Below are 899407 nucleotides of genomic sequence, written 5' to 3' on the forward strand. Positions count from 1 at the left end.
CTTTGTTCATGGCGCTCCTTTCTCCGGGCGGGGCTGCGCCGTCCGGCAAAACAATCAATCGCTCTTACGGTTTACAATGTCTTTCGCCGCCTGCTTAGTGGCCCCGGCGTTTTCCTCCCGGAAGTTCTTCCCGGCAAAGAGGATCGGGGCGCACCGTTCCAGGATACGGTCATAGATACGGGCGTGGGCCAGGTCGGGCGGGTTCTTGAGTTCGGCCAGCTTCAGGTTGGTGGTGATGATCATGGGCCTGCGGCTGCGGTAGCGGCTGTCAATGACGAAAAACATCTGCTCCATCGCATACTCGGTGCTGCGCTCCACACCCAAATCGTCAATGATGAGCAGGTCGTACTCGTCAAAGCTGGCGATAAAGTCGGCCCTGTCATCGGAGAACATCCCCGTCAGGCGGTTCAGGATGGTGGGAAAGTTTGTCATCAGCACCGGCACATCCCGGTCAAGCAGGGCGTTGGCGATACAACCGGCGAAAAAGGACTTGCCGGTTCCCACATCCCCAAACAGCAGCAGGCCAGTGTTGTTTCGGTATGCCTCCTTCCAGTTCTCTACATAGGCGCGGGCCTTGTCCATCAGAGGATTTTGGCCGTTGTCGTTGGCAAAGGTGTAGTCGTACAGATAGCGGTCTTGCAGGCCCTGGGCTTTCCGGCGCTTGATACGCTCCATGCGGCGCTGCCGTTCCTCGGCGGCCTTGCGCTGTTCCTCGGCCTCCCGCTGGCACTGGCAGATACAGCGGGGCATGAAGTAGCCTGGTTTTCCAAAGCATGGCACAACGGTCTGCCTCTGGCCGCCGCACTTCTTGCAGTGAATGAGGCCGTCTGCCGGGTCTATGTACTCGTCCCCGGCCAGCTCCACACCGGCGGCTGCCTTGTCGATCAGCGCCCGGATTTCTGCGGTAATCTCCATCATACGGTTTCATCCTCCTTTACGCTGTAATCCCGGTTGCGGGTGGGCGGGGCTGCTTTCTTCGCGTCCTCACCGGCCCAGCGCCGGATGGTGGCGGCATGGCTCTGATACCGCTTGCCGGTAGAAGCCATATACTCGGACAGCTTTTCGATGTACTGGCCCCATACGGTGGGAAAGCTGGCCTGCAAGTCTGCCAGTTCCTCGTCCGTCAGGAAAACATTCTGGTAACGGCCATAGGCGCGGGCGGGGCGTCCCTTCTCTATCTCTCTCTTTATCTCTATCTCTTTCTCTAACTCTATCTCTATCTCTGGTGGACGAATGTCGGACAAATGTCCGCCGTTTGTCCGAGGCGCGGAAAGAGCCTTGTTTTGAAGCCTCGCTGCCCGCTTTCGCTCGGCCTCGGTGGAGGACTGGCCGATCAGCAGTTCGATATTGCTCATGTAGAAGGTGCCGCTGTCCAGCACTTCCACAAGGCCCAGCTTCAGGAAGATTTGCAAGGCCCTCTCCACAGTGCCAATCTGCTGGCGGGTGATGGTGGCGATCATCTGCGCCGTGTAGGGGATATTCTCGTCAAGCTGGAGCCGCCCGCCGTGTTTCAGGGATTTCAGATACAGCTTGAGCAGGATGTTGGAGTACAGAACACCGTCCTGCATACTTTCCAGCAGCACGATGGAGTCATCGTCAAAATAGTTCTCTTTGAGTTTCAGGTAGTAATATTTTCGATTGTCTGACATGGGTTCCTCCTTGGGGTTCGTTTTGGGCTTCTGTACGCATTTAGAGGGCCGTTTTGGGGGTCAGAGGATAAATGTATCAGGCCCCTGCCGACACCCTCGAAAAAGTCCTTGATTTACAAGGGGTTTTCGGCCCCTAAAGCGTGACACTTAGCCCTCTGTTTGCGCTTGCGCTGGGCGGCCTTGATACGCTTCATGCGTCCGGCACATTCCGGGCAGTATTTGGCCCGGTTGGAGCCGGGGGTGAACAGCGCACCACAGACAGCGCACCGTTTGGCGTCCAGGCGGTGGAACAGGGCTGTTTCCAGCTCTCTGTCCAGCGGCAGCACCGCCGCCCGGAACCACCGGCACAGCAGGGAGTAGGAAATGGACTGGACACAGACACATTCCTCCCCATCGTCCAGCGCGATACAGTTGCCGCCGTCATAGTTGCAGCACTCATGTACCAGCCGCCGCGCTCTGCGGTACTGGCGGTAGTCCATGACGGGGATGGGTTCAGGCTTGCTTTTCTTCATGCTGGCACTTCCTGCACCCGCCGCAGTTACCGCATCCCTGGCAGGCATGGGCCTCCGGCTCCGGGCCGGTGGGCGCGTCTGCCGGTTCCGGCTGCAAGAGGGCAAGGGGCAGGCGGATATTCAGGTGGACAGTGACGGGTAAAATAATCTGCTTCATAAGGCAATCTCCTTCCATGAGTGAATGTTGACAATTCTGTGCAAAGGTGTGTCGTGAAACGCGACGCACCGCAAGGGGTCGGCAAAACACCGTACCCTTTACCGCTCCGGCCCCCGGTCGCGGGGCTTGTCCCGTTCCTGGCGGGCCAGTTGGTCGGCGGCCTTGCGGAGCCGTTCCACGGCTTTCAGTTCCTCCCGCATGGCCTTCATGTCGATGCTGTCCACCTGCTTCTGGGCGGTCAGCAGGTCGATCTCGCGCCGCCATTCCTTCGGGGAAAGTTCCTCGCCGCTGGCTTTCAGTTCCTTCAGATACCGGTCTGCCGCGTCATAGAGGATCAGCTCCCGGCTGTGGCGCTGCTCGAACAGCTCCCGCTTTTCCGGCTTCATCCTGGCAAGCTGTTTATGAATGGCCTTGTACTCGTTGTACTGCGCCCACATCTCCCCGCGCTCGGTGAGGACAGCGATCCGGCGCTCGGCCTTGACGATCTCTCGCCGCAGGTCATAGTAGCGGGTGTTCATACCGGCAATTTTTTCATGGAGCTGCTGCATGGATTGGATGCCGTTGGCGTTCAGAAAATTGAACAGGGCGGCGCTCTCCTGCAATGCCCGGATTTTTCCGGTACGGGTGTCAGGCCGCTTGAGCTGCTGCTGGGCCTCCCACAAGTCCATCATGCTGGGCTGCTGACCCTCCGGCTTTTCGGCCTCGGCCTTCGACCAGTTGTAAAGGCGGGTAATGCGGGCCTTGATTTCTTTCAGCAGCTTATTGTCAGCGGCGATCTGCCGGTTGACTTCTCCCTTGTCGGTGCGGATGCCGCGCTTCTCCATCTGGCTGGCTGCTGGCCCCAGGTGGACAGAGGGGATTTTATCAATGCCCCGGCGCTTGTAGCTGCGGTGGTCTACCAGGGCAGGCTGACCGGCGGCCTCCAATGCCCGGTTGGTATAAGCCGCCCATGCCGCCCGCCAAATCTCCACATTCCCTTTGTCGTTCCAGTCGGTGGTGTCCTCCCGGTGGTTTTTCCAGCCGCCTTTCCCATCCGGGATACGCTGGCCGTTCTCGTCCAGGTCGTATGCCTTGCGGCACTTTGCGCCCCATGCGCCATTTTCTTTCAGGGGCCGGACGGTCAGCATGATATGAACATGGGGGTTGCCGGTTCCCTTGTCATGGATGGCAAAGTCGGCGCACATCCCCTTGTCCACAAAGTTGTCCTTCACATAGGCCCGTACAAGGGCAAGCTGCTGTTCTCTGGTAAGCTCGCGGGGGAGGGCCGCTTCAATCTCGCGGGCAAGCTGGCTGTCCCTGGCTTTCTCGATCTGCTCCACACTGTTCCAGAGGGTGGAGCGGTCTGCAAACTCCGGCGGGGCGTGGGCGGGCAGCATGATTTCCGCATGGACAACGCCGCCCTTCCGGGTGTAATCATGGGTCAGGCCGTCCCATTCATTTGTCAGTTTGGCTCCGCTTCGGTAGGCAGCTGCGGCAACAGCGGAACGGCCCTCGCTGCGCTTGATGATACTGACGGGGATATGGCAAAAATCTATGGGTGGCACCTCCTTTCGGCGGGGATATTTCAGGCTCCGTGGAGCCGAACAGACGCGAAGCGGGTGTTTGGCTGCGCGGGGCGCACAAGGGGTTTGGGGAGTGTAGCTCCCCATCGCGGACGAAGTACGCAACAGCCCCCGGCAGGGCGCACGACACCGGCAACGGTGTATAAGTGCGCCCTTGTAAACAAGGGACTTACGGCTTGTCCCCGGATTTCGGCAGTTTTGCGGCCAGTTCCGCCGCCCCCGGAAGATGGGACAGGGCAATCAGGAACGCCTTGACCTCTGCGCCGGGAAGGTCGGGGGCCAGAGGGAAAATGCCCTCCAAAATAGCCCCGCGTTCAATCAGGCGGCGGGTGCGGGCCTTGCGTTCCTCGTTGCGCTGCTTGTTCTCCAAAATCTTCTGGCGGTTCTCAAGCTGCCGGATCTCCTTCAGGACTTCTTCGCGCTCGTCTTTTTTCTGTTTCGCTTGGGCGGTGCTGTCTTTGTGCATATCGCTTTCTCCTTTGGCGGCTTCATCCAGCCGCGCTTGATATAATATTTCTGTAACTTGATAATGGCGTTGCGAACCGTGACAATGGCAGCCGATGTGGTAAAGCCTTCGGCCTCGGCAATCTCCTTAAACTGCTTGCCCTCCCAAAACCGGGCATGAAGGCAGCTTGCCTGCCGGGGCGTCAATGTGGCAAGGGCCTCCCGGAGCCGTTCCATCATCAGGGCGCGGGCGGCCTCCTGTTCCCGTTCCGTTTCCTTCTCCACCAGAATATCCTCCGGGGAAACGGCCTGCTCCGGGAAATGGTGTTCCATGCCGGGGGATGCGTCCAGAGAATAACAGTGATAATGCTGCTTGGCGTCATTGGCGTCCTCTGCGCGGCTTTCCTCCACAATGGCGTCTGCAACCTCGTCCGGCAGTTCTATGAAGGTGTCCGTTTCGTAGAGGGGATAATAATACTTTTTCAGGTTGATGGTTTTCATAGGCCTCTTGTCCATTTCCGGCGTATGAAGTACCGGCGCAGCCGCCGGAGCGCCGCATGGATGGACTTCCCCGCCTGGGATGGAGTGATACCCTCCATCGCGGCAATGTCCTTTACTTTCATCCCCAGCATATACCGGGCATGGACGCGGCGGGCCTGCGCTGGTGGCAAAGAGGAAAGGGCCTCATAGAGCCGCCGGAGCAGTTCGGCATATTCGGCTTGTGCCTCCTTTTCCATCAGGCAATCCTCCGGCGATGGCTGCGCCCAGCCGATGGCGGCCTTCTCGATCCCGTCGTCACAGTCAAGGGAGTAAAACGCCTTGTAGCGGTACATCTTACGCTCCCTGGCGGCCTCGGCCCGCTTGTCCAGCAGGAACGCCTCGGCGATTTCATCCGACACCTCCACAAAGGTGTCCTCGGTACAGAACGGGTAATATTGCTTGAGGTTGATCGTCTGCATAGGCCCGCCCTCACTCTGACGGAAAAAGGCCGTCATAGCAACGGCGCATATTCCGCAGGCCCCGCCGGATGGCAACGCTGACCTTGCTGCTGTGTACGCCCTCCATCCGGGCAATTTCCGGCTGGTTGATACCGACGATGTAGTAGGCCCGGACGCGGCGGGCCTGTGTGGGGGTGGCATGGGCCAGGGCCTCCGGCAAGGCGGCCAGCAGACGCAGATGGGCGGCCCGTTCCTCGCGCTCCAAAAAGATTTCCTCCGGCGATCTGCCGTGTTCCAGCGCATAGTTCTCCGCCCAGCTATATGCGTCCAGGGAGTACCAGGCGCGGTGGTAGACCTTCCGGCGCTCATAGTTGTTCATCTCGCGCTGGGCCTGCCGCATGGCCTCCCAGACCTCGTCGCTGACCTCTACAAACTCGTCGTGCTGGTAGTGGGGATAAATCCACCGCAGATTGATTGTTTTCATAGGCTTACCTCCTGAAAATGGGAGAGGCGGGCAGCTTGTCCGCTGTCCGCCTCCCCTGGGATAAGGGAAACAATCCCTTTCACTTGGTAGCCCGAAAACAGGTCATTCGTTAAGCCTGTTTTCAAAGAATTTTATAAATTTTTTTCTGACTGCCTCCACACTCTGATACACGGCCACTTTGGAGCAGCCGCACACCGTCCCGATCTCCGCAAGGGTCAGCCCGTCCAGGGCATAGAGCAGGAACCGGCGGCGCTGGGCCTCGGTGCAGGTGTCCAGGACGGCCGTCAGCTCGCCCAGCGTTTCCTTGCGGCACAGGTAATCCTCCGGCGTTTCGCCGTAGATACCCACGCCCTCGGTGGCAACTATGTATTCGTCAAACTCCCGGCCATCCCAGTGCCGCCGCTGCTCATGGGACAGGTTTTCGGCTTTGTGGTCGGCCCGGTCAAGAAATTCATAGACTTCCAGCGTGACCTCTACGGCCACAGCTTGTCCGTTGTAATGGATGGTGACTTCCATCTGCCTTTCCTCCGTTCAGATTTTTTGCGGGAAAATCTGAACGGGGCGGCGGGGAGCGGCACCGGGGACAGGATTCGGGCCATGCTGACCCGATGTTCAAGCCCCATAAATATGAAAAAACGCCCGGACAGCATGAAGCTATTCGAGCGCAAAAACTCCAATATTCACTTACAGAATGACAATTTTCGCACCGGCTGCCAGACGGGGCCTGTTCGGTGGTTGGGCTTTTTTTGACGGTAGCGCAAATATCGTCTGAATTTGTCGGCAGTCAGTGTGCTTCATGGCGGCTCCCTCCTAAAGCCGCCGTGTTGGCGTATGGGCGTCACTCCTTTATTGAGGGCATAAAAGAAGGGGCTGTCGGTTAATACCGATTTTTAGCCCCTGATATGCGGGAAAGAGACACTTCCACAAAATTCAGGCTTTTTCAGGTCTGAATTCACTGTGAGGGTGTCTCTTCCTTTTTTCACTGCCCTGTTTTTGGGCGCAAAAACCCCTTGTTTGGACTTTTTGAAGCGCTCCATCAGCTAAGCTGCTTTCTGCCCCTTTTTCCCTTCATATTTTTCGATTTCATGTTGTAAAAACCGGTGGTATTTCATGATATTCCTGCCCATCGCATACAGCATGAATTCTTTATATACTTTCTCCTCTGACCGGTAGTTAAAACGACGGAAGTTTTCATTTTCCTTGATATCTCCAAAGTGGCCCTCCGTCTGGATCGAACGGGTCTGACGTTTCAGGATCCCTTCCTCGCTCTGGATATTCGCATGGGACTCTTCCTTCAGTTCTTCCCACCGTTCGTTGACCTTCACGATTTTATTCCGATCAGGATTCTTTTCCGCATTGTATTTATATAGACATTTGGATTTATGCTCACAGCCGCTGCAGTCTTCACAGCCATATACCTCTATCGTCTGCGTATAGCCGTCCTGCTCTTTGCTTTCTGTCCGGATATGGTGCAGTTCCCTTCCATCATGGCAGATATAATAATGCTCATCTTCAAAGACGGCGTATGTCATGTTGTAATACTTCCCAATGTCTTCTTTGTATGCCCGTGTCTTCCTCTTCTCATGGTCCTGCAGCTTGATATAGCTCCGGATCCCGTTCTCTTTCAGATACACCAGGTTCTTTTCGCAGCAGTATCCGCTGTCGGCAGTTACTGCCTCCAGTGTGTCTCCAAACGCTTTCCTGTGCTTTTCCAGGACGGGGACCAGCGTATTGTAGTCTGTCCGGTCATTGCTGACATATCCGTGGACAATAAAGTAATTCTCTACCGCGATCTGGACGTTATATGCCGGTTTTAACTGCCCATTCAGCATATGGTCTTCTTTCATCCGCATAAACGTTGCTTCCAGATCCGTCTTCGAATAGCTGTTCCGGTCTTTCCCCATGATCTCAAAGCATTTCTTATACTCCATCAGGCGCCTGCCGCATTCTTCCAGTTCCTCGTAGAGTTTCTGGATTTCCGGCTTATGCTTCCCTTTTCCGAAAACGAATCCGATCCCTTCCCCTTCTGCGATCCGCACCAGGTTCTTCTGCAGCTTCAGGATCTCAAGAGGGGAACAGGAATCAATCTCAAGGATCGTGTTATTGGAGATCTTCTTATGCTTTGTCAGTTTCCGCTTCCTGTTTTCTTCGATAACTTTCCGGACTTTGTCCATCCCCTCGATCACGAACATATGGGCATCCCCAAGATCGTATTTGGGGCCATAGCCGTTCTCAAGCAGGAAGGCATTGTACTTTGCATAAAGGGCATCGATGGTGTCCAGCAGGCCGGCAAGGTGATAGTTGATGCTGCCCCGCCAGACAAAGGTGTACCGGTTTGCGTTCGCTTCGATTTTGGTCCCATCAATGTAAAGTTCTTTCAGCGTAATAAGGCCTTCCTTCTCCAGGCGGCGCATGAACTGGTAATTCAGATCGTCCAGGACTTCCTCCGTCAGCTTTTTTCCTTTAAAATCGTAAAAAGCATCCCTCTGGGGCTTCTGCCCTTTGGTCAGCCAGATAAAAGCAAGGTCTCTCCGGCATAAATCTACAATACGGTCAACAGCCCTGACCCCGCGCATGTTTGCGTAGGTAACAACAGCATACAGCATGATTGGATTATACCCGGTTCTTCCCTTATCCGAATAGCAGGCCAGCAGGCCTGAAAAATCTAATTCCTCCATCACTTTTTTCAGGGTATAGACTGGATCGTCGTCGGGTAGCCTCAATTCGAAGAAACTGAAGTTAATTTTCTGTTGCCCAATTTCAAAAAAGTCATTATAATAATCTTTGGTTAGCATAGTTCCATTATAACATGGAACGGGGAGAAAGATGGCTGTCGTTAGTCATCTTTTTCTCTTTTTTGAGGATAAATTTCAGGGGCAGGCGTGACTCGCATGAGTCACACCTGCCCCTGTTTGGAACTATCTATTTCCCGACAGCCCCCTGGTCGTATGGGCGTGTCAAAGGGCTGCTGAACGACGGCTTTTTTTCTTTTGCCGTCGCCCGACAGATGGAATTAATATAGTTCTGGTACTTTCTTCTTGAAAATAAATAAAGCCATTCCAAACGTAATGATTGCAATCAAAAGGATTTGTAGCAAGGACTCCTGATATGTTGTATTTTTACTGATAATGAGTTGCCGGAACACAATGACAATCAATGAAGTTACGATTGTGGTGGGAACAGATTTTCGGATCATGCCAATGATAAATGGCCAGAGCGATAGTACCGTGCATACAACTACCGCAGTTATTGCCATTGGTATCCATGTCTGAAGCATGGAAATTTGGAATGTTCCCTCCAGCATATCAAAAAATCTGTCCACAAGCACGATATAACCGCTGCAACAAATATATCCAATCGCCATTGAAATTGCCGTATAAACCATAATGATAATCAATTTGCTGGCAATCAATTTCATGCGGTTCAAAGGATAAGAAAACATAATCGTGATTGTCCGCTGACTATATTCTCCAATTACCAGACGTGCAGTTAAAACCGACGAGTACACAAGGAAAATAAAGGACATCAGCAAGCCAATAACAAGATATGTACTTTCAAACGTGTCTTTGGTTTGCTCCGGGTCTGTCATACTATCCCACAAAGATACAGTAATGAACAGTATGCTGAAAAGGATTGCGGCAAACGTAAAAATTATATTTCGAGCAGTCCCAAATTTTTTCAATTCCAGTTTAATAAGGTGTGCCATTTTATTTTCCCTCCTCTGTGAGCTGAAAGAAATAATCTTCCAGAGTGTCCTGTTTACGCCCTAAGCTCTCTAAACCAACACCACTTTCAATGAGGGCTTTTGACAAAACTTTGCCAGAAATGTTCGAGTCATAAATCCGGATGAACTCTTTATCCAATATGCTAAAGTTTGTAATGCCCATCTGTTCCAATAAAGTTGCTGCATGGGCTACATCATCAACTTGTAGACTGATATACTCCGTTTGATGCTTATGGATTTCCTCAATGGGCAGTTCTGCCAGTAGGTTGCCATGTTGAATAATTCCAATCGTATCAGCAATTAGATCAACTTCGGATAGGATATGACTGGAAATAAAAATGGTCGTTCCATCTTCCTGATTAAGCCGCTGGAACAGGTTCCGCATTTCGCGGATACCTTCGGGGTCTAATGCGTTAATCGGTTCATCTAAAATTAGAAATTCTGGCTTTGCAAGGATAGCTCTTGCGATTGCTAACCGCTGTTTCATACCTAATGAATAATGGCGGATTTGCTTTCCCTCTACATTTTGCAGATCAACCATTTGCAGAACTTCATCAATGCGCTCTTTATTGGGAAATCCCATATAGTCGCAATGAAGCTCTAAGTTTTGCCGGGCCGTCATTTTCTCGTAAAAGTACGGATTTTCGATAATGGAACCCACCCGTTTGAAAACTTCATAACTTTGATCGGTGACTTTCTCTCCAAAAAGCTGAACTTCTCCGGCTTCTGGCTGGATAAGGTTCAGGATCATTTTCATTACCGTACTTTTACCGGCACCGTTCGGCCCGACAAAGCCATAAATAGCCCCTTTGGGAACATGGATATTCACATCGTTTACAACGACATTTCCTTTATAGGACTTTCGCAGCCCTACGGTTTCCATGATATAATCCATTTTGTATTCCTCCTGTACGGCTCCCATTATACAAAACAGACTTCTCTTTTCTCTGCCTGAAATCTAACTTTTTTCTAACTTTTCAAAATGACCGAGAAAACCGTTTGCTCATTCTGTATGCTGTGAACCTGCAATTCTGCTCCTATCTGCATAGAAAGTTTCTTTGCAATCGCCAATCCCAGACCATTTCCTGATGATTTCGGGGCAGTCGTATAGTTTCTTGTGAATATCTGCTTTTGCTGTTGTGGCGACATTCCTTTCCCGTGATCCTCTATTTCAATGACACTTTTTCCTTTTTCTGCTGTAAGACGCAGGGCAATATACTTTCCATCACCCCCATGCCGGATTGCATTGTCTATTAGGTTTTTCAAAATACGCTGCAAGGCGTCCCGGTCTGTGTCTGCATAAATCGGCGTGGCTGGTATCTGTATATCCACCTCAAATTGCTGCTTTTCAAGCAGATCATAATATTCCAAAATGGTGTCTTGGCATAATCTTGAAACATTCTCCTTTTGCAGTTTCAGAGGAAGATCGCCGGAAGCAATTTTGGACATTGTAAAATAGTCGTTTATCGTTGTTATCAAATCATCTGCTTTACGGTCAATTTTGGTAGCCATGGTATGAATGACCTCCGGCACAGATACATCATCCACTTTAGCAGCTAACATTTCACTGTTTCCTTTCAGCACAGTCAGAGGGGTACGAATATCATGTGAGATATTGGTAAGAACCTGTGCCATCGCCTTTTGTGCCTGTTCATATTCTGACTTCTTTTCGTAGAAATTTTGAAGCAATGTGTTAATCGCAGCCCCTAATTTTTTCATGCAGGCATGATCGGTAGGGAGAAGAACAAAGCCATTTTCAGAAGTAATAGAAAGCGTTTCCAGTCGGTTACTGATATAGTTGATTTCTTTTTGCAATTTCCTATACTGTATTCTCTGCCAAATGCAGATGAGCAGCAAAGCGGCTGAAAGCGCAGCAAACAGAACCCACATTTATTTATCCTCCATCTTGTAACCTATTCCCCATAAGGTCTTAATATAGGTTGTCGTATCTTCTTCACCGTTTTTCAGTTTCAGGCGCAGTCGATTGATATGGGTATTTAATACGTTTTCATTACCGAAATATGGCTCTTTCCAAATAAGTTCATACAAGCGTTCTTTCGAGAAAGCCCGTCCCGGATGGGTTGCCAGCAGATACAAAATTTCAAATTCAATGGGCGTTAAATCTATCAGAGTTCCTTGGCGGCTAACAGTATGACTGATTGGGTCAATCTCTAAATCCTTAATCTTTACGCCTGCATCGTTTGGCATGGCTTGATAGGTTCTGGCACGCCGAATATTGGCTTTAATCCTTGCAGTAAGCTCAATCAGAGAAAATGGCTTTACAACATAATCATCGGCCCCCAAATTCAGCCCTAACGATTTATCGGTATCATTGTCCTTTGCGGTGATAATGATGATCGGGATCGTGCTGACCTGCCGAATAGTCTTAATAATCTCCATACCACTCATATCTGGCAGCATAAGGTCTATGAGTGCAAGAGAGTATTCATCATAATTCTTGATAGTATGAATAGCTGTTTTACCATCACTAAAAGAAAGCACTTGAAATTCTCCTGACAAATAGTCTTTCACCATGCTTCTGATTTCTTCGTCATCTTCAATCAATATAATCCTATTTTCCATTGCGATTGCTCCTTGCTTTTTTTGTCCTGCCATCAATGGGCTTTTCTGCGTTCTTAGGAATGAGCCAGACAGTCCCCATTTTCACAGCGCCGGGAATGCGGCCCGAAGAACAGTAATAATTTATCCAACGAGGGGTCACGCCCCATTTTTCGCCAGCTTCTTTTAATGTCATATAGTCCATATTGCACCTCCAACCTTAACATTATAATTCGTTTTCTCGAATAGTACAAGGCAGGAAATGTGTCGAAATGATTATAAAATTAGGCAGAGACCAAAGCCTCTGCCTAAAAACTAATTGTAAATCAGTTCGTCTTGAATAATTTCCTCCACCTGCGCTTTCAGCGTGTTCATCAGCCCCACCCAGCGCATGGGGTCACGGGCTTTCAATTCCTCGGTGACGCCTGCCGCCGCCATCATGCGGGGCAGCATGGCGTCCATTCGTTCATGCGCTGCCCGGTCAATCTCCAACAGGTGCGGGTACAGCTTTTCGCTCAAAATCAAGCTGCTGTAAAGGCCAGGCCGGTGTTCCTTCAGATAGCGTTGCCGCATACGGCCATACTTGCCGATGGGGGCCTCCGGCTGCTCGGAAAGTTTCAGGTCGGGGATGTAGTAATCCCCGTAGCGGGTGTAAGTCAATTCGTTCATGTTCGTCCTCCTTTGCACTGTGATGATTAAACTGCGGCGCTGGCCGATATGGTGGCCTTGCGCGGCTCCTGCCTGGGTAACTGGCTGACGGGGATAAAAACGCCCTTTTCCATGTCCTCGGCCCGGATCGCGGCCTTTGCTGACTCCACCTGGGCCTTGCGCTTGGCGTTGTAGCGTTCTTCCCATTCCTTCTGTTTGCCATTGGCCTTGCGGCGCAAGTAGTTCTGGTGAAGCCTGTCCTTGCGTACCTCCTTCTTCCGCAGTTCTTCCTGTTCCTCCGGGGTCAGGGGAACCGGCTGCAAGGCGGGCGGGATATACCGGCCCACAAAGTTGAAGTAGATTTCAACCTCCTGCGTGGTGTCCTGGCTGCCTTTCCGGGCGCGTTCATGGACAAGGATTTTCTCTACAAACTCGTTGAGCATGGTGTTTGTCAGCGTGTCGAAGTTCTCGTACTTATCAATCAGGGCAATAAACTTCTCCGCAGATTTCCGGCTCTGCTCATAGCCGGTAACGGCCTTTTCCAGTTCCGTGATTTCCGCATGGAGAGTGTCCTGCTCTTTGGCATACTGTGCGTCCAGGGCTTCATACCGGGCATCCGGCAGCTTTCCCAGGGCGTTGTCCTCATAGATTTTGCAAATCAGCTTTTCCAGTTCCCCGGCCCGCTTTTGGGCGGCGGCCAGCCGTTTCCGCTTTTTGGATATGTCGGCGGTCTGCTGGGCGGCCTGCGTTTCCTGAACAGTGCGGATAAACTCGGCCCGGTCATTCTTGGAATACTCCGCGATGGCCCGGAGCATATCGGTTATCAGGGTCAGGACGGCCTCGGCCCGGATGCGGTGCTGTGTGCCGCAGAGCGTCCCGCATGGGACTTTGGTGTACTGGCTGCAAGTAAACTGCGGGTCGCGTTTTCCGTTGTAGGTTCGGTGAACATACATCTTGCCGCCGCAGTCGGCGCAGTACATCAGGCCGGTCAGGGGATGGGCCTCGCCCCAGCCGTCCGGGTAGCGCCGGACATTCGCCCGGATGCGCTGCACATTGTCAAAGGTTTCCTGGTCGATGATGGCCTCATGGGTGTTCTCGAAAATCGTCCACTCGCTTTCGTCAACATAGTGGCTTTTCTTGTCCTTAAAGTGCTTGCGTGTCTTGAAATTGATGGTGTGGCCCAGGTATTCCCGCTTTTTCAGGATGTTCACGATGGTGGACGATCCCCAGCCGTAGGGGTCTTTGACCGGCTTTGACCTGTTTACGCCCTCGTGAAAGCGAGCCAGATGGACAGCGGGGATTTCAACCTTTGCCTCGGACAGCAGCTTGGAGATTTGATAGGGGCCATAGCCCTCCATCGTCAGGGAAAAGATACGGCGTACCACTTCGGCGGCTTCTTCGTCCACAAGCCAGTGTTCCCGCTTTTCGTCCCACAGATAGCCGTAAATAACGGTGCCGGTCAGGTGCTTGCCGCTCATGCCCTTGGACTTGAACACGGAGCGGATTTTCCGGCTGGTATCGCGGGCGTAAAACTCGTTCATGATGTTGCGGAAGGGCGTAAAATCATCATCACCTTTCAGACTGTCCACACCGTCGTTGATGGCGATCAGCCGGACACCGCGCTGCCGCAAAATCTCCATGACCTGACCGACTTTCAGATAGTCACGCCCCAGGCGGCTCATATCTTTTACGACGATGGCCTCCACCCGTCCGGCCTCGACTTCCTCCATCATCGCCAGAAAGCCGGGGCGGTCAAAACGGGTTCCCGATACGCCGTCATCGGTGAAGTGGGTGGGGTTCGGCAGACCATTCCGGCGGGCATAGTCCTCTAACATCTTTTTCTGATTGGAGATGGAATTGCTCTCGCCCTGTAACTCATCATCACGGCTCAAACGCTCATACAGAGGGGTGATTTTCTCGTTTCTCATGGCTGTACCTCCTGAAATGAAAATGCTCTAAGTGACTGCTTCACTAACCATGACAAAAACCATGATTAAGAAGTCACTTAGAGCATACATCTCCCGCCGCCAATTTATATTTTCGGTACTGCTTCACCGCGAAATGGTCGGGGTCGCGTTCTTCCAAGTCGGCAAACAGCAAATCGACGGGGCTTTGATATTCCTCGTCGTCCTCGCGGGCTTCGCTGGCGTTGATAAGTTCCAACAGGGTAATAAAGTTCATTTCCTCGGCGGGGGCTTCGTACCAGATGTAGCCCACCAACGCGCAATACAAAAGCCGTTCTGCCTTTACCCAAAAATCCTCCGCGCTTTTTTCTCCCTCACCTTTGGTATTCGCTATCAACGTATTTACCAGCTTCAAAATATCTTTCTCGCTGCGGATATACACAAAGGGGTTGTAGTGCATAGATTTTTTGAAGTTAATCGTATTCAGTACCTTAATGCGGTAGCCCGCCCGTTGCAGCAGCTTCCCGCACTCAATCAAAACCGTACCTTTCGGGTCGGTTAAGACGTAAGAGGAATGAAGCTGCATTAGATTAGGTTTGACAAAAAATCTTGTTTTTCCGCTGCCGCTGCCGCCGATCACGACGACGTTCTTATTTCTCGCGTACTTCGGCTGCTTCGGGCGGCTGTTCATGGTAAGCCGTTCCGTCTGCGTCAAAATGATGTTGTTTTGGAAATCCGGGTCTATGTAGGGCTTTATATCTTCGGCGTTTCCCCATGAAGCGTTTTGTCAAGTGCTATTTTGAGTTATTGACGCACAATCAAAGTGAAAGCGCGAAAGTGCAAAGCGCAAGGGGTCTGCACTTTGCGTTTTCAGCTTGCGGGTTCGGGCGGCTGCTTCTTCTTGATGAAGTTGTACCATTGACCGCCGACGCGCCTTGCATCCAAAACACCGCCCATGTTGCGCTTGGCGTTCTGCACCGTCCTTTCAGATATTCCGGCTTCGGCTGCGGCCTTTACAATTTCCTCGCTGGCAAGCTCTTTCCCGTCTGCAAGCAGGTCAAGTATCAGCCGTTCCGCCTGTTCGGTCTTGGTGGCCGTGTTGCCGCCCGCGCCGGATAGCAGCTCGTCGGCGGTAATGTCATACTCGCCTATCCACGAAAAGCCCGTTTCCGGGTCAAGGCAAAAGGCAACGGGCTTGCCCTCCGGCGCAAGGGAAGATTTGTCATGGACGATAACGCGCACATTTGGCTCCCGCTTCACGCGCCCAATCAGCAGGACGCTCCTTGCTGCGGCGCGGAAGTCAATAGAACCTAAGCCCCGGTATGCGCTCTGTCCTCCGGCGGCTTTATTCAAGTGTCCGATAAGGATAACGGCGCACCCGGTACGCTCGGCAACATCGGCAAGGCGGCGGAACATGGGGCGCACCTCGTTTGCCCTGTTCATGTCGGTCTTTTCGCCCATGTACGCCTGTATGGGGTCAAGGATAATCAGCCGCGCCCCGGTCTGCCGGATAGCTCTCTCTATGCGCTCGTCGGAAAGGGAAAGCCCCTGCTTGCTCTCATCAATGACAAGAACACGGTCAAGGTCTGCTTCGGCTTCCATAAGGCGGGGCTTGATGGTGTCGCCCAAACCGTCCTCGGCGGTCTGGTAAATCACATTGAATGGCTCATGCGCTGCCATGTGGGGGAACGGCTTGCGGTTGGTACAAGCGGCGGCAAGGCGTAGGGCAAAGGTGGTCTTGCCCTCGCCGGGGTTGCCTTGCACAATGGTTACTTTCCCAAACGGGATATACGGCTCCCATAGCCATTCAACGGTCTGCGTGTCAACCTCGCTCATGCGGATAATCTCGACGGTTTCTTCCTGCGGCGGCTCTTTCAAGCCGTAAACAGCTTCCCGGATATACTTCCCGTCTGTGATTTCTGCCCGGTGCTGCAATACCTCGTTCCAATCCTTGAAAAGAGGGATAAGCCGGTGGACGGTATAGCCCTCCGGCATGAGCTTTACAAGGCGGCTGCAAGCGTCGTTCCCGGCTTCATCGCTGTCAAGGCAGAGGTAAACGGTCTTGATGTTCGGACGGTCAGAGAGAAAGCGGAGCAGGGCTTTTTCTCCCACGCCGCCCAATGACAGGTAGCTTTGCTTCTGCCATTCCTTTTTGAACAGGCAGAGGAAAGAGATCAGGTCAATGGGTGCTTCAAAGACAAACAATCTTTCGCCCTCGCCCCGGTAACAGAAGTTAAAGGCTTTGTCGCTGCCTTTCACATCAAGCCGGAAGTTTCCCGCCGTTCCTTTGCTGTGGGCGTAGCGCGGTATTCCGTCCTCGTCCCGCCCCACAAATACGGCGTTGTGGTGGGCTGCGTCCTCGTAAATATCGCCGCGGGCAAAGAAAAAGCCCGTCACATCTTCATCAATGCGGCGGGCTGTTGTGAGGTAGTTCCTCGCTGTTCGGTTGTCGCTGTTTGGGGGTGGTAGCCGGAAGTCGGATAGGGACGCGGGGCAAGGTCTGTCCGGCGGCGGTGCGGCTCCCTTTTCTCCTGTGAGAAGTTCTACGGCTTCGGTGAAGCTCTTGCCGAAAAACTCCATAACAAAATCAACGGGGCCGCCGCCCTTGCTCTGGCTGTGCCTGTACCACTTGTTTCCCCGGACGGTCAAGCTGTCGTGCCGTTTCCAGCGGTATTCATTCCCGGCGCGGGTAAGCTGCTCGCCCTGTGATTGCAGGAAAGAAACAAGGTCGGCTTGGTTCGCCCGGTCTATCTGTTCTTGGGTGTAATACAAAAAGCTCAACTCCTTTCATCGTTCTAAGTCGTGCCGCTTGGCGCGGGTCTGCTCCGGCTGGTCGGCTTTCAGCGCAATGTCAACACACTTGCGGATATTGTGCAGCTCGGCAACCTCGGCGCGGGTTTCTTTCAGCTTGGTATATTCCGCTGTTCTCTGCCCGCTGAGAGTGGCGTACTCTTTTTCCCATTCAGAGATAGGCAAGGTCTTTGTCCCTTTCGGCAGATTTGCATGGAGATAGCGGCTCGCTGCGTTCCATAGCGTAAGCTCGGCGCGGTGGGCTTCCTCGTACTTGTCGCGCTTGCTCGTCCAGCCATTTTTCAGCTTTTTCAGCTCGTCGTGAATGGGCTTGTACTCGGTGTAGTTCTTCCCGTATTCAATCAGCTTTTGCAATTCTTTCATGCGCTTCTCGGCGGTTTTCATGCCCTCCCGGATAGCGTCGGCTTGGTCGCTGACAGAGGAAAGGGCAGCGTCCAGCTCGTCAAGGGTGGAAATGCCATGCTCGGAAAGATAGTTGACCGCCTTTGCAACGGTTTTCAGTTCGTCGGCGGTGTGCTGCCTTTGCCAACTCTGCGAATACTTCCGGCTCTTTTCTCTCTGAACGCTTAAATACTTCATCAGCAGATTTGCAAGGCCGGGGGATTGCGGGGGCTGCTCCGGGGCGGTTTCCCGCGCCTTGAACAGTTCGCCAATCCATTCTTTGAGCTTTCCAATCTGCGCCCGGATTTCCCGGATAAGGCGGTTTGCTTTTTGGATATTCCGGTTCAGCTCGCCTTTCTCGGTGGCTATGCCTTTCTTCTCCATTTGACAGGCCGCCACGCCCATGTGGACGGTGGGCAGCTCGTCAATGCCGCGCTCGGCGTTGCTGCGGTGGTCGATGCGCTCCGGGCTTCCGGCGCGTTCAAGGTAGGCGTTTGAAATATCCGCCCATGCCTTGCGCCATAAAAGCGCGTTGCCCTTGTCGTTCCAGCCGGTCAGGTCAACTTTGCGGGCCTTGTATTTGCCGCTTGGCAAGCGAATACGCTCGCCGTTTTCATCAAGGTCATATTCCTTTTTGGACTTCGCCGCCCATGCGCCGCGCTCGTCAAGGGGGCGCATGGGATGGATACCTGCCTCAGGAGGAGCAGTTCGGCAATACCCGCAGGCTGTTGGAGCAGCTGAAAGGCAGCGGCGCGGAGATTCTGATCTGTACCAAATCCGACTTGGTGGTGCGGGACATCGACTTGCTGAAAGAGATGGGAAAAGTCACTGTTTCCTGGTCGATTAACACGCTGGATGAGGGTTTCAAAAATGACATGGACAATGCCGTCAGCATCCAGCGGCGGTTGGACGCCATGAAGCAGGTCTATGATGCAGGCATCCGCACCGTGTGCTTTATCGCTCCGGTTTTTCCCGGTATCACGGATTTCGAGGCCATCTTCCACCGGGTAAAAGACCAGTGCGACCTGGTGTGGCTGGAAAATCTGAATTTGCGGGGCGGCTTCAAAAAAGACATCCTGGCCTATATTCAGGAGAAATACCCTGACCTCATGCCGCTGTACAACGCCATCTATACCAGAGGAGACAGGGGCTATTTCCGGGAGTTGGAGGAGCGGGCAGAGCGCCTTGCGAGAGAATATGATTGTCCCTTTGTGGACAACGAACTCCCCTACGGCCGGGCAGAGCCGGGGCATCCGGTCATCGTGGATTACTTTTATCACGAGGAAGTGCGCGGCTCGGAGAACACCGGCCTCAGGAATCGGTGAACCCCCTTGGCGCAAAGTGAACCCCCTGACGCCCAAAGGGGGTTCATTTGTATCACAATTAGGGTCATTTGCCATACGAGTTATAAACAAACCCTATTTCTTCAAAAATGGCTTTGCCATTACGGTTTGGTTATAACAGACAGAGAAAGTCAGCACGTTTTGTGCTGGCTTTTTTCTTTGAAAAATCCAAAAAAACCAAAAATACCATCTGTCCCCAAATTAAAAACGATAGCAGACAAAGGGTGGAAAAATGGGCTTGTCAGGGACAGACAGTATAAAAATAAAGAGTTTTACCTTGTCACAATATTTTTTGGATTTTGGATGCACAAACCGTGGATTTTTTGGCTTTTTGGCTTTTGTGCGGATAAAGCAATCAGCGTGGTAGGTGGAAGTGTCAGTAAGCAACAGCGAAAAGTTGAATTTGACGGAGAGTGTTATGAAGATAAATGATATTGAAACATCAAGACTTTTATTAAGAGGATTCACGAAAGAAGATGCTTTGTGGGCATATAGTATCTGGAACAATCCGGAGATGGGACAATATTTGCCAGATGAAGCAAAAGAAGAAATAGATGATGAATATTTGAAAATGTTAGAATGCTTAGGCGAGGATGAGGAATGTTGTTATCTGATTCCTGTTTTTAAGAATTCATTAGAGCGGGTAGGGACATGTAGTTTCATGATAAGTGATGACAAGAAAGTATACGATATTGCTTATTGCGTACATAAGAATTTTTGGTGTCAAGGATATGCAACTGAAATTGCTCAGGGAATGATAGATTATGCTCGTAGTCAAGGAGCTGAGAAAGTAACGATTTATGTGAATCAGGAAAATACCGCTTCCAATCGTGTTGCCCAGAAATGTGGCGGAAAAATTGTCAGCGAGCGCACATATAAGAAAAAGGGAACAGATATAATCATGAAAGATTATAAATATGAAATTGTATTGTAACGTAGGTGTGTTAGAATGAACAGGAACACTGGATGGCCAGTCTGACATTCTTTCCATATCGTGCTTAATCTACAATAAGAGGATTGTTTTTTGTGGGGAAAACCTATATGCGTGATTGAATTGCGCAGATAAAATATTGCCGTTGGAAAACAAATAGCAGTTATTCATAGTGACCACCCTTTGCGCAAAGTGCCCTCTCCTGACGCCCAAAGGGGGCACTTGTATCACAATCAGGGGCATTTTCCAAAGAAAAAGAGTGTCAGAACGTTGATTCTGACGCTCTTTTTGCAATACCATGCTTTTTGCCGTGGTATCACCATGAAAAAGACGTGAATATGGAGTTGGCAAGTGTGCAGAAGCCCCAAAACAGCATTCAGGTAGAGAAAGTACACTTGACGAATGTCCGAAATCGTACTAATATAAATGTGCGATTTCGGACATTTTTTCTGGAGGTATACGGTTTATGGAATATATACCCAACGAAAGCATGAAGCGATACAACCATCTGCTGGGGGAATTGCAGGCGGTTTATCATGATATTTCAAACAAACTTGGAATGTCTGACAGTGCAAGCCTGGTTTTGTATACCATCTGCAATGCGGGAGGGAAATGCCCCATCCACACAATTTGCAAGGAAAGCGGGTTAAGCAAGCAGACAGTAAATTCGGCACTGAGAAAGCTGGAGCAGCAGCAGATTGTTTATCTGGAGGCGGCGGATAAGCGGGCAAAAACGGTATGCCTGACAGAAGAGGGAAAAGCCTACTCGCAGAAAACGGCTGTGCGTATAATCGAGATAGAAAACGATATTATGCACTCGTGGGATAAGAATGATGTTGAGCTATACCTGGGGCTGACGGAAAAATTTCTTCTTGATTTGAAGGCCAAAGCAGATGCGCTCTGAGGACTAAAACAGAAGGATTATTGCTGATTATGGAAACAAATATTCGACTTTCGGATCATTTTACCTATAAACGTCTTTTTCGATTTACATTGCCTTCCATTGTGATGTTGGTGTTTACATCCATTTATGGGGTGGTAGACGGCTTTTTTGTATCTAATTTTGTTGGCAAGACTGCATTTGCTGCGGTAAACTTCATCATGCCCTTTCTTGTGATGCTGGGATGCATTGGCTTTATGTTCGGGACGGGCGGAGGTGCCCTGATTGCCAAGACAATGGGAGAGGGAAACACACAAAGGGCCAACCGGATTTTTTCCATGCTGATCTGGGTATCCTGTGCCTGCGGTCTGGTGTTTGCGCTACTGGGACAAATCTTGCTGCGTCCGGTGGCGCTATTGCTGGGGGCAGAGGGGACAATGCTTTCGGAATGCATTGTGTACGGCAGAATCATTCTGCTTGCCATCCCGGCATATGTCCTTCAATATGAGTTCCAGTGCCTGTTTGTGACGGCGGAAAAGCCCAAGCTGGGACTTTATGTTACGGTTGCTGCTGGGCTTACAAATGTGGCGCTGGACGCATTGTTTGTGGCGGGATTTTCCTGGGGCGTTGTAGGAGCGGCTGCGGCTACTGCACTGAGTCAGTGTGTCGGTGGCGTGCTTCCCTTAATCTACTTTGCCAGGCCGAACACAAGCAAGCTTCGTCTGCAAAGGGCAGGCTTTGAGCAAAGAACGATGCTCAAAATCTGCGCCAACGGGTCATCGGAGCTCATGTCCAATATTTCCATGTCTCTTGTGGGAATGCTCTACAACATTCAGCTTCTGAGATACGCGGGGGAAAACGGAATTGCCGCATACGGGGTACTGATGTATGTCAATATGATCTTTCAGGCGGCGTTTTTGGGATATGCTGTGGGGAGTGCACCCATCATCAGTTACCACTATGGAGCGCGCAATGAAAGGGAACTGCACAGTCTGCTGGTACGCAGTATGGTGATCGTCTCAGGCTTTGCCGTGGCAATGTTTGCCGCAGCCGAGCTTTTTGCAAAACAGCTTGCCACTCTCTTTGTGGGGTATGATGCTGCGTTAATGGCTATGACCCTGCGGGCCTTCATCATTTATTCCTTTTCCTTTTTGTTTTCCGGCTTTGCCATTTTCGGGTCCTCCTTTTTTACTGCCCTCAACGATGGCCTGACATCGGCGCTGATCTCTTTTCTGCGGACGCTGGTTCTGCAGGTGGCAGCGGTGCTGCTCCTTCCGCTGATCTGGAAGGTGGACGGCATATGGCTTTCCATTGTAGTTGCAGAGATAATGGCGGTAGCGGTCACGGCAGTGTTTCTGGCAATCAAACGCCGGCAGTATCGCTATTGAAAAAACTTGCCACATCGGTTGGCATGAAAAGGGGGCTGGAAAGAGAAACATAAAAAACGCCCGAACCATTCAAGGTTCGGGCGTTTTGGTTGGGCCGGCCGGATTTGAACCGACGGATGGAGGAGTCAAAGTCCTCTGCCTTACCGCTTGGCGACGGCCCATTGTAAAAAGACCGCGCAGCATTTTTTGAAAATACTGTACGGTCTTTGGTGGGGTGCCTAGAGGGATTCGAACCCTCGATCTCCAGAGCCACAATCTGGCGCGTTAGGCCATCTACGCTATAGGCACCACATGAAATGGTGCGCCCGAAGGGACTCGAACCCCCGGCCCACTGCTTAGAAGGCAGTTGCTCTATCCAGCTGAGCTACGGGCGCGCATGGTTGTTCTTGCCTGGGGCGTGCTGCGTTAGTGATAATACCATATGAACCAGGTAAAAGTCAATACCAAAACACAAAAAAATTGAAAAAAATGATTTTTCTTTTCCAAATCGCAGAACATTTCCGGAAAGAAGCCGTACTGGGGGATGGCGACGATAGGATATCCCGGTTTATTTATCGACAGTTGCATGGCGCAGCCTGCGCCGGAGGAAAAACAGCTTGATGCGCCCATACCCGTTGGCTTTGTCAGAGGTGAGCTCCTCAGTGTACACATACCGTTTGCGCGCACTGTCAAACTGAAGGGCCTGGCCGTTTTCCTGCACGTCAGTCAGCCGACGGGGAATTGCCTTCTGGTCAGTCTCGAATTCGGGTTCCCGAATCCACAGGATATTTCCGTCCGAATCAAAGCCGCGGGCCCATACGCTGAAGACCAGACAGGCAGCTTCTCCATAGCAATATCGTTCAAATCGGATGCGACCATCAATATAAAACAAAAGGCAATCGCGAAAGTGCGTCTCAAGTTCCTTTTCATAGCGGCGGCCGCAGGCGGCTCCCGCCAAAGTTGATGGTTGGACGGCAATTGGCATATCGGCATTCCTCCGAAAAAGAAATCTGCAGGCGATCGCTGAGATTGAGGGATGAGTCCATTATACAGGTTGACAGTCCAAAAGAAAAGATGAAGTGGGAATGGAGATTATTGATGACTGTTCCCATTGTTTGCGGCGGAAACAGGGATTTGAATCTCTGTCAAAAATTCTTCCGGCCGCGAAGTATCCCGGTTGTCGATCTTGTAGATTTCAAAAGGGTTTCCGCGGAGGAAATAGCCGTTTTCGCGGAGATAAGCCAGTGCCTCATGCAGGCGCTGGCCGTTTTGTTCATAGGGGCCCCGATACGCGTAGGTGAGATAATCTCCTGATGGTAAAACAAAATCGCAATCGGTGTCGGCATTGTCCAGAACGAAAAAGACCGATTGATAGACATTGGAGATTCCCCGGGCCCAATCCGGCATGGAAAAACAGGCCCCGATGGTCTGTGTACCGAAGGAACGGAGCTGGTCCTCGTATTTCCGGTGCAGCTTTTTAATGACAAAGTCCATCTCCTCATCCCGGGTGATGTGTTCATTCAGCTGTACACACCGACGCTCCGGCAGGGAGCAAATAACAAATCTGCCGGAAGGGATCAGCCGGTCACGCTCCAGCTCCTGTCTGCGCTTTTGCAATATCGATTTCTGTTCCGTCAGATGGCGGAGCTTTTCTTCCACAACGGCTTCTTCACAGCGCAGCAGTTCATCGGTGGTGTCCAGTGTCTGGTCATCCAGGTATTGCTTGATCTGCATCATGGAAAAGTTCAGCCCCAGCAGGTCGCGGATGATGCTGAGCCGGTAAATATCCGTCAGGCTGTACAGACGATAGTTGTTGGCGTCGCGGCGGGGATGCAGCGCTCCAATCTTTTCGTAATAGCGCAGAGAATCGCTGCCAATACCGTATAATTTTGAAATTTCTCCAATTTTATAGCGGTCCCGCATACCGTTGCTCCCTTCCCGGATATACATTCCAACCATCTCTTGACCTTGGTATTATACCAAGGTTTATGATAATAGGAAAGAGAGGAGCTTGATATTGTGGCAAAACATGATTTTTGCAGCACTTTATATGCTGCATGGCACCGGTTATGGGCAGGAATAACTCTGGGCAAACTGTTCTGGATTTTTTTGGGGGCGGCAATTACCTCGTTTGGGCTGTACAATATCCATCGGCAGGTGGACATCACTGAAGGCGGCGTGCTGGGAATGATGCTGTTTGTCAATCACTGGTTCGGCATTCCGTCCTCACAGGCTACGCCGATTCTGGACATTGCCTGCTATGCACTGGCGTTTCGATATCTGGGTGCCCGGTTTATCAAAATCTCGGTAATTTCAACTTTGAGTGTGTCGGGGTGTTTCTGGTTGTGGGAACAACGTCCGCCAATGCTGCCGGATCTCTCGGAAATGCCCCTGGCGGCAGCGCTTTTGGGCGGCTGTTTTGTGGGGATCGGCGTGGGGCTCATCGTCCGACAGGGCGGTTCCAGCGGCGGTGACGATGCGCTGGCCCTGGCGATCTCCAAGGTTTCGGGGTGGCGGCTCTCAAAATCATACCTTGTCACCGACCTTACAGTTCTGGCACTTTCTCTAAGCTATATTCCGCTACGGCAGATCGTTTTTTCAGTGGTGACGGTTACGGTTTCATCCTGGCTGATTGATCTTGTCCAGAAAATATCCTTCGAGAAAAAGGAGCAGGCGACAGAATCCGAAAACTGAGCTTGTGTTCACTGACTGCGACACGCTGTTTCCATTCCGGTCAGACAGCTATGCATTTCCTTACGAAACTTTTTATTCGCTCCGGCAGGCAAAGAATCCGTTGCCGTTATCACATGCGGCATAAAATACACTGCCGGGATCGCCGTAGCCGCCTTGGGCCAGCTGCTTGACCAGCCAGGTTTCATCCCGGCCGATGCGGCTCAGGTTTTCCCGCATGATCTCTCCGTCCAGAATCAGGTCGGTCCAGAGGGAAACCTCCGGACGATGAAGGTCAATGTCGCCGACAGTGACCGGTGTGTTCTTTGCCCTGGGCAGAAAACTGATATGGCCGTTTGTCTCCAGAACCGCGCTCTGGACCTCATTGAGATCGAAATATCCGGCGATCCGGCTTTGAGCCAGAAATTCATTGATATCAATGGAAGCGCGTTTCAGTTCATGTTTATAGATGACGCCGTTTTCCATCAGCACAATAGACTGACCGGAAACCAGCAGCCGGGCTTTGATGCCCTTGCAGGCCGCATAGTGCACAAGCCAAGCAATAAGGCCGTATACAATAATGCCGGTCATGGGTTTGTACCATTCCTCAATGTTGGTGGCCATTTCTGCGGCAATGGAACCGATGGTGATGCTGTTGACATAGTCAAACATGCTCATCTGGGCAATCTGCCGTTTGCCGCCCAGCCGTGTGACAATAAACAACACGATCAAGGACAGCACGCTCATCAGAATTACCTGAAAAATTTCTGCGGCAACTTTCATGGGAAATACCTCCGGCAATTTCTGCAAAAAATCAAAATTTTGATATCGTTATTGTGTCTTGTTTGTAACATCTTATCCAGACCGCTTGCCAATTGAAAAGAAAGAAGATAAAATGTAATGTGTATTTTTATAACCGGGTAAAAAGACGGCTTTTTTGCTTTGTCTGCGGCAAGTCTGTCGCGCCGGGGAATAGAAAAATCGCGCAGAGCACGGCGCGGGAAAGAAGGCGTGCGTGAAGCGGATCTTTATCATCAATCCGGTGGCCGGACCAAGAAATCCGGCTGAGATGCTGCGCCCCAAAATCGCTTCGGCGGCCGAGACTTACCGGGAGTCGGTAGAAATCCTGGAGACCACCCACAAAGGGCATGCCCGGGAGATCACCGAACAGTATGCGGCCTCCGGCGAACCTGTCGCTGTGTATGCCTGCGGTGGGGACGGTACCTTCAACGAGGTCGTGCAGGCCGCGGTGGGAAAGCCATGGGTAATGGCCGGCTGTGTCCCGTGCGGCAGCGGCAACGATTTTGTACGCAACTTCGGCGGACGGGATGCCTTTTTGGACATCAAGTCGCAGCTGGATGCGCAGCCCTGTCCGGTTGATACCATCCGTACCGAGTACGGCTACAGTGTTGCCATCTGCGCCGCCGGGCTGGACGCCAAAGTGGCCTACGGAATTCCCAAGTTCAAGCGCTTGCCGGGCTGCGGCGGAAGTATGGCTTACAAGCTGTCGATTGTTGAGGTCTTTTTTGGACCTTTGACAAGTCGCCTGCGAATTGTGCTGGATGGCCGGGAGCAGGTAGGGGAATACCTGATGATGGCCATCTGCAACGGCAGGGTGTATGGCGGAGGCTACTCCGCGGCGCCCTATGCCATGATGGACGACGGCCTTCTGGATGTGGTTCTGGTACGGCCCATTCCTCGGCTGAAAATTCCGGGCTTCCTTACCAGGTATAGAGAGGGGCTCCATCTGAACCGTGACGGTGAGATCGCGCCGGAATTTCAGCCATACATGAGCTTTTGCCGTGTCAGGCGTGTGGAGCTGGAAAGTCTGGGCAGGCACCTGCTGATTGTGACTCTCGACGGAGAGTGTGCTCCCCGCAAGGTTCTGCATGCAGAAGTGTGCCCCAAAAATCTTACCATTCTGCTGCCGAAAGGATTGGCCCCGGACAAAATGGCTGTCAAAAAACCTTAAACTTGAGGCTGAACCAAAAAATAATTATCATCTATCATCGCGCAGGATCGGGCGCTTTCCAGCTGCCCGACCGACGGAGGAAAACAATGTCCGAACAGAAAGTCAAAGTCAAAATCGCCCGCAACGTCTCGCACCTGCCGGCAATCGCACTGCGGGGCCTGGTGGTTTTCCCGAACAACGTTGTACATTTTGAGGTGGGCCGCCCCAAATCCATTGCGGCCATCGAAGCCGCCATGCACGGCAACAGCAGTGTGTTCCTGGTGGCGCAGCGTGAGACCGATACCGAAGAGCCGACGATTAAGGATCTCTATTCCTACGGTGTTGTGGCTGAGATCAAGCAGGTACTGCGGGTCTCGGACGACCTGGTGAAGGTCCTTGTGGAAGGCAAGAGCCGTGCCCGCCTGCTGGAACTGGATGGCTCCGGCAAGTATTTGCAGGTCATGGTGCGCAATGCCCCTGTGCGCGGCATCAATACCGACAAGCGTACTCAACTTGAGGCTCTTGTCCGCAGCCTCAAGGAATGCTTTGAGGAGTACCTCTCTTACAGCCCGCAGATTTCGAAGGATGTGGTCTACAACATCCTCTCCTCCGACAGCCCGCTGTATCTGAGTGAGTACATGCCTGCCAACCTGCTGTTCAAGTATCAGGACAAGCAGACCATTCTCAATGAGTCCACCCTTCTGGGACGGCTGGAAAAGCTGCTGGTGCTTCTGCACCGCGAGTGCGATATCCTGTCCATTGAGAAGGATATCGACGACCGCGTCAACGTCCAGATGGACAAGGGCCAGCGGGAGTATTACCTGCGGGAACAGATGCACGCCATCAGCGAGGAGCTGGGTGACAGTGAGGATACCCGTGCCGAGGCGGACACCTACCGCCAGAAGATTCAGGCCCTCAAGCTGGAGCCTGAGAGTGAGGAAAAGCTGCTCAAGGAATGTGATCGCCTTGCCCGGATGCAGGGCAATGCCGCCGAGACCAGCGTGATCCGCAGCTATCTGGATACCTGCCTGGCACTGCCCTGGCATGTCACCACCACCGATGATCTGGATCAGGAACATGCCCGCAAGGTTCTGGACAAAGAGCACTATGGCCTGGAAAAGGTCAAGGAGCGCATCTTGGAATTACTTGCCGTCCGCAAGCTCAACACTGAAGTCAAGGGCCAGATCATCTGCCTGGTAGGCCCTCCGGGTGTGGGTAAGACCTCCATCGCCCACTCCATTGCCGAGTGCATGGGCCGCAAATTTGCCCGCATGAGCCTGGGTGGTGTACATGATGAGGCCGAGATCCGCGGCCATCGCCGCACGTACATCGGTGCTATGCCCGGCCGCATCATCGGCGCGGTGACCACGGCCAAGTCCTCCAATCCGCTGATCCTTCTGGATGAGATCGACAAGCTGGCGGCAGACTATAAAGGAGATCCCTCCAGCGCTCTGCTGGAGGTCCTGGACCCGGAACAGAACAAGACCTTCAAGGACAATTATCTGGACATTCCCTTTGACCTGAGCGAGGTACTGTTCATCACCACCGCAAACAACGCCGAGACCATTCCGGCACCGCTGCTGGACCGTATGGACGTGATCGAGCTTTCCAGCTACACCCGTACCGAAAAGTTCAACATCGCCAAAAAGCACCTTCTGCCCAAGCAGCTCAAGAACAACGGTCTGGCCGGTCGCGTTACCCTGACCAACGGCGCTCTCTATGAGATCCTCGACGGCTATACCCGTGAGGCGGGCGTCCGAAATCTGGAACGCATCATCACCGATGTGCTGCGCAAATGCGCCAAAAAAATCGCGGCGGGGGAGGCGGACAAGATCAGTGTCTCTGCCACCATGGTCAAGACTCTGCTTGGCCCCGAGAAGGTCAAGCCGTCCTTTATTTCCCGGACCAATGCGGTGGGCATTGCCAACGGCCTGGCCTGGACCAGCGTCGGCGGTGAGATGCTCCCCGTTGAGGTGGCCGTTATTCCCGAAGGCAGCGGAAAGATCGAGCTGACCGGCAGCCTGGGCGATGTGATGAAAGAAAGTGCCCGCCTGGCGGTTACCTATGCCCGTGTCCATGCAGCGGAGTACAATATCTCACAGGACCGCATCAAGAACTCGGATATCCATATCCATGCACCGGAAGGAGCCGTCCCCAAGGACGGGCCGTCCGCCGGCGTTACGCTGACCACGGCGCTGATCTCGGCACTGTCCGGGGTGCCGGTCCGCTGTGACATTGCCATGACGGGGGAAATCACCCTGCACGGCAACGTGCTGCCCATCGGAGGTCTGAAGGAAAAGAGTATGGCGGCATTCAGCGAGGGCATCAAGACCATCCTGATCCCCAAGGAAAATGTGGCCGATCTCCATGATGTGGACGCTGAGGTCAAAAAGGCGGTGCATTTTGTGCCGGTATCCGACCTGTCCGAGGTGCTGGGCGAGGCGCTGCTCCAGCCGTCCCGCGGCAGCCAGCATGAGCCGCATCCGGTGCCGCCGGCCACACAGCTGATCGCGGCAGATCCTTCCGCCTCCAACAAAGGCTCCGCCACGGTGATGTGATCGCCGCAGGCGGCAGAGATAGAGGAAGAATATGAATTATAATTTGAGCGAGTTTCAGGCATCCTACGGCCTTTCCAGCCAGCTGCCCGAGAGCGACCGTCCGGAGTTCGTCTTTTCCGGACGGTCCAATGTGGGCAAGTCCAGCCTGATCAACAAGTTGTGCAATCGCAAGAATCTGGCTCGGGTCAGTGCAACGCCGGGCAAGACGGCCACCATCAATTTCTACCGGGTGGACAATGTGTATTTTGTCGACCTGCCGGGATACGGCTATGCCAAGGTTTCCAATGCGGAACGCCAGCGCTGGGACGATCTGATCAACAGTTACTTTGAGGCAGAACGTCACCTGACGATTCTGGTGCAGCTGCTGGACAGCCGTCATGCTCCCAGTGCCGACGACCGGCAGATGCTGGAATATCTGCGCTATCACCGCATTCCCTTTGTGGCGGCCCTGACCAAGGGCGACAAGCTGAAAAAGAGCCAGCAGGCGGCAGCTCTGGCAGAGTTTGAGTCGCTTCTGGCGGAGTACGACTGCCGCAAGGTTTTTCTGACCAGTGCAGAGAACGGGCAAGGCGTGGAGGAACTTCGCAGCTACTTTGCATCCTGCCTGTTGGAATCGGAGGCCTGAAGCCATGTCTGCATACGGAGAATTTGCCTATTTTTATGATGAATTCAACGGGGAAGCGGACTATCAGGCGCTGTTTGAATATGTTCATGGCCGGCTTTGTGCCAACGGCGTGCAGGACGGCATTCTGGCCGACCTGGGCTGCGGCACCGGCGACCTGACGCTGATGCTCAGCCAGGCCGGTTATGATATGATCGGCGTGGACGGTTCGCCGGAGATGCTGAGCGTTCTGCGGGAAAAAGCGGATGAGCTGGGAATCAACAACAGACTGTTGCTGCTGTGCCAGGACATCACCGAGATGGAGCTGTACGGCACCATCCGCGGGGCGGTATCTACTTTTGATACCTTTAACCATATCGGCCCGGCCGAGCGGTTTGAGAAAGCAGTCAGACAGACTGCTTTTTTCATGGAAAAGGACGGCGTCTTTATTTTTGATCTGAATACCCCGTACAAGCATGAACAGGTGCTGGGGGACAGGGAGTACACCATTGATGCGCCCGACGCACGCTGTGAGTGGTATAATCACTACGATCCGGCGGCAGGATGTGTGGACATTCGTCTGGCCATTACCGACCTGCCTTCGGGCGAGGTGGTGCATGAGGAATTCCGGGAATACACCTATCCGCTGGATTATGTTACACAGGTGCTGGACCGCTACGGCTTTACGCTGCAAACGGTGGTGGACGGCGAAACCTTTGAAAAGCTTCGTCCCGACAGCCAGCGCTGGATCTTTACCGCGGTCAAACGCTATACCCAGGAGGAAAACAATGACAATGGAACAGAAGCCGCAGGAGGGAGAAAACCTGATTCGCGGCATTTCGAAAAACGGCGGAGTGGTCTTTTACGGCGTTGACTCCACCGAGATCGTCCGCGAGATGGAACGGATGCACAAGACCAGTGCGGTCACTACGGCGGCTCTGGGCCGCCTGCTGACGGCAGCATCCATGATGGGCATGATGCTCAAGAGCCGCAGCGATTCCATCACCCTGCAGATCAAGGGCGGCGGTCCTGCCGGACGGTTGCTGGCAGTCTCGGACGGCAGCGGCAACGTCAAGGGCTATGTGCAGAACCCCGTGGTGGAGATTCCGCCCCGGGAGGACGGCCACCTGAATGTGGGCGCCGCTGTGGGCCGTGACGGCACCCTGGACGTTATTCGAGACCTTGGCCTGCGGGACCCCTATATCGGCCAGGTGCCGCTGGTCTCCGGTGAGATCGCCGAGGATATTACCTCCTACTTTGCCATCAGCGAGCAGGTGCCCACCGTGTGCGCTCTGGGCGTGCTGGTCAACAAGGATCTTTCGGTACAGTGCGCAGGAGGCTTTATTGTTCAGCTGCTTCCCGGCGCCACCGAGGAGGAAATCACGGCACTGGAGGCGAACATCAAGGCCATGCCGCCTGTCACCACCATGCTGTCGGAAGGAAAGAGCATTCAGGACATGCTGGACATGGCACTACAAGGCTTCAATCCCGAAATTCTCGACCGCGAGCATGTGGCATACGTTTGTGACTGCAGCGAGGAACGGGTCAAGAGGATGATCTACAGCCTGGGAAAGCCGGAAGTGGAAAAGCTCCGGGATGAGGACCCCGTCGCCGAAGTGCACTGCCAGTTCTGTGACAAATGCTACCACATTGATCTCGGCAAACTGCTGGAAGAGTGGCCCGCCCCGCAGCAGGAGGAAACGCAGCCTGAGACCAAACAGGACTGACGCGGAAGCAGCCGGAATCACACAGAGGACAAATAAAGGGGAAGGAGGACACTCCCATGCAGCTGCAACCTTATGAATTTCAGGAAGACTATTTTGTCTATCGCTACGATGGAGATTTCCTCGGCAATATCCAGCCGGGCAGTATTCTGCGCTATGCACAGCAGATTGCAACGACCCAGTGCGCAGCTTTGGGCATTGATGATTCGGTTTATGCAAGAACGCACACGGCCTATCTTCTGGCGCGGCAGGCCTTTCACGTCTATCGGATGCCGCGGGTCGACGAGCATCTGACCCTGGTGACCTGCCCCGAAGCGGTGCACCATGCGGTCAACAAGCGCCTGACCAGTATCTATGACCGTCAGGGCGAGGAATGCGTTTTCGTGGACAGCCGCTGGGTTTTGGTTGATACCAACAAGAGGACTATTTTGCGCAATCATCCGCCGGAGCTCAGTGGTCCCTGGGCTGAGAAACTGCCCCGTGCGCTGCCCATGCGCATTAAAAAGATTGCGGATGCTCCGGAAGTGGGAGCTTACAGGGCAGACTACTCGCTGTGCGATATGAATGGACATCTCAACAATACCCGCTATGCTGACATTATCTTTGACTCGCTGCCTCTTGACGTGGTAAAGACACAGACAGTGGAGGATTTTCTGATTTACTATCACAAAGAAATTCCTCTGGGGCAGAGCTTCCGGGTCTGCCGGGCACAGATGGAAGAAAATAAATGGTTCTTCAGCGGCTGGCACGAGGATACCTGCTGCTTTGAGGCAAATGTCACCATGAAGCCCATTCGGGAGGAACAACACTGAAAAAGCTGAGAAAGTTACAACTTTTTTACAAAACCCTATTGACATATGATGTCAAAAAGGTTACAATTTAGTTGCAAGTTAATTACAACCACTTTTTCATGTGTTCTTCTCCTCCTTTCAGAAACCCCCGCCTTTCCCTCAGGCGGGGGTTTCGTCGTATATGGCTGAAAGAATAAAAAGGCATAAAAAAACTTGGAGTAGGGGAGCGTGTTTTACAATTCTTTTCGTGGCATCGCGTTTTGTGCGCGCATGCAGTGTACGGCAAGGAAATCGGATTATGTAGCAGTGGCAGATAAGTATTACTATTTCTTTCGTGGGGACGGCAATTTTCACAACTTTGGGGGCAAACAGCAAAAAAGATTCTACGCACAGAATTTTGTTTTTTGTACACGAATATGGTACAATTTCCTCTAAGCAATAGATTTTATCCATGGCGAGCCGCCTGCCGAGACGGTCGACTTCAGAATGAAAAGGAGAAGAATATATGGCTTACTATTTTTCTGAACCTTCCCGCACGTTTGGCGAATATCTTCTGGTTCCCGGCTATTCCTCTTCGGAATGCGTTCCTGACCGCGTCAGCCTCAAGACGCCTCTGGTGAAATACCGCAAGGGCCAGGAAGAGTGCCCCCTTTCCATGAACATTCCGATGGTTTCGGCCATTATGCAGTCGGTCTCCGGCGAAAAGCTGGCCATTGCGTTGGCCAAGCAGGGCGGTATTTCCTTTATTTACGGCTCTCAGAGCATTCAGTCCGAAGCTGACATGGTCCGCCGTGTCAAGGCATACAAGAAAGGCTTTGTCACCAGCGACTCCAACCTGCCGCCGGAGGCTACTCTGGGCGATGTGCTGGATCTGAAGGTGCGCACCGGGCATTCTACGGTTGCCATTACCGACGACGGCACTGCACACGGCAAGCTGCTGGGCCTGGTTGCTTCCCGTGACTACCGCCTTTCCCGCATGAGCCCCGACCTCAAGGTCACCGAGTTCATGACCCCGCTGGAAAAGCTGGTTACCGCCCCTGCCACTACCAGCCTGCATGACTGCAACGACATCATCTGGGACAACAAGATTAATACGCTGCCCCTTCTGGATGAGCAGGGCCATCTGCAGTATATGGTTTTCCGCAAGGACTACGACAGCCACAAGGAAAACGTGAACGAACTGCTGGACGCCAACAAGAGCTATGTGGTCGGCGCCGGCATCAATACCCGCGATTACGCTGAGCGTGTTCCTGCGCTGGTTGAGGCCGGTGTGGATGTTTTGTGCATCGACTCCTCGGAGGGCTTCTCTGAGTGGCAGTCCCGCACGCTGTCCTGGATTCGTGAGCATTACGGCGATAAGGTGAAGGTCGGCGCAGGCAACGTTGTGGATCGGGAAGGGTTCCTCTTCCTGGCAAAGGCCGGCGCAGACTTCGTCAAGATCGGCATCGGCGGCGGTTCCATCTGCATCACACGTGAGACCAAGGGCATCGGCCGCGGCCAGGCGACTGCCGTCATCGAGGTTGCCAAGGCTCGCGATGAGTACTATGAGCAGACTGGTATTTATATTCCGATCTGCTCTGACGGCGGCATTGTCCATGACTATCACATTACACTGGCATTGGCCATGGGAGCCGATTTCGTCATGCTGGGCCGTTACTTTGCCCGCTTTGATGAGAGCCCCACGAATAAGCTGCGTGTGGGCGGCAACTACGTCAAGGAGTACTGGGGCGAAGGGTCCAACCGTGCCCGCAACTGGCAGCGCTACGATTTGGGCGGCGCACAGAAGCTGAGCTTTGAGGAAGGCGTCGATAGCTATGTGCCCTATGCCGGACCTCTGGCAGACGGTGTACAGACCACGCTGTATAAGGTTCGCAGCACTATGTGCAACTGCGGTGCTCTCTCCATTGAGGAATTGCAGCAGAAGGCACGCCTGACCGTTGTCTCCTCCACGAGCATTGTGGAGGGCGGCAGCCACGATGTCATCCTGAAGAATTCTCCCAATAACTGATCAATCAAACAGAGAGCCCGTCTCATCCTGACGATGAGACGGGCTCTTTTCTGTACACGTTTGGAAAAAGCTGAAATCCAATGGATCAATCAGCCTTTGTTTTTTTCATACAGCAGCGCAAGACCATGGAATAAAAGATCCGCATCATAGTGAATCTTGCGTTTGCAGCATGGCATAATGTAGGGGGCAAGACCGCCGGTCGCCACGACGGTCAGCGGCTGACCAAGATCCTGCTCCACACGGTCGGCAAGACCATCCAGCATGGCAGCGGTGCCGAACATGGCACCGTTATTCAGGCAGGCTACGGTGTTTTTCCCGATAAGCTGCCCCGGAGTTTCCGGTGCGATAGGGGGCAGCTGTGCGGTTCCGGCACTGATCGCCCGCAGACTGGTCTGAACACCCGGGACAATGAAACCACCCAGAAAGACACCGCCTGTGCCGATGACGTTATAGGTGGTGGCTGTCCCAAGATCTACCGTCATGCAGGGCAGGGGATAGTGCGCGGCAGCTGCTGCAGCATCGGCAAGGCGGTCCTGGCCAACCTGTTGCGGTTCATCCACATCCATGGTGAGCCCGGTGTCTAGCGCCACACTGACCAGCATGGCGCTGTGTCCCGTCAGACGCTGGCAGGCCTCGGCAAGGGGATGCGTCAGGCCGGGAACGACACTGCAGACGATCACGCCTTCCGCCTGAGATGCATCGACATTCAGGCGGCGGAGCAGAAACTTCAACTCAGCCGTGTATTCATCGGCGGTACAGCGGGGACGGGTGACCATACGGGCGGTAAAACGAACCGTGTCCTGCTCCAGAATGCCGATGCAAATATTTGTGTTGCCGATATCCACGGCCAGCAGCATAAAAAACGCCTCTCTTTTGATACGAGATGTAAATGACTTCCGCGCAGCGGTACAGTATGCTTTCAAAATTTGGAGAATACACGATTCTCATATTATAACAGTTTGCCCGGTGCTTTGCAAAGCACCGGGCAAATGTGCGGGATGAAACGAAATCAGCCACCCATAAAGAAATCCAGAATATCCCAGCCCTCGCCGCCAGTCTGGCGGTAGAGCTCGGTGTAACCGCAGTTGCAGCAGCTTACCGTAATGAATTTTTTATTCTGGACATCAAACAGCTTGGCAAAGTTGCCGCCGGTGGCCTGCAGGCGGTCTGCTTCATACTCTGTGCAGCCGCATTTGGGACAGATATATTGTCTCTTTTCCATGGAATGTTCCTCCGATGCATAAGGAGCAAAATACGAGTCAGGCAAGGTTAAGCTTTTTTGTGAGATAATACCTGGTAAGTACCCACAGGATAGCACATGCAGCGGCAAAAAACAAGGTCATGCAGCAGGCAACCACGCTTATTGCCTGATAAGGTGAGAGGCTGGAGAAAAAGGACGACACAGTTACACCGGCAGGTGTATTCAGAGCAATGAGAGCAAGCGCGATCATTGCGAAGAACAGTACAATCTGCAAAACAAAGGTAATGACAAAATAGCAGAGGATTGTGGCGATCAGGCGATTCTGCGGCCACTGACCTCCCAGGGCAATACAGAAATAGAAAAACAAAATGGAACAGCAGAGCATTGCCAAAAGCGCAAGGCAATGACAGAATAAGGCGACCCCGGAGTTGGGGGCAATGACAACGAGATTTTCTTCACCGAAGGGGAAGGCCATCATGCGCAGAAATACGCATCCCAGCAGAAAGGCGCCGATCATCCAGCTTGTGGCGCAAATGAGTTTGGAGGCAATCAGCTGATTTGCTGTGACCGGCAGGCTGAACATCAGATAGCCGCGCGTCCCGAGCAGACCGTAAAAACGCTGAATGCCCGTGACAAAACCGGCAATTACAACGGCAAGAAAACCCAGCACACAGGCGATCAGCAACAGTGCCAAAATCAGGGAATAGGAGTCGCCCAAGGCAAAAGCAGGGAAGAAATCCCCCATACGTAAAAACAGGGCATTGACCATAATCACAAACAAAACGCCCAGATACAACGGGAGCAGGAACCTTGCGGTTGCCCGGTATTCATATTTCAAAAGTTTGCTCAGCATCGAAATACCTCCTTGAAATATTCGTCCACACTCATGCCCTTTTCTTCCCGCAGATGATCCACACTGTCGTGCAGCAGGAGCCTTCCGTTTTGCAGCACGGCAACTTCATCCAGCACTTTTTCAATGTCGCTGATTAAATGGGTGGAAAACAAGACGGCAGCATCTTCATTATAATTGCGAAGGATGGTAGCCAGAATGTACTCCCGCGCCGCAGGGTCCACACCGCCCAAAGGTTCGTCCAGAAGGTAAAGCTTTGCAGCCCGGCTCATTGCCAGGCAAAGCTGAACTTTTTCCTGTGTGCCTTTGCTCATGGCGCCGATGCGCTGAGATGGGGAGAGCTTCAAATCTTTGAGCATAGTGTGGGCTTTTACCTCGTCAAAATCCTCGAAGAAATCGGCATACATGGATACGGCGTCTGCGGCGCTCAATTCAGAGGGCAGAGCCATGCGGTCAGGCAGATAGGACACAATAGCCTTGGTGGCAGGACCAGGTGTATGACCGTCGATGGAAACGGACCCGGACGTTGGCGTCAGAAGCCCTGCACTGATTTTTATCAGAGTGGTCTTGCCGCTGCCGTTGGGACCCAGGAGGCCGACCAGCCTGCCTGGCATCAGTGTCAGGTCCAGATTGTCCAGGGCCTGGATCTGTCGGTATTGTTTGCTCAATTGATGGGCTTCATAGATTGGATTCATCAGGATTCCTCCTTTGTGGAATGTTCGGGCGGAAATTCAGTCTTTTGCAGCAGGGCAAGGGTTTCCTCACGGGTATAGCCGAGTTGTCGCATCTGGGCCAGAAAATCCGACACACAGACATCCGCGCGCCGGGCACGCAATGCCTGCAAGGTATGTTCGTCGGCACTGACAACCCGGCCGGCTGTACGTCTGGCCTGCAGCAGGCCGCGAGCTTCCAACTCCTGCAAGGCGCGCTGCATGGTGTTGGGATTCACGCCTGCTTCGGCGGCAAGTTCCCGAACCGCGGGGATACGGCTGCCGAGGGGATATTCTCCCGTTACAATCGCCAGCTCAAGCTGTTCGATAAGCTGCACATAAACTGGGCGGCCGGCTGTGATGTTCCAGTTCAAATCGGAACCTCCTTTGAAAGATTTTGTATTATTGTATTAACCATCTAATACAATAATACACAGCTTTGGCGATATGTCAATACTATATGGCGGAAATTTACATCCGGCCTGTGATGCAACATAAAAATACGCGGAACAAGGTTGTTTATTGAAAGGGATGAAAATGCAGAATATTTTTGAACAAAAAACGGCATGCCCGGATCAACAGGCATGCCGTTTTCATTGCTGAAAAGAAGAGATCAGAATTCTGTACTGTGTTCGTTTTGCCGGATGTCATCCCGCTCCAGTTCTGCCAGGAGTGCATCGTGGTTGGCGTCCAGGAGCAGTGTCCGACTGTATTTTTCAAAGCGCTCGCACTCATTTTCCGCAAGGAAGGGAGCGGAATCGGGGCCGAGAGCCAGCTCGTTCACAAAGACGACCATTTCCTGCTGGTCGGCAAAGGTCCGCTCCATAAAGTCGAAGGCAAATTCCAAAGCATCCGAGGCGGCGGAGACAGCTTCCTCCCGCTTACGGACCTGGTGATTAAAGCCTTTTCGCACAGCGTCGAAAGCCTCATCGGGATCGAAGTCCTGGTCGATGGCCTGAGCCCAATCCTGCAGCAGAGATGCGGCCCGGCGATGAATCCCCAGTTCATAGGCCGTCATACGGCCGGCAGCTTTTTCCCGGTCAAGCCGCGACTGGGTGTCGGCACACTGGCGGGACAGGATGGCGGCAGGGGAGTCCTCGGGCTGGAGCGGCTGTGTCATGGAGCGCTTGAAGGTGCGCAGCTGCTGATAGCAGGCATCGGTGACAGCGTCGGATTCCCTCGCTGCGGAGAAGCGCACATTAAGTCCGGCCAGCAGCAGGCTGACCAGCGACAGCCGCTCATCAAAAGCGGCATCCAGTGCACGGGCCACAACCTTGTCGGACGGGCGGCCCTGCAGGATGTCCTCAATCCCGTAGTCGCTGCGGTATTTTTTATAAAGGGCCCAGTAGGCGGCAAAGTCTCGCATAACGTCGGGGTGGCGGAGATATTCTCCGATGACCGTTTCATCCACCGGCATGCCCAGGGCATCGCAGGTCACCAACATGGCGGAAAGATCCTCCCAACCGCGGGCAGTTACGAACTGGACACCGTCCACATCCTGTTCCACCTTGTAGAAGTGCTGGGGACGAAGTTCCAGATAGGCCAGAATTGCAGGGTGAAGGCGCTGAGCGCGGGCGTACTCCTGCCAGACGGCAAGATTGGGCTCCACATCGATGCGGCGCACACGGTCAAGGGTGACAAGGTCAAACTCCCGAACGGATTTGTTGTATTCGGGCGGGTTGCCGGCTGCCACGATGATCCAGCCTTCGGGCACCGCCTGGTTGCCGAAGGTTTTGTACTGCAAAAACTGCAGCATGGTGGGGGCCAGGGTCTCGGACACACAGTTGATCTCGTCGATGAAGAGAATGCCCTGACGCAGGCCGGTCTGTTCCATCTTGGCATAGACGCTGGCGATGATCTCGCTCATGGTATACTCGGTTACACTGCGGGTTTTGCCGTCGATGTCCTTCTGGCGGATAAAGGGCAGACCGACAGCACTCTGCCGGGTATGATGCGTAATGGTATAGGCAACCAATGCAACGCCGCAGGCTTGAGCAGCCTGTTCCACAATCTGCGTTTTGCCCACACCCGGAGGGCCCATCAGCAGCAGGGGCCGCTGACGCATGGCCGGAATCCGGTAGTTGCCGCCGTCGTCCTTGGCCAGATACGCCCGGACGGTGGTTTCAATCTCCTGTTTGGCTCGTTTGATATCCATGTGCGATCAACCTTCCTGAGAATGTTTGCGGGGATGGTTACAGCTGCGGCAGATCGTCGGGATCTTCCGTCAGCTCAAAATCGGGGAGCTTGGGAGCCTTGGGCTTGATGAATTCGTCGGGTTCCAGCGTCAGGCGCATGGCCCATGGCGGAACATCAGGGGCGGGCTCACCGGTATCCAGAAACAGAAATGCTACATCGTAAGGAGGACGCCGGGAAGGATAGATCCCCTTGCCGTCGGTAAAGTAAAGCACGCCCTGCAGATCACGAAGGGTGCCCTGTGCACGCAGTTCCTCAATGCGGACAAAGGCCGGGCGAAAATCGGTGCCTCCGCCGCCTTTCAGAACGAACTGGTTGGCATATCGGTCAAGGGCATTCAAATCGGAGAGGAGCGTCTCGCTGCGGACGGCATCGTCGCATTGCAGAACCAAAATCCGGCACCGGACAAAAAAGGTTTCGGTGGTTTTAAGGATGGAAAAAGTTTCCTTCAAAAAGGCCTTGACCAGATCGCCGGAGGTGGATTCGCTGGTATCCAGGACGATGACCAGATCTCGGACTCGTTTGCTTTCTCGCGTTTCCAGCGGCTCAATCAGCGGCATGTTGCCGTAGGTTCGCAAGCCATAGCTGTAATAGCCCAGATCAAATTCATCCAGATCAAGATGAGGTTCCTCACGCCAGACAGCGAATCGGCGCAGAAAGTCCCGGTAAAGTTTGCGCCCCCGTCCGGCCTGGACCTGGGCGGCCAGGGCTGTGGCGGCTTCGGCGTCGGAGGCGCGGGTGCCCCCTTGCTGCATGGAGAGCTGTGTCTCACGGCCGAGCTGTTCCCAGCGCTTGCCCTGCATCTGTGCGGAAGGGGCGTCGGGATCTTTGGGCCAGAGCCCATGATCGTCACAGTAAAATTCCTGCTGGAGGCGGGAAAGTTTCTCGGCGTCCCGGGTGCAGAGGTCTCTGTAGACAGGACCGGCACTCAAAATACGGCAGCGTGCGGAGAGATCGGTATAGGTCTTTTGCCGCAGCCAGCCAATCGGCCGTCTGAGGGTGTCCGCACCGAGATGGTCCAGAATGTTCTCCACACAGATGTCGCAGGCAATCCCCCAGAGAACGGGGTCACGACTGCCGCGCAGCCAGAGGTGACGAAAGATACAGTGCAGCACGCTGTGCAGATAGGCACGAGGCAGATACCTCCGGTTGCTGCGATAGATCCGCAGCAGCCAGTCCGGCGCATAGTAGAGGCCGGCACCGTCGGTGGCAAAGCTGCGCAGCGAGGACTTCTGAACGGGAAACAGAGCACAGAGGGCAGCGTTCATATAGGGCAGGGCGAGGTATAGGTCTCCGCGCACGGCGGAAAAGACTTTACGGGACATGGTCTGTTCCCATTCTGCCTGGGTCTGAACATGCTTGTCGGGCAAAACACTCGCCTCCTTTCCCGCTGAAATAAATAATGGATCAAAGATCATCGAAACTGTACTGTTTGGGTTTGGATTTTGCCTTGCCACTGCTTAAAAACAGCGCGGCTCCAGCGCCGAACCCACACTGTCCGCAGGCTTCCGCGGCTGCTGCGCGGGAAGCATCGTCGAGAATGCCCAGGCCACAGACAAACTGCAGACTTTCCAAATCGCGTGTGCTGATAAACGGCGTCAAAGCGGTCAGTGCATGGCAACGGAGATACTCCAGATACGTACGATGCGCCTCATCCGAAAGGGCATAGGGATAACGGATGCGCTCCAGGGCAATCCGGCAAAGCTTTTCGGATGTTTCCCCCACGCATGCCTGTGCAAAGGACCGGTCATACTCCGCTGTATTGAGGCAGGCACCGTCAAAGCACTGGCGATAGCGGTAGCCCTCTCCCTCAATGCTGTGATTGAAAATATGGGCGGGAGTATTTTCGTCAAGATATTCGAAATATTCCGGATAGAAGAGCCTGGCCTGTACGTGGCCGTCAGAGGCAAACTCGGCGGTGATGTCGGCGGAAATGCTGCCGATCAGTTTCTTCAGACCGGAAGGCTCCGACGGACTGCAGTGCAGAGCAAGGCAGGTCAGGCTGCGGCAGTTTGTAAACAGATCGCTGCCGATGGTCTCACAGCCAGGCCCCAGTTCCAAACGCCGCAGACTGCGGCAGTTATAAAATGCGGCGCTGTCCAGTACCCTTACGCTGTCGGGAAGGGTAACTTCCTCCAAAAAATTGCCGCAGATGCAGTGCATGACATTGACGGTCATTACGTCCGGAAGAGATAACAAGCCTGTTTGCGGATGCTTTTCGGCAAAGCAATAAGGTCCGATCTCAGTTAAGGGAAGCCCTCCGATTTCGGCGGGCAGAACAGGGCAGGGGGTATCGCCGTAGACCTTCAGCAGCCGTGCGCCGCTGCTGCACGGCTGCCATTCATAGCCGAGAGAAAAATTCATCATGGCCCCCCTTTACAATACTGCCATTATAGCATAAAATAGCCGCTAGGCAAGAGATCCGATGCGCTTTGACAGTGCGTCGGAGAGGGAAAAGGAGGAAGCATTTTATGCGGCGGGCGTATCGCCAGGGAGATATTCTGACGGGGAATATTCCCACACAGTTGATTCTGTTTTTTCTGCCTGTCTGGTTCGGCACCTTTTTTCAGCAGCTGTACAATACGGCGGACACTCTGATTGTGGGCAACTGCGTCGGTACCCGGGCACTGGCTGCTGTGGGTGCAACGGGAGCGCTGACCCAGCTGCTCATCGGCATCTTCACCGGATTGTGCAGCGGCGCAAGTGTTGTCGTGGCGCAGAGTTTTGGTGCAAAAGATACCCGGAAAATCTCGCTGCAGGTGCATACCTCCATCGCTCTGGCCATCGCGGGCGGGGCGCTGCTGATGGTGCTTGGCCTGGCCGGGTCCAGGATGGCCTTGTCCTGGATGCGTACGCCGGCAGATGTACTGGACGATGCGGTGCTGTATCTGCGCATTTATTTCCTGGGAATGATTCCGCAGATGCTCTACAATATGGGAACCAGTATTCTTCGTGCTGTGGGAGATTCCAAGCGGCCGTTGTATTTTTTGATTATCGCCTCACTGGTCAATATCGTGTTTGACCTGATCTTTGTGGCGGGATTTCATTGGGGAGTGGCTGGTGCGGCCGCTGCCACGGTACTGAGCCAGATTGCCAGTGCAGTTCTGACGCTTCGCTGCCTGACAGGGGCGCCGGAAATGCCCTGGCACCTTGACTGGAAACGTCTTGGCATGGACACCGCAGCGCTGGCGGATATCTGCCGGATCGGTCTGCCTACCGCGGCACAGAGTGCCCTGTACAGTGTCAGCAACATTATGATTCAGAGCAGCATCAACGGTTTCGGGACTACGGCGGTCGCCGCCTGGGGCGTATACGGAAAAATCGACTTTCTGTTCTGGATGACAGTCAACTCGCTGGGTATTTCGGTCACCACTTTTGCAGGGCAGAATTTTGGAGCCGGTCTGTATGACCGAGTCAAAAAAGGAACTTCCATCTGTCTGGCCATCACAGCGGGCATTACGGTTTGCCTGAGTGTGGCGCTGTACCTTGCCGCGGAACCTCTGTTCGGCGTGTTTTCTCAGGACGATGCTGTGATGCGCCAGGGCGTGGAGATGCTGCATGTGCTGGCTCCTATGTATATTACCTATATCTGCATCGAGATCCTGTCCGGCACGCTGCGCGGCTGCGGCGATGTGACGGTGCCGACCGTCATCACCTGTTTCCTGGTATGCGGTCTGCGGCTGGTCTGGCTGCTTGCCGTGGTGCCGCTTCATCCGGCGGTATGGATGGTGGAGTGCAGCTATCCCATTTCCTGGATTCCGGCATCCCTGTGCTTTATCGGCTATTATCTGGCCGGAGGCTGGCTGAAACGCCGCATTGCAGCCCAACGGGCAGAGAAGCTGCCCGCCTGAATCAGAATAAAACAGAATAAAAAGGGTCCCGCCCCAACAAACCGGCCTTGTGGCTGTTGGGGCGGGACATTTTTGTTTATTTGAATGCAAATTACAGTTTGAAACTGTCTTTCAGCGTGACAATGCGGTTGTAGACGCCGGGCAGATGGCTGTCGGGAGTGAAGTAGCCGGTACGGACGAACTGGAAGCGTTCACCCGGCTTGGCGTCCTTCAGGCATTCCTCCAGCTTGGCGTGGGGAACGGAAACAACGCTCTCGGGATTGAGATAGTCTTTGAAGTCGGCACCCTCCGGGAGAACCACCATGTTCTGCTCGGTGAACAGCTTGTCGTACAGGCGGATTTCCGCATCGATGCAGTGTTCACAGCTGAGCCAGTGGATGGTGCCGCGCACCTTGCGGCCGTCGGCGGGATTGCCGTTGCGGGTTTCCAGATCAGCATCGGCGTGGACGGCGACAATATTGCCCTCGGCGTCTTTGTCTACGCCGGTGCAGCGAACCAGATACGCGCCCATCAGGCGGACTTCGCTGCCAATGGTAAGGCGCTTGAACTTCGGCGGCGGGACCTCAAAAAAGTCGCTGCGGTCGATCCAAAGCTCACGGGTGAAGGCAGCTGCGCGGGTGGAAGCGTCGTTGGCGTCACGATTGGGGTTGTTGGGCAGATCAAAGTACTCGCACTGATCCGTGGGATAGTTGTCAATGATCAGCTTGATGGGATCGAGCACGGCGATGCGGCGCTGGGCACCCAGTTCCAGCTCGGCACGCAGTACTGCTTCCAGCTGGCGCATATCCACCAGGCTGTCTGCCTTGGAAATGCCTGCCTGCTGCACAAAGGTGAAGATGCTGCTGGGCGTATAGCCGCGGCGGCGCAGACCGGACAGGGTGGGCATACGGGGATCATCCCAGCCGTCCACAATGCCTTTCTCCACGAGCTCGCGCAGATAACGCTTGCTCATGACCGTGTTGGTGACATTGAGGCGGGCAAATTCTCTCTGCTTGGGAAATTCTCCGCCCACAGTGTTGCGGATGACCCACTCATACAGGGGGCGGTGATTCTCGAACTCCAGGCTGCACAGGGAATGGGTGATCCCCTCAATGGCGTCCTGAATGGGATGGGCAAAGTCATACAGGGGATAGATGCACCACTTGTCTCCCTGCCGATGGTGATGCACATGCTTGATGCGGTAGATGGCCGGATCGCGCATGTTCATGTTGGGGCTGGCCAGGTCGATCTTGGCACGCAGCGTTTTCTCGCCGTCGGCAAATTCACCGGCACGCATGCGGCGGAACAGATCCAGATTTTCTTCCGGCGTGCGGTCGCGGTAGGGGCTGGGGCGGCTGGGCTTGCCGGCGTCGTTGCCACGGTATTCCTGCATCTGTTCCCGCGGCAGGTCATCCACGTATGCCTTGCCTTCCAGAATCAGCTTCTCGGCATACTCATAGCACTTCTCAAAGTAGTCACTGCCGTAGAAAATGCCGCCATTGGGCTCGGCACCCAGCCATTTCAGGTCGGCCAGAATGCTTTGGACATACTCGTCATCCTCGCGGGCGGGGTTGGTATCATCGTAGCGAAGATTGAACTTGCCGCCGTACACCTTGGCAATCATATAGTTGATGAAAATAGCCTTGGCGGAACCAATGTGCAAGTAGCCGTTGGGTTCCGGCGGGAACCGGGTATGAATTTCTTTGACCTTGCCCTCGGCAAGATCTGCGTCGATAATCTCAGTCAGAAAATTGGAAAATTTTTCGTCAGCCATAATTCCACTCCACAATCCATTTTATAAAAGGAATAATCTATTTTACACTAGACAGAAGCTTTCTGCAAGTTTGGTCGATTCTGTCACTTTCAAATACGCCGCAAAGAATTTTATTGCTGTCGGAAGGTGAGGGAAGTGTCATCCATATGGTCGACGATGGCGAGACTGGCAAGCTTGTAGCCTGCAGCACGCAGCTCGGCGCCGCCGGGCTGGAAGCCCTTTTCAATGCAGATGCCGATGCCCCCGACCGTCACGCCGGCCTGATTGCAGACATCCAGCAATCCCCGCATGGCCTTGCCGTTGGCAAGAAAGTCGTCCACGATCAGGACCTTGTCCCTGGGGGAGAGAAATTTTTTGGCGAGAGTGATGTTATAGTCCTTGCCGTATGTATAAGAATGCACAACAGAGGTGTAGACCTCGCCGTCAATATTTTTGCTCTTGGCCTTTTTGGCAAAGACTACAGGGACGCCGAAATGCCGCGCCGTCATGCAGGCGATGGCGATGCCGGAAGCCTCGATCGTCAAAATCTTAGTGATCCCATCCTGACCAAAGATACGATAGAATTCCTGGCCGATCTGGTCCAGAAGCTCAACGTCAAGCTGATGGTTCAAAAAACAATCGACTTTCAATACATTTCCGGGCCGTACCTGACCCTCGCGCAGGATGCGCTCTTCCAGCAGTTTCATACTAACCCCTTTCGGCCTGTCCTGCAGGCCTGATATCCGTCTGGCCGCACACAGCGGCGATAAGATTTAACCTTTATTATGCCAAAAATCCCCAGGGTTTGCAATCCCTATTTTGCACACGGTGTTGGACAGATTGTTGGATTGACAATGTTTTGTAACTAATATTTATGTAAAATGCCTACAAAAATGAATAATTCGTAAACAAACTATGGCGATTTGATGCATTGAAGAAGGGGGAACACGGCGGTATAATAAAGAGCATATTACAGTGTATTTGTGCATTTTCTATTTTGCATCGTCAAAAAAGAGGGTACACTGTAAAAACACAGGAGGGATATAACATGAAAAAGTTTGTCAGTGGTATGCTGGCAGCCGTTATGGCTTTGAGCCTCGCTGCCTGCTCCGGCAATACGGACACTTCTTCCGCTGCACAGGATTCTCAGGCTGCCACTTCTGAGGGCAGCGCATCTCAGGCCACCATCAAGATTGGCGGCATCGGCCCCACCACCGGCGGCAATGCCCAGTACGGCAATGCCGTCAAGAACGGTGAGAAACTGGCCGTGGATGAAATCAATGCCGCTGCCGGTTATACCGTGTTTGAACTGCAGTTTGAGGATGATGAGAGCGATCCCGAGACCGCGCTCAACGCGTACAATGCTCTGAAGGACTGGGGCATGCAGGTTCTGGTCGGCCCTGTCACCAGCGATCCCAGCCTGAACGTTGCTTCCAAGTGCGTCGATGATAATATGTTCATGCTGACGCCTTCCGCCTCTGCTGAGGACGTGGCGCTGACCGGTTCCAACATCTTCCAGATGTGCTTTACCGACCCCAACCAGGGCGTTGTTTCTGCCAACTATATCAAGGATAACAACCTGGGCAGCAACATTGGCATTATCTACGACTCTTCCGATCCGTACTCCACCGGCATTTATACCGCATTTATGGCCGAGGCTCAGCAGCTGGGTCTTAACATTGTTGTCAGCGATGCATCTTTCCAGGCAGACAACAAGAGCGACCTGTCTGTTCAGGTTCAGAACTGCCAGGATGCCGGCGCTGATCTGGTTTTCCTGCCCATCTACTACAATGAGGCCAGCCAGGTCCTGATTGCTGCCGACCGTATCGGTTATGATCCGGTTTTCTTCGGCTGTGACGGCATGGACGGCATTCTGGGCGTGGAAGGCTTTGATACCAGCCTGGCTGACGGTCTGATGATGCTGTGCCCGTTCTCCGCTTTCGGCGAGGATGAGACCACCACGACCTTTGTCAACGCTTACAAGGCTGCTTACAACGATGAGACTCCCAACCAGTTCGCTGCAGATGCATATGACTGTGTTTACGCGATCTACCAGGCTCTGCAGGATGGCGCCATCTCCGCGGATATGTCCTCCAGCGAGATGTGTGATGCTCTGACCAGCGCTTTCACCACCATGTCCTTTGACGGCACCACCGGTGTCGGCCAGACCTGGGATGAGAACGGCATGATCTCCAAAGAGCCGAAGGTCTACACCATTGAGTCCGGCGCTTACGTACTGGCTGACTGATGCTGCCTGACTTGTAATTCTGCTTGCCAAAGGGGGCTGACCGAACGCTGTTTCGGCAGCCTCCTTTTGTTTTTTGCGCAGCAAACAGTGCTTTTTCGTGAAAATGAGACATATCCCATGGGATAAACCGTCAGATTATCCGCAACTGCATTGTTTCGACGCGTTTTTTGTGTTACCATAAAACTGTTCGTTTTGCACCTTTGAATCATCATAGGGGCGAAGTTGGGAAAAGAAAATTGTGAGGTGTGTTTCGCAATGCAGTTTTTGTCTTACCTGATCAGCGGGATCAGCCTGGGCAGCGTCTATGCATTGATCGCCCTGGGCTATACAATGGTCTATGGCATTGCCAAAATGCTGAACTTTGCACACGGCGATATCATCATGATCGGCAGCTATGTCATCTTTTTTGCTTTCGGGTCTTTTGGCTGGAATCCCATTGTGGCTGTTTTGTTCTCGATGGTGGTATGTACCATTCTGGGCGTTGTGATCGAGCGCATTGCTTATCGTCCGCTGCGTGAGGCACCGTCGCTGGCGGTCCTGATTACGGCCATCGGCGTCAGCTATCTGCTGCAGCAGGTGGCACAGCTGCTCTGGACATCCAATGCAAAGAGCTTTACCTCGGTTGTCGGTTTTCAGAAAGTCACTTTGTTTGACGGTCAGCTGACCATCTCCGGCGAGACGATCGTAACGATTCTGGTGTGTGTCGTCATCATGGTTGCGCTGACGCTGTTCGTCAACCATACGGTGCCCGGCCATGCCATGCTGGCGGTCAGTGAAGACCGCGGCGCGGCACAGCTGATGGGCGTGAATGTCAATGCCACCATCTCGCTGACCTTTGCCATCGGTTCTGCGCTGGCTGCGGTGGCAGGCGCTCTGCTTTGCTCGTCCTATCCGTCGCTGTCTCCTACCACCGGTGCAATGCCCGGCATCAAGGCGTTTGTTGCTGCGGTTTTCGGCGGCATCGGTTCCATTCCCGGCGCGCTTATCGGCGGCATTTTGCTGGGGATCATTGAGAACCTGAGCAAGGCGTACATCTCCACGCAGCTTTCCGATGCCATTGTCTTTGCGGTTCTGATTGTTGTCCTGCTGGTCAAGCCCACGGGTCTGCTCGGCAAGAAAGTCAACGTGAAAGTGTGAGGTGATTACCAGTGCCGCTGACAAGATTGAAAAATGTGAAAAAGACGACCAAAAGCAATATCATCACCTTCGGTATCGTCATCCTGTTTTACCTGGTCGTTCAGATTCTGTCCGGGGCAGGGCTGACCAGCAGCTCCTTTGAGGGTCAGCTGGTTCCTATCTGCGCGTATGTTGTTCTGGCTGTCTCTCTGAACCTTACGGTTGGCTTTCTGGGAGAGCTGAGCCTGGGACATGCAGGCTTTATGAGCGCCGGTGCTTTCTCCGGCGTGCTGGTGTGGACGCTTCTCGGCCAGTCGCTGCCCACCTGGCTGGCTGTCCTTCTGGCCTTTGTGGTGGGCGGCTGTGTAGCCGGCCTGTTTGGCTTTGTAATCGGTATTCCGGTACTGCGTCTTTCGGGTGACTATCTGGCCATTGTTACCCTTGCATTTGGCGAGATCATTAAAAACGTCATCAATGCCTGCTATTTGGGCTATGACTCCAATGGTGTACATTTCTCTCTGAAAGACGCCGCCTCCATGGGGCTGGAGCCGGACGGCACCACATTGATCAACGGCGCCATGGGCATCACCCGCATCAAGACGGTCTCGAACTTTACCATCGGTATTGTCCTGGTGATTCTGGCACTGTTTGTTATCATCAACCTGATCAATTCCCGTGCCGGTCGTGCCATCACGGCCATTCGAGACAACGAGATCGCAGCGCAGAGCGTGGGCATCAACCTGACCAAATACAAGCTGATGGCATTTGTCACCTCCGCTGTGTTTGCCGGCCTGGCAGGTGTTCTGTACGGGCTGAACTACTCCTCTCTGGTAGCTCGCCGCTTTGATTACAACACCTCCATCCAGATCCTTGTCTTCGTGGTTCTGGGTGGCATGGGCAATATCCGCGGCTCCATCATTGCCGCTGCACTGCTGACGGTCCTGCCGGAAATGCTGCGCGGCCTTGACGACTACCGTATGCTGATTTACGCCATCGCCCTGATCGTTATGATGATTTTCAACCAGAGCCCGCAGATGATTGCCTGGAGAAAGCGTATTGCCGAACGCTTTAAGGGCGCACGCAAGTCTGACGGCAAAAAGAAGGAGGTGGCCTGAATGGCTTTGTTGGAAGTAAGCAACCTGGGCATCGCCTTCGGAGGCCTTCAGGCGGTGTCTCAGCTGGATCTCTCCATTGAAAAGGGCCATCTGTACGGCTTGATCGGTCCCAATGGTGCAGGCAAGACCACTGTGTTCAATATGCTGACCGGCGTCTATCGCCCTACTGAGGGCAACATTGTGCTTGACGGCAAAGACATTACCGGCAAAAGTCCTGAAGCCATCAATAAAGCGGGCGTTGCCCGTACTTTCCAGAATATCCGTCTTTTTAATGAGATGAGCGTTCTGGATAACGTCAAGGTGGCTTTGCACAATCAGGTCCGCTACAGCATGCTGACCGGCATCCTTCGGTTGCCTTCCTTTAAGGAGAAGGAGCATGAGATGAACCGCCGGGCGCACAAGCTGCTTCAGATTTTTGATCTGGATGGTCAGGCCAACCTGAAGGCATCTCAGTTGCCTTACGGCAAACAGCGCAAACTGGAGATTGCCCGCGCACTGGCTACCAATCCGAAGCTGCTTCTGCTGGATGAACCGGCGGCCGGCATGAACCCCAACGAGACCGAGGAGCTGATGCAGACCGTGCGCAGTGTCCGGGATCAGTTCGGCATTGCCATTCTGCTGATCGAGCACGACATGAACTTTGTCATGGGTATCTGTGAGGAGATCACCGTACTGGATTACGGCCGCGTGATTGCCCGCGGCGACGGCAAAGCGATCCGCAACAACCCCAAGGTCATTGCGGCATATTTGGGAGGTGACTAACGATGGGTGAGATGCTTTCGGTCAAAAACATCAATGTGTTTTACGGCTCGATCCATGCCATTCGGGATGTCTCCTTCCATGTGGATGACGGTGAGATCGTCACACTGATCGGAGCCAACGGCGCCGGTAAGACCACCACCATGCATGCTATTTCGGGCCTGCTCAAGCTGCAAAGCGGTGAGATCACTTATTGCGGTGAGATCATCAGCAAAATGGAAGCTCACAAGATCATTCGACTGGGACTTTCTCAGGTGCCGGAAGGCCGCCGTGTGTTCAGCGGTCTGACCGTGCAGCAGAATCTGATGCTGGGGGCTTATACCCGCCGGGACGGCAAGGAGGCCATTCAAAACGACTTTGACATGGTCTATGAGTTGCTGCCTCGACTGAAGGAGCGCCGCAGCCAGCCGGCAGGAACGCTGTCCGGCGGCGAACAGCAGATGCTGGCCATTGGCCGGGCGATGATGTGCAAGCCCAAGATGCTGCTGCTTGACGAGCCTTCCATGGGCCTGTCTCCGCTGCTGGTCAAGGAGATCTTCAAGATCATCCGTGATGTCAACCGCAACGGTGTGACGGTCCTTCTGGTGGAGCAGAACGCCAAGATGGCTCTTGAGATCGCCAACCGTGCCTACGTTCTGGAAACAGGCACCATCAAGATGGAAGGCGATGCTCATGAGCTGGCCAACAACATCGAGGTGCGCAAGGCATATCTGGGCTGCTGAAAAAAGCCTATGACACAAAATAAAAAAGAGAGGGTTGCTGGGGAAGCGAACCCTCTCTTTTTGCTGTTATGGTTGTTTGTGCCGGAGCTTCACAGCACCGCATCGGGCGGCGCATCGTCCAGAGCAGGCTGTGTCAGCAGATTGAGCAGCTGGGAATATACCAGGCTGCCCTTGGAAATAAATCGATTTTTCACCATTTCGGCAGTCAGGCGGTCGGGCATGGAGAGCTGAATCTGAAAACTGTCGCGGCCCATATCCTCAATGGTACAGATGACCCGATATTCGTCGCCGTCACGCTGGATGCGGGCCTTATTTTGCGCAGCTTTATGCACCCAGCTCTGGATGCGGATCACAGCACGGACAGCGCTTTCGCGGACACTGCGGGGCAGATCATAGGCCAGAGTACTTGCAACGACGGCGCCTTTCTCTGTTATCACATACCCCTTCTCCGTAGATTCGATCAGTTGCTGATCTTCCAGCTCATCCAGGGCATTGACGAACTCAAAGTAATTGACCAGCTGTTCTTGCAAGAGTGCGCCCTGCATGGCGTCCCGCGTGAGCGGAGCGGCGGTTTTGACAAGGTAGCACAGCAGAATCCGGATCTCGGTATCGCTTGTAAGGCCGCCGGGCTTTACACCGGCGGTAAAGGCTTCCGCCATTGCCATCACTTCCCGCAAATAGTTTCTATGCATCTATTATACAAAACTGCGCGGAAAGTTACAAGCTCAAAAGACTGTCTCAATCTGTTTTCGACTTTGGGGCGTCGAATAGGTCCAATGTTTGAGCCTGCCTTTTGTCACGAAGTAGTGCGGCTCAAACCGCAGGGACTGCCCCAGATTCTTGTTGACGATCACCAGTTTGATCTTCATTTTGTCCGGCAGAATGCTTTTGATGTAAACGCTGACCGACTGCCCCGGCTGAAGAGTGGAGTCCGGTTCGGCAAGCCCGGCCAGGTTGGGGGCAATCTCCACAAAAACGCCGTAGTCCTCCACGCTGCGGACGATTCCCACGACAGTCTCTCCTGCGGCAAAGCAGGCGGCATTTTCACTCCAGGTCCCCAGCAGCTCGCGCAGGGTCAAAACGATGCGCCCCTGCGCATCCCTTGTCTTGATGGCGCATAAAAGCTGCTGACCGACCGATACCCGGTCTGCCGGGGAAGAAATCCGTGACACTGAGAGGCAGTCAATGGGAAGCAGTGCTGAAATACCGCATCCCACATCACAGAAGGCACCAAAGTTTTCGATGTGCGTTACGGTGCAGGGAATGACGCTGCCGGCTTCCAGAGTATCCAGGTACTGAGTGCGGCAGGCCCGCTGGGCAGCTGCTCGAGACAGCAGATAGACGCTGGAGCCTTCCTCCTGGCGAAGATCGGTAATCACAAAACAGGTGGGCCGTCCCACACGGGTCAGAACGGCGATGTCTTTAATAGTCTCACCGCGGGAGGTATCCAGACATTCCTCATACGGCATATAGGCTTTGTGACCGCACAGCTCAAAACGCAGGCGGCGATTGGTGTCGTAGGCAAGAGCGGTGCTCTGCAGCACTTCTCCGGTGGCAATGCAATGCTCCAGTTCATCGCGGCGCAGATGGTTGGCGTTTCGGCAGAGGCCTTCGGCGCGGTATTCCAACATTTCACATTTCCTCTTTTCTTATGGTTTTCGCAGTAGCGGTGTTTTACTCTATGCGGAGATGGCGGGGGATATTTGCAAAAACGGCTGGGTGGTATATAATATTGCTGTGCCGTTATGCGGCAGGAAAGGCGGGATCGTCATGGATGTACAGGTCGGTGATGTGATCCAGACCAAAAAGCAGCACCCCTGCGGTGCAAACCGGTTCGACGTGCTGCGTGTGGGAATGGATTTCAAGATCCGCTGCCAGGGGTGCGGTCGGGAGATTATGCTGCCCCGCGTCAAGATTGAGAAGAATATCAAGAAGGTGCTGCGGGGTCAGGAGTGATCGTTCGCCCGTGGCGGAAGGATTGCTATGTTTGAGGAACTGCACGAGATCGAGCGCCATTACGAGGAACTTGCGCATCGGATGTCCCGGCCGGATGCTGCGCAGGACCCTTCGGCATACGGTAAAATGTCCCGGGAGTACAAGGAACTCGAACCATTGATCGAGACCTACCATCGGTACCGGGACCTCTGCCGGGAACTGGATGAGATGCAGCAGCTCTTGCAGGGCAACAGCCTTGACGCTGAGTTCAAAGCTATGTTACAGCAGGAAGTATGCGAAAACGCGCGAAATAAAAGCGAGCTGGAAGGAAAGATTCGACTTCTTCTGCTGCCAAAGGACCAGGATGATGACAAGAGCGTCATTCTGGAAATCCGTGCGGGTGCCGGAGGCGAGGAGGCGGCATTGTTTGCCCACAGTCTCTGGCGGATGTATCAGATGTATGCTTCCAAATGCGGCTGGCACTGCGAAATTGTAAGCCTCAACGAGACCGAGCTGGGGGGCGTCAAGGAACTGATCCTTCTGGTAGAGGGAAACGGTGTTTACAGCAAGCTCAAGTTTGAGAGCGGGGTTCATCGTGTCCAGCGTGTGCCGGAGACAGAGACCCAGGGCCGCATCCATACCTCCACCGTCACGGTGGCCGTTATGCCGGAAGCGGAGGAGGTGGAGCTCTCCATCGATCCCAAGGATTTGAGAATCGATACTTTCCGGGCTTCCGGTGCCGGCGGCCAGCACATCAACAAGACATCCAGTGCAATCCGGGTAACCCACATTCCCACCGGCATGGTGGTGGAGTGCCAGGACCAGCGCAGTCAGCGTGAAAACCGGGAGCAGGCTCTCAAGGTGCTGCGCAGCCGCCTTTTGCAGAAAAAGCAGGCGGAGTATGATGCCGATTACAACGCCCGGCGCCAGAGCCAGGTTGGCACCGGTGACCGCAGCGAGCGTATCCGCACCTACAATTTTCCCCAGGGGCGCCTGACCGATCATCGCATCGGGCTGACTGTTTACAAGCTGGAAGAGGTGCTCAACGGAGCGCTGGACCTGGTTGTGGAACCGCTGACGCTGGCCGATCAGGAAGAAAAGCTCCGGGCGCGGGATGCTCAGGAGTAAACGATAAGGGATTCAGGGAAAGAAGCTGAAAGATATGGAAACGAAAGTCATGCCGGTCAATGAGGAAAGCTTGGCCTACGCGGCGGAGCTCCTGCAAAACGGCCAGCTGGTCGCGCTGCCGACCGAAACGGTATATGGAATTGCGGCAGACGCCCGAAATGGCGAGGCCGTCAAAAAGATTTTTGAAGCCAAGGGCCGCCCCCAGGACAATCCGCTGATTGTTCACATCTGCGGGATGGAAATGCTCAAGGGCATTGTCTCGGAGGTGCCGGAGCGTGCCAAAAAGCTTGCCAAGGCCTACTGGCCGGGGCCGCTTACTATGGTGCTGCCCCGCGGCCCCGAAGTCTCGGAAGTGACCTGCGCCGGACTGGATACGGTCGGCGTCCGGATGCCTTCCCACCCTGTGGTGCAGGCGGTCATCCGCCGATCGGGTGTGGCATTTGCCGCGCCGTCGGCCAATCTTTCGGGGAAACCCAGCCCTACCAGCGCCGCCGATACCTTTGCCGATATGGACGGCCGTCTGCCGCTGATCCTTGACGGAGGAGAATGTACCTATGGCGTAGAATCCACTGTCGTTTCTCTGACCGGAGAGCAGCCGGTTTTGCTGCGCCCCGGCTATGTGACCAAGGAGCAGCTGGAAGCCGCACTCGGAGAGCCGGTTCTGGTATCTCATGCCATTCTGGAAAAGCTGGCCGACGGGGAGGTCGCCCGTTCACCGGGAATGAAGTACAAGCACTATGCCCCGAAGGCAGAGATCACCATTCTGGAAGGCAGCTTTGATGCCTTTTGCAAGTATGTTGCCGACCATGCAGGGGAGGGCGTCTGGGGGCTTTGCTTCGACGGCGAGGCAGACCGGCTGCCGGTTCCTTGCATTGAGTATGGCTCCGAAAACAAACCCGCCGAACAGGCACACAAGCTCTTTTCGGCATTGCGGGATCTGGACCGCCACGGCGCTGTGACAGTCTATGCCCGCTGCCCCCGCCGGGACGGCGTGTCCATGGCGGTGTACAACCGGCTGATCCGTGCGGCGGCATTCCGGGTGGTGCAGATATGAAAATTGTGGGCTTGACCGGGCGTTCCGGCTGTGGGAAATCCAGTGTTTCCGCTTTTTTTCGGGCGCAGGGATGCGCCTGTATCGATGCCGATCAGGTTTCCCGGGAGGTGCTGCAGCCGGGATCTCCCTGCCTGCCGCGCTTGCAAAATGCATTTGGTTTTGATATTGTAGATAAGAATGGGGTACTGGACCGCCGTCTGCTGGCAAACCGCGCTTTTGCTACACCGGAAGGAACCCGGCAACTGACAGATATCACGCATCCTGAAATTCTGTCACGCATCCGGGCAGCGGCCAGACAGGCCGAAACGGATGGCTGTGCGCTGTTTTTTGTGGACGGCGCGGTGATTCTGGGAACCCCGTTTGAAAAAGAGTGTGACAGACTTGTTGTCGTGACGGCTCCTTATGATCGGAGCGTTGCACGGATCTGTGCGCGCGATGGGATTTCTGCGGAGATGGCACGCCGCCGTCTGGATGCGCAGACGCCGGAGGCAACTCTTTGTGCCGCTGCGGATTACCTGATCTGCAACGACGGCAGTCTGGCCAACCTTGAATTGCAGTGCAGGAGCGTATTGGACTCTCTGCGGAAGGAGGCACATGAGACGAACACAACAGACGATCCGAAAGGAAACTAAGCTAAAAGAAAAACAGGATCGCTGGCGGACATGGTGGCTGCGGATCGCGGCCGTATTGCTGTGTCTGATCGCGATTGGAAGTATATTTGTAATCTCCTCCCACGAAAAAATTGAGCAGTGGGAATATCCCCGCAAATATTCCGACCTTGTGGAGTATTATGCGGGCAAGTATGACCTGGACGAGCGGATGCTCTACTCCATCATCCGCACCGAGAGCAATTTCGATCCCCAGGCCCAGTCCAATGTGGACGCCAGGGGGCTGATGCAGATCACGGAAATTACCTTTGACTGGATCAAATCCAAAATTGCCCCTTCGGAGGAGCTTACCTTCGACGATCTCTATGATCCGGAAACAAACATTCGCTTTGGTACCTACTATTTCAGCTACTGCCTGCAACGGTACGGCAATGATCTGGCAACGGCGGCGGCCGCTTATCACAGCGGCTGGGGAACAGTGGACAGTCTGCTGTCAGACAGCCAGTACTCTCAGGACGGCGTTACACTGGACAGTTTCCCGTATACCCAGATGCAGCGGTATGTCTACAAGGTGACCAGCGCGTATGAGCGTTACTGCGAGATTTACGCAGACTGATGTTGCTATTGAGGCCGGACGCCAGAGCGCCGGGCTTTCAAATAAGAAAGGAATGGATAGATAATATGGATAAGGAAACACTGAAAAGCCTTCTTTACAAGAACGAGACGGTGGCCGACCTGGCACCGGATATGCTGGCTCAGGCAAATGCCTTCTGTGAGGGCTACAAAGTTTTTCTGGACAAGGGCAAGACGGAGCGTGAAGTCTGCGCCTACAGCGAGGAACTGCTGAAGCAGGCGGGGTACCGCGTTTTTGTCCCGGGCGAGGCACTGAATCCGGGGGACAAAGTTTACTACATCAATCGCAAGAAGTGCGTTCTGGCGGCGACCATCGGCCAGAAGAACCTGGCGGAAGGATTCCATCTCAACATTGCACACATCGATTCGCCGCGCCTCGATCTGCGCCCGGTGCCCCTGTACGAGGGCAATGACTTTGCCTACTTCCGTACCCACTATTACGGCGGCGTGCGCAAGTATCAGTGGCCCACCATCCCTCTGGCGCTGCACGGCGTGATCTGCCGTGCCGATGGCTCCACGGTCGATGTTTGCATCGGTGAGAAGGATGATGATCCGGTTTTCTGCATTACCGACCTGCTGCCGCATCTGGCCGCCAAACAGAACGAGAAGAACCTGAGCGAAGGCATTACCGGTGAAAACCTCAATGTGCTCATTGCCTCCACTCCGGTCGAGGACAAGGAACTGGAGAGCCGCGTCAAGCTCAACGTGCTGCGCATGCTCAACGAGACTTACGGCATCACAGAGAAGGACTTTACCCGTGCTGAGATCGAGGTCGTTCCTGCCTTCAAGGCCCGCGATATCGGCCTGGACCGCGCCATGATCGGCAGCTACGGTCACGATGACCGTGTGGATGCCTATCCCGCCCTTATGGCTGAGATCGAGACCAAGAACCCTGTCTACACCAGCGTCTGCGTCCTTACCGATAAAGAGGAGACCGGTTCCGACGGTGTTACCGGCCTCAACAGCATGTACACCTTCCACTTCCTGCAGCAGCTGTGCGCAGCGCAGAATGTGGATTACATCACGGCGTTCCAGGCTTCCAAGTGCCTGTCTGCCGACGTGACCGCAGCATACGACCCGAGCTTCTCGGATGCCTTCGAGCCCAACAACGCCACCTATGCAGGCCGCGGCATTGCCGTCTACAAGTACACCGGCGCCCGCGGCAAGTCCTCCACCAATGATGCCCCGGCAGAGACGGTCAGCTATCTGACCCGCCTGCTGGACCGCAACAACATCGTCTGGCAGATCGGCGAGATGGGCAAGATCGACCTGGGCGGCGGCGGAACTGTTGCCAAGTATGTCGCCAACCAGGATATCGATACCATTGATATCGGCGTGCCTGTGCTCTCGATGCACTCTCCCTATGAGGTCGTCTCCAAGAGCGACGTTTACATGGCCTACCTGACCTTCAAGACATTCTGCGAGGATTGCGAATAATCAAAAACACAAGAGGAGGGCGTTTATGCCGTATCGTCTGATCAAACAGCAGGGCAGTGCCCGACGCGGTGAATTCCAGACCGTGCACGGCACGGTGCAGACCCCGGCGTTCATGAACGTTGCAACTGCCGCGGCCATCAAGGGCGGACTGTCTGCGTTCGATCTCAAGGATATCCGCGCACAGGTCATGCTCTGTAACACCTACCACCTGCATCTCCGACCGGGCGATCAGCTGGTTGCGGATATGGGCGGCCTGCACAAGTTCACCCGCTGGGACGGCCCCATCCTGACCGACAGCGGTGGATTTCAGGTGTTCAGCCTGGCAAAGCTGCGCAACATCACCGAGGAAGGCGTGACGTTCCATTCCCATCTGGACGGCCACAAAATCTTTATGGGACCGGAACAGAGCATGCAGATCCAGGCAAATCTGGGGTCGACCATCGCCATGGCCTTTGACGAGTGCGTGGAAAACCCCGCTGAGCACAGCTATGCCAAGGACAGCTGTGCCCGTACGGCCCGCTGGCTGCTGCGCTGCAAGACGGAGCTTGCCCGCCTCAAACATGAAGGTCGTGCCGTCAACCCGGATCAGCTGCTTTTCGGCATCAACCAGGGCTGCACCTATGCAGACCTGCGGGTGGAACATATGAAGCAGATTGCCGAGTATGATCTGGACGGCTATGCCATCGGAGGCTTGGCCGTTGGAGAACCGGCTGAGGTGATGTACGATATCATCAGCGCGGTGGAGCCGTATGCGCCCAAGGATAAAATCCGCTATCTTATGGGAGTGGGTACGCCCGGCAACATTATTGAGGGAGTCTACCGCGGCGTCGACCTCTTTGACTGTGTTATGCCCAGCCGCAATGCCCGCCACGGACATCTGTTCACCTGGGACGGCATCATCAATATCAAGAACCTCAAATACGAGCGGGATGAACGCCCCATCGACCCCAACTGCGACTGCCCGGTCTGCCGCAATTTCTCCCGCGCCTACATCCGCCATCTGCAGAAAGCGGATGAGATGCTGGGGATGCGCCTTGCAGTCATGCATAACCTGTACTTCTACAATCACCTGATGGAGTGTATCCGCCAGGCGCTGGATGAGGGACGGTATCAGGAGTTCCATGACACCTATGTCAAACGCCTGGATACCCGGATCTGATTCGGGCAAAAACAGAGGCTGCCGTGCATTTTGCAGGAAAAGATATACAAAAAATGCCCGCGAAGGCTTGCGTAATGCGCTGTATTTTTGTATAATAGAACAAATCGGTTGAATTAAGGAGCTTGTTTTATGTATCAGTTTTTGGAAACCACGTCCACGGGCAGCATGCTGTCGCTTGTCCTGCCGATGCTTGTTCTGGTCGTTTTTATGTACCTGATCATCTACCTGCCGCAGAAGAAGCAGGATAAGAAAGATGCGGCGATGCGTAACTCGATCGAGATCGGCGACGAAGTCACTACCATTGGCGGTATTGTCGGCCGGGTCTCTGCCATCAAGGAAGATACCTTTGTTCTGGAGACCGGCAGTGACCGGGTCAAGATTCGCTTCCGCCGTTCTGCCATTGCCTCGGTAGAAAAGCTGGATATGGGTACTTCCAAGGACAGCAAAGATAGCGCAAAGAAATAAGCGGAACATCTTCGCATACCAACACGCCCCCTTGCATAGTGTTTTACTGTGCAAGGGGGCGTGTTTTATGAATCACAAATTGAAATGGAAACAGCCAACAGGCAAAGCCACTCGACATTCCATATCCGATCAGCAGAAAATTATGATGATCCTGCTCAAGGCCTTTCTGGGAAGCATAGCAGTGATGCTGTTGCTGTTTATGGCAGGGGCATTGGCGTTTGCAAAACTGCCATTGCCGGGAAATCTGGTGCGTCCGGCAGCCTGTGTGATTTCCGGCGCAGGAACAGCAGTTTCCGGTTTGCTGCTGGCCCGTGGATTTGGCCGCCAGAGGCTGCTGTGCGGACTTGGCGGCGGCGTGTTCTATTCGCTGTGCATTGCCGGTGCCAGTGCGCTAAAGGGAAACTTTGCGTTGGAACAGAGGGGTATCGCCCTGATCTGTATGCTTCTGCTGGCGGGCATGCTGGGCGGGGCTTTGACAGCTGTCAGGCCGGCAGGCCGGAGGGTTCGCTGATGCGTGCCGCAAAAACAATGCCGATATGGCAACCAAAAAAGCAAACGGACCGGCAACCGGTTCGTTTGCCCAAAATTTTGGCTTCTGAAAGAGGCTTGGAATGGAGTGTAGGCCTGGGCGGCCTGTTTTTGATCGGATATATTGGCGGAATTCTGCTTTGCCGGGAGCAAGCGCCGGACTTCGGCTCGGTACTTGCTCAATATTACATGGACAAGCAGAATTATCTGTCGTTGGCGGCGGGATTTGGGGCAGAGTTTTCGGCGCTGTTTCTGCAGGCAGGGATTATTTTGCTTTGCGGATCCAACGCCCTTGGCGGCGGTTTGCTGGCAGTGTTTTTTGCGGCAAAGGGGACTTTGCTGGGAATCTGTGCGGCATCGGTGTTTCTGAATTGGGAGGCCCGCGGACTGATCGTATACTGGCTGCTGACCTCTTTGCCCAACACAGCGGCGCTCATCTTGCTGCTTTGGCTTGCCAGGGATGCTGCAAATCTTTCCGGGAGTCTGTTTTATGCCATGTTCAATGGGGCCGGGACACGCGGCGCCCCGGAACGAAGGCTCAGAGCACTGCTTCTTCGGTATCTGCTGACACTTGCCATCGGTGCAGTCTGTATGGCTTTGAGCGCGGCTGCGTCCGGACTGTTCGCCAGTGTTTTACTTTAATGCAGAAGCCTCCGTCTCGGCGTGGGAATCGGAAGGCTCAGGCTCTTCGCCGTCATCCTTTGCTGCTTGTGGCACAGCAGGCTCCGGAGTGTATTCCACCTTGGAGAGCGGGGAAGACTCGACAGCCTGTTTCAGCTGTGCCTGGTTGATGTGCGTATAAATCTGTGTGGTAGAGACATTCTCGTGCCCAAGGATTTCCTTCAAGGCCAGCATATCGACCTGACCGTATTGATACATCAGCGTGGCGGCCGTGTGACGCAGTTTGTGCGGCGAATATCCCATTCCACTGAGTCCGGCGCTTTGCAGGCAGCGAGCAACAATCTGTTCCACTCGGCGAGCGGTCAGCCGTTTGCCGGTACGCTTGGAAACAAAAAGGGCTTTCTTGTCCACCAGATTGGGCAGGGAAGCCCTCTCTTTTTTGTAGTGGTCCAAAGCCTGCAGGCAGGCGGAATTCAGATAGACCAGCCGTTCCTTGCTGCCCTTGCCGATGATACGGATCGTTTCGTCACGAAAATCTCCCAGATCAATGGCAACGAGCTCTGCCAGACGCATGCCACAGTTTAAAAACAACGTTAATATGCAATAGTCACGGCTGTAAAAATCACTTTGTACATTTTTTAACAATTCGATGCTTTCGTCCAGCGTCAGATATTTGGGCAACGCTTTTTTCGGCGTACCAAGGCTGATGTTTGCTGTGGGATCGTCGTGCAAGCGATTGGCCTGTGTGCACATATAACCGAAAAAGCCGCGCAGAGCCGAGAGCTTGCGGGCACGTGCTTTGGCGCCGTTAGACTGCGCACGAGCAAATTCAAGAAAGTTAAAGATATCGCGTTTGCGTACAGAGGCAATTTGCTGGGTACTGATGGAACGCAGATCAATTTGGGATGGTTCAGTATCCTCGGAAGCAAGATTCCACTGGACGGCCATGAAACGGAAGAAACTGCGCAAATCCAGATAGTAACCGTTTACGGTGCGTGGTGAACGCTGTTTGACAAAGTCCAGATAATGGAGATAATCTATCACGTCATCTGGGATGTCCAAATATGGAGCATGTCGTTCCGGATGGACGGTATCTATATAGGTGCTCATAAAAAACTCCTAAGGGTAAAAGTTGAAGACTGCATCTGATGGAAATATGAAAAATGGCCTTTTTACCAAGGACCAAGCAGTTCTGGGGCCGATATATCAGCTAAAAGCCCTCAAAGAGGCATTTTCACTCCCCTGTATTTCGCTAAATTTACATTTAGCGAAATAGCATGCATTGCTTTTCCGGGCAGGTTGGACGTATTCAGATCTTCCCTCTGCGGTTGGAATCGGTTGCTTCCATGGAGGAACTTCACGAGTTGCAGCTGTGACAAGCTTTGTGAATTGCATGGATGACTCAAGTCTTGTGTGTCACAAATTATTTGACCGGGCAGATCATGTTGGATAGCGTGTTATCTGCATCCACGCATAGCGGCAGTATCTTCAAAAATATTCTTGGTGCCATAAAAACCGCTGCGAAAAAGCATATCTCCGGAATTGAAAACAAGGAATTTTCGTCTCGTTTGGGAACATTTGGCAGTGGGGTGCTCTTCTCCCCTTCAATCTGTATTCCGGAGAGTTACCGCCCCGAAAAGGTCGATATAAGTGGGATTTGTATGAATTATATCCGCTTTTTCAGCACCCGTCAATGGAACATCCACTGCAGATTGACTGGATGGGTTCAGACGCAATCAGTTTTTCCCATAAAATGTAAATCAATAAAAAGAACGCTTTCCCAGGATTCTCCTGGGAAAGCGTCTTTTTTGCAAACATCAAATAATATACTCAGCGATTGATAGAGCTTGCCATTCGGTGATAGGTGTGCCGCTCACCACGGATGGCGATGGAATAAGCGAGAATGTTCTGCGGCAGCGCCATACCGGGAACGCCGGTATCCCCAATATGGTGCACATCAGCTCCAGCCATTTTACACATCAGTGCGATGCGGCGGATGGTATCTGCGTCGGCCCCTTCCTGCGAAGTGCCGATGGCCGTCATGGCAAGAGCGCCCACCCTGTGAATCTGAGAGATCAAGTCATGGGCCATTTCTTGTGTGATGCCTGGGACAGTCCCCGGAGCAGGCAGCAAAATCATGTCGGCACCTGCCGCCACAAAATCGGAAATATCCTGTTCCGTCAGGATGGTGTCACCGCCTTCTCCGCGTACGCCGGATGCATGCATCTTGCCCGCTGTTAGAATCAGACGGTCCCCGGCAGCGCGGGAAATCTCCTGCAAGGACTGGATGATGGCGTCGTTTTTGACACCGTTGCCGGGATTTCCGGTGAGAACGACCATGTCAACCCCCATCTCTGCGGCAAGAAGGGCGTTCTCCGCTGTGGCGAGACGACCGGGCGTCATCTCCCACAAGCTACCGGAATTGGCAGCCTGGGCAGCGGCTAGATCGGCCGGTTCCAGATTGATGGCAATTACCCGCCCTGTCAGCCGTTTGAGTTCTCGAACCGTCTCTTTGGCAGGCACCTCCGGCAGAGCCTGGATCACCGGATTCTGCACATCAAACATATTCAGAAGCAGGATGTCTGCTCCCAGAGAAGCGGCATACTCCGCATTGGTGATATCGCCCAGCAGAGGCTGTGTGATGCCGATGGTTTCGCACGCGAGGACTCGGCCCTCGCATCCGGCAATGGAATCCAGCAGCTGGGCTTTATCAAAACGACGGATCTCGCTCGCGGTACAATCCAGAAGACGTTTGGACATGGATCAATCCTCCTCGTCCTGCTCATAGATACGGCCGCGCGCACGAGAATAAAAGGGCTCACTGCCGCGGATTCCCTGCTGGCCCAGCGGCGATGCAGCGATGGTCAGGTTCATGTCCATTTTGGCCTGCTGCAGATACGGGCGGGCAGCCTGAATGACCTTGGTAAACAGATCGTTGTCTTTGGGGGCATCCAGAACCATCAGATAGCTCTTCTGCGTGTCATTGACAATCATCATTTGCAGATAAGCCTCATTGACCTGCGTGTTGGCTTCCAGAACATCACAGACAGGAGCCATAAGTTCCTCCGGGTAGACTGAGAGCTCAACAATGACAACTTTGTCGCCGGGGTTGATGCGCTTCTGGGCAGCTCGCTCCTTGGCGGCTTTGGCAAAAGCATCTTTCTGCTGCTTGAGGGATGCGACCACTTCCCTCTCGAAGCGAAGGTTATCTCCAAAGGGGTTGATCACAAAGCCGGACACCTGGGGATTCTTGTCGATCAAGGCAGCGTACTCGTCAAAATGCAGCATCATAGTTTGCTGTGCGGGATTTTTGCGCCACTTGTGCAGCTCATCCCAGTCGGTGAATGCCATGAAATACTGCTTTTTATCGGTAGTACCCAGCAATGCAAAGGAAACCTTGGTGTTGGGGGGAACCGGAACCTTGCCGTTTTTATCCATTTTTGGAGGGGGGCCTGCAAAGCCTACCTGCACCGGCACCAGGAAGGTGGAACGCATCATCATGTTGATCATGAGATTGCGAGTTTCAGGGGTATTGTTGGCTTTCATATCGGCCATTGCCTTTTTCATCGCCGGGTTGGTCAAAGGCTTTTTCGAATCATTCATCGTCCTGCTCCTTTTATGTGTTCTGTTTCTGTATTGTGATTCGTCCGTTTTCTGGCAAATGCTCAGTCCTTCAGCTTGATGCTGTTGATTGCCTCACGCAGATAGGAGACGCCAATCAGGCGCATGCCTTCAAACTGGGTGGGATCGATGGTTTTGAGGTTGTGTTTTGGCACAATTGCGGTATCAAAGCCAATGCGGCAGGCTTCCCGCAGGCGTGTTTCCAGATGAGAAACGCTGCGGATCTCTCCGCCCAGACCGACTTCCCCAATGGCAATCGTTTTTTCTCCGATGGGAAGATCCAGCAGGCTGGATGCCATGGCCAGACAAACCGGCAGATCGCAGGCTGTTTCGTCCAGGCGCAGGCCGCCGATAATATTGACATAAACGTCCTGATTGCCGAAAAAGTAGCCGGCACGTTTTTCCAGCACAGCAAGCAGCAGATACATGCGGTTGTAATCAAACCCGCTGGCGGTACGCCGTGGTGTCGGAAAGGAAGTTTTGGTGACCAGCGACTGAACCTCACTGAGAATGGGTCGGGTGCCTTCCATGGCACAGGCCACACAGGTACCGCTGATTCCCACCGGACGTCCTTCCAGCATGACCTGGGAGGGATTCTCAATTTGAGCCAGCCCCCGGCCGGTCATGTCGAACATGCCGATCTCGTTGGTGGAACCGTAACGGTTTTTCACAGCGCGCAGTACGCGGTACGGCAGTGTCTTGTCACCCTCAAAATAGAGAACGGTATCCACAATGTGCTCCATCACCTTGGGACCTGCGATGGCGCCGTCCTTGTTGACATGCCCTACAATGAACATGGGAATATCGTTAGACTTGGCAACGTTTAGGAACCGGGCCGTACTCTCCTTGACCTGAGATACCGTTCCGGCGGAGGAAGCAATGTCGGTACAGCGCATGGTCTGTACCGAGTCGATCACTACAAGTCCCGGTTTCAGCTGCTCGATCAGTCCGCAGATTTCATCCACATCACTTTCGGCAACCAGGGAAATGTTATCCTGAGCCACGTCCAGACGGACGGCACGCAGCTTGATCTGCCGAACCGATTCCTCTCCGGTGACATACAAGACGCTGTGCGTTTTGGAAACTTCCCCGCACAACTGAAGAAGGATCGTTGACTTGCCGATGCCGGGTTCGCCGCCGATCAGCGTCATGCTGCCCAGCACGATGCCGCCGCCCAGCACACGGTCCAGTTCACGAATGCCTGTTACAATGCGGCTTTTTTCCTCTGTTGTGCTGACGCTTTTCAGGTTCAGGGCGGTGAGGGTCGTCTGGCCGGTCACCCGGGCCGGAGCCGAGGCACGGGAAGAGGAGCTCTTGGCCGGTTCGGCGACCACGTCCTCGTTCATGGTGTTCCACGCCCCGCAGGAGGGACAGCGCCCCAGCCAGCGAGGGCTGGTCTCACCGCACTGACTGCAGACATATATGGTTTTCAGTTTTTCTTTTGCCATGCAGGCATCCTCGCTTTTGTGAAGTATCTTCTTTATTATAGCCCAAAGGCCACGGTTCAGCAAGGGAGCAGGCACGCAAAACGCGGCGGCAGGATCACTTCCCTGCCGCCGCGTTTCCGATTTCAGAACGTCATCGCCGATTCGCCCTGTTACAGCATGACCTTATGGTAAACTTTTTTGCCCTTCTTGATAACTACGCCGCTCTTGAGCTGTTCGGCAGTGAGCGCAAAGGAAGGATCTGCAACCTTCTCACCGTCCACCAGAACGCCGCCCTGCTGGACCAGCTGACGGGCCTCACGGTTGGAGGAGCACAGCTTGGCTGCGACCATCACGGACAGCAGTCCGGCCTTGCCGTCGCGGAGGAGGCTTTCATCCAGCTTGGTGGAGGGCATGTTTGCCTCATCGGCAGCACCGCTGAACAGACCGCGGGCGGTTGCCTGCGCCTTTTTGGCTTCCTCGGTGCCGTGAACCATCTGGGTCAGCTCAAAGGCCAGGATCTCCTTGGCTTTGTTGAGCTGCTCGCCCTGCCAGTGATCCATCTCATCGATCTGCTCCAGCGGCAGGAAGGTCAGCATGCGGATGCACTTGAGGACATCCGCATCCCCCACATTGCGCCAGTACTGGTAGAACTCGAAGGGGCTGGTCTTGTTGGGATCAAGCCAGACAGCATTGCCGGCGGTCTTGCCCATCTTCTTGCCCTGGGAGTCGGTCAGCAGCGTGATGGTCATGGCAAAGGCATCCTTGCCCAGCTTGCGGCGGATGAGTTCGGTGCCGCCCAGCATGTTGGACCACTGGTCATCGCCGCCAAACTGCATATTGCAGCCGTAATGCTGGAACATGTAGTAGAAGTCGTAGCTCTGCATGATCATGTAGTTGAATTCCAGGAAGGACAGGCCCTTTTCCATGCGCTGCTTGTAGCATTCGGCGCGGAGCATGTTGTTGACGCTGAAGCATGCGCCGACCTCACGGAGCAGTTCCACGTAGTTCAGGTTGAGCAGCCAGTCGGCATTGTTGAGCATCATGGCCTTGCCGTCGCCGAACTCAATGAAGCGCTCCATCTGACGCTTGAAGCACTCGGCATTGTGGTTGATGTCCTCCTTGGTCAGCATCTTGCGCATATCGGTACGGCCGGAAGGGTCGCCGATCATGGTGGTGCCGCCGCCGATCAGTGCAATGGGTTTGTTGCCGGCCATCTGCAGGCGCTTCATCAGAGTCAGGGCCATGAAATGACCCGCTGTCAGGCTGTCTGCTGTGCAGTCAAAGCCGATGTAGAAAGTGGCCTTGCCGTTGTTGATGACATCGCGGATTTCTTCCTCGTCGGTCACCTGAGCAATCAGGCCGCGGGCTTTCAGTTCTTCATAGATCTGCATGGGATTTCCTCCTTGAATGTTTGCGGCAAGGGACAAAAAAACGCCCCTGCCAAACGTGAAATTTGGCAGAGGGCGATGATTACGCGGTACCACCTCTGTTCGTCCATCCCCTCACGGTGACGGACCTTCACGGGTACAGGCGGCAGATGCGACCGGACCGATACCCAAACGCTGTAACGTGCGCACACGGCACAGCCTACTGATCCCCGGTCTCGGGGACGTTCAGCCTGCTGCTCAGAGGGGTATTCACCGTCCGTCCTGCCGGTCCCTTGCACCAACCGGGGCCTCTCTCTCGCACGACAATGACAGTTACTGTTCCTCATCAATGCATTTGAACAAAGTTAACACTATCATATCTGTGGCCAAAAGTCAAGAACTGACCTTTACCGGGACTTCTCAATCATCTCACGGGCATTGGCCAGGCTCAGATCGGTGACCTTGTCGCCCGAGATCATGGCAGCCAAAGCCCGAATACGACCGTCCATATCCAGAGTATGGATCTGGGTATAGGTGCGGCCCTCCCGGACCTCCTTGCGGATCAGCAGCTGATTGTCCGCAAAGGCGGCTACCTGGGGCGTATGGGTGATGCACAGGACCTGGTGTCCTGCCGCCGTCTGCTTGAGCAGCTGTCCGATCCGTCCGGCCGCCAGGCCGGATACGCCGGTATCGATCTCATCGTAGATCACGGTGGGGATGGCATCCTTGTCTGCCAGCGCGCTCTTGAAAGCCAGCATAATGCGGGAAAGCTCGCCGCCGGAAGCTACTTTGGAGAGCGGCTTGGGATCTTCACCGGGATTGGTGGAAATGAGGAATTCGATAGTATCCTGCCCGGCAGAGGCCAACGGCCCTCGTTGATGGCGCAGCGTGAACCGGATGCCCGGCATATTCAAAAAAGCCAGTGCCGAAAGCATCTGTCGGTTCATGGCATCAAAGGCTTTGAGACGAGACTGGGTCAGCCGATCAGCCGCCTCTCTGGCCTGATGGTAAAGATTCTGCTTGAGCTGGTTGAGCTTTTCCAGACGCTCTGTAGAGGACTGGATAGTCTCCAGCTCAGCCGCCGCGGCATCCCGCCGCGCCAGAAGATCACAAACTTCACCGCCGTACTTTTTCTTGAGCCGATAAATCAGGTCAAGGCGCTCCTCGATCTGATTGAGTTCACCGCCGTCAAAGGTATAGCCGTCCAGACGGTCGGCAAGATCGGTGGTCAGCTCCCGTGCCGTGTAGTAGAGGTCGTTCAGTCGTTCGGAAAGGGAGGAAAGGCTTTCGTCCAGGCGGGCGGCTTCCGAAAGATTGGTGGATGCGTCCCCCAGCAGATCCGCAGCCCCCAGGACATCGGTATCCTCCTGACCGTCCAGTGCAGCGTAAGTGGCTGTGATGCGGTCGAGAATGCTCTGCGCATGAACGATCACATTTTTGCGTTCCGTCAGCTGGGATTCCTCGTCCGCCGACAGGTTGGCAGCGGTGAGTTCCTCCACCTCCTCGGTCAGCACAGCGATGCGGCGCTGTTTGTCGGCCTCGCTGGCCATGAGGGCATCGGCTTCCCGCTTGACCCGGACCACTTCCCGGTAAAGTTTGTGATAGGCTTCCCGCAGAGATCCATTCTGCGCGTACTGATCCAGCAGCGAAAGATGGGCGGCCGGATTGGTCAGACTTTGACTGTCATGTTGACCGTGAATGGCAATCAGCCCCGCACAGATATCCCGCACTACGGTAGCGGTAGCGGGCATGCCGTTGACACGGCAGCTTCCTTTGCCTTCCGCGTTGATTTCACGGTAGAGCAGAAGATCGTCCTGTGCCTCATAACCGCAGCGTTCCATCTGGGCACGGACATTGGCGGGAATATTTTCAAAAGTTGCCCAGATACAGGCTTTCTGGGTTCCGCTGCGAACCAGCTCCCGGGAAGCCCGATTGCCAAGAATGGCGTTGATGGAGTCGATCAGGATGGATTTGCCCGCGCCGGTTTCGCCGGTCAGCACATTAAAGCCGGGGGCAAAATGCACCTCAGCTTTTTCGATCACCGCCACATTTTCAATTTTGAGATCCGTCAGCATGGCCGGGCATCTCCCCTCTTTTTGCTTGCAGCAGTTCAGTGCCGGGGCGTAAACCGGCGCAGTTCCTCACAAATCATTCTGGCAGATTCTTCCGTGCGCATCAGAATGAAGAACGTGTCGTCGCCGGAAAGTGTGCCGACCACATTGTCCCATGCCCGGGCATCAAATACTTCGCAGGCGGCGTTGGCCATACCGGAAAAGCACTTGACCAGTACCATGTGGCCCGCGTAGTCGACTTTGAGCACCGATTCCCGGAAGATGGTTTCAAACCGGCTGGGAGAATGACTGACCTTGCCGGACTCAGACGCGGACATATAGCGATACCCGCCGCTGCCGGTTGCGGTCTTGACCAGGCGCAGCTCGCGGATATCTCGGGAGACCGTGGCTTGGGTTACATCAAATCCCTCATCCCGCAGATAGGAGAGAAGTTCCTCCTGCCGGTCAATGGGATGCTTTTCAATCAGGTCCAGTATGGCCTGGTGCCTTGCGCGTTTCATGGATCGTATCATCTCCTCATCAGCTTGGTCTCAATGGCCCGGAACTGTTCAGCCCGGTCGAACGTTGCCAACTGCAGCGGTGTTTCAGCTACAAATATATCGACCTTGTCTCCCGGCTCCAGTTCACAGGACACACGGCTGTCGGCGGAGGCAAGTACATTGTCACGGTTGGATGCCTCTGTCACCACCGTCAGGCGGCGCGAGGCAGAAAATACCAGCGGGATCTGCCGGGGACTGTGCGGGCAGATGGCATTGAGGACGAACACGGATGCAGAGGCATCCAGAATGGGACCGCCGGCAGACAGCGAATATGCGGTTGAACCGGTGGGGGTAGCGGCGATGATGCCGTCGCTGCGATACCGGCAGACAAACACACCGTCGCAGTAGACGGTATAGTCCATGGGGTGCATACGGGATTTGCCGAACAGCACCACATCGTTGAGTGCGGCGGAAGTCCACTCTCCGCCGTTTTTCTCAACCTTGAGAAGGGAGCGGGGTTCCAGATGGTAGTCACCAACCGCCAGACGCTTGAGTTTGGACGGCATTTCGTCCATTTCGCAGGTAGCGAGAAATCCCATGCGGCCCAAGTTGATGCCCAAAAGCGGCTTGCCGGCTTCCAGGCACTGAGCGGCAGCACGTAGCAGCGTGCCGTCCCCGCCGATGGTGATGACCTGATCCGCCTGTGCCAGGGCCTGGTCCAGAGGGAGACACTGCGCCTCTTGGCAGACTGCATCCGGGCCCAGGCCGTCGGGCAGCAGTACCCGGACGCCATAGCCCGCAAGCAATGCCGCCGCGCGGCGTGTGACCGACAGATCGGTGTCTTTGAGCGGATTGGGATACAAAAGAACCGTCATGTAACAAATCTCTTTCCGGCCTGTGCGGCCATGTGCTGCGGCTGGGTCATCCCAGATGATGGGAAGAAACGCCGTCCAGCGCCTGATGGGCAGCCTTTACCACCTGGTCTATGGCGTCCTCCGCGAGAGAAGGTGTGCCGTTGTGGCGCACGAACAACAAAAACTCAATGTTGCCTTCGGGGCCTTTGATGGGCGAGTAATCCAGCCCTTCCGCGGCAAAATGATTCTGTGCCGCGTAGTCTATGGCCGCACGGAGAACCTCGCGGTGGGTTTCCGGCTCCCGGACGACCCCCTTCTTGCCGACTTTTTCCCGTCCAGCCTCAAATTGGGGCTTGACCAGGCAGACGCCGCAGGCATCGGGCGAACAGACGGCATCCGCTACCGGGAAGATGTGCTTGAGGGAAATGAAGGACACATCCACACTAAAAAATTCGATGGCATCCTCCAGCATGTCGGGGGTCACGTTGCGGATATTGGTGCGCTCCATATTGATGACACGGGCATCGGTGCGCAGGCTCCAGGCAAGCTGCCCGTAGCCCACATCCACGGCGTAGACCTTGACGGCGCCGTTTTGGAGCATGCAGTCGGTGAAACCACCGGTGGATGCGCCGATGTCCATGCAGATTTTTCCGTCGGGACTGAGCGGAAACACCTTCATGGCCTTTTCCAGCTTGAGCCCGCCGCGGCTGACATAACCGATGTCATGCCCGCGCACCTCCACCTGAGCGCCTTCGGGGACGGGCTCCCCTGCCTTGTCGGCCTTTTGACCGTTGATGAAGACGATCCCGGACATGATCAGAGCTTTCGCCCGCTCACGGCTCTGGGTAAAGCCTTCCTGGCAGAGATATTGGTCCAAACGTACTTTCATGCCTTGTTCTCGCTTTCTGCGCCGAGTGCACTCTGGGCAAGCGACGCGGCATCCAGATTTTGATCTTTGCGGAGCTGCGGTACATTGGCGTGCAACAAATGGCGGTTGTTGACCGCGTGCAGCACGAACCGGCCGGTCCAGCCCGCCTGCTGCAAGGCAAAGCAGAGCTGCTGGCCAATGCCGCCGTCCTTGACGCACTCCTCGGCAAAGATGACGGTATCGTACTTTTTCAGGGCATCACACAGGCCCTCCGGCAGCGGATAGATTCGCACCAGCTTGCAGCAGTCGGCAGCAATGCCCTTTTGCAGCAGCAGGTCCCCGGCGGCCAGAATTTCCTCCGTCTCAGCACCATAGCTGACAAAGACGATCTTTGCACCCTCCCGCTGTTCGATCAAATCAAAGAGATTGCCGGTGCAGCCCAGAGCCGCCATGGAGGGCTTTTCCTCACCGCGGGGATAGCGGATGGCTCGGGGGCCCTGGCCTTTCCGAACGAGATAGCTGAGCCAGTGGTCCAACTCGGCATAGTTGGCGGGCGAATAGGTCTCGATCTGCATCTGGCTGAAGAAGGCAGGGTCATAAATTCCCTGATGGGTCTCGCCGTCCCCCGGAACCAGCCCGGCTCTGTCAACGGCAAACAGAACATTGAGCCGCATGAGGCAGACATCATGGATCATCTGATCGTAGGCCCGCTGGAAGAAGGTGGAGTAGATGGCAACCACCGGCAGGAGGCCCTGACTGGCAAGGCCGGCAGCAAAAGTCACGGCGTGCTGTTCCGCCATGCCCACATCAAAGAAGCGGTCGGGATGGTCGTGCTTGAAAAACTGCAGACCAGTGCCGTACTTCATGGCTGCGGTGATGGCACACAGCTTGGTGCACTCGTTGCCCAGCGTGGACAGTTTGGCGCCGAAATAGCTGGAAAAACTGTCTTTGGGAGAGACTTCCGGGTTGGTCAGGTGGTTGAGGTCGAAGGCGGAAACACTGTGGAACTCGCCGGGATTTTCCTCGGCGGGTTTCAGGCCTTTGCCCTTCTGGGTAACAATGTGGATGAACAGCGGCGCGGCCTGCTCCTGGAGATTGGTCAGCATCTGACTGAGCTGGATAACATCGTGTCCATCCACCGGTCCTACATACTGGAACCCCATTTCCTCAAACATGGTGGAGTGATAGATCCCGCGGCGGATGATCTGCTTGCCGCCCTGCAGCACGCGCACCACGCCGCTGCCCAGCACGGGAATGCTTTCCAGAGCATTTTCCATCTGGGCCTTGGCATGAAAATATTTGGGATCAGTGCGCAGACGGGTCAGATAGTTGGCGATCTCTCCGACATTTTTGGAGATGGACATCTTGTTGTCATTCAGGATGACAATCAAGTTGTTGAGCATGCCTACGTTGTTCATACCCTCGTAGACCATGCCGCCGGTGAAAGCACCGTCTCCAATGACGGCAACTACTTTGCCGGGCTCTTTCTTGAGCTTTTTAGCACGGGCAATGCCGATGGCTACTGAAAGCGACGTGCTTCCGTGACCGGCAATAAACACGTCGCAGTCACTTTCGGCCGGGCAGGGAAAGCCGGAAATGCCGTCCTTCTGGCGCAGATGTGCAAAACCAGCCCGGCGGCCGGTGAGCAGTTTGTGGGTATAGCACTGATGGCCGACATCAAAAACAATTTTGTCCCGCGGCAGAACCAGTGCTTTGTGCAAAGCAACGGTCAATTCAACCACACCGAGATTGGAGGACAAATGGCCTCCGGTTGCGGAGACGCTCTCGATCAGAAAACTGCGGATCTCCTCACAGAGAACAGGCAGTTCTTCCGGCATGAGCTTTTTCACATCTCCCGGCCGATTGATACGGCTTAGCAATGGATACCTCATGTGGTACACCTCTTCGTTTCACGATCCTTGCCTTGAAATCAAGGCAGAGAAACAGTACAGCAGGCAGTTTACGGCATGGGGACGATAAAGCCAATCACAATCCCCAGAATGGCACCTGCCAGCACCTGAATGGGCGTATGACCGACCATTTCCTTAAGGCGCTTGTCGGCAAGCCACGGGAAATTCTGGGCCCCCTCGTCCATCCATTCGTTGAGCATCTGATTGAGGACCTTGGCCTGTTCCCCCGTTTCCCGGCGGACTCCCATAGCATCATACATCACTATAATGGAGACTACCACGGCAACGGCAAACAGAGACGAGTCGGGACCGCAGTAACGCCCCGTGGCCACCAGCATGGCACATACGGTGGCGGAATGGGAACTGGGCATGCCGCCCGCCCCCCAGACCCGCTCAGGAACAAACCGGCCGATAATGATCAGATTCAGAATGACCTTGATCAGCTGCGCGGAAATCGAACCAAGCAGCGCAGTGACCAGAACAAAATTCCATTGAAGCGGCATTAGAAGCCAATGCATTCACATACCCCATTCCGCAGTTTTACTTGTTGCGCACCAGAAGGCTTTCGGCCATCCTGCGCAGAAAATCTGCCCTTTCCCCCAAGGGCTCCAGTGCGGCCAGCGCGGCATCGTTATGCTGCTGTGCCATAGCCTGTGCGCCGTCCAATTCGTACAGCGTGACAAAAGTCGTCTTTTCGTTTTCTGCGTCGCTGCCCACCGGCTTGCCCAGTGCTTCGGTGCTGGAGGTGACATCCAGAATATCATCAACGATCTGGAAGACAAGACCAATCTCCCGGGCGTAGGTTTCCAGCGGTTGGCGCAGCATTGATGGGGCCTCCGCAGCCTCACAGCCGAGCTGTACCCCCGCCAGAATCAGCGCACCAGTTTTGTGGCGGTGCAGCGAAAGCAGCTGCTCGGCGTCGGCACGGTGATGTTCAAAGTGTTTGTCCAACTCCTGGCCGTACAGCATGCCGCGGGCACCTGCCCCACAGGCCAGGGCAGCCGCAGCGCGGACACGGCTGTCGGCACTGAGCGGTGCGTTGGCAATCACCTCGAAGGCTGCCGTCACCAGTGCGTCCGCGGCAAGCAGTGCGGTGGACTCGCTGTACTGGCGATGGCAGCTGGGGCGGCCGCGCCGGAAATCATCGTTATCCATGCAGGGCAGATCATCGTGGATCAAAGAATAGCAGTGCAGCATCTCCAGTGCTGCGGCGTAATCCGCGGCGGCATCCACGTCTCCCCCTGCCAGTTCACAGGAGGACAGAACCAGTACAGCCCGTACCCGTTTGCCGCCGCCCAGCAGGCTGTACCGCGCGGCGCGGGAAATCTCCGCCTGCTCCGGAAGATAGCGGTCACACAGGGTGAGCAACCGTTCCTCTGTCAGACGAACATAGGAACGGTACTTGTCAAGGTAAGCATCATTGTCCATCGTCTGCCTCCCCCACCCCGGCGGATGCGCCGCTCAGACGGGTGTCGATTTCTTCAATCTTCAGCTTTGCAGAGTCAAGGGCTTTGTTGCAGTATTGGATCAGGTCTGCAGCCTCTGCATATAACTTGACCGACTCGGCCAGCGGAGTATCCGGCTCCTGCATTCTGGCCAGGATCCCCTGCAGGCGTTCGAGACCTTCCTCAAAGCTTTTGGGTGCTTTCTTCATATGGGTCCTCTCTATCAGAACGAACGGAGGTTACGGTACAATCGGCCTGTGCCCCGTCGCCTTTCAAAGTGATGTTCTGCCCGGGACGCAGTGCCCCGACCGGTCGGCAACCCCCAGTCTCATCCAAAACCATTGCATATCCCCGGGACAATACGGCATATGGGTTCAGGGATGCGGCCATCCCCGCCGACGCGCCCAAAGCGGCTTGCTTTCGGGACAGTGCGTCGTTTGCCGTGCGAGTGATCCGAGCGGAAATCTCGGCAGTTTGCTGTTGTTTTGCGGCAATTGCACTCCGTTGAATTCGCATGGCCTGCTCCGGCCGTGCGGTACTGAACCTATTATAGCACATCTGCCACGCAGACTGTATACTATTTTGAATATTCTGTCCAAAACTGTATATTTCACTGCGGATACGGTTCTGATCCGGCACACACAGTTCCGCAGCAGCGGAAGGTGTGGGCGCACGCAGGTCGGCCACATAATCGAGGATGGTGTAGTCGATTTCATGACCAACCGCAGAAACCACCGGCTTGGGGCATGCATACACGGCGCGGGCGATCCGTTCGCTGTTGAAGACCCACAGGTCTTCCTTGCTGCCGCCGCCGCGGGTGATGAGGATCAGTTCCACATCCCTGCGGGATTCCAGTGCATGGATACCGTCAAGGATGCTGTCTTCCGCCTCCAGCCCCTGCACACTGACGGGGGCGAGCAGCAGACGAGTCAGCGGCCAGCGGCGGCCCATGACCTGGCAAACATCCTTGAGGGCAGCACCGGTTTTTGAGGTGACGATTCCGATACAGCGAGGCATGACCGGCAGAGGACGCTTGTGCTCTGCCGCAAAAAGCCCTTCTGCCTCCAGCTTTTTCTTCAGAGCGTCAAAGGCCATTTGCGCGGCACCGGCACCAAAAGGCCGCATATAGTCCGCATAGACCTGGAAAGCGCCATCCCGCTCATACAGGGTTGCATTGCCGTAAGCCAGCACCAGCATGCCGTTTTGAGGCTCAAAATTGAGCAGCCGGGCTTTGTCCCGGAACATCACAGCCTTGACAGAACTGTCCGCATCCTTGAGGGTGAAATACAGATGACCGCTCTTGTAATGACGGGTAAAGTTGGAGATCTCGCCGCAGACAATCAGATTGTTGAGCGGCTCACACTGAGCAAGAACCCGGCGGGCCAGACGATTGAGTGTGGTTACATCGATGTAGTCGGCCATGCGGATACCCCCTTGGCAGCCAGGATGGAAATGCCGATAGCGTTGTCGCTGGCAAATTTCCCGGGAACAAAGCGGACGTTCTGCATGCGGGTCAGAATATAGTCCCGCACGATTTCACTGCTCATGACACCACCCGCAAAGACAACGGTGAGTCCGGGATACTGTTCCCGGGCGGCATTTGCCATGCGGCGCAGCGTTTCGGCGACACAGAGCAGGCAGTATTTGCAGACATACTCGGGTGACCGCCCTTCCTCCAGCAGTTTGACACACTGATTTTCAAGGCCGGAAAAGCTGCAGGTCGTGCCTTTCACGCTGACCTTGGGACGAATGTCCTCACTGCAGCAGGCCGCCAGACGACTGACATCAGCCCCAGCCGGAAAGGCATAGCCCAGCCGGACGCCCAGCCGGTCCACTGCCTGACCGGCGTACAAATCGCCGCTGGTGCCAAGGCATTGCACCGGATTCGCTCCTTCGCAGAAAAGAAGGTCGGTGGTTCCGCCGGAAATATGAAAGACAAGCACCTGACGGTCAAACAATTCACTGCCGGAAGCGGCAAACAATGCGGCGGCAATGTGCCCCTCCTGATGGGTCAGCTGCACCAGCGGAATGCCCTGGGCCAGTGAAAAAGCCGCAGCGGCATTGACACCGGCCAAAAAGCAGGGCATGTAGGATTTCTCCACCGGGCGGGGCCGGGCGGATACCCCCACAGCGCCGATGGCGGTAAGGTCGGTCCGGTGAGAAAGTTCCTCCAGCATTTGCGGCAATGCCGCGGTGTGGTGAAACACCGCATCGCTCTGGCGCAGACCAAGCTGGCCGGGGCGCACAGGCAAAAATTTCTTGGCATCGCAAACAACCTCTCCGGCATCCGTGTCAAACACGGCCAGAGAGGTTGCGTAATTGCTGGTATCAATCCCGAGCGTCAGCATGTTGCAGAGTCGGAAGCGGTGGGATCCCCTGCTTCCGGCTGTTCACGGGCTACAGTGCCAAGCAGTCCGTTGACAAACTGATAGTCGTTTTCGGCACCGTATTTTTTTACGAGCTCAACTGCCTCATTGATGGCAACGGCAGGCTTTTTCTCACTTCCGTAGAGCATTTCGGCCAGCGCCAGGCGCATGGCGGTCAGGCTGACGCGCGGCAGGCGGCTGAGTGCCCAGCCTTTCAGATGGGCGGTAATCAGCGCATCGATTTCTTCGGCATGCTGATTCATAGCCTGCAAAAGCTGCACGGCAAACGCATCCTGCACGACTTCCTGCATCTCACCGCAATCGCGGATGGCTTCCTGCGGCTGTTCCGGCTGAAACGTTGCCGAAAACGCAGCAAGAAAAGCGCTTTCCCGCGCTTCGCGGCGGGTAACTGCATTTCCTTCCATAATTCCTCTTCTTTAACTTTATTCTTCGACCGGCCCAGCAGACTCGGCAAGACCGGCAGCCACAACATTGACGCGGGATACAGTGATGCCCGTCATGTTCTGGATGGTCTGCTTGACATTCTCCTGTACCTTTTCGCAGACACGCATGACCTTGCTGCCGTAGACCGGGATCACATGGATGGTGACAACGGCAACGCCGTCCTTCATCTCCACGTCAACGTCCTTCTGCAGATTGGTCTTGCTCAAAAGACCGCGCACGCTTTGATTGCTGCCGCTGGAAACCTCGGCCACATCGTCGACTTCAAGCGCGGCAAGGCGCGCGATCTTGGCAACGACTTCCAGGGAAATTTGCAGGCTGCCGCCCGCGGTATTGCGTACATCCATTCGAGTTGCCTCCTAGCCGCAGGATGTTCGCGGCGATCAGGCGCCGCGCCCTGCACATATTGGTTGCCGTATTGCGGTATCAAAGTATAAATTAGTGTACCACAAATTACACGGCTTTGCAACCGAATCCGGGCGGCTGTGTGCGGCATCACGCGGACATTACTTGACTTCCACCACGGTAATGTCCTGGGCTTTGATCTCGGAGCATTTGGACAGGATCACATCGCGGATCTTGGTCACTTCGGCTGCGGTCAGGGCATCGTTTTCGGTCATGACCGTCACACTGGCAGAGGTTCCGTCCAGCATGACGACACAGTCCACAAAGCCCTTGGCTTTGATCAGTGTTTCCAGCTCGCTCTCCGTTTCAATGTTGGAGATCTGCTCTTTCAGGGTATCGGTCATCTTCTGTTTCTCCTCGTCGGAGAGAGACGAATTCTTGAGAGTTTTCTCTATGGTGTCCAGCGCTTCATCGCGGCTTTTCTCCCGGGTAAGGCGTGCCGCTTCAAAAAATTCATTCCCGGTGTCTTCGTTGACGCTGACCAGCTGTGCCTCCCCGTAATTTTTGTCGCCGGCTTCCTGGCTGGTCTGCTGCTCCTCTGTGGTGAGCGGATCGTAAACGGCTACCGTATCCCCCGCCTCTCCCTGGACCGCCTGCGCTTCAGGCTCGCTCTCAACTTCAGCCGACACGGAAACGGCATCTTCTTCCGGAAGATCGGTGGACACGGTCTGCGGCGTCTGTTTGGAGAAAGACCAGTTCAGATAGACAGCGGCTCCCAGCGCCGCAGTAAGTGCCAGCATGGTGATACCTCGCCCCGCCTGTTTGACTTTCATAGCAGTTTCCTCCTTGTCAGTAAGTTCAATGGCTTCAGGCGCGGCAGGTCAGCCCTGCTGTGCCATGCGTTCGACTGTGATACGGTTGGCCCCGATCCCCGTCAGGACCTGCACGATCTGGGTGACTTTCGCCTGGACATCGGGACTGTCCGCGCCGCTGCACAAAACAGCAACGCCCTGCACTTCCGGCGTCCGGGTCGTCTCCACCAGCGCGGGATCGGAGGCTTCATCGTCGAGAAGCAGATGCTCCTCCCGGACACTGCCGTCCGAACGGGTTTCGCTGTCGGTGGCGTAGACGGTGTAGGCTGAACTTGACAGCGTGACCATTACACAAGTCTCCCCGGCCCCGTCGACCTGTCGGATCAGTGCCTCCAAACGCTGCTCTAGGTTCTCCTCATAATCCGAAACAGAAAACGAGGAGGGTTCCGACGGTTGGGCGGCAGTTTCATCCGGCGGCGCGGAGGGCAGCCATTCCGAGAGTGCAATTAGGGCCATCCCTGCAATGCCGGCGATGACCGCCCAGTTGACCAGACGTTTGTCTCCCACCATCCGTTCCCGCAGGGCCTGTAAAGAGGGAATCTTCACGGAGTATCACCTCCCGATGTAATCTCATACGGAAGCGTGCCGCTGTTTTCCTGCAGAATCTCTTCCGCCAGACTGCGGTCGGCTTCATCCTGCAGACAGACCCGGCAGGTGTTTCCCTCCATGGTGAGTTCCGCATCGATGCCTTGTTCATTGAGAAGGGATTGCAGTGCCTGAACGGAGGCTCCCTGCGCCAGCTCATCGACATAGGCATCATACTCGGCGGGGTCCGAATATTCCGGGAGATCGGCAAGATCCAGATGCGGCAGGCTCCACTGATCCCAGCCGCGCATCTGCAGTGCCGACGTTATAATATACAGCACGAGTACGGTATTTATGACCGGTTTGTAGGAATTATCCGGCCAGAAAATCTGAATGATGCCGCCCGCGGCACACAGAATGCAGATGCCAAGGGCAAGGCTTTTCAACGATTGCATATGTCATCCCCCATTTCCCAGCAGCAAAAGCAGGAGTGTCGACAAAAAAACCATGAAAAAATAAAGTGTCAGAACCGAGCCGCACAGTCGGGCACCATCGGCGAACAGGCGGCAGATCTGTCCGCATTGCCGCTGTCCGCTGGCTGAGGCCAGAATACCGGATACGGAAAAAGCCAGAAAGTACAGCGTACAGTGCAGCAACACCGGCAGAAAAGCAGCGGCCATGACGAGGACGGCAGCCAGGGCAAGGGACCCTTTGAGCAGGCGTACCGTTGCAACAGTGCTTTCCAAGGCAGCGGCAGCAGCATCTCCCACCACCGGCAGTGCGCCGGACAACACACTTTTCCCGATGCGCAGCGCCGCCGAGTCACTGTTGCCGGCTAGAATGCCCTGCAGCCCCAGCACAAAGGAAAACAGCGTTCCGCATCCCTTCAGCAGCCAGGAAAGGCAGCGGGAAAACAGTCTGGCAGCATCCTCTACCCCGGGATTGCCCCACAAGGCAGCGGATACCGAAAAGCAGAAGTAAATCTGCATGACCGGCATCAGCACCCGGTCGATGGCCATGGAAAGAAAGGCAGACATGGAAAAAAACATTCCGCTGTACACCGCCGCTCCGGTCGTCTGTCCGCACAGAGTGAGCACGGCGGAATAGACAGGAATAAAGCCGACCAGATAGGTCTGGCTTTCTGCCGCCGTGCTGGAGACCCTGCCGATAAGATCCATCATGGCGGACAGGCCAAGTGCGCCGAACCCGAGCACAGAGACGGCATCGATGCACCTTTTCCAGCTGCCGCCCTCCGCAGCCAGGCCGACGGCACAGGCGACGGCAAGATACAGCAGTGCTTGGGCCGCAAAACGAAGCGGCTTGGTCAGCTCATCTGAGAGAAGGTCGGCGGCTTTTTCCAAAAGTGTACCGAAATCCCAGTCAAGATCCTGGCTGTCCTGATCCAGTCCGCTCTGTTCCAGAATTTCCTGTGCCGAATCAGGCGGCTCAGCTGCATGGGCCGGAAGGGCAAATACAAACAGAAGTACCATCACTGCAAAAAGCCCGAGAAGGAATCCAGCAAACTTTCCAGCATGGGGACCGCCTGCAGCAAAGCCAGAAGCCGTCCGCACAGATCTACCGCAGATGCCGCGGCGGGCAATCCTGCTTCCCGGCAAAGGTCTGATGCAAATTGTCCGATCAGCGCAATCCCCAACACCTGAAGCAGGCAGGAAGCGCTGCCGGTGATCCCGTAGTCGGACAGCGTATGTATCCAGTCGAGAAAGGGCGCCAGACGGTCTGCGGCGACCACAAGAAGGCAGACGGCACCGCAGGCGGAGGCAAGAAATGCATAGGCGGGCTGCTCTTTTTTCAGAATCAGTGTGATCACACAGGTCACGACCGCCAGCGCGGCAGCTTTGAGTATCAACATAGCAAACCATCGCAGTATCTTATAAATCAAACAATGCTTTGATGAGGACGAACAGATCGCTGATCTGCCCCACCAGCATGGTCAACACAACAATCAGCCCTGCCAGGGTAGTCATCATGGCCTGATCTTCCCGCCCGGAACGGATCAGCAGCTGGTTGAGTACGGCCACGATGATTCCTGTAGCGGCGATCTTAAATACCAGGTCAATGTCCATAAACAGCCGCTCCTTTTTTTGGGTTATATCAGCGCAATGGCGGCCAGTGCTCCGATGCAGCCGCCGAGCCTTGGGTACAGCCGCATGGCGCTGCGTTCTTTCTCCTGTAGCGATTGCTCCCGGGGACGACAGAGCCGGACCATGCCTTCCAGTGTCTGGCAGGCGGATTCTCTGCCGCAGGATTCCAGTGACAGGAGACGTTCTGCCAGCTCCTCCCGCATGGCCGGCTCAAATACATCCGGAACCGAAATCTCGGTGAATCGGATACATCTTTCCAGGCTGAGGCGGGCAAATTCAGGATAGGCAGCGGCTGCCGTCAGAACTTCTTCGGCCGGACAGCCTCGATAGCGGATAGAATCGGAGGTGTACTCCAACAACCGCAGGAATGCGTGGGCGGTCCGCCATTTGTTCTGTTCCCGCAAGGCAAGGGCAAAACCGCCTGCCGCGCCGCAGACAATCAGAAGAACACCGCCCGCCAGCCACAGGGCGGCCATTACAGCGCCACCACCCGCTCCACCACGCCGGGGTGGGAGCGGCCATCGAGAAGAACCGCGGTGTCAAAGGCTCCGGTACGCAAAAGCCGGGCCAGCTGAGGCTTTTTCTCCAGATTTTCAGCCTGGTCACAATGGACGGACGCCAAAAAGACAACGCCGGAAGCCACTCCGGCCTCCAGGGCGGCGGCATCATCTGCTGTACCCAGTTCATCACAGACAATGGCCTGAGGATTCATGCAGCGCAGGGCCATGCAGATGGCGTCGGATTTGCGGTATTGGGTATAGACATCGCAGGGAATGCTGCGGTCCTGGGGCAGTCCGGCGGAACCGCCCCACAGCAATTCTCCCCGCTCGTCCACCACTGAGAACACCCTGTCACTCCGGCTCAGATACTGAATCATGCTGCGCAAAAAGGTGGTTTTGCCGCTCCCCGGCACACCGGCAACCAGAATCCCGCCGGATAGTGCCGACAGCGGTCTGAGAACCTCGGCGGGAAGTTCGCAGGTGATCCAGCGCGCCACCCGCAGGTTGAGGGATGTAACGGCAGAAAAGCCGGAGGCTCCCCGGGTTCCCGCCACCCCGATGCGGTTGCCGCCGGGAATGGTAAAGAACCCCTGAGCCAGTTCCTCCTCATAGGCATAGGCAGAGTGGCGGCACAGGGCAAGAAAACAGGCCTGGATGGACTCCGGCGGTACTCGCTGGCAGTGTCCGGCGCGGGGAAGATATTTGATGCAGGGAGAAAGTCGGCCCTTCATGGTGAACATGACGGGCTGACCTACCCGCAGCCGGATCTCCTGCACGAAGGGAGCGATCTGGGTGTTCAGGCCGGAGAGTTCTGTCCGGAAGGGCTCCGGCAGCTTTTTGACCAAAGCATAATACTCGTCCATTGGTTTCACCTCGCATTCGGGTTTACACCAACACTGTATGTCCACCTGCCATGAGATAGAACTGCCTGTCCCCTGTCAAAACAAAAAAGCCCCTGCCATGCAGCAAGTGCACGGCAGAGGACAGATTGATTCATATAGATCAAAAACGGGCGTACAGGAAGGTTCCTTCCGACAAAAAACGGCCCATAAGCAAAAAGGCAAAGATGACGCATTCGTAGATGCACCAGCGTACCGGAAGCGGACTTTCCAGAATTCTTTTCCGGATCTGCCAGCCTCGCTCGTGCAGCACATCCACAAGGACGAGCAGCGCCATACCTGCCAGCAGAAGCAGAAGATCCAGCCTGCTGGAAAGCCCGAGCTCCCAATACCGGGAGAAAACGGTGAATTCTACACGTGCTCCCATACAGGCGAAATAGTTCAGGGCCGCCCCCAGGCTCTCCGCACGGAAGAAAACATATCCGATACAGATCAAAATAAAAACGAACACCACGCGGAAGGCATGATGGGCACGGCTTTTGGCAGAAACTTTCAGGCGCTTCCAGGTCTTTTTGCGCCAGCGCCGGGTCAGGCCGCTGACAACCTGGTAGGCGCCATTCAACAGGCCCCATACTACGTAAGTCCACGCAGCTCCGTGCCAGAATCCGCTGACCAGAAAGGTGACCAGCAGGCTGGCGTTGACCGGAGGCTTTGTGAAGAAACGGCCGATCACCGGCAGCCGCCGGAACCAGCCGTTCCAGGCCAGAGGCTCAAAAATGTACTCCCGCAGCCAGGACGACAGCGAAATATGCCACCGATCCCAGAATTCGCCGATGGTCGCCGCAAAATAGGGCTGGCGGAAGTTTTCCGGAAGTTTGAGGCCCAGGGTCTCTCCAGCGCCCAGAACAATGTCGGTGTAGCCGGAAAAATCCGCATACAGCTGAAAGGCAAACACTACCACGCCAAAGATAAGCTGAGACAGATCCATATCCTGTGGATTGGAGAACGCCGCATTGACCACGGTGGCCATCCGCTCGGCAATGGCGTATTTTTTAAAGTATCCCCAGACGCAGCGCATGATGCCGGACTGAAGATTGCGCATTTCAAAAGCCGGTGTTGTGTCGAGCTGCGGCATCAGATTGCGATAGTGATTGAAAGGACCCTGCGTGATGGAAAGAAAGAAGGACGCATAACACAGAAGCCGGGCAAAGCGCGTCTCAGGCTGGATCTCGCCCCGGCGCACATCCAGAAGGTATCCCGTCAGTTGCAAGCTGTAATAAGCAAGGCCCAACGGCTGCAGAAGGCTGCCGCTCCAAAGCCGAAGTCCCAGCAGGTCGTTGAGGGTCCCGGCCATCATGGCATAATATTTCAATAACAGCAGCGGTCCCAGGGCGGCGGCAAGACCAATCCCAAACCAGGTGCGGGCGCCACCCCTGTCATCCGGCATGGCCCGGCGGGCACAGAACCAGACCACAAGGGTTGAGGCAAACAGCACAAAAAAGCCGGGAATATCCAGCGACAGATAAAAGATGATCCCCGCCGCCAGCATGACATACCAGCGTTTGGCCGCAGGCAGGCGGTACCAGATCACCAGCAGCACTGCCATAAAGACCAGAAAGCCGGGTGCATTGACAGAAAACATAGAACTCCCCTATTCTATCGCGTCCGCTTACAGCCCATAGGTGCCGTCGGGAGCAGATGCAAGCTTTTCTTCCAGCGTCGGGAAAAAGAGTTCCTCCACCGGGACACCCTTTTCTCTTGCCTTGACCACATCGCAGAAAACCGGCGTGAACCGTTCCGCTCCCTCACCGTTGAGATGGTGGGCATCGGCAAAGGCGTCACTGTCCATGTTCAGGGCCCCTGTGTCCCGGTAAAGGGTAAAGTCCCAGAATTCCAGACCGTGGGCAGCGGCATAATCGCTTACCGCCGAAAGGTATGCCTGATAGTTTTCGGTATTGGCACAGAAAGCGTTGGGGACCGGGGCGGTCACCAGTACCAGCCGGATCTCCTCTTCTGCACAGAACTCGGTGATGCGCTCAAGATACTCCAGGCCAAATTCCGACAGAGGTGCATCCGGGTCTACATCCAGAATCGCTTCATACCCGTAAGGGGTAACACCGTAGGTGTAGACAAAGCCATTGCCGCGGTATTCCTCCTCGTTGGGATAAGTCACATATTTGTAATTGCCCACCTCATAACCATCGGTCAGCTTGGCAACCCACAGCTCAGGGATTTCATCCGGGCTGGCAATGGTATGGCGCGCCGGGAAAATCAGGTCGGCAAAGGCGGCAGGCCCGCCCATCTCCCAGAGGTAAAGATACCGGTTTGCCGACAACAGGGGCATATAGTCGGCCAGCAGATAGCAGGCAAGCGGCACGTCGCTGGAAGCCTGCTGGTTGTAGCCGGTATAAAACATTTCGAGATATACGGTGTCGAGATCATTGCGGGCCGCCGCTTCCTGCAGAAGATAGTAGGAGCCGTCGGGAAGCTGCTGAGAAGTGCCCGCGTTGAAGCTGTGGGTATCCAGCTTTTCATCCACTACGGCGGGATCAAAGCTGCGGTAGCAGTGGGATGCCCCTAAAAACAGCGTATCGATTTCCCCGCTCTGGGCATACAGCTCGTCCAGCATGACCCGGGAGTAGGAATGCACATCGTCCACCAGCAAAAAGTTGAGTGCCAGACACAAAAGAACCGTAAGGCCTGTAAAGGCGAACGCCTTTCCAAGGCGGACACCCCGGCGGGCAGGCTGTGCGTTTGACTTCATGGGGCAATCTCCCTTCGGGTGAAATCAGCGTTCGATCTCCATTTGCGGGTGCTTTTCCGCATAGGATGCGGTGTCCAGCTCCCAGGTGGTATTGCCGGCATCGTCGGCAGCTGTCTGAGTAAAGCCCATGCGGGCATAGAAATCTTTGACCATGGCATTTTTGGCGGTGGGATAATAGTAGCCGATGACTTTGGCAACCCCGCGGGCTGCGGCATCCTTGACCAGGCAGTCCATCATGGCGTCTTCCATCCCCCGCTTGAGGACCCGACAGCTCATCAGCCACAGACGAAGATGAAGGGCATCTTCCTGCTGCTCGCCGGCCACCACGGTGACAACACCATTGTCACCGAATTTATCCACCAGCTTGCCGTACAGGCAGAGCCATGCGGGATTCTCCGCCATGGCCCGGATGTCATCCTCCGAGCAGCGCAGCGTCGTGAGATTGAACTGGTTGGACTTGTTGGTCAGCTGAGCAATGCGCTGGATATAAATGTTCTCAAAGCCGCGGATGGTCGCTTTCATTTCCAGGCTGCGCAGATAATCCGTGTAATCGGTAAAGGCAGCCTCCGCCTTGCGGCGCTGGGCATTGGCGTGGTACAGCTCCGTCTTTTTAAGATCCTCTCCCGAAAGCGTGGTGACCTCAAAATAACCGCCGTGGTCCAGCATCTTGATATAGTTTTCAGCGCCATCCAGAGGCGGCACCGCAACGCCGGGGATCTGTGCGGCGACGATGGCGCGCTCGGCCGGATTGTCGTCGGCAAAGACGAAGCTGTCCACCCCCAGCGACAACTCCTGAGCAATGCGGTTGAGGTTGACATCCTTGTTGTCCCAGTTGGCCTGGATGGAGACGAAATCATCAGGACGCAGCACGCCGTCCGGATGATTCAGGCCGGCAAGGGCGTTGGTCTCGTCGTTTTTGGAATCCACGGCCAGAATCACGCCGATGGAACGCAGTGCCTTGCAGTAGCTCTGGAACTCGGCATAGACCTGACCTTCGGGAACTTCGGGGCCAATGGCAATGCCGTCCACGCCGTCGTCGCCAACAACACCGCCCCAAAGGGTGTTGTCCAGATCCAGCACAAGAGCCTTTTTGTTCTTGCCGTAGATGGACTTGATGATGTTGGCAATGCTGTTGGCCAGAGAAGGAATGGCATCCAAGCACATGGCATACTTGTACATATGCCAGTAGAAGGCATCTCCCCAGGCGGTCAGACCATAGTCGGCGGAGAGGTAGTCGATATCGTTGATATAGAAATCCTGATGCTCCGCAGCATACTGATAGAACTTCTGGTTCAGGCGAGAGATGAAGTTGCTGCGGCCGCAGGGATCGTAAATGTCCCGATTGCCCATAAGGCGGTAGTTGGGGCGGTCAAAGTTGTTTTGAATGACCGGGCAGTGAAACTTTTCGGCAATGGTATGCCACATGGTGGTGAAATGAGAGAATTCTGCCTCCAGCATCTCGTCAATTTCCTGGGGCTTGCTCCGGGTCGTCGGGAACTGGGTAATGTTACGCCAGGTTGTATGGATATAGATAATGTCGGGAGCAAAGCTGTCCAGCTCCGGGGAGCCGAACATGGCGTCCTGCCAGTACTGGCCGTATTCCGATTGATAAAAGTCAGCCTCAATGCCGTATTGCAGCAAAAAAAGCCCCAACTGGTCGGCCACCTCATTGGTGGTGGACCCGCCGAGGATTGCTATTTTCTTTTTGAGCGGGTGCGGATTTTGCGCCATCAGCTCGCGGCGGATGCGGCGCTTTTTGCGCAAAAGCTGTTCGGTGTCCAGCGGATACTGAAAACAATCCATTGCAGGCTCCTCTCGCCCGCTGTGCGGGCAGTTTGGTAAAAAACAGGCGGCGGGCAGGCGCAAACGCCGTGCCTGCCGTCAGGTGATGGTATTTACATTTCGGAAAGAGCTTCTTCCAAAGCCTTGGCAATCTGATCGGGACAGGAAGTGGGCTTACGGCCGCAGGTAGTGCCGGACATGCGCTGGATTGCATCCTCAGCCTTCATACCGACCAGCAGCTGAGAGATACCTTTCAGGTTGCCGTTGCAACCGCCCAGAACTTCCACCCGGGCAATGGTATGATCGTCGTTGAGCTCAACCAGCGTGCGAACAGAGCAGGTGCCCTGATTGTTGCGAATATGTACCATAACAGCAAATCTCCTTTTGATTTCACATCTGAAGTATATTATATAAAATAGAAAATCAGCGGGTTTTCCGCTTTCTTGCAAGAGCTTCAATGCGCAGAATCTGCTCATTGGCGGTGGTGCAGGTGCCCACCGGTCGCGGGGTGTTGGCGTTCATTCCGTGGTAATCGGTGCCGCCGGTTACGATCAGGTTGTACTTTGCAGCCAGTTGTGTGAGTTCTGCCTTGTCCTCGGCGGTATTGCGGGGATGCTCGATCTCAACGCCGTCCAGTCTTCCCTGGGCAATCAGTTCACGGGCCAGCTCCATGCTGTGATAGACGCTGGGATGGGCAAGAATGACCACACCCCGGCAGGCGTGGATCAGGTCGAGAACGGTATCCACAGGCTCATAGCGCGGAGTATGCAGAACCTTGCCGCGCACCGGGCGAAGGCCGAACAGAGAACGGTATACATCATTGTACATACCATCGGAAAGCCCATACTGCCAGAGCACCCGCATGATATGAGCTTTGTATAAGGTACCGCTGTCTTTGGCAAAGTCCAGCGCCTCCTGCGTGGAAAACTGGGGATAGATCTCCTCCAGCTCCCGGCAGCTCTGCAGCATGGCCTCCTTGCGGCGCTGCGCCATCATGTTAGAAAAGTCCTCAAGGGCCGCGCAGTCGTCCGGCCAATAGCACAACAGGTGTACCCGGTGGGCGCGTTCATAATCGTAAGCCGTCAGCTCTGTTGCCGGAATCAAATGAACGCCGTTCTGCACGGGATGGGCATAGGCATACCGCACACTCTGGATGGAATCGTGGTCGGAGATGGACAGATGACTCAGTCCGGCGCACTGTGCCAAAAACGGCAGTTTGGCTGCGGGTGTAGAACCATCGGAAAATGTGGTATGGGTGTGAAGATCGCCAGCCAAAACACAAATCCCCTTTCACGATTGGCAGGAGTGAGCAAAACTCATCAAATTATTATACACCTTTTCCCGTTGTTTGAAAAGACTGTCTCACAGTTTGCCGGCATAATCCCGGGCGCGCTGACAAAACTGGCGTGCCGCGGGCGAAAGCCCATTTTTGTCCAGGCAGGCCAAACCGATGGTACGGCTGGCGGAAGGCTCCAGCCGCAGAATATCGAACTCCCCTGCCTGACGCCCATACTGCTTCAAAATCAGTTCCGGCATGATGGCAACGCCCTGGCCACAGGCAACCATAGCAATGGTAGATTCGTCATCATTGACATAGCAGCGAGTCTTGACCCGAAGATCCTGTTTCTTGAGATAACTCTGGATGTCGGCGTCTGTATCCGGACGCTGACTGACAAAAATCTGTCCACGGAGCTCCTCCGCCGCCACAATGCCCTGTCGATGCGTAACAAAGCCGGCAGGCGCAATGCAGACAAGAGGATCTGTATACAGAGGTTCGAAATCCAGGTCCAACGCACTGGAGTTGGACATCAGGCCAATCTCTGCGGTTCCGCTTTTGAGCCAGGCGGCAATGTCCGCGTAGCTGCCCTGGTAAAGCTGAACTTCAATTCCGGGATACTGTGCCTCATAGGAAGGCAGCAGGTGAGGAATCCAAGTCACGCAGGCGCTGTTGAAGACTGCCAGGCGCAGTACACCTTTGTCCATCCCGTTGATTCTGGCGATGGACTGGTCCAGCGTTTCGCTGCTTGCAAGCAAGCGCTGTATGTCAGGCAGCAGGTTCTCGGCAGCGGCGGTCATGGTGACCCCGGCCTTGGTGCGGGTAAACAGCGGAAAACCGCATTCCGCCTCCATGGTGGCCACGGCATGGCTGATGGCCGATGGCGTCAGGTGAAGCTGTTCCGCTGTCCGGGCAAAACTGCCCTCGTGGGCAACGGTGAAGAAGATCTGACAGGCCAGTAATGTCATAGAAAAGGCTCCTCCACGGCTTTCTACACAAAGATGAGAGAATTTCATTCTGCATGTGAAAATAATGAATTTTACTTATCCATGTTACTGTACTATGATAATAAAAGAAAGTCAAGGCGGAAACGCCGTGATATTCGATCTCTTCCCTCTAAGATGCCCGACGGTCCGCACAGCCGTCGGGCGTTTTCTTTTACCACATTCATTATTTATCCGGATCACAATCCAAAATGGAAGGGCGGTTTTTCCAGCGTTCCGGCTGTGTGTGATACATCTCTGACAGCCAGGCGATGGCTTGATCGAGGCCACCCTGATTGCCATCAAACTCCTGCGTGGTCTTTTTTTCGTCTGCGGTGTGCTCAATGCTCCAGGGCTCCGGCCATACCGTTACCGTCAAATATTCAATTTTTTTCTTTCCGCTTTCGTCGGAAGGATCGGCACGTTTGGCAGGGACGATCAGGTAGCGCATGCCTCCCTCCGAGCCGGAGTAGGGATTGCCGCAGTGAAAATAGTGATATAAAGGAAAACCGGTAAGCATAAAGATGTCCTCTCTTGGTAATGGGTCCGGATGTTTTTCACATGTATCGGGCAGCACAATTTCTGGTCTGTCGTGCCGGACAATACTCTGATTTTATTATAATTGTTTGCCCTGCATTTGCAATATGTGGAAGATTTCCTCTACAGAGTTTCATCAAAAAGAACTTCCTGACCTGCCTTTATATCAGAGCGAGGTTCGTATATCATATGAAAGGCTGCACTTACAGGATAATTGAATCAGTTCCTGCGCTTTTATTCTGTCAAACCGGCATCCCCGCGCGCAGATTCGTTTCTCCTTTTATGGTCTGCTGCCGCTCTTCCAGCTGCATATTTTGCCGGGCATCTGCTTCTCCAGCGCGGCTGAATTAGGTTTTACTATTCATGGATCATTTTTCCTGTCCAAACACTTCCCCAATGTTGTTGACTTTTTGCCGCATCAGTGATACTTTTTTACGAGAACCTCTACTGGCTCCTGCAGGTGTAAGCGTGTACTTTGCACCGTCCTGTATAGCAGTAGGGGTTCTAATTGTTGTTGGCTGAATTCCCCTATTGTCTTAGACTTGACGTAATTACTGTAGCTGTTTCCGCGCTAATCCAAGTCAAGGAACCGGCGTCCCATTTAGCCATATCGAGGAGTTCTTCGGCAATTTATGTATGCGGGAAATGGCATCCAAACTCACCCAAAACAGCACCTTGCATCACTATTTTTGCACAGTCCTGCACACTTTTACACAAGCAAAAAGCGCCCAACTACGTAAGTTGGGCGCTTTTTGCTGTTATACCGTATATTGGTATTTGGAGCGGGTTACGAGTCTCGAACTCGCCACCTACTGCTTGGGAAGCAGTCACTCTACCGGATGAGCTAAACCCGCATCGGTGAGTATTATTGTAACCCAACCGGCAGGCATTGTCAATCGGTACGACAAAAAATATCCAAATTCAACTGTTCAGGTCATTGCGCAAACGCTCGATTTCCTCATTGGCTTCGGCAAGAAGTTCGGCACAGTTGTCGGGCACACTGCCGGTTCCATCTCCTGCACTGCTGGGCTGCAGGCGATTGCGGTCATCAATCAGTGCCGTCCAGTATTCTCCGCCATTATAGCGAAAAACGACCCAGTCGTAACCGGCATATTTGTTGGAACTCAGCTTGACGACCTCATAGTTTCCCAAGGGTAGATATCCCACGATATCATTCACGTTGGCTGTATAGAAGTATTCGGTGCGGCTGCCAAACACGTTGAGGGTATACCCTTTCACATCCACCATGTTCGGTCCAGTTACACCGTAGTTGTTGAAGCCTCCCGACTGAATGGTCGGCAAGAAATCGGTATAGCTGTAGTCAAGATCCACCGCTCCGGACACACCGTCGCAGGTTCCTGAGCCGCTGTACTGCCACATGGTATAGGGGCCGGTATAGCCAAGTTTGGAGCGATAATCCGCCACCCAAAGCGGATACTGTGCAAGCTCGCTGGCATTGAGATACGAATTGATGAAGTTGGTATAGGAATACCAGCCGGCATACCATTTGCGCTGATAAAGAATATCCATGGCATACCGGACCAGCCCTGTCAGCTGGGTTTTGCTCAGCGATGTCAGGCTGTTGGCTTCCACATCGACAAAGATCGGATATTCCAGCTGCAATCCTTCCAGTGCATCCAGAAAAAGCGTCAGCTCTTTGGCGACCTCTGCTTGCGTTTTGGCATAGGTATAATAATAGGCACCGACCCTCAGCCCCGCCGTGTGCGCGCCGTTGACATTCTGCAAAAAGTAAGGGTCCACATACAGACCGTTGCTGTTGGACGATCCCAGTCTTACAATTGCAAACTGCTTTCCGGCGGCGGCCACACGAGACCAGTTGACACTGCCCTGATAGCGGGATACATCGATCCCGGATTGGAAAACCGCCATAGAAAAATCCCCCTTCCCTGTCTGCATTGTATGCAGCGACAAGAGGGATTGCCAATTCTAATTTTGTCGGATTGCGCGGCGCAGATCATATCTCCGGCAGGCACGGAGAATCTCCTCAGATAACCAGGCCGCCATTCTGGCCGATCACCTGGCCGGTAATGTATCCGGCATCAGGCGATGCCAAAAATACCAAGGTCCGCGCAATTTCCTTGGCACTGCCCAGGCGGCCGACGGGAGTTTCTTCCGCCAGAGCATCACGGTCCGCCTGAGAAAAACCTGCCATCATATCCGTATCGATGACCCCGGGAGCAATGCAGTTGACGGTAATGCCGGACGGGGCCTCCTCTTTGGCCAGCCCCTTGCACAGACCGATGACTCCGGCCTTGGCGGCAGAATAATGAACCTCACAGCTGGCGCCCGTCTGACCCCACATACTGGAAACCAGCAGAATGCGGCCATACTTGCGGTGTATCATACCAGGCAGTACCGCCCGACAGGTATAAAACGCCCCGTCCAGGTCCACCCCCATGACACGCCGCCAATCCTCGTCGGTCAGGTCAGTGAACAGTTTCTGCTGTGCGATGCCCGCATTGCAGACTAGCACATCGATGCCTCCCAGCGTTTCTTCGGCCTCCCGAACGGCAGCCGTAATCTCTGCAGAGTCGGACACATCGGCGCGAAGCGCAAGAAAGCGACCGTTTGGCGCACAGGACGCAGCCATACGCAGGACTTTTTCAGCCGCTTCTCTACTGGAATGCCATACAAATGCGACATCGTCACCGTTCTGCGCAAAAGCTTTTACCGCCGCCGCACCGATGCCCCGGCTGCCGCCGGTAATCAGTACTTTTTGGGACATCCGTCACACCTCTTTTCTCACTCGATAAGAATGCTTGCCCGCTTTGCGTTTTTCCCGCAGGCTCGCAAAAAAATCCTGCAAAAGCGCCTGTGCTTCTTCCTCCAGCAGACCATGCTCCACCGCGGGATGATGGTTGAACGGCAATGCAAAGAGATCGGTCAGAGAGCCGCAGCAACCGGCCTTCGGGTCGCCGGCACCGTAGACTACGCGGCGCAGACGACTGTTGATAATGGCCCCACTGCACATCGGGCAGGGCTCCAGCGTGACAAACAGCTCACATTGCCAAAGCCGCCATCCACCAAGAACGCGGCAGGCAGCATCGATGGCGAGCAGCTCGGCGTGGTAAGTTGCGTTCTTGCCGGTCTCACGCAGATTGTGGGCGCGGGCAATAATCTCGCCGTCCTTGGCAATCACTGCCCCCACGGGAACCTCCCCCAGCTTTGCCGCAATTTTGGCCTCATCCAAAGCGGCCTGCATCAATTCCAGATCTGTCATAATACTCCTTTATCCGGTTACCATTGAGAAATATACGCTTGCCCCGGCCAGAAAGAGAGCTGCCAATGTATAGGCCGGGCTGGAAAAAACCGAAGTGGCATCCACTCCGGGATGCATACCCGCTCCAAAAGAAAAGCCCTGTTGGGTGACCGCACGCCAGAGCAGCCAGGCAGCAGCCAGAGGGAAAAAGAGCAGCACAAACAGCTCAGTTCCCATTGCAATATTATTAGGAGCATACATCTGCAGGTAGATATCGGCAAAAGCAATGCAGTTGTTGATCAGATGAAGCAGCATGCCGGGAAGAACGCTCCCGGTTCTTTCCGTCAGCCAGCCGAGAAAAAGACCGCACAAAAAGGCTGTGATTCCCTGAGCCAGATTCAGATGCAGCAGCGCAAATAAAAGAGCCGGTGCAAACACTGCCACCGGACTGCCGCAGGGACGCATCAATCCCTGCAAGGCACCGCGGAAGAAAAGTTCCTCCCCTACTGCCGGCAGCACGCAGAGCGTCAGAAAAGACAATACCAGTTCCCCGCCGGAAGACGGCAAAACCGTAGTCCCACTCTGCATATGGAAAAGTCGGCCCAACAGGCCACCGATCAGGTTGCCGAAATTGGCAATCCCCAAAAACAAGACGATACAAAATAATGGAGACCATTGCGGAGGGCTGGTCAAGCGCAGATCATCCAGCTCCAACCGGGTGGTGTGCAACAACCAGAGAATGGGCAGTATGATTGATAGAATTCCAATCATCAGCAGAATAAAGTCAACCGTTATTGCCGAAAAGCCAATCGGTTCGTCCAGAGAAGCTCCTTCCACAAATATGCCAAGGATGAAAGAAACGCCTCCCTGCAAAAGCTGTTTGCACAGCAAATAAAGCACTGCGGCAAAGGCACACCAAGAGGCTGCACCTTTGACGCCGCGAGTTTTCGCAATCCGTTGCAAAATACTTCCCTCTTTTTCTCTTATCTGCTTCCGAGATCAAAAAACGGTTTCCAGAGGCAAAGATACAAATATATATGAGTCACGACATAAGCCGGAGATACTCTTTTAATATAGTTTAACATACCCCCACGTCAAGTCAACTATCAATGGGAAAAATGCTGTGCTGTATGGTATTGAGGAAACTTATGTTACGGATATTATGAAATATCCGTTGGAAGGCTCATATCCACAAAACGAAAAAGAAGTTGCTCTTAGTGCAGACGCAAAGGAAGTCTTTAACGTCCAGATAGGCGACAATATTACCTTGAATACACCTGCGGGAGATTTTAATTATACTATATCAGGGTTTTATGAAGATGACGAGGATTTTAACGATATTATTGACGGAACCTGTATGTATATGTGCAGAGCCACGTTTGATGAAGTACGAAGCCTAAATGGGTTAGAATCCATGTCTCGATTTTATGTTCGGTTTAAGAATGAGAATGGTTTGAAAAAAACGATTGCCGATGTGAAAGAGCAGTATTCCCTTACATCTGAAAATGTCGTTGAGAATACAGCCGTTTTGAGCCTGTTGGGAGCAAGTACAAATGAAAATGTAAATGCGCTTTATCCTTTAGCGGCAGCTTGTTTTGTTATCATTCTAATCGCAGGAATTTTTATGATTTCAAGCTGTATGAACAGCAATGTGGCGCAACGGACAGAATTTTTTGGAATGATGCGCTGTATTGGTGCAAGCAAACAGCAGATTGTACGTTTTGTTAGGCTTGAGGCGTTGAATTGGTGTAAAACCGCAATTCCTATTGGCTGGGTAAGACCGTATGGAAAGGAGGTGAAAGTCCTGGGTAGCAGTGTAACCTACTGTGGCTTGATGATTACCCGAATCCCTGGGGTGTCGTGGACAAATAAGGGATAAAAACAGGCACTTATTGAAGGAGGTTCTGCTTTGAAAGGTGGAACCTCCTTCTTACATAGGAATTATCATGTAAGACATAGGAGGATAAAGAAATGAACGAAGATTGGGTATTCAAACGCGGGGATCTTTATTATGCGAATTTGAACCCCTATTTTGGCTCGGAGCAAGGTGCACACGCCCGGTTCTGGTGCTTCAGAACAATATGGGCAACTTTTTTTGTCCCACCTTGATTGTTGCGCCGCTCACCAGCAAATGGATCAAGAAAAAGGAACTCCCGGTTCACTATACTCTGGAAAGCGTTCAAGAGCTGGGCCAGAAATCGGTTGTCCTGTTAGAACAAATCAAAACGATTGATAAGCGGCGCATTTTATCCTACATTGGGAAAGTATCCCGAGAGGAAATGCGCGCCGTTGATGAAGCTCTGCAAGTCAGCCTGGACATCCATATCCCGGAAGAAATGGAGGCACCATGAGCTGGCTTTTCTTTCTATAAGGAGGCATACCATGTTTGAAGAAAAAATCGCGGCATTGAACCGCGCAAATGAGCAAAGTGCTGTTTGTTATGAAAAACGCACTCAACTTTGACAAGCTGATCGCCACCATCCGGAGCCGGGAGATCTCGGCTTCTATTATTTTGCAGTCACAAAGTCAGTTAAAGACCATCTACAAGGACGCCGCAGACACCATTGTGGGCAACTGCGACAGCACCTTGTTTTTGGGAGGCAAGGAGAAATCCACCCTGAAAGAAATCTCGGAGCTGCTGGGCAAGGAGACCATCGACAGCTTCAATCAATCCGAGAACCGGGGCAGCCAGGTCTCCCACGGCCTCAACTATCAGAAATTGGGAAAGGAGCTGATGACACAAGACGAATTGGCAGTAATGGACGGAGGCAAATGTATTTTCATGCTGCGGGGCGTGCGCCCGTTCCTTTCGGACAAGTACGACCTGACCAGGCATCCCGATTACAAATATACTGCCGACGCCGACAAGAAGTACCTCTTTGATATGGAACGGTACATGAAACGCAGACCGGCCATCGTAAAGCCGGATGAGCCTTTCGAGATGTACGAATTGACAGCCGCAGACCTTCAATAACGATTCTACAACGAAAGGAAATATGAATTATGGATTTTTTCACTAACGCTATCGACGTTTTGCAGACTCTGGTCATCGCCCTGGGTGGTGGCCTGTGCGTGTGGGGCGGCATCAACCTTCTGGAAGGTTACGGCCAGGACAACCCCGCATCCAATGCTCATGTGCCATAAAGTAACACACAAAAATTTGATAGACAACCACCTGCTATTCCGCACAAAAGAGCCGCTTATGACCGTGTGAATGTTTACGGGACAACGGTTCTTTTTACTGCACAGGCAAATGATTGACAAGCAAGGAAATTTAATATATAATTTACGTTATATAACAAATATAATAAATCGGAGGTAAATATAGTGCCACCAAAAGCTAAGGTCACAAAGGATATGATTATTGATGCCGCATTTGAGGTTGCTCGTGAATCGGGTGTGGAAAATATCAACGCTAGGACAGTTGCAAAAAAGCTGAACTGTTCCACGCAGCCAGTTATGTATCATTTTGAAACGATTGAAGAATTGAAAAAAGCTACTTATGCCAAAGCAGATAGATTTCATACGGAATATTTGATGAACATAAAAGAGCCGCAAGAAGGAATTATGCTTGGAATCGGATTAAATTATATCCGTTTTGCGATTGAAGAACCTAAACTGTTCCGCTTACTTTTCCAGTCGGGCTTTGCCACCGAGAACAGTCTACTTGAAATGATCGACTCAGAGGAACTTATTCCCATCCTTTCTGTTATGCAGGAAGCAATGGAAATGAGCATAGAACAGACAAAAAAAGTATTTCTAACGATTGCCTTATTTGCTCACGGATATGCAAGTATTATTGCTAACAACTCATTAGAGTATGACGAAGAACTTATTGCTTCTCATTTGGAGCAAACATATAAAGGCGCAGTTTTAGCCGCACAGGAGGACATATAATGAAAAAGCTATACGAGAAAAACGAGTTAACATTTGCTCTTGTCTGGATTGGAGTTTACTGCGTTTTGCAATCCTTAGCCAATCCACTCAATGAAATAATAGGGATTGAAAACGCTGTAAGTGCTGTTTTTTGTGTTGTACAGGCTATAGTTTTGTTTTCCTTTATGCAGAAAAACAGGTTACTTGACAAGTATGGGCTTTGTAAATCATCTGTATCAGCTCGCCAGTTCCTCTACTACGTTCCGTTGATTATTTTGGCTACAAGTAATCTTTGGAATGGGATTATGGTAAATTACTCTTGGTTGGAAATGGTCTGTCATATCATTTTAATGCTATGCGTTGGATTTATAGAAGAAGTGATTTTTCGAGGTTTCCTCTTTAAGGCGATTGCTAAGGACAATGTGAAAACAGCGATTATCATTTCGAGCGTTACATTTGGTGTTGGACATTTGGTGAATTTAGTAAACGGCAGCGGTATGGAACTTGTAGCAAATCTGTTTCAAATTGTGGGAGCGATTGCTTTTGGTTTCCTGTTTGTAATTTTGTTTTACCGTGGTAGAAGCCTGCTTCCCTGTATCGTTACTCATTCCATGATAAATATACTTAGTGCTTTTGCAAATCAAGCAAGCCTAAACGTTGAGAAGCGTATGATTTCCACCTTGATTGAATTTGCCATTATCCTTGTCTATGCCCTCATTCTTATAAAAACTCTGCCGAAAAACCGGGTGTCATAGAAGCAAGCAGATAGCTGATAACCAATAAAATAGCGAAGCCAGCCGAGCCAGTCAACGGTCAAGATGAACGGGCATACGCCCGCCGTTGACAGCCCCGTCTGTCTTTGCTGGTGAGCAGACAAGGGGCGACAGCAAGGAGTGCTGCCGCCCCTCTTTATCATCACAGAAAGGGGGATTTTCCATGACGGAAACGGAATATCAAATGGCTGTTCAGAGAACCCATGACGCATATTGTAAAACTGTTATACGCCATGCTGCTATCACCGCCATCCGGCGCTTGCAAAGGAAATGGGAACGGGAAATCTCCCTTGAATACTTGATGTACGAGAAGCACTTTCCCATAACAGACTGGCGTGATTTTGTGACTGCGGAACTGGACGAAGAACGGCTCTTGACTGCCTGCGGCTTATCGGTCATGCTGGACAATGAAGAGCTGGCCAATGCCCTTTCCCATTTGTCACAGGAGGAACGTGAGAAAATCTTCTTGTATTACTTTCTGCGTCAGACCCAAACGCAGATCGGCCAGCATTATGGTGTGTCTGATAGTGCCATTGGGCGGCATCTGCATCGTGCCTTGCGGCAGCTCCATGAGGAAATGCAGGTGTATCCCCGTGAGTAGACTTCTCCCCTATGAAACCATTGTGAAAGCCCATGAGGGCGACCCGGACGCAGTAAACGCCGTGTTGCAGCACTACGCCGGATATATCCGCTACCTTTCCAAAGTAAATGGACGGGTCAACGCTGATGTGGAGGATTATGTGATCCAAACGCTGATTGACAGCCTGTTCAAGTTCCGTCTGGAACTCCCGGACAATCCTAAAACTGAATAACCCGCCGCCCAACGGCAGCACATGAAGCAGTAAGTCTTGAAAAAGATTTGCTGCTTTTTTTGCGCCCATTTTTGGCAGAACAGGCAGGGCGGTGGTGTTTAGAGTGAACAGGAAAATTTTTCTGCCTGCCCGGTTGCCATTTTCGGGTTTTCTGTATTACAGAGAGTGGAAAGGGCTTTCTCCGGCGTCGGGCAGGAAGTTCCGTATCTGTCGTCATTTTAGCGAAAACGGGCAGGAATGTCCTTTGCCGGATTATTAGTAGCAGAAAAAGAGAAACGAATTGCCAAAAGGGGCTCCCGATGAACGAGTAGTAGGCAAAGGAAAATTTACAAAAAGCATTTATACAAATCGTGAAAAAGTGGCGGACGGAAGTGAGGGGAAGTTTGCAGTCACGGAGAGCAAGTATCGACCAGTGTACCAAATTTCGCTTTTCGCTCATTTGTCCCCCGGTCAGATACTTGTTGGGGCTGCCACCCCAAACCCGCCTTTTGCGGCCCCAGCCGCTAAAAAAAATTGCTCCAATACTTGTGTTTTAGATAAAAATTGTCCGTTGCAGTTTGAAAGGAGTTGAGCCACCATGACACGCAAGACCTACAACACCCCCAAGCGGAAATGTGTTGTCAAAACCCGGCTTACCGAGGACGAGCGCAGAGCCTTTGAGGACAAATGTGCCACCCTCTCCATGAGCCAGTCGGAGTATATCCGGCAAGCCGTTTTTTACAGCCGGATTTCTCCTGTTATCCGGGTGACCGCCCACAGCGAGGAAATGCTCACCGCCGTATCTTCCCTTGTGGCGCAGTACGGGAAAATCGGCAGCAACCTAAACCAGATCGCCCGGTATCTCAACGAATACGCCACGCCTTACAATGCCCTGTCCGGCGAAGTGAGAGCTGCCGTTTCCGACCTTGCCGCCCTCAAATTCGAGGTGCTGAAAGTGATAGGTGAAGCCAAAGCCTTCCATCCGGGAGCGGCTGGAGGACGCGAAACGGGAGTGCGGTGAGCGCAAGCCCACGGACAAGGCTCATCAGAAGAAGCCACCGGAGCATGACTTATGAGCCGAAGCAAGAAATGGTGTCTGGAATGGGCGTTCTTCCTGGGCGAGAACGGCAGGCGTCAGTATAACAAGCTCTGCAAAGGCTGTGTCCATCCCTGCAAGCAGAGCTTCCGGGCGGTGGTGGTGTCCTGTCCGCATTATCTTTCCCTCCGTTCCAAAAAGTGCGGGAATTAGGGTTGGGAATGGGCGGATTTTTCGCCTGTGGCGGATTTTCCAGGAGCCGCCCTTATGATTTCCTATATGAACCTGCCCCCTCCGATATGAGGGGGCAAAAAGGTATTTTTGAACACTTCTCCATAACAGAGCGGGAGCGCCGCCTTCGGTCAATACCGAGGGTGACGCTCCCGCTTCTTTTTTATTTTTTCAAGATATCGTCTATTTCTTCATCTGATATTGGTTCCCATTCAAGCATCCCCGGCAATTTGGGTTGTGGAGCAGTAAAGTTGTGTGAAAGCTGTATAGGATTTGGATATCGCTCTGTATTTTCATAGCTAACAGCATACTGATCCACAATTCCAGCAAGTGGAGTAAACGAATACTTTTGTTCATCATTGGCATCAATAATACTCTGATACATCAGCCCTGATGATAATAGTCCCTGGACATAGGTACTGTATGTGATATCTACTTCATTGATATGTTCGCTTAAAAAAGACAAATCTTCTTCCAGCGTGTGTATAATTGCATGGCAAATTCGGAAATATGTTGGCCTGTCAATAAAATCCACAAGCAAGCATCGAGTGGCATTGATTAAATATCGGATTTTTTGCTGTGTTTCCGCTCTATCAATACTTTCCACCAAACGAAGAGCGTTGTCTTGTTTCTCACCGTCTGAAGTAAGAGTGGCACGCAATTTGGCACAATCATTTTCATTTAGATATACGCCATTCAGAAAAGCTTCCATCTTCGTCCAAAATAATTGTTCACGGATGAAAAACGGTGATTTAACAATCGCGAGCATTATTTTCCCGACAGAAATCGGATCACCTAATACAGCACCGATTGTATCCTCCAACATATTAGTTGAAGCATCCTGTATCTCGCCTCGTGAAATAAGACCTTGTATTTTTTCAGTAAATTTCATCTGTCAACCTCCAATTATCTTGACTATCATAACATACTTTTCTTTTGGTGACATCCTAAAAGTTCAAAAGGATAGGAAGGATATTCGCCGTAGTAGGCGCTGTGGGAATGTGCGTAAACGGTCAAAGGGGCGGAGCTGTGGGAAACGATGTTTGCGGGCTGTGGGAAAGCTGGCAGCTTTTCCATCGGGCCGTGAATATCTGTTTTCCATCGGCGGAGCGGCCGTTTTCCACATTTCCCATAGCGGAAAATAGCATGATAGCATACTTGTATATTGCTTTTCCGCAAGAAAGGATTTATAATGAATTATGGTTAGTCAATGCTAACTATAATTCCGACTCCTGGAGGAAGTTATGGGAATATTAAAGGCTTTTTTCAACAATACCCGCAAGCCGAAAGGATTGCTGGGCAGTTGCATGGTGGGCAGCATGAATCGTGCCCATGCTGCCCTCGCGGATTGGGGCATTAGCTATTTGCCTGAAACAGGTCCCACCGAGATTGCGGATTTGGGCTGCGGTGGTGGGCGGAATATCCGAGCCCTTTTGCGAAAATACCCTGCCGCGACTGTCGCCGCCTTGGACTATTCAGAAGTATCCGTGGAAAAGGCCAGGAGTGTGAACCGCAAGGGGCTGCAAGCCGGCCGCTGTCGTATCATACAGGGAGAGGTGTCTTGCCTTCCCTTCGAGGATAGCGCATTTGATTTGGTGACCGCATTTGAAACGGTATATTTCTGGCCTGGTCCTACGGAGAGCTTCCGGGAGGTGTACCGAACTCTGCGGCCGGGCGGCATCTTTCTGATCGTTAATGAGTCGGACGGAGAAGATCCCCACGCCAGCAAGTGGTTTTCTGTCATTGATGGGATGAGGATCTTCGATGGAGACCAACTTGCCCGTTTTCTCACCGAGGCAGGTTTTTCTGAGGTCATCCTAAATCGGAATGCGAAAAAGCATTGGCTCTGCGTGCTGGCGATGCGGGAAAACAGCAGCCTTTTAGAAAATGAAGAACTGGGTGGTATCTCATAAAAAGCGGCAAATGGTACGGCTGAGTACAGCATTTGACTTACGATTCAACCATTGGAATGTTTCTGATGAAGTGTACCGTATATGCCGGACCCAGCGAAACGGATTATAAGCAGAATGGAGGAACAAAAGATGTGGAAATACACAATCCAAGTAAACGGCATGATGTGCGGTATGTGCGAGAGCCATGTGAACGATGCGGTGCGGAAAGCCTTTCCGGTGAAGAAGGTCACCTCATCTCGGAGTAAAAAAGAGACTGTGGTAATCACGGAAGCTGAACTGGATCAAGAGGCTCTACGGGCGGCTATTTCCGCCACTGGCTATGATGTGGGGGAGATTTGGAAAGAGTCTTGGCAGAAGAAAGGGCTATTTGGCCGATAAGCGCCAGGACACAGATCAAGGAAAAGGAGGCAAACAGATGCTGGCAGAATTTTTGTCAGAACAGGGGGAATGGGCACAAGTGATGCCTGGCGCGCGAGCCTGCCTGTTTTCCCTGTGCGAGAGGGCACTCCCTCTGCCCCTTCGGCTGGAGCCTCTGCACTTCGAGGTATTGTTCTGCCTGGCCGGGATGTTGACCCTGACCCGGCGGGATGGTTCGGCTCTGAGGTTAGGTACCCGGCAGGTGCTTCTCCTCACCGACATCTCTGATCTGACTGATGCCAGAGTGGAGACCGGCTTAAAGGGTGTGCTGGTGGCGGTGGACGCCCGGGGCGCCCGGGAGAGTCTAAAAGCCATTTGTGACCTGCTGGGCGGTTTGACCTTGAACACGGATCAAGTGCGGCGTTGGATGGTCAGCCGGGGCGGCTGCGCCGTGGAGGGTCCCTCTCACTGGAGCCAGGCGGCCTTTGCTGACCTGGATCGTTTGCCCCAGAGCGAGCGGGTGCGCTGGTGCGTGTGGAAGTCGGTAGAACTGCTGTATCTGCTCTCTGCCCCGGAGGAACCAGCGGCGGAAATGGCCCCGGTGCTGGATCAGGAGATGATCCGGACCCTGGCAGAAACCCGCCGATATATGGAGGAGCATCTGGACGAACCCCTCTCCATATCAGCTTTGAGCCGCCGCGCCTGCCTCTCTGCAACTACATTCAAGGAGGGGTTCCGCCGCCTGTACGGGTTGCCGGTCCACACCTGGCTGCAGCAGCGGCGGATGGAGCGCGCGGCGGAGCTGCTGCGGGACTCCTCCCTCAGCGTGCTGGGGGTAGCCCAGTCCGTGGGATACAGCAGTGCCAGCCAGTTCTCCGCCGCCTTCCGGCGGCAGTATGGCATGTCGCCAACTGTGTATCGAAAAATGTCTGAACCGGCATAACATCGTCTGATTCGGTGATACACGGGGCATCCCATCTGCTATAATATCTCAATACACGGCGGAACGAGCTTGTTTCCGAACAGGAGGAGATCTCAATGAAACAACATCGCTTCTGGGCCTGGGGCGCTGTGATCTGCATGATCATGGTGATGATCACGGGCTACAAACACAAATAATCACATAGCAGAAAGGAAAGATTCCCATGATGAAACACTATGTCAGACTGGCCTGCTTTGTAGGCGGCGCCCTGTTTGGCTCTGCCGGCTTAAAACTGCTTACCAGCAAAGATGCCAAGAAGGCTTATACTCACATCACTGCCGCAGGTCTGCGGATGAAGGAGAGCGTAATGGAGACCGTTACCTCTGTTCAGGAGAACGCCGCCGACATTCTGGCCGCTGCCAAGGACATCAACGAGGCCCGGGACGCCAAGGAAGCCGAGGCTCAGGTGGAAGGTCAGGAAGCCTAAAAACTGCGGAAGGGAGCCGGAAAACGGCTCCTTTTTTCATGAAAGGAGACTCGCATGAGAGCAACCATCGTACATGAGAGCCGGGGCCGGATGCGTCTGCGGCTCCGGCAAAAAAGCATGACGATCCGCCAGGCGGATCTGCTGGAAACCTGGCTGAAGGGACAGCCCTGGACCCGGGAGGCCGTGGTCCATGAGCGCACCTGCTGCGTCATCGTGACCTATACGGGAGACCGGGAAACCGTCCTCTCTGCCCTCGGCGCGTTCACCTGGGCCGGGGCGGAGTCGTCTGTCACTCTGCCCGGCCACAGCACCCGGACTCTGAACCGAGAGTTCCAAGAGAAGCTGGTAGGCAAGGTGGCGGTGAAAGCAGCCGCTGCCCTGTTTTTGCCCGCCCCGCTGCGGATCGCCCGGATTGTTTGGCACATGATCCCCTTTCTGCACAGAGGCCTGCGCTGTCTGGGACATCGTCAGATCAAGGTGGAGATGCTGGATGCGTTGTCCATCGGGATCTCCGTCTGCCGCAGGGACTTCGGTACTGCCGGCACTGTCATGTTTTTGTTGGAGATCGGTGAACTGCTGGAGGATTGGACACGGAAGAAATCTGTGGCCGACCTGGCAGAGAGCCTGTCTCTCCATGTGGATCGGGTGTGGCTGAAAACCGAGGCTGGTGAAGTGCTCACCCCTATCGGCCAGATCAGACCCGGCGACCGGGTCGTGGTTCGAGCCGGAAGCGTCATCCCCCTGGACAGCGTGGTGGCGGAGGGGGAGATCACCGTCAACCAGGCATCCCTCACCGGCGAGTCCGTCCCCGTGGCCAAGCGGCCCGGCGGCGCGGTTTATGCCGGCACTGTGGTGGAGGAGGGCGAGTCCGTGCTGGAGGTAAAGCAGGCCTCCGGCCAGAGCCGCTATGACCAGATCGTGGAGATGATCCAGCGTTCCGAGCAGATGAAGTCCGCCGCCGAAGCCAAAGCGTCCAACTTGGCAGACAAACTGGTACCCTATACCTTTGTCGGCAGCCTGGTGAGCCTTGCGCTCACCAGGAACTTGACCCGGGCCTTGTCGGTGCTCATGGTAGACTTCTCCTGTGCCCTGAAACTGGCCATGCCCCTGGCGGTGCTCTCTGCCATGCGTGAGGCGGGGCGGGAGCACATCACGGTCAAGGGAGGCAAGTTCCTGGAGGCTGTGGCCAGCGCGGATACCATTGTCTTTGATAAGACCGGTACCCTCACCCATGCCTGCCCCAGGGTGGCCCGCGTCATCCCCTTCAACGGGAAGGACGAGGCGGAGATGCTGCGCCTTGCCGCCTGTTTGGAGGAACATTTTCCTCATTCCATGGCCAACGCCGTGGTGGAGGAGGCCAAGCGCCGGGACTTGCGCCACGAGGAGCGCCACGCCAAGGTGGAGTACCTGGTAGCCCACGGCATCGCCAGTTCAGTGGATGGGGAGCAGGTGCGCATCGGCAGCGCCCACTTCATCTTTGAGGATGAGAAGTGCGTAGTTCCTGCTGAGGAGCGGGCCAAGTTCGACGCGCTGCCCCCTGAGTTCTCCCAACTCTATCTTGCCATCGACGGGGTGCTCTCTGCTGTGATCTGCATCTCCGATCCTCTGCGAGAGGAGGCACGGGCGGTTCTCTCTGCCCTAAGAAATCTGGGCGTAAAAAAACTGGTGATGCTGACCGGGGACAGCCCCCGTACCGCCGCTTCCATTGCGGAGCAACTGGGGGTAGATGACTTCCGGGCCGGAGTTCTCCCGGCGGATAAGGCAGAGTATGTGGCCGCTATGCGGCGGGAGGGGCACACCGTACTGATGGTGGGGGATGGCATCAACGACTCTCCGGCCCTCTCTGAGGCGGACGCCGGCATCGCCATCAGTGACGGGGCGGCCATTGCCAGGGAGATCGCCGACATCACCATTGCTGCCGACAGCCTGTGGGAGCTGGTGCGCCTGCGGCAGCTGGCCATGGGCCTGATGCGCCGCATCCGGAACAACTACCGCTTTGTCATCGGGTTCAACGGGACGCTGATCGGTCTCGGCGTGGCAGGCATCCTGCCTCCGAACACCTCCGCCATGCTCCACAACCTGTCAACCCTTGGCGTAAGCCTCCACAGCATGACCGCCCTTCCCCTGCCGAAGCAGAATACAGTATCCTGACAGAGCCCGGCGCGTATGCGCCGGGCTTTTTTCGTATTCCACTTGACAAACTACTGCTCCAGTCGTATTATAACAGTGTTATATAACGCTGTTATAAGGAGGGCTCCCTATGGAAGAAAAGTCTAACGGCACGCTGGAAAAAATCCATGAGGCGGCCATGGCCGAATTTCTGGACAAGGGCTTTCAAGGGGCTTCTCTGCGGCAGATCGTGAAAAATGCCGGGGTAACCACTGGTGCGTTCTACGGCTATTTCTCCAGCAAGGAGGCGCTCTTTGCCTCCATCGTGGAGCCGCACGCGGCTGCTTTGATGGGGCGGTTCATGGAGGCGCAGACTTCCTTTTCCGAACTGCCTGAGCAGGAACAGCCGGAGCACATGGGGCTGGAGTCCAGCCAGTGCGTGAATTGGATGGTGGACTATATCTGCGACCACCGGGAGCCGGTGAAGCTGCTGCTGTGCAAGGCCGAGGGCACCAGCTACGAGCACTTTGTCCACAACATGGTAGAGGTGGAGGTGGAGTACACGCTCCGTTACATGGATGTTCTCCGCCGCCTGGGCCGGGAGGTCCCGGAACTGAGCCAGTCTCTTTGCCACATCATCGCCAGCGGAATGTTCAACGGTCTTTTTGAGATCGTCGTACATGATATGCCGAAAGAGCAGGCCCTGCGGGATGTAGAACAGTTCCGCACTTTCTACACGGGTGGATGGCTGAAATTGATGGGGGGATGACCCCTATCTTTTTTGAATATTAGTTAGTTATTGCTAACTTACAGAAGGAGGTTTTTTCATGAAGCAGAAGAAAAAGAGTGATGTTGCGGTCCTGCTGGACTACGCAGGCAGTCACAAGGGGCTGACCTTCCTGGGGCTGGCCCTGTCGGCGGTGTCCATGCTGTTGAGCATGGCACCCTACATTTGTATCTGGCTGGTGGCCCGGGATCTGATTGCCGTAGCGCCGGACTGGACCCGGGCGCAGGACATCGCACAATACGGCTGGCTGGCGTTTGCCTTTGCGGTGGCCGGCATCGTCCTGTACTTTGCAGGATTGATGTGTACCCATCTGGCGGCCTTCCGCACAGCGGCCAACATCCGCAAGCGAGGCGTTGCCCATGTGATGAAAGCCCCGCTGGGCTTCTTCGACTCCAATGCCTCCGGCCTCATCCGGGGACGGCTGGATGCGGCGGCGGCCGATACGGAGACCTTGCTTGCCCACAATCTGGCGGACATCGTAGGCACCATCACCCTGTTCGTGTCCATGCTGGTGCTGATGTTCGTCTTTGACTGGCGGATGGGCGCGGCCTGCCTGCTGGCGGCGGTGATTTCCATGATCGCCATGTTCTCCATGATGGGCGGCAAAAACGCCAAACTGATGGCAGAGTATCAGGCGGCCCAGGATCGCATGACCAAGGCAGGCACCGAGTATGTCCGGGGCATTCCGGTGGTTAAGATTTTCCAGCAGACCGTTTATTCCTTCAAGGCTTTTCAGGAGGCCATTGAGGATTACAGTTCCAAAGCGGAGCACTATCAGGGTGATGTGTGCCGTGTGCCCCAGTCCATCAATCTGACCTTTACCGAGGGCGCGTTTGTGTTCTTGGTGCCTGCGGCTCTTTTCCTGGCTCCCGGAGCTCTGGCCGGCGGTGACTTTGCGGGATTTATTGCAAACTTCGCCTTTTACGCAGTGTTCTCCGCCATCATTTCCACCGCGCTTGCCAAGATCATGTTTGCCGCATCCGGTATGATGCTGGCCAGTACTGCGCTGAGGCGCATTGACCAGGTCATGTGCGCTCCTGAACTGAAAGTGCCTGAACACCCCCAATCCCCCGGAAGCAGCCGTGTAGAATTTGAAGATGTGAGCTTTACTTACGACGGGGCCCAGACCTCCGCCCTCTCCCATGTGTCCTTCACAGCGGAGCCGGGACAGACCGTAGCCCTGGTAGGACCCTCCGGCGGCGGCAAGACAACCGCTGCCAGCCTGATCCCTCGCTTCTGGGACGCCACCTCTGGCGTAGTGAAGGTGGGCGGCGTGGATGTGCGGCAGATCGATCCCCATGTGCTCATGGATCAAATCGCCTTTGTGTTCCAGAACAGCCGCCTGTTCAAAGCCTCCATTTTGGAGAATGTCCGGGCTGCCCGTCCCAACGCCACCCGGGAGCAGGTGCTCTCGGCGTTGAAGGCCGCCCAGTGTGAGGACATTCTGGAGAAACTGCCCCAGGGCATGGACACCCTGATCGGCTCCGAAGGGACTTATCTTTCCGGCGGCGAGCAGCAGCGCATCGCCCTGGCCCGGGCCATCCTGAAGGATGCGCCCATCGTGGTTCTCGATGAAGCCACCGCCTTTGCTGACCCTGAGAACGAGGCGTTAATCCAAAAGGCGTTTACCGAGTTGACCCGTGGCCGCACCGTTATCATGATTGCCCACCGTCTGTCTACTGTGGTCGGTGCGGACAAGATTCTGGTGTTGGAGGAGGGACGCATCGTGGAGCAAGGCTCCCATCAGGAACTGACTGCCGCCGGCGGCCTCTATGCCCGGATGTGGGCGGATTACAACAAGGCGGTCCAGTGGAAGATCACCAGCGAACAGTGAGAGAGGGGTGAAGAATATGTTCAGCAAAAACTTTCAGAGGAAATACGCCCTCACCGACCAGGGCGTAAAAAATGTCAAAAAGGGAGCCTTCTGGACGGTCATCGTCAACCTTGTCGTCATGGGCGGCATGAGCATCCTGTATCTGCTGATGTACGGCCTGATGGGAACCTTTACAGACGACCAGCCGCTGCCCAACGCAGCCCTCCTGCTCGGGCTGGTGGTTGTATTCCTGATCCTTTCCTTTGTGACTCATCTTCAGCAGTACTACGCCACCTATGGACTGGTCTATAACGAGGTGAGATCCACCCGTCTCAGTCTGGCGGAGCGGCTGCGCAAACTGCCTTTGGGCTACTTCGGCAAGCGGGATCTGGCGGATCTGACCGAGACCATTATGGGCGATGTGAACCGCATGGAACATGTCTGGTCCCATGTGCTGGGCTATCTGTACGGAGCCTATATCTCCACGGCGATTATCGCGGTGTGCCTGCTGGTGTATGACTGGCGGCTGGCCATCGCCTGCCTGTGGGGTGTGCCGGTGGCCTTCGGCCTGCTGTTCGGCACCCGGAGGATTTCCGCCCGGACCTCTGAGCGGACGAAAAAAGCTGCGATCCGCGTCTCCGACGGCATTCAGGAAGCTCTGGAAAATGTCCGGGAGATCCGCGCCACCAATCAGGAGGAGCGCTATCTGGCCGGGCTCAATCAGAAGATCGATGACCATGAGAAGGTCACCATCCAGGGCGAGCTGGGGACCGGCATCTTCGTCAATGCGGCCAGCGTCATCATGCGTATGGGGGTAGCTACCACCATTCTGGTGGGAGCCAGCCTGATTCTTTCCGGGCAAATCGACTTCATGCTGCTGTTTTTGTTCCTGCTGGTTATTACCCGCGTGTATGCGCCTTTTGACCAGAGCCTGGCTCTCATCGCTGAGATGTTTGTGTCCCAAGTATCCGCCGACCGCATGAACGAGATCTACGACACCCCCACGGCTGAGGGTGCAGAGGTGTTTCAGCCCAAGGGCCATGATATTGAGTTCGACCATGTGGGGTTTGCCTATGACAAGAAAAAAGTGCTGGACGGCGTGAGCTTTACCGCCCGGGAGGGTGAAGTGACTGCCCTGGTGGGGCCTTCCGGGTCCGGTAAGAGTACCTGCGCCCGACTGGCCGCCCGGCTGTGGGAGGTAACAGAGGGAAGCATCAAGGTAGGCGGCGTGGACATCTCCACGGTGGACCCGGAGGCATTGCTGACCGATTACTCTATGGTATTCCAGGATGTGGTGCTCTTTGACGACACGGTGATGGAGAACATCCGTCTGGGCAAGCGAGGCGCCACCGACGAGGAGGTGCGGGCCGCGGCTGAGGCCGCCAACTGCGGGGAGTTCATCTGCCGCCTGCCCCAGGGATATAATACTCCCATCGGGGAAAACGGCGCAAAACTCTCCGGCGGAGAGCGGCAGCGCATCTCCATCGCCCGGGCTCTTTTGAAGAACGCCCCCATCGTCCTGCTGGACGAGGCTACTGCCAGTCTGGATGTGGAAAATGAGACAAAGGTGCAGGGTGCGCTCTCCCGTCTGCTGGCAGGCAAGACGGTGCTGGTCATTGCTCACCGGATGCGCACCGTGGCAGGAGCAGACCACATCGTTGTGCTGGAAAACGGCCATGTGGCCGAGCAGGGTACGCCTGCGGAACTGATGGAACGCGGAGGCCTCTACCGCCGTATGGTGGAACTCCAGAGTGAGAGTGCCCGTTGGCAACTGGGCTAATTATTTCGTTTATTCAAGTTCATTCGATTTTTCCTTCGGGAGTACAACATCCTCTGACCGTTCCAGTAAGATACGGACGTTTTGGTTGAGGGTGTCGTACTCCCGTTCTTTCTGTTGAGCCTTCCTGTATTCCGATTGCAGGGCGGTCCTTCTGACGGTGAGTTCATCTATTCGGCCCGGAGCCGCTGGGCGGCGGGTAGGGGTACGGCGCCCAGCCGTTTCAGTTCCCTTGCCGCTGCCTCGAACAGGATGATCTCACTCTCATGCCTCCGGAGAAATTTCTCCTTGTCTCTGGACTGCCGGTATTGGTCATACATGGGGCGAAGCTGACGATAGGTGGCGGCGTGCTTCATGGTGAGGGTCAGCCGCTCCATTTCCTTTTCGGCGGTCCGGAGATCCGCCTTTACCCTGGCGGTGGCGGCTGCTGCCCCATCGCACCGCTCGGACAATTCCTCTAAACTTCCAATGCCATGCTCTGTCAGGAAGTTCAGCGTTTCCGCTGCCCGCTTCAGGTTCTCGATGGTTGCCCATACCATGGCGGTATTTCGCATTGAGAAAACCCGTGATTACACGGTGATGTCCAACCACCACCTGCGCAACGCACGACTGTCTCTGAAATCCAAAGGGCTGCTCTCCATGATGCTGTCCTTGCCGGAGGACTGGAACTACACCACCAGGGGCCTGGCCAAAATCTGCAAGGAGGGCACGGACAGCAATTGCGCGGCGCACCCATCAGCATGGGCCGGGGTGAGATTCCCGTGGAGCTGCGGCCAGCAGCCGTCCGTTTTTTGCCTCTTTTATTTTCAGATAAATCTTCTGCTTTTCTGTTTACGGATAGTTCGTAAACTTTCCATTAGCAGCAGACAAACCCGAAACGGCGCGGTACAATGAGGGTGGAAGTTATGAATGAACACCCCTTTGCGTGCCGTTTCTGACTGGAAAGGAGGCTGCTGTGTCAGAGATTCAGAACGGTACGGAGAAAAGGCCTTTGGAGTGCCGCACCTATACGGTCAACGAGGTTGCCCGTATATTAGGCGTCAGCCGGACACAGGCATACCGCCTTGTGCAGGAGGGCCTTTTCAAAAGCGTACGAATTGGTAACGCCATACGAATTCCCAAACGGTCGTTTGATAAGTGGCTGGAGCCGCTTGATCTGTGACATCAGAAAGGAAGGTTCGTTATGGCATCCATTATCAAAAGAAAGAAAAACTATTCTATTGTTTATACCTATGTGGACGAGAACGGCGAGACCAAGCAGAAGTGGGAAACCCGTACCTCTTACCAAGAAGCATTGAAGCGCAAGGCGGAGATTGAGAGCCAGAAAAGCTCCAACTCCTTCCTTCCGCCCACCAATCAGAATATTGCGGAGTTCCTGTCCGACTTCGTCTCCCTCTACGGCGAAAAGCGGTGGGGCGTGTCCATGTATGACAGCCAAAACTCGCTGATTGCCAACTACATCAACCCCATCATCGGGGACATGAAGGTGCAGGACATCACCACGCGGGTGGTGGACAAGTACATCCAGACTTTGCAGAAAACCCCTGCGGTGAATACCAGGACGCACCACGCCAAAACGGAGTTCGTGACCAACGCTACCATCGAGAAGATCATCAAACTTCTCCGCTGTGCCTTCAAGCAGGCGGTTCGGTGGGAACTGGTTGCCAAGAATCCCTTTGACAATGTGGTGCTGCCCAAAGTGGAATACAAGAAGCGGGACATTTGGACCGCCGATATGATCCGCACCGCGCTGGATCAGTGTACGGACAGCAAACTCTATGTGGCAATGAACCTGGCCTTTGCCTGTTCGCTGCGTATGGGTGAGATTCTGGGGCTGACCTGGAGCAATGTCCACATCTCCGATGAAGAAATCGCTGATGACAACGCTTATGTCTACATCGATAAGGAGCTGGCGCGGGCCTCCAAGCGGGCCATTGAGATGCTGGGGCAAAAGGACATCTACCATGTGTTCACGCCGCTGTTTCCCAACACCAGCACCAGGATCATCTTGAAAAAGCCCAAGACCGATTCCAGTATCCGCAAGGTGTGGCTGCCCAAGACTCTGGCTTACATCCTGCGGGAATGGAAATCTGCGCAAGACGAGCTGCGGGCGCTGCTCCGTGACGAGTATCAGGACTACGATTTGGTGGTGGCGCTGGCCAATGGCCGCCCCTGTGAGGACCGTATCATTCTGAAGTCGTTTGAGAAGCTGCGGGAGAAAGCGGGGCTTCCCAAAGTGGTCTTTCACTCCCTGCGACATTCCAGTACCACCTATAAGCTGAAGCTCAACCACGGCGATCTGAAGGCCACCCAGGGTGATACGGGCCACGCTCAGATCGACATGATCACCAGCGTGTATGCGCACATTCTGGACGAGGACCGCAAGATCAACGCCCAGAAGTTTGAGAGCGCCTTCTATGCCAATCCTGACCTGCGTTCGGTTCGGCCCCCGGAGGAACCGAAGGAACCGGCGCCCGCCACATTGGATTTGGAGGCCCTGGTAGAACAGCTTCGCAAGTCGCCGGAACTGGCCAACACACTGGCTGCATTGCTGGCGTCGGCCCCATCCGAAAAATAGGGCGGGAAAATCGTATTAGCAAATCGGCGTTTTTTATTAGCAAGGCCGGAAAAATAGTTCGAAGCCAATTAGCAGGCATACAGCGGAAAATGTATAAAATCGTTCCGGCGGAGCGGCAAAAACGCTCCAATGAAATGATAACAAAAAACCGCTGTAAACCATCAAAAAACGGCTTACAGCGGTTATATTTGGCACCCCCGGCTGGGTTCGAACCAGTGGCCTGTCGCTTAGGAGGCGACCGCTCTATCCAACTGAGCTACGGGGGCTTATACAGAAAATATTCAATTTTGCAGGGCTCCAGGATTCGAACGATTCGATTTTTAGGAGGCGGTCGCTCTATCCAACTGAGCTACAGAGACAGATAGTTTTATTTAGTTTTTGACCATCACCTTTTTCTTCGAGGTGATTGTTGTGTAACTATACAAATGCAAATCCGCGGCACATATCGCGCCGCGGATTTTATTATACCTGTTTATCAATGCAAAATCAAGATGTCCCCTGTTTTACAGGATCAGCATCGCATCGCCAAAGCTGAAGAAGCGGTAGCGCTCCTTGACTGCCACATCATAGACATGCATGGTTTTTTTATAGCCATAGAACGCGGCAATCAGCATAATTAACGTGCTTTCCGGCAGATGGAAGTTGGTAATCAGGCCGTCGATGGCATGCAGCTCGACACCGGGATACAGGAAGATATCAGTATTGCCGCTACAGGCTCGGATCTCTCCGTAGCGCGCCCATACGGCCTCCAGGGTCCGGCAGCTTGTGGTGCCCACTGCGATCACGCGGTGGCCGGACTCTTTGGTCTTGTGGATCGCCTCCGCCGCTTCATTGTCGATGCAGTACCATTCACTGTGCATCTCATGGTCTTCAATCTCGTCCTCACTCACGGGGCGGAAGGTTCCCAATCCCACATGCAATGTGATCTCTGCGATGCCCACACCCATGGCCCGGATTTTCTCCATCAGTTCCGGCGTAAAGTGCAGCCCGGCCGTAGGAGCTGCGGCGCTGCCCAGTTCCTTGGCATAGACCGTCTGATACTGGCTCTGATCCTCCAGCTGCTTGGTTATATAAGGAGGCAGCGGCATCTTGCCGAATTCATCCAGCTTTTCGTAAAGCGTTTCGGTATCATAGGAGAACGTGACGTGTTTGTTGCCGTCGGGAAGTGTCTCATCCACCACAGCGGTAAGGCTGCCGTCGCCAAAGGTCAGGCGAGTGCCTGCCTGCATCCGCTTGCCGGGACGGGCCAGGCACTCCCAGGTATCGCCGTGGACCTGACGAAGCAAAAGGACCTCGCAGACCGCTCCGGTGGGGACTTTGACACCCATCAAACGTGCCGGCAGAACCTTGGAATTATTCACAACCAGCAAGTCCCCGGGCTGCAGGTAGTTGGGCAGATCATGGAACACAGCATGCTCGATGGAGTCATCCTTACGGTTCAAAACCATCAGCCGGGCAGAATCCCGTGGATCGGCGGGTTCCTGCGCAATCAGCTCTTTGGGGAGGTCGTACCAAAAATCTTTCTTCAGCATACTATTTATCCTTCTTTAACGTTGACAAGCGCCCGGCGCAATGCTATGATGTACCCAAGCACAGAGGCGCGGTTTTCATTAGTATCCGTAGGGTCTGTAAAGTCTGCCAGGGCGGTTGCCCACGGAGAAAGGGGCAACCGCCGAAGGCGATGCACGGCACGCATCGTTCCTGGGTCCGCAGCCGAAAAGGCGCGGGACTGTCATACCGCCTGGGCGGTATGTTGCGCTGTGTGACATGCAATATGGATTATATTGCATTATGTGCCGGTTTTCAAGCCGGTTTTTTTGTTGTTCGGAGCTTTTTTGCGCCGTCCTCAATCAAACCGCACCGCAATGCAGGGGTTCTTCCCTCCTGAACAGTCACAACAAGAGGAGTTCCTGCATAGAAGGATACTACATGGGGAGCCGGCATGGCCGGCGCAGGAAAGGACGGTTTTACAAATGGAGAAAAAGTACAAAGTTGGTATCGTGGGCGCGACCGGCATGGTCGGTCAGCGTTTTGTGACTCTTCTGGCAGAGCACCCCTGGTTTGAAATTACGGCACTGGCGGCTTCTGCCCGCTCTGCCGGCAAACCGTATTCGGAAGCGGTGGGCGGCCGCTGGCTGATGCAGACCCCCATGCCGGAAAAGGTCAAGGACATGGTGGTTTTGGATGCCTCTCACGTGGAGGAAGTCGCTTCCAAAGTCGACTTTGTCTTCTGCGCGGTCAACATGAAGAAGGACGAGATCAAGGCGCTGGAAGAGGCTTACGCCAAGGCAGAATGCCCCGTTGTGTCCAACAACAGCGCCCATCGCTTCACTCCGGACGTTCCCATGGTCGTGCCCGAGATCAACGCCGACCACATCGAGATCATCCCCGCTCAGCGCCGCCGTCTGGGCACCAAGCGCGGCTTCATTGCCGTCAAGTCTAACTGCAGCCTGCAGAGCTATGTTCCTGCTCTGCATCCCCTGCGCAAGTACGGCATCACCAAGTGCCTGGTCTGCACCTATCAGGCCATCTCCGGCGCCGGCAAGACCTTTGAGACCTTCCCCGACATTCTGGACAATGTAATCCCCTACATCGGCGGCGAGGAAGAAAAGAGCGAGTGCGAACCTCTCAAGCTGTGGGGCCACATTGAAGGCGATGTCATCGTCAATGCCACTACCCCGTCCTTCACGGCACAGTGCCTGCGTGTGCCCGTCTCTGACGGCCACATGGGCGCCGTCTTTGTGAGCTTTGAGCATACCCCCACCAAAGAGGAAATCCTCAAGGATTGGCGCGAGTTCCACGGCCCCGCTCAGGACCTGGAGCTGCCCAGCGCTCCCAAACAGTTCCTGCACTACTTTGAGCAGGACGACCGTCCGCAGCCCAAGCTCGACCGCATGCTGGAAAACGGCATGGCTGTGAGCATCGGCCGTCTGCGGGAAGACACTCAGTATGACTACAAGTTCGTCTGCCTGTCCCACAATACGCTGCGCGGCGCTGCCGGCGGCGGTGTCCTTCTGGCTGAGCTTCTGGCCAAGAAGGGTTATTTCGACTGATCTTTCTGCCGGGGCAATTCCCTGCCTCCGGCGGTATCTGGAACAGCATCGCTAAGGAGGTATTCCAGTCATGAAAAAGCCCGTTTTTACCGGTGCCGGCGTGGCAATCATCACCCCCATGCTGCCGGACGGCAGTGTGAACTATGAGGAGCTTGGCCGTATTCTCGACGACCAGATTGCCCGCCATACCGATGCGATCATCATCTGCGGCACCACCGGCGAATCCGCAACCCTGACCCATGAGGAGCACATCGAGTGCATTCGCTATACGGTGCGCAAAGTGGCCGGACGCATTCCGGTGGTGGCCGGAACCGGCTCCAACGACACCGCTTTCGCCATCAACCTTTCCAAGCAGGCGGAAGAGGCTGGTGCCGATGCCCTGCTGCTGGTCACGCCGTACTACAACAAGACGACGCAGGCCGGTCTGATTGCCCATTACACTGCCATTGCCAATGCGGTGTCCCTGCCCTGCATCCTGTACAATGTGCCTTCCCGCACCGGCATGAACATGACGCCTGCTACACTGGCCGAGCTTGCCAAGCTGCCCAACATCAATGCAGTCAAGGAAGCCAGCAGCGACATCGTACAGATTGCCGAGATTGCCGAGCTGTGCGGCGACAACCTGAACATCTACTCCGGCAACGACAACCAGATCGTGCCCATCCTGTCTTTGGGCGGCAAGGGCGTCATCAGCGTTCTGTCCAACGTAGCCCCGGAGATGGCTCACGATATCTGCGCTTTGTGGTTTGACGGCAAGCATGACGAGAGCCTGGCGCTGCAGCTGCAGGTCATGGGTCTGGTCCGCGCGCTGTTCAAGGAGTCCAACCCCATCCCCGTAAAATGGGCAATGAACCGTCTGGGCTGGAAAGCGGGCGGCGTTCGCCTGCCGCTGATCGAGGCATCCCCTGCCGTTCAGCAGATGCTCGAGACCGAGATGAAACGCAACGGCTTGCTTTGAGTAAGGAACAGGCCCGCAGGTGTCCCCGCAATGCGGCGCCGCCTCGGGCCTGTTTTGTTGTTTTTCTGCCATGAAGTCTATTTCTGAAAGGATTTGTGTCATATGACCGATTTGATTATCCAGGGTATCTGCGGCCGCATGGGCCGCGCTCTCATTGAAAAGGCGGGCCAGCGGGACGACTGCCGGATTGTGGCAGGCGTCGATCAGGCGGCCGGCGAGATCAACGGCATTCCCGTGGTGGGCACTCTTGATGGGTTGAGCGCTCGCGGTGTGCTGATCGACTTTTCCTCTCCCAAGGGCGCAGTCAGCGCGGCCAAATATTGTGCAGAGCACGGCATGCCCTGTGTGATCTGCTCCACCGGCCTTACCAAGGAGGACGAAGCGGCCCTCGAGGAGGCTTCGGCGCGGGTTCCGGTGTTCCGCAGCGCCAACATGTCGGTGGGCGTCAACGTGCTCATTGAGCTTGCCCGCCGCGCCACCCGCCTGTTTGACGGCGAGTTCGACATCGAGATTGTGGAGAAGCATCACCACAACAAACTGGACGCGCCCAGCGGCACTGCCCTGATGATTGCCGACGCCATCAACGAGGAGGCCGGCAACGCCTACGAATATGTCTACGACCGCCACGACGTCCGCCAGAAGCGCGGCAAGCAGGAGCTGGGCATCAGCTCGGTGCGCGGCGGCGGCATTGTGGGCGAACACGAGGTTCTGTTTTGCGGTCCCGAGGAGGTTGTCACTATCTCCCATTCGGCACAGAGCCGGGGTGTTTTTGCCGACGGCGCCATCCAGGCAGCTCTCTTTGTTGACGGCGCACAGCCCGGCTACTACACCATGACCGATATGCTGCGAGGCAAAATGCAATGCATCTGAGAAAAAACGAGGTTGCGGCCTGTGCCTGCATTGCCGCCGGTGTGATGCTGGCATTGGTGGTTGGCAGCGGCTGTGTACCGACGACCCTCTCCCCTGTTGCTGTGTCCACTCCCGCCGCAACGGCGACTCCCACGGCTACGCCGCAGCCGACGCCCACTCCGGAACCCACGCCGCTTGTGGAGACCGTTCGCTTTTCCGCATCAGGCGACGATCTGATTCACGAGGGGCTGTACAACCAGGCCCGGGCCAGATCAGAGGACGGAGGATATGACTTCACCTACGCCTACGAGAATCTTCGGGAGTTCTACCAGCAGTTCGACGTGAACTGGCTCAATCAGGAGACCCTTGTCAACGATGCGTATGACCCTTCCGGGTATCCCTGCTTCTCCACCCCCGGGGATATCACCAATGCGTTGTATGACATCGGGTTCCGGGTGTTCAGCCTGTCCAACAACCACAGCTACGATAAGGGTGCCGGCGGCATTGCCGCATCCATGGAACATTGGGCCACTCTCCCCGACGATGTAGTGACGGCAGGCTTCTATGATCTTGATACCTATGACAACCTGTCCTATCAGACGGTCAATGGCATCACCATCGGCTATCTTTCCTACACCGAGCATACCAACGGTCTGAATACGCCGGATGGCACCCAGTACGGTGTGGTGTATCTGAGCCAGACCGATGTGATCGAGCAGCAGATTGCCGAAATGCGCCCCAACTGTGATGTGCTGGTGGTCAGCTGCCACTGGGGCGTTGAGGGCAGCCACAATGTTACCGATTCCCAGCGCAGCATGGCACAGTGGCTGGCCGATCAGGGCGTTGACCTCATCATCGGCACCCATCCCCACGTGACCCAGACCGCCGAATGGCTTACATCAGAGAACGGGCACGAAGCTTTCGTGGTCTATTCCCTGGGCAATTTCATCAGCGCTCAGTCGGAGCCGGACAACATGATCGGCACCCTGCTGGACATCACCTTTGAGAAAACCACGCAGCCGGACGGAACTTCTGCCGTCGAGTTGCTGGACCCCCAGCTGCATCCGGTCATCACCCAGTATGAAAACGGCTATTCCGATATTCGGGTGTATCTGTTTGAGGACTACACCGATGAACTGGGCGCGGCACACGGCAATTTCACCCTTTCCCGTGAATACATCCAGTCTGTCCTGAACGAATCCGTCGGCGAGGAATATCTGGCCTGACGCATCTCTATGAAAAAAGGAGGAATCCCCTATGTATGGAGTCAGCAAAATCACCAGTGAGCAGAACATTATGCTCACCACCTTCCCTGCTGCGCATTACAGCGCGCAGAGCCTGGCCGAGCACCTGGACGTTTTTGCCCGCGCCGGCATTGTGGTGGACATGATCTGCCAGAGCGCCCCCAAGGGCGATTCCGTGGATTTCAGCTTTACCACCAGCTATAAAAACTTTGCCGCTGTAATGAAGGCGCTGCCCGAGGCTGCCAAGGTCCATCCGCCTCTGATCTCGGGCGGATACTCCAAGATCAATCTCTACGGTGAGGATATGGTCACCTGCTGCGGCGTTGCCTCCCGGGCTCTCACGGCACTGGCCGGGGCCAATGTGGAGATTGCCCTGATCACCACCAGCGACCTGGACATTTCCCTGCTGATCCGCCAGCAGGATGAAGACGCCGCCCTGGCGGCTCTCAACGCGGCGTTTGAGCTGTAAAAAGCGATTTCCGCCTGACAAACGGATAAAAAGCGCAAGAGGAGCGACTCCGCAAAAGCGAAGCCGCTCCTCTCCTCTTTATGGGGATTGATTCTTCTTTTAATCCTGCTTTGTGCAGGCCGCGCATGCCGCACAGGCCTTCTCGGGATGTTCCTCTGCCCAAAGGCGGTCCGCAGTGGGAGTCCACTGATCTGCGTAAGGCTTGCAGCGGCGATAGACATCGTCGGTGGATTCAGGCCTCTGCAGATCGGTACTGTGGGCACCGCTGCGCTTGACCATTTCGCCGAGAAGCTCGGGATTTTCCAGCATGGGGCAGGGCCGCAGGTGGTTCTTGTTAAAGGGCTGCCCCTTGTGGTACTCTTTGAACAGGGGCTGCTGCAGGCATTCCAGCAGGCTCTTGTCATGAATGTTGGCGTTGGAGTAATGAATAAACACACAGGGCTCCACGTCGCCGTTGGGGTTGATGTGGGCATACTGACGGCCGCCGGCAATGCAACCGTCAATGTACTCGCCATCGTTCTGGAAATCAATGCAGAAGATTTCCTTGCCGCCGGTCAGGCCGCGGATTTCACGGACGCGATGAAGCATGTATTCACGCTGGTCCTTGTCCAGCATCAGGTTGACATTGGCACCGTCGCCGATGGGCATATAATGGAAGTACCAGTTGAAGCGGACACCATGTGCAATCAGCATATCAATGAACTCGTCGCTGGTCACGGCCTTATAGTTGGCAGAGGTATAGCAGATGGAGGTGCCGAAAAGCAGGCCGTTTTCCTTCATCAGGTCCATGGCGTGCAGGACCTTGCGGTAGATTCCCTCGCCGCGGCGGTCATCGTTGGATTCCTCGCTGCCCTCGATGCTCAGGAAGAAGGCCATGTTGCCCACCTTGCGGACTTCCTCACAGAATTCCTGATCGATGAGGGTTCCGTTGGTAAACAGATGGAACACCGATTCCTGGTGCTTGGCTGCCAGCTTGAGAATGTCGCTTTTGCGGCACATGGGCTCGCCGCCGGTCAGCATATACCAGTGGATGCCCAGTTCCTCGCCTTCGGTGACCAGGCGGTCCATCTCCTCATAGCTGAGGTTGAGGCGATTGCCGTACTCAGCCGCCCAGCAGCCCTTGCAATGCAGGTTGCAGGCCGAAGTCGGATCAAACAGCAGAATCCAGGGCATATTGCACTGATACTTTTCGCGCAGCTCACAGACCTGGTTGTAACCCAACAGCATGCCTTCATAGACAAGGTTGAGGGCGTTCATCTTTAAAATATGGGGATCGATCTCGTTGATGGCCCGGTATGCAAACTGCATCCACTTGCCGTTGGGGTCGGAGACGAGCTTGCGGGCTGCATCAAAGGCTTCGTCAGGAAAACGATTTTTCAAAAGCGGCTGCGCAAGGTCAATCAGTTTGCAGGCGTTCTCAGACATTTTCTCGGTGCCTTTGCCGCGTACGGCATGGATGGTAGCATCGATGGCTGCGCTGAACGCTGCTCGCTGAGCGGAATGTACAATCGGATTGACTGACATATTGTATTACCTCACAATTCATATAGGACCGGTACCGCAAGGGCACCAAACAATGTCATCATTATAGTTTTCTGCCCCCTTGATTACCATGTGCAAAATCCGACTTTTGTGCAAAATACGGGGCTTTATCCTCAAAATTCCAAGAAAAGCCACAGCATTTTGGGGAATTCTTCTGCCAGAATTCTTTCAAAACAATCATTTTTTGCCATTATGTGGGTATTAAATAAAGACATCTTATGCTATAATAATTCCATGAATTTTGTAGGAATTCACATTCCTGCATTTCAACGGCAAACATCGGGCGGGATGTTCCCCTGTCCATATACATAAACCGCAGCGTGCGGAGGAGTATCGTCCCATGGGAGGAGCAAACAATACAAAAAACCTTCTGGCGGAAAGTCTGCAGGATCTGATGCGGACGCATCCCCTGGAAAAGATTTCGGTCAACGATATCGTGGAACACGCGGGTGTCGGCCGCAATACATTCTATTACCACTTTGCCGACAAATATGATCTGGTCAACTGGTGTTTTCAAAAAGGAATCATGCAGTTTCTGACGGAAAGTCCCTCCCTTGGCAACTGGCAGAGCATTTTAGAGCAGCTGGAACAGTATTTTCGAGAGCATCAGGTCTTTTATACCAATGCCCTGAGTTATACCGGCCAGAACAATCTGCGGGATTACATCCAGCAATTTCTAAGCGGTGTTCTTGTCCAGCGCCTGAGAGAGGCACAGGCTATGCAGGGACAAAAGGAAGAGCTGAGCGAAAGTGAGCTTCGCTTTGCGGGGAACTTTCTCTCCGGTGCACTCATGGGCATTCTGCTGCCCTGGGTACAGAGCGGTATGAAAGGCCATATCGCCAACTGCTACAACTGTCTGCGCAGCCTTTGCTCCGGGCGGATGACGCAAATCTTTTTTGCTGTCCCTACAGAGGAATTGCCCGCCTTTAATGCTCCGGAAGAAGATTGCACCAGCCGGTGAGAGATCTGCATCAAACAAAAATCAGCCCGAACCATCCGCGAATTTCGCGGTGGATTCGGGCTGATTTCATTATACAAAGATCCAATCAGTGATACATGGGCATATCCGGGGAAATGATCGGCCGGACTCGGGTAGATACCTGCATGGGCATATGGCTGCTGATCACAGCCAGATCACTTTCCAGATCAATGAGGAACAGCTGGCCATCGGCCTTCAGGCGATCGTTCCAGATGCGTCTGCGCAGATCCTCTGAGGCGTCCTCAGGCATTCCCGCCTTGCGGGAAAAAATACAGGCCGGTGTATAGCGCGCCAGCTCCTCCAGCCACGCAGACTGGAATGCCTCTTCCAATTGGGAAGCATCCAGATGCAAAAACGCTGCTTGAAGTGTGTGATGTTCCGAGAGAAAAGTGAACGCCTCCCGGGCGGCAGGAGTCAAAGACGGGCTTTTCAGATAAACAGAGGGCATGACATTGGGGAGTTTCCCCAGTTCTGCTGCCCCGGATTTGGTCAGATATTCCGGCTCAATGACAAGGTGAAAGACACTTTGCGGATGGCGGGTGATCAGTTCAGTCAGTGCTGTGCTGAGCGGCCCCTTAAGGTAAAGACACCAAAAATAACTTCCGCTTGACTCCGCTTTTTCAATTTCCGTCGCAAGTTCAGGGTCGTCGCTGGTGGAGAAGGTCAGCCATGCGGCGGGAAGCCCCTGTCGTGCTGCCTCGGCCAGCTTTTCGGAACCATACAGCATGCAGCCGAATCCAAAATTCACGCCCAGCGTGCAGAGAGTGTTTTCCGAAACAGTGCGGATCAAACGCTGCGTCATGATGTAATACGGGGGATCCGGCTGTTCCAGAACGGTCTGGGCATAATCAAAAAAGGTCCTGGCAAGCGGGTCCTTTGCCAGAAAAGCGCACATGTCCACATAGTTGCGCAGCTGGCGAAGGCCATCACGACGTACGTCATCAATGGCGCGGCGCCCCAGTGTCATTGCAAAAATGCGCGTACTGTTATAGTCCAGGCCCATAGAAAACGCCTTCTTTCCTGTTTATTTCAGTTCCACAACCGTAACGCCGGTTTCACCCTCGCCATACCGACCAAGACGGAAACTCTTGACGTTTTTGTGTGTGCGCAGATGCTTTTGAATCGCTGCGCGCAGGGCTCCTGTGCCCTTTCCGTGAATGATGTAGACGGTCTGCTGTCCCCGCAATACAGCGCTGTCAATGAACTTGTCAGTCTCGGCCAGTGCTTCCTCCACGGTATACCCCAGAAGATTGAGTTCCATACTGGCCTTGCGGTCATGATCCAGATGCAGACGGGTCTGGCCCCGGGGCGGCTGGCGCTTGGGGGCTTTCTGCATCTTGTCAGGGGCACGCAGCCCGCTGAGCGGGACTTTGGTCTTCAAAATGCCTGCGCGGACCTCCACAAGCCCGTCGCGGTCGGGGCGGGCCGTGACGGTAGCCAGCTGATTGAGCTCCGCAATGACAACCTCCTGCCCTACCGAAACTTCCTTCAGCGGGACGTAGTTTTTCTCGGTATTTTGCCTGCTCTCGGTGCGGGAGAGAATCTTTTCCGTATCCTTGCGGGCGATTTCCCGAGCGCGCACGGCACGCTGAGAGGCACTGATCTTTTCTTCCTTCTGCAGTTTGCGCAGTTCATCGGTCAGGGTATAGGCTTCGTTCTGCACATTCTGAATGAGGTCATGGGCCTTCCGGCGGGCCTCGGCAAGTTCCTGCTCGCCCTTCCGGATCAGCTCATCCCGCTGCTTTTCGGCACTGGCCAGAGCGTTCTCCGCCTCGCTGCGTGCCTGTTCCGCGTCATCCTGTGCGGCCTTGAGCTGAAGTTTCAGATCATCCAGCTGGGCCAGAACACTGTCCAGGCGCTTGTCGTCGTTGGACATGTGAGCTCTTGCCGCATCGATGATTTCCTCCGGAATGCCCAGTTTGGCACTGATGAGAAACGCATTGGACTTGCCCGGTACGCCCACGCTCAGCTTGTAGGTGGGCATCAGGCTTTCCACGTCGAACTCGCAGCTGGCATTCACCACCCCGGGAGTCTCCAGCGCATAGACCTTGAGCTCGGCATAGTGAGTGGTCGCCATAAGCAGGGCTCCCTGCCGCCGCAGTCGTTCCAGAATGCTGACGGCAAGTGCCGCGCCCTCGGCAGGATCGGTGCCGGCGCCCAGCTCATCCAGAAGCACCAGAGTCCCCTGCCCTGCCAGTTCCAGAATGCCGGTAATGCGCTTCATGTGGCCGGAAAAGGTGGAAAGGCTCTGTTCAATACTCTGTTCGTCGCCGATATCCACCAGGTATTCCTCAAAGCAGCAGACCTTGCTGCTCTCGTGGGCCGGAATCAGAAAGCCATGCTGTGCCATGGCGTTGAGCAGCCCCGCTGTCTTGAGGGAGACTGTCTTGCCGCCGGTGTTGGGGCCGGTGATGACCAGGGTATCATACTCGTACCCCAGGGCGATGTCCACGGGGACGACCTTTTTCTTGTCGATAAGGGGGTGCCGGGCACGCTTGAGAGAAAAGCTGTGGTTGTCGCTCACCTCGGGCATAAAGGCATTTTGCTCCACGGCCAACCGGGACTTTGCCAGCAGCAGGTCGATCTGAAGCATAGCCTCGTAGCTGTGAGAGAACTGCGGCTCCATCTGGGCAACCTGGGAGGAAAACGCCGACAGGATGCGAGTGATTTCCTCCTGCTCCTGGGCGCGCAGCTGCATGATTTTGGCGTTTGCCTCCACCACTGCCGTGGGCTCCACGAAAATGGTTGCTCCGGTGGAGGATACATCATGGATGATGCCTCCGATCTCACCGCGGTATTCGGCGCGGACCGGGACCACGTAACGACCGTTTCTCAGCGAGACAACGGCATCCTGCAAAAATTTGTTGGTGGTGGAGTTTTTGATGATGTTGTCCAGCTTGGTTCGGATGGAATCCTCCGTAGCACGGATCTTGCGGCGCAGGTCCCGCAAGGTGGCGCTGGCGGTATCCGCCATTTCCTCCGGCGAGAGAATGGACTCGGTGATCTGGCGTTCCAGCACCGGTTCCGGGCTCAGGGCATAAAACAGGTCGTCCACCGGCAGCATGTCATGGTCGGACATGCCGTACCATTGGGAAAGACCCGCAAAATTGCGCAGGGTGGCTGCCACTTCCAGCAGTTCCCCCATGGAGAGAATTCCACCCTTGACCGCATGTGCGGCGATCCGGCGAACATCCGAAACAGCCCCGAACCGGGGGCTGCCGTTTTTGATTAAAAGTGAGTTGATCGCGTTGGTCTGAGAAAGTGCCCAGCGCTCCTCTTCGGGAGTGGGATAGGGCTCGATGGCCGCCATCATCTCTTTTGTCTCGCGGCAGGCGCAAAGCTGCACAGCGCGGGCGATGACCTTATCCAGTTCCAGTGTAACGCGGTAAGCTGTTTCCATGTAGTTTACTCCGATATGACTGATTTTAAGAAGTCCAGGCTTTTCAGTCCCTGGCCCAGATGGGCAAGCAGGTATTTCTCCCCCGCCCCGCCCAACAGGCGCAGGCTTGCGGGAGCCAGGGTAAAGCCAAACAATTTTTTATCTTCGGCAAGACAAATATGCCGCAGCGCATACAGCGCTCCGGTGTCCAGATTGGGCGTACGGCGGATCTTTTCTGCACAGTCGCTGCACAGAAGGGTACCCTCCTCGGGATCGAGATAAAACCCTCCGCCCTCGTATTTTCCGCAGGATGCACAGGCCAGGATCTGCGGCATATAGCCGGAGAGAGACATGGCCCGCATCTCGTAGATCACCTTGATCTGGCGCAGCGGGCGCTTGTTCTCACTGATCATATACAGGCAGTTGAGGAGCAATCGAAGGTGTTCTTCCGACTCCGGCGGTGCCGGGGACAATGCCACCGCAATCTCCGCCAGATACATGGCAAGCGCCATGCCTTCCACGCTTTGGGAAAGGCCGTGAAATACCTTTTTCACCTGTGCGCTGTCGATGAAATGGCTGGAACGCCCCTGTGTGATGACAAACTCCGAATAGCAGAACAATCCGCATGCGCTGAACAGCTTGTTTTTCAGCCGCAGACTGCCCCGTGCCGAGGCCGACACCACACCCAGGTCAGGGGTCAGGATCGTCAGAATCTGATCTGCCTCCCCCACCTTGACTTGCCGTAGCACAAGCCCCGTCGTCGCCGTCTGCTGCATAGCTGTCCTTCCCGGATAACGCATCCCCCACTTGCTGATGCGTCTTGTAATCCAAGTAATAATAAATGTTGCCCGTCTCGGCAAACCGTTTCCAGGGATCGTCCGCTCCGCCCATGAAATGCATATCCGGCCCCTCTTTCCATAGTGATTGTACCGTCCATTGTACGGCGTCCGCCACGGAAATGTTGTCCAACCGGGTCACAGGAAAGTTTTGCCTTATTTGGAATATTTTTATAATTTAAGGCTTGGCGAATCCAAGGTTGTCGAGTTGGCGCTCATTATCACGCCAGTCCTCCCGAATTTTTACCCAGCATTGAAGATTGACTTTGGTACCGAGAAGCTCCTCACAATCGGCACGGGCCGCCGAAGCAATCTTTTTGAGCATCTGCCCGCCCTTGCCGATGATCATGCCCTTGTGGCTCTTGCGCTCGCAGTAGATCTCCACCGAAATGTCGATCAGATCCTTGTCGGGCCGTTCCTTGAAGGATTCCACCGTCACGGCAATGCCATGGGGGATCTCATCCCGCAGAAACAGCAGGGCTTTTTCCCGGACGAGCTCGGCCACCAGTTCCTTCTCGGGAAGGTCGGTGTAGGCGTCGTCGTCAAAGTAGTGGGGACCGGGGCTGCCGTACGGTTTGAGGATTGCAAAAATGTCGTCGCAGCCGGTGCCGTCTCTGGCAGAAAGGGCCAGCACCCGGTCAAACACGCCGAACTCCTCAATTTTCTTTTTGCGCGCTTCCAAAGCGGCAAAATCGGACAGCAGGTCCACCTTGTTGACCACCGCAATGGCAGGGCCCGCCTTGCGCAGCGCCTCCACCATGGTAAGTTCAGATTCGGTAAAGTCTCCCGCAGGCTCAAAAAGCATCAGCGTGACATCCACGTCGGCCAAACTGGCAGACGCCGTCTGAGTCATGCGGGCATCCAGCTTATTCCGGGGCTTGTGAATACCGGGCGTGTCCATCAGAACATACTGCACCGGGCCTTTTGTCACAATGCCCATGATGCGGTTGCGGGTCGTCTGGGGTTTCTGGGTCACAATGGCAACCTTCTCCCCCACCAGACGGTTGGTCAGGCTGGACTTGCCCACATTGGGACGGCCCACCAGCGCCACAAATACGCTGCTGGTCATTTCAGGTTCATTCTTCTTTGTCTTTGTCTGCATCAGGCAAACCTTTCTTTTGAGAACATCCGCCAAAGCGGAAAATAAACAGATATGCGATCACGAAAGAAATCAATACGGCAACAACAGCCCAGGGAGTGGCGGTCACTGCGGCCCAGATTCTGGCCAGGCGTCCCGGCTGCAGGAAGAGAAACCCTGCCACACACAAAGCCCCCACCGCCGCCATGAGCACGCCGCCCGCCGCCATATCCTTGGCCGCGCCGGCGCTCCACCAGTGGGAGGTATCGGGCTTGTCCACCGCACGCTCCACCGCCGAGTTCATGAGCTCGGCCTGGATGACCAGAAACACACACAGCGAAATCAGCGCAAATTCAACGGCCTCCAGCCCTGCAATGGCCGCCGCCGCATAAATGTAAACGGCGGCACACAGGTGAAACCGGAAATTGCGCTCCTCCCGGATGGCTGCCCAGATTCCGTTCCAGGCATAGATAAAGCCGCGTCCAAAACGCTTGAGATCAGACTTCATCGCTCGTGTAAGACACGGTGCGCGGCAGACCCAGCTGCACCAGAACGGCTTCTTCCTTCTCCCGCATACGGACGGCCTCCAGGCCGCTGGCCTCATGGTCATAGCCCAGCAGATGCAGCATGGAGTGCACTGTCAGATAGGCGACCTCACGCTGCAGCGAATGGCCGTACAGCTCCGCCTGCTCCATGGCGCGCTCCATGGAGATCACAATATCACCCAGAATCTTGCAGCCGTTGTCCTCATCAATGTCGTAGACGCCGTTTTCTCCCATAGGAAAGCTAAGTACATCGGTGGGCATATTCTTGTTGCGGTACTGGGCGTTGAGCTCCGCAATGCGGGCATTGTCCACAAAGGTCACGCTGATTTCAGCGGAGCCCTCAAACTTTTCAAATTCCAGAACCGCGTTGCAGCTGCGGCGAATCAGAATGCGGAGTCCGGACGGGATCTTGACCGTGTTCTGCGAGTTGGTGATCAGCACTTTATTGGACATAAGGCAAAGTTCCTCCTTCGGTTCGGATTCATTTCTTGTTATCTTTCGGGGGCTGTTTCTGCGCAGCCCGTTCATACGCTTTTACGATCTGCTGCACCAGGCGGTGGCGGACAACGTCCTTGTCCGTCAGATGCACCTGAGCAATCCCTTCCACATCGCGCAGTACCTGCAGCGCATCCACCAGACCGCTGCGGGCCTTGTCCGGCAGGTCGATCTGGGTCACGTCGCCGGTGACGACCACCTTGCTGCCCACACCCATACGGGTCAGGAACATCTTCATCTGCTCGGGGCTGGTATTCTGAGCTTCATCCAGAATAATAAAGGCATCATCCAGCGTGCGGCCGCGCATATAGGCCAGCGGAGCCACCTCGATCATCTGCTTTTCTACCAGTTTCTGGAAGGTCTCGGCCCCCAACAGGTCAAACAGACCGTCGTACAGAGGACGCAGGTAGGGGTCCACCTTTGTCTGCAGGTCACCCGGCAGAAAGCCGAGCTTTTCACCGGCTTCCACGGCAGGACGAGTCAGAATGATTCGGCTGACATCCTTGCTTTTGAACGCCTTGACTGCCATGGCCACCGCCAGATAGGTCTTGCCCGTACCGGCAGGTCCCACGCCGAAGGTGATGGCATGGGAGCGGATGGCAGCCAGATATTCCTTCTGGCCCAATGTTTTGGGGTGAATGGGCCGCCCCTTGGCGGTGACCGCTACAAAATCATCGGTCAGTTCCCTCAGGCGCTTTTCCTCCCCGCCCCGCGCCAGGCTGATGCAATAACGGACCGTCTGTTCTTCCAGCGGTGTATGGTTCTGCAGCAGCGTTGCCATGCCGTCCACCGCATGGATCGCGGCGGCAACATCTTCGGGCTCGCCGGTGAATTTCAGCGTCGAACCGCGGCAGACCGCAGTGACATGAAAAGCATTTTCCAGCATGCGGATGTTTTGATCGCAGCTTCCAAAAATGGCAGCAGCCAGCTCAATGCTGTCCAAATCGACCCCTTTTTCCAACAGACCTATTCCTCCTAGCATAGTACTCTTATCAGAATTATAGCACAACTTTTACCAAAAGAAACTGTGAATGATGCACAAAATTTTTGCGTTTCATGTGTTCAATAGTAAAAACAGGCAGTCAAGCCTGCGGCGGGTCCAGAGGTTGGGCTGCTCCGGCCTCCGCAATATCCGCGCAGAAGACAAAACTGGCCCGACATGTCACACCGTTTGGTTCTGCGGTATAATCAAAACTTTGCTGCTCGATCCGGGCATCCGGGTATTGGGCCAATAACTGCTGCATACACGCCCGCTTTGCCATTGCCTGTGCCGCTTCCTGGGAATACTGAAGCACCTCATCTGACTGTTCCCGGGACTCCCGGGTACAGATGCATCCCGGCAGAGCAATCCGCCCCAAAGCAAGGGGCGTCCAACTTTCCTGCACGGCAGCGTGAGCAAAAACACCTTCTGTATCTTCCCCAAGAGGGAATTCCATCCCAAGGAGATACAAAACACGGCTGTCCGCTGTCCGGCCTGTCAGGAGAGTGGCCGTCTGTTCATATGCCTGCTGCGCCGTGTACTCGGCCCGTACCCGTCCAAGGACACTGCCTGAAGCTGACTGCAAAACCGAATTTCCGTCACGGTCAAACCGCTCGGCTGCCGCAAGAAGCTGCCCCTTTGCCACCAATTGTCCTGGCACAACCTGAGTAAAGCCGCTCTCCACTTCAATCAGGACAATCTCGGCATCCGCAGATGCATAAAGCGCCGTCTGCTCTTCCGGCTGCCGGATCTGTTGTTGCTGCATCGGGGTAGACTCGACAAAAAGGCAGCCGCCGCTGAAGTGAAGGCTTGCCCAGCCAAAAAGTTCCGGCTGGGCCTCCAGTGCCCGCCCTGTTTGGACCAGCAATTCCTGTGTGATGCGCGTTCCCTCCCGGATGCCCTGTGCATTGAGAAACGCCCGGACTGTCTCTGCCTGTTCGCCGTCCAGAGTCCCAAAGTCAATGGTCCATACAAAGCCCGACAGAATATGCACCATCAAAAAAAAGAGAATTGCCCCTAGAACCAGACCCGGACGCTGCCAGAGTTTGGCGACCAGTCCGCCGGGCCCTTCTGTTTGAAGCATCGAAAGCCTCAGCCCATATTTTTCCGCAAGACCGGCCACCCGTCTCCAATCCCTGCCCGGCAGGATTGCCGTGTAGCCATCATCGGAGCTTTGGATCTTGCTGAGACGTATCCCGGAGGAGGCAGCCGCCGAAAGCAGCCGCTGTGCCTGCTCCCCTGTAACCGAGATGCAAACCCGATCCAGAGAACGAAACTCACGCCGAGCCATCCTGTCCCTCCCATTTGCGAGCAAAATCAATGCGCTGGATTTTACCGGCCACGCTCAGTCTGCGGCCGGAAAGAGATTCTATCCGCAGCTGTGCACCATAAAATGTAATAAGGAAATGTCCCATATCCAGACACAGTTTTTCCGGCGAGAAATCCAAGACCCTGCGGCATCCGTCGGTCAAAATGCAGCCGGCGCGAATCTGCAGTTCCGGCAGACGGTAAAATCCTTCCGACGGCTGTTCAAACAGGCTCTTGACCGGCATCCCCACCGTTTTTTTGTGTGATACGGACCGCGGACGGTAGCGTTTCATCGGACGGTCCTCCTTCCTGCCGTAGCGGCATTCATGATTTGACACATTCCAAATATAGTACTTTGGAGGCGAGGATATGATACCGACTCATTTTTCCCGGCGGCTGGTCCTGCCCGCAGCCGTCACGTACGGCGTGTTTTTGCTTTGCGTGCCCAAAGCCGCCGCAGCGGGTTTTGCCAAAGGCCTTGCACTGTGCGCCGAAAGTGTTCTGCCTGCGCTGTTTCCTTTTTTTGTGGTCAGCAGTCTGATTGTCCATGCCCCGGGAAATCATCTGCTGGCGAAACCTTTGGTGCCTCTCACCCGCATCTGCGGGTTAAAGACAAAAGAAGCTCCTCTGATCCTGCTGCTTTCCTGGGTGGGAGGATATGCGGTCTGTGCACGCCTGATCGGGGAAGCCTTGGAGCAAAAGGCGATTTCCCGGCAGGAAGCCAGGTTGCTTCTGGTGCTGGGATGCTGTTCCAGTCCCGGATTTGTGATTGGCTGTATTGGAGGACTGATGTTGGGGAATCTTCAGCTGGGGGTTCTTCTTTACTTTCTACAGATTTCCGCTAATCTGCTTTCGGCCTCCGTTTTGTGGCCCCGACTCCGTCCGGTCCCCGGCGCTGCACTCTCCCCCCTTCCTGCTGACCTCCGGCCGCTTTCCCTGCCCGTGGCGATTTCGCAGGCGATGGACAGCAGCCTCACCGTCTGCGGGTGTGTTCTGTTTTTTCGTGTGGCTGCTTCGGCGCTGGCTGCTGTATTTCCTCTCACGGGGCTCCCCTTTGCAGGCGTCTGTGCGCTGTTGGAAATCACCTCCGGCTGCCATGCTTTTGCACAGCTGGGCGGAGCAGCTTCCCTTTACGGCATCTGCATCTGTCTGAGCTGCCTCGGCGCCTCCGTCCTTACACAGATTCGGCAACTTGCGGGGCAAAAGCTTTCCCTTGGGCTATTCACTGTGTCACGGCTCTGCAATGCCTTGTTCCTGTGCGGAGAAATCCGCCTTTGTACGGCATTTTTACCCGGTACGGCTCCGGCTTTCACCTCACTTTCCGAGCGAGTGATTATTTCCAGCCGTTTGCCATGGGACAGTGCCTTCCTGCAGTTCTGCCTGCTGTGTGCCGTGCTTTACAAACTTTGCGGAAAAAATTATAATGTAAGATATCTGGTCGGATTGAACAAGGGAAAGGACGCGAAAAATGTTCAAGAAAAAACTGTACGGAACTAAAATTTCGCCTGCCTGCTCATACTGTATATATGGTACGCCGGCATCCGACCGGAAGATGATTTTCTGCAGGCAACGCGGCGTGGTTTCTCCCTATTATTCCTGCCGAAAATTCAAGTACGATCCCCTGATGCGTGTCCCGCGGCGCCAGGAACTGCCCCAGTTGGATCCCAGTGATTTCACTTTGGATTAACACGCCATTGATCAAAGGACGAAAAACATGGAAAAACGCAAGCATCCTCTGTTTCCCTCGCCTCAGAACAAACGCCTGGTTGCTGCAGTTGCATTGCTGCTGCGGATTTCAGTCGTACTGGTCATGGTGGCACAGATTTTTAATCGCAACTTTGAAAACGTCTTTCTTTGTGTACTGACGCTGTGTCTGTTCACGGTTCCCACCATCCTGGAGCGCCGGCTGAGCATTGAACTGCCGGACACCCTGGAAATTATCGTTCTGCTTTTTATCTATGCCGCAGAGATTCTGGGGGAAATTCAGGCCTTCTATGTCCACATTCCCAACTGGGATACCATGCTGCATACGATGAACGGTTTTCTTTGCGCAGCCATTGGATTTTCTCTTCTGGATATCCTAAACCGCAACGAAAATGTGAAATTCTCACTGTCTCCGCTTTATCTGGCCATTGTGGCATTTTGTTTTTCCATGACCGTGGGTGTGGTGTGGGAATTTTTTGAAGGTGCAATGGATACTTTTTTCAATCTGGATATGCAGAAGGATACCATTGTAAACAGTATCGGCACCATCCTTTTGGATCCCTCCGGAGGGAATCATCCGGTTATCATCCGGGATATCACTGATGTGATTGTAGTGCAGGCAGACGGTACCCGGACAGCGTTGGGCCTTGGCGGATATCTGGATATTGGTCTGCTTGATACCATGGAGGACCTCTTCGTCAATTTCATCGGGGCATTTGTCTTTTCCGTGATCGGCTATTTCTATGTGCGCAGCCGCGGACAGGGGCGGTTTGCCCGCCGTTTTATTCCGGTGATTCGCGGCGGAGAGGACACCGCTCCTTCCCTCCAAGATTCTGCAAAGGAAAATCCATCCAATCAGGAATTATGATCCGCTTTTGGGATTTTTTTGCTTTTTCCCTTGACTTCTTTTGAAAATCCGGTATACTATATCTTGTCGCGTTTGCCGTTTTGGCGGCAGCGTTCGGCAATGCTAGAATAGCTCAGTTGGTAGAGCAGCTGATTCGTAATCAGCAGGTCGCGTGTTCGAGTCACGTTTCTAGCTCCACAAAAGCCGCGGTATCACGTCACATTTGACGGATGCAGCGGTTTTCTTTTTGCTTGATTTTTGAGTTATGACTACTTTTTGACTATAAATAAGGCGGGCCTCCCCTAGCCAAGGGAGGCCTGCCTTTTGTCTGTCTCGAGACCATTCTTTCGCAATCGTTTTCCCTGAACCCGGTATCTGCAATCATTTTCCCCGCTTGAGTGCCTGGTACTCTGCCGGGGTCTGGCCAAAGCTCTTCTTAAATGCCGTGGAGAAATAGCTCAGACTGGAGTACCCCACTTCTTCGGCGATCTCATATACTTTTTTGTCCGAGTGCTCCAACAGATCCACCGCCTGGTCCATTCGCAGGCTGTTCAAAAAAGCGCTGAAATTCATCCCTGTTTCCCTGGCAAAAAGGCGGCTGAAATACTCAGGATTAAAGCTGACAGCCTGGGCCACCATTCCGAGAGTGATTTTCTCCCGAAAATGCTTCTGCAGGTAGGCAATGGCATCCCGGATCGGAGGCGAATACGCCTCCGCCTGGGGCACGCTGCGGCAAAACGGGTCAAATATTTCTTCGACTGCTGCCTCCAGCTCCAGCATCGTTGATGCCCCCTGAACCGTCTGCTCAATCTGCTCCACGCGGCTGTCCAGTTCTTCCGGTTGTTCGGTGGCAAAGTGCAGCAGGATCGTACAAAAGGAAGCACAAAGCTTTTTTACCCCATCCAGGTCTGTGGGCCGTTCTTCCCGGATACGTTGCATCACATCTTCCTTGATGGCAATCGCCCCGCGATAGTTGCGTGCAAACATTTCCTTGCTGAAATTCATACGGGATGTCTCTGCATGACGCACTGCCTTGCGTCCTACTGCGTCATGAAGAAACACCCAGCGTTCGGGTTCATAAAAATGCAGGCGGCAGCGAGCCTGAGCTTCCCGCAGCGCGTTCGGCAGAGCAGTCAGACCTGGTTTTGCCTCACTGAGGCCAAGCACACACCCTGTTCCCGCCGCTTCCTGCCGGTAAAACGCGGCAAGCTCGTCCAAAGCACCGGCATGGCGCAAATTGCCCACAAACAGCAGATGTTCATATCCCAGGGAGACGAACCGGGTATTGATCAGCATACGTCCCCCCTCCAGCAGTCGACGCACTTCCTGCAGTCCCTGTCCGTTTCGGCTCCACAGATCGCCTGCTGCAAGCGGTGCATCCTCCAGCGCGATACCCTGTCTGCGCAATTCCTGCCTGGTTGGAGGTTCAGCAGTCCGTTCAATGGCCAGTTGACGGATCAGCAGCTTGGCCCCCTGCTCTATCCCCACAGTACTGTCCTCGTTATGGCGGATGGTACGGGCAGCCTTGCACAGCAGTTCCCGCATGCTTTCCAGGGTAATCTCGGTTTTCAGAATATACTCTGCCGTTCCATTCTGCAAAGCCGTCCGGGCATAGGAAAAATTGTCATGGCTGGTCAGTATGATTACATGAGCCGGACGGATGGCCTGAATCTGTGCGACCATATCCAGTCCGGACATTCCCGGCATTTCAATGTCGGTAATTACAATGTCCGGCAGCTCCCGGCGGTACAGCTCCACCCCCTGGGCTCCGGTAGCCGCAGATCCTGCCAGCACAAAACCTTCCAGCTGGCCGATACAATATTCCAGCCAGCGGCGAATAGGGCTGTCGTCATCAACTACAAGTACTTTCAGCATAGTTTCTCCTCGATTGCAGGCAGCTGTGTTCCCGCCGGAATACGCAAAACAACGCGGGTCCCTCTTCCGGGATGACTTTCAATCTGAAGTCCCCAGGCAGGTCCGTAATGCAGCCGTATCCGGTCATTGACGTTCTTGATGCCCAAATGAGGGCGGTCCGTGACATCAGGCGTTTCCATGACCTGGCGCACTTTTTCAGCCGTCATACCTACCCCGTTATCCTCCACCTCGATGCAGACGGAATCCTCTTGGCGTCTTGCGATTACGGTAATCATGCCGTTGCCGCTCTGCATATCGATGCCGTGCTGAATGGCGTTTTCCACCAGCGGCTGGACAAGCAGTTTGGGCAACAGGCAGTTTGCCGCCGCATCGTCATATTCAATCAGGCTGTCAAAGGCATGTTCATACCGGTACTGCTGCAGGGTCATGTACTGGCGCAGGCTTTCCATCTGCTCTGCCACTGTGACCATTTCCTCCTGCGTGGACAGGATCCCCCTCAGGATCTGAATAAACAGGGTCAGCATGGAGGCTGCATCTTCATTGCGATGCATATCCACCATGCATTTAATGGAAAACAGCGTATTATAGATAAAATGCGGATTGATCTGGGCCTGCAGCCAGTTGAGCTCAATCCGGCGTTTCTGCTGTTCATTTTCATGAATGCTGGTGATCAGACCTCGGATGCACTCCATCATGTCCGACATGCCCCGGGACAGTTCATTGAGCTCCGTATAACTGTGGATGGCAAAAGTCTGGTTCAAATTGCCATGCTCCACATCATGCAGGTCATCCCGCAGTTTCTGGATAGGCGCGGCAATCCTCCGGGAGAAATGCCAGGCCAGCAGGATTCCGCCCGCCAGCGTAAGCATCGCCAACAAAATGACCACTCGCCGGATATTGCGCAGGGGCAGCAATACCTGATCCAGCGGCGCCTCCTCAAAAACAGTAAACCCGCTCTCCGAATCATAATAGCGGGTGAACAGCACCGGTTCTCCTTCAGCCCGGGTAATCATGTAATCTTCGCCGCCAAACAGCTGTTCCAGATTGCTCATATTGAAATAGCTGAATCCGATCAGTCCGCCCCGGCTGCTGGAAATGATCTGTCCCATATCATTGGTGACATAGATGTTGCTGCCGTCCCGGATCACATCGGCATACATCTGGTACAGCTGGCGCTCGTCGGCGTTGATCATGAGAAAGCCGACGATATTGCCCTCCTCATCCAGAATGGACCGTGCCGCCGAAAAGGACGCCGTCCCCAGGCTGCGGTCCCGGTAGCTGCCAACATCCACAATCTCGCCGCCGGCTTCCACAACCCGGCTGTTCCAGACCTTGAGTCGGGGGTCCATATAATCGTAGCCCTCCGGAACCGGTCGGGAGCAGTATCCGATGCCGGACACAGAAACATATACCACATAAAAATCCAGCTCCGGCTGCAGAAAAGACGCCTCCATCTGCCGGGTAGTGGTATCCATCAGGGTAAAAAATTCCTCCTGATTGTCGTCATTAAGCTCTTCCGCATAACGGCGGAATGTAGGGTTGCTCTCAAACAGATTGGAAAGCGTGTACAGACTGATTTTGAACTGTCGGCTGCGCTCTGCGATCTGACGTAGCACGTCAGTACGGGAGCCGGCCAGTTCCCGGATAAAGCTGTCCTGATAGATAGAGTAGGCTCCCAGAGACAAAATGGCAATAATGATGATATTGACGCATAATAACATAGACATCATTCTGATTCGGATACTGTTCCACCAGCGCCGAATCGCTTGTTTGTGCTCCATGGCAGCCTTCTCTCCCTTCTTCTAAGCTTTGCGAACTCATTATACCGAATTGTCCGTTCGGACTTCAACTGTACAGCACGCCCAAAAGCCCGCCGGCAAAATGCCGGCGAGCAATCGATATGGCTTCTTAATATTTGCCGATGCGCAGCGGCAGGGTGTCCTCGGTCTCAATGACCCGGTCCAGCAGACGGCGCAGCAGACTCTGCTTGATCTCGGCATAGTCGGGATCATCCCAGAGGTTTTTGAACTCGTTGGGATCGCGGTCGCGGTCATACAATTCGCCGAAGGTCTCGCCCGCGTAATAGGTGAGCTTGTAGTGGCGTCCGGTGATGGTCTTGACGTTGAGACCCCAGTCGTAGCAGGTGAACTCGGTCAGGGCGTACTCACGGCCCGCGCCGCCGTCACCCCGCAGGATGGGCGCCATGGACATGCCCTGTACGCCGTGGGGTGCACGAACGCCGGCAAAGTCCAGCAAAGTGGGCATCAGGTCCACATGCTCGGTGATCTGCTTGTATCGGGAGCCTTTGGGGATCACACCGGGCCAGGACAGGATCATGGGCGCCTTGATAAGGCAGTCGTAGTGGAACGGCCCCTTGAAGAGCAGCCCGTGGTCACCCAGCAGTTCGCCGTGGTCATTGGTGAAGAGGATCAGGGTATCGTTCTCGATGCCCTTGTCCCGCAGCGCCTGCAGAATACGGCCGACGTTTTCGTCGATCAGGCTGATCATACCGTAGTAGGCAGCCTTGACCTCGCCCCATTCGTGATCGGTCAGGCGGCGGTAGTCGTATTTCTCGTTGCTGCAGCCCTGTCCCACACGGTGCCGGCGGAAGTGCGGGGGCTTGTCATCCAGCTCACCGTCCTGACGAACGGGCAGCGCCAGCTTGTCGGGGTCGTACATGGTGGAGTAAGGCGCCGGCGGGTCGAAGGGATGGTGCGGGTCCACAAAGCTGCACAGCGCAAAGAAAGGCTGATCCGGGGTGGACTCATTGATCAGGTCAATCATCCGGTCGGCGATCCAGGCCGACTGATGATACTTTGGATTGATGTCGCTGGGATAGACCTGGGGCGGGCCGCTCAGGTCCTTGTCGGCGGCGCTGGCACGGTCCTCCTTGGCTTTGCGCTCACCCTGCATCTTGACAATCTCGTAGTCTTTCTCGCTCTTTTCTTTGAGCCAGGTCAGGTACTCGCCGGTCTTGCAGTCACAGGTGGTGTGCACAATGTCAAAGCCGTAGTTATCCTCGGGCCAGTCGTCCTCCTCGTTCTCCTTGGGGACGAACTGCGTGGTAAAGTGCATCTTGCCGATGGCAGCCGTCAGGTAACCGTTGTCTCGCAGAACCTCCGGCAGGCAGATTTCGGAATCCCGCAGGGGGATGCCGTTGTCACGGGTGCCGTGATTTTTGGGGTAGCGGCCGGTGAGGATGGAGCACCGCGACGGAGAGCAGACAGGGTTCTGCACAAAATGGTTGTCGAAGGTGGAACCATTGAGGGCAATGCTGTCGATGTTGGGGGTATGGATCTGATTGTTGCCGTAGCAGCCCAGGGCGTCAAAGCGCAGCTGATCGGCCATCATCAGGATGATATTGGGTCTTTTGTTCATATTGCTTACCACCACTTGATCAGATCGGTGACCTTGTCGCGCAGCTGGTTGAAGGCGACATCGGTCACATCACGGGGACGGGGCAGGTTGTTGACGATTTCCTGCTTGATGCCGGTGGGTTTGTTGGTCAGCACCAGGATACGCTCGCTGAGGTAGACCGCTTCCTCAATGTTATGGGTGATGAAGATAACGGTGGTTCCGGTGTGCTGCCACAGACGCAGCAGGTCGTCCTCCAGCTTGTAGCGCAGGGAGTTGTCCAGCTGGCCGTAAGGCTCGTCCATCAGGAGCAGTTCGGGCTGGACGGCAAAGGCGCGGGCAATGCTGACACGCTGCAGCATACTGGCCGACAGCTGGTTGGGATAGTAGTTGCGGTATTCGGTCAGGCCAACCATTTCCAGCATCTCATCCACCCGGGCCTTGATCTCGGCGGCGGGGCGCTTTTTGATCTTGAGGCCGTAGGCGACGTTCTCCTCCACGGTCTGCCAGGGGAAAGCGGAGTACTCCTGGAAGATGTAGGCGACGTTGTGCTTTTGCAGATCGACGGGCTCATTGTTGATGAGGATCTCGCCGCTGGTCAGCTGGTAGACGCCCAACTTGGTCAGGCAGTTGAGGAAGGTAGTCTTGCCGCAGCCGGTAGGGCCGACAACGCACAGGAACTCCCCTTTCTTCACCTCGAAGGAGATGTCGTTCAGCACCAGCAGGTCGCCGAACTTTTTGGTCATATGGGAAACTTTGACCTTGACTTCGTTGCTGCTCATGGGCTGCCTCCTTACAGGGTGTCGTCGCAGATTTCTTCGATCTTGCGGCGGATTTCGAGGAACGCGGGGTCGCTGTACTGGCGCGGACGGGGCAGATCGACCTTGATCTCCTCCTTGATATGGGTAGGAGTGTTGGTCAGGATGATGATGCGGTCGGCCAGGTAAACGGCTTCCTCACTGTTGTTGGTAACAAAGACGACGGTGCGCTTTTCCTTCTGCCAGATCTTTTCCAGCTCCGCCTCCATCATGTAGCGGGTCTGGGCATCCAGGTGGCCGAAGGGCTCGTCCATCAGCATGACCTTGGGGTCGTTGGCGTAGGCGCGGGCAATGCCGACACGCTGACGCATACCACCGGAAAGCTGGTTGGGGAAGCTCTTTTCAAAGCCTTCCAGGCCGACGAGCTTGATGAAATACTCGGCGCGCTCACGGCGGGTCTTTTTATCGATGCCGCGGCTCTTGGGACCGAATTCCACGTTGCCCATGACGGTGCAGAACGGGAACAATGCGGTGGTCTGGTAAACAACGCCGCGGTCAGGACCGGGAGCGGTGACCTTTTTGCCGTCCACGACGACCTCGCCGGAGGTGGGCAGCTGCAGACCCGCGATCAGGTTGATCATCGTGGTTTTGCCGCACTGGCCGGGTCCAAACAGGACCACAAACTCATTTTCCGCCACGTCCAGGCTGACATCGCGTACGACTTCGTTGGTCTTGTGCTCACTGATATAGGTTTTGCACACGTTCCGCATGGAAATGATGGGATCGTGCTTCAGTTCTCCATGATGTTCCACGAGCAGAGCCTCCTCTCAATGGTGCGCATCAGCGTAGCCAGCAGCATGCCGACCAGGCCGATGACGATCATGCCGACCATAACCAGGGTGATGTTCAGCGTGTCACTGCCGCGCTGGATCATCCAGCCGCAGCCTTCCTGAGCGCCGACCATCTCGGCGGCCAGAACCGCCATCCAGCTGGTGGACAGGGCCACCTGCATGCCGGCAAAGATCTGCGGCGTACAGGAGGGCAGGATCACCCGGAAGAAGATGTCCCGCTCGCTGGTGCCCAGCATACGGGCGCAGCCGATCAGTTCGGGGTCTACGTTCTGAGCGCCGGTATAGGCGTTGAGGGTAACGTTGGTGAATGCGCCGATGCCGCACAGGATGTACTTGGAAGTTTCGCCGATGCCGAAAAACAGGATGACCAGCGAGATCCAGGCAATGGGGGGAATGGGGCGCAGCAGCTCAAAAATGGGCTTGAAGATGGCTTCCGCCCAGCGGGAGGTGCCCATGGCGATGCCCAGCACGATGCCGATGATGGTAGCGACCGAGAAGCCGACCAGAACACGGCGAAGGCTGACCAGCAGGTGGCCGACGATGACCTTGCTGCCGATAGGAGTATAGAAGGAGCTGACCAGCAGCTGCAGGACCTCGATGGGGCCGGGGGTGGTTTCCTTGACCGGGGTGAAGGTGGTCAAAAAGCCCCACAGCAGGAAGAAGAAAGCGATGGCCGCCACCGCATAAACGGTTTTTTCCAGATCAATTTTGCGTTTCATCCTCTACGGCCTCCCTTGACGAATTTCTTTTCCAGAGCATCCAGGCCTACCGTAAAGATGGTGCCGATGACGCCGATGGTGAGCATGGCGACAACGATCAGATCGGCACGGGCCAGCGTACGGTTGAGCTGGATCATGTAGCCCAGGCCGCGGTTGGACGCCAGCATTTCAGCGGCGCACAGGGTCATCCACGCGGTGCCCAGGGAAATGCGCAGGCCGGTGAAGATCAGAGGCAGCGCGGTGGGGATAGCAACGGTGAAGAGCATTTCGCGGCGGGAAGCACCGAAGGTCTGAGAGACCCACAGGTGAACCGGCTTGGTCTGCTTGATGCCGGCATAAGCATTGATGACGCAGGGAACGAATGCCGAGACAAAGATGATGGCGGCCTTGGCACCCAGGCCGATGCCGAACCACAAAATCATCAGCGGAATCCATGCGATGGTGGGGACAGGGCGAATCAGGTCAAACAGCGGGGTGACGAACATATCCACTTTGCGGAACCACGCCATAGCAATGCCCAGAGGGATGCCGATGACGGCGCCCAGCAGATAACCGGTCAGGGCGACCTGCAGGCTGGCCAGGATGTGACCGCCCAGGGTGGCGCCGTCCGGCGCGGTCTGGGTCAGTTTTTCAAAAAAGGCTTCCACGACCTGCACCGGGCTGGGCAGAACGTAGTCCGGCTTGAGGTGCAGCACCGCAGTGCACAGATACCAGACGCCGAAGAAAACGCAAAGAGAAATGACCGAGACAATGCCGAACTTGATTTTTTCTTTACGCTTTTGGATTGCGTACTCGTTCAAGGCGGATCTCTCCTTTCAAGTGGAGAGGGCGGCCCTCCGCCGGAATCCGGGTAAAGGGCTGCCCTCTGGTTGGGACGAGAACGATCAGAAGCCCAGAGCTTCTTTCACAATGCTGTCGTCAACATGCTTGGCGATTTCGGGGAAGCGGCTCTCTTCCAGCAGCTGCTGGGAAACCCAGAACTCGCCGGTGATCTCGACGGACTCGCCGATGGTGATGGTCTTGGCCTCTTCGCTGGTCACGAAGGGACGGGTCTCAATCTCGGTAGCGCAGGCTTCCAGAGTGGTCTCGCTGCCGTTAGCGGTGTACCAGTCGAGCAGCATCTGAGCGGCCATGTCCTGATCCGCCTGCAGCGCATCACAAGCCTGGAAGAAGGCCTTGACGTACTTGACGAGCACGTCGCGGCGCTCAGTGTAAGCCTTGTTGGAAACAATGATGGAATCGTACTGGGGAACGTTCAGGCTGCTCAGGCTGGAGGTGACCACATAGCCTTCACTCTCAGCGGTGAAGGAGGTGGGCGGGTTCAGAGCGGCAACATCACAGTTGCCGGTCTTGAGTGCCTGGTAAGCGGCCGGGAAGTCCATACTGACGATCTGAACGTCGTCGGGGGTCAGGCCCAGAACTTCCAGCCATTTGTTGATGTTCAGGTGAGAGATGGTGCCGGTGCTGGTGGCGATAACCGCGCCCTTGACCGTCTCGGGGCTGCCCAGAACGTCAGGATAGGAGGGGTTGGTACCGGTGGCCTGAGCGATGGGAGAATCGGGACTGACCAGGGTGTACAGTCCGCCCTCGGAATGGCCGATATCAGCGATGCAGTAAGCACCGTAGATGGCCAGAGAGTTGACGGCGGCGGCACTCAGGGTGCCGACTTCCCACTGATCCGCGGCCAGGGCCTCGTTCATGGCGCCGCCGTTGGAGAAGTAGACCGTCTCGATCTTGAAGCCGTTGGCTTCGTCCAGCTTGTTCTGGACCATGTACTCAATGGGCAGAGAGTTCAAGAACGGCATGACCGCAACTTTCAGAGTGGGCAGATCCCCGGTATCCGTACTTTCCGTGGCAGTGTTGCCGGTTTCGCTTGTACCGCCTGCTGCCGAGCTGCTGTTGTCATTGCCTCCGCAGGCTGCCAGAGAAAGGGCCATGGCACCTGCCAGGAAAAAAGCAATAAGTTTTTTCAGTTTCATGTTCTTCTTCGTCTCCTTTTATCTGTGATTTGTGCGGAGTTTCGTCGCTTCCGCTTTTGTTGTATTCATCCTAACATGATTCAACGGAAGGGTAAATTCTCGGAACCGACTTGTCTTTTTGTTTTTTTGACACAGTTTTTTGCAATCAGTTCAAAATTCACAATGATAAAGCGGATTTGTTGTTCAATCTGTCAAATCTGTATTTTCAGTATGATAAATTACACAATTTTCTTACAGTCCGTTCAAAGGTGATGTGAAACTTTGGCATACTCTCCATCTTCAAAGGCATTTTGCACTATAATCTTATTTATCTTGTTTTCCTGTTTTCGACCGTTTTCTCATTGCGCCTTTCATTTTCGCAAGTTATAATAGGAATGCTTGGCAATTAATTCCCACAAATTACCAAGTTAAAAAATTATAAAAGTGTAAAGGAGGATTTCCATCATGCAAAGATGGAAACGTACATTGGCAAGTGTGATGGCAGCAATGCTTGTTCTGCAATGCTCGCCGCTTAACGCACTTGCCGACGAAGCGGAACCGGCTGCATCGTCCACCGTACAGACGGAAAACTCTGCCCCGATCCCGTCTGAACCGGTCGAGGATGAAGCCTATACCACCGAAGCCACTTCATCCGAAGCCACTGTCGTACCCGAAGAAGCGGAAGAAAATGATACAGCTGTACCGGAGGCAGATTTCGTTCCGAATGAGACTGCGGATGACGGCACCACTCGGGAGCCCACCGTGCAGGACGAATCGACAAACAACACAGTCATGCAGGAACATGCCGCACTTTCTGAGCAGAGCGATGCATCCGTCCGCTCTCGGGAGGTACAGCTGCAAAGCGGCACCGCCATTATCCCTGCCGGCGCAGATGAAACAGCCGTAAAGCAGATTCTGTTTGATGCTCTTGTAGTCAATAAGGATGGCATCGATCCGCAGAGTCTGGAGTGGGAATACTACTGCACTGGCAAAAATGGCCTGCTCACAAATGATGCCTGGGGTTCTGTAAACGGCTTTACCAGTGAGAAAAAGGTCGTTTTTGTTACCACCACGTTTACACACCCGGCTCTTGCCGACAATGGCAACGCCAGCTATCAGATCCGGCTCAAGGACAGCACGGCAGAGGTCACGCTGACCAAAGCCGAAAAACAGACTTCCTCCATCACTCTGAACAAGGATGTTTCGGTTTCCCTGCCCTATAGAGAGGATATCAGCATTGATTATGATGCCCTGCGTCAGGACCTCTTTACTGCATTGGTTGCCTCTTCCACTCCCGAGTTGACCGCGGATGAGGTGACCATCGAATACTATGCCACGGCAAGCTCCGGTTCTGTGGGAGATCTTGGCAAAGCCTGGGTTCCACTGGAAGGCCGTAACGGCTCCGGACTGAACTATCCTGCCCTGCCCGCCGGCAATCAGAAAATCCGGATCACCTGGCCCGGCAACCAGCAGTACTCTCCCGTGGCGATTGAAACTGAGGTTTACGTGACGGACCGTCCTTCCCCTGAAATACAGCAGAACGATTCTCCGGCCGTCAAGCTGGCCCTTACCGAGGAGATGCAGCTGGATACAGAAAAGCTGTATACCGATGTTTTCCATGCCGTCATTGCTTCCTCCACTCCGGAGCTGACTGTGGATGACGTGACCATTACCTACTATGCTCAGGCCGAAACCGGCTCCCTGGGCAGCCTTGGACATGCCTGGGTACCCCTGGAGGGCGGCATCAGTTCCGGGTTGAGCTATCCTTCCCTGCCCGCCGGTACCCAGAAAGTCCGAATCTACTGGCCCGGCAATCAGGAATATGCCCCCATCACGGTAGAGACAAATGTGGAAGTGGCTGACCGGGAACAGCTTCAGTTCACTTTGAAAGACGGTTCCTATGAAGTCGGCATGATTTTTAACGATGAGCAGGGGTATGACTATACGGCCACCGCTGCCGCCATCTATGATGCCGTTGTTGCCTCCACTTCTCCGTTGGAGCTGTCCGCCGACGATGTCACGGTGGAATACAATGTGGACAAAACCGGCATCACGGACAGTTTTAAGCCCCTGAACCAGAGCGATGCCACCGGACTTGTGAAATTCGGTACCGGCACCTGGGAAATCCGTATTTCCTGGAACGGCAATCGCGAATATCGCGGCAACTCGGTAACGGTGGACGTGACCACCACCGACAACCGTCTTGCCAGCAATGTGGTTCTCAAGAGCGGCGCCTCCTTCACCTACAACATGGACCCGGCTGTGATGAAGCAGTCGATCCTGGACAACGTAATTGACTGGGACAGCTCTACCCTCCCCTCCCGCGATACTCTGACCACGGACAACTTTGTGATTGAATACAAGGCCAAACTTACCGATATCGAAAGCGGTGTTGACCTTGGTCTGGGTGACCTTGGCAATCTGATTGACAGCGATATGCTGACCCAGTGGGTGCCCGTTGAAGGCAAAACCTACGAAATTGGCGGCACCGTTCTGGGTGCCTTCCCCGCAATGGGCGCTGGAGAGGCACAGTCCATCCGCATCAGCTATAAGGGCAATGCCGAGTATCGTCCCAGCGAAAACACGGAAGGCAGTGTGACGGTAAACAAGGCAAAGGTAACCGTCTCTGTCCATTCCACCAATATTTACGCTGACGAAAGCCTGCCCGCCGACTTTGTCACCCTGAATCCGGCAGACAAGTTTGACGTGTACACCATTTACGCCGGTACCACCAGCAATGTGACTACCGCCCTTTATCTGGACCTGCCGGATCGGTATACCAATTCTGTTTTCCTGAAAGTTCTGGACCCTGTGATTGAAGAAATCTATGGCAAGAGCTTTACACAAATGCTGAACGACGGCATGACTCTGGGTGAACTGCGTGAGCTGTTCAGCACGCAGGAGATACTGGACCTGCTGGACAAGCTGAATATTGATACCGGCACCTTCGGCCAGATCCTGACTGTGATCAACAACCTGCCCTCCATCACAGACAGTCTGAGAATTTCCTTCGGCACCCCCAACCGTGCCGGTCTGTACACGGTAGGCGTTGTGACCGACAGCCAGAATTATGAGACCGGCGTCGGAATCGGGTTCTTGCTGGTCAAGATGCGTCTGAGCGGTACTAAGCTGACCTGGAATCAGGAGATCTCCGGTAAGCTCACCGTTGAGCAGGCCAAGAACTTCGACTTCGGAGCAACTCTCAGTTATAACGGAGATGTGACCATCAGTCAAAGCGGCGTACATTATCTGTACTCCGGCTTTACCAGCAAATGGCGAATTTATTCCAGCACCACTACCCCGCCTACTGAGCCGGGCAGCTATGTCGTGACCGTGTGCATTCTGGGCGGCAACCATTTTGCTCTTCCCATTACCCGTACTTTCACAATCACCAAATAACCTTACTTTATCAGAAAAAAGCAGAGGCGTGAACCGGATTGGTTCACGCCTCTGTTCTTTTTCAGGTCAAAACGCTTTACAATTTTCCATTTACTCCATGGAACCGCAGCAGCCTCAGCAGCTCATTTCCGCAATTTCATACAGCAGCTTTTCGGAATCCTCCCAGCCCAGGCAGGGGTCGGTGATCGACTTGCCGTAGGTATGCTCCGAAATATCCTGGCGGCCCGGCTCAATGTAGCTCTCAATCATGACGCCCTTGACCAGATTGCGGATATCCGGTGAGAGCTCACGATTGTGCATAACTTCCTTGACGATACGGATCTGTTCCTTGTACTGCTTGTCCGAGTTGGAATGGTTGGAGTCAATGATGACGGCAGGATTTTTCAGCCCCATCTTATTGTACATTTCCAGCAGGCACTGGACATCCTCGTAATGATAGTTGGGCTGGCTGACACCGCGCTTATTGACACCGCCGCGCAGAATGGCGTGGGCCAGCGGATTGCCGGAGGTCTCAACCTCGCATCCCGCATAGGCAAAGTGCTGCGGATGCTGCGCCGCATAAATGGAGTTGAGCATAACCGAGAAGTCGCCGCTGGTAGGGTTCTTCATACCGGTGGGCACATCAAAACCGCTGGCCGTCTGGCGGTGATGCTGATCCTCTACCGAACGGGCACCGATGGCAACGTAGGAAAGCAGATCCTCCACATAGCCCCAGTTTTCCGGATAGAGCATCTCGTCCGCAGCGGGCAGCCCAAACTCCTCAATGGAGCGCATCTGCAGATGACGGATGGCAATAAGGCCGGCGACCAGATCCGGGCGTTCCTCCGGATTGGGCTGGAAGGCGATACCTTTATAGCCGTCGCCGTTGGTACGAGGTTTGTAGGTGTAAATGCGCGGCACGATCACCAGGCGGTCCTTGACCTTTTCCTGCACACGAGCCAGACGGCCGACGTAATCACAGACAGCTTCCTCATTGTCCGCCGAGCAAGGGCCGATGACAACCAGAAACTTGTCCGATTTGCCGGTAATGACATCGCGTACTTCCTGATCCTTCGCCTGTTTGATTGCCTTGGCGCGCTCCGACAAAGGATAACGCTCGCGGATCTCAGCAGGGGTCGGCAGTTTTTTCAAGTATGAAAAGCTCATTTGTAATCAACCTTTCCAATCGTCTTTTGGGCATACATGTCCCCCACTCCCTCGCGGCACACAGCTCCCGCCAGTATCGGGACATCTGACCGCAAAACGCATAATCATGCAAATACAGACGACATATTGTATAAATCCCATATAAATAATATATCGCACAAGGCACAATGTCAACTCAGCCGCACAAATCATCTCATCCCTGGGGAAAGCTGTTTTCCAGCATCCACACGCACACCGCAGAATGGTACAGCAAGAGGACGGCGGGCAGTTCCGCCGTCCTCTTTTCGGCTTGATTATAACAGGAATCGTTTTTCTCTTCCGCAGCAACCCTCACGGTTTGACGCGGAACTCTTCCTCACAGTAAATGCAGCGATAGCGGCCGCTGGGGGTGAGCTCAAAAATGTGGTCGCAGCCTTCCTCAATGGCAGTGATGCAGCGGGGATTGGTGCACTTGATCACATTGACCAGCCGTTTGGGCAGGTCGGGACGGATCTTTTTGGAGATATGTCCGTTTTCAATGCAGGTGATGCTGATCTGGGGGTCCAGATAGCCCAGCACATCAAAATTGATCTTGCTGATATCCCCTTCAATCTTGATGATGTCCTTCTTTCCGCTCTTCTGGCTGCGCACATTCTGCAGCAGAGCCACGCTGGCGTCCGGCAGTTTTTCCAGCTCCATCAGGTGATACAGCGCCATACCGGTGCCGGCGGTGATATGGTCGATGACCACACCGTTTTGAATCTCGTCTACTTTCAGCATTCGAACGCAACCTCCCCAGTGATCGGGTCCTTCAGGCCCAGCAAAGTCATGATCAGCGCCATACGGACATACACACCGTTCTGAACCTGCTCAAAATATGCCGCGCGCGGATCATTGTCCACATCCAGGGTGATCTCGTTAACGCGGGGCAACGGATGCAGGACCGCCATATCCTTCTGAGCAAGGGCCAGCTTGGACTCGGTCAGGATATAGCTGTTTTTCAGGCGAACGTAATCTTCCTCATTGAAGAAACGCTCTTTTTGGACGCGGGTCATATAGAGGATGTCCAGATCGGGCAAGGCGTCTTCCAGGCTGCGGACTTCCACATAGGGAATGTTTTTGGGTTCGAGGAACTCATGAATGATGTAGTCGGGAACCCGCAGTTCCTCCGGCGAGATCAAGATAAACTTCATTCCCTCACAGCGGGCCAGGCTCTTGATCAGCGAATGCACCGTGCGGCCGAACTTCAGGTCGCCGCAGAAGCCGATGGTCAGGTGGTCCAGACGGCCCTTGCGGCGGCGGATGGTCAGCATGTCCAGCAGCGTCTGGGTGGGATGGCTGTGGCCGCCGTCGCCCGCGTTGATGACCGGAATGCGGGAGTAGCGGGAAGCTCGCAGCGGAGCGCCTTCCTTGGGATGACGCATGGCGGCAATGTCAGCGTAGCAGCTGATCACCCGGATGGTATCGGCTACCGTCTCACCCTTGGTGGCGCTGGAAACCCCGGCATCAGGGAATCCCAGGACCTTGCCGCCCAGATTGAGCATTGCCGCTTCAAAAGAGAGGCGGGTTCGGGTGGAGGGCTCATAAAACAGCGTCGCCAGCTTTTTCCGCGCGGCCACGTCCTGGTAGGCGGCAGGATTCTGGCAGATTCTGTCGGCCAGATCCATCAGGCGAAGCGATTCCTCCATCGTGATATCCAACGGATCGATCAAATGTCTCATTTTTGGCTGCTTCCCTTCGTTTTATGTTTTACATCATTTTGCGCACCATCGCAAAGTCGAAGAAGTTGGTATAGTAAGTATAGCATCGCAGGATCGGCTGGCACAGGCGAGAGTAGCAGGTCTCATCCAACATGAGCAGCGCCTGGCCTTCCCGCAGGCGGAGAAGCCGCCGAACGGCCGCGCCGCCCTCCACGGCATGAATATGTGCCACTGTGCTGGTGGCCTGCTGGCCGGTCAGCTCATACAGCAGTTCAAACACCGGACGGGAAAACTCCGCCTTGTCCAATTTGCGTCCGCCGAACAGTGCCAGAGGGATGATGTCGTTGGAATACAAGACCGGCGTATCGTTGGCCAGTACCCGGCGGCAGATCCGCACAACAACATCACCCGGAGCAATATTCAGGCTTCTGGCCAGGCGTTCATCGGCTTCCTCCCGGGTGACCTCCAGATTGTCCGAGCGTGGCTGCTTACCCTTGGCATAGATCATGCTGTAAAATTCCAGCTTGTGATCCATCCGGCTCTGCAGCATGACCACATCCCGGTTGACAACCGTACCGATGCCCCGTACCCGTTCGATAAAGCCTTCCCGCTCCAGCTCGCTCAGGGCGTCCCGCACCACAGTGCGGCTGACCCCCAGGGCGGCAGCCAGCTCGGTTTCCGGCGGCAGGCGGTCGTGCCCTGCATACAGTCCGCTGCGCATCTCCTGCGCAAGACGCTCCACTACCCGGGCGGAAATCAGTTCCCCGCCCAGTCGGGTGCTGCCGTTTGTATCGGTCTGTTTCTTCATTCCCGTGCAGCTCCTTTCACAGTGGATTCGATCTATTATATCACACTCTGTTTATTTTTCCACCTTTTGGGACAAACGGTTTTCCCTGGCATAGCGGCAGACATCCGCCAGGCAGCATTTTTCACAGTAGGGCGTTGTCCGTGCAGTGCAGACTTCCCGTCCATGATAGACCAGCCGATGGCAGAAATCACTGCCCTCTTCCGGCGGAATGATCTTCCACAATGCCATTTCCACTCGCCGGGGGTCCTTGATGCCGTCCACCAGTCCAATCCGGTTGCTCAGCCGGATACAGTGGGTATCGGTGACAATGGCGGGCTTGCCGAAGACATCCCCCATAATCAGATTGGCGCTCTTTCTGCCTACCCCCGGCAGCTTGAGAAGTTCCTCAAAAGTCTGGGGAATGCCGCAGTCATACTCATCCCGCAGCATCCGCATACAGGCAGAAATGTCTCTTGCCTTACTGCGGCCCAGACCGCAAGGACGAACGATCTCTTCGATTTCCTCCGGGGTTGCGGCCGCCAGCGCAGCGACCGACGGATACTTGGCAAACAGATCCTGCACCACCACATTGACCCGTGCGTCGGTGCACTGCGCGGCAAGGCGCACTTCCACCAGAAGCTGCCACGCATGGTCATAGTCCAGCGTACACTCCGCCAGCGGATATTGTTCCTTTAACCGCTCAATACAGATCAATGCCAGTTCTTTTTTTGTCATTCCTGCTTTCCCCATTCCTCTCTGCCCCAGCATCCCCGACAGGGGCTTTGGTGCAAGGCTTCTTGGTTGATTCTACCACGCCGCTGCGCTATAATGCAAGTAAAGAGCGGCGGAACTTCCCGCCGCATTTACTGGAGGTGGCCAAGATCGAACCGTTAGCACAGCGTCTGAGACCCCGCAACCTGGATGAGGTCTGCGGACAGCAGCATCTTCTGGGCAAAGACAAGGTGTTCCGCCGCACCATCGACAGCGGACATATCCCCAATATGATTTTTTACGGGCCTTCCGGCGTGGGCAAGACAACGGTGGCCGGCATCATTGCCCAAAACAGCGGCATGCATCTGCACAAGCTCAACGGTACCACCGCCTCCACCAACGACATCAAGGCGGTTTTGTCCGACATCGGCACGCTGGCAGGCGCCGGGGGTATTCTTCTGTATCTGGATGAGATCCAGTATTTCAACAAGCGTCAGCAGCAAAGCCTGCTGGAGTGCATCGAACAGGGCACCGTGACGCTGATCGCCTCCACTACCGAAAATCCATACTTTTATATATATAATGCGCTGCTCTCCCGCTGCACCGTCTTTGAATTCAAGCAGCTGACCCGGACCGATATTGAGCAGGGGCTGCACAATGCGGCACAGCGTATTTCCGAAGAGCAGGGTCATCCCCTGGAAATCGAACCGGAGGCTTTGCGATATCTGGCACAGAGCGCAGGCGGCGACATGCGCAAGGCTCTGGGCAATATGGAATTTGCCGTGACCGCCGCCCCCGCCGATGCAGACGGCCGCCGGACTGTCACGCTGGATATGGTACAGCAGGTTGCCAAACACACGGCCATGCGCTACGACAAGCTGGGAGACGATCACTATGACATTGTCTCCGCCTACCAGAAATCCATGCGCGGGTCCGATCCCGACGCCGCCCTGCACTATCTGGCCCGTTTGCTGGAAGCCGGCGATCTGGTTTCCGCCTGCCGACGGCTGATGGTCTGTGCCTGCGAGGATGTGGGCCTTGCCTATCCGCAGATCATCCCCATCGTCAAGGCCGCTGTGGACGCCGCCAACATGCTTGGGCTCCCGGAGGCACGCATCCCGCTGGCAGATGCCGTCGTCCTAGTGGCTACCAGCCCCAAGTCCAACTCTGCCTATAACGGAATCAATCAGGCCATGGCAGACATCAAAGCCGGGCGCAGCGGCCCCATTCCCCGCCAGCTGCAGAACAAACACTTCGACGGGGAGGATGCCCTGGTCAAAGGTCAAAACTATAAATATGCCCACGACTTTCCCCATCACTGGGTCGATCAGCAATATCTGCCCGACGTGCTCAAAAACGTACAGTATTATAGCTTTGGTGACAATAAAACCGAACAGGCTGCTGCCGCTTATTGGGCCAAAGTCAAGGGAAAGTTGTAAAAAATGTAAATTTTCCTGAATTTGTAATTTTATTCCTATTTATCAGCTAGGCATACCCGGGTCGGAACCTCTCCGAAAGGAGAAATTCCGGCCCGGGTTTTGTCTGCCCCGTCGGCCCCATTTTGTCAAGAGAATGACAAGCAGCCAGCCTGTAAAAGTGATACTTATGCCTTTCTACTGCGTTTTGTCACAGGAAAACATTGCATTTCCCGCTTTCGCAGTGTAAATTTCTATATTTCTCTATTTGCTATTATCAGAGAAGCATATTTCGAAATACAAAATTGACGAATTCAACTAAAATACATATCTTTATACACTTTATGCAATTTTTGCGGCTCAAGCCGAAAAAATTAGCAACGTATTATCGTACTATCGAATTTGTTTGCAATGCATTTTCACAATATTATCACATATAAAATTGTTGACAAATGCATGCACGATCATTACAATGCAATTAGAATTATTAGTCTATATTAACAATTTGTGGTTTAGAGGCCAAATTTCCAGGCACAGGCAGGGAAAATGGAATATAAAGGTATCCAGAAAATAACAGACAGAAGGAGACTTTCCATGCGCTATTCACATCAGAGAGAATTGATTTTGAAAGAGGTGCTTTCCCGCACCGACCATCCCACTGCAGAACAGATCTGTACTTCCCTGCGGGCCGTTTGCCCGCGTCTCAGCCTTGGCACCGTCTACCGTGATCTGAACACCCTGGTCGCTATCGGTAAGGTGCGCCGGGTGTCCATCCCGGGAGAGGCTGATCGTTTTGATGGGGAGCTGGGCAGTCACCAGCATATGTTCTGCCGCAACTGCCGCAGAGTCATCAGTCTGCCTATCGCTCCGGAACAGCTGGAATCTCTTGTTATGAGCTGTCCCGGCATCAAAGTGGAGAATTATTCTCTCACAGTATTTGGCCTGTGCGAGGAATGCGCAAAGCAGGAGGTCTGACTTTTCCCTGCTGCTGAAATCACCTTTTACAGAGCTGCCCTTTCTCTTTTGCAGAAAGGGCGGCTCTTTTAATTGTTCAAGGCAAACAAGGTCGAAACCTGTGCTCTCTCTCCGGTTCCTTGCCATACCTCTTTCCTCCGGCACATATACTGTTGCAGCGGGGAGGTGTTTTTTTGCTGCGTTTATTGCTGCGTGCAGGAGGAATTGTTTTACTGTGCGGATTTTGTCTGGTTTTGCCGCCGCTCCTCTTGTCCAATCTTTCTTCTGGCCAAAGTTCAGGTGAATCTGTGGCCTCCTCATGGGAAGAGACACCTCCGCCCGACAACTCTTTGTCAAATTCTTATACCATGACGGAGCTGGCCAGTCCCCTTCCCTATCGAGCGGTATGGATTTCTTACCTTGAATGGCAGCATACCGACTTTTCCTTTTCCCAGGCCTTTGAGGAAGATATCTCACAAATGCTGGAACAGTGCGCCGATGCCGGGCTAACCGTTGTAATTGCACAGGTACGCCCCTTTGGCGACGCACTCTATCTCAGCGAGCTGTTCCCCTACAGTCATCTCTGTACCGGTACCCAGGGACAGGATCCCGGCTTCGATCCCCTGGCCATTCTGGTGGAACAGGCACATCTTCACGGTCTTGAGCTGGAAGCGTGGGTCAATCCATACCGGTTGCAAAATTCAGGAATCCCGGCTTCTCTTTCCGATACCAGTCTTGCCGTCAGTCACCCCGACTGGGTCAAACAGGTCGACGGCGGACTCTGGCTGGACCCTTCCCGTGAAGAGGTACAAGCTTATATTGCCGAGGGTGTGCGCGAACTATGCGACAACTATGCGATTGACGGCATTCATTTCGATGACTACTTTTACCCCACCACGGACGCTTCTTTTGATTCGGCAGAGTATGAAAGCTATTGTGCAGGCGGAGGCCTGCTGTCCCTGGACGACTGGCGGCGGGAAAACGTCAGCTCTCTGGTGGCACGCTGCTATGAGGTTGCCCATGATTGCGGTGTGCGGTTCGGTATTTCTCCACAGGGCAACCTGCAAAACAATCTCACCGCACAGTACAGCGATGTCACACGGTGGCTCAGTGAACCCGGCTTTGCAGACTATCTTATGCCGCAAATCTACTGGGGACTGGACTGGCAGTCGGGAAACGATACCGCGTCGGCATTTGACTGCTGCCTGGCCGAATGGCTGGCCTTGCCCCGCGCCGAAGGTGTTGCACTGTATGCAGGGCTGGGGGCATACCGGATCGGCGACGGCGACGGTTCCGCATCATCCATGGAAGAATGGAATTCCGGCCATGCCTTAACGGAGCAAGTCAACTGTCTGTTGCAGGAGGGCATTCCGGGATTTGCCCTCTACCGGTATGATTCTCTGTTTGAAAACAACGACTGGCCTTCTCTTGCAAAGCAGGAAGTCGATACACTCAAGGACTTGATACAGGATTTTGCCGAGTAATGGCAGGCGCCCTTTGATCAAAAATTGCATTCCTGTCAAAGCTGTGATAGACTCGAAGATGCAAATATGATTTGATTGGAGGGTTCCGACGATATGGTGATCCGTTGGAATGTAACGATTCCTCAGCTGACTGGAGATCAGCCCCGCACAGCTTATGTGTATCTGCCCACCTGCTACGAGTCCGACCCGCAGCGGCGGTTTCCGGTCCTGTATATGTTTGACGGTCACAATGTCTTTTTTGACAGTGATGCCACCTACGGCAAATGTTGGGGTATGAAGGAATATCTGGACTATACCGATACTCCCCTGATTGTTGCGGCCGTCGAATGCAACCACGGCGCAAACAATGAGCGGCTGTCCGAGTATTCCCCTTATGATTTCCGCAATCCCCGGTTCGGGAAAGTCAAGGCTGCCGGGCGCGAGACGATGGAATGGTTTATTCACAGCTTCAAGCCGGAGGTTGACAGCCGCTACCGTACACTCCCTGACCGGCGCCATACTTTTATCGCGGGCAGCTCCATGGGCGGCCTCATGAGCCTGTATGCCGTCACGGAATACAACCGGGTCTTTTCCCGTGCGGCAGCACTCTCGCCTTCTCTCTGGGTTTCTCCTTCCGGCCTGGCAAAAACCATCGCCGACGCCGACATCACTGCCGGAAGCGTGGTTTATATGGACTACGGTGCCAGAGAGTTGTCCCACCATGAGGCAATGCGCGCTGAATTCAGCAAAGTGGCGGATCAGCTGCTGCAGCGCAGGGTCCTGCTCAACACCCGCATCGTCCCCGCCGGTGAACATTGTGAGGCAAGCTGGGAAAAGCAGCTGCCGTTCTGCATTCCTGCCTTAATGTACGGACTTTGATTATTAAATGACAAAGGGATACTATCCTTGCAATTCGTGCGCTGAATGTCCATTTTATATGCAAAAAGTGCCTGTTTTCGAACAATCGCTTTGCAAAGATAAATATGCGATGTTATAATGAGAATGTAATCTACGGCGCCACATTGTCGGCTGCGCCGCAATCTGATCGGAGGTACATATATGGACATTTTTGAAACATTCGAAACCCGTTTGAAGCAGAATCCTCGCACGATCGTTTTTACCGAGGGTACGGATCCCCGCATCCTCAGTGCCGCCAGCCGGCTGCTTGCCAATGGCACGCTGAATGTTATCCTGCTGTCCGCTCCCGCTGACGTGGAGAAGGCTGCCGCCGAGACCGGTTTCGATGTCAGCAAGGCTACTGTGATCGACCCGCTCTCCTATTCTGAGATGGATGAAATGGTCGCACAGATGGTTGCCCTGCGCAAGGGCAAGATGACCGAAGAACAGTGCCGTGAAGCTTTGACCCACAGCAACTACTTCGGCACCATGCTTGTCAAGATGGGCAAGGCCGACTGCCTGCTGGGCGGCGCCACCTATTCTACCGCCGATACTGTCCGTCCCGCTCTGCAGCTGATCAAATGCAAGCCGGGCATCAAGTCCGTCAGCTCCTGCTTTATCCTGATGCGCGGCGACGAGTGCCTGGCCATGGGCGACTGTGCCATCAACATTGATCCTTCCGAGGATGAAATCGTTGAATCCACCCTTGAAACTGCACATACTGCCGAGATTTTCGGCATTGATCCCCGCGTTGCTCTGCTGAGCTACTCCACCTTTGGTTCCGGCAAGGGCGAGACCGTTGACAAGATGCGCAACGCCACCGCCCGTGTGAAGGAGCTTGCTCCTGACCTGAAGGTCGACGGCGAGCTGCAGTTTGACGCCGCCGTCGCTCCTGAGGTCGGCCAGCTCAAGGCTCCCGGCAGCAAGGTTGCCGGTTACGCCAATACCTTCATCTTCCCCAACATCAACGCCGGCAACATCGGCTACAAAATTGCACAGCGTCTGGGCGGTTATGAGGCTTACGGCCCCATCCTGCAGGGCCTGAACGCCCCCATCAATGACCTGTCCCGCGGCTGCAACGCCGAGGAGGTCTACAAGATGGCGCTGATCACTGCTGCGCTGATCTAAGTTTCGACAATAAAAATTGCGCACCGGCTTCCCTGTTACAGGAGGCCGGCGCTTCTTTTGTATGCCTGCAAAGCGAATAAATATCCCCCGGCAAAGCCGGGGGTTTTTCACAGACGGGCGAAGCCCTGGAATACTAGCGCACGCGTCACGTCGCGTTGGTACGGTCTGCCAGCCGCGAGAGTTTGTTACTTGCCACCCGTAAACGGGTTCATTAGAAGTTTCCCATTGTCAGTTGTTCTCCCGCCTGGTCCTCTTCAAGCTGGCGTCGGATATATTCTTCGATTTTCTTTGCATTTTTACCCGCTGTATCTACGTAATATCCTCTGCACCAAAACTCTCTGTTCCGATACTTGTATTTCAACTCAGGGTATTTTTCGTAAATCATCAGGCTACTTTTCCCTTTCAAGTATCCCATGAAACTCGACACCGCGTACTTCGGAGGAATCTCTACCAGCATATGAATATGATCCGGACATACTTCCGCTTCGATGATATTCACCTTTTTCCAGTTGCACAGCGTTCTTAGAATTTCTCCTATCTCCCGCCGTTTCTGTCCGCAAAATACTTTTCTACGGTATTTCGGTGCAAACACAATATGATATTTGCAATTCCAGCTTGTATGCGATAAACTATTTACGTCGTTCATTTTGAATGACCTCCCTTTGCTTAGTTGTGCAGTTGGCAGACCGCACTTCTATTTTAGCAAAGGGAGTTTTTTTGTCTGCATAATCGGCACAAGCCTTCTTTTGAACCACTCGCCTAGCGAGTGGTTTTCGGTATACAAAAAACCGGGGCACACCTTTTAGAGGGAGTGCCCCGGCGGCTGTGTTTTATGCCTTTATGCGATTAGCCCTGGTAATCAACGGTGACGTTGGTAACAGTGGGGGTAACGTTGACATCGGAGCTGTCGTCAATGACCAGAGTGCCGTCGACGATCTCAGCATACATGGTGTCGTACTGTTCCTGAGTGAAGGTGGTGAACTTGGAGGTCTCCATCGGCAGGCCGACGCAATCCTCAGCGGCGCCCAGCTTCGCCTCAACGCCGGAGTAGGTGGCGCTCCAGGTCCAGTCATTGCTCATGCAATCGGTCAGCGCAACGTTGACAGAGTTGGCCAGAGCCTTCATGGCGGAAGTGATAACGAAATCGCCCAGGTTGGACTGGTCAACGTCAACACCGATCATCTTGCCATTGTTGGCCTCTGCAGCAGCAGCGCAGGAGTTGCCCACCTGACCGCCGCAGGCAAAGATGACCTGAGTGCCCTCGGTGTACCAGCTGTCCATCTTGGTCTTGATCTCATCGCTGGCACTGAAGGTGCCGGAGTACCAGTACTTGATGTTGACATTGCTGATGCCCATCTCAGAAGCAGCCTCGTTGGCGCCCTGAACAAAGCCGTAGCCGTAACGGATAACGGCGGGAACGGCAATGCCGCCCAGGAAGCCCAGCTCGGTGTAGCCGTCGGTGACAGCTGCGTAGCCGGCCAGATAGCCTGCCTGCTCTTCCTTGTAGGTGACCAGAGCAGTGTTGCTGGTGACATACTGGGACAGATCATAGTCGTCCATGTTGAAGTCCGCTGCGCTGGTGTCAACGCCGCCGGCACCCAGCATATCGGACACGGCAACGTCCAGCGCCAGGAAGGAAACGTCAGGATACTTGGTCTGAGCCTCGTACAGGGTGTTGGCAAACAGATAACCTGCCATAACGACAGCCTTGGCGCCATCGTTGACGGCATTGTCGACCTGCTCCAGACGGGCAGCATCGGAGTCCTCGGTGGGACGGTAGTAGTTTGCCTTCAGGCTGTTGGCATCGCAGAAGTCCTGCACGCCCTGCCAGGTGTACTGGTTGAAGGACTGGTCGTCGATGTTGCCCACGTCGGTGATGAATGCCACATCGGTCTTGGCATCGGAATCGGAGGTGGCAGCCGCCTCGCTGGTGGAACCAGTGGAAGTGGTAGCTCCGGAGTTCGAAGCAGAGGAATCATTGCCGCAGGCAACCAGCGAAACCGCCATGCTTGCTGCCATGATCAAAGCAAGAATCTTTTTCATGACTTATGTTCTCCTTTGTTTTCGGGTAATCAGAGACAAAATATCCCTGCCATACAACTAGAAGTATACTGTTTTTTTCACGTTTTTGCAATGAAAACGGCCATTACAAAAGCATAACAAACTTTTGACACATATTTAATATTTTCTTAGTTCTGATAATCGCAGGCAACATTGGCCGTCTGGGGCAGGTTGGAGGGGTCAGGATCGGAATAGCGCTCTACTTTGATCGATCCGGAAACGAGCCCTGCATAAATCTGCTCGTACTCTTCCTGGGAGAAATCAATGAAATTCCACTGCGCAGTTGTCAGTCCCAGCGCGCCGGAAGACACGCCTACCCGTTCGGTCTGTCCGGCCTGATCGGAGTTCCAACCCGCACCGTCGGCATAAAAGCTGTACAGCTGATTCTGTACCACAGTGGAGTAGCGCTTGACCGCAGACCCCACCACCTGGCTGCCCAGTCCACTCTGGTTCCAATCTGCTGCAATTACATGACCGCCGCTTTCCTGGGCCGCGTCCACGCAGCTCTGCGCCAATGTACCGCCGCAGGCAAAAATCAGCTGGGTGCCATCGGAATACCATCCGCTCATCCGGGCGGCAATTTCTTCCGAGGCATCATACTGTCCGCTGTACCAGATTTTCAGATAGACTTCCACACCGTTCTGCTCGGCTGCAGCCTGTGCTCCCTGCAGAAAACCGGTGCCGTACCGGACAATGCCCGGCAGCATATCGGCTCCCAGAAAGCCCAGACTGGTATATCCGTCCGAAACCGCCGCGTATCCGGCCAGATACCCCGCCTGTTCCTCACTGAACAGAACACAGTGGGTATTGGACGCCGTGCTGTAACTGGCATAATCTTCACTGTGCGGCTCGCCGTCCATAAGCAGATAACTGATGGTCGGGTAGTTGTTCTGCAGTTCATACAGAGGGATTTCCATATCCTGCCCTGCACAGATAATCAGTTCCGCGCCGCTCTCAGCCGCCTTGCGCAGGGCATCTTCATTGGCTTCAGTGCCTTCCCCGTCGGCGGCAAACAGCTGCGCTGTATAATTGAAGCTGGTGCAGAACTGCTGCACGCCCTGCCAAAGCATGGCGTTCATACCGGTATCGGTTCCGTCGGAATCCACAGCCAGCGCAATGATGGCCCCGCTGCCGTCCAGCGTTGTCTCAGCATTTTCCTCCGGCTTCAGGACATAGGTCGAATCGTCCTGAAGCGCCAGAGAAGTTCCTGTATCGGTATCCTGTGTGCCGCAGGAGCAAAGCGTAACCGCCATTGCTCCACACAGCACAAGGGACATGAGTTTCCTGATCAAAGCGTATATCTCCTTCGATGCAAAAGCCAATCTGACAAGATGCCGCATAGCCAGGCTTTCGCCCGGCAGCAGCCATGACCTTTCTAGTATGCCGTATCCGATGTCTGTTGTCAACCGGGCGCTCAGGCCCGCATCTGCCTCTGTGCAGAAAATCCTGTGCGGCAGACAGCCAGAACAAACTCAGGGCTCAATATTTTGGGGGCCGAATCCCAAGGGGAGCAGATCTCCCAGCGTACAGACCTGATAGTCCTCCTCGCTCTTTGCCAGAATCACCCGCAGGGCATTTCCGCCGAACTCAAACAGAGCCTGCCTGCAGACGCCGCAGGGGCTGGTGGGCAAGGTATTCTTTTGATGCTCCAGACTTCCCACAATGGCAATGGCAACAAATTCCCGCTCTCCCCCGCTCACTGCCTGAGCCAGCGCCGCGCGCTCGGCGCAGATGGTCGGCGAGAAGGAAGCATTTTCAATATTGCAGCCCAAATAGACCTTTCCGCTTTTTCCCAAAAGCGCAGCGCCGACTTTGAAGTGTGAATAGGGCGTATAAGCGTTTTCCCGCACAGCAAAGGCCGCACTGATCAGTGCTTTGTCATCCATCAGAGCTGCACCCCCAGAGCGACCTTCATCATGGCGGTGAAGCTGGTCTGGCGCTGCTCCGGGGTGGTGATTTCCGGCGAGACAAAGCTGTCCGAGATGGTCAGCAGGCAGGCTGCCCGCTTGCCCAGGACTCTGGCATTGTGGAAGAGGGCAAAGCTCTCCATCTCAACAGCCACACAGCCCTTTTCATCCCGCAGGCGTTCCCAGTAAAGGGGCTTTTCGCCGGACGGCTCCCGGTAAAAGACATCGCTGGAATGAATGACGCCTTCGATCAGAGGGATATTCTGCGCCGCGGCGCTGGCGCGCAGAGCTTCGTTCAGCTCCGGATCAGGCAGCTGAATGTCGGCGCCATCCCCCGACTGGGTCAGCGCATAGCTGCTCTCGGAGTAGGCGCCGGTTGCCAGAACCACGTCAAAAAGGCGTGCCTTGTCGGTGTAGGAACCCGCTGAGCCGATGCGGATGATGTTCTCCACGCCGTACTGGGTATACAGCTCATAGGAATAGATGCCAATAGACGGCATGCCCATACCGCTGCCCATTACGCTGACGGGCCGCCCCTCATAAGTTCCGGTAAAGCCCAGCATACCTCGTACGTCGGTAACCAGACGCGGATTTTCCAGAAAAGTATCGGCAATAAATTTTGCTCGCAGCGGATCGCCGGGCATCAGCACGGTTGCCGCAAAATCTCCCTTTTGTGCGCGGTTATGGGGGGTAGACATAGCACATCTCTCCTTTTCAGTTACTGCCGCCGCACGCGGCCGATTCATATAAAATCAGTATACCACATTTTGCCGCTTTGTGGTAAACTGATACAAAGATTCCTTGAGTTCTTCACCATTTCATATCCAGGAAAGGATGCCCGCCATGAATCTGCCCACTCAATGCCGCCTATGCCCCCGCCAATGCGGTGCAAACCGCGCCGCGGGAGAAATGGGACAATGCAGCGCAGGCGACAAACTTCTTGTCGCACGTGCCGCACTCCATCACTGGGAGGAGCCCTGCCTGAGCGGCCCTCCCGAGGCGGAGACGGGCAGCGGTACGGTGTTTTTTACCGGGTGTCCTCTCAAATGCTGCTACTGCCAGAACTACTCCATCAGTCAGGAAGGCCTTGGCAAAGAGATCGATACCGACCGGCTGACCGCCATCTTTCTGGAGCTGCAGGAAAAAGGAGCCCGTAATCTCAATCTGGTAACGGCTACCCAGTGGCTTCCCTGGGTCCTGCCCGCTCTGCGTACTGCCAGACAGCAGGGCTTGCAGATTCCCGTGGTCTACAACACCGGCGGCTATGAGCGTGCTGGGACGGTCCGCGCCCTGGATGGAGCGGTGGATATCTGGCTGGCCGACTATAAATATGCGGATGCCGGACTGGCGGAGGAACTGTCCCATGCTTCGGATTACCGGGATATCTGCGAAAACGCCATCCGCCAAATGCTGCTCCAGACCGGTGCGCCCCAGTACGACAGCGAAGGATATCTGAAGCGTGGCGTTATCATCCGTCATCTGGTCCTGCCCGGCCACGCCGAGGATTCCCTGAACGTTGTTTTCCGGATGAAAGCCCTGCAGGAGGAGACCGGCGTTCCCTTTCTGACCAGCCTGATGTGTCAGTTCACGCCATTCTACCACGCTGCAGACCATGGACTGGGCCGCCGTGTGACCAGCTACGAATACCGCAAGGTGGTGGATGCCGCCGTGGCTGCCGGTCTGACCGACGGTTATATGCAGCAGAAGAGCAGCGCCCGGGAAGAATATACCCCGCCCTTCGATTTTGAAGGAGTGTGAAGCCGCCGGCTTGATTTCCCCTGATATATCCTATAGAATAATAGTTTAAGCCCTTGAATGAAAACGAATCCCGGCCTCTTTAATAAAAGGCCTGATTGGAGGTAAGCCATGTCCCTCGGGACCAAACGGCGCAGAACCTGTTTCCGCCTGATTGCCGGATTGGTGTTTGCCCTGATGTTTCTGTACAACTGTCTGACGCCCTATATCGCCGATGACTTTACCTTTGCCTATGCCTTTGACACGGGGCTGCGCCTGGAAAGCCTGCCGCAGCTGATTCAAAGCCTGGCCTTCCACTACATGGAATGGACCGGTCGTGTCGTGGTCAAGTTCTTTGCCCAAGGCTTTACCATGTTTCCGAAGATCGTCTTCAACGTCTTCAATGCCGCCGCCTATCTTGGTTTGGGCCTCGTCATCTATCGCCTGGCCAGAGGACGCCGCAGCGACCGGTATGATGTAGCGGCTTTCCTGCTGATCCAAGTTGCCCTGTGGGAGATCAGTCCGGCGTTCGGCCAGACCAATCTCTGGATGTGCGGTGCCTGCAACTATCTGTGGGCATCCCTGGGCTGTCTTGCCTTTTTGCTGCCCTGGCGATATTACCTGCAAAAGCCTTTTTCTTCCGGCAAGGGAATGGTCATCGGCATGGCGGCAGCCGGACTGTTTGCCGGATGGCTCAGCGAAAACACCAGTGCCGGCATGCTGGTATGCCTGGTCCTGTGCATCGCCTTCCTGATTTGGCTGAAGCAGAAGGTTCCTGCCTGGATGATTTCGGGGTTTGTCGGAGCACTTGCAGGATTTGTGATCCTCATTGCCGCGCCCGGCAACTACAACCGCGCCGATGACTTTCCGGATACCACTCCCTTTTTGACCAAGTACGCGGTCCGTTTTCTCGACTGTGTCAATATGCTGTGGGACAATGCCCTTCCCCTGCTGATGGTATTTGCCGCGCTCTACGTCCTGCTGTGGATGCAGAAGGCTTCCCCCGCCGAACTGGCCTGGCCTGCCATTTTGCTTCTGGGCGGGCTGGGTGCCAACTTCGCCATGATTCTCAGCCCCTTCTACTATGATCGCTCTTCCCATGGGGTGTTCAGTCTCCTGACGGCTGCCTGTGCCGCCTGCCTGGTTCAGTTTGAGGGCCAGCGGATGCGCAAACTGTTTGCCGCCGGCGCTGCCTGCGTGACGGTGGTCTGCCTGTTTGACGTGGTGGGCGCTTCCTATGACATTGCCAGCTACTGGATGATGTATCACACCCGGGAATCCCTGATCGTGGCGGAGGCTGCCCAAAACGATGGAGCCGCCATCGTCACCTACGGCATTGAGCCTTACACCAGATGGTGCGGCGCTTATGACCTGCCCGATATCCGGGAAAACGGCGAGGATTCCATTGCTCTGGCCCGGGCCAAATGGTACGGCGTTGCCGAGCTGACTGCCGATGAGGTTCGCACCTATCCCTTCCCCGGTCATACCAACGAAGCCTACGAGGCCGGTTATGAGGAAAGCATCGCAGCCTCCACCCAGGCAGACTCCAACTGACGATTCATTCAAACGTTCAAACACGCCCCCGGAGATGCCCGCCAGTTCATCTCCGGGGGTATGTTTTTATCATATGGGTGTCTAAGACCGCCCTTTTTTCATCTCAGGGCAGACAGGAGTCACATCCCCCAATTCTCAAATAAATTCAAAAAAATACCCGGTGCAGAAATGCACCGGGTATTTTTTCAGATTCAGTTCTTAGCGCTTGCATCCAATCATCAAGATGCAAACGCCGTATTATTCATTCACGAATCAGACGGGATGGCTCTTGTTCTCGTAGTCGGCATGAAGAGCATCCACACCCTGAATGCGGGCGTTGCGCTTTTCAAAGAACTTGGGCGCGACCTGCGGGAACATGGCATAAGTCAGAACGTCCTCTTCCTGGATGGCATACTTGGCAGCTTCCGCCTTCAGCTTGTCCATTTCGGGCTCCAGCGTATCGGCAAAGCGGCAGGTAATGGGCTTTTCGCCCTTGAGGATCATAGCCTGGAACTCCGGCTTGATAGGCGCGGGAGTCTTGCCGTAATCGCCATGGATCAGGCCCTTGAACTCTTTGGTGACCATCTTGTAGCGCTCGCCCAGGATGACATTGAAGACTGCCTGTGTACCAACGATCTGGCTGGTCGGGGTGACCAGCGGCGGATAACCGGCATTTTCGCGGACACGAGGAATCTCCTTGAGCACCTCATCCAGCTTGTCTTCCTTGCCGGCATCCTTGAGCTGCTTGAGCATGTTGGAGAACATGCCGCCCGGGACCTGATACAGCAGCGTGTTGGCATCGACACCCAGGCTCTTGGGGCTGATCTGGCCGTTGGCAATGTACTTCTCGCGCAGCTTGGCGAAGTAAGCACGGACAACATTCAGCTGGCCGAGATCCAGACCGGTATCGTAATCGGTGCCCTGCAGAGCAGCAACCAGGCTCTCGGTGGGCATGTGGGAAGTACCCAGTGCCAGCGGGCTCATGGCAGTGTCGATGATATCGGCACCGGCTTCAATGCCCTTCAGAATGGACATGGAAGCAAGACCGGCAGTATAGTGGCTGTGAATATCGATGGGGATCTTGACGGTCTCCTTCAGCTTCTTGACCAGGTCGTAGCAGGTGTAGGGCTTGAGCAGGCCGGCCATATCCTTGATGCAGATGGAGTTTGCGCCCATCTCTTCCAGGGTCTTGGCATACTCGGCAAAGTACTCGTTGTTATGGACCGGGCTCAGGGTATAGCTGATGCAGGCCTGAACATGCGCACCTTCCTTGTTGGCCGCCTTGATAGCAGTCTGCAGGTTGCGGGGATCGTTCAGAGCATCGAAAATACGGATGACATCAATGCCGTTGGCCACCGACTTCTGGACAAAGTACTCGACGGCGTCATCGGCATAGGGACGGTAGCCCAGCATGTTCTGGCCGCGGAACAGCATCTGCAGCTTCTGGTGGGGCAGTTCCTTGCGCAGAATGCGCAGACGCTCCCACGGGTCCTCGTCCAGGAAGCGGATGCAGGAGTCAAACGTTGCACCGCCCCAGCACTCCACAGAGAAGTACGGGATCTTGTCCATCTCGGGCAGGATGGGACGCATCTCATCCATGGTCATACGGGTCGCCAGCAAAGACTGGTGTGCGTCACGAAGCACAACTTCGGTAATCTTTATCGGTTTCTTAGCCAATCTCGTTCACCTCGTTTTGAACCGCTTAGCGGTCACATCTCACATGTTGCTGTCTCAGTTCATCGTGACCAGCAGGTCGCCGGAGCTGACGGTGTCACCCTTGCGGGCGTTGACGGTGGCAATGGTGCCGTCCTGGGGAGCAGAGATCTCATTTTCCATCTTCATGGCTTCCAGAATCATCAGAACGGAACCAGCCTTGACGGAATCACCCGGCTTGACGCGGACATCCAGAATGTTGCCCGGCATGGGAGCAGAAACGGAGACGGCACCGGCAGCGCCCTGAGGAGCAGCGGGTGCGGGTGCAACAGCAGGCGCAGCGGCGGGAGCCGGAGCAGCAGGTGCGGCAGGAGCAGCGGGAGCAACCGGAGCGCCGGTGTTCTCTTCAACAGTGACCTGGTAGGCAACGCCGTTTACGGTAACGGTAAGATTTTTCATAGGGGTAATCCTCCTTCAAAGTTCAGAACTCTCCGATATCAAAGCGCAATGTTGCCGTGCTTCTTGGACAGGCGAACCGCGCGTTTCGTTGCCAGCATATCCAGCGCCTGTGCAACCTCATTGCGGACATTGGCTGCGGCAGTCTCGGTATCTGCGGCACCGGCTGCAGCGGCAGCCTTGGCAGAGCAGACCTCGCTGCGGTAGGCAGCGGCCTTGTCCTGGGTCGTCTTGGTGATGTTGTCAGAAGCGTAGATCTCGTCCTTGTACAGAACGCTGACAGCAGCCTCGGGAGCCAGCGGGGCGACGGTGCAGCCGTCCACCGCAATGCGCCAGTCGGCGGGAGCGGCAAAGACCGTGTACACAGGGCCCACCGCCTCACCGGCGAGAACCGCAACCTTGACCGTGGTGGCCTCGGCATAGACGCCGGCCATACGGGCAGCCTGACGGATACCGCCGGCCTGATCGTCGGACTCACTCTTGACGAAGCCATCGGTATTGACGACGGTCACCACAGGGATGCTGTAAGCATCGCACATCCGCACAAAGCGTGCAGCCTTGGCGGTGCAGCGGTGATCCAGCCCTGCCTTGGCGGTAGCAATGATGCCGGCAGACATGCCGTTGATGGTACCCAGCGCGGTATACACATTGGCGCCGTAACCGGCGTACAGCTCAACCAGGCTGCCTTCGTCGGCAATGGACTCTGCCGCCTGCTTCGGGTCATATTTGGCAAGATTGAGGGCAGCCTTGGGAGCCGTGAAGTCGAACACAGCGGGGCCGGCCAGGTTGTTGCCCGGCAGCATGCCCACCAGTGCAGCGGCCTGCTTGGCAGCGTCCTCCGCGTTTTTGGCGTGAACCGCCTCGACACCGGCACGGGCAGCAAAGGCCTCGCTGCCTGCATCGGCAACCTTGTCATCGCTGTTGAAGGGAGCGGTCAGGAACAGCTCTGCATCCTCGGAAACAATGCAGATATCCGCCGCCGCGGCATGAATCGCAGAAGTGCCGGCGCAGGTGCCCGTCACCACCGCGATCTGAGGGACAACACCCGAAATCCGGGAGATCTCAGCCATCAGCTTGGCGTTGGCCGTCAGCAGATCCAGCCCTCCGTCCAGCTTTGCACCGGTGGAGTCGTAGATCGTAACAACCGGATTGCCGGTCTCCGCTGCCATTTCCAGCACGCGGATGGTTTTATTGATGTCATTCACACCAATCGGGCCGCCGTCCTGGCAAACCACATATGCGGTCTGTCCGTTGGCGCAGCCGTAAGCAGCGCTCACAGCACCTTCCTGGAACAGCGGCGTATAAACGCCGTCGTCAAAAAAATGTGCAAGGATCTGTTCCTTGCCCGCCTTTTTTGCTGCCATATATGAACCTCCCTGTTGTGATATCGCAAGATGGTTGCGTTATGCCATATGTATAGATTATACTACGTAAATTTCTGTCAAACAAGTGTTTTTGCTACAAAATTGTGCACGGTGTACAGGTTTTTTTGGCCTGCGTGTCACCAATCGGCCTGCAAAACGGCACTTATTTGCGAGGAAACGGTCCCTTCCGGCCGGATTCTTCCTTCGGCGCGGCGGCTTTCCCCTGTTTTGCCGCAGCACGCAATGCCGAAACTTCGGACTTTTTCAGCTCACGGTACTGGCCGGGCTGCAGCATCCCCAGCTTGACGGGGCCTTCCGCGCTGCGCTTGAGGCGGACCACTTCCAGTCCCACCGCCTCACACATACGGCGGATCTGGCGGTTGCGGCCCTCGTGCAGCGTAATCTCCAAAACCGTACGACCCGGCTCATCGGTCACCACATGGATCACTGCGGGGGCTGTGCGCACGCCGTCGTCCAGCACAACGCCGGAGGACATCTCGACGATCTGCTGCTCGGTGGCGCGGGGACGGACGGTGACACGGTAGAGCTTGCCCACCCCGCCCGACGGATGGGTCAGCAGATTGGCAAAGGCGCCGTCATCGGTGAGAAGCAGCAAACCCTCGCTGTCCTTGTCCAGGCGTCCCACCGGATAGACGCGGCGGGGCACATCGGTGAGCAGATCCATGACCGTCTTGCGGCCGCGCTCATCGGAAGCGGTGGTGATATAGCCCCGGGGCTTGTGAAGCATCAGATAAATGTACTGACGCTTGCGCACGATGCGCAGGCTCTTTCCATCCACCGACACCTTGTCAAAATCAGGGTCCATCTTGTCGCCAAGGCCTACCGGATGACCGTTCACCTTGACCCGGCCTTCGGCAATGAGCTGTTCCGCAGCGCGGCGGGAGCAATAGCCCTGGTCGGAAAGGACCTTCTGGATACGTTGTTCTGCCATGTTGTTCCTCCTGATATGGAAAACGGACGCCGTCCGGCCTGCAAGCCGGGCCGCGCCCGTTTGTTCCGTGTATTGCGCGGCAAGTTATTCCTCTGCCGTCCCGGTTGTTTCTTCCTTCTTGTCGGTATCGTCCTTCCTGACGAGAGCCGCCAGCTTGTCCACCAGCTCCGGCAGTGCGTTGATGGCATTGTCGATGGGCGAGACATGCTCCGCCAGCTGCACCGTACGCACCGTGCCGTCCTTGACGACCAGGAAAGCGATGGGCGTAATAGACACGCCCGCGCCGGAACCGCCGCCAAACATTTCCTTGGTGGATTTTGCGCCGACATCGGAGCCGCCGGAAGCAAAGCCCAGCGTGACCTTGGAAACCGGAATAATGGTGGTGCTGCCGTCCAGTGTGATCGGCGATCCGATAATGGTATTGGCGTCCGCCATCTCACGAATTTTCTCCACGGTAGCTCCCATCAGGCCCTGAACAGGATGTTCTGCCATATAAGTTTCCTCCTTCAAAAAACGGTTGCGGCATTATGCTGCAGTGCCACAGATCATTTTGTATCCGCTGTCTTATGCGCGGTTTTCTTTTTCTTTGACGGTGCTCCTTGACGTTTGGTGCTGCGCCATACCGTCAGGATTACCGATGCCACTATTATATACATTCTTGCCGTGATTTGGCAAGAGAAACAGCGTTCCTTGCGGCGTTCCCCGGTAAAATCCGGTTCCAGACGCAGTTCTTCCGCCTGAACGTCCACCAGATCCTCCAGAACAACCCACGCAGTATTGCAGGCACCTGCCAGTGCACCGTACGCAATGGCAGTGGCTGCGGCATCCTCCCCGGTAACCGTCCAGACAATTTTGACCTTTCGGACCTTGAGATGTTCCAGCAGCATCTTGCCGGGGCCCTTGGCCCAGCGGGTCAGCCGGCGGACATATTTCATGGGATCGCCCATCAGGCTCTCATACAGCCGGTCCACCTCATCGGGCTGCGGTTCCTTGGGGGAAGGCTTTGCCGCTTCCGCGGTGTCCGGGACAGAAGCCCGGGGCTCCTCCTGTTCTTTTTTTTCCGGCTCTGGAGACTCCGGCTTCGGCTTTTCTGTCTTACCCGTCTGCTTTTTCTCTGTTTCCCGTTTGGCGCGGGGGGGATAGAACCGCCGGCGCAAAGGGCCCACGGAAAGCCAGATTTCCGCCTTTTGTTCCTTCCAGAAGGCCTCGATCCCCGCCGGAAGCAGAAGAAAAATTGCAAGCAGCAAAAGCACCGCCAAAATCAGGATGCCCAGAATCTGCAGTACCAAAACCACCACGTTCATGGATTCATCTCCAACTGTTCGGCTGCGGGAAGCTCGGGCTGCGGTTCATCGGGCTCCTCCGGCTCGGGGGTCTGTTCCTCATGGAGAGGCGGCAGGTCGGCCAGACTGCCCAGCCCGAACACCCGCAGGAAGGTATCGGTCACCCGGAAGCTGACCGGTTTGCCCGGCAGGTCCAGACGGCCGGCCTCCTCGATCAGACCCTTGTCCAGCAGCTTTGCCACTGTTGAAGAGGAATCCACCCCGCGAACCTGCTCAATAAAGCTGCGGGATACAGGCTGGTTGTAGGCAATGACTGCCAGAACCTCCAGCGCTGCGGGAGAAAGAGGCGCGTTGCGGCGGGTATCCAGAATACGCTTGACGATCTCCCCATAATAGGGACGGGTCGCCATCTGCCACCGGTCCTCGAAGTTGAGAAGCACCATACCGCTGCTGCGCTCATCATATTGTTTCTGCAGTTTTTCCAGAAGCATCTGGGTCTGGATGGGTTCGGCGTGGAGCGCATCCGCCAGTCGATCCAGCTCAACCGGTTCGCCGTGCGCAAAAAGCATGGCCTCCAATGCGCCGAGGCGCTGCTTTTCATTCATCTTGCTCGTTCCCCTTTCGCTTTCTGCGGTGTGTGCGGTCGACGTGAAGGTCCCCCTCCCCATCCACCTGGACACGCCCTGCACGGATCAGTTCCAGCAGCGCCAGAAAAGTCGCCACATTGGTGCTGCGGGTCTCGGTCCGGTCAAACAGCTGCCCCATCCGGGACAGGGTCCCGTGCACCAGCCCCCGCAGCATATGAATGACACGGCTGGACACCGAGACAAACGGCGCGGTTACCAGCGGTTCAAACCGTTCCTGTGTGGGCTTGCGCTTGCGCAGGCTGCGTCCCATCAGATTGTACCAGGCCTGTACCAGCCGTTCCGGGTCATGCCGGCGGGTGTATTCCGCCGCACCCACCAACGGCTGAGGCTGGCGCACCGCCGTAAACACATCCCGGGCGCGGCTGCCCAGCTGAGCCGCCACCGCCTTGCAGGTACTGTACTCGATCAAACGCCCCGTAAGTTCGGCCTTCATGCGCTCGGCCTCCGGACTGCGGGGCAGAAGCAGTGCGCTTTTCATCTGAACCAGTTTGGCCGCCATATCAATGAACTCGCTGGCCACATCCATCCGGTCCGCCTGCAGCGTGTTGATGACTGCCGTGTACTGATCGATCAGCTGCATGATGTTGATATCATACAGGTTCATCTTGTTTTTGCTCACCAGATACAGCAAAAGATCCAGCGGGCCTTCAAAGTCTTCCAGTTTGAAGGTCAATGCCTCCATGTAATGCTCCCCTATTCCTCCAGTATGGTCCTGCCCGTTTTTACTCAGGCAACAAATGCCGTCGCCAGGTCCAGCACCTGCCAGACTGCATTGCCGACGATGGACAGCGGGTAATTCAGTACACCGAATACGGCGGCGATCAAAACGACAATCATGATCTGGCGTTCGTACTGCATCGCTTTGAAATAGTACTTCTGCGGCAGGAACAGAAGAGCAATACGGCTGCCGTCAAACGGCGGAACCGGCAGCAGATTGAACACCGCCAGGCTGACGTTCATGGATATCATATAATAAAGTAGACGATACAGCAGCGTGGGAAGGCCCAAACCAAACCAGACGGCCAGCAGTTTGTAGACGATCATGGACAGATAGGCCAGCAACAGGTTGGAGATGGGGCCTGCCGCCGCCGAAATCGCCATACCGACCTTGGGGTTCTTGAAGCGGTCGGGGCGGATCCCCACCGGACGCGCCCAGCCAACACCGGCAAAAATCATGCAGATGCCGCCCATCAAATCAAAGTGGCGGCGGGGGTCCAGGGAAAGCCGCCCTGCGTTTTTGGCGGTGGGGTCCCCCAGTTTCCAGCTGACCAGGGCATGCGCCGCCTCATGAAAAGGTATGGCGATCAGCATGACCACCGCACGCAGCAGATACGAAACCAGAACTTCCGGTCCCAACAGGCCACCCATATGTCTACCTCCGGACTCCATAGAATCAATATATTATACCGTACTTTGCCTCTGCACACAAGTCAAAGCCCCTATCTGACGGGTTCATCTCCTTTCCGGCACAGCATTTTGGCTCTTTCCGGAATGGGCGCACAAAATTTTGACAAACTTTTTGGCAAAACACAAAAAAAGCACTTGCAATTTTCTTTCAGGTTTGCTATGATAGTACAGCTACTTAAAGGAGGTGCAAGCAGAATGGCCAAATGTGCATGCTGTGGCAAGGGTGTCACGTTCGGTATCAAGGTATCCCACTCCCATCGTCGGAGCAATCGTACCTGGAATCCCAATGTCAAGCGCGTAAAAGCTATCGTGGATGGTTCCCCGAAGTATATCTACGCCTGCACCCGCTGCCTGCGTTCGGGTAAGGTTACTCGCGCTGTCTGATCTGGATGGAAGAAATGCCGGTCACCATGGTGGCCGGCTTTTTCTGTACGCATCCGCCTGCGGTCCTGACTGCAAGATCAGACCGCCTTTCCTTTTTTCTCTGAGTTCACAAAGAAAGGAGGCCGTCCCTGTGTTGCCTCAGGACCCGATCATCTTGTTGAGCTACGTCAACACCAAACTGCGCGATCGCGACCATTCCCTCGAGAATTTCTGCTCGACGGAAGACGTGGATCAGGCGGAATTGTGCAGCCGCCTGGCCAAAGTCGGTTATACCTACGACAGCAATCGCGCTCAATTTGTATAACCTTCTCTGAGCCCCGCCTCCTTGCAGTGCAGGGCTCGGAGCTTAGAAAAAGTGAGGGACAGGATCATGAACTTTATTTTTGTATCGCCGCATTTTCCCAAGAGTTACTGGAATTTCTGTGACCGGCTGCGCCGCAACGGTGTCAATGTGCTGGGCATCGGCGATGCGCCGTACGATGAGATTCCCGAGCCGCTCAAGGCAAGCCTGACCGAATATTACCGGGTGGACAATCTGAGCGACTACGATGCCATGGTGCGCGCCGTGGGCTACTTTACCTTCCAATACGGGAAGATCGACTGGCTGGAGAGCAACAACGAGTACTGGCTGGAGATGGACGCTCAGCTGCGCACCGACTTTAACATCACCACGGGCGCCCAGAATGATTTTATCTCCCGCATCAAATACAAAAGCCGCATGAAGGACAGCTACCGCGAGGCCGGCGTCCCTGTGGCCCGCCACCATATGGTGTCCACGCTGGAGGCTGCCAAGGCGTTTATCGGCGAGGTGGGCTATCCTGTCATCGTCAAGCCGGACAACGGCTGCGGTGCCGAGGCCACCTACAAGCTGAAGAATCATGAGGAGCTGGAGGCTTTTTATGCCCAGCTGCCCCCGGTGCAGTACATCATGGAGGAATTCATCGACGGCACCATTGTAAGCTTTGACGGTGTGGCCGACAGCCACTGTGTGCCGCTGTTCTACACCAGCAACTACTTCCCCACCCCCATCATGGATATCGTCAACACCAACGGCGATCTGGCCTACTGGGTCCGGCGGGAAGTACCCGAAGCCCTCAAGGACATCGGTTTCCGCACCATCAAGGCATTCGGCGCCAAGAGCCGCTTCTTCCACTGCGAGTTCTTCCAGCTCAATGCGGACAAGCCGGGTCTGGGCAAAAAGGGCGACTACGTTGCCTTGGAAGTCAACATGCGCCCCGCCGGCGGCTACACCCCCGATATGATCAACTTTGCCAATTCGGTGGATTGCTATCAGGTATGGGCAGATATGGTCTGCTACGACAAGGTCATCCACGCGGACATGAACGGACCCAAATTCTTCTGTGTCTATGCCGGCCGCCGCGACGGCGTATTTTACAAGCACTCCCATGCTGAGATCCTGGCCCGCTACGGCGCCGTCATGAAGATGTGTGATCGGATGCCCGACGCCCTCGCCCTGGACATGGGCAACCAGATGTATGTGGTCAATGTGGCCACCGAGGCAGATCGCGACGCATTTATCCGTTACGTGCAGGAACGCGCCTGATCCTTTGCCCATTCTCTTTCATCGTATAAAAACCGCCCGGAAGGCTGAAAGCTCCAGCCTTCCGGGCGGTTTTTGTCTTTCTGTCAGGATTCGTTTTCCTGGATATACACCGACTGTTTGCCGTAATACTCAGTCAGGCCCCAGGTATCCGGTCCCGGTTCCACATCACTGAAAAAGAGCAGATAGGGGCGTTCATCCTCCGTCAAGGGGCGAATCACCGCATCCGTGACACCGGGATCCGAAAGGATGGCTTCCCGCTCATCCAGTGCAGCGGCATAGGCCTGGGGCGTGCCGTTGGCCAGTTCCCATGCGGCTTCCAGACTGGTGGCAAAGCGATTGTCCAGTCCCTCCTTGACGGTACGGCCGCCGATGCATGCGATACAGAGCACCAGCGCGCCGCCCACGGCCAGCCCCTTGCGCAGGTCAAGCCCCGCAAAAGGCAGTCTGGCGGCAGGTTTCTTTACACGGGACAGCCAGCCCAGGAAATACGCCCAGCTGACCAGCACACCGATGAGAAAGGTCATCCACACCACATTGATGAGGCGCCCCGGGCCGATGCCTCCCATAGTGTAGGAGGGCAGCCAGATCATGCCCCAGACCAGGACGAACGTGGCTGCGGCAGGCACCCACGGGCAGCGGAATGCCGAGGCCGGGATCTCACGGCTTTGCACCAGACGCCACAGCACCGGTGTAAGCAGGAGCAGCAGCGCGACAAGCGGCAGATCCAGCCAGCGGATCACCGACAGTACCGACAGGATCAGGCTTTTGACGACGGCTTCCGGCAGGGAGGCCGAAGAGAACCCCGACATCCGCACCTGGGTGCCCGGTGAGGTCATATTGAAATACAGTCCGCCCAGGCATACAACAAGTGGTGCCACCGGCCAGGCAGATTTTTTCCGCGCAAACAGCACCACTGCCAGGGCAAGCAGCATCAGCGCCAGAAGGATCACTACATGATGCCCGCCGCCGATGACCGCGCAGAGCAGGCAGCACAATACCGTGCACATCAGCTTGGAACGCCGTTTGCCGCCTGTGTAGGTGCGAAACAGAAGCGCCGCCACCAGCATGGTCAGTACAAAGAACGGGATGTAATTCATGGCACCGTTGTACCAGTACAGTCCCTCCACCTGATTGGGCATTCCCTGCACCACAGCAAAGGTAAAGGTCAGTGCCGCAAAGAAAACCGGTGCCTTTCCGTTCGGCCACAGACGGCCAAACACCGCTGCGCTCAAGCCCAGAGCACCCGCAAACAACAAACCGACGATCAGAAAGGTGGTAACGGCATACCATTGTCCGCCAAATATAGCCGGCTGCAGTGCCAGCAGAAAGGCAGACACATAGAGCCCCTGCCAGTTATTGTAAAAATAGAGGTCCGTCTCCGCCGCAGACTGGAGCAATTTTCCCCAGTCCACTCCCCACTGCTGCACCACCGCGTGAGTCTGCGCTGCATAGACATAGTCATCCGCCGACGGCCGGTTGAACAGCGCCGCCACAAACACAGGGATCAGCAGGACAAGCATTCCGATGCAGAGTGCCCGCCTGATCCGCCGCAGGGAGGTTTCGTCTTCAAACAGATTCATTGGGTCACTCCCCCGGCCGGTTTACGCCTGGCCCAAGATATTTTCCAGGAAATAGGGCCACTGACGGCGCCACCACGGCCAGTCATGGGTGACATCTGTGCCCCAGATGTCCACCCAGGGATGGATGTCCTTGCTTTCCAGAATTTTCTGCAGTTCCAGGGTGGAGGTAAGCAGCTTGTCCTCCCAGGCGCCCTGACCGCAGCACATGATGAACTTGTCCGCCCTGGCGTACAGTTCTTTGTATGGATGGTCGGCCGGGAAATTGCGCATATAGTCGCAGGGGCTGTTGCGATAGATCAGATCATCCATATAATTGCCGAAGAACTCGCTGGCGTTATAGATACCGCTGAGGGCGATGGTGCCGTTGAAAATATCGGGACGGCGCAGGTAGAAGTTGACCGCATGGCCGCCGCCTACACTGGCTCCCCCCAGCAGAATGCGGCCTGTGTGGTCCTCGCCCTGTTCCCGGTTGATCTCCAGAATGCGAGGAACCAGTTCCTCACAGATATAATTGTACCACCGCTCCTGCATCTCAATGCGGGGACGCTCGGGGCCGACGGCATCCCAGCTCTCGTGGTCAATGCTGTCTGCGCAGAAAATCTGGAGTTTGCCCGCATCGATCCACGGTGCCGCAATGTCGCACATGCCGAAGTCTTCCCAGTCAAAAAAGCGGCCGCCCTGGCAGGGAAAAATCAGGATGGGACGCCCTGCATGACCAAATACCTTGAATTCCATGTCCCGGTTCAGATACCGGCTGTATTCCTTGTAATAGCGGATCTGCATCCTTACAACAGCTCCTTAAATGTAAATAATATTTTTTCTGCCCGCAGGCAGGCTGACACCTTTATTTATAAAAGAACTTCTTGTTCAGGCTCAAAAGTCCCACCATGGCGTGCATGGGGCCCGACTCCGAAGTCTTGAACACCCAGTAGTACAACACCGCCAAAACTTCCCGCAGATAACAGGGCAGCACGCTGAGGAAGGAAATGCCTGCCGGAAGGGCATGCACCTCGGCAAAGCCGGCACGCCTGGCATACTGGCCCGCCCGGTAGCAGTGGAAGGCGTTGGTCACGTAGACGATGGCGCCGTCCGCATCCATTCCGTGATCCAGAAGAATCTGGCGGGCAAAAAGGAAGTTTTCCTCGGTGGAAGTGGATTTTGTCTCCTGCAAAACCCGGTCGGGGTCCAGGCCCTTGGCAATCAGGTAATCCCGCATGGCCTGGCCTTCCGGCACCGTTTCGTCCCGTCCCTGGCCTCCTGTGGTGATCACGATAGCATCGGGATGTTCACAGGCGTACTCATAGGCCTTGTCCAGCCGGTAGCGCAGAAGCAGACTGGGCCGATCCCCCCGCAGGCCCGCCCCTAGTACAATGACGGCCTGTTCGGTGCCGGTGGCGGTATTGGTGTATCCGCTGACCGAGACAAACACAAGCAGCGCACCATAAATGATTACGCCGATGAGCAGGATCACGCCCACAACCCGGCCCGGCCCCGTGGAAAACCAGCGATTGACCGGACGGTACCAGATGGAGTAGCCTCCCACTGCCACCGTCAGCAGCCAGACCAGCAGATTGCCCATGTTGAAGTTGCTCATGAACACAAGGCCGATGGAATAGGCCGCCAGCAGAACAGCCAAAATCCGTATGATCGTCAAAAACACTCGATTCCTCACCATATTCATCTTACTTTGTCAGTTCATGCATCACGCTGCAGCCGTCCAGGCAGACAGGAACGCCCAGATACTCACACACCGTATTGGCAATGGTACCAAAGCAATACCGCGTTCCCAGGTCCACCCCGCCGCGGAGCGACTGGCCGTAAATCAGGTAAGGCACATACTCACGGGTATGATCGGTGGTTTTGGTATAGGAAGGATCGCAGCCGTGGTCCGCCGTCACCATGAGTACATCGTCGGGGCGCATCTTTTCCATAAACCCGGGCAGCCAGGCATCGAACTCAGCCAGCGCGGCGGCGTACCCCTGCACATCCCGGCGATGGCCGTACAGCATATCAAAATCCACCAGGTTGACAAAGGCCAGGCCCTCAAAGTCACGGTCAGCCAGCTCCAGGGTGACCCGCATTCCTTCGGTATTGCCGGAGGTGCGGATGGTCTCCCCTATGCCCTTGCCTGCAAAAATGTCATGAATCTTGCCCACGCCGATGGTGGCAAGCCCTGCCTTCTGCAGCAGGTCCAGCATGGTGTCCTTCGGCGGCAGCAATGAGTAGTCGTGGCGGCGGGCAGTACGTGTAAAGTTTTCCGCCTTGTCACCCACAAAAGGACGGGCAATGACCCGACCAACACCGTACTTTCCCTTGAGCAGTGCACGGGCCTGCTCACAGATCTGATAGAGTTTTTCCACGGGAACCAGTGCCTCATTGGCGGCAATCTGGAACACGCTGTCCGCCGAGGTATACACGATCAGCGCTCCGGTGCGCAGGTGTTCCTCGCCGTAATCCCGGATGACCTCGGTGCCGGAATAAGGCTTGTTGCACAGCACCCCGTACCCGGTGATGCGGGTGAACTCATCCAGCAGTTCCTGGGGGAAGCCATTGGGAAAGGTCGGCAGCGGCTCGGCACTGACCATGCCCGCAATCTCCCAGTGTCCGATGGTGGTATCCTTGCCGGCGCTTGCTTCCCGCAGGCGGGCAAAGCTGCCCATGGGATGCTCACAGGGGGTGCCGCAGGTGACGCCGTCAATATTGAAAAGGCCCAGTTTGGCGAGATTCTCGCCCCGGAAAGCGGGATGGCCTGCCACAGCAGCCAGCGTGTTGGTGCCGGCATCGCCGAACTGTTCCGCATCCGGCTCCGCCCCAATGCCGAAGCTGTCCAGAACGATCAGAAATACGCGTTTTGCCACAGTTTTATCTCCTTTGTTCGTTGGTAAATCCACCGACCGGCGGAAAAGATCTTTTTCAAAGTAAATACACTTGCTTTTTCTGTGTCATATTATACCTGAAAGACAGCAAAAAGTAAAACCGGAGGATAAAATCACTGCATATAGCATAATTTCCCATGCCGGGCAACAAATTTTCACTCCAAACAGGCCTTGTCGGCAGCGATTTGTGCTTGTGAAAATCTCACAAATGTAATATAATGACTTTGTATAAGATTAAAAATCATTTCATATTTTTTTCAATCAGGAGGTTTCCATGCGCAACACGAAGATTGTGTGTACTCTTGGTCCTTCGACCGATAAGGACGACGTTCTCCGTCAGCTGATCGAGAACGGTATGAATGTAGCCCGTTTCAATTTTTCTCACGGCGATTATGACGAGCATCGCCGCCGTTATGAGGCTCTGCGTGCTCTTTCCGCCGAATTGGACCGCCCTGTCGCAGCCATGCTGGATACCAAGGGCCCCGAGATCCGTCTCGGAACTTTTAAGAACGGCTCTGAAACTCTGGTTGCCGGCCAGAAATTCACTCTGACTTCCCGCGACATTGAGGGCACCAACGAGATTTCCTCCATCACCTACAAGGATCTGCCCCGCGACGTTCAGCCCGGCGGCCGCATCATGCTGGACGACGGCCTGATTTCTCTGCGCATTGAAAATGTTACCGATACCGAGATTCATTGCGTCGTGGAGAATGACGGCGTCATTAAGACCAAGAAGGGCGTCAATGTTCCCGGCGTGCACCTTTCCATGCCTTATATGAGCACCCGCGACCGCTCGGACATTCTGTTTGGCGTGGAGATGGGCTTTGATCTGATTTCTGCCAGCTTTACCCGCTGTGCACAGGACATTCAGGAGATTCGTCATCTTGTCAGCGAGAACGGCGGCAACATCCGCATCATCGCCAAAATCGAAAACCAGGAAGGCGTGGACAATATCGACGAGATCCTGAGTGTTGCCGACGGCATCATGGTTGCCCGCGGCGACATGGGCGTTGAGATCGACTTTGCCGAGATCCCCGCCATTCAGAAACATCTGATCGACCGCACCATGTCCGCCGGCAAGCTGGTCATCACTGCCACTCAGATGCTGGACTCCATGATTGTCAACCCCCGTCCCACCCGGGCCGAGATCACCGACGTGGCCAACGCCATCTACGACGGTTCTTCCGCCGTCATGCTCAGCGGCGAAACCGCTGCCGGCAAGTACCCGGTGGAGGCTCTCAAGGCCATGTCCAAGATTGCGGACACCGCTGAGAGCGATTCCAATTATAACATGCTGGTCCACCATGCCCTGACCAAGGACAGCCGCCTGAGCATCAGCGCCGCAGTCGCCCATGCCGCCTGCACCACCGCCGCCGATATTCACGCCAGCGCCATCATCACCGTCTCCAAGAGCGGTGAGACTGCCCGTCTGCTGAGCCGCTGCCGTCCCACAACCCCCATTATCGCCTGCGTCATGGACGAGTGCGTCCGCCGTCAGCTCAATGCTTACTGGGGCATCACTCCGCTCATTATGCCTTACGCGCATTCCACCGACGAGATGATCAGCATGTCCGTTGAGGCTGCCGAGAAGGCCGGCCTCATTCATCCCGGTGAAATGGTCGTTGTGACCGCCGGTGTGCCCGTGGGCGTTTCCGGCACCACCAACATGATCAAAGTTCATCTGGTAGGCAACAGCCTCCTTTCCGGTGTGGGCATCGGCAAGCTGAACGCCAAAGGCAATGTCTGCATCTGCCGCACTGCTACCGAGGCCGCCAAGAAGTTCAAAGCCGGCGACATTCTGGTCGCCCCCTACACCAACAATGATTTCCTGCCTTATATGCGCAGCGCTGCGGGCATCATCGTTGAGGAGGCCGGCACCAACAGCCATGCCGCTATTGTCGGACTGACCCTGAACAAAGCCGTCATTGTCGGCGCCTCCCATGCCATGCGTATCCTGCCCGACGGCGCCGGCATTCTGATGGACTGCGAGCACGGCGTTGTCCAGTCCACTGTGGAGTGATGATCCCCATGAAACGAATTGCCAGTTTTTGTGTGGACCATACCACACTGATGCCCGGGCTGTATCTTTCCCGTCAGGATGGCGATGTCCTGACCTGGGATGTCCGCATGAAGCAGCCCAATCGCGGGCAGTATCTCTCCCCCGCCGCGGCGCATACGCTGGAGCATCTGTTTGCCACTTATGCCCGCAACAGCAAGTGGTCGGAACATGTGGTTTATGTGGGACCCATGGGATGTCTGACCGGTTTTTACCTGCTGACCAGCGGACTGGATAAGATGCAGGTACTGGAGCTGGTGCGGGAATCCTTCGCCTGGATGGCCGCTTATGACGGCCCCATTCCCGGCGCTTCTGAAAAGGAGTGCGGCAATTACCTGATGATGGACCCCATCGCCGCCCGCCGGGAGGCCGGTGAAATGCTGCAAGTCCTGAATGCTCTGGGAACTGAGCATCCGTTTACCGGAGAATACTGATTCTCCTCTGTTCTGATTCTAATTGAAAAGAGAGCCGACCGATAAAACAACGGTCGGCTCTCTTTTTTGTTGTCTTTTCCAGTCCAAGGATACGGGATCATTCCTCTATATCGATGGCTGCCGCCGCGGCCTTTGCCAAAAGCCGAGCGAACTCCGTCTGTTCCTCCTCTGTCATCTGCTGGGTCATGCGGAGAAAGCAGCGGTCGATCTCCTCCCTGATGTACGGATAGACTTTCCAGGATTTTTCGGTGGGACGGATGTCATAGGTTCGCTTGTCCTTTGCATTGGTGGTCCGGACAACAAAGCCTCCGACTTCCAGTTTCGTAACCGTCTTGGCGATCACACTTTTGTCCAGTGACAGTCGCTTGGTGATTTCGTCCTGTGTCAGTGTCTTATAGTCACATACGATCAGAATCACCACCGCCTGTGCAGCTGTGAGACCATGCCGGGCACAGTCATTGTTCAGCCAGATGTGAGATTTCCGGTACAGGATGGAAATGGATTTGAACGGGCTTTCGGAGCTGTTCATCATAGGGCATCTCTCCTTTAATAAAACCAGTATACTTTATTTTGGTGGCAAATGCAACTTGATATTGACGCAAGCCCGGCACCGTGCTATTCTATATATGGTGGCAGTTGCCACTATATTTTTTTGACTGTTTCTTAAAGGAGTATCAAATTCATGGAAAACAAAGAAAAAATATGGAACAGAAGGTTTATTCTTCTGTTTATTACAAACCTTCTGGTTCTGGCTGCCTTCTATGCCTCCATTCCGATCATTCCGATCTATTGTCAGGAAATCGGGATTACCGGTTCCAAAGTGGGCATTGTGCTGACGGCCATGTCGGTGGCAACCATTCTGTTCCGCCCGGTGGCCGGTTATCTGCTGGACAACTTCAACCGCTACCGGGTATACCTGCTGTTTCTGGCTCTGTTCTGCCTGTCCTTTCCGGCATTCATCGCCTTTCCCATCTTTGGCGCCCTGATTATCGTCCGACTGTATATGGGTGCCGTTTACTCGGTATGCGGCTCTGCAACCATGACGCTTGCCGGTGATGTCCTGCCTCCCAAAAAGATCACTGCAGGCATCAGCCGGTTTGCCTTCACCGTCTCCATTGGTATGGCAGTGGGCCCCTATGTAGGGCTTCAGGTTCAGAACTACATGAGCAGCGAGGCTTCTTTTCTTACCATCTTCGGCATCACCGTCGTGGCGCTGATCTGCGTTTCCTGCTGCCGCATCCGGTATCCAAAGATTGAGCGGAAGAAGTTCTCCATCCGCGACTCGATCTACGGCCCTGCACTTACCTTTATGTTCAATATGATGTTTCTGATGATCCCCTACGGCGCCGTGATCGCCTATTCCTTCATCTTCGCTCAGGAAAAAGGCCTTACCGCATATCTGCCGTACTTCTATATCACTCTGGTCGTGGGTATGCTGCTTTCCAAACTCTCGACTCAGAAACTGATCGACGCCGGAAAGCATCGGGTTCTGGTCTACGTCAGCCTTGCCATTCTGATCCTTACCATGGCCAGCTACCTGTTCATGTCCACCGGCATTCACCTGCTGCTGGCCGGATTTTTCTTCGGCCTTGGCTACGGCATCCTGCAGCCGCTCTTTCAGTCTTTCGTCACCGGCAGCACCCCCGCGCCCAAGCGCGGCGTTGCCAACGCCACCTACATGCTCTCCTATGACATGGGAATCGGTATCGGTTCCCTGCTGATGGGCTGCCTGCAGGAAACCATTGGCCTGCCCGTCGGCTTTGCCCTGACGGCCATTGCTTATTTGATCGGCGGCATTGTCTATCTCGTTTATGTGGATGGATATTACCGCATGGCCATCACCTTATCTCGTTTGTACCCAGAAATCGGACGGTCCATTTTATGCGCTATAATTTCTAAGCTTTTATGCTTAGTATCTTTATAATACTATACATATTAGCTTAGTTCAAGCCTTTTCAGAAAAATATTCTTAAATAAATTTGTTTAGATTCTCTTGACTTTCCTAAGCAAATATGCTATGTTCACTATAAAGATCATCATAGATTGGAGTTGGACGTATGGCCATCGGTGAGAGAATCCACTTTTTCCGTCTGCTGCGAGGAATGACACAGAAATATCTGGGTATGGCCGTGGGCTTCCCGGAGAAATCCGCCGATGTGCGCCTGGCTCAGTATGAGACAGGATCAAGAACACCTAAGGCTGACCTGACTGCTGCCCTGGCACAGGTACTTGATGTATCTCCTCACGCTCTCTCCGTCCCGGATATAGACTCCTATGTTGGGCTCATGCACACCCTGTTTGCCCTGGAGGACAACTATGGGCTGAAAGTCACGGAGCAGGATGGTGTACTCTCCTTGCAGGTGGATTTCCGCAAGAATAAGGATGCCGCCAGACTGCATGAAATGCTTTGGGCCTGGCGGGAGCAGGCCTCCAAGCTGGAGGCCGGAGAGATCTCTCAGGAGGACTACGACCGTTGGCGTTATCACTACCCGGAGTACGACAGCAGCCAGATCCGCGCCAAGGTTCCGCCGGAGGGCCTGCTCTGACCCTCTCACTTGTAGGCCACGGGAGAGCCTGTTTGTTGCGCAAAATCAGTAAATTCAGATACATGAGAGCAAAATAAAAAAGGTCTAACTGATCAGCAAAAATCAGTTAGACCTTTTCTCTTAGAATAAAAATTCTGCGTATTCGCAAGCCACCCAAATCACCAGAATAACTCTGAATTTGACGGGTGCTATCAATCTGCTATCAAAGGGGGAATCTGAAATCCGAAAACCCAGTGTTTATGCGGGTTTGCGGGCTCTCATATCCACTTTTTACTTATTCGAACTCAATCGTAGCCGGGGGCTTGGTGGTGTAATCGAACATGACACGGTTGACGTTCTTGACTTCGTTGACAATGCGGTTTGCTGCGGTGGTAAGGGTCTCGGTGGGCAGCAGTGTAACTTCCGCGGTCATGAAGTCGGTGGTAGTCACTGCGCGCAGTGCGATGGCATAATCGTAGGTGCGCTCGTCGCCCATAACGCCGACGCTCTGCATGTTGGTCAGTGCCGCAAAATACTGGCTGGGCCGCTGGCTCATGGGGAGCTTGTCCACCTCTTCCCGCCAGATGGCATCGGCATCCTGCACGATGGCCACCTTTTCCGGCGTGACTTCCCCGATGATTCGGATAGCAAGACCGGGTCCCGGGAAGGGCTGTCGAGACACCAGGTATTCGGGCAGGCCCAGCTCACGGCCGGCCTGGCGAACCTCGTCCTTGAACAGATCGCGCAGCGGTTCGACCAGCGCCTTAAAGTCCACCTTATCCGGCAAGCCGCCCACATTATGGTGGCTCTTGATCACCGCGGATTCACCGCCCAGGCCACTCTCCACCACGTCCGGGTAGATGGTGCCCTGTGCCAAGAAGTCCACTGCACCGATCTTTTTGGCCTCTTCCTCAAAGACACGGATGAACTCCTCGCCAATGATCTTCCGCTTGCTCTCGGGAGCAGTCTGGCCGGCCAGCTTCTGATAGAAGCGGTCCCGCGCATCCACACAGATGAAGTTGATGTCGAAGGCTCCGCCCTCGCCGAAAACCTCACAAACCTGTTCCCGCTCATTCTTGCGCAGCAGGCCGTGGTCCACAAAGACACAGGTCAGCTGACGGCCCACCGCTTTGGCCAGCAGAGCTGCGCAGACGCTGGAGTCCACGCCGCCGGACAGAGCACACAGCACACGGCCGTCACCAATTTTCTTGCGGAGTTCCTCCACCGTGGCTGCCACAAAGGAATCCATCTTCCAGGTACCGGAGCAGCCGCATACCTTATATACAAAGTTATGCAGCATCTGGACACCGTTCTCGGTGTGCATGACCTCCGGGTGGAACTGCACGCAGTACAGGCCGCGGGCAGTATCCTGAGCCGCAGCAACCGGGCAGTTGGGCGTGCTGGCCGTAATCTCAAAGCCGGGCGCCGCCTGCTCAATATAGTCGTTATGGCTCATCCAGCAGACATTCTTCTCCGGCAGTCCGCTGAACAGCGGCGAGGTGGTATTCAGGTCCACCGCCGTCTTGCCGTATTCCCGCTCCGGTGCGCGGCAAACCTTGCCGCCCAGCATATGCATCATCAGCTGGCTGCCGTAGCAGATGCCGAGAATGGGCACACCCCAAGTATAAATTTCGGGATCGATCGTTGCCGCATCAGGCAAATATACACTGTTGGGACCACCAGTAAAAATGATGCCCTTGGGATTCTTGGCGCGGATCTTCTCCAGCGGCGTGCGATAGGAATAGATTTCACAGTAGACGTTGCACTCACGGACACGGCGGGCAATCAGCTGATTGTACTGGCCACCGAAATCAAGAACAATGACGGTTTCCTGCTGCATGAGCCTCTCCTCTCTCGTTCTAAACATTATATTTCGACCTATTATATCACCAATACCACAAAATTGGTAGGGCATCCCGAGAAAAATCTAAAACGCCGTCCCGGCAGAAAATGCCAGGGACGGCGTTTTGAGTTTTACAGATCCGGCGTTACGGGAATCGCACCGTAATTGCGGATACTCAGCACATAGCAACTGCCCTCGCCAAAGACGGCATCAATGGCCGCTTTGTATGTATCCAGGAGATCCAGCGGCACAAACGCCTGGATCGTCCCGGCAAAGCCGCCGCCCTGCAGGCGCCAGGCGCCGCGATCCCCTAGAACACGCTGACTGATGGCCAGGGCCAGAGGCACTCCCTGCTCCTGCGGTGCCTTCAGGCTGTATGCATTCTGGTTGAATTCAAAGCTGGAATGGCCTCCCTCCAGAATCAGCTTGAGGAAGCGGTCAAACTGATTCTGCTTGACTGCATCGCACAGCTGGGCGGCACGGCGGCAGTCATTGAAGAAATGGATGGCACGGATAACGGCACGGTCGCCGGTCGCCTTGCGGACATCGGGAATTGCCTTGAAGAATTCCTCCTCGTCCACCTCGCGCAGGACCTTTTTGCCGAAATATGCGGCGACGGATTCCATCTCACGGCGGATGGCTGCATAGTCATCGGTCAGGTCGGCATGGCTGCCCTTGGTGTCACTGATACACAGTGCATACCCCTGAGCCGCAAGGTCAAAGTCCACCTTATTGACGATGGGATTGGTGGGGTCCTTGAAATCAATGGTGATGGCGCTGCCCACGGCGCAGGCGGTCTGGTCCATCAGGCCGGAGGGTTTGCCGAAGAAAACATTCTCCGCATACTGGCCGATCTTGGCGATCTCCACCTGGTTGAACTTGTCCATATCCCCATTGTTGTACTCGCCGCGGAAGATGGCTCCCATGCAGACCTCGAAAGCCGCAGAGCTGGAGAGGCCCGAACCGCGCAGAACGTTGCTGGCAGTATAAGCATCAAAGCCGCCCACCTTGCCGCCGGCCTGGACAATGCCTGCCGCCACACCGCGAATCAGCGCCGCGGAATGCTCTTTCTCATCCGGCTGAGGCGTAAGTACCGACAAATCCACATGGTCCATCTTGTCAAAGCCATGAGATTTCAGCCGGACAAGAGTGCCTTCTGTCGGGGAAACCACCGACACCACGTCCAGGTTGACTGCACCGGCCATGACCACACCGTTGTTATGATCGGTATGGTTGCCGCCGATCTCGGTACGGCCGGGAGCCGAGTAAATCCGAACTATGCGGCCGGTACCATAATAATGTTCAAAGCGTTCAATCGCATGAATATAACGTTCCCGCTGGGCGGCCACAACAGCGGAATCCTTTGCATACAATTTTTCAAAAGCAGCGTCATACTGACCGGCTGCGATGCTCTGTTTCAATTCAGTACTTGTCGCCATGGATACACTCACCTTTCTTGACTGGTGTCCATCTTATGGAAGATGAACAAAAAAATCATCGTATTTTCAGCAAATCCAACCAGACATCCCAGATTTGCCATTTCTTATCTCAAGTATAACAAATTTTTTCGTGAAGTAAACATCTTTTTACGACGCCTTTATGGACTTTTGATGAATAGGCTGATATAATAGAGAGAAATCGGGAAGCAACCCTTATATCAGTAGACCTTTTTTCCGGGAGTAGATCACGATGACCAGCTTAGCAAAGCAATCTTACAAACAAAGTTATACCGACAATGTTGAACTGTCCATTTTCAACTGCGGTCATGAATACTGCGAGCCTGGACACACCTGGGGGCCTGGCGTCCGGGATCACTACCTGATTCATCTGGTCGTTGCTGGCAAGGGCGTGTACCAGGTCAACGGTGCCTCCTTCGCGCTGGAAGAGGGTGACCTGTTTCTGGCAAAGCCCAACCAGCTCATCACCTATGCAGCTGACGAGACCGATCCCTGGGAATACTACTGGGTCGGTTTCAACGGAGCCTGCGCCAACAAGCTGGTTCAGCAGGCTCCCTTCTCCGACACACGTCCGGTGCATCACTGCAAGAACCCCCAGAAAGTGCGTGAGGCGCTGTACAACATCTACCTGGCCCGTGGCCCGGAACCTCAGTGTGAAGCTCTGATGACCGGATACCTTTATATCTTTATGGCTCACCTGATGGAGGAAGCCCGGGGCATGATGCCCAGCGTCGGCAGTTCCAGCAGCCAGTATGTGCTTTCGGCCATCAAGTATATTCAGTTCAACTACTCCCATGATATCTCGGTGGACGACATTGCCAAGGCGGTAGGCGTCAGCCGCAGCCATCTCTACCGGGTTTTCATGTCCAATGTCGGTCAGAGCCCCATCGACTATCTCACCGATTACCGCATCAGCGAGGCCTGTTACCTGCTCAAGAACTCCAATCTCTCCATTGCGGAAATCGCGGTGTCGGTAGGGTTCTTCGATCAGTTCTACTTCTCCCGTGTATTCAAAAAAGTAAAGGGCGTTCCCCCGAGCCGGTATCTTTCCGCGCTGGAGAAAAATCCTCAGCTTTAATTGTTCCGCTGCCTCGGCAGTGTTCTGCGGGTCCGTCGGCTCTGTCCGGGGTCGAAGGCGGACCCGCTGTTATTTTGCAAATGATTTCAGGAGGAATTCATGCCGCTGCAAAAGAATCAGATCATCCCCCTCACCATCGAATCGCTGTCCAGTGACGGCAACGGTGTGGGACATTTTGAGGGCCAGGCTGTCTTTGTGCCCGGCACCGCTCCCGGCGATGTGCTGCGCGTCCGCATCGTCAAGCCGCTGAGCCGGTATGCCTTCGGCAAGGTGGAAGAACTGCTCACGGCAGGAGAAGGCCGCATCTCCCCCGATTGCCTTGCCTACGGCCCCTGCGGCGGCTGCAGTCTGCGCCACCTTTCCTATCAGGCGGAATGTGAGGCCAAAACCGCCTTTGTACGGGAGGCCTTTGCCAGAATCGGCGGTCTCTCTCTCCCGGTGCTGCCGGTGGTTCCCGCTCCCGATCCCACACGCTACCGCAACAAGGTCCAGCTTCCCGTGGGGCGCGATGCCGACGGCCATATCGTGACCGGTTTTTATGCCGGGAGAAGTCATCGAATCGTCCCCTGTTCCGACTGTCTTCTCCAGCCGGAATGGATGAACCGTCTGGCTGCCCGGGCCTGCACTCTGATGGAACAGTATTCCATTGAACCGTACGACGAAGTTTCCGCCACCGGTCTGGTCCGGCATCTTTATATGCGCCAGGGCTGGCACAGCGGTCAGCGGCTTCTCTGCCTGGTACTGAACGGCAGCCATCTGCCCCATGAAGAGGACTTCTGCCGCACATTACAGCAGGAGTTTTTCCTGACCACCGTGCTGATCAATCGGAATACCGAGCGCACCAATGTCATTCTCGGCAGACGCACCCGTACGGTCCTCGGTCCCGGCGTAATCGAGGATACCCTGGCCGGTGTCCCCCTCCGGATGGGTGTGCATGAGTTTTATCAGGTGAACACCCCCGCCGCGGAGGCCCTGTATGCCAAAGCCCGGGAGCTGGCAGGTCTGCACCCCGACGACTTGCTGTTTGATCTGTACTGCGGAATGGGAACCATCGGCCTTTCCATGCTGCCGGACTGCGGCAGTCTGGTTGGCGTGGAGGTAGTCGCTCCTGCCGTGGAAGAGGCCCGGCAGACAGCCCGGCGGCTGGGACTTCCGGAGGACAAGGCTTCCTTCTTCTGCATGGATGCAGGAGAAGCCGCTGCCCGCTTTGCTTCGGAAGGCCGCCGTCCTGATGTGATCGTCGTGGACCCGCCCCGCAAGGGATGCGACGGTGCCACGCTGGAAGCCATTTCCCAAATGTCTCCGCGCACAATCGTGATGGTCAGCTGCAACCCGGCCACTGCCGCCCGGGATGTAAAAACGCTCACCGAAAATGGATATACCGTGGAAACGATCCAGCCTTTTGACCTCTTCCCGAGAACAAAACACGTGGAAACGGTTGTCTTGCTTTCCAAGGGAGAAATCGACTCCAAAAAGGTTCGCGTGGAGTTCTCTTTGGAGGACATGGATATGTCCGGGTTCCAGCAGGGCGCGACTTATGAGCAGATTAAAGCGTATGTGCTGGAACATACCGGCCTGAAGGTATCTTCCTTGTATATCTCTCAGGTAAAGCGGAAGTGCGGATTGGATGTTGGTCAAAACTATAATCTGTCGAAGAAGGAAGATGCCAAAGTGCCGCAGTGTCCACCGGAAAAGGAAGCTGCAATTATGGAGGCACTAAAGCATTTTCAAATGCTTGAATAGGGACTTTTCTTAATTAAAGACCAACTGCTATGCTAGCGGTTGGTCTTTAATTCAAGCCGGTATTACTAGTGGAATGGTATGGCTTTAGGAATGCTTGTGATTGGTTCTCTTTGTTGACGGTTGCCCTTATCTAAGGTACAATTACGTTGGATTATAATAAGTTGAAATGAGGTATTAAACTATGGCTAAGGCCACTAAAAAGGATAAAGAGGTAACTTTGGAAACAGTTCTGTGGAACTGCCGCGTGGCCTTGCGTGGTGTTGGTAGCACGGAGAAAAACAGGGATGCCGTGATTGGGCTGGCATTTTTGAAATTTGCTGGAGATAAATTTGAAAAGCGCCGCGCGGAACTTTTAGCGCAGTATGGCGACATTCCCGTGTTCCTAGAGAAGCCTTCTTTCTATAACGCGGTAAATGTATTCTATCTGAAAGAAACAGCGCGTTGGTCCTACATTGTCAAGAATGCAGGAGCAAATGATATTGCTGTGATTTTGGATCAGGCAATGGCTGATATTGAGGAAGCCAATCCTTCGCTGAAAGGCGCATTACTGCAAAACTTCTATGCAACTTTGGGAGCGCCTAAAGAAAAAATCAAAACATTGATTGATGAAGTCAATAAAATCTCGGAATCTCGATTTCACGAAGAAGATCTTATCGGTCGCGTTTATGAGTATTTTTTGCAGATTTATGCTGCCAGTGGCACCAAGGAAGATGGCGAATTCTATACGCCCGCTTGTGTGGTAAAGCTGATCGCAGAAATGATTGAGCCATTTAGCGGAACAGTCTATGATCCTTGCTGTGGTTCCGGCGGAATGTTTGTGCAATCGCATAAATTTGTCGAACGCCATCAGGGGAATCGGGCCAATATTTCTGTTGTTGGTCAAGAGAGTGTACCGGATACTTGGCGTCTTTGCAAGATGAATTTAGCGATTCGAGGGATTTCACATGATTTAGGCGAAAAGAACGCTTCTACGTTTACCGACGATCAGCATAAAGATCGAAAATTTGATTATATTATGGCAAATCCACCGTTCAATCTCAAAGGTTGGCGAGGAGAAGACGAGTTGTTGGACGATCCTCGGTGGAATGGCTATGTAGTTCCTCGTACTTCCAATGCAAACTACGCTTGGATTCTTCATATTATTTCTAAATTGGATGTTAATCATGGTATTGCAGGCTTCTTGCTGGCTAATGGAGCATTAAATGATCCCGATGAATATGAGAATCGGAAACGCCTTTTGATGAATGATAAAATAGAAGCAATTATTGTCCTGCCGCGCGATATGTTTTATACCACCGATATTTCTGTGACTCTCTGGATTGTTAATATGAATAAAACGGCCCGAACCGTGAATGGACACCAATTACGAGATCGCAGCGGTGAAGTTTTGTTTATGGATCTACGCTGTTGGGATAGTAATGTTGAAGAGATTATCATCGATAAAGGGAAAAAGAAGAAAAAGATTGTCTTGACTGATGAGCAAATTGCTGAAGCAAAACGAATTTATAACAACTGGCAATCAACCGACACATCTTTATATCAGGATGTGCCGGAGCTATGCAAGGCTGTTAAGATATTGAAAAAGGATAAAGTAGATCCGAATGACTTTTCTATTGAAGAAAAGGATTGGGCTCTTGCTCCCAGCAAATATATCAAATTTATCGATCATGATTTGGACATTGACTATGAAAAAGAAATGGCTCGGATTCAGGATGAAATGCGTTTGCTGATGGCTTCAGAAGAACTCTCGCAGTCTATGTTGAAAGATGCTTTTAAGGGGATCGGCTATGAAATTGACTAAATATAGACTGGGAAATTTTGTCGAACTGTATAATGAGAGATGCGGGAATGCTAATCTAACTGCTTGGGATATATCCGGCATTAATAGTGATAAAGAATTTTTTGAACCTGCACGGCAAGTAGGCTCGGATACAAGTAATTATAAGGTTGTTCCTCCTAACTATTTTGCCTGTAATTTAATGCACGTTGGGAGAGATCGGGTTCTCCCAATCGCTTTGAACCATACGAGTCAAAACAAGATTGTCAGCCCGGCATATACAATTTTTAAAATTACAGACGATGCTCCGGTAGTTAGAGAATATTTTTTTATTATGTTAAAATCCTCAGAGAAGGATAGATTTTTTTGGCTTCATACAGACTCATCGGTACGAGATGGTATGTCATGGAATGATTTTTGCGACATGGACATAGAGTTACCCTCACGCTCTGTCCAACAAAAATATGTCGCTATCTATAATGCCATGCTGGAAAATCAGCGTTGCTATGGAAGTGCACTGGAGGATTTAAAATTAATCTGTGATGCTTACATCGAAGAACTAAGTAAAGATTACCAAAGTGTCACTATCGGACAATTTATTTTTCAGAGAGATCTGAGAAATGACGGTTCTTTAGGAGTATCCTCTGTTCGAGGAATTGCGACAAGTAAAGAATTTATTAATACAAAAGCAGATATGGAAGGAGTAGGACTTAATAATTATAAAGTTGTTGCTCCAGGTCAATTTGCATATGTTCCAGATACGTCAAGACGAGGAGACAAAATATCGTTAGCGTTGAACACTTCAGAAAATACTTATCTGGTTTCCTCAATCTCGATTGTTTTTGACACACAAAAAGACGTACTTTTGCCTGAATATTTGATGCTTTTCTTTGGACGAAGTGAATTTGACCGTTATGCTCGCTTTCACTCATGGGGAAGTGCCAGGGAAACCTTTGATTGGTTCGAAATGTGTGATGTTCAGATTCCCATTCCAGATATCAAAATTCAGCAGTATATTGTTAATATTTATACTGCCTATCTATTGCGCAAGGAAATTAACGAACAGCTTAAAGCGCAAGTCAAGAATGTATGCCCAATCCTAATTAAAGGTTCATTGGAGGAGGCAGAGAATGGATAAAATATCTGAAATCACAAGACGAGATATTGTAGATATTATTAAAAACGGTTTTTCAGTAGAACTAGATGAAGAGGAATATGATAGCAGTTCCGGAGAATATATTACCGAACGTACAGTGATAATGCCATATTCTGGACGGCTTGATACACTCGGATTTTTATCTAGGCTTTACGATTTGAAAGAATTGCCATCCCATGATAGTCGGTGCAGAACTGCATATGATGATATCAGTTGTCACCTCAGATGGGGGGATTATGAAGAAGAGTGTTGGTTTTTTGAGGACGAGCGCTTCAACTTACGTCCCGGCGATGGTGATGGGACATTACTACGGTTCATGTGTGAAATGCTTCATCCTGCAGTAAGAAACGAGAAAGATCCATGGAAACAGTATCTCCAAAAATTTAATAGTTTACTTCGAGTTGACGGCTATGAGTTATATCCCACACAGCACATATCAGGTCGTGATGTATATGGAGCACGAGAATATGTTGAGCCAGATAGGCCTTTGCTGCCAGAAAATTTGTTTTCAGAAAGATACAAAGACTTGATTGATTATGGACATGGTCAGCCGGTTGATCATATTAGCAATCATGTTGATTATAAGGCTAAAAAGCATATTTGCAGCGTCATGACAGATTTTGCAGAACCAATATTGTATCGCCCCAATCGATATGACAACTGGACAGAAAAAACAGATGCGCTAAATGTTGCAGTCAACCGCTTAAATGAGTTCATGGATATTCCTGTAATTGATTTGCGCGGAGCTATGTTCTCTCCTTGTCCTGTATCGGAATTATTAGCAAATTATTTTACACCGTTTATTTTTGATGTAGTCGAATTTCAATATGATGAACTATCTACGGGAGAAAAAGGGCCATTTCAAGAAGCCATTAACGCTGTTTTTCAGAAAGATAATCTTTCCTTTCGCTTAACAGATCGTGGCCTTGTTGAGCAGTTGGCCAAACACGAAGTCTTATCGCCGGAAATTATAATACTGAGTGAACAGATTAAGGAACCTGGCCTGAAAGAACTATTTGACCTCGCCGTAGAAAATCATATGCAACCCAATTTACAAGCACATAAAGAAGCAGTTGAAAAGCTGTGGGATGTGCTAGAGCGCTTAAAGACATACTATACAGATTTAGATAAAAAGAAGTCGACAGAAAAGATTGTTCAGAGTATGTCTAATGGGCAAGATGCTTATGAGTCACTGTTCAACGCTGAGTTCAAAGCTCTTACAGACATCGGCAATCATTTTCGAATTAGGCACCATGAAACTAATCGAGTAGATATTACCGATATTCGTTATTACGATTACTTTTTTAATCGTTGCCTATCTTTAATTGCTCTGGCAATCCAATATCTGTAGTGAGGGAGGTCATCGCGTGGACTATGAATTTGTAAAAGGACAATTTACGGAAGCACAGCTGGAGGCGGCTATCATTGAGATATTCCAGCAGCAAGGATATATCTATGTCCACGGAGAGAAAATCCACCGGCAGTATGAAGAAATTCTGCTGGAAGATGACCTGCGTTCCTTCTTACAGGAAAAGTATGCCCATGAAGGCTTGAGCGAAACCGAGACACAGAAGATCATTAATCAGTTGGCTCTCGTCCCAGCGTCTCCGCTTTATGAGGGAAACCGTGCTGCTTTTTGGCTAGTTAATGAAGGCTTTGATCTGCAGCGAGACGATTTGAGCAAGGTGGCACTTCATATTGATTACATTGATTTCGACCACCCGGAGAATAACATTTTCAAAGTGGTGAATCAGTACTCCGTCCAGGGCGAGCGTCTGCGCAGACCGGACTTGCTCGTGTTTATCAACGGTATCCCGGTTGCCATTTTTGAGTTTAAGTCAGCAATCAATGAGGATGCGAATATCCATGACGCTTGGGAACAGATTACTATTCGCTATACCCGAGATATTCCAAAACTGATGAAGTATTGCTTCTTATCAGTCATCAGCGATGGAGCCAACACAAAAATGGGCAGTATCTTTACGCCCTATCCATACTATTATGCCTGGAATAAAGCCAATGACCAAGATAAAGTTTCAAACGGTGTAAGCTCGTTATTTACCATGATTGAAGGGGCTTTTGCAAAAGAGCGTATTCTTCGTGTGTTGCGTGATTTTGTGTTTTATCCAGATGATAGCAAGAAAAGCGAGGCTATTGTTTGTCGTTATCCCCAGTTTTTCGGAGCCAATAAAATGCTTGAAAATATTAAGCAGCATCTTCGACCAGAAGGAGATGGCAAGGGTGGCACGTATTTTGGTGCAACGGGATGCGGCAAAACTTATACTATGCTATTTCTGTCGCGGATGATTGCCCTACGCGATCCTGATGCCTTTAACAATCCGACGATTGTAATAATCGTTGACCGTGAAGATTTGGATACGCAGACAGCGGAACTATTTGCAACAGCAAAAAAGTACCTCCACGAAGATGATGTGAGGAGTATTGAATCTCGTGCAGACCTTGCTGAGACATTGAAGGATAGACCTAGCGGTGGAGTCTATATAACCTCTATTCAAAAGTTTTGTGAGAAGATTGGCCTTTTGTCTGCTCGGAGCAACATCATCTGTATCTCCGATGAAGCTCACCGTACTCAAACTGGTGTTGGTTCGAAGCTGAAAAAGACAGAGAAGGGCGTATTTACTACGTATGGTTTTGCAAAATATTTGCGAGATAGCTTTCCAAATGCTACATATTGTGGCTTTACAGGAACACCAATTGATGAGACAATAGCCGTTTTTGGCGATGTGGTAGACAGCTATACCATGAAAGAATCCAGTGACGATGGCATTACAGTTCGCATTGCATATGAGCCGCGTTTGGCGCGTGTTATTCTTTCAGAGGAACAGGCCAAAGAAATACAGAAATATTACGAAAGTTGTGCTGAACAAGGTTCTACGACCGAGCAAATTGAAGCAAGCCAAAAAGCTATGGCACGAATGCGGGCTATTCTAGGCCACCCGGATCGCCTAAAAAAATTGGCTGAGGATATTGTCCTGCACTATGAAGCTCTTTGTGCTGAGAAGCCATACGTTGTACAAAAAGCAATGATTGTCTGTGCCGATCGAGGTGTAGCATTTCGTCTTCTAAAAGATATCCTTGCAATTCGTCCTGCCTGGGGAGAAAAACGTCGTGCAGAGAACGAAAATGATCTGACAAAAGAACAACTAGATAAGTTGTCTCCCCTCCCGAAAATTAACCTTGTTGCGACACAAGGGGCTAATGACGAAAAGGAGTTGTATGAGGCTTGCGGAACAAAAGAATACCGCAAGATGCTGGACAAACAGTTCAAAAACGATAACTCCAATTTCAAAATTGCAGTTGTTGTTGATATGTGGATTACTGGTTTCGATGTGCCATCTTTGGCTGTTATGTACATTGACAAACCATTACAAAAGCACACCCTTATCCAAACAATTTCTCGCGTAAACCGTGTTTTTGATGGCAAAGACAAAGGCTTGGTTGTAGATTATATTGGTATCAAGAATGACATGATGGAAGCCATAAAAAAATATGGTGGTCCACAAGAAAGTCCAGTGGATGAACTTGATATTACAATTGGCATTTTTCGCAATCACTTGAAAATGATTGATGACTTACTGCTTGGATTTAATGCAAGTAAATTTTTTACTGGGGAACCCCTAGAAAGGCTGAATTGTTTAAACAGTGCGGCAGAGTACGTTCAAAGTCGGAAAGACACCGAAACGCGCTTTATGGGATTGTCTCGAAGGTTGAAAAGTGCTTACAATATCTGCTTCCCCTCTGGTGAGCTGACAGATGAAGAAACGGCAAAAGCTCAGTTTTATCTCGCTATCCGATCTATCATTTACAAGCAAACCAAAGGGAATGCCCCTGACGCCGAAGCGATGAACCAAGTTGTAGAAAATATGGTTCGCGAGGCTATTGCCTGTACTGGAATTGAAAATGTTGTAGATGAACACAAGTCGGTTGACCTGTTCAGCGATGAATTTATTGAACAACTGAATACGGTAAAACTTCCGATCACAAAATTCAATGCACTCTTGAAATTGCTCCGTAAAGCTATTAGCGCTTATGGGCGCACTAACAAAGTGAAAGCTATGGAGTTTGATGAGCGTCTCCGCAAAGTAGTTGATGATTATAACAGCAGAGATAAGTTGGTATTTACCAACGAGGTGGTTTCTGATTTTGTAAATGATCTGTCCGACCAACTGCTACAAATTTTAAGGGATCTGCAAGAAGATCAGTCCTCTTTTCAAAAGATGGGAATTAGTTTTGAAGAGAAGGCTTTTTATGACATTCTTGTCAAGGTGCGAGATGACCACGGTTTTCCGTATGCCGATGAAAAATGTGTGGTATTGGCTAAGAAAATCAAGGAACTTGTTGATGATAAAGCTCAATTTGCTGATTGGTCTACCAGAGATGATATTAAAAATCAACTCAATATGGAATTGACCGTCTTGCTATATCAGAACGGATATCCCCCTGAGTGGGACGAAGAGGTTTTTGAAAAAGTAATGGAGCAAGCTGAGAATTTCAAGAAATATGCTGATTGATACAGTGTTTTTTCAACTACATTTTTCGAAATATCTGATAGGCTGATGTAACCTATTGTCAAAGGGAATTGCTTGCTTTTTAGTCTAGGTCATTCAATAGGGGCGAGCAGCATCCCTGTTGGCAAGGGGATTTCAAAGGGGAACAGCGTTTCCCTTTGTCTGGGGTGTTCAGAGGGGATGCATTCCCCTTTGACTGGAAGAATCCAAAGAAACCAGCAGTTTCGTGGCACACGACTTTCCCTTGGAAAGTCTAGTGTGTTATACCTTTGCTTCCGGCTGACGCTGGAAAGGGTCTGGCTTTGCCATCAGCTGTGCGCGCAGATAGCAGTTGACAGACACTTTTTGGCGACAGTAGGACAGGCGGATTTTGTACGGATACAGACGGAATCAGGATTTGCACAGCGGGCAAAATCTGCCTGGCCGAAAAAGGAAGCAAAGGGATATTCCCCGTCCCGCCGCAGCGACAGTTCCCACTTTAGTCCTCATCCCCCTTGAACTTTTCACGGTTCTTGTAGACATTATACTGGTTTTTGCACCGTGGGCTGCAGAAGGTCGCATTGGACCGGCCGCCCAGAAACACCTTCTGACAATGCTTGCACAGGCGCAGGGGCTGGTCATCGTCCACCAGCATAAAGTTGAACATCATCTGGATGCCCAGCAGCAGGGAGTGAAAATCCCAGTAAGATCGCACACTTGTCCAGTTTGAAACTGATCGCACTGTTGCCCGCAGGATTTTCCTGCGGGCAGTTTTTGTTTTTCGCAAGAAGTTACGAATACAATTTAATTTATAGCGATATTTTATTGACTTTATACTCTAATGAAGGTATGCTTATTTTAGAGGGCTACAATAGTGAATCGGGAAAGTGAGATCTATGCGGATTAGTTATAAAAAGCTATGGATACGATTAATTGAAAAAGAAATCTCACCAGCAAAGCTTCGAAAAGATCTGAATATTGCCACAGGAACCATGACGAAACTGCGGAAAAATGAAGAAGTGGCACTTTCTGTATTGTTGCGTATCTGTGAATATCTCGACTGCAATATTGGCGATATTTGCGATGCCATAAAAAGCAATCACGACTGGTAAGCACGGACATTAAGGTCATTTGTACGGTTAGAGGAATATCACTATGACAGAAATTAGAAACGAGAACTGTCCCGGAAAGTCAAACAAAGCCAAAAAATTTAGCTATTGTCCGTTTTGCGGAACGAAATTGGATAAGGGCGCACGATTTTGTAAGCACTGCGGCGAAGAAATTCTGTCATATCAGGAAAGCGGGCGCAAAAACTCATATAATGAAAATCCGTTTGAGCGCCGAACTGTTTATGAAGGCTACATACATAAATGTCCTAATTGCGGGCAGATACTAAACTCCTTCGAACTGAACTGCCCAGCTTGTGGTTACGAATTGCGCAGCGTTAAGGCCTCCAGTGCAGTGAAAGAATTTGCTTTAAAATTAGAGGCAATTGAATCCGGCCGGGAATATGAAAAGCCACTCGGCTTTTTTGCTGCGGCGGAAGCACAGCAGAGAGTGTCAAAAACTGATGAGCAAAAAATCAGCTTGATCAAGAGTTTTTCTGTTCCCAACTCAAAAGAGGATATGCTTGAATTCATGATTCTTGCCGCCTCTAATATGAATATGAGCGCATACGATTCTTTTTCTTCCGGCTCTCTCTCCAAGGGAGAAAAGGAAATCAATGCCGCCTGGTTTGCAAAAGTGCAACAAGTTTACGAAAAAGCCAAAAGAAGCCATTCTGCAGACAGTACATTTACTGAGATCCAAACGCTTTATGACAAGTGTAAAGAGAAAATCAAGCTTGCCAAGAAAAAGGGCGTAGTTAAATGGTTATTGGCTCTCGGATGGATGCCAATATTATTAATTGTTCTCATTATTTTTGTAGGTATTTTTTCTCCGAAATGGGAAGCAGAAGAACTTGAGCGATTAAATAGCATCGTGCTCGATGTTCAGCAAGCATTAGATAATGGAGAATACTCGTATGCCTTAAAGATTGCAGAATCTATAGACTATCAGCGCAATGATGCCGAAATGGAACGGCAATGGGATCTTAAGCGTGAATACTGGATAGAAAAAGTATTGGAAGAAGCAGCCGCAAACGGAGAAAAGCTAGAATATACACCTACTCCAGGCATTGAAAAGTCAACCAACTCGTCCACAGACAGTGAAAATAATAGCAAGGGATTTAACGAAAGCGTTCAGTCTGGGTTAGAAGCGGTACAAAATAGCATCAACGAGTTCAATAAGGCATTGGATGGCAGCCCCAAAGAATAGGAGGGATCCCTTTATGGGCTTGTTCAATAGAAATAACCACAAACTCGGTTTCATGGACGTAATCCGCTGTGATGAACCATCATATCTGATTTGGAAATGGCATCCAGCTGGATCTCAGCTCGGAAGGAATAGCCGAGAGAATGCGATCCGCTGGGGTTCTTCCCTGAGAGTCAAAGAGGGCGAGGTGGCAGTGTTCGTTTATCCGCAGTGCGACGGAACAATGCAGGAATGTATTGAAGGGCCTTGCGATATCCTGATTGATACAGAAAATTTCCCTATTCTTGCAAATATGCTGGGATTAGCATATGGCGGTGGGACACCATTTCAAGCAGAAATCTACTTCATAAACCTCGCCCGTATCATTCAAGTGAAATTTGGCGTCCCATTTTTTGATATATATGATCCAAGATTTGTAGATTTCGGTGTACCTGTTGCCGTCAGAGGTACCATTAGTTTTCAAATTAAGGACTACCGTGAATTCATCAAGCTCAACCGTCTGAATGCATTTGACTTGAATGATTTTCAGAAACAAATTCGGGATGTGGTATGCCGCTATGTAAAAGACACCGTTGCCAACGCTCCCGCCGCCAACAACATACCTGTCATCCAGATTGAGACTAAAACAGCACAGATCAATGATGCTGTAGAGTATGACATCAGCGAACGACTGAAAGACTCCTTCGGAGTTCTGGTATCTGGCGTTGATATTGGCGCCATTGAGATTGACAAAACCAGTGAAGGCTATCGTAAGTTAATGGCCGTTACTAGAGATGCTGCTGCGATTCGCGTTGAGGCTGAGACACAGGATTATGTGGAACGTCTGCGTATCCAGCGTGAAGAAGGCCAGTATGCCATGCACAAGCAGGCGCAGACGGCAAATATCGGCGCATTTCAAGTGGAAAAGCAGGCGGAAGTCGGCGTTTCTGGCGCGCAGGCTCTAGGCCAGATGGGGACAACTGGTGCAGGCGATATAAATCTAAGCAGCAGTGGAGAAGGTTTCAACATGGCCGCCGTGATGGCCAGCATGGCTGTCGGTGGTGCCGTTGGACAGAATATCGCCGGAACGATGAATAATATGATAGGCGGAATCAATCAGCAGGCAACACCAGGTACTGTACCGCCTCCCATTCCTGTTGCGGCATATCATGTGGCAGTCAACGGGCAAGCCACTGGGCCGTTCGATATGACTTCACTTGCGCAGATGTCTGCAAACGGGCAGCTGACCGGGGATAGTCTGGTATGGAAAAATGGTATGGCACAGTGGGAAAAAGCAAAAGCGGTAGATGATCTGAAAGGGTTGTTCAGCCCGATGCCGCCGATTCCCAAAGAATGAAGGGTTACAGAGAAATGATTAAATGTTCGAAGTGCGGAGCAGAGCTGTCCGATGACGCAAAATTTTGCTCATACTGCGGTAACAAAATTGAAGTAGCACCCCCCTCACCTATCAAGGCGGATGAAGAAGATATTATCCCAGATGTTCCACAGCAAGAATCCGGCAACGGAGCTGCGCAAAAATCGGATATCCTTAAATATTGGGCAGATAAAATTAAAGGCAAAGCATCGGAAAAATGGCATAAGTTGAGTACATACGGCAAAATTGCTACAATTGCGATCATTGCTTTTGCCTTGTTATGCCTCATAGCATTCTTGTTTGGCAAGACTGCCGCCGCTGTTATTGCAATTTTGCAAATCGTTTTGACCGTGGTTGCGATACTTATAAAGAGGCAGATCATCAAAATACCTCAGAACTGGCTTCATCTTGTCGCACTTATTCTTGCAGTGGTTCTCTTAGTGCCGTATGTAAGCCTGTTTGGTGCGGATTATGGAGATGCAGAGAAGTTCGCGTGGTCTGACATTTTGCTTGCCGATGTTATCCCCAAGCCGAAATCTCATTTGGGAGAGATTTTAGCAAACTCTGATGAATGCCTGTCTTTGGATGTATATAAAACCAGCACAAGAGACTATAAAAAATATGTTGATGCCTGTGCGGAAAAGGGATTTACGGTTGAATCGGAGCAGTCTGAGTCGTCCTACTATGCCTATAATGCTGATGGGTATAAACTGTCTCTATATTATGATGAAAATGACAGCGAAATGAATATCAATGTGGATTCTGCTAAGAAATATGGAACACTTGTGTGGCCCGACAGCACAATCACACGCTTGCTTCCCGTCCCTAAATCGACAACGGGAGAAATCACGCAGGATGATGAAAAAGGTTTTGCTGCCTATGTAAGCGACACCCCAATGGAAGAATTTGATGCTTATGTGGTTGCGTGTGCCGACAAGGGATTTACTGTGGATGCCACTAAATCCGAGAAATCGTATTCAGCAAAAAATAGCGATGGATACCAGCTTTCTGTTTCGTATCAGGGAAATAGCGTTATTTCCATTTCTGTAAATGCACCAGAATATACGGTGTCTTTAGAAATCGAATGCGTGGAGAACCTGATCTTTAGTAAATATGATGTTGATGTATATATTGATGATTCTTTGCAAGGGACTATTAACCATGGAACTACCGAAACCTATGACTTAAAGCTGACCAAAGGCGTTTACAAGATTAAATTTGTAAGTGCGGATGACAACGAAGTCATGGGCTCGGTAGATATAGATATACATCAGAATGAGCTGCTCAAGTATAAAATTTCCTGTATGAGTACACAAATTGACGTTGAAACCATAAAGGGAACGATTGCAGAACATGGCGATGACGAGGCACCAATGCCTCAAGCAGCTTCCGACTTCAAGTACAAAAATTACGTCGACGTCCAACAAGAACTTACGGATGCAGGATTCACCAATGTGTCCTTTAACATTCTTTATGACATCGTACTGGGTTGGACAGAAGAGGGCGAGGTAGATAATGTATCGGTTGATGGTCGCTCTGACTTTGAAAAAAATGAAATTTTCAAAAAAGATGTTCCGATTGTAATCACCTATCATATGAAGGCAGAAGATGATCCTTCTAAACCTGTAGAGAGCGAACCCGCGGACACTTCAAGCGAAACCTCGACCGCATCCGTGCCAGAAGAATCAACTCCTGCACCTGAACCGGCACAGAATCTCACTGCTGAGAACTGTCCTGACTTGGCAGCTCTTTTGAAATTAAGTGACCCTGCTGATCCGTCCGTCGCCTCTTTTGCCAGCCAGTATTTTGGACAAACAATTGAATTTGACGGATGCATAACCTTCCTTTCGACTCATGAAAACTATACAACTCGCTTCGATGTCTTAATTGGAGCTGGAGATTACGACGCCAATCATCAAGTAGGACCTTATTTCCATCTGACAAATGTGAACTTTAACGACATGAATGTGACTGGTGGTGATAGCGTATATACCGGCCTAAATGTTCACGTTGTAGCAGAAGTTGGAAACTATGACTCGGATTCCGAGCTATTCGAACTCGACATTATCAGTATGCAAATTAGAGACTGACTTCACAAGCTATCCTGAGATAAATCGTATGAAGAATCCCACAGATATCGCTCGGAACGATATCTGTGGGATTCTTACATTTGGGGCATCTTTAAAATATACAAGGATTTTAATCCCGCCTAGCGAAGGGTATCCTAAATGGAGTGCTTTTGGCCCTAAACTTCCAATAGAGACGACAACACCATCGTTAGCCCTCATCCCCCTTGGACTTTTCACGGTTCTTGTAGACATTGTACTGGTTCTTACACCGTGGGCTGCAGAAGGCTGCATTGGACCGGCTGCCCAGGAACACCTTCTGGCAGTGCTTGCACAGGCGCAGGGGCTGGTCATCGTCCACCAGCATAAAGCTGAACATCATCTGGATGCCCAGCAGCAGGGAGTGAAAATCCCAGTAAATGGTGGGCTTGTCCAGCAGCTCAATGTGGTAGCTGGGGGCGATCCCGCCGAAAGCAGCCATAGCCTTGCGGTACAGCCCACGGGTGTCCTCATCAATGGAGTTATAATCATTGTAGTACAGGATGGATGTAGTCAGGGTGAAAGCCCAGTCCTTGAATTGCTGGGCAACCCAATCGTAGCGTTCCGCATACTCTCGCTGGAAGCTCATGTTCTTTGCCATCGGCTCATCCATGAAGGTCATGGTCAGGGCAACCATTGTCCGGTCACCGGACACCTTCCATGTGGATTCAATGTTTTTCTTCACCAGGTCCAGCCGGTCAAAGGGATAAAACAAGGACAGGTATTGGTCTGTCGCCAAGGATTCTTCCTTGACGAAATGGTTTTTCGGCAGATACACTGCCTCATAGTCCATAAAGGACGGTGTGGTGGGCAGGGCGGTCATCAGCCCCAGCAGTCCATACCGGGTGACAAACTCCATCACTGCTTTTTCCACTTCAGCCTCCGGTTTGCGCCCCATCATTAGCATCCCCACATTCAGCGCATCCAGAACAATACCCGGGGCCTCTTTCAGCGGATTATAGACATCTGGCTTTGCGTTTTTGCCGGGGGTGATGTACCGTTTGCCATCTTCCGCTGTTTTCAGCTCGTAATGATCGTACCGCACCCAGTGGGAACGGGACTGCTCAAATATATTATTCATCATATATGCCCTCTCCCCTACAGCGTCCCTGTGTCATCAGGGGCGTTTTTTCCTTTTTCTGCGCTTGCTCTTGTTTTCTCGCCGGATCACAGCGTCCTTGCCCTGTTTCCCTACAATTTTCGAGTATTCCTCTAAAAACTGACGTTCCCGCAAGGTCAGTCTATGTACCGGTTTTCGGCACAGGTGGTCATACATCTGACGCTGCAATTTCTTATGAATAGTCTTTCGCAGCTTGCGGATATTGCGGTCAGACTGCCCACGAACAGCGGCAAGCTGGGTAGTGCTGTACAGCCGCAAAGAAAGAAAATACAGGACTTCCTTGTGCTCCTCGCTCAGTTCTTCCACCATGCGGGAAACAAAGGCATCGGCGGTCAGGTTGTGCATCTCATAGGGGCAGTCAAACAGAATGTCCAGAAAGTTTCCGACCATCAGCTGCCGGTATGCGGGGGTGTTCATCCAGCGGGGAATGAGTTTCGGCTCAGGCACTGCCTGATATTCCAGCGGCACATCTCCACGGAGATTCTCGTGGTCCCGCTCCCTGCGCTCCCGGTTCCGATCCAGCTTGTCCCATTCCCCTACGACAACCTGGAAGTCCTTCTCGGTGCGTGCTGCTTCCTCCAACCGCCGCACAGCTTCCGCTCGAATCTCCCATTTCAGCCGCTTTTCGCTGACCGGGGCGGCTTCTTCTTCCTCGGTTTCCAGTTCGGCATCATAATCGACGGGATGCTCGTCCTGCTCCAGCTCGCTTCCCAGCTCTGCCAGACGTTCTTCCGCAAGCGCCTGTTCCAGCGTTTCTTCCACCGATCCAGCGCCTATTTTATCGTCCCATACGGTGAAGCCACCCTCGGTATCCAGAAGCTCATCATCAGACAGATACGCCATGACCCCACCTCTTTTTAAAAAATATTTTGCGGTTTTTCAAAAATGGTTCCGTTTTACACCCTGGATTTCTCCTATTAGTGAAAAGGTAATCTAAAACCAGATTACTTTCTTCGGAACTATATCAACATTATACAACGACTGCGCCGGAAGCGCAAGAAAGAGAGGCTCTATGGTAAAGAACGGCACCCAGGATTTTCTTTCGGAAGGGAGTGAGCAGTAATGACATGGTTTGAGCTGATAAAACAAGTTGTCCGTGTTCCAGAAGCAGCGGCCTATTATGGGCTGCAAGTCAACCGAAACGGCATGGCCTGTTGTCCCTTCCACGATGACCGGCATCCCAGCATGAAGCTGAACGAGAGGTACTTTTACTGTTTTGGCTGTGGAGCTACTGGCGACGTGATCGACCTTGTGGCGAAGTTGTTTGGTCTGAGCAGCTACGAGGCGGCTAAAAAGCTGGCTCATGACTTCGGGATTGACCCGGACAAGCCACCAGCGGCAATCGCCCTGCCCAAACCGGAACGCCCCCTGCTGAGAGCATACCGTCAGGATGAGGTGCACTGCCTGCGGGTATTGTGCGATTATCTGCATCTTCTGGAAAGCTGGAAGGTGCAGTACACACCCAAGACACCGGAAGATGTTCTGGATGACCGGTTTGTGGAAGCCTGCCAGATGCTGGACTATGTGGAGTATCTGGCAGATTTGCTCATTGCCGCCGAGCTGGAACAGCGGGTAAAAATCGTAGAAATGCTGAACAAAGATGGCCTGATCGCCGGTTTGGAAGAACGATTGGAGAGATTGAAAAAGGAGGAAGTTACCCATGAAGAAAAACAAGCAGCCTGACGGGATGCCCGTCTGGTTCGATGGAAAAAACATCAACGAAGCCCTGTTTTGTGAGGAGTTCTTGCAGACACACAAGATCATCTTCACAAACGGGGCTTTTTTCACACCCGAAGGCCGTGTGACCGATGAACTGCCCCTGCGGGGAGAGATTTTTGATGAGCTGAAATGCTGTGCGGTCAGCAACATTCCCCGCAAAATCAGCAACATTGTGGAACTGATGAAACTGGCGGCGCTGGAGGAGGATTTTCCTCCGGAACCGGACCTGATTCATCTTTCCAACGGGACACTCTTTCTGGACGGGACCTTTGTGGCGGGAAAACCTGAAATCGTCCGCAACCGCTTCCCTATGGCCTATAACCCCAACGCCCCGAAACCTGTCCTCTGGCTGAAATTTCTGGATGGCCTGCTCTACTCGGAGGACATCCCCACCTTGCAGGAATATATCGGCTACTGCCTGATTCCCAGCAATAAGGGACAGCGGATGATGGTGATTAAAGGCAACGGCGGCGAGGGCAAGAGCCAGATTGGTGCCGTGCTGGGGCATTTGTTCGGTGTGAATATGAAGGATGGCAGCATTGGGAAAATATCGGAGAACCGATTTGCTCGTGCGGATTTGGAGCATATCCTCCTGTGCGTGGATGACGATATGCGAATGGAAGCCTTGCGACAGACCAACTATGTAAAGTCCATCGTGACCGCCCAGGGCAAGATGGATTTGGAGCGCAAGGGCAAGCAGAGCTATCAGGGATGGATGTGCGCCCGGCTGCTGGCCTTCTCCAACGGAGATTTGCAGGCGCTGTTTGACCGGAGCGACGGATTTTACCGCCGCCAGCTGGTGTTAACCACAAAAGAAAAGCCTGCTGGACGTGTGGATGATCCTGACCTTGCGGAGAAGATGAAAGCCGAGGTGGAGGGCATTCTGCTGTGGGCTTTTGAGGGATTGCAGCGGCTGACCGCCAACAATTTCAAGTTTACCGAGAGCCAGCGCACAAAAGACAATCGGGAGGCCGTCAAACGAGATAACAACAATATCTTTGATTTTCTGGATTCAGACGGGTATATTCGCCGGAAAGCCGATATGTCTGCCAGCTCCAAAGAGCTGTATGAGGCATACCAGATTTACTGCACCGAGAATAATCTGCCCGCCCTGAAACCGCGCAGCTTCAGCGAAGCCCTGATTGCCTGTCAGAGCCGTTACAATCTGGAATACTGCAACAATGTGACCAATGCTGCCGGACGGCGAGTGCGTGGCTTTCTGGGAATCGAGGTACTGGTGAGAACCAATATGTCGGTGTTTTCCGGTGATTCGATGCGTACGTACGTACCGGAAGATGTGCCGGAGGAATGGCGGCGCTGAGCCTTGTACGTACGCTTTGGTTAACCGTGTTCTTGCTTTTATAACAATCTAAGCAGTTGAAAAAGGAGAGAAAACGATGAGCAGACCTCAATATGCCATTCTCCGCTTTGCCAAGTACAAGGGGCCGGAGATCGGGAACATTGAAGCCCACAACGAACGCACCAAAGAGAAATACGCCAGTAATCCAGATGTGGACATCAGCAGGAGCAAGAACAATTTTCATCTGATCGAACCAAAAGGAAAATATCGTGCGGAAGCGGAGCGGCAGATCAAAGAAGTCGGTTGCCGTACCCGGTCAGATAGTGTTCGGGTAGTGGAAGCCCTGGTAACTGCCACACCGGAGTTCTTTCAGGGAAAGAAAAAATCTGCGATCAGAGCCTATTTTCAAGAGGCGCTGACCTTTCTCCAGCAAAACCAAGACCCCAAAACAATCATATCAGCTGTGGTGCATATGGACGAGAAAACGCCCCATATGCACCTTTCTTTTGTCCCTCTGACTGCGGATGGCAGGCTCAGCGCCAAGGAGATCGTGGGAAATAAGAAAAAGCTGACCCAGTGGCAGGACAAGTTCTGGGAACATATGGTGCGGAAATATCCCGACCTGGAGCGTGGGGAAAGTGCCAGCCAAACCGGACGTGACCACATTCCACCCAGAGTGTTCAAAGAGATGACCCGATTGACCAAGCAAAAAGCCAAGCTGGAGGAACTGTTGGCCGGCATTGGAGTCTTTAACGCAAAAAGCAGAGCTGCCGAGATTGCAGCTTTTATGGATCAGTATATCCCGGCTGTGGAGCGGATGTACAACCTCATGAAGAAATATCAGGTGGCATTTACGGAAACCACCGGGGAGAACAAAAAGCTGAAACAGGAGAATGCTCAGCTGGAGCAATCTCTGGAAAAAGCGACCCAGGAAAGCACTTTGAAGCAGCTGGCCGATGCCAAGCTGCAGCGGGACTATGCAGACGCCGTTGCTGTGTTGGATAGCATTCCTAAAGAAGTTTTGGATGCGTATACCCGTGGTGGTCACGGGAGAAAGGAGCGGCCTATTGAGCAAAATCTATGATGATCCGAAATATAATGCGGCGTTTGACCGCTGCATTGATGTAATGACAAAGTTGATGCTGAAATATGGGAAACAGGTTTTGGAACAGCACCAGACGGCTACTCCTGTTTCTTTGCAGAAACAGCCAGATACGAAGCAAATCAGTTCTTTTGCTGACGCTGCTTAAAAGCTATAATTTACACGTTGCGTAATTATTGGGCCGATGCTATAATAATTACACAACGTGTGTTTTTTTGTTTATGGAGATGATGCGATGGACTGCAAAACCAAAATAAAAGAACTGCGGGAAATGACAGGTATGAACCGTAAGGACTTTTGCAATTTTTTTAATATCCCCTATCGGACAGTAACAGAATGGGAACTGGATAACCGCCATGCGCCAGAATATGTCCTGCGTCTTTTGGAGTATTACATCCGCAATGAGGGATTGATAAAATCACCGACTGAACAGAAACACGCCGGAGAAAGGAGTTCCAGCCATGAAAAGACGAACTAAGTGCTATATCTACACGAGAGTTTCCACTTCCATGCAGGTGGATGGATACAGTCTGGACGCCCAGAAGGACAAGCTGCGGAAGTATGCCGAGTATGAAGATATGACCATTGTTGGGGAGTATTCTGATGAAGGCTTTTCCGGCAAGAACATTCAGGGACGACTGGAGTTCCAGCGGATGTTGAGTGATATCCAAGCGGGCAAGGACGATATTTCGTTTGTGCTGGTATACAAACTATCCCGCTTTGGCCGAAATGCAGCGGATGTGCTCAACTCCTTACAGCTGATGCAGGATTTTGGCGTCAACCTGATTTGTGTGGAGGATGGTATTGATTCCTCCAAAGATTCCGGCAAGCTGATGATTTCTGTCCTCTCTGCTGTGGCGGAAATTGAACGTGAAAACATTCGGACGCAGACAATGGCGGGCCGTGAACAGAAAGCCCGGGAGGGAAAGTGGAACGGCGGATTTGCCCCTTATGGCTACAAATTAGTGGATGGTAAACTGGAAATTGCCGAAGATGAGGTAGAAGTGGTAAGGCTCATTTACGACAGATATATCCATACCAACGATGGTATCAACGGTGTGGCAAAATATTTGAATGATCATGGATACAAAAAGAAAATCCGTCAGAACGGTACTATTCCAGGCTTTTCTTCTGCCTTTGTGAAGGATATACTGGACAATCCCGTTTATATGGGAAAGATTGCCTACGGTAGACGCAGAACAGAAAAGAAGCTTGGAACAAGAAATGAGATGCACGTGGTCGAACAGGATGAGTTCCCAATCTACGAAGGTCAGCATGAGGCAATCATTTCGGAAGAAGATTGGCACTTGGCACAGGAGAAACGAAAGGTCAATGCTTTTAGGCGAGAAAAAGTAACTGACCCGGAACACGCGCATATCTTGTCCGGTATCCTGAAATGCCCCTGTTGCGGCAAAAGCCTTTATGGGAACATTGCAAAGGCGCACAGCAAAGACAAGAAAACCCGCTATTACTATTACTGCAAAAACACGTTGGGAGCAACTGGTCACAAATGCACCTTCCGCGTGAACATTGAACAGAAAGAAATGAACCGCATGGTTGCGGCAATCATTTCGGCAATGGTCAATGACCCGCATTTTTCCAAAGCTATCAAGGAGAAAATAGGTTCATCTGTGGATACTGGGGATTTGGAAAAACAGCTTACCACGCTCCAGGCACAGCTCCGACAGACTCTGGGCATCAAATCAAGGCTGGAGCGTCAGATGGACACGCTGGATATCAACGATCCTTATTTCGACAGAAAAATTTTGGATTTACAGCGGCGATATGACGAACAGTATGGTAGAATAGAAGAAATCGAGACACAGATAGATGAAGTAAAAAGCCAGATTCAGAGTATCCGTCAGGAGAAAATCTCCGGCGAAAATATTTACCAACTTCTGCTGGCCTTCGATGAAGTATACGGTGCTGCCACGGAAATTGAGCAAAAAGAGTTTATGAGAGCGTTCATTGAACGAATTGACCTGTATCCAGAAAAGCAGAAAGACGGAAACTGGATTAGGAACATGGTGTTCAATTTCCCGGTTCCTGTGAATGGGCAGGAAGTGAAAGAGTTACCCTTGGAATCTGGGACAACGCTCGAGACGATATGCCTGTTGTCCAAACGTCACGCAAACTAACATAAACCCAAGCGAAGATTACTGCAAAGCCGCTGTAATACGGTTGGGATTTTCTTCCTTACAGCGACGGATATTCATTTGAATTGAATCGATATTTCACAACAGGCGGGTCAGTTCCACCGGAATTGCCCGTATGCCGTTATAGGAGGTTCAAGGATGATTGCTCTTGTGGAGCCCTGTGAAAGATACCTGAACTCATACATGGAGGCCGGTGACGAGTACAGACGCAACGGCGTTCAGACCTATGCCTTTGATGATGCACGGGCGTATGACATTTTTGAAAAATACGACAACTACAGAAATGAGCGCAATTTGCCTCCGGATCGTGTGGGATCTCACTTTTACTGGCTGGTGAACGAGGACAGGGACTACTTTATCGGAGAAATCAGTGTACGCCACAAACTGACCGACGCCCTGAAGCGGTATGGCGGACATATCGGCTACGGCATCCGTTTTTCAGAATGGAACAAGGGCTACGGCACCCTGATGCTTGGACTGGCGCTGGAAAAAGCCAAAAGCCTTGGTATCTCCACCGTTTTAATCACCTGCGACGACGACAATCCAGGCTCTGCGAAAGTAATGGAAAACAATGGTCTTGTGTTGCAGGACAAGATTGCCAACTGTGTGGACGGGCGCACAATAACCACCCGAAGATACACCAAAGCTTTATGAGCTCGAGTATTCCCGGATTATGTTTTTCCTGCTCCATGCTTTGTCACACCGGTCCGAAGGCTGCATCCCGGATAAAGGCCCGCCTGCGGAAATGAATACCGCACCCGTCACATTTATGGCCATATGAGGAGGGATTTCCATGGCGCTCCAAAATGATTTGTACCGCTTCGTCTCTGCCCAGCAAACCAGCTACCGGCAGGCTCTGGCAGAAATTCAAAACGGCCGGAAAGTTACCCACTGGATGTGGTTTATCTTTCCTCAGCTGCAGGGATTGGGGCACAGTGCCACATCACAGTATTATGCCATTCGTAGTCTGGATGAGGCCAGAGCCTATCTTCAGGACCCATATCTCGGCGGCAATCTGCTGGAGATTTCCCGTGCCCTTCTCGCGCTGGATACCAATGATCCCGTGCAGGTGTTCGGACGCCCCGATGACCGCAAACTCTGCTCTTCCATGACACTGTTTGCCTGTGCCTCACCGGAATGCACTGTTTTCAGCCAGGTGCTGCAAAAATATTTCGGCGGCAGAAAAGATCGCCGCACGCTTCGAATGCTGGGCATTGGGGATGATGCATAATCGCCCCTCTGTTTGCCTCTTCCACAAGCCTTGGGGCAGACTTGAGAGCCGTTGTTTGATCGTTTGACGCCTGTTCATTTTGCCCAATTCGATTTACTTTATTTGAGCAGCTTGCCGAAAAAACATATACAGCCGAGAAACCGATTGACTTCCCTGTTTGCGCGTGCTATCATGGCAACAGTGAATTTTAGTTGGATTGTTACCGGTAATGCGGGCTAGACCAACTCCGTCGGGACCTTCTGGAAACAGGGATGGTATTTGATGGGGCTGGTTATTTTTTTGCCCTGGCGGTTTGAGGAGGCTTACAGGATGCGGATCAAAAAGGTCATCAACAACAACATCCTGTGCGTTGTCGATGACAAGGGCGCCGAGCTGATTGTGACAGGCCGCGGCCTGGGCTTCGGGCGTAAGATCGGCCAGCGGGTCGACGCATCCGACGTGGAAAAAGTCTACCGCATGGAGGATAAAACCGAACAGCGCCGGCTTCGGGAACTGGTGGAACAGATTCCTCTGGAACATCTGGCGCTGACCGAAGACCTGATTGCCGAGATCAAGTCCACGATTCACCAACCACTCAACGAGTCTCTTCTCATTACCCTGGCTGATCACATCAGCTTTGCCATCCAGCGCAAGGCTCAGGGCATCGAGTTCAAGAACCCCCTGGCCGGAAGCATCCTCTGCTACTACCCTGCCGAATATCAGTTGGGACAGCGATGCCTCTCCCTGATCCGGGAGCGCTGCGGTGTGGACCTTAATCCCGATGAGGCCGCCTTTATCGCCCTGCATATCGTCAATGCCGAGCTCAACACCACCATGAGCGAAATGTACGACATCACCCGCCTGATTGAGGGCGTGATCGAGGTGGTTGAGTATTTTTACCGGGATCTGGGCGTTTTTGACCGGGAGTCTCTCGCCTTCAACCGGTTTGTAGTGCACCTGAGATATTTTGCCCAGCGCCTTTTCCAGGACAAGCTCATGACCGACAGCCCCGATGAAAGCGATGCCGCCTTCCGCGCACTGATCGCGCGCAACTGCAAACAGCATTACAAATGCGCCCAGTGTGTTGCGGAATATGTCAAGAACACCTGGCACAAGACCCTCTCGCAGGAAGAACTGATTTATCTGACCATCCACCTCAAACGGGTCAGCGGAGATCTCCGCGAGGTCCCCTCCTGATTCGTCATCGCAGTCACAATTGAATATTTCCAGGATAGTGACTTCATCCTTGTTATGTAGGCTAGACCTGTACATACCTTGTCTCATACCTTGAGGCAGGTCTGTATAGGTCTATTTTTATATAAAGTCCCTGTTTTTCCACCATTGCATGATCCACAAGGAGGAATCGGAATGAAAGACAAAATTTTCGGCGTTTTACAGCGAGTCGGGCGCTCCTTTATGCTGCCCATCGCACTGCTGCCGGTGGCAGGCCTGCTGCTCGGCATCGGCAGTTCCTTTACCAATGAGACGATGCTGGCTGCCTACGGATTGTCCGGCGTCATCCATCAGGGCACCCTCATCTACACCATCCTCGACATCATGAATCAGTGCGGCAGCGCGATCTTCAACAACCTCGCCCTGCTGTTCGCCATGGGCGTTGCCATCGGCATGGCCAAGAAGGAGAAGGAAGTGGCCGCCCTTTCCGGTGCCATCGCCTACCTGGTCATGAACACCGCCATCAGCGCCATGATCAATGCTGCCGGCGGCGTTGAGGCCATGGCCCCCAATACCACCACCTCCATGCTGGGCATCACCACCCTGCAGATGGGCGTCTTCGGCGGCATTATCGTCGGTCTTGGTGTTGCTGCGCTGCACAACCGCTTTTACAAGACCCAGCTGCCCCAGGTACTCTCCTTCTTCGGCGGAACCCGCTTTGTTCCCATTGTATGTACCGCGGTCTATCTGGTCGTCGGCATCGCCATGTTCTACGTATGGCCGGTGGTGCAGACCGGCATCGGCATGCTGGGCAATCTGGTCATCAGCTCGGGCTATATCGGCACCTGGATCTACGGCCTGATCGAGCGCGCTTTGATTCCCTTCGGCCTGCACCACGTATTCTACATGCCCTTCTGGCAGACTGCCGTCGGTGGTACCGCCATCGTCGACGGTGTGACCGTTCAGGGTGCGCAGAATATCTTCTTTGCCGAGCTTGCTTCCAAGAGCACCACTGTTTTCTCGGTTGAGGCCACCCGGTTCATGGCAGGCAAGTTTCCCCTCATGATTTTCGGTCTGCCCGGTGCTGCCTTGGCCATGTACCGCACCGCCCGTCCCGAAAAGCGCAAGGTCGTTGCCGGTCTGCTGCTCTCCGCCGCGCTGACCTCCATGCTTACCGGTATCACTGAGCCGCTGGAATTCACCTTCCTCTTCGTAGCGCCCGCCATGTACGCCGTTCACTGCGTCTATGCCGGTCTGTCCTATATGCTGATGCACATCTTTAACGTAGGTGTGGGCATGACCTTCTCCGGCGGCCTCATCGACCTGACCCTCTTCGGCATCCTGCAGGGCAACGAGAAAACCCACTGGATCTGGGTCGTCATCGTCGGTGTCTTCTATTTTGTTCTGTACTATTTCACCTTCTATTTCATGATCACCCGCATGAACCTCAAGACGCCCGGCCGTGAGGACGACGGCGAGGAAACCAAACTGTATACCCGCGCCGACTTCAAGGAGAAGACCGGCGTCGGCCCCGATACCGCAAACGGCGCCAAGAGCAGCGACGCCACCTCCGAGATGATCCTGCGGGGTCTGGGCGGCAAGGCCAACCTTTCCGATGTGGACTGCTGCGCCACCCGTCTGCGCGTGACTGTTGTGGACCCCGGCAAGGTCAATGACGCCATCCTGCGTCAGACCGGCGCTTCCGGCGTTGTGCACAAGGGCGACGGCATTCAGGTCATCTACGGGCCTCAGGTTGCCGTCATCAAATCCAACCTGGTGGACTTTATGGAAACTCCTGCCGCCGATGCCGTCACCATCGACGACGGCAAGCCTGCCGCCAGCCAGTCTGCCCCCACTGCCTCCCCCGCTCCCGCAAAATCCAAGATGACTCCCGAGACTCTGGCCGCTCACATGACCGGCACCGTCGTGCCCATGTCCGAGGTCAAGGACGAGGCTTTTGCTTCCTGCGCCCTGGGTGAGGGCGCCGCCATCGAGCCCTCCGAGGGTAAGCTCTACGCCCCCGCCGACGCCGTCGTGGATAATCTCTTCGATACCCACCACGCCATCGGCCTTGTGACCTCTACCGGCGCCGAGATCCTGCTGCACATCGGCATTGACACCGTCAAATTGGGCGGCAAGCACTTCACACCCCACGTCAAGACCGGCGACAAGGTGAAAAAGGGCGATCTGCTCATCAGCTTTGATCTGGACGCCATCCATGCCGAAGGTTACCTCTGCACTACCCCGCTCATCGTCTGCAACACCGACGATTATGCCGCGGTCAAAACGCTGGCCTCCGGCAGCGTGAAGGCCGGTCAGGACTTTGTAAGCGTGGAGTAATTCTTCCCGCAGACAGAAATTTCTGTGCCTATCCTTGCATCCGTTAAGGCAGTTTTTCGCCCCCGGGCCCGGCATCCGCCGCCTGCCCGGGGGCGTTTTTGCGTCCGGGTGACGGTATTGACAAGGGGCGGGATTTTCTGCTATACATGGATAAGCCGCTGTTTGTTCTTATCAGGGACTGCTGCGGCCAATCCATGGGAGGAAATCTGCGATGAGTGAAATTCTGATTGTTGACGACGAAGCCGCCATAGCGGATCTGGTGGAAGTCTGTCTGAAAAATGAAGGCTACCAGGTGCACAAGTTTTACAACGCCACCGACGCCCTGGCCTGTCTGGAACGCTGCGAGCCAGACCTGGCCATTCTGGATGTCATGCTGCCCGATATGGACGGTTTTGCCCTGTGCCAGAAAATCCGCCAGAGCCACCTTTTCCCCATCATCATGCTGACCGCCCGGGTGGAGGACATGGACAAAATCATGGGCCTGACCCTGGGCGCGGACGATTACATCACCAAGCCCTTCAATCCGCTGGAGCTCATCGCCCGTGTCAAGACACAGCTGCGCCGCTATACCCGCTACAACAAGAGCGAGACCGCTGCCCGGGAACCGGAAGAATACGATTTCCGCGGGCTGCAAATCTGCAAAAGCAATCACAAATGCCTTCTGTTCGGGGAGGAGCTCTCCCTGACTCCGCTGGAATTTTCCATTCTGTGGTATCTGTGCGAGCGCCGCGGCAGTGTAGTCTCCAGCGAGGAACTGTTTGAGGCTGTCTGGGGCGAGAAATATATGGACAGCAACAACACCGTCATGTCCCACATTGCACGGCTGCGGGAAAAGATGCATGAACCCAGCCGCAAGCCTAAATTCATCAAGACTGTCTGGGGGGTGGGCTACACCATTGAGTAAGAAAAGCAAACGGGCCAAGCCGCGCTGGACCCAGTACGGCCGCAGCGCCTTTTCCACGGTATGGCTGTATCTTCTCTCGCTGGCCGGCGCAGCGGCAGCCATTTTTCTTATCTTTCTGATCGGGCTCAACCTCTATCATACGCTGGTCAACATCTACTATTATTCCCAAAACGTCTTTCTTGTCCGGATCACCCTGCCTCTCTATTACTTTATGGCAGGGGTCCGGGATGCCGCCCTGCTGGTTGTGATCCTTCTTTGCGGAAGTGCCTGGTTTTTTGTGACATACTGGTTTTTCCGTTACCCGCAAAAGCAGCTGAACACCGTAGTGAATGCCGCCGCTCATTTGCTGGATGAGGATTCCTCCTATCTGCAGCTCCCGCCTGAGCTGAACATAGCCGAGGCTCAGCTGCGACTGGCCCGCCAGCAGGCGCAGCGCAGCGCTCAGATTGCCCGGGAGGCCGAGCAGCGCAAAAATGATCTGATCGTCTATCTGGCCCATGACCTGAAAACGCCCCTGACCAGCGTGATCGGATATCTGACCCTGCTGAGAGACGAGCCCCAAATCTCCACCGAGCTGAGAGCCCGCTACACCAACATCGCCTTGGACAAGGCCGAACGGCTGGAAGATCTCATCAACGAATTCTTTGACATCACCCGCTTCAACTTGTCCCACATTGAGCTGGAACCCCGCATCACCGATCTGACCCGCATGCTGGAACAGGTGGTCAGCGAGTTTGGCCCCATGCTTGCCGAAAAGCATCTTTCCTGCCGGACCGATCTGCCTGCGCGGATGGAGTATGCCTGTGACCCCGACAAAATGGCCCGGGTATTTGACAATCTGCTGCGCAACGCCTGTCATTACAGTTATCCCGATACAGAGGTCACGATTCAGGCCGAGGTTTTGCCGTCGGAGATTGTGCTGACCTTTGAAAACCACGGCCGCACCATTCCGCCGGAAAAGCTGGACCGTCTGTTTGAACAGTTCTTCCGTCTGGATGAGTCTCGGGCCAGCCGGACCGGCGGCGCAGGCCTTGGTCTGGCCATTGCCAAAGAGATCGTGGAGCTGCACAGGGGTACCATCACCGCGGAAAGTGCCGACGAACGAATCCGGTTTATTGTCCGGCTGCCCCTGGCGGCACCCGCTTCGGGCAAATCCCTCTCTTCCAATGCCGCCGCAAGAAAATCGTAAGATTTTATAAGGAAAATCACAAACTCTTTATCAAAAAGTCTTGAAACCTCAAATGCTCCGCCCTGCTACCATATTAGGCAGCGGGCGGAGCATTTTTCTTGTCATCCGTCCGCCGGGACAGTTCCCATGCCCCTTTTGTGCTCCAGATTCCGGAACACAAGGACGGCGGCATCTCTGTCCGCACATTTGGTCGGGAGGTTTTTGTGATGACTTGCAAAAGAATACTTGTTCTGTTTGGAGGCTGCTCCAGCGAGCATGAGGTTTCTCTGGTGTCGGCGTCGGCAGTAATTGCCAATCTGGATGCATCCCGGTATGAAGCAATCCCGGTGGGCATCACCAAGGAGGGACGCTGGCTGCGGTACACCGGCCCTGTGGAGGCAATCTCAACAGGAGAATGGTGCAAAAACACCGCCTGGTGTACCCCCTGTGCCGTGGCCCTCGACCGTGGGGCAAATCTTCTGATGCTCTGCGGCGGCCTGCCCCGCTCGGAACATTACGATGCCGTTTTCCCGGTTCTGCACGGCAGAAATGGGGAGGACGGAACCGTACAGGGACTCTTTGAGCTTGCCGGTGCCCCGCTGATCGGCTGCGGCACTCTGTCCAGCGCCCTCTGCATGGACAAGGACCGGGCACACCGGCTGGCTGCTCTGGCCGGCGTGGAGGTTCCCAAAAGCTTTGCCTTTGGCCGGGATGCCGCCTTTGACGAGATTCTGAAGCGCGCCGGAGAACTGGGGTGGCCCCTTTTCGTCAAGCCGGTTCGGGCAGGTTCCTCCTTCGGCGTCAGCCGGGTGAAGGAGCCTCTGGCTCTGCCCGACGCCGTACGGGAAGCTTTCCAGTATGACAGCGAAATCCTGCTGGAGGAAGCAGTGCCCGGCTTTGAGGTGGGATGTGCAGTGCTGGGCAGCCAGACCCTTATCACCGGCGCCGTAGATGAGATTGAACTGTCCCAGGGCTTCTTTGATTATACCGAGAAGTACACGCTCAAGACCTCCGCCATCCACTGTCCCGCCCGTATCCCGGAAGAAACCGCTGGGCACATCCAGGAGGCTGCCCGCAAAATCTATCGCGCTCTAGGCTGCCGTGATTTTGCCAGGGTAGATATGTTCTTGACGCCGGAAGGCCGAATTGTCTTCAATGAGGTGAACACCATTCCCGGTTTCACCTCCCACAGCCGCTATCCCAGCATGATGAAGGCGGCAGGCATCGGCTTTTCCGAACTGCTGACCCGCATGATTGAACTGGAGGTGCCCCAGCAATGAAAGTGCTGACCTGTTCAGAGCTTGAGACATCCCGCAGGGATTTGATGCTTGTCAACCGCAGCCATCCCCTGCCGGACAGCACCGTTCCTGAGCTGGCTGCGCCCGATCCCGCGTATCCCGAAATTCTGATGGAGCGCCGCGCTTCCCTGCTGCTTTCTGCCTGTATCCGGGCCGCGGGCGGAGAGGGACAGATCATTCCTGTTTCCGGCTGGCGCAGCCATGCAGAGCAGCAGGCTATCTGGGACGACACCATGAAAAAGGAAGGCCCCTCATTCACCCGCAGCTATGTGGCTTACCCCGGATGCAGCGAACACGAGACAGGGCTTGCCATTGACCTGGCCCTGGCTGCTCCCGAGATCGACTTCATCCGCCCCAACTTTCCTTACGACGGTGTTTGCGGGAGCTTTCGCCGCCTTGCCCCCCGCTACGGTTTTGTAGAGCGCTACCGGGCCGACAAGCAGGCCGTAACCGGCATTGCCGCCGAACCCTGGCACTTCCGCTATGTAGGCGTACCCCACGCCCTGCTCATGGAACATTACGGTGTCTGCCTGGAAGAGTACCTCGACCTGCTGTGCCGTCAGGAACTGACCTGCACACTGGAAAACGGCCGGAAGGTGTATGTCTCCCGCACCGATGACCACACCGCCGGGCAAAACACCTCCGACGGCTGTGTCCGGCAGGCCTTCTGCGACAATGCGGGCGGCTTTATCCTGACCCGGTGGGAGGGCATCGTATGATGCGGCGGCAGTCCCCTGCCCTGGACGGCTTCCGGCTGATGGCTGCGGTACTGGTGGTCGCCATCCATACCTCGCCGCTGGCCGGCCTTTCCGTCGGGCTGGATTTCTGGCTGACCCGGGTAGCTGCCCGGGTGGCAGTCCCCTTTTTTCTCATGATCAGCGGATATTTTCTTGCACGGAATCAATGGAAGGGTACCGGAAAATTCATCAAAAAGACCCTGCTTCTGTATGGTGCGGCCATCGTGCTGTATCTGCCTTTGAATCTGTACGCGGGAGGCTTTTCATTCTCCCAATGGCTGCGGGCTGTGTTGTGGGAAGGAACGCTCTATCACCTGTGGTATTTTCCTGCCCTGATCTGGGGAGTCATGTTGACCCGGCTGCTCCTTCGCCTGGAAGAGCGCCCCGCCCTGGCCGCCGCCGTGGTACTCTACCTGATTGGGCTGGGCGGGGACAGCTACTACGGAATCGTCTCACGTCTGCCGGTATTCCGGCACTTCTATGACTGGATCTTTGCCATAACGGAGTACACCCGCAACGGGGTATTCCTGGTTCCGCTGTTTTTGCTCCTGGGTGCGCGGAGCATCCGGCTGCGGGCAAAAGTTTCTGCTGCCGGTTTTTGCCTTGTCCTGTCCGGCATGAGTCTGGAGGCATTTTTTCTACGCAGCATGGATGTCCAGCGCCATGACAGCATGTACCTGCTGCTGCCCCTGTGCATGATTTTTCTGTTTTCGCTGCTCCTTGGCTGCAACCATGGGCGAATCCATGCTGCGCGGGACCTGTCCCTGCTGATCTACCTTCTGCATCCGGCCTGCATCGTCATGGTCCGTGCACTGGCCAGGCTGACGCACACCTGGTCTGTTTTTGTGGAAAGCAGTCTGCCGCACTTTCTCGCCGTATTGTCCTTGACTGTGGCGCTCTCCCTGATCCTGTACCGGCTGCGTCCGCTGCCTTCCCCCGCCCGGTCCCGTGCCTGGCGGGAGATCGACCTTGACGCCCTGCGCAGCAACGCCCGGCTTCTCACCCAGGCTGCCGGCCCCGGCTGTGAGCTGATGGCTGTTGTCAAGGCGGATGCCTATGGACACGGTGCAAAAGAGGTGGCCCGCACATTGCAGCGGGACGGCATTCGCGCCTTCGCCGTCGCATGCCCGGCAGAGGGAATTGCTCTGCGGCGAGCAGGGATTCGGGGCTGTATCCTCATCCTTGGCTGGACCCCGCCGGAGCAGGCACCGCTGCTCGCCCGGTGGCGTCTGACCCAGACCGTGGCCGATATCGAACACGGCCGTGCCCTTGCAAATGCCGGATACCATGTGCATGTGCATCTGGCTGTTGATACCGGCATGCATCGGCTGGGGATTCCCGCCGACGACATTGCTGCCATTGCCGAAATGTATCGCCTGCCCGGCATCCGGGTGGACGGCATCTTTTCTCACCTGTGCGTTTCCGACAGTCTGCTGGCGGACAACGTGGAATATACCAATCGGCAGGCCGGTGCATTCAGCCATGCCGTGCAGCAGCTGACCGACATGGGAATCCATCCCGGAAAGACTCATCTGATGGCCAGCTACGGCATTCTCAATCGCTCCTGCGAGGGGACCGATTACGCCCGGGCGGGGATCGTTCTGTACGGTATATACAGCGATGATTCCCCTGTCTGCCGGAATCTGGATCTGCGGCCGGTGTTATCCCTGCGCGCCCGCATCGCATCCGTCCGCAGCCTTGCCCCGGGAGATACTGCCGGTTACGGACGTGCCTTTACCGCCAGTCGCCCCACCCGGCTCGCAGCGGTGACCATCGGATACGCCGACGGCCTGCCCCGATGTCTGGCGGAACGGGGAGGCAGAGTCCTCATCCGCGGTATCCCCTGCCCCATGGTGGGGCGCATGTGCATGGACCAGCTGCTGGTGGATGTGACCGACGTGGCCGATACGGCCCCGGGGGATATGGTAACGCTGATCGGGCGGGACAGTATGGCAGAGATTCGTGCCGAGACAGTGGCGGAACAGTGCGGGACCATCACAAACGAACTGCTCTCCCGGCTGGGGCACCGTCTCCCTGTCGTAGCTGCCGGGCAAAATCGCAGCCTTCCCCATATGCTCAAAGCGGTCTTGTCTGAATATCTGTGACCTGCCCAATAGGCCTCCTTCCCGTACACAAAAAAGCCGACACAAAGGATTTCACTCCCTTGTGTCGGCTTTTTCTGTGAAGCTTGATGCTCAGCGGAATTCTATGCCATCCTCCGCATAGATGCGGGTGCGGAGAATATGACACTGCCAGGCAGGCAGACCGTACTGTTCCTGCAGATGCCCCACCAGCAGCGCCGGGTTCAGGTTAAGGGCATCCCCCGCGGGCAGACGGATAGAAAAGGAGGCCTGCTCCCCATTTACCTTGTACGGCACACTGGGGATATACTGCTTGAGATCCAGCTGCTTTTTGCCGCTCTTGGTCTTTTTCTCCACCAGGACGCTCTCCCGGGCATTGTAGGCATCCAGGGCCTGTGCGGCGCTGGCAGGCAGCGTGATGGTGTAATCGGCGGCCTGAATGCGGCCCATCTTCATAACGGCAGGGCCGATGCTGACCAGACGCAGTCCTTCCGGCAAGGCCGGGCGCAGCGCCTCGGCCCAGGCTTCATAATCGGGAGTTTCCTCCTCAGTCTTGACCTCGCAGCTTTCGCAGAGGCTCTCCTGCCCCAGTGCCAGCGGGCAGGAAAATGCCAGATAGATATGCGGGTTAAAGCCCTTGGTATACCATACCGGCAGCCCGCTGCGCTTGAGAGCGCGGTGCATGACCCGCTGCAAATCCAGCAGCGAAATGTATGCGGCCTCGCCGCGTTTTTCAAACCAGATCCTTACTGTATTCAAAGCAGGGCCCTCCCAACAGCTTGTTGGCGCCGCATCCGTTGCACTGACGGTTGCACGGCTGAGTGGTCTCGGCGCGCAGGGCTTTTTCATACTCCCGCGCCAGGAACGCCTGGCTGACGCCCACATCCAGATGCGCCCAGGGTGTCACCTCGTCCAGGGCGATCTCACGGTAATTGTAGAAATCCGGATCAACGCCGCAGGTCTTGAATGCTGCCAGCCAGCGGTCATAGTCGAAGTATTCTTCCCAGGTGTCAAAGAAGGCCCCGTTTTCAAAGGCAGTCTCAATGACGCGGCCCAGGCGGCGGTCTCCCTTGGCAAAGACGCCCTCCAGCACACTGGTGGCGCTGTCATGGTAGTTGACCTTGATCTTGCGGGAGTGGACGCAGCTGAGCAGATACTTCTGCTTTTCCCGCAGCGTCTCCCGGCGATCCTGGGCGCAGAACTGGAAGGGAGTGTCCGGTTTGGGCACAAAACAGGCCACGCTGATGGTCACCTGCACGCCCTTTCCCTTGGCATGGTCCAGGCTGTAATACAGGTCCACCACCTTCTGGGCAGTGTCGGCAATGCCCTTGATGTCCTCCAGCGTCTCGGTGGGCAGGCCCATCATGAAGTAGAGCTTGACCGAGGTATAGCCCTCCTGGAAGGCAATGGTGCAGGTGCGCTCGATCTGCTCCCAGGTGACATTTTTGTTGATAACATCCCGCAGCCGCTGGGTACCGGCCTCAGCAGCAAAGGTCAGGCCGCTCTTGCGGACCTTGGTGGTCTTTTCCACCAGGCTCTGGGAGAAGTTGTCCACCCGCAGAGAGGGCAGCGACAGACTGACATGGTCGGCCTCGGCCCAGGCATTGAGCCGGTCCAGGACTTCCTCCAGTTTGGAGTGGTCGGAGGTAGAAAGGCTGGTCAGGCTGAGTTCATCGTAGCCGGTGTTGCGGCAGAGCGCCCGGGCGGAATCGCTGATGAGCTTGGGGGACCGCTCCCGGAAGGGACGGTAGATCTGCCCTGCCTGACAGAAACGGCAGCCGCGGACACAGCCGCGCAGCACCTCCACACAGGCGCGGTCCTGCACAGCGCCGATCATGGGAACGATGAAGTTCTCCGGCGGGACAAAGCTGTCCAGGTCCTTGACGATGGCTTTAATGATCTTCTCAGGAGCATGGGGATTGTTGGGGTGCACCGACGCAATGCGGCCGTCCGGCAGGTAGGTCACGTCGTAGAAGGACGGGATATAGACACCGGGGATGCCGGCCAGTTTTTCCAGCAGCTGCTGTTTGGTCAGGCCCTGCTTTTTGCCCTCTTCCACCGCGGCGCAGATATCCTGCAGCATCTGCTCGCCCTCACCCAGCTGCATGACATCAAAGAAGTCTGCCATGGGCTCGGCGTTGCAGACACAGGGGCCGCCTGCAATGATGAGGGGCCAGCTTTCGTCCCGGTCCTCCGCCCGCAGCGGGATGCCGGAAAGGCGCAGCATGGCCAGGATATTGGTATAGCAGAGCTCATATTCCAGCGTGAAACCCACAATGTCAAACTGGGACAGCGGAGTCTTGCTCTCCAGCGTATACAGCGGGATATCGTGGGCTTCCATCTGGGCTTTCATGTCGGTCCAGGGCATGAAGGCACGCTCGCACCACCAGTTTTCATGGCGGTTCAACAGCTCATACAGGATCTTCTCGCCCAGAAAAGACATGCCGATCTCATAGATATCCGGAAAGCAGAAGGCAAACCGGACATCCATCTTATCAGCATCCTTGTTGACCGAGTTGTACTCGCCGCCTGTATAGCGGGCAGGCTTCTGGACTTCCATCAGGACCTGTTTGAGCGCCTGCTGCACCTGGGCGGCAGGAATGGTCCGGGTATCCTCGCGGTTTGTGGGCATGGGGTGTCCTCCTGTTGTGATCAGGCCCGGTCAGGGCACAAAGGTAAAATCGATACGGCCAAGCTGAATATTGGCTGCCGCCGAGCGCACCTGCATGGGATCGCCCAGCATCCAGTGACGGCCGGTAAGCGGATCGTAAATGCGCACGCCCTCGGTGACGACAGGTTCGCCCTTGCACAGTTCCGCCGAGGGAACAAAGCCCTCAACACTGTTGTCCAGCGCCACAAAGACGCCGCGCTGGGTAATGCCGGAAACCGTACCGGTATATGTTTCGCCCAGATGGGCGGACATATATTCGGCCTTGTAGCAGTCCTCCACGTCGCGCTCGATGCGCTGGGCATCCACTTCCTTGCGGCTGGACTGCTCGCAGGCACGGGCTGCAAAGTCCTGATACTGGACAGTCAGCTGCTGGGCGCTCTCTCCCAGCAGCATATCGGTGAGAATGCGGTGAATGGCCAGGTCGGGGTACCGGCGGATGGGACTGGTGAAATGGGCGTAATCCTCCAGCACCAGACCGAAGTGGCCCTTGGGCTCGGGGGAATACTTGGCCTTTTGCATGCTGCGCAGGATGCCGGTGTGCACCGGGATCTGGATGGGCTCGCCCCGGGTCTTGTCCAGCAGGGCAGCCAGTTCCAGCTGAGTGGGGACCTCCCCCTTGAAGCGGACATCCAGGGCGCAGGCCTTGAGCATGGTCATGAGCTTTTCCAGACGCTCGGCGTCGGGGGCCTCATGAATCCGGTAGAGGAAGGGCACCTTGTGGGTGCGGCCGGCGTTGGCGGCACACTGGTTGGCCAGCAGCATAAATTCCTCGATCATGCACTCGGAGACGCCGCGCTCCCGCTTGACCACGTCGATGCATCGGCCCTTCTCATCCAGAACCAGCTTGGCCTCGGTGGATTCGATGTCCATGCCCCCCCGGGCCTTGCGCAGGGCCAGGCGCTTCTCGTACAGTTCCCGCATGACCGGCAGCTGGGCCGAGACAGCGACATACTTTTCCCGGATGGCCTCGTCCGCGGTGTCGTCCAGCAGGGCGTTGATCTCCTTGTAAACGCCCTTGACGCGGCTGCGGATGACCGTCTTGACAAAGCGGTACTGGCGGATATTGCCGTTTTCATCCAGCTGCATCAGGCAGGAGAAGGCCAGGCGGGTCTCGTCCTCGTTCAGGCTGCAGATGCCGTTGGAGAGCTGCTTGGGCAGCATGGGGATAACCTTGTCGGCGTAGTAGATGCTGGTGGCGCGCTCAAAGGCTTCCTTATCCAGAGCCGAATCCGGCTTGACATAGTGGCTGACATCCGCAATATGGACGCCCAGCTCATAGCCGCCGTCGTTGAGCTTCATCAGGCTGATGGCGTCGTCGATGTCCTTGGTCTCCGCCGAGTCGATGGTGAAGATGGGGATTCCCCGCAGGTCCATGCGGTGCTGGATCTCGGCCTGGGTGACCCGGGCGCGGCCAATGACCCTGGCCTCTTCCAGAACTTCCTCGGGGAATTCCTGACGGACCTCACGGCCGTAGAGAATGGCCTTGGCGCACTCCCCCGCCACCTCGGAGGAACCGAAGCGCTGCATGATGGAGACGCGATGATCGGCATGGCGGTCGCCGCGCAGGGAGAGCAGCGCACCGGCCTTGTCGCCGGGGCGGACGCCCATGTCCTCCCCCTTGCGGATGATGATGTTGACGCCGCTGCAGCCGTCCGGCTCCAGGGCCAGGCGGCCGTCATCGGTGCGGACGACGGTGCCCGCAATGGTGTTGTGGGGCTCGGTCACCTCGACGACCTCACCCTCCGAGCTGCCCTCCACGCGGGGATGGTCGAACAGCCGCACCATGATCTTATCCTTGGGCATGGCGCCGTGCAGAGCGCGGCCGGGGATGAAGATATCCCCTTCTCCATCGTCCCGGGAGGCAAAACCGAAGCGGGCCGCCAGCTTGACCAGCGTGCAGGGAATGGCCGCGGGGAGATTCTCGTTCTCCACTGTGGCCAGACCCGGGGCATACTGACCGTTTTTCATGGTCAGCTCACCCGATGCCACCATCGAGGAGACGGTGTAGCGCAGACGGTTGCCGTCCACTTTAAGCTCCGCCTGAAGCTCGCGCAGATAATGGGGCTTGCGTCTGACGGCTTTCAGGATATTCTGTTTCAGGGTTGTCATATACTTTTACTCCTCCATAACGTCGTCCTGCCGTCCGGCAGGACCCTTCCGGCGGGGATATTCCCTATCCCCAAATTCATCTTTCCCACAAAAAAACTTGCGTACACACAGAAACGGCCCGCTGCATCAGCGGACCGTCCCTCAACGAATCAACCGGCTCAACCAAGGCGCGCACTGAGCACGCAGACAACGAGCGTCGCGACAAAGAAGATCGCGCCGCAGACCTTGGTGGCCTTTGCCAGCTTGGCGTCGATGCCGCGCTCACGGCCGGCTGCCATAAAGCTGTTGTCGCCCATGATGGCGGCGGACAGGCCCTGGCCCTTGCTTTCCTGCGCAAGAGTAAAGACAATGATGAAAAGCGAAACGGCAACCAGAATAACGCCGAAAACGATCTCGTAAACGCTCATTGAAAAGTTCTCCTTCACATTCTAATGCAAATAGTAGTGTAGCATACAATTTTGCGGATTGCAAGCCGGAAGTGCCGCACAAGGCAGTTTTTTTGCCGATTTTCCCTATAAAGTCTCAAAACTTTACAGGCTCAGCTGTTCTGCCGTGTCCTCCTGCCGCAAAAGAGCGCCCGCAGCGGGCAGGCTGCGTACCCGGAAGCGATGGGGATTGGTCAGCTCCAGCCCCTCCGCCGGCTGCACTTTGGCAATGCGCTGGTTCTTTTTCAAGGTGACCACGTTAACGCCCGCCGTGTCGCGGGTGGTCTTGGCCGGGATGAGAGCGCTGCCCGCCAGCAGCAGACGGTTGCCGGTGGTGTAGATGGCCAGCTCGGCCTCCTCCTTCATCTGGAACATACAGGCAAGTTCCTCCTTGTCGCTGTAGGCCTTGAGCAGCTTTTTGCGGTTCTGCTTGGTCTCGTAGCTGGCCAGGGGAACCTTGGCACACTTGCCGTTCTGGAAGAAGAAGAGCATATACCCGGCATAGTCGGTGGTGACCGCCATGTAGACGGGCACCTCCCCTTCCTCCATGCCCAGGCGGGACGCCACATAGTCGCCCAGTACGCTGGCTTTGCCATCCCCGAAGTCTGCTGCCCGGGACTTGTAGACCTGGTGGTGGTTGGTGAAGAAGAGCAGTTCCACCGCATTGGACGCCTCGATGGTGGCCACGATCTCGTCGCCGTCCTTGAGCTTCTGCTCGCCGGACATGCGCAGGCTCTGGGGCGTGATCTTCTTGAAATAGCCGTCCCGGGTGTAGAACAGGGTGACGGGATAGTCGGGGATCTCCTCCGCCTCGTCGCCGTCGTCGGCATCCGGCACCTCGTAGAGGATCTCACTCTTGCGGGGCTGGCCGTACTTCCTGGCCACGTCGGCCAGCTCAGCCATGATGATCTTGTTGATGCGGGCCGGGCGCTTGAGCACATCCTCCAGGTCGGCGATGTCCTTTTCCAGCTCGGAGATCTCCTCGGTGCGCTTGAGGATGTACTCCCGGTTGAGGTGGCGCAGCTTGATCTCCGCCACATACTCGGCCTGGACCTCGTCAATGCCGAAACCAATCATCAGGTTGGGGACGACCTCGGCCTCCTCCGCCGTCTCGCGGACGATGCGGATGGCCTTGTCGATGTCCAGCAGGATGGCCGCCAGACCTTTGAGCAGGTGCAGGCGTTTCTGCTTGCCCTTGAGGTCGTAGTAGGTGCGGCGGCGGACACACTCGGCGCGGAAGGCGATCCACTCCAGCAGAATGCCCCGCACGCCCAGTACCCGAGGCTGGCCGCCAATCAGCAGGTTGAAGTTGCAGGCAAAGCTGTCCTCCAAAGGCGTTGCCTTGAACAGCCGGGCCATGAGCTTGTCGGGATCCTGGCCCCGCTTGAGGTCGATGGTCAGCTTGAGGCCGTTGAGGTCGGTCTCATCGCGCATGTCGCTGATTTCCTTGATGCGCCCCGCCTTGACCAGCTCGGTGATCTTGTCCATGATGGCTTCCACGGTGGTGGTGGGCGGGATCTGGGTCACATCAATGCAGTTGTTTTCCTTGTCGTAGCTCCACTTGGCCCGGACACGGATGCTGCCGCGGCCATTCTCATAGACGTTCTGCATCTCGGCAGCGTTGTAGAGGATGGCGCCGCCGCCCACAAAGTCGGGGGCGGGCATGAGGGTGGAGAGGTCGGCCTGCTCGTCCTTCATCAGGGCGATGGTGGCATTGCACAGCTCCGCCAGGTTGAAGGAGCAGATGTTGCTGGCCATGCCGACGGCGATGCCCAGAGTGTTGTTGGCGAGAATCGTCGGGAAGGTCACCGGCAGCAGGGTGGGCTCGGTGGTGGAGCCGTCGTAGTTGGGCACAAAATCCACCGTTTCCTTGTCGATGTCCCGGAAAAGCTCCTCGCACACCGGGTCCAGCTTGGCCTCGGTGTAACGGGAGGCCGCGTAAGCCATGTCCCGGCTGTAGGCCTTGCCGAAGTTGCCCTTGGAATCCACATAGGGCACCAGCAGGCTCTCGTTGCCGCGGCCCATGCGGACCATGGTATCGTAGATGGCCTGATCGCCGTGGGGGTTGAGGTGCATGGTGCTGCCCACAATATTGGCGGACTTGGTGCGGGCACCTTTCAGAAGGCCCATGGTGTACATGGTGTACAGCAGTTTGCGGTGGGCGGGCTTGAAGCCGTCGATCTCCGGCAGAGCGCGGGAGACGATGACGCTCATCGCGTAAGGCATATAGTTGGTTTCCAGCGTATCGGTAATGGCACTTTCCAGCACCGTGCCGGCGGAGAGAATCTCCACATTGTCGCCCAGCTGCGGCCGGGCGGGAACGATCTTCTTTTCCTTTTTTCTTGCCATATTCCCGCCTCCTTTCAGCTCAGATCCAGGTCGTCGAGGTACTCGGCGCCATGCTCGGCAATGTGCTCCTTGCGGCCCTGCAGGTTATCCCCCAGCAGAAGGTCGAACACCTGGGCCGTCTTCTCGGCGTCGGTGGGCATGACCTTGATGAGGCGGCGGCTTTCGGGATTCATGGTGGTCAGCCACATCATCTCGGGGTCGTTCTCGCCCAGACCTTTGGAGCGCTGAATCGTATACTTTGCGTCGCCGATGCGCTTGAGGATGTTGGCCTTCTCCGGCTCAGTGTAGGCAAAGTAGGTCTTTGTTTTGGTATTGATCTCATACAGCGGGCTCTCCGCAATATAGACGTAGCCTTCATTGATGAGGGTGGGCGTCAGGCGGTAGAGCATGGTCAGGATCAGGGTGCGGATCTGGTAGCCGTCCACGTCGGCATCGGTACAGATAACGATCTTGTTGAAGCGCAGATTCTCCAGCCGGAAAGCCGCCAGATCCTTGTTGTGGGACCCGCCCAGCTCGACGCCGCAGCCCATGACCCGGATCAGGTCGGTGATGATGTCCGACTTGAAGATGCGGCTGTAATCCGCCTTGAGGCAGTTGAGGATCTTGCCGCGCACCGGCATGATAGCCTGGAACTCCGAGTCCCGGCTGGTCTTGACGGCGCCCATGGCGGAATCACCCTCCACGATGTAGAGTTCCCGGCGGGTAACGTCCTTGGTGCGGCAGTCCACAAATTTCTGCACCCGGTTGGCCAGGTCCATCTGGGCGGTGATGTTCTTCTTGATGCTGATACGGGCCTTCTCGGCATGTTCCCGGCTCTGCTTGTTGATGAGCACCTGCTTGCAGGCCTTTTCCGCCTCGTCGGGGTGCTCGATGAAGTAGACCTCCAGCTGATGCTTGAGGAAGTCGGTCATTGCCTGGGCCACAAACTTGTTGGTGATGGCTTTCTTGGTCTGGTTCTCGTAGCTGGTGCGGGTGGAGAAGCTGGACGACACCAGCACCAGGCAGTCCTGCACATCGGCAAAGGTGATGGCGCTCTCACTTTTTTTGTAGAGGCCCTTGTTTTTCAGCCAGGCATTGATCTGGTTGACAAAGGCCAGCCGCACGGCGCGGTCAGGGCTGCCGCCGTGCTCCAGCCAGCTGGAGTTGTGGTAATATTCCAGCGTCTGCACTGTGTTGGAGAAGCAGAATGCCACGTTCATCTGCACCTCATACTCAGGCTGGTCGGCGCGGTCCCGGCCGGCGGCAGACCCCTGGCAGAAGTGCACCGGCGTCAGGGAGTTTTCCCCCGCCAGCTCATTGGTGTAATCAACGATGCCGTTCTCGTAGTAATATTCGCTTTTTTCGCTCTTGCCGCTGGAACGGTCGTCAAAGACCAGAGTGATGCCCGCATTGACCACAGCCTGACGCTTGAGCATATCCCGGAAGGTCTCCGGCGCCACCGCAATGTCGGTGAATACCTGGGTATCCGGCTTCCACCGAATGACCGAACCGGTACGGCGTCCGGAATAGGGCTCCTTTTTGAGACCGCCCACGTTCTCGCCCTGCTTGAAGTCCAGATGATAGTGGCAGCCGTCCCGGTAAATATCGGCGGTCATCCACTCGCTGGCGTACTGGGTGGCACACAGGCCTAGTCCGTTGAGGCCCAGGCTGAAGTCATAGGTGCCGCTGCCCTCGCCGTACTTACCGCCGGCATACAGTTCGCAGAACACCAGGTCCCAGTTCCAGCGCTGCTCCGCTTTGTTGTAATCCACCGGAATGCCGCGGCCGAAGTCCTCGACCTCCACCGAGTGATCTGCAAACAGAGTGACGTTGATCTTGTTGCCGTAGCCGTCCCTTGCCTCGTCGATCGAGTTGGAGACGATCTCAAAAATCGAGTGGGCACATCCCTCCACACCGTCAGAGCCGAAAATAACGGCCGGGCGCTTGCGTACCCGGTCGGCGCCTTTCAGGCTCTTGATGCTTTCGTTGCCGTACTCCTGCTTTTTTGCCATGAAAAGGTTACCCCTCCATCCAACAGCTGTTCCATCTCTATTCTTTACCGGCAGGCCTCTGCCTGCACGGGATCGTATCTTTTGCCGATTGAAAAATCGGATATATCTAATTATTAAAACAAAATTTCCCGGGATTGTCAATTTTACCGTGTGTCAAAAAATGACCATTCCAAGGCAAAGCAAAGCCCGCGCCGCCGGAGTTCTCCGGTCGTGCGGGCTTTGTTCAGAAGGTATAAATCTTATTCCTCCGGCTCAGCGTCTGAGCTGTCGCCATTGTCGGAATCACTGACGGTATCCTGCGAAGAGCCGTCCGAATCTTCGGAAGAGGACTCGTCACTGGTATCTTCCCCATCCTGATCGGAACCGACCGACTCATCGGTGGAATCGTCGGCGGAGGTATCCGTGGATTCATCGGAAGGTTCGGACTCCGGCTGGGAATCGCTGGACGCATCGCTGCCGGGTACCGTGGAGGCAAGGTTGCTTTCCACCAGCGCCTGAGGGTCGCTGGTCACCGTCTGGCTTTCGCTGGCCACCGAGCTGGACGAAGCAGCGACCTGCATGTCGCTCTCCTGCAGGGCGGACAGATACCACTGACGGTTTTCGCCGCGGCTGAAGACATAATCCATATACTTGGTGGGCTCGGTGGGAGTGGTCAGGGTCAGGCTGGTGGTGCTGGCCAACGTGGGAATATAGCCTACCGTGACGTACATCTTGCCGCTCTGGGTGGAGATGCTTTCCACTTCCGGCGTGTACAGACCCACAGAACCGGTGACCGGAACCAGGTACCCCTGCTTTTCCTCGCTGTAGACATAGTTCATCTCAGAGGTCTGGAAGGAGCCCTCCTCGATCTGATAGTCGGGACCCAGCAGGTTGGTCAGGTAGGCATCCACCTCCAGCTGAGGCAGGATCATACAGCCGGTCTCCTCGTCGCGCTCATACTGATCCAGGCTTCCGCCGTCCTTCTGGATCTGATAGACGCAGCCCCAGATGGCTGCCTGCTTGAAGATGGACTGATCCACTGTATTGACATCGTCAAAGGGCACTGTATCAAACATGACCAGGCCGTACAGCAGATCGGCGTAGCTTTCCCGGCGGTCGGAGTCGTCCAGCGCCGCGGTGACAGCGCGGATGGCCCAGCCGATAACGGTAAACAGGCCGATCACAATCAGCAGCACCGCCACTAGACCGAGGGCCTGACGGGCCAGACGGCGATTGTTGCGGAGCTGTTCTTCTCTTGAAATTGCCATTCTTTACTCCTTGGGTGAGGGAAAATCTCTGTGCGGCCGCCATACTTTCCCGCAAATATGGGGCGGGAGGCCTGCAATGTCCTTACAGTATAGCACAGCCCTGCCGTCATTGCAAAGGGCGGAACCGTTTTGGCACAATCTGCCCGCACCCGAAAACCGGGCACGGGCAGAGCGCTGGACAATCAGCGATTTTTATACATCTGTTCGTAGTATTTCTGGTAGTCGCCGCTGGTGACATGCGCCATCCAGTCGGGGTTGGCCAGGTACCAGTCGATGGTCAGGACAATTCCCTTTTCAAACGGAGTCTCGGGATACCAGCCCAGGTCGTTCTTGATCTTGGTGGGGTCGATGCCGTAGCGGCGGTCGTGACCCAGACGGTCGGCCACATGGGTAATGAGTTCCTCGCTGATGGCATCGTCGCCCAGGCGGTCGTGCAGCTGGGCAATGACCGTCTTGACAATGAAGATGTTGGGACGCTCGTTGTGGCCGCCGACGTTGTAAACCTCGCCCACCTTGCCGTCCGAAGCCACCATGTCGATGGCCTTGCAGTGGTCCATGACGTACAGCCAGTCACGGACCTGCATGCCGTCGCCGTAGACAGGCAGCGTCTTGTGCTGCTTGGCGTTGTTGATGAGCAGCGGAATCAGCTTCTCGGGGAACTGGTAGGGGCCGTAGTTGTTGGAGCAGCGGGTGATGTTGACCGGCATGCCGTAGGTGTCGTGGAATGCCATGACGAAGAGGTCGGCACTGGCCTTGGAGCTGGAGTAGGGGCTGTGGGGGCTGAGGGGCGTGGTCTCGGTGAAGTAGCCCTCGGCGCCCAGAGCACCGTAGACCTCATCAGTGGAAACCTGCAGATACTTTTTGCCGGGCTTCCAGGTCTTGCTGTCGGCATCGTACCAGACATCCTTGCAGCACTGCAGCAGATTGACGGTGCCCAGAACGTTGCTCTCCACAAAGATCTCGGGGTTCTTGATGCTGCGGTCCACGTGGCTTTCCGCCGCAAAGTTGATGAGGTAATCCGGGTCATACTTGGCGATCAGGTCGGTGACCAGCGCCTTGTCGCAAATATCGCCCTGAACAAAGATGTGACGAGGGTCGTTTTCCACGTCCTTGAGGTTTTCCAGGTTACCCGCATAGGTCAGCTTGTCCAGGTTGACCAGGCGGATGTCCTCATGCTTTTTCAGCATATAATGGACGAAGTTGGAGCCGATAAAACCGGCGCAGCCGGTGACAAGATACGTTTTCATCTTTCAGTTACCATCCCAATTTGTAAAAAAGTCCTGAATCGCGACCTTCCAGTCGCGCATCGAATCGCCCACGGTGCAGCGCAGCATGCGGTTATCCAGCGCGCTCCAGGCCGGGCGGTTGGCCGATTCCGGATGCTGTGCGGCATACTCAGCGCTGGAGATCGGTTTGACGGTGCAGTGTTCCCCCGACAGGCGGATGATCTCGGAGGCAAAGTCGTACCAGCTGCAGACGCCGTTGCAGGTGCAGTGGTAGATGCCGTAGTCGTGGCTGACCGCCAGTTTGAGCAGATGATAGGCCAGGTCCACCGCATTGGTGGGGTTGCCCAGCTGATCGTTGACCACAGTGATCTCATCGTGGGTCCTGGCAAGGTTGACCATCGTCTTGACAAAATTCTTGCCCGCCGTGCCGTACAGCCATGCCGTGCGCACAATGAAATGACGGCGGCAGAACTTCTGGACGTACTGCTCGCCCAGCAGTTTGGTCTGACCGTAGGCGGAAACCGGCGCCGGAAGCGCGCACTCGTCCAGGGGGATTCCGCCGTTGGGTGCGCCGCTGAAAACGTAATCGGTGGAAATATGAATCAGCCGGGCGCCGACCTTTTCACAGGCCATGGCCAGATTGCGGGGGCCGAGGGCATTGACCTTGAACGCCGCATCCCGGTTGGTCTCGCAGCCGTTGACGTTGGTGAACGCCGCACAGTTGATGACCGTGTCGGGCTGGTGACGGCGGATATACGCCGTGGTAGCCTCCCGGTCTGTAATGTCCAGGTCCTCCAGATCCACCGCAACAACCGGTGCATTCTTCAGCCGCTCAGGCAGCGGGCCCAGCACGCAGCTGCCCTCACGCAGCTGCTTCTGGAGTTCGGTTCCCAACTGACCGCGGCAGCCGGTAATCAGAATTTTCATAGATCAGCCTCCGCAAAAATCGGACCGCCCCGCGGTCCTGTTGTTTAGTACATGAGTTTGTTGTCCGCCACATTGCGCAGATGGGCGCCGTAGGGAGATTTGCCGTAACGCTCGGCGCTTTCCAGCAGCTTTTCCCGGGTGATCCAGCCATATTTGTAGGCAATCTCCTCCGGGGCAGAGATCTTGATGCCCTGTCGCTGCTCGATCATACGGACAAAGTCGGCAGCCTCCACCAGGCTGTCCATGGTGCCGGTGTCCAGCCAGGCATACCCGCGCCCCAGAAGCTGAACGTCCAGAAGTCCCTCTTCCAGATACATCTCGTTGAGGGTGGTGATTTCCAGCTCGCCGCGGGCGCTGGGCTTGACCTGCTTGGCCATGCGCACCACGTCGCGGTTATAGAAATACAGCCCCGTCACTGCATAATTGCTCTTGGGCTGGGCAGGCTTTTCTTCAATGGAGGTTGCACGGCCGTTCTCATCAAAGGCCACCACGCCGAAACGCTCCGGGTCATTGACAAAGTAGCCGAACACCGTGGCGCGGCCGCTCTCAGCATTGGCGGCGGCCGCTCTCAGCCTCTTGCCGAAGCCTGCACCATAGAAGATATTATCGCCCAGAATCATAGCACAGCAGTCATCCCCGATGAATTCCTCACCCAGCAGGAACGCCTGAGCCAGACCATCCGGAGAAGGCTGGACCTTGTATTGCAGCCGTACGCCGTACTGACTGCCGTCGCCCAGCAACGCCTCAAACCGAGGGGTATCGGTGGGGGTCGAGATGATCAGGATATCCTGGATTCCCGCCAGCATCAGGGTGGAAAGCGGATAGTAGATCATGGGTTTGTCGTAAACCGGCAGAAGCTGTTTGGAAGTGACCATCGTCAGCGGGTACAGCCGGGTTCCGGCGCCGCCTGCAAGAATGATGCCTTTCATACTGTTACTCCTTCGCCGCGGTCGGCGGCCGCGTTTCAGGCCGTCCGCCAGCGTTTATTTAGTCTATTATACTGCCTGTACGCCTTTTGTACAAGCCCTGCCAAATGTCAAATTTGCATCAGAACTCCCATTCGCCACCCGAGTATGGCACAGATTTTACCGGAAAACCTTGGAGCACCCTCCTGCTGTATTGACGAAAAAACTTTGCCGTGTTAAAATGTACGAAATAGATTGGTGTATTGTAGTTATCCGGGCCTATCCGGTTTGTCAGATTGGTTTATAGAATCGTGTGGCTTTGTGAGGCCGCACCATATTGGATTGTGCTGTTTTATCTGTTTTGATTGATAAAAAGGAGGGTTCTTCCCTTGAAACGTACTGTCGGTATTCTGCTTGCCGCTCTTTTCCTTGTTCTGCTCGCGGCCTGCGGCATTCCCTCTTCCACCGATGCGGCCGCCTCCTCTCCTGCGCCCTCTCCCACTGTGGCGGCCACTTCCCGCGATGTTCACAACGAACCAGTCAAAGTGGATGAGACCTACGCCATGGCAGACGTTGTCTCCCCTACTGCCACGCCGGCTGCCTCCTCCCCCACACCTGCCACCGGTGATGCTCCTGTTGTCTATATGGCAGGCGCCATCGGCTTGATTCTGTTCTGCTCGGCAGGACTGTTGATGCTCAAGCGCATCTGATTTCAGATGGAACAGCCTCTTTCCGGTTTTCGGCAGGAGGCTTTTTTCTTTCTCTGTCCAGGCAATTTTATCCCTATGAGGTTGTATTCATGCCAAGAAAAGGCCGTTATTTTCATCTGAGCGGAAGCTCCGCCTATTATCCTTTCGGCGCGCGCACCTCCCTGCGGAAAAAGCAGCGGCTGCGTGTGGTCCTGCTGCGTCTGCTGGGGCTTGCCCTTGTAATTCCCGTGGCCTTTTTGCTGGTGCGGCATTTTTTCTTCAACGGCGGACAGCCCAAGGCTCCTGATGACAGCACTTCCGGTAATGTACACTCCGGCCCGGTGGAGGTCACTGTTCAGCCCGCCACCGTCGATGCTCCCCACACCACACCGGAAGAGGCCTCCGTCTCCCGGGAAAGCATCCTGCCCAAATTCCAGGACCTCTACCGGCAGAACAGCGACCTGGTGGGCTGGCTGACCATGGCTGCCATTGGAGTGGATTACCCGGTTATGCAGACCCCCGGCGACAACGAATACTATCTGCGCAGAGGCTTTGACAAGCTGTATTCCCTTTCCGGCAGCCTGTTTCTTGATGAGAACTGCAGCCTGCAGGACCCTGCCACCGCCAACTGGCTGATCTACGGTCACAACATGGCGGACGGCAGCATGTTCGGCAAGCTGGACGAGTACGAGGACGAGGCGTTTTACAAGGCCCATCCCACCTTCACCTTCGACTCCCTGTATGAGGAGATGGAATGGCAGATCATTGCCGTGCTCCGCACACAGGTCGGCGCCGACGACCTGCCCTACTACACCTTCTTTGACGCCAGGGACGAGAGGGACTGGCAGGCAAGGTATGAGGCCGTCATGGAGCTTGCCCTCTACGACACCGGCGTTTCCGCCTCCTACGGCGACCAGCTTCTGACCCTGTCCACCTGCGGAACAACCAGTTCCACCACCGACAAACGCCTGGCTGTTATCGCGAAACGCATCGACTGACCGGTTCTGCCGTCACGCAGCATCTCCTTCTGATTCTATCATGCAAAAAACGCTCCCCCGCCGTCAAAATGGCGAGGGAGCGTTTTTTCAGGTCACAGCAAAGGGCGGCGGGCCTTCCGGCTCGCCGCCCCTGTTTTGTTTTGAATTACTTGTTCTGGGCAGCGCGCTTCTTGGCGATGGCTGCCAGAGCATCCTTGCGGGACAGGTTGATGCGGCCCTGCTGGTCGATATCGGTGACCATGACGAAGACGGGATCGCCCACGGCGACCACATCCTCCACCCGCTCCACGCGGTGATCGTCCAGCTTGGAGATATGGACCAGGCCTTCCTTGCCGGGAGCAATCTCGACGAAGGCGCCGAAGTTCATCAGGCGGGTCACACGGCCCTTGTAGATGGCACCGATCTCGGGGTCTTCCACAATGGTCTTGATGGTGGAGATGGCACGCTTGGCATCGTCGGCGTCGATGGCGGAGATGAAGACGTGACCGTCCTCCTCCACGTCGATCTTGCAGTTGCAGGTGGCGCACAGGTCCTGAATGACCTTGCCACCCTTGCCGATGACATCCTTGATCTTGTCCACGGGGATCTGCATGCTGAACATCTTGGGCGCGTACTTGGAGAGCTCAGCGCGAGGCTCGGCGATGCAGGGCTTGATGATCTCGTCCAGGATGAAGAGACGGCCCTTGCGGCACTTTTCCAGAGCCTCCTCCACGATCTCGTAGGTCAGGCCGTCAATCTTGATGTCCATCTGGATGGCGGTGATGCCGCGGCGGGTACCGCCCACCTTGAAGTCCATATCGCCGTGGAAGTCCTCAACGCCCTGAATGTCCAGCATGGTCATCCAGCGGTCGCCCTCGGTGATGAGGCCGCAGGAAATGCCGGCAACAGGAGCCTTGATGGGAACGCCCGCGTCCATCAGAGCCAGGGTGGAGCCGCAAATAGAAGCCTGAGAGGTGGAGCCGTTGGAGGACAGAACCTCGGAGACGCAGCGAATGGTGTAGGGGAAGTCCGCCATGGAGGGCAGCACGGGAATCAGAGCACGCTCTGCCAGTGCGCCGTGGCCGATCTCGCGGCGGCCGGGGCTGCGGGGTGCGCGGGCCTCGCCGGTGGAGTACGGCGGCATATTGTAGTGATGGATATAGCGCTTGAGGGGGGTGTCAGACAAATCGTCCATGGTCTGGGCGTCCTTGGTGGAGCCCAGGGTGCAGATGGTCAGCACCTGAGTCTGGCCGCGGGTAAACATGCCGGAGCCATGGACCCGGGGCAGAATGCCGACCTCGGCAGCCAGCGGGCGGATCTCATTGATGCCGCGGCCATCCACGCGCTTGCCCTCATCCAGCAGCCAGCGGCGGACCACCTGCTTCTGCATCTTGTAGCTGACATAATCCAGGGTGGCGGCATCCAGCTCGGGATGCTCTGCGGCGATCTCGTCCATGATGGGCAGCAGGGCTGCGTCGCGGACGTTCTTGTCGTCGGTATCCATGGCAGCCTTGAACTGATCCAGGTGACGGGCTTTCACATCCGCCAGCAGGTCGTGGTCCAGGTCCATGGAGGGGAAGTCGGCCTTGGGCTTGCCGATCTCGGCGACGATGGAGTTGATGAAGGCCAGCATCTTCTTGATTTCGGCATGGCCGGCCTTGATGGCGGCCATCATGGTGTCCTCGTCCACCTCGTTGGCGCCAGCCTCGATCATGACGATCTTTTCCTCGGAAGCAGCCAGGGTCAGAGCCAGATCGCTCTTCTGACGCTGCTCATAGGTGGGGTTGAGAACGATCTCGCCGTCCACCAGGCCCACCTGAATGCCGCCGATGGGGCCGCGCCAGGGAATGTCCGACATGGCAATGGCCAGGGACGCGCCGTTCATGCCGGCAATCTCGGGAGAGTTGTCGGGGTCCATGCTCATGACGGTCATGGTGACGCAGACATCATTGCGCATGTCCTTGGGGAACAGCGGGCGGATGGGGCGGTCCACCACGCGGGAGTTCAGGATCGCATGTTCACCAGGGCGGCCTTCCCGGCGCATAAAGCTGCCGGGAATGCGGCCTGCGGCGTAGAGCTTTTCCTCAAATTCCACGCTGAGGGGGAAGAAGTCGATGCCGTCACGGGGCTTTTCACTCATGGTGACGTTGCACAGCACACAGGTCTCGCCGTAGCGGATCATGGCGCTGCCGTTGGACAGTCCGCACATCTTGCCGGTCTCGACAATGAAGGGACGGCCCGCAAACGTGGTTTCATACTTGCGGTAGTTGGGGAAGGTTTCCTTGCGGGATGCAAATTCCAATGCCATTCGTATTTCCTCCTTGATTTTTGGGATTTTGCGGCACGGCGGTCCCGTCCGCGGGGATATGAACAAGGGTGCATCCCGGTTTTGAGCAATAAATCCAGCGTCCGGCAGCTGCCGTCGGGCGTTCGATTTACTGCACAAAACCACGTTGGATGTACCCGGGTTTCCTGCTGGAAATATAAAAAGAGGGCAGGGCGCAACCTTGTGCGTCCTGCCCACCGTTTTGCAAGATTACTTGCGCAGACCCAGCTCAGCGATCAGGGCGCGGTAACGATTGATGTCCTTCTTCTGCAGATAGGCCAGCAGGTTACGGCGGCGGCCGACCATCTTGAACAGTCCGCGACGGCTGTGGTTATCGTTCTTGTTGGTCTTGAGATGCTCAGTCAGATGGTTGATGCGAGCAGTCAGCAGTGCGACCTGAACCTCGGGAGAACCGGTGTCGCCCTCGTGGATCGCGGCCTTTTCGATAATCGTCTTCTTGTCTTGCATGATGAAACCCTCTCTTTTAATCATATTTGCCAACGGCGCAGCAGCGGGCAGCAAGGTTCCCTTTCGCGGCGGAGGGACCGCCGCAGGGCATACACCCAAAGCCGGGCCGCGGTAACGCTTTGATTATATCATAAGGCTTTTCTTTTTACAAGGAAAATTTACGCTGTTTTTACTCTTTTGGCCGGTTTGGGTTTTCGCGGGACGCTCCCCTTTCAAGCGGCGTTTTCTCCGCCGTGCCCGGCCCGGGAAAGTATCCGTCTCAGCAGCTCGCTCCCCTGGGCCAGCCCTGCCGCTGCCACGGGAAGCAGGCAGAGAAAATACGGGAAGCAATAGCGGCTGTGATTTTCCCACACGATCTGGAACAGAAAGCTGCCCAGAAAGCAAACTGCCATTCCCTGGGCCCAGACCGTTCCCTTTCTTCGCACAGCCATGGCAAGAGTCCCGGCACAGGCCGCCCCGTAGACCAGCGCCAGCACGCCACGCAGGAAGCGTTCCGCCGGCACCATCAGGCTCCCCCCGCAGAACAGAGCGGCAAAGCCCCGGGGTGCGGCATCCACATCCGGGTGGTAGGAGCCGGTCAGAGAATCGAACCAGGGGTCCAGCCATTCGGTCTGGATCTTCTCATGCAAAAAGCCAAAATTGGCGTGGGGCGTTTCCTTCCAGCTGGCCAGGTAGTCCCGCAGGTCCTCCATGGCGGCGGCATGGGTGTCCTGTGCATCGGCGCCGTTTTCCCAGAACAGCAGCTTGGTATAGCTGTTGTAGCCCCCGGGGCCCGAATTGGTGTTCTCGGCAGTCAGACCCATCACCCCCCAGGCGGACTTGGGGATGCCCTCCCCCAGCTGAATGCCGGTACGCCAGGTAAAGAGCACTCCCGCCCAGGAGGCGGCATTCAGGCAGACAAACAGAAGCACCGCCGCCGGAAGCAGCCGGGTCAGCAGTCCCCGTTTGCCGCCGCCCAGCAGTCCCTCCGCCGTCAGCAGGCAGAAGGCGGCCGCCGCAAAGAGCATGGCGCCATTATAGCAGACGACGGCAACCGGCAGCAGAAGGGTCAGCAGCCACCAGCGCTCCCCGCCGCCACGGCAGAGGCGCAGTACGCCGTACATGCCCCAGATACCCATAGCCGCCGCAGCCAGTGTGCCGTAGAGAAAGCCGGACATAAAGGGCAGCGGGAGAAACGCCAGGCAGAGCACGGCACAGATGGCCTTTGCCCCCTTCTCCGGCCAAATCTGACCGGTGACGGCGCACAGCCCCCAGACGCAGGCTCCTGCGCACAGAGCATTGAAGATGCCGAAGGCCGGATAAGGGTCGGGGCCAAACAGCCGGGCCAGCGGCTCCAGAAACAACGCCATGCCGCTCTGGTAAGGAAACATGATGAGGTAATCGAAGTCGATGCCCTCGGTGGTGCCGTTGGCAAGAGCCACCGCCATATCCCAGACTTTTTGCTGGTCATCCACCGGCCGGCCATGGACCGAAAGGCTCCATACGCATCCCAGGACCACCACTGCCGCCGAGGCAATCACAGTCAGCAGGGCTTCTCCCCTTTTGCCCCGGGCCGCAAACCGCCCCAGAACCGCTGCCACGCCTCCCAGTACCAGTGCCGTCACCAGGATCTGCACGGTGTCCACCGGCACCACAGTCATGGTCTCCTGAAAGGCCTCATGGTCGAAGGCTGCGCTGTGGCGCAGCGCCATAAAGCACAGCAGGGCCAGCGGCACCGCCGCCAGTACGGCAACGCACCAGCCGACGGGCCCATACCATCGGCCCGGCAAACCGGTCCGCTCTGTTTTCAGTTGTGACTGCATGGCGGTCCTCCTTTTGACGATCAGACGCAGGAAATGCAAAAAGTCCCGGCCTTTTCAGCCGGGATATGGTCATGCCCGGTGCTGCGAGAAATAGGCGCAGCTCTTTTCCGCTGCATCACAAATCAGATTGTGCAGCTCTTCCAGCGAGCGGAACTTGCGCACAGGGCAGAGATATTGGTGGAACTCCAGCCGGGGGCGGGTTCCGTAAACGTTACCGGAAAAGCCCGGCACATAGGTTTCGCAGGTAATGGGGGCATCTACTCCGTCCACGGTGGGACGGCGGCCCAGTCCCGTCGCCGAGGGATACCACTGCCCGCCAATGCAGATACGGGTGAGATACACGCCGCAGCAGGGCTGCAGCGCCCCCTGGGGATAGTTCTGGTTGATGGTGGGGGTGCCCAGCCGGGATGCCCCAATGCCCTTGCCATGGGTCACCGGCCAGTCAATGGCGTAGGGCTGGCCCAGCATGGCGTTGACCTCGTCCAGCTCCCCCGCCTCCAGCGCGGCGCGGATGCGGGTGGAGGAGACTGTCTCCCCTTTGTATTTTGCCATTTCCACCACGCACACACGGATGCCGAGGGGGGTGCACAGGGTGTGGAGGAGCTTCACATCACCGGCAGCCTTTGCGCCGAAGGTAAAGTTATCGCCGCAGAAAACCGCCCTGGCCGAGAAACACTCTACCAGCACCCGGCGGACGAAATCCTCCGGCGACAGAGCGCAGAAATCGGCAAAGGGGGCCTCCTGATACTCCCGGACGCCCAGAGCAGCAATGCGACGGCGCTTTTCCTCCACCGAGAAAATGCGTCCGCCTTTCAAAGCATTGCCCGGCGGCAGCAGAAAGGTGAAGGCAGCGGGTGTCAGACCATTTGCCGCGGCGTAATCCACCGCAGACTGCAGGACCGTCCGGTGCCCCAGATGCACACCGTCAAAAAAGCCCAGTGCCACGGCGCTTCCCTGCGGGGCATCCACCGGCGCAAGCGTTTCCAAAATGTGCATTGGCGATTCACTCTCTTTCACAGAATAATTTTTCTACGTTCAGCACCCCGCCTGTAATACAGGCCAGGCCCAGGAAAGTCTCGTCCTCCCCGTACACGCGGTAACGGCCGTCCGGGGCGGGATAGTGGCTGGTGGGGCAACCGTTGAACAGATGCAGGCGAACCTTTTTCGCTACCTTGAGAGCGGGCAGCGGTGCAAACACTGTGTCGGTGCCCAGAATCCACTCGTCGGGCACACCGCCGTTCTGGGCGGCCTCCAGCAGCTGCTCCATGGTATGGGCACCGGAGAGGTCAAACACCCCCGCCGCCGTGCGGCGCAGCCCAGACAGGGTGGCCGGTACCCCCAGCGCTCCGCCCAGATCCTCCGCCAGGGTGCGGATATAGGTACCCTTGGAACAGGCAACACGGATGCGATACTCGTTCTCCCCTGCCGTTCCCAGATAGTCGATGGAATAGACTGTGATCTCACGGGGGATTCGCTCCACCGTTTTGCCGGCCCGGGCCGCCTTGTACAGCGGCTGGCCGTTGATCTTGACCGCCGAATACATGGGCGGGAGCTGCTGCTGGGTGCCCACAAACCGGGGCAGCATGTCGGTGAACGCCTGTTCCCCTACCGTGACGGGTGCGTTCTCCAGCACGGTGCCGGTAATGTCCCCCGTGTCGGTGCGGATGCCCAGACGGACGGTCGCCTCATAGGTTTTGTCGTGATTGAGCTGGCGGTCCGCGGCAGCGGTCGCCCGCCCCACAAACACGGCCAGCACACCGGTGGCCATGGGGTCCAGCGTGCCCGAGTGCCCCAGCTTGCGGGTTCCCAGAACGCCGCGCAGTTTGGCCAGAACATCGAAGCTTGTCCAGCCCTGAGGCTTGTCCACAAGCAGGATACCGTTTTTCATTGCGTTTTGTCCTTACAGAAAAAAGACCGAGCAGGCCGCCTTACAGCCATGCAGGCCGTCGCCCGTTCGGTCTATATGATGTTGTACGGATTGCGCTCCTGTCCGAAGCGCAGGGAGCCTTTATTCCAACTCGCGTTCCTCATCGCAGCGGGCCAGTTCCTTCTGCACTTCCTGCAGAATGGCACGCTTGGCATTGTCCAGATTGCCCGAGATCTCGCACCCGGCGGCACGGTTGTGTCCGCCGCCGCCCAGGCGCCGCGCAATGGCGCAGGCATCCACATCCCGGGAGGTGCGCACGCTGATCTTGAAGCTGCCGTCCGGCTGCTGGCGCAGGGTCAGGCCGACCTCCACCCCTTCAATGGAGCGGGGCAGACTGGTCAGGTCCTCCAGCTCGGCGTTGGCAACGCCCGTCTGGACGATCTGGTCCCTGGTCAGGCAGATCATGGCACAGCGGTCATCAAAATAGTATTCCAGGCTTTCCAGTGCCTCCCGCTCCGCTTCAATGCGGGAATGGGAACGGCACTCAAACAAGATCTCGTTGAGACGGCCTGCCTCGGCGCCCGCTTCCATCAGGCGGGCAGCCGCCAGATGAGTCTTGGCCGTGGCACTGGTAAACCGGAAGCAGCCGGTATCGGTGGCCACGCCGGTGTACAGGCAGTTGGCAATGGCAGGGGTCAGCGGCACGCCGAGATTGTCAGGGATGAGATCGGTCAGGATCTCACAGACGGCGGCAGCCTGGGGCTCCACCAGCGTCGCATAGGCGTAGCCGCTGTTGGACCCGTGATGATCAATGCACAGATTGGCGCGCTTGACATATTCCTGGACATTGTTGTTCTCTCCGAACAGCTGGATGCTGGCAACATCCACCGCCACCACAAAGGAAGGCTCAAAGCTGCCGTCGTACCAGTTGATGTCCAGATATTCATACATCTTGGGAATCGGATCGCTGCAAAGCACCGCAGCATTCTTGCCCAGCGCACGCAGGGCAAGGCAAAGCCCCAGCGCACTGCCGATGGTATCTCCATCCGGGTTCTTATGGCTCAGGATGAGGATATCGTCTGCGGCACGCAGCCTTGCGGCAGCGGTTTGACGATCCAGTGATTCGGTCATAATGCTCCTCTTTTCTTTTTGCCTGGCGTTCATCCGGGGACGCGATCCATCCCCTTCCCCACCGCTTACGGACAGTGTGAGGAATTATTCTTCGGATGCTGCGTCCGTGTCCGAGGTTTCCTGAATCGGACGCTTGTCGTCAAGCTGCTTCAGCAGTTCGTTGATATGGGCCGCATACGCCGCGCCGTCGTCTGCCACAAAGACAAACCTGGGAGCCTTGCGGATGTGCATCCGGCGGCTCACCTCGGTGCGGACGTGGCCGGACGCCCGGTTCAGTGCCTTGAGGACCGGCTCCAGGCCGCCCTCGTGCCCCATTACACTGATATGCACCTTTGCCACGTCCAAATCCGGCGTAACATCCAGGCGGGTCACTGTGAGCAGGCCGCCCGTGATGCGCGGGTCCTTCATGTGACTGATGATGTCGATCAGTTCGCGTTTCATATCCTGGGCCATGCGGCCCTGATTTTTGGTGGGCATCCTTATCGCCTCCTTATCCCCCGCCCGGTGCCGGGTTCTGTCCGGCTGCCCCGCGGGGTCCTGTATTCATTGCAGTTTTCGCGAAATCAGTCGCGGTACTCCTCCATCTTGAAGCACTCGAAGACATCGCCCTCCTTGATGTCGGAGAACTTGTTCAGCGTGATGCCGCACTCAAAGCCTTCGGCCACTTCTTTGGCGTCGTCCTTGAAGCGCTTGAGGGATGCGATGGAGTCTTCGGTAATGACGATGCCATCACGCACAACGCGGATCTGGGCATCGCGGGTCACCTTGCCGGAAGTCACACGGCAGCCGGCAACCATGCCGACGGAAGAAATCTTGTACACCTGACGAACCTGTGCCTCGCCCAGGGCGACCTCGCGGATCTTGGGTGCCAGCATGCCCTTAAGGGCGTCGGACACATCGTTGATGGCATCATAGATGACGCGGTACATGCGCATTTCCACCTTGGCCTGCTCGGCTTCCGCCTTGGCGACCGCATCGGGACGGACGTTGAATCCGATGATGATGGCGTTGGATGCGTCAGCCAGAGAGACATCCGACTTGCTGATGGCACCGACACCCGCATGGATCACGCGGACGCGGACCTCGGCGTTGGAGAGCTTCTCCAGACTCTGCTTAACAGCCTCGGCGGAGCCCTGAACATCGGCCTTGACGACGATGGGCAGTTCCTTCATGTCGTTCTGCGCCATCTGATCGAACAGGTTATCCAGAGTGACCTTGGTGTAAGCGGCAAACTGGCGTTCCTTGGCTTCGGCGGTACGGCGGTCGGCCAGCTCACGGGCCAGACGCTCGTCGGCAACCGCCTCAAAGATATCACCGGCGGTGGGCACTTCGGTCAGACCGGTGATCTCAACAGGCATGGAGGGAGTGGCCTCAGTGATATCCTGACCCTTGTCGTTGCGCATGGTGCGGACGCGGCCCACGGCGGAACCTGCAATCAGGCAGTCGCCGCGATGCAGGGTGCCGTTCTGGACCAGCAGGGTCGCCACGGTGCCCTGCCCCTTGTCCAGCCGGGCTTCCACCACGGCGCCCTTGGCGCGGCGGTTGGGGTTGGCCTTGAGCTCCATGACCTCGGCTTCGAGAACGATGCGCTCCAGCAGGTCGCTGATGCCCATGCCCGTCATGGCGGACACAGGGATGCAGGCCACATCGCCGCCCCAGTCTTCAGGCACGATCTCGTACTTGGTCAGCTGCTCCTTGACGCGCTCAGGATTGGCGGTGGGCTTATCCATCTTGTTGATGGCAACGATCATCTTGACGCCGGCAGCCTTGGCATGGTTGATGGACTCGATGGTCTGAGGCATGATGCCGTCATCGGCAGCGACGACCAGGACCGCAATGTCGGTCATGTTGGCGCCGCGGGCACGCATGGCGGTGAAGGCCTCGTGGCCGGGGGTATCCAGGAAGGTGATGACGCTGTCGCCGGACTTGACCTGGTAGGCGCCGATGGCCTGGGTGATGCCGCCGGCCTCGCCTGCGGTGACGTTGGTCTTGCGGATGGCGTCCAGAATGGAGGTCTTGCCGTGGTCGACGTGGCCCATGACCACGACGACGGGCGGACGCTCCACCAGATCGGCGGCGTTGTCCTCCTCCTGATCGAAGAGGCGTTCCTCGATGGAGACATGAACCTCACGCTCCACCTTGGCGTGGAATTCCTCGGCCACCAGGGCGGCGGAATCGAAATCCACCACGTCGGAAGCAGAGTGCATCTCGCCCATCTGCATGAACTTGGCAACGACCTTGGCCACGTTCTGCTTCAGGCGGGTTGCCAGCTCGCCCACCGTGATCTCGTCGGGAATGGAGATCTTGAGCTGGGCGTTGCGGGCCTTCTCCAGCTGGATGCGCTGCAGGCGCTCTGCCTCAGTCTCCCGGCGGTGCTGGTACTGATTGCGGCCGCGGTTCTTGTTGTTGAATTTCTGCTTGTTGCCCATGGTCTGGTTCTTGCGCTTGGCGGGCATATTCCGGCTGTCGGCCAGATCATCGTAGCGGGCGCTGAACTTGTCAACGTTCACATCCACAGTGCGGGTATCCACCTGGACGCGGGCACGCTGGACCTCTACCTTCTCGGTGGTGACAGGGCGCTGCACACCGGTATCGGCGGCCAGAGCCTGCATGGTGACACGCTTTTCCTTGCGCTTCTCGGCAGGCTTCTCCGGCTGACGGCGATGTTCATTCTGTTTGGGCTGGGGCTGGGCCTTGGCCTGCTCCTTGGCAGCAGGCTGCTCCGCGGGTTTGGAGGCAACCTGCTGGGCAGGCTTCTCCTCTGCCTTGGGAGCGGGCTGTTCAGCCGGCTTGGCAGGTGCCTTGTCGGCAGCGGGTTTGGCTGCGGCGGGCTTGGACTGCTTGGGCTGAGCGGGCTTGGGCTCCTCGGTCTTTTCGTGCTGGGAGGCAAAATATGCATCCAGGCTGGACTCCGCATTGTCACGGGTCAGCTTTTCCAGCAGGCGGTTGAGCTCCTGCTCGTCAACGGTACCGCCGGTCTTTTTGGTCTCGCCGGTGATCTCAGCCACCATATCGATGACCTTCTTGGTAGAAATGCCGAAATCCTTGGCAACATCGCTGATTTTATACTTAAAGTCCATGGGCAGAGTCCTCCTTCTCTTGGGTCAGGTGTTTGGCGCACAGGCGGGCAAGATTTTCGTCCGTCACCGCAAAGACGGCCGCAGGCCGCGGCGTCAGTGCGCTGAGCTGTGCGATGGTCAGGGGCATGGCGCGGCAATCCACCAGGTCCGCGCAGGTTTCGCGGATATGGGATGCCGTGCGGCTGCTGGCGTCCGAAGCCAGCAGGACCAGGCTTGCCTTGCCGCTGTAGACCGCATCGCAGACACGGTCATATCCATGCAGCAGGCTGCCCGCCTTACGGCACAAACCAAGCGCCCCCAGCAGCAATTCCGGTTCATTCATGGAGCGCCGCCTCCTTCGCCATCTGCTCAGCGCAGCGGATCTCCTCCGTCAGACGCTCGAACACATCATCCGGCACAGCAGTGCCAAACGCATTTTCCAGGCGCTTGGCCTTGCGTGCCTTTGCCAGGCAGGCAGCCGACGGACACAGGTAGGCGCCGCGGCCGGCTTTTTTGCCGGTCAGATCAACGCTGACGGTACCGTCCGGGGCACGCACGACGCGCACCAGCTCTTTTTTGGGCTTTTGGGCGTTGCAGCCCACACACCGGCGAACCGGGATTTTCTTTTGCTGCAAATGGCTGACCTCTTTTCCAATCAAACATTTGGCCGGGGACCTGCCCCGATCCTTATTTTATCCGTGCCACGGCTTATTCCTCGCCATAGTAGCCGGACTCGGGCCGGATATCAATATTGTAGCCGGTCAGACGGGCGCACAGGCGGGCATTCTGACCCTTGTTGCCGATGGCCAGACTGAGCTGGTGATCGGGCACCGTGACGCGGCAGCTCTTGGTCTCACTGGGCAGCAGCTCCACCTTGACCACCTTGGCCGGGGACAGCGCCGCACTGATGAACTCGGAGACATCCTCGCTCCAGCGGATGATGTCGATCTTTTCGCCGCCCAGTTCCTCGACGATCTTCTCCACGCGGGAACCGTGGGCACCGATGCAGGCACCCACCGGGTCCACGTTGGGGTCACGGCTGTACACCGCCATCTTGGTGCGGGCGCCGGCCTCCCGGGAAATGGCCTTGATCTCGACGGTGCCGTCGTAGATCTCGGGGACCTCCAGCTCGAACATCCGCTTGACCAGGCCGGGATGGGTCCGGCTGATGGTCACGCGGGGGCCGCGCTCGGTGGGGATGACATCCACCACATAGACCTGCAGGATGTCGCCTTCCTTGTAATGTTCGCCGGGGACCTGCTCGTTGCGGGGCAGAACAGCGCTGCCGCCCTTGCCCAGATCCAGCGTGACGTTGCCGCGCTCGGGATCGATGGAAACCACCGTGGCCGAGATGATCTCATGGGCACGGGACTGCATCTCGCTGCACTGCGCACTGCGCTCGGCCTCGCGGATGCCCTGACGGATGACATGCTTGGCAGTCTGGGCGGCGATGCGGCCGAACTCCTTGGTCTTGAGCTGGGTGATGAACTTCTGGCCGAGCTGATAGCTCTTGCGCACCCGCTGGGCGTCCTCCAGGCTGACCTGGGTGTGGGGGTTCTCCACTTCCTCCACGATCTCCCGGGCAAGACTTGCACGGAATGCCCCGATGCTGGGATCAATGTCGACGATGACGTTCTCATCCTCGACCTCATAGTCCTTCTTGACCGCAATCACGATGGCTGCCTTGATCTTCTCGATCAGGTAATCGGCAGGCAGGCCGCGCTCCTTCTCCAGTGCGGCCAGCGCCTCAAAAAACTCGTTGTTGTTGGTTGCAGTTGCCATTTTTTCGGTTTCCTCCCAAAATCATAATACAGCCGGTTCTCGTTCAAAGGCATTGTATGCACACGCCATGCAGCATTGCCGCACAGCATCCGAATTTCAGAACAGATCTTCGTCATCGCAGAGCTTGACATAGCTTGCTGCGTCCAGCGCAAAAGTGACCGGGCCCTCCTCGGTTTCCAGCGTGACGCTGCCGTTTTCCAGGCCCAGCAGCTTGCCGGACATTTCCCGGCGGCCCTGGGCATCGGGCCGGATGAGGTGGGCCAGGCATTTCTGCCCGGTAAGCTGGGCAAAGTGCTCCGGCCGGTTCAGTCTGCGGCCGAGACCGGGGCTGCCGACTTCCAGATAGTAGCTCTGGGAAATGGGGTCCGCCTCATCCAGGATGGGATCGATGGCCCGGGAGACTTCCTCACAGGTATCGGTATCCAGCGGCGTGTCGCGGTCGATGAGAACCCGCAGGAACCAGTCCGGGCCTTCCTTTTCAAAGCGGACATCCCACAGGCGCAGTCCCATGCTCTCGATCGTCGGGCGGACCAGATTTTCCACCGTTGCGGCGGCACCTGCCGTGCCCTGTCCCTTTTTGGCTTTTTCCATCAAACAGCCCCCATCATAAAAAGAAAGCGGACCTGCACGGCCCACTTTCAAGTAATCATCGAACAATAGGAATATACCACACAGGCCCTGAAAATGCAAGTCTTTTTGCCACTTTTACGGCAAAAAACAGGGTTCATACGGGCTTTTTACCCGATTTTTTCCAGCTTTTGCCCCACCCCGCCCATTTTTCGACGGTTGCGGCGTAATGGCGCGGGTAATTCCGCCCCGTTTTCATTGCCTTTGTGAATGGTAAAGGCGGGCTCGGAATTCCGGCAGTTTTCTCTGTGGATTTTACAGAGTCTGCTGTAACAAACAGGGCCTCCGCCTCGTTTTAATAGGTAGAAGAAATTGTAACATCTTTTGGCGGGCTTTGGGGGAACATATCCTCTTTTGACCTTCAATCCCAGGCTTCGCCGCTTTGCAGGAGGGATTCACCATGAAAATGACAAGACGTTTCTCTTTCATCCCCGTGCTTGCCGCAGCCGCCGCTCTGCTTGCGGCCGCCATTCTGTTTGCCGGGCTCGGCGCAGGCTGCCGGATTGCTTCGGCACCGACGGCACCACAGGCTGTTGTGCTTTCTGCGGAGCCCCATCTCCCCCTGCCGAACATCGATTGACAAGCCCGGCGGCAAGCGTGTATAATACAGAAAGATTTAGACATTCTTCTAATCTTTATGTGAAGTGAGGGATTTTTTATGTCGCTTGCCTTTCCCACGCTCAGCATGGTGTTCACCGGCATTTCGGCCGTGATCGCTTTCGCGGTTCCCATCGTGCTGGCGGTGCTCTGCTGCCGTCGTTCCCGCAACGCCCTGCTTGCCATCTCCGTGGGTGCCGTCTGCTTTCTCGTGGGCGCCATGCTGCTGGAAAGTCTGTTCCATCAACTGGTGTTCTCCCTGGTGCCGGGCATTGCCCAAAACGTTGTAACGTACTGCCTGTATGGCTGTCTGGCAGCCGGGCTCTTTGAGGAAACGGCCCGTTTGATCGGTCTGCGCTATCTCTGCAAGAAAGACGCATCCCCCGTGACCGGCTTTTCCTACGGTGTCGGACACGGCGGTATCGAGGCCATCCTGCTGGTGGGCGTCAGCGTCGCCAACAACCTTGTGGTCATGATCATGGTCAACGGCGGCTCTCTGGATGCCCTGCTGGAGGGCGCCACCGACGAACAGACCAGCACTGCCATGGCCCAGCTGGAACAGCTTGCCGCCCAGCCGTCCTCTGTCTTTCTGGCCGCCGGAATTGAGCGCATTATTGCCATCTGCCTGCATCTGGCCTTGTCTGTGCTGATCTGGATGGTCGTCACCAAAAAGCTGCCCATGTGGGGGTATCCTCTGGCCATCGGGCTGCACGCCTTCTCCAACGTTGCCGCTGCCTTGTATCAATGCGGCGTCATCGGCATCTGGACTTCCGAGGTCATCACCGCGGCAGTGGTCGTCTGTATCTGCCTGCTGGTGCGGCAGTTCTACCGTTCCAGAGTCAGTGCTGCGGCGTAACAGAAGTATACACGTAAAAACAGCCCCCGACACTGCCGGTGTTCCGGTGCCGCGGGGGCTGTTTTCTATGATTGCATGTTTGCGGAAGTGTATCCTGTCCGCCGGAGCTTACATACCGGCCGGGACCGTGGTCTTGACCGACGGCGCGCCGCCTGCCAGATCCTCCGCCGTGACCGCCGGAGCCTCGGCAGCGCCGGTCTGCAGCCGCTCCTTGGCAACTGCAAGCATCAGCTTGATGCGGTTTTCCTGATTGACGCGGGTGGCGCTGGGGTCGTAGTCCACGGGAGTGATATTGGCTTCCGGATGGAGGGCACGAATCTTGTTGATCATGCCCTTGCCCACGATATGATTGGGCAGGCAGCCGAAGGGCTGGGCACAGACGATGTTGGCGTAACCGCCCTCCACCAGCTCGATCATTTCGGCAGTGAGCAGCCAGCCCTCCCCCATCTTGGCGCCCAGAGAGACAATGCCCTTGGGCTTTTCCATCAGTTCCCGGAAGGAGCCGGGAGCATAGAAGCCGTATTTGCGCAGAGCTGCGTTCATGGCGTTGCCGATGGAATCCAGCCAGCTGAGCAGTGCGTCGGCGCCGCCCGCCACGATGACGTTGCCGCCGTACAGCTTCTGGGTGATGGTGTAGTTGGCGATGCAGTACTCCACAAAGCCCATAAGACCGGGCAGGTTGACCTCGCAGTCCTGAGATTCCAGGAACTTTTCCAGGTCGTTGTTGCCCAGGGGCGAATACTTGACGTAGATCTCGCCCACCACGCCGACCTTAACCTTGGGCACCCGGGTGATGGGGATGGCGGCATAGTCGGCCACGATGTCGGGGAACTTTGCCTTCATATCGTGGGCGCTGTAATACTTGTCCTCATGCATCCAGCCCTGAATGGTCCGGATCCACTTCTCGGTCATGGCCTCGGCGGCGCCGGGCTCATTCTGGTAGGGATGCACCTGATTGCGCAGGCTGGCCAGCAGATCGCCGTAGAAGATGGCGGCAATGACCTTGCGCAGCAGCTTGGCAGTCAGAGGGATGCCGCTGTCCTTTTCCAGGCCGGAGAAGTTGAGCGACGCCACCGGGATGTTGCCGTAGCCCGCCTTGACCAGCGCCTTGCGCAGCAGGCTGATGTAGTTGGAGGCACGGCAGCCGCCGCCCGTCTGGGTGATGAGCAGTGCCGTGTGGTCCAGGTCATACTTGCCGCTGTTGAGGGCGTCGATGAACTGGCCGATGACCAGCAACGCCGGGTAGCAGGTATCGTTGTGGACATATTTGAGCCCGAGCTGTGCGACCTCGCTGCCGCAGTTGCCCAGAACCTCCACCTGATAGCCCTCCTTCTCGAGAGCCGCCTCCATCAGGCGGAACTGGGTCACCGCCATGTTGGGGATCAGGATCTTGTGGGTATGGATCATGTCCTTGGTGAAATTGGGTGTAGTATATTCCATACTGATTCCCTCGCTATTGTGATAGATGCCGGGCGAAACGCCTCAGGCCTTGCCGGACTTTTCGTCCAGGGCTGCAAACAGGCTGCGCAGACGGATGTTGACTGCGCCCAGGTTGGTGATCTCGTCGATCTTGAGCTGGGTGTACAGCTTGCCGCCCTCCTGCAGGATCTCGCGGGTCTCGTCGGTGGTGATGGCGTCCACGCCGCAGCCGAAGGAGACCAGCTGAACCAGGTCCATATCCGACTGGGTGGTGCAGTACCGGGCAGCCGCGTACAGACGGCTGTGGTAGGTCCACTGATTCAAAACCGATGTCTTGAAGGGCTGAACACGGTCGGAGATGGAATCCTCGGTGACCACTGCCGCCCCCTGCTGCAGAATCAGCTTGTCAATGCCGTGGTTGACCTCGGGGTCCACATGGTAGGGACGGCCCGCCAGCACGATGATGCGGCGATGCTCCGCCCGGGCCTTTTCGATGATCTGCTCGCCCTTCTGGCGCACCAGCGCCATATGACGGGTGTACTCGGCATAGGCGGCGTCTATGGCCTTCTTGACCTCGCCGCGGGTCACGTCCGGGAAATACTTGGCCAGCAGCTTGGGCATCTTGGCCGTGAAGTCCTTCCGGCGGGAAATATCAATGTACTCATAGAAGAACGGAATGTGTTCCAGTTCCGGGCAGTTGCCGGCCAGTACTTCAGGATAGTAGGCCACCACCGGGCAGTTGTAATGGTTCTGGCCCAGTCCCTCATCCACATTATATGTCATGCAGGGATAGAAGATGGCATCCACCCCCATCTTGGCCAGCTCGGCGATATGACCGTGGGCCAGCTTGGCCGGGAAACAGGCGGTATCGCTGGGAATGGTGGCCTGGCCTTCCTGGTACAGGGCGCGGGAGGACACCGGGCTGGTGACCACCTCAAAGCCCAGGGTGGTGAAGAAGCTGTGCCAGAACGGCAGCAGCTCATACATGTTCAGACAGAGCGGGATACCGATCTTCTTGTTGCGGCTGCCCTTGACCGGCTTGTAATCCAGCAGCAGGGCCAGCTTGTAGGCATACAGGTCGAGGGATTCGTCCGAGGCCTTGCCGGTGACGGGCTTCTCGCAGCGGTTGCCGGAAATGAAGCGCTTGCCGTCCGCAAAGACGTTGATGGTCAGCTGGCAATGGTTGCCGCAGCCCTTGCACTGGACCGAGGTGACCTTCTGCTCAAAGGCTTTCAGCTGTTCCGGCGTGAGAACGCTGCTTACATGGCCGGCAGCGACCTTGCTCTTGCCGTGAAGGGCAGCGCCGTAAGCGCCCATCAGGCCCGCAATATCGGGGCGGATGACCTCCACGTTCATTTCCTTCTCAAAGGCGCGCAGCACCGCTTCATTATAGAAGGTACCGCCCTGCACCACGATGTTGCGGCCCAGCTCCTCGGGGCTGGAAGCGCGGATGACCTTGTACAGCGCATTCTTGACCACCGAGATGGAAAGACCGGCGCTGATGTTTTCAATGGTGGCGCCGTCTTTCTGTGCCTGCTTGACCGAGGAGTTCATGAACACGGTGCAGCGGCTGCCCAGGTCCACAGGACGGTCGGCGAACAGGCCCAGAGCGGCAAACTCCTTGACATCGTAGCCCAGAGCCTTGGCAAAGGTCTGCAGGAAGCTGCCGCAGCCGGAGGAACAGGCCTCGTTGAGGAAGATGTTGCTGATGGCACCGTCCTCGATCTTGAAGCACTTCATATCCTGGCCGCCGATGTCGATGATGAAGTCCACGTTGGGCATGAAGTACTTGGCCGCCGTAAAGTGGGCCACCGTCTCCACCAGGCCGAAGTCGGCATGGAAGGCATTCTTGATGAGGGCCTCGCCGTAGCCGGTGGTGGTGACGCTGGCAATATGCAGGTTGGGGTGATTCTCATACAGCTTTGTGAGAACCTCCCGCACAATGGGCACCGGGTTGCCCAGGTTGGGCTGGTAGCTGGTGAACAGAATGTTGCTGTTGTCGTCAATGACCACCAGCTTGATGGTGGTGGAGCCCGAGTCGATGCCGATATGCACCGGGCCGCAGTCCGCACCGAAGGGCAGGCAGGGCACGGTGGCCTTCATATGGCGGGCATGGAACTCCTCGTACTCCTGCTTGCTGGCGAACAGCGGCGGCTGGCTGGCGTAAGTAGCGGTGGCGCTGTACTGTTCCAGACGCTGAGAGACCTCGCGGAGGCTGAAGCTCTCATCCGCATAGTAAGCCGCGCCCAGAGCCACATACAGAAGGCTGTTTTCGGGGCAGGTGCCTTTGACATGCAGCGTCTCATCAAAGCACTGGCGCAGCACGCTGGAGAAGGTCAGAGGGCCGCCCAGATACAGCACGTTGCCCTTGATGGGGCGTCCCTGTGCCAGGCCGGCAATGGTCTGGTTGACCACCGCCTGATAGATGGACCGGGCAATGTCCCCCGCCAGCGCCCCCTGGTTGATGAGGGGCTGGATGTCGCTCTTGGCAAAGACGCCGCAGCGGGATGCAATGGTGTAGGTGCGGGTGGCCGTCTGGGCGGCCTTGTCCATCTCGTCGGCGGTCATCTTGAGCAGAGTGGCCATCTGGTCGATGAAAGCACCGGTGCCTCCGGCGCAGCTGCCGTTCATGCGGACCTCGGTGCCGTTGGTGAGAAACAGGATCTTGGCGTCCTCACCGCCCAGCTCGATGATGCAGTCGGTGCCGGGGGCAAGACGGTTCGCCGCCACACGGGTGGCAAACACTTCCTGTACAAAGGATACTTTGCAGCTGTCGGCCAGGCCCATGCCTGCCGAACCCGAGATGGCCAGCAGTGCCTTCTCGCCATGCAGGTAGTCGGAATCAATGCGGGAAAGGATCTCGCGGCCTTTCTCCAGAATATGGCTGTAATGCCGTTCATATGTGGAATATACCAATTCGTCCGCGTCGTTGAGGACAACGCATTTGATCGTGGTGGAACCAATATCCAGCCCGACTCTCATTCTACAAAAACCTCCTCAAAAAGCCGTACCGTCCCAAGCCGGCCGGAGGAGTCTCCGGCTCACCGGGGAGGATTTCTGTTGGGTACCGCGCGGGGGGCCTGCAAAGGGTCCGGCGGCTTATCCCGGACGCCGTCCCCTTTTGACAGAGTTCGACGGCAAATCACAGAATAAATCACTATATTGTACCGCATTATGCCAAATTTGGCAAGATACCCGGGATACGGTATCAGTATAACTTTGGTTTTTGAACCGTTTGTGAACAAAAAGAGCACTCCATGGCAGTTTTTGAACGAATCTCCAAAAACGTGTCGGGCATGCCTTTTATTCTCTGCCGGACGGTCCAATCTATCACAAAAAGAAACAGCGCGCCGGTCCCTGTTCCGGCGCGCTGTCCCTTAACCAAAAAAGAAAGAGAAAGAGGAGTGGAGATGAAAAAGATAGAAGCGTTCGTTCCCATTTTCCGGAAATCCCTGTTTTTCCTGCTTGGCGTCCCTGTTCGCCTTGCTTTTGGGAACATGTTCAGGATACCGCCAAATTGTGACAAAAAGGTGACAGATACTTCAACATTTTACGAAAGAAGTTATAATGAATTGTGAACACCGGGAAGGGCGGGCCATCCGCCTCTTCCTTTCATCCATTGCATCAAAAACGGAGTACCCCTTTTATGCCGAACCGCATCAACTACGACCGCGAGATGCAGGCGGTGCTGGACCGTCTTGCGGCGGAGAACCTCCGCCCCAGACTGCTGCTGCATGCCTGCTGCGCCCCTTGTTCCAGCGCTACACTGGAACGACTTGCCGGGCATTTTGATCTTTCCATCCTTTACTATAACCCCAACATCTATCCCCCGGAAGAATATCACCGCCGGGAGGCTGAACTGGAGCGCTTTGTCCGGGATGCCGGATACACCGGTGTGCCAGTGATCGAGCTGCCCTACGAGCCCCGGGAATTCTACGACGCCGTCAAAGGCCTGGAGGATGAACCGGAGAAAGGCGGGCGGTGCACCGTCTGTTACCGGCTGCGCCTGGAGCGCGCCGCCCGGTATGCCGCCGAACACGGCTTTGAGTGGTTCACCACCACCCTGTCCATCTCCCCGGTCAAGGACCCTGTGCGGCTCAACACCATTGGCGCCGAGCTGGCCGAACAGTACGGGCTGAACTACCTGCAGAGCGAATTCCGCAAGCGGGACGGCTACAAGCGCAGTCTTGTGCTCAGCGCCGAGTACGGGCTCTACCGGCAGGACTACTGCGGCTGCGAGTTCAGCAAAAAGTCCCGCGGCGTCTGAGGAAACGCCCCGTCAAAGGTAAAATTCCGGCTGCGCAACCGATAGTTGACAGCCGGTTTCTTGTCTGCCCGGCTGTGTTTTGCTACACTCAGGGCAGATACGGCGCCGGTCTGTCTCCCGGCCCGGGAAAGGCGGAACATACAGCATGAATCCAAACAACACCAATTTTCAGAACCCCCAAACGCAAACAGAATCTGTACAGAAGGCTCAGGACCTTGGTGCCCGCATCCGGCAGCTGCGGACTGAGCGCGGCCTTTCCCAGGAAGCCCTGGCCGAGGCCCTGGATGTCTCCCGGCAAGCTGTGGCCAAATGGGAGCGGGGCGCTTCCCTGCCCAGCACTGCCAATCTTCTGGCTCTGAGCAGAATTTCAGGGGTGCCGCTGTCGGAGCTGACCGGCATGCCGCAGGAGGCGGAACAAGCTCCCGCTGAGCAGAGTGCTTCCGCCGGGCAGGACACAATGCCCGACCCGTGCAAAGGGCCGAGCCGTCCGGCCGTTGTTGTGGGGGCGGTGGTGCTGCTCCTGGCCGGCATTGTCTGTCTCGCGGCGGCTGTGGGTGTTTTACTGATCTGTTTTGTCAGACCTGCCGCTCCCGAGGGAGTCATCGGTTATGCCGACGGTCCCACCTCCATCTGGGTAGCGGGGCCGGACATTTCCGGGGTTCTCTTCTGCATTGCGGCGCTGATCCTGGGGATTGCTTTTCTTGTCTGTGCGGTGCTGTTGTGGCGCAAACGCCGGTGAGCGCCCTCCAGGCCCTCTATATTTTGTGTTGCCATTCCAACATCAATCAAAATATAGAAAACATTTCTCTTGACGAACGCCAAAACCTCTGATATACTGACCTCATCAGGTCATGCGACTGACGGAAGTGGATGAACCACATGGAGCATGACCGTCGTATGCCGACCGTCTGGGCGAAAGCTTCAGCGGCCGGCTATTTTTATACCCGGACATCCGGTCCGGTATGCCGCCGCTGGTCTGTGCCCCGTCTTTCCAGGGCACTCTTTCAGGAGGTGCATCTATGACAGAAGGTTCGATCCACTCCATTGAGAGTATGGGTCTTTTGGATGGTCCCGGCATCCGGGCCGTCGTGTTTTTCCAGGGATGCAGGCTGCGCTGCAAGTTCTGCCACAATCCCGACACCTGGGCCGTTCATGGCGGGGAGCGCATGACCCCCGCCGCTCTGGCCGACAGGCTGGCCCGGTTCGCCCCCTACTTTGACCGCAGCGGCGGCGGAGTGACCTTTTCCGGCGGCGACCCGCTGATGCAGCCGGAGTTTTTGCTGGAAACCCTGCGGGAATGCCGCAAGCGCGGTCTGCACACCTGCCTGGACACGGCGGGCGTCGGGCCCAAGGGCTTTGATCCTGCCCCTGTCCTGGCCCTGACCGACCTGGTCCTCTATGATGTCAAGCACTGGGACCCGGATGCCTACCGTGCCCTGACCGGGCTGGACATTGCAGAGACCGAGGCCTTCCAGAAGGCCATGACCGCCGCCGGGGTGCCCATCTGGGTGCGCCATGTGGTGGTCCCCGGACACACCGATACCGTCGAGAGTATCCGGGCGCTGCGGGGTTACATTTCCACCCATCTGGCCAATGTACAGAAAGTGGAGCTTTTGCCCTACCACCTGCTGGGGGCGGCCAAGTACCCGCCTCTGGGTATCCCCTATCCCCTGGAAGGGGTCCCCGCCATGGACAGGGACCGCTGCCTTGCCCTGCAGAAAGAAGTTTTTCCCGAATATCCGGTCTGATCCGGAATTTGTTCTTCCCCATCACTCAGGAACTTGAAAGGAGCACATCGACAATGAACAACAGTGCATGGAAGGGTTTTGCTGCCGGAAACTGGCAGCGGGAGATCGACGTTCGCAACTTCATCCAGAAGAATTACACCCTCTACGAGGGCGGCGCCGAATTTCTGGCCGGTCCCACCGAAAAGACCCGCAAGGTCTGGGCCAAGTGCGAGGAGCTGCTGGCCGAGGAAATGAAGAAAGACGGCGTGCTGGATGTGGAGACCAAAACCATCAGCGGCATCTGCAACTTTGCCCCCGGCTATATCGATAAGGAGAACGAGGTCATCGTGGGCCTGCAGACCGACGCCCCCCTCAAGCGGATGGTCAACCTGTACGGCGGCGTCCGCATGGCCAAGCAGAGCCTGGAAGCCTACGGCTACCAGCTGGACCCCGAGATCGAGCGTCACTTCTGCGAGTACCGCAAGACTCACAATGAGGGCGTGTTCGATGCCTATCCCAAGCGGGTGCGCGCCGCCCGCCACGCCGGTTTGCTCACCGGCCTGCCCGACGCCTACGGCCGTGGCCGCATCATCGGCGACTACCGCCGTGTTGCCCTGTACGGCACCGACTACCTGATCGAGCGCAAGAAGGCCGATCTGGACGCCATCGACGGCGCCATGGACGACGAGCGCATCCGCCTGCGGGAGGATGTGAGCATGCAGATCCGTGCCCTCAAGGACACGACCCGCATGGCCGCCACCTACGGCGTGGATATTTCCCAGCCCGCCGCCAATGCTCAGCAGGCCGTGCAGGCCCTCTACATGGGCTATCTGGCCGGCATCAAGGAGAACAACGGCGCCGCCACTTCTCTGGGCCGCACCTCCACCTTCCTGGACATCTACATCCAGCGTGATCTGGACGCCGGTGTGCTGGACGAGGCCGGTGCCCAGGAGCTCATCGACCAGTTCATCATCAAGCTGCGCCTGGTCCGCCACCTGCGCACTCCCGAGTACAACGAGCTGTTCGGCGGTGACCCCACCTGGGTGACCGAGTCCATCGGCGGCATGGGCATCAACGGCCGCTCCCTGGTGACCAAGAACTCCTTCCGCTACCTGCACACTCTGGAGAACCTGGGCACTGCGCCCGAGCCCAATCTCACCGTCCTGTGGAGCGAGCATCTGCCCAAGGCCTTCAAGGATTACTGCGCCCACATCTCCATCACCACCGACTCCATCCAGTACGAGAACGACGATGTCATGCGCCCCGTCTACGGCGACGACTACGCCATTGCCTGCTGCGTCTCCGCCATGGCAGTGGGCAAGCAGATGCAGTTCTTCGGCGCCCGCTGCAACCTGGCCAAGAGCCTGCTCTACGCCATCAACGGCGGCGTGGATGAAAAGACCGGCACTCTGGTGGTGCCCGGCATCGAGCCCCTGACCGACGAGGTTCTGGATTACGACAAGGTCTGGGCCAACTATAAAAAAGTCATGGACTACGTGGCCCAGCTCTACGTGGACGCCAACAACATCATCCACTATATGCACGACAAGTACGCCTACGAGGCCAGCCAGATGTCCCTGCACGACACCCATGTGGAGCGGCTGATGGCCTTCGGCGTGGCAGGTCTGTCTGTGGCGGCGGACAGCCTTTCCGCCATCCGCTACGCCAATGTCCGCCCTGTGCGCAACGAGAACGGCGTGGCCGTGGACTTTGCCACCGAGGGCGACTTCCCCAAGTACGGCAATGACGACAACCGCGCCGACGATCTGGCGGTTGACATCGTCACCTACTTTAGCGGAGCCCTGAAGCGCCATCCGCTGTACCGCAATGCCAAGCACACCCTGTCCGCCCTGACCATCACCAGCAACGTCATGTACGGCAAAAAGACCGGCTCCACCCCCGACGGCCGCAAAATGGGTGAGCCTCTGGCCCCCGGCGCCAATCCCATGCACGGCCGCGACAAGTCCGGCGCTTTGGCTTCCCTGAACAGCGTTGCCAAGATTCCCTACCGCAACATCTGCCAGGACGGCGTGTCCAACACCTTCTCCATCGTGCCTGAGGCTCTGGGCAAGAGCGACGAGGTCCGCCGCGCCAACCTGACCGCCCTGCTGGACGGCTACTTTGCCCAGGGTGCCCATCACCTGAACGTCAACGTCATGCACCGCGAGACGCTGATCGACGCCATGGAGCATCCCGAGAAGTATCCTTCCCTGACCATCCGCGTGTCCGGTTACGCCGTCAACTTCCACCGCCTGAGCCGTGAGCAGCAGCTGGAAGTCATCGCCCGTACCTTCCACGAGAGTATGTAATTTCAAGGCATCATAAATACAAACGTCCGCCCGTCCGGCAAAAATGCCGCGCGGGCGGCGTTTTTGTATACGGCAGGCAGGTTTGTGCCCCGCATATGGCTGTCAGACGGTTGACAAGCACAAAATCCATGTTAAAATTAAGTTGCTATGCATAGATGTTGCCAAGGCACTTCTATCCATGCAAATATATTTGGCCGGGCGCCGTCGGCGCCTAAAGCTCATCGGACAGGGCTGGCCGCTGCCGCGTGCGGTGTAAAGCATCGCTATTATTGATGAACCCGAAGGTTGCGGGTTCAAATTTTATGAGTTGGTCCTTTCTTTCCCGTGCAATCGCACACCACTTGTGAAACGTCAATAAGAGTAGTAAAAGTATATTTGCTAAATAGACTCTGAAGTGTACGGATCGGGCAACCGGATGCTGGCCTCTCTTCTCCCCGGCAACTACCCGGGCGAGGGGCGTTTTATGTCCTGTTTGTCTTTTCGCAGGCAGTGCCGCGTTTGTCGGGCACTGCCTGCTTTTTGTTTGCCTGCCGGTCAGGCACAAGCAAAATCGGCTATAAATTCGGTACGGGGACCGTCCGGGAGGAATGTGAATGGATAAAGAGCGTCAAAAACAGGCGCCCATCTATACGGCGCTGGAACGTTTCCGGCGGCAACGCGTCGTGCCTTTTGATGTGCCGGGCCACAAACGTGGCCGCGGCAACCCGGAGCTGGTGCAGCTTCTGGGCGAAAAATGTGTCGGCATCGACGTCAACTCCATGAAGCCGCTGGACAACCTTTGCCATCCCGTCTCGGTCATTCGGGACGCGGAGGAACTGGCCGCCGATGCCTTCGGTGCGGCCCACGCTTTTCTGATGGTCGGCGGCACCACGTCCTCGGTACAGAGCATGGTGCTTTCCACCTGCAAGCCGGGTGACAAGATCATCCTGCCCCGCAATGTCCACAAGAGCGCCATCAACGCGCTGGTGCTCTGCGGCGCCACCCCGGTCTACATCGACCCCAAGGTGGATAAGCGGCTGGGTATTCCTCTGGGCATGGAGGTGGAGGATGTCCGCGCCGCCATGGAGGCCAACCCCGATGCGGTGGCTGTCTTCATCAACAACCCCACCTATTACGGCATCTGCTCCGACCTGAAATCGCTGGTCAAGCTGGCCCACGAGCACAACATGCTTGCCCTGGTGGACGAGGCCCACGGCACCCACCTCTATTTCGGTCCCGGTCTGCCCTGCCCCGCCATGCGCGCCGGCGCCGATATGGCCGCCGTGTCCATGCACAAGTCCGGCGGAAGTCTGACCCAGAGTTCGATCCTTCTCCTGGGTCCCAACATTGACGAGGGCTATGTCAGCAGTGTCATCAACCTGACTCAGACCACCAGCGCATCCTATCTGCTCATGTCCAGCCTGGACATCTCCCGCCGGAATCTCGCCCTGCGCGGAGCTGAGAGCTTCTCCCGCGTGGTGGATATGGCCGAGTATGCCCGCCGTGAGATCAACGAGATCGGCGGCTATTATGCCTACGGTTCCGAACTCATCAACGGCGGCAGCATCTATGACTTCGACGTTACCAAACTGGCTGTCTACACCCGTGGTATCGGCCTGACCGGCATTGAGGTCTATGACCTTCTGCGGGACGAGTACGACATTCAGGTGGAGTTCGGCGACCTGTCCAACATGCTGGCCTATATTTCCATCGGCGACCGCATCCAGGACATCGAGCGCCTGGTGGGCGCTTTGGCCGATATCAAGCGGCTGTATTCCAAACCGGAGACCAACATCTTCACTTCGGAATACATTACCCCTGTAGTGGCTGCCACGCCCCAGCGGGCTTTCTATGCTGAGAAGGAATATCTGCCCATCGAGGATACCGCCGGCCGCATCTGCAGCGAGTTTGTCATGTGCTATCCCCCGGGAATCCCCATTCTGGCCCCCGGCGAGGTCATTACCAAGGAGATCCTGGATTACATCCGGTTTGCCAAGGAAAAGGGCTGTTCCATGCAGGGACCGGCAAGCTCGGATATTTCTCATCTCTATGTGTTGAAGGAGTGATCGTATGCAGGATATGGACCTCTGGTTCGGCGAACTGCACACCGACAACGTCAAAATGAGCATCCGCGTGGACCAGCAGCTGTTCAGCGGTCAAAGCGAGTTCCAGCGCATCGATGTCTTTGATTCCCCCGAGTTCGGACGGTTTCTGACTTCCGACGGCAGCGTCATCTTTTCTGAGAAAGATGAGTTCACCTACGACGAGATGATCGTCCACGTCCCCATGGCCGTCCATCCCAACGTCCGCCGGGTGCTGGTGTTGGGCGGCGGCGACGGCGGCGTTGCCCGTGAGCTGTCCCAGTATGACGAGATCGAGGTCATCGACGTGGTGGAACCGGACAAGATGTTCGTGGATGTCTGCTGCAAATATTTCCCCGACAACTCCTGCGGCCTGCGGGATTCCCGCGTGCATGTCTTTTATGAGGACGGGCTGAAATTCCTGCGCACCAAGTCGGATGACTACGACCTGATCATCAACGACTGCACCGATCCCCTGGGCCATGCGGCCGGTCTTTTCACCAAGGAATTTTACGGCAGCTGCTTCAAAGCCCTGCACGACGACGGCATCATGGTCTACCAGCACGGCAGCCCCTTCTTTGATGAGGATGAGGAAACCTGCCGCGCCATGCACAAACGGGCCTTCCGCAGCTTCCCCATCAGCCGGGTATATCAGGCGCACATCCCCACCTGCCCGGCCGGTTACTGGCTGTTCGGCTTTGCCTCCAAAAAATACCATCCTCTCAAGGATTTTGATGCCGCCCGCTGGGACGCCCGCCACATCAAGACATGGTATTACTCCACCCATCTGCATCGGGGTGCGTTCATGCTCCCCCGCTACGTGGAGGAACTTTTGCAGGAAGAGGAAGAAAGCTGATCCTTTTTCTGCCCAAACTTGTTAGAAACGTTTGTTTTTCTATATCAGATACCCCCAACAAAGGAGTGTTGTTATTATGAGCAAACTGCTTGTCATTGGCTGCGGCGGTGTCGCCTCGGTCGCTATCCAGAAATGCTGCCAGAACAGCGGCACCTTTACCGAGCTGTGCATTGCCAGCCGCACTGTTTCCAAGTGCGACGCCCTGAAGGAAAAGCTGGAGGGCAAGACCTCCACCAAGATCACCACCGCCCAGGTGGATGCGGACAGCGTGGAAGCCCTCAAGGCACTCATCAACGAGTACAAGCCCGACGCCGTGCTCAATGTTGCCCTGCCCTACCAGGATCTGACCATCATGGATGCCTGCCTGGCCTGCGGCGTGGACTACATCGACACCGCCAACTATGAGCCCGAGGACACCGACGATCCCGAGTGGCGCGCCATCTACGAGAAGCGCTGCAAGGAGGAGGGCTTTACCGCCTACTTTGATTACAGCTGGCAGTGGGCCTACCAGAAGAAGTTCCAGGATGCCGGCCTGACCGCTATTCTGGGTTCCGGCTTCGATCCGGGCGTCACCAGCGTGTTCTCCGCCTACGCTCTCAAGCACTATTTTGACGAGATTCATACCATCGACATTCTGGACTGCAACGGCGGCGACCACGGCTATCCCTTCGCCACGAACTTCAACCCCGAAATCAACCTGCGCGAAGTTTCCGCCAACGGCAGCTACTGGGAAAACGGCCACTGGGTCGAGACCGAACCCATGGAGATCCATCGCACCTACGACTTCCCCCAGGTGGGCGTAAAGGACATGTATCTGCTCCACCACGAGGAGATTGAGTCCCTGGCCAAAAACATTCCCGGTGTCAAGCGCATCCGCTTTTTCATGACCTTCGGCCAGAGCTACCTGACCCATATGAAGTGTCTGGAGAACGTGGGCATGCTGTCCACCAGCCCCGTCATGTTCGAGGGCCGCGAGATCGTTCCCATCCAGTTCCTGAAGGCCCTGCTGCCCGATCCCGCTTCCCTCGGCCCCCGTACCAAGGGCAAGACCAACATCGGCTGCATCTTCACCGGTGTCAAGGACGGTAAGGAAAAGACCATCTATATCTACAACGTCTGCGACCATCAGGAGTGCTACAAAGAGCTGGGCAGCCAGGCCATCAGCTACACCACCGGCGTGCCTGCCATGATCGGCGCTGCCCTGGTAGTCAACGGCACCTGGAAGAAGCCGGGCGTCTTTAACCTGGAAGAGATGGATCCCGATCCGTTCATGGAGATGCTCAACCAGTACGGTCTGCCCTGGGTGGTCGATGAGGCCCCCGCCACCGTCGAGTAAGCCCCATGGCCGAACAGCTGCGCGCAGAAACGCTGCGCACTCCGGTCTATCTGGTGGACGAGGCCGCCCTCATTCACAACCTCGAGATCCTGCACGGCGTGGAGGAACGCACCGGCTGCCACATTCTGCTGGCACAGAAGGCGTTCTCCATGTTCCGGGTCTATCCTCTCATTGCCAAATATCTCTCCGGCGCCACGGCCAGCGGCCTGTATGAGGCCCGCCTTGCCCACGAGGAGTTCGGCAAGGAAAACCATGTTTTCTGCCCCGCCTATACCGACGAGGAAATGGCGGAGATCTGCAAAATTTGCGACCATATCAGCTTCAACTCCCTGCGCCAGCTGGAGCATCACCGTCCCGTATGGGAAGCTGCCGGTGTCAGCGTGGGGCTGCGGGTCAACCCGGCGCATTCCACCCAGGAGGGCCACGCCATCTATGACCCCTGCGCGCCGGGTTCCCGCCTGGGCATCCTGCGCAGCGCTCTGGGGGATTCTCTTCCCGCCGGCGTGGAAGGTTTGCATTTTCATACCCTGTGTGAGCAGGATTCCGCCCCGCTGGTGGAGACCTTCCAGGCATTTGAGGAAAAGTTCGGGCAGTTTCTGCACGGGCTGAAATGGCTCAACCTGGGCGGCGGACACCACATCACCCGGGAGGGCTACGACCTTGCCGCGCTGGAAAAGCTGATCCTCTATATCCGCGACAAATACGATGTAGAGGTGTACCTGGAACCGGGCGAGGCCATTGCCCTCAACGCGGGCACCCTCATCACCACCGTGATGGACGTGGTGGAAAACACCATGCCCATCCTGATCCTGGATGCTTCGGCGGCCTGCCATATGCCCGACGTGCTGGAGATGCCCTACCGTCCTCCGCTGCTGGGCGCCGGGATGCCCGGCGAGAAGGCCGTGACCTGCCGTCTGGGGGCCCGCACCTGTCTGGCCGGGGATGTCATCGGGGATTACAGCTTTGACAAGCAGCCCGAAATTGGCGACCGGCTGGTCTTTGGCGACATGGCCATCTATTCCATGGTCAAGAACAATACCTTCAACGGCATGCCTCTGCCTGACATCACCCTGCGTCACCCCGACGGCAGCTGCGAGATCGTGCGGCAGTTCGGCTATGAAGATTTCAAAGGGAGGCTTTCTTGATATGGCAATGCTGCATACCAGACCGGCGGCCGACGGCTTTGCCATGCCTGCCGAGTTCGCCCCCCACCGCGCCACCGTGCTGATCTGGCCGGTGCGTCCCGGCAGCTGGGGCCGCGACCCCTCCGCCGCCCAGAAGGCTTTTCTCGATGTGATCGCCGAAATTGCCAAGGGCGAGGAGGTCTATCTGCTGGCCGGTGCTGCGGACTTTGCCGTTGCCAAAGCGGCTGTGGCGGACATTGCCCGGGTGACGGTCTTCCAGATTGAGAGCGACGACGCCTGGGCACGGGATGTGGGCCCCACCTTTGTGACCAGGGGCAAGGAACTCCGCGGCATCAGCTGGCGGTTCAATGCCTGGGGCGGCGAGGTGGACGGCCTGTATGCCCAGTGGGACAAAGACGACGCTGTGGCCCCGGCCCTGTGCAAGGCCCTGGGCGTCGACTGCTACGATGCAGGCGATTTTGTGCTGGAGGGCGGTTCCATCCATGTGGACGGCGAGGGTACCCTTCTCACCACCGAGGCCTGCCTGCTCAGTGCGGGACGCAACCCTTCCCTGAGCCGGGAGCAGATCGAGGCCACCCTGGCCGAGTATCTGGACATCCGCAAGGTTTTGTGGCTGCCCCGGGGCATCTATCAGGACGAGACCAACGAGCATGTGGACAATGTCTGTGCCTTTACGGCGCCGGGCGAGGTGGTCTTGGCCTGGACCGACAACCGGGACGATCCCCAGTATCCCCTGTCCAGGGCCGGTCTGGACTATCTGAATTCCGTCACCGATGCGGGCGGCCGCAAGCTCAAGGTGCGGCTGCTGCCCATCCCCGACCATCCCATCCTCTGCACCGAAGCCGACTGTGCCGCCTATGACTTTGCCCCCGGCGAGGACATGCGGGAGCCCGGTGACCGGCTGGCCGGCAGCTACGCCAACTTTTATGTAGCGAACAGCGCGGTGCTGGTTCCCCAGTTCGGCGGCGAGAACGCCGAGAGCGATGCCCGGGCGCTGGCCATTCTGCAGGAGGCCTTCCCCGGCCGCAGGGTCGTGGGCATCGATGCCCGCGCCATTTTGCTGGGCGGAGGCAACATTCACTGCATCACCCAGCAGATCCCACTGGTATAACAAAGAAAGGGGCTTGACCCGATGCCTGTTACCCATGTCAGTGCCATTCAGATGCACTGTGTTGAAGATCCTGCGCAGAATCTCGCTCTGGCTGAGCAGCTGGTCCGCAAGGCCGCTGCCGAGGGCGGGCAGATCATTCTGCTGCCGGAACTGTTTGAGCGCCCCTACTTCTGCCAGGAGCGCCGCTATGAGTATTACGCCTATGCCACCCCGGTGGAGGAGAACCCTGCCGTGCAGCGCCTGAGCGCTGTGGCCGCCGAGCTGGGCGTGGTGCTGCCCGTCAGCTTCTATGAGAAGGACGGTACCCGTCTGTTCAACTCCATCGCCATGATCGACGCTGACGGCACCGTGCTGGGCGTCTACCGCAAGACCCATATTCCCGACGACCACTATTATCAGGAAAAGTTCTACTTCACCCCCGGCAACACCGGGTTCCGCGTGTGGGATACCCGCTACGGCAAGGTAGGCGTAGGTATCTGCTGGGATCAGTGGTTCCCCGAGGCCGCCCGCTGCATGGCACTGCTGGGTGCTGACCTGCTGATGTACCCCACCGCCATCGGCAGCGAGCCCATTCTGGAGGTGGACAGCGCCGGTCACTGGCAGCGCACTATGCAGGGTCACTCCGCGGCCAATGTGGTGCCTGTGGTGGCAGCCAACCGCTTCGGCACCGAGACCGTCACCCCCTGCCCCGAAAACGGCGGGCAGAGTTCCTCCCTGTGCTTCTACGGCACCAGCTTCATGACCGACGCTACCGGCGCCGTCCTGACCCAGGCTCCCCGGGAGGGCGACATGGTGCTGCATGCCGAGTACGACTTTGCCGCCATCCGGGAGGAGCGCCTGTCCTGGGGGCTCTTCCGTGACCGGCGTCCGGAATGCTACGGCGAGATCTGCGACCTGTAACCTATCCGCCGACAATGCGGTTAGCGGAAGTGACCTTTCCCGCTGTTTGGCACCAATTATAAAAAGGAAATCCCCGAAGGGCTGAAGAAGCCTTTCGGGGATTTTTTTGTATAGAAGGGGTCGCGCTGGGGCCTGTGCTTCCGATGTTCAATGACAACTGTTCTATGTTATTTGGCGCTGCCCCTGCCAAAGGGCACAAACAGGAAGGGCGCCAGCATTCCAATCCAGGATACCGCCGGAACCTGTGTGATCCGGGTCAAAACAGAGCCCAGGGCTCCCGTCCACTGTGTAAGAGGAAGCAACCAAACCACTGCCGTGGGAGAAAATTGAGAAGCCGCATACAGCAGTCCGCTCAGGGCAGCTTCCAGAGCCACTGCAATCGCCGCAGACACTGCAATCTCGGTTTTGCTCATGGCGCGGAAGAGGAACAGGCCGCCCACGACAAGCCCAACCGCAAACAGCACTCCCTGAAAAATAGCCGCACGGACAGGGTCCGTCGAAACGCTGATCGAGCCATCCTCGCCTACCGTTTTTACCGCGTAGAATACATTGAGATAGACTGTGAGATAGTAGCAGACAATGCCCGCCAGCACACAAAAGACCGGCACCCGCCACAAGGTATTGACCCGAAGTTTCATGGTCTCGCCTCCAGTTCTTTCTGGTCCTTTATCACTCCTATTGTACCGTAAAACGTGTATTTTTGCAAGATACGGAAGGAGTTGTCGCTGTCCGGGGCATGTAAATTCTGCAAAAGGAAAAGAAGAGGCGGCAGCCTTTTGGCTGCCGCCTCTTCTCTATCCGTCAGGACAGAGCTGTCCAAAACGGTTCTTGTTCTTTGATGTGCCGGAAATCAGCCCTTGAAGTAGCGGTCCAGCAGGCCCTGCATGCCGCGGCCGTGGCGAGCCTCGTCCTTGGCCATCTCATGAACGGTGTCATGGATGGCATCCAGGCCCAGCTCCTTCGCCTTCTTGGCGATGTCCATCTTGCCGGCGCAGGCGCCGCACTCAGCGTCAACGCGCATACGCAGGTTCTTCTCGGTGCTGTCGGTCAGGACCTCGCCCAGCAGCTCGGCGAACTTGGCGGCGTGCTCGGCCTCCTCGAAAGCGTAGCGCTTCCAGGCCTCGGCGATCTCGGGGTAGCCCTCACGGTCGGCAACGCGGCTCATAGCCAGGTACATGCCGACTTCGCTGCACTCGCCGTTGAAGTTCTCGCGCAGACCCTGGATGATATCCTCGGGAGCGTCCTTGGCGATACCGACAACATGCTCGGTGACGTAGGTGTTGTCCTTCTTCTCAATGAACTTGGAAGCGGGAGCCTTGCAGACAGGGCAGAAATCAGGGATGGAACCCTCGGCGATGTAGCCGCAGACGGTGCAGACATACTTGGTCATAATAGTAGCCTCCTGAATTGATATATTTTGGTAAGCCGCGGCGATTGCGCGGCCCGGCATACAGCATTTGCCATGAGTCCAGTATACTCTCACTTAAGGCATCTGTCAACATCCATTTGCAAAAAATTTAAGATTTTATCTTAATTTTTTCACGGCATTTACCTGTGTGGCATTTCCCGCCGAAATGTGCTCAAAATAAGGTAAAAGTGCTTTCAGAAGCATCCATGTGATTCCGCCAACAATAAGACCGGCTATCATAAGTATGGGTGCATAGGCCAGGGCTGCGCCGCTGGAAAGAATCACCGCCGCCCCAGCCAGCTGGCCCAGATTATGCGCCAGTGCACCACAGGCAGAAAATACATATCCGCCTATGGTACCCGGCAGACAAAGGAGCAGGCTCAGCACCACAAAAGAGAGAAGCCCTCCCGCCAGGGACAGAAAGCCTGCCGTTGCCCCCCGTGTCAGGAAAGCAAACAATGCCTTGAGCACCACCAGAGCGGCCGCATACCGTCTGGGCAAAAACAGCAGTGCGTACATAATGACCACGTTGGAAAGCCCCAGCTTGACAGCCGGCATCAGCCCCAGCAAAGGCGTGATCAGCGATTCCACAAAGGACAGCACAATGGCCAGTGCGAACAGCAGCCCCATCCAGGCAATGCGGCGGCTTTTGTTGCTGCGCATCGGCATCCCTCCTTTCTTCTTCCCCTGCATTCTAAATCTTATGGGACAAGCTTGTCAAGGCAGGTCGATTTTGCGCATGGACGCGGTTTTCCTGCGACGATTTTACATTTGGCGGGACTTGAAAAAAGGGGTAAAATAGTGTATCTTATATAGTAATCCTTGTATAAGGTACTTCCCGACATCCGCCCCTTTTCTGCCCTGACTGGAGCAGAAGGCGGGACGAATTTCTGTCACATAACACGCAAATATAATTCGGAGGTAAATCCCATATGAAAAAACTGATTTGCATGCTGTGCGCCCTGTCTCTGTGCGCCGCAATGTTCGCCGCCTGCTCCAAGGACGAATCCTCGTCCGCCGCGCAGGATTCCTCTACCAGCACCTCTCAGGCAGCGGAGGACTCCTCTTCCGCGGAGCAGGACTCTTCCTCCGCTGAGACTTCTTCCGATTCCGGCGATGCCGCATCCGAAGAGGCCGATACCGAGAAGCTGGCTTCCATTGTCTCTGCACTGGAGGAGGTCAACCCCATCAACAATCCCCGCGCCATCACCAGCGACGACGTGGAGTTCAACATGAACATGACCCCCGACAATCTGGTAGCCTTCCAGGGCGACGTTACCAACACCCAGTCTGACTGCGGCCTCGTTTTTGTTGCCCAGGTCAAGGACGGCACCATGGACACCGTTCTGGAGGAACTGGAAGCTTACCGCCAGAGCATGACCAGCAGCCTCTATGTTGAGTTTGCCGACAAGGTCGCCAAGGCGGAGGATGCCCGTATTGTTTCCAAGGACAACATTGTTGTGATGGTGATTTCCAGCATCGACGGTCCCGACTACGCAGACATCGACGCCGCCATCGAGAGCGCGCTGTCCTGAGCGGCTTGACTGCAATTTTCTATCGTTATAATTCAGCCGGCAGGCGGAATGTCTGTCGGTTCTCACTGGCCGCTACCCTCTTTGCCGGGTAACGGCCTTTCGATTCATCCAGCTGATTTCGGGCATCTGCTGCGGTTTATGGTGCCCAGACCAGAATCCACTTCCGACTTAAGGGGGGCTTTGTGTGGTTTTTAACAGCGTCGTGTTTTTGTTTTCCTTTTTGCCGGTGGCGCTGCTGCTGTACTATGTAGTGCCCGGACGCCTGAAAAATGCGGTGCTGCTGATCGAGAGCCTGATCTTTTTCTGCTCTGCCGGGACACGGTTCCTGCCGCTGATCGTACTTTTGGTGGCCGTCAACTACCTGTTCGGCCTGCTCATTGATTACTGGGACAACCGGAGCAAGCTTCGCGTCATCGCGCTGATCCTGCCCATCCTCATCACGCTGGGGTCTTTGATCTTCTTCAAATACACCAACTTTCTTATCGAAATCATCAACCAGATCACCTCCGGCAATCTGAGCCAGCTGTCCTTCCTGGATGTGCTGCCCATGGGCATCAGCTACTATACCTTCAAGCTCATCAGCTATGTGGCCGACATCTACTCCGGCAAGATCCGCGCCGAGCGCAATCCCGTCACCTTTGCCGCCTACGTTGTGATGTACCCCCAGCTGCTCATCGGCCCCATTGTCAAGTATCGTGACCTGGCCCCCGCCCTGCATACCTACAAGGGCCGCTGCAATCTTTCCCAGATTCAGGAAGGCGCCGAGATGTTTGTTTTCGGCATGGCAAAAAAGGTCATCCTGGCCGATTCCATCGGAGCCCTTTGGACCGACATCCTCTCCCCTGAGATCGGTCTGGCCAACGCCTCCACACCGCTGGCCTGGCTGGGAATTCTGGCCTATTCCTTGCAGCTGTACTTTGACTTTGCCGGATACTCTGAGATCAGCAACGGCCTGAGCAAAATGATGGGCTTTGACTGCCCCGCCAACTTCGATCTGCCTTATATTTCCGCCAGCATCACCGAATTCTGGCGGCGCTGGCACATCTCGCTGTCGTCCTGGTTCCGGGATTACGTTTACATTCCTTTGGGCGGCAACCGTCTTGGACTGCCGCGGCAGATTCTGAACATGCTTGTGGTCTGGGCGCTGACCGGCATCTGGCACGGCGCCAACTGGAACTTTATCTGCTGGGGCGTCTACTATTTCATCCTGCTGACCATTGAAAAAACCTTCCTGCTCAAGTATCTCAAGAAAGGCCGCATCTGGCCCCATATCTATACCCTGTTCTTTGTGGTGCTGGGCTGGGGCATCTTTACCGCCGATGTGGAGGGCGCGCCGCTGCCTTTGCTGATGAGCCGGCTGTTCCTCCCCCAGGGTGGTGTCTCGGCGCTGTATTATCTGCGCAACTACGGCGTGCTGCTGATTCTGGCCGTTTTCTGCTCCACCGCACTGCCGGGCAAAATCTGGCAGAGGGCCAAACGTCATACCCCCGCACGGCTGGTTATTCTGGCCGCGGTGATGATCCTCTCAACAGCTTTCATCATTGCCGCCACCAACAACACACCGCTGTATGCACAATTCTGACAGGAGGTGCCTTGCGATGAAACAAACTTACCACGCCGCACACAGCGGCAAAGCCCGCGGCATCGCCGGATATGCCTCCCTGATCCTGTTTTTTGTCCTGCTGTTCGGATTTGCCGTACTGAACCTGTTCTGGCCCAAGCGGACCCTGTCCGAGCTGGAGAACCGCAAACTTGCCCAGATGCCTTCCATCAGCTGGAAAACCCTGACCAGCGGCGACTGGTTTGAAGATTTCTCCTCCTACGTGCAGGATCAGGTGGCCTTCCGTGACGGCTGGATCGACCTGCAGAGCGATTTCAACGCTCTCTGCCTGCAAAAAGTAGAGCAAAACGGCATTCTGCTGGGCAAGGATCACTGGATGTTCACCAAGAATTTCGGCACCCCCGACACCAAGCAGCTGGACAAAAACATCAAGGCTGTGGCCGAGTTCGGAGCCCGCTATCCCGGCCGTGTGACTTTTCTGCTGGCGCCGTCGGCCAGCGTGATCTACCCCGAGGAGCTTCCCTTCGCCGCTCCCATGGTGGACGAAGACGCTATGCTGGACGATATCTTTTCTCAGGTTTCTCCCTCTGCCTCGGTCATTGATCTGCGCCCTGTCTACACCGCCGCCAAGGAAGATTACCCCTACTACCGCACCGACCATCACTGGACCACCCACGGCGCCTATCTGGCTTACGAGCAGTTCTGCACATTAAAGGGACTGGCACCTTTCGACCTCTCCGCCCATGAGGCCGTGGAGGTTCCGGATTTTTACGGCACCCATTATTCTTCCACCCGGTTCTGGAATGTGGAGCCGGACACCATCACCTACTATCCGCTGGACAACCCCATGACCGTCTACCAGGTCAACGGCGAGGCCGATTTCAGCACTGCCGAAACCGCCTCCATGGTAGACACCGAAAAGTTTGAGACCCGCGACAAATACGCAGCTTTCCTGGGGGGCAACAACGGATATTCCGTGATTGAGGGCGACGGCGAGGGTTCGATCCTGGTCATCAAGGACAGTTACGCCAACAGCTTTGTCCCCTATCTGACCGCCAATTATGCCAAAATCGGCGTTATCGATTTCCGAAACTACGCTTTTGGTCCTGACTCCATCATTGAGCAGGAGGGCTACGATCAGATTCTGGTCCTCTACAACTTCCAGACCTTCCTCACAGACACCAAGGTCATCTATCTGAACCGGCCGACCTCGCTCAAAACCGACTCCTGACAATTCTGCCCTTCGTTAAGGGTATATCCAAGCATAGGAAAACCCCGTCCCTTCCACACTGGAAGCGGGCGGGGTTTTTGTCTGCACAGGTCCTTTTACGCAAATTCCACCGAGAGGACGGCGGGCAGGCCATCGTCAGGCTTTCCCTGCAGGCAGGTCTGCCAGAAAGACAGGCGGAACGGATCAGCTCCCATCGCCTTCAGATCGGTACACATCTGAGAAAAGGCATTCTGCAGTTCTTCGGCAAGAAGCTGCCGGAGCTGTTCCTCTCCCCGGGGGACCTGGTCGGTCAGCGCCGTAAGGCTGGTATCCTCAAGGCGGAGAAACACACACGTCTGACTGCTCTGTGCCTGCACCAGAACCGACGCGCTTGTCCGGCAGGAGATGCTGTCGTCGGCAAAGACAAACTCCAGCTGACGGCTCTGTCCACTCAAAACCGCCGCCAGCTGGGCCCGTACCGGCTCCACATAGCGAATCGTCTGCTGTCCCCTGCAAAGCACTGCAAACCCGTAGTCATCCCCCTGCCAGCAGGGCAGCTCCGCCTCTTCCCCCTGACACAGTACCGATTCCAGCCCGCAGCAGAGTTGATACTTTTTTTCGGCCGCCTGCATTTCATCGTAGAGTTGTCCCGCCGTCTCCTGAAGGCGGCTGACCGTACGGTCGTCAAGAAGGAACAGCGTGATTTCCGGGGAAGGCTGGGCTGTTTCATACAGGAGAGCCGCAAACCCCTGCAGTTCCTCCCAACTGCAATGGAAAGGCAGCGCAACCAAGTCGGTCAGTCCATAGAACATAACGCCGTCCAGTCCTGCTTCGGCATCAGCAAGTGCCTGTGCGGGGGTATCCCCTTTCCCGGACGCAACGTTGTAATCGGAGGAATCCTCGCTCTGCTGATCCTGGAGAAGCAGCACGGCATGAGAGCTGCCGCCTTCCTTGGCAAAAAAAATTGCACGCACGATCTCGCGCTCAACCAGCGGACGCCCTGCACAGCCTGCAAACAGAAATGCGGCCGCTGCCGCCATCAGGCACGTTTTGGCGCAGCGAATCCAGTAAGCCATCGTATTCCTCCTAACCCGGCAGCCAGCGCCGTAAATCCCCAGGCAGCAGCGTTGCGCACTGCCGACATCATAGCAAAATCCCAGTTTTTTGCCACCGCACACAGCAGCAGCATCAAAGCCAGATAGCCGGCAAAAAACGGCATCGCTGTCAGACTGTTTTCATCCGTGCGGGGCCCTCCTGCCAGACGGGTCACTGCATACAGGTGCAGGGCCAGTTTGACCGAGACTGCCATGGTCCAGACGATCAGCTGGAGCCATTCCAGACGGTCAAAGACCGAAAGGGCACCGCAGCGTGCCGCCTGGTGCAGCGGATTCTCGGCATCGGGCATTGCCGCGCCGAAGAACAGCTCCAGCAGCAGATGCACCCCCACGTTGAAGACAGCCCCAAACACGGCAAGGCGCACGACGGTATGACTGCCCCGCTTTTCGTGGTCCGGCCAGAGGGCTGGCAGCAGAAGCTCGGGATACAGCGTGCACTGTGCCCCCATCGCTCTGCGCCAGGCTGCGGCGTCCAGCGCCACCGTCTGGAGATTGACCACCCGCAGCCGTTCCGCCACCGAAAGCACCAGAACCACACAGGCTGCCAGCAGCAGCCCCAGCACCACATTGGCCGTCTGTGCAATGGCAGATACCCTGCGCAGATAGGCAACGGGAATCAGCACTGTCAGGCAGATCCCGAAAAGGCTGACCACATCGGGATACACCGCCACATACAGCTGCCACAGGCTCAAAATATCCAGCACCGAGCCCGCCAGCAAAAGGGCTATAAACGCCCAGCGCAGCAGCCGGCACTGGACCAGCGGCCAGACCCGCGCAAAGACAAGTCCCGCTGCCGCCGTTACCAGAATGCCGGACAACAATGTTGCAAGTCCCTCTCTGGTCCAGAAGAGTGTCTGGGCACGCAGCAGCACATTGACGAACAGACCCAGCTGCAGCGCTCCGTACAGGCTCGGGTTGTCACGTTTCATCCTTGCCCACCACATATCCTTTCTCGGCCAGCTTGCTCCAGATCGTCCGCACGATACCATCCTGCCATGCCGCCCGGCCGAGAGGCATCAGCGGAAAGAGGTAGTCGTATCCAAAGGGTTCGGTGCCGCAGGCCATAGCCAGAATGATAACCGCACCGCCTGCAAGTCCCGGCAAGCCGAAAGCTCCCGCCAGCACAATAACGATGAAGCGGAACAGGATGGACTGTTCATACAGCGACGGCACCGCTAAAGTTGCCACTGTGGCTGCTGCCGCCATGGTAAGAACAGGGATGCTGACGATTCCCGCAGAGACCGCCGTTTCCCCCAGGATCAGTGCCCCCACCAGGCTGACGGTGTGGCCGATGGATTTTGGGGCCCGCAGCCCCGCCTCCCGCACAATCTCCAGCAGCAGCGTCACCCCCAGCATCTCCAACATGAGCGGCAGGGGCGTGGAGGCTTCGGCCTGTGCCAGCTTGGCCAGCAGTTTGATGGGAATGGTCTCGGGGGCAAATTCCACCGCCATGACATACAAGCCCGGCCCGAACACCGACAGCAGAAAGGCGATATATTTCAGAACGCGGATCATCCCTGCAAATACCGCTCCCGAGGAATAGTCATCCAGACTTTCAAAATGCTCGCTGAAAAAGCTGGGCACCACCATGGCATAGGGACTGCCCGATACCAGAATCACCGCTTTGCCCTCACACAGGCGGGCACACGCGGTAGCGGGGCGCTCGGTATAGGCAGCAGCCGGGAAGAGATTCAGCTTGTCCTGCTTGAGAAAGGATGCAAAGTAGGCGCTGTCCAGCAGAACAGGAATCCGGATCTGTTCCAGACGGCGCCGGAGCGTGTCGATCATCTCCGGCGGAGCCAGTTCGCGGTCGTAGCAGAGGCAGTACTCGGTCTTGGCATGCGTGTTTGCGGTTTTCACCTCGGCCACCAGGGTATCTGTGCGGAACTGCCGCCGCAAAAGGGAAATATTGTTGCGCAAAAGCTCCGTAAAAGCCTCCTGTGGACCACGGATGTCCCCTTCCCCGTTGGGCTGTCCCACCGAGCGCTGGGGCATCTCCTGGGTGGAGACTGCCATGGCGGCGGGGCAGCCGTCGATGAGCAGCACCGACATACCGGCAGACAGCTTTTCCACCAGGTCGGTCCTAACCCGGATGGGTGTGCTCTCCGCAGGAATCACACTGCGCGTCAGCAGATAGGTCAGCAGCTGACGGCCGTCACGGGCGGGTACCGGGCAGCGTTCCAGCGCGTCCAGTGCCATGACCCACAGTTTTTCCGGTGAGGAAATGCCGGTAAACAGAGCAATGGCACAGGGGATCTGCCCCAGTGTCAGCTTCTTGGTATAAAAGTCCGACGATGCGCCAAAAATCTGCTGCAGATACGCAAGGTTCTGCCCCAGGGACGCACTCAGTTTTTGCTTTGGCAAAATGCATCAGCCCCTCTCCTGTGCGGCCGGAAACGGCCTCATGCATTAGTGTTGCCACACATTGGGCCGAATATCAGCGGCGAGGTGCAATATGCTTTCATCTATCACACGGACACTGGTCATCTATATCGTCGCCATTGCTGCCATGCGGCTGATGGGCAAGCGGCAGCTGGCCGAGCTGCAGCCATCCGAGCTGGTGACCACTTTCCTCATATCCAATGTAGCTTCCATCTGCATCGATGAGCCGGAGCTTCCCCTCTTTGCCAGCCTGACCCCCATTCTGCTCATTACCGCACTGGAGATTTTCAATTCTACCCTGGCATGGTACTGCCCCCGCTATGCCCGGCTGCTTTTCGGCAATCCCGTCACCGTCATCCGCAACGGCGTTGTGGATCAGGAAGCGCTGCGGCATCTGCGCATCACTCCCAACGATCTGGCGGAATCCCTGCGGGAGGCCCAGGTATTTTCGCCGGGAGATGTTATATGGGGCGTCATTGAGTCCAACGGCAGCCTCAGCGTGGCAAAAAAGCCGGAGGGAGACGAGCCGCCCCCCATGCTGCCCATCCTCATCGACCGGCACCTCTACCGGGACAATCTGGAAGCCCTCGGCTTTGACGACAGCTGGTTGGAGCAGCAGCTGAGCGAGGCGGGAATTGCCTCCCCACAGGTTCTGATTTTGCTGTCCAACGGAAAGGAAACTGTGCTGATACCAAAAAAGGCCGCCCCGAAGGGCGGCCAAAACTGAACCGGATAATTGTACTTGCCATAATGCTTTCACAACGCAATATGGCGGGAAGGGGTCTTGCCGTATGAAACGCAATCTTTACGCCGTGCTGCTGCTGTCGGTACTGCTTGCCGTCGTATACGGTTCCGGACGGGCAGTATCGGGCTGCATTGGCCAAACAGAGCAGGAACTGTACGTCGCTTACCGTCTGGCAATGGACGGACAGTACCCCGATGCCGCGGAAGCCTACCGGACCACGGCGGAAAACAACCGCAGACGCAGTCTGGTACTCTGCCTCTTTGTGCGCAGAAGCCTGCTGGACAAAATCAACGAGACGCTGGCAACACTGGAGCATTACGCTTTGCCGGACAACCCTGCAGACCTGGCTGTGGAGACAGCCCGTGCCTTTGCCCAGCTGGAACAGCTGGAAGAATCATTTATCGCTGTTTTTTGAGCGGTTGTCCAGCATATCCTTGAGTTCTTCCATGAACGTGTTGACATCACTGAACTGGCGGTAGACCGAGGCGAACCGCACATAGGCCACATCGTCGATGTGCTTGAGCTGGTCCATGGCCAGGTCACCGATGTACATGGACGAAACCTCGCGGTCGTAGGAGTTGAGCAGTGTCTGCTCAATGTTGCTGACCGCCGCTTCCAGCTGCTGGTAGCTGACCGGGCGCTTTTCACAGGCGCGCAGCATGCCGTTGAGCAGCTTCTGACGGTCAAACACTTCCCGCGAATGGTCGCGCTTGACGACCATCAGCGGCACGGTCTCCACGATCTCATAGGTCGTGAAGCGCTTTTTGCAGCTCAGGCATTCCCGGCGGCGGCGAATTTTTTCGCCGTCTTCCGTGGGACGCGAGTCAATGACCTTGGAGTCGATCTCACCACAATACGGACATTTCATCAGGGTTCCCTCCCGTTAGGTGTCGGATGTGTCAGGAAGCCTTTTTGGGCAGGCGGGCGGCCTTTTTGCCGCGGGTCTTCCAGTCAACCCAGAGCTGGGTGGCAATGCACATGGTGCTGTACACGCCGCTGACCATACCGAACATCAGCGGCATGGCAAAGGTAAAGATGCTCTCCAGCTGGAAGACCATGGCCACCACGCAGACGACGCCCAGGGCGACGCAGGTGGTGATGGAAGTCATCAGAGAGCGGGAGAAGCTCTGGTTGATGGACAGGTTGACCAGTTCGGGCAGGGGCATCTTCTTGCCGTAGAGGGCGGTGTTCTCGCGGATACGGTCGTAAATAACGACGGTATCGTTGATGGAGTAGCCCAGAATGGTCAGCATGGCGGCAATAAAGTTGCCGTTGAGCGGAATGCGGAAGATGACGAAGGCGCCGTACACCACAAACATATCATGCAGCAGAGCCACAATGGCCATGCTGCCCGCCGGCCAGCCGCCGATCTTGCGGAAGCGGAAGGCAATATAGATGAGGATAAGCACACAGGCCGCAGCCACGGCGACCAGGCTCTTGGCAAAGAATTCGTTGCCGATGGTGGCATCCACGTTGCTGATCTCATTCTGGACAAAGTCGTTGTCCGGGAACTGTTCGTTCAGAGTATTCAGCAGCGAGTCCACATCCTCGGTGGTGAGGGTGGTGGTGCCGGGCATGGTCAGGGTCATGGTCTGGTTGCCGGAAATGTCGTTGCCGGTCTGGACCGTGGTGTTGGAAACGCCCAGGGTGGACTCTGCCGCCGATTTGACAGCGTTGACATCCGCCTCGCCCTGATAGCCCATGGTGACCATGGCGCCGCCCTTGAACTCAATGTCCATGGAGACGCCGAAGACCACAGAGAACACCAGAACCACTGCGATCACAATGCAGGAGAAAGTATAATACTTCTTGCGGTTGCCGACGAAATTGATCTTGGGGGTCTTCCAGACTTTGGCGGGGTCTTTCTCGCCGCCGTACAGCCAGGGATTGCGCAGCGCCTTGATCTTGGAGGCACCGCGAATCATGACGCGGGTCGCCCACACGCCAAAGACGAAGTTCAGGATCACGCCGGTCAGCAAAGTGAAGCCGAAGGAGTAGATGGTGCCGGCGGTGGATGCGCCGAACCAGGTGAAGATGGCGGTGAACACCTTGGCCCAGAAGCCGTCGGTGGGACCGAAGGCACCCATCAGGATGGCCGCCACAATGACGATGGTGACGTTGCCGTCAATAACAGGAGTCAGGCCCATGCGGAAGCCGCTGGAGATGGCGCCGTCCAGAGTCTTGCCTTTGGCCAGCTCTTCACGGATGCGCTCGGCGGTGATGACGTTGGCGTCAACGCCCATGCCCACGCCCAGAATGATACCGGCAATGCCGGGCAGAGTCAGCGTGGAGCCGGAGAAGACCGAGAAGTAACCGGAGACGACTGCCAGCGTTGCGGTGACCTGGCCCAGCAGAGAAATCACAGCCAGAGCACCGGGCAGACGATACCGGAAGATCATCATGACGGCGACCAGCACAAAGGCAATGATGCCGGCCATGACCATAACATCCAGGCTGCGGGCGCCCAGCGTCGGGCTGATGGTGGAGAAGCTCTCCGCCTCCAGAGCAAAGGGCAGCGCGCCGGAGTTGATCTGGTTGGCCAGAGTCTCCACTTCCTCGGCGGTGAAATTGCCCTCAATGATGGCATTGCCGTCGGTAATGGCGGAGTTGACGGTGGCGGTGCTGATGTTTTCATCATCCAGCCAGATGCTGATGGTGCCGCCCTCCTGGTACAGGCGGGTGGTTGCCTCGGCAAACGCCGATGCGCCATCGCTGGTAAAGGAAAGCTGGACCACATAGCCGTTGGTCGAATCATATCCCGGAGAGGCGGACTCGACCTGGTCGCCGGTCAGGATGACATCTCCGTCGGCAGAGCTGCCTTCACGGAAGACCATCTCGGCGGTGGTGCCGATCTCGTCAATAGCCTGCTGCGGATCAAAGTCCGACTCGTCGCTCTTCCAGGGGAAGCGGACGATAATACGGTCTTTGTTGGCGTCGACATAGCTCTCATAGTCGGTGATGCCAAGGCCGACCAGACGGTCGTTGATAACGGTCTGCGCCGCCTGCATCTGGGCGTCGGTGGCGTCAACATCCCCTGCCGGGACAAAGGTCACATCCACACCGCCCCGGATATCAATGCCGAAGCGAATGTCCGACGCACCCTTGATATAGGTGTTCTTGATGTCGCCATACTGATAGCTGACACCGCCGATTGCCGTCCACGCAAAGACGACGATCAGAATCGCCACGACAATAAAGTGCCATGACTTTCCTTTTCTGCTCATAGGTACCTCCAAATTTCGCCCACGCGGGCAAGACTTCTATTTCCAGCTTACTCAGCCTGCTCCAGCAGCTTTTCCACAACGGCAAGCCGCACGCAGACGGTAAGCAGAACAGACGCTTTTTCGACTTCATCCAGGCTGGGATAAGTCGGTGCAATGCGCAGATGGGAATCCTCCGGATCGCGGCCGTAAGGGAAGGCAGCGCCCGCGCCCGTCAGGACCAGACCGGCATCCTTGCACAGCTGGGCCACACGCTTGGCACAGCCGGGCATGACGTACAGGCTGATGAAGTAGCCGCCCTTGGGGTTGGTCCAGTGGGCGATATCGCCGCAGGGCGTCAGCTCCTGGGCAAAGGTAGTCTTGACTGCGTCAAAGCAGGGAGCCAGACGGCGGCGATGCTTCTGCATATGGGCCAGAACGCCCTGCTTGTTCTTGAGGAAGCGGACATGACGCAGCTGGTTCATCTTGTCGTAGCTGATGATCATGACCTCAAAACGCTTGCAGACGTATTTCATGGAGTTGTCGCTGCAGGCCAGGGCGGAGACACCGGCGCCCGGGAAAGTGATCTTGCTGGTGGAGGTGAACATGAAGACGCGGTCCTCATTGCCGTACTTGCGGCTCTCCTCCAGCAGAACGGGAGTCTCGATGATCTCGTCGGTGAGGTGATGGACAATGTATGCCTCATCCCAGAAAATCTTGAAGTCGGGGGCCGCGGTCTTCATGGAAGCAAAGCGGCGGACCGTCTCATCGCTGTAGGTGTAGCCGTCGGGGTTGGAGTACTGGGGCACGCACCAGATGCCCTTGATGGAGGCATCCTCGGCAACCAGCTTCTCGATCATATCCATGTCGGGGCCTTCCGGAGACATGGGGATGTTGATCATCTCAATGCCGAATTCCTGGGTGATGCGGAAGTGACGGTCATAACCGGGCACCGGGCAGAGGAACTTGGGCTTCTCCACCTGGGACCACGGACAGGGAGAATCCTGGAAGCCGAAGGTATATCCGATGCTGACCAGGAAGTACATCAGCTGCAGGCTGGAGTTGCCGCCCACAAAAACATTCTGAGGCTGAACGCCCATCACGTCGGCAAACAGAGCACGGGCCTCCTCAAGGCCTTCCAGATTGCCGTAGTTGCGGGCATCGGTGCCGTCGCTGGCAGTGTAGTCCTCCATCTTGAGCAGATCCATGGCCAGATCCATCTGGTGAGGGCCGGGCTTGCCCCGGGCCATGTTCAGCTTGAGGCCCATAGCCTTGAAATCGGCGTAGGACTTCTCCAGGTTGGCCTTTTCGGCCAGAAGCTGCTCTTTTGTCATGTTGCGATATTCAGACATCATGCATCCCCCTATTCTTTCCGTGTTGCGTACACTTATCATATGCCGCCTGCGCGTTCCCCTCTAAAAAAATGCGCAGCAACAGACATACATTAAAGTATAAACGAAAAGACAAAAAGTTACAAGCATTTTCGCCATTTTTTCAAGTTTAAAAATAAGTTTTTCGCCCGGAAAGAATGGGCAATGCTCAGAAAATTAAGTTTCGGGGTCAAAAAAGCAGTATAAAATAAGTTTTCACGGTGCGGTCCGGCGGAATGCTATTGATGTATATTCAAACAGCCATTTTCATCAAAACGTCCCGGGCGGCATCTGCCGCCCGGGACGTTGGTCGTCTCAGCTGGTTGGTTTGCCGGTGCCTCCGGCGTCACAACGGGGTACAGTAATATTGCCTGCCTTCCGGCGTGTCCACCGCATGCACGGCAACCCCGAAGGCCGCTTCCAGTTTTCCGGAAGCATAGACTTTCTCCGGCGTGCCGGCTGCCATGACCCTGCCCTGATGCATAAGCAGCACATCGTCGGCGTTGCGCAGCACCGCTCCCAGATCGTGCACCACCATAACCACCGCCTTGCCCAGCTCAGCCAGACGCCGCGCCAGCTCCATGACCTCCATCTGGTTGCGGATGTCCAGATAGGTGGTGGGCTCATCCATGAGGACCGTTTCGGTATCCTGGGCCAGAGCCATGGCAATGTAAACTTTCTGGCGCTGGCCGCCCGAGAGGGCCGACACGTTTTTCTCCGCCAGCTCCCCTGCCCCGATCCAGTCCAGCGCCCGGCGTGCCGCCTCATAGTCCCGGGTACGGTACCGCCGCGGATAGGACAGATAGGCAAACCGGCCGTGGAGGACCATCCGCAGGGCGGTGATCTTCGGCACATTGCGGCTCTGGGGCAGATAGGCGATCTTCTGCGCCGAGAGATGAGGCGGCAGGTCGGGCACCGAGATGCCGTCCAGCAGTACCTGCCCCTCCGTGGGGTGGTGCAGCCCGGCCAGCGTCTTGAGCAGCGTGCTCTTGCCGCAGCCGTTGGGCCCGATGATGCCGGTCACCCGGCCGGGGGTAAATTTCGCCGTAACGCGGTGCAGTACCTCGGCACCGCCGTAGCCTGCACAGAGATCCCGTGCTTCAAGCATGACGGCCCCCTCCTCTCCTGGCCAGCAGCAAAATAAAGAAAGGTCCGCCGATAAAGGACAACAAGATGCCCACCGGCAGCTCATAGGGTGCAAAGAGCAGCCGGGCAGCCAGGTCGCACATGGTGACAAGACCCGCTCCGCACAGCGCACACATGGGCAGCAGGCTGCGGCTTTCGCTGCCCACAAATTTGCGGGCGATGTGCGGCACGATCAGTCCCACAAAGCCCAGCACCCCGGCAAAGCTCACCGTTGCCCCCGCCAGCAGCGCCGCGATGGCCAGCAGCAGCGTCCGGGTGGCGGATACCCGCATGCCAAGGCCCCGGGCGGTGTCTTCCCCCAAGGCCAGAACGTCCAGCTCATTGCAGAGGGTAAAGGATACCGCCAGAGCAGCAAGAATCAAAATGGCTGCCGGCAAAAGCCGATTGAGGGATACTGAGGAGAAGCCCCCCACCCGGAAGTCGGCGCTGCCCAGGGCGGCGTCGGGAAAGAGGGTGGCGATGGCCTCGGTAGCGGCATTGAGAAAGGTGCTGACTGCCACGCCCCCCAGAACCACCGTCATGCGGGAGGCTCCCGTCCGCCGCGCCACCAGCACAACGATCATGACCGCGGCCATGCCGCCGCCAAAGGCCATGCCCGCCACCGCCCAGCCTGCCGCCGCACCGCCTGCGGCACAGCAGATGGACACGGCCAGTCCAGCTCCCGCATTGACGCCGATGATGCTGGGGGAAGCCAGCGGATTGGCCAGTACCGCCTGGATGATGGCGCCCGAAACGGCAAGGCCCGCCCCCGCCAGCAGGCAGGCCGCCGTGCGGGGCAGCCGCACATACCACAGAATGCGCGACGCCGCCCCGGCTCCCGGCCCGGAGACAATGGCCTGCCACAGCTCGGGCAGAGTCAGGCCCGCAGCTCCCAGGCAGATGCTGAGCAGTGCCGCCGCAAGGCAGATGAGCCCTGCCAGGGCAAAGGTCCGGCTATCATGCCGGGTAGAGGATATCGGCGAGGTTTTCATAGGCTTCTCCCCAGCGATCATTGGGTTTGAGGTTATAGAGTTTCTGGTCCATATAATAGAGGCGGCCCTCCTGGACGGCGGTCAGGCCGCTCCAGGCAGGGTTGTCCAGCAAAAGGGCATTCAGGTTTTCCCGGATGGCCTCGGCGTCGCTGCCCTGCTCCACCACAAAGATATAGTCCGGGTCCGCCTGCACGATGCGCTCGAGACTGAGCTCCTCCAGCAGGCTGCCGTCCTGATCCGCAATGTTGACGCAGCCCAGGTCGCTGAGCATCTCTCCCAGCACATTGCCCTCGCTGCCCTTGACCTTGACGCTGACCGCCGTGGCCCGCAGGTAGACCACCGTGGGTGCACTGCCATCCGCCCGGGCCACCGCCGCATCGATCTGCGACTGGACATCCAGCCCGTTCTGCTGGTACAGATCCTGCCGCCCCGTCAGATTGGAACAGACTTCAAGCATGTGCAGATAGTCCTCAAAGGTGTTGACATCGAAATAGGCCGTGGGGATCTCCGCCGACTCCAGCGTTTCCATCCAGTCCAGATCCAGCTGGGTGTTGGTGCTGGCAATGACAAAGTCCGGCTCCACCGCAAAGAGCTTTTCCAGGCTGAGCTCGGTGGTGGCACCCAGATTGACCACATCCTCTGAGAGGTTCAGATCAAACTGCGTCCAGGCGTCGTTTGCCGTGGCCACGAGATCGCCCCCCGCCAGCGTCCACACATGGGCAAAGCTGCCAATGAGTGCCGCCACCCGCCGGGGCTGGCAGGGTGCCGTGACCGTCCGGCCCAGGTCATCCTCAAAGGTCAGCATTTGTGCGCTGTCCATGGCGGTGTTTCCGGTTTCCGCGGAGGCGGTTTCGGTGGTTGCCGCAGGAGGGGTGGAGGCCGCGGGAGCCACACAGGCTGTCAGGGCGGCCGCAAGGGCCAGAGCAAGGCAGATGTTGCGAAGTTTCACTGTTGTTCTCCTTTTGATTCAGACGGTTTGCGGCAAATCTTTGAGGACGGCCTGCACAAGTGACGATGCCAGGGTATCCTCCGCGGTCAGTGCACGGGTATGAAGGGATGCCTCCGCCGCCGTGACGGGACCGATGCAGACAGCAGCCTTTGCGGGGGCCTTTCCCCCTGCCGAGAAATAAGCCTTCACGCCGCCTGCGCTGCCAAAGACAAGGTAGTCCGCCGTCATCGGTTCCGGCGGGAGGGTCCCGGTGCGGTAGAGCGCCAGCGTGCGGCAGGCAATGCCTGCCTCCTCCAGCGCAAGGCGGGGCGCCGGACTGCACTGCTCTGCCGAGGCAAGCAGGACATCGGCCCCCCGGCAGCTTTGGGCAAGCAGGGTCCCAAGGGCGGCAGTGTGGTGGTGCTCCGGCATCAGGTCGGCAGCAAATCCGCAGTCGTTCAAGACCTGTGCAGTACGGGGGCCCACCGCCGCGAACCGAACGCCGGCCAAACGCCGCAGATCGATTTTCGCCTGCCGAAGCAGGGCAAAGAAAACCTCAACCCCGTTGGGGCTGGTGAAGGCAATCCAGTCCGGCATGGTGGCAAGGGCACCGGACAGCTGTTCCGGTGTGCAGCAGGGTTCCAGAATGCTACGCTGCATATCCACTGTGCGAGCCCCGCAGGCGGCAAAGGCCTGACGGGTACGGGTACGGAACTCCGCTGTACCCGTGAGTCCCACCGTCACACCGGACAGCGTTCCCCCGCCCTGCCACAGATCCATTCCGGCGCTGCCTCCGATGACGATCACTGCGGGTGGAGTGACCGATGCGGCGCGCCCGGCAATATCCGCAAGGGTACCGCGCACGGTCTGTGTGCCGCAGACTGCCGCCGGGGTCCGGGGCGGCATGCCGGCCTGGACCAGGCGTTCCGCCAGACGGGGCAGGTTTTTCAGGCCCATGAGAAACACCAGAGTACCCTCCAGACCCGCCAGCTGTTCCAGGTGTTCCGGCAGACCGTCGGCCGTGCCCGCCGTGTGGGCCGTAATGACATGAAAGCTGCGGCTGAGCCCCCGGTGGGTCACCGGAATGCCGGCTGCCGCCGGAACGGCCACCGCCGAAGTGACGCCGGGCACCTCCTCACAGGCGATCCCAGCCGCGCGGAGGGCTTCCGCCTCCTCTCCGCCCCGGCCGAAAACAAAGGGGTCCCCGCCCTTGAGCCGGCAGACCGTTTTGCCCTGCTGCGCAAGAGCGATGAGAAGCTCATTGATTTCCGACTGCGGCATACTGTGATGTCCGCTGCGCTTGCCCGCAGAGATTTTTTCCGCGTCGGGGCGGGCCATCTGCAGGAGGTCCGGGTCCATCAGGGCATCATATACCACCGCGTCCGCCGAAGCCAATATCCGCATGCCCCGCAAAGTAATCAGGTCTGCCGGGCCGCAGCCCGCTCCCACCAGAAATACCCTGCCCTGTGTTGTCTGCATCATCGCACGGTCCTTTCCATCTCATCCGTTTCAGCGGCGGTGAGGGGTGCCCCCTTCTCCAAAGCTGCATCCAGGCAGGCATGCAGAAAAGCTGCCCGCTGCCGCTGTTCCGGGAACCGCTGCTTTGCCCGTTGCCTCAGGTTTTCCATCTGGGTGAGGATCTCCTCAAAAGTATCCGGGATGGCATCATCCAGGCGGTCCCGCACCCAGGCTGCCGCCGCCGGGCTTGCCCCGGATGTGGAGATACCCGCCACCAGGGAGCCCCGACGCAAGATTGCCGGGAACGCCGCATCCTCTTTCTCCGGATGTGCGGCACAGTTGAAGGGAATGCCCGCACTGCGGCAGGCCGCCCGCAGCTGCCGGGCCGTCTCCGGGTCACCGGTCGCGTCCACCACCAGGGCCATGCCCTGTACATCCTGCGGGCGGACCGCCCGGGCTTCCCGCCGAACGTCAAGGGAGTCAAAGCCGGCCACAAACCGGAGGGAAACCACCTTTACAAGGGCTCCTGCCTCCAGCAGACTGCGGGCTTTGCGCTGTGCCGTCGTTCCTCCCCCCGCCACAAGGCAGGGCCGTCCCCCAAGCTCTATCATGATTGGAAACCATGCCAAGGTTTTCCCTCCTTTCCCGGCGTCGCCGACTGCCAGTTTTTTCATTGCGGTACTATCTTACCATGTTATGACGCCGCATGCAAACACTCACAAAAGCATCGCACCTGCGTCTGATTATTTCACTTTTTCATGGTTGGACAGCTTTGTATTTTTTGCAGAAAGAGAGGCCGGACTCCTATTTGCGGGAGTCCGGCCCCTCTGTTTCAAGTTTCACTTTATCTTTTTATCCCGGTCCGGTGATGGGCTTTTTCGTCTCTCTCAATCGTCCCAGCCGTGATGGCTGCCTTCGCCCCAGTGTTCTCCGTCATGGTGCTCCTGTTCCCCATAGTACATGCCGCCGGCACCATTGCCATTGCTCTGGCCGGCATTTCCCGGTGCATCCTCCGTGCTCATCTGCGGCTGGACAGATTCGCCGGTGGCTGTGCTCAGGGCGTTGATCCGGTCCCAGATTTCCTGCATGGTCATATCGGCCACCGCTTCGGGTGTGACAGACGGGTCCAGCGCCTTCAGCTGGAGATAGGCGCGATACTTGCCGCAGGAAAGTCCCAGTGCGTGGGCATCCTCGGAGGTATCCTCGTACGCATGGAAGCAATGCATGTTTTCCGAATGGGAGGTGCAGTCCTCCATATCCGAAAGCACCCGGGTAGTCTGTTCCCCGTCCGGGCCGATGACGCCGATGGTCAGCACCGCATCCCCGGACATCAAAGATGCTACCATATCGCTGCTGAGGATCAGCTCAACCGCCTGGTTGTATTCCAGATTGTTCAGGTCCAGGGAATCCAGCAGCGCCTGTCCGTCATCATTATACCCGGTCGTGGAGATCACCCGGTCAAAACGGTTGATACCCAGTTCAAGCGACGGACTGATGTCAATGCTGATCTCCACCGTGGGAGTAAAGTAAAGCCAGCGCCCCGCCAGAATCACCAGCACCAGGCAGGCCGCCGCCGGGATCATGCGCAGATATCCGGGAGTTCCCGCACGGGTGTAACCCCGGGTCTTCTGCCGCAGGAAGGCACGGGTACTCGCCTTGAGCGATTCCTCCGCATGGACCTGATCGAATGCCTGTGTAATCCTGTCACGCATCAGTCTCACCTCCCAGCCTTTCCCGGAGCATCTGTCTGGAACGTGCCAGAAGCGTATAGATCGTGTTCACGTTCTTGCCCAGAATTTTGCTGATCTGGGGCGCAGAATACCCTTCATAGTAATGCAGGTATATGACATCCCGGTATTTTTGCGGCAGCGACAGCACTGCCTCCAGCACCTCCCGATGCTCGGGTGCAGCGGGGGCCGCCTGATCCATCAGCGTATCCAGAGAGGTGGTACGACTGCGGAAAAAGCTTTTCAGCAGATCCTTGCAGGCGTTGATGGTGACCCGGATGATCCAGGCACGCTCATGCTCTTCGTTTTCAAACGCCACGGAACTGAGGGCATACTTCAGAAACACCGTCTGAAATATGTCCTCAGTATCCGCATAGTTTTTCAGATGAATCATGCAAAGCCGCCGAACGGTATCCGCATACCGGTCAATCGCTCTGTTTATCTCCTGTTCGCTCCGCATCTTGAATCTCTGCATTCCTCCCGGCAGCCGTTATGGTGTCCCGCACCGGACCATGCTGCCCTATTGCCGCAGCCGTCGTGGTTTGCGCTGTGATTATCACACAGACCGTCGCCGTCTGCGTCCACGTAGTTCGAGCAGCTGCTGGTCTGGCAGACACCGCTCAGACAGAATGCATTGCCTTGGCCGTTGTGCATCCCTGACGCAAACACCGTCGTTGCCCCGATGGAAAGAACGATCCCGGCTGCAAGCACACCCAATAAAATTCGTTTCATATGGATTCCTCCTGATTTATCTTTGATTGCCTTTGTTCGTCTTCAACCTGAATACGACTGGCACAGGGGAATCCTTTCACTTTCTTGAAAAAAATTATAATTCTCGAAAAAAGATGTTTGGGGCTGTGCTTTCCCCATCTGTACTTTCTATTGTAATGCGGTTGCCCATGATTGGCAACCGTTCCGGCCATGCCCTGATCTTTTCAGGTCCTGCCGGCGCATTCTGTACAGCAGTTTCACTTTACACATTGAGTAAGGCGCTGTTCAGGAAAGGATATCGCACAGAATCTGAAACTTGACCGCATCGTCGCCATAGGTTTTCAGGCTGGAATACTGGGGATAGTCGGTCTGATATTTCTGGTTGTAGCTGTCTGTCAGACTGCCGAGGCTCTCCTCCGCCTCCCACTGCGACAGCGTAAAAGTCTGCTTTTGCCCGTTTTCCATCCGGCAGGTCCAGCTTACCTCACCCAGATTTCCCACCAGTGCCATGGCCTGACAGGCTTTTCGGTTCATCTCCTCACTCAGCTTTTCCACTTCGCTCTGGGTGAAGCTCCCGGCAAATTCCAGTGTCCATCCATATGGCTCCTCCGCACTCTGGAGCACCGAGGTAAACGGCCCGCAGTCTTGGGAAATCTGCAGCGCCTCCGCAACCGCCAGGAGAGCCGAAGGGGCCCCCATATAGGGTGTTTTGGTCTCCCAGATATGCAGCGTCTTCGGCTGGACCATGATTCCGTTTTGCCAGATGGTTTCTCCACACAGGGTGACAGTACCCGTCTCGGTAAGGGGCAGCTCCACCTCATACCGGGAACCGCTGATTCCCGGCAGCGGCAAAACCTGCCGGGCATTCAGCGACCAGGAGTTCTCCCCTTCCTGCCGCTGCCGCCAGCCCACATACGCCACGCCGGACCACTCAGAGTCCACCTGAATATGCAGTCCTGTCTCAGTCTCGGTCACATTCCAGAACATACCGCCCAGATCGGCCGCTTTCCCGATCCAGAAGGTTTTCACTGCCAGAACCACCAGCAGGACGGCGGCTGTGCCCGCGACCGCCATCCACACTCTCCGGCGGGTTTTGCGGCGCACACTGCGCAGGTAGTCCAGCTCGCGGCGCTCTGTGCCCTCCGGCCCGGCGGAAGCTTCCGGTGCTTCCATTGCATTTTTCCGTGCAGTACAGTCCGGGCAGCATTTCAAATGCCGGTCAACGGCCTCCCGGGTCTGCTCATGCACCAGATCATCCACGTACAGCGGCAGAAGATCCTGTACTACTTCACAGGTCAGATCGTTCTTCATTCCGGCTTCTCCCCTTTCTTGTCTGTGTCGCTGATTTTCAGCCGCAGCTTTTCCTTGCCGCGATAGAAATTGACCCGTGCCCAGGTCTCGGTTTTCCCCATCACATCACCGATCTGGCGGAAGCTCAGCCCGCCGAAGGCTCGCAGATAGACAATCTCCCGCTGCGGGTCCGGCAGCTGATGGATGCTGCGGAGCAGTTCCAAATGGCCCTCCCGGGCGATGATATCTTCCTCCACCGAGGGAACCGCCAGTTCCGCCTCCACATCCGGCCCCAGCTCCACAGCGGCGGGCCTTCGGCCCCGGCGGCGCAGCTCCTGATACCACAGATGCTTGGCAATCTGGCACAGCCAGACCGAAAGTTTACAGCTTCCGTCATACCGCTCAATGGCGGCCACCGCACGGCTGAATGTCTCCTGCGTCAGTTCCTCCGCCAGGTGAGCATCCCGCGTCTGAGACAGCAAAAAACGGTATACCGTGTCGGCATATCGGCGGTAAACCTCATCCATGCCGGTCTGCTGTGCCATATTGCCTCCTCCTTTCCCCGCAGGTTTTGCCTTTCTGATCCATATATCCCCGTCAGAGGGATTTTGTTACAGTGCCCGCCCCGGAACTTTCTCTTTTTTGCGGGCCAAAAAAGCGGCACAGAGACCACACCTCCGCGCCGCTTTTGCCGTTCTTCACTCATCCGGATGCCCAGCGCAGTACTGCGCAATGCATCGCAGGAATTCCTTGCCGTATTTGTGCGCCTTGGCATCGCCGACCCCAGGCAGGCGCATGAAATCGCCCATGGTCCGGGGCTTTTGCTGTGCCATGGCATCGAGGGTGAGATTATTAAATATAATGTAGGCCGGGACCTTGTTCTTCTGAGCCAGACGGGAGCGTTCCGCCTTGAGTGCACCGATGAGCCCCTCATCCGGCAGTGCGGAAGCACGCTCGGTGCGCTTTTTGCTGCTCTGGCGGCGGCCTGCCTGCGCTTCCCGACTGCCGGGGGCAAGCCGTTCCGTCATCTGTACCTTTTGGCCGTGAAAAAGCACGTCCACTGCCTTGGCCCCCAGATGCAGGACCGGATACTCCCCCTTGGTGTTGATGAGGTAGCCCTGCTCCTCCAGCGCATCAAAATACTGCCGCAGGCGCTGCTGGGGCACATCCCGCAGAATGCCGTAGGTGGGCAGGCTGTCCAGCCCCCGCTTGAGGGTGTTCTGATCCCGGGAGCCGCGCAGCATCTGGACCACCGCCACTTCTCCCAGCCCGCCCGGCCAGCGCTTTTCCACCCGGGCCACACCGGACAAAATCTTCTGTGCCTCGGTGGTGATGTCCGTCTCGACCATCTCACTGTTGCAGTTGCTGCAGTGGCCGCACTTGCCACTGGTCTGCTCCCCGAAGTATTCCAGCATGACGCTGCGCAGACATCGGGTGGTTTTGCAGTAGGTCACCATGGCATCCAGGCGCTGGCCGTCCCGGCGCTCCACCTCCGCCCGCTGTTCCGGGGTGAGCTCGTCGTTGTCATGGGTGTTGCGGATGAAATACTGGGCGGTCTGGATATCCCCCAGAGAGAACAGCAGAATGCATTCCGCCGGTTCCCCGTCCCGGCCGGCGCGGCCCGCCTCCTGATAGTAGCTTTCCAGATTTTTGGGCATGTTATAGTGCAGCACAAAGCTGACATTGGACTTGTCGATGCCCATCCCGAAGGCATTGGTGGCTACCATGACACGGCTCTTGTCGTAGACAAAGTCCTCCTGATTCTTTTCCCGCTCCTCCGGGTCCAGCCCTGCATGGTAGCGTGTGGCCTGGATGCCTACCCCGCGCAGTTCCCGGCAGACCGACTCCACCGTCCGGCGGGTGGCGCAGTAGACGATGCCGCTTTTGCCGGGATGATCGAGAATATACTCCTCGATATAGCGTTCCTTGTCCCGCGGCCTGGCCACGCCAAAATAGAGATTGGGACGGTCAAACCCGGTGGTGATGCACAGCGGGTCCCGCAGTCCCAGCAGCCCTGCCACGTCCTCCTTGACCTGGGCCGTCGCCGTTGCCGTGAAGGCGCCCACCACCGGACGCACCGGGAGGCTGGCAATGAAATCCGCGATTTTCAGGTAGCTGGGACGGAAATCCTGTCCCCACTGGGAAACACAGTGTGCCTCATCCACGGCAATCAGGGAAATCTCCGCATTCTGGGTCAGGTAGGAGATGCCCGCCGTGGGCAGGCGCTCGGGCGCCACATAAAGGATTTTGTACCGGCCGTTGATGGCGTTGCGCATCACCTGCTGATACTGGTCCTCCGGCTGGGAGGAGTTGAGGCAGGCAGCCGGAACGCCGGCTTCCTCCAGCGCGGTGACCTGATCCTTCATGAGGGAGATCAGCGGCGAGATGACCAGCGTCATGCCGGGCAGCAGCATGGCCGGGACCTGATAGCAGGCCGACTTGCCGGCGCCCGTGGGCATGACGCCCAGCACGTCCCGCCCGGACAGCAGCGCCTCAATGAGGGGTTTCTGCCCGGGGCGGAATTCATCATGCCCGAAATATTGCTTCAAAACGCTATACTGATCCATTCCATTCATCCTTGTTCCTGTGGCCGGACCCGGCTGTTTGTCTGGTCCGGGCCTGCAATTTCCTGTATCTGATAGTGTACGCAAACCGTCTGTCGGCGTCAAGCGCCGCAGCCACCGGAAGGCCCGCCCGGGGAGCGAATTCCTGGCCTTCACTGCCTCACCGCCTCCGTACCGCCGCGGCAACACATAAAAAATTCCGGCTGCCGAAGAAGGATTTTTGCCTTCCCCTACAGCCGGAGATCTGTTCAATGTTTTGTTGTCCGGAGGATGGCCGCAGCCCTTGAATCAGGCATAATCCTTGATCAGGAACATGGACTTGATGGCCACAACCTCGTCGTACTCATCCTGTTCCACCTGGACATCGGCATTCAAGGCCTTCAGGTCCTTTTTGACCACATCCAGCGCCTCGGGGATCTCGACAGCGCGTCCTTCCCGGATGGCCCGTTCCATGCGGGTCAGAACCACCGGATGGGCGTACCGTGCCGGGACCGGAAAATCGGGATACCCGGCCAGATAGGATTCCATCGCTTTTTCGGCGCGCTCGGCACGGGCAAAAATGGCCCTGCGGTTGTTGCGCGCCGTGGGCAGCACACTGGCGCCAGAGAACAGGAAGATGGCCGCCAGCCCGAACAGGGTGAAATAGATGGCAAAGGTCCCCTGATGCAGCAGCGAGTAGACACCGTAGACAAAAGCCGCAACGCCCATCACAGTAATGGCCAGCGCCACCCAACGGTAGACAGGCTTGCTGATGAGCAGTGCCCGCTTGCGCCGTGCCGAGGCACTGAGTTCCTCGGACAGTTCCGGTTTCTTACCCAGATACTCGGCAGCATTTTCCAGCCGGTCCACATTTTTTCGCGCACGGTTGGAGAGTTCCGGCAGAATTCTTGCAGCGCGCTCTTCATCCCGCCGGCGAAGCTTTTCTTCCGCCGCTTTGCTCATCCGTTTGAGTTCCGGGCGTACCGCCGCAACGCGGGCCAGCAGGCGATCCACATCTTCCTCATACTTGAAGGTAAACTGACGTTCCTTGCTGCCGTCAAACTCGACGACCAGATACGGGATGGAGCCGAAAATGCCCTTGCCGGTATAGCCTCCCTTGCTCATGGCGACACGCTTGTACACACGCTGCACGCTGTCGAAGGGTATGTAATAACAGCGATCCAGCACAATGTTATTGAGGTACAACGCCTTTTGTCCCACACCGCAGGGACCATATTTTTTGCAGAACTTTTTGTCCGCCTTTAGGACATCGTCCGCCAGGCAGGTACTGCTTAGGCATTTGGGTTTGAGATACATGTTCGGTTTCCTCCCGATGGTTTGGTTGCCGGGTCGCGGCCCCGGCATTATCTCCCGCTAAACCAGCACAGGGGCCGCTGCATTGCAACGGCCCCGTGCAGACGCGAGAAACAGCTTGCCTGTTGGGATGCAAAAACTTATTTGTTTGCAGCAGGCGCAGGCTTCTTGGTTGCGCGCAGGAACAGACCCAGGAACAGGATCGCAGCGATGATGCCGGCAGGATATGCCACCGTCGCACCAATGCCGAAGGCACCCAGGCATTCCGGCGCCATGCAGAAGTAGGTAATGGACACCGCAGTCATGAAGGTGGCGGGCACAGCAGTGATCCAGTAGTTCTTCTTGTTGCGGAAGAGATACATGGAGGCAGCCCACAAAACGATCATGGCCAGAGTCTGGTTGGTCCAGCTGAAGTAACGCCAGATCACCGTATAGTCGATGGCGCCCAGCGCGTTGCCGATGCCCAGAACGGCGCCGACACCCAGAACGGGAATGCAGAGCTTCAGACGGTTGACCCAGCTGTTCTGGTCGATCTTGAGCCAGTCGGCCAGAGTCAGACGGGCAGAACGGAAGGCGGTATCGCCGGAAGTGATGGGGCAGGCAATGACGCCCAGCATAGCCAGCACAACGCCGACGCCGCCCATGGTCTTGATGCAGACATCATAGATGGCCGCGGACTGACCGTCGGCCAGGATCTCGGACAGGCCGGTGTTCAGGCCGCCGGTGACCTCATAGATAGAGCAGCCGGCTGCCGCCCAGATCAGAGCGATGACACCCTCGCAGACCATCGCGCCGTAGAAGACGAAGTGGCCCTGCTTCTCACTCTTCATGCAGCGAGCCATCAGAGGAGACTGGGTGGAATGGAAACCGGAAATGGCGCCGCAGGCCACCGTGATGAACATGAAGCTCCAAATCGGGGTTCCGGAAGGATGCATGTTGTACAGGTGGTCCCAGATTTCGGGGATGACATAGTTGGGGTTGGTCACAATGCCGAATGCAACGCCCACAGCCATGACCAGCAGGCAGACGCCGAACACCGGATAGATCTTGCCGATGACTGCGTCAATAGAGATGAAGGTCGCAATGAAGTAGTAGATCAGGATGATAATCAGCCAGAACAGTGTGGTGGCAAAAATGCCGGACACACCGGCGTTCTTGAACAGGGTAACGATCAGACCGGCAGGTCCAACCGCAAACACCGTGCCGACCATGATAAGCAGAACGACCGAGAAAACACGCATGATGTTCTTCATGGTGTTGCCCAGATAATTGCCGGTGATCTCCGCAACAGAGGCACCGTTCTCACGCTCGCTCATCATGCCGGAGAAGTAGTCATGCACACCGCCCGCAAAGATGGTGCCGAAGGTGATCCAAAGGAACACCACAGGCCCCCACAGAGCGCCCTGCATGGCACCGAAAATCGGCCCCAGACCGGCAATGTTGAGCAGCTGAATCAGAAACAGCTTCCATTGGGGAAGAACCACGTAATCAACGCCGTCATTAATGCGGACAGCGGGGGTTTCGCGGTCATCTGGTCCAAAGGTGTTGTCCACAACTTTACCATACGTAAAGTAGCCGACGATCAGCAGCACCAGGCAGACAAAAAAACTAACCATCAATGATTCCTCCTTATTAGATTTTGTGTTCGCTTTCCGCAGCGAACTTGCTTCTCGCAATTCTCATTATAGTCGCTTTTGTCCAAAATTCAACACTTTATTCACAAATATTTTTTTGTTTATTCATATTTTTTGGAGCTTTTCCCCAAATTCAGGATCTTTCTCGCTGATACGCATTTTTCACACTGCAATCCCTTGCGGGATGCTTGCATTTCCCTGTTCTGCCATACAGGCTCTATGCAAAAAACGCACAGCTCCGCACACACTTTTTTTGCATGCTGCCTTGCACCGCCGTCAATGGCGCGATACAATAAGGCTGGATACAGGCAGACCGCGTGCCTGCCCAAAATTTGCGGTAAGAGGAGCGCGCACAACAATGACCTATCAGGAAGTTTTACAGTCCGCCAGAGGCCAGATGGGCCCCTGTAAAGTTTGCCCCGTCTGCGACGGCCGCGGCTGCCGGAACACCATTCCCGGCCCCGGCGCCAAGGGTGTGGGTGATGTTGCCATCCGCAACTACAGCGCCTGGCAGAATGTCCGCGTCAACATGGACACCCTCTGTGCGTCCGGCACGCCGGATACCAGCCTGGAGCTGTTCGGTCACAGCTACCGCATTCCGGTCTTTGCCGGGCCGGTGGGTGCCGTGCAGCTGCACTACGGCACCAAATACGACGACCCCGCCTACAATGACATTCTGGTCGCCGCCTGCCGTGACAACGGGATCCTCGCATTTACCGGCGACGGCACCAATCCTGCCGTGATGGTGGCTGCCTGCAAGGCGATCAAGGCTGCCGACGGCTTCGGCATTCCCACCGTGAAGCCCTGGGATGTGAACACCATCGCCGAGAAGATGGCCCTCGTCCGTGACAGCGGAGCCTTCGCCGTGGCCATGGACATTGATGCAGCCGGGCTTCCTTTCCTGAAAAACCTCAATCCTCCGGCAGGCAGCAAGACCGTGGAGGAACTGGCTCAGGTCATTGCCGATGCCAAGCTGCCCTTCATCGTCAAGGGAATCATGACGGCCCGCGGCGCAGAAAAGGCCGTCCAGGCCGGTGCTTCGGCCATTGTAGTTTCCAACCACGGCGGCCGCGTGCTGGACCAGACCCCCGCCACCGCCGAGGTCCTGCCTGAAATTGCAGATGCCGTTGCCGGGCGCTGTGCCGTGCTGGTGGACGGCGGCATCCGCAGCGGTGTGGATGTGTTCAAGGCACTGGCCATGGGCGCCACTGCCGTACTGATCGCCCGTCCCTTTGTCAATGCCGTCTACGGCGGCGCAGCGGAAGGCGTCAAGGCTCTGGTGGACAAGCTGGAAGCGGAACTGTCCGACACCATGTCCATGTGCGGTGCCCACAGTCTGGCTGAAATCAGCCGGGATATGGTCCGCCTGTAACAAGTTTTATACGTACAAGTGCCAACCGGAAACGGCCCGCAGGATTGCTCTCCTGCGGGCCGCTTTGTTGTATTGTCGTTTTCCGGTTTTCCTGTCGGGATTTAATCTGAAAGGGCGGTGTCCTGCAAAGCTTCGTCCATACAGCGCAGTCGGGCTGTGCCGTCGGGCTGTACAACCACACGGAACATCCGGTCTGCCCCAATCTGACTGTCATCCTCAAAGACAGACCCGTAATCGGCGATAAACTGGTCTTCCGGACAATAAATATAAACGTAGTCATATTTCTGTGCCAGTTCCCGGCTCCACGCCTCGGCGGAGATCTCCTGCACCCAGGGCTCCTCATTTTTGTTGTCGGCCATCAGGATGGTAGCCTGTTCCGGCAGACGAGCCGGCAGCAGTTCGTAATCGATGCGCAGCGCCGCCGAACCGGCATCGTCCGCCGTAATGAGCTGAAGGCGGGGCGTCTCCTCCCCCAACGCCTGGATGCGCTGCGCCGCCTGACTGGACAAAACCCGGTCATTGTGGGACTGCGCCGCCCGCAGCGGGGCCTGCCCCACCGCGGCCAAGAAATCTCCCACCGGAAACAGCCACATCAGCGCCAGCAGTGTTCCCGCAGGCAGCAGCCGGAGCCACGGACTTTTCTCCCCGGCAAAGACACACGGCAGGACGACCGCCCCGGTCATAAGCATCATGGTGCAGGTGTCCAGGTATCGGTAGATCGACGCCAGATACATGGCTTCCGCCGGATTGAAGAGATACAGATAACTGTACAGAAGGGTCAGCACAAATACGAGCGTAATCAGGAGCATGGCTGCCGCCGGGGGAAGAATCTTCCGCCGGGCATCCGAGCGCTGCTGTTTTGTGCGGCTGACCAGTGTCAGGGCTGCAACAGCAGCAAAGACTGTCGGGATCACCACAAAGGGGATGGACTGCCCCGGACCATAATTGCCCCGGATAAAAATGGTTCCGAGAAAATTTTGCAGTACCGTGTAGCGGTAGGCATCCGCCCGGCCGGTGATCAAACTGAAAATACCGCCGGTCAGTCCGCCCGGCCACACCCATCGCTCCCCTGCTCCCATCCGGGTCAGATGGATGGTCCAGCTGAGTTTTGCCGCCGCCACCGCCGCAAGAGGCAAAACCGCCGCGGGGCGGCTGCTCGCCCGGAAATGAACAAAGGCAATGGCCAGTGCTGCCATCACAGCCAGCCCGGTGCCGGAGGATTTGACAAGGGCCAGCACAAAGCAGCCGAGGATTTCCAGCCAGAGGGAAGCAGCGGAATGTCCGGGCAAAAATCCCTCCAGAATCAGAATACCTGCGAAAAGTCCCAGCAGCCCGTCCACACTGGCCCGGGCAAAGTAGGAGGGATAGATGCTGCCGGGCAAAACGGCAAGCAGAACCAGCAGCCCGATCCCCTGCACCGGCTGCCTGCGGAGACTGATGCCCCGAAACGGCAGGGTCAGCAAACCGGCTGTCAGGATTGCATTGCTGTAGAGAAGGATATCTTCCCGGAAGGCAAACCCGCCCGCCTTGAGGAACATATACTGCAAAATTGCCGTGGCCGGCGGATAGGACTTGAATCCGTCTGGGGAGGCGGGAACAGTATAGAGTTCATCGGTATAGTACATCCATTTGACCGCCTTGCCCCAGTGAGAAAAATCGTCCCAGTCCGTCAAGGCACAGCCGCGGCAAAGCCACCAGAACAGCAGAGCAAGCAGAAGGAAAATCAGTCCGCCCTGCCAAAGGCCGCGGGGTGAAAGGGCTTTTTTGACCCCGAACACATATACGGCCCATACACCGCCGGCAAGATTCAGCAGCCAGAGGGTGGGCCCGGCCAGCCACAGCAATCCCGCCAGGGCCAGGGTGTATCCCACGGCGATCAGGGCAAACAGAGAGAGGGGTATCGCTTCCTCCATCCGGCAGCGAAGCAGCGCGCACAGACCTGCCGCCAGCGGCAGGACCATACACAGAACCAGGACAGCACTCATGGGTTCCTTCCCTCCTTCACCGGAAAATCCAGCGGTTCTGAATCTGGAAGCTGATAAAAAACAGCAGCACATCCACCACAATCTTGCAGAGTGTCTCCGGCCAGTGCAGCAGCCCGAACAGCAGCGACACAAGCCCCGCACTGGCTGCCATCTGCAGGACGCAAAGCAGAAGGTAGGCAGCTCCGCTTTTGCGGCTCATCTTTTTTTCAAAAACCAGTCCGCTGTTGATGCCGTAATTGACCCCAGCCGACAGGATTCTGGCCAGCACAGTGGCAGCCGTGATGTACCAACCGGGCAACGCACTGCGAAACAGCGCCACAAACAGGGAGAAAGCCCCCAGGTCCACCACCGAAGAGGCAAGGGACGACGCCGTATACTTCAGGAAAAGGGCATAGATTCTTACCCCGTCCCGCAGCGGACGGAAATGGGATGCCCTGTTCTGTTCCAGATAGACTGTCCGAATCTCCACTTCCTCCATGGGCAGGCGCAGCCGCCGGGCCTCCAGCAGCATGTTGGTCTCGAATTCATAGCGTTCTCCGCTCACATTCATCAGACGGCGCATAAATCCTGCCGGAATTCCCCGCAGGCCAGTCTGGGTATCCGAGAGAGCCAGCCCGCCGAACAGCCTCATGACCACACAGGTGATCCGGTTGCCCCAGCGGCTTTTCCACGGCACATCCGGCCCGGAAAAATCCCGGCAGCCAAGAATCAGGCTGTCCGGCCTTCGGCGCAGTTCCTCTCCGCACCGCAGGATATCCTCCGGCCGATGCTGGCCATCCGCATCTGCCGTCACACAGCCGATCAAAGTTCCCGGCAGGCAGAGGCATGCATTGAAGGCCGTTTTGAGGGCCCGGCCCTTCCCCAGATTGACACAGTGATGCAGCACAAGGACTCCCAGCTGCTCCGCCTGTGCAAAGACAGCCCCGGCCTCTTCCCCGCTGCCGTCGTTCACCACCACGACCGGTCCCGGCCATTGGGGACAGAGCTGTTCCAGCAGCCTGACCAGCATCTGATCCGGCTGATAAGCCGGGATAATCAGTGCAATCTGCCCCTGTACCTCCCTGGAGTTGCACATATCGGTTACCGCCTTTCCCCTGGAGATGGTCACTCCCGGATGGTTTTGCAATGTTGTTCCTTATATATAAACGCTTTACCCGGCTGTTTCTTTGTCCTATTGTCCATGAAATTGTTTCAAGGTCGTATCGAACCTGTAAATATTTTTTCGCCGGGCCTGTAAAAAGTATGCGCCCGGTCCCCTGCCGAAACCGGGCGCCTTATGGGACTGATCGAATTTTGCATTCTGCTGCCCGGCTGTGACCGTCCGGCTGCGGCAAAACAAAAAGCCGCCCTGCGGATGCAGAGCAGCTGAAAAGAATGGGACGGCCGAAGTGGTCAGCCGTCTCCGGCGTGCACAGGAATTTCTCAGGCCTGAGGGCCGAAGAAGAGCTCCATGTCCTCCTCCACAGTGCCGATTCCGGCGATGCCGAACTTCTCCACCAGAACATTAGCCACGTTGGGGCTGAGGAAGGCCGGCAGTGTGGGTCCCAGATGAATATTCCTGACGCCCAGGTACAGCAGGGCCAGCAGCACAATGACTGCCTTCTGTTCATACCAGGCAATGTCGTAGACGATGGGCAGGTCGTTGATGTCGTCCAGGCCGAAGGCTTCCTTGAGTTTGAGGGCAATGACCGCCAGGGAATACGAGTCGTTGCACTGGCCTGCATCCAGCACGCGGGGAATGCCGCCGATCTCTCCCAACGGCAGCTTGTTGTACTTGTACTTGGCGCAGCCCGCTGTCAGGATGACGGTATCTTTGGGCAGAGCCCGGGCGAACTCGGTATAGTACTCCCGGCTCTTTGCCCGGCCGTCACAGCCCGCCATAACCACAAACTTGCGGATGGCACCGCCCTTGACCGCCGCCACGACCTGATCCGCCAGCGCCATGACCTGGGCGTGGGCAAAGCCGCCGACAATCTCGCCGGATTCCAGTTCCTTGGGCGGCGGGCATGTTTTTGCCTGCTCAATGAGGGCAGAAAAGTCTTTTTTCTCCCCGATGCCGCCGGGAATGTGGGTACAGCCAGGATATCCCGCCGCACCGGTGGTATACAGCCGGTCCTTATAGCTGTCTCTGGGCGGGACAATGCAGTTGGTCGTCATGAGAATGGGGCCGTGGAAAGCCTCGAACTCTTCCTTCTGCTTCCACCAGGCATTGCCGTAATTGCCCACAAAGTTGGGATACTTCTTGAAAGCGGGATAATAATGGGCCGGCAGCATCTCAGAATGGGTGTAGACATCCACGCCGGTGCCCTGGGTCTGCTCCAAAAGCATCTCCAGATCCCGCAGGTCATGGCCCGACACCAGAATACCGGGGTTGTTCCGCACCCCCAGATTGACACGGGTGATCTCCGGATTGCCGTAAGCAGCAGTGTTGGCCTTATCCAGAAGGGCCATGCCCTGCACCCCGTACTTGCCGGTTTCCATCACCAGAGCCACAAGGTCGTCGGCACTGAGGGTGTCGTCCAGCGTTGCGGCAAGGGCTCGCTGCAAAAAGGAGTCCACTTCCCCGTCGTCCTGCAACAGAGCGTTGGCATGCTTGGAATAGGCGGAAAGCCCCTTGAGCCCGTAGGTAATGAGTTCCCGCAGAGAGCGGATATCCTCGTTTTGGGTGGAGAGCACGCCGACGGTCTTTGCCTTGGCCTGCCAGTCACCGGAGCCATCCCAGAGGGCCGCCTCCGGCAGAGCTGCTCCGTCCGCCAGACGGCCGAGCAGTTCGCTTTTGGCATCCAGGGTGGCACGGATGCGGGCTTCGATGCTCTCCCGGTCAAAGTTGGCGTTGGTGATCGTGGTGAACAGGTTGAGGGTGATGAGATGATTGATCTCGGCAGAGACCGTTTTACCCTCCCCGCGCAGCGCGGTGGTCACTGCGGAAAGGCCTTTGGTCACATACATCAAAAGGTCCTGCATGGCGGCCACATCGGGCTTTTTGCCGCATACGCCCACCATTGTGCAGCCTTTGCAGCCTGCGGTCTCCTGGCACTGATAGCAAAACATCTTCTGTTCCATGGGATTGGGTTCTCCTTATATATAATGTGGTCAGCAGGGCGGATCGTCCCAGCGAATGGCGGATACCGGGCATTCTTCCATGGCGCACTGCACCGCTGCCTGGTCCGCCTCTTCCACCGGCTGATACGCCTCGGCAATGCCGTCATCTCTCATGCGGAACACGTCCGGGCAGGAAGCACAGCAGAGTCCGCATCCGATACAGGTATCCCGATCTACGATTGCTTTCATGGTTTTCTCCTTTTCTCAAAAGACAACGACAAGCAGCATTTTGAACGCTTCCTCGCCATAGACGGCATGGGGATGTCCGGCCGGCATCACGATGGACTCGCCCTCATGCAGCAGGTACTCGGTACCGTCAATGGTGATCCTGCCCACGCCGTCCAGACAGGTGACAAAGGAGTCGCCGCCCGATTTGTGGGTGCTGATCTCTTCCCCTTTGGAGAAGGAGAACAGCGTAATGCTCACCGCACTGTTCTGCGCCAGTGTCTTGCTGACCACCTGTCCCTCCTGATAAGAGATCTGTTCTTTCAAAACCAGAACCTCCGCCTGGCTGATGTTCTTCATGCTCATATAGCCCCTCCTGATTGTTCCTGCGATTGTAGTTTACATGGTTCCCCGGGGATTTATACAAGGCCGGTCGCCGGGCCCGGCGATTTCTTGCCCCGGGGCAATCAGTCAAGGATTCTGCCGTCGGTGGAGATGGTGACCACCTGCCAGGGCAGAAACTTGCCGCTGCTCTGCAGCGCTTTTTTGGCGGCCAGTTCCAGCCCGCCGCAGCAGGGCACCTCCATCCGCACAATGGTCACGCTGCGGATGTCATTGCTGCGGAGAATTTCGGTCAGCTTGGCGCTGTAATCCACCCCGTCCAGCTTGGGACAGCCGATCAGCGTGATTTTGCCCCGCATGAATTCCTGATGCAGATTGGCATAGGCAAAAGCGGTACAGTCGGCGGCGATCAGAAGCCTGGCCTGATCGAAGTACGGCGCGTTGACCGGCACCAGCTTGATCTGGCAGGGCCACTGCCCCAGCTGGGAAGGCACGGGAGCCGCCGCGGCAACCGGGGCCGCCTCCTCATGATGAAACTGCCGGAGCTGCCGGCCCGGACATCCGCCGGACGTGCGCGCCTTGTTTGCCTGGACAGCCTGCTCATCATAAGCGGCGGCTTCCCGTTCCACGAACGTGATGGCGCCGGTGGGACAGGCGGGCAGGCAGTCACCCAAGCCGTCGCAATAATCGTCCTGCAGCAGTCTGGCTTTGTCGTTTACCATACCGATGGCGCCTTCATGACAGGCCCTGGCACAGGCGCCGCAGCCATTGCATTTTTCTTCATCAATTTGGATGATCTTTCGTACCATTTTTACGGCCTCCTTGTGTTTCTGGGCACAGTATACTATAATCGAAGCTGCAAGTATGTGGTTATAACCACAAAATTGGGAGGTTTTTCATGGCTGTTTCCCGTCCGAGCCTCTTTCATAACATTGACGATGAGGAATACTGTGAGCTGGCTGCCCGGGGATGTATCCGCACGGCCGAGTATGAAAAGGACAGCGTAATTCTGCACACCGGCGACCGGACCAGCGAATTCGGCATTCTGCTTTCGGGAGAGATTCATATTGAAAGTCTTGACCTGTGGGGCAACCGGATCATTCTGCACAATATCTCCCCCGGTCAGGCCTTCGCCGAGACCTTTGCCTTCTGCAAGGTTCCCGCGATGGTGGATGTCACCACCTCCCGGACCTGCAGGGTTTTGTTTGTGGACCTGGGCAAACTGCTGACGGAGAATAACCGGGAGTGTTCCTGGTATCCCAAGCTGCTGCAAAACCTATTGATTCTGTCAACCAATAAGAATTTGGCCTGGTCCACAAGAATTCTCTGCATTTCCTCCAAAAGCATCCGTACCCGCGTCATGACTTATCTGTCCGGCGAGGCAGTGCGGCGCGGCACCACAGAATTTGATCTTCCTTTTGACCGCCAGCAGATGGCCGATTATCTCAACGTGGAGCGCAGTGCTCTGTCCAAGGAATTGGGACGCATGCAAAAGGAAGGCATCCTGACCTTTCGCAAAAATCATTTTTGTCTGAATCGGCTTGATACGGCTGAAGAGGACGCTCCAGCATAAAAAATCCCGGAACATGCGTTCCGGGATTTTTTATGCTTACTTTTCATTCAAGGACAGGAGCAGTCCCCGGCAGCCTTCCAGCACATCCCGCCAGGTCTGTGCAAAGTCGCCGGTATACCATGGGTCCGCCACATCGCCGGGACGGGCCGTATAGTCCATGAGCAGATGGATCTTCTCCATCGGGTCGCCGCCGCAAATGCGGGTCATATTGTATCGATTCTCACTATCCATGCCGATCAGAAGATCGTATCGGTCATAGTCGGCACGGATCATCCGACGAGCCTCATGACCGGAACAGGAAATTCCGTGTTTCGCCAGTTCGCGCCGTGCAGGCGGATAAACCGGATTACCGATCTCCTCCGTACTGGTTGCAGCGGAAGCAATCTCAACCTGTTCTGCACATCCCGCCTCCTGTACCAGGTGCTTCATAAGATATTCGGCCATGGGGCTTCGGCAGATGTTGCCGTGACAAACGAACAAAATTCTTGTCATGGTTTTCCTCCCTTTCCATTCCATTTAAAGCAGGGAACTTCCCTGTTCTTGTTATCACACCAGGTGAACCATGCGGAAAAAACGGCCTTCTCCCGACAGGGTCTTTTGCGTAAAAGGTTGGCCGTCGATGTAAAATCCGGACTTTTCATAGCAGCGGATGGCGCGCCGGTTCCAAGTGCGGACCTCCAGATGCATCGGCTTGCCCGGGCAGCGTTCCTTTGCAATCTGGCAGGCGGTTTCCAGAATTTTTCTGCCTGGTGTCCATGCCTTTGCCCATTGCTGCCGGACAGACTCCCCGCCCAAGTAGATCGGCAGTGATCTTCAAACGCTCGCCCGGAGCTTTTCCACCGCTGCGGCAAAGGCAGGATAGGAATACAGTGAGCGGTATTTTTCTTCCTCCTCAATGCTTTTCAGCAGCATTCGCCGCATGGCTTTTGTGGTCGCCTGAAAGCCCTCCGGCCGCTGACAGGACAGTCCCGGCGAAAACAATTGGGGATCAGGATAACAAGCCGGGGCCAGGGCGGCATCCACATACCGGATAAAACAGTCCACTGCTCTCTGGAGCTCCCCCATCCGCAGCCATGCTTCCATCATAGGGGCGTCGCTCATATCAGGTAAACCAAACGCCTGTGCTACCGCCCGGGATGCCCGACTCAGCTTCATCAGCTGTTCCGGCTCAGGAGAAAGCCTGGGATCCATCATGGTGGCCAGGCAGGACTGCGTCTGACTGACCAGCTTGTAAAGCTGCTTCTGGGTCAGTTTGAGCGCCTGTTCCGGTTCATCCTTTTTAAGGTAATAAAACGCCCACACCCGGGAAGGGTCCCCGATATGTTCGGGCAGCTCTCTGAGCAACGCGGCCCCCTCCTCCAGGCTTCCGTCTGCGACGGCCAAGCTGGCCAGTTGGATGGTCGCCCCCTGCCAGTAGGCGGCATTTCCGCCTGCCCGGACCTCCTCCAGAAGCGCACGCTTACGCTCCTTCCACTCCCTTTTCGTCTCCTCACCGGCATCCGGGAAAAACATCTGAAAAGCATCATATGCGGCGGCCGCATTATATTGCAGCGCCGTACAGTTGGGATACTGCCGCAAAAGCTTTTGCAGCTCCTCCTGCGCCCGGGATGCACCTCCATGCAAGGCATCCTTCAGAAGAGCATTGAGCTTTTCGGTCACCTCTGCATCGGACAGAGTTTCCTCAAATTGAAGCAGCGTATCCACATTGGTGTCCAGTGCCCGGGCCAGCGGGCAGAGCAAGGCAATGTCCGGACAGGAGCTGCCGGTCTCCCACTTGCTCACAGCCGGAGCCGATACCCCGAGTTTTGCCGCCAGCTGTTCCTGCGTCATTCCTTTTGCCTTGCGGCGGGCTGCAATGTTTGTTCCGATCTTTTGTGTCAGTTCCATATCAAACGCCTCGCTTTTTCTTGTTTCAGCGCCGCGCGTTGCTGTATCTGTATTGTACCGTATCCGTCCTCCTGCCACAAGCGAGGCTTCGTTAAGCGGCAGGAAGTTTTTCTTGACCACCGTTCAAGACGGCCACGGTCTCTGCAAAAGCATGGAGGTCAGATTCAGAAATGCCGGCAAGGTAACGGCTGCGATTTTGCCGCCTTTTACAGTTCTGCAAAAAGGTGAGGAAATTCTCTGACCTATTTAGAAAAAGGATTTCACAGTACGCAAAAGGCCGCGGTTCGCCTTCCGTATTGTATGAAATCGGGCTGTAATTGCAGCTGCCGTCCTTTTCCTGTGCGTCCCCGACTGCCGCCCGGCCGAAAATGCTGCCGCAAGGATGCCAACTCAGGAAACCACAGTTTTTCTGTGCGGGAGAATCCAGCCATTTGGGCCTAAGCCGCCAAAAGCCGGACAAGCCTTTCCTCCGAACAAGGGAAGGTTTGCCCGGCTTTTTCATGTTTGCCGGAATTCGGTCATCTCCCGGCATCGGGCAGCGTCAGGGTAAAGGTGCTGCCTTTCCCGATGCCGCTGCGTACGGTCACGCTGCCGCCGCTGAGTTCAACGATCCGGTGTACCAGAGCCAGGCCCAGACCGTTTCCCGCGTCAGTTCGGGAGGAATCCCCCTGGTAGAACTTATCAAAAATATGCCGCTGTTCCTCCGGGGCAATGCCAATGCCCTCGTCCCGGATGGTCACCGTGATGAGGGACGCCTCCCGGCTGCCGGTAATGAAGATGGCTCCCCCGTCATGGCTGAACTTGATGGCGTTGCCGATGAGGTTCATCCAGACATGCTCCATCATCTCGCTGTTGTTGTGGTAGGGCAGCGGCGGCAGATCCAGCTCAAAAATCAGGTGCCGGGGCGTCCACTGGCTTTCCAGACGCAGCACGCAGGTGCGGATCTGTTCATCCAGATCATAGTCGGTCTGCTCTCCCACCAGCTTCTGGGTCTCGTAGCGGGAGATGAGCAGTACATTGCTGGCCAGATGAGACAGGCGTTCCGACTCTTCTGCAATAAAATCCAGGTATTCCTTCTGCTGCTGGGGCTTGAGCCCGCCCCGGCGCAGACGCCGGGCAAAGCCCCGGATGGATCCGATGGGCGTCTTGAACTCATGGGAGAAGGTGTTGATAAAGTCGTTGCGCATCATCTCGGTGCTGCCCAGCTCGGCGGTCATCTGGTTGAAGCTGTGCAGAAGCTCCCCCATGTCCCCGGTTCCGTTTTCCTCCACCCGGACGGTATAGTCCCCCCGGGAGATGGACTTGGTGGCCTCTACCATGTCTTGAATGGGCTTTGCCGACCGGCGGCTGACAAAAGTAGCGATAGGCAGTGCCAGAAAAATGGAGGACAGCATGGGAATCCAGGGTGCCAGAAAGTGTCCGGACGGCAGAATCCGGTCGGCCAGGGGCATCCAGACAAACAGCGACACCAGTCCCGACAACAGGTTGCTCACCGCCACGCAGGCAACAAAGCGCCACCTGGTGGAGTCTCTTCCCAGCCCCCTCACAGCCGCACCGCCTTGTACCCCAGCCCCCGCACCGTGACGATGGCAAAGTCCCGGTTGCCCCGAAGCCGGTCCCGCAGGCGGTTGATGTGCACGTTGACGGTGTGTTCATCGCTGTCGGTGGCGGGGTCCCAGATCTCATCCATGAGCTGGCGTCGGGTGAAGGTTTTGTCCGGGCAGGAAAGCAGCTTGTACAGCAGCTGAAACTCCTTGCGGGGCAGCTCGGTCACATTGCCGTCCCACTCCACAGACAGATCGTCATAGACCAGAGTGGTGCCTCCCACCGTCAGCCGCCGGGCGCTGATGGCCTGGGCCCGGCGCAGCAGCGCCCCGATGCGCAGCAGCAGCTCCTCCTCATCGGCGGGCTTGGTCATATAGTCGTCGGCGCCCAGGCGCAGGCCCTGCTTTTTGTCCGCCATGGCCTCCTTGGCCGTGAGCACCAGCACCGGCAGCTGACTGCCCGACCTTCTCAGCCCGGACAGCAGGGCAAACCCGTCCAGCCGCGGCATCATCACATCCAGCACCATCAGGTCCACATGCTTCTGGGTCAGCAGGGCCAGGGCCTCCTGCCCGTCGGCGGCCAGCATGGGCTCGTAACCGGCATCTGCCAGGGTATCCTGCATCAGCCGGCGGGTACCTTTGTCGTCCTCCACCACCAGAATCCGAAACATCCGTGTCCGCTCCTTCCCGGTTTCATCTTATCTTTATGGTAGGGGCAAGCTGCGATGAACCGGTATGAAAACGGTGAAAATTCTTAGAAACCTTTGTGACCGGTCTCAAAACTTGACCGGAAGTTGATATTCGCCTCCTATACTTTCCTTGAATTGCAGATGCAATCCGCATTACTCAGGAAAGGATGGATTTCCATGAAAAAGACTCTGTACAAGGAGGCGCACGATGATATCCGTTGAGCATCTGACCAAATATTACGGCAGTTTTCTGGCGGTGGACGACATCTCCTTTGAGATCGACAAGGGACACGTCTACGGATTTCTGGGCCCCAACGGCGCCGGAAAATCCACGACCATGAACATCATGACCGGTTGCCTCTCCGCCACGTCGGGGCATGTCCGCATCGACGGCCACGACATCTTCGACGAGCCCGACAAGGCCAAGCGGCAGATCGGCTACCTGCCCGAGCATCCGCCTCTTTACATGAGCGACTCCCCGCTGGAATACCTGCGCTTTGTAGGGGAGGCCAAAGGGCTGCACGGTACCGAGCTGGACCGGCAGATCGACGAGGTCATCCACAAGACCGGCATTGCGGGGGTCAAAAACCGCCGCATCTCCAACCTGTCCAAGGGCTACCGCCAGCGCGTGGGCATCGCCCAGGCACTGCTGGGCAATCCCCGGGTCATCATTCTGGACGAGCCCACCGTGGGCCTGGACCCTTTGCAGATCATCGAGATCCGGGACCTCATCAAGGAGCTGGGCCAGACCCATACCGTCATCTTCAGCTCCCACATTCTGTCCGAGGTCCAGACCATCTGCGATGAGATCCTCATGATTTCCAAGGGCAAGCTGGTGGCCTTCGACACCCCCGCCAACCTGGAGAAAAAGCTGCTGGCCCCCAACGAGATCCGCCTGACCACCGACGCCAATCCCGACCAGCTGCGGCACATTCTGGAGAAGGTCCCCGCCATCTCCCGGCTGACGGTGGAGGAATCCTCCGGCCGGTGGACCGTCGCCCGCATCAACACCGACCGCCGGGACATCTATGAGCTTTCCCGCGCCATCTATCTGGCCTTTGCCGCCGGGGACAAGGTGATCCTGGAAATGGCCCTCAAGAAGGGCACGCTGGAGGATGTCTTTATCGAGCTGACCGAGTCCAGCACCAACGAAAAGCCCGCCGGGCAGAAGGAGGCGTAAACCATGGTTGCTGTATTCAAGCACGAACTGCGGATGTATTTTCAATCGCTGACCGCCTACGTCTTCGGCGCGTTTCTGCTGGTGATCGTGGGCATCGGCGCCATGCTATACAACCTTCAGGCTGCCGTGAGCAACTTTGAGTATGTGCTCAGCTTCAGCAGCATCATCTATGCGGTGATCGTCCCCATCCTGACCATGCGGGTCATCGCCGAGGAACGCCGCCAGAAAACCGACCAGCTGCTCTACTCCCTGCCCATCTCCACCGTGGAGGTCATTGTGGGCAAGTATCTAGCCCTTCTGACGGTGTTTGTCCTGCCGCTGTGCCTCATTGCCGTCTACCCGGTGATCTTTGCCCAGTACGGTGAGGTCTACCTGCCCACCTCCTACGGCTCGCTGGTGGCCTTCTTCCTCGTGGGTGCCGCCCTCATCGCGCTGGGAGTCTTTATCTCCTCTTTGAGCGAAAACCAGGGCTTTGCGGCGGGCATCGGCGTGGCAGCCATCCTGCTCAACTACTTCAGCGTCACCCTGTCCGAGTATGTTTCCTCCACCGCCATCGGCTCCGTGGTAGCCCTCTTTGTCCTGGCCGCCGGGCTGGGGCTGCTCATCCATTATCTGACCCGCAACGACAATCTGGCCTGCGGCGTGGGGATCACCCTCATGGCGGCGGTGGTCATCGCCTACCTGGCAGACAGCAGCCTGTTTGAGGGCCTTCTGCCCGAAATCATGACCGCCCTGTCCCTGTTTGAGCGGCTGGACGTGTTCGTCAACGGCGTGTTCGATCTGACGGCCGTTGTGTATTATCTCTCGGTGGCTGTGTTCTTCCTGTTTTTGTCGGTGCAGTCCCTGGAAAAGCGGAGGTATAACTGATGAAACACACAAACAAGCCCAAAACTTCCGCCCCCATCCGCAGTCAGGTGGCCCTGATGGGCGGTTCCTACTCGCTGATCATTTCCGCCGTGGTGCTGGCGCTGCTCATTGTGGCGAACCTCTTTGTTTCCGCCCTGCCCACCCCCCTGACTAAGTACGACATCAGCTCCACCAAGCTCTACTCCATCACCAGCAACACCAAGGTGGTGGTCAATGCCCTGCAGGATGATATCACCATCTACTGGATCGTGCAGGCCGGTGAGGAGGACGATGTCATCGAAAACCTGCTGGGCAAGTATGAGAGCCTCTCCGACCACATCACGGTGGTCAAGCGCAACCCCGACGTTTACCCCACCTTTGCCGAGCAGTACACCGATGAGGACGTGCCCAACAACAGTCTGGTGGTGGAGTGCGGTGACCGCTACCGATACATCAGCTACAATGACATCTATGTAGCCGAGTCCAACGTCTACTCCTACAGCTACACCACCTCCTTTGACGGGGAGGGCGCCATCACCTCGGCCATCGACTATGTGACCACCGAGGACCTGCCCCAGCTCTATGTGCTGGAAGGCCACGGCGAGGCCGATTTGCCCTCCACCTTCTCCGACCAGCTGGAAAAGGAAAACTACGAGGTCAACACCCTGTCCCTGCTGACGGTGGACGAGGTGCCCGCCGAGGCTGACTGCATCCTGATCTACGAGCCTTCCACCGACCTGTCCGACGAGGAAGTGACCATGCTCACCGACTATGTGACCGGCGGCGGCAAGCTGATGGTCTGCGCCGGTCCCACCGAGAACGGCACCCTGACCAACCTGTACAGCCTGCTGGAAACCTATGGCGTCACCACCGCCGACGGCATTGTGGTGGACGGCGACCGGGAGCATTACCCCTTCGGCATGCCCTACGTGCTGATGCCCGATCTGGCCAGCAGCGACATCACCGACTCGCTGATGGAGGAGAACTACTACGTCCTCATGCCCATCTCCCAGGGGCTGACGGTGGGGTCCTCCTCCGGGGCGACAGTTACCTCGCTGATGACCATCTCGGACTCCGCTTACAGCAAGGTTGCCGGTTACAGCCTGACCACCTATGACAAGGAGGACGGCGACATCGACGGTCCCTTCACCGTGGCGGTGAGCATTGAGGACGAGAGCGGCGGCCAGATCGTCTGGTTCAGCTCCTCCGACTTCCTGGACGACATGTACAATGCCTACTCCTCCGGCGCCAATGTGGACCTGGCCATGAACTCGCTGTCCTGGCTGGTGGGCGAACGGGAAGCCATCGCTATCCGCTCCAAATCCCTCAACTACAATTATCTGACCATCAGCGACTCCACCTCCTCGGTGCTCAAGGGCCTGATGATCGGGGTCTTCCCCCTGGCCTATCTGGGCATCGGCATTGCAGTGATTCTGAGGAAAAGGAAGGTGCAGAATGAAACGGTATAGACGCATTTTGATCCTGCTGGGGGTACTGGCCGTAGCCTGTGCAGCCACCTTTGCCGTCAGCCGGTACGAGGAATACAAGGAGGAAATTGCCAACAGCGATGAGGTCATTCTGGAGATTCCCACCGACAGCGTGACCACCCTGTCCTGGACCATCGGGGACGAGACACTGGCCTTCCACAAGGACGAGAGCTGGCTCTACGACGAGGACGAGGCCTTCCCCGTGGACGACGAGAAAATTGAATCGCTGCTGTCCCAGTTTTCCGAATTCGGCGTATCCTTCATCATCGAGAATGTGGAGGATTACGGCCAGTACGGCCTGGACGATCCCGAGTGCACCATCGACATTGCCACCGCCGAGCAGAGCTACGAGATCAAGCTGGGCGATTTCAGCCAGATGGACGAGCAGCGGTATGTGGACATCGGGGACGGCAACGTCTACCTTGTCTCCACCGACCCCATGGACGCCTACGACGTGGAACTGAGCGACCTGATCCTCAATGACGAGATTCCCACCTTTGACGAGGTCTCCCACATCACCTTTGCCGGGGCCGAGAGCTACACCGTCACCTATGAGGAGGACAGCGGCAAGAGCTATTCCGACGACGATGTTTACTTCAACCCCGAAGGCCAGCCGCTGGATACCAGCCTGGTGAACAGCTATCTCACCGACCTGTCCGGCGTGGACCTGTCCGAGTATGTGACCTACAACGCCACCGACGAGGAGCTGGAAGAGTACGGCATGCACGACCCCGAGCTGACCGTGACGGTGGACTACACCACCACCGACGAGGAGGTCTACGGCACCGTTGTGGTCAGCATCGCCCGTGCGCCGGACGACCGTGCCACCCTGGAGACCGCCTCCGACGACGAGGATGAGGAGACCGACACCTCCGACATCACCGCCTATCTGCGGGTGGGTGAATCGCAGATCATCTACAAGCTCTCCGGTGACGACTTCACCGCCCTGATGGATGCCTCCTACGACGCGCTGCGCCATCAGCAGGTGTTCTGGGGCGACTTTGATACCGTCACCCAGGTGGACATCACGCTGGAAGGCGAAAGCCACACCCTCACCGCCAGCGGCGAGGGCGACGACCGTACCTGGTCCTATAACGGCAGCGAGGTCGATCTGACCGACTTTACCGACGCTCTGGATGCCCTGACGGCTGACAGCTTCACCCAGGAAGCCGCCACCGGCCAGGAGGAGATCAGTCTGACGCTGCATCTGGACAACGAGAACTTCCCCACTGTGACCATTCAGATCACCCGCTACAACGGCGAACTGTGTCTGGCATCGGTGGACGGCGAGAGCGTCTGCCTCGTCAGCCGCGCCGACGCCATGGACCTGGTGGAAGCGGTGCAGACCATCGTGCTGGGACAGAGCGAATAAGCTCTTTTCCTAGATTGCCTGCCGGAAGCAGATCATCCGCAAATCAGCCGATCTTTCGATCGGCTGATTTTTTATATGTCCGTACCGGCAGAATCCGCTTTTCCAAATGGGTTATTGCGCCGGGGCCCTCCCTCCCCTTCTTGCTACCTTCCCTCCTTCAGGCGTATAATAACAGACGAAAGTCCCTGCAAATGGTTTTTATCGGGGACTGCTGCTGTTTTCTGGAAAGGGAATTGTGTATGAATCTGAGCATTGCCGTCTGTGACGATGCAGCCACCGACCGGGACTATCTGCAAGCCATGGTCCGGCGCTGGGCCGCCGGGCGGGAGCATACCATACAGCTGGCGCTGTATCCTTCTGCCGAAAGCTTTCTTTTTCACTATGCCGAGGACAAATCGGTGCAGATTCTGCTTCTGGACATTGAGATGGACAAAATGGACGGCGTCACCATGGCCCGGACGCTGCGAAAAGACAACGACGCCGTGCAGATCGTCTTCATCACCGGATACTCCGACTACATTGCCGACGGCTACGAGGTGGAGGCCCTCCACTACCTGATGAAGCCGGTGGACGAGGCCAAGCTCTTTGCCGTGCTGGACCGGGCTGCCGAAAAGCTGCGCAAAAACGAGCGTGTGCTTACGCTGGAACTGTCCGGGGAGACGGTGCGGCTGCCCGTCTATCAGATCCGTTGTGCCGAGGTGCAGGGCAACTACGTGACCATCCATACCAAGGCCGACTATACCGTCAAGATGACGCTGAGCGAGCTGGAAGCCCGGCTGGACGACAACTTCTTCCGGCTGGGACGGTCGGCGCTGGTGAACCTGGGCTGTGTGGCCCGGGTGACCCGCACCGCCGTGACGCTGAACGACGGCAGCATCCTGCCGCTGCCCCGGGGCGCCTATGACCGCATCAACCGGGCCATCATCAACAGGGGGTGAGGAATATGGGATTTTTCTCCCGACGCATTGACCGGGAGCTGGCCGCCTACCAGCGGGAGCTCATCGACACCCACTACCAGGAAGTGGAGAACATGTACCGCCAGATTCGCGGCTGGCGGCACGACTACCGCAATCACATCCAGGTTATGAAGGCCCTGGCCGCCAACGGCGACCTGGCGGGCATCCAGGCCTATCTGGACGAGCTGGACACCGACCTGAACACGGTGGACACCGTCATCAAGACCGGCAACGCCATGGCGGATGCCATCCTGAACAGCAAGATCTCCCTGGCCAAGTCCCGGCACATCCAGGTCCAGGCGGACGCCCACATCCCCGTCAAACTGCGCATGTCGGAGCTGGATCTCTGTGTGATTCTGGGCAACCTCTTTGACAATGCCATTGAGGCAAGCCTCTCCCTGCCGGAGGATCAGCGCCTGATCCGCGTCTACATGGACATGAAAGGCACCCAGCTCTACATCAGTTTCACCAACTTTACCGCCACCGGCAAACAGCACAAGCTCGGGCGGCGGTTTGCCACCACCAAGGGAGCCGGACACGGCTTCGGGCTGGTGCGCATCGACAACATCATCGACCGCCTGGACGGCTACCTCAGCCGCAACAGCGAGGACGGGGCCTTCACCACCGAGATCCTGATTCCTCAGGTATGATGCAGTTCGTCCCCCAAAACCTGCAATTCGTCCCCGGAATGCACCGGGGACCTTTTGTTATGTTAGGGTAAAGACAAGAGGTGAACACATTTATGAAGCAATCTCAAAAGCCAACATACAACACCCTGCAAAATGTGGGCTACATGCTGGGGCTGTCCCGGCGGCACTATCCCAGCATTCCCTATCTCTGCCTGGCAATGGCCGCAGTTACAGCGGGCGGAAGCATCGCCCAGCTGCTGATCGTTCCCGCCGTGCTGCGGCAGGTGGAGGTCCACGCCCCGCTGGCCAGTCTGGTGACCGCAATTGTATTCTTCGGCGCGGTGCTGTTCCTGCTTTACGGACTGAAAGCCTATCTCAAGGAGGTCGTCAGCACCAGCCGGGGGAATCTGCGGCTTCTGATGGTGACAAAAATTTCCGACAAGATGGCCCGGACCTCCTTTCCCAACACGCTGGACACAGAATTTGAAAATCGGGTGGAGCGTGCCCTCGTCTCCTGCCAGTCCCCTGCCTCCCCCACCGAGGCGGTCTGGGCCACCCTCACCGATATTCTCACCAATCTCATCGGCTTCGGGGTGTACCTGGCTCTGCTGTCCGGGCTGCATCCCCTGTTGCTGGCGGTGGTGGCCGTCACCACGCTGGCGGGCTATCTGTTCAGCCACCGCATCAACCAGTGGGTCTACCAGCACCGCAAGGAGGAGGACACCTATCAGGGACGACTGAATTATCTGCTCCGCACCTCCACTGACCGCTCCTATGCCAAGGACATCCGCATTTTCGGGCTCAAACCCTGGATGGATGCGGTGTGGAGCAAAGTCATGCGGCTGTATCAGGATTATCTCCGGCAACGGCAGCTGCACTATCTCTGGATCGACGTGATCGATCTGGTGCTCACCGTCGCCCGGGACGGCATTGCCTACGCCTATCTGATCTGGCTGGCGCTGACGGAGGGCCTGCCCGCCTCCCAGTTTCTGCTCTATTTCTCGGCGGTCAGCGGCTTCACCCAGTGGGTGGCCGGGATTCTGGACAAGATCAGCGAGCTGCACCGCCAGTCGCTGGAGCTCTCCCTCTTCCGGGAAACGCTGGACTGGCCGGAGACCTTCCGGTTTGAGGATGGCAAGCCTCTGCCCTCCACCCCCGACATGCCCTGTGAGATCCGCTTTGACCATGTCTCCTACCGCTATCCCGAGGCAGAGCAGGACACCCTGCACGACATCTGCCTCACCATCCATGCGGGGGAAAAGCTGGCCATCGTCGGCCTGAACGGTGCGGGCAAGACCACCCTGGTCCGGCTGGCCTGCGGCTTCCTGGACCCCACCCAGGGCCGGGTGCTTCTCAACGGGCAGGACATCCGACAGTACAACCGCCGGGATTACTACGCTCTCTTCTCGGCCGTATTCCAGGACTTTTCCATGCTGGAGGCCAGCGTGGCGGAGAACGTGGCCCAGCGGGTGGAGGGCATCGACACCGACCGGGTCCGGCAGTGTCTTGACCAGGCGGGCCTCACCGAGATGGTGCGCAGTCTGCCCCAGGGGCTGGACACCAAGCTGGGCCGCAAGGTCCACGAGGACGGCACCGAGCTGTCCGGCGGTCAGACCCAGCGCCTGATGCTGGCGAGAGCCCTCTACAAAAACGGGCCGGTGCTGGTTCTGGATGAGCCCACCGCCGCCCTCGACCCCATCGCCGAGGATGACATCTACCAGAAATACAACCGTATGACCGCCGGGCGGACTTCCCTGTTCATCAGCCACCGGCTGGCATCCACCCGGTTCTGCGACCGGATTCTCTTCATAGAACACGGCCGCATCACCGAGCAGGGCACCCATGAAAGCCTTTTGGCCGCGGGCGGCGGATACGCCGGCCTGTTTGCGGTACAGAGCAAATACTATCAGGAGGGAGACAGCGAAGATGAGCAGGCAATCTGACAAGAGCAAATGCACCCGCTTCGTCCCTGCCTGGCAGCTGAATCTGCGGGCCTGGAAGATGATGTTCCGGGAAAGTCCCGGTTATTTTGTCTCCAACCTGGCCAGCTCGGTCTGCGAAGCCCTGGCCCCCTATGCGACCATCCTGCTGTCGGCACAGATCCTCAGTGAGCTGGCAGGCAACCGCGACCCCCAGCAGCTGGCCTTCTGGGCGGGGCTCACGGTGGCTGTTACGGCACTTCTGGCCCTGGCGGGCGGCGCGCTCAAGCAGTGGTCCGGCTACGAACGGGACAGCCTGGATGTCCAGCGGTTCAAGTGCGTGGCCGACAAGATGACGGTGATGGACTATGCCGAGCTGGACCGTCAGGAGGTCTACGACCACTATTCCCAGGTCCAGCAAAACGACAACTGGCGTGGCGTTGGCCTGAATGAGGCGATGCGGCTCTTCCCCGATTTCTGCAAGTCTGTGGTACAGGTGGCAGGCGGCATCGGCCTGACCCTGACGCTGTTCTTCACCGATCTGCCCGCGGGCAGTCCCCTGGCTTTCCTCAACAGTCCCCTGTCCATGCTGCTGATCCTGGCCGCCATGGTGACCGCTGTGCTGGCTTCCTCCGCCTGCAGCAGCAAGGCCATGCTGCTGACAAACAGCAATGTGGAACTGATCCGGGAGGCCAACCGCTATTCCAATTTCTACGGCATCATGGCCCTGGAACATGTGCGGGCCGCCGACCTGCGCATCTACCGCCAGCAGGAAAACGTCTGCCGCCACTATATGGACTCCTTTACCGCCCGGTTTCTGGGGGTGGATGGTCCTCTGTTCGCCACAGCCCGGGGGCCTGTGGGCCTCCTGATGGGCCTGTCCCAGGCGCTTTCCGCCCTGCTGACCTGTGCCGTCTATCTGTTTGTCTGCCTAAAGTCCTGGGGCGGTGCCTTTGACGTAGGGCTGGTCACCCGGTATGTGGGCTCCGCCACCCAGCTGTTCGGCGGCATCTCGCTGCTGCTGCAAACCCTGGGCGAGATCCGGGCCAACGGGGAGTTTCTGGAAGTTCTCTTCCGGCTGCTGGACCGTCCCGACCGGATGTACCGGGGCAGCCTGACCACCGAGAAGCGCTCCGACCGCAACTATCAGGTGGAGTTCAAGGACGTATCCTTCCGCTATCCCGGCACCGACCGGTGGGCCCTGCGCCATGTGAATGTGAAGTTCCGCATCGGCAGCCGTCTGGCCGTGGTGGGACCCAACGGCAGCGGAAAGACCACCTTCATCAAGCTGCTCTGCCGCCTGTACGACCCCACCGAGGGAGAAATTCTCTTGAACGGCATCGACATCCGCAAGTACCGGTATGAGGATTACATGGACATCTTCTCGGTGGTCTTCCAGGACTTCCGGCTGCTGGCCCTGCCTCTGGGCGAGAACGTGGCCGGTGCCGCTGACTACGACCGTGCCCTGGCTGAGGGCTGTCTGCGGGGCGCAGGGTTCGGGGAACGGCTGGATGCCATGCCCAAGGGGCTGGACACTGTTTTGTACAAAGAGCTGGATCAGGACGGCGTGGAGGTCTCCGGCGGCGAGGCCCAGAAGATTGCCATTGCCCGGGCGCTGTACAAGGATGCTCCCTTCATTGTGCTGGACGAGCCCACCGCGGCCCTGGACCCCATTGCCGAGGCGGACATCTACGCCAAGTTCGACGCCATTGCCGGGGATAAAACAGCCATCTACATCAGCCACCGGCTTTCCTCCTGCAAGTTCTGTGATGCGATCGCGGTGTTTGATGGCGGTTCCATCGTTCAGACCGGCTGTCACGAAAACCTGGTTGCCGATGAGACCGGCCTCTATCACCGGCTGTGGCAGGCCCAGGCACAGTATTATACCAAAGAATAAGAAAAGCGCCCGACGGGATACGCCGGGCGCTTTTTCCTGTTGCTCGCTCTGTCCAATGGACTCTGCCCTGCCGGACGGTTTGCCCAGGCAGGATGTGTTCTCTTCCGGGAAGGGCGGTTCCGCTGAGCGGCGACATTGGCAGTATGCAGAGACAAAAAAAGTGACCGCTTTTGAAAGCGATCACTTTTTTGGAGGTGACGACCAGATTTGAACTGGTGAATGAGGGTTTTGCAGACCCTTGCCTTACCACTTGGCCACGTCACCATATTAGTGAAAAACCGGCTTGGAAGCCGGTATTTCACTGTTTTTCTGGAGCGGCCGACGAGGCTCGAACTCGCTACCTCCACCTTGGCAAGGTGGCGCTCTACCAGATGAGCTACGGCCGCATATTGTACCCTTTGACCCAAGGGTACGTGGGTTTGGTGCCTCCGATCGGAATCGAACCAATGACACGGGGATTTTCAGTCCCCTGCTCTACCGACTGAGCTACAGAGGCGTATGGCGACCCGGATCAGGCTCGAACTGACGACCTCTAGCGTGACAGGCTAGCGTTCTAACCAACTGAACTACCGGGCCACGATGGTGGGAGTTAACGGACTCGAACCGCTGACCCTCTGCTTGTAAGGCAGATGCTCTCCCAGCTGAGCTAAACTCCCAAATGGAGCGGCCGACGAGGCTCGAACTCGCTACCTCCACCTTGGCAAGGTGGCGCTCTACCAGATGAGCTACGGCCGCATGATGGAGAGTTTAGCGTTGTCAGCTCTCTCCGGGCGACGTGTGTTATTCTATCGCATTTACCTGGAAATGTCAACCCTTTTTTTCTCTATTTTTTAAGTTTTTTTCAGGGTTTTCAAAATGCGTCGAGCTCACGTCTATTTTGTCTCAAAAAAGTTTTGAATTTTCCGAATTTCTTCCGCTTTGGCTGCCGGAATCTTGTCCCCCGGCCACAAAATTATTTTTCCCCTCCGGGCAAAAATTCATGCAGGTCCGCCACACTGATGACATCCGCCGCCAAGACAAACAGCAAAATAGCATGGGTGCGGTAGCGGCGATCGTCCAGCAAGCCCTGCCGACGGATCAAGCGCAGGGCGGCAAGGCCGTACATAGAGGATGGCAGCAGCATCACGTACCCCACCAGCAGCAGCGCCGGAACCAGCACAAGGCCCACCAGCGTGATGGCCAATATAAGTGTTGTCAGAAACAGCAGCAGATAAAAGGGAATCAGGCTCAGCTTGACCCGCCGGGTCCAGCGCAGCAGTTCCCTGCCGTCGCCCTCCCCTGCGGACAGGCGCAGCGCATTTGCCGTTGCGGGCACGCATACTCCCGCCAGCATGAGCACAAGAAGCAGGCAGACGCCTGCCGGGCCGTCGCCCGACAGACCGCCCGCTACCAGATACACCGCAACCGACGCCGCCACAAACAGATAGGGCGCCGCCATCAGACAGTAAAAAGGCCACTTGGATCGGATCATTGGGTCTCCTTTGCTGTATCACATATTGAAGAAACTGACCTGACTGGTATCGGGCAGGTCACCCAGTGCCCCCACATCGCGGAGCTTTTCCATAATGGCGCCGGACACACCGCTGGCCTGCTGCAGTTCCTCGATGGAGATATACTGCTGGCCGTGGATCGTCGCCTTTTCCAGGGCAATGGCTGCCGTTTCGCCTACGCCTTTCAGCGCGGTGAAGGGCAGGCGCACCATGTCATTCTCCACGATATACTTGCTGGCGTAGCTCTTGCCCAGCTCGATGGGCAGGAAACGGTAGCCGCGCTGGAGCATCTCGTTGACCAGCTGCAGGCTGACCAGCATATCCTCGTCCTTGGCGTTCTTCTCCTCTTTCAGGCGCTGGTTGATCTCCCGGATATGGTCCTGCGCCACACGGATTCCGCCGATGGCTGCCTCGTAATCGATGTCCTCGCCGCGGACGGTAAAGTACACCGCATAGAATACCGGCGGATGGTACACCTTGAACCACATCAGACGGATAGCCGCCATCAGGTAGGCGACGGCGTGAGCCTTGGGGAACATATACTTGATCTTGCGGCAGGACTCGATATACCAGTCGGGAACGTCATGCTCCCGCATGGCTTCCTCCCAGCCGGGCTGGAAGCCGCCCTTTGCCACTTTGCCCTTACGCACAGCCTCCATGATGTCAAAGGCCATCTTGGGCTCCAGGCCCTTGCGCAGCAGGTACAGCATGATGCTGTCACGGCAGCCGATCACTTCCGAAATGGTGCAGGTCTTGTTGCGGATGAGCTCGTCGGCGTTGTTGGTCCAGACATCGGTGCCGTGAGAAAGGCCCGAAATCTGGATCAGGTCGGAGAAGCTCTTGGGCTGGGCTTCCAGCAGCATGCCGCGGACAAAATTGGTGCCCATTTCCGGGATGCCGAAGGTGCCCGTCTGGCTGCCGATCTGCTCCGGTTTGACGCCCAGCGCCTCGGTGGAGGTCAGCAGGCTGATGACCTTGGGGTCGTTCATGGGCACCGAATCGATGGGGATGCCCGAGTACTCCTCAAAGTATTTGTAGAAGGTAGGAACATCGTGGCCCAGCTCGTCCAGCTTGAGCAGCGTGTCATGCAGGTACTTAAATTCGAAGTGGGTGGTCAGCAGGCCGCCCTTGACATCATCGGCGGGGTGCTGGATGGCGCAGAAGTCGTAAATGTCGAAGGTATCCGGGACGACGACCATGCCGCCGGGATGCTGGCCGGTGGTGCGCTTGACGCCGGTACAGCCGATGCACAGGCGGTTTTCCTCGGCGCGGTTGACGGTGCGGCCCCGCTCCTCCAGATACTTCTTGACATAGCCGTAAGCGGTCTTGTCCTGCAGACCGGAAACGGTGCCCGCCTTAAAGACGTTCTCCTTGCCGAAAAGCTCCTCGGTATAGCGGTGGACGTTGGACTGGTACTCGCCCGAAAAGTTCAGGTCGATATCCGGTTCCTTGTCGCCGTAGAAGCCCAGGAAGGTCTCGAAGGGGATGTCGTGGCCGTCCACGATCATGGGATGGCCGCAGACCGGGCAGGTCTTGTCGGGCAGGTCGAAGCCGTCCGCAATGCTGCCGTCGGTGATCCATTCGCTGTGCTTGCACTCGGGGCAGAGATAGTGGGGCGGCATGCTGTTGACTTCCGAAATGCCGGAGAAGTGCGCCACAGCGGACGAACCGACGGAGCCACGGCTGCCCACCTGGTAGCCGCCTGCATTGGAGAAAGCCACCAGCTTGACCGCAATGACGTACAGAACCGCGTAGCCGTGGCCGCAGATGGAGTCCAGCTCCTTTTTCAGGCGCAGGCGCAGAATCTCAGGCACAGGGGTGCCGTAGTCCCGCGTGGCGTGCTTCCAGGTGGCCTCGCGCAGCTGGTCCTCGGCGCCTTCGATGGAAGGCGGATAGGTCCCCCTGGGGATGGCCCGCAGATTGCCGTCGATGGCGGCGGCGATCTTGTTGGGGTTTTTGACCACGATCTCGTAGGCCTTCTCCTTGGGCAGGTAGCCGAAGGCGTCCAGCATATCGGGGGTGGTCCGGTAATACAGCGGCGCCTGATGGTCGGCATCCTTGAAGCCGTTGCCAGCCTGCAGCACCGCGCGGTAGATGGAATCCTCCGGCTCCTGAAAGTGCACGTCCCCCGTGGCGATGACCGGCTTGTGCAGTTCCTCACCCAGTTGGATGACGGTACGGTTGAACTCCATCACTTTCTCAATGGAGTCCACCTGGCCGTTGCGGACCATGAACTCGTTGTTGCCCAGGGGTTGGACCTCAAGGAAATCGTAGTAATCAGCGATTTTGAGCAGTTCCTCGTGACTCTTGCCTGCCACAATAGCCCTGTAAAGTTCGCCGGCTTCACAGGCGGAGCTGAGCAGCAGACCCTCCCGATACTTGTTGAGCAGACTGCGGGGCACACGGGGCTTTTTGAAGAAATACTGGGTGTGCGCCGCACTGACGATGCGGTACAGGTTTTTCAGGCCGATCTGGTTTTTGACCAGAATGATGAGATGGTAGTATTTCTTTTTCAGAACCTCTTTGTTGCCGCCCAGGCCGGTGTTGACGGCGGCAACGCTGTGGATGTCCTTCTCGTCCAGGTCCTCCAGCATCTTTTCAAAGATGCGAGCCAGCGCCATGGCATCGTCCACAGCGCGGTGGTGGTTGAAGGGCGGGATCTCCAGATGCTTGTTGATGGTATCCAGCTTATAGTTGTGCAAGCCCGGGAACAGTGCCTGGGCCATGGGCAGGGTATCCAGGTAGGTGTTGTCAAAGCGGACGCCTGCCTTCTCCCCCGCCTTGCGGATGAACAGCATATCAAAGCCGTTGGCGTTGTGGGCCACCAGAATGGACTCGCCGCAGAACTCCTTGAACTGGCGGATGGCTTCCTCCGGTGTGGGGGCATCGGCCACCATGGCGTCGTTGATGCCGGTCAGCTCCACCACCCGGGCGGGGATGGGCTTGCCGGGATTGACAAAGGTGCAGAAGGTCTTATCGGTGATGCGGCCGTTTTCCACGTAGACAGCACCGATCTCGGTGAGGGCTTCGGTGTTGGCATTGAGGCCGGTGGTCTCGGTATCGAACACCACAAAGCTGCCGGACAGCGGCTGGTCGGCGGGTCCATAGACGGCAGGGATCATGTCGTCCACAAAGTAGGCCTCACAGCCGTAGATCAGCTTGAAGTCCGGGTCTTTTTTATGGATATCATCAGTGGCCAGCATGGCTTCGGGATAGCCCTGGCAGACACCGTGGTCGGTGATGGCAATGGCCCGATGGCCCATGCTGTGGGCCAGGCGCACAATCTTGCCGGGGTCACAGAAGCCGTCCATGGAGCTGGACTTGGTATGCAGGTGCAGCTCAACGCGCTTTTCGCCCTCAGGAGCCTCGTCCTGGCGCTGACGGCGCTCCACCTGCAGAATGTCGTAGGGATAGAGCACATAGTCATGCTCGTATTTGTCGTAACTGTAATCACCGCGGATGATGAAGGTGGTGCCCGGCTTGATGGACTCCCATTTGCTCATGTCCTCGCCGTCGTCCCCCAGCATCTTGACGCTGACCGAACCGGTATAGTCGGTGATGGAGGTAAAGTAAATCTTGCGGCGGTTGCCCTTGACTTCGGTGGCAAACACATCGCCCCAGACGGTGATCTTGCCGCCGTCGCCCAGGTCGTTGAGAGGGCGCAGGTCGGCAGGCTTGAAGTATTTGCCGTGGAACACCTTGACCGGCTTGTCGGTGAGGTCCAGGCCTTGCACCTGGATGGGCGGCAGGTCTTTCTTGGCCTCAAACTTGACGGCAGGTGTCTTGTTCTGAACGTACTTTTCAAACTCCTCCGCCGAGACAGTCTTGCCGCTGGCCACCATGCGGACGATGGGCAGGGTCCCGGTGCGTTCCTGGATGCGCTCGGCCAGGCGGCGGGGAAAGTCGATGCTCTCCAGAATGTTCATGCCCGCCGCCACATGCACCGTGATGCCGTCCGGTTCGATACTGATGGGCGACTTGTCCAGAAAGCCGTTGACCGGCAGGCCCTCGCTTTTCAGCTCCTCAATGAGGGTGCGGGCCGCTTCCGGCGTGATGTTGCCGTAATTGAAATAATTTCTGAGGGTCAGTTCATAGCCCTCGAACACCGGTTCCAGAGACGCAAAAAGCCGCCCGCACATGGCGCCGTCCAGCGGCTCCGAGCTGCGCAGGCAGATGATGACCTTGCGGGCGGTGCGGTACAGTTCGACTCGATCGACCAGCACCTGCCCGAAACTGGCGTTGAATTGAGCATCGGCCGTAAACTGCGGCCAAACCTGTGTGACAAAGGGTTTCAAGGTATCTCCTTTTTTCTGTGAAGGGGGTTCTGTATTCCGGGGATTTTCTATTCCGGTTATTTGCCAAACTGCGGTTTTCCTCCCCCGCCTCTCCCGAGGTCCAGAGGGAGGAAAACCGCTATTCTATGTATGTTTTCCAAAGGAGGAACGGCTTTTTTCTCATGGGCATAACATCCGGTTCGGGAAAGGAATTACCTTTTGTTTTTGTCTTTCTTTTTTCCGTCAAAGCGGTTCTGCCGCACCGACCACACAAACAGAATCAGCGTGATCAGTGCCAGAATGAGAAAGACAATGCCTCCCCCCGGATTGGCCGAGTCAAAAAAGACATAGCTGCAAAAGCCGAACAGCAGTGTACACAGCACCAGAACCGCCGCGGCAAACTGCGGGCTGACGGCCATGAGCAGGTCAAAGAGAATCTGAAAGAGTTCCATGGCGGGGTCCTTTCCGGTGTCGGGGAACGGGCGTTACAGCTTGTAAATTTCCTCCACAAGCTGGCTGACGATGGCGTCGGCGTCACCCTTGAGCATGCGGACCTTCTCCCCGCGGATGAAGAGCAGCGCCTCGTCCTTGCCGCCGGCAATGCCGATATCGGCGTCGGAGGCTTCGCCAGGGCCGTTGACGATGCAGCCCATAATAGCGATCTTCAGCGGCTTTTTGAAGTGGTCAGCTTGGAGGCGGGCTTCCACCTTTTTGGCGATGTCGGTCATGGGATACTGGGTGCGGCCGCAGGTGGGGCAGCTGATGATCTCGGGTCCTGCCACCGCAAAGCCCGCCGCACGCAGGATATCATACCCGGCCAGGACTTCCTGCTCCGGCTCATCGGTGAGGGAAACCCGCAGAGTGTCGCCGATGCCTTCCATCAAAAGGCCGCCGATGCCCATGCCCGATTTGATAAGGCCCATCCGGGCGGTACCGGCCTCGGTGACACCCACGTGCAGCGGATAGTCGCACTGCTCGCTCAAAAGGCGGTAGGCCGCCATCATGCGGGGCACATTGGAGGACTTGATGGATACGACGATGTTGTCAAAGTCGTGCTTTTCCAGCAGGCGGATGTGATACAGGGCGCTTTCCACCATGGCCTCGGGCACCGGGGCGCCGTACTTGGCCAGGATATGCTTTTCCAGGCTGCCGCCGTTGACGCCGATGCGGATGGGCACGTTTTTGGCGTTGCAGGCATCCGCCACCGCCTTGACGTTTTCATCGGCGCCGATGTTGCCGGGGTTAATACGGATCTTGTCCGCGCCGGCATCCAGGGCCGCCAGGGCTGCCTTGTAGTTGAAGTGGATATCCGCAACTACCGGAATGTCCACTGCCTCCTTGATGGCGGCAACCACCGCTGCATCCTCCGGCGCAGGGACGGTGACGCGCACGATCTGGCAGCCGGCCTCGGCCACTCGTTTGGCCTGGGCCACGTTGCCCGCGATGTCCTTGACAGGGACGTTGAGCATGGTCTGGACGGCAACGGGGTTGGTGCCGCCGATGGCAATGTTTCCGATCTTGACGACCTTTTTCAGTTTACGCATCGTTTTCTCCTTTCACCGTTCAGAAAATACGGGTGATGTCCTGGAAGGTGACCAGCAGCATAAACAAAAGCAGCAAAATGATGCCCGCACCGTTGACCACCGCCTGAACTTTTTCCGGCACGGCTTTGCCGGAAACGCCTTCAATGGCAATGAACAAAAGCTTGCAGCCGTCCAGTCCCGGAATGGGCAGCAGGTTGAAGATGCCCAGGTTGACGGTGATGAGCGCCGCCAAACTGAGCACATCAGCCAGACCGTACTGCACCGCTTCCCCGATGGCGCTGACAATGCCCACCGGCCCCGACATATCGTGCAGGCTGACACGGCCCATAGCCATATCCACAAAGCTGCGCAGGATCACCCGGGCATAGTACATGAAGTTGTTGAAGGCGGCCCGCACCACCGTCTTGGGCGTCTTGGCAATGCCGTAGACCGAGAACTCCAGCACCATAGAGGTCTTGCCGTTCTCGTCGGTGGTGGTGCCGAACTGCACGTTATCCAGATGCACCACCTTGCCGTCCCGCAGGACGGTGAAGTCGGCGGTGTAATTTTCGGCGCGCTGCAGCTCATAGATGATGTCATTGGCAGTAAAGCAGTAATGCCCGTTGACCGAGAGGATCTCGTCCTCGGCCTGCAGGCCGGTCTGGGCACAGAGGGCGCCGTCGGTAAAATCATAAATGATCTTGCTGGTGATGGCGTCCTGAGTACAGACCAGGGCAACCAGCAGCACAAAGCCCAGCACAAAATTCATCAGCGCACCGCTGGCAATGATGAAAAACCGCTGGGCCGCGGTGGCTTCGGGATAGGTCTTGCCGTCCATGGCGGCCGGCAGAAGGGGTGCGTCCTTGGGGCGTTTGACAGGGGCCTGCGTCTCGGCGTCGGAGTCTTCCGAATAGCCGGACATGGCATTGTAGCCCCCCAGCGGGAAAGCGCGGATGCTGTACACGGTCCCCTTCCTGGTCCGCTGCCAGATGGCCGGGCCAAAGCCGATGGAAAACTCATCCACGTGCACGCCGCTGCGCCGGGCCGCCATAAAGTGGCCCCACTCGTGCACAAGCACCACAACACCAAACACCAGAATTGATACGACAAGGGTAAGCACCGTCGTCATGAAGCACCTCGTGGTTTCCAGCGCCCAAATGGCGCAGAATTGTCTCAGATATGGCTCAGCACATAGCTGCGGGCCATTTTGTCGCACTCGTACACATCGGCCAGGGTGTAGTCGCCGCCGAAGCTGTCGCTGTCCACAACGCCCTCCACCAGACGGCCGATGTCCAGGAATCCGATCTTATCCTCCAGGAAGAGGCGCACCGCCTCCTCGTTGGCGCCGTTGGCGGCGCAGGGGCCCAGACCGCCTTTGCGGATGGCCTTTTTGCAGGCGGCCAGGCAGCGGAAGGTCTCCTCATCCGCCGTGCCGAAGGTCAGCTTTGTCATGGAGGCAAAGTCCAGCTCCGGCACCGGGCTGGGCAGACGGTCGGGCCAGGTCAGGGCATACTGGATGGGAATGCGCATATCCGGCACTCCCATCTGGGCGATGACCGAGTGGTCGGCAAACTGCACCGCCGAATGGATGACGCTCTCCCGCTGGACCACGATCTGGATCTTATCCTCCGGCAGACCGAACAGCCAGACGGCCTCGATGAGTTCCAGGCCCTTGTTCATGAGGGTGGCCGAGTCGATGGTGATCTTGGCCCCCATATTCCAGTTGGGATGCTTGAGGGCGTCCGCCTTGGTCTTGCCCCGCAGCTGTTCGGCGGTCATGCCGTAGAAGGGGCCGCCGGATGCCGTAAGCAGGATTTTCTCCAGCCGCTTGGCCGCGTGGGCGTCCTGCAGGCACTGGAAGATGGCGGAGTGCTCGCTGTCCACCGGCAGCAGCTTGACGCCTGCCCGGCGCACGGCATCGGTGACCAGGTGACCGCCGGTGACCAGGCTTTCCTTGTTGGCCAGGGCCAGGTCATGACCGCTCTCCACCGCCGCCAGGGATGCTGCCAGGCCTGCAATGCCCACAACGGCATTGAGGACCACGTCAGGGCCGTCCATGGCCGCCAGCTGACGCAGCCCCTCGGGGCCTTTCAGCAGGCGGGGGGCATCGGGCTGGCCGGCCAGCATGGCCTCCAGCCGGTCATAAGCCTCAGGGTCCACCACCGCCACATAGGCGGGATGGAACTCCGCGATCTGGCGGGCAAGAAGCTCCACGCGAGAGTTTGCCGCCAGGCCGAACACCCGGTAGCCGTGCATCCGGGCAACATCCAGGCTCTGGGTGCCGATGGAACCGGTTGACCCCAGAAGCGTAATGGTTTTGGTCGGGTTTTGTTGCATGATACAATCCCTCACTGTCCTGCGCAGGAAAAATCAGCGCACAAAATAAAAGAAATACCGCACGGCGATGGCCACAAAGGGTGCCACAAACATGACGCTGTCAAACCGGTCGAGAATACCGCCGTGGCCCGGGAAGATGGTTCCGTAATCCTTGATGCCCACCTGGCGTTTGACCGCCGAAGCAAACAGATCGCCCAGAATGCCCAGCACCGATGCTATCACGCCCATGAGAGCCACAAGCAGATAGTGCCCCACCGTGACTTCCACCGTAAGGAAAACGAACCGTCCCGAAACGCCGCTGTAAACCGCTGTGGCCAGCATGCCCAGCAATACGCTGCCGATCACACCGCCGATGGCGCCCTCCACCGTCTTGTGGGGGCTGACCACGGGGGCCAGCTTATGTTTGCCGAGAAACCGACCCGCAAAATAGGCGGCGCTGTCCCCGCCCCAGGCGAAGCAGAGAGTCAGCAGAATGAAGTAGACCGCATCATAGCCGTAAGTTTCAATGGGCAGGCAGCGCTTGAGGTGGATCAGCGAGTAGAAGCACATGACAATGACGGCGCTGAAGTAGAGATAACCGCTGAGCTTGCCGAAATCCAGGGTCTTGGTGTGAGCGATGAGGCAGCAGTTCAGGATCAGCAGCAGCACAAAGCTGGCAGGCAGAACCAGTGCCCGGACCGGGTCGCTGGAGGACAGCATGATGAGCAGTGTATACGGCACTGCCAGTGCGTACAGATACCACTGCTTCTTGCCGAAGCCCATGGCGGCAAACACTTCATGGATACCGATCAGGCAGACCACCGCCAGTACCAGGTCAAACAGGATCGTGTTGAAGAACAGCAGCACGATTGCCAGCACGACCAGGCCCACCGCTGCGGTCAGGATACGGGTTTTCATAAGCAGGAATTCCTTTCGCGGGCGGCTCGGGTCCACCCTCACAAATACCTTATGCGCTCTGCGGCGCGTTCTTGCCAGATATGGCAACCGCCGGCCGCATACGCGCAACTGCCCGGGAAAGGACAGAATTTGCCCCGGAAATTGCATTTCCGGGACAGGGTTCCCGCTGGATTCTGCCTCAGGGAAGGCAGCTGCGGTACCCTCTGGATTCCTCTTTCCCGTTCAGGATGCGCCGCGGACCGGCGTCAAAAAGCCTGAGATCAGACTTCCATGATTTCCTTGTTCTTGTCCTCGCAGATGGAGTCGATCTTCTTGACGAACTTGTCGGTCATCTTCTGGGTCTCTTCCTCCAGATTCTTCTGATCGTCCTCGGTCAGCTCACCGGCCTTCTTCATGGCCTTGAACTTATCCATGGCGTCGCGGCGAACATTGCGCACCGCGATCTTGGCTTCCTCGCCCAGCTTCTGTACATCCTTGGCCAGCTGCTTGCGGCGCTCCTCGGTGGGAGCCGGGAAGACCAGACGGATGGTATGGCCGTCATCGATGGGGTTGATGCCGATGTCGCTGGTCTGGATTGCCTTGGAGATTGCCTTGACCATCTTGCCGTCCCAGGGAGTGATGGTCAGGATGCGGGCCTCGGCCACAGCCACGGCCGCGATCTGGTTGACCGGCGTGGGAGAGCCGTAATAATCCACTGCGACCTTGTCCAGGACGCCGGGGTTTGCGCGGCCCGCGCGGATGGTCCCCAGCTCGCGGGTCAGATGGGATACGCAGTTGTTCATTTTTTCTTCGTAAATCTTTGTGGTGCTGCTCATAGCGTTACTCCTTACCTCTTGTTACTTGATTTATCTGCAGGCGTTGCAGCGCCTTGGGTTCTTTTTCGGGGGGTTATTCCCTGACCAGTGTGCCGACGTTCTCCCCTGCCACTGCGCGGGCAATGTTCTCGGGATCGGCCAGGTCGAACACCAGAATGGGCAGGCCATTGTCGCGGCAGAGCGTCGCCGCGGTCATGTCCATGACGGCCAGACGCTCGTCCAGTACGCGGGTGAAGGTCAGGGTATCATAGCGCACGGCGTCGGGATAGCGGTGGGGGTCCTTGTCATAGACGCCGTCCACCATGGTGGCCTTGAGCATGATATCGGCACTGATCTCCAGCGCGCGCAGGGCGGAAGCCGTGTCGGTGGAGAAGATGGGATTGCCGGTGCCGCCGCCGAAAACCACCACCTTGCCGGACTCCAGCGCAGCAATGGCTTTGTCGCTGGTAAAGGTTTCGGCCACCTGAGGCATGACCGCGCTGGTCATGACCACGGCAGGCACACCCGCCTGACGAAGAGCATCCTTGAGGGCAAGGGCGTTCATCACCGTGGCAAGCATGCCGATCTTGTCGGCATCCATGCGGTCCATCTTGCCGCTGGAACGGCCGCGCCAGAAGTTGCCGCCGCCCACGACGATGCCGATCTGCGTGCCGGCGTGATACGCCTTGGCAATGCCGGAACAGATCGACGCAATGACATTTTCATCAAAACCGGCGCCTTTTTCTCCGGCAAGAGCCTCGCCGCTGACTTTGAGCAGAACACGCTTGTATACGACTGCCATGTCCAATACCACCATTTCTGTAAGAATTGTTATCAAACAAATTATATCAGAGATATTTTACAATAGTTTGACCCCAAAGTAAACAAATGTGAACAAAAAAGTCTGCCGTCACCTGTCTTTTCACCGCAGTCACACACTTTTTCGTTTTTCCGGAGCCACTTCTCCTCTTTTTCAGGTGGTACGGCTTACACCGCGGCGTCCTCCGGCAAAGCGCGGAGCACTCCGCCGCATTTTGGGGACAAACCCAAAAAAGCCGCCGCCACCTGCAGGCGACGACGGATCAATTCATAAATTGGGGAAGTCACAGTAAAAATCAGCTCCACCGGCAGAGCTGCTCATTTCTTTATATTCCGGGGCGCAGGCCTGGGCAGGCCAAATACGCCGTCCAGTTCCCGTGTAAGCCGGGCAACAAACAGAGAGGTACGGCTGCGCGTTTCTGCCGCAGCATCCCAAAGAGAGGATCTGGCCGCCGGCATCTCGAATTCCGGCAGCACAAAGCGGATGGCCAGCCCCTGTTCCGCCGGTTCCACCTGAACGGACCAGTTCATGGCCAGTGCGTATTCCCGTACCAGCAAAAGGCCCAGGGAGCCTTTCTTTTGCAGGGAAATCGGCGCCTCGCCCCGTTCCAGAAGCGCGGCGGCGGCAGATGCATCCATACCGGGGCCGTCATCCGCATATCGGAGTATCCGGTCCGGGCCAAGTGTAAGCCGGATATTGCCGCCGGGACAAACCTGCAAAAAGTTGGAGATCAGATTCACGACAATGCCGTCCACCAGGCCGGTAGTCGCCATTGCCCAGAAAGGGCCATCCTTCCACCGGACCGTCAGGTGTGCTGTAAACCCTCGCAGAGTCAGCTCCTCATTGACACAGGCAGCGATCTCGGAAAGATAGTCCGTCAATTCCAGCGGGGCCAGTTCTTCTGCTCCGCGAGTCAGAACCCCGCAGGCCAGATCCGCCGCATTTCCTGAGATGCGCTGCAGCATGGCCAGACGGCGGTCCATCTCCTCCAGCATAGCGCGAGCCGTCTCATACACTTCCGGGGTAGTGCCGGTCAAGAGATACCGCTGCAGCGCATCCACAGAGCTCTGCAATGTGCAAAATGCACCTGCCATCCGGCCGCGCAGTCCTCCATGAAGCAGTGCCTGTTCCTGCGCCTGCCCGATGCTCTGTTCCCTTTTTTCCGATGCCATCTTTCCCCAGCTCCTCTCCTGCAGGGCCAGCACTTCGCCCGGTTACAGGTTCAGCTCCCACCGGATACGCCCGGCCAGGCCTTTGACCAGTTTCATGTTGGACAGCGGTTTGTCGGTGCTTTCGCCAAAACTCTCACACAGGGAACGGTATTCCGGCGTGCACTGACGCCAGATTTCCCGGATCGCCCTGCCGATGGATTTGCTGATGGTGTTGGGTGTGGTGCGGCTGGCTTCCGCCATACTGCGGCAAAGCCCATCCGCTGTGGCAAGTTCATCGTGCAGAACCAGCTCCATCAGCATCCTGCGCAGATAGGCTGTGCCGTCGGCATTGGCCGGGGCATGCAGTTCCTTCAGATACCAGTTGATGTGCGACCTTGCCCGCCGTTCCAGCACAGCAGGCGCATCACAGGCCACATAAGCCGCCGCCTCAAACAGGGCAGGCAGGCGATATGGCTTTAGGATAAAGAAATCTGCTCCTGATGTCAAGAGTTTGCTGCGCATCGCATCGCTGGGGGTACACAATGTCACAATGACCGCCGGGGGATCTTTCAGGCACAGGCGGCTGATAGCGGAGAGCAATTCAAATACGCTCATCCCCGGCAATATGGCATCTATGACCAGAACATCGGGATGCAGTCCCCGAAGCAGCTCAATCACCGTCTCGCCGTCAGATACAACTGCCGCCACCTCGACCTCCTGCTGGACCGAAGCATACAGCTTGATCGCCTCGCGCTGGCCGCGGTCTGCATCTGCAAACACTGCCGTTATCTTTGCTTGCTGTTCGGACGGTTTCGTCATAGTCCCATTTTGCCCCCGCTGTCGACATGTTTATCTTCCGTCAAAATTTGTCCTGCCTGCCGGCAGGGTCGTCCGCAAATACGACCGCCGGCATTTCCATACTGTCCTGTGCCACCGCAAATGCCTGTTCCGGCGAGACCGAGTTTTCGTATAAGAAGCACAAAAGATCCTGCGCCGCACGTTCGGAAACACCTGCCAGATGGAACACCGCATTTTTCCCCTCCGGCTGCCTTGTTATCCGGAACTGAAATACGCCTGAACCGCCGTCAAGCGCATACCGGACCCGCCCGGCCCTCTGCAGGCCGGGGAGTTCGGAATATTCGCGGACATACATACACCTGTCGTTCTCCTTCACGCACGATCACCCCGTATTCAATTTCGGCGCGCAGTTTTGCTTTTCGGCATTGCTGCGTCATAAAATCAATCACAACTATACCGTTCACTTTTGTGAAAAGCAATACTTTTCCAATGGACGATTTTTGCCGTTCAGTGCAAAATACATCGCTTTTCCATTTTTTCGCCTGTATACGCGAGGATCTTGCGCAAAATATATTTTATTTTATTCTTTGATTAATATTTTTTTATGACAATAATTTGTATTTTGCCTGTGGATCTGTATTTTATTGCATTCATTGGAATCCACTTGACCGCGGGCCTTTGCCTGCGGCATATCTTTTATCCTTCCTGACAGAACGGCCCTGCAAAGTCCCCGCAGCCGGAAGAATTTTCTATAAAAAAGCAGCAAGCCATTCCGGCGGGAGTCCATTCCCCGGAACGACTTGCTGCAACAAATTATGCCTCGGCCTGCTGCTTTTCCTCCTTGCGGCGCAGGCGGGCTTCCATACGAGCTTTCTGGTGTTCCCACTTTTCCAGCGTCTCGGGGCGGGCAGCCTCCAGACAGCGGGCAAAGCTCCAGTGAAGACCATCCCGCCGGGACAGCTTGAACCGCAGAAACCAGGTGCCGTGCCGGGGGCATTTTGCCTCGGTATAGTAGCCGGTATTGCCTCGCTTGAGCCAGATCTCCCCTACCGAGAGCGCTGCTCCGCAAAGCGGACAATTGACCGAGCAGAGTGCCGGATCGTTTTTATAGTCGTCATGCTCCAGCCGGTCCCGGAAGATCTGCACGTCGTAGTAGCTGGCCGCCGGGTCGGTGAGAAGCGCCTCCTGAAGCAGCTGGTCCTCATCGGGATAGGCACGCAGCGCCTCCCCCAGCGGCAGAAGTCGGCAGACCTTGACGGTGTACAGGGCATCCACCAGAGCGTTATGGAAGGCCTGGTCCTTCTCGATGCCCATACGGTCCACGACGCTTTCCAGCGTCATTCCCTCCCCCTCCTTGCGGGGATGACTCTGCAGGAATACCCGCTGCAGATCGTACCATTTTGCCGGCCAGCGTTCGTCCAGCCCGCAGAGGAAAAGATTCTGCTTGAGGACGGGCACATCGTCCAGGCCCCACTCGGCAAAGACGGCATCGGGTCCCGCCCAGCGCATGAACTCGGCCAGGCCGTCGGCAACGGGCACGCCCGCGTCGATCTCTCCCTGAGACAGGCCTGTCACTTTTGCAATATGATGCTGCAGTTTGCGGAAGATCCGCGGCCGCAGCGTCATGTCAAACGTATCCAGGATATCGCCGCTCTCATCAATGCGCACCGCACCGATCTGGATGATCTCTCCCCGAAGCGTCAGTTCGGCGCCGTGATAGCGGAAGGTTTTGGGTTGATACCCGATATTCCATTCCAGGTCAAAAACGATCAGGTTCAACCCGGCACCTCCTCTTCCAGAATGAATTTTTCCACCGCCAGGCCGACGCCGTCATGGTCGTTGTCTGCCGTGACGTAATCCGCCGCGGATTTGACCGGCGGCACAGCATTGCCCATGGCCACCCCCAGACCTGCGTACCGGATCATGGGCAAATCATTCCAGCCGTCGCCGCAGGCCATGAGGTTTTTGTCAGACAGCCCCATGGTGCGCAAAAGAAGCGCCAGGGATGCTGCCTTCTCCACCCCCAGAGGCATGGTCTCGATAAAGAAAGGCTGAGAACGGTAAATGGACAACTTGCCTGCAAAGCGCTGCTGCATCAGTTCCTCGGCATGGGGCATGCGCTCGGGGTCCCCCACCAGCAAAAGCTTGTTGATGGGAAAGTTCACCGTCCTGGCAAGGTCATCCACTTTACGGGCCGAAATGCCGTTGATGCGGGCCTCCTCCTGCACGTAAGGATTGTCCGGGTCCTCGGTGAGAATGCCCTGTGCATCGTAGGTCAGCGCCACAATGCCGGCCTCATGGGCAAAGTCGCACACCGGCTCCACCAGTTCCGGCGGAAATGCATGCTGCACCAGCGTCTGCCCGGTCTTGCAGTCCACAATCCGGCCGCCGTTATAGCTCAGGATACAGCCGCCGTTTTCGGCCAGATTCAACTGGTCCGCCAAAGGCTGTACGCCTACCGTGGGCCGGCCGCTGGCCAGAACGATCCGCACGCCCCGTGCCGCAGCCTTGCACAGTGCCGCCTCCGTGCGCGGCGTGATCTGCTTTTGACTGTTGGTCAGCGTACCGTCCAGATCCAGTGCCAGAACTTTATACTGCATGTTTGATCACATCCCAATCCCCGTCTTTATATAAATCTTGGTATATTCTACTGCAAAATACCGCATTGTGCAATCCCGCGGGAAATTGTGTTGACTTTGTCGCCGCGCCGTGCTATAGTATTTACCAACATAAGGGAGTAGCTGGCGTGGTTTCCCCCGCGCAACATCGCCAACATCTTGGATGGGATTTCCATCCTGGCTTTGTTTTAATCAGCGAGACTTATCTGTACGCTTCGGCACAGATAGGTCTCGCTTTTTTATTGCGCCGGTCTCACCTTTCCATCATCAGGAGATTCCATATTCATTTGAAGCGAGGTTTTGCGGCATGACTTTACTCGACCTGTTCCTCATCGGCATCGGTCTGTCCATGGACGCCTTTGCCGTGTCCATCTGCAAGGGACTTTCGGTGCGCAGGCTGCGGCTGTCCCACGCACTGCTGTGCGGCATTTATTTTGGCGGCTTTCAGGCCCTGATGCCCACCCTGGGCTACTTCCTCGGCAGCAGCTTTTTCTCCGTCATCTCCCAGGTGGGGTATTGGCTGGCTTTCATTTTGCTGGCCCTCATCGGCGCCAACATGATTCGGGAAAGCTTCGGCGAAACCGAGACCCTGGACGATGACTTCGGCCCCCGCGCCCTGTTGCCGCTGGCTGTCGCCACCTCCATCGATGCCCTGGCCGTGGGAGTCTCCTTCGCCGCGCTGGAGGTTGACATCCTGCCCGCTGCCTGCCTGATCGGTGTGACCACCTTTATCTGTTCGGCGCTGGGCGTCAAGATCGGCGCTGTGTTCGGTGCACGCTTCCGCGCCGCCGCGGAACGTGCGGGCGGCGTGGTGCTGATCCTCATCGGTGTCAAGACCCTGCTGTCCGGGCTTGGCATCCTCTAACATCTTGGGTGTACGGGAAAATTCCTGTTATACTATATAGGTACAGGTCTGCTGTCCTGTACGGCGCATTCTCAGATTCGTTTGATCCTACACAAAAATACCCATGTTCATCAGGAGGAGATTTTGTATGAACGAGTATATCCAGTCCGTCGAGGAGATCCTCTCCGAGACGAAAAGCTCGGCGGACGGCCTGTCCTCTGCCGAAGCGGCCAAGCGTCTGGAAGAACACGGCCCCAACAAGCTGAAGGAAGCGGAAAAGCCGACTCTTTTCCAGCGCTTTCTGGCACAGCTGAAAGACCCCATGCTCATCATTCTGATGGTGGCGGCCGCCGTATCTGCCGTGACCAGCTTTTTTGAGGGCGAGGGCATGGCCGATGTCTTCATCATTCTCATCGTGGTCCTGCTCAACGCCATCCTGGGCGTCTACCAGGAGAGCAAGGCAGAAGCCGCCATCGAGGCCTTGCAGAGCATGACCGCCGCCACCAGCAAGGTGCTGCGCGACGGCAAGCAGGTTCTGCTTCACTCTGACGAGCTGGTGCCCGGCGACGTGGTGGTGCTGGAAGCCGGTGACGCCGTCCCCGCCGACGGACGCCTGCTGGAGAGCGCCAGCCTAAAGATCGAGGAGGCCGCCCTGACCGGCGAGAGCGTCCCCGTCAACAAGATCACCAAGGCCCTGGGCCTGGTGGACGGCAAGGAAGTGCCCCTGGGCGACCGCAAAAACATGTGCTATATGGGCTCTACCGTTGTCTACGGCCGCGGCCGCGCCGTCATCACCCGCACCGGCATGGATACCGAGATGGGCAAGATCGCCGGCGCCCTGGCTGCTGCTCAGGATGAGCAGACCCCGCTGCAGAAAAAGCTGGATCAGCTGGGCAACACCCTGTCCAAGCTGGTGCTGGGCATCTGTGTTTTCATCTTTGTCTTTAACCTGATCTCCGCCGGCCGCTTTGATCTGGACACCGTGCTGTCCACCTTCATGGTCGCCGTATCCCTGGCCGTGGCCGCCATTCCCGAAGGTCTGGCCACCGTCGTCACCGTGGTGCTGTCCATCGGCGTCACCAACATGTCCAAGCGTAATGCCGTCATCCGCAAGCTGACCGCTGTGGAAACGCTGGGCTGCGCCCAGGTCATCTGCTCGGACAAGACCGGCACCCTGACCCAGAACAAGATGACCGTGGTGGAGCACACCGGCGACGACGAGAAGGCGCTTGCCACCGCCATGGCCCTGTGCAGCGACGCCAAGCTCAACGATGCCGGTGAAGCCGAAGGTGAGCCCACCGAGGCCGCTCTGGTGGCCTACGCCGCCTCCCTCGGCCTGCCCAAGTCCCAGCTGGAAGCCGCCGAGCCCCGTGTGGACGAGGCCCCCTTTGACTCCGGCCGCAAGATGATGTCCACCATCCACAAGACCGCTGACGGCTTTGTCCAGTACACCAAGGGCGCTCCCGACGAGATCCTGCGCCGCTGCACCAGCTATCTGGAGAACGGCAAGGTCCTGCCCATGACCGACGAAAAGCGCGCCGCCGTCCTGGCAGAGAACAAGGCGCTGGCTGACCGCGCCCTGCGTGTGCTGGCCGCCTCCCGCCGCATGTGGAAGGAGCGTCCCGCCAGCAATGACCCCGCCTATCTGGAGCAGGACCTCTGCTTCATCGGCCTGACCGGCATGATCGACCCGGTCCGTCCCGAAGTAAAGGCCGCCATTGAGGAATGCCGCAGCGCAGGCATCCGGCCGGTCATGATCACCGGCGACCACAAGGATACCGCCGTGGCCATCGCCACTGAGCTGGGCATCATCTCCAGCCCCGACCAAGCCATCACCGGCGCCGCCCTGGACGACATCTCCGACGAGGAGCTGAGCAAGACCATCCAGAACTACGGCGTCTATGCCCGGGTGCAGCCGGAGCACAAGGTCCGCATCGTCACTGCCTGGAAGAAGGCCGGCTGCGTCACCGCCATGACCGGCGACGGCGTCAACGACGCCCCCTCCATCAAGTCCGCCGACATCGGCATCGGCATGGGCATCACCGGCACCGATGTCACCAAAAACGTGGCCGACATGGTGCTGGCCGACGACAACTTTGCCACCATCGTCAATGCCGTGGACGAGGGCCGCCGCATCTACGACAACATCCGCAAAGCCATCCAGTTCCTGCTGGCGTCCAACATGAGCGAGGTTCTGGGCGTCTTCTTTGCCACGCTGATGGGCTTTACCCTGCTGCAGCCGGTGCACCTGCTCTTCATCAACCTCATCACCGACTGCTTCCCTGCTCTGGCTCTGGGCATGGAAAAAGCCGAACCCGATGTCATGTCCCGCCCGCCCCGCAAGGCGTCCGACGGCATCTTCGCCGGCGGTCTGGGTGTGGATATCGCTTATCAGGGCATCCTCATCACCATTATCACCCTCGTCTCCTATATTATCGGCCACTGCATGGAAGTGGGATACTTTGAAATGCCCAAGGGTGTCTCCCCCGACGGCATGACCATGGCCTTCCTGACCATGAGCATGTGCGAGATCGTGCACAGCTTCAACATGCGCAGCCAGCGAAAGAGCGTCTTTACCCTGCACAGCCACAATCTGGTGCTGTGGGGTGCCATGCTGGGCAGCCTGGCTCTGACCACCATCGTGCTGGAGGTTCCCTTCATTGCCAATGCCTTCGGCTTCACTCCCGTCGATCTGCCGGAGTACCTGATCGCCCTTCTGCTGGCGGTTCTGGTCCTGCCCATCGTGGAGGTCGTCAAGGCTTGCCAGCGGGCCTTCACCAAGCGTCACGCCAACGCCTGAGCGTGTGTTCCCTTTGCTGTCCCGTATAAACTGCGGGGCAGGACGAATGTCTCTGAATAAAGGCAGGCTGCCGGATTCTTCGCAGTTCGGCGCCTCATAAAAAGCAGCAGAGCCGCCGGTCCATTTGAGGATCGGCGGCTCTGCTGCTTTTTGTTTGTGCTTTTGTCCGGCTGCCAGACTCAGTCCCTGCGCTCCTTGCGGAAATCCTTGAGGGCCTGCAGTTCGGCCAGATCGTAGGGGGTGTTCTGGTAGACGTAATAGTTCAGCCAGTTGGTGTACAAAAGATGCCCGTGGGCCCGCCAGCGGAAGAGCGGTTCCCGGTCGGGGTCGTCGTCGGGGTAATAGTTGACCGGAACGTTGATCTCCTTGCCCTGCGCCACGTCGCGGCGGTATTCGGTATCCAGGGTATACTTGTCGTACTCGGGATGGCCGATGACAAAGATCTGGCGGCCGGAATCGGTGGAGAGCAGCATGGGCCCGGCAATGTCGCTGCGGGCCAGCACGCGCAGTTCCCCGCAGTCGGCGATGTCCTGCTCATTGAGGCCTGCCCAGCGGCTGTGAGGGGCGTAGAACACCTCGTCAAACCCGCGGACCAGAGGGTTGGACGGCCGGGTGACCCGGTGCTCAAAGACGCCGAACATCTTTTGGGGCAGATGCACCTTGCGCACGCCGAAATGATAGTACAGCCCCGCCAGCGCACCCCAGCACAGATGAATGGTGGAGTAGACGTTGGTCTTGGTGTAATCCATGATACGGCAGAGCTCGTCCCAGTAGTCCACCTGCTCGTAGTCCATATCCTCCAGAGGGGCTCCGGTAATGATCATGCCGTCGAAGCGCTCGTTTTTGACCTCGTCGAAAGTCTTGTAGAAGGCTTTCATGTGCTCCTGGGGAGTGTGAGTGGCCGGATGGGTGGCCGTCTGCAGAAAGGTCACCTGCACCTGCAGCGGGCTGTTGGCCAGAAGCCGGGCCAGCTGGGTCTCGGTCACGATTTTGGTGGGCATCAGGTTGAGGATCAGGATACGCAGCGGGCGGATCTCCTGACTCTGGGCGCGCTCCTTGCGCATGACAAAGACGTTCTCGCTCGCCAGCGCCTCATAGGCGGGCAGTTCCTTGGGAATGATGAGCGGCATACGGTTCTCCTTTTGGCGCGTTCGCCGCGCCGGACGGTTTTGATCAGATCTTGTCCAGAGCCTGGGCGATGTCGGCGATCAGGTCGGCCTTATCCTCCAGACCGCAGCTCATGCGGACCAGATCAGGCTTGACGCCGGCGGCTGCCAGCTGCTCGTCGTTCATCTGGCGATGGGTGGAGCTGGCGGGATGCAGGCAGCAGGTACGGGCATCGGCCACGTGGGTCTCGATGGCCGCCGTCTTGAGATAGCCCATGAACGCCTTGGCAGCATCGCGGCCGCCCTTGACGCCGAAGCTGACCACGCCGCAGCTGCCGTTGGGCAGGTACTTCTGGGCCAGGGCATGGTATGCATTGCCGGGCAGACCGCAGTAGTCCACGTAGGCAATCTTGGGATGAGACGCCAGGAACTCGGCGACCGCCTGGCCGTTCTCGCAATGGCGGGCCATGCGGACATGGAGGCTCTCCAGGCCCAGGTTGATCATATAGGCGTTGATGGGGCTCTGGGTGCAGCCGAAGTCCCGCATGAGCTGGGCCGTGGCCTTGGTGATGAAAGCGCCCTCCTTGCCGAAGCGCTCGGCATAGGTGATGCCGTGGTAGCTGTCGTCGGGGGTGGTCAGGCCGGGGAATTTGTCGGCATGGGCCATCCAGTCGAACTTGCCGCCGTCAATGATGGCGCCGCCCACAGTGCCGCCGTGGCCGTCCATGTACTTGGTGGTGGAGTGGGTCACGATGTCGGCGCCCCACTCGATGGGACGGCAGTTGACCGGGGTGGCAAAGGTGTTGTCCACAATCAGGGGCACGCCGTGGCGGTGGGCCGCAGCGGCAAAGCGCTCAATGTCCAGAACCGTCAGTGCGGGGTTGGCAATGGTCTCGCCGAACATGGCCTTGGTGTTGGGCTGGAAGGCAGCGTCCAGCTCCTCATCCGTGGCATCGGGGGAGACAAAGGTGGCGGTGATGCCCATCTTGGCCATGGTGACCGAGATCAGGTTGAAGGTACCGCCGTAAATGGAGCTGGAAGAAACAATGTGGTCCCCTGCGTTGCAGATGTTGAACAGGGCAAAGAAGTTGGCCGCCTGGCCGCTGGAAGTCAGCATGGCTGCGGTACCGCCCTCCAGCTGGGCCAGCTTGGCCGCCACATGATCACAGGTGGGGTTCTGCAGGCGGGAATAGAAATATCCGGAGGCCTCCAGGTCGAACAGCTTGCCCATATCGTCGGAGCTGTCGTACTTGAAGGTGGTGCTTTGGATGATGGGGATCTGGCGCGGTTCGCCGTTGGCGGGGGTATAGCCGCCCTGCACGCAGGCCGTGCCGAGAGACATCGGTTGATTAGCCATGGTTCGGTACTTCCCTTCTATGTAGTTGCGATGCCGGGAAAAGCCGCCTGCAGCGGCCCGTAAAAACCCGGCAGGCATATAGTTTTATTGTAGTCGCTGCCCCGCCTGATTGCAAGAGAAGTCATAAAATATCATAAAAAACCGCATTTTATGCTTCCGTGCCGGGCAGCGGGACAGGCTGATCTCCGGGATATGCAGGGATTGGGGCTTTGCTTGACGGGGTACGGCACAGAGCATATAATTATAAGATAGAGATGTATGCGGCTGCCCGCCGGTCTTGCTGTCCGACCGTTTGATTTTTCCCTCGGAGCGGGCCGGTTTTCCAAAAATTCACCGTATCATCACCGCATTTTATTATGACAGGCGGTCCTGTGGCTTTTGGGGCCGGCGGTCCGCTGTGCAGATAGGAGGCATATGCTATGTCCTGGATGATCGTTTCCGACACTTCCTGCGAGATCCGCCACATGGAGGACCTTGCACCGGGGGTGCAGTTCGGGCTTGTCCCCTTCAAGATCCGCGTGGGCGAGCGGGAATTCGTCGATCTGCCTACGCTCAATGTCCGGCAGATGCTCCAGGCAATGACCGACTACAACGGCGGCAGCTCCACCGCCTGCCCCAGCCCCGAAGAATGGGCAGAGCTGTTTTTGCAGGCCGACAACGTCATTGCCCTCACCATCAGCCACAACCTGTCCGGCAGCTACAACGCCGCCCAGAGCGCCCGGGAAATGGTGCTGGACGAATACCCGGACAAAAACATCTTTATTCTGGACACCCTGAGCTGTGCAGGCGCCCTGGCGGAGGCCGCCTGCCTGGCCAACCGGCTGATCGGCGAGGGCCGCAGCTTCGAGGAAGTCTGCCGTGCTCTGACGGTCCACAACGATTCCGGCCATATCCTGTTTGCCCTTGCCAGCTTTGACAATCTGGCCAAGGCGGGCCGCGTCAGCCGCGTGGTTGGCTTTATTGCCGGTGCCCTCAACATGCGGGTGCTGGGCCGCCGTACGCCCGACGGCAAAATCGACTTTTTCTACAAGACCCGGGGCGAAACCCGTGTCCTGGCCCGCATTCTGGAGCAGATGGACCAGGACGGCTTTGATTGCAGCCACACCGTGCGCATCAGCCACTGCAACAACGAAAAGGCCACCGCCCTGCTGGAGCACGGCATCCATGCCAAGTGGCCGGATGCGGAGGTCCTTATTACTCCCTGCGCCGGACTGTGCAGTTTCTACGCCCAGGACCAGGGCCTGATCCTGACCTATTGATGCTGCCGCCTGATGCGGCAAACACACACCGCAAACCAATATGACCCCGCCCCCGCATGGCACAGGACTGCGCCTTTGCGGGGGCGGGGTTTTCGTATTGGGGAGACTGGCCGGGAGAATCAGGCTGCGGGAAGCTGCCAGATCTCGCTGGTCATGGTGCCGTCCTCATTTTTTACGAGGACCTGGGCCGTGACGGTGGTGCCGTCAGAGCTCGTCTGCCAGACGAGCTCCGTCTCCCCTTCCGTCCAACTGTCCCGGGACAGATAGGCACCGTCTGCAAAGTACCAGCCGGAGCCAAGATTGCCGTCGGCCGGGGCCGCCGTCTGAGTGTCCAGCAAAGTACCTGCCGCACGGATTTCCGCCGGGGTCATGGCGGAAACCCGTTCCATGGCATCGTCTGTGGCAGCATGCGGTTCCTCGTCGTTGGGATTTTCAGCCGTTTCGGCCTGCTCGGGACCGCCGGCCTTCCACTCGTCGATCCAGGCCCGGGCAGCCTCCGGGTCCGCCTTGCCCTCATCCAGCGGCAGATCAAACACCAGGTTGACGCCCGCATAGTCCGGGTCCGCAGTGATGGCTCCGGTGGTCTCGTCAAACCGGAAAGCCTCGGTGTTATAGAAGGCGCCTCCGGTGGACACGCAGAGCACCACATCCCGGTCGGCAAACATTTCCACGTTATCGCAGCCCAGGAACAGGTAGCGGACACCGTCCCGGACCACATCCCTGCGCTCAGGGTTGAGCCAGTACTGGGCAGGCTGCAAATCGGGAATGGCCAGCCGCATCTGGGCAAAGCTGTTCGACAGACGGAAGGGATCGCTCTCATCAGACAGTTCCGGCATGGGGGTGCCGTCCGACTTCCGTACCGCCACCACCGCATAGGTCGTGCCGTTGTCCGGCTCGCCGTCGGTCCAGCCGCTGCTCCAGGTATCGGTGAGATGATCGCCGGTCACCAGGCCCAGCAGCGTCACGTCATAGCCCCCATCGGACTGGGTCTCGTTGACGGCAACGGCACCTTCCCCCTCAAACAGAGCGGCCACGTCGCTCTCCCCCACCGCCTCTGCGGCCTGAGGAGCGTCCATCAGCACCCCGGCAGCGTACACACCGCCGCCCAGGCAGGCAGCCGCCAGCACAACAGCAACGGCAACGGGCAGTTTGCGTTTTTTCATGTCAGGTTCTCCTTTCGGCAAACGGGCAGCGCCTTCCCGGCGCGCCGCCCGGCAGATGGCCTGCCGGTCCAGCCCGTAGGCCGAAAGTGCGTTGCGCATCAGATCAGATTCTTTCATGATTCGGCACCGTCCTTTTGATACAATTCTCGCAATTTGGCCAGCGTACGATAGAGCTTGGACTTGACCGTTGCTTCCTTCATGCCCAACGCCTTTGCGGTCTGCGACAGCGGCATATCCAGCCAGAAATGACAGATAAAAATGCGCTGCACATCCGCCGGAAAGGTCTTGAGCCTTGCGGCAATCTCCCCGGCCAGCAGCTTGTCCTCCGCCAGGTTTTCCGGCAGGTCCTGATCCGGAATCTCCCGGGGCGGGCTGCCTTCTTCGGCATCCTCCGTGCCGAAGCGGTCCAGCGAGACCAGGCAGGCCAGCCGCCTGCGCAGGGAATAATACCGGCACAGTCTGGCCTTGGCCACATGCTGGACAAAGGCCCGGGGACGCCGGAAGTACTCCGGTCCTTTCTGCAGCAGAACCGCGTAGACTTCCGCATAGACCTCCTGCATCAGGTCGGGGATCTGCGCAGGGTCTCCGCAGCGGCGGGTCAGGTACAGCAGCGTCGAGTCGCAGGTTTCCTCGTACAGCTTTTCAAAAAAAGGGGTCACTTCCTGAACGTTCAACAGATTCACCTCTTTCACCTGATTCGTGTCGGAAACCAATCGTTTGGTTGCAGGGATATCACGCTGCCGGCCATTTTTTAAGGCTGTACCCGGTGTACGGTCCGCTGTGCACAGACAGCACAAAAAAGCAGGCCGACAGCCATCCGACTGTCAGCCTGTTGTGATGTTCATAAAAAACTGTTGTGCTTTTCCGCGGGCGGAATGCTTATTGCTCCACCATCTTGTCGGCCGCCTTGTACAGGTCGCCGCAGCTCATGCAGACAACAAGGTCGCCTTCCCCGGCGTTTGCCTTGACCCAGTCAGCCGCCTCATCCAGGCCGCCGACCACCACAGCCCCCGGAATGCGGGCAGCCAGATCCTCGCTGCGAACGCTGCCGTCATCCACCTCGCGGCTGCCCATGATGGGCAGAAGCACCACCTGATCGGCGGTCTTGAGCACGTCGGCAAAGTCCTGCATCAGGCTCTTGGTGCGGGAATAGGTAAAGGGCTGATGTACGGCGATGACCCGCTTGTAGCCCATCTCATGGGCGGTCTTGAGGGTCGCGGCCAGCTCGGTGGGGTGATGGGCATAATCATCTACGATGACAGCGCCGTTGCACTCGCCCTTGATCTCAAAGCGGCGGCCGGAGCCCTTGAAGTTCTCGGCGGCACGCTCGGCATCCTCGGGCTGCAGACCCAGGGGACGGACACAGCAGCACATGGCCAGCGCGTTATAAATATTGTGATAGCCGGGCACACCCAGACGAATGTGGGCAAAGTGCGCCTCCAGCTCCTCCACGTCGAACTCATAGAAGCCGGGACGGTATTCCCTGATGTTGACGGCGCGGAAGCGTGCCTCCTGCTCAATGCCGAAGGACAGCACCGGGCGGTCAATGGAGTTGACCACCGCCAGGGTGTTGGGGTCATCCAGGTTGAAGACCACCGTCCGGGACAGCAGCGCAAACTTCTGGAAGGCCATCTTAAGCCGGCCCATGGTGCCGTAGTATTCCAGATGATCGTTGTCAATATTCAGGATGACGCCGATGTAGGGCGTCAGATGCAGGAAGGTCTCGCTGTATTCGCAGGCCTCGATGACGATGCTGTTGCCGCTGCCCGCCTTGCCGTAGCCGTCAATCAGGGGCAGCTTGCCGCCGATCACTGCGGCAGGGTCCTTGCCGGCCAGTTCCAGCATGGTGACGATCATGCTGGTCGTCGTGGTCTTGCCGTGGGTGCCCGCCACTCCGATGCTGTGGGGATACAGGCGGCTGACATATCCCAAAAGAACGCTGCGCTCCACCGTGGCAACGCCATGGGCGTGGGCAGCCTGCAGTTCGGGGTTATCCTCATGGATGGCGGCGCTGTACACAATGAGATCCGCCCCCTGAATGTTGGCGGCATCGTGTTCCAGAGTGACCTGCATGCCCATGGCACGCTCGGACTGGGTGATCTTGGTCTCCTCCACATCACTGCCGGACATGGTATAGCCCTTGGTGTGGAGAATCTGGATCAGCGGGTACATGCCGGAACCGCCGCAGCCGATGAAATGGATATGCTTGACCCCATCCAGCAATTTGGGGTTGTAGCTGTTATAGTACGCCATGAATCGTCACCTCAAAAACGTATTGACCGCTGCACGGGGCCAGCTCCGCAAATAGCAGCCGAAAAACTAGTCTAATAAGCATTATATATTTTTTTGAGTATAAAATAAACACTTTTTCCAAAATTTTGGTATAATTACAGAAAAAGACCTGTTCACTTCGGCATTTTTCTTGAAGAAAGGATGTGTTTTCCATGAAAAAACTGGTGGCGGGTTTCGGGATGTCCGCCTTACCGGACAGGCACCTTTCTCCGCGCCCTCTGCCCGTCAGCCGCACAGACCTGGCCCGGATGGGCATCCCTGCCCGGAAAATTTCCCGCCTCATGCAGGAACTGCAGCGCGCCGCCAACGCCCGGCCTGAACTGGAAAACCGCGTTGCCCTGCTGCATCTGGCCAGGGCAATGGCCGCCGTGCTGCCCTGACCATTTATTTGTTGCTGCGGCAACATCTAGCATGGCATCTGATATGCTATTCTATGCTCACAGCAAACGCTGTGATATGCTTTCAAACAAATGATGCCTTCCGGCTTTTGAACCAATTACAACTGTACTGCACGTTCTGAAAGGAGATTTCATCATGAAAATTTATCGCTGCGCCCATTGCGGCAACATCGTTTTCCACCTCCACGATGCCGGTGTCCCGGTTTTCTGCTGCGGCGAAAAAATGCAGCTTCTGCAGCCCGGCTCGGTGGATGCCGCCGTTGAAAAGCATGTGCCTGCCGTCACTGTCGAGGGCAACCGCGTCCACGCTGTGGTGGGCTCGGTGATCCACCCCATGGTTGAGGAGCACTACATCGAGTGGCTCGCTCTGGAGACCGACCGCGGCGTCAGCGTCAAGTGGCTGAAGGCCGGCGACGCTCCCGAGGCCGACTTCCTGCTGGCTGAAGGTGAGCATCCTGTTGCCGTCTATGCCTACTGCAACCTGCACGGCCTGTGGCGCGCCGAGGTCTGATTCTGACATTTCCGGAAACCTTTTTCCCTATCATTTTCCCATCATGAGAGCGAAGGCTCCGTGTTTGTGCGGGGCCTTCGCTTTTTGCCGCTGCATGGTTTCCTTTTAGCCGGGTCCATGGTATAATGAAACGATCAACAATCCGGTCGGCCCACCCGCGCTGCCGACCCCACAGGAGGTTTTTATTATGTGGACATGCGGCCTTTTGAAGCGCAACGCCAAACAGGCGCTTTCGGGGCGGTACTGGATGTGTACCGCCGTCTGCCTGGTGGCCGGCATCCTCGGCGCAAGCACCGTCTTTTCCAACCTGTCCAGTCAGTTTGAATCTGCTTCCACCTTTTGGGAAGAATGGTCCCAGCCCAGCGTCTGGACCGGCAATCAGACCGATCCCACCCTGTATGAGCTGTTTGACTCTCTGGCTGCCACAGGACTTTTAACTGTCATCCTGTTCAGTATTCTGCTCGGCCTTGTCATCGGCATCATTTACCAGACTTTCGTGTCCGTCCCCCTTTCCGCCGGACTCTGCCGCTACATGATGGAAAGCCGTCAGGGCGGCGCGCCTTTCGGGACGCTGTTCAGCATCTTCCGCACTCCTTATCTGAATGTGGTCAAAGTTCTGTTCCTGACCAACCTGAAAATCGCCCTGGGATGCATTATCATCGTTCCCGGCATCTATTGGGCCTACGCCTACCGTCTGGTTCCCTACCTGATGGCGGAGAATCCCTACCTTACCACCGGGCGGGCCATGGAACTCAGCCGCCAGATGATGCAGGGGGAAAAGTTCCACTCCTTCCTGCTGGAGCTGTCCTTCATCGGATGGGATTTTCTCTGTCTGCTCACCTTCGGTCTGGGGCAGATTTTCCTGGTTGCCTATCGCTATGCCACCTTTGCCGAGCTTTATGCCGCTCTGCGGGCCAAGGCCTTTGCCTACGGCTACACCGACGCCAGTGAACTGGGCGGTTTTGTCCGGCACACGGTCCCCAACTGGTCAAACACCTGATCTTCTTTGTCTGTAGACGATTCAGGCATAACAAAAGCACCGCCGGTCAGACGGAATCCCGTTCTGACCGGCGGTGCTTTGCTGTTTTATGGCTTACGGTTTACAGATGGCTCAGCCGCGGCGCCGCAGGAAAATCACTGCGCCTGCCCCTGCCGCCAGGATGAGGGCGGCCCCAAGGACAAGGCCGAGGCGCAGCGGGAAAGCTGCTTTTTCCTCCTCGCCCGTCTGTTCCGGGGTGGCGGATGCTTCCGGCTGCGTGTCCGGTTCGGCGTCGTCCTCCCCTCCTGCCTCCTGTGCGGAAGGCGTGGCGGTGGGAGCAGCGGTCCCCTTGCCGCCGTTTGTGTTCTGGGAGGAGGCGCCTGCGCTCGGGGCAGCGGGCGCGGGTGTTGCCGCCGGATTTGCCGTATCCTCCTGTGCCGTGGCGGACTGAGAATTGCCGCTGTCGGAGCTTCCCGAGCTGCCGGCATTGTTGTTTGTGCTGCCGCCGGGATTGCTGTCAGGCTTCTGGGTGGAGTCGCCGGAGGAATCTCCGCCGGACGGTTTGTCCGAATCCCCTCCCACCGTAACCTCCGCCGAGACCTGTGCGACCTCGGGCCGGTCGGGAGTACCGAAGGCCGCATTGACCAGCTGGACCGCATCCTCCCCTGCCGTGAGGGTCGCCTGGGCCGGCTTGCCGTCCCGGGTGATCAGTTGAACCTGCCCCAGATCCAGGGTGCCGTCAGCAAAGAGGGTGCTGCGCCCGGACAGATAGACGTTGAGACGGCCGCTGTCCGCATCGTAGCGGTACTCCTGCACGCTGCTCTCAATGGCATCGTCAAAGACAAATTTGGCGTCGAGGGGATCGGTGGAAGTGACGGTGAGGCTCAGCCGCATGGTGGTGATGTCCTGCGTGGTATCGGACGGCAGGTTCAGGCTGACCTGTGCGCCGTCGGTGCTGGGGGTCAGCACCACCGCCCCGCTTTCCTCGGCGGAAACGGCCAGTGCTGCAGCCGCCATCATGCTGCCCAGCAGCAGGGTGGCAAACAGTTTTTTCATGATATTCTCCTTTTGTCTTATCAATGGGTGCTGCCCGCAATGGTGATCTGGGGCAGCTCGCCGGGCAGAGTGACCAACAGGGTGTCGGCGGTCAGGCGCTGGCCCTCGTTGGTGGTGGCATTGTCCACGCGGTAGAGCTCCGCCCGCACCGAGTCAGGCAGCGTAAAGCCTTCCAGGTCGTCCGGTTCGATCCAGTAGACCCAGTAGCCCTCGCTGACCTCGCCCAGTTCCCCGTTATCCGGGTCGGGCGCCAGAATGATCTGCTGGGCACGCAGGCTGCCCTCGGCGTCGATGCCGCCCACCAGATCGCCGTTCTCATCGTAGAGCAGGACCACGTTGTAAGCGGGGTTGCCCTTGTAGCTGCCGGTGAAGACCAGGGAGCCTTCCGGGATGACGTTGCCGTCGCCCTCGTCAAAGCGGTATTCCGTCTTGAGATAGCCGATGCCGTCGGCGAGCAGCTCCACATTGTCACCGGTGGGGCCGAGAACATCCAGCTCACTGATGGAGATCTCGCTGCCCGCCGGGGTCTTGACGATCAGGCGGATTTGGGCGGCGTCGTAGGTGGCGACCCAGGGATCGTTATTCTGGTTGCGGAAGTAAACGGTATTGACCTCGCCGGAGGCAAAGGTGCCGGTGACAACGGTGGTCCACTTGCTGCCGTCAGTGGTGATCTGCAGCTCGTAGTCCTGGATGGGTGTGCCGGAAGTCACCGTGTACTTGAAGCCGGTGGCCGCCAGTGTCTTGTGGAAATCGATGGTGACGGTGGCCTGGCCGGAAGCCGCCTTGCCGGTGTAGGTGGTGGCCTTTTTGTTGTCGATGACCTGGGCGATGGCGGAGACAGTCTCCGGCTCGCAGGGGTCGTGATCGGTGGCGTCGTGGGTGGTATCCTGCTCCGAAACCATGTTGGTGGTCACCGTCCACAGGGCTTTGTCATAGCTGCCGTCGTGACTGATCTTGACGGTGGGCAGCGTCATGCTCTGGGACCGGTTGAGGAACTTGTCCACTGCGGTGACCACATAGGTCACGGTGCGGTTGTTGACCGTGGTGATGGTGTCGGTATAGCTGCTGCCGGCGGCAAAGCCTACCACCTCGGTCTTGGGCTGGCCGTTTTCATAGGTGATGCGGGCAACCTCGTAGCCGAGGATCAGGTCGCTGTCCGCCGTGGAAGCAAAGGTCAGGTTGACCTGATTGGGAGTGACCTCATCCACAACAGCAGCGGTGCCTTCGGTGAGGACCTGCTGTCCCGCAAAGCTGCCGGATGCTGCATGGGTGAAGGCATAATCCCGGGCGTCGTCGTTGACGTAGTAGATTGCACGGGTCTCCTTGTCAAACTGAGCGGCATAGGCGGCCGTGGTCTGGTCGGGCGTCATGCCCCAGCGCTGGAAGAACTCGGTCAGATCCTTCTGGGCCGCCGCACAGGCAAGGCGCATGAGGTTCTGGTCCGAATTGCTGCCCAGGGTCAGGGCAATGCCCTGCGGGGCCGGTGCCGCCGCCGTGTTGCGGGCGTAAGTATCCACACGGGCAAAGAAGCGCCCGTCAAACAGATCCTGATAGTTGTCGTAGAGCTCGTACTCGTAGCTGTCGTCATAGGCGAGGTGCAGCTGCCAGTAGAGAGCCAGCTGGGTGAACACGTTGTCGGAATGTCCCGTGGTGTTGCTGGTGACTTTGCGGTAAACATCGTCGTAGCTGAAACGGACGCCTTCCGCGCTCTGGGAAATCTGAGAGAAGAAGTTGTTGGTGACCTCGACCACCGTGTACTTGTTGTTGTTGATGTTGTGGCCGATCTCATGGGCAATGCCCCAGCCGAAGAAGTTTCCGCTGAGATAGCGGCCATCCTCCCCAAGCACAATGGGATTGCCCTGGGAGAGCCCGGTGACCGAATCCCAGCCGATGCCGATGTGGTTACCGGCCGCGTACATGAAGGCGCCGGCAAACATGCGCATGTAGCGGATGTTCAGATGCTGGGAAGGCAGTTGGTTCCTGGCTCCTGCCCCCTCCAGATTGGTCAGGCCCTTGTGCTGGTAGAAGAGCAGCATCATCTGGTCCATGGCATCCAGAGAGTTGAGCAGTTCAGACGCACGGGCGCCTGTGTCGCCGCTCTTGAGACCCGCCAGAATCTGAGAGGCCGGGACGGACAGCATCATCTGATCCAGCAGAATGTCGGTGGAATTGAGGATGCACTCCTCCGCCTTGTAGTCGTAATCCACCGCGGCATTGCCGGAGCCCTTGTGCAGGGCATTGTGGGTCTCCTCCAGAGCGGCGGTGTAGCGTTCCAGTTCCTCCATGTAAGCAGTGACCAGCGTCAGGCGTTCCTCCGAATCGTCAATGCCGTAAAGGCTGAGAATGGGAATCTTGACGCCGCCGCTGACACGCACCGAGTACTGGGCACCGGCATCGCTGCCGGTATACTGCACGTACAGTGCGCCGCCGTGCTCCGCCGTAAAGCTGACCAGCTCGGGAACAAGGATCTCGTTGCGGCCGATGCGCAGCTGAATGGGCTTGGAGACCACCTGGCCGTACTCGGCATTATACTGGGAGGCGATGAGCTGCAGGGGGGCGGTGTCGCCGGTGGAACCGGTGCTGCCGCCCACGTAGATGACCAGCTCCTCCCCTGCATGGGCGGTGACGCCCAGAGGCTGCCAGGCGTTGAGGCCGTTGATGCCCAGGTGGGTGTCGTTTTTGGCCGAGATGGTGGTGTGGATGGTGACGGCATCGCTGAGGGAAGCCGACAGCAGACCACGGGCGTTTTCCAGCTCGGTCTTGAACTTGTCGTAGTCGGGATGGAGCTCGCCGTTGTCGCGGGTCTCCAGGCGTGCGGCCAGGGCATTGATCTTTTCCTCATCCACGCCCTGGGCCAGGGTCAGGTGGAGGTTGTCGGCATACAGAGCAAAGATGTCGTCCTCCAGACTGTCATAGGCATAGAACCGGATCTCCGAGATGGAGACGGGCGATGCATAATATTTGTATCCCACGCAGACCCGCAGGTAATCGGTCTCGACGCCGCCGGGGATCTTGATGGTGTAGTAATACCGGCCGTTGCCGTCGCTGTGTTTGGCGATGGTCACGCCGGGAACCTGATACTCCTTGCCGCTCTCGTCATGGGCGTAGACACGGACATTCTGGTACAGGCTCAGATCCTCGATCTGCGTCAGGGAGATACTGCCGATCCGGTAGACCTCATCAAAGGTCACACGGACGCCGCCTGCGTCGGGATACTCTGCGCCGTCATCCCAGTCATTGATGCCGTACCAGGAGGCAAAGTCTCCGTCCACAATGCCCCAGGCCGTGTTGCCGGAATCCAGCGGGCTGTCCTTCATGTAACCGGCCGAATGGGTGGCATTGACGATATGACTGGTCACCTCGCCGGCCGACTCGGGGGTATTGATGAGCTTGTAGGCAGGCATCCGCACCGGGTTGATGTTGGCGGTGGATGCCGTTGCCAGCAGCGAGGCCGGGCCTTCGCCCAGTTCATTGACGGCGGTGACGTAGACCTCATACGCCGCGTTGTTTTCCAGATTGCGGATTGTAAAGGAAGTTGCCTTCACACCCGTCTCGCAGAGATAGTCGCCGTCCCCCTGCCTGCGGTAATAGACATTATAACTGTCGGCATCCTTGGCAGCCGCCCAGGAGGCTTCGATGCGCTGGAAGCGGCCGGTGAGCCGCAGGGCATCCGGCGCGGTAGGCAGCTTGTCCGCCTTGGGCACCACAGTAACGGTGTCGCTGTAACCGCTGCGCCACTCGCCGTTGACCGACTGGACACTGACGGTATACTCGGTGCCGTTGGTCAGCTTCTCCCCGCCGAAGGTAGTGACGGTCAGGCTGTTGACCGAGGTGCGGAGGATTTCCTCCCTGTCGCCGCAGCGGATGCGCACCTCATAGCCGGTGATGTTGACTTCCCCGTTCCAGGTCAGTGTAAAGTTCCGGCTGCCGGGCTCGGCCTTGAGGCCGGTGGGAATGTTCATCTCGGGGGCCGGGATGTGGCTTTCCATATCGTTGAGGAACTCCACTTTGGAGATCTCAGCCAGATTGGTGCTGTTGGCGGTGGCCGTCACCGTAATGGTGATTTTTTTGACCGCAATCTGCCCGCCGAAGTCCAGCACCACCGAACCGTCCGGCCGGACCTGTGCGGCTGCCGCGCGGGCCATAACCGCAGCCCCCACCATCAGTTCCATGGTCTCGGTGAGGCCGGTGTCCGGGTCCACATACTCCACAGTCACCACCGCGCCGCTGACGGCGTTGTCGCTGTCGGCAGGCGTCTGGAGGACCATGCCCTCCATGGGCACGCTCTCCTGAGAGGTGGCAAAGTCAAAGCTGATCTCCACCGGGTTCTCGGGCGAGATGGGCTCGCTGGCAGTGTTCTGCAGCGAGAGAGTGGCATTGCCGTTGGTGAGGTCCTCCAGGCTGCCGCTCTCGATCACCGTGTTTTCGTTGGTGGACGGCTTGCTCAGAGCCTCGGGAATACGGGTCACCACAGCAGCCAGATTGTCCCGGGTGTCCTGATAGCTTTCGGCCAGCATCTGGAGGTCGGTCAGGTCCACGGTGCCGCTGCCGTCCAGGTCGCAGGCTGTGGAATTCTCCCCTGCCTCCATGGCATCGATGACCGCGTCAATGTCCGCCTGATCCACGGTGCCGCTGCCGTCCGCATCGCCGATGCGCAGCACGCCGGGATGGACATCGGCAGCACTGTAGGTGAATCCGGCCAGGAAACCGGTGTACAGCTGGACCGAATAGACCAGGTCCTTCACCTCAATGGTCTGGGTGTAGGTCTCAAATCCGCTGCCGCTCACGGTGAGGGTGTAGCGGCCGTTTTCCAGACCGTCGAAGCGCACCGTCCGGGCGGAGGGTGTCGTGTTCTGTGCGTCCGCGGAAAGGGTCAGCGTTTTTTCGGCTGCCTCCTCCCCTTCCCGTGCAAGGCAGACGGTGAACTCCACATCCCGCTGCAGCGGCAGGCCGGACAGAACACAAACCTCAACGCCGGAAATCTGCTCCGGTTGGGAGAACTGTTCCTCCTCTTCATCCAGGGTCAGTGCGGCGGCGTCCTCTGCCGCCGGGGTGGTATCTTCCGCGGCATCTGTCTGGACAGGTGCCTCCGGTTCAAGAGCAGTCTCCGAAGAAGCCGCACGGGGCTCGGCATCCTGCAGTGCCGTATCCTCGCTCTGCCCGGAAGTCTGCGTCTGAAGCAAGTACTGCTTTCCCGACTCCGTTCCGGGCATTTCCTCCGCGCGCGCAATCGAGACCTGTGCCATGATGGAAAACATCATGCAGAAGCTCAGCAAGGTGGCGATGGCTTTTCTCACTTGGTTACATCCTTTCTGTATCCGCCCCAAAAGCTGCCGTGGCTGCACGGCATCACTCCTGGCTAAGATCAGGGCTGCTTTTTAATATTTATTTTGTTGTCGAGTGCGCCGACATTTTACTATAAAAATAGTAGGAAACCAATAGTCAAAGTCATACTTTTTTCAAAAAACTGCTTCTTATTTGCCTTTTCGTCAGTTTGGCATGTTCCTGCACCAAAATCCTACATTTTTTATGGTAAAAGTCAGTGAAAAAAATGGTTTCTCCTCTTGGTTTCACAGGGGGACTGCTCTGTTTTCTTTCCTGTTTGTCCAAAGGTCCATTTACCCCATACTGCGCCAGGAAGTTTTTCTGTTCAGCGGCCTGGTGAAAGGTTTTCTTTGCCGGCATAGCATCTCGATTTTCCGCCCGCAGTGTGTGGGGCGGAAAAGACGTTTCCACAAAAAGTACGAATGTCCGGCAGACTTACAGTTCTGCCGGACATTCGTTACTATTTCATACTTTGTCTTATTTTATTGTGTTGTGTTTTGTCATCGCCTTTGCGCCGTACAATATTATTTTCCTGCGGCCTTGCGCTGCGCCTTGAATTCCCGGTAAGCCTTGTACTCTTCGGTTTTGCGGAACTTGCGCACGCCCAGGATCCACAGCACGGCAGACAGCAGCATGAAGAAGATGGCCGCACAGGCAATGATCTGCGCGATGGTGACCACCATGGGTCTGGTCGGGCTGACCGTGGTGTTGGGGCCGACGCCATTCATGCCGGAGGAATTGGCCAGGGCATACAGATTGTGATGGCAGGCTTCCCGCATGGCATTGACAATGACGGCATCGTTCTCATACTTGGGCAGCTGGTCGGTGACATAAGGCAGCATGGCATCAAAGGTGGTGACACCGCCCGCCATAATGCCATCCACACCGTTGACGTAGGTGGTCAGCACGTTGTCGGTAATGCTCATGCCCAGACTGCCCCACTCGCCGCGCATGATGTTGGTCATCAGGCTCTTGTTGGCGCCGGACCAGGTGGCGCCCCAGCGGGTATAAGCCGTCATGACGCCGTTGGCGCCGCCCTCTTCAAAGGGAGCCTGGAAGGCTTTGAGATAGATCTCACGGGCAGCCTGCTCATTGAGCCAGACGCCCAGACCAATGCGGTCTTGCTCACTGTCGTTGAGGGCAAAGTGCTTCATGACCACATCCACACCTTTTTCCTGAATGCCCTTGACCTCATAGGCGGACATCTTGCCGGACAGGAAACCATCCTCCGAGTAATACTCGAAATTGCGGCCGCCGTAGGGCGTGCGGTGAATGTTGTTGCCGGGGCCATACAGGCAGACGATATCCGCCTGCAGGCAGTTGTTGCCGATGACATTGCCGATCTGATACATCAGGTCGGTGTTGAAGGTCGCCGCCATGACATCTTCCGACGTGAAAGCGGTGGCCGTCAGCTGGGTGGCACCGGACCCCAGCAGGGATGCGGTCAGACCCTGGGGGCCGTTCTCATCCCGGGTGCCGGGAGCTTCAATGGACTTGGCAGGCATCCGCCAGTGGAAGGAATCGCCGATCAGCGAAACCATCTCATCAAAGGTCAGCTGGTCCAGCAGGGACTCCCACTGAGGGTCATCGTATTCCAGGCCGATCATATCATACAGACGCAGACCGTTGTCCGCGCCCAACCGGGGCATGGTGGTTTCCTCATAGTCGGCGGCGTCATACTGGACATCCTGCAGATCGGCGGTCAGCTGCTCGGTCAAAGCAAGCTGCACCGGCTCGGAGGGGAAGGTCCCGGTCCAGTCGCTGCGGCTCAGCCAGGTGACCTGCGTATCCAGGCCATCGTACAGGTTGGGGTCGGCATCGGACAGCTGGTTGGTGATTGGGGTGCCGTTCTCACTGGTGGCATAGGATGCCGCATCCAGGGCAGCCTCGTTCCAGGTGTAGGTCAATGCGGCATCCCCTGCCCCGGTCATGCCGTCGGCAGCGGTATAGCCCTTGGCGGTCAGAATGTTGTTGACCGCGTTGTGCGCGTCGGTGGCAACGGTGAGGTAGTAATCCCCCGCATCCATAATATAGGTGCCGATGCCGTAGGTATCGAAGGACGCCATGTCACGGCGGTCCACCGTGATATCCAGCGTCTCGGACGCGCCGGGCGCCAGTTCCTCCGTCTTGCCGAAGTCCACCAGAGCCACGGAGGCCTTTTCAATGCCGTTTTCCCGGTCATAATCGGTGTAAGGGCTCTGGACGTAGACCTGCACCGTCTCCTTGCCCGCATAGGTATCGCCGGTGTTGGTGACGGTGACCCCCACATGGAACTGGTCCGCAGCCGCGTCGTAACTGACCTGCATGTCGCTGTAGGCAAAGTTGGTGTAGCTCAGGCCATAGCCGAAGGGAAAGGCAACGGTGTCGGCATAGGTGTAATCCCCGGCATTGCCGGTACCCATAACGGCGTCCTCATAGCGGGTCTCGTAATATTTGTAGCCCACATAGATGCCTTCCTGATAAATCATATAGGTGCTGGCATTGGCCGGGACGACGCCCTCGGTGTAGCCCGCATAGGTGATGGGCGTAAAATTCTGCATGGCGGGCGAAGAATAATTGTCATAGCAGTAGGTATCTACCAGACTGCCCGACGGATTGATGTCGCCTGCCAGAATGCCTGCCACTGCATTGATGCCGGAGATGCCCACATCGCCGATCCACAGGCAGGCATCCACGCTGTAATCGTTGTTTTTAAGGAAATCCACCTGCAGCGGGTTGGCAGAGTTAATGAGGACAATGATCTTTTTGACCGTTCCCGCCTGCTTGAGGGCGGCAATGTTCTGCATCATCTCGCGCTCAACATCGCTCAGGGCCAGATAGTTGGTGTCCTGATAGCTCAGGTCTGCACCCTCGCCGCCCACACGGGAGAGCACTACAATGGCGGCGTCCCCGTAATTTGCCACCGAGGCAAGAACATCCTCGGTGTAAACGTTCCAGGGTGCCTCATTGATGGCTGCGCCGGTGGACAGCACGCCGGTACCGCCCACGCGCAGATACTCACTGCCGGGGCCCTCGGTATAGAAATTCCAAAGTGTCTCATTGACCGAGAAGCCTGCTTTTTCCAGAGCATCCTTTAATGTATCTGCGCTGGAGGCATCAATATTGCCCGAACCGGTACCACCATACACCAGATTGACCGACGAGGTGGAAAAGCAGCTGACTGCTGCGCCCTTGGCCAGCGGCAGGGCGCTGTTTTCGTTGGTGAGCAGCGCGGCGCCCTCACCCTCCACCTGCTCGCACAGAGCAAGGCCGTACTCCACCATTTCTTCCGCAGAGGCAAAATCCGAGGTAAAGTACTGAGCCCCGGGGTCCTCGTTCTCCAGGTGCCAGAAAGTACCGCCCACAAAAGCGGCAACCGTGTTGTCAAAGATATGCAGCACCGCATACAGCGGAGTGGCCACCAGCGACACAACCAAGCACAGGATACAAAGCCCCTTCCAGGGTCCCAGCGCCTTGCGTTTCGCCTTTTTGTAGGCCCGCTTCAGCTGCCGCTTTTTCTCTCTTCTTTCATCCATGTTATTTTCTCCTTATACATCATATTGCAGCTGGAAGCCCGCTATGGCAGGAAAGCAGTCCTACAGCGCAACACCAGTGTACCACCTTCCGGAGTTTTTGTAAAATAAAGTCAACATTTTCCTTTGTTTTTATGTATTATGCCTATTTTGTTTCAGATTTTTGTGCAATGTGTTTGTTTTTTGTTTAGGCCGTCATAGAAAGTGTATACCGTACCGCGCTTTTTCTTGCTCGCCGCGCAGAAAACATCGCAGGATCGCCTTTCTTACAGATTTCAAGACTCGAAAAGAAAAAATCCGATTTTTTTGGCAAAAAAGTCTTGACAATCAGGGGGTCGGTGGCTATAATATATCTTGCTGACCGCGAGAGCGCAGCGTATCCGGGTGTAGCGCAGTTTGGTAGCGCGCTTGAATGGGGTTCAAGAGGCCGTGAGTTCGACTCTCGCCACTCGGACCAAGAAAAAACCGCGAAGATTCGTCAAATGCGACGTTTCTTCGCGGTTTTTTCGTGTTTGTTGATTGTATTGTATGGATACTTTTGTACAGGTTTCAACGTAAAGTGTTAGACTAACGCTAGACCAGATCAGAAGGGATTGCCTTTCCAGCGGCCATCTGTCATCGAGAAAAACGCTCTGCGCTCATCGTCGGACAAACGGCTTCCGGTGGTCCCCCCGCAATCAGGCATGGCAGCGGCAGCTCACCGACAATGCTGAACGGGCTGTCTGCGTCGTACTGAATGCCATATCCGAATAAAATCAGGCCGCCGGATAAGAAATCCAGCGGCCATTTTCATTTTTCTTTTGTGTCTCCGGAATGCAGTTCCAAAATGATTTTGATAATGGTCTCATCTTCCTTCAGAGAGAACAGGTACTCCGCGATAATCTTAGGGATCACAATCATAGCAGTAATAATCGTTCCAAGGGAAGTTGCCAGCGCCGCAACGCTTTCCATCTGTTTAATGCATCCAAACGCAATCAGTACCACGATAAGCAGCGGCAAAAGAAAAACGAATGTAAACAAAGCCATGACCCACCAGAAAAACGCTCCTTTGAACTTCTTATTCTGGTTGTATTTGTCTGCATAATTTTTGACGAACTGATCAACCAGCATAGTAAACCGGTTATCTCGTTCCTGAGCTTGTTTTGCTCTCTGTTCTTCAATTTGCTTGCGTCCCTGAAGATTCTCGTCTTTGTCTGTAGGTTGACGGTAGTCAGTGAATAAGCCAAATATTTTTTCGTATCGCTCTTCAAAACCAGCCCTTTTGCCCGCAGCATTCCCAGACGCTTTCGCATCATTTTCTGCCATCTCAGGCCTCCTTGGATAGTTTCAGTCGGTTCGCAACATCCACTTTTGATACCAGAAATTTTTCAGACAAATCTGTTATTACCGACTCATCTTTGATTGCCTCAATCGCCGTGGTATCCCTGTCTCGCAGTTCTCCATCCAAACTATCACTTGGCATCAGGAGATAAAGAGCAAGTTTATAAGCATCATCACTTGTTTCTATGTTTGAATCTATGAAATGAACATTTCCCAGCAGATTCTTTCTGATACACTTGTTTGCGATAAAAAATGCGGTCAAAAGCCTTCTTTCCAACGAATCTTTCGTAGTCAGGAACAAGAAATATTCTTCCTCGCCAAAATTGTAGTCCTTCCAAATTTCTTTTACAACAGCCTTTGCCGCCAGCATAGCCTTCGGATATTCTCTTCCAATCTTATCAAGGTCTTCTGTTTTTCGAATCAGCACTTTAATCTTTTCAATTTCTGCCAATTCATAAATTTCAACAGGGATTTTCCTGTCACCCAACTTCTGTAAAATCTCAGAGGCTTCGCTTCCATAATCCATGTCCGTTATCTCACCTCCAATTTTCTATATTATACCTGTCTGTCATCTTTCCTGCAATAGAAGAGCCATTTTTTGTGCTTTTTCATGCATCTGCATACACACAGGTAGATTTATGTCTCTTTTCCCCCGCAGCTTGTCCCTTCCGCCAGCTTCAGCGCCGCTTCCAGCGCCTCCGCCTTATCCTGCAGGTTCCGACGCTCCTCGGCTGTCGCCCTGGCCTTCACGTGGTCGGCATTGTACCTCGCCCGTGCAGCCAGCTTTCCCAGGGTGTAAATCTGGGATTCCGTCAGCGGTTCCGGCAGATCATATGCTCCCGCGTGTAAGGGTCTTTCCGGTTTGAGGGGAACTCTGCTACCGCCTGCTCCCCTCCCGGGATGCAGTCCACAACCTCTTTCCGTGAGCAGCAGTAAAGCTGCTTGCAGATTTCGATTTGTGCCTTCGGATGTTTTGCCAGCCGGATCATCTTTGCAATTTCGGATTTTTCCTCCTTGGTCAGCACTCGGTAATCACCCCCAGCCAGAGAGCCATGGCTGCGAAAAGCACTCGGCCCATAAGCCCCAGGGGAAACGCAATAACATGCCGCATCATGCAATCAGGTACACGATGTCATACCGTATCTCTCTGTGCGTTTGTCCTTGTCCGGGCCGTGCCATGGATACAGCTTGGGGTTAACGGCAGTTTCCCAAAAGATTTTGACAGTCTCCATCTTGCCGCGTGTCCCCGGTGCCCTTATAATAAAGATATCAAACCTGTGCTTACAGGAGCTGCCTGTATAGAAAGGAGTCTGCCATGACCTTTGAAGAAATGTTCGCCCGGGTAAAGGAAATGTTCCAATCTGCCGATGTCAGCGGCATCCCGGATCACCTGGCCTATCAGTTCAACATCACCGGCGACGCGGCGGGCGCTTTTTACGTCGAGCTCAAGGACGGCACCCTCGCCATCGAGCCCTACCAGTATCACGACAGGGACGTTCTGTTCACCTGCTCCGCCGATACCCTGTTCAAGATTGCCCAGGGCAAAACCGATCCCGTTCCCGCCGTCATGATGGGCAAGCTCAAGGTGGAGGGCAACATCGACAAGGCCCTCAAACTCAAGGAACTGCTGAAATCCCGCAGGTAAGGGTTCTTCCCCGCCCTCCCGCCGGGAGGCCGCGGTCTTCTCCGGCGGCAGTCCGAAGGAATGTGCACGCCCTCACATCACACATGGAAAAAGCCCGCCCCGAAAGCGTTTCTGCTTCCGGGACGGGCTTTTTGTTTTATTCTGTTGCCTGTTCAGGCTGAGAGATCATCGGATCTCCACGCCCAGGCGGTACTTGAGGTTGCCCAGGATCTTCTTGACGAAGCGGTCGATCTCCTCGGCGGAGAGGGCCTTGTCGGCAGGGACAAAGTGCAGGGTGAAAGCCATGCTCTTTTTGCCCTCGCCCAGCTGGTCGCCGCGATAGACATCGAACAGCTCCACATCGCCCACACGGGGGCAGGCCTTGTGGATCTCCTTGACGATATCGCCGCAGGTGACCTCCTCGTTGGCCACCAGAGCCAGGTCGCGCTGGACGGTGTCGAACTCGGGGATGGGCTGGTAGCGGAAGTGCGGGTCCACCTGCTCCATCATAGCCACATAGTCGATCTCGCCCAGGAAGATCTTCTGGTTATTCTTGCTGTCCTTGGGCAGCTTGAGCTCGGCGGTAACGTCGTTGGCCAGCTTGCCGAAGCAGCCGATGCGCTTGCCGTTGCACAGGATATGGGCGGAGATGCCGGGATGCAGCCAGGGTACATCGTTGGCGCGCTCATAGTCGAAGGTCAGGCCGAAGGCACGGCCCAGCACCTCCATGGCGCCCTTGAGGCTGAAGAAGTCCTCGTTGTCACCGAAGGCCGTGAAGCCCAGGTGCAGGCGTTCCTCCGGCAGCTCGGTGACGGGGAGCTGCCGCGGAATATAGATGTTGGACAGCTCGAACAGGCGGCCCTCATGGTTGCCGCGCTTGAGGTTCTCCACTGCCACATTGAGCAGGGACGGCGCCAGCAGGGTGCGCATGATGGTCAGGTTGGAGCTGATGGGGTTGAGGATGCGGATGACCTTGCGCTCGGGCGCATCGGCGGCAATGTGCAGGGCATCCAGGTCGGCGTCGGCATAGAAGGCCAGCGTCTCGGCCTCATAGAAGCCCTGAGCACACATGGTGCGCTTGACCTTGGCCTGGTTCTTCTGGTCGGGCGTCAGACCGCCGCTGGTGACCTCGGCAGACTGCAGGAAGGTGGGCACGATGTGCTCGTAGCCGTACTCCCGGATGACCTCCTCGGCCAGGTCGGGTTCGCCCACCTCGATATCCTCGCGGTAACGGGGCGCGATAACATCCAGCTTGTCGCCGTCGCGGGTGACCTGGAACTCCAGGCGGGTGAGGATATCCACGATGGTGTCCGCGGGGACCTCAATGCCCAGGATGGCGTTGATGCCGCTGACTGTGGCGGTGAAGTGCTTGCCCTCGCGGGGAGCACCGGCGCTGACATCAAAGGCGCTGGCGGTGACTTCGCCGCAGCCCAGTTCCTGGATCAGGTGCAGGGCGCGGGCCATGCCCAGCTCGGTGGTGTACTCGGAGATGCCCTTCTCGTAATGGCTGGAGGCATCGGTGGACTGGCCCAGGCTGCGGGAGGTCTTGCGGATGTTGTCCCGGGCAAATTTGGCCGACTCAAACAGCAGCTGGGTGGTGTTCTCGGTGATCTCGCTGTTCAGGCCGCCCATGACGCCGGCCAGAGCCACCGGCTTGGAACCGTCGCAGATGACCAGGTTGTTCTCGCTGAGGGCAAACTCCTTGCCGTCCAGGGTGACGATCTTCTCGTCATTGCGGGCGCGGCGGACGATGATCTGGCAGCTTTCCAGGGTGGACATGTCAAAGGCGTGCATGGGCTGGCCGATCTCCAGCATGACGTAGTTGGTGATATCCACCACATTGGAGATGCTGCGCAGGCCGCACAGGGCCAGATGGCGCTTCATCCAGCGGGGAGATTCCCCCGGCGTGATGTTGCGGACATAGTGACCCAGATAGCGGGGGCAGAGATCGGGGGCCTCCACCGCGATGGAGAGACGGGGATCGGTGTAATCGGAGACGGTATAGTCGGTGGCGGGCATCTTGAGGGGCTTGCCCAGCACGGCGGCCACCTCCCGGGCAATGCCCAGGACCGACTGGCAGTCGGCGCGGTTGGCAGTGATGGAGATGTCGAAGATCACCTCATCCAGACCGACCACCGGACGGATGTCGGCGCCGGGGACGGTGTCCTTGGGCAGGTCCAGCAGACCGTAAACCTCAGCCCCCGGGAACAGATCGTCGTTGAGGCCCAGCTCCTCGCCGGAGCAGAGCATACCGTTGGACTCAATGCCCATGAGGGGCTTTGCCTTGATATGGATGCCGCCGGGCAGAGTGGCGCCGTCCAGAGCGGCGGGGGTATGCATGCCCACGTAGACATTGGGCGCGCCGGTGCTGATCTGGATGTCATGGCCGTACTCGCCGCAGTCCACCTTGCAGACGTGCAGGTGGGTGCCCTCCTGGGGCACTGCCTCGGTGACTACACCGACCACAACACGGTCGATCTCGGCGCCCAGGTCGATGAGTTCCTCCACCTCAAAGCCGCAGGAAAACAGGCGTTCCTCCAGCTCCTGGGCGGAAACATCAATGTCCACATATTCTTTCAGCCAGCTGAATGGTACTTTCATGGTTGCTCTCCTCCTCAGTCATTGAACTGTTTGAGGAAACGCAGGTCGTTCTCAAACATCAGGCCAATGTTGTTGATGCCGTATTTCAGCATGGCGATACGCTCGATGCCGATGCCGAAGGCGAAGCCGGAGTAAACATTGGGGTCAATGCCGCAGTTTTCCAGCACGCTGTGGTGCACCACGCCGGCGCCCAGGACCTCGATCCAGCCGGTGTGCTTGCACAGCGGGCAGCCCTTGCCGCCGCACTCAAAGCAGCTGACATCCACTTCCACGCTGGGTTCGGTGAAGGGGAAGTAGGACGGACGCAGGCGGGTCTTGACCTCAGGTCCGAACAGTGCCTGGACAAACTTGTCCAGCATGCCCTGCAGGTCACACAGGGTAATGCCCTTGTCCACGACCAGGCCCTCCATCTGATGGAACATGGGAGAATGGGTGGCATCCGAGTCGGAACGGAAGACGCGGCCGGGGACCAGCACCTTGATGGGGGGCTTTTCCCGGTCCATGACACGGATCTGGCCGCCGCTGGTCTGGGTGCGCAGGACAATGTCCTCCGCCACATAGAAGGTATCCTGCATGTCGCGGGCCGGATGGTTTTTGGGCACGTTCAGGCGGGTAAAGTTGTGGTCGTCGTCCTCGATCTCGGGGCCTTCATAGATTTCAAAGCCCATGCCGGAGAAAACGTCGATGATCTGGTTTTTCACCAGGGTGATGGGATGCAGCGAGCCCATGGGCCGCACGGTGCCGGGCATGGTGATGTCCACCTGCTCGCTCTTGTTGCGGGCCTCCAGCTCGATGCGCTCGATCTCGGCGTTCAGCTCCTGATAGCGGGCCTCAGCCCAGACCTTAAACTCATTGATGGTTTTGCCGGCGGCGGGACGGTCCTCCTTGGGAACATCGCGCAGACCTTTCATCAGCGCGGGAATGCTGCCGTTTTTGCCCAGATACTTCTGCCAGAAGGCGGAGAGTTCCTCCTTGCTGCGGACCTGGCCTGCTTCCGCTTCCAGCTCCTGCTTCAGGGCATTGATTTTCTCTTCCATAGTACACCTCATTCTTGTCGTCGGAGCCAAGTAAAAAGGCTCCGTCCCTGCCGCCGTTTCCGGCATAGGGACGAAGCCTTGTATCCAACTCCGCGGTACCACCCGTATTCCGCCGCATTCCAAAAGAACGCAGCGGCGCTTGTGCCTGCCTGTAACGGTGCAGCGCCGTCCCGCATTACAGGGCCCCTTGCAGGGCCGTTCGCACGGACCACTCGGGAGCGAACTTCAGTGCAGTGCCTTTCGGGGGACCTTTCAGCCGGTGAATCCCCTCTCTTGCGGCCGGGCTGCTGTACCTACTCTCTCCGTCATTGTGTTTCGCCATAGACTGTTATTTATTTTAGGACAGGGCGGGCGTTTCGTCAAGAGGTTTTTGCAAAATGTCGCCGCCGGGCGGTCAAATTGGCTTACTGTCGGGGCAACATTGCACAAAAAGAGGCCGTGCCCTGCCCCGTCGTTGCTTTCTTTCCGAAAGCTTTGCGTTGGGTACGGACACGGCCCGTCTGTTTTTTTGCAGAACCAATCAGTTGTTGCGGCTGCGGCCCAGCAGGCGCAGCACATACAGGAAGATGTTGATATAGTCCAGATACAGCTGCAGAGCGCCGATAATGGAGCTCTTGTGCAGCATGGCGGCGTCACCGCCAAAATAGCTGTACATGGCGCGGAGCTTCTGGGTGTCGTAAGCGGTAAAGCCCATGAAGACCAGCAGGCCGATGGCACACAGCACAATGTCAAAGAAACCGAAGTTATTGACAAACAGCATGCCGAAGAGCGAGACGATGAGCAGGGCAAAGAGTCCGCCCATGAGCATGGGGCCCCAGCCGGACAGGTCTTTCTGGGTGCGCATGCCGTAAACGGCCATGATGCCGAAATACAGTGCGCCCACCAGGAAGGCCAAAATCAGTGTGGAGAGATTGTACACCACAAAGTAGACGCTGAGGTTGATGCCGGTAAGCACCGCATAGGCAAAGAACATGGCCGTTGCCGTGCCGGGGCGGATCTTCTGGATGTTCATGGAGAGGACCGCCACCAGAATGAGCTCGGCGATGGACAGCACAAAGACAATGCCGCTGGTGTACAGGGGAATAAATGCCCCCGTCAGCACGGTGGCCAGCGCCACGCCGAAGGTGACCATCAGGCCGGCAAACATCCAGCCGAAGGTCCTGGACATATATTGGCTGAGCGTGAGGAACGGGCTCTGGGCGTAGACCGTATCCTGGGCGTAGCGGCCCTGGGACTGCTGGTACTGGCGGTAAGTCTGTTCGTAGCGATCATCCTGCATGTTGGATTGGTTCTGATCCCGATAATCATAGTTCGGAGCCATAGTTGAAATCCCCTTTCATTTTGGGTATCCTTATTATATACCTTTTGAGGAAATTCATGTGTAAAATAACTGTGAATAGACCTTGCTTTTTCTGTTGTTTTGCCTGTATGGGAGCGTTTTCATGCCACAAAATCATCGTCCGCTGGGCGTTTATCTGCATATTCCCTACTGTCCGGCCAAATGCCGGTACTGTGACTTTTTTTCAAAGCCCGGCTGCCGCAGTGTGCCGCAAGGCTACTGCGACGCCCTTGAGCGGGAGCTCCGCCGCTGCCCCCGGCGCCCCGACACCCTGTATTTCGGCGGGGGCACCCCGGCACTGCTCTCCCCTGCCCAGGCGGCCGCCCTCATTGAGGCTGCCGATCCCCTGCCCGGGGCGGAGATCACCCTGGAGGCCAACCCCGATGTAGTAAGCGCCGAGTTGCTGCAGGGGTTTCGTGCCGCCGGGGTGACCCGCATCAGCTTTGGGGTGCAGAGCGCCGACGACGCCCAGCTGCGCCGTCTGGGCCGGACGCACACTGCCGCCGGGGCTGCTCAGGCGCTGCAATGGGCCGCGGATGCCGGGTTTGAGGAGATCTGCGGGGACATCATGCTGGCCCTGCCCGGCTACACCCGGGAGGAATTCGACCGCACCCTGGCCCTGCTGAAAAACGGGGGCTGCACCCATATTTCGGCCTACTTGCTCAAGATCGAGCCCGGCACTGCTTTTTACAAAAATCCGCCCGATGATCTGCCCGATGCCGATGCGGCGGCGGACTTTTACCTCCACGCCGTGCAGCGGCTGGCGGAAGAAGGCTATCCCCAGTATGAGATCAGCAACTTTGCCAGACCCGAGCATCGCGGGCGGCACAACCTGCTCTACTGGGACTGCCAGGATTATCTGGGCATCGGCCCCGCCGCCCACAGCTGCATGGAGAACCGGAGGAGCTTCTGGCCGACGGGGCCCCATGCGGTGGAGGCCTTCATCGCGGGCACGCTGGCCGAGGAGTTCGAGGGTGTCTGCAATGCCGAGGATTATCTGATGCTGCGTTTGCGGCTGCGGGACGGGCTGGACCTGCGGCTGTACCGGGAGCGGTTCGGCGGGCATTTTACCGACAAACAGCTGGCCTTTATCCGTCACTGCGCTGCCGCCGGATACGCTCAGTTCGACGGGCAGGTACTCCGCCTGACCCCGGAGGGGCTGGTTGTGGAAAACAGCATTCTGGCCGAGCTGCTGCCGGAAGAGTGATCGTTCCTTATCCAAAAAAGATCCCGCCGTGAGATGGCTGTGCCACCCCGCGGCGGGATCTTTTTTCATGAGAAGCTTATGATTCGGCTTTACCAGAGGTTCACCGGGCAGGGTCACTTCTTTTTCTCGCCGAAGCGGTACTCGGTGCCCTCCCGCAGACGCTGGATGTTGGAGCGGTGCATGTAGATGACCATAGCCGCCATGATAACGCTGCAGATGCCGATAAATACAAGCGTGGCGGGCTCGGCACCGTTCCAGGCCCAGTAGCACAGCGTCAGGATGGGATACAGCGCCGCAATGATGATGCTGCCCAGCGAGACAATCCGGGTAATGGCAAACTCGATGAGAAAGATGACGACCAGAGCCAGAAATACCAGCGGCTGCAGCGCAAGGATGGCGCCGCCGCACACCAGCACGCCCTTGCCGCCGTGGAAGCCGAACCAGGCGGGCTTCATGTGGCCGATGGCTGCAAAAATGGCGGCCAGATAGGCGCCGCAGGCAGGCTCAAACTGAGGTACCAGCATGCCGAACAGCCATTCCCCGATAAAAACCGCCACCGCGCCTTTTGCCACATCGCCGATGGCTGTGGCTGCGCCCGCTGCCGCGCCGTAAGTGCGCAGCATATTGGTCATGCCTGCGCTGCCGCTGCCGTGAGTCCGCACATCGTCGTGGCAGAACAGCTTGGAGATCAGGATTCCAAACACGATGCTGCCCAGAAGATAGCCTTCCAGCGCAGCGAGCACACAGGCCGCAATCAACTTCAATACCATGATGACTCCTCCCTCAGGATGTCAGCGAGTGGTTCCGTCGCCATGCTCCCGCACGAGCATACGGATGGGCGTACCGGTCAGTCCGAAGGTTTCCCGGATCTGATTCTCGATATAGCGCTGATACGAGAAATGGAACAGCGCCTTCTGGTTGACGAACGAGACAAACGTCGGCGGACGGGTGGAACTCTGGGTGATATAGAACAGTTTCAGGCGCTTGCCCTTGTCCGAAGGCGGCTGGACCCTGGCAGTGGCCCGGGCCAGCATCTCATTGAGGGCGCCGGTGGGAATGCGGGTGCCGTTCTGCTCGTCCACAAAGCGGATGGTCTCGAACAGCTTGTCCAGCCGCTGGCCCGTCTTGGCACTGATAAAGACGATGGGCGCGTAGGACATGAAGCTGAAGTCCTCCGCCAGCTGCTTGCGCATGGTGTCCATGGTGTAGGTGTCCTTGTCCACGATGTCCCACTTGTTCACCGCAATGACGCAGGCCTTGCCCTGTTCATGGGCATAGCCCGCCACCTTGGAATCCTGCTCGGTGAAGCCCTCGGTGGCGTCGATCATAATGACGCAGACGCGGCTGCGCTCCACAGCGGCCAGGCTGCGCAGAACGCTGTACCGCTCGATGCCGTTTTCCACCTTGCCCTTTTTGCGCAGGCCGGCGGTGTCGGTAAAGATGAACTTGCCGTACTTGTTGTCCACCGCGGTGTCGATGGCGTCCCGGGTGGTGCCCGCCTCATTGGCGACGATCATGCGGTCCTCGCCCAGAATGCGGTTGACCAGGCTGGACTTGCCCACGTTGGGCCGGCCGATGACTGCCACCGGGATGCGGTCGGCGTCTTCCGGTTCCTCGTTGGAAAAATCCAGATGGGCCAGCACGGCGTCCAGCAGGTCGCCGGTGCCGTGGCCGTGCACACCGGACACGGGGATGATCTCCCCGATGCCGAGAGAGTAGAAATCGTACAGTTCCAGCGGCGGCTCGCCCACCGAGTCGCACTTGTTGACCGCCAGCACCACCGGCTTGCCGCTGCGCATGAGCATGCCCGCAATGTCGATGTCCTGGGGCGTTACGCCTGCGGTCAGTTCGGTGACCATGACCACGCAGTCCGCCGAGTCGATGGCGATCTGTGCCTGACGGCGCATATGCATCAGCAGGCCGTCGTCGATATTAGGCTCGATGCCGCCGGTGTCCACCAGCAAGAACTGGTGGCCGTTCCACTCGCAGTCGCAGAAGATGCGGTCCCGGGTAACGCCGGGGGTATCCTCCACAATGGCCAGCCGCTGACCGGTCAGCTTGTTGAAGATGGTGGACTTGCCCACGTTGGGCCGGCCCACAATGGCCACAATAGGTTTGGGCATAAGGTCACTCCCCTCCTTTTTTCTTTCGTTCGCCCAGCATGGCGCGGCAGCTGCCTGCGCCGTCCACGGGCAGAATCGTGACACGGCAGCTCAGCTCCTTGCCCAGCTGCGTCACGGTGATGTCATCGAGAAAGCGGTCGCCCTCGTCCCGGAGCATGACCTCCGGCACACCCAGCAGGCGGCTTTTCAGCTTGCCCTTGCACTGGCGGATGATGTCGGTGCCGGTGACCAGCCCCGCCACGCTCACATTGCCGCCGAAATAGTCGTTTCGGATGGCATGAACATTCACCTGTACCTGGGGATACTGGCCGTGCAAGGTGTCCGTCATCTGGCAGATGAGCGGGGCAGCCAGCGTGCCGGTCACCACGTCCATCTTGTGGGGCCAGACAAAGCCCCGGCGCTGGGACAGTTCCTCCAGGAAAGTATCGTGGTAGAGCCGCCACATACCCACGCCGTCCTCCAGCTGGGCATATTCATCGTAGAACTCCCCCTGGGGCAGCGGACGGCCTGCCGTGAGATACCACTCGTCGCTGGGGTAGACAATGCTGCGGCCGTACTGGGCGCGGCACTTTTTGCTGTACTCTTCCAGAATGTCCAGCGTCTCGCCCGCCGTCTCGGTGTCGTAGGGCGTCAGGTGGTAAAGGCCCTCCCGGTAGGAGGTCACCCCCGCCGGGACTGCCGCGATGCTGCCCACCTGGGGGCGCAAAGCCAGCAGGTCATCCAGAGTGCGGCGCAGCTCGTCGCCGTCGTTGATGCCCCGGCAGAGCACCAGCTGGCAGTTCATCTCAATGCCGCCCTTGGCAAAGCGGTCGAGATAGCCGAGGGTCTCCGCCGCCCGCTTGTTGGCCATCATGCGCACCCGCAGCTGAGGGTTCGTCGTGTGCACCGAGATGAAGATGGGGCTGATGTGCATCTTGATGATGCGGTCCACTTCCCGCTCGGACAGGTTGGTCATGGTGATATAGTTGCCGAACAGGAAGGACAGCCGCTCGTCGTCATCCTTGAAATAGAGGCTTTCCCGCATGCCGGGAGGCAGCTGGTCGATGAAGCAGAACATGCAGTGGTTGTCGCAGCTGTGCTTTTCGTCCCCCAGATAGGTCTTGAAGCTGCAGCCCAGAGGCTCGTACTCCTCTTTTTTGACATCGAGGTATTCCAGCTTGCCGCCCCTGCAAAGGGCAAGGCGAAACTGCGAAGCCACGGTATAATATTGGTAGTCGAGCATATCCGCAAGCTCATTGCCGTCCGCCGAAAGCAGAACACATCCGGGCGTGATGCCCAGCGCCTGCGCGGGCGAACCTTCGTCCACGCTCTGCACCCGCAAAGCCATAGCCAGACCTCCTTGTCACCGCAAACTTTGAACAAATGCCAAATGGGCAAAGAAAAAGGGGAGGGCATTGCCCCTCCCCTTGCAAGAGGCTGTTACGCCTCCTTGTTGACCTTGACGACTTCCTGGCCCTTGTAGTAGCCGCATTTGCCACACACCTGATGGGGCACTTTCAGTTCGCCACACTGAGGACATTTCACCAGCGTAGGAGCCTCCAGCTTCCAAACATTGGAACGACGCTTGTCGCGACGGGCTTGGGATTGTTTTCTCTTGGGTACTGCCATTTCTAAGCACCTCCTTGGTGAAATTCAACTAAGCAGTTGTTTTAATATGCTAAGCCGGGCATCTGCAGGGGCAGCTTCGTCTGCCGGTTGGCAGGTACATCCTGCCGCCTTCCTTTTACCACAGATGGGGCATAGGCCAAGACAATCGGGACTGCACAGCAGCACCCGCGGAACTGCAAAGATCACTTCCTGATACACCAGTTCCTCTACGTCCAGCAATCCCTTTTCGTCCAGAGGGAGCTCAAAATCCTCATCGGAGAGATCCCGGGGGCGAACGATGTACTCCTGAGCGATGGTGTAAGTTTCGTGCACCGGCGCAAGGCAACGGGCGCATTCGGCATCTGCTTTTGCCACGGCCTGCAAGGTGATGTGCACCCCTTCCGGGATGAGCTCGGCCGAAAAAGTGCCGGCGACAGGTTCGTTCACCTGATAGCCGGGAAAATCCGCCTGGGAGAAGTCGAAGGAAAACGTCGCTGTGTAAGGAGTTTTCCCTGTTTCCAGGAACTTTTGCAGATGAAATCGCATAGTACACCTCAAAGGTTGCTTATCTAGTATACACAAGCATGGGGTGCTTGTCAACAAAATTTTCAAAAAAATTTGTACAAATAAGACAGCTCCGGCTGCGGGGCTGTCCCGAAGATGCTGTTTTAAGCAAAGCATCCTCATACTTTATATAGTATATCATAGCCCGGGCGGCACAGCAATCCCCTCTTCCCTGTTTTACACACCGGACAGGGTGGTTTCCCGGCTGCGCCGATGCAGCATGCGGACAAACAGAATCCCGCCCACAATGGAGGCAAACAGCGACCCCGCCGGGGAGGCCAGGCCCATGGCATACAGGGAATCCGGGAAGCAGACCGACGCCAGATAGGCACCGGGAATGCGGATGAACAGCGTGGCCGTAAAGTTCCACAGGAAGGTGACAAAGGACCGGCTGTAGGCGCAGAAGTAGCCGCAGAAGCAGAAGTTGACCCCTGCAAAAACGCAATCGGTCACATAGGTGCGCAGATACTGGGCCCCCATGCGGATGACCTCGGCATCGCCGTTGGCAAAGAGGGCGACGATCTGCTCGGGCCAGATCTGGCAAACAGTCACCGCCGCAAGGCCGAAGCCCACACAGATGGTCATGCCGTAGCGCAGCACCTTGAGGCCCTGATCGTGGCGGTTGGCGCCGATATTCTGTGCAGTGAGGGCCGAAACCGACGACAGCATGGCCGACGGGACCAGAAACAGAAAGCTGATGACCTTTTCCACAATGCCCACACCGGTGGCTGTGACCAGTCCCCGGCGGTTGGCAATGACGGTGATGACAATGAAGGAAATCTGAATGAAGCCGTCCTGCACCGCAATGGGCAGGCCTACCTTGACAAGCCCGGACAGCACTCTGGGGCGGAAGCGGAAGTCCTCCCGGGAGAGCGGGATGCCCAGACCCTTTTTGCGCAGCATGGCCAGCGAGAGCAGCACGCTGACCGCCTGGGACAGCACGGTGCCAAGAGCTGCGCCCGCCGCTCCCATGGCCATGGGGCCGATGAAGATCACGTCGAGAACGATGTTGACCACACCTGCCGCCGCAATAAAATACATGGGGCTTTTGGAGTCGCCCAGTCCCCGGAAGATGCTGCTGATCACATTGTATGCCGTGATAAAGGGGCAGCCCAGAAAACAGATCAGCAGATAACTGCGGGTCTGGCTGACGGCTTCGGCAGGGGTGGACAGAACCGAGATGATGCCGTCCACCGCAAAGAGCAGTACCACCGTACTCACCACGGCAAACGCGGTAAAGAGATTGACCGTACTGCCGATGGCGCGGGCCGCCAGCTTTTTGTCCTGAGACCCCACCGCCCGGCTGATCATGACGGTGGTCCCCATGGTAAGGCCCACCACGATCACCGTGAGCATGTGGGTGACCTGGCTGCCGATGGACACTGCCGAAATCGACGCCGCGCCGTTGAAGCGTCCGGTGATGAACAGGTCCGCTAACCCATAGAAGGTCTGCAAAAAACAGGAAAACAGATACGGCACGGAAAACAAGAGCAGATTGTGCAGTACATTGCCCTTGGTCAGATCCCGCTGCATTTTAACCCCACCGCCTTATACTTCTGTCAAACAGTCAAAAATAATGCATATAGTATGCTAACAAATCCGGCGGCGGTTGACAAACGAAACTTTTTGGTTGATTCAGCACTTATTTTCATGGATGTGATCCAGAAGTGCCTGCAGCTCCGGCGTCACGAAAGACGGATGATAAAGCAGCTGCACTGTTTCCGACAGTGAATCGTCGGTTTTGATAAAGCACAAATTTTCATATTCATGCTTTGCCTTGGCGGGGATGATGGCAAAGCCCCGGGACAGATTGAGCATGAGAAGCTGCTGGGCATAGCTGGTAACCACCAGCACATCGGGGAACTGTACCCCATAGATGCGGCAGAGGTTTTCCCGGCAGAACTCCTGGTACTCGGTCTCGGCGGTCTTGGTGATGAGGGGCTGTCCCGCCACCACCTGGGCCACCGACCCGCACTTGTCCAGCAGTTCCCGGGAGCAGACCAGCGACTCCTCAATGCGCAGAAGGTCCACCCGGGTCATGTCCTCCACCCGGCTTTCCTTAAATGTAAGGATGTTGGGGCAGATCACCGCGTCGATGCGGTGATGCCGCAAATCCGCCAGCAGACGGGACTCGTCGCCGAAGGAAAAGTAGGCGGCGATCTCCGGGTTGGCCAGCTCAAAGGTGCGCAGGATGGGAAAGTCCTCGTAGTCGGTGGTGATCATGCCGATGTGCAGCTCGTGGGCGTTCTCCCGGCCCACCTCCCGGCAGAGATCCTTATATTGTTTCATAATGACCTTCATGCCGTCGTAAAAGCGCTGGCCCTGGGGCGTCAGCCGGGCGGTGCGGCCGGTGCGGACAAACAGCTCGCACCCCAGCTCCCCCTCCAGCACCGAGATATACTTGCTCATGGTGGTCTGCGCGATATGGCAGAGTTCCGCCGCCCGGGTAAAGTTCTGCTGCTCCGCTGCCCGGAAAAAGTAGTGGATTTTGTTGATATCCATGCCGTTTCCCTCCCCCACCGGCCTGCAGTCCGGCAGAAATTCCTCATTCATTATATCAGCCGTCGAGAAGCAAGTACAGTGCATCGTCTCTTTTTAGGCCGGATGCCGTACAGAAAACCGTTCCTCAAAAAAAATTGAATTTTTTTGAAAAAAGGGCTTGCATTTTCAAAAATCCTTTGTTATAATAATCAAGCACTCAGCGAGAGACACAAGCGAGTGTGAAACAGAATATGGGAGCTTTCCCGAGTGGCCAATGGGGACAGACTGTAAATCTGCTGCGTAATGCTTCGGTGGTTCGAATCCACCAGCTCCCACCAAAATCCTGAATGTTTACGCATTCAGGATTTTTTTGCGCCGTTTTTTCGGCGCGGGTATCTGTGATTTTGCATTTTGCGGATGGGAGATCGGAATATCATGTCAAAAATCGTCACGCGCTGCCTCAGCTTTATGCGGCAGGAAGCTGTCCTTTCCATCGCGGCCCTGCTGGCTGTGGTGTCCGCCTTTTTTGTGCTCCCCAGTGCCGGGTACCTTTCCTACATCGACTGGCACACCCTGACCCTGCTGTTCAGTCTGATGGCCGTGGTCAAGGGCTTCCAGAAGGGCGGGGTCTTCCTTTACTTAGGCAACGCCCTGCTCCGGCGCACCGGCACCTCCCGTCAGCTTCTGCTGGTGCTGGTGTTCCTGCCCTACTTTTTCAGCATGCTCATCACCAATGACGTTTCCCTCATCACCTTTGTGCCTTTCGGCATTACGGTGCTGCGCATGGCCGGGCAGGAACGGCTGCTCATCCCCATGGTTGTGCTTCAGACCGCGGCGGCCAACCTGGGCAGCATGCTCACCCCCATGGGTAATCCCCAGAACCTTTACCTGTACACCCAGTCGGGCATGAGCTTCGGCGCCTTCTGTCTGCTGATGCTGCCCTACGTGGCTCTGTCCGGCATCTGTCTGGCCGTCATCGCCCTGGTCTGTCCCTCCCAGAAGATCCCCGCCCTCTCGGTGCCTGCCCAGCTGGGCAGTGCCCGCTATCTCGGCTGCTGCGCCGCCGGGCTGGCCCTCTGCCTGCTGGGCATCTTCAAGCTGGTCTCCCCTGTCTGGATCGCCGCCGTCATCCTGGTCGTTCTGCTCATCGCCGACCGTCAGGTCCTGCGTCAGGTGGACTATTCCCTGCTGGGGACCTTCATCGCCTTCTTCATCTTTATCGGCAACATGGGCAACATTCCGGCCTTCCGGGATCTGCTGGCCTCCCTCATCACCGGCCACGTGGAGGCGGTCTCGGTGCTGGCCAGCCAGATCATCAGCAACGTGCCCGCCGCCCTGCTGCTGTCCGGCTTCACCTCCGACTGGAACGCCCTCATCGTGGGCTGCAATCTGGGCGGCCTGGGCACCCTCATCGCCTCCATGGCCAGCCTCATCTCCTACAAGCAGGTGGCCCGGGAGTACCCCGATCAGCGCAAGCCCTATTTCCTGTGGTTCACCATCTGCAACGTGGCCCTGCTGGTGCTGCTGCTTGCGGCCGACCTTGTGTTGTGATACCATTTTCACAGACACACTGGGGAGGGCCGCCCTATGCATAGCACATCGGAATCCAGACAGCTCTGGAAAAAGATTTTTGCCCTGCTGCCCCAGCGGCAGAAGCTGGGCTTCTTTGTCGTCCTGCTCATTCTGGCAGTCTCGGCGGGGCTGAGCCAGGTCACACCTTTGGCTATCGGCTATCTCACCGACCACGTGCTGGCCCAGCAAAACATCGCCTTTGCCTCGGTGGTGCCCATTCTGCTGGGAATTCTGCTGGTCAATGTGGTCAACGAGGTCATCAAGGTCATCCGCCGCCTTATCGTGGAGGACACCGCCACCCAGGCCGAAAAAATTGCCCGCCGCAAAGCCACCGACGCCCTTTTGCTGGCCCCGCTGAACTACTTCCGCAGCCACATGACCGGCAACATTCACGGCCGCCTCAACCGCAGCCTGGAGGGCACCGTCAAGCTTATCAAGCTGATGTTCATGGACTTTGCCCCCGCCGTCACCACCGGCGTGGCCGCCATCGTCACCATCTTTTACAAGCTGCCGGTGCCGGTGGCCCTGATGGTGGTGCTGGTGATCCCGGTGGGCACCTTCATCGTCTTCCGGCAGATCAGCACCCAGAAAGGCATCCGCGTGGAGCTGATGGACACCAAAGCCGAGATGGACGGCACCATGGTGGAGCTGCTGGGCGGTATCGAGACCATCCGCGCCCTGGACAGCGCCCGGGACGAGGGCGCCCGCATTGAGGACCGCGCCGAGGCCCTGCGCAAAAAAGAGATGCGCCACCACACCGCCATGGCCTTTTACGACTGTCTCAAGTTCGTCAACGAGGTGGTGTTCAGCGTGCTGGTCATCGGCGTGTCGGTGCTGCTGGCCTCCCGGGGGGGATCATCACCATCGGCACCGTGCTCACCGCCTACCTTTGCTTTACTCAGCTTACCGGCCCCCTGCGGGAGCTGCACCGCATTCTGGACGAGTTCTCTGAGTGCACGGTACTGGCGGTGGATTACTTCCGCATTCTGGACCTGCCCCCGGACTTTTCCTACCGGCCGGAGGAGGCCCTGCACGCCCCCATCACCTCCAACGAGATCCGCCTTTCCGGCATCCATTTTGCCTACCCGGAAAAGCCCGATGCGGAGATTCTGAAAGGGCTGGATCTGGTGATCCCGGCGGGAGAGTTTTTGGGCATTGCCGGTCCCAGCGGCTGCGGCAAGTCCACCCTCATCAAGGTCATTGACAAGCTGGAGCCCGCTGCCGGGCAGGTCCTGCTGGGTGGGGCCTGTCTGGACGGGCTGTCCCGGCAGGAGCTGGCCGAAAACGTGGCCCTGGTCCCCCAGACGCCCTTCCTCATTGCAGACACCGTCTACCACAACATCTGCTACGGCATCAAGCGGCAGGTCTCCGCCGAGGAGGTCCGGGAAGCCGCCCGCAAGGCCCGCATTGCTGCGGACATTGAACAGCTGCCCGGCGGCTACGACTTTATGCTGTCGGAGGGCGGCGCCAACCTGTCCGGCGGGCAGCGCCAGCGCATCGCCCTGGCCCGCATCTTTCTGAAAAAGCCCCGAATCCTGATTCTGGACGAGGCCACCAGCGCCCTGGACAATACCTCGGAAAAGCACATCCAGGCCGAGATCGAGCGGATGAAGCAGGAGTGCGGCACCACCGTCATCTCCATCGCCCACCGCCTGACCACCCTGCAGAACTGTGACGAGATCATCGTCATGGACAAGGGACAGATCGTCCAGCGGGGCACCTTTGCCAAGCTCAAGGCCACCCCCGGCATCTTTCAGGATATGGCAAACGGCATCCTGAAATAAATGGCCGGGCAGCAGCACTGGCTTTCCCATCCGCTTTTTGCTGATTCATTACTATATATAAAGAAAGAGGGCATCGCCTTGAGGCGGTGTCCTCTTTTGTATTCCTTTTTGGGGATTCATTCGCGGGAAAGGCGGCAGAGCAGGGCGTCACGGCCGGTATCCACACCCTCATGGCGGAGAAGCCATTCCTTTTTGTCCAGGCCTCCCGCGTAGCCGGTGAGGAAGCCGTCCGCCCCCACCACCCGGTGGCAGGGGACAATAATGGAGATGGGGTTGTGCCCCACTGCCCCGCCCACCGCCTGGGCTGAAATTCTGCTCCGTCCCAGCCGGGCTGCCGTCTGCACAGCCAGGCGGCCATAGGTGGTGACCTGTCCGCAGGGAATCTCCTGCAGGCAGGCCCACACCGCCTGACGGAACGGACTGCCCGCCGGGCGAAGGCTCAGGCCTTCCAGACCCGGGCGCTCCCCTGCAAAGTAGCGGTCCAGCCAGAGGCGGGCCTCGGGCAGGCCGGGGGCATCCTCCCGGCGTTCCGGCGGTTGGGAGAGGGTCGCCGCAAAATATTTCTGCCCCTCGATCCAAAGCCCGGCCAGGCCCTGCCCGTCGCTGACAAGGCTCAGCACGCCGATGGGAGAATCATACCGGGTCATAAAATAAGTCATGGAAGTTCTCTCCTTTGCGCAAAGGCAGCGAAGTACTGCGGACAGATAGAAGAAAAACCGGACGGCTGAAACCGTCCGGTTTGGCAGGGGTAGAAGGATTCGAACCCTCGGCACGCGGTTTTGGAGACCGCTGCTCTACCAACTGAGCTATGCCCCTATGCATTTCTGTCTGTCAGATGATGCTATATTAGAATAGCGAATTTGGCGGCATTTGTCAAGGGGAAGGGCTCAAAAAATCTGATTTTTTTGCAAAATAATTTCCGGACGGCAAAAACCTTTTGCAATCAGAATTGAAAGTGACGCACAGATGTGCTATACTATACCATTGTAATATGTGGATCTGTGCGCCGGGGCTTCCCTGTGCACGGGTCTTGCCCTCTGGCTGTGCATCCGCGCGCCGGGGCGATAGAACGCACGGGCCGTTTTTTCGGTCCGATCATCGACTAATTTAGGGGGATCATCCATGTCCGGACACAGCAAATGGAACAACATCAAGCGCAAAAAGGAAAAGACCGACGGCGCCCGCGCCAAGATCTTCACCAAAATCGGCCGCGAGATCAGCGTCGCCGTCCGTGAGGGCGGCAGCGACCCCGCTTCCAACAGCAAGCTGGCCGCGCTCATCAGCAAGGCCAAGGCCAACAACGTCCCGAACGACAACATTCAGCGCACCATCAAGCGCGCTGAGGGCGGCGACCGCACCGAGTACGAAGCCATCACCTACGAGGGCTACGGCCCCGGCGGCATCGCAGTCATGGTCGAGACCCTGACCGACAACCGCAACCGTACCGCTGCCAACATGCGCCACTACTTCGACAAGTTCGGCGGCAACCTGGGCAACATGGGCTGCGTGGGCTTCCTCTTCAACCAGAAGGGTGTTATCGTCCTCGACCTGGAGGACAAGGACGCCGATGAGGCCATGATGGACGCGCTGGATGCCGGTGCCGAGGACTTCGACGCCAGCGAGGATGCTGCCGAGGTCACCACCGATCCGGACAACTTCAGCGCTGTCTGCGATGCTCTGCAGAAGAAGGGCTACTCTTTCATCTCCGCCGATGTGGCCATGGTTCCCACCACCACCTCCACCCTGACCGACCCCGATCAGATGGCCAACATGGCCAAGTTGCTCAACGCGCTGGACGATGATGACGATGTCCAGAACGCCTGGCACAACCTGGAGAACGAGGACGAGCTGGACCGCTGAGTCTGCTTTCCCGCTTTCCTGCAACCTTCACATACAAAACAGCTGCGCCGCGTCAGATCTGAACGCGAAGTACATACGCCTTCCCTGCCGGGCGGGCGGTGTCCTCCGTCCAACGCAGCGCAGCTGTTTTTTCAGGTGTGCGGCTCTATCCGGGCCGTACCTGCCGGAACCGGTTCCCATCCACAAGAGAGGAAATGGTAGAATGTCCAATCAAGTTCCCTGCCCCCATTGTCTCGAACCCATCGCCCCGGATTTCCACGGTCTGTGCCCTCACTGCGGCAAAAGTCTGGACAACGAAAACCCGGAGGGCGCCCTGCCCTTCGGCACCCAGCTGGCCGGAAAATACACGGTAGGCAAGTACCTGAGCGCCGACGGCGACGGTCTGTGCTATCGCGGTGTGGACAATGAGCAGGTCCGCTTTGTGCGCATCAAGGAATACTTTCCCGTCACCCTGTGCAACGGCCGCAGCCCCGAGGGCGCCCTTATGCCCAAGGCCGGGCGTGAGGTGCTGTTCAAGACCAGCCGGATGGACTTCAAGGACCTGTACGACGACCTGCACCGGCTGACCCCGGCCACCGGCCTCTCCCGCATTCTCGATGTCATTGAGGAGAACAACACCGTCTACGGCGTGGAGGAGAGCGAAAAAGGCATGACGCTCACCCATTATCTCTCCCTCAAGTCCCGGCCCCTCACCCCCGCCGAGGCACGCACCCTGCTGCAGCCCGTCATGGAGGGGGTGGCCCTGCTGCACAAGTCGGGGCTCATCCATCGCGGCATCTGCCCGGACAACATCCTTTTGCCCATCGACGGCACCGCCATGCTCACCGGCTACGGCACCCTGGCCCTGCGCACCGGCGGCAGCGAGCTGAAAAGCCAGCTTTATGCAGGCTACGCCGCGCCGGAACAGTATTCGGCGGCAGAGTTCTCCGGCCGGTACACCGACGTGTATGCCCTGGCCGCCGTGACCTACCGGCTGGTCACCGGGCAGACTCCTGTCTCCGCTCCCCAGCGCCGGGTGCGGGACAGCATGGAATCCGCCCACAGCCTGGAAGCCTCGGTGCCCACCTATTTTTCCCAGGTGATCTCCTGCGCCATGCGTCTGGACCCCGCCAAGCGGATGCAGACTGTCCCCGAGCTGATGAGCGCTCTGGCCAACCCCAATGTAGCCAACGCCATGTTCGAGACCGGCGAGAATCAGGTATCCACCAAAAAAATTCTGGGCGCGGCTCTGGTGGTCATCTTTGTGCTGGCGGTCCTGCTGCTGTGGAGTCTGCTGCATCCCTTCGGGAGTTCCAACAGTTCCAACACAGATACCCCCTCCTCCCAGACCACTGTATCCTCCCCTGCCCCCACCGCCACGCCGGAGGCCCTGACCTACCCCAATCTGGTGGGGCAAAAGCTGGAGGATGTGGAGGATTCCGACCTGTACGCCTCCTTCCGCATCGTGCCCACCGAGGAATACTCGGCGGACTATGAGGCGGGGATCATCCTCTCTCAGGAGCAGGAGGCCGGCACCCCCGTGGAGGAAGGCAGCGACCCCACCATCGACGTGGTGGTGAGCAAGGGGTATCCCATCATGCCGGAAATCACCAACTTTCCGCAGAAAAAGGCGGAGGAGAAACTGGATGAAGCCGGGATCGCCCAATACACCATCCGCATCGTGGAAAACAACACCGAATTTGCCGCCGGCTGCGTGGTCATGTGCACCGGGGAGAACGGTGTCCGCATTGAAGCAGGTATGCCGGTGGACCCGTCGGTCATCATTGACGTGTGGATCGCCGGGGAGCGGGATGACACCGCACAGGTGGACAGTACCTCCGGCAGTTCCTCCTCTGCCGCCTCGTCGGACAGCACGGCATCTTCCGGCGGGCAGTAATCTGTTTCCTTCCCTGCCGGTCTGACAAAACAACAAGGCCCGGGCCATTTCCTGACGGAGTGGTCCGGGCCTTTTGTCATATTTGAATTTTCCTGGTTTTGTGCCGCATCCGGTGTGTCCCAGGCAAAAAGAACCGCCCCCATGCGGACCGGAAGTCCGGTGCATGGGGGCGGTTGCCGGGTTTTACTTGTAACCTGGCGGGCAAAGGCAGCAATCAGCCGCAGCTGCCGTCGTGGCCATGGCAGCTCCCATGGCTATGGCAGCCGCCCTCATGGCCGCCGCAGGAGTGGCCCTCGCCGTGGTGGTCGTGATGGTCGCAGTGAACGTCAGGATCAAAGGCAAGACGGCCGTCCAGCAGGGCCTGCACAGCATCGTCCGCGCTGCCTGCCACGCCGCCGTACAGGCGGATACCCGCATTGGCCAGCGCCATCTGGGCGCCGCCGCCGATGCCGCCGCAGATCAGAGTGTCCACGCCGTGGGCTGCCAGAAAGCCTGCCAGGGCGCCGTGGCCGCTGCCCATGGTGTCCACGACCTGAGATGCGATGACTTTGCCGTTCTGCACATCATACAGCTTGAACTGCTGCGTGTGGCCGAAGTGGCCGAAGATGTTACCGTTTTCATAGGTGACTGCGATTTTCATGAGAGATCTCTCCTTTTGCGTTGCGTAAAGCGAAGGGTTCAGTGTGCATAGACCTCGGCGGGCGGGGTGGTCTGCACAAAATACAGCTCATACCAGAGGATGAAGGAGTAGAAGCTCCAAATCTTGGTCATGTTCTTGGCACGGCCCGCCACATGGTCGTCCAGCAGGCGGCAGAGGGCGGCGGTGTCAAAGAACTTTTCCGCCACCGGGCCGGTGAACTTTTCCCGCACCATGGCGGCGTACTTGTCCTGGCGCAGCCAGTCGTTGAGGGGTACCGGGAAGCCCAGCTTCTTGCGCTTGGCCACACTGTCGGGCAGCTGTTTGAGAGCTGCGCCGCGCAGGGCGATCTTGGTTTCTTCCTTGCCGCTGCGGTATTTCTGGGGAATGCTGAGTGCCAGTTCCAGCACCTCACGGTCCAGGAAGGGCACCCGCAGCTCCAGGCTGTTGGCCATGCTCATGCGGTCGGCCTTGAGCAGAATGTCGTAGAGCATCCAGGTGTGCATATCCACCCATTGCAGCTGGGTGGGCTCATCCAGACCGGCCACCTTGTCGAAATAGGGCTTGAAGTATTCCTCCGGACGCTTGCTGTGATAATCCTTCTTGAGGTACTGGTCCCGGTCCGCCGGGGAGGCAAAAACATAGTTGGCCCGCATATACCGCTCCCAGGGCTGCTTTGCCCCCCGCACCAGAAAATGCTTGCCCTTGAACTCGGGCATATGGGAGGCCACCGCCCCCGCCGCCTTGCGGATGGGTTTGGGGACCTTCTTCTCATAGTCCATGAAGTGGACGGCCTGGCAGTACATGGGATAGCCGCCGAACAGCTCGTCGGCGCCCTCGCCGGACAGCACCACCTTGACATACTTGCGGGCATTGCCCGCCAGGAAGTAGAGGGGCACCTCCGCCGGGTTGGGCATGGGCTCATCCAGATACCACTGGATCACCCGGTTGGCCTCAAAGAATTGGTCGGCGCTGACCTTGTTGGAAAGGTTGGGCACCCCGATCTCCCTGGAAAACTCCTGGGCATAGGGCAGCTCGGAGTACTTCTCCTCCTCGTAGCCCACCGAGAAACTCTTGACGTGGGGCGTGCCCTTGGCCACCTCGTTGACCACAAAGCTGGAATCCACGCCGGAGGACAGGAAGCAGCCCACCTCCACGTCGGCGATCTGATGGGCGGCCACGCTCTCGGCAAAGGTGTCGGTGATTCGCTTTTCCCACTCTTCCAGCGACGGGTTCTCGTCAATGTGGTAGCGGATGTCATAGTAGCGGCGGATGTCCATGCGGCCATCCTTCCAGGTGAACATGTGGGCCCCCGGCAGCTTGTAGACGTTTTTGAACATCGTCTCCTCGTTGGGGATATACTCGATGCTCAGGTACTCGGGCAGGCGCTCCTCGTTGAGCTCCTTCTTGAAATCGGGATGGGCCAGAAAGCTCTTGATCTCGGAACCGAAGAGCAGCAGGCCGTCCTCATTATAATAGTAGAAGGGCTTGATGCCGAAGATGTCCCGGGCGCCGAACATGGTCCGGGTCTTTTTGTCCCACAGCACAAAGGTGAACATGCCCCGCAGGCGGGCGGGCAGGCCGTCGCCCCACTGCTCATAGCCGTGGAGCAGCACCTCGGTGTCGCTGCGGGTGGCGAAGGTATGCCCCGCCGCCACCAGTTCCTCCCGCAGCTGCTGGAAGTTGTAGATCTCACCGTTGAAGATGACGACCATTGAGCCGTCCTCGTTGAACATGGGCTGTTTGCCGCCCTCCAGGTCGATGATGGACAGACGGCGGTGGCCCAACGCCACCTGGTCATCCACATAGTAGCCCTCGCCGTCCGGGCCGCGGTAGACGATCAGGTCGGCCATGGCCTTGACGATGCGCCGCGCCTCCTCGGCGTCCTGATGTGCCCGGGCAAATCCCGTGATACCGCACATAGCAGTTCCCTCCCCTATCTGATAAACAAAAACTCAGTCGCGCAGGCTCTTGTTGCCGTAGTAGCGCGCCGTCTTGCGGTAGTAGTTGGCCTGGCTGCGCAGATACCACAGATACCGCTTGAGGTTGAAATCCTCCTTGCAGAACAGCTGGCGAGCGCACTTGCCCTCCTTTTTCAGGCGGGCGGCCTCGGCCAGCAGTTCCGGGTCCTTGAGATACTTGCGGATGACGCCGTAGGGGGCGATCATCCACAGGCTTTCGGTGTCGGCCTCGGTGTAGCCCAGGTCCTTGTGCAAAAGAACGTCCTCCACCAGCCACTTGGCCAGATTGTAGCCGCTGGCCGTGACAAAGTAGCTGGAACGCCCCTGGCGGGGGTTCATCTCGAACAGTTTATATTCCCCGGTGCGGGCGTCGTACTTCATGTCGAAGTTGGCAAAGCCTACCCAGCCCACGTCCTCCAGAAAGGCGCGCATCCGGGCCAGCAGTTCCCCGTCGTGCACCGACAGGATGGCTGCATAGTTGCCGATGCCCTCGGGGGTCTGCTCCTCCAGAAGCGGACGGCCCAGGGCCATCAGGTGCACCTTGCGGTCCAGGCCGCAGTAGGCGTTGAGCACCCGCATGCAGTTGTCGTCGCCGGGGATGTATTCCTGCAAAATCAGGTCGTCCTGGTAGCTGCTGCCGTAGATGGCCGCCGTAATGGCGTCGTACTCCTCCCGGTTCTGGGCCAGAAAGACCTTCTTCTTGTGGGGGAAGGAACAGTTCCAGTATTCCGCCGAGTTGCTCGCCTTGATGATGCAGGGAAAATCAAAGGGAAGCTGGACGGTTTTATAGTTCTGCGCGTTACAGGTGGCGGTTTTGGGGTAAGAAAGTCCATGCCGCTCGCAGGCGCGGTAAAAATTGTCTTTTATGTCAAGATCCAACACGGTTTGCAGATCCGGACAGGCAAAATGATAATATGCCGCCAGTTCTTCCCGGTGGCGGGCCATCAGGATGGTGTATCCGTCCGCGCAGGAGACCAGCACCAGCTGACGGCCGGTATTGCGCCGGGCAAAGGAGACAAGCGTCGAGACAAAGACATCGTCCTCTTCCAAACGCGGCTCCAGAACGGCGATCTTCACCAGGCGGCTGTTTGCCGTGGCCACCAGAGCGCCCTTGCAGACCGCCACGCTGGTCACCCCATACTGCTGATAAAAGCTGCGTGCCATGCCGTAGACGTTGGCGTCACTGCCCAGAAGCACCGGTAAAAAGTCCATCATAGCCAAAAACCTCTTTTTGCAAAACAGGGCCCGCCATCCGTCCCGGCATCAAAAGGCCGGGTCGCGGCACTGCGGCGGAAGGCTGCGGCAAAATTTTGCAGTCTCCTCCGGCCGGCCAAATCCCGGCATCCCTGTACATACTTATAGTATATGGGATATTTTACTTCCAATCGCTCTGCGTGTCAATTCTGACAGGCAGGCTTGGCACAAAGGGCAGAGAGTCGCCTTAGCGTCGGTTTCCGGCCTTCGGAATGTAAAAATATCACATTTGCCGCCGCCCAAAAAGGCAGAATTTACACCGGGAATGCTTTTCAACCGCAAGGCAAGCGTGTATAATAGCGATATTGAACGCATAAGGATAGAGGAATCGCAATATGTGTGGAATCGTAGGATTTGTCGGCGCACGCGCCGATATGGATGAAATTTTGCAGGCCATGATGGACCGCATCGTTCACCGCGGTCCCGACGGTGAAGGCCGCTTTGTGGACGGGCAGGTCGCCCTGGGTCACCGCCGCCTGTCCATCATCGACCTGGAGGGCGGCAAGCAGCCTATGTTCAACGAGGACGGCTCCCTGGTGGTGGTCTTCAACGGCGAGGTCTATAACTTCCAGGAGTTGCGGGAGCAGCTGCTGGCCGCCGGGCACACCTTTGCCACCCGCAGCGACACCGAGGTGCTGCTGCATGGCTATGAGGAATGGGGCAAGGAACTGCTGGACCGGCTGCGGGGCATGTTCACCTTTGCCCTGTGGGATTCCCGGGCAAAGACGCTGCTGCTGGCCCGTGACCACTTCGGCATCAAGCCGCTGTACTACTACCAGAACCCCGAGACCGGCACCCTGATGTTCGGTTCCGAGATCAAGAGCTTTCTGGCCCATCCCGAGTTCCAGAAGGAACTGAACCGGGATCAGCTGGAACTCTACCTCTCCTATCAGTATTCCCCGGGAGAGGACACCTTCTTCAAGGGCGTGAAAAAACTGCTGCCCGCCCACTGGCTGGAATGGAAGGACGGCACCGTGACGGTGCAGCGGTACTGGGAGCCTTCCTTTACCCCCGACCACTCCCTCACCCTGGAGCAGTGGGAGGATGAGATCAGCGACGCCATGAAGGAGAGCGTCTCCGCCCACAAGATCGCCGACGTGGAGGTAGGCAGCTTCCTTTCCTCCGGCGTGGACTCCAGCTATATGGCGGCCCTGGCCAATGTGGACAAAACCTTTACCGTGGGCTTTGCTGACAAACAGTACGACGAGACCGACTACGCCCGGGAGTTCTCCCAGCACATCGGCGTCAAGAACTTTGCCTACCGCATCACCCCGGAGGAATACTGGGTCAATCTGGGCAAGATCCAGTATCACATGGATGAGCCCCTGGCCGACGCGGCCTCGGTGGCGCTCTACTTCGTCAACCGGGAGGCCTCCAGGCAGGTCAAGGTCTGTCTGTCCGGCGAGGGTGCCGACGAATTTTTCGGCGGCTACAACATTTATAAAGAGCCCTTCACCGTCAGCTGGTACGACCGCCTGCCCCTGTGGCTGCGGCGGGCTGTGGGCTCGGTGGCGGAATGCCTGCCCCCGGTGCACGGCGTCAACTTCCTGGTGCGCCGTTCCCGCCCGCTGGAGGAGCGCTATATCGGCAACACCAACCTGATGGATGAGCGCCGCAAAAAGCATCTGCTCAAAGACTACCGCGGCACTGTCAAACCCACCGACCTGTCCCGCAAGCTGTTTGACAAGACCAAAGGTCAGGACGCCGTGACCCGGATGGAGTTCTGCGACCTGAACCTGTGGATGGTGGGCGATATTCTGCTCAAGGCCGACAAGATGAGCATGGCCAACAGTCTGGAGCTGCGGGTGCCCTTCCTGGACAAAAAAGTGTTTGAGCTGGCCCGGCGCATTCCCACCGAGTGCAAGGTCAACGCCGCCCAGACCAAGATTGCCATGCGCGGCGCGGCGGAAAAGACCATTCCCGCCCGCACCGCCGACAAGAAGAAGCTGGGCTTCCCTGTTCCGGTGCGCGCCTGGCTGCGGGACGAACAATACGCCGGTATCGTCCGGGAGGCATTCAACGCGCCTGCCGCAGCGGAATTTTTCAATGTGAAGGAACTGAACCGGATGCTGGACCAGCATGTCTCGGGCAAGCGGGACAACTGGCGGCAGATCTGGTGTGTCTTTATTTTCCTTGTCTGGTATGACGAATATTTTGTAAAACGGTGAGGTAAGAGTCATGCTTTTGAAACATCTGGTCAAGGATATCTCCTATACCCTGGTGCAGGGCAGTCTGAACACTGAGGTATCCGACATTTATTACGACTCCCGCAAGATGACGCCGGGCGGCCTCTTTGTCTGCATCGTGGGCACCCAGCGGGACAGCCATGAGTTTGCGGCCGACGTGGTGGCCAAGGGCGCTGCCACCCTGGTCATCCAGCACGATCTGCCCGCCGAGGTGGTGGCCGCCATGCCCCAGGTGACCATCCTGAAAACCGACAACACTCGCTATGCCATGGCCATGCTGGCAGCCGCCTACTTCGGCCACCCCGCCGGGGAGATGACCATGATCGGCGTGACCGGCACCAAGGGCAAGACCACTACCACCCACATGATCAAGGCAGTGCTGGAAGCCGCCGGCCACCGGGTGGGCATGATCGGCACCAACGGCGTCTACTACCCCAACCATCACTACGACCTGAACAACACCACCCCCGAAAGCTACGACCTGCAGCGCATTCTGCGCCAGCTGGCCGATGCCGGGTGTGACAGCTGCGTCATGGAGGTTTCCAGCCAGGGCATCATGATGGACCGCGTAGCAGGGGTTCGCTACAAGATCGGCGTGTTCACCAACCTGTATCCCGACCACATCGGTCCCGGCGAGCACCAGAGCTTTGAGGAGTACCGCTCCTGGAAGGGTCATCTCTTCCGCCGGTGCGAGATCGGCGTGGTCAATGCCGACGACGAGAACACCGCTCCCCTGCTGGAGGGCCACACCTGCCGGGTGACCACCTACGGCATCGACGCTGCCGATGCCGACTTCCGTGCCGGGCATGAGTACAAACTGCTGCGTACCAAGAATATGCTGGGCGTAGCCTTCCATGTTTCCGGCCGGGAGGAGATGGACGTTCAGGTCAACATGCCGGGACTGTTCAGCATCTACAATGCTCTGGCCACCATTGCAGTGGCAAAAGAGCTGGGTTTGCCCGACGAGGCCATCCATCAGGGCCTTTCCACCGCCGTGGTCAAGGGCCGGGTGGAGCTGGTGCCGGTGAGTCACCGGTTCACCATCCTCCTGGACTACGCCCACAACGAGGCAGCAACCGAGAGCCTGATGGAAACCCTGCGGGCCTACAAGCCCACCCGTCTGGTGGTGGTCTTTGGCTGCGGCGGCAACCGCAGCAAGCTGCGCCGCTACGGCATGGGTGAGGTCTGTGCCAAGCTGGCCGACTTCTGCATCCTGACCGAGGACAACAACCGCTTTGAAAAGGTGGAGGACATCATCGCCGACATCAAGGTGGGCATGAACAAGGGCAATCCCGACGCCAAGTACGTGGAGATCCCCGACCGTCTGGATGCTTTGCACTACGCCATCGACAACGCTCAGGACGGCGACATGATCGCGGTCATCGGCAAGGGGCACGAGGCTTACCGGGACCGGGAGGGCATCAAAACGCCTTTCCTGGAGCGGGAGCTGATCGAGGAGTATGCCGCCGAGAAGGGCATCGAGTAAGCTTCTCTCCGAATACAGTACCTAAACAGAACAGGGCATGGACCCAAAAGTCCATGCCCTGTTTGTTTTTGTATTATGCCGTAAGGTTCTTTTGCCCGTCCAGCCGGCTGCGGATGGCCCGCCAGATGGCCAGCACCCCCGCCGGCAGCAGTTTATACCAGATGTTTGCCACCAGGTTGAACAGCCCCGCAATGGGTGCCGAGGCAAACAGGCAGATGGTTCCGCCTGCTGCCAGGAATACCCAGCCTGCCACGGCAGCCACTTCCTTTTCTCCGGCGATGGCATAAGTGCCCAGCTCCACCAGGAAGGCGTAAACCGGCATATGCATGATATAGACGGGCAGCGTCCGTTTGCCCAGAGAGGCCAGCGTCCGCACATTGCCCAGAAAAGCAATAAGCACCAGGGAGGTCAGAATACCGATGAGATAAAACCATGCCCGGTCCTCCATGGTGTAGCCGTCATTATAGGCCACATCATTGAAAATACGCGCCCCCTCATAGACCGGCTCGGGCGCTTCCAGAATCAGATGCATCCAGTAGCCGTATACCCCCAGAAAGGCCGCGCCGGACAGAAGCCGCAGCGGAATGAACCGCATGGCCGCCCGGAACCAGCAGTCGATCTCCTGACGGAAGAGCACTCCCGCCGCAAAGAAGGGAAAGAAGCAGAACACCCGGTTGAGGGAGTATTTCCACTCCATGCCCCCGGCCCAGAGCCCCAGGGCTACCGCTGCGGCCAGGCCCAGAATCCGTCCCGGTATCCAGAGTTTATCCCGCAGCAGAGCCAGCAGAGGCACCGTCAGCTCCCAGAAAATGAGGGCGTAGAGATACCACATATGCCGCCAGGGGGTGACCAGCAGCTGCAGGGTATCCCCCGCCGCCGTCAGGTCCTCAGTGAGGACATACTGCCGGAACAGCAAAAGCCCGCCCTGACAGAGCAGGTACAGCCAGACCTGCTGAAAGATCAGCTTGAACACATTGAACTTGGCAACCAGTCCGCTGCACAAACAGAACAGCGCCATGTGAAACAGATACATGCACTCGAAGCTGCCGTTGAAGATGGGGGAATTTCCCCGGTAATATTCCTCAAAATGGCCCCACACCACCAGAATGATGCCCAGGCCTTTCATCGCATCCACGTAGACCCGTCTTGCCGGTTTCTTGATCTCCGCCGGGGCGTTTTGCGTTTCTGCCATAAAATGTCTCCTTTCTGCCGGGGTGCGTCACCGGACGGCTGCCGGGATTTCCCAGGGGGAACGGATCACCTGTCCGCTGTCCACCTTGGTGCAGCTTTCCAGACGGGCACCCGCTTTCACGATGGCCCCCGGCGCTGCATGGACCCCATCTCCCAGCACCACGTCATGGTCGATGCTTGCCCCCGCGTTGAGGATGCATCCCGCCCCCGCCACGGTGCGGGCACCCACCCAGCACAGCGGCAGCACCACGGTCCCCTCTCCCAGCCGGGCCGACGGACAGACAAAGGCCCGGGAATGTACAAACACCGGCAGGCGGTACCCTGCCGCCCGCAACCGGTCGATGAGTTCCAGCCGCAGGGCGTTATTTCCCACCGCTGCAAAGGCGTCGGGGCAGAGGGCGCGCAGGTCTGGCCGTTCCAGATCGTCCAGGCGGCCCGCACAGTCGGGGGCGTTGTCGTCCAGGAACAGCACCTTCTCATACAATCCCGTTTCCGTCAGCAGCTCGGCCAGCTCGGTGCCGAAGCCGCCTTTGCCCAGAACGAGTGCGCTCTTTTGCCGTGTCATCCGTATCCCTGCCTTTCGCTGCGGGGAGGCTTCCCCGCCGGTTTTGCCCACATTATACCATAGATCGGATGCCTTGTGCGGCGGATTCTCACCTTTGACGGGAAAAGGTTGTAAATTTTCTGTGGACATTCCCGCTGCGTCTGCAGCACCCATGGGCAGAGGCTTCAAAAAGTCATACTTTTGCCTGTTTGTTTCTGGTAAAATTGCTAAAATGTCGTTTTTTGACATTGCCCCACTGGCAACTTAGCCGAAATGCTCCCGCTCTGCTTGCAATTTGCCCGCCGGGGATTTACACTGAACGTACAGGGCGGTTTCCGCAGGATCTGTTTTTGCCCGGTTTTCTCAGCATTCGGGCAGCAAATTTTGTGCAAGGGGGATTGACTGTGTCTTGTATCCGGACGCAGGTTCGCTCGAAAGAAGCGGGCAGCATGTTTTCTCCCTCTCGCCGTGTATCCATATGTCCGTAACCCGCAAGCGCAGTGCACCATAACCGCACTGCGCTGTTTACTTTTTCAGGAGGGCAGTAAAATGAACGAACAGAAAAAAGTTGCCATTGTCATGGGTTCCGACAGCGACTGGCCGGTGGTCAAGGGCGCCTGCAGTGTTCTGAAGGACTTCGGCGTTCCCTATGAGGCCCGGGTCCTGTCGGCTCACCGCACCCCCGCCGCAGCCGCCGACTTTGCCAAAAACGCCCGCGCCAACGGCTTCGGCGTCATTCTGTGCGCCGCCGGCATGGCCGCCCATCTGGCCGGTGCCTTCGCCGCCAACACCACCCTGCCGGTCATCGGCATCCCCATGAAGGGCGGCGCCATGGACGGCATGGACGCTCTGCTGGCTACCGTCCAGATGCCTTCCGGCTTCCCCGTGGCGACCGTGGCCCTGAACGGTGCCAAGAACGCCGCCTACCTGGCTGTTGCCATCCTGGCCCTCTCCGATGAGGAGCTGACCGCCAAGCTGGAAAAGTTCCGCGCCGACACCGCTGAGGCCATCGCCAAGAAGGATGCCGCCATCCGCGCCGAGGCTGCCGCACTGTAACCTTTCCTCCCCAAACCCACATTTTTATACCATACAGGGTGTGCAATATTACCATGCTATGGTATGATATTGATAGAAAGTAAACGAACCTTACCCATTACCAGAAAAGGAGCGTATCACCATGAATGTTACCATTAAAGAGCAGATGTACGAAGGCAAGGCAAAGCAGGTTTTCGCCACCAGCGATCCCGAGATCGTCATGGTCCACTACAAGGATGACGCCACTGCCGGCGACGGTGAGAAGAAGGGCACCATCCGCGACAAGGGCATCGTCAACAACAAGCTGTCCAACGCTCTCATGCAGAAGCTGGAAAAGGAAGGCATCCCCACCCATTACGTGGAGGAGCTCAACGACCGTGACACCCTGGTCAAGAAGGTGGAGATCGTTCCCCTGGAGGTCATCATCCGCAATATGGCCGCCGGTCACTTCTCCCTGCGCATGGGCGTTGCCGAGGGCACTCCCTTCAAGACCCCCATTCTCGAGTTCAGCTACAAGAACGACGACCTGCATGATCCCTTCATCAACCACTACTACGCTCTGGCCCTTGACCTGGCTACCCAGGAAGAGATCGACACCATCACCAAGTACGCCTTCAAGGTCAACGAGGTGCTGAAGAAGATCCTGCTGGATGTCAACATCCGCCTCATCGACTTCAAGCTGGAGTTCGGCCGCCTGGCCGACGGCACCATCATTCTGGCCGACGAGATCAGCCCCGACACCTGCCGTTTCTGGGATGCCACCACCGGCGCCCATCTGGACAAGGACCTGTTCCGCCGCGATCTGGGCGGCGAGGCCGACGCCTACCAGGAGGTCATGAAGCGCCTGCTGGGCTGATGCGTCCCTTTCCTTGCTGATCTTTTGTTGTGAGGTTAATATACATGTGTGAATCTGCCCTTACCGAAGCCCTGCACGAAGAATGCGGCGTATTCGGTATTTATGACAAGACCGGCGAGACCGACATGGTCAGCGCGGTATACAGCGCTCTGTATGCTTTGCAGCACCGTGGTCAGGAAAGCTGCGGCATGGCCCTGAACGTGGACGGCGTGCTGTCCGGCTACCGTGACCTGGGTCTTGTGAGCGAGGTCTTTACCAAGCGCGTGCTGGAGGATCTGCCCCACGACGCCAAGATGGCCACCGGCCATGTGCGCTACGCCACCGCCGGTCAACGCAGCCGCTCCAACGCCCAGCCCATGGTCCTGCATCACTGCAAGGGCGCCATGGCCATCTGCCACAACGGCAACCTGGTCAACGCGCCCAAGCTGCGCCGCAAGCTGGAGATGAGCGGTTCCATCTTCCACGGCACTTCCGACACCGAAGTCATCGGATATCTGCTGACCCAGAACCGCCTGCTGACCCCCAACATCGAGATGGCCGTCAGCCGTACCATGGACGACATTGAGGGTGCCTACAGTCTGGTCATCATGACCCACACCAAGCTCATCGCCGCCCGGGACCCCAACGGCTTCCGTCCCCTGTGCATCGGTGAGCTGCCTGACGGCGCGGGCTACGCCTTCGCCTCCGAGTCCTGCGCTCTGGACGCTGTGGGAGCCAGGTTCGTGCGGGATGTCCGCCCCGGCGAGATCGTCATTGCCGACCACGCGGGCCTGCGCAGCATTGACACCCACTGCAACACTGCGCCCCACACCATCTGCGTCTTTGAGTACATCTACTTTGCCCGTCCCGACTCGGTCATCGAGGGCACCTGCGTCCATGAGGCCCGGCTGCAGGCAGGGCGCTTCCTGGCGCAGGAGCATCCTGTGGAGGCCGACGTGGTCATCGGCGCGCCGGATTCCGGCCTGGACGCTGCCCTGGGGTACGCTCAGGAAAGCGGTATCCCCTACGGCATCGGTTTCATCAAGAACAAGTATGTGGGCCGCACCTTCATTCAGGGCAACCAGAAGCAGCGGGAAAACAGCGTCCGCATCAAGCTCAACGCCATTGAGTCCACCGTCAAGGGCAAGCGCGTTGTGCTGGTGGACGACTCCATCGTCCGCGGCACCACCAGCGCCCGCACCATCCGCCTGCTGCGGGAGGCCGGTGCCAAGGAGGTGCACTACCGCATCAGCGCGCCGCCTTTCATCCATCCCTGCTATTTCGGCACCGACATCCCCGACGAGAAAGACCTGATCGCCACCGGCCACACCGTGGAGGAGATCAACCGTCTGGTGGGTTCCGACACGCTGGGCTATCTGAGCGTGGAGCATGTCAAGCAGCTTGCCATCCACAGCCACTGCGATTTCTGCACCGGCTGCTTTACCGGTCAGTATCCCGTGACCCCGCCCGCCGAGACGATGGACATTGTCTACGACAAGCCGCTGAGCGTTTCCAATCCCCAGAAAAAGCTGTGACCCTGCGCGGCGCACCGCCGCAGGCATCCAAGGAGGATCGTTATGCAAAAGAGTCATTCCGAGAGTTACGCCGCTGCCGGTGTGGATATCACCGCGGGCTACAAGGCCGTTGAACTGATGAAGCAGTACGTCGACCGCACCATGAACCGCCACTGCATTGGCGGGCTGGGCGGCTTCGGCGGTCTGTTTGAGCTGGACTGCACCAACATGCCCCACCCTGTGCTGATCTCCGGCACCGACGGCGTGGGCACCAAGCTGCGCATCGCACATTTCATGGACAAGCATGACACCGTGGGCATCGACTGCGTTGCCATGTGCGTCAACGACGTCATCTGCGCAGGCGCCAAGCCTCTGGTGTTCCTGGACTACATCGCCTGCGGCAAGAACGTACCCGAGCGCATTGCCGAGCTGGTCAAGGGCGTGGCCGAGGGCTGCGTTCAGGCAGGCTGCGCTCTGGTGGGCGGCGAGACCGCCGAGATGCCCGGCTTCTACCCCGAGGATGAGTACGACTTGGCCGGCTTTACCGTGGGCGCCGTGGACAAGAGCAAGATCCTGGACAACTCCACCATGGTCCCCGGCGATGTCATGATCGCTCTGCCCTCCTCCGGCGTGCACTCCAACGGCTTCTCGCTGGTGCGCAAGATCTTTGATCTGGAAAACCAGCCCGAAGTGCTGGAGAAGCGGTATCCTGCCCTGGGCTGCACCCTGGGCGAGGCTTTGCTGGCTCCCACCCGCATCTACGTCAAGCCGGTGCTGGCGCTGATGGAGGAAGTTACCGTCAAGGGCGTGTCCCACATCACCGGCGGCGGCTTCTATGAGAACATCCCCCGCAGTCTGAAGGCCGGCTGCTGCGCCCGCATCCGCAAGGAGGATGTGCGCACCCCCGCCCTCTTCGACGTGCTGGCCAAGGAAGGCAACATTCCCGAGCGCGACATGTTCAACACCTTCAACATGGGCGTTGGCATGGTGCTGACCGTTGCCGCCGAGGACGCCGACAAGGCTCTCGAAATCCTCAAGGCCAACGGCGAGGATGCCTACCGTCTCGGTGTCATTGCCGAGGGCGAAGGAGTGGAACTGGTATGATGAAGATCGCGGTTTTGGTATCCGGCGGCGGCACCAACCTCCAGGCCATTCTGGAGAGCGAGCGCCGGGGTGAGAACCCGAACGGCAAGGTCACTCTGGTGGTGGCCAGCAAGCCCGGGGTCTACGCTCTGGAACGCGCGGCCTCCTTCGGGGTGCCCACGGCGGTGGTCAGCCGCAAGGACTATGCCACCTCGGAAGAATTTGACGCCGCCCTGCTGAGCGTCCTTCAGGAAAACGGCATCGAGCTGGTGGTTCTGGCCGGATTTCTCAGCGTGCTGGGTCCCAGCGTCATCGCGGCCTATCCCAACCGCATCCTCAACGTCCATCCCAGCCTGATCCCCAGCTTCTGCGGGCCCGGCTTCTACGGCCTGCGGGTGCACGAGGCCGCTCTGGCCCGGGGTGTCAAGGTGACGGGTGCGACCGTCCACTTTGTCAACGAGGTATGCGACGGCGGTCCCATCCTGCTGCAGAAGGCGGTGGAGATCCAGCCCGGCGATACCCCCGAAGTCTTACAAAAACGGGTGATGGTGGAGGCAGAGTGGAAGCTGCTGCCCCGTGCCATCGCCATGGTCTGCAACGGTGAGGTGTAACAGCTATGAAAAAGAACCTGTACAGATATCTTTCCGGCAACGAATATCCCGGCCGCGGCATCTGCCTGGGCCTCTCCCCCGACGGCACCAAAGCCATGGTTGCCTACTGGATCATGGGCCGCAGCGCCAACAGCCGCAACCGCGTGTTTGAGGCCATTCCCGGCGGCATCCGCACGGTGGCGGCCGACCCCGCCAAGATGGAGGACCCGCACCTCATCATCTACAATCCCGTGCTGACCCTGCACGAGACCACCATCGTCACCAACGGCGACCAGACCGACACCATTTATCACTTCATCCGGGACAATCTCTTCCCGGGCTACAGCTTTGAGGCTGCCCTGTCCACCCGTCTGTTCGAGGACGACGGCCCCAACTTCACCCCGCGCATTTCCGGCGTGGTCAACATGCGCCGCGGCGGTTACAAGCTGAACATCCTCAAGACCTGCGAGGGCGACCCCACCAGTCTGGAGCGCCAGACCTACGATTACCCGCAGCCTCTGGCCGGTGAGGGTCACTTCATCAGCACCTACCAGAAGAACGGCTCCCCCATCCCCAGCTACGCAGGCGAGCCCATGCGCGTGGCCATCGACCAGAACGACCCCAACGAGTTTGCCGGAAAGCTGTGGGAGGCACTCAACGAGGACAACAAGGTCAGCCTGTTCGTCCGTGCCATCACTCTGGCCACCGGCGACTACGAGGATGTTATCCTGAACAAATACACTGCTGTGGAGGGCTGAGATCCATGAAGGAATTTGAACTGAAATACGGTACCAACCCCAACCAGAAGCCTGCCCGCATCTACATGGCAGACGGCAGCGAGCTGCCCATCCAGATCATGAACGGCCGTCCCGGCTACATCAACTTTCTGGATGCCTTCAACAGCTACCAGCTGGTCCGTGACCTGAAAGCGGCTCTGGGCCTGCCCGCCGCCGCCAGCTTCAAGCATGTCTCCCCCGCCGGCGCGGCCCTGGGCCTGCCCCTGGATGAGACGCTGCGCCGGATGTACCACATCGGCGCCGACGTGGAGCTGTCTCCTCTGGCCTGCGCTTACGCCCGCGCCCGCGGCGCTGACCGCATGTCCAGCTTCGGCGACTGGATTGCCCTGTCCGATGTCTGCGACCTGGCTACCGCCAAGCTGATCCAGCACGAGGTGTCCGACGGCATCATTGCCCCCGGCTACGACGCCGACGCCCTGGAAGTGCTGAAATCCAAGAAAAAGGGCAACTACAACATCGTTGCCATCGATCCCGACTACGTCCCTGCCCACATCGAGACCCGCACCGTTTTCGGCGTGACCTTTGAGCAGGGCCGTCAGGACCTGACCATCAACGCCGACACCATGCTGACCAACCTCGTCACCAGGAACAAGACCCTCACCGAGGATCAGAAGCGCGACCTGGTCATGAGCCTCATCGTCCTCAAGTACACCCAGTCCAACTCGGTGTGCTATGTCCAGGGCGGCCAGACCATCGGCGTGGGTGCCGGCCAGCAGAGCCGCATCCACTGCACCCGTCTGGCGGGCCAGAAAGCCGACAACTGGCAGCTGCGCCATATGCCCAAGGTGTTGGATCTGCCCTTCCGCGACGATGTGAGCAAGCCCAACCGGGACAACGCCATCGATGTCTACATCGGCGACACCCCCGAGGATGTCATCGGCGACGACGTGTGGGCCGAGACCTTCACCACCCAGCCTGAGCCGCTGACCGCTGAGGAAAAGCGCGCCTGGCTGGACAAGGTGACCGGTGTCTCCCTGGGCAGCGACGCCTTCTTCCCCTTCGGGGACAACATCGAGCGTGCCCGCCGCAGCGGCGTGACCGCCATCGTTCAGCCCGGCGGCAGCATCCGTGACAGCCAGGTCATCGAGACCTGCGACAAGTACGGCATTGCCATGGCCTTCTGCGGCATCCGGCTGTTCCACCATTGATTTGAGCCATTACACGAAAAGGAAGCCTGAAACCTTATACGGCGTCGGGCTTCCTTTTCGGGGTTTTTGTCACAGCCTTTCCTGTATGTAAAATTCAGACGGTGTACCGTCATAAAGGAGTTTTCGATATGAAGATTCTCGTCGTCGGCGGCGGTGGACGTGAACACGCCATCATCCGCGCCCTCAAGCAAAGCCCCGATTGCACCGAGATCTGGTGCGCCCCCGGCAACGGCGGCATCAGCTACGACGCCACCTGCAAGGCTATCCCCGCCACCGATGTGGACGCTATGGTGGCCTTTGCCAAGGAGGAAGCCTTCGACTACGTGGTCGTGGCCCAGGATGATCCCCTGGCACTGGGCATGGTGGACGCTCTGGCAGCGGTGGGCATCCCTGCCTTCGGCCCTGACAAGGCGGCTGCCCGCATTGAGGCCAGCAAGGTCTTCAGCAAGGACCTGATGAAAAAGTACGGCATCCCCACCGCCGGGTATGAAGTGTTTGACGATCCTGCCAAGGTCATGGACTATGTCCGCGCCCAGGGCAAATACCCCGTGGTCATCAAGGCGGACGGCCTGGCCCTGGGCAAGGGCGTGCTGATCTGCCAGGACGAAGCCGAAGCCGAGGCCGCCGTCAAGGAGATCATGCTGGACAAAAAGTTCGGCGCTTCCGGCAGCCGCGTGGTGGTGGAGGAGTTCCTCACCGGCCCCGAGGTGAGCGTGCTGTCCTTCTGTGACGGCAAGACCCTGAAGCCTATGGTATCCAGCATGGACCACAAGCGCGCCCTGGACGGCGACCAGGGCCTGAACACCGGCGGCATGGGCACCGTTGCTCCCAACCCCTACTACACCCCCGAGATGGCCGACCGCTGCATGAAAGAGATCTTCCTGCCCACCGTGGCCGCCATGCAGGCGGAGGGCTGCCCCTTCAAGGGCTGCCTGTACTTCGGCCTGATGCTCACCCCCGACGGCCCCAAGGTCATTGAATACAACTGCCGTTTCGGCGACCCCGAGACTCAGGTGGTGCTGCCCCTGCTGCAGAGTGACCTGTTGAAGATCATGCTGGCCACCACCAACGGCACCCTGGACCAGACCGACGTGGTCTTTTCCGACGGCGCCGCGGCCTGCGTGGTGCTGGCCTCCGGCGGCTATCCCCTCTCCTACGAGAAGGGCAAGCCCATCACCGGACTGGAGAACGGCCAGCTGCCCGGCGGGGAGGCCACCGTCTATCACGCCGGCACCGCCGTCAAGGACGGCGTGCTGGTGACGGCAGGCGGCCGCGTCCTGGGTGTGACCGCCACCGCCCCCACCCTGCCCGAGGCTTTGAAAAAAGCCTACGCGGCGGCGGACGGCATCCACTTTGATAAACTGCACAAGCGCTCCGACATCGGCGCGCGCGCCCTTGCCGCACTGCAGAAAGAGAGGGATTAACCTATGGTTTACCGTATTTACGTTGAGAAAAAGCCCGGCTTCGACGGCGAAGCCCAGTCCCTGCTGCATGAGCTGACCGAACTGGTCGGCATCACCAGCCTGAAAGGCCTGCGCCTCATCAACCGCTACGACGTGGAGGGCATCGACAAAGAACTGTTCGACCGTGCCATCCCCACCGTGTTCAGCGAGCCGCCGGTGGACGTGACCTACAACACCCTGCCCGAGGCCCAGACCGTCTTTGCGGTGGAGTACCTGCCCGGCCAGTTTGACCAGCGCGCCGACTCCGCTTCCCAGTGCATCCAGCTGCTCAGTCAGGGCGAGCGCCCCGACGTGCGCAGCGCCAAGGTCTACCTGCTGGAGGGCGAGCTCTCCGCCGACGATCTGGCTGCCATCAAGAAGTATGTCATCAACCCGGTGGAAGCCCGCGAGGCCAGCCTGGAGGAGCGCACCACGCTCAAGATGGAGTTCGCCGTCCCCAGCGCCGTGGAGACGCTGACCGGCTTCATTGAGATGGACGACGACGCCCTGGAGGCCTTCCGCGTAGAGAAGGGCCTGGCCATGGACCATGCCGACATCGTCTTCTGCCAGGACTACTTCAAGAGCGAACACCGCGATCCCACCATCACTGAGATCCGCGTCATCGATACCTACTGGTCCGACCACTGCCGCCACACCACCTTCGGCACCATCCTGGACGACGTCCAGATCGACGACGCCGTGGTCCAGGCTGCCTTTGACCGTTACATGGCCCTGCGTGCCGAGACCGGCCGCGACAAGAAGCCCCGCACCCTCATGGATGCGGCCACCATCGGTGCCAAGGCCCTGAAAGAGCGCGGCATCCTGAAGAACCTGGACGAGAGCGAGGAGATCAACGCCTGCACCGTCAAGATCAAGTGCGACGTGGACGGTGAACTGCAGGATTGGCTGTTCCTCTTCAAGAACGAGACCCACAACCATCCCACCGAGATCGAGCCTTTCGGCGGCGCGGCCACCTGCATCGGCGGCGCCATCCGCGATCCCCTGTCCGGCCGCAGCTACGTCTATCAGGCCATGCGCGTGACCGGCGCGGGCAACCCGCTGCAGCCCGTCTCCGAGACCATGGAGGGCAAGCTGCCCCAGCGCAAGCTGGTCACCACCGCCGCGGCAGGCTATTCCAGCTACGGCAACCAGATCGGTCTGGCCACCGGTCAGGTCAGCGAGCTGTACCATCCCGGCTACGTGGCCAAGCGCATGGAGATCGGCGCCGTTGTGGGCGCCACCCCGGCCAGCCATGTCCGCCGCGAGACCCCTGCCCCGGGCGACGTTATCATTCTGCTGGGCGGCCGCACCGGCCGTGACGGCATCGGCGGCGCTACCGGCTCCTCCAAGGCGCACAAGCTGTCCAGCCTGGAGACCTGCGGCGCCGAGGTCCAGAAGGGCAATGCCCCCATCGAGCGCAAACTGCAGCGTCTCTTCCGCCGGGAGGATGCCTGCCGCATGATCAAGCGCTGCAACGACTTCGGTGCGGGCGGCGTGTCCGTTGCCATCGGCGAGCTGGCCGACGGTCTGTCCATCGACCTGAACAAGGTCACCAAGAAGTACGAGGGTCTGGACGGCACCGAGCTGGCCATCAGCGAGAGCCAGGAGCGCATGGCTGTAGCCGTGGCCGCCAAGGATGCCGACGCTTTCATCGCTCTGGCTTCCGAAGAAAATCTGGAGGCCAACATCGTGGCCACCGTCACCGAGGAACCCCGCATGAAGGAGTTCTGGAACGGACAGGCCATCGTCGACCTGTCCCGGGAGTTCCTGTCCTCCAACGGCGCCGAGCGTCACGCCAGCGCCCACATCCTGCCCGGCCGCACCTGGCAGCCCCAGTGGTCCGGCCGCACCTTCCCCGAGAAGATGCACTCCCTGGTCACCGACCTGAACGTCTGCAGCCAGAAGGGCCTGGGCGAGCGGTTTGACTCCACCATCGGCGCGGCCACCGTGCTCATGCCCTACGGCGGCAAGTACCAGCTGACCCCCGCCATGGCCATGGCTGCCAAGCTGCCCGTGGACGGCGAGACCACCACTTGCTCCGGCATGGCCTGGGGCTTCAACCCCTACCTGACCGAGGCCGATCCCTACCGCGGCGCTTACATGGCCGTGGTGGAGAGCGTGACCAAGCTGGTCTGCGCCGGCTTCCGCCACACCGACGCCTACCTGACCTTCCAGGAATACTTTGAGCATATGGGCACCCAGCCCGAGCGCTGGGGCAAGCCGCTGGCCGCTCTGCTGGGCGCACTGGATGCCCAGATGGGCCTGGGCATCGCCTCCATCGGCGGCAAGGACAGCATGTCCGGCAGCTTTGAGGGACTGGATGTTCCGCCCACTCTGGTCAGCTTTGCCACTGCCGTCGGCAACACCCGCAGCGTGCTGAGCCCCGAATTCAAGAAAGCCAACAGCGCCGTTGTCATCCTCAAGCCCCAGTACAAGGACGGCCTGCCCGAGATCGGCAGCCTGTTGTCCATCTACAAGACGGTGGAGCAGATGATCGACGAGGGCAAGGTCCTGGCAGCTGCCACTCCCGGTTACGGCGGCGTGGCCGAGGCTCTGTTCAAAATGTGCGTGGGCAACCATGTGGGCCTGCGCCTGAGCGACAACGTCAACGTGGCCGACCTCTTCAAGCCCTGCTATGGCGCGGTGATTCTGGAACTGCTGGATGCTTCCGCCGGTCAGTTCCTGGGCTTCACCACCGTGGATTATGAGCTGGTGGCCGGCGGCGAGGCTGCCGACCTGGCCGCCCTGCAGGAAGTGTGGGAAGCCAAGCTGGAGCCGGTCTTCCCCTACCGCAAGGCTGGCGACGCAGTGTCCGCTCTGGAGTATGACTGCAAGCATCAGGTTGCACCGGCTGTCCGGCTGGCAACGCCCAAAGTGGTCATTCCCGTCTTCCCCGGCACCAACTGTGAATACGACACCGCACGTGCCTTCCGCCGCGCCGGCGGTGACCCGCGCATCCTGGTCCTGAAGAACCTGACCCCCGCCGATGTAGCCGAGAGCTGCGACGCTCTGGTCAAGGCTCTGGATGAGTCCCAGATCCTCATGCTGCCGGGCGGCTTCTCCGGCGGCGACGAGCCGGACGGCAGCGCCAAGTTCATCACTGCCTTCTTCCGGGCGCCCGCTGTGGCAGACGCCGTCAATCGCCTGCTCAACGAGCGCGAGGGTCTGGCCCTGGGCATCTGCAACGGCTTCCAGGCTCTCATCAAGCTGGGCCTTGTCCCCTACGGCGAGATCCGCCCCATCACCGAAAATGACCCCACCCTGACCTTCAACACCGTGGGCCGCCACCAGAGCATGCTGGTGCGTACCCGCGTGGCTTCCACCAAGAGCCCCTGGCTGTCCGAGTGTAGCGTCAACGACGAGCATCTCATCGCCATCAGCCACGGCGAAGGCCGCTTTGTCTGCAACGATGCCCTGCTCCAGCAGCTCATCGACAATGGTCAGGTCGCCACGCAGTATGTTGATCTGAACTGCGTGCCCACCATGGACCAGCGCTACAACCCCAACGGCAGCGTGCTGGCCATCGAGGGCATCTCCAGCCCGGACGGCCGTGTTCTGGGCAAGATGGGCCACAGCGAACGCAGCGCCGACAATCTGTACAAGAATGTGGGCGGCGACAAGTATCAGCCGCTGTTTGAGGGCGGCGTCAACTACTTCAAGCTGTAAGCATCCGCCCGCTGCAAAGAAAGTGAGGGATCGGTATGGATATTGGATTCGGAGTCGGCACCCTGCTTGCCGCCTGGAATATTCTCTACGGCGTGGCACGGTTTTCCTTTTACATTCTGGGCATCGTGTGCATGGTCAAATACCTGTCCGGCCGCCGGAATTGAGTTCCATATAAGCCGCGCTTTTGAATGCGCGCCATCCCGCCACACAGAAAGAGGTTACTAGTTATGCCGCATGATCGTTATATTTCTCCCTTCTCCACCCGCTATGCCTCCGACGAGATGCAGTTTCTCTTCTCGGACGACAAAAAATTCCGCACCTGGCGCAAACTGTGGATTGCCCTGGCCAAGGCGGAGCAGCGCCAGGGCCTGGACATCACCGACGAGCAGATCGCCGAGCTGGAGGCCCACCAGGACGATGTCAACTACGAGGAGGCCGCTGCCCGGGAAAAGCTGGTCCGCCACGATGTCATGAGCCACGTCTACGCCTACGGCCTGCAGTGCCCCCATGCCAAGGGCATCATCCATCTGGGCGCCACCAGCTGCTATGTGGGCGACAACACCGATGTCATCATCATGCGCGATGCTCTGCAGCTGGTGCGCAAGAAGCTCATCGGTGTGCTGGCCAACCTGGCCTCCTTTGCCAAAGAGTACAAGGACATGCCCTGCCTGGCCTACACCCACTGCCAGCCGGCGCAGCTCACCACCGTGGGCAAGCGCGCCACCCTGTGGATGAATGAGCTGTACATGGATGTCTGCGAGATCGACCACCAGATCGCCAGCCTGGCCCTGCGGGGCGTCAAGGGCACCACCGGTACCCAGGCCAGCTTTATGGAGCTGTTCGGCGGGGATTCTGCCAAGGTCAAGGCGGTGGAGGCCGATGTCTGCGCCCAGATGGGCTTTGACAAGGTGGTCCCCGTCTGCGGCCAGACCTACAGCCGCAAGGTGGACTACAACGTGCTGTCCGCCCTGGCAGGCCTCGCCCAGAGCGCCATGAAGATGGCCACCGACATCCGCCTGTTGGCCAACTTCAAGGAGATGGAAGAACCCTTTGAGAAGAACCAGATCGGTTCCTCCGCCATGCCCTATAAGCGCAACCCCATGCGCTGCGAGCGCATCTGCGCCCTGGCCCGCTACCTGATGGTGGACGTGCTGAATCCCGCCATCACCGCCGGCACCCAGTGGTTTGAGCGTACCCTGGACGACAGCGCCAACAAGCGCATCGCCATGGCCGAGGGCTTTTTGGCCGCCGACGCCATCCTGAACATCCTGCTCAACGTCTCCGACGGTCTGGTGGTCTACCCCAAGGTGGTCCGCAGCCGCGTTATGGCGGAACTACCTTTCATGGCCAGCGAGAACATCATGATGAAGGCCGTCAAGAAGGGCGGCGACCGTCAGGAACTGCACGAGCGTCTGCGTGAGCACGCTGTGGCCGCTGCCGCCGTGGTCAAGCAGGAGGGCAAGCCCAACGACATGATCGCCCGTGTGGAGGCTGACCCCGCTTTCGGTCTGACCCGTGAGGAGATCGAGGCGGAGCTCTCCCCCGAGGCCTTCACCGGCCGCGCTCCCGAACAGGTGGAGGAATACCTGCGCGATGTGATCCAGCCCCTGCTGGATGCCAACCCCGAGGATGTGGGCCAGAAGGCGGAGCTGAGCGTCTGATTTTTCCCATCCTTTTGCCGTGCGGCTTTCCTGAATCTGAAAAAAGCTGCGCGGAGCATCTCACAACACTTTAAGCGGCGCATCGCTGCGGCCGCCCCTGCCGGCCGGTATCTGCCGTCGGCATGCGGGCGCCCGGCGATGCGCCTTTTTGAAGTTTTTTCGCGGCCGTACAACTTGTATTCTGTCCCGTATCCTGACGTATCGGAGGGTTTCATCATGCTGCAAAGACGTTCTTCTTCCCTTGCCACCATGCTGGGCATCGTTGTGCTGGTGGCCGTGGTGCTGTTTCTGCTCATGCATCCCGGCCGCGCACCGGTCCAGCCGGCCGACTTCGCCGCCCTGTCTGCGGACGCCTCCTGCAGTGCTGTGACTTCCTCCACCGGGGACGGCTTTACCTTGACGGTGGATCTGGATGACCCGGATTACAGCGCGGGACAAACGGTCTACCAGGGCAGCTACGGCACCATTGTGCTGGAAGCCGTGACCAACGTGAGCGATACCGGCTGTACCCTGCAGTTTGCAGCCAGCGGCGGAATGGATGCCGACGGCAAAGCCTGCCTGGTATCCGGTGCCGTTCCGGAGGAAGACGGCAGCCTGCGGACAGCGGAGGTGAGCGTATCCCCCGCCGGGTACACCGCCGCCATCGGGCAGGATGCGGGGTTTACCTCCTCCGGCAATACCTTTGCCATTGTGGTGACCGGGACGGATGAGGCCGGGGGCTTGGCCACACCGGAAACTTCCTCCCGGCAGGTGACCCTGACGTTGCGCAGTCTGCCGCAGATCACCTTTACCCAAAAAGGCTGAATCCGGCAGGCGCGTCCGCCTTTTCCGCCTCGGCATACAAAAAAGCTCCCCGTGTTCACTGTGTGAATCACGGGGAGGTTTTTTCATTTTTCGGTTTTCTGCGGCGGGGCGGTTTTCCTGCGTCTGTATGCCAGGAATTCCAGGATGCCTCCGGCGAATACCAGGACCAGAAAAACGCCGGTCCAGAGGAGCCAGAGATTGTCCTGCCCCGGCGCGTACTCCCAGTGGAAGAGGCAGCCCGCCGCGAATCCCAGGAGATACCCGGCCGCTGTAAAAGCAGGAAGAAGCTTTGCCCCAAAAAGGATACCGGACAGGGCGATGACCACCGCCCCCACAGCAAACAGATCCAGCGGCCACTCCTTCATGCCGTGGAGAAAGAGCAGCGGAAAGCGTACAGCGAGAAAGGCCCCCGCCAATACCGCCAGCGAGACCAGACCGGACAGTCGTTTGTTCATCCCGATTCCCTCCCCTATCTTGTACAGCAGATCTTTTCTGTATCTACAGTGTAGCACGGGATGGCTCCGGGAAGCAAGCGGACCGCCTTATGTTTTCACGCAGCAAGGGCAGCTTTCCGGATGAGGAGCTGCCCTTGCGTGTTTTTACCATTGGATCCGGTGAGCCCTGCCGCAGCCGGATTCAGACGGCGGGAATGCTGTCGGCTGCCACCGTGCCGGATTCCGCCAGACGGTCCAGACCTTCCTCATAGCTGGGGGCAGTGGCGTCGGTAAGGGTAAGGCTGTAGTAGGCAAAGTCGTAGCCTGCGCCGGTCAGCACCCGCTTGAGGTCGGCCAGCACGGTGTCCACGTCCGCCTGGGTGGGGGTAGTGGGCCAGACTCCCATAATACTCAGTTTGGTGGGGATCTTTTGCAGCAGGGATTTGTCAAAGGGCGCATCCAGAGGCAAAAGGTCGGCATATTCCTGGGGCATCACGCTGCTGTCCTCGGTATATCCCAGCTGGATATCGCAGCTGCGCTGTTCTGCGCCGTAAGTCCCCGTAAACTGATACTGGGGCAGCTCTTTTTGCAGAATTTTCTCCACAGCGGCGGCAGCTTCCTCCCCCATGCGGTATGCGGTGTTCCAGCGGCGCTCCACCATCTGTTCGTGGCGGGACAGCCCCTCCATGCCGCCCTCATCGCTGGTGAAAAGCCAGAATTTGGTGGTCACGTCAAAGCGGGTATCCTGGCTCTGCTCCGACTGCACCCAGGTGCAGTAGGTCCAGAAAGAGCCGCTGTCCTCCCTTTCCACCGTAAAGGTCTGGCCGGGATAGAGCTTCTCGGCGTAAGCGATGGCGCGGGAGTTGGCCCAGGCGCGGCTGACGGGGTCGCCGTAGATGGCGTCCGCCGCCAGAAGCATGGCAAGAATCAGCAGCACGGCCACGATTCCGGCCGCAATGCGTTTGGTATATGTTTTCATTGTTTCTTCCCCTTTCCTTTCACAGCGTAGCGCAGCAGCGACGCGGTCAATGCGCCCACCAGGCAGATGACCGCCAGCAGTGAGGCAGGCATCCAGACGCCCTGAAAATAGCTGAACAGTGCGCTGGCCGGTGTGGTGTAGTCCATCATGGTAAACAGGCTGGGCAGGCTCTGGATGGGCACAATGGCCGCTGCCAGAATGGGCACCAGCTTCCAGATGCCGTCGTCAAACCAGCGGGCAATGCCGCAGGTCAGCGGGAAGATGACAAAGACCAGGCCAATGGCGCGGCCGCTGCCCATGATGGCCATGCCCAGCAGCAGGCCCACCACGATCACCAGAAGGAGCCACAGCGAGACCCGGGCCTTGACCTTGTGCAGCACGGCGCTGTCATCGGGCAGGGCGGCGGGGGCGGGGCTTTGTGTGCCCAGCGCCTCCCAAAGTGTGCGGCAGTCCTCGCACTGGGCCAGGTGCGCCTTGACCATGGCTTCACTCTCGGGTCCGGCGACGCCGTCGCGCACCAGCGGCATCAGGTCCTGTATCACGCCGCAGGGCAGCGCTTGCGGGGTCTGCGGTGCGGTGTTTTCTACTTTATTTGGATTCATCCCAATATCCCTCCTTTTGCAGGGTGGCTTTCAGCCAGGTTCGGGTGCGGTGTTCAATGACGCGGGCACTGTTCTCACTGATGCCCAGCCGGGCGGCAATCTCGGCGTAGGTATAGCCCTCCGCCCGCATGTACAGTACCCGGCTGCTGCGCTCATCTTTTTGGGTCAGCAGGTCACGTACACGGCGCAGCGTCTCCCGGGCGTCACTGTCGGCGGCAAAACGGTCCTCCAGATACCAGTCCAGCAGATCGTCCAGATCCAGCGCCGGGCGGCGTTTACGCAGACTTTCCAGCCAGACGTTGCGCGCTATGCCGAACAGCCAGGTCTTTGCCGCACAGTCGCCCCGGAAAAAGGGCAGCCTCTTCAGCGCCCGGAGAAAAGTCTCGCTGAGGAGGTCCTCCGCCTCCGATGTGCTGTGCGTCAGAGAGCACAGATACCGGTAGACATCCTGCCGGTAAGCCAGATACAGCTGTTCGATACTCGATTGTGCCATGCTTCCCCCCTTTCCGGGCCCTGTCCCCCTTTGTGCGGCGGACGGTGCCCTGTGAACTTCGGCGCCTTTCCGTGTCAGGCTGCCGGTGCGGCCGCGGCCCGGCAGCCTTCGCTGCGGAAGGCGTTCACCCATATGTGCGGCCCAGGGGTTGAATATTACAGGCCCCTGAAAAAAGTTTGTCGCTCTCTGCAGTCGGGGCGGTCGGGCAGACAAAAAGCGGGCGGAGAGCCTTGGCTCCCCGCCCGCTTGCATCAGTTATGGATGAGAATCTGATTTCCTGTGCCGGTTCCCGACCGCGTCACAGGAGGTATCCGGTCCTGCGATCAGGCGTTCAGATACTTCTTGATGCCTTCCGGCAGAGCTTCCTCGGTGGAGGAAACGGTGATGACGACCTCGACGGAGTCGCGGGTGATGGCGTCGATCTTATCCAGAACGGCGGTGGCAACATCCATGTCGTGGTCAACAATGCGCAGGATACCGTCAATGAACAGCTCGGTAATATCGTAGTTGCCGGCCAGAACGCCTGCGACAAAACCATACAGCATGTCGCCGCCCTGAATGCGGTATTCATCCACGTCCAGCAGACGAGCCTTGTGGTTGATGCTCGTGGTCAGCTTCATCGACTTTTCAATCACGACGATGTTGCCGGAAGTGGTCTGGGTGGCGTCATTGATCATATCGATCATGGTCTTGGTCTTGCCGGCGCCCTTGGGGCCAACGATCAGCTTAATCATAGGGGGTACCTCCTTCAAATTTACAGAGCCCGCCCGTCCGCGGCGGACATGGACTTTATCCGTTCAGCTTGGCCTCGAGCTCCGCCTTGCGATCCTCGTAGCCGGGTTTGCCCAGCAGGGCAAACATGTTCTTCTTGTAGCTTTCCACGCCGGGCTGGTCAAACGGGTTGACCGACAGCAGATACCCGGACACGGCGCAGGCCTTCCAGAAGAAGTAGATCAGGTAACCGACATCGTAAGCGCTCAGGCTGTCGACCTCAATGACGCCGAGAGGCACGCCGCCGTCGGTGTGGGCAAGAATGGTGCCCTCCATCGCCTTGCGGTTGACCACGCTCATGTTCTGATTGGCAAGGAAGTTCAGGCCGTCAAAGTTGCCTTCCAGCTCCTCAATATAGAAGTCCTCACGGGTGTTCTTGATATCCACGTAGGTCTCGAACATGGTACGGCTGCCATCCTGCAGGAACTGACCCATGGAGTGCAGGTCGGTGGAGAAAATGCAGGAAGTGGGCATCAGGCCCTTCTGGTCCTTGCCCTCGCTCTCGCCGAAGAGCTGCTTATACCACTCGTTCATCATGGCGAAGTCCGGCTCAAAGCAGGCCAGCGTCTCCACCAGCTTACCCTTGCGGTACAGGATGTTGCGGGTCATGGCATAGCGGTAAGCGTCGTTGTCGGGGCTGCAGACGCCGTAGGCATCGCAGGCATCGGCAGCGCCCTGCATGAGAGCGTCGATGTCAATGCCGGCGCAGGCGATGGGCAACAGGCCCACAGCGGTCAGCACCGAGTAGCGGCCGCCCACGTCGTCAGGAACGACGAAGGTGGGCCAGCCCTGGGCATCGGCCAGCTGCTTGAGGGTACCTTTGCTGCGGTCGGTGGTGGCGTAAATGCGCTTGTTGGCTTCCTCGGGTCCGACGGAGTCCTCCAGCAGCTTGCGCAGCACGCGGAACGCCAGAGCCGTCTCGGTGGTGGTGCCGGACTTGGAAATGACGTTGATGGAGAAGCGCTTGCCCTTGGTGATGCGGATGATGTCGTTGAGGTAGGTGGGCGAGATGGTATTTCCGCAGAAATAGATCTTGACGCCGTCCTCGATATCGTTATGATATACGCCCTTGCAGGCCTCAACCACAGCGCGTGCACCCAGATAGGAGCCGCCGATACCGGCAACCAGCAGCACGTCGGAATCGGAACGGATCTTTTCCGCCGCCTGCTTGATGCGGGCGAACTCTTCCTTGTCATAGGTGTGGGGCAGATCCATCCAGCCCAGGAAATCATTGCCGGGGCCGCTGTGATCGTTAAGCTGACGGTGGGCCAGTTCTACCTGAGGATAGATTGCGTCGTATTCTTCAGGACGGATAAATTTTGCCAGATGTTTGCCATTGAATTTGACACTCACTGTACAATCCTCCTTTATCTTTTGTAACTTCAATGATACCGTTTTGACACTTCATTGTCAAGCGAAATACGGCCGCTTTTCAACCGTTTTGCACAAAAAAATCACCGTCATCCCGGCACAAGTGATATAAAAAGGCAAGTCTTTCCAGGGATTGGCGCAGCATCGAGAAATCGTCCCGTTTTCTTTTCCGGTGCCCGTTTTTCCCGCCTTCTCAGCTTCCCGCCTTCTCAGCTTCCCGCCGGCTCACGGCTCGCCCGTAAGCAGCAAGGCATCGATAAGCCGTTCAAAGCAGAGTCCAAAGCTCAGCGCCGCCACGTCGCCTGCCGCAGTGACGGGGTAGGTCTCCAGCGTCTCCCCCGCCTGCAGAATGCTTACGCTGCCAACCTGCTGTCCCGCTGTGACCGGTGCTTCCAGTTCCTGGGGCAGGTCCAGACGAACCTCCAGAGCGGTGTCGTCCCCTTTCTTCATGAGATAGCGGCCCGGAGCTTCATAACTGAGGGCAACGCTTTCCTCGGCGCCGCGGGTCACAGGCAGCGTCTGGGGCGCATCCTCCGGCAGAGCGGCCTCGGCATTTTCATAGTTGGCAAAGCCGTAATCCAGCAGCGTGCGGGCCGCGTCAAACCGGTCTTTGCTGCTGGGCGAGCCCAAGATCACCGCAATCAGCCGCAGGCCGTTTCGCTCGGCGCTGGCGGAGATACAGACCCCGGCCCCGCCGGTGGTGCCGGTCTTGAGGCCGGTGATGCCATCATAGCTGTGCAGCAGTTTGTTGGTGTTGACCAGCTGAGTGGAGCCGTCCCGCAGATAGTCCATCCAGACGGTGCAGTAGTCCGAGATCTCGGTATGATTGAGGAGCATCTCCCGGCTCATGATCGCCACGTCCCGGGCTGTGGACAGATGCCCCGTCTCGTCCAGACCGCAGGCGTTCTTGAACTGGGTGTTGGTCATGCCCAGGCGGGCGGCCTCGGCGTTCATCTGCTCCACAAAGGCCGTCTCGCTGCCGCCGATGTACTCCGCCACGGCCACGGCCGCATCGTTGGCGCTGGAAATGCAGATGGCCTTGAGCATGTCGTTAAGGGTCATCTGCTCCCCCGGTTCCAGCCAGATCTGGCTGCCGCCCATACCGTAAGCGTGCTCCGACACGGGGACCATATCCTCCAGCGTGACCCGGCCTTCCTCCAGCGCCCGGAAGGTCAAAAGCAGCGTCATCACCTTGGTGATGGATGCGATGGGGCGCTGCTCGTCGGCGTTTTTCTCATACAGCACCGTGCCGGAATCCTCATCGATAAGGATCGCCGCCTGACAGGGCAGGTCAAAATCTGCCTGTGTGGCAGGCTGAACCTCCAGTGCTGCGGTGCGCAGCGCGGCGGCAGGCGTGAGCGCAAACGCCGCCAGCAGAACCAATGCCAAGAACCGTTTTTTCATATCGGGCCGCCTCCCTGACCGTTGTCGTCAATCTCGCCGCACAGAGAGCATGGCCCCGGCGGCACTTATCCAAACCTATGCGCGGGGCCGTCCAAATATGGCACCTTGCCCCGCTTGTGCTTTGGGCCCGGTTCCGATATAATATGTGCAATATCGTGATAAGAGAGGATGTACCCGCGCATGCGCGTCAGTTTTTATACCCTGGGATGCAAAGTGAATCAGAATGAATCCGGTGCCATGGCACAGCTGTTTGAGGCAAACGGCTACACTGTGGTCCCCGCCGGTGAGGAAGCCGATGTCTACATCGTCAACAGCTGTACCGTGACCAATTTCGGCGATCAGAAGAGCCGCAAATGGCTGCGCCGCGCCAAACGGGAAAATCCCGGCGCCGTGACGGTGCTCACCGGCTGCTACCCCCAGGCCTTTCCCAAGGAGGCCGCTGAAATCGCCGAGGCCGACGTGGTGACAGGGTCCGGTTCCCGCCGGGTCCTGCCCGAGCTGGTCCGCAAGGTGCTGGACGGCGAGGAGGAGCGCATTGTGGACATTCGCCCCCACCAGAAGGGCGAGCAGTTTGAGGAACTGCCCATCGAGCGCTTTGCCGAGCACACCCGGGCCTTTGTCAAGGTGGAGGACGGCTGCAACCGCCGCTGTGCCTACTGTGTGATTCCCCGGGCCAGGGGGCCGGTGCGCAGCCGCAGTGAGGAGAGCATTTTGCAGGAGCTGCGGCATCTGGCCGATGCCGGTTATCGTGAGGTGGTGCTGTCGGGAATCAGCCTGCCCAGCTACGGCCAAGATACGGGCACCGGCCTTGCCGAGCTGCTGGAACATGCTTCCCGGGTGGAGGGCATTGAGCGCATCCGTCTGGGCAGCCTGGACCCGGATATGCTGTCCGACTCAGACATTGCTCGCATGGCGGCCCTGCCCAAACTCTGCCCCCAATTCCACCTGAGCCTGCAGAGCGGCAGCTCCCGGACGCTGCGGGCCATGCGCCGCCCCTACACCGCCGAGCAGTACGCCGAGGTCGCCGCCAAGCTGCGCGCCGCCTTCGGGGAGGAGAACACCAGCCTGACCACCGATGTCATCGTGGGCTTTCCCGGGGAGACGGAGGAGGACTTTCTGGACAGCATGGCCTTTGTGCAGGCTCAGCGCTTTTTGAAGGTGCATGTCTTTCCCTACTCCCGCCGGGCCGGAACCCCTGCCTTTGATTTCCCGGGACAGGTCCCCGAGCACGAGAAGGAGGCCCGCAGCCGCCGCATGACGCAGGCTGTGGAGCAGGTCCGCGCCGAAGTCGCCGCCGCCATGGCCGGACACCGGGCCAGCGTGCTGCTGGAAACGCCCCTGTCTGCCAACACCTTTACCGGATACACCAGACAATATCTGCCTGTGGTGGTCTGCGCCCCGGGGCATGTGTCCGGGGATATCGTGGAGGTCGTCCTGGGTGAATGGGACGGTCAGCGCTGCCATGCCGCCCCTGCCGAGGGCTGACGGCGGGATTTTCGCCGCCGTGCTCTTTTCCGCAAAACTTTTTTGGTGCCCGGCTCGTCTTGATTGAACGAATCGTCGTTACTTTTTATCTGCTTTCAAACTTTTTTGAAAAAAATCGAAAAAAGTTTGAAAAAAGGGGTTGACTTTTTACCCCTTCGCGGATATAATAATCAACGTTGCAGCTGCTACGGCGGTTGCGAAGCTGGGAAATGGCCCGGTAGTTCAGTTGGTTAGAACGCTAGCCTGTCACGCTAGAGGTCGTCAGTTCGAGCCTGATTCGGGTCGCCATTTGCTGTTATAGCTCAGTCGGTAGAGCGCATCCTTGGTAAGGATGAGGTCGGCAGTTCGAATCTGCCTAACAGCTCCAGCGCAAACCCGCAAAACAACGTTAAGGCGTTTGTTTTGCGGGTTTTTTATTTTACTTTTTCATGGACGATTGTTGCGTATTTTTCGGAATTTCGCTGCAAATCACCGCATAAGCCAACAAAATCATATAGGGCATCTTCCTGCCATTGGGACACAGCAAGAAGGCGGCGGGCCGCCCCGGTTTGGGGTACCCGCCGCCTTGCTGTCCTTCCGGTTAAGAAAAAGCACAGCCCGAACAGTTTGCTCGCAAGTTTCTTTTATGTTCCGGTCCTGCCCGGCAGATCCTGCTCCTGAAAAGATGGTTCCGGCGCTTATGACTCCATAGAATACAGCACATTGCCCTCTGCATCATAGCCGGTGTTTTTTACAATGTCGCCATCATATTCCGTAATGATATAATTGATCAGTTCTCCGTCCGGACCTGTGGTATCGGTCCGGATGATTCGGCCCTGCTCATCAAAAGCATAGTCAACACGGTATTCCAGATTTCCATCTGCCGAATATTTCTCCAAGGAAGATGCCTGTTCCGAGTCCTCCTCCCATCCATACAGCAAATAGCTCATCAGCTGGCCATCCTGTGTATAGGTATCGCTGCGAACCTTATGCCCTGCCTCATCGTACGTATACTCATTCACCGTTGCTATGGTGCCGTCCATTGGATAGCTTGCTTGTCTTACCAGATTGCCGGATTCGTCATAACTTCGCTCCTCGCGAATCAAGGAACCGGTAGACCCCACAAAACTGTATTGCTGCGTTTCCCGTCCCTGTTCATCGTAAAGAATGTCCACATGTCCCAATTCGGTGCCTGCCCCATCGTAATGCGTCACACCGCTGCTTCTGCCCTGTTCATCATATGTCAGAATGTGATACCAGCTCAACGCGCCGGTATCGTCAAATCCGCTTCTTTTGCGCAGCCTGCCTTCTCCATCGGTCACGTTGCCGCTTTCCAGCTCATCCATCTTCGCCTGGATTTCCGAATTTCCTCCGGTGAGTTCCAGTCCCTGACGCAGGGTCTCCAGCGCCGCGTCAAAATCCCCCTGACGGATATACACATCCGCCAGACGCAGCCACAGGTCGGCTTCCTGATATCCCAGTTCCCCGGCTTTCTCATAGTCTGCCAAAGCGGCGGCCAGATTTTCAGCTGTTTCACCAGCTGCAAGATAAGCCTCTCCTCGACCGACATAGGATTCCAAACGGTTGGGATCGATCTGGATGGCCTCCGTAAACGCCAAAACGGCCTGTTCGTAGTTTTGTTCATTGAGATATCGCCTGCCCAGGTCATATTGCTCCTGCCAGCTGTCTGCCGTGCTGCATCCAACCAGCATTGCCAGGCACAACACCAAAGCAAGAATGCGATAAGGCATATATTTCATACCTTTTCTCCTTTCAGATCTTTGCCTTTATTCTAAAACAGATACCCATTCCTTTCAATAAATTTTCCTTTTCTTTTCTGCCGGCCTGTCCGGCACCGGTCTGATCTTGCCCATTTCCGCACTTGACGACAGCGCGTCCGTCATACTATTATGATAAAGATATCCGGCCGCTGAAAGCGGCATATGCGATGGAAACTAGCGCTGCTTTGCGGATTCATGAAGCATCCTGTGTAAACGGATGCAGTAACTCTATTTTATAAAAGGATGTGTGCCGTATGTCGGATGCTTCTTTGAAAGGGAAAACTGTTGTTCTGGGCGTCACCGGCGGCATTGCCGCATACAAGATTCCCAATGTTGCCCACGCCCTGGCCAAGCTGGGTGCCGACGTTCATGTGCTGATGACCAAAAATGCCACTGAGTTCATTGCCCCTCTGGTGTTTGAGACACTGACCAACAATCGCTGCATTGTGGATACCTTTGACCGCAACTTTCAGTACGATGTGGCCCATGTGTCGCTGGCCAACAAGGCAGACCTGATGCTCATTGCCCCGGCCACCGCCAACGTCATTGCCAAGATGGCCCACGGCCTGGCCGACGACATGCTGACCACCGTCACGCTGGCCGCCACCTGCCCCAAGCTGGTTGCCCCGGCCATGAACACTCACATGCTGGAAAACCCCATCACCCAGGATAACCTGAAAACCCTGGAGCGTTACGGATTCACCGTGATCCCCTCCGGTTCGGGGCTGCTGGCCTGCGGAGATACCGGCTCCGGCCGTTTGCCGGAGGAGAGCGTTCTGGTGGACTATGTGGTGCGTGAGCTGGTCTGTCCCAAGGACATGGCCGGCATGAAGGTGGTCGTCTCGGCAGGCGCCACCTGCGAGCCCATGGACCCGGTGCGCTACATCACCAACCATTCCACCGGCAAGATGGGCTGCGCCGTGGCCCGGGCCTGCATGCTGCGGGGCGCCGACGTTACTTTGCTGTGCGCCCGGGACGCAGGGCTGAGGGTGCCTTTTGTCCGCAATGTCCCCTTTGTGACGGCCAAAGATCTGTTTGAAGCTGTCAAGGAAAACGTAATGGATGCGGACGCTCTTGTCATGGCGGCAGCGGTGGCCGACTACCGCCCCGCTGTTGTGGCGGAGGACAAGGTCAAGAAGGCGGATGGTGCCCTCTCTCTTGCGCTGGAGCGCACCGACGATATCCTGGCCTGGGCAGGTGCCAACAAGCCGGAGAACCTCTATCTCTGCGGCTTCTCCATGGAGACGCGGGACCTCATTGAAAACTCCACCGCCAAGCTGCACAAGAAAAACCTTGACCTCATTGTGGCCAACAACCTCAAGGTACCTGGCGCGGGCTTCGGTGTGGACACCAATGTGGTGACGCTGATCTCGGCCGACGGTGCAGAGTCCCTGCCCCTGCAGAGCAAGGACGCCGTGGCCATGCGCATTGCCGACGAGATCGTGAAGCACCGCAAGGCCAAGCAATAAAACACCTGCCTCTGCCCTGCCACACAATAACAAAGATACCCCGCTTTCCGGGCAGAATCATTCTGCGGAAACCGGGGCATTTTTTTGTGTTGTCTGCACTATGGGCAAAGGCTGCTGTGTCAGGTCAGCATCAGGAACATCCAAAGAAGGGCGGACAGGGGCATTCAAGACGCTTTCCATCCGGTAATCCTGCTGCGCGGCTGTCCAGGTTCGTCCTCCGCAAAGAATGCGGCAAGGACGGCAAAGAGAGCGCTGCAAACGCCTTCATGGGTTTCTCCCTCTGCTGCGGGGCAGGTGAAACTCCTTCCCAGTCGGTTTTATCCTATTTTTCTGCACACAACAATACAAAAGCCACCCGTCTGCGGGAGAACAGCTTCTCCGCAAACGGGTGGTTTGTTATCGGGATTTACTTGCTCAGCTCGGCAACTGCGGCTTTCAGCGCGTCAACGCGGTCGGTATTCTCCCACTTGACGCCCAGGTCCTCGCGGCCCATATGGCCGTAGGCAGCCAGAGGGCGGTAGATGGGCTTGCGCAGGTCGAGGTCGCGGATGATAGCGGCCGGGCAGAGGTCAAACACCTGCTTGACCGCCTGCTCAATGACAGCATTGTCCACCGTGCCGGTGCCGAAGGTATCCACCATGATGGAGACCGGCTGTGCCACGCCGATGGCGTAGGCCAGCTCCACCTCGCAGCGTTTGGCAAGACCTGCAGCAACCACGTTCTTGGCCACCCAGCGAGCCGCGTAAGCGGCGGAGCGGTCCACCTTGGACGGGTCCTTGCCGGAGAAGGCACCGCCGCCATGGCGCGCCATACCGCCGTAAGTGTCCACAATGATCTTGCGGCCGGTCAGACCGGTATCGCCCTGGGGTCCGCCCACCACAAAACGACCGGTGGGGTTGATGTAGTAGCGGGTGTTCTTATCCAGCAGTTCCGCCGGGATGGTGGCGCGGATGACCTGCTCGGTGATATCGGCACGCAGCTGGTCCATGGTGATCTCGGGGCTGTGCTGGCTGGAAATGACCACGGCGTCCACCCGCACCGGGCGGCCGTCCTCATATTCCACCGTGACCTGGCTCTTTCCGTCGGGACGCAGGTAGGGCAGCGTGCCGTTCTTGCGGACCTCGGTCAAGCGCTTGGCCAGCTTGTGGGCCAGGCTGATGGGCAGGGGCATCAGTTCGGGGGTCTCGTCGCAGGCGTAACCGAACATCATGCCCTGGTCGCCGGCACCGGCAACGTCGTCGTTGGTACCCAGCGCAATATCGGGGCTCTGGCCGTCGATGTTGGTGATGACGCCGCAGGTATCGGCATCAAAGCCGTACTTGGCGCGGTCATAGCCGATGTCCCGGATGACCTGGCGGGCAATGGTCTGGATATCCACATAGCAGGTGGTGGTGATCTCACCCATGATGTGGACCAGGCCGGTGGAGCAGACCGTCTCGCAGGCAACGCGGGCGCCGGGGTCCTGCTCCAGGATCGCATCGAGGACGGCATCGGAGATCTGGTCGCAGATCTTGTCGGGATGGCCCTCGGTAACGGACTCGGATGTGAACAAGAATTTGGACATGTTTGTATAAACCTCCCGTCAAATTGGTCAGAAAGGCAACCGCCGGGATCTGGTGGTAAAAACAAAGGGCGCACAGCCCAACAGAGCTGTGCGCCCAGGGCTTATCTTTCGGTTCCCCGCAGGAATTGGCACCTTACGCTCTCGCGCAGGTTGTCGGGCTTCACAGGGCCTGTTCCCTCAGCCGCTCTTGATAAGTTGCTATTCTGATGTCTGGAGGAAATCATACCATTTTACTGCGTGGATGTCAACCTTCCATTTTGATACATTTCGACTTTTTTGTACAAACAGCCGTTTTTATTTCTTGCCGTGCAGGATGGGCGACAGGGGCTTGTAGATCAAAAAGCACACCACCGAGGACAGCAGCCCTTTGACCAGAGTGAACGGCAGGTTGAACAGGATCAGGCAGCTGAGCAGGCTGGTGACGTTGGGGTTGATCTCCTGATAGGCTGCAATGATGGCGTCCATGCCGCCGAAGGCTGCCGCATATACCGGATAGCTGAAGAAGAAGTTCACCGGCACACTGAACACCGCCATGGCCACCGAGCCGATGAGAGAAGCGATGATGGCCGTCTTGCGGGTCTTGTTGTGCTTGTAGATCAGGCCCGCCACGCCCACGAACATGGCGCCCATGGCAAAGTTGCAGACCTCGCCGATGCCCAGCGTGGAGCCGTGGAAAATAGCAGCCAGAACGTTCTTGACCAGGCAGACCACAATGCCGTACACAGGGCCCAGGCTGAAGGACGCCAGCAGCGCCGGCAGTTCGGACAGGTCCATCTTGACAAAGGACGGAATGAGCATGGGGATGGGGAAATCCAGCATCATCAGGATGCAGCCCACAGCGGACAGCATGGCGGTGACGGCGAGGGGACGAATCTTACTGTTGGTTTGCATAACATTACCTCCCGGCCGGAAGCGCAAAACAGACAACCGGCCATTTCAAAATTTTTTTGAAAGCCGGCAACAAGTTTGAACCGGGAGGTTTGTCGGGTCCCACCCACCGTCTGCAAAACAAAACGCCCTGTCGGGTGTGCAAGGGTACACACCGACAGGGCGGAAATGCAGGCATAGCAAACAGCTTCCGTTTCTTCCATCCGGACTTTAACCGTCGGCCCCGGAATTTCACCGGATCAGCGCCTGCCAATACGGCAGACGGTCGCGGGCTTTACCGCCGGTAGGGAATTTCACCCCGCCCTGAAACAGACTTTCTGTCCCATATTATAGCAGATGTTTTGAAAAATGCAACCATCCATGCTACAATATCGGTAGCCCGTGCTTTGCGGTCTGACCGGCGCGGGTGCTCACCCTTATAACTGAAAGGCTATTTTCTTATGAACGAAATGATCGAAACCAAAACCGAAGTCCTGTCCTGGCTGGCCGGTTTCGGTGAATATGCTCCCCTGCTGCGGATTTTGCTGGCCGTTATTCTGATTTTTGTAGGCTTGTTCGGCGCACGGCTGTTCCGCTGGATCTTCCACCAACTGCGGGACAAGCTGGCCTCCAAACTGCCGGAATGGCTGCAGATTCTCTTTGACGGCTGTACCGAGCCCGCCATTCTGTTTGTGCGCTGCCTTTTGTGGTACTTTGCCTTCCTGATTTTTCCCTGGGCTTTTGACGCTGCCTCGCCGGTGTGGAAAACTGCCGGAACCGTCATGGCCATTGCGTCGGTCTGCCTGTTGACACAGGGCCTGTGGAACTCGGCCGGCCTCTGCCGTCTGCTGCTGCGCAGCGCTCAGAACCGCCTGGACCTGGAAACCAACAAGACCATGAACAGCTTCTTTGAGAAGATCTATCGGGCACTGGTGCTGCTGTTCGGCGGCATCCAGGTGCTGAACCTTCTGGGCTGTGAGGTCAACACCCTCATCACCGGCGCCGGCATCGCCGGACTGGCTGTCTCTCTGGGCGCACAATCCACCCTGTCCAATCTCATCGCCGGAGCCTCCATGGTCATTGAGCGCCCCTTCGGTATCGGGGATTATATCACCCTGGGCAGCTTTGAGGGCACTGTGGAGGACATTTCCTTCCGCTCCACCCGCATCCGCACTCTGGACAACAGCGTCATCACCGTGGAGAATTCCAAGGTCAGCGCCGAGTACATCTGCAACGCCACCACCCGCCAGAATCGTCTGCTGAGCATGACGGTGGGCGTGACCTACGGGACTTCCAGAGAACACCTGGAAACCCTGTGCGACGACCTGCGGGCCATGCTCAAAAAAGACCCTCAGGTCCTGCCCGAGTCCGTTTATGTGATGCTGTCCAACTTCGGCGCCTCCAGCATCGACATTGAGATCCGCTGCTACGTGACCGCTCTGGGCGGCGATGAGTTCCGCGTGCTGAAAAGCCGTCTGAACTGGCAGATCATGGTCATCATGGAAAAGGACGGCTGCGACTTTGCCTTCCCCTCCACCAGCGTCTATCTGGAAACACCGGTGTCCGTCTCCTCCCCTGCCGCCCCCGACGACGGCAAAACCGAGTAAGCACTGCGCTACATGGCTGCCGGGCCGGCATTTCCGCCCCCATCCGGCAGCGCCCCTGTCAAAGATACAGCCCCCGCCTCCGGGAACCTTCCGGAAGCGGGGGCTGTTCTGTTTCTTTTCTGAGGCGGGGCATTTCAGGCATTCCCTGTGTCGCCGCCGTCGTTGGAGGCGGAAGAGGCATCCCCGCCGTCATCCCCCGCTGTGTCGCCGGAGTCTCCGGTTTCCCCTCCGTCGCCGGAATTTGTATCGGTTTCCGGTGTGGGAGTCGGGGTTGGGGTGGGATCGGCAGGCAGGAAATATGCCACAATGTCGCCGTCACTGCGCTGATAAGAGACATCCAATGTGCCGTGGTCGGTGGGGGTAAGGCCCTTGCCGTCCACGTCCAGAATGACGTTGGCGGCCATGCGCATCTTGTAATCCAGGTTGTTGGACGTGCCCAGCAGCACCGAGACGCGCCCCTCATAAAGGAAGTTGATCTCATCCTGGTCCCGCAGGGAAATCATGGTGACGCCGTCCAGAAGCTGCTGTTCCTCCATCTTGTCAACGATGGCAAACAGCGTGTCGTTGACTTCGTAGGGGTCCTCCTCTTCCGTTGTGTCGGACGCATCGGAGGAGGCCTCCTCCCCGTCCAGAGGTTCCGTCTCATCTTCAAGAGCCGTCTCTGCGGTTTCCGGCGTAGCGGCAGGCAGAGATTCTCCATCTGAGAGCATCAGGTAAGTTCCTGCCGTCAGGGCCCCGTTCTGCTGCACTGCGGCATCCAGAAGGATCAGGCCGTCCGGCTGGGTGTCGGCGGTGCGCAGCACCTTGAGGCCGTCGCTGAGCACCAGCCATCCGCCTGTCGCCTCCATGGCAAAACGCTCGGTGGCAGGCTGGACCTTGATGACCACTGTGCCGGGCAGCTGGATGTCGACCTCCACCACGTCCAGATAGGGCAGCTGTGTCTGCAGCTGCTGAGACTTTTCCTTTGTGGAGAATCCAAAGAGGTTGTCCCCTGTCTGGACGCCCAGCAGGTCGATGATCTGCTGCTCGGTATAAATGCCGGTGTTGGCCGGGGTGGTGCGGTCAGTGTTTTCCACCCGGAAGCCGGTCACCTTGAACAGCAGATTGACAGACAGCACCACACCCACTGTCAGTACCGCCAGCAGGCACAGCACACCCACAATCTTGCGGCGGCGGCGGATGCGCATTTTCTCCACCTGAGTCACCCGGCGGGGCGGACGGGCTGTGCCCTGCCGGTATCCCGGCGCCTGGGGATTGGCGGGCTGGCTGCGGTAGCGCCTGCGCCCGGCGTTGGCCGCCGGTCTTTGGGGCGTACGGAGAGGCTGCTGGCTGCGGGTTTGCTGCCCTGTCTGCCGCGGCGGTGTCTGCTGGGAGGGCTGCCGGTTTTTCCGGCGGAGATCCCCTGCGGCTTTTCCGCTGCGGGGCGGCTGCTGCGGTGCTGTGCCGCGCTTTTCCAGCCCTACTCTGCTGCTCAGACCCTTTTTGGGCGGCACCGCCTGCCGCGGGCGCTGGGGCGGGTTCTGTCTGGGTCGGGAGGACGCGTGGGATGCCGCGCCGGACTTTTGCCTGCGGCTTTGTACGTCGCGGTCCATGCCTCCACCTCTCTTTCTGTAAGTTCCAAAAGAAAACGAAACCGCCAAACCCTGCCGCAAAAGCGGCCGCTGCCGTCTTGGGGCGATTTGGCGTTACTGCAGCCGGAAAGGCCCCAGGCTTCGTTTTGTATTGTCGGGACGGGCCTGCTGTCCCCCTTTTATGCGGATCGTCCCCTGTCTCAGGCGCAGAGCTTTTTGAGCGCCGCCCAGATCAGGTCCAGACTGTCGGGACGACCCAGCGTCTTGGCATTGCGCCCCATCTCGGCCAGGCGGCCGGGCTCGGACATCAGCTTTTTGACTGTCTCAATAAGCTTGTCGCCGGTGAGGTCTTTTTCCTCAATGACCACCGCAGCTCCGGCATGCTGCAGTTCCATGGCATTGTAATACTGGTGGTTTTCCGCCACATTGGGGCTGGGTACCAGCACCGCCGCGCGGCCCATGACCTCCAGTTCAGCCAGCGTCAGCGCACCCGACCGGGAGATGACCAGATCCGCCGCGGCCAGCAGCTCGGGCATGTTGTCGATATACTCCCGGACCACCAGGTTCTTGCCGGGGGCAAAGCCTTTTTCCTTGCCCAGGTTGCGGAACAGCTCGACACCGCGGCTGCCGGTGGCATGAAGGTGCAGGATCTTCTGCTGTGTCTTCTGCTCCCAGGCGCAGAGATCGGCCACCACCTCATTGATGCGGCGTGCTCCCAAGCTGCCGCCAAAGCTCAGGATGACCGTCTTGTCCCCGGCATCCAGTTTGGCGCGGGCAGCGGCCCGGTCCTGCTCAAACAGTTCGGGGCGTACCGGGTTGCCCACTACAATGGTCTTGCCGGGAGCGCCCAGCTTCTCCACCGCAGCCTCGCTGGCCGCCATGACCAGATCGACCTCCTTGGCAAGCAGCTTGTTGGTCACGCCCGGGAAGGCATTCTGCTCATGGATGGCGGTATGAATGCCCTTGCGGGCCGCCGCGCGCACAATGGGTCCGCTGACGTAGCCGCCGCAGCCGATGACCAGATCGGGTTTGACCTCCCGCAGAATCGCCGCGCAGCGGGGCCCGCTGATGGCCAGGTGCCACACCGCCACCAGGTTGCGGCCGATGTTTTTGGGAGTCAGCTTGCGCTGAAAGCCGTTGATCTCAATGTGATGGAAGGGATAGCCCGCCTTGGTGACCAGGCCGTACTCCATTCCCTCCCGGCGGCCGGCAAAATGAATCTCCGCCGCAGGATCTCCTTTTCGGATGGCACCGGCAATCGCCAGCGCAGGATTGATGTGCCCGGCAGTACCGCCGGCTGCAATCAGCACACGCATACATAGCCTCCCGTTAACATCAGACTGTCAAAACAGATAAATTCAGATGGAATGGGCCGCGCCGCCCCGCCGATAAACGCTGCGGGTACCGTGCTCCAGCTTTTTGGCAAAGGCCTCCAGCTTGCGGCGTCGGCGCTCCTCAATGCGGGCATTGCCTACCCGGGAAATACTGAGCATGACCCCCATCTCACCCAGCAGCATCAAAAGGCTGGTGCCGCCCGATGAGAAAAAGGGCAGGCTGATACCGGTATTGGGGATGGTGTTGGTGACAACGCCGATGTTGCAGAACACCTGCCAGGCGATCTGGCCCATGATGCCCACCCCCAGCATGCTGCCGAACAGGTCCGGGGAGCGCATGGCAATGAGAATGCCCTGAATGATGAGGGCCGCGAACAGCAGAATACAGACCAGCGCCCCGATAAAGCCCAGTTCCTCACACAGGACGGGGAAAATAAAGTCGTTGGTGACCTCGGGCAGCCACTGATGCTTCTGGCGGCTGTTGCCGATGCCCAGACCGAACAAACCGCCCGATGCAATGGCATAGATGCTCTGCTCGGTCTGGTCGGTCATGGTGGAGGTATCGCTGGAAAAAAGGGTCCAGCCGTCCAGACGGGTCTGGACATAGTTGTCCTGACTGGTCAGCATATACACCACGCCGATGACGCCCACACTGAGAACCGGCAGCATCCACTTGAGACCACATCCGCCGCAGATCAGCATGGTGAAATAGATCATGAGGATCAGGATGATGGCCGAATAGTGGGGCTGGCGGAAAATGAGGAACAGGGTGGGGATCAGCGGCAGAGTGGGCAGGATGATGCCGTAAAGCAGCGAGCCTTTCTGCTGCTGGTGAGCATCCACAAAGGCAGCGGTGCCCAGAATGGTAGAGAACTTGGCCAGCTCGGAGGGCTGAAAGGTAACGCCCGCGATCTCCACCCAGCGATAACATTTTGCGCTGAGGTTGGTGGGGTTATTGCTGAACAGTGCCGCTGCCAGCAGCAGCAGGGTGAAGAAATACAGATACCAGGTCAGGTGACGCAGGGCGCGGTAGTCGGTGAAAGAGATACCGAACATGATTGCCACGCCGGCCACAGCAAAGCCGAGCTGCTGCCGGATCTGGCTGAAACTGTCTCCGCTTTCCTGATAGGAAACCGAGTAACTGGCCGAGAACAGCACCACCAGCCCGTAGGCGATGATGACAAGAAGTGTTACCACGAAATACCATGAAAGCGGCCCGCGGTCTTTTTTGCGCAGAGGAAGATCCTTGCACATCAGAAACGCGGGTCGGAAAAGTACTTTAAGGAGTGTCGAAATATCCAAGGGGAATGCCTATTTCCTTTCCGTCCGGCCCCGGGCGGGCCGGACCCGGCGGGGCGGCGTTTTGCCCCGTGCTCAGGTCAGGTAAATGTACAGAACGCCCAGCAGCGCCCCCATGAGGGCAATAAGGCTGAAGAAGGCGTCGATGCGTGCCTCGCGCCAGCCGCGCATCTCAAAGGCATGGTGGATGGGCGTCATGCGGAAGATGCGCTTGCCGTGGGTCAGCTTGAAATAGACCCGCTGGATGACCACCGTCATGGCGTCCCAGATATAGACGATACCAAAAAAGAGTACCAGTTCGGGACGGCACATCACAAAGGCCAGGGCCGTGACGATGCCGCCCAGGAACATGCTGCCGGTATCGCCCATGAACACCTTGGCCGGATAGAAGTTCCACACCAGGAAGCCCGCGCAGGCCCCCGCCGTGGCGGTGGCCAGGATAGACACATGGTAGAAGCCCAGCAGGCTGGCGCCCACCAGATACCCCAGCATGGACACAAAGGTAACGCAGGAGTCCAGACCGTCCAGGCCGTCGGTGAGGTTGACGGCATTGACCAAAAAGATGATACCAAAAAAGGCAATGGGATAGTAGAGCAGCCCCAGATCAAAGGCCCCGCCTCCCGGCAGGGTGATGACAGTGGTGAGCAGCCCCAGCGCGTTGAGCCCGAACAGAAACCCGCCGGTAACGGCAAACTGCATGACCAGTTTCTGCCATGCCACAAGGCCCAGGTTGCGGTGGCGCACCACCTTGACAAAGTCGTCCAAAAATCCGATGAAGCCGGACCCCAGGGCAAGGAACATGACCAGCAGCACTGCCTGAATCTGCTGTGCCCCCACCAGTTCCGGCGCATAGCGGCGGAATCCCACCAGCACCAGAAGCAGTGCAGCCACAATGCCAAGAATGAAGCACAGGCCGCCCATGGTGGGTGTGCCCTGCTTTTTATTGTGCCAGGTCGGTCCGCTCTCGCGGATGGTCTGGCCGAAGTGCAGCCGGTGCAGGGCGGGAATCACCACGCAGCCGGACAGCGCCGTGATGGAAAACGCAGCGATCGCCGCAGCGACCAGCATCCAGGAGACCATCATCCCCATGAAAGAACTCCCCCAAATCTCTATCAGTTTGGCTGACAATCACGCCAGCGTCTTGTAAAACTGTTCCAGCACCTGGTCCAGCTTCATGGCATGGCTGGCTTTTGCCAGCAATGCATCGCCCGCGTGTACATTTTGCCTTACATATCCTACCACTTCTTGTTCGGTTTCGCAATGCAAAGTTGTTACACCTTTCCCGGCGGCAGCCTGTGCCATGGCGGCGCTCCGCGGGCCGTAGGCGATGAGCAGATCGACGCCTGCCTCGGCAGCCCACTCGCCCACCTGGCGGTGTGCTTCCTCGCTGACGCTGCCCAGCTCCAGCATATCCCCCAGCAGGGCAATGTGGCGGTCTGCCTCCTGGCTTTCCAGCACGCCCAGGGCCGCACGCATGCTGTCGGGGCTGGCATTGTAGCAGTCCTCGATGATGGTGATGCCCGCCTTGCGGACAATGTTCTGCCGCATGCCGGTGGTCTGGTAATTGCTCAGGGCCGCCGCACACCGGGCGGGGTCCAGCCCCAGCCGGGTGGCCGCCCCATAGGCCGCCAGCGCATCGCTGACCGTGTGCAGCCCCACTGTGGGGATATGCACCGGGAACTCGCCGTACTCCCTGTCGGACAAAAGGAAATCCGTGCCGCTGTCCCCTGCCGTGATGTTGAGCGCCCGCACGTCGGCGTCGGAGCTGTCGATGCCGAACCACACCGGGCGCAGACGGCCGGGAAGCTTGGCCTTGGGCAGCATGTCGTCGTCAGCGTTGAGCACCAGCGGCGCGCCGTCGGGCAGGCCATAGCAGATTTCAAGCTTTGCTTTCAGTATATTCTCGCGGCTGCCCAGATTTTCCAGATGGGACACTCCGATGCGGGTGATGATGCCCGCAGCCGGCCGGGCCGCGCGGGTCAGCCGCTCGATCTCGCCCAGGTTGCTCATGCCCATCTCCACCACCGCATACTCGGTGGCATCGTCCAGGCGGAACAGCGTGTTGGGCAGACCGATCTCGTTGTTCTGGTTGCCCTCGGTCTTGAGCGTATTGCCGAAAGCGGACAGCACCGCGTAGCAGAATTCCTTGGTGGTGGTCTTGCCCACGCTGCCCGTCACGCCGATCATCAAAGGGCTGAACAGCATCCGGTAATTGGACGCCATGCGCACCATGGCATGATGACTGGACGGCACAATGACGGTGCGGTCCTCCGGGACGCCCTCCACCGGATGGTTGGCAATGATGTAGGAGGCTCCCGCACGGTAAGCTGCGGCTGCATAATCGTGGCCGTCCACCCGCTCTCCCGGAAAGCAGACGAAAACACATCCCGGCACCACCTTGCGGCTGTCGGTCACAACCTCGGTGATGGGGTCCGGTTCCGCCAGCGCAAGGCCGGCCAGCAGTTGATTGGCATGGATGGGTTTCATCTTGCATCTCTCCTTTTCATTCCCGCAATGGTTTGTCACGGTTGTGTCAGGGCTTATTCGCCGCCGTCTGTCGCGGTATCATCCGAGGAAGCGGCTGGGTCCGCCGTATCCCCGGAAGTGGTATCCGAATCGCTGCCCGTACCGTCGGCAGCAGGCTCTGCAGTATCTGCCGCCGAGGCAGTCTCGATGGTGACAACGGTGCCCATGGCAACGCTGGTGCCCTCGGCTACGCTCTGGGAGGTGACCAGGGCGTTCTCGTCGCCGTTGATCTGGGCATTGATGCCCGCAGCACTGAGCATCTGCGCTGCAAAGCTGCCGCTCTTGCCCACCACATTGGGCACATTGACCATGGTGTCGGTAGTGCTTTGGGTGTAGAGGTAGACGGTAGACCCCACCGGGACCACCGTGCCTGCCGCCGGATACTGGTGCACCACGGTGCCGGTGCCTTCCACCAGCTTGTGGGCAAGGCCCTTCTTGTTCATCTCCACCTGGGCGCTGACCCAGGAGTTGTTCCGGCTGACCACATCCGGCACCACCACGGTGGCGCTGGTGTCGTACTCGGGGTCGCGCTCCAGGCCCAGGTAGGGGGCAACCTCGCTGATGATGTTGCCCACCACAGGGGCAACGATCTGGCTGGCATAGTCGTTGGACCAGCGGGGGTCGTCCATCATGACGAAGACCTCGATCTCGGGGTCGTCGATGGGCAGAACCGCCGTAAAACTGATCTGCTTGTAGTAGTCGCCGTCCTCACGTTCGTCACGGCCCAGGTTTTCCGAGGTGCCCGACTTGCCGCCGATACGGTAGCCAGCCACATAGGCATTGCGGCCGCTGCTGGTGTCTGCCCCCTTGCCCACGACCTGTTCCATCATGGCGCGGACCTCGGCGCTGACTTCCTCCGAAATGACCTGGCGGCGGATGGTGGTGTCCACACTGGTGACCACATTGCCGCTCTGGTCGGTGATGGTATCCACCACATGGGGGGTGACCAGGTAGCCGCCGTTGACCACCGCAGCCACGGCGGTCGCCATCTGCAGCGGCGTGCAGGTCTGTGCCTGACCGAAGGAGCTGGAATCCAGGTTGGCCTCGGTCTTGGCCAGTTCTTCCTCATCGTGGTAGATCATCCAGCGGGTCTCGTTGGGCAGGTCCACGCCGGTGCGCTCGGTGAAGCCGAAGGCATTGTAGTAGTCGTAGAACACCTGCGGTCCCAGCGTCAGACCCACCTGGATAAAGTAGATGTTGCAGCTGTTGTTCAGAGCAGTGGCCATATCCTGCCAGCCGTGGGCGTCGTTGTTGGCGCAGTGGTAGGTATGCTCGTACAGCGCACTGCCCGCATTGATGGTCCAGCCCTCCTTACTGCAGTAGAACTGCTGGCTGGTATCCATCAGGCCGGAGTCCAGCGCTGCCGAGGCGGTGACCAGCTTGAAGACCGAACCGGGATAATACAGCTCGGTGATGGTCTTGTTCTTCCACTGAGCTTCCCGCATCAGGCCCTGCAGGTCGGAGTACTCGTCGTCCGAGATCTGGCCGTCCTCAATGATGCTTTGCAGCTTTGTGGTGCTGCCCAGGCGGCTGACCAGCGTGTCGATCTGCTCGGCCGTCAGAGTGCCGCTGTCCAGGATGGACTGCATCTCGCTGTCGTAGATGGTGTAGGGATCGTTGGGGTCGAACTGATTCATGGAGGCCATGGCCAGAATCTCGCCGGTGTTGACGTTCATGACAATGGCGCAGGCACGGCTCTTGACATTGTAGTCAACAATCGCCTGCTGCAAGTATTCCTCAACAATCGACTGGATATTATCATCGATGCAGAGATTCAGGTTCAATCCGTCGATGGGAGCATGATATTCCGACTCCGAGTCGGTCAGGTCGATGCCGCCCGCGCTCTGCAGCGACACACTGCGTCCCGGCGTGCCGGCCAGAATGTCGTTGTAGTAGTTTTCCAGGCCGTAGGTGCCGTTGCCTGAGCTGTCGGTAAAGCCCAGCACCGACGACAGAAATGCCCCGTAGGGATACTCCCGGGTGGAAGACTGTTCGGTGTAGAGGTAGAGCACCGTTTTCTCTGCCTGCTCGTTCAGGTCGCTGGCATACTGGAGAATGGCCTCGGCAGTGGGCATGTCCATGCCCCGGACAAGGACGCGGTACTTTTTATCGCTCATGGATAGATTGCTGGCCACGCTCTCCGCTGTGACTGCCCCGCCCGACAGCTCAGCGATTTTCTCGCCGGCCTGGGTGATATAGTCGGCACTGCAGCGGGAGGGATCGGCGATGATGTTCCAGACCACGCTGCTCTTGGCCAGCAGCTTGCCGGTGGAGCTGTAGATGGAGCCGCGGGTGGCCGGGATGGTGGTGTCGGAAAGCTGCTGCTCGGTGGCATCCACGCGGTAAGTCTCATAGTCCCGGATCTGCAGCACATAGAGCTGATAAACCAGCAGCCCGAAGCCGAAAATGAGAAAGGCGGCAACCAGGATCAGCGTGCGGATGCGCATGGCGTTGGAGGTGCCGAAGTTTTCGGACCCGGGCTTTTGAGAGTGATCGTTCGGATGATTGTTTGCCATGGTTCTAGGTTCCCTTTGCGATGGTTCGTCGGGTTCTGAATATGCAAAAAGCGCGCCTGCCTGCGTTTGCGAAGCCACGCTTCGCACTCGGCCGCACGCTTTTGCTGGGGCCGGGAACTTCCGGCCGGTGGTTCAGGGGTTGAAGTTGCCGATCAGGCTGAGGGCCGCCGTCTTTATGCCGGTAAGCAGTTTGGACAGATCGGACTGATTGCGCACGATAAGGCTTTCGCCCTCCATGGTGATGTAGGTGATCTGGCTGGCATCCGCCTTGACCAGACCCAGTTTGCCCTCGGCAATTTCCTGGATATTGGTGCTGCTGGTGATGTCGTCCATGCGGCCGGACAGGTAGTCGTAGGTGCTCTGCGCCTGCGTCAGTTCCTGGCGGGCGGACTCGATCTCTCCCGACAGCTCGGTGATGATGGCCTGGCTGTACAGCAGGCTGACCACCAGCCCCAGAATCAATGCAGCGACCAGCACCGAGCGCAGCGCAGCCACCGTCTGGCGAAGCTTGTCCAGACCGCTGCGGCCGCGGACCACCCTCACGCGGGGTGCCCGGTACTGGCCGGAGCTTTTTATTTTCGTGTTCAAATCATAGGCTGCCTGTGTCATGGGCAAACCCTCCCTTCCCTGCCGCCCCCCTCGGGCACGGCGTTACAGCTTTTCCAGCACACGCAGCTTTGCCGAACGGCTACGGCGGTTTTCATTGAGTTCATCCGGATCGGCCTCGATGGGATGACGGGTAATCAGTTTTGCTTTGGCCTTGCCGCCGCACACGCACACCGGAAACTCCGGCGGGCAGGTGCATTTCTGCGCCCAGCGGCGGAACTTATTCTTGACCAGGCGGTCCTCCAGGCTGTGGAAGGTGATCACGCACAGCCTGCCCCCCGGTGCCAGTGCCTCGAAGATACCGTCCAATCCCTCGTTGAGGGCGTCCAGCTCTCCGTTGACCGCGATGCGCACCGCCTGAAAGGTCCGGCGCGCGGGATTCTTGTTCTTGCGGCGCTCGGCGGGCGGCACCGCGGAAGCCACCAGCCCGGCCAGCTCCATCGTGGTCTCGATGGGATGCTCGGCCCGGGCGGTGACGATCTTTCCGGCAATCTGCCAGGCATAGGGCTCCTCGCCGTAATCCCGCAGAATGCGGCAGAGTTCTTCACGATCCAGACTGTTGACAAGGTCCGCAGCGGTGGGGCCGCTCTGGCTCATGCGCATGTCCAGCGGCGCGTCGGCGTGATAGGAAAAGCCCCGGGCCGCGTCGTCCAGCTGGTGGCTGGAAACGCCCAGGTCCAGAAGCGCCCCCTGGATGGAGTCGATGCCCAGTTCCCGCAGTACCCGCGGTGCCTCGCGAAAGTTGGCCCTGACCACAAGGGCGGGTAAGCCCTTAAGCCTTTCGGTGGCGGTTGCCACCGCATCCGGGTCCTGATCGAGCGCGATCAGCCGCCCTGTGGTCAGGCGCTTGGCAATTTCGCACGAGTGGCCGGCGCCGCCGGCTGTGCCGTCCAGATAGGTCCCGGCCGGGTCAATGGCCAGTCCTTCCAGACACTCGTGAAGCAATACGGGAACGTGGTGAAATTCCATCCTTGGTTACATCCTTTCGGCAGCAATGGTCCGGCAAAGGCCGGATCAGAAATCCAGGTCCTCCATGGCCGCGGTAAAGTCGTCATCCGCCCCCTCCTGGGTTTGGTTCCATGCGGCGGTGTTCCAGATTTCTGCAAACTCCCGGTTGCCGATGATGGTAACGTCATGGTCCAGACCGGCGTAGGCACGCAGCTTGGCAGGCAGCTGGATACGCCCCTGCTTGTCGGGCGTAACCTCCACCGCCGAGCTGTACAGCATACGGGTGACCTTGCGGCCCTTGACCAGGCCTTTTTCCTCGATCTTGTCGGCGACTTTTTCAAACTGTTCGGCAGGAAAAGCCGCCAGGCAATGGTCGAGCCAGCAGGTCACGATAAACGTCTGACCCATCTCCTCGCGGAACTTTGCGGGGAAGTTCAGCCGGCCCTTGGCATCGACCGCATAGTCATACTGACCCATGAGCACGGCGCTTTCCCCCTTTCGACAATTTTTCACGTACGATTGTCTGTCTTGTGTTGAAAACCCGGTTGAAAGTGTTAATAACTCTCCACTTTTAACCCCGGTCAACCACTTTTACCCACAATCGCAGTTCTATAATACCAAATCCCCCTGTAAAAAACAAGCCCGCAGCGGTCGAAAACCGCTGCGGGTCATAAAATTTTCATATTTGAAACAGTCGTAAAACCGGGTGGGGAGACTGCTTTTTCACCGTCTCCGCTTACTTGCTGCCGCGCATGCTCTTGGCGGTGGCGTTGCGCAGATTCATGCGGGTGTTCTTGATGTCCGCAATGCTGCGGGCCAGCGTCTCCTCCGAGTTTTTCAGGATAGTTTCGCAGTATGTAGTGGCACTCTTGCTGATCTCCCGGGCATGGGTCTGGGTGGTGGTGAGAATTTCCACCGCGCGCTTCTGGGCACGCTTGACGATCTCCTGATCCGACACCAACGCCTTGGCGCGCTCCTCGGCCTGCTTGATGATGTTGTCGGCTTCCTGGCGGGCCTCCTGAATAATGCGCTCCCGATCATCCACGATCTTTTTGCTCTGGCGCATCTCATCGGGCAGGTTGGCGCGCACATCGTCGATAATATCGCGCATCTTGTCCACGTCGACCACACGCTTGCCGGCGGAGAAAGGCATGGCAGTGCCCTCCTCGAGAGTCTCTTCCATCAAATCGAGCAATTCATCAACATTCATGCCTGTACCTCTTTCTGGTAACGAGTGACAAGGATCTTGCCGTAGGTGTACTGTTTGACCTTGGTCAGTCCGCCCACTGTCTCCGGCAGGCGGGCGTCCCGCTCGCTCTCACAGATGACCACGCCGCCGGGCGCCACGTTGGGTTCCAGCAGGGGCAGCACTTTGGACAGTGTATCATGGGCAAAGGGCGGATCCAGCAAAACCAGGTCGAAAGGTTCCCGTACGGACGCCAAAAAAGTAAACGCATCGGTGTTGTGCAGGCGGCTTTTGGGCGCAACGCCCGCCGCCCGGCAGTTGGCCTGCACCACGGCGAAAGCCTCCCGGGAGGCATCCACAAAGTCGCAGCGGGCCGCCCCGCGGGAGAGAGCCTCAATGCCCAGCTGTCCGCTGCCGGCGAACAGGTCCAGGACCCGCGCCCCCGGCACCAGAAACTGCACGCTGGAGAACATGGCTTCCTTGACCCGGTCGATGGTAGGACGGGTGACATCCTGCCCCGGCAGTGCCTTGAGGACCTTGCCGCGCGCCGTACCCGCAATGACACGCATACCGCGCGCCTCCCTTCTGCGTACTTTTTCGGTGCTACCATTATGCGTGTTTTTGACTTCCTTGTCAATAGCCGATCTCCCCTTGCACAGGAGGCCTGTGTGAAAAAACGCCCGCACCAGGCATCCCGCAAAACAACGGAATACCGTTTTTTGTCAGTTTACAAAGCGGCAGTTGGGCCAACCGGACCGCTGCCATCCCAGCCGCCGCCCACCAATTGTACCGTGGATTTTTTGTTTTTGAAAGTTTTTCAGTCCTGCCCCGCCGGAACAGAATGCTCTTTATGCGCGCAGAGCGTTGTAAATCTGCTCTGCCTTTTTGTGGCTGATGCCCGGCACCTGTTCCAGGTCGGAGATGGAGGCCGCACGCACGTTGGCCACCGTCTTGAAGTGCTTGAGCAGCGCCGCCGAGGTCTTTTCCCCCACCCCGGGCAGAGAGGTCAGAGTTGCCGCATAGGACCGCTTGTTCATAAGGCGTTTGCGGTAGTCGTTGGCATAGCGGTGGACCTCATCCTGGATGGAGGTGACAAAGGTGAAGATGCCCCGGTTGCGGTTGATGGCAATCTCCGAGCCGGTGTCGTCCACAATGGCGCGGGTGCGGTGGTGGTCGTCCTTGACCATGCCGAAGAGAGGCACCCCCGCCAGCTGGGTACCCTTCAGGGCCGCCCGCACCGCCGACACCTGTCCCCTGCCGCCGTCCAGCAGGATCAGGTCGGGCAGCACCGAGAACTGATTGGTGGGGGCGTCGGGCTTTTCTCCCCGCTTGGCGGCAGCATATTCCTCCGCCCGGCGGGAGAGGGCCTCTGCCATGGAGGCATAGTCGTCGGTACCCGCCACCGTTTTCATGCGGAACCGCCGGTAGCCCGCCCGCAAAGGCTTGCCGTCCCGGAAGACGATCATGCCGCAGACGCTGGAGCCATCGCCCCAGTTGGAGATATCGTAGCTCTCGATGACCCGGGGCGGCGTCTTGAGGCCCAGCATCTGGGCTGCTTCCTCCAGCAGCTTTTCCTCCCGGGTGTAGCGGCCGCTCTCCCGGGCCAGGCGCTCCACCGCGTTGGTGTAGGCCATGGTGACCAGCTTGGCCACGTCCCCCCGCTGGGGCACATACAGGTTGACGGTACTTCCCCGCACCTTGGCCAGAGCTTCGGCCAGGGCTTCGTGGTCCTCGGGGAGGGCATCCACCGCGATGGTTTTGGGCACGTTCTCCCCGTCCAGGTAGTACTGGGGCAGAAATTCCTCCCGCAGGGCTGCAATGTCGGAGGTGTCGTGGAAGAGAAACTCCCGCTTATCGGTGAGGCGACCGTCCCGGTAGCGCAGAATGGCCGCACAGACCGCGTGGGTGGTGCCTGCAAAGGCCAGCACGTCCATTTCGGCGTCGTTTTCCATGACCACCTTCTGCCCTGCCGAGACCCGCTCAATGGCGGCGATCTGATCCCTCAGCAGAGCTGCCGCCTCAAAGTCCAGCCGCTCGGAGGCGGCCTCCATCTTTTCCCGCAGCTGCCTGACAATGTCCCGCTTGCCGTACCGGATCATGCGGATGGCATCGCGGACGGCCTCGTTGTAGTCGGCACAGCTGATCTTGCCGCTGCACACCGCCATGCACTTGCCGATGTGGGCGTTGAGGCAGGGCCGTCCCTTACCGATGTCCCGGGGGAATTCCTTGTTGCACCGGGGCAAAAGGAAGCAGTCCTGGGCCGTCTCCACGATCTCCCGCACGGCAAAGGCGGAGGTAAAGGGGCCGATATACTCGGCATCGTCGTCCTCCTTCTGCAGCACGGCGGAAATGCGGGGCCAGTCCCCTTTCGTCACCTTGACATAGCTGTAGCCCTTGTCGTCCTTGAGCAGGATGTTGTATTTCGGGGTGTGGGCCTTGATCTGGCTGGCCTCCAGCACCAGGGCCTCAAACTCCGACTGGCAGACAATGACATCGAAGTTGAAGGCATGGGCGATCATCTGGGTGACCTTGGCGTCGTGAGGCACTCCCTCCCGGAAATACTGGGAGACCCGGGTCTTGAGGCGCTTGGCCTTGCCGATATAGATGATGGTGTCCGATTTGTCCCGGATGATATAGACCCCCGGCAGCAGGGGCAGCATACAGGCCTTGCGGTAGAGTTCAGCTTTGGTCATGGGAAACGGCGCTCCTTGCCGCCGGATGGGGATACACCCAAAAAACGGCGAGTGGTTACCCACCCGCCGCAAATGATTTAAAGAGAAACTATAGCGCTGTGATTACTCGGAGAAACCGGAATCGACCAGCTTGACCAGGCCGTCAACAGCAGCCTGCTCGTCGGTGCCGTCCGCGATGATGCGGATGGTGGTGCCGCCCACAATGCCCAGGCTCAGAACGCCCAGGAGGCTCTTTGCGTTGACACGGCGCTCCTCTTTCTCGACCCAGATGGAAGATTTGTACTCGTTCGCCTTCTGGATGAAGAAGGTAGCCGGACGGGCGTGCAAACCAACCTGATTCTCAACGGTAACTTCTTTCACATACATAGTTATTCTCTCCTATTTCGAAAAGATATATGCCCATGCATTCACCGCGGGGCTCCCTCAGGCGGCTTTGCACTGGATTTCCGCCCTGAATTGATTATATTTTAACCTATTTTATGCCTTTTGTACAGTAGATTTTGTCAAATTTAGCAGGATTCCGCATTCCCGCCAAACTCGCGCCGCGTTCTTTGTGCAGGTTTACCAGTTTATTTTCAACAATGTTGTTCAGGAATACCGAAAAACCAGCGTTCAGTCGCCCGTTTTGCAGTTTTCGGGCGCTGTGTGGAACATTTTCACTTCCGGAATGTTCCCGGAAAAAGTCTTGCCGTTTTTCTGTAAAACATTCGTAAAGTCGCTTCCTTCCCGGTATCCCATCCGCAGATACAGAGCAATGGCGGCGCGGTTGTTGGCCAGCACCGTCACAAAGGGATGGGCGTGCTCCGGCATCTTTTTGCGGGCAAACTCCAGCAGTTTGGCCCCAATGCCCTTTTCCTGAGCGGCAGGAGCCACATACAGGCGGCCGATCTCCCCGGTCTTGTGGCAGACGCCCACAATGCCGTCCGGTTTGCCCGCCGTGCTGTGCAGGTAAAAAGCCCAGCCTGCCGCCCGGTCGGCGTCCAGACGCTGCCTCATGGCCTGGGGCGTATGCTTCGCCACAAAGTCCGGGGTACAGATTCCCTCATGGGACTGCTGCCAGCTTTCGCTGTAAATGCGGGCGGCAGCCTTCAGCTGGTCCTCGGTGCGGACGAGGGCGGCACGCTCGCTGCGCTTCCAGCTGGGCGGGGTCAGGGGATGGGTACGGCACCAGCGGTCGTAGAGGTCGGGGCGGCGGGCACGGGTGCGGGCACGGCTCTGCTTGCCCCGCCAGGCGTCGATCTTGTCATGGTCGCCGGTGAGCAGCACCGGGGGCACGGCACGGCCCTCCCACACCTCGGGGCGGGTATACTGGGGGTACTCGATGAGGCCGTCCCAGTAGCTCTCCTCCTGGTAGCCCTTTTCCTCGGCCAGCACGCCGGGCTGCAGCCGCAGCACGCTGTCCGCCACCACCAGGCTGGCCAGCTCGCCGCCGGTGAGCACATAGTCGCCGATGGAGATTTCCTCATCGCCGAAGGCCTCAATGACCCGCTCATCGATACCCTCATAGTGGCCGCAGACCAGAATCAGACTGTCGTAGGTGGCCAGCCGGCGGGCCGTCTGCTCGTTGTAGGGGGCACCGGCCGCCGTCAGAAAGGCCACATGGGGACGGGGTCTGCCCTGCTCCGCACACTGGGCCTGCACCGCCCGGATACAGTCGGCGATGGGCTGGGCATACAATACCATACCGCAGCCGCCGCCGTAGGGATAGTCGTCGGTCTGTTTCTGCTTGTTTTTGGTGTAGTCCCGGATCTGGTGGCAGTGGGCCTCGAACAGTCCCTTGTCGGCGGCCCGCCCCAGAATGCTGGCGTGGAGGAAGCTGTCGCACAGCTCCGGGAAAAGCGTAACAATATCAATGCGCATGGCTCAGTCCTCGTCTCCGTTGATCGGGGTGTCGAACATGCCGGGGATGGGCGTGACCAGCACGCAGCGGGCCTCCACGTTGATTTCCTGCACGAACTCCGGCACCACCGGGATCATGTGTTCCCCGCCGTCGGGGTCGGTGACGGTGTACACATCCTGGGCGGCGGGATGGCTGACCTCCGTCACCTTGCCGTACACCTGGCCGCTGGCGGCGTCCTTCACCTGACAGCCGATGACATCATCGATGAAAAAGCGCCCCTTGGGCAGCTTGGCCTCCCCTTTGCAGAGGTAAAGGGTCCGCCCCACCATGGCGCGGGCGGCGTCCATATCACCGACCCCCTCCAGGCGAACCAGCAGCATATTGCCCTGGGCACGCACCCCCAGCAGCCGACGGGCACCCGAGCCATCCGCGCCGGTGTACAGTGTCTTGAAGCCGGACAGAAACTTGACCCCGTCACACAGGGGCAGAGCTTTCATCTCGCCGCGGACGCCGTGGGTGGTGACGATCTTGCAGGCGGGCAGATAGTCTTGCATAGCAGTCTCCTTTGGAATTGTCTTGGGAAAAGCATACAAAAAAGGCACCTCGCACAGCGGCAAGGTGCCAGTACGTCTGGGATCAGCCGATCTCCACCACGACTTTTTCGCCCTGGCGGACGGCGGCGGCCCGCATGACGACGCGGATCGCCTTTGCGATGCGGCCCTGTTTGCCGATCACGCGGCCCATATCATCCTCGGCCACAGTGAGGTGATAGACGACGGTACCGTCCTCGCGCACAGGGTCGACCGTGACCTGCACAGCGTCCTTATTCTCCACAAGGCCGCGTGCGACTGCAATCAGCAGCTCCTGCATGGTGCGCCTCCGTTCTTGTTACAGGATCGCGGACTTCTTCAGCAGAACGCGGACAGTATCGGTGGGCTGAGCGCCGTTGGCCAGCCACTGCTTTGCCTTCTCGGCGTCGATGCTGACAACAGAGGGCTCCTTGGTGGGATCGTAGTAGCCGATCTCCTCGATGAAGCGGCCGTCACGAGCATAACGGCTGTCGGCGACAACAACGCGATAGAAGGGAGCTTTCTTGGCGCCCATGCGGCGCAGACGAATCTTAACCATGTTACTTTTCCTCCAAATTTCTGTTTACGGCCCTTTTTGGGGTGCCGGTTCTATCATCACCCTTGGGCCGTAAAGCCGTAAGGGAGATACCTTGGTTGTGTCCGGGGCTCAGCGCATGCCCCGCAGCCCGCTGAAGCGGCGCATAAAGCCTTTGGGATTGCGCTTGGCCTGCTTCATGAGTTTCTGCATCATTTCGTACTGGCGCAGCAGCTTGTTGACCGCCTCGACGGTCTGACCGCTGCCAGCCGCAATGCGGCGCTTGCGCTTGGGATTGATGATGGAAGGCTTGGCCCGCTCCTCCGGGGTCATGGAGTAGATAATCGCCTCAATGTGAGGCAGGGCCTTCTCGTCCAGGGCGTCAGGGTCGATCTGATTGCCCCCCGGCAGCATGGACAGCAGCGCCGAGGCTCCGCCCATCTTTTTGATCTGGGCAAACTGGGCCAGCATGTCGTTGAGGTCAAACTTGTTGGCCATCATCCGCTTGGCGGCTTCCTCGGCTTCCTTGTCGTCCTGCACCGCCTGGGCCTTCTCGATCAGGGAGAGCACATCGCCCATGCCCAGAATGCGTCCCGCCATGCGGGAAGGATAGAAGGGCTCCAGGTCGTCCAGCTTTTCGCCGATGCCCTGGAAGTAGATGGGCTTGCCGGTGACGGCCAGCACCGAGAGGGCCGCGCCGCCGCGGGTATCGCCGTCGGTCTTGGTTAGGATGACGCCGTCAATGCCGATCTTCTCGTTGAAGGTCTTGGCCACGTTGACTGCTTCCTGACCGGCCATGGCGTCCACCACCAGCAGGGTGTCGTCCACCTCCACCGTCTGCTTGATGCGGACCAGCTCGTCCATGAGAGCTTCGTCGATCTGCAGGCGGCCGGCGGTATCGATGATGACGATGTCGTTGCCGTGGTCCTTGGCGTAGGCCATCGCCTTCTGGGCGATGAGTTCGGGGCGTTCGGTGCCCATCTCAAAGACGGGGACCTCCGCCTGTTCGCCCACAATGCGCAGCTGATCGATGGCTGCGGGGCGGTAAATGTCACAGGCCACCAGCAGAGGGCGGCGGCCCAGTTTGCGGTAATATTTGCCGAGCTTGGCGGCGTGGGTCGTCTTGCCGTTGCCCTGCAGGCCGCACATCATCAGGACGGTCTGTCCCTTGTTCTTGATGTGGAGCTGGGTGGGTTCGTCGCCGCCCATCAGGCGGGTCAGTTCCTCATTGACGATCTTGACGACCTGCTGGGCGGGGGTCAGGCTTTCCATGACCTCCTGGCCCATGGCACGCTCGGATACCTGATTGCAGAAGTCCTTGGCCACCTTGTAGTTGACATCGGCCTCCAGCAGTGCCATGCGGACCTCCCGCATGGCGGCCTTGATGTCCGCCTCGCTCAGACGGCCCTTGCCGCGCAGCTTCTTGAATACGCCGGACAGGCGTTCTGTCAATGATTCAAATGCCATTGGGCGCTTCCTCCTGCGTACCGAGCCGTTCCAGTATGGTCAGCATCTCGTCGGTGTCCTGCTTGATGCGCGGCACCGGTGTGTACAGTCCCGAATTGCAGCAGCGGATCTCCCTGGCCAGCTGTTCCAGCCGTTCCAGGTCGGCCAGCATGGCCTGATGCCGCCGGGCATTGCCCAGTTTGTCCTCCATCTCCCGCAGGGTGGCTTCCCCGTGCTTGATGGCATCCCGGACACCCTGGCGGGAAATGCCGAAGTTCTCGGCAATCTCGGAGAGGGAGAGGTCCTCGTCGTAATATTCGGTGAGAATGCTGCGCTGACGCTCGGTAAGCACCGAACCGTAATGGTCCAGCAGGATGGAGAACTCCAGATCCTTCATTGTCTGTGCCAAGGTGGTGCCTCCTGTAGGTTCAGCGAACGGTGGTCTGTGTAAAGTTCGTTTCTTTACAGGTAGTGATTATAACAGAGCCGGAGGCGGGTGTCAAGCAGTTTGGCTTGCCAAACCCTCATTATTTTTTGCCATTCCAGCTCCTCCATCCGGTCTGCCGGGAATGCTAACCGCCGGATTTTAGGGGAATGGACCCGGTTTTCCACCGGAAATGGGCAGATATGGGAATCTTGTGTCCTTTGGCCCAGGATAAAACCGGACAAAACTTCTGCGCTGCGAGCTGCAGGAAAAGACCCGGCTTTCCTCCCCTCCCGCCATTTTTTCAAAAAAGGCAGTCGAATTTTGCGCACAGCGGGCGAAGATATGCTATAATAAGGAGGTATCTTTATAAAATCGGGACAATTTGAGGGGAGATTCCCCCTTTGGGATATGAGCCTGCGGCGGGGTGCCTGCGGAACAGCACTCCGGTATTTTCAGCGGCGGGCAGATTTTTTTCGTGTGAAAGGACGGTTTGTGCTGTGGGAATCCTGCAAAGCTACTATCAGGACGTGTACAAGTGCCCTGTCGTGGAGCTGTCGGGCTTTTCGGGGCGGCACGGGCTTCAGGCCAGCATAGCGGCTTATCTGGATTTCGGCGGAGCCACCGGCACCTGCAAGGACGGCGTGGCCGAGACCATGCTTGCCCTGGCCACCGAGCGCGGCACCCTCAAGCAGGGCATGCCGGTGGTGGAGGCCAGCTCGGGCAGTTTCGGCGCGGCGCTGGCCGTGTCCTGTGCCACCACCGGGCACCCCTGCATTCTGGTGGTGCCCAGTACGCTGCCCATCTCCCGCCGGCAGCACCTGCAGAGTCTGGGCGCCCGCATCGTGGTGTGCAGCAGCGGAGGCCGCAAGGCCCTGGACCGGGTGGCTGCCGACACCGCCGCCCGCTACAACGGTTACTTCACCAACTACTTTTCCAACGACGACAACCCTGAGTACCACCGCCGGGTCACGGGGCCGCAGATCCTCAAGGCGGCAGGCGACAGCATCGATGCGGTGGTCATCGGCGTGGGCAGCGGCGGCACCATCACCGGTGTGGCCGAGTACCTGAAAGCCTGGAACAGCATGATCCGCATTGTGGCGGTGGAGCCCAGCGAGTGCGCAGCCATCAGCGGCGGACTGCCGGGACACCACGGCATTGCAGGCATTGGCCCCGGCTTTGTGCCGGAAAACTACAACCCCTATGTAGTGGACACGGTGCTGACCGTTTCCACTGCCGACGCCGAGCGCGCCGCCCGGGAAGTGCTCTTCTTTGACGGCGTGCCTGCCTGCACCAGCGCCGGGGCTACTCTGGCAGCCGCCGTCCAGCTGATGAATGCGGGCAAGTCCCGCCGGCCCCTCTGCGTTTTTGCAGGGCGCCGTACTTACGAATGATCCTGCCCGCCGGGCAGACAAAAAGGATCCCGCAGCCGGAATTTTTTCCGTTGCGGGGTCCTTTCCTATTTATATATAAGGATATGTTGAATGGCAGCGCAGCCGGTACTGCACAAGCTGCCGCAAACAGCCCGCTATACGCCAGCCGTCCAGCCCCGGCACCGGAAGCAGATTGAAGCCTCCCACCAGCAGGTTGGCACAGGCAAACCACAGCCCGAAATAGCTGTATCCTGCCGTACCGTCCATCCAGGCAAGCATTGCCCCGGCAAACAGCAGATTGACGGCCGGGCCCGCTGCCGCCAGCAGCAGCTCCCTCCCCGGCGAAAGCAGCACCCCGCGCATGGAAAGGCAAAGTCCCGCCAGGGAGGCTTCCAGAGCGGGCAGCCGGTGCTCCAAAGTAATGAACACCATGATATGGCCGCACTCATGAAGCAGCGCGCACAAAATGCCCAGCCGGAACACTCCGGTGGAATCTACGGCCAGCAGCAGGGTATAGAAAAACAGCAGCGCACAGGGAGATTTCACCCGCAGGTTCAGTTCAGGCAAGACCCAGCGCCTGGGTGGGGTCGTAGCGGATGCCCGCGTGCAGCAGCTCAAAGTGGAGGTGGGGCCCGGTGACATTGCCCGTCTGCCCCACCGTGCCGATCTGCTGACCCTGCCGGACCTGCTGACCCGGCCGCACAAAGACATACTGCATATGTGCATAGAGCGTCTCATCCCCTGCCTCATGGAGAATGCGGACATAGTTGCCGTAGCTGCTGCCCAGCGCAGCCGCCCGCACGGTACCGTCGGCAGCGGCATAGACCGGGGTGCCCTCGGCGGCGGCCAGATCCTTGCCGGTGTGAAAGTCCTCACTGCCGTCGGCTGCCACCGGGTCCTGCCGCCAGCCGTACCCCGAGGTACAGCTGAATCCTTCCGGCAGCGGAAGGGCCAGGTCAAAGGCGGGCAGGTAGCTTTCCAGAGAGCTGCCCGCCGGGGCCTCCTCCGGGGCGTTGCGGCCATGGACGGTGCGGGCGGTCTCCCGGGTGGATGCTTCCCTGGTGAGGGTGGCAGCCACTTGCTGGGCAGCTTCTTCCAGGGCGTCGGCACCGGTCTGGATGAAGCGCACCAGCTCCCGCTCCTCCCCGAAAGCATCCAGCCCCTGCTCCTGCATGGCCCGGTCAAAGACTGTTCGCAGCTGGGCATACACCGGCAAATCCAGCGCTCTGGCCGCGTACACCCCCGCCAGAATCGCTGCACACAACAGAATCTGCGCCCAGAGGATCAGGTTATCCCCTGTTCTGCCGTCCTCCCGGCGGGCTTTGGGGCGAGGTGTCAGGTTCTCGGCCTCCTGCGTCGTCTCCGGCATGGGTTTGGGTGTCGCGTCCTCCCACATTTGGGCTGCCTCCCTTTCGTTTCGGCACAGCGTGCGGTTTGGTTCACATCCGATATCTATGCACAGCCGCCCGATTCCATACCCGCCCCGGCCGACACGCGCAAAAAAACGGTGCACGCCTCAGGGTGTGCACCGTTTTTATTGTATGAAAGTGTATGCCGGGAAACTCAGGCGCCCAATACCTGCGCCAGCATGTCCAGGCGCTGCTCCAGCAGTTTCTGAGGCTTGGTAAAGAGGCCGAGGCCCTGGGCTTCAAAAGTGCATTCCACGCTGGTGCAGTCACCGCCGCCCAGCAGGATGACGGTAAAGCTGCCTTTGACCTTGCCGTGGACAAAGGACCCTGTCATGCGGCGGGGCTTTTCCTTGCTGCTGAAGGTGATCTCGGTGCGGCTGCCGTCGGGGGCAAGCTCCACCACCTGCATGCCGTCGTCGCTGATCTCGGCAGAGGCCACATCCTTGCGCCAGTGGTTCAGCGCCGGATTGGACAGATACAGCCAGATCCGGCTGGGATCGCAGGAGAAGGTGCGGGTGAGTACACAGCTTTTCATTCTTTGCATCTCCTTCGCCGTTTCCCTCCCGAGAGAAGAAAAGGGCGGTTTATTTTCCAGTTACCAGTGGTTCTTATTTTTTGCTCCGACCGAACAGAGCGCCGAAAATACCGCGGAAACGGGCGGAGGACGCCGGTTCCTCCTTTTTGGACACGGCGTTTTCCCGGGCGGGCGAAGCCGCGGCGGCGGCAGGCTTGCGGACAGGCGCCGCAGGCTTTGCAGGGCTGTCCCAGCCGTGCTGGAAGTAGCCGTACATGGCCATCTGGCTGTCTACCGGCGGCTTGCCTTCCTCCGGTTTGACCTTGACATAACTGCCGTCGGGCAGCATGACCCGGGCGTTGACGGTATCCCGCAGCTGCAGGTCAAGAATGCCGTACAGCTGTTTGGCAATGGCCGGATCGTCGATGCGGACGCCAACCTCCACCCGGCGTTCGGTGTTGCGGGTCAGGAAGTCGCCGGAGGCAATATAGATGTGCATGCTCTCCCCCTGGCCGAAGCAGTAAATGCGGGAGTGCTCCAGATACCGGCCCACCAGGCTGCGGATGTGAACGTTCTCGGTCTTGCCGGGCACCCCTGCACGCACACAGCAGATGCCGCGGACGATCATGTCCACCCGCACACCTGCGCAGCTGGCCTCACTGATCTTGGCAATGATCTCAGGGTCGTTGATGGAGTTGTTTTTGAGGATCATGGAGGCAGGCAGACCATGCTTGGCCCGGGCGATCTGGCGGTCCATCTCATTCATCAGCACCGACTTGAAGCGCAGAGGCGCCACCAGCATGGTGTCGGCCTCACTGGTCAGCCGCTGCAGCGCCATGTTGTTGAACACTGCGCTGGCTTCCTCGCCGATCTCCTGGTTGGCCGTGATGAAGGACAGGTCGGTGTAGAGCTCGCTGGTCTTTTCGTTGTAGTTGCCGGTGCCGATCTGGGTCAGGTAACGGTATTTGCCGTTGACCTTGCTGGTGATCAGCGTCAGCTTGGAATGGACCTTGTAGTCGTCGAAGCCGTAGAACACAGTACAACCGGCATCCTCCAGCTGTTTGGACCAGTCAATGTTGTTCTGCTCGTCAAAGCGGGCGCGCAGCTCCACCATGGCCACCACCTGCTTGCCGTTCTCGGCGGCGGCGATGAGCGCCTGCACGATCTGGGAGTCGTTGGCCATGCGGTAGAGGGTCATCTTGATGGAGACGACATCGGGGTCGGCACCCGCCCGCAGCAGCATGCGGATAAAAGGACGGATGCTCTGATACGGGTAGGCAATGAGCACGTCGTGGTGCTTTGCCTCCTCATACAGATTGTAGGTATTGGGCGCCTGAATGGGTTTGGCCGACGGGTAGAACAGATCCTGTCGGCCGTCGGCGGCCATGCGGGAAGTCAGACGGTACATGCAGCCCAGATCCAGGGGCGATACCTGTGCCAGGCAGCGGTCGGAAGGGACCACCAGCTTTTCCCGCAGGAATTTGACAATATCCTGCGGAGCTTCCGGCCAGAACTGCAGCCGGACGGCCGCCAGCTTGCGGCGCTTTTTCAAAAGCTCGCTCATGACATCGCGGAAGTCGATGTCATGGTCCATCATGCCCTCGTCCACCGTAATGTCGGCGTTGCGGGTCACACGGAAAAGGCAGGATTTCTGCACCGTGCTCTTGCCGAACACCATGGGTGCAAAACGGGCAATCAGCTCCTCCACAAAAGCAAAACGGGTCTTGTCATCTTCCCGTACAAAGAGCACCCGCTCAAACTGGCTGTTGATGGGGATAATCCCGTAATGCACACCGTCATTTTTGCTGACCAGCTGCACGATGTAATAGGTCCCCTTGTTGCGCAGGAAGGGGAACGGATGGCGCTGGTCCACGATCTGCGGGCTGAGCACCGGGAAAATCTCATTCTGGAAATAGCTCTTCCAGGAATGCTCCTCCTTTTTGCTCAGGTTGTTGAAGTCCACCTTGTCGTAGCCGTTCTGGGCCAGCTGATCCAGCAGGTGCAGATAATATTTATCGCACTTGGCCTGCAGTTCCGCCACCCGCGGCATGATGGCCGCCAGCTGCTGGGATGCGGTCATGTGGGTCATGTTGTCCAGCTTGTTGTCCTTGAGCAGCGTCTGGTCATACAGTGAGCCCACACGCACCATGAAGAACTCGTCCAGGTTGCTGCCGAAAATTGCCTCAAACTTGAGGCGCTCCCCCAGCGGCACACCCTTGTCCTTGGCCAACGCCAGAACACGGCTGTTGAAGTCCAGCCAGCTGAGTTCACGGTTGATAAAAATCGAATCCATTGATGAATCCAAAGCGGTTCCCTCCCGTTTTAATCTGAAACGCAGACACGATCGCCCCATTCGTCCACCATACGCTGGGAAATGCCGCTGATTTCCACCAGCTGCTGCACCGTGTCAAAGCCGCCGTGCGCCTCCCGGTATTCCAGAATGGCACGGCCCTTGGCCTCTCCGATGCCGGGCAGAGTCATCAGCTCTTCCAGTGTTGCGGTGTTGATATTGACGGTCTCCCCCTGCCCCGCGGCGGAGGATGTATCCCATTGTGCCGCCTGCCCGGCCGCCTGGCTGAGAGACACAGCTCCCCGCGGCGCATACCCCGGCTGCCATACCGGTGCAATGCCGAACATGGCACCCAACCACAAGACAGCCAGCGCGGCAAGCGTTGCCGGGACCAGTACCCGGGCATCCTTTGCCCACCGCATACGCACCGCCCCCAACGCACTCAGATATTATTTTGATTATACCACGGCCCATCTTTTTTTTCATCCGCCGCGCGAAAATTTTACCATAATTTTATCAAAAACTTTTCTCCCTGCCCGGAACCCCGGTGCCGCTTGCGTTTGTCCCCGCAGTTTGCTACAATCGGAAGTATGTTCACCGCCTGCGGCCCTGATGTTTTCCGCCGCAGCCTGGCGCATTTCAGACAAAGGAAGTGCTTTTTATGCCCTACGATTTCACCACCATGCTGGACCGGGAAGGTCAGGATGCCATCGCCGTGGAAAAGATCCCCATTCCCGGCGCACAGATCGATGCAGGGTTTTCCCGCATCCCCATGTGGGTGGCCGATATGAACTTTGCCACCGTGCCCTCCATCACCCAGGCCATCGTCCACCGGGCACAGCATCCGGCTTTCGGGTACTTCTCCCCCACCGAGGAATACTACAACGCCATCATCCGCTGGCAGGCACAGCGCAACGGCGTACAGGGCCTTGAAAAGGAACACATCGGCTACGAGAACGGCGTCCTGGGCGGCGTGGTTTCGGCCCTGCGGGTGCTGTGTTCCGCCGGGGACAATGTGCTGGTGCACTCCCCCACCTACATCGGCTTTACCCATGCCCTGGAAAACAACGGCTACCACATTGTAACCAGTCCCCTCTATCGGGACCAGGACGGTGTATGGCGCATGGACTATGAGGACATGGAGCGCAAACTGCAGGAGAATCACATTCATGCCGCCATCTTCTGCTCTCCCCACAATCCCTGCGGCCGTGTCTGGACCCGGGAAGAGCTGGAAAAGGCCATGGACATTTACCGCCGCAACGACGTTTTTGTCATCTCGGACGAGATCTGGTCCGACCTGACCCTGCCGGGATACCGGCACATCCCCACCCAGTCGGTGAGTGAGGACGCCCGCAGCCGTACCATTGCAATGTATGCGCCTTCCAAGACCTTTAACCTTGCAGGGCTGGTGGGCAGCTATCACATCGTCTATAACAGGTTCCTCCGCGACCGGATGGACAAGGAGTCCTCCCTCTCCCACTACGATTCCATGAACGTGCTGTGGATGCATGCCCTCATGGGCGCCTACACCCCCGAGGGTGCCTGCTGGCTGGACGAGCTGCGGCAGGTGCTGGGCGAAAACGTCCGCTATGCCTGCGACTACATCGCCGGCCATTTTGACGGCGTGACTCTGGCCCGGCCGGAGGGCACCTACATGCTCTTCCTGGATTGCAGCCGCTGGTGTGCCGAACACGGCAAAACGCTGGACGAGCTGCTGCGCGCCGGTGTGCGGGTGGGCGTCATCTGGCAGGATGGCCGGCCTTTCCACGGGCAATGGGCCATCCGCATGAACCTGGCTGTTCCCACCGCCGTGGTCAGGGAGGCTTTTGACCGGCTGGACAAGTACGTCTTCAACGCCTGATTGCATTTTCATCTGATACAGGGATGCCCCGGCAGAGTGTGCGCACGCTGCCGGGGCATTTTGCGTTTGCGGGAGAGGCACGGCTGTTTCCGCATACCGTCCGGCAGCAGACCGGCTTGCCTCTGTATGCCGCAGGAATGTTTGACCTTCCCGCCCCGGCGGGGCAGACGGATTTCCTGCTGGTCCCTGCCAATTTGTCCCCGCATGCAAAAACACCGCGGAAGGCAGCTGTCCTCCGCGGTGTCTGTAGGATACGATAGGATCTGAATGGAATCAGATGGAGATGGAGTTGGCCACTTCCAGCATATCCATGTCGATTGTCTTGTGCATGGACAGGGCGACGTTGACGTCGTAGTCGACGATCTTGTCACCGGACATGGCAACCACGCGGTTGTAGATGCCCTTATCCAGCAGGTCGATGGCGTGATAGCCCATCAGAGAGGCGTTGACACGGTCGCGGACCGTGGGAGAACCGCCGCGCTGGATATGGCCCAGAACGGTAGCACGGGAATCGACACCGGTGGTGGCCTGAATCTGGTTGGCCAGTTCCTGAGCGCTGATGACGCCCTCGGAGACGATGATGATAAAGTGCTTCTTGCCGGTGACCTGAGTCTGACGCATCCGGGCCAGAATGTCCCGCTCGAAGTCGAAGGGACGCTCAGGCAGCAGGACGGCCAGTGCGCCGGTGGCAATGCCCACGTTGAGGGCGATATAGCCGGCATGATGGCCCATGACCTCGACGACGCTGCAGCGGTCGTGGCTCTGGGTGGTGTCGCGCAGCTTGTCGATGGCCTCCACTGCCGTGTTCATGGCAGTGTCGTAGCCGATGGTGTACTCGCTGCAGGCGATATCGTTATCGATGGTGCCGGGGATGCCGATGCAGGGAATGCCCTGGTTGGCCAGTGCGCGGGCGCCCATGAAGGAACCGTCGCCGCCGATGACCACCAGTGCGTCGATGCCCAGCTCCTTGCAGCGGGCAAGGGCCTTGCTCTGACCGGCCTGGGTCTTGAATTCGAGGCAACGGGCAGTGTACAGGATGGTGCCGCCGCGATGGATGATCTCAGAAACGCTGCGGACGTTCATCTCGTAGCACTCGCCGTTGATGAGGCCGTTGTAACCGCGCTGAATACCCATCATGCGGTAACCTTTGGTAATGCCGGTACGCACAATCGCGCGGACCGCCGCGTTCATGCCGGGAGCGTCACCGCCGCTGGTCAGAACGCCAATCGTTTTAATTTCCTTTGCCATAAGAGTTGCCCCTCCATTTCAGGAAACAATAAATCAAATTTTTCACAACCTCATTATACCACAGCACAGCAAAACAGATTATGGACGATTCTTGCAAAACTCATGGATTTATTTTGCAGTCTGCTCTTTTACGTGGTCTTTTCCCAGAATCCGCTCCAGTTCTGCTCGCAGATAGGGGTGGTCCAGGGCCCACATACTCTGAGGTGCACGCATCCGCTGGCCGGTATCCTCAAATTTGAAGTACACCGGCGTTGGGCCGTCAAAAATATTGCGCAGCAGGTTCTCGATGGCGTGCATTTCCCTGCTCTGCATGGACGGCACCAGCAGCCAGAGGCTCGTCACCTTTTTGGGTACCTGTCTTGCCTGCCCCTGGGCGGCGGCACGGTTTTCCCCAAACGTATGGCCGGGGTCGTAGCCGTCGATGGGGCGTACCCCCTCCACCAGCAGGCGGGTGCCCTCCTCCTCCTTGTAGGACACACGGCCGCTGGTCACAATGACCGCGTTCTCCTGCAGGTAGGCCCGGCACTCGGCAAACACCTTGGGGAAAACCAGCATCTCCATGGTGCCGGTCAGGTCCTCGATGGTGGTGAAGGCCATCAATGTGTTGGACCGGGTGGTCATCACCTTGTTCTTGACCACCGTGCACAGGATGGTCACGTGCTGGTTGTCGAAGTTCTTGGCTTCCTCTCCGGTGAGCTGGGCTACCGTGCAGGTGGAGATCTTGCCGATCTGCTCCCGGTAGGCGTCCAGCGGGTGGCCGGACAGGTAGAGGCCGGAGACCTCCTTCTCCATCTGGAGCAGCTCGGCGGTGGAATACTCCGCCATGGGCGGGACCTTGTAGTCGTTGTTCTGGGGGGCACTCGCCTCCCCTGCCATAACGCTGAACAGGTCCATCTGGCCTTCCAGATTGTGCCGCTGCTCGTTCTCGATGCTCTTGAGGATGGGCTCCACACTCTCCAGCATGCCCCGCCGGGAGGGTTCCAATCCGTCGAAGGCACCGGCGCGGATCATGCTCTCCACCGCCCGGCGGTTGAGTTCGTTGCCGTACAGCCGCTTGCAGAAGTCGTACAGTCCCCGGAAGGGCCGCTCCTCCCGCTTGGCCACCACCGCATCAATGAGGTTGCGGCCCACGTTCTTCACTGCATTGAGGCCGAAGCGGATGGCATTGCCGTCCACCGTGAACCCGCCGCGGGAGACGTTGATGTCCGGCGGCAGCACCTTGATGCCCAGGCGCTGGCACTCGGTGGAGTACTCGATGACCTTGGAGGTGTTGTCCAGCACGCTGGTCAGCAGCGCCGCCATGAACTCCTTGGGATAATGACACTTGAGATAGGCGGTCTGGAAGGCCACATAGGCATAGCAGGCCGCATGGGATTTGTTGAAGGCATAGGAGGCAAAGCTGCTCATGTCGTCGTAGATCTCGTTAGCAGCCTGCTCCGAGATGCCGTTGTTGACACAGCCGGGGCACTCGTGGCCGGGGTCGGTGCAGCCGTGGACAAAGTGGTCCCGCTCCGCCTCCATGACCTTGTGCTTCTTCTTGCTCATGGCACGGCGGACGTTATCTGCCTGACCGTAGCTGAAGCCCGCCAGCTCCCGGCAGATCTGCATGACCTGCTCCTGATAGACGATGCACCCGTTGGTCACGTCCAGGATATGGGCCAGCTGGGGCGTCTTGTAGCTGATCTTGTCCGGCTCCCTGCGGTTGCGCAGGTAGGTGGGGATGGAATCCATGGGGCCGGGACGGTAGAGGGAGATGAGAGCGATGACATCTTCCAGGTTGCGGGGGCGCAGGCCCATGAGGACCTGCCGCATGCCGGTGGATTCCAGCTGGAATACGCCCTCGGTCTCGCCGTTGGTGAGCATGGCGTAGGTGGCCGGGTCGTCGTAGTCGATTTTAGATACCGCAAAGTCGGGGGTATGCCGCTGCACCGCCACTTCGGTGTCGTGGATGACCGTGAGGGTGCGCAGACCCAGAAAGTCCATCTTGAGCAGGCCCAGGCGCTCGATCTCAGTCATGTTGAACTGAGTGACGGGCAGGCCGTCGTTGGTAGCCAGAGGCACATACTCGGTGGCGGCGTCCCGGGTGATGACAACGCCCGCCGCGTGGGTGGAGGCGTGCCGGGGCATGCCCTCCACGGCGATGGCAGTGTCGATGAGCTCGTGGATCTTCTCGTCGGTGTCGTAGAGGGTTTTCAGGTCGGGGGAGACTTCCAGAGCGTGGTGGAGGGTCATCTTGAGCTCCATGGGGATGAGCTTGGCCACCTTGTCCACGTCCTGATAGGGCAGGCCCATGACGCGGCCCACATCGCGCACCGCATTGCGGGCCGCCATGGTGCCGAAGGTCACAATCTGGGCCACATGGTCCCGGCCGTACTTCTCGTTGACGTAGTCGATGACTTCCTGGCGGCGCTCGTAACAGAAGTCCACGTCAAAGTCGGGCATGGAGACGCGCTCAGGGTTCAGGAAGCGCTCGAAAATCAGGTTGTAGCGGATGGGGTCGATGTCGGTGATGCCCACGCAGTAGGCCGCCAGACTGCCTGCACCGGAGCCGCGTCCCGGGCCTACCGGAATGCCCCTGCTCTTGGCGTAATTGATGAAGTCAAAGACGATGAGATAGTAGTTGGTATAGCCCATCGTCTTGATGACGTTGATCTCGTATTCCAGGCGTTCCCGCAGCTCGTCGGTGACCTTGCCGGGATAGCGGCGTTCCAGGCCCTCCCGGCAGAGCTTCTCGAAATAGTCCTGGTTTTCCATGCCGTCGGGGGCTTTGAAGTAGGGCAGCTTGGTCTGGCCGAACTCAAAGTGGAAGTTGCACATCTCGGCGATGCGGTTGGTGTTCTCGCAGGCATCGGGGGCCATGGAGAAGAGATCATACATCTCGTCGGTGCTCTTGAGGTAGAATTCGTCGGTCTGGAACTCCATCCGGTCGATGTCGGCAATGGTCTTACCGGTCTGGATGCAGAGCAGGATACTCTGCATCTTGGCATCCTCTTTCCGGATATAGTGGGCATCGTTGGTGGCCACCAGAGGAATGCCGGTTTCCCGCGCCAGCCGGATGAGCTGGGGCAGGACCACCCGGTCCTCCTCCAGGCCGTGGTCCTGCAGCTCGATATAATAGTTGCCCTGACCGAACAGCTCGTTATAGTACAGCGCCGTCTTTTTGGCACGCTGGTAGTCCCCTGCCAGGATGGCCTGGGGGATCTCTCCCGCCAGACAGGCGGACAGGCAGACAAGACCCTCGTGGTACTGTTCCAGCAGCTGCTTGTCGATGCGGGGCTTGGAGTAAAAGCCTTCCAGAAAGCCCGCCGATACCATCTTGATGAGGTTTTTGTAGCCGGTATCGTCCTTGCACAGCAGGATCAGATGGTTGTTGCCGTCCACCCGGTTGACCTTGTCAAAGCGGGTGCGGGTGGCTACATAGACCTCGCAGCCGATGATGGGCTTGATGCCCGCCGCCACCGCAGCATCGTAAAACTGCACGCAGCCGTACATGACGCCGTGGTCGGTGATGGCGATGGCCGTCTGCCCCATTTCCTTGAGGCGGTCGAACATCCTGTCGATGCGGCAGGCGCCGTCCAGCAGGCTGTACTCGGTATGCACATGAAGATGGGTAAATTGTCGTTTTTCTTCCGTCATTGGTTAACCTTTTCCGCTGGCCGTGGGGCGGTCTTGCCTGCGGCCTCAAGGCGGCGGGCCGCCTCCTGGATGCGTTTGAAGCGATGGGAAAGCCCCGCCTTGCTCACCGGAGGATCAAACTTTTCGGCAAGGCGGGCCAGAGTCAGGTCGGGGTATTCCATGCGCAGGCGGGCAGTCTCCCGCAGCTGTTCGGGCAGTGTTTCCAGAGCACCGGCCTCCTGCAGGGTACGGATGGCCATCTGCACCTGCACCGCTGCCTGGACGCTCTTGCCCAGGTTGGCCGTCTCGCAGTTGGAAAGGCGGTTGGTGCGGTTGCGCATGTCGTTGTACATCCGCTGCTCCATGACCCGCATGGCCGCGCCCCCTGCCCCCATAAAGGTCAGCAGGTCCTCGATCTGGTCGCTGGCCTTGATGTATACCACATTGGCCCCCTTGCGCAGCGTGCGGTGGGGGCGGAAATCGTGCTCCGACAGAATGGCCTCCAGCTGGCGGGACACATGGTACCGGGTGGAGAGGAATTCCAGGGTATAGCCCTTTTCCGGGTCAGTGGCAGTGCCGCAGCACAGAAAGGCCGTGGACAGAAAATGGGACACGCAGTCCCGGCAGACAAAGCATTCGGGACGGATGCGCAGGGCAGTTTCCCGGCCGGTATGGCCGAAGAGTTCCAGCATTTTGCGGACCTCCTCCGGGTCCTTGACCGAGAACTCGTACACAGTGCCGGAGGACCGCTCCTTGGGCAAAACCGTGCCCTGAATGCCGCAGCGCTCGTACAGCTTGCGGGCCAGGTTGGCAATGCCCTCATGCTCGGTCTGAAGCACCACGCCGCGGTCGTCGAAATATTTGCCGAAGCAGGCCACCGCATAGGCCGCTGCCTGGGTACAGCAGGGCCGCTGGATCTTGCGGCGGAGGATCTCGTTTTTCACATCCTGAGAAAAGCTCAAACGGGGGTTCCCTCCTGTCTGGTATCTGGTAATGGCCGCCGTGTCCCGGTCAGACATTGCGCCGCGCGTCGCGGTGCTGTACCGACGGGGCATAGCCCAGCTTCTGGCAGTACTCGCCGAGCAGGCGTGCGAAAGTGATGGAGCGATGCTTGCCGCCGGTACAGCCGACGGCGATGACCAACTGGCTCTTACCCTCCTTGACATAGAGGGGCAGAGCATATTCCAGCAGGCTTTGGAGCCTGCGGAGAAATTCCTGGGATTCGGGAGCCTGCATGACATAATCCACCACCGGCTGGTCCAGGCCCGTAAGATTCTTGAGCTCGGGCACATAGAAGGGGTTGGGCAGGCAGCGCACATCAAAGACGATGTCCGCCTCCTGGGGCAGCCCGTACTTGAAGCCGAAGGACATGATGGTCAGAGCCATGGCGCTCTGGCCCCGGTTGAGAAAGAGGCTGCAGATGCGCTCCCGGTTCTGGGCGGCGGAGAGCAGCGAGGTATCGATAACATACCTGGCCCGCTCCCGCAAAGGCTGCAGCACTTCCCTTTCCCGAGCGATGGCGTCCTGAATGGTCAGCCCCGCACTGAGGGAAAAAGGATGCTGACGGCGTGTTTCCTTGTAGCGGCGGCGGATGACGGCATCGGCGGCATCGAGAAACAGGATCTCGTATTCCACTTTTTTCTCATCCAGAGCCGCAAGAGCGGCATCCACATCCTGCACGGTGCGCAGGCCGCGGACATCCAGCACCACCGCCACCCGGTTGAGCTGGTTCTCGCCCTGCTGGGCAAAGTCAATGAGACGGGATACCAGCCCCGCCGGGAGGTTATCGATGCAGAAAAAGCCGATATCCTCCAAAGCGTTCACCGCCATGGATTTACCCGCACCGGACAGGCCCGTTACAATCAAAAGTTTCATTGCTGATTTCTCCGCCTTATGTGTTTTGCCGGGCACAGGGCGGGATGCGCCGTCCGTCTCAGCGGACGACGCGGATCTCCCGCGAAAGCCGGTACCCGGTCTTTTCCTCCACAATTTTTTGTATCTCATCGGTCAGCCGGATGACATCGGCACAGGTAGCGCCGCCGGTGTTGACCACAAAGCCGCAATGCTTGGTGCTGACCGCAGCCCCGCCCACGGCAAAGCCCCGCAGGCCGCACTGTTCGATGAGCTGGCCTGCAAAAGCCCCCTCGGGACGCTTGAAAGTACTGCCCGCGGAGGGCAGTTCCAGCGGCTGCTTTTCCCGGCGGCGGGCCATGAGTTCCTGCATGCGTGCCTCGATAGCCTGGGGGGCGCCGGGCTGCAGCTGGAATACTGCCTCCAGAATGCTGCCGCCGTCGGTCTCGAACCGACTGGTGCGGTAGCCCAGGGCCAGCTCCTCCACCGGCAGGGTTTCCAGGCGCAGGTCTTTGTCCAGGAAAGTCACCCGGCTGAGCACCTGTTTCAGTTCTCCGCCGTAGGCGCCGGCGTTCATATACACCGCGCCGCCCACTGTGCCGGGGATTCCGTAGGCGAACTCCAGGCCTGTCAGGCCTGCCTTTTGCGCCTCGCGGCAGACCGCCGCCAGAGAGGCCCCCGCCGGTGCGCTGACTGTGGTGCCGGTCACCGTGATGGGTGCCCGGAGGTCCACCGTGCAGATGACCGCGCCGTCAAAGCCCTCATCGGCAAACAGCGTGTTGGAGCCGTTGCCCAGAAGATAGGTGCGCACCCCGTATTCCCGGCAGAGTTCCAGCGCCCGCAGAAGCTGCGCCGGTGTTTCAGGCAGGCAGAGCACTGCCGCCGGGCCGCCAATACGGAAGGTTGTGTGCCGGCTGAGGGGCTCCTTTTCCACAAACGGGATCTGCTGCCCGCGCAAAGCCCCCATCAGGGCTGAGATTTCCGCCATACGTTTCCTCCCATGGTCCACAATGCTTGCCGGAAAATCCGTCCGGCACGTTTTTCAGATCGAATCCGCCAGCGTGGCCGCGCCGATGACGCCTGCGTCGTTGCGCAGCACGCAGGCACGGATCTCGGGGCACTTGCCCGTAGTGATATTATGCGTCTCTTTCTCCACATAAGCACGAACGGGTCCCAGCAGGACCTCGCCCTGGTTGGACACACCGCCGCCGATGCAGACCACTTCCGGCTCAAAGGTATTGACCACATTGGCCACGCCGCAGCCCACATAGTCCATCCACTTCTGCAGCACCTGCTTGGCGATCTCATCGCCCTGCTCCGCCGCGTCAAAGGCAGTCTTGGCGTTGACGTGGTCCAGGTCGCCGGCGATCTTCCACATAATGCTGTCGGGGGCGTCCTTCATGGCCTCCCGGGTATCGTCGCTCAGGGCGCGGGCGGAGGCATAGCGCTCCCAGCAGCCCTTGCGTCCGCAGTTGCACTGACGGCCGCCCATCACAATGACAGTATGGCCCATCTCGCCCGCGGCAAAGTTGAAGCCGCGCAGAATCTTGCCGTTCAGGATGATTCCGCTGCCGATGCCGGTGCCCAGCGTGATGATGACCGCGTCACGGTAGCCCTTGGCGCCGCCTGCAATGTACTCGCCGAAAGCTGCGGCGTTGGCGTCGTTTTCCACATAGACCTTGCAACCCAGCAGCTTTTCCATGTCGGGGCCCAAGTTCCAGTCGTAGTAGTTGAAGTTGGTGTTGTAGCCCACAAAGCCGGTGGTGAAGTTGACACTGCCCGGCGTGCCGATGCCCACATAGGAAACCTGCTCAAAGGGAACTTTATTCTCCTTGGCAACGGTGCGGCAGAGCTTGGCCAGAGCCTCCTCCAGCTCCTTTGCAGGGCGGGGCAGACGGGTGGCCCAGGTGATCTTGCCCACGATCTCATAGTTTTCGTCAACCAGGCCCGCCGTCATGGTGGTGCCGCCCAGATCGATACCGATGGTATATTTGCTCATTATAACAGTCCTCCTATTTCCTCCGCAGAAGCTCTGCGGTGCAGTGCTAAGGTTTTGACCAGCGCCTCGCACGAGGCATTCACGACCAGCTCGGGGGGATAGTCCACTTCCTCCAGCAGCGCCACCAGCGGCTGCATGTTCTCCCGCAGCTGGCGGGTGCTGTGGGCGTCGGTGTCCAGCGAGATGCGGCAGCCGTTTTTCAGGCAGGCACGCACCAGCGCCCGCATATTGGGGATGCCGTCCTTGCGGACATGAAAGGAATTTCCGTTGAGCTCCACGACCTTGTTGTTTGCGGCAAACGCCCTGGTGACCAGGTCGTAGTCATAGCGGTAATTCTGCTGTTCCGAATGCCCGATGCAGTCGACATAAGGATTTTCCGCCACCGCAAGCCAGAGGCTGGTGGCCTCCTTCTCGGTGAGCAATCCCGGCAGACAGGCACTGTGAATGGACGCCACCACCCAGTCCATGCCCTGCAAAAGGCTCTGGGGCAGGTCCAGCCCGCCGTGGGTATCCATGACGTTGACCTCGGCGCCGTAAAGCATGACCACATTGCCGATCTTCCGGTCCAGGGCAGAGAAATTCTGGAAATGCCAGATATGGGGCGCGTCGGGCATGGCGGGGGCATGGTCGGTGATCGCCAGGGCGCGGTAGCCCAGGCGGGATGCCTCGGCCGCCATCTCGTCCAGAGTGTGGTAGGCGTGGGTGGCGCTGAGGGTATGGGTGTGCAGGTCTGCGATGATGGAATTCATGAAGTGTGTGACTCTCCTTCAGCCGCGGGGATGGGCGCGGCAATGCTTAGAAATCGTTTTCCAGTCCCAGGTGTTTGAGCAGCTCGCGGGCTGCGTTGTAGCCCATCTCCTTGGAACGGTTGTTCATGGCGGCCGTCTCCAGAATGACCGCCAGGTTGCGGCCGGGCATAACGGGGATGACCATGCTGGGGACCTTGACCCCCAGAATGTCGTAGGTCTGGGTCTCCAGGCCGGTGCGGTCATAGTTCTTGGTGCGGTCCCAGGGCTCCAGCTCAACGACGATCTCCACCTCGACGCTGTTCTTGACGGCGCCGATACCGAACAGCCGGGCCACGTTGATGATACCGATGCCCCGCAGCTCGATGAAGTGGCGGATATTCTCGGGGGCGGACCCCATGATCTTGTGAGAAGAGACCCGGCGCAGCTCCACCGCGTCGTCGGCGATGAGGCGGTGGCCCCGCTTGACCAGCTCAATGGCGGTCTCGCTCTTGCCCACGCCGGAATCGCCCATGATGAGGATACCTTCGCCGTAGACCTCCACCAGAACGCCGTGGCGGGTGATGCGGGGGGCCAGCTCGGTGTTGAGGGTGGTGATCATGCTGCTCATCAGGGGAGAGGTCATCTCGGAGGAGAGCAGCAGCGCCACGCCGTACTGTTTGGCAAACTCCGTCATTTCAGGCAGGGGTTCCATGTCCCGGGAAATGACCACGGCCGGCGGCTGGAAGGAGAAGAGCTTTTCCAGATGGGTACGACGGATCTCCGGTTCCAGCTCGTTGAGGTAGGACATCTCGGTCAGGCCGATGATCTGGATGCGGGCGCTGTCAAAGTACTGATAATACCCCGCCAGCATGATGCCGGGACGATACACCTCCGCGGCGTACACCTTGATCTCCTTGAGGTCCCTGGGTGTGTATGCGACAGTCAGGCCGGATTCCTCGGCCACCCTGTCCAATGTCACGGAAAATTGCTGTTCTTCCATGGTATTCGCCCCTTTCTCGTCTGCTGTGGCCGGCAGTTGCCCATGCCAAGCCAGTATATAAGGCTATTATAACGTACCGCCCGATTTTTGTACAGCGATACAGCACAAAAATCGGGCGGTAAGATTTCCTGTTTTCTTTGAAATCAGCGGGCAAACAGACGACCGGCAGCCGAGCGCACACGCACATCCAGGCGGTAAAGTCCCCAGGACGCAGCAGCGGTAAATACCAGGTACGCCCCGAACAGCAGGGCGGTGTCCCGGCGGGTCAGCGCTGCAAGGTCAAATTTCTGCACCAGCTGCAGAATGATGAAATGGTGGACCAGGAACACTGCATAAGAGTACTTGCCCGCCAGGGCGCAGGTACGCTGCAGCCAGGCGGGGGAAGCGGCTTTCGGCCAGGCGGAGAGCACCACGAACACCGCCGCCGAGACGGCGGCGCACAGCAGCTTGGCATCCAGCACAGTGACCTTGCTGACGGCCCAGAGCACCGGCCAGACCAGCGCCGCCCCAATGACCACTGGCAGGCGGGGACGCTTTGCCCCCACCACGGTGATGCCGAAGAGGAATTCCAGCAGGTGCACGCCGATGAGCTGGGCGTCCAGACCCGAAAAATGCAGCGCCAGAGCCAGCACCAGCGTCACCGCCCAGGTGAGCCATTTGTTTTTGCGGATGCCCCCATACAGCAAGGGGAACAGCAGGTAGAGAAACAGAATGCTGCCCAGAAACCACTCGCCCACGCAGGCAAAGTCGGTGTGGACCCAGCCTGCCGCCACGGCGAAGTTGTCCAGCCCCAGCACGGTGAGGATGAGCGTGGGGGTCTTGGCGGCGGCGTAATATCCCGGCTGGGTGACGAACCGGATGGAAAAGCAGATGCACCAGGCCAGCCAGAACATGGGATAGACCGCATGGGCCCGGCGCTTGTAAAATGCCGTGGCGGAGAAAGGCTCTCTGGCGGTGTAGGCCAGGGCCGCCCCCGACACGATAAAGAACAGCGACGAGCCGAAGTCCCCCAGATAGATGCCCCCCGGCAGGGTGCTGGTGAACAGCTTGTGGGGCAGGGTAAAATAGCCGGTGACGGTGGCGTTGAAATGGATGATGAGAATACAGATCAGCGCCAGAGTGCGGACAAGGTCGAGATAAAACAGGCGCGGGCGCTTGGACATCAGGCAGTCCCCTTTTCCTTGGTTAGTGTTTGCCGCGCAGACGGCGGCGCAGGATACGGGCCAGATCCCTGGCGGTCTCTTTGGCATCCTGCCGGGCGCTCAGGGCGCAGTCGAGGTGCTCGGGGGTGGCATGGGCCCGGGCATGGGTGTACAGCGTCAGGCAGCCGTACCCCGCCTGCTGGGCGGCCAGGGGCAGCAGCCACCACCCCGCCGGGCCGTTCAGATCCGGCAGGCCGTCGGGGAAGGCCTCCCCTTTCAGAAAGACACAGCGCCCCCAGGGCAGTGGCAGAGGCTGTTCTGCCACGGGTGTTTTCCAGCCCAGGCGGGCAGCCTCAGCGCGGAGGACGGGCAGAAGCCGCTGCCACTCCCCCGCCCTGCCTCCATAGGCCGGACCGTATGCCGGGGCTGCCGGGGCGGCGATGCCCGCCAGAGGGTGGGCAGCCAGCACAGTGCCCGCCGCCCGGCGGAACGTCTCTTCCTCTGCCAGGGTGCGGTCCCCGTTTTGCATGTACCAGTCCTCCGGCGTGGCCGGAGCCTGGGCCGGGGGTGCATACAGGCAGAGGATCTCCCCGGGGTGGATCTCCGGCGTGGGCTGTCCCGGCTGCCAGAGGATCAGCCGAACGGGCGGAATGCTCTCCGGGTCATTGCCCCGCCCATCGGCGGGCAGGGCAGCGTTCCAGTGGAGGTTCTGCGCCATGGGGGCCAGCGGCTGGGTGCGCAGCAGCGAGCGGATCAGGTCGTCCACAGGGTAGTCGGTCTCGGTTTTGAGCCAGTCGTACAGTTCGGCGGCGGCGGTGCCGTCGGTGCGGCGCAGTTCATCCTCGTAGGGCGTAAAAAAGCTGCGGCGCTTGAAGAAAGCGCACCCCCGCCGGGCAAGAAGCTCCCGGGGGCAGGCCATGACGGGATTGACAAAAAGGGCTTTCAGGTCGTCGGTCCCGGCAGCGGTATCCCACCGGTAGCCCAGATCGGCAAAATGGCGGGTAAAGCGGGCCTCGTGCCCGGCCACCGACTGCTCGTAGCTTTGGGGCAGGGGCATGGTCTCCCAGTAGGACCAGAAGTCCTGCGAGTGCAGCAGCCGCCCCCGCACCGCAATGAAGTGGGACTGGATGTGCTCGGGTACCTCGCCGTATTCCGTCTTGAAGCGGCGGCTCTTCATGGCGTAGTGCCGGGTCAGGCCCCAGAAATCCAGTTCGGGGCGGGCATCCATCTTGTCAAACAGTGCCCCCAGCGGCGTGACCGGCCCGGCCAGCGTGTAATTCATGAGGATCAGCTCGTCGATGCCGTCCAGCCCCTGCTGTTTGAGGAGCATGAGGGCATCCCGGTAGGCGCCCACATCAAAGCCGGTGTTCTCCCGTTCCAGGAGCTGTACATCCAGAGCCTCCACCGCCGCGCGGGAGGCATCGTTCAGGCGGCCGTTTGTCACAAACAGCAGGCCGCTGCACTCCGCGCGCATGGCACGCATGGCAAACAGGCAGGCGTTGTCCGCCTGCCCGTTGGGATCATAATGAAAGTAGATGACAAAACGTCCGGGCATCTGTCTTCCCCCTGTGGGACGTCAGTCCTCGTAGTTGTCCAGATGGGGGCCGAACACCGCGCGCTTGACGCCCATCATCTTGTTGTAGGCCGATTCCGGCATGCGGTCCCGTAGCCAGTTGCGGGCGCGGCGGCGCTTGGTGTTGGCATAGGGTCCGTAAACCTTGAGGCCGAAATGCCGCTTTGCCGCAAAGATGGAGATGGCGCGGGAGGCCCCCCAGAAGGAGGTGCAGTCCATGATGCGGGCCAGCGGGCGGATGAGTCCCCCGGCATAGGCCTGCATGGTGTCACAGCGCTGCACCGCAAACACCGAGCTCATGACGATGGCGGGATAGTACCCCGCCCCCTGGGCCACAAAGGGATAGATGCGCTCGATGGCATGGCTGATGGTTCCGTCCGGGGCCAGCGGCTCGGGCGGGAAGTCGTCATGGTGCCACTCCCGGTCAAACAGCGGGCGCAGGGCCTTGACCCGGAACCAGAACACGCTGCCGAAAGGTGCAATGGGGGCCTTTTCCCCCGAGATGGGCACATCGATGCCCAGCTTTTTCATCAGGGCCTTGGTGTTGTCGAAATTGGGGCCCCAGCCGTTGGAGCACATGTTGAGGAAGTAGGCGCCGTGGGTGGGGAAAGGCGGGCAGAGAATGCCCAGGAAAGGGTCCTTCTCGAACTCGGTGAGGACGTTGAGGACATGGTCTTTGCTGCGGCAGATGTTCTCGTTGCAGACATAGCCGAAGCTGGCGCCCACACTGCCGGGCTTGGTCTGGATGGCCTTTTTGTCGTGCATGAAGCAGGCGTAGTCGTAGTCCTTGAGCTGGGGGGCCAGGTCGCACAGGAAGGCAGCCACGTCCCGGCCGCGGTTCTCCACCACCTTGACGGTGACGCTGTGCACCGGCAGGTCGGCAAAGCAGGCCTCGATGGCGGCCTTTTTCTCCTCGGTGTTGGTGGAGATGAATACGTCGGTCTCGGGGGTCATCTTGGCGGCAAAGGCCTTGCTCTGGGGCAGCATATCGGTGAAGAAGAGATGCATGGCCAGAGCGATGCGGCGGGTCTTGCGCACCTGCTCGGCACACTGGGAGTCCTGCAGCCGTTCGGGGATGATGCGGGTCAGGGCCAGGTCCCGGGTGAAGTCAAAGGGGTGCATGGTGCGGATCATGTTGCGCCACAGAAGTTCCACCGGGTAGTCGGTCTCATCCCGCAGGTAGTCGTACAGTTCCCGGGCGGGCTCCCCTGCCGTATCGTTGAGGTAAGCCTCGAACTCGTGCATGAAGCTGCGGCGCTTGAACAGCGGGCACTTTTTGTCCCGCAGCAGCCGCACCGGGCAGATCAGCAGCGGATAGTCGGTGAAGGCCTTGAGGTCGTCGGTCTTGACATAGACATCCCACTTAAAACCCTTGTCGGCAAACAGTTTGGTGAATACCGACTCATACCGCTGCACCGAGTCCATATAGCCCTGGATCATGGGCATGGTATCCCAGTAATTCTGCAGTTCGGGGCTCTGGATGAACTTTTTGCGGTAGACAATGAAGTGGGACTGAATGTGCACCGGCAGATGATCGTACAGGTGCTTGCCCCTGAAGGGATTACCCTCGGCGCCATGGTGGACGGTGAGGCCCCAGAAATCCAGGTCAGGGTTCTTGGCCATCTCGTCGAACATCTCAGCCAGGGGACGCACGGGGCCCATAAGGGTGGAGTTGGTCATGACCACCTCGTCAAACTCCGACAGCTTTTCCCAGCCGTAGGAGTCAATGGCCGTCTTGTAGGCCCAGACATCCAGGCCTTTGTTCTCCCGCACGATGATGTTTTTCGTGAACTGCTCAAAGGCGGCACGGCCCTGATCGCTCAGCTTGCCGTTGACCACCACTACCAGCTCGGACAGGTTCTTGCACAGGTCCTTCAGGTAATAGGTGAGAAAATCGTCCACATAGCCGTTTTTCTCATAAAAGAAGAAGATTCCCAGTCGTTTCATACAGTCTCCTCGTTTGCCTGCGCATCCTTCAGGATGCTCTCGATGCGGGAGGGGTCGCCCCAGACACCCGGACTGTCATAGGGACGGTCGGGGAAGGCGCCGTAATCCAGGCGGATGTGATAGCCCTTGTCCCGCAAAAACTGCTCCACCCTGTCGGCCAGAGACATGGGTTTGCCGGTGCACACATTGATGATGCCGTCCACCTTGGTCTGGACGCTGGCCAGCACGATCATGCGGGCCAGGTCATGGATATCGATGAAATCATACAGATTTTTGCCGCTGGTGAAGGGGAAGGTCTGTTTGCCGTCCAGCTCCGCCTGGGTGATCTTGGCAAAGATGGAGCTGCCGTGGGCCTCGTCGCCGGTGATGTAGTAGGCGCGCAGCCAGTGCAGGTGGCAGGGCGTATCCTTGAGGGAGAGCATCAGGCTCTGGCGCAGGGCATTCTTGGCGATGCCGTACTGGCTCTGGGGGTTGCAGGGGGTGTTCTCGTCGATGGCGCCCTCCCAGTAGCCCACCTCATGCATGGTGCCCATGACCGTCAGGGCAGGCAGGCCGCCCTTGGCCATATTGTTGAGGAACACCACATGGCTGGACAGGTCCTTCATGTGGGAAGAAGCATTGTGGATGAAGCCGTCCCGCCATGCCATGTGAATCAGCACGTCGGGCTCCCCCATCTGACGGTAGATGTCGCGGCTGCCGCTGAAAATGGGCACGTCGCAGAACTGCGCCCGCTCATCCACGCCCTTGAAGGAAAAATCGGAGGCAATGACTTGATAGCCTCTGTCCAGAGCCTCCTTGACAACGTGGCGGCCGATATAGCCGCCCGCGCCGGTCACAAGAATCGTTTTCATTCTGTATCCTCCCTGTTTGGGAACCATTGGTACAATCCCTGCAGATGCACTGTGTATAAAAGCAGTGCCAGTATCTGCTTCTTATTTTGCCCTTCCACGCGGAAAAAGTCAATTCCTTTGCCCGGCAGCGCGGCATCCAGTGCCCTGCGCAGCCGTTGCCAGCTGGTCCGGCGCACCGGGGCCGGGGCATGGGCGTCCCGCAGCTGATGCATGAGGAAAGTGATGATCTCCGCCCGGCGCTCGTTGAGGACCGGGCGCAGCGTCTCCGGCGTGCACCAGACATCCAGTGCCCCGGCCTCTGCCCCGGCCCACAGGACCGCGGCCTCCACCCGGGCTTTCACCGCCTCCTGAGAGAAGCAGGCCGAGGTACTGCCCCGGGCCCTCTCATAGTGCAGGCAGGCCACCTGGGGCAGATAGACCGCCCTGTGCATGCGGGCATGAAAGGCAGCATTAAAAACAAAGTCCTCCACACCCCGGCGGCAGCGGGTGTCAAAGCGGAGATCTCCCAGGGCCTCCCGTCGGTAGAGGGCGTTCCAGACAAAGAGCGGACCCGATGCCCGCAGGAAGCTGCCGTACCCCTGGGGATTGTTCTCCCGGTCCAGGCGGCAGGCCTCCCCCGCCGGGTGGCGGAGCTCAAACTCATGGCCGTCGGCATCGCTGCGGAAGAGGCGGTAGTCCATCCGGACCAGGTCCGCTTTCTCTTCCCGGGCCGTGCGATATGCCGCGGCGAGGAAATCGGGCAGGAAGGCGTCGTCGTCGTCGCAGAAGGAAATGTACTCCCCTGCTGCCAGCTCCAACCCTTTGTTGCGGGCCGCGCAGATGCCCCCGTTGGGCTGATGCACCGCCCGCACCCGGGCATCCGATGCGGCGGCCGCGTTACAGAGGGCGGCGCTGCCGTCGGTGGAACCGTCGTCCACAAGGATCAGTTCCAGGTCCTTCAGCGTCTGGTCCAGCACACTGCGGATGGCGGATTCCAGATGGGCTGCCGCATTATACACCGGCATGATGACACTGACAGAGGTCACAGCCTTCACCCATCCTTTCTCTTGCCCCGGCCGCCTTTGAGCAGGCTGTACATTCTATCATAGGGCAGCGGCAGACGGAACAGCCGCCGCAGAAATCCGATCTTCCAGCGGGATTCCTGAAAATCCCGGGCCAGACGGGCGGGATTTTTCAGGTAGGCGCCCAGGTTTGCCGGGGCGGCCAGCCGGAAGCGGACGCCGTCCTCCAGCGTAAAGTCCCCGAAGCAGCATGCCTGCCGCATTTCGGGGCGGCGGGCCATCTGCAGGAAGGGCATGATAGCGCTGTCGGGGGAAATTTCCATCTCCCCGAAGGGGGAAGCCTTCCACTCCCCCGCAAAGCGCAGCACGCCCCGCTGCACCGCCAGCAGCTCCGCCGGGGGCGTTGTCTGCTCCCGCACCGGGCTGACGGCGCTGCCTGCCCGATGGTACCCCAGCGTGGGGCCGCAGGGTTCCGAGATCAGGTATTCCAACATGGGCTGGGCCATCCAGAACCAGAGGGGGGCGGGTTTGCCTTCAAACAGGCAGACCCTTGCCTGGTTTTTGGGCAGACGTTCAAACAGGCGGTCGTCGCAGGCGAGGTAGAGTCCCTGCAGCGGTGCGCCGCAGAGTTCCTGCAGCACCCGCTGGGTGGTTCCCCCGCTGCCGATGTCCACCAGCAGGGTGCCCGGGCGGGTCAGGTCAAAGTCCCGCAGGTAGGTGCGCACATTGGCGGCGCTCTCCCGCACCGTCATGCCCGCCGCCCCCCGGCTGAGGGCCGCGATCTCCAGCAGCAGCCTGGTCAGCTCGGCACTCGCCGGGCGCTGGCGCAGATCAAACATCCGGCTACCGTCATAGCCGGGCAGCTCAGTGCCGGAGGCAAAGCCGCAGAAGGTCAGAATCTCATCCACCCGCATGACCTGCCGGGGCAAGGTGTCCAGCAGCAGGGCCTGGGCCTCCTCCGTCATGGGGCGCATGAGCAGCGCCGGGCAGAGGCTGCGGCGGGAGACACAGAGATAGCCGGAGTTCTGCTCTCCCAGCAGGCGGCAGATCTCCCGCGCCAGATACATGTCCCGGGCCAGAAAGACCAGACGCCCCTGGGGATGTTCTTCCCGGCAGCGGCAGAGCCACCGGGCAAAGGCCAGCATCAGCGGACCGGTCACTGTATAGCCGAATCGCTCCTCCGGGTCATCCACAAACTGCCCGTGGTTGGCGCAGAAGGCCGCCAGCGTTCCCTCCTCCCGGGAGGCGGGCTCTGGGTAATAGTCGGGGCGGGGCAGGCGGCCGGGCAGCTTGACACTGCGGATGCCTGCCAGCGCTGCACCCACACAGTCGGCGCGGCGGTCGTCCCCCAGAAACAGCACGTCACGGGAGGAAAGCCCCGTCTTTTCCAGAAACAGCCGGAACAGTTTGCCGCTGCGCTTCTGCACGCCGTACTCCGACGAGACAAACAGGCCGTCGGGCTCCTCATAGCCACAGGCCCTGAGCAGGGCGGCAACGGCTTCGGCGGGCAGGTACATGTCGGAAATGACGTACACCGCCTGTCCCCGGGCCCGGCAGGCCTGATAAAAAGCCTGCATTTTCCGGTCGGGCACCATCAGGGAAAGTTCCGCGTCCAGCTCGGCCCGGGGGTCGATCCCCTCCAGCTCCGGGCGGGAGTAAATTTCGGCCAGCGTCACCTCCCGGGGGGAAGCAGCGGCCCGGGCGGCCGCCTCGGCGGCCACCCGGTTGGCGGCAAAGCCTTGAGGCACAGTGCCGGCCTCTTCCATCCAGGCAAACACATCGGTGGGGGCCGCCACATCCCGATGGATCAGTGTATCAAATACATCAAACGCCACCGCGCGGTAACGTCCGGCAAGCCGGTCAAGGTCCTGCATTTCCGGTCTCGCCGTCCTTTCCCTCAAATCAGAATTTATCGTTCTCCCGGGCGGCGGATGGGGGGATGAAACCGCACCCCCGCCCCGAAGGAAGTCCAGATGATGCCCAGGCGTTTGCCCTTGTCCGGGCATTTGCCGGTGAGCACCTGCACCGAGTGCCAGGCATCCTTGCACAAAAGCCACAGCCAGCCTGCCGGGCCCTCTCCCCGATAGAGCACCACGTCGTTGCGGTAAAAGTACCGATAACGGCTCAGGCGGTCGGGGGTGTCCTTTGCAATGTTGACCACTGTCTTGTTTTTCATGGCGTGCACCACCCGGCTCTGGGGCACCGTGTAGCAGGGCCGCTTGCGGGAGATGCGCCGGGTGAATTCCCAGTCATCCGACCAGATAAAGAATTCTCCAATGGGCAGGCCAAAGTCCCGCACCGTCTCTGCCCGCAGAAACAGCGAGACAAAGCTGGCCATGACGCTGGGGATGGGGGCCTCCCCCTCGTACCCGGCAATGTCCTGGTAAGGGGTGCGGCGCTGGCGGTTCATGGGCTGGTCATTGCCGTCGGGGTCCAGCGCCCGGGAGGACAGCCAGCCGTAGTTCTCCCCCACTTCTTTTTCACAGCGCAAAAGCGCCGCCAGAGCACCAGGTTCCGGCAGCGTATCGTCATCCATCAGCCATACCGCCTCGTAGCCGGCCTCTACCGCCGCTTCGACGCCCAGGGCAAATCCCCCCGCGCCGCCCAGATTCCTTCCAGGATTGAGGCTTTGCAGATCGGGCCCGGCCAGGGTCTTGAGCAGTTCGGCCGTGCCGTCGGTGCTGGCGTTGTCCACCACAAGGATATCGCAGCCGGCGCCCTGCTGCCCGCGCAGGCAGGCAATGCACCGGGCCAGCAGCTCCTTGCGGTTATATGTCACCACTACAGCCGCGATGGGTTGCATCGTGTATTACTCCTTTTGCTTTTTGGGAAACAGCTTGCGCATGAGAAAGGCCGTGCCCTTGCGCAGCCAGTGCTGGCTTTCCATATACACCACGTCCAGCTCCTCGTAGGAGATACGGTTGGTGATGAGCCAGGCATCCAGCAGGCGCTCACTCACAAAGCCGAACACCCGCTTGTCGTTGGTGGAATAGTCCGAGATGTCCAGCTCCCGCTCCAGCTCGAACAGGATATCAAACAGCCAGGTGCTGTAATGCTCCAGCAGTTCCTTCCGCATGACAAACATGTTGAAGTGATGCCCGTGGGTCTTGGACATGTACATGTCGTAGGCGGGCAGATACTCGGGGCATTTGCGCTCAATGATGCGGCGGGTGACCTCCAGGTCCTGCTTGTGATGGGCATGGATATACTGGGTATAGTTGGTCTCGATATAATAATGCCGCTGCCTGGGCAGGATGACGTTGGTGTGCTGCAGGATCTCGTTGAGTTCTTCCCCCGAGATGACCCGCTGCTTTTTGGGCGCAAAGCGATGGCGGCGGCTGCCGAAATAGCGGCGGTAATGCACAATACCGATGAAGTCGGCGTCAATGTTGTGCACCGCCCAGTACAGCCCCGTCAGCTCACAGTAATTCCAGTTTTTATCCGAGATATTTTCGCCCGTGTCGTCGCCGACATAGCCGATGTCCGGATGGATCGCGTGACCCATCTGCACCGGCAGGTAAACCGGATCATCCGGCACCCAGTAGGGCTTATGTGTTGCAATGATGATCTTGGTTTTCAAAGCCTATCCCCGTTTTCATGGCAGAGCCCCCGGACAGCCTGCCCGAGGTGCTTTCTGCGATCCGTATCGCCCATATGCGGATAGATATGGACAAAACAACACTTATTATGTAAGTATATCGCTTTTTGCGCAGATTACAAGTTACAGATAGACAACAGAGTTGTAAAATCCGCCCTGCGGACGGCATCAGGCTTCTCCGGCGTCCTCCGCCTCAAAGCGTTCCTGCTCTTCCAGCAGCTTTTCCCATTCGTCAAACAGCTCCTGCTGGTGGAAACGGGTGTCCTCCAGGTCGTCGCATTTGTCCCGGACCACCAGGTGGTCCCGCAGCACTTCCGGATCGTTGAGCTCGTTTTCCAGCTCCACAATGTGGGCGCCCAGCTCCTCGATCTCGGTCTCCACCGCCTTGATGCGGGCACGGACCTCCGCCCGGCGGCGGCGCTGCTCCTTGCCGTAGGCCTGGCGCTGGGGCTTCTCCGGCTCGGTGCGGGCAGGCGTTTGGGGAGCGGAGTTTCGGTCCCGCAGGGCTGCAAAGTCCCGGTAGATAGTGGTATCCCCGTTTTCCAGGTAGAGAATGGGGCAGCCCAGCGTCTGCATCAGATAGCGGTCGTGAGTGACCAGCAGCAGCGTTCCGGTATAGGCTGCCAGCGCCTGGGTCAGACTTTCCCGGACGTAGATGTCCAGGTGGTTGGTGGGCTCGTCCAAAAACATCAGGTTGGGGCGTTCCAGGGCCAGCTCGGCAAATCGCAGGCGGGCCAGCTCACCGCCCGAGAGGGAGGCGCAGTCCTTGAAGACCTCCTCCCCCCGGAAGCCGAACCGGGCCAGATGGCTGCGGACTTCCAGTTCGGTGAAGCGGGGGTACTTGTCCCAGATGGCGTCGATGACCCGGCCGATGCGGCGGGCCTGCTGCTGGGTGAAAATGCCGGTGCGCGCCCCGCCGCCCAGCCGCACCATGCCGCTGGAAGGCCGGCGCTTGCCGTCCAGTACCTGCAGCAGGGTGGATTTGCCGGTGCCGTTGGGGCCTGCAACGACCAGTTTGTCTCCCCGGTGGACCACATAGTTCAGGTCCTTGACCAGGGTGCGCTCCCCCATGCGGATCTGGATGTCCTTCATGGTCACCAGCTCGTCGTAGGGCTCGATGTCATACTCAAAGCGGAAGTTGAGGTCCCGGGCCTCGTTGACGGGGGCGGCGGTGATCTCCAGCTTTTCCAGCTGCTTGCGGCGGCTCTGGGCCATCTTGGTGGTGGAGGCCCGCACCAGGTTGCGGTCAATGTAATCCTGCAGCTTGGCGGCCTTTTCCACATCGGCATCGTGCTGTTTCTGGCGGCGCTCGTCGGCGGCCTGGCGCTGGGGCAGGTAGGCCGAGTAGTTGCCCCGGTAGACCTGAATGGTCTTTTCCCGCAGTTCCCAGATCTTGGTGCACACCGCATCCAGGAAGTACCTATCGTGGCTGACCACCAGCACCGCGCCCCGGCAGGTCTTGAGGTAGGTTTCCAGCCAGGCCATGGTCTCAATGTCCAGGTGGTTGGTGGGCTCGTCCAGGATCAGGATGTCCGGCTGACGGAGCAGCAGCCCTGCCAGGCGCAGGCGGGTCTGCTCGCCGCCGGAAAGTACCCCCGCCTTTTTCTGCCAGGTATCCGCTGGAAAGCCCATGCCGTTGAGCATTTTGCGGATCTGGGTGTCCATGTTGTAGGCGTCCATGGCGTCAATGACGGCGGTGCAGTGCTCGATGCCCGCGGTGATTTCGCTGTCGCCGGGTTTGGCCGCCAGCTGCTTCTGCAGGGTTTCCAGCTTTGCCATAGCATCCAGCGCCGGGCGGAAGGACTCCTTTGCCGTATCGTAAACGTTGGCGTCGGGGTCCAGATGGGCCGTCTGCTCCAGGTAGCCGCAGGTTGCCCCCGCGGCAAAATCGGCGCTGCCCGCATCGGGCTGACTCTGCCCGCAGAGAATCCGCAGAAGGGTCGTCTTGCCGGTACCATTGGCCCCGATGATGCCGATACGGTCGCCCTTTTCCACGCCGGCAGTCACGTCGCGCAGCACTTCATGTTCGCCAAAGCTCTTTCCCAGGCTTTGCAATTCGATCAGCATAAATCCTCTTTCTCCATCCCTTGTGTGCGGATTGCCCGGGATGCGGCACGGCAAAATCTTGCGCCTGCCTTCTTCCCGTATCATCCGCGCCTTGCGGCGTCAGGCCAAAATTGTGCCGCTGCACACAAACATGCAGCGGCACATTGCGGGACCTGCCGCCCGTTGGTCACAGGTCGTTCATGTGGCGGCGATTGCGCACGCCAAGGTTTTCCAGCTCTTCCGGCTCCATTACAATGCGATAGAGTTCCTCGTAGGAGCCGATGGTGTATTTGGGCTGGATTCCGGTGTCGTTGTCACTGCCGGTAAAGTTGACCCAGCAGGTATCCAGCCCTGCATTGATGCCGCCCTTGATGTCGGCGTGGAGGTCATCCCCCACCACCAGCACCCGGCTGCGGTTGGTGACGCCCAGATCTTTCAGCACCAGATCGAACAGCTTGGCCGACGGCTTTGCCGCCCCCACATGCTCCGAAATATAGATGCCGTCCATATACCGCCCGATGCCCGATGCCTTGATGCGGGACTGCTGCACTTTGGTGGCACCGTTGGACACGATGGCCAGTGTGGCCACCTCGGCCAGCTCCTCCAGTGCCGTCAGCGCACCGGGCAGAACATCCGCGTGCAGGGCCAGCTGATCCTCATAGTAATCGTTGATCTCACGGTTCTTGCCGTTGTCCGGCAGCCCCATGGCCTGCATAAAACGCGCAAACCGGACGGCAAACAGCTTGTTCTTGTTCAGCTCGCCCTTTGCCAGGCTGGTCCAGAGCTTGCGGTTGACCTCGTGATAGGTGTCGCAGGCCTGGGCGTCGCAGGGCAGCTCATACTGCCGCAGGGTGTCGGTCAGTGCCTGACGCTCGGCCGCGTCAAAATCCAGCAGGGTGTTGTCCACATCCAGCAAAAGACAGGTGTAATTTGCCATAACTTGCTCCTAAATCATGTCGGGGGCACGGCATCAGTCGTCCTCTTTGTCGTGCTTGTCCTTGTCCTCGTCGTTATTCGAGGAGGGCGCCGCGGTGACCTCAATGGCCAGCTCGGCGGTAACTCCGTTGTTGGTGGCCTGAACGTAATACCGACCCGGCTGCGATGCGCTGAACTGCACCTGGTTGCCGGTGGCGGACCAGTCAGGCAGCTGCGGGCAGGTCCAGGTGGTATCGCCGGAGCCGTTCTCCACGCTGGCATTCAGTGTAGTGCTGGTGCCGGCAGTCAGTGTCTTGGGCGCAGTAAGGGTGATCGTCGTGGGCTTGGCCTTCACCGTGATGGTCAGGCTGACTTCAGCCCGGCCGCCGTTGACCTCGATGCCGGCCTTCAGTTTATAGGTGCCGGGCTCATCGGATTTGAAGGTATAGCTGCCGCCGTTCTGCTGCAGTTCATCGTTGATGGCCCACTGGACATTCTCATTGCTGTACTCTTTGCCGCCCAGGGTGACCGACGCATTGAAAGTAACGCTCTCCCCTGCATTGACCGTGGTGTCGCCTTTATCCAGCGTCATCTCCACACGGGCATCGTTGAACAGCGCCGTGACCGAGATATCCTTGGTCACCACGTCCACACGCTTGGGATTGGTCACGCCGTCGTCCCACTTGTAGAAGGTATAGCCTTCCGCCGCCACTGCGGTGACAGTGACCGTCTCGTTCTCAGAGACATCGAATTCCAGGGAGGACGCTCCGGTCTGATCGTTGCCGGACAGTGTTCCCTTGCCGTTCTCCACCTTGTAGCTGACGGTATACCGCACCGGCGTGGGGCTGGGTGTGGCAGTGGCCTTGTTGTCGCCGTCACTTTCGGAGGGCTCCGCGGCGCGGCGGGGAATGTCGTCCGTGTCGGGACGGCGGTCCTCCGAATCATAGGCGTGGGTGGTGACGTAATCCAGATAGGCATTGACGCCGGAGGTGGTCATCACGCCGGTATCCTTGCTGATGTAGGCGTCCTCGGCATAGCCGCTCTTGTTCTTGAGGATCTCGGCAGCGTTGAGGTACTTGTAACCGTTTTCCTCGCACAGCTCGGCCAGCGACTGGTTGAACTGGTCGATGCGGGTCTGCACAACGGCCGCATCCTCCGAATCCTTGCTCACCGGCGGGATGGAACTGACAATGATGTCGCTGTACTCGTAAGCGGTGTGGATGGCGCTGAGGGCCTGGCTGTAGGTCTGGACAAAGCTGTCCACCGTCATCTCGCCGCCCACATCGTTTTTGCCGATCATGACAATGACGCGGCGGGGCTTCATCTTGGCGATGGCCTGGGGAATGGTGTAGGAGGAGGAATCATCCGCAAAGTAAACGCAGGAATCCTTGGTCAGGCTGGAGACCGTAAGGCCGTCCTTGCCCACATAGCGGTCGATGGTGATGGCACTGGAGGATGTCAGGGCAACCACACTGTCGTCGCCGGCAAACACCGTCGAGGAGAGATAGTCATTGCCCGCATCGCTGCTCTCGGCCAGGACCGCCCCCAGGGAGGTATCCACCGGATAGGCGTCGGGATCGTAGCTGCCGGAAGCGCCGAACAGGACGTTCGGCAAAATCCATGCCGCTACAAAGCTGAGAATGACGGCAGCAACGCATGCGGCCAAGACAAAGCAGGCCTTGCGTTGGGTGGGGCTGAAAGATGCCCGTTCTTGTGAATCTCTGCGGCTCATAATGAGTCTGTAACCTCCCATCAAATTCAGACGGACTGCAAAATAAAGTCGGCCAGGGCTGCGGTGTCCGGCGCAAGATACACCGGATGCCACGGCTCCAGTTCCTGGCGGCTGCCGTATCCGTACAGCACCGCGGCGGCGGGCAGACCGCAGTCGGCGGCGCCCTCCATGTCGTCCTTGCGGTCCCCCACCATCAGGACACGGCCTGCGGCAAAACGCGGGTCGGCAAGGTCCTGACGGACAACGGCCGTTTTGGTATCAACGCTTTTATCCATGCTTGCCCCGCCCACCAGGTCGAAATATTTCAGGATATCCTGCTCTTCCAGAATGGGCGTGACAACTTCCGTCGGTTTGGATGTGGCCGTCGCCAACCGGATTCCGGCCGAGCGAAGGCGTTCCAGCAATTCCCGCACACCGGGAAAAAGACTGCACTCATGCATGCCGATACGGGCATACCGGTCACGGTAAAGCTCCACCGCGCGCTCCACGTCCGCCTCATGGGAAAAGTGCTGAGCAAAACTCCAGCGCAGCGGCGGCCCCAGATAGCGCGAGACATTGATCTGCGCCGGGTCCAGCCCCATCTGAGCGAAAGCGTAGGCAAATGAATTTTCGATGCCCGGACGCGAATGGATCAGCGTCCCGTCCACATCAAACAATACGGCGTCATAGCGCGGCAAAGCAATCCCCCCAAGTACAGTAGATTACATTATAGCATACATTTTTTGTTTTGAACATCATTTCACAAAAATTCCGACGGATTACAAGTTGGTAACGTTTCGTTTTTTCACTGCTGTACGTGGTTTGCTTTTCCACTTCCTGATTTTGCCGGAGCAGTCGTCCAAAGCGGTCTTCACAGTGCGGAAGAATGCTTTGCCGTTTTGCCCGCGCAGAAAAGCCGGTGAGGCCGGCAGGGCTTTTCTCCGGCATGTAAAGGCATGCAAAAGGGCACCGGGCCGGAAGTTCCGGCCCGGTGCCCAGGCATACAGTGCAGTCGGTCAGGAGAGCAGCATACGGTCGTTGGCAAAATCGCCGTCGCTGACCTGCTCAAAGCGGGCCAGCAGATCGGACACATGGAGGGCAGCCTTCTCCTCCCCGCGGACATCATAGATGACGCGGCCCTCATACATCATGATGAGGCGGTTGCCGTACTTGATGGCGTCCTTCATGTTGTGGGTGATCATGAGGGTGGTGAGGTGGTTGTCATGGACGATCTTGTCCGACAGCGTCAGCACCTTGGCCGCCGTCTTGGGGTCCAGAGCGGCGGTGTGCTCGTCCAGAAGCAGCAGGCGCGGCTGCTGCAGCGTGGCCATGAGCAGGGTGATGGCCTGGCGCTGGCCGCCGGAGAGCAGGCCCACCTTGCTGGTCATGCGGTCTTCCAGTCCCAAGTCCAGAGTCTTGACCAGTTCCCGGTAGCCCTCCCGCTCCTTGGCGGAGATGCCCTGCCGCAGGGTGCGGGGCTGGCCGCGGCGGCGGGCCAGGGCCAGGTTTTCGTCAATGCCCATGGTAGCGGCGGTGCCCATCATGGGGTCCTGGAACACCCGGCCGATGTACTTGGCGCGCTGATGCTCCGACAGGCGGGTGATATCCTTGCCGTCAATGAGAATTTTGCCCATGTCAATGGGCCAGACGCCTGCGATGGCGTTGAGCATGGTAGACTTGCCTGCACCGTTGCCGCCGATGACGGTGACAAAATCCCCGTCCTCCAGCGTCAGGTCCAGACCGTTGAGGGCGACCTTCTGGTTGACGGTACCGGCATTGAAGGTCTTGTACACATTTTTGATCTCAAGCATTGAGGTTGCCTCCTTTGCGGACGGTGGGCTTGGTGAAGTAGCGGCTCTTCCAGTACGGAATGGCCAGGAAGATGGCCACGACCACTGCGCTGAACACCTTGAGGAGGTCGGTGTCCACCTTGAACCAGATGACCACCTGAAGCACCAGATAGTAGATAATGCTGCCGAAGGCCACCGACAGCAGCTTGAGCGCAAAGTTGCGGAAGATCTTGCCGAAAATGGCCTCGCCGATGATGACGGCAGCCAGGCCGATGACGATGGAGCCGCGGCCCATGTTGATATCGGCAAAGCCCTGGTACTGGGCCAGCAATGCGCCGGACAATGCCACCAGACCGTTGGAGATCATCAGGCCAATGACCTTGTTGAGGCTGGTGTTGATGCCCTGGGCCCGGGCCATGTTGGCGTTGCAGCCGGTGGCACGGATGCCGCAGCCCAGTTCGGTGCCGAAAAACCAGTACAGAATGGCGATGACCACCGCAATGACCACCGCCACGACAAAAATGGTGTTGCGGTAGAAGGGCACGTCCTTGATGAAGCGCAGCGAGACCAGCAGGTCGTACTTGTCCACATTGATGGCCTGGTTGGCCTTGCCCATGATCTTGAGGTTGACCGACCACAGGGACAGCTGGGTCAGGATACCGGCAAGGATGGCCTGAATGCCCATGAAGGTGTGGAAGATGCCGGTAACCAGACCTGCCAGCAGGCCCGCACAGGTGGCCGCCAGGATGGAGACCCAGACGTTGCAGCCGTTGAGCATACACATAATGCAGACCGCGCCGCCGGTGCACAGCGTGCCGTCGACGGTCAGGTCGGCGATGTCCAGCACGCGGTAGGTGATGTAAACGCCGATTGCCATGATGGCCCAGATCAGGCCCTGTGCCGCTGCGCCGGGCAGGGCGTTGACCAATGTCATGATATCCAAGATTTCACAATCCTCCCCTGTGCAGCGATCCCCCGGTCACCGGCCGGAATCCGGCCCGCAGAACAAGGTCCGCCGCACGTTTGTTGTTGGTTGCCCGAAGGCTCCCTGTAAAAAGTGTATAGACCATATTAGTATAGCAAAAAGGCGGGAAAAAGGGAAGTCCTTTTTCCCGCCCTTGCGGATTCATGCGGTAAGGATGCGCTATGGGGACGATCAGCCCTCGATGGCGACATAGTCGTCGGGAACGGTGATGTTCAGCTGCTCACAGTTGGTGGGATTGTACTTCTTGGTGAAGTTGGGAGCGTACTCGATGGGCATGGTGGAGATGTCCGCCTCACCGGTCAGGACCTTGACTGCCATTTCGCCGGTGGCATAGCCCAGGTCGTAGTAGCTGATGGACAGGGTGGCAACGCCGCACCCGCCGCAGATGCCTTCCTCACCGGCGATGATGGGCACACCGGCGGGCAGGCAGATGTTGTTGATGATCTCGGTGTTGGAAGCCGCCGTGTTGTCGGTGGGAACATAGATAACGTCACACTCGCTGGCTGCGCTGGTGGCGATGGTGGACAGATCATTAGAGTCGCTGAAGGAGTAATCGGTGCAGGTGTAGCCCATCTCGGTCAGGTAGTTGGAGACCTGCTCCACCTGGTACTCGCTGTTGGGCTCGGCGCTGCAGTAAAGCATGCCCACATTGGGATACTCCGCCACCGGGAAGAATTCGCTGAGCATGGCCGCCTGCTGATCCAGCGGGGCCAGGTCACTGGTGCCGGAGATATTGCCGCCCACCGTGCCGTCAAAGCCGTCAATGCCGAGAGCCACGCCGTACTCAGTGACCGAGGTGCCCAGAATAGGAATCTCGGAGGTGCCTGCCGCAGCGGCCTGCAGGGCGGTGGTACCGTTGGCCATGATCAGATCATAGCCGCTGGAGACAAAGCCGTTGATGATGGTGGAGCAGGTGTTGGCATCGCCCTGAGCGTTCTGCTCGTCAAAGGTGACGCCATCCTCACCGAAGGCCTCCACCAGGGCGTCCTTGAAGCCCTGGGTCGCCGAATCCAGCGCCTCATGGGGCTGCTGCTGGCAGATGCCGATGGTATAGCTGGTGCCGGATGCCGTGCCTTCCGACGCCTCCGAAGTGGCCGCCGATGCCTCCGAGGAGGTATCCGCCGCCTGGGACGAAGAATCGGAACCGCCGCTGCATGCGGCCAGGCTGAGTGCCATACAGGCTGCCGTCAGGATAGAAAGTGCCTTTTTCATATTGTTTTCTCCCCATTCATTTTTCGCCGGGGCGCCGCCTGCCGTTCGGCGGGCAGTGTCCTCATCCCCTTTGGCGATTTAATGTATTAAAGTATATCACAGGCTTTTTTCCATTTCAATGGTTAATCATACAGTTTCTTGGCTTGTTATGTTCCTGTTTTCGGCATTTTCAACAGAGTTGGTTCAGTTTTCTCAAAAAACTGCCGGTTTCCGTCGGGCATGGGAGTTTCCCCTCCCGCAGTCCCGGCATTGCCGCCTGCCGCTCAGATATGAATCTGAAACCCGTCAAAGGAAAAAACGCCGCTCCCTGTGCGAAGGAGTCCCTGACGTGCCAGGCTTTGCCAGGCCGCATTCACCCGGGCGGCGAAATCCGGGGACATCTCCAGCCGGTGATGGCCGGGGAAGATCCGCTTCAGCGGAAGCGTGCAGACCCGTTCCACCGACCGGGCAAACTGCTGCGGGTCAGTGGTGGGATAAAAGGCATCCAGACAGCCTGCATAGAGCAGGTCCCCGGCAAAGAGGGTGCCCCGTTCCGCCTCATAAAAGCAGCAGTGTCCGGGAGAATGCCCCGGCGTGTGGAGCACCTGCACCTGACGCCCGCCCAGATCGATGCAGTCCCCGTCGCGGAGCAGCTCCCCTGCCCCGCCTGCGTAGACACGGTAGTTTTCCGTGCGGAAGCCCTCCGGAAATGGGCAGGGCCGGGCGGTGAGATTGGCCCGGACCACCTGGGGCGGCAGCGGGAAGCTTCCTGAAAGCCAGTCTGCCTCCGCCTCGTGCACCGCGATGCGGGAAAAGCAGTTCAGTCCGCCCATATGGTCCCAGTGCGCATGGGTGAGGGCAGCCAGGACCGGCAGTTTTGTCAGTCGGCGGACCACCGCCCCCATATCCGCCACCCCCAGCCCCGTGTCGATGAGCAGGGCACGCTCCCGCCCGCAGAGAAGATAGCTGTGAGGCTCCTCCCAGTGGAGGGGCTCACTGATGACAAAGGTATCGGCGTCGATGGCCTCAACGGCAAACCAGGGTTCCGGCATGGCGGGCATCTCCTTTCCGGGCATGGATCCTGCCTAAACTGTTGTGTTCCATTATAGCACAGATCGGCCCGACTTTTTTATAGAACGGTGCAGCGGCCTCCACGGCCTTTTCCTGCCCGGACACAAAAAAAGGAGCCGAACGCCATTCATTAGCGTTCGGCTCCGGACAGAGCAGATGGATGATTCAGTCGGCAAAGCGCTCGGCCTCGGCACGGGCCAGCAGCTCGATGAAGCGCTCCCGGGACTGAGCCTGACGCAATGCCTGGGTCAGGTTGTTGTCCGACAGCAGGTTGACCAGCCGCGCCAGAATCAGCAGATGCTCGCTCTGGGCATGGGGCGGCATGGCCACCATAAAGATCAGATCCACCGGTCTGCCGTCCGGTGCACCCCAGTCAAGACCTTCGTTGAGGCCCAGGGCCGCCACACCCGGCGCTGCCACCCCTGCGTTGCAGGCATGGGGCAGGGCGATTCCCTCCCCGATGGCCGTGGAGCCGCCGGCGGTCTCCCGGTCACAGACCGCATTGTAATAGGCCGTGCCGTTGGTGATGATGCCGCCGGCTTCCTGCAATTCCACCAGCACTCCCAGAGCGTTGGAGGCATCCGGGACATCGGCGTGTACCAGCACGCTTTCCCGGCTGAGCAGCTGACTGACTTTCATGGCAGATTCCTCCGCTGGGGCATCAGCCCGTGACGGTGTTGATGAGACGGTAGAGGTACTCCCCCACCGCGCCCTCGGAACAGGTGCAGGTGGTGACCTCGTCGGCGTTGGCCTTGACCTCCCCCGGCGCATTGGCCACCGCCACCGAATGGCCCGCAGCCTTCATGATCTCCAGATCATTGTAGTAGTCCCCGATGACAATGGTCTTTTGCAGCGGTTCTCCCAGCAGAGTGCACAGGTCCCGCAGGCCGGAGGCCTTGCCCACACTGCCGGGCATAATCTCAAAGTAAATGCTGTTGGTGGCCAGAAAATAGTTTTCCCTGCCGTAATACTTGGTCTTGGCGTACTGGGACAGCTTGCGGATCATCTCCGGCGGCCCCGCAAAGACCACCTTGACCCAGCCGTCGGGGACGCTCTCCAGCGGGCAGCAGACCCCGGGGATTTTCTCGTCCACCTGATGGGCGTGGGTATACTCGTTGGCATGGACCACATACAGCTCCCCCGCATGGGCCATGACCTCCACGCCCAGACGCGGAAACTGCCGCAGGATATCGTTGATGGCCAGGGTGGCCTGGTTCCGGTCCAGTGTGGCACGGCGCAGCACCGTGTTGGTGGAAAAGTCGTACAGCAGCGAGCCGTTGCAGGAAATGGCCGGCAGCGAAAGCTCGATATCCCCCAGCGCCGCGCGGATGGATTCCGGCGGACGCCCGGTGGCAACGGTGAACCGCCCGCCCAGCTGGGTGAACAGCTTGATGACTGTCCGGTTGCAGGCGGGGATGCCCTCCTTTGCGGTCAGCAGCGTATTGTCCATATCGCAAAAGACAAGATAGTCGTGCAGACTCTGCTTCATTGACGGCTTTCCTTTCTCAGTTTCGTCAGAAATTCATTGAAATACGCCGGCAGCGGCGAATCAAACTGCATGTACTCCCCCGTGGCCGGATGGACAAAGCCCAGTTCCTTGGCGTGAAGGCACTGGCCGTTCAGGGCACGGATGACGTTGCGGGGACCGTAGACTCCATCTCCTGCCAGCGGGTGGCCGATGGAAGCCATGTGCACCCGGATCTGATGGGTCCGCCCCGTCTTGAGGCGGCAGGCAATATAGGTAAAGCTGCCGAACCGTTCCAGCACCTGCCAGCCGGTGTAGGCATAGCGGCTGTGGTTGTCAGTGACGGCCATTTTCTTGCGGTCCCGGGGATCCCGGCCGATGGGAGCCTCCACAAAGCCGGCGTCCTCCTTCAGGTTGCCGTAGACCACCGCGTGATAGACCCGATGGATGGAATGGACGCTCATCTGCTCACTCAGGGCCTGATGGGCCTCGTCGTTCTTGGCGATGACCAGAAGGCCGCTGGTGTCCTTGTCGATGCGGTGGACAATGCCGGGACGGATGGCCCCGCCGATGCCCGAAAGCTGCCCCGCACAGTGGTAAAGCAGCGCGTTGACCAATGTGCCGTCGGGGTTGCCGGGGGCGGGATGCACCACCATGCCCTTGGGCTTGTTGACCACGATCAGGCTGTCATCCTCATAGACGATGTCCAGGGGGATGTCCTGGGGCTGGGCGTCCAGCGGGCGCGGGTCGGGGATGGTGATGGATACCCGGTCCCCTGCCCGTACCTTGTACCGCTTGGGGGCGGGGCTGCCGTTGCAGAGGGCAGCCCCTTCCTCCATGAGGTTCTGCAGGGCGCTGCGGGTGATGCCCTTGCACTGTTCCGTCAGAAAGCGGTCCAGGCGCTGGCCTTCCACCTCGGGTCCGGCGGTGAACTCAAGTGTCTGCATCGGTGGTGTGCTCCTCCCCGGAGGGTTTCTTTTTGCGGTCGCCCAGTTCGCCCCACAGCACGCAGACAAACAGCAGGGCAACGCCCACCGTCACGCAGATATCGGCAAAATTGAAGATGGCAAAATCCACAAACAGAAAATTGATGTAATCGACCACCTGACCGCTGGCAATACGGTCGATCAGGTTGCCGACGCCGCCGCCCAGGACCAGCGTCCAGGCGATGCGCTCCAAAAGGGGCGGCTTGCGCAAAAGCAGGTAGCCCAGCAGCACGATGAGCGCCACCGAGGTCACTGCAATGAGAAAGCCCTGCTTGCCCCACAGTAGCGAGAAAGCCATGCCCTCATTGAGAGAATAGCGCAGCTCCACCACATGGGGAATCAGCGTCATGGTGCCGATGGGCTGCAGGTTTGCGGTAGCCCAAACCTTGAGCAGCTGGTCGATGCCGACCAGCACCGCAGCCGCGGCGATGGATAAAATACCGGAAAGCATGCGGTCCTCCCTGTGATCGCCCGCAAAGCGGGCCAAACCAGCCGAGTGCCGGCCCTCCCCTTTCGTCGGAACAGTACCGCCGCAGGGCATAACACAAGGCACAGTGGCAGAATGCCGTGTGACACGGCACCCGCCTTTGCAAACCTTGCGTTCGGCCTTGGGGCCGGACCGGGCGGTCCGCCTCAAAGCGCCCTCGACATTGCTCCGCCTCAGCAGGAAAACCGGCAGCTCGTCGTTATTGTATTATTTTGCCAGAACTTTGGCGCAGCGCGGGCAGAGGCCTTCCTCGTTGACCCCGTCGTCGTACTTCCAGCAGCGCAGGCACTTGGCGCCGTGGGCATGCTCGGCAGCAACGCCCAGGCCCTCGCAGATGCCCTTGACGCCGCCTTCACCCTTGACCAGGTTGACCTGGGAGACGATGAGCAGATCGGCCAGCTCATCCATGGGGATGGCGTTGAGGAAGTCGTACATGGCATCGCTGCAGTACAGGGTGACACAGGCTTCCAGAGAGGAACCGATGACCTTGTCGGCACGGGACTGCTCCAGCACCTTCTTGACATCGTCGCGCACGGCCATGACCTTGTCCCACTTGGCGGTGAAAGCCTCGTCGGGAGCCTGACCGGCCTCGGGCATCTGCTCGAAGACGACATAGTCCTTCATGCCGGGCAGTTTGGGGATATAGCTCCAGATCTCCTGGCTGGTGAAGCAGAGGATGGGAGCCAGCAGACGGGTGAAGTCCACCAGAATGCGGTAGAGGGCCGTCTGGGCGCAGCGGCGGGCATGATCGTCGGCGCAGTAGAGGCGATCCTTGATGACATCCATATAGAAGTTGGACATATCCAGGACGCAGAAGTTATAGATGGCGTGGTAGGCGCGGGAGAAGTCGTAGTGCTCGTAGGCGTCGCGTACGGTGGCGGTCAGGGCACGGATGGACTGCAGAGCCCAGCGGTCGATCTCGAACAGCTGGTCCTCCTCCACCATATCCTTGGCCGGGTCAAAGCCGTTCAGGTTGCCCAGCATGAAGCGGGCGGTGTTGCGCATCTTGCGGTAGGCCTCGGACAGCTGGCGGAAAATCTCCTTGCCGGCGCGCACGTCCACGGTGTAGTCGCTGGAGGCGACCCACAGCCGGACGATATCGGCGCCGTAGTCACGGATGAGCTCGGAGGGCTCCACGCCGTTGCCGGCGGACTTGTGCATCTGCTTGCCCTGCTCGTCCACGACCCAGCCGTGGCAGAGAACACCCTTGTAGGGGGCGACACCCTCGGTGGCAACGCTGGTCAGCAGGCTGGACTGGAACCAGCCGCGGAACTGGTCGGCACCCTCCATGTAGAGGTCGACGGGCCAGTGCAGCTCGGGACGCTCCCGGCAGACAGCGCTCCAGGTGGAGCCGGAGTCGAACCAGACATCCATGATGTCGGGGTCCTTCTCCCAGTCGGAGGCACCGCACTCGCAGACCTCGGTCTTGGGCATGATGTCGTTGGCGTCGTACTTGTACCAGGCGTCGCTGCCCTCCTTGCGGAACAGGTCGCTGACCGCCTTGATGGAGGCGTCGGTGATGTGGTACTTGCCGCACTTCTTGCAGTAGAACACCGGGATGGGCACGCCCCAGACGCGCTGACGGCTGATGCACCAGTCGCTGCGGTCGCGGACCATGCCCTGCATGCGGTCATGACCCCAGGCCGGCTGCCAGTGCACGCTGTCGATGGCCTTGTACACATCCTCCTTGAAGGCGTCGATGGAGCAGAACCACTGCTCGGTGGCGCGGAAGATGATGGGATGGTGGCAGCGCCAGCAATGGGGATACTGGTGGACGATGTGCTGCACGCCCATCAGGTTGCCGGTGCCCTTGATGTGCTCCAGAATGACCTTGTTGGCATCCCAGACCTTGAGGCCGGCGAACTCCTCCCCTGCCTCGGCGGTCAGGCGGCCGGCCTCGTCCACGGGAACAACGACGGGCAGCTGGGGATAGTGCTGGGTGCAGACCTCAAAGTCCTCGACGCCGTGACCGGGCGCGGTGTGGACGCAGCCGGTGCCGCCTTCCAGGGTGACATGGTCGCCCAGGATGACCAGGCCAGTGCGGTCGAGGAAGGGATGCTGGTACTCCAGCATTTCCAGTTCGGAGCCCAGAACACGGGGCTCCAGAACGGTGTAGTTCTCAATGTGGCAGGCTTCCATGGTGGCCTTGACCAGGTTGGCGGCCATGATGTGGTACTGGCCGTCGATCTCCACAAAGGCGTACTCGATGGAGGGGTTCAGGCAGGTAGCCACGTTGGCGGGCAGCGTCCAGGTGGTCGTCGTCCAGATGACGATCCAGGCCTTGTCCAGAGGGATGCCGTACTTGGCCAGCACACCCTTGGGATCGTTCTTCAGCTTGAAGCGGACGTAGATGGAATCGCATCCGTCCTCGGCGTACTCGATTTCAGCCTCGGCCAGGGCGGTGCGGTCCTCGGGGCACCAGTAAACGGCCTTCATGCCCTTGTAGATGTAGCCCTTCTTGGCCATCTCGCCGAAGATCTCCACCTGGCGGGCCTCAAACTCGGGCTTGAGGGTCAGGTAGGGGTTGTCGAAGTCGCCCTGAACGCCCAGGCGCTTGAACTGGGAGTTCATAACATCGATGTGCTCGGTGGCAAACTCCTTGCAGATCTTGCGCAGGTCCAGCTTGGAGATGCCGGACTTCTTGTCCCCCAGAGAGCCCAGAGCCTTCAGCTCGATGGGCAGGCCGTGGGTATCGTAGCCGGGAATGTACGGCGCGCAATAGCCGGACATATTCTTGTACCGGACAATGATATCCTTGATGATCTTGTTCAGGGCAGTGCCCATGTGAATGCTGCCGTTGGCGTACGGAGGGCCGTCGTGAAGAATGAAGGACGGCTTGCCTTCGTTGTTCTTAATCATCTGCTCGTAGACATGGTTTTTCTCCCAGTCCTCCAGCATGACCGGCTCTTTCTTCGGCAGGCCCGCCCGCATCTGGAACGGTGTGGACGGCAGATGGATGGTGTCATTGAAATTCTGCGCCAATGTTTCCTACTCTCCTCTATACTTCATTCACGCACAAACCCGGCACGGCCGGACGCGGAGGTCTGCCCGCCCAACAGGACTGCGGCTGCTCCGGCCCGGCGCACCGGTGTCGGTACGCGGTATCATGATACATGCCCCGCAAAGGGCACGTATGGCTGTCAACTGTCAAAATCCACGCCGGCAAAGGTGTCAAAGGACGCGGGCAGCGGGTCCGGCTGGGGCTGCTGCTTTTTGGTGCGGCGGGTGGAACTTCTGCGGGTGGTGGATTTGCTGCGGGTGGTCTTTTTGGGGGCCGGGGGCTCCTCCGCAGGCAGGTCATACAGGCCTGCGCCGGGCTGGAATTTTCCGGGCGATGCCGGGGCTGCCGGTGCGGCGGGGGCAGGCGGGTCCTCCCGCAGGTCCTCCGGCTCGTCCGGTTTGGGTGCAATGGCAAACTCCACCGTATCCACCTTTTCCTCGGTCTCGGGGAGAGCCTCATCCTCCGAGTCCCCGTAATAGGGCTCGGGGTCGGGCTCCGGCTGGGCCTCCTGCACCGGTTCCGGCTCAAAGGCAGGCGCCGGTTCCTCATAGGCAGGCTGCGGGGCCTCAAAGGCGGGCTGGGCATCGTAGGCCGGCTGCGGCTCATAGGCAGGTTCCGGCTCCGGCGTCTCGTACACCGGCTGGGGCACTGCCTGAGCCTGCGGCTGCGGTTCGGGCTGCGGCTCCGGCTCGTCGTCCTCCGGCGGCGGCTCCACCGTGTCGGAAGCCTCCGGGATCTTGGAAAGCAGCTCAATATGCTTGCGGTACATGGCAAGCAGAGACTTCTTGAAATTTTCCGTTTCCTTGCGGATGGTGGTCAGCTCCTGCTGGGCCAGTTCCACCTCATCGCGGGCACGCTGCTCCCGGTCCTCGGCACGGATGTTGGCGGCGCGGATCACTTCGGCGGCCTTCTGCTTGGCCTCCTTGATGACGTTCTCGCCCAGGCGCTGGGCATTGATGAGGGTGGTGTGCAGGGTGTCCTCCTCGGCACGGTACTGGTCAATGCGCTGGGCCAGCACAACGAGCTTCTTCTGCAGATCCTCGTTCTCCGCGCTGAGGGCGTCCAGACTGTCCGCCACCTGTCTGAGATAATCATCGACATCGTCACAGCGATAGCCCCGCATGGCTTTTTCAAATGTGACGCGCCGTACATCCTCCGAAGCGATCATTCTTTATTCCTCCTGTCTCGGGCCCTGCCCGGGATTGGCTGTAAGGCCGAAAGCCGCGCTTGGTTGTTCAGTACTGATAAAACAGGATAAACGTGCGGTCGCTGCGGCTTTTGCCGCCGATCTCCTGTAACCGGTAGCGGCCGCTGCCGCGTACCGTGAAAATGTCCCCCGCGTAAACCGCATCATGGGCGCTGCGCAGGGGAACGTGATTGACCTGGACCCGGCCCTCGGATATGACCTGGGCCGCCTGCCCGCGGGAAGTGTGCAGCATGGCCGCCAGCACCGAGTCTGCGCGCAGCGAACTCACCGTGGCCTGCCGGAGCTGACGTTCCGGCTCCCGCAGGGCGGATTCCGGCGGCTGGGTGCAGGGCTCTGCATCCAGCCGGACACGGCCCGCCGCCGTCAGGTTGGCGGAGACAAACTCCGCCTTGTCCTCCAGCAGGAAGAGATAGTACTCCCCCGGATGGTCCGGGTCGGGGCGGATGTCGCCCAGACAGGTCCGTTCCAGACCCAGCCCCAGCACGGCCCCCAGGATGTCCCTGTGTTCCGGCGCCGCCGTTCCCGATGCCAGATGGGCATGGAGGTGCAGGCAGGCAACGGGCTCCTCCTGCCAGGCATCCTCCGGTTCGATGCAGAGCACCCGGCGTTCCGCCTCCGAAAAACCGCCCCAGAAACGGATACAGGTGGTCTGGGCCCGGTTTGCGGCAGCCTCTGCCAGAGACTGCTCCCGATCGGACAGAAAGCCGGTATGGCGGGGAATGCCCCGGCGCACGGCCAGGGTGCACAGTTCCTCCACCCGGCGCATCAGACGGCGCTCCTCCTCATTCTGAGGCGGAAGAAAGCCGCGGACTGCCGTGCCGGTTTCGCCGGGATCAGAAGAATACGCCATTGTTCTCCAGCTCGTCGATCAGGTCGCCCATGATATCGACGTTGTAGGGGGTAATGATGAAGGTGCTGGTGGCGACCCGCTTGATCTGGCCGTTGTTGGCATAGGCAACACCGGACAGGAAATCGATCAGGCGGCGGGAGACCTCCTTGTTGGTGGACTCCAGGTTCAGCACCACGGTGCGCTTGGCGTTGAGCTGGTCCGCAATGGTGGAAGCATCGTCAAAGCGCTCGGGCTTGACCAGCACAACCTGAAGCTGGGTCGTCGCATTGATGTTGACGACCTTGTTGCGCTGTTTGGCAGCTTCGGCCTGGGCATAGGTATCCTGAGCCGCAGAGCCCTGTCCGCCACCGGCAAAGACCTCGTCCTCACCGCCGTCCAGGTACTCGTCATCCTCCGGGTCCGGATTGATACCAAGCATATTTTTGAAGCCTTCGAACATGGACATGATGGATTCTCCTTAACTTATGGCTGTTGCAGCCCCGTGGGCTGCCTGCCGTACAAACGGCAGATTTTCACTGAATACAGCGATATACATTAAGTATTATCGCTTTTTCAGCGTCAAAAGTCAATAGCACATGGCTTTTCAGACTCAGACCGGAAAAACGACGGTTTTTCTGCCAAAAATGCCGCCCGCTTTGTAAAAATAGCCTCAGCGGGCGGCATTTTGAGCCGTTCGCAGCAGTTTTGCCGCGCAAATATTTGACTGTGTGTCCGGTTATTACATCAATTTTCCATCCTGAAGGTTGGTGCCCTCCACAATGACCTCGTCATAGAGGCGGACCTCATTGTCGGTACCCACCGCGCCGTCGGTGTCCACCAGAATATAGTCCTCGTTCTGGTAGAGGATGGTGATCTTGCGGAAACGCTGGAGGTTGCCCACCTTGACGTAGACGCCGTTGTTGCCGTCCACGATGTGCAGCGCCTTGCTGTCAATGCGGATGCCGGTGTAGGTGTGCAGGTCGATCTGAGCGGTCTCCTGCCCCAGGGTCAGCACCTCGGCATTGATGGTGCCGCATTCCAGCACGATCTTGGCCAGGCCTGCCTCCTCGTCCTGCTCCACCGACACCACCGTGGCGGACAGCGGGTCGTCCTGTTTGCCGGGCACGCTGATCTTGACGGTGGAGAGCCCGTCAAACCGGGCGGCGGTGTCCAGGTCGCAGGTGGCATAGAACCGCCAGGAAAAGCCCGCCACGATCCAGCCCGCCGTGTTGTCGGTGGAGGCGGTAAGGTCCTGCCCCAGCAGAGAGGCCAGGTCGGAGGGCGAGGCGTTGTCCGCCGTTTCCTGGTCCAGAGTGGTGAGGTGGGCGGCATCCGACGCCACAAAGTAGCCGTTTTTCTCGGCCACCAGATTCTGCAGCCCGTCCAGCTGGGCGGCGATGGAATCCCGCTCCGCCTGCAACTGAGCGATGGTGTCCTCAAAACCGGTGCTCTGTCCTGTGGAGATCTGCAGCCGGTTCTGGGCCAGCAGGAACTCCTCCTCGGCGGTGCGGATGCTGCCGTAGGCTCCCCGGTCCAGCTGGTCCAGCAGGTTGTAAAGGGCCGACCGGGTCTGGGTGGTCAGCACCGAGAGATCGCTGCCCGACGAGTTCTGGGACTTGTTGAGCAGGGAGATCTCCCGGTCCAGATTGGTCAGGGCCTCCCGCTGCAGGTCCTGGCCCTCGGCGGTGTAGCACTCGGCAATGACGGTTCCCATTGTGACCCGCTCGCCGTTGTCCACAAGGTAGCCCAGGTCGCCGCTGCCCGCCACCGGGGTGGCATCGAACACCGCCGCGCCGGTGAGCTGGATGCTGTCCGACATGGTGGCCAGAATGGCGGTCTCTGTCTTATAGGTATGATGAAGAATGGCGTAAAGCTGTACGCCCACGTACAGCACGGCAAAAATCAGGATGGCGGTGATAAGGGCCACTGCCACATTTTTGCCCACGCGGCGGCGCTCGGCCGGATCTCTCTCCATGGGTATGTCTTTCTCCCCTGGCGGGGTATCGGCGGCCGGGTCAGTCCTCCCCGGCCAGGAATTGGCGGACTAGCTCCCCGGCACGCTGAGGCGTGTCAGGGCGTTCGATCTCCAGCCAGACGGCATCGGCCTGGCGGCGGAACCAGGTCAGCTGGCGCTTGGCATAGTTGCGGGATGCCTGCTTGAGTTTGTCGGTGCACTGCTCCAGCGTCCCGGTCCCCTCAAAATAGGGGAAGAACTCCTTGTACCCGATGGCCTGGGCCGCCGTGCGGAACCGGTCCCGGTTGTGCCAGACGTACTCGGCCTCCGGCAGAATGCCCGCCTCCACCATGCGGTCCACCCGCAGGTCGATGCGGCGGTAAAGTTCCGCCCGGTCGGCACAGGTCAGGCAGATACACAGTGCCCGGTAAGGCTTTTGGGCCGGCAGGGACGCGGCCCGCTGCTCGCTCATAGTGTGCCCGGTGAGGTGGTAGAGTTCCAGGGCCCGGATGACCCGGTGGGTGTTGTTGGGGTGGAGGGTCCGGGCGTAGTCGGGGTCCAGGCGGCAAAGCTCTTCATAGACGGCCTGGCCCTCCCCGTTGTCGATGCGCGCCTGCAGGGCGGCCCGGAAGGCGAGGTCCTCCTTCTGGGGGGCAAAGCTCACCCCGTTGAGAAGGCTGGAAATATACAGCCCGGTTCCCCCGACGATCAGGGGCAGCTTTCCCCGGGCGGTGATGTCCCGGATGGCGGCGTCCGCCCGGGCGGTGAACTCCGCCACGCTGAAGAGCTCGTCGGGGGTCAAGATATCGATGAGGTGATGGGGTATCCCCTGCATTTCCTCCGGCGTGACCTTGGCGGTGCCCACGTCCAGGCCTTTATAGATCTGCATGGAGTCGGCGCTGATGATCTCGCCGTCAAACTCCTTTGCCAGGGCAACGGACAAAGCCGTCTTGCCGGTGGCGGTGGGGCCCCCGATGGCTACCACTCGGGGCAGGTCAGACAATGCGGCCAAACTGTTTTTCCAGCTCCTTCCGGGTGATCTTGAGGACACAGGGGCGGCCATGGGGGCAGAAGGGCGGCACTCTGCCGTCCAGAATCTGCTGGGCCAGAGCCAGCAGCTCGGCGGGATTGCTGCGGTCCCCTGCCTTGACGGCGGCGCGGCAGGCAATGGAGTGAAGCATCCACTCGGTCTTTTCCCGCAGGGCGTCGCCGCCCTTGGCCAGCCGGGCCGCCAGCTCGATGAGCATATCCTCCACATCGTCCACCGGCACATCCGCCGGAACCGCCCGGACAATGACGGTGGCCCCGCCGTAGTCCTCGGCCTCGATGCCAGCGTCCTCCAGCAGTTTCTGGTTCTGCAGGACCGCCAGCTTTTCTTCCGCCGAGAGGTTGACCTGTACCGGCACCAGAAGCATCTGGGCGGGCACATTGCCGTAATCCTTGGAGAGCTTTTCAAAAAGGATGCGCTCGTGGGCGGCGTGCTTGTCAATGAGGCAAAGCTCCCCCGACCGCTCGGTGATGATGTAGGTGCGGAACACTTCCCCCACCAGGCGCAGGGGTTCACTCTCCGGCGCGGGGGCCAGGGTGGTCTGTTCCGGGCTGCCGCCGGGCAGGGCGCTGAGGGCCGGGGCAGTCCCGGCGTTCTCCGCCTCCCCGGCGCCAGGCTCCAGGGTAAAGCTGGTCTGTTCAGGAGCTTCCTCCGGTGCGGGAGCAGGCTGACCGGCAGGGGCCGGGGCTTCCTCCGCCGCAGGGGCGGCAGCGGGCGCCGGCTCGGCAGGGGCTGCAGGGAGTGTGGCGGGGAGATTCTTCGCCGCGGAGGTGGTTTCCTCCTCCGGCAGGTCGGGCAGAATGTCCAGAACCGCCTCCGAGGCTCCGCGGGGAATGCTGCCCGGGGCGGGTACATCCTGTGCGGCGGGAGCAGTCGGGGCCGCTTTGTTGTAGTCCTCCCGTGCCGAATGGATGGCCGCCTGTCCCGGCGCCGCGGTGATGCCGGGCACCGGGCGGGGCGGGATGGGGTCGGTCAGGCTGCGGGCCGCCCGGTACTGGGCCGCCGTCATGGTGGCAAAACCGCCGGTATTTCCCGGGTGATGGGCCGTTCCCTGGCCGGCAGCTGCCGGGCGGGCGGGGGCCTGAGGGGCAGGCTGGGCCTGGGCGGGCTGCTTGCCGTGCTCCCCGTGGTCCATGGAGAAGCGGCATTCCCCGCTGCCGGGTGTGGTGAGGGCGTTGCGCACTGCGCGGTAGACTGCGTCGAAGACGTCGCCCTCCCGGGCAAAGCGGATCTCGGTCTTGGCCGGGTGGACATTCACGTCCACCAGCTCGGCAGGCATGGTGAGCATGAGGACGCCGCCGGGGAACTTGCCCTGCATGAGGGTGCCTTTGTAGGCGTTTTCCATGGCGGCCATCATGGTGCGGTTTTTGACGTAGCGGCCGTTCACATAGAAATACTGGGCCCCGCGGGAGGCACGGCAGGCACGGGGCGGCGTGACCAGACCGGTCACCTGATAGACGCCCAGCTCCCCCTCCACTGGCAGCAGATCCCGGGCAAAGTCCCGGCCCACCGCCGCATGCACCGCGCTGAGCAGCTTGCCGTCGCCGGGGGTGACGAACTGCAGCTTGCCCTCCCGCTCAAACCGGAAGGAGATCTCCGGATGGGACAGGGCGGTGTGCAGCACCACGTCGGCCACAAAGGTGCCCTCGCTGGCATCCTTTTTGAGGAACTTCATCCGGGCGGGCGTGTTGTAGAACAGATCCCGCACCGTGATGGTGGTACCCACCGGGCGGGCGCCGGGCTCCATGCCCTGCTCCTCCCCGCCGGCAATGCGGTAAAGGCAGGCGTACTCGTCGGCCTGGGTGCGGGTCAGGACCTCCACCCGGGCCACGCTGGCGATGGAGGCCAGCGCCTCCCCCCGGAAGCCCAGGGTGTGAATGCTGTTCAGATCCTCCGCCGTCTTGATCTTGCTGGTGGCATGGCGGATGAAGGCCTTGTCGATGTACTCGGCCTCGATGCCGGTGCCGTTGTCCACAATCTGCAGCAGCTCAATGCCGCCCCGGCGGATGGAGATCGTGATCTTGGTCGCGCCTGCGTCGATGGCGTTTTCCAGCAGTTCTTTTGCCACCGAGGCGGGGCGTTCCACCACCTCGCCCGCGGCGATGAGTTCGGATGTGTGCTTATCCAGCACGCGGATCTCTGCCATAAGTCACCTAGCCTTTTGCAATGGGGAAGCGGATATACCGTGCACCTGTACCGGGCACGGCGTCCGGGATATTGTATCAAGGCGCCTTACTTTGCCAGCGCCTTTTTCAGTTCGTAGAGGAAGTTCAGGGCCTCGATGGGGGTGAGGGTCTCCACATCCACGCTCTTGAGCTTGTCCACCACCTCGCTGGGGACCTCGGGGTTCTGGTAGGCGTGGACTGTCTCAAAGTCCAGCTGCATGGAGGCGTTTGCCCCGGGGGCCGAGGCCTCCAGCTGGCGCAGCACCTCGTGGGCGCGGCGGGTCACACTGGAGGGCAGACCTGCCAGTTTGGCCACCTCGATGCCGTAGCTGTCGTCCGCCGGGCCGGCCACGATGCGCCGCAGGAAGGTGATGTCCTCCCCGCGCTTTTTCACGGCGATGTTATAGTTCTTGACGCCGTCCACGTCCTGTTCCAGCTCGGTGAGCTCGTGGTAGTGGGTGGCAAACAGCGTCTTGCAGCCGATCTTCTCGCAGATATGCTCCACCACCGCCCGGGCAATGCTCATGCCGTCAAAGGTGGAGGTGCCCCGGCCGATCTCGTCCAGGATGACCAGGCTGTTTTTGGTGGCGTGTTCCAGAATCTCGGCCACCTCGGTCATCTCCACCATGAAGGTGGACTGGCCTGCCGCCAGATCGTCGGAGGCACCCACCCGGGTGAAGATGGCGTCCACCACGCCCACCCGGCAGGACGCCGCCGGCACAAAGCTGCCGATCTGGGCCATGAGGGCGATGAGGGCGTTCTGGCGCATGTAGGTGGACTTGCCCGCCATGTTGGGGCCGGTGATGATGAGCATCCGGTTGTCAGCCTCGTCCAGGGTGGTGTCGTTGGGGACGAACAGGCTGCCCTTGAGCATCTGCTCAATGACGGGGTGACGGCCCTCCGCAATGTCCAGCACGTCGCTGTCGTCCACGGTGGGCTTGACGTAGTTGTTGCAGACGGCCACCTCCGCAAAGGAGGCAAGCACGTCCAGCTGAGCCACGGCGGAGGCGGTCTTCTGGATGCGCAGGATCTCTCCCGAGATGGCGCTGAGCAGGTCGGCAAAAAGCTGATGTTCCAGCACCAGCAGCCGCTCGTTGGCGCCCAGGATCTTGTTTTCCAGGTCCTTCAATTCGGGGGTGATGTAGCGCTCCCCGGTGGTGAGGGTCTGCTTGCGGGTGAAGGTATCCGGCACGCTGCCGGTATAGGAGCGGCTGACCTCGATATAGTAGCCGAAAACCTTGTTGAAGCCGATCTTCAGCTTGGGGATGCCGGTCTCCTCCCGCAGGCGGGCCTCCATCTGGGAGAGGAAGCCCTTGCCGCCGTGCATGATGTCCCGCAGCTCGTCCACCTCGGCGTTGTAGCCCGCCCGGATGACGCCGCCGTCCTTGAGGTTGGCAGGCGGGTCGTCCCCGATGGCAGACCGGATGCGGGTGAGGATGTCGTTCAGCGGGTCGATGTCGGCGGCCAGCTTTTGCAGCAGGGGCGCCGTGGAAGCCTCCGCAATGCGGCGGACCTGGGGCAGGGCCTCACAGGTATCCCCCAGGGCACAGACCTCCCGGGGGGTAGCGGAGCCGTAGAGGATGCGGGTGGTCAGGCGCTCGATGTCAAACACCCGGCCCAGGGCTTCCTTGAGATCACCGCGGGCCACGTTCTCCTGGTAGAGGGCCTCCACCGCGTCCAGGCGGGCGTTGATGGCCGCCGAGTCCACCAGGGGCTGCTCGATCCAGGCGCGGAGCAGGCGCTTGCCCATAGAGGTCTCGGTTTTGTCCAGCACCCAGAGCAGAGTGCCTTTTTTCTCCCGGCCGCGCATGGTCTCGGTGAGTTCCAGGTTGGCCCGGGTCACCGGGGAGAGGCGCATGTACTGGGCGTCGGCATAGTTCTGCACCGCACGGATGCGCTCAATGCCGTGCTTCTGGGTCTCCTTGAGGTAGCCCAGCAGCATGCCCACCGCGTAGGGCACCATACCGCCCTCGGCAAAGCCGCAGGTCCTGCGCCAGTCCGCCCCGAACTGGGCGGTCAGCTCGGCGTCGATAACGCTGTCCTTGCAGCAGGCGTCCTCCCGCAGTTCCACCAGGGCGCTGGTGTGCTGCTTGATGTAGGCCGTCACGTCCTTCAGATCCAGCATGGCGGTGTTGATGAGGATCTCGCTGGGCATGTAGCGGCAGAGTTCGGTGATGATGGCCCCGCCCATCTTCTCGGCGGAGAGTTCAGTGGCGTAGGCCTCGCCGGTGGAGATATCGGCAAAGCAGACGCCTGCCCGCCAGCTGCGGCGCTGCTTTTTCAGGTAGATGGCGCAGAGGTAGTTGTTCTTGTCCTCGGCCAGCATGCTGCTCTCGATGACGGTGCCGGGGGTCACCACCCGGATGATGTCCCTCTTGACCAGGCCTTTTGCCAGGGCCGGGTCCTCCATCTGCTCGCAGATGGCCACTTTGTAGCCCTTGGCGATGAGCCGGGCCACATAGGTTTCATAGGAATGGAAAGGCACGCCGCACATGGGGGCGCGTTCTTCCTTGCCGCAGTTCTTGCCGGTCAGCGTCAGCTCCAGTTCCCGGGATGCGGTGAGGGCGTCGTCGTAGAACATCTCATAAAAGTCGCCCACACGATAAAAGAGAATCTCGTCCGGGTGCTGCTTCTTGATTTCAAAGTATTGCTGCATCATGGGAGAAACTGCCTGTTCCGCCATGTTTCACACTCCTGTTCCGGGCCGGGGCCGCATCGCGCGGTCCGGGGAAATCCTTCTTCGACAAAGGCGGGGGATACTCTCCCCCGCCGAAACGCTCTTTATCCGCCGATCAGTGGCAGCCGGAGCAGGACGCACAGCTGCCGGTGCAGCCGCCCTGGGGTGCCTGAACGGTCATGGGGTCGCCGCCGTTCATGGCGGTGTTGATGATGGCGTCGATGTGGTTGACCATGGCCTCGCACTCGCTCTTGGCGGCGTTGTAGCGCACCATGCCCTCGCTGGAGATGATCTGGGTGTAGAGGTCGTTGATCTTCTGGTTCAGCTCGGCAATGCGGGCGCTGTCGGGCTCGGCCTCGGCGCTGGCACGGTTGAGGTCGAGACGCTGCAGGTTGAACTCGCCGATCATCTTCTGCAGTTCCTCGTCGGCGTCATTCATGCGGCGGGCGGCGTCCAGCTCGAGATAACGGGGGTCGGTCTGCATGGCGGCAGCGGCTTTCTTGAACAGATCAATGCAATCCATGGTTAGGGTCTCCTTTGTTGTGTGTATTTTGTATTCTTTGCAGCGGGAAGGTTCATGCGTTGGTCACGGCTCTGCCGGTGAGCAGCGCCGCCCGGGAACCGGTGAGCTCCACGTCGGCCCAGCTGCCGATGAGCTCCTCCCCGCCGGGGAATTCGACGACCAGGTTGTTGTCCAGGCGTCCGTTGAGGGTGCCCGGCGTGCGGCCGCAGCCCTCCACCAGCACCCGCACCGTCTGGCCCGCCATGGCCGCGATGCGCGGGAAGGCGACCTCGTCCTGGGTGCGCAGCAGCCGCTCCATGCGGGCGGCCTTCTCGGCATGGGTGGTGGGGTCGGGCATCTCGGCAGCCTTGGTACCGCCGCGCCTGGAATAGATAAAGGTGAACAGCTGCATGTAGCCCACCTGTTTCACCAGTTCCAGCGTCTGCTCAAACTCCTCTTCCGTCTCACCGGGGAAGCCGACGATGATGTCGCTGGAGAAGGTCACGCCGGGGATTTTCTCCTTGGCGTAGTCGATGAGCTCCAGATACTGGGCAGAGGTGTAATGGCGGTTCATGGCCGACAGCACCCGGTCGCTGCCCGACTGCACCGGCAGGTGGATGTGCTTGCACAGGTGGTCGTTGGCGGCGATGGTATCGATGAGCTTATGGCTGGCATCCTTGGGGTGGCTGGTCATGAACCGGACCTTGTAGTCGCCCGGGGTCTGGCAGAGCAGGTTCAGCAGGTCGGCAAAGTCCATGGGCTCGGCCAGGCCCTTGCCGTAGCTGTTGACGTTCTGGCCCAGGAGGGTGATCTCCTTGTAGCCGGCCGCCACCAGGCTCTGGAATTCCTCCAGCACCGCCTGGGGTTCCCGGCTGCGTTCCCGTCCCCGCACATAGGGTACAATACAATAGGTGCAGAAGTTGTCGCAGCCGTACATGATAGGCAGCCAGGCCCGGAAGCCGGAATCCCGGCGGATGGGCATTTCCTCCACCACCGCATCCCGCTGCACCGGGTCCTGCAGATACCGCTTGCCCCGGCGGATGCGCTCGGCCAGGATGGCGGGCAGGCGGTCGATGCCGTCCACGCCGAAGACCAGATCCACATAAGGATAACTGGCGCGGAGCTTGTCCACCACGCTCTTTTGCTGGGCCATGCAGCCGCAGATGCCGATCATCAGCCGGGGGTTCTTCTCCTTCAGGCGCTTGAGGGCACCCACGTTGCCGAAGACCCGCTGCTCGGCGTGTTCCCGCACGGCGCAGGTATTGAACAGAATCAGGTCCGCCTGCTCCACATTGTCGCAGATGCCGTAGCCCACGTCCATCAGGACGCCGCGGATCTTTTCGCCGTCGTTGACGTTCTGCTGGCAGCCGTAGCTGTGCACATAGGCCATGGGCGGGGTGTCGTAATACTCGGCCAGCGTGCGCGCCGCGGCCGCATCATGGGTGTAAGTGGTCTTTTCCAAAGCCGTCTCTCCAAAGCAGTAATCGGGGGGTAACGTATCCTTTGCCGAAAAATGGGCACAGATACCAAATATACCGTTTCAGTATACCGCAAGCGGCGAAAAAGTACAAGAGCCCCCTGCCTGTGCTGCCGTGAAAATCCCTGCAAGTGACGAAACCAGCGTCAATGGCAGGGCTGCTCTTTTCCGGGCAAACAGCAAAAGGTCGGCCGCTCTGCCTCTCCTCTGCCGCTGCTTTTTCAGGATACACGGTTCTGCGGCGGCTGTTTGTTGCCGGGGTCACGATGCCCGACAGAATTTTCAACTATAGTGTTTACTCATAAAACAAAACGTGATATAATCGTTTTACAACCTATCGTTGTTAATCTGTTCACCCCGCTGGATTCTGCTTTTCAGGCTCCGGCGGGGTGTGACCTGCTCATTCTCTGTTCTTTTTGCAAAGGAGCTTTTATGGAAGAGCCTTCGATTTTTCATCTGCAGGCGCCCTTCTCCCCCACCGGCGACCAGCCCCAGGCCATTGACGCCCTGGTGGAGGGCATCAACCAGGGGGACAAAGCCCAGACGCTTCTGGGCGTCACCGGCTCGGGCAAGACCTTCACCATGGCGAACATCATCGCCCGGTGCAACCGCCCCACTCTGATCCTGGAGCCCAACAAGACGCTGGCCAGCCAGATCTGCACCGAGATGCGCAGCTTTTTCCCCGACGACGCGGTGGAATACTTCGTCTCCTACTACGACTATTACCAGCCGGAGGCCTACATTCCCTCCACCGATACCTATATTGAAAAAGACAGCGCCATCAACGACGAGATCGACCGGCTGCGGCACTCGGCCACGGCGGCCTTGTCCGAGCGGCGCAACGTCATCATTGTGGCCAGCGTCTCCTGCATTTACTCCCTGGGCGACCCTATCGATTACCGGAGCATGGTCATCAGCCTGCGCCCCGGCATGGAGATGAGCCGGGACGAGCTCTGCCGCCGCCTGGTGAAGCTGCAGTACGAGCGCAACGACATCAACTTTACCCGCAACAAGTTCCGGGTCCACGGGGATATTGTGGACATCTACCTGGCCTACATGGACGATCTGGCCATCCGGGTGGAGTTTTTCGGGGACGAGATCGACCGCATCAGCGAGATGCGCCCCCTCACCGGCGAGCGCCAGAACGTGGTGCGCCATGTGGCCATCTTCCCCGCCAGCCACTACATCGTCGGCCCCGAGAAGATGAAGGCGGGCCTTGCCAAGATTGCCCAGGAGATGGACGAGCAGGTGAAGAAATTCACCGAGGAGGGCAAGCTGCTGGAAGCCCAGCGCATTGCCCAGCGCACCAACTACGACATGGAAATGCTGCAGGAAGTGGGCATGTGCAAGGGCATCGAGAATTACTCGGCGGTGCTGTCCGGCCGGGCGCCGGGTTCCACCCCCACCACCCTGCTGGATTACTTCCCCAAGGATTTTCTGCTCATGGTGGACGAGAGCCACGTCATGCTGCCCCAGGTGCGGGGCATGTACGCCGGCGACCACAGCCGCAAAGCCACCCTGGTGGAGTACGGCTTCCGCCTGCCCTCCGCCTTTGACAACCGTCCCCTCCGGTTTGAGGAGTTCGAGGCCAAAGTCGGGCAGACTATCTTTGTCAGCGCCACCCCGGGGCCTTATGAGAAGGAGCACTCCACCCGGGTGGCCGAGCAGGTCATCCGCCCCACCGGACTGCTGGACCCCATCATTATGGTGCGGCCGGTGGAAGGCCAGATCGAGGACCTGCTGGGCGAGATCCGTACCCGCATCGACCGTGGCGAGCGCGCCCTGGTCACCACCCTCACTGTCAAAATGGCCGAGGACCTGACCAATTATCTGGAGGAGCACGGCGTCAAGGCCCGCTACCTCCACCATGAGGTGGACACCTTTGAGCGGATGGAGCTCATCAAGGACCTGCGCGTGGGCGCCATCGACGTGATTGTGGGCATCAACCTGCTGCGCGAGGGCCTGGACCTGCCGGAAGTCTCCCTCATTGCCATTCTGGATGCCGACAAGGAGGGCTTTCTGCGCAGCGAGACCAGCCTGATCCAGACCATCGGCCGCGCCGCCCGCAATGCCAACGGCGTGGTCCTGATGTACGCCGATGAGGTCACCCCCAGCATGGAGCGGGCCATCCTGGAGACCGAGCGCCGCCGGGGCATTCAGGACGCCTACAACAAGGCCCACGGCATCACGCCCAAGACCATCGTCAAGGCCATCTCCGGCGGGCTGGAGATCAGCATGTCGGAGGAGAACAAGAAACTTCGCCAGCACCGCATGAGCAAGGCCGAGCGGGAACAGACCATCGCCCGCCTGACCAAGGAGATGAAGGAGGCCGCCCGTCTGCTGGAATTCGAGCACGCGGCCTTCCTGCGTGACCAGATCCAGCGTTTGCAGCGGGGGGAGGACCCCACCGAAATGGATACCGAACAGCGGCAGGCCACCGACCAGAAGCGGCGGGCCGGAAGCAGAAAAGGCAGGGGGAAAGGAAAACATTGAGCAAGATCAAGATCGATCCCAATCAGCGCATCGTCATCAAGGGCGCCCGGGAACATAACCTGAAAAACGTGAATCTGACGCTGCCGCGCAACAAGATGATCGTTATGACCGGCCTGTCCGGCTCGGGCAAGTCCAGCCTTGCCTTTGACACCATCTACGCCGACGGCCAGCGCCGTTATATGGAGAGCCTTTCCAGCTACGCCCGGCAGTTTCTGGGCCAGATGGAAAAGCCCGACGTGGACGAGATCACCGGCCTGTCCCCGGCCATCTCCATCGACCAGAAAACCACCAGCCACAACCCCCGTTCCACCGTGGGCACCGTCACCGAGATCTACGATTATCTCCGTCTGATGTACGCCCGCATCGGCATTCCCCACTGCCCGGTCTGCGGGCGGGTCATCAGCCAGCAGAGCGTGGACGAGATGGTGGACGAGGTGCTGAAATTGCCCGAGCGCACCCGGTTTCAGGTGCTGGCCCCGGTGGTGCGCGGCCGCAAGGGCACCCAGCAGAAGGAGCTGGACGCCGCACGGCGGGCCGGCTATGTCCGTGTGCGCATCGACGGCAGCATGTACGATCTGGACGAGGAGATCAAGCTGGAGAAAAACCTCAAGCACACGGTGGAGATCGTAGTGGACCGCCTGTCCATCAACGACAGTGTGCGCAGCCGTCTGGCCGACTCCATCGAGACCGCCCTCAGCCTGACCGACGGGCTGGTCATCATCGATGTCATCGGCGGCGAGCCCATGCAGTTCAGCCAGAACTACGCCTGCCCCGAGCACGGCATCTCCATTGAGGAGCTGACCCCCCGGATGTTCAGCTTCAACAATCCCTTCGGCGCCTGCGAGACCTGCACCGGCCTGGGTACCTTCATGAAGGTGGACCCCGCCCGCATCATTCCCGACAAGCGCAAGTCCATCCGGGAGAGCGCCATCAAGGCCAGCGGCTGGTATTACGCCGAGGGCTCCATCTCGGAGATGTACTACGTCGCCCTGGGCAAGCGCTACGGCTTTACCCTGGACACCCCCATCAAGGAGATGAGCAAGGAGGCCGTCAACGCCATCCTGTACGGCACCAAGGGCGAAAAGCTGGAGATGCAGCGGGAGAACATGTTCGGCTCCGGCACCTATAAAAACGACTTTGAGGGCATCATCCCCAACCTGGAACGCCGCTTCCGGGAGACCAGCAGCGAGTGGGTCAAGGAGGAGATTGCCCAGGTCATGTCCAGCGAGGAATGCCCTTCCTGCCATGGCCGCCGCCTGAAACCCACCAGCCTGGCTGTGACGGTGGGCGGCATCAACATTTCCGACTTCTGCGACATGAGCGTCAATGAGGAGCTGGAATTCATCCAGACTGCCTCTGTGTCCGAACGGGACCAGATGATCGGCGCCTCCATCTTCAAGGAAGTGCGGGAGCGCCTGGGCTTTTTGCAGAGCGTGGGCCTGGGCTACCTCACCCTGTCCCGGGGCGCGGCCTCTCTGTCCGGCGGCGAGAGCCAGCGCATCCGTCTGGCCACCCAGATCGGCAGTGCCCTGACCGGCGTGCTCTACGTGCTGGACGAGCCCAGCATCGGCCTGCACCAGCGGGACAACGACAAGCTCATCGCCACCATGAAGCGGCTGCGGGATCTGGGCAATACCCTGATCGTGGTGGAGCACGATGAGGATACCATGCGCCAGGCCGACTATATTGTCGACGTGGGCCCCGGCGCGGGTGTGCACGGCGGCGAGATCGTAGCCGCCGGCAGTGTGGAGGACATCTGTGCCTCCAAGGGCAGCATCACCGGCGCCTACCTGTCCGGCCGCAAGGCGGTGGAGGTCCCCGCCGTCCGCCGGGAGGGCAACGGCAAGTTTTTGCGCGTAGTGGGTGCCCGGGAAAACAACCTCACCGGCATCAATGTGGATTTCCCCCTGGGCAAAATGATCTGCGTCACCGGCGTGTCCGGTTCCGGCAAATCCACGCTGGTCAACGAGATTCTGTACAAGACGCTGGCCGCCGCCCTGAACGGCGCCCGCAGCCGTCCCGGCCAGTGCGAGGAAGTGGAGGGCATGGAGTGGGTGGACAAGGTCATCGGCATTGACCAGTCCCCCATCGGCCGGACGCCCCGCTCCAATCCCGCCACCTACACCGGCGTGTTCGGCGATATCCGCACCCTGTTTGCCGAGACTCAGGAAGCCAAAATGCGCGGCTATGGGCCCGGCCGGTTCAGCTTCAACGTCAAGGGCGGCCGCTGCGAGGCCTGCGAGGGCGGCGGCATTCTCCAGATCGAAATGCACTTTTTGCCCGACATCTTTGTGCCCTGCGATGTCTGCAAGGGCAAGCGCTACAACCGGGAGACGCTGGAAGTCCACTATAAGGGCAAGACCATCGCCGACGTGCTGGACATGACGGTGGAGGAGGCCTGCAATTTCTTTGCCAACCTGCCCAAGATCCACCGCAAATTGCAGACCCTGCAGGAGGTCGGCCTGGGCTATATCCAGCTGGGCCAGGCCGCCACTACCCTGTCCGGCGGCGAAGCTCAGCGCGTCAAGCTGGCCAACGAGCTGGCCCGCCGGGACACCGGGCAGACCGTCTATATTCTGGACGAGCCCACCACCGGCCTGCATGTAGCCGACGTTCACCGTCTGGTCAAGGTGCTGGACAAGCTGGTGGATGCGGGCAACACCGTCATCGTCATCGAGCACAATCTGGATGTCATCAAGCGCGCCGATTATATCATCGACCTGGGTCCCGAGGGCGGCAGCGGCGGCGGCCGCATCGTCGCCACCGGCACGCCGGAACAGGTGGCCGAGAACCCCAACTCCTTCACCGGCCAGTACCTGAAACCGGTGTTGGAGCGCGGCAAGGCATACGCAGCGGCCCAAGCAGCTCTGGCCCAAGCAGCTCTGGAGAAGCAGGCGCCCGCCAAGAAGCCCCGGCGCAAGGCTGCTGCCAAAGACAGGGAAAATTGAAATTTCCTCTTGAGCAGCCTGCCGTGATATGGTAAACTGTCAGCAGGAAAGGCAGGTGAACGATATGGAATTCTTACACTCTTGTGGGTATCGTTGTCGTTCGCTGTCCAGCCTGCACTGACCGCAGGCCCTGCCCCCTCAGCCGGCAAATCCAAGCGTCCCCGCTTTGTCAAACGGGGGCGCTTTTGTTTTGGCCCCATCGGGCCGGAAAGGATTTGCCATGAAAAACGTCTTTGCTTTCGATCTTACCGAATCGTCTCTCTCCGACTTCTCCCACCCCGGTTTTCGCCGGGCCTTTGAATGCTATTTTTCGGAGATGGAGATCTCTGTGGATGACTGGGAAGCCGTCTACCGGGAGATGGCTGTCTCCGGTGCCCAGGCTTTGCTCCTGTGTTCCCCGGACGGGGAGACAGAAGCCTTTTTACTGTATGCCGTCCTCCCTTTTTCCAGTTCCTTTTTTGAAGGCAGCGCTGCTTTTGTTCAGGAATTCTGGGTTGCGCCTCCTCTGCGTGGTCAGGGCCTGGGCCGTCGGCTGCTGCGCAGCGCCGAGAAGAGATTTTCCGCACAGGGACTGAGCCTTGTCCTGCTGACCAGCGACACCGCGGAACACTTTTATCTTCACTGCGGTTATCGCCGGGCTGCGGGGATTCATGCCAAAAATGACTGCCCTGTTTTTCTGCGCTGTCTGCCCGAATAAATATTTCCCCGCTCCACCTGTGATGTTTCCCGGGCAGAATCTCCCTCGTTCTATCCCCTCCTTTTTCCGCATACGGTTTGGCAGAAGCCTGGCGCGCAGGCGCCAAAAAAGGAGGGCGTGCATGATGAAAGGCGACGCGGAGGAACGCGCGGTGGAGGTGGGGCGCTACATCGTACAGCACAACACCACGGTGCGGGCGACGGCGGCGGTGTTCGGCGTCAGCAAAAGCACCGTCTGGAAAGACCAGTCCCGGCTCAGGCGGCAAAATCCGGCCCTGTGGCGGGAGGTACAGATGGTGCTGCAAAAAAACAAGGCGGAGCGTCATTTGCGGGGCGGCGAGGCCACCCGCAGAAAGTTTCTGCGGCTGAGTGGGGCACATCCCCCCGATCGCCCCTGACCAGGGCTTGCACGGGTACTGCACAGCCTGTATAATAAAGGGAAAAGAATGGGACCGCCTCCCATGCGGACGGCGGGGAATCTCACGCCAGAAAGGTCGTGTGAACTATGAAACGCAAGGATTACATTTCCTGGGATGAATACTTCATGGGCATCGCGCTGCTGACCGCCATGCGCTCCAAGGATGACAGCAGTCAGGTGGGTGCCTGCATCGTCAGCCCCGAAAACAAAATTCTGTCCCTGGGTTACAACGGTATGCCCATCGGCTGCAACGACGACGATATGCCCTGGGAGCGCGAGGGTGATCCGCTGGATACCAAGTATATGTATGTCTGTCACGCCGAACTCAACGCGATCCTGAACTCGGCACACAGCAATCTGACCGGAGCCCGGGTGTATGTGACGCTGTTCCCCTGCAACGAGTGTGCCAAGGCCATCATCCAGAGCGGCATCAAGGAAATCATCTACTACTCGGACAAATACCATGATGAACCGTCCAGCATGGCAAGTCGTCGGCTGTTCAACATGACCGGCGTCAAATACCGCGCATATCATCCTTCCGGCCGTGAGCTCACCCTCACGGTGTGACGGGTACGGCGGCAGGAATCCGAAACAGGCGGAGGAATGTTCATGAATACCATCGTGATCGGCATTGCCGGCGGTACCGGCAGCGGCAAAACCACCCTGACCAAACGTCTGCGGGAGCATTTTGGCGAGCAGGAAGTCAGCGTCATCAACCACGACAGCTATTACAAGCGCCACGATGAGCTCCCCTACGAGGAGCGCTGCAAACTCAACTACGACCATCCCGACTCTTTCGAAACCGATCTGATGATCGAGCATCTCAAGCAGCTGCGGGCCGGGCAGAGCGTGGAGGTCCCGGTCTACGACTATACCATCCACAATCGCAGTGACGAGACCATTACCGTCCGGCCGGCTCCTGTCATCATTGTGGAGGGCATCCTGATTTTTGCATCCCAGGAACTCTGCGACCTGATGGACATCAAGGTCTTTGTGGATACCGACGCCGATGTCCGCATCCTGCGGCGCATTGTCCGCGATGTCAAGTCCCGCGGGCGGACGCTGGACAGTGTCGTTTCCCAGTATCTCACCACCGTCAAACCCATGCACGAACAGTTCGTCGAGCCCAGCAAGCGCAAGGCCGACCTCATCATTCCCGAGGGCGGCAAAAACGCCGTGGCACTGGATATGCTCATCAAGTGGGTATCCAACCACCTGAGCGCCGTATGAGTGGAGCTCCGCAACCATTTTGCCAGTCAGAGAGGGATTCCATGCAGGAACTTGAAATGCTGCGCGCGATTCTGGACAGCTACCCCTACCCCATCGTGTTCGTGGACAACGACTATATCATCCGCTATATGAACCGGAACGCCCGCTACCACTATTACGAGGAGCGGGGCTATCACGATCTTATCGGCGCCAGTCTGTTTGCCTGCCATGATGCGCCGTCCTCAGTGGAAAAAATCAAAGCTGCCTACGAGGGCATCCGCCGCAACGGCAAAGAGGTGTTCATCGGTGTATCGGCACGCAACCAGCGCATCTATATGCAGGGTGTCCGCGGAGCCGACGGAAAGTGGATCGGCTTTTTTGAACGTTTTGAGCTCAATCTGCAAAAATGATTTCTTTCCCCTCTCCTGCCGCGTATGTCCACAGGCTTTCCCCAAAATGTAAATAAAAATCGCCGCCAGGCACCTGTTACGGTTGCCTGACGGCGATTTTGTTTGATACGTTCAGTACCCGTTGTTTCGGGCGGGCCTTCCTCTTACCAGAGGTTCACCACCTCATTGTACAGGCCCTCGTAGCTCTTGGCCGAGTTGGACCAGCTGAAGTCGCATTCCATGGCCCGGCGGACCAGAATGGGCCAGCCATCTTTCTGCCAGTAGCCTTCCTTGGCGCGCCAGCAGGCCTCGTACAGCTCATGAGCGTTGTAGTTGGCAAAGGTGAAACCGTTGCCGTAGCCGTCGCCGGAGTCGTGAATGGAATCCCGCAGGCCGCCGGTCTCACGGACGATGGGAATGGTGCCGTAGCGGCAGGAAACCATCTGCGCCAGACCGCAGGGCTCGCTGCGGGAAGGCATGAGGAACATATCCGCACCGGCATAGATCTTCTGGGCCAGTTTGGCGTTGAAGCCGATGTAGACGCCTACACGGCCCGGGTGACGGGCACACAGCTCATTGAAGAAGGCCTCATAACCTGCTTCGCCGGAGCCCAGGACCACCAGCTCGATGCCCTGCTGCAGCAGGCCTTCGGCGATGGTGCGGACCAGGTCCACACCCTTATGGCCCACCAGGCGGGTGACCATGGCCATGACCGGGCTGCCGTCCTTGTTCAGGCCCATCTCGTCCTGCAGGGCCGCCTTGCAGACTGCCTTTCCGGTCTCGAAGGTGTTGACATCATAGTTCTGGGCAATGTCGGGATCGGTGGCGGGGTTGAACACATCCACATCGATGCCGTTAAGAATGCCGCACAGCTTGTACTGCTTCTGGCGCAACAGGCCGTCCAGGCCATGGCTGAACCACGGGTCCAGAATCTCCTGGGCGTAGGTGGGGCTGACGGTAGTGACCTTGTCGGCCGTCTCGATGGCGCCCTTCATGAAGTTGGCGCAGCCGTCGTACTCCACCACATGCGCATCCCGGGCGCCGATGCCGCAGGTATCCTCCAGGATATCCAGGCCGTACTTGCCCTGATAGGCAATGTTGTGGATGGTGAACACCGTCTTGATACGGTTGAACTTGTCCAGGTGGCGGTAGTACAGATTCAGGTAGACGGGGGTCAGCGCAGTCTGCCAGTCGTTGCAGTTGATGATGTCGGGCTCAAAATCCGTGTAGAACAGCATCTCCAGAATGGCCCGGGCAAAGAAGGCAAAGCGCTCGCCGTCATCGTAGAAGCCGTAGAGGCCGCTGCGCTTGAAGTAATACTCGTTGTCGATAAAGTAGAAGGTCACGCCGTCATTTTCAGCCTTGAACAGGCCGCAGTACTGGCTGCGCCACCCCACCGGCACACTGAAGTTGGTGATGTAGGTCAGGCGGTCACGGAATTTCAAGTCGCCGTACAGCGGCATAACCACGCGGCAGTCGACGCCGTCCTTGACCAGAGCCTTGGGCAGAGCGCCCGCAACATCGGCCAGACCGCCGGATTTTGCAAAGGGAGCCGCCTCACTGGTAGCGTAAAGGATTCTCATTTTGTCCTCCTTGGTCATGGCCCGCGGCCTTGCCGCCGGACAGAGAGCCCGGGCCGGGTATCCGACCGCACATCCCGCAAAAGGATGGGCGTCAAAACAAAAGAAAGGGGCGGGAGTCGGGAAACCTTGACGAAACAGCGCATCCGATCCCACGGCTGCGGGTGCAGAGCGCGGCAGGACTGCATCCTGCCAGCGGCGGTGCAGCCGAGCATTCGCACCCCGGCGCCTGCGCGCATGGGCGATGCTTGGCCCGGGAACGGGCCTTGCTTTTCCGTCATCGGCCCCTCTCCCGCCCTCTCAAAGGCCGGACTGCCGGGGAGATTTGGCTGCCCGGCCCATTGAGGCTGAACTTACACGGTGTGGTTCTTGGCAACAAACACCGGGAAAGATTCGGTACCGCTGAGTTTCTTGTCTGCGGTGATGTGGACGTTCTTGTCGGTGACGACATACTCCACAGAGGAACCTGCCTCCACCACGGTATCCTGCATCAGCACGCAGTTTCTGACCACAGCGCCCTTCTTGACCTGGCAGCCGCGGAACAGAACACTGTTCTCCACAGTGCCCTCGATGACGCAGCCGTCGGCCAGCAGGGAGTTCTTGACCTTGCTGCCGGTCAGGTAGCGGGACGGGTTATCGTCACGAATCTTGGTGTAGATGGGATTGGCCGGATCAAACAGGGCCTCCACGTTATCGCCTTCCAGCAGGCGCATGTTCTCGTCGAAGTAGCTCTTCATGTCGGAGATGCGGGCTGCATAGCCGGTGTACTCGTAGGCATGAACGTTGAGCAGGCTCAGGTTGCGGGCCAGAATGTCGCGCTCGAAGTAGACCAGGCCGCGGACGGAAGCGTCGCGGACCAGCTGGATCAGGCTGTCACGCTCAATGATGTAAATGTTCATGGCCAGGTTCTGGACACCGGGACGATAGTCGTTGGAGAGCAGCTCAGTGACGCGGCCGTCCTTGATTTGAACGGTGTAGTTGTCATTGCGGGCGCCCTCGGGGATCTCGGCGCGGTTGTAGACCATGGTGACATCAGCACCGCTCTTGACATGCTCTTCGATCAGCTTGTTGAAGTCGAAGTTCATGGCGATGCAGGCGTCGGACAGGACGACATATTTTTCCTTCTGGGCGCTGATCCAAGACAGGATGCTGGCCAGTGCATCCACACGGCCGGAATACATCTTGACGCTGCGCTCTGCAAAAGGCGGAACGATGTTCAGACCGCCGCGCTTACGGGTCAGGTCCCATTCACGGCCTGCGCCCAGGTGATCCATCAGGGAGTGGTAGTTCTTCCGCACGATGACCGACACATTGTCGATGCCGGAGTTCGCCATGTTGGACAGGACGAAGTCGATCATGCGGTAACGTCCGCCGAACGGGATGGAGGCCATCGTGCGCTCCGCCACCAGTTCCGGGACAAGGTTATCATACGTGTTGGCAAAAATGACGCCCAGGGCGCTTGCGTTGCTGCTTACCATTGCTCCTCACCATCCTTTACATCATTGGAGACCATCGCTTTGGGGCCGACGGTTGCGCCCTTGCCGATGCGGACACCGGAACCCACGGTGGCCACATCACCCGGATTGGCAATGTCGCAGCCGCTCTCCGGCATAGCGCCGACGGTTGCGCCTTCCTCGATCGTGACGTTCTCGGCCACGATGCAGTGCTTGACGGTGGCACCCGCCTTGATGACGGTGCCGCCCATCACGACGGCAGCCTCAACGGTGGCGCCTTTCTCGACCACAACACCCGGGAAGAGGATGGAGTCCTTGACGGTACCGTTGACCTTGCAGCCCTCGGTGACCATGGAGTTTTCGATGTCGGCATCCGCGCCGATCTTCTGGCAGGGATTGCCGCTGTTGCGGGAGTAGATCTTCCAGCTCTCGTCAAACAGGTTGATGCCGGAATGAGAGGGGTCCAGTACCTCCATGTTGGCCTGCCACAGGGAGGAGATGGTTCCCACGTCCTTCCAGTAGCCTGCAAAGCGGTAGGCGTACATGCGGCGGCCGTCACGCAGCAGGGCGGGAATGACGTTCTTGCCGAAATCGTTCTCGCTCTCGGGATCGGCCTCGTCCGCGATCAGGTAGGACTTGAGGATATCCCAGTTGAAGATATAGATGCCCATGGAAGCCAGGTTGCTCTTGGGCTCCTTCGGCTTTTCCTGGAACTCATTGATACGGTCATTTTCATCCGTGACCATCAGGCCGAAGCGGGAAGCCTCGCTCCATGGCACTTCCATAACGGCAACGCTGAACTCGGCATTCTTCTCCTTGTGGAAGCGGAGGAAGTCAGAGTAATCCTGCTTGCAGATCTGGTCGCCGGACAGGATGATAACGTACTTGGGATCGTAACGGTCGATGAACGAAATGTTCTGATAAATCGCATTTGCGGTGCCCTTGTACCAGTCGGAGCCGGAGGCCTGCTGATACGGAGGCAGAACATGGACGCCGCCGTGCAGGCGGTCAAGGTCCCACGGCTGGCCATTGCCCACATACTCGTTCAGGACCAGCGGCTGATACTGCGTCAGGATGCCGACGGTGTCGATATCCGAGTTGACGCAGTTGGACAGCGGGAAGTCGATGATACGATACTTTCCGCCAAACGGCACTGCGGGCTTGGCAAGCTTTTGGGTCAGCGCATACAAACGCGAACCCTGGCCGCCGGCCAGAATCATTGCGATCATTTCTTTTGCCATGATAATCTCCCCTTATTCGGCTTTCGCCATTGATAAACATTGCCTTGGGTCTTTATCGCCCCGCCCGGGCTCTGAGCCCGGATACGGGATTCCTCACGCCTTCGGCGTTTTGGCTTTGGTTGCGGCCTTTTTGGCCGGAGCTTTGGCAGTTTCAGCCTTGGCTGCTGCAGCGGGCTTTGCCGTCGCCTTTTTGCGGGTGGTCTTGGCCGGAGCCTTCTCGCCCTTGGCATCCTTGGTGTCTTCCGCCTTGGGCTTGCGCACCCGGGGCATGGGAACCGAGAAATAGACGGTGGACAGCGGCGGCAGCGTAATGCTGATGTGCTGGTCAAAGCCGTGCATGGCGCCCTTGACGCTGCGGACCGGTGCATTGTGGACATCGGTGCCGCCGTACTTGGCGTCATCCGAGTTGATCAGCTCTTTGTATGTACCTGCCACCGGCACGCCCAGCTGGTAGTTCTCCCGCAGGACGGGGTTGAAGTTGCAGGCGATCAGAACCATCTTGCCCGCAGCATCACGGCGCAGGAAGATGACCACACTCTGCTGATTGTCATCCGGCACGATCCACTGGAAGCCTTCCCAGGAGTAATCCACCTGCCACATGGACGGCGTGTCGCGATAGAAGTGGTTCAGATCGCGGACATAAGCCTGCAGCTGCTGGTGTTTCTCATATTCCAGAAGCATCCAGTCCAGCGGCTTCTTTTCATCCCACTCGATGAACTGGCCGAACTCCTGACCCATAAAGAGCAGTTTCTTGCCGGGATGGGCCATCATGTAGCCGTAGAAGGTGCGCAGGTTGGAGAACTTGGCCTCGTAGTCGCCGGGCATCTTGTTGATGAGGCTGCACTTGCCGTGAACGACCTCGTCATGGCTGATGGGCAGAATAAAGTTCTCGCTGAAGGCGTAGAAGAAACTGAAGGTGACCTTGCCGTGGTTGCCGGCGCGGAAGAGCGGATCGGTCTTCATGTAGCTGAGCATGTCGTTCATCCAGCCCATGTTCCACTTGAAGTTGAATCCCAGACCGCCGTCTTCCGCCGGCTTGGTGACCAGCGGCCATGCGGTGGATTCCTCCGCAATCATCATCTTGTGGGGATGGCGGCCCAAAACCGCGCCGTTGCACTTCTGCAGGAAGGCAATGGCTTCCAGGTTTTCCTTGCCGCCCTTGGAGTTCTGTTCCCACTCGCCGTCGCGGCGGTTGTAATCCAGATACAGCATGCTGGCCACCGCATCGACTCGCAGGCCGTCCAGGTGGTACTGCTCGATCCAGAACAGCGCGCTGGAAATCAGGAAACTCTGAACCTCGCCCATGCCATAATTAAAGACCATGGTTCCCCATTCCTTGTGCTCGCCGCGGCGGGGGTTGGGGTCCTCATAGCAGGGGGCGCCGTCGAACATGTACAGGCCGTAGGCATCCTTGGGGAAGTGGGCAGGCACCCAGTCCAGGATCACGCCGATGCCGGCCTGGTGCATCTTGTCCACAAAGTTCATGAAATCCTTGGGGGTGCCGTAGCGGCTGGTGGGGGCAAAATAGCCCGTGACCTGATAGCCCCAGCTGCCGTCGAAAGGATATTCCGTGATGGGCAGCAGCTCCACGTGGGTGTAGCCCATATCCTTGATGTACGGGATGAGGAGGTCAGCCAGCTCGGAATAGTTGTAGGGGATGTCCCCTTCCTTCATCTTCCAGCTGCCCACCTGCATCTCGTAGATACTCATGGGCCCGTTGATGACATCCTTTTTCTCCTGCTCAGCCTCCCAGGCGGAATCCCCCCAGGTGTAGCCGCTCAGTTCATAGACCTTGCTGCCGTTGGAGGGACGGGTCTCGGTATGGAATGCATACGGGTCCGCCTTGAACAGCAGTTCGTCCGACGGGCTGGTGACGCAGTATTTATAGACTTCGTACTCCTCAATGCCGGGAATAAAGATTTCCCAGATTCCGCCTTCGTCAACTTTCTGCATCGGATGGCTGCCGGGAACCCAGCGGTTAAAATCACCCACCACGGACACGGCTTTGGCGTGCGGCGCCCAGACGCGGAATACCGCACCGGGCTGACCGTCGCGCTCGCACAGGTGCGAGCCGAAATACCGGTAGGCTTCATGGTTGTTGCCCTGTTTGAACAGGAAAACAGGATAATCGGCTTCTTTGGCTGCCTGTTTCACTGCAATCTCCCCTTTACGACGGCTGCATACCGCCAGAATTTTGCTAATACTATATTACCTGTTTCATTAAGGAATTTCAAGGTTTTTCTGTTATAATCTGCTAAAAAAATCAGACTGTCCTTTTTGGAATTGTGCAAAACTTATACATAATTTTACATAATCTTGTCAGTTTATAAAAAAAGAGCGCCTCTGCGCAGCAAAATTGCTTTGCAGAGACGCCTGTAAAGAATTTCAAAGTTTTGTATTTTGTGCAATGTGACCGGTCAGGCCGCTATTTTCTGCGTCAGGTGCCGTAAATATAATAGGGATTTTCTCCCAGATAAATACTGCGGCGATTCCATGCCGTATGGGTGGCAAGGTAATCGCTCCACGCCTGGTAGCCTTCGGGGTTAAAGTGGACGCCGTCATAATTGGCATCGTATTCGTCAATGAGGCTGCCGTCGGGTTTGGTCAGTGCCTCCCGGATGTTGACAAAGTAACAGCCCTTGCGCAGCGCCAGATTGGCGATCTGGTCGTTGACTGCCGCAATACGGGCATTGTCCAGACCGGGGCGCTGCAAAACCACGTCCTCCTGTACGCCGGGGATGGCCTGAATATAGAAGATGACACCGGGATTGAGGTTTTCTCTAAGAATGTCGATCATCCGCTCATAGTAGGCAAGCAGTTTTTCCTCGTTGTTGGGCTGCACCATGGTGTTGGTGCCAAACAGCAGGTAGACATAGTCGGGCTGGCTGGCCACAATGGTTTCGATGGGCGTCTCGGTGGCGCCGGTGACCGCGTTGGTGACGGTGCCGTTGTTGACGATGACATCAGGGCCGATGTTCTTGTAGGCCGCGTAATGAGCATTCTGATAGCCGGTGGCGTAAATGCCCAGACCGGATGTCAGACTGTCGCCCACAAAGGTCACCGTATTGAAGTAGTCGTCCGTCACCGTGCCCAGCATGGGCAGGGCCACCATGCGGTGGTCGGTGTTCTGGTAATCCTGATTGAGGGTTGCCTCCACCTTTTCCGACTTATCCCAGGCGGCATTGTCCACCTCGGGCAGAAGGCGGTGAGGCGCGTAACCCGCTGTCTCTGCCGTGGCCTGCGCTGCGGGTTCGGGTGTTGGGGTAGGGTCAGGCGTCGGGGTCGCCTCGGCCTTCGCCTCCTCCTCCGTGGACTCCACGGAGGCTGCCGGCACGCTCTCCCCTTTCCAGAACCAGAAAGCTCCTGCCGCGGCAGACAGAATCAGAAGAATGGCAAGGGCAATCACCAGCCAGCGCTTCCGGCTGCGCTTGGTCTCGATCTCCTTGCGGTAGGTATAAAAATCAGAAGCCATGTCAGAATCTCCCAAATATCAAAGGTACCGTGCGGTCCCGCACCTCGGCTGCAGCGCCTTGCCCTGCCGGGTACCGGGCCTTTTTTACTCTTTGCTTTGCTATAAAGGTAATATGCGTTTATTATACCCCCTCAGACATTCGGGGTGCAAGAGAAGGCTGTTATTTTCCCATACTTTTACAAAAGTGTACGCACACCGGTGTGCCGCCTGCATCAAGCGGGGCAAAATTGTAAATATTTTGTGTCAGCCCTTGCATTTTCAGCGCCGCGTGCTACAATGTTAGCAGTCAGACAAGCAGAGTGCTAAAATGTGAAAATCCAGAGCATTCCAAATCCCATTCCGGCCGCTCTGCCCCGTTTGACGGCAGACGACTTTGCCCCAAAGCTGCCGTTTTGGCAGTCAGGCAGTTCGTCTGCCAGGGTATCACATCGTGTCCATGCCAAAAGGAGGTCTGCGATATGAACATGAACCAATTCACCCAAAAAACCGTCGAGGCTCTGCAGAGTGCGCAGCGCCTTGCCGTTGAATATTCCAACCAGGCTCTGGAACAGGAGCATATCCTGGCCGCTCTGGCCCAGCAGTCCGACGGGCTGATCCCCCAGATGCTGACCAAGATGAATGTCGACCCCGGTACCTTTTCCGCCGCCGCGGTGGAAAAGGTGGCCGCCCTGCCCCGTGTGACGGGTTCCGGCCGTGACCCCGACAAGGTCTACATCTCGGGCGATTTGGACCGTGCGCTGAACGCCGCCGAGGACCAGGCCAAGCAGATGAAGGACGAATATATCAGCGTCGAGCATGTATTCTTGGGCATCCTGCAGCGGCCCGGCAAGGCCGCCGGCGAACTGCTGCGTCAGTTCGGCATCACTCAGGAGAAATTCATGCAGCAGCTGTCCGCCGTCCGGGGCAACCAGCGGGTCACCAGCGACAATCCCGAGGAGACCTACAACGCTCTGGAAAAGTACGGCACCGATCTGGTAACCGCAGCAAAGCAGAATAAGCTGGACCCGGTCATCGGCCGTGATGTGGAGATCCGCAACGTCATCCGCATCCTGTCCCGCAAGCGCAAGAACAACCCTGTTCTCATAGGCGAGGCCGGTGTCGGCAAGACCGCCATTGCAGAAGGTCTGGCCCAGCGTATCGTGCGCGGCGACGTGCCCGAGAATCTGAAGGACCGCCGCATCTTCAGCCTGGATATGGGCGCACTGGTCGCGGGCGCCAAGTACCGCGGCGAGTTTGAGGAACGGCTCAAGAGCGTGCTCAACGAGGTCAAGAAGAGCGAAGGCCAGATCATCCTGTTCATTGATGAGCTGCACACCATTGTGGGCGCCGGCAAGACCGACGGCGCCATGGATGCGGGCAACCTGCTCAAGCCGCTGCTGGCCCGGGGCGAGCTGCACTGCATCGGCGCCACCACTCTGGACGAGTACCGCGAATATATCGAGAAGGACCCCGCCCTGGAGCGCCGGTTCCAGCCCGTCATGGTCAACGAGCCTACGGTGGAGGACACCATCTCCATTCTGCGCGGCCTGAAAGAGCGCTATGAGGTGTTCCACGGCGTCAAGATCCAGGATGCCGCCCTTATTGCCGCGGCTACCCTGTCCGACCGGTATATCACCGACCGTTTCCTGCCCGACAAGGCCATCGACCTGGTGGATGAAGCCTGCGCCATGGTCAAGACTGAACTGGACTCCATGCCCGCCGAGCTGGACGACCTGAACCATCGCATCACTCAGCTGCAGATCGAGGAGGCCAGCCTGAAAAAGGAAACCGACCCCATGTCCCAGCAGCGTCTGGCAGCTCTGGAGAAAGAGCTGGCGGAACTGCGGGACAGCTTCAACAGCAAGAAAGCCCAGTGGGACAACGAGAAGAATGCCATCGGCAAGGTGCAGAGCCTGCGTGCCGAGGTAGAGGCCACCAAGGCCGAAGTGGAAAAGGCCACCCGCAACGGTGACTACGCCAAGGCCGGCGAGCTGCAGTACGGCAAGCTGCCCAACCTGCAGAAAGAGCTGGAGGAGCAGGAAAAGCTGGCTGCCGAGAAGAAGGAAGCCAGCCTGCTGCGTGACCGTGTCACCGACGAGGAGATCGCCCGCATCGTGGCCCGCTGGACCGGTATCCCTGTGGAGAAGCTGGTGGAGGGCGAGCGGGAGAAGCTGCTCCGCCTGCCCGAAGTGCTGCATCAGCGGGTGATCGGCCAGGACGAGGCCGTCCGCAAGGTCTCCGACGCCATTCTGCGTTCCCGTGCGGGCATCGCCAACCCCGGCCGCCCCATCGGCAGCTTCCTGTTCCTCGGCCCCACCGGCGTCGGCAAGACCGAGCTGGCCAAAGCGCTGGCCCAGACCTTGTTTGACGATGAGAAGAACCTGATCCGTATCGACATGACGGAGTATATGGAGAAATTCAGTGTCTCCCGTCTGATCGGTGCGCCTCCGGGATATGTGGGCTATGAGGAGGGCGGCCAGCTGACCGAGGCCGTCCGCCGCCATCCCTACAGCGTGGTGCTGTTCGATGAGGTGGAAAAAGCCCATCCCGATGTCTTCAACATCCTGCTTCAAGTGCTGGACGACGGCCGCATCACCGACAGCCAGGGCCGCACTGTGGACTTCAAGAACACCGTCATCATCCTGACGTCCAACCTGGGCTCCGACATCATTCTGGATGATCTGGAGCACAGCCGTTCCCAGGGCGGCAACGAGCTGTCCGCCGAGGCCCGGGAGAAGATCTCCCAGCTGCTCAAGCGGCAGTTCCGTCCCGAGTTCCTCAACCGTCTGGACGACATCGTCTACTACAAGAGCCTGACCCGCGACGAGATCGGCAGCATCGTCGACCTGATGCTGAACGACCTGCGCAAGCGCCTGGCTGACAAGCAGCTCACCCTGGTCGTCACCGACGCCGCCAAGGCTTTCATCGTGGACAACGGCTACGATCCCATCTACGGTGCCCGTCCGCTCAAGCGGTATATCCAGGCGAACGTGGAGACCATGATCGCCAAGGAGATCATCGGCGGCAGCCGCGTTCCCGGTGACACCCTCACCGTGGACGTGGAGAACGGGGCCCTGGTCCTGCGCTGATGTCCCAACCGTTTCCTCTCTCCCTTTACAGCAACACACAGCAAAGCCCCCGGCAGACCGGAACCTTCCGGCCCGCCGGGGGCTTTTTGTGTCAGAGCACAGGCACGGCAACGCCGGCCACCTGACCGTCAGACTTTTGCCGCTCCGCCGCCGGGGGACACATTCTCCGTCAGACGGCAGTCCTTGCATCAGTCTGCCCTGCCCGTGTTTGCGATTTCATCCTTTGGGAAAGTCTCTGTCCGAGATAAGTATTGGTGAATGAAAATATACACATACATAGGATAATTATCCCCTTTGACCTGAAAGGTATTTTAGACTAACAAATGTCGTAATTTTTCGTTCATGGAGTGAGACAAGTAGGGGCAAATATGCTATAATGCAGGTGTAATTGGAACATTTTGCTGTTTTTCCGTCTATATACAAAGACAAACTTGAATTTGGCGAGGTGAGTATACAACATGAAGATTCATAATGCACAGTATAAAATTGATGATAGCAGTATTTTGAACTACTATGAGGTTGGAACCGAAAAAAACAAATTATTACTGCTTCATGCCCAGGGAACAAACTCTTGTAGCTTCTATAGTGTTGTTACAAAACTCGCAAAGCACTATCATGTGTACCTGGTAGATTATTACGGACACGGAAAGAGTTCCCACAATCCAGAAAAATACAATCTGGTCAGTATCGGCAACGACATTATGGACTTTATTGAAAATGTGATTTTTGATTCTGTTGCCGTGTTGGGTCATTCATCGGGTGGGCTGATTGCAGCATACATTGCAGCACACTCTCCCAGATGCTCCAAACTAATATTGGAAGACCCTCCGTTCTTCTCAAGCTGGGGCGAAAGAAGATATAATACATACAATTACAAAGATTTATCCTCTGTCTGCCATAATTTCCTTTTACAGGATGTGGAAAAGGATTTCGTCTATTACTATTTCAAGAATCAGTATTGCTGGAATTTCTTTCCCGATGAATCCAGAGAAACTGTCAGAGAAAAACTGAGTGGTTTTGCATTGAAATACCGAACCAAACATCCCGACAAAAATCTGAAAGTTCTGTTTTGGCCTAAAAAGTTTTTAGAAGGCTTTAATGGCCTGCAATATTATGACCCTCATTTTGGAGAAGCCTTTTATAACGATTCGTTCAATGACACTGTTGATTACAATGACCTTCTTTCTAAAATCAAATGCAAAACTCTGTTTATGAAAGCAAAGACAACGATTGGTGAAAATGGTTTGTTGCAAGGCGCATTGTCTGATGAAGATTTGCAGAGAGTCAATGCCTTGATTGAAAATATGAAAATCCAGCAATTTGATTGTGGGCACGGTATTCATACAGAAAAGGCAAACCAGTTTGTGGAAGCAATAATTTCAATTTGACCAATTGGGATTTGTTGAACTGAATAGCATATATCCCATAGGAGCAAGGTTGAAATATACCTTGCTCCTTTTCGTTAGGCATTCATAAAAAATGAATAAAAAGGTCAGTTATACACACCAATACTTATCTAATACAGAGACTTGGGAAAACTTTCTTCTTTCTTGTTTTGCAATGCAGCCAGCCCCAAGGCCAAAGCTGCCGGAAACACCACGGCGGCAAGCAATCCTTTTTTCAGGTTTCCGTCCGCCAAATCAGAAACAACGCCCACCATCATCGGCCCCACCGTGCCGCCAAAATCGCCGGCCAGAGCCAAAAACGCAAACATGGCAGTGCCTCCCGCAGGGCAGATCTGAGAAGAAATGCTCAAGGTTCCCGGCCACATGATCCCAACAAAAAAGCCGCACAGCGCACAGCCCGCCATCCCCAGAGCCGGCAGCGCGGCCAAAGTGGTCAAAAGATAACACCCCATACAAAGGATCCCGGAAAGCAGCATTATCTTTCTGAGGTCCACCCTGCTGCTGATCCTGGCGCAGAGTACCCGGGCAGCCCCCATTAAACCGGCAAAAAGGCACGGCCCCGCAAGGTCGCCGAACGGTTTAGAAATCCCCATGGCTGCTTCCGTAAAGGCTGAGGCCCACTGTGCCATGGAGTTTTCTGCAGCACCGGCGCAGGCCATCAAAAGGATCAAAAGCCAGAACACCGGCAAGCGGAGCAATTTTCCTGCCCCTATGCCCTCTCCGGTTTTCACCAACCGTTCTATGGGACACGTGAGGAAATTAAAAATATTGCAAAACGGGACAATGGCCCACAACAGCGTGAGCACTCTCCATTTTTCCAGGCCGAACAGCGCAAAGAACACTGTCGATCCGAGAACCACCCCGACCATGCCCCAGCAGTAAAACGAGTGCAGCAGGCTCATCCTGCTTTCCTTGTTTTCGAACGGGCAGGCTTCCACAATAGGGCTGATCAGCACTTCGATCAGTCCGCTGCCGACCGCATAGATCACAACCGAGATCATTATTCCCAGAAACGGCGAAACCAGCAGCTCCGGCAAAAATGCCAGCATCACCAACCCGATTGCCGATAACAGATGGGATATCACCGCGCAGGCGCGATATCCGATTTTGTCCACAAATCCCGCGGCAGCAAAGTCCACTATCAGTTGTGTCAGAAAAAACGCGCTGGGTATCAACGCGATTTCCCCCAACGAAATATCGTATGTTTTATGGAATGTCAAAAAAAGCAGCGGCGCAAAATTTGCGCAGATCGCCTGCGTCACGTAGCCCAGATAACAGGCACGCAAGGTTTTTTGGTAGTTTGGCGTAACGGTCATGGTAACCCCTTTCTGATCAGCCGTGCAGATTCCGGCGCGCTCCCTGACGGATCACACCGACCTGCATTATATCAGCAAAATCAGAATATCATAAGGAACATTCCCACCAAATCATAGCACTATTTTCCCAAATCGCGAACATGTCCCGGCGGATAGCCATAAAAACTCCGGAACTTCCGGCTAAAATAGTTGGCCGAACCAAACCCGCAGTCCAGTCCGATCTGCTGGACCGTAAGGGAGGTATCATGCAGCAGTCTATGCGCCGTTTGAAGTCGATAACGAATCAATGCGTTCACCGGAGAACAGTCCATATACTCATGAAAACAGCGCGCGGCCTCGCTGCGGCTGATGCTGGCTGCTTGCGCAATGTCGGCAATCGTAATCGGTTCGGCATAATGCGTGTAAATATAGTCCAGCATTTTCTGCACCCGTACCTGCGTGCGCAGCTGTACCCGGGTCGCCTGGATTTTGGGCAATGCATCCAAACGGCAAATCAACAGTTCAAACAAACGGTTCAGATCCCGCTGCACGGCCAGTTCATAGCATCCGGTCTGCTGTTTCAGGCAGGTAAAGATCTCATCCATAAGGTCATGGATCTCACCGCACCAATCGTCTTGCCGTCTGAATACAATAAAAGGCAACGATGTGCAGTCCGCAATCGGCACAATATACTTTTGGCTGATGGTACTGGTTTCAGGTGCGATCAGTGTTCCGGAAAAAACAACAATCGGCAGCGGATCCGGCACATTGCCGGAAACCTGCTTTACACCATGCAGCAGATTCCTGTTCACAAAGATGCCGTCTCCGGGATTCAGCAGAATGTGCGTTTTCCCTACCTGGTAATCCAGTACACCGGTCTCTGCCCTTGCAATCTCAAAGTCCGGATGCCAGTGTAACGGCCCGGCCCAGCCCGGAAGCTCGGAAAGCTCATTTTCAAAATAAGAAACCGGAAAAAAAGCTGCTTCGTGGGCGATCCGCTCACGCATATTCTGGTCTACGATAACAGGCAAAACGATGTTTCCCCTTTCCGCTGTTTTGTTGGTCTGTTGTTTGATTTCATACAGTATAACAGGTAAAACCCGCTTTTTCCAACCGGCAGGCACATTCCATCCTCTGGAAAGATACACCGCAAATCTTTTCAGCAAAAACAGCAGCTCTCCTTATACACAAGGGAAGCTGCTGTTTTTTTGTTTTATGCTGTTGTCACATGGTGCCTTTCATGAAACAGATTCTCTGCCGTCCTGCCTCATTCAGCCTGCCAAAATCCGGGGCAGTGCCAAAGAAGGCAGCCACTGTGCCGTCATCCGGTTTTCAAAGGAAAGCCGGCTTTTTTCACCGCCTGTGCTTCTTTGACGCGCTGCTGGTTCAGCGGCCCATTAGCGTAAACAGGGTCACTCCGTTTTCCAGAACATGCAGGAGTACGGGGGCAGGTCGCTGCCGCCGCCGAAGTCATGGGCGTCACCGGTGATGAGGTCGACCGCCCGGCCTGCCTCGGCGTTGAAGTCGGCGTGATAGGGTTTGTCGTCGGCATTGATAGCCACCAGCACCCGGTCATCCCCGTAGCGGCGCTCAAAAATCAGCTGCTTGGGCTGGACCATGATATTGCGATAGCTGCCGTTGCACAGGGCAGGGCTGGCGGTGCGGGCTCCGGCCAAAGCGGTGATCCATTCGGTCAGTTCGTTTTCCTCCGGCTTGACGATCTCGGGCCGCAGGGTGGGGTCGCCGTTTTTCTTGTCGCCCTCCACGCCCCACTCACTGCCGTAGTAGACCGCAGGGGTGCCCGGCATACCGAACAGCAGGCCGTAAATGGGCTTGATGCAGTTTTTGTCGGTGAGAATGGTGGCAATGCGGCTGACATCGTGGTTGTCCACAAAGTTGAGCAGATGCTTGCCGGTATAAAGGCACCAGGGCTCGGAGCCGAACTGGCGGTTAAGGCTGTAGGAGATCTCATGCATATTGGCCGAGTTGAAGCTGGAATACAGGCCCTTGTAGCATTCGTAGTTGGTGACCGAGTGGCAGGCATGGTCGTTCATCCAGCGGTTGTAGTCGCCGTGGAGCGTCTCCCCCACCAGCGCAAACTCCGGTTTCAGGCCGTCGGTCACGCTGCGCAGTTCAGCCAGAAAGCCCAGGTCCAGGCAGTAGGCCACATCCAGGCGCAGGCCGTCGATGTCGTAGTCGCGCACCCAGGCGCGGACTGCATCAAAGATATACTGGCGCACCTCGGGGTTGTGCAGGTTGAGCTTGACCAGCTCGTTGCAGCCCTCCCAGGCCTCATACCAGAAGCCGTCGCCGTAGTTGGTATCCCCGTCAAAAGAGATGTGGAACCAGTCCTTGTAGCGGCTGGCGTGACGGTTCCGGCGCACATCCTCAAAGGCCCAGAACCCCCGGCCCACATGGTTGAAGACGCCGTCCAGCATGACCTTGAGGCCCGCCTGATGGAGGGCATCACAGACAGTCTTGAGGTCGTCGTTGGTGCCCAGGCGGCAGTCCACCTGGTTGAAATCCCGGGTGTCATACCCGTGGGCGTCGCTCTCAAACAGCGGGTTGAACAGCACACAGGTAGCCCCCAGCTCCTTGATGTGGTCCACCCAGTCCAGCACCCGCAGCAGGCGATGGGGATGTTCAGGGTCAGCGCCTTCATTCCGGAGCGGGGCGCCGCAGAGCCCCAGAGGATAAATCTGATAAATGACAGCATTGTCAAACCACATAACGCAACAGTCCTTTCTTTTTCATCGCCGGTTTTCCGGGCAGTCCGGCGGCCACGGTGTACCCGCCGCAGGATCAGCGGGAGCGGTTCATGCAAAGGTGATCCACATAAGGCGGATCAGCAGCACAGCGATCATGACCACAGCCGCGATCTTGACTGCCTTGGGGGTATGCTGTTCCGGCTGCCAGGTCTTTTTAAGCCAAGAATACACCATGGCAAGGGCGAACAAAATCGGAAACGCAAGGCGCAGTTCCACCCGGCTCAGGACCGGTTCCGGCGCAAACACCAGAACCGCCCACACAGCAACAAGGGCCACATCCACAACTGCACCGAAAACGGTCAGCAGCAGCTTCCGGATATCGGGTTTCGTGGCGACTCCTCCTTACTCAGTGCAGAAAGCGGAGCAGCGGCCGCAGGCGGCATGCATACAGCACCGCCACGGCACGCAGGGCCGCGTCATACACCAAAAATGCCAGGTTGCCGGTGACCAGCGTTGCTGCTGTCAGCAGTGCGCCGCCCGCGGTGAATTCTTCCATCAGGCCGGGCAGCGGAAAAACCACCAGCAGCAGTCCGTAACAGACCAGCACCGTCAGGTTGAACACCGCCAGACGGCAGATCAGCCGCACCGGAAGCCGGGACAGTCGGTCGATCCGCCTCTTGAGCATGGGATAAGGCCCCAGAACCAGTGCATAGACCAGCGCCAGCTCCCGGTCGGGCACCAGCAAAATTCCCAGCACCGACGCCGCCGCCCAGGTCATCCAGGCGTAGCGCCCGGGGCACTCGGCCATAACAGGAATTAACGCCATTCCGGCCAGCATGGGGGCACAGTAGGTTGCCAGAGGAAACAGCCCGCCCATTGCCAGTATGGCCACGCTCAGAGCTCCCAACACACCGCACAGTGCAATATGCGAGGTCCGTGTTCGGCTGTGCATGGCTGGTCAGCTCCTTTTGCCCCCGCAGGGACGCATTCATTATACCCTGCCGAAGCCGCTGATGCAATGCGATTTTGTAATTTATTTGACGCCTTGTTCAAAACTTTCGCAACATTGTAAATTTTATTTGGGCATTTGATACGATTTCACATTTTGCAGCCGGTACCGTCCGGCTTTGTCTGATTCATCCGCCGTCCCGTGCCTCGTACATCTGCTCCACCGTACAGAAGTGATATCCCTGTGCCGCGAACCAGTCGATGATTTCAGGCAGGGCTTCCACAGTGGCGTCGGTTTTTGCCGTGTCGTGCATCAGCACCACACACAGGTCGCGCCCCTCGGCGCTGGCGCGGATGTTTTCCAGGATCTGCCCTGCGTCGGGATGGGAGGAGGTTGCGTCCTCCGCCGAGACATTCCAGTCGATCCACTCATATCCTTTTTCCCCGCACTGGGCGACCAGGCGCTTCATGATATCGCTGCCGCCATATTTGTGGCTGATGGTGTTGGTGCTGCCCCCCGGAAAGCGCAGCCAGTGGATGGCCTCCACATCCACATAGGGCGAGATGGCCTGTCGCAGCGCCTTGATGTCCAGCCAGAATGACTCGGTGTCGGCATATATTTCGGAATACCGGTGGCTGGCGCTGTGCAGGGCTACCTGATGCCCTTCCTCCACCACCCTTTCAAGCTCGGGCAGATAGTCCTGATTGACCTCCTGCGCCGTCACAAAAAAAGTGGCTGGAACATCCTTCTCTTGGAGGATGTCCAAAATAGGCCCGGTGTTGGAGGAAGGACCGTCATCAAAGGTCAGGCAAACGATCTTGAGCATTATGGCCTCGACGGTACCGTCGTCCTCCCTTCCCTGCACGGCAAAGACATCATTGGGGATGGCATCCTCCTCCGGCTCCCGGGGGCAAAAAAGATTTCCGGCCAGATACACGGCCATCCCGCCAAATATCAGCAAAAGCACGACTCCGATCCATCGCCGGCACAGCGACCGGTTGGGCTGTCTCAACATGGCTGCGTCCCTCCTTGCCCACGGACATTGCGTGTCCCGCTACCGCATTCCTATGCGGAGTACGGCGCGGTTATCCCGGCTTTGCCGGGGCAGCGGATTTTACACCCTTTTCCTCTGTGCGCAGCAAACGGCTTGTGGTATAATACCGTTGAGCACGCCCGGAACGGGCCTGCCACCACAACGCGGACAGGAGGGTTTCCCGCATGAAAATCGCATCCGGTATCAGCGCCCTGATCGGGCATACCCCTATGGCATATCTGTCAAAGTACTCGGCGGCGGAGGGGCTTGAGACGCCCATCGTCGCCAAGCTGGAATATTTCAACCCCGCCGGCAGCGTCAAGGACCGTGTGGCCAAGTCGATGCTGGACAAGGCCGAGCAGGAGGGCAGGCTGGCCCCTGGCGCGGTGATCATTGAACCTACCAGCGGAAACACCGGCATCGGCCTGGCTGCGCTGGCCGCCGCCCGCGGTTACCGTGTCATCCTGACCATGCCCGAAACCATGAGTGTGGAGCGCCGCAATCTGCTCAAGGCTTACGGTGCCGAGATCGTCCTGACGCCGGGTGCCAAGGGGATGGCCGGTGCCATCGAAAAGGCCAATGAGCTGGCGGCCTCCACCCCCGGCAGCTTTGTTCCCGGCCAGTTTGAAAACCCTGCCAACCCGGCAGCCCACATGGCATCCACCGGTCCCGAGATCTGGCACGACACCTACGGCCAGATCGACATTTTTGTGGCGGGTGTGGGCACCGGCGGCACTCTGACCGGCGTGGGCCGCTACCTCAAACAGCAGAATCCCAATGTGAAAGTGGTGGCCGTAGAGCCCGCCTCCTCCCCCGTTCTCAGCGGCGGCCAGGCCGGGCCCCACGGTTTGCAGGGCATCGGCGCCGGGTTTGTTCCCGAGATTCTGGACACCTCGGTCTACGATGAGATCATCACCGTGACCAACGAAGACGCCTATGCCGCCGGACGGAACATCGCCCGCAAGGAAGGATTTTTGGTGGGCATCAGCTCCGGCGCTGCCGCCTGGGCCGCCGTGCAGCTGGCCCGCCGCCCTGAAAACAAGGGGAAAATGATCGTCGCACTGCTGCCCGACACCGGCGAGCGGTATCTTTCCACCCCCATGTTTGCGGAATGAGCCTTTTGCCGGGCGTTCGACAAGGTTTTTTATGAAAAAGGCTTGACTTTTGCCCGGCAAATGTGCTAACATTGCTTTTGCGATACCACGGAAACGTTGGTGTCGCCTATGCGGAAGTGCTGGAATCGGCAGACAGGCACGTTTGAGGTGCGTGTGTCCATGACGTGTGGGTTCAAGTCCCATCTTCCGCACCAAAGAAAAGAGCGCTGCAACGCAAGTTGCAGCGCTCTTTTTGCTTTGCGGGTATACACCTTTATTACACACTTGCAAAAAACAAAAGCCCCGGCGACAGGTTTTCTGTCGCCGGGGCGCTTTTTGTTTTTCCCATGGCTCTCACTGCCCGGCAGGACGCCGAGGCATTGGCTCATGCGCCAAAGTAAGCTGCGATTTCCTGCATGCGCCGGGACTGCGCCACATGGAAGGGACATCTCCGGTCACAATGCCCGCAGCCAATGCAGTCCCCCGCTTTTCGGGCAAGTTTTGCATAGTGGTCCCTGGCCAGGGCATCCCCGGCACGGGACAGGTCGTAATACTTGTTGATGAGCCCTACATCCAGACCCGCCGGGCAGGGCTGGCAATGGTTGCAGTAGACGCAGACCCCCTCTGCCTCCTGCGGTGCAAAGGTTCCCAGCACAGAATACTCCGTTTCTTCGGGAGAGGCGTCAAAAAATCCGAGAATGCGCTTCAGGTCGCTGCGGTTGCGCATGCCGGGCAAAACCGTCAGCACACCGGGTTTGTCCAGGGCATATTGGAGGCACTGGTACTCGGTGAGGGCATGGCCGAAAGGCGAGGTCCTGTCATTAAGCAGCTGCCCTGCCGAGAAGGCCTTCATCACCGAAATGCCCACTCCCTCCGCCTGACAGCGGCGATAGAGCTCCATGCGTTCTTCTACCCCGCCGATGGCAAACTCCCCTTCCCGGTGGTAATCATAGGCGGGGTTGATGCTGAACATGAGCATATCCAGAACGCCCGCATCCAGCGCCGCCCGGGCCACCGCCGGAGTGTGAGAGGACATGCCGATATGCCGCACTACACCCTGTTTTTGAAGTTCACGGATATAGGCCAGCGTACCGCCCTCCAGCGCCGTGCGCAGGTCCTCCATTTCATCCATGCAGTGCAAAAAGGCAAAGTCGATATAGTCGGTGCCCAGAGCGGAGAGCTGCCAGTCCACCGAACGCTTGATGGTTTCCAGGTCGGTGGTCCAGCCGTACTGCCCGGTCTGGTAGTCCGCTCCGAAATGTACCTGAAAATACACCCTGTCCCGCTGCCCCGCAACAGCTCGGCCGATAGGAGCAAAGGGCGCCGCATCCGCCGATGCCAGGTCAAAATAGTTGATGCCGTTTTCCAGTGCCATGGCCACGGTGGCCTCAATTTCCCGCTCCCCCGATTTGCCGATGGAGCTGGTACCCATGCCGATGACGCTGATCTGTTCTTTTCCGTGAGGCAATTTGCGGTACTGCATCTGCATCCCTCCTGATGTTTTAATTTCATTATAAAGGCACCATTCCGGGATGTCGAATACCCGCTTGTTATATGGTCGTATGCTTCCGGGGCATCCTTCCGGCTGTGCGGGAAACGTGTTTATTCCTTGCCCCGCAGCTGTTCCCGGGGCCAGTGTTCCTCCCGCAGCATGTGGACCAGGCTTTTGAGGGCCGGATCGCTCTGCAACGCTTTGGCTTTGTAGTAAACGCCGAAGGAAACCGCCTCCGCTCCTTCCAGGGGAATGCGCATCAGCAACGCCGTGGGCGGGATAAACATATCGGGCAGCACCGATACGCCGAATCCCGCCTCCACCAGCACAACAGCCGCCTCCGCCGATTCGCAGAAATACAGCTGGGCCGGGCCCCGGTCCCCGATCAGCTGCCCCTGCATCTGGGCAGCCTCCAGTCGGGCACGGGCCGGGTCCAGCAAAACGAGGCGATGGGGGGCAAGATCCTCCGGGGCAAGGCATTTCTTTGCGGCAAGAGGATGATTCTCCGCGCAGATACAGACCATGGGGACGCGGCAGAGTTCCCGATACACGCTCTGGGTGCCTCTGGGAATCTCTGCCTGACGAAATGCCAGCACAAGATCCACCTCGCCTTCATCCAGCATGCGGTAGAGATGCTGAAATGGCACCGTGCGCAGATTGGGGTGCAGATCGGGATACTGCTGCGCCAGCCTCCGGAACAGCGGCGACAGCAAAAACAGCTGGGCATACCCGTGGCAGCCTACCGAGAGAGTCCGGATAGCCTCCTGCCCCGGATGCTCAAACCGCTTTTTGGCCTGAACGGAGATATCCACCATCCGCCGGGCGTCGCCCAGAAACGCCAGTCCCTCTCCCGTGATGCGGACGATGCGGGTGGTGCGGTGAAACAGCGTCACCCCCAGTTCCTTTTCCAGTGAATGGATCTGCTGGGTCACGGCGGGCTGGGTGACATGCAGCTGCTCCGCGGCCCGGGCAAAATTGAGCGTTTCGGCAACTGCCAGAAAGCAGGACAGCTGAAATGTGTTCATTTTGTCCTCCTGTTGGATTTTTCAAGAGATTATCAAGAGATATTAATAAGTATTTGTTATTAATAACAGCATTTTCTGAATTCACATTCAAGGGGGAATCCGTATAATAGTCAAAGGACGAACCGTTCACAGGTGCACGATTTGCCCGACACAGACATCACCGAACAGGAGGGAACACCAAAGCATGCCGACGGATTTCATCCCGCTGCTGCGGCAGCTGAACCAGTACCTGGAACAGCGCGGGCGAGTACAAATGCAGCCCCTGGGGCTTTCCACCTCAGAGGGACTGACGCTGTGCTATCTTCTGCGCCACAAGGGGGGCGATCTCTGCGCAGCACAGCTGCACGAACGACTGGGAGTATCCAAGGCCGCCCTGTCCGCCACGCTCAAGTCGCTGTGCCGCAAAGGGTATCTGGAGATGGAAGTCTTTCCCGATGATGACCGCAAAAAGCGGATCATTCCCACCTCCAAGGCACTGGAACTCCACCGCCGCATCGACGAGCGGATGCTGGAGCACAGTGCCAAGCTCTGCCGGGGCATTCCGCCCCAGGATCTGGAAGTGACCGGACACGTTCTGGATACCATGCTCTGCAACCTGAAACAAACCACAACAGGGAGGAAAACCAGATGATAAAAACACTGCTTGCACAGGTCCGGCAGTACAAAAAAGCGTCGCTGCTGGCGCCGCTGTTCACCGGCCTGGAAGTATTGATGGAAGTGCTGATCCCCTTTGTGACCGCCTCCATCATCGACAAGGGCATCGAGGCCGGGGACCTGGGTCAGGTCTACCGCTACGGACTTCTGATGCTGCTTATGGCCTTTTTGAGCCTTTGCTTCGGCGTTCTGGCCGGCCGCTATGCCGCCAGCGCATCGTCGGGCTTTGCCTGCAACCTGCGCGACGCCATGTACCAGAACGTACAGACTTTTTCGTTCTCCAACATTGACAAGTTCAGCACCGCCGGGCTTGTCACCCGCATGACCACCGATGTCACCAACCTGCAAAATGCCTATCAGATGATCCTGCGCATTGCCGTGCGTTCCCCGCTGATGCTCATCTGCAGCATGATCATGTGCTTCTTCATCAGCGCCCGGCTGAGCCTGATCTTTCTGGCAGCCATCGTGGTGCTGTCCGCAGCCCTCGTCTACATTATGCTGCACACCACCCGCATCTTCAATGAAGTGTTCCGGCGCTACGACGACCTGAATGCCAGCGTACAGGAAAATGTCTCGGCCATCCGGGTGGTCAAGGCCTTTGTCCGGGAGGACCACGAGAACACCAAGTTCCAGAAGGCCGCCGACAACCTCTACCGCCTCTTTGTCAAGGCGGAAGGTCTGCTTGCCCTCAACAACCCCGTCATGATGTTTGTCGTCTACGGCTGCATTCTGGCCCTGTCCTGGTTCGGCGCCCACTTCATCGTGGTGGGCAGCCTGACCACCGGTGAGCTGACTTCCCTGTTCAGCTACGTCATGAGCGTGCTCATGAGCCTGATGATGCTGTCCATGGTCTTTGTCATGATCACCATGAGCGCCGCCAGTGCCCGGCGTATTGCCGAGGTCCTCAACGAGCGGCCCGACCTGGCCGACCCCGACCAGCCCGACACCGAGATTCCCGACGGCAGCATCGACTTTGACCACGTCAGCTTCTCCTACAAGCACGGCAGCGGTGAAAAGACCCTGCGGGACATCGACCTTCACATCAAAGCCGGCGAGACGGTGGGCATCATCGGCGGCACAGGCTCCGGCAAATCCAGTCTGGTCAACCTGATCAGCCGCCTGTATGACGTGGACGAGGGCTGTGTCAAAGTCGGCGGCAAGGATGTGCGCAGCTACGACATGGAACTGCTGCGAAACCAGGTGGCTGTGGTATTGCAGAAAAACGTTCTCTTTACCGGCACCATTCTGGACAACCTCCGCTGGGGCAAGGAGGACGCCACTCTGGAAGAATGCCAGGAGGCCTGCCGCCTGGCCTGCGCCGATGAATTCATCCAGCGGTTTCCCGACAAATACGACACCTGGATCGAGCAGGGCGGCACCAACGTGTCCGGCGGTCAGAAGCAGCGCCTCTGCATTGCCCGCGCCCTGCTGAAAAAGCCCAAGATCCTGATCCTGGACGACTCCACCAGCGCGGTGGATACCGCCACCGACGCCAGCATCCGCCGGGCCTTTGCCCAGAGCATTCCCGGCACCACCAAGCTCATCATCGCCCAGCGCATTTCCAGCGTGCAGGACGCCGACCGGATTCTGGTGCTGGACAACGGCAGAGTCTGCGGCTTCGATACCCATGAGAATCTGCTCAAAACCAACCCCATCTACCGGGAAATCTGCGAGGCACAGAGCAGCGCCGGCGGTGACTTTGACCAGCCCGGCGACAGCGGAAAGGACGGTGCACAATAATGTCCCATACAACAGCATCTCAAAAGAAATCCACCGATATCCGCCAGCTCGTTGCGACGCTGGGCCGGGTGCTGGGTTACATGCTCAAAAACTACAAATTTTCCTTTTTCATGGTGGTGGTGTGCATTCTGGGTTCGGCCCTGGCCTCGGTCCAGGGCGCGCTGTTCACCCAGCGGCTCATTGACGATTACATCGCTCCCCTGACCCGCTCCGTCACCCCCGACTACGGCCCGCTGGCTGCCGCTCTGCTGCGGGTAGCCTTCTTCTACGCAGTGGGCATCCTGTGCGCCTACGGCTACAACCGCATTATGGTCAACATCAGCCAGGGCACCATGCGCAATCTCCGTATCGAGCTGTTCCGGCACATGGAATCCCTGCCCATCCGCTACTTCGACACCCACGCCCACGGCGACATCATGTCGGTCTACACCAACGACGTGGATACCCTGCGCCAGCTCATCAGCCAGAGCATCCCCCAGGTCATCAACTCCCTGGTTACCGTCATCACCTCCTTTGTGAGCATGCTGGTGCTGGACATTCCCCTTACGCTCATCACCCTGGCCATGATCGCAGTCATGCTGCTGGTCACCTCCCGCATTGCCGGGCGCTCCGCCCTCTACTTTTCCCGCCAGCAGAAAGACCTGGGTACCGTCAACGCTTACATTGAAGAGATGATGGACGGGCAGAAGGTCGTCAAGGTTTTCTGCCACGAGGAAAAGAGCATTGAGCAGTTCCGCAAACTCAACGACGCTCTGAGGGACAGCGCCGACAAGGCCAACACCTTCTCCAACCTGACCATGCCCATCAATGCCAACCTGGGCAACATCAGCTATGTGCTGTGCGCCGTGGTGGGCGCCGTGCTGGCACTGAGCGGCTATGCCGGTCTGACCCTGGGCACTCTGGTCTCCTTTTTGACCCTCAACAAAAACGCCACCCAGCCCGTCAGCCAGATCAGTATGCAGACCAACTCCATCGTCATGGCCATGGCCGGTGCAAAGCGGATCTTTGATCTGATGGATGAACAGCCCGAGACCGACGAGGGCTACGTCACCCTGGTGAACGCCCGGGAAAAGGCCGACGGCACCATGGAGGAATGTTCCGAACGCATGAATGTCTGGGCCTGGAAGCACCCCCACCGCGACGGCACCGTCACCTACACCCGCCTGCAGGGCAACGTCACCTTTGACGGCGTGGACTTTGGCTACACGCCGGAAAAAATCGTGCTGCACGACATCAAGCTCTACGCCGAGCCGGGCCAGAAGATCGCTTTTGTGGGCTCCACCGGCGCCGGCAAGACTACCATCACCAACCTCATCAACCGGTTTTACGACATCGCCGACGGCAAGATCCGCTACGACGGCATCAACATCAACAAGATCAAAAAGGCCGACCTGCGGCGGAGTCTGGGCATCGTGTTGCAGGATACCCATCTGTTCACCGGCACCGTCATGGAAAACATCCGCTACGGACGGCTGGATGCCTCGGATGAGGAGTGCATGGCGGCAGCCAAACTGGCCAACGCCGACGGATTTATCCGCCGCCTTCCCGACGGCTACAACACCATGTTCACCGGCGACGGCGCCAATCTGAGCCAGGGCCAGCGCCAGCTGCTGGCCATTGCCCGGGCGGCAGTGGCCGACCCGCCGGTGCTGATCCTGGACGAGGCCACCTCCTCCATCGACACCCGCACCGAGGAACTGGTCCAGAAGGGCATGGATGCCCTGATGACCGGGCGCACCACCTTTGTCATCGCCCATCGCCTGTCCACCGTCAAGAACTCCGACTGTATCATGGTGCTGGAACAGGGCCGCATCATTGAGCGCGGCTCCCATGACCAGCTGATTGCCCAGAAGGGCCGGTATTACCAGCTTTACACCGGCAATGCCATCGCCAATTAAGCCATCTTCTTCTCCTGCCCTTTTGAGATTTCTGCACAGCCGGGCACAAAAAAGAGCCCCGCGGCGTTGCTGCCGCGGGGCTCTTTTGATTCGTTGCCTTTGTGGACAGGGGTCCCTGTCCGGCCGGAGAATCTCAGGTCTTGTACAGGTCCACCAGATTGACGAGGACCTCGGTCATCTTGTCCAGACTTTCCACCGTGATGCACTCAAAGGGTCCGTGGCAGTTGAAGCCGCCGGTGCCCAGGTTGGGACAGGGCAGCCCCTTGAAGCTCAGGGTCGCGCCGTCGGTACCGCCGCGGATGGGCGTCTCGGCGGGTTCCAACCCGGCATTGCGCAGGGCGGTGCGGGCATTCTCGATGAGGTGGAAGTGGGGCTGGATCTTCTCGATCATGTTGAAGTAGCTGTCCCGCAGGTCCAGCTCCACACAGCCCTCGCCGTAGCGGTCGTTGAGGCGGGCCGCAATATGGGCCATCTCCGCCTTGCGGGCGGTGAAGCGTGCGGCGTCGTGGTCGCGGACAATATACCCCAGCTTGGCCGTGGTGACATCGCCCACCATGCTGGTCAGATGATAGAAGCCCTCGTAGCCCTCGGTGTGCTCGGGGCGGTCAAACTCGGGCAGGGCGTTGTGGAACTCGATGGCAATGTTCATGGCATTCTTCATCTTGTCCTTGGCGGAACCGGGATGCACCGAGAAGCCGTGCACCGTCACAACGGCGGCGGCCGCATTGAAGTTCTCATAGTTGATCTCATTGACATCGCCGCCGTCCACCGTGTAGGCGAAATCGGCGCCAAAGCCCTCAATGTCGAACAGATCCGCCCCCTGGCCCACCTCTTCATCGGGGGTGAAGCCAATGCATATCTTGCCGTGGGGGCGGTTTTCGGTGAGGACCCGCTCCGCCATGGTCAAAATCTCGGCGATGCCAGCCTTGTCGTCGGCTCCCAGAAGAGTGGTGCCGTCGGTGGTGATGAGGGTCTGACCCTTCATCCCGGCCAGGAAGGGGAACTCTGCCACATGCATGGTGGCACCGCTGCCCGGCAGCGTCACGTCGCCGCCGTCGTAATTTTCATGCAGGATGGGTTTGATGTTGTCGCCGGGAGCGTCGTCGGTGGTGTCCATATGGGCAATGAAACCCAGGGCATGGGCGGACTCGTACCCCGGGGTGGCGGGGATGACGCCGTACACATAGCAATGCTCGTCCACGCGGACGTGGGAGATGCCCAGAGCCTTCATCTCCTCCGCCAGGCGGTTGGCCAGATCAAACTGGCGCGCCGTGGTGGGGTGGGTGGCACTGGTGGGATCCGAGGTGGTGTGGACCCCCACATACTGTAAAAAGCGTTCGTATGCACGCATGGCAGTTATATTCCTTTCCTTATATAATACTGTTGCGGAGGGCCCCGGACCCGCCGGTTCCCTCCGAGTGGTATTCTAGCACAAAATGCACGCTTTTCCAACCCGCAAGGCTTTTCAATTTGCCCGGATTATGATAAACTTGTGTAGAATAGACAAATTGGGGACACATGGCCTGACTGTGCGCCCCCGTGGGAGGCTGTTATGGCAGACACGATTTTTCATGATAAAACATTGCTGATCACCGGCGGTACCGGCAGTTTCGGTCACACGGTGCTCAAGCATTTTCTGACCACCGACATCGGCGAGATCCGTATTTTCTCCCGCGACGAGAAAAAGCAGGACGACATGCGCCACGAGCTGCAGGCCAACTATCCCGAGTACTACCAGAAAGTCAAGTTCTATATCGGCGACGTGCGCAACATCCAGAGCCTGCGGGATGTCATGCCCGGCGTGGACTATATCTTCCATGCGGCGGCCCTCAAGCAGGTGCCGTCCTGCGAGTTTTTCCCCATGGAGGCGGTGCGCACCAACATTGAAGGCACCGACAACATGCTCCATGCCGCCATTGAGGCCAACGTCAAGCGGGTGGTCTGCCTGTCCACCGACAAGGCTGCCTACCCCATCAACGCCATGGGCATTTCCAAGGCCATGATGGAGCACGTCATCACCGCCAACGCCCGCGTCTCCGCCCAGCGCGGCGGCCCGGTCATCTGCTGCACCCGCTACGGCAACGTCATGTGCAGCCGCGGCAGCGTCATTCCCCTGTTCGTGGACCAGATCAAGGCGGGCAACCCCATCACCATCACCGACCCCAACATGACCCGCTTCCTCATGAACCTGGACGAGGCCGTGGATCTGGTCATGTTCGCCTTTGAGCACGCCAATCCCGGCGACCTGTTCATCCAGAAGTCCGACGCCTCCACCATCGGCGATCTGGCCAAGGCGGTGCAGACGCTGTTCGGCGACACCGGCACCCGCATCATCGGCACCCGCCACGGCGAAAAGCTGTATGAGACGCTGATGACCAAGGAGGAGCGCACCCGCAGCGAGGATATGGGCGGCTACTTCCGCGTCTCCGCCGACAACCGCGACCTGAACTACGACAAGTACTTCATCAAGGGTCAGGTCCACACTCAGGCCGACGAGGACTACACCAGCCACAACACCCGCCGGCTCAACGTGGAGGAGACCATCCAGAAGATCATGACCACCGACTATATCCAGGAGGAGCTGGCGAAGATTGGCAAGTAACACCGTGACAAAGGAAAGCCCCATCCTCATCACCGGAGCCGGGGGCTTTGTGGGCAAAAACCTGGTGGCCGAGCTGACCGCCCGGGGCTACACTTCCCTGCTCTGCTTTGAGAAGGACGACACCCCCGACACCCTGGCCGACTACTGCCGCCGGGCTGCCTTTGTGGTGCATCTGGCGGGCATCAACCGGCCCAGGGACCCCAGCGAGTTCTATACCGGCAACGCCGGACTGACCGACACCATGCTGTCCCTGCTGGAGACTTCCGGCAACGCCTGCCCGGTGCTGGTGACCTCCAGCATCCAGGCGGCGCTGGACAATGACTACGGCAAGAGCAAAAAGCAGGCGGAGGACGCCATCTTTGAGCACGGCAAGCGCACCGGCGCGCCGGTGTACGTCTTCCGCATGGAGGGGGTCTTCGGCAAGTGGTGCCGCCCCAACTACAACAGTGTTGTGGCCACCTTCTGCCACAACATTGCCCACGGCCTGCCCATCCAGGTACGCGACCCCGGCTACGAGCTGCCCCTGGTCTACATCGACGATGTGGTGGCCTGCATCCTGGATGCCATGGAGCAGGGCGAGGCTGTGCGGGACGAGGAGGGCATCTGCCGCATTCATCCTGTGCACCGCACCACTCTGGGTGCCCTGGCCGATACCATTGAAGGTTTTGCCAAGGCCCGGGGCGGCGCTGCTGCCAGGGCTCTCGGCACCGACGGCCTGCCCACCCTGGCTGTGCCGGAACTGGCGGCGGGCAGCTTTGAGAAAAAACTCTACTCCACCTATCTGTCCTACCTGCCGGAGGATGACTTTGCCTACGACCTGAACATGCACTGCGACAACCGGGGCAGCTTCACCGAGTTTCTGCGCACCCCCGAGCGGGGCCAGGTCAGCGTGAACATTTCCAAACCCGGCATCGTCAAGGGCAACCACTGGCACCACACCAAGAATGAGAAGTTCCTGGTGGTCAAGGGCGAGGGCATCATCCGCTTCCGGCAGATCTTCTCGGACCAGGTGCTCGAGTACCGGGTCAGCGGCGAGAAACTGCAGGTGGTGGACATTCCCTGCGGCTACACCCACAACATTGAAAATGTGGGCGACGGCGAGATGGTAACGGTCATGTGGGCCAACGAGGCCTTTGACCCCGAGCACCCCGACACCTTTGCCATGCAGGTATAAGTTTGCCCCATATTCTGACAGAAGGACTGTTTCAACATGAAAAAACTGAAACTCATGACCATCATTGGCACCCGGCCGGAGATCATCCGCCTGTCTGCCGTCATCAAGAAGTGCGACAAATATTTTGACCAGATCCTCGTCCACACGGGGCAGAATTACGACTACACCCTCAACCAGATCTTCTTTGAGGACCTGGGCCTGCGGGCGCCGGACTTTTACCTCGATGCAGTGGGCAAGGACCTGGGCGAGACCATCGGCAACATCATTGCCAAGAGCTACGCCCTGATGGTGGAGCAGAAGCCGGACGCCCTGCTAATTCTGGGCGACACCAACAGCTGCCTGTCTGCCATCGGCGCCAAGCGGCTGCACATTCCCATCTTCCACATGGAGGCCGGCAACCGCTGCTTTGACGAGTGCCTGCCCGAGGAGACCAACCGCCGCATCGTGGATCACATTGCCGACGTGAACATGTGCTATTCCGAGCATGCCCGCCGCTATCTCAACGCCGAAGGCACCGCCAAGGAGCGCACCTTTGTCACCGGCAGCCCCATGGCCGAGGTGCTGCACGCCAACTTGGAAAAGATCGAGGCCAGCGATGTGCTGAAACGTCTGGGTCTGGAACCTCACAAATATATGCTGCTGTCCGCCCACCGGGAGGAGAACATCGACACCGAGAAGAACTTCCTCGACCTGTTCACCTCCATCAACCATCTGGCAGAGACTTACGACATGCCCATCCTCTACTCCTGCCATCCCCGCAGCCGCAAGCGTCTGGAAGCCATGCAGTTCCAGCTGGACCCCCGGGTCAAGCTGCATGAGCCTCTCGGCTTCCACGACTACAACCACCTGCAGATGAACGCCTTCTGCGTGGTGAGCGACTCGGGCACCCTGCCGGAGGAATCCAGCTTCTTCCTGAGCGTGGGCCATCCCTTCCCCGCCGTCTGCATCCGCACCTCCACCGAGCGCCCCGAGGCTCTGGACAAGGGCTGCTTTGTGCTGGCCGGCATCGCCGAGGGCGGCGTGGAGCAGGCCGTGGAGACTGCCGTCGCCATGAACGACAGCGGCGATCTGGGCATTCCCGTGCCCTATTACACCGAGGATGTTTCCAACAAGGTGGTCAAGATCATCCAGAGCTACACCGGCGTGGTCAACAAGATGGTGTGGCGCAAAAACTGAAAGGACGTTGCCCGCATGCGCAAGCGCATTCTGGTCGTGACACAGCATTTCTGGCCGGAGAATTTCCGCATCAACGACATTGTGGAAGGCTTTCTCTCCGACGGCATCGAGGTGGATGTGCTGTGCGGCCTGCCCAACTATCCCAAGGGTGAATGGTTTGACGGCTACGACGCCCACGGCCCCTTTGAGGAGCATTTCCGCACCGCCCAGGTGTTCCGCTGCAAGGAGGTTCCCCGCAAGGGCAACACCTCGGTGCGCATCTTTCTGAATTACGTCAGCTGGCCCTGGAACGCCCGGTGGTCTTTGAACCGTCTGCCGGGAGGCTACGACGCGGTGTTCTGCTTCAACACCAGCCCGGTGCTCATGTGCTGGCCTGCCGTGGTCTACGCCCGGCGCCACCACATCCCCTGCGTCAACTACGTGCTGGACATCTGGCCGGAAAACCTGTACAGCGTTCTGCCGGTAAAAAACAAATTCCTGCGCTCGGTGGCCCAGGGGGTCAGCGACTGGCTCTACCGCCGGTGTGACCGCCTCATTGCCATGAGCGAGCCTTTGCAGAAGCGGCTGTGTGAGCGCACCGGCAAATCCGCCGCCGACGTGGCGGTGATCCCGCAGTACTGCGAGGATTTTTACGCCCAGCCCATCCAGGACGCCGCGCTGGCGGAACGGTTCGGCGGGCGGTTCAACCTGGTATTCACCGGAACCTTTACCCCTGCCCAGAGCCTGGAAACAGTGATCCGGGCGGTGTGCAGGGCCCGGGCCATGGGCGCTTCCGACCTGCATCTTTTGCTGGTGGGCGACGGCATGAGCCGGGATGCCCTGACCAGCCTGGTGGCCGAGCTGAACGCCGGGGACTGCGTAACCTTCTGCGGCAGCGTCCCCGCGACGGACATTCCCCGCTTTACCACCCTGGCTGACGCCCTGATCGTGTCCCTGTCCGACTCCCCCGACCTGGGGCTGACGGTGCCTGCCAAGGTCGCCAGCTACATGGCCGCCGGAAAGCCGGTCATTGCCAGCATGGACGGCGCGGGCTATGCGGCCATCCGGGCTGCCGGATGCGGTCCCGCCTGCCCCGCCTGCGATGTGGATACCCTGGCAAAGAGCCTTCTGGATCTGTACAACGCTCCGCCCGAGGAGCGCGCCCGTATGGGCGAAAATGCCAAGGCCTACTATCTTACCCACTACCGGCGCAGCATGCTGCTCAAGCGCCTGGAGACGTTTATTCTGGACGGCAAAGCGGACTGAGTCTTCTGCCGTGATCCTGCAATCGATTTGGTCACGCCCCGGCGTGCCGGATGTGAGGTGCCCTTTTGAATACTTCCGCAAAGATCCTTGTCCTGATCCCCTGCTACAACGAGCAGGACAACATTGTCCGCGTGGTGGAGCATCTGCGCGAGACCTGCCCCTGGGCAGACTATCTGGTCATCAACGACTGCTCCACCGACCACAGCGCCGAGCTGCTGCGCAGTCACGGCTACAACTTTCTGGACCTGCCCGTCAACCTGGGCATCGGGGGCGGCGTACAGTGCGGGTACCAGTATTCCCGCCTGCACGGCTACGACGTGACGGTGCAGATGGACGGCGACGGTCAGCACGACCCCGCCTATCTGGCCACCGTGGTGGAGCCGGTGCTCTCCGGCAAGCTGGATATGTGCATCGGCAGCCGGTTCATCACCCACGAGGGCTTCCAGACCAGCTTCATGCGCCGGGTGGGCATCCGCTTTTTGAGCGCCATGATCCGGCTGCTCTGCGGGCGCAAGGTGGCCGATGTGACCAGCGGCTTCCGCGCCACCAGCGCCGAGATGACCGCCTATTTTGCCGATCACTACGCCCCCGACTACCCCGAGCCGGAAGCCATCCTGGCCGCAAGCCTGCAGGGCTTCCGGGTGGGGGAAGCTCCCGTCGTCATGCACGAGCGCCTGGGCGGCGTGTCCAGCATCTCGGCGGTGAAGAGCGTCTATTACATGCTCAAGGTATCGCTGTCCCTCATCATTGACCGGCTGGCCATCCGCCGCCAGCGTCATGGGGCCGGACACTGACCCCCGCCAATATCATCTGGGAGGAACCACCATGACCTTACAATTTCAGGCATGCATGCTGGTCGGTGCGCTGGCGCTGCTGGTCATTATCTTTATCTTTCTGAAAAAAGGCCTGATGACCGTCAAATACAGTCTTTTGTGGCTGGGCCTTTCCATCGTGCTGGTCATCTTTGCCGCGTGCCCCTATGTGGTGTATGTGCTGCGAGACCTGCTGGACGTGGAAATGCCGGTCAACCTGGTATTTCTGTTGATGTTCTGCTTTGTGCTGGTGGTCCTGCTGAGCCTCAGCATCGCCATCAGCCAGCTGGCGGAAAAATGCCGCCGCTTGACCCAGGCCAACGCCATTTTGGAAAAACGTGTCCGCGACCTGGAAAACCGGATGCAATCCAAATAACACTACTGTCCTGCAGTGCTTGCGGTTTCCGCTGCGGGACAGCTGTTTTTTATCTGTCGACCTACAAAACCGTGGTAAAAATTGCCCTTTGCGGCGGCTGGATGTGAATGTGACGTGTCAATAACTACCCTGTTGTTTCTCGGTTTTTTCGCTGCGGTTGCCGTGCTGAACTACGCCCTTCCCCGTGTGGCACGGCCCTATTTTCTGCTCATCGCCAGCTATGCGTTTTTCTGCTATTCGCCGGAAAACCGCGCTCTCGTCCCTGTACTGTTGGGTGCCACCGTGGTGACTTGGGCCTGCGGCCTTGCCATCGGCAGCAGCAAAAACAAGGCCGTCCGGGTCCTGTTTCTGCTGGCAGCCATTTTCACCGCTCTGGGCATTTTGCTGTTCTACAAATACTGGGATCTGTTTGACCTGGGTATCGTCAATCTGGCCGGACTGTTCGGGCAGAGGTTGGAGCCCTACTCTTTCAACCTTGTGGCGCCGCTGGGCCTGAGCTATTTCACCTTTGCCTCCCTGAGCTATTCTATCGACGTGTTCAAACGCCGGTGCAAGGTGGAGCCCAATCTGCTGCACTACGCCATGTTCGTCAGCTTTTTTCCCACCCTCATCACCGGCCCCATCGAGCGCTATCCTCATCTGCGCCCCCAGATCGAAAAGTCCCGCCGGTTCAGCTATTCCCGCTGCGCGGGCGGCGCCTTCCGCATGGCATGGGGCTATGTGAAAAAGATGGTCCTGGCCGACAACCTGGCCCTCTATGTCTCCTTTGTCTACGGAGACTTTTCCCAGATGAGCGGTCCCAACCTGCTGGCCGCCTCCCTGCTGTTTGCCTTGCAGCTGTACATGGACTTTTCCGGCTGCTGCGACATCGCCCTGGGTGCCGCCCGCATCCTGGGCTACGATCTCATCGAGAACTTCAACTCGCCCTTTGAATCCACCAGCTTTGGCGAGTTCTGGCGGCGGTGGCACACCAGCATGACCGGCTGGTTCCGGGACTACATCTACTTTCCTCTGGGCGGCAGTCGCTGCGGCAAGGCCCGGCATCTGCTCAACCTGATGATTATTTTTATTGTGTCCGGCCTGTGGCACGGTGCCGACTGGCGTTACCTGATGTGGGGTTTTGTCTGCGGCGCCATATCGGTGCTGTCCGTCGCAACACGCAAACCCCGCGAGGTCCTTGCCCGGTACAATCCCATCTGCCGCAGCGAACTGCTGCACCGTTGGGTCCAGCGTGTCATCGTCTACCTTCTGTTTGCCGGCAGCATGGTCTTTTTTGCCAGCGCCCTCTATAACGCCGATCCCTATGCCGTATATGCCGGCATTACCCGGGGCTGGACCGGGCTGGAGGCCGGCTGGAAGGATGTCACTTCACTGCTGGTCAGCTGCGGGCTGGACGGCCGTCTGCCCGTTATGCTGACCTGCGGCACCCTCATCGTCCTGGGTGTGGAGAGCGGCGGACGCAACGTTGCCAAGTGGATCCGCAAGCAAAACTTTGTGCTGCGCTGGACGCTGTACTATGCCATGGGCGCCGCAATTCTGTTCTTTGCGGTGTTTGGTCAGTCCGCATTCATTTATCAGAATTACTGATTCGGCAGGAGGAGGCTTAACTATGGCAAACAACAAAACCCGGCCGGCCGGCACGCCTGCTCCGACCTCGCCCACGCAGATCCACCGCTCTCCCGGCACGGCATCTGTCCCCGGTGCCACCAAGCATTCGGCCAAGCGTAAACGGAAAAAAGGCCCCGGCCTTGTGCGCCGCTTTTTTGAGGGGATTCTGCGGCGGCTGTTCTTCGGCAGCAAGACGCTGGTCAAGTGTTTGCTGCTGGTGCCCATCGTTGTGTTTATGGTGGCGTTCAGCTACAACGTGGACTGCAGCGGCCTGTTTCAGGGGGCTCTGGCCCCGCGGCGCATCGTCGATCTCATGCTGCAGGGCTACGATGTCACCAACTTTGAGCAGATGGACGAGCGCCAGGTGGTACAGCTTTACGCACAGGATGTAGCTGAGGCGCCGGAGGTCATCGGCATCGGTTCCAGCCGTGTGCTGCAGTTCACCAGCGAGCTGGTGGGCTCCGACAGTTTTTTCAACATGGGCGTCACAGGCGCTGACGTGCGGGACAACATGACCAGCTATTACAAGATGGTCTCCTACGGCAAGGCCCCCAAAGTCCTGCTGTGGAGCGTTGATCCCTGGGTCTTCTACGACAGTGAAAACGCCTTCGACTCCCGCGCCGACGCCGAGCTGTACGATGAATTTCTGACCAACGTTCTGGGCATTGAAACCGACTACGAAGAGCCTGACAAGGTAGAGTTGTGGAAGGCTCTGGCTGAGCCCGCTTATTTCCAGGGAAATGTCTCCTACTACTTCAAAAACCGGGGGCAGGCCACCATCACCGATGAGGACGGCAACTCCATCGACTTCAACCCCGTGGAAGGTGATCCCCAGCAGCAGCAGTCCGCCATCAAGCGCTCCGACGGCAGCGTGCTGTACGACGTGAACTTCCGCAATCTGCCGGTGGAGCAGGTGCTGACCAAGGCCGCCGAGGCCTGCCCCACCTTCAACAGCGTACACATGGAAGGGTTTGATGCATTGAGCGATACCCAGTGCAAGGCCTTTGACGCCTTCATCCGCTACGCCCGCAGCCAAGGCACGACGGTCATTCTGGTGCTGAGCCCCTGGCACCCCTACCTGTACAACTATCTGCTCAATGAGACGGATCTCCACAAGGGCTTCTTTGAGGTGGAAAACTGGGTCCGCGAATACTGCGCCCAGAACGGTGTGCCCCTTTACGGCAGCTATGACCCCACCCTCATCGAGGGGTTGGAGGAGAGCGATTTCTTTGACGGTCTGCACTGCAAGGGCTCCGGTATCGCCAAGTTCTTCCCCGGCGTGCCCACCGTCCTGCAGCAGATCCAGAACGGCGACCTGCCGGATCCCATGTCCCTGACGCCCCGCACCACCGCCGAGGTTCCCGAGGAAGTTCCCACCGACGAAGCCGCCTGACCCTGAAAGGAGGCCCTTATGAAACTGTATTTCAAGCAGCGCTTTTTCTCCTGGTTCGACAGCTACGACATCTATGGTCAGGACGGCTCGGTCCTCTTTACTGTGGAAGGCCAGCTGAGCTGGGGCCACACCCTGCACATCCTTAACGCCCGGGGAGAGCACATCGCCACTGTCAAGCAGGTGGTGCTGACCTTTCTGCCCAAGTTTGAGTTTTACATCGGGGAACAGTATGTAGGGATGCTGCAAAAGGAGTTCAGCTTTCTTCAGCCGCGGTACAACATCGACTTCAACGGTTGGCATGTGGAGGGCAACTGGCTGGAATGGGACTATCAGATCCAGCGGGCGGACGGCTCCCCCGCCGCCGTCATCGCCAAGGAGCTGTTCAACTGGACCGACACTTACACCATTGAGACGGAATATGACCGGGACGCCCTCTGCGCCCTGATGGTAGTGCTGGCCATCGACGCGGAAAAATGCTCCCGCAATTGACAAGCATGCCGATCTGCCCCCCCGCTTTCCTGTCCGAACCGACAAGGGAGCGGGGATTATTTTATCTGTATATTTTTACATTTTCAAAACAGCAGCCCTTCGGCCCCTGGGCACAGATTTCCAGCTCCGACATAGGGCAGAGCTGTGAAAGAAGCCCATTCCTGCGGCATGTTCCCGGGGAAAGTCTTCCCGATTCATGCGCACCATGCACAAATGGAAGCCGTTCAAATTATGTGGCATGCACAAAGTCTGAAAATAATACAGCTTTTCTTCTTGACACTGCCGCTGAAACCTGCTAGACTTTATCCCATCAAGTTCACATGCGTTGACGGGGAAAAAGCGTTCCCAGTTCCAGCTCAAGAGAGTCGCCGGTTGGTGCAAGGCGGTGCGGACAGGTTCGCGTCACTGGCCCCTGAGCATCCGTACTGAGCACAGCGTTGTGTTAGGCGCGGACGGAACCTGTCCGTTATCATGCAGGCGCGATTCGCTTTTCCGTCGGAAATAGCTGATCGTACAGAGCGGCTGCCGGAGTTTCCGTCAGCAATGAGAGTGGTACCGCGGGTACGGCAAATTGATTTGTTTCCCGTCTCTCAAAGGCAAAGAGCCTTTGAGGGACGGTTTTTTTGTTGCCTCCTTCCAAAGGCCGAGCGCCACAGCAATGTAGCTGAGCAAGAAGGAGGCTGTTTCATTATGATGGACGCAAGCAAATACCATGTCGGTTATTATCCCCCGCCGGTGGAGCCGGGCCATGTCTACGAGTGGACCATGAAGGACCACATCGAGAAAGCTCCCGCCTGGTGCAGCGTTGACCTGCGCGACGGCAACCAGAGCCTGATCGTTCCCATGAGCCTGGAGGAAAAGCTGGAATTCTACGACATGCTCATCAAAATCGGTTTCAAGGAGATCGAGGTGGGCTTCCCCGCCGCCAGCGAGACCGAGTATGAGTTCCTCCGCAAGCTCATCGATGAAAAGCGCATTCCCGACGATGTGACGGTGCAGGTCCTCACCCAGTGCCGGGATCACATCATCCGCAAGACCTTTGAGGCGGTGCAGGGCGCGCCCCGGGCGGTCATCCACTTCTACAACTCCACCAGCGTGGCCCAGCGGGAGCAGGTCTTTAAGAAATCCAAGGAAGAGATCAAGCAGATCGCCGTGGACGGCGCCAAGCTGGTTAAGCAGCTCAGCGAGGAGTACGAGGGCAACTTCCTGTTTGAGTACAGCCCCGAAAGCTTCACCGGCACCGAGCCGGAATACGCCGTGGAGGTCTGCAACGCCGTTCTCGACATCATGCAGCCCACCCCCGACCGGCCCATGATCATCAACCTGCCGGTCACGGTGGAGATGAGCATGCCCCACATCTACGCCAACCAGATTGAGTGGTGCTCCAAGCATCTGAAATACCGGGACAGCGTCATCCTCTCCACCCATCCCCACAACGACCGGGGCTGCGGTGTGGCCGACGCCGAGCTGGCCGTCCTGGCCGGTGCCCAGCGCATCGAGTGCTGCCTCTTCGGCAACGGTGAGCGCACCGGCAACGTGGACGCCATCACCCTGGCCATGAATATGTACAGCCACGGTGTGGACCCCCACCTGGATTTTTCCAACATGCCCGCCATCTGCGAAACTTACGAGCGGGTCACCCGCATGCACGTCTACGAGCGCACCCCCTACGCCGGCAGCCTGGTCTTTGCGGCGTTCAGCGGCAGCCATCAGGACGCCATCGCCAAGGGCATGAACTGGCGCAAGGATCATAACCTTCACCAGTGGACCTGCCCCTATATTCCCATCGACCCCCACGACATCGGCCGCACCTACGACGCCGATGTCATCCGCATCAACTCCCAGAGCGGCAAGGGCGGCATCGGCTTCCTGCTCCAGCAGAAGTACGGCTACAATCCCCCGCCCCGCATGCGGGAGGACCTGGGCTACAAGGTCAAGGACGTTTCCGACCGCGAGCACCGCGAACTCAGCGTGGAGGAAGTGCTCTACGTCTTTGAGCGCAGCTACCTCAACCACACCATTCCCCTCAATGTCACCGAGGCCCACTTCAAACAGCAGGGCGGCAGCGACAAGATCGCCGCGGAGGTCACCCTCTCCATCGACGGCAAGATCGTCAGTTGCACCGCTGACGGCAACGGTCGTCTGGACGCTGTGGCCACTGCCATCGAGCGCGAAACCGGCATGCACTTCACCCTGGTGCATTACAGCGAGCACGCCCTGGACTCCGACACCGACAGCCGCGCATGCAGCTATGTGGGCCTGAAATGGGCCAGCGGCGCCGAGACCTGGGGCTGCGGCACCGACACCGACATCATCGTGGCCGGCATCAAGGCGCTGGTCAGTGCCATCAACAACAAGTGAGTTTTCCACTTTCCACAACAGGAGGTTTTTGCCATGGGAATGACCATGACTCAGAAAATTCTCGCCGCCCACTGCGGCGAAGCGTCGGTCAAGGCGGGCCAGCTCATCAACGCCAAGCTGGACATCGTCCTCGGCAACGACATCACCACCCCCGTTGCCATCAACGAGTTTGAAAAGGCCGGCTTTACCGGTGTCTTTGACAAGACCCGCGTCAACATCGTGCTTGACCACTTTGTCCCCAACAAGGACATCAAGAGCGCCCAGCAGTCCAAGCAGTGCCGGGAGTTCGCCAACAAGTACGACATCCTCAACTTCTTTGACGTGGGCACCATGGGCATCGAGCATGCCCTGCTCCCCGAACAGGGCATCGTCACCGCCGGCGACTGCATCATCGGCGCCGACAGCCACACCTGCACCTACGGTGCGGTGGGGGCCTTCTCCACCGGTGTGGGCTCCACCGATATGGCCGCCGGCATGGCATCCGGCATGGCATGGTTCAAGGTACCCTCCGCCATCAAGGTGGAGCTGAAGGGCGCCCTCCATCCCCCGGTGGCGGGCAAGGATGTCATCCTTCACCTCATCGGCGAGATCGGCGTATCCGGTGCCCTGTACAAGAGTCTGGAGTTTGTGGGCGAAGGTGTCAAGAGCCTGACCATGGAGGACCGCCTGTGCATCTGCAACATGGCCATTGAGGCCGGTGCCAAGAACGGCATCTTCCCGGTGGACGAAGCCTGCGAGGCCTACCTGAAAGCCCGCAGCCAGCGCCCCTGGGTCAAGTACGAGGCCGACCCCGACGCCGAGTACGAGCGCACCGTGGTCATCGATCTCGACGCCCTGGAGCCCACCGTCAGCTACCCCCACCTGCCCGAGAACACCCACCCCGCCCAAGAGGGCAGGGACATCAAGATCGACCAGGTGGTCATCGGCTCCTGCACCAACGGCCGCATCGAGGACATGGAGGCCGCTTACAACATTCTCAAGGGCAAAAAGATCGCCAAGGGCGTGCGGGGCATCATCATTCCCGCCACCATGGCCGTCTACCGGGAGTGCATCGTCCGCGGCTACACCACCGCCTTCATCGATGCCGGGTGCATCGTCTCCACCCCCACCTGCGGTCCCTGCCTGGGCGGCTACATGGGCATTCTGGCCCAGGGCGAGCGCTGCGTCTCCACCACCAACCGCAACTTCATCGGGCGCATGGGCCATGTGGACAGCGAGGTCTATCTGGCCAGCCCCGCCACCGCCGCAGCCAGCGCGCTGACCGGTTACATCACCGATCCCAGGGAGGTTTGAACATGAACGCGAAAGGCACTGTTTTCCGCTACGGGGACAACATCGACACCGACGTTATCATCCCCGCACGTTACCTGAACACCCAGAGTCCCAAAGAGCTGGCTGCTCACTGCATGGAGGACATTGACAAAACCTTTGTCACCCGCGTCCAGGACGGCGACATCATGGTGGGCGGCAAAAACTTCGGCTGCGGCTCCTCCCGGGAGCACGCACCGGTGGCTATCAAGGCGGCGGGCATCTCCTGCGTCATTGCCAAGGACTTTGCCCGCATCTTCTACCGCAACGCCATCAACATCGGCCTGCCCATTCTGGAATGCCCCGCCGCCAGCGACGCCATCCGGGAGGGCGACGTGGTGAGCGTCAACTTTGACACCGGCGTCATCACCGACGAGACCACCGGCCAGACCTTTGAGGCCGAGCCGTTCCCGCCCTTCATCCAGAAGATCATCGCGGCGGGCGGCCTGATGAATTCTCTCAAAGAAAAGGCATAAGGAGGGGCTTGTCATGGAGAAAAACATTGCACTGATCTACGGTGACTGCGCCAGCCCCGAGATCGTGACCCAGGCGGTCCGTGTGCTGGACAAGATCGCCGAAAAGCACGGCCATACCTTCACCTACACCCGCGCCTGGATGGGCGGCGAGGCCATCGACAAGTTCGGTGACCCCCTGCCCCAGAGCGAGCTGGACAAGTGCCTGGCCTCCGACAGCGTCCTGCTGGGCGCGGTGGGCGGCCCCAAATGGGAGGGCATGCCCGGGGACAAGCGCCCCGAAAAAGGCCTGCTCCGGCTGCGCGCCGGGATGGGGCTTTACTCCAACAACCGCCCGGCCAAAATCTGGCCCCAGCTGGCCGACGCCAGCCCCCTGAAGAAGGAGATCGTGGACAAGGGCATCGACTTTATCGTGGTGCGGGAGCTCATCGGCGGCGTCTACTTCGGCGAGCACAAGACCGAGACTGAAAACGGCGAGGAGAAGGCCACCGACGTGATGAGCTACTCCGAGCACGAGATCGAGCGCATCGGCCGCATCGGCTTTGAGACGGCCATGAAGCGCCGCAAGCGCCTGACCTGCGTGGACAAGGCAAACGTCCTGGACACCAGCCGCCTGTGGCGCAAGGTCATGCACCGGCTGCAGGCCGAGTACCCCGATGTGGAGTACCGGGAAATGTTCGTGGACAATGCCGCCATGCAGATCTGCAAGGACCCGTCCCAGTTTGATGTCATCGTTACCGAGAACATGTTCGGCGACATTTTGTCCGACGAGGCCAGCGAAATTACCGGTTCCATCGGCATGGTGCCGTCCTCCAGTCTGGGCGCCGGCAGCTGCGGGCTGTACGAGCCCATCCACGGCTCTGCCCCCGACATTGCAGGGCAGGACATCGTCAACCCCATCGCCTGCATCCTGTCCGCGGTCATGATGCTGCGGTACAGCTTCGGCATGGCGGCGGAGGCCGACGAGATCGAGGCCGCCGTCAACACGGTGCTGGACAAGGGCCTGCGCACCGCCGACATCTGGCAGCCCGGCTGCGAAAAGATCGGCTGCTCGGCCATGGGCGACGCCATTCTGGCGGAGCTGTAAGGCGCGCCATTCCATAACATTACCATCTTCGTATTGGGCATTTTAGAGGGAAGAATGCCGATTGCCCGGCAATCCGGCCGGGATAAACAAGGACCCGCCCCGCCGCAGTGTGCAAGCGGCAGGAACGGGCAACGCGCGTGCGACACAGAAAACAAAGGTTCCGGGGAAGCTTGCCGGTATCCAAAGGCGCTGCAAGACAGCGCAGGTACCGGTGCTTTGGGACACCGGGCATTGCCCGGATGTGCGAGTCCCCTTTCCCGCCGGGATTTTGCGGTTTGTTTTCTGCCGGAGCTGCGCACAAACAAAAGACCTCCGTTTCGGCCATGTGCGGGCCGAAAACGGAGGTTTTCTTTTTATCCTCTTGGCTTGTTATGTAAGGGTTCACAGCAGGTCGTGCTGCACCGGAATGGTAAACAGCCGCTGCGCCTGGGCAGGGTCGCCGGTCTGGGCCAGGGCCCACATCAGCTTGGTGACCACCGCCTCGGGGGTCATGTCCCGGGCCTCCAGCACACCGGGGAGTTCCCGGGCAATGCGGCCCACCTCATACACCGACAGGTCGCTGCCCTCGTGCTGGACCTGGGTGGAAAAGACCGCCAGACGGCCACCTGCCAGCCACTCCCGCACGGCATGGAGCATGGGACCGTCCTTTCCGCCGGGCAGGCCGCCCACGCCGAAGCCCTCGATGACCACAGCCCGGTAATGGGGCGCCAGCGCGGCGAAAATGTCCGCGCCCATCCCAGGCACCAGCCGCAGCACAAAGACCGCCGGGTCCAGTTCGGTGTAAAACCGCACCGGAGGCAGGCCGGTGGGGGTGGGCAGGAAGAAAATCAGGCGGTCATCCCGGAACACCGCGGTCTCGGGATAGTCGATGCTGGAAAAGGCATCCAGGCTTTTGCTGCGCACCTTGCGAGCCCGGGTTCCCAGAATGACCTTGTTGTCAAAGACGATCTGCACGCCCCAGGCCCCCGGCGCCGTGGCATAGGCAAAGGCATGGAGCAGATTGTTGCGGGCATCGGTGTCCCGGTTATAGATGGACTTCTGGCTGCCGGTGAGGACGATGGGCTTGGCGGTATTCTGGATCATGTAGCTGAGGGCCGCCGCCGTATAGGCCATGGTATCGGTGCCGTGGGCCAGGACAAAACCGTCGTAGGCGTCGTACCTGTCCCGGATGGCGGCCGCCATACCGCACCACTGTTCCGGCCCGATGTTGGTGGAATCCAGGTCGTAGAGCTGCAGCGTGTCGATGCTGCACATCCCGGCCAGCTCCGGCACCGACTGCAGCAGTTCCTCCGCTTTGATGGCAGGTGCAAGACCATGTTCGGTAGGTTTGCAGGCGATGGTTCCGCCGGTGGCCAAAAGCAAGATTTTCTTCATCTGATACCGTCCTGTCCTTGTGTAAACTCAAACTTTCTCTACTGTACCTGTCCCGGGAGTGTTTGTCAAGGGTAGACAACTTTTCTCCCTCCCTGTCTGTTTTCCCCGTTACCCAAAAAGGGCCGGATGCCCGCCGCACAGTGGCAAAGGCATCCGGTCCTTTTGGTGCAATGTTATCCGGTTCAATCAAGGGTGGTGGAAATCACAAAGCGGTCCATGCCCTCCTCCGTCGTGACGGTGATGAGGTAGTAGTACACCGTTTTCAGCTGGACCGTGAGGGTATCCTCCTGCCGGGTGGCCTTGTAATCCAGCTTGGGCATGATGACATTGTCGGTATACAGGCGCATGCCCGTCTCATAGGGCTGGGCAAAGCGGACCTCCACCTCTTCCTCCGTCACTCCGGAAAAACACAGCTGGGGGCGTCCGTCCGCCGTATAGTATGCGGCGGTCTCGGGGGTCTGGTCGGGGTCCATCCAGAGGTCGATACGCCCCTCCTCCACATCGCAGCCGGAAAAGGCCACCGGGACTTCCGTGTTGGGAAGGGTCACTTCCAGGGTGGGGGCGGTGTCCTGTGCACCGCAGGCAGTCAGCAGCAGAAGCAATGCAGCTGCCAGGCAGAGAAAGCGTCGTTTCATGGTATCCGGTTCCTTTTTTATGTAGGGCCGCCGGGCGGCGGTCAGAGGTAAGGGTCGTAGGGGCCTTTGGGAAAGTCGTTGCCCAGGTCCAGCGTCCGGGGGCAGAGGCCGGTCACACACACCACAAAGCCCATGAGCATGCCCAGATGGAGATGCAAATGCCGGTACTGGGCCAGGATCAGGGTGAAGCGGGTCCACTCGCAGTGCTCCGGTCGTTGCAGCAGATCTTCATCGTGGAGAGCGTTGAGATAGAGGGAGAGTTTGGCCTTGATGGTGTAAAAGTACTCCTCCATCTGGCTGCGTCCCAGGCGGGTGGCCGGATAGGTCTCCAGGTCGTCCAGGGACGGGGAATGGATGGGCGGCTCCACAAAATCCTCGTCCCGGGGATTGATGAACCACTGGTCCAGCTTGTGCAGCATATGGTAGACATGCTGCCACAAGGGAGAGCCTGCATATTCCTTGTCCCAGATTTCGTCCGGGATGCAGTCCATGACGTTCTGGGTCTCCCACAGGGCACGGACGGTCATTTCGGCAATGACCGTCTTGTATGAGGTTTCCCGCATGGCTCGGCCTCCTTTGCGGATACTGCGGGCCGGGGCCCGTCGGTATCAGTATTCCACAAAGTCCGGCCTGCCATACAAGGGTCAGGCCTTCACGATCAGGGTGGGCAGAGTCTTCTCGCTGTACTGGGAGGAGATGATGGGCGTCAGCGACACCCGGGAGTAGACGCCCTGCGCGGTGCCGTCGTAGACATAGACGCCGGTAAGATTATAATACCGCGCTTTCTGGAAGCTGTCACCTAGAAAGCCGTAGTTTTCGGTGACATAGGGCATATAAAATTCCTGCAGCAGGTAACCCTCCCGGTCGGTGATGCTCTCCACTGCCTGACGCCAACCCTCGGCGTCGTACTCCACCCCGGCGTAGACGCCCCGGGAGCCGTAGGAATCCAGGGGCTTCAAGATCCAGGCGTCCTTCTCCCGGATGACCTGTTCCGGGTCTGCCTTGGCAAAGGACATGGTCACCGGCACATGAGCGTGTACATAAGCCTGCTCCTCCGGCGTCAGAAGAGCCAGGGTGGCGGGATGCTGCAGCACCCGGAAGATGGTCTTGTTGTGCACCAGCTGGGTGTGGAAGTCCCCCACCAGCAGCACGGCGTCGTCCCGCACTGCGTCCAGCAGGGCGCTGCTCTGGTCGTAATGGTCGAGGATGTCGCTGGTCACGGCGCGGCGGTAGATGGCATCCACCGGCAGTCCCGACTTGCCCAGCAGGCGGCCGTCTTTGTATTGCAGCTCCCGCACATCGCAGACCTCGGCTTGCAGGCCCTTCTGTTCAAAGTGCTCCCGGAAGATCCCAAACTCGTTGACGGTGCCGCACTCCATAAAGTCCACAATGGCCACCCGGGGCAGGTGGTCGGTTTTGCGGACACGCTTCCAGACGCCCACAAAGGCATCCACCCAGCTGTCGAACAGCTCACAGGTGCGGGTGCTGTGGGCGGCGGTGAACGCCCGGTAGACGGTGGACAGGCGCTGGGCGTTGTGGAGTTCCCGGTCCTCGTTCATGGCGCTGGAGCCGTCGGTGTTGAACTCGCAGAACTTGTAATCCCCCGTCTCCTCGTTGTAGAAAAAGTCGATGCGGGCCATGGGCAGCATGGATTCGGCGTGATGGCTGCGCAGAATCAGCTCCTCGGTGCGGGCATCAAAGCCGAAGAGGGCCCGGTAGGACGGATCGGCAAAATAGGCATCCATCACCTTGCGGAAGATGCCGTACAAAACCCGGATGTCCGCGGCAAACCGGGCAAAGGTGCTCTCGGTAAAGATTTTGGGCAGGAGGCAGGTGCGGACATACTCCCCGTGGTGAATGGCCGTGGAACCCTGCATATATTTCACCAGCGCCCGGTATTCCCGGTCGCTGCGTTCCGGGGCGGCCTGGATGGCATCCAAGTACTCCCGGTCAAACTGTTGTTCTGTCATGGTTGTTCCTTTCTCGCAATGTGGTGCGTGCGGCGGCCAGCTCTGCCAGCGGGCGAAGGCGCTGCGCCTCCCTCTCTCCTGCAGCGCAGGCGGTTGCCGTCTCCATCAGCCAGTCCAGTTCCCCGGCGGCGGAATGGCCATAGACCCGGGCGTCGTATCCTGCACGGCAGACAGCCTCCCCCGCTGCACGGATGTCCTCCACCGTGGTGCCTGCATAGCGTTCGGTCACGGCGGCAAGGGCCTTCGGGCAGGAGAAGAGCGTCAGCACCAGCTGGGCGTAGGCGGACAAATAGGGCTCGGGCATGCAGTCCGCCGAGCGGATTTCAATATAATGTTTCAGGCGCACATCGTAAAAGAACATGGAGAGGATGTGCTCGATGTCGGCGTCGGTGAGGGAACCGTCGTAGACCTCCGCGGCAGTGCGGCGGCCGACGGCCTCGGTGCGGTCGCCGTGCTTTGCCACAATGAGGGGCTGACCCAGCAGGTGCTTCGCATAGGCGGCAAAGCCGAAGTCCGGCTCCATCAGGCAGGGCACCACGCCGCAGCGGTCGGGATCCACATCCTGCCAGATGCGGGTGCGGATGCTGGGGCGGGTATTGGTTTTCCCCTCGTAGTACGGCGCGTTGTCGGTGAGCAGCGCGAACAGCGGCGCCAGAATACAGGCGGCGCGGTACTTGCGGACAAAGTCTTCCTCACTGAAGTAGTCGATGGATGCCTGGGTGGAGGCTGTGGCCCGCATCATCTGTCTGCCGTGGCTGCCGCTGGTCTGAAAGTAGCGGTCCATCTCCCGGTAGCGTTCCTTGGGGATGAGGGGCAGGTCGTCGGCCCGCCGGGTGGGATGACAGGCCACATGCCATACCCGCAGCCCCTGTGCTCCGGCAGCCGCTGCAAACCGGGCGGAGAAGTCCCGGTAAAGGCGCTGGATGTCTCCCACATCCGTTGCGGGCATCATGCTGATCTCGATCTGGCAGGCCGGTTCCAGTGACAGGGCATACTGCGGTGCAGCATAGCCCATATAGAGGCCGTCAATGATGATGTCCTTGTCGTCGGGCTGCTGCAGGGCATGCATGACGGCCTGCACCTGTTCAAAGGTGGCCGGGGTGCCGTCGCCGGTGGTCAAGAGGTGTTCCACCTCCACCCCCACGGTGCCGGGGCCGTCCCCCTTGCATCCCCGCTGAAAATAGTCGGTCATGGCCTGAATCTGCTGCTGTAATCTGGTCAAGGGTTCCCTCCCCCGCGTCCGGCATGGCGGGCGCATTTGTTCGTTTTGCTTGGCTTTTGGCTGCAGTATTGCCGCAGCACCGACATTGTACAACAAAACATCCGCCGGCGCAAGAAAAAAGTTAGCTTAAGGAAACCACATGTTTTCCTTTGTGCGCTTCCTTTTCAAAAGAGAAAAATACCGCCGGCACAGCAGCCGGAAGGCTCCCGGCTGCGCTGCCTGCGGCGGTGTGCTGCAATATTTTGTTGTGCGGTTCAGCGGTCTCTGCCGGGGATCGCACGGCCTGAAAAAGCCGGTCTTGTTCCCGGCAAGACCTTTGTAGTATAATGAACGTGTCTTTGTGGTTTCAGCCGGAAGGCAGGCCGTCGGTTTGCCAGTCGGCATCGGTGTACTGTGCACAGTACCAGGCACTGCCGCGATAGGGCTCCGACAGGTCAAAGTCCCCCAGCGGCCAGGGTTCCTCCAACTGGAGAGCAGCCCCGTCCGGGCCGGTATAGACCACCTGCGCCGCGCCGAATTCCTCGGTCAGGTTGCGCCAGACGGTATCCAGCATGAACCAGCGCAGCAGGCCGTCGTCGTAAAAGACGTAGTCCTGCTGCTCATCCTGCGGGGTTTCTCCCTGGATGAGAGCGGAGCTCTCCTGCCAGGTGACGGTACAGCCTGCCTGGTCCATCGTCACCGTAAAATCGAACTGGATACCGGTGATTTCTTCCAGCGTGCTGCACAGGTCGGACATTGCGATGCCCTGTTCCTGTTCAACGGGACGCACGTCCTCCACATTGCTGCCCGAGGTGAAGTCCATCAGCAGCGTGCCGGTGCGCGCCGACTCCCCGGTCTCAGGCGTCTGATCCTCCGCCGGGTCCTCCACAGGCTGCGTGAGCCGGCAGGATACCAGCAGCAGCACCGCTGTGACCGCTGCCGCCATACGCAGACAGACATCATGTTTCATAGCATCCGATCTCCCGATTATGCCCGCATTCCGGCGGGCGTGATATCCTCATATTACCACGTTGTTCCCCTGCGTACCAGTCCCATGGCCAAGGTTTTACAACTTTTGCGCCCGGGTCAGGGCCCGTAAACCCGCCTGCGGCAGCCGTTTTGTGGGAATTGTTCACGTACTGTTTGGATACCGTTCACGAATTGACCACAAATTTGTGAAATAATAGCATCGTCGGAGCACGAGTGACAGAATTTGCCTGTCCTGCCGGAGAGTCCCCATCCAATGGAAGCCGCAGGCCTGCCATTCTGATGCCGCGCCCGGCCCCGGCAAGCCTTCCTTTACGGCCGCCGGCAAAACTGACAACTGCAGAAAAGGATGACGTTTTTATGAAAGCATGGTTCCAGCGCTTTATGTCCGGGCGTTACGGAAGCGACCAGTTCAGCATGTTCCTGTCCATTATGGCTTTGGTGCTGCTGATTCTGGGCATGTTTGTATCGGGAATTCTCTACTATGTGGGTCTGGCAGTCCTGATCTACAGCTACTACCGCATGTTCAGCCGCAATATCCAGAAGCGCTACGCCGAAAATCAGTGGTATCTGGCCCGCAGCAGCGCCGTCCGCGGCTGGTTCGGCCGTCTGCGCACCCGCTTTGCCCAGCGCGGTACTTACCGTTACTTCAAGTGCCCCCACTGCAAGCAGTCCATCCGCATCCCCAAGGGACGGGGCCGTGTCTCCATCACCTGCCCCAAATGCGGCACCCAGTTCATCCGCAAGAGCTGAGCTTTGCCGTGCGCCGGGCACAGGCAGAAAGGTTGACGCTGTATGTTCGGATATGTTACCATTTACCGGAAAGACCTGACAGAATCGGCCCTGGATTGCTACCAGGGCTATTACTGCGGTCTTTGTGAAGCGCTGGGCCGCCGCTACGGCAGCCCAGGCAGGATGACGCTGTCCTACGACATGACCTTTGCCTCCATCCTGCAAAGCGCCCTCTACGACCCGGATACGGTGCATTCCACCGGCCGGTGTCTGCCCCATCCCATCAAGGCGCGCCCCCGGGCGGCCAATGCCTACGTTGACTATGCCGCCGACATGAGCATTGCCCTGGCCTATTACAACTACCTGGACGACTGGCAGGACGAGCACCGCCGCGTCAGCCTGCGCAGTGCAAAGCGGCTGGAGCAGCATCTGCCCGCCATCCGGGCAGCACACCCCCGTCAATGCAATGCCATCCGGGCCCAGCTGGATGCCCTGGGCAAGCTGGAATCCTCCGGCTGTGAGGATCTGGATGCCCTGTGCGGCTGCTTCGGCACGCTGCTGGGCGATGTGCTGCAATATGACGACGATTTGTGGGCACCGGTTCTGCAGCGGCTGGGCCGGGGGCTGGGCGGCTTCATCTATCTGATGGATGCCTATGACGACCTGGAAAAGGACGCTAAAACCGGCAGCTTCAACGCCCTGGCAGCCCTGCATGCAAAGTTGGACGCCGAGGCGTTCGAGGAGCGCTGCCGCGAGCTGTTTACCCAGCAGCTGGGCATCTGCAGCGAAAGTTTTCAACTGCTGCCCATCCTCAAGGATTCGCCTGAGGGACAGCTTTTATACAATACCATTTACTCCGGCGTGTGGTGCAAATACACGCTGATCAAAGCACGGCGCGACAAGCGCAGGAAGGCAGAGAATCGACATGCTTGATCCATACAGCGTACTGGGCATTTCTCAGGGCGCCGACGATGAGACCATCAAAAAGGCATACCGCCAGAAATGCAAGCAGTATCACCCGGACCTGCACCCCGACGACCCCACCTGTGAGGACAAGTTCAAGGAGGTCCAGGCCGCCTACAGTGAGATCATGCGCGAGAAACAGGGCGGCGGAAGTTCCGGAGCCCGCAGCAGCGGATACAGCAGCTACAGCGGATATGGTTCCACCGGCCAGCGTACCTATGGCCAGTCGGGGCAGAGCTCTGATTACCAGGACCCCTTTGGCTTCGGGTTCGGCTTCGATCCCTTCGGGTTCGGATTCGGGTACAGCGGCGGCGGGCAGTATTCCGGCCAGTCCACCGGCCGCCGTGACACGCCGGAGATGCAGGCCGCCAACAATTATATCCGCAACGGCTATTATCAGGAGGCGCTCAACGTTCTGGAAGGCATTGCCGCCAATGAGCGCAGCGCCCGCTGGCATTACTATGCCGCCCTTGCCTGTGCGGGCCTGGGCAACAACATCCGCGCCCAGAATGAGGCCCGCACCGCCGTGGACATGGAGCCCGGCAACTACGAATACCAGAATCTGCTGGACCGTCTGCAGAATCCCGGCCGCACCTACCGCACCTATCAGCAGACCTACACCCAGCCCGGCGGCGGCAATCCCCTGGTACGCTTCTGCCTGACGCTGTGGATCGCCCAGATGTTCTTCTCTCTGCTCAGCTGTTGCTGCTGCGGCGGCCGGGGCGGCTATTACTGCTGATTTTCTCTCCCCGTCAGCTCCCGCGATTTTGGACAAACAAAGACCGAAGCACCTGCCTTGCGGGCAGAGTTGCTTCGGTCTTTTTTGTTGCTGTAGCAAAGCGGATCAGGGCCGTTGTGTTTCCCCCAGCAGTCTGGACAGAAGGGGTTCCAGGCGGGCCAGATTGGCATTGAACTGGGGCTGAAAATCGTCGCGGAAATCGTAATCGTAGTAGAGCGCCCGCAAAAGGCAGTTCCGCACCGCTGCCCTGGGATAGTGCTGCACCCCTTCCAGGCGTCTGAGCAATGCAGCGCAGCTGCGGGCCCAGAAGGCATCGGTGCCCGCCCGTTCCAGCACACCGGAGTCCTCCAGATAGTTTTGCAGGGTGCGGCCGGGCACTCTCACCCCGCACAGGGGCTGCTGGATATAGTATTCGGTACGCAACGTTTCCAGGTCGATGGCCTGTCCCAAGGGGTAAAGCGCGCAGGCCAGCGGCCGGGCGTCGTGCACCGCACAGCCTCCGCCATCGAGAAAGGGACAGTTGCCGCTGCGCCGGGAAGGCATCAGGCGCAGTCCGGGCAGCGTGCCCGGCGTCTCCCGGCAGAAGGCCTCCGCCACTGTGCGGGGCGGCAGACCCAGCCGCCGGGCCAGCCGGTACAGATCCAGCCCCGACAGCAGGATATCCCGCCGGGCACGGCAGCAGTCGCCGCATCCGGCACAGACAAAGGGGAATTCCTCCTCCGGTGCAATGCGGGGCAAGGCCTCCAGTTCCATGGATTCGGCAAAGCGGCCGGGCATGATGGGCGCCGTCATTTCAGGCTGACCTCGTGCCAGGTCTCCTGCCCCGTCTCAAAGCAGTGTAGCGCCTCAAAAGCGCCTTCTACCATGCTGGCCACGTCCTCATCGGTGTAGAAGGCCGTGTGCGGACTGAGCGTCACATTGGGGAAGCTGCGCAGCATGGCCAGCTCCCGGTTGGGCAGCACGTCGCCGCTATGATTATAGTAGTACAGGCCGTTCTCATTCTCAATCACATCCAGGCCCGCGGCTCCCACCTTGCCGCTCTCCAGCGCTTCGATCAGGGCGTCGGAGTCGATGAGGCTGCCCCGCGCCGTGTTGACGATGACCACGCCGTCCTTCATTTTGGCGAAGGCGTCGGCGTTGAGCAGATGGTGGTTTTCTCCTGTGGCGTTGGTGTGCAGGGTGATGACATCGCTGCGGGCATAGAGCTCATCCAGCGAGACGAACTCGGCCAGCTGAGCGGCCTCGGGGTTCTGGTAGACATCGTAGGCCAGCAGCTTGCAGCCGAAGCCGGACAGATGTTTGAGCACTGTGGTGCCGATACGCCCTGCACCGATCACGCCCACCGTGCAGCTGGACAGATCCCGGCCCATCTTGCCTTTGAGGGAGTAGTCCTGCAGCTCGGCCCGCTTGAGGATATGGGCCATGCGGCGGGTACACATGAGCATAAGCATAATGGCATAGTTGGCCACACCGTTGGGGGTATACCCCACATTGGACACCCGCATGCCGTGTTCCTTTGCCCGGACACGGTCCACATGGTCGTAGCCGATGGAACGGCAGAGCAGATACCGCACGCCCAGGGCGGCAAAGCGGTCCACCATCTCGGCACCCATATCGCAGGGCGTCATGCAGACGGCGTCGCAGCCCCTGGCCAGCTCAATATTGTCCGCCGTGGGATACTCTGCCGTCCAGGTAAAGTCGATGCCGTACTGCCGGCTGAACTGTTCGCAGTAGGCCAGTTCATCAAACGGGCGCAGAGCGTAGAAACAGATTTTCATAATACGGATGCTCCTTTTGAAATCATATGTTTGCTCTTGCAAAATCAACGCGCGTTTGCAAAATCTTGTTCCCGCGTGATCAACAGGTGGAAGCCGGAGTCGGTACGCACAGATGCCCCCGGTTTATGCCAGGACACGGTAATCAAAGGTCTTGTCCAGCCATTCCCGGCAGAGGGTAAACCACCGGGCAATATGGGCGTCGGGATGATTGACCTCCACCGAGCACAGCCCCATGCCGTGATAACCGCCGCCGAACAGGTGCATCTCATAGGGGATGTCCTGCCGTTCCAGCTGCTCCACAAGCAGCAGCGAGTTCTGCACCGGGACGGTCTCATCAGCCACCGCATGCCACAGAAATACCGGCGGAGTGTCGGGTCGGACGTGCTTTTCCAGGCTGAACTGTTCCCGCAGAGCAGGGTCGCTGCCCGCGATGCGGTCAAAGCTGCCTGCATGGCCATACGGCCCCGAGGTGACCACCGGATAGCAGAGGATCATGGCATCGGGACGGCCGAGAGGCGTATCCTCCCCCAGAGCCTCCCTCACCGGCGCGGCATCCCACAGCAGACCGGTACAGCCCGCCAGGTGTCCCCCCGCCGAAAAGCCGCACACCGCCACCTGTCCGGGACGGATGCGCAGAGCGTCGGCGTTTTTGTGCAGGTAAGCCACCGCCCGGGCGGCATCCAGCATGGGCTGCCAGTGGGCAGCGTCGGCGCCGGTGGAGTAGGTCAGCACAAAGGCATGATACCCCGCCGCCAGAAACTGCAGCGCCACCGGGTCCCCTTCCCGCACGCTGCAATGCTCATATCCGCCGCCCGGCATGACCAGCACCGCAGGACGGCGGTTGTAATCGGGCATGGATTCGGTCACATCCCGCAGATAGCCGATAAGCTTTGCTCCGCCGGGAAACGTCTTGTGTACAATCTCCATGGGACTCTCCTTCCCCGGTTATGCTTCATCCTTCTGCCGGGGCAGCGGATGGGCCTCAATGTACTCTCCCATGATCTCCGCAGCCGCCCGGGCCAGTTCCGGGCAGGGCCGCTTTTTGTAGTATTCCGGGGTGCGGGCTTCCGCAATGGGAGTCCCCTCCGCTTTTTCCAGGCCCAGCAGTTCCCGGCAGATAATGCTGTTGCCCCCGTTGCGCTGGGCATAGCGCCGGGCCAGCTCCTGCACTTCGGCGTAGAAGGCACTCTTGTCCTTGGGGTCGGTAAAGCCGTAAAGAGCCCCCAGCACCATCACGATGCCCGAAAAGGCGCCACAGACCTCCCGCATGCGCCCCACGCCGCCGCCAAAGCCGCCGGCCAGGCGCAGGGCCTGCTCCTCCGTCATGCCCATCAGCGGGGCAAAAGGCACCACCACCGCCTGGCTGCAGTTGCAGCCGCGCAGAAAGGCAGCATGTGCCTCGTCTCCATATTTCGACATTGATGAATCACATCCTTGCTTTGTTTGCCATGGGGCGAACTTCACCCGCTTCAAGGATACCGCAATCGCTGAAATTTGAAAAGGTCCCGAGACGAATTATTCTGAATAATTTGTGAATCTTTTTCCTTCCTGCGGTGAAACGCTTGCACTTTATCCATTAGAGTGCTAGAATACATTTAGCACTTAAAGCACGAGAGTGCTAAATCATATTAGACAAAGAAGGAATTCTGACTATGGCAATGCGTCAATTCAAGGCTGAGAGCAAAAAGCTTCTTGACCTGATGATTAACTCCATTTACACCAACCGGGAGATTTTCCTGCGTGAGCTGATCTCCAACGCCTCCGATGCCTGCGACAAGCTCTATTTCAAGAGCCTGACCGACACCTCCATCGGCGTCAAGAAAGAGGATCTGTCCATCCACATCTCCCCCGATAAGGACACCCGCACCCTGACGGTCAGCGACAACGGCATTGGCATGACCAAGGAGGAGCTGGAAAAGAACCTGGGCACCATCGCCCGCTCCGGCAGCATGGATTTCAAGGCCGAAAACAAGAACGAGAACATTGACATCATCGGCCAGTTCGGCGTCGGTTTCTACTCCGCCTTCATGGTAGCGTCCAAGGTGACGGTCATCTCCCGCGCCCAGGGCAGCGACGAAGCCTGGAAGTGGGAGTCCAAGGGCGTGGAGGGCTATACCCTCACCGAGGCGGAAAAGGATGCTCCCGGCACCGAGATCATCATGGTGCTGAAAGAGGACACCGACGGCGAGAACTACAGCCAGTACCTTGAGGAGTATACTCTGGTGGATCTCATCAAGAAGTACAGCGATTACATCCGCTACCCCATCACCATGTACCGTCAGAAATCCCGCCAGAAGCCCAAGCCCGAAGATGCCGGCGAGGATTACAAGCCCGAATACGAGACCTACACCGAGCTGGAGACCATCAACAGCATGGTGCCCATCTGGAAGCGGAACAAGAAGGACGTGGAGGAGAAGGACTACAACGAGTTCTACAAATCCCGTTTCAATGACTACAGCGATCCTTTGCGGGTCATCACCAGCCGTACCGAGGGCACCGCGACCTACACCGCGCTGCTGTTCATCCCTGGCCGCACGCCCTACGACTACTACACCAAGGAGTACGAGAAGGGCCTGGCGCTGTACGCTTCCGGCGTGCTCATCATGGACAAGTGCGCCGACCTGCTGCCCGATTACTTCAGCTTTGTCAAGGGTGTCGTGGACAGCGAGGACCTGAGCCTGAACATCAGCCGTGAGACGCTGCAGAAGGACAACCAGCTCAAGCTGATGCACAACTCTCTGGAAAAGAAGATCAAGAACGAGCTGCACGCCATGCTGGTCAACGACCGTGAAAAGTACGAGACCTTCTGGAAGTCCTTCGGCCGTCAGATCAAGTTCGGCATCTACGGCGACTACGGCATGCACAAGGATCTGCTGGCCGACCTGCTCATGTTCTGGTCCGCCAAGGAGCAGAAGTATGTCACTCTGGACGAGTACATCGAGAAGATGCCTGAGGACCAGAAGTGCATCTATTTTGCTGCGGGTGATGAGAACGACCGTCTGGCCAAGCTGCCCAACGCCCAGCTGGTTCTGAGCAAGGGTTATGATCTGCTGCTCTGCCCCGAGGATGTGGATGAATTCTGCCTGCAGATGATGCACGACTACAAGGAGAAGGAGTTCAAGAACATCAACTCCGGCGACCTGGGACTTGAGACCGAGGAAGAAAAGGAAGCTGCTAAAGCTGCTGCCGAGGAAAACAAGGACCTGTTTGAGGACATCAAGACGGCGCTGAAGGGCAAGATCAAGGAAGTCAAGGCCAATCCCACCCTGAAAGACCACCCCATGTCCCTGTCCAGCGAGGGCGGCCTGTCCATGGAGATGGAGAAGGTCCTGCGCAAGATGCCCAATGCTGAGGGCATGGAGAGCACCAAGGTGCTGGAGCTGAACCCCCATCACCCGGTCTTTGCCGCTCTGAAGGCAGCCAAGGAAGCCGGCGACAGCGACAAGGTCACCAAGTACGCCGAGCTGCTGTACGACCAGGCGCTGCTGATCGAGGGCCTGCCCCTGGAGGACCCCGTCGCCTACGCCCAGAAGGTCTGCGAGCTGATGAAATAAACAGCTCGGTGCTATGATGCGCTCTGTATAGTCTGCCCCCTGTCATAAAATAAAGTTCCCCGGCCATACCGCAATCAACCGGTATGGCCGGGGAACTTTTATTTCATTTCATGGGGCTGTGGCAGCTGTTCTGGCGCCTTGCTTTGCCGTGCTGTGTGTCGGTGGAGCAAGGCCGCCAGTTTCATCCGTTACGCCTGAGACAATGCCTGCACAATGGGCTGCAGCGTTGCCAGATCCACAAAGTCCACTTTCTTTCCGTAGGTTTCCAGCATGGCCCGGGCATCCGCATCCAGCGTTTCCGGCGGTTTGCGTTTGACGCTGTTGTACAAAAGTGCCATCATGGTTTTATGGGCAAAACTTAAACGCGTATAATCCATGCCGCCGCGCAGATGAAAGATTTCCGCCTTTTCCATAACTTCCCGGGGCAAACGCTTTTCCATGGAGGCGCGGATATTGTGAATGTTTTTGGCATCATTGGGGTCCGCCAGCCCCACGGTCACAATGCAGTAGCGCCGTTCCGGGACAGGGTCCAGCATCCGGAGGGCTTTGCTCAGACCATGGATACCGCCGGCATACAGGCCGCCCACATACACCAGCCGGTCGCAGTCCGCAGCCTCTGCGGCCCCGGTATAAGGACGGCAGTCAAAGCCCGTGGCTTTGGCCAGTGCTTCGGCATATCGTTTGGCAGTACCGTAGCAGCTGCCGTAAAGAATCTTTGTGCCTGACAACGAAAACTCCCCCACATATTTTATGGATTCAGTGTAACAGATTCAGCCCGTGCTGTCCAGCAGTCACACAGTGCTGTATATGCCAAAAGGCTCCCTGCCTTGCGGCAGGGAGCCTTGTCAGCTTTTCAGCAGATTTCCCGATCAGGAGAAATTACTTCTCGATCTTGGAAACAACGCCGGAACCGACGGTGTGGCCGCCCTCGCGGATAGCGAAGCGCATGCCCTCTTCCATAGCAACCGGGGTGATCAGCTCAACATGCATATCGACGTTGTCGCCGGGCATGCACATCTCGGTGCCCTCGGGCAGGGTGATGATGCCGGTAACGTCGGTGGTGCGGAAGTAGAACTGAGGACGATAGTTGTTGAAGAACGGGGTATGACGGCCGCCCTCTTCCTTCTTCAGGACGTAAACGTGGCCATCGAAGGTGGTGTGGGGATGAACGGAGCCGGGAACAGCGATGACCTGGCCACGCTCGATCTGATCGCGGTCAATACCACGCAGCAGAGCGCCGATGTTGTCGCCAGCCTGAGCGAAGTCCAGGCTCTTGCGGAACATCTCGAGGCCGGTGATGGTGGTGGTCAGCTTCTCTTCCTTCAGACCAACGATCTCCATCTGATCGCCGACATGAGCGGTACCACGCTCAACACGGCCGGTCGCGACGGTGCCACGGCCGGAAATGGTCATGACGTCCTCAACGGGCATCAGGAAGGGCTTGTCAGCAGCACGGTCGGGAGTGGGGATATAGCTGTCAACAGCGTCCATCAGCTCCCAAATGCACTTGTACTCAGGAGCGTCGGGATCGGTGGAGGTGCTCTCCAGAGCCTTCAGAGCGGAACCACGGATGATCGGGGCGTTGTCGCCGTCGAAGTCCTGGCTGCTCAGCAGCTCACGGATCTCCATCTCGACCAGGTCGAGCAGCTCTTCGTCGTCGACCATGTCGCACTTGTTCATGAAGACAACGATCTTGGGCACGCCGACCTGACGGGCGAGCAGGATGTGCTCACGGGTCTGGGGCATGGGGCCGTCGGTAGCGGCGACAACCAGGATAGCGCCGTCCATCTGAGCAGCACCGGTGATCATGTTCTTGATATAGTCAGCATGGCCCGGGCAGTCGACGTGGGCATAGTGACGGGTAGCGGTGTGGTACTCGACGTGCGCGGTGTTGATCGTGATGCCGCGGGCCTTCTCTTCGGGGGCCTTGTCGATGCTGGAGTAATCCATGAAGTCCGCGTCGCCCTTCAGCGCGAGAACCTTGGTGATCGCAGCGGTCAGAGTGGTCTTGCCATGGTCGACGTGACCAATGGTGCCAATGTTGACGTGCTCCAGAGAGCGGTCAAATTTTGCCTTTTCAGCCATTGGAAGTATCCTCCTTTAATTGAAACAATTTGTAAGCCTCGTAAGGCTATCATACTAGATTTGCAGGCAAAAATCAAGCAAAATCGTAGATTTTATGCCTTGCTGCGGTCGGTGATGATCTTGTCCGCAATATTCTTGGGAACCTGCTGATACTCGGCGGGCTCCATGGAATACTGGCCACGGCCCTGGGTCTTGGAACGCAGGTCGGTGGCGTAGCCGAACATCTCGGACAGAGGCACCATGGCGTTGATGCGCTGGGTGCCGGACATGGCTTCCATGCCCTGGATCTGGCCGCGGCGGCTGTTCAGGTCGCCGATGACATCGCCCATATACTCGTCGGGGACGATGACCGCAACTTTCATGATGGGCTCCATGATAACGGGATCTGCCTTCTTCATAGCATCCTTGAACGCCATGGAACCGGCGATCTGGAACGCCATTTCGGAGGAGTCGACTTCATGGTAAGAGCCGTCCCACAGGGTGACCTTGACATCCTCGACGGGGTAGCCGGCGAGAACACCGGACTTCATAGCGCCCTGGATGCCCTGGTCAACAGCAGGAATATACTCTTTGGGGATCGCGCCGCCAACGATGCCGTTGACAAACTCGTAACCCTTGCCGCCGTTGGGCTCGATCTTGATCTTGACGTGACCATACTGGCCCTTACCGCCGGACTGACGGGCGTACTTGGTCTCCTGGTTGGCTTCCTTGCGAATGGTCTCGCGGTAAGCAACCTGGGGAGCACCGACGTTGGCCTCGACCTTGAACTCACGCAGCAGACGGTCGACGATGATCTCCAGATGGAGCTCGCCCATACCGGCGATGATGGTCTGACCGGTCTCCTCGTCGGTCCAGGTACGGAAGGTGGGGTCTTCTTCAGCCAGCTTGGCCAGAGCAATGCCCATCTTCTCGGAACCGGCCTTGGTCTTGGGCTCAATGGCAACACGGATAACAGGCTCCGGGAACTCCATGCTCTCGAGGATGATGGGGTGGTTCGGATCGCACAGAGTGTCGCCGGTGGTGGTGTTCTTCAGGCCGACAGCCGCCGCGATGTCACCGGCGTAGCAGACGTCGATGTCCTTACGGTGGTTGGCGTGCATCTGAAGAATACGGCCGACGCGCTCGTCGGAATCCTTCACGGAGTTGTAAACGGTGGTGCCAGCCTCGATGGTGCCGGAGTAGACACGGAAGAAGCAGAGCTTGCCGACATACGGGTCAGTGGCGATCTTGAACGCCAGAGCAGCGAAGGGAGCCTTGTCGTCGGAAGGACGGGTCTCCTCCTCACCGGTCTCGGGGTTGGTGCCCTTGATGTCCTCAATGTCGGTAGGAGCCGGCATATAGTCGACGATGGCATCCAGCAGCTTCTGAACGCCCTTGTTGCGGTAGGAAGAACCGCAGACAACGGGAACAACGGTGTTGGCGATGGTCTCGCGGCGCAGAGCAGCCTTGATTTCTTCCTTGGTCAGCTCTTCGCCTTCCAGGTACTTCATCATGAGCTCTTCGTCGTTCTCCGCGACAGCCTCAACCAGCTTGTCGTGGTATTCCTGAGCCTGAGCCTTCATGTCCTCGGGGATCTCCTCCACGCGGACATCGTTGCCCATATCGTCGTAGTAGATATCGGCGGTCATATCGATCAGGTCGATAATGCCTTTGAAGGTGTCCTCCTGGCCGACGGGCAGCTGGATGGGCACTGCATTGGCGTTCAGGCGCTCATGCAGCATCTTGACGCAGCGATAGAAATCGGCGCCCATGGTGTCCATCTTGTTGACGTAGACCATACGGGGGACGTGATAGTTGTCAGCCTGACGCCAGACGGTCTCAGACTGAGGCTCGACACCGCCCTTTGCAGCAAGGACGGTGACGGAACCATCGAGCACGCGCAGGGAGCGCTCGACCTCAACGGTGAAGTCGACGTGGCCCGGGGTGTCGATGATGTTGATACGATGCCTGTTTGCCTTGAAGGCCGCAGGGTCATGCTGCGTCTCGGTATGGCTCCAGTAGCAGGTGGTAGCGGCGGAGGTGATGGTGATACCACGCTCCTGCTCCTGCACCATCCAGTCCATCGTGGCAGCGCCGTCATGAACTTCACCGATCTTGTGGTTGATGCCGGTGTAGTACAGGATACGCTCGGTGGTGGTGGTCTTGCCTGCGTCGATGTGGGCCATGATACCGATATTTCTGGTCATTTGCAGAGAAACTTCTCTCGGCGTTGCCATGGCTTTAACCTCCTAAGTCGAAAAGCAAACGAATCAATAACGGTAATGAGCGAAAGCCTTGTTGGCCTCGGCCATCTTGTGGGTATCCTCGCGCTTCTTGACGGCGTTACCGGTGTTGTTGGTCGCGTCGATGATCTCGGCAGCCAGGCGCTGAGACATGGTCTTCTCACCACGGGTGCGGCTGTACAAAGTCAGCCAGCGCAGGCCGAGGGTCTCGCGGCGGGCGGGGCTGACCTCCAGGGGGACCTGGTAGGTGGAGCCGCCGACACGGCGGGCCTTGACTTCGAGGCTGGGCATGATGTTCTCAAGAGCCTTCTCGAACATCTCGAGAGGATCGTTACCGGTCTTTTCCTTCACGATGTCGAAAGCATCGTAAACGATCTTCTGAGCAACGCCCTTCTTGCCATCCAGCATGATGGAGTTGACCAGGCGGGTGACGATCTTGGAATTGTAAATAGGATCAGCCAGAACTTCGCGTTTAGCGACATTACCTCTTCTGGGCATCTTTCTTCCCTCCTTCACATAAATGATATCATCGGTACTCGAAAGTTAAGAAACTCCCGTAAGGCCACAAGAAAAGTCATTGCTGACCCATCTTAATGGCGAAAAGATGTTTCCTTACTTCTTGGCACCGGCCTTGGGACGCTTCGCGCCGTATTTGCTGCGGGCCTGGTTGCGGTTGGCAACGCCCTGCGTGTCCAGAGTGCCGCGGATGATGTGGTAACGCACACCGGGCAGGTCCTTGACACGGCCGCCGCGGATCAGAACGACGCTGTGCTCCTGCAGGTTATGGCCGATACCGGGAATGTAAGAGGTGACCTCGATACCATTCGTGAGGCGGACACGGGCAACTTTACGCAGAGCAGAGTTCGGCTTCTTGGGGGTCATGGTACGGACAGCAGTGCAGACGCCGCGCTTCTGGGGGCTGTTCAGATTGGTGTACTGCTTCTTCTGGGAGTTGTAGCTCTTGAGAAGAGCAGGCGCGGTGCTTTTCTTGACCAGGACCTCACGGCCTTTGCGTACGAGCTGGTTAAAAGTAGGCATTTCTTTTCTCCTTTCTTTCGTATTCGCGCGGTCTTAAGCGAGTGTATCTGCCGAAAAACGGCGCAATACGCCCCGACCGACGCAAGAATTATTGTAAGGGATGGGACACGCCTTGTCAAGAGTATTCACAAAAAAACAGCGAAAAAATCGTGTAAAACAGAGATTTTCTTTTTCTCTTACACTGTCTTGACAGGTACGTGGCCGTTTCAGGCATTCTGCATGCGGGCGAGGGTGGCCTCGGCGTCGTCCAGAATGCGTTCAAACTTGCACAGGGCAGCGTCCACGGGGGCCGGGGTGGTCAGGTCCACGCCGGCGTGGCGCAGCTCATCCAGCGGGTAGGCGCTGCCGCCCATGGACAGGAATTCCAGATACCGCTTGACGGCAGGCTCGCCTTCGTTGAGGATAGCCTCGCTGAGGGCCACGGCGGTGGAGTAGCCGGTGGCGTATTTGTAGACGTAGAACGGACGGTAGAAGTGCGGGATGCGTGCCCACTCGTACTGGACCTCGTCGTCAACCACAAGCTCGGGTCCGAAGTAGTCCACGATCAGGCGGCGGTACAGCGCGTTGAGGGCAGCGGGATTGAGGGCCTCTCCCCGCTCGGCCATGGCGTGGGCCTCGCGCTCGAACTCGGCGAACATGACCTGACGATAGACGGTGCCCTTGAAGTTTTCCAGATACTGGTTGAGCAGACGCAGGCGGGCCTGGGGCTCCTGCTCATCCTTGAGCAGCTGCTCGATCATCAGGTTCTCGTTGACGGTGGAGGCGACCTCCGCCACAAAGAGGGTGTAGTTGGAATACTGGGCGGGCTGGTTCTGCCTGGTATACCAGCTGTGCATGGAGTGGCCCATCTCATGAGCGATGGTGGAGACACTGTCCAGGGTGCCGGTGAAGTTGGTCATGATATAGGGGTCGGAGTCGTAGGTGCCGGAGGAGTAGGCGCCGCCGCTCTTGCCGCGGTTGGGGAACACGTCGATCCAGCGGTCGGCATAGGCCTTCTTGACCTGGTTGACGTACTCCTCTCCCAGAGGCGCCACGGCGTCCAGCACCATCTGCTGGGCCTGGGGATAGGTGTAGCTGGCGCTGCTTTCGGAGACGAGGGGCGCGTAAACATCATAGTAGTGCAGCTCGTCCACGCCCAGGATCTTCTTGCGCAGGGCAACGTAGCGGTACATGGCGGGCAGATGCTTGCGCACCGTCTCCACCAGGTTGTCGTAGACCGACACGGGGATGTTCTCCCCTGCCATGGACATGGCGCGGGAGGACTCGTAGTGACGGGCCTTGGCCTCCACCACGGCAGCCTTCACGTTGGCGGAATAGGTGGCGCCGAAGGTGTTGATGTGCTGGCGGTAGCCCTTGTAGAAGCTGCGGAAGGAGTTTTCCCGCAGGGTGCGGTCGTCGGAAGACTGGAGCAGGATATAGTTGGAGCCGGTGACCTCCACCTCCTCGCCCTTGCCGTCCTTGACGGAGTCAAAGACCAGGTCGGCATCCTGCAGGTTGTCCGAGATCTCGCCGGGCGCGGAGAGGACCTCGCCCATGCTGGCCAGCAGCTGTTCCTCGGCAGCGGAGAGGGTGTGGGGCTTGCGGCGCAGCAGGTCGCCGAAGGCAAAGCGGTAGGGCTCCATCTGGTCATCGGCCAGGATGGCGTTGAGGGTCTCCTCCGGCAGGGCCAGGATCTCCGGCTCGGCAAAGGCGGTGACCTCGCCGGCATGGACATACTTGGCCATGGCGCGGGCGTACATCCGCTGGGCGTCCTCGGCGCGGGTATCCTCGCTGCGGCGCAGAGAGCTGTAGCAGAAAAGATTGCTCAGCTTGCGGTCGAGGGCAGTGGAGGCATCCAGCCAGGCGCGGATGGTGGCGGCGTCTTTCAGCTTGCCCGCATAGGCGGCCATGGCGTCGATGTCTGCATCGACTTCATTCAGGGCTTTCTCCCAGGCGGCATCATCAGCGTACATCCGGGTCAGATCCCACTTGTACTGTTCCTCGATCTGGGAACGCTCTTTCAGTGCTTCAGGCATATTCGATTTCGCTCCTTTTGTTGTGAATTTACTCTATTACATATAAATGTAAGCAAAGTTCAGGGCTGCGGTCCGGAACCGGAGATGGGCAGGCCTCTCCCCCGCTCCCGGTACACCACTTCACACGGCAAGGCAACCAGACTCATTGTACATCATTTCCCACAAAAAGGAAAGGGATTCGCTCCCCTGCAAAAAAATCCCGCCCCAGCGGGCCGTTTGGCTCACTGGGACGGGATGGGGTTACGGGGATAAGCGCTTATTCCACGTGATCGTAGGCGCTGTTCTCGGCGTCGCGCTCTTCCTCGGCACGGGCCAGCTCTTCCTCGACCTCCGGCAGACCGGTGCCGGCGGGGATCAGCTTGCCGATGATGACGTTCTCCTTCAGACCGGACAGCGGGTCGACCTTCCCCTTGATGGCGGCCTCGGTCAGCACGCGGGTGGTCTCCTGGAAGGAAGCGGCAGACAGGAAGCTGTCGGTGGCAAGGCTGGACTTAGTGATGCCCAGCAGGACCTGGCTGGCCTGAACCAGCTTGAGGTCGGTCTCGCCTGCGTCGATGCGCTCCTGAATTTCCTCGTTCTTGATCATGACATCGCGGCGATCCACCACGCTGCCCACGATAAAGTCGCTGGAACCGCCGTCCTCGATGCGGACTTTACGCATCATCTGACGGACGATGACCTCGATGTGCTTATCGTTGATCTCAACGCCCTGCAGACGGTAGACCTTCTGGACCTCGCTGATCAGGTAATCCTGAGTAGCGACGCGGCCCTTGATGGCCAGGATGTCCTGCGGGTAGGCATGGCCCTCCGTGATGAGTGCGCCCTTCTCCAGCACATCGCCCTCCATGACCTTGACACGCTGGCCGAAGGGAATGATGTAGCTCTTAGTCACAGGCGCGCCGTTGTCGTCAACGCCATTGACTTCCACGTGACGGGTCTTCTTGGTGTCGTCGATGTGGACGGTGCCGGCGATCTCGGACATGATGGCCATGGCCTTGGGACGGCGGCTCTCGAACAGTTCCTCGACTCGGGGAAGACCCTGGGTGATATCTTCGGCGGAAGCAATACCGCCGGAGTGGAAGGTACGCATGGTCAGCTGGGTACCGGGCTCACCGATGGACTGTGCGGCAATGATGCCCACAGACTCACCCACATTGACGCACTGACCGTTGGACATGTTGGAGCCGTAGCAGCGGGCGCAGACACCCACATGGGCGCGGCAGGTCATGACGCTGCGGATCTGCAGCTCGGTGATGCCGGCACGCTCGATCTTTTCGGCGTCGAACATATCCATCATCTTGTCCTTGGAGACCAGCAGCTCGCCGGTAGCGGGGTCCAGCACGTCGTTGAGGGCGTAGCGGCCGATGAGACGCTCGGCAAAGCTCTCGATGGAGGCGTTGCCCTCGCTGATCTCGCGCACCCAGATGCCCTCGGTGGCATGGCAGTCTTCCTCACGGATGATGACTTCCTGGGAAACGTCCACCAGACGGCGGGTCAGGTAACCGGAGTCGGCGGTACGCAGAGCGGTATCGGCCAGGCCCTTACGAGCGCCTCGGGACGAGATGAAGTATTCCAGGATGTTCAGACCTTCGCGGTAGTTGGCGCGAATGGGCATTTCCAGCGTCTTGCCGGCGGTATTTGCCAGCAGGCCGCGCATGCCGGCCAGCTGTTTGATCTGGTCCATAGAACCACGGGCACCGGAGTCGGACATCATATAGATGGGGTTGCGCTGGTGGTTGGTCTTCAGGTTGGTGGACAGAGCGGTGGAGACCTGCTCGGTGGCATCCAGCCAGATGTCGACGGTCTTCTTGTAGCGCTCCTCGTCGGAGATCAGGCCGCGGTTGTACTGCTTCATGACCTTCTCGACCTTCTTGTCGGCGGCGGCCAGGATGTCCGGCTTCTCATCGGGGATGATGGCGTCGGGGACCGCAACGGTGATGGCCGACAGGGTGGAGTACTTGTAGCCCTGCGCTTTGATGGCGTCCAGCATGATGGCCGTCGTCTTGGTGCCGTGCTTGGTCAGGCAGCGGCTGATGATGTCGGGCAGCTTCTTCTTAGTGACCTGGAAGCCGATCTCGTAGTCAAACTTGTGAGCGGGATCGGTGCGGTCCACGTAACCCAGATCCTGGGGGATGGGGGTGTTGAAGATGATGTTGCCCACGGTGGTATCCACCAGGGCGCTCTCCTCCTTGCCGTCGAACACCATGGTGCGGCGGACCTTGACGGGCGCCTGCAGGGTGACGATGTGCTCGGAGTAAGCCATGAGGGCTTCGGCCTCGTCCCGGAAGATCTTGCCGTGGCCGGGATCGTCCGGGTTGACCATGGTCAGGTAGTAGGAACCGAGGATCATATCCTGGGTGGGCACGGTGACGGGCTCGCCGTCAGAGGGCTTGAGCAGGTTGCCGGAAGCCAGCATCAGCATGCGGGCTTCGCGCTGGGCCTCGGTGGACAGGGGCAGGTGGACAGCCATCTGGTCGCCGTCGAAGTCGGCGTTGAAGGGGGTGCAGACCAGAGGATGCAGCTTGATGGCATGGCCTTCCACCAGCACAGGCTCGAAGGCCTGGATGCCCAGACGGTGCAGGGTAGGTGCACGGTTGAGCAGAACGGGATGGCCCTTGATGACGGTTTCCAGAGAGTCCCACACCTCGGGGCGAGCACGCTCCACCATCTTGCGGGCGGACTTGATGTTGTTGGCAATGCCCTTCTCCACCAGGTCCTTCATGACAAAAGGCTTGAACAGCTCCAGAGCCATCTCCTTGGGCAGGCCGCACTGGAACATCTTCAGCTCGGGGCCGACGACGATAACCGAACGGCCGGAGTAGTCAACACGCTTGCCCAGCAGGTTCTGACGGAAGCGGCCCTGCTTGCCCTTGAGCATGTCGGACAGGCTCTTGAGGGCGCGGTTGTTGGGGCCGGTGACGGGGCGGCCGCGGCGGCCGTTGTCGATCAGGGCGTCAACGGCTTCCTGCAGCATGCGCTTCTCGTTGCGGACGATGATGTCGGGGGCGCCCAGCTCCAGCAGCCGCTTGAGGCGGTTGTTGCGGTTGATGACGCGGCGGTACAGATCGTTCAGGTCGGAGGTGGCGAAGCGGCCGCCGTCCAGCTGGACCATGGGGCGGATATCCGGCGGGATCACGGGGATCACGGTGAGGATCATCCACTCGGGGCGCTGGTTGGACAGACGGAAGGCATCGACGCACTCCAAACGCTTGAGCAGGCGGACCCGCTTCTGGCCGGAAGCGGTCTCCAGCTCCTCATGCAGCTCCTTGGACAGGGCCTCCAGGTCGATCTCGGCCAGAAGCTTCTGGATGGCTTCTGCGCCCATACCGGCCTCGAAGGTGTCCTCGTACTTGTCACGCATCTCCTTGTACTCACGCTCGGTGAGGAGCTGCTTTTTCTCCAGCGGCGTAAAGCCGGGATCGGTGACGATATAGTTGGCAAAGTACAGCACCTTGTCCAGCTGACGGGGGCTGATGTCCAGCATCAGGCCGATGCGGCTGGGGATGCCCTTGAAATACCAGATGTGCGAAACCGGCGCGGCCAGCTCAATGTGGCCCATGCGCTCGCGGCGGACCTTGGCGCGGGTGACCTCGACGCCGCACTTGTCGCAGATCTTGCCCTTGTAGCGGATGCGCTTGTACTTTCCGCAGTGGCATTCCCAGTCCTTGGTGGGTCCAAAAATGCGCTCGCAGAAAAGGCCGTCGCGCTCCGGCTTCAGGGTGCGGTAGTTGATGGTTTCGGGCTTTTTGACCTCGCCGTAGCTCCACGCCCGGATCTGGTCCGGGGAGGCAAGGCCGATCTTGATCGAATCGAACTCTTTATTTTCCATTCAGCGAACCCTCTCATTTCACTCAAGACTCATAGCGGAAACTGCGGCGCTCATTCGCCGTCAAACATCGCATCGATGTTTGCCAGGTCCTCGGCATTGGGCTCCTGATCCTCGTCGTCCAGGTCGGAGTCAAAGCCGTCGTCGGCGTCTTTCACGCTGTAATCGTCCTGCAATTCGCTTTCGACCAGCACGTCGTCGCCCATGGGGATATCGCGGGCGTCAAAGCCGGTATCGTCGTCGTCAAATTCCTGACGCATATCCACCTCGTTGCCGTCGTGGTCCTGCACAACGATGTCGAGGCCGAGGCTCTGCAGTTCCTTGAGCAGAACACGGAAGCTTTCGGGGATGCCGGGCTTGGGCACGGGATCGCCCTTGACGATGGCTTCGTAGGTCTTGACACGGCCGACCACGTCGTCGGACTTGACGGTCAGGATCTCCTGCAGGGTGTAGGCGGCGCCGTAAGCTTCCAGCGCCCAGACTTCCATCTCGCCGAAGCGCTGGCCGCCGAACTGGGCCTTGCCGCCCAGAGGCTGCTGGGTGACCAGGCTGTAGGGGCCGGTGGAACGGGCATGGATCTTATCGTCCACCAGGTGATGCAGCTTGAGGTAGTACATATAGCCGACGGTGACCTTGGACGGGAACTTCTCGCCGGTACGGCCGTCGTAGACGGTGGTCTTGCCGTCGTCGGTCAGGTCGATCTTGCTGAAGTCGATGATGTGACCCTTCTCGCCCATCAGGCGGTCCAGCTTGGTGGGATACTCGGGGGCATTGTCGTTGTGCCACTTTTCGCGGGCATCGGCAAAGCAGTCACGCAGATCGGACTCGTGAGCGCCGTCGAAGACGGGGGTCTGGACCTTCCAGCCCAGAGCCTTGGCCACGTAGCCCAGGTTGACTTCCAGAACCTGTCCGATATTCATACGGGAAGGAACGCCCAGGGGGTTCAGCACGATGTCCAGCGGGGTGCCGTCGGGCAGGAAGGGCATATCCTCCTGCGGCAGAATGCGGGAAACAACACCCTTGTTGCCGTGACGGCCGGCCATCTTGTCGCCCACGCTGATCTTGCGCTTCTGGGCAATATAAACGCGGACCTGCTCCCGGACGCCGGGCTGCAGCTCGTCGCTGTTGTCGGGGGTAAAGACCTTGACATCCACCACGATGCCGTAGGCGCCGTGGGGCACGCGCAGGGAGGTGTCGCGGACTTCCCGGGCCTTCTCACCGAAGATGGCGCGCAGCAGGCGCTCCTCGGCAGTGAGCTCGGTCTCGCCCTTGGGAGTGACCTTGCCCACCAGAATGTCGCCGGCGTTGACCTCGGCGCCCACGCGGATGATGCCGCGGTCGTCCAGATCCTTCAGAGCCTCGTCGCCCACGTTGGGGATGTCACGGGTGATCTCCTCGGGTCCCAGCTTGGTCTCGCGGGCTTCGGTCTCGTACTCCTCAATGTGGATGGAGGTATAGACATCCTCGCGGACCAGCTTCTCGTTCAGCAGGACGGCGTCCTCGTAGTTGTAGCCTTCCCAGGTCATGAAGCCGACCAGGGCGTTCTTGCCCAGGCTGATCTCGCCGTTCTTGGTGGCAGGGCCGTCGGCCAGGACATCGCCCACCTTGACCTGCTCGCCCACAGAAACGATGGGCCGCTGGTTGTTGCAGGTGCCCTGGTTGGAGCGCATGAATTTGATGAGCTCGTAGGTGTCGGCGGAACCGTCCTCGCAGCGGATGACGACCTTCTCGGCGTCGACATACTCGACGGTGCCGGCGCGCTGAGCCAGAATGCAGACGCCGGAGTCGGTGGCTGCCTTGTACTCCATGCCGGTGGCGACGATGGGCTGCTGGGTGACCATGAGAGGCACGGCCTGCCGCTGCATGTTGGAGCCCATCAGAGCACGGTTACAGTCGTCGTTCTCCAGGAAGGGGATCATGGCGGTAGCCACAGAAACCATCATTCGGGGAGAAACATCCATGAAGTCCACGCGCTCGCGGGCGAATTCCTGAATGTCGTTGCGGTGACGGCCGGAGACACGGGGCCGGACGAAATAGCCGTTCTCGTCCAGAGGCTCGTTGGCCTGAGCGACGATGTACTCGTCCTCCACGTCGGCGGTCATGTAGACGACCTCGTCGGTGACATGGCCGGTGCCCTTGTCCACCTTGCGGTAGGGGGCCTCCACAAAGCCGTACTTGTTGATCTTGGCGAAGGTCGCCAGGTAGGAGATCAGGCCGATGTTGGGACCTTCGGGGGTCTCAATGGGGCACAGACGGCCGTAATGAGTATAATGAACGTCGCGGACCTCGAATCCGGCGCGGTCGCGGGACAGACCGCCGGGGCCCAGGGCGGACAGACGGCGCTTGTGGGTCAGTTCGGCCAGAGGGTTGTTCTGGTCCATGAACTGAGACAGCGGGCTGGAACCGATGAACTCCTTGATGGCGGCCACCACCGGGCGGATGTTGACCAGGCTCTGGGGAGTGATCTCGCCGGACTCCTGGTTCTGCAGGGTCATGCGCTCACGGATGACGCGCTCCATACGGGAGAAGCCGATGCGGAACTGGTTCTGCAGCAGCTCGCCCACGCTGCGGACGCGGCGGTTGCCCAGGTGGTCGATCTCATCGGTGGTGCCGATGCCGTGGTCGAGCCCCAGCAGGTAGTTGATGGAAGCAAAGATGTCATCCACCGTGACGGTACGGCTGATGAGCTTGTCGTGGTTCTTGCGCAGCAGTTCCTTCTGCTCCTCGGGATCGGAGGTGGCGTCCAGGATCTCCCGGATGCCAGCCAGGGAGGCGCGCTCGTTGATGCCCGCCTCTGCCTCAACATCGAAGCTGAAGAAGGGCTGAGCATCCACACAGCCGTTGGAGATGACGATGAAGGGCAGCGGTTCCTCGGCCTTGCGCTCGATGAGGACCGTCATGCGGGTGACGCCGGCGGCATCGATGGCCTCGGCCTTCTCGCGGGTGATCTTCTCGCCCTTGGCGGCCAGCAGCTCACCGGTCAGCGGGGCGATGACATCCTCGCCGGCCAGCAGGCCCATGATACGGCGGGCCAGGCTGAGCTTGTTGTTCATCTTGTACCGGCCGAAACGAGCCAGGTCGTAACGGCGGGGGTCAAAGAACAGCGCATCGATGTGGCTGCGGGAGCTCTCCACCGTCGGGGGCTCGCCGGGGCGCAGCTTGCGGTAGACTTCCAGCAGGCCTTCCTCGGTGGAATGGGTGGTGTCCTTCTCCAGGGTGGCGTTGATCTTGGGCTCGGAATCGCCGAAGAACTGACGGATCTGCTCGTCGGTGCCCAGGCCCAGAGCGCGCAGCAGCACGGTGACGGGCAGCTTGCGGTTCTTGTCGATGCGGACATAGAACACGTCGGAGGAGTCGGTCTCGTACTCCAGCCATGCGCCGCGGTTGGGGTTCATGGTGGCGGTGAACAGGTCCTTGCCGGTGCGGTCCTTGGAGGAGGAGTAATACACGCCGGGGGAGCGGACCAGCTGGGAGACGATGACACGTTCGGCGCCGTTGGAGATGAAGGTGCCCGAATCGGTCATGAGCGGGAAATCGCCCATGAAGATCTCCTGCTCCTTGACTTCGCCGGTCTGCTTGTTGAACAGGCGCGCAGTGACGTACAGGGGCGCCGCGTAGGTGGCGTCGCGCTCCTTGCACTCTTTAATGGTATATTTCGGGTGTTTGTCCAGGCGGAAATCAATGAATTCCAGAACCAGGTTGCCGGTGTAGTCCTCGATGGCAGAAATATCGTGGAAGACCTCACGCAGACCTTCCGCCAGGAACCAGTTGTACGAGTTTTTCTGGATCTCGATCAGGTTGGGCATCCCGATCACTTCGTTGATCCGAGAAAAGCTCATTCTGGTAGTTCTGCCGTTTTGTACGGGCTTGACCTTTACCATAAAATGCAACCACTCCTATTCTCAAGATTGACAAACTTGGCAAAGCACTTTCAAAACCGTCCTCCATGCTGGAAATCTTCGTCGTTTTTCACAAACTTTTCGATTCTGCTTGCACAGTCAACTGTCTTTAGGGCGCTCTATTCCATTTTTGTGATACTAAGACAGTATACGCCCCTCAGGCCTTATTGTCAAGCGGTTTTTCGGCATTTCGGCGGCATTTTTTGCGTCATTTGAAACACCCGGGTCAGTGTAATATAATTGGTGATTTTGCCGTGCAGGGGGGCAAAAAACGCTCTTGACAAATCCGTCCGGGCCCGGCGGTATGGTCATTTTGGCAAAAGCTGGGATTCCATGCCGCTTGACAAACTTCCCGCAATGTGGTAGCAGTCACCCCCGCTTTCTGCCGACCCGCAGGCCAGATACAGGGTATGGAACAATCGTTTTCCGCTTTCTCCCGTGAGGCGCCCCGCCCTGTCGGATGTTACGGGAACCGGTTGGCGTCCTTGCAAAAAGCCGCCCCCCTTCCCTCTTCGCTTGCCGCCGGGGCACAAAAAGCGGCAGCCGCCGCCCGCGGTCTGCGGGGCAGCGGCTGCCGGTATTTTCTTGTTATGGGAAAAGGCCTCGGGCTTTGCCGGGATCAATCCAGGAAGTCCCGCAGTTTCTTGCTGCGGCTGGGATGGCGGAGCTTGCGCAGGGCCTTGGCCTCGATCTGGCGGATGCGCTCACGGGTGACGTTGAACTCCTTGCCCACTTCCTCCAGCGTGCGGGGACGGCCGTCCTCCAGACCGAAGCGCAGGCGCAGCACCTTCTCCTCACGGGGGGTCAGCGTCTTGAGCACGTCGGCCAGCTGCTCCTTGAGCAGCGTCTGGCTGGCGGCCTCGGCGGGAACGGGGGCTTCCTCATCGGGGATGAAGTCGCCCAGATGGCTGTCCTCCTCCTCACCGATGGGGGTCTCCAGGCTGACCGGCTCCTGCGCCACCCGCATGATCTCACGGACCTTGTCCACCGGCATATCCAGGCGGTCGGCGATCTCCTCGGCGGAAGGCTCATGGCCGTTCTCGTGCAGCAGCTGGCTGGAGACCTTCTTGACCTTGTTGATGGTTTCCACCATATGCACCGGAATGCGAATGGTGCGGGCCTGGTCGGCAATGGCGCGGGTGATGGCCTGACGGATCCACCAGGTAGCGTAGGTGGAGAACTTGAAGCCCTTGGTGTGGTCAAACTTTTCCACCGCCTTGATGAGGCCCAGGTTGCCCTCCTGGATCAGGTCCAGGAACTGCATGCCCCGGCCCACATACCGCTTGGCAATGGAGACCACCAGACGAAGGTTTGCTTCCGACAAACGCTGCTTGGCGCGCTCGCCCTTGTAGCCGCCCTCCTTGATGTCCAGGGCCAGCTGGATCTCCTCGTCGGGGGTCAGCAGGGGCACGCGGCCAATCTCTTTCAGGTAGACCTTGACCGGGTCATCGATGGAGACGCCCTCCGCCGAGAGGGAGTCCTCAAAATCGTCCACGCTCTCCTCGGTCAGGGCAGAGGCATCCGCGGCGGCGTCGTCCGGCTCATCGTCCACGATCTCGATGCCATGGCCTTCCAGAGATTCATACAGTTTTTCCAGCTGATCCACGTCAAAAGCGCTTTCTTCCAGTGCATCGTTGATCTCGTGGGTGGTCAGCTTGCCGGTGCGGCGGCCGTTTTCGATCAGCTCGCGGACGACGTTTTTCTTTTCTGCCATAAGTAAGTTCTCCTTTGGATTGATTTTACCCGGATGGGTTTCCCTTGCGGCAAGGGCCGCTTGGATAGTATTGCTTGTTTTGCCGGGCTATTGCCTGGGCTCCTGGGATGCAGTTTTTTCCTTTGCGATGGAATTGAACAGCTGCCGGAATTCCTCATCGTTCAGTTTGCCCGCCTGGGCGCTCTTGGGCGTGGCCTGACGGATGCGTTCCAGATACATGTCGATATCCCGCCGGGAGGGAGTCAAGTCGATGTTCTGGGCCAGCACCATGGACAGCTGGGGCACCACGCCCTCGCTGACCAGGGGACCGATGGAGGTCAGGTTGACAGGGGTGCCGCTGTCGGCACACTGCCAGATGGCCCGGCAGGCCTCCTGCATTTCAGGCAGGATCAGGTCCTCCGCCTGAATATGCTGGCGGATATAGGGGATGGTATCGGGATTTTTCAGCATGGCAGCCACCAGCTGACGGCCTGCGCTGGCCGCGCCCAGGGCTGCGTCGCCGCCCTTGTCGTAGGGCACCCGGATGGAGGCGGCGATCCCCTCCCCTGCCAGAGCCCGCTGTTCCCGGCGGCGGGCTTTGCGCCCCGCCGTGCGCATGGCGGTGTTGAGCTGGTTGAGGATGGCCGTCTTGGAGACGCCGGTCTCCTCCGCGATGCGCCCTGCGTAAACATCCCGGGCGGTGGGGCTGACGCCGTCGGCCAGAATGTCCAGGGCACGGCGGATGTATTCCAGCCGTCCGTCGTCCGACTTGAGGTCGAACTGCCTCCTGCATTTGGCCAGGGCAAACTCGGTGGGATTGGCGGTGCCGTTGAGCAGGGCATCAAACCGGTCCCGGCCGTATTTTTTGATGAACTCGTCGGGGTCCTTGGCGCCGGGGATGGAGAGCACCGTCACCCGCACCGGGCTGTTGGCGAACAGCCCCAGACTGCGCTCGGTGGCTTTCTGGCCCGCCTCGTCCGAGTCGTAGCTCAAGACCACCTCGTCGGCATACTCGCTCAGCAGCTTGACCTGCTCCGCCGTCAGGGCGGTGCCGCAGGCGCAGACCGCCGTATCGAATCCCGCCTCGTGCATGCTGATGACATCCATGTAGCCCTCGCAGAGGATGTACCGCTTGCTGGGCGACTTTTTCGCCACGTTGAGGGCGAACAGGGTGCGGGATTTCTTGTAGACCAGCGTCTCGGGGCTGTTGATGTACTTGGGCTTGGAGTCGTCCAGCACACGGCCGCCGAAGGCGATGATGTTGCCCCGCACGTCAATGATGGGCACCATGACCCGGTGGCGGAAGATATCGTAAAGGTTGCCCTTGGCGCTGCGCTTGACCAGACCGGAATCTTCCAGCTCCGGCTCAGTGAAGCCCCGGCGCTTGAGGTAGTGGATCAGCCCGCTGAAGCTGTCCGGGGCATACCCCAGACCAAAGCGCCGGATGGCCGCATCGGACAGTCCGCGCTTCTGCTTCCAGTAGCCCCGGGCGGCGTTGGCCTCCGGGGTGGGGGCGTTGAGCTGCTCAAAGAAGTAGCGCGCCGCGCAGCGGTTGATCTCCAGCAGACGGCTGCGGCGGCGGGTCTCCTGATCCTCCTCCTCGGGCAGAGGCATGCCCGCCCGGGAGGCCAGCTGCTTGACTGCCTCCACATAACCCAGGTTGGAGATCTTGCGCACAAAGGTGATGACATCGCCCCCCGCGCCGCAGCCAAAGCAGTAAAAGCTCTGGGTCTCGGGGTAGACGACAAAGGAAGGCGTCTTTTCGGTATGGAAGGGGCACAACCCGGTACAGGTGCGCCCGCGATGCCGCAGCTGCACATACTGCTGTACCACTTCGGTGATGTCGTTGCGGCGGACGACCTCCTGAATATATTCCTGCGGAATCAATGCGGGCACCTCTTTTGCCGTGTTTTGTCAGCGGGACGGTTACAGCACCGCCCACTTTTTGGGAACGAACAGCTCCTCGAACAGGTTGGTGGCGAACTCATCGCTCATGCCGCTGATGTAGTCGGCCACCGCCCGGTCAATGCCTTCGTTAAAAGCGATCTGGATATAAAAGTTGGGCATCAGGTCGGGCTCGGCGCTCAGCCGCTCATACAGCGCCCCCACCAGCTTGTCCACCTTTTTTTCCTCCCGCTTGGCCTCCTTGTCCACATAGACAGTGGCGTACATGAAGTCCTTGAGGGTATTGTAGGCCCCCTCCACCTCGGGGGAAAACTGCATGGTATTGCGGGGGCTGTGCTGTACCAGGTCGGTGATCATGGTGGTGATGCGCCGGGACTTGGTATTGCCCAGCACCCGGATGGCTTCGGCAGGCAGGGCGGCAGGGTCCAGCACCCCGGCCGAGATGGCGTCCTCAATATCGTGATTCAGGAAGGCAATGTGATCGGCGATACGGACGGTGCGGCCCTCCATGGTGCGGGCCCATGTCCCCCGGGTGTGGGTGACGATGCCGTTGCGGACCTCCCACGAGAGGTTGAGGCCCTCTCCTTCCTTTTCCAGGAAATCCACCACCCGCAGGCTCTGCTGATAGTGGGCAAAGCCGCCGGGGCAGAGATTGTTCAGAGCCCTCTCCCCCGCATGTCCGAAGGGCGTGTGCCCCAGATCATGACCCAGGGCAATGGCCTCGGTGAGGTCCTCGTTCAGGCGCAGGGCCCGGGCGATGGTGCGGGCGATCTGGCTGACTTCCAGCGTGTGGGTCAGGCGGGTGCGGTAGTGGTCCCCTTCCGGCGAGAGAAAGACCTGGGTCTTCTGCTTGAGGCGGCGAAAGGCCTTGGAATGCAGGATGCGGTCCCGGTCCCGCTGAAAGCAGGGGCGCATGGGATCGGCCGGTTCGGGTTTGCGGCGGCCGCGGCTCTTCTCGCTGAGGGCGGCATACCGGCTCAGGGACAGGCGTTCCAGTGTCTCGGTCTGTTCGCGGATGGTCATGGGGCAACGGTCTCCTTTCCCGGGCATGATGCACCGGTTTTATCTATCCCGGCTAATTTTACGTCCTCATTTTATAAATACGATAAAAAATGGGAAAACACTTCTTTTCCACACAAAAAACACAAAAAGCCGTCCGGAGGGCGGCAATCGGGGGAAAAGCGCCGGCTTTTCTGCCGTTTTTCCCCCTTCCTGTATCAGAAGGGCGCGTACTCGGGCGGGGAGACCTGGATCTGCGCCGATCCCCGGGAAAGCTCCCGCAGCGCACCGAGGAGCTCGCCCTCAGTGCCGGCGGGCATCTTCCAGCACAGGGTCACGGCATCGTCGAACTCCGGCTGGTCACACTTGCCCCCTGCCGCCAGGATCAGCCGCTGGGCCTGCTCAAACAGGCTGTAGGGCAGCCGCACCCGGCAGGCGACCACCTCCCGCATGGTGACGATCTCGGCCCGTGCCAAAGCCCCCGATGCCGCCGCGGTGTAGGCCCGCACCAGGCCGCCGGTGCCCAGCAGGATACCGCCGAAATACCGCGTCACCACCACGATGACATCGGACAGCCCCGCGTGGCCGATGGCCTCCAGTACCGGGGTGCCCGCCGTCTTGGCCGGTTCCCCGTCGTCGGAATAGCGGGAGCGGCCGCCCTCCCGCAGAACGTAGGCGTAGACATTGTGGCGGGCGGTGCGGTTCTCGGCCCGGACGCGGGACAAAACCGCCAGGGCCTTTTCCTCGGTGTCTGCAAAGGCGGCCAGGCCGATGAACCGGCTGCGCTTCTCCTCATATTCAAAGGTCGAGGTGCCTGAGATGGTACGGTATTCGGCCATAGGACTCCCCTTTCCGGCCGCCGGGCGGCCGCACGCGAAAAAGCGGTGCTGCGGACGTTTCCATCCGCGGCACCGCCGCAAAATGCTTTGTTATTTGCCCAGGTTGTAACGGCGCTTGAAGCGCTCGACACGTCCGCCGGTATCGACGAGCTTCTGCTTGCCGGTATAGAACGGGTGGCACTTGCTGCAAACTTCAACACGGATCTCCGGCTTGGTGGAGCGGGTCTTGATGACGTTGCCGCAGGCGCAGGTAATGGTGCAATCCACGTACTTGGGATGAATGCCTTCCTTCATTTCATTTCACCTCTTTCTCGATCATGATAACGGGAGCCATACTTGATATATGTGCTCATCACAATCTTCGAATTTCGGCTACCAGCATACGCCATCCTGTGCGAACGGAGCAGCCTTCTGAACGATTGCCAGAATATTTTATCAGACATTCTTTCCCTTGTCAAGCAAAAATCCTTTGCATCCGGACGCAGGCTCACACCCCGTCCCGCACACTGCGGCGCAGGCGGCTGAGGGTGACGGGATTCATGCCCAGATAAGACGCGATGTACTTGTTGCTGACCTTGTCGGCCAGGCCGGGGAACTTTTTGAGGAACCACTCATACCGCTGCATGGCCGTGCACTGGTAAACCATCACCTTGAGTTCCCATTGGGAGGCAAGCGCATCGGTCAGCAGTTTGTTGTAAAGGACCAGCAATTCCGGGTACTTCCGCATCATTGCCGTCAGCTGTCTGGTGGGGATAGCCATGATCTTTCCTGCTGTCATCATCTCGATGCTGATTTTGGCCGGACTTTCAAACCCAAAGCTTGCCATGGCCGCCGTTCCGGGCCGGAAGCCGATGCAATCGGTAATTTCTTTTCCGTTGATATCCAGGAAAGAACCGCGAAAGACACCTTCCATCAAAAATACGATCCGCGTCTGAGGTTCGCCCGCACGGATGAGCACTGTCCCTTTCGATACGTTCTCAATCACCGCCGCATCGTTGATCTCCCGCAAAATTTCTGGATTTTTGATTCCGTAAATCGTCGAGCAGAATAAACTTGCGTCCATGCGCTCCCTCCTGTTTCAGGCTCTATGAATCGCGTATGTCCATGCATGTTATGTATTATATTTATTTTTGACAAACTTTGCATTAGCCTGTGTTAATTTTTTTCAGTTGAGCGCGTATTGTACAATTTGGTGCCGCCGTGCCGGCTCTTTTGCCGTTCAGTCGATGCGCGCGGCATAGATGGACCAGAAATAACTGAGTTTGTAGGCATCCACGGCGCCGTCCGGCACCTGGATTTTGGCTGTGCAGTCCCGCAGCAGATCCTGCCCCGGCGTACAGGCGGTGGGGTCTGCGCTCTGGAGCACGATCGTTTCCAACCCATCACACCCCGCAAAAGCCCCGTCCGCAATGGAGCTTACCGGCAGGCCCTGCCAGTGGGTGGGAACCGTCAGTGTCCGGCGGGTACGGCCTTCCTCCGTCACACCGGTGAGCACGGCGGCACTGCCCCGGGCCTCAAAGGTAAAGCAGTCGATGTCGGAGTCGTCTCCCCGGGCCGTCTCGGCAGTGGCCATGGCAGGCGGGTCGGGAACGGCGATTTCCGTCCGGCTGGTGTCCCCCAGCTGTGCCTTGAGATCCCGCACCAGGTTGCGGGTGTTGAGCTGCCGGCCTGCCTCGTTGAGGTGAAAGTTGGTGTCATAGAACCAGGCCGGGTCCAGAATGCAGGTGTTGGGGTCCCCCAGAATGGGAAAGTCCAGCTGCTGCCGCAAAAAATCATAGTAGGCATCGGCATCTCCCTGAACCGCGGCGGCATTCATGGGGCAAAACCGGTAATAGACCTGTGCCCCCTGAGCCTCGGCCGCAGCTGCCCAGGCATTGACCTTCTCCACAAAATCCGGGTCAAGGACCTCCTCTTCCAGCAAAACGGGGGTGTTGGCGTCCCAGCCGCCGGGCATCCGGTTGGAGGTGCAGTCTGCCTGCACATCCCCGCGGGCATCGAAGGAGGCGTGCCGGTAGATCCCCTCCGGCACCGGCTTTTCCCCCCGCAGGAAATAGTTTGCCTTGCGGGCCGCAAAGTAAGGGAATTGCCCCAAAAGCGCCCCAAAATGGGCCGGGTCCAACCGGGCCAGCAGATCAAAATGTCCGTCCAGCGCCTGCCAGGTAGCCTCGGCGTTGAAGTAGCAGGACAGGGTCTGCTGTTGCTGCTCCGGGGAGAGGATGACGATGTCCCCGGGCTGAAACTGCCCTTCCGACAGTTCCAGCATCACCTGGGTGCCAAGGGCCGCGTACAGCCCGAAGTTGACGGCGGTATAGCCGGGAAATTCCTGTTCCAGCAATTTGCTGTCCACCCCGAAGGCCACACTGCTGCCCCCCACCAGCACAATGCGGGGAGCCGGTGTCTGTTCCAGCAGGTCGCACTTGTCTCCCAGCTCGCCCAGGAAACTCTCGTCATACTGAGCAGGCAGGCCAAAGCCGCAAACCAGCAAAACCAGGGGGCCCAGCAGCAGCAAGGCCACAACCTGAAGCCACAATTTTTGTTTCACAGCGTTCCTCCGTCAGAATTGGAAGTAGATGAAGGCATTGCCGGCCCCCTCGGCCAGCAGTGACAGCCAGGCCAGTGCCGCGCAGGCCGTGAGGCAAAAGACCGTCCCCGCCGCCCGGCGTTCCTGCCGGACCGGGGCGGGCCAGTATTGCAGCCGCACCAGAAGCAGCACCCCCAGCACCAGCTGCGCCAGGTCCGCCGCCTTCATCCCCAGCCGGGGCAGAGAGTTCCAGCCGGAAGGCAGAGCCGAGATGAGCGTGAAGGCATCGGCCACACTCCCCGCCCGGAAGAAGATCCAGGCAAAGCAGACAAAGGCAAAGGTCAGACAGCGGCCCAGCCATCGGGGCGGTACGGGCAGCCGGGGGGCCAGCAGAGTCTCCCCCACCATGGCCGCGCCGTGCAGCCCGCCCCAGATGACGAAGGTCCAGTTGGCTCCATGCCAGAGACCGCTGGCCAGAAAAACAATGAGGATATTGAGGCAGTGGCGGAAGGTACCGCAGCGGCTGCCGCCCAAAGGGATGTAGAGATAATCGGTGAGCCAGCTGGTCAGGCTGATGTGCCAGCGTCGCCAGAATTCCCGCACCGAGCAGGCGGTGTAGGGGGCGTCGAAGTTTTTCATCAGCCGGATGCCCATGAGCCGGGCGGCGCCGCAGGCAATGTCCGAGTAACCGGAAAAATCCCCGTAGATCTGCAGGGCAAACAGCACGGTGGCCAGCACCACCGCCGGGCCGGCGGCAGCCTCCGGGGAAGCATAGACCGGCTCCACAAAGCGGGCGGCAAAATCCGCCAGCACCAGCTTTTTGCAGTATCCCCGCAGAAGCAGCTGCATCCCTGCCTGAACATCCTCCCGGGAGGGATCGGCCGCTCTGCGCAGCTGGGGCAGCAGGTTCTGGGGACGTTCGATGGGCCCCGCCACCAGCTGGGGAAAGAAAGAGACGAACAGGGCATAATAGCCGAAATGCCGTTCCGGCTCCATGGTGCCGCGATAGACATCTATGACGTAAGAGAGATTTTGGAAGGTGTAAAAGCTGATGCCCACCGGCAGCAGCAGAGACGGAACCGAAATCCCGAAAATGGAGGCCGCAAAGCTCAGATACTTGAACAGAAACAAGATTCCCAGGCAGGTGCCCAGCGCCAGAGCCAGCCAGCCTCGTTTGGCAGCTTTGCTCTGAGCATCCGCCACCCGCCGGGCAGCAAGATAGCAGACGCCGGTAGCCAGAAGCAGCAGCGGAAAGGTCTGAGGCTGTCCGGCGGCATAAAACAACCAGCTGGCCGCCAGCAGCACCACCCAGCGCCGGGCCGGGGCGATGCGCCGCCAGCACAGCAGCACCAGCGGAAAGAGAACCACAAACTGGGCGGAGATAAAGTTCACGGCGCATCCCTCCTTCCTCCCAGAAAAAGCAGGGCCAGTACCAGCGCCCCCAGCAGCAGCTGCTGCAGCGTGGCGCCGCAGACCAGCGCCGCCAGGGCAGCGAGGACCGCCGCCAAAAGGACAATCATCATAAGTACTCCTCCAGCCAGGAAATCACTTGTTGGGTACGCAGCCGGGCGCCCTCGGTGGAAAGGTGGTTGTCCGTGCCGTAGAGATAGCGTCCCGGCCAGAGAGAGTCCTCCAGCGTGCCCAGCACCGGCACGCAGAGGGCTGCCTGCAGGCTGGCATCCAGTTGGGCTCGGGCCTCGGGGGTGCTGCTGTCGGACAAAGCCTGGGCGTTGCGCGGCGCGTAGGTAAAGAATACCTGTACCCCTTTTTGCTGAAAGCGCTCCATCATGGCGTTGAACGGTGTCACAAACTGTTCCGCGGGCAGGCCGTGCGTGGTGTACTCCACCGCCAGGCCATAGACCGGCGTGTCGTCGGCCGCATTGGGACGATAGAGGCAGTAGTCGCCGTACTCGTTGTAACTGGGGGCATCGCTGGGGTTGCCGTCCTCATCAAAGTCCGCCGGGGAAAGATCATAACTTTTTTCCGTCAGGGAGGCTCGGGCGGTCAGATATTCCCCCAGGGCAGCAAACACACCGGTGGTCTGCCTCAGATCCAGCGCTGCGAGCATCTGGTAATTTGCCTCCATCAGGCAGAAAAACTCCGCGTCCAGCTTGTCGGTGGTGCAGAACTGCCGCTGGGCCGCGTCGAACTCGGGGGAATCCAGCAGAATATCCCCCTCCCCCATACAGTCCAGAATCAGCAGCAGCTGGGGCACGGCATTGGTGTAGGCAAACACCCCCATGTTCACCACCTCGTAGTCGGGCAGAGCCTGGTCCAGCAGGGCACTGTCGTAGCCAAAGCGGGTGGAGGAACCGGAGAACAGCACCAGTTTTCGGCTGTCTTTCAGGGAGAGCAGACGGTCGTACTTGTCGGCAAAGGAGGCAAAATATCCGCCGCTGTATCGGGGCGCTGTGGCCGCCTGCAGGCGCAGGGTGCGCAGATTGGGACAGCCCTTCACCGGATCGGCACCGGGGTCGGTGATATCGTCAAAAAGGGTGAGTTCGGTCAGGTTGGGGCAATCGACGACGGCGCCCTCGGCCAGCCGTTTGAGCCCCCGGGGCAGCACGATGCTCTCGCAGGGCAGGCCGGAGAAAGCCCCGGCGGCAATGGCGGTGACGGGTTTGCCGTCCAGCTCTGCCGGCACAACAATACAGTTTGCCCGGGAGGTACAGCCGGTAATGGTGATCCCTTCCCCCGCCGGTTCCCAGGTAAAGGCCGCGGCATCGGTCCAGGGCTGCCACAGGGCATAGAGATCGATCTGCTTTTGTCCCGCCGGGTCAATGCGGCCGCCCTGCACCACTGTGGTTCCGCTGCCGTCGGGGTTGGTGCTCCACCCTGTCTGGGTATAGCCCTGCCGTTCAAACAGTCCCGCCCGGGGTGTGTTGAGCCGGGCGTGGGTGGTGAGCACCGGCTGTTCCACCGTGGCGTCACTGCCGTCGTTGGCATGGCAGACAAAGGAGGTGTCGCTGCGTTCGGCTGTGACGGTGACTACCGCCGGGTAGCGCACCTGGGGCAGGGTCAGCACCCAGCCGTCGGAGGATTGCTCCAGCACAGCGCCGAGGTAATCGGTCCCGGTCAGGGTGCACCCCTGGGCCGGCTCCAGCACAAAACGGGCCTGCCCGCCCCGGGGCACATTCTGCACGGGGGTGTCGGCGGTGAAGGCATCGCTCTCCTCCAGCACCACCCGGCAGGTGTCGGCCGGCACCGCCGCGCCGGGCGCGCAGCCCGCCAGCAGCAGTGCCGCCGCCAGACCAAGTATCATTTTACGCATGGCGGCATCCCCCTTTCGTGTCGTTCATCTTATCATAGCACATTTTGTCGGAAAAAGCGGAAGGCCCCCGCCGGGGCCGTCGTCCGGGTTGCGGAGCGGCGGGACCGACGGAGGTCTTCCATGATTCGGGAAATTTCAGGAGAAGAATTTCTCGTAGATGGTTCAGGCGGGTTTGGTAACGTCGAAGTAAGCGGCGACCACACCCACGATGGTGGCGATGAGCAGGCAGGCCATGCTGATGATGGCGCTCTGCAGGTCAGCCATGTTCTGCGCGTTGTTGGTGAAGGTCATGATGGCGGCGATGGCGTTGATGCGTCCGGTGAGGAAGACCACGAAGCTGACCATGAGCAGGACAGGCGCTGCCACGGGCAGAATGTCCATCCAGTCTTTCTGGCCCTTCAGGGCAACGGCGATGAGGACGACCTCGACCACGATGGCCGCAGCCGTGCAGCCGATGACAGCGGGGTTGATGCCGTCAGCAACAAAGTAGTTGGTGTTGCAGTTGATGAAGTAGAAGACAAGCCCTACGAGGGCCAGCACGGCAGACAGGGCCGTGAGCGGAAATCCAGCGGATTTTTTCATGTCGATACCCTCCCTGATCAGGACTTCTTGCGCTTTGCTGCGCGGAGGTACATGGCGATACCGGCCAGGGTCAGCAGACCGAAGACGACCTGCACACCGGTGAGAGCGTTGTCATACCAGGTGCGCACGCTGACCAGACGGCTGGTAGCGGCCAGGCCGTCCATGGCGTTGGAGTTGGCCAGAGCGTAGTTCTGCCACAGCATGACCTGCTTGAGAGCAGCCAGCAGAGTGGCATCCTGGCTGACGTTTTCCACCGTCCAGTAGGGCCACTTGGCGCTGACAGCCTCCATGGTGCTGTCGCCGGTATTGCAGCTCATGGTGATGCCGTTGATGACGGCTTCTTTCAGTGCGGTGTAGTTGGCATCCTGGATGAAGTCCTCACTCATCAGGCCCTGGAAGCCCCACTCGCCGCGGAGGATGCCCAGCATCAGGCCGGAGTGAGAGTTGCTGGTCAGGCAGCCCACACGGTTGTATGCGCTCATGACGCCCAGTGCGCCGGCGTCTTCGATGATAGCCTGGGTGCCGCGCAGCTCGTTTTCACGGGCCTGCTGCTCGGTCATGAAGACCGCCACGCCGGTACGGTTGACTTCGGTGTCGTTGAAGACCAGATGCTTGGGTGCCACGATGCAGCCGTATTCCTTGGCGGCGGCCACATAGGCAGTGCCCTGGCCGGCAGTCAGGACGGCGTCCTCGGAGTAATACTCATGGTTGCGGGCGTTGTAGGGCAGGCGGTGCAGGTTGGTGCCGCAGCCCCAGAAGATGGTCAGGTTGCTCCACAGGCTGTAGTTGCCGATGACGCGGCCGTACTCGGCAGCCAGCTGCTTGCTGAAGGTCTGGGCAATGACAGTCTCGTTGGGCATGACACCCATCTTGTAGTTGAGGTTGGGATCGTTGGCGTCCACTGCGCAGGGGTCGCCGGTGGAGGCATCGGTGTTGGCGTACTGGCCCAGGGTGTAGCTGTAAATACCGTTGGGGCCATCATTCTGGATGGTCTCGGGGCTCATGATGGACTCAATGGCCTTGGTGGAGGTGCCGCCGAAACCGGTGCGGATCAGGCAGTCTTCCAGTTCGATCTGGTCGAGAAGCAGGCTCCAGCGCTCGTCATTGATGTCGCTGACGCCCTTGAGATCGGCCAGGGTCAGGCCGTTGTCGGCACCGAAGGTGATGGAGGAGGGATCGCCGTTGGCGGTGATCTCATAGTTATCGTTGTCCATGCAGTCCAGCATCTCGTCGGTGGCAGTCAGGTTCTCGTAAGTCTTGGGCCAGGTGCCTTCCCAGTCGCTGCGGGTCAGGTAAGTGACGGTGTCGGGCATCCAGTAGTTCAGGTCCATGTCCTCCAGCTGGTTCTCCACAGCAGTGCCGTTTTTGGAGGTGGCAAAGGTGGTGAAATCGCTTTCGGCCAGATTCCAGGTCTTGACGTTGGCGGCATTGCCCTCAACAGCCTGGCCCTGAGCGGCCAGAACATTGTTGACAGCCTCATGGGCGCCGTTGCCGACGGTGAAGTAGTAGTCGCCTGCATCCAGCATGAAGGTGCCCTTGGTGCCGGCCAGATTGTCGGCGGTGGAATCCCAGCTGGTCATATCCTGCATGTCGGCCACCAGGGTGACGGTCTCGGAAGCGCCCGGAGCGATCTCTTCCGTCTTGTCGTAGTCCAGCAGCTGGATGGCGGCCTTTTCCACACCGTTCTGCTTGTCATAGTCGGTGTAGGGCAGGCTGACGTAGAGCTGGACGGCGTCCTTGCCGGCCACGCTGCCGGTATTGGTGACGGTGACCTGAGCGGTAACGGTCTTGGCATCCATGTCCACCGTCAGGCTGTCCAGCGTCTGGCTGAAGGTGGTGTAGCTCAGACCGTAGCCGAAGGGATAGGTGACCTCGTCGTCATAGTTCCAGGCAGAGCCGGTGGAGCTGCCCACGGTGGAGGCGGCGTTGCCCTGGCCCAGGATGGTGTCGGCATAGCGGGTCTCATAGTACTTGTAGCCGATGTAGATGTTCTCGGCCTCCACCAGCTCGGAGTTGGTGGAAGTTTCGGGGTCGGGGTTGGTCCACTCCAGATCGCCGTAGTTCTGTGCTGCCGGGGAGTTGGCATTGACCACCGCGTAGGTGTCGGTCAGGTGACCGGAGGGGTTGACGGCGCCGGACAGGATGTCTGCCACGCCGTAGAAGCCGTAGCCGCCGGGCAGGCCCACCTGCAGGATGGCGTCCACGCCCTCATTGTCCTGGATCTCCTGGACTTCCATGGCGCTGGCGTTGTTGAGCAGCACGATGACCTTGCCGCCGTTGGCAGCCTTGGCATCCACAGCAGCCTGGATCAGGTCGCGCTCGTCGTCGGACAGGCCGAGAGGATCGGTCTGGTTGAGGTTCTGGGTGGGGTCCACACCCGCAGTACCCGGGGTGTAGTTGGCGTTTTCGGAGGCAGCACGGGCGATGGTAACGATCATGACGTTATAATCATTCATGCTGTCCTTCCAGGTGGCGTCGGTCTGGTCCAGCAGCGCCTGGCTGGGCTCCTTGCTGGTGAAGACGCCGCCCACCGCCGGTGCGGTGATGGTCAGGTGGCTGGTGGTGCCGCCCCAGCTCTCCACCTCAGTGGTGTAGGTGCTTTCCAGGGCAGTGTACACCGTCTGCAGGGTGGGGTTGATGACAAAGCCCTTGGCCTGGAATGCCTCCACCATGTCCACAGTGTCGGCGTCGGTGCCGGTATTCTCGGTCAGGCTGGAACCCATGATACCGCCCATGACCGGGTGATAGCTGGAGAAGCCCAGCAGCGAGATCTTCTGGGTCTCGTCGGCGGTCAGGGGCAAAGCGCCGTTATTCTTGAGCAGGACGGTGCCCTCCTCGCTCATGCGCTCGCCCAGATCCTCGATGGCATCCAGCAGTTCGGTGGTGCTGGAATAGTCCGACGTGTAGGTATAGACGGTGGCAGGGTCCGCATCCTCGGTGACAACTTTGGTGGACTGGGTGCCCAGGAACTTGTCAATGTCCGTGCGGAAGCTGTCAACGACGACGCCGGCAGAAATGCTCAGCGCCAGGACCGTCGCGGTGGTCGCCGTAACGCCGCGCCAAACGCGCTGGCCGCGGCGGCCGGTGGATGTTTGCTTCATGATAGACCTCCTTGTTGTTGTGCCGTGGGTTTATTTCCTGACGCATCCTTCCCCATCTCCCCTCGGGTCCGGACGCGCATTGGACTATTTTTTTGGAATGTGCCTTACTTCTTCTGTTTGGCGCGCTTGGCGGCCAGCTTGGCCTGGTATTTGGCTTCCTCCTCGGCAAAATTCAGGCCTTTCTTGGCGCATTTTGCCTTGAGTTCTTCAATGCGGGCAGCTTCGGCCTCTTTTTCAGCCTGTTCCTGTTCCCGGCGCAGACGCTCGGCGGGCTCGATCCACTCGCCGCCGGCGGCTAGAACAGCTGCCTTCTGGTTTTCGAGGATGATGGCCTGGTCCTCCTTGATGTGCTTCTCCACTTTCAGGAAGCTCATGAGAACGACGATGACGGCATAGCAGACCAGCTCAACGCCCAGGTAGCAGATGACCAGCATGTTCTGGACGCTGGCGTTCTGGGCAGGCAGGCTGGCGTCGTAGCCGGCGATGGTGAGCAGCACGTTGATGATGCCGTTGCCCAGGCCGGTCATGCCCACCATGATGGCGCCGTACACCGACATGGTGAAGCCGTCGGAGCGGAAGCCGTTCTTGGCTTCCAGATGGTCGAGAACGTCGCTGAGCAGGGCCAGGGTGACGTACATGGCGGGGATGGAACCGATGCCCTTGAGGATGACGCCGACGCAGACGATGACAAAGTTATGCACATCGATGAAGCTGGCCAGACCGCCGATGACCGAGATGGCCAGGCCCAGGACCACGGCCCGCTGTTTGCCCAGCTTGTTGGCGATGGGCCATGCCAGCACCATGCCGATGGCCGTGGGGATGCCGCCGATGGCGCCCAGCAGGCCCATGGCGGTGCCGCCGTCGATGCCCTCGAACACCCAGGTGCAGTAGTAGTTCATGGAGCCGTTCTTGACCAGACCGCCCAGCTGGAACAGCAGGAAGTAGAGGATGATGATCCACCAGTATTTGTTGCTCATGCAGACCTTGATCTGCTGGGACATGGGGATCTTTTTCTCCTCCACCGGCATCTTGAGGCGTTCCTCGGTGATGCGCTCACGGCTGAAGTAGTACTCGATGAGGATGCCGATGGCGGTGATGACGCAGAGCACCACCATGACCACACGCCAGTTGGCGTAGCTGGCGTCGGCGTTGATGGAGCCGTCGGCGTTGGGGACGAAGAGGAAGTTCTGCAGCAGCATGGGAACCAGGATGCTGGCGCCGATGCCCACCGCGGCCACGCCGGAAGCGTTGGAGAAGGTGGAAAGCAGACCGCGGTCGTTGGAGTTGCGGGTGGACAGTGCCACCAGCGAGGAGTGGGCGGTGTAGTACAGGGGGTAGGCCACCGCGTAGTAGAGGTTATAGGAGACGGCGATCCAGACCATCTGCATGGCGGGCTCGGCGCTCTTGGGGACGACAAACAGGGTGATGATAGCCACTGCCAGCAGCGGTGCCGACAGGATCAGGTAGGGACGGGCCTTGCCCTGGCTGGACTTGGTGCTGTCCATAAGGCGGCCCACCACCAGGTTGCCGATGATGACGCAGATGACCGACAGGATGGGCAGCAATGCCGAGAAGTTGCCGAAGCGGCTGGTGTCGGTCCAGGCCAGAACGTCGGAGTAGTAGCGGTTTAAGTAGCTGCCGAAGATGGCGTTGGAGATCAGGGCGCAGAAGGGGCCGATCAGGTAGCCCAGCAGCATCTCCGTGGGCTTGACGTTGGCCGAGGTGATGCGCGTCTTGAACAGAGGCGCTTCGATCCAGTTCATTTTCATCGTTTGCATCTCTCCTTACCGGCAGGACGTGCTGACGCTGTAAACGCCGCTGCCGAATGTTTGGGTCTTGCCGTCGGGCAGGGTCACATCGCAGGTGGTACCCACCGGAACGGTAACGGTGACGGTCAGGGTGCCGTCCTTGAGCTCCCAGGCGCTGGAGGCAATGCCGTAGGGGGTCTCCACCTCGGCCTTGGCCCAGGTCAGCCCGCCGCCGATGAGAGGCTTGACTGCAAAGCGCTTGTAGCCGGGCTCGGTGGCTTCCAGACCTGCAATGCGCTGGTAGAGGAAGGCCCCCACCGCGCCGGAAGCATAATGGTTGTAAGAGATCATCTTGTCGGTGCCGTCATCCCCGATGGGGCAGGTGCCGTTCTCGTCCAGGCCGTCCCACCGCTCCCAGATGGTGGTGGCGCCCACGCGGACCTCATACAGCCAGCTGGGACACTTGGTGTTCATCAGCATCTTGTAGGCCACGTCGGGGCGGCCGTTGTCCGCCAGGGCGAACAGGATGTAGGGCGTGCCCGGGAAGCCGGTACCGATGCAGTAGTCGCTCTTTTCCACCAGTCTGACCAGATTGTCCACCGCCTTGGCGCGGACGTTCTCCGGGAACATTTTGAGATAGAGCGGCAGCACGTAGGCGGTCTGGAACTCCTCCAGTAGTTTGCCGTTGCCGTCGGTCAGGATGCTGCAGTAGGCGTCGGCGGCTGCATCGCTGAGCTGCTGATAGGTCTTGGCGTCGGCGTCGTTGCCTAGGATGCGGGCCACCTTCGCCACCAGAGCGCTGGTGTTGCACAGGCTGGCCGTGCCGGTCCACTTGTTGCGGGCCTGCCACTGGCCCATCTGGGGCACATCGGGGGCCACCCAGTCACCGAAGCTGAAGGCCCCAGGCATGGCCCAGATGTACTTTTTCTTGCCCAAGCTGAACAGCCCCGCCCAGAACTTGCAGGCGCCCACATACTTTTTCATGGTGGGGTACATGGCGCGCAGGATCTCCACGTCGCCGCTGGCCTGGTACATGGCCCAGGGCACCAGCACGCAGGCGTCGCCCCACCAGGCGATGGCCATCTCCGGCATGGTGGCCGGGAAGCCGTAGCCCTGCACCGGCACCGTGTTGGGAATGCCGCCGGTCTTGAGCTGTTCGTTCTTCACATCCCGCAGCCACTTTTTCAGAAAGCGGCCCATGTCGAAGTTGAAGCAGGCGGTGGGGGCAAAGACTGCGATGTCTCCGGTCCAGCCCATGCGTTCGTCCCGCTGGGGGCAGTCGGTGGGAATGTCGATGAAGTTGGAGCGGGCGCCCCACAGGATGTTGCTCTGCAGCTGATTGAGCATCTTGTCCGAGCACTCGAAGCTGCCGATGCGGCGGACATCCGACCAGAGGGCCAGCGCCTCCACCGTCAGGGTCTCCTCGGCGGCGCCAGTGACGCTGATGTAGCGGAAGCCCATGTAGGTGAACCGGGGGTTCCAGGTCTGGACGCCCTCCCGGCAGGTGTAGGCGGCGGTGGCCTTGGCGGTGCGCAGGAAGGCGGTGTTCAGGGTGCCGTCGGGGTTGAGGATCTCGGCATGGCGGATGGTAATGACCTGTCCTGCCTTGCCCTTGACCGTCAGGCGGATGACGCCTGCAAAGTTCTGGCCAAAGTCGTAGATCAGCTCCTCCCCCACCTTTTTGCAGGACACCGGCTTGAGCACCGCCTGTACCTTGACAGGGGCGCCGATCTCCGCCCGGATGGCGGGGCTGACCCGCAGGGTCTCGGGGGCGGCGGCGTGCCAGTTGGCCCGGTCCATGTTGACGGTGGCATCGTAGGTCTCGCCGTCGTAGAGGTCCGCCATGCGGACGGGGCCATCCTCGGTGACCTGCCAGCTGGAATCGGTGCCGATGACCTCCTCACTGCCGTCGGTGTAGGTGACCCGCAGCTCGGCCAGCAGGGCCTGACGGTCGGCGGTGACCCGGTTGACGCGGGTGAAGACGAAGCTGCCCACCGCCCAGCCGCCGGCCACCGTGGCCGTAAGGGTGTTGTACTCGCCCAGCTGGGCGGTCACATCGTAGGTCTGATACTGGAGGTTGGTCTTGTAGCTGGTAAAGCCGGGGGCAAACCACCGGTCGCCCACCTTCTGGCCGTTGAGCTCCAGCTCATACACGCCCATGGCCGTGACATACAGCCGGGCCTTTTCCACCGTTTTTTCGGGGTGGAAGGCCTTGCGGAACACCATGGGTTTGGGGGATACCTTCTTCTCGGTAAAGCGGTAGTCCGGATCGCTGATCCACTGGCCCTGCCACGGGGTATCCATGCGGCCGGTCTCAAAGTCCAGGTCCGCCCGGGCGGTCTCCCCGTTGCTGGCCGTGACCTGCAGCGCCGCGTGATAGACGGTGAAGGGCTGCAGCACCGGCCCGGCGTACTGGACGGCCACCTGATCGGTGGTCTCCACCGACCAGTCCCCCACCGTCAGGGTGGCGGACCGGAGGGTGACGTTCTGACCGTCGCTTTCCAGTGCAAAGCCGAAGACGGGATGAGCGCTGTCGGTCACACAGCCGGCAGTCATTCCTTCCACGGCAAAGCGGGTGATGTTCAACATGTTCCAACCTCCTTGCAGGCAATCTTACAGACAGCGCGGCGGGTCCCATCCTCCGCAGTCATGGTCACGTCCCCCTCGGCCAGCACAATGGCCAGGGCACGGCCCCAATAGGTATCCGTCTCGCTGCCAAGAAATCCATCGGCATTGTAGGGACAGGCATGTCCCAGCGCCAACAGCTTGCCGCCCTCCACGTTCACGCGGATGCGGCCCCGTTCCATCGGCTTGGTGGTTCCCGCCCCGTCGGTGTAGCGCAGCGGGATGTAGCACAGGCGGCCGGGGGCGGTCTGCTTTTGTTCCGGCTCGGCCCGCAGTTCGGTCTCGGGGCCTGCCGTGCGCAGCGCCGTGCGACCCACCTCATTGCCGTTGGCATCCCGGGCGATGGCTGTCAGGGTGCCGTCCTCATACCGGGTGCGGAAGATCACGCGGCAGTCCTTGCCCCGGCGTTTCTCCCCCACCTTGCGGCCGTTGAGGGTGAGTTCCACCCGGGCAGCCGTGGTGTAGACTTCCACAATGGCGGGGTTGCCCTCGCATCCGGACCAGGACCAGCTGCGGATGGCGTCGGTCATCTTCCAGGCCGAGGGAGAATGCTTCTCTCCCGGATGGTTCACCGGACGCACCGCCAGCACCGGGCCTTTTTCCAGCCCGAAGGCCACCCGGGTGTAATCCCCTTCCGCCAGGCGGTAGCCGGTCAGGTCGATGCGTCCGCTGCCTGCCGTAAGCCAGCCGGGGCCGTGGTCAAAGCCAGGGGCGTAGTCGTGATATTCCCAGCTGCCTACGCCAACCTCGCCCAGGTAATCCATGCCCGCCCAGACAAAGTCGCCGATGAGTCGGGGCTCGTGCTGGGCCATCTGCCAGAAGCGATACGCATCGGAGCAGAAGGTCTCGCTGCCCAGGATCAGGCGATCGGGATATTTCTGCAGGTCATGACGGTAACGGTTGATGCCGTAGTTATAGCCCGCGATGTCCATGTTGGCGAAGGCGCCCCGGGTCTTGACATCGCAGCCGTGGAGCGTAGCGCCCCATTTCATGAAGCCCGCGCCGCAAAGCCCCGCCATATCGTTGAAGAACTGGCTGCCCACCGGCTTTTCGGCTTCCTTCTCGGCCTTTTCGTCGCTGTAGACGCCGAAGCCCAGGGAGGACAGCAGATTGAAGAAAATGTTGACGCCGCAAGTCACCGGACGGGTGGGATCGCAGTCGTGGAGATACCGAGTCATCTGCCCGGTGAGCTGGATGCCCCGCTCCTGGGCGGTCTCGCTGACCTCGTTGCCGGTGGAGTAGAGCACCACGCAGGGATGGTTGAAATCCTTGGCCGTCATGTCGGCCAGGTCCCGCTGCCACCAGTCGGCGAAATACTGCACATAGTCGTTCTTGGTCTTGTGAATGTACCAGCAGTCCACGTACTCATCCATAACCAGCATACCCAGCCGGTCGCAGACCTCCAAAAGGGTCTTGGAGCAGGGATTGTGGGCGGAGCGGATGGCATTGTAGCCGCATTCCTGCAAAAGGCGTACCTTGCGCTCCACCGCATCGGGCCAGCAGGCAGCGCCCAGAGGGCCGTTGTCGTGGTGGATGCAGGCGCCCCGCAGGATCACCCGGCGGTCGTTGATGGCAAAGCCCTTGCGGGCCGACCATTCGATGGTCCGGGCGCCGAAGGTCACCCTGTCCTCGTCCCCTTCAAAGCGGACGCGGCAGGTGTAGAGCCGGGGATGTTCCGGGCTCCAGGGCTGCAGCTCTGTGGCGGTGAGAAGCAGTCTGGCGTTGCCGTCGCTGTGGGCCCGGCCGCTGTGCAGCACCTTGTCCCCGTCCAGCAGTTCCACCTGAATGTTGCCCTCCCCCACCGTGCGGACGGTGATTTCCAGCCGCACCGGATCAAGGCCCAGCGTACGCACCCGGATAGATTCCGGGGGCAGGTAGCTCTTTCCGGCCGAGAGGTAAAGCTGCACCGGACGGTAGATGCCCGCGCCGGAGTACCACCGGCTGTTGGGCTGGTCGGCATTATGGGCGATGACTTCCAGGGTATTGTCCCCGCCGTAGTTCAGGTGTTCGTCCAGCGTGACGAAAAAGCCGCTGTAGCCGTAAGGCCGGCCGCCGATCTTATGGCCGTTGAGAAAGACCTGGGCATTGTGGTAGACGCCCTCAAACTCCAGCATCACCGTGCGGCCCCGCCAGGCTTCCGGGGCGGTGAACTGCTTGACATAGCGGTAATCGTACCCCTCAAACCATCCGGTGTTGATGCCGCCGGGGCTCTGTGCCGTGCGCTTTTCCGCCAGCATGGCATCGTGAGGGATCCGTACCGGCCGAAGTTCGTCCTTCCCCACACGGCCAAACAGCCAGCCGCCGTTGAAATCTTTCTTCTGCACCGTATCGCCCCCATTGCCGATCCTGTATTTTTTTTACGGGAGACTTCCATGCCGCCCTCCTGATTTCTGTTGTTACTTTACACCATTTTTTCCATTCCGGCACACAAACTGCGCAATCCGTCGTTTTTCATGCACAAGTTGAAAAAACCTTTGTGCAATATTACAAGCAAACCCCCGGAACTTTCGGCATTTTGCCTGTTCCGGGGGTTTTATGGGATGTTCAGTTGTTGTTTATGGTTTCACACAGTCAGCAGCGGAATCAGAATGCGCAGTTCGAACCAGCCGTTCTCCGCATGGACCGTCACCGAACCGCCGTATTTGGCCACCGTGGCCTGGATACTCTTGAGCCCGTAGCCGTGCAGGCCCTTCTCCGCCTTGGTGGTGCTGGGCAGGCCCTTTTCGATGTGCATGGTCTCCTTGCAGCGGTTTTCCAGCCGGATGGAGACAAAGCCTTTCTGCCTTGCCACCGACAGATGAATCAGCCGCTGCTCATCGTCGGGCAGGACGCTCACGCCCTCAATGGCATTGTCCAGCGCATTGCCGAACAGGGCGCTCAGGTCCATCACATCCATGAAGTCCAGGGCCGCGCCGTCCGCCACGCAGGTCAGCTGAATGCCGTTCTGCCGGCAGTGCAGGCTCTTGGTGGTCAGGATGGTATCAAGTACCCGGTTGCCGGTCTTGTTCTCCGCTTCATAGGCGCTGATCTCCTGTTCCACACGGTCCAGGTATTCCAGATTTTTGCCCTCCTTGACCTCGCGGCGCAGTACCGCAATCTGATGCTTGAGATCGTGGTATTTGCGGTTGATCAGTTCCACGCTCTCCTCGCTGCGCTGATAATTGGCGTACTGGTTCTGCAGGATGTTCTGCATGGCGGTCAGTTCCTGCCGGGCGTGATTTTCACAGATCTGCAGATGGTAAGCGTAGAGAATGGCCACACCGCCCAGATAAGCAAAGGTCCGCACATTGAAAGCATCGGCATCCGTGGTTCCGGCAAAGGGGGTACGGATGGACAGATAACTGATACTGGACACAATGTAGATGATGAGGGCAATGGAAGCCACCGTCAGGCTGGATGCCGTGGTAACCTGCAGTTCCCACATCTCGGTGCGGTGCATCCGTTCGATGAGATACATGGCAAGGTACATCACCGCAAACATGGGCAGGATGACGGCAGCCTCGATGAGGGCGCTCTGCCGCCCCACCCTGGGCAGGATCATGAGGGCATACAGCTGCCAGGCCAGCGATGCGGTAAAGCCGCCCAGAATAAAAGCCCTTGCACAATAGTAGACTGCGTTGCGCCAGGAATGGCGGCACAGCACAAAGAAAGGGACGGCGGTCAGTGCCGCAGTGACGATCATTCCCAGATTGAAAGCCCAGTCCTGCCATTCGGCAGTAACGGTCATGCAGATGGTCAGCGCAGCCAGATTCACAAGGGACGCCAGGCAGGTCTGTACCGGCCGCCAGCGCCGGGGCAGCAGAAAAACATACAGCATACAGGCCAGCCAATAAGCCAGCGCGCTCCAGAAAGGAGGGATGTTGGGCAGCATATTCATTTAGCCACCCCGCTGATGTAGTTATTCAGTGCATCCAGGAAAACTTTTTTTCGGGACCGGCTGACCAGTACCGGCTCCCCCGCCACCACGGCATCGTCTCCCCGGATACCGTCCACCCGCTCCAGATTGACCAGGCACCCCTTGTTGCACCGGAAAAAAATCTGCATATCCAGCGTTTTTTCCACTTCTTTTAGGGTTCCCGGGGCTGTTACAATGCCGTCGGTGGTGTGGTAAACCAGTTCATGGGCCTGTACTTCAATGTAATTGATGCTGTCATAGGCCAGCTTGTGGGTGCCTTCCCGGGTAGTAACGCTGAGGTAGCGTTTCTGGCGGCGGCTCATGCGGGTGATGGCCCGGTTGATCCGCTGGCTGAAGGCATAGTAGCTGACCGGCTTGAGCACATAATCCAGCGCGTCCACCGCGTATCCTTTGATGGCATACTGCGGCAGATTGGTGATGAAGATGATGACCACCTCGGCATCCTTCTGGCGGATCATCTCCGCCGCCGTCATACCGTCCATGAACTTCATCTCAATATCCATGAGAATCACGTCATAGCCTGCTTTGTAATTGAGCGCGATCTCGTCGCCGTCGGAAAAATCCGTGACGATCAACTTCTGGTCGTACTCCTTTGAATACCGGTCCAGATAGTCCCGAATCTGCGCACGGTAACCGGGGTCATCCTCCACCAAGGCAATGCGGATCATCCGGCTGCCCTCCTCCCTGTTTCTTCTCCATAACTATATTTATACTAATAGTTTCGCGTGGGAGCGTCAAGAGCCGGAGCAATAACCTTTCCTTGCCGGCGGCGCACGCCTTGCGGGAGTTTTGCTGACCTGCGGCGGGATTTTTTTTCATTGCAAGGGGTTACATTTCCTTTTCGTAGCGCAGACGATAGTATACGCCGATGCCGCAGACTGCCAGGTATGCCGCCACCAGCAGCAGGATTGCCGCCAGGTCTACCCGCATCAGGGCAAAGACCAGCATCAGTGCGCTGAAGATGTAAACCATGGCGTCGTAGGCTTTTGCCTTGGCCCGGCAGCTCAGAGCCAAGTTGCGCTCATCGGTTGTCTCGATCTCGAGACGGCGGCGGGTCTCCGGGGCATTTTTCAGGGCTGTATACTGAAGGTACTGCCCCAGGCCCTGACCAAAAATGCCCGCGCCCACACCAATACAGAGGTAAGCCGCCACATTTTCCACGCCGAAGCGCAGCCAGATCACCCCCGCAATCAGCAAAACAGCGCCGGCAGCGGCAAGCAACAGATACAGAATCGACTTTTTCATCGTACTTCCTCCTCATAGATAAAGATGTCTTCGATGCTCATTTCAAAATAATGGGCCAGCTTGAAGGCCAGCAGAATGGACGGGTTGTAGCGGCCGTTTTCCAGCGAGCCGATGGTCTGTCGCGATACCCCCAGGGCATCGGCCAGTTCCTCCTGCCGGATGCCCCGCGCCCGGCGCAGTTCCTCCAGACGGTTCTTCATGTCTTTTTCACCTTTTCCGGTTTTTGAATTGGAAAGTTTACTTTCCATATTTGATACTATAATAGCTTGTTCATTCGAATATGTCAAGCTTGCTTTCTATTTTTTGTGGAATTGTTTCTTTTTTCACCGGTCGGTTTGTGCTATACTTTGAACCATAGCCGGAGCCTGCGCTCCGGCTTGGGAAAGGATGCAAAGGATCACAAACAAAAAGAGAGGTGTTTTGACTATGAGACCCGTCATCGGCATTGTTCCCCTGTACGATGAGGAAAAGCAAAGCTACTGGATGCTGCCCGGATACATGAAGGCGCTGGAAGCCTGTCTGTCCATTCCGGTCATGCTGCCGCTGACCCAGGACAAAACGGAACTGCTGTACTTTATCCGCCAGTGCGACGGCCTGCTGCTGCCCGGCGGCCAGGATGTGGAGCCCGCCCTGTACGGCGAGGCCCGCAGCGACCTGTGCGGCCCCACCTGCCCCGACCGCGACGCCATGGAAGGCCTTTTGCTGGATGCCGCCATCCAGCTGGACAAACCGGTGCTGGGCATCTGCCGGGGCCTGCAGTTCCTCAACACGCATACCGGCGGCACGCTGTACCAGGATCTGCCCAGCGAACACCCCGGACTCTCCCACAGAATGGCACCGCCCTATGACCGTGCGGTTCATCAGGTGACCATCGAACGGGAAAGCCCGCTGTTTGAGATCGTGGGTGACACCGGGTACGGCGTCAACAGCTGCCACCATCAGGCAATCCGGGACCTGTCCCCTATCCTGTCGGCGGCGGCTGTGTCGGAGGACGGCCTGATCGAGGCCGCCTGGATGCCCGGCAAGCACTTTATTCTGGGTGTTCAGTGGCATCCTGAGTTTTCTTACCAGTCCGATCCGGTGTCCATGCGGCTGTTTGAGGCCTTTGTAAAGGCTGCCAAATACCCCTGGCGATAATTTTTTGAAATTCTTTTTACGTTCTGCCGTCCGTTTTTCATCTTTTTTCATTTTTTTCGATTTTTTTGAAAAAAAGTGTTGACAAAAAAGGCCCCCTCGGCTATAATAATATTCGCGCCGAGGACATAAGGTCACGGCCAAACAAAATAAGCGGATGTGGCGGAACTGGCAGACGCGCTAGATTCAGGTTCTAGTTCCCTTAAAAGAGTGTGGGTTCAAATCCCTTCATCCGCACCAAATCCCGAACACGAAAGTGTTCGGGATTTTTCTTTTGCCTGTGCCTGTCATTTTCCCTCTGACAGACAGAAACGGCCCCCGGCCAGGAAGGTATGCTTCCCGGCCGGGGACCGTTTTTCCTTTTTATTTTGCCACGGACGTGCGCACCAGTGCACGGCGCAGCCGGGCCTTGGCCAGTTCCAGTTCCCGGGCGTCCAGATCCTTGCGGGCAAGCTGTTCCTCCGCCCGGGCACGGGATGCCTCCGCGCGGGGAACGTCAATCTCGTCCGCCCATTCCCAGGTGGTGGCCACCAGGCGGGTCTGGCCTTTCAGCACACTGAGCAGTCCGCCCATACAGGCAGCGCGCCGGGTGGTACCGTCCTCCAGGACGATATGCGCCTCTCCCATACCCAGGGCTGTGCAGTAATCGCAGTGACCGGGCAGAATGGCAATGTCCCCGGTGATAGTCCGGCAGACCAGGCGTACCGCCTGCCCCTCAAACGCGCAGCCGTCCGGCGTCACGACTTTCAGGGAATATGTTCCCATATGCTACCTCCCCTAAAGCAAGCGCGGATTATTTCTTTGCCTTGGCGTAGACATCGTCGATGGTGCCGGCAAACAGGAAGCTGCTCTCCGGCAGGTCGTCGCAGTCGCCGCCCAGGATAGCCTCAAAGCCCCGCAGCGTCTCCTTGAGGGGAACGTACTGGCCGGGCATGCCGGTGAACTGCTCCGCCACGTGGAAGCTCTGGGACAGGAAACGCTGCACCTTGCGGGCGCGGGCGACGGTGAGCTTGTCCTCCTCGCCCAGTTCGTCCATGCCCATGATGGCGATGATGTCCTGCAGTTCCTTGTAGCGCTGCAACACCTTCTGGACGGCACGGGCCACGTCGTAGTGGCGGCGGCCCAGCACCTCGGGGCTGAGGATACGGCTGGTGGATTCCAGCGGGTCAACGGCCGGGTAAATGCCCTGGGCAGAGATCTCACGGCTCAGAACGGTGGTGGCATCCAGATGGGTGAAGGTGGTGGCGGGGGCCGGGTCGGTCAGGTCGTCCGCAGGGACATAGACTGCCTGCACCGAGGTGATGGAACCCTTGCGGGTGGAGGTGATGCGCTCCTGCAAAGCGCCCATCTCGGTGGCCAGGGTGGGCTGATAGCCGACGGCAGAGGGCATGCGGCCCAGCAGTGCGCTGACCTCGGAGCCCGCCTGGGTGAAGCGGAAGATATTGTCAATGAAGAGCAGCACGTCCTGGTTCTTGACATCGCGGAAATACTCCGCCATGGTCAGACCGGACAGAGCCACACGCATACGGGCTCCCGGAGGCTCGTTCATCTGGCCGTAGACCAGGGCAGTCTTGCTGAGAACGCCGCTCTCGCTCATCTCGCCGTAAAGGTCGTTGCCCTCACGGGTGCGCTCGCCCACGCCCGTAAAGACCGAGTAGCCGTTGTGCGCTGTGGCAATGTTGTAGATCAGCTCCTGGATCAGCACCGTCTTGCCGACGCCGGCACCGCCGAACAGGCCGATCTTGCCGCCCTTGGCGTAGGGGCAGATCAGGTCCACGACCTTGATGCCGGTCTCCAGAATTTCGGTGGCACCCTCCTGCTCGTCAAAGCCGGGGGCCGGGCGATGGATGGGCCAGCGCTCCAGACCCTCGGGGGCGGGCTTCTCGTCGATGGGCTCCCCCAGCAGGTTGAACACACGGCCCAGGCAGCCCTCGCCGACGGGCACCGTGATGGGTCCGCCGGTGTCCACCGCCTTGTCGCCGCGCACCATACCGTCGGTGCTGCTCATGGCGATGCAGCGCACCACGTTATCGCCGATCTGCTGGGCCACCTCGGCCACCAGACGGGTGCCGTGGTTGTCCAGCTCGATGGCGTTGAGCAGTGCGGGCAGGCTGCCTTCCGGGAACCGGATGTCCAGGACCGGGCCGGTGACCTGTACCACACTGCCGATATTTTTCTCCGACATGGGCTTACAACTCCTTGTCAAATGGTTAGTTTAGTCCGCACCGGCACCCGCCACGATCTCGGTGATCTCCTGGGTGATGGCAGCCTGACGGGCGCGGTTGTAATGCAGGTTGAGACGATCGATCATGTCCGCTGCATTCTTGCTGGCCGAGTCCATGGCCGTGCGCCGGGCGCCCAGCTCACTGGAAACGCTCTCGCACAATGCGCCGTAGACGACGCCTGCCAGATACTCGGGAATGATGGCGTCGAACACTTTTTCGCTGTTGGGCTCGTAGAGGATCATCTCCCGCCCGGCAGTCCCCTTCCCCGTGCGGGGCACGTCAAAGGGCAGCACCGGCAGCACCATGGCGGTCTGGGTCAGCATGGACACAAACTGGGTAAACACAATACGGATCTCCCGGATCTCTCCCGCCAGATACAGCTTGCACAGCATGCGGGATACCTCGTAGCAGTCGCTGACCGACAGGTCCCCCGCCATCTCAAAGGCCTTGCTCACAATGGGAATGCCCCGGCGCTCGTAATGCTCCACGGCACGGCGGCCGATGGGCAGCACACAGATGTCCCTGCCCTCGGCGTCGGCAGCGGCGCAGCGCAGCACATTGGCGTTGTAGCCGCCCGCCAGACCCCGGTCGCCCGCAATGACAACATAACAGGTGTTGCCGGTCTCCCGGCGAAGCAGATACGGGCTCTGGAACTCGGTGTTCGCCGCGGCAATGTCATACAGCGTATGATACAGCGTCTCAAAATAGGGGCGGCTGTGCTCCACCCGCTCCTTGGCACGACGCAGCTTGGAGGACGCCACCAGCTCCATCGCCTTGGTGATCTGCATGGTACCCTGCACGCTCTTGATGCGCAGTTTGATGTCCTTCATGGAACCTGCCATGCAAACCGCCTCCTTTCCGCTGTATTATCGTGCCTTGACAAAGGCATCGGTGTATTCCGTCAGCACCGCAGCCAGCGCCTTGTCCGCGTCCTCGGACAGTGCGCCGGTGTCACGGATTTCCTGCATGACGCCGCAGGCCTGGGAGTTGGAATCTAAAAATTCATACAGGCCGCGCTCGTACTCCTTGACATCGGTCACTGCCACCTTGTCCAGATAGCCGCGCACCGTGGCGTACAGAATGGCCACCTGCTTTTCCACCGGCACCGGGGAGCTGCGGTCCTGCTTGAGGACCTCCACAATACGCTCGCCCTGGGCCAGACGGGCCTTGGTGTCGGCATCCAGATCAGAGCCGAACTGGGCAAAGCCCTGCAGCTCGCGGTACTGGGAATAGATCAGTTTCAGGGTGCCGGCCACCTTCTTCATGGCCTTGATCTGGGCGTTGCCGCCCACACGGGAGACCGAGATGCCCGGGTTGACTGCCGGCATGACGCCGGAGTGGAAGAGCTCGGTCTCCAGGAAGATCTGCCCGTCGGTGATGGAGATGACGTTGGTGGGGATATAGGCCGACACGTCGCCTGCCTGGGTCTCGATGATGGGCAGGGCTGTCAGCGAGCCGCCGCCCTTGGCGTCGGACAGCTTGGCCGCCCGTTCCAACAAACGGGAATGGAGATAGAACACGTCGCCGGGGTAAGCCTCCCGTCCCGGAGGACGGCGGATCAGCAGCGACAGGGCGCGATAGGCCACCGCATGCTTGGACAGGTCGTCATAGATAATGAGGACATGGCGGCCCTTGTGCATGAAGTACTCGCCCATGGCGCAGCCCGCGTACGGCGCGATATACTGCAGCGGGGAGAGCTCCGATGCGGTGGCCGACACCACGATGGTGTAGTCCATGGCGCCGGCGGCAGTCAGCTCCTCCACCAGGGTCGCCACGGTGGAGCGCTTCTGGCCGATGGCCACATAGATACAGATCACGTCCCCGCCCTTCTGGTTGAGGATGGTGTCTGTGGCAATGGTGGTCTTGCCGGTCTGGCGGTCGCCGATGATGAGCTCACGCTGGCCGCGGCCGATGGGGATCATGGAGTCAATGGCCTTGATGCCGGTCTGCAGAGGCTGCTTGACCGGCTGGCGGTCCAGAATGCCGGGGGCGGGCGCCTCAATGGGGCGGTATTCCTCCGACGCAATGGGGCCCTTGCCGTCGATGGGCTGGCCCAGAGCGTTGACCACACGGCCGATCATGGCATCGCCCACCGGCACCGACACGACGCGGCCCGTCCGCTTGACGACGCCGCCCTCGCTGATGCCCTCGTCGCTGCCCAGCAGAACGATGGACACCGAGTTTTCCTCCAGGTTCTGGGCCATGCCGTACTCGCCGTTGGCGAACTGCACCAGCTCGCCGGCCATGCATTTGTCCAGGCCGCTGGCGCGGGCGATGCCGTCGCCCACCATGGTGACGACGCCGGTCTCGCTCTGCTCAATGGCATTGGCGTAGTGCTTGATCTGTGCCCGGATGATCCGGGAGATCTGTTCAGGTTTCATCTGCACGTCTACGATTCACCACTCAATCTTTTCTGTTGCAAAGTATACGGGTCCGGGCAGGGCCTTACAGCGTCAGGCTGTCCAGTCCGGCGCGGATGCCGTCCAGGCGTGCGCGGACCGTGCCGTCCAGACGCATGCCGTCCATATCCAGGCGAATACCGCCCAAAAGCGCGGGTTCCACCGTCACCGTCAGCTCGATCTGTTTGCCGGTGACCTGTTCCAGCTTTTGGGTCAGGCGGGTGCGGGTGGCCTCATCCAGCGGGATGGCCGACGCCGCCTTCACCTGCACGATGCCGTGGGCCTGGTTGTAGCATTCCCGATAGGCCTGTGCACAGCCGGGCAGCTCACAGAGCAGCCCTTCGTCACACAGCAGTTTCAGAAAGTTCACCACATAGGGGTGCACCTGCCCGCCGAACGCTTCGTCCAGCAGGTCCCGCCGGGTGGCATGGGACAGGCTGGGCAGAGCCAGCAGGCGGAAGTATTGCTCGTTGTCCGCAAAACAGGACACCGCGCCGTCCAGTTCCCCTAAGATGCGGTCATCCAGGTGTTCCTCGGCGGCCAGCTCAAAAAGGCTGCCGCCATAGCGTTTTGCCTGCTCTGTCACGATGCGTCACCCACATTCCGGATAAACTCGTCGATCAGCTCGCGGTGATCCTTCTCGCTGATCTCGCGCTCCACCACACGGGATGCAATGTCCATGGCAATGCCGCCGATCTCATCCTTGAGCTCGTTGACCGCCTTCTTCTTTTCCTGTTCAATGTCGGCCTCGGCCGCATCGCGCATGGCGCGGGCCGATGCCCGGGCTGCATCCACGATCTCCTGCTCCCGTTTCTGGGCGCGGGCGGTGGCGTCACGCAGCATGGCGTCGCTTTCCTGCCGGACCTCACTCAGGCGGGCCTGGTACTGCTGTTCCAGGGCAAGGGCCTGCTGTTTCGCGGCATCGGCGTCGGCGTACATGGTGTCGATCTCCTTCTGGCGGTCGTCGATCATCTTTTTCACCGGGCCGAACAGAAAATGTTTGAGCACCAGAAAGGTGATCATCATGTTGCAGAAGGTGAAAAGCGCCGTCCACGGGTTTACGCCGACAAAGCTCTCAAAATCCGACAAGTCCTGACACTCCTCTCTTTCCCGAGTTCCAAGTGCGGCTCATCAAAAGACGAAGAGCAGCAGCAGGGCGATGACCAGAGAGTAAATACCGGTGGACTCGGTGATCGCACAGCCCAGGATCATGTTGGTACGCAGCATGCCCATGGTCTCGGGTTGGCGGGACATGCCCTCCAGTGCCTTACCGACGGCGTTGCCTTCGCCGATGGCGGGGCCGATAGCGCCAAGACCCATGCACAGACCGGCGCCCAGCGCGCAGGCCGCTCTTACGATTGCTTCTTCCATAATTTGTTGCCTCCATATTGGTATCGTTTTGGGGGATGCTTGTTATTTTCAATCGTTGGTACGATTTGAATTCTTTGATCGGGGATGATTTACTGCCCGGCCGGTTCCGGGGGCAGGCAGGCGTTGCCGATATACACCATGGTCAGCAGGCTGAACACCAGCGCCTGTACGCCGCCCGAAAAGACATCAAAATACAGGCTGAGGATACCGGGAATGCCCACTTCCAGATACGGCACGCCGGAAAGCCCCGCCAGTGCCAGCAGGCCGGTCACGGCGAAAACCACGCCAAAGATCTTGCGCATCAGCTTGCGGGCCTTGAAGCCCCAGGCAAACAGCGCAATCCCAATTACCAGGACGATAACTGCCGCCACAACGCTCTGGGCTACCAGCCCCAGCACCGCCGCCGACAGGGTGGCCAGAGCGGTATAAAGCAGGCTGGTGAGAACGCCGCCGCCCGCAATGTTGCCGAAGTGACGGAACGCCATGGAGATGGGCTGGGCGATCTCGGAAACGATGTTCATGGGCAGCATGACGGCAATGGGTTCCGAGAAGCCTTTCAACCAGCCGAAAAAGCCGTTGGCACGGATGCCGCAGGCCCAGCACAGCACACTGGTCATGAGGGCCCAGGTCAGCGTGGTGGAAAGATCCGCCGTGGCCGAGCGCAGGATGCCGGTCATACCGATGAGGGTGCCGAACAGCGACGACAGGAACAGCGCGCCGACGTAGGGCGTCCAGTACAGGTTATGGGGGCCCATGGTGTCGGCCACCATGTCATACAGCACGGTGACGCCCTTTTCCACCAGGACCTGCCGGCGGCCGGGGCGCTTTTGCAGGTTGCGTCCCAGGCAGATGCCCGCAATGCAGAGCAGCACCATCACCACAAAGGACGACACCGTCGTCTGGGTAATGGGAATGCCGCCGAACAGCGGGATTGTAAAATAAATTTTCGGTCCTGTCACCGGGGTTCCTCCTTTCCGCCCTGGAAAAATCCGATGAATTTGAGGGCAAGCTGTGCGCACAGCAGCGGCACCAGCGCCGCCACGGGATCACAGATGCCCGCCTTGAACAGTACGATGAGTATGACCGCCATCACCAGCAGGCGCATACTGGCCGAAGCCAGGATGGACACCCGGACATGGGCGGCTTCCTCTTCATCCTTGGCTCGGTCGAGGGCATTGGACACGGTGATGGACAATACCAGAAAATGGCCCACCGACATGGCCCCACCGATAAGGGCGCCCAGCAGGACCTTGGCGTCCAGCCCGCCCAGGAAGAAATACACTGCCAGGATCACCGCAACGCAGACCGCCTCCACGGCGGCCAGCCTGCCTACCTGGCTGAGTACATCACGATATTTGTGCATAGAGTTCCTCCCCACGGGCAGTATGCCCCATTAATGCTGATTGAAATAGACCGGCGGCTTTTTGTGCCTGTCCTCTTTTTCCCCGGCCTGGCGGTCCATGGCCCGCAGCGAGGTGACCAGTCCGCTCACCGCGCCGAACAGCCCGACGAAAACGCCCGCGACAACCACCCAGCCTCCCAGGCTGAAGTGCTGCCGCAGCCACACGGCCAGCAAAATACTGACCACCAGCGGCACCACAATGGACAGCCCGAACTGTGTCAGCCAGACCAGGTGCCGGGCTGCCTGATACAGATCTTTCATAGGATGGTTTCCTCCTGCCGACAAAGGCCGTTCCCGGGCAATTCATCATACGAACTCAGTATATCGTGTTCAAAGAAATATTTCAATGTATTTTATCCACCTTTCCGTTAAAAAACATTGTGCATTTTGTTGGAATTGTTGGATTCCTTGCAGAACCCACGGCCTGCCACTTCGTTGGCTTTTTACCAAAGCCCCAACTTGCCTCAGCGGCCGTCGGGGTTCTTTCGGTCGGGATACATATTCGCAGGCAATCTTTGCCGCCCCACTGCCTTCCCTTGCTGTTTCCCGGCTCTGCGTTTTCCGGCAGCTTTCCGGTAAGGGGTCACGGCAGATATTTGGGGCACGTGGGCACATATTGGGCTCCATCAAATAAAAAGAACTCTTCCCGATATTTTTCGTAAACAGGCTTGTTTTCCAGAAAGGGACGATGGTATAATGATTTCATCCCGAACCGCCGAACTGTCTGTTTCCGGGTTCACTTGCAGCCAACCCTCATGGTCCGATACGGATATCAGGAAAGGAGCGTAAAAATCATGCGACGTGCCACTTGGAAAGAAAGATTTCTGGCTGTACTTCTGGCGGCAGCCCTTGGGGTAACGCTGGCAGGGTGCGGCCACTCTGCCGAGGAGCGGCCGGACGACCGTTCCGACACCACCGATTTTTCCGTTGAGGATTCGGACGACGACCGCTGGGACGAAGCAGATATGGAGGACGAGGATACAGAATTTTCCATTCAGGAATTTGACGACGATAACGACGATGATTATGAGGACCGGGAGGACAGAGATTTGCCCTCTGCGGATTTTTCCGAGGAGGATGAGCCTCAATACATTACCTGCAGCGACTGTGACGGCACCGGAGAGTTTCTGTGCCCCTTGTGCGAAGGAGTAGGCTGGCAGATCTGGTTTGAAGGCGGTCCCAAAACCACCTGTTCCCTGTGCGATGGTTCCGGGTATGCCAAGTGCGTGTCCTGCGGCGGCAAAGGGCAGGTGGAAAACCCGGATTATGCTGGAAATTCCGGAGATTCCGGCAGTTCCGGCGGCAGTGAAGGTCTGTACATTCCTCCGGTCACCCTCGACCCCGGACTGGGTGATGTATCCGTGCTGTGCCCGGTGTGCAGCGGTACCGGAGAGAAGCTGTGCACCGGCTGCGGCGGCACCGGAAATGTATCTTCGGTAGAGTATATCCCGGACTACGGTTTCGGCGGAGGCGGAGGCACCTACTATGGAGAAAAAATGTGCCGCCAGTGCAACGGCAGCGGTCGGGTTCCCTGTACTGCCTGCGGCGGCACGGGATACCAATAAATCTCAGGGTTCGGCCTGAAAGAGAAAGCCCCGGCGGAGCAATGCTCCGCCGGGGCTTTCTCATATTGATAAGGGCTATTGCGCGCCCCTGAAGAGACGTACTCAGCGCTCCTCCAGCGGGATGTAAGCGCGGGGTTCCATGATGCTCTCGTAGGCGGGACGGATGATCTTGTCCACGTTGACCAGCTCCTCGATACGGTGAGCACTCCAGCCCACGATACGGGCAATGGCAAAGATGGGGGTGTACAGCTCCAGAGGAATGTCCAGCATGTTGTAGACAAATCCGCTGTAGAAGTCCACGTTGGTGCTGACACCCTTGTAGATGTGGCGCTTGTCCGCAATGACCTGAGGCGCCAGGCGCTCGATCATGTTGTAGAAGTCAAAGTCCTTCTTGCGGCCCTTGGCCTCGGCCAGCTGCTGGACAAAGCTCTTGAACACCACGGCACGGGGGTCGGACAGAGAGTAGACCGCATGGCCCATGCCGTAGATCAGGCCCTTATGATCGAAGGCCTGCTTGTCCAGAATCCGGCAGAGGTAATCCCGGACTTCCTCCTCGTCGGTCTCGTCGTGAACGGTCTCGCGGATATGGTTGACCATCTCCACGACCTTGATGTTGGCGCCGCCGTGTTTGGGTCCCTTGAGGGAGCACAGGGCCGCCGCCATGACCGAGTAGGTGTCCGAACCGGAGGAGGTGACCACGCGGGTGGTGAAGGTGGAGTTGTTGCCGCCGCCGTGCTCCATGTGCAGCAGCAGGGCGATGTCCAGAACATGGGCCTCCAGATCGGTATAGCTGCGGTCGGGACGGAGCATCTGCAGAATGTTCTCCGCCGTGGACAGCTCGGGCTGAGGCCGATGGATATACATGCTCTCGCCGTTGAGATAATAGTTGTAGGCATGATAGCCGTACACCGCCAGCATGGGGAAGACGCTGATGAGCTTGATGCACTGCTCCAGCTGAGTCTGCAGGCTGTTGTCCCCGATGGTGTCGTCATAGGAGGCCAGGGTCAGCACACTGCGGGTCAGGGTGTTCATCAAGTCCTTGCTGGGGGCCTTCATGATAACGTCGCGGGTAAAGTTGGTGGGCAGGTCCCGGCATTTGGTCAGCACATTGCTGAACTCCTCCAGCTGTTTGGCATTGGGCAGATCGCCGATGAGAAGCAGATAGGCAGCCTCCTCAAAAGCAAAGCGCTTGCCGTGCAGGCCTCGGATCAGGTCATAGACGTTGTAGCCGCGGTACCACAGCTTGCCCTCGCAGGGGGTCTTTTTGCCATCCACCATCTTGAAGGCATCAATGCGGGAAATGTTGGTGATGCCGGTCAGGACGCCCTTGCCGTCCTTGTCACGGAGGCCGCGTTTGACACCAAATTTATCGAACAGCGCCGGATCGATCTTGTCGTTCTGGACGCATTCGTCGAGGTAGATTTTTGCTTCGCGTTCGATTTCTGCATAGTTTGCCATAGCGGCCTCCCTTTCCTGTTCGTGTGTGTTTACGGCATATCGCGGACGATGCCCGCCAGAATGTCGGCGCACTGCTGCACCGGCAATACGGAAGTGTTCAGCTGAATGTCGTAGTTCGCCTTGTCCCCCCAGCTCTTGCGTGTAAAATAGCGGAAATACTGTTCCCGTTCCTTGTCCCGGTGACGCATGAGGGACCGGGCATCCTGCTCATCCACATGCTCGGTATTCATAATGCGGCGGCAGCGTTCCACCTGGTCGGAGGCATAGATGAATACCCGCAATGCACGGGGCGCGCCATCCTTGCCCGAAAGTGTCTCGGTGGAACAGCGTCCGATGAAAACCGAGGGTTCCTTCTGCGCCAGCTGGCGAACGGTACCCTGCATCGCCTCAAACATTTCATACAGGCGGGTGCGCATGCTGTAGGCGTTGGGGTTTCCCGCCAGCGCAAGGTCGAACAGCAGGCTGCCTGCCTGGCGCTCATCAAAATTGCGCAGCTGACCCAGGTCCATGCCGGAACGCTCCGCCGTGTTGAACAGGATCTCCCCATCGTAGAAGGGCATGCCCAGCTGTTCTGCAACCAGACGGCCGACCTCCCGCCCGCCGCTGCCGAATTCTCTTTCAATCGCGATCGATCTCATGGTTTTCCTCCGTTTGCGGGGCCTGGTCCTCATGGCAGGCCGTCGCCTCATCGAGGTTATGCCGGATCTTGGCCAGCACACTCTGCATGCCGGCCCGTTCTTCCAGCGTAACGCCGGACATCATCCGGTCAACCGTGCCGCTCATCACCCGCTCGTAGTCTGCCGCCAGAAGCCTGCCTTTTGCGGTCAGGCCCAGATGCAGACAGCGGCGGTCGAAGGCATCCTCCTTCATGGTGATGCAGCCGGTTCGACGCAGGTTGTCCACCGACTTCGAGATGTGCGCCTTGGACAAATGCTTCGCCTCACTGATGTCACGGGCCGTGTTGCTTGTCCCGCTGTACGACAGATAGAACAAAATCTCCAGTTCCACATGCCGCAGGCCGCTGGACTGCATCAATTCCTGACTGGCATGTTCCAGCATCCGGCGCATTTTGTGCCCCATATACAGCAGATCGTATTCCCGGTTCATCGGCGTCCTCCGCGCAAAACAGTTCATTAGCGAACTTTCTTCTATCATACATGATTTTTTCCATCGCGTCAAACCGATAAAGCGTAAACAATATGTAAACTTTTTGAATCGATTCTCATTTTTCCCATATTCCCCATTATATCGTTGGATTTCCTTTTCGGGTTGACGGCCGGTTCGTTTGGTGTTACCTTGGTTACATTCTGCCGCCCCGCCATGCACCGCGGTAAAACAATCGATACACCAGGAGGCCGATCTGCTTTGCGTCCGAACAATCTTTCCTTCCCTCTTTCCGGCATCGTCCTGCTCCCTGCCGACAGCGATGCCCTGCTGGCCGCCGCCCTGGCCGTGCGCCGGGCCGTTTTTACTGTGGAGCACGGCATCCCCCAGTCTGTAGAGCAAGACGACCTGGACCATCCCGGTGCAGACTGCGCACACTTTCTGGCGCGCCTCGGCGGCAGGGATGCGGCCGCGCTGCGGTGCATCTTTCCTGCCCCGGGGGTCGTCCGTCTGCAGCGGTTCTGTGTGCTGCCCGAACTGCGCGGCCTGGGCGTGGGCAAAGCCGTGCTGACGGAGCTGGAAAACCGCTATCGCCCTGCCATGCGCCGCGTGGAGCTGGACGCCAAATTCCGCGTAGAGGGTTTTTACAAAGCCTGCGGCTACCGCACCGTATCGGAGATCTTTCTGGAGGCGGGCGCAGAGCATGTGAAGATGGTCAAAGACCTGTAATTGATCCCATAACAGAAAATCCCCGGCATACCGTGTCCGTTTGGAGCCGTATGCCGGGGATACTTTTTACAGAAAATGAAATTCAATCCACATACTCTGCCAGACCGCGGGTTCTCCTGGTATGCAGCGAGACGCTGAGCACCAGACCGACGCACAGATACATCATGACCACACTGGACCCGCCTGCTGAGAAAAATGGCAGCGTGACGCCGATGACCGGCAGCACCTGCAGGTTCATGCCCAGATTGATGACACACTGCAGAAACAGCGCCGCAAAAATGCCCACGCAGATATAACGTCCCAGGGCATCGGTGCTGCGGTATGCGGTGCGCAGGGTGCGGGCCGCGATACCGAAAAGCAGAAGCAAAACCGCCGCCGCGCCCAGAAATCCCAGGGCGTTGGCCAGATAGCTGAAAATGAAATCGTTCCAGGCGTTGGGGACAAAGATATGTTCCCCGTTGAAAAGCCCCTGCCCTGTCAGTCCTCCGGTGCCGATGGCCATGGAACCCTTGTTCTGCTGGTAGGTAAAGTCGGCCAGGGCAGGGTCAGTAGGATCGAGCACCGCCAGAATGCGCTTGAACTGGTAGCCTTTCAGGATGTCGGGCTTGAGGACAAGCAGGGCGGTTCCTCCCGCCACGGCAGCCACTCCGGCGCCGGCAATGAGCCAGGCCGATAATCCGCCCGCGAACAGCATGACCGCGCCGATGCCCAGAAAGACAAGAGCCGTGCCGTCGTCGCCCTGAATGTGGATGGCCAGCACCGGCAGCAGGATATGCACCAGCAGTCCCAGAAGATTGAGGGGACGGTTGACTTTGCCCCTCACCCGTTCCAGATGCCAGGCCAGCGTCAGCACAAAGCTGATCTTGGCCAGCTCAGTGGGCTGAAAGGTCATACCGCCCACGCGGTACCAGCTGTAATTGGAAGTGCCGCCCGCATCGTAGCCGATGGTGAGAAATCCCGCCCGGAAATTGTGCAGAAACAGGGTGGGGATCACCAGCCCCCACGCCACAACGGCATGCAGCGGCCAGGCGCGGGCAAGAGTGCGGTAATCCACGGTGGAGGCAATGATGGCAAGCATGATCCCCAGAAGGCTGGCGATCAGCTGAACCGACGCCTTGTTGTTGGAGCCGCCCAGCTGGCTCTGCCCCACGCTGACCAGCACTACAATGCTGATGAGCGAGCAGATGCCGCACATAACCAGATACGGTACATCGGTTCTGGACGCATAACGGCGCATCAGACCAAACATGGCTCTTCCCCCTTTCTGCAATCTTCGGTTGGGTCTGACAACCCATTTTCATTATACTGTTTCATTCCGGCAGAGAAAAGCCGGGCACAAAAATTTTACAAAACTTCCGGGACGTTGTATAATAAAACGATTTAAGACGCCCGCATTTGGCATCGTCACACAAAGGAGTATGCGCCGTATGGAAGAATATATGACCCATTGCCGCCGCGAAACCGTGGAGCTGGGGCGCAAACTGGCCGCCCGCCTGGTGCCCGGCGCCCTGATTGCCTTTACCGGCGGGCTGGGCGCAGGCAAAACTGCCATGTGTCAGGGCATTGCCGAAGGACTGGGCTGCACCGATCCCGCCTCCAGCCCCACTTTTGCCATTGTGAACTATTACCGCGGGCCCCGGCCTTTTGCCCACTTCGATCTCTACCGCATCCACACCGAAACCGATCTGGCCGCCGCCGGTTTCTACGATTATCTGGACATGGGTGCCGTTGTGGCTGTGGAGTGGAGCGAGAACTGCGCCGACATCATCGCCCGGGAGCGTCCCGTCACCATCGACATCCAGCATCTGGGCGGGGACGACCGCCGCATTACCATCAACGGGCTGTAAGCGCCCGCCAATCCCTGACAGGAGGCAATCCCATGAATATTCTTGCCGTGGATACCGCCGGGCGCTCCGCATCGGTGGCACTTCTGCGCGACGATACCCTGCTGTATGAGACCGTCTGCAACTGCGGCCTGACCCACAGTGAGACCCTCATGCCCATGGTAGACGCCGCCCTCAAAACCGCCGGGCTGCGTCCCGAGAATATCGACCTTTACGCCGTCACGTCCGGTCCCGGCAGTTTCACCGGGCTGCGCATCGGGCTTTCCGCCGTCAAGGGGATGGCGCTGGTCCATCAGACCCCTTGCGCCGGAGTCTCCACCCTGGAGGCCCTGGCCCGCTGCCATGCCGGACAGGGCGTGGTTATCTGCGCCATGGACGCCCGCCGCGGCCAGGTCTACTGGGCAGCTTTCGATCTGGAAACCCACCAGCGTCTGACTCCGGACGATGCCGCCCCCGTGGAGGAAGCTGTTGATTTTGCCCGCCGCTGTAAAAAAAGCGTATTTTTTGTTGGCGACGGCGCTGCATTGTGCTACAATGTTTATGAGCAGGCTTTGCCCTGTGCCCCGGCGCTGAGCGTCGGACGGGCCGCAGGTGCCGGGCTTGCTGCGAGGGAAATGTGGAAAGACGGCCTCTGTGTACCCCCCGCCCGGCTGATGCCCAACTATCTGCGTTTGAGCCAGGCCGAGCGGGAGCGCGCCGAACGGGAGACCCAAAAAGACAAAAAAGGAGCCGATTTATTATGACAGCACCCATGAAGCCTGTCGCCCTTGGGGCGGATCACGCCGGTTTCGCACTGAAAGAGGCCCTGCGCCAGCATCTGGAGGAACAGGGCATTCCCTACCGCGACTTTGGTTCGTACGACGGTTCTCGCTGCGACTATCCCGACCGCGCCGTGCCTCCCTGTGAGGCTGTGGTCCGCGGCGAGTGCGATTTTGCCGTGCTGTGCTGCGGTACCGGTGTGGGCATGTCCATCTGTGCCAACAAGGTCAAGGGCATCCGCGCCTGCTGCTGCAGCGACAGCTTCAGCGCCGAGTATACCCGCCGCCACAATGACGCCAACGTCCTGTGCATGGGCGCCCGCGTTGTGGGCCCCGGTCTGGCCTGCCAGCTGCTGGACCTTTTCCTGGACGCTCCCTTTGAGGGCGGCCGCCATCAGGATCGCGTGGAAAAGATCACCGCGCTGGATGAGCGTCGCTGAGCGTTTTTCTTTGTATTCCGCCTGCGCGTGCAGGGACTGATATTTCGCGCCCTCCGCAGCCCATGGGCCGGCAGGCGCCAAACTTTACGATGTAAGGAGTCACCACTATGAGCGTTGTAGAGATCGTTGACCATCCCCTGATTCAGCACAAGATCAGCCTGATGCGGAACCGTCACACCGGCACCCGCGAGTTCCGTGATCTCGTCAGCGAGGTCGCCATGCTGCTTTGCTACGAAGCCACTCGTGATCTGCCCACCGAGGAAGTCGAGGTCGAGACCCCGATCTGCCTGGCACGCACCAAGGTTCTGGCCGGCCGCAAGCTGGCTCTGGTTCCCATTCTGCGCGCAGGCCTGGGCATGGTGGACGGCATGCTGAACCTGATCCCCGCTGCCAAGGTCGGCCACATCGGCCTGTACCGCAACGAGGAGACCCTGCAGCCTGTGGAGTACTACTGCAAGCTGCCCAAGGACATTGCCGAGCGCGAAGTCATTGTTCTGGACCCCATGCTGGCCACCGGCGGCAGCGCTTCCGATGCCATCACCCAGATCAAGAAGCACGGCGCCCGTCACATCAAGTTCATTGGCCTGATCGCCGCGCCGGAGGGCCTCAAGACGCTGCACGCCAACCACCCCGATGTGGACATCTACGTGGGCGCTCTGGATGAGAAGCTCAACGACAACGGCTACATCGTTCCCGGTCTGGGCGATGCCGGCGACCGAATCTTCGGCACCAAGTAATTACAGGGCTCTGCCTTTCCGGCGGGCACCGGGCAACCGGTGCCCGCTTTTTGCTGTCTTTTTCCCATACGGGACAGCGGTTTGCCCCTCTGCCTTTTCTCAAAAATTACTTTGTCCTCCGGCTGTGCAGAGAGTACACGCCGCGCAAACTCCGGAAACGGCCGGGACGCACACCGCTTGACTGTCATTTTCCCATTCCGCCAGACGGATGCTGAGAATCCGCCCCGGCATTTTTTTGCCGAGAAAGCCGCAAGGAACGAGTTTTTCTACTATTTATCGATGTTTTTATTATATCAAGCCATATCCCTGTCTCTTTGTCGGCCTCTTCTGCATGCTGCGACCACCGGCCCGTGCCGAATGCTCAACAGCCCGCAGCAGGCCGGCCCCGGCGCGGAGAATCTTCTTCCGTCATTTTGCTGTAAAAGGCACAGCTTTTTTTGGCATTTACCCTCCTTGACTTTCCCCTCCGGGAAGCCTATACTGACATTAGAAACATTTGACACTTTTTTGTCAAAGCCGTTTCTGTTTTACATTTTCAGGCGCGCCGCACGGGCTTTCCATACGGAGCGCTCCGAACGGCGGCATAATGATGCGCCTAAAGTCAGGAGGTTATTCCAATGGCCAGATTTACTCTCCCCCGGGATTTGTACCACGGCAAGGGCTCCCTTGAGACCCTGAAAACGCTGGAAGGCAAAAAGGCTGTCGTCTGTGTGGGCGGCGGTTCCATGAAACGCTTCGGATTTTTGGATCGTGCAGTGGCTTATCTGCAGGAAGCCGGCATGGAAGTCAAGATCATTGACGGCATCGAGCCGGACCCCTCCGTCGATACCGTGATGCGCGGCGCAGCCGTTATGCAGGAATTTGGTCCCGACTGGATCGTCGCCATGGGCGGCGGCTCCCCCATCGACGCGGCCAAGGCCATGTGGATCAAGTACGAATACCCCGACATCACCTTTGAGGATATGTGCAAGGTATTCGGCATTCCCAAGCTGCGCAAGAAGGCGCACTTCTGCGCCATTCCTTCCACTTCCGGCACTGCCACCGAGGTCACCGCATTCTCCATCATCACCGATTACAACAAGGGCATCAAGTATCCCATCGCCGACTTTGAGATCACCCCGGACATCGCCATCGTCGACCCCGACCTGGCCGAGACCATGCCCAAAAAGCTGGTGGCTCACACCGGTATGGATGCCATGACCCACGCCATTGAGGCTTACGTCTCCACTGCCAACTGCGATTACACCGACCCGCTGGCCATCTTCGCCATCCGCATGATCCAGAAAGACCTGATCGACTCCTACAACGGCGATATGGCAAAGCGCGATTCGATGCACAATGCACAGTGCCTGGCCGGCATGGCCTTCTCCAATGCACTGCTGGGTATCGTTCACTCCATGGCCCACAAGACCGGCGCTGCCTTCGCAGATTACGGTGCACACATCATCCACGGCGCAGCCAACGCCATGTACCTGCCCAAGGTCATCGCTTTCAATGCCAAGGACCCCGTTGCCAAACAGCGCTACGGCTTCATCGCCGACGAGATGAAACTGGGCGGTGCCAACGACGACGAAAAGGTCGCACTGCTCATCCAGCATCTGCGCGGCATGAACGATGCACTGAACATTCCTCACTGCATCCAGCATTACGGCGCCGACAGCTATCCCTGCGAGCAGGGCTTCGTCCCCGAGGAAGTTTTCCTGGAGCGTCTGCCTGAAATCGCCAAGAATGCCATCGGCGACGCCTGCACCGGCTCCAACCCCCGGCAGCCTTCGCAGGAAGAGATGGAGAAGCTGCTCAAGTGCTGCTACTACGACACTGAGGTGGACTTCTGATCCCATCCAATGACTGAATCGTCCCGCTGCAAGTTCCGGGACACGGCAAGCCCCCGCACCGCCTACCTTCCGACGGTGCGGGGGCTTTGCGTTTGCCTGTCTTTCCGGCACACAAAAAACGGTGCAGACCCCTGCCATCCCGGCAAAAGGCCTGCGCCGTCTGTTTTGCTGTTTCTATTGCATTGCGTGTTCTCTGTCAGCGCCGTCTGCCCCTGTCGTCAAAGGTCCGCTTCAGGGCCCGCTCCGTGGCTGCAATGATGCCGAACAGCGGGATCAGCTGCACACAGCAGATGACCGCCCCTGCCGTGCCTGTTACCTCTTCCCCCTGCCCCAGCACCGGCAGCAGCGCCAGTACCGACAGCGGCAGCATGACCAGCCCCCACCGGAGCATCAACCGTCCCGAATAATGGTGAGCAAAGGTCCAGGTGTCCTGGTTGCGCATGGAGCGGGGCGTCCGGTAACCAAACAGGCCGTTGATCTCCCGCGGGGCATGTCTGGCAAACGTCCCGCCGAATCCGATCATGATGAGCGGCACCAGCAGGTCGGTTGCCAGCATGAAACACCAGAATGCCATACGTTCTGCCTTTCTTTCCGTGCCCTTTGCAGGCCCCGGGGCTTTTCCGCCCGCCGGGGTCTCCCTCCCGGGGCCGAGAGTATTTTCAACAGACAAGCGTCAAAATGTGCAATACTCCCGCTGTCATGGGGCATTTTCGCGTCATTTTTAAGTACATTCCGTTATATCTTATCCAAAATATACTGTTTGTATCTCGCTTTTTGTGTTTTGCGGTGGTACGCGGCTTTTCCGGGTGATCCGAAAACAGAACATGCGGCATGGCCTGCACGGGGAAATCGGCTCACACCTGTTCCCGCAAAAGTCCTGCCTGATAAGCTTCCAGCAGGTGCTCCAGATCGCTGATGAGGGTCATCTTTTCGGTTCCTTCATCGGTGTCGCGGACCAGGATACGACGGGGCGCCGCATAAATCTGCTCGCTGCGGGAGGCAATGTCCTCATCTTCCCGGATGGCTTTCTCAGCGCTCTCAAAAGGCTGATGGGTGCGCAGCGTCAGGCCGCGGCTGTTGTACACCAGGGTGTAGCCCGCAATGCCCGTCCGGCTGTGGTAGGCCCGGCAGAATCCGCCGTCGATGACGATGATCTTGCCCCCGCCCTTCACCGGGCTTTCCCCTTCAATGGCCCGCACCGGCACATGGCCGTTGATGATATGACAGCCTTCCCCTTCCAGACCGAACTTCTCAAGAATTTTATCGGCAGTCTCGGGGTACTGGATATGGCGGTAGTAGGGATTTTTGACCTCGGCATGGGTGGCCGGGTCGCCGATGTAAAGGCGCTCAAAGGTGGTCATGGCGCTGCGGCCGAAAATCGGTGACAGGCGCCCGCACCACAGATACCACAAAAAATCCTGCCCGGCCTGACGCCGGGGGCTGTCCGGGGCGGCAAAATAGCCTTCCCGGGCACGGCGGTCGCAGTAATCAAACAATGCTTTGCCGGAATAGCTTTCGCCCTCAAAGGTCTCGGCGGCAAAGTCGCCGTCCTCGGTCATGGGAACCGCACCATGGAACAGCAGATTGCCGTTGAATACCTTATAGACCGCTCCCTTGGCATAGAGGAACTTGACCTGCCGCTGCAGGCGCTCGCTCTCCCGGAAGGAACGCACCAGCCCCTGCAGGACCTCCTCCTCCCGGTCGGTCAAACGGCTGGGGCAGGCCGGGTCCACCGTGGGAAACGCCGGGTCCAGCAGCGGGTAGACCTTGCCGCCGCAGCGCACCGTTCCCGCCGCGTAGTCGATCTGATTGAGATAGTCCCGGCTGGCACACTCAAAATCGGGATTGCGGGCAATGACCTGGGCTTCCAGTTTGAGCATGATGATGGTGACGGCCTTGTGCATCCGCGCTGTGCGGGCGATGGCCTCGGGGCCCGGCTTGGTGCGCGGATCAATATGAGGACGCCAGTGTTCCACATCGGTATCGGCATAGAGATGCTCCGCCAGATGCTCCAGCGGGCGCAGGTTGATACCGTAGCCGTTCTCCAGCGTGGCAAGATTGTTGTAGGCTACCGTCGTCTTGAGCACCGTGAAAATGCAGATGGGACTGCCTGCCGCTGCGCCCATCCAGACCACATCGTGGTTGCCCCACTGGATGTCCACGTCATGATGCTCGATCAGGCGGTCCAGAATCTGATCCGGCCGGGGGCCCCGGTCAAACAGGTCGCCCACAATATGCAGCCGGTCCACCGCCAGCCGCTTGATGACCTCGCAGAAGCGGATGATGTAGGCATCTGCCCGGTCATGGCGGATGATACTGTCGATGATCTGGCCGTAGTACAGGTCCTTGTCGTGATCCTCAAAGTGGGCGTGAAGCAGCTCGTCGATGATATGCCCGCAGTTGGCCGGAAGGCAGCGGCGAACATGGTCCCGTGTATGTTTGCTGGACACAAACCGGCACAGCTCAATCAGCCACAGGAGATTTCTGCGGTACCAGGCATCCAGATCAGACTGTTTTGCCTTGAGTTCGGGCAGCTTCTGGTTGGGATAGTAGACAAGCGTGGCCAGCTCGGCACGCTCGGTATCGGGCACGTCCTCTCCCAACACAGTGTCGATCTTTTCGCGGATGACTCCCGACGCGCTGTTGAGGATGTGAATGAACGCCTCGTTCTCGCCGTGAAGGTCGCTCATAAAATGTTCGGTGCCTTTGGGCAGCCGAAGCAATGCTTCCAGATTGATGATCTCACTGGATGCCGCTGCAATGGTAGGGTATTTTTCCGCAAGCACACGCAGGTATCGAAGCTGTTCCGGCGTGGGTGCTGTGACATCGGGCATGAACGGACCTCCTGCAATTAATTTGATGAATCCTCCGGCTCAGTCCAGCGGCGGCGGAGTGGTGCGCAGCAGCTGGATGCCTGCTCCCAACAGATTCGGCCCCAGATGAACCGCCAGGGTGGCGCTCAGGCTGCCGTGGATGATCTGATGATAACCCGGCATCCGCTTTTTGAGCTGTTCCTCCAGGCGGCGGCCTTCCTCGGGCACACCGCCGTCGCAGACGACCAGGTTAAAGGCAGGCGTCACCGGGGCATCGGCACGGATCTTTTCCACCAAGTCCAGCAGCTTGGCCTGCACTGCATTGCGGCCGCGCACCTTGGCTGCCGTGGTGATGACCCCCTCCCTGTCAAACATCAGAATAGGCTTGATCTGCAAAAGGGCACCCGCCACCGCCGTAGCCCGGCCGATCCGTCCGCCCCGGCGCAGATATTCCAGCGTATCCAGAGAGAACAGCGCGGTGGTATCCTCGATGAGCTGGGCCGTGAGTTTTTTCAGAGGCTCAAACTCCATGCCGGCCACGGCATACTGCGCCACCTGTACAGCCTGAATGCCCACACCGATACTGGCGCTCTTAGTGTCGAACACGGCAATGTCCAGGTCGGTGCGCTCTTTGGCGATGAGGCGCAGCTGATTGGCTGTGCCCGAAAGCGCTCCCGCCAACGGCAGAACGATCACCTGGGTATATCCCGCCCGAGCAATGGCATCCAGGGTAGCGTCGATATCTGCACGCATGGGCAGGCTGGTCTTGAAGGTTTCGTCGGGCTGGCGGCGGTAGACTTCCTCCACCGTAATGTCGATCCCGTCGCGGTACTCCTGCCCGCCGCAGCTGATGACCAGTGGCAGTCGAAAAATGGGATACTTCTTGAAATATTGTTGCGGCAGGTCACAGTTGGAGTCCGTCAATACGGCGATTTTTCCCGGCTGTGTCATGGTCATTCGGCTCCTCTCCTGTTCCCGCAGGGACGGGAACGCATTCCTGATTCAGTTTTTGCTGTTTTGGCAGGGATGGCAAACATCCCCCGGCGATTGTCTTACATCGTCAGCTCCTGCATGGCAGCCATGAGCGGCGGGATCAGCTGTTTTTTGCGGCTGACCACGCCGGGCAGCACCGCCTTGCCGTTTTCCGGCTCCACGTGGAAGGCCGCACGCACGATTTTTTCGGCATCGTGGCCGGTAAACATGAGATCGGTGCTCTGTTTCTGCACATCGGTAAACATATAGAATACCATGGGCAGCGCATGATGACCCGCGGCCTCGGGCAGGTAGGGCCCCACCAGAGCCTCCGCCGCCGAGCGGGATTTTTCAGTCATATAGCTGCTCTGGCCCACGCCAAACTTGACATCGCCCCGGCTGAACACCTTGAAATCGGAAACAAAGACTTCCTCTGCCGTCTTGCCGGTCAGGTCGCCGCCCGCCTCAAACATCTGCTCGGCATAGGACTGGATGTCCTCTCCGGCAATGCGGGCCAGGGCATTGGCTGCCTGCTCATCCTGAGGGGTAGAGGTGGGCGAACGGAACATCAGCGTATCGGACAGAATGGCCGACAGCAAAAGTCCCGCAATCTTCTTGGGGATATCCACCTCGTTTTCCAGGTACATCTGGAAAACGATGGTGGCGGTACAGCCCACCGGCACATTGCGGAAATACACCGGCGCCGTGGTCTCCAGCGTGCCGATGCGGTGATGGTCGATGATCTCCAGGATCTCCGCCTGGGCCAGTCCGTCCACCGCCTGGGTCTTTTCGTTGTGGTCCACCAGAATGATCTGCTTGCGGTGCAGGTTCAGCAGGTTCCGGCGGGAGACCACGCCGCAGTACTTGCCGTTTTTGTCCAGAATGGGGAAATACCGGTGGCGCACGCTGGCCATGACCCGGCGGGCATCCTCGATGGGGGTATCCACGCTGAACTTGAGCAGATCCTTCACCCGCATGAAATGCCGCACCGGGGCCGACTGGCTGACCAGGCGGGCGGCGGCATAAATATCGTAGGGAGTGATGATGATGCTGCATCCCTTCTCCCTCGCCAGCGTCTCAATGGTGCGGGGCGCCGCCTTGCCGTTACAGATGACGATACAGCCGGCGTCGCACTCAATGGCGCAGAGCTGGGTGTCGTACCGGTTGGAGACCAGAACCAGATCGCCGGGCTTGAGCTGTTCCTCCATGACATCGGGGCTGCCGCCGATGTAAATGTTGCCGCCCACCTCGGCGTCGGGGTCACCCACGACCATCTCACCATCCAAGGTGGCCAAAACATTGCGGTAGCTGGTATGCGCATCCGCCAGCACGCCGGTATCCATCAGGTCCATGTTGGCGTTGGCAATGTCCTTGACTGTGATGAGGCCCAGAAGCTCGTCCTCCGCATCGGTAACACAGAGGGTATCGATCTCGGTATCCCGCATCATGCTCCACGCCGCCTTGACGCTGAGCTCCCGGTCAATGCCCGGCTGACGGCGGATGTCGATATCCTTGATCTGCGGGCTGACATCGGTGCACAGACGCGGCGGCTCCACATCGAAATGCTTGAGCACGAATTCGGTTTCCCGGTTGAGCTGACCGGCACGGCGGGGCTCACAGGCCATCTCGCTGGCCTGGTTTTTCAGATAAGCATAGGCAATGGCAGAGCAGATCGAGTCGGTATCGGGATTGACATGGCCGATCACGTTGACCTTGCGCCACACATTGGCGGCAGGCATTTTCTGCATAGGAAAACTTCCCTCCCTGTAAAAACAGTGTACAGCACTATTTATTGCGCTTTGCCGCATTCCCGCGGCATACAGGCGATTATTTCTGTATACTTTATTATAACATGGAAAAACTCCTTTTGCGATTCTTGACAAGGCTTACATGCTGACGTAAAATTATGCTGTATACTTATCTACGGCAGTGTGCCGTATCCGGGCACCAACGAGGAAATAGAAAGTGTAAAGAGGTATCGCACAGTTATGGTAAGAGAAAATCTTCGCAACATTGCCATCATCGCGCACGTTGACCATGGCAAGACTACCCTGGTCGACCAGATGCTGAAGCAGTCCGGTGCGTTCCGTGCCAACCAGCAGGTTGCCGAGCGTGTCATGGACTCCGGCGACATCGAGCGTGAGCGCGGCATCACCATCCTGGCCAAAAACTGCTCCTGCGTTTACAACGATGTCAAGATCAATATTGTCGACACCCCCGGCCACGCCGACTTCGGCGGTGAGGTCGAGCGTGTTCTCAAAATGGTCAACGGTGTTCTGCTGCTGGTCGACGCGGCTGAGGGCTGCATGCCTCAGACCCGTTTCGTCCTGCAGAAAGCTCTGCAGCAGAACCTGTCCCTGGTCATCGCCGTCAACAAGATCGATCGTCCCGACGCCCGCATCAAGGAAGTCATCGACGAGATCCTGGAACTGCTGATGGATCTGGGTGCTACCGACGAGCAGCTGGACAGCCCCATGGTCTTCTGCTCCGGCCGCAACGGCACCGCCAGCTACGACTGGACCCATCCGGAGGAAGGCACCGACCTCAAGCCCCTGTTCGATACCATTCTGAAATATGTTACCCCGCCCGAGGGCGAACCTGACGAACCCATGCAGATGCTGGTCTCCAGTGTGGACTACAACGAGTTCGTCGGCCGCATGGGTGTGGGCCGTGTGCAGAACGGCGTCATCAAGGTCGGCCAGAACGTTCAGGTCTGCGACTGGCACAACCCCGATGTCCGCCTGACCGGCCGCATCACCAAGCTGTTCGACTTCAAGGCCAACGGCCGCGAGCCCATCGAGCAGGCTGAGGCCGGCGATATCGTCGCCTTTGCCGGTCTGCCCGACATCACCATCGGCAACACCATCTGCGACCCCGCCAAGGTTCAGCCCCTGCCCTTCGTCAAGATCAACGACCCCACCGTGGAGATGACCTTCTCGGTCAACGACAGTCCCTTTGCCGGCAAGGAGGGCAAGTATGTCACCTCCCGCCAGATCCGTGACCGTCTGTTCCGCGAACTGCTGAAGGACGTAGCCCTCAAGGTGGAGGATTCCGCCACCACCGACTCCTTCCGCGTTATGGGCCGCGGTGAGATGCATCTGTCCATCCTCATCGAGACCATGCGCCGGGAAGGCTACGAGCTGCAGGTCTCCCCTCCCCATGTCCTGACCCATGAGGAGGACGGCAAGACCATGGAACCTATGGAGCGCGTGGTCATCGACGTGCCTGAGATGTATCAGGGCGCCGTCATGACGGCTCTGGGTGCCCGCAAGGCCCTGCTGGTCAACATGCAGCTCATGAACAGCCGCACCCGTCTGGAATTCCGCATGCCCAGCCGCGGCCTGTTCGGCTACCGCAGCCAGTTCCTCACCGATACCCACGGTGAAGGCGTCATGAACACCATCTTCGACGGCTACGACGAGTGGCAGGGTGAGATCGCCACCCGTTCCAGCGGCTCCCTCATCAGCTTCGATACCGGCACCGCCGTCACCTACGGTCTGTTCAACGCCCAGCAGCGCGGCACCCTTCTCGTCGTCCCCGGTGAGAAGGTCTACGAGGGCGAGGTCGTGGGTTACACCCCCACCGGCGAGGACATCACCGTCAACGTCTGCAAGACCAAGCACCTGACCAACACCCGCGCTTCCGGCAGCGACGACGCCCTGCGTCTGACCCCTGTCTCCAAGCTGAGCCTGGAAGCCTGCCTGGAGTTCCTGGCTCCCGACGAACTGCTGGAGGTCACTCCCGAGAACCTGCGTATCCGCAAGCGCATTCTCGACCATGACCTGCGCATGAAAGCCACCAGCAAGAAGAACAAATAAGAGCATTGGCTCTTTCTCCCCTGCACCTGCCCGGTGCGGGGGATTTTTTTATCCATGCACGGGCGGGAGGGGATTGACAGGCACAGTACTGTGTAGTACGATGTATATAGCTTAGCAAAGTACATCTGTTGATACAGGGAGGGCTTGCCATGAATCTGGAAGATTGGCGCAGTCAGATCCGGCGGGGCACGCTGGAATACTGCATTCTGTTGATTTTGCACTGCGGCCCCTGCTACGGATACGGCATTTTGCAGCGCCTGGGTCAATCCGCCGTCACCACCGCCACCGAGAGCACCGTCTATCCCCTGCTGCGGCGGCTGCAGAAAGACGGATATCTCTCCGCCAGCTGGCAGGATTCCGCCGAAGGGCTGCCGCCCCGCAAATACTACGCCCTGACTCCCGCCGGGGAGGAATATCTGCAGGCCATGAATGCCGACTGGGACAGTCTGCTGAAAATGGTGGCTCTGCTGAAAGAGGAGGAATAAACTATGGAGAATGTGCTGGAACAGTATCTGAACACCGTTGACCGCAAGCTTCGTCCCTTGCCGACTTCCGAGAGGGTGGACATTGTCAAGGAGATCAAGAGCACCATGCAGGAGATGGAGGCGGAGGGCCTGACGCCGGATGCCATCACAAAACGGCTGGGCGCTCCCGACCAGCTGGCCCGGGCCTACCTGTCCGACCTGCTGACCAGGCCGCAGCGCAGCGGATGGCAGAAGCTGCTGACCGTGCTGGCCTTTTACAGTGTGGTGGGACTGAGCGGCATGTTTGTCATCCCCATTCTGGGCATCTGTGCACCGGCGTTTTTCCTCTGCGGGGTGGCGGTCCCGCTGGCCGGCCTGGCGAACTGTCTGTTCCGGTATCTGCTGGGTGTCCAGGTTCCCTGCCTCACGGTGCAGCTGGGGCCCTACACACCCCCGCCGCTGCTGGGCTTTGCCTGCACACTGGTGGCAGGCGGGCTGCTGTTTCTGCTGGGCCGCGCCTGCTGGTGGCTGCTGGTGCGCTACCTGAAGGCAGTGGGAACCACCAAAAGCAGTCTGTCCGTGTAAGTCCGGTTGGATACAAAAAAGGCAGGACCTGTCCGTTGGGGCAGGCCCTGCCTTTTGCTGTATTGCGTTGTCAGGACAGCTCAAACATACCGTTGTAGAGCTGGTAATACTCGCCTTTCTGGGCGAGGAGTTCCTCGTGGCCGCCGCGCTCGACGATCTGGCCGTGCTCCAACACCATAATAGCGTCGGCGTTGCGCACAGTGGACAGCCGGTGGGCAATAACAAAGACGGTACGGCCCTCCATCAGCTGATCCATGCCCTTCTCAATGAGGGCTTCGGTGCGGGTATCGATGGAGGAAGTCGCCTCGTCCAGAATCAGCACCGGCGGATCGGCCACCGCCGCCCGTGCAATGGCCAGCAGCTGGCGCTGGCCCTGGCTCAGGCTGGCGCCGTCCGAAGTGATGCGGGTCTGATACCCCTGGGGCAAACGGCGGATGAAGGAATCGGCGTTGGCGATCTTTGCCGCCCGGACCACCTCCTCATGGGTGGCATCCAATTTGCCGAAGCGGATATTTTCCTCGATGGTACCGGTGAACAGGTGGGTATCCTGCAGGACGATGCCCAGGCTCCGGCGCAGCGAGTCCTTCTCGATCTCCCGAACGTCGATGCCGTCGTAGGTGACGCTGCCGTCATCAATGTCGTAAAACCGGTTGATAAGGTTGGTGATGGTGGTCTTGCCCGCACCGGTGGAGCCCACAAAGGCAATTTTCTGGCCCGGTTTGGCGTAGAGGCTGACATGCTTAAGGATAGTGTGGTCCTTGTCATAGCCGAAGCTCACATCATGGAACCGCACGTCCCCCCGCAACGGCTCCAGAGTGCCGTCCGGCTTCTGCCAGGCCCAGCGCCCGGTCTTTTCCTCGCAGGCGATAAGGGCGCCGTTTTCCTCCCGCACATTGACCAGGCGGATGTTGCCCTCGTCCACCTCAGGCTTCAGGCTCATGGCCTCAAAGATGCGCTCGGCGCCGGCCATGGCCGCCAGCAGGAAATTGCTCTGCTGGGTAAACTGGTTGATGGGCATGGCCGCCTGCCGGACAAACACCAGATAGCTGGCCAGGCTGCCGATATCGGTCATGCCGTTGAGGGCCATAATGCCGCCCAGAACGGCTACCAGTGCGTAGTTGATGTAGGAGATGCTGACCACCGCAGGGACCATGGTGGCGGCATAGCTCTGGGCACCGGTGCCGGCCACCCGCAGGGATTCGTTCTTCTCCCGGAAAACGCGCTCGTTTTCCACCTCATGGTTGAAAACCTTGACGACCTTCTGGCCGGTGACCATCTCTTCGATGTAGCCGTCCAGATCGCCAAGACTGGCCTGCTGGCGGGTATAGTAGGATTTGCTGCGGCGTCCGCTGTACCGGATGTACAGGAACATGGCCGCATAGCCCACCACCACCAGCAGCGACAGCTGCCAGTTGAGCACAAACAGCATGATGAGGGTGCCGGTCATCTGGATGAAGCTCTGGATGACCATGGCAAAGCTGTTGTTGAGGGCGTCCGCCACCGTGTCCACATCGTTGGTGAAATAGCTCATGGTGTCGCCATGGCGCTGGGTATCAAAAAAGCGCAGGGGCAGGGTCTGGATATGCGCAAACAGATCCCGGCGGATATCATAGAGGACCTTCTGGGCAGCGTGGACCATGGTCTGCGTGTAGCCGAATGCAGCCAGCACGCCCACCCCGTAGATGGCGGCCGTCACCGCCACGCCGCGGACAAGGGCTGCCCCATCTCCCGCTCCCACGCTGTTGACCACGGGGCGGATCATGTAGGTGCCCAGCAGGTTGCCCAGGGCGCTGATGGTGACCAGTACGGCGACGATCAGAAACAAAAACTTGTGCCGGCCCATATAGGACAGCAGGGTTTTCAGCGTAAAGCCAAGGTTTTTGGGGCGCTTACCCGATAGAGCTCTGGCCATGTTCACCGCCTCCTTTCATCTGGGATGCATAGATTTCCTGGTAAATGGGATCGCTTTGGAGCAGCTGGGCGTGGGTCCCTGCCGAGTGGATGCGGCCGTCGTCCAGCACAATGATCTTGTCGGTATCCATGACCGAAGTGATGCGCTGGGCAATGATGATCTTGGTCATACCGGTCATCTTGGCCAGGGCTCCGCGGATGCGGGCCTCGGTGGCGGTATCCACCGCGCTGGTGGAGTCGTCAAAAATCATGATCTTGGGCTTTTTCAGCAGGGTGCGCGCAATGCAGAGACGCTGCTTCTGTCCGCCCGAAACGTTGACGCCCCCCTGTCCCAGATCGCTGTCCAGTCCGCCGGGCATCCGTTCCAGAAACTCGTCGGCGCAGGCGGCGCGGCAGGCAGTCCAGAGCGTTTCGTCGTCGGCATCGGGATCACCCCAGCGGAGGTTCTCCCGCACCGTGCCCGAAAACAGCACGTTTTTCTGCAGCACAATGCCCACGGCATCCCGCAGGGTAACCAGGTCGTACTCCCGCACATCCCGGCCTCCCACCAGGACCTGGCCTTCGGTGGCGTCGTACAGGCGGGGGATCAGCTGCACCAGCGTGGTCTTGGCCGAGCCGGTGCCGCCCAGAATGCCCACCGTCTGGCCAGAGGCAATATCCAGGTCAATGCCGGACAGGGCATACTCCCGGGCATCGGGATGATACTTAAAGGAGACGCCCCGGAAGGAGATACTGCCGTCCTTGACTTCCGTGACGGCATGGGCGGGGGATGTGAGCTCCACCTGCTCGTCCAGCACCTCCGCCACACGGTGGGCACTGGCCAGGGAGCGGGTCATGAGAAGAAAGACGTTGGAGATCATCATCAGTGAATTCATGACCTGCAGCACATAGCTCAAAAAGCCGGTGAGCTTGCCCACTTCCAGCTCGCCCCGCAGGATCATGCCGCCGCCGAACCACAGGATCATGACGGCGGCCGCATACATGGTGAACTGGAACGCCGGCAGATTGAGCACCGCTGTGCGGAAGGTATCCTGGCTGACATCCATGAGTTCATGGTTGACCTCCCGGAACTTGTCCTCCTCGTACTCTCCGCGGACAAAGGCCTTGACGGCGCGGATGGCGGTAAGGCATTCCTGCACCACATTGTTCAGATGATCCATTGCCACCTGCAGCCGGCCATACATCGGCGCGATCCGGCGCAGAATGCAGACCAGCACCACTGCCAGCACCGGCGTACAGACCAGAAACACCAGGGCCAGCCTGGCGTTCATCCAGAAGGAAAGCCCCACCCCCATGACCAGCATGACGGGGCCGCGGACCATGGGACGGAAGCCGCCGTTGATGGCGTTCTGCAGCACCGTCACATCGGTGGTCATGCGGGTGACCAGAGACGAAGTCTCAAAATGGTCCAGATTGCCGAACGCGTATTTCTGGACCTTGGCATACTCCGCCTCCCGGATACGGGCCCCCAGGCCATAGGACGCCCGGGCCGCATAGCGCGCATAGAGCAGGCCGGTCAGCAGAGAGAGCAGCGCACAAACGGCCATCTGCACCCCTTTTTGAAGAATAATGCCCACATCCCCCGACGCTACGCCCACATCAATGATGTCGGACATCAGCACCGGTATGATGAGTTCAAAGGATGTCTCGATCACAACCAGCGCAGCCCCCAGCCACAGATCCCGGCGGTAGGGGCCCAGATACCCAAACAGACGTTTCAAATCCTTCATGTTACCATCCTCACTCCCGCGGTTTCCTCAAATTGTGATGGGCCCGTGTCAGATATTCGGCAAACTTTTTCTGCTCCTCTGCGGAAAACCCCTCCAGCATCCGCTGTTCCAGCTCGTCACAACAGCCTTCCCAGCTCCGGGCGGCGGCTTTTCCCTTATCGGTCAGCTCCACCACACCGGTACGCCGGTCGCAGCGGTCGGCTGTCCGGCGGATAAAGCCGCCCTTTTCCAGAGAATCCAGCATCCGGCACACTGCCGCGGGGTCGATCTCAAAATAATCGGCCAGGCATTTCTGACTGCAGCAGCCGTGCTGGTCCAGATAAGCAATCAATTTGGGCTGCCCGGTGCCCAGCCCCAGTGCCGCACCTTTCGGCCGCAGAAAGGACCGCTGGGCATGAAACGCCCGGTACAAAAGCAGATGGAAAGTCTGTTCCACATCTGTCCCTCCATTCTTGATACATCAATCATTGATATATCAATCATTAATTCCATTATAACCCGGCCCTTACCATTGTCAACTGTTGGGGCCGGGTTTCACTGTAACATCATATTCGGGTCCGGCGCATCCGGGCAGGCAGAAGGGCATCCAGGCCGCCCCAGCAGAAGCTCAGGGCCAGATATCCCCCGCAGACCACCCCCGCCGCTCCGGCCAGTTTCAGCAGCTCCGATCCGGGCAGCAGGCACAGCGCGCCCAGCCCCAGCCCGGTGCAGAGAAGTCCGAACAGGGCAGGACGAACGAACCAGCTCCACCAGCCGGGCCGCATCCGTGCGCGGCGCAGCATACGCCGGGTATTCAGGGCAAAGGTCAGCAGGTTGGACGCTGCCATGATGCCCAGAAACGCCCAGATGCCGTACCGGGGCAAAAGCACCACAATGCCCAGAATGCGCAGAGCCGAGTCCAGCAGCGAATAGCGGAAGGTGGCAAGCTGTTCCCCCAGTCCTTTCAGGATACCGTCCACCATGCTTTCCAGATACATAAAGGGCGCCACCAGCCCCAGAACCCGGATATACTCCCCCACCTGTACATCCCCGTAAAGCAGCACCGCCGCCTCCTTGCCAAACAGCACAAAGCAGCAGCCCGCCAGCGCCGAGAACAGCCCTGCCATCCGCATGGTGCCGTCGATGAGCCGGGCCGTTGCTGCGGTATCCCTCCGGGCGTTGGCCCGGGCGATTTCCGGCATAAGCAGGCTGGACAGCGCCGACAAAATGGAGAACGGGAAAAACAGCAGCGGAATGGCCATGCCCTTGATGGCGCCGTACTGGGAGACAGCCTGGGTACGGTCCCCCAGGTAAAGGGTCAGGCAGAGAGGGATGAGGCTGCTCTCTGCCGCCTGAAGAACACTGGCCAGAATTCTGCTGCCCTCCACCGGCAGCAGGATTCCCGCCAGTTCCCGCCGGGTGTAAGGCCGCTGCCCGTCCCCGGCATCGGAGCGGAAAGCCGGGTCCTTCCCCGCAAAGCCCGCCATCACCGCGCAGGACACCGCCTCGCTGACGGTGTTGCCCACCAGCACCGCCGCACAGGCATACTCCGCCCCCCAGACAGCCGTCCGGCGCAGGGCCAGCCAGACAACACCCATCCGCACCAGCTGTTCAATGAGCTGGGCTACCGCGTTGGGCTCCACCCGCCGCCGGGCAAGGAAGCATCCCCGCAGGGCTCCCGCCACCGCCATAACAGGCAGGCTGGGCGCCAGGATCTTCAGGCTCAGCGCTCCCCGCACGTCGTGCAGCACATACCGGGCCAGAGGCTCCGCCAGTATCAGCTGGGCTCCCATGGCCGCAAACCCAAGCGCCCCCGCCGTGACCACCAGCCCGGACACGGTGCGTGCCATGCTGCGGCCCCGGGCAAGGCTCTGGGCGGCCAGCCGGGTGGAGGCCACATTCATGCCGGAGGATGCCAGCGAGACAAACACCATGTACACCGACAGGATCAGCTGATACAGGCCCATGCCCTCGCTGCCGATGCTGGACGCCACAAACACCCGGAAGGCCATGCCCAGCACCCGCAGCACCAGCCCGGACACGGTTAAGATCGCCGCATTTTTCAGGTAGACCCGGATCTGCATCTCTTACCGCCTCCCCCAGATGCCTTTGTGCCCACGGCCCTTTGTCATTCAGGCCACTGTATGCAGAGCGCCTCCCACGTATGCCTTGCCGCTCTGCATACCGGTATGGTAAAATGATGTCAGCTAGCGCCTCCGCTCGGGTATGGGTTTGCCCAAGACCGGGAGGCGGACCGTTTTCCACCATTCCACATCATTCTACAGAGAACCGAGGTAACAATCCATGCAGCAAAGCATTTCCTGTACGGTGGCCGAGGCCGCCGATTTTCTCCGCGCCCGTCTGCCCGCCACCCCCGACCTGGCCCTGGTGCTGGGCTCCGGTTTGGGTGAGCTGGCCGATGAGATCGAGTCCCCCGTCTGCATTCCCTACGGGGAGATCCCTCATTTTCCGGTATCCACCGCTCCCGGCCATGCGGGGCGCTTTGTCTGCGGCAGACTGAACGGCCGTCTGGTCCTGTGCATGCAGGGACGTTTTCACTATTATGAAGGCCACGACATGGCGGCCATTGCCCTGCCGGTGCGGGTGCTCAAAGCGCTGGGCTGCAAGGCGCTCATCCTGACCAATGCGGCGGGCGGCGTCAACTGGGATTTCTCGGTGGGAGATTTCATGCTCATCACCGACCACATCAACTTTATGGGTGCCAACCCGCTGCGTGGTGCCAACGATGACGCCATCGGCCCCCGCTTCTGCGATATGACCCAGGTGTACACCCCCGCCTTCCAGGAGGCTGCCCGCCGGGTGGCCGCACAGCAGGGCATCGCCTTGCGGGAGGGCGTCTATCTGGGCTACATGGGCCCCAGCTTTGAGACCCCCGCCGAGATCCGGGCCTTCCGCACCCTGGGCGCCGACGCCGTGGGCATGAGCACCGTGCCCGAGGCCATCGCCGCCTCCCACTGCGGCCTGCCGGTGCTGGGGGTCAGCCTCATCACCAACATGGCGGCGGGCATGGCGGGCAAGCGCCTGTCCGGCGACGAGGTCATCGAGATCGCCAACCAGCGCGGCCCTATCTTCCGCCGGTTCATCCGCACCGTGGCAGGCGAGCTGCCGCTGTGACCTTCGCCGCCTCTGTGCACGGCAAAACAGCATTCCTTGCCCGTTTTGGGGCAAAGGCGCGATGCTGCGGCATCTTTGTTTTGCCGCTGGCGTCGGACGGCCTTGCAATCCGAACGGCAAAGAGGTACACTATATGAGTTAACCCCCGCTGATCCGTCCGTACCCAAACGGCCGGGCCGCGGACCTTCATCAGGAAAAAGGAGAATCTGTCACCATGAGTGAAGCCTGCAACCACGACTGCAGCAATTGCAGCGCAAACTGCGAGAGCCGCGCGCCTCAGCACGAGCCTCCCCACGCGAAGAGCCATATCAAAAAGGTGATCGGCGTCGTGTCGGGCAAAGGCGGCGTCGGCAAGAGCATGACCAGCGCCATGCTGGCTGTTTCCATGCGCCGTCTGGGCTATAAAGTCGGCATTCTGGACGCCGACATCACCGGCCCGTCCATCCCCAAACTGTTCGGCGTCCATGGCCCCGCCACCGGCACCGATGACGGCATCAACCCCGTCAAGAGCCGGGTGGGCATCGACATCATGAGCATCAACCTGCTGCTGGACGATGAGGAAGCCCCTGTCGTCTGGCGCGGTCCCGTCATTGCGGGCGCCGTCAAGCAGTTCTGGCAGGATGTCATCTGGGAAGATGTGGACTTTATGTTCGTCGACATGCCTCCGGGAACCGGCGACGTGCCCCTCACCGTCTTCCAGACCCTGCCGGTGGACGGCATCATCATCGTCTCCAGCCCTCAGGAGCTGGTGGGCATGATCGTGGGCAAGGCTGTCCAGATGGCCCAGATGATGCATGTGCCCACCCTGGGCATTGTGGAGAACATGAGCTACGCCGTCTGCCCCGACTGCGGCAAGCACATTTCCGTCTTCGGCGAGAGCCATGTGGATGAGACCGCCGCCAAGTACGGTCTGCCCGTGCTGGCCAAGATGCCCATCGATCCCGAGCTGGCCAAGGAGGCCGACGCCGGCATGATCGAGACCTTTGCCGGGGATTACCTGGACGGCGCCGCCAAGGCTGTGGCCGCCCTGCTGAAAAAGTAAGCTTTCCCGCCTGCGCCCCCAAGGAGCAACATATGAAGAAATTTCTCGAGGAGTTCAAGACCTTTGCCCTCAAGGGCAACGTGGTGGACATGGCCGTCGGTGTTATCATCGGCGCGGCATTCCAGGGGATCGTCAACTCGCTGACCAACGATATCCTCAACCCGCTGCTGGGCATTGCCTTCTCCACCGACTTCAGCAATGTGGTCATCCCCCTGCCCAACGGCGCCGACCCGCTGTGTGTGGGGTCCTTTATTTCAGCGGTCATCAACTTTGTCATCATGGCCTTTGTGCTGTTCTGTCTGGTCAAGGCCATGAACCGCCTGAGGGACTTCGGGCGCCGCAAACCCGCTCCGGCAGCCAAAGCGGAACCGGAAAAGCCTGCCGCCCCCACCCAGGAGGAGCTGCTGGCCGCCATTCTGGCCGAGCTGCGCGCCCAAAACGCCGCCGAGGCTGCCGCGCAGGAACAGGAACCGGCTCTGACCCAATGAGCCGCCGGACTGCCGGCCGCCTGTTTTTGGCATAGGTATGGATTTTCTGTGCAAATTTTGCATGGCTCTTGCCAAATCCGTTTTCTTATGCTATAGTAGTTCACACGAACAAGGATGTTCTGCCAAGAGGGTATTGTGCCCTCCGGCAGGGCATCCTTTTCTTTATATGCGGCGCTCAGCGCCGCTGTATGGTGAGGAAAGGAGATCGGGAGTATGGAAAATTTCACGGACCGCAATACCCCCGCCGGGCTGTATGACCCGCGGTTTGAACATGACAACTGCGGCATCGGCGCAGTTGTGGACATCAAGGGCCGCAAGAGCCACAAGGTGCTGGACGATGCCCTGCAGATCGTAGAGCATCTGGAGCACCGCGCGGGCAAAGATGCCGAGGGCAAGACCGGCGACGGTGTGGGCATCCTGCTGCAGATCAGCGACAAGTTCTTCCAGAAGGTCGCCGCAGCCGAGGGTATTACCCTGGGCGGCGAGCGCGAGTACGGCGTTGGCATGTTCTTTTTCCCCCAGGACGAACTGCAGCGCAAGCAGGCAAAAAAGCTGTTTGAGATCGTATGCCAGAAGGAGGGTCTGACCTTCCTGGGCTGGCGCAGCGTTCCCACCTGCCCGGACGTTCTGGGCAGCAGTGCCCGGGACTGCATGCCCAGCATCTGGCAGGCCTTTGTGGGCAAGCCGCCCCGGCTGGAGAAGGGCATTGCCTTTGACCGCCGCCTGTATGTGGTGCGCCGCGTCTTTGAGCAGAGCTGCCGCAACACCTATGTGTGCAGCCTGTCCAGCCGCACCATCGTCTACAAGGGCATGTTCCTGGTCAACGAGCTTCGCCTGTTCTACCCCGATTTGCAGGACAACGATTACGAGAGCGCCATCGGCATGGTGCACAGCCGCTTCTCCACCAACACGGCTCCCAGCTGGAACCGCGCCCATCCCAACCGCTTTATCCTGCACAACGGCGAGATCAACACCATCCGCGGCAACGTGGATACCATGCTGGCCCGGGAGGAGACCATCGCCAGCCGTTACCTCAAGGACGACATGGGCAAGATCCTGCCCATCGTCAACCAGGGCGGCAGCGACTCCGCCATGCTGGACAACACCCTGGAGTTCCTGGTCATGAACGGCATGGAACTGCCCCTGGCCGTCATGGTGACCATCCCCGAGCCGTGGTCGAACAACAAGAGCATGGACCCCAAGAAGCGGGACTTCTATCAGTACTACGCCACCATGCTGGAGCCCTGGGACGGCCCTGCCTCCATCCTCTTCTCGGACGGCGACATCATGGGCGCCGTGCTGGACCGCAACGGTCTGCGTCCCAGCCGGTACTATATCACCAGGGACGGCCGCCTCATCCTCTCCAGTGAGGTAGGCGTGCTGGACATTCCCGCCCGGGACATCGTCAAGAAGGACCGTCTGCGCCCCGGCAAGATGCTGTTGGTGGATACCGTCAAGGGCGAGCTGGTGGACGACGATCAGCTCAAGGCCGACTACGCCTCCCGCCAGCCCTACGGCGAATGGCTGGACCGCAATCTGGTGGACCTGGGCAGCCTGAAGATTCCCAACCGCAAGGTGCCCTCCCACTCCCATGAGGACCTGGTCCGCCTGCAGAAGGCCTTCGGCTACCGGTATGAGGATGTCTCCACCATGATCCTGCCCATGGCCAAAAACGGCTCCGAGCCGGCGGGCGCCATGGGCAGCGACACCCCGCTGGCCGTTCTGAGCCATACCCATCCCCCGCTGTTCAACTACTTCCAGCAGATGTTCGCCCAGGTCACCAACCCGCCCATCGACGCCCTGCGGGAGAAGATCATCACCTCCACCACCGTCTACGTGGGCGCTCAGGGCAACCTGCTGGAAGAGGACAGCGAGAACTGCAAGGTCCTCAAGATCAACAACCCCATTCTAACCGAGACCGATCTGCTCAAGATCAAGGCCATGAACGTCCCGGGCTTCAAGGTGGAGACGGTGTCCATCTGCTACTACAAGAACACCGATCTGGAGCAGGCCATCGACCGCCTGTTCGTGGATGTGGACCGCGCCTACCGCGACGGTGCCAACATCCTGATCCTCTCCGACCGGGACATTGACGAGTACCACGTGGCCATCCCCAGCCTGCTGGCTGTGGGCGCCGTCTCCAAGTATCTGGTCCGCACCAAGAAGCGCACCGCCATGGCGCTTATCCTGGAAAGCGGCGAGCCCCGACTGGTCCACGACTTCGCCACCCTGCTGGGCTACGGCGCCTGCGCCATCAATCCCTATCTGGCACAGGAGACGGTGGGCGAACTGATCTCCGAGGGGCTTCTGGACAAGGATTACTACGCCGCCGTGGACGACTACAACCACGCCATCCTGGCGGGCATCGTCAAGATTGCCTCCAAGATGGGCATTTCCACCATCCAGTCCTACCAGGGCAGCCAGATCTTCGAGGCTCTGGGCGTGAGCAAGGAAGTGGTGGACAAATACTTCACCAACACCGTCAGCCGTGTGGGCGGCATCACTCTGCAGGACATCCAGAACGATCTGGAGCAGCGGCACCAGAAGGCCTTTGACCCTCTGGGTCTGGGAACCGGCAGCGAGCTGGTCAGCCTGGGTGCCCACAAGTTGCGCAGCGGCCGTGACAGCGAGCAGCACCTCTATAACCCCCTGACCATCCATCTGCTGCAGCAGGCCTGCTGGACCGGCGACTACAGCAAGTTCAAGCAGTACACCGACGCCATCTCCCACACCGGCGATGACGAGATGCATCTGCGCAGTCTGCTGGAGTTCAACTATCCCGAGCAGGGCGTACCCATCGAGGAAGTGGAGAGCGTCGACGACATCGTCAAGCGGTTCAAGACCGCGGCCATGAGCTACGGCGCTCTGTCCGACGAGGCCCACGAGTGCATGGCCATCGCCATGAACCGTCTGGGCGGCAAGTCCAACACCGGTGAGGGCGGCGAGCCCGAGGAGCGCTTCGGCACCGAGTCCAACTCGGCCATCAAGCAGGTGGCTTCCGCCCGGTTCGGCGTCACCAGCAAGTATCTGGTCAGCGCCAAGGAGATTCAGATCAAGATGGCTCAGGGCGCCAAGCCCGGCGAGGGCGGTCAGCTGCCCGGCGCCAAAGTCTACCCCTGGGTTGCCAAGACCCGCCACTCCACCACCGGCGTCGGCCTGATCTCTCCCCCGCCCCATCACGACATCTACTCCATCGAGGATCTGGCCCAGCTGATTTATGACCTCAAGTGCTCCAACCGCCGTGCGGCCATCAACGTCAAGCTGGTCAGCGAGGCCGGCGTCGGCACCATCGCCGCCGGCGTTGCCAAGGCGGGCGCCGAGGTTATCCTCATCTCCGGCTTCGACGGCGGCACCGGTGCTGCCCCCCGCAACTCCATCCACAACGCCGGTCTGCCCTGGGAGCTGGGCATCGCCGAGGCTCACCAGTGCCTCATCATGAACGGCCTGCGCTCCCGTGTGCGCATCGAGGCCGACAGCAAGCTGATGACCGGCCGTGATGTGGCCATCGCCGCCCTGCTGGGCGCCGAGGAATTCGGCTTCGGCACCGGCCCGCTGGTGGCCATGGGCTGCGTCATGATGCGTGTCTGCAACCTGGATACCTGCCCCATGGGCATCTGCACCCAGAACCCCGAACTGCGCAGGCGCTTCAAGGGCAAGCCGGAGTACGTCATGAACTTCATGCGCTTCATGGCTCAGGAACTGCGGGAGTATATGGCAAAGCTTGGCGTGCGCACCGTGGATGAGCTGGTGGGCCGCACCGATCTGCTCCGGGTCAAGGATGTGCCCGCCGGCAGCCGTGCCAGCGAGCTGAACCTTTCCGCCCTGCTGGCCAACCCGCTGGTGAAAAACAGCAGCATCCACTTTGATCCCAAGGATGTCTACAACTTCCAGCTGGAAAAGACCCCCGACATGCGGGTCCTCATGAAGAAGTTCAAGAAGTCCTTTGACATGGATCAGCCCAAGCCCGCTTCGGTGGAACTGACCGTGGGCAACACCGACCGTGCCTTCGGCACCATCTTCGGCAGCGAGATCACCCGCAAGTTCGGCAACACCCTGCCGGAGGATACCTTCCATGTCACCTGCCACGGCTACGGCGGTCAGAGCTTCGGTGCCTTCCTTCCCGCCGGCCTGACCCTGGAACTCATCGGCGACTCCAACGACTATATGGGCAAGGGCCTGTCCGGCGGCAAGCTCATCGTCTATCCCCCGGCGGAGGTCTCCTACGACCGCGGCGAGAACATCGTCATCGGCAACGTGGCTCTGTACGGCGCCACTGAGGGCAAGGCCTTCATCAACGGTGTGGCCGGCGAGCGCTTCTGCGTCCGCAACTCCGGCGCCACCGCCGTCGTGGAGGGCGTGGGCGACCATGGCTGCGAATATATGACCGGCGGCACCGTCGTCATCCTGGGCAAGACCGGCAAAAACTTTGCAGCCGGCATGAGCGGCGGCATTGCCTACGTCCTGGATGAGGACTGGGATCTGTACCAGCGCGTCAACAAGGACATGGTCAGCCTGGAACCCGTCGAGCACAAGTACGATGTCTCCCTGCTGAAAGATCTGATCCGCGAGCATGTGGAACTGACCGGTTCGCCCCGGGGCAAGGAAATTCTGGACAACTTTGGCGAGTATCTGCCCAAGTTCAAGAAGGTCCTGCCCCACGACTACGACAAGATGCTGCGCCTCATCGCCCAGATGGAGGAAAAGGGCGAGGACAGCGAACAGGCTCAGATCGAAGCATTCTACGCCATGAAGAACGCACAGTAAAGGAGGCAGCCGTATCATGGGAACACCCACAGGCTTTATGAAGTATTCGCGGCAGACCAGCACCGAGCTGCCGCCCAAAGAACGCATTACCAATTTCAACGAATTTCACGTCCCGCTGCATCGTGACGAGCAGCAGATCCAGGGCGCCCGCTGCATGGACTGCGGCGTCCCCTTCTGCCAGAGCGGCATGACCATCTGCGGCATGACCAGCGGCTGCCCGCTGAACAACCTCATCCCTGAGTGGAATGATCTGGTCTGTCAGGGACGGTGGGAGCTGGCTCTGCGCCGCCTGACCGCCACCAACCGCTTTCCCGAATTCACCAGCCGGGTCTGCCCCGCTTTGTGCGAGGCTGCCTGCACCTGCGGCATGACCACCGGCAATCCCGTCACTGTCAAGGAAAATGAGCACGCCATCATCGAGTACGGCTACAGCGCCGGGCTTTTGCCCCCCTGCCCTCCCTCCGACCGCACCGGCAAGCGGGTGGCGGTGGTGGGCGCAGGCCCTGCGGGTCTGGCTGCCGCCGACCTGCTCAACCTGCGCGGCCACACCGTCACCGTCTATGAGCGGGAAGACCGGGTGGGCGGCCTGCTGATGTACGGTATCCCCAACATGAAGCTGGAGAAATGGGTCATCGACCGCCGGGTGGAGCGCCTGGTCCAGGAGGGCGTCCAGTTCAGGACCGGCGCCAACGTGGGCGAAAACGTCTCCGCCGCCGAGCTCATGCAGGACAATGACGTTGTCCTCCTCTGCTGCGGCGCCAAACAGCCCCGGGACATCAGCGCCCCCGGCCGCGACGCTTCGGGCATCTACTTTGCAGTGGATTACCTGACCAGCGTCACCAAGAGCCTTCTGGACTCCAACTTTGCCGATGGAAAGGCCATCGACGCCAAGGGCAAGAAGGTCCTGGTCATCGGCGGCGGCGATACCGGCAACGACTGCGTGGGCACCGCCATCCGCCAGGGCTGCGAGGCCGTGGTCCAGCTGGAAATGATGCCCTGCCCGCCCGTGGAGCGTGCCCCCGGCAACGACTGGCCGGAATGGCCCAAGGTCCTCAAGACCGACTACGGCCAGCAGGAAGCCATCGCCGTCTTTGGCAGCGACCCGCGCCTTTACCAGACCACCGTCAAAGAGTTCTACAAGAACGAATCCGGTCAGGTCTGCGGCGCTCTCATCAGCAAGCTGGAGAGCAGGGTCGTGGATGAGGCCACCGGCCGCCGGGCCATGGTCCCCACGGGCGAGGAGTTCACCGTCGAGTGCGATCTGGTGCTCATTGCGGCGGGCTTTACCGGCTGCGAGAGCTATGTGGCCGAGGCCTTCGGCGCCGAGTTGACCAAGCGCGGCTGCGTGGCCGACCACGGATATCAGACCAGCGTCCCCGGCGTGTTTGCCTGCGGCGATATGCGCCGCGGCCAGAGCCTGGTGGTCTGGGCCCTGCGGGAAGGCCGTGAGGCCGCCGCTGCGGTGGATGAATATCTGATGGGCTACACCAACCTCTGACATTTTCTCCCCTGCCTTGTAACGGTACGTCACCATACGCCGAAAAAGCCGTGTTCCTCCGGGCTTTGCCCCGGAAAGGGCACGGCTTTTCCGGTATTTCTCCACAGACAAAAAAGGCCCGAAGCCTTCCGCAAAGAAGGCTCCGGGCTTTGTATTTTTGTTTCAGAACATCAGGAAACCGGAAGCTGGACCGTGGACTGAGGTTTTTCGGTATGTACCGCCTTGGGGTAGATCTGGAACATGCGGTCATTATCATAATGTTCGTCCAGATATACCTCCACAGCGTTCTGGGGCGGAACCCCCGCAACGCGGGCAGTGTAACGGGAAAGTGCCGCCGAGCTGACTGCCACATCCGCTGCCATAAAAATGACCAGCGCCCAGGTCAGCACCTTGCCGGGGCGCATGGGGATCTTCTCGATCCAGCGGGAGACATGGGGGTAAACGCCCCGGAACCACGCCACCGCCGCAATGCCCCAGAAGAAGCAGTACAGCAGGTTGATGCGCCCCGCCAGGTTGAAGGGAATGGCGCTGTAATCCCAGAACACCGTACCGAAGACGATCTCGGTAAAGACGCTGCACAGGTATTCATAGGCGCCGCCCAGCAGAGTTCCCACCACAAACAGGAAGGTGGAGGAGCGGTCTTTGTACCGGTAAAGCATGAGCGTAGCCAGGGCAATGGCCAGCCCCCACACGATGGAGAAGGGCCCCCACACCACGCTGGAGCGGCTCATCCAGTAGCCCGCCGTAATGCGGCAGAAAATGGTCTCTACAATGTCCCCCAAAAACGCGCCGATAAAAAACAGCAGCACGATTTTGTAAAAGCTGCACCCTTGAGCAAACACAGTGGGTTTGACCTTGGCTTTGGGGACAAAGCTTGCCTGGGGATGGGCCTTGACCATACGGCGCTCGGTACGGCCCAGGATCCAGTGGCCCATGCGCAGCGTCAGGGAGGCCAGCCGGTTGCTGACGGCCTCCACCTGCGGCAGGCGCTGGCGGATGCCCGCCATGGTGAGCAGGGTGTCCGCCAGGTCGATCAGGAACACAACGGTCAGCACGCCCAGCAGGATGCTGCCCAGAGGCTGCGGGATCAGCCGGACCAGATAGACCAGCAGCGGGTTGCCCCATTTGACCACCGCGATGCCCAAAAGGCCCCAGAGCACCGACACCGGAAGGGCAATGTATCCGTCCAGGTTAAAAGGCAGGTGCGAATAGTCCCACCATCGGCTATGGGAGGAATGCTCCAGAATATGCCCGGCGATCCACTCAATGACGGTGGCGTACAGGGCGCTGTACAGGAACAGGAAGAACAGGTTGCCCGCGATTTCGGACAACGTTACCGCGATCACCACGCCGGCAATGCCGTAGACGATACACAGCGGCCCGTTGATGACGCCTCGGTCTACATATTTCCGCTGTCGGATGGAGACAAACAGAATCTCCAATACCCAGCCGATAAATGAATAGGCAAAAAACAGCCATCCTAACTCATAAAACATCATGGCAACGGCCTCCCGTCTGGCAGACACCGTGGCATGCACAGCGCTGCGGCGCGCACAGCCGGTTTCGGCTGTACTGGGTCACTACAAACAATGCAATGGTATCATGCCGGACAGGGCAAGTCAATCCGTTTTTCGACAGACTCAGCACTTTGTCTCCCGACCTCCCCTTGCATTGTACGCACGGCGGCACTGTGATATACTTGGGGAGAATTCTGCGGTTCCCGGTTAGGTCCGCCTTAGGAGGAGTTTTCCATGCTTTTTATATGCTATCCCAACTGTTCCACCTGCAAAAAGGCGCGCGCTTTTCTGGATGGCCAGGGCGCCGACTTTACGGTCCGTGACATCAAGGCCGACCGCCCCACTGAGGAGGAGCTGCGCCTCTGGCACGCCGAAAGCGGTCTGCCCTTGAAAAAGTTCTTCAATACCAGCGGCCAGCAGTACAAGGCTCTGGGCCTCAAGGACAGGCTGCCCGCCATGAGTGAGGATGAACAGTTCGCCCTGCTGGCCACCGATGGAATGCTGGTCAAGCGTCCCATCCTTGTGACGGATACCGGCAAGGTATTGGTCGGCTTCCGGGAAGCAGAGTGGGCATCGGTAGTGTGACATCCTGCCGCAGGGGCTTTTCTCTGTTTGCCCGCATAAAAAGGCCCGGCGGAGAAGGTTTTTCCCCGCCGGGCCGATGGATTTCTGTTGCCTGGTTTTCCTTATTTTCCCGCTGCGGCGCGCAGGCGGCTGAGCTCTTCCCCCGTCAGTTCCCGGTATTGCCCGGGGGCCAGGGCGGGGTCCAGTTCCACCCCGCCGATGTTCGATCGATGCAGCCCATTGACACCCACATCAAAGACGCCGAACATCCGCTTGATCTGGTGATAGACCCCCTGCCGCAGCACCACGTGTACCCGGCAGGGATCGCCGCCGGGGGCGGGCTCGGCAACAGCCGGGGCCAGGGTCTGGCCGTCCGCCAGCGTCACCCCCGCCGCAAATCCTGCGCACATCTCGGGAGTGAGGGGCGTGTCCAGCGTGACGAGGTACTCCTTGGGTACGTGGCGGCCGGGAGCCAGAATGTCATGGGCCAGCGCCCCGTCATCGGTAAGCAGCACAAAGCCGGTGCTGGTCTTGTCCAGGCGTCCCGCCGGAAACAGCTGCCTGCGGGGAAAGTCCTCCGCCACCAGATCAGTCACGGTGGTGTCGCGGGCATCCCGGCTGGCCGAAACCACCCCCTCCGGCTTGTTGAGCATGATGTAGACAAACTCTTTATACGCTCCCCCCAGGGATCTGCCGTCCACGCAGATCTGAGCTGTCTTTTCGTCAATCTGGCGATCGGCTTTTTTGCAGACTTCCCCGTCCACCGTCACCGAGCCCCGGGCCGCCAGGCGGCGGCTCTCGCTGCGAGGGATGCCCAGCGCCGCGGCCAGGTACTTGTCCAGGCGCATCACGGCTTTTCGGCGGTAATGTCCGCCGTAATGCCCCGGGTGACCGCGATCAGATCGGCAGGCGCGGTCTCGATCTGGGTACCGATGCGTCCGCCCGAGACCAGCATGGTGGGCTGGTCCAGGCAGCTCTTGTCAAACACCGTCTTGTACTGCTTTTTCATGCCCACCGGGCTGCAGCCGCCCCGGATGTAGCCGGTGACCTTGTTGATGTCCGCCACATGGATCATGGCAACGCTCTTGACGCCGGCGGCACGGGCTGCCTTCTTCAAATCCAGCTCCTCCAGCACCGGCACCACAAATACATAATAGTTGTGGTCGGCCCCCTGGGTGACCAACGTCTTGAACACCCGTGCCGGGTCCTGTCCCGTCAGCCTGGCTACCGTGGCGCCGTCCACGGCGGTGCCTTCCTCGTGGGGATATTCGTGCGATGTATACGCCACCTTGGCACGCTCCAGCATGCGCATGGCGTTGGTTTTGCTTTCCTTGCCCATGATGTTTCCCTCCCCGCGCAGTCGCTGCGCGATTTACAGTGTGCCGTCCGCGGCAGAATGTTCTGCCCTTGCCCGGTCCTTTACTTTCTGGCCCGGCCACGGCGGCGCACCGTTTGTGCAATTCATTATAGGACGCAGCGTCCCCATTGTCAAAACTGTCCCAGAAAACTTTGTAAAAAAGCCTTGATTTTAGTGCATTAAAGTGTTAAACTATGCAGCACAGAGCAAACGCGCAGACCAGCGCATCAATATAAAGGGGTGTAAGATTTTATGATCGTCATACTGAAACAGAATGTCAAACCGGAACAGGTCGCCACCTTCTGCCGGGAGCTGGAGTCCATGGGCTTCCAGATCAACGATTCCAAAGGCAGCGATACCCACATTCTCGGCCTCATCGGCGACACCAAGGCACTGAGCGAGAGCTGGCTGCTGGCCAATCCCATTGTGGACAGCTGCCGCCGGGTGTCCGAACCCTACAAAAAAGCCAACCGCAAGTTCCACCCCGACGATACGGTGGTGGATGTGAGCGGCGTCAAGATCGGCGGCGGCAACTTTGCGGTCATGGCGGGCCCCTGCAGCGTGGAGAGCGAGGCCCAGATCGTGGAGGTCGCCCGGCGCGTCCAGAAATCCGGCGCTTCCCTGCTGCGCGGCGGTGCCTTCAAGCCCCGCACCAGTCCCTACTCTTTCCAGGGGCTGCGGGCAGAGGGTCTGGAGCTGTTGAGCAAGGCCCGCGCCGCAACCGGCCAGCCCATCGTGACCGAGCTGATGAGCAGCGAGCACATTCCCCTGTTTTTGCAGGAAAAGGTGGACATGATCCAGATCGGCGCCCGCAACATGCAGAACTTTGAACTGCTCAAGGCGGTGGGCCGCACCAATGTGCCGGTGCTGCTCAAGCGCGGCCTGTCCGCCACACTGGAGGAGCTGGTCATGAGCGCCGAGTACATCATGGCGGAGGGCAACCCCAACGTGGTGCTGTGCGAGCGCGGCATCCGTACCTTTGAGACCAGCATGCGCAATACTCTGGATCTGGCCGCCGTGCCCATGCTCAAAAAGATGACCCATCTGCCGGTGGTCATCGATCCCAGCCACGCGGCGGGCATTGCCTTCATGGTGCCCAGCCTGGCTGCCGCCGCTGTGGCGGTGGGTGCCGACGGCCTGATGATCGAGGTGCACAACGATCCCAAGAACGCCAAGAGCGACGGCGCCCAGAGCCTGACCCCCGACCAGTTCGACGAGCTGATGGATGTCATCCGTCCCGAGCTGGAGTTCTTCGGCAAAAAACTCAACTGACGCTTTCTTTGCTTAACCCCCCTTTTTAAAGTTCCCATATGACAAAGCCCCGACGGTTCCGGGTTCCGGAATCTGTCGGGGCTTTTGTCCTGTTATTCGGTCTGGTCGGTGTCCTGGCGGAGCTCGTCGGGCACCACGCCGTTCTCGTCGGTTTCCAGCGGGTCGGCATAGACCAGATAGCGCTGATCGGTGGGCGTCTGGATGCCGAAGGGATAGCAGGTATACAGAATGCAGCTGGGGACCTCATCCCCCCAGCGGCACTGGTCGATCTCGGTTTCCTTGATGACCTTGGTCTCGGTGATCTTGTAGGAGAACGTTCCCCACGGGGTCTCCAGATGGATAATGGAGCCGATCTCGGCAGATTTCAGGTCCACAAACCAGCTGTCGGTATGAGCGCCCACAAAGACGGTTCCATTTTCCCCGGGCAGGACACAGCCGTCGGTGGAGTGTGCCCCCGCGCCGTTGCGGAACTGGCTGCCGGTGTCTCCCCAATAGAGGGTGCAGTCCACCTGGGTGCCCTCCACCCAGACACGGCCGATCTCATCCCCGTCCTGTATGTCCGCCTTGGCAGCTTGGGCATCCTGCAGGGCCTGTTTCTTTTGCAGCTCCGCCAGCTGATCTTCCGCCTCCCGGCGGGCTGCCTGTTCCTCGGTGAGCTGACCGTTCAATGTGTCCAGCTCGCTCTGGAGTCCGTCCATTCCCGCCTGCAGAGTATCAATGGTCTGCTGTGCGGTATTCAGGCGCACCGTCTGCGCCACTGCCGCCACGGCAAAGGCAACAGCCAGAATGGCGGCGGCCAGCGCCGCTGCCCGTTTCATGCCTGCCCGGCGGCAGATGCCGCCAGATACGCCGCCGGTCCCGACTGGTAGAGATCCCCGCCGTGGGCATCCAGCAGGACGGTCAGCGGCATGTTTTCCACCGTCAGACGGCGCACTGCCTCACAGCCCAGGTCCTCCCAGGCGATGACCTCACAGCTTTTGACGCTGTCCGCCATGAGGGCTCCTGCACCGCCCAGGGCAGCCAGATAGACCGCGCCGTTTTTGACGACGGAATCCTTGACCGCCTGGCTGCGCTTTCCCTTGCCGATCATGCAGGCAAGGCCCAGATCCAGCAGCCGGGGGGTGTAGCTGTCCATACGGCCGGAGGTGGTGGGGCCCGCCGCACCGATGGCGCAGCCGGGGCGCTCGGGGGTAGGACCCACGTAGTAGATTGCCGCCCCTGCAATGTCAAAGGGCAGCGGTTTGCCTGCGTCCAGCAGTTCCGCCATGCGGCCGTGGGCCGCATCCCGGGCGGTGTAGACCACGCCGGACAGCAGCACGGTATCCCCGGCGCGCAGAGGCGCCAGGTCCTGTTTGGTCAGCGGTGTATGCAGTGTATATTGCATGGTCATTCCCCTTTCTCGGCGCGGCGGTACAGTTCCTTCACTTCGGCGTGGTGGCGGTTGACCAGTTCCAGCTCCAGGGCACTGATGCGGCGGGATTCCTCTGCCGGTGTGCGGCCGCTGTCCAGCGGAATATCGATCCTGCTGCGGCTCTGGCGCACGGCGGGCGCTCCGCCCACGCCATCCAGAGAAATATCAATGCGGCTGGCTTTTGTTCCGGACATTATGGGACGGCGGCGTCCCGTGGAGGCTTCCCCCACCCCGTCCAGTGAGATATCAATGCAGGGTTTCGGTTTTGCTGCGGGCATTTCGATTCCTTTCCACTTGGTTACAGCTCGGTACTGGCACGCCGGGTGACGTGGCAGCTCATATTGACGGCCACCGGCAGGCAGGCCACATGGGTGGGCAGCTGCTCAATGGCAACGCCCAGGCAGGTGGTACGGCCGCCGAAGCCCTGGGGGCCGATGCCGATTTTGTTGATTTCCTCTTTCAGTTCTGCTTCCAGCGCCGCGTAATAGGGGTCGGCGTTGGGCTGGTCCAACGGACGCAGCAGTGCCTGTTTGGACAGGGCCGCGCACTTGTCAAAGCTGCCGCCGATGCCGATGCCCAGCACGATGGGCGGGCAGGGATTGGCCCCCGCCTGCCGGACGGTATCCAGCACAAAGTCCTTGACGCCCTGTACCCCGTCGGCAGGCTTGAGCATAGCCAGACGGCTCATGTTCTCGCTGCCGGCCCCTTTGGGCGCCACGGTGATGCGGCAGCCGCTGCCTTCCACCAGATGGAGCGTCACAAAGGCCGGGGTGTTGTCCCCCGTATTGACCCGCTTGAGAGGGTCGGCGGTGATGCTCTTGCGCAGATAGCCTTTTTCATACCCGCGGCGGACGCCCTCGTCGATGGCAGCCTGCAAATCACCGTCCACACAGGCTTCCCGGCCCAGCTCCACAAAGACACAGGCCATGCCGGTGTCCTGGCAGATAGGCAGTTCCCTGTCAGCTGCGGCGCAAAGGTTCTGCTGCAAAAGCCCCAGCGTCTGTTTGGCCAGAGGCCAGGGCTCGGAAGTCTGCGCGGCGTCCAGAGCGGCCTTCACGTCGGGAGGCAGCTGGGTGTTGGCACGGATGCACAGTTCCTCCACCGCCTCTGTAATTGCCTGAGTTGAAATGTGTCGGATGCTCATACCCGTGCCACGCCGCTTTCCCGCGCGGCTTGCGCCACAGCGTCGGCCACCGCACCCGCAATGCGCGGGTCGAAGGCTTTGGGCAGGATGTTCTCCTCGTTCATTTCCTCGTCGGGGATGAGGCCCGCAATGGCGCGGGCGGCAGCCATCTTCATGGCAGGGTTGATGTCCCGGGCGCGGACGGACAATGCGCCGCGGAAAATGCCCGGGAAGGCCAGCACATTGTTGACCTGGTTGGGGAAGTCGCTGCGGCCGGTGCCGATGACCCGCACGCCGGCGGCCTTGGCATCGGTGGGCAGAATTTCGGGGTTGGGGTTGGCCATGGCGAAAACAATGGCGTCGGGGGCCATGGTCTTGGCCATCTCCACCGTCAGGGCGTTGGCCACCGAGGTGCCGATGAACACATCCGCCCCGCGGATGGCGTCTGCCAGGGTGCCGGAGAGGCGCTCCGGGTTGGTGATCTCGGCCAGATGGGCCTTGTGGCCTTCCAGACCTGCGGGACGGCCGGGCACCAGAATGCCGTGCTCATCCACTGCGATGATATGCTTTGCACCGGCGGTCATGAGCATCTTGATGATGGCAGTGCCTGCCGCGCCGGGGCCGTTCTGGACGATGCGCACATCCTCCAGCCGCTTGCCCACCACCTTGAGGGCGTTGAGCAGGCCAGCCAGCACGATGATGGCGGTGCCGTGCTGATCGTCATGGAATACCGGGATGTCCAGCTCCCGCTCCAGCTGCTCCTCGATCTCGAAGCACTCGGGGCTGCGGATATCCTCCAGGTTGATGCCGCCGAAGGTGGGGGCAATGGCCTTGACCGCCGCCACGACCTCCTCCTTGGTCTTGGCATCAATGCAGATGGGGAAGGCATCCACCCCGCCGAACTCCTTGAACAGGACGCACTTGCCCTCCATGACGGGCATGGCGGCCTCAGGGCCGATGTTGCCCAGGCCCAGCACCGCCGTGCCGTTGGAGACAACAGCCACCATGCGGCCCTTGCAGGTGTAGCGGTAGACATCGTCGGGATTGGCCTTGATCTTGCGGCAGGGCTCGGCAACGCCGGGGGTGTAGGCCGTGGACAGGGCATCCCGGTCGCGGCATTCCACCAGGCTCTGCACCGTCAGCTTGCCGTGGTATTTCTCGTGAAGTTCCAGCGCGGCTTTGTTGTAATCCATTTGCATGTACCCTCCTGTGTTGATGTTGTTCAGTGTCCGGATGCTTCCGAAAGATCTGCATATGCCTGTTCCAGCTGGATCACACAGAAATGATCCGGCCATTTCTGCTTGACGGCCTCCCGCAGCTTGTTCAGCAGTTCCCGGCCTGCGGCGCCGTCCTTTTCAAAGTAGCGGGGCGGCACGGCACAGTCAAAGATCACATTGGTGTGGGTGGGTCCCGGCACAATGCGCAGGTCGTGGATGTTGACCTCGGGGTCGGCCTGGTGAGCGGTGGTCTCCACCAGCTCCCGCAGTTCGGCCACGTGGGGGTCGCTGGTGACCACCGGGTCAAAGTGGATGGTGACGGTCAGGCCGTCATTGGCGAAAAAGTCCTTTTCCATGCAGTCGACCTCGTCGTGCATGGCCATGACATCGCCCTCGGCAGGCATTTCCAGATGGAAGCTGACCAGCCGGTTGCCGGGACCGTAGTCGTGGATCATCATGTCATGGACGCCCAGCACATCGGGATAACTCAGCGCCTTTTCCTTGATGTAGGCCACCTGTTCAGGGTCGGGCGCTGCACCCAGGATGGGGTCCAGGGTATCCCGCACCAGGCCGATGCCGCTGTACAGGATGAACAGCGCCACCAGCAGGCCCATAATGCCGTCCAGCCGGTCAAACGCAGTGAAATGCGCCACCAGCGAAGCGGCCAGAACTGCCGCCGTAGAGATGACATCATTGCGCGAGTCTGCCGCCGTAGCCATCAGGGTGTCGGAGTGGATGAGCTTGCCCACCTGATGGTTGAAGCTGCTCATCCACAGCTTGACCAGGATGGACGCCACCAGAACCGCTGCCGACAGCCAGCTGAACTCCACCGCCGTGGGGGTAATGATTTTGGCAAGGCTCTCCTTTCCCAGCTCGATGCCGATGACCAGGATCATGACTGAAACGGCCAGCCCCGCCAGGTATTCATACCGGGCATGGCCGTAGGGATGTTCCTTGTCGGCAGGTTTGCTGCCCAGTTTGAAGCCCACCAGGCTGACCACATTGGAGCTGGCGTCGGACAGGTTGTTGACGGCATCCGCCGTGATGGACACACTGCCGAACAGCACACCCACCGTGAATTTGCCTGCAAACAGCAGGACGTTGCAGAGAATTCCCACAATGCAGGCCAGATTGCCGCAGGCCGACCGCACGGCCCTGTCGGCGACATTTTCATAATTTTTGACAAAACGACGAAGAAGAAATTCAGTCACGATACACACTCCCCTATTGCACGGCCATACCGTGCAATACTACCCTCTCAAACGGAACCGCGGATTCCGTCATACCAAAGCATCCCGCCGGGTCCGGGCCAAAGCCCAGGCCCGGCGGGAGCCATCGGTTCATAGGTTTGCCCGTGAAGCATCACGGGTAATGCGGTCAGTCACGCACAATGCATGCCTCGCGCTCGGGGCCGACCGAGATGTACTTGATCTTGCAGCCCACTGCCTTTTCAATATACAGCACATAGTCCTGCGCAGCCTTGGGCAGATCCTCAAAGTGGCGCACACCGGTAATGTCGCAGTTCCAGCCGGGCAGCTTCTCCACCACCGGCTTGGCGTCGTCCAGCGTCTTGCCCATGGGGAAGACATCGGTCACAGTACCGTCCGTCAGCTCATAGTGAGTGACCACGGGGACTTCTTCCATATAATCCAGAACATCCAGCAGGGTCAGAGCCAGCTCGTCGCAGCCCTGGCACTGCACGCCGTAGCGGCTTGCCACCACGTCAAAGGGACCGACGCGGCGGGGACGGCCGGTGGCAGCGCCGTACTCATGGCCGTGCTCACGCAGAACGTCCTTCTCCTCCTCGGTCATGGCCAGCTCGGCGGTGAAGGGGCCCTCGCCCACGCAGGAGGAGTAAGCCTTCATGATGCCCACCGACAGATCCAGCTTGCGGCCCGGAATGCCCGCACCAATGGGGGCATAGGCGCCGATGGTGTTGGAGCTGGAGGTGTAGGGATAGATGCCGAAGTCGATGTCACGCAGAGCGCCCAGCTGAGCCTCGAACATGATCTTCTTGCCGGCGTCGTCCGCCTTGGCCAGGAAATCGCCCACATTGCAGATGAAGGGGGCAAAGACCTCGGCGTAATGCTGGCACCAGGCCCACATTTCGTCCAGAGAAACCGGCTTCTGGCCGTAGATCTTCTCCATGGTCAGGTTCTTGGACTCCACAATAGTGGCCAGGCGCTTGCGGACGCCCTCGTCCATATGGAGCAGGTCGCCCATGCGCAGGGTCTTTTTCATGAACTTGTCGCCGTAGGTGTAGGCGATGCCCCGCTTAGTGGAGCCGAACTGTGCGCCGGTCTTGGAAAGGCGCGCTTCCTCCAGGCCGTCCTGATCCACATGGAACGGCATGGTGATGGTGGCACGGTCGGAGATCTTCAGGTTGGCGGGAGTGATCTCAATGCCCTGGCTGCGCAGGGTGTCGATCTCGCCCTCCAGGTGGTGGGGATCGATGACCATGCCGCCGCCCATGACGCAGACGACCTCCGGGCGCAGAATGCCCGAGGGGATCAGGTTGAGAACGAACTTGCCCCGCTCGTTCTTAACGGTATGACCGGCGTTGTCGCCGCCCTGATACCGTGCAACAATGTCGTAATCGCGGCTGAGCAGGTCGACCATACGGCCCTTGCCTTCGTCGCCCCAGTTGATTCCGGTGATTGCAGTAAGCATGATGTTACCTCTTTCATGGTTGAGCGTACAGCCTTTTCCGCGCAATTTGCCCGGGATCCGCCGCCGCATACATTATAGCAAATCCGGTATAAAAAACCAATACCCTGTCAGTGCTTTTCTTCTTCCTCACGGGGCTTGCCCAGGCCGTGGCGGGTACCGTCCGGCTCCACAATGACAATACGGTCCATCTGTGCCCGCAGGCTGGCACGCACCGCCTCCAGGTATTCCTTGCGCAGAGCTTCCCGCTCGGTCTGTTCCTCCGGCGTCAATGCTCCGTTTTTGGCCTTGCGGGCCAGCTCGTTAATGCGTTCAATTTTTGCTTCGTCCATGGCTTGTCTTCCCTTCCCAGGTTCCGGGCCCCTGCGGGCCGGGCGGCCTGCAGGCCGCATGTCCAGTGTAGCACAGCGGCGCATTGGCCGCAAGCACGTGGGCAGTTGTAAATTTTTTGTTCTTCGCCGCCCGGGGTACAAAGGGCAAAGCCGCCGCCCGCTGTTTTTGGGCCTGTACTTTTTTGGCGCTTCGTTGTATAATGGGAAAGTATTGCATTAAATGGCGCCTGTGTGCGCCGAAAAGACAGGAGTATCACATGAAACTGAAACATTCTATCCGTGCCGGTGCCCTGATGCTGGCACTGTCGATGGTGCTGGTCGGCTGCTCCAAGGACGAGAGCCAGTCCTCCACCTCAGAGACCTCTTCCTCCGAGAATGCCGCGACCTCCGAAAGCGCTACCGCTGAGACCGCCGATGCCTATGCGTATCTGGCCAACTTCTCCTTCAGCGACGGCTTTGACGAGAACGGCTACCTCAAGGGCATCAAGGCTCTGGACTATGTCACCCTGCCCGAGGATTACAATTCCCTGACCCTGCCCGCAGGCACCGATACCGTGACCGATGAGGATGTGGATTCCTACATTGAGACCAACATTCTCTCCAACTTTGCCACCGACGAGCAGGTCACCGACCGCGCCGCAGAGATGGGCGATACCGTCAACATCGACTACGTCGGTTCGGTGGATGGTGTGGAGTTTGACGGCGGTTCCGCCCAGGGCTATGACCTGACGCTGGGCAGCGGTTCCTTCATCGATGACTTTGAGGATCAGATCGCCGGCCACACCCCCGGCGAGACCTTCAACGTGGAGGTCACCTTCCCCGATCCCTACCAGAACAACCCCGACCTGGCCGGCAAGGAAGCCGTTTTCGTGACCACTCTCAACTACATCTCTGAGAGCGTCAATCCTGAGCTGACCGATGCCTGGGTGGCCGAGAACATCAACCCCTATCTGGAGCTGACCACCGTGGACAGCCTCAAGACTTACGTTCATGATTCCCTGGTGGAGTCCAACATGAGCAACGCCGTTTACCAGCAGCTTGTGGAGAACACCACCTTCGCCGAGACGTATCCCGAGTCCGCGACCCAGTACTTCAACGACAGCTTCCTGTTCTCCTACTACATCTACGCTGCCAACTACGGCATGACCCTGGATGAGTTCGTCTCCGCCACCGGCTACGGCAGCGCCGCAGACCTTCTGACCATGGCTTCCTCCTCCATTGAAAACTCCATGAAACAGGCCCTGCTGATGCAGGCCATCGCCGAGCAGGAAGGCGTCGTCTGTGACGACGCTGCCCTGGACGCCAACATCAATGATTTCTTCAGCACCGACGACACCAGCAGCTACATCACCAACTACGGTGAGAACTACATCAAGACCAATGTCCTGCAGGACCTCCTGATGAAGCAGCTGGTTGCCAACGCCACTGTGGCCGCCGCCTGATTTCACCACGCGTTTTCCCCCGGGCTTTCGCTTTTGCCGAGAGCCCGGGGATTTTTTTGCCTTTTTGCCGCCGATACCCGTCACTTGCAATCCGGAAGGCGCTGTGGTATACTGTATTTAGAAATTTATCTAATTATATTTCAAGATTTTCCATTGCGGCTGTCTGCTGCGGCATTCCGGCCCGGTTTGCCCGCAAAAGGTACAATGGAAAATGCAAACTCACCAGAAAGGGGGTCCCGTTTTGGGCGACGCATTCAAAGCCTTGGCTGATCCGTCCCGGCGGCGTATTCTGGAGCTGCTGGCAGAGAAAGACCTTTCCGCCGGGGAGATCGCCGCACATTTTGACATGGCCAAACCGTCCGTCAGCCATCATCTGAGTATCCTGCGCAATGCGGGGCTTATTACCGATGAACGGCAGGGACAAAGCATTATTTATCACCTGAACCTGACGGTCATGCAGGAACTGATGAAATGGTTTTATGATTTCGGGCTGATTGCCGGAGGTGATACCGATGAAACCGAACAACACTAAACAGCCGCCCCTTGGCTGGCCGCTGTTTTGGGCATTGATGATTCTGGCGGTGTGCTCCTTTGCAGGGCATCTCATCGCCTACCCCGCCCTGCCGGATCAGGTTCCCCGCCAGTGGGCGCTGGACGGTGGTGTCAACAGCTGGATGGAAAAGGATTATCTGTATTTTCTGGATGCCCTGCCCATCTTTCTGCTGATCCTGTTCAAAGTGATCCCGGCCGTTGAGCCGCGGGCCGACAGCTACCGCAGGATGCGCGGACTGTGGGGCGTTTTTGTGACGGCCATGACGCTGCTGATGATCGGCTTTACCTGGATGACCGAGCTGTACTTCTGGGGGCCCGCCGCCCTGTGGAATTACCTGCCCGCCATCGTCATCTGTCTGATCGGTGCCGGTCTGGTCGCTCTGGGCAACTATATGCCACGCATCCGCCAGAACTACACCATGGGCGTGCGCACGCCCTGGGCTCTGGCCAGCGAGCACTGCTGGCAGCGCACCCAGCGAATGGGCGGCATCTGCTTCATCATCGTCGGGCTGCTGATGATCCTTTCCACGCTGATCGATCTTGCCACCGGGTTAGGCATCAGCGCTCCCGTTACCATTGCTTCCCTGTTTCTGTCCATCGCCTGGCTGTATATTTATTCTTGGCTGGTCTTTATCCGTAAGCTGAAATAAACCGGCTGTGTGGATCAGAAAGGCCGCATAAAAATCCCCGACCGTTTTTCATCTTCCGAGCAGAAACAAAAATCCGCCCCGCACAGTTTCCTGTGCGGGGCGGCCTCGTTACAGCACAAAATTGCAAAGGGAAAAATCAGAAAATCCGAAGGGATCGGACATTATTTCTTGGCAGTGGTCTTCTCGGCGGCAGGCTTTTTGGCTGCGGTCTTCTTGGCGGGCTCGGCCTTCTTGGCAGCGGGCTCGGCCTTCTTGGCAGCGGGCTCAGCCTTCTTGGCAGCGGGCTTCTTGGCGGCAGCAGGCTTCTTAACCGTCTCCACAGCCTTGATAGCGGTGTCAGCCACGTCGGTGACAGCCTTCTTGGCGGCATCGGCCACATCGGTCAGGACATCGGCAGCGGCCTTGGCAGCCTCGCCAATGTTGCCGGCAGCAGCTTCCAGGTCAGCCTTGGCCTTGGCAGCCTTGGCCTTGGCGCTGGCCTTGGGCTTGCGGGTGACTTCGGTGATGGTCCAGTACTGGTTGTCACCGCCCACATCGCTCCAGATCTGCAGGGCAGCACCATTCTCGGTGCTCATGGCCACCACGTCCAGGCACTTGCCGGCCAGGTTGGACTTGATCTTGGCGCGGCCGTCATTCGCAGGCTCAACCACCCACAGCTGGCTGCTGGCATTGGCGCCTTCCCACTGATGCACCCGGGTACCGTCGGTAACGCCGCTGCAGTCCAGGTCCATCATCTTGCCGGTGAAACGGTTCTTGATGCGGTAAACGCCTTCCCCTGCGCGGACAAAGCCCCACTGCTGCCATTCGGCATTGGCATTGTCCCACAGCTGGATCTTTGCGCCGTTGTCGGTGTTATAATCTGCGACCTCCACCACTTTGCCGTTGGCGGCGCTGATGGTGTAGAACTTATCTTCCGCGATTACAGTCTGTTCAACTTTCTTTGCGGTCTTCTTTACAGCCATTGCTGTTCCCCTCCTAAAAGGTGTTCTTCATGTATCTGATGCGCCGTCGGCCTGTTGTGAGGCACGTCCCTCCGGCACATGGTCGGCGGCGATTTGCCGCTCGTACGACAATATTATATCCAATATTTTCTTGTCAGTCAAGTTTTACACGTTTTAGCGGCATCTTGCACAAAAAATCCCGGACTGTTAAAAACAGTCCGGGCATTATTCAGGTATTTTCTGCAAAAATCTGAATTTTTACTCATTCCGTGCGGTTTGCCGCGATCTCTCGGAACAGGTCTTATTCCGGGGCTTTCATGCTCTCCACCATGGAGATCTTTTTGAGTCTGCGGCCCATATACAGGTTAACGGCTAGGCTGAACAGCAGCGTCAGTCCCAGGGCATAGACAAAGCTGGAGAAGTCGATGCTGCGGCCGAACATGACCGCATCCACCTCGACGGTAAAGATGACAAACCGATGCAGGGCAATGCCGCCCACCATGCCGAACAGCGCACCGATCACCGTCAGGGCAATGCTCTCGCGCATGACATAGGCGCTGACCTCCCGGTCATAGAAGCCCAGTACTTTGATGGTGGCGATCTCCTTGACCCGCTCGGCAATGTTGATGTTGGTCAGGTTGTACAGTACCACCAGTGCCAGCACCGCCGCACAGATGACGATCATGACCACCACCGCATTGATGGAGTTGAGCATATTCAGCACCGACGTGGTGGTGTCCACCGTGAAGGTCACGCTGGCCACGTCCTCCATGCCCAGCAGCACCGCCGAGACCGCATCCCGGGATGTCTGGGAGGTATCCTGCGTGCAGCTGAGGATAACGTTCCACTCCACATCGGTGTCAAAGGCCTGACTGTATGTATCGGCGCTGAGATAGATGTAGTTGGAGACATAGTTCTCACAGATGCCGCTGATGGTGAAGGTTCCCTCCCTGCCGTCGGCATTCACCAGAGTCACTGTGTCCCCGGTCTTCACGTCCATGAGTTCGGCCAGTTTCTCGGTCATGACAATGCCGGTCTCTCCCAGAGGAGTGGGTTTGCGGGAGACCCGCTCGTGCAGGTCGTAGAACTGGGCAAAGGCGTCCACATCCTGCGGCACCATCATGTAGACCTCCGCGTTGGAGCCGTCGGGCAGTTCCTGGGTGGTCTTTTCGGTGAGAGTGGCCAGCGATGCGGTGAAGGCGTCGTCGCCGAAGAGGTAATCGTGAATTTCTCCCTGCTGGGTGTCCTGGGCATCGGTCACAGCGGTCATGAGATCATAGTGATCCACATCGCTGTACTGTTTGACAATAATGCCGTTGATGGAGTCCGAAATACCGAAGCCCGTCACCAGCAGAGCGGTGCACCCCGCCACACCGATGACTGTCATCCAGAACCGCTTTTTATAGCGGAACAGATTGCGGCAGGTAACTTTCTGGGTGAAGGTCAGATGCTTCCAGAGAGGACGGATGTATTCCAGGAAGATGCGCTTGCCGGCTTTGGGCGCCCTGGGGCGCATAAGATCGGCCGGTGTTTCTTTCAGAGAATTGCGGCAGGCCGTCCAGGTGACCAGCAGTGCGCTGCCGATGAGAAGCCCGCTGGAGAAAATGGCATAGTTCCAGCGCCAGACGGCATGGAACTCCGGCACATAGTACATCATTTCATAAGCGTACCAGATGACCGACGGGAATACCGTAAATCCAACGGCCAGCCCCACCAGCGCTCCCGATACCGCCGCCGTCATGGCGTACAGAATGTACTTGCGCATGATGTCGTGATTGGAATAGCCCAGCGCCTTCATGGTGCCGATCTGCAGGCGTTCCTCCTCCACCATGCGGGTCATGGTGGTGGAAACCACCAGCGCCGCCACCAGGAAGAAGAAGATGGGAAATACACCCGACAGCGCCTCCACCTTGGAGACGTTGCCCCGGAAGGAGGAGAAACTGACGTTGTCATCCCGGTCCCAGATATACCAGGAAGGAGATTCGATCTCATCCAGCTTGGACTGGGCATCCTCGATCTCGGCGCGGCCATCCGCCAGCTCCTGCTCTGCCTCGGCCTTGGCGTCGGCGTATTCGATCTCGCCGTCAGCCAGCTTCTGTTTGTTTTCCTCAATGGTCTGCCGGGCATCGTCCAGCTCTTCCCGGGCATCGTCCAGCTCGGCGTAAGCATCGGCGATCTGCCGCTTGGCGTCGTTCAGTTCCACCTGCTTATCGGTCAGGGTGGCCCAGCCGTCATCCAGCTGCTTTTTGCCTTCCTCCAGCTGTCGCTTGCCGTCGTAGAATGCGGCCCCCTGGGTGTTGTACTGTTCCCAGCCGGAATCCAGCTGAGCCTTGCCGTCGTCCAGTTCCTTTTTGGCCGCGGCAAGCTGCTCCTGGGTGGCATCCAGCAGGGCGGCGGTTTCCTCCAGCTGCTGGCGGGCCGCCTCCAGTTCCGGCTCGCTCTCTTCCAGTTCGGTCCTGGCATCGTCCAGCTTTTGCTGTGCAGCAGCAATAGCCTCGTCGGTAAAGAGAGCGTAGGCTTCCTCCTCGGTGGAGGCGTAGCCGGCATCCAGAATGCCCTGCACACCGGTTTCCACACCGTGCTGGGCGGTGTTGAGCAGTTTCAGCTGTTCATACTGCTGCTGCATCCCGGGGAGAGATTCGATCTGCATATCCATGGCAGCTTCCGCCATGGCAACGGCAACGGGGTCGCTGAGATCCAGCTCTTCCCCCTGAGCCTGGACGGCGGCCTGCAGGGCATACAGCCATACCTGACGGGCCGCATCCCAGGCCTCCTTGGCCTGCTGCACCGCGGGGTCATCCTCCGGGTTGGACAATGCACTCACCGGGGCAGCGTGGGCCTTTACCTCCGGGCCCTGTACAATTTCCCCGTCAGCAGAATCGGCCGTCATATCAGCCTCAGTGGTCTGCTGCGCGGCATCCTCCGCCGCTTGGGCAGAGGGCTCCTCCACAGAGGCAGTTCCATCTTCGGGGGCACCGGCAGCTTGCTCAGGGGCAGCGGTGTTTTCCTCCTCCGCGGGAGCGGGTTCCGTCTGAGCCGTGTCCGGGTCGGCCTCCGGTTCATCGGCTTGCCCGTCGGTTTTGTCGGGATCGGACGGGTCCTCGGCTACTGTCGCCTGCTCCTCCCCGGAATCGGCGGGATCTTCCGTCGAGGTCTCGGGCTGAGGTTCGGTTTCTTCTCCGGGTTCGGAGGGGTCCGTCCCCGCCTGAGCCGCTTCCAGCGCATCCTCATAGGCCTGTCTGGCGGCCTGTTCCTGCTGCCGAAGCTGCGACAGCTGTTCCAGCTGATCGATGGCTGCCCCGTTCTGCGCCAGGCTTTCATCCGAGAACAGCGCCCGGGCCTCGGCCTCATTCTGGGCATACCCCATATCAATGAGCGTCTGAATTCCGGTGTTCAGGCCGTTCTGCGCCTGGTTGAGCAGCTTGAGCTGTTCAAGCTGCTCAACGCCCGCCTCGTACTCTGCCTTGCCGGCCTCATACTTTTCCACACCGGCCTGGTACTGAGCCAGCCCCTCCTCATACCGGGCAACGCCGTCCACGTACTGGGCATAGCCCGACTCATACTGGGCCAGGCCGTCGTCGTACTTTTTCTGCGCCTCATCCAGCTGGGCCTTGGCGTCGGACAGCTGCTTTTCACCGTCCGCCAGCTCGGCCACCGCGTCGTCGTATTCTGCCTGCTTTTCGTTCAGTTCCCGCAGGCCGTCCGCCAGCTGAACTTCACCGTCGGCAATCTTTTGTTCATTTTCCTGCACTTCGGCCAGGCCGTCGGCGTATTCCTGCTCGCCGTCCAGATACTCCTGCTCACCGTCCGCCAGCTCCTGGCGGCCATCCTCCAGTTCCTGAGCAGCATCAGCCAGTTCTTCATTGGCTTCGGCCTCGGCGTCATAGTATTCCTGCCAGGCATCGTCGATCTCCGCCTGGGCATCGGAGAGCACCTCAGTATAGCGGGCCTCGCACCGCACATCCTCAATGGCTTCGATGCGGTCGGCCACCGTGGAGACCAGGTCGGTGTAGGAATCCTCCAGGCTGGGCAGCTGTGCCGCCCCCTCCACAGTCAGATAAATTTCGGTGTATGTTTCATAGGCGAAGGCTTCCGGCCGGGCGTACAGCACAATGTCCACCGCGCCGCTGCCCACACTGGCCGGCTCCCGCTCGTAGGAGAAGTAATATGTATTGTGTACCTTGCCCACAATGGTGAACTCGGTTTCGTTCAGCGTATCCTCCAGATCCTCGTTTTCCGGGTCCACCACCAGGGTATCCCCGATGGCGAAATCCTTATTGAGGGTGGAGATGCCTTCCTCCACCACGCACTCGTTGGGAGACTGAGGCCAGCGGCCTTCGGTCAGGGTCAGGCGGTTGATGACATCCTGTCCCTCCGGGTCGGCGGTCAGGCTGTGGACCCGGCCCACCATCTCGCCGCCGACATCCTGAAGCAGCAGATCGGCGGAATAGGCCGGCTGGACCTGGCCCACGCCTTCCACATTGCGCAGGGCTTCCACATCGTCGTCGGTCAGGCCCAGGGTAGAGACCACCCGCAGGTCAAAAAGATTGCCTGCATCCAGATACTCCTCCATGGAGTCCTCCATGTCAGGAGTTGTGGACAAAAGTCCGGCCAGAAAGCCGACGCCCAGCGCCACAATAGCAAAAATTGCCACAAAGCGGCTGCGGCTGCCCTTGAAGGTGCGCAGAATATTTTTTTGATAACTGCGTGCCATTTACCATTCGATCCTTTCCACCGGTATGGGGTCCTTGTTGAGGGCCACATCGATCACCCGGCCGCTGTTGATGCGGATGACCCGGTCCGCCATGGCCGCCAGCGCGCTGTTGTGGGTGATGACAATGACCGTGCGTCCTTTTTTACGGCAGGTTTCCTGCAAAAGTTCCAGTACCTGCTTGCCGGTTTTGTAGTCCAGCGCGCCGGTGGGTTCGTCGCACAGCAAAATTTTTGGGTTTTTGGCCAGTGCCCGGGCGATGGAGACGCGCTGCTGTTCACCGCCGGAAAGCTGGGCCGGAAAATTGTTTTTCCGGTCCTTGAGGCCCACCTCGTCCAGAACCAGATCGGCGTCCAGCGGGTCCTTGCAGATCTCGCTGGCCAGCTCCACATTTTCCCGGGCCGTCAAGTTCTGTACCAGGTTGTAGAACTGGAACACAAAGCCTACATCATAGCGGCGGTACTCGGTCAGGCGACGGGCGTCAAAGTCGCTGACCGTCTCTCCGTCCAGGATGATCTTTCCCTCATCGCAGGTGTCCATGCCTCCCAGCATATTCAGCACCGTGGTCTTGCCCGCGCCGGAAGGCCCCAGAATCACGCAGAATTCCCCTTTGGCAATTTCAAAGCTTACATGGTCGGCGGCGGCAATGCGTGTGTCGCCCATTTGATAGTATTTGCAGACATTTTCAAAGGTCACAAAAGCAGTGTCACTCGCCATAACGTTGTCTCCTTCCGTCCGGTCGGCGGCGTATCCGGCCGATTCTGATGGTAGTATACCAGTCGATTCTAAACATTTTATGTACTTTTTGAACGCAAAATTGTGAAAATTGTCAAAAAGCCAAAGGCAGAAGCTTTTCTCAACAGATGTTGATTTTCTTTACACTTTTATTATAATAAAAGTAATTCCGCGGCTCAATCATTAAAAAAGGCCGCTTCGTTCAATAATCAACATATTGTTCAAAATTGTTGATTGCTTTTGCAAAAAAGGAGGCTTCCATGCAGGAAAAGAAGTCCGATCTCCGGGTACAAAAAACGCGGGAAAGCATCCGCCGGGCCTATCTGGAGCTGCTGCGCGCCCGCCCCGCCAAAGAGATTACCGTAACCCAGATCTGCCGGTTGGCCCGTATCAATCGCGGCACCTTCTACCTGCACTACCAGGACACCCAGGATCTGCTGGACAGCCTGATCAACGATCTGATGGCAGAGCTGTCGAATATTCTGCACAAATACTCCCCCCAGCAGCTCAACGAGAACCCCTTTCCCATTATCTATGAAGCCTTCTCCCATTTTGCCCGCCATGCCGAGATCCTGCCTCTGCTGCAAAAAAACAGCAACTCCGGATTTATGGAAAAGATGAAATCCATGATCAGTGAAATGGCCCTGACCGAATGGCTGCCGCTGCACGGCGACCAGAAGCCGGAGGACTACCCCTACATCAATGCCTTCATCGTGTCGGGCACCATTGAGGTGTTCCAGGTCTGGCTGCAGAGCGGCATGAAAAAAAGTGCCGATGAGCTGGCATCCCTCATTGAGCGGCTGGCCCTGCAGGGCATCCGGTAACACTGCATCGCCTTTGGAAAGGGCGCCTCTTTTCCGCATACAAACAACACCACCCCCGCGGTGTCTCCCGCTATAACAGGGAGGCATCACGGGGGTGTATTGTTTGACTTTGCAGCCGATCTTGCGGGGGATCACTCTTCCAGCGTGGGATCGTTCTCTCCCGTCGTGTCCAGAAAAACCACCGAATTTTTCCGCACCTGCACCCCGGGCAGCGGATATTGCGCCACCACCCGCTCGGCGTCGCCGTCAATGTGGGCGGTCAGACCGTATTCCTGAAGTTTGAGCGAGGCTGCCTCGGCACGCCAGCCGGTCACATCGGGGACCTCGGCAAACAGTTTTTGCTGCTCCTCTTCCGTGTATTGGGGTTCGATTCCCAGATAAGGCAGCGCCTTGGCAAGTACCTCGGCGCAGACGGGTGCCGAGAGGGAGCCGCCGGAGGTAGTCCAGCTGTGCGGCTCATCCAGGCAGACCAGCACCGCCAGGCGAGGCTCCTCCACCGGCGCAACGGCCACAAAGCTGGCAATGCGGGCGCTGGCGTCCTCACTGTCCAGCTTCTGACTGGTACCCGATTTACCTCCCACCCGGTATCCCGCTACCGAAGCATTCTGGCCGGTTCCGGTGGCCACAACGTTTTCCATCAGCAGGCACATGGTCTCCGACGTTTCCTCTGAGATGACCTGCCGCTTTACGGTGGGTTCTTTCTCCCACAGAAGAACGCCGTCCGCATCCCGGGCCTCGGCCACCACGTAAGGCTCCATCAGCCGGCCCCCGTTCACAATGGCTGCCACTGCCGTAATCATCTGGAGATAGCTGACCTTGCTGCTCTGCCCGAAAGAGCAGCTGGCCAGCTCCACCGGGCCCGCCCGGTGCGGGATTTTGGACCATGGGGCACTGACCGGTTTGGGGTCATCACGCGCCGGATTCACAGCGGAGCAGCAGATACTTTTTCCTTTGATGGAAAGACAGACCCCAAGCCTCCGTCCGAATGCAGCAAAGGCCCCCGAGACCTTCTCACAGTCCCGGGGGCCCTTTATTGGCTAAAATTTTGTATCAGCATCCGGCGTTCTCGTAGCGGCTGGAACGCAGGATGACGCGGATCATACGGGTGACACAGCCCCGCAGCTGGTCCGCCGTCAAACGGCCGTCCTCCAGAGCTTTGCGGATGGCCGCATGGTCGCCCTCACAGCCCGGCATGACCAGATCGTTTCCCGCACGGATGCAGCCGTCGGCGGTGCAGTCGGGGCCCTGTTCGGTGGTGGTCCAGTCGGTCATGAAGAAACCGGCAAAACCGAACTCCCGCCGTGCCGCCCTGGTGCACAGATCATAATTGTTGGCGGAATGTACCCCGTTGATGAGGTTGTAGCTGGTCATGATGGAGAAGGGTGAAGCCTCCTGCACGGCGATGCCGAAGCCCCGCAGATAGAGCTCCCTCAGCACCCGCTCAGGCAGGATGCTGTCGGAGTGGAAGCGGTTGTCCTCCTGATTGTTGCAGGCAAAATGCTTGATGGTGGTGCCGCAGCCGGGTACGCTCCGGACGCCCCGGGTCATGGCGGCAGCCATTTTGCCGCTGACGAGGGGGTCCTCGGCGTAATACTCAAAGTTGCGTCCGCACAGGGGATTGCGGTGGAGGTTCATGCCGGGGGCCAGCCACAGAGTCACACCGAAGCGGTCCATCTCCCGGGCAACGGCACGGCCCACCTCCTCCAGCAGGTCGGTGTCCCAGCTCTGCGCCAGCAGCGTTCCCACCGGGAAGGCGGTGCAGAACTGATACCGGGGCGTGCCCTTGGGTGCGGTGTCCTCCAGGAACAGGCCGTGTTCCAGGCTTGCCTCCATGGGCATGGGCTGTGCCCTGCCGTCCCGGACATAGTAGGTCTGGTTGAGGCGCAGACCCGCCGGGCCGTCTGCCAGCACGATGTTGGCCACCCCCCGGTCCAGGGCGCAGGCGCTTGTCTCCCCCGCCGACCCCGGCACCGAAATGCCCGCAGAGCCCAGGTTGGCCCCCTGGCCCTTGGCGGGATCGCCGGTGGCCAGAGCGATCATCTGCTCGGTGGTCAGGGTAGCGGCGATGGCCTCCGCCTCATCCCCCAGAGGGGCAGGCTCGGCGTAATCCACCACGCGGGTCTCCACTGCCGACAGGTCATAGCTGATGACCGGAGCCTGTGCGAAGGCTTCCGCCACGGCGGCCCGGTTTTTGGCCTGCTGCTCCTCCGGGCAATGGAGGAGATTCAGCTCCTGCTGCAGCGGGCAGATGTTTTCGGTCTTTTCCAGCATCTTTTCCTCGGAAAGGCGCAGCAGGGCCACCGGCTTTGCCGCTGCCAGGGAGGGTCCGGCATAGATGCCGTAATCTCCCGCTTCCAGCACCCAGGCGCTGGAAGCCTCGTCGTAGGAGGCCAGGTCCCGGGCGGTGAAGGTCAGGGACAGCGCACTGCTCTCCCCCGGCTGCAGCAGCGGCGTCTTGGCAAAGGCGCAGAGACGGCGGAATTCTTTCTCCAGCCGGCCCTGGGGCAGAGATGCATAGACCTGCACCACCTCCCGGCCGGGTACGGCGCCGGTGTTCTGCACCTGCACCTTTGCGGTCACACTGCCGTCGGGGTCGGTCTGCAGCTGAACGGCCTCCATGGCGAAGGTGGTGTAGGAGCCACCCTCGCCAAAGCCGTAACGCACCGGAATACCGAAGGTATCAAAATACCGGTAGCCCACGTAGAGGCCTTCCTCGTAGCGCTCCTCCTCCACATTGCCGTTGTTGTGGGAGTAGGTGGCGGCGTTGGGGTAATCCCCATAGTGCAGCGCCCAGGTATCGGTGAGTTTGCCGCAGGGATTCACCTTGCCGGACAGCACATCGGCCACGGCGTTGCCGCCCTCCATGCCCGGCTGGGAGACGACCAGCAATCCCTTGATGTTTTCAAACTCATCCAGGAAGGACAGGTCCACCACGCCGCCGGCGTTGATGAGCACCACCACATTTTTGTACAGGCGGCAGATGTCGGCCAGCATGGTATGTTCTTCATCGCTGAGGCAGTAGTCCCCGGGGCCGGCGCTGCGGTCGCTGCCCTCCCCCGCAATGCGGGCAATCACATAGACGGCAGTCTCCGCCTGGGAAGGCGTCACCGCCGGACCGGCAGGCAGGCTGAAGGGCGTAGTGGAATAGGCCATGAAAAAGGCCATGCCGTTTTCGGTGGTGCCGCCGCATTTGTCCAGCACCGTCTGTTTCCAGTCGCTGCGGGCTTTGGCATAGACATTCTCATAGGCATCCAGCCAGTCGGCTGTGGAGATGCGGAAGCCTGCCGCCTCCATGCCCTCCCGGATGGTGACGCTGTGACGCTCGTTCACGTCGCCGGAACCGGTGCCGCCCTTGACCGTATGCACCGCCCCCGCGCCGTACAGCGCAACGGTGCTGCCCGGTGCCAGGGGCAGAACGCCGCCATCATTTTTCAGCAGTACAATGCCCTCGGCGGCCGCCCGGCGCGCCAGAGACCCATGCTCCGCCTCCCGGGCTTCCGGCGCCGGGTCGGGGGTGCCGGGCAAAGGCATCTGTCGGATGGTTCTGTTCATATGGATTCTCCTTTTACTTGCTGCATTGCCCCGCGGACCGCGGCGGGACAGAGTTTTCATCTGTCCATCGCCGCGCCGGGGATTCTGTTGATTCCATTATACATTCTTTTCTGCCTGTGCGTGGCGGGCCTCCAGATCACGGCGGATTTCTTTATATTTGTCCTCGGTGATCTCATAGAACCACATGGAGATGAGGGACGCCACATAGCCCAGGATGGGCACGCCGAAACGCAGGAAACCGATCATGCTGCAGACCGCCTCAGACTGGGGCACATCGGGGATAAAGCCCACCAGGCCCAGGAAGAAGCTGGCGATGAAACCGCCAATGGCCATACCGAACTTGTTGACGAAGGTCAGGGAGGAGGACATCAGGCCATCGGCGCGCTGGCCGAACTTCCACTCGGCGAAGTCGGAGCATTCCGGCAGCATGGCCCAGCCCAGGAAGCTGGGGAACTTGGAGATGAAGCCCCAGAAGGCGAACATGCTCATCATCATGATCAGATTGACGGAGGGATTGGGCACCAGCCACAGCACAGCCAGAGGGATGATGGAGATGGCTTCGCCCCACCAGAAGAGGCGGCGCTTGCCCAGCCACTTGGTGAGAATGGGCAGCATGGGGATGGCGATGATGCCGGTCCACAGGGTGACGTTGGCAACCTGGGCCACCAGAGACATATCCTGAATGACGTATTTGAAGTAGTAAACGTTGACGGCGCTGCAGGTGGCGTTGGCCAGAACGTCGGTGCCGAAGGCGATCATGAGCATCATCATGGGCTTGTTCTTGAGGAGCAGCTTCATGTCGCGGGCAAAGTTGAAATTATTTTTCTGTTTGGCCTGCTGGATGGTCTTTTCATCGCAGACATCGTACTTTTTGCCGCCCCAGGCGCAGATCCAGAAGGAGATGGTGGTGATGATGGCAATGAAGGCGCCGTAGATAGCCCAGCCGGTGGCTCCGCCGCCGAAGAAATCCACCATGGGGATGGCCATAACGGTGACGACGAACTGAGGAATGGTGCCCATGCCCTGTTTCCAGGTGACGATGGTGGTGCGCTGCTGGGGGTCTTCCGACATAACGGGGGTCAGGGCGTGATAGGGAATGTTGACCACAGTGGATGCCAGAGAGTAGGCAATGTAGACCACATAGGCATAGACGATCTTCATGGTGGGGCTGAGATCCGGCGCTGTAAAGAGCAGGAAGATCAGCACGCCCAACACGGGGGCGCCGAAAACGATCCAGGGACGGAAGCGCCCCATCTTGCTGACGGTATGGTCGCCGATCATGCCCATGAGGGGATCGGTGAAGGCGTCGATAAAGCGGGAAACCAGCATCAGTCCCGACACCACCATGGTGTCGATTCCGAAAATATCAGTGTAGAAGAAGGTCAGGTAGGACATGACGAGGTAGAACGCCATGTTGGAACCGATGCCGCCGAAGGAGTACTTGACGACATCCGCGAAGGATGCTCTTTTATACGTCTGCTGTTCCATAAATTGGTTCCTCCTTTGAATTGTGGAAAAGGCCGCAATCCGCCTTTCATTATACGCCAAGCCGGTCATACAGTTCGGCCGGGGCGTCGGTCTGTTCCATGCACTCCCGGATATAACCTTTCATCCGGGCGATGATCTCGGGGTCATCCAGCGGGTGGGCCTGCTCGGGGTCTTTTTCCAGGTCGAACAGCATGGAGCCGAAGGAGGTGGTGTCCCCCATCCGGTTGACTGCCTTGATCTTCATGACCGGGCAGCCCTTGGTGAAGGAGAAGGGTTTCACCATTTCGGCCTCCTGCAGTTCCTGGGGGGAGAACATGGCCCGCATATGGGTGGGCATGAGGGTGTACTCATAGACATCGGCATCGGGATGCTCTGCCGAGTGCATGTAGAGGTAGCGGCCGTCGGTCACATCCACCTGGCTGCCGTGGTAGCCAAACACCGCGTACTTGCGGATGGGCGCATCGCTGTCCATCACGCCGGTAAGGGGCTTGCCCTGCATATCCGACGGAATGGGCTGACCAAAGAACTCCAGAATGGTGGGTGCCAGATCGATGGTTTGCACCAGAGCATTGCGATGGGCGCCTGCCAGGTCCTTGCGGCGGGGATCGTAGATGTACAGCGGGGTGTGGGAGATCTCGGTGTACAGCGGCATGGCGGTCTTGCCCCACCAGCCATGCTCCCCCAGCAAAAAGCCGTGGTCGGTGTTGACGATGAGCATGGTGTCCTCCCACAAGTTGTACTCATCCATCTTGTCCAGCACCTTGCCCAGATAGCGGTCGCACTTGCTCACCAGAGCCGCGTAATGATACCGCACATGGTCGATGGTGTTCTGATCCTCCGCCACCGGGGCGTAGGGCGGCCAGTCGGCCTCGGCGGCCGCGTCGCCCAGGAAGGTGTGGGGGTACAGCGCCTGATCGGCGGGCAGCGTGTAGAAGGGCTCGTGGGGGTCAAAGGTCTCGATCTGCAAGAACCAGTTATCCGCCCCGTGGTTGCGGTCCAAAAACTCGATGCCGTGGCGGAAAGTCACCGCCTGGGAGGTTTTTTCCTCGGTATCCATAGCGTTGCGGTTGACCTGGTCATGGCTGAGCATGGCAGTGTAGGGCGGATAAGAAAGCATGACTTCCTTGTTCTTGAACACCGTCTTTTTGTCGTACTGGTAGCTCAGGTCCGCCTTCCAGTTGTCGCCTTCCTGCCCGCGGGAGATATCCCAGGAAGAATAGCGGTTGTGATAGGTGCAGCCGCCGTCCTCCCAGTAGTGCTGATGATCGCTGACCAGGTGGGTGTAGATGCCCGCCTTTTTCAGCAGTTCGGACATGGAGTCGTCGAAGGGCTCCATGGGTCCCCAGCTGCGGTGGAAGAAATTCAGCCGCCCGGTGTGCAGTTCCCGGCGGGCCGGCATGCAGGGCATGCTGCCCACATAGCAGTTTTCAAACTGCACGCTGCGCCGGGCCAGACGCTGAAAGTTGGGGGTTTTGGTCCAGTCACATCCGTACGATTGCAGCAGGTCCCGGACCAGAGAATCGTACATGACCATGATACATTTCATTGCTTGTCACTCCGTTTTTTCCGCGCGCTTTTCTGCGGAAAGCAAGCCGCCCTGCCCCGGTGCAGCCATGGGAGGCTGCTTTACAATTTTTGCAGATGCTTTGCTTTCTTTGGTCTGCCGCGCTTTGTGCTGTGGTGATCACGTGTTCGCCGTGCGTTTTTCCCCTTTTGCCCCGGGTCTTGTATCACCTCCGTCTTTCCAGCGCTTTTTGCCCTTGCCCTGAAACAAAAATTTGACTTTTACACGTTGTTTCAAAATTCTGAAAGTTTATGAAAGCGCTTACATTTTTCTTTCAAAAAGAGACGCCTTTCTTTCAAGGCGTCATCGGGGCGGTCATTTCTTTGACCGACTCCCGCTCGGTATAGCGTGGTTTGTACTCGATGCCCGTCTCGGGGATGTCGTCCCCGTTCAGGCGGTGCAGCAGCAGTTCCGCGGCGCTGGCCCCCATATCCACAGCGGGGACATACAGGGTGGACAGGGGCGGATAGGTCTGCTTGGCCTCGTCCATCCGGTGGGTGACCGCCACCATGGACAGCCGATCCGGCACCGGGATGTGCAGTTCATTGCAGACCCCCAGCATGGTCACGGCCTGGTCGTAGTCCGGCATGCAGACGGCGGTGATCTCTCCCCCGCAGACGTATTTCTGCAGATCCTTTTTGTACTGTTCCCGGGACATCTCGCCGGTATGCAGCAGGCGGAAGCAAATCCTGCTGCCGTCCTGCCAGGTATCGGTGACGGATTTCACCTGCCGGATATAATTCTCATGCATGGAGATGGCGTAATAGATAATGTTTGTGTGGCCCTTTGCCCGCAGATGTTCCAGAATCTCCAGGCAGTATTCCACATAATGGGCGTAGACATTGAGAAACTCGGATTCTTCCTGCCGGCCGATGTAGACCACCGGGAAATCCATCTCCCGCAGTTCCCTCTCCACCTCCGGGGGCATCATGGCCCGCAGAGGACCGTTGAGGATCAGCCCGTCGATGCGCTTGCTGCGCACATATTCCCGATAGGCGGGGATGCCCCCCGCCCGCTTGTAAAAGCCCGGCCGTTCCACGATGAGGGTCATGCATTTGTCCTGATAGGTCAGAACCCGCTGGATGCCCTTAAGCAGCTCGATGCTGTACGTGGAATCAAACACCGAAACATCCCCGTCCAGCATATAGACCCCGATCATGTTGGCCTGCTTGTTGACCAGGCCCCGGGCGAACTGGTTGGGTTCAAAGTGGAGCTTTTCCATGGCCGCCTGGACAGCCGCCACCTTTTTGGGACTGACCGCCGCGCTTTTGTTGAGGATGCGGGACACCGTGGCAATGGAGACCCCGGCTTCGGCAGCCACATCGTAAATGGATACAGACATCCGCGTCCCCCTTTTCCGACAGCCGCTCTTGTTTTGTAAGCGCTTTCTTTCTTCTGTATCCAGAATACTATGCAGGGAGCCCTGTCGTCAATCGACAAAGAATATAAAGATTGACAAAATATTTCGTGCAACATATCCCTCTTTTTTCTCCTTGCAGCGAGGCGCTTCTGTGCCTTGCCCCAATCAACACAGCGTCCAGCCCCCGGCTTTTCCCTGCCCGCTTTTGCTTCTTCAATCCCCATCCCCGTCCGGTATTTCTCCATATACCGCTTTCGGCTGCAAAATGCCAAAAAGAGAGACCGTTTCTCCTGTGAGAAACAGTCTCTCTTTTCCATTTGGAAATTCAGGCGGACAGCCTGGCTGCCGGCATGCTTTCAAAGGCCTCAGCCTCGAAAAGGCACCGGCAAGCCGCAGGGGCGCGTCTTACTGCTCTTCGGCGCGGGCCATGGCCAGCTTGAAGTCCTTGAGATCGGTGAAGATCTCATTGGTGTAGGGGTTCTTCTTCTGTTCGACGGCGCGCTTGACGATGATGGCCAGCACGATCACGTTGGCCGCCAGTGCCGCGATGGCAATGACGCCCTGCATGGTGGGATCTGCCGCCGTGGGATGGGTGGCAGCATCCATCACGCCGTCCACATAGAGGACCGGCAGGGTGGCGAAGACGCCCTGATCCTGGAACATGGGGAAGACCTGGGCAAACATGCACCACAGTGCCAAAGTGTTGGCGCGGTTCTGAATCCAGGCGCCCTTGTTCCAGAAGGCATTGGCAAAGGTGGGCGCCAGCAGCAGAGCCAGGCCGCAGTACCAGGCATGGGTGGGCAGATTGTTGTAGGTGTACTCAAAGTTCCACAGGTCGTAGGCGATGATGTACAGGATGGTCATGTCGGGCCAGAGCATATCCTGCTGTTTCTTGGAGGAGTAGATGCCCCACCAGCCGGTCATGCAGAGGATGTTCAGGATACCGGCAATGCCGTTGACCCAGTTCCACCAACCGCCGTACAGCCAGACATTCTCGCTGGACAGCCACCAGCGGCTGCCGGTTTCTGCCAGAGCCATGGCGCCGCGGATACCGGACTCAAAGTCGCTGGCCACGGCAATCAGGATATTGATGGCCACAATGGCAAAGGGGAAGGCCTTGAACCAGTGGGTCTTTCCCACGCCCCACTTGTACTTGAGCATCATGAAGCCGATGCATCCCACGGTGGCGGCATAGAGCTTGGCATAGTGGAACCAGCTGTTCATGTAGAGGTAGGTGGGGTTGTTCAGCGCCCAGTCTGCCCCCATGGCGGCGCCCACGGCCACCGCAACAAAATAGACCGTAAGTCCCGCAGGCAGGATCAGGAAGCAGAAAATGCCGCCCTGCTTGGTGCGGCGGGCCAGCTCATTGACGAGGACCAGCCCTACGAACACCAGCAGCCATCCAAACAGCTGCCAGCCGGCGTTCTCGCCGTAAATTTGAAACAACATACAAAATTCCTCCAGTTTCTATGATTTTTACAGTGCGGTCCCGGCGGGAGGCTCCGGCGGTTCCGGTTCCTCCTCCTCGGGCACTGTAATATCCCGGATCATGGTCTCATTGCCCTGGATCAGGTGGGTCTTGCCGCTGCCGCACGCAGGGCAGGTGCGGCCGTGGGCCACGGTGGGATAGACGCATCCGCAATTTTCACACAGCGTCTTTGCAGGAATGACCACCACCTGCAGCTTTGCCCCCCGCAGCATATCCGATTTGGAGGCCGCCCAGTTCCAGCAGTCCTGAAGGTAATCCTCCAGCACACCGGACACTTCACCCAGTTCCAGCGTCACCGCGTTGACCTGGCTGACGCCGTTCTGGCGGCCCACCTCCTCCACGCTGCGGATGATATGAAAGACAATTCCCAGCTCGTGCATATCAGTCGCCCTTCTTGCCAAAGCGGATCTTGAATTCCCGCTGGATCATATAGGGCAGAATGGCCTTGAACTTGTCCTCGCTGCGCACCATGGTGCTGCACTCGGGGCGCTCGCGGAAGAGATGGATGGCGTCGAACTCGCACTTGGTGGTGCAGACGCCGCAGCCGATGCACTTGTTGGGGTCCACCACCGAGGCGCCGCAGCCCAGGCAGCGGGCGGTCTCCTTTTTCACCTGCTCCTCGGTAAAGGTGAGATGGCCGTCCCGGAAGGAGTGGTGGTAGTCGATGTCCTCGGCCATGCCTGCCGTCTGGCGGGCGGTGGTATCGTAGCTTTCCAGGGCCAGATCGTCCTTGTTCAGCTGGATGAAATCCCGCCGGTTTCGGCCGATGGTCATGCTGGTGTTGGGCTGGACAAACCGATGGATGGACACAGCGCCCTCCTTGCCTGCCGCGATGGCGTCAATAGCAAACTTGGGACCGGTGTAGACATCGCCGCCCACAAACACGTCGGGCTGTGCGGTCTGGTAGGTCAGGGCGTCGGCCACCGCACGGCCGCCGCGGCCCAGCTCTACCTGAGAGCCCTCCAGCAGGCCGCCCCACTGGATGCTCTGGCCGATGCTGAGGAATACATGGTCGCATTCCACCGTAATGGTGTCGTTTTCGTCGTAGGTGGGGGCAAACTTGCCCTCGGCGTCATAGACCGAGACGCAGCGCTTGAACACCACCGCAACGGCCTTGCCGTCCTTGGTCAGAATCTCCTTGGGGCCCCAGCCGCAGTGGACGTTGGCGCCGTCCTCCTCGGCCTCGGCGATCTCGGCAGGGGTGGCGGGCATCTGTTCCCGGGCCTCCAGACAGTACATGTCCGCTGCCGATGCGCCGCAGCGCAGGCCGGAGCGCACCACGTCGATGGCCACGTTGCCGCCGCCTACCACCACGATCTTGCCGTTGAGGGCGATCTTCTCCCCCTCGTTCACCTTGTGGAGGAAGTCCACGGCGGTGACCACGTTGGGAGCATCCTCGCCGGGGACACCGGCCTTGCGGCCGCCCTGGCAGCCGATGGCCACATAGAAAGCCTTGTAGCCCTGGGCGCGCAGCGCATCCAGCGTCACGTCCTTGCCGACCTCCACGCCGCAGCGGATCTCCACGCCCATCTGGCGGATGATGTCGATCTCGGCCTCCACCACGTCTTTTTCCAGCTTGTAGGAAGGAATGCCGTAGGTCAGCATGCCGCCGGGCTTTTTGTTCTTCTCGAAAACGGTGGGACGGTAGCCCTTCTCGGCCAGATAGTAGGCGCAGGACAGACCGGCAGGACCGGCACCGATGATGGCGATCTTCTCCTCAAAGCCGCCCCGGTTGGAAGGCGGATTGATGGGCGGGATATAGCGGGTGGAAGCCTCCAGGTCCTTCTGGGCAATGAACTTTTTCACTTCATCGATGGCCACCGCCTGGTCCACGGTGCCGCGGGTGCAGGCATCCTCGCAGCGGCGGTTGCAGACACGGCCGCACACCGCCGGGAAGGGATTTTCCCGCTTGATGAGGGCCAGAGCATCGGTATAGCGGCCCTGGGCTGCCATCTTGAGATAGCCCTGCACCGCAATGTGGGCGGGGCAGGCCGTCTTGCAGGGGGCGGTGCCGGTGTCATAGCAGTTGATGCGGTTTTTGTCCCGGTAGTCGATGTCCCACTTTTCGGGGCCCCACTTGACCTTGTCGGGCAGTTCCTGGCGGGGATATTCCACCGGGCCGTGGGTGGTGCAGAGCTTCTGGCCCAGCTTGACCGCACCGGCGGGGCAGTACTCCACGCAGCGGCCGCAGGCCACACAGTTTTCCGGGGTGACATGGGCCACATAGGCGGAGCGGCTCATGTTGGGGGTGTTGAACAGCTGGCTGGTGCGCAGGGCGTTGCAGATGTTCACATTGCAGTTGCAGATGGCGAAAATCTTGTTCTCACCGTCGATGTTGGTGATCTGGTGGACAAAGCCGTTGTCCTCGGCACGCTTGAGGATGCGCATGACCTCGTCGTAATCCACATAGTGGCCCTTCTTGGTCTCCACCAGGTAGTCGGCCATGTCGCCCACACCGATGCACCAATCCTCGGGGTCATCGCCGCAGCCCTCCCCCATGCGGGCCCGGGACATACGGCAGGAGCAGGGACTGGCGGCATACTTGCCGTCGTACTTTTTCAGCCAGTGGGAGATGTGCTCAATGTCCACCGACTGGTTCTCAGTCTCGATGGCCTTTTCCACCGGGATGACGTGCATGCCGATGCCCGCGCCTCCCGGGGGCACCATGGCGGTGATGTGCTCCAGCGGCAGGAAGGTCATCCGCTCAAAGAAGGCGGTGACCTCGGGATGGTCCTGGATCTGGCTCTTCTGCATGTTGAAGAACTCGGCGCTGCCCGGCACGAACATGGGCAGCAAGTACTGCTTTTCGTGGCGTTCGTTCTCCCAGTTGTACTCCAGCAGACCGACGTAGCTCATCTGATAGAGCAGCGGTTCCAGCTCCTCGGCGGGCTTGCCGGTGGCCTTGACCAGCTCGGGCAGGGTCATAGGCTTGCGTACCTTCATCTTGAGGGCCACGTCCGCCATCTCGTCGGTGACAAGACCCGCCAGTCCCCAGTACTCCGGGTCCTCGGCGGTGAGGGGGCGCAGCTTGGCCGGGATGCGGTCGGTGATCTTCTGGCCCAGCTTGAGAATCTTCTCCCGGGGCTTTTCATCCTTGGGGATCTTGAAGGGCAGTTTGCTCTCGTCCAGAGGGAAATGGGTCTGACTCATGGTCGGCATCCTTTCTCGTCACGGGTTGTATTACATAGTGTCTTTGTTCTTCCAGGCGGCAACCTCGGCGCGCAGCCAGTCGGCCCACTGATCGATGCCCTCCCCTGTGCGGGCACAGATGGGAATGATTTTGGCATTGGGGTTGCGCATGAGGACGTACTCCCGGCATTTTTCCATGTCAAAATCAAAGTAGGGCATAACATCGATCTTGTTCACCAGCACCACGTCGCAGACGGTGAACATGAGGGGGTATTTCAGAGGCTTGTCGTGGCCCTCCGGCACCGAGAGGATCATGGCGTTTTTCACCGCGCCGGTGTCGAACTCCGCCGGGCAGACCAGGTTGCCCACGTTTTCCAGAATAGCCAGATCCACGTCCTCCAGGCCCAGACCTTCCAGCCCCTGGCGGGTCATTCCGGCGTCCAGATGGCACATGCCGCCGGTGTGCAGCTGAATGGCCTTGGCGCCGGTCTCGGCAATGGCCTTGGCGTCCACGTCGGAGTCGATGTCCGCCTCCATAACGCCGATGCGCAGTTCGTCCTTCAGCGCCTCGATGGTGCGCCGCAGGGTGGTGGTTTTGCCCGACCCCGGCGAAGACATGAGGTTGAGCAGGAACACGCCCTTTTCCTTCAGCGCATGCCGCATCGCATCGGCCTCCCGGTCGTTGGATGCAAACACGCTCTGTTTGATTTCCAGTACTTTCACCTTGTCCACAGCAAGCGTCCTTTCTCCTCTATTTTGTGGTTCTGCCACATCCGGCGGGAACCGAAGGCAGAAACTTTCATTCATTGTGAATAGTTTAACACTATGCGGGACACAGGTCAATAAAACCTGCCTTTTTCAGTGAAGAGGTGAAAAGAAATGCTTTTTCTTGGTGGAAATGTATGATAAAATTTTCTTGTGGTATGTGGTATAGCCACAACGCCGGAAGGAGGCTCGCTATGGAGTTTGAAAAGCTGTCGGCCCCCAGTCTGAAGGACCTGTTTGTCCAGCAGCTGCGGGGAATGATTCTGTCGGGAGAGCTGGCCGTGGGGACCCAGCTTCCGCCGGAGCGGGAACTTGCCCAGCAGATGCAGGTCAGCCGGGCGGTGGTCAACGGCGGCATGGCGGAGCTGGCCAAACAGGGCTTTGTGGAGGTGCGCCCCCGCCAGGGCGCCGTGGTGGCCGACTACCGGCGTCACGGCAATCTGGATACCCTCATTGCCATCATGGAATACCAGGGCGGCATTCTGGGCCGGGAGGAAGTGCGCTCCATTCTGGAAGTCCGCATGGCGTTGGAGCATCTGGCAGTATCCAACGTCATCCGCCGTGCCTCCGACGAGGCGCTGGACCGGCTGGGGAGCCTGTTGGCCGCCATTGCCGAATGCGACACCCCTGCCCAGGCAGCGGAGGCGGCCTGGAACTACCAGCATGAGCTGGCTCTGGTGAGCGGCAACCGCATTCTGCCGCTGATCTATTACTCCTTCAAGGCCCCGGTCATCACCCTGTGGACCCGGTTCTGCCGCCTGTACGGCATTGAAGCCCTCTGCCGCAACACCGAAAAGCTCTATGATCTCATCCGTGCCCGGGACCATGAGGGCGCCGCCCGCTGGGTGGACGAATACCTGGGGCAGGCCATCTCCGGCAGCCAGCAGATCTACAGCGAGTAGGCATAGAAAAGCCCGCCGCCATGCTTGTGCAAGGCAGCGGGCCCTTTTCGGCTACCGTATCCCGGAAGATTTCTGTCTCTTCCCGGAAGGTTCATTTTTTTCCTGTGTCTGACACAGACAGCCCCTGTAGCGCACCCGACGCCGCCAGCAGCACCGCCACAGCCAGCCCCATACCGTTCATTTCCCCGAACAGGACCAGCTGCAGGATGGCCGCCAGACAGGCCAGCACGGTCACAACAAGCGCCGCACCACGCCGTCTGCCCTGCCCGTTGTCCGAAAAACCGGTCAGAACAAGCGCCGCAGCCGCCACTGTCAGAATGCCTGCCGCCATGGGGAGCGGGTCTCCGTACCCCATGGGCGTCAGGTCAAAGAAGGAACAGGTTTTCAGAAAGTACTCCCCCGGTCCGGCGGCGAAGCGCATGGTGACCCCGCCGGGCAGGATCTCCATAAACAGGGCAAGAGCCAGTGTGCACAGCGCCGCAACAGCCCTCCGATTCCGTCTTGTTTTCATGGGAGCACCTCCTTTTGAATTCATTATACCGTGCGGGGCACACGGCGTAAAATTTCATTTTGGAAACAACATTTTTCTGTATTGCCCCACGCATGCAAAAACGATATACTGAAGCAAATACTTCCGAAAAGGAGCATCCGTCCATGTCCAAACCGAACGTCGCCTTCATCTGCGTGCACAACTCCTGCCGCAGCCAGATTGCCGAGGCTCTGGGCAAACTGCTGGCCTCCCATGTGTTTGAAAGCTATTCCGCCGGGACTGAGACCAAGCCCCGCATCAACCCCGATGCCGTCCGCCTGGTAAAGCAGCGGTACGGTGTGGACATGGAGGCCACCCAGCACAGCAAGCTGCTGGCCGAGCTGCCGCCGGTGGATATTGTGGTGACCATGGGCTGCAACGTGCAATGTCCCTTTCTCCCCTGCCAATACCGGGAGGACTGGGGTCTGCCCGATCCCACCGGGTGCAGCGACGAGGTATTCCTGCAGGTGATTAATGAGATCGAGAAGAAAATTCTCAGCCTGCGGGACCGGATCGCCGCCGGAGAACTGACACAGTGACCGGACGTCCCCCGGATAGCGCAATACAAAACAGAGGCAAAGTCTGACTCAGGCTTTGCCTCTGTTTTTTCGGTCATGCAGCCCATGACCGGTCATAATTCAGATTGATCCCATTACCACGGCGTGAGTTCCAGATACAGGTCCTTGTACTGGCGGGCCGAGTTCTCCCAGGAGACATCCTTGGCCATATCGCGCTGGACGACCTCATCCCAGTGATAGCGGTTGATGAAGTACTCCGTCTTGGCGCGGTTGATGGCATCCAGCAAAAGGCCTGCGTCGTAGCGGTCAAAGGTGAAACCGTTGCCGTCCCCGTTGAAAATGTTGTAGGGCTGCACCGTGTCCTTCAGGCCGCCGGTCTCCCGGACGATGGGCAGGGTGCCGTAGTGCATGGCATTGAGCTGGGTCAGGCCGCAGGGCTCAAAGCGGGAGGGGACCAGCAGGGCATCGGCGCCGGCGTAGATCCGGTGTGCCCGGGACTCGTCGTACTGGATGCAGGCGCTGAACATACCCTTGTACGCATTTTCGTAATAGCGGAAGGTGTCCTCGTACTCCTTGTCGCCGGTGCCCAGCACAACAACCTGGGTGTTGCCGTCCATGACCTGGGGAATGATGGCATTGACCAGGTCCAGACCTTTCTGGTTGGTCAGGCGGGAGATCAAGCCGATGACAAACTTGCCCTGATCCTGCACCAGATCCAGCTCCTGCTGGAGAGCCAGCTTGTTTTCCCACTTGTGATCCAGCACGTTGGTGATGTCATAGTTGACGGCCAGGGCGGGATCGGTGGCAGGGTTCCACATGCCGTAGTCGATGCCGTTGACAATTCCGCGCAGCTTGTAGCTGTGATAGCGCAGGTGATCTTCCAGCTTTTCACCGTACTCGGCAGTCTGGATCTCCTGGGCGTAGGTGTTGCTGACGGTGGTGATGCGGTCGGCGTAGGCAAGGCCGGCCTTGAGCATGTTGGCATCCTCATAGCCCTGCTTCATGGCGCCCATGTTGAAGACTTCATCGGGCAGACCGGTCCAGTACTGCAGGGTGGGAATGTTGTAAATGCCCTGGAAGCGCAGGTTGTGGATGGTCAGGACCGTCTTGGCACGGCCGATGGGAGAATCCTGGAACATGGTGCGCAGATACACCGGCACCAGAGCCGCCTGCCAGTCGTGGCAGTGGATGATGTCGGGGATCCAGTTCAGGTAGTTCAGGGCAGCCAGCGCCGCCTTGCTGAAGTAGCAGTATTTGGGGATATCGTCCACCAGGCCGATGTAGGGGTTGCCCGCGGAGAAAAACTCCTGGTTGTCGATGAAATCGTAGACCACACCGTCACAGACATACTCCATGATGCCCACATAATAATTCCGGCCGGTCTTGCCCAGGTCCATGTAGAATTCGCCGCGGTAAACCATCTTGTCCTGATACTTCTGGGGAATGCAGGCGTACCGGGGCAGGATGACACGCACGTCACAGTTCTGGGCCACCAGCTCCCGGGGCAGGGCATACATTACGTCGCCCAGACCGCCTGTCTTGACGAAAGGATGGCACTCAGATCCAATAAAAGCAACACTTCTGCGAGGGGAAACATATTGCGGTTCCATAGGTACTTCTTTCTCCGGCTCAACCGGCTCTTGTACGGCAGGTTTGGACTCTTCGGCGGCGGGAACGGGTTCCTGTGCCACAGGCTTGGCTTCCTCCGGCGCGGGGGCAGGTGCAGCCTTCTTGACAGCAGGCTTTGTCTTTTTGGCAGCGGGTTTCGCCTTCTTGGCGGCGGGTGCTGCCTTCTTGGCGGCGGGTTCGGCCTTCTCGGCAGCAGGCTCGGCCTTCTTGGCAGCGGGCTCAGCCTTTTTGGCGGCAGGCTCGGCCTTCTCGGCAGCGGGCTCGGCCTTCTTGGCGGCAGGCTCGGCCTTCTTGGCGGCGGGCTCGGCCTTCTTGGCGGCGGGCTCGGCCTTCTTGGCAGCGGGTGCCGCCTTCTCGGCGGCAGGCTCAGCCTTCTTCGCAGCAGGCTCGGCCTTCTTGGCGGCAGGCTCGGCCTTCTTGGCGGCGGGCTCGGCCTTCTTGGCGGCAGGCTCGGCCTTCTTGGCGGCGGGCTCAGCTTTTTTGACAGCGGGCTCGGCCTTCTTGGCGGCAGGCTCGGCCTTCTTGGCAGCGGGTGCCGCCTTCTCGGCGGCAGGCTCAGCCTTCTTCGCAGCAGGCTCGGCTTTTTTGACAGCGGGCTCGGCTTTCTTCGCTGCGGGCGGAGCAGCTTTTACTTCGGCTGTCTGCTTCTTGGCAGACTGCGCTTTTTTCTGTGCCACAACAACTCTTCCTTTCCAATTGGTAATGTACCAATACTTCCGGGCTGCGACCCCCACAAAGAGTTCCCTCGGCCGGCCCTTCCCGGAAAGACAATCGGCAGGGAAGCAGAAAAGCCATGGCTTCCCCGCTTCCGGGCCTTATGAAGAAAGATTAGCATATTTTCGTCCAAATTTCAATTGCCGCCATTGCTTTTTCATCCTTCCGCCGGATGTACCTGCCTTTTGGCCGGACGTTTTTTCCCTCTTTTCCCCAAAAGTCTGCTTTTTAAGTTTTCTTTTGCCCGGCAAAGCCAGCCGGCCTTCTGTCATCTTCTGCCGTTCAAAGACTCTGTTCCAGGTAGGCGGCCACGTCGAACAGGTCCAGCGTGCAGTCCTTGCGCAGATACAGCGGGTGATGGGGGTGCCCCTTTTGGGACCGCGCCCCTGCCGAGTACCAGCAGGCTCCCAGTTCATTGCCGATGCGGATCATATCCCGCAGGCAGTCCGCCAGATAGGGGCGTTTCTCGATGATGGTGCCCCAGGCGGCCCACACGGCGGGAGCACCGCTTTTGGTCTGTTCCAGCGCCCAGCGGAAAGCCGCCATGTTTTCCTGATGAAGGACGGAGTTGCATTCCTTCTCCATATCATCGGGGCGGGTGGCGCGCTGGGCATAGACGTTGAACATGATGAAACTGTCGTACCCGTTGGCCAGGGCAATGCGCTCCACCGACTTGAGGGTGTTGTCCAGGTCGTTGGGGGCCGCCGTGGACGGGTTTATGCCCACACAGATCAGCGGCTTTTCCCCGGCGGTGCCCAGGATATATCGGTAATCACAGTACATACTGGGAACATACAGCCAGCGGGAGATGTCGTAGTCCGGGTTGGGCCGGCGCGCATCCTCCAGGGCGCGGGCAAAAGGCAGAATTTGCTGCTGGGCAGTGTCCCGTGTGGGAATGTGCATGAAGAAACCTCCTTGCGGGCGGTTTGCACAGTCCGCCGCCCGATGCTATACTCTCCCTATCAGGATACAGGCAGGAGAAACGCAATGCAATACCAACATGTAAAAGAAGGTCGCTTTTTGTCCCGGCCCAACCGGTTCGTCGCCAGGGTGCTGCTGGACGGGGCCGAGGAAGTGGTCCACGTCAAAAACACCGGCCGCTGCCGGGAACTGCTGCTGCCCGGGGCAAGGGTCTACCTGGCCCTGGGGGACAATCCTCAGCGCAAGACCCGCTACGACCTGATCGCCGTGGAGAAGGGGCCGCTGCTGGTCAACATGGACTCCCAGGCCACCAACCGGGTGTTCGGGGAGTGGGCTGGGGCGGGGCATTTCCGTGCCGGGCTGACCCTGCTGCGGCCGGAGACAGTGTGGGGCAATTCCCGCTTTGATTTTTACTGGGAGGACGCCTCCGGCTGCCGGGGTTTTGTGGAGGTGAAGGGCGTCACCCTGGAGGAAAAGGGTCACGCCCGCTTTCCCGACGCCCCCACCCTGCGGGGTGTCAAGCATCTGGAAGAGCTGGCCCGCTGCCGGGCCGAGGGCTGCGAGGCCGCCGTCTGCTTTGTGCTGCAGATGGGCGGTATGAAGGATTTTGCCCCCAATGATGTGACCCACCCCGCCTTCGGGGATGCCCTGCGCCGTGCCGCAGCCGGGGGCGTGAATGTCCTGGCCATGGAATGCGCCGTGACCCCGGACAGTCTGATCATCACCCACCCGGTGCCGGTGCGGCTGTGACCGCCGCCCCGTCTCCCGCTCAACGCTGCGGCAAGGTTTTGCCCGGGCAGGCTTCGGCCTGTCTCAGCCCGTCGTGTCCGGGTCGCCAAAGGCGAACTGGATGGTGATGTGTTTTTCCCGATCCACCGTCACCCGGCGCACCAGCTGGTGCAGCTGAGCCTTTTCCAGATGATCGAAGCGGAGAAAGGCCCGGATTGCCTCCTCCGTCCGGGATATCCGGTGGCTTCCTGCCTCTTCCTCCGCCGCAATCCGGTCCAGCTCTTCCCGGTGCCGGGTCTCCTCCTGGCGGAGTTTTTCGGAGATATAGGCAAATTCCTCCTGACTCAGGGTGCCGGCCACCTTGTCCTTGTAGGCCGTCAGTCTGGCTCGGCGAGCCTGTTCCAGCTGCTGTTCCAGCCTGTACCGCTTCGCTCCGGGGCTTTCCTTCTGCTGCTGTGATGCCGCCTTCCGGCGGGCCAGCTCGCAAGGGTCCGCCCTTCCCTGCGCCAGGCTGCGCAGAGCTTCCTGCACCGCCTCCATCACAGCGTCCTCCCGGATGCTGTGGGAGGTGCACAGCCCCATGGCCGGGTCCCGGGTGTAGCCGTAACAGTTCAGATACCAATACCGGCCCCGTTTTTTGGCATACAGCGGGCTGCCGCAGTCGGCACAGAAAGCGATACCGGTCAGCAGATGGGGGTGGTCCGTGGTCTGGTATGTACGGACTGTCTGCAGCCTTTGGGCCAGGGCGAACTCCTCCCGGCTGACCAGCGGCTCATGGGTGTTCTCCACCACGATCCAGTCCTCCGGGTCCACCCGTCGCCGCTCGTGGACCTTATAGCTGACCATCCGGGTGAACTGCTGGGCCATATCCCCCCGGTAGACCGGATGGGAGAGGATGCGGCGGATGGTCTCGGCATTCCACAGGCCGGTAAAGGTCCGGCTTTTATCGGTCAGTCCCTTGCTGGCCGCCGGGGACGGGATGCCCTCCCGGTTGAGAACACCCGCAATTCCGGTCCGGCTGCTTCCGCCCAGAAACAGGGCAAAAATGCGCCGCACGACGGAGGCCGTCTCCTCATCCACCAAAAGATGGTACCGGTCCGCCGGGTCGATGCGGTAGCCGTAGGGAGCCTGTCTTCCCAGGAATTTGCCCTGCCGCTTGAGGAGGTTCAGAGAAGTGCGGACCTTGGCGCTGGCGTCGGCGGCATAAAAATCGTTGAATACATTTTTGAACACCGCCATCTGCTGGACGCTGTCGGTATTTTTGGCGGAATCGTACTGGTCGTTTACCGCAATGAACCGTACCCCCAGCCGGGGAAAGATCTGTTCCAGGTAACGTCCCGTCTCGGTATAGTTGCGTCCCAGGCGGGACAGATCCTTGACGATGATGCACCGCACGCTGCCGTCCATCAGGCAGGCGGAGAGCTTCTGAAAGCCGGGGCGGTCAAAATCGGTGCCGGTGTGGCCGTCGTCCACAAATTCCCGGGTGACGGCAAACCGGTTGCGCGCTGCCCATTCCCGCAGAAAGGCACGCTGGTTTTGGATGGAGTCCGACTCTGCGGCCGGGCCGTCGGCAGAGGAAAGGCGCAGATAGAGGACCGCGTCGGTCCGGTCCGGCCTTCCGCCGGTGCGGGAACGCTTCATCTCAGCATGCCTCCCCGGAGTCCAGATTCAGGGTGCGGATGAGCTGTTCCAGGCAGGCAGCCAGAGAGGGGGCATCTTCCTCCTCGGCAAAGCAGAGCGTAACAGACGGCTGGTCCATGGTGGGTTCCTCCCTTCCCTTTTCCGGCGGTTCGCCGGGGTTACCCCATCCTATGCGGAGAGGACTCACAATATTTTCAGCCTCCGGCAGCTCCGGGAGGCAAGCCTCTCCCCTGCTTTTCCGCCGGTTTCCGACCGGCTGCGGCGAAAACGGCTTTTCCTCCCCGCGGGACTGTGGTATGCTACCAGTAACGACTTGATTTCTGCCGGACCGCCCTCAGGGCAAAAGGAGGCCTTTTCATGATCTGCAAAACCACCGCCGAAATGAAAGAGATGGACCGCGTGGCCATTCAGGAACGGAGAATTCCTTCCCTGCAGCTGATGGACACCGCCGCCGGGCATGTTGCCGCCTCTGTAAAGGCCTGGCTGACCCGCACCGGGCGCAAAGGACAGGTGCTGATCTTCTGCGGCCCCGGCAACAACGGCGGGGACGGCTTTTCCTGTGCCTGGCAGCTGCTGAAACAGGGCGTTCCCGCCCGGGTCTGCTTTGTGGGCAAGGCGGAGAAAATGACCGCCGACGCCCGCGCTGAGCAGGAGAAACTTCTGTCCCTGGGCGGCGCGGTGGTCCCCTACGCCGGGGAGCCGATCCCGGAGGATGCCGGCTGCCTGGTGGATGCTCTCTTCGGAGTGGGACTGGACCGCAACGTGGGCGGGATGTTCGCCCGGGCCATTGCCGCCATCAACCAGGCCCGGGAGGCTGGGGTACCGGTGGTGGCCTGCGACATTCCCTCCGGCATCGAGGGCAACACCGGTGCGGTGCTGGGCATCGCCGTGCAGGCTGACGAGACTGTCACCTTCAGCTGCGCCAAGCCGGGGCTGCTCGCCGGGGAAGGCAGACAGGCTGCCGGCCTGCTGACGGTCTGCGACATCGGCATTCCCCGGGATCTGCTGGAAAGCTGATCTCCGCCACAGCCCCAAGGCAACCCCATATAAAAAAGACACAGCGCCCCCTTACGGCTGTCATGGAACGGCCGCAGGAGGGCGCTGTTTTTTTCGGAGCACACCCGACGGCCATGGGACAAAATCCTGTATCGGACCCATCCGGTCGGCGGTATAATACTCGCTCTTTTTGATCTCGCCGGGCAAGTCGATGCCGGTGCCCTCCCGAAGGTCAAAAGCCTCAAAATAGTCGCAGAAGGCTTCCTTCCCCAGCCGCGCGCCGATCTGGATGAAGCAGGGATTGCAGGACACCGCCAGTCCCTGGGCGAAGGTCTCAAGGCCGTGGATATGCCCGTTGGCGCAGCGGAAGCGGGTCCCCGCCACATTGATGGAGCCTGCGCAGACAAACTGGCTGTCCGGTGTACAGACGCCGGTATCCAGTGCCGCGGCCGCCGTGATCAGCTTGAACACACTGCCCGGCTCATACAGGTCGCTGATGGCTTTGTTGCGCCACTGAGCCTGCTGGGCAGCCTGCAGCGCCGCGCTGCGTTCCTCTCCCGAAAGAGCATTGACCTGGTCCCGGACTTCCTCATTCACAATGGTGCGGGGATCGTTGGGATCGTAGTCCGGTTTGACCGTCATGGCAAGGATGGCCCCTGTCTGCACGTCCATGACGATGCCTACCGCCCGGGACGCCACATTGTGTTCCTGCACCGCCGCAGAGACGGCGCTTTCCAGATAATGCTGGATATTGGCGTCGATGGTCAGTGTCAGCGTTGCCCCCGGGACCGCCTCGATCAGCGTGCTGTAGGTTTCCGGCATGTCATAGCCCCAGGCATTTTTGGCAGTGAGCACACGGCCATTTTCACCGGTCAGCAGCTCATTGTACTGAAGTTCCAGCCCCCACAGTCCGGCGTTGTCCACGTCGGTAAAGCCCAGCAGACAGCCCATAAAGTCACCTTCCGGGTAGACCCGCTTGGTATCCTGACGGATCTGGATGCCCTCGGCGCCATTCTCGCTGCACCAGGTGCGCACCGCGTCGGCCATCTCCTTGTCGACTCTTCGCCGCAAAAGGCAGTCGTTGGAGGAGCGCTGAGAAAACTTTTCCAGTGTTTCCTCGTAGTCGATCTCCAGAATCTCGCTCAGCGCTTTGGCCGCCGGCTCCACCAGCTCATCCGCCAGTTCCCGCGGGGAGGCCCGGATGGTCCAGCAGGTCTCGCTGGCCGCCAGCACGGTGCCGTCCGACGACAGGATTTCTCCCCGCGCCGCCGGGATGACCGTATCCCGCAGCTGCTGATCGGCGGCCCGTGCCGCGTAATCTTCCGGGTCGATGATCTGCAGCACAAACAATCTCCAGAGCAGCACACCGAAACATATTACCGCCATACAGATACAGAAAATACGAGTTCTGCGCCGCATGTGCCGGTCCTGTTCCGGGCTGATGTGACGCAGCTCGGAATCCCGTCGTTTTACCGCCATTTTCTTCCCTCCTTCAAGCCTTTTTCGGGCTGATGCATCCATATGCGGCAGACCTTCCCATCTATGCCGGATGCCCCTTTTCTTTCCAAGAAAAGGAGCTGTCTGAAAAATTTCAGGTTTGCCTATTGACAGCCGTGTATATACCGTATATACTGTGTATATTAGATATGAACAGTTCACATCTCAAATAAGGAGGCAGCGCCATGGAGCTGTACATCTCCAACGCAGGGCAGGAGCCGATCTACGCGCAGATCACGCGGCAGATCAAAGAGCAGATCCTGTCCGGCAAACTGAAAGAGGGCGACGCCCTGCCCAGCATCCGGCTTTTGGCCAAAGAGCTGCGCATCAGCGTCATCACCACCAAGCGCGCATACGAAGATCTGGAGACCGAGGGTTTTATTGTGACAACGCCCGGCAAGGGCAGTTTTGTCGCCCCCCGCAACCCGGAGCTTCAGCGCGAGGAAATGCTCAAACAGGTCGAGCAGCACCTGCAAAACGCCGTGGACGCGGCGCGGCGGGGCGGCATCGGCCGTGGGGAGGTCCGGGAAATGCTGGACCTTTTATGGGAGGACTGAGTATGAGTTCCGCAAGCTGTGCCGCGGTGATCCGCGGTGTGGAGAAGCACTATCCCGATTTCACCTTGGGGCCGGTGGATCTGACAGTTCCCAAGGGCTGCATTGTAGGCCTGGTAGGAGAAAACGGCGCGGGCAAAACCACGCTTTTGAAACTGTTGACCGGGGTCAATCCGGCGGATGCAGGCAGTATCGAGCTGCTGGGCAGCTCTCCCCACACGCCCGCCGGGCGTGGAGATCTGGGCGCGGTGTTTGACGACGCTTATTTTTACGAATCATTGACTGCAAAGCAGATCGGCAAAAGCATGGCGGGTATTTTCGGTTCCCGATGGGACAGTGGGGAATACCGGCAGCTGTTAAAGCAGTTCGGACTGGATGAGGGCAAACCGGTCAAGGCGTACAGCCGCGGCATGCGGATGAAGCTGAGCCTTGCCACGGCGCTGGCCCATCATCCCCGCCTGCTGGTTCTGGACGAAGCCACCAGCGGCCTTGACCCGGTGGTGCGCGGCGAGATGCTGGACCTTTTCCTCGACTTTATTCAGGACGAGGACCACAGCATCCTCATCAGCAGCCACATCACCGGCGACCTGGAACAGGTAGCGGATTCCATTGCTTATCTGCATCAGGGCAAGCTGCTGTTCCAGGAGGAAAAGGACGTTTTACTGTCAAAGTACGGTATTCTGCGCTGCGGAGCCGGGGACCTGGCGGCCCTGCCCGGGGAGTGCATCGTCCACACCCGCCGCACTGATTTTGGCTGCGAAACGCTGGTCAAGGGGCGGGAGGAAGTTCTGCGGCTGCTGCCGGGGGCCGTCTGCGACCCGGCAAGCATCGACGACATCATGCGTTTTACCAGTGGGAGGGACAAACAATGAAAGGTCTTTTGTACAAGGACTGGTGCACCCTGACATCCCGGTACAGGAAAAACTTTACTCTGCTTTTTGTGCTGTACGTGGGCATGGCCATGTTCTTTGACATGCCCTTCATGCTGTACGCTCTGGTGTTTGTGCTGGGGCTGTATGTGCCGAGCGCCGTGGGCTTTGACGAATACAGCCATTGGGATGTTTACGCCCATACCCTGCCGGTGCGCCATTCCCACATTGTAGGCAGCAAATACATTCTGGGCGGCTGTGCAATTTTGTTCGGCTGTGTCATCAGTATGCTGGCCTTTGCCTTTTCCGCCGGGATCATCAAGGGAACCATGGGATATGAAGAAGCACTCATCGGCACCCTGACTGCTGCCGCAGTTGCCACACTGTATTTTTCGCTGAGCCTGCCGCTGACCTACAAATTCGGCTGTGACCGGGCCCGCACCGTCGTGATGAGCGCTGTTCTTCTGCTTGTGCTGGGCGGCTTTCTTCTGGTAACCTGGGTCCCTCAGCACCTGCTGAGCCCCGAAGCCCGGCTCAAACTGGAATCCTGGGCAGAAAGTGTGGAGCGCTTCTTCGGCTTCCGTGGCCCCGCGTCCATTCCCGATCCGGTGACCGGCGCCTCCGTCACCATGGATGTGGAGTACGGCTCCGTCGTTCAGTGGGCGGAAAATCCCCACTTCTGGTGGCTGATCGGCGGGCTGGTGCTGTTCAGCGTGGTGATTTTCCTCATCAGCTGGGGCATCAGCACCGCCATCTACCAGAAAAAGCAGTACTGAATTGGGCGGCTTCTCTCCCCTTTTTGTAGCCGGCATCTTGACAAACGGCACCGCGTATGGTTTAATAAATATTGTCCATGCGGGTGTCGTACAACGGCTAGTACATCAGCCTTCCAAGCTGAGGACGAGGGTTCGACTCCCTTCACCCGCTCCAAAAAGAACACCCCATAGCGTATCCCGCTATGGGGTGTTCTTTTTGGATTGCAGTGATGAGGAGTCGAACAGGCCGACCCGGCAGCGAGAGGCTCCCCTTTTTCCCGTACCGTATCTTTTGGAATTGCCGGGACAGCAAGGCAGCCCTTCGTCTGTGACCTCATCACAGAATAAAAGGGTTCTTCATGGTATACTTCGGCCAGTAAAAGACAGGAGGAATTGCCATGAACCTTTCCAGAAAGCGTCGCAAAGCCCAGGTGGACACCTCTCTCTGTGTGGCCTGCGGCTGCTGTGTCAAAGTCTGCCCTCTGCAGGCCATTGAAATTGTGCGGGGCATTACCGCCCGGGTCAACCCCGACAAATGCGTGGGCTGCGGCAAGTGCGCCGCCGAATGCCCCGCCAGCGTCATCACCATCCGGGAGGTCGAGGCATGAAAAAACACTGGTACGACTATCTCTGGATTGCATCCCTGCTTTATCTGGTGCTGGGCTTTTTCAACATCCTGTTTGCCTGGCTGGGACTGCTCTGCTTTTTCATTCCCCTGCTGTTCGCCCTGGTGGGCGGCAGCAAGGGCTACTGCAACCGTTACTGCGGCCGCGGACAGCTGTTCGGCCTGCTGGGCGGACGGTTCGGCCTCTCCCGCAAAAAGGATGTTCCCGGCTGGATGAAAAGCAAGGTTTTCCGGTACGGCTTCCTCATCTTTTTCTTTGCCATGTTCTTTGTGATGCTGTGGAACACCTGGCTGGTGTTTGCCGGGGTGCAGGACCTCAAACAGGTGGTCACCCTGCTGTGGACCTTCAAGCTGCCCTGGCACTGGGCGTATCACGGCACCCTGTTTGCCCCCGGCGTGGCGCAGTTTGCCTTCGGCTTTTACAGTGTGATGCTGACCTCCACCGTGCTGGGCCTTGTCACCATGGTGCTGTTCAAGCCCCGCAGCTGGTGCGTTTACTGCCCCATGGGCACCATGACCCAGCTGATCTGCAAGGCCAGAAACGGCCGGGAGGTGTAACCCCTCTTCACTTTGCGGCCCACCTCGCGTTTAGTTCAATATATTGACATTTTCCTGTTTTCTGTCGTATACTTTTCCTCGTCCCCATCCGGACAAGGAAAGGAAAATAAAGGTATGGAAACAACAGTCAAAGAGCGCAAGCCCTCCCGCCTAGCAAGGCGTGTGGGCATTGCCGTGGCGGTCGTGGTGGTGCTGGTCGCGGCCGTCATTGTGTTTGCCAGCAACTATCTGGTGGACTACGCCATTGGGCGCAGCGGCGACGGCGGCAACCGGGAAGTCGCCCTGGAGGTAGACCCTGCCGCTGAGGGCGTGGAGCTGACCATCGCCCAGAACAAGGCCTCTCAGGAAACCGCCAGCGAGGCTTTTCTGTCCAGCAATCCCGGGCAGAATGTGAGCATTTCTTCCTCGGACGGGCTGACTCTGGCCGGCGTCTGGTACCCCAACGACGGTCACCGCTGGGTCATTGCCATCCACGGCTACCGCGGCAGCCATCTGGATGCCACCGCCCTGGCCCAGCATTACCATGATGCCGGTTATCAGATACTGACCCCCGACCTGCGCGCCTGCGGCGACAGCGAGGGCGATTACGTAGGCATGGGCTGGCTGGACCGCAAGGACATTCTGAACTGGATCGACTGGGTCCTCACCCAGGACCCGGAAGCGGAAATCGTCATCCACGGCATTTCCATGGGCGCCGCCACCACCATGATGACCTCCGGCGAGGATACCCCCGATGCCGTCAAGGTCTTTGTAGAGGACTGCGGCTACACCAGCGTGTGGGACGTTTTTTCCAGCGAGCTGCAGCTGCGCTTCGGCCTGCCGGAGTTTCCTCTGCTGTACACCGCTCAGGCCATGTCCAGCCTCAAGGCGGGCTACAGCTTCCAGGAGGCTTCCGCCATCCAGCAGGTGGCCCGCTGTGAAAAGCCCATGCTCTTCATCCACGGCACACTGGACGACTTTATCCCCTTTGAAATGCTGGACGAACTCTACAATGCAAAGCCCGGCGACAACAAGCAGGAACTGGTCGCTGAGGGTGCCGGACACGGCGAGGCCATGTATGCCCTGGGTGAAACCTACTGGGACACGGTATTCGACTTTACGGACGACTATTTGAGCCAGCCGGCCGCCTGAGCAGCTTCTGCCGGCGGCTCCCCCACAGGTTTGCGGCAAATTTCCCTGTCGTGCTTCTAATAAAAAATAGCGCTTTCCCGCCTTGCTCCCCCCCTTGAGGAGGACGGGAAAGCGCCGTTTTTGTTTTGTCCCTAAAGAAGATCTATTGTTCCGGTTCAGCTTTGAGGCTGAGGAAAAATCCGCTCAAACGCCCAGTGAGAGAAGGGCGCCGCCGCAAAAAAGTTCCAGAAAAATGCCATGGGAAAATTTTTGAGCACCGTACCCACCCAGATGGCCGGAAGCTGAACCCAGGACGCCCCGCCCATCACGACATTGAACAGAACAGAAGCGACCAGACTCATGGTCGGGCACATGACGGCCACCGTGCCGCCCTGACGCAGCAATCGGCAGAGATAGGGATTGTCCCGCTCTGGGTCACAGTGGCGCTGTGCAAAGGCGGCTCCCAGCCGGTTGCCCCAGAGGTTTGAAAAAACAAACACCAGCACTCCCATATAGGCAGTCTCCTTGAAGGCATCCCAGAACACAAGATTGGTCATGTTGCTCAGGCCGCCCGCTACCAGATTTACCCCCTCCTTGATGGCCACATTGTAAACTTCCATGCCGTACGCCATGGCATAGGACATGAGAATACCGAAAACGATTCCCTGTGTTTTTGTACGTATCATTGAATTCCTCCCCGGCAGCCGATGAACCGTCTCGGCCGCCTTTTTGCAAAATTTGCACGGCAGCACAGCAAAAAAAGAAAGCGCATAGCAACTCCGGACAGAATTGCTATACGCTTTGCGCAAATCGTATGTGCTACACGGCTGATTCTTTTTTACCACAATTTTCCCCAAAAAGTCAAGGCTGAACCGCGTCGAAAAAAAGCGTTCAATCCCGCCGTTCATCGGGCATTCTGCGCATGGGTCAGCCCAGCATCCGCAGGGCCTTGGGATAATGGTTCTTGATGCGTCCGCCGCTGACTTTTCCACAGCCCAGTGGAAAACCATCCACGCAGACGGCACACCAGCCGTTTTGGGCGGTGACGGCATCGATCTCCTCTCCCCTCAGCCAGGCCAGTGTCCGTAGGTCGGAGAGGGTGAGATTTTCCCGATTGGTGCTCCGGGCACCCTCGGCCATGAACAGGGCATGGGCGGGGACAAAGCGCCCTTTCTGCACCCGGCCCGCCATCAGCCCCGCCCGCAAAACATGCAGGCGGCCCAGCGGGGGCATCCCGTCGGGAGGCAGAACCACCAGCTCACCGGGTGTCTCCACGGCACGGTCGGCCAGCTCCGGAAAATACTCCTTCGCAAAGCTGCGCCACGCCTCGGCGGAGGCAGCCCCGCCGCTCTTGCCTTTGTTGTCTCTGCCCTTGCTCTTTTTGGCAGGGCGTTCGGCGCGGGGCAGTTCGGCCCGGGGGGCGTCGGGGCGTTTCTGCAGCCGGGCAATGAAGTGCCCCTCCCCGCCGTCGGCAGGCCAGATGCGGCGGCAGGACGCTGCCGAAAAGCCCGGCGTTTCCGGGGCGCGGTTGGCCTCTCCCGGGCGGCCGAAGCCTACACCGGACAGGTCCTGCTGCACAAACTCGGGGTGGCGGGCCAGGAAGGCCGCCACCTGGGCCTCGTCCTCCTCCGGGGCGAAGGTACAGGTGGAAAAGACCAGCACGCCTCCCGGTGCCAGCAGTTCCGCCGCCGCGTCCAGAATGTCCGCCGCCAGCGCTGCGCACTGGCGTACCAGAGCCTCGCTGTGCTGGGCCAGGGCGGCCGGTTCCTTGCGGAACATGCCCTCCCCGGAACAGGGGGCATCCACCAGCACCCGGTCAAAATAGCCCGGCAGCGTCTCCGCCAGACGGGCGGGGGTCTCGTTGGTGACGATGGCATTGGCCACGCCCATCCGCTCCAGGTTCTGGCGCAGGATCTCCGCCCGGGCGGCCACATACTCATTGGCCAGCAGCAGGCCCTTGCCCTGCAGGGCCGCGGCCAGCTGGCTGCTCTTGCCGCCGGGAGCCGCGCAGAGGTCACAGACCTTCATGCCCGGCTCCACCCCCAGCAGCGGGGCAGCGGAGGCTGCGCTGGGCTCCTGGGCATAGAACACCCCTGCATGGTGCCAGGGATGCCTCCCCGGGCGAAAGTCCTCCGGTGCCAGAAAGGCCTGTTTGCAGAAGGGCGAGGGCTGCAGGGCAATGCCCGCCCCCGCCGCAAAGTCCCCGGGGGTACAGCGCAGGCCGTTGACGGTGACGCCCCGGGCAGCTGCCTCGGTGAGAGGGCGGTAGAGTTCCTCGTAGCGGGCCCCCAGCAGGGCGCGCTCCCGCGCTTCAAAGTATTCAGGCATAGCGCAGCGGCTCCTTTCCTTTGGAGAGGTAAGATTGTATATTCGCCACAGAGGGCGGGCAAACTATCGGCGTGACCAAAAGCCGGGTTTGGGAAGGCAGGGGCTCGGGCAGCCGCGTACGGCCGCCGGAAGAGAAACTGTATGGCCGGAACGCGGCTGCTGGCCACTGACAACGACCTTTGAAGGAAGGAGGGTCCCAACCATGGCCAAGAATGAGAAAACCGAGCAGAAGACCACCAACCGCACTGTCAACACCACCAGCAACAAGATGTCCGAGCGCATGAAGACATCCAACAAGACTGGCAGCAACGCTGCGGAGAACTCTGTCTCCGACAAGACCACCAGCCGTGCCACCAACTGCGGCGGCAAGTGCAAGAAGTAAAATCTGACTGTCCTTGCCAAAACCGAAGGCAGCGGCAGAGCGGACAACGCCCCCGGTCACGGACGGGCGGCCCCTCTGCCGCTGCCTTTGTTTTTGTGTGATTGCTTGCTTCGGCTCAGGCCTCGGCGTCGGGGTCAAAGCCTTCCCACAGCAGGTCGAACAGTTCCACAATGCGGTCGTTGCGGCCCTTGAGGTAGAGATACCCAAGCAGGCACTCAAAGCCGGTGGAAGCGCGGTACTCCTGGGGCGTGGCATGTTTGGCCACCGTGGCCTTGCTGGCATTTTTACCCCGGCGCAGCACGTTGGCTTCCTCCTCCGTCAGGACCGGTTCCAGGATGGCCAGTTCCCTGCTCTGGGCGCGGGCCGAGACATACCGCGTGGCAGCGGTGTGCAGGCGGCCGGGCAGCAGCCGGGTGGTCTCCACCAGGCGCTGCCGGACCAGCAGTTCCAGCACTGCGTCCCCCACAAAGGCCAGGGACAGCGGGCTCTGCTCCCGGATGTCGATCTTGGGCACTGCTTCAAACAGCATATTCCCTGCCGCCTTTCTCAGTAGACATAGTCGAACTCGTACTCGCCGATCTTGATGGTGTCGTTTTCCTCAACACCCAGGCGGACCAGCTCGTCCAGAATGCCGGAATCCCCCAGCTGGGTCTGGAAGTACTGCAGGCTCTCGTAGTCCTCCACGTTGGTTCCGGCCAGGATACGCTCCAGCCAGGGAGCGTCCACACTGAACTCGTGCTCGCCGGTGCGCTGGGCAGTAAAGGGCCGCTTGGGCTGGTTGGACAGGTCGGGGCGCACATACTGGGCCTCGTAGACCTTGACGGGAGGCAGCTGGGACAGCCGCTGCCAGACCAGGGCGGGCAGGCCGTCAATGCCCTGGCGGGTGGCCGCCGAGATGGGCAGGAAGGTCAGGCCCCTGGCCTCGATATACTGGCGGAACTCCTCCACCTGCTCAGGGGCGGCAATGTCGCACTTGTTGCCCAGAACGATCTGGGGACGGGTGGCCAGCTCGGCGGAGAAGCCTTCCAGCTCATGGTTGATCTGCTCAAAGTCCTGCTTGGGGTCGCGGCCCTCACAGCCGGAAACGTCCACCACGTGCAAAAGCAGGCGGCAGCGCTCCACATGGCGCAGGAAATCATGGCCCAGGCCCACGCCCTCGGCGGCACCCTCAATGAGGCCAGGGATGTCGGCGCAGACAAAGCTCTGCTCGGGGCCGACGCGCACCACGCCCAGCACGGGGGTCAGGGTGGTGAAATGGTAGTTGGCGATCTTGGGCTTGGCCGCGCTGATGACGCTGATGAGGGTGGACTTGCCCACGTTGGGGAAGCCGATGAGGCCCACGTCAGCGATGACCTTGAGCTCCAGGGTCAGGTGCAGTTCCTCACCGGGCAGACCGGGCTTGGCGAACTTGGGGATCTGGCGGGTGGGGGTGGCAAACCGGGCATTGCCCCAGCCGCCGCGGCCGCCCTTGGCCACAACGACGGGCTCATCCCCCGAAAGGTCCGCCACCACCAGGCCGGACTCAGCCTCTTTCAGCACCGTGCCCCGGGGCACGCGGATGACCAGGTCCTCGGCATCACGGCCCTTCTGGCGGGCGCCGCGGCCGTTTTCGCCGTCGGGGGCGGTATACTTGCGCTTGTAGCGGAAGTCCATCAGTGTAGACAGGTTGTCGTCCGCCACAAAGACGATGCTGCCGCCGCGGCCGCCGTCACCGCCGTCGGGGCCGCCCGCCGCAACGAATTTTTCGCGGTGGAAGCTGACGCAGCCGTCGCCGCCCTTGCCGCCGTGGACCCAGATGGTCGCTACATCAATGAAATTACCGGGCATCGGGTATTACCTCTTTCTTGCCTGGGCGGGAGCCGAAGCCCCCGCGCTGTTACGAATCGATCCGTTCAGACAGGCTGCCGCCACAGGCGGGCAGCATTGTCCGTCACGGTTTATTCTGTCCAAAAAAATTTGGGCGGGCCTTGGCGGCCCGCCCAAGCTGGTTTTTACTGTTTGACAGTGCAACGCTTGCGGTCACGGCCCATGCGCTCAAAATGAACATGGCCGTCAACCAGAGCGAACAGGGTATCGTCGCTGCCGATGCCGACGCCCTCACCCGGATGGATGTGAGTGCCGCGCTGACGCACGATGATGTTGCCCGCCAGAACATACTGGCCGTCGCCGCGCTTGACGCCCAGGCGCTTTGCCTCGGAGTCACGGCCGTTTTTCGTGGAGCCTACGCCTTTTTTATGTGCCATTGTGTGTTACCTCCTTAGCCGTTGATCGCGGTGATTTCCACCTTGGTGTAGGGCTGACGATGGCCCTTGCGGACCATGCTGCCCTTCTTGGGACGATAGGTCAGAATGTTCAGCTTCTTGCCCTTGCCGTTCTTGACGACCTTGCCGACAACGCTAGCGCCCTCGACAACGGGAGCGCCGACCTTGACGCTGCCCTCCTCGCCAACAGCCAGGACACGGTCAAAGGTGACTTCAGACTCAGCCTCAGCGCCCAGCTTCTCGACGTAGATGCTGTCGCCGACTTTGACGCTGTACTGCTTGCCACCGGTAACGATCACTGCGTACATGTGTAAAACCTCTTTCAATAAGTCTCGCTGGGTCAGGCGTCGTCTGCACACAGACGCACTTTTCGTGCCCTTGCCAAGCGGCTCTAACATCATATCATAGAAAAATGTTCCCGTCAAGGAGTTTTTTTATTCTCTTCACTCCACGGCGTAGCCCTTGTCCCGGATGACCTGGACCACGCTGTCCACATACTTCTGGCAGATCTCATGTTCGGGGGCTTCCACCATCACGCGGACCAGGGGCTCGGTGCCGGACTCCCGCACCAGAATGCGGCCGGTATCCCCCAGGGCCTCGGCCACGGCCTGGACGGCAGCCTGCACGTCGGCGTCGTTCTGGGCCGCGGTCTTGTCGGTGACCTTGACGTTTTCCAGCACCTGCGGGTAGATTTTGAGGGGGGCCGCCAGCTCGCTCATGGGCTTCTTGCGGGCCAGCATGACTTCCATCAGCTTGAGGCTGGTCAGGATGCCGTCACCGGTGGAGGCATACTTGGAGAAGATGATGTGGCCGCTCTGCTCGCCGCCGATACGGCAGCCGTTCTGCTGCATGTACTCGTAGACGTACTTGTCGCCCACCTTGGTCTTGGCATAGCCGATGTCCAGCTCATCCAGCGCCTTGTACAGGCCGAAGTTGGACATGACGGTGGTGACCACCGTGTTGTTGATGAGCTTGCCCCGCTCCTTCATGTAGCGGCCGTAGATATAAAGGATATGGTCGCCGGTGACCACGTTGCCCTTCTCATCCACGCAGAGGCAGCGGTCGGCGTCGCCGTCGTAGGCAAAGCCGATGTCCAGGCCCTTCTCCACCACGAACTTCTGCAGGCCCTCGATGTGGGTGGAGCCGGCATTGAGGTTGATGTTCAGGCCGTTGGGCTCGGCGTTGATGACATATGTGGTGGCGCCCAGGGCGTCGAACACCGCCTTGGCGATGTTCCAGCTGGAACCGTTGGCACAGTCAAGTCCCACCTTGACGCCGCGGAAGGAGTACATTCCCAGAGAAATCAGGTAGCCGATATAGCGATTGCGGCCGGAGATGTAGTCCACGGTGCATCCGATCTTGTCCCGGGTGGCAAAGGGCAGCTCGTCCCAGTGCTCGCCAAAGGCGTTGAGGTCGCCGTCCAGGTAGGCTTCCACCAGAGAGATGGTCTCCTCGTCCATCTTCTCGCCCTCGCCGTTGATGAGCTTGATGCCGTTGTCATAGTAGGGGTTGTGGGAGGCCGAGATCATGATGCCGCAGTCGAAGGCATCCACCCGGGCCACGTAGGCCACGCTGGGGGTGGTGGTGACGTGCAGCAGGTAGGCGTCCGCGCCGGAAGCCACCAGTCCGCCCACCAGACTGTACTCGAACATATAGCTGGACCGGCGGGTATCCTTGCCGATGACGATGCGGGCGGGCCCATCCGAGACAGCACGGCCTGCCGCGGCATCCCGGCGGCGCTTCTCATTATAATACCAGCCCAGGAAGCGGCCGACCTTATATGCGTGGTCGGCGGTCAGGTTGATGTTGGCCTCTCCGCGGAAGCCGTCGGTACCAAAATATTTACCCATACATTCATCTCCAAACGTCAGTTGTAAAGCTGCCAAAACGGCTCGGCACTCCGGCCGCAGGCCGGGGACTGTTTCAGCCCCGCAAAAATATATGCACGATTTTTCTTTTCCCAAAAAGTCTGCCCCAGCGCAGATTCCCCGTCCCGGGGACGGCGGGCAGACTTTTTCCTATTGTACCGCACTACGGGCCTCAGCACAAGATGCAGTTTTGCCCCCGGCCTGGACGATGGTCTCCTCCCGTGCGAAAGTTTCCCCCGGTGTCTTTTGCCGCACCTGCCCGCGTCCGCTTTTCCCTTTTCTATAGAATGGTATACGCCGCACCCCCGGCAGGCAGACCCAAAATTGACAAGTGCGTGCAAATGTTTTACTCTTAAGGCAAACGAATTTGTGTGAATTTACCCAATTCAGGGGGCAGCCGGCAGCCCCGTTTTTGCCGGCAGTGAGATCACCGGGAGGATGCCGTCTGTGCCGCATGCCTCCGAAAGAAAGGATACGTATTGCAATGGCCGCAAAGACATTGTACACCGTCATCGTCGCCGACGACGAGGATGAGCTGCGGGAAGCCGTCTGCTCCATGATCCCCTGGCAGGAACTGGGCTTCCGGCTGGTTGGCAGCGCCAGCAACGGGCTGGATGCCCTGCAGCTGGTGGAAAAGCGGGAACCCGATCTTCTCCTCACCGATATCCGTATGCCCTTCATCTCCGGCATTGAGCTGGCCCGGCAGGTCCGGGAGATCCGCCCCGCCATGAACATTGCCTTTCTCAGCGGATACGACGATTTTGAGTATGCCAAGCAGGCAATTCAGTACAACATCATCAGCTATATGCTCAAGCCCCTGACCATGGAGGGTCTTGCCGCCGAGCTGCGCAACATCCGCCAGAAAATCGACGAGAAGTTTGCCATGTTCCGCCAGGCTGCGCCTCAGGCCGCCGGGCAGGATCTGTGCGCCTCCATGCTGATGCCCCTGGTGCTGGACGACTACGCCGAACCGGAGGGCGAATCCCAGACCGAGGCCTATGCTCGCCAGTGCGGCCTGCTGCGGGATCAGGACGACAAGCCCTGCTACACCGTCATGGTTTCCACCCTTCTGGATGAGGAGGGTGCCAACTGCACGGCGCCTTCCTTTGTGGCGTCGGTGGACACTCTGGCCGCCAAATACCTGCGTAGCGTCAGTTTTTTTGCCGCGGGCAAGGTCATCTCGGTGCTGCTGGGCAACCCGTCCGACTTTGACGAGTATCTGCACATTCTGGCCGACGAAATCCCCCAGGTAGCCTCCCGCGTGCTGGGCAAGCACTGCCGCATCGGTGTCAGCCGGGCGGTGCGGACGCTGACCGAACTGCACGGGGCTTACCGGGAAGCCATGGAAGCTCTGCGCCAGGGTGACCCCACCGAGGGCGGCGCACAGTTTATCAGCGACCTGGTTCCCGCGGCCAAGGGAGGCAACCTGCTGTGCAAGCGGGCGCTGGATGCCCTGGACCAGCACTACATGGACGCCGACCTTTCCCTGGTTTCCCTCAGCGGCATGCTGGATGTCAGCCCCAATCACCTGAGCGCCTGCATCAAAAAATATGCGGGCGAGACCTTCATCAACATCCTGATCCGCAAACGGATGGACGCCGCCCGGGAACTGCTGGCCTCCTCCAACCTGAAAATTCAGGAGGTGGCACAGCGCTGCGGCTACACCGACCAGCACTACTTCAGCTACTGCTTCAAAAAGTACTGCGGTGAATCCCCCAATGCCCTGCGCCGCAGGCTGGGAGCGGAAAAGGCGGGTGACCCGTCTTGAAAAACCGGTGTCCCCATACCGGGCTGCGCATCACCACCATCCTTGTGTCCATGGTGGTGGGCGTCGTGGCGGTCATCCTCTGCTGCTGCATCTTCCTCTTTCTGGACCGCTACCGCAGCGCCATGGTCCAGAGCGCCCAGACCAGCAGCGCCCAGGCCGTGTCCCAGGTTTCCAACACAGTGGGCAATTATCTGATGGATATGGACCAGGCCATGGCTCTGGTAGAGCAATCCATGACCGAAGACACGGACAGCCGCGATGAACTGCTGTCCGCTTTTTTGAAGTTTCGTCCCGACGTGGTCGCCGTGACCAGCTATGCCTCCGACGGTACGCTTCTCGACTGCTGGTCTCCCGGACGGGAACCCAAGGAAACCATCTTCCGAAATCTCTCTTTTGACATTGAGACCGCCCGCACCTCCAACGAGCCCTACATGACGGCCCCCCATGTGGAGACCATATTTGAAAGCTACTATCCCTGGGTCGTCACCATGACGGCCCCCCTGTCCGGCAACGGCGAGGCCGCCTGGGTGTCGCTGGATCTGAGCTTTTCCAGCATCTCCAGCTACATCAACAATGTGGGCATCGGACAGCGGGGCTACTGCTTTCTCATGGATACCGACGGCAACATTATCTACCACCCCCAGCAGCAGCTGATCTATTCCGGGCTCAAGTCGGAGGACACTGCATCTCTGGCCGCCCTGGCCGACGGCGCCCATGCCGACGACACCGTCATCTACTGCCTCACCAGCATCGAGGGCAGCGACTGGCGGGTGGTGGGCGTCAGCTATGTGGACGAGCTGGTCAACCGCAACGTCACCGAGATGATCCGCCTTTCCTTCCTGCTGGCCATCGTTGTGCTGGCCGCCGCCCTGCTGACCAGCTGGCTGCTCTCCCAACTGCTGGGCCGGCCTCTGCGCGGCCTTGCCTCGGCTATGGAAAGCTTCGAGACCGATGCCGACCACTTCACCTACCGTCCCGTGGGCGGCACCCGGGAGGTACAGGAACTGTCCAACTCCTTTGGCCACATGGTAGTGCGCATTCAGGAGCTGATGACCACCGTCCGCGAGGAAGAGATCAACCTGCGCAAAACCGAACTCAAAGCGCTGCAGGCTCAGATTAACCCCCATTTTCTCTACAACACCCTCGACTCCATCGCCTGGATGTGCGAGCAGGGCCGCAACGCTGACGCCGTCAAGATGGTCCACGCCCTGGCAAGGCTCTTCCGCATCAGCATCAGCAAGGGACACGAGCTCATCCCCATCGCCAAGGAGATCGAGCATGCCGAAAGCTATCTGCAGATCCAGAAATACCGCTATAAAAATCAGTTCACCTACGCCTTCGATGTGGACCCCGAATGTCTGGACTATCTCTGCAACAAGATCACCCTCCAGCCCATTATTGAGAACGCCATCAACCATGGCCTTGATCTGCTGGTGGACGAGGGACACATCGACGTGGAGGTCAAACAGGACGGAGAGGACATCGTCTTCCGTGTCCGGGACAACGGTGTGGGCATGACCCCCGAACAGATCGAGGCCATCATGCAGCGGGGGCCCAAAGACCGCACCGGCATCGGCATCAAAAATGTCAATGACCGCCTCAAGATTTACTTCGGCAAAAATTACGGGCTGCACATTACCAGCGAGCCGGATGTCGGCACCTGCGTGGAAATCCGCATGCCCAAGGTACGGGAGGGTGACCATGAAACGAAATAAACGGGCGTTTGCCTGTGCGGTGTTGGCCCTTGCCTGCCTGGGAGGGTGTGCATCGGATTCCGTGACGCCGACACAGCACTCGGTGGCGCTGGTGGCAAAATCCACCGAGACGGAGTTCTGGCTGTCGGTCTTTGCGGGAGCCGAGGCAGCCGCCACCGAGTACAATCTCAGTCTCAGCATCATCGGTCCCGAAACCGAAGAGGACTACGAGACCCAGAACCAGATGGTGGCGCAGGCTGTTGCAGAGGGCGCCGAAGTATTGGTTTTTTCCGCCATTGACTATGAGAACAACGCCGCCGCCATCGACGCCGCCGCCAACGAGGGCGTCAAAATCGTGGCCATTGACAGCAATGTGGATTCCGATGCCGTCAGCACCTACATCGGCACCGACAACTATGCCGCCGGACAGATGGCCGCCCAGGCCGCCCTCGACCGGGTGGAGGGCGAGCTCAAAGTCGGCATCGTCAACTACGACATCAGCAGCGCCAACGGCCAGGAGCGTGAGCGCGGCGCTGTGGACACTTTTACCGAAAGCGGCCGCGCCGAAGTGGTCGCCGTCATCAATACGCTGGCCGAAGCCCGACACGCCCAGACCGACACTGCCAGCCTGCTGCAGCTTCATCCTGAAATCAATGTACTGCTTGCCTTTAATGAGCCCACCTGTGTGGGCGCCGCCAACGCGGTGGACGAACTGGGGCTGGCCGATTCCATCTTTCTGGTAGGCTTCGACTCCAACGTGGTGACGGTGGACGGTCTGCAGGAAGGGACTGTGGACGCCCTGATCGTTCAGAACCCCTACGCAATGGGGTATCTGGGCGTGGAAAGCGCCTACAAACTGCTCTCGGGGCAGGGCGGCGACCTGGAACGGGTGGTGGATACCTCCACCCGGATCGTAGATCGTAACAATATCTTTACAATGGACAGCCAAAAGGCCCTTTTCGCCTTTGAACAGCGCGAAAATTAAGCAGCTTGCACAATGTCATTCAAATATGTTTTTGCATATTGTCGTATTTGGATAATTTTTCACCCCTCTTTCGGTGAAATTTCACCTTGTTTTTGCGCCCGTTTTCCTTTAGCATAAATAGTGTCAGGCGGGTCCGGGAACTGTGGGCCCGCGCAATCGAAAACCAAAGGAGAACGACTATGAAAAAAGTACTTGCATTGACCCTGGCAGCCGCCATGGCGTTGAGCCTGGCAGCCTGCTCCGGCGACACTTCCTCCTCCACCTCTACCGCCGGCACCGGCGAAGACGCCGCGGATACCTCCACCTCTACCGCTTCCGATACCGGCGCTGTTGCCAACAAGGACAAGCCCCTGGTCTGGTACAACCGTCAGCCCTCCAACAGCACCACCGGTGAGCTGGATATGGAAGCTCTGACCTTCAACGACAACACCTACTACGTCGGCTTCGACGCCAACCAGGGCGCTGAGCTGCAGGGCAAGATGGTCGCTGACTACATCGCGGCCCACGCCGACACCATCGACCGCAACGGCGACGGCATCATCGGCTACGTCCTGGCCATCGGCGATATCGGCCACAACGACTCCATTGCCCGTACCCGCGGCGTCCGCTCTGCTCTGGGCACCGCTGTTGAGGGTGAGAACGGTATCGTCTCCGATCCCGTCGGCACCAACCTGGAAGGCAAGGCCCCCCAGGTTCAGGATGGCACTCTCGAAGTTGACGGCAAGACCTTCACCGTCCGCGAGCTCGCTTCTCAGGAAATGAAGAACTCCGCCGGCGCCACTTGGGATGCTTCCACCGCCAGCACCGCGCTGACCACCTGGTCCTCCTCCATGGGCGACAGCATCGACATCGTCATCTCCAACAACGACGGCATGGGCATGGCCATGTTCAACATCTGGTCCAAAGCCAACGGCGTTCCCACCTTCGGTTACGACGCCAACGCTGACGCTGTTGCCGCTATCGCAGAAGGCTACGGCGGAACCATCAGCCAGCACGCCGACGTTCAGGCTTACCTGACCCTCCGCCTCATCCGTAACGCTCTCGACGGCGTTGACATCAACACCGGTATCGCCACTGCTGACGACGCTGGCAACGTCCTGAGCGACGAGGTCTACTACTACGACGAGGCTTCCCGTTCTTACTACGCTCTGAACGTGGCTGTCACCGCTGACAACTACCAGGATTACCTGGATTCCACCGTTCCTTACGCTCCGGTTTCCAACCAGCTGGATGCCACCGCTCATCCCGAGAAGACCGTCTGGCTCGACATCTACAATGCTGCCGACAACTTCCTGAGCGCCACCTATCAGCCCCTGCTGGAGAAGTATGACGATCTGCTCAACCTGAAGGTTGACTACATCGGCGGCGACGGCCAGACCGAGGGCAATATCACCAACCGTCTGGGCAACCCCGATGCGTACGACGCCTTCGCCATCAACATGGTTAAGACCGACAACGCGTCCTCCTACACCTCTCTGCTGAGCCAGTGATCCTGAGCGACTGCACTGAAACCTGACCACTAAGTAACCACAACGCTATTAGGGAGAAGGAATTTCTCCATTGGGGAGAATACACCCTCCCTAATAGCGCTTTTTTATGAAAACGCAGGCGGGGTCTCCCCCGTCAATATGCAGAAACGGGAGTAACGAGAATGGCAGAAGCGAAAGATGATATCGTCTTGTCAATTCGCGGTATGTGCAAGTCATTCGGCCGCAACCGAGTGCTTGACCACATCAACCTGGATGTAAAGCGCGGTACTGTCATGGGTCTTATGGGCGAAAACGGCGCCGGTAAGTCCACCATGATGAAATGTCTCTTCGGCACCTACCAGAAGGACGAAGGCAAGATTTTCCTCAACGGCAAGGAGATCAGCTTCTCCGGCCCGAAGGATGCCCTGGAAAACGGTATCGCCATGGTCCACCAGGAGCTGAACCAGTGCCTCGAGCGCAGTGTGATCGACAACCTGTTCCTCGGCCGGTACCCGGTCAACTCCATGGGCGTCGTTGACGAAGGACAAATGAAAAAGAAGGCGGCTGACCTGTTCCGCAAACTGGGCATGACCGTCAACCTGACCCAGCCGATGCGCAACATGTCGGTTTCGCAGCGGCAGATGTGTGAGATTGCCAAGGCGATCTCCTACAACGCCCAGGTCATCGTCCTGGACGAGCCCACTTCCTCCCTGACGGTGCAGGAAGTTGACAAACTGTTTGAAATGATGCGGATGCTCAAATCCCAGGGCATTTCGCTGATTTACATCTCGCACAAAATGGACGAGATTTTTGAGATCTGCGATGAAGTCTCCGTTCTGCGTGACGGCAACCTGGTCATGACCAAATCTACCAAGGACACCGACATGAACGAGCTCATCGCCGCCATGGTCGGCCGCTCTCTGGAGAGCCGCTTCCCGCCTGTGGACAACACCCCCGGCGAGCCCATCCTGTCCATTCAGCACCTGTCCACCAAGTACGAGCCCCATCTGCAGGACATCACCTTTGATGTGCGCAAGGGCGAGATCTTCGGTCTGTACGGCCTGGTAGGCGCCGGCCGTACAGAACTTCTGGAAACCATCTTCGGCGTGCGTACCCGCGCGGCCGGCCGCGTCTATTTCCGCAACCGGCTGATGAACTTCAACAATGCCCACGAGGCCATTGAGCACGGATTTGCGCTGATCACCGAGGAACGCAAGGCGAACGGTCTGTTCCTGAAATGTGACCTGACTTTCAACACCACCATTGCCAACCTGAACCAGTACAAGACCGGCATAGCGCTTTCCAACCCCAAGATGGTCAAAGCCACCAGCAAAGAGATCAAGATCATGCACACCAAGTGCCTGGGTCCCGACGACATGATCTCCAGCCTGTCCGGCGGCAACCAGCAGAAGGTCATCTTCGGCAAATGGCTGGAACGTGAGCCGCAGGTCTTCATGATGGACGAACCGACCCGCGGCATCGATGTCGGCGCCAAGTACGAGATCTACGAGCTGATCATCCAGATGGCAAAGCAGGGCAAGACGATCATCGTCGTCTCCTCTGAAATGCCGGAGATCCTCGGCATTACCAACCGCATCGGTGTTATGTCCAACGGACATCTTTCCGGCATTGTCAACACCAAGGAGACAAACCAGGAAGAGCTTTTGAGGCTGAGTGCGAAATACCTGTGAGTGGGGGATAAACAAATGGCTAATAGTACGATGACAAACAGTACCATTCTTTCTGCGGAGCGGGAAGCCGAGCTCCGCAAGCCGATTGATGATTACGTCGGCAAGATTCAGGCTCAGATCGACGAACTGCGCGCCGACGGCACCGAAAAGATCGTCAACATCCAAAACGACCTGGACAACCTCAAGCGCGACCGTATTTATACTGCCGAGGAAAAGGCTGCCCGCGAGAAAAAACTGAAGGCAGCCCTGGAAACTGCCAAGGCAGTGGAAGCCAAGAACAAGGATCAGATCTCCAAGCTGATCGCTGATGCCGAGGCTTACCTGAAGGCCCACTACAACAGCGAGTACTATCAATACGTGGTTTCCAGCTGCAAGGAAGAAAAGGCTGCCGCTCTGGCAAAGTACCAGGCTGCTGTCGCCCAGCTGGAGAAAGATCACCAGGCCACGGTTGCCAAGCTGACCGACCAGCAGGAGATCAAGGACGAGAAATACGTCTACAAAAACCGTCTGTTTGACGCCAAGATGCAGCGCGACAAGGATCTGCAGGCTGTGAAAGACCGTCAGCACGCCGCTTTCGATTACAAGTATCACCTGATCGATATGTTGCGCCTGTCCAAGTTCACCGTCGCCGAGACGCTCTCTCAGCGCTGGGAAAACTACAAGTACACCTTTAACCGCCGCGACTTCCTTCTGCGCAACGGTCTGTACATCGCGATCATCGTCATTTTCATCGCGCTGTGCATCATCACCCCCATCGTCAAGAACGTTCCGCTGCTCACCGTCAATAACGTTTTGAACATTCTGCAGCAGGCTTCGCCCCGTATGTTCCTGGCCCTGGGTGTTGCAGGCCTGATCCTTCTGGCCGGCACCGACCTGTCCATCGGCCGTATGGTCGGTATGGGCATGACCGCCGCCACCATCATCATGCACAAGGGTGTCAATACCGGCTCCGTGTTCGGCGTGACCTTTGACTTCACCGGTCTGCCGGTCATCGTCCGCGTGCTGCTGGCACTGGTCGTCTGCATTATTCTGTGCACCATCTTCACCACCATCGCCGGTTTCTTCACCGCCAAGTTCAAGATGCATCCCTTCATCTCCACCATGGCCAACATGCTGGTCATCTTCGGCCTGGTCACCTACTCCACCAAGGGCGTCTCCTTCGGCGGCATTGAGACCGACATCCCCAATATGATCATTCCCAAGATCGGCGGCTTCCCCACCATCATCCTGTGGGCCGTCGCGGCCGTTGTCATCGTCTGGTTCATCTGGAACAAGACCACCTTCGGCAAAAACCTCTTCGCAGTCGGCGGCAACTCTGAGGCTGCCGCAGTTTCCGGCATCTCGGTCTTCCGCGTCACCGTGGGTGCTTTCATCCTGGCCGGTATCCTCTACGGCTTCGGCTCCTGGCTGGAATGCATCCGTATGGTGGGCTCCGGTTCCGCCGCTTACGGCCAGGGCTGGGAAATGGACGCCATCGCGGCCTGCGTTGTCGGCGGTGTCTCCTTCACCGGTGGTATCGGTAAGATCTCCGGCGTGGTCGTCGGTGTCTTCATCTTCACCGCTCTGACTTACTCCCTGACCACCCTGGGCATCGATACCAACCTCCAGTTCGTCTTCTCCGGTATCATCATCCTCGTGGCCGTCATGCTCGACTGCCTCAAGTACGTCCAGAAGAAGTAATTCCTTCTGTATCATTCATCGCCGCCGCGGGCCGACAGCTGCCGTCCCGCGGCGGCTTTTTGATCTCCCCGGAACGGCTGCTTCCCTCCCCTGCCGTTCTCATCCTCACACAAAAAGGAGAATCCATCATGCTGCTGCGCCCTTACCGCACCGAGGACTGCCCTGCTCTGACCAAGCTGTTTTACCAGACCGTGCATACCGTAAACGCCAAGGATTATACCCCGCCCCAGCTGGATGCCTGGGCCGATGGTCACCCCGATCTGGCTGCCTGGGACCGCTCCCTGTCCGCCCACCTCAGCCTTGTGGCGGTCTGTGACGGTGTCATTGCCGGATTCGCCGACATGGCACCGGACGGCTACCTGGACCGGCTGTATGTGCACAGGGATTTCCAGCGTCAGGGCATTGCCACCGCCCTGTGCGACGCCCTGGAACAGGCCGTTCCAGGCCCCTACGAGACCCACGCCTCCATCACGGCACGTCCCTTCTTTGAACAGCGCGGTTACCGGGTGGTGCGGCAACAGCAGGTCCTGCGCAAGGGAATTATGCTGACCAACTACGTCATGCGCAAATAAGGCCGTTCTGTTCCATGCAGCCGTCACTCCCCTGCCCCGCGGCATTCCTTTGGGAAAAAGCCGCGGGGCTTTTTTGCGCCGATTTTGCTTTTCCCTGGAGTAAAACGGCCAAACTTTCCGAAAGGGCTGCTGAAAAGAAAATCGGCTGATTTTTTCATTTGCTTTCATGCCGCATGGGCCGGATCATGCAAAATCGGCATGTCAGCGGCACAATTTTTACAGTTGCAAGCCTTCTCGTTTTCTTTTATACTTAAAGTGAAAAACATTTCGGTTTTCCTGTCCGAAATCTTCCAAAAGAAAGGAGAAGCCCCATGGCACTCCCTCTCAACGAAAGCTTCTGGCAGCTGCTGCGTTCCAAGCAGGACAGCCTGACCAAGTCCGGCCGCATCATTGCCGAATACCTGTCCCAGAACGCTCAGCAGGCACAGTACTGGTCCATCTCGGTGCTGGCCAGCCAATGCGGCGTGGCCGAGGCCACCATTTCCCGCTTTTGCCGCGCCCTGGGCTTTGACAGCTACAACGAAATGCGCATTGCCCTGGCCCGCGCCAACGCCTCCGTCGATCCGCCTGTAGGGGAGGCTCTTGCTCCGGGGGTGAATACCTCCACCCTCTGCCGCCATGCCGGCGCCCTGGCCGTCAAAGCCATCAACGACGCATCCTCCGCCATGGCTCCCGAGGCCGTTGACCGTGCGGCAGCCCTTCTGCAGCGGGCCAAGCAGGTATTCTGTTTTGGTCAGGGCAGCAGCCAGCTGCTGGCCAACGATATCTGGGCCAGGTTTTCCACCCTGTCCACCAAGTTTCACACCGCCGGAGACAACCACATGCAGGCCATCACCGCCAGTCTTATGGCACCGGAGGATGTCATTTTCTTTGTCTCCTACTCCGGCGCCACCCGGGATATGATGGAGACCCTCCGGCTGGCCAAAGCCAACGGAGCATCGGTCATCCTGCTGACCCACGGCCCCAATGTGCCGGGCGCCGCCCTCGCCGATGTGGTGCTGCCCTGCGGCGACGTGCAAAGCCCCCTGGACGGCGGCAGCCTGCCCGCAAAAATCGCCATGCTCTTTGCCGCCGAGGTCCTGGTGCTGCGCTACACCGTGGACAACCAGGAACTGGCTTCCATCGCTCAGGTGCGCACCAAACGTGCCCTTGCCCCCAAACAGCTCTGAACCATCCGCATTGCCGCAAACAGCAAACAGCCCGCGGGCCTCTCCTTGTGGAGAAGTCCGCGGGCTGTTGTTTTGATGTACAGGAATTTTCCGGCTTACGGAATGCGGATGGCGCCGCGCTCGCAGCGGTTGCCCCAGGCGTCGATGAGCTTGCCGTCCCGGTAGACAAGGATACGCTCGCAGTTGTTGGCGCACTGGCCGCAGTTGCTGGCCCGGGTCACGAATTCCATATCCGCCACGTCGGCGTTGAAGGGTGCCTCATGGCCGCTGCGGCGGGCCAGGATCGCCACGCCGTATGCTCCCATGAGGTGGCCGTTGGGGTCCACGATGACCGGCAGACCGGTCTCCTTCTCAAAGGCGGCACGCACACCGGCGTTTTTGGAGACACCGCCCTGGAAGACCACGGGGCCCACGATTTTTTTGCCCTTACCCACGTTGTTAAGGTAGTTGACCACAACGGCGCGGCAGAGACCTGCAATGATATCGGTCTTGCTGTAGCCGATCTGTGCCTTGTGGACCAGGTCGCTCTCGGCAAAGACGGTGCAGCGGGCAGCGATGGACGCAGGGTTCTTGGACTGGAGGGCGATCTCGCCGAAGTCCTCCACAGCCACACCCAGACGCCGGGCCTGGCTGGACAGGAAGGAGCCGGTGCCTGCGGCGCACAGGGTGTTCATGGCGTAGTCCACCACAACTCCGTTTTCGATCAGAATGATTTTGGAATCCTGACCGCCGATTTCAAAGATAGTGCGGACATCAGGATACAGGGTGGTGGTGCCGATGGCATGTGCCGTGATCTCGTTTTTGACCACCACTGCGCCCAGCATGGTGCCCACCAGCTTGCGGGCACTGCCGGTGGTGCCTGCCGCCACGATCTGATAGCGGGAGGCATCCAGCTGCTTTTCCAGCGACCGGGCCAGACGCTTGGTAGCCCCGATGGGGTCGCCCTCGGTCCAGAGATAATCGCTGGCAAGAATATGATTGTCGGTGTCGAGCACCACGCCCTTGGTGGAGATGGAGCCGATGTCAACGCCAAGATATGCTTTTTCCATACTCAGGTATTCCCTCTTCTTTTTGGTTCCGCCCATGCACCGCAAAGGCGAAAGCAATTGCTGATAACTTCCTCAATCTCACTTGCGGGCCTGCTTGCGCATGGAGATCATGTCGTAAAAGGCCTCCAGGCGGGTGTTCAGCCCGGTCTCGCTGGTCTGGGTATCGAAGCTCAGATACAGGATGGGCACATGATAATCCGCGCTGATGTTCTGCAATGCCGGGATCGCATCGATCTCGGGGGTGCATCCCGCCGACTTGACGTGGATGATGCCGTCAAAGCCGGACTTGGCATAGTGCAGCGCGGCATCGATGGTGGCCATGGCCGTGGCGCCCATGTTGTAATGGGCATACTCCTTGATGCGGGGCAGCATCTTGCGGCTGCGGTAGTGGTACATGCAGTTGGTCATGTCCATCCAGCGGTCCACCAGCACCCCCATATGGGCCAGTTCATACTCAATATCATGGTTGGAGAAGGGGTCCATGATGGTGAAGAACTCGCCCACCACGCCTACGCGGATGGGGTGTTTGGGCATGTTGACCTTCTGGTTTTCCAGCATACGCACCGTAGCCTTGCGCAGAAGTTCGATCTGCTTGATGCCGTCTGCCATGCGCAGCTGTTTGAGCCAGTTGGTGCGGATGGCGTCCATGGCCCGGGGGTCCTCTGCAAAGCCGATGCGCCGCCGGAACAAAGCATCCACCTCGTCGATGGCGTTGACCATACGCACCGTCTCCACGGCGGCCGCCGTGAACCGCTTGATGTCCAGATCGGGTTTCAGCTCACGGAACTCATCCACAAAGGTCTTGGGGCGGCTGAAATCGCACTCGGCAAAGTTGACGAACCGGACATCTTTGCCCATGTCCCGCAGGATCTGCTCATGGAGTTCTCCATAATACCCCAGGCGGCAGGTTCCGCCGGTCTGGATCAGGGTGTCCGCCCCCGCGTCGATACACTCCAGAAAACAGCCCAGATTGAGCTTGAAGGGCGCACAAACCGAGTCCGGTGCATAGCGCGCCCCCAGCTCCAGGGTATGGCGGGTCATACGGGGCGGCATCACATAGGTCATGCCCAGCCCCTTCTGGATCAGATGCTCCATGGCAATGCCGTAGTTGCCGAACTGCGGAAAGCTGATCTTGCTGTCCGGCGGCAGCGGCTGCCGGTATTTGCTCACAGGCATACCGTACCATCCTTTCTCAGGTGCAGGATATCCACAAAGCTTTCAATGCGGGTCTCCATGCCTGCGGTACCGTCCTGGCCGTCCAGCGTCATGGTCAGGATGGGAATGTTTTTCAGGCGGCGGTTCATGATCTCATCGGTCATGGAGTCGGGCCCGCAGGAAAAAGAGGACAGCAGCACAATACCGTCCACCTTGTTCCGCAGCTGCACCGCCGCGCCGGCCAGTTCCCGGTTGACCATCCAGGGCATGGTGTCGGTGAGTTCACTGCCCGACTGCCATGCGCTCTCCCGTTCCACCCAGTCGGAAGGAATGGGCAGCGCATGGTTGGCGCGGATGGCGTCCATGACCGGACGGCCAATGTAATCGTCGTAAATGTTGTAGGCGTGGCCGGATACCAGAACCTTCAGGTCGTCCTTTGCCAGGGCGGTCTCCAGCTTGCGGGTGTTGTCGGCCTGGATCTGCTGCTCTGCCTGTTTGGCCAGCAGATAGGCATTGAAGACCTGTTGCTTTTTGAAGCCCAGCTTTTTGCCCAGTTCGGCAAAGGCCTTCATCTCGCTGCTGCCGCCGCGCACTGCAATGTCGCAGGTAACCAGGCGCACATCCTCGGTGCGGAAGGTGTTATACACCACATCGGGCAGCGCCCGGAATTTCAGGCAGAACTCCTTGTCACGTCCCATATCCGCCATGCGGGGCACAAAGATCAGATCGCACTTTCCGATCAGCCAGGCCACATGTCCCAGGTAGATCTTGGCAGAAAGGCAGCTTTCATCAATGGCATAGTGGATGCCGCTCTGCAAAATAGCCCGGTCGGTTTTGGGGCTGACCACCACTTCACATCCCAGCGAGGAGAAAAATGTTTTCCACAGCGCGCCATAGCGGTAATAGTACAGGGCGCGCGGAATCCCGATTCTCAAACGGCTCCCTCCTTTGTTCGGGGTATCACCGGCAGAGAGTCGAACGTCCCCCCTGCCGCGTTTTTTTGCTTCTTCGGGCTGCGTATGCAGCACAGATTTGTATTATATCACTTTTTTATTTCAAAGTCTTTATCAAAATTTGCTCTTACTCCCAATTATTTCTTGAAATTAGTACAAAAGCCTGAATTTGTTTCAATATTTTCCCGGCAAACAGCATCCCCCGGGGCACAGCCGATGTCCGGCCGTGTCCCCGGGGGAAGAAAAATTTGCTGTTATTCTGCGGCTTTGTCCCTCGGCAGTTTTCGGAAGAACACCGCCATGGGCAAGCATCCCGTCAGGTCGGCGATGGCCCAGCCGATGGGAATGGACACCCAGATCCCCGCCGCGCCCAATGCCGGAATGGCAGACAGGGCATAGGCCAATACTACACGCAGCCCCAGAGAAATCACCGTCAGCACCACCGACATGCCGGGGCGCTCAATGGCCCGGTAGAAACCGTAGAGCAGAAACAGCAGGGCGATCAGGCAGTAGAAAGCCCCCTCGGTGCGCAGATACTGCACGCCGATCCCCAGAATGCCCGTTTCCTCCGGCTGCACGAAGATCAGCATGAGCGGCTGGGCAAAGACAAACACCACCGCGCTCACCGCCGCCCCGAACAGCATGCTGGTCAGGATGGCGCTGCGGGTCCCCCGGCGAATTCGGTCATGCCGGCCCGCGCCATAGTTCTGGGCAATGAAGGTGGAGAAGGCATTGCCGAAATCCTGCACCGGCATATAGGCGAAGGAGTCGATCTTGACCGCCGCCGCAAATGCCGCCATGACTTCGGCCCCGAAGCTGTTGACCCGGCCCTGGACCATCAGAATGCCGAAGTTCATAATGGACTGCTGGGCCCCCGTCACAAAAGACAGACGGAACACATGGCCCGCACAGGCCTTGTCCCAGCGCATGTCCCTGCGCCGCACCCGCAGGTCGGGGCGGGTCAGAAGGGCATAGGCGCACAGACCAAGCCCCGACAGCCACTGGGCAATGACCGTCGCCCATGCCGCACCGGCGACCCCGGCATTGAGCCCCAGCACAAAGGCAATGTCCAGCACAATGTTGAGGAGGGCTGCCGCCCCCAGAAAAACCAGCGGCCGCACCGAGTCCCCCACTGCCCGCAGCAGGCAGGCATAATAATTGTAGAAAAAAGTCCCGCCGATCCCCAGGAAAATCACCACCAGATAATCCCGCATCAGGTCCCAGATTTCCGCGGGGACCTGCAGCAGCGCGAGAATGGGATCGGTCAGGGTAAAGGTTCCGATGTTGAGCACCAGCGCCGTCAGCCCGATCATGCAGAAGGAGAGAAAAACCTCCCGCCGCATACGGTCCTGTTCTCCCCGTCCGAAGGAGATGGACACCGCCACTCCGCTGCCCATGGACAGTCCCAGCAGAATGGAGGTCAGAAAGGTCATGAGGGTGTAGGCGGACCCTACCGCCGCCAGGGCATTGGCGCCCACGAACCGGCCTACAATGAGGGTATCCGCAATATTATACAGCTGCTGCAGCAGATCTCCCAGCATCATGGGAAGGGCAAACCGCAGCAGCGTGGAGGTGATGGGCCCGCTGGTCAGCGAGCGCGCTGCTCCGCCGCTCACAGGCACACCTCCCGCCCTGTGGGGCTGTTGTTTTGCGTTGCTGCGCCATTCATCTGCGCGGCACCTCCTCTTTTATATGGTCGTTGTCCGGCCTGTTGGGGACGGTTCCGCCGTCCCGGCCGACTTCTATCATAGGCCCTGCCGACGGCTTTCGCAAGAGGAGGGGCGTCTGTCACAGATTTTTTTCTTGCCAGAAAATAGCATTTCCTATATACTGAAAATCACATCCGGCAAAATCAATCGAAAAATGGAGGGTTTTATCATGGCAGAGTATCATCTGTGGGACGTTCTGGACGAGCTGCGCTCGCCCAACTATGCCTGGGTCGACCTGACCCACTCGCTGGACAACAACAGCCCGGTGTGGAGCGGCATTCCTGCCGGTTCGGTGGAACTGGCCAAAACAGTTTACGACTGGGGCAACGAGATGCTCGACTGCCTGATTCAGACTTTCAAGTTCCCGGGCCAGTTCGGCACGCACATCGATTTCCCCGGCCATTTTGTGCGCGATGCCGCCCTGTCTGAAAAGTACGGCGTGCACAGCATGCTGTATCCCCTGTGTGTCATCGACATCACCGGCAAGGTCAAGGCTGACCCCCACTACGCGGTGACTATCCAGGACATCCTGGACTATGAAACCCGATACGGCCGCATCCCCGCAGGCGCCTTTGTTGCCCTGCGCACCGACTGGGCCCGCCGCTGGCCGGATATGGGCAACCTGTCCGGCACCGACGAAAATGGTGCCGACAACTTCCCCGGCTGGTCGGTGGATGCCCTGCGCTTCCTCTATGAGGAGCGGGACATTGCCATGAACGGCCACGAAACACTGGATACCGACGCCTCCCAGCTGGCCGCCGCTGCCGGTGACCTGGCTGCCGAGCGCTATGTTCTGTCCGCCGGCCATTTGCAGGTGGAACTGCTGGCCAATCTGGACAAAGTTGCTCCCGCCGGTGCCGTTGCCGTGGTCTCCTGGGCGAACATTGACGGCGCCACCGGCCTGCCCTGCCGCGTCTTTGCCATCACTCCGCGCGTCTGATCCCTCTTCAGATACAAAACCGTCCCCGGTACGCTGCGTACCGGGGACGGTTTTTTCATGCTAACGCCTTTGTGCGGCTCAGGCCTTCTGCTCGGCGGTTTCCAGGCCCGCCATACGGCGCAGCCCGGTGCGGGCCAGCGCGTTGAAAACCGCGATCACCCGCCCCACGCCGATCATGGAGATGAAGGTACCCAGGCCGACGCCCATGAGCGGGTTGCCCATGACGGCCCCGATGATCAGGGAGCAGCAGACACAGCAGAGGTCCAGGATGTTCTTGCAGAGCCCCAGTTCCCTGCCGCTGCGGGCGGAGATGCTGGCTACAATGCCATCGCCGGGGTTGGGGATCAGGGCCATATCCACCGTCATGGCAGCCCCCACACCCGTCAGGATGATGGCGATGACCAGCACCAGCAGATCCACCGGCAGATTGCCGCTTTCATAGGGCAGAACCGCCTTGATCAGGTTCATGATGCGGGTAAATACAATGCTGAGAGGGATCTGCAGCAGATAAGTCCAGCTGCTTTTTTTGCCCATAATAACAAACTCCGCCCCCACAAAGAGGATATAAACGATCAGGGTCAGATCACCGAAGCTGAGGCCGGTGGCCTCGCTGACCGTGAAAGGCACCGACACAATGGCGGAAGCCCCCAGCCCCGTGAGGGAATTCATGGTAATGCCCATGGCCAGCAGCACCATCCCCAGAATGTAAATTCCCCATCTTGCTCCGTTGAACCGCTTCTTTTCCACACAAAACGCTCCTCTCTCAAAACCTGCTCTGCGGCCGGGCCTTGCCGGCGGCAGGGCGCAAAAAAGCAGCCCCCAAAGCGCGAGTGACATAAGAAAACAAAGGTTCTGCAAGAACTGCGAAGCATCGCAAAATCGCTGCATGGCGGCAGATGCAAGGCAGAGGGCTGCAGCACTCCTTGGTGGAATGCAAAGCCCGATAACGCGGCAAATGCCGCCTTGCAGTTAGAATTTTGCGACTTTGTTTTCTTATGGAACCGCGCATAAAGGCAGGCTGCAGCAAAAAAATCAAACCCGTACAGCTTCTGTGCGGTGCCATCCCTTCCGGCGCATAGCCGTTACCTCGGAAAGAGATTTCTGTTTTATGATAACAAATTGATTTTGCACTGTCAATTTTTTGTCTGCTGTGCAAAAACATTCCCCATTGCTTTTCATTCCGGGAAAAGAGCGGTATAATTACCGCAGAGAAATTCCATCCAAACGGGAGGAGTCACAGTCATGTTTGAACATGCGGTCTTGTACGATTTCAGTCCTACCGGCGGCACCCGCCGTACGGGTGAGGCCTTCTGCCGCGCCATTGCCGCCTCGGTGACGGTGGTGGGGCTCTGCGCACCGGAGATGCCCGCTCAACCGGAGGATACCGACATTGCCGTGCTGGCGGCCCCTGTCTTCGGGGGACGGCTGCCCGGCATTGCCGCCCGCCGTCTGGCCGCTCTGAAAGGTCACGGTCTTCCCGCCGTGACGCTGGCGGTTTACGGCACCCGCGCCTTTGAGGACGCTTTGCTGGAGCTCAACGATATTGCGGCGGCCGACGGCTTTCAGGTCATTGCCTCGGGCGCCTGCATTGCCCAACATTCTATTGTGCCGGAGCTGGGCCCCGGCCGTCCCGATGCCGACGACCTGGCGGAGATCGCCGCCTTTGCAGCGAGAGTGCTGGACAAGGCCGGGCGTGGTGACACCACGGCGCCTCAGGTGCCCGGCAACCGGCCTTACAAGCAGGGCATGGCTTCCCTGACGGCGCCTATCACACTGGAAGGCTGCACCCGGTGCGGCCGCTGCGCCGCGGTCTGCCCCACCAAAGCCATCACCGTCACCGCCGAAGGCGTCCGGACCAGGGAGGATCTCTGCGCCATGTGCATGGCCTGCACCGCCGCCTGTCCCTCCCATGTGCGGGTACTGCCTCCCGAGGTCCAGCAAAAAACAGCGCAGAAGCTGCATCCCCTGTGCAGTCTGCGCCGTCCCAATGCTTTTTATCTGTGATATGCTCAGCCCAGCATGCGGCAGATATCCGCCCAGGACTCGGCGTCAAAGCGGCGGTCCTTGTAGTAGAACTCCCGGTCGGCCTCGGTGATTTTGCGGATGACCCGGCAGGGATTGCCCGCGGCCAGGCACCAGTCGGGGATGTCCTTTGTGACCACACTGCCCGCACCGATCACCACATTGCTGCCGATGTGTACCCCGGGCAGGATGACGCTGTTGCCGCCGATCCAGACGTTATCCCCCACCGTGACGCTGATGCCGTACTCATACAGTGTGTTGCGCACCGCCGGGTGGATGGGATGCCCTGCCGTGTAGATGGAAACATTGGGGGCAAACTGACAGTTGTCCCCGATGGTCACCTTTGCCACGTCAATGATGGTGCAGTTGTAGTTGGCAAAAAAGTTTTTGCCAACCGAAATGTGGGTACCATAGTCGCAGTAGAACGGCGGGTTGATCATGGCGTTCTCCGCGCCCGGCAGCAGCTCTTTGACAATAGCGGCGATCTGCTCGAACTCCGAGCGGTCAACCGTGTTCAGACGCTGGAGGATTCGGTGGCAGACCCGCTGCTCCTCCATGACGGAGGCATCGGAAATATAGGGCAGTTCGGCGTCGCGGCGTTGGATGTGATTCATAGAGATTCTCCTTTCCGGCCGGTTCCGGGATGATATTACCTATCATATAGCATGCCGGGCTGCGGCTTGTCAATCCAAAGCCCGCGATGGAGGATCCTGCAAAAGTTTTGCAGTTTTTTCGACCGCAGGGCTTGACAATCGGCGGGACCTGTGATAAACTATATCTCGCATCTGAATGGCGTGCCACTGTGGAGGGGTGTCCGAGTGGTTTATGGAGCTGGTCTTGAAAACCAGTGACGCAGCAATGCGCCGTGGGTTCGAATCCCACCCTCTCCGCCATTATTGATACAGACAAGTGAATATTTTGATCACTTTGACTGCTGTGGAGTAATACTCAAGAGGTCGAAGAGGCGCCCCTGCTAAGGGCGTAGGGTCCGAAAGGGCCGCGAGAGTTCAAATCTCTCTTACTCCGCCAAAACAACCGCTCGAATTCGGGCGGTTGTTTTTTTGTTTTTGCCTTTTCCACACCATACTTTCAACCAACGGAATGGCAGAAAGCCGTTATCGAAAAAAATTTCAAAAAACTATTGACAACAGATTTGGATTGAGGTATATTATATAGGCAGCATCTGATACGGCACCTGCCGAGCGGATGAGATATCGCGGAGTGGAGCAGTCCGGTAGCTCGTCGGGCTCATAACCCGAAGGTCGTAGGTTCAAATCCTGCCTCCGCAACCAAGTTGCCTTAACAAAAAAGATATAAGGCCGAAAAAGCCCGCAAACAAGCCGTTTGCGGGCTTTTTCGTACCCAAAATTGGGGGTCAGTTTGAAAGATATTTTTCGCCTATTTCAGGCATTGGTGAGGAGTTGAACTAACGACTACCCATTTTGGGCCATTTTCAGACCGGTTTGGATCGCTTTTTCTGGTTTTTGACCCGCCAAAATTGTAAACAAATTATGAATTTTTCAAAAAATCATGAGAAGCCAGTTCTCTCACCCCAGTCAGCCCCACACTATCGCTTTTTCTAAGAAAATTTTATGTAGAAAAAATCGGCTATTATTTGTTTAGGATGCCGAAAATGTAAAATTACGACATTTTTAAGCGCCTGCATTGGATTTCTCCCAGCAGGCGCTTTTCTTCACAAGCAATTTTTAATTTTCTGATTATTCAGCAGACCCTTTATTTTCCTTTCTGCTCATTAAAAAACACGATCAATGCCCCTGCTACGGCAACAGCAAAGATTACGCCAATGTCAGTAAATCCATTAAAGAAATCGTTCCCTATTGCCATGAATACAACTCCCACGATAAGGGTAATTATCAATGTTACAAATGATTTAAGCATGGTATCTTTTTCCTTTCTCCCACCAATTCGTAAACATGCGCATAATGGTTTTACCATTCTATTTTTCAGTTATTAGCGAGAATTTATAATACGTGGTGGGTGCATCGTCATGGCTGCAGATCAGGATTCCCCATTCGTCTCCCAGCAGATATGTGTTGTAAGCGGTTTCGTCTTCTAAAAGCACAGCGAAGCAGTCTGATTCCCGCAGATAGATGATTGGCCGTTCGGGAGTGAAGTTTCTCCACGTCACGACAGACCGATTGGCAGCCGGCCGATCTATAACATTTGAGGAAAAGAGCAGTTCTTCCTCTGCCAACAGACTATCAAGGCTCCAGATGGTCCGTCCTGTTTCGGGATCGTTGGCACTGTTGTTGATAGAATACAGCTCGTCTGAAGCGGAAGTAAGGCCACTGATTCCCTGCCCCAAGGGGATTCTCTCTTCCTTCCGGGAGGATTCCACAAAATATGCCCCGGCAGCTTCATCTTTAGTGATATAGGCCAGCCCGGAATCAAGCAACAACGGATTTTGAGCATTCTCCTTGAAAAGAGCCGCTTCCCGGGTTTCCAGATTATATTCTAACAGATTGACCCCGACCAATTTTCCCTCCTGGGTCACAATATCATCAAAGTAAATTTTTCCGTTATAGCTGACCACTTGGTTATGTAAAGCTGATGTGTCGCTGTATCCTTGGGAAAATTGGTGAACCACAAGATTCTCCCCGGTACTCAGCCGGAAACAATGCAGGCTGGCTTCATTGCTGGCAGAATCCGTTTCCTTGTATACCACAAGATCATCTGCTGCCCATTCTATGGAGATTGCCTTACCCTCGTCTACGGCAAAGGAAAAACTGTATTCTCCACTGGTCAGTTCATAGACCCCCGCTTCTTTGATGACCGGCACGGTGTATTCTTCATAAAGAAGAACCAAAAGCTGCGTTTTGGACAGGATGTTGGACGGAGCAAGCTTCATGCCATTGATTTCGGACGGCAGATCCAGAGTCTCAATTTCAAAAAAAGCATCATTCTCCATCAAGGGCTTGTTGAGTTGATAGATGGATTTAACTTCTTCCTGATTATCGGAATCTGGTTCAGAGAAATCGGATGTGGATTCGGGAAAACTGGACGCATAGCTATCAGATTCTGTGATGCTTTGACAACTGCATAAAGAATACACAATTAAAAAAAAGATAAGCAATCGCACAGCTATTCTCATAGTTCTTCCCTCCGTAAACAAATTCCTACTCCTCAAACCAAGCATCATGCATAAGTGAACGATAACATTTCCGATATTTACAAAGAAAAAAACATCATTTATAATAAATATAACATATTTTCGACCTATAGCGTGATGATTTCATTAAATTTGTAAAAAACTTTTGAGAGAAACAGAGTGATACATACGGCGAAAAAGCTGTGCTTGTTGTCATTGCCCTATTTGCTTTAACTGGATGTGCCAATTCTTCTTTGCCGATTTCAACGCCTGATCCTTCAAGCACCGCAGAAGCACCTTCGCAAAAGAGGTCTGACAAACTAATACTCCTGGTGCGCAGTATGCTGCCTGTGCTTTTGCCTCTGTCTTGTAAAAGGTTACGCCAGCCGATTGGTGAACTCTTCTATGAGCTTCATCTAAAACTGAATCCTAAAATTCACATTTATGGGAGGGCTATATGAAAAAGTTGAAAATCATCAAGACAATAGCGGTTATTCTTTTTTTGATTTCGCTATTCTGCACAGTTGACTTGGGGCTGAGTTGCCTTTTTAATACAGCAGCAAGCTATCACGATGGCTATTGGGCACATAGTGTTCTTCATGCAGTTTTTGGCATCTTTGGGGATAGCGCATGGACATTTGATAAGTTCTTTGCTAAGTTTGAAATTTCAGCATGGATAACGTATGCTCTTGTGGTAGTAAATGTAGCTTTGCGCTTCGTCAAAGAAAAAGAAACGCTCTAATTACTTAGACAACAACACAGCGGAAAAGCTGCGTAGCGTCTGTATTGGATTAATCCAAGCAGGCGCTTTTTTTATTTTCCGAAAACTTCATCGGGCTTGGGCAGAAATTCCTCGTCACGCCCAGGGGAAAGTGCGCCTTTTACCTGTTTTCGAGGAAGGGGACGCAGCTTCTCCCCCCTCTCACACTCTCCCCCCAGGATACACTTACCTGCTGGGAAGAAGATATAAATGCCTACAGGCTACATACTCTCACAGCCCAGCCAGCAAAGCAAACATCAATGCCGAAATGGGAGTCATCGTCTTTCCCAGCCGGTGATTTCCTTGAACAACAGAACCAGAAGGAGGAACAAAATGTCGATTAAATTCAAAAACAGAGAACACGAGAAATTCTATGAGCAGTGCCTCGCCCGGATCGGCAGCCTTGATCCCTACCACAAGGCATTCTTTTACACCATGGGCATCAGCGGCGACACCCGGAATCACATCGAGGATGTCTTCGATTTTCAGGAGGATGTGATCCGGCCGGAGGGGCTGAACAAAGGTTGGCAGACCAGCGGCAGTACGTGTTTGACCCGGCTGGCCTTCAATTTGTGGAACGGCTGGAACAGCGACGGCTATGCGACCCCCTATGATCTGTTCGGCACATCCGATGCAGCCTTCATGCTGGAAGCGGTTCGGCTTCGGTACCCGGAGTACTGCAGGGAACCCCAGGCTCCCAGCGTAAGAAGGGCCAGATAAGATGGGCCGGGGCCGAAAGAAAAAACACAGAAATAAAGGCAAATGCCAGAAAGGACTTGAAACCATGATCATGGGCATTGACCACGGGTACTACGCCATCAAAACCAGGCATTTCTCGTTCCCAGCCGGTGTGACAGCGTACACCCATGAACCCTACACCCTGAAGAACACCCTCCAGATTGGGGGCAAATACTATGTCTGCGGCACCGGCCGGCAGCCGATCCTGCGTGACAAGACCGTCAACGACAACTACTACATTCTGACCTTGGCCGCCATCGCCATGGAGCTCCGCTGTCGGGGCCTGCCGGCGGAGAGCTCCGTGACGCTGGCTGCTGGCCTGCCTCTCGCACGGTACGGTCGAGACAAGAAGCCGTTCACCGAATATCTGCTGCGCAATGGTCAGCCGGTCAACTTCCTGTTCGAAGGGGAACGCTACAAAGTCAAAATCGAAAGCGTGAAACTGTTCCCCCAGGGCTACTCCGCCATCGCTATTCATCCTGAGCTGGTGAAGGATGAGCCGTCTGTGCTCCTCATGGACATCGGCGGATGGACGGTGGATCTTATGCGACTGGACAACAACGTCCCTAATGCAGCCACCTGCCGCAGTCTGGAACTTGGCATGATCCGCTGCATGGATGAGATCCAGGAGCAGGTTCGTCGGGATACCGGCCTGTCTGTTACGGACGCCCAGGTGGAACGGATCCTTGCCGGCAAGCCCTGCAGTATGGATGAGGAGGCACGAAAGCTGATTCAGCGGCAGGGCCGGCTCTACACTGAGCGACTCATTTCGGCGGCAATGGAAGCAGGGTTTGACCTGCGAACTCTGCCCGTGATTCTGATGGGAGGAGGTGCCGCGACCGTCATGCGCAACGTGAGCGAACGTGACGGCCTTTGTCGGGCTTTTCTGATCGGGGACGATAAGGTGAACGCCGAGGGCTATGAACGGATTTTGGGCCAAATGTCGGGCCGTGAGGAACAGCGATGAAAAGGCAGCAGTTCCTCTTCCGTCCTAACCCTCATTCGGATCTTCACCAGCGTGCCTGGGCGTATCTCCAGACCTGCCCTGCTGGGCAGAAAAACGACTACATAGCGTGGGCCATCATACGCCTTGAATCGCAGAAAGAGTTTGAAAATATCCTGCGAGAAATCCTGAAAGAACCAGAGGCGGTTCCCCATGAATCAGGTCGTGCTCACAGGTCGTCAGCAGCGTCCACAATCCCAGGAGAAATGCTTGGATTTCTTGACGGTCTGATGGATATGGAATAGTTGGTATAACTTGCCCATAATTTCGATGAATCATTGTTGCACTTGGTGATAGCTTTGTCCAAGCGTGTTGAGTTTGTTGTAGAACTTCATATATTCGGAAACCCTTTTCTTGAATTCGTTTTCAGACCGGTAGGAGCTCCGGTACAGTTCTTCCTGCTTCAGAGTGGAGAAGAAGGACTCCATTATCCCGGTGTTTCGATTAACCCTGCGTACCACTTCCCTTATGCTGTCGTAGCAATAACTTCCTCTCAGCGTGCCGACACAGCCCGTCCGGTATGCTCATAATACACAAGAACCGCAGTTCCATTTCCTGTCTGGCTCATCATCGTATAGTCATCTGCTGATATTTCCACACGGGTCCTTAATCCCTGAGAATCCGTCCCCATCAGATAATAATGATGCGAAAAAATGCTGGTATGCGCTTGTGTTTCACTTACTTCTATATCTGTCAGCGTGACCGTCTTCGTACCCGACGCCAGATCAGCGGCAAAATCCTTCGTAAACCACATGCAGACTGCCGCACAGAAAACCGCGATGATCACTCCTGCTGTTTTGTTACTTTTTTCCCCTGTTTTCCAGTTATGTATGACCCGCACGACCACATAGATGCACACGATCCATATGACGGATATATTGCAGAATTCATCCAGTAACACCAGCTCTCCTGTCTTAGGCAGAAGCAGACCGGCAACTATGACCGCCAGTACAAGAACACAGAGAATGATCTCATATTTTGTTATTTTTCTTCTCACTTTGCTCATGATTCGGTTCCCTCCATTAGACTTACAAGATCATTTCTCCATGAAAATTCCTTTGCATAATCAATGCATGCTTTCCCAAAATTGTCTTTTTCATAGATATTTGAACCGTGATCTATTAAATATTGATATACCGGCATAGCCGTCTCTGTCGGCAGCTTTACAACAGTAATCGCATAATTAAGTGGAATTGCCCCATATTTGTCTTTGGCGTTTATGTTCACCCCAGCCTCAACCAGCAGCTGAGTTACTTTTAATATGTACTGTGGATCGGGCCTCATAACCGAAAAGTAAAATATATGCAGTGCATTTCTTTGATCTTTTGGACTTTTAAAGTTAACATCCGCCCCCTCAGATATTAAAAATCGAATCATCTTTATTTTTTCGTCTGTGTTGTGGTCATTGACAAACAGTAACTGAAACAAACTTAATCCTGTATACTTATGGAATAGATTCGGATCACCTGTATAAAACTTCCGGAAGTCCGAATAAGTTGCGTCTCTTACCGCATCAAAAATGTCTGTAATCCTCATAAATCTCACTCCTAAAATCACTCAATCTTGCTCAATAACTTTATCGTCCGTTTCCTGCAAATATCTTTCTGTATCGAAATGTGATTCAAGAATGTTTTCAAGAATTCAGTTTCTACAACTCTGTCATTCTCATAAGATCACAAGTTCTTTCGGAACATATCTTCCATTGATCCGGAGCCAGCAGGCACTTTCAGCAAAATCTGTCCGCCGCAGCGATCCTGACTTTAACTCGGTGATCGTCTCAAAATTTTCACATTCGATCAGCTCCTCCTGCTCTTCTTTTGTAAACCGCCTGTTCAGAGCGGGCAGACTCTGGTATGTTGTTCTATAATATCGGAGCAGGCGCGGCAGCGTCAGGACTGCGCCCGCCAATGCAAGAACACACGCTGCCAGCGACGGAATATTCTCCGGGCGCGCCAGTATCCCGGCGAAGCCTGCGAGCGCCAGCATTCCCCATGCACACAGGGCAAGGTTTTTCTTAATGGGGTATCCTCTCCGCCATTCTGTTTTTCTCAACTGTTTCATTATTTTTCCTCTGTCAGCTTCGCGATTTTATCTATCTCAAAAAGTACAGGACTTTGATAATCCGTCGTTTCGTCAGCAAAACACCGCGCTAGGCTGTTCCAGTGGATATCCGGGAGTTCATTAACATTATCGCAGGATATGATCTGCAGCATAACGTCGTATATTTTTTTGATTATTCCCGAATACTGTAACTGCGTACTATAATCGGAACGGAGTATCTGTATGACTTTTTCACAATGCTGTTTTATCTCTTCCATGTGCTTTGGCGAACCTCATCTAACCACTTCATAAAAATCTCGCTTGAATCTGTCCCCGTCTTTGCGGAACAGATACTTTCATACTTATATTCCGTGTCTATTTTACCGCTTTTACAGTCATAGATTATTTTTAATTCTGTGGGGACAGGTTTTCCGTAATGTATGCATATTTGTCTTATCTTCTCAAGATCCGCTTCCCCAAGATCCAGAAAATCCCATATCGCGTCCGGATCGGCAGCTATATTATTTGTTGTTTTTATCTGACCATCAATCTTGAAAAATGCATTGAACGAAATACTGCTTTCTTCGATAGAGCCATAGGCATAAACTTTATCAGTCCTATTCCCCGCAAATTCGACACATAGTGAAATAATCCGTGACTGCGCATCCATAAATTCATCTTCAAACACTCTATCCATAGCGTCCCCCTTTGAAACAAAACTCTTTTTTAACTTCCGCTGTATTCTCCTGACAGAAGCATTTCTTTCACTTCATCGTATTCGTCCGGCAGCGCCTGCGACAACAAGCCGGACGCTTCTACACGGAAGACCGTTCCGTCATCATATAATACAGCCAGCACCATATGCTGGGGATCTGTAATTTCCTCTTCACCCGTTCCGGATTCCCAGCCAAAAACACCATACTTGTCTAACGCCTCAATGATCTGCTGTCCATCCGCATAATATCCGCCCTGTATCTGGTAGAGGTCATCAAAAAGATACGCATCCGACGTTCGATATCTTTTACTGTCCAACAGATCATAGTATACACATTCTGTACTTGTGTTCTTATTTTCCATAAAAGCGACAGCATATACATTTTCCGTAAAGTCAGATGTGCGTTCTTCTATGCCGTCTTCAATGAGATAACTTACATCATACATGCCGAATTTGCGTTCCGGTTCGTATTCTTCCAGGAGCAAAGGTATGTTGAGCGTATCCACATCTTCTGTCGTGATGTCAAAATCCTCAATAAACTGTTCCAGATCAACTTTGCTGTACTGTTCTTTTGTAAGTCCTGCCGCCCGGATCAGTTCTTCCGGAGTGATCAGCCTCTGTTCCGAATACGTCTCTTCCCCGGTTTCTGTCACATAGATACCCGGTTTCTGATCCAGACTCCAGAGAAATTCATCCTTGTTAAAAGTTTCTTCCGTAGTGATCTCTATCGCAGTAAGCCCTTCTTTATCCGGTTCTTCTCTGTAAAAAGGAATATAAATATATGCGATTTCATATTGTGCTTCATCTGTAATAACCGAATAGTGCCCTCTCAATTCCCGCCATGTTATTTTTCCGTGTTCACTTTTTTCATGGGAACTTGCATTTCCTTTCCAGCTTTTACATTCGCCCTGAAAAAACTCTATGAATTCTTCCGCCTGTTCCGTTAAGTTTAGCGTACTGTCCCCGGCATACTGCGAAAATAATCCCGTCAGCGCTTTTGCATCTTCCTTCTCTGCGCACCCGATAATGTTTTCTATCATTTCATCCGCCAATTCTTTATCAGAACGATATGCATTGGATGATCCCCGCCTGAAAACGATGCATCCGCTCAAACTGCATACAAGGGCGCAGCATACGATAAGCAGTAATACCTTCCTCATAAATTCTCTTCCTTTCAGCTAATATACGGTCACTTTCCCGCTCCCGGATATCGCGCACTCCGCCTCTTCGGTATAGATATCTTCCCGGAGCTTAGCTGTCCAGCCAGACCGGCGTTCCGCGGGTGGTAGTCCCCATATAAGTAAGGTGCTCCTTGTCGTCGCACTGATGATCGATGAATCGAATGCGGCGGTAAAGATTTTCTCCCACCAGCGAGATGTGCTCTGCCTCCGTCTGCTTCCGGTGGGTTCCCGTAGCACAGAGGATGAGAAGATCCTCGTCAGGAATGCCCGCCTGATTGAGCCGCTCCACCAGGATGGTCAGATAGGCACTGGGCTGCTGCCAGCGGCGGGTGGTATCCGAGATAATGATGCATACCTTATCCCCCGGCTGGACGCAATCCTCAATGGGGCCCGCACCGATCGGGTGGTCCAGGGCATATTCGATGTGCTCCCGCACAGTCCGCCGGGGAAATTCCACCGCGTTGGCGTGGACTTCCGCCACCACCTGGCAAGGATTCAAAGATATAGCAAATTCGGTATCGCTGTATTTCATATTTTCCATATGGTTTCACCTTCTATCATCTGGATATCAAAAATCTGCGGCCAAAAGTACAAATTATATTTTGATGGTAGCACTTTACAGCGCAAAAAACAAGAAACCTACAGCCTGACCAGAGAACGAGCTCCCCCATGCCCACAACACAGCAGAAGTTCCGGACACTCTCATACGAAAGCATCCGGAACTTCTGCTCAATATGCAAGCCGATTAGCTGCCATCCGAGGCATCCGCACGCAGAATAAGACAATCGCTTTCACAATCGTACCCCACAACCCTGGTGATCAACTTTCCGGAAGAAGGTTCCGCGGATTGCAGCTGCCAGACCCCCACGCGGAATCCACTCGTATGGGTTCCTGCCGGATCGAAATACAGAGTCAGCGGGTGGCATTTCATATGCTCAGGCAGCAGCAGGAGACTGTGACCTGCCCGGATATAGGCGGACAACAACCGATTCAGCGGCAGAACCGCCCTCAATACGGAAGAAAAGTAGATGTGCAGACTGATCCCCAGCTCCTGCCTCTGAGACAGAAGGTAAACCAGTCCGTTCAGCAGAGAATTGCGGGAGTAATCCAAAGCCCACTCGTTCTTGCCGGTATCCGGCGCATCGGGCCAGGGATTATTGGGCCCCATAGCTTTGAGGAACTCTTCCATGGCAGCAGCATCCCCTCCGCGGAGATAAAGTCCCTGCAAAGTCATGGTAAGAACTTCCGTGCGGTCTTCCCAGGTAAGCGCCCCCGCCGGCAGACTCAAATCCCGGCGCACAACGGGGTCCAGAGTGGCTGTACAGGAAGCTTTCTCCAACGCTTCCATAAAAACAGCCTTGGGGGCAATGCGTCGCCGGTCTTCCGCAGGAGCCAGCTCCTCCAATATGAAATACCGTTCGCCGGGACAGTAGCTTCCGATTCGAAATGCATACAAAGTATCTCCCGTGGGAATTTCATCGTCGGGCCCGGAGATGGGATACAGGAACGATTCCCGCCATTTGGACGGCCCGGAGGAGAATTCCAGCGGCCGCAAAACCAAACACTCACAGTTCAGGGGAGACTCCTCTGCCGTCAGGCGGCCTTCCACCACACCGGCAAACCAGTATGGATAGGGCGATTGGAACAACGGCAGCAGGTCCAGCCTTTGGCTGTCGGACGGAAAATACAGCCGCACCAGCTCCCCCAAGGAGACACACATCTTGAACGGAGTATTGAGATAGACAAAAAGAAGTTCGTCCCATTCGGGGTGTATCTCACGGATTTTTTGCCACAGAGCACGGCAATCGGAAAAAAGTTGTCTGTCCACAAAGGTGGAGATGCGGCGTCGAGCATTTTGGGAAGGGAATCTGTATTGGTTGAGACGGCCACGATGCAGGTTGTTGAACATCAACACAAAATACCGGGCCTGACCCGGTGTGGAAAGCAGAGCCGTACAGCATGCCACTGCCAGCCGCTGTATCCGAATCAACTGCGGAAACGGCAGTTTCTTGGGTATTCCCAGACGCTGAATTTCCCGATTGACCAGGAGATCGAACTGACCCGTATCGGCGATTTGCTGCAGCCGGCTGCAGAACGCGTCAAATTCCTGCCAGCTGTGCTGGAGGGCAACGGCACTCTGTTCCTGATCCGGCTTGGGCTTGGCGTAGGCCCGCCCACTGGCACTGTCCAGCCGAAAAACCACACACGGAAGCCTGGAACCATTGGGGAAGGAAGAATCCAAAAGCGCCTGATGTTCTCTTACCCAGTCCGGCGGAACAAGCAGCAGGGACGGATCCTGCGCCCGCACATTGAGGGGCTGCATGAAATAATTATTGCCCTGATGTACCAGCTCTGCGGATATGGGATAGGCGGAAAACAGCTGTTCCACGGTTACAGTGCCGTACTGATTGGGGCGCAGCTCCGGGTCCAGAAGAAGAATCCGTCCCAGATAATGGAGATTGAAATTGCACCGGGCAAAGGTATTCATGTACAGATAAACCAGTTCTTGACCGGTACGGCCCTGACTGCACTGAAACCGGAACGCCCGGTCCATATCAAGCTTCCAGTCCGGATAGAAGAAGGGCGTTCGCTCTTCACCAACATGATAGGCAAACGGGTTGTAAGCTTCACACCAACGTACATAGCGAATCAAAACGTCCCCCGGCTCAAAGAACAAAACGGCAAGGGTCCTTTGGACCACACGACTGGTCTTTTGGAAGGTTTTTTCCGGAGGTGGAAGCAGTTTTGGGTACTGGTCCAGCAGTCGGGCGGCCCGGTTCGGTTCCAGGCGGATGCTGCGGCTGACATAGTACAGCGTGAACCATCCCCGCAACTGCTGCCACCAGGCATTCTGGTCCTCCCAGTGTTGCTGGAGGATTGCCCACCACCGTGTCAGGCCGTCCACATCCTGCGGAAAGATTTTACGACAAAACAGCAGCGCCCGGAAAATTTCAGCGCTGCGCACGCTGAAGGCCTGTTCCGTAACAGCAACAGGGTCCAGCCCCGCATCGGCGGGAGACAAATCAATCAGCAAGACAAACAAATTGTTCAAGTACCGGTATGACAGGTCCTGTGCCGCCTGATGTATGAGAGAAGCCAACGCTGCGGGGCAATGGCCTCCGGTGGGCAGCTCCAAGCCATAGTGGTACAGAATCTGCTCATTCCACATCAGAGGGAATGTCCGATAGAACAGATTCAACATTTCAATCTGAAACAGAAACGCCGAATCAGCTTCCACACATACCAAACGGCGCAATTTATGGGAAAACTCTATTCCTTTTTCGATGTCAGGACAGGCCTGCCGGCAAAGTGTCAGTGCCCGGGCAGCCTGTTCCCGCTGCCCCAGAAAAATCAGAGCCGCGCAAAGAGGGGCAAGGTCCAGTGCATCCTCGACGCCTCCCTGGGATTCTGCATCCGCCAGGGCTTTCAGACAAACGTCGATGAGCGTATCGGTCAAATCTTCCGCAATCAGGTGCCTGCGGAGAAGCAGACGATTTAGCAGCACCGCAGCAAAGGGATTGCGATCCAGCCCAACACGAACCAGCTGTGCAGCATCACGGTTATAGCGATGCAGCGTCAATGCCGACCGTTCACCGACGCGCAGAATCGCGGCCGGGTCGGAACTTTGCCACGGAATGCGGTTGGCCATCCGTTGTTCCATTGCTTGTTCCATATGCCCTCTCAATCCAGTACGCTAATCAGATCACTAGCTTCGGCCTCACACGCAAAGTACTCCTGGTATTCAGGGGAGGCAAACCGCAGAACGTTCGTTTCCTCACTGACCAGCAGGCCCATATCCAGCGCCAGCTTGAGGCATTGAAGCGTATCCGGCTGCGTATAGCCCAGAGCCATCTTGCATTTGGCCAACTGTTTCTGAGCCTTCAGCATGGAAAATTCATCCTGAAACTGCAGAGCCAGCGCCTGCAAAAAAACGTTCAGATACTCGATGTTGGGGTCCTTCTTTTCATTTTGCTCCCGTTCCATCAGCAGCTGCACATAGCTGTGCAGCAAATCTTCCGGCACCGTGTGGGTGCTGACCGCCACATCCACCAACTGTTTGAGTTTGAGGGGCGTATCCAGACTTTCAAAATATGCAGGGTCTTCTTCGGTTTTGTTCAGAATCAGCTCACGGACAGTTGCATCCGGACAGTTGCGCCGGAAATACTCCTGCCGGGCCTGCATCGTAATGGGGGAAAGATACAGGCGCCGCGCCTGCGGCAGAGTAGGAATGGTGGCACGGGCCAGCGCACGGTCGGTAAGCAGGATACGGGATGCAGGATACCGGGCAGCCAGAAGTTCCAGCTCCTTGGCGATCTTTTTCTTCAGCATCAGATCCAGGATCTCATTGAAACCGTCCAGCAGCAGAAAGATATTGCCGCCGGTCAAAAGTACGGACAGCCTGCTTTCCCCGATGTTCAGCTGACGGGCAGCGCGGCTCAGTACTGGACGGTCCTCATCGGACAAGTGCCCCAATTCAATCAGTACCGGAATCATTCCCCGGGATTTGCCGGCCAGTTCTTTGGCCATGAGATACTCCATCTGTTTCAGGGAGGTACTTTTGCCGGTGCCGGCCTCCCCCAGCAGCTTCAGTAGATGGTCCGATGTCTGGCGGCGCAGACTGTCGATGGTGAGACCGGTCGTGTTGGCATCGCTGTCTGCATACCAGTGTACATCCAGATAGCCAAACCCCTGCTTGCAAAGCGCATCATAAGCCTGCGTGATTTTGCGGCAGTAATCTTCCCGATGGAAGGCATCCCACGCATCCCGCTGGTCCCACAGCCGGGCAATGGCATCCCGCTTGGTATAGCACAGGTGCAGCTCGCACACCAGCATGCTTGCGGTCACATTCAGCACGTCGTCAGGAGTCAGTACAACGTTCTCCCCGTGGGAAATGGGATTGCGGAAACGATACACCCTATGAAAGTATCGCTGATAATAAGGACGATTATCGGAACCATTCTCCAGGAGCTCCTTTAGATTGAGGGAGCTCAGGTTGTCGGTTTCCTCGAAAAGATGGAACGCCTGGGTATAAAGGGGCCGCAGTGTCCATTCCCGGAAACCGCTGGGCGAGGAGCTGAGTAGCGAAGGCTGTACCAGCTTCAGCAAATCTTTCATAAACCGCTCAATGTCGGCAAACTCCCTCAGAAGCAACGGCTTCTGCTGGTCGGTGGCATTGCGCATTCCCTCCATAATCGTGGCAATAGAGCGGTTATTGTCGTCGGTCAGATCAAGAAACTGGCTCAATGCCTGCAGCGAGGCTTCCAGCTTGTTTTTCGGATAGATATTTTTAACGCGCTCCTCAATCCACACAACGGTTTCGGAACTCAGCATTTCACTTCCCCCTTTATCGGCATGACATTTTTCATATTATTGCATACTCGCAATCCGAATCAAACGACGGGATGCTTCATTCTTCCCCGGGTGCAGCAGCCTCTGAATGCCTTTTTGCCGAGAGTACCATCCGGCAGCGTTACGCTGTTGTGGGACGACAAATTGGGAAATGGTTTTGAGCAGGAGGGTAAAATTGTTTGCATTTTATGGGCGGCGCTGTTCGTATCTCATCCTGTTTATGATATAATGGACAAAATGCGGGCATCCGGATAAGCGGGAAGCCATATACAGCCGTTCTGTGCAAAGTTTGCGGAGAGGAGTCAGGATATGCGATATTCCAGAAACTATTACCAGTACGAGGAGCCGCAGCAGGAGCAGAAAATTTCCCCGGCAGTCTGGGTTTTGATCGGATTGCTGGCGGTGATTCTGGTAGGGGGAATTGCTCTTCTGGTATTGAACGCCCTGCCTTCCGAGGAACCCCCGGAATCTCCGCCGGAACTTTCCCGCCCCGCTGAGGAAAGCTCGCTTCCCGCTCTGACCGCAACGCCTGTACCTGAATCCACCCCCTCCCCCACCCCGGCGCCGACCCCCACACCCCAGCCCGCCGGGCCCGATGAGGAACTGTATCAGTTTCTCTATGCTCAGGTTGATGCACTGCAGCAGACGGTGAGCTTTACCGAAGAAGAACTGACCAAAGAGCAGATCGTGGATGTGATGAATCGGATTCAGCGTCAGCCGGAATTTTTCTGGCTGGACGGCGCCACCTATTACAGAAGCGGGACCGAGTACGAGATCGAGTTCCACTGGAAATACGACGATCCGAAAAGCTGCCGCCGTGAGGTGGAACAGGTCGCGGCCGAAGCCCTGGACAGCATTCCGTACGGGGCCGGAGATTACGAAAAAGCTCTGGCTCTCCACGATTGGCTGTGCGATCATATCGTCTACCAGTACAATCAGGATGGCAGCGATCAGGATCTGTATGGCGCGCTGGTGAAAGGCAAATGCGTCTGTGCCGGGTACTGCGCGGCCTATGAGTATCTTCTCGGGCAGGTAGGGGTCGAGGCGGAGACCGTGCGCGGAGATGCCGACAACGGTTCCTGGGTGGAGTCCCACGCATGGACCAAGGTCATTCTGGACGGGGATGTGTACTATACCGATGTAACCTGGGACGACCAGGCGGATCATCCCGACGGTCACACCTACGCCTGGTTTGCCACAACCAGTGCGTTTATGGAAAAGACCCATTTTGCCAATCCGGAGCAGGGAGCAGAAATGACGCCAAGCACTGCCGTAGCGTGCAATTACTACTATCGCAACGGCTGGGTGCTGGAACAGTACGACACCGAAGATCTGATCCAGATTTTTTCCGATCAGGAAAGCGACTGCCTCACCGTGCTTGCCGCCGATGAGGAAACCTACCAGCAGCTGCTAGCGCTGTTCCATGACACCTCGGACACTTTGGCTGTGCTGGAGGAGTCGGGGCATCCCGCAAACCAGTACACCTACTACATGACGGACGGGGCATGGTCCCTGGATATCTTCCCGGCATAACAGGCAAAAACCAGTGCGCTGAAGCGAGACTTCGGCGCACTGGTTTTTTGCGTCGTACCAGGGAATGCAATGTTGACGCAGTGCATGGGGTGGAGTATTCTTTTAATAGAAAGTTTGCCCCAGGCAGGGGGCAGAAACAAGCCGCAAAACGGGCGGTGCTGCGCCAGTCCCGGCATTTCCATTCTGAGCACCGCCCGGCATGGCAAAAAACCGGTTTGGCAAAATATGTCCGCCTTGCGGGCATCTGAAACGGAGGCAGCAGATATGAAAATTCTTGTGATCGGCGGCGTTGCCGCAGGCACCAAGGCGGCGGCCAAGCTCAAGCGTGAGCAGCCGGATGCCGAGGTGGTTCTTTACAGCAAGGGCCGGGACATTTCCTATGCGGGATGCGGCCTGCCCTATTATGTGGGCGGTGAGATTCCCACCCGGGAGGACCTGATCGTCAACACGCCCCAGAAGTATGCGGGCCTGACCGGGGTGCAGGTCTTTACCGGACAGGAGGCGGTCAAGCTGGATGCCGCAGCCAAAACGGTGGCGCTGCGGGATGTGGATACCGGCGCCGAGACCACCCAGGATTATGACAAGATCATTCTGGCGGTGGGCGCCGAGCCCTTTGTTCCCAATGTGCCCGGCACCAAACTTTCCGGCGTTTTCTGCATGCGCACCCCGGACGATGCCATCGCCGTCCGGGACTGGGCGGACAAGAATGGCTGCCGCCGTGCCGTTGTGGTGGGCGGCGGCTTCATCGGCCTGGAAGTGGCCGAAAACCTCATGGCCAAGGGCCTGTCGGTCACGGTAGTGGATATGGCGTCCCAGCTCATGCCCAACATCTTTGACCCCGAAATGGCAAACTACGTCAAGCGTCAGCTGCAGGCCAAGGGCATGCGGATCCTGACCGGCACCGCCCTCCAGGGCATCACCGGAACCGATACGGCAGACGGCATCGCCACCGACTCGGGCAGCATCCCGGCAGACCTGGTGGTGCTGGCCATCGGCATCCGCCCGGCCACCGGCTTCCTGGCGGACAGCGGGCTGGACATGTTCAAAGGCACCATCCGGGTGGACAACAAACAGCAGACCAACCTGCCCGATGTCTACGCCGTGGGCGACTGCGCCATGGTATTTAATGCCATCACCGGCAAACCCCAATGGTCGGCCATGGGCTCCACCGCCAACCTGACCGGCCGCTGCCTGGCCCGCAACCTTTCCGGCCATGAATCCCTCTACGGCGGCTGCCTGGGCACCGGCGTCGTCCGTCTTATGGAAGGCCTCAATGCCGGCCGCACCGGCCTGACCGAAGCCCAGGCCAAGGACGCGGGCTTTGACCCCGTCACCGTGGTCTGCGTCACCGACGACAAGGCACACTATTATCCCGGTGCCGGGGCGTTTATCACCAAGCTCATTGCCGACCGGGCCAGCCACAAGCTGCTGGGCATCCAGGTGCTGGGCGCCGGGGCCGTGGACAAGATGGTGGACATTGCCGTGACCGGCATCTCCATGGGGGCCACCCTCGAGACCTTCAATACCCTGGACTTTGCCTATGCACCGCCCTTCTCCACCGCCATCCATCCCTTTGTCCAGGCCTGCTACATTCTGGAAAACAAACTGTCCGGCGCCTTCGAGACCTTTACCCCGGCGGAATATGCCGCGGGCGCGGCTGCCGGTTATCAGGTCATCGACGTACAGCCGCAGGCGTCCATTCCCGGCGCCCGGTGGGTCAATCTGGCCGGCGTCCACGGCCCCATTGACGGTCTGGCCCCCGATGCCAAGCTGCTTCTGGTCTGTGCCCGGGGCAAGCGCGGCTACTTCCTGCAGAACCGCCTGAAAGCCTTCGGCTACACCAACACCCGCGTGCTGGAAGGCGGCGTGACCTTCAATCAGGTCAAGGTGGAGTTCCAGGGCAAGATCCCGCCGGAAGAGATCAAGCGGGTCAAGGGTCTGGGCTGTCTGCAGGACAAGCGCTATCCCGACCGCTTCAATGTCCGCGTCATCACCCGCAACGGCAAGATCACCAATGAGGAACAGCGTGCCATTGCCGAAGCCGCCAAGCATTACGGTTCCGGTGAGGTCACCATGACCACCCGTCTGACGCTGGAGATTCAGTGCGTGCCCTACGACAAGCTGGACGAGCTGCGGGAATTCCTGGCCCAGGCGGGGCTGCAGACCGGCGGCACCGGCTCTCTGGTGCGTCCGGTGGTTTCCTGCAAGGGTACCACCTGCCAGTACGGCCTGCTGGACTCCTTCGGCCTGAGCGAAAAGCTCCATGAGCGCTTCTATCTGGGCTACCACAATGTCACCCTGCCCCACAAATTCAAGATCGCCGTGGGCGGCTGCCCCAACAACTGCGTCAAGCCCGACCTGAACGACCTGGGCATTGTGGGACAGCGGGTCCCCATGATCGATTCCGCCAAGTGCCGCGGCTGCAAGGTCTGCCAGGTGGAGGCAAACTGCCCCATCCATGTGGCCAGGCTGGAAAACGGCACCCTCCACATCGATCCCAACGCCTGCAATCACTGCGGACGCTGCAAGGGCAAGTGCCCCTTCGGTGTGACAGAGGAGTTCATGGACGGCTACAAGATCTATCTGGGCGGCCGCTGGGGCAAGAAGATTGCCCATGGTCACCCCATGGACAAGATCTTCACCTCCGAGGAGGAAGTACTGGATATCGTCGAGCGCGCTATCCTCTTCTTCCGGGATGAGGGCATTACCGGCGAGCGTTTTGCCGACACCATCGACCGTCTGGGCTTTGACTATGTACAGAACAAGCTGATGACAGCCGCCGTGGACAAGTCCGCTGTCCTGAAGAAAAACGTGGTAGGCGGCGCCAGCTGCTGAGCGGGTGTCTCTCATTCACCGGCTCTGCCGGAAAAATTGAGAGCACTTTCCGCCAACGCATATCTGTTGATGCTTCCTGCTATTGGCTTGTTTGCGGCAAGGAGCCGGATTGATTTTTAGAGAGCCGGAAGACAGAAATGCTGTATACCCAGAAGCCGATCCCGGTACAGGGGAACGTTCTTTGAGCAGATAACGACCAGCGGCATCATGTCAGCAGCACGTCGAAGCCAATGCTTCGGCGTGCTGCTTTTTGCTGTCTTTTCCCCTGCCTCTGCCGTCTCTGTAACGGACTTTCAAGAAAGTGCCGCGCTGTACACGGTTCCATAAAAAAGAAGTCCCCAAACGCTGTCTGCAAAGCATGGCCGCTCTTGCAGCGCCTCCGTTCTGCCTGCCGCCCGCGCTTTTCCCCGTTCCATTTGTATTATTTTTATGATGATATGTATTAGCATTCCAGCCTGCTTTGTCTGTTTTCTCCAGGCTCAGGGAATTTACTTGAAATACCGCTTTATCTCCTGGTAATATTACCTCTCGGTTCTCTTTGAATGTAAAAAATACACAAACACGCTGGCACATATTTGTATTTTATTATTTTATTAAAATATTCACAAACTGAGATTTATTTGTTATTATATTTACGCAGGGTCCCCCTATGCCGGCGTAAAATCTCTTGTGCACTGTAAAAGGCAGTGTCAATGGCATTGCAGGGGGAATTCCGTTGCCAACCTTTCCCGGGGCTGCTTTCCGTCGGGCAGGAGGCAGCACCAAAGCCCCGATGCCTCAGGATGCCTTCCGGTTCGGGAACCATCTCTTCCCCGCCGGGGGCTGAAACACAGTCAAGTTTATTTTTCCCTACACCTGACACAATTCCTATCATCAAAGACCGCCCATTGGCGGCAGAACGGAGAAGTCATGCAATATCATCAGTTTTGGGCAGACATGCACAGCAACATTCACCATTATCAGATGGATCAACTGATGCAATGGTATGAGCACGCCAAGGCCGTCATGGACTTCTGGCCCGTCGCCTATTATCCCTTTGCCATCCGCACAACTCCCTCCGGTGCGGCGCTGGAGGATCTGATCTCTCCGGACGACTACCGCGCCGACTGGGAACTGGTCCGCAACCTTGCTGCCCACGCCGAACAGGAGGGCTGGCCTTTCTTCATGGGCTACGAGTGGCAGGGCGACGGTTCGGACGGTGACCACAACGTCTTTTATCTGCACAACGACGGGGAGATCCTCCTGCCGAGAAAGTACCTGACCCTGCGGGATGCCCTGGCCGGTCACGAGGCCATCGCCGTTCCCCATCACGTGGCCTACAAGCCGGGCAGCCGGGGCAAAAACTGGAGCACCCACGACGAGAAGTTCTCCCCCATCGCCGAAATCTATTCCAGCCACGGTTCCAGCGAAAATGACGACGGCCCTATCCCCATGGAACGGCATGACCACATGGGGCCCCGTATCACGGGCACCTGTTATGAATCCGGTGCCGCCATGGGCTACCACATCAGCGTCATCGCTTCGGGAGACAACCACACGGTTCCCGGGGAGGCCGACCACGGCATGATGTGTGCTCTGGCGGAAAACGGCAGCAAGGAATCCATCTGGAAGGCTCTTCGCAGCGGGCGCACCTACGGTGTGAGCCGCAGCCGTATCGGGCTGGACTTTACCATCGGCGGAAAAGCCATGGGTGAGATCGCCCCCGCCGGCCCTCAGGCGCTTGCCATTGAGGTCACCGGCACCAACGCCATTGACCGCATTGAGCTGCTGCGGGATCAAATCCCCGAAAAGACCTATGTGCATTCGGGCAGCTGGGAACGCACCGCCCTGCCCGGTCGCTTCCGCTTCAAGTTTGAGGTGGAGTTCGGCTGGGGGCCGGATCTCAAAGCCTTCCCCGGCAACAAGACCAAGACCTGGACAGGCAGCCTGCAGGTCCCCTGTACCCTGCTGACGGTGGAAAAGATCTGGAACAGTTTCGGCCAGCAACTTAACCACTGTGACAGCAAAGGCTGTGAATTCACCCTCACGACCCACCAGACCTCCGAGACCGGCAAATGGATGGGCAGCAGCCCCACCCGCCGGGAGGGCTTCATCTTTGAAGTGGAGGGCACAATAGACGATGTGCTCGACTTGACGGTCAACGGCAAATCCTATCCCCTGGCTGTGCGCGATCTTTTGCTGGGCACCCGTGTCTTTTCCGAGTATGAGGAAGCGGAAGCCATGGTATATGCGCGCTATCCCGATGCCCATCACTATCGTGACGATCTGATCTGGCACAGCGCCTTCAAGTTCCGCGTCAAACGGGCTGCGCCGGAAATTGCTTATCGGGTCAGCATCCACGAAATGCTGGATCTGATGCCCGGCAGCAGCTACCGCCTGCGTGTCTGGCAGAAAAACGGCGACATTGCCTGGAGCAGCCCTGTCTACTGCGAATGACCCAAAAGAGCCCGTCCGCTCCCCCCAAGGGGGAAGCGGACGGGCCTTTTTCAGCGTTTGATATAGTTGAGCGGGTAATAAGGTGAGTTCAGGGTATCTTCCGTGTAATCCATGATTTCCCCGTCGGCAAAACGGGTGACGTTTGCGATTTTGAGGATCGGCGTATTGAAATTGATGCCGAAAATTTCCGCCACTTCCTTCGTGGCCAGGACGGGAAGAATCTGCTGCTCATTCACCACCGGTTTTTTGCCCAGCACATGTTCAAAATACCGGTACTTGGAACCGGTAAGGACCTTGATGGAAATGTCCGGGTATTTGTCTACCGACATAAAGGTATCTTCCAGCATGAGCACCCGCCCGTCGGCCAACCTGCGGCGGCGGAAATGATAGATGAGGGCTCCCTCCGAGATTTCCAGCAGATGTGCAATATTCTCCGATGCACGGATCACTTCAAACACTTCCAGCTCGGTGGCTGTTTTCCGTCCCATGGCCTCCATCTCGGCGGTGAAACCGCACAAATCCGCTTTTGGAGCGGGGCAGGACGGCGCCTGTTTCACAAACGTGCCTACGCCGGGCGTGCGGATCAGCAGATCCCTGGCGACAAGATTGTCCAGGGCTTTGCGCACCGTCACGCGGGAAACACCGTACTGTTTGCCCAGTTCCTGCTCGGTGGGCAGTGAATTTCCCACACCATAATAGCCGGAAGCGATCTTCTCATTGAGATCCTGCTCAATGCGCTTGTATTGCGGTGTCTTATATTTCATAAAACCACCACCTCCGCCCCCTGATTTCCATACGAAGCCCAGCTCTGCACGGTGTCCCACTGCCTTTTTGGGATTTGCCATTTTCCTCATTGTATGCAAAGCAGCATTTCCAACGGCCAGACGCCGAAATGCATCATATTTCTATAACATATTATACCAATGCCCCACCACAATGTAAAGACAAATGGCTGTTTCCGTGTACACACCGTTTTTCCGGCGCCTCAGCCTCTGTCCCATTCTTTGCCTCTTTCCCCAAAAAGAAGCCGGCGGACATCCTTTGCAAGGACATCTCGCCGGCTTCTGCCATATGGTTGAACGTTCACCACAGTTCCCGGTACTGTTTGGGGGTGACTCCCTCCACTTTTTTAAAAACACGGGAAAAGTAATTGGCATCCTCCAGACCGCATTCGGCCGCGATGACGGACACCGCCTTGTCGGTAAACCGAAGCATCTGTTTGGCCCGGGTGATCCGCACCTGGGTCAGATAGCTGTTGACAGACACACCGTACTGCTCTTTGAACAGCCGGGCCAGATAATGCTTGTTCAGGAAAAAGTGCTCGGCCACCGATTCCAGCGCGATTTTTTCGGTACAATGCTCCTCCAGATATTCCCGCACCGGTGCCACATCCCGCCGTGCGGGACGCCGTGGATTCCGGAGGGAGGCAGGCTGCCAGGATTCCGCCATCAGCAGCGCCAGCAGGGTGTTCAGCTTTTCGTTGAGCCACATATCCCGAATATAATCATCGTTTCCGGCGGCAGCGTATACCTGAGACATCAATTCCGAAAACCGCCCGGCGTCGGCAGGATGAAAGACCGGCCGGCCGCCACGCTCGCAGTACTTTTCATAGATTGCCGCTACGCACGGCCCGTAAAAATGGCACCACTGCAGGGTCCACAGTTCCCCCGCACTGCCGCCAGTGCTGTGGGCATAGGGTCGGCGGCAGTCCAGAAAGACCACATCCCCCGCTTTCAGCGGAAAGTGCTGTCCGTCATAGACCAGCTGCCCCGAACCCGCACACACCACAAAACAGAGAAAGGACTGCAGCCTTTCCCGGCGGCTGGTGTGCGCCGCCGTGGCGGTCAGCCGCCCCGTCTCCTGCAGATGGACCAGATTGGCCCGGGCAAAGGGGGACGGCGTATAGAGGATTCGCCGGGAACGGACGCTGCCCGCATCCGAAAACAATGCATCCTGATCCATGCCCGTGCCCTTTCTGACGTGTTACCCGCGAATATCCAAAAGCTGCGCCTGCCCATGCAGGTGAACCATCCCGCTGTCTGCCGGGAAGAAGATGCAGTCGCCCTTGAAAAAGTTTCGGATGGTACCGTTCTCCTCCTGCAGGGAGCCGCAGCCGTCCACACACAGCAAAACCCGGAAACTTTCTTCCCCCGCACGATAGGCCACCATCTCACGGCAGCGCTCGGTATTCAGCAGCATCCGGCTGACCTCAAAATATTTGCAGCGGCCCAGCAGTTCCCGGGCACAGCCCCGGCTGTAATTCAGCACACGGATGGGCTGCGCCGGTATGCCGTGCGCTTTGCGATCGGCCACGGCAAGGGCTTTTTCCACATGAAGGGAACGTTTTTTCCCATCCTTGCCCACCCTGTCGTAATCGTACATACGGTAGGTCAGATTGGAACTTTCCTGGATCTCGGCAATCAGCGCTCCGGCGCCAATGGCATGGATGGTCCCCGCCTTGACATAAAAAACGTCGTTTTTATGGATCGGCACTTTCTGCAGGCAGCCTTCCAGCGTGCCGGAGGCAATGCGGCTGCGCAGTTCCTCCGCCGTCATGTCCCGGTTGAGCCCGAACACCAGATAGGCATCCCTGGCCGCATCCAGCACATACCACATTTCGGTCTTGCCCAGCTGCCCGTTCTCGTGCTCCCGGGCATAGTCGTCATCGGGGTGCACCTGGACCGAAAGATCCTGCTTGGCATCGATCAATTTGACCAGAATGGGCAATCCGTCCCGGATGGCGGGATGGGTGCCCAGGTATTCGGGATGGTCTTTCAGCACTTCCGCCAGCGTCCGGCCGTCCAAGGGGCCGCCCGCCACCGTGCTGGGGCCGTCGGGATGGGTCGAGCATTCCCAGGTCTCCGCCAGGGGGGACAGTTCGATCCCTTTGGCGAAATCGTCGTTGAGGCGGTTGCCGCCCCAGAGGTAATCCTTACCGGCAGGCTTCAGAAACAGCGGTGCCGGACGCTCAGGTCTCGAGAGGATATTTCTGTTTGTCATGGACACTGATCTCCCTGCCAAGCTGCACCTCGATCAGCTGCAGCTCGTCGTCGGCAAAGACGGTATGGCGGCATCCGGCCTGCATGGTGATGACATCGCCCGCGTGCACCTTCTGCTCCATGCCGTCCACAATGGTACGGCCCGTGCCGGAAATCACGACCCAAACCTCGTTGCGGTTTTTGTGGCTGTGATAGTTCATGCTGTGTCCCGGGTTGAGGGTAACCTTGATGGTCAGGCTTTCCTCCTCCACATCAAGGACCCGGAAGCTGCCCCAGGACTTTTCCGCAAACATGATCTGCTGATTGATCTTGTCCACAAAGGGCTTGATATAGCTGGACTGCTCCTTGTCTGAGACCAGAATTCCTTCCGGGCTGGCGGAAATGACCACATCTCTGAGGCCCATGGCCAGCACGGGCACATCCAGCTCGTTGACAATGTGTACATTGGAGCAATTGTCGTTCATGATGCCGTCGCCCACAATGTGTTCGCCCATAGCCTCAGTCAGGGTGTTCCAGGTGCCCAGGTCCTTCCACTCTCCCGCAAACCGCATGACCTGAATGGCCGGTTCCTTCTCCACCACTGCATAGTCAAAGCTGATTTTGGTCAGGGTATCGTACTTTTCAAAGAGATCCTGATAGTCGGTGAAGTCGATGAGCTCATGGGCCTTGCCAAGCACATATTTCAGCTTGTAGGCAAAGACGCCGCCGTTCCACAGGGCGCCCTGTTCGATATATCTCTTTGCGGTGGAGGCATCCGGCTTTTCCTTGAAGGTGGAGACCATGCTCACCGCACCGGCATCCGCCGGGATGATGTAGCCGTATTTTTCGCTGGGATAGGTAGGCTCAATGCCCATCAGGACAAGATTTGCCTCCCCCTTGGCAGCCTGCTCGCCCAGAGCTTTCAGGGCGCGGAAGTAGTCGTCCTCCACATAAGGGTCCACCGGGCAGACCACCACCGTCTCCTCCGGCGAAACGCCCTGCACATCGGTCAGGTACGCCGTGGCCAGGGCGATGGCCGGGAAGGTATCCCGGCGGCAGGGCTCCACCGAGATGCCCACCTTCTCCCCCAGCTGATTGTGAATGGCCGACACCTGCGTCTTGCTGGTGGCGATGGTGACAGTGGCATCGGCATCCACCGTTTTGATCTGACGGTAGACCCGCTGCACCATGGATTCATAGCCGCCGTCGGCGGTCTTGAAGATCTTGATGAACTGTTTGGAGCGGATGTCGTTGGACAGGGGCCACAGCCGTTTGCCGGACCCGCCCGAAAGCAGCACAATATTCATATAGGTTTGCCTCCTTATTGTGGGGAGCGCTCCCGCACAGGATGCCGGCAGTCTCACCGCTCGGCACGCATGGGATTGTTCAGGAAATCCTCATAGGACAGCCGCAGGCCGTCCTCCAGCTCGGTCTTGTAGGTCCAGCCCAATTTGGTTGCCTTGCTCACATCCAGCAGCTTGCGGGGGGTGCCGTTGGGCTTGGAAGTATCCCAGCGGATCTCACCGGTATAGCCCACGACCCTGGCCACCAGTTCGGTCAGCTCCTTGATGGTCAGTTCCTTTCCGGTGCCTGCGTTGACGGTTTCGTTGCCGCTGTAGTTGTTCATCAGGAAGACGCAGAGATTTGCCAGGTCGTCCACATACAAAAACTCACGCAGCGGGCTGCCGTCTCCCCAGCAGGTAACGTAAGGCAGGTTCTGAACCTTTGCCTCGTGGAAGCGGCGGATCAGCGCGGGCACCACATGGCTGTGGGTGGGATGGTAGTTGTCGTTGGGGCCGTACAGATTGGTGGGCATGACGCTGATATAGTCGGTACCGTACTGACGGTTGAGGAACTCACAGTATTTCAGGCCGGAGATCTTGGCAAGAGCATAGGCCTCGTTGGTCTTTTCCAGCGAGGAGGTGAGCAGGCAGCTTTCCGGCATGGGCTGAGGCGCCATGCGGGGATAAATGCAGGAGCTGCCCAGGAATTCCAGCTTTTTGCAGCCGTTCTGCCAGGCGGAGTGGATGACGTTCATCTCCAGCACCATGTTGTCGTACATGAAATCCGCCAGGGCCTCGGCGTTGGCAACAATGCCGCCCACCTTGGCCGCCGCCAGGAAAACATACTCCGGCTTCTCCTTGGCAAAGAACTCTTCCACTGCATCCTGACGGCAGAGGTCCAGCTCCTTGTGGGTGCGGGTGATGATGTTGGTGTATCCCTGACGCTGCAGCTCCCGGACAATGGCCGAGCCCACCATTCCGCGATGTCCCGCAACATAAATTTTTGCATTCTTTTCCATCATGACAGTTTCGCTCTCCTCATGAATCTTCTGTTTGTATCCTGTACAGGTGCCGATTATTTCACAACGCCCTTTTCCAGATATTCCTCCAGATTGCAGCGGATGTGCTCCTCGGCGCGCTCCACCGCCACCTTGGCCATGTCGTGTTCCACCATCAGGCGGACCAGCTCCTCAAAGCTGGTCTTGGTGGGGTTCCAGCCCAGCTCACGCTTGGCCTTGGAGGGATCGCCCCACAGGTTGACCACATCGGTGGGACGGTAGAAATCGGGGCTGACCTCCACCAGCACCTTGCCGGTGGCCTTGTCGATGCCTTTTTCCTCCATGCCCTCGCCGGTGAACTCCAGCTCGATGCCGGCATAGTGGAAGGCCAGCTGGCAGAACTCCCGCACCGAATGCTGTTCGCCGGTGGCGATGACAAAGTCCTCCGGCTTGTCGTGCTGCAGGATCAGCCACATGCACTCCACGTAATCCTTGGCATAGCCCCAGTCCCGCATGGAGCTGAGATTGCCCAGATAGAGCTTGTCCTGCTTGCCCTGCTTGATGCGGGCCGCCGCCAGGGTGATCTTGCGGGTGACGAAGGTTTCGCCCCGGCGCTCGGATTCGTGGTTGAACAGGATGCCGGAGCAGCAGAACATATTGTAAGCCTCACGGTACTCCCGGGTGATCCAGAAACCGTACTGCTTGGCCACCGCATAGGGGCTGTAGGGATGGAAAGGGGTGTTCTCATTCTGGGGGACCTCTTCCACCTTGCCGAAGAGCTCAGAGGTGGACGCCTGGTACACCCGGCAGGTCTGCGCCAGACCGCACAGACGTACCGCTTCCAGAATGCGCAGTACGCCGGTAGCCACCACGTCGGCGGTATATTCGGGCACGTCGAAGCTGACCTGCACATGGCTCTGGGCCGCCAGATTGTAGATCTCATCCGGGCGCACGCTGCCAATGACCGACACCAGGCTCATGGAATCCCCCAGGTCGCCAAAGTGCAGGTGGAAATGAGGATTGCCCTCCAGATGGGCGATCCGCTCACGGTAATCCACCGACGAACGGCGGATGATGCCGTGCACGTCATATCCCTTTTCCAGCAAAAACTCGGACAGATAGGAACCGTCCTGACCGGTCACGCCGGTGATCAGTGCCTTTTTCAAAATTTACCTCTTTCCGGGGAAACCAACCGCCCCTCGTTTTTTCTGTGATCCTACTTTTCTATCCTATCCGTTTCCTTTGGGAAACGAAAGGTCATATTTGGTTTAATATTAGCACAAAATTGACTTTATGTGTGAACGGATTCAAAATTTTTACCCTCCCCGCGGGCAAAAATTCTTCGTCCCGGCTGATTTGCGGCAGAGATATGCCGTGTTTCAGTTTTTATGCGATGTATACATATGTATTTTTTTATCTTTTTATCGCGGCCGATTTTCTTCCAATTTTTGTATTATTCGTGCAATTCCGGCAACTTATACATTTTGTTTGCCGCATGGTCCGGCAATTTTTCTTCGGCACGCATTCCCCCCTTGCGTTTACTGCACAGCAGATTTCAAAGGTTTTCACACCAACTTTATTTGCCGATTTTTCTTTTGCAGTTTTCTTTTCCCATCCGACTGTATTTTCTCTTTCTCAGACAGGAAGCAGCCTTTTCAGGGAGCCATGCTCTCCAAATCAACGAAAGATATATTATATTTATTTATTGTTTCAACGAGCCGGTCACATTCAACAAATTCCAGGCAATCTTTTCCTGTGTATTGCCGACATCTTATACACAGGGTCTTTCCAACAGAAGTGGTTCTTCCGAGTATTTATAAAACATAATTTTTCAATTATGGTAGTTTGTCAAGCAGGCACCTTTGCACTTGACCGATCCGGTAGTTTCTTTACTGGATTTATAAAAGAATCCTTCTTCTTTTTCCTTTCTTCCAGGTGCGTTTTCATGCACTGGATTTTTCTGTTTTTCTCAACCTGTCTGCCCGGTCACTGCATCTGAGGTTTCGCTTTTTCCGTCCTTTTCCGTGCGGCGTTCGTGCATGCACTTTTTATCCATCCGGTATCCTGTTTGCCTGAAGGATTGTTTCATCCCTGTCCGCTCAGCCGAAAATACCTTGAAAATTATACATTATAATGTTAGAATATTATGGTCAGCTTTTATGTATTGCATTTTTTCACTTCTGACATATGGATGAAAAGCCCCAACCTGTACAGCAGCCTTCGCCGGCATGTCCGACCCGCTGGCATATTCCGGCTTTGTAACAAGAGTAGGACAAGCACTGATTTTTCTGCGGACGAAATCAGTGCTTGCTTTAGTACAGACAGTTTTTTGGGGCGCCCGGTCACGCACGGTGCGGCATATTCCCGTGCGATTTCTGCATCCAGTTATCGGAATCATCAAAACAGGAAGTCAAAACAAGAGGGATCAGTTATGAAGGTCAGAGAGAGTTTTTTACCTCGGCTGGGCAGACTGCTGTTTCTGCTGCTCGGCCTGTGGTGCCTGATAATGCTGCTGCCGGCCATGCCGGTCCATGCAGACGGAGCGCAGAATTATTATTCTTATCCGAACTATGATGCGTCTGCCAACGGATACATCGACCTGATGCGGTACATGAAAAAAATCACTGTGACGGTCAACGGGCAGGAGTACACCCAGGAAGACTTGCAAAATCTCAGTGATGCCGGCACTCCCCTGACCTTGAATGTTGGCGATACCGCATCCTTCAATTTCCGTTTTTCCCTGTGTGGCCGTGCTTATAATGCAGACGATCCCACCCAGCTGGATGAGGCCAATTCCACACATGTAACCTATGTCAACGGTACCACCTATCTCAACGGCAGTTCTGTTGCTCCGGGTTCCTCGGGCATTCTGGACGACTCGTCTTTGATGGTGGAGAATCGCAGCGCCGACAGTTCCTATCTCCGGCTTGATATCGGCTGGCTGCTGGACCTCTGTCCCAATTCCTCCGATCTCAACATCGAATATACCGATGGTACCGTTTCCTTCGACCGACGGGATAACTATCTGTATGTCTATTTTCCAAACGGCATCGGCAACGACACCTATGCTGATCCCGGTTATTTTTCCATCGGCGTTACGCTGGGCAAAACGGTGGACTACATTTATATTCCCGGCACTGACGGTTACTATGTTCCCGGCACCGGCGGCTGGACTTTCCGGGTTTCTGTGACCAGTGCCCTGACCAACATGTCGGGTGCCATTACAACCTACGGCGATATTACCGTACGCAAACACTGGGAAACCGGCGGGCAGAGTCATCCCGATGCCACCATCATTCTGCATTACACTGAGAACGGTTCCCAAAAGACCAGCAAACGGACGTTGTCCGGCGATGATGCCACGGCCACGTTCACCATTCGCAGCGGCATGACCGACTGCTGGCTGGAAGAGGACATGTCCGGTCTGGACGGCTACACCAACACCCTGGATGTCAGCAACGACGGCAAGACCTACACCTTTACCAACTACAGCAGCAAGGAGTTCTTCTTCAGCAAGCGCAGCGCCACCGGCACCGATGAACTGCCCGGCGCCTCCATGAAGCTGTACTGTCTCTCCAGCGACGGCAGCGAGACCCTCATCGACCAGTGGACGTCCGGCTCGGAGCCGCATTCGGTTCGTCTGTATCCCGGGCGCTTCCTGCTGCGGGAGACCATTGCTCCTTCCGGCTACGCCATGAGCCTGGATATTCCCTTCACTGTCAGCTCCGACCTCAGCATCAAGCTGGACGGAAACACCGGCAGTCTGGACGGCGATACCGTCATCATCACCGACAAGCCGCTGACCGTCAAGTTTGCCAAGGTGGATGCGGCGGGCAATCCCCTAGCCGGGGCGGTTCTCACCCTGACCGACAAGACCGCCGGAGAGCAGGTGGACCGCTGGACCACCACCAGCGAGCCCCACGTCATCACCTACCAGACCGAGAGCGGCAAAAAGCTGATTGCCGGGCACACCTACGTCCTGCACGAGGAGAGCGCTCCCAACGGCTATCAGCTGGCGGCCGACATCGAGTTTGTCTTCAACGGCGACGGCACCATTCCGGGCCACGGCTACTACACCGTGACCATGCAGGACCAGCCCACCGCCACGCCCACGCCCAGCCCTTCCCCGACACCGACCCCCACCCCGCCCACCACTCCGGGTACCACCCCGCCGGGCACTCCGCCGGAAACCGTTCAGACCGGCGACAGTCCGCTGATGTGGGTGTGGCTGGTGCTTGGCATCGTCTGTCTGTGCGCTGCGGGCGTCACGGGTCTTTACTACTACCGCCGGTCCTGCATACCGGTGTACTGGCGATTGGGGATGCGTGACGAATGAAAAGTTTTCAAGGAGAAAAACGCCTGCTTCAGCCGCCCTCGCCCTGGTGGCTGGTCCTCTGCATCGTTCTGCTGATCGCAGGCGTCGGCTTTCTGGGCGCCTTTGCCTATGCGCAATACGGCTACGTCAAAAGCAGCCGCTATTATACCGAGCTTTCCCAGACTTCCCTGCAAAGCACCGGTGAGCAGGCCAGAAGTCAGGTGGATTTTGCCTCGCTGGAAGCGGTCAATCCCGACATTGCCGCCTGGCTGGAAATGCCTGCACTGTCCATCTCCCTGCCGGTGGTGCAGGCCCAGGACAATGACACCTATCTGCATCACAGCTTTGACGGCAGTGCCTCCCCCTATGGCTGCCTTTTCTTCTCCGCAGCCTCCTACGGCGGCAACGATCTGTACCGCGTGATCTACGGACACAATATGCATACCGGGGAGATGTTTGCGGGGCTGCTCAGCTACACCGATGAATACTTCTACCGGGAAAATCCCAACTTTACCCTCTGCACGCCGGAGGGAGACAAGACCTGCCACATCTTCTCCTGCCACAGCGTGACCGACGGGGATGACCTCTACAACACCAGCCGCACTGAAGGCGACGACTACAACGCCTTTATCCAGCAGCTGTACGATGCCTCCGACTACGTGACCGGTGTCCAGGTTCCCGAAAACAGTAAGGTCCTGACCCTGTCCACCTGTGAGTCCAGCTACACCAGCGGCAAGGACCGCTATGTCATCCACGCTTACATCGAGGAATAATCCCCTTCCACCCGTTTCAAGTTTTATCAGGCCGCCGGGCCTGTGTCGTTCGCAAAGGTTCAAGACTTTTGCAGCGCACAGGTCCGGCGGTTTTGTTTTGCCGTTTCACAGGATTTTCCCCTTTCCGCTCCCCTACAGCTTTGTACAATTTTTTCAAACGTGTTCATTTATTTGACAGATGTTCAATTTTGTCCATATAATTTTGGCTCACCGTGTACTAAGATGTTGGGATGACACTGGAAAATATACGGATTTTTCCGTTACCCCAAACACAGGAGGACCGGGATATGAAGGAAAAGAAGCCCAAAACAAACGGTATGGAAAAGATTGCAACTTTTATTGTAGACAAGCGCAATCTGTTTTTCCTGCTGTATGCACTGGCGTTGATTTTCAGCGTAGTGGCATCCGGATGGGTCAAGGTGGAAAACGACATCACCACCTATCTGCCCGCCGATACCGAGACCCGCCAGGGCCTGACCGTGATGAACGACAACTTCACCACCTTCGGTACCGCGCGGGTCATGGTGTCGAATATTTCCTACGACACCGCCGGGCAGCTGAAAGACCGCATTGCTGCCGTCAACGGCGTCTACAGCGTGGAGTTTGACGACAGCACCGACCATTATAAGGACGCCTCGGCACTCTACTCCGTCACCTTTGACGGCACCTCTACCGACCAGGTCAGTCTGGACGCACTGGACGGCATACGAGATGCTCTGTCCGGCTACGACACCTATATCGATACCGAGGTGGGACAGGACCTCTCTGCCGATCTGGCCGACGAGATGGGCATCATTCTGGTCATTGCCGCAGTCATCATTGTTCTGGTGCTGACGCTGACCTCCCGGTCCTACGCCGAGGTCCCCGTGCTGATCCTCACCTTCGGCGCAGCCGCCCTGCTCAACATGGGCACCAACTTTCTGTGCGGCACCATCTCCTTCATCTCCAACTCGGTGACGGTGATCCTGCAGCTGGCCCTGGCCATCGACTACGCCATCATCCTCTGTCATCGCTTTTCCGACGAGCACGAGACCAAAGACACCCGGGAAGCCTGCATCGCCGCCCTGTCCAAGGCGATCCCCGAGATCAGCTCCTCCTCCCTGACCACCATCTCCGGTCTGGGAGCGCTGGCGTTCATGCATTTCGGCATCGGCCGCGATATGGCAACGGTGCTTATCAAGGCCATCCTTTTCAGCCTGCTGTCGGTGTTTACCCTCATGCCCGGCCTGCTCATGGTCTTCAGCAAAAAAATCGACGCCACCCGCCATCGCAATCTCATCCCCCGCATCACCCTGCTGGGCCGTTTTGATGTGATGACCCGCTTTGTGATCCCGCCTATTTTTGTAGTCGTCGTCATTGCCGCTGCTGTTGTGGCCAACAACTGCCCCTACTGCTACAGCTTTACCGATCTGGTCACCCCCAAGCAGAGCGAGAGCCAGATTGCCCATCAGAAAATCAAGGCAGAGTTCGGCAACGAGAACATGGTCGCCATCATTGTTCCCAAGGGCAACTATGATGCCGAACGGGCCATTCTGGACGAGCTGGACCAGTGTCCCGAGGTCAAGTCCACCCAGGGCCTTGCCAACGTGGATGCCATGGACGGCTACAAGCTGGCCGACGCCGTCACGCCCCGCCAGCTTTCCGAACTGGCCGGCATCGACTACGAGGTCGCTGAGGGCCTCTATGTGGCCTATGCGGTGGACCAGGACCAGTACGGCAGTGTGCTGAGCGGCATCGGCGATTACAAGGTCCCCCTGTACGACATGTTCATGTTCCTGCAGCGGGAGATGAAAAACGGCAACATCACACTGGAGGGCGACATCCAGAAAACGCTGGACGACCTCTTCGACCAGCTCAACTGGGCGCAGGTCCAGCTGCTGAGCGACCGCTACAGCCGAATGGTGGTCTACCTCAATCTGCCGGAGGAAAGCGACGAGACCATGGCGTTCCTGGACACCATCCATTCCATCATCGGCAAGTACTATTCCGGTGATACCTATGTGGTGGGCAACTCCACCAACGTCAAGGACCTGTCCAGCTCCTTCGTTCAGGACAACGTTCTCATCAGCGTGCTGTCGGCCCTCTTTGTGGTGCTGATTTTGCTGTTCACCTTCAAATCGGTGGGCCTGCCCATCCTGCTCATCGTGGTCATTCAGGGCAGCATCTGGATTAACTTCTCGGTGCCCACTTTGCAGCAGGAGCCCCTCTACTTCCTGGGCTACCTCATCGTCAATGCCATCCAGATGGGTGCCAACATCGACTACGCCATCGTCATCTCCAGCCACTACTCCGACCGCAAGCGGCAGATGCCCATTCAGCAGGCCATGATCGCCGCCCTCAACGAGGCGTTTCCCACCATCTTTACCTCCGGCACCATTCTGGCCGTGGCCGGTGCCCTCATCGGCGTCATGACCACCAACCCGGTCATTGCCGCCATCGGCAGCTGCCTGGGCCGCGGCACCGTCATCTCCATCGTGCTGGTTCTGGCCGTTCTGCCTCAGATTCTTCTGGTGGGGGATTCCATCGTCGAGCGCACCAGCTTTGCCATGAAGGCTCCCATCGATCTGGCACGCATCAACCGGACTGCCAGCGGCAACATGCGGGTCAGCGGCCGGGTGCGCGGCTATGTCAACGGCGTCATTGACGCCGAGATCAAGGGCACCCTCAACGGCACGCTGAATGCTGCCGTGACATCCGGCACCACCATCGAGCCCGCCGCTCCCAATTACTACCTGCCTGCCAACGACCAGGCCCGGGCAGAGTGGGCCCAGAGCTATACCGAGGGGGAGGAACTGTAATGAAACCACTTGCAAAACGAATTGTTGCGGGCGCTCTCTGCCTCTGCCTGGCGATGAGCCTTCTGCCGCTCCCTGCCCTGGCAGAGGACCCGGCAGACACCGCACAAGATACTGCCGGGTCAGCAGCCCGGGAAACTTTCCACATTTCCACCGCCGACGACCTGCTGCAGCTGGCTGATGCCTGCCGTCTGGACAGCTGGAGCCAGAACCGCGTCGTGGTGCTGGATGCCGACATCGACCTGACCGGCGTGGAGTTTTCGGGCATTCCCACCTTCGGCGGCACGCTGGAGGGGCAGAACCACACCATTTCCGGTCTGTCCATCACGGGCAGCGGCAGTGTACAGGGACTTTTCCGCTACATCCAGCAGGGTGCCGTTGTACGGCAGCTGCACGTCAGCGGCACTGTCAGCCCCGCCGGCACCCGGGCCACCGTGGGCGGCATTGCCGGGCAGAATGCCGGCACCATCGAGAACTGCTCCTTTGACGGCACCGTGACCGGCACCACCCAGATCGGCGGCATTGCGGGCATCAACACCGTGACCGGCGTCATCACCGGCTGTTCTATCAGCGGGAGCGTCTACGGCAACCACTTCATCGGCGGCGCTGTGGGACAAAACGACGGCGTCCTCTCCTCCTGCACCAACGACGCGGGCATCAACACTACCGTCAGCCAGAATGAAGTCAGCCTGTCGGACCTGACCATGGAGGATCTGCTCAGGACGGAGCGCGCCGCAGACATCACTGACATCGGCGGCCTTGCGGGCAGCTCCGCCGGTGTGATTCGGGCCTGCATCAACCGCGGCACGGTGGGTTATCAGCACATTGGCTACAATGTAGGCGGTATCGCGGGCAGCCAGACCGGCTACATTGAGGGCTGCATCAACTACGGCGAGATCCACGCCCGCAAGGAGGGCGGCGGCATCGTGGGCCAGATGGAGCCCTCCAGCATTCTTCAGTACAATCAGGACACCCTGCAGCAGCTGCGCGGCGAGCTCAATACCCTGCAAAGTCTGATGAACAAGGCCACGTCGGATGCCTCTGCCTCCTCCAGCGAGCTGACCAGTCAGCTCACCGATTTGCAGAACCGGGTATCCACCGCCCGCAGCGCGGTGGATGCCCTGCTGGAGCAGGTGGCCGACGGCATTGACATTGGTACCCAGAACATCACCCTTACCGATCTGACCCAGCTGACCGGCAGCAGCACCACCACCGGCGGCGTGGGCGGCATCGTCGGAGGCGGCGATTCCACCGCTGAAGACCCCGATCCCACCCCCGGCCCGGAGGCTACCGCAGCCCCCGAAGCCACTCCGACACCGGAGGCAACGCCTGCACCGGAAGCGAGTGCCGCACCAGAGGAATCCCCCACACCGGAAGCCACACCGCTGCCCGAATCCCCGCCGCAGCCGGAGACGCCCTCCGCCGAGGAGGTTCCCGGCGATGGGGAGACGGAAGATGCTTTCCTCCCTCATGGCCGTCCCCGCCGCAATGCCCCATCTCCAGATGTGGAGATCGACCAGAGTGCGGACGCTGCTGCCGGAGTCGGCGTGGGCGGCAGTGTCAGCCATGACGGCACCGTGACCATCGACGGCGACCTGACGCTGACCGTTCCCAGCGTGGAACTCAACAACCGGGACGCCATCACTGCGGCCCGCAACAGCCTGAATGGAAGCCTGTCCTCCATTGTAGACGGCGTGGGTTCTCTGAACACCAATACCGGCAACCACACCCAGGCTCTGATTCAGGACATCCAGGCCATCACCGACCAGATCAACAAAATCGGCAACACACTCCTGGGCGCGGCCGAGGACTCCGGCAGCGAACCCCTCTTTGAGGACGTGTCGGACAGCGACACCGACGGCGATACCGAGGGCAAGGTATTCAACTGCTCCAACTCCGGCTCTGTCAGTGCCGACATCAATGCCGGCGGCATTGCCGGTGCCATGGCCCGGGAAAACGATCTGGACCCGGAGGATGACACCAAGATTTCGGGCAGCAGCTCCCTCAACGCCACCTATAAGACCCGCATTGTTCTGCGCAGCTGCACCAACACCGGCACGGTGGAGGTCAAGAAGCAGTGCGCAGGCGGCATTGTGGGCAGCATGGACATGGGGTCGGTGCTGCAGTGCACCAACCTTGCCGACCTCACCGAGAGCGACGCCGATTATGTGGGCGGCATCGCAGGGCAAAGCAAATCGGCCATCCGACAAAGCAGTGCCAAATGCCGTCTGGAAGGCCGCCGTTATGTGGGCGGCATCGCAGGCAGCGGCTACACCCTCACCGACTGCCGCAGCATGGTGCTGGCCGACGGGGAAGAATGGGTGGGCGCCGTGGCCGGCGGGCTGGAAAGCGGCGATTCCCTGTCCGGACTTCTGCAGAACAGCGAGAGTGAGCTGTCCGGCAACTGCTTTGTCAGCGAGACCCTGGGCGGCATTGACGGCGTCAGCTACGCCGAGCAGGCCGAGCCCGTGACTTTCGACGCCTTTGCCGGTTTGGCCGTGCAGGAAAGCCTGCCTCAGGCCTTTTCCACCGTAACGCTGACCTTTGTGGCAGACGACACCGTGGTGGCGTCCATCCCGGTGGATTACGACTGTACCTTCGACCTGGCAAACCTTCCCGAGCTTCCTGCCCGGGAGGGCAGCACTGCCGCCTGGGAAGACTTTGACAACACCGAAATCGTCTTTGACCAGACCATCCACGCTGTCTATACGCCCTTTGTCTCGGTCATTGAGAGCGCCGATCAACGGGACGGCAAAGCCATTCTTCTGGCGGAGGGTGCCTTCGGTGAGGGTGCACTGACCCTGACCCCCAGCAGTGACGGGCCCGCCGCGCTCTCCCCCGTAGAAAGCTGGCAGTTTACTCTGCCTGAGAGCAGCTCCGGGGAGATCCGCCTCCATTACCTGCCGCAGGCCTCCCAAACCGACCTTTATCTGCGCGGTGCCGACGGAAGCTGGCGCAAAGCGGACGTTACACAGGACGGCAGCTATCTGGTCTTTTCCATCCGCGACGGCGACGACACTCTCGCCGCTGTTTCCCACAGGACTCTGCCCTTGCCCCTGCTGATTGGCGGCGCGGTTGCTACTCTGCTGCTGTTGGCATTTGTTCTCCGCGGCCACCGCCGGCGCCGCCGCCGGGCTGCCGCTCAATCTCAACCGCAAGGTGAGCCGGACGACGCCCCGGAGAGCGCCGCCACTGCCTCCACGCCGTCGGAGGAGGAGTAACTTTCCTTTTCCCGCCCATAGGGCAGACGTTTTTTCCGCCGGCACATCTCATTTTATCTAAAGTCATCTCGTTTTCTTCCCGATGCAAGGGCGGACCTTCCGCGGCATACTGCTGCCGGATGGTCCGCCCTTGTTTTTTGCATTTACATATTGACATTTATCTATCTGTGAGTATACTATCACATAGACGCTTATCAATGTGAGGTGAATGCCAATGTCTGATATGGATGCTGCACTGATCTGCAAGGCCCTGGGCGATGCCAACCGTCTCAAGATCCTGCGCCTGCTTTCGGGCGGGGAAAAATGCGCCTGCAAGCTGCTGGAAGCCTTCGACATCTCCCAGCCCACCCTGTCCCATCATATGAAGATCCTGTGCGACTGCGGCCTTGTCTGCGCCCGCCGGGAAGGCAAATGGACCCACTACTCTCTCTGCGGGGAAACGCTGGAAGCCTTCCGCACTTTTCTCAACGGCTTCTCCGGCTGTGAAAAGGAGGAATGCTGTCAATGTCAATGATCTGGTCTTTTGTGCAGGATCAACTGCTGGGCATGAAATGGCTCAACGCCCTCATCGGGCGCCTGCTGACTGCCCTGTCCATCGATACCGCCACCCGTCTGGGAGGAAGCATTCAGTTTTTTCTGTATGATGTCATCAAGATCACCATTCTCTTGTGCGTACTGATCTTTCTCATCAGCTATATCCAGAGTTACTTCCCGCCCGAGCGCAGCAAGCGGCTGCTGGGACGCTTCCACGGGCTTGGAGCCAACCTGTTTGCCGCCCTGCTGGGCACTGTGACGCCCTTTTGCTCCTGCTCCTCCATCCCGCTGTTCATCGGCTTTACCAGCGCCGGTCTGCCCCTGGGCGTGACCTTTTCCTTTCTGATCTCCTCCCCCATGGTGGATCTGGGCAGTCTGCTGCTGCTCACTGGTATTTTCGGCTGGCAGATCGCCGCCGCCTATACCGTGGTGGGGCTGGCTGTAGCGGTGGCAGGCGGCCGTCTGATCGAAGCCCTGCACCTGGAAGACCAGGTGGAACCCTTCATCCGTGCCGCGCGCGCCGCCGACCTGGACGCCCCCACCCTCACCCAGCCTCAGCGCCTGACCTACGCCCGGGAACAGATGGTCTCCACCTTCCGCAAGGTGTTTCCCTACATTCTGGTGGGCGTGGGCATCGGGGCGGTCATCCACAACTGGATTCCCGAAAGCTGGATCACCACTATTCTGGGCAGCCGCAATCCTCTGGGCGTGGTTCTGGCCGTGGCGGTGGGCGTGCCCATGTACGCCGACATCTTCGGCACCATCCCCGTTGCTGAGGCTCTGCTGGCCAAAGGCGCCCAGCTGGGCACCGTGCTCAGCTTCATGATGGCTGTCACCACCCTGTCCCTGCCCTCCCTCGTCATGCTGCGCAAGGCGGTGCGCCCCAAACTGCTGGGCATCTTCATCGCCATCTGCACTGCCGGCATCATCCTGGTGGGGTATCTCTTCAATCTGTTTGCATTTTTGTTTATCTAGGAGATTTTTTATCATGGGTCTGTTTGGTAAAAAGAAAGAATCCGCACCCTGCTGCTGTTCTGCTTCTCCGGCCGCACAGGCCGCTCCTGTCTCCGGGACTGCTCCGTCCGGCAGCGTCAAAGTGGAGATCCTGGGTTCCGGCTGTGCCAAGTGCAACCAGCTGGAGGCCAACACCCGCGCCACCCTGGCCCAGCTGGGCATGGAGGCACAGGTGGGTCACGTGACCGACTTTGCCCAAATCGCCGCCTACGGGGTCATGAGCACCCCTGCCCTGGCCATCGACGGCAAAGTGGTCAGCGCCGGACGGGTGCTCACCACTGCGGAGGCCGCCGAACTGCTGCAGAAGGCAAAGTAACCATCACACCTGCCGGGGAGGTCCTGCAAAAGGGACGACACAGGCATTTTCCGCAGCGGGCACAGCGTCCGTCCGGACGAAGAGCAGATTTCCCATCTTTTTACAAAATCTGCTCACTATCAGGGCAAGGATTCTGGCCAGTCCAACAAAAGTGAAAAAACGCTTACGAAGCCGGTTTTTGGCGTGCTATACTCCTTTACAAATGGTAGGTCGCGGAAGAGAAAGCAGCGAACGATAGTTTTGCTGCTTTCTTTTTTTTTGCCCCTTTGCCGCAATCACTTTACCCAAAACAAAGGAGAAGAATCATGCCGAAAACCTTATTTCAAAACATCGTCTTTACCATCATCATGGCCCTGCTCATGGTCTATGGAATGATCTGCTACAACGTGGCACTGGCCCGCGGCGGCGTCGAGAACATCACCTTCCTGCTGGCGCTGCATGAGCTGCCCATCATGGCTCCCATCGCCTTCATTCTGGAGTTCTTTGTGGTGGAAAAGCTGGCCGTGCGCCTGGCCTTCACCTTCATGCGTCCCACCGACCGTCCCCAGTTCATCACCTATGCCACCTCTCTCATGATCGTCTGCATCATGTGCCCCGTCATGAGCCTGATCGCCACCCTGCTGTTCAAGGAGCCCAGTTTCGGCACCTGGGTGCAGACCTTCGGCATGAACCTGCCCATGGCCCTGTTGTGGCAGCTGCTCTACTGCGGCCCTCTGACCCGTCTGATCTTCCGCACCCTCTTCCGCAAGCAGCTGGCCGCCGACGCGGAGAAAGCCGCTCAGCCCCAGGCCTGAGGCCGTCCGCCGCAGCGAATTTTCCTGGCAAATCTGCGCATTTTGCCCGTTTTGCGGGCACTCCGGCCTGTTTTTTCATGATTTACGGGGATATTTCAGGATACCCCATTGCGAATTGTGAAAAATTGCGGTATGATGTAGTAACATCTTACAGAACCGGAGGAATTGACAGTGGCCGACATCGACGCTGATGCCAACCCATACTGTTGCATATAGCAAAAGGCATGGCTCCCGCCGGAGCGGGACGTGCCGGAATAACCCTTCGCCTTTGGGCGGCAGGCTGTTCCGGGCGTCCGGCCAGGCGCAGGGGCTGTGCCTTTTTGTTGTCTTTTTCCGGCGCAGGCTCCCCCGCCGGAAGCTGCGGTACTGTCCGGAGGCGAACCCGCCTCTGTCCGCAGCCGGGTAAGAGTTTGTTTGCCGTGGGGATTTCAAGGAAGGAATGCATTCATGAATGACGATACCGTCTCAATACTGATCATCGTGGCGTGCGTGGTTATGTCGGCCTATTTCTCAGCCACAGAGACCGCGTTCTCCTCCATCAACCGCATCCGCATCAAGAATATGGCCGAGAAGGGTGACAAGCGCGCTCAGCTGGTGCTGCGCATGTCGGAAAACTACGACAGTCTGCTGTCCACCATCCTCATCGGCAACAACATCGTCAATATTGCCTGTGCCTCCCTGGCCACCCTGCTGTTCGTGGACTGGCTGGGCAGCGACGCAGGCCCCAGCGTTTCCACCGCGGTCACCACCATTGTGGTGCTGATCTTCGGCGAGGTCTCCCCCAAGAGCATCGCCAAGGAGTCCCCCGAAAGCTTTGCCAAGTTCTCGGCGCCGCTGCTCCGCGTGCTGATGGTGGTGCTGACCCCCTTCAACTTTCTGTTCCGGCTGTGGAAAAAGCTGTTGTCCCTCATCTTCCACTCCTCCGACAGTCAGGCCGTCACCGAGGAGGAACTGCTGACCATCGTGGACGAGGCGGAACAGGAGGGCGGCATCGACACCCAGGAGGGCTCGCTGATCCGCAACGCCATTGAGTTTACCGAGACCCAGGCCATCGACGTGCTGACTCCCCGCATCGACCTGACCGCCGTGTCGGTGGATGACTCCAAGGAGGACATCGCCGCCGTCTTTGCCGAGACCGGCTACTCCCGCATTCCGGTCTACCGGGACAGCATCGACCACATCATCGGCATTCTGTACCAGAAGGATTTCCACAACTACGTCTATCATACCGACAGGGACATTGCCTCCATCATTCGCCCGGCCATCTATGTGACCGAGAACAAGCTCATCGGTGAGCTGTTGCAGGACCTGCAGAAGAACAAATCCCATCTGGCCGTGGTCATGGATGAGTTCGGCGGCACGGTGGGCATTGTGACCATGGAGGACATTCTGGAAGAGCTGGTGGGCGAGATCTGGGACGAACACGACGAGGTGGTGGAGGAGATCAAACAGACCGGCGAACAGGAATACGAGGTTCTGGGCAATACCAACGTGCAGAAGCTCTTTGAGATGCTGGACATCGACAAGGAGCTGGACGTGGTGACGGTGAGCGGCTGGGTCATGGATGAGCTGGCCCGCATTCCCGAGGTGGGCGACACCTTCCAGTACGAGAACGTCAGCGTCCGGGTCCTGGCCATGGACGGCAAGCGGGTGGAAAAGATCCAGGTCATTGTCACCCCCGAACCGCAGGAAGAAGAGAAATAAAGAGGGACCGGAAGTTCCGTCCCCTGTCAAAAATGCCCGCCGCGGCCTGCCTTTTCCCAGAAAAGGCTCAGGCCGCAGCGGGCATTTGTTATTTTCTGCGGGGCGGGATCAGCGGCCGGTCAGCCGGGATAGGGCTTCGGTGTTGGTGAGCTCCACCGTACCCCGGGCCAGCCGGACCATTTCCTCCCCCTGGAAGTAGCGCAGCATTCGGGTCACCACCTCCCGGGCGGTGCCCAGATGGTTGGCGATCTTCTCATGGGTGAGAGACAGGACCTTTGTTCCCTCCATATCGCTTTCCTCCAGCAGGAATTCGGCCAGGCGCTTGTCAAAGCTCTGCCACATGATCTGCTCCATCAGCCACATAACGTCGGACAGACGGGTGGCCAGCAGATCGTTGGTATACTTTGCCGCCGCCAAGGACTGCTCGGTCAGGTCCCGGTAGACGGCGGGGGGAATCACCCAGAACTCGGCGTCCTTTTCCACCTCAATGTTCACGTCGAACTGCAGATTGTGCATCATGCAGGAGGAGGTCATCAGGCAGATGTCCCGCTCAAACAGGCGGTAGAGTGTGATCTCCCGTCCCTCCCCCGAAATGCTGTAGGCCCGCAGCCGGCCCGACTTGACCACCACCAGACCCAGGCAGTCGGAACCGCCGCTGTACAGGATGGTTCCCGCGGGGGCGCTGCGCTCGGTGACTGAATCCAGAAGCATCTGCTGCTGTGCCTTGTCCAGCTTGTCCCACACAGGAAAATATTCTGCAAACGACATGGTTCGACCTCCGTCCCGGAAAGAATTTTCTATGGTGAGTATAAAACGCTTTTGCCCTGATGTCAAACCGCGGACTCCGGGTGACATGGTCACAGAAACTCTATGACAAATCTGATATATATGATATACTGAATTTTTGCCCGGCGGATGTTGCCGGGGCAAACTACGGGCCCGCTTGCCCTGTATTGGAAAGGAGCCTGCCTCATGCAGTATTTCATCCTCTTTCTGGAAGGAATCATCACCTTTGTCTCCCCCTGCCTGCTGCCCATGCTGCCCATCTATGTCTCCTACTTTGCGGGAGGCGGCCAGCGCAGCACCCGCCGGACGCTGACCTGCGCCCTGGGCTTTGTGCTGGGGTTCACCCTTGTCTTTGTGCTCATGGGTGCCCTGGCCGGCACCCTGGGCGGCCTGCTGACCCGCTACCAGACCGCCGTCAACATCCTGTCCGGCCTCATCGTCATCGTCTTCGGCCTCAACTATCTGGGCGTGCTGCGCCTCAATCTCTTTGGGGGCGGACGGCGGTCGGTGGATACCTCCAACCTGGGATTTTTCTCCTCCGCCCTGTTCGGCGTTGTCTTTTCCATCGGGTGGACTCCCTGCGTGGGCGCTTTTCTGGGCTCGGCACTGCTGCTGGCCTCCCAGCAGGGCCATGTGGTGGAAGGCATGCTCATGCTGCTGGCCTACTCTCTGGGGCTGGGGGTGCCCTTCCTCTTCAGCGCCGTCCTCATTGACCGGCTGAAGTCCGCCTTTGACTGGGTCAAACGCCACTACAGCATCATCAATACCGTCAGCGGCGGACTGCTCATCCTCATCGGCGTGCTGATGATGACCGGCCTGCTGGGCCGCCTGCTGGCCGTTCTGAGCTGACCGAAAGGAGTGTGTCCCTCATGAAAAAGAATCTCCCCCTGATTGTTTTGGTTCTCGTCTTTGTGCTGGTGCTGGGCGGCGCCTATCTGCTGTACAGCCGTCTGGGCGCCCAGTTTTCCCCCCAGACCCTGGCCGCCGAGCCCGGCGTTTCTTCCGATTCCTCCGCTTCTTCCAGCACATCGGAGCCGTCCGGCGAGACAGCCACCCTCGAAGATTCCTCCGACGAAGAACCCTCCGGCGAGGATACTTCCGACAGCGAACCCCAGCGCACCGCCGCCCCCGACTTTACCGTCACCGATCTGGACGGCAACGAGGTACACCTCTCCGATTTCATCGGCAAGCCGGTGGTGCTCAACTTCTGGGCCAGCTGGTGCGGCCCCTGCAAGAGCGAGATGCCCGACTTTGACCAGTTCTACGCCAAATACGGGGAGGACATCCATTTCGTCATGGTCAACGCCACCGACGGCTCCCGGGAGACGGTGGATACCGCCTCCGCCTTCCTCGCAGAGCAGGGCTATTCCCTCCCCGTCTACTACGACACCGAATACGACGCCTCCATCACCTACGGCGTGACCGCCCTGCCTACCACCTACTTCATCGACGCCGAGGGCTATCTGGTCGCCTACGCCTTCAGCGCCCTGGACAGCGAGACGCTCCAGACCGGCATCGACATGATCTATCCCGCGGCATAAGGCTGCTTTCCCCATTTTATCGATATATCAAAAGGCCCGTTTCCGTTTTATGCGGAAGCGGGCCCCTTGCATTTATAGCATTGTCAGGCGTTCAGGCCAATTCATCCAATCGGAGCTGACCGTCCAGGCTTTCCCGGCTAAGTTCCGGGGGGATCTTCCCCAGCAGGGCCAGGGCTGCGCCGGTGTCCCCCAGCCAGGGGCGGACCTCCTCCGGGCGGAGGATCAGGGGCATGCGGTCATGAATGGGCCGCATACAGCCGTTGGGCGCCGTGGTCAGGATGACAAAGCGGCCCTCGGCGTTGCAGATGCCTGCCAGGTAGAGGGGCTCCCCCGCCAGAGCAAACCGGTAGGGATGGCGCGCCCCATCCCACTCGTAAAAGGAGCTTGCCGGGATGACGCAGCGGTGCCGGGCAAAGTTGTCCCGGAAAAGGGGCTTTTCGGTCACCGTCTCCGCCCGTGCGTTGATGATCTGACCATTCTGTCCCGTCCACCCCCAGGTCCGCAGGCAGACCTTGGGGCCCGCCGCTCCCTGCACCACGATCAGGGCGGAAGAGGAGGGCGCCACGTCGCCGGTCTGCGGCCGGGTGCCGGTGCTGCGCTCCAGGCGGCGTGCCAGAGCCTCCAGCGCCCTATTGACTGCCGTGGAAAATTGATATCGTCCGCACATGGACGGCTGCCTCCTTTGGAATTGGGGTCAGTCGGGCAGTTCGATGACCTGCCCGGTGGTCAGCGGATGCAGACGGTCCCCCATGAGGGGGCGCAGCAGGTCAAAGGCCACGGTCCCCGTACAATGGCCGGTATACACCGCCTCCACGCCATGGGCTGCGGCACAGTCTGCCACGGCCTGCAGTTCTTCGGGGGTAAAGGTACAGATCTCGCAGCCATGCCGGCGGCCCCGCATATGCAGCCCGCCCACAAAGGCCTGAATGGGCCTGCCGGGGAATTGCCGCTCCACTTCCCCCAGCACCGCCTGCAGCCCTGCATGGCAGCAGCTGTTGCAGATCACCAGCCCCCGGGATGTTTCCAGCACAACACTCATCTCGTGGGAGAAATCGTCGGGGATCACACCGGTTTCCGTTCCCCGGTAGAGCTTTTTGGCTGCACCGATGCGTTCCAGCCCCGGCGTGGAGTGAGGTACCAGCCACAGGCCCGGTACGAGTTCCGTCACGTTCTCCACCCGGCGAAACCGCCCGGGCAAGGCCGCCAGCACCTCCTCGGGAATGCCGATCTCATGCCGTTTTTCTCCGTCGCCGGAGTAATACGGCCGGTCCGCCCCCCGCATGGCATACACCGGGGCGGTCCGGTTGCGGCGGAAAAATTCCGCCAGCCCTCCCGCGTGGTCGTAGTGGCCGTGGGAGAGCAGGCAGGTCTTTACTCCGGCCAGGTCCACGCCCAGGGCGTCGGCATTGGACGCAAACGCGCCGCTGGTTCCTGCATCCAGAAGGATGGGTATGCCGCTGTATTCCAGGTACAGGCTCAGGCCGTGCTCCGCCGTCAGGGCGGAGGATGAGGCGGTGTTTTCGATCAAAACAGTGATGCGCAAGGATAGCCCTTCCCTTCTGTGCGGTTCCGGCATCGGGCCGCTTTTTTTCACTATACCCCCAAAGACCGGTGAACGTCAACCCGGCCTTTGGCAAAAAACAAACCGACCCGGGCGGACTTTCGTCCAGCCGCGGGCCGGTTTGCCAACAAGGAGAAGAGGAACCGTCAGATTAAACCGACGTTTCTAGCGGAGGAAATCATTTTGCTGCCTTTTCTTCTTTCCAGCGGCGGCGGATGGCCACGACGCCCCAGACGATCAGGACAGCCGCGACGATGCACTCGCCGATGATGATGAAGTAGTAGTTAGCGAAAGGCAGTTCGCCCACCACGGTGCCGTGGACGACACCATTCATGGCGTTGGAGTTGACGGTGGTATACAGGATGTGTTTGATGGCCTGGCGCGCATGGTACTGGGACGCCGGGTTGGTGATATCCAGCGGGGCATCCACCGCATAGCCGGTCAGCTTGAGGTCGCCGCCCGCGCGGATGCACTGTTCGGTATCCATGACGCCGCCGTTGTCGTAGTCGGTAATGACGGTACCGTCAAAGCCCCATTCATTGCGCAGCACGCTGGTGATGAGGTTGTAGTTGCCGCCTGCCCAGGTGCAGCCCACGCGGTTGAATGCCGTCATGACCGCCATGACTGCCGGGATATCGGCTGTAGTTTCGGTGTAACTGTCGGTCTCGGCGTCGTACTGCTGGACCTTGATGGTGGTGGTGGGACGCTCTTCGATGCAGGTCTGGAAGGGCTTGAGGTAGATCTCACGGATTGCCTGCTCGTTGGCAAAGGTGGCAACGTGGCTGCGGTGATCTTCCTGATCGTTGAGGGCAAAGTGCTTGATGTAAGCGTAGACGCCCTTTTCCGCACAGGCGCTGACAGCTTCCAGAGCCATCTCGCCGGAGATGAAGCCATCCTCGGAATAGTACTCGAAGTTACGGCCTGCAAAGGGAGTGCGATGGATGTTCATTGCCGGAGCATACCAGCCGGAAATGATGCCGATGTAGGTATGGTCGCCCCAGTTGCCGTCGGCAGCCAGCGCATCCTCGCCAACGTAGTAGCCGTGCAGGTAGGAGTTCTCACGGTCCCAGCTGGCAGCCAGGTTGGTGGCGCAGGGATAGGTGATGGAGTAGGGTTCGTGGGTAACGCCGCCCTCGTTCAGGCCGGAGGGGCCGTCAAAGTCGATGGCACGGGGTTTGCCTGCGGCGGTGGAGGCCAGAGTCTGGTAGCCGCCGTTGCGGATGATGTTCTCCAGCTCGCTGGCATCCATCTGGTTGATCAGGGCATCCCAGCCGCCCTCGGCCTCGACCTCGTCGAAGTCACGGCCACGGAAATCGATCAGTTCCAGATCGCCTTCCTGTCCATAGACGCCGGCCATGGAAGCTGCCTCTTCCTCGGTCATGGGGTTCAGGGAAGCACCCACGCCCTTTGCCAGGATGGCGTTCTTGATGGTATCGGAGACTTCAACCTCCCAGGTATAGCCGTTCTTTTCGCTGTATTCGCTCTTGCGCTGGCTGTCCTGGTTGCCGTGGGTCTTGGGGAAGGTACCGGTCCAGTCCTGACGGGTCAGGTACTTGTCGCGGGGGGTGATCTCATCGTAGGTGGTGTGATCGAACTGATTGGTGATGGCGGTGCCGTTCTCGGAGGTGGAGAAGGTAACATTATCCACACCGTTGTTGCCGGCGTAGGTATAGGTCCACTTGCCCACCATGGTGGGATCGGGCGTGCCGAAGAGGCCGTCATTCTCAACGCCGTTGTAGGCCAGGAAGTTGTTGTTGGCCATGTGGGCGTTCTCGGCGGCGGTCAGCAGGTAGTCGCCTGCCTCCAGAATGTAGGTCTTGGCATTGACATCATCGTAGGAGATGAAGTCCTTCTGATTGACGGTAACGGTAACCGTCTCGGAAGCGCCGGGCTCCAGGTCACCGGTCTTCTCAAAGCCGACCAGGGAAACAGAGGACTTCTCAATATAGTTGGCCTTGTCGTAGTCGGTATAGGGAGCATTCAGATAAACCTGGACAACGTCACGGCCGGTGACAGAGCCGGTGTTGGTGACCTTGACGCTGATCTGGATATCGCCGTTTTCGTCCATGTTGCTCATCTGGAAATCGGACCAGCTGAAGGTGGTATAGGACAGGCCGTAGCCGAAGGGATACTGTACCGTGGTGGCATAGTCATAGTCGCCGGCGTTGCCCTGATCCAGAGTCTTGTCGAAATAGCGGGTCTCGTAATACTTGTAGCCAACGTAAATGCCCTCGTCGTAGAAGACACCGGCCTCCACGTCCTCGCCGTTGTTAACCAGCATCATGTCGCCCATGTTCTGCATGGCGGGAGAGGACAGCGCGTCGTAGGCGAAGGTGTCGACCAGATGGCCGGAGGGGTTGATGTTGCCGCTGAGCACGTCCGCGATGGAACGGCAGGTGTCGCCGCCGGCGCCGGGCGCCCACAGGACGGCGGAAATGTTGGGATAATCCTTGACCCAGCCCAGCTCAAAAGCGTTGTTGGTGTTGACGACGATGATGACGTTGTCAAAATTGTCGTTCAGGTAACCGATAACGCCCAGCTCGACCGAGTCGGGCTCCAGGTAGTGCTTGTCCTTATCTTCCTCGATGTCGGTCCAGTCGCCCATGTAGCGGCCCAGGTCACGGCCCTCGCCGCCGGTACGGGAGATGAAGAAGACAGGAGTGGTGCCCTGGGCTTCGGTCTTGGCCTCATCGGGGATGGCATCGATGGGTGCCTCGTTGATGGACCAGTCCTCGGCGCCGCCGTACATGATGGCGCCGCCGCCGCGGGTGTAGGTGTCCTTGTTTTCGGTGTAGAAGTTCCACAGGGACTCATTGATGGAGAAGCCCTGCTCCTGCAGCGCGGTGCGCATGTCGCTGGAGATGGTGCTGATGCCGGAACCGGTGCCGCCGGCCAGCAGGTTGATGGAAGATGCCGAGAACAGGCTCAGTTTGGAGCCGGCCGCCACGGGCAGGCCCTTGCCGCCGTCGGTGTTGTTGTAGAGCAGGACAAAGCCCTCGGCGCCGGCCTTGCGGGTGTAGGCCTGCTCGGCAGCCTGCAGTTCATCGGAATCGGTGATGTCACGGGTGTAGTATTCGGCATCCACGCCGTTGGTGGTGTCGCCGAAGTTGAACTCGGTCTCGCCGAAGATATCGCGGAGAACCAGGTCGTAAGACATGGGCGCGATCGTCGCAAGCGCAATGGAGAACGCCAGCAGGATGGCCAGCAGCGGTGCAACAATCGCTGTGAAAACCTTGGCGCTCAGCTTTTTCTTCTTTTTCTCTTTTGCCAAAAGAAATCCCTCCTGTTTCAGTTCGCTGCCTGCCGGATGGGCCGGGCAGCAATGACACGGTGCGCGGCGCGCCGCCGTGTGCAGATCAAGCAGGAATAAGCGGAGATCGTGGAACCGCCGCCGTCTGCGTTTTCGGTTCCGGGCGGAAAGCATGCTTTCTCAGGGACTCCCGGAACAGCCATGACGCGAAGGGGGCTTTCTGGTACCGCAGGCCGGGTCATTCGCCGCATTCTCCTTGTTGTTTTGCCAGTCCTCCTTTTGTCCTCATATTGGCGTTTTGATCCGGTGGGGCGCATCAGAATCCCTCATGATTCCACAAAAATATCCCACAAATTCCAGCTCATTGGTCACAATATAACAAAAGGAACGCCTACCCACAATAGGCGTTCCTTTATCTGTACTTTTTTTTCGTATTCTGACATCTTACGGTCTGCGGGGGTCTTCACTTTCCATTTGTGCCGAACAAAATGTTCAGGTGAAAGACATCTCCATCCACATAAGTGGTCAGCTCTCCATCGTATTTCTGCACAATCATGCGAATGCTTCTCATTCCAAAACCGTGGTAATTTTTGTCCTCCTTGGTGGTGACCGGCAGCCCGTCCCGGAAGGTGAGGGTACCGTCAAAATAGTTGTCTTCCTGGATCATCAGCAGATTTCCCTGCGCCTTGACCAGCAGGTTGATCACCCGCCGTTCCTGCTCTGAAATGGCTTTGACCGCCTCCAGCGCATTATCCACAATATTGCCGAACAGACAATACAGGTCGCTGCCGTCAAGGAAGTCCAGCTTTTCCCCATCCGCCATGCAGGAAAAAGTAATGCCGTTCTGCTCACAGTAAAGGCTCTTTTCGGTCAGCAGAACATCCAGCGACTGGTTGCCTGTCTCGATCTTGGCGTCGTAGATCGAGATGCTCTTCTGCAGATTCCGAATGGCATCCTCTTCGATCTTGCCGCCCTTCGCCGCCAGCGAGGCCAGTTTGTAGCGAATGTCATGGCACTTGATGTTGATGAGGTCGATGGTATCCTTGGCGATCTCATACTGTCGCCGGCTCTGGCGGATGGTATACTGCAGATACTCCACCTCCTGCTTCAGTTCCCGCTGTTCCAGGGTTCGGCAGGCAAGCTGCAGCACAATGGCGCAGCAGGTCACCGAAAACAGGTTGCCGGTTTCCTTCAGCACCAGAAATTCCGGGGAAACCGTCTGCGATGCAAACTGAACGCTGAGATTGTTGAAATAGATATCCTCCACCGAGCAGAGGAACACCGCAATCACCAGCACAAAGATGCAGAGCGTGAGCATCTGGCGATCCATCTGCCAGGTATTCAGGTGGCGGATCACACGGCGGATAAAAATAAAATAAACCGCCACAGCCGTCACCGCAAAAAAGACTGCATACGAGATTCTGTAATACATGGCAAAATGCCCGTCGTCCCACAATTCATAGAGAAACCCCTGGCTGACATCCCACACCATCAGGCGCAGTTTGTAACCCAGATTTTGGGAAGCATACGCCATGCTGCAGCAGAAAACCACAGTGGAAAGTCCCGGCTCGAAGCAGAGCTGCATTTGGACTACCGTCACGGCAAACAGGACCAGATAAACCCCGATCCTGCCCAGGACTGTATCTCCCCAGAGCTGATAGGCCGCGGCAGCCCCCACAGCCACCACCAGGACCGCCGCCAGTCCCCCTGCTGCCCGTGCCCAGAAATGCGGCCTGCGCTGCTGGGTAAAGAAGGTCAGCCCGTAAAAGACATAAAGCTCAAAGAGAAATTCAAGAATGATCTCCCGGTAGATAAAGGTAAGCTCTTCCATGTCACTTGCCTCCCTGGAAACCCGCATACCAGTTGGTCAGCTCTGCCATAAATGCCGCCCGGCGGGGACGGCTGATCTGAAGCACCGTACTGCCCACCTGGACGGTGTATCCCTTGACTTTGACCACAAATTTGGGATTGACCAGATAGCATTTGTTGCAGCGCAGAAACCCAAAGGCGTGCAGCTGCTGTTCTACATCAGAAAGCACGCCGGTCCGCTCAATGACATCGTCCACCAGGTGATAAATCAGCCGGTGGTTCAGGATCTCCACATACATCAGTTTGTCGGTGGAGATACGGCAGATCCCCCCTGAAGAACTGACCGTAAAACTGCGTTCTTCGTTCATCAGATAGATATCCAGCGCCTTCTTGAATTTCAGCGAGAAATCATAGTAGCTCACCGGCTTGACCAGAAATCCCACCGCGTCCACCTCATAGCCTTTGAGGGCATACTGGACCAGATTGGTCACAAAAATCAGGGACACGTTTTTGTCCATGCCGCGCAGCTCAGTTGCCGCCTCCATGCCGTTTTTCTGGGGCATCTGAATGTCCAGAAAAACAACCGAATAGACCGGCTGATATCCCTGAAGGAACTCCGCGCCGTTGCAAAACCTGACGGATGTGATCTCCTGACCGGATTCCGCGGCATAGCGCTGCACATAACCTGTCAAAAGCTCCGCCGCGGCATCTTCGTCCTCCACAATCGCGATCTGCTTCACCTTTTTCCCCACCTTTCCGCCAATCTTTTTTTCATTCTATCGTTTTTCCCGGCATTGCGCAAGCTGCCCTTATGCCGAAAAAGAATTCCTTCCGGATTTTCCCCTGTTTCAATATAAGCCCCCGTCTCACGGTCAAACCGTGAGACGAGGGCTACTTGCGGCATCAGTATACAGGGATGATGATTCGGAAGGTCGGATGCCGCCGGGTGAAAGCTTTGTGTCTGTTTGCTCCGGGCTTATTCGGCCTTTTCTGCCGGTTTCTGAGCGGTATCCGCAGAGGGGAAGATGATCTTGTTGACAAAGAAGAAGACCACCATGGAAATGCCGCCGTTGAGGACCGTCGTGCCGATGTTGTAGATGAAGTCGGGCACCAGCAGTCCTGCCACCGCAACCCAGATGCAGTTGATGGAGTTCACGATGCAGGTAATGACGCAGAAAGCAACCAGGTACCAGGCAATCTGCGGACCAAGCTTGCCCTTGGAGCGGAAGACAAAGTTGCGCTGAATGGGGAAGTTGATGCACTCGCCGATGACCATAGCCACCATGTAGGCGCAGAAATAGGCCAATCCGCCGTGGGCCTGATCGTAGCCCAGGATGTTCCATTCAAAGGTCTCGCCGAACAGGGTCAGGGGAATGCCCGGCCAGCCGAAGCTTGCGTCGCCCAGGCCTGCAAAGGCAGCGGGCAAAAACTGCAGCATCAGATACTTGAGCACCGTGATCACATTGCTGACGATGACGAACAGGCCGCCTTCGCGCACCCACTTTGCTGCCGCCGGATGCTTGGCGGCAAAATTAGACCAAAGGTTCATTACTTGTCCTCCTTTTTCTCCGCCAGGCGTTTTTCCATGGATGCATTGAGAATCATATTGCGGACCATCTCAAACAGCACACGCAGGATGCCAATGATCCAGAAGCCCTTGAGCTCCATGACCAGGCCGTCCACCATGCCCATGCTGACCATACCGCCCGTCATCTTGGCGATGGCACGCAGCGGCATGTTGTAGTTGAACAGCAGGTTCAGGTCGGGATTGCCGGCCTTGAGGCTCTTATCCAGCAGATGCTTGTGGATCACGTGGATCAGCCACCCCAGCGGGCTGCGGCCGTGGCCGATCTCGCCCAGAGTCATGTTGCGGTCGATGGCCACCTTTTCTTCCAGAATCGGGCGGCCCAGAATGGCGGAGAATTCCACCTCGGGCACATCCTGCACCTGACCGCTGACATAGTGGGGCAGCGAGTTGCCGATGTAGGGGTTGGCATCGCCGGAAGATTCTACCGTGACGGTGGCTTCCAGACGGATATCCTCACAGGAAGCGCCCACACGCACCACATAGCTGCCGCCTTCCACGGCCCAGTGGCCGGCGGGCTCATTCCAGTAACGGAAGGCCTTGTCATCCAGCGGGATGGACACCGTCTTGCTCTCCCCTGCCTCCAGCGAAACGCGGGCAAAGCCCTTGAGTTCCTGCATGGGGCGGAAGATCTCGGCATCCGGCTTGGACACGTAGACCTGGACCACCTCGTCGCCGGCACGGTCGCCGGTGTTGGTCACCGTCAGTGAGACGCCGGTGGGCGTGGCATGCAGATCCTTGTATTCGAAGGTGGTATAGGACAGGCCGTAGCCGAAGGGCATCGCCACCGGCACGCCCGCCGTCTGATAGTAACGGTAGCCTACATAGAGGCCCTCGCGGTACTGGACGGTGCGTCCGTCCTTGCCGAAGTTGTTGTAGGAGGGATTGTCCTCGCAGTGCAGCGGCCAGGTCTCGGCCAGACGCCCGGCGGGGTTCACCTTGCCGGTCAGCACGTCCAGCACGGCGCCTGCACCGGCCTGACCGCCCAGTCCTGCCCAGACCAGTGCCTGGCAATGGCTCTGCCAGCTGGTCTCCACAGCGCTGCCGCTGCTCAGGACAACGATCAGATGCGGGTTGGCACGGTGCACGGCCAGCAGCAGGTCGATCTGGTTCTTGGCCAGCTTCATGTCGCTGCGGTCCAGACCCTCGCTCTCCTTGACCTCATCCAGGCCCAGGAACAGCAGGACGGTCTCGGCCTTTTCGGCCAGCTTGACCGCTTCCGCCTGCAGGGCGGGATCCGCCTTGCCATAGCGGTCGAAGCCCTTGGCAAAGCCGACGGTCTTGAGGCCGCTCTGCTCAAACACCTGCAGGAAGCTGTCCACCTTGGGTGCGTTGACCATGCTGGAGCCTGCGCCCTGATAGCGCGGGGTCTGGGCAAAGTCGCCGATGACGGCGATGCGGTTCTCGGGATTCAGGGGCAGCAGGCCGCCCTTGTTCTTGAGCAGGACGATGCTCTCCGCCGCAGCCTTGCGGGCCAGGGCATGGTGGGCATCCCAGTCGATGGTTTTGGGAGCTTTCTCCAGGGCTTTGGAGGTGGTTTCCACCAGCGTCAGGAGTTCCTCCAGACGGGCGTTGATATCCGCCTCCGAGATCTTGCCGTTCTTGACCGCCTTGACCAGTTCACGCACCGAGTCCAGACCGGGTGCCGGCATTTCCAGCGTGGAGCCGTTCTTGACGCCCAGGGCATGGTCATTGGAACCGCCCCAGTCGGTGACGACGGCGCCGTCAAAGCCCCAGGTATCCCGCAGGATCTCCTTGAGCAGATGGGCGTTCTCGTTGGCGTAAGTGCCGTTGACCAGATTGTAGCTGGTCATGATGGTCTTGGGATGGCCTTCGGTGACGGCGATTTCAAAGTTGGTCAGGTAGAGCTCACGCAGGGTACGCTCATCCACCACCGAGTCGGTGGCCATGCGGCGCAGCTCCTGGCTGTTGGCGGCGAAATGCTTGGGGCAGGCAGAGATGCCGTTTTCCTGGATGCCGCGGATATAGGCGGCTGCCATCTTGCCGGCCAGATAGGGGTCCTCCGAGAAATACTCGAAGTTGCGGCCGCACAGCGGGCTGCGCTTGGTGTTGAGGCCGGGTCCCAGCAGCACGGCGACGTTCTGCGCGGCAGCCTCCTGACCCAGCGCCCGGCCGATCTCCTCGCCCAGGGCAGGGTCCCAGCTGCTGGCTACGGCCGATGCCGTGGGGAAGCAGGTCGCCGGCTCACTGGGATTGATTCCCAGGTGGTCGCTCTCCCCTGCCTGCTTCCGCACGCCGTGAGGGCCGTCGGACAGCCAGATCGACGGGATGCCGTACTGCGGCAGTCCCCGCGACCGGAAAGTATCCGCACCTGAAAGCAGTGCGCATTTCTGTTCCAGGGTAAGTTTCTGGGCAAGTTTCGTATCGGGCATAATGGACGTACTCCCTTCCCGGATAAAACAGGCTGCGCCCGACGCCTGCAGGCAGATGTCAGACGCAGCCGGTTATCCTGTTGTCAAAGATTTTTAATGGACAGTTTCAGAGAAGCACAGGCCCGTTCAGACCTCAACTTCCTTTTTCTTACGCTTGTCGTAGCCTTTCTTGACGACGCCGATTTCCAGCCCGACAATAACCAGAACCAGAACTACGTCGATGGCGATAGCTGCGATCTGCCAGGTTTCCATACCGGGGTTCAGGTTTTCCTCGGTGTAAGCGCGGGAGTTGACCACCGTGTACAGAATGTTGTGGGTGGCGGTGCGCATGGCCTGCAGGCCGCCGTTGCTGATGTTGCCGTCGGTCAGGCTGCCCACCAGGCTGGTCTCGGTGGGATAGTTGACCAGCATGCAGTCGGTGCCGTTGCGGACGCCCTGGTCGGCGCTCATGTAGCCGTAGACGCCGAAGTAGTCGGTCAGGACAAAGCCCTGGAAGCCCCACTCGTCACGGAGAAGCGTCTGGCACAGTTCCTTGGTGCCGCCGGCCCAGCGGTTGCCGATGTAGTTGAAGGAGGACATGACAGCCCCTGCGCCGCCCTGTTTGATGGCGATCTCAAAGGGCTTGAAGTAGATCTCGCGCATGGCCTGCTCGGTGGACCAGGTGCACAGCATGCCGCAGCGGTTGGTCTCCTGATCGTTCATGGCAAAGTGCTTGACGTAGGCGTAGACACCGTGCTGGGCAGCGCCCTGGACAGCGTGGGCAGCCATCTGGCCGGACAGGAAGCCGTCCTCGGAGTAGTACTCGAAGTTACGGCCTGCAAAGGCAGAGCGGTGAATGTTCATGGCAGGTGCATACCAGCCGGAGACATCCATCTCATCCGCCATCTGACCGATGCTGTCGCCGAAGGCAGTGGCGATATCCACGTTCCAGGTGTTGGCGATCATGACCGCCGCCGGGAAGCCAATGGAACCGGTCTTGGTGAAGTTGTTGTTGATGGAAGCAGGGCCGTCGCAGTCATTGGTGCGGACCTTGCCGATGCTTTCGATGCTGTTGGTCTGATAGCCGCCCAGAGAGATCAGGGAATTCATCTCATCCACGGTCATCTGATCCAGCAGGCTGTCCCACATGGGATCGTCGTAGTCCAGGCCGCGCAGGTCGACCAGCTGGACATCGCCCTCGGCGCCGGTAACGGGAGCCTCGGCATTGGGATCTTCATCGGCGGCTGCGTCGTAGTTGGAGATGTTGTAGAAGGTCGCCTTGGAGTCCGCCGGCATCTCATAGCTGGTGGGTGCCGCGGTGGCCTGGGCGTAGTTGGCGAAGCCGTCGGCACGGGACAGGTAGGTTGCGGTGCCGCGGGCATAGTCAAACTGGTTGGTAGCGGCAACGGAATCAGAGGAGCGCTTGTTGTCGCCGCTGTAGGTGATGGTGGTGGGGACGGTGTAGACACCGCTGTCGATGACGGTGTGAGAGTCGGAGTTGATGGAGATGATGTAGCCGCCGGCCTCCAGCACGTAAGCCTTGGCGTTGCGGTCATCGTAGGAAGCCATATCCTCCACGTTGAACTGGACGGTCACATCCTCAGATGCGCCGGGCTCCAGCAGAGAGGTCTTGGCAAAACCGATGAGATTGGCGGAAGCCTTCTCGATGCCGCCGTTGGTGTAAGGCGGGTTGTAGTAAACCTCAACCACATCCTTGCCCGCAACGGAGCCGGTGTTGGTGACGGTGGCGGAAACGGTGATGACGCCGTTGGACTCGGTCACACCGTTGAGCTTCTGGGAGAAGGTGGTGTAGGACAGACCGTAGCCGAAGGGATACTGCACGGTGGTGTCGTAGTCGATGAGGCCCTCCACAGCGGCGGTCTCATAGAACTTGTAGCCCACATAGATGTTTTCCACGTAGTTCACGAAGGAAGGCAGGGTCTCATCCACGGCGAACTCATCCATGTTGGTGTAATGCATCATGCCGAAGTTGTTCCAGGTCGGGGTAGCGGTCAGATCGTAGACGAAGGTATCGGTGGTCTTGGCAGAGGGGTTCACCGCACCGGAGATGATGTTGCCCAGGCCGGTAAAGCCGGTCTGACCGGTGCCGGGGCACCACAGAACGCTCTTGATCTGTGGATGCTCTTCCACAAAGCCCAGCTCCATGGTGTTGGCGCCGTTGTAGACAACGATGACCTTGTCGAAGTTCTGGCAGACCAGGTCGATCATGGCCTCTTCCTGATTGGTCAGGTTGAGGTAGGTGTCGCCCTCATCCCAGTCGGCGCCCTCGTTCAGGGTGTCGTCGTAAACCTGGTCGTAGCCCACATCCTCTGCGGTGCCGTTGGCCAGCGCATACATGTCGGTGGGCAGGTCGGCGCCCTCACCGCCAACGCGGGTGATGACGATCATGGCCGTATCGGAGTAAGCCTTGGCGTTGGTCATCAGCTCATCGGTGTAGAGGCTGGCTGCCGGTTCCGGTATGGTCCAGTCGCCGCTCCACATACCAACCACAGGACGATCGGCCTTGTAATTGGTGTAGAAATCAATCAGCTCCTGATTGGGGTTCAGTCCGGCATTTTTCAGGCCGTCCAGCAGGCTGACCATGGGGAACGCGTCGCTCAGCGCACCGGAACCGGTGCCGCCGTAGCAGGGATTGGTGGACGCCCAGCCAAAGACGTTGATATTGTCGCCGGATGCAAGGGGCAGCGTAGAATCGTCATTTTTCAGCAGGACTACGCCCTCTTCCGCAATCTCGGTGCAGAGCTCAGTAGCCGTATTGGTAGATTCTTCCGTGATCGTGCCGCCGCCGGTGAGCAGGGACAGCATGGTGGACATGGGGCCAAAGGCGATCAGGTTGGCCACAATGCCGAAGGCCAGCAGGATTGCCAGACCCGCCTGACTGCGGATCATGTACTTTTTGGCCTTGCCCTGCTTTCTGCAGGCGATCATTACAGCAATTGCAATGACCAGAACGACAGCAAACCCGATCAGGTAAGGGGTAACCGTCGTCAACACGTTCATAACGTCATCTATGTTGATAGATAACATGCTTCTTCTTCCTCCTTGTTGTTGTTTTAGACAGAATGAAGGGTCGCGCGCCCCCTTCATTTGGTAATTTTATTATAGCGACGCAGATAAAGAAATGTCTACTATTTTTTCAAAACTTGTCATTTCCAAGACATAAATTGTTCACAGACCTGTTTTTTACAAAAATTTTATCTGCGTTTCGCACAATGACTTTGGGCATTGCTTTGTGCAGGTTGTCAAGGGCACAAAAAAGCGGTCCGAGCCAAAGCCCGAACCGTTCTGTTTATAATGCATTCCATCTGATTACTTCTGCTGTATTCCGCTGCCGCCTGTCGGCCGATGGGGCAGCAGGATCCGCAGAATGAACCAGTTGTCCTCACAGTGGACCGTCACGGTGCCGTTGTACTTCTGGGCCGCGGCGCGCACCGTGCGCACGCCGTAGCCGTGAGGCGGCATACCGTCGGCATCCAGCTTTACCTCCGTCTCACAATAGTTTTCAAACCGCAGCATGACAAAACCGTGCTGGGCATAAATGGCCACACGGATCAGACGCTTTTCCGGGTCGGCCAATGTCTGGACGCTCTCTGTGGCATTGTCCAATGCCGTACCCACAATGGTGCAGATGTCCCCCGTGGGCATAAAGTCCAGCAGGTGGCCGTCCGCCACACAGGTAAAATTGATGTCGTGCTGCTGGCAATAGAGGCTTTTGGCCGTCAGCAGCGTATCCAGCACCGGGTTGCCGGTTTTGTTCTGGGCCTCGTACATGCGGATGCCGCTTTCCATCTGGTCCAGAGCCGCCGCCTGCTTGCCGGGGTCCTGCTCGGCACGGATGGCAGCGATCTGCAGCTTGAGGTCGTGGCAGTGCCGGTTGATGAGGCGGATGCTCTCCTTGCTCTGCTGATACTGCTCGTACTGGCGGTGGAGGACATGGTCCATGGCCTCCAGCTCCCGGTGGAGGCTGGCCTCCATCAGCTGCTCCTGCTGGATGGAGAGAACCAGCACCCCCGCCAGGTCCACAAGGGTCCGGATGTAGAAAATATCCATGGTGGCGGAGCCTTCCCGGGTAAAGGAAAAGTTGCTGACCGCAAAGGCTGCCAGCGCCATGACCACGGCACTGCCCAGAGCCCTGCGCGTGATGCCCAGGTTCCGGTTGCGCAGGAATCGCTTCAGATCAAAGCGGAATATAAAGCCGTACACCACCGCGTAGATCACCGCAAGCAGCAGCAGTGACCGGGGCGCCCAGGCACTGCTCTGCCGCCAAAGCAGGCAGTGAATCTGCCATTCCAGGCTGGCGGCAAACTCGGCAAGCAGAAACGCCCTGGCGCAGCAGTATCCGGCTTCCAATGCACTGACATCACAGCACAGGTAGAGGAAACTGTACATCATTCCCACTGCGGCTGCCATGCAGGGAATCCACCAGGCCAGCGGCACGCTGCCCGTCACCTGCAGAAAAACGCCCAGCGCAGACAGCCAGACAACGGCGCAGACCGTCGTTTCCACTTTGCTGAACCGCCTGCGCAGCGTCAGGATGCAGATCACGCAGGCCAGCCATTCGGCCAGCGCCGTGTACAGGCGGGGAATATCCGGCAGTATGTTCATCTCACGCTGCCTCCGATGTAGTCGGTCAGCGCTTCCAGAAATGCTTTCTTTTTGGGGCGGCTGATCTGCAGAGCGTAAGGTCCGACTCTTACCGTATTTTGCTGTACCTCCATCACCTGTTCAAGATTGACAAGATACCCGCTGTTGCATCGGGCAAACGGTTTGTCCGCCAGCTTTTCCTCATAGCTTTTCAGGCTGCCGGGGGTAACGAGCTCTCCGTTCTCGGTGTAAAACCGCACGTAGTGCCCCTCGCTCTCCAGATAGTAGATGGTCGACACATCAACACGGCGCAGCCCGCCGTCGATAGGCACCGCAAGAAATGTTTTGCGGCGTCTGCGCAGGCGGTCCACAGCTTTTTGCAGCTGCTGGGAAAAGGCGAAATACGGCACCGGCTTGAGAACATAGTCCAGTGCATCCACCGCGTAGCCCCGGATGGCAAACTGCGCCATGTTTGTGATGAAGATCAGGATGACATCCTTGTCCAATTTTCGGATGGCCTCGGCAGCAGCCATACCATCCATGCGGCGCATCTGCACGTCCAGCAGAATGATGTCGTACACCGCCTTGTAGTCGGATACGATCTCATCCCCGTCCTCAAAGGCGGTCAGCTCAAACATCTTGCCGAACTGACGCTCATACCGGCGCACATATCCCGCAAGCTGTTCCCGCACCTGCGGGTCGTCCTCAACAATGGCGATGTGAAACATCTGTTCTGCCCGCCTTTCCGCTGTAGTGATTCGACTTATTATACCATGCCGTCCTCCCCGCCGCAAACCCGGGCCGAGGCTTTTTTCACCCGCTGCCTGCGTTGCAGCGCCGGTTTTGCGCCTTCTGTTCCAGGCAGGCGGCCTATGAACAAAACAAAAAAATCCCGCAGACGAAATAACATCGTCTGCGGGATTTTTTGGTGGAGAATTAGGGACTCGAACCCCAGACCCCTTGCGTGTGATGCAAATGCTCTAACCAGCTGAGCTAATCCTCCGTAACAGGGAAAATTATAGCACAGCTCAAAACAAAAATCAAGCCCCATCCCCTACTTTTTTTCTCAATGAGATTCCAGCGGGGGCCGGGGCTTGATTTTATGGTGTTGTCAGCCTGTTACAGCACAGCGTGCTCGGGCACGGGAGCGTCCACCGACGTGGGGCCGCCCTCCACCCAGTGGATGACCTTCTTGGGGCACTTTTCCACACAGGTGCCGCAGCCGTTGCACTTGGTATAATCGATGCGGGCCACGTTGTTATGCAGGAAGATGGCCTCCTGCGGGCAGTTCTTGACGCAGATGCCGCAGGCAATACAGCCGGTCTTGCAGGCCTTGACCACGGCAGCGCCCCGCTCCTTGTTGCGGCAGAGCACCGCGGGCTGGGGTGCAATGGGCTTCATCTTGAGCAGACCGCGGGGGCAGGCACGGGTGCAGGCAGTGCAGCCGGTGCACAGTTCACGGTCGACCACCGCCACGCCGTCCTTGATGCTGAGGGCGTGGAACATACAGGCATTGACGCAGTCGCCAAAGCCCAGACAGCCGAAGGAACAGGCCGTGGGACCGCCAGCCACGGCAGCCGCCGCGGCGCAGCTCTGGATGCCGTGGTACTCAAACCGCACACCGCAGTTTTTGCCGCCGTTGCAGGAGACAAAAGCCCGCAGGCTGGGGCGGTCGCTTTCCTCCGCGCCCATGATGCGGTTGATGGCATCGGCAGTCTTGTCGCCGCCGGGAGCGCACTTGTGAGTGGGCGCACCGTCCATGACGATGGCCTTGGCATAGTCGGCACAGCCGGCGTAACCGCAGCCGCCGCAGTTGGCGCCCGCCAGGCATTCGTTGATCTCGGCAATGCGGGGATCTTCATAAACGGCCATGAACTTGGAGGCAAGAACCAGAATGATACTGCCCGCCAGGCCCAGAACCGCCAGCACGATCACCGCAAAGACGATCGGGTTTGCTGTAATCATTATCCTCAAATCCCCCTTACAAGATCGCGTTGATGATGTTTTCGACCAGACCGCCGAAGCCCATGAAGCTCAGGGAAGTGATGGCCGCAGACACCAGCGTGATGGGCAGTCCCTTGAAGCTCTCGGGCGGGTCGGCGTTCTCCACACGCTGGCGCACGCCGCAGAACAGCACCATGGCCAGCAGGAAGCCGATACCGGCACCGGCAGCGCAGACCAGCGCCTCGGCAAAAGCAAAGCCGAAGCCGTGGGTTGCGATATCGCCGGAGTAGTCCTGCACCGCCAGAATGGTAACGCCCAGAACGCAGCAGTTGGTGGTGATCAGGGGCAGGTAAACGCCCAGAGCGCTGTACAGCGCGGGGATGTAACGCTTGAGGGTGATCTCAATGAGCTGGACCAGAACAGCGATGACCAGAATGAAGATAATGGTCTGCATGTAGCCCAGGTTGTTGGCATCCAGCAGGAACACCTGGATGGGGAAGGTCACGGCGGTGGCGATGAGCATGACGACGATGACCGCCATACCCATGCCCACCGAGGAATCCAGCTTCTTGGACACGCCCAGGAAGGGGCAGATGCCCAGGAACTGAACCAGCACGTAGTTATTGACCAGGATCATGCTGAAAAGGATGGTTGCAAAAGTTGCGATATTTTCGGCACTCACTGTTCAGCACCTCCTTCGTTGGCGGCCTTGGCGGTCTCCTGCTCTTCCAGAAGGACTTCGCCGCAGGTCTTGCGCTCGATGGGATGGTTGGTTTTCTTCTCGATCCAGACGCACAGCGCCATCAGGCAGCCGAAGACGAAGAAGCCGCCGGGGGCCTGGTTCATCAGCGTCATACGGTCGACGGAATCGGGAATGATCTGGATGCCCATCCAGCTGCCGTTGCCGATGATCTCGCGGATGGAGGACATGAGCACCATGGTCAGGATGTAGCCGATGCCCATGCCCAGACCGTCGAGAGCAGAATCCACAACGGTGTTTTTGCAGGCGAACATCTCGGCACGGCCGAGGATGATGCAGTTGACGACGATCAGTGCCAGGAAAACGCCCAGGGCGTCATACAGCTCCGGCACATAGGCCTGCAGCACCATCTGTACCACGGTAACGAAGGTTGCGATGATGACAATGTAGCAGGGCAGATGGACCTTGGCGGGAATGACCTTGCGCAGGGCGGAAATCACGATGTTGGAGCCCAGCAGAACGAACGTCATGGCCAGGCCCATGCCCAGAGCGCCGGAAACGGTGGTGGTGACGGCCAGAGCCGAGCAGCAGCCCAGGACCAGACGCAGGACGGGGTTTTCACGGATGATGCCGGCGGTAAATACACGCCATTTGCTTTGCTTTTCGGCCATTTATGCCACCCCCTTCAGCTCATTGTTGTAGCAGTCGATGGCCTGATTGACTGCAGTGAAAACGGCCTTGGAGGACACCGTCGCACCTGCGATGGCATCCACCGGGCTGCCCGCAGAGACCTGCTGGGAGCCGTCCCAGCCCACAAAGCCGGAGTAGAAGCTCTCCTCACCGGTCTTGGTGCCGATACCGGCGGTCTGAGTGGAGGCATCCACCTTGATGTTGGTGATGGTGCCGGTGGAATCAAAGGCCACATAGACGGTGACCGTCTTGCCGGAGTAGCCGCCGGCTGCGGACTTGACGGCCACGGCGCCGTCGGCAGTGTAGGCTGCGCCTTCCACGCCGTCGGTCTGGAGGGCTTCCGCCTCCACCTGGGTCAGGCTGTCGGCCTGGGTGCCCTCGGGAAGGACCTCAATGTAAGAGTTGAGGGTCTCGAGGCGGGTGTTTTCTTCAATAATGGGAGCCGTCATATCGTTGAGCACGGCCAGGATCGCGCTGCATACCACGCAGATCACAACCAGAACGATAACGGGAACCACCATGGTCTTGACCACGCTTTCCTGGGGCGCGGCGTTCTGTTTGTTTGCCATTATGCTGCCCCTCCCTTTCCGGCGGAGGCTGCGGCCGCCTGATTCTCTGCCTTTTTCTTGGGCTTGACACGGCCCAGAGGAATCTGATGGCCCCACTCGTTGAACCACGGGGTCAGCAGATTGCCCATGAGGATGGCGTAGCTCATGCCTTCATTCATGCTGCCGAAGTTGCGGATGAGGAAGGTGAGCAGGCCGATGACGATACCATAGATCAGCTTGCCCCGGGTGGTGAAGGGGCTGGTGACGTAGTCGGTGGCCATAAAGACGGCGCCGAACATCAGGCCGCCGGACAGGATCTCGGCCACAGCGGTGTGCAGATCGCCGGAGGCAATGAGGGTCAGCACAAAGACGGTGCCCACAATGCTGCCGGGAATGGCAAAGCTGATGGTGCGGGTGAACAGCAGGAAGGCCAGGCCCACCACAATGGTGAGGATGCAGGTCTCACCCAGCATGCCGCCGTGCAGGCCCAGGAACAGGTCCAACAGGCTGACGGTGGACTGATCCACGCTGCTGGAAAGGGGCGTGGCGCTGGCCAGGGCATCCACCGCCAGGTCGGGATAGACATAGGCGGTCATGCGGGAGGTAAAGCCCAAAAACAGAACGATACGTCCCACCAGAGCGGGGTTGGCCACGTTGTAGCCCAGGCCGCCGAACATCTGCTTGACGATGACGATAGCCACAAAGGCACCCACGATGCAGATCCACAGGGGCATGCCCACCGGCACGTTGAGGGCCAGGATGATGCCGGTGACCACGGCGGAGAGGTCCCCCACCGGGTTGCGCTTGTGCATCAGAAGGGTATAGAGATATTCAAAGCCTACACAGGCGGCGGTGGTCACGGCGACCACCAGCAGCGCGCGCATACCGAAAATGAAGGCCGACGCCACAACGGTGGGAAGCAGGGCAATGACCACGTTTCCCATCAGGCTGCGGTTGGAGGCGCTGTCCCGGATATGCGGTGAGGCAGTTACGATCAGGCGTTGTTCTTCCATCTGTCATTTACCTGCCTTTTCAGTTTTTTGTTTGAGATACCACGCCTTTGCCAGCGCCATGGTCTGGGAGACGGGGCGCTTGGCCGGGCAGGCGTAAGTACAGCTGCCGCAGGCGACGCAAAGGTCGATGCAGCGCTTCTGCAGAGCCTCAAAGTCCTTGTTTTTGAAGTTCTCGGCAATGATGACCGGCTCCAAGCCCATGGGGCAGGCTTCGATGCAGCGGCCGCAGCGGATGCAGGGGTCGGCCTCAGGCAGGGTGGCTGCCTTGCGGCTGAACAGCAGCAGGCCGTTATTCTGCTTGAGCACCGGGAAGTCGGCACTGGGAGAGGCGCCGCCCATCATGGGGCCGCCGAAGATGATCTTGCCCAGCTCCACGTCGGGCTTGATGCCGCCGCAGGCCTCGATGACATCCCGGTAGAGGGTGCCGATGGGCACTTCCACGTTCTGGGGCTTGACAACGGCGTCGCCGTCCACGGTGACGCGCTTGGAGACCAGCGGCATGCCGGTCTTGAGGTACTTGCCCAGGGTGGAGACGCTGGTCACGTTCATGACGACGCAGCCGCAGTCGGCGGGGATGCCCGCCTTGCCGGAGGGCGCCGTCTGGGGCACCTCCCGGCCGGTGCAGGTCTCGATGAGGGTCTTCTCAGCGCCCTGGGGGTAACGCATGGGCAGCGGCTTGACCGACACCCCCTGCATGTCCCGGGTCAGCGAGAACATCAGGTCGATGCACTCGGGCTTGTTGCGCTCGATACCAATAATACAGTTGGGAATGTTGCAGTACTTCATGACGGCAGTGATGCCCGAAATGATAGTGTCGCTGCATTCCAGCATTTCCCGTGCGTCGGTGGTCAGGTACGGCTCGCACTCGGCCGCGTTGATGATCAGCGTGTCGATGGTGTTGGCCGCCAGCTTGACGTGCGTCGGGAAACCGGCGCCGCCCACACCCACCAGACCGCAGTCCCGGATGGCAGCCAGCAGGCTGTCCTTGTCCGTGACCGTGGGCGGTGTGCAGGACGGGTCTACCGTCTGCTTTCCATCGGTCTTGATGGCTACGGCCTTGCATACGGCGCCGTTGACCATCCGCATCGTTGCCACATCCAGCACCGTGCCGGATACGCTGGAGTGGATGTTGGCACTGACAAAGCCGCCGGCCTTGCCGATGAGTGTGCCGACCATGACGGTGTCGCCTTTTTTGACGACGGGTTCCGCCGGTGCACCGATGTGCATCTGCATGGGAATGACCACGTGTTCCGGCACCGGCATCTGAACCGTTGCCAGACCGGCGGTGGCTTTCTCATGCGGCACCCGGGCGCCCTTTGCGGAACGCTTGAGTCCTTTCAGCATAAAAGCTCCTCCCCTGATTTTCCATGTTCCTGCCGCGCCGGGGGGCTGCGGCAAATGGTCTCGAATATTACACAAAAGTATTGTAACATCTTTGCCGCAGAAGTCAACAAAAAACCGCATAGCACGGCCTTTTGTCAAGGTTTTATCAATCATAGTCATACTCCGGACTTTCTGCCACGCGGGCATCCAGCCAACGGGCCAAAGCCTCCATTTTTGCGTAGCTGAGACGCCCGGTATCGGCCAGCGTTTTGACCAAAGAACGTACATCTCCATTGTATAAAACTTCCAAATGCTCTGCGGTAGCCGCACCACAGTAAGTCTCCCTGCGGACCAGCGGAGTGTACACATTTTTGTTCCCCAGCCGCTCGCTGCGGACAAATCTTTTTTTCTCCAGCCGCATCAAAAAATTCAAAAGAGTCGAATCCGCCCACCGGCAGGCGGCGGGCAGCCGTGCCCCGATCTCCCGCCGGGTGGCCGCTCGTCCGCAATCCCACAGGGCGCACATGACGCGCTCCTCACTGATCGGCAAAGTCTGCATGCCGCATTCCTCCCACATATGCCTATGATTTAGCAGATTTTATTTTACGTTTGCCGCAGATATTTTGTCAAGCGAGCGGATGTGACAAATTTCTCCCGTGTTTTTGGGCAATTTTTCAGTCTTGTTTTTTACGTTTGTCTTAGTTTGTGTGTTCAAATTGCGTACACTTGTGTCATTTGGCAGACATTTCCGCTTTTTGCCCCATTTTTTCGGCACAGTGCCGAAGGGTTTTCCATTGAGATTTTTTCGGGATGGCTCGTATAATACTGGTATGCGCTGACGGCGCAAGCATCCTGGCTGAGAGAGACAGGAAATTAGGGGAGGTTTTTTCCATGAATCGTGTATATAACTTCAGTGCGGGGCCCTCGATGCTGCCCGTACCCGTTTTGGAGCGTGCCCAGGCCGAACTGCTGGACTACCATGGTTCCGGCCAGAGCGTGATGGAAATGAGCCACCGCAGCAAATGGTTTGACGATATCATCAAAAACACCGAGGCATCCATCCGCCGTGTGCTGAAGGTCCCCGACAATTATAAGATCGGCTTTTTCCAGGGCGGCGCCACCCAGCAGTTTGCCATGGTTCCCCTGAACTTCATGACCACCGGCAAGGCCGACTATCTGGTCACCGGCAACTTCTCCAAGAAAGCCGCCGAGGAGGCCGCCAAGTTCGGCGAGGCCCGTGTGGTTGCCTCCAGCAAGGACCGCAACTTTACCTACATTCCCGATGTCAAGGCCATCGACTACGACGCCGATGCCAGCTATGTGCACATCTGCCAGAACAACACCATCTTCGGCACCCGCTTTGCGGAGGTGCCTGAGGTGGAGGGCCTGCCCCTGGTGGCGGACATGAGCTCGATGATCTTCTCCGAGCCGGTGGACGTGAGCAAGTACGGCTGCATCTACTTCGGCGTGCAGAAGAACGTGGCCCCCGCCGGCATGGCCATCGCCATTATCCGGGACGACATGCTGGGCAAGAGCGCCAAGAGCATTCCCGCCGCCAACATTCCCACCATGATGAACTACACCACCCTGCTGAACAAGGACAGCATGTACAACACCCCGCCCTGCTGGTGCATCTACATGACCGGGCTGGTCATGGACTATCTGGAGCACGACATCGGCGGTCTGGACGAGATGAAGAAGATCAACGAGGCCAAGGCCAAGGTGCTCTACGACTATCTGGACAGCCAGGACTTCTACACCAATCCCGTGGAGCACAAATACCGCAGCATGATGAACGTCACCTTCACCAGCCCCAACCCCGACATGGACAAGAAGTTCTGCGCCGCGGCCACCGAGGCGGGCTTCGTCAACCTGAAGGGCCATCGTCTGGTGGGCGGCATGCGCGCCTCCATCTACAACGCCATGCCGCCGGAGGGCGTGGACAAGCTGGTCGCTTTCATGGAGCAGTTCCGCAAGGAAAACGCCTGACCGCTGCCGTCCCTTATTCCGGGCATCTGATTCTAATATGTAAAATGAGGTGTATCGCCAATGTATACCATTAAAACGCTCAATGCCATCTCGCCGGTAGGCCTGGCCAAGCTGCCCGCCACCCAGTTCGAGGTGGACAACGACTCCCCCACCCCCCAGGGCATTCTGGTGCGCAGCGCCGACCTCCATGAGGTCCCCCTGCCCGACAGCCTGCTGGCCATCGCCCGGGCAGGCGCCGGTACCAACAACATTCCCATTGACAAGTGCACAGCGGCGGGCATCGTCGTCTTCAACACGCCGGGCGCCAACGCCAACGCCGTAGCCGAGCTGGTAGTGGGCGCCCTGGTGGCGGGCAGCCGCAACCTGCCCGATGCCATCGCCTGGGCTCAGAATCTCAAGGGCAGCCAGACCCTGGCCAAGGATGTGGAGAAAGGCAAAAAGCAGTTTGTGGGTCCCGAACTCCGGGGCAAAACGCTGGGCGTCATCGGACTGGGCGCCATCGGGTCCCGGGTAGCCAACGCCGCCGTTGCCCTGGGCATGGAGGTCCTGGGCTACGACCCCTACATCAGCATTGACGCCGCCTGGAGCCTGTCCCGCAGTGTGCAGCACTGCGTCTCTCTGGGCGACATGCTGCCCCGCTGCGACTATCTCACCGTCCATGTGCCTTACATGCCCTCCACCAAGCACACCATCAATGCCCAGACTTTGAGCATGTGCAAGGACGGCGTCCGGGTCTTCAACTTTGCCCGGGGCGAGCTGGTGGATACCACCGCCATGCTGGCCGCTCTGGAAAGCGGCAAGGCGGCCCAGTATTTCTGCGACTTCCCCAGCGACGAGCTGCTGGGGGTCAAGGGCGTCTACTGCACGCCTCACCTGGGCGCGTCCACTCCCGAAAGCGAGACCAACTGCGCCGTCATGGCCGCCACTGAGCTGAGCGATTACCTGAAAAACGGCAATATCCTGCACAGCGTCAACCTTCCCGACGTGCAGCAGCCCCGGGCAGGCGGCCGCCGCATCTGCATCATCCACAAAAATGAACCCGGCGTCATCTCGGCCATCACCGGCATCCTGACCAATGCCAACCTCAACATTGAGAACATGGTCAACAAGGGCAAAAAGGATGTGGCCTACACCATGCTGGATGTCACCGGTACCATCGCCGACAGCCTGACCGAGCAGCTGTCCGGCATCGACGCGGTCATCCGCGTGCGCATCCTGTAACCATCTCCCGGCATTGCACAGCAAAAGGCGGCGGAATTTGCTTCCGCCGCCTTTCCTGATGTCCGCCTCAGCGGGTGTAGTGCGAGACCATACGGTCCAGATCTGCCAGCGTCTTTTCGGCGCCGCGGGCCATGCGGTGCACCGTCTTGCGGATCTGACGGTTATCCCGTGTGGCGGCGTACATCACGGCGGCACCGGCCGCCATACCAGCGGCCACCGCCACAGCCTGTCCCATACCCATAGTGGATTTCATCCGGTTTTCCCCCTTTCGACGAGCGTTGCCTTTAGTTTGCCTTGCCGTTTTGCCGTTATACCTGCCCGTACAAAAATTTCGACAGTCCTGCCGCCCGGTTTCGCCCCTTTCCCCGGCAAAATCCCCATTCGCCGGGATACGCCTTTTTTTGTCAGGCCGGATGTGGTAAAATCGTGTCAGATTTCCCGGGGAGCGTCAGGCATCGACAGGCCGCGCTCTCCCCGTTTTTCACCAAACCTGCACAGAAAAGAGCGTTGCCCCATGATATCCGCCCCCAAAACCGTCCTCTGCATCCACGATCTGCCCGGCTTCGGGCGGGCCAGTCTGTCGGTCATCCTGCCGGTGCTGTCCGCCCTGGGCGTCCAGCCTGTGGCCCTGCCCACCGCCGTTCTCTCCACCCATACCGGCGGTCTGGGCACCCCCGCCCGCCTGTCCAACCCCGGCTACGGTCCCGCCGCCCTGGCCCACTACAAGCGGCTGGGCATCCGGTTTGACTGCATCTACTCCGGCTATCTGGCCGATGCCGGGCAGGCCCATCTGGTCCAGCAGGCGCTGGAGCTCTGGCCCGACGCCCTGGCCATCGTTGACCCGGTGCTGGGTGACCACGGCAAACTGTACAGCGGCCTTTCCGACGACATGATTCCCGCCATGCGGGGGCTCTGCGCCCGGGCCGGGCTCATCCTGCCCAACCCCACCGAGGCCGCCCTGCTGCTGGGGGATGTGCCTTCCGCCTCCCCCAGCCTGGAGATCGTGGCCCAGCAGGCCGCCCGCCTGACCACCCTCTGCCCCCAGGTGGTGGTGACCGGCGTGCCCGCCGGGCAGCGTTCCATCGCCTGTGTGGGCGCTCAGCGGGACGGCGGCGGATTTGTGAGCCGGTCCTCCTTCATTCCCCGGCTCTACCACGGCACGGGGGACATTTTTGGCGCGGTGGTGGCCGGCAAGATGATGCAGGGCAACGTCACCGAGGCCGCCGTGCAAACCGCCGCCGCCTTTGTCATCGAGTGCATCCGGGCCACGCCGGAGGGCGCCGACGAGCGGCTGGGCGTCTGGCTGGAACGGGCTCTGCCTCTTTTGAACTCCGACCGGGAAGGCCCCCTCTCCCCGGTACGCAGGGGTTACCCGGAATGACCCTGCGCCATGCCGGACGGGCGCCAATGATTACATATTGTACATTTCAATTATTTTATAACAGAAATTCATGGATTTTCGGTGTGCTGCGGGCCAAAAGCCCGCAGTTTTGCCGTGGGGAAGTTCCAAATCAAGGATGGGAAAGGATTCTTTTATGCCTGTACTGAATATCGTATTGGTGGAGCCGCGCATTCCCCAGAATGCGGGCAACGTGGCACGCACCTGCGCCGTGACCGGCGCCCGCCTGCATATGGTGGGGCCCATGGGATTTACCATTGACGACCGCAAACTCAAGCGCGCCGGGCTTGACTACTGGCACCAGCTTGATATAACATATTATCGGGATTACGCCGACTTTTTAGGGAAAAATGTCGGACCGTTTTTCTACTTCACCTCCAAGGGCCTGCACCGGCACACCGATGTCAGTTATCCCGACGGCGCGTACCTGGTGTTCGGGCGGGAGGATGCCGGTCTGCCGGAATCGCTGCTGGTGCAGCATCCCGAATCCTGCGTGCGTATTCCCATGCGCCATGGCGAGCGCTGCCTGAATCTGTCCAATTCGGTGGCCGTCGGCGTGTATGAAGCGCTGCGGCAATGGGATTTTGCCGAGCTTGAGACCCACGGACAGTTGACCAATTACGAATGGAAGTGACACGGATATGAGTAAAGTAGCATTTTTGACCGACTCCAGCTGCGACATTCCCGCCGATCTTGCCGAAAAATACGGGATCGAGATCGCCTGCTTCCCCATCAACCTGGAGGGGAAGGAATACATCGAGCGCCGCGATATGACCAACGATGAGTTTTATGAGATGATGCGGGAGGCGAAAGGCGTGCCCACCACGGCGGCCATCACGCCCCTGCAGTGGCTGGAATACTATACCCGCTTTGCCGACGAGGGCTACACCGATCTGGTCCATGTGACCATCAATGCCGGCGGCTCCAGCACCAACCAGAATGCCCATGCCGCCGCCCACATGCTGGCCGAGGAACGCCCCGACTGCCAGATGAAGATCCGCATTATCGACAGCCACACCTATTCCATGGTGTTCGGCTGGTATGTCTGCGAGTGCGCCCGCAAGGTGCGCAACGGGGCCTCGGTGGCCGACGCCGTGCTGGAGATGGAGGAAAAGTTCGCCCGCGTGGAAGTCTGCCTGGCCGCCTACACCCTCAAGCAGATGAAAAAGTCCGGCCGCATCTCCGCCGCTGCCGCCTTTGCAGGCGAGCTGCTGGGCCTGCGCCCCATCATCAGCCTGAACGACGGTATCTCCCATGTGGAGGCCAAGGTCCGGGGTGACGCCGCCGTGCCCCCGGCCATGCTCAAATGGGTGAAATCCCGGGTGGAGAACATGAAAGATACCCCCTACATGGTGGCCTACACCGCCTCCACTGCCCGCCGGGACGAGCTGGTCAAGCTGTGCAAGAAGGAGTTCGGACATGCGCCGCTGTGCACCTTCCAGCTGGGCGGTGCCGTCAGCGCCAACACCGGTCCCGATGCCGTGGCTGTCATTTTTGAGGGCAAGCCTCGCCGTCTGTGCGACTACGCGCCCTCTCTGCCGTAAGATATCCGGCTTTCCGGCCGTCTGCCCTGTCCCTTCAAAGGGGACGGCAGGCGGCCGTTTTTTTGTTCCCCGGCAGGGCTGCCCCCTTGTAACCCCGCGGAAAGTTTGCTATAATGACGATTTGTTGAGCAACTTAGGATTTTAGGCTCCGCCCCTTCCCCTGCGGGAAACGGGCGACAAACCGACGCAAGGCTGGCGGTCTTGCGAACGGTCAAAATCTATCCGCCGGAGTGTATTTATGTTGTATTGGATTTTTCTTTGTGTCGTTGTTCTGATCGCCGTCGCCGCGGGTGTCCGCCTGGCCATGGACCGCAAGTCTTCCAAGCCTTCCACCACCCGCACCGCGCGGGTGGCCATGGTAGCAGCCGTGTATGTGGTGCTTTGCCTGGTGCTGGCTCCCTTCTCTTTCGGGGCCATCCAGGTCCGCGTGGCGGAAATCCTGACCCTGATGCCCATTTTCGGCGCTGAGTACATCGCTGCCGTGACGGTGGGATGCTTCCTGTCCAACCTGATGGGCGTTGCCATGGGCACCACCGCTGCGGTGGACATCGTCTTCGGCACGGTTGCCACCCTGCTGGCCTGCCTGGTCACCTACCAGCTGCGCAATATCCGCTGGAAGGGCCTGGCCATCCCCGCTTCCATCCCGCCGGTCATCTTCAACGCCCTCATCGTAGGCCCCGAGATTGCCATCTTTTTCTCGGACTCTCCGGCGACGCTGCCGCTGATTGCCTGGAACGCTTTCACCGTCGGCGTGGGCGAGGTCATCAGCTGCATGATCCTGGGCGTGCTCTTTGCCCGGATCGTGGAATCCACCCCGGCACTGCTCAAGGCCGTGCGTGCATGACCTGAGTTTTTCATCTGCACTGTTTATTTTAAGGTGGTGATCTTCCGATGAAGACGGATCTGGTCCTGTGGGACTGGAACGGCACCCTGCTCAACGACGTTTCTCTCTGCCTGGACGCGCTCAACCGTCTTTTGGCCCGCTTCGGGTATTCCCAGCGGTATGACCTGGATGGCTACCGGAAGATCTTCGGCTTCCCGGTGGAGGAATATTACCTTCGGGCCGGGTTTGATTTTTCCCGCAACAGCTTTGACGAGCTGGCCAAAAGCTATATGGCCGACTACACCCCCGCCAGCGTTGCCTGTCCCCTGACCGACGACGCACGCCCTACCCTCGACCGCCTGCACCAGGCCGGGCTGCGGCAGGTCATCCTGTCCGCCTCCCCCATCGACACGCTGCAGCGGCAGACTGCCGAGCGCGGTGTGGCCGATTGTTTTGATACCATGCTGGGGCTGGGCGACATCTATGCCAAGAGCAAGGTGGAGCTGGGGCTTTCCTATCTGGAGCGCAGCGGCTTTGACCCTGCCCGGGCTGTCATGATCGGGGATTCCACCCACGACTATCAGGTCGCCAGAGCTTTGGGTGTGGAATGCATCCTGTACAGCGGCGGGCATCAGTCCGCCCAGGTGCTGGCGGCCACCGGGGCCCCGGTGGTGCCCACCCTTACCGCTGCCGCCGACCGCATTCTGGCCGGGCAGGCAGCCAACTGAATCCCATCACATTTCGGCGCGGCGGCATGTTGGCTGCCGCGCCTTTTTGGAGGAATTTTCCATGACCGACCGTGTAAAGGGTTCCATTCTGGCCTTCGGCGGAGCTGCCTGCTGGGGGTTGTCCGGCTGTACGGGGCAGTACCTGTTCACTTATGAGGGCATGAGCGCCACCTGGCTCACCCCCATTCGCCTGCTGCTGGCCGGGCTGATCCTGTGCGGGTATTACTGCATCCGTGACCCCAAACTGCTCATTGCCCCCTGGCGTTCCCGCCGGGAAACCGTGGACCTTTTGATCTACGGTCTGGCCGGCGTCAGCTGCTGCCAGCTGATGTACTTTATGACCATAGACCAGTCCACGGCAGGCATGGCCACCATTTTGCAGAATGTCTCCCCCGCCATGATTCTGGTGGTCACCTGCCTTCTGGCACGGCGGATGCCGAAGCCCTTTGAGCTGGCCTCCATCCTGCTGGCCATGCTGGGCGTCTTTCTGCTGACCACCCACGGCAGCCTGACCGGGCTCGCCATCTCGCCGGGGGCTTTCCTGACCGGCATGCTCAGCGCTGTCTGCGTGGTCATCTACACCATGTGGCCCAAACAGCTGCAAAGCCGCTATCCCACCCCCATGCTTCAGGGCTGGGCCTTTCTTATGGGCGGCGCGCTGTTCTGTCTGCTGTTCCGTCCGTGGGAGTCGGGATATGTCCCGGGTCCCGTGGGCGTGCTGGGCATCGCCGTCGTCGTCTGTGTGGGCAACCTGCTGGCTTTCTGCTGCTACATGCAGGGCGTCAAACTCATCGGCCCCCAGCGCAGCAGCCTGTACACCTTTGCCGAGCCCGCCACCGCCGCACTCATCTCCACCCTGGCCCTGGGCTCCCCCTTTACCCTGTGGGATGCTCTGGGTTTCGGCTGCATCTTCGTCATGCTGGTGCTGCTGTCCGCCGGGGCAGGGAAACCTGCCCCCCAGCCGCAGCATTCTGGGGTCCAGAGCTGAGAGGGCAGACCTTTTCTTTTCCTGTCTTGCCGGATGCGCAGCCTGACGGGCAGTCAGAAACCATTCCTGAAATACCATCGCATCCCCGTTTTTTCACACCCGCGCAGGTTTGACAGCATTGCCTGCGCGGGTGTATTATATTAGAGTGTGTATCCAGCGCCGTTTTCCGGCGCTTTGCAGGGCGGAATTTTGCCGCTGCTGCGATGACATTTTCTAATTCAGTCAGAACAGGTGTGTGCTTATGTCCTTTATTGAAAAGCTGTTCGGGAACTTCTCGGACAAGGAACTCAAACGCATCCGTCCCATTGCCCAGAAGGTGGAGGCGCTGGACGAAGAGATGCAGAAGCTCTCCGACGCCGAACTGCGGGCCAAGACCGACGAATTCCGGGAACGCCTGAAAAAAGGCGAAACCCTGGACGAGCTGCTGCCCGAGGCCTTTGCCGTCTGCCGTGAGGCCGACTGGCGTGTGCTGGGCCTGAAACCCTACCCCGTGCAGATCATCGGCGGCATTGTGCTGCACCGCGCCTGCATCGCCGAGATGCAGACCGGTGAAGGCAAGACCCTGGTGGCTACCATGCCGGTCTACCTCAACGCCCTCACCGGCGAGGGCGTCCACGTGGTCACCGTCAACGACTATCTGGCAAAGCGCGACAGCGAGTGGATGGGCAAGGTCTACCGCTTCCTGGGCCTGAAGGTGGGCCTGGTGGTCCACGATGTGCCCGCCGCCGAGCGCAGGAAGGCCTACGAGGCCGATGTCACCTACGGCACCAACAACGAGTTCGGTTTTGACTACCTGCGCGACAACATGGTGGTCTACAAAGCCAATATGGTCCAGCGCGGCCATGCCTACGCCATCGTGGACGAGGTGGACTCCATCCTCATCGACGAGGCCCGTACTCCCCTGATCATCTCCGGCAAGGGCGAGGACTCCAGCGTCATGTACAAGCGCGCCGACGACTTTGCCAAGACGCTGAAGAAGAGCGTCATCGTCGAGCTGGAAGACAAGATGCAGGCCGAAGAACAGGTGGACGGCGACTACGTGGTGGACGAAAAGCGCAAGACCGCCACCCTGACCGAGAGCGGCATCCAGAAAGCCGAAGCCTGGTTCCAGGTGGACAACCTCTCCGACGCCGACAACATGAGCCTGCGCCACTATATCGACCAGGCCATCAAGGCACGGGGCGTCATGCACCGGGATACCGACTACATCGTCAAGGACGGCGAGGTCATCATTGTCGATGAGTTCACCGGCCGTCTGATGTACGGCCGCCGCTACAACGACGGTCTGCACCAGGCCATCGAGGCCAAGGAAGGCGTCAACGTGGCCGCCGAGAGCAAGACCCTGGCCACCATCACCTTCCAGAACTACTTCCGCATGTACAAGAAGCTGTCCGGCATGACCGGTACCGCTTCCACCGAGGCCGACGAGTTCAGCGAGATTTACGGCCTGCAGATCGTCAGCATCCCCACCAACAAGCCCCGGGCCCGACAGGACCTGCCCGACAGCGTCTACAAGACGGTGAACGGCAAGTACCGCGCTGTCATCGAGCAGGTGGCCGAATGCCATGCCAAGGGCCAGCCCGTCCTGGTGGGCACCGTCAGCGTGGAAAAGAGCGAGACCCTCTCCCGCATGCTCAAGGCCAAGGGCATCCCGCACAACGTTCTGAACGCCAAGCAGCATGAGCGTGAGGCCGAGATCGTCGCCCAGGCAGGCCGTCAGGGCGCCGTGACCATCGCCACCAACATGGCCGGCCGTGGTACCGACATCATGCTGGGCGGCAACATTCCCTACATGGCCAAGGCTGCCCTGCGCAAGGAGCTTTTGAAAAAGCTTACCGCCGACAAGGACGCCGAGGAGGCAAAGCGCAAGGCGGAGCGCGCCGCCGCCAAGGCAGCGGGTCAGCCCCTGCCCGAGGCCGCTCCCCTGCCCGATGTGGAGACTCGTCTGGACATGCTGCTCACCGAGGCAGACGGCCACGCCGACACCGACGACGCCGACATTCTGGCTGCCCGCAGCCGCTTTGACGAGCTGTGCGCCCAGTTTGAGCCCGAGGTCAAGAAAGAAGCCGAGGCGGTGCGCGCCGCAGGCGGCCTGTTCATCATCGGCACCGAGCGCCACGAGTCCCGCCGTATCGATAACCAGCTGCGCGGCCGTGCCGGCCGTCAGGGCGACCCGGGTTCCTCCCGCTTCTTCCTGTCGCTGGAGGACGACCTGATGCGCATCTTCGGCGGCGAGCGGGTGCAGGGCCTGATGAACACCATGGGTCTGGATGAGGATACCCCCATCGAGAACAAGCTCATCACCAACACCATCGAGAGCGCCCAGAAAAAGCTGGAAGCCTCCAACTTTGCCGTCCGTAAGCAGGTGCTGCAGTACGACGATGTCATGAACCAGCAGCGCGAGATCATCTACAAGGAGCGCCGCATGGTGCTGGACGGAGAGGACATCTCCGACAAGCTCCACGCCATGATGAAGGAGAGCATCGACGAGTCCTGCAAGGCCTATCTGGTGGGTGAAACGGTGGACGAGTGGGACTTTGCCGCTCTGCGCCGCCACTACATGAACTGGCTCTGCCTGCCCACCGACTTCCAGTATACCGTGGAAGAGAAGAACTCCCTCAAGCGGGAGGACATCTCCAAGATGCTCTACGACCGGGGCATGAACATTCTGGAAGCCAAGGAGAAAAAGTACGGCAGCAAGCTCATGCGTGAGCTGGAGCGCATCTGCCTGCTGAAAAACGTGGACGCCAAGTGGATGGACCACATCGACAACATGGACCAGCTGAAACAGGGCATGGGCCTGCGCAGCTACGGCCAGCACGACCCCATCGTGGAGTACCGCATCGAGGGCTTTGCCATGTTCGATGAGATGGTGGCCAACATCCGGGAGGACGCCGTCCACATGCTGCTGACCATTGAGGTCCGCCGCCCCGAGGTCCAGCCTCAGCGGGAGCAGGTGGCCAAGCCCACCGGTGAGGGTGCTCCCACCCGCCCCGGCGCCAAGGGCAGCGCTCCCATCCGCGTGACAAAAATCGGCCGCAACGATCCCTGCCCCTGCGGCAGCGGCCTGAAATGGAAAAAGTGCACCTGTAAAGAATACCATCCCGACCTGCGCTGAGTCCGCAGGCGGGAAACACGGCGCAGGCACGGCCATTCCGGCCGCGGGCCTGCGCCGCATTTTATCTTTGCCGCACACCGCAACGCCAAAACAAAGGAGATTGCAACACAATTCCATGCAGGAACTACGCTATGCTTTCCGTCAGACCATTCCCGTTCTGTGCGGATACCTGTTTTTGGGGCTGGCTTTCGGTCTGCTCATGCAGCAGGCCGGGTACGGCTGGCCCTGGGCTGTGCTGACCAGCGTCATCGTCTACGCCGGGTCCATGCAGTTTGTGCTGGTGGGGATGCTGGGCGGCGGCTTTGCCAGCCTGCTGTCGGTGGCGCTGACCACCCTGTCGGTGAACAGCCGCCACCTGTTTTACGGTCTGTCCTTTCTCGAGACCTTCCGCAAGATGGGCAAGGCCAGACCCTACATGATCTTTTCCCTCACCGACGAAACCTACTCTCTGCTGTGCAATCTGCACCCGCCCAAAGCGCTCAACGCCGACCGGGTGCGGCTGTATATCGCTCTGCTGGACCATCTGTACTGGGTGGCGGGCAGCGCCGCCGGGGCGGTTTTGGGCAGTGTGCTGCCCTTTGACCTTACCGGCATCGACTTTGCCATGACCGCCCTCTTCGTCGTCATCTTTGTGGAACAGTGGTGCGCCGCAAAAAACCATCTGCCCGCCCTGGCGGGGGCTGTGTTTGCCCTGCTGTGGCTGGTCATTCTGGGCCCCGACCGCTTTCTGCTGCCCGCCCTGGTCTGCACTGTGCTGGCACTGTTGCTGGGCCGGGGGATGCTTCCGGCCCAATCCGAGGAGGTGGATGCTCCGTGACTGCTTTCCTCCCCGACCTGGCGATCCTGCTGGTGGCCAGCCTCTGCACCATTCTGGTTCGGGCACTGCCCTTTGTGCTCTTCGGCCGCAGCGGCAGCCCGGGACGTACCGTCCTCTATCTGGGCCGGGTATTGCCCGCCGCCGTCATGGCCATCCTGGTGGTATACTGCCTGCGGTCCACGGCATTTACTTCGGCGGCCGGTTTTGTCCCCCAGCTGGCGGCCTGCCTTCTGGTGGCGGCGCTGCATTTGTGGAAGCGCAACACCCTGCTCAGCATTGCAGGCGGTACGGCGGTTTATATGCTGCTCATCCGTCTGCTGTGACATCAAATTGGAGGATTTTCTGCCATGAAAGCTCATATCCATCAGGACCCCCGGGCCCTGCTTCTGTGGGGCATCTTCCCCGAAACACCCGGCTGCGACGAACTGCTTCGCCGCGCCGCCGCCTTCCGCCTGAATCCCCGCTTTGTGGGGGCTGCCGACTTTGACACCACCATCGGCGACCTGTGCGCGGGCAAGGCCTCCGTCCCCGTGCAGAACCTGCCTGACCCGCTGCCTCTGGCCGACACCCGCGCCATGATCGTGGGCGGCCTGCGCTATGACAATGGCGATCTCAACGCCTGGCTGGATGCCGTCAAAAAGACCGGCCTGACCTTCCCCGTGCGGGCGGCCGTCACCCCCACCAGCGCCGCCTGGACGCTGGGACATCTGCTGGAGGAGCTTTCCGCCGAGCATGCCGCCCTGGGCTCCTCCCAGGCAGAGCAGGCACAATGAGGGGGCGGGCGTTCCCCAGAGCAGCCGTGTCTGTGTCCCTGGCTGCCCTGATGCTGACTGGCCTGACCGGGTGCGATACCCGGCAGAAGTACCAGGCCACCTATTTTGATATGTTTGACTCGGTGATCCGGGTCACCGCCTACTGCGACAGCGAGGCCGAATGGGAGAGCCAGTCCCAGGCGCTGCACGACGACCTGATGCGCTACCATCAGCTCTTCGACAATTACCAGAGCTACGACGGCGTGACCAACCTGTACACCCTCAACGCCGGGGCGGGCGGCGACGCCGTCGCAGTGGATGACGACCTCTTTGCCCTGCTGCAGGAGGGCAAGGAAATGTACGTTTTGACCGACGGCCGCTGCAACATTGCGGCGGGAGCGGTCCTGTCCCTCTGGCACGATGCCCGGGAGGCGGAAGTGCCCTCCCTGCCCGACGATGCCGCTTTGCAGGAGGCCGCCCGGCACTGCTCCATGGACGACCTGATTCTGGACGAGACGGCCAAAACCGTCCGTCTGGCCGACCCGGAAATGAGCATTGACGCGGGCAGTCTGGCCAAGGGCTGGGCCATCGAGGCCGCCGCCAAAGCTGCCGAGGCCAGAGGGCTCACCAGTGCCCTCATCGACGCAGGCAGCAACATCCGGGCCATCGGCACCCACGCCGACGGCAGTCCCTGGGTAGCGGGCGTCACCGCTCCCTGGGACGAGGATTCCGCAAGCCTTATCGAGGTGCCTCTGGCCTCGGAACAGTCGCTGGTCACCAGCGCCGACACCCAGCGCTATTTTGAGGTGGACGGGGTGCGGTACTCCCATCTCATCGATCTGGAGACCCTCTACCCTGCCCGGTATTTCCGCAGCGTGTCGGTGCTATGCTCCGACGGCGGACTGGGCGATGCCCTGTCCACCGGCCTCTACTGCATGCCTCTGGAGGAGGGCCAACCCCTGGTGGACAGTCTGGACGGCGTGGAGGCCATCTGGTATTCCGCCGACGGCCAGACCGTCGTCCGCACCGACGGCTTTCCCTCCTGACCATTTCTTTTTGCAAAACAACGTCCCCGGATCGACCGCCTGTCGGCGGAGGATTCGGGGACGTTTGGTATTTCGGGGTTACTCGGTCTTATCCAGCTCCCGCTGGATCAGTGCATTGGCAATGGTGAATGCCTCGATTCGGCGCCGGGCCAGGGTGAGCTGGGATTTGTAGCGGCCCGGCTCCTCCTTTGCCTCAAAGGTGCGGACGACCTCCCGCAGCTTGTGCAGGGTGGAGTCGATCTGACGCCTGGCCTCGGTCAGCTGTTCTCTGGAATAGTTCATACCGTCACTCCGTTCAGATTTCGCCTTTCCATACACGGGCCAGAATATCCTTAAGCACCAGCACCGCGTCGGTGGCGCTGTAGCCGTAGTCCACATGCAGCCGCGTCAGCATCTCCCGCAAGGCAGGGGCATAATCCTCAATGCAGACCTTCTCCCCATAGGTGGCCAGCACCGGATATCGCTTGCTCCACACCCGATTCCAGTTGATCTTGGCCTGGGCCTCCTCGCTGACGCTGTCGATCATCTGTTCCACCTGCTGTTCGTCGGCGTCAAACTGGATCAGTTCGTCCAGCGTCATGTGATAAAGCATCGCCAGCCGCTTGGACTGCCGGATATCCGGCAGAGTCTCGTCGGTCTCCCATTTGGAAATCGTCTGGCGGCTGACCCCCAGCACTTCGGCCACATTTTCCTGGGAAAGTCCGCTCTTTTTGCGGGCCTGATACAGGTTGCTTCCCAATTGCATATGTCTTCCCTCCTGTCGCATGGTATCCACAGTATACCGGGCCGCAGGGCAAAAATCCACCATCCAAACCCGGCATTTATGCCCGTTTTGTTAACAGTCCGCCCGCGGCATGCTATACTGAAAGCATACCAAGGAGGTGTTTTGCCGTGAAGCAAACGGAGTATCAGGCCGCCGCCCGCTATTGGGAGGAGAAGGATGCCCACAGCATCCGGATGGAGCCCGCCGCCCTGAAGCAGGCCATGGAGGCCTACATTCTTTCCCACAACACCTGTGCGCTGGCCACCGGCGCCGGGGATTTTGTCCGCTGCACTCCCATTGAGTACAGCTACCACGACGGTTGTTTCTGGATGTTTACCGAGGGCGGCAGGAAATTTGCAGGGCTGGAACGCAATCCCAACGTCTGCCTGGCCATCTTTGACGGGTATCAGGGCTTCGGCAGCCTGCACGGGATGCAGGTCACCGCCCGGGCCGAGGTGGTGGAGCCCTTCAGCCCGCGGTACAATGCCCACGCCCAGTTCAAAAAGATTCCGCTGACGGCCCTGAAAAAACTGGCCAGCCCCATGCATCTGCTTTGCATACACCCTGTCCGCATCGAGTTTCTCAGCTCAGACTTCAAGGAACAGGGCTATTCCTCCCGGCAGATGCTGGAGTGGGACCAGTAAGGGCCTTACTCACTCTCCCCTGTGCTGCCGGAGGATAAAGTACACCATCACCCCAAAGGTGCCGACAGCCCCCGCCAGACAGGGAAAGTAAATCACCTGGGGAAGCTGCGCCTGCGCCGGGTGACTGAGCACACACAGCACCACGAGAATCGCCAGCGCTGCGGCACTGAGCAAAATGCCCAATGGGTTGAGATTTTCCTTCGGTTCCAGATCGTTTTCCCAGCTTTGGCGGCGTTCCAGCTCCTGCAGCAGCCGATCGGCGTCCTCCACATCCCCAGCCACAAAGAAGGTCCGCAGCGCACTGTGACCGCCGGGCCGGCGCACCCGGCAGCGAACCACATACTCGGTGCGGTGTTCCCGGATGGTCTCCACCCGGCGGATCTCATCCGCGGCCGCGGGCAGAAAGGGCTTTTCCTCCAGTTTCCGCAGAAGCGCCTGGGTTCTCAAGGTTCCTTCCGCATAGGCAAGCACATTCCGTGCGCTGCCGGCCAGATCGGCGGCCTGCAGCCCGTAGAGTTTTCCCTCTGCCGTAAGCACAAAGACGGTACCGTCCTGTGCGGTGCGTTTTCCCAGCCGCAGCCCCAGCCAGGTTCCCAGAACCGTGACCCCCAGGCAGAGAATCAGGGAGAACGCCTCCCGCGGCAGACCGGCCTGAAACATCAGCAGCACGCCGCCCGCCACCAGCAGAAGCATCAGCGCCACAATGCCGAAAATGCCGCCCATGGTGCGCCAGGCATACCGGCTTTTTCTGCTTGTGCTGCCGGTCATCCAGATTTTTTTGACGGTCATGGAATCTTCCTTTCCGTGGGAGACGGGGCAGTTTTCCTCCCGTTTTTTTGGTGTTCCCGTATATCCAGTATATTTCGGCCAAAACAGAAACGCAATGCATTTGTTCCGGCTCAGTCAAGGCGCAACTTGTAGATGTGGCAGCCGTCCTCCCGCCCTGCATACACAAAGTGGTTTTGCAGGGCGATGGCCCTCGTGGCCTGCTGGGCAGGGACGCACTCCAGCACCAGTGTGCGGGTACTGCCCCGTGCCTCCTCGATAAAGGCTTCCGTCAGTTCCCGGGCATAGCCCTTGTGCCAGGCATCCCGGCAAAGGACCCACCCCAGTTCCCAGGCATCCCGGCCGTAAGGATGCCAGATCACGTATCCCGCAAAGGTCCTCGCTCTGGTTTCCACCGCCAGAATTTGGGGCGGCGAGCAAAGCCCCGCCCGCACCAGAAAGTCCTCCGCCTGCCGTCGGGTGTAGGGCGGCTCCAGAAAGCGCATAACCTCCGGGTCCGACAGCAGCCGGTACAGAGCGTCGGCATCGTCCTGCCGAAACCTCCGGATACGCAGCCGTTCTGTTTCCATCCGTCTTTGCCTCCGCAAACGATTTTTCTCAGTATAGCATACGCCTTGTTTTTGAGGAAAGTGTTTCCCTCCGCCGTACGGATGCCACGTCAATTTAGACAAAGAGAGCCCCTGTTTTTACCACAAAACCGAGATTTTTTCTCTCTTATTGAAAATGCTTTTCCGGGCATGGTATGCTGTTTTTGTAAATACCCCGCAAAGGAGGATTTTCATGGAAAACGAGATGGAACTGGACAATATCATTACCCTTCAGGATGAAAACGGCGAGGACGTTCGTTTTGAATTTCTGGACCTTGTGGAATATGCTGGCAACGAGTATGTTGTGCTGCTGCCGGTGGAGGACGACGACGGTCAGGTGGTCATCCTTCAGCTGGAGGAAAGCGACGACGATGAGGTGGAAAACTACGTCGGCGTGGACGATGACGAAACCCTCAACGCCATTTTTGCAATTTTCAAGGAAAAGTTCAAGGACGAGTTCAAATTTGAGGATTGATCTTTCCGGGCATTGGCCCCTGTTTTACCTATGACAAAGCCTTCCGCACGGGGTTGCCGCACGGAAGGCTTTTCTGCTTGTTTGATGCTTGTCTGCCGGGGCGCTCCGCTCAGAACAGCCGTTTTCCCGCCGCATATTTGGCACAGGGACGGCCGTCCGAAAGGTAGACCACCCGTTCCAGGCGCTCAGCCAGAGTGCAGTCCCGGGTGGTGGGCAGCTCTGCGTCGTCCATGACCACTGCGTCAAAGTCATACCCGGGCTCAAAGCTGCCCACCTTGCCGAAGAAGGCGCCGCCGCCCTTGGTGGCCATATAGAAAGCCTCCGGCAGCGTGAGAGCCGGTGTGTCCTGATCCACCAGCCGCCAGCGCAGCTTGGAGGATTGGATGGCATCGGTCATGGCCCGGAAGATGGACAGGTGTGCCCCGCCGGCCACATCACTGCCCAGGCCGACTTTCTGCCCCTCCTTCAGATAGTTCTTGACGGGGGCAATACCGGAGGAAACGTTGATGTTGGACTGGGGACAGTGGGCAATGAAAACGCCGTTTTCTTTCATGAGAGCCCGTTCCTCCTCCCCGCTCCAGACACAATGGGCCATGACGGTGGGGCAGTCCCCGCCGAACAGCCCGGCCCGGGCGTAGGCCTCGCCGTAAAAGCGGGTATCTGGACAGAGCTCCGACACCCAGCGGATCTCGGACAGGTTTTCCGACAGGTGAGACTGCATGGCAGTGCCGAACTCCCGCTGCAGGCGGCCCAGCCCTGCCATAAGCTCGTCGGTACAGCTGGGGATAAAGCGGGGCGTGAGCATGGGACGCACCAACGTGAACGCCCGGCTCTGCTCCAGCCAGAGACGGGTCTCTTCCAGCGACTGTTCCGTTGTCTCCCGCAAAATATCCGGACTGTTGCGGTCCATATTCACCTTGCCCACATAGCAGGGCAGTCCCGCCTGTTCCAGCTGTTCCATCAGTACCAGCGCAGCCGGACGGTGCAGCGTGGCAAAAATACAGGCCCGTGTGGTGGCACTTCTGGTCAGTGCATCGGTAAAGATCCCGTAGGCCCGGCGGGCATAACTCAGGTCCGCAAAGCGGCTTTCCTCCGGGAAGGCATTGCACTCCAGCCAGTCCAGCAATTCCATATCCATGCCCAGACCCCGGTAGGCGTACTGGCTGGCATGGACATGCAGGTCCACCAGACCCGGCAGGATCAGTTTATCCCCGTAGTCCTCCACCCGAATGCCCTGCCAGCGCCGGGGCAACCCGTCAAAAATCCCGGCCACTTTGCCGTCCTCGCAAACCAGATAACTGTGGGGATGCAGTTCCAGTTTGCCGCATTCGGGGGTGTATATGATATTGCCCTTAAGGGCAAAGGTCTTTTCTTGCATAATCGGGCTCCTTTGCTTTCAGATCTCCTCCCGCCCCGGCAAAGGGCGCCGTTGGGGAAGACAGCCGCACCATATTGTAACGGAAAGCGCCGAAAAGCACAAGAGCGCCGTCCCGCCGGGCAATTTTCATTTTCTCTGTGTAAAGCTTCCTTCCGGCGGCAGGCAGTCATACTTTTTCGGCCGGCTTCCGCGCATACTTCACCCCCCTGTGCGGATACCACAAAGCGTTGCCGACTTCTTTGTGCAGGCTGCACTTTATATCGATGCAAAGATATATTTTGCCAGTCCGACCGCTGTGCCATTTTGCTTTTCCGCGCAGGTTTCGGCTTGCACTTTGCGGGATTTCCGTTTATACTGATAGTACAAGGAAAAGTATGCCTTTCCCTTTTTCCTGTGTTTTCCGCGGCCGGCTGCCGCGATTATGATTGTGAGGTGGAAACGAATGAAGCATGTGATCATTACCATGGCCCGCGAATATGCATCCGGCGGCAGCGAGATTGCTCAGGCCGTTGCCGACAAACTGGGGATACCCCTGTACAACAAGGAGCTCATCACCATTGCCGCCAAGAAGAGCGGCCTGACTGAGGAAGCCATTGCCGCATCGGAGAATCAGCGCAGCAGCAGTTTGATCTACAGCCTGTACATGATGGGCAACACCATGCCCCTGGCCGATCAGGTATACATCCTGCAAAGCAACGTCATCAAGGAGCTGGCCCAGAAAGGTTCCTGCGTCATTCTGGGCCGATGCGGAGACTATGTCCTGCGGGACCGCAAGGATGTGCTTCGCACCTTCGTATTCGCCCCTCTGGACCAACGCATCGCCATTGCCAAGTCCCGCCCCGACGCCAAGGATATGTCCGACCGTCTGTGGGAGACTACCCTGGCCAAGCATGACCGCGCCCGTGCCAGCTATTATAACTACTATACCGAAAATCACTGGGGCGAGGCCAAAAACTACGACCTCTGCCTGAATGCGGCCCTGGGCCGGGATGTCTGCGCCGACCTGATTGTAAAGGCGGCTCAGGCTCTGGAAGAATCGCTGTAACGGCGGCTTCCTCTGTCCATAGTCTGTACCGGCCGGAGGCTCGGCTTCCGGCCGGCAACTTTGCCGTTTTGTGCGGCATACTATATTTATCGCTGTAATTTCAAGGAGACGACTCATGCAAACATCTTACGACCTGATCATTGTCGGCGCCGGCCCTGCCGGTATTTTCACCGCCCTGGAACTGCTGCGCAAGGGCAGCAAGGCCCGCATGCTGCTGATTGAAAAAGGCAAACCGGTGGAAAAGCGCCACTGTCCCAAAGCCGAAATCGGTCACTGTGTCAACTGCAAACCCACCTGCGCCATCACCACCGGCTTTTCCGGCGCCGGTGCCTTCTCCGACGGCAAGCTTTCGCTCTCCCACGAGGTGGGCGGCGAGCTGCCGGAGCTGATCGGCGAAGATTTTGCCCAGAGCCTCATTGACTATACCGACAAGATCTATCTGGAATTCGGTGCCGATCCCCATGTGGAGGGCATCTACGAAGGCCCCGAAATCAAAGATATTCGCAAGCGGGCCATCCAGGCAGGCCTGCAGCTGGTAGACTGCCCCATCCGCCACCTGGGTACCGAAAAAGCCCAGCAGCTATATCTGAACATCCAGCACTATCTGGCCGATCACGGGGTGGAGATGCTCTTCTCCACCGAGTGCGAGAACATTCTGCTGGAGGGTGATACCTGCACCGGCGTCGTCATCCGGAAAAACGGTGTCCAGCAGGAGATCCGCGCCAAGCAGGTGGTCATTGCCACCGGCCGCCGCGGCGCCGACTGGCTGGAAAAGCTGTGCGCCAAGCATGGCATTGCCCACAAGCCCGGCACCGTAGACATCGGCGTTCGGGTTGAGTGCCGCAATGAGGTCATGGAGACCATCAACAACGTTCTGTATGAAGGCAAGCTCATCGGCTATCCCAACCCCTGGAAAAACAAGGTCCGCACCTTCTGCCAGAATCCCGGCGGTTTTGTAGCCCAGGAAAACTACGACAACGATCTGGCGGTGGTCAACGGCCACAGCTACAAGGATATCAAGAGCAACAACACCAACCTGGCCATTCTGGTCAGCCACAACTTTACCGAGCCCTTCAACCAGCCCATTGAGTACGCGCAGAAAGTGGGCGAGCTCACCAACATGCTGGGCGCCGGTCACATTCTGGTCCAGCGCTACGGCGATATCCTGGACGGCAAGCGCACCTGGGCACGGGAGCTGGCACGGGCCAATGTCCGCCCCACCCTCAAGGATGCGGTGGCCGGCGACATTACCGCCGCCATGCCTTACCGCGCCATGGTCAATATCATCGAGTTCATCAAGATGGTGGACCAGGTGGTGCCCGGCTTTGCCTCCTCCGAGACGCTGCTCTACTCTCCTGAGCTCAAGTTCTACTCCAACAAGGTCCGCATGGACACCGATCTGGAAACCAACCTGGCCGGTCTGCACTGCCTGGGCGATTCCTCCGGCTGGACCCGCGGCCTGATGATGGCATCCGTCATGGGCGTGCTGATGGGCCGCAAGCTCATCGAAAACCACGGCTTCTGATCAGGCGCTTTCCCACATCCGAATCCAACCAGTCAAAAGACACCCCCGCTGCGGCAGGTTGCTCCGCAGCGGGGGTGTTTGATTTGCAGATTCTGTTTATCCGGCGTCCGCCATAAGGCAGGTGTATTTCATCCGCGCCAGTTCCCGGCGCAGGGCGGGCAGCTCCTCCCCGGGCAGATCGTTCTTTTGCAGGGTGACGCCCTGGTTCGCCACGGCCAGCATCAGCAGATGCTCGGTCTCCACGGCGGTTTCCAGTTGGTCGTCGGGGTATTCCTGGGAGACATCCTCCCCCACCGCCAGGCGCATGCCGGTATCCGAGAAAATCAGGCGGACCTGTTTGCCTTCGGCCCATTCCAGGCGCTCTGCCAGCGGCTCGGCCTGCTTTTCAAAGGTGCTTTTCCGGGAACGGCCCGCAGGGAGCAGCGCCGCAGCACCGATGACCAGATACACAATGCCCATACCGGCCAGTCCGGCCAGCTCTCCGCCCGACGTACCCATAACCACCGCCAGCAGCAGGCCCAAAACGATCTGCAGCACGGCCAGAAGCCTGCGTTTGCGCCGCCAGAGAAAGACAATGCCCGTTACTGCTCCCACAATACCGGCCCCAAGCACCACCGGCATACCGGCAGGATCGGTCCATGCCGCCATCAGCAAAACTGTGCCCAGCAGCCAGTCCACAACGGCAAACGGCGTGCGCAGCACGGCGCGCCGCCGGCTGACTTCCGGCGAGACTTTTGGCACACTGTTGATGCGGTCGGTCAGTGCTGTAAGCCGGGGGCAGCGCTCCCGGGTATACAGATCCAGACGTTTTTCCAGCGCATAGGCGATCTCCTGCCGGACCTGTTCCCTGTTTTCCGGTGCAGTGCAGGCAAAGCGGAATTCCCGTTCCATCGGCGTCCTCCCGTACTGTGTGTTTTCTTCAAGTATATCATACCGGGCGGGCATCATGGTCAAAGCGGCCGGAATTTTACATGCAGCTCCGGTCCGGGGTCAAAAAAGCGGCGGCGGGAATTGCTTCCCGCCGCCGCGCTGTTTATGAAAAAGGATTCCGTTTTACTGTGCGGCAGAGCTCTCGCCCAGCGTGACATCAAAGCTCATCAGCTTACCGTCACGCTCCACCTGCATGGAGACCACATCGCCCACATTCATCTTCTGGATATAGTTGGTAACATCGTTGCTGGTGGACACCACCGTATCCCCCACAGAAACGATCCGGTCGCCCTGCTGCAGGCCGGCAGCCTCAGCACCGCTGCCGGGGTTGACGCTCAGGATATAGACACCGTAGTTGCTGACGCCGTACTGCATGGCGGTCTGCGCATCCTGAATGGCGATGACCGTAATGCCCAGAGCCGGACGCGCCACATAACCGGTGCTGATAAGCTCCTGCGCGATACTGACTGCCGTGTTGATGGGGATAGCAAAGCCAAGGCCCTCCGCCTCACTGTCATCGCTCTTGGCGTTGACAATGCCGATGAGCTCACCATTGGCATTGAACAGACCGCCGCCCGAGTTGCCCGGAGAGACTGCCGCGTTGGTCTGAATCAGGGTCATCTCGTTGTCCTCAACGGTGATCTGACGGTTGAGGGCGCTGATGATACCGTTGGTGACTGTGCCGCCCAGAGTACCCAGCGGGTTGCCTACGGCGATCACTTCCTCGCCTACGGCCAGCTGATCGCTGTCGCCGATGACGGCGGGGGTCAGGCCGGTGGCTTCAATCTTGATGACTGCAATATCAGATGCAGTGTCCAGGCCAACAACGGTGGCGTCATACTGGGTATCGCTGCCGTTGAGCTGGACCTTGACGTTGGTGGCTCCGTTGACCACATGGGCACAGGTCAGGATGTAGCCGTCCTCCGAGATGATAACTCCGGAACCGGCGCCGCTCTGGACATAGCTGCCGCCAAACCAAAGGTTGTTGGAACTTACCATCTGCTCGGTGGTGATGACGACCACGCTGGGGCTGACCAGAGACGCCACATCCTGGGTGGAGAGGGCTGTGCCGCCGGCGCTGCCCTGGCTGCCATCTTCATCCGTCTGGCGGTCAACCGTCTGCATGACCACCGTATTGCCTGCCAGTCCGGTGCGCGCCGCCACCACAGCGCCGGCAAAGCCGCTGCCAAATCCCAGCGCCACCACGCAGATTCCCGCGACGATGCGCAGGGCAACCTTTTTGCCGGTGCCCTTCTTTTTCGGCTGCTTCTTGGGCGGCTGAACCGGAGCACTGGTGTAGTTGTAACCGTTGTCGCCGCCCGCATGCACACTGCTGGTATAGCCGTCAAACTGGGCCCCAGGCTGCTGAGCCTGCTGGTTGGGCTGCTGTGTGGAGTAATCGGTACGGGCGGTGTTGGCGGTGTTCATGCCGCTGCTGCCCACATTGGGATACCCGGTGTAGCCGTTCTGCGGCTGCTGGGCATTGTTTTCCGGTGCGGCGCCGGGCGCTGCATCGTGAACGCCGCCCTCCGCCGCGCCGGTGGACGCGCCCTGGTTGGATGCGCCGGTGTTGGGCGCATTGTTGTTCTGATCGTTATTATGATAAAGTCCCGAATAATCAAACTCGTTGCTCATACAGATCTTCCTTTCGTCAGGATCAAGGGGGCGGGAGGCTTTTTTCAGCTCTCCCGAACCTTTGTCCATAGTATACCGGCCAATTGTGAAATACGTTTTTTGTCACCGTGAAATAAATGTGAAAAGCCGGTTTTGGGCGGCGGTATCGCCCGGCGCAGGTTCCCGGCCTTTTGGCAAAACAGCAAGCCCCGCCACCGGCCCGTCCTCTCCTGTTTGACAGGCCGGGCAGCCCCGACTTACAATAGAGTTCAGCAATGCTATTGTATCAGGGCGGAGGGTTCGCTATGCGTATCGAGCAAGAGGTTCAGGGGAAAACGACCCGATACCTGTTATATAAGGAGAAAACCGTCGCGGGTTCGGCCGTGCTGGAAAACGGGCACTTGTCCGCTTTTTCCATCGATCCCGCCTGGCAGGGCAAGGGGTACGGCTGTTATCTGCTCAAGGAGATCCTGCGCCGCAACGGCGGTTTTGATCCTCAGGCCGAAAGTTGCTTTACCGCCCCGATGCCCGATGCCGGCAACGCTGCGGCCTTTGCCCTGGCCGTGCGGTTCGGCTTTGCGGAGAGCGACGGCATGCTGCGCCGTCTCCGGGTGCCCGACCTGACCGCCGTGCGGCTGGTACACAAACTGCTTTCGGGGATGGTCGCCCCGGGCGGGCTGTATCTGGACGCCACCTGCGGCAACGGACACGACACCCTCTTTCTCTGCGGCATCGCCGGACAAAAAGGTCGGGTAATCGGGCTGGACATTCAGCCCGCCGCCGTGCACGCCACCAATGCTCTGCTGGCCCGGGAGGGCATGGAGCAGATCGGCCGGGCGGTACAGGCCGACCACAGCGATCTGGCCCGTTTTGCCCCGCCGGGCTCTGCCGACTGCGTCATGTTCAACTTCGGCTGGCTGCCCGGCGCCTCCCATCAGGTCCACTCCCAGGCGGACAACTCCCTGCGGGCACTGCAGGCCGGGCTGGATGCCCTGAAACCCGGCGGCGTACTGTCGGCGGTTTTGTACAGCGGCAAGGTCATCGGCGACAGCGAAAAGCGCGCCGCCCTGGACTTTTTCCGCAGCCTGCCCCTGACCCGCTACACGGTTCTGGTCTGCGGCTTTGCCAACTGGGCCGAGGACGCGCCCCTGCCCTGCCTGGTCATCAAGCGCCCAGGCGGGCATTGAGCATGTCGAGAAACGCCTGCTGCTCTGCCTCATTTTCAAAGGCTGCCCTGGCAAAGCTGTAAGCCGCTACGCCGCCAGGGCCGCACAGCACCCAGGCATGGGGTGTTTCCAGCAGAGTCCCCGCATAAGGCACCTGCCAGCTGCCGCCCCGTCCATCGGAGAGCAGAATCTCCTCCGGCCCAAACTGCCAGGTGAAGGTTCCGCACATCCGGTCAAGCACGCTGTCCGAGCCGCGCCACATTCCGTACAGCACAACGGCAACCACAACCGCCGTCAGCACAAGCCCCACCCAGCCGTACAGGAAGGTCAGATATCCTGCGCCCAGAGCAATCAATGCCAGTGCAGGCCATTTTCTCCGCCAGTATGTACCGGTTTTGAGCACTGCAACGGTGCGTTCCCGCAGCAAAAGCAGCGCCTGCTCCCGGTCGATTTTCTGCACAAAGGTCCCGCCGCCCTTTCCGTCCGGCACAAAGCCGGTGCGCACAGGGGCTGCGGGGCTTTTTTGTTCCTCCTGGCCCGTGGGGCGAGTTTTCATTGCCTCTTCAAACAGGCCGCGGCTGTACGGCAGGGACTTTTCCTCGCTGAAGGCCGACAGCGGCATCAGAAATCCCGCTCCGCTGTGCATGACCAGCACCAGCCCCGCACGATCGGTCTGCACCGTCCGGATGGACGCGGCCGGAACATGGATGCGGCCTTTCTGCCCTGCGATGCCGGGGCCGTCCAGAGTCAGCATGCCATCCGCCAGAGTGATCCGGTAAGGTCGGGAGGTCATGTCGGGCAGGCTGCAGCGCAGGGCGGACATCTGCATGGATACATACATTCCCGGGGTGATTGCCCAAAACAGCAGCGCCATCAAAGCCGTGATGACCAGCAGAAAGACCGCCTCCCCCATGGTTTCCTCTGTGGGCAGGCCGCCCAGCTGGATCAGAGCAAAGACGATCATGGCGGCAGCAAGAGCCAGGGGGGCCAGCAGGCGCATGCGGTGCATCTGCCGGTTGGCAATACTGCCTTCCACCCGGGTCAGGGCGCGGAACTGGGCGCGGACTTCCTGCTTTGTCATGGTATACTGCCATTGCATAGGGCAGCCTCCTCCCATATGGTTCTGTGGACATTGTACCACGGGCTGCCATGCGGGGCAAAACCTTTGCCGCACATTTTACACCTTGCTTTCTTTCTCATGGAAAAAGAGCCGCAGCACGGGCAAAATCTATTGCAATCCCGCAAAAAAACATGTATGATAAACAGGTATGTCTTATTTGTGAGGAGAGGGAAAATGTAAAACGCATCCTGCTTCCCGTTCAGGCTCCGCGGCGCCGCTGCCGGGCCGGAGCATACGGACGAACCACCAGAACCGGCGGAGACCCGCGTCTCCGTCCGTCGATAACGAGCAGTGCGCCGGGCGGCATCCCGGCGCCAATTGGAAGGAGAGAAGCAGTACCATGGCATCCATGCGCGAAGAAATCGAAAGCCGGCGCACATTTGCGATCATCTCGCACCCCGACGCCGGTAAAACCACACTGACCGAAAAGCTGCTGTTGTACGGGGGCGCCATCCAGACCGCGGGCTCCGTCAAGGGCAAGCAGAGTGCCCGCCACGCGGTGTCCGACTGGATGGACATTGAAAAGCAGCGCGGCATCAGCGTCACATCGTCTGTTTTGCAGTTCAATTATGCGGGCAAGTGCATCAACATTCTGGACACCCCGGGACATCAGGACTTCAGCGAGGACACCTACCGTACCCTCATGGCCGCCGACTCGGCCGTCATGGTCATCGACGCCGCCAAGGGCGTTGAGGCCCAGACCATCAAGCTGTTCAAGGTCTGCACCCTGCGCCACATCCCCATCTTTACCTTTATCAACAAGATGGACCGTGAGGCCCGCGACCCCTTTGAGCTGATGGAGAACATCGAGGAGATTCTGGGCATCAAGACCTATCCCATGAACTGGCCTATCGGCTGCGGCAAGCGGTTCAAGGGCGTGTTCGACCGTTCCTCCCGCCGTGTTCTGGCCTTTGAGGGCGACGGCCGCGCCAACGGCGTCAAGATGGTGGACGAGATCGCCGCCGAGCTGGGCGATCCCGCTCTGGACGAGCTCATCGGCGCCGAGAACCATCAGCGCCTGGCCGACGACATCGAGCTTTTGGACGGCGCTGCCGAGGAGTTTGACCTGGAAGCGGTGCACAACGGCACCCTGTCCCCTGTCTTTTTCGGTTCGGCCCTGACCAACTTCGGCGTAGAGCCCTTCCTGAAGGACTTTCTGCGCCTGACCCCGCCGCCGCTCCCCCGGGCCGACGCCCCCACCGGCGAGCTGGTGGACCCCTGCCGGGAAGAGTTCTCCGGCTTCATCTTCAAAATTCAGGCCAACATGAACAAAAACCACCGGGACCGTATCGCCTTTCTGCGCATCTGCTCGGGCAAGTTTGAGCGCGGCATGGAGGCCTTCCACGTGCAGGAGGGCAAGAACATCAAGCTCGCCACCGGCACCAGCCTGATGGCCGATGACCGTGCCATCGTGGACGAGGCCTACGCAGGCGACATCATCGGCCTGTTCGACCCGGGCATCTTCTCCATCGGCGACACCCTCTGCACCGGCAAAAAGCATGTGCAGTTTGCGGGCATTCCCACCTTCGCCCCCGAGCATTTTGCCCGGGTGACCCAGGTGGATACCATGAAGCGCAAGCAGTTTGTGAAAGGCATGGAACAGATCGCCCAGGAGGGCGCCATCCAGATCTTCCGCGACCTGGGCGCTGGTATGGAGGAAGTCATTGTAGGCGTGGTGGGCGTGCTGCAGCTGGAAGTGCTGGAGTACCGCCTGAAAAACGAGTACAATGTGGACATCCGCATGCAGAACCTGCCCTACGAGTACATCCGCTGGATTCTGAACCCTGTGGATGAGCTGGACCCCAAGACGCTGGACATCACCAGCGACACCCGCTGCATCGAGGACCTGAAAGGCAACCGTCTGCTGCTCTTTGCCAGCCCCTGGAGCATCGACTGGGCCACTCAGCACAACGAGAACCTCAAGCTCAGCGAGTTCGGCAACCTGACCTTCTGAGTTGAGCCGCTCAAATAATCAACCGGCCCGCCGTGGAGTATCTGCTCCGCCGGCGGGCCGGTTTATTTTTCATTCAGCAAACAAAAAGTGCGGCCGTCCCAACTTGCGGGAGGATGGCCGCACTTTTTTATCTTGTCATGTCAAGGCAGCGGCAACTCAGGCGTTGGCCTTTTCCGCGTCCTTTTTGGAGGACATATACGCCTTGACCGAGCTGACCACGATGGTCAGGCCCAGGGCGATGAGCAGCACCGCAATGATGAGCTGCAGGCCCTCCACCAGGAAGGTGGCGCTGCCGGCGGCCACAGCCTGGCACAGAGCGATAAGGCGCTGCACCAGAGCGGTGAAGGTCACGCACAGCATGATAACCAGCGGCGGGAACAGCATTTTGTTGCTGCGGCCGGTGACTTTCAGGAAGACGCACAGGGTCGCCAGGACCAGAGCGCTGAGCAGCTGGTTGGCAGAACCGAACAGCGGCCAGATGTTGGAGTAGCCGATCTTGGCCAAGATGAAGCCGAACACCAGAGTAACGATGGTGGAGAACCAGGTGTTGCAGAGCAGCTTGCGCCAGCCCTCGGCGTTCTTCATATCGTCAACACTGAACAGCTCCTGGAAGCTCATACGGCCGATACGGGCGACGGCATCCAGGCTGGTGAGCGCCAGAGCGGAAACGCACATGGTCATGAAGCACTGGGCCACATAGACGGGAACACCGAACATTTCCAGGAAACCGGCAACGCCGTTGGAGAAGATCTGGAAGGGAGTGCCTGCGGCGGGGGTACCGTCGGCAGCGGCGGCAGCACCGGCGACGCAGAGGGCCAGCACAGCCAGCAGGCTCTCGGTGACCATAGCGCCGTAACCGACCTTGAGCATATCCTTTTCATTGTCCACCGTCTTGGAGGAGGTGCCGGAAGAAACCAGGCTGTGGAAACCGGAGACGGCGCCGCAGGCGACGGTGACGAACAGGATGGGGAACAGCGTGCCCAGGCTTGCATTGTCGAAGCCGGTGTAGACGGGCAGGTTCATGGAAGGATGGGCAACCAGCAGGCCCAGGACCGCGCCGACGATCATGCCAACGAACATGAAGGTGGTCATGAAGTCACGGGGCTGTTTCAGCAGCCACATGGGCAGCGTTGCGGCAAAGAAAATATAGATGAAGGTGATGTACAGCCAGGCTTCCTTGCCCAGGGTGATGGGCATCAGCATGCCCAGTGCCAGAGCGGCCACGGTGCAGACCAGACCGGCAACGATCTCTTTCCAGCCGGTGAAGTGGAACTTCTTCTGGATCAGGCCCAGCAGCATGGCAAAGACGATGAAGAACAGGGAGATGCAGCCTGCAGCGCCGTTGGGCTTGGCGGCGGCGGACAGCTGAGTCACACCGTCCACAACCTCATAGGCGTTGAAGGTACCTGCCACCATGTCGGCAAAGGCCGCAATGACCAGCAGGGTGAACAGCCAGCAGAACAGCAGGAAGACCTTGCGGCCGAACTTGCCGATGTACTTTTCAATGAGCAGGCCCATGGATTTGCCGTCGTTCTTGACGCTGGCATACAGGGCGCCGAAGTCGGTGACTGCACCGAAGAAGATACCGCCGATGAGAATCCACAGCAGGACGGGCAGCCAGCCGAAAGCAGCCGCCTGAATGGCACCGGTGACAGGGCCGGCGCCTGCAATGGAGGAGAACTGATGGCTGAAAACCGTCCAGCCGTCGGTGGGGACGTAGTCTTTTCCGTCCTGGAAGCGATGGGCCGGGGTAACGGCCTTGGGATCGATGCCCCAGGTCTTGGCCAGCCAGCGTCCGTAAAGGGCGTAGGCCGCAGCCAGACAGACCGCAGCGATCAATACGATGACAAGCGTGTTCATGATTCTCTTACCTCTTTTCTGTTTCCACCGACCAAATGCCGCAAACGAAACAGGCCTCCGTCTTCAGCCCCGCACCGTTTGACCGGTCGGGGATCGAAGACGAAGGCCTGATGCTCCTCCGCGATACCACTTCGCTTGCCGTCCGCTTGCCCGGACGGCCACCTCTGCCGCAGCCGCCTGAGCAACTGCGAGCCCCTGTAACGGTGGGCATCCGGCCGCGGCTATTGCACGGCGCGCACAACGCTGTGCTTTCACCTCGGCTGCTGGCGGGTGAGGGTCCGCGGCGCGTTTGCTGCCGCCTCGCACAACCGGCGGCTTTCTGGAAGCCGGCTGCCGCGGATCATGTCCCGTTCACTGCATTTGGTCGATATGGCTAATACTTTAGTCCCCTGATTTGCGGTTGTCAATAATTTCTTAACAATTTGTCGGTTTTTCTTTAGCGTCCTAAATCAGTTCAGAGTTTTTATGCAAATTGTCAGATTTTTGTATTTTTATGGCGTACAGTTCTCCTCTTGTGTTTTTCTCCGGAAGGCGCCCTGCCCGGACGCCAACTGCTTTAAGCGGGTTTTCTGCACAATCTGCGCTGTCCCTGTCCCCACACATCCGGCTTTTTTCTTCCTGCGGAACGCTTCCGGTGCCTTGCCGCCGAAAGGCCGCCCGTCAGACGCCGCCCTCTCCCCTGCACAGCGGCTTGCCCTCTTTCCTGACAAAGACTTATATAGAGAGAAAGGACGATCTTTCCTGCCGGATTGTTCCCCCTTGCCGGCCGGAATCTGTGAGATTTCGGCCGTTCCGCCAGCATTGTTTGAAAAATCGAGTTTGAGAAAACCGGAGCAAGAGAGAGAAAACAAGAGCATTCGTGAGCTTGTACAGGATAAATTAAAAAAATCAGCTTTCACCTATTGACGAAAGAGCGCAGATTTGCTATAATCACACTTGCGCAAAACGGCGCGGCCCATCGCGCCGCGCTTGACGATAGGTCCGGGGCCTTCCCGGCCCTGGAATTTGGATGGAGGTTTACATTATGAGCACTACTCTCGCAAAGCCCGCAGAGATGGCTGACCGCAAGTGGTATGTGATCGACGCCGCGGGCAAGCCCCTCGGCCGCGTTGCTGCCAAGGCTGCCGTGCTGCTGCGCGGCAAGGATAAAGTCACGTTCACCCCGAACGTTGACTGCGGTGACCATGTCATCATCATCAACTGTGACGAGGCGGTTCTGACCGGCAAGAAGCTGGAGAAGAAGTTCCACCGCACCCATTCGCTGTACATCGGCGGCCTCAAGGAGACCCAGTACAAGAAGCTGATGGCCGAGAACAGCGACAAGGCCATGACCTACGCCGTTAAGGGTATGATCCCCTCCAACACCATCGGCGCCAAGGCCCTCACCCGCCTGCACTGCTACAAGACCTCTGAGCATGCCCATGCTGCCCAGAAGCCCGAAGCTGTCGAACTTTGATAGGGAGGCAATCGAATATGTACGAGACAAAACCTTACTTCTACGGCACCGGTCGTCGTAAGCATTCCGTTGCCCGCGTCCGCGTTTACAATGGCACCGGCAAGGTCACCATCAACGGCCGCGATATCGAGGATTACTTCGGCCTCGACACCCTGAAGCTGCTGGTCCGCAGCCCGCTGGTCCTCACCGAGACCGACGGCAAGTTTGATGTTGTCGTCAACGTTATCGGCGGCGGCTGCTCCGGCCAGGCTGGCGCAATCCGCCACGGCCTGTCCCGCGCCCTGCTGCAGTACGATCCGGCTCTGCGTCCCGCCCTCAAGAAGGCTGGCTTCCTGACCCGCGATCCTCGTATGAAAGAGCGTAAGAAATACGGCCTCAAGGCTGCCCGTCGCGCTCCGCAGTTCAGCAAGCGCTGATCAACGCCCCAAAAGCATCAAAAAAGCTCGGAAAACCGCGGTTTTCCGGGCTTTTTCTATTTCAAAAGTTCTGTCTCGTTTGACGAATTTTGGAGTAGTCTGACCCGTTTTGAACCAATTTTTATGGGTTAAATAAAGGACAACCGCCCCAAAAATGAGGGCTAATGGGTTAAATCATAGGACAACTTTTTTGCCCCTTGACCCACCCCGAAGGTCATTTTTGTCTTTTGGCCTCTCTGCATTTTTATGCAAAATCGGTTTGGCATAGTTTGACCAAATCTGAACAAATGAATATGATTTTATTGCGAAAGCGCTCAGTGTTCCTGCTGGGCGCTTTTTGCAGTGCGCCCGGCATGGGCAATAACTTGGTGGTGAAAGTCCACTACAGACTTGGCAGTAGGAACTGTTAGCCGAAGGCAAGGGTGTCCATCGCAAGGTGGAATCTGAAGGAAGCCGGATGTGGAGGCTGTGAAGTGCCTCTGCGGGCAAACTCCCGGTCTGACGAACAGAAACCGCATAGGAGGCAATGCAAAGCGGACGAGTCTGCTGCACAAGACAAAGTCCAATACTGCCCGAACTTTGCATTGTAAATGCGGCAGATATATGGGAGGAAGGTTATTGCTCTTACCCGGGGAGATCTTACGGACGCAGAAGTAGGGAGAAAAAAATCTGAACCTGCGGAGTAAAGCTTGCCGTAAGAAGTCAGCAGAGGCCATAGTACCGGAAAAAAAAACGGGAAGGGCTGAACAATCGTAAGTCTTGAGTACAATACCGGAAGAAGGACTGGTGCCATGACAGCAAAATACCGAAAGGGCTTCGTGCAGAGGGATAGCGTGGAACGTGAAGAGTATGCAAAAGTGCCGAGTGCCAGCCCTGGGGAAGGGAAAGAAAGAGACGGTGCAGAGAACCTGCTGGAGCGGATTCTGGACAGGAACAACCTGAACAGAGCGTACAAGCAGGTCAAACGCAACCATGGAGCAGCTGGTATCGACGGAATGACCGTAGAGCAGGCCTTGCCGTGGCTACGGGAACACAGAGCGGAATTGCTTCAAAGCATCCTGGAGGGAAAATACACCCCATCCCCGGTGCGGCGAAAGGAAATCCCGAAACCAGACGGAGGTGTGCGCAAGTTGGGCATCCCAACGGTGGTAGACCGGATCATCCAGCAAGCTATTGCCCAACAGCTACAGCCAATCTATGAACCGCTGTTCTCGGATGCAAGTTACGGCTACCGTCCGAGAAGAAGCGGACAGCAAGCGGTGCGCCAGGTGAAGAAATACGCAGAACAAGGTTACACCTACGCCGTAGAAGTGGACTTGTCCAAATATTTTGACACGCTGAACCACGAATTGCTGATGGAACTGCTGCGGAAACAAATCCACGACAGACGGGTAACGGGGTTGATTAAGAAGTATCTGAAAGCCGGTGTCATGGAGAATGGTGTCACAACCAGAACGAGGGAGGGTTCTCCACAGGGAGGCCCTCTATCTCCGCTGTTAGCAAACATCTACCTGAACGAGTTCGACCAGGAAATGGCCAAACGTGGCGTGAAGGTGGTGCGCTATGCGGATGACATCGTGGTGGTGACCAAAAGCAAACGGGCAGCGGAGCACATGCTGGAATCCTGCCGAAAGGTCCTGGAGGGGAAACTGAAACTGACTATGAATCTTCAAAAGAGCAAGGTGGTTAGTCTTTTCTCCAACCGTAACTTCAAGTTTCTGGGCTGCTGTCTGGGGAAGAGTGGACGAGGAGTATATATCCGAGTTCATAGGAATTCCCTACAGAAAGCAAAACAGAAGCTGAGAGAGCTGACCGACAGGAGCCAGGGCAGAAATGTGCGCATGGTGATGGCAAAGGTGAAGGAGTTCATCCGAGGATGGATTGGGTACTTCTACATCGCTGATATGAAGCGCACACTGCAACGCTGGAATGAATGGCTGCGGCGCAGAATTCGCATGTACATCTGGAAACAGTGGAAGAAGCCGAAAACCAGGGTGCAAAACCTACAGAAGTTAGGTATCCCTGCGTGGCAGGCCTACCAATGGGGGAATACCCGCCTGGGCTACTGGAGAGTGGCTGGAAGCGCAGTCCTCAGCCGTTCCATTACAAACGAAAAGCTCGCACTGGCCGGGTATTACAACTTTTCGGCACAGTACGAGCAAATTCGCAAACTGCACTTATGCGATTGAACCGCCGTGTACCGAACGGTACGCACGGTGGTGTGAGAGGACGGCTGCTCAACTAATGGGTAGCCTCCTACTCGATTTTCCGGGGACTAATGTTCCGGGATCAGAAAAAGCCGTCACTCTTTTTTCAAGAAAGTAGTGGCGGCTTTTTCTATTTCCAGAACCAAACACGACAAACAGAAACGAGGTGAAATACGATGAACCCACAAATCATCGCCGTCGCCAACCAGAAGGGCGGCGTCGGCAAGACGACCACTTGTGCCAACTTAGGGATCGGGCTGGCGCAGGCCGGGAAGAAGGTGCTGCTGGTGGACGCCGATCCCCAGGCCAGCCTCACCATCAGCCTGGGCAACCCGCAGCCGGACAAGCTGCCCTTTACTCTGTCCGACGCGATGGGCCGCATCCTCATGGACGAGCCGCTGCACCCCGGCGAGGGCATCCTGCACCACCCGGAGGGCGTGGACCTCATGCCCGCCGACATCCAGCTGTCCGGCATGGAGGTATCGCTGGTGAACGCCATGAGCCGAGAAACCGTCCTGCGGCAGTATCTGGACACCGTGAAGGGACAGTATTCCCATATCCTCATCGACTGCCAGCCCTCCCTGGGGATGCTTACGGTCAACGCGCTGGCGGCAGCCAACAGGATCATAGTCCCCGTCCAGGCGGAGTACTTGCCCGCCAAGGGCCTGGAACAGCTGCTGTCCACCATCAGCAAGGTCAAGCGGCAGCTGAACCCCAAGCTCCAGATCGACGGCATCCTGCTGACGATGGTGGACAGCCGCACCAACTTTGCGAAAGAGATCGCCGCCCTGCTGCGGGAGACCTACGGCAGCAAAATCAAGGTGTTTGGCACCGAAATCCCCCACTCGGTCCGGGCAAAGGAAATCAGCGCCGAGGGCAAGAGTATCTTCGCCCATGACCCCGGCGGCAAAGTGGCCGAGGGCTACCGCAATCTGACGAAGGAGGTGTTGAAACTTGAAAAGCAGCGCGAAAAAAGTAGAGCTGGCCTCAGTCGATGACCTGTTTTCCACCGAGGAAAGCCGCGCCGATGCCCAGCGGGAGAAGGTTCTGGAAATTCCCTTGTCCGAGCTGCACCCGTTCAAGGACCACCCCTTCAAGGTCAAGGATGACGAGGCCATGATGGAGACCGCAGACAGCATCCGGCAGTACGGCGTGCTGGTCCCGGCCATTGCCCGCCCGGACCCAAACGGCGGCTATGAACTGGTTGCCGGGCACCGGCGTCACCGGGCCAGTGAGCTGGCTGGCAAGGATACCATGCCGGTCATTGTCCGCGACCTGGACGACGACCAGGCCACCATTATCATGGTTGACAGCAATTTGCAGCGAGAAAGCCTGCTCCCCAGTGAGCGGGCTTTTGCTTATAAGATGAAGCTGGAGGCCATGAAAAGGCAGGCCGGACGTCCTTCTAAAAATTCCGCCCAACTTGGGCGGAATTTCGATGGCAAGGAATCCAGAGAAATTTTGGCAGAGCAGGTTGGGCAGAGCCGCAACCAGATTTCACGATACATCCGCCTCACCGAGCTGATCCCCGAACTGCTGGACATGGTGGACGAGAAGAAAATCGCCTTCAACCCGGCCTACGAGCTGTCCTTCCTCAAAAAAGAGGAACAGGTGGATTTGCTGGACGCGATGGACAGCGAACAGGCCACGCCGTCGCTTTCCCAGGCCCAGCGGCTGAAAAAGTACAGCCAGGAGGGGCACCTGACCCTCGACATGATGCGGGTCATCATGGGGGAAGAAAAGAAAAGCGACCTGGACAAGATCACCTTCACCAGCGACACCCTGCGCAAATATTTTCCCCGGAGCTATACGCCCCAGCGGATGCAGGAGACCATCATCAAGCTGCTGGAACAGTGGCAGCGCAAGCGCCAGCAACAGCACGAACGCTGAGAGAGGAGTTGCCTATGAGGGATATTTCAGCCCGCGAGCTGAAAGGACATAACATTTTGGCTGTGGAGCGTTTTCGGGACAATACCCGCTGGATGATTGAGTTTTCCGTCCTGCGCCCCGGCTCCTACGGCAGCCCCGGCGATGAAATGCGGCTGTTTCTCACCGAGGACGGCTACCGGCAGGCCCTGGACGCCCAGCACAGCCAACAGATCAAAATTAAGCGGTATGCCCACGTTGTCGAGGGGCATATCCTCGATTTCAAGCCAAAAAAGAAACGCCGTCACTCGTAAACCCACCATCTGCCAAGAAAGGAATGAACTATGTGTACCGTTAGAGAGATTCAAGAGGCCATCCGCGAACACTGCCAATCCCAGCATGACATGGAAAGCACTGAGATCGACCGGGTGATGCAACGCCTGCCCTTTGTGAGTGAGCAGGACGTTTTTACCCGGCCCCCTGTGCCAAAGCCGCCTTATTCCTGGCGCAGCCGGAAATATCGCACCTGACCGCCGCAGTCTTTTTGAAAGATTGCGGCTTTTTTCATGCCATAAATGCCGAGAGGAGTGATGAAATGGCCGTTTTTCGTATTGAACGGACCCGTGATTATACCGTTATGAGCAACCACCACCTGCGCGACAAGGCGCTGTCGCTGAAATCCAAGGGGCTTTTGTCCATGATGCTGTCCTTGCCGGAGGACTGGAACTACACCACCCGCGGCCTCGCCAAAATCTGCAAGGAGGGCGTGGACGCCATCGGCGGGGCGCTGCGGGAGCTGGAAAGCGCCGGGTACATCGTCCGCCACCAGATGCGGGACCGGCAGGGCCGCATCAGCGACACCGAGTATGTCATCTATGAGCAGCCCCAGCCCAAAGCGTCGGATACGCCCCAGCCGGATACGGCTTCACCAGATACGGAAAACCCGTATCTGGCTGACCCGGATACGGAAAAGCCCGCAGAATTAAATATAGAGAAATCAAAGACCCAAAAACAAATAACGGATGTACCAAGTACCGATTCCATTCCCTTCCGGGGATTTGCGGCGGCCAGGCCGCCGGAACGGAAAGGACGGGATGCGATGTCGGTGGAAGAAATGGAGAGTTATCGGGATTTGGTGTTGGAGAACATCGAGTACGACCACCTGTGCCGGGAGTTTTCGACCTACCGGGAGGATCTGGACGAGATCGTGGAGCTGATCGTGGAAACGGTCTGCGCCAGACGCAAGACCACCCGCATTGCCGGGGCGGACTTCCCCCATGAGGTGGTGCGGTCCCGGTTCCTGAAGCTGGACAGCTCCCACATCGAGTTCGTCATGGAGTGCCTGCACAACAACACCACCGAGGTCCGCAACATCAAGCAGTACCTGCTGACCGTGCTGTTCAACGCGCCCACCACCATGAGCAACCACTACACGGCCCAGGTCAACCACGATATGCACGCAGGCGGCTGGTAATGGCCGCCTTTTTGCTGCACCGCCCAAGGAGGCACGATATGAACCAGATGGAAATTTTCAAAAACCCGGAGTTTGGCAGCATCCGCGTCATTGAGGAGGACGGCAAGTACCTGTTCTGCGGAACGGACGTAGCAACTGCGTTGGGATATACCAATCCCCGCAAGGCTGTCCGCGACCATACCCGCTGTGGAACGAAACGTTCCATAGGGGTCCAGACTGGCAAAAAGGCAGACGGAACCCCCGCCGTACAGATGGTAGAGATGCTCTTTATCCCCGAAGGCGACGTTTACCGCCTCATCGTCCACAGCAAACTGCCCTCGGCGGAGCGGTTTGAACGCTGGGTGTTCGATGAAGTCCTGCCCACCATCCGCCAGCACGGGGCCTACCTCACCAGAGAAAAGCTGTGGGAGGTCGCCACTTCGCCGGAGGCGTTGCTGAAGCTCTGCTCCGACCTGCTGGCTGAGCGCGAGAAGAATGCGGCGCTGCAAGCAGACAACGCCCGGCTGCAAGGCAAGGCCGTCTACTACGACCTGTTTATTGACCTGCGCCACAGCACCAACCTGCGCACCACCGCCAAGGAGTTGGAGGTGCCGGAGCGGCGGTTCGTCCGTTTCCTGCTGGAACGCCGGTACGTTTACCGCGCCCCCTCCGGCTGTGTGCTGCCCTACGCCAAGAGCGCCAACGATGGGCTGTTCTGCGTGAAGGATTTCTGCCGCAACGGCCACACTGGCTCTTACACGCTGGTGACGCCCAAGGGAAAGCTGCACTTTGCGGAACTGCGGTCGCTGATTCTGGTGACGGTATGACGGGCCGCCACCTGTTACGGCGGCTGGTGGTCCCGCCTTAGTATCAAGCGCCACCCCTGCAAAATCCGTGGAAAGGAGGCGATGACCTATGCAGGAGGAAGTAGAAAACAGAACCTTGACGCTGGTTGTCAGCGGCACCAAGTTCACCGGGCGGCTGTTCAAAGCCGCCATATCCAAGTACATGGCCCACCGCAGGGAGAAAAAGCTGGAAAAGCAGCGCAGCCGAGATTCCCCCGTCACCCCCAAGGGCAAGCAGACCGTGAAGCAGCTCATCGGGCAGAACCAGGGCGTCTCCAACATCGAGATCAACGACCCGTCTATCCGGGACTTTGAGCGCATCGCCCGCAAGTACGGCGTGGACTATGCGGTGAAAAAGGACCGCAGCGCCTCGCCGCCCAAGTACCTAATCTTCTTCAAAGCCCGTGACGCCGACGCCCTGACGGCGGCATTCTCGGAGTACACCCAGAAGAAGGTCAAGAAGGCCGATCGCAGCGAGCGCCCGTCCGTGCTGGCGAAGCTGGCCCAGTTCAAGGAGTTGCTCAAAAATACCGTGGTGGACCGCAGCCGCCGGAAGGAGCTGGAACGATGAAGCAGCTGAATTTGAAAAAGCTGGTGCTGCTGAACCTGCCCTATTTCCTGCTGGGCCTGTTTGCCACCAACCTGGGGGAAGCCTGGCGGCTGGCGACCGGGGCGGACGCTTCGGCCAAAATGCTCTCATTCTTCTCCACCCTGCCGGTGGCGCTGGGTAGCTGGTGGCCCAGCCTGCACCCGCTGGACCTGGCCGTGGGGATTTGCTGCGGCGCTGGCCTGCGGCTGGCGGTGTATCTGAAAGGCAAGAACGCCAAGAAGTACCGCCACAACGTGGAGTATGGTTCGGCCCGTTGGGGCACCCATGAGGATATTGCCCCCTACATCGACCCGGTGTTCCAGAATAACGTCATTCTGACCCAGACCGAGCGGCTCACCATGTCCAGCCGCCCCAAGAACCCCAAGTATGCCCGCAACAAGAACGTGCTGGTCATTGGCGGTTCCGGCTCCGGCAAGACCCGCTTCTGGCTCAAGCCGAATTTGATGCAGATGCACAGCTCCTATGTGGTCACGGACCCGAAGGGCACCATCCTGGTGGAGTGCGGCAAAATGCTTCAGCGGGGCGCGCCCAAGCTGGGCAAGGACGGCAAGCCGGTGAAGGACAAAAACGGCAAAGTCATCTATGAGCCGTACCAGATCAAGGTGCTGAACACCATCAACTTCAAGAAGTCCATGCACTATAACCCTTTCAGCTACATTCACAGCGAAAAGGATATTTTGAAGCTGGTGACAACGCTCATCGCCAATACCAAGGGCGAGGGCAAGGCCGGGGACGATTTCTGGGTCAAGGCCGAGACGCTGCTGTACTGCGCGCTCATCGGCTACATCCACTACGAGGCCCCGGTGGAGGAACAGAACTTTTCCACACTCATCGAGATGATAAACAGCATGGAGGTCCGGGAGGACGATGAGGAGTTCAAAAATGCCGTTGACCTGATGTTTGATGAGCTGAAAGAGCGGGAACCCAACCACTTTGCGGTGCGCCAATATGCCAAATATAAATTGGCCGCAGGAGATGTATGCTCTAAGTGACTTCTTAATCATGGTTTTTGTCATGGTTGATGAAGCAGTCACTTAGAGCATTTTCATTTCGGGAGGTACAGCCATGAGAAACGAAAAAATCACCCCTCTGTACGAGCGTTTGAGCCGCGACGATGAGTTACAGGGCGAGAGCAATTCCATCTCCAACCAGAAAAAGATGTTAGAGGACTATGCCCGCCGGAACGGGCTGCCGAATCCCACTCACTTCACCGATGACGGAGTATCGGGAACCCGTTTTGACCGCCCCGGCTTTCTGGCGATGATGGAGGAAGTCGAGGCCGGACGGGTGGAGGCAATCGTCATAAAGGACATGAGCCGCCTGGGGCGCGACTATCTGAAAGTCGGCCAGGTCATGGAGATTTTGCGGCAGCGCGGCGTCCGGCTGATCGCCATCAACGACGGTGTGGACAGTCTGAAAGGCGATGATGATTTCACCCCGTTCCGCAACATCATGAACGAGTTTTACGCCCGTGACACCAGCCGGAAAATCCGCTCTGTGTTCAAGTCCAAAGGCATGAGCGGCAAGCACCTGACCGGCACTGTCATTTATGGCTACCTATGGGACGAAAAGCGGGAACACTGGCTTGTGGATGAAGAAGCCGCCGCTGTGGTACGCCATATTTTTGCGCTTGCGATGGAGGGCTACGGCCCCTATCAGATCGCAACTAAGCTGTCAGAAGAAAAAATTGAAATGCCCGCCGTTCACCTTGCCCGCTATGGCGAGGGAGTGAACAAGAATAAAACTTTTGCGGATATTTACCGTTGGAGTGCTTCTACTGTCGTTGAAATTTTGAAAAAGAGGGAGTATTTAGGCCACACCGTCAATTTCAAGACCCGCAAGCACTTCAAGGACAAGAAAAGCCACTATGTCGATGAAAGCGAGTGGACGATTTTTGAGAACACCCATGAGGCAATTATCGACCAGGAAACCTTTGATAATGTGCAGCGCATCCGAGGAAACGCCAGACGCTACCCGGACGGCTTTGGGGAAGCCCATCCTCTGACCGGCCTGATGTACTGCGCCGACTGTGGCGGCAAGATGTATGTTCACCGCACTTACAATGGCAAGCGCGTCCCGCAGTACACCTGTGGACAGTATGGGAAGTACCCTATCGGCTCCCTTTGCCCTACGCAGCACCGCATCAAGGCCGAAGCCGTCCTGACCCTCATTGCCGATATGCTCCGGGCCATCGCGGAGTATTCCAAGAATGACCGGGCCGAGTTTATCCGCACTGTTCAGGAAACACAGGCTGCCCAGCAGACCGCCGACATCTCCAAGAAGCGGAAGCGGCTGGCCGCCGCTCAAAAGCGGGCTGGGGAACTGGAAAGGCTGATTTGTAAAATCTACGAGGACAACGCCCTGGGCAAGCTGCCGGACGCCCGGTATGAGGCCCTGGACGCACAGTATGCCAAAGAACAGGACGCCCTCAATGCGGAAATCGCTGAACTGGAAAAGGCCGTGACCGGCTACGAACAGAGCCGGAAATCTGCGGAGAAGTTTATTGCCCTGATTGATAAATATGAGAACTTCGATACCCTGACGAACACCATGCTCAACGAGTTTGTCGAGAAAATTCTTGTCCATGAACGCGCCCGCAAAGGCAGCCAGGACACCACACAGGAGGTTGAGATTTACTTCAACTTTGTGGGCCGGTATATCCCGCCCGCCATGCAGCCGGTTCCCCTCACGCCGGAGGAACAGGAGGAATTGCGGAAAAAGGAGGAACGCAAGGACAGGCTTCACAGGAATTATCTGCGGCGCAAGGCAAACGGCAAGCAGAAGGAATGGGAGGAACGCTACAACGCCAAACGCAAGGCACAGATGGAGGCGGCAAAGGCAGCTATCCGCGCCGAAGATATGGCAAAGGGCATTTATACTACCGTCAGCCAGTTACCCCATCAGGAACCGCGCAGGGCTGCTTTACCGGCCAGCACTGTCCTCTGATAAACCACCACGAAAAGGAGAAGCACCATGAAAAAACTGACCTATACCCGTTGTGGAGGTTACTACATCCCCGACCTGAAGCTGTCCGAGCAGCCGGAGGCCCCCATCGGCAAGTATGGCCGGATGCGGCAACGCTACCTGAAGGAACACCGGCCCGGCCTTTACAGCAGCCTGATTTTGAGTGAAAAGCTGTACCCGCACCTGTTGGAGATTGACCGGGCGGCGCGGGAGCGTATGGACACCATGCTGCCCCGCATGATAGAGGCAGCAGGCATCACCGAAGAACTGAAAGCCCGTGATCCCATGCGCTGGGTGGGGCTGATGAACACGCTGAAAGCACAAGCAGAGGAAGTCATTTTGACAGAGCTGATTTATCAATAGTTTTTGCAAGCGGAGGCTGCTACTTGCGGCCTCTGTTTGTTTTTACGCTTTCGACATATCTCATGCCTTGTATTCTTCGAGCTAATGAAATATAATGAAAAATGTTGTCGGAGGTATGGATATGGACTACATGACACTCAAAGAGGCAAGCGAAAAATGGGGCGTTTCGTCCCGTCAAGTCAACTATTACTGCGTCGATGGGCGTATTCCCGGCGCTGTGAAAATGGCCGGTGTCTGGCTGATCCCAAAAGATGCTGAAAAACCAATAGACGGCAGGACGAAAAAAGGCAAGGAGGCTAAGTAGATGGCTGTACTTTTAATAGCAGAAGATGAAAAAGATATGCAAAACATTATTGTCGATTTTATGAAACAAGGCGGACATTCTTGCATTTTAGCTAATGATGGAGTAGAGGCACTTTCCATTTTGGAGAATAATACGGTTGACCTTATCATTTTAGATATTATGATGCCACGATTAGATGGATTTACTGTATGTAAATTTGTGCGGAATATATGCGATGTACCCATTATTTTTCTTACTGCCAAAGGCGAGGAAAATGACAAACTCAAAGGCTATAAATATGGTGCAGATGATTATGTCACCAAACCCTTTAGTCCCAAAATACTGTTAGCCAAAGTCAATGCGTGGTTGCGTCATGCAACTACGGCTAATTCACATGACATTTTATCTGCGGGAGAAATAATGATATATCAATCGGCTCATACAGTCATTGTGTCTGGTAATGAAGTTGAACTTACTCATAAGGAATACGAACTATTGCATTTGTTCTTGCAGAATAAAAATCAAGTGTTCTCGCGTGAGCAGTTGTTAAACCGTATTTGGGGATTTGACTTTGAGGGAAATACACGAACTGTCGATTCACACATCAAAACGCTCCGTCAAAAGTTAGGAACCGAAGGGCGTCATATTGTGACACTAATTCGTTCTGGCTATAAGTTTGAGGTAAAACCATGAGCAATTCATTTAAGTCGGTTGAGAAAAAATACTTTGCTTTCTCAAGAACTATACGGTTTGTTATTACAGTTTTGTATCCTATTATGTTCCTCATAACACCGATAGAGTATAAATTCCTGTTGCCTTTTATTTGGCTGCTTTTATTTCTTGGCGGTGAATGGCTGCAAGAGATTTACTTACATCGCATTATTGTGGTTCCACTGGGGAGCATTACTGATACTGCACAGAAACTTGCAAATCTTGATTTTATGACGGTGTGTGATATTCAGTCTAACGATGAATTAGGCAGTTTATCGAATAGCCTAAATACTTTGGCCTCAAATTTACAAAATGCTTTGGACGAATTAAATAAAGCCAACAAACAGTTAAAAAAAGATGTTCAACATGAAAGGATACTGTTAGAGCAACGAAAGGAATTAGTGGATTCTTTATCGCATGAAATGAAAACGCCTCTTGGCTTAATACAGGCTTATACTGAAGGATTAAAAAACGAGATAGATAATGATAAGCGCAGAAAGTATATGGATGCCATTCTGGCCGCCACTGAAAGAATGAATTATACAATCATTTCCTTATTAGACTTATCTGCATTAGAGGCCGGAACCACCGTTCTAATGGAAACTCTTTTTGATTTTGTAGAACTGACAGAGGAAGTAGGCGGACGGCTATTGCTCGATGTTCCTTGTGAAAGGTACAGCTTTACTTATGAACTACCAGAGCGGGAAATTATTGTTTATGCAGACCGGCGTAGAATAGAACAGGTACTTGAAAATTTAATTAGTAATGCCAAAAAATATGTATGTGAAAACGGAAACATTCATTTAACTGTAAAGCAAGAAAATTCGGCGATCTATTTTTCTGTTTTCAATCAGGGGAACACTATTCCAGAACAGGAGATTTCCCAAATTTGGTCAAAGTTCTATCGGGGAAAATGGACGGGACAAAGTGGTAACGGTCTTGGCCTCGCCATTGTCTCTCAAATATTGACCATGTATCAAGTTCCATTTGGAGCTATCAATCATACTGATGGTGTGGAGTTTTATTTTCAATTTCCGATTGCAAACAAATAAGCCAATCAAAGCCTTGCTTTTCTTTTGGGAGCAGGGCTTTATTATTTTACACGGATTTCACATCAAACGCACTTCTATTCCAAGCCGGTAGGATACACTGTATCCACTAAATAAACAGGGAAGGAAGTGTCTTGATGCCGCAATATATTTTGCAAACACAAGAATTGTGTAAAGAATTTGCTCATACCGCTGCGGTCAATCGTGTTAGCATGAATATTCAGCAAGGCGATATATATGGCTTCATTGGTGAAAATGGGGCAGGAAAAACAACTTTTATGCGTATGGTTGCAGGACTTGCATCACCCACATCTGGCACAATCAGGTTATTTGGGCAGGAAAACTTACAGGCAGGGCGGCACTATATTGGGTGCACGATTGAAAATCCCGCTCTGTATAAAAATATGACCGCAAGAGAAAATCTTGAAATTTTCCGTCTCGCTTTCGGTGTAAAAAATGCCAAGAGCACAGATAAAGTCCTATCTCTCATGGGGTTAGCGGACACCGGAAAAAAGCGCGTTGGAGATTTTTCTTTAGGTATGAAACAGCGATTGGCGATTGCTGTTGCCCTTTTGGGTGATCCCCAGTTCTTGATTTTGGATGAACCAATTAACGGGTTAGACCCTGTTGGAATACAAGAGCTGCGCAATTTGTTTGTGCAGTTAAATCGAGAGCAAAATATTACGCTTTTGATTTCAAGTCATATTTTAGGTGAATTATCCAAAATTGCAACCAGATATGGAATTATTCACAAAGGTTCTCTTGTTTCAGAATTATCCGCCAATGATTTGATGGATCAATGCCAGCGACACTTGATTATCCGAACTGACTGTGCTGATAAAGCAGTCAATGTCCTACAAGCACAGTTGGGCATTGCAAAATATAAAATTTTGACGCCATACACAATTTCCCTAAAAGAGTATGTTGAACAGTCAGAAGTTGTCAATAAGGTTCTGATACAAAATGGCCTCGTGCTTTTTGAGTCAACAATCCATGAGGATAGCTTAGAGGATTACTTCAATTCAATTATAGCGGGAGGTGAACAAAATGCCTAATCTGCTTCGATCCCAGATTTACAAGTTATTTCACAATACAATTTTTTGGGCGGGTGCTGGCTTAACTATATGCTCCGTGGTGTTTTATGCTGTGTTTGAGAGCATGAAAGCCGAAACAGTTGCCAACGGTATGCCTCTGTTCCAGTATTATAGCATCCTTTTTCAGAATTATAGCACAGGACTTCCCATTTTGATTTTTTGTGTGGTGTTTGCTTCGGATGATTTTATGAGTGGTGCAGTTCATTACTATATTTCAAAAGGAATTTCGAGAACTCAATATTATTTGTCCAAAACGATAGCCTGCGCTTTTGCGGCTACCCTATATGTTGTAATTGCAGGTATAAGCGGAACCATAATCAGTCAAATACTATGGCATAATCTTGGTGGCTTACTTCAAATAAATACATTACAACTATTATTTTTCTTCTTTAGCCAAATCATACTTCATACCTCTTATGCGTGCTTTTTGGTATTTACCTGTTTCTTATTTAGGAGTAGTGTAACTTCCAGTGTAGTCAATATGTTTTTGCTGATTTTCGGATTTTTCATTGTTCATCGTATTGAGGACGTTATCTGGCACAGTTATGTGATCTCCATGTATTGGCCGGTAGCAATGTTCCAACGAGTTCAAGTGATGACGGTGGCTGAATGGTTTCCTGTTGTCGCAGCTATTTTTGTAATATACGGAGTGCTGTTGACTTGTATTGGGATTATCATTATGAAAAAACGAGATATAAAATGAACTATCTGCCGGGCGACGGCAAAAGAAAAAAAGCCGTCGTTCAGCAGCCCATACCCATGCCATAAACTCAACTTACGGCGGCTTTGAGAAAATCAAGGCCGCCGTTTCTTATGCCCTCGACAAAGGAGTGACGACTACACGCTGACACGGCGGCTTTAGGAGGGAGCCGCCCATGAAACACGCTGACCGCCGACAAATTCAGACGATGTTCGCGTTGCCGCCAAAAAAAGCGCGGCCACCGAACAGGCCCCGTCTAACCGGCGGTGCGAAAATTGTCATTCTGTAAGTGAATATCGTATTTTTTGCGTCCGAATAGCTTCATGCTGTCCGGGCGTTTTTCTATGTCAGCCCCGGTGCCGATCCCCGCCGCCCCGTTCAGGTTTTCCCGCAAAAATCTGAACGGAGGAAAGGCAGATGGAAGTCACCATCAATTATAACGGACAAGCTGTGGCCGTGGAGGTCACGCTGGAAGTCTATGAGTTTCTTGACCGGGCCGACCACAAAGCCGAAAACCTGTCCCATGAGCAGCGGCGGCATTGGGATGGCCGGGAGTTTGACGAATACATAGTTGCCACCGAGGGCGTAGGTATCTACGGCGAAACGCCGGAGGAACACCTTTGCCGCATGGAAACGCTGGACGAGCTGATGGCCGTCCTGGACACCTGCACCGAGGCTCAGCGCCGCCGGTTCCTGCTCTATGCCCTGGACGGGCTGACCCTTGCGGAAATCGGGACAGTGTGCGGCTGCTCCAAAGTATCCGTCTATGAGAGCATTGACGCGGTAAGGAAAAAATTTTTGAAATTCTTTGCGAACTACCCTAACGAATGACCCCTTTTCGGGCTACCCAGTGAAAGGGATTGTTTCCCTTATCCCAGCGGGAGGCGGACAGCGGACAAGCTGCCCGCCTCTCCCATTTTCAGGAGGTAGCCTATGAAAACAATCAATCTGCGGTGGGTATATCCCCACTACCGGCACGACGAGTTTGTGGAGGTCAGCGATGAGGTTTGGGAGGTCATGGAGCAGGCCCGGCGCGAGATGAAGAACTATGAGCGCCGGAAGCTCTACCACCGCGCCTACTACTCTCTGGACGCATATAGCTGGACGGAGAACTACGCGCTGGAGCATGGCAGATCGCCGGAGGAAATCGTGATGGAGCGGGAGGAACAGGCCGCCCGCCTGCGCCTGCTGGCCGCCTTACCGGAGGCGCTTTCCCATGCCACCCCCACACAGGGCCGCCGCATTGTGGCCTACTACATCGCCGGTATCAACCAGCCGGAAATCTCCCGGAGGGATGGCGTACACAGCAGCAAGGTCAGCGTTGCCATCCGGCGGGGCCTGCGGAATATGCGCCGCTACTATAACGCGCACCCAACCGAGTGAGGTGTGCCTATGCAGACCATCAACCTGAAACAGTATTACCCGTTCTGCACCGAGGACACCTTTGTGGAAGTGTCCGATGAGATTGTCGAAGCGTTCCTGCTGGATAAGCGGGCCGAGGCCGCCAGAGATCGCAAGATGTACCGCTACAAGGCGTTTTACTCCCTTGACTGCGATGACGGGATTGAGAAAGCCGCCATCGGCTGGGCGCAGCCGTCGCCGGAAGATGCCCTGATGGAAAAGGAAGAACAGGCCGAGTACGCGGAACAAATCCGGCGGCTGTATGAAGCCATCTCTCACCTGACGCCCATCCAGGCTCGCCGCCTGCACGCCCGGTATATGCTGGGCATGAAAATCCGGGAGATTGCCGCAATGGAGGGCGTTCATCCATCGCGGGTAAGCAAGTCCATACAGGGGGCGCTCGAACGGCTGCGCCGGTACTTTGCAAACCGGAAATGGACAAGCAGCCTATGAAAACCATCAACCTGAAAAAGCATTACTACCCGATTGTCAAAAAGGACACGTTTGTAGAAGTGCCGGACGAGGTGGCGGAGGCCATTCTGGAAGAAAGCCGCGCTGAGAACGCCAATGACGCCAGGCAGCACTACCACTGCTATTCTCTTGATGCCTCTCCCGGCATGGAAAACTATTTCCTTTCTCATGTCCTGTCACCAGAGGATATTCTCACCGGGCAGGAAACCGAACGGGAACAGGAAGCCACCCATGCCCTGATGATGGAACGGCTCCGGGAGGCCCTTTCCACCCTGACACCCCGGCAGGCGAGCTGCCTGCACGCCCGATTTTGGGAGGACAAGCCATTTAAGGAGATTGCCAAGTCCGAAGGCTTCACCACATCAGCCGCCATTGTCACGGTTCGCAACGCCATCATTAAGTTACAGAAATATTTTATCAAACACGGCTGGATGAGCCAGCCCAAGGAGGACGCGATATGCACAAAGACATCACCGCCCAAACGAAACCGAAAAAGGACGAGCGCGAAGAAGTCCTGAAAGAAATCCGGCAGCTTGAGAACCGCCAGAAGATTTTGGAGAACAGGCAGCGCAACGAGGAACGCAAGGCCCGCACCCGCCGCCTGATTGAGCGCGGGGCCATTTTGGAGGGCGTTTTCCCTCTGACCCCCGACTTATCCGGCATAGAGGTCAAGGCGTTCCTGATTGCCCTGTCCCATCTTCCAGGGGCGGCAGAACTGGCCGCAAAACTGCCAAAATCCGGGGACAAGCCATAAGTCCATTCTCTGGAATGGCGCACTTATACACCGTTGCCGGTGTCGTGCGCCCTGCCGGGGGCTGTTGCGTACTTCGTCCGCGATGGGGAGCTACACTCCCCAAACCCCTTGTGCGCCACAGGCCACGGAACATCCGCAAGCGGCTGTCCCGTCCCCTGCGGCCTGAATATCCCTCACCGAAAGGAGGCGATCCCCATAGATTTTTGCCATATCCCCGTCAGTATCATCAAGCGCAGCGAGGGCCGTTCCGCTGTTGCCGCAGCCGCCTACCGCAGCGGAACCAAGCTGACGAATGAATGGGACGGCCTGACCCATGATTACACCCGGAAGGGCGGCGTTGTCCATGCGGAAATCATGCTGCCCGCCCACGCCCCGCCGGAGTTTGCAGACCGCTCCACCCTCTGGAACAGTGTGGAGCAGATCGAGAAAGCCAGGGACAGCCAGCTTGCCCGTGAGATTGAGGCGGCCCTGCCCCGTGAACTGTCCAGGGAACAGCAGCTTGCCCTTGTCCGGGCCTATGTGAAGGACAACTTTGTGGACAAAGGAATGTGCGCCGACTTCGCCATCCATGACAAGGGAACCGGCAACCCCCATGTCCATATCATGCTGACCGTCCGGCCCTTAAAAGAAAACGGTGCATGGGGCGCGAAGTGTCGCAAGGCATACGACCTGGACGAGAACGGCCAGCGCATCCCAGACGGGAAAGGCGGTTGGAAGAACCACCGGGAGGATACCACCGACTGGAACGACAAAGGGAATGTGGAGATTTGGCGGGCGGCATGGGCGGCCTATACCAACCGGGCATTGGAGGCCGTCGGTCAGCCTGCCCTGGTAGACCACCGCAGCTACAAGCGCCGGGGCATTGATAAAATCCCCTCTGTCCACCTGGGGCCAGCAGCCAGCCAGATGGAGAAGCGAGGCATCCGCACCGACAAGGGAGAAGTCAACCGGCAGATCGCCGCCGACAACAAGCTGCTGAAAGAAATCAAGGCCCGCATTACCCGTCTCTACAACTGGTCGAAGGCCGAGGCGGAGAAGCCGGAGGGCCAGCAGCCCAGCATGATGGACTTGTGGGAGGCCCAGCAGCAGCTCAAGCGGCCTGACACCCGTACCGGAAAAATCCGGGCATTGCAGGAGAGCGCCGCCCTGTTCAATTTTCTGAACGCCAACGGCATCCAATCCATGCAGCAGCTCCATGAAAAAATTGCCGGTATGAACACCCGCTACTATGACCTGCGGCGAGAGATCGTCAAGGCCGAGCGCCGGATCGCTGTCCTCACCGAGCGCGGGGAGATGTGGGCGCAGTACAACGAGTACAAGGCCATTCATAAACAGCTTGCCAGGATGAAGCCGGAAAAGCGGGAGCTGTTCGAGCAGCGCCACAGCCGGGAGCTGATCCTCTATGACGCGGCAGACCGGTATCTGAAGGAACTGAAAGCCAGCGGAGAGGAACTTTCCCCGAAGGAATGGCGGCGCGAGATCGACCTGCTGACCGCCCAGAAGCAGGTGGACAGCATCGACATGAAGGCCATGCGGGAGGAACTGAAAGCCGTGGAACGGCTCCGCAAGGCCGCCGACCAACTGGCCCGCCAGGAACGGGACAAGCCCCGCGACCGGGGGCCGGAGCGGTAAAGGGTACGGTGTTTTGCCGACCCCTTGCGGTGCGTCGCGTTTCACGACACACCTTTGCACAGAATTGTCAACATTCACTCATGGAAGGAGATTGCCTTATGAAGCAGATTATTTTACCCGTCACTGTCCACCTGAATATCCGCCTGCCCCTTGCCCTCTTGCAGCCGGAACCGGCAGACGCGCCCACCGGCCCGGAGCCGGAGGCCCATGCCTGCCAGGGCTGCGGTAACTGCGGCGGGTGCAGGAAGTGCCAGCATGAAGAAAAGCAAGCCTGAACCCATCCCCGTCATGGACTACCGCCAGTACCGCAGAGCGCGGCGGCTGGTACATGAGTGCTGCAACTATGACGGCGGTAACTGTATCGCGCTGGACGATGGGGAGGAATGTGTCTGCGTCCAGTCCATTTCCTACTCCCTGCTGTGCCGGTGGTTCCGGGCGGCAGTGCTGCCGCTGGACAGAGAACTGGAAACGGCCCTGTTCCACCGCCTGGACGCCAAGCGTTGCGCCGTCTGCGAGGCGCTGTTCACCCCCGGCTCCAACCGGGCCAAATACTGCCCGGAATGTGCTGGACGCATGAAGCGTATCAAGGCGGCCCAGCGCAAGCGCAAACAGAGGGCTAAGTGTCACGCTTTAGGGGCCGAAAACCCCTTGTAAATCAAGGCTTTTTTCGAGGGTGTCGCTGGGGGCCTGATAGATTTATCCTCTGGCCCCCAAAACGGCCCTCTAAAGGCGTATAGACCCCTGAAATAAACCCCAAGGAGGAACCCATGTCAGACAATCGAAAATATTACTACCTGAAACTCAAAGAGAACTATTTTGACGATGACTCCATCGTACTGCTGGAAAGTATGCAGGACGGTGTGCTGTACTCCAACATTCTGCTCAAGCTGTATCTGAAATCCCTGAAACACGGCGGGCGGCTCCAGCTTGACGAGAATATCCCCTACACGGCGCAGATGATTGCCACCATCACCCGCCAGCAGATCGGCACTGTGGAGAGGGCCTTGCAAATCTTCCTGAAGCTGGGCCTTGTGGAAGTGCTGGACAGCGGCACTTTTTACATGAGCAATATCGAGCTGCTGATCGGCCAGTCCTCCACCGAGGCCGAGCGAAAGCGGGCGGCGAGGCTCCAAAACAAGGCTCTTTCTGCGCCCCGGACAAACGGCGGACATTTGTCCGACATTCGTCCACCAGAGATAGAGATAGAGTTAGAGAAAGAGATAGAGATAAAGAGAGAGATAGAGAAGGGACACCCCGCCCGCACCTATGGCCGTTACCAGAATGTTTTCCTGACGGACGAGGAACTGGCAGACTTGCAGGCCAGCTTTCCCACGGTATGGGGCCAGTACATCGAAAAGCTGTCCGAGTACATGGCTTCTACCGGCAAGCGGTATCAGAGCCATGCCGCCACCATCCGGCGCTGGGCCAGCGAGGACGCCAGGAAAGCGGCCCCGTCCACCCGCAACCGGGATTACAGCGTAAAGGAGGATGAAACCGTATGATTGAGATTACCGCAGAAATCCGGGCGCTGATCGACAAGGCAGCCGCCGGTGTGGAATTGGCCGGGGACGAGTACATAGACCCGGCAGACGGCCTCATTCACTGTAAAAAGTGCGGCGGCCAGAGGCAGACCGTTGTGCCATGCTTTGGGAAACCCGGCTACTTCATGCCCCGCTGTATCTGCCAGTGCCAGCGGGAGGCCGAGGAACAGCGCAAGGCCGCCGAGGAACGGCAGCGCCGCATGGAGCGCATCAAGCGCCGGAAGGCCCAGGGCCTGCAAGACCGCTATCTGTACGACTACACCTTTGCCAACGACAACGGCCAAAATCCCCTGATGGACAAGGCCCGCGCCTATGTGGAGAACTGGAAGGAGGCATACAAAAACAACACCGGCCTGCTGCTGTTCGGGGATGTGGGAACCGGCAAGTCCTTTTTTGCCGGTTGTATCGCCAACGCCCTGCTTGACCGGGATGTGCCGGTGCTGATGACGAACTTTCCCACCATCCTGAACCGCCTGACCGGGATGTTCTCCGAGGACAGGGCCGACTTTATCGCCAGCTTTGACGAATACGACCTGCTTATCATTGACGATTTGGGTGTGGAGCGCAGCACCGAGTATGCGATGGAGCAGATGTTTTTCGTCATTGACAGCCGCTACCGCAGCCGCAGGCCCATGATTATCACCACCAACCTGAAGCTGGCCGAACTCAAAAATCCGCCCGACCTGGCCCACGCCCGTATCTATGACCGTATTCTGGAACGGTGCGCCCCGATCCTCTTTGTCGGGAAGAACTTCCGGGAGGAAAACGCCGGAGCTACCAAGCAGGCGGCGAAAGACATTGTAAACCGTAAGCATGAGTAATTTTTTGCCGGACGGCGCAGCCCCGCCCGGAGAAAGGAGCGCCATGAGCGAAGAAACCCGTACCATGCAGACCGCAGACACCACTCCGGCCAGAGCGCCGGAGGACGCCCCCGCGCTGGTAAAGAAAATCGGCAAGACCACCTACAAGGTGCGCGTCCATTTCAGCAATACCAGCACTGAAACCATGAGCGACAAAATCAAGCGTATGCTCAAAAACGAGATACAGCAAATGTGACCGGCTGATAAAGCCAGCCGCCTTGTGTTAAACTGATGATGGTACACGCCAAAACTTTTAGCCAAGGAGGACACGAAAATGCTGTACACAGAAAAAGAGAAAAATGAGATTGAGCGCGTCCGCAAAGTGTTTGAGAAACATATCCAGCAGATGACCGCTTATGATTTGGTTTGGTCGGACAAGGTCGGCTATGTGTGGCTGGCAATATCTATCGACCCGGTCTATATTGACACCGGCAACTGGATAGAGTCTGCTGCCGGTCTTTGTTATGAGTGCTTGAATGATATAGCACTGGATGTTTTTGGAATGACCGGAAACGACCATGACTTCGAGGACGCCGATCCGCTGGAACTGGCCGAGATTAAGCGGCGCTGGAAACCCTATATCGACCAACTGCCGGAATATGCGTACCTTTGCGACGAACTGCTAAGCGGCCGCAAGTAACTCTACTCGCCTGAGTGTCAGGAGCATGAAAGTGCTTCTGGCACTTTTTTTGTGGCCTTTTTGTGAATTTGATTAAAAAGTCCTTGACAACTCGTTTCGGGCAAAACTGCGAAGTCGATTTTGGTGAGCTGCGGCGCACGGCTGGCGGTGTTCGACATTGCCGAGCTGCGGGAGGTCACAGCCTATGACGAGCTGGAGCTGGACACCCTGGGAGACCGACGAACCGCATTGTTCCTGATTATGAGCGACACCGATGACAGTTTTAACTTCCTCATCTCCATGTGCTACACCCAGCTGTTCAACCTGCTCTGTGAAAAGGCCGACGATGTGTACGGCGGGCGGCTGCCGGTTCATGTGCGCTGCCTCATTGATGAGTGCGCCAACATTGGCCAGATCCCCAAGCTGGAAAAGCTGGTCGCCACCATCCGCAGTCGAGAAATCTCTGCCTGTCTGGTGTTGCAGGCGCAGAGCCAGCTCAAGGCCATCTACAAGGACAACGCTGATACCATCATCGGCAACATGGATACCTCCATCTTCCTGGGCGGCAAAGAGCCGACCACGTTGAAGGAGCTGGAAGCCGTGCTTGGGAAAGAGACCATCGACACCTACAACACCGGAGAGAGCCGGGGGCGGGAGACTTCCCACTCGCTCAACTATCAAAAATTGGGGAAGGCGCTGATGAGCCAAGACGAGCTGGCCGTCATGGACGGCAGCAAGTGCATTTTGCAGCTGCGCGGTGTGCGGCCGTTCCTCTCGGACAAGTACGACATCACCCAGCACCCCAACTACAAGTACACCGCCGACGCCGACCCGAAGAACGCCTTTGATATTGAAGGCTATCTCAAGGCCCGGCTGAAGCTCAAACCCAACCAGGTCTGCGACGTGTATGAGATCGACGCCGCAGCCAACGATTGATGCTCCGCTGTGAAAGGAGGGGTCCTATCTATCCGCCACAACCGCCCCGCTGGGGCCATCGGCGTACAAAGCGGACGATCTCTATCAAAATAATGAAAAAGGAGGAAGGCCGGAATCAGCCAGCCCGGAAATCGGGCGGCGATTGTCCGGCTTTTGTATGCCTATGAACCATGACTAAATCAATCGTTTTCAAATGATTCCGGCCAACTTTATTTATGGAATTTTTTAATCAGGCAATCACCGTTCTCCAGACCCTCGTTATCGCTCTCGGTGCCGGTCTCGGCGTGTGGGGCGTCATCAATTTGCTGGAAGGTTATGGCAACGACAACCCCGGAGCCAAGTCGCAGGGCATGAAACAGCTTATGGCTAAGTAGATGTAATCAAGAGAAGAAAGGAAAAGCACAATCCAGACGGAACCGGCGATTGTGTCAAGAAATATTTGTGGAATAGCAAGAACTTTGATATAATGGGAACAGGAACCCCGGAACCGGGAGAAAGGCAGGAGGATAAATGCACATAAGCTATAAACCCCTCTGGCACACGCTGGTTGAGCGCAATATGAGGAAAGAGGACTTGCGGATTGCCGCCGGTCTTACCACAAATATGATTGCCAACATGGGTAAGGGCAAAAATATCAGCATGGAAACGCTGGTTCGTATTTGCGAAGCCCTGAATTGTGGCATTTTGGATGTAATAGAATTGGAGAAGGAAGACCATTCTGTTGATAAAGCAGAGTGATAAATTTGAACGTGGAGTATTTACAAAAATGCACCAAGGGGAGAAGAATACATGGCAAAACAAAATATTTATGATAATGATAGCTTTTTTGAAAATTTCAAGAATCTTCGCAACAACAAGATTAATTTCAATGATTGCATAGAAACCCCGATTCTACTTGCGATGATTCCAGAAGTAGATGGAAAAAGGGTACTGGACATAGGTTGTGGCATGGGACAACACGCAAAGCAGTATTCTGATATGGGGGCTGAATCTGTATTGGGTATTGATATTTCTGAGAAAATGCTTGAGTATGCAAAGGAACATTTCCATGCAAAAAATATTACTTACCGACAAATGGCATTGGAAGATATATGTCAAATTGATGAGCAGTTCGATTTGATTACAAGTTCCTTAGCATTTGATTATGCCGAAGATTTAGACAAACTAATGAAAAATATATATGGTCTATTAAAATATGGTGCCCATTTTGTATTTAGTATGTCTCATCCAATGGCAACCGCATGGGATGGTCAATATGATAGATATACCCGGACAGAATCGGGCGAAAGACTTTATGCGAATATCAGCAACTATATGGTTGAGGGAAAAAGGACAGTCAAATGGGTTGTCGAGGACTATGAAGTTTATCATCGAACATTTTCCAGTATTGTTAATACTATAGTAAATGCTGGATTTTTGATTGAAGAATGCGAGGAATCTCATGTATCCGATGAAATGAGAAAGCAGTATCCAGCCCAGTTTGGTGGAACACTTCACCGACCAGATTTTATATTTTTTAGATGTAAAAAACAATCGTAAAATGATGAATCCAGATTGAAATACTGAAGTAAAAATTCAATTCATTACACAAAGCTGCCGTTGCAGGAACACTCATTCCCACAACGGCAGTTTTTCATTTTCTCTTGCGCCGGAAGTTGAAGGGACTGTTCTTGATGTTCGGAGATTTTGACAGTATCCTTTTCAATATCTTCTGTTCATCCGGCGGCAGCTTGTAAAAGTCAATGCCGAGCATATTGAAAATGACCGCCCACACTTTTCCGAGATAATCCCCGGAAGATTGAATAGCCTTTCGGATTTCCAGAGCCATCTTCTTTGCAAGGGAATAATCCGGCGTGCTGTCAATGTCATGCTCATGGGCTTTCCGTATGTCATGGAGAATGGCGTCCCATGTTTTGTGCGTCACATGACAGAAGAAATCTTCTTCCTTTACCTCTGCGGCAAGGATGGTCTTTGAATAGAAATCATTTTCCGCCTGCTTGTATTTCTGGATGATGGTCTGCCGCTGTTCTTCCAAAGACTCATAAAGGGTGCGGAAGGTGGAGGTTGCATGGCCGTCTATGTAAATCTCCGTGTCGGTCATAAGCTGCTCAAATTTATCGTTGGTAGCAATCTCACACAGGAGCCGGTTGTTGATACGGCCACTCTTTAGAAGCGCCACCATTTCATCATTCAGGTGCAGTTCCATCAGGGGCGTGTTTATCTGCTCCCGGTTTTCTGTCCGGCAGAACAGATAATCAAGAGATACCTCATAAAAGTCGGCCAGCGTGATAAGGTTGCCGTGGTTGATTTCCTTATTGTCGTTGGCTTCATAGCTGGCAAGGGCTGATTTTGAAATGCCGGTTTGCTGCGCCAGTTCTTCCAGATTTAAGCCTTTATCTTTGCGTAACTCCCAAAGGCGTTCCTGTATGGTAGTTACCCTCAGCATAGGGCGCTCACTCCTTTCCGACGGCTGTTTTCCTGCCGCTAACTGGATTATACCATACTTTCCATAATCGTGGAAATTTCCGTTTTTCGCCCCGAAATCCTACTTTGTGGATATACGGCACAGGGAACAAAAATGGTCTATGATACAGGTAGTTCATCGATGGATTATTCCAATCGAATGACCGGCCTGTATGGGATATGCTCCCCGGCGATGTAGCGCAACGACTTGCGGAAGGGAAATGGAGGAACCCTGACCGCAACGAGCGTACCAAAGGGAGCAAAACGCCGTTGTGAGAGCCAGGGGCAGGAACGACATCAGGGAGAACCGGCGAAAATGAACACCGAATTGATACTGAAACACAACAATCCGATAGGGCGTAGTCTGCCCTATCCGTAATACTTCGGGGGATTTCCGGGCGGTTCTATGGCCGCTTTTTCCCCGAAAATCGCCCCGAAACACGACACTAAAATCTGCTATCCGTCTATTGCGGCTGTTACGGCTGAAATGGGCGGATTTTTGTTTAAGGAGGCACCATGCCGAGAATGCCGAAAAAGAGGAAGCTGGAACTATCCTTCTTCCTCAATGAACGGGGGCGGGTAACGTACAACGACCTCTGCCGGAAATGCCAGCGCACTTGCAAGCAGAGTTTCCGGGCGGTCATTGTGGACTGCCCCCATTATCTTTCCAAACGCTCAAAACGAAAAGTAAAGGAGGACACCGATTGAATGGAAGTTGAATTTATGACCGCAGACACCGCCCTGCCGCCCTGTATGCCGCTGCCAAGAGCCATGCTGCGGCTCCCGATCAGCAGCACCGCCAAGGTCATGTACGCCCGGATGTTGGATATTGTTTTCCTGTCCGGCATAGAGGACGCCAACGGGATTTTATTTATCCATTTCCCCATCGTGGAACTGGCGGCGGCACTTGCCCGCAGCACCATGACCGTGAAGCGTTCCCTGAATGAATTGGAGGACGCCGGACTAATACTGCGAGTGCGTCAGGGCTTCGGGGAACCCAACAAAATATATGTACTCATTCCCAAGAAGGAGGACAGCCGCCTATGAATGAAAAGCTGGAAAAACTCAATCAGGAGATAGAGAAAACGGAAAAGAAGCTGCGGAGGGCGCAGCATGAAGAAAAGATATTGGAACACCAGATAAAGACGCTGACACGGAAGGAACGGACGCACCGGCTTTGCACCAGAGCCGCCATGCTGGAAAGCTACCTTCCCCACCCGGAAGCCATCACGGATGAACAGGTCAGCGTATTTTTGAAGCTGCTGTTCCACAAAGACAGCACCCGCCAGCTTATGGAAAAAGTATTCGCCGGAAACGGCACAGAGAAGGAGGGCGCAGAATGAAGATGAATTTTTCTAAAGACGAGTTGGCTATGGTCTATCAGTACGCCGCCGGTACGAAGGAAGAAACCCTTGCGGGACTGAAAGAAATCGTTCCGGTTATCCGTGACCGGCAGACAAGGGAGATTGTGGAGAGTACCATCCGAAAGCTGGACGCCATCCCGGAGCCGGAGTGCCGCCGCTTTATCGCTGATACAAAGCAGCGGTTTATCCAGAAGCGGGACCATTCCATCCGGCGCAGGCTTGCCGAAGCCAAGGCACAGGCGAGGACGGAAAAGCCACATCCCAAGAGAAAAGAGCCAGACCGGGAACGGTCATAATCGCTTCCAGAGCCGCAGCCCGTGGACTGCCCCTCTGAAAGAGGGCGCAACTATACACCGGTCAAGCCGGTGCGTTGCGTCCTGCCGGAAGCCCCTTGCAGGGAGCAGATGATTTCCGCAGATTTTCAATCTGTTCCAATCATCACAGGGGGAGCTACACTTCCCCTGCGCTGGCTGCCGCCAGCTACCCCTTTGTGGACTTGCCGCCTGGGAACACCTTGCGCTGCAAGCTGTTCCCGTCCGACAAGTTTTTTACAAAAGGATATGGAAAGTAGACTTGACATTTTTCTCAAATGTGCTATACTAAAGATACGGAAAGTAGACTTTCCATAAGAAAGGAGGCTCGCATGAAAAATCGACTGGAAGAACTCCGCAAACAACGAGGAATCAAGCAAGAAGAATTGGCAAGCGCCTTGGAAGTATCACGACAAACAATTGGCTCTTTAGAAAATGGACGCTACAATCCGTCTATTCAGTTGGCGTTCAAAATTGCTCGATACTTCAATATGACGATTGAGGAGATTTTTATTTACGAGGAGGATTGATTATGAAAAAAGGGTTATTGATTTTAATGGTAGTTGCCGGAATGATTGTTTTGCTGGGAGGATTGCTAATATACGGTTTGGGAATAAATGAGATCGTTCCTGTGCCGCGTCCTGACTTGATCGTAGTAGGCACATCTCTCATTGGAATTTCACTAATTGTATCTGGTGCGTGCGATTTGCTTGGCAAGAAAACCAAGGAAATGCAAATAGAAGAAAATGATGAGAGAAATATCGCACTCGGCAATGCCGCAATGGCAAGTGGCTTCAAAGTAATGAATGTCACGATTTCTGTTTCCCTCGTTGCTTTGATTTTTACTGGATATATGACAGTAGTTCCTTGTTTCACTATTATTGGAGCCTTTGCGATTGGTCAACTTGCCTTTATTGTGCGACTCTGGTATTTGCACAAAACCATGTAAATGTATTTTGAAATATCCGCCGCCCATCAGCGGCACCACCGAGCAGGAAATCAGAAACGGTTTCCTGCTTTTTCTATGCCCGGACGCCGGGAGAAAGGAGGTCACAATCCGTCATGCCACCATGCCCGCACTTTGACCTGAAAATCGTCCAGCGCAGCAAGCGCCAGTCTGCTGTCGCTGCCGCCGCCTACCAGAGCGGGGAACGGCTGTTTTCCGAATACGACCAGAAACAGAAATACTATTCCCATAAAAGCGAAATCGTCCACACCGAAATCATGCTGCCGCCCCACGCCCCGCCGGAGTACGCAGACCGCAATACCTTGTGGAACGCCGCCGAAGCCATAGAAAAACAATGGAACTCCCAGCTTGCCCGGAGATTAGTGCTTGCCATACCGAGGGATATTCCCCCGGCGCAGCAAGCCGACCTTATCCGGGACTTCTGCCGGGAGTTTTTTGTTTCCAAAGGCATGATTGCCGACTTTGCCATCCATGACAAGGGGGACGGCAACCCCCACGCCCATATCCTCTTTACCATGCGGGGGATGGACGAACAGGGCAGGTGGCTCCCCAAGAGCCGGAAGGTGTACGACCTTAACGAGAACGGCGAGCGTATCCGGCTCCCGTCCGGGAACTGGAAAAGCCACAAAGAGGACACCGTGGACTGGAACGACCAGAAGTACGGGGAGATATGGCGGCAGGCGTGGCAGGACACGGCGAACCGCTATCTGGAAGCCATCGGCAGCCCGGAGCGCCTTGACCTTCGTTCCTATGCCCGACAGGGAATTGATAAAATCCCCACCGTCCACATGGGGCCAGCGGTCAGCCAGTTGGAGAAGAAAGGCATACAGACCAACATCGGCAACCTGAACCGGGACATCAAAGCCGCCAATTCCCTCATGCAGTCTATCCGACAGATGGTACGCAGCTTAAGGGGCTGGCTGTCCGGCCTGAAAGAGAAAAAGGCGGCGCTGCTGGAAGCGCTGGAACAGGCCAAGGAGCCGACCATCCCCGAACTGCTTTCCCGGTATCTGGATATGCGGAGCGGGGAACGCACCGGCTGGACTTCCAAGGGGAAGCTGAAAGGCACTGTTGGCGATTTCAACAAGGTCATGGAAGCCCTTGACTTCCTGCGGCAGAAAGAGATTTCCACCGTGGAGAGCCTTGACGCCTATCTGGATAAGGTCAGCGGGGAGATACTTTCCGCCAAGACCGACATTAAAAAATCGGAACGCCGGATAAAGGCCATTGATACCACGCTTTCCCATCTTGCCAACCACGGAGCCTACAAAGAGGTTTACAAAAAGTACGCTTCCATCGGCTGGAAAACCCGGAAGGAGAAATTTGCCGCCGAACACCGGGAAGAACTGGACGCCTACCTTGCCGCCAAGCGTTTTTTCAAAGCCCATCAGGAGGAACTGCCCTTTGATACGAAAGAATTGAAGAAGGAACGGGAGCAGCTTTCCGGGGAACTGTCGGAAAAGAATGAGGGCTTGCAGGCGGTTCAGGAGGACATGAAGCTGCTGCGGGATGTGCGCTACTGGATAAACCATGTGCTGCCGCCCGACCAGCGCCGGGTTGTGCCGGAGCCGGGAAAGAAGCCGTCCATCAACGAACAATTAAGCTGGAAGATTGAGGGCGCCAAACAGCGGGAAGAACAGAAACGCCAGCAGCCCCGCCGCCAGCAAAAACAGGATATGGAACTTTAAACCAATCAGGCGCTTGCCATTTTCCCCGTGAGAATGACAGGCGCTTTTCTTATTTTCAGGAGGATTTGCCTATTGAACGTATTTGAAGCCGTGAAACAGTCTATTACCACCCGGCAGGCCGCCGAGCATTACGGCGTCCGGGTGGGAAGAACCGGGATGTGCGTCTGCCCCTTCCATGACGATAAAAACCCCAGCATGAAGGTTGACCGGCGCTTCCACTGTTTTGGCTGTCAGGCAGACGGGGATGTGATTGACTTTGTTTCCCGTCTGGAAAACGTCAGCCCCAAGGAAGCCGCCCTCATGCTGGCACAGGACTTTTCCATCCCCTATGAGGATAAGGAGCCACCCGGCAGGAGCCGCCGCCCCCATCCCCGGCAGGAAACCCCGGAACAGCAATTTAAGCGCATGGAGCGATATTGCTTCCGGGTACTGTCTGACTATCACAATCTGCTGCGCCGCTGGAAGCGGGACTATGCCCCCAAGACGCCGGACGAGGAATGGCACCCGCTTTTCGTGGAAGCCTTGCAGAAACAATCCCATGTGGAATATCTGCTGGATGTGCTGCTGTTCTCCGATATGAGGGAACGGGCTGCCCTGATTGCCAGCTACGGAAAGGAAGTGAGGAACCTTGAGCGGAGAATGGCAGACCTTGCCGCCCGAACTGCGGCAGGCCGTGACGGACACCATCGAAGCCGCACCCCCGCCCCGGAGCGTTGAGGAAGTGAAAGCCATGCTGGAGGGCACCGAGAAAGGCGGCGTCCGCAACAGTATTCACAACTGCCTGACGGTATTCCAGTATGACCCCGAACTTTCCGGGGCGGTGGCGAAAAATCTCCTGACCGAGCGCATTGACCTTCTAAAGCCCATCGGCAGGAAACGCAGAACCGGCAGCAAGGCCATGACCGACACGGATATGAAATATATCCGCCTGTATCTGGAAAAGACCTACGGCCTGACAAGCGAGAAAAAGATAGCGGACGCCGCCGACCTTGCGGCAGACGCCAACAGCTACCATCCCATCCGGGACTACCTGAACGGCCTTGTCTGGGACGGGAAAGAGCGTGTCCGCTATTGCCTGCGACACTTTCTGGGAACCGACACGGACAACTACACCTTCCAATCGCTGCGGCTGTTCCTGCTGGGAGCCATCCACCGGGCGTTTTGCCCCGGCTGTAAATTTGAGGTCATGCTTTGTCTGGTGGGCGGTCAGGGAGCCGGGAAGTCCACCTTCTTCCGGCTGCTGGCGGTAAAAGACGAGTGGTTTTCCGATGATTTGCGGAAGCTAGATGATGATAACGTGTACCGCAAGCTACAAGGCCACTGGATTATTGAAATGTCGGAGATGATTGCCACCGCCAACGCCAAGAGCATAGAGGAAATTAAGTCGTTTTTAAGCCGCCAGAAGGAGGTCTATAAAATCCCCTACGAAACCCACCCGGAGGACAGGCTGCGCCAGTGCGTGTTCGGCGGGACTTCCAACGCCCTGGACTTCCTGCCCCTTGACCGTTCCGGGAACCGGCGCTTCCTGCCGATCATGGTCTACCCCGAACGGGCCGAGGTACACATTTTGGACGATGAAGCCGCTTCCAGAGCCTATATCGAACAGGTATGGGCGGAAGCCATGACAACCTACAAAAGCGGCGATTTTAAGCTGTCTTTTACCCCCGAAATGATACAGTATCTCAAAGAACACCAGCGGGATTTTATGCCGGAGGACACCAAGGCCGGGATGATACAGGCATACCTTGACCGCTACACCGGCAGCGCCGTATGCTCCAAGCAGCTTTTCAAGGAAGCCTTAAACCACCCCTTTGACGAGCCGAAACAATGGGAAATCCGAGAAGTCAACGACATTATGAACCACGGTATCACGGGATGGAAGTATTTCTCCAATCCCCGGATATTTGAAGGATACGGCAGACAAAAGGGCTGGGAACGGGAAACCCCGGCAACGGGCGCTGACAACGGGCGTGAAAAAACGCCGGACGGATTTGTGGAAGTCACAGAGCAGATGGAGCTTCCCTTCTGAAAAATCCGGGGAAATGACAGCCGGTTGCCGACCCCGTTGCTATCCCGTTGCCGAGCCGGTTGCCGGGAAAAAGCCCGTAACTGCGGGCTTTTCTCCCCTCTGACAACCAAAGCAACAGAAAAATAAAAGAAAAAGTAATAAATAACCAAACCGCCAGACAGAGATTGTTTTCGAGGTTTTTTGAAGCCCGTTGCCGGACTTCGTTGCCGACCCTCTCCTGTCTGGCTTATTTCATTTATGGAGGTAACTGCCTATGGCAAAAAGCAAAACTGAAATCCATGTCACAACGGTATTTGACGGCGAACTGGACGCTACGGACGTTTTCGTGAGCCTGATTGCACAGAAATACAGCCAGAGAAATGATAAAGAATATCTTGCGAAAAAGCAAGATTTAGGATATAATAAAGACAAGGTTCAGAGTGACCGTGTTCCGTCTGGATTGTGCGGGTAACGGTTATGATGAACGGATTTGAATATACAGGCGTAGACGCAATACTGGCAGGCAGCTTCCGGGCGGCTATCTATTGCAGGCTTTCCAAGGACGATGACCTTGACGGGGAGAGCGCCAGTATCGCAAACCAGCGGGCTATGCTGGAAACCTACTGCGAGAAGCAGGGATGGGAGGTTGTTGCAGTCTATCAGGACGATGGCTACACGGGGCTGAACATGGAGCGCCCCGACCTGAAACGAATGTTGAAAGCCATCGAGCGCAGGCAGATAAACCTTGTGGTCACGAAAGACCTGTCCAGACTGGGTAGGAATTACTTGCAGACCGGCTTCCTGATTGAAGATTTCTTCCCCCGCAACGGCGTGCGGTATATCGCCATGAATGACGGTATCGACACCATGCGGGACAACAACGACATTGCGCCGTTCAAGAACATCCTCAACGAGATGTACAGCAAGGACATTTCCAAGAAGGTTCATTCCTCTTATCTGCTGAAAGCGCAGAAAGGCCAGTTTACCGGCTGCCTTGCCCCCTTCGGCTACCGGAAAGACCCGGAGGACAAAAACCATCTGCTGATTGATGAGGAAACGGCCCCCATTGTCCGGCGTCTGTTTGCGTGGGCGCTGGAAGGACACGGCCCCAACTACATCCGGCGCAGGCTGGAAGAAGAAAAAATTCCATGCCCGACCTACTGGAACCGGGTGCGGGGCTTTCGGAACGTGTCAACCAAGTGGGAAAAGAAAGACCCGGTCAACGGGCGGTATATGTGGGACTTCTCCGTGATTAAGGACATCCTGATGAACCCCGTCTACACCGGCGCTATCGCTTCCCAGAAGAAGGAATACCGCTTCAAAATCGGCACCATCGGGGAAAAGAAGCCGGAGGACTGGATTGTGGTGGAGAACCAGCATGAGCCGATTGTTGACCGCAAGACCTTTGACATCGTGCAGCGCAAGCTGAAATCCCGGCAGCGCCCCCGCCAGACCGGGGAAATCAGCCTGTTTGCGGGGCTTATCAAGTGCGGCGAGTGCGGGAAGTCGCTGACGATCCGCTACACCAACGACAAGCACCCGAAGCAGATTTATTCCTGTAAGACCTACAACGCCTACGGCAAGCAGCACTGTACCCAGCACCGGGTTGAGTACGACACCCTTTACAGCCTTGTGCTGAACAAAATCCGGGAGTGCGCCAGAGCCGCCCTGATGGACGGGGAAGCCGTTGCCGGGAAGCTGACCGACACCTGCGAAGCCGAGCAGAAAGGCCAGCGGGAAGCGTTGGAGCGTTCCCTTACCAAAGACGAGGAACGGATTGATGTTCTGGAAAAGATGGTGCTGCGGCTGTATGAGGACATGGTTGCCGGGCGTATCAGCGAAGCAAACTTCAATCTGCTGATGGAAAAGACGCAGGCAGAACAGGCCGAGTTGAAAGCAAAGGTTGAGGAAGGCCGGAAGAAGCTGGCCGATGAAATCCGGCTTGCGTGTGACGCCCGCCAATGGGTGGAAGCCATTCAGGAATACGCCGACATCACGGAACTGGACGCCGCCACCCTTAACCGCCTGATTAAAGAAATCGTTGTCCATGAGAGCATAGACAGCGAAAAGACAAGACACATTTCTATCGAAATTCATTTCAATCTCAAACCCATCCCGGAGGTGGAGCAGGTCACGGCCTGACCTGCCCCCGCCGGGGCGGTTCTTAAAAACTCCATAGATATTTCTTGACACACCGCCGCCCGCCATCGAGCCGTTTTCCTACACCTATTTGGGGATAAAACAGCTGATGGCCGGCGCGGGCGTCGCCATCGTGGGCATGGTCCTTGTACCGCTGCTGTCCGGCCTGTTCACCGTCTGATCGTACCCCGCTGAAATCCTCGCCCCCTCCCGCGCACAGCGGGAGGGGCTGAAAGGAGGTTTGACACCGTATGGATTTCTTATTGGATGCCCTTACCAACTGGCTGAAAGAGATGCTGGTGGGTGGCATCATGGGAAACTTATCGGGGATGTTCGACAGCGTAAATCAGCAGGTCGCGGATATATCCGTACAGGTGGGCCAGACCCCGCAGGGGTGGAACGGCAGCATTTTCAGTATGATCCAGAACCTCTCCAACTCCATCATGGTGCCGATTGCTGGCGTGATCCTGGCTATCGTGATGACGCTGGAGCTGATCCAGATGATTACCGACCGCAACAACCTGCATGACGTGGACACCTGGATGATCTTCAAATGGGTGTTCAAATCCGCCGCCGCGATTTTGCTCGTCACCAACACCTGGAACCTCGTCATGGCCGTGTTCGACATGGCCCAAAGCGTGGTGGCCCAGGCGTCCGGCATCATCGGCTCGGACGCTTCCATCGACATCTCCGCCGTTATGACCGATATGGAGTCCCGGCTGATGGATATGGACCTGGGGCCGCTGTTCGGCCTGTGGTTCCAGTCACTCTTTATCGGCATCACTATGTGGGCGCTGTATATCTGCATTTTCATCGTGATTTATGGCCGTATGATCGAAATTTACCTGGTCACATCGGTGGCCCCCATCCCGATGGCCACCATGATGGGCAAGGAATGGGGCGGCATGGGGCAGAACTACCTGCGCAGCCTGCTGGCGCTGGGCTTCCAGGCGTTTTTGATTATCGTCTGCGTGGCGATCTACGCCGTTCTGGTGCAGAACATCGCCACCGAGGACGACATCATCATGGCGATCTGGACCTGCGTGGGCTACACGGTGCTGCTGTGTTTTACGCTGTTCAAGACCGGCAGTCTCGCCAAAGCAGTGTTTCAGGCGCACTGAGCCAGGAAGGAGGAAACGCAAAATGGCTTATGTACCCGTACCCAAAGACCTGACCAGGGTGAAAACCAAGGTCGCATTCAATTTAACCAAGAGGCAGCTTGTCTGCTTCGGCTGCGGGGCGCTCATCGGCGTGCCGCTTTTCTTTTTGCTTCGGGGGCCTGCCGGAAACAGCGTGGCGGCCATGTGCATGATGCTGGTCATGCTGCCCTTCTTCATGCTGGCAATGTATGAAAAGCACGGCCAGCCCCTGGAAAAGATCGTCGGCAACATCCTCAAGGTGGCCGTGATCCGGCCCAAGCAACGCCCCTACCGCACCAACAACTTCTATGCCGTGCTGGAACGGCAGGCAAATCTCGATAAGGAGGTGTATGACATTGTTCGCGGCAAAGACAAAGCGGCAGGCCGAACCGGCAGAGCCGCAGACCAGACCCCGGCGTAAGCTGACCCGCGCCGAACGCAGACAGATCGAGGCAGCGATTGCCCGCGCCAACCGCACGGACAAAAAAGAGCTGTCCGCCCAGGACAGCATCCCCTATGAGCGGATGTGGCCGGACGGCATCTGCAAGGTGGCGGATGGCCGCTACACCAAGACCATACAGTTCCAGGACATCAACTACCAGCTGAGCCAGAACGAGGACAAGACCGCCATCTTTGAAGGCTGGTGCGATTTTCTCAATTACTTCGACAGCTCCATCCGTTTCCAGCTGTCCTTTTTGAACCTGGCGGCGTCCCAGGAGACCTTCGCCAACAGTATCACCATCCCGGCTCAGGGAGATGACTTTGACCCCATCCGGGTGGAGTACACGCAGATGCTGCAAAACCAGCTGGCGCGGGGCAACAACGGCCTCATCAAGACCAAGTACCTGACCTTTTCCATCGAGGCCGACAGCATCCGCTCCGCCAAGCCCCGGCTGGAGCGCATCGAGACCGATGTGCTGAACAACTTTAAGCGGCTGGGCGTGGCCGCCGAGGTCCTGGACGGCAAAGCCCGGCTGGCCCAGCTCCACGCCATCTTCCACATGGACGAGCAAACGCCGTTCCAGTTCGAGTGGGACTGGCTGGCTCCCAGCGGCCTTTCCACCAAGGACTTTATTGCCCCGTCCGGCTTCGAGTTCCGTACCGGCAAGCAGTTCCGCATGGGAAAGAAGTACGGGGCCGTCAGCTTTGTGCAGATTCTGGCCCCGGAGCTGAATGACCGGATGCTGGCGGATTTTCTCGATATGGAAAGTTCCCTTATCGTCAACCTGCACATCCAGTCGGTGGACCAGGTGAAGGCCATCAAGACGGTGAAGCGCAAGATCACCGACCTGGACCGCAGCAAGATCGAGGAACAGAAAAAGGCCGTCCGCGCCGGGTATGACATGGACATCATCCCCTCCGACCTTGCCACCTACGGGGCCGAGGCCAAGAAGCTGTTGCAGGACCTGCAAAGCCGCAACGAGCGGATGTTCCTGGTGACGTTCCTGGTGCTGAACACGGCGGACAATCCCCGCCAGCTGGGCAACAACATCTTCCAGGCCAGTTCCATCGCGCAAAAGTACAACTGCCAGCTGACCCGGCTGGAATTCCAGCAGGAGGAAGGCTTGATGTCCTCTCTGCCGATGGGGCTGAACCAGGTGGAGATCCAGCGGGGGCTGACCACCAGTTCCACGGCCATCTTCGTGCCGTTCACGACCCAGGAGCTGTTTCAAAACGGAAAAGAGGCGCTGTATTACGGCATCAACGCCCTGTCCAACAACCTGATTATGGTGGACCGCAAGCTGCTGAAAAACCCCAACGGCCTGATTTTAGGCACGCCGGGCAGCGGCAAATCTTTCAGCGCCAAGCGCGAGATCGCCAACTGCTTCCTGCTGACTTCGGATGATGTCATCATCTGCGACCCGGAGGCCGAGTATGCGCCGCTGGTGGAGCGGCTGCATGGGCAGGTCATCAAAATCTCGCCCACCTCCACCAACTACATCAACCCGATGGACCTGAACCTGGACTATTCGGACGATGAAAGCCCGCTGTCGCTGAAATCCGACTTCATCCTGTCGCTGTGTGAACTGATTGTGGGCGGCAAGGACGGATTGCAGCCGGTGCAGAAAACCATCATTGACCGCTGTGTGCGGCTGGTGTATCAGGACTACCTCAACGATCCGCGCCCGGAGAATATGCCCATTCTGGAGGATTTGTACGACCTGCTGCGGGCGCAGGATGAGAAAGAGGCGCAGTACATCGCAACGGCGCTGGAAATCTACGTCACCGGCTCCCTCAATGTGTTCAACCACCGCAGCAACGTGGACATCAACAACCGCATTGTCTGCTACGACATCAAGGAGCTGGGCAAGCAGCTGAAAAAGATCGGGATGCTGGTGGTCCAGGACCAGGTGTGGAACCGCGTCACCATCAACCGGGCCGCCCGCAAGTCCACCCGCTACTACATCGACGAGATGCACCTGCTCTTGAAAGAGGAACAGACTGCCGCCTACACGGTGGAGATTTGGAAGCGGTTCCGAAAGTGGGGCGGCATTCCCACGGGCATCACCCAGAACGTGAAGGACCTGCTTTCTTCCCGCGAGGTGGAGAACATCTTTGAAAACTCCGACTTCGTGTATATGCTCAACCAGGCGGGCGGTGACCGGCAGATTTTGGCCCGGCAGCTGGGCATTTCCCCGCACCAGCTGTCCTATGTGACCCACTCCGGCGAGGGCGAGGGGCTGCTGTTCTACGGCTCCACCATCCTGCCCTTTGTGGACCACTTCCCCAAGAATACCGAACTGTATCGCATTATGACGACCAAACCCCAGGAAATGAAGGAGGCTGATGGACGATGAAACCCGAAATTCTGCATAACGACCACATGATGTTTCTGGACCGGGCGCTGGAAACCCAGCGCACCGCGCTGCTGACGGCGATGGCGGACGCCGTTTCCGAGTGCCGCACGGCGGCGGACCAGGCCGCTGAACTGACCGAGACCGGCGAGACCGGACTGCTGCGGCTGGTGGAGATTCTGTGCGCCGCCAAGGTCCAGCGCGGGCAGGCCGGAGGTGCCGTGCTGGAGGGCACCGAGGTCCAGATTTTGGCCGACGTGGTGGCCCAGCTCTACGCCTGCCTGACCGAGTGCCGCTTTGTGGGTCCGCTGGGGCTGGCGGCCTATGCGGAGCTTTCCAGCATGGCGGCCTCCCTCATGCTGGGGGAATGGTTTGATTAAGGAACCGCGCCTGCGCTTTACGGAGGAAGAACGGGCGGACCCGGCGCTGGAGAAGCCCATCCGCAAGGCGGAAAAGGCCGCCGCCAAAGCGGATAAGGCGCAGGCAAAAATCCCGAAAAAGCAGGTCAAGCGGGCCGAGGTGGACCCCAAGACCGGCAAGGTCACGACCAAGCTGGTGCTGGAGGATAAGCCCCGGCCGCCCTCCAAACTGTCCCATACGGTGCGGGACGCGCCGGGCAACGCGGTGGCGGGCAAGATTCACCAGGAGATTCAGGAGTCCGAGGATGACAACGTGGGTGTGGAGAGCGCCCACAAGTCCGAAGAAGCTCTGGAAACTGGCGTACATCTGGCGAGGGAGGGCTACCGTAGCCATAAGCTGAAGCCCTACCGCCAGGCTGCCCAGGCCGAACGGAAGCTGGAAAAGGCCAACATCAATGTCCTGTATCAGAAGTCGTTGCAGGACAATCCCCAGGCTGCGAGTAACCCACTGTCCCGGTGGCAGCAGAAGCAGCAGATCAAGAAGCAGTACGCCGCCGCCAAGCGGGCCGCGCAGTCCGGCGGGACCGCCGCCGGTGCCGTGCAAAAATCCGGCAAAGCGGCCAGGACGGTTAAGGAAAAGGCCCAGCAGGCCGGTGCCTATGTGATGCAGCACAAGAAAGGTTTCATCATGGTGCTGGCAATTTTTCTGCTGATCTGCCTGCTGCTCAACACCATGTCCTCCTGTTCCATGATGGCGCAGAGCATCGGTTCGATGATTTCCGGCACAACCTACCCTTCGGATGACCCGGAGCTGGTGGCGGTGGAGGCGGACTATGCAGCCAGGGAGACCGCGTTGCAAGCCGAGATCGACAACATCGAGAGCAGCCACCCCGGCTACGACGAGTACCGCTATGACCTGGACATGATCGGCCACGACCCGCATGAGCTGGCGGCCTATCTGTCCGCCGTCTTGCAGGGCTACACGCGGGCAAGCGCCCAGGCGGAGTTGGAACGCATCTTCGCAGCCCAATACCAGCTGACGCTGACCGAGGAAGTGGAGGTGCGCTACCGCACCGAGACCCGGACGGACAGCGAGGGCAACGAGTATGATGTGGAAGTGCCCTATAACTATTACATCTTAAATGTGACCCTCACCAGAAAGCCCATCTCCTCTGTGGCTTCGGAGCTGCTGACGCCTGACCAGCTGGAAATGTACCAGGTGTACCGGCAGACGCTGGGCAACAAGCCCCTGATCTTCGGCGGCGGGTCCGCCGACACCAGCGATTCCGAGAGTTTGGCCGGTGTGGAGTTTGTCAACGGCACCCGGCCCGGCAATCAGGCTGTGGTGGACATCGCCAAAAGCCAGGTAGGCAACGTGGGCGGCCAGCCCTATTGGAGCTGGTACGGCTTTAATTCCCGCGTGGAATGGTGCGCCTGCTTTGTGTCCTGGTGCTACGGCCAGATGGGCCTTTCCGAGCCGCGCTTTGCCGCCTGCCAGTCCCAGGGCATTCCCTGGTTCCAGTCGCATGGACAATGGGGCGGGCGGGATTACGCCAACATCGCCCCCGGCGACGCAATCTTCTTCGATTGGGACCTGGACGGCAGCGCCGACCATGTGGGCATTGTAGTGGGCACCGACGGCAGCCGGGTTTACACCGTGGAGGGCAATTCCGGCGACGCTTGCAAGATCAAGAGTTATTCCTTGACCTACGAGTGCATCAAGGGCTACGGCTTGATGAATTGGTGATTTTTTGCGGAGGTATAAAAACTGAATATTGTATCCTTTGGGGGCGGCACGAACAGTGCCGCTCTTTTAGTTGGGCTTCATCAGCACGGGATTCCCGTTGACCTTATCACCTTTGCGGATACCGGGGCGGAACATCCCCACACCTATCAGTTCCTTGAAACTATGAATGAATGGCTTCGCGCCCACGGTATGCCGCCCATCACGGTGGTGGAAAAGATGGACCGCAACGGCAACCGCCTGACATTGGAAACAGAGTGTCTGCGATCCGGCACGCTTCCCTCCATTGCTTACGGGTTTAAGCGGTGTTCTCAGAAGCACAAGGTCGGGCCGCAGGAAAAGTTCTGTAACCACCACCCGCTGTGCCGCGCTGTGTGGCAGGCCGGGAACCGGGTCACACGGTTTATCGGCTACGATGCCGGGGAGCGGAAACGGTATGAGCATTCCAGAAAATTCAATGAAGCGGACAAAAAATATGAGAACCGCTACCCGCTGATCGAGGATTGGCACTGGACGCGGGACGATTGTATTCGGGCGATCCAGGAGGCGGGTCTGCCTCTGCCCGGCAAATCGTCCTGCTTCTTCTGTCCCAGCATGAAGCGCGAGGAAATCGAAACCCTGAAACGGCAGCACCCCGACCTGTACCGGCGGGCGCTTGCCATTGAAGAAAATGCAATGCCCCATCTCAAGACCGTCAAGGGTTTGGGGCGCAATTACGCTTGGAAAGAGCGATATGGAATGGAGTGATTGACTATGGCTAAAAACAAAATCGAGCGCATCGACCAGGAGATCGCCAAGACCCGCGAGAAGATCGCGGAACAGCAGGAAAAGCTGAAAGACCTGGAAGCGCAGAAAACCGAGGCGGAGAACCTGGAGATCGTCCAGATGGTGCGCGCCCTGCGCATGACCCCGGCCCAGCTGTCCGCCATGCTGTCCGGCGGCATGGTGCCCGGCCGGGCGGCGGGTCCCGCTGATTCTGAACAGGAGGAAATGACCCATGAAGAATAAGAAGATTTTCAGAACCTTTGCCGCCCTTTGCACCTGCCTGATGCTGATGGGCGGCTTCTCTGTGACCGCCTTTGCCCAGGGCGCTGACCCTGCGCCTACGGCCACACCGGCTGCGGACGCCACCAATGACAGCAACGTGGTGGTGGAGGAAACCGAGGACAGTCCCGCCCTGACCCCGGAGGGCAACGCCGCCCTGGTGGATGATTTCGGCGGCAACAAGCAGCTCATCACCGTCACCACCAAGGCGGGTAACTATTTTTACATCCTCATTGACCGCGCCAACGAGGACAAAGAGACCGCCGTCCACTTCTTGAACCAGGTGGACGAGGCTGACCTGGAGGCGCTGATGGAGGACGGCGAGACGGCGGAGGAAACGCCCGCTGTCTGCAACTGCACGGAAAAATGCGCCGCCGGTGCGGTGAATACGGCCTGCCCTGTCTGCGCTGTGAATATGGCGGAGTGTACGGGCCAGGAGCCGGAACCCACGCCCGCCCCGGAAACAGACCCGGAGCCGGAACAGGAACCGGCAGGGCTGAACCCGGCGATGCTGCTGGTGGTGCTGGCTGTGCTGGGCGGCATTGGTGCGCTGGTCTACTTCAAATTCATCAAGCAGAAGCCCAAGACCAAGGGCAGCGACAACCTGGATGATTACGACTACGGCGAGGACGATACCGAACAGGAGGACGAGGACCCCTGGGAGACCGAGGAATCCGACGAACCGGAGGACGCCGACAGGGGCGGCGACGAGGAAAGCGAGACCCCGGCCAAATGACCCGGTTTACCGACAGCCCCTTTGAACCCATGATGACACGCAGGCCGGAGGGCGGGAAAACAGCTTCCCGCTCTCCCTCTTTATCTCCCGGCCACCCCTGTTATGGCTGCGGAAACTACCGCCCCGGCCAGCCCTGCGTGGGCTTCTGCCACAAAGAGCTGACCGCGTGGCTGCGTGAAAGGAGAAAAGCAAAATGAATTATTTTGTCCAATTTCTCATTGTGTTCGACCTGATCTGCTTCGGCGTCTACTTTGGCGGCGACATCGTTTGCACGGCGCTTGCCAAGGTGCGCAAAAAACCGGGCCAGAAAGACCCCTATGAATTTGAGGTGGAGGACGAACCCGCTGAACCGCCGCTGTCTATCGACGCCATCCGCCACTTGTTCCGCGGCGAGGTCCGCGATTTTGTCTGCAACAAACTTCTGCCCAGCGGGCAGGAGACGCTTTCCGCCCTGACCGAGCCGGAGCAGACAGCGGCCAGGTTCCTGTTCTGCGCCTTGATCGGCTATCTCAAAGAGGAAGCCCCGATGGATGAGCAGAGCTTCCCGATGGTGATGGAGATGCTGAACTACGCCGAGGGCGCGAAAGAGGACGGCGACAAGGACGTGATTGACATTCTGATGGAGGAAACCGCCGCCCGGACCCGCCAGCGCGAGGAATATTTCAGCGATTACCGCCGTTACCAGCTCATGCAGGTGGATAAGGCGCGGGTGCTGCTGGCCTGCCGGGTCATCATCAACGACCTGCTGGGAAAGCTGTACCGCTATGATTACAACGTCGGCTATGACTGCCTTCTGGACGATGGCAACAGCATTTCCAGAAAACTGAAAAAATCCAACGAAGAAATGGAGGTTGAGGAAGATGCGCCTTGTGATCGCTGAAAAGCCCTCGGTGGCCCAATCCCTGGCCGCCGTGCTGGGGGCCACTTCCCGCAAAGACGGCTACCTGGAGGGCGGCGGTTGGCTGGTGTCCTGGTGCCTGGGGCATCTGGCCGGGCTGGCGGACGCCGCCGCCTACAACCCCGACTACGCCAAGTGGCGCTATGATGACCTGCCCATTTTGCCGGAGTCCTGGCGCTTCACCATCGCCAAGGACAAGCGGGATCAGTTTGACGTGCTGCGGACCCTGCTGCGGCGGGAGGACGTGACCGAGGTAGTCAACGCCTGCGACGCCGGGCGCGAGGGCGAGCTGATTTTCCGCACCGTCTACTGCCTGGCGGGCTGCCAGAAGCCCATGAAACGGCTGTGGATTTCCAGCATGGAGGATTCCGCCATCCGGGAGGGCTTTGCACACCTGCGCCCCGGTGCGGACTATGACGGGCTGCACCAGGCGGCCCTCTGCCGGGCCAAAGCGGACTGGCTGGTGGGCATCAACGCCACCCGGCTGTTTTCGGTGCTGTACCACCGCACCCTCAACATTGGACGGGTCATGTCCCCGACGCTGGCCCTCATCGTCCAGCGGGAGGCCGAGATCGACGCTTTCAAGCCGGTGCCGTTTTATACCGTGGCGCTGGACCTGCCCGGTTTTACCGCTGCCAGCGCCCGCATGGACAAGAAAGCCGATGCCGAACAGCTGAAAAGCGCCTGCCAGGGCGGCACGGTGACAGTCAAACAGGTGGAGCGCAGGGACAAATCTGAGAAGCCGCCCGCCCTCTATGACCTCACCACCCTCCAGCGGGACGCCAACCGCCTGCTGGGGTTCACGGCGCAGCAGGCGCTGGACTATCTGCAAAACCTCTATGAAAAGAAGCTCTGCACCTATCCCCGGACGGATAGCCGCCACCTGACCTCCGACATGGCCGAGGGTTTGCCGGTGCTGGTGAACCTGGTCGCCAACGCCATGCCGTTCCGCAATGGCATCGCCATTTCTTGTGATACGGCGGCAGTCATCAACGACAAGAAAGTGACCGACCACCATGCGGTGATCCCCACCCGCAACCTCCGGGAAGCGGACCTGTCCGCTCTGCCGGTGGGTGAACGGGCCATTCTGGAGCTGGTGGCCCTGCGGCTGCTGTGTGCGGTGGCCCAGCCCTATACCTACGCCGAGACCGCTATCACAGTAGAGTGCGCGGGAGCAACATTCACCGCCAAAGGACGCACGGTGAAGCAGCCCGGCTGGCGGGCGCTGGACGCTGCCTACCGGGCCAGCATGAAAAGTGCGCCGGAACAGGACGGCAATTCCGAAGATAAGGCGCTGCCGAAACTGGCCGAGGGTCAGGAGCTGCCGGTCGCCGGTGCCGCTGTCAAGGAGGGCAAGACTACCCCGCCCAAGCATTTCACCGAGGACACCCTGCTCTCAGCGATGGAGACCGCCGGTGCCAAAGATATGCCGGAGGAGGCCGAGCGCAAAGGGCTGGGCACTCCCGCCACCCGCGCCGGGATTTTGGAGAAGCTGGTGTCCACGGGCTTTCTGGAACGCCAAAAGAGTAAGAAAACCGTGCAGCTCCTGCCCTCCCACGATGCCATTTCCCTGATTACCGTCCTGCCGGAGCAGCTGCAATCCCCGCTGCTGACCGCCGAGTGGGAGTACCGTCTGGGCGAGATCGAGCGCGGCGAGCTGGCCCCGGAGGACTTCATGGCCGAGATCACCGCCATGCTGAAGGAGCTGGTGGAAACCTATCAGGTCATCAAGGGCAGCGAGTACCTGTTTGCCCCGCCCCGCGAGGTGGTGGGCAAATGCCCCCGCTGCGGCGGTGAAATTGCAGAAATGCAAAAAGGCTTCTTCTGCCAGGACAAATCTTGCAAATTTGCAATCTGGAAGAACAACAAGTGGTGGGCCGCGAAGCGCAAACAGCCCACCAAGGCCATTGTGGCGGCGCTGCTGAAAGATGGCCGCACCCATGTGGCGGGGCTGTACTCCGAGAAAAGCGGCAAGACCTACGACGCCACCGTGGTGCTGGAAGATACCGGCCAGTACGTCAACTTCAAGCTGGAATTTGACCGGCAGAAAGGCGGCGGCAAATGAAACTGAGTTTGTATGAACAGGAAACGATTATCCTCTACAACCAGGCCGAGGCCACCGCCGAGGTCTATTCCCACGACCCGCGCCTGCTGGAAAAGCTGCGGCGGCTGGCGGAAAAATACCCGGACCAGATCGTGAAAAAGGACCGCCAGACCTTCGTGGTGCCCAAACGCTGCGTGTCGGTGCGGGAGCCGTACAGCGCCGAGCGCCGCAAGGCTGCCAGCGAACGGGCCAAAGCCGCCGGGTACAGGCCGCCCGTCCCCAAAGCGGGCGGAAAATGAGTATGGGCGAGAGCGTATTTGAAGTCGTGAAGCAGTCCGTCGCCGTCCGGGAAGCGGCTGAAATGTACGGCATCGCGGTGGGGCGCGGCGGCATGGCCTGCTGCCCCTTCCACGATGACCGCCACCCCAGCATGAAGGTGGACACCCGTTTCCACTGTTTTGGCTGCGGCGCAGACGGCGACGTGATCGACTTCACCGCCCGGCTCTATGACCTGTCCCCCAAGGAGGCCGCCGAAAAGCTGGCCCAGGATTTTGGCCTTTCCTATGACAACAAGGCCCCGCCCCGGCGAAGCTATGTCCGGCAAAAATCCGAGGCGCAGGTACGGAAAGAAAAACGGGAACACGGCTGGCGCGTCCTGACGGACTACTACCACCTGCTCCGAAAATGGGAGGCCGACTATTCCCCCAAGATGCCGGACGAGGACCCGCACCCGCGCTTTTTGGAGGCCATCCAGAAAAAAGACTACATGGGCTATCTGCTGGACACCTTTCTCGACAGCAGCACCGAGGAACAGGACCAGTGGATCGCAGAACACACCGCTGAAATTTCGGCCATAGAAGGGAGAGTGAACATCATGGCTGACAAACCCACCAACCGGGAACGGTTGCAGCAAATCACGGCGGGCATCGAGCAGGGTATCAAGGAACTGTTCGAGAGCGAAAAGTATATGCGCTACCTGTCCGTGATGTCCCGGTTCCACCGCTACTCCGTCAACAACACCATGCTCATCTATATGCAGAAGCCGGACGCCACGCTGGTGGCCGGGTACAACAAGTGGAAAAATCAGTTTGAGCGTCATGTGAAGCGCGGCGAACACGGCATTACCATCATTGCGCCCACGCCATTCAAGAAAAAGATTGAGGAACAGAAGCTGGACCCGGACACCAAGGCCCCCATCCTGGACGCAGAGGGCAAGGCGGTCATGGAGGAACGGGAAGTTGAGATCCCCATGTTCCGCCCGGTGAAGGTGTTCGATGTAAGCCAGACGGACGGCAAACCCCTGCCGGAGCTGGCGTCCACCCTGTCCGGGAACGTCCAGAACTACGAGGCTTTCATGGAGGCGCTGCGCCGGTCCGCGCCGGTGCCGCTCTCTGTGGAGCCGATGGCAGCCAACATGGACGGATATTTCTCGCCGGACCGGCAGCGCATCGCCATCCGTGCTGGCATGAGCGAGGTACAGACCGTTTCCGCCGCCGTCCATGAGATCGCCCACAGCAAGCTGCACAACTACGCTAAGGCTCAGGAGGAAGCGGTCAGGGCCGGTGACAAGGAGCCGCCCAAGAAGAAAGACCGCAACACCGAGGAGGTGGAGGCCGAGAGCATTTCCTACGCGGTTTGCCAGTATTACGGTATCCAGACCGGCGAGAACAGCTTCGGCTACATCGCCAACTGGAGCCAGGGTAAGGAGCTGCCGGAGCTGCGGGCCAGTTTGGAAACTATCAATAAGACCGCCGGTGAGCTGATTAACGACATCGACCGGCACTATAAGGTTATCTGCAAGGAGCGCGGTATTGACCTGACTGCTGCCCCGGAACCGCAGCTGGACCCTATCGAGCAGCTGGCAGCCGACATCGACCAGTTTTCTTTTGACTACGATACCTATGAATATCGGGATCAGGTGGATAATCGTGAGGATGCGCTGCGGGAACTGACCGCTACGCTCCGCAGCGGGGATGCCAGCGGTGTTCGGGACTGGCTCCAGGAATTTGCCGATGAAAATGAACCTGGAGAAGCGGTCACAAAAGCTGCCGAGCTGTTGGATCGTCTGGACCAGCTGGTGCCGGAACCTGCCCCCAACCTTGTGAAAATGGCGGATGAAGCGAGGGCGATGGGCGTAGATACTGCGTGGAACTCTGATAAGGAATTCCCGGTATCCTTCGATACTGAAAAGACCCAGCCCAGCGCCGAAGCCCAGGAGGCCCTGTTGCTGGTTGATGATGCCACTTATCTTCATGTTCAGTCCTGCGACACCGGCTGGGACTACACGCTCTACGATGCAGCGACCATGAAGCAGCTGGACGGCGGCCAGCTGGATGCGCCGGAGCTGTCGCTGTCCACCGCTGCGCTGAAAATCTGTGAGATGCGCGGCATGGGCGGCCAGTCCATTCGCTATGCACCGCTGTCCATGATCGAGACCTTGCAGGAGGCGGCAATCCAACAGATGCAGGCAGCGGCCCAAGCCGCTGTGCCGGAAGTCACCCAGCTGCCGGATGCCCCGGAGCAGGCGCTGGACGAATACCCCATGCCGGACCCGGCGCTGACCCAAGACGATTTGGAAAAGTGCGGCTACCTGGACAGCGACCTTCTGCCCCTTTCCAAAGAGCGGGCCTACGAGCTGATGGCGCAGGACCTGACTGTGTACATGGTCCAGCAGGGAGAGAATCCGGCGATGGCCTTTGATACCGCCGACCTGGACGCCCACGATGGCATTTTTGCCGTCACCCGTGAGGAATGGGAGGATAGTCCCTCCTTTGATGCTCAGGTCATGGACCGCATGGACCACCAGCAGGAACGGGAGCAGGCGTTTCTCAACCACAAGGGCGATTGCTATGCCATCTATCAGGTAAAGCACACCGATGAACTGAGGGACATTCGCTATGAAGGGCTGGAATGGGTCAAGTCCATCGGGCAGACGGTGCAGCGCGATAACTACGATCTGGTCTATACTGCGCCGCTCACACCCGGCGACCTGAAAGGCAGCGTGCTGGATAATCTCGAATACCGCTTCAACAACGAACACCCTGCCGACTACCGCCACCCGTCTATGAGCGTCAGCGACATCGTTGCCATCAAGCAGGACGGCAAGGTATCCTGTCATTACTGCGACAGTTTTGGCTTTCAGCAAATCCCCGGCTTTCTGCCGGACAATCCGCTGAAAAGTGCGGAGATGACGGTTGAGGACGACTACGGCATGATCGACGGCGTTATCAACAACGGCCTCAAGGAGCCGACGGTGGCTCAGCTGGAACAGCAGGCCCGCAGCGACCAGCCCATCTCTCTCATGGATTTGGCGGCCGCCGCCCACCGGGAAGATCGGGACAAGAAGAAGTCCGTCATGGACCAGCTGAAAAGCCAGCCTAAACCCGAACACAAAAAGACAGCGCCCAAAAAGAGCGCGGAAAGGGAAATCTGATATGAATGCTTTGACTTTTGAGGAAACCAACTTGCTGTGTATCTACAACCCCGGCAGCCGCCTGGGGGCCATCGAGGCGTTGTCCGAGATGCGTGGCCATCTGGAGCCGGACGAGACCGAACTGCTGGCCCTGACCGACAGCACCCTCGCCAAGCTGCGCGCTATGACCGACGCCGAGTTTGACGAGCTGGAACTGTACCCGGATTTTGACGAGTAACACCCTGTTTTGACCAGCCGGGGCGGCCACCGTGCCGCCCCTTTTCGATTTCTGAATGGAAGGGAGGACAGATAACCATGCCAACCAAAGCAGAGATGTACGCGCAGATGGCGGAGAAGGTTGCGGTCCAGCTCACGGGCAGCTGGCAGGAGTGGGCGGGATTTCTCACCAACGCCGCCCGTCTCTACAAATATCCGTTCCATGAGCAGCTGATGATCTACGCCCAGCGCCCGGACGCCACCGCCTGCGCCGAGTACGACCTGTGGAACAACCGCATGGGCCGGTATGTGCGGCGCGGGTCCAAGGGCATCGCCCTGGTGGATGATTCCGGGGACCGGCCCCGGCTGCGGTATGTGTTTGACATTTCCGATACCGGCACCCGTGAACACTCCCGTACCCCATGGCTGTGGACGATGAACGAGGAACACACCGCGCCGGTCATGGCGATGCTGGAGGGAAACTACGGTGTGGGCGGCGAAGAACTGCCCCAGCAGCTGGCCGATGTGGCCGCCGGTCTGGCGGAAGAATACTGGACGGATCACCGGCAGGACATTCTCTACATCGTTGACGGTTCCTTTTTGGAGGAGTACGATGAGTACAACATCGAAGTCCAGTTCAAATCCGCCGCCGCTGTCAGCATCACCTACGCCCTGATATCCCGCTGCGGGCTGGAGCCGGAGCAGTATTTCAGCCATGAGGATTTCATGGCGATCTTCGACTTCAACACCCCCGCCACCGTGGGGGCGCTGGGCACGGCGGTCAGCCAGATAAACCAGCAGGTGCTGCGGCAGATCGGCGTCACCATTCAGAACTATGAGCGCGCCAAGAGCGCGGAAAGGAGTGCCACACATGGAGAACAACCTGACTTACACGAGGAACGGCGATTACCTGATCCCCGACCTGCGCCTGAGCGAGCAGCCGATGAAGCCCCTGGGCAAGTACGGCAGGATGCGCAAAGCGTACCTGAAGCAGCAACGGCCTATCCTGTACAACCAGCTGCTGATGACCGAGAAGCTGTACCCGCATCTTCTGGAAATCGACGAGACGGCGAACCAGCGGCTGGAGCAGATGATGCCCCAACTGGCCGAGGCGGCGGGCGCGACGGAGGCGCTGAAAGCCGCCGACCCGATGCAGTGGGTGGGCCTGATGAACACCTGCAAAGCCCAGGCCGAGGAGATTCTGCTGGCGGAACTTATCAACAGCTGACCTTAAACCTGTTCCTCTCCGAAGCGGAACAGATTCAACAGATCGACGAAGCAGAGAGCGTGAAAACGCCCTCTGCTTTTTCTATGCTCAAACCCGCTGCGCAGGCGGAACCCGTGCGCCGGGCGCTGACCCAGGCCGACATTGACGCCGCCATCCAGGAATGGAACGGCAAAATCGAAAGTAAGCACGCAGTTGTTCGCTACATGAGGGACCATGCCCGTGAAAAGGACACCGCCGCCTGGCTGCGGCAGGAGTACGGCGATGACCTCCCGGCCCTGCCTGTGACGGTGGACAGCGCGGCGGGCGACGTGTCCTGGCCCAAGGTGCAGCGCCGGATCGCCCAGCTCATCAAGGAAGATCGGTTCTACACCGAGGCGGAGCAGGACCGTTTTGACAACATCGACCCCATCGCCATCCGGGAAGCCCTGGCCGAGCGCGGCATCGTGAACGGCCAGGTGGTAGACCCGGAAAAGCTGGACAATGACCCGTTTATCCAGCGGGTGATGCAGGATGTGGAGGCTGTTTCAGCCGAGGAACAGGCCGAGGCGGAGCCGCCTGCGCCGGACTTATCTGGCCGTCCCGTCACCCGCGAGGGAGACACCCTCACCATCGGAAGCGGCGAACCTACCCACGAGATGGACATCACTGTTTCCGATGAGGAGTATGAGGCTATCCAGCAGGCCATCCCGGAGAAAAAGGTCTATGACCCTGCTGCGCCGGTCTACCATGAGGGTGATACGGTTTATCTGGACAATCAGGAGTACCAGATCACCGAGCTGCGGGAGGGCACGGTGCAGCTGCTGCCCTCCAATATGGCGTACCCCATCTTCCGGGCCGAGAGCCGGGAGCGGTTCGAGACGCTGCTGCGTGCGGACACACGCAACGAAGCCATCAACGAATTTTTGCCTGTAAACCCCGACACGGCTGACCAGGACCTGCGGGACGTGCTGGTCCACGGCCTGATCGGCGCGCCGGACAAGGCGGAGCTGTCCGAACTGATGCGCACCGGCAAGCCCAACCGCGAGATCGCCCAATGGCTGGGCCGGGCTTTCCCCGGCATCGTGGAAACGATGGAGCTGGACACCGGCGACACCGCCGACTACCGCACCACGTCCGAAGGCATCGAGCTGGAAGTGCTGGATGCGGACGAAAAGCGGCTGGCTATGCTGTATTTTCGCTGGGATGAGGTCGCGCCCCTGCTGCGCGGGCAGTATGCCCGTCAGATGGACGGCTTTGGGCGGGAGCAGGCCGAACTGGCGGTTGAGGCTGCTGCCACCGTTGAAGAACCCATCGAAACCGCCAAGCCCATTGAGGAACCTGCCGCCGAGACACCAGCGTTCCATTCTGAGCCGGAGGCCGTCTACCCCGGCGAACAGAACCATCTGCCTTATGACGTGGTGGTGGAACGGCTGCACGTTGACCGGCCCGAACCCACGCCGCCCGAACCGCGTCCGCCTGAGAATTTCCGCATTCTGGACGATGACCTGGGGAAAGGCGGGCCAAAGGAAAAGTTCTGGCGCAATATCAAAGCAATCGCCACACTGAAGCAGATCGAGCAGGAAAATCGCTATGCCACCCCAGAAGAACAGCATATTCTCTCGCAATATGTAGGCTGGGGCGGCGTGGCGGACGCCTTTGACCCGGACAAACCCGCGTGGGCCGCTGAGTATGCGGAGCTGAAGGAACTGCTGACCCAAGAAGAATATGAAGCGGCCAGAGCCTCCACCCTCAACGCCCACTACACCAGCCCCACTGTGATTCGCGCCATCTACGACGCGGTAGAACAGATGGGCTTCCGCACCGGCAACATTTTGGAACCGTCCTGCGGTGTGGGCAATTTCTTCGGGATGCTGCCGGAGAGCATGGCCGGGAGCCGTCTGTACGGCGTGGAGCTGGACAGCGTTTCCGGGCGCATCGCCAGGCAGCTCTACCCCAAGGCCGACATCACCGTGGCGGGCTTCGAGACCACCGACCGGCGGGATTTTTACGACCTTGCCATCGGCAACGTACCTTTCGGACAGTATCAGGTGAACGACAAAGCCTACAACAAGCTGGGCTTCAACATCCACAACTACTTTTTCGCAAAATCGTTGGACCAGGTGCGGCCGGGCGGCGTGATGGCGTTCGTCACCAGCCGCTATACGATGGATGCCAAGGATTCCACCGTGCGCCGGTATCTGGCCCAGCGTGCCGAGCTGCTGGGAGCAATCCGCCTGCCAAACAATGCGTTCAAGGCAAATGCCGGAACTGAGGTCGTTTCGGATATTCTCTTCCTGCAAAAGCGGGACCGCCCGCTGGACATCGCCCCGGACTGGACCCAAACCGGCCGGACCGAGGAAGGCTTCACGGTCAACCAGTATTTTCTGGATCACCCGGAGATGGTGCTGGGGCGGCCCACCGCCGAAAGCACCCAATACGGCAAACAGGATTACACCGTGGCCCCCATCGAGGGGCTGGAGCTGGCCGATCAGCTGCACGATGCCGTGAAGTACATTCGCGGCACCTACCAGGAGGCCGCGCTGCCGGAGCTGGGCGAGGGCGAGGACATCGACGAATCCCTCCCGGCTGATCCCAATGTGAAGAACTACTCCTACACGGTGGTGGACGGCGCGGTGTACTTCCGGGAAAACAGCCGCATGGTGCGCCCCGACCTGAACGCCACCGCCGAGGCCCGCGTCAAAGGGTTGGTGGGGCTGCGGGATTGTGTGCAGCGGCTCATCGACCTGGAGATGGACGCCGCCGCGCCGGATGCCGACATCCGGGCGCAGATGGCCGAACTGAACCGCCGCTATGACGATTTTTCCGCCAAGTACGGACTTATCAATGACCGGGCGAACCGGCTGGCCTTTGCCGATGACAGCAGCTACTATCTGCTCTGTGCCCTGGAGGTGCTGGACGAGGATGGCCGGTTGGAGCGCAAGGCAGATATGTTCACCAAACGCACGATACGCCCTCACGAGGCCGTCACCACCGTGGACACGGCCAGTGAGGCGCTGGCGGTCTCCATCTCGGAGAAAGCCTGCGTGGATATGGCCTACATGGAACAGCTCACCGGCAAAACCGGCGAGGAACTGGCTGACGAGCTGCGCGGTGTCATCTTCCGTGTACCGGGCCAGACTGAGCCGGACGGAACGCCCCATTATGTGACCGCCGATGAATACCTCTCCGGCAACGTGCGCCGGAAGCTGCGCCAGGCCCAGCGGGCGGCGGAGCAGGACCCGGCCTTTGCGGTCAACGTGGAGGCCCTGACCGCTGCCCAGCCCAAAGACCTGGACGCTTCCGAGATCGAGGTGCGGTTGGGTGCAACGTGGATCGACAAGGAGTACATCCAGCAATTCATGTACGAGACCTTCGACACGCCCTTTTACCTTCAGCGCAGCATTGAAGTCCACTACTCTGCGTTCACCGCCGAGTGGCAGATCTCCGGCAAAAACGCTGTGGGACAGAGAGATGTGGCGGCCTATACCACTTACGGGACCGGCCGCGCCAACGCCTATAAAATCCTCGAAGATTCCCTCAATCTGCGGGATGTGCGTATCTACGACACCGTGGAGGACGCGGACGGCAAGGAACGCCGGGTGCTGAACGCCAAGGAAACCACCCTGGCCGCCCAAAAGCAGCAGGCCATCCGGGATGCTTTCCGCGACTGGATTTGGCGCGACCCGGAACGTCGGCAGGCGCTGGTGCGCCAGTACAATGAGGAAATGAACGCCACCCGCCCCCGCGAATATGATGGCAGCCACATTGTTTTCGGCGGCATGAACCCGGCCATCACCCTGCGGGAACACCAGAAAAACGCCATCGCCCATGTGCTGTACGGCGGCAACACGCTGTTGGCCCATGAGGTGGGCGCGGGCAAGACGTTTGAAATGGTAGGGGCCGCGATGGAGGCCAAGCGGCTGGGGCTGTGCCAAAAGAGCTTATTCGTGGTGCCCAACCACCTGACCGAACAGTGGGCTTCGGAGTTCCTGCGTCTGTACCCGTCCGCGAACATCCTGGTGACAACCAAAAAGGACTTCGAGAAGCACAACCGCAAGAAGTTTTGTGCCCGCATCGCCACCGGCGACTATGACGCCATCATCATGGGTCACTCCCAGTTCGAGAAAATCCCCATCAGCAAGGAACGCCAGGAGCGACTGCTGCACGAGCAGATTTGGGAAATCACCGAGGGCATCGCCGAGGTGGAGGCCAGCGGCGGGGAACGGTTCACTGTCAAGCAGCTGGAACGCACGAAAAAGTCTCTGGAGGCGCGGCTGGAAAAGCTGCAAGCGGAGGGCCGCAAGGACGATGTGGTAACCTTTGAACAGCTGGGCGTAGACCGGCTGTTCGTGGACGAGGCCCACAACTACAAAAACCTGTTCTTATATACGAAGATGCGCAACGTGGCGGGCCTCTCCACGACGGACGCGCAGAAATCCTCGGATATGTTCGCCAAGTGCCGCTACATGGACGAGATCACCGGCAGCCGGGGCGTCATCTTTGCCACCGGCACGCCGGTTTCCAACTCCATGACCGAGCTTTACACCATGCAGCGGTATCTCCAATATGACCGGCTGCAAGAGCTGGGCATGGCCCACTTTGACTGCTGGGCGTCCCGGTTTGGTGAGACCGTGACGGCGCTGGAACTGGCCCCGGAGGGAACCGGCTACCGGGCAAGAACAAGATTCAGCAAGTTTTTCAACCTGCCGGAGCTGATGAACCTCTTTAAGGAGGTCGCGGACATCAAAACCGCCGACCAGCTGCACCTGCCCACGCCCCAGGTGGAGTACCACAACATCGTGGCCCAGCCCACCGAACAGCAGCAGGAAATGGTGAAGGCGCTCTCGGAGCGCGCTTCCCTGGTACACAGCGGTACAGTGGACCCGTCCCAAGACAATATGCTCAAGATCACCAGCGACGGGCGCAAGCTGGGGCTGGACCAGCGGATCATCAACCAGCTGCTGCCGGATGAGCCGGGCACCAAGGTCAATCAGTGCGTGAACAACATCATGCAGATCTGGCGGGACGGCGAGGCCGACAAGCTGACCCAGCTGGTGTTCTGCGACATTTCCACGCCCCAAGCCCGGCCCGCCAAAAAGGTGGCCAAGGCGCTGGACAACCCGACCATCCACGCTTTGGAGGACGCGGTGCCGCTGGATGAGCCGGAACCGGCCTTTACCGTGTATGAGGACATCCGGCAGAAGCTCATCGCCCAGGGCGTACCCGCCGAGCAGATTGCCTTTATCCATGAGGCCAACACCGAGGTGCGCAAAAAGGAGCTGTTCTCCAAGGTCCGCACCGGCCAGGTGCGCGTCCTGCTGGGCAGCACGGCCAAAATGGGCGCGGGCACCAACGTGCAGGACCGCCTGGTGGCGCTGCATGACCTGGACTGCCCGTGGCGGCCCGGCGACCTGGCCCAGCGAAAGGGACGCATCGAGCGCCAGGGCAACCAGAACGAAACCGTCCATGTGTACCGCTATGTCACCGAGGGGACTTTCGACGCCTACCTCTGGCAGACGGTGGAAAACAAACAGAAATTCATCAGCCAGATCATGACCTCCAAATCGCCGGTGCGAAGCTGCGACGATGTGGACGAAACGGCGCTGTCCTTTGCCGAGATCAAGGCGCTGTGCGCCGGGGACCCGCGCATCAAGGAACGCATGGACCTGGATGTGGACGTGGCGCGGTTAAAGCTGATGAAGGCCGACCACCAGAGCAAACAGTACCGCCTGGAGGACCAGCTACTGAAAACCTTCCCGGAGGAGATCGAGAAAAACAAGGGGTTTATCGCCGGACTGGAAGCCGATATGGCGACCTTGGCCGCCCATCCCCACCCGGAGGACGGCTTTGCCGGGATGGAAGTCCGTGGCGACACCCTCACCGACAAGGAAAACGCTGGGGCCGCGCTGCTGGACGCCTGCAAGGAGGTCAAAGGGGCCGACCCGGTGCCGGTGGGCAGTTACCGGGGCTTCACCATGTCGGTGTCGTTTGACGCTTTCCGGCAGGAGTATATGCTCCTGCTGAAAGGCCAGATGACCCACCGGGCGACGCTTGGCACAGACCCCCGTGGAAATCTCACCCGTATCGACAATGCGCTCAGCCAGATGCCCCAGCGGCTGGAGGCGGTGAAGAACCAGCTGGACAATCTCTACCAACAGCAGGCCGCCGCCAAAGCGGAGGTGGGCAAGCCCTTCCCCCAGGAACAGGAGCTGCGGGATAAATCCGCCCGGCTGGCCGAACTGGACGTACTGCTGAATATGGACGGCCGGGGCCGCCCTGCGCCGGAGGCGGTGCTTGCCAAGAGCAGCCGCCCCTCGGTGCTGGAAGGGCTGAAACGCCCGGTGCCGCCGCGCAATCCCGAAAAGAAACCCAAACACCACGAACAGGAGGTGCGATAAGATGAATACCGATAAAAACACGGCCCTTTATGAAAAGATGGCCGCCGAACAGGACAAGTTCCGGGACTGGCTGAAAAGCCAGCCCCCGGAGGAAATTCTAAAGCATACCTATGAGTACACGGTCCGGGAGGACATTTTGATGGCGATGGAGGAGCTTGACCTGCCCCAAAGCCGGGCCGCCGCGCTGCTGGCATCGCCGTCCCCGCTGGCCGATGTCTACAAGGAGTTTTCTGACCGGGAAATTTCCTACATGGATGTGGTGCGGGACAGCATCGAACAGCGGGCCGAGGCGGCGCTGGACGCCCAGCGGGAACTGCCGCTCTACCGGCACGACGCCGCCTATGCCCGCGAACAGGGAGACCTGGATTTGTACCGGGCGTCCCGCCGCGCCAACATCGCCTGCAAGGAGGCCATCGAGGCGTCCATTTCGGAACATTACCGGGACAACCGGCTGGACAAGGACGCGGTACCCCAGGTGATCGAGCAGTTCGGCTACACCCGCACTCTCTATGTGCTGGCAAACACCGTGCAGCAGAAAGAGTGGGATGAGCGTTTCAGCCCGGCCAACAAGACGTGGGCCAGGACGGTGGACATCCCGCCCAACCCGGACGGCTTTGGCGGCGAACGCAACCTGGACTTTGTGGTGGACAGCCACTCCGGCCTGGTCGATCTGTTCTTGAGCCAGGCGCGGCAGGATTATCTGCGGCTCCAGCCGCTGACGCCGGAGGAAATCCGTGCCGAGGCCGCCCGGCTTTTGCAGGAGCTTCGTGCGCCGGGTACACCCAACAGCCCCCACGGCACCCACTACATGGCCCGCGTCTCGCCGGACTTTCTGGCCCGCGCCGGCACCCAGGCCCACGACCAGCTGATGGCGCTGCTGCCGTTCCGCAGTCTGGCAATCACCGGCATGAAGGACCTGCCCGGCATCTATGTCACCATCCTGGCCAGCGAGGACCGTTCCAAAGAGCTGCGCCAGCGCCGCCCTTCGGTCCGCCGCCAACTGAAGCAGGAGCCGCGTTCCGCTGAAAAGAAAGCGCCCGTTCGTAAGAAAAAGGAGCCGGAGCGGTGAGCGCCCCCAAGCGCAAACGGGAGGTGCAGCTGAACTTCCGGGTCTCGCCGGAGGAACTGGCGCTGATCGAGCAGAAGATGGCCCAGCTGGGGACAAAGAACCGGGAAGCCTATCTGCGCAAGATGGCCCTGGACGGCTATGTGGTGCGTCTGGAACTGCCGGAGCTGAAGGAGATGGTGTCTCTGATGCGCTATTCCAGCAACAACCTGAACCAGCTGGCCCGCCGCGTGCATGAAACAGGGCGCATTTATGACGCTGACCTGGAGGATATATCCCGGAGGCAGGAGACTTTGTGGGATGGGGTGCATCGGATATTGACCCAGCTGGCAAAGCTGTCGTGACAGGGGCATACGCCCCGGCTTTGAGGGATGTCCGGCGTGTGCGTGCGGCTGCGCCGGGCCTCCCTCTTTTTTTCTTTGCCCGTATCGTTGCACTTTTACAAACCACAAGCGATAATATCATCAGAAACGGAGGTGAAGGCTGATGTTGACATTTGAAAATATCTTGGAGTTGTTTCAAGAGTATCTGCTGCGTGACCCGGAGGAAGAAGTCCTTCCGTGCAAACGCGGCTATGTCCGATTGACCTGGAACAAGGATTCCCGCTACTGCGTGGACGGCATCCTCTGCCAGACCCCGGAGGAACTGTTTGACCTGCTGCTCACGGATTACCAGGACTTTGAATTGCTCCGCCGGACGAAAGGCCGCCGGGAGGTTACAGAGGCCGATGAAAAAGCCGTGGAGAAGCTGTGCCAGCCCTACCTGGACTGGCGGAAGGGGGCGCTGAAATGAAAGCGGTATGGTTTATCTTGAAACTGGGGCTGAAAATCCTTGCCGCGCCATTGGTGCTGGCGCTGGCCCTGTTCACATGGGTATGCTTCGGCCTGCTGTATGTGTCCAGCTTCATCTTCGGCCTGGCCTCCACGGTGGTGGCGCTGCTGGGGGTCGCGGTGCTGGTGACCTACTCGCCGCAAAACGGCGTGATCCTGTTGGTGATCGCTTTCCTGGTCAGCCCGGTGGGCCTGCCGATGGCTGCCGCCTGGCTGGTGAGCAAGGTGCAGGACCTGCGGTTTGCGATCCAGGATGCGGTGTACGGCTGAATAGGAAATGAAGAATTGCCGGGAGTGAGCGCCCGGCATTTTTGACTTTACTTTTGTGCTAATTTTGTAGATAAGATTAGCACGAAAGGAAAGTTTAGCCCTATCGTAACGGTGCAAAGTGAGTAAGACGTTTCTTCGTGTATTTTTGGCGTTTTACTTTCTGCGAGAAATAAGATATACTGATAGATAAGAGCAAACCGGCAGCATGGTATGCCGATGAAATAAGGAGGGATTCTATGGCGAACCAACTGACGCCGAACAATCCGTTGGTCCAGGAAATCCGGGAGCTGGTGAAAAACGCAAGAACCACTGTGGCACAACAGGTCAACACCCAACTTTTGTCCACTTACTGGCAGATTGGCCGTGCGATTGTGGAATACGAGCAGCAAAGCCAGCTCCGAGCTGAATATGGAAAACAGGCACTGAAAGAGTTATCCAAAGAACTGACGAAAGAGTTTGGCAAAGGGTTTTCGGTCTCCAATATTCAGTTCATGCGGCGCTTTTATCAGACCTACTCAATTCAACAGACAGTGTCTGTTAAATTGTCCTGGTCCCACTACTGCGAACTTTTAAGCATTTCTGATGCAAATAAACGCAGCTTTTACGAAAAGGAGGCTGTCAATTCCAACTGGTCCGTCCGCGAGCTGAAACGGCAGATTGACAGCTCTCTTTATGAGCGCCTGCTGCTGTCCAACGGGGACGCCAATAAAGAAAAGGTCCTTTCTCTGGCGCAGAAAGGAATTGAGATCAACCAGCCAGCCGATATTATCCGCGATCCGTATGTATTTGAATTTTTGGGTATGCCGGAAAACAAGCCCATGTTGGAAAGCGACTTGGAGAAGGCTCTGGTAGCGCAGATCGAAAAGTTCCTGCTGGAGCTGGGGCGCGGTTTTATGTTTGTGGGAACACAGCAGCGGGTTACATTAAACAATACCCACTATTATGTGGACATGGTGTTCTACAACAAAATCCTGCGGGCGTATGTTTTGATTGAGCTGAAAACCACAAAACTGACGCCGGAAGCTGCCGGACAGCTCAATATGTATCTGAACTACTATGCCGCCGAAGTCAACGACCCCGATGACAACCCGCCTATCGGCATCATTCTCTGCACCGAGAAAGATAGTGTGGCGGCGGAATATGCGTTGGGCGGTCTTTCCAACAACATTTTTGCATCCCGCTATGTTCTCTATATGCCGGACAAGGAGCAGCTGATCGCCCAGGTGGAAGCTGTCTTGAAAAACTGGCATGAGAAAAATGATGGTTCTGCCCATGAATGAGAAAGAGCTGATTGGGAAAGTTCATTCGTCGGTCTACCACCAATGCCAGCGGCGAGGTTACGCCACCCCGGTAGATGTGTTGATGGACATTGGCGTCCTGCCAAAGCAAAAGTATGAGGATTGGCGGTTCGGAAAGGTAGATTACCTCGAACGGGTCTGCACGGTCAATTTGCGAAAGCTGTCTTTCATCATGCACCAGATGCGGGTGTATGCACAGAAAACTGGCTTAAAGCCTTCTTTCTGTTACTACAAGCGATGGGGCGTGAAGAAGAAAAACGGCCAGGGGCATAAGCCGGTTATCCCGCTGCGGTTCAGCAAAAGCGGCAACCCGGAAGTTGAAAAGTGGTATGCGACCCACTTTGTAGACAGCAAGCGGATTGCAGAACTGAAAACGCAGCAGCAATCGAATATAGACCAAGTTCAATGAAACAAGGACAGCTTTTACAGAGCCGTCCTTTTTCTTTTGCCTGTTGCTATCTTAATTTTTGAGGAAGGAGGGCACCCACATGGCCACCACCCGCATCATACCGCTGCACGCCGGCAAGGGCCGCACGGTCGGCAAGGCGATCAGCGACATCATCGACTATGTAAAAAATCCAGAAAAGACCGACCACGGTAGGCTCATTACCAGCTACCAATGTGACAGCCGCGTGGCCGACGCGCAGTTCCTGCTGGACAAGCAGACCTACGCCGCCCGCACCGGCCGGGTGCGCGGTGCGGACGACGTGATCGCCTACCATCTGCGGCAGTCCTTTGTGCCGGGCGAGATCACGCCGGAGGAAGCCAACCGACTGGGCGTGGAGCTGGCTCGGCGCTTCACCAAGGGTAAGCACGCTTTCATCGTCTGCACCCACATCGACAAATCTCACACCCACAACCATATTATCTGGAACTCCACCACGCTGGAGTGTGACCGCAAGTTCCGCAACTTTTGGGGCAGCACCCGCGCCGTCCACCGCCTGAGCGATACCATCTGCATCGAGAACGGTTACTCCATTGTGGAGGCTCCCAAGCGGCGCGGCCAGAGCTACAACAAGTGGCTGGGCGATGCGGTAAAGCCCTCCCACAAGGAGCAGCTGCGTCAGGCCATTGACCGGGCACTGGCGCAGAAACCGGCCAGCCTGGAGGAACTGTTGCGTCTGCTGGAGCAGGACGGCTTTACCGTTCACCGGCGCGGAAAAACCATCTCCATCGGCGCGGAGGGCTGGGGCAACAACGTCCGCTTTGACCGGCTGGGGGACGGCTACACGCTGGGCGATCTGTTGGCGGTCCTTTCCGGTCAGAAAGAGCATACGCCCCGCAAGCAACCCGCCGTGCCAGCCGCTCCGCCCAAGGTCAATCTGCTGGTGGACATCCAGGCAAAACTCCAGGCTGGGAAAGGTGCCGGGTATGCCCGCTGGGCCAAGGTGTTCAACCTCAAACAGATGGCGCAGACCCTCAACTATCTGTCCGAACACGGGCTGCTGGATTATGCCGATTTGGAAGCCAAAACAGCAGAGGCAACGGCCTGCTACAATGCATTGTCCGATCAGATCAAGGCCGCCGAGAAGCGCATGGCCGAGATCGCCGTGCTGCGCACCCATATCGTCAACTACGCTAAAACCCGCGACACCTATGTAGCCTACCGCAAGGCCGGGTATTCAAAGAAATTCCGGCAGGAGCATGAGGAGGAAATCTTGCTGCACCAGGCCGCCAAGGAAGCCTTCAACGAGCTGAACGTGAAGAAGCTGCCCACCATCAAGGAGCTTCAGACCGAGTATGCCCAACTGCTGGCGGACAAGAAAAAGGCTTACGGCGAGTACCGGCAGGCCCGCGCCGCCATGCGGGAGTTGCTGACTGTCAAGAACAATGTGGATCGGGTCCTGAGCTTTGAGGCTGGAAAACAGATTGAGAAAGAACGTGATCAGAAGCAGAACCGTTGATAACCTTGGTAAAGCGAAAAGCCGGGCGCGGGGGCTGTATGGCCTCTGCGTCCGGCGCTGTTTTTTTGCCTTTATGCCTGCTCCATTGGGAAATTCGGCAGGGCTTCCAACAGTTTCATAATCAAATGCTGTTTCATATCCTCGTCAACGGCCAGCTCGTCGATCATTGGGGCATAGTGTTCAATCACTTTTTCCGTAGCCCACTTCTCGCCTGCGACGGCGGCCTTGATCGTGGCGCTGTCCAGCAACATTTCCTGTTCGGGCATCCTGTACACTCCTGTCTTTTTTATGCTTGTATCAGCATAACACAGAACCGGGAGAAATACCAGCGGCGGAAACATTTTTCTACGCATTTAGAAGCCCTCTCTGGTGGGGATTGGATAATCTGTCCCGCCTGCCCGCCGACCATGATGGGAAAGCCTTGAAATAGTGGTCTTTTTACCGGCCTAAATGCGTAGACAGGAAGGCTTATTCCGATGTCCGCAAGCGTTCCACAACAGTACCCTTGTTGAAGAAGCGCAGGACAATGACCGGGATCACCGCCGCCAAGAGCAGATATACCAGTGCGATAATCAATGCCGGAACCAAAGTGAAATGCAGCGTGAAGTACCACATCGAGGACGAGTTCAAAACACTTTTCAGGACGGTCAGGCCAATCATAGCTGCAAAAATGATACCGACTATATCGGCGGCTCCCGCATAGTAAAGCCCCTCATAAATCATCATACGGCGAAGCTGGCGGTTTGTCATGCCGATGCTCTGCATGGTAGCAAATTCATGGCGGCGGGTGATAATGTTGGTAATCATCATATTGGTAAAGTTGATTAACCCGGCAAAAGCCATAATCACACCAATCATACCACCTACAAGCAATACGATATTCCCGACAGAAGCAAGCTGCTGTTTCATTAGCGCCGTAGAAGTATAGGAAACAGACGAATTGTTGCTTGTAAAATCATTCAGAAATCCGTCAATCTGCTGCTCGTAACCGTCTGCGGCATTAAATCCATAGCTGAATAGAGTGGGGGTATCATAAAGCTGTCCGAACATTTCATCTGTCATATAAACAAATGGCGCGTCCCCACCTATGCGCGCAGCAGAGAGAGCACCCGCAGAGGTTTCAAATTCATTAGCAGCAAGATTGGCGATTGCAAGAACCTCACAGGTTTTTACCAGCTCTCCATTTTTATAGAACGATAGAAGATCACCCATTTGATATTGTTTGCCAAATGCCCCAAAGTCCGGTTCACCGGTCAGAAAATCCATGTAATAGCCAATAATCACATATTCCCCGGTGTGCATCTTCTGTTTGAGCGTGTCAATATTTTTCTCTCCGTCATAAATCGTTATATCATCCCAAAATGCATCCGATACGCCAAAAACATTTCCATACCATTGATTTTCGTCGCCTGGTACAATCGTTACAGATGCTCTGTCCCCATAAGCATCAGTCTGTCCTCTTTCATTGGTTTCAGTTCCTAAGAAAGTATAATCAATACCGTAATCCACCGTCACATCTGTATCATCTATGGTGTTCCGATACAAGTATCGCCCATTTTCCACTCCGGCTTGTTGGTTTATCAATTCCGGCACAGCCAAAGGCAGTCCATCCTCGTGATACATAAACGGAGCAGTTTGATTGACGGCAACAGAATTGTAGACAGTATAATCTGTTTTTGTTTGACGGCTGATCCATTTATTTTCATCCATACTTTGAGTAATTACAAAAGCAGAATTAAGCAAGACAATACACAAGAGCATGGAAATCACAATGAAAACTGTGCGCCGCTTACTCCGTCCTAAATTTGCAAGGGCCATGCGGGGCAGCTTTGCCCCATGTGTCCGTTTTGTTTCTTTCTTCTTGATATTTTCCTGCCCGGTATAGCGGATCGCCTCTAACGGAGATACCTTTGCTGCCTTTTTTGCGGGTTTCCGGGTGCTGATAAATACAGTCACGATGGTAAACAGGGCGGCTATCACAAAAATCAGCGGAGATACCGATACTTCGGCTGTGTCCCAATAGTTAGCTCTTAAAAACTCCGTGACAACGGGGAGCAGCACCCAACTCACGAGAAATCCTGCAACCAAGCCGATGGGCAGACCAATCACCGTCAGCCAAACAGCCTGACGGTTCACCAGCCTTTTGATCTGCCGGGTAGAACATCCGATTGTCCGAAGAAGCCCATACTGCTGAACATCCTGCATGACAGAAATATCGAAAATATTATAAATCAGCAAGTACCCACAGGCCATAAAGAGAAGAACAAATCCTACAACGGCAACTGCCATTAGCGGATCTATGGATTGTACGGTTACATCGTTCTCTGCACAGAGAATATAATTGCTTGCACTCATATCGTCGGTGTTCCCGCCGACAGAACGGGCAAACTCCTGTAACTGTCCCCTTACATCTGTCTTGTTTTTCAAAACGACATCGGACAGATAGGTGCCAGCCATTTCTCTATCTTCGGCAAAGGTGTTACGGAATAAATCTGGGTTTTCCTCAACGAAACTCTCTGACACGATCATTAGGCTGCTAACATCGTTCGCTGCTTCCCACCAGCCGGAAAGAACCATATCGAAATGATAGGTCTGCCCCCGCAACTCAAATTCAACGGGAACCTGTGCGCCAATTTCGGCTTCCACTCCCAAGGCTTCCAAAGCAAGATCGCTGGTGGAAATCTCATTTGCCGCTTGCGGAGCATCCCCGTGTGTCGGCACACAGAAAGTCAATTCCTGCTGGATGGCGTCGGCATAATCAATTTCAATGCTGTGTCCGGGCGAATTTGTTGCAAAACCAATAACCCGCCTGCATCCGGCCTGTTCAACAAAATCGCTGTTGATAAGCTGCTCATATTGTTCTTCGGTCATATAGCGAATGTCGCCGTCTGCCTTACTTCCTTTTTGCATCTGCATGGAGAGTTGAAGCGAAGATACCATGCTAAAGGCAAGAGATATAATAGAGGTAAACAGGAAAGCCGTCAGAAAAATGGCTAAAATTGCGGCGATATTCCGTACTTTGTTTTTCTTAAAATATCTCTTTGAAAGACGTTTGATCACGGCCATGTTGTTGTTGCCAAACAGAATATCATTCATGTACGATCACTCCTTTCATTCCTGCACTTTCAAACGCTCTACAATGCTGTGATTATTGAAGAATTGAAGCGCGATAACAGGTATCGTAAACGCTAACGCCCCAAAGAAAACCAGAATAATAATTGCAGGGAATAGCGTCATTTGAAACGACATCATAAAGTTGGTTGGGCCATTTTCTACGAGTATCTTTATCAGGGTGAACCCCATCACGCAAGAGGTTAAAATTCCTACAACTCCGGCCCGCATTACATAAGATATACTTTCCAAAATCAGCAGTTGCCGAAGCTGTCTGTTTGTCATACCAATACTCTGCATGATGGCAAACTCATGCCGCCGGGTAATAATATTCGTCATAATTAAGTTAGTGAAGTTAATTAGTCCCACTAAAGCAAAAATAGCTCCAATCATCCCGCCAATCAGTAATACCACGTTTTTGAGGCTTAAAATGGTGGTTCGTAATGTTGACGCAGAGGAATAAGAAATATCTGTATTCTGCGCCAAATAGTTTTCCATTTCCTGTTGGTATTCATCCTCTACATCAAAGAGAAAACCATATAGGGTTGGTGTTTCGTAAATTTCTTTGAAATTGTCCTCGGACATATAAATCATAGGCCCACCTACATCTGTTGCGATATTTGAGCCACCGCCTGCGAGAGTAATTTCACTATCCGTAGCCGCAGCCTTCGCTATAACCGTAAACATTTTTGTCGGTGTCCCGTTTTCGTAAAACTGAATAGTATCACCGACAGACACCCCGGCATATTGAGGATCGTCTGCGCCGTCCAAGTTGCCGCTATTATCATAACTTGCCATTAAAATTACATTGTTTCCGTTCCATAACTTTTCTTTTAGGAGCGCCAGATCCGTTTCACCCTCGATAATGCCTATTCTCTGCAACAGATTTTCAGAGAAACCAAACACATTTCCTAACGGAAGATTATCAGAGGTAAGCGCAGCATAACCAAAATTGTCATTATATCCCCAATCAAGGAAGTCCGGGAGGACAGAAACATATTTATATGTGTTATCAACGGGGTATGAGATACCCCAATCGCAAGCAATATTATCATCTTCAAATGTATTACGGTACAGTTTGACTTCATTTGTTACTCCCGACTGTTGTCCAATCTCGGAAACGGTATTGTCTGAAATACCGCTGTCATGTCCGAAATTGCCATTAAATGCCAACGCAACGCTGGGATTATAAACTATAAAATCACTCCGGGTCTGCTTTTTAATATAGACTTCTTCATCGAAGCTATTACTAAATACAAATACTGAATTGAGTAATATTACACTTAGCGTCAGCGAAACAACAATAAATGCCGTTCTCCGCCTATTTCGCTGAAGATTGGCTTTTGCCATGCGTGGAATGATTGCCCCTTTATCTGCATTTTTAGACAAGACAGATATATTGGCCTGTTCAACATATCGAACAGCCTCTATGGGAGATATTTGTGATGCTTTTTTCACAGGCTTTCGGGTGCTAATGTAGACAGTAAGCCCGGAAAACAAAATTGCACCGGCAATGATAGCAACATAAGGCAGAGCGCCAACTTCTATTTTATCTCCGCCATAATCGACTGAAAAAATCTGAATGACGGCAGGCAGAATAGAGCGACCAAGCAGGAGGCCCAAAAGCAAACCAATCGGAGTACCAATTAAAAATAAATACCATGCTTGACGGTTGACGAGGCGCTTTACCTGTCTGGATGTTGTACCAATGGTACGAAGTAAACCGTACTGCCGGATGTCGTTCGTCACAGCAATTTCAAATACATTGTAGATAAGCAAATAACCACAGAACATAAATAGGATGCCAAATACCCCGGCTGCCAGCCAGATTACCAGATTACTGTCATTGGAACTTTGGGGAGTTGGGGCTATTCTCACATAGTTATCTGCATTAGCATTATCCGGATTGCCGCCTATGCTTAGGACAAACTCTGAAATACACTCCTGAACCATGTAGGTGTCCCGCATTACAACATCAGCGTCATAAATACCGCATCCACTTCGTCCCTCGGCAGCTTCGCTCAACATATCCTGATTGCTTTCCATAAACGCTTGAGAGACAATAACTGACTCGGATTTCTCGTGAGGTGTGTCATAAATGCCGGATACCACCATATCAAAATGATAAACTTTGTCTTGAATTGAGAACTCAATCGGGATTGATACTCCAATTTGTTCCTCAATATTCATATCTTCCAGTACATTTGCAGATACCAAAACTTCGTTTTCCTTTTGGGGAGCAGAACCGGCTCGCGGGGTCAAAAATCGCAGTTCCAGTTGGGCCTGATCTGCATAATCAACTTCTACGGGAAGGTGGTTCGTGTTGCTCATAATCGCCACAGGTATCCAACATCCCACCTTTTCAAACATAGAGTTGTTTTTTAGTTGCTCAAACTGTTCTGCTGACAGCCCTTGTACCAGCGCATCAGCCTGTGTACCCAACATCCTCTCCATGTTGTATTTGATTGTACCTGTACTTCCTAAGCCAATCGTCAATACGGCAGTAAAAAGAAACGTCGTCAGGGCAATCGCAATTACCGCAATTATATTCCGTGTTTTATTACTATGAAAACTTCGGCTCGTAAGCTTCTTGATAATAGCCCTGTTATTATTCCCAAAGAGAATATCGTCCATATAGCTGCCCCCTTACTTTACAATCTTACCGTCCTCAATACGGATAATCCGATCTGCAAGCTGGGCAATCTCGCTATTATGGGTAATCATGACAAGCGTTTGATGGAATTTCTGGCTGGTGACTTTTAGCAGGCCGAGGACATCGCTGCTCGTCCGGCTGTCAAGGTTGCCTGTCGGCTCGTCTGCCAGCACAATCGCCGGTTTTGAGATCAGGGCGCGGGCAATGGCAACGCGCTGCTGCTGGCCGCCGGAAAGATTGTTCGGCATATTGTTCAGCTTATCTTCCAAGGCCAACATCCGAACGACTTCCTGCATGAATTTCTTGTCTACTTTGTCGCCGTCCAGTTCCACGGGCAAGGCAATGTTTTCATAGACATTGAGAACGGGGACGAGGTTGTAGTTCTGGAAGATAAAGCCGATTTTCCGCCTGCGGAAAATGGTAAGCTGCTCGTCATTCAGAGTAGACAGGTCTTTGCCATCCACAATGACCTTGCCGGAAGTGGGGACATCCAGACCGCCGATCATGTTCAGCAGCGTGGACTTGCCGCTGCCGGATGTGCCAACGATAGCGACAAATTCCCCGTGTTCTACCGAGAGAGAAACGCCATCCAGAGCCTTTGTAATGTTCGGCTCATCCCCATAGTATTTTTTCAAATCTGTTGTCTGTAAAATAGGCATAAGTTCTACCACCTTTCTTTTTGATGGTTCCATTGTAAAGGGGAAACCTCGCAGAAATGTCACGGCGGTTCTTGAATTTTCCCTTAAATCGCCTTGAAATGTCACAATCCTGTGACATTTCAAGAATGGGGCAGGAACACCGAAAAGGTGGAGCCAGAGCCAACTTCCGAGGCAACACGGATAAAGCCCCCTTGCCGGGTGATAATCTCACGGGCAAGATACAGGCCGATCCCAATGCCGGGGGCATCATGTACCCTGTCCTCACGGTAGAACCGCTTGAAAATCGTTCCTTGATGTTGTTCTGGAATACCAATGCCAGTATCGGAAATATCAATTTTCACATACATCTCCCAGCACACCACAGCCACATGGATTTTCCCACCCTCTGGCGTGTACTTCACTGCATTATCCAGAATGTTGAACAGGGCTTCGGTTGTCCATTTCCGATCATGGGCCGCAGATACCGTTTCCGGGCAATCTACCGTGACCGCAATCTTTTTCTGCTCTGCGTTCAACAGAATACCGCCCAGCGCCGCGGCGAGAGTATCATAGATGGCCTGCGGCTTCGGCTCCAAAGCAATCACCCCGGCTTCCAGCCGTGATGTTTTAATCATTGCCTGCATGAGAAAATCCAGCTTGTCTAACTGGCTGTCCATCGCCAGAAGAAATTCTCTCTGTTTTTCCGGCGTTACAGTTTGTTCCAACAAAGTGGCATCCAGCATTTTCAGGTTTGCAATCGGCGTTTTGACCTGATGGGAGATGTCCGAAATCAATTCCTGCAAGTCGGCCCGTTCCTTTGCAATACTGCTTTTGCTTTCCCGCAGCACTTCATAGAGCCGGGAAAGCCGGTGCTGGATTTTATAAAACAGGTTTTCTTCCTCTGTGTACTGCGGCGGGGCCTGATCTGCTGACATCATATCGTCCAGCAGCTTACAAAGGGCATCCGAAAAAAGCGTTAATTTCCGGCGCACAAAGGCCAGAAAAGCAGCCATACACCCGGCAACGAAAACCGCATAAAGCACTCCGCAGCATAGCGCCAATACGTTCCTTGTTAAAAAGTATATGGTACATGACATAGCGACCGAAAGCAGGAAAAGGGCTGCACACACGACCATACACACTTTATTGACCGAGAGTTTTTCCGTCCTCATTTGTTACCGCCCCCAATCCACATATAGCCCATGCCGTAGACGGTTTTGATATAGGCATGGTCTGGATTTTCAATTTTGCTTCGTACCCGGCTGATTGTGGAAGTCAGCGCGTGTTCATCCACAAAATTCCCGTCAATATCCCACAGCTTTTCCAATAGCACCTGCCGGGTCAAAACAATCTGCGGATTTTTCGTCAGCACTTTCAAAAGCCGGTATTCCATCGGGGTAAAAGAGATGCTTTCCCCGCCCCGCGTTGCGGTCATTTCCGTAAAGTTGATAAACAGGTTGCCGTCATTGTAAAAGTCGCCGCCAGATTGCTTTCTGATCCGGGCCAGCAGCGCAGCCACCTTTTTCTGAAATACGCTCATGGGGAAAGGCTTTGTCACATAATCATCGGCCCCCAGCTCGTAGCCTTTGAGCATATCACTTTCCATATCATTTGCCGTCAGGAAGATTACAGCAGTGTCCGGGCGGCTTTCCTTAATATCTCGGCAAAAATCAAACCCATTGCCGTCCGGCAGGTTGATGTCAAGGACAATCAAATCATACTCTTGTTTTCTGCAAAACCGTTCGGCAACGCTTTTCGTCAGGGCAGCATCGACTTCATAACCAGCGGCAGACAGGTTATAGCAAAGGGTATTATTCAAAAGGCGGTCATCTTCAACCACTAAAATTCTCATTCGCTCACATCCTTTTCTTTATAGTGTACCAATCAAATGTCACAGAAACCTCACGATGAAGTGCTTTTTGGGAATTTCTTTTATCTTATCTTTTGTGGACAGGAACGACAAGCTATCATTCTGAAATTTTGAAATGTCACAAACTTGTGAGATTTCAAGGGGGGAATTTTGTCAAAACCTGTTTCCCTGCGAGATTTCTGCGAGAATTGGGCCTTAAAATAATATCAAAATAAAGATACCCCAATTTCTGCCGGACGACGGCAAAGAAAAAAAGCCGTCGTACAGCAGCCCTTTTCCTGCGCCTAACTAAAGCATGGCGGTTTTGAATAAATCAAGGCCGCCGTATTCTGTGCCATTACAAAGAACAACACCCTGACGTTGGCAGGATCGGCGGCCCACGGAGGGAGCCGCCATGAAGCAAAGAGCGTTTCGACAGAATACAACGGGGTAGCGACAGCTTTACATTCTCGGCCTTTGGCTATGACCTACATATCCGGGACGAGCTGGTGGCCGGAGCCTTTGCCAGCCTGCCGGAGCAGGAGCAGCAGATTTTAATTCTGCGCTTCGTTGCGGCTATGGCGGACGGCGAGATCGGCGGCCTTGTGGAGATGTCCCGCAGCGCCGTCCAGTGCCGCCGCACAAAGACTTTGAACGAACTACGGCAGAGATTGGAGGACAGCGGAGGGAGGAACGCAAAATGAAGCAGCCCACATTCCACGGCAGGGTGCTTCTACCCCTGTCAGTCTTTGCAAAGGCCCGCGCCGGTGATCCGCTGGCAATGGAGCGCATCTTGCGGTACTACGACGGCTACATGAACAAGCTGTGTACCCAGACGCTCTACGAGCTGGACGGAACGCCTCATGTGCGGGTGGACGAGTACATGAAACACCGCTTGCAAAACAAGCTGATCCGGGCCATCCTAAAGGACAGCCTATGAGAAAACGCCGGGCGCAGGGCCAGCAGGCCGCCGCGTCCGGCGCTTTCTTATGGGTTGTTTTCTACGCATTTCAAAGCCCGGAAAGCTGCCAGTATTTTTGCCGCTGCCGTTCAGCCTCTTTCTTCCGGCGTACCCGCGCCGCGCAATCCGGGCAGTATTTGGCCCGGCTGGACTTCGGCGTGAACACGGCCCCGCACTCGACGCAGTGTTTCACCTCGTCCCGGCTCCTGCTGATCTCGGCGCACAGGGCCGCATCCAGCAGTGAACTGGCTATGGCCAAAAGCGTTCGCAAGAACGCGCAGCCACAGATTGAAAATCTGTGTTCAAAGGGGGCTTGGGGGACTTCCCTCAACAAGCGCGTGTGGCTATCTGGATAGCCACAGGCATAGCTTGCCAGTCACTCCCGTCCCTATCTTACAAAGTCTGATTTTATACGCGTTTTACTGTACTTACTAACTTTGTCCGTGACCATCGCTCGTAGAACAAGAGCTTATGCAGGGCCATTCGAATCCCGGCAAAGAATAGCCAGAACAGATACCCGCCGACCAGCAATCCGTGAAGTACAAGAGATGCCAGGCTGTCCAGGTGTAGTACATTCATCAGAATAAACAGCAGCCGGTTCAACCAGTATGGAACCCCGACCAGACCAGTTATCAGCAGGCCATAGCGAAAAAAGTATTGATACCAATGCGCTGTGTCGCTGTTCGCTTGCACGATTTTCATTCGTGTCAGCCGCTTACCTGGAGTCTGCCCGTGACAAAAAGCAGGAAGCAGCCCAAAGTACAGAAGAAATAGAACTGGCAGCCATTGAATGGAAAGGGTAATTCCAAACGGGACTACGAACACGGCCAGGATGCACGATGCAAAGATCAGGCAAGCCATGTCGGCCAGAAAGGCAAAAACGCGTCGCGTAAAGGATATGGAAGCACCCCGTTGGAAACTGACGGTATCCAACTCTTGCCGGGTGGGCAGTAGACGGCTCACCGGTCCGGCCAAAGCGAATCCAATCATGCTGCCCGCTGTGTTAACGATCAGGTCATCCACATCAAACAGGCGGTAGCTGCCCGGATAGACAAAATACAGACCGCTGAGCTGGGTCAGCTCGAAAAACAAAGATAATAAAAAGGACAACCGTAATGTTTTGCGCCAGTGATAACAAAAGTAGTATCTCAGATAGACGCCAAACGGCATCGTCATAAATAGATTGAAAATGGTTGTCCAGAAGGCGCTGCCTGTGAAAATGTGAAGCCAGCTGGCAGGCTGTCCAGGTTGGATTTCTGCTTGCTTGACTATATCGGCAAGAAAAGAAAACGGGATAAGCTGCGCCTTATGCCCATGCAGAGTGGCGGCCTTTTCTGGCGTAGGCAACGGTAGAATGACAAGGCAATAGACGCAGAGAAGGTACAGAAGAAAGCTGTACACGATCAGAACCCGTAAACTGAGGACCGATCCATATTTATGATAACTCCATGCGATGTATGGCACCGTAAACAGGACGACGATCATCGGGTAAATGACCATCGCCTGCCGCAGTGCTTCAAGATATTGGCTCATCTGTTTTCCTTTCGGGGTTTTGTTCTATATTGCCGAGATTTATGAAATAAGTGGCTGGGTCGGCAGAGAGATTCTGACTTCCAACCCATGTGGGGTGCTGCCGGAAAAAGAAACGGTTCCGCGATGAGCTTTTACGATCTGCATCACTAGCTTTAAGCCAAGACCATGCTCGTTTTTTTCATCGCTGCCTTGGGTACTGGTAATGTCGTCTCCGCGATTTAATACTTTCAGACGTTCCGGCTCGATCCCTATGCCATCGTCAGAAACTGTGCAAAGGCAACGCCCGTTTTCTTCTCCGACAGAAACGGAAATTCTGCACCCATGCGGGTTGTGGGTGATGCTGTTGCGGATCAAATTGTCCAGCATACGCCGCAGCAGTCCATCGTCCCCCAAAAGGTGGATCGAGCGTCCTGGCTGCATCTCGGCAAATACGATTTCATATCGACTGTCCAGACCGCTATTCAGCACTTCACTGACAGCCTGGCGGCTGGTCTCTACCCAATCAACATCTTTGAAGTGAACGGGCTGGAGCGCATATTCCAGCTTGGTAGTCAGGTTCAAATCATCGATCAGCCGTTTCATCTTTTCGCTTTCCCGGCGAATAATTCCTGCTTGCTTTCTTGCGTTCGGTGGAAGGTCGCAGTCATCTTCCAGCTCGCTGGCATACCCAAGCACCATCGAAAGCGGTGTGCGAATGTCGTGAGATACGCCGCGAATCCACTCCGCTCTTGTGTTGTCCTTCTTCTTCATATAACCTGCGGCCCGGTTCAGTCCGGCGTTGATCTCAGCCAGCTCCCCTTGTTCTTCCAGATGCAAAGCTTTTCCGTGACTTAAATTTTGAATGCCTTGCAGAATGGGCGTCATCGCTTTTTCGACTTTCCGCGTATTTCGCAAAATCAGGAAAATAATGAGCAACAGATTGATGATAAAAACCGCTGCAATTCCACCAAGTAAAACCCCCATGTAGGGCCATTCCAGAGAAAAATAATATTTTACCAGCGTTCCGGGCTGATAGCCTACAACCATGAGCTTGCCATCTGCACGCGTCCATATTTTAACTGGATAGTCCTCCAGATACCAACGGCTGAAAGAAGCCACCTCTGTACTGGTATAAGAACGCGGCAGCTTTTCTGGCAGGCTCTGCTGCCAGATGACATCGCCATCTTCATTTAGGAGCATTGCCCAGGCAGATTGTTCTTGCAGCATGGAAAGGGCAGTATCATCTGCGACCCATTTCCCATCCTGCAGCACTACATGGTCCGAGAAATCACGGACGGAAAAAGAGGTATCAGCCCCACTCATGCCCCCTGCAATGATGATTACAAAGAGCAAAGCGATGTTGACGGCAAAAAATAAAAGTACGATCCCGACCGTGGAAAGAATATAGCGGCGGAAAAATCGCTGCACGGCGTTCATGGCGACACCTCCTTGAGATTAAGGCGATAGCCAAGCCCTTTAACCGTGACAAGGGAAACAGGCTTCGACGGGTTTTCCTCGATTTTCTCCCGTAAGTGTCGGATATGGGTGGAAAGGGTGCTTTCATACCCTTGCCAAAATTCCCCGCATATCGTCTCGCACAGGATACCCGTGGTAACGATCCGCCCTGCGTTTTGATACAGCTTTTCAAAAAGCTGCATCTCTTTGGCAGTCAATGTTTGTTTCTCTCCGTTTTTCCAAACTTCTGCGTTAGCCATATCCACGGTGGCTCCGGCAAGTTCCACCATTTCATTTTGCTTTGGGTAAGCGCGGTTTAAGATTGCGCCGACCCTGAGCAGTAATTCTTTGGGTAAGAAGGGCTTGGCGAGATAGTCGTCTGCGCCGATCTCTAACCCCTCGATGCGATCCTCCGCTTCACCACGAGCGGTCAGCATCAGAACAGGAACCCGGCTTGTGCGCCGTATTTCTTTCAAAACTGAGAAGCCATCCATGTCCGGCATCATCACATCCAACACGATCATACTTGGCTGCTCTCTCTGCCATATCCGTAATGCCTCAGCGCCAGATGCGGCGGTTATTAGATTTGTATATCCAGCCCGCCGGAAGATTGAGAGCAGCATCTCCAATACATCACGGTCATCATCAACCAGCAGTATTTTGTGATTTGTCATAAGCAAACTTCACCACCTATCTTTATTTACATTATAACGCAAAGGAAGTCGGATGCCTATTCTGTGTCTAAAATCTCAGAGATAATTCAAGGTTGGCTCAGCGTTATCTCAAGGTTGGGATGGTATGCTTAAATCATCACGAAAAGGAGGTATTCGCACATGAGCGATTATGTTATCGAAACCCGTGGCCTTACCAAAACATACGGGGAACAGAACAGTGTATCCAATCTGTCCATCCATGTGAGAAAAGGGCGTATCTACGGCCTGCTGGGCCGTAACGGAGCCGGGAAAACCACCACCATGCGGATGTTGCTGGGTCTTACCGCTCCATCTTCCGGCGATGTGAAGATTTTCGGCAAACCGCTTCGCGGCAACGAAAAAAACATCCTGCCTCGTATTGGTTCTCTGATCGAGTCGCCTGGGTTTTATCCGAACCTGACGGGAACAGAAAATCTTCGGATTTTTGCCGATTTGCGGGGACTCAAAAGCCCCAAATACATCAAAGGCGCGTTGGAGGTTGTCAACCTTCCGTACCGGGACAAAAAGCTGTTTTCCCAGTATTCGCTGGGCATGAAGCAGCGTCTTGCCATCGCACTGGCTGTCATGCACAACCCGGAACTGCTGATTTTGGATGAGCCGATCAATGGCCTTGACCCTATCGGTATTGCAGAGGTGCGCGGTTTCATCCGGGAACTGTGCGACGCCACCGGGAAAACCATCTTGATCTCCAGCCATATCCTGTCGGAGATCTCCCTGCTTGCCGATGACATCGGAATCATTGACCACGGCGTATTGCTGGAAGAAGAAAGCCTTAAGGAGCTGGAAGCAAAGAACGGGAAATATTTCCGCTTTACTGTTTCCAATGCGGCGCTGGCTGCTAACTTGCTTCAGAGCAAACTTGGCATTCAGAATGTCCAGGTGGATAGTGCCAATGAGCTGACGGTCCGAGACCTTCGGTTGGACACTGGCGCGGCGGTCCGGCTGTTTGTAGACGCAGGGCTGTCTGTGTCCGACGCCCATCTCTATGAGGACACCCTGGAAGATTACTTCAAGCAGGTTACAGGGGGTGAGGGCATTGCTTAAACTTTTGCGCTGTGAGTTTGCCAAGCTGAAACGAAAGCCCCTGTTCTTTGCGGCTGCGGCCATTTCGGCTTTGATTCCCCTGGGGTGTGCGCTGTTTCTGCCGGAGATGCAGGAATTTTCAAGTGGCGCGGAAGCGGTGGACCGCCTGATGTCTACTCTGTTTCAGTTGAGCGCCTATCTGCTCCTGATGCCTGCCGTAGTAGTGCTGGCATCGAATCTGCTCTTTGAAGAACAGGATAACGACACCTTAAAGAATCTCATGACCGTTCCTGTGAGCAAACCCGCGCTGGCCCTGGCAAAGATGACGCTGCTATTTCTGTTTTCCATTGCGTTTATGGCTGTCGGCGGCCTGGTCAATCTGGCGATTGTGCTGGCCTCCGGGCTGGAGCCGGTCGGCTTTTGGGAACTGTTTTTTGTAGGCATCGGACAAGGGATCATGATGTGGGCCGGGGCGCTGCCCTGTGTCCTCCTGGTGGTGCTTTTGAACCGCAGTTACATTATCTCCGTAATTATCACGTTCTTCTACACGGCGGTCAATTATATTTTTGGCACCAACGACTATTTCATCATGCAGCCGTTTGGGTTCAATCCAGGTACGCTGTTACCCGGACCGCTGACCTTCCGCTGGTTCTTTCAGTATCTGGACACATCCGGCGCACAGATGACGGAATTGATGGAGCGGATCAGTCCTTACTTTGTGACAACGCCCCAAGCGTTCCTGGTCGTTATCCTGGAGTCGGCAGTATTCCTGACATTGATCGCACTGGTCTATAAGCGCCAGAGCTGTTAAGGAGGTGTAAAGTCATGTGGAGTATTCTAAAAGGGGAATGGCGCAAGCTGCGACGCTGCCAGATCCTGCTGGTTGGTATTGTGGCTCTGGCACTGTGTCCTGTCGTGCAATATGGCACCCAGCTGATTATCAACCCGGAAATGCGGGACCAGAACTTTGATTTTGTCAAACTGTTTGCCAATGTCATTTGGGGAAACACGCAGATTTTCCTGCCGATCTCGCTTGTGATGATCGGCGGCTGGCTGATTGACCGTGAGAACACAAATGACACCATGAAAAATCTGTTGACCGTGCCGGTATCCTACCCGAAGCTGCTGGGCGGGAAACTAATCGTCACGATTTTCCTGTCGATTCTGTTTGGAATTTATAGTGTAGCCATAACGGTTCTGACGGGCACACTCGCCGGTCTGGATGGATTCTCTGCTGATGTTCTGCTACGGCAGGGCGCGCAGGTGGTCGCGGCCGCTTTCAATACCAGCCTGGTCTGTATGCCGATGATCCTGATTTTTGGACAGATGCGGGGAGCCTACCTGGGTGGGTCGCTTCTGACATTCTTCCTGGGGTATTGCATCTTGTTCTTCAAGAGCGGCTTCCTGCTCTCTGCTTATCCGTTTTCGGCGGCATTGATCCTCGCCGGTTTTGATATGCAGGAATACAATGGCGCTACGCAGGCTCCCAGCGTTTTGTTGGCAGTAGCAGGCATAGCGGCGGTGCTGGTTCTGACGATGGCGATTTTACTGCTTTCCCGCCCCAGCAAAAAAGCGGGCAATACGAAAAAGAAAAAAGTCAAAAAGGGTCGCGGCAGGCGTCGCGCCTGACGAAAGGAGAGAGTTCATGCGAAAATCAAACTATAAAGGTAAAATCTGCGTTTTTCTTTGCGCGCTTCTTTGTGTCGTCAGCCTGTCTGGATGCTCAACGGTCATGCAGTCGTTGGCAGACGGTACGGATGCCGTGTTGAATGGATTGACGGATGGCACGGATATTGTACTGAACGGATTGGCGGATGGAGCTGATCAGGCTCTTGGTGATTTATCCGAAGCTGACGACGGTCAGGCAAAAGACAGCATCTTGGAAGCCTTTGGGAAACTTGTTGATGATGCGGGGACTGCTGCGCTGACGCCCCAAAGTAAACTGCAAGGCCACAAGGAGAACGGTGCAGATGATTACACGGGGTCCTATGAAGCAACGTATTCCAATTTGACAGGTACAGAGATTTTGTTTGGTGGTACTACCCTGGAGCGCGAAGCGGGTAGTACGATCCACATCACCTGTTCTCTTTCGCTTGAAAACGGCGAGGCAGCGGTTTTTCTTCGCTCAGGAGCAGATGATCCGACGATTCTTCTCTCGGAGAGCGGTGAGTACGATGGCACAATAGAAGTAGATGGCACAAGCACTTATATCGGTGTGTGGGGCGACCAGGCAGAAGGAACCGTATCCATCGAAATTGAGTAAGGAGTACACATTATGAGCACAAAGAAAAAAACAATCATCATTGCTGTTATAGCTATCCTGGTAGTAGCGTTTATCGCGGTTGCTTTTCTTGCCACGCAGAAAAGCGCCGATTACTACACGCAAATTGACAACGACTGTGTAACCGAGATCGCACCACACGGAGCGATGAATTATCGCTACACATTAAGCGCCTACGATGAAACCGGGGCCGAAAAAGAACTGAACTTTGAAACGAGCCGGATTCTCACTGACGATGCCTACTTATGCCTGAAGGTAGCCCCTTTCCGTGGTGTCGTTACCTGGGCAGAAGTGCAATTTGATGAAATGCCCGCCGCCGTGCAGGAACAATACGGCGGCAATTCGTAAACGGGAGCCTATATAGGCGCTACTTCAAACGGAAAGGCAGGTGCAGCATGAAAAGAATAAGAAAGTTCCTAATTCGTTCCTTCGCGCTGGCGATGCTTACGATGCTCGTTGTTGGCGGTGTTTTGGGCGGATTTGGTTATAAAATGTACCGTGGTGCACTTGCCGAGCAACCTCTTGAGGAAAAAGTTGCCGAGATTCAAGCTGATCCCGATTATACGACCCTTGCTGAAATCCCAGAGATTTATTTGGACGCCGTTGTGGCAGTGGAAGATCACCGTTTTGAACAGCATTTTGGAATTGACCTGATTGCCATAGGACGAGCTGCCTGGAACAATCTGACCTCTTGGAGCCTGCGTGAGGGCGGCAGCACCATAACACAGCAACTTGCCAAAAATCTGTATTTTACTCAGGAAAAAAGTTTCATCCGCAAGATCGCTGAGATGTTTATGGCATTCCGCTTGGAAAATACCTATACAAAAGATGAGATTTTAGAGTTGTATGTCAATTCTATCTATTTTGGAGACGGCTACTACTGTATTTACGATGCAAGCCAAGGATATTTTGGGAAAGCCCCTATTGATATGACGGATTATGAATGTACTCTCTTGGCGGGGATTCCCAATGCGCCCTCAGTTTATTCGCTGACAGCCAACCCAGAGCTGGCGGAACAGCGTCAAGAGTATGTCGTACAGAGAATGGTTCAATACGGCTACATAAGCGAGGATGAGGCACAAAGCATCTTGCAAGACCAATCATAACTGATAGATATATGCGATCTATCTGCCGGACGACGGCAAAAGAAAAAAAGCCGTCGTTCAGCAGGCAATCGCCATGCCCTAAACACACTTACGGCGGCTTTGACAAAATCAAGGCCGCCGTTCCTTATGCCCAAAGAGTGACGACCCTGTTTCAATGGTGACGGCGGCTTTAGGAGGGAGCCGCCGTGAAGCAAAGACTGCTTCGACATAATTCGGCAGGAATTTACCTGTCAAAAAAAGCCTGACCGTCAATCGGCCCCCATCTGCTTATGAACAGGCACTATCGTGGCTGGTCCATAAGCGTCATAAGTCCTCTTTTAGCAGCGCCAGCCGCCGTTCTTCGGATGCTGGCGCTTTTGCTTGTCGTTTTTTCGGGAATTTCCCCGAAAGGTGTCGCCCACCACCTTCGTTTCGGTTCACCCGTCAACCCGTGAATCGAAATGGAGGTACATAATGCAGAAGATCAATCTTCGGGAGCTGTATCCCGATGTGTATAAAACCGATGTCTTTGTGGACGTGGCCGAGGAAGTCCTGGCCGTGATCCGGGGCCAGGAGCAGGACGATGCCGCCTATGAGCGCCGGATGTACCGGCACAAGGCCCACTACTCTCTGAACCGGGAGGATGGCATTGAAAACGATGCCCTCAACCGGCCGCTCACCCCGGAGGAAATCCTGGAGCAGAAGCAGCTGCGGGAGGAAGTGTACGCCGCGCTGATGCAGCTGACCGCCGTCCAGGCCCGGCGTATCTACGCCCGGTTTTACCTGGGCATGACGGTGGCCGAGATCGCCCGGATCGAGGGTGCTGACCGCCGCCGCGTGTGGGAGAGCATCCGGCGCGGGCTGAAGAAGCTGGCGCGGTTGCTGGACACGGCCCGATAATCTGACCGCCGCATAGCGGCAAAAGAAAGCCGGTGGGGGATTTTTATTCCTCCACCGGCTTACTTATCCTCTAAATGTTCATCTGGATCAACCCCGGCCGTCTGCACCATCTCTTTTAGCTCATCGGCCAACGCACGGGTCGAATTTAACAGCACTTTTCTGGCAGCCGGAGGGCACGAAAGATAAAGTTGCCGCATATCGTTGGCGGCTTGCTCATCTTCTGGCAGATCGAGATTCATCAGGGAATCTAAAGATAAATTCAAGACTTTGCCAAAAGCGCGTAGAACCTCAAAAGAAGGGTTTTTCACCCCTCTTTCGCAACCTTGAACGTGCTTCAGAGAAACATGGCTCAGATCTGCGAGTTCCTGCTGCGTCAGTCCTTTTTCCTTACGCGCTTTTTGTATCCTTCGTCCCAGCTCTTTTATCAGTTCCATAGGCACTATCGTCTCCTTAATTATATTTTATCGTGCCCATTTCCTTGCAGGAAGAACCTTATAAAAGGTGTTTTTGAGTACGATAGTACCTATTTTATTGTGCTTGTAAGGAGCTTGCGCTGTCCGTAGCTTCTGTGAAGCGGTAGGGCAAAATATTTTTTTCAAATAAATCGCAGTACAGACAGGACAAATCGCCTGTTTTTGTCATGGCTATCAAGAAGGGGATTTTTCCTTCGCTGATCTTTGACAACTGAATACACGGCAGAACAGGTACATAACCCGCGCATGAGCGAGTGCAGGACGCCGCGAAGATGGAGCAGCCAGGAGGTGATGGACAAGCTGTTTCGGAGCGATCAACGGCCCTGTGACCCGGATGGTGGCACATCCGGCGCGATGAGGGCGCGGGGGCTTAAAGATACTTCCTCACGGCCCGCCAAAGACTTGGGGGGAACCCTGCGGCGCACGCTACGAACGACGCTGCGGAGTTATGACAGCCGCGCCAGCGGAGACCTGTCCTGTCCCCGGCGTCAGGGATGCGTGGCAAATGTGGCGTAACACAAAAAAGAATTTCAAAATTAGATACCATGCGCTGGCAGGCAAAACCGCCAGCGCATTCATGTGATTTTGAAAGCCACAACCATATCCTTGACAAAGAAGGGAGAGATTATATGGAAAAGTTATTTACAAGGAAAGAAGCGGCCAAAATCCTGGGAATCAGTATTGCAACACTGGACACGGCCCGCAACAATGGCCTGATTTCCTATGTTCAGTATGTGCAGAACGGCTGCGTCTATTTCACAGACGCAAGCCTTCAGGAGTACATCGCAAAATTCACGCATCGGGCAAAGCCGGTGGAAAAGTGCGCCACATACCGCAAAGTGCGAAGTGCCGAGGCGTGAGCTAATCCGTATCCTTGCTGAAATAAGTGGTGTCTGGTAAAACAAAGATACAGCGCTGAATATGATTCTTGAGAGGTAACGGTATTGGCAAAAAGAAAACGACTAATTCCAGATTATAGTACGGTCACGCTGAATGGCGTAGAGTATTACAGGACCCGAATCGAGGATGCCGATGGCAAGCGGGTCGCCCTTTATGCGAGAACCCCCGAAGAACTGTATGACAAAGAAACGGAGGCGTTGGAGCAGATCGGTCATGCCCGGTTTCATCGGAAATCGCCAACGGTAGCAGAATACTGTGAGAAATGGCTGCTGATGCAGTCGGTCCATGTGCGGCAGACCACCTTGACAGATTACACCTCCAAGGTGAGGCGGCATATCATTAAGGAATTGGGAGAGATGCGGATGGCAGATGTAACTCTGGATGACATCCAGCTCGCTCTTGTCCCGGTTTCCAAAAAATCGGCATCGGTTTACAAGTCCGTGGTGATCCTTTATAAATCCATCTTTCGGGCGGCAAAGGAAAGCCATGTGATTGAAGTGAATCCGACGCTCCATCTAAACGCAAAAGGCGGCGGTATCCCGCAGGAGGACCGCCAGGCGTTGACGGATGAACAGGTCGAGCAACTTTTAGACGCAATCCGGGACTTGCCACCCTATGTGTTTGTGATGATTGGTTTGTATGCCGGTTTGCGGAGAGAAGAAATCCTCGCGCTCCAATGGGATTCGGTGTATTTGGACGCGGAGGCCCCTTATCTGACAGTCCGGCGGGCATGGCACACGGAGCATAATCGGCCAGTCATTCTCACCGAACTAAAGACCAAGGCGGCAGAGCGGAATATTCCGCTTCCGACCTGCCTGGCAGAGTGTTTGAAAGAGGCAAAGAAAACATCTACCTCTGATTATGTGGTGGCGAATCGGGATGGCGGCCCGCTGTCCTACACACAGTTTAAGCGGCTGTGGCAATACATTGTGACAAGGACCGCCAGACCGAGAGTGGCAAAAAAGCTGGTAGATGGGAAATATGTGAAGTATATCCTTTACCCACAGCTGGGAGAGAAGGCCCGGAACAACGGTCACTGTGTTTACAGCCTGGATTTCGAGGTCACTCCCCACCAACTCAGGCACACATACATAACCAACCTGATTCATTCCTCGGTTGACCCCAAAACGGTGCAGTACCTGGCAGGTCACGAGAGCAGTAAAATCACGATGGATATTTACGCCAAAGTCAAATACAACCAGCCGGATCAGGTTGTCAAAGCGATGGACGGCGCATTTGCCCAATGGGATACCATGTGGGCATAGAACAGGAAATACAGTAAGAGCGAGGCAAGAACGCCTCGCTCTTTGTTTTACCCAATCCGTATCTTTGATTTAATCCGATCTTTCTGATAAAAAAGGAGTGAAGGAACCAATTTGATTTGCGCATAAGAAAGGAAATTATCTATGGCTAAGAAAAAAACAATTCCCCAGTACACCAGTGTAGAACGAAAAGGAATCCAGTATTACCGTACACGGATTCTGGATGCTGATGGCAAGCAGGTCAGCCTGTACGCGACAACCTGCGAGGAACTTTACGAGAAGCAATTAGCGGCGAGACGCCAAGTGCAGGAGATACTTTTTCACCGCCAGCACCCGACCGTTGCGGAGTATTGTGAGAAATGGCTGGTGATGCAGTCTGCAAAAGTTTCGGCAGCCACTTTGAAAGGATACGCCTCCAACATGAGGAACTACGTCATCAAGCCGATGGGCGATATGTATATGGAGGAAGTGACGGCGGATGACATCCGGCTGGCGCTGGTGCCGCTGTCCAAGAAGTCAGAGGGCCTGTATAACAAAGTGAATATGCTCATCAAGTGTGTTTTCTATTCGGCGGAGCGCAGCCAGCTTCTTGAAGATAACCCCTGCGCGGGAATATCGGGTAAGGGCGGGAAGCCGGCACAGAAAAAAGAGGCACTGAGCGACCAGCAGGTGGTGGTACTTCTGGAGACAATCAAAGGATTACCGCCATATCTCTTTGTGATGATCGGCTTATACGCTGGCCTGCGTCGGGAAGAAGCCCTTGCCCTCCAATGGGACTGTGTGTTTCTGGATGTTCCCACTCCATACATTTCGGTGCGACGGGCATGGCGGGCAGAACACAACCGCCCGGTGGTCTCTACTGTTCTAAAGACCAAGGCGGCCCGGAGAGACATCCCCATCCCCAAGTGTCTGGCTGACTGTCTGCGGGAAGCGAAAGCAACCTCTACGTCTGACTATGTGATTGCCGACAGTGAGGGCCAGCCCCTGTCTTACTCACAGTTCAAGCGTGTGTGGCAGTACATTGTTGTCCGTTCCACCAAGGAGCGCACCTATTATAAATATGTGAATGGACAGAGCATCAAATACACGGTAAAGCCGACGCTGGGAACCAGCCAGAAAAACAACCCCAGGATCGTCTACACCATGGATTTTGAAGTGACGCCCCATCAGCTCCGGCACACCTATATTACAAATTTGCTTTATGCAGGCGTTGACCCCAAGACGGTCCAGTACCTTGCCGGACATGAAAACAGCAAAACAACTATGGACATTTATGCAAAGGTCAAGTACAATAAGCCCGAAGAACTTTTTGACGTAGTAAATCAGGCGCTTCACCCATCCGTCACCGCAGATAATGCTGCCGGTTGATTGGGTTAAGGGGTAGGACAACCGGGAGCCGTTACCTCAAAAAAGCCCGTAAAATCAAGGAAAAACGGCGCTAAAACGATAGCAGTACGGCCTCAAGGCTGCCCGTCGCGCTCCGCAGTTCAGCAAGCGCTGATTTTTCTCAGAATTTCTCAAAAGCCCCGGAACCATGCGGTTTCCGGGGCTTTTGCCTTATCCAAATCATATGGATAAACAACGTTTCTTCCACCGGTTTTTATGGAAGAAAGGGGGAATCTATGCCCCAAAATATGAGTGAAGTGGTTACCAAATAGGATAACCGACGCCTCCTTTTCTGCTGTCCGTTCTGTCTTTTGGACGGTCAAACCGTCTGCGGCTCCTTTTTCCAAGCTGACTTCCTTTCTGTGCATTCTGCGGCTTTGCCTTCTCCTTTCTCTGTGGTATCATAAAGGCAGAATCATCGCTTTCGACTCAAAACAGAAAGGGGCATGCATCATGAGGACTGTTGTTTCCCTGAGCCGTACCACGCGCCGGTGGCTCCTGCTTTTTGTACTGGCATGGGCGGTATCCTGCGCCGTGGTGTGGATGGCAGCGCCCGCCTATCTGATCCTGCTTTTTGCGGTGATGCAGTTTGTCCTGTTTCCTGTGCTGATGTTCGGTCTGTGCGCGTCGGCAGGCTGGAAGGCAGATCTTGGGCCACTGCGCTGGCTTTTGCCGGTGGTGCTGGCCATTGTGTACAGCATCTGGCCCTTGAACACATTGCTGGCATCCCGCCCCGCACCGCCGGAACTTTCATTTATCCTGTTCGGCCTGGCCGTGTCCTGTGCGGGCCTGGCTGCCGGTACCATCGCACGCCGGATGCGCTCCTCCCATAACAACACCTCCTGCTGAATGGTGATTTCCCGGATTGCGGAGGGGTGTCGGAGCAGTTTTTTCCGTGAAATTAGATATTTTCCGCAAAAAAATTTTGCAGCCGATATTTTGTGTACACGGCTTGCTTTTGCCGCAACCAAGGGTAGAAATTTTGGCCAACACGCAGAAAAATTCGGCCGGATTCGCCGTTTTTCCTGTGGGAAAAAGGCGCTGTTTCACGATGGTACAGCGAAAAATTGTTTACATCTGTTACGGATTGATGTATAATAGGCAAAAGTTCCGTACCGCATCGGCCATTGATTTTGCCGCTGCGGCGGATGCTTTGTGCTTTTTTGAGCCGCATAATGAGCATCCGTTTCTCCGGCAGTTCCTGCTGCCATGACATGAGGATCTTTATGATTCAGCCAAAAACGAAAGAACATATACGTCGCTGGTTCTGTCACCGTCTGCCTAAGTACGGCACCCTGCTGGGGTGTGTGAGCGTGCTGTTCGGCGTCATTGCCCTGACAGCCTCTCAGCTGCAGGTCGTGACTGTGAGCGACTCCCACGGCAAGCGCGCCACCGTCGTCTCGGCAGAGCGCGAGGTCGTGGAGCTGATCGCCCAGGCGGGCATCTCTCCCAGCAGCACCTCTGATGAGCTGCTTGTCACAGAGACCGGCGAAAACAATTCCATTCACATTCTGCGTGCCTTCTCCGTGCCGGTTACAGTGGATGGCGAGACCAGCGATATCGTCACCACCGGCGGCACTGTGGAGGAGGTCCTGTCCGAAGCGGGAATTGCCCTTGGTGACGACGATGAGACCGAACCCGCCCGGGACGATACCGTTCAGGAAGGAGATTCCATCACCGTTTACCGTGTCCGCTACGATACATACACCGTGCAGGAGGTCATTCCCGCCGAGACGGTCACCCTTTACACCAGCCTGTTCTATCGCCAGAAAAATTACGAACAGGTGATGCAGCAGGGCTCCGATGGTCTGGACGAGGTCACCTACCGGGACAAGTATGTGGACGGAGAACTGGCGAAATCCGATGAGCTGTCCCGCGTCACACTGACCGGCATGGTTCAGAATATCGTGAAGCAGTACGGCGAAGGGGTACCGGTATCCAGCTTTGTGGGTCCCGAAGTGGTGGACGGTGTTCCTGCGGAAGGTGTGACTACCGTCTACTCCTCCCAGCGTTCCACCGGGTATTCGGCTTCTGCAACGGCGAAGGGCGCTTCCGGCCGTAACCTGACCTACGGCACCGTGGCGGTGAATCCCAATGTAATCCCTTACGGCACCCTGCTGTACATCACATCGGATGACGGCAGGTTTGTCTACGGATATGCCTATGCTGCCGATACCGGCACTGCCATGATGACCGGACATGCCTTCATTGACCTGTACTACGAAACCTACGCCGAGTCGGTCAAGAATGCCGTCATCCCGGTGACAGTGTATGTCATTGATGACGAAGTTGCCGCCCAGTACGAGGAACAGAACGATCAAATCATGAAGGATTCTCTGGCAGACCGCGGCGTGATCGTGGACTAAGCTTCCGGGAATTCCTGCACAAAATACGGCAAACCACCGACAGGGCCTTTCCCCGGATGGTTTGCCGTTTTTGTTTGTCCCACCTGATTGGAAGATGGTCCTGGTACGTTCTCTCACCTTGACGCGGCGGGTGCAAGTCGATATAATAGTACTGCGTCCTTGGGGATTGCAAGCGCTGCCTGCGGCAGATGCAGTGAGCAATCTCTGGCACAGCGGCGAGGAGTCGCACGAGCGGCCTCCGGCCGCGAAGGAGACGACACGCCGCAAGCCGGGCGACCGAAGCTGGCGCCTCGGCAGTATTCAACAATTTTATATTATATCGGGGTGTTGCGCAGTTGGTAGCGCGCCTGCTTTGGGCAGAGATTGCGAGCGCTGCCTGCGGCAGATGCAGCGAGCAATCTCTGGCGCAGCGGCGAGGAGTCGCACGAGCGGCCTCCGGCCGCGAAGGAGACGACACGCCGCAAGCCGGGCGACCGAAGCTGGCGCCTCGGCAGTATTCAACAATTTTATATTATATCGGGGTGTTGCGCAGTT

802 protein-coding genes, 24 tRNA genes, 12 pseudogenes, 5 riboswitches and 1 other annotated feature are annotated in these 899407 nt (G+C 57.8%); of the genes and pseudogenes, 362 read left to right on the plus strand and 476 right to left on the minus strand.

Annotation, left to right across the window (positions count from 1 at the left end):
• Window positions 1-54 precede the first annotated feature (54 nt).
• From INF35_RS01380 to INF35_RS01480, 21 genes and pseudogenes are all read right to left on the minus strand, one after another.
• Entirely contained in the window at window positions 55-918 is an 864-nt protein-coding gene (locus INF35_RS01380) for an ATP-binding protein (RefSeq protein ID WP_193499779.1), read from the minus strand.
• A complete protein-coding gene (locus tag INF35_RS01385; RefSeq protein ID WP_087989415.1) occupies window positions 915-1649 on the minus strand; it encodes a phage replisome organizer N-terminal domain-containing protein in 735 nt (244 codons plus the stop codon). The genes INF35_RS01380 and INF35_RS01385 overlap by 4 nt, the downstream gene beginning before the upstream one ends.
• 113 nt (window positions 1650-1762) lie before the next feature.
• Complete coding sequence (locus INF35_RS01390) at window positions 1763-2161, minus strand: cysteine-rich VLP domain-containing protein (RefSeq protein WP_087221679.1); 399 nt, start codon at window positions 2159-2161, stop codon at window positions 1763-1765.
• Complete coding sequence (locus tag INF35_RS01395; RefSeq protein ID WP_164706778.1) at window positions 2142-2318, minus strand: hypothetical protein; 177 nt, start codon at window positions 2316-2318, stop codon at window positions 2142-2144. Before INF35_RS01395 ends, INF35_RS01390 begins: the two co-directional genes overlap by 20 nt.
• A 98-nt stretch (window positions 2319-2416) precedes the next feature.
• Window positions 2417-3862 (minus strand): MobQ family relaxase, encoded by a 1446-nt coding sequence (gene mobQ / locus INF35_RS01400; protein ID WP_193499780.1) that lies wholly within the window; start codon window positions 3860-3862, stop codon window positions 2417-2419.
• Between the two features lie 187 nt (window positions 3863-4049).
• A complete protein-coding gene (locus INF35_RS01405) occupies window positions 4050-4346 on the minus strand; it encodes a DUF3847 domain-containing protein (protein ID WP_193499781.1) in 297 nt (98 codons plus the stop codon).
• Window positions 4286-4825 (minus strand): RNA polymerase sigma factor, encoded by a 540-nt coding sequence (locus INF35_RS01410; RefSeq protein WP_087284529.1) that lies wholly within the window; start codon window positions 4823-4825, stop codon window positions 4286-4288. The genes INF35_RS01405 and INF35_RS01410 overlap by 61 nt, the downstream gene beginning before the upstream one ends.
• A complete protein-coding gene (locus INF35_RS01415) occupies window positions 4822-5283 on the minus strand; it encodes a sigma factor-like helix-turn-helix DNA-binding protein (RefSeq protein WP_087252950.1) in 462 nt (153 codons plus the stop codon). Before INF35_RS01415 ends, INF35_RS01410 begins: the two co-directional genes overlap by 4 nt.
• 10 nt (window positions 5284-5293) lie before the next feature.
• Complete coding sequence (locus INF35_RS01420; RefSeq protein WP_087252948.1) at window positions 5294-5746, minus strand: RNA polymerase subunit sigma-24; 453 nt, start codon at window positions 5744-5746, stop codon at window positions 5294-5296.
• 102 nt (window positions 5747-5848) lie between these two features.
• Complete coding sequence (locus tag INF35_RS01425) at window positions 5849-6262, minus strand: RNA polymerase sigma factor (RefSeq protein WP_087235979.1); 414 nt, start codon at window positions 6260-6262, stop codon at window positions 5849-5851.
• A 524-nt stretch (window positions 6263-6786) separates the two neighbouring features.
• On the minus strand, window positions 6787-8541 hold the full coding sequence (locus INF35_RS01430; RefSeq protein ID WP_087235981.1) for an IS1182 family transposase: 1755 nt from the start codon (window positions 8539-8541) through the stop codon (window positions 6787-6789).
• A gap of 218 nt (window positions 8542-8759) precedes the next feature.
• Entirely contained in the window at window positions 8760-9452 is a 693-nt protein-coding gene (locus INF35_RS01435) for an ABC transporter permease (protein ID WP_087235983.1), read from the minus strand.
• A gap of 1 nt (window position 9453) precedes the next feature.
• Entirely contained in the window at window positions 9454-10365 is a 912-nt protein-coding gene (locus INF35_RS01440; RefSeq protein WP_087235985.1) for an ABC transporter ATP-binding protein, read from the minus strand.
• A gap of 74 nt (window positions 10366-10439) precedes the next feature.
• The gene (locus INF35_RS01445) at window positions 10440-11360 is read right to left on the minus strand and encodes a sensor histidine kinase (protein ID WP_087235987.1); all 921 of its coding nucleotides are present in this window, start codon (window positions 11358-11360) and stop codon (window positions 10440-10442) included.
• On the minus strand, window positions 11361-12053 hold the full coding sequence (locus INF35_RS01450; RefSeq protein WP_087235989.1) for a response regulator transcription factor: 693 nt from the start codon (window positions 12051-12053) through the stop codon (window positions 11361-11363). It lies immediately after the preceding gene.
• Window positions 12043-12234, minus strand: coding sequence for a helix-turn-helix domain-containing protein (locus INF35_RS01455; protein WP_087235991.1), 192 nt, complete (start codon window positions 12232-12234; stop codon window positions 12043-12045). Before INF35_RS01455 ends, INF35_RS01450 begins: the two co-directional genes overlap by 11 nt.
• 110 nt (window positions 12235-12344) lie before the next feature.
• Entirely contained in the window at window positions 12345-12698 is a 354-nt protein-coding gene (locus tag INF35_RS01460; RefSeq protein ID WP_087235993.1) for a TnpV protein, read from the minus strand.
• Window positions 12699-12724: 26 nt separating this feature from the next.
• Window positions 12725-14605 carry a recombinase family protein gene (locus tag INF35_RS01465; protein WP_193499782.1) on the minus strand — a complete coding sequence of 627 codons (1881 nt, stop codon included), beginning with the start codon at window positions 14603-14605 and terminating at the stop codon, window positions 12725-12727.
• A 91-nt stretch (window positions 14606-14696) separates the two neighbouring features.
• A pseudogene (locus INF35_RS01470) lies at window positions 14697-15365 on the minus strand (type IV secretory system conjugative DNA transfer family protein); the annotation flags it as partial.
• 86 nt (window positions 15366-15451) lie between these two features.
• Window positions 15452-17353 (minus strand): AAA family ATPase, encoded by a 1902-nt coding sequence (locus INF35_RS01475; RefSeq protein WP_035393622.1) that lies wholly within the window; start codon window positions 17351-17353, stop codon window positions 15452-15454.
• A gap of 15 nt (window positions 17354-17368) precedes the next feature.
• Entirely contained in the window at window positions 17369-18451 is a 1083-nt protein-coding gene (locus INF35_RS01480) for a MobA/MobL family protein (RefSeq protein WP_235983076.1), read from the minus strand.
• On the opposite strand from INF35_RS01480, the pseudogene INF35_RS01485 reads away from it, so the two are divergent.
• From INF35_RS01485 to INF35_RS01505, 5 genes and pseudogenes are all read left to right on the plus strand, one after another.
• Window positions 18442-19098, plus strand: a pseudogene (locus INF35_RS01485) (radical SAM protein); the annotation flags it as partial. The gene INF35_RS01480 and the pseudogene INF35_RS01485 sit on opposite strands and share 10 nt — an antisense overlap.
• 6 nt (window positions 19099-19104) lie before the next feature.
• Window positions 19105-19548 carry a hypothetical protein gene (locus INF35_RS01490; RefSeq protein ID WP_193499783.1) on the plus strand — a complete coding sequence of 148 codons (444 nt, stop codon included), beginning with the start codon at window positions 19105-19107 and terminating at the stop codon, window positions 19546-19548.
• Window positions 19535-20050, plus strand: a complete 516-nt coding sequence (locus INF35_RS01495; RefSeq protein WP_193499784.1) for a GNAT family N-acetyltransferase — start codon at window positions 19535-19537, stop codon at window positions 20048-20050. Before INF35_RS01490 ends, INF35_RS01495 begins: the two co-directional genes overlap by 14 nt.
• Window positions 20051-20513: 463 nt before the next feature.
• Entirely contained in the window at window positions 20514-20951 is a 438-nt protein-coding gene (locus INF35_RS01500) for a MarR family winged helix-turn-helix transcriptional regulator (protein WP_193499785.1), read from the plus strand.
• A 29-nt stretch (window positions 20952-20980) separates the two neighbouring features.
• Window positions 20981-22315, plus strand: a complete 1335-nt coding sequence (locus tag INF35_RS01505) for an MATE family efflux transporter (RefSeq protein WP_193499786.1) — start codon at window positions 20981-20983, stop codon at window positions 22313-22315.
• Window positions 22316-22401: 86 nt separating this feature from the next.
• On the opposite strand, the gene INF35_RS01510 is transcribed toward INF35_RS01505, so the two are convergent.
• The 5 genes from INF35_RS01510 to INF35_RS01530 form a co-directional block, all read right to left on the minus strand.
• Window positions 22402-22476, minus strand: a tRNA-Gln gene (locus INF35_RS01510).
• A gap of 49 nt (window positions 22477-22525) precedes the next feature.
• Window positions 22526-22603, minus strand: a tRNA-His gene (locus tag INF35_RS01515).
• 9 nt (window positions 22604-22612) lie between these two features.
• Window positions 22613-22689: transfer RNA gene (locus INF35_RS01520), tRNA-Arg, on the minus strand.
• Window positions 22690-22862: 173 nt separating this feature from the next.
• Window positions 22863-23279 (minus strand): hypothetical protein, encoded by a 417-nt coding sequence (locus INF35_RS01525; RefSeq protein ID WP_193499787.1) that lies wholly within the window; start codon window positions 23277-23279, stop codon window positions 22863-22865.
• 107 nt (window positions 23280-23386) lie between these two features.
• The gene (locus INF35_RS01530; RefSeq protein ID WP_235983077.1) at window positions 23387-24244 is read right to left on the minus strand and encodes a MerR family transcriptional regulator; all 858 of its coding nucleotides are present in this window, start codon (window positions 24242-24244) and stop codon (window positions 23387-23389) included.
• 69 nt (window positions 24245-24313) lie between these two features.
• Here INF35_RS01530 and INF35_RS01535 point away from each other — a divergent pair, with 69 nt between their 5' ends.
• Window positions 24314-24988 (plus strand): YitT family protein, encoded by a 675-nt coding sequence (locus INF35_RS01535; RefSeq protein ID WP_193499788.1) that lies wholly within the window; start codon window positions 24314-24316, stop codon window positions 24986-24988.
• Window positions 24989-25060: 72 nt separating this feature from the next.
• On the opposite strand, the gene INF35_RS01540 is transcribed toward INF35_RS01535, so the two are convergent.
• Entirely contained in the window at window positions 25061-25747 is a 687-nt protein-coding gene (locus tag INF35_RS01540; protein ID WP_193499789.1) for a DUF421 domain-containing protein, read from the minus strand.
• 232 nt (window positions 25748-25979) lie between these two features.
• Here INF35_RS01540 and INF35_RS01545 point away from each other — a divergent pair, with 232 nt between their 5' ends.
• The 7 genes from INF35_RS01545 to INF35_RS01575 all read left to right on the plus strand — a co-directional run bounded on the left by INF35_RS01545 (window position 25980) and on the right by INF35_RS01575 (window position 34597).
• Complete coding sequence (locus INF35_RS01545; RefSeq protein WP_193499790.1) at window positions 25980-26936, plus strand: diacylglycerol/lipid kinase family protein; 957 nt, start codon at window positions 25980-25982, stop codon at window positions 26934-26936.
• Between the two features lie 86 nt (window positions 26937-27022).
• Window positions 27023-29473 (plus strand): endopeptidase La, encoded by a 2451-nt coding sequence (lon, locus tag INF35_RS01550; RefSeq protein ID WP_193499791.1) that lies wholly within the window; start codon window positions 27023-27025, stop codon window positions 29471-29473.
• Between the two features lie 31 nt (window positions 29474-29504).
• Window positions 29505-30098 carry a ribosome biogenesis GTP-binding protein YihA/YsxC gene (gene yihA / locus INF35_RS01555; RefSeq protein WP_193499792.1) on the plus strand — a complete coding sequence of 198 codons (594 nt, stop codon included), beginning with the start codon at window positions 29505-29507 and terminating at the stop codon, window positions 30096-30098.
• Between the two features lie 4 nt (window positions 30099-30102).
• Window positions 30103-30948: a class I SAM-dependent DNA methyltransferase gene (locus tag INF35_RS01560; protein ID WP_193499793.1), complete on the plus strand. Its 846-nt coding sequence runs from the start codon at window positions 30103-30105 to the stop codon at window positions 30946-30948.
• Entirely contained in the window at window positions 30863-31801 is a 939-nt protein-coding gene (hslO, locus tag INF35_RS01565) for an Hsp33 family molecular chaperone HslO (protein ID WP_235983078.1), read from the plus strand. The genes INF35_RS01560 and hslO overlap by 86 nt, the downstream gene beginning before the upstream one ends.
• A 56-nt stretch (window positions 31802-31857) precedes the next feature.
• Window positions 31858-32610, plus strand: a complete 753-nt coding sequence (locus tag INF35_RS01570) for an acyl-[acyl-carrier-protein] thioesterase (protein ID WP_193499794.1) — start codon at window positions 31858-31860, stop codon at window positions 32608-32610.
• A gap of 484 nt (window positions 32611-33094) precedes the next feature.
• Window positions 33095-34597 (plus strand): IMP dehydrogenase, encoded by a 1503-nt coding sequence (locus INF35_RS01575; RefSeq protein WP_193499795.1) that lies wholly within the window; start codon window positions 33095-33097, stop codon window positions 34595-34597.
• Between the two features lie 89 nt (window positions 34598-34686).
• Here INF35_RS01575 and INF35_RS01580 read toward each other — a convergent pair whose 3' ends face one another.
• The 8 genes from INF35_RS01580 to INF35_RS01615 form a co-directional block, all read right to left on the minus strand.
• Window positions 34687-35454 carry a type III pantothenate kinase gene (locus INF35_RS01580; RefSeq protein ID WP_193499796.1) on the minus strand — a complete coding sequence of 256 codons (768 nt, stop codon included), beginning with the start codon at window positions 35452-35454 and terminating at the stop codon, window positions 34687-34689.
• A 152-nt stretch (window positions 35455-35606) separates the two neighbouring features.
• Window positions 35607-35819 carry a zinc ribbon domain-containing protein gene (locus tag INF35_RS01585; RefSeq protein ID WP_193499797.1) on the minus strand — a complete coding sequence of 71 codons (213 nt, stop codon included), beginning with the start codon at window positions 35817-35819 and terminating at the stop codon, window positions 35607-35609.
• Window positions 35820-35856: 37 nt separating this feature from the next.
• A complete protein-coding gene (locus INF35_RS01590) occupies window positions 35857-36651 on the minus strand; it encodes a hypothetical protein (RefSeq protein WP_193499798.1) in 795 nt (264 codons plus the stop codon).
• A complete protein-coding gene (locus tag INF35_RS01595) occupies window positions 36645-37343 on the minus strand; it encodes an ABC transporter ATP-binding protein (protein ID WP_193499799.1) in 699 nt (232 codons plus the stop codon). Before INF35_RS01595 ends, INF35_RS01590 begins: the two co-directional genes overlap by 7 nt.
• A complete protein-coding gene (locus INF35_RS01600) occupies window positions 37343-37732 on the minus strand; it encodes a GntR family transcriptional regulator (RefSeq protein ID WP_193499800.1) in 390 nt (129 codons plus the stop codon). The genes INF35_RS01595 and INF35_RS01600 overlap by 1 nt, the downstream gene beginning before the upstream one ends.
• Before the next feature lie 239 nt (window positions 37733-37971).
• A complete protein-coding gene (locus INF35_RS01605) occupies window positions 37972-39513 on the minus strand; it encodes an AAA family ATPase (RefSeq protein ID WP_193499801.1) in 1542 nt (513 codons plus the stop codon).
• 37 nt (window positions 39514-39550) lie between these two features.
• Window positions 39551-40921 carry a vWA domain-containing protein gene (locus INF35_RS01610; RefSeq protein ID WP_193499802.1) on the minus strand — a complete coding sequence of 457 codons (1371 nt, stop codon included), beginning with the start codon at window positions 40919-40921 and terminating at the stop codon, window positions 39551-39553.
• Between the two features lie 37 nt (window positions 40922-40958).
• Window positions 40959-41915, minus strand: coding sequence for a leucine-rich repeat protein (locus INF35_RS01615; RefSeq protein ID WP_193499803.1), 957 nt, complete (start codon window positions 41913-41915; stop codon window positions 40959-40961).
• Between the two features lie 107 nt (window positions 41916-42022).
• Here INF35_RS01615 and INF35_RS01620 point away from each other — a divergent pair, with 107 nt between their 5' ends.
• Window positions 42023-43402: an MATE family efflux transporter gene (locus INF35_RS01620; RefSeq protein ID WP_193499804.1), complete on the plus strand. Its 1380-nt coding sequence runs from the start codon at window positions 42023-42025 to the stop codon at window positions 43400-43402.
• A 91-nt stretch (window positions 43403-43493) separates the two neighbouring features.
• Here INF35_RS01620 and INF35_RS01625 read toward each other — a convergent pair whose 3' ends face one another.
• Both INF35_RS01625 and INF35_RS01630 read right to left on the minus strand, forming a co-directional pair.
• The gene (locus tag INF35_RS01625; RefSeq protein WP_193499805.1) at window positions 43494-45155 is read right to left on the minus strand and encodes a glutamine--tRNA ligase/YqeY domain fusion protein; all 1662 of its coding nucleotides are present in this window, start codon (window positions 45153-45155) and stop codon (window positions 43494-43496) included.
• Window positions 45156-45265: 110 nt separating this feature from the next.
• Window positions 45266-45841: a xanthine phosphoribosyltransferase gene (locus INF35_RS01630; RefSeq protein ID WP_193499806.1), complete on the minus strand. Its 576-nt coding sequence runs from the start codon at window positions 45839-45841 to the stop codon at window positions 45266-45268.
• Window positions 45842-46182: 341 nt separating this feature from the next.
• Between INF35_RS01630 and INF35_RS01635 the strand changes: the two genes are divergently transcribed.
• From INF35_RS01635 to INF35_RS01655, 5 genes are all read left to right on the plus strand, one after another.
• The gene (locus tag INF35_RS01635) at window positions 46183-47382 is read left to right on the plus strand and encodes an ABC transporter substrate-binding protein (RefSeq protein WP_193499807.1); all 1200 of its coding nucleotides are present in this window, start codon (window positions 46183-46185) and stop codon (window positions 47380-47382) included.
• 255 nt (window positions 47383-47637) lie between these two features.
• Entirely contained in the window at window positions 47638-48519 is an 882-nt protein-coding gene (locus tag INF35_RS01640; protein WP_193499808.1) for a branched-chain amino acid ABC transporter permease, read from the plus strand.
• A 17-nt stretch (window positions 48520-48536) separates the two neighbouring features.
• Window positions 48537-49613, plus strand: coding sequence for a branched-chain amino acid ABC transporter permease (locus tag INF35_RS01645; RefSeq protein WP_193500502.1), 1077 nt, complete (start codon window positions 48537-48539; stop codon window positions 49611-49613).
• Window positions 49614-50375, plus strand: coding sequence for an ABC transporter ATP-binding protein (locus INF35_RS01650; protein WP_193499809.1), 762 nt, complete (start codon window positions 49614-49616; stop codon window positions 50373-50375).
• Between the two features lie 2 nt (window positions 50376-50377).
• Entirely contained in the window at window positions 50378-51094 is a 717-nt protein-coding gene (locus INF35_RS01655) for an ABC transporter ATP-binding protein (protein ID WP_193499810.1), read from the plus strand.
• 89 nt (window positions 51095-51183) lie between these two features.
• On the opposite strand, the gene INF35_RS01660 is transcribed toward INF35_RS01655, so the two are convergent.
• Together INF35_RS01660 and INF35_RS01665 are read right to left on the minus strand one after the other, a co-directional pair.
• The gene (locus tag INF35_RS01660; RefSeq protein WP_235983079.1) at window positions 51184-51753 is read right to left on the minus strand and encodes a DUF4364 family protein; all 570 of its coding nucleotides are present in this window, start codon (window positions 51751-51753) and stop codon (window positions 51184-51186) included.
• A gap of 66 nt (window positions 51754-51819) precedes the next feature.
• Complete coding sequence (locus tag INF35_RS01665) at window positions 51820-52725, minus strand: S1 RNA-binding domain-containing protein (protein WP_193499812.1); 906 nt, start codon at window positions 52723-52725, stop codon at window positions 51820-51822.
• Window positions 52726-52864: 139 nt separating this feature from the next.
• Here INF35_RS01665 and INF35_RS01670 point away from each other — a divergent pair, with 139 nt between their 5' ends.
• The 10 genes from INF35_RS01670 (at window position 52865) to INF35_RS01715 (ending at window position 60683) form a co-directional block, all read left to right on the plus strand.
• Window positions 52865-53050 (plus strand): DUF951 domain-containing protein, encoded by a 186-nt coding sequence (locus INF35_RS01670; protein WP_193499813.1) that lies wholly within the window; start codon window positions 52865-52867, stop codon window positions 53048-53050.
• 27 nt (window positions 53051-53077) lie between these two features.
• Window positions 53078-54157: a peptide chain release factor 1 gene (gene prfA / locus INF35_RS01675; protein ID WP_193499814.1), complete on the plus strand. Its 1080-nt coding sequence runs from the start codon at window positions 53078-53080 to the stop codon at window positions 54155-54157.
• A 34-nt stretch (window positions 54158-54191) separates the two neighbouring features.
• Complete coding sequence (locus tag INF35_RS01680; RefSeq protein WP_193499815.1) at window positions 54192-55211, plus strand: L-threonylcarbamoyladenylate synthase; 1020 nt, start codon at window positions 54192-54194, stop codon at window positions 55209-55211.
• The gene (gene coaE / locus INF35_RS01685; protein WP_193499816.1) at window positions 55208-55843 is read left to right on the plus strand and encodes a dephospho-CoA kinase; all 636 of its coding nucleotides are present in this window, start codon (window positions 55208-55210) and stop codon (window positions 55841-55843) included. The genes INF35_RS01680 and coaE overlap by 4 nt, the downstream gene beginning before the upstream one ends.
• Window positions 55806-56435 (plus strand): lytic transglycosylase domain-containing protein, encoded by a 630-nt coding sequence (locus INF35_RS01690; RefSeq protein ID WP_193499817.1) that lies wholly within the window; start codon window positions 55806-55808, stop codon window positions 56433-56435. Before coaE ends, INF35_RS01690 begins: the two co-directional genes overlap by 38 nt.
• Window positions 56436-56500: 65 nt before the next feature.
• Window positions 56501-57889: an aminopeptidase gene (locus INF35_RS01695; protein WP_193499818.1), complete on the plus strand. Its 1389-nt coding sequence runs from the start codon at window positions 56501-56503 to the stop codon at window positions 57887-57889.
• A gap of 25 nt (window positions 57890-57914) precedes the next feature.
• Window positions 57915-59048, plus strand: coding sequence for a tRNA guanosine(34) transglycosylase Tgt (tgt, locus tag INF35_RS01700; protein WP_193499819.1), 1134 nt, complete (start codon window positions 57915-57917; stop codon window positions 59046-59048).
• Between the two features lie 129 nt (window positions 59049-59177).
• Window positions 59178-59513, plus strand: coding sequence for a preprotein translocase subunit YajC (gene yajC / locus INF35_RS01705; RefSeq protein ID WP_193499820.1), 336 nt, complete (start codon window positions 59178-59180; stop codon window positions 59511-59513).
• Window positions 59514-59580: 67 nt separating this feature from the next.
• Window positions 59581-60024: a TIGR04086 family membrane protein gene (locus INF35_RS01710; protein ID WP_193499821.1), complete on the plus strand. Its 444-nt coding sequence runs from the start codon at window positions 59581-59583 to the stop codon at window positions 60022-60024.
• Complete coding sequence (locus INF35_RS01715; protein WP_193499822.1) at window positions 60024-60683, plus strand: hypothetical protein; 660 nt, start codon at window positions 60024-60026, stop codon at window positions 60681-60683. The genes INF35_RS01710 and INF35_RS01715 overlap by 1 nt, the downstream gene beginning before the upstream one ends.
• Here INF35_RS01715 and INF35_RS01720 read toward each other — a convergent pair.
• The 37 genes from INF35_RS01720 to INF35_RS01900 form a co-directional block, all read right to left on the minus strand.
• Complete coding sequence (locus INF35_RS01720) at window positions 60675-61772, minus strand: tyrosine recombinase XerC (RefSeq protein ID WP_193499823.1); 1098 nt, start codon at window positions 61770-61772, stop codon at window positions 60675-60677. The two genes, INF35_RS01715 and INF35_RS01720, sit on opposite strands and share 9 nt — an antisense overlap.
• A gap of 720 nt (window positions 61773-62492) precedes the next feature.
• Window positions 62493-63422 carry a DUF7916 family protein gene (locus INF35_RS01725; protein ID WP_193499824.1) on the minus strand — a complete coding sequence of 310 codons (930 nt, stop codon included), beginning with the start codon at window positions 63420-63422 and terminating at the stop codon, window positions 62493-62495.
• 3 nt (window positions 63423-63425) lie between these two features.
• Window positions 63426-64265 (minus strand): enhanced serine sensitivity protein SseB C-terminal domain-containing protein, encoded by an 840-nt coding sequence (locus INF35_RS01730; protein WP_193499825.1) that lies wholly within the window; start codon window positions 64263-64265, stop codon window positions 63426-63428.
• Between the two features lie 62 nt (window positions 64266-64327).
• Window positions 64328-65731, minus strand: a complete 1404-nt coding sequence (gene radA, locus INF35_RS01735; protein ID WP_193499826.1) for a DNA repair protein RadA — start codon at window positions 65729-65731, stop codon at window positions 64328-64330.
• Between the two features lie 149 nt (window positions 65732-65880).
• Window positions 65881-67101, minus strand: coding sequence for a tyrosine--tRNA ligase (gene tyrS, locus INF35_RS01740; protein WP_193499827.1), 1221 nt, complete (start codon window positions 67099-67101; stop codon window positions 65881-65883).
• 65 nt (window positions 67102-67166) lie between these two features.
• Window positions 67167-67436: a binding site (T-box leader), on the minus strand.
• 48 nt (window positions 67437-67484) lie between these two features.
• The gene (gene recN / locus INF35_RS01745) at window positions 67485-69152 is read right to left on the minus strand and encodes a DNA repair protein RecN (protein WP_193499828.1); all 1668 of its coding nucleotides are present in this window, start codon (window positions 69150-69152) and stop codon (window positions 67485-67487) included.
• A gap of 35 nt (window positions 69153-69187) precedes the next feature.
• Window positions 69188-69649: an arginine repressor gene (locus INF35_RS01750; protein WP_193499829.1), complete on the minus strand. Its 462-nt coding sequence runs from the start codon at window positions 69647-69649 to the stop codon at window positions 69188-69190.
• 8 nt (window positions 69650-69657) lie between these two features.
• Window positions 69658-70503 carry an NAD(+)/NADH kinase gene (locus INF35_RS01755; protein WP_193499830.1) on the minus strand — a complete coding sequence of 282 codons (846 nt, stop codon included), beginning with the start codon at window positions 70501-70503 and terminating at the stop codon, window positions 69658-69660.
• A gap of 46 nt (window positions 70504-70549) precedes the next feature.
• Window positions 70550-71371 carry a TlyA family RNA methyltransferase gene (locus INF35_RS01760; protein WP_193499831.1) on the minus strand — a complete coding sequence of 274 codons (822 nt, stop codon included), beginning with the start codon at window positions 71369-71371 and terminating at the stop codon, window positions 70550-70552.
• Entirely contained in the window at window positions 71368-73242 is a 1875-nt protein-coding gene (gene dxs / locus INF35_RS01765; protein ID WP_193499832.1) for a 1-deoxy-D-xylulose-5-phosphate synthase, read from the minus strand. Before dxs ends, INF35_RS01760 begins: the two co-directional genes overlap by 4 nt.
• 68 nt (window positions 73243-73310) lie before the next feature.
• The gene (locus tag INF35_RS01770) at window positions 73311-73778 is read right to left on the minus strand and encodes a divergent PAP2 family protein (RefSeq protein ID WP_193499833.1); all 468 of its coding nucleotides are present in this window, start codon (window positions 73776-73778) and stop codon (window positions 73311-73313) included.
• 22 nt (window positions 73779-73800) lie between these two features.
• Window positions 73801-74688, minus strand: coding sequence for a polyprenyl synthetase family protein (locus tag INF35_RS01775; RefSeq protein WP_193499834.1), 888 nt, complete (start codon window positions 74686-74688; stop codon window positions 73801-73803).
• The gene (gene xseB, locus INF35_RS01780; RefSeq protein WP_193499835.1) at window positions 74678-74914 is read right to left on the minus strand and encodes an exodeoxyribonuclease VII small subunit; all 237 of its coding nucleotides are present in this window, start codon (window positions 74912-74914) and stop codon (window positions 74678-74680) included. Before xseB ends, INF35_RS01775 begins: the two co-directional genes overlap by 11 nt.
• On the minus strand, window positions 74889-76127 hold the full coding sequence (gene xseA, locus INF35_RS01785) for an exodeoxyribonuclease VII large subunit (protein ID WP_193499836.1): 1239 nt from the start codon (window positions 76125-76127) through the stop codon (window positions 74889-74891). Before xseA ends, xseB begins: the two co-directional genes overlap by 26 nt.
• Window positions 76106-77053 (minus strand): tRNA (adenosine(37)-N6)-threonylcarbamoyltransferase complex transferase subunit TsaD, encoded by a 948-nt coding sequence (locus tag INF35_RS01790; RefSeq protein ID WP_193499837.1) that lies wholly within the window; start codon window positions 77051-77053, stop codon window positions 76106-76108. Before INF35_RS01790 ends, xseA begins: the two co-directional genes overlap by 22 nt.
• Window positions 77047-77496 (minus strand): transcription antitermination factor NusB, encoded by a 450-nt coding sequence (nusB, locus tag INF35_RS01795; protein ID WP_193499838.1) that lies wholly within the window; start codon window positions 77494-77496, stop codon window positions 77047-77049. The genes INF35_RS01790 and nusB overlap by 7 nt, the downstream gene beginning before the upstream one ends.
• Window positions 77497-77514: 18 nt before the next feature.
• Entirely contained in the window at window positions 77515-77880 is a 366-nt protein-coding gene (locus tag INF35_RS01800; RefSeq protein WP_193499839.1) for an Asp23/Gls24 family envelope stress response protein, read from the minus strand.
• A 159-nt stretch (window positions 77881-78039) separates the two neighbouring features.
• The gene (locus tag INF35_RS01805; protein ID WP_193499840.1) at window positions 78040-78711 is read right to left on the minus strand and encodes a SpoIIIAH-like family protein; all 672 of its coding nucleotides are present in this window, start codon (window positions 78709-78711) and stop codon (window positions 78040-78042) included.
• 48 nt (window positions 78712-78759) lie between these two features.
• Window positions 78760-79296 (minus strand): stage III sporulation protein AG, encoded by a 537-nt coding sequence (locus INF35_RS01810; protein ID WP_193499841.1) that lies wholly within the window; start codon window positions 79294-79296, stop codon window positions 78760-78762.
• Window positions 79293-79730 (minus strand): hypothetical protein, encoded by a 438-nt coding sequence (locus INF35_RS01815; protein WP_193499842.1) that lies wholly within the window; start codon window positions 79728-79730, stop codon window positions 79293-79295. The genes INF35_RS01810 and INF35_RS01815 overlap by 4 nt, the downstream gene beginning before the upstream one ends.
• Before the next feature lie 3 nt (window positions 79731-79733).
• Window positions 79734-80765, minus strand: coding sequence for a stage III sporulation protein AE (locus INF35_RS01820; protein WP_193499843.1), 1032 nt, complete (start codon window positions 80763-80765; stop codon window positions 79734-79736).
• Window positions 80765-81145 (minus strand): SpoIIIAC/SpoIIIAD family protein, encoded by a 381-nt coding sequence (locus INF35_RS01825; RefSeq protein WP_193499844.1) that lies wholly within the window; start codon window positions 81143-81145, stop codon window positions 80765-80767. Before INF35_RS01825 ends, INF35_RS01820 begins: the two co-directional genes overlap by 1 nt.
• 19 nt (window positions 81146-81164) lie before the next feature.
• A complete protein-coding gene (gene spoIIIAC, locus INF35_RS01830; protein WP_193499845.1) occupies window positions 81165-81359 on the minus strand; it encodes a stage III sporulation protein AC in 195 nt (64 codons plus the stop codon).
• Window positions 81360-81382: 23 nt separating this feature from the next.
• Window positions 81383-81853, minus strand: coding sequence for a hypothetical protein (locus tag INF35_RS01835; RefSeq protein ID WP_193499846.1), 471 nt, complete (start codon window positions 81851-81853; stop codon window positions 81383-81385).
• Entirely contained in the window at window positions 81853-82740 is an 888-nt protein-coding gene (locus INF35_RS01840) for an ATPase, T2SS/T4P/T4SS family (protein ID WP_193499847.1), read from the minus strand. The genes INF35_RS01835 and INF35_RS01840 overlap by 1 nt, the downstream gene beginning before the upstream one ends.
• 139 nt (window positions 82741-82879) lie before the next feature.
• Entirely contained in the window at window positions 82880-84358 is a 1479-nt protein-coding gene (locus INF35_RS01845; RefSeq protein ID WP_193499848.1) for an MBOAT family O-acyltransferase, read from the minus strand.
• 27 nt (window positions 84359-84385) lie between these two features.
• Window positions 84386-85480: a hypothetical protein gene (locus INF35_RS01850; RefSeq protein WP_193499849.1), complete on the minus strand. Its 1095-nt coding sequence runs from the start codon at window positions 85478-85480 to the stop codon at window positions 84386-84388.
• Between the two features lie 24 nt (window positions 85481-85504).
• The gene (locus tag INF35_RS01855) at window positions 85505-87283 is read right to left on the minus strand and encodes an HAD-IIIC family phosphatase (protein ID WP_193499850.1); all 1779 of its coding nucleotides are present in this window, start codon (window positions 87281-87283) and stop codon (window positions 85505-85507) included.
• A 92-nt stretch (window positions 87284-87375) separates the two neighbouring features.
• Window positions 87376-87630 (minus strand): TIGR03905 family TSCPD domain-containing protein, encoded by a 255-nt coding sequence (locus INF35_RS01860; protein WP_193499851.1) that lies wholly within the window; start codon window positions 87628-87630, stop codon window positions 87376-87378.
• A 55-nt stretch (window positions 87631-87685) separates the two neighbouring features.
• Window positions 87686-88537, minus strand: a complete 852-nt coding sequence (locus tag INF35_RS01865; protein ID WP_193499852.1) for a PHP domain-containing protein — start codon at window positions 88535-88537, stop codon at window positions 87686-87688.
• Window positions 88538-88624: 87 nt separating this feature from the next.
• Complete coding sequence (locus tag INF35_RS01870) at window positions 88625-89506, minus strand: LysR family transcriptional regulator (RefSeq protein WP_193499853.1); 882 nt, start codon at window positions 89504-89506, stop codon at window positions 88625-88627.
• A gap of 202 nt (window positions 89507-89708) precedes the next feature.
• Window positions 89709-90041: a hypothetical protein gene (locus tag INF35_RS01875; RefSeq protein WP_193499854.1), complete on the minus strand. Its 333-nt coding sequence runs from the start codon at window positions 90039-90041 to the stop codon at window positions 89709-89711.
• 795 nt (window positions 90042-90836) lie between these two features.
• Window positions 90837-90912, minus strand: a tRNA-Gly gene (locus INF35_RS01880).
• A 67-nt stretch (window positions 90913-90979) separates the two neighbouring features.
• On the minus strand, window positions 90980-91948 hold the full coding sequence (locus INF35_RS01885) for a glycoside hydrolase family 25 protein (RefSeq protein ID WP_193499855.1): 969 nt from the start codon (window positions 91946-91948) through the stop codon (window positions 90980-90982).
• 115 nt (window positions 91949-92063) lie between these two features.
• On the minus strand, window positions 92064-92804 hold the full coding sequence (gene ymfI / locus INF35_RS01890) for an elongation factor P 5-aminopentanone reductase (protein WP_193499856.1): 741 nt from the start codon (window positions 92802-92804) through the stop codon (window positions 92064-92066).
• Between the two features lie 3 nt (window positions 92805-92807).
• Window positions 92808-93299, minus strand: coding sequence for a nucleoside deaminase (locus tag INF35_RS01895; protein WP_193499857.1), 492 nt, complete (start codon window positions 93297-93299; stop codon window positions 92808-92810).
• A gap of 9 nt (window positions 93300-93308) precedes the next feature.
• Window positions 93309-94241 carry a CPBP family intramembrane glutamic endopeptidase gene (locus INF35_RS01900; RefSeq protein ID WP_193499858.1) on the minus strand — a complete coding sequence of 311 codons (933 nt, stop codon included), beginning with the start codon at window positions 94239-94241 and terminating at the stop codon, window positions 93309-93311.
• Window positions 94242-94401: 160 nt separating this feature from the next.
• Here INF35_RS01900 and INF35_RS01905 point away from each other — a divergent pair, with 160 nt between their 5' ends.
• The 10 genes and pseudogenes from INF35_RS01905 (at window position 94402) to INF35_RS01950 (ending at window position 99967) form a co-directional block, all read left to right on the plus strand.
• Window positions 94402-95157 (plus strand): ABC transporter permease, encoded by a 756-nt coding sequence (locus tag INF35_RS01905; protein ID WP_193499859.1) that lies wholly within the window; start codon window positions 94402-94404, stop codon window positions 95155-95157.
• A gap of 92 nt (window positions 95158-95249) precedes the next feature.
• Window positions 95250-95629: pseudogene (locus INF35_RS01910) on the plus strand (type II toxin-antitoxin system PemK/MazF family toxin).
• 107 nt (window positions 95630-95736) lie between these two features.
• Window positions 95737-96252: pseudogene (locus tag INF35_RS01915) on the plus strand (type IV secretory system conjugative DNA transfer family protein); the annotation flags it as partial.
• Between the two features lie 29 nt (window positions 96253-96281).
• Window positions 96282-96410: pseudogene (locus INF35_RS01920) on the plus strand (Maff2 family mobile element protein); the annotation flags it as partial.
• Between the two features lie 195 nt (window positions 96411-96605).
• Window positions 96606-97175, plus strand: coding sequence for a TetR/AcrR family transcriptional regulator (locus tag INF35_RS01925; RefSeq protein WP_087324771.1), 570 nt, complete (start codon window positions 96606-96608; stop codon window positions 97173-97175).
• Window positions 97175-97909, plus strand: a complete 735-nt coding sequence (locus INF35_RS01930) for a CPBP family intramembrane glutamic endopeptidase (protein WP_087324772.1) — start codon at window positions 97175-97177, stop codon at window positions 97907-97909. The genes INF35_RS01925 and INF35_RS01930 overlap by 1 nt, the downstream gene beginning before the upstream one ends.
• 181 nt (window positions 97910-98090) lie before the next feature.
• Window positions 98091-98528, plus strand: coding sequence for a sigma-70 family RNA polymerase sigma factor (locus tag INF35_RS01935; RefSeq protein ID WP_087324773.1), 438 nt, complete (start codon window positions 98091-98093; stop codon window positions 98526-98528).
• A complete protein-coding gene (locus INF35_RS01940; RefSeq protein WP_087324774.1) occupies window positions 98521-98739 on the plus strand; it encodes a helix-turn-helix domain-containing protein in 219 nt (72 codons plus the stop codon). Before INF35_RS01935 ends, INF35_RS01940 begins: the two co-directional genes overlap by 8 nt.
• Before the next feature lie 577 nt (window positions 98740-99316).
• Window positions 99317-99739, plus strand: a complete 423-nt coding sequence (locus tag INF35_RS01945) for a plasmid mobilization protein (protein WP_193499860.1) — start codon at window positions 99317-99319, stop codon at window positions 99737-99739.
• 51 nt (window positions 99740-99790) lie between these two features.
• Window positions 99791-99967, plus strand: a complete 177-nt coding sequence (locus INF35_RS01950; RefSeq protein ID WP_193499861.1) for a hypothetical protein — start codon at window positions 99791-99793, stop codon at window positions 99965-99967.
• Window positions 99968-100148: 181 nt separating this feature from the next.
• On the opposite strand, the gene INF35_RS01955 is transcribed toward INF35_RS01950, so the two are convergent.
• Window positions 100149-100877, minus strand: coding sequence for a hypothetical protein (locus INF35_RS01955; RefSeq protein ID WP_193499862.1), 729 nt, complete (start codon window positions 100875-100877; stop codon window positions 100149-100151).
• Window positions 100878-101229: 352 nt separating this feature from the next.
• On the opposite strand from INF35_RS01955, the gene INF35_RS01960 reads away from it, so the two are divergent.
• The 8 genes from INF35_RS01960 (at window position 101230) to INF35_RS01995 (ending at window position 110153) form a co-directional block, all read left to right on the plus strand.
• Window positions 101230-101898, plus strand: coding sequence for a class I SAM-dependent methyltransferase (locus tag INF35_RS01960; RefSeq protein ID WP_193499863.1), 669 nt, complete (start codon window positions 101230-101232; stop codon window positions 101896-101898).
• Window positions 101899-102027: 129 nt separating this feature from the next.
• The gene (locus tag INF35_RS01965) at window positions 102028-102276 is read left to right on the plus strand and encodes a heavy-metal-associated domain-containing protein (protein WP_193499864.1); all 249 of its coding nucleotides are present in this window, start codon (window positions 102028-102030) and stop codon (window positions 102274-102276) included.
• Window positions 102277-102313: 37 nt separating this feature from the next.
• Entirely contained in the window at window positions 102314-103198 is an 885-nt protein-coding gene (locus tag INF35_RS01970; protein ID WP_193499865.1) for a helix-turn-helix transcriptional regulator, read from the plus strand.
• 202 nt (window positions 103199-103400) lie between these two features.
• Window positions 103401-103664 (plus strand): DUF6110 family protein, encoded by a 264-nt coding sequence (locus tag INF35_RS01975; protein WP_016147926.1) that lies wholly within the window; start codon window positions 103401-103403, stop codon window positions 103662-103664.
• A 54-nt stretch (window positions 103665-103718) separates the two neighbouring features.
• Window positions 103719-105815 (plus strand): heavy metal translocating P-type ATPase, encoded by a 2097-nt coding sequence (locus INF35_RS01980; protein WP_193499866.1) that lies wholly within the window; start codon window positions 103719-103721, stop codon window positions 105813-105815.
• A 109-nt stretch (window positions 105816-105924) separates the two neighbouring features.
• Window positions 105925-106542: a TetR/AcrR family transcriptional regulator gene (locus INF35_RS01985; protein WP_193499867.1), complete on the plus strand. Its 618-nt coding sequence runs from the start codon at window positions 105925-105927 to the stop codon at window positions 106540-106542.
• A gap of 58 nt (window positions 106543-106600) precedes the next feature.
• Window positions 106601-108394 carry an ABC transporter ATP-binding protein gene (locus INF35_RS01990; protein ID WP_193499868.1) on the plus strand — a complete coding sequence of 598 codons (1794 nt, stop codon included), beginning with the start codon at window positions 106601-106603 and terminating at the stop codon, window positions 108392-108394.
• A gap of 16 nt (window positions 108395-108410) precedes the next feature.
• Complete coding sequence (locus tag INF35_RS01995) at window positions 108411-110153, plus strand: ABC transporter ATP-binding protein (protein ID WP_193499869.1); 1743 nt, start codon at window positions 108411-108413, stop codon at window positions 110151-110153.
• A gap of 167 nt (window positions 110154-110320) precedes the next feature.
• Here INF35_RS01995 and INF35_RS02000 read toward each other — a convergent pair whose 3' ends face one another.
• Window positions 110321-110689, minus strand: a complete 369-nt coding sequence (locus INF35_RS02000; RefSeq protein WP_235983080.1) for a hypothetical protein — start codon at window positions 110687-110689, stop codon at window positions 110321-110323.
• Here INF35_RS02000 and INF35_RS02005 point away from each other — a divergent pair.
• The 3 genes and pseudogenes from INF35_RS02005 to INF35_RS02015 form a co-directional block, all read left to right on the plus strand.
• Window positions 110688-110867: pseudogene (locus INF35_RS02005) on the plus strand (helix-turn-helix domain-containing protein); the annotation flags it as partial. The gene INF35_RS02000 and the pseudogene INF35_RS02005 sit on opposite strands and share 2 nt — an antisense overlap.
• Window positions 110868-111105: 238 nt before the next feature.
• On the plus strand, window positions 111106-111312 hold the full coding sequence (locus INF35_RS02010; RefSeq protein ID WP_080906690.1) for a helix-turn-helix domain-containing protein: 207 nt from the start codon (window positions 111106-111108) through the stop codon (window positions 111310-111312).
• Window positions 111313-111333: 21 nt separating this feature from the next.
• A complete protein-coding gene (locus INF35_RS02015; protein ID WP_193499870.1) occupies window positions 111334-112728 on the plus strand; it encodes a site-specific integrase in 1395 nt (464 codons plus the stop codon).
• 189 nt (window positions 112729-112917) lie between these two features.
• On the opposite strand, the gene INF35_RS02020 is transcribed toward INF35_RS02015, so the two are convergent.
• Window positions 112918-112994 (minus strand) — tRNA-Arg (locus INF35_RS02020).
• A gap of 237 nt (window positions 112995-113231) precedes the next feature.
• Window positions 113232-114260, minus strand: a complete 1029-nt coding sequence (gene queA, locus INF35_RS02025) for a tRNA preQ1(34) S-adenosylmethionine ribosyltransferase-isomerase QueA (protein ID WP_193499871.1) — start codon at window positions 114258-114260, stop codon at window positions 113232-113234.
• 53 nt (window positions 114261-114313) lie between these two features.
• Window positions 114314-114497, plus strand: a riboswitch (Lysine riboswitch).
• A 204-nt stretch (window positions 114498-114701) separates the two neighbouring features.
• On the opposite strand from queA, the gene asd reads away from it, so the two are divergent.
• From asd to INF35_RS02050, 5 genes are all read left to right on the plus strand, one after another.
• A complete protein-coding gene (gene asd / locus INF35_RS02030; protein ID WP_193499872.1) occupies window positions 114702-115781 on the plus strand; it encodes an aspartate-semialdehyde dehydrogenase in 1080 nt (359 codons plus the stop codon).
• A gap of 70 nt (window positions 115782-115851) precedes the next feature.
• Complete coding sequence (gene dapA / locus INF35_RS02035; RefSeq protein ID WP_193499873.1) at window positions 115852-116739, plus strand: 4-hydroxy-tetrahydrodipicolinate synthase; 888 nt, start codon at window positions 115852-115854, stop codon at window positions 116737-116739.
• A 102-nt stretch (window positions 116740-116841) separates the two neighbouring features.
• Window positions 116842-117609, plus strand: coding sequence for a 4-hydroxy-tetrahydrodipicolinate reductase (gene dapB / locus INF35_RS02040; protein WP_193499874.1), 768 nt, complete (start codon window positions 116842-116844; stop codon window positions 117607-117609).
• Window positions 117600-118814: a CapA family protein gene (locus tag INF35_RS02045; protein ID WP_193499875.1), complete on the plus strand. Its 1215-nt coding sequence runs from the start codon at window positions 117600-117602 to the stop codon at window positions 118812-118814. The genes dapB and INF35_RS02045 overlap by 10 nt, the downstream gene beginning before the upstream one ends.
• Window positions 118815-118845: 31 nt before the next feature.
• Entirely contained in the window at window positions 118846-119301 is a 456-nt protein-coding gene (locus tag INF35_RS02050) for an ACT domain-containing protein (protein ID WP_193499876.1), read from the plus strand.
• A 99-nt stretch (window positions 119302-119400) separates the two neighbouring features.
• Here INF35_RS02050 and INF35_RS02055 read toward each other — a convergent pair whose 3' ends face one another.
• Window positions 119401-120825, minus strand: a complete 1425-nt coding sequence (locus tag INF35_RS02055) for a radical SAM protein (protein WP_193499877.1) — start codon at window positions 120823-120825, stop codon at window positions 119401-119403.
• Between the two features lie 358 nt (window positions 120826-121183).
• On the opposite strand from INF35_RS02055, the gene INF35_RS02060 reads away from it, so the two are divergent.
• Window positions 121184-121804, plus strand: a complete 621-nt coding sequence (locus INF35_RS02060; RefSeq protein ID WP_193499878.1) for a TetR/AcrR family transcriptional regulator C-terminal domain-containing protein — start codon at window positions 121184-121186, stop codon at window positions 121802-121804.
• An 85-nt stretch (window positions 121805-121889) separates the two neighbouring features.
• Here INF35_RS02060 and INF35_RS02065 read toward each other — a convergent pair whose 3' ends face one another.
• The 9 genes from INF35_RS02065 to INF35_RS02105 all read right to left on the minus strand — a co-directional run bounded on the left by INF35_RS02065 (window position 121890) and on the right by INF35_RS02105 (window position 130735).
• On the minus strand, window positions 121890-122825 hold the full coding sequence (locus INF35_RS02065; protein ID WP_193499879.1) for a hypothetical protein: 936 nt from the start codon (window positions 122823-122825) through the stop codon (window positions 121890-121892).
• Between the two features lie 21 nt (window positions 122826-122846).
• Window positions 122847-125222 (minus strand): endonuclease MutS2, encoded by a 2376-nt coding sequence (locus INF35_RS02070; RefSeq protein WP_193499880.1) that lies wholly within the window; start codon window positions 125220-125222, stop codon window positions 122847-122849.
• A 5-nt stretch (window positions 125223-125227) separates the two neighbouring features.
• The gene (gene recO / locus INF35_RS02075) at window positions 125228-125977 is read right to left on the minus strand and encodes a DNA repair protein RecO (protein ID WP_193499881.1); all 750 of its coding nucleotides are present in this window, start codon (window positions 125975-125977) and stop codon (window positions 125228-125230) included.
• A 238-nt stretch (window positions 125978-126215) separates the two neighbouring features.
• Complete coding sequence (gene era / locus INF35_RS02080; protein ID WP_235983081.1) at window positions 126216-127139, minus strand: GTPase Era; 924 nt, start codon at window positions 127137-127139, stop codon at window positions 126216-126218.
• The gene (locus INF35_RS02085) at window positions 127114-127623 is read right to left on the minus strand and encodes a diacylglycerol kinase family protein (protein WP_193499882.1); all 510 of its coding nucleotides are present in this window, start codon (window positions 127621-127623) and stop codon (window positions 127114-127116) included. Before INF35_RS02085 ends, era begins: the two co-directional genes overlap by 26 nt.
• Entirely contained in the window at window positions 127613-128113 is a 501-nt protein-coding gene (gene ybeY / locus INF35_RS02090) for an rRNA maturation RNase YbeY (RefSeq protein WP_193499883.1), read from the minus strand. Before ybeY ends, INF35_RS02085 begins: the two co-directional genes overlap by 11 nt.
• Window positions 128114-128141: 28 nt before the next feature.
• Window positions 128142-129137, minus strand: a complete 996-nt coding sequence (locus tag INF35_RS02095; protein ID WP_407925627.1) for a PhoH family protein — start codon at window positions 129135-129137, stop codon at window positions 128142-128144.
• A gap of 100 nt (window positions 129138-129237) precedes the next feature.
• Entirely contained in the window at window positions 129238-130425 is a 1188-nt protein-coding gene (locus INF35_RS02100; protein ID WP_193499884.1) for a sporulation protein YqfD, read from the minus strand.
• The gene (locus INF35_RS02105; protein ID WP_193499885.1) at window positions 130412-130735 is read right to left on the minus strand and encodes a YabP/YqfC family sporulation protein; all 324 of its coding nucleotides are present in this window, start codon (window positions 130733-130735) and stop codon (window positions 130412-130414) included. Before INF35_RS02105 ends, INF35_RS02100 begins: the two co-directional genes overlap by 14 nt.
• Before the next feature lie 76 nt (window positions 130736-130811).
• Between INF35_RS02105 and INF35_RS02110 the strand changes: the two genes are divergently transcribed.
• The 3 genes from INF35_RS02110 (at window position 130812) to INF35_RS02120 (ending at window position 133191) form a co-directional block, all read left to right on the plus strand.
• Window positions 130812-131939, plus strand: a complete 1128-nt coding sequence (locus tag INF35_RS02110) for a hypothetical protein (protein WP_193499886.1) — start codon at window positions 130812-130814, stop codon at window positions 131937-131939.
• 217 nt (window positions 131940-132156) lie between these two features.
• Window positions 132157-133014 carry a hypothetical protein gene (locus INF35_RS02115; RefSeq protein WP_235983082.1) on the plus strand — a complete coding sequence of 286 codons (858 nt, stop codon included), beginning with the start codon at window positions 132157-132159 and terminating at the stop codon, window positions 133012-133014.
• Window positions 133015-133115: 101 nt separating this feature from the next.
• Window positions 133116-133191: transfer RNA gene (locus INF35_RS02120), tRNA-Thr, on the plus strand.
• A gap of 183 nt (window positions 133192-133374) precedes the next feature.
• On the opposite strand, the gene INF35_RS02125 is transcribed toward INF35_RS02120, so the two are convergent.
• The 8 genes from INF35_RS02125 to INF35_RS02160 form a co-directional block, all read right to left on the minus strand.
• On the minus strand, window positions 133375-134868 hold the full coding sequence (locus tag INF35_RS02125) for a response regulator transcription factor (protein ID WP_193499887.1): 1494 nt from the start codon (window positions 134866-134868) through the stop codon (window positions 133375-133377).
• The gene (locus INF35_RS02130) at window positions 134862-136649 is read right to left on the minus strand and encodes a cache domain-containing sensor histidine kinase (RefSeq protein WP_193499888.1); all 1788 of its coding nucleotides are present in this window, start codon (window positions 136647-136649) and stop codon (window positions 134862-134864) included. Before INF35_RS02130 ends, INF35_RS02125 begins: the two co-directional genes overlap by 7 nt.
• Before the next feature lie 127 nt (window positions 136650-136776).
• Entirely contained in the window at window positions 136777-138246 is a 1470-nt protein-coding gene (locus INF35_RS02135; RefSeq protein ID WP_193499889.1) for a sulfatase family protein, read from the minus strand.
• Between the two features lie 5 nt (window positions 138247-138251).
• A complete protein-coding gene (locus INF35_RS02140) occupies window positions 138252-139004 on the minus strand; it encodes an ABC transporter ATP-binding protein (protein WP_193499890.1) in 753 nt (250 codons plus the stop codon).
• A gap of 11 nt (window positions 139005-139015) precedes the next feature.
• Window positions 139016-139792 (minus strand): ABC transporter ATP-binding protein, encoded by a 777-nt coding sequence (locus tag INF35_RS02145; protein WP_328740262.1) that lies wholly within the window; start codon window positions 139790-139792, stop codon window positions 139016-139018.
• The gene (locus INF35_RS02150; protein ID WP_193499891.1) at window positions 139771-140550 is read right to left on the minus strand and encodes an ABC transporter permease; all 780 of its coding nucleotides are present in this window, start codon (window positions 140548-140550) and stop codon (window positions 139771-139773) included. Before INF35_RS02150 ends, INF35_RS02145 begins: the two co-directional genes overlap by 22 nt.
• Window positions 140547-141350: an ABC transporter permease gene (locus tag INF35_RS02155; RefSeq protein WP_207728240.1), complete on the minus strand. Its 804-nt coding sequence runs from the start codon at window positions 141348-141350 to the stop codon at window positions 140547-140549. The genes INF35_RS02150 and INF35_RS02155 overlap by 4 nt, the downstream gene beginning before the upstream one ends.
• Before the next feature lie 84 nt (window positions 141351-141434).
• Window positions 141435-142529, minus strand: coding sequence for an ABC transporter substrate-binding protein (locus tag INF35_RS02160; RefSeq protein ID WP_193499892.1), 1095 nt, complete (start codon window positions 142527-142529; stop codon window positions 141435-141437).
• A gap of 444 nt (window positions 142530-142973) precedes the next feature.
• Between INF35_RS02160 and INF35_RS13740 the strand changes: the two genes are divergently transcribed.
• The gene (locus INF35_RS13740) at window positions 142974-145907 is read left to right on the plus strand and encodes a hypothetical protein (protein ID WP_235983083.1); all 2934 of its coding nucleotides are present in this window, start codon (window positions 142974-142976) and stop codon (window positions 145905-145907) included.
• 114 nt (window positions 145908-146021) lie between these two features.
• Here the strand turns inward: INF35_RS13740 and INF35_RS02170 are convergent, their stop codons facing one another.
• The 5 genes from INF35_RS02170 to INF35_RS02190 all read right to left on the minus strand — a co-directional run bounded on the left by INF35_RS02170 (window position 146022) and on the right by INF35_RS02190 (window position 150254).
• On the minus strand, window positions 146022-147053 hold the full coding sequence (locus tag INF35_RS02170; protein ID WP_193499893.1) for a 3-deoxy-7-phosphoheptulonate synthase: 1032 nt from the start codon (window positions 147051-147053) through the stop codon (window positions 146022-146024).
• Between the two features lie 330 nt (window positions 147054-147383).
• On the minus strand, window positions 147384-147812 hold the full coding sequence (locus tag INF35_RS02175; RefSeq protein ID WP_193499894.1) for an aspartate carbamoyltransferase regulatory subunit: 429 nt from the start codon (window positions 147810-147812) through the stop codon (window positions 147384-147386).
• Window positions 147806-148753, minus strand: a complete 948-nt coding sequence (pyrB, locus tag INF35_RS02180; RefSeq protein WP_193499895.1) for an aspartate carbamoyltransferase — start codon at window positions 148751-148753, stop codon at window positions 147806-147808. The genes INF35_RS02175 and pyrB overlap by 7 nt, the downstream gene beginning before the upstream one ends.
• A 28-nt stretch (window positions 148754-148781) precedes the next feature.
• Window positions 148782-149540 (minus strand): GntR family transcriptional regulator, encoded by a 759-nt coding sequence (locus tag INF35_RS02185; RefSeq protein WP_193499896.1) that lies wholly within the window; start codon window positions 149538-149540, stop codon window positions 148782-148784.
• A gap of 51 nt (window positions 149541-149591) precedes the next feature.
• On the minus strand, window positions 149592-150254 hold the full coding sequence (locus INF35_RS02190) for an endonuclease III domain-containing protein (protein ID WP_193499897.1): 663 nt from the start codon (window positions 150252-150254) through the stop codon (window positions 149592-149594).
• Between the two features lie 146 nt (window positions 150255-150400).
• On the opposite strand from INF35_RS02190, the gene INF35_RS02195 reads away from it, so the two are divergent.
• The 5 genes from INF35_RS02195 to pta all read left to right on the plus strand — a co-directional run bounded on the left by INF35_RS02195 (window position 150401) and on the right by pta (window position 156087).
• The gene (locus tag INF35_RS02195; protein ID WP_328740454.1) at window positions 150401-151669 is read left to right on the plus strand and encodes a replication-associated recombination protein A; all 1269 of its coding nucleotides are present in this window, start codon (window positions 150401-150403) and stop codon (window positions 151667-151669) included.
• A 570-nt stretch (window positions 151670-152239) separates the two neighbouring features.
• Window positions 152240-152620, plus strand: coding sequence for a Fur family transcriptional regulator (locus tag INF35_RS02200; RefSeq protein ID WP_193499899.1), 381 nt, complete (start codon window positions 152240-152242; stop codon window positions 152618-152620).
• Between the two features lie 173 nt (window positions 152621-152793).
• Window positions 152794-154083, plus strand: coding sequence for a glycoside hydrolase family 10 protein (locus INF35_RS02205; RefSeq protein WP_193499900.1), 1290 nt, complete (start codon window positions 152794-152796; stop codon window positions 154081-154083).
• Between the two features lie 93 nt (window positions 154084-154176).
• Window positions 154177-154941: an alpha/beta hydrolase gene (locus INF35_RS02210; protein WP_193499901.1), complete on the plus strand. Its 765-nt coding sequence runs from the start codon at window positions 154177-154179 to the stop codon at window positions 154939-154941.
• Between the two features lie 180 nt (window positions 154942-155121).
• Window positions 155122-156087: a phosphate acetyltransferase gene (gene pta, locus INF35_RS02215; RefSeq protein ID WP_193499902.1), complete on the plus strand. Its 966-nt coding sequence runs from the start codon at window positions 155122-155124 to the stop codon at window positions 156085-156087.
• A gap of 185 nt (window positions 156088-156272) precedes the next feature.
• Here pta and tnpA read toward each other — a convergent pair.
• The 5 genes and pseudogenes from tnpA to deoD all read right to left on the minus strand — a co-directional run bounded on the left by tnpA (window position 156273) and on the right by deoD (window position 160753).
• Window positions 156273-156733: pseudogene (gene tnpA / locus INF35_RS02220) on the minus strand (IS200/IS605 family transposase).
• A 200-nt stretch (window positions 156734-156933) separates the two neighbouring features.
• Window positions 156934-158130 (minus strand): BMP family ABC transporter substrate-binding protein, encoded by a 1197-nt coding sequence (locus tag INF35_RS02225; protein WP_193499904.1) that lies wholly within the window; start codon window positions 158128-158130, stop codon window positions 156934-156936.
• 146 nt (window positions 158131-158276) lie between these two features.
• Window positions 158277-159440 carry a BMP family lipoprotein gene (locus tag INF35_RS02230; RefSeq protein ID WP_193499905.1) on the minus strand — a complete coding sequence of 388 codons (1164 nt, stop codon included), beginning with the start codon at window positions 159438-159440 and terminating at the stop codon, window positions 158277-158279.
• A 180-nt stretch (window positions 159441-159620) separates the two neighbouring features.
• Complete coding sequence (locus INF35_RS02235) at window positions 159621-160034, minus strand: cytidine deaminase (protein ID WP_235983084.1); 414 nt, start codon at window positions 160032-160034, stop codon at window positions 159621-159623.
• Window positions 160034-160753 (minus strand): purine-nucleoside phosphorylase, encoded by a 720-nt coding sequence (gene deoD / locus INF35_RS02240; protein WP_193499906.1) that lies wholly within the window; start codon window positions 160751-160753, stop codon window positions 160034-160036. The genes INF35_RS02235 and deoD overlap by 1 nt, the downstream gene beginning before the upstream one ends.
• Window positions 160754-160964: 211 nt before the next feature.
• Between deoD and INF35_RS02245 the strand changes: the two genes are divergently transcribed.
• Entirely contained in the window at window positions 160965-161813 is an 849-nt protein-coding gene (locus tag INF35_RS02245) for a 4Fe-4S cluster-binding domain-containing protein (protein WP_328740273.1), read from the plus strand.
• A 108-nt stretch (window positions 161814-161921) separates the two neighbouring features.
• Window positions 161922-163343, plus strand: coding sequence for a DUF3329 domain-containing protein (locus INF35_RS02250; RefSeq protein WP_193499908.1), 1422 nt, complete (start codon window positions 161922-161924; stop codon window positions 163341-163343).
• A 252-nt stretch (window positions 163344-163595) separates the two neighbouring features.
• Here the strand turns inward: INF35_RS02250 and INF35_RS02255 are convergent, their stop codons facing one another.
• The 9 genes from INF35_RS02255 to INF35_RS02295 all read right to left on the minus strand — a co-directional run bounded on the left by INF35_RS02255 (window position 163596) and on the right by INF35_RS02295 (window position 171045).
• Window positions 163596-164999, minus strand: coding sequence for an oxaloacetate decarboxylase subunit alpha (locus tag INF35_RS02255; protein ID WP_193499909.1), 1404 nt, complete (start codon window positions 164997-164999; stop codon window positions 163596-163598).
• A 54-nt stretch (window positions 165000-165053) separates the two neighbouring features.
• Complete coding sequence (locus INF35_RS02260; protein WP_193499910.1) at window positions 165054-165434, minus strand: biotin/lipoyl-containing protein; 381 nt, start codon at window positions 165432-165434, stop codon at window positions 165054-165056.
• A gap of 38 nt (window positions 165435-165472) precedes the next feature.
• On the minus strand, window positions 165473-166795 hold the full coding sequence (locus INF35_RS02265) for a carboxyl transferase domain-containing protein (protein WP_193499911.1): 1323 nt from the start codon (window positions 166793-166795) through the stop codon (window positions 165473-165475).
• A gap of 163 nt (window positions 166796-166958) precedes the next feature.
• Window positions 166959-167747 carry a pseudouridine synthase gene (locus INF35_RS02270; protein ID WP_193499912.1) on the minus strand — a complete coding sequence of 263 codons (789 nt, stop codon included), beginning with the start codon at window positions 167745-167747 and terminating at the stop codon, window positions 166959-166961.
• An 84-nt stretch (window positions 167748-167831) separates the two neighbouring features.
• Window positions 167832-168239, minus strand: coding sequence for a GerW family sporulation protein (gene ytfJ / locus INF35_RS02275; protein WP_193499913.1), 408 nt, complete (start codon window positions 168237-168239; stop codon window positions 167832-167834).
• A 53-nt stretch (window positions 168240-168292) separates the two neighbouring features.
• On the minus strand, window positions 168293-169051 hold the full coding sequence (locus INF35_RS02280; RefSeq protein WP_193499914.1) for a hypothetical protein: 759 nt from the start codon (window positions 169049-169051) through the stop codon (window positions 168293-168295).
• Window positions 169048-169635 carry an SMC-Scp complex subunit ScpB gene (gene scpB / locus INF35_RS02285; RefSeq protein ID WP_193499915.1) on the minus strand — a complete coding sequence of 196 codons (588 nt, stop codon included), beginning with the start codon at window positions 169633-169635 and terminating at the stop codon, window positions 169048-169050. Before scpB ends, INF35_RS02280 begins: the two co-directional genes overlap by 4 nt.
• A complete protein-coding gene (locus tag INF35_RS02290; RefSeq protein WP_193499916.1) occupies window positions 169628-170359 on the minus strand; it encodes a segregation and condensation protein A in 732 nt (243 codons plus the stop codon). The genes scpB and INF35_RS02290 overlap by 8 nt, the downstream gene beginning before the upstream one ends.
• Window positions 170360-170403: 44 nt before the next feature.
• A complete protein-coding gene (locus INF35_RS02295) occupies window positions 170404-171045 on the minus strand; it encodes a site-2 protease family protein (protein WP_193499917.1) in 642 nt (213 codons plus the stop codon).
• A 234-nt stretch (window positions 171046-171279) separates the two neighbouring features.
• On the opposite strand from INF35_RS02295, the gene rpmB reads away from it, so the two are divergent.
• The 3 genes from rpmB (at window position 171280) to INF35_RS02310 (ending at window position 173032) form a co-directional block, all read left to right on the plus strand.
• A complete protein-coding gene (gene rpmB, locus INF35_RS02300) occupies window positions 171280-171468 on the plus strand; it encodes a 50S ribosomal protein L28 (RefSeq protein WP_193499918.1) in 189 nt (62 codons plus the stop codon).
• 130 nt (window positions 171469-171598) lie between these two features.
• On the plus strand, window positions 171599-171772 hold the full coding sequence (locus tag INF35_RS13745; protein WP_328740276.1) for a DUF4250 domain-containing protein: 174 nt from the start codon (window positions 171599-171601) through the stop codon (window positions 171770-171772).
• A 66-nt stretch (window positions 171773-171838) separates the two neighbouring features.
• Window positions 171839-173032, plus strand: coding sequence for an ATP-grasp domain-containing protein (locus INF35_RS02310; RefSeq protein WP_193499920.1), 1194 nt, complete (start codon window positions 171839-171841; stop codon window positions 173030-173032).
• 83 nt (window positions 173033-173115) lie between these two features.
• On the opposite strand, the gene INF35_RS02315 is transcribed toward INF35_RS02310, so the two are convergent.
• The 4 genes from INF35_RS02315 to INF35_RS02330 all read right to left on the minus strand — a co-directional run bounded on the left by INF35_RS02315 (window position 173116) and on the right by INF35_RS02330 (window position 177470).
• A complete protein-coding gene (locus tag INF35_RS02315) occupies window positions 173116-174612 on the minus strand; it encodes a DUF6056 family protein (protein ID WP_193499921.1) in 1497 nt (498 codons plus the stop codon).
• A gap of 21 nt (window positions 174613-174633) precedes the next feature.
• Window positions 174634-175395: an esterase family protein gene (locus INF35_RS02320; RefSeq protein ID WP_193499922.1), complete on the minus strand. Its 762-nt coding sequence runs from the start codon at window positions 175393-175395 to the stop codon at window positions 174634-174636.
• Between the two features lie 61 nt (window positions 175396-175456).
• On the minus strand, window positions 175457-176266 hold the full coding sequence (locus tag INF35_RS02325) for a YdcF family protein (protein WP_193499923.1): 810 nt from the start codon (window positions 176264-176266) through the stop codon (window positions 175457-175459).
• A 28-nt stretch (window positions 176267-176294) separates the two neighbouring features.
• Window positions 176295-177470, minus strand: coding sequence for a phosphopentomutase (locus INF35_RS02330; protein WP_193499924.1), 1176 nt, complete (start codon window positions 177468-177470; stop codon window positions 176295-176297).
• A 292-nt stretch (window positions 177471-177762) separates the two neighbouring features.
• On the opposite strand from INF35_RS02330, the gene pyk reads away from it, so the two are divergent.
• Window positions 177763-179508 (plus strand): pyruvate kinase, encoded by a 1746-nt coding sequence (gene pyk / locus INF35_RS02335; protein ID WP_193499925.1) that lies wholly within the window; start codon window positions 177763-177765, stop codon window positions 179506-179508.
• Between the two features lie 8 nt (window positions 179509-179516).
• Entirely contained in the window at window positions 179517-179978 is a 462-nt protein-coding gene (locus INF35_RS02340) for an S-ribosylhomocysteine lyase (RefSeq protein WP_193499926.1), read from the plus strand.
• A gap of 97 nt (window positions 179979-180075) precedes the next feature.
• On the opposite strand, the gene INF35_RS02345 is transcribed toward INF35_RS02340, so the two are convergent.
• Window positions 180076-180510 carry a MarR family winged helix-turn-helix transcriptional regulator gene (locus INF35_RS02345; RefSeq protein ID WP_193499927.1) on the minus strand — a complete coding sequence of 145 codons (435 nt, stop codon included), beginning with the start codon at window positions 180508-180510 and terminating at the stop codon, window positions 180076-180078.
• A 150-nt stretch (window positions 180511-180660) separates the two neighbouring features.
• Between INF35_RS02345 and INF35_RS02350 the strand changes: the two genes are divergently transcribed.
• Window positions 180661-181902, plus strand: coding sequence for an MFS transporter (locus INF35_RS02350; protein WP_193499928.1), 1242 nt, complete (start codon window positions 180661-180663; stop codon window positions 181900-181902).
• 133 nt (window positions 181903-182035) lie between these two features.
• The gene (locus tag INF35_RS02355; protein ID WP_193499929.1) at window positions 182036-182524 is read left to right on the plus strand and encodes a helix-turn-helix domain-containing protein; all 489 of its coding nucleotides are present in this window, start codon (window positions 182036-182038) and stop codon (window positions 182522-182524) included.
• A 274-nt stretch (window positions 182525-182798) separates the two neighbouring features.
• Here INF35_RS02355 and guaA read toward each other — a convergent pair whose 3' ends face one another.
• Together guaA and INF35_RS02365 are read right to left on the minus strand one after the other, a co-directional pair.
• Window positions 182799-184343 carry a glutamine-hydrolyzing GMP synthase gene (gene guaA, locus INF35_RS02360; protein WP_193499930.1) on the minus strand — a complete coding sequence of 515 codons (1545 nt, stop codon included), beginning with the start codon at window positions 184341-184343 and terminating at the stop codon, window positions 182799-182801.
• Between the two features lie 134 nt (window positions 184344-184477).
• Window positions 184478-185785 carry a galactokinase gene (locus tag INF35_RS02365; protein ID WP_193499931.1) on the minus strand — a complete coding sequence of 436 codons (1308 nt, stop codon included), beginning with the start codon at window positions 185783-185785 and terminating at the stop codon, window positions 184478-184480.
• Window positions 185786-186035: 250 nt separating this feature from the next.
• Here INF35_RS02365 and INF35_RS02370 point away from each other — a divergent pair, with 250 nt between their 5' ends.
• The 6 genes from INF35_RS02370 to INF35_RS02395 all read left to right on the plus strand — a co-directional run bounded on the left by INF35_RS02370 (window position 186036) and on the right by INF35_RS02395 (window position 196089).
• Window positions 186036-186881 (plus strand): AraC family transcriptional regulator, encoded by an 846-nt coding sequence (locus INF35_RS02370; protein ID WP_193499932.1) that lies wholly within the window; start codon window positions 186036-186038, stop codon window positions 186879-186881.
• A gap of 99 nt (window positions 186882-186980) precedes the next feature.
• A complete protein-coding gene (gene rlmD, locus INF35_RS02375; RefSeq protein ID WP_193499933.1) occupies window positions 186981-188624 on the plus strand; it encodes a 23S rRNA (uracil(1939)-C(5))-methyltransferase RlmD in 1644 nt (547 codons plus the stop codon).
• Window positions 188625-188805: 181 nt separating this feature from the next.
• Window positions 188806-190425 carry a class I SAM-dependent DNA methyltransferase gene (locus tag INF35_RS02380; RefSeq protein WP_193499934.1) on the plus strand — a complete coding sequence of 540 codons (1620 nt, stop codon included), beginning with the start codon at window positions 188806-188808 and terminating at the stop codon, window positions 190423-190425.
• Window positions 190412-191539: a restriction endonuclease subunit S gene (locus INF35_RS02385; RefSeq protein WP_193499935.1), complete on the plus strand. Its 1128-nt coding sequence runs from the start codon at window positions 190412-190414 to the stop codon at window positions 191537-191539. Before INF35_RS02380 ends, INF35_RS02385 begins: the two co-directional genes overlap by 14 nt.
• Complete coding sequence (locus INF35_RS02390; RefSeq protein WP_193499936.1) at window positions 191532-192908, plus strand: AbiJ-related protein; 1377 nt, start codon at window positions 191532-191534, stop codon at window positions 192906-192908. The genes INF35_RS02385 and INF35_RS02390 overlap by 8 nt, the downstream gene beginning before the upstream one ends.
• 16 nt (window positions 192909-192924) lie before the next feature.
• Window positions 192925-196089: a type I restriction endonuclease subunit R gene (locus INF35_RS02395; protein ID WP_193499937.1), complete on the plus strand. Its 3165-nt coding sequence runs from the start codon at window positions 192925-192927 to the stop codon at window positions 196087-196089.
• A 475-nt stretch (window positions 196090-196564) separates the two neighbouring features.
• On the opposite strand, the gene INF35_RS02400 is transcribed toward INF35_RS02395, so the two are convergent.
• On the minus strand, window positions 196565-196780 hold the full coding sequence (locus INF35_RS02400; RefSeq protein ID WP_456237416.1) for a hypothetical protein: 216 nt from the start codon (window positions 196778-196780) through the stop codon (window positions 196565-196567).
• Between the two features lie 181 nt (window positions 196781-196961).
• On the opposite strand from INF35_RS02400, the gene INF35_RS02405 reads away from it, so the two are divergent.
• From INF35_RS02405 to INF35_RS02420, 4 genes are read left to right on the plus strand one after another with little or no spacing between them, the layout of a single operon-like run.
• Window positions 196962-197177: a helix-turn-helix domain-containing protein gene (locus INF35_RS02405; RefSeq protein WP_193499938.1), complete on the plus strand. Its 216-nt coding sequence runs from the start codon at window positions 196962-196964 to the stop codon at window positions 197175-197177.
• A 43-nt stretch (window positions 197178-197220) separates the two neighbouring features.
• The gene (locus INF35_RS02410) at window positions 197221-198381 is read left to right on the plus strand and encodes a zinc ribbon domain-containing protein (RefSeq protein WP_193499939.1); all 1161 of its coding nucleotides are present in this window, start codon (window positions 197221-197223) and stop codon (window positions 198379-198381) included.
• 13 nt (window positions 198382-198394) lie between these two features.
• Window positions 198395-199714 (plus strand): SPFH domain-containing protein, encoded by a 1320-nt coding sequence (locus INF35_RS02415; RefSeq protein ID WP_193499940.1) that lies wholly within the window; start codon window positions 198395-198397, stop codon window positions 199712-199714.
• A gap of 14 nt (window positions 199715-199728) precedes the next feature.
• Window positions 199729-201822, plus strand: coding sequence for a DUF4839 domain-containing protein (locus INF35_RS02420; RefSeq protein ID WP_193500509.1), 2094 nt, complete (start codon window positions 199729-199731; stop codon window positions 201820-201822).
• Window positions 201823-202009: 187 nt separating this feature from the next.
• Here INF35_RS02420 and INF35_RS02425 read toward each other — a convergent pair whose 3' ends face one another.
• Both INF35_RS02425 and INF35_RS02430 read right to left on the minus strand, forming a co-directional pair.
• On the minus strand, window positions 202010-202921 hold the full coding sequence (locus INF35_RS02425) for a hypothetical protein (protein WP_193499941.1): 912 nt from the start codon (window positions 202919-202921) through the stop codon (window positions 202010-202012).
• 33 nt (window positions 202922-202954) lie between these two features.
• Window positions 202955-203800 carry a sigma-70 family RNA polymerase sigma factor gene (locus INF35_RS02430; protein WP_193499942.1) on the minus strand — a complete coding sequence of 282 codons (846 nt, stop codon included), beginning with the start codon at window positions 203798-203800 and terminating at the stop codon, window positions 202955-202957.
• 219 nt (window positions 203801-204019) lie between these two features.
• Between INF35_RS02430 and INF35_RS02435 the strand changes: the two genes are divergently transcribed.
• The 15 genes from INF35_RS02435 to vanT all read left to right on the plus strand — a co-directional run bounded on the left by INF35_RS02435 (window position 204020) and on the right by vanT (window position 220169).
• The gene (locus tag INF35_RS02435; protein ID WP_193499943.1) at window positions 204020-204640 is read left to right on the plus strand and encodes a CHC2 zinc finger domain-containing protein; all 621 of its coding nucleotides are present in this window, start codon (window positions 204020-204022) and stop codon (window positions 204638-204640) included.
• Window positions 204618-205997: a DNA primase family protein gene (locus INF35_RS02440; protein ID WP_193499944.1), complete on the plus strand. Its 1380-nt coding sequence runs from the start codon at window positions 204618-204620 to the stop codon at window positions 205995-205997. The genes INF35_RS02435 and INF35_RS02440 overlap by 23 nt, the downstream gene beginning before the upstream one ends.
• A 76-nt stretch (window positions 205998-206073) precedes the next feature.
• Window positions 206074-207060 (plus strand): MobV family relaxase, encoded by a 987-nt coding sequence (mobV, locus tag INF35_RS02445; RefSeq protein WP_193499945.1) that lies wholly within the window; start codon window positions 206074-206076, stop codon window positions 207058-207060.
• On the plus strand, window positions 207044-207226 hold the full coding sequence (locus INF35_RS02450; RefSeq protein ID WP_193499946.1) for a hypothetical protein: 183 nt from the start codon (window positions 207044-207046) through the stop codon (window positions 207224-207226). Before mobV ends, INF35_RS02450 begins: the two co-directional genes overlap by 17 nt.
• A gap of 87 nt (window positions 207227-207313) precedes the next feature.
• Window positions 207314-207556, plus strand: coding sequence for a helix-turn-helix domain-containing protein (locus tag INF35_RS02455; RefSeq protein WP_193499947.1), 243 nt, complete (start codon window positions 207314-207316; stop codon window positions 207554-207556).
• On the plus strand, window positions 207540-209216 hold the full coding sequence (locus INF35_RS02460) for a recombinase family protein (RefSeq protein ID WP_193499948.1): 1677 nt from the start codon (window positions 207540-207542) through the stop codon (window positions 209214-209216). Before INF35_RS02455 ends, INF35_RS02460 begins: the two co-directional genes overlap by 17 nt.
• A gap of 156 nt (window positions 209217-209372) precedes the next feature.
• On the plus strand, window positions 209373-209888 hold the full coding sequence (locus INF35_RS02465) for a GNAT family N-acetyltransferase (protein WP_193499949.1): 516 nt from the start codon (window positions 209373-209375) through the stop codon (window positions 209886-209888).
• A 139-nt stretch (window positions 209889-210027) separates the two neighbouring features.
• Entirely contained in the window at window positions 210028-210465 is a 438-nt protein-coding gene (locus tag INF35_RS02470) for a DUF1810 domain-containing protein (RefSeq protein WP_193499950.1), read from the plus strand.
• A gap of 309 nt (window positions 210466-210774) precedes the next feature.
• Window positions 210775-211641, plus strand: coding sequence for a BglG family transcription antiterminator LicT (licT, locus tag INF35_RS02475; RefSeq protein ID WP_193499951.1), 867 nt, complete (start codon window positions 210775-210777; stop codon window positions 211639-211641).
• Between the two features lie 171 nt (window positions 211642-211812).
• Window positions 211813-213957 (plus strand): PTS transporter subunit IIABC, encoded by a 2145-nt coding sequence (locus INF35_RS02480; protein WP_193499952.1) that lies wholly within the window; start codon window positions 211813-211815, stop codon window positions 213955-213957.
• 211 nt (window positions 213958-214168) lie between these two features.
• Window positions 214169-214861: a VanR-ABDEGLN family response regulator transcription factor gene (gene vanR, locus INF35_RS02485; RefSeq protein ID WP_193499953.1), complete on the plus strand. Its 693-nt coding sequence runs from the start codon at window positions 214169-214171 to the stop codon at window positions 214859-214861.
• A complete protein-coding gene (locus INF35_RS14010) occupies window positions 214854-216050 on the plus strand; it encodes a sensor histidine kinase (protein WP_328740290.1) in 1197 nt (398 codons plus the stop codon). The genes vanR and INF35_RS14010 overlap by 8 nt, the downstream gene beginning before the upstream one ends.
• A gap of 206 nt (window positions 216051-216256) precedes the next feature.
• A complete protein-coding gene (gene vanG / locus INF35_RS02495; RefSeq protein ID WP_193499955.1) occupies window positions 216257-217309 on the plus strand; it encodes a D-alanine--D-serine ligase VanG in 1053 nt (350 codons plus the stop codon).
• Window positions 217306-218046: a D-alanyl-D-alanine carboxypeptidase family protein gene (locus INF35_RS02500; RefSeq protein ID WP_193499956.1), complete on the plus strand. Its 741-nt coding sequence runs from the start codon at window positions 217306-217308 to the stop codon at window positions 218044-218046. Before vanG ends, INF35_RS02500 begins: the two co-directional genes overlap by 4 nt.
• Window positions 218043-220169: a serine racemase VanT catalytic subunit gene (gene vanT / locus INF35_RS02505; protein WP_193499957.1), complete on the plus strand. Its 2127-nt coding sequence runs from the start codon at window positions 218043-218045 to the stop codon at window positions 220167-220169. The genes INF35_RS02500 and vanT overlap by 4 nt, the downstream gene beginning before the upstream one ends.
• A gap of 90 nt (window positions 220170-220259) precedes the next feature.
• Here vanT and INF35_RS02510 read toward each other — a convergent pair whose 3' ends face one another.
• The 10 genes from INF35_RS02510 to rfbA all read right to left on the minus strand — a co-directional run bounded on the left by INF35_RS02510 (window position 220260) and on the right by rfbA (window position 234019).
• Window positions 220260-220904 carry a TIGR03936 family radical SAM-associated protein gene (locus INF35_RS02510; protein WP_193499958.1) on the minus strand — a complete coding sequence of 215 codons (645 nt, stop codon included), beginning with the start codon at window positions 220902-220904 and terminating at the stop codon, window positions 220260-220262.
• A complete protein-coding gene (locus INF35_RS02515) occupies window positions 220879-222777 on the minus strand; it encodes a TIGR03960 family B12-binding radical SAM protein (RefSeq protein WP_193499959.1) in 1899 nt (632 codons plus the stop codon). The genes INF35_RS02510 and INF35_RS02515 overlap by 26 nt, the downstream gene beginning before the upstream one ends.
• A 30-nt stretch (window positions 222778-222807) precedes the next feature.
• On the minus strand, window positions 222808-224925 hold the full coding sequence (gene rnr, locus INF35_RS02520) for a ribonuclease R (protein WP_193499960.1): 2118 nt from the start codon (window positions 224923-224925) through the stop codon (window positions 222808-222810).
• 158 nt (window positions 224926-225083) lie between these two features.
• Window positions 225084-225332 carry a preprotein translocase subunit SecG gene (gene secG, locus INF35_RS02525; protein WP_193499961.1) on the minus strand — a complete coding sequence of 83 codons (249 nt, stop codon included), beginning with the start codon at window positions 225330-225332 and terminating at the stop codon, window positions 225084-225086.
• Window positions 225333-225455: 123 nt separating this feature from the next.
• A complete protein-coding gene (locus INF35_RS02530) occupies window positions 225456-227699 on the minus strand; it encodes a DNA gyrase/topoisomerase IV subunit A (RefSeq protein WP_193499962.1) in 2244 nt (747 codons plus the stop codon).
• Window positions 227700-227713: 14 nt separating this feature from the next.
• Window positions 227714-229690, minus strand: coding sequence for a DNA gyrase/topoisomerase IV subunit B (locus INF35_RS02535; RefSeq protein WP_193499963.1), 1977 nt, complete (start codon window positions 229688-229690; stop codon window positions 227714-227716).
• A gap of 239 nt (window positions 229691-229929) precedes the next feature.
• Window positions 229930-230937 (minus strand): hypothetical protein, encoded by a 1008-nt coding sequence (locus INF35_RS02540; protein ID WP_193499964.1) that lies wholly within the window; start codon window positions 230935-230937, stop codon window positions 229930-229932.
• Window positions 230938-231119: 182 nt separating this feature from the next.
• Complete coding sequence (gene rfbB, locus INF35_RS02545; RefSeq protein WP_193499965.1) at window positions 231120-232184, minus strand: dTDP-glucose 4,6-dehydratase; 1065 nt, start codon at window positions 232182-232184, stop codon at window positions 231120-231122.
• A gap of 3 nt (window positions 232185-232187) precedes the next feature.
• A complete protein-coding gene (rfbD, locus tag INF35_RS02550; RefSeq protein WP_193499966.1) occupies window positions 232188-233090 on the minus strand; it encodes a dTDP-4-dehydrorhamnose reductase in 903 nt (300 codons plus the stop codon).
• A 44-nt stretch (window positions 233091-233134) separates the two neighbouring features.
• A complete protein-coding gene (rfbA, locus tag INF35_RS02555) occupies window positions 233135-234019 on the minus strand; it encodes a glucose-1-phosphate thymidylyltransferase RfbA (protein ID WP_193499967.1) in 885 nt (294 codons plus the stop codon).
• 365 nt (window positions 234020-234384) lie between these two features.
• On the opposite strand from rfbA, the gene INF35_RS02560 reads away from it, so the two are divergent.
• Window positions 234385-234705, plus strand: coding sequence for a hypothetical protein (locus tag INF35_RS02560; protein WP_193499968.1), 321 nt, complete (start codon window positions 234385-234387; stop codon window positions 234703-234705).
• 89 nt (window positions 234706-234794) lie between these two features.
• Window positions 234795-235682 carry a class B sortase gene (locus INF35_RS02565; RefSeq protein WP_193499969.1) on the plus strand — a complete coding sequence of 296 codons (888 nt, stop codon included), beginning with the start codon at window positions 234795-234797 and terminating at the stop codon, window positions 235680-235682.
• Window positions 235683-235827: 145 nt separating this feature from the next.
• On the opposite strand, the gene INF35_RS02570 is transcribed toward INF35_RS02565, so the two are convergent.
• The 12 genes from INF35_RS02570 to INF35_RS02625 form a co-directional block, all read right to left on the minus strand.
• Window positions 235828-237969: a polyribonucleotide nucleotidyltransferase gene (locus INF35_RS02570; protein ID WP_193499970.1), complete on the minus strand. Its 2142-nt coding sequence runs from the start codon at window positions 237967-237969 to the stop codon at window positions 235828-235830.
• 228 nt (window positions 237970-238197) lie between these two features.
• Window positions 238198-238455 (minus strand): 30S ribosomal protein S15, encoded by a 258-nt coding sequence (gene rpsO / locus INF35_RS02575; protein ID WP_193499971.1) that lies wholly within the window; start codon window positions 238453-238455, stop codon window positions 238198-238200.
• 212 nt (window positions 238456-238667) lie between these two features.
• Window positions 238668-240257, minus strand: coding sequence for a hypothetical protein (locus INF35_RS02580; protein WP_193499972.1), 1590 nt, complete (start codon window positions 240255-240257; stop codon window positions 238668-238670).
• 69 nt (window positions 240258-240326) lie between these two features.
• Complete coding sequence (ribF, locus tag INF35_RS02585; RefSeq protein ID WP_193499973.1) at window positions 240327-241253, minus strand: bifunctional riboflavin kinase/FMN adenylyltransferase; 927 nt, start codon at window positions 241251-241253, stop codon at window positions 240327-240329.
• Between the two features lie 7 nt (window positions 241254-241260).
• Window positions 241261-242145, minus strand: coding sequence for a tRNA pseudouridine(55) synthase TruB (gene truB / locus INF35_RS02590; protein WP_193499974.1), 885 nt, complete (start codon window positions 242143-242145; stop codon window positions 241261-241263).
• Window positions 242146-242265: 120 nt separating this feature from the next.
• Window positions 242266-243255, minus strand: coding sequence for a DHH family phosphoesterase (locus INF35_RS02595; RefSeq protein WP_193499975.1), 990 nt, complete (start codon window positions 243253-243255; stop codon window positions 242266-242268).
• Window positions 243256-243339: 84 nt separating this feature from the next.
• Window positions 243340-243732, minus strand: a complete 393-nt coding sequence (gene rbfA, locus INF35_RS02600) for a 30S ribosome-binding factor RbfA (RefSeq protein WP_193499976.1) — start codon at window positions 243730-243732, stop codon at window positions 243340-243342.
• Window positions 243733-243818: 86 nt separating this feature from the next.
• Complete coding sequence (infB, locus tag INF35_RS02605) at window positions 243819-246335, minus strand: translation initiation factor IF-2 (protein WP_193499977.1); 2517 nt, start codon at window positions 246333-246335, stop codon at window positions 243819-243821.
• Complete coding sequence (locus tag INF35_RS02610; RefSeq protein WP_193499978.1) at window positions 246325-246657, minus strand: L7Ae/L30e/S12e/Gadd45 family ribosomal protein; 333 nt, start codon at window positions 246655-246657, stop codon at window positions 246325-246327. The genes infB and INF35_RS02610 overlap by 11 nt, the downstream gene beginning before the upstream one ends.
• Window positions 246650-246949 (minus strand): RNase P modulator RnpM, encoded by a 300-nt coding sequence (rnpM, locus tag INF35_RS02615; protein WP_193499979.1) that lies wholly within the window; start codon window positions 246947-246949, stop codon window positions 246650-246652. The genes INF35_RS02610 and rnpM overlap by 8 nt, the downstream gene beginning before the upstream one ends.
• A gap of 73 nt (window positions 246950-247022) precedes the next feature.
• Window positions 247023-248096 carry a transcription termination factor NusA gene (nusA, locus tag INF35_RS02620; RefSeq protein WP_193499980.1) on the minus strand — a complete coding sequence of 358 codons (1074 nt, stop codon included), beginning with the start codon at window positions 248094-248096 and terminating at the stop codon, window positions 247023-247025.
• 96 nt (window positions 248097-248192) lie between these two features.
• Window positions 248193-248687 (minus strand): ribosome maturation factor RimP, encoded by a 495-nt coding sequence (locus INF35_RS02625; protein ID WP_193499981.1) that lies wholly within the window; start codon window positions 248685-248687, stop codon window positions 248193-248195.
• 436 nt (window positions 248688-249123) lie between these two features.
• Here INF35_RS02625 and INF35_RS02630 point away from each other — a divergent pair, with 436 nt between their 5' ends.
• Together INF35_RS02630 and INF35_RS02635 are read left to right on the plus strand one after the other, a co-directional pair.
• On the plus strand, window positions 249124-249303 hold the full coding sequence (locus INF35_RS02630; RefSeq protein WP_193499982.1) for a hypothetical protein: 180 nt from the start codon (window positions 249124-249126) through the stop codon (window positions 249301-249303).
• Between the two features lie 78 nt (window positions 249304-249381).
• Window positions 249382-250176, plus strand: coding sequence for a YhfC family intramembrane metalloprotease (locus INF35_RS02635; protein ID WP_193499983.1), 795 nt, complete (start codon window positions 249382-249384; stop codon window positions 250174-250176).
• 108 nt (window positions 250177-250284) lie between these two features.
• Here INF35_RS02635 and INF35_RS02640 read toward each other — a convergent pair whose 3' ends face one another.
• Together INF35_RS02640 and INF35_RS02645 are read right to left on the minus strand one after the other, a co-directional pair.
• Window positions 250285-251616: a 2-hydroxyacyl-CoA dehydratase gene (locus tag INF35_RS02640; protein ID WP_193499984.1), complete on the minus strand. Its 1332-nt coding sequence runs from the start codon at window positions 251614-251616 to the stop codon at window positions 250285-250287.
• A 42-nt stretch (window positions 251617-251658) separates the two neighbouring features.
• A complete protein-coding gene (locus INF35_RS02645) occupies window positions 251659-254577 on the minus strand; it encodes an acyl-CoA dehydratase activase (RefSeq protein ID WP_193499985.1) in 2919 nt (972 codons plus the stop codon).
• Between the two features lie 275 nt (window positions 254578-254852).
• On the opposite strand from INF35_RS02645, the gene INF35_RS02650 reads away from it, so the two are divergent.
• The 11 genes from INF35_RS02650 (at window position 254853) to aguB (ending at window position 267306) form a co-directional block, all read left to right on the plus strand.
• Complete coding sequence (locus tag INF35_RS02650; protein WP_193499986.1) at window positions 254853-255173, plus strand: hypothetical protein; 321 nt, start codon at window positions 254853-254855, stop codon at window positions 255171-255173.
• A gap of 68 nt (window positions 255174-255241) precedes the next feature.
• Window positions 255242-255862, plus strand: coding sequence for an epoxyqueuosine reductase QueH (locus INF35_RS02655; protein ID WP_193499987.1), 621 nt, complete (start codon window positions 255242-255244; stop codon window positions 255860-255862).
• A 145-nt stretch (window positions 255863-256007) separates the two neighbouring features.
• Entirely contained in the window at window positions 256008-256601 is a 594-nt protein-coding gene (locus INF35_RS02660; protein ID WP_193499988.1) for a helix-turn-helix domain-containing protein, read from the plus strand.
• Window positions 256602-256705: 104 nt separating this feature from the next.
• A riboswitch (ZMP/ZTP riboswitch) is annotated at window positions 256706-256783 on the plus strand.
• A gap of 98 nt (window positions 256784-256881) precedes the next feature.
• Complete coding sequence (pflA, locus tag INF35_RS02665; RefSeq protein ID WP_193499989.1) at window positions 256882-257610, plus strand: pyruvate formate-lyase-activating protein; 729 nt, start codon at window positions 256882-256884, stop codon at window positions 257608-257610.
• Window positions 257611-257663: 53 nt separating this feature from the next.
• Entirely contained in the window at window positions 257664-259898 is a 2235-nt protein-coding gene (gene pflB / locus INF35_RS02670; protein WP_193499990.1) for a formate C-acetyltransferase, read from the plus strand.
• Window positions 259899-260491: 593 nt separating this feature from the next.
• The gene (locus tag INF35_RS02675) at window positions 260492-261943 is read left to right on the plus strand and encodes an aminotransferase class I/II-fold pyridoxal phosphate-dependent enzyme (protein WP_193499991.1); all 1452 of its coding nucleotides are present in this window, start codon (window positions 260492-260494) and stop codon (window positions 261941-261943) included.
• A gap of 13 nt (window positions 261944-261956) precedes the next feature.
• Entirely contained in the window at window positions 261957-262814 is an 858-nt protein-coding gene (speE, locus tag INF35_RS02680; protein ID WP_193500510.1) for a polyamine aminopropyltransferase, read from the plus strand.
• 76 nt (window positions 262815-262890) lie between these two features.
• A complete protein-coding gene (locus INF35_RS02685; protein ID WP_193499992.1) occupies window positions 262891-264150 on the plus strand; it encodes a saccharopine dehydrogenase family protein in 1260 nt (419 codons plus the stop codon).
• A 5-nt stretch (window positions 264151-264155) separates the two neighbouring features.
• Window positions 264156-265295 carry a carboxynorspermidine decarboxylase gene (nspC, locus tag INF35_RS02690; RefSeq protein WP_407925628.1) on the plus strand — a complete coding sequence of 380 codons (1140 nt, stop codon included), beginning with the start codon at window positions 264156-264158 and terminating at the stop codon, window positions 265293-265295.
• Window position 265296: 1 nt separating this feature from the next.
• Complete coding sequence (aguA, locus tag INF35_RS02695) at window positions 265297-266406, plus strand: agmatine deiminase (RefSeq protein ID WP_235983085.1); 1110 nt, start codon at window positions 265297-265299, stop codon at window positions 266404-266406.
• A 21-nt stretch (window positions 266407-266427) separates the two neighbouring features.
• Window positions 266428-267306: an N-carbamoylputrescine amidase gene (gene aguB / locus INF35_RS02700; protein ID WP_193499994.1), complete on the plus strand. Its 879-nt coding sequence runs from the start codon at window positions 266428-266430 to the stop codon at window positions 267304-267306.
• Window positions 267307-267473: 167 nt separating this feature from the next.
• Here the strand turns inward: aguB and INF35_RS02705 are convergent, their stop codons facing one another.
• From INF35_RS02705 to INF35_RS02715, 3 genes are all read right to left on the minus strand, one after another.
• On the minus strand, window positions 267474-267944 hold the full coding sequence (locus INF35_RS02705) for a hypothetical protein (RefSeq protein ID WP_193499995.1): 471 nt from the start codon (window positions 267942-267944) through the stop codon (window positions 267474-267476).
• Between the two features lie 212 nt (window positions 267945-268156).
• Window positions 268157-268696, minus strand: a complete 540-nt coding sequence (locus INF35_RS02710; protein WP_193499996.1) for a ferritin family protein — start codon at window positions 268694-268696, stop codon at window positions 268157-268159.
• Window positions 268697-268831: 135 nt separating this feature from the next.
• A complete protein-coding gene (locus INF35_RS02715; RefSeq protein WP_328740306.1) occupies window positions 268832-269377 on the minus strand; it encodes a Gx transporter family protein in 546 nt (181 codons plus the stop codon).
• A 269-nt stretch (window positions 269378-269646) separates the two neighbouring features.
• On the opposite strand from INF35_RS02715, the gene INF35_RS02720 reads away from it, so the two are divergent.
• From INF35_RS02720 to INF35_RS02730, 3 genes are all read left to right on the plus strand, one after another.
• Entirely contained in the window at window positions 269647-270249 is a 603-nt protein-coding gene (locus tag INF35_RS02720) for a DUF4358 domain-containing protein (protein WP_193499998.1), read from the plus strand.
• Between the two features lie 184 nt (window positions 270250-270433).
• Window positions 270434-271831 (plus strand): MBOAT family O-acyltransferase, encoded by a 1398-nt coding sequence (locus INF35_RS02725; RefSeq protein ID WP_193499999.1) that lies wholly within the window; start codon window positions 270434-270436, stop codon window positions 271829-271831.
• A 16-nt stretch (window positions 271832-271847) separates the two neighbouring features.
• Window positions 271848-273041 carry a DHHW family protein gene (locus INF35_RS02730; protein WP_193500000.1) on the plus strand — a complete coding sequence of 398 codons (1194 nt, stop codon included), beginning with the start codon at window positions 271848-271850 and terminating at the stop codon, window positions 273039-273041.
• A gap of 95 nt (window positions 273042-273136) precedes the next feature.
• Here INF35_RS02730 and INF35_RS02735 read toward each other — a convergent pair whose 3' ends face one another.
• From INF35_RS02735 to INF35_RS02745, 3 genes are read right to left on the minus strand one after another with little or no spacing between them, the layout of a single operon-like run.
• Complete coding sequence (locus INF35_RS02735) at window positions 273137-274096, minus strand: hypothetical protein (protein ID WP_193500001.1); 960 nt, start codon at window positions 274094-274096, stop codon at window positions 273137-273139.
• Window positions 274060-275064 (minus strand): hypothetical protein, encoded by a 1005-nt coding sequence (locus INF35_RS02740; RefSeq protein WP_193500002.1) that lies wholly within the window; start codon window positions 275062-275064, stop codon window positions 274060-274062. Before INF35_RS02740 ends, INF35_RS02735 begins: the two co-directional genes overlap by 37 nt.
• Window positions 275054-276499, minus strand: a complete 1446-nt coding sequence (locus tag INF35_RS02745) for a spore germination protein (protein WP_193500003.1) — start codon at window positions 276497-276499, stop codon at window positions 275054-275056. Before INF35_RS02745 ends, INF35_RS02740 begins: the two co-directional genes overlap by 11 nt.
• A gap of 91 nt (window positions 276500-276590) precedes the next feature.
• Here INF35_RS02745 and INF35_RS02750 point away from each other — a divergent pair, with 91 nt between their 5' ends.
• Together INF35_RS02750 and INF35_RS02755 are read left to right on the plus strand one after the other, a co-directional pair.
• Window positions 276591-277244, plus strand: coding sequence for a DUF421 domain-containing protein (locus tag INF35_RS02750; protein ID WP_193500004.1), 654 nt, complete (start codon window positions 276591-276593; stop codon window positions 277242-277244).
• A gap of 64 nt (window positions 277245-277308) precedes the next feature.
• Window positions 277309-277677, plus strand: a complete 369-nt coding sequence (locus INF35_RS02755; RefSeq protein ID WP_193500005.1) for a DUF4363 family protein — start codon at window positions 277309-277311, stop codon at window positions 277675-277677.
• Here INF35_RS02755 and nrdR read toward each other — a convergent pair.
• The 15 genes from nrdR to INF35_RS02830 all read right to left on the minus strand — a co-directional run bounded on the left by nrdR (window position 277657) and on the right by INF35_RS02830 (window position 295536).
• Window positions 277657-278130, minus strand: a complete 474-nt coding sequence (gene nrdR / locus INF35_RS02760; RefSeq protein WP_193500006.1) for a transcriptional regulator NrdR — start codon at window positions 278128-278130, stop codon at window positions 277657-277659. The two genes, INF35_RS02755 and nrdR, sit on opposite strands and share 21 nt — an antisense overlap.
• A 31-nt stretch (window positions 278131-278161) precedes the next feature.
• A complete protein-coding gene (gene secF, locus INF35_RS02765; RefSeq protein WP_193500007.1) occupies window positions 278162-280486 on the minus strand; it encodes a protein translocase subunit SecF in 2325 nt (774 codons plus the stop codon).
• A 47-nt stretch (window positions 280487-280533) separates the two neighbouring features.
• On the minus strand, window positions 280534-281814 hold the full coding sequence (locus tag INF35_RS02770) for an aminotransferase class I/II-fold pyridoxal phosphate-dependent enzyme (protein WP_193500008.1): 1281 nt from the start codon (window positions 281812-281814) through the stop codon (window positions 280534-280536).
• A gap of 364 nt (window positions 281815-282178) precedes the next feature.
• On the minus strand, window positions 282179-282940 hold the full coding sequence (locus INF35_RS02775; protein ID WP_193500009.1) for an ABC transporter ATP-binding protein: 762 nt from the start codon (window positions 282938-282940) through the stop codon (window positions 282179-282181).
• The gene (locus tag INF35_RS02780; RefSeq protein WP_193500010.1) at window positions 282933-283949 is read right to left on the minus strand and encodes a FecCD family ABC transporter permease; all 1017 of its coding nucleotides are present in this window, start codon (window positions 283947-283949) and stop codon (window positions 282933-282935) included. The genes INF35_RS02775 and INF35_RS02780 overlap by 8 nt, the downstream gene beginning before the upstream one ends.
• Window positions 283915-284898: an ABC transporter substrate-binding protein gene (locus INF35_RS02785; RefSeq protein ID WP_328740310.1), complete on the minus strand. Its 984-nt coding sequence runs from the start codon at window positions 284896-284898 to the stop codon at window positions 283915-283917. Before INF35_RS02785 ends, INF35_RS02780 begins: the two co-directional genes overlap by 35 nt.
• 18 nt (window positions 284899-284916) lie before the next feature.
• Window positions 284917-286359 carry a uroporphyrinogen-III C-methyltransferase gene (gene cobA / locus INF35_RS02790; RefSeq protein ID WP_193500011.1) on the minus strand — a complete coding sequence of 481 codons (1443 nt, stop codon included), beginning with the start codon at window positions 286357-286359 and terminating at the stop codon, window positions 284917-284919.
• Window positions 286356-286964, minus strand: coding sequence for a precorrin-2 dehydrogenase/sirohydrochlorin ferrochelatase family protein (locus INF35_RS02795; protein ID WP_193500012.1), 609 nt, complete (start codon window positions 286962-286964; stop codon window positions 286356-286358). Before INF35_RS02795 ends, cobA begins: the two co-directional genes overlap by 4 nt.
• Before the next feature lie 258 nt (window positions 286965-287222).
• The gene (locus tag INF35_RS02800; protein ID WP_193500013.1) at window positions 287223-288047 is read right to left on the minus strand and encodes an anti-sigma-I factor RsgI family protein; all 825 of its coding nucleotides are present in this window, start codon (window positions 288045-288047) and stop codon (window positions 287223-287225) included.
• Window positions 288040-288522 (minus strand): RNA polymerase sigma factor, encoded by a 483-nt coding sequence (locus tag INF35_RS02805; RefSeq protein WP_193500513.1) that lies wholly within the window; start codon window positions 288520-288522, stop codon window positions 288040-288042. The genes INF35_RS02800 and INF35_RS02805 overlap by 8 nt, the downstream gene beginning before the upstream one ends.
• 536 nt (window positions 288523-289058) lie before the next feature.
• Window positions 289059-290084 carry a DUF4825 domain-containing protein gene (locus INF35_RS02810; protein ID WP_193500514.1) on the minus strand — a complete coding sequence of 342 codons (1026 nt, stop codon included), beginning with the start codon at window positions 290082-290084 and terminating at the stop codon, window positions 289059-289061.
• Window positions 290081-290608, minus strand: a complete 528-nt coding sequence (locus INF35_RS02815) for an RNA polymerase sigma factor (protein WP_193500014.1) — start codon at window positions 290606-290608, stop codon at window positions 290081-290083. The genes INF35_RS02810 and INF35_RS02815 overlap by 4 nt, the downstream gene beginning before the upstream one ends.
• A gap of 153 nt (window positions 290609-290761) precedes the next feature.
• The gene (recQ, locus tag INF35_RS02820; RefSeq protein WP_193500015.1) at window positions 290762-292630 is read right to left on the minus strand and encodes a DNA helicase RecQ; all 1869 of its coding nucleotides are present in this window, start codon (window positions 292628-292630) and stop codon (window positions 290762-290764) included.
• Window positions 292631-292915: 285 nt separating this feature from the next.
• Window positions 292916-293923 (minus strand): ATPase P, encoded by a 1008-nt coding sequence (locus INF35_RS02825; protein WP_193500016.1) that lies wholly within the window; start codon window positions 293921-293923, stop codon window positions 292916-292918.
• Window positions 293924-294060: 137 nt separating this feature from the next.
• The gene (locus INF35_RS02830) at window positions 294061-295536 is read right to left on the minus strand and encodes a carbon starvation CstA family protein (RefSeq protein ID WP_193500017.1); all 1476 of its coding nucleotides are present in this window, start codon (window positions 295534-295536) and stop codon (window positions 294061-294063) included.
• A 376-nt stretch (window positions 295537-295912) separates the two neighbouring features.
• Between INF35_RS02830 and INF35_RS02835 the strand changes: the two genes are divergently transcribed.
• Window positions 295913-296926 carry an alpha-hydroxy-acid oxidizing protein gene (locus INF35_RS02835; protein WP_193500018.1) on the plus strand — a complete coding sequence of 338 codons (1014 nt, stop codon included), beginning with the start codon at window positions 295913-295915 and terminating at the stop codon, window positions 296924-296926.
• Between the two features lie 101 nt (window positions 296927-297027).
• Here INF35_RS02835 and INF35_RS02840 read toward each other — a convergent pair whose 3' ends face one another.
• From INF35_RS02840 to INF35_RS02865, 6 genes are all read right to left on the minus strand, one after another.
• Window positions 297028-298911, minus strand: a complete 1884-nt coding sequence (locus tag INF35_RS02840; protein WP_193500019.1) for a hypothetical protein — start codon at window positions 298909-298911, stop codon at window positions 297028-297030.
• A 16-nt stretch (window positions 298912-298927) separates the two neighbouring features.
• Window positions 298928-299986, minus strand: a complete 1059-nt coding sequence (locus INF35_RS02845; protein WP_193500020.1) for a bifunctional glycosyltransferase family 2/GtrA family protein — start codon at window positions 299984-299986, stop codon at window positions 298928-298930.
• Window positions 299987-300333: 347 nt separating this feature from the next.
• Window positions 300334-301974: a hydroxylamine reductase gene (gene hcp / locus INF35_RS02850; protein ID WP_193500021.1), complete on the minus strand. Its 1641-nt coding sequence runs from the start codon at window positions 301972-301974 to the stop codon at window positions 300334-300336.
• A gap of 30 nt (window positions 301975-302004) precedes the next feature.
• A complete protein-coding gene (locus tag INF35_RS02855; RefSeq protein ID WP_193500022.1) occupies window positions 302005-302202 on the minus strand; it encodes a ferredoxin in 198 nt (65 codons plus the stop codon).
• Between the two features lie 15 nt (window positions 302203-302217).
• Entirely contained in the window at window positions 302218-302544 is a 327-nt protein-coding gene (locus INF35_RS02860) for a cupin domain-containing protein (protein ID WP_193500023.1), read from the minus strand.
• Between the two features lie 101 nt (window positions 302545-302645).
• On the minus strand, window positions 302646-303329 hold the full coding sequence (locus INF35_RS02865) for an ATP-binding protein (protein WP_193500024.1): 684 nt from the start codon (window positions 303327-303329) through the stop codon (window positions 302646-302648).
• Window positions 303330-303418: 89 nt separating this feature from the next.
• Here INF35_RS02865 and INF35_RS02870 point away from each other — a divergent pair, with 89 nt between their 5' ends.
• A complete protein-coding gene (locus tag INF35_RS02870) occupies window positions 303419-304093 on the plus strand; it encodes a Crp/Fnr family transcriptional regulator (RefSeq protein ID WP_193500025.1) in 675 nt (224 codons plus the stop codon).
• A 36-nt stretch (window positions 304094-304129) separates the two neighbouring features.
• On the opposite strand, the gene INF35_RS02875 is transcribed toward INF35_RS02870, so the two are convergent.
• From INF35_RS02875 to INF35_RS02895, 6 genes are all read right to left on the minus strand, one after another.
• The gene (locus INF35_RS02875) at window positions 304130-304585 is read right to left on the minus strand and encodes a low molecular weight protein-tyrosine-phosphatase (protein WP_193500026.1); all 456 of its coding nucleotides are present in this window, start codon (window positions 304583-304585) and stop codon (window positions 304130-304132) included.
• Window positions 304586-304639: 54 nt separating this feature from the next.
• Window positions 304640-304888 (minus strand): GNAT family N-acetyltransferase, encoded by a 249-nt coding sequence (locus INF35_RS14090; protein WP_193500027.1) that lies wholly within the window; start codon window positions 304886-304888, stop codon window positions 304640-304642.
• Window positions 304889-304906: 18 nt separating this feature from the next.
• A complete protein-coding gene (locus INF35_RS02885) occupies window positions 304907-305980 on the minus strand; it encodes a helix-turn-helix domain-containing protein (RefSeq protein WP_193500028.1) in 1074 nt (357 codons plus the stop codon).
• Between the two features lie 91 nt (window positions 305981-306071).
• Window positions 306072-306440, minus strand: coding sequence for a hypothetical protein (locus INF35_RS13705; RefSeq protein WP_207728241.1), 369 nt, complete (start codon window positions 306438-306440; stop codon window positions 306072-306074).
• A gap of 58 nt (window positions 306441-306498) precedes the next feature.
• A complete protein-coding gene (locus INF35_RS02890) occupies window positions 306499-307527 on the minus strand; it encodes a HAMP domain-containing sensor histidine kinase (protein ID WP_328740315.1) in 1029 nt (342 codons plus the stop codon).
• Window positions 307524-308195, minus strand: a complete 672-nt coding sequence (locus tag INF35_RS02895; RefSeq protein WP_193500029.1) for a response regulator transcription factor — start codon at window positions 308193-308195, stop codon at window positions 307524-307526. Before INF35_RS02895 ends, INF35_RS02890 begins: the two co-directional genes overlap by 4 nt.
• A gap of 226 nt (window positions 308196-308421) precedes the next feature.
• Here INF35_RS02895 and INF35_RS02900 point away from each other — a divergent pair, with 226 nt between their 5' ends.
• From INF35_RS02900 to INF35_RS02935, 8 genes are all read left to right on the plus strand, one after another.
• Window positions 308422-309393 carry an ABC transporter ATP-binding protein gene (locus tag INF35_RS02900; protein WP_193500030.1) on the plus strand — a complete coding sequence of 324 codons (972 nt, stop codon included), beginning with the start codon at window positions 308422-308424 and terminating at the stop codon, window positions 309391-309393.
• A gap of 3 nt (window positions 309394-309396) precedes the next feature.
• The gene (locus tag INF35_RS02905; RefSeq protein ID WP_193500031.1) at window positions 309397-310260 is read left to right on the plus strand and encodes an ABC transporter permease; all 864 of its coding nucleotides are present in this window, start codon (window positions 309397-309399) and stop codon (window positions 310258-310260) included.
• Window positions 310260-311708: a GldG family protein gene (locus INF35_RS02910; protein WP_193500032.1), complete on the plus strand. Its 1449-nt coding sequence runs from the start codon at window positions 310260-310262 to the stop codon at window positions 311706-311708. Before INF35_RS02905 ends, INF35_RS02910 begins: the two co-directional genes overlap by 1 nt.
• Entirely contained in the window at window positions 311695-313098 is a 1404-nt protein-coding gene (locus tag INF35_RS02915) for a DUF4340 domain-containing protein (RefSeq protein ID WP_193500033.1), read from the plus strand. The genes INF35_RS02910 and INF35_RS02915 overlap by 14 nt, the downstream gene beginning before the upstream one ends.
• A 239-nt stretch (window positions 313099-313337) precedes the next feature.
• Window positions 313338-314036: a LytR/AlgR family response regulator transcription factor gene (locus INF35_RS02920; RefSeq protein WP_193500034.1), complete on the plus strand. Its 699-nt coding sequence runs from the start codon at window positions 313338-313340 to the stop codon at window positions 314034-314036.
• A 5-nt stretch (window positions 314037-314041) separates the two neighbouring features.
• Window positions 314042-314704 (plus strand): sensor histidine kinase, encoded by a 663-nt coding sequence (locus INF35_RS02925; RefSeq protein ID WP_193500035.1) that lies wholly within the window; start codon window positions 314042-314044, stop codon window positions 314702-314704.
• A 92-nt stretch (window positions 314705-314796) separates the two neighbouring features.
• Entirely contained in the window at window positions 314797-316626 is a 1830-nt protein-coding gene (locus INF35_RS02930; RefSeq protein WP_193500036.1) for an ABC transporter ATP-binding protein, read from the plus strand.
• The gene (locus tag INF35_RS02935) at window positions 316610-318499 is read left to right on the plus strand and encodes an ABC transporter ATP-binding protein (RefSeq protein ID WP_193500037.1); all 1890 of its coding nucleotides are present in this window, start codon (window positions 316610-316612) and stop codon (window positions 318497-318499) included. The genes INF35_RS02930 and INF35_RS02935 overlap by 17 nt, the downstream gene beginning before the upstream one ends.
• 189 nt (window positions 318500-318688) lie before the next feature.
• Here the strand turns inward: INF35_RS02935 and INF35_RS02940 are convergent.
• The 20 genes from INF35_RS02940 to INF35_RS03035 form a co-directional block, all read right to left on the minus strand.
• A tRNA-Cys gene (locus INF35_RS02940) sits at window positions 318689-318763 on the minus strand.
• A gap of 46 nt (window positions 318764-318809) precedes the next feature.
• Window positions 318810-318885 (minus strand) — tRNA-Gly (locus tag INF35_RS02945).
• Between the two features lie 34 nt (window positions 318886-318919).
• Window positions 318920-318995, minus strand: a tRNA-Phe gene (locus INF35_RS02950).
• A 3-nt stretch (window positions 318996-318998) separates the two neighbouring features.
• A tRNA-Asp gene (locus tag INF35_RS02955) sits at window positions 318999-319075 on the minus strand.
• 4 nt (window positions 319076-319079) lie between these two features.
• Window positions 319080-319155: transfer RNA gene (locus INF35_RS02960), tRNA-Val, on the minus strand.
• Window positions 319156-319158: 3 nt separating this feature from the next.
• Window positions 319159-319234 (minus strand) — tRNA-Gly (locus INF35_RS02965).
• A 217-nt stretch (window positions 319235-319451) separates the two neighbouring features.
• Window positions 319452-319970, minus strand: coding sequence for a hypothetical protein (locus INF35_RS02970; protein WP_193500038.1), 519 nt, complete (start codon window positions 319968-319970; stop codon window positions 319452-319454).
• 18 nt (window positions 319971-319988) lie between these two features.
• On the minus strand, window positions 319989-324284 hold the full coding sequence (locus tag INF35_RS02975; RefSeq protein ID WP_193500039.1) for a PolC-type DNA polymerase III: 4296 nt from the start codon (window positions 324282-324284) through the stop codon (window positions 319989-319991).
• Between the two features lie 191 nt (window positions 324285-324475).
• Window positions 324476-324715, minus strand: a complete 240-nt coding sequence (locus INF35_RS02980; protein WP_193500040.1) for a hypothetical protein — start codon at window positions 324713-324715, stop codon at window positions 324476-324478.
• 33 nt (window positions 324716-324748) lie between these two features.
• The gene (gene ispG, locus INF35_RS02985) at window positions 324749-325807 is read right to left on the minus strand and encodes a flavodoxin-dependent (E)-4-hydroxy-3-methylbut-2-enyl-diphosphate synthase (RefSeq protein ID WP_193500041.1); all 1059 of its coding nucleotides are present in this window, start codon (window positions 325805-325807) and stop codon (window positions 324749-324751) included.
• A gap of 19 nt (window positions 325808-325826) precedes the next feature.
• Window positions 325827-326915 (minus strand): M50 family metallopeptidase, encoded by a 1089-nt coding sequence (locus tag INF35_RS02990; RefSeq protein ID WP_193500042.1) that lies wholly within the window; start codon window positions 326913-326915, stop codon window positions 325827-325829.
• A 44-nt stretch (window positions 326916-326959) separates the two neighbouring features.
• Window positions 326960-328123, minus strand: a complete 1164-nt coding sequence (gene dxr / locus INF35_RS02995) for a 1-deoxy-D-xylulose-5-phosphate reductoisomerase (RefSeq protein ID WP_193500043.1) — start codon at window positions 328121-328123, stop codon at window positions 326960-326962.
• A 33-nt stretch (window positions 328124-328156) separates the two neighbouring features.
• Window positions 328157-329020 carry a phosphatidate cytidylyltransferase gene (locus INF35_RS03000; protein WP_193500044.1) on the minus strand — a complete coding sequence of 288 codons (864 nt, stop codon included), beginning with the start codon at window positions 329018-329020 and terminating at the stop codon, window positions 328157-328159.
• 260 nt (window positions 329021-329280) lie between these two features.
• Entirely contained in the window at window positions 329281-329835 is a 555-nt protein-coding gene (gene frr, locus INF35_RS03005; RefSeq protein ID WP_193500045.1) for a ribosome recycling factor, read from the minus strand.
• A gap of 73 nt (window positions 329836-329908) precedes the next feature.
• The gene (gene pyrH, locus INF35_RS03010) at window positions 329909-330616 is read right to left on the minus strand and encodes a UMP kinase (protein ID WP_193500046.1); all 708 of its coding nucleotides are present in this window, start codon (window positions 330614-330616) and stop codon (window positions 329909-329911) included.
• 335 nt (window positions 330617-330951) lie between these two features.
• A complete protein-coding gene (locus INF35_RS03015; RefSeq protein WP_193500047.1) occupies window positions 330952-331806 on the minus strand; it encodes a sensor histidine kinase in 855 nt (284 codons plus the stop codon).
• 42 nt (window positions 331807-331848) lie between these two features.
• Window positions 331849-332604: a response regulator gene (locus INF35_RS03020; RefSeq protein ID WP_193500048.1), complete on the minus strand. Its 756-nt coding sequence runs from the start codon at window positions 332602-332604 to the stop codon at window positions 331849-331851.
• 40 nt (window positions 332605-332644) lie between these two features.
• The gene (locus tag INF35_RS03025; RefSeq protein WP_193500049.1) at window positions 332645-332938 is read right to left on the minus strand and encodes a hypothetical protein; all 294 of its coding nucleotides are present in this window, start codon (window positions 332936-332938) and stop codon (window positions 332645-332647) included.
• 458 nt (window positions 332939-333396) lie between these two features.
• On the minus strand, window positions 333397-334362 hold the full coding sequence (locus INF35_RS03030) for a 3'-5' exonuclease (protein WP_193500050.1): 966 nt from the start codon (window positions 334360-334362) through the stop codon (window positions 333397-333399).
• Window positions 334359-335183, minus strand: coding sequence for a Cof-type HAD-IIB family hydrolase (locus INF35_RS03035; RefSeq protein ID WP_193500051.1), 825 nt, complete (start codon window positions 335181-335183; stop codon window positions 334359-334361). Before INF35_RS03035 ends, INF35_RS03030 begins: the two co-directional genes overlap by 4 nt.
• A 325-nt stretch (window positions 335184-335508) precedes the next feature.
• Here INF35_RS03035 and INF35_RS03040 point away from each other — a divergent pair, with 325 nt between their 5' ends.
• Window positions 335509-336066 (plus strand): manganese efflux pump MntP, encoded by a 558-nt coding sequence (locus tag INF35_RS03040; RefSeq protein ID WP_193500052.1) that lies wholly within the window; start codon window positions 335509-335511, stop codon window positions 336064-336066.
• 127 nt (window positions 336067-336193) lie between these two features.
• Window positions 336194-338845 carry a cation-translocating P-type ATPase gene (locus tag INF35_RS03045; protein WP_193500053.1) on the plus strand — a complete coding sequence of 884 codons (2652 nt, stop codon included), beginning with the start codon at window positions 336194-336196 and terminating at the stop codon, window positions 338843-338845.
• Window positions 338846-339024: 179 nt separating this feature from the next.
• On the opposite strand, the gene metA is transcribed toward INF35_RS03045, so the two are convergent.
• Window positions 339025-339975 (minus strand): homoserine O-acetyltransferase MetA, encoded by a 951-nt coding sequence (metA, locus tag INF35_RS03050; protein WP_193500054.1) that lies wholly within the window; start codon window positions 339973-339975, stop codon window positions 339025-339027.
• A 43-nt stretch (window positions 339976-340018) separates the two neighbouring features.
• Window positions 340019-341293 (minus strand): O-acetylhomoserine aminocarboxypropyltransferase/cysteine synthase family protein, encoded by a 1275-nt coding sequence (locus INF35_RS03055; protein ID WP_193500516.1) that lies wholly within the window; start codon window positions 341291-341293, stop codon window positions 340019-340021.
• A gap of 434 nt (window positions 341294-341727) precedes the next feature.
• On the opposite strand from INF35_RS03055, the gene INF35_RS03060 reads away from it, so the two are divergent.
• Complete coding sequence (locus INF35_RS03060) at window positions 341728-342567, plus strand: DegV family protein (protein ID WP_193500055.1); 840 nt, start codon at window positions 341728-341730, stop codon at window positions 342565-342567.
• A 119-nt stretch (window positions 342568-342686) separates the two neighbouring features.
• Here the strand turns inward: INF35_RS03060 and INF35_RS03065 are convergent, their stop codons facing one another.
• From INF35_RS03065 to murC, 3 genes are all read right to left on the minus strand, one after another.
• On the minus strand, window positions 342687-343847 hold the full coding sequence (locus INF35_RS03065; protein WP_193500056.1) for a hypothetical protein: 1161 nt from the start codon (window positions 343845-343847) through the stop codon (window positions 342687-342689).
• Window positions 343844-344404, minus strand: a complete 561-nt coding sequence (locus INF35_RS03070; RefSeq protein WP_193500057.1) for an RNA polymerase sigma factor — start codon at window positions 344402-344404, stop codon at window positions 343844-343846. Before INF35_RS03070 ends, INF35_RS03065 begins: the two co-directional genes overlap by 4 nt.
• A gap of 205 nt (window positions 344405-344609) precedes the next feature.
• A complete protein-coding gene (murC, locus tag INF35_RS03075; protein WP_193500058.1) occupies window positions 344610-345983 on the minus strand; it encodes a UDP-N-acetylmuramate--L-alanine ligase in 1374 nt (457 codons plus the stop codon).
• A 191-nt stretch (window positions 345984-346174) separates the two neighbouring features.
• Between murC and INF35_RS03080 the strand changes: the two genes are divergently transcribed.
• From INF35_RS03080 to INF35_RS03090, 3 genes are all read left to right on the plus strand, one after another.
• Window positions 346175-346402, plus strand: coding sequence for a hypothetical protein (locus tag INF35_RS03080; protein ID WP_193500059.1), 228 nt, complete (start codon window positions 346175-346177; stop codon window positions 346400-346402).
• 154 nt (window positions 346403-346556) lie between these two features.
• The gene (locus INF35_RS03085; protein ID WP_193500060.1) at window positions 346557-346931 is read left to right on the plus strand and encodes a desulfoferrodoxin family protein; all 375 of its coding nucleotides are present in this window, start codon (window positions 346557-346559) and stop codon (window positions 346929-346931) included.
• A 187-nt stretch (window positions 346932-347118) separates the two neighbouring features.
• A complete protein-coding gene (locus tag INF35_RS03090; protein ID WP_193500061.1) occupies window positions 347119-347931 on the plus strand; it encodes a DUF975 family protein in 813 nt (270 codons plus the stop codon).
• Between the two features lie 111 nt (window positions 347932-348042).
• Here INF35_RS03090 and INF35_RS03095 read toward each other — a convergent pair whose 3' ends face one another.
• The 3 genes from INF35_RS03095 to INF35_RS03105 all read right to left on the minus strand — a co-directional run bounded on the left by INF35_RS03095 (window position 348043) and on the right by INF35_RS03105 (window position 357806).
• Window positions 348043-348966 (minus strand): hypothetical protein, encoded by a 924-nt coding sequence (locus INF35_RS03095; protein ID WP_193500062.1) that lies wholly within the window; start codon window positions 348964-348966, stop codon window positions 348043-348045.
• A gap of 20 nt (window positions 348967-348986) precedes the next feature.
• Window positions 348987-354263 carry a fibronectin type III domain-containing protein gene (locus tag INF35_RS03100; RefSeq protein WP_193500063.1) on the minus strand — a complete coding sequence of 1759 codons (5277 nt, stop codon included), beginning with the start codon at window positions 354261-354263 and terminating at the stop codon, window positions 348987-348989.
• Window positions 354264-354815: 552 nt separating this feature from the next.
• A complete protein-coding gene (locus INF35_RS03105; RefSeq protein ID WP_193500064.1) occupies window positions 354816-357806 on the minus strand; it encodes a beta-glucosidase in 2991 nt (996 codons plus the stop codon).
• A 377-nt stretch (window positions 357807-358183) separates the two neighbouring features.
• Between INF35_RS03105 and INF35_RS03110 the strand changes: the two genes are divergently transcribed.
• A tRNA-Pro gene (locus INF35_RS03110) sits at window positions 358184-358260 on the plus strand.
• A 332-nt stretch (window positions 358261-358592) separates the two neighbouring features.
• On the opposite strand, the gene INF35_RS03115 is transcribed toward INF35_RS03110, so the two are convergent.
• The 3 genes from INF35_RS03115 to INF35_RS03125 all read right to left on the minus strand — a co-directional run bounded on the left by INF35_RS03115 (window position 358593) and on the right by INF35_RS03125 (window position 360148).
• Entirely contained in the window at window positions 358593-359108 is a 516-nt protein-coding gene (locus INF35_RS03115) for a hypothetical protein (RefSeq protein ID WP_193500065.1), read from the minus strand.
• A gap of 1 nt (window position 359109) precedes the next feature.
• A complete protein-coding gene (locus INF35_RS03120) occupies window positions 359110-359649 on the minus strand; it encodes a hypothetical protein (RefSeq protein ID WP_193500066.1) in 540 nt (179 codons plus the stop codon).
• A gap of 286 nt (window positions 359650-359935) precedes the next feature.
• The gene (locus INF35_RS03125; protein ID WP_193500067.1) at window positions 359936-360148 is read right to left on the minus strand and encodes a hypothetical protein; all 213 of its coding nucleotides are present in this window, start codon (window positions 360146-360148) and stop codon (window positions 359936-359938) included.
• A 290-nt stretch (window positions 360149-360438) separates the two neighbouring features.
• On the opposite strand from INF35_RS03125, the gene INF35_RS03130 reads away from it, so the two are divergent.
• Window positions 360439-360768 carry an SCP2 sterol-binding domain-containing protein gene (locus INF35_RS03130; RefSeq protein ID WP_193500068.1) on the plus strand — a complete coding sequence of 110 codons (330 nt, stop codon included), beginning with the start codon at window positions 360439-360441 and terminating at the stop codon, window positions 360766-360768.
• A gap of 165 nt (window positions 360769-360933) precedes the next feature.
• Here the strand turns inward: INF35_RS03130 and pheT are convergent, their stop codons facing one another.
• The 3 genes from pheT to INF35_RS03145 form a co-directional block, all read right to left on the minus strand.
• Entirely contained in the window at window positions 360934-363348 is a 2415-nt protein-coding gene (gene pheT, locus INF35_RS03135) for a phenylalanine--tRNA ligase subunit beta (RefSeq protein ID WP_193500069.1), read from the minus strand.
• Between the two features lie 14 nt (window positions 363349-363362).
• A complete protein-coding gene (locus INF35_RS03140; protein ID WP_193500070.1) occupies window positions 363363-364385 on the minus strand; it encodes a phenylalanine--tRNA ligase subunit alpha in 1023 nt (340 codons plus the stop codon).
• 520 nt (window positions 364386-364905) lie between these two features.
• Window positions 364906-365706, minus strand: a complete 801-nt coding sequence (locus INF35_RS03145) for a Bax inhibitor-1/YccA family protein (protein ID WP_235983086.1) — start codon at window positions 365704-365706, stop codon at window positions 364906-364908.
• A gap of 121 nt (window positions 365707-365827) precedes the next feature.
• On the opposite strand from INF35_RS03145, the gene hemW reads away from it, so the two are divergent.
• Complete coding sequence (hemW, locus tag INF35_RS03150; RefSeq protein ID WP_193500071.1) at window positions 365828-366931, plus strand: radical SAM family heme chaperone HemW; 1104 nt, start codon at window positions 365828-365830, stop codon at window positions 366929-366931.
• A gap of 113 nt (window positions 366932-367044) precedes the next feature.
• On the opposite strand, the gene plsY is transcribed toward hemW, so the two are convergent.
• From plsY to INF35_RS03185, 7 genes are all read right to left on the minus strand, one after another.
• Window positions 367045-367701: a glycerol-3-phosphate 1-O-acyltransferase PlsY gene (gene plsY, locus INF35_RS03155; RefSeq protein ID WP_193500072.1), complete on the minus strand. Its 657-nt coding sequence runs from the start codon at window positions 367699-367701 to the stop codon at window positions 367045-367047.
• A gap of 21 nt (window positions 367702-367722) precedes the next feature.
• Window positions 367723-369054, minus strand: coding sequence for a ribosome biogenesis GTPase Der (gene der, locus INF35_RS03160; protein ID WP_193500073.1), 1332 nt, complete (start codon window positions 369052-369054; stop codon window positions 367723-367725).
• 4 nt (window positions 369055-369058) lie between these two features.
• Complete coding sequence (locus INF35_RS03165) at window positions 369059-370381, minus strand: DUF512 domain-containing protein (RefSeq protein ID WP_193500074.1); 1323 nt, start codon at window positions 370379-370381, stop codon at window positions 369059-369061.
• Between the two features lie 92 nt (window positions 370382-370473).
• Window positions 370474-370662, minus strand: a complete 189-nt coding sequence (rpmF, locus tag INF35_RS03170) for a 50S ribosomal protein L32 (protein ID WP_193500075.1) — start codon at window positions 370660-370662, stop codon at window positions 370474-370476.
• Window positions 370663-370686: 24 nt separating this feature from the next.
• Window positions 370687-371187 (minus strand): YceD family protein, encoded by a 501-nt coding sequence (locus INF35_RS03175; RefSeq protein ID WP_193500076.1) that lies wholly within the window; start codon window positions 371185-371187, stop codon window positions 370687-370689.
• Between the two features lie 195 nt (window positions 371188-371382).
• Complete coding sequence (locus INF35_RS03180) at window positions 371383-372738, minus strand: MATE family efflux transporter (RefSeq protein ID WP_193500077.1); 1356 nt, start codon at window positions 372736-372738, stop codon at window positions 371383-371385.
• A gap of 102 nt (window positions 372739-372840) precedes the next feature.
• Entirely contained in the window at window positions 372841-373707 is an 867-nt protein-coding gene (locus INF35_RS03185) for a LysR family transcriptional regulator (RefSeq protein WP_193500078.1), read from the minus strand.
• A 232-nt stretch (window positions 373708-373939) separates the two neighbouring features.
• Here INF35_RS03185 and INF35_RS03190 point away from each other — a divergent pair.
• From INF35_RS03190 to INF35_RS13755, 4 genes are all read left to right on the plus strand, one after another.
• Window positions 373940-374024: transfer RNA gene (locus INF35_RS03190), tRNA-Tyr, on the plus strand.
• Between the two features lie 97 nt (window positions 374025-374121).
• Window positions 374122-375237 carry an SLC13 family permease gene (locus INF35_RS03195; RefSeq protein ID WP_193500079.1) on the plus strand — a complete coding sequence of 372 codons (1116 nt, stop codon included), beginning with the start codon at window positions 374122-374124 and terminating at the stop codon, window positions 375235-375237.
• A gap of 36 nt (window positions 375238-375273) precedes the next feature.
• On the plus strand, window positions 375274-376371 hold the full coding sequence (locus INF35_RS13750) for an ABC transporter transmembrane domain-containing protein (RefSeq protein ID WP_235983087.1): 1098 nt from the start codon (window positions 375274-375276) through the stop codon (window positions 376369-376371).
• A 14-nt stretch (window positions 376372-376385) separates the two neighbouring features.
• Window positions 376386-377042, plus strand: coding sequence for an ABC transporter ATP-binding protein (locus INF35_RS13755; protein WP_328740455.1), 657 nt, complete (start codon window positions 376386-376388; stop codon window positions 377040-377042).
• A gap of 116 nt (window positions 377043-377158) precedes the next feature.
• On the opposite strand, the gene INF35_RS03205 is transcribed toward INF35_RS13755, so the two are convergent.
• Together INF35_RS03205 and INF35_RS03210 are read right to left on the minus strand one after the other, a co-directional pair.
• On the minus strand, window positions 377159-377701 hold the full coding sequence (locus tag INF35_RS03205; protein ID WP_193500080.1) for a methylated-DNA--[protein]-cysteine S-methyltransferase: 543 nt from the start codon (window positions 377699-377701) through the stop codon (window positions 377159-377161).
• Window positions 377702-377782: 81 nt separating this feature from the next.
• Window positions 377783-377858, minus strand: a tRNA-Trp gene (locus INF35_RS03210).
• A 306-nt stretch (window positions 377859-378164) separates the two neighbouring features.
• Between INF35_RS03210 and INF35_RS03215 the strand changes: the two genes are divergently transcribed.
• Together INF35_RS03215 and INF35_RS03220 are read left to right on the plus strand one after the other, a co-directional pair.
• Entirely contained in the window at window positions 378165-378902 is a 738-nt protein-coding gene (locus INF35_RS03215) for a YebC/PmpR family DNA-binding transcriptional regulator (RefSeq protein ID WP_193500081.1), read from the plus strand.
• A 202-nt stretch (window positions 378903-379104) separates the two neighbouring features.
• Window positions 379105-380778: a protein kinase domain-containing protein gene (locus INF35_RS03220; RefSeq protein ID WP_193500082.1), complete on the plus strand. Its 1674-nt coding sequence runs from the start codon at window positions 379105-379107 to the stop codon at window positions 380776-380778.
• Window positions 380779-380992: 214 nt separating this feature from the next.
• On the opposite strand, the gene INF35_RS03225 is transcribed toward INF35_RS03220, so the two are convergent.
• From INF35_RS03225 to INF35_RS03235, 3 genes are read right to left on the minus strand one after another with little or no spacing between them, the layout of a single operon-like run.
• Window positions 380993-381418 carry a NifB/NifX family molybdenum-iron cluster-binding protein gene (locus INF35_RS03225; RefSeq protein WP_193500083.1) on the minus strand — a complete coding sequence of 142 codons (426 nt, stop codon included), beginning with the start codon at window positions 381416-381418 and terminating at the stop codon, window positions 380993-380995.
• Window positions 381419-381456: 38 nt separating this feature from the next.
• Window positions 381457-383337 carry an asparagine synthase (glutamine-hydrolyzing) gene (gene asnB / locus INF35_RS03230; RefSeq protein ID WP_193500084.1) on the minus strand — a complete coding sequence of 627 codons (1881 nt, stop codon included), beginning with the start codon at window positions 383335-383337 and terminating at the stop codon, window positions 381457-381459.
• 33 nt (window positions 383338-383370) lie between these two features.
• A complete protein-coding gene (locus INF35_RS03235) occupies window positions 383371-384591 on the minus strand; it encodes a carboxylate--amine ligase (RefSeq protein ID WP_193500085.1) in 1221 nt (406 codons plus the stop codon).
• A 374-nt stretch (window positions 384592-384965) separates the two neighbouring features.
• Here INF35_RS03235 and asnB (INF35_RS03240) point away from each other — a divergent pair, with 374 nt between their 5' ends.
• Window positions 384966-386798: an asparagine synthase (glutamine-hydrolyzing) gene (gene asnB, locus INF35_RS03240; RefSeq protein ID WP_193500086.1), complete on the plus strand. Its 1833-nt coding sequence runs from the start codon at window positions 384966-384968 to the stop codon at window positions 386796-386798.
• Window positions 386799-386808: 10 nt separating this feature from the next.
• Window positions 386809-388302: a UDP-N-acetylmuramoyl-L-alanyl-D-glutamate--2,6-diaminopimelate ligase gene (locus tag INF35_RS03245; protein WP_193500087.1), complete on the plus strand. Its 1494-nt coding sequence runs from the start codon at window positions 386809-386811 to the stop codon at window positions 388300-388302.
• Between the two features lie 73 nt (window positions 388303-388375).
• Here the strand turns inward: INF35_RS03245 and INF35_RS03250 are convergent, their stop codons facing one another.
• Together INF35_RS03250 and INF35_RS03255 are read right to left on the minus strand one after the other, a co-directional pair.
• Entirely contained in the window at window positions 388376-389494 is a 1119-nt protein-coding gene (locus tag INF35_RS03250) for an acyltransferase family protein (protein WP_193500088.1), read from the minus strand.
• A 27-nt stretch (window positions 389495-389521) separates the two neighbouring features.
• Window positions 389522-390058, minus strand: a complete 537-nt coding sequence (locus INF35_RS03255) for a PglD-related sugar-binding protein (protein ID WP_193500089.1) — start codon at window positions 390056-390058, stop codon at window positions 389522-389524.
• Window positions 390059-390586: 528 nt separating this feature from the next.
• On the opposite strand from INF35_RS03255, the gene purE reads away from it, so the two are divergent.
• The 12 genes from purE to INF35_RS03310 all read left to right on the plus strand — a co-directional run bounded on the left by purE (window position 390587) and on the right by INF35_RS03310 (window position 404612).
• Window positions 390587-391093 (plus strand): 5-(carboxyamino)imidazole ribonucleotide mutase, encoded by a 507-nt coding sequence (gene purE / locus INF35_RS03260; protein ID WP_193500090.1) that lies wholly within the window; start codon window positions 390587-390589, stop codon window positions 391091-391093.
• Between the two features lie 121 nt (window positions 391094-391214).
• Window positions 391215-391928: a phosphoribosylaminoimidazolesuccinocarboxamide synthase gene (gene purC, locus INF35_RS03265; protein ID WP_193500091.1), complete on the plus strand. Its 714-nt coding sequence runs from the start codon at window positions 391215-391217 to the stop codon at window positions 391926-391928.
• A 44-nt stretch (window positions 391929-391972) separates the two neighbouring features.
• Window positions 391973-393442, plus strand: coding sequence for an amidophosphoribosyltransferase (purF, locus tag INF35_RS03270; protein WP_193500092.1), 1470 nt, complete (start codon window positions 391973-391975; stop codon window positions 393440-393442).
• A gap of 42 nt (window positions 393443-393484) precedes the next feature.
• Window positions 393485-394525 (plus strand): phosphoribosylformylglycinamidine cyclo-ligase, encoded by a 1041-nt coding sequence (gene purM / locus INF35_RS03275; RefSeq protein ID WP_193500093.1) that lies wholly within the window; start codon window positions 393485-393487, stop codon window positions 394523-394525.
• Window positions 394522-395115 carry a phosphoribosylglycinamide formyltransferase gene (purN, locus tag INF35_RS03280; RefSeq protein WP_193500094.1) on the plus strand — a complete coding sequence of 198 codons (594 nt, stop codon included), beginning with the start codon at window positions 394522-394524 and terminating at the stop codon, window positions 395113-395115. The genes purM and purN overlap by 4 nt, the downstream gene beginning before the upstream one ends.
• A gap of 5 nt (window positions 395116-395120) precedes the next feature.
• On the plus strand, window positions 395121-395852 hold the full coding sequence (locus tag INF35_RS03285) for an IMP cyclohydrolase (protein ID WP_193500095.1): 732 nt from the start codon (window positions 395121-395123) through the stop codon (window positions 395850-395852).
• A 5-nt stretch (window positions 395853-395857) separates the two neighbouring features.
• Window positions 395858-397039, plus strand: a complete 1182-nt coding sequence (locus INF35_RS03290) for a phosphoribosylaminoimidazolecarboxamide formyltransferase (protein WP_193500096.1) — start codon at window positions 395858-395860, stop codon at window positions 397037-397039.
• Between the two features lie 128 nt (window positions 397040-397167).
• Window positions 397168-398463: a phosphoribosylamine--glycine ligase gene (gene purD / locus INF35_RS03295; RefSeq protein WP_193500097.1), complete on the plus strand. Its 1296-nt coding sequence runs from the start codon at window positions 397168-397170 to the stop codon at window positions 398461-398463.
• Window positions 398464-398466: 3 nt separating this feature from the next.
• Window positions 398467-402147: a phosphoribosylformylglycinamidine synthase gene (locus INF35_RS03300; protein WP_193500098.1), complete on the plus strand. Its 3681-nt coding sequence runs from the start codon at window positions 398467-398469 to the stop codon at window positions 402145-402147.
• A gap of 35 nt (window positions 402148-402182) precedes the next feature.
• Window positions 402183-402311, plus strand: coding sequence for a hypothetical protein (locus INF35_RS13930; protein ID WP_268885722.1), 129 nt, complete (start codon window positions 402183-402185; stop codon window positions 402309-402311).
• 63 nt (window positions 402312-402374) lie between these two features.
• Window positions 402375-403808, plus strand: coding sequence for an adenylosuccinate lyase (gene purB / locus INF35_RS03305; RefSeq protein ID WP_193500099.1), 1434 nt, complete (start codon window positions 402375-402377; stop codon window positions 403806-403808).
• Between the two features lie 216 nt (window positions 403809-404024).
• Window positions 404025-404612 carry a hypothetical protein gene (locus tag INF35_RS03310; RefSeq protein WP_193500100.1) on the plus strand — a complete coding sequence of 196 codons (588 nt, stop codon included), beginning with the start codon at window positions 404025-404027 and terminating at the stop codon, window positions 404610-404612.
• Between the two features lie 83 nt (window positions 404613-404695).
• Here INF35_RS03310 and INF35_RS03315 read toward each other — a convergent pair whose 3' ends face one another.
• From INF35_RS03315 to INF35_RS03345, 7 genes are all read right to left on the minus strand, one after another.
• On the minus strand, window positions 404696-405067 hold the full coding sequence (locus INF35_RS03315; RefSeq protein WP_193500101.1) for a cytochrome c-type biogenesis protein: 372 nt from the start codon (window positions 405065-405067) through the stop codon (window positions 404696-404698).
• A gap of 181 nt (window positions 405068-405248) precedes the next feature.
• Complete coding sequence (locus tag INF35_RS03320; RefSeq protein ID WP_193500102.1) at window positions 405249-406025, minus strand: YfjL-like protein; 777 nt, start codon at window positions 406023-406025, stop codon at window positions 405249-405251.
• A complete protein-coding gene (locus INF35_RS03325) occupies window positions 406022-406627 on the minus strand; it encodes a zf-HC2 domain-containing protein (RefSeq protein WP_193500103.1) in 606 nt (201 codons plus the stop codon). The genes INF35_RS03320 and INF35_RS03325 overlap by 4 nt, the downstream gene beginning before the upstream one ends.
• Complete coding sequence (locus INF35_RS03330) at window positions 406614-407120, minus strand: RNA polymerase sigma factor (RefSeq protein ID WP_193500104.1); 507 nt, start codon at window positions 407118-407120, stop codon at window positions 406614-406616. Before INF35_RS03330 ends, INF35_RS03325 begins: the two co-directional genes overlap by 14 nt.
• 323 nt (window positions 407121-407443) lie before the next feature.
• The gene (locus tag INF35_RS03335; protein ID WP_193500105.1) at window positions 407444-407854 is read right to left on the minus strand and encodes a hypothetical protein; all 411 of its coding nucleotides are present in this window, start codon (window positions 407852-407854) and stop codon (window positions 407444-407446) included.
• A 55-nt stretch (window positions 407855-407909) separates the two neighbouring features.
• On the minus strand, window positions 407910-409244 hold the full coding sequence (locus tag INF35_RS03340) for a glucose-6-phosphate isomerase (RefSeq protein ID WP_193500106.1): 1335 nt from the start codon (window positions 409242-409244) through the stop codon (window positions 407910-407912).
• Between the two features lie 243 nt (window positions 409245-409487).
• Window positions 409488-410666 carry a D-alanyl-D-alanine carboxypeptidase family protein gene (locus INF35_RS03345; RefSeq protein WP_193500107.1) on the minus strand — a complete coding sequence of 393 codons (1179 nt, stop codon included), beginning with the start codon at window positions 410664-410666 and terminating at the stop codon, window positions 409488-409490.
• Window positions 410667-410846: 180 nt separating this feature from the next.
• Here INF35_RS03345 and mtaB point away from each other — a divergent pair, with 180 nt between their 5' ends.
• From mtaB to INF35_RS03360, 3 genes are all read left to right on the plus strand, one after another.
• Window positions 410847-412151 carry a tRNA (N(6)-L-threonylcarbamoyladenosine(37)-C(2))-methylthiotransferase MtaB gene (mtaB, locus tag INF35_RS03350; RefSeq protein WP_193500108.1) on the plus strand — a complete coding sequence of 435 codons (1305 nt, stop codon included), beginning with the start codon at window positions 410847-410849 and terminating at the stop codon, window positions 412149-412151.
• A gap of 211 nt (window positions 412152-412362) precedes the next feature.
• Window positions 412363-412439 (plus strand) — tRNA-Asp (locus INF35_RS03355).
• A gap of 3 nt (window positions 412440-412442) precedes the next feature.
• Window positions 412443-412518 (plus strand) — tRNA-Thr (locus tag INF35_RS03360).
• 310 nt (window positions 412519-412828) lie between these two features.
• Here the strand turns inward: INF35_RS03360 and INF35_RS03365 are convergent.
• Window positions 412829-413890 (minus strand): tetratricopeptide repeat protein, encoded by a 1062-nt coding sequence (locus INF35_RS03365; protein ID WP_193500109.1) that lies wholly within the window; start codon window positions 413888-413890, stop codon window positions 412829-412831.
• A gap of 275 nt (window positions 413891-414165) precedes the next feature.
• Here INF35_RS03365 and coaBC point away from each other — a divergent pair, with 275 nt between their 5' ends.
• Complete coding sequence (coaBC, locus tag INF35_RS03370) at window positions 414166-415380, plus strand: bifunctional phosphopantothenoylcysteine decarboxylase/phosphopantothenate--cysteine ligase CoaBC (RefSeq protein WP_193500110.1); 1215 nt, start codon at window positions 414166-414168, stop codon at window positions 415378-415380.
• Between the two features lie 406 nt (window positions 415381-415786).
• Here coaBC and metK read toward each other — a convergent pair whose 3' ends face one another.
• Window positions 415787-416944, minus strand: a complete 1158-nt coding sequence (gene metK / locus INF35_RS03375; RefSeq protein ID WP_193500111.1) for a methionine adenosyltransferase — start codon at window positions 416942-416944, stop codon at window positions 415787-415789.
• A 98-nt stretch (window positions 416945-417042) separates the two neighbouring features.
• A riboswitch (SAM riboswitch) is annotated at window positions 417043-417141 on the minus strand.
• Between the two features lie 97 nt (window positions 417142-417238).
• Window positions 417239-417835, minus strand: coding sequence for an ECF transporter S component (locus INF35_RS03380; RefSeq protein WP_193500112.1), 597 nt, complete (start codon window positions 417833-417835; stop codon window positions 417239-417241).
• Between the two features lie 184 nt (window positions 417836-418019).
• Window positions 418020-418147, minus strand: a riboswitch (FMN riboswitch).
• Between the two features lie 125 nt (window positions 418148-418272).
• Between INF35_RS03380 and INF35_RS03385 the strand changes: the two genes are divergently transcribed.
• Entirely contained in the window at window positions 418273-419418 is a 1146-nt protein-coding gene (locus INF35_RS03385) for a mechanosensitive ion channel family protein (protein ID WP_193500113.1), read from the plus strand.
• Window positions 419419-419552: 134 nt separating this feature from the next.
• On the opposite strand, the gene INF35_RS03390 is transcribed toward INF35_RS03385, so the two are convergent.
• The 19 genes from INF35_RS03390 to ylxM form a co-directional block, all read right to left on the minus strand.
• The gene (locus INF35_RS03390) at window positions 419553-421010 is read right to left on the minus strand and encodes a cell division protein FtsQ/DivIB (RefSeq protein ID WP_193500114.1); all 1458 of its coding nucleotides are present in this window, start codon (window positions 421008-421010) and stop codon (window positions 419553-419555) included.
• A 179-nt stretch (window positions 421011-421189) separates the two neighbouring features.
• Window positions 421190-422305, minus strand: coding sequence for an undecaprenyldiphospho-muramoylpentapeptide beta-N-acetylglucosaminyltransferase (gene murG / locus INF35_RS03395; RefSeq protein ID WP_193500115.1), 1116 nt, complete (start codon window positions 422303-422305; stop codon window positions 421190-421192).
• Between the two features lie 42 nt (window positions 422306-422347).
• Window positions 422348-423520 (minus strand): FtsW/RodA/SpoVE family cell cycle protein, encoded by a 1173-nt coding sequence (locus INF35_RS03400; protein WP_193500116.1) that lies wholly within the window; start codon window positions 423518-423520, stop codon window positions 422348-422350.
• A gap of 177 nt (window positions 423521-423697) precedes the next feature.
• A complete protein-coding gene (gene mraY / locus INF35_RS03405) occupies window positions 423698-424711 on the minus strand; it encodes a phospho-N-acetylmuramoyl-pentapeptide-transferase (protein ID WP_193500117.1) in 1014 nt (337 codons plus the stop codon).
• 39 nt (window positions 424712-424750) lie between these two features.
• Window positions 424751-426109: a UDP-N-acetylmuramoyl-tripeptide--D-alanyl-D-alanine ligase gene (locus INF35_RS03410; protein ID WP_193500118.1), complete on the minus strand. Its 1359-nt coding sequence runs from the start codon at window positions 426107-426109 to the stop codon at window positions 424751-424753.
• Between the two features lie 53 nt (window positions 426110-426162).
• Complete coding sequence (locus tag INF35_RS03415) at window positions 426163-428664, minus strand: penicillin-binding transpeptidase domain-containing protein (protein ID WP_193500119.1); 2502 nt, start codon at window positions 428662-428664, stop codon at window positions 426163-426165.
• A gap of 132 nt (window positions 428665-428796) precedes the next feature.
• Window positions 428797-429273, minus strand: coding sequence for an FtsB/FtsL family cell division protein (locus INF35_RS03420; protein WP_193500120.1), 477 nt, complete (start codon window positions 429271-429273; stop codon window positions 428797-428799).
• A 42-nt stretch (window positions 429274-429315) separates the two neighbouring features.
• Window positions 429316-430239: a 16S rRNA (cytosine(1402)-N(4))-methyltransferase RsmH gene (gene rsmH, locus INF35_RS03425; protein ID WP_193500121.1), complete on the minus strand. Its 924-nt coding sequence runs from the start codon at window positions 430237-430239 to the stop codon at window positions 429316-429318.
• A gap of 45 nt (window positions 430240-430284) precedes the next feature.
• Window positions 430285-430695, minus strand: a complete 411-nt coding sequence (gene mraZ, locus INF35_RS03430) for a division/cell wall cluster transcriptional repressor MraZ (RefSeq protein WP_207728266.1) — start codon at window positions 430693-430695, stop codon at window positions 430285-430287.
• A gap of 259 nt (window positions 430696-430954) precedes the next feature.
• Window positions 430955-431428: an HrpE/YscL family type III secretion apparatus protein gene (locus INF35_RS03435; RefSeq protein ID WP_193500123.1), complete on the minus strand. Its 474-nt coding sequence runs from the start codon at window positions 431426-431428 to the stop codon at window positions 430955-430957.
• Window positions 431425-432042, minus strand: a complete 618-nt coding sequence (gene rsmD / locus INF35_RS03440; protein WP_328740459.1) for a 16S rRNA (guanine(966)-N(2))-methyltransferase RsmD — start codon at window positions 432040-432042, stop codon at window positions 431425-431427. Before rsmD ends, INF35_RS03435 begins: the two co-directional genes overlap by 4 nt.
• Window positions 432043-432252: 210 nt before the next feature.
• Window positions 432253-434097: an excinuclease ABC subunit UvrC gene (gene uvrC, locus INF35_RS03445; RefSeq protein WP_193500125.1), complete on the minus strand. Its 1845-nt coding sequence runs from the start codon at window positions 434095-434097 to the stop codon at window positions 432253-432255.
• Window positions 434098-434199: 102 nt separating this feature from the next.
• Entirely contained in the window at window positions 434200-434463 is a 264-nt protein-coding gene (locus tag INF35_RS03450; RefSeq protein WP_193500126.1) for an HPr family phosphocarrier protein, read from the minus strand.
• Window positions 434464-434709: 246 nt separating this feature from the next.
• Window positions 434710-435957, minus strand: coding sequence for a tRNA (guanosine(37)-N1)-methyltransferase TrmD (gene trmD, locus INF35_RS03455; RefSeq protein WP_193500127.1), 1248 nt, complete (start codon window positions 435955-435957; stop codon window positions 434710-434712).
• A 3-nt stretch (window positions 435958-435960) separates the two neighbouring features.
• The gene (gene rimM / locus INF35_RS03460; protein ID WP_193500128.1) at window positions 435961-436491 is read right to left on the minus strand and encodes a ribosome maturation factor RimM; all 531 of its coding nucleotides are present in this window, start codon (window positions 436489-436491) and stop codon (window positions 435961-435963) included.
• Window positions 436492-436573: 82 nt separating this feature from the next.
• Window positions 436574-436807 (minus strand): KH domain-containing protein, encoded by a 234-nt coding sequence (locus INF35_RS03465; RefSeq protein WP_193500129.1) that lies wholly within the window; start codon window positions 436805-436807, stop codon window positions 436574-436576.
• 18 nt (window positions 436808-436825) lie between these two features.
• A complete protein-coding gene (rpsP, locus tag INF35_RS03470; RefSeq protein ID WP_193500130.1) occupies window positions 436826-437065 on the minus strand; it encodes a 30S ribosomal protein S16 in 240 nt (79 codons plus the stop codon).
• Window positions 437066-437173: 108 nt separating this feature from the next.
• Window positions 437174-438508 carry a signal recognition particle protein gene (gene ffh / locus INF35_RS03475; protein WP_193500131.1) on the minus strand — a complete coding sequence of 445 codons (1335 nt, stop codon included), beginning with the start codon at window positions 438506-438508 and terminating at the stop codon, window positions 437174-437176.
• Complete coding sequence (gene ylxM, locus INF35_RS03480; RefSeq protein WP_328740336.1) at window positions 438498-438896, minus strand: YlxM family DNA-binding protein; 399 nt, start codon at window positions 438894-438896, stop codon at window positions 438498-438500. Before ylxM ends, ffh begins: the two co-directional genes overlap by 11 nt.
• Window positions 438897-439411: 515 nt before the next feature.
• On the opposite strand from ylxM, the gene INF35_RS03485 reads away from it, so the two are divergent.
• Window positions 439412-440305: a PLP-dependent cysteine synthase family protein gene (locus tag INF35_RS03485; protein ID WP_193500132.1), complete on the plus strand. Its 894-nt coding sequence runs from the start codon at window positions 439412-439414 to the stop codon at window positions 440303-440305.
• A gap of 69 nt (window positions 440306-440374) precedes the next feature.
• Here the strand turns inward: INF35_RS03485 and INF35_RS03490 are convergent, their stop codons facing one another.
• The 5 genes from INF35_RS03490 to INF35_RS03510 form a co-directional block, all read right to left on the minus strand.
• A complete protein-coding gene (locus tag INF35_RS03490; RefSeq protein ID WP_193500133.1) occupies window positions 440375-440851 on the minus strand; it encodes a zinc metalloprotease in 477 nt (158 codons plus the stop codon).
• Complete coding sequence (locus INF35_RS03495; protein ID WP_235983089.1) at window positions 440844-441680, minus strand: M23 family metallopeptidase; 837 nt, start codon at window positions 441678-441680, stop codon at window positions 440844-440846. Before INF35_RS03495 ends, INF35_RS03490 begins: the two co-directional genes overlap by 8 nt.
• Window positions 441681-441847: 167 nt before the next feature.
• Window positions 441848-442228 carry an SRPBCC family protein gene (locus tag INF35_RS03500; protein WP_193500134.1) on the minus strand — a complete coding sequence of 127 codons (381 nt, stop codon included), beginning with the start codon at window positions 442226-442228 and terminating at the stop codon, window positions 441848-441850.
• 73 nt (window positions 442229-442301) lie between these two features.
• Window positions 442302-444512 (minus strand): polyphosphate kinase 1, encoded by a 2211-nt coding sequence (gene ppk1, locus INF35_RS03505; RefSeq protein WP_268885723.1) that lies wholly within the window; start codon window positions 444510-444512, stop codon window positions 442302-442304.
• Between the two features lie 17 nt (window positions 444513-444529).
• A complete protein-coding gene (locus INF35_RS03510; RefSeq protein ID WP_193500135.1) occupies window positions 444530-444919 on the minus strand; it encodes a ComEA family DNA-binding protein in 390 nt (129 codons plus the stop codon).
• A gap of 239 nt (window positions 444920-445158) precedes the next feature.
• Between INF35_RS03510 and INF35_RS03515 the strand changes: the two genes are divergently transcribed.
• Window positions 445159-446358, plus strand: coding sequence for a MalY/PatB family protein (locus INF35_RS03515; protein WP_193500136.1), 1200 nt, complete (start codon window positions 445159-445161; stop codon window positions 446356-446358).
• Between the two features lie 273 nt (window positions 446359-446631).
• On the opposite strand, the gene pfkA is transcribed toward INF35_RS03515, so the two are convergent.
• From pfkA to miaB, 38 genes are all read right to left on the minus strand, one after another.
• Window positions 446632-447606, minus strand: coding sequence for a 6-phosphofructokinase (gene pfkA, locus INF35_RS03520; RefSeq protein WP_193500137.1), 975 nt, complete (start codon window positions 447604-447606; stop codon window positions 446632-446634).
• A 108-nt stretch (window positions 447607-447714) separates the two neighbouring features.
• The gene (locus INF35_RS03525) at window positions 447715-451242 is read right to left on the minus strand and encodes a DNA polymerase III subunit alpha (protein ID WP_193500138.1); all 3528 of its coding nucleotides are present in this window, start codon (window positions 451240-451242) and stop codon (window positions 447715-447717) included.
• Window positions 451239-452183: a DNA-binding protein WhiA gene (whiA, locus tag INF35_RS03530; RefSeq protein ID WP_235983090.1), complete on the minus strand. Its 945-nt coding sequence runs from the start codon at window positions 452181-452183 to the stop codon at window positions 451239-451241. Before whiA ends, INF35_RS03525 begins: the two co-directional genes overlap by 4 nt.
• Before the next feature lie 49 nt (window positions 452184-452232).
• Window positions 452233-453096, minus strand: coding sequence for an RNase adapter RapZ (gene rapZ / locus INF35_RS03535; RefSeq protein WP_193500140.1), 864 nt, complete (start codon window positions 453094-453096; stop codon window positions 452233-452235).
• A 58-nt stretch (window positions 453097-453154) separates the two neighbouring features.
• Entirely contained in the window at window positions 453155-454060 is a 906-nt protein-coding gene (gene murB / locus INF35_RS03540) for a UDP-N-acetylmuramate dehydrogenase (RefSeq protein WP_235983091.1), read from the minus strand.
• A gap of 54 nt (window positions 454061-454114) precedes the next feature.
• Window positions 454115-455071 carry an ROK family protein gene (locus INF35_RS03545; protein ID WP_193500141.1) on the minus strand — a complete coding sequence of 319 codons (957 nt, stop codon included), beginning with the start codon at window positions 455069-455071 and terminating at the stop codon, window positions 454115-454117.
• Window positions 455071-455820 (minus strand): phosphatase, encoded by a 750-nt coding sequence (locus INF35_RS03550; RefSeq protein WP_193500142.1) that lies wholly within the window; start codon window positions 455818-455820, stop codon window positions 455071-455073. Before INF35_RS03550 ends, INF35_RS03545 begins: the two co-directional genes overlap by 1 nt.
• A gap of 46 nt (window positions 455821-455866) precedes the next feature.
• Entirely contained in the window at window positions 455867-456799 is a 933-nt protein-coding gene (gene hprK / locus INF35_RS03555) for an HPr(Ser) kinase/phosphatase (protein WP_193500143.1), read from the minus strand.
• A gap of 143 nt (window positions 456800-456942) precedes the next feature.
• The gene (locus INF35_RS03560; RefSeq protein ID WP_193500144.1) at window positions 456943-457962 is read right to left on the minus strand and encodes an acyltransferase family protein; all 1020 of its coding nucleotides are present in this window, start codon (window positions 457960-457962) and stop codon (window positions 456943-456945) included.
• A gap of 22 nt (window positions 457963-457984) precedes the next feature.
• Complete coding sequence (locus INF35_RS03565) at window positions 457985-459496, minus strand: rhamnan synthesis F family protein (RefSeq protein WP_193500145.1); 1512 nt, start codon at window positions 459494-459496, stop codon at window positions 457985-457987.
• Window positions 459497-459517: 21 nt separating this feature from the next.
• Window positions 459518-461461, minus strand: a complete 1944-nt coding sequence (locus INF35_RS03570; RefSeq protein WP_193500146.1) for a rhamnan synthesis F family protein — start codon at window positions 461459-461461, stop codon at window positions 459518-459520.
• Window positions 461458-462312 carry an NAD-dependent epimerase/dehydratase family protein gene (locus tag INF35_RS03575; RefSeq protein WP_207728243.1) on the minus strand — a complete coding sequence of 285 codons (855 nt, stop codon included), beginning with the start codon at window positions 462310-462312 and terminating at the stop codon, window positions 461458-461460. Before INF35_RS03575 ends, INF35_RS03570 begins: the two co-directional genes overlap by 4 nt.
• Window positions 462309-463337: a glycosyltransferase family 2 protein gene (locus INF35_RS13935; RefSeq protein WP_193500148.1), complete on the minus strand. Its 1029-nt coding sequence runs from the start codon at window positions 463335-463337 to the stop codon at window positions 462309-462311. The genes INF35_RS03575 and INF35_RS13935 overlap by 4 nt, the downstream gene beginning before the upstream one ends.
• A gap of 5 nt (window positions 463338-463342) precedes the next feature.
• Complete coding sequence (locus tag INF35_RS03585; protein ID WP_193500149.1) at window positions 463343-465187, minus strand: HAD family hydrolase; 1845 nt, start codon at window positions 465185-465187, stop codon at window positions 463343-463345.
• A 35-nt stretch (window positions 465188-465222) separates the two neighbouring features.
• Window positions 465223-466116 (minus strand): glycosyltransferase, encoded by an 894-nt coding sequence (locus INF35_RS03590; RefSeq protein ID WP_193500150.1) that lies wholly within the window; start codon window positions 466114-466116, stop codon window positions 465223-465225.
• A gap of 6 nt (window positions 466117-466122) precedes the next feature.
• Window positions 466123-466893, minus strand: a complete 771-nt coding sequence (locus INF35_RS03595) for a DUF4422 domain-containing protein (RefSeq protein WP_193500151.1) — start codon at window positions 466891-466893, stop codon at window positions 466123-466125.
• A gap of 186 nt (window positions 466894-467079) precedes the next feature.
• Entirely contained in the window at window positions 467080-468978 is a 1899-nt protein-coding gene (locus tag INF35_RS03600; protein ID WP_193500152.1) for an ABC-F family ATP-binding cassette domain-containing protein, read from the minus strand.
• Between the two features lie 166 nt (window positions 468979-469144).
• The gene (locus tag INF35_RS03605) at window positions 469145-469894 is read right to left on the minus strand and encodes a YjjG family noncanonical pyrimidine nucleotidase (protein WP_193500153.1); all 750 of its coding nucleotides are present in this window, start codon (window positions 469892-469894) and stop codon (window positions 469145-469147) included.
• Between the two features lie 33 nt (window positions 469895-469927).
• Window positions 469928-471604, minus strand: coding sequence for a GDSL-type esterase/lipase family protein (locus INF35_RS03610; protein WP_193500154.1), 1677 nt, complete (start codon window positions 471602-471604; stop codon window positions 469928-469930).
• Window positions 471605-471630: 26 nt separating this feature from the next.
• Window positions 471631-472281 carry an HAD hydrolase-like protein gene (locus INF35_RS03615; protein ID WP_193500155.1) on the minus strand — a complete coding sequence of 217 codons (651 nt, stop codon included), beginning with the start codon at window positions 472279-472281 and terminating at the stop codon, window positions 471631-471633.
• 318 nt (window positions 472282-472599) lie between these two features.
• Window positions 472600-473394, minus strand: coding sequence for an ABC transporter ATP-binding protein (locus tag INF35_RS03620; protein ID WP_193500156.1), 795 nt, complete (start codon window positions 473392-473394; stop codon window positions 472600-472602).
• Window positions 473387-474307, minus strand: a complete 921-nt coding sequence (locus tag INF35_RS03625) for an ABC transporter permease (RefSeq protein ID WP_407925633.1) — start codon at window positions 474305-474307, stop codon at window positions 473387-473389. The genes INF35_RS03620 and INF35_RS03625 overlap by 8 nt, the downstream gene beginning before the upstream one ends.
• A gap of 222 nt (window positions 474308-474529) precedes the next feature.
• A complete protein-coding gene (locus tag INF35_RS03630; RefSeq protein WP_193500158.1) occupies window positions 474530-475570 on the minus strand; it encodes an ABC transporter substrate-binding protein in 1041 nt (346 codons plus the stop codon).
• Between the two features lie 263 nt (window positions 475571-475833).
• Window positions 475834-476601: an MBL fold metallo-hydrolase gene (locus tag INF35_RS03635; protein ID WP_193500159.1), complete on the minus strand. Its 768-nt coding sequence runs from the start codon at window positions 476599-476601 to the stop codon at window positions 475834-475836.
• A gap of 184 nt (window positions 476602-476785) precedes the next feature.
• Window positions 476786-477259 carry a PTS sugar transporter subunit IIA gene (locus tag INF35_RS03640; RefSeq protein ID WP_193500160.1) on the minus strand — a complete coding sequence of 158 codons (474 nt, stop codon included), beginning with the start codon at window positions 477257-477259 and terminating at the stop codon, window positions 476786-476788.
• Window positions 477260-477281: 22 nt separating this feature from the next.
• A complete protein-coding gene (locus INF35_RS03645) occupies window positions 477282-478109 on the minus strand; it encodes an HAD family hydrolase (protein WP_193500161.1) in 828 nt (275 codons plus the stop codon).
• The gene (locus tag INF35_RS03650) at window positions 478106-479032 is read right to left on the minus strand and encodes an RluA family pseudouridine synthase (protein ID WP_193500162.1); all 927 of its coding nucleotides are present in this window, start codon (window positions 479030-479032) and stop codon (window positions 478106-478108) included. The genes INF35_RS03645 and INF35_RS03650 overlap by 4 nt, the downstream gene beginning before the upstream one ends.
• Window positions 479019-479522, minus strand: coding sequence for a signal peptidase II (lspA, locus tag INF35_RS03655; RefSeq protein ID WP_193500163.1), 504 nt, complete (start codon window positions 479520-479522; stop codon window positions 479019-479021). Before lspA ends, INF35_RS03650 begins: the two co-directional genes overlap by 14 nt.
• Window positions 479523-479765: 243 nt before the next feature.
• Window positions 479766-482540 carry an isoleucine--tRNA ligase gene (gene ileS / locus INF35_RS03660; protein ID WP_193500164.1) on the minus strand — a complete coding sequence of 925 codons (2775 nt, stop codon included), beginning with the start codon at window positions 482538-482540 and terminating at the stop codon, window positions 479766-479768.
• Window positions 482541-482698: 158 nt separating this feature from the next.
• Window positions 482699-483727, minus strand: coding sequence for a DivIVA domain-containing protein (locus INF35_RS03665; RefSeq protein ID WP_193500165.1), 1029 nt, complete (start codon window positions 483725-483727; stop codon window positions 482699-482701).
• Window positions 483728-483794: 67 nt separating this feature from the next.
• Window positions 483795-484616 (minus strand): YlmH family RNA-binding protein, encoded by an 822-nt coding sequence (locus tag INF35_RS03670; protein WP_193500166.1) that lies wholly within the window; start codon window positions 484614-484616, stop codon window positions 483795-483797.
• Window positions 484600-485061, minus strand: coding sequence for a cell division protein SepF (locus INF35_RS03675; RefSeq protein WP_193500167.1), 462 nt, complete (start codon window positions 485059-485061; stop codon window positions 484600-484602). The genes INF35_RS03670 and INF35_RS03675 overlap by 17 nt, the downstream gene beginning before the upstream one ends.
• Window positions 485062-485334: 273 nt before the next feature.
• The gene (locus INF35_RS03680; protein ID WP_193500168.1) at window positions 485335-486570 is read right to left on the minus strand and encodes an HlyD family efflux transporter periplasmic adaptor subunit; all 1236 of its coding nucleotides are present in this window, start codon (window positions 486568-486570) and stop codon (window positions 485335-485337) included.
• 40 nt (window positions 486571-486610) lie between these two features.
• Window positions 486611-487561 carry a tRNA (adenosine(37)-N6)-dimethylallyltransferase MiaA gene (miaA, locus tag INF35_RS03685; protein ID WP_235983092.1) on the minus strand — a complete coding sequence of 317 codons (951 nt, stop codon included), beginning with the start codon at window positions 487559-487561 and terminating at the stop codon, window positions 486611-486613.
• Window positions 487545-489743 carry a DNA mismatch repair endonuclease MutL gene (mutL, locus tag INF35_RS03690; protein ID WP_193500169.1) on the minus strand — a complete coding sequence of 733 codons (2199 nt, stop codon included), beginning with the start codon at window positions 489741-489743 and terminating at the stop codon, window positions 487545-487547. The genes miaA and mutL overlap by 17 nt, the downstream gene beginning before the upstream one ends.
• Before the next feature lie 86 nt (window positions 489744-489829).
• Window positions 489830-492445, minus strand: coding sequence for a DNA mismatch repair protein MutS (gene mutS, locus INF35_RS03695; RefSeq protein WP_193500170.1), 2616 nt, complete (start codon window positions 492443-492445; stop codon window positions 489830-489832).
• Window positions 492446-492554: 109 nt separating this feature from the next.
• Complete coding sequence (locus INF35_RS03700) at window positions 492555-492962, minus strand: YlbF family regulator (protein ID WP_193500171.1); 408 nt, start codon at window positions 492960-492962, stop codon at window positions 492555-492557.
• Window positions 492963-493014: 52 nt separating this feature from the next.
• A complete protein-coding gene (miaB, locus tag INF35_RS03705) occupies window positions 493015-494403 on the minus strand; it encodes a tRNA (N6-isopentenyl adenosine(37)-C2)-methylthiotransferase MiaB (RefSeq protein ID WP_235983093.1) in 1389 nt (462 codons plus the stop codon).
• Between the two features lie 447 nt (window positions 494404-494850).
• On the opposite strand from miaB, the gene uvrB reads away from it, so the two are divergent.
• The 7 genes from uvrB (at window position 494851) to INF35_RS03740 (ending at window position 502592) form a co-directional block, all read left to right on the plus strand.
• Window positions 494851-496911, plus strand: a complete 2061-nt coding sequence (gene uvrB, locus INF35_RS03710; RefSeq protein ID WP_193500172.1) for an excinuclease ABC subunit UvrB — start codon at window positions 494851-494853, stop codon at window positions 496909-496911.
• Window positions 496908-499859, plus strand: a complete 2952-nt coding sequence (gene uvrA, locus INF35_RS03715) for an excinuclease ABC subunit UvrA (RefSeq protein ID WP_235983094.1) — start codon at window positions 496908-496910, stop codon at window positions 499857-499859. The genes uvrB and uvrA overlap by 4 nt, the downstream gene beginning before the upstream one ends.
• A gap of 220 nt (window positions 499860-500079) precedes the next feature.
• Entirely contained in the window at window positions 500080-500556 is a 477-nt protein-coding gene (locus tag INF35_RS03720) for a GNAT family N-acetyltransferase (RefSeq protein ID WP_193500173.1), read from the plus strand.
• A gap of 124 nt (window positions 500557-500680) precedes the next feature.
• Window positions 500681-500953, plus strand: coding sequence for a sporulation transcriptional regulator SpoIIID (locus INF35_RS03725; protein ID WP_193500524.1), 273 nt, complete (start codon window positions 500681-500683; stop codon window positions 500951-500953).
• A gap of 107 nt (window positions 500954-501060) precedes the next feature.
• Window positions 501061-501540, plus strand: a complete 480-nt coding sequence (locus INF35_RS03730; protein ID WP_193500174.1) for a deoxycytidylate deaminase — start codon at window positions 501061-501063, stop codon at window positions 501538-501540.
• Between the two features lie 42 nt (window positions 501541-501582).
• Window positions 501583-502203 carry a uridine kinase gene (gene udk / locus INF35_RS03735; RefSeq protein ID WP_193500175.1) on the plus strand — a complete coding sequence of 207 codons (621 nt, stop codon included), beginning with the start codon at window positions 501583-501585 and terminating at the stop codon, window positions 502201-502203.
• Window positions 502204-502244: 41 nt separating this feature from the next.
• Window positions 502245-502592: a PAS domain-containing protein gene (locus INF35_RS03740; RefSeq protein ID WP_193500176.1), complete on the plus strand. Its 348-nt coding sequence runs from the start codon at window positions 502245-502247 to the stop codon at window positions 502590-502592.
• Window positions 502593-502735: 143 nt separating this feature from the next.
• Here INF35_RS03740 and glgA read toward each other — a convergent pair whose 3' ends face one another.
• The 5 genes from glgA to INF35_RS03765 all read right to left on the minus strand — a co-directional run bounded on the left by glgA (window position 502736) and on the right by INF35_RS03765 (window position 510318).
• Window positions 502736-504154 carry a glycogen synthase GlgA gene (gene glgA, locus INF35_RS03745; protein ID WP_193500177.1) on the minus strand — a complete coding sequence of 473 codons (1419 nt, stop codon included), beginning with the start codon at window positions 504152-504154 and terminating at the stop codon, window positions 502736-502738.
• Window positions 504155-504504: 350 nt separating this feature from the next.
• Window positions 504505-505629: a glucose-1-phosphate adenylyltransferase subunit GlgD gene (gene glgD, locus INF35_RS03750; protein ID WP_193500178.1), complete on the minus strand. Its 1125-nt coding sequence runs from the start codon at window positions 505627-505629 to the stop codon at window positions 504505-504507.
• Window positions 505623-506846: a glucose-1-phosphate adenylyltransferase gene (locus INF35_RS03755; RefSeq protein ID WP_193500179.1), complete on the minus strand. Its 1224-nt coding sequence runs from the start codon at window positions 506844-506846 to the stop codon at window positions 505623-505625. The genes glgD and INF35_RS03755 overlap by 7 nt, the downstream gene beginning before the upstream one ends.
• 93 nt (window positions 506847-506939) lie before the next feature.
• Window positions 506940-509000, minus strand: a complete 2061-nt coding sequence (glgB, locus tag INF35_RS03760) for a 1,4-alpha-glucan branching protein GlgB (protein ID WP_193500180.1) — start codon at window positions 508998-509000, stop codon at window positions 506940-506942.
• Window positions 509001-509283: 283 nt separating this feature from the next.
• Window positions 509284-510318 (minus strand): GDSL-type esterase/lipase family protein, encoded by a 1035-nt coding sequence (locus INF35_RS03765; protein WP_193500181.1) that lies wholly within the window; start codon window positions 510316-510318, stop codon window positions 509284-509286.
• Window positions 510319-510776: 458 nt separating this feature from the next.
• Between INF35_RS03765 and clpB the strand changes: the two genes are divergently transcribed.
• Both clpB and INF35_RS03775 read left to right on the plus strand, forming a co-directional pair.
• The gene (gene clpB / locus INF35_RS03770; RefSeq protein WP_193500182.1) at window positions 510777-513386 is read left to right on the plus strand and encodes an ATP-dependent chaperone ClpB; all 2610 of its coding nucleotides are present in this window, start codon (window positions 510777-510779) and stop codon (window positions 513384-513386) included.
• Window positions 513387-513844: 458 nt separating this feature from the next.
• Window positions 513845-514774 carry an alpha/beta hydrolase gene (locus INF35_RS03775; RefSeq protein WP_193500183.1) on the plus strand — a complete coding sequence of 310 codons (930 nt, stop codon included), beginning with the start codon at window positions 513845-513847 and terminating at the stop codon, window positions 514772-514774.
• Between the two features lie 128 nt (window positions 514775-514902).
• Here INF35_RS03775 and INF35_RS03780 read toward each other — a convergent pair whose 3' ends face one another.
• From INF35_RS03780 to INF35_RS03805, 6 genes are all read right to left on the minus strand, one after another.
• Window positions 514903-516108, minus strand: a complete 1206-nt coding sequence (locus tag INF35_RS03780; RefSeq protein WP_193500184.1) for an MFS transporter — start codon at window positions 516106-516108, stop codon at window positions 514903-514905.
• 119 nt (window positions 516109-516227) lie between these two features.
• Window positions 516228-517253 (minus strand): AraC family transcriptional regulator, encoded by a 1026-nt coding sequence (locus INF35_RS03785; protein ID WP_235983095.1) that lies wholly within the window; start codon window positions 517251-517253, stop codon window positions 516228-516230.
• A gap of 246 nt (window positions 517254-517499) precedes the next feature.
• Entirely contained in the window at window positions 517500-518816 is a 1317-nt protein-coding gene (locus INF35_RS03790; protein WP_193500185.1) for an alpha-amylase family glycosyl hydrolase, read from the minus strand.
• Between the two features lie 87 nt (window positions 518817-518903).
• Window positions 518904-519131 carry a hypothetical protein gene (locus INF35_RS03795; RefSeq protein WP_193500186.1) on the minus strand — a complete coding sequence of 76 codons (228 nt, stop codon included), beginning with the start codon at window positions 519129-519131 and terminating at the stop codon, window positions 518904-518906.
• Between the two features lie 70 nt (window positions 519132-519201).
• Window positions 519202-519687, minus strand: a complete 486-nt coding sequence (locus INF35_RS03800) for a hypothetical protein (protein ID WP_193500187.1) — start codon at window positions 519685-519687, stop codon at window positions 519202-519204.
• Window positions 519688-519931: 244 nt separating this feature from the next.
• Window positions 519932-520759: a polysaccharide deacetylase family protein gene (locus INF35_RS03805; RefSeq protein ID WP_235983096.1), complete on the minus strand. Its 828-nt coding sequence runs from the start codon at window positions 520757-520759 to the stop codon at window positions 519932-519934.
• 203 nt (window positions 520760-520962) lie between these two features.
• Here INF35_RS03805 and cysK point away from each other — a divergent pair, with 203 nt between their 5' ends.
• Window positions 520963-521892 carry a cysteine synthase A gene (gene cysK, locus INF35_RS03810; protein WP_193500188.1) on the plus strand — a complete coding sequence of 310 codons (930 nt, stop codon included), beginning with the start codon at window positions 520963-520965 and terminating at the stop codon, window positions 521890-521892.
• Between the two features lie 110 nt (window positions 521893-522002).
• Window positions 522003-522086: transfer RNA gene (locus INF35_RS03815), tRNA-Leu, on the plus strand.
• A 170-nt stretch (window positions 522087-522256) separates the two neighbouring features.
• Here the strand turns inward: INF35_RS03815 and INF35_RS03820 are convergent.
• Together INF35_RS03820 and INF35_RS03825 are read right to left on the minus strand one after the other, a co-directional pair.
• Entirely contained in the window at window positions 522257-523354 is a 1098-nt protein-coding gene (locus INF35_RS03820; RefSeq protein WP_193500189.1) for an aldo/keto reductase, read from the minus strand.
• Between the two features lie 119 nt (window positions 523355-523473).
• The gene (locus INF35_RS03825) at window positions 523474-524388 is read right to left on the minus strand and encodes a LysR family transcriptional regulator (protein ID WP_193500190.1); all 915 of its coding nucleotides are present in this window, start codon (window positions 524386-524388) and stop codon (window positions 523474-523476) included.
• A gap of 184 nt (window positions 524389-524572) precedes the next feature.
• Here INF35_RS03825 and INF35_RS03830 point away from each other — a divergent pair, with 184 nt between their 5' ends.
• From INF35_RS03830 to INF35_RS03840, 3 genes are read left to right on the plus strand one after another with little or no spacing between them, the layout of a single operon-like run.
• Complete coding sequence (locus tag INF35_RS03830; RefSeq protein WP_193500191.1) at window positions 524573-525019, plus strand: MarR family winged helix-turn-helix transcriptional regulator; 447 nt, start codon at window positions 524573-524575, stop codon at window positions 525017-525019.
• The gene (locus tag INF35_RS03835; RefSeq protein WP_193500192.1) at window positions 525016-526782 is read left to right on the plus strand and encodes an ABC transporter ATP-binding protein; all 1767 of its coding nucleotides are present in this window, start codon (window positions 525016-525018) and stop codon (window positions 526780-526782) included. The genes INF35_RS03830 and INF35_RS03835 overlap by 4 nt, the downstream gene beginning before the upstream one ends.
• Entirely contained in the window at window positions 526782-528680 is a 1899-nt protein-coding gene (locus INF35_RS03840; protein ID WP_193500193.1) for an ABC transporter ATP-binding protein, read from the plus strand. Before INF35_RS03835 ends, INF35_RS03840 begins: the two co-directional genes overlap by 1 nt.
• 133 nt (window positions 528681-528813) lie before the next feature.
• Here the strand turns inward: INF35_RS03840 and pepT are convergent, their stop codons facing one another.
• A complete protein-coding gene (gene pepT / locus INF35_RS03845; protein ID WP_193500194.1) occupies window positions 528814-530031 on the minus strand; it encodes a peptidase T in 1218 nt (405 codons plus the stop codon).
• Window positions 530032-530232: 201 nt separating this feature from the next.
• Here pepT and INF35_RS03850 point away from each other — a divergent pair, with 201 nt between their 5' ends.
• The 13 genes from INF35_RS03850 (at window position 530233) to leuB (ending at window position 544784) form a co-directional block, all read left to right on the plus strand.
• A complete protein-coding gene (locus INF35_RS03850) occupies window positions 530233-531282 on the plus strand; it encodes a polysaccharide biosynthesis protein (protein WP_207728245.1) in 1050 nt (349 codons plus the stop codon).
• On the plus strand, window positions 531272-532456 hold the full coding sequence (locus tag INF35_RS03855) for a polysaccharide biosynthesis C-terminal domain-containing protein (RefSeq protein ID WP_207728246.1): 1185 nt from the start codon (window positions 531272-531274) through the stop codon (window positions 532454-532456). Before INF35_RS03850 ends, INF35_RS03855 begins: the two co-directional genes overlap by 11 nt.
• Window positions 532457-532492: 36 nt before the next feature.
• A complete protein-coding gene (wecB, locus tag INF35_RS03860) occupies window positions 532493-533632 on the plus strand; it encodes a non-hydrolyzing UDP-N-acetylglucosamine 2-epimerase (RefSeq protein WP_193500195.1) in 1140 nt (379 codons plus the stop codon).
• A 15-nt stretch (window positions 533633-533647) separates the two neighbouring features.
• Window positions 533648-534877: a glycosyltransferase family 4 protein gene (locus tag INF35_RS03865; protein ID WP_193500196.1), complete on the plus strand. Its 1230-nt coding sequence runs from the start codon at window positions 533648-533650 to the stop codon at window positions 534875-534877.
• A 65-nt stretch (window positions 534878-534942) separates the two neighbouring features.
• Window positions 534943-535671 carry a glycosyltransferase family 2 protein gene (locus tag INF35_RS03870; protein WP_193500197.1) on the plus strand — a complete coding sequence of 243 codons (729 nt, stop codon included), beginning with the start codon at window positions 534943-534945 and terminating at the stop codon, window positions 535669-535671.
• Window positions 535672-535702: 31 nt separating this feature from the next.
• A complete protein-coding gene (locus tag INF35_RS03875; protein ID WP_193500198.1) occupies window positions 535703-536065 on the plus strand; it encodes a DUF2304 domain-containing protein in 363 nt (120 codons plus the stop codon).
• Between the two features lie 114 nt (window positions 536066-536179).
• Window positions 536180-537652, plus strand: a complete 1473-nt coding sequence (locus tag INF35_RS03880; RefSeq protein ID WP_193500199.1) for an MBOAT family O-acyltransferase — start codon at window positions 536180-536182, stop codon at window positions 537650-537652.
• A 22-nt stretch (window positions 537653-537674) separates the two neighbouring features.
• Window positions 537675-539066 (plus strand): hypothetical protein, encoded by a 1392-nt coding sequence (locus INF35_RS03885; RefSeq protein WP_193500200.1) that lies wholly within the window; start codon window positions 537675-537677, stop codon window positions 539064-539066.
• Between the two features lie 18 nt (window positions 539067-539084).
• Complete coding sequence (locus INF35_RS03890; protein ID WP_193500201.1) at window positions 539085-539555, plus strand: LURP-one-related/scramblase family protein; 471 nt, start codon at window positions 539085-539087, stop codon at window positions 539553-539555.
• Between the two features lie 690 nt (window positions 539556-540245).
• On the plus strand, window positions 540246-541916 hold the full coding sequence (locus INF35_RS03895; RefSeq protein ID WP_193500202.1) for a 2-isopropylmalate synthase: 1671 nt from the start codon (window positions 540246-540248) through the stop codon (window positions 541914-541916).
• 33 nt (window positions 541917-541949) lie between these two features.
• Entirely contained in the window at window positions 541950-543209 is a 1260-nt protein-coding gene (leuC, locus tag INF35_RS03900; RefSeq protein WP_193500203.1) for a 3-isopropylmalate dehydratase large subunit, read from the plus strand.
• A 2-nt stretch (window positions 543210-543211) separates the two neighbouring features.
• Window positions 543212-543700: a 3-isopropylmalate dehydratase small subunit gene (gene leuD / locus INF35_RS03905; RefSeq protein WP_193500204.1), complete on the plus strand. Its 489-nt coding sequence runs from the start codon at window positions 543212-543214 to the stop codon at window positions 543698-543700.
• A 13-nt stretch (window positions 543701-543713) separates the two neighbouring features.
• Window positions 543714-544784, plus strand: a complete 1071-nt coding sequence (leuB, locus tag INF35_RS03910; RefSeq protein ID WP_193500205.1) for a 3-isopropylmalate dehydrogenase — start codon at window positions 543714-543716, stop codon at window positions 544782-544784.
• Between the two features lie 381 nt (window positions 544785-545165).
• On the opposite strand, the gene INF35_RS03915 is transcribed toward leuB, so the two are convergent.
• From INF35_RS03915 to INF35_RS03940, 6 genes are all read right to left on the minus strand, one after another.
• Window positions 545166-546158, minus strand: a complete 993-nt coding sequence (locus tag INF35_RS03915; protein ID WP_193500206.1) for an asparaginase — start codon at window positions 546156-546158, stop codon at window positions 545166-545168.
• Window positions 546159-546340: 182 nt separating this feature from the next.
• Window positions 546341-546793, minus strand: a complete 453-nt coding sequence (locus INF35_RS03920) for a hypothetical protein (protein WP_193500207.1) — start codon at window positions 546791-546793, stop codon at window positions 546341-546343.
• A gap of 41 nt (window positions 546794-546834) precedes the next feature.
• Window positions 546835-547356, minus strand: coding sequence for a DinB family protein (locus INF35_RS03925; RefSeq protein ID WP_235983097.1), 522 nt, complete (start codon window positions 547354-547356; stop codon window positions 546835-546837).
• 81 nt (window positions 547357-547437) lie between these two features.
• Window positions 547438-548763, minus strand: coding sequence for an ATP-grasp domain-containing protein (locus INF35_RS03930; RefSeq protein ID WP_193500208.1), 1326 nt, complete (start codon window positions 548761-548763; stop codon window positions 547438-547440).
• On the minus strand, window positions 548744-549985 hold the full coding sequence (locus INF35_RS03935) for a glutamate-cysteine ligase family protein (protein ID WP_193500209.1): 1242 nt from the start codon (window positions 549983-549985) through the stop codon (window positions 548744-548746). Before INF35_RS03935 ends, INF35_RS03930 begins: the two co-directional genes overlap by 20 nt.
• 346 nt (window positions 549986-550331) lie before the next feature.
• On the minus strand, window positions 550332-550934 hold the full coding sequence (locus INF35_RS03940) for a hypothetical protein (protein WP_193500210.1): 603 nt from the start codon (window positions 550932-550934) through the stop codon (window positions 550332-550334).
• 377 nt (window positions 550935-551311) lie between these two features.
• On the opposite strand from INF35_RS03940, the gene INF35_RS03945 reads away from it, so the two are divergent.
• The 3 genes from INF35_RS03945 to INF35_RS03955 are packed head-to-tail and all read left to right on the plus strand — an operon-like array spanning window position 551312 to window position 553385.
• Entirely contained in the window at window positions 551312-551704 is a 393-nt protein-coding gene (locus tag INF35_RS03945) for a zinc ribbon domain-containing protein (RefSeq protein WP_193500211.1), read from the plus strand.
• A gap of 42 nt (window positions 551705-551746) precedes the next feature.
• Entirely contained in the window at window positions 551747-552616 is an 870-nt protein-coding gene (locus INF35_RS03950) for a DUF5685 family protein (RefSeq protein WP_193500212.1), read from the plus strand.
• Window positions 552609-553385, plus strand: coding sequence for a DnaJ domain-containing protein (locus tag INF35_RS03955; RefSeq protein ID WP_193500213.1), 777 nt, complete (start codon window positions 552609-552611; stop codon window positions 553383-553385). Before INF35_RS03950 ends, INF35_RS03955 begins: the two co-directional genes overlap by 8 nt.
• A gap of 105 nt (window positions 553386-553490) precedes the next feature.
• On the opposite strand, the gene INF35_RS03960 is transcribed toward INF35_RS03955, so the two are convergent.
• The 4 genes from INF35_RS03960 to INF35_RS03975 all read right to left on the minus strand — a co-directional run bounded on the left by INF35_RS03960 (window position 553491) and on the right by INF35_RS03975 (window position 556582).
• Window positions 553491-554177, minus strand: a complete 687-nt coding sequence (locus INF35_RS03960) for a YkgJ family cysteine cluster protein (RefSeq protein ID WP_193500214.1) — start codon at window positions 554175-554177, stop codon at window positions 553491-553493.
• Complete coding sequence (locus tag INF35_RS03965) at window positions 554174-555163, minus strand: D-isomer specific 2-hydroxyacid dehydrogenase family protein (protein ID WP_193500215.1); 990 nt, start codon at window positions 555161-555163, stop codon at window positions 554174-554176. The genes INF35_RS03960 and INF35_RS03965 overlap by 4 nt, the downstream gene beginning before the upstream one ends.
• Before the next feature lie 123 nt (window positions 555164-555286).
• On the minus strand, window positions 555287-556090 hold the full coding sequence (locus INF35_RS03970; protein WP_193500216.1) for an alpha/beta hydrolase: 804 nt from the start codon (window positions 556088-556090) through the stop codon (window positions 555287-555289).
• A gap of 18 nt (window positions 556091-556108) precedes the next feature.
• Window positions 556109-556582 carry a C-GCAxxG-C-C family protein gene (locus INF35_RS03975; RefSeq protein WP_193500217.1) on the minus strand — a complete coding sequence of 158 codons (474 nt, stop codon included), beginning with the start codon at window positions 556580-556582 and terminating at the stop codon, window positions 556109-556111.
• Between the two features lie 233 nt (window positions 556583-556815).
• Between INF35_RS03975 and htpG the strand changes: the two genes are divergently transcribed.
• Entirely contained in the window at window positions 556816-558717 is a 1902-nt protein-coding gene (gene htpG / locus INF35_RS03980; protein WP_193500218.1) for a molecular chaperone HtpG, read from the plus strand.
• A 188-nt stretch (window positions 558718-558905) separates the two neighbouring features.
• On the opposite strand, the gene INF35_RS03985 is transcribed toward htpG, so the two are convergent.
• The 27 genes from INF35_RS03985 to INF35_RS04110 all read right to left on the minus strand — a co-directional run bounded on the left by INF35_RS03985 (window position 558906) and on the right by INF35_RS04110 (window position 598447).
• Window positions 558906-559445 carry a flavodoxin domain-containing protein gene (locus tag INF35_RS03985; protein WP_193500219.1) on the minus strand — a complete coding sequence of 180 codons (540 nt, stop codon included), beginning with the start codon at window positions 559443-559445 and terminating at the stop codon, window positions 558906-558908.
• 151 nt (window positions 559446-559596) lie between these two features.
• Entirely contained in the window at window positions 559597-560802 is a 1206-nt protein-coding gene (tuf, locus tag INF35_RS03990; protein WP_193500220.1) for an elongation factor Tu, read from the minus strand.
• A 92-nt stretch (window positions 560803-560894) separates the two neighbouring features.
• Window positions 560895-563018 carry an elongation factor G gene (gene fusA, locus INF35_RS03995; RefSeq protein ID WP_193500221.1) on the minus strand — a complete coding sequence of 708 codons (2124 nt, stop codon included), beginning with the start codon at window positions 563016-563018 and terminating at the stop codon, window positions 560895-560897.
• Window positions 563019-563051: 33 nt separating this feature from the next.
• Entirely contained in the window at window positions 563052-563522 is a 471-nt protein-coding gene (rpsG, locus tag INF35_RS04000) for a 30S ribosomal protein S7 (RefSeq protein WP_193500222.1), read from the minus strand.
• A 114-nt stretch (window positions 563523-563636) separates the two neighbouring features.
• The gene (gene rpsL, locus INF35_RS04005) at window positions 563637-564062 is read right to left on the minus strand and encodes a 30S ribosomal protein S12 (RefSeq protein WP_193500223.1); all 426 of its coding nucleotides are present in this window, start codon (window positions 564060-564062) and stop codon (window positions 563637-563639) included.
• A gap of 206 nt (window positions 564063-564268) precedes the next feature.
• Complete coding sequence (pepF, locus tag INF35_RS04010; protein WP_193500224.1) at window positions 564269-566077, minus strand: oligoendopeptidase F; 1809 nt, start codon at window positions 566075-566077, stop codon at window positions 564269-564271.
• A 256-nt stretch (window positions 566078-566333) separates the two neighbouring features.
• Complete coding sequence (gene rpoC / locus INF35_RS04015; RefSeq protein WP_193500225.1) at window positions 566334-569906, minus strand: DNA-directed RNA polymerase subunit beta'; 3573 nt, start codon at window positions 569904-569906, stop codon at window positions 566334-566336.
• Between the two features lie 50 nt (window positions 569907-569956).
• Window positions 569957-573784, minus strand: a complete 3828-nt coding sequence (gene rpoB / locus INF35_RS04020; RefSeq protein WP_193500226.1) for a DNA-directed RNA polymerase subunit beta — start codon at window positions 573782-573784, stop codon at window positions 569957-569959.
• Window positions 573785-574421: 637 nt separating this feature from the next.
• Complete coding sequence (rpoD, locus tag INF35_RS04025) at window positions 574422-575516, minus strand: RNA polymerase sigma factor RpoD (protein WP_193500227.1); 1095 nt, start codon at window positions 575514-575516, stop codon at window positions 574422-574424.
• A gap of 87 nt (window positions 575517-575603) precedes the next feature.
• Window positions 575604-577382, minus strand: coding sequence for a DNA primase (gene dnaG / locus INF35_RS04030; protein WP_193500228.1), 1779 nt, complete (start codon window positions 577380-577382; stop codon window positions 575604-575606).
• Window positions 577383-577421: 39 nt separating this feature from the next.
• Window positions 577422-578423: a deoxyguanosinetriphosphate triphosphohydrolase gene (locus INF35_RS04035; RefSeq protein ID WP_193500229.1), complete on the minus strand. Its 1002-nt coding sequence runs from the start codon at window positions 578421-578423 to the stop codon at window positions 577422-577424.
• A gap of 194 nt (window positions 578424-578617) precedes the next feature.
• Window positions 578618-579238: an IMPACT family protein gene (locus INF35_RS04040; protein WP_193500230.1), complete on the minus strand. Its 621-nt coding sequence runs from the start codon at window positions 579236-579238 to the stop codon at window positions 578618-578620.
• 90 nt (window positions 579239-579328) lie between these two features.
• The gene (gene rpmE / locus INF35_RS04045; protein ID WP_193500231.1) at window positions 579329-579532 is read right to left on the minus strand and encodes a 50S ribosomal protein L31; all 204 of its coding nucleotides are present in this window, start codon (window positions 579530-579532) and stop codon (window positions 579329-579331) included.
• A gap of 193 nt (window positions 579533-579725) precedes the next feature.
• Window positions 579726-580301, minus strand: coding sequence for a Crp/Fnr family transcriptional regulator (locus INF35_RS04050; RefSeq protein ID WP_193500232.1), 576 nt, complete (start codon window positions 580299-580301; stop codon window positions 579726-579728).
• 156 nt (window positions 580302-580457) lie between these two features.
• Window positions 580458-581780, minus strand: coding sequence for a hypothetical protein (locus tag INF35_RS04055; protein WP_193500233.1), 1323 nt, complete (start codon window positions 581778-581780; stop codon window positions 580458-580460).
• A 12-nt stretch (window positions 581781-581792) separates the two neighbouring features.
• Window positions 581793-583151 (minus strand): MBOAT family O-acyltransferase, encoded by a 1359-nt coding sequence (locus tag INF35_RS04060; protein ID WP_193500234.1) that lies wholly within the window; start codon window positions 583149-583151, stop codon window positions 581793-581795.
• On the minus strand, window positions 583148-583282 hold the full coding sequence (locus tag INF35_RS13940; protein ID WP_268885724.1) for a hypothetical protein: 135 nt from the start codon (window positions 583280-583282) through the stop codon (window positions 583148-583150). The genes INF35_RS04060 and INF35_RS13940 overlap by 4 nt, the downstream gene beginning before the upstream one ends.
• Window positions 583279-585030: a hypothetical protein gene (locus INF35_RS04065; protein ID WP_193500235.1), complete on the minus strand. Its 1752-nt coding sequence runs from the start codon at window positions 585028-585030 to the stop codon at window positions 583279-583281. Before INF35_RS04065 ends, INF35_RS13940 begins: the two co-directional genes overlap by 4 nt.
• Before the next feature lie 162 nt (window positions 585031-585192).
• Complete coding sequence (locus INF35_RS04070; protein WP_193500236.1) at window positions 585193-585612, minus strand: hypothetical protein; 420 nt, start codon at window positions 585610-585612, stop codon at window positions 585193-585195.
• A gap of 17 nt (window positions 585613-585629) precedes the next feature.
• Window positions 585630-588713 (minus strand): glycoside hydrolase family 3 C-terminal domain-containing protein, encoded by a 3084-nt coding sequence (locus INF35_RS04075; RefSeq protein ID WP_193500237.1) that lies wholly within the window; start codon window positions 588711-588713, stop codon window positions 585630-585632.
• A gap of 104 nt (window positions 588714-588817) precedes the next feature.
• A complete protein-coding gene (locus INF35_RS04080) occupies window positions 588818-590482 on the minus strand; it encodes an MFS transporter (protein WP_193500238.1) in 1665 nt (554 codons plus the stop codon).
• A gap of 15 nt (window positions 590483-590497) precedes the next feature.
• Complete coding sequence (locus tag INF35_RS04085) at window positions 590498-593050, minus strand: alpha-L-rhamnosidase (protein WP_193500239.1); 2553 nt, start codon at window positions 593048-593050, stop codon at window positions 590498-590500.
• The gene (locus INF35_RS04090; protein WP_328740361.1) at window positions 593044-595410 is read right to left on the minus strand and encodes a glycoside hydrolase family 2 TIM barrel-domain containing protein; all 2367 of its coding nucleotides are present in this window, start codon (window positions 595408-595410) and stop codon (window positions 593044-593046) included. Before INF35_RS04090 ends, INF35_RS04085 begins: the two co-directional genes overlap by 7 nt.
• Window positions 595411-595649: 239 nt before the next feature.
• Complete coding sequence (locus tag INF35_RS04095; RefSeq protein WP_235983098.1) at window positions 595650-596957, minus strand: ATP-binding protein; 1308 nt, start codon at window positions 596955-596957, stop codon at window positions 595650-595652.
• 2 nt (window positions 596958-596959) lie between these two features.
• Complete coding sequence (locus INF35_RS04100) at window positions 596960-597670, minus strand: LytR/AlgR family response regulator transcription factor (RefSeq protein ID WP_193500241.1); 711 nt, start codon at window positions 597668-597670, stop codon at window positions 596960-596962.
• 160 nt (window positions 597671-597830) lie between these two features.
• Window positions 597831-598247 (minus strand): hypothetical protein, encoded by a 417-nt coding sequence (locus tag INF35_RS04105; RefSeq protein WP_193500242.1) that lies wholly within the window; start codon window positions 598245-598247, stop codon window positions 597831-597833.
• Window positions 598244-598447, minus strand: coding sequence for a helix-turn-helix transcriptional regulator (locus tag INF35_RS04110; RefSeq protein WP_193500243.1), 204 nt, complete (start codon window positions 598445-598447; stop codon window positions 598244-598246). The genes INF35_RS04105 and INF35_RS04110 overlap by 4 nt, the downstream gene beginning before the upstream one ends.
• Before the next feature lie 226 nt (window positions 598448-598673).
• Between INF35_RS04110 and INF35_RS04115 the strand changes: the two genes are divergently transcribed.
• Both INF35_RS04115 and INF35_RS04120 read left to right on the plus strand, forming a co-directional pair.
• Window positions 598674-599384, plus strand: a complete 711-nt coding sequence (locus INF35_RS04115) for a gamma-glutamyl-gamma-aminobutyrate hydrolase family protein (protein ID WP_193500531.1) — start codon at window positions 598674-598676, stop codon at window positions 599382-599384.
• Between the two features lie 150 nt (window positions 599385-599534).
• Window positions 599535-599621: transfer RNA gene (locus tag INF35_RS04120), tRNA-Leu, on the plus strand.
• A 123-nt stretch (window positions 599622-599744) separates the two neighbouring features.
• Here the strand turns inward: INF35_RS04120 and atpC are convergent.
• The 10 genes from atpC to INF35_RS04170 form a co-directional block, all read right to left on the minus strand.
• Window positions 599745-600146: an ATP synthase F1 subunit epsilon gene (gene atpC, locus INF35_RS04125; RefSeq protein ID WP_193500244.1), complete on the minus strand. Its 402-nt coding sequence runs from the start codon at window positions 600144-600146 to the stop codon at window positions 599745-599747.
• A gap of 28 nt (window positions 600147-600174) precedes the next feature.
• Window positions 600175-601566 (minus strand): F0F1 ATP synthase subunit beta, encoded by a 1392-nt coding sequence (gene atpD / locus INF35_RS04130; RefSeq protein WP_193500245.1) that lies wholly within the window; start codon window positions 601564-601566, stop codon window positions 600175-600177.
• A 30-nt stretch (window positions 601567-601596) separates the two neighbouring features.
• A complete protein-coding gene (gene atpG / locus INF35_RS04135; RefSeq protein WP_193500246.1) occupies window positions 601597-602448 on the minus strand; it encodes an ATP synthase F1 subunit gamma in 852 nt (283 codons plus the stop codon).
• A 24-nt stretch (window positions 602449-602472) separates the two neighbouring features.
• Window positions 602473-603993, minus strand: coding sequence for a F0F1 ATP synthase subunit alpha (gene atpA / locus INF35_RS04140; RefSeq protein ID WP_193500247.1), 1521 nt, complete (start codon window positions 603991-603993; stop codon window positions 602473-602475).
• Window positions 603994-604051: 58 nt separating this feature from the next.
• Window positions 604052-604591: an ATP synthase F1 subunit delta gene (gene atpH / locus INF35_RS04145; RefSeq protein ID WP_193500248.1), complete on the minus strand. Its 540-nt coding sequence runs from the start codon at window positions 604589-604591 to the stop codon at window positions 604052-604054.
• Window positions 604588-605094: a F0F1 ATP synthase subunit B gene (gene atpF, locus INF35_RS04150; RefSeq protein ID WP_193500249.1), complete on the minus strand. Its 507-nt coding sequence runs from the start codon at window positions 605092-605094 to the stop codon at window positions 604588-604590. The genes atpH and atpF overlap by 4 nt, the downstream gene beginning before the upstream one ends.
• A gap of 42 nt (window positions 605095-605136) precedes the next feature.
• Window positions 605137-605376, minus strand: coding sequence for an ATP synthase F0 subunit C (gene atpE, locus INF35_RS04155; protein WP_193500250.1), 240 nt, complete (start codon window positions 605374-605376; stop codon window positions 605137-605139).
• A gap of 89 nt (window positions 605377-605465) precedes the next feature.
• Window positions 605466-606335, minus strand: a complete 870-nt coding sequence (locus tag INF35_RS04160) for a F0F1 ATP synthase subunit A (protein WP_193500251.1) — start codon at window positions 606333-606335, stop codon at window positions 605466-605468.
• The gene (locus INF35_RS04165) at window positions 606332-606739 is read right to left on the minus strand and encodes an ATP synthase subunit I (protein ID WP_193500252.1); all 408 of its coding nucleotides are present in this window, start codon (window positions 606737-606739) and stop codon (window positions 606332-606334) included. The genes INF35_RS04160 and INF35_RS04165 overlap by 4 nt, the downstream gene beginning before the upstream one ends.
• A gap of 30 nt (window positions 606740-606769) precedes the next feature.
• Complete coding sequence (locus INF35_RS04170; RefSeq protein ID WP_193500253.1) at window positions 606770-607039, minus strand: AtpZ/AtpI family protein; 270 nt, start codon at window positions 607037-607039, stop codon at window positions 606770-606772.
• A 533-nt stretch (window positions 607040-607572) separates the two neighbouring features.
• On the opposite strand from INF35_RS04170, the gene INF35_RS04175 reads away from it, so the two are divergent.
• A complete protein-coding gene (locus tag INF35_RS04175) occupies window positions 607573-608343 on the plus strand; it encodes a hypothetical protein (RefSeq protein WP_193500254.1) in 771 nt (256 codons plus the stop codon).
• Window positions 608344-608445: 102 nt separating this feature from the next.
• Here INF35_RS04175 and INF35_RS04180 read toward each other — a convergent pair whose 3' ends face one another.
• From INF35_RS04180 to INF35_RS04190, 3 genes are read right to left on the minus strand one after another with little or no spacing between them, the layout of a single operon-like run.
• Window positions 608446-609801, minus strand: coding sequence for a citrate/2-methylcitrate synthase (locus INF35_RS04180; RefSeq protein ID WP_193500255.1), 1356 nt, complete (start codon window positions 609799-609801; stop codon window positions 608446-608448).
• Between the two features lie 29 nt (window positions 609802-609830).
• Window positions 609831-610439: a cytidylate kinase-like family protein gene (locus tag INF35_RS04185; protein WP_193500256.1), complete on the minus strand. Its 609-nt coding sequence runs from the start codon at window positions 610437-610439 to the stop codon at window positions 609831-609833.
• Window positions 610420-610908: a MarR family winged helix-turn-helix transcriptional regulator gene (locus tag INF35_RS04190; protein WP_193500257.1), complete on the minus strand. Its 489-nt coding sequence runs from the start codon at window positions 610906-610908 to the stop codon at window positions 610420-610422. Before INF35_RS04190 ends, INF35_RS04185 begins: the two co-directional genes overlap by 20 nt.
• Before the next feature lie 258 nt (window positions 610909-611166).
• Here INF35_RS04190 and INF35_RS04195 point away from each other — a divergent pair, with 258 nt between their 5' ends.
• Complete coding sequence (locus INF35_RS04195) at window positions 611167-611634, plus strand: GNAT family N-acetyltransferase (RefSeq protein WP_193500258.1); 468 nt, start codon at window positions 611167-611169, stop codon at window positions 611632-611634.
• Window positions 611635-611716: 82 nt separating this feature from the next.
• Here INF35_RS04195 and INF35_RS04200 read toward each other — a convergent pair whose 3' ends face one another.
• Window positions 611717-612883 carry an FtsW/RodA/SpoVE family cell cycle protein gene (locus INF35_RS04200; RefSeq protein WP_193500259.1) on the minus strand — a complete coding sequence of 389 codons (1167 nt, stop codon included), beginning with the start codon at window positions 612881-612883 and terminating at the stop codon, window positions 611717-611719.
• Window positions 612884-613061: 178 nt separating this feature from the next.
• On the opposite strand from INF35_RS04200, the gene tsaE reads away from it, so the two are divergent.
• The 5 genes from tsaE (at window position 613062) to INF35_RS04225 (ending at window position 617248) form a co-directional block, all read left to right on the plus strand.
• Window positions 613062-613481, plus strand: coding sequence for a tRNA (adenosine(37)-N6)-threonylcarbamoyltransferase complex ATPase subunit type 1 TsaE (gene tsaE, locus INF35_RS04205; RefSeq protein WP_193500260.1), 420 nt, complete (start codon window positions 613062-613064; stop codon window positions 613479-613481).
• Between the two features lie 32 nt (window positions 613482-613513).
• On the plus strand, window positions 613514-614221 hold the full coding sequence (gene tsaB, locus INF35_RS04210) for a tRNA (adenosine(37)-N6)-threonylcarbamoyltransferase complex dimerization subunit type 1 TsaB (protein WP_193500261.1): 708 nt from the start codon (window positions 613514-613516) through the stop codon (window positions 614219-614221).
• Window positions 614218-614676 (plus strand): ribose 5-phosphate isomerase B, encoded by a 459-nt coding sequence (gene rpiB / locus INF35_RS04215; RefSeq protein ID WP_328740366.1) that lies wholly within the window; start codon window positions 614218-614220, stop codon window positions 614674-614676. Before tsaB ends, rpiB begins: the two co-directional genes overlap by 4 nt.
• Before the next feature lie 107 nt (window positions 614677-614783).
• Complete coding sequence (gene upp, locus INF35_RS04220) at window positions 614784-615413, plus strand: uracil phosphoribosyltransferase (protein ID WP_193500262.1); 630 nt, start codon at window positions 614784-614786, stop codon at window positions 615411-615413.
• Window positions 615414-616030: 617 nt separating this feature from the next.
• The gene (locus INF35_RS04225) at window positions 616031-617248 is read left to right on the plus strand and encodes an iron-containing alcohol dehydrogenase (protein ID WP_193500263.1); all 1218 of its coding nucleotides are present in this window, start codon (window positions 616031-616033) and stop codon (window positions 617246-617248) included.
• A gap of 196 nt (window positions 617249-617444) precedes the next feature.
• On the opposite strand, the gene INF35_RS04230 is transcribed toward INF35_RS04225, so the two are convergent.
• The 4 genes from INF35_RS04230 to INF35_RS04245 form a co-directional block, all read right to left on the minus strand.
• Entirely contained in the window at window positions 617445-617822 is a 378-nt protein-coding gene (locus INF35_RS04230; protein ID WP_193500264.1) for an SdpI family protein, read from the minus strand.
• 280 nt (window positions 617823-618102) lie between these two features.
• Window positions 618103-620082 carry a fructose-1,6-bisphosphatase gene (locus INF35_RS04235; RefSeq protein ID WP_193500265.1) on the minus strand — a complete coding sequence of 660 codons (1980 nt, stop codon included), beginning with the start codon at window positions 620080-620082 and terminating at the stop codon, window positions 618103-618105.
• A gap of 39 nt (window positions 620083-620121) precedes the next feature.
• Window positions 620122-621018 carry a DegV family protein gene (locus tag INF35_RS04240; protein WP_193500266.1) on the minus strand — a complete coding sequence of 299 codons (897 nt, stop codon included), beginning with the start codon at window positions 621016-621018 and terminating at the stop codon, window positions 620122-620124.
• 95 nt (window positions 621019-621113) lie between these two features.
• A complete protein-coding gene (locus INF35_RS04245) occupies window positions 621114-622772 on the minus strand; it encodes a putative manganese-dependent inorganic diphosphatase (protein ID WP_193500533.1) in 1659 nt (552 codons plus the stop codon).
• Window positions 622773-623021: 249 nt separating this feature from the next.
• On the opposite strand from INF35_RS04245, the gene typA reads away from it, so the two are divergent.
• The 3 genes from typA (at window position 623022) to INF35_RS04260 (ending at window position 625900) form a co-directional block, all read left to right on the plus strand.
• Window positions 623022-624851 carry a translational GTPase TypA gene (gene typA, locus INF35_RS04250; RefSeq protein ID WP_193500267.1) on the plus strand — a complete coding sequence of 610 codons (1830 nt, stop codon included), beginning with the start codon at window positions 623022-623024 and terminating at the stop codon, window positions 624849-624851.
• A gap of 149 nt (window positions 624852-625000) precedes the next feature.
• Entirely contained in the window at window positions 625001-625336 is a 336-nt protein-coding gene (locus INF35_RS04255) for a PadR family transcriptional regulator (RefSeq protein WP_193500268.1), read from the plus strand.
• A 3-nt stretch (window positions 625337-625339) separates the two neighbouring features.
• Window positions 625340-625900, plus strand: coding sequence for a DUF1700 domain-containing protein (locus INF35_RS04260; RefSeq protein ID WP_193500269.1), 561 nt, complete (start codon window positions 625340-625342; stop codon window positions 625898-625900).
• Between the two features lie 70 nt (window positions 625901-625970).
• Here INF35_RS04260 and INF35_RS04265 read toward each other — a convergent pair whose 3' ends face one another.
• The 4 genes from INF35_RS04265 to INF35_RS04280 form a co-directional block, all read right to left on the minus strand.
• Window positions 625971-627812, minus strand: a complete 1842-nt coding sequence (locus tag INF35_RS04265) for an ABC transporter ATP-binding protein (protein WP_193500270.1) — start codon at window positions 627810-627812, stop codon at window positions 625971-625973.
• Window positions 627790-629541 (minus strand): ABC transporter ATP-binding protein, encoded by a 1752-nt coding sequence (locus INF35_RS04270; protein WP_193500271.1) that lies wholly within the window; start codon window positions 629539-629541, stop codon window positions 627790-627792. Before INF35_RS04270 ends, INF35_RS04265 begins: the two co-directional genes overlap by 23 nt.
• 10 nt (window positions 629542-629551) lie before the next feature.
• On the minus strand, window positions 629552-629977 hold the full coding sequence (locus tag INF35_RS04275; RefSeq protein ID WP_193500272.1) for a MarR family winged helix-turn-helix transcriptional regulator: 426 nt from the start codon (window positions 629975-629977) through the stop codon (window positions 629552-629554).
• A 109-nt stretch (window positions 629978-630086) separates the two neighbouring features.
• Window positions 630087-631604, minus strand: coding sequence for an oligosaccharide flippase family protein (locus INF35_RS04280; RefSeq protein WP_193500273.1), 1518 nt, complete (start codon window positions 631602-631604; stop codon window positions 630087-630089).
• 220 nt (window positions 631605-631824) lie between these two features.
• On the opposite strand from INF35_RS04280, the gene INF35_RS04285 reads away from it, so the two are divergent.
• The 5 genes from INF35_RS04285 to INF35_RS04305 all read left to right on the plus strand — a co-directional run bounded on the left by INF35_RS04285 (window position 631825) and on the right by INF35_RS04305 (window position 640447).
• Window positions 631825-632655 (plus strand): purine-nucleoside phosphorylase, encoded by an 831-nt coding sequence (locus tag INF35_RS04285; RefSeq protein WP_193500274.1) that lies wholly within the window; start codon window positions 631825-631827, stop codon window positions 632653-632655.
• Between the two features lie 214 nt (window positions 632656-632869).
• Complete coding sequence (locus INF35_RS04290; protein ID WP_193500275.1) at window positions 632870-633697, plus strand: Mrp/NBP35 family ATP-binding protein; 828 nt, start codon at window positions 632870-632872, stop codon at window positions 633695-633697.
• A 32-nt stretch (window positions 633698-633729) separates the two neighbouring features.
• A complete protein-coding gene (mscL, locus tag INF35_RS04295; RefSeq protein WP_193500276.1) occupies window positions 633730-634185 on the plus strand; it encodes a large conductance mechanosensitive channel protein MscL in 456 nt (151 codons plus the stop codon).
• 213 nt (window positions 634186-634398) lie between these two features.
• A complete protein-coding gene (gltB, locus tag INF35_RS04300) occupies window positions 634399-638949 on the plus strand; it encodes a glutamate synthase large subunit (RefSeq protein ID WP_193500277.1) in 4551 nt (1516 codons plus the stop codon).
• Between the two features lie 16 nt (window positions 638950-638965).
• A complete protein-coding gene (locus INF35_RS04305; RefSeq protein ID WP_193500278.1) occupies window positions 638966-640447 on the plus strand; it encodes a glutamate synthase subunit beta in 1482 nt (493 codons plus the stop codon).
• Between the two features lie 170 nt (window positions 640448-640617).
• Here the strand turns inward: INF35_RS04305 and INF35_RS04310 are convergent, their stop codons facing one another.
• Window positions 640618-641946 (minus strand): putative ABC transporter permease, encoded by a 1329-nt coding sequence (locus INF35_RS04310; protein ID WP_193500279.1) that lies wholly within the window; start codon window positions 641944-641946, stop codon window positions 640618-640620.
• Between the two features lie 252 nt (window positions 641947-642198).
• Between INF35_RS04310 and INF35_RS04315 the strand changes: the two genes are divergently transcribed.
• Window positions 642199-642549, plus strand: coding sequence for an arsenate reductase family protein (locus INF35_RS04315; protein ID WP_193500280.1), 351 nt, complete (start codon window positions 642199-642201; stop codon window positions 642547-642549).
• A 101-nt stretch (window positions 642550-642650) separates the two neighbouring features.
• On the opposite strand, the gene INF35_RS04320 is transcribed toward INF35_RS04315, so the two are convergent.
• Together INF35_RS04320 and ybaK are read right to left on the minus strand one after the other, a co-directional pair.
• Window positions 642651-643376, minus strand: coding sequence for a pseudouridine synthase (locus INF35_RS04320; protein WP_193500281.1), 726 nt, complete (start codon window positions 643374-643376; stop codon window positions 642651-642653).
• Complete coding sequence (gene ybaK / locus INF35_RS04325) at window positions 643376-643867, minus strand: Cys-tRNA(Pro) deacylase (RefSeq protein ID WP_193500282.1); 492 nt, start codon at window positions 643865-643867, stop codon at window positions 643376-643378. Before ybaK ends, INF35_RS04320 begins: the two co-directional genes overlap by 1 nt.
• A 270-nt stretch (window positions 643868-644137) precedes the next feature.
• On the opposite strand from ybaK, the gene aroF reads away from it, so the two are divergent.
• Window positions 644138-645157, plus strand: coding sequence for a 3-deoxy-7-phosphoheptulonate synthase (gene aroF, locus INF35_RS04330; protein ID WP_193500283.1), 1020 nt, complete (start codon window positions 644138-644140; stop codon window positions 645155-645157).
• Window positions 645158-645249: 92 nt separating this feature from the next.
• Here the strand turns inward: aroF and INF35_RS04335 are convergent, their stop codons facing one another.
• The 8 genes from INF35_RS04335 to INF35_RS04370 all read right to left on the minus strand — a co-directional run bounded on the left by INF35_RS04335 (window position 645250) and on the right by INF35_RS04370 (window position 651907).
• Entirely contained in the window at window positions 645250-645975 is a 726-nt protein-coding gene (locus INF35_RS04335; RefSeq protein ID WP_193500284.1) for a class D sortase, read from the minus strand.
• Window positions 645972-646541, minus strand: a complete 570-nt coding sequence (locus INF35_RS04340; RefSeq protein ID WP_193500285.1) for a Fe-S-containing hydro-lyase — start codon at window positions 646539-646541, stop codon at window positions 645972-645974. Before INF35_RS04340 ends, INF35_RS04335 begins: the two co-directional genes overlap by 4 nt.
• A gap of 2 nt (window positions 646542-646543) precedes the next feature.
• Complete coding sequence (locus INF35_RS04345; RefSeq protein ID WP_193500286.1) at window positions 646544-646846, minus strand: hypothetical protein; 303 nt, start codon at window positions 646844-646846, stop codon at window positions 646544-646546.
• Between the two features lie 20 nt (window positions 646847-646866).
• The gene (locus INF35_RS04350) at window positions 646867-647706 is read right to left on the minus strand and encodes a fumarate hydratase (RefSeq protein WP_193500534.1); all 840 of its coding nucleotides are present in this window, start codon (window positions 647704-647706) and stop codon (window positions 646867-646869) included.
• A 2-nt stretch (window positions 647707-647708) separates the two neighbouring features.
• Complete coding sequence (locus INF35_RS04355; RefSeq protein WP_193500287.1) at window positions 647709-648884, minus strand: NAD(P)-dependent malic enzyme; 1176 nt, start codon at window positions 648882-648884, stop codon at window positions 647709-647711.
• 29 nt (window positions 648885-648913) lie between these two features.
• Window positions 648914-650119 (minus strand): cation diffusion facilitator family transporter, encoded by a 1206-nt coding sequence (locus tag INF35_RS04360; RefSeq protein WP_193500288.1) that lies wholly within the window; start codon window positions 650117-650119, stop codon window positions 648914-648916.
• Window positions 650120-650285: 166 nt separating this feature from the next.
• Window positions 650286-651578, minus strand: a complete 1293-nt coding sequence (locus INF35_RS04365; protein WP_193500289.1) for an adenylosuccinate synthase — start codon at window positions 651576-651578, stop codon at window positions 650286-650288.
• Window positions 651579-651685: 107 nt separating this feature from the next.
• A complete protein-coding gene (locus INF35_RS04370) occupies window positions 651686-651907 on the minus strand; it encodes a DUF896 domain-containing protein (protein ID WP_193500290.1) in 222 nt (73 codons plus the stop codon).
• 257 nt (window positions 651908-652164) lie between these two features.
• Here INF35_RS04370 and INF35_RS04375 point away from each other — a divergent pair, with 257 nt between their 5' ends.
• From INF35_RS04375 to INF35_RS04385, 3 genes are all read left to right on the plus strand, one after another.
• Window positions 652165-653349: a trigger factor gene (locus tag INF35_RS04375; protein WP_193500291.1), complete on the plus strand. Its 1185-nt coding sequence runs from the start codon at window positions 652165-652167 to the stop codon at window positions 653347-653349.
• A 211-nt stretch (window positions 653350-653560) separates the two neighbouring features.
• Window positions 653561-653881 (plus strand): autorepressor SdpR family transcription factor, encoded by a 321-nt coding sequence (locus INF35_RS04380; protein WP_328740373.1) that lies wholly within the window; start codon window positions 653561-653563, stop codon window positions 653879-653881.
• Window positions 653862-654551, plus strand: a complete 690-nt coding sequence (locus INF35_RS04385) for an SdpI family protein (protein WP_193500293.1) — start codon at window positions 653862-653864, stop codon at window positions 654549-654551. Before INF35_RS04380 ends, INF35_RS04385 begins: the two co-directional genes overlap by 20 nt.
• Window positions 654552-654712: 161 nt before the next feature.
• Here INF35_RS04385 and INF35_RS04390 read toward each other — a convergent pair whose 3' ends face one another.
• From INF35_RS04390 to INF35_RS04400, 3 genes are all read right to left on the minus strand, one after another.
• Window positions 654713-655513, minus strand: a complete 801-nt coding sequence (locus tag INF35_RS04390; RefSeq protein ID WP_193500294.1) for an RICIN domain-containing protein — start codon at window positions 655511-655513, stop codon at window positions 654713-654715.
• A 280-nt stretch (window positions 655514-655793) separates the two neighbouring features.
• Window positions 655794-660206, minus strand: coding sequence for an FtsX-like permease family protein (locus INF35_RS04395; RefSeq protein ID WP_193500295.1), 4413 nt, complete (start codon window positions 660204-660206; stop codon window positions 655794-655796).
• Entirely contained in the window at window positions 660207-660920 is a 714-nt protein-coding gene (locus tag INF35_RS04400) for an ABC transporter ATP-binding protein (RefSeq protein ID WP_193500296.1), read from the minus strand.
• A gap of 278 nt (window positions 660921-661198) precedes the next feature.
• Here INF35_RS04400 and INF35_RS04405 point away from each other — a divergent pair, with 278 nt between their 5' ends.
• Entirely contained in the window at window positions 661199-661762 is a 564-nt protein-coding gene (locus tag INF35_RS04405) for a TetR/AcrR family transcriptional regulator (protein ID WP_193500297.1), read from the plus strand.
• A 131-nt stretch (window positions 661763-661893) separates the two neighbouring features.
• On the opposite strand, the gene INF35_RS04410 is transcribed toward INF35_RS04405, so the two are convergent.
• The 9 genes from INF35_RS04410 to hypB all read right to left on the minus strand — a co-directional run bounded on the left by INF35_RS04410 (window position 661894) and on the right by hypB (window position 675076).
• Window positions 661894-662616: a penicillin-binding transpeptidase domain-containing protein gene (locus tag INF35_RS04410; protein ID WP_328740376.1), complete on the minus strand. Its 723-nt coding sequence runs from the start codon at window positions 662614-662616 to the stop codon at window positions 661894-661896.
• 196 nt (window positions 662617-662812) lie between these two features.
• A complete protein-coding gene (locus INF35_RS04415) occupies window positions 662813-665314 on the minus strand; it encodes a glycoside hydrolase family 3 protein (RefSeq protein ID WP_193500298.1) in 2502 nt (833 codons plus the stop codon).
• A gap of 96 nt (window positions 665315-665410) precedes the next feature.
• Window positions 665411-666802, minus strand: a complete 1392-nt coding sequence (locus INF35_RS04420) for an MFS transporter (RefSeq protein WP_193500299.1) — start codon at window positions 666800-666802, stop codon at window positions 665411-665413.
• Window positions 666803-666851: 49 nt separating this feature from the next.
• On the minus strand, window positions 666852-668348 hold the full coding sequence (locus INF35_RS04425) for a sulfatase (protein WP_193500300.1): 1497 nt from the start codon (window positions 668346-668348) through the stop codon (window positions 666852-666854).
• Between the two features lie 313 nt (window positions 668349-668661).
• Window positions 668662-669708 (minus strand): LacI family DNA-binding transcriptional regulator, encoded by a 1047-nt coding sequence (locus INF35_RS04430; protein ID WP_193500301.1) that lies wholly within the window; start codon window positions 669706-669708, stop codon window positions 668662-668664.
• Window positions 669709-670131: 423 nt separating this feature from the next.
• On the minus strand, window positions 670132-671175 hold the full coding sequence (locus INF35_RS04435; protein WP_193500302.1) for a DUF5692 family protein: 1044 nt from the start codon (window positions 671173-671175) through the stop codon (window positions 670132-670134).
• A gap of 27 nt (window positions 671176-671202) precedes the next feature.
• On the minus strand, window positions 671203-671595 hold the full coding sequence (locus INF35_RS04440; RefSeq protein WP_193500303.1) for a hydrogenase maturation nickel metallochaperone HypA: 393 nt from the start codon (window positions 671593-671595) through the stop codon (window positions 671203-671205).
• A 1-nt stretch (window position 671596) separates the two neighbouring features.
• Window positions 671597-674365 carry an FAD-dependent oxidoreductase gene (locus INF35_RS04445; protein WP_193500304.1) on the minus strand — a complete coding sequence of 923 codons (2769 nt, stop codon included), beginning with the start codon at window positions 674363-674365 and terminating at the stop codon, window positions 671597-671599.
• 30 nt (window positions 674366-674395) lie between these two features.
• On the minus strand, window positions 674396-675076 hold the full coding sequence (gene hypB, locus INF35_RS04450; RefSeq protein WP_193500305.1) for a hydrogenase nickel incorporation protein HypB: 681 nt from the start codon (window positions 675074-675076) through the stop codon (window positions 674396-674398).
• A 227-nt stretch (window positions 675077-675303) separates the two neighbouring features.
• Here hypB and INF35_RS04455 point away from each other — a divergent pair, with 227 nt between their 5' ends.
• Window positions 675304-676011, plus strand: coding sequence for a FadR/GntR family transcriptional regulator (locus INF35_RS04455; protein WP_193500306.1), 708 nt, complete (start codon window positions 675304-675306; stop codon window positions 676009-676011).
• Window positions 676012-676102: 91 nt separating this feature from the next.
• Here INF35_RS04455 and INF35_RS04460 read toward each other — a convergent pair whose 3' ends face one another.
• On the minus strand, window positions 676103-676522 hold the full coding sequence (locus INF35_RS04460; RefSeq protein ID WP_193500307.1) for a hypothetical protein: 420 nt from the start codon (window positions 676520-676522) through the stop codon (window positions 676103-676105).
• A gap of 143 nt (window positions 676523-676665) precedes the next feature.
• Here INF35_RS04460 and INF35_RS04465 point away from each other — a divergent pair, with 143 nt between their 5' ends.
• Entirely contained in the window at window positions 676666-677079 is a 414-nt protein-coding gene (locus INF35_RS04465) for an arsenate reductase ArsC (RefSeq protein ID WP_193500308.1), read from the plus strand.
• Window positions 677080-677192: 113 nt separating this feature from the next.
• On the opposite strand, the gene INF35_RS04470 is transcribed toward INF35_RS04465, so the two are convergent.
• Window positions 677193-679364 (minus strand): glycogen synthase, encoded by a 2172-nt coding sequence (locus INF35_RS04470; protein ID WP_407925629.1) that lies wholly within the window; start codon window positions 679362-679364, stop codon window positions 677193-677195.
• A 319-nt stretch (window positions 679365-679683) separates the two neighbouring features.
• A complete protein-coding gene (locus INF35_RS04475) occupies window positions 679684-680304 on the minus strand; it encodes a DUF1643 domain-containing protein (RefSeq protein ID WP_193500309.1) in 621 nt (206 codons plus the stop codon).
• Window positions 680305-680388: 84 nt separating this feature from the next.
• On the opposite strand from INF35_RS04475, the gene sfsA reads away from it, so the two are divergent.
• Window positions 680389-681072, plus strand: a complete 684-nt coding sequence (gene sfsA, locus INF35_RS04480) for a DNA/RNA nuclease SfsA (protein WP_193500310.1) — start codon at window positions 680389-680391, stop codon at window positions 681070-681072.
• A 63-nt stretch (window positions 681073-681135) separates the two neighbouring features.
• Here the strand turns inward: sfsA and INF35_RS04485 are convergent, their stop codons facing one another.
• On the minus strand, window positions 681136-682692 hold the full coding sequence (locus INF35_RS04485; protein ID WP_193500311.1) for a recombinase family protein: 1557 nt from the start codon (window positions 682690-682692) through the stop codon (window positions 681136-681138).
• Between the two features lie 357 nt (window positions 682693-683049).
• On the opposite strand from INF35_RS04485, the gene INF35_RS04490 reads away from it, so the two are divergent.
• The gene (locus INF35_RS04490) at window positions 683050-683709 is read left to right on the plus strand and encodes an NAD(P)H-hydrate epimerase (protein ID WP_193500312.1); all 660 of its coding nucleotides are present in this window, start codon (window positions 683050-683052) and stop codon (window positions 683707-683709) included.
• A gap of 60 nt (window positions 683710-683769) precedes the next feature.
• Here INF35_RS04490 and INF35_RS04495 read toward each other — a convergent pair whose 3' ends face one another.
• Window positions 683770-685167, minus strand: coding sequence for a peptidoglycan D,D-transpeptidase FtsI family protein (locus INF35_RS04495; protein ID WP_235983099.1), 1398 nt, complete (start codon window positions 685165-685167; stop codon window positions 683770-683772).
• Between the two features lie 203 nt (window positions 685168-685370).
• On the opposite strand from INF35_RS04495, the gene INF35_RS04500 reads away from it, so the two are divergent.
• From INF35_RS04500 to INF35_RS04530, 7 genes are all read left to right on the plus strand, one after another.
• Window positions 685371-685742 (plus strand): GntR family transcriptional regulator, encoded by a 372-nt coding sequence (locus tag INF35_RS04500; protein WP_193500313.1) that lies wholly within the window; start codon window positions 685371-685373, stop codon window positions 685740-685742.
• A gap of 2 nt (window positions 685743-685744) precedes the next feature.
• Window positions 685745-686611, plus strand: coding sequence for an ABC transporter ATP-binding protein (locus INF35_RS04505; RefSeq protein ID WP_193500314.1), 867 nt, complete (start codon window positions 685745-685747; stop codon window positions 686609-686611).
• A complete protein-coding gene (locus INF35_RS04510; protein WP_193500315.1) occupies window positions 686608-687384 on the plus strand; it encodes an ABC-2 transporter permease in 777 nt (258 codons plus the stop codon). Before INF35_RS04505 ends, INF35_RS04510 begins: the two co-directional genes overlap by 4 nt.
• A gap of 79 nt (window positions 687385-687463) precedes the next feature.
• A tRNA-Gly gene (locus INF35_RS04515) sits at window positions 687464-687538 on the plus strand.
• A gap of 223 nt (window positions 687539-687761) precedes the next feature.
• Complete coding sequence (locus INF35_RS04520; protein ID WP_193500316.1) at window positions 687762-687971, plus strand: 4Fe-4S binding protein; 210 nt, start codon at window positions 687762-687764, stop codon at window positions 687969-687971.
• Complete coding sequence (locus INF35_RS04525; protein WP_193500317.1) at window positions 687968-688546, plus strand: 4Fe-4S binding protein; 579 nt, start codon at window positions 687968-687970, stop codon at window positions 688544-688546. Before INF35_RS04520 ends, INF35_RS04525 begins: the two co-directional genes overlap by 4 nt.
• A 114-nt stretch (window positions 688547-688660) precedes the next feature.
• A complete protein-coding gene (locus tag INF35_RS04530) occupies window positions 688661-689677 on the plus strand; it encodes an alpha/beta hydrolase (protein WP_193500318.1) in 1017 nt (338 codons plus the stop codon).
• Between the two features lie 155 nt (window positions 689678-689832).
• Here the strand turns inward: INF35_RS04530 and INF35_RS04535 are convergent, their stop codons facing one another.
• Window positions 689833-690342 carry a hypothetical protein gene (locus INF35_RS04535; RefSeq protein ID WP_193500319.1) on the minus strand — a complete coding sequence of 170 codons (510 nt, stop codon included), beginning with the start codon at window positions 690340-690342 and terminating at the stop codon, window positions 689833-689835.
• Between the two features lie 241 nt (window positions 690343-690583).
• The gene (locus tag INF35_RS04540; protein ID WP_193500320.1) at window positions 690584-691984 is read right to left on the minus strand and encodes an RsmB/NOP family class I SAM-dependent RNA methyltransferase; all 1401 of its coding nucleotides are present in this window, start codon (window positions 691982-691984) and stop codon (window positions 690584-690586) included.
• A 202-nt stretch (window positions 691985-692186) separates the two neighbouring features.
• Between INF35_RS04540 and INF35_RS04545 the strand changes: the two genes are divergently transcribed.
• Window positions 692187-692366, plus strand: coding sequence for a hypothetical protein (locus tag INF35_RS04545; protein WP_193500321.1), 180 nt, complete (start codon window positions 692187-692189; stop codon window positions 692364-692366).
• A 115-nt stretch (window positions 692367-692481) separates the two neighbouring features.
• On the opposite strand, the gene INF35_RS04550 is transcribed toward INF35_RS04545, so the two are convergent.
• From INF35_RS04550 to glmM, 5 genes are all read right to left on the minus strand, one after another.
• Window positions 692482-692895 (minus strand): Mini-ribonuclease 3, encoded by a 414-nt coding sequence (locus INF35_RS04550; protein WP_193500322.1) that lies wholly within the window; start codon window positions 692893-692895, stop codon window positions 692482-692484.
• A 17-nt stretch (window positions 692896-692912) separates the two neighbouring features.
• Window positions 692913-694193, minus strand: a complete 1281-nt coding sequence (obgE, locus tag INF35_RS04555; RefSeq protein ID WP_193500323.1) for a GTPase ObgE — start codon at window positions 694191-694193, stop codon at window positions 692913-692915.
• A 164-nt stretch (window positions 694194-694357) separates the two neighbouring features.
• Entirely contained in the window at window positions 694358-694609 is a 252-nt protein-coding gene (gene rpmA / locus INF35_RS04560; RefSeq protein ID WP_193500324.1) for a 50S ribosomal protein L27, read from the minus strand.
• 14 nt (window positions 694610-694623) lie between these two features.
• Window positions 694624-694935: a 50S ribosomal protein L21 gene (rplU, locus tag INF35_RS04565; protein WP_193500325.1), complete on the minus strand. Its 312-nt coding sequence runs from the start codon at window positions 694933-694935 to the stop codon at window positions 694624-694626.
• Window positions 694936-695070: 135 nt separating this feature from the next.
• Entirely contained in the window at window positions 695071-696477 is a 1407-nt protein-coding gene (gene glmM / locus INF35_RS04570; RefSeq protein ID WP_193500326.1) for a phosphoglucosamine mutase, read from the minus strand.
• Between the two features lie 502 nt (window positions 696478-696979).
• Between glmM and INF35_RS04575 the strand changes: the two genes are divergently transcribed.
• The 8 genes from INF35_RS04575 (at window position 696980) to INF35_RS04610 (ending at window position 707523) form a co-directional block, all read left to right on the plus strand.
• Complete coding sequence (locus tag INF35_RS04575) at window positions 696980-698263, plus strand: response regulator (protein ID WP_193500327.1); 1284 nt, start codon at window positions 696980-696982, stop codon at window positions 698261-698263.
• A complete protein-coding gene (locus tag INF35_RS04580; RefSeq protein WP_328740380.1) occupies window positions 698260-699978 on the plus strand; it encodes a sensor histidine kinase in 1719 nt (572 codons plus the stop codon). Before INF35_RS04575 ends, INF35_RS04580 begins: the two co-directional genes overlap by 4 nt.
• Window positions 699965-700942: a substrate-binding domain-containing protein gene (locus INF35_RS04585; RefSeq protein WP_193500328.1), complete on the plus strand. Its 978-nt coding sequence runs from the start codon at window positions 699965-699967 to the stop codon at window positions 700940-700942. The genes INF35_RS04580 and INF35_RS04585 overlap by 14 nt, the downstream gene beginning before the upstream one ends.
• A gap of 179 nt (window positions 700943-701121) precedes the next feature.
• Window positions 701122-702432 carry a substrate-binding domain-containing protein gene (locus INF35_RS04590; RefSeq protein ID WP_193500329.1) on the plus strand — a complete coding sequence of 437 codons (1311 nt, stop codon included), beginning with the start codon at window positions 701122-701124 and terminating at the stop codon, window positions 702430-702432.
• A gap of 161 nt (window positions 702433-702593) precedes the next feature.
• Entirely contained in the window at window positions 702594-704102 is a 1509-nt protein-coding gene (locus INF35_RS04595; protein WP_193500330.1) for a sugar ABC transporter ATP-binding protein, read from the plus strand.
• 15 nt (window positions 704103-704117) lie between these two features.
• Window positions 704118-705782, plus strand: a complete 1665-nt coding sequence (locus tag INF35_RS04600; RefSeq protein WP_193500331.1) for an ABC transporter permease subunit — start codon at window positions 704118-704120, stop codon at window positions 705780-705782.
• Window positions 705783-705910: 128 nt separating this feature from the next.
• Window positions 705911-706354 (plus strand): GNAT family N-acetyltransferase, encoded by a 444-nt coding sequence (locus tag INF35_RS04605; protein WP_193500332.1) that lies wholly within the window; start codon window positions 705911-705913, stop codon window positions 706352-706354.
• A 311-nt stretch (window positions 706355-706665) separates the two neighbouring features.
• The gene (locus INF35_RS04610; RefSeq protein ID WP_193500333.1) at window positions 706666-707523 is read left to right on the plus strand and encodes a MurR/RpiR family transcriptional regulator; all 858 of its coding nucleotides are present in this window, start codon (window positions 706666-706668) and stop codon (window positions 707521-707523) included.
• Window positions 707524-707618: 95 nt separating this feature from the next.
• Here the strand turns inward: INF35_RS04610 and INF35_RS04615 are convergent, their stop codons facing one another.
• The 4 genes from INF35_RS04615 to INF35_RS04630 all read right to left on the minus strand — a co-directional run bounded on the left by INF35_RS04615 (window position 707619) and on the right by INF35_RS04630 (window position 712296).
• Window positions 707619-708572, minus strand: a complete 954-nt coding sequence (locus INF35_RS04615) for an acyl-CoA dehydratase activase (protein ID WP_193500334.1) — start codon at window positions 708570-708572, stop codon at window positions 707619-707621.
• A 78-nt stretch (window positions 708573-708650) separates the two neighbouring features.
• A complete protein-coding gene (locus INF35_RS04620) occupies window positions 708651-709748 on the minus strand; it encodes a hypothetical protein (protein ID WP_193500335.1) in 1098 nt (365 codons plus the stop codon).
• Complete coding sequence (locus tag INF35_RS04625; RefSeq protein WP_193500336.1) at window positions 709739-710662, minus strand: acyl-CoA dehydratase activase-related protein; 924 nt, start codon at window positions 710660-710662, stop codon at window positions 709739-709741. Before INF35_RS04625 ends, INF35_RS04620 begins: the two co-directional genes overlap by 10 nt.
• A gap of 272 nt (window positions 710663-710934) precedes the next feature.
• The gene (locus tag INF35_RS04630; RefSeq protein ID WP_328740382.1) at window positions 710935-712296 is read right to left on the minus strand and encodes an MATE family efflux transporter; all 1362 of its coding nucleotides are present in this window, start codon (window positions 712294-712296) and stop codon (window positions 710935-710937) included.
• 262 nt (window positions 712297-712558) lie between these two features.
• Here INF35_RS04630 and INF35_RS04635 point away from each other — a divergent pair, with 262 nt between their 5' ends.
• A complete protein-coding gene (locus INF35_RS04635) occupies window positions 712559-713329 on the plus strand; it encodes a cyclase family protein (RefSeq protein ID WP_193500337.1) in 771 nt (256 codons plus the stop codon).
• A 78-nt stretch (window positions 713330-713407) separates the two neighbouring features.
• Here INF35_RS04635 and INF35_RS04640 read toward each other — a convergent pair whose 3' ends face one another.
• Window positions 713408-714076, minus strand: a complete 669-nt coding sequence (locus INF35_RS04640; protein ID WP_328740383.1) for a YczE/YyaS/YitT family protein — start codon at window positions 714074-714076, stop codon at window positions 713408-713410.
• A gap of 495 nt (window positions 714077-714571) precedes the next feature.
• On the opposite strand from INF35_RS04640, the gene INF35_RS04645 reads away from it, so the two are divergent.
• Complete coding sequence (locus tag INF35_RS04645) at window positions 714572-715333, plus strand: 4Fe-4S binding protein (protein WP_235983100.1); 762 nt, start codon at window positions 714572-714574, stop codon at window positions 715331-715333.
• 5 nt (window positions 715334-715338) lie between these two features.
• Here the strand turns inward: INF35_RS04645 and INF35_RS04650 are convergent, their stop codons facing one another.
• Window positions 715339-715965 carry a sugar O-acetyltransferase gene (locus tag INF35_RS04650; protein ID WP_193500338.1) on the minus strand — a complete coding sequence of 209 codons (627 nt, stop codon included), beginning with the start codon at window positions 715963-715965 and terminating at the stop codon, window positions 715339-715341.
• A 190-nt stretch (window positions 715966-716155) separates the two neighbouring features.
• Here INF35_RS04650 and INF35_RS04655 point away from each other — a divergent pair.
• The 3 genes from INF35_RS04655 to INF35_RS04665 all read left to right on the plus strand — a co-directional run bounded on the left by INF35_RS04655 (window position 716156) and on the right by INF35_RS04665 (window position 716643).
• Window positions 716156-716244, plus strand: a tRNA-Ser gene (locus INF35_RS04655).
• Window positions 716245-716289: 45 nt separating this feature from the next.
• Window positions 716290-716380 (plus strand) — tRNA-Ser (locus INF35_RS04660).
• A gap of 186 nt (window positions 716381-716566) precedes the next feature.
• Window positions 716567-716643: transfer RNA gene (locus INF35_RS04665), tRNA-Met, on the plus strand.
• Between the two features lie 665 nt (window positions 716644-717308).
• On the opposite strand, the gene INF35_RS04670 is transcribed toward INF35_RS04665, so the two are convergent.
• Complete coding sequence (locus INF35_RS04670; protein WP_193500339.1) at window positions 717309-718463, minus strand: hypothetical protein; 1155 nt, start codon at window positions 718461-718463, stop codon at window positions 717309-717311.
• A gap of 454 nt (window positions 718464-718917) precedes the next feature.
• Here INF35_RS04670 and INF35_RS04675 point away from each other — a divergent pair, with 454 nt between their 5' ends.
• The 3 genes from INF35_RS04675 (at window position 718918) to INF35_RS04685 (ending at window position 720925) form a co-directional block, all read left to right on the plus strand.
• Entirely contained in the window at window positions 718918-719202 is a 285-nt protein-coding gene (locus INF35_RS04675; RefSeq protein WP_193500340.1) for a hypothetical protein, read from the plus strand.
• Between the two features lie 351 nt (window positions 719203-719553).
• Window positions 719554-719940 (plus strand): DUF6075 family protein, encoded by a 387-nt coding sequence (locus tag INF35_RS04680; RefSeq protein ID WP_193500341.1) that lies wholly within the window; start codon window positions 719554-719556, stop codon window positions 719938-719940.
• Between the two features lie 64 nt (window positions 719941-720004).
• Complete coding sequence (locus INF35_RS04685) at window positions 720005-720925, plus strand: ParM/StbA family protein (protein WP_193500342.1); 921 nt, start codon at window positions 720005-720007, stop codon at window positions 720923-720925.
• Between the two features lie 311 nt (window positions 720926-721236).
• On the opposite strand, the gene INF35_RS14095 is transcribed toward INF35_RS04685, so the two are convergent.
• The 9 genes from INF35_RS14095 to INF35_RS04730 form a co-directional block, all read right to left on the minus strand.
• Window positions 721237-721389, minus strand: a complete 153-nt coding sequence (locus tag INF35_RS14095; RefSeq protein WP_407925634.1) for an IS3 family transposase — start codon at window positions 721387-721389, stop codon at window positions 721237-721239.
• A 65-nt stretch (window positions 721390-721454) separates the two neighbouring features.
• Entirely contained in the window at window positions 721455-721967 is a 513-nt protein-coding gene (locus tag INF35_RS04695) for a hypothetical protein (protein ID WP_070087484.1), read from the minus strand.
• Complete coding sequence (locus tag INF35_RS04700) at window positions 721964-722497, minus strand: hypothetical protein (RefSeq protein ID WP_087183219.1); 534 nt, start codon at window positions 722495-722497, stop codon at window positions 721964-721966. The genes INF35_RS04695 and INF35_RS04700 overlap by 4 nt, the downstream gene beginning before the upstream one ends.
• 129 nt (window positions 722498-722626) lie before the next feature.
• Window positions 722627-723022 (minus strand): hypothetical protein, encoded by a 396-nt coding sequence (locus INF35_RS04705; protein ID WP_193500344.1) that lies wholly within the window; start codon window positions 723020-723022, stop codon window positions 722627-722629.
• Between the two features lie 244 nt (window positions 723023-723266).
• Entirely contained in the window at window positions 723267-723698 is a 432-nt protein-coding gene (locus INF35_RS04710; protein WP_193500345.1) for a hypothetical protein, read from the minus strand.
• A gap of 29 nt (window positions 723699-723727) precedes the next feature.
• Window positions 723728-724876, minus strand: coding sequence for a DUF5104 domain-containing protein (locus INF35_RS04715; protein ID WP_193500346.1), 1149 nt, complete (start codon window positions 724874-724876; stop codon window positions 723728-723730).
• A 91-nt stretch (window positions 724877-724967) separates the two neighbouring features.
• Window positions 724968-725438 carry a lactate racemase domain-containing protein gene (locus INF35_RS04720; RefSeq protein WP_235983101.1) on the minus strand — a complete coding sequence of 157 codons (471 nt, stop codon included), beginning with the start codon at window positions 725436-725438 and terminating at the stop codon, window positions 724968-724970.
• Between the two features lie 204 nt (window positions 725439-725642).
• Entirely contained in the window at window positions 725643-728570 is a 2928-nt protein-coding gene (locus INF35_RS04725) for a hypothetical protein (RefSeq protein WP_193500347.1), read from the minus strand.
• Window positions 728571-728578: 8 nt separating this feature from the next.
• Window positions 728579-730228, minus strand: a complete 1650-nt coding sequence (locus INF35_RS04730) for an NACHT domain-containing protein (RefSeq protein ID WP_193500348.1) — start codon at window positions 730226-730228, stop codon at window positions 728579-728581.
• A 327-nt stretch (window positions 730229-730555) separates the two neighbouring features.
• Here INF35_RS04730 and INF35_RS04735 point away from each other — a divergent pair, with 327 nt between their 5' ends.
• The 3 genes from INF35_RS04735 to INF35_RS04745 all read left to right on the plus strand — a co-directional run bounded on the left by INF35_RS04735 (window position 730556) and on the right by INF35_RS04745 (window position 737050).
• The gene (locus INF35_RS04735; protein WP_193500349.1) at window positions 730556-731779 is read left to right on the plus strand and encodes a transglutaminase domain-containing protein; all 1224 of its coding nucleotides are present in this window, start codon (window positions 730556-730558) and stop codon (window positions 731777-731779) included.
• Window positions 731780-732043: 264 nt separating this feature from the next.
• Window positions 732044-734614, plus strand: coding sequence for an FAD-dependent oxidoreductase (locus tag INF35_RS04740; protein WP_193500350.1), 2571 nt, complete (start codon window positions 732044-732046; stop codon window positions 734612-734614).
• A gap of 975 nt (window positions 734615-735589) precedes the next feature.
• Window positions 735590-737050 carry a CehA/McbA family metallohydrolase domain-containing protein gene (locus INF35_RS04745; RefSeq protein WP_235983102.1) on the plus strand — a complete coding sequence of 487 codons (1461 nt, stop codon included), beginning with the start codon at window positions 735590-735592 and terminating at the stop codon, window positions 737048-737050.
• 50 nt (window positions 737051-737100) lie between these two features.
• Here INF35_RS04745 and INF35_RS04750 read toward each other — a convergent pair whose 3' ends face one another.
• The 6 genes from INF35_RS04750 to gmd form a co-directional block, all read right to left on the minus strand.
• The gene (locus INF35_RS04750) at window positions 737101-737814 is read right to left on the minus strand and encodes a GntR family transcriptional regulator (RefSeq protein ID WP_193500352.1); all 714 of its coding nucleotides are present in this window, start codon (window positions 737812-737814) and stop codon (window positions 737101-737103) included.
• Window positions 737815-738133: 319 nt separating this feature from the next.
• Window positions 738134-739012 (minus strand): AraC family transcriptional regulator, encoded by an 879-nt coding sequence (locus INF35_RS04755; RefSeq protein ID WP_193500353.1) that lies wholly within the window; start codon window positions 739010-739012, stop codon window positions 738134-738136.
• Window positions 739013-739033: 21 nt separating this feature from the next.
• Complete coding sequence (locus tag INF35_RS04760; RefSeq protein ID WP_193500354.1) at window positions 739034-740050, minus strand: type I phosphomannose isomerase catalytic subunit; 1017 nt, start codon at window positions 740048-740050, stop codon at window positions 739034-739036.
• Entirely contained in the window at window positions 740019-741335 is a 1317-nt protein-coding gene (locus INF35_RS04765; RefSeq protein WP_193500355.1) for a sugar phosphate nucleotidyltransferase, read from the minus strand. The genes INF35_RS04760 and INF35_RS04765 overlap by 32 nt, the downstream gene beginning before the upstream one ends.
• Window positions 741336-741388: 53 nt before the next feature.
• The gene (locus tag INF35_RS04770; RefSeq protein ID WP_193500356.1) at window positions 741389-742333 is read right to left on the minus strand and encodes a GDP-L-fucose synthase family protein; all 945 of its coding nucleotides are present in this window, start codon (window positions 742331-742333) and stop codon (window positions 741389-741391) included.
• Between the two features lie 53 nt (window positions 742334-742386).
• On the minus strand, window positions 742387-743475 hold the full coding sequence (gene gmd / locus INF35_RS04775; RefSeq protein WP_193500357.1) for a GDP-mannose 4,6-dehydratase: 1089 nt from the start codon (window positions 743473-743475) through the stop codon (window positions 742387-742389).
• Between the two features lie 1265 nt (window positions 743476-744740).
• On the opposite strand from gmd, the gene INF35_RS04780 reads away from it, so the two are divergent.
• The 9 genes from INF35_RS04780 (at window position 744741) to INF35_RS04820 (ending at window position 757775) form a co-directional block, all read left to right on the plus strand.
• On the plus strand, window positions 744741-746645 hold the full coding sequence (locus INF35_RS04780) for an MSCRAMM family protein (RefSeq protein WP_193500358.1): 1905 nt from the start codon (window positions 744741-744743) through the stop codon (window positions 746643-746645).
• On the plus strand, window positions 746642-747397 hold the full coding sequence (srtB, locus tag INF35_RS04785) for a class B sortase (protein ID WP_193500359.1): 756 nt from the start codon (window positions 746642-746644) through the stop codon (window positions 747395-747397). The genes INF35_RS04780 and srtB overlap by 4 nt, the downstream gene beginning before the upstream one ends.
• Before the next feature lie 287 nt (window positions 747398-747684).
• Window positions 747685-750195, plus strand: a complete 2511-nt coding sequence (locus INF35_RS04790; protein WP_193500360.1) for an MMPL family transporter — start codon at window positions 747685-747687, stop codon at window positions 750193-750195.
• Entirely contained in the window at window positions 750195-753413 is a 3219-nt protein-coding gene (locus INF35_RS04795; RefSeq protein ID WP_193500361.1) for a GLUG motif-containing protein, read from the plus strand. Before INF35_RS04790 ends, INF35_RS04795 begins: the two co-directional genes overlap by 1 nt.
• Window positions 753414-753627: 214 nt before the next feature.
• Complete coding sequence (locus INF35_RS04800) at window positions 753628-753927, plus strand: ArsR/SmtB family transcription factor (protein WP_193500362.1); 300 nt, start codon at window positions 753628-753630, stop codon at window positions 753925-753927.
• Complete coding sequence (locus INF35_RS04805; protein ID WP_407925630.1) at window positions 753918-754922, plus strand: permease; 1005 nt, start codon at window positions 753918-753920, stop codon at window positions 754920-754922. Before INF35_RS04800 ends, INF35_RS04805 begins: the two co-directional genes overlap by 10 nt.
• Before the next feature lie 13 nt (window positions 754923-754935).
• Window positions 754936-755277, plus strand: a complete 342-nt coding sequence (locus tag INF35_RS04810) for a thioredoxin family protein (RefSeq protein ID WP_193500364.1) — start codon at window positions 754936-754938, stop codon at window positions 755275-755277.
• A 305-nt stretch (window positions 755278-755582) separates the two neighbouring features.
• Entirely contained in the window at window positions 755583-756071 is a 489-nt protein-coding gene (locus INF35_RS04815; protein ID WP_193500365.1) for a DUF2798 domain-containing protein, read from the plus strand.
• Between the two features lie 447 nt (window positions 756072-756518).
• On the plus strand, window positions 756519-757775 hold the full coding sequence (locus tag INF35_RS04820) for an HlyC/CorC family transporter (RefSeq protein WP_193500366.1): 1257 nt from the start codon (window positions 756519-756521) through the stop codon (window positions 757773-757775).
• Window positions 757776-757883: 108 nt separating this feature from the next.
• Here INF35_RS04820 and INF35_RS04825 read toward each other — a convergent pair whose 3' ends face one another.
• Entirely contained in the window at window positions 757884-758543 is a 660-nt protein-coding gene (locus INF35_RS04825; RefSeq protein WP_193500367.1) for a Crp/Fnr family transcriptional regulator, read from the minus strand.
• Between the two features lie 204 nt (window positions 758544-758747).
• On the opposite strand from INF35_RS04825, the gene INF35_RS04830 reads away from it, so the two are divergent.
• Both INF35_RS04830 and INF35_RS04835 read left to right on the plus strand, forming a co-directional pair.
• Entirely contained in the window at window positions 758748-759410 is a 663-nt protein-coding gene (locus tag INF35_RS04830) for a cytochrome c biogenesis CcdA family protein (RefSeq protein ID WP_193500368.1), read from the plus strand.
• Window positions 759411-759430: 20 nt separating this feature from the next.
• Window positions 759431-760102: a TlpA family protein disulfide reductase gene (locus tag INF35_RS04835; RefSeq protein ID WP_193500369.1), complete on the plus strand. Its 672-nt coding sequence runs from the start codon at window positions 759431-759433 to the stop codon at window positions 760100-760102.
• A 91-nt stretch (window positions 760103-760193) separates the two neighbouring features.
• Here INF35_RS04835 and INF35_RS04840 read toward each other — a convergent pair whose 3' ends face one another.
• The 18 genes from INF35_RS04840 to INF35_RS04925 all read right to left on the minus strand — a co-directional run bounded on the left by INF35_RS04840 (window position 760194) and on the right by INF35_RS04925 (window position 782061).
• Entirely contained in the window at window positions 760194-760769 is a 576-nt protein-coding gene (locus tag INF35_RS04840) for an SOS response-associated peptidase (protein WP_193500370.1), read from the minus strand.
• Between the two features lie 27 nt (window positions 760770-760796).
• Window positions 760797-761645 (minus strand): MBL fold metallo-hydrolase, encoded by an 849-nt coding sequence (locus INF35_RS04845; RefSeq protein WP_193500371.1) that lies wholly within the window; start codon window positions 761643-761645, stop codon window positions 760797-760799.
• Window positions 761646-761841: 196 nt separating this feature from the next.
• The gene (locus INF35_RS04850) at window positions 761842-764934 is read right to left on the minus strand and encodes a beta-glucosidase (protein WP_193500372.1); all 3093 of its coding nucleotides are present in this window, start codon (window positions 764932-764934) and stop codon (window positions 761842-761844) included.
• A gap of 442 nt (window positions 764935-765376) precedes the next feature.
• A complete protein-coding gene (locus INF35_RS04855) occupies window positions 765377-766744 on the minus strand; it encodes an ATP-binding protein (RefSeq protein ID WP_193500373.1) in 1368 nt (455 codons plus the stop codon).
• 1 nt (window position 766745) lies between these two features.
• On the minus strand, window positions 766746-767462 hold the full coding sequence (locus tag INF35_RS14015; RefSeq protein WP_193500374.1) for a LytR/AlgR family response regulator transcription factor: 717 nt from the start codon (window positions 767460-767462) through the stop codon (window positions 766746-766748).
• Window positions 767463-767698: 236 nt separating this feature from the next.
• The gene (locus tag INF35_RS04865; RefSeq protein WP_193500375.1) at window positions 767699-768271 is read right to left on the minus strand and encodes a GtrA family protein; all 573 of its coding nucleotides are present in this window, start codon (window positions 768269-768271) and stop codon (window positions 767699-767701) included.
• Window positions 768271-770700, minus strand: a complete 2430-nt coding sequence (locus tag INF35_RS04870; RefSeq protein ID WP_193500376.1) for a glycoside hydrolase family 3 C-terminal domain-containing protein — start codon at window positions 770698-770700, stop codon at window positions 768271-768273. The genes INF35_RS04865 and INF35_RS04870 overlap by 1 nt, the downstream gene beginning before the upstream one ends.
• Window positions 770701-770826: 126 nt before the next feature.
• Window positions 770827-773727 (minus strand): glycoside hydrolase family 3 N-terminal domain-containing protein, encoded by a 2901-nt coding sequence (locus tag INF35_RS04875; protein ID WP_193500377.1) that lies wholly within the window; start codon window positions 773725-773727, stop codon window positions 770827-770829.
• Between the two features lie 282 nt (window positions 773728-774009).
• Window positions 774010-775305, minus strand: coding sequence for an ATP-binding protein (locus tag INF35_RS04880; RefSeq protein WP_193500378.1), 1296 nt, complete (start codon window positions 775303-775305; stop codon window positions 774010-774012).
• A complete protein-coding gene (locus tag INF35_RS04885; RefSeq protein ID WP_193500379.1) occupies window positions 775302-776012 on the minus strand; it encodes a LytR/AlgR family response regulator transcription factor in 711 nt (236 codons plus the stop codon). The genes INF35_RS04880 and INF35_RS04885 overlap by 4 nt, the downstream gene beginning before the upstream one ends.
• 198 nt (window positions 776013-776210) lie before the next feature.
• Window positions 776211-776287: transfer RNA gene (locus INF35_RS04890), tRNA-Val, on the minus strand.
• Window positions 776288-776403: 116 nt separating this feature from the next.
• Complete coding sequence (locus tag INF35_RS04895; protein WP_193500380.1) at window positions 776404-777249, minus strand: RnfABCDGE type electron transport complex subunit B; 846 nt, start codon at window positions 777247-777249, stop codon at window positions 776404-776406.
• 16 nt (window positions 777250-777265) lie between these two features.
• A complete protein-coding gene (locus INF35_RS04900) occupies window positions 777266-777865 on the minus strand; it encodes an electron transport complex protein RnfA (protein WP_193500542.1) in 600 nt (199 codons plus the stop codon).
• A gap of 41 nt (window positions 777866-777906) precedes the next feature.
• Window positions 777907-778599, minus strand: a complete 693-nt coding sequence (gene rsxE / locus INF35_RS04905; RefSeq protein ID WP_193500381.1) for an electron transport complex subunit RsxE — start codon at window positions 778597-778599, stop codon at window positions 777907-777909.
• Complete coding sequence (locus INF35_RS04910) at window positions 778600-779187, minus strand: FMN-binding protein (protein ID WP_193500382.1); 588 nt, start codon at window positions 779185-779187, stop codon at window positions 778600-778602.
• Window positions 779187-780179: an RnfABCDGE type electron transport complex subunit D gene (locus tag INF35_RS04915; RefSeq protein WP_193500383.1), complete on the minus strand. Its 993-nt coding sequence runs from the start codon at window positions 780177-780179 to the stop codon at window positions 779187-779189. The genes INF35_RS04910 and INF35_RS04915 overlap by 1 nt, the downstream gene beginning before the upstream one ends.
• 3 nt (window positions 780180-780182) lie before the next feature.
• On the minus strand, window positions 780183-781523 hold the full coding sequence (gene rsxC / locus INF35_RS04920; RefSeq protein ID WP_193500384.1) for an electron transport complex subunit RsxC: 1341 nt from the start codon (window positions 781521-781523) through the stop codon (window positions 780183-780185).
• A 145-nt stretch (window positions 781524-781668) separates the two neighbouring features.
• Window positions 781669-782061: a BlaI/MecI/CopY family transcriptional regulator gene (locus INF35_RS04925; RefSeq protein WP_193500385.1), complete on the minus strand. Its 393-nt coding sequence runs from the start codon at window positions 782059-782061 to the stop codon at window positions 781669-781671.
• Between the two features lie 332 nt (window positions 782062-782393).
• Here INF35_RS04925 and serC point away from each other — a divergent pair, with 332 nt between their 5' ends.
• Window positions 782394-783491 (plus strand): 3-phosphoserine/phosphohydroxythreonine transaminase, encoded by a 1098-nt coding sequence (serC, locus tag INF35_RS04930; protein WP_193500386.1) that lies wholly within the window; start codon window positions 782394-782396, stop codon window positions 783489-783491.
• Window positions 783492-783551: 60 nt separating this feature from the next.
• Complete coding sequence (locus INF35_RS04935; RefSeq protein ID WP_193500387.1) at window positions 783552-784712, plus strand: phosphoglycerate dehydrogenase; 1161 nt, start codon at window positions 783552-783554, stop codon at window positions 784710-784712.
• 67 nt (window positions 784713-784779) lie between these two features.
• Here INF35_RS04935 and INF35_RS04940 read toward each other — a convergent pair whose 3' ends face one another.
• Entirely contained in the window at window positions 784780-784965 is a 186-nt protein-coding gene (locus INF35_RS04940) for a hypothetical protein (RefSeq protein WP_193500388.1), read from the minus strand.
• A gap of 261 nt (window positions 784966-785226) precedes the next feature.
• On the opposite strand from INF35_RS04940, the gene INF35_RS04945 reads away from it, so the two are divergent.
• The 11 genes from INF35_RS04945 to INF35_RS04995 all read left to right on the plus strand — a co-directional run bounded on the left by INF35_RS04945 (window position 785227) and on the right by INF35_RS04995 (window position 795927).
• Window positions 785227-786093 carry a pyridoxamine kinase gene (locus INF35_RS04945; RefSeq protein WP_193500389.1) on the plus strand — a complete coding sequence of 289 codons (867 nt, stop codon included), beginning with the start codon at window positions 785227-785229 and terminating at the stop codon, window positions 786091-786093.
• A 154-nt stretch (window positions 786094-786247) separates the two neighbouring features.
• Window positions 786248-786745, plus strand: coding sequence for a tRNA (cytidine(34)-2'-O)-methyltransferase (locus INF35_RS04950; protein WP_193500390.1), 498 nt, complete (start codon window positions 786248-786250; stop codon window positions 786743-786745).
• 7 nt (window positions 786746-786752) lie between these two features.
• The gene (locus tag INF35_RS04955; RefSeq protein WP_193500391.1) at window positions 786753-787655 is read left to right on the plus strand and encodes a DegV family protein; all 903 of its coding nucleotides are present in this window, start codon (window positions 786753-786755) and stop codon (window positions 787653-787655) included.
• Window positions 787656-787781: 126 nt separating this feature from the next.
• Window positions 787782-787886, plus strand: a riboswitch (PreQ1-III riboswitch).
• Between the two features lie 7 nt (window positions 787887-787893).
• Window positions 787894-788499, plus strand: a complete 606-nt coding sequence (locus INF35_RS04960) for a QueT transporter family protein (RefSeq protein WP_235983103.1) — start codon at window positions 787894-787896, stop codon at window positions 788497-788499.
• Window positions 788500-788546: 47 nt separating this feature from the next.
• Window positions 788547-789206, plus strand: coding sequence for an HAD family hydrolase (locus tag INF35_RS04965; RefSeq protein ID WP_193500392.1), 660 nt, complete (start codon window positions 788547-788549; stop codon window positions 789204-789206).
• A 61-nt stretch (window positions 789207-789267) separates the two neighbouring features.
• Window positions 789268-790194 (plus strand): DMT family transporter, encoded by a 927-nt coding sequence (locus INF35_RS04970; protein WP_193500393.1) that lies wholly within the window; start codon window positions 789268-789270, stop codon window positions 790192-790194.
• A 241-nt stretch (window positions 790195-790435) separates the two neighbouring features.
• Window positions 790436-793312 carry a preprotein translocase subunit SecA gene (gene secA / locus INF35_RS04975; protein WP_193500394.1) on the plus strand — a complete coding sequence of 959 codons (2877 nt, stop codon included), beginning with the start codon at window positions 790436-790438 and terminating at the stop codon, window positions 793310-793312.
• 100 nt (window positions 793313-793412) lie between these two features.
• Window positions 793413-794129 carry an AzlC family ABC transporter permease gene (locus INF35_RS04980; RefSeq protein ID WP_235983104.1) on the plus strand — a complete coding sequence of 239 codons (717 nt, stop codon included), beginning with the start codon at window positions 793413-793415 and terminating at the stop codon, window positions 794127-794129.
• On the plus strand, window positions 794126-794452 hold the full coding sequence (locus tag INF35_RS04985; protein ID WP_193500395.1) for a branched-chain amino acid transporter permease: 327 nt from the start codon (window positions 794126-794128) through the stop codon (window positions 794450-794452). Before INF35_RS04980 ends, INF35_RS04985 begins: the two co-directional genes overlap by 4 nt.
• Window positions 794453-794476: 24 nt before the next feature.
• Window positions 794477-794902 (plus strand): DUF3783 domain-containing protein, encoded by a 426-nt coding sequence (locus INF35_RS04990; protein ID WP_193500396.1) that lies wholly within the window; start codon window positions 794477-794479, stop codon window positions 794900-794902.
• Window positions 794903-794934: 32 nt separating this feature from the next.
• Window positions 794935-795927: an FAD:protein FMN transferase gene (locus INF35_RS04995; protein WP_328740393.1), complete on the plus strand. Its 993-nt coding sequence runs from the start codon at window positions 794935-794937 to the stop codon at window positions 795925-795927.
• A 78-nt stretch (window positions 795928-796005) separates the two neighbouring features.
• Here INF35_RS04995 and INF35_RS05000 read toward each other — a convergent pair whose 3' ends face one another.
• Together INF35_RS05000 and INF35_RS05005 are read right to left on the minus strand one after the other, a co-directional pair.
• Entirely contained in the window at window positions 796006-796209 is a 204-nt protein-coding gene (locus tag INF35_RS05000) for a hypothetical protein (protein ID WP_193500398.1), read from the minus strand.
• A 13-nt stretch (window positions 796210-796222) separates the two neighbouring features.
• Window positions 796223-796672, minus strand: a complete 450-nt coding sequence (locus INF35_RS05005; RefSeq protein ID WP_193500399.1) for a helix-turn-helix transcriptional regulator — start codon at window positions 796670-796672, stop codon at window positions 796223-796225.
• A gap of 146 nt (window positions 796673-796818) precedes the next feature.
• Between INF35_RS05005 and INF35_RS05010 the strand changes: the two genes are divergently transcribed.
• On the plus strand, window positions 796819-797334 hold the full coding sequence (locus INF35_RS05010) for a pyridoxamine 5'-phosphate oxidase family protein (RefSeq protein WP_193500400.1): 516 nt from the start codon (window positions 796819-796821) through the stop codon (window positions 797332-797334).
• Window positions 797335-797343: 9 nt separating this feature from the next.
• Here the strand turns inward: INF35_RS05010 and INF35_RS05015 are convergent, their stop codons facing one another.
• Window positions 797344-798123, minus strand: coding sequence for a zinc-binding metallopeptidase family protein (locus INF35_RS05015; protein ID WP_193500401.1), 780 nt, complete (start codon window positions 798121-798123; stop codon window positions 797344-797346).
• A gap of 110 nt (window positions 798124-798233) precedes the next feature.
• Window positions 798234-798689 (minus strand): GNAT family N-acetyltransferase, encoded by a 456-nt coding sequence (locus INF35_RS05020; protein ID WP_193500402.1) that lies wholly within the window; start codon window positions 798687-798689, stop codon window positions 798234-798236.
• 211 nt (window positions 798690-798900) lie between these two features.
• On the opposite strand from INF35_RS05020, the gene INF35_RS05025 reads away from it, so the two are divergent.
• Entirely contained in the window at window positions 798901-799182 is a 282-nt protein-coding gene (locus tag INF35_RS05025) for a DUF1292 domain-containing protein (protein WP_407925631.1), read from the plus strand.
• A gap of 109 nt (window positions 799183-799291) precedes the next feature.
• Here the strand turns inward: INF35_RS05025 and INF35_RS05030 are convergent, their stop codons facing one another.
• On the minus strand, window positions 799292-800560 hold the full coding sequence (locus tag INF35_RS05030; protein WP_193500403.1) for an amidohydrolase family protein: 1269 nt from the start codon (window positions 800558-800560) through the stop codon (window positions 799292-799294).
• Between the two features lie 442 nt (window positions 800561-801002).
• Here INF35_RS05030 and INF35_RS05035 point away from each other — a divergent pair, with 442 nt between their 5' ends.
• Both INF35_RS05035 and INF35_RS05040 read left to right on the plus strand, forming a co-directional pair.
• Window positions 801003-801605: a cytidylate kinase-like family protein gene (locus INF35_RS05035; protein WP_193500404.1), complete on the plus strand. Its 603-nt coding sequence runs from the start codon at window positions 801003-801005 to the stop codon at window positions 801603-801605.
• Window positions 801606-801720: 115 nt separating this feature from the next.
• Window positions 801721-803130, plus strand: a complete 1410-nt coding sequence (locus INF35_RS05040; protein ID WP_193500405.1) for an NAD(P)/FAD-dependent oxidoreductase — start codon at window positions 801721-801723, stop codon at window positions 803128-803130.
• 96 nt (window positions 803131-803226) lie between these two features.
• Here the strand turns inward: INF35_RS05040 and INF35_RS05045 are convergent, their stop codons facing one another.
• Entirely contained in the window at window positions 803227-804021 is a 795-nt protein-coding gene (locus INF35_RS05045) for a hypothetical protein (protein WP_193500406.1), read from the minus strand.
• Between the two features lie 162 nt (window positions 804022-804183).
• A complete protein-coding gene (locus INF35_RS05050; RefSeq protein WP_193500407.1) occupies window positions 804184-805695 on the minus strand; it encodes a S1C family serine protease in 1512 nt (503 codons plus the stop codon).
• Window positions 805696-805979: 284 nt separating this feature from the next.
• On the opposite strand from INF35_RS05050, the gene INF35_RS05055 reads away from it, so the two are divergent.
• Window positions 805980-806861, plus strand: coding sequence for a class I SAM-dependent methyltransferase (locus INF35_RS05055; RefSeq protein ID WP_193500408.1), 882 nt, complete (start codon window positions 805980-805982; stop codon window positions 806859-806861).
• Here the strand turns inward: INF35_RS05055 and INF35_RS05060 are convergent.
• A complete protein-coding gene (locus INF35_RS05060; protein ID WP_193500409.1) occupies window positions 806839-807939 on the minus strand; it encodes a hypothetical protein in 1101 nt (366 codons plus the stop codon). The genes INF35_RS05055 and INF35_RS05060 overlap by 23 nt on opposite strands.
• Before the next feature lie 361 nt (window positions 807940-808300).
• Between INF35_RS05060 and INF35_RS05065 the strand changes: the two genes are divergently transcribed.
• Window positions 808301-809914, plus strand: coding sequence for a peptide chain release factor 3 (locus INF35_RS05065; RefSeq protein ID WP_193500410.1), 1614 nt, complete (start codon window positions 808301-808303; stop codon window positions 809912-809914).
• Window positions 809915-810070: 156 nt separating this feature from the next.
• Here the strand turns inward: INF35_RS05065 and INF35_RS05070 are convergent, their stop codons facing one another.
• Entirely contained in the window at window positions 810071-811774 is a 1704-nt protein-coding gene (locus INF35_RS05070; RefSeq protein ID WP_193500411.1) for a carbon starvation CstA family protein, read from the minus strand.
• 465 nt (window positions 811775-812239) lie between these two features.
• On the opposite strand from INF35_RS05070, the gene INF35_RS05075 reads away from it, so the two are divergent.
• The 34 genes and pseudogenes from INF35_RS05075 (at window position 812240) to INF35_RS05240 (ending at window position 837544) form a co-directional block, all read left to right on the plus strand.
• Entirely contained in the window at window positions 812240-812680 is a 441-nt protein-coding gene (locus INF35_RS05075; RefSeq protein WP_193500412.1) for a hypothetical protein, read from the plus strand.
• A gap of 118 nt (window positions 812681-812798) precedes the next feature.
• Window positions 812799-813230, plus strand: coding sequence for a 50S ribosomal protein L13 (gene rplM / locus INF35_RS05080; RefSeq protein ID WP_193500413.1), 432 nt, complete (start codon window positions 812799-812801; stop codon window positions 813228-813230).
• A gap of 17 nt (window positions 813231-813247) precedes the next feature.
• Entirely contained in the window at window positions 813248-813646 is a 399-nt protein-coding gene (gene rpsI, locus INF35_RS05085) for a 30S ribosomal protein S9 (protein WP_193500414.1), read from the plus strand.
• Window positions 813647-814437: 791 nt separating this feature from the next.
• Window positions 814438-815835, plus strand: a complete 1398-nt coding sequence (ltrA, locus tag INF35_RS05090) for a group II intron reverse transcriptase/maturase (protein ID WP_193500415.1) — start codon at window positions 814438-814440, stop codon at window positions 815833-815835.
• A 194-nt stretch (window positions 815836-816029) separates the two neighbouring features.
• Complete coding sequence (locus tag INF35_RS05095) at window positions 816030-816851, plus strand: ParA family protein (RefSeq protein ID WP_193500416.1); 822 nt, start codon at window positions 816030-816032, stop codon at window positions 816849-816851.
• Window positions 816808-817743: a ParB/RepB/Spo0J family partition protein gene (locus INF35_RS05100; protein WP_193500417.1), complete on the plus strand. Its 936-nt coding sequence runs from the start codon at window positions 816808-816810 to the stop codon at window positions 817741-817743. The genes INF35_RS05095 and INF35_RS05100 overlap by 44 nt, the downstream gene beginning before the upstream one ends.
• Before the next feature lie 14 nt (window positions 817744-817757).
• The gene (locus INF35_RS05105) at window positions 817758-818033 is read left to right on the plus strand and encodes a DUF5720 family protein (RefSeq protein ID WP_193500418.1); all 276 of its coding nucleotides are present in this window, start codon (window positions 817758-817760) and stop codon (window positions 818031-818033) included.
• Window positions 818034-818314: 281 nt separating this feature from the next.
• The gene (locus INF35_RS05110) at window positions 818315-819193 is read left to right on the plus strand and encodes a DUF6017 domain-containing protein (RefSeq protein WP_193500419.1); all 879 of its coding nucleotides are present in this window, start codon (window positions 818315-818317) and stop codon (window positions 819191-819193) included.
• Between the two features lie 38 nt (window positions 819194-819231).
• Entirely contained in the window at window positions 819232-819999 is a 768-nt protein-coding gene (locus tag INF35_RS05115) for a BRO family protein (protein ID WP_193500420.1), read from the plus strand.
• A gap of 88 nt (window positions 820000-820087) precedes the next feature.
• On the plus strand, window positions 820088-820588 hold the full coding sequence (locus INF35_RS05120; RefSeq protein WP_193500421.1) for a PcfB family protein: 501 nt from the start codon (window positions 820088-820090) through the stop codon (window positions 820586-820588).
• Window positions 820585-821601, plus strand: a pseudogene (locus INF35_RS05125) (type IV secretory system conjugative DNA transfer family protein); the annotation flags it as partial. The gene INF35_RS05120 and the pseudogene INF35_RS05125, both read left to right, overlap by 4 nt.
• Before the next feature lie 91 nt (window positions 821602-821692).
• Window positions 821693-823573 carry a recombinase family protein gene (locus INF35_RS05130; protein ID WP_193500423.1) on the plus strand — a complete coding sequence of 627 codons (1881 nt, stop codon included), beginning with the start codon at window positions 821693-821695 and terminating at the stop codon, window positions 823571-823573.
• Window positions 823574-823600: 27 nt separating this feature from the next.
• Complete coding sequence (locus INF35_RS05135; protein WP_193500424.1) at window positions 823601-823954, plus strand: TnpV protein; 354 nt, start codon at window positions 823601-823603, stop codon at window positions 823952-823954.
• Between the two features lie 121 nt (window positions 823955-824075).
• Complete coding sequence (locus INF35_RS05140; protein ID WP_193500425.1) at window positions 824076-824258, plus strand: helix-turn-helix domain-containing protein; 183 nt, start codon at window positions 824076-824078, stop codon at window positions 824256-824258.
• Complete coding sequence (locus INF35_RS05145; RefSeq protein ID WP_193500426.1) at window positions 824259-824930, plus strand: response regulator transcription factor; 672 nt, start codon at window positions 824259-824261, stop codon at window positions 824928-824930.
• The gene (locus INF35_RS05150) at window positions 824927-826000 is read left to right on the plus strand and encodes a sensor histidine kinase (protein WP_193500427.1); all 1074 of its coding nucleotides are present in this window, start codon (window positions 824927-824929) and stop codon (window positions 825998-826000) included. The genes INF35_RS05145 and INF35_RS05150 overlap by 4 nt, the downstream gene beginning before the upstream one ends.
• A 134-nt stretch (window positions 826001-826134) precedes the next feature.
• Window positions 826135-827052 (plus strand): ATP-binding cassette domain-containing protein, encoded by a 918-nt coding sequence (locus INF35_RS05155; RefSeq protein WP_193500428.1) that lies wholly within the window; start codon window positions 826135-826137, stop codon window positions 827050-827052.
• Entirely contained in the window at window positions 827045-827794 is a 750-nt protein-coding gene (locus tag INF35_RS05160) for an ABC transporter permease (RefSeq protein ID WP_193500429.1), read from the plus strand. The genes INF35_RS05155 and INF35_RS05160 overlap by 8 nt, the downstream gene beginning before the upstream one ends.
• Before the next feature lie 414 nt (window positions 827795-828208).
• The gene (locus INF35_RS05165; RefSeq protein ID WP_193500430.1) at window positions 828209-828622 is read left to right on the plus strand and encodes an RNA polymerase sigma factor; all 414 of its coding nucleotides are present in this window, start codon (window positions 828209-828211) and stop codon (window positions 828620-828622) included.
• A gap of 102 nt (window positions 828623-828724) precedes the next feature.
• Window positions 828725-829174 (plus strand): sigma-70 family RNA polymerase sigma factor, encoded by a 450-nt coding sequence (locus INF35_RS05170; RefSeq protein ID WP_193500431.1) that lies wholly within the window; start codon window positions 828725-828727, stop codon window positions 829172-829174.
• Between the two features lie 9 nt (window positions 829175-829183).
• On the plus strand, window positions 829184-829645 hold the full coding sequence (locus tag INF35_RS05175) for a sigma-70 family RNA polymerase sigma factor (RefSeq protein WP_193500432.1): 462 nt from the start codon (window positions 829184-829186) through the stop codon (window positions 829643-829645).
• A complete protein-coding gene (locus INF35_RS05180; RefSeq protein ID WP_193500433.1) occupies window positions 829642-830181 on the plus strand; it encodes a sigma-70 family RNA polymerase sigma factor in 540 nt (179 codons plus the stop codon). Before INF35_RS05175 ends, INF35_RS05180 begins: the two co-directional genes overlap by 4 nt.
• Window positions 830121-830417, plus strand: a complete 297-nt coding sequence (locus tag INF35_RS05185; RefSeq protein WP_193500434.1) for a DUF3847 domain-containing protein — start codon at window positions 830121-830123, stop codon at window positions 830415-830417. The genes INF35_RS05180 and INF35_RS05185 overlap by 61 nt, the downstream gene beginning before the upstream one ends.
• A 108-nt stretch (window positions 830418-830525) precedes the next feature.
• On the plus strand, window positions 830526-832049 hold the full coding sequence (gene mobQ / locus INF35_RS05190; protein WP_235983105.1) for a MobQ family relaxase: 1524 nt from the start codon (window positions 830526-830528) through the stop codon (window positions 832047-832049).
• Window positions 832050-832147: 98 nt separating this feature from the next.
• Window positions 832148-832324 carry a hypothetical protein gene (locus INF35_RS05195; protein ID WP_164706778.1) on the plus strand — a complete coding sequence of 59 codons (177 nt, stop codon included), beginning with the start codon at window positions 832148-832150 and terminating at the stop codon, window positions 832322-832324.
• Window positions 832305-832703 (plus strand): cysteine-rich VLP domain-containing protein, encoded by a 399-nt coding sequence (locus INF35_RS05200; RefSeq protein ID WP_193500435.1) that lies wholly within the window; start codon window positions 832305-832307, stop codon window positions 832701-832703. Before INF35_RS05195 ends, INF35_RS05200 begins: the two co-directional genes overlap by 20 nt.
• A 113-nt stretch (window positions 832704-832816) precedes the next feature.
• Window positions 832817-833551, plus strand: coding sequence for a phage replisome organizer N-terminal domain-containing protein (locus INF35_RS05205; protein ID WP_122790701.1), 735 nt, complete (start codon window positions 832817-832819; stop codon window positions 833549-833551).
• On the plus strand, window positions 833548-834411 hold the full coding sequence (locus tag INF35_RS05210; protein WP_193500436.1) for an ATP-binding protein: 864 nt from the start codon (window positions 833548-833550) through the stop codon (window positions 834409-834411). Before INF35_RS05205 ends, INF35_RS05210 begins: the two co-directional genes overlap by 4 nt.
• 64 nt (window positions 834412-834475) lie before the next feature.
• Window positions 834476-834646: a transposon-encoded TnpW family protein gene (locus INF35_RS05215; protein ID WP_430623629.1), complete on the plus strand. Its 171-nt coding sequence runs from the start codon at window positions 834476-834478 to the stop codon at window positions 834644-834646.
• Window positions 834647-834724: 78 nt separating this feature from the next.
• Entirely contained in the window at window positions 834725-835090 is a 366-nt protein-coding gene (locus tag INF35_RS05220; protein ID WP_087221669.1) for a hypothetical protein, read from the plus strand.
• 87 nt (window positions 835091-835177) lie between these two features.
• Window positions 835178-836005, plus strand: a pseudogene (locus INF35_RS05225) (VirD4-like conjugal transfer protein, CD1115 family); the annotation flags it as partial.
• A 215-nt stretch (window positions 836006-836220) separates the two neighbouring features.
• Window positions 836221-836373: pseudogene (locus INF35_RS05230) on the plus strand (Maff2 family mobile element protein); the annotation flags it as partial.
• A 142-nt stretch (window positions 836374-836515) separates the two neighbouring features.
• Complete coding sequence (locus INF35_RS05235; RefSeq protein ID WP_087241460.1) at window positions 836516-836743, plus strand: helix-turn-helix domain-containing protein; 228 nt, start codon at window positions 836516-836518, stop codon at window positions 836741-836743.
• A gap of 51 nt (window positions 836744-836794) precedes the next feature.
• Complete coding sequence (locus tag INF35_RS05240; RefSeq protein ID WP_087241462.1) at window positions 836795-837544, plus strand: class I SAM-dependent methyltransferase; 750 nt, start codon at window positions 836795-836797, stop codon at window positions 837542-837544.
• Between the two features lie 94 nt (window positions 837545-837638).
• On the opposite strand, the gene INF35_RS05245 is transcribed toward INF35_RS05240, so the two are convergent.
• A complete protein-coding gene (locus INF35_RS05245; RefSeq protein ID WP_087391581.1) occupies window positions 837639-838451 on the minus strand; it encodes a helix-turn-helix domain-containing protein in 813 nt (270 codons plus the stop codon).
• A 533-nt stretch (window positions 838452-838984) separates the two neighbouring features.
• Here INF35_RS05245 and INF35_RS05250 point away from each other — a divergent pair.
• The 33 genes and pseudogenes from INF35_RS05250 (at window position 838985) to INF35_RS05410 (ending at window position 874305) form a co-directional block, all read left to right on the plus strand.
• Entirely contained in the window at window positions 838985-839176 is a 192-nt protein-coding gene (locus INF35_RS05250; protein WP_172455309.1) for a hypothetical protein, read from the plus strand.
• Window positions 839177-839515 carry a DeoR family transcriptional regulator gene (locus tag INF35_RS05255; protein WP_009249956.1) on the plus strand — a complete coding sequence of 113 codons (339 nt, stop codon included), beginning with the start codon at window positions 839177-839179 and terminating at the stop codon, window positions 839513-839515.
• Window positions 839512-839811 (plus strand): DUF3847 domain-containing protein, encoded by a 300-nt coding sequence (locus tag INF35_RS05260; RefSeq protein ID WP_087241466.1) that lies wholly within the window; start codon window positions 839512-839514, stop codon window positions 839809-839811. The genes INF35_RS05255 and INF35_RS05260 overlap by 4 nt, the downstream gene beginning before the upstream one ends.
• 2 nt (window positions 839812-839813) lie before the next feature.
• Window positions 839814-840128 carry a transposon-transfer assisting family protein gene (locus INF35_RS05265; RefSeq protein WP_235983106.1) on the plus strand — a complete coding sequence of 105 codons (315 nt, stop codon included), beginning with the start codon at window positions 839814-839816 and terminating at the stop codon, window positions 840126-840128.
• Between the two features lie 347 nt (window positions 840129-840475).
• A complete protein-coding gene (locus INF35_RS05270; protein WP_087241471.1) occupies window positions 840476-840673 on the plus strand; it encodes a helix-turn-helix transcriptional regulator in 198 nt (65 codons plus the stop codon).
• Between the two features lie 2 nt (window positions 840674-840675).
• Window positions 840676-841092, plus strand: a complete 417-nt coding sequence (locus INF35_RS05275) for a hypothetical protein (RefSeq protein ID WP_087241473.1) — start codon at window positions 840676-840678, stop codon at window positions 841090-841092.
• A 113-nt stretch (window positions 841093-841205) separates the two neighbouring features.
• A complete protein-coding gene (gene mobQ / locus INF35_RS05280; protein ID WP_087241475.1) occupies window positions 841206-842798 on the plus strand; it encodes a MobQ family relaxase in 1593 nt (530 codons plus the stop codon).
• A 72-nt stretch (window positions 842799-842870) separates the two neighbouring features.
• Window positions 842871-843515: a CHC2 zinc finger domain-containing protein gene (locus INF35_RS05285; protein WP_193500438.1), complete on the plus strand. Its 645-nt coding sequence runs from the start codon at window positions 842871-842873 to the stop codon at window positions 843513-843515.
• Window positions 843516-843528: 13 nt separating this feature from the next.
• Window positions 843529-844827: a virulence-associated E family protein gene (locus INF35_RS05290; protein ID WP_087241479.1), complete on the plus strand. Its 1299-nt coding sequence runs from the start codon at window positions 843529-843531 to the stop codon at window positions 844825-844827.
• A gap of 253 nt (window positions 844828-845080) precedes the next feature.
• The gene (locus INF35_RS05295; RefSeq protein ID WP_087241482.1) at window positions 845081-845278 is read left to right on the plus strand and encodes a hypothetical protein; all 198 of its coding nucleotides are present in this window, start codon (window positions 845081-845083) and stop codon (window positions 845276-845278) included.
• Window positions 845279-845283: 5 nt separating this feature from the next.
• The gene (locus tag INF35_RS05300; RefSeq protein WP_193500439.1) at window positions 845284-846948 is read left to right on the plus strand and encodes a recombinase family protein; all 1665 of its coding nucleotides are present in this window, start codon (window positions 845284-845286) and stop codon (window positions 846946-846948) included.
• A gap of 91 nt (window positions 846949-847039) precedes the next feature.
• Window positions 847040-847126 (plus strand): annotated as a pseudogene (locus INF35_RS05305) (Maff2 family mobile element protein); the annotation flags it as partial.
• A 70-nt stretch (window positions 847127-847196) separates the two neighbouring features.
• Complete coding sequence (locus tag INF35_RS05310; RefSeq protein ID WP_193500440.1) at window positions 847197-848066, plus strand: VirB6/TrbL-like conjugal transfer protein, CD1112 family; 870 nt, start codon at window positions 847197-847199, stop codon at window positions 848064-848066.
• 22 nt (window positions 848067-848088) lie between these two features.
• A complete protein-coding gene (locus INF35_RS05315; protein ID WP_193500441.1) occupies window positions 848089-848505 on the plus strand; it encodes a PrgI family protein in 417 nt (138 codons plus the stop codon).
• Window positions 848435-850882 (plus strand): VirB4-like conjugal transfer ATPase, CD1110 family, encoded by a 2448-nt coding sequence (locus INF35_RS05320; RefSeq protein WP_235983107.1) that lies wholly within the window; start codon window positions 848435-848437, stop codon window positions 850880-850882. The genes INF35_RS05315 and INF35_RS05320 overlap by 71 nt, the downstream gene beginning before the upstream one ends.
• Window positions 850879-851259 (plus strand): DUF3851 family protein, encoded by a 381-nt coding sequence (locus INF35_RS05325; RefSeq protein ID WP_193500442.1) that lies wholly within the window; start codon window positions 850879-850881, stop codon window positions 851257-851259. The genes INF35_RS05320 and INF35_RS05325 overlap by 4 nt, the downstream gene beginning before the upstream one ends.
• Window positions 851252-852985 carry a C40 family peptidase gene (locus INF35_RS05330; protein WP_193500443.1) on the plus strand — a complete coding sequence of 578 codons (1734 nt, stop codon included), beginning with the start codon at window positions 851252-851254 and terminating at the stop codon, window positions 852983-852985. Before INF35_RS05325 ends, INF35_RS05330 begins: the two co-directional genes overlap by 8 nt.
• Window positions 852986-853012: 27 nt before the next feature.
• Window positions 853013-853729, plus strand: coding sequence for a phosphoadenosine phosphosulfate reductase domain-containing protein (locus tag INF35_RS05335; RefSeq protein ID WP_456237419.1), 717 nt, complete (start codon window positions 853013-853015; stop codon window positions 853727-853729).
• Between the two features lie 6 nt (window positions 853730-853735).
• Complete coding sequence (locus tag INF35_RS05340; RefSeq protein WP_193500444.1) at window positions 853736-853990, plus strand: DUF4315 family protein; 255 nt, start codon at window positions 853736-853738, stop codon at window positions 853988-853990.
• Entirely contained in the window at window positions 853980-854762 is a 783-nt protein-coding gene (locus tag INF35_RS05345; RefSeq protein ID WP_193500445.1) for a DUF4366 domain-containing protein, read from the plus strand. Before INF35_RS05340 ends, INF35_RS05345 begins: the two co-directional genes overlap by 11 nt.
• Before the next feature lie 193 nt (window positions 854763-854955).
• Window positions 854956-855642 (plus strand): conjugal transfer protein TraG, encoded by a 687-nt coding sequence (locus INF35_RS05350; protein WP_193500446.1) that lies wholly within the window; start codon window positions 854956-854958, stop codon window positions 855640-855642.
• Entirely contained in the window at window positions 855623-857725 is a 2103-nt protein-coding gene (locus INF35_RS05355) for a type IA DNA topoisomerase (protein ID WP_193500447.1), read from the plus strand. Before INF35_RS05350 ends, INF35_RS05355 begins: the two co-directional genes overlap by 20 nt.
• Window positions 857722-858003 carry an immunoglobulin gene (locus INF35_RS05360; protein WP_193500448.1) on the plus strand — a complete coding sequence of 94 codons (282 nt, stop codon included), beginning with the start codon at window positions 857722-857724 and terminating at the stop codon, window positions 858001-858003. The genes INF35_RS05355 and INF35_RS05360 overlap by 4 nt, the downstream gene beginning before the upstream one ends.
• Window positions 858004-858005: 2 nt before the next feature.
• The gene (locus tag INF35_RS05365; RefSeq protein ID WP_193500449.1) at window positions 858006-861137 is read left to right on the plus strand and encodes an LPD16 domain-containing protein; all 3132 of its coding nucleotides are present in this window, start codon (window positions 858006-858008) and stop codon (window positions 861135-861137) included.
• A 1-nt stretch (window position 861138) separates the two neighbouring features.
• Window positions 861139-861354 carry a transposon-transfer assisting family protein gene (locus INF35_RS05370; RefSeq protein ID WP_193500450.1) on the plus strand — a complete coding sequence of 72 codons (216 nt, stop codon included), beginning with the start codon at window positions 861139-861141 and terminating at the stop codon, window positions 861352-861354.
• Between the two features lie 77 nt (window positions 861355-861431).
• On the plus strand, window positions 861432-868937 hold the full coding sequence (locus tag INF35_RS05375; protein ID WP_193500451.1) for an SNF2-related protein: 7506 nt from the start codon (window positions 861432-861434) through the stop codon (window positions 868935-868937).
• Between the two features lies 1 nt (window position 868938).
• The gene (locus INF35_RS05380) at window positions 868939-870006 is read left to right on the plus strand and encodes a DUF3849 domain-containing protein (protein WP_193500452.1); all 1068 of its coding nucleotides are present in this window, start codon (window positions 868939-868941) and stop codon (window positions 870004-870006) included.
• Window positions 870003-870347: a plasmid mobilization protein gene (locus INF35_RS05385; protein ID WP_193500453.1), complete on the plus strand. Its 345-nt coding sequence runs from the start codon at window positions 870003-870005 to the stop codon at window positions 870345-870347. Before INF35_RS05380 ends, INF35_RS05385 begins: the two co-directional genes overlap by 4 nt.
• A gap of 142 nt (window positions 870348-870489) precedes the next feature.
• Window positions 870490-870795, plus strand: coding sequence for a hypothetical protein (locus INF35_RS05390; protein ID WP_087384196.1), 306 nt, complete (start codon window positions 870490-870492; stop codon window positions 870793-870795).
• Window positions 870792-871103 (plus strand): CD1845 family protein, encoded by a 312-nt coding sequence (locus INF35_RS05395; RefSeq protein WP_193500454.1) that lies wholly within the window; start codon window positions 870792-870794, stop codon window positions 871101-871103. Before INF35_RS05390 ends, INF35_RS05395 begins: the two co-directional genes overlap by 4 nt.
• 236 nt (window positions 871104-871339) lie before the next feature.
• Window positions 871340-872383 (plus strand): PDDEXK nuclease domain-containing protein, encoded by a 1044-nt coding sequence (locus INF35_RS05400; RefSeq protein ID WP_193500455.1) that lies wholly within the window; start codon window positions 871340-871342, stop codon window positions 872381-872383.
• A complete protein-coding gene (locus INF35_RS05405) occupies window positions 872376-872810 on the plus strand; it encodes a hypothetical protein (protein WP_193500456.1) in 435 nt (144 codons plus the stop codon). Before INF35_RS05400 ends, INF35_RS05405 begins: the two co-directional genes overlap by 8 nt.
• A gap of 79 nt (window positions 872811-872889) precedes the next feature.
• A complete protein-coding gene (locus INF35_RS05410) occupies window positions 872890-874305 on the plus strand; it encodes a relaxase/mobilization nuclease domain-containing protein (RefSeq protein WP_193500457.1) in 1416 nt (471 codons plus the stop codon).
• Between the two features lie 71 nt (window positions 874306-874376).
• Here INF35_RS05410 and INF35_RS05415 read toward each other — a convergent pair whose 3' ends face one another.
• From INF35_RS05415 to INF35_RS05440, 6 genes are all read right to left on the minus strand, one after another.
• On the minus strand, window positions 874377-874571 hold the full coding sequence (locus tag INF35_RS05415) for a helix-turn-helix domain-containing protein (RefSeq protein WP_193500458.1): 195 nt from the start codon (window positions 874569-874571) through the stop codon (window positions 874377-874379).
• A 202-nt stretch (window positions 874572-874773) separates the two neighbouring features.
• Entirely contained in the window at window positions 874774-877401 is a 2628-nt protein-coding gene (locus INF35_RS05420) for an ABC transporter permease (protein WP_193500459.1), read from the minus strand.
• Window positions 877402-877416: 15 nt separating this feature from the next.
• A complete protein-coding gene (locus INF35_RS05425) occupies window positions 877417-880050 on the minus strand; it encodes an ABC transporter permease (protein WP_193500460.1) in 2634 nt (877 codons plus the stop codon).
• Window positions 880051-880062: 12 nt separating this feature from the next.
• Complete coding sequence (locus INF35_RS05430) at window positions 880063-880728, minus strand: ABC transporter ATP-binding protein (protein ID WP_193500461.1); 666 nt, start codon at window positions 880726-880728, stop codon at window positions 880063-880065.
• A gap of 119 nt (window positions 880729-880847) precedes the next feature.
• A complete protein-coding gene (locus tag INF35_RS05435; RefSeq protein ID WP_193500462.1) occupies window positions 880848-881879 on the minus strand; it encodes a sensor histidine kinase in 1032 nt (343 codons plus the stop codon).
• Window positions 881876-882559: a response regulator transcription factor gene (locus INF35_RS05440; protein WP_193500463.1), complete on the minus strand. Its 684-nt coding sequence runs from the start codon at window positions 882557-882559 to the stop codon at window positions 881876-881878. Before INF35_RS05440 ends, INF35_RS05435 begins: the two co-directional genes overlap by 4 nt.
• Window positions 882560-883065: 506 nt before the next feature.
• On the opposite strand from INF35_RS05440, the gene INF35_RS05445 reads away from it, so the two are divergent.
• A complete protein-coding gene (locus INF35_RS05445; protein WP_456237418.1) occupies window positions 883066-883260 on the plus strand; it encodes a sigma factor-like helix-turn-helix DNA-binding protein in 195 nt (64 codons plus the stop codon).
• Window positions 883257-883496, plus strand: a complete 240-nt coding sequence (locus tag INF35_RS05450) for a helix-turn-helix domain-containing protein (protein ID WP_193500464.1) — start codon at window positions 883257-883259, stop codon at window positions 883494-883496. The genes INF35_RS05445 and INF35_RS05450 overlap by 4 nt, the downstream gene beginning before the upstream one ends.
• 70 nt (window positions 883497-883566) lie before the next feature.
• Here INF35_RS05450 and INF35_RS13780 read toward each other — a convergent pair.
• From INF35_RS13780 to INF35_RS05465, 4 genes and pseudogenes are all read right to left on the minus strand, one after another.
• A pseudogene (locus INF35_RS13780) lies at window positions 883567-883755 on the minus strand (hypothetical protein); the annotation flags it as partial.
• A 170-nt stretch (window positions 883756-883925) separates the two neighbouring features.
• Complete coding sequence (locus tag INF35_RS05455) at window positions 883926-885050, minus strand: VanZ family protein (protein WP_193500465.1); 1125 nt, start codon at window positions 885048-885050, stop codon at window positions 883926-883928.
• A gap of 39 nt (window positions 885051-885089) precedes the next feature.
• Window positions 885090-886466 (minus strand): sensor histidine kinase, encoded by a 1377-nt coding sequence (locus INF35_RS05460; RefSeq protein WP_147565992.1) that lies wholly within the window; start codon window positions 886464-886466, stop codon window positions 885090-885092.
• Window positions 886463-887158 carry a response regulator transcription factor gene (locus INF35_RS05465; RefSeq protein ID WP_147565994.1) on the minus strand — a complete coding sequence of 232 codons (696 nt, stop codon included), beginning with the start codon at window positions 887156-887158 and terminating at the stop codon, window positions 886463-886465. Before INF35_RS05465 ends, INF35_RS05460 begins: the two co-directional genes overlap by 4 nt.
• A gap of 159 nt (window positions 887159-887317) precedes the next feature.
• On the opposite strand from INF35_RS05465, the gene INF35_RS05470 reads away from it, so the two are divergent.
• The 7 genes from INF35_RS05470 (at window position 887318) to INF35_RS05500 (ending at window position 892486) form a co-directional block, all read left to right on the plus strand.
• Window positions 887318-888241 (plus strand): ABC transporter ATP-binding protein, encoded by a 924-nt coding sequence (locus INF35_RS05470; protein WP_193500466.1) that lies wholly within the window; start codon window positions 887318-887320, stop codon window positions 888239-888241.
• A complete protein-coding gene (locus INF35_RS05475) occupies window positions 888225-889031 on the plus strand; it encodes an ABC transporter permease (RefSeq protein WP_328740446.1) in 807 nt (268 codons plus the stop codon). The genes INF35_RS05470 and INF35_RS05475 overlap by 17 nt, the downstream gene beginning before the upstream one ends.
• Before the next feature lie 14 nt (window positions 889032-889045).
• Window positions 889046-889849 carry an ABC transporter permease gene (locus INF35_RS05480; protein ID WP_193500468.1) on the plus strand — a complete coding sequence of 268 codons (804 nt, stop codon included), beginning with the start codon at window positions 889046-889048 and terminating at the stop codon, window positions 889847-889849.
• Window positions 889850-889865: 16 nt separating this feature from the next.
• A complete protein-coding gene (locus INF35_RS05485; protein WP_193500469.1) occupies window positions 889866-890483 on the plus strand; it encodes a hypothetical protein in 618 nt (205 codons plus the stop codon).
• Window positions 890484-890495: 12 nt separating this feature from the next.
• A complete protein-coding gene (locus tag INF35_RS05490; RefSeq protein ID WP_193500470.1) occupies window positions 890496-890849 on the plus strand; it encodes a YxeA family protein in 354 nt (117 codons plus the stop codon).
• Between the two features lie 47 nt (window positions 890850-890896).
• On the plus strand, window positions 890897-891607 hold the full coding sequence (locus INF35_RS05495; RefSeq protein ID WP_193500471.1) for a transglycosylase domain-containing protein: 711 nt from the start codon (window positions 890897-890899) through the stop codon (window positions 891605-891607).
• A 453-nt stretch (window positions 891608-892060) separates the two neighbouring features.
• Complete coding sequence (locus INF35_RS05500; RefSeq protein WP_193500472.1) at window positions 892061-892486, plus strand: RNA polymerase sigma factor; 426 nt, start codon at window positions 892061-892063, stop codon at window positions 892484-892486.
• 59 nt (window positions 892487-892545) lie between these two features.
• Here INF35_RS05500 and INF35_RS05505 read toward each other — a convergent pair whose 3' ends face one another.
• The gene (locus INF35_RS05505; protein WP_193500473.1) at window positions 892546-892920 is read right to left on the minus strand and encodes a helix-turn-helix domain-containing protein; all 375 of its coding nucleotides are present in this window, start codon (window positions 892918-892920) and stop codon (window positions 892546-892548) included.
• 668 nt (window positions 892921-893588) lie between these two features.
• On the opposite strand from INF35_RS05505, the gene INF35_RS05510 reads away from it, so the two are divergent.
• From INF35_RS05510 to INF35_RS05520, 3 genes are all read left to right on the plus strand, one after another.
• Window positions 893589-893819, plus strand: coding sequence for a helix-turn-helix domain-containing protein (locus tag INF35_RS05510; RefSeq protein ID WP_193500474.1), 231 nt, complete (start codon window positions 893589-893591; stop codon window positions 893817-893819).
• 84 nt (window positions 893820-893903) lie between these two features.
• The gene (locus INF35_RS05515; protein WP_193500475.1) at window positions 893904-895124 is read left to right on the plus strand and encodes a tyrosine-type recombinase/integrase; all 1221 of its coding nucleotides are present in this window, start codon (window positions 893904-893906) and stop codon (window positions 895122-895124) included.
• 141 nt (window positions 895125-895265) lie between these two features.
• Window positions 895266-896489: a tyrosine-type recombinase/integrase gene (locus INF35_RS05520; RefSeq protein WP_193500476.1), complete on the plus strand. Its 1224-nt coding sequence runs from the start codon at window positions 895266-895268 to the stop codon at window positions 896487-896489.
• A gap of 149 nt (window positions 896490-896638) precedes the next feature.
• Here INF35_RS05520 and INF35_RS05525 read toward each other — a convergent pair whose 3' ends face one another.
• Window positions 896639-896854, minus strand: coding sequence for a hypothetical protein (locus INF35_RS05525; protein ID WP_193500477.1), 216 nt, complete (start codon window positions 896852-896854; stop codon window positions 896639-896641).
• Window positions 896855-896960: 106 nt separating this feature from the next.
• Between INF35_RS05525 and INF35_RS05530 the strand changes: the two genes are divergently transcribed.
• From INF35_RS05530 to INF35_RS05540, 3 genes are read left to right on the plus strand one after another with little or no spacing between them, the layout of a single operon-like run.
• Window positions 896961-897356 (plus strand): hypothetical protein, encoded by a 396-nt coding sequence (locus INF35_RS05530; protein WP_193500478.1) that lies wholly within the window; start codon window positions 896961-896963, stop codon window positions 897354-897356.
• Window positions 897357-897402: 46 nt separating this feature from the next.
• Window positions 897403-897720: a hypothetical protein gene (locus INF35_RS05535; protein WP_193500479.1), complete on the plus strand. Its 318-nt coding sequence runs from the start codon at window positions 897403-897405 to the stop codon at window positions 897718-897720.
• 13 nt (window positions 897721-897733) lie between these two features.
• The gene (locus INF35_RS05540; RefSeq protein ID WP_193500480.1) at window positions 897734-898873 is read left to right on the plus strand and encodes a 3D domain-containing protein; all 1140 of its coding nucleotides are present in this window, start codon (window positions 897734-897736) and stop codon (window positions 898871-898873) included.
• Window positions 898874-899407: the final 534 nt, after the last annotated feature.

The organism is Gemmiger gallinarum, from assembly GCF_014982805.1.
Classification (GTDB): Bacteria; Bacillota; Clostridia; order Oscillospirales; family Ruminococcaceae; genus Gemmiger; species Gemmiger gallinarum.

Coding starts and splice junctions, on each gene's coding strand:
- INF35_RS01380 (WP_193499779.1), bottom strand. CDS start 918: ATGATGGAGATTACCGCAGAAATCCGGGCGCTGATCGACAAGGCAGCC.
- INF35_RS01385 (WP_087989415.1), bottom strand. CDS start 1,649: ATGTCAGACAATCGAAAATATTACTACCTGAAACTCAAAGAGAACTAT.
- INF35_RS01390 (WP_087221679.1), bottom strand. CDS start 2,161: ATGAAGAAAAGCAAGCCTGAACCCATCCCCGTCATGGACTACCGCCAG.
- INF35_RS01395 (WP_164706778.1), bottom strand. CDS start 2,318: ATGAAGCAGATTATTTTACCCGTCACTGTCCACCTGAATATCCGCCTG.
- INF35_RS01405 (WP_193499781.1), bottom strand. CDS start 4,346: ATGCACAAAGACAGCACCGCCCAAGCGAAACAGAAAAAAGACGAGCGC.
- INF35_RS01410 (WP_087284529.1), bottom strand. CDS start 4,825: ATGAAAACCATCAACCTGAAAAAGTATTATTATCCCCTCTACGAAACG.
- INF35_RS01415 (WP_087252950.1), bottom strand. CDS start 5,283: ATGCAGACGATCAACCTCAAGCAATATTACCCGTTCTGTACCGAGGAC.
- INF35_RS01420 (WP_087252948.1), bottom strand. CDS start 5,746: ATGAAAACAATCAATCTGCGGTGGATTTATCCCCACTACCAGCACGAC.
- INF35_RS01425 (WP_087235979.1), bottom strand. CDS start 6,262: ATGGAAGTCACCATCCATTACAACGGACAAGCTGTGGCCGTAGAGGTC.
- INF35_RS01430 (WP_087235981.1), bottom strand. CDS start 8,541: ATGCTAACCAAAGATTATTATAATGACTTTTTTGAAATTGGGCAACAG.
- INF35_RS01435 (WP_087235983.1), bottom strand. CDS start 9,452: ATGGCACACCTTATTAAACTGGAATTGAAAAAATTTGGGACTGCTCGA.
- INF35_RS01440 (WP_087235985.1), bottom strand. CDS start 10,365: ATGGATTATATCATGGAAACCGTAGGGCTGCGAAAGTCCTATAAAGGA.
- INF35_RS01445 (WP_087235987.1), bottom strand. CDS start 11,360: ATGTGGGTTCTGTTTGCTGCGCTTTCAGCCGCTTTGCTGCTCATCTGC.
- INF35_RS01450 (WP_087235989.1), bottom strand. CDS start 12,053: ATGGAAAATAGGATTATATTGATTGAAGATGACGAAGAAATCAGAAGC.
- INF35_RS01455 (WP_087235991.1), bottom strand. CDS start 12,234: ATGGACTATATGACATTAAAAGAAGCTGGCGAAAAATGGGGCGTGACC.
- INF35_RS01460 (WP_087235993.1), bottom strand. CDS start 12,698: ATGAACGAATTGACTTACACCCGCTACGGGGATTACTACATCCCCGAC.
- INF35_RS01465 (WP_193499782.1), bottom strand. CDS start 14,605: ATGAGAAACGAGAAAATCACCCCTCTGTATGAGCGTTTGAGCCGTGAT.
- INF35_RS01480 (WP_235983076.1), bottom strand. CDS start 18,451: ATGCGCCCCCTTGACGAGCGCGGCGCATGGGCGGCGAAGTCCAAAAAG.
- INF35_RS01495 (WP_193499784.1), top strand. CDS start 19,535: ATGAAGATAAATGATATTGAAACATCAAGACTTTTATTAAGAGGATTC.
- INF35_RS01500 (WP_193499785.1), top strand. CDS start 20,514: ATGGAATATATACCCAACGAAAGCATGAAGCGATACAACCATCTGCTG.
- INF35_RS01505 (WP_193499786.1), top strand. CDS start 20,981: ATGGAAACAAATATTCGACTTTCGGATCATTTTACCTATAAACGTCTT.
- INF35_RS01525 (WP_193499787.1), bottom strand. CDS start 23,279: ATGCCAATTGCCGTCCAACCATCAACTTTGGCGGGAGCCGCCTGCGGC.
- INF35_RS01530 (WP_235983077.1), bottom strand. CDS start 24,244: ATGTATATCCGGGAAGGGAGCAACGGTATGCGGGACCGCTATAAAATT.
- INF35_RS01540 (WP_193499789.1), bottom strand. CDS start 25,747: ATGAAAGTTGCCGCAGAAATTTTTCAGGTAATTCTGATGAGCGTGCTG.
- lon (WP_193499791.1), top strand. CDS start 27,023: ATGTCCGAACAGAAAGTCAAAGTCAAAATCGCCCGCAACGTCTCGCAC.
- yihA (WP_193499792.1), top strand. CDS start 29,505: ATGAATTATAATTTGAGCGAGTTTCAGGCATCCTACGGCCTTTCCAGC.
- INF35_RS01560 (WP_193499793.1), top strand. CDS start 30,103: ATGTCTGCATACGGAGAATTTGCCTATTTTTATGATGAATTCAACGGG.
- hslO (WP_235983078.1), top strand. CDS start 30,863: ATGACAATGGAACAGAAGCCGCAGGAGGGAGAAAACCTGATTCGCGGC.
- INF35_RS01570 (WP_193499794.1), top strand. CDS start 31,858: ATGCAGCTGCAACCTTATGAATTTCAGGAAGACTATTTTGTCTATCGC.
- INF35_RS01575 (WP_193499795.1), top strand. CDS start 33,095: ATGGCTTACTATTTTTCTGAACCTTCCCGCACGTTTGGCGAATATCTT.
- INF35_RS01580 (WP_193499796.1), bottom strand. CDS start 35,454: ATGCTGCTGGCCGTGGATATCGGCAACACAAATATTTGCATCGGCATT.
- INF35_RS01585 (WP_193499797.1), bottom strand. CDS start 35,819: ATGGAAAAGAGACAATATATCTGTCCCAAATGCGGCTGCACAGAGTAT.
- INF35_RS01590 (WP_193499798.1), bottom strand. CDS start 36,651: ATGCTGAGCAAACTTTTGAAATATGAATACCGGGCAACCGCAAGGTTC.
- INF35_RS01595 (WP_193499799.1), bottom strand. CDS start 37,343: ATGAATCCAATCTATGAAGCCCATCAATTGAGCAAACAATACCGACAG.
- INF35_RS01605 (WP_193499801.1), bottom strand. CDS start 39,513: ATGGATATCAAACGAGCCAAACAGGAGATTGAAACCACCGTCCGGGCG.
- INF35_RS01615 (WP_193499803.1), bottom strand. CDS start 41,915: ATGAATTTTTCTCTCGGCTATGAATGGCAGCCGTGCAGCAGCGGCGCA.
- INF35_RS01620 (WP_193499804.1), top strand. CDS start 42,023: ATGCGGCGGGCGTATCGCCAGGGAGATATTCTGACGGGGAATATTCCC.
- INF35_RS01625 (WP_193499805.1), bottom strand. CDS start 45,155: ATGGCTGACGAAAAATTTTCCAATTTTCTGACTGAGATTATCGACGCA.
- INF35_RS01630 (WP_193499806.1), bottom strand. CDS start 45,841: ATGAAACTGCTGGAAGAGCGCATCCTGCGCGAGGGTCAGGTACGGCCC.
- INF35_RS01635 (WP_193499807.1), top strand. CDS start 46,183: ATGAAAAAGTTTGTCAGTGGTATGCTGGCAGCCGTTATGGCTTTGAGC.
- INF35_RS01640 (WP_193499808.1), top strand. CDS start 47,638: ATGCAGTTTTTGTCTTACCTGATCAGCGGGATCAGCCTGGGCAGCGTC.
- INF35_RS01650 (WP_193499809.1), top strand. CDS start 49,614: ATGGCTTTGTTGGAAGTAAGCAACCTGGGCATCGCCTTCGGAGGCCTT.
- INF35_RS01655 (WP_193499810.1), top strand. CDS start 50,378: ATGGGTGAGATGCTTTCGGTCAAAAACATCAATGTGTTTTACGGCTCG.
- INF35_RS01660 (WP_235983079.1), bottom strand. CDS start 51,753: ATGGCGGAAGCCTTTACCGCCGGTGTAAAGCCCGGCGGCCTTACAAGC.
- INF35_RS01665 (WP_193499812.1), bottom strand. CDS start 52,725: ATGTTGGAATACCGCGCCGAAGGCCTCTGCCGAAACGCCAACCATCTG.
- INF35_RS01670 (WP_193499813.1), top strand. CDS start 52,865: ATGGATGTACAGGTCGGTGATGTGATCCAGACCAAAAAGCAGCACCCC.
- prfA (WP_193499814.1), top strand. CDS start 53,078: ATGTTTGAGGAACTGCACGAGATCGAGCGCCATTACGAGGAACTTGCG.
- INF35_RS01680 (WP_193499815.1), top strand. CDS start 54,192: ATGGAAACGAAAGTCATGCCGGTCAATGAGGAAAGCTTGGCCTACGCG.
- coaE (WP_193499816.1), top strand. CDS start 55,208: ATGAAAATTGTGGGCTTGACCGGGCGTTCCGGCTGTGGGAAATCCAGT.
- INF35_RS01690 (WP_193499817.1), top strand. CDS start 55,806: ATGAGACGAACACAACAGACGATCCGAAAGGAAACTAAGCTAAAAGAA.
- INF35_RS01695 (WP_193499818.1), top strand. CDS start 56,501: ATGGATAAGGAAACACTGAAAAGCCTTCTTTACAAGAACGAGACGGTG.
- tgt (WP_193499819.1), top strand. CDS start 57,915: ATGCCGTATCGTCTGATCAAACAGCAGGGCAGTGCCCGACGCGGTGAA.
- yajC (WP_193499820.1), top strand. CDS start 59,178: ATGTATCAGTTTTTGGAAACCACGTCCACGGGCAGCATGCTGTCGCTT.
- INF35_RS01710 (WP_193499821.1), top strand. CDS start 59,581: ATGAATCACAAATTGAAATGGAAACAGCCAACAGGCAAAGCCACTCGA.
- INF35_RS01715 (WP_193499822.1), top strand. CDS start 60,024: ATGCGTGCCGCAAAAACAATGCCGATATGGCAACCAAAAAAGCAAACG.
- INF35_RS01720 (WP_193499823.1), bottom strand. CDS start 61,772: ATGAGCACCTATATAGATACCGTCCATCCGGAACGACATGCTCCATAT.
- INF35_RS01725 (WP_193499824.1), bottom strand. CDS start 63,422: ATGTCCAAACGTCTTCTGGATTGTACCGCGAGCGAGATCCGTCGTTTT.
- INF35_RS01730 (WP_193499825.1), bottom strand. CDS start 64,265: ATGAATGATTCGAAAAAGCCTTTGACCAACCCGGCGATGAAAAAGGCA.
- radA (WP_193499826.1), bottom strand. CDS start 65,731: ATGGCAAAAGAAAAACTGAAAACCATATATGTCTGCAGTCAGTGCGGT.
- tyrS (WP_193499827.1), bottom strand. CDS start 67,101: ATGCAGATCTATGAAGAACTGAAAGCCCGCGGCCTGATTGCTCAGGTG.
- recN (WP_193499828.1), bottom strand. CDS start 69,152: ATGCTGACGGATCTCAAAATTGAAAATGTGGCGGTGATCGAAAAAGCT.
- INF35_RS01750 (WP_193499829.1), bottom strand. CDS start 69,649: ATGAAACGCGCAAGGCACCAGGCCATACTGGACCTGATTGAAAAGCAT.
- INF35_RS01755 (WP_193499830.1), bottom strand. CDS start 70,503: ATGACGGTTCTTTTGTATCCCAATCCGCTCAAAGACACCGATCTGTCG.
- INF35_RS01760 (WP_193499831.1), bottom strand. CDS start 71,371: ATGAAAGTACGTTTGGACCAATATCTCTGCCAGGAAGGCTTTACCCAG.
- dxs (WP_193499832.1), bottom strand. CDS start 73,242: ATGAGGTATCCATTGCTAAGCCGTATCAATCGGCCGGGAGATGTGAAA.
- INF35_RS01770 (WP_193499833.1), bottom strand. CDS start 73,778: ATGCATTGGCTTCTAATGCCGCTTCAATGGAATTTTGTTCTGGTCACT.
- INF35_RS01775 (WP_193499834.1), bottom strand. CDS start 74,688: ATGGACAATGATGCTTACCTTGACAAGTACCGTTCCTATGTTCGTCTG.
- xseB (WP_193499835.1), bottom strand. CDS start 74,914: ATGAAGAAAGCACCCAAAAGCTTTGAGGAAGGTCTCGAACGCCTGCAG.
- xseA (WP_193499836.1), bottom strand. CDS start 76,127: ATGGCCGACTACATCGATGTAACCACACTCAATCGTCTGGCCCGCCGG.
- INF35_RS01790 (WP_193499837.1), bottom strand. CDS start 77,053: ATGCTGACGCTCGGGATTGATACCAGCAATTACGCAACCTCTCTGGCC.
- nusB (WP_193499838.1), bottom strand. CDS start 77,496: ATGGAAGGAAATGCAGTTACCCGCCGCGAAGCGCGGGAAAGCGCTTTT.
- INF35_RS01800 (WP_193499839.1), bottom strand. CDS start 77,880: ATGGATGTACGCAATACCGCGGGCGGCAGCCTGCAAATTTCCCTGGAA.
- INF35_RS01805 (WP_193499840.1), bottom strand. CDS start 78,711: ATGAAAGTCAAACAGGCGGGGCGAGGTATCACCATGCTGGCACTTACT.
- INF35_RS01815 (WP_193499842.1), bottom strand. CDS start 79,730: ATGCAATCGTTGAAAAGCCTTGCCCTTGGCATCTGCATTCTGTGTGCC.
- INF35_RS01820 (WP_193499843.1), bottom strand. CDS start 80,765: ATGGTACTTCTGTTTGTATTTGCCCTTCCGGCCCATGCAGCTGAGCCG.
- INF35_RS01825 (WP_193499844.1), bottom strand. CDS start 81,145: ATGTTGATACTCAAAGCTGCCGCGCTGGCGGTCGTGACCTGTGTGATC.
- spoIIIAC (WP_193499845.1), bottom strand. CDS start 81,359: ATGGACATTGACCTGGTATTTAAGATCGCCGCTACAGGAATCATCGTG.
- INF35_RS01835 (WP_193499846.1), bottom strand. CDS start 81,853: ATGGCCGCCCTGTGGCTGGCGGGCGGTGTTCTTCTGATTGTCTGCGGC.
- INF35_RS01840 (WP_193499847.1), bottom strand. CDS start 82,740: ATGGACGAGTATTATGCTTTGGTCAAAAAGCTGCCGGAGCCCTTCCGG.
- INF35_RS01845 (WP_193499848.1), bottom strand. CDS start 84,358: ATGTTTTCTGTCAATGCACCCGGCTTTCTGGTCTTTATGGCAGTGCTG.
- INF35_RS01850 (WP_193499849.1), bottom strand. CDS start 85,480: ATGAAGTCAAACGCACAGCCTGCCCGCCGGGGTGTCCGCCTTGGAAAG.
- INF35_RS01855 (WP_193499850.1), bottom strand. CDS start 87,283: ATGGATTGTTTTCAGTATCCGCTGGACACCGAACAGCTTTTGCGCAAA.
- INF35_RS01860 (WP_193499851.1), bottom strand. CDS start 87,630: ATGGTACATATTCGCAACAATCAGGGCACCTGCTCTGTTCGCACGCTG.
- INF35_RS01870 (WP_193499853.1), bottom strand. CDS start 89,506: ATGACATTACTGGCCTGTCAGATCTTCTTCACCGTTGCCCACGAGGGC.
- INF35_RS01875 (WP_193499854.1), bottom strand. CDS start 90,041: ATGCTTACCGGTTTTCCTTTATATCACTATTTTCACTGCGGCAATCCC.
- INF35_RS01885 (WP_193499855.1), bottom strand. CDS start 91,948: ATGGCGGTTTTCCAATCCGGGATCGATGTATCCCGCTATCAGGGCAGT.
- ymfI (WP_193499856.1), bottom strand. CDS start 92,804: ATGTCCCAAAAAGTACTGATTACCGGCGGCAGCCGGGGCATCGGTGCG.
- INF35_RS01895 (WP_193499857.1), bottom strand. CDS start 93,299: ATGACAGATCTGGAATTGATGCAGGCCGCTTTGGATGAGGCCAAAATT.
- INF35_RS01930 (WP_087324772.1), top strand. CDS start 97,175: ATGAAAAAGCTATACGAGAAAAACGAGTTAACATTTGCTCTTGTCTGG.
- INF35_RS01935 (WP_087324773.1), top strand. CDS start 98,091: ATGACGGAAACGGAATATCAAATGGCTGTTCAGAGAACCCATGACGCA.
- INF35_RS01945 (WP_193499860.1), top strand. CDS start 99,317: ATGACACGCAAGACCTACAACACCCCCAAGCGGAAATGTGTTGTCAAA.
- INF35_RS01950 (WP_193499861.1), top strand. CDS start 99,791: ATGAGCCGAAGCAAGAAATGGTGTCTGGAATGGGCGTTCTTCCTGGGC.
- INF35_RS01955 (WP_193499862.1), bottom strand. CDS start 100,877: ATGAAATTTACTGAAAAAATACAAGGTCTTATTTCACGAGGCGAGATA.
- INF35_RS01960 (WP_193499863.1), top strand. CDS start 101,230: ATGGGAATATTAAAGGCTTTTTTCAACAATACCCGCAAGCCGAAAGGA.
- INF35_RS01965 (WP_193499864.1), top strand. CDS start 102,028: ATGTGGAAATACACAATCCAAGTAAACGGCATGATGTGCGGTATGTGC.
- INF35_RS01970 (WP_193499865.1), top strand. CDS start 102,314: ATGCTGGCAGAATTTTTGTCAGAACAGGGGGAATGGGCACAAGTGATG.
- INF35_RS01975 (WP_016147926.1), top strand. CDS start 103,401: ATGATGAAACACTATGTCAGACTGGCCTGCTTTGTAGGCGGCGCCCTG.
- INF35_RS01980 (WP_193499866.1), top strand. CDS start 103,719: ATGAGAGCAACCATCGTACATGAGAGCCGGGGCCGGATGCGTCTGCGG.
- INF35_RS01985 (WP_193499867.1), top strand. CDS start 105,925: ATGGAAGAAAAGTCTAACGGCACGCTGGAAAAAATCCATGAGGCGGCC.
- INF35_RS01990 (WP_193499868.1), top strand. CDS start 106,601: ATGAAGCAGAAGAAAAAGAGTGATGTTGCGGTCCTGCTGGACTACGCA.
- INF35_RS01995 (WP_193499869.1), top strand. CDS start 108,411: ATGTTCAGCAAAAACTTTCAGAGGAAATACGCCCTCACCGACCAGGGC.
- INF35_RS02000 (WP_235983080.1), bottom strand. CDS start 110,689: ATGGTATGGGCAACCATCGAGAACCTGAAGCGGGCAGCGGAAACGCTG.
- INF35_RS02015 (WP_193499870.1), top strand. CDS start 111,334: ATGGCATCCATTATCAAAAGAAAGAAAAACTATTCTATTGTTTATACC.
- queA (WP_193499871.1), bottom strand. CDS start 114,260: ATGCTGAAGAAAGATTTTTGGTACGACCTCCCCAAAGAGCTGATTGCG.
- asd (WP_193499872.1), top strand. CDS start 114,702: ATGGAGAAAAAGTACAAAGTTGGTATCGTGGGCGCGACCGGCATGGTC.
- dapA (WP_193499873.1), top strand. CDS start 115,852: ATGAAAAAGCCCGTTTTTACCGGTGCCGGCGTGGCAATCATCACCCCC.
- dapB (WP_193499874.1), top strand. CDS start 116,842: ATGACCGATTTGATTATCCAGGGTATCTGCGGCCGCATGGGCCGCGCT.
- INF35_RS02045 (WP_193499875.1), top strand. CDS start 117,600: ATGCATCTGAGAAAAAACGAGGTTGCGGCCTGTGCCTGCATTGCCGCC.
- INF35_RS02050 (WP_193499876.1), top strand. CDS start 118,846: ATGTATGGAGTCAGCAAAATCACCAGTGAGCAGAACATTATGCTCACC.
- INF35_RS02055 (WP_193499877.1), bottom strand. CDS start 120,825: ATGTCAGTCAATCCGATTGTACATTCCGCTCAGCGAGCAGCGTTCAGC.
- INF35_RS02060 (WP_193499878.1), top strand. CDS start 121,184: ATGGGAGGAGCAAACAATACAAAAAACCTTCTGGCGGAAAGTCTGCAG.
- INF35_RS02065 (WP_193499879.1), bottom strand. CDS start 122,825: ATGGGCCTGGACTATAACAGTACGCGCATTTTTGCAATGACACTGGGG.
- INF35_RS02070 (WP_193499880.1), bottom strand. CDS start 125,222: ATGGAAACAGCTTACCGCGTTACACTGGAACTGGATAAGGTCATCGCC.
- recO (WP_193499881.1), bottom strand. CDS start 125,977: ATGCAGCAGACGGCGACGACGGGGCTTGTGCTACGGCAAGTCAAGGTG.
- era (WP_235983081.1), bottom strand. CDS start 127,139: ATGCAGACAAAGACAAAGAAGAATGAACCTGAAATGACCAGCAGCGTA.
- INF35_RS02085 (WP_193499882.1), bottom strand. CDS start 127,623: ATGAAGTCTGATCTCAAGCGTTTTGGACGCGGCTTTATCTATGCCTGG.
- ybeY (WP_193499883.1), bottom strand. CDS start 128,113: ATGTCCAATAAAGTGCTGATCACCAACTCGCAGAACACGGTCAAGATC.
- INF35_RS02095 (WP_407925627.1), bottom strand. CDS start 129,137: ATGCTAGGAGGAATAGGTCTGTTGGAAAAAGGGGTCGATTTGGACAGC.
- INF35_RS02100 (WP_193499884.1), bottom strand. CDS start 130,425: ATGGCTCGGCGTGAGTTTCGTTCTCTGGATCGGGTTTGCATCTCGGTT.
- INF35_RS02105 (WP_193499885.1), bottom strand. CDS start 130,735: ATGAAACGCTACCGTCCGCGGTCCGTATCACACAAAAAAACGGTGGGG.
- INF35_RS02110 (WP_193499886.1), top strand. CDS start 130,812: ATGATACCGACTCATTTTTCCCGGCGGCTGGTCCTGCCCGCAGCCGTC.
- INF35_RS02115 (WP_235983082.1), top strand. CDS start 132,157: ATGGAAAAACGCAAGCATCCTCTGTTTCCCTCGCCTCAGAACAAACGC.
- INF35_RS02125 (WP_193499887.1), bottom strand. CDS start 134,868: ATGCTGAAAGTACTTGTAGTTGATGACGACAGCCCTATTCGCCGCTGG.
- INF35_RS02130 (WP_193499888.1), bottom strand. CDS start 136,649: ATGGAGCACAAACAAGCGATTCGGCGCTGGTGGAACAGTATCCGAATC.
- INF35_RS02135 (WP_193499889.1), bottom strand. CDS start 138,246: ATGAACAAAAGACCCAATATCATCCTGATGATGGCCGATCAGCTGCGC.
- INF35_RS02140 (WP_193499890.1), bottom strand. CDS start 139,004: ATGAGCAGCAACGAAGTCAAGGTCAAAGTTTCCCATATGACCAAAAAG.
- INF35_RS02150 (WP_193499891.1), bottom strand. CDS start 140,550: ATGAAACGCAAAATTGATCTGGAAAAAACCGTTTATGCGGTGGCGGCC.
- INF35_RS02160 (WP_193499892.1), bottom strand. CDS start 142,529: ATGAAACTGAAAAAACTTATTGCTTTTTTCCTGGCAGGTGCCATGGCC.
- INF35_RS13740 (WP_235983083.1), top strand. CDS start 142,974: ATGCAAAGATGGAAACGTACATTGGCAAGTGTGATGGCAGCAATGCTT.
- INF35_RS02170 (WP_193499893.1), bottom strand. CDS start 147,053: ATGAGCTTTTCATACTTGAAAAAACTGCCGACCCCTGCTGAGATCCGC.
- INF35_RS02175 (WP_193499894.1), bottom strand. CDS start 147,812: ATGCTGAAAGTAGACGAGATTCAAAACGGTGTGGTCATCGACCATATC.
- pyrB (WP_193499895.1), bottom strand. CDS start 148,753: ATGAGACATTTGATCGATCCGTTGGATATCACGATGGAGGAATCGCTT.
- INF35_RS02185 (WP_193499896.1), bottom strand. CDS start 149,540: ATGAAGAAACAGACCGATACAAACGGCAGCACCCGACTGGGCGGGGAA.
- INF35_RS02190 (WP_193499897.1), bottom strand. CDS start 150,254: ATGACAAAAAAAGAACTGGCATTGATCTGTATTGAGCGGTTAAAGGAA.
- INF35_RS02200 (WP_193499899.1), top strand. CDS start 152,240: ATGCGCTATTCACATCAGAGAGAATTGATTTTGAAAGAGGTGCTTTCC.
- INF35_RS02210 (WP_193499901.1), top strand. CDS start 154,177: ATGGTGATCCGTTGGAATGTAACGATTCCTCAGCTGACTGGAGATCAG.
- pta (WP_193499902.1), top strand. CDS start 155,122: ATGGACATTTTTGAAACATTCGAAACCCGTTTGAAGCAGAATCCTCGC.
- INF35_RS02225 (WP_193499904.1), bottom strand. CDS start 158,130: ATGAAAAAGATTCTTGCTTTGATCATGGCAGCAAGCATGGCGGTTTCG.
- INF35_RS02235 (WP_235983084.1), bottom strand. CDS start 160,034: ATGGATGACAAAGCACTGATCAGTGCGGCCTTTGCTGTGCGGGAAAAC.
- deoD (WP_193499906.1), bottom strand. CDS start 160,753: ATGTCTACCCCCCATAACCGCGCACAAAAGGGAGATTTTGCGGCAACC.
- INF35_RS02245 (WP_328740273.1), top strand. CDS start 160,965: ATGGGACAATGCAGCGCAGGCGACAAACTTCTTGTCGCACGTGCCGCA.
- INF35_RS02250 (WP_193499908.1), top strand. CDS start 161,922: ATGTCCCTCGGGACCAAACGGCGCAGAACCTGTTTCCGCCTGATTGCC.
- INF35_RS02260 (WP_193499910.1), bottom strand. CDS start 165,434: ATGAAAAATCTTACCGTTACCGTAAACGGCGTTGCCTACCAGGTCACT.
- INF35_RS02265 (WP_193499911.1), bottom strand. CDS start 166,795: ATGGCAGCAAAAAAGGCGGGCAAGGAACAGATCCTTGCACATTTTTTT.
- INF35_RS02270 (WP_193499912.1), bottom strand. CDS start 167,747: ATGGCAGAACAACGTATCCAGAAGGTCCTTTCCGACCAGGGCTATTGC.
- ytfJ (WP_193499913.1), bottom strand. CDS start 168,239: ATGGCAGAACATCCTGTTCAGGGCCTGATGGGAGCTACCGTGGAGAAA.
- INF35_RS02280 (WP_193499914.1), bottom strand. CDS start 169,051: ATGAACGTGGTGGTTTTGGTACTGCAGATTCTGGGCATCCTGATTTTG.
- scpB (WP_193499915.1), bottom strand. CDS start 169,635: ATGAATGAAAAGCAGCGCCTCGGCGCATTGGAGGCCATGCTTTTTGCG.
- INF35_RS02290 (WP_193499916.1), bottom strand. CDS start 170,359: ATGGAGGCATTGACCTTCAAACTGGAAGACTTTGAAGGCCCGCTGGAT.
- INF35_RS02295 (WP_193499917.1), bottom strand. CDS start 171,045: ATGGGTGGCCTGTTGGGACCGGAAGTTCTGGTTTCGTATCTGCTGCGT.
- rpmB (WP_193499918.1), top strand. CDS start 171,280: ATGGCCAAATGTGCATGCTGTGGCAAGGGTGTCACGTTCGGTATCAAG.
- INF35_RS02310 (WP_193499920.1), top strand. CDS start 171,839: ATGAACTTTATTTTTGTATCGCCGCATTTTCCCAAGAGTTACTGGAAT.
- INF35_RS02315 (WP_193499921.1), bottom strand. CDS start 174,612: ATGAATCTGTTTGAAGACGAAACCTCCCTGCGGCGGATCAGGCGGGCA.
- INF35_RS02320 (WP_193499922.1), bottom strand. CDS start 175,395: ATGCAGATCCGCTATTACAAGGAATACAGCCGGTATCTGAACCGGGAC.
- pyk (WP_193499925.1), top strand. CDS start 177,763: ATGCGCAACACGAAGATTGTGTGTACTCTTGGTCCTTCGACCGATAAG.
- INF35_RS02340 (WP_193499926.1), top strand. CDS start 179,517: ATGAAACGAATTGCCAGTTTTTGTGTGGACCATACCACACTGATGCCC.
- INF35_RS02345 (WP_193499927.1), bottom strand. CDS start 180,510: ATGATGAACAGCTCCGAAAGCCCGTTCAAATCCATTTCCATCCTGTAC.
- INF35_RS02350 (WP_193499928.1), top strand. CDS start 180,661: ATGGAAAACAAAGAAAAAATATGGAACAGAAGGTTTATTCTTCTGTTT.
- INF35_RS02355 (WP_193499929.1), top strand. CDS start 182,036: ATGGCCATCGGTGAGAGAATCCACTTTTTCCGTCTGCTGCGAGGAATG.
- guaA (WP_193499930.1), bottom strand. CDS start 184,343: ATGCAGCAGGAAACCGTCATTGTTCTTGATTTCGGTGGCCAGTACAAT.
- INF35_RS02365 (WP_193499931.1), bottom strand. CDS start 185,785: ATGGCGACAAGTACTGAATTGAAACAGAGCATCGCAGCCGGTCAGTAT.
- INF35_RS02370 (WP_193499932.1), top strand. CDS start 186,036: ATGACCAGCTTAGCAAAGCAATCTTACAAACAAAGTTATACCGACAAT.
- rlmD (WP_193499933.1), top strand. CDS start 186,981: ATGCCGCTGCAAAAGAATCAGATCATCCCCCTCACCATCGAATCGCTG.
- INF35_RS02380 (WP_193499934.1), top strand. CDS start 188,806: ATGGCTAAGGCCACTAAAAAGGATAAAGAGGTAACTTTGGAAACAGTT.
- INF35_RS02385 (WP_193499935.1), top strand. CDS start 190,412: ATGAAATTGACTAAATATAGACTGGGAAATTTTGTCGAACTGTATAAT.
- INF35_RS02390 (WP_193499936.1), top strand. CDS start 191,532: ATGGATAAAATATCTGAAATCACAAGACGAGATATTGTAGATATTATT.
- INF35_RS02405 (WP_193499938.1), top strand. CDS start 196,962: ATGCGGATTAGTTATAAAAAGCTATGGATACGATTAATTGAAAAAGAA.
- INF35_RS02410 (WP_193499939.1), top strand. CDS start 197,221: ATGACAGAAATTAGAAACGAGAACTGTCCCGGAAAGTCAAACAAAGCC.
- INF35_RS02415 (WP_193499940.1), top strand. CDS start 198,395: ATGGGCTTGTTCAATAGAAATAACCACAAACTCGGTTTCATGGACGTA.
- INF35_RS02420 (WP_193500509.1), top strand. CDS start 199,729: ATGATTAAATGTTCGAAGTGCGGAGCAGAGCTGTCCGATGACGCAAAA.
- INF35_RS02425 (WP_193499941.1), bottom strand. CDS start 202,921: ATGATGAATAATATATTTGAGCAGTCCCGTTCCCACTGGGTGCGGTAC.
- INF35_RS02430 (WP_193499942.1), bottom strand. CDS start 203,800: ATGGCGTATCTGTCTGATGATGAGCTTCTGGATACCGAGGGTGGCTTC.
- INF35_RS02435 (WP_193499943.1), top strand. CDS start 204,020: ATGACATGGTTTGAGCTGATAAAACAAGTTGTCCGTGTTCCAGAAGCA.
- INF35_RS02440 (WP_193499944.1), top strand. CDS start 204,618: ATGAAGAAAAACAAGCAGCCTGACGGGATGCCCGTCTGGTTCGATGGA.
- mobV (WP_193499945.1), top strand. CDS start 206,074: ATGAGCAGACCTCAATATGCCATTCTCCGCTTTGCCAAGTACAAGGGG.
- INF35_RS02455 (WP_193499947.1), top strand. CDS start 207,314: ATGGACTGCAAAACCAAAATAAAAGAACTGCGGGAAATGACAGGTATG.
- INF35_RS02460 (WP_193499948.1), top strand. CDS start 207,540: ATGAAAAGACGAACTAAGTGCTATATCTACACGAGAGTTTCCACTTCC.
- INF35_RS02465 (WP_193499949.1), top strand. CDS start 209,373: ATGATTGCTCTTGTGGAGCCCTGTGAAAGATACCTGAACTCATACATG.
- INF35_RS02470 (WP_193499950.1), top strand. CDS start 210,028: ATGGCGCTCCAAAATGATTTGTACCGCTTCGTCTCTGCCCAGCAAACC.
- licT (WP_193499951.1), top strand. CDS start 210,775: ATGCGGATCAAAAAGGTCATCAACAACAACATCCTGTGCGTTGTCGAT.
- INF35_RS02480 (WP_193499952.1), top strand. CDS start 211,813: ATGAAAGACAAAATTTTCGGCGTTTTACAGCGAGTCGGGCGCTCCTTT.
- vanR (WP_193499953.1), top strand. CDS start 214,169: ATGAGTGAAATTCTGATTGTTGACGACGAAGCCGCCATAGCGGATCTG.
- vanG (WP_193499955.1), top strand. CDS start 216,257: ATGACTTGCAAAAGAATACTTGTTCTGTTTGGAGGCTGCTCCAGCGAG.
- INF35_RS02500 (WP_193499956.1), top strand. CDS start 217,306: ATGAAAGTGCTGACCTGTTCAGAGCTTGAGACATCCCGCAGGGATTTG.
- vanT (WP_193499957.1), top strand. CDS start 218,043: ATGATGCGGCGGCAGTCCCCTGCCCTGGACGGCTTCCGGCTGATGGCT.
- INF35_RS02515 (WP_193499959.1), bottom strand. CDS start 222,777: ATGCCCACAAACCGCGAGGATACCCGGACCATTCCTGCCGCCCAGGTG.
- rnr (WP_193499960.1), bottom strand. CDS start 224,925: ATGACAACCCTGAAACAGAATATCCTGAAAGCCGTCAGACGCAAGCCC.
- secG (WP_193499961.1), bottom strand. CDS start 225,332: ATGAGCGTTTACGAGATCGTTTTCGGCGTTATTCTGGTTGCCGTTTCG.
- INF35_RS02530 (WP_193499962.1), bottom strand. CDS start 227,699: ATGGCAAGAAAAAAGGAAAAGAAGATCGTTCCCGCCCGGCCGCAGCTG.
- INF35_RS02535 (WP_193499963.1), bottom strand. CDS start 229,690: ATGGCAAAAAAGCAGGAGTACGGCAACGAAAGCATCAAGAGCCTGAAA.
- INF35_RS02540 (WP_193499964.1), bottom strand. CDS start 230,937: ATGGCAATTTCAAGAGAAGAACAGCTCCGCAACAATCGCCGTCTGGCC.
- rfbB (WP_193499965.1), bottom strand. CDS start 232,184: ATGAAAACGTATCTTGTCACCGGCTGCGCCGGTTTTATCGGCTCCAAC.
- rfbD (WP_193499966.1), bottom strand. CDS start 233,090: ATGAAAATTCTGATTACCGGCTGCCGCGGTCAGTTGGGAACCGAACTC.
- rfbA (WP_193499967.1), bottom strand. CDS start 234,019: ATGAAAGGCATCATTCTTGCAGGCGGCGCCGGAACCCGGCTGTACCCG.
- INF35_RS02565 (WP_193499969.1), top strand. CDS start 234,795: ATGCCAAGAAAAGGCCGTTATTTTCATCTGAGCGGAAGCTCCGCCTAT.
- INF35_RS02570 (WP_193499970.1), bottom strand. CDS start 237,969: ATGGCATTGGAATTTGCATCCCGCAAGGAAACCTTCCCCAACTACCGC.
- rpsO (WP_193499971.1), bottom strand. CDS start 238,455: ATGCAAGACAAGAAGACGATTATCGAAAAGGCCGCGATCCACGAGGGC.
- INF35_RS02580 (WP_193499972.1), bottom strand. CDS start 240,257: ATGCAGTCACAACTGAAAACAGAGCGGACCGGTTTGCCGGGCCGATGG.
- ribF (WP_193499973.1), bottom strand. CDS start 241,253: ATGCACATTTTGGAAACGCTTGCGCCGGTGGATGCCCCGCAGGGAAGC.
- truB (WP_193499974.1), bottom strand. CDS start 242,145: ATGAAAAACGGTATCCTGCTTGTGGACAAGCCTCAGGGCTGGACAAGC.
- INF35_RS02595 (WP_193499975.1), bottom strand. CDS start 243,255: ATGACCGAATCACTGGATCGTCAAACCGCTGCCGCAAGGCTGCGTGCC.
- rbfA (WP_193499976.1), bottom strand. CDS start 243,732: ATGCCCACCAAAAATCAGGGCCGCATGGCCCAGGATATGAAACGCGAA.
- infB (WP_193499977.1), bottom strand. CDS start 246,335: ATGGACTTTAAGTATAAAATCAGCGATGTTGCCAAGGATTTCGGCATT.
- INF35_RS02610 (WP_193499978.1), bottom strand. CDS start 246,657: ATGAATGAACCGGAATTGCTGCTGGGGGCGCTTGGTTTGTGCCGTAAG.
- nusA (WP_193499980.1), bottom strand. CDS start 248,096: ATGGCAACTGCAACCAACAACAACGAGTTTTTTGAGGCGCTGGCCGCA.
- INF35_RS02625 (WP_193499981.1), bottom strand. CDS start 248,687: ATGGAAAAAGCCAAAAAGGGACAGGGCACGGCAGGTGCCGCCGCAACG.
- INF35_RS02630 (WP_193499982.1), top strand. CDS start 249,124: ATGAAAATGACAAGACGTTTCTCTTTCATCCCCGTGCTTGCCGCAGCC.
- INF35_RS02635 (WP_193499983.1), top strand. CDS start 249,382: ATGTCGCTTGCCTTTCCCACGCTCAGCATGGTGTTCACCGGCATTTCG.
- INF35_RS02640 (WP_193499984.1), bottom strand. CDS start 251,616: ATGGAATATACTACACCCAATTTCACCAAGGACATGATCCATACCCAC.
- INF35_RS02645 (WP_193499985.1), bottom strand. CDS start 254,577: ATGAGAGTCGGGCTGGATATTGGTTCCACCACGATCAAATGCGTTGTC.
- INF35_RS02650 (WP_193499986.1), top strand. CDS start 254,853: ATGGCAGTTTTTGAACGAATCTCCAAAAACGTGTCGGGCATGCCTTTT.
- INF35_RS02655 (WP_193499987.1), top strand. CDS start 255,242: ATGCCGAACCGCATCAACTACGACCGCGAGATGCAGGCGGTGCTGGAC.
- INF35_RS02660 (WP_193499988.1), top strand. CDS start 256,008: ATGAATCCAAACAACACCAATTTTCAGAACCCCCAAACGCAAACAGAA.
- pflA (WP_193499989.1), top strand. CDS start 256,882: ATGACAGAAGGTTCGATCCACTCCATTGAGAGTATGGGTCTTTTGGAT.
- pflB (WP_193499990.1), top strand. CDS start 257,664: ATGAACAACAGTGCATGGAAGGGTTTTGCTGCCGGAAACTGGCAGCGG.
- INF35_RS02675 (WP_193499991.1), top strand. CDS start 260,492: ATGGATAAAGAGCGTCAAAAACAGGCGCCCATCTATACGGCGCTGGAA.
- speE (WP_193500510.1), top strand. CDS start 261,957: ATGGACCTCTGGTTCGGCGAACTGCACACCGACAACGTCAAAATGAGC.
- INF35_RS02685 (WP_193499992.1), top strand. CDS start 262,891: ATGAGCAAACTGCTTGTCATTGGCTGCGGCGGTGTCGCCTCGGTCGCT.
- nspC (WP_407925628.1), top strand. CDS start 264,156: ATGGCCGAACAGCTGCGCGCAGAAACGCTGCGCACTCCGGTCTATCTG.
- aguA (WP_235983085.1), top strand. CDS start 265,297: ATGGCAATGCTGCATACCAGACCGGCGGCCGACGGCTTTGCCATGCCT.
- aguB (WP_193499994.1), top strand. CDS start 266,428: ATGCCTGTTACCCATGTCAGTGCCATTCAGATGCACTGTGTTGAAGAT.
- INF35_RS02705 (WP_193499995.1), bottom strand. CDS start 267,944: ATGAAACTTCGGGTCAATACCTTGTGGCGGGTGCCGGTCTTTTGTGTG.
- INF35_RS02710 (WP_193499996.1), bottom strand. CDS start 268,696: ATGACCAAGTATGTCTGCACCGTCTGCGGCTACATCGCCGAGGGTTCC.
- INF35_RS02715 (WP_328740306.1), bottom strand. CDS start 269,377: ATGCGCAGCAACAAAAGCCGCCGCATTGCCTGGATGGGGCTGCTGTTC.
- INF35_RS02720 (WP_193499998.1), top strand. CDS start 269,647: ATGAAAAAACTGATTTGCATGCTGTGCGCCCTGTCTCTGTGCGCCGCA.
- INF35_RS02730 (WP_193500000.1), top strand. CDS start 271,848: ATGAAACAAACTTACCACGCCGCACACAGCGGCAAAGCCCGCGGCATC.
- INF35_RS02735 (WP_193500001.1), bottom strand. CDS start 274,096: ATGGCTTACTGGATTCGCTGCGCCAAAACGTGCCTGATGGCGGCAGCG.
- INF35_RS02740 (WP_193500002.1), bottom strand. CDS start 275,064: ATGAAACGTGACAACCCGAGCCTGTACGGAGCGCTGCAGCTGGGTCTG.
- INF35_RS02750 (WP_193500004.1), top strand. CDS start 276,591: ATGCTTTCATCTATCACACGGACACTGGTCATCTATATCGTCGCCATT.
- INF35_RS02755 (WP_193500005.1), top strand. CDS start 277,309: ATGAAACGCAATCTTTACGCCGTGCTGCTGCTGTCGGTACTGCTTGCC.
- nrdR (WP_193500006.1), bottom strand. CDS start 278,130: ATGAAATGTCCGTATTGTGGTGAGATCGACTCCAAGGTCATTGACTCG.
- secF (WP_193500007.1), bottom strand. CDS start 280,486: ATGAGCAGAAAAGGAAAGTCATGGCACTTTATTGTCGTGGCGATTCTG.
- INF35_RS02770 (WP_193500008.1), bottom strand. CDS start 281,814: ATGTCTGAATATCGCAACATGACAAAAGAGCAGCTTCTGGCCGAAAAG.
- INF35_RS02775 (WP_193500009.1), bottom strand. CDS start 282,940: ATGCTTGAAGCACGGGATCTCTGTGCAGGCTACGGCGGTGCCGAGGTA.
- INF35_RS02780 (WP_193500010.1), bottom strand. CDS start 283,949: ATGAAAACCTCGCCGATATCCTCTACCCGGCATGATAGCCGGACCTTT.
- cobA (WP_193500011.1), bottom strand. CDS start 286,359: ATGATGCAGACAACACAGGGCAGGGTATTTCTGGTGGGAGCGGGCTGC.
- INF35_RS02800 (WP_193500013.1), bottom strand. CDS start 288,047: ATGCGTGACAGGATTACACAGGCATTCGATCAGGTCCATGCGGAGGAA.
- INF35_RS02805 (WP_193500513.1), bottom strand. CDS start 288,522: ATGCGGAGCGAACAGGAGATAAACAGAGCGATTGACCGGTATGCGGAT.
- INF35_RS02810 (WP_193500514.1), bottom strand. CDS start 290,084: ATGAAGAACGATCTGACCTGTGAAGTAGTACAGGATCTTCTGCCGCTG.
- INF35_RS02815 (WP_193500014.1), bottom strand. CDS start 290,608: ATGGCACAGCAGACCGGCATGGATGAGGTTTACCGCCGATATGCCGAC.
- recQ (WP_193500015.1), bottom strand. CDS start 292,630: ATGGATCAGTATAGCGTTTTGAAGCAATATTTCGGGCATGATGAATTC.
- INF35_RS02825 (WP_193500016.1), bottom strand. CDS start 293,923: ATGTATCTCAAACCCAAATGCCTAAGCAGTACCTGCCTGGCGGACGAT.
- INF35_RS02830 (WP_193500017.1), bottom strand. CDS start 295,536: ATGGTTAGTTTTTTTGTCTGCCTGGTGCTGCTGATCGTCGGCTACTTT.
- INF35_RS02835 (WP_193500018.1), top strand. CDS start 295,913: ATGACCTATCAGGAAGTTTTACAGTCCGCCAGAGGCCAGATGGGCCCC.
- INF35_RS02840 (WP_193500019.1), bottom strand. CDS start 298,911: ATGAGTGCTGTCCTGGTTCTGTGTATGGTCCTGCCGCTGGCGGCAGGT.
- INF35_RS02845 (WP_193500020.1), bottom strand. CDS start 299,986: ATGTGCAACTCCAGGGAGGTACAGGGGCAGATTGCACTGATTATCCCG.
- hcp (WP_193500021.1), bottom strand. CDS start 301,974: ATGGAACAGAAGATGTTTTGCTATCAGTGCCAGGAGACCGCAGGCTGC.
- INF35_RS02855 (WP_193500022.1), bottom strand. CDS start 302,202: ATGAAAGCAATCGTAGATCGGGATACCTGTATCGGATGCGGACTCTGC.
- INF35_RS02860 (WP_193500023.1), bottom strand. CDS start 302,544: ATGAGCATGAAGAACATCAGCCAGGCGGAGGTTCTGGTTTTGAAAGAA.
- INF35_RS02865 (WP_193500024.1), bottom strand. CDS start 303,329: ATGGTACGAAAGATCATCCAAATTGATGAAGAAAAATGCAATGGCTGC.
- INF35_RS02870 (WP_193500025.1), top strand. CDS start 303,419: ATGGCTGTTTCCCGTCCGAGCCTCTTTCATAACATTGACGATGAGGAA.
- INF35_RS02875 (WP_193500026.1), bottom strand. CDS start 304,585: ATGACAAGAATTTTGTTCGTTTGTCACGGCAACATCTGCCGAAGCCCC.
- INF35_RS02885 (WP_193500028.1), bottom strand. CDS start 305,980: ATGGAACTGACACAAAAGATCGGAACAAACATTGCAGCCCGCCGCAAG.
- INF35_RS02895 (WP_193500029.1), bottom strand. CDS start 308,195: ATGTTTCGGATTCTGGTGGTGGAGGACGACAAAGGTACCCGCCGGCTG.
- INF35_RS02900 (WP_193500030.1), top strand. CDS start 308,422: ATGATATCCGTTGAGCATCTGACCAAATATTACGGCAGTTTTCTGGCG.
- INF35_RS02905 (WP_193500031.1), top strand. CDS start 309,397: ATGGTTGCTGTATTCAAGCACGAACTGCGGATGTATTTTCAATCGCTG.
- INF35_RS02910 (WP_193500032.1), top strand. CDS start 310,260: ATGAAACACACAAACAAGCCCAAAACTTCCGCCCCCATCCGCAGTCAG.
- INF35_RS02915 (WP_193500033.1), top strand. CDS start 311,695: ATGAAACGGTATAGACGCATTTTGATCCTGCTGGGGGTACTGGCCGTA.
- INF35_RS02920 (WP_193500034.1), top strand. CDS start 313,338: ATGAATCTGAGCATTGCCGTCTGTGACGATGCAGCCACCGACCGGGAC.
- INF35_RS02925 (WP_193500035.1), top strand. CDS start 314,042: ATGGGATTTTTCTCCCGACGCATTGACCGGGAGCTGGCCGCCTACCAG.
- INF35_RS02930 (WP_193500036.1), top strand. CDS start 314,797: ATGAAGCAATCTCAAAAGCCAACATACAACACCCTGCAAAATGTGGGC.
- INF35_RS02935 (WP_193500037.1), top strand. CDS start 316,610: ATGAGCAGGCAATCTGACAAGAGCAAATGCACCCGCTTCGTCCCTGCC.
- INF35_RS02970 (WP_193500038.1), bottom strand. CDS start 319,970: ATGATCCGATCCAAGTGGCCTTTTTACTGTCTGATGGCGGCGCCCTAT.
- INF35_RS02980 (WP_193500040.1), bottom strand. CDS start 324,715: ATGGAACTCTTTCAGATTCTCTTTGACCTGCTCATGGCCGTCAGCCCG.
- ispG (WP_193500041.1), bottom strand. CDS start 325,807: ATGCGTAAACTGAAAAAGGTCGTCAAGATCGGAAACATTGCCATCGGC.
- INF35_RS02990 (WP_193500042.1), bottom strand. CDS start 326,915: ATGACGACGGTGCTTACCCTTGTCGTATCAATTCTGGTGTTTGGTGTT.
- dxr (WP_193500043.1), bottom strand. CDS start 328,123: ATGCAACAAAACCCGACCAAAACCATTACGCTTCTGGGGTCAACCGGT.
- INF35_RS03000 (WP_193500044.1), bottom strand. CDS start 329,020: ATGAAAACCCGTATCCTGACCGCAGCGGTGGGCCTGGTCGTGCTGGCA.
- frr (WP_193500045.1), bottom strand. CDS start 329,835: ATGAGCAGCACCACAAAGATTTACGAAGAAAAAATGAACAACTGCGTA.
- pyrH (WP_193500046.1), bottom strand. CDS start 330,616: ATGGCAGTCGTATACAAGCGTGTTCTGCTCAAAGTCAGCGGCGAGGCT.
- INF35_RS03015 (WP_193500047.1), bottom strand. CDS start 331,806: ATGGCATCGGAAAAAAGGGAACAGAGCATCGGGCAGGCGCAGGAACAG.
- INF35_RS03020 (WP_193500048.1), bottom strand. CDS start 332,604: ATGACGAAACCGTCCGAACAGCAAGCAAAGATAACGGCAGTGTTTGCA.
- INF35_RS03025 (WP_193500049.1), bottom strand. CDS start 332,938: ATGTATGTCCGCGAATATTCCGAACTCCCCGGCCTGCAGAGGGCCGGG.
- INF35_RS03035 (WP_193500051.1), bottom strand. CDS start 335,183: ATGCAGTATAAAGTTCTGGCACTGGATCTGGACGGTACGCTGACCAAC.
- INF35_RS03040 (WP_193500052.1), top strand. CDS start 335,509: ATGACTTTACTCGACCTGTTCCTCATCGGCATCGGTCTGTCCATGGAC.
- INF35_RS03045 (WP_193500053.1), top strand. CDS start 336,194: ATGAACGAGTATATCCAGTCCGTCGAGGAGATCCTCTCCGAGACGAAA.
- metA (WP_193500054.1), bottom strand. CDS start 339,975: ATGCCGCTCATCATTCCCAAGGAACTGCCCGCCTATGAGGCGCTGGCG.
- INF35_RS03055 (WP_193500516.1), bottom strand. CDS start 341,293: ATGTCTCTCGGCACGGCCTGCGTGCAGGGCGGCTATACCCCCGCCAAC.
- INF35_RS03060 (WP_193500055.1), top strand. CDS start 341,728: ATGTCCTGGATGATCGTTTCCGACACTTCCTGCGAGATCCGCCACATG.
- INF35_RS03065 (WP_193500056.1), bottom strand. CDS start 343,847: ATGAAAGAATCTGATCTGATGCGCAACGCACTTTCGGCCTACGGGCTG.
- murC (WP_193500058.1), bottom strand. CDS start 345,983: ATGGCGTACTATAACAGCTACAACCCCAAATTGCTGGATGGGGTCAAG.
- INF35_RS03080 (WP_193500059.1), top strand. CDS start 346,175: ATGAAAAAACTGGTGGCGGGTTTCGGGATGTCCGCCTTACCGGACAGG.
- INF35_RS03085 (WP_193500060.1), top strand. CDS start 346,557: ATGAAAATTTATCGCTGCGCCCATTGCGGCAACATCGTTTTCCACCTC.
- INF35_RS03090 (WP_193500061.1), top strand. CDS start 347,119: ATGTGGACATGCGGCCTTTTGAAGCGCAACGCCAAACAGGCGCTTTCG.
- INF35_RS03095 (WP_193500062.1), bottom strand. CDS start 348,966: ATGAAAAAACTGTTTGCCACCCTGCTGCTGGGCAGCATGATGGCGGCT.
- INF35_RS03105 (WP_193500064.1), bottom strand. CDS start 357,806: ATGGATGAAAGAAGAGAGAAAAAGCGGCAGCTGAAGCGGGCCTACAAA.
- INF35_RS03115 (WP_193500065.1), bottom strand. CDS start 359,108: ATGGCAGAAAATGATGCGAAAGCGTCTGGGAATGCTGCGGGCAAAAGG.
- INF35_RS03120 (WP_193500066.1), bottom strand. CDS start 359,649: ATGGATTATGGAAGCGAAGCCTCTGAGATTTTACAGAAGTTGGGTGAC.
- INF35_RS03130 (WP_193500068.1), top strand. CDS start 360,439: ATGACCTTTGAAGAAATGTTCGCCCGGGTAAAGGAAATGTTCCAATCT.
- pheT (WP_193500069.1), bottom strand. CDS start 363,348: ATGAAAGTACCATTCAGCTGGCTGAAAGAATATGTGGACATTGATGTT.
- INF35_RS03140 (WP_193500070.1), bottom strand. CDS start 364,385: ATGGAAGAGAAAATCAATGCCCTGAAGCAGGAGCTGGAAGCGGAAGCA.
- INF35_RS03145 (WP_235983086.1), bottom strand. CDS start 365,706: ATGGCTCCGAACTATGATTATCGGGATCAGAACCAATCCAACATGCAG.
- hemW (WP_193500071.1), top strand. CDS start 365,828: ATGCCACAAAATCATCGTCCGCTGGGCGTTTATCTGCATATTCCCTAC.
- plsY (WP_193500072.1), bottom strand. CDS start 367,701: ATGGTATTGAAGTTGATTGCGGCCTGTGTGCTCGCTGCGCTGGAAGGC.
- der (WP_193500073.1), bottom strand. CDS start 369,054: ATGCCCAAACCTATTGTGGCCATTGTGGGCCGGCCCAACGTGGGCAAG.
- INF35_RS03165 (WP_193500074.1), bottom strand. CDS start 370,381: ATGGCTTTGCGGGTGCAGAGCGTGGACGAAGGTTCGCCCGCGCAGGCG.
- rpmF (WP_193500075.1), bottom strand. CDS start 370,662: ATGGCAGTACCCAAGAGAAAACAATCCCAAGCCCGTCGCGACAAGCGT.
- INF35_RS03175 (WP_193500076.1), bottom strand. CDS start 371,187: ATGCGATTTCATCTGCAAAAGTTCCTGGAAACAGGGAAAACTCCTTAC.
- INF35_RS03180 (WP_193500077.1), bottom strand. CDS start 372,738: ATGCAGCGGGATCTGACCAAGGGCAATGTACTGCACAATCTGCTCTTG.
- INF35_RS03185 (WP_193500078.1), bottom strand. CDS start 373,707: ATGGATATCAACAAAATCCACTACTTTTTCCGGGCAGCGGAGCAGCAG.
- INF35_RS03195 (WP_193500079.1), top strand. CDS start 374,122: ATGTCAAAAATCGTCACGCGCTGCCTCAGCTTTATGCGGCAGGAAGCT.
- INF35_RS13750 (WP_235983087.1), top strand. CDS start 375,274: ATGCATAGCACATCGGAATCCAGACAGCTCTGGAAAAAGATTTTTGCC.
- INF35_RS03205 (WP_193500080.1), bottom strand. CDS start 377,701: ATGACTTATTTTATGACCCGGTATGATTCTCCCATCGGCGTGCTGAGC.
- INF35_RS03215 (WP_193500081.1), top strand. CDS start 378,165: ATGTCCGGACACAGCAAATGGAACAACATCAAGCGCAAAAAGGAAAAG.
- INF35_RS03220 (WP_193500082.1), top strand. CDS start 379,105: ATGTCCAATCAAGTTCCCTGCCCCCATTGTCTCGAACCCATCGCCCCG.
- INF35_RS03225 (WP_193500083.1), bottom strand. CDS start 381,418: ATGAAAATCGCAGTCACCTATGAAAACGGTAACATCTTCGGCCACTTC.
- asnB (WP_193500084.1), bottom strand. CDS start 383,337: ATGTGCGGTATCACGGGATTTGCCCGGGCACATCAGGACGCCGAGGAG.
- INF35_RS03235 (WP_193500085.1), bottom strand. CDS start 384,591: ATGATGGACTTTTTACCGGTGCTTCTGGGCAGTGACGCCAACGTCTAC.
- asnB (WP_193500086.1), top strand. CDS start 384,966: ATGTGTGGAATCGTAGGATTTGTCGGCGCACGCGCCGATATGGATGAA.
- INF35_RS03245 (WP_193500087.1), top strand. CDS start 386,809: ATGCTTTTGAAACATCTGGTCAAGGATATCTCCTATACCCTGGTGCAG.
- INF35_RS03250 (WP_193500088.1), bottom strand. CDS start 389,494: ATGGCAGAAACGCAAAACGCCCCGGCGGAGATCAAGAAACCGGCAAGA.
- INF35_RS03255 (WP_193500089.1), bottom strand. CDS start 390,058: ATGACACGGCAAAAGAGCGCACTCGTTCTGGGCAAAGGCGGCTTCGGC.
- purE (WP_193500090.1), top strand. CDS start 390,587: ATGAACGAACAGAAAAAAGTTGCCATTGTCATGGGTTCCGACAGCGAC.
- purC (WP_193500091.1), top strand. CDS start 391,215: ATGAATGTTACCATTAAAGAGCAGATGTACGAAGGCAAGGCAAAGCAG.
- purF (WP_193500092.1), top strand. CDS start 391,973: ATGTGTGAATCTGCCCTTACCGAAGCCCTGCACGAAGAATGCGGCGTA.
- purM (WP_193500093.1), top strand. CDS start 393,485: ATGCAAAAGAGTCATTCCGAGAGTTACGCCGCTGCCGGTGTGGATATC.
- purN (WP_193500094.1), top strand. CDS start 394,522: ATGATGAAGATCGCGGTTTTGGTATCCGGCGGCGGCACCAACCTCCAG.
- INF35_RS03285 (WP_193500095.1), top strand. CDS start 395,121: ATGAAAAAGAACCTGTACAGATATCTTTCCGGCAACGAATATCCCGGC.
- INF35_RS03290 (WP_193500096.1), top strand. CDS start 395,858: ATGAAGGAATTTGAACTGAAATACGGTACCAACCCCAACCAGAAGCCT.
- purD (WP_193500097.1), top strand. CDS start 397,168: ATGAAGATTCTCGTCGTCGGCGGCGGTGGACGTGAACACGCCATCATC.
- INF35_RS03300 (WP_193500098.1), top strand. CDS start 398,467: ATGGTTTACCGTATTTACGTTGAGAAAAAGCCCGGCTTCGACGGCGAA.
- INF35_RS13930 (WP_268885722.1), top strand. CDS start 402,183: ATGGATATTGGATTCGGAGTCGGCACCCTGCTTGCCGCCTGGAATATT.
- purB (WP_193500099.1), top strand. CDS start 402,375: ATGCCGCATGATCGTTATATTTCTCCCTTCTCCACCCGCTATGCCTCC.
- INF35_RS03310 (WP_193500100.1), top strand. CDS start 404,025: ATGCTGCAAAGACGTTCTTCTTCCCTTGCCACCATGCTGGGCATCGTT.
- INF35_RS03315 (WP_193500101.1), bottom strand. CDS start 405,067: ATGAACAAACGACTGTCCGGTCTGGTCTCGCTGGCGGTATTGGCGGGG.
- INF35_RS03320 (WP_193500102.1), bottom strand. CDS start 406,025: ATGAAAACATATACCAAACGCATTGCGGCCGGAATCGTGGCCGTGCTG.
- INF35_RS03325 (WP_193500103.1), bottom strand. CDS start 406,627: ATGAATCCAAATAAAGTAGAAAACACCGCACCGCAGACCCCGCAAGCG.
- INF35_RS03330 (WP_193500104.1), bottom strand. CDS start 407,120: ATGGCACAATCGAGTATCGAACAGCTGTATCTGGCTTACCGGCAGGAT.
- INF35_RS03335 (WP_193500105.1), bottom strand. CDS start 407,854: ATGATTAAGCTGATCGTTGGCCCCAAGGGCGCCGGCAAGACCAAGACC.
- INF35_RS03345 (WP_193500107.1), bottom strand. CDS start 410,666: ATGAAAAAACGGTTCTTGGCATTGGTTCTGCTGGCGGCGTTTGCGCTC.
- mtaB (WP_193500108.1), top strand. CDS start 410,847: ATGCGCGTCAGTTTTTATACCCTGGGATGCAAAGTGAATCAGAATGAA.
- INF35_RS03365 (WP_193500109.1), bottom strand. CDS start 413,890: ATGAAATATATGCCTTATCGCATTCTTGCTTTGGTGTTGTGCCTGGCA.
- coaBC (WP_193500110.1), top strand. CDS start 414,166: ATGTCGGATGCTTCTTTGAAAGGGAAAACTGTTGTTCTGGGCGTCACC.
- metK (WP_193500111.1), bottom strand. CDS start 416,944: ATGTCCAAATTCTTGTTCACATCCGAGTCCGTTACCGAGGGCCATCCC.
- INF35_RS03380 (WP_193500112.1), bottom strand. CDS start 417,835: ATGCAAACCAACAGTAAGATTCGTCCCCTCGCCGTCACCGCCATGCTG.
- INF35_RS03385 (WP_193500113.1), top strand. CDS start 418,273: ATGAACGAAATGATCGAAACCAAAACCGAAGTCCTGTCCTGGCTGGCC.
- INF35_RS03390 (WP_193500114.1), bottom strand. CDS start 421,010: ATGGACCGCGACGTACAAAGCCGCAGGCAAAAGTCCGGCGCGGCATCC.
- murG (WP_193500115.1), bottom strand. CDS start 422,305: ATGCGTGTGCTGATTGCAGCCGGCGGTACTGCCGGGCACATCAATCCT.
- mraY (WP_193500117.1), bottom strand. CDS start 424,711: ATGGGGATGATGGTCTCCTGGATGCTGGTCGCTGCGGCGATCGCTGCG.
- INF35_RS03410 (WP_193500118.1), bottom strand. CDS start 426,109: ATGAAACCCATCCATGCCAATCAACTGCTGGCCGGCCTTGCGCTGGCG.
- INF35_RS03415 (WP_193500119.1), bottom strand. CDS start 428,664: ATGGCAAACAATCATCCGAACGATCACTCTCAAAAGCCCGGGTCCGAA.
- INF35_RS03420 (WP_193500120.1), bottom strand. CDS start 429,273: ATGACACAGGCAGCCTATGATTTGAACACGAAAATAAAAAGCTCCGGC.
- rsmH (WP_193500121.1), bottom strand. CDS start 430,239: ATGGAATTTCACCACGTTCCCGTATTGCTTCACGAGTGTCTGGAAGGA.
- mraZ (WP_207728266.1), bottom strand. CDS start 430,695: ATGGGTCAGTATGACTATGCGGTCGATGCCAAGGGCCGGCTGAACTTC.
- INF35_RS03435 (WP_193500123.1), bottom strand. CDS start 431,428: ATGAATGTTGATGAATTGCTCGATTTGATGGAAGAGACTCTCGAGGAG.
- uvrC (WP_193500125.1), bottom strand. CDS start 434,097: ATGACCAAAGCTGAACTCTACCGCAAGGCCTGTATGCTGCCCCTGCTG.
- INF35_RS03450 (WP_193500126.1), bottom strand. CDS start 434,463: ATGTATGTGAAAGAAGTTACCGTTGAGAATCAGGTTGGTTTGCACGCC.
- trmD (WP_193500127.1), bottom strand. CDS start 435,957: ATGCGCATTGATATTGTTACGCTTTTCCCGGAGCTGTGCGACAGCTTC.
- rimM (WP_193500128.1), bottom strand. CDS start 436,491: ATGCAAGACTATCTGCCCGCCTGCAAGATCGTCACCACCCACGGCGTC.
- INF35_RS03465 (WP_193500129.1), bottom strand. CDS start 436,807: ATGCAGGAGCTGCTGATTGCAGTCGCACGCGGCCTTGTGGAGAATAAG.
- rpsP (WP_193500130.1), bottom strand. CDS start 437,065: ATGGTTAAGATTCGTCTGCGCCGCATGGGCGCCAAGAAAGCTCCCTTC.
- ffh (WP_193500131.1), bottom strand. CDS start 438,508: ATGGCATTTGAATCATTGACAGAACGCCTGTCCGGCGTATTCAAGAAG.
- INF35_RS03495 (WP_235983089.1), bottom strand. CDS start 441,680: ATGTGGGAGGACGCGACACCCAAACCCATGCCGGAGACGACGCAGGAG.
- INF35_RS03500 (WP_193500134.1), bottom strand. CDS start 442,228: ATGAAAAGCTGTGTACTCACCCGCACCTTCTCCTGCGATCCCAGCCGG.
- INF35_RS03510 (WP_193500135.1), bottom strand. CDS start 444,919: ATGCGGTGGGCAAAGGATGCCCGGGTACTGGTCCCGGCAACGCTTGCC.
- INF35_RS03515 (WP_193500136.1), top strand. CDS start 445,159: ATGCCCTACGATTTCACCACCATGCTGGACCGGGAAGGTCAGGATGCC.
- pfkA (WP_193500137.1), bottom strand. CDS start 447,606: ATGGCAAAGGAAATTAAAACGATTGGCGTTCTGACCAGCGGCGGTGAC.
- INF35_RS03525 (WP_193500138.1), bottom strand. CDS start 451,242: ATGACGGAAGAAAAACGACAATTTACCCATCTTCATGTGCATACCGAG.
- rapZ (WP_193500140.1), bottom strand. CDS start 453,096: ATGAAACTTTTGATTGTAACGGGCCTGTCCGGTGCGGGTAAATCCATG.
- murB (WP_235983091.1), bottom strand. CDS start 454,060: ATGGCGGAAATCTCAGCCCTGATGGGGGCTTTGCGCGGGCAGCAGATC.
- INF35_RS03545 (WP_193500141.1), bottom strand. CDS start 455,071: ATGAGCAAATATACCATCGGTATCGATCTGGGCGGCACCACCATGACG.
- INF35_RS03550 (WP_193500142.1), bottom strand. CDS start 455,820: ATGAATTCCATCATCGCAGACCTGCACACCCATACCCTCAGCGCCACC.
- hprK (WP_193500143.1), bottom strand. CDS start 456,799: ATGGAAGAACAGCAATTTTCCGTGACATTGGACAGGGTGGCCGAGGAA.
- INF35_RS03560 (WP_193500144.1), bottom strand. CDS start 457,962: ATGTCCAAGCGCCCGCGCCTGTTTTATCTCGACCTTGTCCGCACTCTG.
- INF35_RS03565 (WP_193500145.1), bottom strand. CDS start 459,496: ATGCCCGGACGTTTTGTCATCTACTTTCATTATGATCCCAACGGGCAG.
- INF35_RS03570 (WP_193500146.1), bottom strand. CDS start 461,461: ATGAAACGACTGGGAATCTTCTTCTTTTATGAGAAAAACGGCTATGTG.
- INF35_RS03575 (WP_207728243.1), bottom strand. CDS start 462,312: ATGAAAACGATTCTTGTGACCGGCGCGGGCGGCTATATCGGCCGCCAC.
- INF35_RS03585 (WP_193500149.1), bottom strand. CDS start 465,187: ATGCAGGACCTTGACCGGCTTGCCGGACGTTACCGCGCGGTGGCGTTT.
- INF35_RS03590 (WP_193500150.1), bottom strand. CDS start 466,116: ATGCAACCCATCGCGGCTGTAGTGGTGACATATAACCGCAAGGAGCTG.
- INF35_RS03600 (WP_193500152.1), bottom strand. CDS start 468,978: ATGCTGATCGAATTGCAAAGCCTGGGAAAGAGCTTTGGCGAACATGAA.
- INF35_RS03605 (WP_193500153.1), bottom strand. CDS start 469,894: ATGGCAAATTACACCTGTCTTTTGCTGGATGTGGACAACACCCTGCTG.
- INF35_RS03610 (WP_193500154.1), bottom strand. CDS start 471,604: ATGAGCCGCAGAGATTCACAAGAACGGGCATCTTTCAGCCCCACCCAA.
- INF35_RS03620 (WP_193500156.1), bottom strand. CDS start 473,394: ATGCTTGAGATCAAAAATGTGTACAAGACCTTCAATGCCGGTACCGTC.
- INF35_RS03625 (WP_407925633.1), bottom strand. CDS start 474,307: ATGACATTGGTCAACGCCCTGCCCGGCGCAGCGGCACAGGGCCTGATC.
- INF35_RS03630 (WP_193500158.1), bottom strand. CDS start 475,570: ATGAAAAAGGCACTTTCTATCCTGACGGCAGCCTGTATGGCACTCAGC.
- INF35_RS03635 (WP_193500159.1), bottom strand. CDS start 476,601: ATGCCGGAACCCTGGTTTGCCGTTGAGGCCATCGACGCCGATACCTTT.
- INF35_RS03640 (WP_193500160.1), bottom strand. CDS start 477,259: ATGAAAGTCAGTCAGCTGCTCAGCCGGGAAAGCGTGCTGGTACACGCC.
- INF35_RS03645 (WP_193500161.1), bottom strand. CDS start 478,109: ATGAAGCAGAGTCTGCACGACTATCTTGTCTTTTGCGATATGGACAAT.
- INF35_RS03650 (WP_193500162.1), bottom strand. CDS start 479,032: ATGCAGACACTTGAGTTCACCGCCGGACCCGAGGTGGAAGGCCAGCGC.
- lspA (WP_193500163.1), bottom strand. CDS start 479,522: ATGCTTTCCGGTATTTTATCCATCGCCGCGGCTGCGGTGCTGGTCGGC.
- INF35_RS03665 (WP_193500165.1), bottom strand. CDS start 483,727: ATGATCGCTTCGGAGGATGTACGGCGCGTCACATTTGAAAAAGCCATG.
- INF35_RS03670 (WP_193500166.1), bottom strand. CDS start 484,616: ATGGCGTATTCTTCTGATCCCGGCGAAACCGGCACGGCAGTCCGCGGC.
- INF35_RS03675 (WP_193500167.1), bottom strand. CDS start 485,061: ATGTCCATGTTCGAAGGCTTCAAAAATATGCTTGGTATCAATCCGGAC.
- INF35_RS03680 (WP_193500168.1), bottom strand. CDS start 486,570: ATGGAGAGAGATCCGGCCGAGCGCCGCCGCGTGGGCAAAAATGTGGCA.
- mutL (WP_193500169.1), bottom strand. CDS start 489,743: ATGGCAGAGATCCGCGTGCTGGATAAGCACACATCCGAACTCATCGCC.
- mutS (WP_193500170.1), bottom strand. CDS start 492,445: ATGGCGGAACAGGCAGTTTCTCCCATGATGCAGCAATACTTTGAAATC.
- INF35_RS03700 (WP_193500171.1), bottom strand. CDS start 492,962: ATGGATTGCATTGATCTGTTCAAGAAAGCCGCTGCCGCCATGCAGACC.
- uvrB (WP_193500172.1), top strand. CDS start 494,851: ATGGAAGAGCCTTCGATTTTTCATCTGCAGGCGCCCTTCTCCCCCACC.
- INF35_RS03720 (WP_193500173.1), top strand. CDS start 500,080: ATGAAAAACGTCTTTGCTTTCGATCTTACCGAATCGTCTCTCTCCGAC.
- INF35_RS03725 (WP_193500524.1), top strand. CDS start 500,681: ATGAAAGGCGACGCGGAGGAACGCGCGGTGGAGGTGGGGCGCTACATC.
- INF35_RS03730 (WP_193500174.1), top strand. CDS start 501,061: ATGAAACGCAAGGATTACATTTCCTGGGATGAATACTTCATGGGCATC.
- udk (WP_193500175.1), top strand. CDS start 501,583: ATGAATACCATCGTGATCGGCATTGCCGGCGGTACCGGCAGCGGCAAA.
- INF35_RS03740 (WP_193500176.1), top strand. CDS start 502,245: ATGCAGGAACTTGAAATGCTGCGCGCGATTCTGGACAGCTACCCCTAC.
- glgA (WP_193500177.1), bottom strand. CDS start 504,154: ATGAGAATCCTTTACGCTACCAGTGAGGCGGCTCCCTTTGCAAAATCC.
- glgD (WP_193500178.1), bottom strand. CDS start 505,629: ATGGTAAGCAGCAACGCAAGCGCCCTGGGCGTCATTTTTGCCAACACG.
- INF35_RS03755 (WP_193500179.1), bottom strand. CDS start 506,846: ATGGCAAAAGAAATGATCGCAATGATTCTGGCCGGCGGCCAGGGTTCG.
- INF35_RS03765 (WP_193500181.1), bottom strand. CDS start 510,318: ATGGCTTCTGATTTTTATACCTACCGCAAGGAGATCGAGACCAAGCGC.
- clpB (WP_193500182.1), top strand. CDS start 510,777: ATGAACATGAACCAATTCACCCAAAAAACCGTCGAGGCTCTGCAGAGT.
- INF35_RS03775 (WP_193500183.1), top strand. CDS start 513,845: ATGAAGATTCATAATGCACAGTATAAAATTGATGATAGCAGTATTTTG.
- INF35_RS03780 (WP_193500184.1), bottom strand. CDS start 516,108: ATGACCGTTACGCCAAACTACCAAAAAACCTTGCGTGCCTGTTATCTG.
- INF35_RS03790 (WP_193500185.1), bottom strand. CDS start 518,816: ATGTGGTTTGACAATGCTGTCATTTATCAGATTTATCCTCTGGGGCTC.
- INF35_RS03805 (WP_235983096.1), bottom strand. CDS start 520,759: ATGTTGAGACAGCCCAACCGGTCGCTGTGCCGGCGATGGATCGGAGTC.
- cysK (WP_193500188.1), top strand. CDS start 520,963: ATGAAAATCGCATCCGGTATCAGCGCCCTGATCGGGCATACCCCTATG.
- INF35_RS03820 (WP_193500189.1), bottom strand. CDS start 523,354: ATGCAGTACCGCAAATTGCCTCACGGAAAAGAACAGATCAGCGTCATC.
- INF35_RS03825 (WP_193500190.1), bottom strand. CDS start 524,388: ATGAACACATTTCAGCTGTCCTGCTTTCTGGCAGTTGCCGAAACGCTC.
- INF35_RS03830 (WP_193500191.1), top strand. CDS start 524,573: ATGCCGACGGATTTCATCCCGCTGCTGCGGCAGCTGAACCAGTACCTG.
- INF35_RS03835 (WP_193500192.1), top strand. CDS start 525,016: ATGATAAAAACACTGCTTGCACAGGTCCGGCAGTACAAAAAAGCGTCG.
- INF35_RS03840 (WP_193500193.1), top strand. CDS start 526,782: ATGTCCCATACAACAGCATCTCAAAAGAAATCCACCGATATCCGCCAG.
- pepT (WP_193500194.1), bottom strand. CDS start 530,031: ATGCGTGCATACGAACGCTTTTTACAGTATGTGGGGGTCCACACCACC.
- INF35_RS03850 (WP_207728245.1), top strand. CDS start 530,233: ATGGCAGACACGATTTTTCATGATAAAACATTGCTGATCACCGGCGGT.
- wecB (WP_193500195.1), top strand. CDS start 532,493: ATGAAAAAACTGAAACTCATGACCATCATTGGCACCCGGCCGGAGATC.
- INF35_RS03865 (WP_193500196.1), top strand. CDS start 533,648: ATGCGCAAGCGCATTCTGGTCGTGACACAGCATTTCTGGCCGGAGAAT.
- INF35_RS03875 (WP_193500198.1), top strand. CDS start 535,703: ATGACCTTACAATTTCAGGCATGCATGCTGGTCGGTGCGCTGGCGCTG.
- INF35_RS03885 (WP_193500200.1), top strand. CDS start 537,675: ATGGCAAACAACAAAACCCGGCCGGCCGGCACGCCTGCTCCGACCTCG.
- INF35_RS03890 (WP_193500201.1), top strand. CDS start 539,085: ATGAAACTGTATTTCAAGCAGCGCTTTTTCTCCTGGTTCGACAGCTAC.
- INF35_RS03895 (WP_193500202.1), top strand. CDS start 540,246: ATGATGGACGCAAGCAAATACCATGTCGGTTATTATCCCCCGCCGGTG.
- leuC (WP_193500203.1), top strand. CDS start 541,950: ATGGGAATGACCATGACTCAGAAAATTCTCGCCGCCCACTGCGGCGAA.
- leuD (WP_193500204.1), top strand. CDS start 543,212: ATGAACGCGAAAGGCACTGTTTTCCGCTACGGGGACAACATCGACACC.
- leuB (WP_193500205.1), top strand. CDS start 543,714: ATGGAGAAAAACATTGCACTGATCTACGGTGACTGCGCCAGCCCCGAG.
- INF35_RS03915 (WP_193500206.1), bottom strand. CDS start 546,158: ATGAAGAAAATCTTGCTTTTGGCCACCGGCGGAACCATCGCCTGCAAA.
- INF35_RS03920 (WP_193500207.1), bottom strand. CDS start 546,793: ATGAAACGACGCTTTCTCTGCCTGGCAGCTGCATTGCTTCTGCTGCTG.
- INF35_RS03925 (WP_235983097.1), bottom strand. CDS start 547,356: ATGCGGGAAACCTCATACAAGACGGTCATTGCCGAAATGACCGTCCGT.
- INF35_RS03930 (WP_193500208.1), bottom strand. CDS start 548,763: ATGACAGAACAACAGTTTGACCGGGAGTACTTGGATGCCATCCAGGCC.
- INF35_RS03940 (WP_193500210.1), bottom strand. CDS start 550,934: ATGAAACATGATGTCTGTCTGCGTATGGCGGCAGCGGTCACAGCGGTG.
- INF35_RS03945 (WP_193500211.1), top strand. CDS start 551,312: ATGAAAGCATGGTTCCAGCGCTTTATGTCCGGGCGTTACGGAAGCGAC.
- INF35_RS03950 (WP_193500212.1), top strand. CDS start 551,747: ATGTTCGGATATGTTACCATTTACCGGAAAGACCTGACAGAATCGGCC.
- INF35_RS03955 (WP_193500213.1), top strand. CDS start 552,609: ATGCTTGATCCATACAGCGTACTGGGCATTTCTCAGGGCGCCGACGAT.
- INF35_RS03960 (WP_193500214.1), bottom strand. CDS start 554,177: ATGACGGCGCCCATCATGCCCGGCCGCTTTGCCGAATCCATGGAACTG.
- INF35_RS03965 (WP_193500215.1), bottom strand. CDS start 555,163: ATGAAAATCTGTTTCTACGCTCTGCGCCCGTTTGATGAACTGGCCTAC.
- INF35_RS03970 (WP_193500216.1), bottom strand. CDS start 556,090: ATGGAGATTGTACACAAGACGTTTCCCGGCGGAGCAAAGCTTATCGGC.
- INF35_RS03975 (WP_193500217.1), bottom strand. CDS start 556,582: ATGTCGAAATATGGAGACGAGGCACATGCTGCCTTTCTGCGCGGCTGC.
- htpG (WP_193500218.1), top strand. CDS start 556,816: ATGGCAATGCGTCAATTCAAGGCTGAGAGCAAAAAGCTTCTTGACCTG.
- tuf (WP_193500220.1), bottom strand. CDS start 560,802: ATGGCTGAAAAGGCAAAATTTGACCGCTCTCTGGAGCACGTCAACATT.
- fusA (WP_193500221.1), bottom strand. CDS start 563,018: ATGGCAACGCCGAGAGAAGTTTCTCTGCAAATGACCAGAAATATCGGT.
- rpsG (WP_193500222.1), bottom strand. CDS start 563,522: ATGCCCAGAAGAGGTAATGTCGCTAAACGCGAAGTTCTGGCTGATCCT.
- rpsL (WP_193500223.1), bottom strand. CDS start 564,062: ATGCCTACTTTTAACCAGCTCGTACGCAAAGGCCGTGAGGTCCTGGTC.
- pepF (WP_193500224.1), bottom strand. CDS start 566,077: ATGCCTGAAGCACTGAAAGAGCGTTCCCAGATCGAGGAACAGTACAAG.
- rpoC (WP_193500225.1), bottom strand. CDS start 569,906: ATGGAAAATAAAGAGTTCGATTCGATCAAGATCGGCCTTGCCTCCCCG.
- rpoB (WP_193500226.1), bottom strand. CDS start 573,784: ATGGTAAAGGTCAAGCCCGTACAAAACGGCAGAACTACCAGAATGAGC.
- rpoD (WP_193500227.1), bottom strand. CDS start 575,516: ATGGCAGAAAAGAAAAACGTCGTCCGCGAGCTGATCGAAAACGGCCGC.
- INF35_RS04035 (WP_193500229.1), bottom strand. CDS start 578,423: ATGACCATCCGCGAACAGACCGAGACACTGGAACGCCTGTCCCTGAGC.
- INF35_RS04040 (WP_193500230.1), bottom strand. CDS start 579,238: ATGGCCGAATACCGTACCATCTCAGGCACCTCGACCTTTGAATATGAG.
- rpmE (WP_193500231.1), bottom strand. CDS start 579,532: ATGAAGGAAGGCATTCATCCCAAGTACGTGGATTGCACCATTACCTGC.
- INF35_RS04050 (WP_193500232.1), bottom strand. CDS start 580,301: ATGGACGCAAGTTTATTCTGCTCGACGATTTACGGAATCAAAAATCCA.
- INF35_RS13940 (WP_268885724.1), bottom strand. CDS start 583,282: ATGATGATTGTCCTTTTGGCGGCGGTCCTCGCTGCCCTGGCGGCGCTG.
- INF35_RS04065 (WP_193500235.1), bottom strand. CDS start 585,030: ATGCGTAAAATGATACTTGGTCTGGCGGCGGCACTGCTGCTGGCGGGC.
- INF35_RS04070 (WP_193500236.1), bottom strand. CDS start 585,612: ATGAAAAAATCCGCTGGATTTCCGCTCACGGCCCTGTCTGCCGTGCTG.
- INF35_RS04075 (WP_193500237.1), bottom strand. CDS start 588,713: ATGAAGCAAACATCCACCGGCCGCCGCGGCCAGCGCGTTTGGCGCGGC.
- INF35_RS04080 (WP_193500238.1), bottom strand. CDS start 590,482: ATGAAAATGAACTGGATCGAAGCGCCTCTGTTCAAGACGCGCATCACC.
- INF35_RS04085 (WP_193500239.1), bottom strand. CDS start 593,050: ATGTTGAACATCACCCGCTTTGCCGTGGAAGGAATGACTGCCGGCTGT.
- INF35_RS04095 (WP_235983098.1), bottom strand. CDS start 596,957: ATGCTGCCCAACATCCCTCCTTTCTGGAGCGCGCTGGCTTATTGGCTG.
- INF35_RS04100 (WP_193500241.1), bottom strand. CDS start 597,670: ATGATCCGCATTGCCTTGGTGGAGGATGACCCCGGTTACCGTGCGCAG.
- INF35_RS04105 (WP_193500242.1), bottom strand. CDS start 598,247: ATGAAAAAGTCGATTCTGTATCTGTTGCTTGCCGCTGCCGGCGCTGTT.
- INF35_RS04110 (WP_193500243.1), bottom strand. CDS start 598,447: ATGAAGAACCGTCTGGAGGAACTGCGCCGGGCGCGGGGCATCCGGCAG.
- INF35_RS04115 (WP_193500531.1), top strand. CDS start 598,674: ATGAGACCCGTCATCGGCATTGTTCCCCTGTACGATGAGGAAAAGCAA.
- atpC (WP_193500244.1), bottom strand. CDS start 600,146: ATGGGAACATATTCCCTGAAAGTCGTGACGCCGGACGGCTGCGCGTTT.
- atpD (WP_193500245.1), bottom strand. CDS start 601,566: ATGTCGGAGAAAAATATCGGCAGTGTGGTACAGGTCACCGGCCCGGTC.
- atpG (WP_193500246.1), bottom strand. CDS start 602,448: ATGGCAGGTTCCATGAAGGACATCAAACTGCGCATCAAGAGCGTGCAG.
- atpE (WP_193500250.1), bottom strand. CDS start 605,376: ATGGAAGAAGCAATCGTAAGAGCGGCCTGCGCGCTGGGCGCCGGTCTG.
- INF35_RS04165 (WP_193500252.1), bottom strand. CDS start 606,739: ATGCACAAATATCGTGATGTACTCAGCCAGGTAGGCAGGCTGGCCGCC.
- INF35_RS04170 (WP_193500253.1), bottom strand. CDS start 607,039: ATGAAAGATCTGTATCAGGCAGCCCGGCACCTGGTCTGGCTGACACAG.
- INF35_RS04175 (WP_193500254.1), top strand. CDS start 607,573: ATGCGACGTGCCACTTGGAAAGAAAGATTTCTGGCTGTACTTCTGGCG.
- INF35_RS04180 (WP_193500255.1), bottom strand. CDS start 609,801: ATGGCAAACTATGCAGAAATCGAACGCGAAGCAAAAATCTACCTCGAC.
- INF35_RS04185 (WP_193500256.1), bottom strand. CDS start 610,439: ATGAGATCGATCGCGATTGAAAGAGAATTCGGCAGCGGCGGGCGGGAG.
- INF35_RS04190 (WP_193500257.1), bottom strand. CDS start 610,908: ATGAACCGGGAATACGATCTGCTGTATATGGGGCACAAAATGCGCCGG.
- INF35_RS04200 (WP_193500259.1), bottom strand. CDS start 612,883: ATGTTTGGTCTGATGCGCCGTTATGCGTCCAGAACCGATGTACCGTAT.
- tsaE (WP_193500260.1), top strand. CDS start 613,062: ATGGAAGAATATATGACCCATTGCCGCCGCGAAACCGTGGAGCTGGGG.
- tsaB (WP_193500261.1), top strand. CDS start 613,514: ATGAATATTCTTGCCGTGGATACCGCCGGGCGCTCCGCATCGGTGGCA.
- rpiB (WP_328740366.1), top strand. CDS start 614,218: ATGACAGCACCCATGAAGCCTGTCGCCCTTGGGGCGGATCACGCCGGT.
- upp (WP_193500262.1), top strand. CDS start 614,784: ATGAGCGTTGTAGAGATCGTTGACCATCCCCTGATTCAGCACAAGATC.
- INF35_RS04225 (WP_193500263.1), top strand. CDS start 616,031: ATGGCCAGATTTACTCTCCCCCGGGATTTGTACCACGGCAAGGGCTCC.
- INF35_RS04230 (WP_193500264.1), bottom strand. CDS start 617,822: ATGGCATTCTGGTGTTTCATGCTGGCAACCGACCTGCTGGTGCCGCTC.
- INF35_RS04235 (WP_193500265.1), bottom strand. CDS start 620,082: ATGCCCGATGTCACAGCACCCACGCCGGAACAGCTTCGATACCTGCGT.
- INF35_RS04240 (WP_193500266.1), bottom strand. CDS start 621,018: ATGACCATGACACAGCCGGGAAAAATCGCCGTATTGACGGACTCCAAC.
- INF35_RS04245 (WP_193500533.1), bottom strand. CDS start 622,772: ATGCCTGCCGCCAATGTGTGGCGCAAGGTCAACGTGATCGGCCATGTC.
- typA (WP_193500267.1), top strand. CDS start 623,022: ATGGTAAGAGAAAATCTTCGCAACATTGCCATCATCGCGCACGTTGAC.
- INF35_RS04255 (WP_193500268.1), top strand. CDS start 625,001: ATGAATCTGGAAGATTGGCGCAGTCAGATCCGGCGGGGCACGCTGGAA.
- INF35_RS04260 (WP_193500269.1), top strand. CDS start 625,340: ATGGAGAATGTGCTGGAACAGTATCTGAACACCGTTGACCGCAAGCTT.
- INF35_RS04265 (WP_193500270.1), bottom strand. CDS start 627,812: ATGGCCAGAGCTCTATCGGGTAAGCGCCCCAAAAACCTTGGCTTTACG.
- INF35_RS04270 (WP_193500271.1), bottom strand. CDS start 629,541: ATGAAGGATTTGAAACGTCTGTTTGGGTATCTGGGCCCCTACCGCCGG.
- INF35_RS04280 (WP_193500273.1), bottom strand. CDS start 631,604: ATGCAGATCCGGGTCTACCTGAAAAATGCGGCGATCTTAACCGTGTCC.
- INF35_RS04285 (WP_193500274.1), top strand. CDS start 631,825: ATGCAGCAAAGCATTTCCTGTACGGTGGCCGAGGCCGCCGATTTTCTC.
- INF35_RS04290 (WP_193500275.1), top strand. CDS start 632,870: ATGAGTGAAGCCTGCAACCACGACTGCAGCAATTGCAGCGCAAACTGC.
- mscL (WP_193500276.1), top strand. CDS start 633,730: ATGAAGAAATTTCTCGAGGAGTTCAAGACCTTTGCCCTCAAGGGCAAC.
- gltB (WP_193500277.1), top strand. CDS start 634,399: ATGGAAAATTTCACGGACCGCAATACCCCCGCCGGGCTGTATGACCCG.
- INF35_RS04305 (WP_193500278.1), top strand. CDS start 638,966: ATGGGAACACCCACAGGCTTTATGAAGTATTCGCGGCAGACCAGCACC.
- INF35_RS04310 (WP_193500279.1), bottom strand. CDS start 641,946: ATGATGTTTTATGAGTTAGGATGGCTGTTTTTTGCCTATTCATTTATC.
- INF35_RS04315 (WP_193500280.1), top strand. CDS start 642,199: ATGCTTTTTATATGCTATCCCAACTGTTCCACCTGCAAAAAGGCGCGC.
- INF35_RS04320 (WP_193500281.1), bottom strand. CDS start 643,376: ATGCGCCTGGACAAGTACCTGGCCGCGGCGCTGGGCATCCCTCGCAGC.
- ybaK (WP_193500282.1), bottom strand. CDS start 643,867: ATGGGCAAGGAAAGCAAAACCAACGCCATGCGCATGCTGGAGCGTGCC.
- aroF (WP_193500283.1), top strand. CDS start 644,138: ATGATCGTCATACTGAAACAGAATGTCAAACCGGAACAGGTCGCCACC.
- INF35_RS04335 (WP_193500284.1), bottom strand. CDS start 645,975: ATGAAACGGGCAGCGGCGCTGGCCGCCGCCATTCTGGCTGTTGCCTTT.
- INF35_RS04340 (WP_193500285.1), bottom strand. CDS start 646,541: ATGCAATATACACTGCATACACCGCTGACCAAACAGGACCTGGCGCCT.
- INF35_RS04345 (WP_193500286.1), bottom strand. CDS start 646,846: ATGCCCGCAGCAAAACCGAAACCCTGCATTGATATCTCACTGGACGGG.
- INF35_RS04355 (WP_193500287.1), bottom strand. CDS start 648,884: ATGGATTACAACAAAGCCGCGCTGGAACTTCACGAGAAATACCACGGC.
- INF35_RS04365 (WP_193500289.1), bottom strand. CDS start 651,578: ATGCTTACTGCAATCACCGGAATCAACTGGGGCGACGAAGGCAAGGGC.
- INF35_RS04370 (WP_193500290.1), bottom strand. CDS start 651,907: ATGGACGAAGCAAAAATTGAACGCATTAACGAGCTGGCCCGCAAGGCC.
- INF35_RS04375 (WP_193500291.1), top strand. CDS start 652,165: ATGAAACTGAAACATTCTATCCGTGCCGGTGCCCTGATGCTGGCACTG.
- INF35_RS04380 (WP_328740373.1), top strand. CDS start 653,561: ATGCAAACTCACCAGAAAGGGGGTCCCGTTTTGGGCGACGCATTCAAA.
- INF35_RS04385 (WP_193500293.1), top strand. CDS start 653,862: ATGAAACCGAACAACACTAAACAGCCGCCCCTTGGCTGGCCGCTGTTT.
- INF35_RS04390 (WP_193500294.1), bottom strand. CDS start 655,513: ATGGCTGTAAAGAAGACCGCAAAGAAAGTTGAACAGACTGTAATCGCG.
- INF35_RS04395 (WP_193500295.1), bottom strand. CDS start 660,206: ATGGCACGCAGTTATCAAAAAAATATTCTGCGCACCTTCAAGGGCAGC.
- INF35_RS04400 (WP_193500296.1), bottom strand. CDS start 660,920: ATGGCGAGTGACACTGCTTTTGTGACCTTTGAAAATGTCTGCAAATAC.
- INF35_RS04405 (WP_193500297.1), top strand. CDS start 661,199: ATGCAGGAAAAGAAGTCCGATCTCCGGGTACAAAAAACGCGGGAAAGC.
- INF35_RS04415 (WP_193500298.1), bottom strand. CDS start 665,314: ATGAACAGAACCATCCGACAGATGCCTTTGCCCGGCACCCCCGACCCG.
- INF35_RS04420 (WP_193500299.1), bottom strand. CDS start 666,802: ATGGAACAGCAGACGTATAAAAGAGCATCCTTCGCGGATGTCGTCAAG.
- INF35_RS04425 (WP_193500300.1), bottom strand. CDS start 668,348: ATGAAATGTATCATGGTCATGTACGATTCTCTGGTCCGGGACCTGCTG.
- INF35_RS04430 (WP_193500301.1), bottom strand. CDS start 669,708: ATGTCTGTATCCATTTACGATGTGGCTGCCGAAGCCGGGGTCTCCATT.
- INF35_RS04435 (WP_193500302.1), bottom strand. CDS start 671,175: ATGTTGTTTCAAATTTACGGCGAGAACGCCGGCTGGCAGCTGTTTGGA.
- INF35_RS04440 (WP_193500303.1), bottom strand. CDS start 671,595: ATGCACGAGCTGGGAATTGTCTTTCATATCATCCGCAGCGTGGAGGAG.
- INF35_RS04445 (WP_193500304.1), bottom strand. CDS start 674,365: ATGAGTCAGACCCATTTCCCTCTGGACGAGAGCAAACTGCCCTTCAAG.
- INF35_RS04455 (WP_193500306.1), top strand. CDS start 675,304: ATGGAGTTTGAAAAGCTGTCGGCCCCCAGTCTGAAGGACCTGTTTGTC.
- INF35_RS04460 (WP_193500307.1), bottom strand. CDS start 676,522: ATGAAAACAAGACGGAATCGGAGGGCTGTTGCGGCGCTGTGCACACTG.
- INF35_RS04465 (WP_193500308.1), top strand. CDS start 676,666: ATGTCCAAACCGAACGTCGCCTTCATCTGCGTGCACAACTCCTGCCGC.
- INF35_RS04475 (WP_193500309.1), bottom strand. CDS start 680,304: ATGCACATTCCCACACGGGACACTGCCCAGCAGCAAATTCTGCCTTTT.
- sfsA (WP_193500310.1), top strand. CDS start 680,389: ATGCAATACCAACATGTAAAAGAAGGTCGCTTTTTGTCCCGGCCCAAC.
- INF35_RS04485 (WP_193500311.1), bottom strand. CDS start 682,692: ATGAAGCGTTCCCGCACCGGCGGAAGGCCGGACCGGACCGACGCGGTC.
- INF35_RS04490 (WP_193500312.1), top strand. CDS start 683,050: ATGATCTGCAAAACCACCGCCGAAATGAAAGAGATGGACCGCGTGGCC.
- INF35_RS04495 (WP_235983099.1), bottom strand. CDS start 685,167: ATGGCGGTAAAACGACGGGATTCCGAGCTGCGTCACATCAGCCCGGAA.
- INF35_RS04500 (WP_193500313.1), top strand. CDS start 685,371: ATGGAGCTGTACATCTCCAACGCAGGGCAGGAGCCGATCTACGCGCAG.
- INF35_RS04505 (WP_193500314.1), top strand. CDS start 685,745: ATGAGTTCCGCAAGCTGTGCCGCGGTGATCCGCGGTGTGGAGAAGCAC.
- INF35_RS04510 (WP_193500315.1), top strand. CDS start 686,608: ATGAAAGGTCTTTTGTACAAGGACTGGTGCACCCTGACATCCCGGTAC.
- INF35_RS04520 (WP_193500316.1), top strand. CDS start 687,762: ATGAACCTTTCCAGAAAGCGTCGCAAAGCCCAGGTGGACACCTCTCTC.
- INF35_RS04525 (WP_193500317.1), top strand. CDS start 687,968: ATGAAAAAACACTGGTACGACTATCTCTGGATTGCATCCCTGCTTTAT.
- INF35_RS04530 (WP_193500318.1), top strand. CDS start 688,661: ATGGAAACAACAGTCAAAGAGCGCAAGCCCTCCCGCCTAGCAAGGCGT.
- INF35_RS04535 (WP_193500319.1), bottom strand. CDS start 690,342: ATGATACGTACAAAAACACAGGGAATCGTTTTCGGTATTCTCATGTCC.
- INF35_RS04540 (WP_193500320.1), bottom strand. CDS start 691,984: ATGCCTGAATACTTTGAAGCGCGGGAGCGCGCCCTGCTGGGGGCCCGC.
- INF35_RS04545 (WP_193500321.1), top strand. CDS start 692,187: ATGGCCAAGAATGAGAAAACCGAGCAGAAGACCACCAACCGCACTGTC.
- INF35_RS04550 (WP_193500322.1), bottom strand. CDS start 692,895: ATGCTGTTTGAAGCAGTGCCCAAGATCGACATCCGGGAGCAGAGCCCG.
- obgE (WP_193500323.1), bottom strand. CDS start 694,193: ATGCCCGGTAATTTCATTGATGTAGCGACCATCTGGGTCCACGGCGGC.
- rpmA (WP_193500324.1), bottom strand. CDS start 694,609: ATGGCACATAAAAAAGGCGTAGGCTCCACGAAAAACGGCCGTGACTCC.
- rplU (WP_193500325.1), bottom strand. CDS start 694,935: ATGTACGCAGTGATCGTTACCGGTGGCAAGCAGTACAGCGTCAAAGTC.
- glmM (WP_193500326.1), bottom strand. CDS start 696,477: ATGGGTAAATATTTTGGTACCGACGGCTTCCGCGGAGAGGCCAACATC.
- INF35_RS04575 (WP_193500327.1), top strand. CDS start 696,980: ATGGCCGCAAAGACATTGTACACCGTCATCGTCGCCGACGACGAGGAT.
- INF35_RS04585 (WP_193500328.1), top strand. CDS start 699,965: ATGAAACGAAATAAACGGGCGTTTGCCTGTGCGGTGTTGGCCCTTGCC.
- INF35_RS04590 (WP_193500329.1), top strand. CDS start 701,122: ATGAAAAAAGTACTTGCATTGACCCTGGCAGCCGCCATGGCGTTGAGC.
- INF35_RS04595 (WP_193500330.1), top strand. CDS start 702,594: ATGGCAGAAGCGAAAGATGATATCGTCTTGTCAATTCGCGGTATGTGC.
- INF35_RS04600 (WP_193500331.1), top strand. CDS start 704,118: ATGGCTAATAGTACGATGACAAACAGTACCATTCTTTCTGCGGAGCGG.
- INF35_RS04605 (WP_193500332.1), top strand. CDS start 705,911: ATGCTGCTGCGCCCTTACCGCACCGAGGACTGCCCTGCTCTGACCAAG.
- INF35_RS04610 (WP_193500333.1), top strand. CDS start 706,666: ATGGCACTCCCTCTCAACGAAAGCTTCTGGCAGCTGCTGCGTTCCAAG.
- INF35_RS04615 (WP_193500334.1), bottom strand. CDS start 708,572: ATGGAAAAAGCATATCTTGGCGTTGACATCGGCTCCATCTCCACCAAG.
- INF35_RS04620 (WP_193500335.1), bottom strand. CDS start 709,748: ATGCCTGTGAGCAAATACCGGCAGCCGCTGCCGCCGGACAGCAAGATC.
- INF35_RS04635 (WP_193500337.1), top strand. CDS start 712,559: ATGGCAGAGTATCATCTGTGGGACGTTCTGGACGAGCTGCGCTCGCCC.
- INF35_RS04645 (WP_235983100.1), top strand. CDS start 714,572: ATGTTTGAACATGCGGTCTTGTACGATTTCAGTCCTACCGGCGGCACC.
- INF35_RS04650 (WP_193500338.1), bottom strand. CDS start 715,965: ATGAATCACATCCAACGCCGCGACGCCGAACTGCCCTATATTTCCGAT.
- INF35_RS04670 (WP_193500339.1), bottom strand. CDS start 718,463: ATGAGAATAGCTGTGCGATTGCTTATCTTTTTTTTAATTGTGTATTCT.
- INF35_RS04675 (WP_193500340.1), top strand. CDS start 718,918: ATGAAAAAGTTGAAAATCATCAAGACAATAGCGGTTATTCTTTTTTTG.
- INF35_RS04680 (WP_193500341.1), top strand. CDS start 719,554: ATGTCGATTAAATTCAAAAACAGAGAACACGAGAAATTCTATGAGCAG.
- INF35_RS04685 (WP_193500342.1), top strand. CDS start 720,005: ATGATCATGGGCATTGACCACGGGTACTACGCCATCAAAACCAGGCAT.
- INF35_RS14095 (WP_407925634.1), bottom strand. CDS start 721,389: ATGGAGTCCTTCTTCTCCACTCTGAAGCAGGAAGAACTGTACCGGAGC.
- INF35_RS04695 (WP_070087484.1), bottom strand. CDS start 721,967: ATGAGCAAAGTGAGAAGAAAAATAACAAAATATGAGATCATTCTCTGT.
- INF35_RS04700 (WP_087183219.1), bottom strand. CDS start 722,497: ATGAGGATTACAGACATTTTTGATGCGGTAAGAGACGCAACTTATTCG.
- INF35_RS04705 (WP_193500344.1), bottom strand. CDS start 723,022: ATGAAACAGTTGAGAAAAACAGAATGGCGGAGAGGATACCCCATTAAG.
- INF35_RS04710 (WP_193500345.1), bottom strand. CDS start 723,698: ATGGATAGAGTGTTTGAAGATGAATTTATGGATGCGCAGTCACGGATT.
- INF35_RS04715 (WP_193500346.1), bottom strand. CDS start 724,876: ATGAGGAAGGTATTACTGCTTATCGTATGCTGCGCCCTTGTATGCAGT.
- INF35_RS04720 (WP_235983101.1), bottom strand. CDS start 725,438: ATGGAAAATATGAAATACAGCGATACCGAATTTGCTATATCTTTGAAT.
- INF35_RS04725 (WP_193500347.1), bottom strand. CDS start 728,570: ATGGAACAAGCAATGGAACAACGGATGGCCAACCGCATTCCGTGGCAA.
- INF35_RS04730 (WP_193500348.1), bottom strand. CDS start 730,228: ATGCTGAGTTCCGAAACCGTTGTGTGGATTGAGGAGCGCGTTAAAAAT.
- INF35_RS04735 (WP_193500349.1), top strand. CDS start 730,556: ATGCGATATTCCAGAAACTATTACCAGTACGAGGAGCCGCAGCAGGAG.
- INF35_RS04740 (WP_193500350.1), top strand. CDS start 732,044: ATGAAAATTCTTGTGATCGGCGGCGTTGCCGCAGGCACCAAGGCGGCG.
- INF35_RS04745 (WP_235983102.1), top strand. CDS start 735,590: ATGCAATGGTATGAGCACGCCAAGGCCGTCATGGACTTCTGGCCCGTC.
- INF35_RS04750 (WP_193500352.1), bottom strand. CDS start 737,814: ATGAAATATAAGACACCGCAATACAAGCGCATTGAGCAGGATCTCAAT.
- INF35_RS04755 (WP_193500353.1), bottom strand. CDS start 739,012: ATGGATCAGGATGCATTGTTTTCGGATGCGGGCAGCGTCCGTTCCCGG.
- INF35_RS04760 (WP_193500354.1), bottom strand. CDS start 740,050: ATGACAAACAGAAATATCCTCTCGAGACCTGAGCGTCCGGCACCGCTG.
- INF35_RS04765 (WP_193500355.1), bottom strand. CDS start 741,335: ATGAATATTGTGCTGCTTTCGGGCGGGTCCGGCAAACGGCTGTGGCCC.
- INF35_RS04770 (WP_193500356.1), bottom strand. CDS start 742,333: ATGATGGAAAAGAATGCAAAAATTTATGTTGCGGGACATCGCGGAATG.
- INF35_RS04780 (WP_193500358.1), top strand. CDS start 744,741: ATGAAGGTCAGAGAGAGTTTTTTACCTCGGCTGGGCAGACTGCTGTTT.
- srtB (WP_193500359.1), top strand. CDS start 746,642: ATGAAAAGTTTTCAAGGAGAAAAACGCCTGCTTCAGCCGCCCTCGCCC.
- INF35_RS04790 (WP_193500360.1), top strand. CDS start 747,685: ATGAAGGAAAAGAAGCCCAAAACAAACGGTATGGAAAAGATTGCAACT.
- INF35_RS04795 (WP_193500361.1), top strand. CDS start 750,195: ATGAAACCACTTGCAAAACGAATTGTTGCGGGCGCTCTCTGCCTCTGC.
- INF35_RS04800 (WP_193500362.1), top strand. CDS start 753,628: ATGTCTGATATGGATGCTGCACTGATCTGCAAGGCCCTGGGCGATGCC.
- INF35_RS04805 (WP_407925630.1), top strand. CDS start 753,918: ATGTCAATGATCTGGTCTTTTGTGCAGGATCAACTGCTGGGCATGAAA.
- INF35_RS04810 (WP_193500364.1), top strand. CDS start 754,936: ATGGGTCTGTTTGGTAAAAAGAAAGAATCCGCACCCTGCTGCTGTTCT.
- INF35_RS04815 (WP_193500365.1), top strand. CDS start 755,583: ATGCCGAAAACCTTATTTCAAAACATCGTCTTTACCATCATCATGGCC.
- INF35_RS04820 (WP_193500366.1), top strand. CDS start 756,519: ATGAATGACGATACCGTCTCAATACTGATCATCGTGGCGTGCGTGGTT.
- INF35_RS04825 (WP_193500367.1), bottom strand. CDS start 758,543: ATGTCGTTTGCAGAATATTTTCCTGTGTGGGACAAGCTGGACAAGGCA.
- INF35_RS04830 (WP_193500368.1), top strand. CDS start 758,748: ATGCAGTATTTCATCCTCTTTCTGGAAGGAATCATCACCTTTGTCTCC.
- INF35_RS04835 (WP_193500369.1), top strand. CDS start 759,431: ATGAAAAAGAATCTCCCCCTGATTGTTTTGGTTCTCGTCTTTGTGCTG.
- INF35_RS04840 (WP_193500370.1), bottom strand. CDS start 760,769: ATGTGCGGACGATATCAATTTTCCACGGCAGTCAATAGGGCGCTGGAG.
- INF35_RS04855 (WP_193500373.1), bottom strand. CDS start 766,744: ATGGAAGAGCTTACCTTTATCTACCGGGAGATCATTCTTGAATTTCTC.
- INF35_RS04865 (WP_193500375.1), bottom strand. CDS start 768,271: ATGAACCTTTGGTCTAATTTTGCCGCCAAGCATCCGGCGGCAGCAAAG.
- INF35_RS04870 (WP_193500376.1), bottom strand. CDS start 770,700: ATGCCCGATACGAAACTTGCCCAGAAACTTACCCTGGAACAGAAATGC.
- INF35_RS04875 (WP_193500377.1), bottom strand. CDS start 773,727: ATGTTATCTATCAACATAGATGACGTTATGAACGTGTTGACGACGGTT.
- INF35_RS04880 (WP_193500378.1), bottom strand. CDS start 775,305: ATGAACATACTGCCGGATATTCCCCGCCTGTACACGGCGCTGGCCGAA.
- INF35_RS04885 (WP_193500379.1), bottom strand. CDS start 776,012: ATGTTTCACATCGCCATTGTTGAGGACGACCCGCAGGTGCGGGAACAG.
- INF35_RS04895 (WP_193500380.1), bottom strand. CDS start 777,249: ATGATTACAGCAAACCCGATCGTCTTTGCGGTGATCGTGCTGGCGGTT.
- INF35_RS04900 (WP_193500542.1), bottom strand. CDS start 777,865: ATGATCCTGGTCAATAACTACGTGCTGGTTCAGTTCCTGGGCATCTGC.
- rsxE (WP_193500381.1), bottom strand. CDS start 778,599: ATGGCCGAAAAGCAAAGCAAATGGCGTGTATTTACCGCCGGCATCATC.
- INF35_RS04910 (WP_193500382.1), bottom strand. CDS start 779,187: ATGGCAAACAAACAGAACGCCGCGCCCCAGGAAAGCGTGGTCAAGACC.
- INF35_RS04915 (WP_193500383.1), bottom strand. CDS start 780,179: ATGGAAGAACAACGCCTGATCGTAACTGCCTCACCGCATATCCGGGAC.
- rsxC (WP_193500384.1), bottom strand. CDS start 781,523: ATGCTGAAAGGACTCAAGCGTTCCGCAAAGGGCGCCCGGGTGCCGCAT.
- INF35_RS04925 (WP_193500385.1), bottom strand. CDS start 782,061: ATGCAGACTTTGCCGATCAGTGAGGAGCGCGTCATGTGCGCCCTGTGG.
- serC (WP_193500386.1), top strand. CDS start 782,394: ATGAATCGTGTATATAACTTCAGTGCGGGGCCCTCGATGCTGCCCGTA.
- INF35_RS04935 (WP_193500387.1), top strand. CDS start 783,552: ATGTATACCATTAAAACGCTCAATGCCATCTCGCCGGTAGGCCTGGCC.
- INF35_RS04940 (WP_193500388.1), bottom strand. CDS start 784,965: ATGAAATCCACTATGGGTATGGGACAGGCTGTGGCGGTGGCCGCTGGT.
- INF35_RS04945 (WP_193500389.1), top strand. CDS start 785,227: ATGATATCCGCCCCCAAAACCGTCCTCTGCATCCACGATCTGCCCGGC.
- INF35_RS04950 (WP_193500390.1), top strand. CDS start 786,248: ATGCCTGTACTGAATATCGTATTGGTGGAGCCGCGCATTCCCCAGAAT.
- INF35_RS04955 (WP_193500391.1), top strand. CDS start 786,753: ATGAGTAAAGTAGCATTTTTGACCGACTCCAGCTGCGACATTCCCGCC.
- INF35_RS04960 (WP_235983103.1), top strand. CDS start 787,894: ATGTTGTATTGGATTTTTCTTTGTGTCGTTGTTCTGATCGCCGTCGCC.
- INF35_RS04965 (WP_193500392.1), top strand. CDS start 788,547: ATGAAGACGGATCTGGTCCTGTGGGACTGGAACGGCACCCTGCTCAAC.
- INF35_RS04970 (WP_193500393.1), top strand. CDS start 789,268: ATGACCGACCGTGTAAAGGGTTCCATTCTGGCCTTCGGCGGAGCTGCC.
- secA (WP_193500394.1), top strand. CDS start 790,436: ATGTCCTTTATTGAAAAGCTGTTCGGGAACTTCTCGGACAAGGAACTC.
- INF35_RS04990 (WP_193500396.1), top strand. CDS start 794,477: ATGAAAGCTCATATCCATCAGGACCCCCGGGCCCTGCTTCTGTGGGGC.
- INF35_RS05000 (WP_193500398.1), bottom strand. CDS start 796,209: ATGAACTATTCCAGAGAACAGCTGACCGAGGCCAGGCGTCAGATCGAC.
- INF35_RS05005 (WP_193500399.1), bottom strand. CDS start 796,672: ATGCAATTGGGAAGCAACCTGTATCAGGCCCGCAAAAAGAGCGGACTT.
- INF35_RS05015 (WP_193500401.1), bottom strand. CDS start 798,123: ATGACCGTCAAAAAAATCTGGATGACCGGCAGCACAAGCAGAAAAAGC.
- INF35_RS05020 (WP_193500402.1), bottom strand. CDS start 798,689: ATGGAAACAGAACGGCTGCGTATCCGGAGGTTTCGGCAGGACGATGCC.
- INF35_RS05025 (WP_407925631.1), top strand. CDS start 798,901: ATGGAAAACGAGATGGAACTGGACAATATCATTACCCTTCAGGATGAA.
- INF35_RS05030 (WP_193500403.1), bottom strand. CDS start 800,560: ATGCAAGAAAAGACCTTTGCCCTTAAGGGCAATATCATATACACCCCC.
- INF35_RS05035 (WP_193500404.1), top strand. CDS start 801,003: ATGAAGCATGTGATCATTACCATGGCCCGCGAATATGCATCCGGCGGC.
- INF35_RS05040 (WP_193500405.1), top strand. CDS start 801,721: ATGCAAACATCTTACGACCTGATCATTGTCGGCGCCGGCCCTGCCGGT.
- INF35_RS05045 (WP_193500406.1), bottom strand. CDS start 804,021: ATGGAACGGGAATTCCGCTTTGCCTGCACTGCACCGGAAAACAGGGAA.
- INF35_RS05050 (WP_193500407.1), bottom strand. CDS start 805,695: ATGAGCAACGAGTTTGATTATTCGGGACTTTATCATAATAACGATCAG.
- INF35_RS05055 (WP_193500408.1), top strand. CDS start 805,980: ATGCGTATCGAGCAAGAGGTTCAGGGGAAAACGACCCGATACCTGTTA.
- INF35_RS05060 (WP_193500409.1), bottom strand. CDS start 807,939: ATGCAATGGCAGTATACCATGACAAAGCAGGAAGTCCGCGCCCAGTTC.
- INF35_RS05065 (WP_193500410.1), top strand. CDS start 808,301: ATGGCATCCATGCGCGAAGAAATCGAAAGCCGGCGCACATTTGCGATC.
- INF35_RS05070 (WP_193500411.1), bottom strand. CDS start 811,774: ATGAACACGCTTGTCATCGTATTGATCGCTGCGGTCTGTCTGGCTGCG.
- INF35_RS05075 (WP_193500412.1), top strand. CDS start 812,240: ATGCAAATTGTCAGATTTTTGTATTTTTATGGCGTACAGTTCTCCTCT.
- rplM (WP_193500413.1), top strand. CDS start 812,799: ATGAGCACTACTCTCGCAAAGCCCGCAGAGATGGCTGACCGCAAGTGG.
- rpsI (WP_193500414.1), top strand. CDS start 813,248: ATGTACGAGACAAAACCTTACTTCTACGGCACCGGTCGTCGTAAGCAT.
- ltrA (WP_193500415.1), top strand. CDS start 814,438: ATGACAGCAAAATACCGAAAGGGCTTCGTGCAGAGGGATAGCGTGGAA.
- INF35_RS05095 (WP_193500416.1), top strand. CDS start 816,030: ATGAACCCACAAATCATCGCCGTCGCCAACCAGAAGGGCGGCGTCGGC.
- INF35_RS05105 (WP_193500418.1), top strand. CDS start 817,758: ATGAGGGATATTTCAGCCCGCGAGCTGAAAGGACATAACATTTTGGCT.
- INF35_RS05110 (WP_193500419.1), top strand. CDS start 818,315: ATGGCCGTTTTTCGTATTGAACGGACCCGTGATTATACCGTTATGAGC.
- INF35_RS05115 (WP_193500420.1), top strand. CDS start 819,232: ATGAACCAGATGGAAATTTTCAAAAACCCGGAGTTTGGCAGCATCCGC.
- INF35_RS05120 (WP_193500421.1), top strand. CDS start 820,088: ATGCAGGAGGAAGTAGAAAACAGAACCTTGACGCTGGTTGTCAGCGGC.
- INF35_RS05130 (WP_193500423.1), top strand. CDS start 821,693: ATGAGAAACGAAAAAATCACCCCTCTGTACGAGCGTTTGAGCCGCGAC.
- INF35_RS05135 (WP_193500424.1), top strand. CDS start 823,601: ATGAAAAAACTGACCTATACCCGTTGTGGAGGTTACTACATCCCCGAC.
- INF35_RS05140 (WP_193500425.1), top strand. CDS start 824,076: ATGGACTACATGACACTCAAAGAGGCAAGCGAAAAATGGGGCGTTTCG.
- INF35_RS05145 (WP_193500426.1), top strand. CDS start 824,259: ATGGCTGTACTTTTAATAGCAGAAGATGAAAAAGATATGCAAAACATT.
- INF35_RS05150 (WP_193500427.1), top strand. CDS start 824,927: ATGAGCAATTCATTTAAGTCGGTTGAGAAAAAATACTTTGCTTTCTCA.
- INF35_RS05155 (WP_193500428.1), top strand. CDS start 826,135: ATGCCGCAATATATTTTGCAAACACAAGAATTGTGTAAAGAATTTGCT.
- INF35_RS05160 (WP_193500429.1), top strand. CDS start 827,045: ATGCCTAATCTGCTTCGATCCCAGATTTACAAGTTATTTCACAATACA.
- INF35_RS05165 (WP_193500430.1), top strand. CDS start 828,209: ATGGAAGTCACCATCAATTATAACGGACAAGCTGTGGCCGTGGAGGTC.
- INF35_RS05170 (WP_193500431.1), top strand. CDS start 828,725: ATGAAAACAATCAATCTGCGGTGGGTATATCCCCACTACCGGCACGAC.
- INF35_RS05175 (WP_193500432.1), top strand. CDS start 829,184: ATGCAGACCATCAACCTGAAACAGTATTACCCGTTCTGCACCGAGGAC.
- INF35_RS05180 (WP_193500433.1), top strand. CDS start 829,642: ATGAAAACCATCAACCTGAAAAAGCATTACTACCCGATTGTCAAAAAG.
- INF35_RS05185 (WP_193500434.1), top strand. CDS start 830,121: ATGCACAAAGACATCACCGCCCAAACGAAACCGAAAAAGGACGAGCGC.
- INF35_RS05195 (WP_164706778.1), top strand. CDS start 832,148: ATGAAGCAGATTATTTTACCCGTCACTGTCCACCTGAATATCCGCCTG.
- INF35_RS05200 (WP_193500435.1), top strand. CDS start 832,305: ATGAAGAAAAGCAAGCCTGAACCCATCCCCGTCATGGACTACCGCCAG.
- INF35_RS05205 (WP_122790701.1), top strand. CDS start 832,817: ATGTCAGACAATCGAAAATATTACTACCTGAAACTCAAAGAGAACTAT.
- INF35_RS05210 (WP_193500436.1), top strand. CDS start 833,548: ATGATTGAGATTACCGCAGAAATCCGGGCGCTGATCGACAAGGCAGCC.
- INF35_RS05215 (WP_430623629.1), top strand. CDS start 834,476: ATGCAGACCGCAGACACCACTCCGGCCAGAGCGCCGGAGGACGCCCCC.
- INF35_RS05220 (WP_087221669.1), top strand. CDS start 834,725: ATGCTGTACACAGAAAAAGAGAAAAATGAGATTGAGCGCGTCCGCAAA.
- INF35_RS05235 (WP_087241460.1), top strand. CDS start 836,516: ATGCACATAAGCTATAAACCCCTCTGGCACACGCTGGTTGAGCGCAAT.
- INF35_RS05240 (WP_087241462.1), top strand. CDS start 836,795: ATGGCAAAACAAAATATTTATGATAATGATAGCTTTTTTGAAAATTTC.
- INF35_RS05245 (WP_087391581.1), bottom strand. CDS start 838,451: ATGCTGAGGGTAACTACCATACAGGAACGCCTTTGGGAGTTACGCAAA.
- INF35_RS05250 (WP_172455309.1), top strand. CDS start 838,985: ATGCCGAGAATGCCGAAAAAGAGGAAGCTGGAACTATCCTTCTTCCTC.
- INF35_RS05255 (WP_009249956.1), top strand. CDS start 839,177: ATGGAAGTTGAATTTATGACCGCAGACACCGCCCTGCCGCCCTGTATG.
- INF35_RS05260 (WP_087241466.1), top strand. CDS start 839,512: ATGAATGAAAAGCTGGAAAAACTCAATCAGGAGATAGAGAAAACGGAA.
- INF35_RS05265 (WP_235983106.1), top strand. CDS start 839,814: ATGAATTTTTCTAAAGACGAGTTGGCTATGGTCTATCAGTACGCCGCC.
- INF35_RS05270 (WP_087241471.1), top strand. CDS start 840,476: ATGAAAAATCGACTGGAAGAACTCCGCAAACAACGAGGAATCAAGCAA.
- INF35_RS05275 (WP_087241473.1), top strand. CDS start 840,676: ATGAAAAAAGGGTTATTGATTTTAATGGTAGTTGCCGGAATGATTGTT.
- mobQ (WP_087241475.1), top strand. CDS start 841,206: ATGCCACCATGCCCGCACTTTGACCTGAAAATCGTCCAGCGCAGCAAG.
- INF35_RS05290 (WP_087241479.1), top strand. CDS start 843,529: ATGCTGGAGGGCACCGAGAAAGGCGGCGTCCGCAACAGTATTCACAAC.
- INF35_RS05295 (WP_087241482.1), top strand. CDS start 845,081: ATGGCAAAAAGCAAAACTGAAATCCATGTCACAACGGTATTTGACGGC.
- INF35_RS05300 (WP_193500439.1), top strand. CDS start 845,284: ATGATGAACGGATTTGAATATACAGGCGTAGACGCAATACTGGCAGGC.
- INF35_RS05310 (WP_193500440.1), top strand. CDS start 847,197: ATGGATTTCTTATTGGATGCCCTTACCAACTGGCTGAAAGAGATGCTG.
- INF35_RS05315 (WP_193500441.1), top strand. CDS start 848,089: ATGGCTTATGTACCCGTACCCAAAGACCTGACCAGGGTGAAAACCAAG.
- INF35_RS05320 (WP_235983107.1), top strand. CDS start 848,435: ATGACATTGTTCGCGGCAAAGACAAAGCGGCAGGCCGAACCGGCAGAG.
- INF35_RS05325 (WP_193500442.1), top strand. CDS start 850,879: ATGAAACCCGAAATTCTGCATAACGACCACATGATGTTTCTGGACCGG.
- INF35_RS05340 (WP_193500444.1), top strand. CDS start 853,736: ATGGCTAAAAACAAAATCGAGCGCATCGACCAGGAGATCGCCAAGACC.
- INF35_RS05345 (WP_193500445.1), top strand. CDS start 853,980: ATGAAGAATAAGAAGATTTTCAGAACCTTTGCCGCCCTTTGCACCTGC.
- INF35_RS05350 (WP_193500446.1), top strand. CDS start 854,956: ATGAATTATTTTGTCCAATTTCTCATTGTGTTCGACCTGATCTGCTTC.
- INF35_RS05355 (WP_193500447.1), top strand. CDS start 855,623: ATGCGCCTTGTGATCGCTGAAAAGCCCTCGGTGGCCCAATCCCTGGCC.
- INF35_RS05360 (WP_193500448.1), top strand. CDS start 857,722: ATGAAACTGAGTTTGTATGAACAGGAAACGATTATCCTCTACAACCAG.
- INF35_RS05365 (WP_193500449.1), top strand. CDS start 858,006: ATGGGCGAGAGCGTATTTGAAGTCGTGAAGCAGTCCGTCGCCGTCCGG.
- INF35_RS05370 (WP_193500450.1), top strand. CDS start 861,139: ATGAATGCTTTGACTTTTGAGGAAACCAACTTGCTGTGTATCTACAAC.
- INF35_RS05375 (WP_193500451.1), top strand. CDS start 861,432: ATGCCAACCAAAGCAGAGATGTACGCGCAGATGGCGGAGAAGGTTGCG.
- INF35_RS05380 (WP_193500452.1), top strand. CDS start 868,939: ATGAATACCGATAAAAACACGGCCCTTTATGAAAAGATGGCCGCCGAA.
- INF35_RS05390 (WP_087384196.1), top strand. CDS start 870,490: ATGTTGACATTTGAAAATATCTTGGAGTTGTTTCAAGAGTATCTGCTG.
- INF35_RS05395 (WP_193500454.1), top strand. CDS start 870,792: ATGAAAGCGGTATGGTTTATCTTGAAACTGGGGCTGAAAATCCTTGCC.
- INF35_RS05400 (WP_193500455.1), top strand. CDS start 871,340: ATGGCGAACCAACTGACGCCGAACAATCCGTTGGTCCAGGAAATCCGG.
- INF35_RS05405 (WP_193500456.1), top strand. CDS start 872,376: ATGAATGAGAAAGAGCTGATTGGGAAAGTTCATTCGTCGGTCTACCAC.
- INF35_RS05410 (WP_193500457.1), top strand. CDS start 872,890: ATGGCCACCACCCGCATCATACCGCTGCACGCCGGCAAGGGCCGCACG.
- INF35_RS05415 (WP_193500458.1), bottom strand. CDS start 874,571: ATGCCCGAACAGGAAATGTTGCTGGACAGCGCCACGATCAAGGCCGCC.
- INF35_RS05420 (WP_193500459.1), bottom strand. CDS start 877,401: ATGAATGATATTCTGTTTGGCAACAACAACATGGCCGTGATCAAACGT.
- INF35_RS05425 (WP_193500460.1), bottom strand. CDS start 880,050: ATGGACGATATTCTCTTTGGGAATAATAACAGGGCTATTATCAAGAAG.
- INF35_RS05430 (WP_193500461.1), bottom strand. CDS start 880,728: ATGCCTATTTTACAGACAACAGATTTGAAAAAATACTATGGGGATGAG.
- INF35_RS05435 (WP_193500462.1), bottom strand. CDS start 881,879: ATGAGGACGGAAAAACTCTCGGTCAATAAAGTGTGTATGGTCGTGTGT.
- INF35_RS05440 (WP_193500463.1), bottom strand. CDS start 882,559: ATGAGAATTTTAGTGGTTGAAGATGACCGCCTTTTGAATAATACCCTT.
- INF35_RS05450 (WP_193500464.1), top strand. CDS start 883,257: ATGAAGCAGCCCACATTCCACGGCAGGGTGCTTCTACCCCTGTCAGTC.
- INF35_RS05455 (WP_193500465.1), bottom strand. CDS start 885,050: ATGAGCCAATATCTTGAAGCACTGCGGCAGGCGATGGTCATTTACCCG.
- INF35_RS05460 (WP_147565992.1), bottom strand. CDS start 886,466: ATGAACGCCGTGCAGCGATTTTTCCGCCGCTATATTCTTTCCACGGTC.
- INF35_RS05465 (WP_147565994.1), bottom strand. CDS start 887,158: ATGACAAATCACAAAATACTGCTGGTTGATGATGACCGTGATGTATTG.
- INF35_RS05470 (WP_193500466.1), top strand. CDS start 887,318: ATGAGCGATTATGTTATCGAAACCCGTGGCCTTACCAAAACATACGGG.
- INF35_RS05480 (WP_193500468.1), top strand. CDS start 889,046: ATGTGGAGTATTCTAAAAGGGGAATGGCGCAAGCTGCGACGCTGCCAG.
- INF35_RS05485 (WP_193500469.1), top strand. CDS start 889,866: ATGCGAAAATCAAACTATAAAGGTAAAATCTGCGTTTTTCTTTGCGCG.
- INF35_RS05490 (WP_193500470.1), top strand. CDS start 890,496: ATGAGCACAAAGAAAAAAACAATCATCATTGCTGTTATAGCTATCCTG.
- INF35_RS05495 (WP_193500471.1), top strand. CDS start 890,897: ATGAAAAGAATAAGAAAGTTCCTAATTCGTTCCTTCGCGCTGGCGATG.
- INF35_RS05500 (WP_193500472.1), top strand. CDS start 892,061: ATGCAGAAGATCAATCTTCGGGAGCTGTATCCCGATGTGTATAAAACC.
- INF35_RS05505 (WP_193500473.1), bottom strand. CDS start 892,920: ATGGAACTGATAAAAGAGCTGGGACGAAGGATACAAAAAGCGCGTAAG.
- INF35_RS05510 (WP_193500474.1), top strand. CDS start 893,589: ATGGAAAAGTTATTTACAAGGAAAGAAGCGGCCAAAATCCTGGGAATC.
- INF35_RS05520 (WP_193500476.1), top strand. CDS start 895,266: ATGGCTAAGAAAAAAACAATTCCCCAGTACACCAGTGTAGAACGAAAA.
- INF35_RS05530 (WP_193500478.1), top strand. CDS start 896,961: ATGAGGACTGTTGTTTCCCTGAGCCGTACCACGCGCCGGTGGCTCCTG.
- INF35_RS05540 (WP_193500480.1), top strand. CDS start 897,734: ATGATTCAGCCAAAAACGAAAGAACATATACGTCGCTGGTTCTGTCAC.